Origin of the sequence: Enterococcus pallens ATCC BAA-351 (assembly GCF_000407485.1) — a bacterium.
Lineage (GTDB): Bacteria > Bacillota > Bacilli > Lactobacillales > Enterococcaceae > Enterococcus_A > Enterococcus_A pallens.
The window spans coordinates 748,383-1,407,569 of sequence record NZ_ASWD01000001.1 but is presented as its reverse complement, the minus strand read 5'-3'; the positions used below and the strand labels follow the sequence as shown (position 1 = coordinate 1,407,569).

At 40.0% G+C, this 659,187-nt stretch carries 619 protein-coding genes, 2 tRNA genes, 5 pseudogenes, 1 riboswitch and 2 other annotated features (1 of these 629 cut by a window edge); of the genes and pseudogenes, 202 read left to right on the top strand and 424 right to left on the bottom strand.

Annotated features, from left to right (window positions below):
• Nucleotides 1–4,623, bottom strand: a 4,623-nt coding sequence (locus I588_RS27845; protein WP_016250043.1) for a pectate lyase-like adhesive domain-containing protein, incomplete at its 3' end; no start/stop codon positions are given.
• A gap of 328 nt (nt 4,624–4,951) precedes the next feature.
• The gene (locus I588_RS06660; RefSeq protein ID WP_010758208.1) at nt 4,952–7,381 is read right to left on the bottom strand and encodes a KxYKxGKxW signal peptide domain-containing protein; all 2,430 of its coding nucleotides are present in this window, start codon (nt 7,379–7,381) and stop codon (nt 4,952–4,954) included.
• Between the two features lie 201 nt (nt 7,382–7,582).
• On the opposite strand from I588_RS06660, the gene I588_RS06655 reads away from it, so the two are divergent.
• A tRNA-Ser gene (locus I588_RS06655) sits at nt 7,583–7,670 on the top strand.
• Between the two features lie 75 nt (nt 7,671–7,745).
• On the opposite strand, the gene I588_RS06650 is transcribed toward I588_RS06655, so the two are convergent.
• From I588_RS06650 to I588_RS06565, 18 genes are all read right to left on the bottom strand, one after another.
• Nucleotides 7,746–8,372: a lipoprotein gene (locus tag I588_RS06650; protein ID WP_010758207.1), complete on the bottom strand. Its 627-nt coding sequence runs from the start codon at nt 8,370–8,372 to the stop codon at nt 7,746–7,748.
• A gap of 21 nt (nt 8,373–8,393) precedes the next feature.
• Nucleotides 8,394–9,182 (bottom strand): glycosyltransferase, encoded by a 789-nt coding sequence (locus I588_RS06645; protein ID WP_010758206.1) that lies wholly within the window; start codon nt 9,180–9,182, stop codon nt 8,394–8,396.
• Nucleotides 9,183–9,199: 17 nt separating this feature from the next.
• Nucleotides 9,200–10,663 (bottom strand): hypothetical protein, encoded by a 1,464-nt coding sequence (locus I588_RS06640; protein ID WP_010758205.1) that lies wholly within the window; start codon nt 10,661–10,663, stop codon nt 9,200–9,202.
• A gap of 37 nt (nt 10,664–10,700) precedes the next feature.
• The gene (locus tag I588_RS06635; RefSeq protein WP_010758204.1) at nt 10,701–11,135 is read right to left on the bottom strand and encodes a hypothetical protein; all 435 of its coding nucleotides are present in this window, start codon (nt 11,133–11,135) and stop codon (nt 10,701–10,703) included.
• The gene (locus tag I588_RS06630; RefSeq protein ID WP_010758203.1) at nt 11,120–12,148 is read right to left on the bottom strand and encodes a glycosyltransferase; all 1,029 of its coding nucleotides are present in this window, start codon (nt 12,146–12,148) and stop codon (nt 11,120–11,122) included. Before I588_RS06630 ends, I588_RS06635 begins: the two co-directional genes overlap by 16 nt.
• Nucleotides 12,141–13,130 (bottom strand): helix-turn-helix domain-containing protein, encoded by a 990-nt coding sequence (locus tag I588_RS06625; protein ID WP_010758202.1) that lies wholly within the window; start codon nt 13,128–13,130, stop codon nt 12,141–12,143. The genes I588_RS06630 and I588_RS06625 overlap by 8 nt, the downstream gene beginning before the upstream one ends.
• A gap of 123 nt (nt 13,131–13,253) precedes the next feature.
• Nucleotides 13,254–13,439: a hypothetical protein gene (locus I588_RS06620; RefSeq protein ID WP_010758201.1), complete on the bottom strand. Its 186-nt coding sequence runs from the start codon at nt 13,437–13,439 to the stop codon at nt 13,254–13,256.
• A gap of 53 nt (nt 13,440–13,492) precedes the next feature.
• The gene (locus I588_RS06615) at nt 13,493–13,933 is read right to left on the bottom strand and encodes a hypothetical protein (RefSeq protein ID WP_010758200.1); all 441 of its coding nucleotides are present in this window, start codon (nt 13,931–13,933) and stop codon (nt 13,493–13,495) included.
• Between the two features lie 59 nt (nt 13,934–13,992).
• Complete coding sequence (locus I588_RS06610) at nt 13,993–14,382, bottom strand: hypothetical protein (RefSeq protein ID WP_010758199.1); 390 nt, start codon at nt 14,380–14,382, stop codon at nt 13,993–13,995.
• Entirely contained in the window at nt 14,357–15,247 is an 891-nt protein-coding gene (locus I588_RS06605; RefSeq protein ID WP_010758198.1) for a hypothetical protein, read from the bottom strand. Before I588_RS06605 ends, I588_RS06610 begins: the two co-directional genes overlap by 26 nt.
• Nucleotides 15,237–16,682 carry a glycosyltransferase gene (locus tag I588_RS06600; protein ID WP_010758197.1) on the bottom strand — a complete coding sequence of 482 codons (1,446 nt, stop codon included), beginning with the start codon at nt 16,680–16,682 and terminating at the stop codon, nt 15,237–15,239. Before I588_RS06600 ends, I588_RS06605 begins: the two co-directional genes overlap by 11 nt.
• 18 nt (nt 16,683–16,700) lie before the next feature.
• Nucleotides 16,701–17,603, bottom strand: a complete 903-nt coding sequence (gene asp3, locus I588_RS06595) for an accessory Sec system protein Asp3 (RefSeq protein WP_010758196.1) — start codon at nt 17,601–17,603, stop codon at nt 16,701–16,703.
• Nucleotides 17,604–17,618: 15 nt separating this feature from the next.
• Nucleotides 17,619–19,205 carry an accessory Sec system protein Asp2 gene (asp2, locus tag I588_RS06590; RefSeq protein ID WP_010758195.1) on the bottom strand — a complete coding sequence of 529 codons (1,587 nt, stop codon included), beginning with the start codon at nt 19,203–19,205 and terminating at the stop codon, nt 17,619–17,621.
• Nucleotides 19,198–20,793 carry an accessory Sec system protein Asp1 gene (gene asp1, locus I588_RS06585; protein ID WP_010758194.1) on the bottom strand — a complete coding sequence of 532 codons (1,596 nt, stop codon included), beginning with the start codon at nt 20,791–20,793 and terminating at the stop codon, nt 19,198–19,200. The genes asp2 and asp1 overlap by 8 nt, the downstream gene beginning before the upstream one ends.
• Nucleotides 20,794–20,817: 24 nt before the next feature.
• Nucleotides 20,818–22,035 (bottom strand): accessory Sec system protein translocase subunit SecY2, encoded by a 1,218-nt coding sequence (gene secY2 / locus I588_RS06580; protein WP_010758193.1) that lies wholly within the window; start codon nt 22,033–22,035, stop codon nt 20,818–20,820.
• A 39-nt stretch (nt 22,036–22,074) separates the two neighbouring features.
• A complete protein-coding gene (secA2, locus tag I588_RS06575; protein ID WP_010758192.1) occupies nt 22,075–24,450 on the bottom strand; it encodes an accessory Sec system translocase SecA2 in 2,376 nt (791 codons plus the stop codon).
• A 99-nt stretch (nt 24,451–24,549) separates the two neighbouring features.
• A complete protein-coding gene (locus tag I588_RS06570) occupies nt 24,550–25,200 on the bottom strand; it encodes a winged helix-turn-helix domain-containing protein (RefSeq protein ID WP_010758191.1) in 651 nt (216 codons plus the stop codon).
• 494 nt (nt 25,201–25,694) lie between these two features.
• Complete coding sequence (locus I588_RS06565; RefSeq protein WP_010758190.1) at nt 25,695–26,804, bottom strand: tyrosine-type recombinase/integrase; 1,110 nt, start codon at nt 26,802–26,804, stop codon at nt 25,695–25,697.
• A gap of 866 nt (nt 26,805–27,670) precedes the next feature.
• Between I588_RS06565 and I588_RS06560 the strand changes: the two genes are divergently transcribed.
• The gene (locus I588_RS06560; protein ID WP_010758189.1) at nt 27,671–28,375 is read left to right on the top strand and encodes an SDR family NAD(P)-dependent oxidoreductase; all 705 of its coding nucleotides are present in this window, start codon (nt 27,671–27,673) and stop codon (nt 28,373–28,375) included.
• 582 nt (nt 28,376–28,957) lie between these two features.
• On the opposite strand, the gene I588_RS06555 is transcribed toward I588_RS06560, so the two are convergent.
• Nucleotides 28,958–30,541, bottom strand: coding sequence for a PucR family transcriptional regulator (locus I588_RS06555; RefSeq protein WP_010758188.1), 1,584 nt, complete (start codon nt 30,539–30,541; stop codon nt 28,958–28,960).
• A gap of 125 nt (nt 30,542–30,666) precedes the next feature.
• On the opposite strand from I588_RS06555, the gene I588_RS06550 reads away from it, so the two are divergent.
• From I588_RS06550 to I588_RS06540, 3 genes are all read left to right on the top strand, one after another.
• A complete protein-coding gene (locus I588_RS06550; RefSeq protein ID WP_010758187.1) occupies nt 30,667–32,601 on the top strand; it encodes an NAD(P)/FAD-dependent oxidoreductase in 1,935 nt (644 codons plus the stop codon).
• 106 nt (nt 32,602–32,707) lie between these two features.
• Nucleotides 32,708–33,577: an SDR family NAD(P)-dependent oxidoreductase gene (locus tag I588_RS06545; RefSeq protein WP_245569590.1), complete on the top strand. Its 870-nt coding sequence runs from the start codon at nt 32,708–32,710 to the stop codon at nt 33,575–33,577.
• 676 nt (nt 33,578–34,253) lie between these two features.
• The gene (locus tag I588_RS06540; RefSeq protein WP_010758185.1) at nt 34,254–35,051 is read left to right on the top strand and encodes an alpha/beta hydrolase; all 798 of its coding nucleotides are present in this window, start codon (nt 34,254–34,256) and stop codon (nt 35,049–35,051) included.
• Between the two features lie 138 nt (nt 35,052–35,189).
• Here the strand turns inward: I588_RS06540 and I588_RS06535 are convergent, their stop codons facing one another.
• From I588_RS06535 to I588_RS06510, 7 genes are all read right to left on the bottom strand, one after another.
• Nucleotides 35,190–36,023, bottom strand: coding sequence for an alpha/beta fold hydrolase (locus tag I588_RS06535; RefSeq protein ID WP_010758184.1), 834 nt, complete (start codon nt 36,021–36,023; stop codon nt 35,190–35,192).
• Between the two features lie 34 nt (nt 36,024–36,057).
• Nucleotides 36,058–36,822: an ABC transporter permease gene (locus I588_RS06530; RefSeq protein ID WP_010758183.1), complete on the bottom strand. Its 765-nt coding sequence runs from the start codon at nt 36,820–36,822 to the stop codon at nt 36,058–36,060.
• On the bottom strand, nt 36,819–37,739 hold the full coding sequence (locus I588_RS06525) for an ABC transporter ATP-binding protein (RefSeq protein WP_010758182.1): 921 nt from the start codon (nt 37,737–37,739) through the stop codon (nt 36,819–36,821). The genes I588_RS06530 and I588_RS06525 overlap by 4 nt, the downstream gene beginning before the upstream one ends.
• A complete protein-coding gene (locus tag I588_RS06520; protein ID WP_010758181.1) occupies nt 37,739–37,951 on the bottom strand; it encodes a PLDc N-terminal domain-containing protein in 213 nt (70 codons plus the stop codon). The genes I588_RS06525 and I588_RS06520 overlap by 1 nt, the downstream gene beginning before the upstream one ends.
• On the bottom strand, nt 37,951–38,628 hold the full coding sequence (locus I588_RS28175) for a hypothetical protein (RefSeq protein WP_010758180.1): 678 nt from the start codon (nt 38,626–38,628) through the stop codon (nt 37,951–37,953). The genes I588_RS06520 and I588_RS28175 overlap by 1 nt, the downstream gene beginning before the upstream one ends.
• A gap of 14 nt (nt 38,629–38,642) precedes the next feature.
• Nucleotides 38,643–39,071 (bottom strand): helix-turn-helix domain-containing protein, encoded by a 429-nt coding sequence (locus I588_RS28170; protein ID WP_010758179.1) that lies wholly within the window; start codon nt 39,069–39,071, stop codon nt 38,643–38,645.
• Nucleotides 39,072–39,316: 245 nt separating this feature from the next.
• Nucleotides 39,317–40,057 carry an SDR family NAD(P)-dependent oxidoreductase gene (locus I588_RS06510; protein ID WP_010758178.1) on the bottom strand — a complete coding sequence of 247 codons (741 nt, stop codon included), beginning with the start codon at nt 40,055–40,057 and terminating at the stop codon, nt 39,317–39,319.
• Nucleotides 40,058–40,524: 467 nt separating this feature from the next.
• Between I588_RS06510 and I588_RS06505 the strand changes: the two genes are divergently transcribed.
• Nucleotides 40,525–41,268, top strand: coding sequence for a class I SAM-dependent methyltransferase (locus I588_RS06505; protein WP_010758177.1), 744 nt, complete (start codon nt 40,525–40,527; stop codon nt 41,266–41,268).
• A 59-nt stretch (nt 41,269–41,327) separates the two neighbouring features.
• On the opposite strand, the gene I588_RS06500 is transcribed toward I588_RS06505, so the two are convergent.
• The 10 genes from I588_RS06500 to licT (I588_RS06455) all read right to left on the bottom strand — a co-directional run bounded on the left by I588_RS06500 (nt 41,328) and on the right by licT (I588_RS06455) (nt 48,937).
• Nucleotides 41,328–41,543 (bottom strand): hypothetical protein, encoded by a 216-nt coding sequence (locus I588_RS06500; protein WP_010758176.1) that lies wholly within the window; start codon nt 41,541–41,543, stop codon nt 41,328–41,330.
• A 111-nt stretch (nt 41,544–41,654) separates the two neighbouring features.
• On the bottom strand, nt 41,655–41,855 hold the full coding sequence (locus tag I588_RS06495; protein WP_010758175.1) for a cold-shock protein: 201 nt from the start codon (nt 41,853–41,855) through the stop codon (nt 41,655–41,657).
• Nucleotides 41,856–42,237: 382 nt separating this feature from the next.
• Nucleotides 42,238–42,531: a type II toxin-antitoxin system RelE/ParE family toxin gene (locus I588_RS06490; protein WP_010758174.1), complete on the bottom strand. Its 294-nt coding sequence runs from the start codon at nt 42,529–42,531 to the stop codon at nt 42,238–42,240.
• Complete coding sequence (locus I588_RS06485; protein WP_034693434.1) at nt 42,521–42,850, bottom strand: hypothetical protein; 330 nt, start codon at nt 42,848–42,850, stop codon at nt 42,521–42,523. The genes I588_RS06490 and I588_RS06485 overlap by 11 nt, the downstream gene beginning before the upstream one ends.
• A 414-nt stretch (nt 42,851–43,264) precedes the next feature.
• Nucleotides 43,265–43,726, bottom strand: a complete 462-nt coding sequence (locus tag I588_RS06480; protein WP_010758172.1) for a PTS sugar transporter subunit IIA — start codon at nt 43,724–43,726, stop codon at nt 43,265–43,267.
• A 189-nt stretch (nt 43,727–43,915) separates the two neighbouring features.
• Nucleotides 43,916–44,365: a hypothetical protein gene (locus I588_RS06475; protein WP_010758171.1), complete on the bottom strand. Its 450-nt coding sequence runs from the start codon at nt 44,363–44,365 to the stop codon at nt 43,916–43,918.
• Nucleotides 44,366–45,160: 795 nt separating this feature from the next.
• Nucleotides 45,161–46,186, bottom strand: a complete 1,026-nt coding sequence (locus tag I588_RS06470; RefSeq protein WP_010758170.1) for an ADP-ribosylglycohydrolase family protein — start codon at nt 46,184–46,186, stop codon at nt 45,161–45,163.
• A 1-nt stretch (nt 46,187) separates the two neighbouring features.
• The gene (locus tag I588_RS06465; RefSeq protein ID WP_081633029.1) at nt 46,188–46,622 is read right to left on the bottom strand and encodes a PTS sugar transporter subunit IIA; all 435 of its coding nucleotides are present in this window, start codon (nt 46,620–46,622) and stop codon (nt 46,188–46,190) included.
• The gene (locus I588_RS06460) at nt 46,619–48,082 is read right to left on the bottom strand and encodes a PTS transporter subunit EIIC (RefSeq protein ID WP_010758168.1); all 1,464 of its coding nucleotides are present in this window, start codon (nt 48,080–48,082) and stop codon (nt 46,619–46,621) included. The genes I588_RS06465 and I588_RS06460 overlap by 4 nt, the downstream gene beginning before the upstream one ends.
• 12 nt (nt 48,083–48,094) lie before the next feature.
• Nucleotides 48,095–48,937, bottom strand: coding sequence for a BglG family transcription antiterminator LicT (gene licT, locus I588_RS06455; protein WP_010758167.1), 843 nt, complete (start codon nt 48,935–48,937; stop codon nt 48,095–48,097).
• A gap of 284 nt (nt 48,938–49,221) precedes the next feature.
• Between licT (I588_RS06455) and I588_RS06450 the strand changes: the two genes are divergently transcribed.
• The gene (locus I588_RS06450; protein WP_010758166.1) at nt 49,222–50,133 is read left to right on the top strand and encodes a DUF2268 domain-containing putative Zn-dependent protease; all 912 of its coding nucleotides are present in this window, start codon (nt 49,222–49,224) and stop codon (nt 50,131–50,133) included.
• 81 nt (nt 50,134–50,214) lie between these two features.
• On the opposite strand, the gene yjeM is transcribed toward I588_RS06450, so the two are convergent.
• From yjeM to I588_RS06425, 5 genes are all read right to left on the bottom strand, one after another.
• On the bottom strand, nt 50,215–51,696 hold the full coding sequence (gene yjeM, locus I588_RS06445; RefSeq protein WP_010758165.1) for a glutamate/gamma-aminobutyrate family transporter YjeM: 1,482 nt from the start codon (nt 51,694–51,696) through the stop codon (nt 50,215–50,217).
• Between the two features lie 702 nt (nt 51,697–52,398).
• Nucleotides 52,399–54,384, bottom strand: a complete 1,986-nt coding sequence (locus I588_RS06440; RefSeq protein WP_010758164.1) for an FtsX-like permease family protein — start codon at nt 54,382–54,384, stop codon at nt 52,399–52,401.
• Nucleotide 54,385: 1 nt separating this feature from the next.
• Nucleotides 54,386–55,147, bottom strand: a complete 762-nt coding sequence (locus I588_RS06435) for an ABC transporter ATP-binding protein (RefSeq protein ID WP_010758163.1) — start codon at nt 55,145–55,147, stop codon at nt 54,386–54,388.
• Between the two features lie 92 nt (nt 55,148–55,239).
• Nucleotides 55,240–56,232: a sensor histidine kinase gene (locus tag I588_RS06430; RefSeq protein WP_010758162.1), complete on the bottom strand. Its 993-nt coding sequence runs from the start codon at nt 56,230–56,232 to the stop codon at nt 55,240–55,242.
• Nucleotides 56,233–56,235: 3 nt separating this feature from the next.
• Nucleotides 56,236–56,910, bottom strand: a complete 675-nt coding sequence (locus I588_RS06425; protein ID WP_010758161.1) for a response regulator transcription factor — start codon at nt 56,908–56,910, stop codon at nt 56,236–56,238.
• Nucleotides 56,911–57,086: 176 nt separating this feature from the next.
• Between I588_RS06425 and I588_RS06420 the strand changes: the two genes are divergently transcribed.
• Nucleotides 57,087–57,302: a hypothetical protein gene (locus tag I588_RS06420; protein WP_010758160.1), complete on the top strand. Its 216-nt coding sequence runs from the start codon at nt 57,087–57,089 to the stop codon at nt 57,300–57,302.
• A gap of 122 nt (nt 57,303–57,424) precedes the next feature.
• On the opposite strand, the gene I588_RS06415 is transcribed toward I588_RS06420, so the two are convergent.
• The 15 genes from I588_RS06415 to I588_RS06345 all read right to left on the bottom strand — a co-directional run bounded on the left by I588_RS06415 (nt 57,425) and on the right by I588_RS06345 (nt 73,682).
• Complete coding sequence (locus tag I588_RS06415) at nt 57,425–58,342, bottom strand: site-specific integrase (protein WP_010758159.1); 918 nt, start codon at nt 58,340–58,342, stop codon at nt 57,425–57,427.
• Between the two features lie 271 nt (nt 58,343–58,613).
• Nucleotides 58,614–58,772, bottom strand: coding sequence for a hypothetical protein (locus I588_RS26785; RefSeq protein WP_010758158.1), 159 nt, complete (start codon nt 58,770–58,772; stop codon nt 58,614–58,616).
• 97 nt (nt 58,773–58,869) lie between these two features.
• Nucleotides 58,870–60,465 carry a hypothetical protein gene (locus I588_RS06405; RefSeq protein ID WP_010758157.1) on the bottom strand — a complete coding sequence of 532 codons (1,596 nt, stop codon included), beginning with the start codon at nt 60,463–60,465 and terminating at the stop codon, nt 58,870–58,872.
• On the bottom strand, nt 60,462–61,199 hold the full coding sequence (locus I588_RS06400) for an ABC transporter ATP-binding protein (protein ID WP_010758156.1): 738 nt from the start codon (nt 61,197–61,199) through the stop codon (nt 60,462–60,464). The genes I588_RS06405 and I588_RS06400 overlap by 4 nt, the downstream gene beginning before the upstream one ends.
• 128 nt (nt 61,200–61,327) lie before the next feature.
• Nucleotides 61,328–63,070 (bottom strand): carbon starvation CstA family protein, encoded by a 1,743-nt coding sequence (locus I588_RS06395; RefSeq protein ID WP_010758155.1) that lies wholly within the window; start codon nt 63,068–63,070, stop codon nt 61,328–61,330.
• Nucleotides 63,071–63,265: 195 nt separating this feature from the next.
• Nucleotides 63,266–63,943, bottom strand: a complete 678-nt coding sequence (locus I588_RS06390; protein ID WP_010758154.1) for a hypothetical protein — start codon at nt 63,941–63,943, stop codon at nt 63,266–63,268.
• A 15-nt stretch (nt 63,944–63,958) separates the two neighbouring features.
• Entirely contained in the window at nt 63,959–65,077 is a 1,119-nt protein-coding gene (locus tag I588_RS06385; protein WP_010758153.1) for an NAD(P)-dependent alcohol dehydrogenase, read from the bottom strand.
• Between the two features lie 18 nt (nt 65,078–65,095).
• Complete coding sequence (gene buk, locus I588_RS06380; RefSeq protein WP_010758152.1) at nt 65,096–66,160, bottom strand: butyrate kinase; 1,065 nt, start codon at nt 66,158–66,160, stop codon at nt 65,096–65,098.
• Nucleotides 66,161–66,164: 4 nt separating this feature from the next.
• Nucleotides 66,165–67,055, bottom strand: a complete 891-nt coding sequence (locus I588_RS06375) for a phosphate acyltransferase (protein WP_010758151.1) — start codon at nt 67,053–67,055, stop codon at nt 66,165–66,167.
• A 10-nt stretch (nt 67,056–67,065) separates the two neighbouring features.
• The gene (locus I588_RS06370) at nt 67,066–68,406 is read right to left on the bottom strand and encodes an aldehyde dehydrogenase family protein (protein WP_010758150.1); all 1,341 of its coding nucleotides are present in this window, start codon (nt 68,404–68,406) and stop codon (nt 67,066–67,068) included.
• Between the two features lie 143 nt (nt 68,407–68,549).
• On the bottom strand, nt 68,550–69,128 hold the full coding sequence (locus tag I588_RS06365) for a TetR/AcrR family transcriptional regulator (protein ID WP_010758149.1): 579 nt from the start codon (nt 69,126–69,128) through the stop codon (nt 68,550–68,552).
• A gap of 272 nt (nt 69,129–69,400) precedes the next feature.
• Complete coding sequence (locus tag I588_RS06360; RefSeq protein WP_010758148.1) at nt 69,401–70,258, bottom strand: AraC family transcriptional regulator; 858 nt, start codon at nt 70,256–70,258, stop codon at nt 69,401–69,403.
• Nucleotides 70,259–70,343: 85 nt separating this feature from the next.
• Entirely contained in the window at nt 70,344–71,495 is a 1,152-nt protein-coding gene (locus tag I588_RS06355; RefSeq protein WP_010758147.1) for a pyridoxal phosphate-dependent aminotransferase, read from the bottom strand.
• 17 nt (nt 71,496–71,512) lie between these two features.
• Nucleotides 71,513–72,235 carry an amino acid ABC transporter ATP-binding protein gene (locus tag I588_RS06350; RefSeq protein ID WP_010758146.1) on the bottom strand — a complete coding sequence of 241 codons (723 nt, stop codon included), beginning with the start codon at nt 72,233–72,235 and terminating at the stop codon, nt 71,513–71,515.
• Entirely contained in the window at nt 72,228–73,682 is a 1,455-nt protein-coding gene (locus tag I588_RS06345; RefSeq protein ID WP_010758145.1) for an ABC transporter substrate-binding protein/permease, read from the bottom strand. Before I588_RS06345 ends, I588_RS06350 begins: the two co-directional genes overlap by 8 nt.
• A gap of 333 nt (nt 73,683–74,015) precedes the next feature.
• Between I588_RS06345 and I588_RS06340 the strand changes: the two genes are divergently transcribed.
• Nucleotides 74,016–75,110: an iron-containing alcohol dehydrogenase family protein gene (locus I588_RS06340; RefSeq protein ID WP_010758144.1), complete on the top strand. Its 1,095-nt coding sequence runs from the start codon at nt 74,016–74,018 to the stop codon at nt 75,108–75,110.
• Nucleotides 75,111–75,236: 126 nt separating this feature from the next.
• On the opposite strand, the gene I588_RS28030 is transcribed toward I588_RS06340, so the two are convergent.
• A complete protein-coding gene (locus tag I588_RS28030; protein ID WP_010758143.1) occupies nt 75,237–75,362 on the bottom strand; it encodes a hypothetical protein in 126 nt (41 codons plus the stop codon).
• Nucleotides 75,363–75,554: 192 nt separating this feature from the next.
• Between I588_RS28030 and I588_RS06335 the strand changes: the two genes are divergently transcribed.
• A complete protein-coding gene (locus I588_RS06335) occupies nt 75,555–76,988 on the top strand; it encodes a basic amino acid/polyamine antiporter (protein WP_010758142.1) in 1,434 nt (477 codons plus the stop codon).
• A 60-nt stretch (nt 76,989–77,048) separates the two neighbouring features.
• Nucleotides 77,049–77,765, top strand: coding sequence for a DUF1361 domain-containing protein (locus I588_RS06330; protein WP_010758141.1), 717 nt, complete (start codon nt 77,049–77,051; stop codon nt 77,763–77,765).
• Between the two features lie 45 nt (nt 77,766–77,810).
• Here I588_RS06330 and I588_RS06325 read toward each other — a convergent pair whose 3' ends face one another.
• From I588_RS06325 to I588_RS06260, 14 genes are all read right to left on the bottom strand, one after another.
• Nucleotides 77,811–79,538: a hypothetical protein gene (locus tag I588_RS06325; RefSeq protein WP_010758140.1), complete on the bottom strand. Its 1,728-nt coding sequence runs from the start codon at nt 79,536–79,538 to the stop codon at nt 77,811–77,813.
• 50 nt (nt 79,539–79,588) lie between these two features.
• Nucleotides 79,589–80,131, bottom strand: coding sequence for a GNAT family N-acetyltransferase (locus I588_RS06320; protein WP_010758139.1), 543 nt, complete (start codon nt 80,129–80,131; stop codon nt 79,589–79,591).
• 16 nt (nt 80,132–80,147) lie between these two features.
• Nucleotides 80,148–80,666, bottom strand: a complete 519-nt coding sequence (locus tag I588_RS06315; RefSeq protein WP_010758138.1) for a GNAT family N-acetyltransferase — start codon at nt 80,664–80,666, stop codon at nt 80,148–80,150.
• A 70-nt stretch (nt 80,667–80,736) separates the two neighbouring features.
• Nucleotides 80,737–81,252, bottom strand: coding sequence for a peptide-methionine (S)-S-oxide reductase MsrA (msrA, locus tag I588_RS06310; RefSeq protein ID WP_010758137.1), 516 nt, complete (start codon nt 81,250–81,252; stop codon nt 80,737–80,739).
• Nucleotides 81,253–81,293: 41 nt separating this feature from the next.
• Nucleotides 81,294–82,109 (bottom strand): MetQ/NlpA family ABC transporter substrate-binding protein, encoded by an 816-nt coding sequence (locus I588_RS06305; protein ID WP_010758136.1) that lies wholly within the window; start codon nt 82,107–82,109, stop codon nt 81,294–81,296.
• Between the two features lie 75 nt (nt 82,110–82,184).
• Nucleotides 82,185–82,428 (bottom strand) — a binding site (T-box leader).
• 433 nt (nt 82,429–82,861) lie between these two features.
• Nucleotides 82,862–83,749: a ribose/proton symporter RbsU gene (rbsU, locus tag I588_RS06300; protein WP_010758135.1), complete on the bottom strand. Its 888-nt coding sequence runs from the start codon at nt 83,747–83,749 to the stop codon at nt 82,862–82,864.
• 107 nt (nt 83,750–83,856) lie between these two features.
• Nucleotides 83,857–84,252 (bottom strand): D-ribose pyranase, encoded by a 396-nt coding sequence (gene rbsD, locus I588_RS06295; RefSeq protein WP_010758134.1) that lies wholly within the window; start codon nt 84,250–84,252, stop codon nt 83,857–83,859.
• An 18-nt stretch (nt 84,253–84,270) separates the two neighbouring features.
• Complete coding sequence (gene rbsK, locus I588_RS06290; protein ID WP_010758133.1) at nt 84,271–85,176, bottom strand: ribokinase; 906 nt, start codon at nt 85,174–85,176, stop codon at nt 84,271–84,273.
• A 110-nt stretch (nt 85,177–85,286) separates the two neighbouring features.
• Nucleotides 85,287–86,288 (bottom strand): ribose utilization transcriptional repressor RbsR, encoded by a 1,002-nt coding sequence (rbsR, locus tag I588_RS06285; protein WP_010758132.1) that lies wholly within the window; start codon nt 86,286–86,288, stop codon nt 85,287–85,289.
• A 119-nt stretch (nt 86,289–86,407) separates the two neighbouring features.
• Complete coding sequence (locus I588_RS06280) at nt 86,408–87,817, bottom strand: glycoside hydrolase family 1 protein (protein ID WP_010758131.1); 1,410 nt, start codon at nt 87,815–87,817, stop codon at nt 86,408–86,410.
• A 24-nt stretch (nt 87,818–87,841) separates the two neighbouring features.
• The gene (locus I588_RS06275; protein ID WP_010758130.1) at nt 87,842–89,686 is read right to left on the bottom strand and encodes a beta-glucoside-specific PTS transporter subunit IIABC; all 1,845 of its coding nucleotides are present in this window, start codon (nt 89,684–89,686) and stop codon (nt 87,842–87,844) included.
• Between the two features lie 125 nt (nt 89,687–89,811).
• Nucleotides 89,812–90,645, bottom strand: a complete 834-nt coding sequence (licT, locus tag I588_RS06270; RefSeq protein WP_010758129.1) for a BglG family transcription antiterminator LicT — start codon at nt 90,643–90,645, stop codon at nt 89,812–89,814.
• Nucleotides 90,646–90,903: 258 nt separating this feature from the next.
• Complete coding sequence (locus I588_RS06265; RefSeq protein ID WP_034693850.1) at nt 90,904–92,148, bottom strand: MFS transporter; 1,245 nt, start codon at nt 92,146–92,148, stop codon at nt 90,904–90,906.
• 364 nt (nt 92,149–92,512) lie between these two features.
• Nucleotides 92,513–93,214 carry a gamma-glutamyl-gamma-aminobutyrate hydrolase family protein gene (locus tag I588_RS06260; protein ID WP_010758127.1) on the bottom strand — a complete coding sequence of 234 codons (702 nt, stop codon included), beginning with the start codon at nt 93,212–93,214 and terminating at the stop codon, nt 92,513–92,515.
• A gap of 156 nt (nt 93,215–93,370) precedes the next feature.
• Between I588_RS06260 and I588_RS06255 the strand changes: the two genes are divergently transcribed.
• Nucleotides 93,371–95,032, top strand: a complete 1,662-nt coding sequence (locus tag I588_RS06255) for a MutS-related protein (RefSeq protein ID WP_010758126.1) — start codon at nt 93,371–93,373, stop codon at nt 95,030–95,032.
• Between the two features lie 172 nt (nt 95,033–95,204).
• Here I588_RS06255 and I588_RS06250 read toward each other — a convergent pair whose 3' ends face one another.
• From I588_RS06250 to I588_RS06215, 8 genes are all read right to left on the bottom strand, one after another.
• Complete coding sequence (locus I588_RS06250) at nt 95,205–96,152, bottom strand: sugar-binding transcriptional regulator (RefSeq protein WP_010758125.1); 948 nt, start codon at nt 96,150–96,152, stop codon at nt 95,205–95,207.
• A 26-nt stretch (nt 96,153–96,178) separates the two neighbouring features.
• On the bottom strand, nt 96,179–97,144 hold the full coding sequence (locus I588_RS06245; RefSeq protein WP_010758124.1) for a sugar-binding transcriptional regulator: 966 nt from the start codon (nt 97,142–97,144) through the stop codon (nt 96,179–96,181).
• 56 nt (nt 97,145–97,200) lie between these two features.
• Complete coding sequence (locus tag I588_RS06240; protein WP_010758123.1) at nt 97,201–97,554, bottom strand: PTS glucitol/sorbitol transporter subunit IIA; 354 nt, start codon at nt 97,552–97,554, stop codon at nt 97,201–97,203.
• 23 nt (nt 97,555–97,577) lie between these two features.
• Entirely contained in the window at nt 97,578–98,591 is a 1,014-nt protein-coding gene (srlE, locus tag I588_RS06235; RefSeq protein WP_010758122.1) for a PTS glucitol/sorbitol transporter subunit IIB, read from the bottom strand.
• Between the two features lie 38 nt (nt 98,592–98,629).
• The gene (srlA, locus tag I588_RS06230) at nt 98,630–99,163 is read right to left on the bottom strand and encodes a PTS glucitol/sorbitol transporter subunit IIC (RefSeq protein WP_010758121.1); all 534 of its coding nucleotides are present in this window, start codon (nt 99,161–99,163) and stop codon (nt 98,630–98,632) included.
• A gap of 2 nt (nt 99,164–99,165) precedes the next feature.
• On the bottom strand, nt 99,166–99,570 hold the full coding sequence (locus I588_RS06225) for a transcriptional regulator GutM (protein ID WP_010758120.1): 405 nt from the start codon (nt 99,568–99,570) through the stop codon (nt 99,166–99,168).
• Nucleotides 99,571–99,626: 56 nt separating this feature from the next.
• Nucleotides 99,627–100,871: an NAD(P)H-dependent oxidoreductase gene (locus I588_RS06220; protein ID WP_010758119.1), complete on the bottom strand. Its 1,245-nt coding sequence runs from the start codon at nt 100,869–100,871 to the stop codon at nt 99,627–99,629.
• 301 nt (nt 100,872–101,172) lie between these two features.
• Complete coding sequence (locus I588_RS06215) at nt 101,173–101,847, bottom strand: hypothetical protein (protein ID WP_010758118.1); 675 nt, start codon at nt 101,845–101,847, stop codon at nt 101,173–101,175.
• 571 nt (nt 101,848–102,418) lie between these two features.
• On the opposite strand from I588_RS06215, the gene I588_RS06210 reads away from it, so the two are divergent.
• Nucleotides 102,419–104,800, top strand: coding sequence for a phosphoketolase family protein (locus I588_RS06210; protein ID WP_010758117.1), 2,382 nt, complete (start codon nt 102,419–102,421; stop codon nt 104,798–104,800).
• Between the two features lie 66 nt (nt 104,801–104,866).
• Nucleotides 104,867–105,271: a nucleoside-diphosphate kinase gene (gene ndk / locus I588_RS06205; RefSeq protein WP_010758116.1), complete on the top strand. Its 405-nt coding sequence runs from the start codon at nt 104,867–104,869 to the stop codon at nt 105,269–105,271.
• Between the two features lie 50 nt (nt 105,272–105,321).
• On the opposite strand, the gene I588_RS06200 is transcribed toward ndk, so the two are convergent.
• The 3 genes from I588_RS06200 to I588_RS06190 are packed head-to-tail and all read right to left on the bottom strand — an operon-like array spanning nt 105,322 to nt 107,390.
• Nucleotides 105,322–105,840, bottom strand: coding sequence for a YjbQ family protein (locus tag I588_RS06200; protein WP_010758115.1), 519 nt, complete (start codon nt 105,838–105,840; stop codon nt 105,322–105,324).
• Nucleotides 105,841–106,539: a triose-phosphate isomerase gene (locus I588_RS06195; protein ID WP_010758114.1), complete on the bottom strand. Its 699-nt coding sequence runs from the start codon at nt 106,537–106,539 to the stop codon at nt 105,841–105,843. It lies immediately after the preceding gene.
• A 17-nt stretch (nt 106,540–106,556) separates the two neighbouring features.
• Nucleotides 106,557–107,390 (bottom strand): class II fructose-bisphosphate aldolase, encoded by an 834-nt coding sequence (locus tag I588_RS06190; protein WP_010758113.1) that lies wholly within the window; start codon nt 107,388–107,390, stop codon nt 106,557–106,559.
• A gap of 146 nt (nt 107,391–107,536) precedes the next feature.
• Between I588_RS06190 and I588_RS06185 the strand changes: the two genes are divergently transcribed.
• On the top strand, nt 107,537–108,466 hold the full coding sequence (locus I588_RS06185; protein WP_010758112.1) for a sugar-binding transcriptional regulator: 930 nt from the start codon (nt 107,537–107,539) through the stop codon (nt 108,464–108,466).
• Nucleotides 108,467–108,556: 90 nt separating this feature from the next.
• Here I588_RS06185 and I588_RS06180 read toward each other — a convergent pair whose 3' ends face one another.
• From I588_RS06180 to I588_RS06165, 4 genes are all read right to left on the bottom strand, one after another.
• Nucleotides 108,557–109,147 (bottom strand): type 1 glutamine amidotransferase family protein, encoded by a 591-nt coding sequence (locus tag I588_RS06180; protein WP_010758111.1) that lies wholly within the window; start codon nt 109,145–109,147, stop codon nt 108,557–108,559.
• 15 nt (nt 109,148–109,162) lie between these two features.
• Entirely contained in the window at nt 109,163–109,429 is a 267-nt protein-coding gene (locus tag I588_RS06175; RefSeq protein WP_010758110.1) for a DUF5960 family protein, read from the bottom strand.
• Entirely contained in the window at nt 109,422–109,841 is a 420-nt protein-coding gene (locus tag I588_RS06170) for a hypothetical protein (protein WP_010758109.1), read from the bottom strand. Before I588_RS06170 ends, I588_RS06175 begins: the two co-directional genes overlap by 8 nt.
• 165 nt (nt 109,842–110,006) lie before the next feature.
• A complete protein-coding gene (locus I588_RS06165; protein WP_010758108.1) occupies nt 110,007–111,302 on the bottom strand; it encodes a Y-family DNA polymerase in 1,296 nt (431 codons plus the stop codon).
• 225 nt (nt 111,303–111,527) lie between these two features.
• Between I588_RS06165 and I588_RS06160 the strand changes: the two genes are divergently transcribed.
• Complete coding sequence (locus I588_RS06160; protein WP_139243999.1) at nt 111,528–111,743, top strand: hypothetical protein; 216 nt, start codon at nt 111,528–111,530, stop codon at nt 111,741–111,743.
• A 155-nt stretch (nt 111,744–111,898) separates the two neighbouring features.
• On the opposite strand, the gene I588_RS06155 is transcribed toward I588_RS06160, so the two are convergent.
• The 11 genes from I588_RS06155 to I588_RS06105 all read right to left on the bottom strand — a co-directional run bounded on the left by I588_RS06155 (nt 111,899) and on the right by I588_RS06105 (nt 126,295).
• Nucleotides 111,899–113,323 carry a glycoside hydrolase family 32 protein gene (locus tag I588_RS06155; protein ID WP_010758107.1) on the bottom strand — a complete coding sequence of 475 codons (1,425 nt, stop codon included), beginning with the start codon at nt 113,321–113,323 and terminating at the stop codon, nt 111,899–111,901.
• Complete coding sequence (locus I588_RS06150; protein ID WP_010758106.1) at nt 113,324–114,781, bottom strand: PTS transporter subunit EIIC; 1,458 nt, start codon at nt 114,779–114,781, stop codon at nt 113,324–113,326.
• 109 nt (nt 114,782–114,890) lie between these two features.
• Nucleotides 114,891–115,877, bottom strand: coding sequence for a LacI family DNA-binding transcriptional regulator (locus tag I588_RS06145; RefSeq protein ID WP_010758105.1), 987 nt, complete (start codon nt 115,875–115,877; stop codon nt 114,891–114,893).
• Nucleotides 115,878–116,346: 469 nt separating this feature from the next.
• On the bottom strand, nt 116,347–117,375 hold the full coding sequence (locus I588_RS06140) for a glycosyltransferase family 2 protein (protein ID WP_010758104.1): 1,029 nt from the start codon (nt 117,373–117,375) through the stop codon (nt 116,347–116,349).
• A gap of 1,081 nt (nt 117,376–118,456) precedes the next feature.
• Nucleotides 118,457–119,821, bottom strand: a complete 1,365-nt coding sequence (gene celB / locus I588_RS06135; RefSeq protein ID WP_016250042.1) for a PTS cellobiose transporter subunit IIC — start codon at nt 119,819–119,821, stop codon at nt 118,457–118,459.
• A 20-nt stretch (nt 119,822–119,841) separates the two neighbouring features.
• Nucleotides 119,842–120,345, bottom strand: a complete 504-nt coding sequence (locus tag I588_RS06130) for a hypothetical protein (protein ID WP_010758102.1) — start codon at nt 120,343–120,345, stop codon at nt 119,842–119,844.
• 17 nt (nt 120,346–120,362) lie between these two features.
• Nucleotides 120,363–120,686: a PTS cellobiose transporter subunit IIA gene (locus I588_RS06125; protein WP_010758101.1), complete on the bottom strand. Its 324-nt coding sequence runs from the start codon at nt 120,684–120,686 to the stop codon at nt 120,363–120,365.
• A 25-nt stretch (nt 120,687–120,711) separates the two neighbouring features.
• The gene (locus tag I588_RS06120) at nt 120,712–122,721 is read right to left on the bottom strand and encodes a BglG family transcription antiterminator (RefSeq protein ID WP_010758100.1); all 2,010 of its coding nucleotides are present in this window, start codon (nt 122,719–122,721) and stop codon (nt 120,712–120,714) included.
• A gap of 16 nt (nt 122,722–122,737) precedes the next feature.
• Entirely contained in the window at nt 122,738–123,052 is a 315-nt protein-coding gene (locus I588_RS06115) for a PTS cellobiose transporter subunit IIB (RefSeq protein ID WP_010758099.1), read from the bottom strand.
• A 45-nt stretch (nt 123,053–123,097) separates the two neighbouring features.
• Nucleotides 123,098–124,531: a 6-phospho-beta-glucosidase gene (locus I588_RS06110; RefSeq protein WP_010758098.1), complete on the bottom strand. Its 1,434-nt coding sequence runs from the start codon at nt 124,529–124,531 to the stop codon at nt 123,098–123,100.
• A 279-nt stretch (nt 124,532–124,810) separates the two neighbouring features.
• The gene (locus I588_RS06105; RefSeq protein ID WP_010758097.1) at nt 124,811–126,295 is read right to left on the bottom strand and encodes an LPXTG cell wall anchor domain-containing protein; all 1,485 of its coding nucleotides are present in this window, start codon (nt 126,293–126,295) and stop codon (nt 124,811–124,813) included.
• 558 nt (nt 126,296–126,853) lie between these two features.
• Here I588_RS06105 and I588_RS06100 point away from each other — a divergent pair.
• Nucleotides 126,854–127,381: a hypothetical protein gene (locus I588_RS06100; RefSeq protein WP_010758096.1), complete on the top strand. Its 528-nt coding sequence runs from the start codon at nt 126,854–126,856 to the stop codon at nt 127,379–127,381.
• A 12-nt stretch (nt 127,382–127,393) separates the two neighbouring features.
• Complete coding sequence (locus I588_RS06095; protein WP_010758095.1) at nt 127,394–127,600, top strand: helix-turn-helix domain-containing protein; 207 nt, start codon at nt 127,394–127,396, stop codon at nt 127,598–127,600.
• Nucleotides 127,601–127,628: 28 nt separating this feature from the next.
• Here the strand turns inward: I588_RS06095 and I588_RS27690 are convergent.
• From I588_RS27690 to I588_RS06070, 7 genes and pseudogenes are all read right to left on the bottom strand, one after another.
• Nucleotides 127,629–127,757: pseudogene (locus I588_RS27690) on the bottom strand (acetyltransferase); the annotation flags it as partial.
• A complete protein-coding gene (locus I588_RS06090; protein ID WP_081633032.1) occupies nt 127,739–128,026 on the bottom strand; it encodes a nucleotide-binding protein in 288 nt (95 codons plus the stop codon). The pseudogene I588_RS27690 and the gene I588_RS06090, both read right to left, overlap by 19 nt.
• 76 nt (nt 128,027–128,102) lie before the next feature.
• Nucleotides 128,103–128,273, bottom strand: a complete 171-nt coding sequence (locus I588_RS27235) for a hypothetical protein (protein WP_010758094.1) — start codon at nt 128,271–128,273, stop codon at nt 128,103–128,105.
• Nucleotides 128,274–128,354: 81 nt separating this feature from the next.
• Nucleotides 128,355–129,353, bottom strand: coding sequence for a LacI family DNA-binding transcriptional regulator (locus tag I588_RS06085; protein ID WP_010758093.1), 999 nt, complete (start codon nt 129,351–129,353; stop codon nt 128,355–128,357).
• A gap of 152 nt (nt 129,354–129,505) precedes the next feature.
• Nucleotides 129,506–131,206: a metallophosphoesterase family protein gene (locus I588_RS06080; RefSeq protein ID WP_010758092.1), complete on the bottom strand. Its 1,701-nt coding sequence runs from the start codon at nt 131,204–131,206 to the stop codon at nt 129,506–129,508.
• Between the two features lie 164 nt (nt 131,207–131,370).
• On the bottom strand, nt 131,371–132,003 hold the full coding sequence (locus I588_RS06075) for a GyrI-like domain-containing protein (protein ID WP_010758091.1): 633 nt from the start codon (nt 132,001–132,003) through the stop codon (nt 131,371–131,373).
• A gap of 62 nt (nt 132,004–132,065) precedes the next feature.
• On the bottom strand, nt 132,066–132,959 hold the full coding sequence (locus tag I588_RS06070; RefSeq protein WP_010758090.1) for a helix-turn-helix transcriptional regulator: 894 nt from the start codon (nt 132,957–132,959) through the stop codon (nt 132,066–132,068).
• A gap of 247 nt (nt 132,960–133,206) precedes the next feature.
• On the opposite strand from I588_RS06070, the gene I588_RS06065 reads away from it, so the two are divergent.
• Genes I588_RS06065 through I588_RS06055 form a run of 3 tightly spaced genes read left to right on the top strand, consistent with a single transcriptional unit; the run spans nt 133,207 to nt 137,272 of the window.
• The gene (locus I588_RS06065) at nt 133,207–134,133 is read left to right on the top strand and encodes an AAA family ATPase (protein WP_010758089.1); all 927 of its coding nucleotides are present in this window, start codon (nt 133,207–133,209) and stop codon (nt 134,131–134,133) included.
• Between the two features lie 2 nt (nt 134,134–134,135).
• The gene (locus tag I588_RS06060; RefSeq protein ID WP_010758088.1) at nt 134,136–135,137 is read left to right on the top strand and encodes a DUF58 domain-containing protein; all 1,002 of its coding nucleotides are present in this window, start codon (nt 134,136–134,138) and stop codon (nt 135,135–135,137) included.
• A 5-nt stretch (nt 135,138–135,142) separates the two neighbouring features.
• Nucleotides 135,143–137,272 (top strand): transglutaminase-like domain-containing protein, encoded by a 2,130-nt coding sequence (locus I588_RS06055; RefSeq protein WP_010758087.1) that lies wholly within the window; start codon nt 135,143–135,145, stop codon nt 137,270–137,272.
• A gap of 85 nt (nt 137,273–137,357) precedes the next feature.
• Here I588_RS06055 and I588_RS06050 read toward each other — a convergent pair whose 3' ends face one another.
• Nucleotides 137,358–138,866: an IMP dehydrogenase gene (locus tag I588_RS06050; RefSeq protein WP_010758086.1), complete on the bottom strand. Its 1,509-nt coding sequence runs from the start codon at nt 138,864–138,866 to the stop codon at nt 137,358–137,360.
• A 388-nt stretch (nt 138,867–139,254) separates the two neighbouring features.
• Here I588_RS06050 and I588_RS06045 point away from each other — a divergent pair, with 388 nt between their 5' ends.
• The 6 genes from I588_RS06045 to I588_RS06025 all read left to right on the top strand — a co-directional run bounded on the left by I588_RS06045 (nt 139,255) and on the right by I588_RS06025 (nt 142,985).
• A complete protein-coding gene (locus tag I588_RS06045) occupies nt 139,255–139,521 on the top strand; it encodes a hypothetical protein (RefSeq protein ID WP_010758085.1) in 267 nt (88 codons plus the stop codon).
• 141 nt (nt 139,522–139,662) lie between these two features.
• Nucleotides 139,663–140,628, top strand: coding sequence for a helix-turn-helix transcriptional regulator (locus I588_RS06040; RefSeq protein ID WP_010758084.1), 966 nt, complete (start codon nt 139,663–139,665; stop codon nt 140,626–140,628).
• Nucleotides 140,629–140,961: 333 nt separating this feature from the next.
• Nucleotides 140,962–141,123 carry a hypothetical protein gene (locus I588_RS27230; RefSeq protein WP_155857161.1) on the top strand — a complete coding sequence of 54 codons (162 nt, stop codon included), beginning with the start codon at nt 140,962–140,964 and terminating at the stop codon, nt 141,121–141,123.
• 11 nt (nt 141,124–141,134) lie between these two features.
• Entirely contained in the window at nt 141,135–142,022 is an 888-nt protein-coding gene (locus I588_RS06035) for a carbohydrate kinase family protein (protein ID WP_010758083.1), read from the top strand.
• Nucleotides 142,019–142,318 carry a hypothetical protein gene (locus I588_RS06030; protein ID WP_010758082.1) on the top strand — a complete coding sequence of 100 codons (300 nt, stop codon included), beginning with the start codon at nt 142,019–142,021 and terminating at the stop codon, nt 142,316–142,318. The genes I588_RS06035 and I588_RS06030 overlap by 4 nt, the downstream gene beginning before the upstream one ends.
• A 19-nt stretch (nt 142,319–142,337) precedes the next feature.
• A complete protein-coding gene (locus I588_RS06025) occupies nt 142,338–142,985 on the top strand; it encodes a DUF3885 domain-containing protein (RefSeq protein WP_034693418.1) in 648 nt (215 codons plus the stop codon).
• 39 nt (nt 142,986–143,024) lie between these two features.
• Here I588_RS06025 and I588_RS06020 read toward each other — a convergent pair whose 3' ends face one another.
• Nucleotides 143,025–144,200, bottom strand: a complete 1,176-nt coding sequence (locus I588_RS06020) for a M28 family metallopeptidase (protein ID WP_010758080.1) — start codon at nt 144,198–144,200, stop codon at nt 143,025–143,027.
• A gap of 88 nt (nt 144,201–144,288) precedes the next feature.
• On the opposite strand from I588_RS06020, the gene I588_RS06015 reads away from it, so the two are divergent.
• Nucleotides 144,289–145,182 carry a helix-turn-helix domain-containing protein gene (locus tag I588_RS06015; protein ID WP_010758079.1) on the top strand — a complete coding sequence of 298 codons (894 nt, stop codon included), beginning with the start codon at nt 144,289–144,291 and terminating at the stop codon, nt 145,180–145,182.
• A 41-nt stretch (nt 145,183–145,223) separates the two neighbouring features.
• On the opposite strand, the pseudogene I588_RS28165 reads toward I588_RS06015, so the two are convergent.
• From I588_RS28165 to I588_RS05975, 9 genes and pseudogenes are all read right to left on the bottom strand, one after another.
• A pseudogene (locus I588_RS28165) lies at nt 145,224–145,364 on the bottom strand (type II toxin-antitoxin system YoeB family toxin); the annotation flags it as partial.
• Between the two features lie 157 nt (nt 145,365–145,521).
• Nucleotides 145,522–146,193 (bottom strand): hypothetical protein, encoded by a 672-nt coding sequence (locus I588_RS06010; RefSeq protein ID WP_010758078.1) that lies wholly within the window; start codon nt 146,191–146,193, stop codon nt 145,522–145,524.
• Between the two features lie 274 nt (nt 146,194–146,467).
• Nucleotides 146,468–147,307, bottom strand: coding sequence for a Cof-type HAD-IIB family hydrolase (locus tag I588_RS06005; RefSeq protein ID WP_010758077.1), 840 nt, complete (start codon nt 147,305–147,307; stop codon nt 146,468–146,470).
• 310 nt (nt 147,308–147,617) lie between these two features.
• On the bottom strand, nt 147,618–148,328 hold the full coding sequence (locus I588_RS06000; protein ID WP_010758076.1) for a GntR family transcriptional regulator: 711 nt from the start codon (nt 148,326–148,328) through the stop codon (nt 147,618–147,620).
• 55 nt (nt 148,329–148,383) lie between these two features.
• On the bottom strand, nt 148,384–149,289 hold the full coding sequence (locus I588_RS05995; protein WP_010758075.1) for a class I mannose-6-phosphate isomerase: 906 nt from the start codon (nt 149,287–149,289) through the stop codon (nt 148,384–148,386).
• 9 nt (nt 149,290–149,298) lie between these two features.
• The gene (locus I588_RS05990) at nt 149,299–150,117 is read right to left on the bottom strand and encodes a PTS system mannose/fructose/sorbose family transporter subunit IID (protein WP_010758074.1); all 819 of its coding nucleotides are present in this window, start codon (nt 150,115–150,117) and stop codon (nt 149,299–149,301) included.
• A gap of 12 nt (nt 150,118–150,129) precedes the next feature.
• Nucleotides 150,130–150,972, bottom strand: coding sequence for a PTS mannose/fructose/sorbose/N-acetylgalactosamine transporter subunit IIC (locus I588_RS05985; protein ID WP_010758073.1), 843 nt, complete (start codon nt 150,970–150,972; stop codon nt 150,130–150,132).
• A 23-nt stretch (nt 150,973–150,995) separates the two neighbouring features.
• Complete coding sequence (locus I588_RS05980) at nt 150,996–151,493, bottom strand: PTS sugar transporter subunit IIB (RefSeq protein WP_010758072.1); 498 nt, start codon at nt 151,491–151,493, stop codon at nt 150,996–150,998.
• Between the two features lie 68 nt (nt 151,494–151,561).
• Nucleotides 151,562–151,972: a PTS sugar transporter subunit IIA gene (locus I588_RS05975; protein ID WP_034693415.1), complete on the bottom strand. Its 411-nt coding sequence runs from the start codon at nt 151,970–151,972 to the stop codon at nt 151,562–151,564.
• 165 nt (nt 151,973–152,137) lie between these two features.
• On the opposite strand from I588_RS05975, the gene deoC reads away from it, so the two are divergent.
• Entirely contained in the window at nt 152,138–152,839 is a 702-nt protein-coding gene (gene deoC / locus I588_RS05970; RefSeq protein WP_010758070.1) for a deoxyribose-phosphate aldolase, read from the top strand.
• Nucleotides 152,840–153,004: 165 nt separating this feature from the next.
• Here the strand turns inward: deoC and I588_RS05965 are convergent, their stop codons facing one another.
• The 11 genes from I588_RS05965 to I588_RS05915 form a co-directional block, all read right to left on the bottom strand.
• Nucleotides 153,005–153,985, bottom strand: a complete 981-nt coding sequence (locus I588_RS05965; protein ID WP_010758069.1) for an ROK family protein — start codon at nt 153,983–153,985, stop codon at nt 153,005–153,007.
• A gap of 12 nt (nt 153,986–153,997) precedes the next feature.
• Nucleotides 153,998–154,909 carry a sugar phosphate isomerase/epimerase family protein gene (locus tag I588_RS05960; protein ID WP_010758068.1) on the bottom strand — a complete coding sequence of 304 codons (912 nt, stop codon included), beginning with the start codon at nt 154,907–154,909 and terminating at the stop codon, nt 153,998–154,000.
• Nucleotides 154,910–154,924: 15 nt separating this feature from the next.
• Entirely contained in the window at nt 154,925–155,980 is a 1,056-nt protein-coding gene (locus I588_RS05955; RefSeq protein ID WP_010758067.1) for a Gfo/Idh/MocA family protein, read from the bottom strand.
• Nucleotides 155,981–155,996: 16 nt separating this feature from the next.
• Entirely contained in the window at nt 155,997–156,386 is a 390-nt protein-coding gene (locus I588_RS05950) for a C-glycoside deglycosidase beta subunit domain-containing protein (RefSeq protein WP_010758066.1), read from the bottom strand.
• A 1-nt stretch (nt 156,387) separates the two neighbouring features.
• Nucleotides 156,388–157,410: a sugar phosphate isomerase/epimerase family protein gene (locus I588_RS05945; protein ID WP_010758065.1), complete on the bottom strand. Its 1,023-nt coding sequence runs from the start codon at nt 157,408–157,410 to the stop codon at nt 156,388–156,390.
• A gap of 60 nt (nt 157,411–157,470) precedes the next feature.
• The gene (locus tag I588_RS05940; RefSeq protein WP_010758064.1) at nt 157,471–158,565 is read right to left on the bottom strand and encodes a Gfo/Idh/MocA family protein; all 1,095 of its coding nucleotides are present in this window, start codon (nt 158,563–158,565) and stop codon (nt 157,471–157,473) included.
• 197 nt (nt 158,566–158,762) lie between these two features.
• Complete coding sequence (locus I588_RS05935; RefSeq protein ID WP_010758063.1) at nt 158,763–160,154, bottom strand: MFS transporter; 1,392 nt, start codon at nt 160,152–160,154, stop codon at nt 158,763–158,765.
• Between the two features lie 576 nt (nt 160,155–160,730).
• Nucleotides 160,731–161,333, bottom strand: a complete 603-nt coding sequence (dhaL, locus tag I588_RS05930) for a dihydroxyacetone kinase subunit DhaL (RefSeq protein WP_010758062.1) — start codon at nt 161,331–161,333, stop codon at nt 160,731–160,733.
• A gap of 11 nt (nt 161,334–161,344) precedes the next feature.
• Nucleotides 161,345–162,328, bottom strand: a complete 984-nt coding sequence (gene dhaK / locus I588_RS05925) for a dihydroxyacetone kinase subunit DhaK (RefSeq protein ID WP_010758061.1) — start codon at nt 162,326–162,328, stop codon at nt 161,345–161,347.
• A 3-nt stretch (nt 162,329–162,331) separates the two neighbouring features.
• Nucleotides 162,332–162,727, bottom strand: a complete 396-nt coding sequence (gene dhaM, locus I588_RS05920; protein WP_016250041.1) for a dihydroxyacetone kinase phosphoryl donor subunit DhaM — start codon at nt 162,725–162,727, stop codon at nt 162,332–162,334.
• Between the two features lie 4 nt (nt 162,728–162,731).
• The gene (locus I588_RS05915) at nt 162,732–163,871 is read right to left on the bottom strand and encodes a glycerol dehydrogenase (protein WP_010758059.1); all 1,140 of its coding nucleotides are present in this window, start codon (nt 163,869–163,871) and stop codon (nt 162,732–162,734) included.
• A 176-nt stretch (nt 163,872–164,047) separates the two neighbouring features.
• Between I588_RS05915 and I588_RS05910 the strand changes: the two genes are divergently transcribed.
• Nucleotides 164,048–165,055 (top strand): PocR ligand-binding domain-containing protein, encoded by a 1,008-nt coding sequence (locus I588_RS05910; RefSeq protein ID WP_034693412.1) that lies wholly within the window; start codon nt 164,048–164,050, stop codon nt 165,053–165,055.
• A 229-nt stretch (nt 165,056–165,284) separates the two neighbouring features.
• On the opposite strand, the gene I588_RS05905 is transcribed toward I588_RS05910, so the two are convergent.
• Nucleotides 165,285–167,714, bottom strand: a complete 2,430-nt coding sequence (locus tag I588_RS05905; RefSeq protein WP_010758057.1) for an AraC family transcriptional regulator — start codon at nt 167,712–167,714, stop codon at nt 165,285–165,287.
• 222 nt (nt 167,715–167,936) lie between these two features.
• On the opposite strand from I588_RS05905, the gene I588_RS05900 reads away from it, so the two are divergent.
• Both I588_RS05900 and I588_RS05895 read left to right on the top strand, forming a co-directional pair.
• Entirely contained in the window at nt 167,937–168,380 is a 444-nt protein-coding gene (locus tag I588_RS05900) for a MarR family winged helix-turn-helix transcriptional regulator (protein WP_010758056.1), read from the top strand.
• On the top strand, nt 168,380–169,405 hold the full coding sequence (locus I588_RS05895; RefSeq protein ID WP_010758055.1) for a threonine aldolase family protein: 1,026 nt from the start codon (nt 168,380–168,382) through the stop codon (nt 169,403–169,405). The genes I588_RS05900 and I588_RS05895 overlap by 1 nt, the downstream gene beginning before the upstream one ends.
• A gap of 56 nt (nt 169,406–169,461) precedes the next feature.
• Here the strand turns inward: I588_RS05895 and I588_RS05890 are convergent, their stop codons facing one another.
• From I588_RS05890 to I588_RS05875, 4 genes are read right to left on the bottom strand one after another with little or no spacing between them, the layout of a single operon-like run.
• Nucleotides 169,462–171,498 carry a PTS sugar transporter subunit IIABC gene (locus I588_RS05890; RefSeq protein ID WP_010758054.1) on the bottom strand — a complete coding sequence of 679 codons (2,037 nt, stop codon included), beginning with the start codon at nt 171,496–171,498 and terminating at the stop codon, nt 169,462–169,464.
• A 4-nt stretch (nt 171,499–171,502) separates the two neighbouring features.
• Nucleotides 171,503–172,330 carry an alpha/beta fold hydrolase gene (locus I588_RS26400; protein ID WP_010758053.1) on the bottom strand — a complete coding sequence of 276 codons (828 nt, stop codon included), beginning with the start codon at nt 172,328–172,330 and terminating at the stop codon, nt 171,503–171,505.
• 11 nt (nt 172,331–172,341) lie between these two features.
• Nucleotides 172,342–173,418, bottom strand: a complete 1,077-nt coding sequence (locus I588_RS05880; protein ID WP_010758052.1) for a Gfo/Idh/MocA family protein — start codon at nt 173,416–173,418, stop codon at nt 172,342–172,344.
• Nucleotides 173,418–174,254 (bottom strand): sugar phosphate isomerase/epimerase family protein, encoded by an 837-nt coding sequence (locus tag I588_RS05875; RefSeq protein ID WP_010758051.1) that lies wholly within the window; start codon nt 174,252–174,254, stop codon nt 173,418–173,420. The genes I588_RS05880 and I588_RS05875 overlap by 1 nt, the downstream gene beginning before the upstream one ends.
• Before the next feature lie 156 nt (nt 174,255–174,410).
• On the opposite strand from I588_RS05875, the gene I588_RS05870 reads away from it, so the two are divergent.
• A complete protein-coding gene (locus I588_RS05870; RefSeq protein ID WP_010758050.1) occupies nt 174,411–175,163 on the top strand; it encodes a DeoR/GlpR family DNA-binding transcription regulator in 753 nt (250 codons plus the stop codon).
• 66 nt (nt 175,164–175,229) lie between these two features.
• Here the strand turns inward: I588_RS05870 and I588_RS05865 are convergent, their stop codons facing one another.
• From I588_RS05865 to I588_RS05845, 5 genes are read right to left on the bottom strand one after another with little or no spacing between them, the layout of a single operon-like run.
• On the bottom strand, nt 175,230–176,663 hold the full coding sequence (locus I588_RS05865) for a PTS mannitol transporter subunit IIBC (protein ID WP_010758049.1): 1,434 nt from the start codon (nt 176,661–176,663) through the stop codon (nt 175,230–175,232).
• Between the two features lie 19 nt (nt 176,664–176,682).
• Nucleotides 176,683–177,114 carry a PTS sugar transporter subunit IIA gene (locus I588_RS05860; protein ID WP_010758048.1) on the bottom strand — a complete coding sequence of 144 codons (432 nt, stop codon included), beginning with the start codon at nt 177,112–177,114 and terminating at the stop codon, nt 176,683–176,685.
• Nucleotides 177,107–178,288, bottom strand: coding sequence for a mannitol-1-phosphate 5-dehydrogenase (locus tag I588_RS05855; RefSeq protein ID WP_010758047.1), 1,182 nt, complete (start codon nt 178,286–178,288; stop codon nt 177,107–177,109). The genes I588_RS05860 and I588_RS05855 overlap by 8 nt, the downstream gene beginning before the upstream one ends.
• Nucleotides 178,289–178,297: 9 nt before the next feature.
• Nucleotides 178,298–178,855, bottom strand: coding sequence for a 6-phospho-3-hexuloisomerase (gene hxlB, locus I588_RS05850; protein WP_010758046.1), 558 nt, complete (start codon nt 178,853–178,855; stop codon nt 178,298–178,300).
• Nucleotides 178,845–179,552 (bottom strand): ribulose-phosphate 3-epimerase, encoded by a 708-nt coding sequence (locus I588_RS05845; protein WP_010758045.1) that lies wholly within the window; start codon nt 179,550–179,552, stop codon nt 178,845–178,847. Before I588_RS05845 ends, hxlB (I588_RS05850) begins: the two co-directional genes overlap by 11 nt.
• 237 nt (nt 179,553–179,789) lie before the next feature.
• Between I588_RS05845 and I588_RS05840 the strand changes: the two genes are divergently transcribed.
• The gene (locus I588_RS05840; protein ID WP_010758044.1) at nt 179,790–180,539 is read left to right on the top strand and encodes a DeoR/GlpR family DNA-binding transcription regulator; all 750 of its coding nucleotides are present in this window, start codon (nt 179,790–179,792) and stop codon (nt 180,537–180,539) included.
• Between the two features lie 80 nt (nt 180,540–180,619).
• On the opposite strand, the gene I588_RS05835 is transcribed toward I588_RS05840, so the two are convergent.
• The 15 genes from I588_RS05835 to I588_RS05765 form a co-directional block, all read right to left on the bottom strand.
• On the bottom strand, nt 180,620–181,771 hold the full coding sequence (locus I588_RS05835) for an iron-containing alcohol dehydrogenase (RefSeq protein ID WP_010758043.1): 1,152 nt from the start codon (nt 181,769–181,771) through the stop codon (nt 180,620–180,622).
• 75 nt (nt 181,772–181,846) lie between these two features.
• A complete protein-coding gene (gene hxlB / locus I588_RS05830) occupies nt 181,847–182,413 on the bottom strand; it encodes a 6-phospho-3-hexuloisomerase (protein WP_010758042.1) in 567 nt (188 codons plus the stop codon).
• A 5-nt stretch (nt 182,414–182,418) separates the two neighbouring features.
• Nucleotides 182,419–183,051 carry a 3-hexulose-6-phosphate synthase gene (hxlA, locus tag I588_RS05825; protein ID WP_010758041.1) on the bottom strand — a complete coding sequence of 211 codons (633 nt, stop codon included), beginning with the start codon at nt 183,049–183,051 and terminating at the stop codon, nt 182,419–182,421.
• A gap of 8 nt (nt 183,052–183,059) precedes the next feature.
• A complete protein-coding gene (locus tag I588_RS05820) occupies nt 183,060–184,187 on the bottom strand; it encodes a mannitol-1-phosphate 5-dehydrogenase (RefSeq protein ID WP_010758040.1) in 1,128 nt (375 codons plus the stop codon).
• A 2-nt stretch (nt 184,188–184,189) separates the two neighbouring features.
• A complete protein-coding gene (locus I588_RS05815) occupies nt 184,190–184,624 on the bottom strand; it encodes a PTS mannitol transporter subunit IIA (RefSeq protein ID WP_010758039.1) in 435 nt (144 codons plus the stop codon).
• Nucleotides 184,625–184,636: 12 nt separating this feature from the next.
• The gene (locus I588_RS05810) at nt 184,637–186,724 is read right to left on the bottom strand and encodes a BglG family transcription antiterminator (RefSeq protein WP_139244086.1); all 2,088 of its coding nucleotides are present in this window, start codon (nt 186,722–186,724) and stop codon (nt 184,637–184,639) included.
• Nucleotides 186,725–188,182 carry a PTS mannitol transporter subunit IIBC gene (locus I588_RS05805; protein ID WP_010758037.1) on the bottom strand — a complete coding sequence of 486 codons (1,458 nt, stop codon included), beginning with the start codon at nt 188,180–188,182 and terminating at the stop codon, nt 186,725–186,727. It lies immediately after the preceding gene.
• Between the two features lie 397 nt (nt 188,183–188,579).
• Nucleotides 188,580–189,146, bottom strand: a complete 567-nt coding sequence (gene hxlB / locus I588_RS05800; RefSeq protein WP_010758036.1) for a 6-phospho-3-hexuloisomerase — start codon at nt 189,144–189,146, stop codon at nt 188,580–188,582.
• A gap of 5 nt (nt 189,147–189,151) precedes the next feature.
• Nucleotides 189,152–189,784 carry a 3-hexulose-6-phosphate synthase gene (hxlA, locus tag I588_RS05795; protein ID WP_010758035.1) on the bottom strand — a complete coding sequence of 211 codons (633 nt, stop codon included), beginning with the start codon at nt 189,782–189,784 and terminating at the stop codon, nt 189,152–189,154.
• Between the two features lie 17 nt (nt 189,785–189,801).
• A complete protein-coding gene (locus I588_RS05790) occupies nt 189,802–190,632 on the bottom strand; it encodes a mannose/fructose/sorbose PTS transporter subunit IID (RefSeq protein ID WP_010758034.1) in 831 nt (276 codons plus the stop codon).
• Between the two features lie 15 nt (nt 190,633–190,647).
• A complete protein-coding gene (locus tag I588_RS05785; RefSeq protein WP_010758033.1) occupies nt 190,648–191,451 on the bottom strand; it encodes a PTS mannose/fructose/sorbose transporter subunit IIC in 804 nt (267 codons plus the stop codon).
• 18 nt (nt 191,452–191,469) lie between these two features.
• Nucleotides 191,470–191,961 carry a PTS sugar transporter subunit IIB gene (locus I588_RS05780; protein WP_010758032.1) on the bottom strand — a complete coding sequence of 164 codons (492 nt, stop codon included), beginning with the start codon at nt 191,959–191,961 and terminating at the stop codon, nt 191,470–191,472.
• The gene (locus I588_RS05775; protein WP_010758031.1) at nt 191,958–192,386 is read right to left on the bottom strand and encodes a mannose/fructose/sorbose PTS transporter subunit IIA; all 429 of its coding nucleotides are present in this window, start codon (nt 192,384–192,386) and stop codon (nt 191,958–191,960) included. The genes I588_RS05780 and I588_RS05775 overlap by 4 nt, the downstream gene beginning before the upstream one ends.
• 166 nt (nt 192,387–192,552) lie before the next feature.
• Nucleotides 192,553–195,357 (bottom strand): sigma-54-dependent transcriptional regulator, encoded by a 2,805-nt coding sequence (locus tag I588_RS05770; protein ID WP_010758030.1) that lies wholly within the window; start codon nt 195,355–195,357, stop codon nt 192,553–192,555.
• Nucleotides 195,344–195,763 carry a hypothetical protein gene (locus I588_RS05765; RefSeq protein WP_010758029.1) on the bottom strand — a complete coding sequence of 140 codons (420 nt, stop codon included), beginning with the start codon at nt 195,761–195,763 and terminating at the stop codon, nt 195,344–195,346. The genes I588_RS05770 and I588_RS05765 overlap by 14 nt, the downstream gene beginning before the upstream one ends.
• Before the next feature lie 196 nt (nt 195,764–195,959).
• Between I588_RS05765 and I588_RS26395 the strand changes: the two genes are divergently transcribed.
• From I588_RS26395 to I588_RS05755, 3 genes and pseudogenes are all read left to right on the top strand, one after another.
• Nucleotides 195,960–196,253 carry a DeoR family transcriptional regulator gene (locus tag I588_RS26395; RefSeq protein ID WP_010758028.1) on the top strand — a complete coding sequence of 98 codons (294 nt, stop codon included), beginning with the start codon at nt 195,960–195,962 and terminating at the stop codon, nt 196,251–196,253.
• A gap of 12 nt (nt 196,254–196,265) precedes the next feature.
• Nucleotides 196,266–196,715: pseudogene (locus tag I588_RS26390) on the top strand (DeoR/GlpR family DNA-binding transcription regulator); the annotation flags it as partial.
• A 58-nt stretch (nt 196,716–196,773) separates the two neighbouring features.
• On the top strand, nt 196,774–197,121 hold the full coding sequence (locus I588_RS05755) for a DeoR/GlpR family DNA-binding transcription regulator (protein WP_010758026.1): 348 nt from the start codon (nt 196,774–196,776) through the stop codon (nt 197,119–197,121).
• A gap of 185 nt (nt 197,122–197,306) precedes the next feature.
• Here I588_RS05755 and I588_RS05750 read toward each other — a convergent pair whose 3' ends face one another.
• Entirely contained in the window at nt 197,307–198,584 is a 1,278-nt protein-coding gene (locus I588_RS05750) for a class II D-tagatose-bisphosphate aldolase non-catalytic subunit (protein WP_010758025.1), read from the bottom strand.
• A gap of 212 nt (nt 198,585–198,796) precedes the next feature.
• Nucleotides 198,797–199,507 carry an HAD family hydrolase gene (locus I588_RS05745; RefSeq protein WP_010758024.1) on the bottom strand — a complete coding sequence of 237 codons (711 nt, stop codon included), beginning with the start codon at nt 199,505–199,507 and terminating at the stop codon, nt 198,797–198,799.
• A gap of 704 nt (nt 199,508–200,211) precedes the next feature.
• Between I588_RS05745 and I588_RS26385 the strand changes: the two genes are divergently transcribed.
• Complete coding sequence (locus I588_RS26385) at nt 200,212–201,189, top strand: hypothetical protein (RefSeq protein WP_010758023.1); 978 nt, start codon at nt 200,212–200,214, stop codon at nt 201,187–201,189.
• A gap of 185 nt (nt 201,190–201,374) precedes the next feature.
• Here I588_RS26385 and I588_RS05735 read toward each other — a convergent pair whose 3' ends face one another.
• The 4 genes from I588_RS05735 to I588_RS05720 all read right to left on the bottom strand — a co-directional run bounded on the left by I588_RS05735 (nt 201,375) and on the right by I588_RS05720 (nt 205,507).
• Nucleotides 201,375–202,469, bottom strand: a complete 1,095-nt coding sequence (locus I588_RS05735) for a PTS fructose transporter subunit IIC (protein WP_010758022.1) — start codon at nt 202,467–202,469, stop codon at nt 201,375–201,377.
• Nucleotides 202,470–202,490: 21 nt separating this feature from the next.
• Nucleotides 202,491–202,805, bottom strand: coding sequence for a PTS fructose transporter subunit IIB (locus I588_RS05730; RefSeq protein ID WP_010758021.1), 315 nt, complete (start codon nt 202,803–202,805; stop codon nt 202,491–202,493).
• A 313-nt stretch (nt 202,806–203,118) separates the two neighbouring features.
• Complete coding sequence (locus I588_RS05725; RefSeq protein WP_010758020.1) at nt 203,119–203,589, bottom strand: fructose PTS transporter subunit IIA; 471 nt, start codon at nt 203,587–203,589, stop codon at nt 203,119–203,121.
• A 1-nt stretch (nt 203,590) separates the two neighbouring features.
• Nucleotides 203,591–205,507, bottom strand: coding sequence for a BglG family transcription antiterminator (locus tag I588_RS05720; RefSeq protein WP_010758019.1), 1,917 nt, complete (start codon nt 205,505–205,507; stop codon nt 203,591–203,593).
• Nucleotides 205,508–205,892: 385 nt separating this feature from the next.
• Between I588_RS05720 and I588_RS26380 the strand changes: the two genes are divergently transcribed.
• On the top strand, nt 205,893–206,573 hold the full coding sequence (locus I588_RS26380; protein WP_010758018.1) for a hypothetical protein: 681 nt from the start codon (nt 205,893–205,895) through the stop codon (nt 206,571–206,573).
• A gap of 55 nt (nt 206,574–206,628) precedes the next feature.
• Nucleotides 206,629–207,291: a hypothetical protein gene (locus I588_RS26375; RefSeq protein WP_010758017.1), complete on the top strand. Its 663-nt coding sequence runs from the start codon at nt 206,629–206,631 to the stop codon at nt 207,289–207,291.
• A 113-nt stretch (nt 207,292–207,404) separates the two neighbouring features.
• On the opposite strand, the gene I588_RS05705 is transcribed toward I588_RS26375, so the two are convergent.
• The 4 genes from I588_RS05705 to I588_RS05690 form a co-directional block, all read right to left on the bottom strand.
• Nucleotides 207,405–208,796 (bottom strand): aldehyde dehydrogenase, encoded by a 1,392-nt coding sequence (locus tag I588_RS05705; RefSeq protein WP_010758016.1) that lies wholly within the window; start codon nt 208,794–208,796, stop codon nt 207,405–207,407.
• Nucleotides 208,797–208,933: 137 nt separating this feature from the next.
• Entirely contained in the window at nt 208,934–210,409 is a 1,476-nt protein-coding gene (locus tag I588_RS05700; protein WP_010758015.1) for a glycoside hydrolase family 1 protein, read from the bottom strand.
• Between the two features lie 28 nt (nt 210,410–210,437).
• Nucleotides 210,438–212,297: a beta-glucoside-specific PTS transporter subunit IIABC gene (locus I588_RS05695; RefSeq protein WP_010758014.1), complete on the bottom strand. Its 1,860-nt coding sequence runs from the start codon at nt 212,295–212,297 to the stop codon at nt 210,438–210,440.
• 105 nt (nt 212,298–212,402) lie between these two features.
• Nucleotides 212,403–213,242 (bottom strand): PRD domain-containing protein, encoded by an 840-nt coding sequence (locus tag I588_RS05690; protein WP_010758013.1) that lies wholly within the window; start codon nt 213,240–213,242, stop codon nt 212,403–212,405.
• Nucleotides 213,243–213,630: 388 nt separating this feature from the next.
• Here I588_RS05690 and I588_RS05685 point away from each other — a divergent pair, with 388 nt between their 5' ends.
• Together I588_RS05685 and I588_RS05680 are read left to right on the top strand one after the other, a co-directional pair.
• Complete coding sequence (locus I588_RS05685; protein WP_010758012.1) at nt 213,631–214,149, top strand: DUF2975 domain-containing protein; 519 nt, start codon at nt 213,631–213,633, stop codon at nt 214,147–214,149.
• A 22-nt stretch (nt 214,150–214,171) separates the two neighbouring features.
• Complete coding sequence (locus tag I588_RS05680; RefSeq protein WP_010758011.1) at nt 214,172–214,381, top strand: helix-turn-helix domain-containing protein; 210 nt, start codon at nt 214,172–214,174, stop codon at nt 214,379–214,381.
• A gap of 43 nt (nt 214,382–214,424) precedes the next feature.
• Here I588_RS05680 and I588_RS05675 read toward each other — a convergent pair whose 3' ends face one another.
• The 5 genes from I588_RS05675 to I588_RS05655 form a co-directional block, all read right to left on the bottom strand.
• A complete protein-coding gene (locus tag I588_RS05675; protein ID WP_010758010.1) occupies nt 214,425–215,396 on the bottom strand; it encodes a serine hydrolase domain-containing protein in 972 nt (323 codons plus the stop codon).
• Nucleotides 215,397–215,474: 78 nt separating this feature from the next.
• Nucleotides 215,475–218,051 carry an ABC transporter permease gene (locus I588_RS05670; RefSeq protein WP_010758009.1) on the bottom strand — a complete coding sequence of 859 codons (2,577 nt, stop codon included), beginning with the start codon at nt 218,049–218,051 and terminating at the stop codon, nt 215,475–215,477.
• Entirely contained in the window at nt 218,048–218,734 is a 687-nt protein-coding gene (locus I588_RS05665; protein ID WP_010758008.1) for an ABC transporter ATP-binding protein, read from the bottom strand. Before I588_RS05665 ends, I588_RS05670 begins: the two co-directional genes overlap by 4 nt.
• A 76-nt stretch (nt 218,735–218,810) precedes the next feature.
• Nucleotides 218,811–219,800, bottom strand: a complete 990-nt coding sequence (locus I588_RS05660) for a sensor histidine kinase (RefSeq protein WP_010758007.1) — start codon at nt 219,798–219,800, stop codon at nt 218,811–218,813.
• Complete coding sequence (locus I588_RS05655) at nt 219,787–220,476, bottom strand: response regulator transcription factor (protein WP_010758006.1); 690 nt, start codon at nt 220,474–220,476, stop codon at nt 219,787–219,789. The genes I588_RS05660 and I588_RS05655 overlap by 14 nt, the downstream gene beginning before the upstream one ends.
• Nucleotides 220,477–220,835: 359 nt before the next feature.
• On the opposite strand from I588_RS05655, the gene I588_RS27840 reads away from it, so the two are divergent.
• Nucleotides 220,836–221,045 (top strand): hypothetical protein, encoded by a 210-nt coding sequence (locus I588_RS27840; RefSeq protein ID WP_245569589.1) that lies wholly within the window; start codon nt 220,836–220,838, stop codon nt 221,043–221,045.
• A gap of 32 nt (nt 221,046–221,077) precedes the next feature.
• Nucleotides 221,078–221,368 carry a hypothetical protein gene (locus I588_RS27835; protein WP_051130089.1) on the top strand — a complete coding sequence of 97 codons (291 nt, stop codon included), beginning with the start codon at nt 221,078–221,080 and terminating at the stop codon, nt 221,366–221,368.
• Between the two features lie 48 nt (nt 221,369–221,416).
• Here I588_RS27835 and I588_RS05645 read toward each other — a convergent pair whose 3' ends face one another.
• The 5 genes from I588_RS05645 to I588_RS05625 are packed head-to-tail and all read right to left on the bottom strand — an operon-like array spanning nt 221,417 to nt 224,942.
• Nucleotides 221,417–221,821, bottom strand: coding sequence for a PTS sugar transporter subunit IIA (locus I588_RS05645; RefSeq protein WP_010758005.1), 405 nt, complete (start codon nt 221,819–221,821; stop codon nt 221,417–221,419).
• A 14-nt stretch (nt 221,822–221,835) separates the two neighbouring features.
• Nucleotides 221,836–222,654: a PTS system mannose/fructose/sorbose family transporter subunit IID gene (locus I588_RS05640; RefSeq protein WP_010758004.1), complete on the bottom strand. Its 819-nt coding sequence runs from the start codon at nt 222,652–222,654 to the stop codon at nt 221,836–221,838.
• Nucleotides 222,655–222,656: 2 nt separating this feature from the next.
• Nucleotides 222,657–223,418 carry a PTS mannose/fructose/sorbose/N-acetylgalactosamine transporter subunit IIC gene (locus I588_RS05635; protein WP_010758003.1) on the bottom strand — a complete coding sequence of 254 codons (762 nt, stop codon included), beginning with the start codon at nt 223,416–223,418 and terminating at the stop codon, nt 222,657–222,659.
• Nucleotides 223,419–223,435: 17 nt separating this feature from the next.
• A complete protein-coding gene (locus I588_RS05630) occupies nt 223,436–223,909 on the bottom strand; it encodes a PTS sugar transporter subunit IIB (RefSeq protein ID WP_010758002.1) in 474 nt (157 codons plus the stop codon).
• A gap of 19 nt (nt 223,910–223,928) precedes the next feature.
• The gene (locus I588_RS05625; protein ID WP_010758001.1) at nt 223,929–224,942 is read right to left on the bottom strand and encodes a Gfo/Idh/MocA family protein; all 1,014 of its coding nucleotides are present in this window, start codon (nt 224,940–224,942) and stop codon (nt 223,929–223,931) included.
• 150 nt (nt 224,943–225,092) lie between these two features.
• Here I588_RS05625 and I588_RS05620 point away from each other — a divergent pair, with 150 nt between their 5' ends.
• Entirely contained in the window at nt 225,093–225,902 is an 810-nt protein-coding gene (locus I588_RS05620; RefSeq protein ID WP_010758000.1) for a MurR/RpiR family transcriptional regulator, read from the top strand.
• Between the two features lie 79 nt (nt 225,903–225,981).
• Here the strand turns inward: I588_RS05620 and I588_RS26775 are convergent, their stop codons facing one another.
• From I588_RS26775 to I588_RS05545, 16 genes are all read right to left on the bottom strand, one after another.
• The gene (locus I588_RS26775) at nt 225,982–226,146 is read right to left on the bottom strand and encodes a type II toxin-antitoxin system RelE/ParE family toxin (protein ID WP_034693822.1); all 165 of its coding nucleotides are present in this window, start codon (nt 226,144–226,146) and stop codon (nt 225,982–225,984) included.
• Complete coding sequence (locus tag I588_RS28025; RefSeq protein WP_282705539.1) at nt 226,136–226,261, bottom strand: hypothetical protein; 126 nt, start codon at nt 226,259–226,261, stop codon at nt 226,136–226,138. The genes I588_RS26775 and I588_RS28025 overlap by 11 nt, the downstream gene beginning before the upstream one ends.
• A 13-nt stretch (nt 226,262–226,274) precedes the next feature.
• A complete protein-coding gene (locus I588_RS27830) occupies nt 226,275–226,397 on the bottom strand; it encodes a type II toxin-antitoxin system RelB/DinJ family antitoxin (RefSeq protein WP_010757998.1) in 123 nt (40 codons plus the stop codon).
• A 135-nt stretch (nt 226,398–226,532) separates the two neighbouring features.
• On the bottom strand, nt 226,533–227,915 hold the full coding sequence (gene lpdA / locus I588_RS05605; RefSeq protein WP_010757997.1) for a dihydrolipoyl dehydrogenase: 1,383 nt from the start codon (nt 227,913–227,915) through the stop codon (nt 226,533–226,535).
• A gap of 35 nt (nt 227,916–227,950) precedes the next feature.
• Nucleotides 227,951–228,628 carry a dihydrolipoamide acetyltransferase family protein gene (locus tag I588_RS05600; RefSeq protein ID WP_010757996.1) on the bottom strand — a complete coding sequence of 226 codons (678 nt, stop codon included), beginning with the start codon at nt 228,626–228,628 and terminating at the stop codon, nt 227,951–227,953.
• Nucleotides 228,621–228,863, bottom strand: a complete 243-nt coding sequence (locus I588_RS05595; RefSeq protein WP_010757995.1) for a biotin/lipoyl-containing protein — start codon at nt 228,861–228,863, stop codon at nt 228,621–228,623. Before I588_RS05595 ends, I588_RS05600 begins: the two co-directional genes overlap by 8 nt.
• A gap of 16 nt (nt 228,864–228,879) precedes the next feature.
• Nucleotides 228,880–229,905 carry a 2-hydroxyacid dehydrogenase gene (locus I588_RS05590; protein WP_281169982.1) on the bottom strand — a complete coding sequence of 342 codons (1,026 nt, stop codon included), beginning with the start codon at nt 229,903–229,905 and terminating at the stop codon, nt 228,880–228,882.
• A gap of 37 nt (nt 229,906–229,942) precedes the next feature.
• Nucleotides 229,943–230,914, bottom strand: coding sequence for an alpha-ketoacid dehydrogenase subunit beta (locus tag I588_RS05585; RefSeq protein ID WP_010757993.1), 972 nt, complete (start codon nt 230,912–230,914; stop codon nt 229,943–229,945).
• A gap of 13 nt (nt 230,915–230,927) precedes the next feature.
• On the bottom strand, nt 230,928–231,935 hold the full coding sequence (locus tag I588_RS05580) for a thiamine pyrophosphate-dependent dehydrogenase E1 component subunit alpha (RefSeq protein ID WP_010757992.1): 1,008 nt from the start codon (nt 231,933–231,935) through the stop codon (nt 230,928–230,930).
• 383 nt (nt 231,936–232,318) lie between these two features.
• On the bottom strand, nt 232,319–233,551 hold the full coding sequence (locus tag I588_RS05575; protein ID WP_010757991.1) for a RuBisCO large subunit C-terminal-like domain-containing protein: 1,233 nt from the start codon (nt 233,549–233,551) through the stop codon (nt 232,319–232,321).
• A gap of 21 nt (nt 233,552–233,572) precedes the next feature.
• A complete protein-coding gene (locus I588_RS05570; protein WP_010757990.1) occupies nt 233,573–235,651 on the bottom strand; it encodes a BglG family transcription antiterminator in 2,079 nt (692 codons plus the stop codon).
• Nucleotides 235,652–235,700: 49 nt separating this feature from the next.
• A complete protein-coding gene (locus tag I588_RS05565) occupies nt 235,701–237,143 on the bottom strand; it encodes a PTS galactitol transporter subunit IIC (protein ID WP_010757989.1) in 1,443 nt (480 codons plus the stop codon).
• 27 nt (nt 237,144–237,170) lie between these two features.
• Entirely contained in the window at nt 237,171–237,470 is a 300-nt protein-coding gene (locus I588_RS05560) for a PTS sugar transporter subunit IIB (RefSeq protein ID WP_010757988.1), read from the bottom strand.
• Nucleotides 237,471–237,489: 19 nt separating this feature from the next.
• Nucleotides 237,490–237,957, bottom strand: a complete 468-nt coding sequence (locus tag I588_RS05555) for a PTS sugar transporter subunit IIA (RefSeq protein ID WP_010757987.1) — start codon at nt 237,955–237,957, stop codon at nt 237,490–237,492.
• Between the two features lie 650 nt (nt 237,958–238,607).
• Nucleotides 238,608–240,125 carry a PTS transporter subunit EIIC gene (locus I588_RS05550; protein WP_010757986.1) on the bottom strand — a complete coding sequence of 506 codons (1,518 nt, stop codon included), beginning with the start codon at nt 240,123–240,125 and terminating at the stop codon, nt 238,608–238,610.
• Nucleotides 240,126–240,151: 26 nt separating this feature from the next.
• Nucleotides 240,152–241,477, bottom strand: a complete 1,326-nt coding sequence (locus I588_RS05545; RefSeq protein ID WP_010757985.1) for a 6-phospho-alpha-glucosidase — start codon at nt 241,475–241,477, stop codon at nt 240,152–240,154.
• 186 nt (nt 241,478–241,663) lie between these two features.
• Here I588_RS05545 and I588_RS05540 point away from each other — a divergent pair, with 186 nt between their 5' ends.
• Together I588_RS05540 and I588_RS05535 are read left to right on the top strand one after the other, a co-directional pair.
• A complete protein-coding gene (locus I588_RS05540) occupies nt 241,664–242,443 on the top strand; it encodes a MurR/RpiR family transcriptional regulator (protein WP_010757984.1) in 780 nt (259 codons plus the stop codon).
• On the top strand, nt 242,436–243,203 hold the full coding sequence (locus tag I588_RS05535; RefSeq protein WP_010757983.1) for a MurR/RpiR family transcriptional regulator: 768 nt from the start codon (nt 242,436–242,438) through the stop codon (nt 243,201–243,203). Before I588_RS05540 ends, I588_RS05535 begins: the two co-directional genes overlap by 8 nt.
• A gap of 423 nt (nt 243,204–243,626) precedes the next feature.
• On the opposite strand, the gene I588_RS05530 is transcribed toward I588_RS05535, so the two are convergent.
• The 18 genes from I588_RS05530 to I588_RS05450 form a co-directional block, all read right to left on the bottom strand.
• On the bottom strand, nt 243,627–247,544 hold the full coding sequence (locus I588_RS05530; RefSeq protein ID WP_010757982.1) for a SpaA isopeptide-forming pilin-related protein: 3,918 nt from the start codon (nt 247,542–247,544) through the stop codon (nt 243,627–243,629).
• A gap of 32 nt (nt 247,545–247,576) precedes the next feature.
• Nucleotides 247,577–248,407, bottom strand: coding sequence for a class C sortase (locus I588_RS05525; protein WP_010757981.1), 831 nt, complete (start codon nt 248,405–248,407; stop codon nt 247,577–247,579).
• 77 nt (nt 248,408–248,484) lie between these two features.
• Nucleotides 248,485–250,167, bottom strand: coding sequence for a SpaH/EbpB family LPXTG-anchored major pilin (locus I588_RS05520; RefSeq protein ID WP_010757980.1), 1,683 nt, complete (start codon nt 250,165–250,167; stop codon nt 248,485–248,487).
• A gap of 1,096 nt (nt 250,168–251,263) precedes the next feature.
• Nucleotides 251,264–252,892 (bottom strand): hypothetical protein, encoded by a 1,629-nt coding sequence (locus I588_RS26370; RefSeq protein ID WP_010757979.1) that lies wholly within the window; start codon nt 252,890–252,892, stop codon nt 251,264–251,266.
• Entirely contained in the window at nt 252,889–253,602 is a 714-nt protein-coding gene (locus I588_RS05510) for an ABC transporter ATP-binding protein (RefSeq protein ID WP_010757978.1), read from the bottom strand. Before I588_RS05510 ends, I588_RS26370 begins: the two co-directional genes overlap by 4 nt.
• Nucleotides 253,603–253,772: 170 nt before the next feature.
• Nucleotides 253,773–253,928 (bottom strand): hypothetical protein, encoded by a 156-nt coding sequence (locus I588_RS27215; RefSeq protein ID WP_010757977.1) that lies wholly within the window; start codon nt 253,926–253,928, stop codon nt 253,773–253,775.
• A gap of 248 nt (nt 253,929–254,176) precedes the next feature.
• Nucleotides 254,177–255,310 (bottom strand): sodium ion-translocating decarboxylase subunit beta, encoded by a 1,134-nt coding sequence (locus tag I588_RS05505; RefSeq protein WP_010757976.1) that lies wholly within the window; start codon nt 255,308–255,310, stop codon nt 254,177–254,179.
• 16 nt (nt 255,311–255,326) lie between these two features.
• Nucleotides 255,327–255,680, bottom strand: a complete 354-nt coding sequence (locus I588_RS05500) for a DUF2118 domain-containing protein (RefSeq protein ID WP_010757975.1) — start codon at nt 255,678–255,680, stop codon at nt 255,327–255,329.
• 13 nt (nt 255,681–255,693) lie between these two features.
• Nucleotides 255,694–255,981, bottom strand: a complete 288-nt coding sequence (locus tag I588_RS05495; RefSeq protein ID WP_010757974.1) for an OadG family protein — start codon at nt 255,979–255,981, stop codon at nt 255,694–255,696.
• Nucleotides 255,982–255,984: 3 nt separating this feature from the next.
• Nucleotides 255,985–257,382: a pyruvate carboxylase subunit B gene (locus I588_RS05490; RefSeq protein WP_010757973.1), complete on the bottom strand. Its 1,398-nt coding sequence runs from the start codon at nt 257,380–257,382 to the stop codon at nt 255,985–255,987.
• 581 nt (nt 257,383–257,963) lie between these two features.
• A complete protein-coding gene (locus tag I588_RS05485) occupies nt 257,964–258,701 on the bottom strand; it encodes a class I SAM-dependent methyltransferase (protein ID WP_010757972.1) in 738 nt (245 codons plus the stop codon).
• 143 nt (nt 258,702–258,844) lie between these two features.
• Entirely contained in the window at nt 258,845–259,465 is a 621-nt protein-coding gene (locus I588_RS05480) for a histidine phosphatase family protein (RefSeq protein WP_010757971.1), read from the bottom strand.
• A 115-nt stretch (nt 259,466–259,580) separates the two neighbouring features.
• A complete protein-coding gene (locus I588_RS05475; RefSeq protein ID WP_034693818.1) occupies nt 259,581–260,546 on the bottom strand; it encodes an ABC transporter substrate-binding protein in 966 nt (321 codons plus the stop codon).
• A 634-nt stretch (nt 260,547–261,180) separates the two neighbouring features.
• Complete coding sequence (locus I588_RS05470) at nt 261,181–263,235, bottom strand: hypothetical protein (protein ID WP_010757969.1); 2,055 nt, start codon at nt 263,233–263,235, stop codon at nt 261,181–261,183.
• Nucleotides 263,225–266,743 carry a hypothetical protein gene (locus I588_RS05465; RefSeq protein WP_010757968.1) on the bottom strand — a complete coding sequence of 1,173 codons (3,519 nt, stop codon included), beginning with the start codon at nt 266,741–266,743 and terminating at the stop codon, nt 263,225–263,227. The genes I588_RS05470 and I588_RS05465 overlap by 11 nt, the downstream gene beginning before the upstream one ends.
• Nucleotides 266,744–267,053: 310 nt before the next feature.
• Complete coding sequence (locus I588_RS05460; RefSeq protein ID WP_010757967.1) at nt 267,054–267,710, bottom strand: chloramphenicol acetyltransferase; 657 nt, start codon at nt 267,708–267,710, stop codon at nt 267,054–267,056.
• Nucleotides 267,694–268,296, bottom strand: a complete 603-nt coding sequence (locus I588_RS05455) for a helix-turn-helix domain-containing protein (RefSeq protein WP_010757966.1) — start codon at nt 268,294–268,296, stop codon at nt 267,694–267,696. Before I588_RS05455 ends, I588_RS05460 begins: the two co-directional genes overlap by 17 nt.
• 66 nt (nt 268,297–268,362) lie before the next feature.
• Nucleotides 268,363–269,187, bottom strand: coding sequence for a class I SAM-dependent methyltransferase (locus tag I588_RS05450; protein WP_010757965.1), 825 nt, complete (start codon nt 269,185–269,187; stop codon nt 268,363–268,365).
• A gap of 339 nt (nt 269,188–269,526) precedes the next feature.
• On the opposite strand from I588_RS05450, the gene I588_RS05445 reads away from it, so the two are divergent.
• Nucleotides 269,527–269,826: a DUF2316 family protein gene (locus I588_RS05445; RefSeq protein WP_010757964.1), complete on the top strand. Its 300-nt coding sequence runs from the start codon at nt 269,527–269,529 to the stop codon at nt 269,824–269,826.
• Between the two features lie 63 nt (nt 269,827–269,889).
• On the opposite strand, the gene I588_RS05440 is transcribed toward I588_RS05445, so the two are convergent.
• Nucleotides 269,890–270,474 (bottom strand): DJ-1/PfpI family protein, encoded by a 585-nt coding sequence (locus I588_RS05440; RefSeq protein ID WP_010757963.1) that lies wholly within the window; start codon nt 270,472–270,474, stop codon nt 269,890–269,892.
• Nucleotides 270,475–270,617: 143 nt separating this feature from the next.
• Here I588_RS05440 and I588_RS05435 point away from each other — a divergent pair, with 143 nt between their 5' ends.
• The gene (locus I588_RS05435; RefSeq protein ID WP_010757962.1) at nt 270,618–271,046 is read left to right on the top strand and encodes an Lrp/AsnC family transcriptional regulator; all 429 of its coding nucleotides are present in this window, start codon (nt 270,618–270,620) and stop codon (nt 271,044–271,046) included.
• Here the strand turns inward: I588_RS05435 and I588_RS05430 are convergent.
• From I588_RS05430 to I588_RS05415, 4 genes are all read right to left on the bottom strand, one after another.
• Nucleotides 271,043–272,728, bottom strand: coding sequence for a hypothetical protein (locus tag I588_RS05430; RefSeq protein WP_010757961.1), 1,686 nt, complete (start codon nt 272,726–272,728; stop codon nt 271,043–271,045). The genes I588_RS05435 and I588_RS05430 overlap by 4 nt on opposite strands.
• Before the next feature lie 302 nt (nt 272,729–273,030).
• Nucleotides 273,031–273,621 (bottom strand): hypothetical protein, encoded by a 591-nt coding sequence (locus I588_RS05425; protein ID WP_034693400.1) that lies wholly within the window; start codon nt 273,619–273,621, stop codon nt 273,031–273,033.
• Nucleotides 273,611–274,609: a DUF4947 domain-containing protein gene (locus tag I588_RS05420; protein ID WP_010757959.1), complete on the bottom strand. Its 999-nt coding sequence runs from the start codon at nt 274,607–274,609 to the stop codon at nt 273,611–273,613. The genes I588_RS05425 and I588_RS05420 overlap by 11 nt, the downstream gene beginning before the upstream one ends.
• A gap of 799 nt (nt 274,610–275,408) precedes the next feature.
• Complete coding sequence (locus I588_RS05415; protein ID WP_010757958.1) at nt 275,409–276,608, bottom strand: amidohydrolase family protein; 1,200 nt, start codon at nt 276,606–276,608, stop codon at nt 275,409–275,411.
• Between the two features lie 229 nt (nt 276,609–276,837).
• On the opposite strand from I588_RS05415, the gene I588_RS05410 reads away from it, so the two are divergent.
• Entirely contained in the window at nt 276,838–277,350 is a 513-nt protein-coding gene (locus tag I588_RS05410; protein WP_010757957.1) for a hypothetical protein, read from the top strand.
• 116 nt (nt 277,351–277,466) lie between these two features.
• Here the strand turns inward: I588_RS05410 and I588_RS05405 are convergent, their stop codons facing one another.
• From I588_RS05405 to I588_RS05385, 5 genes are all read right to left on the bottom strand, one after another.
• Nucleotides 277,467–278,891, bottom strand: a complete 1,425-nt coding sequence (locus I588_RS05405; protein WP_010757956.1) for a DUF2142 domain-containing protein — start codon at nt 278,889–278,891, stop codon at nt 277,467–277,469.
• Nucleotides 278,892–279,075: 184 nt separating this feature from the next.
• On the bottom strand, nt 279,076–279,387 hold the full coding sequence (gene ppnP, locus I588_RS05400; protein ID WP_010757955.1) for a pyrimidine/purine nucleoside phosphorylase: 312 nt from the start codon (nt 279,385–279,387) through the stop codon (nt 279,076–279,078).
• A gap of 25 nt (nt 279,388–279,412) precedes the next feature.
• The gene (locus tag I588_RS05395; protein ID WP_010757954.1) at nt 279,413–280,297 is read right to left on the bottom strand and encodes a sulfite exporter TauE/SafE family protein; all 885 of its coding nucleotides are present in this window, start codon (nt 280,295–280,297) and stop codon (nt 279,413–279,415) included.
• Between the two features lie 65 nt (nt 280,298–280,362).
• Nucleotides 280,363–282,765, bottom strand: coding sequence for a trans-4-hydroxy-L-proline dehydratase (hypD, locus tag I588_RS05390; RefSeq protein WP_010757953.1), 2,403 nt, complete (start codon nt 282,763–282,765; stop codon nt 280,363–280,365).
• 19 nt (nt 282,766–282,784) lie between these two features.
• The gene (locus tag I588_RS05385; RefSeq protein ID WP_010757952.1) at nt 282,785–283,567 is read right to left on the bottom strand and encodes a glycyl-radical enzyme activating protein; all 783 of its coding nucleotides are present in this window, start codon (nt 283,565–283,567) and stop codon (nt 282,785–282,787) included.
• A gap of 177 nt (nt 283,568–283,744) precedes the next feature.
• Between I588_RS05385 and I588_RS05380 the strand changes: the two genes are divergently transcribed.
• Nucleotides 283,745–284,287 carry a helix-turn-helix domain-containing protein gene (locus tag I588_RS05380; protein ID WP_010757951.1) on the top strand — a complete coding sequence of 181 codons (543 nt, stop codon included), beginning with the start codon at nt 283,745–283,747 and terminating at the stop codon, nt 284,285–284,287.
• A 137-nt stretch (nt 284,288–284,424) separates the two neighbouring features.
• Here the strand turns inward: I588_RS05380 and I588_RS05375 are convergent, their stop codons facing one another.
• From I588_RS05375 to I588_RS05350, 6 genes are all read right to left on the bottom strand, one after another.
• Nucleotides 284,425–284,844 (bottom strand): hypothetical protein, encoded by a 420-nt coding sequence (locus I588_RS05375; protein ID WP_010757950.1) that lies wholly within the window; start codon nt 284,842–284,844, stop codon nt 284,425–284,427.
• A 20-nt stretch (nt 284,845–284,864) separates the two neighbouring features.
• Nucleotides 284,865–285,056, bottom strand: coding sequence for a type II toxin-antitoxin system HicA family toxin (locus I588_RS05370; RefSeq protein WP_010757949.1), 192 nt, complete (start codon nt 285,054–285,056; stop codon nt 284,865–284,867).
• A 356-nt stretch (nt 285,057–285,412) separates the two neighbouring features.
• Nucleotides 285,413–285,700 (bottom strand): helix-turn-helix domain-containing protein, encoded by a 288-nt coding sequence (locus I588_RS05365; RefSeq protein WP_034693397.1) that lies wholly within the window; start codon nt 285,698–285,700, stop codon nt 285,413–285,415.
• Complete coding sequence (locus I588_RS05360) at nt 285,693–286,040, bottom strand: type II toxin-antitoxin system RelE/ParE family toxin (RefSeq protein WP_010757947.1); 348 nt, start codon at nt 286,038–286,040, stop codon at nt 285,693–285,695. The genes I588_RS05365 and I588_RS05360 overlap by 8 nt, the downstream gene beginning before the upstream one ends.
• Nucleotides 286,041–286,220: 180 nt before the next feature.
• Nucleotides 286,221–286,658, bottom strand: a complete 438-nt coding sequence (locus I588_RS05355; RefSeq protein ID WP_010757946.1) for a type II toxin-antitoxin system HicB family antitoxin — start codon at nt 286,656–286,658, stop codon at nt 286,221–286,223.
• 25 nt (nt 286,659–286,683) lie between these two features.
• A complete protein-coding gene (locus I588_RS05350) occupies nt 286,684–286,851 on the bottom strand; it encodes a type II toxin-antitoxin system HicA family toxin (RefSeq protein WP_034693394.1) in 168 nt (55 codons plus the stop codon).
• Between the two features lie 208 nt (nt 286,852–287,059).
• Between I588_RS05350 and I588_RS05345 the strand changes: the two genes are divergently transcribed.
• Nucleotides 287,060–287,512, top strand: a complete 453-nt coding sequence (locus I588_RS05345) for a GNAT family N-acetyltransferase (RefSeq protein WP_010757945.1) — start codon at nt 287,060–287,062, stop codon at nt 287,510–287,512.
• 172 nt (nt 287,513–287,684) lie between these two features.
• Entirely contained in the window at nt 287,685–288,434 is a 750-nt protein-coding gene (locus tag I588_RS05340) for an epoxyqueuosine reductase QueH (protein WP_010757944.1), read from the top strand.
• A gap of 89 nt (nt 288,435–288,523) precedes the next feature.
• Here I588_RS05340 and I588_RS05335 read toward each other — a convergent pair whose 3' ends face one another.
• Both I588_RS05335 and melB read right to left on the bottom strand, forming a co-directional pair.
• On the bottom strand, nt 288,524–289,162 hold the full coding sequence (locus I588_RS05335; protein ID WP_051130088.1) for a YczE/YyaS/YitT family protein: 639 nt from the start codon (nt 289,160–289,162) through the stop codon (nt 288,524–288,526).
• The gene (melB, locus tag I588_RS05330; RefSeq protein WP_010757942.1) at nt 289,152–290,552 is read right to left on the bottom strand and encodes a melibiose:sodium transporter MelB; all 1,401 of its coding nucleotides are present in this window, start codon (nt 290,550–290,552) and stop codon (nt 289,152–289,154) included. Before melB ends, I588_RS05335 begins: the two co-directional genes overlap by 11 nt.
• A 119-nt stretch (nt 290,553–290,671) precedes the next feature.
• Between melB and I588_RS05325 the strand changes: the two genes are divergently transcribed.
• Nucleotides 290,672–291,541, top strand: a complete 870-nt coding sequence (locus I588_RS05325) for an AraC family transcriptional regulator (protein WP_010757941.1) — start codon at nt 290,672–290,674, stop codon at nt 291,539–291,541.
• 79 nt (nt 291,542–291,620) lie between these two features.
• On the opposite strand, the gene I588_RS05320 is transcribed toward I588_RS05325, so the two are convergent.
• Complete coding sequence (locus I588_RS05320; protein WP_010757940.1) at nt 291,621–293,843, bottom strand: alpha-galactosidase; 2,223 nt, start codon at nt 293,841–293,843, stop codon at nt 291,621–291,623.
• A 504-nt stretch (nt 293,844–294,347) separates the two neighbouring features.
• Between I588_RS05320 and I588_RS05310 the strand changes: the two genes are divergently transcribed.
• Complete coding sequence (locus tag I588_RS05310) at nt 294,348–294,563, top strand: hypothetical protein (RefSeq protein ID WP_010757939.1); 216 nt, start codon at nt 294,348–294,350, stop codon at nt 294,561–294,563.
• A gap of 61 nt (nt 294,564–294,624) precedes the next feature.
• On the opposite strand, the gene I588_RS05305 is transcribed toward I588_RS05310, so the two are convergent.
• Nucleotides 294,625–295,227, bottom strand: coding sequence for a short chain dehydrogenase (locus I588_RS05305; RefSeq protein ID WP_010757938.1), 603 nt, complete (start codon nt 295,225–295,227; stop codon nt 294,625–294,627).
• Nucleotides 295,228–295,397: 170 nt separating this feature from the next.
• On the opposite strand from I588_RS05305, the gene I588_RS05300 reads away from it, so the two are divergent.
• Nucleotides 295,398–296,282, top strand: coding sequence for a helix-turn-helix transcriptional regulator (locus I588_RS05300; RefSeq protein ID WP_010757937.1), 885 nt, complete (start codon nt 295,398–295,400; stop codon nt 296,280–296,282).
• Nucleotides 296,283–296,347: 65 nt separating this feature from the next.
• Here I588_RS05300 and I588_RS05295 read toward each other — a convergent pair whose 3' ends face one another.
• From I588_RS05295 to I588_RS05080, 46 genes are all read right to left on the bottom strand, one after another.
• Nucleotides 296,348–297,661 (bottom strand): hypothetical protein, encoded by a 1,314-nt coding sequence (locus I588_RS05295; RefSeq protein ID WP_010757936.1) that lies wholly within the window; start codon nt 297,659–297,661, stop codon nt 296,348–296,350.
• A 326-nt stretch (nt 297,662–297,987) separates the two neighbouring features.
• Nucleotides 297,988–299,049 (bottom strand): CatB-related O-acetyltransferase, encoded by a 1,062-nt coding sequence (locus I588_RS28020; protein WP_016250040.1) that lies wholly within the window; start codon nt 299,047–299,049, stop codon nt 297,988–297,990.
• A 40-nt stretch (nt 299,050–299,089) separates the two neighbouring features.
• On the bottom strand, nt 299,090–300,106 hold the full coding sequence (locus tag I588_RS05285) for a D-alanine--D-alanine ligase family protein (RefSeq protein ID WP_016250039.1): 1,017 nt from the start codon (nt 300,104–300,106) through the stop codon (nt 299,090–299,092).
• Between the two features lie 2 nt (nt 300,107–300,108).
• The gene (locus I588_RS05280; RefSeq protein ID WP_010757933.1) at nt 300,109–301,617 is read right to left on the bottom strand and encodes a D-alanyl-D-alanine carboxypeptidase family protein; all 1,509 of its coding nucleotides are present in this window, start codon (nt 301,615–301,617) and stop codon (nt 300,109–300,111) included.
• Complete coding sequence (locus tag I588_RS05275; protein ID WP_010757932.1) at nt 301,601–303,823, bottom strand: Mur ligase family protein; 2,223 nt, start codon at nt 303,821–303,823, stop codon at nt 301,601–301,603. Before I588_RS05275 ends, I588_RS05280 begins: the two co-directional genes overlap by 17 nt.
• Nucleotides 303,824–303,895: 72 nt before the next feature.
• The gene (locus I588_RS05270; RefSeq protein ID WP_016250038.1) at nt 303,896–305,707 is read right to left on the bottom strand and encodes a hypothetical protein; all 1,812 of its coding nucleotides are present in this window, start codon (nt 305,705–305,707) and stop codon (nt 303,896–303,898) included.
• A 14-nt stretch (nt 305,708–305,721) separates the two neighbouring features.
• Nucleotides 305,722–307,482: a CapA family protein gene (locus I588_RS05265; protein WP_010757930.1), complete on the bottom strand. Its 1,761-nt coding sequence runs from the start codon at nt 307,480–307,482 to the stop codon at nt 305,722–305,724.
• Nucleotides 307,479–308,225, bottom strand: a complete 747-nt coding sequence (locus I588_RS05260; protein ID WP_010757927.1) for a glycosyltransferase family 2 protein — start codon at nt 308,223–308,225, stop codon at nt 307,479–307,481. The genes I588_RS05265 and I588_RS05260 overlap by 4 nt, the downstream gene beginning before the upstream one ends.
• The gene (locus I588_RS05255; RefSeq protein ID WP_010757926.1) at nt 308,225–309,889 is read right to left on the bottom strand and encodes an aminoglycoside phosphotransferase family protein; all 1,665 of its coding nucleotides are present in this window, start codon (nt 309,887–309,889) and stop codon (nt 308,225–308,227) included. Before I588_RS05255 ends, I588_RS05260 begins: the two co-directional genes overlap by 1 nt.
• Nucleotides 309,874–310,257, bottom strand: coding sequence for an HAD family hydrolase (locus tag I588_RS05250; RefSeq protein WP_010757925.1), 384 nt, complete (start codon nt 310,255–310,257; stop codon nt 309,874–309,876). The genes I588_RS05255 and I588_RS05250 overlap by 16 nt, the downstream gene beginning before the upstream one ends.
• Before the next feature lie 33 nt (nt 310,258–310,290).
• Nucleotides 310,291–311,058 carry a winged helix-turn-helix domain-containing protein gene (locus I588_RS05245; protein ID WP_010757924.1) on the bottom strand — a complete coding sequence of 256 codons (768 nt, stop codon included), beginning with the start codon at nt 311,056–311,058 and terminating at the stop codon, nt 310,291–310,293.
• Between the two features lie 43 nt (nt 311,059–311,101).
• Complete coding sequence (locus I588_RS05240) at nt 311,102–311,809, bottom strand: winged helix-turn-helix domain-containing protein (RefSeq protein ID WP_010757923.1); 708 nt, start codon at nt 311,807–311,809, stop codon at nt 311,102–311,104.
• 124 nt (nt 311,810–311,933) lie between these two features.
• Nucleotides 311,934–312,215 carry a hypothetical protein gene (locus tag I588_RS05235; protein WP_010757922.1) on the bottom strand — a complete coding sequence of 94 codons (282 nt, stop codon included), beginning with the start codon at nt 312,213–312,215 and terminating at the stop codon, nt 311,934–311,936.
• Between the two features lie 96 nt (nt 312,216–312,311).
• Nucleotides 312,312–314,024, bottom strand: coding sequence for a hypothetical protein (locus I588_RS05230; protein ID WP_010757921.1), 1,713 nt, complete (start codon nt 314,022–314,024; stop codon nt 312,312–312,314).
• A 122-nt stretch (nt 314,025–314,146) separates the two neighbouring features.
• Nucleotides 314,147–314,848, bottom strand: coding sequence for a class A sortase (locus I588_RS05225; RefSeq protein WP_010757920.1), 702 nt, complete (start codon nt 314,846–314,848; stop codon nt 314,147–314,149).
• A gap of 87 nt (nt 314,849–314,935) precedes the next feature.
• On the bottom strand, nt 314,936–320,674 hold the full coding sequence (locus I588_RS26765) for a MucBP domain-containing protein (protein ID WP_016250037.1): 5,739 nt from the start codon (nt 320,672–320,674) through the stop codon (nt 314,936–314,938).
• A gap of 82 nt (nt 320,675–320,756) precedes the next feature.
• A complete protein-coding gene (locus tag I588_RS26760) occupies nt 320,757–327,710 on the bottom strand; it encodes a MucBP domain-containing protein (protein ID WP_016250036.1) in 6,954 nt (2,317 codons plus the stop codon).
• 142 nt (nt 327,711–327,852) lie between these two features.
• A complete protein-coding gene (locus I588_RS27560; protein ID WP_010757912.1) occupies nt 327,853–328,023 on the bottom strand; it encodes a hypothetical protein in 171 nt (56 codons plus the stop codon).
• Nucleotides 328,024–328,839 carry a DivIVA domain-containing protein gene (locus I588_RS05210; protein ID WP_010757911.1) on the bottom strand — a complete coding sequence of 272 codons (816 nt, stop codon included), beginning with the start codon at nt 328,837–328,839 and terminating at the stop codon, nt 328,024–328,026. It abuts the gene before it with no gap.
• 16 nt (nt 328,840–328,855) lie between these two features.
• The gene (locus I588_RS05205) at nt 328,856–329,671 is read right to left on the bottom strand and encodes a DivIVA domain-containing protein (RefSeq protein ID WP_010757910.1); all 816 of its coding nucleotides are present in this window, start codon (nt 329,669–329,671) and stop codon (nt 328,856–328,858) included.
• Nucleotides 329,672–329,684: 13 nt separating this feature from the next.
• The gene (locus I588_RS05200) at nt 329,685–331,439 is read right to left on the bottom strand and encodes a glucosaminidase domain-containing protein (protein ID WP_010757909.1); all 1,755 of its coding nucleotides are present in this window, start codon (nt 331,437–331,439) and stop codon (nt 329,685–329,687) included.
• Between the two features lie 92 nt (nt 331,440–331,531).
• Nucleotides 331,532–331,921 carry a DUF1149 family protein gene (locus I588_RS05195; RefSeq protein WP_010757908.1) on the bottom strand — a complete coding sequence of 130 codons (390 nt, stop codon included), beginning with the start codon at nt 331,919–331,921 and terminating at the stop codon, nt 331,532–331,534.
• 355 nt (nt 331,922–332,276) lie between these two features.
• A complete protein-coding gene (locus I588_RS05190; protein ID WP_010757907.1) occupies nt 332,277–333,383 on the bottom strand; it encodes a tyrosine-type recombinase/integrase in 1,107 nt (368 codons plus the stop codon).
• An 848-nt stretch (nt 333,384–334,231) separates the two neighbouring features.
• Entirely contained in the window at nt 334,232–334,411 is a 180-nt protein-coding gene (locus tag I588_RS05185) for a hypothetical protein (RefSeq protein ID WP_010757906.1), read from the bottom strand.
• Nucleotides 334,412–334,487: 76 nt separating this feature from the next.
• Nucleotides 334,488–335,942, bottom strand: coding sequence for a serine hydrolase (locus tag I588_RS05180; RefSeq protein ID WP_010757905.1), 1,455 nt, complete (start codon nt 335,940–335,942; stop codon nt 334,488–334,490).
• A gap of 133 nt (nt 335,943–336,075) precedes the next feature.
• Nucleotides 336,076–337,386: a hypothetical protein gene (locus I588_RS05175; protein ID WP_010757904.1), complete on the bottom strand. Its 1,311-nt coding sequence runs from the start codon at nt 337,384–337,386 to the stop codon at nt 336,076–336,078.
• Between the two features lie 424 nt (nt 337,387–337,810).
• A complete protein-coding gene (locus I588_RS05170) occupies nt 337,811–338,845 on the bottom strand; it encodes a YheC/YheD family protein (protein ID WP_010757903.1) in 1,035 nt (344 codons plus the stop codon).
• Nucleotides 338,842–340,692 (bottom strand): hypothetical protein, encoded by a 1,851-nt coding sequence (locus I588_RS05165; protein WP_010757902.1) that lies wholly within the window; start codon nt 340,690–340,692, stop codon nt 338,842–338,844. Before I588_RS05165 ends, I588_RS05170 begins: the two co-directional genes overlap by 4 nt.
• A complete protein-coding gene (locus I588_RS05160) occupies nt 340,693–341,430 on the bottom strand; it encodes a glycosyltransferase family 2 protein (RefSeq protein WP_010757901.1) in 738 nt (245 codons plus the stop codon).
• Between the two features lie 2 nt (nt 341,431–341,432).
• Nucleotides 341,433–342,917, bottom strand: coding sequence for a Mur ligase family protein (locus I588_RS05155; protein WP_010757900.1), 1,485 nt, complete (start codon nt 342,915–342,917; stop codon nt 341,433–341,435).
• Between the two features lie 42 nt (nt 342,918–342,959).
• The gene (locus I588_RS05150; RefSeq protein WP_010757899.1) at nt 342,960–343,721 is read right to left on the bottom strand and encodes a CatB-related O-acetyltransferase; all 762 of its coding nucleotides are present in this window, start codon (nt 343,719–343,721) and stop codon (nt 342,960–342,962) included.
• 15 nt (nt 343,722–343,736) lie between these two features.
• Nucleotides 343,737–345,398 (bottom strand): protein kinase family protein, encoded by a 1,662-nt coding sequence (locus I588_RS05145; RefSeq protein WP_010757898.1) that lies wholly within the window; start codon nt 345,396–345,398, stop codon nt 343,737–343,739.
• Nucleotides 345,383–345,766: an HAD family hydrolase gene (locus I588_RS05140; RefSeq protein ID WP_010757897.1), complete on the bottom strand. Its 384-nt coding sequence runs from the start codon at nt 345,764–345,766 to the stop codon at nt 345,383–345,385. The genes I588_RS05145 and I588_RS05140 overlap by 16 nt, the downstream gene beginning before the upstream one ends.
• 46 nt (nt 345,767–345,812) lie before the next feature.
• Complete coding sequence (locus I588_RS05135) at nt 345,813–346,574, bottom strand: winged helix-turn-helix domain-containing protein (protein WP_010757896.1); 762 nt, start codon at nt 346,572–346,574, stop codon at nt 345,813–345,815.
• A 32-nt stretch (nt 346,575–346,606) separates the two neighbouring features.
• Nucleotides 346,607–347,305 (bottom strand): helix-turn-helix domain-containing protein, encoded by a 699-nt coding sequence (locus I588_RS26360; RefSeq protein ID WP_010757895.1) that lies wholly within the window; start codon nt 347,303–347,305, stop codon nt 346,607–346,609.
• Nucleotides 347,306–347,332: 27 nt separating this feature from the next.
• Nucleotides 347,333–348,034 (bottom strand): class A sortase, encoded by a 702-nt coding sequence (locus I588_RS05125; protein ID WP_010757894.1) that lies wholly within the window; start codon nt 348,032–348,034, stop codon nt 347,333–347,335.
• Nucleotides 348,035–348,142: 108 nt separating this feature from the next.
• Nucleotides 348,143–354,382 carry a MucBP domain-containing protein gene (locus I588_RS05120; protein WP_016250035.1) on the bottom strand — a complete coding sequence of 2,080 codons (6,240 nt, stop codon included), beginning with the start codon at nt 354,380–354,382 and terminating at the stop codon, nt 348,143–348,145.
• A gap of 96 nt (nt 354,383–354,478) precedes the next feature.
• Nucleotides 354,479–362,242 carry an LPXTG cell wall anchor domain-containing protein gene (locus I588_RS26755; protein ID WP_016250034.1) on the bottom strand — a complete coding sequence of 2,588 codons (7,764 nt, stop codon included), beginning with the start codon at nt 362,240–362,242 and terminating at the stop codon, nt 354,479–354,481.
• A gap of 50 nt (nt 362,243–362,292) precedes the next feature.
• Nucleotides 362,293–363,942: a hypothetical protein gene (locus I588_RS05110; protein WP_010757881.1), complete on the bottom strand. Its 1,650-nt coding sequence runs from the start codon at nt 363,940–363,942 to the stop codon at nt 362,293–362,295.
• A 40-nt stretch (nt 363,943–363,982) separates the two neighbouring features.
• A complete protein-coding gene (locus I588_RS05105; RefSeq protein ID WP_010757880.1) occupies nt 363,983–364,297 on the bottom strand; it encodes a hypothetical protein in 315 nt (104 codons plus the stop codon).
• Nucleotides 364,294–364,467: a hypothetical protein gene (locus I588_RS27555; protein ID WP_010757879.1), complete on the bottom strand. Its 174-nt coding sequence runs from the start codon at nt 364,465–364,467 to the stop codon at nt 364,294–364,296. Before I588_RS27555 ends, I588_RS05105 begins: the two co-directional genes overlap by 4 nt.
• On the bottom strand, nt 364,468–365,307 hold the full coding sequence (locus I588_RS05100; protein WP_010757878.1) for a DivIVA domain-containing protein: 840 nt from the start codon (nt 365,305–365,307) through the stop codon (nt 364,468–364,470).
• A 14-nt stretch (nt 365,308–365,321) separates the two neighbouring features.
• Complete coding sequence (locus tag I588_RS05095; protein WP_010757877.1) at nt 365,322–366,140, bottom strand: DivIVA domain-containing protein; 819 nt, start codon at nt 366,138–366,140, stop codon at nt 365,322–365,324.
• A 10-nt stretch (nt 366,141–366,150) separates the two neighbouring features.
• The gene (locus I588_RS05090) at nt 366,151–367,788 is read right to left on the bottom strand and encodes a glucosaminidase domain-containing protein (protein ID WP_010757876.1); all 1,638 of its coding nucleotides are present in this window, start codon (nt 367,786–367,788) and stop codon (nt 366,151–366,153) included.
• Nucleotides 367,789–367,859: 71 nt separating this feature from the next.
• Complete coding sequence (locus tag I588_RS05085; RefSeq protein ID WP_010757875.1) at nt 367,860–368,273, bottom strand: DUF1149 family protein; 414 nt, start codon at nt 368,271–368,273, stop codon at nt 367,860–367,862.
• Between the two features lie 461 nt (nt 368,274–368,734).
• On the bottom strand, nt 368,735–369,844 hold the full coding sequence (locus I588_RS05080) for a tyrosine-type recombinase/integrase (RefSeq protein WP_010757874.1): 1,110 nt from the start codon (nt 369,842–369,844) through the stop codon (nt 368,735–368,737).
• Nucleotides 369,845–370,367: 523 nt separating this feature from the next.
• Here I588_RS05080 and I588_RS05075 point away from each other — a divergent pair.
• From I588_RS05075 to I588_RS28160, 6 genes are all read left to right on the top strand, one after another.
• Nucleotides 370,368–371,120, top strand: coding sequence for a hypothetical protein (locus I588_RS05075; protein ID WP_010757873.1), 753 nt, complete (start codon nt 370,368–370,370; stop codon nt 371,118–371,120).
• Nucleotides 371,121–371,547: 427 nt separating this feature from the next.
• Nucleotides 371,548–371,754, top strand: a complete 207-nt coding sequence (locus I588_RS05070) for a DUF1659 domain-containing protein (RefSeq protein WP_010755656.1) — start codon at nt 371,548–371,550, stop codon at nt 371,752–371,754.
• 13 nt (nt 371,755–371,767) lie between these two features.
• Entirely contained in the window at nt 371,768–371,986 is a 219-nt protein-coding gene (locus tag I588_RS05065) for a DUF2922 family protein (protein WP_010757872.1), read from the top strand.
• Between the two features lie 64 nt (nt 371,987–372,050).
• Nucleotides 372,051–372,434, top strand: coding sequence for a hypothetical protein (locus tag I588_RS05060; protein ID WP_010757871.1), 384 nt, complete (start codon nt 372,051–372,053; stop codon nt 372,432–372,434).
• 27 nt (nt 372,435–372,461) lie between these two features.
• A complete protein-coding gene (locus tag I588_RS26750) occupies nt 372,462–373,118 on the top strand; it encodes a DUF2922 domain-containing protein (RefSeq protein ID WP_010757870.1) in 657 nt (218 codons plus the stop codon).
• A 125-nt stretch (nt 373,119–373,243) separates the two neighbouring features.
• Entirely contained in the window at nt 373,244–373,324 is an 81-nt protein-coding gene (locus tag I588_RS28160; protein ID WP_425387100.1) for a putative holin-like toxin, read from the top strand.
• A gap of 157 nt (nt 373,325–373,481) precedes the next feature.
• On the opposite strand, the gene I588_RS05050 is transcribed toward I588_RS28160, so the two are convergent.
• The 17 genes from I588_RS05050 to I588_RS04970 form a co-directional block, all read right to left on the bottom strand.
• Nucleotides 373,482–374,711, bottom strand: a complete 1,230-nt coding sequence (locus I588_RS05050; RefSeq protein ID WP_010757869.1) for a chloride channel protein — start codon at nt 374,709–374,711, stop codon at nt 373,482–373,484.
• Nucleotides 374,711–375,070: a potassium channel family protein gene (locus I588_RS05045; protein WP_010757868.1), complete on the bottom strand. Its 360-nt coding sequence runs from the start codon at nt 375,068–375,070 to the stop codon at nt 374,711–374,713. The genes I588_RS05050 and I588_RS05045 overlap by 1 nt, the downstream gene beginning before the upstream one ends.
• A gap of 647 nt (nt 375,071–375,717) precedes the next feature.
• Nucleotides 375,718–376,374 carry a ribulose-phosphate 3-epimerase gene (locus I588_RS05040; RefSeq protein ID WP_010757867.1) on the bottom strand — a complete coding sequence of 219 codons (657 nt, stop codon included), beginning with the start codon at nt 376,372–376,374 and terminating at the stop codon, nt 375,718–375,720.
• On the bottom strand, nt 376,371–376,808 hold the full coding sequence (locus I588_RS05035; protein ID WP_010757866.1) for a PTS sugar transporter subunit IIA: 438 nt from the start codon (nt 376,806–376,808) through the stop codon (nt 376,371–376,373). The genes I588_RS05040 and I588_RS05035 overlap by 4 nt, the downstream gene beginning before the upstream one ends.
• Nucleotides 376,809–376,821: 13 nt before the next feature.
• A complete protein-coding gene (locus I588_RS05030) occupies nt 376,822–377,955 on the bottom strand; it encodes a mannitol dehydrogenase family protein (protein WP_010757865.1) in 1,134 nt (377 codons plus the stop codon).
• Nucleotides 377,948–379,144, bottom strand: a complete 1,197-nt coding sequence (locus tag I588_RS05025) for a mannitol dehydrogenase family protein (RefSeq protein WP_010757864.1) — start codon at nt 379,142–379,144, stop codon at nt 377,948–377,950. The genes I588_RS05030 and I588_RS05025 overlap by 8 nt, the downstream gene beginning before the upstream one ends.
• An 18-nt stretch (nt 379,145–379,162) precedes the next feature.
• Nucleotides 379,163–380,020 carry a PTS system mannose/fructose/sorbose family transporter subunit IID gene (locus I588_RS05020; RefSeq protein ID WP_010757863.1) on the bottom strand — a complete coding sequence of 286 codons (858 nt, stop codon included), beginning with the start codon at nt 380,018–380,020 and terminating at the stop codon, nt 379,163–379,165.
• 2 nt (nt 380,021–380,022) lie between these two features.
• Nucleotides 380,023–380,787, bottom strand: coding sequence for a PTS mannose/fructose/sorbose/N-acetylgalactosamine transporter subunit IIC (locus I588_RS05015; protein WP_010757862.1), 765 nt, complete (start codon nt 380,785–380,787; stop codon nt 380,023–380,025).
• A gap of 15 nt (nt 380,788–380,802) precedes the next feature.
• Nucleotides 380,803–381,276 (bottom strand): PTS sugar transporter subunit IIB, encoded by a 474-nt coding sequence (locus I588_RS05010; RefSeq protein ID WP_010757861.1) that lies wholly within the window; start codon nt 381,274–381,276, stop codon nt 380,803–380,805.
• Nucleotides 381,277–381,459: 183 nt separating this feature from the next.
• Nucleotides 381,460–383,964, bottom strand: coding sequence for a sigma 54-interacting transcriptional regulator (locus I588_RS05005; RefSeq protein WP_034693365.1), 2,505 nt, complete (start codon nt 383,962–383,964; stop codon nt 381,460–381,462).
• A gap of 182 nt (nt 383,965–384,146) precedes the next feature.
• On the bottom strand, nt 384,147–384,728 hold the full coding sequence (locus I588_RS05000) for an SIS domain-containing protein (protein ID WP_010757859.1): 582 nt from the start codon (nt 384,726–384,728) through the stop codon (nt 384,147–384,149).
• An 11-nt stretch (nt 384,729–384,739) separates the two neighbouring features.
• Complete coding sequence (gene ulaA / locus I588_RS04995; RefSeq protein WP_010757858.1) at nt 384,740–385,990, bottom strand: PTS ascorbate transporter subunit IIC; 1,251 nt, start codon at nt 385,988–385,990, stop codon at nt 384,740–384,742.
• 12 nt (nt 385,991–386,002) lie between these two features.
• A complete protein-coding gene (locus tag I588_RS04990) occupies nt 386,003–386,278 on the bottom strand; it encodes a PTS sugar transporter subunit IIB (RefSeq protein WP_010757857.1) in 276 nt (91 codons plus the stop codon).
• Nucleotides 386,271–388,340, bottom strand: coding sequence for a BglG family transcription antiterminator (locus I588_RS04985; RefSeq protein WP_010757856.1), 2,070 nt, complete (start codon nt 388,338–388,340; stop codon nt 386,271–386,273). Before I588_RS04985 ends, I588_RS04990 begins: the two co-directional genes overlap by 8 nt.
• 832 nt (nt 388,341–389,172) lie before the next feature.
• Entirely contained in the window at nt 389,173–389,742 is a 570-nt protein-coding gene (locus tag I588_RS04980) for an undecaprenyl-diphosphatase (protein WP_010757855.1), read from the bottom strand.
• A gap of 84 nt (nt 389,743–389,826) precedes the next feature.
• Nucleotides 389,827–390,519 (bottom strand): response regulator transcription factor, encoded by a 693-nt coding sequence (locus I588_RS04975; protein ID WP_010757854.1) that lies wholly within the window; start codon nt 390,517–390,519, stop codon nt 389,827–389,829.
• Nucleotides 390,512–391,957, bottom strand: a complete 1,446-nt coding sequence (locus I588_RS04970; protein ID WP_010757853.1) for a sensor histidine kinase — start codon at nt 391,955–391,957, stop codon at nt 390,512–390,514. The genes I588_RS04975 and I588_RS04970 overlap by 8 nt, the downstream gene beginning before the upstream one ends.
• Nucleotides 391,958–392,116: 159 nt before the next feature.
• Between I588_RS04970 and I588_RS04965 the strand changes: the two genes are divergently transcribed.
• From I588_RS04965 to I588_RS04945, 5 genes are all read left to right on the top strand, one after another.
• Nucleotides 392,117–392,716 (top strand): TVP38/TMEM64 family protein, encoded by a 600-nt coding sequence (locus I588_RS04965; protein ID WP_010757852.1) that lies wholly within the window; start codon nt 392,117–392,119, stop codon nt 392,714–392,716.
• A gap of 18 nt (nt 392,717–392,734) precedes the next feature.
• Nucleotides 392,735–395,062, top strand: a complete 2,328-nt coding sequence (locus tag I588_RS04960; RefSeq protein ID WP_010757851.1) for a cation-translocating P-type ATPase — start codon at nt 392,735–392,737, stop codon at nt 395,060–395,062.
• 665 nt (nt 395,063–395,727) lie between these two features.
• Nucleotides 395,728–395,922 (top strand): helix-turn-helix transcriptional regulator, encoded by a 195-nt coding sequence (locus tag I588_RS04955; protein WP_010757850.1) that lies wholly within the window; start codon nt 395,728–395,730, stop codon nt 395,920–395,922.
• Between the two features lies 1 nt (nt 395,923).
• Nucleotides 395,924–396,403: a DUF6773 family protein gene (locus tag I588_RS04950; protein ID WP_010757849.1), complete on the top strand. Its 480-nt coding sequence runs from the start codon at nt 395,924–395,926 to the stop codon at nt 396,401–396,403.
• Nucleotides 396,404–396,693: 290 nt separating this feature from the next.
• Entirely contained in the window at nt 396,694–397,119 is a 426-nt protein-coding gene (locus tag I588_RS04945; protein ID WP_010757848.1) for a VOC family protein, read from the top strand.
• Between the two features lie 435 nt (nt 397,120–397,554).
• Here I588_RS04945 and I588_RS04940 read toward each other — a convergent pair whose 3' ends face one another.
• The 7 genes from I588_RS04940 to I588_RS04910 all read right to left on the bottom strand — a co-directional run bounded on the left by I588_RS04940 (nt 397,555) and on the right by I588_RS04910 (nt 402,963).
• Entirely contained in the window at nt 397,555–398,184 is a 630-nt protein-coding gene (locus I588_RS04940) for a biotin/lipoyl-containing protein (RefSeq protein WP_010757847.1), read from the bottom strand.
• A gap of 30 nt (nt 398,185–398,214) precedes the next feature.
• Nucleotides 398,215–400,515 carry an FtsX-like permease family protein gene (locus I588_RS04935; RefSeq protein WP_010757846.1) on the bottom strand — a complete coding sequence of 767 codons (2,301 nt, stop codon included), beginning with the start codon at nt 400,513–400,515 and terminating at the stop codon, nt 398,215–398,217.
• Entirely contained in the window at nt 400,509–401,210 is a 702-nt protein-coding gene (locus tag I588_RS04930) for an ABC transporter ATP-binding protein (RefSeq protein ID WP_010757845.1), read from the bottom strand. Before I588_RS04930 ends, I588_RS04935 begins: the two co-directional genes overlap by 7 nt.
• 66 nt (nt 401,211–401,276) lie before the next feature.
• Nucleotides 401,277–401,468 (bottom strand): cysteine-rich KTR domain-containing protein, encoded by a 192-nt coding sequence (locus I588_RS04925; RefSeq protein ID WP_010757844.1) that lies wholly within the window; start codon nt 401,466–401,468, stop codon nt 401,277–401,279.
• A gap of 56 nt (nt 401,469–401,524) precedes the next feature.
• Nucleotides 401,525–402,115, bottom strand: a complete 591-nt coding sequence (locus I588_RS26355) for a TetR/AcrR family transcriptional regulator (protein WP_051130086.1) — start codon at nt 402,113–402,115, stop codon at nt 401,525–401,527.
• A gap of 217 nt (nt 402,116–402,332) precedes the next feature.
• Complete coding sequence (locus I588_RS04915; RefSeq protein ID WP_010757842.1) at nt 402,333–402,608, bottom strand: helix-turn-helix domain-containing protein; 276 nt, start codon at nt 402,606–402,608, stop codon at nt 402,333–402,335.
• Nucleotides 402,601–402,963 (bottom strand): type II toxin-antitoxin system RelE/ParE family toxin, encoded by a 363-nt coding sequence (locus I588_RS04910; protein WP_034693751.1) that lies wholly within the window; start codon nt 402,961–402,963, stop codon nt 402,601–402,603. The genes I588_RS04915 and I588_RS04910 overlap by 8 nt, the downstream gene beginning before the upstream one ends.
• A 520-nt stretch (nt 402,964–403,483) precedes the next feature.
• On the opposite strand from I588_RS04910, the gene I588_RS04905 reads away from it, so the two are divergent.
• Entirely contained in the window at nt 403,484–403,693 is a 210-nt protein-coding gene (locus I588_RS04905; RefSeq protein ID WP_010757840.1) for a helix-turn-helix transcriptional regulator, read from the top strand.
• Entirely contained in the window at nt 403,680–404,135 is a 456-nt protein-coding gene (locus I588_RS04900) for a DUF6773 family protein (RefSeq protein WP_010757839.1), read from the top strand. The genes I588_RS04905 and I588_RS04900 overlap by 14 nt, the downstream gene beginning before the upstream one ends.
• A 217-nt stretch (nt 404,136–404,352) precedes the next feature.
• On the opposite strand, the gene I588_RS04895 is transcribed toward I588_RS04900, so the two are convergent.
• The 7 genes from I588_RS04895 to I588_RS04865 form a co-directional block, all read right to left on the bottom strand.
• Nucleotides 404,353–404,604, bottom strand: coding sequence for a hypothetical protein (locus I588_RS04895; protein ID WP_010757838.1), 252 nt, complete (start codon nt 404,602–404,604; stop codon nt 404,353–404,355).
• Between the two features lie 372 nt (nt 404,605–404,976).
• Nucleotides 404,977–407,061 (bottom strand): MucBP domain-containing protein, encoded by a 2,085-nt coding sequence (locus tag I588_RS04890; RefSeq protein ID WP_010757837.1) that lies wholly within the window; start codon nt 407,059–407,061, stop codon nt 404,977–404,979.
• Nucleotides 407,051–407,374 carry an EF2685/EF0750 family sortase-dependent surface protein gene (locus I588_RS04885; protein ID WP_010757836.1) on the bottom strand — a complete coding sequence of 108 codons (324 nt, stop codon included), beginning with the start codon at nt 407,372–407,374 and terminating at the stop codon, nt 407,051–407,053. Before I588_RS04885 ends, I588_RS04890 begins: the two co-directional genes overlap by 11 nt.
• A 21-nt stretch (nt 407,375–407,395) precedes the next feature.
• A complete protein-coding gene (locus tag I588_RS04880) occupies nt 407,396–408,427 on the bottom strand; it encodes a WxLIP family cell surface protein (RefSeq protein WP_010757835.1) in 1,032 nt (343 codons plus the stop codon).
• Nucleotides 408,414–409,103 carry a WxL domain-containing protein gene (locus tag I588_RS04875; RefSeq protein ID WP_010757834.1) on the bottom strand — a complete coding sequence of 230 codons (690 nt, stop codon included), beginning with the start codon at nt 409,101–409,103 and terminating at the stop codon, nt 408,414–408,416. Before I588_RS04875 ends, I588_RS04880 begins: the two co-directional genes overlap by 14 nt.
• Before the next feature lie 260 nt (nt 409,104–409,363).
• Nucleotides 409,364–410,851, bottom strand: coding sequence for an AcpB/EbpR/MafR family transcriptional regulator (locus tag I588_RS04870; RefSeq protein WP_010757833.1), 1,488 nt, complete (start codon nt 410,849–410,851; stop codon nt 409,364–409,366).
• A 566-nt stretch (nt 410,852–411,417) separates the two neighbouring features.
• Nucleotides 411,418–411,732, bottom strand: a complete 315-nt coding sequence (locus tag I588_RS04865; protein WP_010757832.1) for a hypothetical protein — start codon at nt 411,730–411,732, stop codon at nt 411,418–411,420.
• Nucleotides 411,733–411,930: 198 nt separating this feature from the next.
• Here I588_RS04865 and I588_RS04860 point away from each other — a divergent pair, with 198 nt between their 5' ends.
• Nucleotides 411,931–412,917, top strand: coding sequence for an ROK family protein (locus I588_RS04860; RefSeq protein ID WP_010757831.1), 987 nt, complete (start codon nt 411,931–411,933; stop codon nt 412,915–412,917).
• A 132-nt stretch (nt 412,918–413,049) separates the two neighbouring features.
• Here the strand turns inward: I588_RS04860 and I588_RS04855 are convergent, their stop codons facing one another.
• Together I588_RS04855 and I588_RS04850 are read right to left on the bottom strand one after the other, a co-directional pair.
• Entirely contained in the window at nt 413,050–413,715 is a 666-nt protein-coding gene (locus tag I588_RS04855) for a DUF3862 domain-containing protein (RefSeq protein WP_010757830.1), read from the bottom strand.
• A gap of 370 nt (nt 413,716–414,085) precedes the next feature.
• Complete coding sequence (locus I588_RS04850) at nt 414,086–414,277, bottom strand: CsbD family protein (protein WP_010757829.1); 192 nt, start codon at nt 414,275–414,277, stop codon at nt 414,086–414,088.
• Nucleotides 414,278–414,414: 137 nt separating this feature from the next.
• On the opposite strand from I588_RS04850, the gene I588_RS27550 reads away from it, so the two are divergent.
• Nucleotides 414,415–414,588 carry a hypothetical protein gene (locus I588_RS27550; RefSeq protein WP_010757828.1) on the top strand — a complete coding sequence of 58 codons (174 nt, stop codon included), beginning with the start codon at nt 414,415–414,417 and terminating at the stop codon, nt 414,586–414,588.
• 281 nt (nt 414,589–414,869) lie between these two features.
• Here I588_RS27550 and I588_RS04845 read toward each other — a convergent pair whose 3' ends face one another.
• On the bottom strand, nt 414,870–415,187 hold the full coding sequence (locus tag I588_RS04845) for a DsrE family protein (RefSeq protein ID WP_010757827.1): 318 nt from the start codon (nt 415,185–415,187) through the stop codon (nt 414,870–414,872).
• Nucleotides 415,188–415,426: 239 nt separating this feature from the next.
• On the opposite strand from I588_RS04845, the gene I588_RS04840 reads away from it, so the two are divergent.
• Nucleotides 415,427–417,148: a Na/Pi cotransporter family protein gene (locus tag I588_RS04840; protein ID WP_010757826.1), complete on the top strand. Its 1,722-nt coding sequence runs from the start codon at nt 415,427–415,429 to the stop codon at nt 417,146–417,148.
• Nucleotides 417,149–417,187: 39 nt separating this feature from the next.
• Here the strand turns inward: I588_RS04840 and map are convergent, their stop codons facing one another.
• The 5 genes from map to pfkB form a co-directional block, all read right to left on the bottom strand.
• Nucleotides 417,188–417,937, bottom strand: a complete 750-nt coding sequence (gene map, locus I588_RS04835) for a type I methionyl aminopeptidase (RefSeq protein ID WP_010757825.1) — start codon at nt 417,935–417,937, stop codon at nt 417,188–417,190.
• A 202-nt stretch (nt 417,938–418,139) separates the two neighbouring features.
• Nucleotides 418,140–419,129 carry a tagatose-bisphosphate aldolase gene (gene lacD, locus I588_RS04830; protein WP_051130101.1) on the bottom strand — a complete coding sequence of 330 codons (990 nt, stop codon included), beginning with the start codon at nt 419,127–419,129 and terminating at the stop codon, nt 418,140–418,142.
• Nucleotides 419,130–419,140: 11 nt separating this feature from the next.
• Nucleotides 419,141–419,593 (bottom strand): fructose PTS transporter subunit IIA, encoded by a 453-nt coding sequence (locus I588_RS04825; RefSeq protein ID WP_010757823.1) that lies wholly within the window; start codon nt 419,591–419,593, stop codon nt 419,141–419,143.
• Nucleotides 419,594–419,606: 13 nt separating this feature from the next.
• The gene (locus tag I588_RS04820; protein ID WP_010757822.1) at nt 419,607–420,995 is read right to left on the bottom strand and encodes a PTS fructose transporter subunit IIC; all 1,389 of its coding nucleotides are present in this window, start codon (nt 420,993–420,995) and stop codon (nt 419,607–419,609) included.
• Between the two features lie 12 nt (nt 420,996–421,007).
• On the bottom strand, nt 421,008–421,928 hold the full coding sequence (gene pfkB, locus I588_RS04815; protein WP_010757821.1) for a 1-phosphofructokinase: 921 nt from the start codon (nt 421,926–421,928) through the stop codon (nt 421,008–421,010).
• Nucleotides 421,929–422,136: 208 nt separating this feature from the next.
• Between pfkB and I588_RS04810 the strand changes: the two genes are divergently transcribed.
• Entirely contained in the window at nt 422,137–422,892 is a 756-nt protein-coding gene (locus I588_RS04810; RefSeq protein ID WP_010757820.1) for a MurR/RpiR family transcriptional regulator, read from the top strand.
• A gap of 59 nt (nt 422,893–422,951) precedes the next feature.
• On the opposite strand, the gene ade is transcribed toward I588_RS04810, so the two are convergent.
• The 4 genes from ade to treP form a co-directional block, all read right to left on the bottom strand.
• Entirely contained in the window at nt 422,952–424,691 is a 1,740-nt protein-coding gene (ade, locus tag I588_RS04805) for an adenine deaminase (RefSeq protein ID WP_034693744.1), read from the bottom strand.
• A 201-nt stretch (nt 424,692–424,892) separates the two neighbouring features.
• Nucleotides 424,893–425,897, bottom strand: a complete 1,005-nt coding sequence (rbsR, locus tag I588_RS04800; protein WP_010757818.1) for a ribose utilization transcriptional repressor RbsR — start codon at nt 425,895–425,897, stop codon at nt 424,893–424,895.
• A 316-nt stretch (nt 425,898–426,213) separates the two neighbouring features.
• Nucleotides 426,214–427,836, bottom strand: coding sequence for an alpha,alpha-phosphotrehalase (treC, locus tag I588_RS04795; protein WP_010757817.1), 1,623 nt, complete (start codon nt 427,834–427,836; stop codon nt 426,214–426,216).
• A 49-nt stretch (nt 427,837–427,885) separates the two neighbouring features.
• The gene (gene treP, locus I588_RS04790; protein ID WP_010757816.1) at nt 427,886–429,841 is read right to left on the bottom strand and encodes a PTS system trehalose-specific EIIBC component; all 1,956 of its coding nucleotides are present in this window, start codon (nt 429,839–429,841) and stop codon (nt 427,886–427,888) included.
• Nucleotides 429,842–430,190: 349 nt separating this feature from the next.
• Here treP and treR point away from each other — a divergent pair, with 349 nt between their 5' ends.
• Nucleotides 430,191–430,913 carry a trehalose operon repressor gene (gene treR, locus I588_RS04785; protein ID WP_010757815.1) on the top strand — a complete coding sequence of 241 codons (723 nt, stop codon included), beginning with the start codon at nt 430,191–430,193 and terminating at the stop codon, nt 430,911–430,913.
• 42 nt (nt 430,914–430,955) lie between these two features.
• Here the strand turns inward: treR and I588_RS04780 are convergent, their stop codons facing one another.
• The 11 genes from I588_RS04780 to I588_RS04730 form a co-directional block, all read right to left on the bottom strand.
• Nucleotides 430,956–431,594: a bifunctional 2-keto-4-hydroxyglutarate aldolase/2-keto-3-deoxy-6-phosphogluconate aldolase gene (locus tag I588_RS04780; protein ID WP_010757814.1), complete on the bottom strand. Its 639-nt coding sequence runs from the start codon at nt 431,592–431,594 to the stop codon at nt 430,956–430,958.
• Between the two features lie 11 nt (nt 431,595–431,605).
• Nucleotides 431,606–432,148 (bottom strand): 6-phospho-3-hexuloisomerase, encoded by a 543-nt coding sequence (gene hxlB, locus I588_RS04775; RefSeq protein WP_010757813.1) that lies wholly within the window; start codon nt 432,146–432,148, stop codon nt 431,606–431,608.
• Nucleotides 432,145–432,768 (bottom strand): orotidine 5'-phosphate decarboxylase / HUMPS family protein, encoded by a 624-nt coding sequence (locus I588_RS04770; protein WP_010757812.1) that lies wholly within the window; start codon nt 432,766–432,768, stop codon nt 432,145–432,147. Before I588_RS04770 ends, hxlB (I588_RS04775) begins: the two co-directional genes overlap by 4 nt.
• Entirely contained in the window at nt 432,765–433,733 is a 969-nt protein-coding gene (locus I588_RS04765; protein WP_034693358.1) for a sugar kinase, read from the bottom strand. The genes I588_RS04770 and I588_RS04765 overlap by 4 nt, the downstream gene beginning before the upstream one ends.
• 19 nt (nt 433,734–433,752) lie before the next feature.
• Nucleotides 433,753–435,024: a hypothetical protein gene (locus I588_RS04760; RefSeq protein ID WP_010757810.1), complete on the bottom strand. Its 1,272-nt coding sequence runs from the start codon at nt 435,022–435,024 to the stop codon at nt 433,753–433,755.
• Between the two features lie 13 nt (nt 435,025–435,037).
• Nucleotides 435,038–435,283: a hypothetical protein gene (locus I588_RS04755; protein WP_010757809.1), complete on the bottom strand. Its 246-nt coding sequence runs from the start codon at nt 435,281–435,283 to the stop codon at nt 435,038–435,040.
• A 4-nt stretch (nt 435,284–435,287) separates the two neighbouring features.
• Complete coding sequence (locus I588_RS04750) at nt 435,288–436,022, bottom strand: sugar phosphate isomerase/epimerase family protein (RefSeq protein ID WP_010757808.1); 735 nt, start codon at nt 436,020–436,022, stop codon at nt 435,288–435,290.
• Between the two features lie 183 nt (nt 436,023–436,205).
• Nucleotides 436,206–437,192 (bottom strand): LacI family DNA-binding transcriptional regulator, encoded by a 987-nt coding sequence (locus I588_RS04745; protein ID WP_010757807.1) that lies wholly within the window; start codon nt 437,190–437,192, stop codon nt 436,206–436,208.
• Between the two features lie 64 nt (nt 437,193–437,256).
• Nucleotides 437,257–438,780 (bottom strand): metal ABC transporter solute-binding protein, Zn/Mn family, encoded by a 1,524-nt coding sequence (locus tag I588_RS04740; protein ID WP_010757806.1) that lies wholly within the window; start codon nt 438,778–438,780, stop codon nt 437,257–437,259.
• A gap of 236 nt (nt 438,781–439,016) precedes the next feature.
• Nucleotides 439,017–439,415, bottom strand: a complete 399-nt coding sequence (locus I588_RS04735; RefSeq protein ID WP_010757805.1) for a pyridoxamine 5'-phosphate oxidase family protein — start codon at nt 439,413–439,415, stop codon at nt 439,017–439,019.
• Nucleotides 439,416–439,433: 18 nt separating this feature from the next.
• On the bottom strand, nt 439,434–440,327 hold the full coding sequence (locus tag I588_RS04730) for a diacylglycerol/lipid kinase family protein (protein ID WP_010757804.1): 894 nt from the start codon (nt 440,325–440,327) through the stop codon (nt 439,434–439,436).
• 134 nt (nt 440,328–440,461) lie between these two features.
• Here I588_RS04730 and I588_RS04725 point away from each other — a divergent pair, with 134 nt between their 5' ends.
• The gene (locus tag I588_RS04725) at nt 440,462–440,776 is read left to right on the top strand and encodes a DUF960 family protein (protein WP_010757803.1); all 315 of its coding nucleotides are present in this window, start codon (nt 440,462–440,464) and stop codon (nt 440,774–440,776) included.
• A 58-nt stretch (nt 440,777–440,834) separates the two neighbouring features.
• Here the strand turns inward: I588_RS04725 and I588_RS04720 are convergent, their stop codons facing one another.
• The gene (locus I588_RS04720) at nt 440,835–441,257 is read right to left on the bottom strand and encodes a universal stress protein (protein ID WP_034693355.1); all 423 of its coding nucleotides are present in this window, start codon (nt 441,255–441,257) and stop codon (nt 440,835–440,837) included.
• Nucleotides 441,258–441,264: 7 nt separating this feature from the next.
• A complete protein-coding gene (locus tag I588_RS04715) occupies nt 441,265–441,699 on the bottom strand; it encodes a universal stress protein (RefSeq protein WP_010757801.1) in 435 nt (144 codons plus the stop codon).
• A gap of 129 nt (nt 441,700–441,828) precedes the next feature.
• Here I588_RS04715 and I588_RS04710 point away from each other — a divergent pair, with 129 nt between their 5' ends.
• The 6 genes from I588_RS04710 to I588_RS04680 all read left to right on the top strand — a co-directional run bounded on the left by I588_RS04710 (nt 441,829) and on the right by I588_RS04680 (nt 445,486).
• Nucleotides 441,829–442,200, top strand: a complete 372-nt coding sequence (locus I588_RS04710; protein WP_010757800.1) for a hypothetical protein — start codon at nt 441,829–441,831, stop codon at nt 442,198–442,200.
• 1,161 nt (nt 442,201–443,361) lie between these two features.
• Complete coding sequence (locus I588_RS04700) at nt 443,362–443,604, top strand: hypothetical protein (protein WP_010757798.1); 243 nt, start codon at nt 443,362–443,364, stop codon at nt 443,602–443,604.
• A 39-nt stretch (nt 443,605–443,643) separates the two neighbouring features.
• Nucleotides 443,644–444,381 carry a proline reductase cluster protein PrdD gene (prdD, locus tag I588_RS04695; protein WP_010757797.1) on the top strand — a complete coding sequence of 246 codons (738 nt, stop codon included), beginning with the start codon at nt 443,644–443,646 and terminating at the stop codon, nt 444,379–444,381.
• 12 nt (nt 444,382–444,393) lie between these two features.
• Nucleotides 444,394–444,855 carry a glycine/sarcosine/betaine reductase component B subunit gene (locus I588_RS04690; protein WP_010757796.1) on the top strand — a complete coding sequence of 154 codons (462 nt, stop codon included), beginning with the start codon at nt 444,394–444,396 and terminating at the stop codon, nt 444,853–444,855.
• 83 nt (nt 444,856–444,938) lie between these two features.
• Nucleotides 444,939–445,211 carry a DUF5960 family protein gene (locus I588_RS04685; RefSeq protein WP_010757795.1) on the top strand — a complete coding sequence of 91 codons (273 nt, stop codon included), beginning with the start codon at nt 444,939–444,941 and terminating at the stop codon, nt 445,209–445,211.
• Between the two features lie 5 nt (nt 445,212–445,216).
• The gene (locus I588_RS04680; protein WP_010757794.1) at nt 445,217–445,486 is read left to right on the top strand and encodes a hypothetical protein; all 270 of its coding nucleotides are present in this window, start codon (nt 445,217–445,219) and stop codon (nt 445,484–445,486) included.
• A gap of 38 nt (nt 445,487–445,524) precedes the next feature.
• Here I588_RS04680 and I588_RS04675 read toward each other — a convergent pair whose 3' ends face one another.
• Nucleotides 445,525–445,980: a DUF2188 domain-containing protein gene (locus tag I588_RS04675; protein ID WP_010757793.1), complete on the bottom strand. Its 456-nt coding sequence runs from the start codon at nt 445,978–445,980 to the stop codon at nt 445,525–445,527.
• Between the two features lie 630 nt (nt 445,981–446,610).
• Here I588_RS04675 and I588_RS04670 point away from each other — a divergent pair.
• A complete protein-coding gene (locus tag I588_RS04670) occupies nt 446,611–447,780 on the top strand; it encodes a hypothetical protein (protein ID WP_010757792.1) in 1,170 nt (389 codons plus the stop codon).
• 471 nt (nt 447,781–448,251) lie between these two features.
• Here I588_RS04670 and I588_RS04665 read toward each other — a convergent pair whose 3' ends face one another.
• Nucleotides 448,252–448,542, bottom strand: a complete 291-nt coding sequence (locus I588_RS04665; RefSeq protein ID WP_010757791.1) for a hypothetical protein — start codon at nt 448,540–448,542, stop codon at nt 448,252–448,254.
• Between the two features lie 144 nt (nt 448,543–448,686).
• Here I588_RS04665 and I588_RS04660 point away from each other — a divergent pair, with 144 nt between their 5' ends.
• Both I588_RS04660 and I588_RS04655 read left to right on the top strand, forming a co-directional pair.
• Nucleotides 448,687–449,379 carry a hypothetical protein gene (locus tag I588_RS04660; protein WP_010757790.1) on the top strand — a complete coding sequence of 231 codons (693 nt, stop codon included), beginning with the start codon at nt 448,687–448,689 and terminating at the stop codon, nt 449,377–449,379.
• Nucleotides 449,380–449,769, top strand: coding sequence for an MmcQ/YjbR family DNA-binding protein (locus I588_RS04655; protein WP_010757789.1), 390 nt, complete (start codon nt 449,380–449,382; stop codon nt 449,767–449,769).
• Nucleotides 449,770–449,780: 11 nt separating this feature from the next.
• Here the strand turns inward: I588_RS04655 and I588_RS04650 are convergent, their stop codons facing one another.
• Nucleotides 449,781–450,122 (bottom strand): DUF1801 domain-containing protein, encoded by a 342-nt coding sequence (locus I588_RS04650; protein WP_010757788.1) that lies wholly within the window; start codon nt 450,120–450,122, stop codon nt 449,781–449,783.
• 58 nt (nt 450,123–450,180) lie between these two features.
• A complete protein-coding gene (locus I588_RS04645; protein WP_010757787.1) occupies nt 450,181–450,936 on the bottom strand; it encodes a MerR family transcriptional regulator in 756 nt (251 codons plus the stop codon).
• 107 nt (nt 450,937–451,043) lie between these two features.
• Between I588_RS04645 and I588_RS04640 the strand changes: the two genes are divergently transcribed.
• The 4 genes from I588_RS04640 to I588_RS04625 all read left to right on the top strand — a co-directional run bounded on the left by I588_RS04640 (nt 451,044) and on the right by I588_RS04625 (nt 452,825).
• Nucleotides 451,044–451,454, top strand: coding sequence for a GFA family protein (locus I588_RS04640; RefSeq protein WP_010757786.1), 411 nt, complete (start codon nt 451,044–451,046; stop codon nt 451,452–451,454).
• Between the two features lie 152 nt (nt 451,455–451,606).
• Nucleotides 451,607–452,056, top strand: a complete 450-nt coding sequence (locus I588_RS04635) for a hypothetical protein (protein ID WP_010757785.1) — start codon at nt 451,607–451,609, stop codon at nt 452,054–452,056.
• 109 nt (nt 452,057–452,165) lie between these two features.
• The gene (locus I588_RS04630) at nt 452,166–452,525 is read left to right on the top strand and encodes a VOC family protein (protein ID WP_010757784.1); all 360 of its coding nucleotides are present in this window, start codon (nt 452,166–452,168) and stop codon (nt 452,523–452,525) included.
• A gap of 12 nt (nt 452,526–452,537) precedes the next feature.
• Complete coding sequence (locus I588_RS04625) at nt 452,538–452,825, top strand: putative quinol monooxygenase (protein ID WP_010757783.1); 288 nt, start codon at nt 452,538–452,540, stop codon at nt 452,823–452,825.
• Between the two features lie 93 nt (nt 452,826–452,918).
• Here the strand turns inward: I588_RS04625 and I588_RS04620 are convergent, their stop codons facing one another.
• The 12 genes from I588_RS04620 to I588_RS04565 form a co-directional block, all read right to left on the bottom strand.
• Nucleotides 452,919–453,302 (bottom strand): sigma-70 family RNA polymerase sigma factor, encoded by a 384-nt coding sequence (locus I588_RS04620; protein ID WP_010757782.1) that lies wholly within the window; start codon nt 453,300–453,302, stop codon nt 452,919–452,921.
• A gap of 112 nt (nt 453,303–453,414) precedes the next feature.
• Entirely contained in the window at nt 453,415–453,819 is a 405-nt protein-coding gene (locus tag I588_RS04615) for a phage holin family protein (protein ID WP_010757781.1), read from the bottom strand.
• 71 nt (nt 453,820–453,890) lie between these two features.
• Nucleotides 453,891–455,726 (bottom strand): methyl-accepting chemotaxis protein, encoded by a 1,836-nt coding sequence (locus tag I588_RS04610; RefSeq protein ID WP_010757780.1) that lies wholly within the window; start codon nt 455,724–455,726, stop codon nt 453,891–453,893.
• Nucleotides 455,727–455,785: 59 nt separating this feature from the next.
• Nucleotides 455,786–457,819 carry a phage tail protein gene (locus I588_RS04605; protein WP_010757779.1) on the bottom strand — a complete coding sequence of 678 codons (2,034 nt, stop codon included), beginning with the start codon at nt 457,817–457,819 and terminating at the stop codon, nt 455,786–455,788.
• A 12-nt stretch (nt 457,820–457,831) separates the two neighbouring features.
• Complete coding sequence (locus I588_RS04600) at nt 457,832–458,764, bottom strand: distal tail protein Dit (protein WP_010757778.1); 933 nt, start codon at nt 458,762–458,764, stop codon at nt 457,832–457,834.
• Between the two features lie 3 nt (nt 458,765–458,767).
• On the bottom strand, nt 458,768–460,732 hold the full coding sequence (locus I588_RS04595; protein ID WP_010757777.1) for a phage tail protein: 1,965 nt from the start codon (nt 460,730–460,732) through the stop codon (nt 458,768–458,770).
• Entirely contained in the window at nt 460,733–460,996 is a 264-nt protein-coding gene (locus I588_RS04590; protein WP_010757776.1) for a hypothetical protein, read from the bottom strand.
• An 89-nt stretch (nt 460,997–461,085) separates the two neighbouring features.
• Nucleotides 461,086–461,433 (bottom strand): tail assembly chaperone, encoded by a 348-nt coding sequence (locus I588_RS04585; protein WP_010757775.1) that lies wholly within the window; start codon nt 461,431–461,433, stop codon nt 461,086–461,088.
• Between the two features lie 24 nt (nt 461,434–461,457).
• Nucleotides 461,458–461,970, bottom strand: a complete 513-nt coding sequence (locus I588_RS04580) for a phage major tail protein, TP901-1 family (protein ID WP_010757774.1) — start codon at nt 461,968–461,970, stop codon at nt 461,458–461,460.
• 3 nt (nt 461,971–461,973) lie between these two features.
• Nucleotides 461,974–462,363 carry a hypothetical protein gene (locus tag I588_RS04575; protein WP_010757773.1) on the bottom strand — a complete coding sequence of 130 codons (390 nt, stop codon included), beginning with the start codon at nt 462,361–462,363 and terminating at the stop codon, nt 461,974–461,976.
• A 203-nt stretch (nt 462,364–462,566) separates the two neighbouring features.
• Nucleotides 462,567–462,992, bottom strand: coding sequence for a hypothetical protein (locus I588_RS04570; protein ID WP_010757772.1), 426 nt, complete (start codon nt 462,990–462,992; stop codon nt 462,567–462,569).
• 70 nt (nt 462,993–463,062) lie between these two features.
• Nucleotides 463,063–463,425 carry a RinA family phage transcriptional regulator gene (locus I588_RS04565; protein ID WP_010757771.1) on the bottom strand — a complete coding sequence of 121 codons (363 nt, stop codon included), beginning with the start codon at nt 463,423–463,425 and terminating at the stop codon, nt 463,063–463,065.
• A gap of 193 nt (nt 463,426–463,618) precedes the next feature.
• Here I588_RS04565 and I588_RS04560 point away from each other — a divergent pair, with 193 nt between their 5' ends.
• The 6 genes from I588_RS04560 (at nt 463,619) to I588_RS27205 (ending at nt 467,495) form a co-directional block, all read left to right on the top strand.
• Nucleotides 463,619–463,984: a helix-turn-helix domain-containing protein gene (locus I588_RS04560; protein WP_010757770.1), complete on the top strand. Its 366-nt coding sequence runs from the start codon at nt 463,619–463,621 to the stop codon at nt 463,982–463,984.
• A gap of 4 nt (nt 463,985–463,988) precedes the next feature.
• Nucleotides 463,989–464,672, top strand: a complete 684-nt coding sequence (locus tag I588_RS04555; protein WP_010757769.1) for an ImmA/IrrE family metallo-endopeptidase — start codon at nt 463,989–463,991, stop codon at nt 464,670–464,672.
• Nucleotides 464,673–464,714: 42 nt separating this feature from the next.
• Nucleotides 464,715–465,095 (top strand): PH domain-containing protein, encoded by a 381-nt coding sequence (locus tag I588_RS04550; RefSeq protein ID WP_010757768.1) that lies wholly within the window; start codon nt 464,715–464,717, stop codon nt 465,093–465,095.
• Between the two features lie 443 nt (nt 465,096–465,538).
• Complete coding sequence (locus tag I588_RS27545) at nt 465,539–465,688, top strand: hypothetical protein (protein WP_010757767.1); 150 nt, start codon at nt 465,539–465,541, stop codon at nt 465,686–465,688.
• Between the two features lie 489 nt (nt 465,689–466,177).
• Nucleotides 466,178–466,774: a DUF4352 domain-containing protein gene (locus I588_RS04545; RefSeq protein WP_010757766.1), complete on the top strand. Its 597-nt coding sequence runs from the start codon at nt 466,178–466,180 to the stop codon at nt 466,772–466,774.
• A 624-nt stretch (nt 466,775–467,398) separates the two neighbouring features.
• Nucleotides 467,399–467,495 (top strand) — tRNA-Sec (locus I588_RS27205).
• Between the two features lie 110 nt (nt 467,496–467,605).
• Here the strand turns inward: I588_RS27205 and I588_RS04540 are convergent.
• The 10 genes from I588_RS04540 to selD all read right to left on the bottom strand — a co-directional run bounded on the left by I588_RS04540 (nt 467,606) and on the right by selD (nt 479,357).
• Nucleotides 467,606–469,648 (bottom strand): LTA synthase family protein, encoded by a 2,043-nt coding sequence (locus I588_RS04540; protein ID WP_425387118.1) that lies wholly within the window; start codon nt 469,646–469,648, stop codon nt 467,606–467,608.
• Between the two features lie 273 nt (nt 469,649–469,921).
• On the bottom strand, nt 469,922–471,727 hold the full coding sequence (locus tag I588_RS04535; RefSeq protein WP_010757764.1) for an ABC transporter permease: 1,806 nt from the start codon (nt 471,725–471,727) through the stop codon (nt 469,922–469,924).
• A 13-nt stretch (nt 471,728–471,740) separates the two neighbouring features.
• Nucleotides 471,741–472,493: an ABC transporter ATP-binding protein gene (locus tag I588_RS04530; protein ID WP_010757763.1), complete on the bottom strand. Its 753-nt coding sequence runs from the start codon at nt 472,491–472,493 to the stop codon at nt 471,741–471,743.
• On the bottom strand, nt 472,493–472,858 hold the full coding sequence (locus I588_RS04525; protein WP_010757762.1) for a YxeA family protein: 366 nt from the start codon (nt 472,856–472,858) through the stop codon (nt 472,493–472,495). Before I588_RS04525 ends, I588_RS04530 begins: the two co-directional genes overlap by 1 nt.
• 150 nt (nt 472,859–473,008) lie before the next feature.
• Entirely contained in the window at nt 473,009–474,400 is a 1,392-nt protein-coding gene (selA, locus tag I588_RS04520; protein WP_010757761.1) for an L-seryl-tRNA(Sec) selenium transferase, read from the bottom strand.
• 7 nt (nt 474,401–474,407) lie between these two features.
• Entirely contained in the window at nt 474,408–475,544 is a 1,137-nt protein-coding gene (locus I588_RS04515) for an aminotransferase class V-fold PLP-dependent enzyme (protein WP_010757760.1), read from the bottom strand.
• Nucleotide 475,545: 1 nt separating this feature from the next.
• Nucleotides 475,546–477,447, bottom strand: coding sequence for a selenocysteine-specific translation elongation factor (selB, locus tag I588_RS04510; RefSeq protein WP_010757759.1), 1,902 nt, complete (start codon nt 477,445–477,447; stop codon nt 475,546–475,548).
• A complete protein-coding gene (locus tag I588_RS04505; protein WP_010757758.1) occupies nt 477,448–477,714 on the bottom strand; it encodes a putative Se/S carrier protein in 267 nt (88 codons plus the stop codon). It abuts the gene before it with no gap.
• Between the two features lie 11 nt (nt 477,715–477,725).
• A complete protein-coding gene (gene yedF, locus I588_RS04500; RefSeq protein WP_010757757.1) occupies nt 477,726–478,322 on the bottom strand; it encodes a sulfurtransferase-like selenium metabolism protein YedF in 597 nt (198 codons plus the stop codon).
• 12 nt (nt 478,323–478,334) lie between these two features.
• Nucleotides 478,335–479,357: a selenide, water dikinase SelD gene (selD, locus tag I588_RS04495; RefSeq protein ID WP_010757756.1), complete on the bottom strand. Its 1,023-nt coding sequence runs from the start codon at nt 479,355–479,357 to the stop codon at nt 478,335–478,337.
• A 178-nt stretch (nt 479,358–479,535) separates the two neighbouring features.
• On the opposite strand from selD, the gene I588_RS04490 reads away from it, so the two are divergent.
• Nucleotides 479,536–480,234, top strand: coding sequence for a DUF554 domain-containing protein (locus tag I588_RS04490; protein WP_010757755.1), 699 nt, complete (start codon nt 479,536–479,538; stop codon nt 480,232–480,234).
• A gap of 66 nt (nt 480,235–480,300) precedes the next feature.
• On the opposite strand, the gene I588_RS04485 is transcribed toward I588_RS04490, so the two are convergent.
• From I588_RS04485 to I588_RS04400, 18 genes are all read right to left on the bottom strand, one after another.
• The gene (locus I588_RS04485) at nt 480,301–481,176 is read right to left on the bottom strand and encodes a sulfite exporter TauE/SafE family protein (RefSeq protein WP_010757754.1); all 876 of its coding nucleotides are present in this window, start codon (nt 481,174–481,176) and stop codon (nt 480,301–480,303) included.
• Nucleotides 481,177–481,264: 88 nt separating this feature from the next.
• Nucleotides 481,265–482,140, bottom strand: coding sequence for a sulfite exporter TauE/SafE family protein (locus tag I588_RS04480; RefSeq protein ID WP_010757753.1), 876 nt, complete (start codon nt 482,138–482,140; stop codon nt 481,265–481,267).
• Between the two features lie 22 nt (nt 482,141–482,162).
• Nucleotides 482,163–483,179, bottom strand: coding sequence for a proline racemase family protein (locus I588_RS04475; protein ID WP_010757752.1), 1,017 nt, complete (start codon nt 483,177–483,179; stop codon nt 482,163–482,165).
• Nucleotides 483,180–483,246: 67 nt separating this feature from the next.
• Nucleotides 483,247–483,726 carry a glycine/sarcosine/betaine reductase component B subunit gene (locus I588_RS04470; RefSeq protein ID WP_010757751.1) on the bottom strand — a complete coding sequence of 160 codons (480 nt, stop codon included), beginning with the start codon at nt 483,724–483,726 and terminating at the stop codon, nt 483,247–483,249.
• A gap of 29 nt (nt 483,727–483,755) precedes the next feature.
• Nucleotides 483,756–484,493, bottom strand: coding sequence for a proline reductase cluster protein PrdD (gene prdD, locus I588_RS04465; RefSeq protein WP_010757750.1), 738 nt, complete (start codon nt 484,491–484,493; stop codon nt 483,756–483,758).
• A 15-nt stretch (nt 484,494–484,508) separates the two neighbouring features.
• Nucleotides 484,509–484,754, bottom strand: coding sequence for a hypothetical protein (locus I588_RS28285; protein WP_207673078.1), 246 nt, complete (start codon nt 484,752–484,754; stop codon nt 484,509–484,511).
• 27 nt (nt 484,755–484,781) lie between these two features.
• Nucleotides 484,782–485,234 carry a glycine/sarcosine/betaine reductase selenoprotein B family protein gene (locus tag I588_RS28280; RefSeq protein ID WP_010757748.1) on the bottom strand — a complete coding sequence of 151 codons (453 nt, stop codon included), beginning with the start codon at nt 485,232–485,234 and terminating at the stop codon, nt 484,782–484,784.
• A 3-nt stretch (nt 485,235–485,237) separates the two neighbouring features.
• On the bottom strand, nt 485,238–485,537 hold the full coding sequence (locus I588_RS04450; protein WP_010757747.1) for a CBO2463/CBO2479 domain-containing protein: 300 nt from the start codon (nt 485,535–485,537) through the stop codon (nt 485,238–485,240).
• Nucleotides 485,538–485,557: 20 nt separating this feature from the next.
• A complete protein-coding gene (gene prdA / locus I588_RS04445) occupies nt 485,558–487,456 on the bottom strand; it encodes a D-proline reductase (dithiol) proprotein PrdA (protein ID WP_016250033.1) in 1,899 nt (632 codons plus the stop codon).
• Nucleotides 487,457–487,482: 26 nt separating this feature from the next.
• On the bottom strand, nt 487,483–488,772 hold the full coding sequence (gene prdC / locus I588_RS04440) for a proline reductase-associated electron transfer protein PrdC (RefSeq protein WP_174316929.1): 1,290 nt from the start codon (nt 488,770–488,772) through the stop codon (nt 487,483–487,485).
• Between the two features lie 485 nt (nt 488,773–489,257).
• Nucleotides 489,258–490,616: a peptide MFS transporter gene (locus I588_RS04435; protein ID WP_010757744.1), complete on the bottom strand. Its 1,359-nt coding sequence runs from the start codon at nt 490,614–490,616 to the stop codon at nt 489,258–489,260.
• Nucleotides 490,617–490,643: 27 nt separating this feature from the next.
• Nucleotides 490,644–491,525 (bottom strand): proline iminopeptidase, encoded by an 882-nt coding sequence (gene pepI / locus I588_RS04430; protein WP_010757743.1) that lies wholly within the window; start codon nt 491,523–491,525, stop codon nt 490,644–490,646.
• Between the two features lie 103 nt (nt 491,526–491,628).
• Nucleotides 491,629–492,705 (bottom strand): M24 family metallopeptidase, encoded by a 1,077-nt coding sequence (locus tag I588_RS04425; RefSeq protein WP_010757742.1) that lies wholly within the window; start codon nt 492,703–492,705, stop codon nt 491,629–491,631.
• A gap of 636 nt (nt 492,706–493,341) precedes the next feature.
• Nucleotides 493,342–493,803, bottom strand: coding sequence for a threonine/serine exporter family protein (locus I588_RS04420; RefSeq protein WP_010757741.1), 462 nt, complete (start codon nt 493,801–493,803; stop codon nt 493,342–493,344).
• An 11-nt stretch (nt 493,804–493,814) separates the two neighbouring features.
• Nucleotides 493,815–494,573 carry a threonine/serine exporter family protein gene (locus I588_RS04415; protein WP_010757740.1) on the bottom strand — a complete coding sequence of 253 codons (759 nt, stop codon included), beginning with the start codon at nt 494,571–494,573 and terminating at the stop codon, nt 493,815–493,817.
• 303 nt (nt 494,574–494,876) lie between these two features.
• Entirely contained in the window at nt 494,877–495,947 is a 1,071-nt protein-coding gene (locus I588_RS04410; RefSeq protein WP_010757739.1) for a M24 family metallopeptidase, read from the bottom strand.
• Nucleotides 495,948–496,058: 111 nt separating this feature from the next.
• The gene (locus I588_RS04405; protein WP_010757738.1) at nt 496,059–496,457 is read right to left on the bottom strand and encodes a DUF1622 domain-containing protein; all 399 of its coding nucleotides are present in this window, start codon (nt 496,455–496,457) and stop codon (nt 496,059–496,061) included.
• Nucleotides 496,450–497,334, bottom strand: a complete 885-nt coding sequence (locus I588_RS04400; RefSeq protein WP_010757737.1) for a LysR family transcriptional regulator — start codon at nt 497,332–497,334, stop codon at nt 496,450–496,452. Before I588_RS04400 ends, I588_RS04405 begins: the two co-directional genes overlap by 8 nt.
• A gap of 100 nt (nt 497,335–497,434) precedes the next feature.
• Between I588_RS04400 and I588_RS04395 the strand changes: the two genes are divergently transcribed.
• On the top strand, nt 497,435–497,977 hold the full coding sequence (locus I588_RS04395) for a chromate transporter (RefSeq protein WP_010757736.1): 543 nt from the start codon (nt 497,435–497,437) through the stop codon (nt 497,975–497,977).
• Nucleotides 497,974–498,528, top strand: a complete 555-nt coding sequence (locus I588_RS04390; protein ID WP_010757735.1) for a chromate transporter — start codon at nt 497,974–497,976, stop codon at nt 498,526–498,528. The genes I588_RS04395 and I588_RS04390 overlap by 4 nt, the downstream gene beginning before the upstream one ends.
• 144 nt (nt 498,529–498,672) lie before the next feature.
• Here I588_RS04390 and I588_RS04385 read toward each other — a convergent pair whose 3' ends face one another.
• The 5 genes from I588_RS04385 to I588_RS04365 form a co-directional block, all read right to left on the bottom strand.
• Nucleotides 498,673–499,989 carry a chloride channel protein gene (locus I588_RS04385; protein WP_010757734.1) on the bottom strand — a complete coding sequence of 439 codons (1,317 nt, stop codon included), beginning with the start codon at nt 499,987–499,989 and terminating at the stop codon, nt 498,673–498,675.
• A 421-nt stretch (nt 499,990–500,410) separates the two neighbouring features.
• A complete protein-coding gene (locus I588_RS04380) occupies nt 500,411–501,487 on the bottom strand; it encodes a replication initiator protein A (RefSeq protein ID WP_010757732.1) in 1,077 nt (358 codons plus the stop codon).
• Nucleotides 501,488–502,121: 634 nt separating this feature from the next.
• Nucleotides 502,122–502,685 carry a hypothetical protein gene (locus tag I588_RS04375; protein ID WP_010757731.1) on the bottom strand — a complete coding sequence of 188 codons (564 nt, stop codon included), beginning with the start codon at nt 502,683–502,685 and terminating at the stop codon, nt 502,122–502,124.
• Nucleotides 502,686–502,697: 12 nt separating this feature from the next.
• Nucleotides 502,698–503,546: a ParA family protein gene (locus tag I588_RS04370; protein WP_010757730.1), complete on the bottom strand. Its 849-nt coding sequence runs from the start codon at nt 503,544–503,546 to the stop codon at nt 502,698–502,700.
• A 1,501-nt stretch (nt 503,547–505,047) separates the two neighbouring features.
• Nucleotides 505,048–506,115: an iron-containing alcohol dehydrogenase family protein gene (locus I588_RS04365; protein ID WP_010757729.1), complete on the bottom strand. Its 1,068-nt coding sequence runs from the start codon at nt 506,113–506,115 to the stop codon at nt 505,048–505,050.
• A gap of 136 nt (nt 506,116–506,251) precedes the next feature.
• Nucleotides 506,252–506,486: a binding site (T-box leader), on the top strand.
• 59 nt (nt 506,487–506,545) lie between these two features.
• On the opposite strand from I588_RS04365, the gene I588_RS04360 reads away from it, so the two are divergent.
• The 6 genes from I588_RS04360 to trhA all read left to right on the top strand — a co-directional run bounded on the left by I588_RS04360 (nt 506,546) and on the right by trhA (nt 511,011).
• The gene (locus tag I588_RS04360) at nt 506,546–507,370 is read left to right on the top strand and encodes a MetQ/NlpA family ABC transporter substrate-binding protein (RefSeq protein WP_010757728.1); all 825 of its coding nucleotides are present in this window, start codon (nt 506,546–506,548) and stop codon (nt 507,368–507,370) included.
• 16 nt (nt 507,371–507,386) lie between these two features.
• Entirely contained in the window at nt 507,387–508,403 is a 1,017-nt protein-coding gene (locus tag I588_RS04355; protein ID WP_010757727.1) for a methionine ABC transporter ATP-binding protein, read from the top strand.
• On the top strand, nt 508,400–509,062 hold the full coding sequence (locus I588_RS04350; protein WP_010757726.1) for a methionine ABC transporter permease: 663 nt from the start codon (nt 508,400–508,402) through the stop codon (nt 509,060–509,062). The genes I588_RS04355 and I588_RS04350 overlap by 4 nt, the downstream gene beginning before the upstream one ends.
• A gap of 2 nt (nt 509,063–509,064) precedes the next feature.
• On the top strand, nt 509,065–509,844 hold the full coding sequence (locus I588_RS04345; protein ID WP_010757725.1) for a carbon-nitrogen family hydrolase: 780 nt from the start codon (nt 509,065–509,067) through the stop codon (nt 509,842–509,844).
• Nucleotides 509,845–509,987: 143 nt separating this feature from the next.
• Nucleotides 509,988–510,287, top strand: coding sequence for a hypothetical protein (locus I588_RS04340; protein ID WP_034693725.1), 300 nt, complete (start codon nt 509,988–509,990; stop codon nt 510,285–510,287).
• An 85-nt stretch (nt 510,288–510,372) separates the two neighbouring features.
• Nucleotides 510,373–511,011 carry a PAQR family membrane homeostasis protein TrhA gene (gene trhA, locus I588_RS04335; RefSeq protein ID WP_010757723.1) on the top strand — a complete coding sequence of 213 codons (639 nt, stop codon included), beginning with the start codon at nt 510,373–510,375 and terminating at the stop codon, nt 511,009–511,011.
• Between the two features lie 52 nt (nt 511,012–511,063).
• On the opposite strand, the gene I588_RS04330 is transcribed toward trhA, so the two are convergent.
• Together I588_RS04330 and I588_RS04325 are read right to left on the bottom strand one after the other, a co-directional pair.
• Nucleotides 511,064–511,243 (bottom strand): hypothetical protein, encoded by a 180-nt coding sequence (locus tag I588_RS04330; RefSeq protein WP_010757722.1) that lies wholly within the window; start codon nt 511,241–511,243, stop codon nt 511,064–511,066.
• 81 nt (nt 511,244–511,324) lie between these two features.
• Entirely contained in the window at nt 511,325–512,500 is a 1,176-nt protein-coding gene (locus I588_RS04325; protein WP_010757721.1) for an AI-2E family transporter, read from the bottom strand.
• Between the two features lie 216 nt (nt 512,501–512,716).
• Here I588_RS04325 and glpK point away from each other — a divergent pair, with 216 nt between their 5' ends.
• Complete coding sequence (glpK, locus tag I588_RS04320) at nt 512,717–514,222, top strand: glycerol kinase GlpK (protein WP_010757720.1); 1,506 nt, start codon at nt 512,717–512,719, stop codon at nt 514,220–514,222.
• A gap of 173 nt (nt 514,223–514,395) precedes the next feature.
• Here glpK and I588_RS04315 read toward each other — a convergent pair whose 3' ends face one another.
• Genes I588_RS04315 through dapA form a run of 4 tightly spaced genes read right to left on the bottom strand, consistent with a single transcriptional unit; the run spans nt 514,396 to nt 518,016 of the window.
• The gene (locus I588_RS04315) at nt 514,396–515,589 is read right to left on the bottom strand and encodes a glycosyltransferase (RefSeq protein ID WP_010757719.1); all 1,194 of its coding nucleotides are present in this window, start codon (nt 515,587–515,589) and stop codon (nt 514,396–514,398) included.
• 60 nt (nt 515,590–515,649) lie between these two features.
• Nucleotides 515,650–516,363, bottom strand: a complete 714-nt coding sequence (gene dapD / locus I588_RS04310; RefSeq protein ID WP_010757718.1) for a 2,3,4,5-tetrahydropyridine-2,6-dicarboxylate N-acetyltransferase — start codon at nt 516,361–516,363, stop codon at nt 515,650–515,652.
• A gap of 10 nt (nt 516,364–516,373) precedes the next feature.
• On the bottom strand, nt 516,374–517,129 hold the full coding sequence (gene dapB, locus I588_RS04305; protein ID WP_010757717.1) for a 4-hydroxy-tetrahydrodipicolinate reductase: 756 nt from the start codon (nt 517,127–517,129) through the stop codon (nt 516,374–516,376).
• Nucleotides 517,126–518,016: a 4-hydroxy-tetrahydrodipicolinate synthase gene (gene dapA, locus I588_RS04300; protein ID WP_010757716.1), complete on the bottom strand. Its 891-nt coding sequence runs from the start codon at nt 518,014–518,016 to the stop codon at nt 517,126–517,128. Before dapA ends, dapB begins: the two co-directional genes overlap by 4 nt.
• Before the next feature lie 519 nt (nt 518,017–518,535).
• On the opposite strand from dapA, the gene I588_RS04295 reads away from it, so the two are divergent.
• The gene (locus I588_RS04295; RefSeq protein ID WP_010757715.1) at nt 518,536–519,027 is read left to right on the top strand and encodes a CD3072 family TudS-related putative desulfidase; all 492 of its coding nucleotides are present in this window, start codon (nt 518,536–518,538) and stop codon (nt 519,025–519,027) included.
• A 5-nt stretch (nt 519,028–519,032) separates the two neighbouring features.
• A complete protein-coding gene (locus tag I588_RS04290; RefSeq protein ID WP_010757714.1) occupies nt 519,033–519,581 on the top strand; it encodes a CD3073 family putative ECF transporter S component in 549 nt (182 codons plus the stop codon).
• Nucleotides 519,582–519,688: 107 nt separating this feature from the next.
• Here I588_RS04290 and I588_RS04285 read toward each other — a convergent pair whose 3' ends face one another.
• The gene (locus I588_RS04285; protein ID WP_010757713.1) at nt 519,689–520,636 is read right to left on the bottom strand and encodes a helix-turn-helix transcriptional regulator; all 948 of its coding nucleotides are present in this window, start codon (nt 520,634–520,636) and stop codon (nt 519,689–519,691) included.
• 170 nt (nt 520,637–520,806) lie between these two features.
• On the opposite strand from I588_RS04285, the gene I588_RS04280 reads away from it, so the two are divergent.
• From I588_RS04280 to dapF, 4 genes are all read left to right on the top strand, one after another.
• Nucleotides 520,807–522,843 carry an FAD-dependent oxidoreductase gene (locus I588_RS04280; RefSeq protein WP_010757712.1) on the top strand — a complete coding sequence of 679 codons (2,037 nt, stop codon included), beginning with the start codon at nt 520,807–520,809 and terminating at the stop codon, nt 522,841–522,843.
• 216 nt (nt 522,844–523,059) lie between these two features.
• Entirely contained in the window at nt 523,060–524,220 is a 1,161-nt protein-coding gene (locus I588_RS04275; RefSeq protein ID WP_034693344.1) for a M20 metallopeptidase family protein, read from the top strand.
• A 1-nt stretch (nt 524,221) separates the two neighbouring features.
• The gene (gene lysA, locus I588_RS04270) at nt 524,222–525,520 is read left to right on the top strand and encodes a diaminopimelate decarboxylase (RefSeq protein WP_010757710.1); all 1,299 of its coding nucleotides are present in this window, start codon (nt 524,222–524,224) and stop codon (nt 525,518–525,520) included.
• Nucleotides 525,521–525,538: 18 nt separating this feature from the next.
• Nucleotides 525,539–526,369 (top strand): diaminopimelate epimerase, encoded by an 831-nt coding sequence (dapF, locus tag I588_RS04265; protein WP_010757709.1) that lies wholly within the window; start codon nt 525,539–525,541, stop codon nt 526,367–526,369.
• A 573-nt stretch (nt 526,370–526,942) separates the two neighbouring features.
• Here the strand turns inward: dapF and I588_RS26740 are convergent.
• Nucleotides 526,943–527,650, bottom strand: coding sequence for a DUF2922 domain-containing protein (locus I588_RS26740; RefSeq protein ID WP_010757708.1), 708 nt, complete (start codon nt 527,648–527,650; stop codon nt 526,943–526,945).
• A 27-nt stretch (nt 527,651–527,677) separates the two neighbouring features.
• Nucleotides 527,678–528,061, bottom strand: a complete 384-nt coding sequence (locus tag I588_RS04255) for a hypothetical protein (RefSeq protein WP_010757707.1) — start codon at nt 528,059–528,061, stop codon at nt 527,678–527,680.
• A 625-nt stretch (nt 528,062–528,686) separates the two neighbouring features.
• Between I588_RS04255 and I588_RS04250 the strand changes: the two genes are divergently transcribed.
• The 11 genes from I588_RS04250 (at nt 528,687) to I588_RS04200 (ending at nt 539,517) form a co-directional block, all read left to right on the top strand.
• Nucleotides 528,687–529,391 (top strand): DUF1003 domain-containing protein, encoded by a 705-nt coding sequence (locus I588_RS04250; RefSeq protein WP_010757706.1) that lies wholly within the window; start codon nt 528,687–528,689, stop codon nt 529,389–529,391.
• 211 nt (nt 529,392–529,602) lie between these two features.
• Nucleotides 529,603–531,006, top strand: a complete 1,404-nt coding sequence (locus I588_RS04245; RefSeq protein ID WP_010757705.1) for an ATP-binding protein — start codon at nt 529,603–529,605, stop codon at nt 531,004–531,006.
• Between the two features lie 412 nt (nt 531,007–531,418).
• Nucleotides 531,419–531,841 carry a hypothetical protein gene (locus I588_RS04240; protein ID WP_010757704.1) on the top strand — a complete coding sequence of 141 codons (423 nt, stop codon included), beginning with the start codon at nt 531,419–531,421 and terminating at the stop codon, nt 531,839–531,841.
• 222 nt (nt 531,842–532,063) lie between these two features.
• Entirely contained in the window at nt 532,064–532,315 is a 252-nt protein-coding gene (locus I588_RS04235; protein ID WP_010757703.1) for a PD-(D/E)XK nuclease family transposase, read from the top strand.
• 132 nt (nt 532,316–532,447) lie between these two features.
• Nucleotides 532,448–533,671 carry a tyrosine-type recombinase/integrase gene (locus tag I588_RS04230; RefSeq protein WP_010755493.1) on the top strand — a complete coding sequence of 408 codons (1,224 nt, stop codon included), beginning with the start codon at nt 532,448–532,450 and terminating at the stop codon, nt 533,669–533,671.
• Entirely contained in the window at nt 533,658–534,641 is a 984-nt protein-coding gene (locus tag I588_RS04225; RefSeq protein ID WP_010755494.1) for a tyrosine-type recombinase/integrase, read from the top strand. Before I588_RS04230 ends, I588_RS04225 begins: the two co-directional genes overlap by 14 nt.
• Before the next feature lie 25 nt (nt 534,642–534,666).
• Complete coding sequence (locus I588_RS04220; RefSeq protein ID WP_211219390.1) at nt 534,667–535,647, top strand: tyrosine-type recombinase/integrase; 981 nt, start codon at nt 534,667–534,669, stop codon at nt 535,645–535,647.
• 111 nt (nt 535,648–535,758) lie between these two features.
• Entirely contained in the window at nt 535,759–536,457 is a 699-nt protein-coding gene (locus tag I588_RS04215; RefSeq protein ID WP_010757702.1) for an Rpn family recombination-promoting nuclease/putative transposase, read from the top strand.
• 405 nt (nt 536,458–536,862) lie between these two features.
• Nucleotides 536,863–537,909 carry a YncE family protein gene (locus I588_RS04210; protein WP_010757701.1) on the top strand — a complete coding sequence of 349 codons (1,047 nt, stop codon included), beginning with the start codon at nt 536,863–536,865 and terminating at the stop codon, nt 537,907–537,909.
• A 291-nt stretch (nt 537,910–538,200) separates the two neighbouring features.
• Nucleotides 538,201–538,929: a DNA alkylation repair protein gene (locus I588_RS04205; protein ID WP_010757700.1), complete on the top strand. Its 729-nt coding sequence runs from the start codon at nt 538,201–538,203 to the stop codon at nt 538,927–538,929.
• Between the two features lie 9 nt (nt 538,930–538,938).
• Nucleotides 538,939–539,517 carry a TetR/AcrR family transcriptional regulator gene (locus I588_RS04200; RefSeq protein ID WP_010757699.1) on the top strand — a complete coding sequence of 193 codons (579 nt, stop codon included), beginning with the start codon at nt 538,939–538,941 and terminating at the stop codon, nt 539,515–539,517.
• A gap of 111 nt (nt 539,518–539,628) precedes the next feature.
• Here I588_RS04200 and I588_RS04195 read toward each other — a convergent pair whose 3' ends face one another.
• The 3 genes from I588_RS04195 to I588_RS04185 form a co-directional block, all read right to left on the bottom strand.
• Entirely contained in the window at nt 539,629–540,042 is a 414-nt protein-coding gene (locus I588_RS04195; RefSeq protein WP_010757698.1) for a VOC family protein, read from the bottom strand.
• A 49-nt stretch (nt 540,043–540,091) separates the two neighbouring features.
• Entirely contained in the window at nt 540,092–540,889 is a 798-nt protein-coding gene (locus I588_RS04190; protein ID WP_034693717.1) for a helix-turn-helix domain-containing protein, read from the bottom strand.
• Between the two features lie 138 nt (nt 540,890–541,027).
• Entirely contained in the window at nt 541,028–541,819 is a 792-nt protein-coding gene (locus tag I588_RS04185; protein WP_010757696.1) for a PrsW family glutamic-type intramembrane protease, read from the bottom strand.
• Between the two features lie 350 nt (nt 541,820–542,169).
• Here I588_RS04185 and I588_RS04180 point away from each other — a divergent pair, with 350 nt between their 5' ends.
• Nucleotides 542,170–543,126 carry an NAD-dependent epimerase/dehydratase family protein gene (locus I588_RS04180; RefSeq protein WP_010757695.1) on the top strand — a complete coding sequence of 319 codons (957 nt, stop codon included), beginning with the start codon at nt 542,170–542,172 and terminating at the stop codon, nt 543,124–543,126.
• A 65-nt stretch (nt 543,127–543,191) separates the two neighbouring features.
• Here the strand turns inward: I588_RS04180 and I588_RS04175 are convergent, their stop codons facing one another.
• Complete coding sequence (locus tag I588_RS04175) at nt 543,192–544,094, bottom strand: MurR/RpiR family transcriptional regulator (protein WP_425387109.1); 903 nt, start codon at nt 544,092–544,094, stop codon at nt 543,192–543,194.
• A gap of 192 nt (nt 544,095–544,286) precedes the next feature.
• Between I588_RS04175 and I588_RS04170 the strand changes: the two genes are divergently transcribed.
• From I588_RS04170 to I588_RS04145, 6 genes are all read left to right on the top strand, one after another.
• On the top strand, nt 544,287–544,694 hold the full coding sequence (locus I588_RS04170; protein WP_010757693.1) for a PTS sugar transporter subunit IIA: 408 nt from the start codon (nt 544,287–544,289) through the stop codon (nt 544,692–544,694).
• 12 nt (nt 544,695–544,706) lie between these two features.
• Nucleotides 544,707–545,504 carry a PTS mannose/fructose/sorbose/N-acetylgalactosamine transporter subunit IIC gene (locus I588_RS04165; RefSeq protein WP_010757692.1) on the top strand — a complete coding sequence of 266 codons (798 nt, stop codon included), beginning with the start codon at nt 544,707–544,709 and terminating at the stop codon, nt 545,502–545,504.
• Complete coding sequence (locus tag I588_RS27675; RefSeq protein ID WP_010757691.1) at nt 545,491–546,303, top strand: PTS system mannose/fructose/sorbose family transporter subunit IID; 813 nt, start codon at nt 545,491–545,493, stop codon at nt 546,301–546,303. Before I588_RS04165 ends, I588_RS27675 begins: the two co-directional genes overlap by 14 nt.
• A 12-nt stretch (nt 546,304–546,315) precedes the next feature.
• Complete coding sequence (locus I588_RS27670; protein WP_010757690.1) at nt 546,316–546,795, top strand: PTS sugar transporter subunit IIB; 480 nt, start codon at nt 546,316–546,318, stop codon at nt 546,793–546,795.
• Between the two features lie 223 nt (nt 546,796–547,018).
• Entirely contained in the window at nt 547,019–549,571 is a 2,553-nt protein-coding gene (locus I588_RS04150; protein WP_010757689.1) for a sigma 54-interacting transcriptional regulator, read from the top strand.
• Between the two features lie 36 nt (nt 549,572–549,607).
• On the top strand, nt 549,608–551,452 hold the full coding sequence (locus I588_RS04145; RefSeq protein WP_010757688.1) for a beta-L-arabinofuranosidase domain-containing protein: 1,845 nt from the start codon (nt 549,608–549,610) through the stop codon (nt 551,450–551,452).
• A gap of 107 nt (nt 551,453–551,559) precedes the next feature.
• Here the strand turns inward: I588_RS04145 and I588_RS04140 are convergent.
• Nucleotides 551,560–552,753 (bottom strand): annotated as a pseudogene (locus I588_RS04140) (ATP-binding protein).
• Between the two features lie 128 nt (nt 552,754–552,881).
• A complete protein-coding gene (locus I588_RS04135) occupies nt 552,882–553,445 on the bottom strand; it encodes a TetR/AcrR family transcriptional regulator (protein ID WP_010757686.1) in 564 nt (187 codons plus the stop codon).
• Between the two features lie 143 nt (nt 553,446–553,588).
• Between I588_RS04135 and I588_RS04130 the strand changes: the two genes are divergently transcribed.
• Both I588_RS04130 and I588_RS04125 read left to right on the top strand, forming a co-directional pair.
• Complete coding sequence (locus I588_RS04130) at nt 553,589–554,323, top strand: ABC transporter ATP-binding protein (RefSeq protein ID WP_010757685.1); 735 nt, start codon at nt 553,589–553,591, stop codon at nt 554,321–554,323.
• Complete coding sequence (locus I588_RS04125; protein ID WP_010757684.1) at nt 554,320–555,411, top strand: ABC transporter permease; 1,092 nt, start codon at nt 554,320–554,322, stop codon at nt 555,409–555,411. Before I588_RS04130 ends, I588_RS04125 begins: the two co-directional genes overlap by 4 nt.
• Nucleotides 555,412–555,523: 112 nt before the next feature.
• Here the strand turns inward: I588_RS04125 and spx are convergent, their stop codons facing one another.
• Nucleotides 555,524–555,976 (bottom strand): transcriptional regulator Spx, encoded by a 453-nt coding sequence (gene spx, locus I588_RS04120; RefSeq protein WP_010757683.1) that lies wholly within the window; start codon nt 555,974–555,976, stop codon nt 555,524–555,526.
• Between the two features lie 465 nt (nt 555,977–556,441).
• On the opposite strand from spx, the gene I588_RS04115 reads away from it, so the two are divergent.
• The 5 genes from I588_RS04115 (at nt 556,442) to I588_RS04095 (ending at nt 558,513) form a co-directional block, all read left to right on the top strand.
• Nucleotides 556,442–556,738: an AbrB/MazE/SpoVT family DNA-binding domain-containing protein gene (locus tag I588_RS04115; RefSeq protein WP_010757682.1), complete on the top strand. Its 297-nt coding sequence runs from the start codon at nt 556,442–556,444 to the stop codon at nt 556,736–556,738.
• Nucleotides 556,722–557,141: a type II toxin-antitoxin system VapC family toxin gene (locus I588_RS04110; protein WP_010757681.1), complete on the top strand. Its 420-nt coding sequence runs from the start codon at nt 556,722–556,724 to the stop codon at nt 557,139–557,141. Before I588_RS04115 ends, I588_RS04110 begins: the two co-directional genes overlap by 17 nt.
• A 421-nt stretch (nt 557,142–557,562) precedes the next feature.
• Nucleotides 557,563–557,784, top strand: coding sequence for a type II toxin-antitoxin system PemI/MazE family antitoxin (mazE, locus tag I588_RS04105; protein WP_010757680.1), 222 nt, complete (start codon nt 557,563–557,565; stop codon nt 557,782–557,784).
• Complete coding sequence (locus tag I588_RS04100) at nt 557,784–558,152, top strand: type II toxin-antitoxin system PemK/MazF family toxin (RefSeq protein ID WP_010757679.1); 369 nt, start codon at nt 557,784–557,786, stop codon at nt 558,150–558,152. Before mazE ends, I588_RS04100 begins: the two co-directional genes overlap by 1 nt.
• A gap of 181 nt (nt 558,153–558,333) precedes the next feature.
• Entirely contained in the window at nt 558,334–558,513 is a 180-nt protein-coding gene (locus I588_RS04095; protein ID WP_010757678.1) for a hypothetical protein, read from the top strand.
• Nucleotides 558,514–558,559: 46 nt separating this feature from the next.
• Here the strand turns inward: I588_RS04095 and I588_RS27815 are convergent, their stop codons facing one another.
• The 4 genes from I588_RS27815 to I588_RS04080 all read right to left on the bottom strand — a co-directional run bounded on the left by I588_RS27815 (nt 558,560) and on the right by I588_RS04080 (nt 560,086).
• A complete protein-coding gene (locus tag I588_RS27815) occupies nt 558,560–558,676 on the bottom strand; it encodes a putative holin-like toxin (RefSeq protein WP_245569588.1) in 117 nt (38 codons plus the stop codon).
• 95 nt (nt 558,677–558,771) lie between these two features.
• Nucleotides 558,772–559,449: a DUF2922 domain-containing protein gene (locus I588_RS26730; RefSeq protein ID WP_010757677.1), complete on the bottom strand. Its 678-nt coding sequence runs from the start codon at nt 559,447–559,449 to the stop codon at nt 558,772–558,774.
• 27 nt (nt 559,450–559,476) lie between these two features.
• Complete coding sequence (locus I588_RS04085; RefSeq protein WP_010757676.1) at nt 559,477–559,860, bottom strand: hypothetical protein; 384 nt, start codon at nt 559,858–559,860, stop codon at nt 559,477–559,479.
• Nucleotides 559,861–559,879: 19 nt separating this feature from the next.
• On the bottom strand, nt 559,880–560,086 hold the full coding sequence (locus tag I588_RS04080) for a DUF1659 domain-containing protein (RefSeq protein ID WP_010757675.1): 207 nt from the start codon (nt 560,084–560,086) through the stop codon (nt 559,880–559,882).
• Nucleotides 560,087–560,755: 669 nt separating this feature from the next.
• On the opposite strand from I588_RS04080, the gene I588_RS04075 reads away from it, so the two are divergent.
• The 7 genes from I588_RS04075 (at nt 560,756) to I588_RS04045 (ending at nt 571,694) form a co-directional block, all read left to right on the top strand.
• Entirely contained in the window at nt 560,756–561,058 is a 303-nt protein-coding gene (locus tag I588_RS04075) for a hypothetical protein (RefSeq protein ID WP_034693338.1), read from the top strand.
• 430 nt (nt 561,059–561,488) lie between these two features.
• Nucleotides 561,489–562,598 (top strand): tyrosine-type recombinase/integrase, encoded by a 1,110-nt coding sequence (locus I588_RS04070; protein ID WP_010757674.1) that lies wholly within the window; start codon nt 561,489–561,491, stop codon nt 562,596–562,598.
• A 467-nt stretch (nt 562,599–563,065) separates the two neighbouring features.
• A complete protein-coding gene (locus I588_RS04065) occupies nt 563,066–563,716 on the top strand; it encodes a winged helix-turn-helix domain-containing protein (protein ID WP_010757673.1) in 651 nt (216 codons plus the stop codon).
• Between the two features lie 457 nt (nt 563,717–564,173).
• Nucleotides 564,174–568,274: a SpaA isopeptide-forming pilin-related protein gene (locus tag I588_RS04060; protein WP_010757672.1), complete on the top strand. Its 4,101-nt coding sequence runs from the start codon at nt 564,174–564,176 to the stop codon at nt 568,272–568,274.
• Nucleotides 568,255–569,907 carry a SpaH/EbpB family LPXTG-anchored major pilin gene (locus tag I588_RS04055; protein ID WP_010757671.1) on the top strand — a complete coding sequence of 551 codons (1,653 nt, stop codon included), beginning with the start codon at nt 568,255–568,257 and terminating at the stop codon, nt 569,905–569,907. Before I588_RS04060 ends, I588_RS04055 begins: the two co-directional genes overlap by 20 nt.
• A gap of 57 nt (nt 569,908–569,964) precedes the next feature.
• Nucleotides 569,965–570,780, top strand: coding sequence for a class C sortase (locus tag I588_RS04050; protein WP_010757670.1), 816 nt, complete (start codon nt 569,965–569,967; stop codon nt 570,778–570,780).
• Between the two features lie 308 nt (nt 570,781–571,088).
• Nucleotides 571,089–571,694 carry a DUF6287 domain-containing protein gene (locus I588_RS04045; protein ID WP_010757669.1) on the top strand — a complete coding sequence of 202 codons (606 nt, stop codon included), beginning with the start codon at nt 571,089–571,091 and terminating at the stop codon, nt 571,692–571,694.
• A gap of 291 nt (nt 571,695–571,985) precedes the next feature.
• On the opposite strand, the gene I588_RS04040 is transcribed toward I588_RS04045, so the two are convergent.
• The 6 genes from I588_RS04040 to I588_RS04015 all read right to left on the bottom strand — a co-directional run bounded on the left by I588_RS04040 (nt 571,986) and on the right by I588_RS04015 (nt 577,075).
• Nucleotides 571,986–572,450 carry a GNAT family N-acetyltransferase gene (locus I588_RS04040; RefSeq protein ID WP_010757668.1) on the bottom strand — a complete coding sequence of 155 codons (465 nt, stop codon included), beginning with the start codon at nt 572,448–572,450 and terminating at the stop codon, nt 571,986–571,988.
• A 539-nt stretch (nt 572,451–572,989) separates the two neighbouring features.
• Complete coding sequence (locus tag I588_RS04035) at nt 572,990–573,268, bottom strand: hypothetical protein (RefSeq protein ID WP_010757667.1); 279 nt, start codon at nt 573,266–573,268, stop codon at nt 572,990–572,992.
• A gap of 51 nt (nt 573,269–573,319) precedes the next feature.
• Nucleotides 573,320–573,664, bottom strand: coding sequence for an iron chaperone (locus tag I588_RS04030; RefSeq protein WP_010757666.1), 345 nt, complete (start codon nt 573,662–573,664; stop codon nt 573,320–573,322).
• A 522-nt stretch (nt 573,665–574,186) separates the two neighbouring features.
• A complete protein-coding gene (locus I588_RS04025) occupies nt 574,187–575,323 on the bottom strand; it encodes an MFS transporter (protein ID WP_010757665.1) in 1,137 nt (378 codons plus the stop codon).
• An 18-nt stretch (nt 575,324–575,341) separates the two neighbouring features.
• Nucleotides 575,342–575,956 carry a sugar O-acetyltransferase gene (locus I588_RS04020; RefSeq protein ID WP_010757664.1) on the bottom strand — a complete coding sequence of 205 codons (615 nt, stop codon included), beginning with the start codon at nt 575,954–575,956 and terminating at the stop codon, nt 575,342–575,344.
• A gap of 117 nt (nt 575,957–576,073) precedes the next feature.
• A complete protein-coding gene (locus I588_RS04015) occupies nt 576,074–577,075 on the bottom strand; it encodes an ROK family protein (protein WP_010757663.1) in 1,002 nt (333 codons plus the stop codon).
• A 147-nt stretch (nt 577,076–577,222) separates the two neighbouring features.
• On the opposite strand from I588_RS04015, the gene I588_RS04010 reads away from it, so the two are divergent.
• Nucleotides 577,223–577,819, top strand: coding sequence for a sugar O-acetyltransferase (locus I588_RS04010; RefSeq protein WP_010757662.1), 597 nt, complete (start codon nt 577,223–577,225; stop codon nt 577,817–577,819).
• 475 nt (nt 577,820–578,294) lie between these two features.
• Here the strand turns inward: I588_RS04010 and I588_RS04005 are convergent, their stop codons facing one another.
• Nucleotides 578,295–579,173 carry a LysR family transcriptional regulator gene (locus I588_RS04005; RefSeq protein WP_010757661.1) on the bottom strand — a complete coding sequence of 293 codons (879 nt, stop codon included), beginning with the start codon at nt 579,171–579,173 and terminating at the stop codon, nt 578,295–578,297.
• 91 nt (nt 579,174–579,264) lie between these two features.
• Here I588_RS04005 and I588_RS27810 point away from each other — a divergent pair, with 91 nt between their 5' ends.
• Nucleotides 579,265–579,921 (top strand): hypothetical protein, encoded by a 657-nt coding sequence (locus tag I588_RS27810; protein WP_010757660.1) that lies wholly within the window; start codon nt 579,265–579,267, stop codon nt 579,919–579,921.
• 231 nt (nt 579,922–580,152) lie between these two features.
• On the opposite strand, the gene I588_RS03995 is transcribed toward I588_RS27810, so the two are convergent.
• Nucleotides 580,153–581,034: a LysR family transcriptional regulator gene (locus I588_RS03995; RefSeq protein ID WP_211219391.1), complete on the bottom strand. Its 882-nt coding sequence runs from the start codon at nt 581,032–581,034 to the stop codon at nt 580,153–580,155.
• Nucleotides 581,035–581,308: 274 nt separating this feature from the next.
• Here I588_RS03995 and I588_RS03990 point away from each other — a divergent pair, with 274 nt between their 5' ends.
• From I588_RS03990 to I588_RS03945, 10 genes are all read left to right on the top strand, one after another.
• Complete coding sequence (locus I588_RS03990; RefSeq protein WP_010757658.1) at nt 581,309–582,406, top strand: alcohol dehydrogenase family protein; 1,098 nt, start codon at nt 581,309–581,311, stop codon at nt 582,404–582,406.
• A 52-nt stretch (nt 582,407–582,458) separates the two neighbouring features.
• Nucleotides 582,459–583,721 (top strand): MFS transporter, encoded by a 1,263-nt coding sequence (locus tag I588_RS03985; RefSeq protein ID WP_010757657.1) that lies wholly within the window; start codon nt 582,459–582,461, stop codon nt 583,719–583,721.
• A gap of 2 nt (nt 583,722–583,723) precedes the next feature.
• Nucleotides 583,724–585,247, top strand: coding sequence for a BCCT family transporter (locus I588_RS03980; protein WP_010757656.1), 1,524 nt, complete (start codon nt 583,724–583,726; stop codon nt 585,245–585,247).
• A 20-nt stretch (nt 585,248–585,267) separates the two neighbouring features.
• Entirely contained in the window at nt 585,268–586,317 is a 1,050-nt protein-coding gene (locus I588_RS03975) for a proline racemase family protein (protein WP_010757655.1), read from the top strand.
• 284 nt (nt 586,318–586,601) lie between these two features.
• Nucleotides 586,602–587,795: a sensor histidine kinase gene (locus tag I588_RS03970; protein ID WP_010757654.1), complete on the top strand. Its 1,194-nt coding sequence runs from the start codon at nt 586,602–586,604 to the stop codon at nt 587,793–587,795.
• Nucleotides 587,792–588,520, top strand: coding sequence for a response regulator transcription factor (locus tag I588_RS03965; RefSeq protein WP_010757653.1), 729 nt, complete (start codon nt 587,792–587,794; stop codon nt 588,518–588,520). Before I588_RS03970 ends, I588_RS03965 begins: the two co-directional genes overlap by 4 nt.
• Nucleotides 588,521–588,649: 129 nt before the next feature.
• Nucleotides 588,650–589,564 carry an ATP-binding cassette domain-containing protein gene (locus I588_RS03960; RefSeq protein WP_010757652.1) on the top strand — a complete coding sequence of 305 codons (915 nt, stop codon included), beginning with the start codon at nt 588,650–588,652 and terminating at the stop codon, nt 589,562–589,564.
• Nucleotides 589,564–590,268 carry an ABC transporter permease gene (locus tag I588_RS03955; protein WP_010757651.1) on the top strand — a complete coding sequence of 235 codons (705 nt, stop codon included), beginning with the start codon at nt 589,564–589,566 and terminating at the stop codon, nt 590,266–590,268. The genes I588_RS03960 and I588_RS03955 overlap by 1 nt, the downstream gene beginning before the upstream one ends.
• Nucleotides 590,269–590,283: 15 nt before the next feature.
• A complete protein-coding gene (locus I588_RS03950; RefSeq protein WP_010757650.1) occupies nt 590,284–590,928 on the top strand; it encodes a DUF4097 family beta strand repeat-containing protein in 645 nt (214 codons plus the stop codon).
• An 83-nt stretch (nt 590,929–591,011) separates the two neighbouring features.
• Nucleotides 591,012–592,472 carry a serine hydrolase domain-containing protein gene (locus tag I588_RS03945; protein ID WP_010757649.1) on the top strand — a complete coding sequence of 487 codons (1,461 nt, stop codon included), beginning with the start codon at nt 591,012–591,014 and terminating at the stop codon, nt 592,470–592,472.
• Between the two features lie 124 nt (nt 592,473–592,596).
• Here I588_RS03945 and I588_RS03940 read toward each other — a convergent pair whose 3' ends face one another.
• From I588_RS03940 to I588_RS03905, 9 genes are all read right to left on the bottom strand, one after another.
• Nucleotides 592,597–593,352, bottom strand: coding sequence for an alpha/beta fold hydrolase (locus I588_RS03940; RefSeq protein WP_010757648.1), 756 nt, complete (start codon nt 593,350–593,352; stop codon nt 592,597–592,599).
• 383 nt (nt 593,353–593,735) lie between these two features.
• Nucleotides 593,736–593,852, bottom strand: coding sequence for a putative holin-like toxin (locus I588_RS27805; protein WP_245569586.1), 117 nt, complete (start codon nt 593,850–593,852; stop codon nt 593,736–593,738).
• 94 nt (nt 593,853–593,946) lie between these two features.
• Nucleotides 593,947–594,645: a DUF2922 domain-containing protein gene (locus tag I588_RS26725; RefSeq protein WP_010757647.1), complete on the bottom strand. Its 699-nt coding sequence runs from the start codon at nt 594,643–594,645 to the stop codon at nt 593,947–593,949.
• 27 nt (nt 594,646–594,672) lie between these two features.
• Nucleotides 594,673–595,056, bottom strand: a complete 384-nt coding sequence (locus tag I588_RS03930) for a hypothetical protein (RefSeq protein WP_010757646.1) — start codon at nt 595,054–595,056, stop codon at nt 594,673–594,675.
• Between the two features lie 55 nt (nt 595,057–595,111).
• A complete protein-coding gene (locus I588_RS03925; protein ID WP_010757645.1) occupies nt 595,112–595,330 on the bottom strand; it encodes a DUF2922 family protein in 219 nt (72 codons plus the stop codon).
• A gap of 14 nt (nt 595,331–595,344) precedes the next feature.
• Nucleotides 595,345–595,554, bottom strand: a complete 210-nt coding sequence (locus I588_RS03920; RefSeq protein ID WP_010757644.1) for a DUF1659 domain-containing protein — start codon at nt 595,552–595,554, stop codon at nt 595,345–595,347.
• Between the two features lie 380 nt (nt 595,555–595,934).
• Nucleotides 595,935–596,657, bottom strand: a complete 723-nt coding sequence (locus I588_RS03915; protein ID WP_010757643.1) for a hypothetical protein — start codon at nt 596,655–596,657, stop codon at nt 595,935–595,937.
• A 45-nt stretch (nt 596,658–596,702) separates the two neighbouring features.
• On the bottom strand, nt 596,703–597,110 hold the full coding sequence (locus I588_RS03910; RefSeq protein ID WP_010757642.1) for a hypothetical protein: 408 nt from the start codon (nt 597,108–597,110) through the stop codon (nt 596,703–596,705).
• Nucleotides 597,111–597,134: 24 nt separating this feature from the next.
• On the bottom strand, nt 597,135–597,395 hold the full coding sequence (locus I588_RS03905) for a hypothetical protein (protein ID WP_010757641.1): 261 nt from the start codon (nt 597,393–597,395) through the stop codon (nt 597,135–597,137).
• Nucleotides 597,396–598,348: 953 nt separating this feature from the next.
• Between I588_RS03905 and I588_RS03900 the strand changes: the two genes are divergently transcribed.
• The 8 genes from I588_RS03900 (at nt 598,349) to I588_RS03865 (ending at nt 606,807) form a co-directional block, all read left to right on the top strand.
• Nucleotides 598,349–599,464, top strand: coding sequence for a tyrosine-type recombinase/integrase (locus I588_RS03900; RefSeq protein ID WP_010757640.1), 1,116 nt, complete (start codon nt 598,349–598,351; stop codon nt 599,462–599,464).
• 625 nt (nt 599,465–600,089) lie between these two features.
• The gene (locus tag I588_RS03895; protein WP_010757639.1) at nt 600,090–600,773 is read left to right on the top strand and encodes a WxL domain-containing protein; all 684 of its coding nucleotides are present in this window, start codon (nt 600,090–600,092) and stop codon (nt 600,771–600,773) included.
• 66 nt (nt 600,774–600,839) lie between these two features.
• On the top strand, nt 600,840–601,892 hold the full coding sequence (locus I588_RS03890) for a WxLIP family cell surface protein (protein WP_010757638.1): 1,053 nt from the start codon (nt 600,840–600,842) through the stop codon (nt 601,890–601,892).
• 5 nt (nt 601,893–601,897) lie between these two features.
• On the top strand, nt 601,898–602,248 hold the full coding sequence (locus tag I588_RS03885) for an LPXTG cell wall anchor domain-containing protein (protein WP_010757637.1): 351 nt from the start codon (nt 601,898–601,900) through the stop codon (nt 602,246–602,248).
• On the top strand, nt 602,241–603,254 hold the full coding sequence (locus I588_RS03880) for a WxLIP family cell surface protein (RefSeq protein ID WP_010757636.1): 1,014 nt from the start codon (nt 602,241–602,243) through the stop codon (nt 603,252–603,254). The genes I588_RS03885 and I588_RS03880 overlap by 8 nt, the downstream gene beginning before the upstream one ends.
• Nucleotides 603,251–605,716 (top strand): WxL domain-containing protein, encoded by a 2,466-nt coding sequence (locus tag I588_RS03875; protein ID WP_010757635.1) that lies wholly within the window; start codon nt 603,251–603,253, stop codon nt 605,714–605,716. The genes I588_RS03880 and I588_RS03875 overlap by 4 nt, the downstream gene beginning before the upstream one ends.
• A gap of 32 nt (nt 605,717–605,748) precedes the next feature.
• Nucleotides 605,749–605,976 (top strand): hypothetical protein, encoded by a 228-nt coding sequence (locus I588_RS03870; RefSeq protein ID WP_010757634.1) that lies wholly within the window; start codon nt 605,749–605,751, stop codon nt 605,974–605,976.
• Nucleotides 605,977–606,084: 108 nt separating this feature from the next.
• Complete coding sequence (locus I588_RS03865; RefSeq protein ID WP_010757633.1) at nt 606,085–606,807, top strand: winged helix-turn-helix domain-containing protein; 723 nt, start codon at nt 606,085–606,087, stop codon at nt 606,805–606,807.
• A gap of 384 nt (nt 606,808–607,191) precedes the next feature.
• Here the strand turns inward: I588_RS03865 and I588_RS28155 are convergent, their stop codons facing one another.
• Nucleotides 607,192–607,452, bottom strand: coding sequence for a tyrosine-type recombinase/integrase (locus I588_RS28155; RefSeq protein ID WP_034693332.1), 261 nt, complete (start codon nt 607,450–607,452; stop codon nt 607,192–607,194).
• Nucleotides 607,453–607,575: 123 nt separating this feature from the next.
• Between I588_RS28155 and I588_RS03855 the strand changes: the two genes are divergently transcribed.
• Nucleotides 607,576–607,782, top strand: coding sequence for a hypothetical protein (locus I588_RS03855; protein ID WP_016250032.1), 207 nt, complete (start codon nt 607,576–607,578; stop codon nt 607,780–607,782).
• A gap of 76 nt (nt 607,783–607,858) precedes the next feature.
• Here I588_RS03855 and I588_RS03850 read toward each other — a convergent pair whose 3' ends face one another.
• Genes I588_RS03850 through I588_RS03840 form a run of 3 tightly spaced genes read right to left on the bottom strand, consistent with a single transcriptional unit; the run spans nt 607,859 to nt 611,058 of the window.
• The gene (locus I588_RS03850) at nt 607,859–608,839 is read right to left on the bottom strand and encodes a tyrosine-type recombinase/integrase (RefSeq protein WP_211219390.1); all 981 of its coding nucleotides are present in this window, start codon (nt 608,837–608,839) and stop codon (nt 607,859–607,861) included.
• A gap of 25 nt (nt 608,840–608,864) precedes the next feature.
• Entirely contained in the window at nt 608,865–609,848 is a 984-nt protein-coding gene (locus I588_RS03845; protein ID WP_010755494.1) for a tyrosine-type recombinase/integrase, read from the bottom strand.
• A complete protein-coding gene (locus tag I588_RS03840) occupies nt 609,835–611,058 on the bottom strand; it encodes a tyrosine-type recombinase/integrase (RefSeq protein ID WP_010755493.1) in 1,224 nt (407 codons plus the stop codon). The genes I588_RS03845 and I588_RS03840 overlap by 14 nt, the downstream gene beginning before the upstream one ends.
• 167 nt (nt 611,059–611,225) lie before the next feature.
• On the opposite strand from I588_RS03840, the gene I588_RS03835 reads away from it, so the two are divergent.
• From I588_RS03835 to I588_RS03825, 4 genes are all read left to right on the top strand, one after another.
• Nucleotides 611,226–611,885, top strand: coding sequence for an Rpn family recombination-promoting nuclease/putative transposase (locus tag I588_RS03835; RefSeq protein WP_016250031.1), 660 nt, complete (start codon nt 611,226–611,228; stop codon nt 611,883–611,885).
• 286 nt (nt 611,886–612,171) lie between these two features.
• Nucleotides 612,172–612,381, top strand: a complete 210-nt coding sequence (locus I588_RS27800) for a hypothetical protein (RefSeq protein WP_010757630.1) — start codon at nt 612,172–612,174, stop codon at nt 612,379–612,381.
• 275 nt (nt 612,382–612,656) lie between these two features.
• Nucleotides 612,657–612,821: a hypothetical protein gene (locus I588_RS27665; protein WP_010757629.1), complete on the top strand. Its 165-nt coding sequence runs from the start codon at nt 612,657–612,659 to the stop codon at nt 612,819–612,821.
• 1,095 nt (nt 612,822–613,916) lie between these two features.
• Entirely contained in the window at nt 613,917–614,330 is a 414-nt protein-coding gene (locus I588_RS03825; protein WP_010757627.1) for a hypothetical protein, read from the top strand.
• 233 nt (nt 614,331–614,563) lie between these two features.
• Here I588_RS03825 and I588_RS03820 read toward each other — a convergent pair whose 3' ends face one another.
• On the bottom strand, nt 614,564–615,589 hold the full coding sequence (locus I588_RS03820; protein ID WP_010757626.1) for a LacI family DNA-binding transcriptional regulator: 1,026 nt from the start codon (nt 615,587–615,589) through the stop codon (nt 614,564–614,566).
• 159 nt (nt 615,590–615,748) lie between these two features.
• Here I588_RS03820 and I588_RS03815 point away from each other — a divergent pair, with 159 nt between their 5' ends.
• The 18 genes and pseudogenes from I588_RS03815 to I588_RS03730 all read left to right on the top strand — a co-directional run bounded on the left by I588_RS03815 (nt 615,749) and on the right by I588_RS03730 (nt 633,558).
• Nucleotides 615,749–617,185: a glycoside hydrolase family 32 protein gene (locus tag I588_RS03815; RefSeq protein ID WP_010757625.1), complete on the top strand. Its 1,437-nt coding sequence runs from the start codon at nt 615,749–615,751 to the stop codon at nt 617,183–617,185.
• Nucleotides 617,186–617,199: 14 nt separating this feature from the next.
• Nucleotides 617,200–618,480 carry an ABC transporter substrate-binding protein gene (locus I588_RS03810; RefSeq protein ID WP_010757624.1) on the top strand — a complete coding sequence of 427 codons (1,281 nt, stop codon included), beginning with the start codon at nt 617,200–617,202 and terminating at the stop codon, nt 618,478–618,480.
• Nucleotides 618,481–618,494: 14 nt separating this feature from the next.
• The gene (locus tag I588_RS03805; RefSeq protein ID WP_010757623.1) at nt 618,495–619,445 is read left to right on the top strand and encodes a carbohydrate ABC transporter permease; all 951 of its coding nucleotides are present in this window, start codon (nt 618,495–618,497) and stop codon (nt 619,443–619,445) included.
• Nucleotides 619,445–620,272: a carbohydrate ABC transporter permease gene (locus I588_RS03800; protein WP_010757622.1), complete on the top strand. Its 828-nt coding sequence runs from the start codon at nt 619,445–619,447 to the stop codon at nt 620,270–620,272. Before I588_RS03805 ends, I588_RS03800 begins: the two co-directional genes overlap by 1 nt.
• Nucleotides 620,273–620,275: 3 nt before the next feature.
• Entirely contained in the window at nt 620,276–621,721 is a 1,446-nt protein-coding gene (locus I588_RS03795; protein ID WP_010757621.1) for a glycoside hydrolase family 32 protein, read from the top strand.
• A 20-nt stretch (nt 621,722–621,741) separates the two neighbouring features.
• Nucleotides 621,742–622,611 (top strand): ROK family protein, encoded by an 870-nt coding sequence (locus tag I588_RS03790; RefSeq protein WP_034693687.1) that lies wholly within the window; start codon nt 621,742–621,744, stop codon nt 622,609–622,611.
• Nucleotides 622,612–622,635: 24 nt separating this feature from the next.
• Complete coding sequence (locus tag I588_RS03785) at nt 622,636–623,745, top strand: ABC transporter ATP-binding protein (protein WP_010757619.1); 1,110 nt, start codon at nt 622,636–622,638, stop codon at nt 623,743–623,745.
• 201 nt (nt 623,746–623,946) lie between these two features.
• Nucleotides 623,947–624,237, top strand: a pseudogene (locus tag I588_RS26715) (carbohydrate isomerase); the annotation flags it as partial.
• 139 nt (nt 624,238–624,376) lie between these two features.
• Nucleotides 624,377–624,631 (top strand): type II toxin-antitoxin system RelB/DinJ family antitoxin, encoded by a 255-nt coding sequence (locus tag I588_RS03780; RefSeq protein ID WP_010757618.1) that lies wholly within the window; start codon nt 624,377–624,379, stop codon nt 624,629–624,631.
• Entirely contained in the window at nt 624,621–624,818 is a 198-nt protein-coding gene (locus I588_RS03775) for a type II toxin-antitoxin system mRNA interferase toxin, RelE/StbE family (protein ID WP_010757617.1), read from the top strand. Before I588_RS03780 ends, I588_RS03775 begins: the two co-directional genes overlap by 11 nt.
• Nucleotides 624,819–625,115: 297 nt before the next feature.
• Entirely contained in the window at nt 625,116–625,595 is a 480-nt protein-coding gene (locus I588_RS03770) for an Rrf2 family transcriptional regulator (RefSeq protein ID WP_010757616.1), read from the top strand.
• An 11-nt stretch (nt 625,596–625,606) separates the two neighbouring features.
• Nucleotides 625,607–625,795, top strand: a complete 189-nt coding sequence (locus I588_RS03765; RefSeq protein WP_010757615.1) for a hypothetical protein — start codon at nt 625,607–625,609, stop codon at nt 625,793–625,795.
• A 282-nt stretch (nt 625,796–626,077) separates the two neighbouring features.
• Nucleotides 626,078–626,247: riboswitch (M-box (ykoK) riboswitch) on the top strand.
• A gap of 122 nt (nt 626,248–626,369) precedes the next feature.
• Nucleotides 626,370–627,050: an MgtC/SapB family protein gene (locus I588_RS03755; RefSeq protein WP_034693324.1), complete on the top strand. Its 681-nt coding sequence runs from the start codon at nt 626,370–626,372 to the stop codon at nt 627,048–627,050.
• A 4-nt stretch (nt 627,051–627,054) separates the two neighbouring features.
• Nucleotides 627,055–627,525 (top strand): GNAT family N-acetyltransferase, encoded by a 471-nt coding sequence (locus tag I588_RS03750; RefSeq protein WP_010757613.1) that lies wholly within the window; start codon nt 627,055–627,057, stop codon nt 627,523–627,525.
• A 200-nt stretch (nt 627,526–627,725) separates the two neighbouring features.
• Nucleotides 627,726–630,380 carry a magnesium-translocating P-type ATPase gene (gene mgtA, locus I588_RS03745; RefSeq protein ID WP_034693682.1) on the top strand — a complete coding sequence of 885 codons (2,655 nt, stop codon included), beginning with the start codon at nt 627,726–627,728 and terminating at the stop codon, nt 630,378–630,380.
• A 559-nt stretch (nt 630,381–630,939) separates the two neighbouring features.
• Nucleotides 630,940–632,211 carry a homing endonuclease associated repeat-containing protein gene (locus I588_RS03740; protein ID WP_010757611.1) on the top strand — a complete coding sequence of 424 codons (1,272 nt, stop codon included), beginning with the start codon at nt 630,940–630,942 and terminating at the stop codon, nt 632,209–632,211.
• A 187-nt stretch (nt 632,212–632,398) separates the two neighbouring features.
• Nucleotides 632,399–632,791, top strand: coding sequence for a hypothetical protein (locus tag I588_RS03735; protein ID WP_010757610.1), 393 nt, complete (start codon nt 632,399–632,401; stop codon nt 632,789–632,791).
• A gap of 416 nt (nt 632,792–633,207) precedes the next feature.
• Entirely contained in the window at nt 633,208–633,558 is a 351-nt protein-coding gene (locus I588_RS03730) for a hypothetical protein (RefSeq protein WP_010757609.1), read from the top strand.
• A 217-nt stretch (nt 633,559–633,775) separates the two neighbouring features.
• Here the strand turns inward: I588_RS03730 and I588_RS03725 are convergent, their stop codons facing one another.
• Entirely contained in the window at nt 633,776–634,039 is a 264-nt protein-coding gene (locus tag I588_RS03725; protein WP_010757608.1) for a DUF3788 family protein, read from the bottom strand.
• Nucleotides 634,040–634,129: 90 nt separating this feature from the next.
• Here I588_RS03725 and I588_RS03720 point away from each other — a divergent pair, with 90 nt between their 5' ends.
• From I588_RS03720 to I588_RS03705, 4 genes are all read left to right on the top strand, one after another.
• Nucleotides 634,130–634,354 carry a WYL domain-containing protein gene (locus I588_RS03720; protein ID WP_034693322.1) on the top strand — a complete coding sequence of 75 codons (225 nt, stop codon included), beginning with the start codon at nt 634,130–634,132 and terminating at the stop codon, nt 634,352–634,354.
• Between the two features lie 193 nt (nt 634,355–634,547).
• Nucleotides 634,548–635,150 carry a ribonuclease H1 domain-containing protein gene (locus tag I588_RS03715; RefSeq protein WP_010757607.1) on the top strand — a complete coding sequence of 201 codons (603 nt, stop codon included), beginning with the start codon at nt 634,548–634,550 and terminating at the stop codon, nt 635,148–635,150.
• Between the two features lie 260 nt (nt 635,151–635,410).
• On the top strand, nt 635,411–636,859 hold the full coding sequence (locus I588_RS03710; protein WP_010757606.1) for an AlkA N-terminal domain-containing protein: 1,449 nt from the start codon (nt 635,411–635,413) through the stop codon (nt 636,857–636,859).
• A 15-nt stretch (nt 636,860–636,874) separates the two neighbouring features.
• Nucleotides 636,875–637,414: a methylated-DNA--[protein]-cysteine S-methyltransferase gene (locus I588_RS03705; RefSeq protein WP_010757605.1), complete on the top strand. Its 540-nt coding sequence runs from the start codon at nt 636,875–636,877 to the stop codon at nt 637,412–637,414.
• 138 nt (nt 637,415–637,552) lie between these two features.
• Here the strand turns inward: I588_RS03705 and I588_RS03700 are convergent, their stop codons facing one another.
• Complete coding sequence (locus tag I588_RS03700) at nt 637,553–637,888, bottom strand: type II toxin-antitoxin system Phd/YefM family antitoxin (protein WP_010757604.1); 336 nt, start codon at nt 637,886–637,888, stop codon at nt 637,553–637,555.
• 332 nt (nt 637,889–638,220) lie between these two features.
• Between I588_RS03700 and I588_RS03695 the strand changes: the two genes are divergently transcribed.
• The 7 genes from I588_RS03695 to I588_RS03665 all read left to right on the top strand — a co-directional run bounded on the left by I588_RS03695 (nt 638,221) and on the right by I588_RS03665 (nt 650,962).
• The gene (locus I588_RS03695; RefSeq protein ID WP_010757603.1) at nt 638,221–639,168 is read left to right on the top strand and encodes an ABC transporter permease; all 948 of its coding nucleotides are present in this window, start codon (nt 638,221–638,223) and stop codon (nt 639,166–639,168) included.
• Entirely contained in the window at nt 639,165–640,133 is a 969-nt protein-coding gene (locus tag I588_RS03690; RefSeq protein WP_010757602.1) for an iron chelate uptake ABC transporter family permease subunit, read from the top strand. The genes I588_RS03695 and I588_RS03690 overlap by 4 nt, the downstream gene beginning before the upstream one ends.
• Entirely contained in the window at nt 640,130–640,888 is a 759-nt protein-coding gene (locus I588_RS03685) for an iron ABC transporter ATP-binding protein (RefSeq protein WP_010757601.1), read from the top strand. The genes I588_RS03690 and I588_RS03685 overlap by 4 nt, the downstream gene beginning before the upstream one ends.
• 17 nt (nt 640,889–640,905) lie before the next feature.
• Entirely contained in the window at nt 640,906–641,868 is a 963-nt protein-coding gene (locus I588_RS03680; protein ID WP_010757600.1) for a siderophore ABC transporter substrate-binding protein, read from the top strand.
• 319 nt (nt 641,869–642,187) lie between these two features.
• Nucleotides 642,188–647,008, top strand: coding sequence for an MSCRAMM family protein (locus I588_RS03675; protein WP_010757599.1), 4,821 nt, complete (start codon nt 642,188–642,190; stop codon nt 647,006–647,008).
• A 691-nt stretch (nt 647,009–647,699) separates the two neighbouring features.
• Nucleotides 647,700–649,283, top strand: a complete 1,584-nt coding sequence (locus I588_RS03670; RefSeq protein ID WP_010757598.1) for a C39 family peptidase — start codon at nt 647,700–647,702, stop codon at nt 649,281–649,283.
• Nucleotides 649,284–649,504: 221 nt separating this feature from the next.
• Complete coding sequence (locus I588_RS03665) at nt 649,505–650,962, top strand: NAD-dependent succinate-semialdehyde dehydrogenase (RefSeq protein ID WP_010757597.1); 1,458 nt, start codon at nt 649,505–649,507, stop codon at nt 650,960–650,962.
• Nucleotides 650,963–651,021: 59 nt separating this feature from the next.
• On the opposite strand, the gene I588_RS03660 is transcribed toward I588_RS03665, so the two are convergent.
• Complete coding sequence (locus tag I588_RS03660) at nt 651,022–651,618, bottom strand: hypothetical protein (protein ID WP_010757596.1); 597 nt, start codon at nt 651,616–651,618, stop codon at nt 651,022–651,024.
• A 363-nt stretch (nt 651,619–651,981) separates the two neighbouring features.
• Here I588_RS03660 and I588_RS27495 point away from each other — a divergent pair, with 363 nt between their 5' ends.
• The 6 genes from I588_RS27495 (at nt 651,982) to arcC (ending at nt 658,748) form a co-directional block, all read left to right on the top strand.
• Nucleotides 651,982–653,502 carry an FIVAR domain-containing protein gene (locus I588_RS27495; RefSeq protein ID WP_010757595.1) on the top strand — a complete coding sequence of 507 codons (1,521 nt, stop codon included), beginning with the start codon at nt 651,982–651,984 and terminating at the stop codon, nt 653,500–653,502.
• Between the two features lie 372 nt (nt 653,503–653,874).
• Nucleotides 653,875–654,009, top strand: coding sequence for a hypothetical protein (locus tag I588_RS28015; protein WP_010757594.1), 135 nt, complete (start codon nt 653,875–653,877; stop codon nt 654,007–654,009).
• A gap of 279 nt (nt 654,010–654,288) precedes the next feature.
• Nucleotides 654,289–655,662, top strand: coding sequence for an APC family permease (locus I588_RS03650; RefSeq protein ID WP_010757593.1), 1,374 nt, complete (start codon nt 654,289–654,291; stop codon nt 655,660–655,662).
• A 27-nt stretch (nt 655,663–655,689) separates the two neighbouring features.
• Nucleotides 655,690–656,784 carry an agmatine deiminase gene (gene aguA / locus I588_RS03645; protein WP_010757592.1) on the top strand — a complete coding sequence of 365 codons (1,095 nt, stop codon included), beginning with the start codon at nt 655,690–655,692 and terminating at the stop codon, nt 656,782–656,784.
• A gap of 11 nt (nt 656,785–656,795) precedes the next feature.
• The gene (gene ptcA, locus I588_RS03640; protein ID WP_010757591.1) at nt 656,796–657,803 is read left to right on the top strand and encodes a putrescine carbamoyltransferase; all 1,008 of its coding nucleotides are present in this window, start codon (nt 656,796–656,798) and stop codon (nt 657,801–657,803) included.
• Nucleotides 657,804–657,815: 12 nt separating this feature from the next.
• Nucleotides 657,816–658,748, top strand: coding sequence for a carbamate kinase (gene arcC, locus I588_RS03635; protein WP_010757590.1), 933 nt, complete (start codon nt 657,816–657,818; stop codon nt 658,746–658,748).
• Here arcC and I588_RS03630 read toward each other — a convergent pair.
• On the bottom strand, nt 658,726–659,187 hold the 3' portion of the coding sequence (locus I588_RS03630) for a MurR/RpiR family transcriptional regulator (RefSeq protein ID WP_010757589.1). 315 nt of this gene lie beyond the right edge of the window; the window shows 462 of its 777 coding nt (coding positions 316–777); the start codon falls outside the window, past its right edge — the gene reads right to left on this strand; the stop codon is at nt 658,726–658,728. The two genes, arcC and I588_RS03630, sit on opposite strands and share 23 nt — an antisense overlap.

Here is a 659,187-nt window from a genome sequence, read left to right as displayed (position 1 = left end):
TGAGCTTGAATCACTGATTGAGATGCTTGTACTTGTACTTTCGCTATCACTGATACTTGTACTTTCTGATCTTGAATCGCTAATCGAGTTACTCAAGCTGTCACTGTCGCTATTGCTGGTGCTTGTGCTGGTTGAGCTTGAATCGCTAATCGATGTGCTCGTACTTGTACTTTCACTAATTGAAATTGACAATGATTCTGATTTTGAAACACTCTCAGATAAGCTATCACTATTCGATATTGAACTACTTATACTATCGGAAATTGAATCTGAAATCGAATCGCTCTCACTATCTGATAGTGAATCTGATGTTGAATCACTCTCGCTAATTGAAATTGATAAGGACTCTGACTCTGAAACACTCTCTGACAAACTTTCACTATCCGAGATTGAATTACTTGTACTATCGGAAATTGAGTCTGAAATCGAATTCGAGATTGAATCACTCTCACTATCTGATAGTGAATCGGACGTTGAATCACTTTCACTAATTGAAATTGACAACGATTCTGATTCTGAGACACTTTCTGACAAACTTTCACTGTCTGAAATTGAATCACTTGTACTATCTGAGATCGAGTCTGAAATCGAATCGGAGATCGAATCGCTCTCACTATCTGAGATTGAATCAGATGTCGAATCACTTTCACTAATTGAAATTGACAATGATTGTGATTCTGAAATGCTCTCTGACAAACTTTCGCTACTCGAAATTGAGTCTGAGATCGAATCGGAGATTGAGTCACTTGTACTATCCGAAATAGAATCGGAAATTGAGTTACTTAAACTATCCGAAATTGAGTCTGAGATCGAGTCAGAAATTGAATCACTTGTACTATCCGAAATCGAGTCTGAGATCGAGTCGGAAATTGAATCACTTGTACTATCTGAGATCGAATCGGAGATCGAGTTAGAAAGTGAATCACTTTCACTATCTGAGATCGAGTCTGAGATCGAGTTAGAAAGTGAATCACTTTCACTATCTGAAATCGAGTCTGAAATCGAATCGGAGGTCGAGATACTTTCACTTTCTGAGATCGAGCTTGAGATCGAATCACTTGTACTATCTTCTGACCGAGAAGTACTTTCACTATCTGAAATTGATGTGCTGGTCGAATCACTCTCGCTATCTGAAATTGAAGTAGAAGTAGAGTCACTTTCACTATCTGATACTGAGCTTGATAGTGATTCACTTTCAGACATTGATGTGGATTCAGACACAGGATCAACATCATAGTTAACAACGAATCCCTGAGGAGTATTATCAACAGAACCTGCACCATTTGTAGTTGTATCAAAATTTGGATTAGCTGCAAGTGCTTCTGCTAAAGTAGCGTAAGTCTGTCCATCTGGACCAGTAACAGTGTAAATATACCCATTTCTAGCTAAATCAGCATCGGTTACACCAAGGTTAATCGCTCCGTTAGAAACGCCAGCAACACCATAGTTCCCTTCAGTTACACTGGTTGGTAATTGTTCATAGGCTGCTCCAGTAGCAGGATCACTGGCTGGTTGATTATTTCCAACAACACCAGCTAACTGATAATCTGGATAAAGTGTAACTGTTAATGATTGAGGATTACTATCTGTGTTACTTGTACCATTAGCAGTAAAGTCAAACGTAAATACGCCGTTTACATCAGCATGATATCCAGCTTGTGTTAAGTACCCGCTAATTAAATCCGCATAACTCATTTCAGCGCCAGATGTTCCATTAATTGATACATTTGCTGCTTGTCCTACTAATGGTGTTCCATCTGAATTGACAAAGTTAACATTTACAGTTTGTACATCCGCAGCAACATAAATGGTAACAAGGGTCGGATCAGTACCAACTGTTGTAGTGGTAGCCTGTGTAAATCCATTCAGCTCTGACCCTGTTGCGTAATGATAACCATCAGCCACTAGATCATTTGTGTAGTAGGAGTTTGTCCAGTCAATGACATTTCCGTAGTTCGCTGGCGTTTTGTTTGTCCCTGAAGCTTCTTGTCCAGAACCTAGATAATCAGATGAAACAACTAAGCCTGTCTTAGCATCTACATATTGATATTGAACAGAATTATTGGCTTGTCCATAGACATAAATGTTGTAGGTATATTCAGTACCTTCCATTGGAACGATAGCTACGTTAGCCTGTCCATATGCATCTCCATCATCGGCTGACGTGGTGTTATCACCACCGCTTTGTTTATCTGTTAATGCTGACGGAGGAACTTGACTTGCAATCGCCCACATATAGTTTGCCGGCATGTTCGTCAATGCATAGTCTTTGTTAACTAAATCTATATATTGACCAATATAGTTAACATCTTTATCTATCGGTACATCAATTGTTTTAACTACATTGCCGTATTGATCAACATAATTAACTTTAACAGTTCCAGGTTCAATTGCTGTAGTAGCAAGTTCTCTTGTAGAACTGTCAATAATATTTGAACTTGTAGTGTTTCCACCTACATCAGTAATCGTTGTTGTACCATTTCTGATGGTCATAGTGACGAATTTTAAGTTTCGATTTCCGCCTGGTGTTGCAGCTTGACTATCTGTTCCCTGCCAAGTTGAAATCTGTGAGTTGTTCATTGTAAATGTTCCGGCACCACTGATTAATGGTCCCGTATTTGGAGCACCAGAAGAAGTACTTACTTGCATATGAAGCTGCTTAGGCGAAATGAACGTAACGCTTGAACCTGAACTGTTCATTTGTATTACGGCTCCACTTGCCCATTGATTGATGTCCAATGTAGTTCCGGCATTAAATACAACCTTCTGTGTACCTTGTATCCGAATTGCCCCTGGTTGAGTAGATTGAGGAATCGACAGGTTGAAATTCTGACCAAATGTGTACGTAGCAGACGAGGAAGCCAATTGTTGTCCATTAATAAAATATTGGAAACCAGTCTGAGTCCAGTTACAATTATCTCCAACTGTTATTTTATCTATCATATAATAAACTGCTGGATAGTTTGCCGATTGACCATTGTAAGTCCGTGCTGTATTTGAAGAACCGTCTCCCATCGTAATGGAGTTCCCGTAACCAACACTTCCCGCCGCTGCTCGTGTTTCAAAATAAAATTGTGAAAAGGCAATATCATTAGACGTCCGATTCAATGTAACGCTAGAGTTATTCGCAAAGTTAATGCTACCCACAGAACGAGTGATTTCATTTGAGATATTGAAAACGTTCGTACCTGAGAACACTAATTTAGAACCCACTCCATACATAAGGTGGATCGGATTATTTCCATTTGAATCACTTTTAGTTAATGTTACGTTATTGACATTTGCTGTCAGTTGAGTTGCACTTGATGGATTAATCAAGGAATACGCATTACCATCATTTCCGCCAAACCCTTGCTGAGCGATCACATTACTTAAAGTAAAGGTTGTAGAACTTGTAATCCCACCCCAGTTAAAGGTTTGAGTACCAAGATCGATAATGTTGTTGTTCCCCTGAACAATAACGCTAGCTCCATTTGCACGTGCAGACATTGCCCCAGAACTATAAGTGATTTTAGCTGTAACATCAATATAAGTGATGCTAGCATTACTCCACGCAGCCCGCAATTCATCATAAGTTGTTACCTTAGCATACGTCCCATTTGCGATCGCATTTGCTTTGTGTGTTGCATCGTTTAGAACTTGGTCTGGAACGGCCACATTAACGGAGGTTGGAGAATTTGATGTTCCTGGATTGTTAATCGCATCTTCAAAATCTTCACGATTCACGTCCGGATCTGCCGAAACGTTAATCTTCGCTGAACGGCCATTTGCTCCACGAACAGAGAAATAGGCAATTAAATCATTGGCAGCCGCATATTTTTGCGCGGCATGAATTAATGCATTGCTTGGTACTGTACCATCTTTCATGGTAAATACTAGCTCATTGGATCTTGCATCAACTTTTACTTCTGTCCCATCTGGAACAATTTGATCAAATAGATCTTTTGCTTTATTTGTTTCGTTAGCACTTTGTTCTTTCTCGGTTGGTTGCTTACTTTTCTCTTTGTTTAAAGAGTTGACTGCACTTCGGTTTTCAGAATTACTTGTTGATTCAGATAAGCTGTTGGAGACCCAGGTACTTGCTGATTCTGAATGACTAGTCGACTCAGATAAGCTATTGGAAGCTGAGTTATTCACTTCTGCAAGCGCACTGTTAGAGGTTGACTCACTAGTCGAAATCGAAAGGCTTGTTTCCTCCGATCTTGACTGACTAGATGACTCAGATTCAGAAATACTCATTGATTCAGAAACGCTGACTGATTCGGAAATACTAGCAGAATCCATATTGCTCTCTGATTCAGTCGTGCTAGTAGATTCAGTAGTACTCTCTAATTCTGTTTGTACAACTGATTCGCTAGCGATTTCTGATACTGGCGCTTCCGATTCAGGTGTGTTGTCCACTACTGGATCTGGATTAACCGCTTCTTGGGTTTCAGGAGCTGGGATACTTGCTGTTTCTTGGTTAGCAAGCACCTGATCTGTTCCCGTATCAATCTCCATTCCTGCATCATCTTGACTCGCTGATGTAGCTTGTGCTTCTGTGGTGACTAGCGTACTAGCGCCTAACACGCCTGTGAATGCTGTTATCGTAGCAAACATCCAATGCTTGCCGCTTTTGTACATTCTGTAACGCTCTTTCTTGTTGGATCTAAGCAGCTTATACAAATTATTTTTACGACTCATAATATAAGCACAACGCCCCTTTCTTTTAGTTTTTATTAATTTTTTGAAGTGCTAAAATGATTATCACATAGGAAATGAGAGTAGGATTAAAACGTGTCAATATTGGGAAACTTAACTTTATATTCCGCTGTACAAAAACAAAAAAATCAAAAGAAATGATAGTTCCCACTCATTTCTTTTGATTTCTAGATAAAATTGTGTGTTTTAAATAAATTTCAGTGGTGCCCTATGGAGACAAGAATCATTGTTCTTTCTTGTTCATTGACAGCTATACAATACGTTCGTATTCGAAGGTAAGCCATTTAGCATTAGTTGTACCCGAAGCAAGAACTTCAGCATCCTCAGGAACAGGCATAATTGAAGGTGGCGCATTGACCCATCTTCTAATTAACTTATACCCTGGAATTTCAGCTGGTGGATTCAACAAATCACCTGGCATCAATGTCTCCGAATATATTAAACCAGCATTTTTAACCGCCTCATCAAAAAGCGCTACCTCCTGAGGATCCTGTCCTAACTCATAGGATAGGCTATAACGGTATTGATACGTCACGCTTTCTGGAATAAAATTGTATTTTAGTCCGGAAAAATCGCCTTCTTTGAATGCTTCATCATAAATTCTGTCACCTATTTGATAGGTTTGCCCTTTATAAGTAACGTCTCCAAATGAATAGCTCCATTCCAATACAAAGTCTTTCTTTGGATCGATCGGCATAATTTTTACATAGCCTTCTTCTTTATTGTACATAATGAAGGGACTGAAAAAGATCATGTCTGTATCAGACTGCAACGCGTGACCAGTAACTTTGTCAAATAGATAGTTATTGTCGCTATACCCATCTAACCAGTCGCCTTCAATTAAATGATCATCCGCATTATTATTCTCTTTGTTCCAAATACTATCCGATGTCGATCTAGATGCACTGCTTAACTGACTGCCTCTTTCTGACATACTGTTGCTAACCGAAGCAGAAATGCTGGTCAATGCTTCATACCGTTGTGATTGGCTTTCTGAGACCGAAGTAGAGAGACTTCCCAGGTTACTTTGTCTGGCTGATTGACTGGTGGAAACTGATTCTGACATACTACTCAAATGACCCTGTCTCGCTGACTGACTTTCTGATACTGAGGCTGAAGTACTGTTCAGATAGTCATGTCTTGCTGATTGGCTCTCTGATACTGACGCTGATGTGCTGCTTAAACTATCCGTTTTTTTCCATTGGCTTTCACTTACAGACAATGACAAGCTTGCGGCAGTACTATTTTTTTGCGACTGCTTTTCTGACACTGATTGCGATAAGCTCTCCCGTTCATTTACATACTGTGAACGACTATCAGAAGCTGAATCTGATAAGCTAGTGATGGTACTGTGTCTCAATGATTGACTGGTTGAGATACTATCAGGCGCTTTATGGTTCTCAGAAAGTGATGCGCTCATAGACGTTGAAAAACTATCAGAACCGGTTGTTGATTCAGAGTTCGTCGAGCTTTTTGACTCCTCATTACTATCAGACTGCGAATGGGTGGTACTTGCCGCTTCTTTCAGGCTTTCTGATTCAGAGGATGATTCACTAGAAGACTGGCTGTTAGATAATGATTGCGAGCTTAAATCCGATGCTTCGCCCCCGATGACTGCTCCAGAATTTGATAGACTGATTGATTCTGACTCAGACAGACGATGAGAGCCCCATTCGGAACTTTCTATACTATAAGAATTCGATAGAGAACTTGATAGCGATACAATTTCACTTAGCGATAACGATTGTTCAGAGGTTGAAAAATCAGACAGCAGCGAATTGTTTGATAAGGATTGGTACATAGAAACAAAATCAGAAAGTGAAGTAGACATCGACATGGATGCTGAATCTGAGATTGACCCTGAGATCGATCCTGGAAGCTCAGAGTCACTTAATGATTCTGAAACAGAAGCAGAATCACTTTGACTTGCTGAGATTGATGGATCAACCAACTGCATACTTAACGATTTACTAGTACTAGTGCTTGCATGTCTTGACTCTACTTCTGAGCCAATTTTGCTGTACAAAGAATGTTCACTGTCGGCAAAAGATTCTCTGACTGATGCACTGTGAGAAAACATCTCTGACTGTGACGTGCTGAATCGTTGAGCCGCTTCCTCTGCTGAAATCCCTTCTTCACTGGCAAATACTGAGAACGAAGTGGATTCAGATTCCATTATACTTTGTGAGATTTGCGGAGGCGTCACTGACATTGATTGGCTTTCAATCGCCAGTGTACTATTATCAGCGTTTATTTCACTCTGTGATTGCACCTCACTTTCAGAATACTGATCACTTTTTATGTCAGAAGCAATGGTACTTTCTGACTGGATAGCACTTTCAACTATTGTGGTGCTATCCGACAAGGTTTCACTCGTTGATGCTGTCGCACTCTCTGATGTAGAATTGGCATTACTCATTGATGTAGTTTCAGGTGCTGGTGGTATTTGCGTCGTTTCTTGTACTGCTAAGACATTATCCGTATTGGTTTCTAAGGCTTCATTGGTATCTGTCGGACTTTCCTCTGCCTGCACCTGCATTGTATTCATAGAAGCGCCAAAAATACCACTGACAGCTGTAATCGCTGCATACATCCAGTGCTTCCCACCCTTATACATTTTGAACCGGACTTTTTTGTTGGCATTTTTCAGATGTTTCAAATTATTATTTCTAGATGACACCCCAATCCCTCCCACTTTCTTTTTTTTCAGTTTAGTACACATAACAGAGAAAAAATAAAATACTCCCAATATTGGGACGTTTTAAAAAAACTGGTAATTTACATGTAAAATTACAAATATACTAATTTGATAGATGAGAATAGTATTGACTTGGGGCAGTAATCTTATCTATACTTAATTAAGTAATTCGATTAAGTAATTGGGGAAGTACTCAAGTGGCTGAAGAGGCGCCCCTGCTAAGGGTGTAGGTCGGGAAACCGGCGCGAGGGTTCAAATCCCTCCTTCTCCGTATCAATGAGCAGCAAAAAATCTTGAACAAACTGTCTATTACAACAGTTTGTTCAAGATTTTTTTTGTACCGTTATTAATGTGAGACCGCTAAATCAAACGTTGCGACTCTTTGTTCACCCGCAACAAAATCAATCTCAAATTCGTTAAACTCTGAGCCATCAACGGGTAATTCAAAAAACATTTGTGTTTCTCCAGACTCACCAGGCAAGACTTCCGCTTGACCAATCTGTTGATTTACTAGGGACAACCTCGCACCATCTTTAGTATAGGCTTGGAAATATTGCGCATACGGAAGAAAAGGCTGCTCCATAGCTAGATTGGTGTATTCGACTTTTACCGCCACCATTTTTTCAGTGTTGTAGCTTTTCAGCTCACGCATCTCTTCAGGAAACGCTGCTTGATTGGTCGTTGCTTCAATAATTTTCAGCTCCGCTGTTTTCGTTTCTGCATCACCGAACTCAATGCTCTCATTCAAACCAAAGACATGAACCTCTTGGGTGAGCCGCTCGCTTGTTTCTGACGGTGTACTACTGTTAGTCACTTGTTCTTGATAGTTAGAAAAATCTTCCTTAAGCTTAGAATTTTCTGTTTCCAGCTGGGCAATCTTTTCTTTCAGAGTTGCCGATTGAGTCGATGGTACTTCAGAAGTACATCCTGTTAGTATGAACAATAACAGGAAAAGTAGCAGTGTTTTCTTCATTTAAGCAACCTCGTTCTTTCCTTAAAGGGATTTCGAGCTGGTATGTGCTTGAAAAACCAAGCCTTTCATTTCAGTAAAATATGTCCAAAATGCTCGATCCCATTTATTCATTAAAGCTAGGTGATTCCAAGGCTTAGTTCTTTCTTCGCTATCCACAAAATTCCTGACGACACACGTCTGCTTTTCTGTGTCGCTGACAGCTGCTGTATTGTATTTAGCAGCTAAACATTGACTATCTTCTTTAAATAGTTGGTTACTAAATTCATGCTCCGTCACTGTTGCTGGACTATTGTTGATTGCGGCTATTAACTTATCTACCGGGTATTTTTGATTGTATACTTTCGTACTAAAGATCATACTAGCGGTGCTAAAGGAATCATCGCCATCTCTCGCTTGTTTCACAACCCCTACCGCAGACTCCTCAGTAAAATCGCGGAAGTATTCGGAAATATCGCCTAGAACTAGCGTTTCCGCCGCTAAATAAATAATTTTATCAAAATTAGCGAAATAATTAGGCAAGAAAAACTTGGCTACATTGTAGCGAGTCAAGCCTCCATTCGCATTTAAGGAGGTAAGCTGATTTAACTCCTGCGGCATTTGCCAAATGCTGATCTCTATCTGCTCTTTTTTCATGATTTTCGAGAAAGATCGCAAAATAGTAATATCCTTTTCGAAAATATCGTCTACTAGAAGAAAAACAGTTAACTTATCTTCTCCCTCATAAGACTTAATTAATGAGAAAAGGGATGTTGCGATTAATTCAATATTCGTCTGATTGATGGTATAAACTACTGCTTTAGTTGTCATCATAAACCTCTCCCCATATCTTAAAGAAAATCGTCATCAAATTCTGCCAGAGAATTCAGCAGATCGGCCTGTTCTTTCAAAATATCTTCAATTTCTACTTCTGCTTCTTCTAGCGAGACTACAGGCTCAGCAGCTTCCTCAGCAGTGGCTTTTTCCACCACGTCAGCGTGTGTATCCGGCTCCTCTTCAATCGTTTCTACAGGCTCAGCAGCCTGAAGAGGCTCGCTTGCTTCTACGGATTCTTCAACCGCTTCCGTTTGCAGGTTCATTTCGTCCTGAATTGACGAGTCCAATACCGTTGATGACGTATCCACCAGATCCTCAACTGCTTCAACAGCTTCCGGAGCTTCCTCTTGAGAATGGATTGGTGCTGACTCAACTTGAGGCGATTCACTAGCTTCGAGAAAGTCGTCTCCTGAAAAAAGCGTCGCAAACGCGTAGCTGCCACGAGCACTCTTGTTGTTCAGCTTTGTGCAGTACAAGCCAAAGTTTTCTAGGTAACGGTCAACACTTTTTTGGTTAATGATGCCCTTTTCTAAATCTCGAATAATAATATTGTCCGCATATTGCAGATCATTGTCTTTAATCAAGCAAGAGAGAACCTTCTTCGTTTCTTCGATCGCTTCAGCCTTTATCAGCTCACTTAGATCAATTTGTTGTCGGCCGTTGACAGTTAACAGGTTGTTTTCTTTCCCCTCAGCCAACACATTGTAGACCATATCTTTATCAATTTGGAAAGGTGTTTGGTTTTGCTGCATGCAGCTTGTTTTATATTCTTGAACAATTCGATCAGAAAATTTATACAAGCCATCTGATATGCGTTCACTTTTGATCAGCTCACCATTATCATAAACATCACAGGTTACATAATGGTCGCTTAAGTCTAAAACATAGTTCAGTCCAGATAAGGCTGCGATTTCATGCTCTTGGCAATTCAAATAGTCCTCACAGGCATTTTCTAAAATAGCACCAAAGGTTTTAGGAACCAGCGTAACGTTTTCCACTAAAATCGTAAGCTGTTCTCCATTAACCTCTGCCCAGAACTCTCCTTGAAAGTATTTTTCAATGGCGCTTAATTCATCGGAGCTTTTTGCAGGCACGCCTATACATAATGAACACCGTAATTGATTTGCTTCTGTTCGATCAAATAATTCAGGCTTTTTGTCTGCTAAGTAGGCCAGTGCACTGCGCACAAGCAAGACTGTTTCATTGTTTTCAAGCTGTTCTAATACGTTGCCAAAGGTTTGGTAAGCTTCCAAACGGCGACTATAGCGCTTGGTTATCCCCCAATAAATTGATTTTTGCATCCCTTGCAGCAAAATCTCACTGCCGTTGGTTTCATTGGATTGCTTCTTAAATAAAGAGGGCTTCCAGGTATTCTTTTTTACATAAGAGTAAACGGAGCTGAATATTTCTTCATAGTTCAGCCCACAGATTCCTATTCTATATTGATCAATATCTAATGCGATTATTTTCTTTCCCATGCTTTCCTCCAGTAAGTGCGCCATATCTTTTATTTAGTTAATTACTAGGCTGCCCAGCTAATTCTTCTACTTCAGCTTTTGGCTCTGCTGCTTGCTCTTCTGCTTGACCCTCTAAGATCATGATTGAAAGCTTTTTTAGCTGTCCCTCCTGCTGATCGATCAAGGCTGCTAATTCTTCTACTTCTTGAGCTACCGGCTTTGCCAGCCTATAACAAGAGACAAATCCCTCAATTTGAGCGTAAATACCATCAATGCTTAAGCAAAGCTCACTCAGTTTATCCTGTTTTGTTCTAAGGGTATGAAAATCATTCAATGTGACCTCTTTGTTGTCCTTAATTTTGGAGATATATTGGCTTAAGTCATTGCGTAATTGATCGCGCGCTTGAATTTGTGTTTGTGCTTGTTCTAACAACTCAATTATTCGTTGCTTATTGACAATGCCATCAACTTGTTTTGTTACTCCGTTTGACATTCACTGTCCTCCACTTCTTTAAAAAGGATGTTGCTTTCTACTTGCAGCAAGGCATTTTTGGTAAAAATTCCCTTCCTTACTAGCTGACTGAATTGATTCGTTCGCCTCTTCAGCTTTAACAGCTCCTCTGCACTGATAGACTCGAAAATCTCATCTATTTCTTCCAATGAATGAATGGCAAAGCCAAGCTGGTAGTCAGCTACCAATTGGGCAATCGCTGATTCCTTCCAAACAATCACCGGCAGCCCTAAGGCCAAATACAGAGAAACCTTATGGGGCGCATTGTATCGCGTATAATTTTGATAGTTGCCGCCTTGTTGCAAATCGTCATCCCAGGCAATACCGAAACAATTTTTAGGCATTTCTTTTAACAATTCCTCTTGCTGAAAGGTGCCGCAATAGCTTACCCCTTGGCTTAATTGAAGCTCACCCTTCGTTCCAAAGGCAGCTACTTTCGTCTTGCTTTGCCAGCTGCTCAAAAAAATGGATTTTTGGATATTGCCGGCAAACACAATCCGTTTATCTAAACTAGCATCCAAAGCTGCCTTGTCCGTGATCAAATAATCAAAAAGTGGTTTGGTCAGCATCGGTGTTTTTATTCCCATTTCACAGAATTGCTGCTCCATTTGTTGGCTATGGGTAATTAACCAATCTGCTTGGTTAAACAGCTCCAATTCCTCTGGAATATTGTTTCCCCGCAGCAATTCCGAATCATGGATCAGCAAAGCAACCTTGGCCCCTCTATTTTTTAACCGTTGAAGGAAGGTTAGCTCAAATCGATAGCTATTGTAGCTAGGATATTGATAGACAATGATGTCTCCGGCAGAAACGCCCGAAGTAATCCCATCAATTCTGGCCACCAGTGCCTTGTCATCCTCATGAACATCGATGTAGCGATAAATATAAAGCCTTTGAAATCCTATACTGTCTCCTATTAAAGAAATGTCATGCCTTGCTTTAGAGACCGAGTCCACCGATTCCCCTTCTATAATAAACGTTAACCAATTAGCCAAAGACGTATTTCTCCTTAACCGTTAGATTTTTAAGGAACCTGTACTCGTTTTCTGGTAAATAAGAGGATAAGTGTTGAATGTCTTGTTTCGTTTTCTCAAGCACATCGTCTTTACTTGTAGCATTGCCTTTAATGAAAAGATAAGACAATAATTCGAAGACTTCCTTGGCTTGATGGGAAACCGTTTTATTCTTTTCTAGAATCACTGAAGCTTTATTTAACAGCTGGATTGCTTGTTCATGATTATTCATATCGATAAAACATAAGGATAAATCAACCACACAACCGATAATAATATCCTTCCATTCCTTTAATTCTTCACTGGAAAGTTTCTTCAAAATACTATTTTCTAAAATAATGCTCTCCTTTTCCATTGCTGTATGAGGCAACGAATAATCAATTTTCGTTCTTAAGGTTGCCAAATAGAGTAAAACATCATACATAGTAAAATAGTCAATTGAAAGAAAATAATCTTCAATTTGTTTAAGACTATTGTTAGGGGTACGTTTGGCTTTGCAATGCAAGGTTAAGTCTGCATAGGCCAAAATCAGTTTGTAGGCAAAATTATCTTCATTAGAATTTCGATACTTTTCCAACGTACTCCGAATGTGCATAAATTTTTTCAAGTCTTCTTCTTCATTAGACATGGATGTATAGATTACCAGACTCAGCATTTGAATCTGTTCGTCGGTGGAATTGACAAATAAATTTAGCAATTCTCGGTCAGACAGGTTCAATATTTTTTTCAGTCCAATAATCAACTCAAGCGGCAAGTCACTTTGATAGCGCAGCCAGCGATAGTAACGAGATTTTGAAAGATTTATTTTCCGTTCCAGGGTGCGAATGGAAATGCCTTTTCTTTTGCGAATTTCTTCTAGTTTTTCACGATCGATATTTACAGCTACTACCGAATTCTGTGGTTCTTGTAAGGTTGGATTGATCATATTAATTAATCTGCAAATACTTAAAAGATTACTTTTCATCAGTACACACTCCCAGATTTAGCCGTAAAAAATTTCTTGTCTTTTTCCTCTATGAAAATTTGTCATTTCTTCCTAGAGTCACACCTTTTGCAGTGCCATGAGATAAATCTTTGTAAAAGAATATTACAGACCAATTGATTCGATCAGCGAATAAATTAATGAACCCAAAATGACGCTTGACATAATAATAGAAATAACAATTGTCAAAAGCCTTGAGCTTTTATCTTCCTCATCGGAATTATCTACGACTTTATTACTTTCTTGTTCAAACTTTTTTTCTATATCTTTAGACAATTGGTCTTTGTTCATTAGACGCCTCCTTAAAACGCATCACTTTTGCCTGTCGCATGTCTCCTTGATGGCTAATCTAACGAGTCAGCCAAATCGTTAAGCTGTAAAATACGTAAGTCCTGCTGATCGGTTTTTTCCATTAATTGCGTAAGCAAATGATCACTCTCATTGAAAAAGCAACGCTTGATTACATATTTTTCCGTTGTATACGAGGTGGAGATGGTTAGTAAGAGATCTCTTAAGAGTGCATACTCTTCTTTGTACTCTTGGTAGATTTGATTAAAAGATTCCTTCTTTTCATTAAATACCTCAAGGCTGACCTCTTCTTGCTCTGTCATCGCAGCTATTTCTGCATGAATGGCTTGAAGCTTCTCTGCTTTTTCATGCTGCCGATTAACCAGCTCCTGCGCTTTTTGTTTTTCTGTTTTAAAGCCCAATAAAGAGGACTGATTCTCCGTCAGCAGTTGTTCAATTTTCGCAAACAAATGATCTGCAGGTAATGTTGTACTCACTGTATGTGCTCCTTTACTATATTGATCCATTTTGTTGACTGAAGCTGCAATAGCCGCTCTTAATTTTCGCTGTTCTGTAGCTCCAACATGATTTTTTCATTTTCCTTAAACAAGTAGTGCTTAGTCACCATGGCTTCAGTCTCGTAGGAAACTTTGATAGTTAACGCAATTTCTTTTAGCTTGGCATAGCCTTTTTTATAGGATTCAAATACTTGATTGAATTCCTTTTTCAACTGCTTAATCTGATCAATGGTTGCACCACTTTGTTCTGCTAAGGCTTTAATTTGTCCATTGAGCTGCTGCATTTTTTCGAAATCTACCTGCTGCTCCTGTAGTATCCCTTGACTTTTCGCGATTTCTTGATCAAAAACTAATAACGAAGCCGGATTGTCATTGATTAGCTCCTGCATTTTTTGAGTGATCTTATCGGCTGGAATTGTTGCGGTCATTGGCTGTTTTCCCTTCTTTAACGATAGTCGCTTTATCTAAAGGAACATTTTTATCCTTTAGCTGTTTATAGTGCGTTTCAGTCATTCGCACTTCTTTTATATAGGAAACCTTATCTTTTAAGATGCTAAGTAAATTCCCTTTTATCACACCTTTGCTGTCAAAGGGCGATTCTTCTAAATACAAGATATTGTAGGAAGTTGTTTTTTCAAGCGCAAACATTTCCAGTCCCATATAAGAAATAGAGATTTGGTCCTTCTTGGTGACCAATTTGGCAACCTGATCGATTAAAAAATCCATCAAGCTGTTGTACTTAGCTTTGACTTTCATGGTTTTTGGATCTCTGACCACGACCAAATTTACTTTTCCTTCATAGAAGAAATAACTTACCACGGGAAACTGCTTACTATTGAAGAAATTAATCTCCTGAACCGTGTTGTTGAAAAAGAAGAGATTGCTGTATAGTTCCCCATCGTCGGCATATTCTTCAATAAAATCGGTACTGCCATCTGCATTTAAATACTGAACTTCTTTCACGTGTCTTCGCGTTTCTGGATACAGCACAACCCGGCCAATTTCCTCACCATCGTTTACAATCGAAATACTTCTGTCTTCATTCATAAAGATCTCCGCTGAATAAGCCGTAGGGATCTGATTGAAAAAAAGAAAATTCTCATCATGATGTTCACGCTTCGTTAGTGAGTCAAGCAAGTTTATGCCTTGCACTTCTTCATCAGCGATCAGTTTATTGAAGTTGGGACTCGGAGAAATAGAAATTACTTTGCCTCCCTGAGCCGTTAATCGATTTTTTTGCTTTTCCCAAATCGGATTTTTTGGTCTGATAACACTTACTAACTCATATTCCATTAATAAGCTCCTTCCACTTGTTGGCAATGATAGAATCCTGATATTCAGAGACAGAATTACGTGTATTTTTTGCCCATTCACTTTGATCGGAGTTAATCAGCTGTTGAATGCCTGCTGTCAATTCTTTCACGCTGTAGGCTTCATCTGTTCTAGAATAATCTTTCAGAAAACCATTCACACCGTCTTTAATAAGTTCAATTGCCCCGAACCGCGCCTTGAACGTAACAATCGGCAGACCCGCATCTAAAGCTTCAATATAGGTCAAGCCAAAACCTTCCGAATAGGAACCCGATATGAAGGCATCGTATTCAGGATAGACCTCTTCAATTTTATTGGAATGTCCTTTTAGTTTGACGTATTCTTCTGCGCCTAGAGATTTAATCAGTTCTCGCAGCTTTTTATCCTCGCCACCCTGACCATAGATATCCAATGTGATCCCTGGTGATTCCTTTCGAGCTTCATGAATGGCTTTTATGACAATATCAATGTGTTTTTCAGCTGCTAATCTGGATACCGTAATGAACTTTTTGATTGGAGCAGTTTTTTCCTTGATTAAATCTTTTGCGATCTCCTGGTCACGAATACCACCCACCGGAATAGCCGCAATCTTTTCTTCATCGTTAGGGAAATCCACCAATAAGTCTTCACGCTGCAGCTTGGTTGCTACGACAACCCGTTCCACCATACCCATATGAGTCAGCAAATATTCATAGAAATTGTTCCATAAAGGTGCTGATTTTACATCCCGATCGGAAAGATGATCCGCATGAATGATCTCAATAATCGTAGAGTTTTCAGGCTTATGAGCAAACAAAGCTGATTCTGATTCTTGCCCTCTGTCAATAATGAAATTGTTTTGCCCTTCAAATTTATCAGCGAGATACTCAAAGAAGAAACGCTGCAGAAGAACCTCTGTCTTGAAAAATAGATGCTTACCCTCGAAATCAAAAAGATGAATATTGCTAATTAAGCGACCTCTATGCTGATGGTCAACATATTCATACATCACTTTTCTTTTCGCCGTTTTATAATCGAAAATTTCGATCCTGTAGGTGGAAACAATCAGCATATTTTCTTTTTTCTTGCTAGGTGATTTCTCCAGATGTTCAACAATTCGCATCCCTGAAGAAGTGACGATCTCCTTGATTCGGTGCGTATTCGTATGATCAACTAAAATTTCTTCGGTAAATTTGTATTTTTTTTTGGCCCCTTGTTTTAAGTAGTCCTCGCCAAATACAAACAATTCCCACATGTTGATGACTTTATTATCAGGAATATCCCAGTTACTCATTGCTTCATGCAAGTTTTTAACCAATTCTACAAACACGTATTTATAGGGAAGCTGAGCCTTATCAAAGCACTTAGCCCGATAAAACTGGGCATGTTCAACACCAGAATTTCCAATTCCCATTGCCTTATTCACAAAAAAATTCAATTTGTCTCACCTCTGTTTTCATTTTCTGACGCTGCTGGGTTTATTTTTTTCTAACGCGACTTTTTCCAAGATGCTATAGGCTAATTCATTCACCTGAAGCTTTCTTTTTAATTCGCTTATTTGTTTGACCGGTTTCTTTGGCGTATTGCTTAATCGGGCGGTCGGAAGTAGAATAGCTAATCCTTCAGGTAAATACTTGTAGGATTGCGTTAGGGAATTAAAGCAAGGCCCTCGCATAATTGTTACTAAATTCTGACGACCACTGTGACGCAGCTGATCATATATATACACAGCCGCTGGCAGCACACTTGCTTCCGTTGTATTCCCTAAAAGAAAGTAATAGTTGATATGTCCACTTAAAGTAAGGCTGGTCACATACTTAGCATTTTTCAACACTACGATTTCGCTTGTTGACGGATTGCCAGCATGGTTTTCTGATACTCGAATAAGATTTAACTTTTCAAGATATTGAATGTTGAAATTCTCAGTCAAGCCTGCATCTGAGATAGTTAGGTATTTAAAAAGCATGTATTGATGCTTTTTGTTAACCAGTTGAACTTTATAGCTCATGGCATTGTCCGGGTAGGTGAAATGCCCCTTTAAATTTTGGAAATAAAGCTTATCAATCACGTCATTATTGATATCGAAAAATTCTATTTCGATCTGAACGGCATCTTCATTATCAAATTCGGCGTTTACCTGAATCTCATAAGCCTGGCCATTTTCTAAAAGCGGCAGCATTGGAGACTTCCGGCTTTCGTGATATTCCGTTCTTGAATGCCAAGTTTTGATAGCTGTTCCTGATGGCATAAGCGGAGATGAAAAGCGAACATAGTCTGACTCCACAAAGCGAATGTCTGCTCCATAATTGTAATTATCATTAAAGTCAGCCCCCCACTTTATCATGTAAAAATTTTTCAACCTCTCACCTCACGTTTATTCGAAATCATCCATTATCCGTTGAAAATTGTTGAATAGGATGTTTCTATATTGTTTTAGAAACCATTTGTTAATTCCGGGACTATTATCATTATGTCTTCCCGTTAATCCTTTATGCAGGATTCGTGCTGTTGAACGATTCTCTTTCAGCGTATTTAAAAGCATAGGAAAGGCGTCCTTATCGTAATCATCCTGCTTCATGTAAGCTACCGCGAACGTTGTATTGGAATAGTCTCCTTTAGCAAACTTATCCCAAAAACGTTGATTCAATTTTTGGGCGGAGGCTTCGGTTATTTCTCCGGTGTTGTAAAAAAGCATATCTAAAGCGGTTGGAAATCCTCCTGGACGCAACACTCGTTCATTAAGGGCGATGGTTCCGATATTGGTTAAGGGCTTGCCGATAATGACACTGTTGGGTGATAAATCACTTGCGTAATAAAGTGCACCAAACGTTCCCATTGATAAGCCGGACAATATTAAATCAGAAGGTTTGAACCCTAGCAGATCCAGCTTCTCTTGAATAACCTCTACCAGTCTTTGTTCAAACGCTTCGCTGCCTAAATAGAAATTTCCACCTTCTAATCTAGGATCAGCAATTAGCATAAAAGGGCCGCCCCCCATGCTGCTCATCATTCTTCTGCCCTCAAACCCTTCAGCCGAACGATAACCGGAAAAATAGATGGCTAACGGAGGTTTTAAATCCCCGCAATTAAAGTAATACAATAATTCGCCATCCATCTCCTCTCCGTCACGAAGCTTTCTTCCACCAGGAATCATCGTGCTGGAATCCGCTAAAGCTCGTCGAATATGGGTTTGACCAATTCGAATCACGCCTGTTTTTCCTTTAACATACAAAGCGACATTGATGTAAACATCTTCAGAGCTGCTAAACTTGGCTTTTTCCCCTTGCTTTAATTGATTAAGCGGTACTTCTACTACCTGGATAATCTGATTGGAGTTTTCTTTAATCAGAAATAGTTTGAATAATAATTCAGCTTCACCAGATAGGACATCGGCTTCAGCGAAAAACTCCATGGTTTCTCCGCCTTTAATGACGTTCGTCATTTTCCAGGAGAGAATTTGGTTGAACTCCGAAGAAAATTCTCCCTTGAGCTCTATATAGGAATTCCCCTTTTTAGCAATGGTCCCCTGAAAACTCTCATGAACTCTTAAATGATCATGGGATAATTTATAGCCCATTTGTCCTGAAGTAAACTGGCCATTTACAAAATTGATTACCTGACCAAAGTTTTCCATATCCATTGGTGTGGCATTCTTAATAGCCAGCAGGTCTTGTGTTTTATCAGCAAAATCCCCTTTTGCATCATAGACAATTTGATAAGCCGGCAGCTGCTCCAGCAAGCCCTTTTCTGCTAAATTCACTACTGCGTTGTCTGCTAAAATAAAAATGGCTCGTGAAAATTTTTTATTGAACAGTCCGTTTACAAATAACTTTTCTTCCTGGACATCTATGAAAAAATCATAGTTAGAGGGTAACCATTGATAGCTGTATTTAGGAGAAAGATTGTTTAAATCCGCCGCTTGGCTCTGACTAATATGAAAAAGTTTGATCTGCTTAGCCATTAAACACATCCCTCCATTTCTCCATAATATTATGTGGACTGTATTCCTCGATTAGTCGTACATTTTCAACCAGTGAGTTGTTCCAATTGTTTAAGTTTTTCAAGAAATAATTGATGGCATCATCTAATTCTGAAGTTCGCTGAATGATTATGCCATTTTTCTTATCTTCAATATAATCGGTTGAACGCTTGACGACCTGCGGAATCCCAGCACTAATAGCCAGTGATTGCATCTGCAAATTGTATTCCTTACTAACATCGATATAGAGTCGTACTTTTTGAAAATCATTCTGAACAGAAAGCAGCGTGGGATTAATTCTGAATTCAATCCGATGATAGACATTGATTGCCTTAACTAGTGCTTTCCAAGAATCTTTTTTACGAATCTCTTCTACAGCTAGTTCATCTGTCTTGTACAAACGTTTCATTCTTTTCGCTTCGATAAAATGTTCAGCTTTTTTGAAGTCCTCAGAATCACTATCTACATTAAAATAGTCATCAATCAGCGCTTTCTGGCGATCCTGCAGCTTGCTCATTTCAAGCACCGTCTCCACTTCATAAATTAGTGAATGTCTGCTATGGGCAATCAGGTTGTTTACGAAGACCTCATTTGCCTTATAAACCGATTCATCTAATTCACCGACACGCCAGTACATGATCATTTGCACCACGGAGTTACTCATTCCTAGATTTAACTCGGTGTTAAACATAGGGATCCTTGCGATTGACGTATCTGCCAACGATGAATTGGCTTGTTTGATTTTCATCAATTCTTGTTCCTTCATCGAGGTATCTGTCACGAGGTACTTGCTGGTTTTGATTCCTTCAAACAGACGATCCTGCTGGAAGCTGCGTAAATGATCATTATCCGAAATAATTCGAATCATGTCTTCCGTATCCTGAATCCCTTTGGTTATCTCTAAAAGATTGTTTTCGGTTACGGTTAGAATTTCCTTTTGCTCTTCTAAGGTTGCTGCTTTGTGGATCAAAATATCAGAAATAACCTCATTAATTGTTTGATAGTTTTTTTCCTTCAATAGATCATTTCCGGCCTCCCCGATAATAATCTGGGGCGTTCCCGAAAAATTCTCGATAACTGTTGTTTCACCAAATTCGTTAAAGTATTCTCGCTTGCTCATGTTGCCGGCAAAATCAATATATTCCTTCGAAGATAGAAAACCACGGTCATCGTAATAATCAAAAATCGTCCAGCCATTATCAAAGGTTTTTACTTTTTCAATACAGCCGTACTTATTGTAAAAAATCTCACCGTACGTTTTGTTTTCATTAAGAAGCACTGTGCCAAATGGGGTATAGACCTTCTCAATCGTTCTAGGCAGGTTAAGATCTTCGATGCTCAAGGGATGACCGTTGACTAAATGAATATTTTGCATATCATCATAGGCACGCCAGTAACAATCAGAAAAAATCGTGTATTCTTGGGCTTTGTAACGTAAAAAAGGTAGATAATTTAATAATAGTAATTCGTATTTTTCATTGTTTCTGGAAAACAGTCGAGCGATATTTAACATCCTGTCATTTTCCAAATGGTTATCACTTTGTTTCCAGTTAGGAATTAAATAGATCATTGATTTATACGCTCCTGCTTTTCACTAAAAAATATTGTAATCACGTTTGGAAAATATAAAGCGCATCTCCTGAGTGATTGTATCCAGAATAATAATCAACATGAATACACTCCCAAAATAAAACGCTAAATTTGAGATAATCTCTACTCTTAAACCAATGAACAACGGAATAAGAGAAACCAAGACTAAGTAACTATTTCCAACCATAGCAATCCTTAATAGCTTTTCTTTTATATAGGTTTCCGTTTTCTGTCCTGGAGGAATCTCATAGATATAGTCTCCTGATTCTTTCAAATGCTTCGCAATATCATTCGGTCGAACGTTGATATAGCTGAAGCCCATACCTAATCCATAAAGAATCAGGCCATAGGTTAAGATTCCTTCCACAGAGTTAAATGAAAAGAACTTGGCTAGAATGTTCGAGAAAAAGGTATTGCTCCAGGCATCATTTAGCAGCAGCAGCTGCGGAATAGAGAACACGGTCACGGCAAACATAAAAGGCATTGCCCCTGCGGTAAGCAGACGAATAGGAATATATGAATTATTGAAGCGACTATCTATTCCCGTACGTTGAATATAGATTCGGTATTCAGAATGGTACAGAAAAACTGTTATATAAAGATAAATAAGCGTAATAACAATTAAACCAATGATATGCTCACTGCCAATTTTCAAAGTGCCGCTTTGACCGGATACCAGCATGGCTGGCAGGTTGGAAATTAAACTTGGTAAAATGAATAGACTTTGCGCACCGATCCCTTTCTCGCTGTTAATATCTGAAAGCCATGAGATAAACATTGCACCTGTGGCCAAGATCAAAATAACCATCATATAAAAGGTCGTTCTGCTGATAGTTGAGAACGCATCATAGTTGCCTAATGTCCGAAAACGAAACATCACAGCGGTTCCTTGAGCAATTGCGAAAACTAACGTTAATACTTTTTGTATATAGCCTCTTTGTTTGACAGAAAGATTTTTAATTCGATCACTATCAATCATGCTGATGGTGGTCCAAATGATCAAAGATGTCATGTACGGCCCCATACCCAATGATAATATTGTCGGTTTAGCAAAATTCCCGCCAGTTGTGGTTGACAAAAACCGTAAAACTAAATTTTGCGTTTCTTCCCGTTGCGGAACATTAACAAATCCGGGAATTTCAATACTTTTGCCAATTTGGAAAATTGCCAGCAATAAAATACTCCAGCAAATCCTTCTAACTATTTCCTTGTCTTTTTTCATGCTTTTCCGTCCTTTTTTGAATAATAGAAGCTCATTGACTTATGGGAAGTCGACGTCTATTGATCCGTCAGCCTTGTGTACTAGATCTGACAGTAATAGATTTCTCAATATGTTGAGCCATATTTCATCCTTCATTTCAAAAAAGGAACGTCTTGCCTCAAGCTGAAATTCATAAATAGGTTTATGCTGTCCCCAGCTGCGACCATTTACCACAGATTTTAACTGCTGTAAATTATCTGATTGCTCCACCCACATGGCATCGATCGCTTTTAAAACAGCGATTCGCTTAAAATACAGCAGCTGGAACTCATCGGGAATAATTCCCGGAATTTGTTTGATGCGATTATTAATCAATTGCCTCAAAAAAGTTTCTACGCTTTTCTTACTATAATTCTCTAGTTCCTCATCCAAAGAAAATGGTACAAAGTTGTATTGGATATTATTGTAGATAAAATCAATTAAACAATCTTTGTCCAAATTCGCTTTATCATTGACAAAACCGGCAATCACATGAGAAGCTGCTGTATCAATTATTCCGTCCAAAAATGGCAAAGTACTTTCCATTACTTTGTTTCTAGTCGCATAAATTTTTTCTCTCTGTACACTGATGATTTCATCGTATTCTAAGATGTTTTTTCTACTTTCAATCTCTTGATTCTTTCGATTCGTTTGAGATTTACTGATTATCTTGTCATACTTCTTTTCCTTCAGTGGTTCGTCAGCCTCTATTTCGGCCGTTTGCGCCTTATCAATCAGGCTTTTTCTTGACTTTGCGACCCACTTAGGAGCACTTTCTACAACAATTTTGTCCTCCATTGAAACGAAAAAGATCGTATCTCCGGGATCGCCCTGCCTGCCGGCTCGTCCTCTAAGCTGATTATCAATTCGATCACTAGTCATTCGCTCTGTACCAACGACCAGTAAACCGCCACTTTCTTTCGCTTCGGGATCCAGTTTTATATCAGTCCCTCTTCCAGCCATTGAAGTCGCAACCGTCACGGCACCTTTACGGCCGGCTTCCGATACAATTAATGATTCCTTGGCAACCGTAGTAGCATTAAGTAAATTGTGTGGTACCTTTTGCTGAAGCAACAAAAGTGAGTACAGATTAGACATGGACACTGAACCGGTCTCAACTAGAACAGGACGTCCTTGGTTTAAGGCATTTTTTACGATATTCAGCGAAGCCAAAACCTTCGCTTTATTTGTTACGTAGACTTCATCCGAATGGTCTTCTCGTCTAATCGGCTTATTCGTAGGAATTTGAACCACATTGACATTGTAGGTATCCCGAAACTCCTCAGCATCCGTTTTGGCAGTCCCAGTCATTCCTGAAAGAATTTTAAATTTTTTGAACAGGTTTTGATACGTAATGGAACCCATCGAACGAGTTTCATTGGTAATCTCCACGCCTTCTTTCGCCTCAATGGCCTGGTGGAGTCCTGCTTGAAGCTTCGTTCCAATTAGTTTTCTCCCATTCGCCTCATCCAGCAAAAGGATCTCGCCTTCTTCAACGACATAGTCTCGGTTGATCAATAATAAAATGTTCGCTCTTAAAGCCAAGACTAAATGTCGATATAAGTCTTTCCATTGTTCAGTTAAAATTTCTTCAATACCAAAATACTCTTCTGCCTTTTTTATTCCTTCTTCAGTAAACCAGACATTTCTTTTGTCTTCGCTCGTTAAATAATCGTCGCCTTCACTCAGACTCTTAATAAACCAGTCCGAGGTTTCATAGAGATTTGATTGGACCTTTGGCGCTCCAGATATTATTAAAGGAGTTTGGGCCATATCCAACAAAATGGCATCTATCTCATCGATCAATACAAAATTGAATTCACTCAAATATTGTTCTTCTGGTGTAGTGGCTAAATTATCAAACAAATAGTCAAACCCTAAAGCACTGTGGGTAGTGTAGACAATGTCTGAGGCGTAAACTAATTCTTTGTCAATTTCTTCCTCGGTAGCATCCTTTGCAACACCCACCGCTATACTCAACCCCAACCAGCTATAAACCTTTCCAACTTCTTCAGCATCTCGCCATGCGAGATAAGAATTTGAAGTAATCAGAAAATTGCCTTTACCCGTTAGTCCTCTTAAGTACATCGGCATCGTTGCGGTTAATGTTTTCCCTTCCCCAGTCTTCATTTCTGCAACATTGCCAAAAAAAAGAGCGATGCCTCCTAGAATTTGAACATAATAGGGCTCTAGACCCAATACTCTTCTGTCCGCCTCTAAGACTACCGCATATGCCATAGGGAGTAGGCTTTCAAGTTTTTTCCCATTTTTTAACTGCTCTTTGAAAAGAGCAGTTTGGCTACGTAATTCCTCATTTGACATCGATTTGTAGGTTGGTAGTAATTTGACTATTTTATCTGCTATCTTTTTGTATTTTCTTAAATTCTTATCTCTCATACAATTTGCTTACTCTCCTGAAAAATATCCATATTTACTATCTATTTAGTGCATTATTCGTTTTGTTCGACATTTAGTTGTCTATAAAAACGTCGTAATCTACCCTTGAACTAGTCGATAACCTTTTCCCCACAGCGTTTGTAAGCTGCTGTCCTCTATTCCCAAGCTCTCTAGTTTAATCTTGATTCTTTTGACTATGCTAGAGGTTCTTGCAAGATTAGATTGTGTTACCTTAGACCAGATTCTTTCACAGATTTCTTCTCTGGACACAATGCCGCCGTTCGCTTCCTGTAAAAGCTCAAAAACAATTTTCTCCTGCTTGCTAAATGGGAAAAAGCTTTCAAAGTTATCTTTTTTAGATGTAGTAATATTCGCGAACTTATCACTCATACTTTTTTGACTATTTTTAGAAAGCTTTTCTCTAAGAGATTCCAGCGATTCGTCATTGACGACAACGTCTTGAATTTTTCCTGTTAGCTTTTCTGGCACTTCAGTCAAAATTGAAGATTTTCTATACAAAACCGCCGAATAGAACTCTCTATTTTCTAACAAATTATCCACTTCACTATCAGATACTGTCTCGCTAATGATAATAATTTGGAAATACTTGGTAATGTTGTCAGCAGTCACTTTACTCTTAAGCTTATTGAGTAACTCGCAACTGCAAAACACTTCGTAGCCGAGCTGATAAAGTCTTTTTGAAAAATCTTCTTCTGCATGAATGCATTTTGTCAAAATCAGTACGTTCATTTATAACCTTCCTTTTCCGTCATTTTTCTCAATAACTAATCAATATTGTTATGTCTTATTAATTTTAAAATTTTGACATCTATCCATTCTTATTACTACTATTTGGCGATATAATAGACATAACTGGGTTTAAAGAATTAAGGTTAAACATTGCAAAGTAATCTATTCATTAACCGCAGTCAATTGATAGCTGTTGAGATATGTTGATACACCCTTTTTATGTACAGCCCTATCTCAAAATCAACATTTTCCGAAGGTAGAATCCCTACCAAAGAATGGCATTTCATTTTTCTTTTTCGTGGCAAAAAAAAGAAAGACAAAAAAACACTGCCATTCTGCATTCTTTTAGAGTCAGTTGACGGCGAATGACGGCGAAAAAAAATAATTGTCTTTTAAACTCCAATAGCGAGCTTTATTTAGCGCCTCATATAAAACGCTTCCATTTTGGTTTTTTCCAAACTAAAGGTAGTATCAGTTGTTTTTTTGTAAGCGATTTAAATAACGTAAGTTTCCATATTTCTAATTGTTGCAACTCGTTCTTCAATCATTGAATCTGCATACGTGTCCAAGGTCATTTTGATGGATGAATGACCCAATAAGGAACTCACTGAAACAGCATTGGCTCTGGTTTCTAAACATCTTGTCGCAAAAGTATGGCGCAACTGATGAAAATGAATATGCTTTAACCCCGCTATTTCCCTGATTTGGTGGAAATGATACGTAATTAAACGAGGCTCGCAAGGTTTTTCATTGCTGGACAAAACAAAATCATTTTTAGTCTTAAGCTGGCGTTTGCTTAACCATTCTTTGACAGAGTCACTCATAGGAATAATTCGATTAGATGCACGTGTTTTCACTTTATCAATGATTATTTTTGTTTTATATTCAGCGCTTTTAATCGGAATACGCTGAAGAGTTTTTTCAATGCGAATAATTCCACGTTGAAAGTCAATATTTTCCCATTTTAAAGCGGCAATTTCTCCAATTCTAAGTCCTGTACGCAAGCCTAAAAGTACTGCTAGCCCTATTCCATCCAGCTTATCTAGCGCAGCCTTTTCCAATAATTTTTGTTCATCCATGTTTAAGGCACCTACCTTTTTAAAGGACTCCTTTGGAAGAACGACCTTTGCTGCAGGATTCTTAAGCAACAAGCCATTTTCAACTGCCTTTTCTAAACAATTATTTACTAATCTAAAAATAACCTTGATAGAGGATGGAGATAAATTATTTTCCTCCCATGCAGCCACCATATTATTTAAAAGCGTATCATTAATTTCATTCAACGGAATTTCTCCAATGTAAGGTATAATATACTTAAAAACTTTGTACGAATAACCATTGTAAGTTGAGGTTTTCACTGTCTTTTCGATATCTGACAACCATTCATTTGCCCAAACTAACATCATGATAGATGATGTTCCTTGTGTCTCCTGGATCATTTGATATTGCATTTTATAGGGATACAATTTCAGTTTAACTTCCTTATAAGTTTTTCCGTAAATATAACCATATTTTATTTTTCCGTTATTTTTACGTCCCTTGATATACCTTCCTTCCCATCGTTTGTCCTTTCTTTTGTAAATATTTTCACCACGTCTGCTCATATTAATTCCTCCTAATAATAATTTGACGGCTCAATCGACGGCTCAAAAAAAACGAGTAAATGGAACAACCAGGATATGTATTGTTAAAAAAATTAGTTTTTTTCAATGCAAACGCTGCTAAATACTCAACAGTTTGCTATTTTATTAAAAACTATTGACCTTGTCAGATCGTTTAATTATAATTGAATTATAAAACATCCAGATTGTTCAAATTACTCTTCTTTTATCGACCATTTTTTCTTTTTTTTGCCACGAAAAAGAAAAAATCCTCTTATGTAAACTCGCGATTTTTTTGGCGAGTTCTATTTTTCTCACATATCAATTTTTCTTAAAACCTCCTTTATATTAGATCAAGATAAACTTTTTTTCTCAAAATTATATCATTCATTTATCTCTATTTTCTGTCCCTGGAATATTTATATCAATTTTGGCAATATATTGGAAATAGTATTGATAAATTATTCCCGCTCATTTTAAATAGTCTTTAGTGATTAACTTACAATTTTTATAAGTCATTCTTGAATGTTTCGCTTTACGAAATTTAAAACTAATCAATTTAAGATATCTCTTTTCCGTAACGCACTATTACCCATAGAAATTAATTAAAGACAGCCCTCTAATTAGTTAGCCCAAATCAATCCTACTTTTTGCGTCTACTATTGATTCACTTGAAACGTCAAATCAATTTCACCTATCAGAAACCATTAAAGGAAAAAGGTCGATGTTTCCAAAATAGTCGATCAAACACCTCGGCGTCAAAGAGAAAAATGATTTTCTGTGAATCATTCAAGTTACTTCTAAATCGGCAGGCAATAGGATATAATCCTAGTTATTCAAACGAATTTGCTGTCATGGAGGGACTTATTATGGAGCTATCAGAAAAAGTAGTTTTAGTCACAGGAGGAAATCGTGGTCTGGGAAAGGCATTTGTAGAGGAATTGCTGAATTTGGGTGTAAAGAAGGTCTATTTAGGAAGTCGAAAATTAGTGGCTGTTGATGACAGTAGAGTTGTGCCTGTCCAATTAGATGTCACTAATGCAGATGACATTCAACGAATTGTTGAAGAACTTACTGATCTTTCTATGATAATCAATAATGCAGGGATTCGTGAAGAAACTACGATTGAGTCTTCCGATGCAGAAGCTACAGTTGATCGAGCGTTTACTACTAATGTTTTAGGAACTCTCGCTGTAACAAAAGCTGCTCTCCCAGCACTAGTCAGAAATAAAGGGATTGTTGTAAATATTCTTTCAGTTGGATCATGGATGAACACAGGGATAAACTTGGCCTACGGTATTTCAAAAGCAGCAGAGCTCTCCCTTACCAATAATTTGCGAGCTGCACTCAATCCCAAGGGCGTTCAAGTGGTAGCTGTTCACGCCGGTTTTATTGATACGGATATGATGAAGGGATTTAACGGCGAGAAGCTATCGCCTAATGAGGTCGCACGAATTACTTTAGAAGATACGTTTAACGGCAAGCAGGAAGTTTTAGTTGATCAGATGGCGAAGAATGCCAAGCAATTTTCAGCGGCAGCGGTGCCGGATTTCGATGTTTCTCAAGTAAACTAATGATTCACAGGTAAATATTTTAGAGGTCCAAAGGCACAACGATTTTGCCTTTAGACTCTTTTTAATGAAATTAACGATGTAAAAAATGTAAGAAAGCCTTCCCCCTTATTTGAATAAAGAGGAGAAATTTTTTAACTCAATTTCCTACTAATTATTCTCAGTCCTTAGTGAGAGCTTTTTGTTTATTCGATCGCTCAACAGTTCCACCACAAAGAATAAACATTTTCAAGTTACCCTATTATTACAAATTCCATAATTTTTTTTACCAATGGGGTCTTTATTTTTCGTCAAAGACCAAAATCTGTGATAGAACTTTGCGTAAATTCAGCACTCCTCAAGTTAAATATCCGGCAATACTCAATCCTACGAATTTTACTTGCTTCCATTTTGTCAATGTTCTTCCGAGTAGGCCAAACAGAAATCTTGCGTTGATAAAAGCAGCTAATTCAAATAAAACAGCCCCTTATTCTATTTCGCTTAAAAAAATTTACGCAAAAATACTTGAGTTAATTCTTTTTAAAGCCTTCATTTGACAATTTTATAGAAAGAACCAATTCTCCTGCTAAATTCTCCTTTACTTGTTTATTGTTTCATTTCTAGATTTGATTCTATTGTGATATCACTTTCCCCTGCTTGAGCTTTTTTACTCAAGTATCTAGCAATTTGAAACGAAACCTGTAATTGAAATCGTACGTTGCTATCTGTTAAATCGATGTCTGTCACTTTTTTAATTCGTTCCATCCGATAAATTAATGAATTTCGATGAATAAATAAAGCATCAGCAGTCGCTTTTAAACTACAAGAATGATTTAGATAAGAGAACAAGGTCTGAAAAAGATCCGTATCGTGTATCTCGTCATAATGCTTAAGCTGCTTCAGGGCTGGATGACAGAAGTTGTTTACGGTTGTTGTCTTTTCCAACGAACTTAACAGATCGGAAAAAAGATAGTCTTTATAATAGCAAACAGGAACACGTTCATTTATTTGTTTCGTAATAGTTAAGACCTTCTTGGCTTGTTCATAATGCTCTTTAAATTCAGCAATACTTTCGAAAGTATTGCTTATTCCAATTCGCAAGCCTTCCTTGGATGCAATCGTGACTAAAAACTTTTTCTGAGATAGTGTCAAAACTTCAGTTTCTTCTTGTTGAAGAAGAAGTAAAACAATCTGATCATTATAGAAAGTGGCATGGGAGTCAGGAAATTGTTGCTTTAATCTTTGGGGAATGTGAATAAGAAACTGTTCATCACTTATTGTGTTTAAATGTTCTATTACAAGAACAAAACGCGGTTTAAGTAAGTGCAATCCTAAATATTGCAAGTTTGTGGAAACATTGGCAGGTGTTGCACCAATAATCATTTCGTAGAGTGTCTTTTTATATAACGAGTTTTTCATGGACGTAATATAAGGATCCTGCGCTAGTATTTTGCTGATAATCCGGCTAACCATAGGCATCCATTCCAGATGAAAAGCGGAGATAGAGCTCTCGCTTTCCAGCATGACAATATAGCCTATCCAATCTTCATCGCCTTCAAGAGCAATTTTACTGCAAAGCTTACGCAGCGGCGAAGCCCAACAGGTTAACGTTACCGCTTCTCCGGTATTTGGGGCTAAGGAGAAATCGGTTTTTTCAGCGTCTGTAATATGCTCGTAAAGCAGGTGGCCCTTCTCTATAATTTCAGACCATACAGGATCATTAATAGGATATACATTTGAATAAGCCAGCACACGATGATTAATATCCATAATCACGATTGAATTCTCAAAAATGGTCGCCAGTGTATTGGACATATCGTACAAATTGGTCATTTCATTAATGATCGGTAACCATTCCTCATGCTTCACTGGCCTTCCAGAATCCAGTTGAAGAATACGTCGAGCATGATTGTACATATTTTGTAGATGTCTAGCTTCAACAATAGCCAAATTTTCACTTGGAAGCGAGTCAAAATGTTGGTACACATTTTCTGCTCCAATAATACATAAAGAAGGATAATTCTTTTGGCAGTCCAGCAGCTGATGAGAAGAAAAATAAAGTACCTCGTCATCAAATTTTGTTTGATTCTTCACAAAATCAACGGATCTTATCTGGTTAACGCTCTCTCCTCTTATTTTGCGAACGCTTCCAAATTGTTGTAGGACACCGATTAATTCATTAAATATCATATATAACACCTCAAAAACAGTTTAGTACTTTTTGCACAAGAGTGTCAATCATTTTCTGGCTTTTTGTCTCTGTATGTCAATACCTTTTAAATAGTAGAATGAACTAAAATAAGGAGGTTATTGAGATGAAATATCCTAAAATGTTTGAACCAGGAAGTATTGGGAAGCTTCGATTAAAAAATCGAATTGTCATGCCAGCAATGGGAACAGCGTATGCTACAGCAAGCGGAGAAGCCTCGGATAATATGATCGCCTACTACGAGGAAAGAGCGAAAAACGACTGTGGGCTGATTATCACTGAGATTACTCGGGTCAATAGTGTAAATGGACGCGGTTTATTCAATCAATTGTCTGTTATCGATGCACAATGTATCCCACAATTGGAACGATTAGCTGCTGCTGTTCACAGACATGATTCAAAAATCTTTGTTCAATTGCACCATCCTGGAAGAGAGACAACTGCCATGCTTCAAGGAGGAACTCAACCAGTAGCACCAAGCGCCATTCCTTGTAAGAAAACTAAAGAAATGCCGCGTGAACTGACTACACAAGAATGCGATGATCTAGTCACTGCTTTTGTGACGGGAGCTGTTTTAGCGAAGACAGCTGGGATTGATGGAGTCGAACTGCATGCTGCTCACGGCTATTTACTGAATGGTTTCTTAAGTCCTCATACCAACAAGCGAACCGATAAATATGGTGGAACTTTCCACAATCGTGTCCGTATACTGGGTGACATTATTACTTACATCAAGTTTATGTGCGGAGCAGATTTTCCTGTCAGTGTACGAATTAGTGGAGATGATTATGTTGAAGGCGGAAACAGACTTGAGGATACAGTAAAAATTGCTTTAATGATTGAAAGCTTTGGTGCGGATGCGATTAATGTCAGCAGTGGTACCTATGAATCTAGCCCAACCATCATCGAACCAAACTCCTATCCACAAGGCTGGAAAAAGCATTTAGCGAAAGAAATTCGCAAACATGTGCATATCCCAGTGATTGCGGTTAACAATATCAAAGAACCTTCTGTAGCAGAAGCCCTGATGGAAGAAGAAGTATGTGATTTTGTTGCTTTAGGAAGAGCACAACTGGCAGACTCTGCTTGGGCTAAAAAGGCCAAAGAAGGCGATGACCTTTTTATCAGGAAATGCATTAGCTGTCTCTACTGCTTTGAAGAGCTTGAAACTGGTCGAAAAACTAAATGTGCCATCAATCCGCGTACTGGGCAAGAGAAAGTTTTTGCCAATTATCAAAAGGATGGCAATAATCAGCCTGTTGTGGTCATTGGTGGTGGTCCAGCGGGTATGCAAGCAGCAATTACATTAGCTAAAAGAGACTTTAAAGTAACCTTGTTCGAACAAGGGGCTACTCTTGGGGGAACCTTGAATGTAGCCAATAAACCGCCATTTAAGGAAAATCTGACCTGGCTGATTGACACTATGACCGAAGAAATGAAACGATTGGCTGTTGATGTACGTTTGAACACGAAGGCAACGGCGGAAATGATCAAGGAATTGTCTCCGGTGGGTATCTTCGTTGCTGGAGGTGCGAAGCCAATTATTCCTGCTATCCCGGGTATTGACAGCAATCATGTATTGACAGCAGAAAGCTATTTATCTGAACCTGTTGCTTTAGGCAAAAAAGTCACGGTTGTTGGTTCAGGTATGACAGGTATGGAAACTGCAGAAGTATTGGCCGAAAAAGGGCATGAAGTAACTGTCGTTGAAATGCAGCCGACCATTGGAACAAGCATTCATTATATGGTACTGGAGGGTATGATTGAAAGGTTATCTAAGAATAACGTAACGATGCTCCCTGCTCACAAGCTTATTGCTGTAGATGATAAAGCAGCGCTCCTATTTAACACTTTAGCTTCCAAAACAGCTATGGTAGAAAGCGACAATGTTATCTTGGCTATCGGAGTAACACCGAATAATCATTTGACTGATGAATTTAAAGAGTTAAGTGATCGTGTAATCACTATAGGGGACAATAATAGATCTGGTCGAATTGCTGACGCAATACATGATGGCTTCAACAAGGCATTCGTCTTTTAACTTGTGTAAGGGATAAGTAAATTTTTGTCATTAAAAGTTTCTTTGTTAAGACAAATACGTGCAGGCTAGCCTCTTTTCAGAAGCAGCCTGACCACGAGTGAAAGGAATGATTAAGATTATGAAAGAATTTAAAGGAAAAACTGCTGTTATAACCGGTGCGGGCAACGGCTTTGGTGCTGAATTTTCTAAAGAAGCAGCTAAAAGAGGTATGAAATTAGTCTTGGCTGATATTGAACCTGGTTCGGCTGAACGTACTTTGAAGGAGTGTAAACAACTAGGTGCTGAAGGAATTGCATTAGAAATTGATGTGTCGCTACAAGAAAATGTTCAAAAGATGGTAAAAGCTGCTATGGATAATTACGGAACAATTGATCTGTTAATTAACAATGCAGGAATCAGTATGAGTGGTCGAATCTGGGAGCTGCCCCCTCGTGAATGGGAATGGACCATTGACATTAATCTGATGTCTCAAGTCTATGCAATGCATGAGGTTATTCCAATCATGCTAGAGCAGAAAACACCCTGCCATATTGTCAATGTAGCTTCTGTAGCCGGAACAATCGCTTATCCGACGACCGGCCCTTACAACGCTAGTAAACATGCTTCCGTACTAGCCAGCGAAACTGCTTATATTGATCTGAAAGCAGTTGGTGCAGATATAGGTATTTCCGTTTATTGTCCTGGTTTCGTTCAGACCACCTTGCATCATTCACACAACGATGAACGCCGGCCTGCTCGCTACAAGATTAATGACCATCCTTATTACAAAAGTGAAACCTATAAGACTTCTCTTGAAATTGTCAACGAATGTATTGAGACCGGCTCACCGATTGATTCAGTCGGTATGCTGATTTTCCAAGCGATTGAAGAGGAACAGTTTTATATCTTAACTCATCCAATCTACAATGCACTTGCTGGTGGACGAATCCAAGATATGCTTTCTGGTAAAAATCCTGACCTTACAAGGTATATGTAATAGAAAATTCGTATAAGACAACCTCAGGAGTAATCTGCTCTTGAGGTTTCTTTCTCTTGACAGACTCGTTGTTTTTCACTAATTATAATGGAACATGGACATAACCCTGGTCAACAGTATTTCAAAAGTCGCCGAGCTTCTCTCTTACTAATATTGTACGAACTGCTTTAAATCCGGGAATAGTTCAAGTGGGAACTGTTCATGCTGGAGGTTATTGGTACAAATATGATGAAGCAATCCATGCAAAGAATTCCAAACTAACGCAAGGAGCTTATTGATAAGCGTTACATTCCGCCTAAAATAATTGATCAGACCTCCGTACTTGTTTTTTGGCTGCTCAACTTTGTGAAAGTGGATGCGGGATATGAACGGCGATTGAAGTTGTATTTGCAATTTATATTGGGCACGCCACATCACCTATTATTTTAGCATTTGCAATTTTTATGTTGCTGGTCCAGAGAGAAACACACTTAAGATTAGGAGTTTGTAGGAATCACGATTTTACGAAAGCAACGATCTTTTTCTTTCCTATCTCTGCACTGACAATTACTTATCATCTAAATAGTAATAAACTTGCGTTTGCTGGTTGCTTTGATAACGGCGATCATTTACACTTTTCTTTAAAGGATGAACTGAAAAACTGATAAAATTATGAACTAGCAAAGGAGAGAATGTGATGCTGCTACAAACCATTGATCTGCCTGATTTTGGGGCAAATATTGAGCTTTATCTGCGGAATAATGTTTCTGGTGAACGGGATCTGCTGCCGGCAGTAGTAATTTGTCCAGGTGGTGGATATCGGATGGTGGCCGATCGAGAATCAGAGCCAATTGCCTTAGCATTTATGGCTCATGGTTATCATGCTATAGTGGTGAATTATCCGGTGTTGACCGATAGCTCAAAAATTTCACCGGATTATTTGGATAAAAACACTCGCCTATTGGCAGAAATCTTCAAGCAGATCGAGGACAAGCAGAATGACTGGAAGATTGATCCAGCAGCCGTCTTTCTTTTAGGATGTTCAGCTGGCGGTCATATGGCTTCGCTGTATGCAGGGCACTGGCACAAGGTGGCGAAAACCCAACATCTAAGTCACTCGAAGCCATTGGGAAGTTTACTTTGCTACCCAGTAATTGGCTTTGATTACGGTTGGCCAGATACTGATGCGTTGGATTATCAGACGCTGAAGGATTATGATACTGCTGCTCTGATTAATGAGGAAACGCCAGACACTTTTATTTGGCACACGGCTAATGACGGTTCTGTTCCGGTGTTGAACACCCTGAAATATTGCGAGGGGCTGGCAAACTATCAGATTCCATTTGAGAGTCATTTATTTGAAAGCGGCCGCCATGGTCTATCTTTGGCAACACGCGCTTCGGCCGAATCAAAAAAAGCGGGTCATGTGAATCCTCCAGTGGCACAATGGCTAGAACTCTGTGTGGATTGGATGGAGCGGCGATTGGAAAATTAGAGCAGACACTATTATTGAACTGTTGAATAGAAACTCCTTCATGAAACACTCAATAAGCTGTATGTCGGATAAACAAACAAATCTTACAATCACAAAAAAGCTGACTAAATGGCTATTTCACTCCATTTAGTCAGCTTTCTAATGGATAAACGCCTCAATTGCCTTGGCGACCTGCTCTGGTTGTTCACTATGCACGTAATGTCCGCAAGCTAACTCAACAAATTCCGTTTGCTGATTACCAGCAAAGTATTCTCGATGGACCGCTCCCCACCTCGGAACCGTCTTTAGATTGCCTTTATCATTGGACAGAATACACAAAACCGGAATTTGGGGGCATTTGCCGGCAGTAGTTTTTTCTGCGTTTGATTGAACATAGTGGATTTCATCCACCATGTTTTTACTCAGAAGCTGCTGGGCAGTAATTTGTTTCATGGCGGTCTGCTCTTCTTTTGTCAGCCAACCATTTTTTACAACGGGATGGCTTTTCACCATCAAACTTGCGGCTGGGCGTCGTAGTAAATGAGCAATGCTAACTGTCAGTCCGAAAGTTTTCGGCAATTTCAATTGTTCATAAGCAGTCGGAACGGCCATATCCAGTCCAATAATCGCAGCCACCTCTTCCGAATATTTTTGTGCCCAATAAATTGCTTCTAGGCCTGACATAGAGTGCGCAGCGGGAACAAAAGGCCCCTTAATCTTCGCTTGTTTTAAGGCTTCACGAGTTTCTTCCAGCATCGTATCGATATCCCGCGGCTGTTCTGTTGTCTCACTCCAACCATAACCAGGTCGTTCTACAACTGCAACTGAATAGTGCTTACTTAATAATCGCCATAGCGGCTTAAAATCATAGGTTGGACAAGCCGTACCTGAACCAGCTAATAAAACAATCGTCGGCTGAGAACAGTCCGTTTCTTGATAAAAAACATGCATCTTCTGCTGATTGACGGTAACCAGCTTCCCTGGTATTTTCATTTTTTCTCCCTGCGAATTTCATTTTTTTAGTATATTATAATTTCTTACGATTTAAAATCTGGATGCCACAGCCAACAAAGATTAGAAATAGACCAGCAGAAATAATCATTGCCGGAAAATAAGTCCCCAACTCGTCAGCATTTTGTAGAATAGTCAGGTTTTCCGTAATCAGGCTGAGAGGATTAGATTCTTTGGTTTTCTCAAAGAGTTGTAAGATAAACAAACACACAACCAATCCCCCTACCAACAGCAATCCTTCGTAACTATTTCTGGCAGCGGCTGAAGCTGCTAGAATCATCCCGATTAACAAAATACCAAAAATCCATAATGGAATAACCGCTAAAACAACATGGGGACTTTTATCATCAGGAAAATAATACAGTGTATACCCCCAGGTTACTAAAAAGGCTATACTCACGCAGAATGTCCATTGTACAATTAGTGCGATCGCTTTACTGATAACCACCGAAGTACGATTCAGACCTTTTGTTACTAGATTCACCAGGGTTCCGCGGCTAACTTCCTGACTAATTGTTCCGCTAGCCAAAAGTACAATTACAATCAAGCCCATTTGAGTGATATTTTTGTAAAACTGCGTCCAAGAATCCAGTGAACTTGGTTCAGGCAAAGTCGCCGCAATCGCTTGTCCCATAGTACTCTTGATAATTTCTGGTAAAAATTTAGCCATTAAGGGATTCATTATCCCAAAAATTAAGAAAATAACCACGAGAATCCACAGCTTGGAGGTTCGCCAGCTTTCTAAGCATTCTTTTTTTGTGAAATAAATGAGTGCTTTCATTTTACCACCTCAAAAAAAATATCTTCCAAGGTTGGTTCGATTTTTTTTAATGCTATCGGCCAAATACTCATCTGACTCAATTGTTGGAAAAGTGCTTGAAGCGTTTGGTCGTAATCACCGGTATACGTCAAAGTAATTGTCCGCTGATTTGTTTTTTCTACAGCAAGCATTGTTGGCAGCTGATTAAGCTGCTCTATTAAGCTGTCTTTTACTTCATGGGACAGAATGAGTTCAATTTTATTTTGAGTGTAGCGGGCCTTTAGCTCAGGTAAAGTAGCACAAACGCTCAGTTTTCCTTCATTTAAGATGCCAACATAGTCACAAATTCGTTCAACATCACTCAAAATATGCGTGGAAAATAAAATCGTTACTCTTCCCTTCAAGGATACTAGCAGCTTCAAAAATTCATTGCGCCCGCTTGGGTCTAAGGCGGAGGTCGGTTCATCACAAATCAGCAGCTCCGGATCGTTTAACAGGGCTTGGGCAATTCCCAGCCGCTGCTTCATCCCCCGAGAAAAACCTTTGATACGGCCTTTATGAGTATCTAAACCAACCAATTGTAAAGTTTCGGAAACTTTCTCCTTTAGTCTAGATTTTTTCATTCCAGTTAGTTCACCGCATAGGATTAAATATTCACTCGCCGTCATATAGGGATAAAAGGCTGGTACATCTGGTAGATAACCCGTATATCGATTGGTACGAGTGTTGCCAAAGCTGACTTTTTCACCTTTGACTAGAATGGTGCCAGTATCGGCCTCCTCTAAGCCTAGTATCATTTTCATGGTAGTCGTTTTACCAGCACCATTTTCACCTACGAATCCGAACAGTGATCCAGTAGGAACCGTGAGATTTAATTGATTTAACACCTGCTTGCTGCCAAAGCTTTTAGATAATTGTTGAATTTCTAATACATTCATTAGTCATCACTTCTTCCAAAGGCGAAATAAATTACTGGACCGATGATTTGAATCACCACCACGATAATTACCCATAAGATGCGATTGCCGAAGCGATAATGAGGATGCCTTAATACATGAACTAATGCTGTAATCATCAGCACTAACTCTAGTAAGATCAGTGGCAGCAGCAAAGGCAGATTGTCCATTAGAAATTGCCAATTGTTGTTCATTATGCCCCCTCCTTTAATTGCTTCAATCGCTGGAACAACGGTTGGGCACGTTCTTGATCTTTCAACTCTTGAAACATTGGATTGTAAAGAACCGTATCAATCAGTTGTTCTCTCACCATCAGCGAGTTGCGCGGCAGTTGATTGCCCGTTTCCAGTGACTCAAACCAGGTATCCACGCGGTCAAAGTAATCGTCGCCGTGTAAATCGACTGGGAATTCCGTATTTTCTAAAACAATCAGCCACTCCTCTAACATATCTAAGGCTTCCGCTTCTTTGAGCTGTTGGATCAAGCAATAGACTGCCGATAACTGAAAATTCATCAAATTAATCGGATTTAATTCCGCCAAATTGAAGATTGCTACAAATTGTCGTGCACGTTGAATCGTTTCTTTCATTTTGTCAGGATCATCGTTTAAATAATGCAAATAATTGGTAAATAGACTCGTTACTACACTGACGTATTGGTATAAAGCACTTTGCATCGTTACTACAGAGCGTTCATTTTGTCCCTTCATTTGAAAAGCCGCAGCGATCATGCTCTCAACGGGAAAATTTACAGGGGTCTGTTCGCCTAGAATTTCTAAGACTTGATCGGGCTCCTGCAGCGTTAACAGTACATAAGCTTCAAAGCGGGAAGCCTCAATAATCAATTCAGGCTCTTTTGCCTGCGTCCGCACATGAACGAACAGCTCTAAGCTTCTTTTAGATAGACTTTTTTCTTTTCTTCCTGATTTTCTCCTGGTAATTTGTCTAGATGATTGATAATCAGCAAGCCCATTTGCAACACCAGCGGATAGCAGGAATAATATCGCCGGACAAAGCTGTGTATAGAAGCCAGGACTTCTTCTGGTTGTTTGTTGTCAAAGGATTTTTTCAACGATTTATAAATGTGCTGAATCTCCTTTAAGCTTAACTGTGGTTCATAATTCAATAATTCGTCGATACTAATATCAAAATACGCGGCTAATAAGGGCAATAACGTAATATCAGGATAGGTTTGGCCTGTCTCCCATTTTGAAACTGAAGCTTTCGAGACGCTCATAAATTCTGCCAGCTCCTGCTGAGTAATTTTCATTTCCTTGCGTTTTTCAGCGATGACTGAACCAAGATTCATACGCATTCCATCACGTCCTTTCATATTAATTGTAGAGCTTAGGTAATAAACATTCAATGGAGCGGTTGTTAACTTATACATACAAAAGTTAACTTGCGCGATACTTCTTTTAAAATGGAATGGTTTTATAGAGTTTCGGTCGCAATTAGCAGCCGTGCCAAATAAGTGAACTTTTTTTAATTATGGTACAGACAAAAAACCTGAATGCTCTTTTCGCATTCAGGGTTGAAGTATAGTTATTGGAGTATCCTTTATGGCATAACAAATCCACCATTTGGCGAAATTGTCTGACCAGTCACATATGGTGCATTGATAATGTATTCCATACAACCGGAAATATCTGACACATCACCGATTTTCCCCAGCGGAATACCTGCGGCCAATGCATTCAATTCCTCCTGATTAACGCCTTTTAACATATCACTCATTATCATTCCTGGTGCAATTGCGTTAACCCGTACTTTCCGTCCAGCAAATTCAAGTGCCAACGCCCGAGTTAATCCTAGCACCCCGCTTTTCGCTGCACAATAATCAGCTTGATTCACTACACCAATCAATCCGCCGATAGATGAAGTGTTGATGATGCAAGAATCGTGATCAACCATGTATGGCAAGGTTAAGTGACACATATGCAGTAGACTCATTAAGTTAGTATTGATAACCGCTGTGTATTTTTCTTTCGTAATATCTAAAAAATTACTGTTATTGGTAATTCCAGCATTGTTGACCAATACATCAATCTCTTCTCCAAACTTATCAGTAGCTGCTTTCACCAATGCTTCACAGTCCTCATATTGACTAACATCCGCTCGAACTACTAACGTATCAACACCATATTTTTCTTCAATATCTTTTGCTAAATCTTCTGAAATCACTTTAGAGGTATCGCTTACATAATTGATTACAACATTATAGCCCATTTCACCTAATTTTCGTGACATGGCATTGCCAATCCCCCGTGATCCGCCTGTAATAATTGCTGTTTTACTCATTTTGTTACCCCCTTCATTTTTTTATATTCACTCATTTGCATGATACAAATAAAGTTAGAATATTCGGAATATTTCGGTTGCACCTATCGTTCATAGAAATTTTTTACGATTAAATTCTCTCAGCTTTTTTGCCTGCCATTTGTCTTAAGTAAATGGCTCATAAAAAAATTATAGCATAGGGTGCTGTTTAGTCAATAACAGGCAGACATATCCCTAAATTTCGAACAAAATTTCATCTATATATATAAATAAGTTCTAGCTCCAGTAATTATATTTATTATAAAATAGTCATGACATTTCTTTATTTGCCAGATTTTTAGTCCTCTTTCTTGGTGACAGCTTTGCCCATTCATCTTTTCAGTGGTAGGTTGATGAAATATTGGCTTCAATCCAATGCGGCCATTTCATTATTTTGATGGCTTCTATGCTGAGTTACTGAGATAATAGACAAAATGGAGGGATTGCAGATGGAGTGGGACGCTCACAATTATCAAAAGAATCATGATTTTGTTTTTCAATATGGGGCCAGTTTGCTGGCCTTTTTACCGAATTCTCCGGCAACTATTTTGGATATTGGCTGCGGCACTGGAGAACTTAGTCATCAAATGACCGAATTAGGGCATCGGGTGCTGGGAATTGATACCTCACCTAATATGATTCAGCAGGCTCAGAAACAGTTTCCTGGCGAAAAGTTTCAAGTGGTAAATGCGTTAACCTTTGAGACTGCTCAACCTTTTGATGTACTGTTTTCAAATGCGGCTTTGCATTGGATCACAGATCATAAAAGCCTGTTAAGCCAATTTCAGAAGCTAGTGAAACCTGGGGGATTATTCATTTGTGAGTTTGGTGGTGCTGGAAACATTGCTAAGATTACTCAAGCCTTTGAAACAGAGTTGGAACAGCTTGGTAAAAGCTACCAATCCCCCTTCTTCTTTCCATCCTGTGAAGAGTATCAGCCACTGCTGGAAGCGAATGGTTTCTTAGTAGAGCTCTTACAGGAATACGATCGCCCGACTCCACTGAAGGGTGAAAATGGATTAAGAAATTGGCTGAAGCAGTTTTTCTCCAGCAATCTATCCAGTCTATCAGAAGCAAAACAAAATCAAGTTTTGTCAGGTGTAGAGGCCTCGCTAAAAGAGAGCTGCTGGAAAGATACGTTCTGGGAAGCCGATTATCGCCGAATTCGAATCGTGGCGAAAAGATCGAAGTAGAACAAAAAAACCTTAGGACTTCTTCTGTAAGAAAAATTCCTAAGGGTTTTTACTGACTATTAGACTAACAATTTTCCGTAGCTAATTACAGTTTTCTCATTTTGATCCGCGTGATTAGGTGATTCATCGATACTGACGATTGCCGAATTTACTAGTAACATCTGAACTTTCCCGCGACATGTCACATTGTTATACACAAATGATACCTCTTGTCCTTCGTCAAATGCTTGACTCTTGTCTGATGCTTCGGTTTTTTTCCATCCATTGAATCCCATTCACTTAGCCCCTTTTCTTTGTAGAAACGTTCATGGTTCAAAACTAAACTGTTGCCAGTATTAGAAAAAAGAAGCGACCCAACCATATGGATCACTTCTGACTGGTTTAAATTAGTTTTTGAAAATATTCGTTGCTTGTAAGCCGCGTTGGCCTTCTTCAACATCGAAAGTCACTGCTTGACCTTCGTCTAAAGTTTTGAAGCCTTCGCCTTGGATAGCTGAAAAGTGTGCGAACACATCTTGTCCGTTATCTTGAGTAATAAAGCCAAAACCTTTGTCTGCGTTAAACCATTTCACTGTACCTGTATTCATGTGTGTATCCTCCTAGTGCTTTTTGCACAATTAAATTTTTGCAATACCTTGTTGCTAAAAAAGAAGAATGACAACACCCATACGAATGAAATGACCCTTTTATTTAACTTACAAATCTACTACAACTATTACTATACCCCAAAAAGGCACTAATGTATAGTTAATTACGTATTAAAGGTAAATAGCGCTCTTTACTTACGCGTTTCTTAATGTTTGATAACAAATTTGTCGTTCTAAACATAAAAAGCGTTAAAACGAAAAATATCGCGTTCTACGAATATTGGCTTTTTGGCTGAACCAACACGCTGTTCAATGAAATTTGATTCTTTCTATTATAATAGAAGAAACAGACTGTTAATGGAGCTAGTCGGCTTAGTCAGCATCAATCTTTTAACCCTCGTTTTAGTTCACGGTAAAAGTTTTTGTGAGATCCAATAATGATTATTGGAATAATCGAATCATCGACAATTTTGTAAGCAATACGATAATAAATACTTCTATAAGTAAAACCCATCGTCCATATGCCAGATAAGTCCCCTTGTTTTGGGATGCCACTTTTAGGATTAACAGCTATTTTTTCATATATCAACTCTACAAAGTACTGTTTTAACGATTGATCCTTACATTTTTTCAAATACTTTTTTACCTGACTGGAAGGAAGAATTTTATAACCCAATCTCTTTCTCCAATTCTTCTCGTGACATGATTGATTCGTTTTTAAGAGTCTCTTCTGTTAGCATTTCAAAAGCTCTTGGGATGTCTTGTTTTCGTTTAGTAAATTCACTAACTAAATACTCCGTATCTACCCCTTCATTGATCAAATCTTTTAAAATCTCTGTGTCAAAATCTAAAAATTCATTCTCTGGTGTGGAAAACTCATAAAGAATCCCGTTTGGAAGTAATTTTGGCTCCATCGTAACTCCTTCACCTATTTTAAACTCTTTAGGAACAGTCAATGTTATGGAGTTTCCTTGTTTACGCGTCTTTGTTTTCATTCCATTCACCCCAATCAGATATTTTGCTATGTCCATTATATTACGAGGTTTAAGTAATTACTAATGCGTCTATTGCTCAAAAAATCGATTTTTTGAAGTCCATGTGAGATCGAGATTCCTTGCGGTAAACTCTTTAGCTATCTTAGCCTCTTGTACATTTGCATATTTGCCAACTCACTCAATCTCTGAATTTATTCAAATTGATGCGATTCAGCCATTTTCCCTAGTCTTTTCTATGTTAGTAAAGAAAATGGAAAAAGTGTGGTTGAATACTCTCTATTTCTACAGCCATCTCAACTATCATTACTGATATACTACTATTTACTTTTTGCTATATCACAAGCTGAAAGGATTGTGCTGAATTCTCAAAAAATGCACAAAAAAAGACAGTCATCACTGACCATCTTTCTTCTATTATAATTCTACTACTACATCACTTTGGTTTGATAGATCGAACTTCTCTTTTTCAGCTTTATCTAAACTCGGGAAAATCACCATTACATCAGTGCCTTTGCCCGCAGCCTTGATTGAGTCAAAGTCAACGGTTCCTAATTTTTGCTGAGCTGTTACTTTGTCCCCCGCCTTAACCGCAATATCAAAGCCTTCTCCGTTCAACTCCACTGTGTCTGTTCCAATATGGATTAATATTTCCAAGCCTTTATCACCTTTGATCGTTAACGCATGTTTCGTTGGAAAAACGCTATCAATTGTGCCGTTAATTGGTGAAACAATTTCGCTGGAATCTGGTTGAACCGCAAATCCGATTCCCATCATTTCACTAGAAAATACTTCATCCGCTACCTCTTGCAACGAAACAACTTTCCCAGAAACTGGTTGATAAACTGGTACTTTTTTCTTGAATAATTTGTTAAACAAAGAACTTCCTCCTTATTGTCCTACTATGAAACCTCTTGGACGATTTGAATAGCTGCAGGAAAATCATGGGTACTATTAATTAGTCAACTCATGACAGCCTTACCTCATTATAATAACGTATTTTTATCGATTGTGACATGGTTTACTAGAAAAAAGAAAGAAAAAACGCTCCTAAAAAAGAAACGCTCCTCATGTTACCTCTTGCGATAGCTGTCGCCAACGAATCAAAGTTTTATTAACATAGTTTAGCACCATTATCTTGTATTTCTCTTGCTCGTTCTCGTCTGCTTCAATCTGATTCATCTCATTCAAGTACCCCTTTAAAGTTGCAATAACAGCCTCCAGTTCTTCTTGAGAAATGCCTTCAGCGGAAGGATACTGGGACTGTTTTTGTAATGCTTGAATAATAGCTGGGGTATGTTTTTCCAAATAAGCAAAACCAAAACGTTTGGTATCCTCTCGATACGTACGCAAAATGTGGATCGGTGTTTCATTGCGAATAGGTTGAGACGCTTCATTTACCGGCTTAGATACTTTTTTATTCCGCTTATGCCACCAGTTTGTCAACAACACGGCCACAATAAAAACAATTAGATTGGAGAACAAACTCTCCACTGTTAATAAATTATGTAGGTTCAAATCTTCACTTCCTTGATGCCTATCATAGCAGGAAAAGATTAATTCACCAAGACCCTGTTTTCGATTTCACTGTATTTTTTAATAAAAGAGATTAGAAGAACTTGAAACTTTTTCTTCCAGTCTCTTTTATCAGCTATTAAAAGATTGTATTTGAAATTTGATAGCCTGAAACAGATAAAAATCTTTGGTTGCAACCACAAATAAATTCATTCCTATTTTAATTGATGCGGTTAATGGCAAACCAACAGTAACTAAAAGATTATCGATAGCTATTCGGATTTTATCTAAACTAAAATTTTTTTACTTAATGCTAGGCTCGTAGCTTCTAGGTCAGCACTTCCTAATCTTTCTAATGAATACGTACCATTGCTAACTCCAATAACACAACTGAAAACCTATAGACTAAATGATAATCCTAGAAATGAATTTTAGAGCTCGTGCCTAATTGACTTTTATCACTTAGTAAAATGTGTGTAACTGTTTCTAGATTGAAGATTAAGCAAATAAGCCATAACTCCAAACCAATACGATTTTTTAAATCTAAATGTAAAATACTATTTTGACTGTATCAATTTTAATATGGAGAAGTATTTCTATTCCTACATTACTTTGGACTATCAACGCATCTTTAGTAGAAAGATATGTTCATAATTCCTTTAATAAGACTGCTTAACTCCTCTTCTCAAGTCCTCACACCAAAGCTGTTCCCCACCAATTTTTTGTGAAAAACCGAATCTAAAAATTTTGTCAAAGGGGCGCTGCTCCCCATCAATCGTCTGATAGACTTCAGTCTTTTTAAATAATTTGATCAGCACACGCATCCGCCTTATAGTACGGAGAAAAAGGGACCATTGCTTCAGCCATTCCTTCAAAATTCAATTCATTGACTGTTTCCAATGTCTCAATTACCGTAGATGGAAAATCAGGATTTATCCCTCCGCAAATTCCAGCAGCAATTGCTCCAATTGTATCAGTATCTCCTCCCAAGCTCGCAGCTAATTGTGCCGCTTTTATCGGACTGCCTTCTGCTAGTCTTACAATGGCGAACACACAAGGAATGGTTTCAATCGTCTCTACACCGGTTCCCCACAAGTCATAAAGCTCGTTCATTACGACATTCTGTTCTTTTTTTCCAACTAATTCAATGACAGTTTCTATTCTTCTACTTAAGGAAGCGGTAGCGACTTCATAACCTTTCTCCATTCCTAATTGAATCGACTGTTTAGCAATTTCGAGCATTTCATTCAAATCATTTTTCCCTGAAGCAACATAGCTAATCGCGGCTGCTATACTACTAGCTCCTGCAATTGCAACAGAAGTATTGTGTGTCGGAATACAAATTTGTTGAACCTTTTCGACTAAATCAGGCATATCTCGATAATCCGCCAACATACCTATCGGTGCAATCTTCATAGCTGCACCATTGGTTGTCCCAAAGCGTCCTGTTTGTGATAATGGAATCCCTTCGTCCATCATAGCTAATGCTTTTCTAGTACTTGGGCCAGAAACTAGTTCAGCCAACTGAGAGTCTTTGCTCCAGATTCGTAACTGTTCAATATAAGTTTCTACATCAATTACACCTCGATGCTTAACCAACATATCAATAATAAATCTCGTATTAATGGTATCGTCAGTTACTTGACCAGCAATCATATCTCTCAACACGGATCCTTTATTCATGGCTGGCATAAAATTAGTAATACCATTTGGAAATTCCTCTTGAATCATTTGCTGCGTCCAAAGCTCCGTTGGCATTCCCATCGCATCACCAAGAGCCCCGCCAATTAGAATTCCTTTTAAGCGCCTCGTTAATTGTTCCATTTCATTTCTCCTCAATTTCTACAAAGGTTTCCAAATAATTCAACTCTTCTTTCCAAATAAACTCTCCCTCTGCTTCTAAAAGAATAATCATGCTTCGGGAATCTATTCCTAATTCTTTCAACAGAGTTAAATCAAATTCAATCAAGCTTTCTCCAGGATAGATTTGGTCGCCAGCCATTTTATTTAATTTAAACAGATCATTAGCCGCCTTTTTACTATTAATCCCCAAATGAATCAATAGCTCCGTTCCTTTCTCGCTTCGCAAAGTGATTACATGTTGATTAGGTAAAATACTGACAACCTCTCCAGCAAAGGGTGCCACCAATTTCCCTTCATAAGGCAGCACCACCACCCCCTCACCTAAAATACCTTGAGCTAGAGGATGTAAAGGAACGGATTTTAATGAAAAAACTTTCCCAAAAAGTGGTGAGCCTATGCTAACTTTTTTTCTGCAATTACCGTCTCGTTTGCTTCATTTTTCTCTATCTTCTTTGTGTCATTATAGGTCAAATAGCCCAGAACAAAGCCAACAGCTAAAGTAGCTACTGTAGCAATCACAGCAATAGTGAAGCCAGAATAATCAGCGTTAGCTGGATTAATAAAACCACCAATTCCAAATAACCCAATGGTACTAGCATAGTTTGGTACATTAAAGGCAGCAATAATTACACCACCAACAGCACTAGCCAAGCAGCTTATAAAGAAACGTTTCTTCACTGGTAAGGTTACTCCATACATTGCTGGCTCAATGATACAAAAGACAGTCGAAATAATCGCTGAAATGCAAATTGATTTTTCCTTTTTGCTCACTGTCCTCAAGTACACTGCAAAGACTACCGCCATTTGGGCAAAAGGGACGGTATAGATCATCGGCATTAACTGATCATAGCCTTGAGTAGCCAAGTTGTTTATTCCTAAAGCGATCACTGGCCAATGTAAACCTAATAGTACTAATGGTTGATACAACAATCCGACAACGAACCCCGTCACGATTGGTGAGTCCCCATATAAAAAGCTGATAGCTGCTGAAATAAGTGCACTAGCAAAGTTAGCTAATGGTCCAAAAAGTAAAATTGTTGCTGGTATACCGATTAGTAACGTAATTAATGGAACCAGCGTAAAGCGTAAAACTTTAGGGATCACTTGTATTAGTTTTTTCTCAACCTTGGAAATAAAAAACATCGCTAAAATGATCGGAATCACAGTCGAAGTATAGCCATTTTCTGGAAAAATAATCGGCAAACCAAAGAATGTTTTAAATACTGGTGTTGCAAAAATTGTGTGATTAAACAAGGTGTACAAAGGGTCGCCCGAAGTTAAATCCGCTAGAATTGATGGAAACACCAGTGTTGCTCCAATCATCATACCGATAAAACCATCCGACTTGAAGGCCTTAGCACTCGTGTACCCAAGAATGATTGGGAAGAAGGTAAACAGTGCATTTCCTAAAGCATTCAGGATAATTGATTCCCCTTGATCTGGCCCAGTTAGATTAGCAATAGTTAAAATTGATTGAATTCCTAATACTAGACTGGCCGCGATTAAAATCCCTAATGTTGGTGTAATTACTTTAGTAATGATTTCAATAGAACGATTGACTAACCCTTTTTGCTCTTCGTCTTCTGATTGTTCTTGAACGTAGGAACTACTTCCAAGTGCTTCAACAACCTCAGCATAAACATCCGCTACATGTGTGCCAATAACTACCTGATACTGCCCACCTGAATATTGAGCTGTAATAATTTCTGCATGCTTCAGCAAAGCCTGTTCATCCACTTTTCCTGCATCGTTTAAAGTAAATCGCAAACGGGTCATGCAGTGAGTAACTCCTGAAACATTATCTTTCCCGCCAATTTTTTCAATAATGAACTGGACTAAGGCATCATATTTTCTCATTCTTTTCGGCTCCTATTCTCTTTCAAAGATAATCTTTTGTATGTGCAAGGTTAAATACATTTTTTCTTCTGCTGACAACTTAAAATCATATTTTTTGGCAATGTGCTTTTCAATTTTGAGAACACATCGGTAGGTTTCAATATATTTTTCTTTGATCATCGACAGCAACTCTTCATTATCTAAACCTTCCGAACCAGCAACTCCCTTAATTACTCGTTGAGCGAAAAAACGCACGTGTGTAATCAATCTCTGATAATATAGCGACTCGGTTTCAAATTCAATTCCAAAGTAATAGCGAATGATATCCGTTACCTCCTGAACAATTTGAATGATATTTTGAATCTCGCCTGGATCTCCAGCACTAAGGTCTGCATTAAGTAAATGCAGTGTAATAAATCCCGCTTCCTCCTTAGGTATATCTAAACTAAACAGCTGGTTGATGCGGTTTCTACCATATATACCGATTTGATACTCTTTAGGATAAAAATTATGAATGTCCCAAATCAGCATATTTTTATAAGTATATTCTTCCTTTGATCGTGTCAAAGAAAAATTTAGATGATCTGATAACGACAAATAAATTGCATCACTAATTTCTTTATCAAACTCTTTTTTATAGAGCTCAACGATTTCCTCAACTACCTGAAATATTTCCATCGGTACATTGTTAATTAAAAAAGCTAATTTATTGCCAAACTCAGAATTTGTCGTCACAAATTCCTTTTGAATACGATTTTGATCGACTTTTTGACCAACTTTTTTATTGAAGGCTATTCCTCGCCCCATAATAATTTTCTCAACATTGTTTTCTTCAACAATTAAAAAATTGTTGTTCAAAATTTTCTTAATAATCATTTTTTCGCCCCCCGGAAGACAAAAAGACCTATCTCCCCCATTGGAAGATAGGTCTAGCTCATAAATTAATACGATTACTACCCTTGACTCAATACAATCTCTTGTAAAGAGGTATCTAGGTTTCCCATTACGATACTTATTCAATTGAACAATTAGAGATTAACACGCTTTCATTCAACTGTCAACGGATATTTTTAGCCTCATTTAAAAAAATAGCAAAAACAGCTTGACCTTTACGCAACGTCAACCACTATAGTAAAACTATCGAAAAGGAGATGAAGGAAATGAATATTCGTGGCATTCGCTCTGATCATGTTTATCAAAAAATGATCGCAGCATCGATAGAAAAACGGAACGATATTTACCGTTATGAACTAATGAAGCCGTTTGAAAAGAAACTAGAGATTTATCGTATTCCTCTCAAAGCCAAACAGGAAAATGGCTATGATGTCATCATGGCTAGTACTATGTTGGGATACTTAGCACCAGAAAAAATCGATGAAAGCCAGCAGGATAATGTAGCTTTACTTTCGCAGGATAATTTTTGGCAAACTTGTCAAAAAGCGATTGAAGATGGTCTGGGACGTTTTGAAAAAGCGGGTATTTCATTACCCATACAGGAATATCTCTATACGATTATGCTGGCAGATCCTAAAAGTCCTTACACTATTTTGAGTGACGGTTATTCTGGAGATGGTGGAATTCCTGGGTATATTTGGGGAGCGATTTATCCGAATACTTTCACTTTAGATCGCATGCCGGCTGCATTGGCTCATGAGTGCAATCACAACGTCCGTTTCCAATTTATTGAATGGCGAGACGATATTACACTAGCAGAAATGATGATAAGTGAAGGCTTGGCAGAGAATTATGCAACTTCCATTTATGGCAAAGAAAAATTAGGCCCTTGGGTCAGCAAAGTATCTATGGAAAGCTTGAAGGAGTATATTAAGCCTTTGATTAAAGAGGCGTTGGATGTTTCGGGAATGGAGAATTTAACTGCTTATCTTTATGGTGATGAGATTGCTGAAATGAACAATTATTTTCCTGTCGGCTTACCATTTTGTGCCGGCTATGCCTGCGGTTACTATATGATTGAACATTATTTGCAGAAGACAGGAAAAACGATTACGGAAGCAACAATCTTACCCTCAGAGGAAATTTTAGCGGAAATAACGGATTTTTGGGAAGAATAGCTTATACGAAAGCAGGCACAGGATTGCTCCTGTGCCTGGTATATATTAAGAACCCCGCAGTTAAACTGCCAGATCCGTAACCTACTCTTTTTCGCGATGTGTGTATCGAGAATAAAGAAACATCCCAACAAGGGTGAAGCCAATTGGTCCGGCAATCATCCATAAAGTGTCACGTACGCCTGCACCTTCAATAATTGGTTGGAAAATTGTAAAGATGTTCGCGCCCAATACTAACAAGAAGACTACTGTGCTGACAATCATCGTCATACTTTTTGTTTTATACACTTCAAAGGTTTGAGGCATATTTTTTTGTTTAAATTTAGGAAACGCATAGATCAAGAACAAGTATGGCAATGTCATTGATACGTTAGCCATCAAGGTTAAGATATTATAGAAAGCTGATGGATCTGGTGTAGCAAATGAAGCAATCAAAATGATCGCAACAACAATACCACATTGTGCCCACATTGCATAAGAAGGCATGCCATTATTATTCAATTCAGTAAATTTCTTTGGCCATAATTTCTTTGGTGTTCCCATAATTAAAGTCTTCAATGGTGAATAAGTTAAAGTAAAGAAGGCCCCGCTGTATGCCAAGAACATACCTAAACCAGTATAACGGGCAAACCAATTACCTAAACTTACAGCAGCAGATTGGCTCATTCCTAGTGCATTACCAAATTCCACTCCTAAGTTATTCATCATAACGTAACTGATGTTTCCAAGGTTGGTTGAATCTCCTGAAAGAACAGCATCCCAGTTTGTGCTTACACCCCATAAGAAAATACCTAGTGCATAGCCAACTGAAATAACTAACGCAGAAAATACGACTCCTTTAGGGAAAGTTTTTTCTGGGTTTTGAGTTTTATCAACCATCCCTCCGACAGCTTCAATTCCGCCGTAAGCGAAGATTGCGAATACCGCAAAACCAAGCAGCCCGATTGGACTTTGGTAGCTAGGATTTGGAGAATGTAAAATGTGGTCAAATGGTTGTGCCAATTGGCCGCCATTAATTACCAAAATAATACCGGAAATAATAATCAATACTACGTTCAAGCTAGTTACAGCAATCCCGCCAAGGCTGGTAATTTTTACAATTCCTTTAACCCCTTTAATGGATACTAACGTTACAATAACCATCCATAGACATGCTAGCAAACCAACCATTTGTGTTGAGTTCAAGCCAAACATCCCTAATTTTTGAGTTTGGTCGCTGCCGGCAAAAGCGGTAGTAAACGGAATCCAAACTTTAGAAGACGTCGATACCATCCATACTACGTAAGAGGCAAACCACATAAATGTACCAATGAAAGCAAATCGTGGTCCTACACTAACTTCCAACCACTTATACATTCCACTGTTTTCGCCTTTGATAGTTGAACCAAACTCTGCCATCATCAATGCAAACGGAATAAAAAATAGAATCGCTGCAACGACGTAGAAGACAATTGATCCATAGCCCATCAAATAAAAGGCAACTGGTCCGTTGGCAAAGCCGAATACTGAGGTAAAGATCATCATGACCAATGCACCCAGCGTCATGCCCTTTTCTGCTTTGGACATTTCAATCACTCCATTTCGAATGTTTTAGTTGGGCTGCTAATTATATTGTCAAGAAAAATGAGTTCCAGTTCGTTATTGATTGAACAAGTACAATACAATAAAATAAGAGCTCCCACTAAAAACTTTACCCCGAAAAAAGACATCCGGCAAGCATCGCGCTTATCACATTATTAGATAAAAAAGTCTATTTTCTCATTGTTTCCAATCAACATTCGACTGCTCTTAAAAATTATAAAATAACGATAACTCTTATAATATAACAATCGATATATTATTCTATTATCTCAAAAAATCTTGTATCCCCATTCACGAATAGTTATAACAAATGCTTTTTCTTACTTTTTGTTCAGTCTTTGTTGATTATCATTATGAGAATTCTCTAGTACTTTTATTTAAAAAGAACTGTTGATCTATCAGAAAAAACAAAGTAAGAATCCTACCGCAAACAAAACAGACTTTTTACCAACTTTTCAAGAAGATGTTTAATGAGTGATTAAAGTGAAAAAATTTAGCTTTTTGCCTTTTAATTTTCATTTTAAGCACATGCTTTAACCATCAAAATACCCCCTTTGCCTAATTTTTCTGAAAATTGTTTCAATTTAATTGGTCTAGTTGTGAGCGGTTTTTGACAACGGCTTTGCTTAAACTGCACCAAAAGAAAAGAACCATGAATGAAATCATCGTTCTTCTCCTTAGTTCTATTTAGCTTTCTCGTTCTACTATTTGATAATAGCTGCGAGCGGTCAATTGGTACACCATAAAGTAAAGAAGCGCAAAAATCAAGACGACTACAATCGTAACGATTAGGAAGATATGCCAGTTCAGCAAACCGAAAAGCAGCAATAACTTTTGGATGATTGGAAAGGCAAAGGCTAGATGGATCACAGCTACCACTAATGGGAATAAAAAGACGGTTAGTACTTGACTTTGGATGACCTTTTTCACATCTCTATGGCTCATGCCAACCTTTTGCAGTATTTCAAACCGCAGCTGATCATCCATTCCTTCTGATATTTGTTTATAGTAGATAATTAAAGCCGTAGCCAGTGTAAAGGTTACTCCAAAGATCATTCCTAGAAAGAAGAAGCCGCTAGAGAAGGTTCTGTTAGATTGTGCATATTGATCCTTGGAAGACAGAATATAAGACTCTGAATCAAACTGTTGTGAATAGCGCTGTGCCAAGACAGAAGCAAAATCCAGCCGTTTATCTTCTGAAGCATTTATATTAAATGATAAAGAATAGCTAGGAATCTTCAACTCCTCATCACCAGAAGAAACAGCTAAGCGCTCAAGCAGGTGATCCACTCTGGTTTGATCCTTCAAAACAATTAGAAAAACATCACTCAAATTATTTTGCTTACGCATTCCAATAAACTCATTGACGACCTCCTTAATCTTGAAGGCCTCACCATCTAAGGTTAGCTGCTCACCAGAAATATCTCCACTTTCAGCAAACACAATCATTTCATTTTCCGCTAGTTGGCGATCATTTTTTGTTAAGCGGTTATATTCCTGTAAAGTGATAAAAGAAATAATTGCAGCTTTGGTCATGTCATCCACTGTCATATCCATTTTTAAATCAAATTTATTTCCCGTATCTTCACGGATGAACGATGCGGAGGAAGACATTTGCAGCTGCTGGAAGTTCTTTAAGGTTACCCCTTGCTCTTTGGCCAGATCTTTTGCAGTTTGTTCCATTTGATCAGTCGGAACCGAGGATGTCATACTAATATCGTGAGTATGACGCGCCTCGACCATATCCTTTCCACCAAAATACAGACTGCCGGTGGTTGCCATTGTAACCAGCACCATGGTCGATAAAATACAGATACTTGCTAGCCCCGCTGCATTTTGCTTCATACGATAGATCATATTTGATACCGAGATAAAGTGATTGGGTTGGTAATAATAGCTTTTTCGCTTTTTCAACGTTTTCAATAAAGTAATGCTGCCTGAAATAAATAAGCTGTAGGTTCCAATTATCACCAAAATGACAGCAATGAAAAAATACAGTAAAGCATCAACTGGAGACTCAATCAATAAAGCAATAGCGTAGCCAGCAATTAAGCAAATTGCACCAAGAATTGAAAAAATCCAGCGGCTTTTAGGTTCTTTTTCCCCGGATTTACTGCTGTGCAATAAATCAATGGGATTTGTTCGTCTAATTTGCAGGCAATTAATTAAAAACAGGAATAGAAAAATGAGTGCGAACAAGGCCACCGTGACCAGCACCCCATCATAGGTCAGTTGGAAAACAAATGCTTCACCAACTCCCAACATTTTCTTCAAAATCAAAAATCCTAATTTGCCAAATACTACACCACTAATAACGCCAGCGATTAAAACAATCACAAAGCTGAACAGGTTTTCCCAAAATATTAGGGTATACAATTCACGTTTGCCTAAACCTAAAACATTATACAATCCAATTTCTTTTTTTCGCTGCTTCAGTAAGAAACTGTTGGTGTAAATAGAAAAAATGACTGAGAAAATCATTAAAATGATATTGCCCAACCGGAACATGATTAGGGCACTATAGCTGTCTGGCAGCTTATTCATTCCTGGATTATTCACTATAACTTGTGTCATGGTAGTAACGGCGACTAAGAAAATCATTGAGATCAAAAATGGCAAATACGCTCGGTGATTTTTTCTTAAATTAGTAAGGGCTAACTTGATGTAGAACATGTTACCCCTCCTTTGACAGCAGGGCTGTCATCGTTTCATTGATTGTTTCAAGGAACTGGAAGTTTTGACGTTGTCCCCGATACAGTTGGTGGAAGACCTGACCATCTTTAATAAACAATACTCGGTCAGCATGACTGGCAGCAATCGAACTATGAGTAACCATCAAAATTGTTTGCCCATTTTGATTAATTTGCTGGAAAATTTCCAATAGCTGATCGGAGGTTTTAGAATCCAAAGCACCAGTGGGCTCATCTGCCAACAATAATTCCGGTTCAGTAATAATTGCTCGGGCAACAGCAACCCGCTGCTTTTGTCCCCCTGAAAGTTCATAGGGATATTTTTCCAGCAATTGATGAATGCCTAGTGCCTTCGCTATCGGCTCTAGTCGTTTATCCATTTCGGCTACCTTCACCTGAGATAAAACGAGCGGCAATAAAATATTGTCCTTCGCGGAAAAAGTATCCAGCAAATTAAAATCCTGAAACACAAAGCCTAAATGATCCCGACGAAACGCCGCCGCATTTTTTTCCGGAATTTTCGTTAGATCCATATTGTTTAAAGTCATCGTTCCAGCCGTTGGTTTATCTAAGGTGGCCACTAGATTCAACAGCGTACTCTTCCCTGAGCCGGACTCTCCCATAATCGCTACATATTCACCTGAATCCACACTAAAATTAATCGAGCGCAGGGCTTCCACCGATAACCCGTTCATTTGACTTTGATAAACCTTGCGTACATCTTTTACATATAATAATTCATTCATTGTCTCTCCTCCTCTCCTATATCATAGAACCTGGAGCAGTTCCGAACCACTTACAAAAAGAAACCCAAACTTACAGTCTTGAAAGTTTGGGTTTAGTTCATGGGCCTTTTCTTAGGAAAGAAGATGGAAACCGTGGTTCCTTGACTAATTGTAGAATCAATTGCCAAACGGCAGCCAATCTTTTGGGCCACCTTTTGACTTAAATACAATCCCAGTCCGCTTGCTCGCTGCTGCTCACGCCCGTTATAACCAGTATAGCCCTTCTCAAAAACCCGAGGCAAATCCTCCGGTCGAATGCCCATGCCCGTATCTTGGATATCTAACTGATTTTCAAAAAAAGTGATGGTGATCTTTCCATCATTTGTATATTTGATCGCATTGAATAAAACCTGCTCCAAAATAAAAATCAGCCACTTTTTGTCAGACAGAACAAAGCCACCCTCCAGCTGCTTTAATTCCAACTGTAAATTTTTCTGAGAAAAGAAAAAAGCATATTTTCGCAAAACTTCTTTCACCACTGTATCAATGGCTAATTTTTCAATCATCAAATCCTGGCTGTCTAAATTTTGCCGCAGATAATTCAGCATCATCTGCAAATACTCATTTACTTTAAACAGCTCTGCCTTCATTTCTTGCGGATTGCTGTTGCCTGTCTGAATTAACAAATCCAAAGCGGCAACAGGGGTCTTTATTTGGTGCATCCACAAACCGAAATCATCAAAAATCTCCTGTTTAGCCTGTTGTCCCTTCAGCCGCTCTTTGTTGGTCTCCGCCAACAGCTGACGAATGATTTCTTGGTAGCAAGCCTCCGACTGAGTATCTGGTCGTGGAAAAAGTGCTTGTGCTTCTGATTGCACTAGGTTTTCAGTCAGAATTGTTAGCTGCCGTTGTTTGCGAATATATCTATAAAATGCCATTAGCGTATAAACAAGGAGTGAAAAAAGGGTAAACAGCAGTCCGTCCGCAAAGGCCATTAGTGGTAAATCATATAAATAGAAGGTAAAAGCAGCCAAACCAACAATCAACAAATAAAGCAGATACACTACTCGCTGTTCATAAAAGAAGGACGTTATTGTTTTTTTCATTCATTACTCCTCAATTAGATAGCCCTTATTTTTGACCGTCTGAATTAAATCGTTGATACCTGCTGCTGCTAATTTTTTACGCAGTCGGGTAAGGTTTACTGCCAAAGTATTATTATCGATAAATTCATCATTTTGCCATAACAGCTCGATAATCTGCTCCCTCGCTACAATCTGTCCACGGTGCTGACACAACAAGTGTAAAATCCGTGATTCATTAGGAGAAACCGGAACCGTCGTCAGCTCATTTTTTAATAAGTTCTCAGTCGGAAGAAACTGAAATCCCTGCAGCTCATAAGTGGTTTCCTGGTGTCCATATTGGTAGCTCCGTCTTAACAGTGCTTGAATTTTTGCTACCAGCAATGACAAGTCAAAGGGCTTTGCCATAAAATCGTCTGCTCCCATAGACATCGCCATGATTTGATTCATCTTATCTTCAGCTGAAGACAAGAAAATAATCGGTACCTCAGAAAACTTGCGAATTTCCTGACACCAATGAAACCCATTGAAATAGGGTAAGGAAATATCCATAATTACTAAGTCCGGTTCCGCCTGCTTTACCTCTTGGTCCACCTGTTGAAAATTCTCAGGTGCTACACACTCGTACCCCCATTGCTGTAAATGCTCCTGCACAACCTTCACAATCGTGGGATCATCCTCTACTAAAAAAAGTTTCGTCATCCACTCACTCCTCATTTCTACTATTATACTAAAAGAGCTGAGCAGTTAGGAGTTTTTTTGCAAAAGGACGCAGTTTTATACTGAAGCCATGATTTTGAACAAGCAGATTGCTTGTAACTTTTTACCTTTCGTATTATCACTATATATAGAAGTAAAATTTGGAAGGAATGATCAGTATGTCAGAACAACCAATCGGAAACATGGAAAATGCACATGATCCAAAGAAGTTAGGTTTACCAAAACCTGTTATTGTCACTTTATTAGATGGAGAAGTTCTAGAAGGAACCTTGATCGCAGTCCATCCTAAACGCATGGACGTTGAACTGTCTGATAAACGAGTAATTAGTGTTTTCAAGCATGCAATCAAATATTTTGAACATCCTGAAGCATAAAAAATAAAGGTACTTAAACCTTGTCTAGATAACAGAGTTTAAGTACCTTTTTTTGAATGAGTATCGCTCTAACTTTACTGAACTATTTGCGTCAGCTATTAAGAAATACTGATTGGTTCCGACTATTTATTTCTGCTGTCCATGCTGAAGTAAGTTTTATCGATATTTTCCTCCGTCCACAAATTTTTGTCTTTTTTAAAAACAAAGTCATCTTCAGAGGCCGCCTTTAATTCCTGCAATATCGGGTACATAAATTCTGTCATTGGAAGTTCATTAAGGTCAGGCTTAGCTACAGGTTCAACAGCTACTTCTTGGTATGTATTTTTATTTAGCAAAATCAACCGTTGATCAAAATCAATGTCTTTCCACTTCAGAGATAAAATTTTACTCAATTGGAGTCTAGATTCCTGCATAAAACATAGAGCGGCTTTTAATTGATACTCATCACTTTTGGGGCAGCCTGTTAGCCCATCCTCTTTTATATAATAGGTAAAGAATTCTCGTTGATTAGGTCGCGCCATATAAGAACAAGGATTATAACGCAGAAATCCTTCTTTTACAGCCTTTGCCATTCCTCTGCTCACCAACCAGATTGCTTCATAAGCAAGCTTATTCCCTTTGCCATCCGCATATATCTCACTAGCCATTTCTTTAACCGTTTCATGAGTGACCATACTAAGAGGCATATCGCCAAATGCCGGAAGAATATATTTAGCCACAAGCGTCCGTTGTTTTTCAAGTGTACTGTTATTCTTTGTTTTACTTTCCTCCACAAGAAAAAGAATAAACCATTTCTCGCAACTATAAGCTTTTGTTGTAGGAGTTGGCAGGTTGGGTAAATCCCCAACAAAACGATGAGTTCGTTTAAACACTTCCTCCATTTTCATCATGGATATTAAACGCTTCTCATAAGCCTCTTCTCTGGTTTCTCCGTAAACCGAGCGATATTTAACCTTGCCGTTTTCGTCCTTAGAAATTGTATAGCGCGCTTCCCAGCGGCCATCCTTTCTCAAATAAATATTATCTCCCACTCGTGGCATTCATTCTTCTCCTCCATATTCATAAAATCATTAGTATAACCAAATACGTCTTGATTTGCTTATTTTACTATAATTTAACTGAAATGTTTAGATAAATAATCAATCGAAAAATTTATTATGACAGAAAGGTTGCTGACACAATAAATATGTGAGTTATAAAATTAGATTTACAAAAGGAAAGAATAAGTAAATTTTAACTTTAGGCGGATCATCCCCGTTAAACAGCAGACCAATAAAAAGAGACCAACGAAACTGTCAGTCTCCTTTTAACTTAAAATTCAAATACAATTTGCTTGATTGTTACTGGTTGGTTTTGCTTTAACAAGTTGCCCTTTTTTACATCAGGTAAAACCACTATAATTGTAGCATCTTTTTGACTACTTTCTAGTTGGGGCAAATCCATCACCGCAAGTAATGTCTCAGCTGCCACATTTTGTCCTTCGACTACTTCAATAGAAAATGGTTTGCCTCCCAACTCAAAAAAAGGGACAGCAAGTATCTAAATAAATACTAGCTGTCCCAACTTTTTAATCCATTAGCCTATTCCAAAAATAAGTCTGTTTATTTCTCAAATATAAGGCGCTGATTACGGCAATCAGCAAGAAAACTCCACCATTTAACAGCCACGGATTGATTTGGAATATCACAGCCATTACATAAGCAGTAATAACAATACCACCAAGGATCATGACACCAAAAATCCAAAAGACTAAAGCAAAATTTCCGCTGCCGCGAGTGAACAACTCACTAATATTGTTCCAGCTCAAATTCAATAGCTGATAGTCGCGAATGAAAAAATGCAATGAAATAAGAATGGTACCTAAAACAACCCCCGCCAACATAGATAACAATAAAAGAAACGGTAAACGAAACACCAAACCAGCTAATAATCCGACAACTCCCGTAATGATAATTTGCAAGGTGCAGGCAAACCAAAATTTAATTCGCATATAGCTTTTGAACGATAACGGCAAGGAACGAATAAACAAGAAGTTTTCTCGATCCAGAGAAATAATCGAACTAACAAAAGAGGTTTGATTGATCGTCATACCCGCTACAAAAATTCCAACTACAAAAAATACACCAAAAAATTTTAAAGACAGACCTTCAAAAGAAAAATCACCATTCATCATGAAAGTGATAAAGAATACAATTGGCATGATTAGCGAAGACGAAAGCATTTGCATCACTAAGTTTGGATTCTTGATCAATTGAATATTGTAGTTTCGCATCAACTGCACCAAGTTTTGATTTTCCTTGCGCATCCGTTTTTTACTTCCACCATTTTGCGGAGTATCGTTAACGGATTGATAAAGTTTTGGTACAATTCCTTTTCTTAAAATAAAGAAAATGACTGCTAAGCAAATAACTAAACCAGCAATACTTAATAAACCTGCAACCGAAAAAGGTGCCGTAACCGCATAGAAGAAAGGCATGAACGGTGCTAAAGCCGTTTTATCAACCAACTCTGTACTGTAACTTGTATTGGTCTGGGAGAAATTAATCAGTAAAATACCACCGATGGAAACAACCATTGAAAGTACCAGCATCCCGGTAGTAAAGGTCTTTTTATGCCGAGCAAACAGCTTGGTCTGAGTTAAACCAAAGATAAACAAACTACACAAGCCAAATAACAGTAACACGAAGGCTGCAAAAAGCAGCAAGCTGGAAATAATTGCCAGTAATATCATTTGTCCACTGCGCCAGGCAGCTAGAAAGAATACTACGGCTAAGGGCAGCAGAAAAGGAACAATCGTTAAACCGACGACTAAAAATTTTGATAAAAAGACCTCTCCTTGGCGAAAGGGCATCGAAAGATAATTTTCCAAATCACGACTTTCAAAAAAGACATTGAAAATTGCCGACATTGCCTGGGAAAAGCCGATCAAACCAAACAATGCCATATAGTAAGTAAAGAAACCAGGAAATTTCGAGAAATCAATCATAAACATGATGCCTACATAAACGACTAAGAAGACAATTCCAGAAAGAATATACGAGCTAAAAATGCTGCGAATTAGCTTAGCCCCAGTTTTCCCTTTTTTGCGAGCTTGATTGGTTGCAGAAGGGTTTACATACAGGATATTGGTTCGCATCAATGCTTTTAATTGCTGAAGCTTCATACCTCCGCCTCCTGCTCTTGGGCCTGACGTCCAGCCATTTTCAAGTAAACACTCTCCAATGATTCATTTGGATAATCCTGCAGCAAAGCATCCACTGAACCATTATAAATCAACTCACCTTTCTTCAGGATTGCCAATTCATCGCACAATTGCTGGGCCGTATCCAATACATGGGTAGAAAAAATAACCGTTTTCCCCTTGGCTGCATGCTGCTTCATCATTTCCTTCAAATCAAAAGCAGCCTGAGGGTCTAGTCCCTGTAAAGGTTCATCTAAAATCCAAATATCTGGATCTGGCAGCAGCGCACCAATAATAATCGCTTTTTGCCTCATCCCATGAGAAAAACTTTCCAAGGTTTCGTCCACATAACTTTGCATGTCAAATAATTCAATCAATTCTCGTAAACGGGCTTCTTCACCACTTAATTCATAAGCTGCCCGAATTAAGTCCCAATATTCATTTGCCGTTAATTGAAGAAATAAATCTGGCGTATCGGGAACATAAGCAATTTTCTTTTTAATAGCTAAGCGATTTTCCTTCAGATCCATGCCATCGAAACGGATTGTTCCACTGGTAGGTTCAATGATACTGACTAAACTTTTAATGGTAGTAGATTTCCCAGCACCATTGTGGCCGAGGAAACCAAATATTTCACCATTTTTAATGGATAAAGTCAAATCCTTCAACGCAGCTGTTTTACCATACATTTTAGTAACATCTATTAATTCAATCATTTTGTCACTCCTTTTTTTCTACTATACGTGAAAACTTTTTCTCTGACAATGTCTCATCCCATTTGGAATAGAAAAATCGTCTCAAATACCGGTTTTATCCACCAATCTTCAAGACGATTCATTTTATTTTATTCAGTAACTGGTTTTTCTTTCGTTTTTTCAACTGTTTGGAAAAGAGCCTGCAAACATTTGGTTGCAACCATAATCCCTAATCCAAGCAACAAGAAAGCAAAAATTAATTGAAGCCCATCTGATAAGAAGACAAATTGACCCGCAGCTGGCGTTGCCGGAATAGTAATCAAAAATTGAGTAGCACTCATTAATTTGGTTACCAGTCCATAAATTGACATACCTAATGCTGTAAAGGTAACTGCCAGCATAATCCCCATTGGAATATAGAACATCACCCCTGATTTTTTTGAGGTTTTCATGTAAACCGCTACTGCAATCATCACCATAGCTGCTAACAACTGATTGGCTGAGCCAAACAAAGGCCAAACACTGTTATAGCCGCCTAACGCTAACACAAAGCCTGCTGCCAAGGTTACAACAGTTGCCACATATTTATTCGTCAAAAGCTTAGCGATTCCTTTTTCTTTGCCATCTTCAGAGAAAAATTCTTGTAACGACATCCGGCCAATTCGGGCTACTGAATCTAGCGAAGTCAAAGCTAATGCTGAAACACACATAGTCATAAAGCACTGTGCCACATGTACCGGCAAACCAAAATTCGTTAAAAATCCCGCAACTGAGCTAGAAAAAATCTGAAATGGTGTTCCTTGCGGCAATTGTCCATTTTGCGCAACTGCTCCTGCTACAACTAAAGCCACCACTGCCAAAACACATTCACACATCATGGCCCCAAAGCTAATCGGACGCATATCTTTTTCATTACGCACCTGCTTAGAAGAGGTTCCTGAAGAAACCAAGCTGTGAAAGCCAGACACTGCTCCACAGGCTACCGTAATAAATAGAATTGGGAACAAATATTTTACACTACCTGTTGCATCAACTACAGCGAAACCATTAAAAGCATTCAAGTCCATCGCTGGATGCTCTACCAGCAAACCTAATACAGCCGCAATAATCATGCCTAACAACATATAAGTACTCAAAAAATCTCTTGGTGCCATCAACAACCACATAGGCATAACAGAGGCTAAAAATAAATAGGCAAATACGATCAGCAGCCACGTTTGTTTGTTGGCAAAAATCGGAAAAGCAATTCCTAAAGCCAAAGTACCCAACAACACAGCTATCCCAAAAACATGCATTATTGCACCTTTCATATGAACCTTTTTCATGACAAAGCCCACTAAGATCGCAGCAATAATAAACAGCATAGAAATTGAAGCCGCCGAAGCATTAGCCGTATTGACAGATTCTGCAACTTCAGGAGTAAAGCCATTAAAGGTCGTTGCTACAATATCGCCAAAAGCCGCAATAACTAATAAAGCAAATAGCCAGCAAAACAGCAGGAATAATTTCTTCCCGACTTTGCCAATGTATTTTTCAATAATCAAACCAATCGACTTACCATCATTTTTTACTGAAGCATACAGCGCCCCAAAGTCGTGAACTGCCCCAAAGAAAATACCGCCAAACAAAATCCATAAGAACGCTGGCACCCAGCCAAACATGGCAGCAATGATTGGTCCAGTTACTGGTCCTGCACCCGTAATTGACGAAAATTGGTGGCTAAATACCACAAAAGCTGGTTCTGGAACATAATCCTCACCATCTTCTAATCTGACTGCAGGAGTAACTGCTTTAGGATCAATTCCCCATTTTTGCTCTAACCACTTAGAATAGCCAACATATGCGGCGATAAAACAAATAATTGCAACTAACAAAATCACGACACCGTTCATTTCTCCACCCACTCTAATTTTATTTTAATTTATGCCGTATATTCCCACATTTAGATTAAAATGTAAAGAGAATTGCTGAAATTTTCTGATAATAGTTGCAAGCAGCGAAATAATCAAGCAATCTCCTTTCACGCCAAAAAAGACGGATCGATGTTAACGATCCGCCTACATTTCTCTCCCCAGAGAATGTTTTATTTACGCAAGCTCTTCTTCTTCTGTAATTTTTGCTGGCTCACTACCTTTTTTGGCTGCAAAGGATAAGATAATTCCTAAAGCAATCGAGCTGAAGGCTGCTACGGCTACCCGGATGTCCTCTGGCAATAAGAAAACGATGGAATGCACCGGAATCCAAAAGAAAATACCCACTTTCAGCCAGTTAAAGGTGACAAAGGTTCCCCAGTCAATTTTATTAATTAACCCTTTGAAAGACACTTTTTCATGAGTGTATTTACTCTCAATCCATAGATCAGCTAGACGGTGAAAGGTGTTCATAGCTGGAGCAAACGTCAGGTTCATAATACTGCTTCCAAAAACAGCTTGTGCTACTGGTACTTCAAAGAACGGTAGTAACCCACCTGCTTGAGCTTGTCCAGCACCACCCATAAATACTGGAAATACTAGCGTTACCATACAGCCAATGATTCCCCAAACTAGTGCACTCCAAGCCGTTTTTGAAGAGAGTAGATACTCACCTGAAACAATTCGCTTCCCTAAAACGTCCCCCATCGTCGCTAGAATCGCAAATTTGATAAACCCGCTAAGATAATGGTGAGCGTTACTAGCACTCAAAATCATTTCCCGCGAACTAGGCACAAGGAACAAGGTTAATGCCATTAAGAATAGTAGGGCCCAAATAAAATCTCCTTTTTTCATGGTGATACCCTCCTCTTAGCTTGGCGGTTGATATGATTTGTCCATCACTACGACCGCTTTAATAACCTCACCGCTAACCGAATCCGCCTCTGCTTGGTTGATATCTTCAAAATCATAGTATTTTACAAATTGATCAAACGGAAACTCTCCACGCTTGTAGAATTCAATCAAGTTTGGTAAATGGAATTTAGCGATAGTATCACCAATCAGTACACCTCGAATTTTTTTATTACCGAAAACTAGGTCAAAGAAGGTATTCACCTCAAAATTATTTTTAGTTACTGCTAATGGGACAAAGGTTCCAGAATTAGTTAACGAATGCATGGCTTGTGTCATAATTGGTGGTACACCTGTTGTATCAATTGAATAATCTACTCCGGCTCCCCCAGTTACTTCCATGATATAATCCTGTGCACTTGCCTCTTTACTATTAAAGATATGGCTAGCACCTAATTCTTTGGCTTTTTCTAAGCGGGCATCGTTGATATCCATTGCAATAATTGGGTAGCAGCCAGCAATTTTCGCTGCCATAATTGCCGCAAAGCCTACTGCACCGGTTCCAAAGATCGCTACGCTTTCCCCTACTCTTGGTTTTAAAACACTTAGAATCGCACCACTACCGGTTCCAAGTCCGCAGCCTAATGGACCTACTAAACGCAAGTCAACATCTTTAGACACTTTAACGATATTTGATTCATCGGTTAAGCTGTAAGTAGAAAATGATGACTGATTAAAGAAGTTATTAATTTCTTGACCATCTTCTGTATGAAGAACATATTCTCCTCGAGGATTTTTCCCAATATTATTTACCGCAAACCAACGATCACAAGAAGATGGGTGACCTTCTGCACAATGTTTACATTCACCACAATAAGCATAGGATAGAATAACATGATCACCAACTTCAACTGAAGTAACGGCATCCCCCACCTGTTCAACAATCCCAGAACCTTCATGCCCTAAAATATTTGGAAACTCCAAACTATTCCCATTTCTTTCCCCATAATCTGATCGACACAAACCGGAGGCAACAATTTTAACTAAAACATCTTTAGCTCCTACTTCGGCTAATTCTACATCGGTAATTTCATAAGGTGCACCTTTTTCTTTTACTAACGCTGCTTTGATTTTCATTGAGTTGAGCTCCTCTCATTAATTGTATTGGAATTGTTGTGCTGTTTCTTGACCTAATACGACCCGCTCTGCCCCTTTTGATAAGGCAATCATTTCATGTTCGCCGGCAACTACTATCACTGGGGCAATAAAGCCCGTTCGTTTTTCTAATTCGCTGACTACTACTTTAGAGTGAGCCACTCCCCCAGTTAATACAATCCGATCCACTTGACCATTCGTTACGGTTGCTAATCCGCCAATCCCTTTAGCTATTTGATAGATAAAAGCATCATAGACAACCTTTAGCTCTTCATCCCCATCTGCAATTCGTGCTTCAATCTCCCTGGCATCGCTGGTTCCGGCATAAGACTTCAAACCACCCTCGCGTTTATAAAGCCGCAACATTTCTTTTTCTGTTTTCTCGTAGCACAAAGAAATGATATGCTTTAAAGGCACTCCGCCGGTTCGTTCGGTTGAAAATGGCCCTTCATCATCGGAAATAGAATCAATCATGCGTCCCTTATGATGAATGCTGATGGAATTTCCCCCACCTAAATGAGCAACAATTAGTGTAGAACTGTTGTAATCCAAGCCCTCCTCTCGTGCAACTTTCATAGCAACTGCCCGCATGTTCAGTGCATGACCAATGCTCTTGCGTTCAATACCTTTTAATCCAGAAATTCTGGCGATGTCTTCAAACTGATCAACGGAAACTGGATCATAGATTAGCGCAATAGTTTTATCATTCCCCTTAAGCTTAATTTCATTAGCTAAAATGGCCCCTAAATTTGAAGGATGTTCTACTGTGGTTACATGCTTCAAATAATGTATCATGTCTTCATTTACTTCAAAGGCTCCCGCTGATACAGGTGGTAAAATACCGCCCCGTCCCACTACAGCATCCAGTTCTTTCGGATTGATGGCCTTTTCTTCCATGAAACTTAGAAGAATATCACGGCGAAAATCAATCTGATCGATAGGCCGTTGAAAATGCTGCAGCTCTTCGGTAGTATGAGAAATACTTTGTTCCTCAATAATTTCACCATCTACATAATAGGATACTTTGGTAGAGGTAGAGCCTGGGTTAATGGCTAATATTTTCATTTACTCACCCCTTACTGCAATACATAGCGACTAATATAGAATAGGCTTTTTCTTCTTCAGTGGAGCCTCGAGAGGTCATCACAATCGGAACCTGAGCACCCATAATGATGCCCGCCATTTTAGCTCCAGCTAAAATCGTCAAGCTTTTTCCTAAGACATTCATGGTGGTAATATCTGGTCCAACAACAATGTCTGCATCTCCGGCTACTGGACTGTCATAATGCTTGATTGCAGCCACTTCTTTGCTTAATGACAGGTCTAGAGAAATCGGACCATCAATAAAACAGGATTCCGGTGCATCTTTTTGGAATTCTTCCATGATTTCTTGTGCTTCAATGGTTGCCGGTACTTTAGGGTTGACCACTTCTGCTGCTGCTAATAATCCTACTTTCGGTTTTGCAACACCAATTTTGTTCATGACTTCAATTCCATGTTCAATTAACACTTTTTTCTCTTCTTTACTTGGTGCTAATACCATGCCGCCATCTGTGGTTAACAGCAATTTATGATAAGCAGGAATTTCGTTTAAGGCAATGTGGCTTAGTAAACCGCTTTTGGCAATTCCTTTTTCCTTATTCACAATCGCTTTTAAAAATGGACGTGTTTGGATGTGCCCCTTCATTAAAAAGTCGATTTTTCCTTCTTTAACTAGTTCAACACCTTTTTCAGCACATGCATCTTCACCTTCAGCGTCAACAATCGTAGCAGAATATCCTAATTTTTCTAGGATATCTGCAATTGTTGCTGCTGGTCCAATTAAGACTGGTTCAAGGTATTCTTGAACTTTTGGATTGAAGACCGATTGAATGGTCACTTCATCACTGGCATTTACGACACCGATACGGATTTTTTGATCACTGGAAAAATTAGCTAACAACTCATCAAATTTCTTCATTTATTCCACCTTAATCCCATGGCGAACCAGAATCTTTAGGTTCAACTGGCATTGCAACTCGTGACACATTGATTAAATGTTTGTAATTTAAGTTTTCTGAGATGATATTGTTGCCCCAAGAACCGCAGCCCAGAGAAACGGTTGGATTCAAGCCGTTGGCAGGTGATCCCCCCGCATCAATCGTTGGTTGATTGATTACTACTCGGCTGACTGGTAATTCTTCACCAGCATAAACCATATGTTCTTTTGTATGAGTGAATACTCCTGCCGAGTGACCTGCTCCTTCTAATAGTAGGTTTTCTTTTGCATAAGCCACTGCTTCTTCAAATGTATCGTAGCCTTTTAATGCTAAAACTGGCAGCATTTTTTCTTTACAGAAGAGCTCTGCTTCACCAACTTTATCTACTCGAACGGCAATAATTTGCGAACCGGCTGGAATAGAAATACCCGCCTCTTTAGCAATCACATCTGGATCTTGCCCAATCATATCTGGATTTGCGCGGCCTTCTGGGAAAATAGTTTCTCTCAACTTGGATAAGTCGCCTTCATCAGTAATCACCGCCGCCTGCTTGCCTTCTAACGCCTTGAAGACTTCTGCTTCTTTTTCCATTGGATAAATCAAACTTTGTTGGCAAGCGCATACAATTCCGTTATCAAAGGAGCGGCCAATCACGGTCAGCTCTGCTGCTGCTTCTACGTCAAAGTCACGATCTAAAATAGCTTGAACGTTACCAGGTCCTACTCCGTATGCTGGTTTGCCGCTTGAATAAGCTGATTTAACCAACCCAGGTCCCCCGGTTGCAACAATTAAATCAACTGACTTCATTAATTCCTGTGACTTTTCAATACTTGGCTCTTCAATTACTTGTAATAAATCTCTTGGTGCACCGACACTGACTAGGGCTTCTCGCATTAACTCAATTGTCTCTTTCGTTGTTTTCTTTGAACGAGGATGTGGTGAGACAATCATGGCATTTTTCCCTTTAAGTGCCATCAAACCATTTCCTAATGGTGTAATGGTAGGATTAGTTGTTGGTGTTACCGAACCGATTACCCCAACCGGATGACCAACCTCGATTAATCCCTCTTCTGGAATTTCACGTAAAACACCGACAGATGGTTTATTTTTCAAAGCACCAAAAATATTTGTTGCCATGCCTTGATTTTTACCGATTTTGTGATCCAAACGTCCGAGACGGGTTTCTTCGATAGCCAACTTTGCTAAAGGTTCTGCTTGATCGAAAACTGCCTTAGAGATTACATAGAGCATTTTGTCTGTTTGTGCTTGATCATAATCGCTGATTTCCTCCATTGCTGCACGCGCATTTTTTACCATTTCTTCAATTGTCATAGCCCTTAAAACTCCTTTCTTTTATTTACATACATCGTTGTATGTTTCTTACAACCTCATCATATATTCCTTTGAAAGCGCTGTCAACATAGTGAAAAAAGTAACTTGTCCAATAAATGTCAGTGGACAAGTTACTTTAGCAATTAGATCATTTCAAATATAAAAGAAACGTTTTGACGAATAGTTGAAAGGGTATATTTATCCTTTACTTCCTGTGGCGTAGCAGAGCCGTACATTCCTTCAAAGTAGTTATAAAATAAGCTGGCGAGTGCCTGTGAGTCTGCTTCGTTCAAACCTTCTGCCACTAGACCTTGCAAAAAGAATTGATACAATCGGCGTTTAGACTCACGTATTTTTTGCAGCAGCTCATCAAATTCTGGGTGAAGCTCGATAGTTTTTAACGACTGCTGGAGAAATTTAAAATTCATGCTGTTATTGTAAGGGACATAAATTACCTTAACAATCTTTTCTTTGAAAGTTAATTTGTTATCTTCCATAATCAGCTGCTTTTCAGCTTGAACTTCATCTAAAATTTGCAGTACCAGCTGATAGAAAAGTTCGGTCTTATTAGCAAAATGCCAATAAGCTGCGCCACGACTAACATGAGCGTCTCTTGATATCTTTTCCAGAGACGTATTTTCAAAGCCTACCTCGTAAAAGTTCTTAAAAGCCGCATCCATCAGATCTTGCTTAGTAACTAGACTGTCTTTCTTTCGTGCCATGCCTGTCCTCCTCACTATAAATAACAAAATGATACAATTCAAATTACTTCAATTTCTTAAAAAAAATTGGTGGAAAAACATTGTATTTTATTAGTTTGTGAAATACATCTCTTTTATATACTAGTAAGACAATAATGATTTCGTAAAAACAAACTAATGATTCATCCTATTATACCACGATGGTAAAAAAAAGAGAAAACGCTTCAAGAAAGAGGTGGAGCGGTTTATATAGAAAAATCCCAGCGATTGCTTTTCAGCCGCTGAGATCTGTTTTACTTTCTTTTGGGTCTTACTGGCAACCAGATTTGGAAGCTGGCATCTGTAGGATTGTTGTTCAGATAGACCTCCATATCCGGCAACTCCGCGTATTCAAAACCTGACGTTGGCAGCCATTCAGTAAAAATTTGCTTTCCTAATTCTTGAATAGCATGCGGCATCGCCCCTTGTCCAGAGAAGATCGCCCATTTCGCCGCTGGTACTTGATATTGCTTAAATCCCGTTGGCACTTCATTTGAGGCAACAGCAATCACATATTCCCAATTTTCCTGAACAATATCCGTCATCATATTGATTCCTAATATTCCTGGACTATTGATGTCCATAACGGGAAATAGTTTTTCCAAATTTCCCGAGGCGGAAAATTCATTCCAAAAGACAGGAATTCTTTGCTGATTCTCCTCCATGCTTTTCCCCAGCTCAAGACCTGTTCCGACTACATAAAAGGCTTCTTTTTCGACCAATTGATACTCCATTGCATGCACCCCTTTAACTGTAATTGCGAAGGTCAACATAGGATAGCTGGTTAATTTAGCACCATTTTTTTTGGCTTCCTGCGGAGTAATACCATGAACAGTTTTAAAGACTCGGTTGAAAGATGTGGGCGATTCATAGCCATACTTAACGGCTACATCGATCACCTTTTGTCCCTGCTGCAAATCAACGCCAGCCAAGCTCATTTTTCGGCGACGTATGTATTCTCCTAAAGTCACTCCTGCGATATAGGAGAACATTCGTTGGTAATGATACGTAGAGCATTTTGCTAAGCGAGCTGCTTCATCCAAATCAATCTCATCTGTCAACTGTTTCTCTACATAAGCAATACTGTCGTTAAACCAATCTAACCATTCCATCTTCCTGTTTCCTCCGACACTTTTAGTTTAAAGAGTACATCCAAACAATTCCTCTTTATTCTTGCACACCTAAGAGAAGTTTGCACTAAAAATTCAATTTTTCCAAACGATCAAAGGCTTCTTGCAACAGTTCTTTAGACTGAGTGGCTGCTAAACGGATATATTCATCACCAACCGTTTCGCCAAAGGCACGGCCAGGAACAAATAGCACACCACTTTTTTCTAGCACGGTTTCCACGAATTCCACAGAGCCAAGTCCGCTTTGACTAATATTAATGAAAGCATACATGCTGCCAGCAACTGGTGCTAAGGATAGATATGGAATCTCCGCTACACGTTTTTCAATATATTCCAAACGCTCGCGGAAAATTGCGACATTTTCTGGAACAATGTCTTGGTAATGCTCCAAAGCGTAAATTCCAGCATGCTGAGAAACAGTGGGGGCTGAATAGGTTACACTCTCATTAATCAATCCAGCGATATCATTAACGTAGCTCGGTGCAATCATATAACCGATCCGCCAGCCTGTCATGGCAAAACCTTTCGACAAACCACTAATGGTAATGGTATGATCTGGCGCAAGCTTTGCCATAGGGATAAACGTTTCTTTATAAGCAAAATCTTCGTAAATTTCATCTGAGATAATAAACAGGTCATGTTCAATAGCTACTTCTGCTATTTCTTTTAAGGTTGCTGGCGAGAACACTGCCCCTGTTGGATTGTTCGGCGAGTTGATAATAATTGCCTTTGTCTTATCAGTAATTGCTTGTTTCAAGTCAGATACCTTTAGCTGAAACTGATTTTCTTCGTAGGTTGGCACCAATACCGGCTTCCCACCAGATAAAAGAACCTGCTCTTTATAAGGAGAGAAAAAGGGTTCATGAATAATGACTTCGTCTCCTGGGTCCAAAATAGCTTGCATCACTAAATACATGGCATGCAATGCCCCAACCGTTGCTCGGATTTGGTTAGTCGCGAAGGTCAAGTCGTACTTCTTTTTATAATAGGAAGCAATTGCTTCTAAAAACTCTTTTTTTCCAGCTGGTGACGTATAATTTGTAGCACCCTTTTTCAAATCCTGATAGGCAGCCTCAATGATTGTTTGGTGAGTAATAATATCTGGATCACCAATTGATAAATCAATAATGTCTTCAGTTTCTTTCGCTAATACAGCAATTCGCATCAACAGATTTTCGGCCGGCTGTTGAAAGCGTTGCGCTAATTTTGTTTGATCCATCCTAATTCTCCCTATTTCTATAAGACTTTATTTAAGAAATCTTGTGTCCGTAAATTTTGCGGGTGATCAAAGATTTCTTCTGGTGTACCCTCTTCCTGGATGATACCATCTGCCATAAAGATAACCCGATCAGCCACTTCTTTGGCGAAGCCCATTTCGTGGGTTACTACTACCATGGTCATGCCTTTTTCCGCTAGGTCCTGCATAACACTCAACACTTCGCCTACCATTTCTGGATCAAGAGCTGAGGTCGGTTCGTCAAACAGCATCACGTCTGGATTCATCGCTAAAGCTCTAGCAATAGCTACCCGTTGCTGCTGCCCTCCAGACAGGCTGGAAGGGTATGCGTCAGCTTTATCTTTTAGACCTACCTGATCCAGTAAAGCCAACGCTTTTTGCTTCGCTTGCTGAGGATCCTCTTTTTTGATTTTTATAGGTGTAATGGTTAAATTATCCAAAACACTCATATGAGGAAACAGGTTAAAATTTTGAAAAACCATACCCATCTTTTGCCGCAGCTGATCAATGTTGACAGTTGGCGATGTAATATTTTGTCCTTCGAAAGTAATTTCACCTGAAGTTGGTGTTTCCAATAAGTTTAAACAACGTAAAATGGTACTTTTCCCGCTGCCCGAGGGCCCGATGATTACAACTACTTCACCAGCATTCACAGTTAAATTAATTGATTTTAATACTTCATTATCACCAAAGGTTTTGGTTAGATTCTTTACGTTAATCATTAACCCCTAATCTCCTTTCCGCCAAGCCTAGTAAACGTGAAATACAGAAAGTCATCACGAAATAAATCAGTGAAACGATCACGTATGGCAAGAATGGCTTGAAGCTGGCTCCTTGAACAACGCCTGTTTGGAAAATTAGTTCCGATACTCCAATAACCGATACCACCGAAGACTCCTTGATAATCGTCACAAACTCGTTGCCCAATGCTGGCAATATATTTTTAATGGCCTGAGGGAAGACGATATAGCGCATCGCTTCTTTTTGATTCATTCCCAGAGAACGTGCAGCCTCGGTTTGCCCTTTATTTACGGCATTAATTCCAGCCCGCACAATTTCTGCCACATAAGCCCCACTGTTTAGTGAAACCGCGATACAGCCGGCAACTAATTTAGATAAATCCAAGCCTAAAACGCCCGTTCCGAAATACACAATAAAAATTTGCACTAAAAGTGGTGTACCGCGAACATACTCAATGTAAGCAATTGCTAAAAAGCGTAACAATTTGTTTTTGCTTAATTTCATCAATGCCAGTAAGCTGCCAACGATCATTCCAAATAGAACCCCAACGAAAGCTAACAAAATGGTGTATTTCGCCCCACTTAAATAGTAAGGTAAATATTTTTGAAAGAAGGTTTGATCCTCTTGGAACATCAATTTGTTGGCATCTTTTAAATAGCCATCCAATAAATCTTGATCATTAATTTCAGCAATAGATTCATTGACATGCTGCTTCAATACGGGTGTGTTTTTCGAAATCGCAATGGCAGTAACCTTTTCTCCCTGTTCAAACTCAACTGGAGCAATCGCCACGTTGTCACTTTGTTGCACATAAGCTTCTGCAATTGGTTCTTCTAGAACTACCGCATCAATTTTTTGGTTAATTAAATTGTTAATTAGATCGGGTACTTTTTGCAAAGAAGTGACCTCTGACCCAGTCATTTCATTTTTAGCTAAATCCTCTTGCGTTGTCTGTTTTTGCGCACCAACAGGTATACCGTTGAAATCGGCAGTTGACTTAAATTTTTCCGCATCGTCTTTACGAACCAGTACCTTTTGTTTTACGATGTAATACGGATCAGAAAAGTCTACTTCCTTCAAGCGTTCTTCTGTGATCGACATTCCTGAAATTACCATATCAATTTTACCAGTTTTCAATGCCCCCAACAGTGCATCAAAGCCCAGCTCTTCGATTTTTAATTTGACGCCCATATCCTTGGCAATTTTTTCTGCAATCGAGACATCAAAACCGACAATTTTATCTTTGCCATCTACCTCTGCGTGAAATTCATAAGGGCCATAATCCGCTGATAGACCAACGACCAGCTCCCCGCTTTGCTGGATCCGCTCATAAATCGGATCTGTTTCTTCTGCTTGTACTGATACAAATGGAAAAATACTTGCCAGTAACATAAGTATCGTTAAGCAGGCTTTTACTTTTTGTTTCATCCCGTCCACTCCCTAAATAATGAATAATAATAACTAACAGCACTCATTGAAGAATAAATATACATTCGTTTAATGGATTTATCCTACCATAAGTCAGGAGTTAAAACAAGCTATCTAGAGTAGTTATTTCATAGAAAACAATTCTTTTCCAACAAATAATTTCATAAAAATTCTTACTAGCTATTTCATCCAAAGTTTAAAATAAATATATTATAAGCAATTGATACTGATCGCTTTCTATTGATCTACTAAACTATAAAAAGTTCATAGACTTTTCTTAGCATTTCTGACTATAATAGAAAAAATGAAGATTGAATGAAAGAAGCGGATAATATGGCGACAAACTTGATTGTGCGAGGCGCTCCACAAGAATATGAATTGAAAACCGATGCTTGGCAGGCTTTGCCTGAGCACTTAGCAAGAAGAAATTTAAGCAAAGTAATGATTCTTCACGGAGAGACTTCCTGGCAAGCAGTAAAATCTTATTTTCCAAGCTTACCGAATTGTGAAACTTTCTTCTATTATTATGGTAAAAAATGCACCGATGAAGCAGCCGAGCATTTTGTCCAAATAGCCCGCGAAAATCAAGCAGAGGTATTAATTGCAGTAGGTGGTGGAAAGGTTGCAGACTTGACTAAATTAACCGCTTATCATTTAAATTTACCGGTAATTATTTTACCAACTTTAGCTGCCACTTGTGCTGCCTATACACCTTTAAGTGTTGTCTATAATGATGAAGGTGTGATGCTGCGCTATGATATTTTTCCAAAGGCAACTGATTTAGTCTTAATCGACCCGCAGGTTTTACTGGAATCACCCTATGAATTAATGGTAGCCGGAATAGGCGATACTTTGGCAAAATGGTACGAGTCTGATGCCATCATTTCCCAGCTGACCATTAAACCAATTGAAATCCAAGTAGCGGAATTTGCGGCTAAAAAGTGTCGGGATATATTGCTTGCTGAAAGCAGCGCGGCCTTGCAAGCAATGAGGGCTCAACAATTAAATCAAGCTTTTATCGATATTGTAGAAACGAACATTTTACTTGCTGGTATGGTGGGTGGCTTCGGTGATGAATACGGTCGAACTTCTGGGGCTCATTCAATTCATGATGCACTAACTGTTTTACCAGACTCCCACAAACAGCTCCATGGAAACAAAGTAGCTTATGGGATCTTAGTTCAATTGATGATTGAACAAAAAGTTGCAGAAATTCGTCAGCTATTGCCTTTTTATCAAAAATTGGATTTACCAATCAATTTACAGGCAATGAATTTATCATTAACTGAAGATGATTACCAGCAAGTGGCAAAACGTGCCAGTGCTCCAGATGAAATGATCCATTTTATGAAAGAGACCATCACACCAGAAGTCATTATACAGGCTATGAAAGATTTAGAAATCTTAACAACTGACGCATGGAGCTGACCCATGTGTCTTTTTGTTATAAAAAGTTAATTAATAACTGATGTTATATATTTTGTCTTATCAGGCTGGTTATTTAATTGGTCTATATGAAATAAAAAAAGGAGACATCTTATTTAGATGTCTTCCTCAGAATAATTTCCCAGTTTTTGCGGCATAAATCGTTAACGAAATTAGAATGAACAACGCTAGTAATTCCAATAAGATGTCACTTGACTTCACTTGGTTCCTAGGACCATTCTTTTCTCTTTTCATACAGTATTTTGCCTCCTTATTTTACTCACTCACACCTTAACATTTCTCATTGGTCTAGGTAAAGAATAGAATGAATTGATTTTAATTAGAATATGGTGATAAAGCTCTTGCTTATTTTTTATACAGATTGTTTGCCTTCTTTCATCCTTATATGTTTGAATGAATAGACTATTATTTTTCAAGGAGGAATCTATGGAGAAGCAACCAACAAAAACTTCTTCACACAAAGAAGTTGGGTTATTAGGATTAACTATGATCGTTGTAGGCTCCATGCTTGGTGGCGGTGTTTTCAACCTGCCCAGTAGTATCTCACAATCAGCCGGTGCAGCTGCTTCATTAATTGCTTGGTCAATTACCGGAGTGGGAGTCTTTTTCATTGCCAAAGTGTTTCAAACACTAGCTAATGAACAACCGGAAATTACCGGCGGAATTTACTATTATGCGAAGGATGGTTTTGGGGCCTATGTTGGATTTAATTCTGCATGGGGCTATTGGCTAAGCAATATCATTGGAAATGTTTCCTTTGTCATTCTATTTTTGGATGCGCTAAGCAAGTTTCTACCCAAAATTGGTGGAGCTAAAGGAACATTGGGGCTGTATTTAGGTAGTTTGATGATTTGGCTGGTAGTCATTTTAGTTTCTCGTGGAATTCGAGCTGCTAACGCTCTTAACATCGTGGCAACCTTTGCGAAGATAGTGCCGATTTTCATTGGGATTTTTATTTTGATTACTCATTTTCGCTATTCCGTTTTTTCTGTGGATTTATTTGCTAAAAATATTCAAGTAATTGGTGGCAATTTAGGCGGGATTGGCAGCCAAGTGAAGCATGCGATGCTGCAAACGATGTGGGTCTTCGTAGGAATTGAAGGCGCTGTAGTACTTTCTGGCCGGGCAAAACGAGCAAAGGATGTAGGCAGAGCAACCTTAATTGGTTACGGAACTACTCTAGCTATTTACGTATTAATTGTAATGCTAAGCTTTGGAATTCTGCCTCAGGAAACCTTGATGCAGTTGCCGAATCCCTCCCTGAGCGGTGTCTTAAATGCAGCCGTTGGAACTTGGGGTGCTCGCATGATTGATGTTGGCGTGATTATTTCTGTATTAGGTGCTTGGATTTCTTGGACAATTTTAGCTGCTGAAATTTCTTACGATGCTGCGAATGACCGAATGTTTCCAGCTTTTCTGGGCAAAGAAAATCAGCACAATGCGCCAGTGAATGCTTTAATTCTAAATGGAATGATTATGCAGATCGTCTTCATCTTCTCACGTCTAGCTATGGATGCCTTTCAAGCAGTCACGGATACAGCCACTACGATGGTATTGATTCCTTATGTTTTGTCAGCAGCTTTTTTATGGCGGCTTTCCAAAGACAAACAAAACCAAAGTCATCGGCTGCTGTCCTTGGGAGCAATTCTTTACGGCCTTTATATGCTGTATTCTTCCGGCTTAATGAATTTGCTTTACTGTGTGGGAATTTACGCTTTAGGCTTCAGCTTTTGGTTGTGGAACAGCCATACTTATCAACGACCACTATTTCAACGAAACAAAGAAAAGTATCTGTTTACTGCGATTACCTTATTAGGCATCATGAGTTTAATTGTGCTGCTAGGTCAGTTTAATACTTAAGCATTGCACTTGCCCTTAATCGTCTTCCTAAGTTATTCTGACAATAGGAGGACGATTTTTATGGCATTGATGCTCTTTATTACCATCATTTTCAATTTATTTGCTTTACTGCTAATCATAATTCGGCCAAAAATTTTCCAAACAAAACTTTTTAGACCAATGATTTACAATTTCAAGCTGTCTGTGATTCCTATATTCATTTTACTAGGAACACTAGCACTGCAATTATTTTTTGGTTGGCTATCAGCAGTGACTTCCTTTGAACTGCTGGGAGTAATCAGCAGCTTGATCTTAATTATCGGCTTGCTTGTTTGGTTAATCTTTTTGCCTAATGCTGGATATTTAGTAACAGAACTAAACTTAACCCATCGTGAAATGGATAAGATTGAGGTGCCCATCTGGTATGATATTATTGCTGTGCTTAGTCTAGCTATTTCCGGAGTGTTGAATACAGCTTTGAATATTGTCTTGCTGCAATTCACTTTTATTATCTATTTAGACCCCGATACTATTACTAGCATTAACACGCCACTATTCTGGGTGTTGACTTGGTTAGTTTTCCCTGTATTAAGCTTTGGGATTTATTTAGGTCGTTATATTCGTTTTTATACGTGGGATTTATTTCATCCAATTCAATTTATGCAAAAGTTATTGAAACATTTTCGTGAGAAAAATCATCGTCGAGATGCTATATTGTTCACCTTATTATATGGAATATTCTTTGCTCTATTTTATGCGGTTACTTTTTTGAATCCCTTATGGCAAATGGTGCGCTAAAAACGTCAATCACTACCGCCTAATGGCTATTGATTAACGTTTTACTTATTTATTTGCTTCTTTTCGTTTTTGCCAGCTCTGGATCAGTAGAGTTATACACAAAATTTCGATCAGCTGCATCAAAGGAACACCTGCTCCGGTATAGAAAGACATAAAAATTCCTTTTCCGCCAGGTGCCCAAGTGGCAAACCAAGACACTCCAAAAAGGTACAGCAGATACGTTAAGCCTAAACCAGTAATGATAAGCAAGAAAGTATACAAATTCTTGCGTTCATTTTTATTCTTCGTTTTGACAAATGCTTTTATTGAAATAAGGTAGACTATCAATGAAATAACGGCTAGCATGGGTGAAACTATTTTGTAAGCCTTAATGATAATATTTCCAGCTAAAACATACGATTTCGTTCTTTCGTATTCAAAGCTGGTTTGCACGGATGCCATGGCTAATGGCTGAACATTTAACAGGTTTAGAATATCAATAGCTGGTGATCCGGGAATAAAAATAGAACCACCGTAGCTTGTATTATAGCTTGTATACATGGTAGTTTCACGAATTCCAGTTGCTGTATAAATCAATACTTTAGGAATATCCGCTATATGTTTCCCATTGCTTTGCTTCGAAATAAAGATGGTTTTCTTTTTTTCGAATTTCCCTTCATCAAAAGCAGTCTGTAATTCTTGACTAATCTTTTTGAAGACTCGTTCATTTTCGGCACCAGATTTATACAAGCCACCTCGTTTAAACGCATCTCTTAAGCCCCAAATAGTCATATCTCCAGGAACTTCGTCACTTTTTAACGGCCAAGTATCAGGCCAAAAAGATTCTTCCTGCATCCAATGAATCTCATCTCGATATTCTGCTAGGGTTGGAGAAGCTTCCATGGCCTTCTCAAAGGTGTTTTTGGATACCCAGACAGCTTCATCGTTTACAATTTCAGAGCTGTCCCACTCGCTGTTGTCAATTTGAATTAAGTGCTTAGTTATTTCAGCAAAGGAAGTTTTGGTTCGATCATTTACAGTAAAAATTTGATAATGCTGAAAATTCACTTGTGAAATCCCTAACGTAACCAACAGTAAGGACAAAAAAGGCATTGTCAGCAATATTATCTGCTTCAATACACCGACAAATTTCGGTTTGTTTGCTTCTTTTAGATACTGTATTCGATCAAACAGCAGCAGCAGAATAACCGTCCCATAAAGCGGTGCGATCCAGATTGAATCTTCACGCAAATACCAAAAAAAAGGTAAGATTATGATTTGCAGCAGCAGCCATGGCAATTGTTTTTTTAGCGAGTCTCTTTTTCTTAGGTACATCCCGATAATTCCAGCCAATAACAACAAAACCGTCCCAAAAACTAAGCTATTACGATAAATTCGTAAAGAGAAATCTGAGGATAAGGTAATCGGCGAATAGATCAAAAATAAGTAACTAAAGCCCAAAATAAATTTATTCTTAATGAGGGGTTTGAAGGCAATAATTATCCCAATACCCGCTATGATGTTAAACAAAACTAAAAAAATTGGATACGGAATTCGACTAAAATGATTCGCCAACAAAAAGAAAGTATAGGAAAAGCCTTTTGACAAGGTTTCGATATCATAAGGGCCTAACCATTTACCAGCTAAAATGAACAACGCTTGATTAATTGACAAGGCGTCATCATATTCTGCTTGCATATACACCTTTACAGGGATCAAATAAGCCAAGATAATTCTAAGAATTGTTGCAGTAATTAATACCAAATAAAAAATTTTAACGCTGTTCTTTTTCATTAACTCCTCCGAGATTGTTCTAATTCACTTAGTATACAACAAAAAATGCACTAAATGTTTAATTCTCGGTAAGGAATCATCTTTTTCATAGGAACAGTTGGCTGAGCAATTGTTTTTTGCAGCCAGTAGACATCGTGCCACTGCTCAAATTTGTAGCCAATTTGTTTAAAAACCCCTACTTGCTGATAGCCCAATTTTTCATGAAATTGAATACTGTGGGTATTACCACCAGTAATACAGGCGGTTAATATCAAAATGTTTTGCTTACTTAGCTCTGTCTCCAAAGCTTGATATAATTTTTTCCCAAGCCCTTGTCCTTTAGCCTTTTCTGACAAATAAACGGTAACTTCTACACTCCAATTGTATGCGGCCCGTTCTTTGTATGCATGTGCATACGCATAACCCAAAAGTTCACCTTGCTCGCTTTCAGCAACTAAATAAGGATACTCCTTTAGTGTCGCTGTGATTCTTCGGGTAAACTCTTCAATGCTGGGAATCTCATACTCAAACGTGATTGCCGTATCAGTTACATATGGGGCATAAATAGCCAATAGAGCCGATGCATCAGCTGCTTCTGCTAAGCGAATGTTCATTTTATCTTCCTTTCCTCTACTTCAGTTTTTTTACCATGATTAGATCCGTTTGTTCATCATCACCCATCCAAAAAGAATGTGTGGTGACTTGCTGAAACCCTTGCTTTTGATAAAAACCTATCGCTGGTTCATTTTTCTCCCAAACGCCTAACCAAACGGAGGACTTACCCTTTTCTTGTGCAACAGCGATAGCTTTTTCGATTAATTGTTTTCCTAAACCTTGACCCTTAAAGGCTTTATCCACGTAGATTCGTTCGATTTCTAAGGCGTTCTCAGCAATGTCCTCTGTTTGAGCTTGCTCGACATTTACTTTTAGATAGCCTGCCAGTTGATCATCCGTGTAAATGAAAAAGAAAGCAGAATCCGGATGCTGCAGCTCGGCTGCCAATTTCGTTAATTGAAAGGCTTCAGAAACATAAGCTTCCATGTTTTCTGGCGTATTTTGTGCACTAAACGTATCATTGAATGTTTGAAGACTCAATTTTTGCAGTGCTTTTACTTCTAACTCGTTGATTGCTTTTATTTGTATTCCCACACCCGATCCCCCTTTTTTCTGCTTATCTTACCGAAACAAGTCAGAGGATTCAAGAGCTGTGAAGAAATTTCTATTTTTCTAGCCAAACATTTTCAATAAACGTTTTTCTGCGTTTGGCATTACGGGCATAATTTTCAGGATGCTTCTTATAATAATCTTGATGCTCTTCTTCTGCTAAATAAAAGGTAACAGCAGGTTCGATACTAGTAACAATCGGTTCTTTAAACTTGCCGCTATCAGCCAAAGCTTGTTTACTTTCTTCAGCAATCTGTCTTTGTTCTTCATTAAAGTAGAAAATCACTGGACGATAGTTGTCACCGCGATCTTCGAATTGGCCGAAAGCATCGGTGGGATCGGTCTGCTGCCAATATAGCTCGACTAATTCCTTGTAAGAAATTTGTTCGGGATCAAAAATAATTTCTACCGCTTCGGTATGTCCGGTTTGATGACTCTTCACTTGTTCATAAGTTGGATTTTCTACATGTCCTCCAGTGTAGCCTGAAAATACAGAGTGAATGCCTGGTAAAGCATCAAAGGGCTTAATCATGCACCAAAAGCAGCCTCCAGCGAAAATTGCACGTTCCATTATTCATTCCTCCACTTCATTTGTTTCAATTTCTGTAGCAGCTATTTACTGACGGGAATTACTGAGCCGCCCCATTTTTCTTCGATCCAAGCTTGTACTTCTTTATCTTGCAAGGCTGCAACCAGCTTTTTCACTCGCGGATCGTCTTTGTCTTTAGTCCTAGTAGCAATAATATTCACATATGGAGAATCCTTATCTTCTAGCATCAACGAGTCCTTCACTGGATTCAACCCTTTTTCGTAGGCAAAGTTAGAATTGATAGCTACTAAATCCCCCTCTTTGTTTTCATAAGCTGTCGCCAGCAGGGTAGGCTCTACATCATGCTTGAAGACTAACTTTTTAGGATTATCAGTGATATCATTAAAGGTTGCCTTATCAATCGCAACTCCCTCTTTAACCTTGATCAAGCCATTCTGTTCAAAAATTCGCAGCACTCTTCCCCATTCAGAAGCTACATTGGACACAATCACCGTTGCCCCTTCTGGAATATCAGCTACCTTTTTTATATCATGAGAATAAATACCCATCGGTTCTAAATGAATGCCTGCTACATTGGCAAAATCATAATTATTTTCGGCCTTCTGCAAGTTAAAGTAAGGAACCGTTGAGAAATAATTGGCATCAATCTCTCCTTCTGCTAAAGACTTATTAGGTAAAATGTAATCATCAAACTTTACGATCTCCAAATTGACCCCTTCTTTTTTCAGTAACGGCTTAATATGTTCCAAAATTTCAGCATGAGGGGTTGGGGAAGCCCCTACCTTTAATGTCTCCGCATCACTGCCAGATGCTTTGTTGCTGCAGCCAGCCAATAATAAAAGCCCAGTTAAAACTAAAAAGCTAACTATTTTTTTCATCCTTGTTTTCCTCCTTTTTTGTTGATGAAATGCAAAAAAAGCATTCATCCCTTGACCTGTTAATTGCTTAACAGCCCAAGGGACGAATGCTTTCGCGGTACCACCCTTATTCGTATTAGTTCTCTAATACCTCAACCGTACGTACTTAGACTTAGCTAAATAGATACGCGGCAAAATAACGGTTGCGACCGTTTAAGCTGCGTGAACAGCTTAAATGCTCCGAGCTCATCTTCACCTTAACTTTCCATTCTCCTTTTTCACCAACCGGAGTCTCTGCTAATGTTCACGTTATGATTACTCTTCTCTTCTACACGAAATATTATGTTGGATTGATGATAATATAAAATGAAGGAAATTACAAACAAAACTTGCTGATTTTTCAAATTTTTTCTTTCGAAATTAATTTATCGGCTTATTCAGCTGAAATCCAGCGATTATAATCGGCATGGTAGTGCTCAACCGTCATTATCTGCGGCATTGCCTTTTCTTGTTCCTCCACGTTCTGAGAAGTAAGTTCAATCTCTCCAGCTTTTTCTTGAAAGGTTAACCTTATCTGCTGATCCTCTGTTTACCATTCACTGGCAAAGCGTGATTCATTGTTCTTCGGTTGTGACTGGTCATTAATTTTCCAAATGACTAAAAGACATAAGATACCTGCAGCAACTATACTCCCTGTTTATTTCTTCAACAAAAGCACCCCTCCTTTTTTCTAAAGGTACCAAAAAAGCCGCGAAGAGCGACTTTTTTTGAATCTAAAGCATCACAGTCATTGCAGCGGCTGCCAAGATAAGAAGCAAGCCGATAATAGTAACAGTCATTTCTTTTTTGGTTTTCTTTTGTCCTAAGAACCAGATGCCCGTTAAGGTTGCTAAAACTACTGAAGTCTGTGACAAAATAAAACCGGTTGCTAACCCATTCATATTCGGTTGGGCAGAAATCAGATAAGTCAGCGCGGCAAAAGCAAAGAAGAAGCCTGAGAAAATATGCTTGTAAGAAACAGCTTCTTTAAAAGCAGAAGGCTCAGAATCCTTCGATGTCAGAATTGCTGAATAAACCACCGCCACGATCACCATCCCAATTGCTTGTGGGAAGAACGCGTGCATGCCATCAATATTGGTTGCTTGTGGTGCAGCGGAATAAGCCCAATAACCAATTTCACCGACCGCCAACAAGATAACTGCTGACTTCAAGAGACTGCTGTTTTCTTTGTTTTTTTCTTCCGTCCATACCGTCATCCAAGCACCAATAATGATCAAGATCAATGCTAACCCACCTAACAATTTAGCAGTTGTTCCAGGCCAGTTCCCTAATGCTAGCACACCCCAAAGTGAAGCGCCTAACAGCTGAAAGGCCGTTGTAATCGGCATTGCCCGTGATGAGCCGATGAGAGTAAAGGACTTAAAGGTAATAATTTGGGCGATCGCCCAGCCAACACCTGATAAAATAGAAAAGACTAAATCCATGCCTGTTGGAAAACTCAAGCCATTAACAAGTGCAAAAACAAAAGCGAAAATTAACGTACCAATGGTGGAGCCCAATATTTGATTTACGGGACGTCCCCCGATTTTAGATGCAATGGTGGGATAAAGTCCCCAGCCAAGCAATGGTCCAAGACCAATTAATAATGCCGTAGCATTCATAATAATTCCTCCTTAAAAATAGCAAAGCTTCGCAAATCTCTGCAACTGATCACCGATATTATTTGCGAAGCCGGACAATCATTTCTTTGTCCTAAGATTCATTTCTTTTAAAAAACAACGCCGCTTTCTAGCAAGATATTAGCATAGGGACTCATTTCCCCTGTGCGTATAAAGGCATGAACATTGTTCAATTCCTGCTTCATTTCGTTATGTGGAATGAAGGTCACTGGTGTGTCTGGCAAACGTTTTTGAATCGCCTCTAGTATGGCTGGATTTTCTGATTTGATTTCTTCAGCTAAATAAATCCGTTGGACCTCCAGTTCTTCTAGCACATTATTCAATACCTCCATGAAGCTTGGAATACCATTGTCAACGGCTAAATCGATTTTTTCAGTCATAGAGGGAACCGGCATGCCCGCATCCCCAATACTTAATTTGTCAAAATGACCCATTTGAGCGATTACTCGCGAAATATCTGAGTTGATAACTTTAGTTTTTTTCATCAATAAAACTTCCTTTCGTTAGTTCAATTCATTCTTATATGGGATTGATGGTTGGGCGCCAAAGCGTTGGACGGTTAAGGAAGATGCTTTATTTCCATACTCAATTGCTTCTTCCAAATTACTAAAATCTTTGGTTAGAATACTGCTCATTGCACCGATAAACGTATCGCCAGCAGCAGTTGTATCCACTGCTTTGACTTTGAAGGCTGGCACAATCCCACTTCGACCAGCGACATCATAAAAAGCTCCTTTACTGCCAATAGTGATGATTACTGCTTCAATGCCTAATTGGTGCAAATGCTCTGCAGCTTGTTTCATACTGGCTTCATCTGTAATGGTAAATCCAGTCAAAATTTCGGTTTCTGTTTCATTTGGAATAATCATATCAGTGACTTCCAGTAATTCTTTGGGAACTTCCTCTAAAGCCGGCGCTGGATTCAAAATCGTTTTTACCCCAGCCTTGCGAGCGATAGTAAAAGCAGCAATAGTACTGTCCATAGCGCTTTCAAACTGAGTAATCAGAAAATCACTTGCCTGAATAATTTCCACGTGCTCCTTTACATGATCTGGAGTAAAGACATTATTGGCACCAGCATGGATCATTATGCTGTTTTCCCCTTGATCATCAACAATAATGTAGGCTTGACCAGTTGCTTGATTGTCAAGAGTTGCTACTGCAGTCAAATCAATTTCCTCTTGGTTTAAAAGATCCGTCATCATTTGACCCGCATCATCATTCCCGACAGCACCAATAAAGTTGGTTTTTGCTCCGGAACGTCTAGCTGCTACCGCTTGGTTGGCTCCTTTACCTCCACCGGCTGAGAAAATTTCTTTGGTGTGCATGGTTTCACCTGGTTTTGGCATTTTCTTTACACGAATCGTCCGGTCCAAGTTAATACTGCCAATAATTGTAATCGTATTCATTTCGTTCACTCCGTTTCTTTTTTGATCCGTTTTAAGTTTTCTTTTAAAAACGTTTTACTAAAACGTTTTAAATTTCTATGACAAAAATATAGCACATCCTGAAAGCTATTTCAAGTGTGCTGTTTCATATTTTTGGTGGATTGTCTTTTAACTAAATGGACCGGCAACATTTTCTCTTCCCATTCTTTTTCTGGCTGGGCAATTCGTTCCAATAAAAGCTCCGCTGTTGTTTGCCCCAACTCAAAAACTGGTTGAGCAATCGAAGTCAGCTGCGGGGTTACGTATTCACACATGTCGATATTATCATAGCCCACGATGCTGTAGTCCTCAGGAATTTGTTTGCCTGCTTCATTTAGACCTAAATATAGACCAAAGGCAATCTCATCATTTATCGCAAATATTCCGGTAACATCTTCCACGGAGATTTGTGCTGCAGCAGCTCGACCCCCAAGTTTAGAGAGCTGGCTATTGATCACTTTGGCTGCAGGGAAAATTTCACGAAAACCTGCCAAACGTTTTTGAATATTGTCGGGAGCTTCTTTGGGCATTACCACTGCTACCTTTTGATGCCCCAGCTCAGCTAAATGCTGCGCAGCCAAACGTCCTCCTAGAAAGTCATCTGTTAATACCGCATCACTAAAACCATCTGCCTTTTTCTGATCCAATACAATAAAAGGCAAATCTTTTTTTCGTAAGGTTTCCATGATTACTTGATTGGAAATGGCGGAGCTGGCAATAATAAAACCATCTACCCCCCTTCGACTTAATTCTTCCAAATAATCTCTTTCCTTATGTTCGTCCAAATCGGCATTACAAAACATTGCGACAAAATTTTCCCGATACAGCACTTTTTCTACACCACGTAACAGCTGACCAAAGAAGGGATTCGTAATGTCTGGCACCAGCACACCAATCGTTTTACTCTTTTTTACAATCATCCGTCGTGCAAAATAATCAGGTTCATAGTTGAGCTCGATTTTTGCTTCCATTACTTTATCGATTGTTTTTCGGGTGAACTTCTCAGCGTTGCCGTTTAAAATTTGTGAAACGGTGGCAATTGAAACGCCTGCTCGTTTCGCTACGTCTTTAATGGTGATTTTTTTATTAGCCATATGTAGTCCTCGCTATCTATCATAGATTATTCACTCAAAGTGTACCTGTATCTTGGACAAATGCAAAGCTTTTTAAATAAAAAATCTGCTATTCTCCGAAGAAAACAGCAGATTCAGCTTTAGCGCACTAAACTTGCACCATTTGATTCAATGACTTCTTTATACCAATAAAAACTTTTCTTCTTGTAACGATCTAAGGTACCTGACCCGTCTTGATTACGATCAACGTAGATCATACCATAGCGTTTTTTAATTTCAGCAGTTGTAAAGCTGATCAAATCAATACACCCCCAAGAAGTGTATCCCATGATTTCCACCCCGTCTTCAAGGGCTTCTTCTACTTGTACCAAATGGTCGTTCATATAATTAATTCGGTAATCATCCTCAACCGTTTTCGTACCATCAGGTAGTGTAATCAGCTCATCCACAGCACCTAAGCCATTTTCTACAATAAAAACTGGTTTTTGGTAACGATCATATAAGCAGTTCAAGTAATAGCGCAAGCCTTCTGGATCAATTTGCCATCCCCAGTCACTAGCTTTCAAATACGGATTAGGAATACCGCCAATAATATTGCCTTCGCCTGCTTCTTTGGTGGGATCGGCCGATTCACACACACTCATGTAATAGCTAAAGGAAATAAAATCCACCGTATGTTTCAAGTCTGCTAAGTCCTGCTGTGTAATATCCAGTTCAATCTTGTTTTCCTTAAACAATCGTTTACTGTAGCTAGGATAGTAACCGCGAACCTGCACATCTGAGAAGAAAAAGTTTTCCCGCTCAGTTGCTAAAGACTTAAGTACATCCTTAGGTTCAGGCGTCAATGGGTAAACAGGTACCCCTAAAATCATGCAGCCAATTTTCGCATTTGGATCAATCGTGTGACAGGCATTGACTGCTCGAGCACTGGCAACCAATTCATGATGAATCGCTTGATAAATGTCCTGTTTTGTCAACTGTTCCTTCGGTGTATTGATCCCACCACTTAAGAATGGAACATGACTAATTGAATTGATCTCATTGAATGTAAGCCAATATTTTACTTTTCCTTTATAGCGCGTGAATACCGTTTGTGCATAGCGCTCAAAGAAGTCAATAACCTTGCGACTACGCCAGCCATCATAGGTGCGCGTTAAGTGTAAAGGCATTTCATAATGCGACAAGGTAACTAAAGGCTCAATCCCATATTTTAAGCATTCATCAAACACATCATCATAAAAAGCCAAACCAGCTTCATTAGGCTCTTGATCATCACCGTTAGGGAAGATGCGGGCCCAAGCAATTGACAACCGGAAAACTTTGAAGCCCATTTCAGCAAACAAACGGATATCTTCTTTGTAGCGATGATAAAAATCGATTCCTACTAATTTCAAATTATCTTCAGTAGGTTCTGCTGTTGGTGCTTCCCGCCAGCCTTTGCGGGTTAAATCTTGCCCGGTTAATCCTTTACCGTCTTCGTTATAAGCACCTTCACATTGATTGGCAGCGGTAGCGCCACCCCATAAAAAATCTTTAGGAAATTTACTCATATTCTGCTCCTTGCCATTTGAATTTTATACAACGTACAACACAGCTTCGTCATAATTAGCTGTCTTCATTTCATCTTTAGCCACTACATCAATAAAATGATCGGAGTTGGTCACAACAATTGGTGTGACTGTATCGTAGCCAGCTTCCTTAATGGCTGCAAAGTCTACTTTCAACAATGGCTGACCTACTGTAATCCGCTCATCAGCTGAGACCAGTGCTTCAAAATGTTGACCTGCTAATTCAACGGTATCAATCCCTACATGGATCAATAGCTCTAAGCCTGCATCACTGGTTAGGCCGATGGCATGCTTTGTCGGGAAGATTGCTGTCACCGTTCCATCAAAAGGAGCACGAATCATATCATCTGAAGGAATAATGGCTATGCCTTCACCCATCATTTTTTTCGAGAACGCTGAATCATTTACTTGCTCTAAAGGAATCACTTCTCCTTTAACAGGGGCAAATACCCTTTTAGGATCGCTGCTGCCTGTTGGCACTTCTAAAATTGTTTCATCAGCTGGCGTATCTTCTTCAATGCCAAAAATCCAGGTTAATACAAATGTTAAGATAATTGAAGCAGCAGCAACAATACAAGCATTGATAATGTTGCCAGAATTTTCACCAATAAATTGTGGTAAAGCGACCAATGACGGAACTGCAAAGGCATAAGATTCCAGACCTGTAAAGCCCATGTATACACCACAAATTGCACCAGAAATCATCGCTGCATATAAAGGTCGTTTATATTTCAGAGTAACACCATACAAAGCCGGCTCAGTAACTCCTGCCAACAAAGCAGATATCCCGGATGCTAAAGCCACTTGCTTTAAGTTTTTATCTTTGGCTTTTACTGAAACAGCTAATGCAGCCGCACCTTGAGCTAAGTTTGCCGCCAACATTGCAGGTAAAATTAAAATATCTGGTGTTGCTGGTGAAGCAATTAAGAAAATCGGTGCAAAGGCCCAGTGCATGCCTGTCATAACAATCAAAGGCATAAAAGCAGCCATCAAACCTAGGGCTAACCAACCAGCTTTTCCTTGAACCCAGACAATGGCTGCTGATAAGCCTTGTCCAGCAAAGGTTCCCAATGGGCCAACCACTACTAAAGCAATCACACCTGAAACTAAAATTACTAACAAAGGCTGAGTAAAGCTTTTCATCACGGCTGGGATAACCTTATTGAAGGCACCTTCAATGTATTTCATTAGCCAGACCATAATTAAAATTGGAATAACTGATGAACCATAAGAGGCTAAGGTAATTGGTAAACCGAACACACTTAATGGACTTCCTTCTGCAACTAATGCCGTAAAATTCGGATGCAGCATGATACCGGCGATTGTAACCGCAAGCATTGGAGTAACTTTAAATTTCTGAGCCGCTGTGTAGGCTAACATGATTGGCATAAAGTAAAATGGTGCATCACCAAAGAATGATAGAACTGCGAACGTTTGCGAGTCAGCACTTAAAACACCAATTAAAGGCAATACAATCAACAAAACCTTGATCATTCCACCACCCAGCATCGCCGGAATCAACGGTGACATGCAGCTAGAAATTACATCAACGAAACGCTCAAATAGATTACCTTTCGCTTCAGAACTCTCTTCGGCTGCTAAAGCGAAATTCCCTAATTTACTTAACTCTCGGTAATAATTAGCTACATCATTTCCCATGATGATTTGATATTGTCCACCTTTTTTCATTACACCCATCACACCAGGTATCTTCTTGACCTGATCATCGTTTACGCGACCTTCGTCTTTCAAAATTAAACGTAAACGAGTCATACAATGAGTCGCTGAACGAATATTTTCCTGTCCGCCTACCTGTTCAAAAATTTGTTTTGCTGTCGTTTTATAATCCATTTTTGTCACTCCTTTTTAGTGTAGGAAGTTTTTTCCAATCTTTAAAAATAAAAATGACCCAAAACTGCCGTCAGTAACGTTCAGCTTTAGGTCATGCTCCAGAGTTGGATAACAATCCTATTTGTCTATAAGTTTTTCGTAATCCGACGAATATGTGCTGTTAAATAAAGTAATTCAGTAGAACTTAGTTCATACTCAAATTGTTGTTGGACATAATCGCGAATCTTCAAAGCACAATCATACTCAGTAACATACTTGCGTTTCAAGGTTTCCAAGAGTTCGGCATCCTCGTCATCATAGTGCTCACCAGTCAATAACCGTTGGGCAAAGAACTTCACATGTGTGATAAAACGATAGTAGTCCAAAGAATCCTCATCAAATTCAGTATGGTAGTGCTTCTTGATAATTTCTTCAATGGCTTTCGTAATTTCAGCAATCTCATATGCCACATCGTCTTTGCGATCCAATTCCGCATTCACAAAATGAGTAGCAATGAAGGCCGCCTCGTCGATTTCAAAAACAACTCCCAAATCCTTGCGAATAATTTCCAGCGCTTTTTCTCCCACCGCATATTCATCGGCATAAAAGCGGGCAATATCCCAGCGCAGCGGATTTTTCAAGACGATTCCTTCTTGGTAGCGCTCAATCGCTGAATGAATATGGTCGGTTAAATTTACATAAATAATTTCATTCAAATTTTTGCCAAGCTTGATCTTGCCAAAATTAATAATTTTCTCCGAAACCATAATATGTTCCATTGGCACATTAATTAACAGCTCAGTGAACTTGTTTTGCGTATCCTTATCTCGCAGCAGAAAACTTTTTTCTACCTGTTCAATATCAACCGAATTGCCTTTTTTCTTACCAAAAGCAATTCCCTTCCCCATTAGCAGAACATCAACGCCTTTGCTATTGGCAGAAATTACCGTATTGTTGTTTAACACCCGTTTTATGATCATAAAATTCCCTCGCTAGCCACAAAAAAAGCCCATTTACATACACTACACTTGTGTGGTAAATAGGTCCTGCTCACATTGTGATAACATCCAACATTTTCAGTTTTCATCTTTAGCTGCTGCCTGCTTACCCGAAGTAATAACACCAACAACTTAATGAAAAGGTTATCACGTCAAAACTGAATTGTCAACAAAGATTTTTAAGAAAGGTATTCTCTATTAAAAAAGCATACTGATTAATTTGCCAGTATGCATTTTAAATTAATTTTCTTTAACTATATAAATATCACTTTCCTTCGTTTCCTTAAACCAAGTGAAGCATAAAAAGGAAATCAACAGGATAAAGCTGCCGACGATTAAAATTGGGAAAAAAACAGCAGTGGTCGTTCCTTTAAATAGAACCCCCATCACCAATTGACCCAACGGAACGGCACATTGGGCAACCGCAATAATTGTCGCCATTACTTTTCCTAGGTTTTCTTTTGGCGTGATTCTCTGAACCAAAGAAATTAAGTAAATCGAAATGGCGCTCATCATAATTCCAATAATTACACCAGCGATCATCACTGCAACAAAGCCAACACCTGCACCAGTAAGGCTAAGCAGTACATTCATGACCAATAATAGAATACCAGAAAAAGCAAAGGTCAAGTAAAAATTATTAAAGCGCAGATTTTTCGTTAAAACCGCTGCAAAAACTGCACCAATAATATTTGCTAGGCTAAACATCGACATACCAACACCATACATGATTTCATTTACCTGCAGGACCATTCGCAAAATGATTGGCAGCCCTACAATAAAGAATGACGTTAACCCAAAATTGATCAAGGCTGCAATCACAATTGCCTTGGAAATCACCGGATTATTTTTTACTTCTTTAAAACCTGCTTTTAAGTCGCCTGTTAAAATCTCGAAAAGGGTTCCGCTTTGCTCACGTTTTTGATAAGGAATTTTCAAGAAGCTTTCAATGACAGCCGCAATAATAAAGAAAATAATACTGCTGCCCACCAGCACCTGTGCACCTATCAGACCGTATAATATACCGCCGATAATCGGTGCTACAACATTAGATAGCTGTAAGATTCCATTGGACAAGCCGTTTATTTTTTCTAGTTCATGCTCTTCTACCATCAAGGGAATACTTGCGCCCACCACTGGCGTATCAAAACTGCCAACAATGGATAAAATAAACAGTAATAGCCCGATTGCCAAGACCGATTCCGTCAGGCCCATAACTAAAAATAATAATAAAGCTAAAATGGCATTGGAAATATCCATTAACACCATCAACATTTTACGGTCAAACCGATCAGCAATCGCTCCTCCAATAGGCGCAAACAATACGGGAATACTGGACACTGCCAGAATCGTTGCAAAAATGTCTGCCCTGCCTGTTGCATCCAATACAAACAATGACAAAGCAAAACGTAGAATTGCCCCTCCAAAAACAGAAATTATCTGTCCCAACATTAAATATAAAATATTCTTTCGATTACCCTTCACGATTTCTCCCACCTTTTCTTTTCTATCCCAAGTGTAAAGGATAACCTTCAGAGCTCCATCCGCCTTAAGTTGCATTCTATTTCCAACTTTTGAGGTAGAATCTAGATAAGTGCAAGCAATTTTAGAGCGACAATTAGCTGCTGATTTTCTGATTTTTTAATAGCTGCGCACATTGTAGAAACTGCTGTTGATTAGTTCCTACTAAAAACACCTTAGTTTCCCAAAAATTCGTTTATGTCTGCAGTAGGTATTTTAAGAAACAAATGATCATAAACTTTAATAGACTGGACAATAGTTCAATCTTTAGGTACCGAGACAAAAAAAACGACCAAACCCAATTATTTGGGTCGATCGCTAAATTTGTTTACACACAGTGAGCCAAAAACATTTGGATCAGCCGTTGATTTTCTTGAGTAGCTGCTGCAAAAAATTCAGGATGCCATTGTACGCCTAGCGCAAATTGATTTTCATCCAAATAAATTCCTTCTACCAATCCATCCTCAGCAATTGCCGTAACCGTCAACTTTTCACCGACATCCTTAATTCCTTGATGATGATAGCTGTTTACCATCAGGCTATCACGATCAAGAATATCAGCCAGCATCGTCCCCTCTGGAAGCTGAACCTTATGCTGTCTGCGATCATAAGGCGGCTTCATTTGATGCACTACTTCTGAAGAACGTTCCGTCGGTAAATCTTGATACAGGGTTCCACCAGCAACTACATTCAGCAATTGCGCTCCGCGACAAATGCCCAACACCGCAATATCTTCTTCAAGTGCTTTTTCCATACAATAAATTTCCATGGTGTCACGAACTTGATGGGTCTCACCGCAAACAACTAATTTTTCTGCATCGTATAATTCAGGAGAAATATCCTGTCCTCCGGTGAATAAGAAGCCTTGGCAAGTTTCTAGGAAGTAATCCAAGGTTTCAAAATTATCAGTTAAAGGTAAAATGACTGGAATTCCGCCATTCTCCTCAATTAATTCTACGTACCCTGGCAGCATCCAAAGACTTTCTTTTTGTCCATCATACAAGGGCATAATACCAATAACAGGTTTCATTGTGCACCTCCAGCTTTTTTTATCTAACTTCCATTGTAATTCATCCCCTAAAGTTTGTATAGAACCTTCCCTGTGATTTCCAAAGACCGTTCTTTTCATTTGAGAGTAGTTGTTCTATTATTAAAAGAATGATAAAAAAGATGGGAGTCTTTCTTAATGAAGGAAATCACGATTATTATTGGTTTTGCTCTACTTATTTTTCTAGTTTTATTCAGTATTGATCTTTGGTCAAAATACAAATTGAAGCAACGTATTCATGACGCTTGGGGTGAAATCCCTGATTATGACCGAAACGACCGCGAAGAAAGTTTGATTACTGCTTGGAAAATCACCAAGCAGCTGCAGGATTGGGACAGCGAAATTGATGATGCGACTTGGCATGATTTAGATATGCTGGAAATTTTTCAACAGATTAATTTGACTTATTCCAGTATCGGAGCAGAGAGCTTGTATCAGCGGCTGCGCAGCTTTAAATTTGCTCAAAATGATTTAGAGGAACTGATTAATTTTTTTGAAAATCAACCAGAGCTGCGAGAAAAAATCCAGTATCAATTCGCCCGCTTAGGCAAGTTGGACAATAATCTAATTAAAAATTACCTGCTGCAGGAGCATAGTTACAGCTCAACTGGCAGCTTTTGGTTTTATTTAATAATGGGAATGCTGCCTATAGCCGGATTATTTTGGACAGCGATAGCTCCTTCAATTGGTCTCTTAGTTTTAGTCGGCTCTCTTTGCTTCAATACTATCCTTTCAATGATCAAAAAAAATAGTTTGGAACGTGAACTGGCTAGTATGCGCTATTTAGTTAATTCTGTCTACACAGCTAAAAAGCTGCAGAAATTCTCGTTGCCGAGCCAATCCCAGCTGGCGGCATCGGTGACTGCTTTAAAAAGTATTACTAGAGTCGGCTTCGCCTTTAAAGGGCAAGGGGTTGGTGAAGCGGATGTAATTGTGGAAAGTATAATGATGTGCTTTATGATTCCCTTCATTTCCTATCATTTTGTTCAACGAAAATTACGGAATCATAAAAAAGAGGCGCTTCAATTGTGGGAAGCAATGGGAGATTTAGAGTCAGCCTTAGCTGTGTTGAATTTCCGTCTGGCAATCGGTCCTACCTGTCGGCCAGAATTTAAAGACGGCGGGATAACCGCTGAGGAGTGCTACCATCCTTTAGTTGGCGATCCTGTTCCAAATCCAGTGATGTGGCAGAAAAACACCTTAATCTCTGGCTCCAATGCTTCTGGAAAATCAACCTATGTTAAAAGCATTGCCATCAACTGTATCTTGGCTCAAACGATCCACACTGCCTTAGCCGAAAGCTTCATTATGGAGCCGGGGCATGTCTTAACTTCTATGGCTGTCGAAGATAATGTAATTGAAGGAGATAGTTATTTTATAGCCGAAATAAAATCGATCAAACGCTTGTTGAATCAGGTAGCCGATCAAGAGCGCTGCTACTGTTTTATTGATGAAATTCTACGAGGAACAAACACCGTTGAACGAATCGCAGCTTCCGCCAGCATTGTCCATTGGCTGTATAATTACAATAGTTTAGCATTTATTGCTACCCATGATATTGAACTAACAGAAATATTGAGAAATGAATGCCGTAATTTACATTTCTCAGAAAAAATTACTTCAGAAGAAGGCATTGCCTTCGATTATTTAGTTAAGGAAGGTCCCACTACGACTAGAAATGCCTTGCGTTTACTAGAAATCATGGATTATCCAGCCTCCATTACTAAGCAGGCACAAATGGAACTAGCTACCTTCGAAAAGAATCGAAGTTGGGCTATCTTCCCATTACCAGAAGGCTAATAAAAAACTTTTAAAAAGCTCTGGTTTGATCCTGATTTTTTCAAAAACTTTTTAAAGTCTTTTTGCTGCATTTGCCTTCCTTTCCTAAATTATGATCGAGCTACTATAAGTAAAAACAGATGATCCCAAAATGAATTCACGCATCTTCATTCTGGGATCATCTATTCTTTTGTTATTTATCAACTAATTCTCGAGCTGTTTTTTCATCAGTAATTAAGACATTTACTAGCTTCCCCTTAAGTGCTGCCCGAATTCCTTCGACTTTTTCTTTGCCACCAGAAACAGCAATCCGTCGCGGTATGTTTTTCAAGCGTTCTAGATCAATGGCTAGTACCCGTTTATTCCAAGAGCAGTCTGCCAATTGTCCAGAATGGTCAATGAAGTTGTAGCATATATCACCAGCAATTCGTTCTTGAGAATATTCCGAGTTGATATTTACCTGATCAGCTAAATACGCATCGGTTAAGGTAGAATAGATCGGAATTCCGCCAATCCCTACCAACGCTATTGTTGCTGCTTCACCCTCATCGAAAACATTTTTTATAAAGGATTGCTGCATGAACACTTCCTTTGCTTCTGGATTATCTACCGTAATCGGTGCATGCAGTTCAACCGCATGTCCACCGCAACGGGAAGCGAACAATTCACACACTTTGTTAGATTGAATAGTGATGTGCTCCATCCCCATACCTCCCACCAAAGGGACAAAACGGACATTTGTCATCTGACTTTGTTTGGGAAAATTGGCAGCTGCTTCATGCACAGTCGTCCCGGCTGAAACACTAATGGTATCCCATGGCTTAATTACGCGGGAAAGGTACTTTGCTGCAGTAATTCCCAATAACTTATTTTGCAATCCTCGACCGGCTGATTCAATACAAATGACTTCCTCTAACTCATAGGCTGCAGCCAGTTTTTCCTCCAAGGCATGAAAAGGACTGGCTAGGTCATCATGGATAATGATTTCAACAATCCCTTCTTCTCGGGAACGAACCAAATATTTTGAAACCAGTGATCGACTGATTTTTACTCGCTGGGCAATTTCTTCCTGCTTCAAGCCCTGTTCATAATACAACGAAGCAATTTCCACCAGCAATCGTTTATCATCTGCTAAGCTCATCTTCATTCCTCCAACATGCCACTCATTTATGTAGCGCTTTCGGTTTCTTTTCTAGTAAGTAAATACTCTGCCAGCTCATCAGTAACTGCCAAACAATTGATGATTTTGGTATCAATTGCCGTATATAGAGCTTCTTTTTTATCCTCTTCATAGCAGATCGCGCAAACCTTGTCGATCTTGCGAATAGCTGTCAAATTGATTCCGATGACATTTTCATTGATGCGACAGGATACTTCTTCTCCATTTTCATCAAAAAAACGTGAATTTACATCACCAATAACCTTAGCCTGGGCTAAGTCTTCAATATCTGACTGATTAATATAGCCGATTTCGGTCATCGTATTGCGTTTAGAAAAAGGTGTTGCCAATCCGACTAAAGCAAAATCAACTTTTTTCCCATCTTCTAGCACATCCTTCACCGTTACATTTTCAACCAAATTTTGTTTAATAACGGGACTGTCCACTAAAGCTGGTACATACAAATACTTGCAGTCTGCTCGCAGCTTGCGAGACAAATCGTGGGCAATCTGATTGGAATGGACCTCCACCTGACCAGATCCCATCCCGCCAATTAACGGAATAATCGTCGCATCTGATTGATTCACATAAGGATACTCATCAACTAAGCGTCGCAAAACCCGTCCCCAAGAGACACCAATTTTTTTTGCCTTAGCAATGTCCTTACGGAAAGTTGAGATGGCAGTCTGAATGATCAGCTTCTCAATTTCCTGCGACTGCAGGTGACTCGTATCCAGAACCGCCGCTCGTTTGATACCAAAAGCCTTTTGCAATTTTAATTCCAGCTCTACCGAATATGCACTTTGACTATTAATGTAAATGTCTATGATGCCATTATTTTTGGCATCATTTAAATATTTGGATACTAACTGTCTTGAAATACCCAACTGTTTAGCAATATCTGATTGCTTCATTTCTTCTTTGTAGTACATGGTGGCAACTCTAACTAAGTCTCGATCATCCTGAATAACCATTGATACCCCTCCTGTTAAACCGAAAAATCCCCCCTAAAATAAGGGAGGTTTTCTCGCTAACTAAATTCTATACTATCGCCAACTTCAAAAGTTGGAAATTCCCCCGGACTGACAATAATCGCTCCTGGCAAAATTTCACCGACTTCATTTCTAAAATAAATCGAAACGTGTCCTAATTCATCAAAATTTGGATTTGCCTGCGAGCCAACTGCTTCTATCTTATAGACTTTTTCGCCAATTTTCAATTGACCGCCCACTTGAATTGAATCAACTGGCTGTTCCTCCACCTCGTGGATCACACTAATATCACGTAATTCAGTGGTGGCACTTGGACCGAATAGAATTACTAACTGCTCTTCTTCAAAAGCAGGAACCATTGATCCAACTTCAACAATTTTTGTTTTTACCATTTATTTTTCTCCTATCTTATCGTTTAATACATACCGAAGCTTGCAACATAGGCTATGATTACCGCGGTGAACCCTGTTAACATCCGACTGTAAAGTAAGGCTGGTACCCCAACCTGAACTGTTTCTGGTTTTGCTTCTCCCAATGACAAGCCAACCGGGATAAAGTCACATCCTACATGGGCATTGATAGCGAATAGTGCCGGTAACGCATATTGAACTGGAATTGATCCGTTAGCAATTTGGGTCCCGATTAACACACCAATTACCTGTGAAATTACCGCACCTGGTCCTAAAATTGGAGATAAAATAGGAATACTACAGATCAATGCTAACACAACCATGCCCGGAAGTGAACCAGCAAGAGGTGATAATACTTCTGCAATCAAATCACCAATCCCAGTATAATTGATAATTCCGATCATCATACTAATGAAAGCCATAAACGGAATAATGTTTTTCAGCAGCATATCCACTGCATCTCGACCTGATTGATAGAATACACCCATAACACCTCCGATTCCCCGAGAAAAACGAACTAAGAAGCCGTCTTTTTTAGCATTTTCTTTCGCATGCGCTTCTTTGGCTTTGGCGTACTTGTCTTCAAATTTTTCTTCCTGCTGAGGTGCTGCTTCTGTTGCGGCCGCAGCTGCTACTTCAGACGTTTCCTGAGCATCAGTCACCTTCACATTTTCTGGTTTAACACCTGAAACAAAAATATCTTCTGTAATATGCTTTGCCAAGGGCCCAGATGGTGATGATGGTAAAACATCTACTGTTAAAATACGTTTCATGGGATAAACGCCAATCCGTGCTGTTCCACCACAGTCAATCACGGCACATAAAGTTTCTTCTTCAGGTACTTGATTTTTGAAGCCATCCCAAGCTTCAGCCCCAGTTAAATCGGCAATTCGCTGAGCAACTGGATGAATGCCTCCGCCTGTTACTGATACAACTTTATTTTTTGTCGCTGTTGGTGTTAACGTTAAGCCCACACCCCAACCACCGTTTCCAGGTGATACAAAAACTGATTTATACATAATTTATTGGCCTCCTATAATAAGAAATTCGCTTTGCTTTACGCGTTTACTTTCTTCGCTTCTTTAGCTATCAAGAACTTGGTTAAACGTTCAGTGACAATTCCTCGCATTAAGATAACCACAATCCCTACTAGGAAATAGCGCACAGCTAAACTTGACTGATTGTAACCAGCCTCCATTACTCCATTAGCAATTCCTAAGTAAACAAATAATTCACCTGCATTCGCATATGGGAACAATCCAGTTACGGGATGTAAGAAAGAAACCACGGAATCATAAAAAGCAGGCTTTTCTTCTTCCTTGACAAATTTTCCAAAAGTATAAGCCATCGGGTTGGTCAGCATCATTACTGACAGCATGGGCATAATAGAATAGCGCAAGATCATATATTTTGAACAATAGCGGATAGCTCGATCGACACGTTCTTCTCCAATAAATGCAATAACTGAGTAAGTGAAAGTTAAAAGAACAATCAGCAAAGGTATAATTCCGGTCATAAATCCCATGAACTGTTCGCCGCCAGCTTCAAATAAACCAATAAAGTTTTTACCAAACCATTCAATATATTTCATAATTAATTAACTCCTTCTATTATATGGGCAACCGCTTCCAACTTCCGCAAGTAAATTTGCTCAAGTACCCTTTCTACTTGAGATAAGCGAGCCTGCTTCATTTTTTTATCATGTATTTCTGCCAAATTGATTCCTTGGTAAGACGGTACCTGCTTAAAGCGGGCAAAGACTGTAAATCCTCTGCATACATAACAGCTGATAATTTCACCGTTTTGATCCGCAACTACAGCTACAATTGTCTTAAACAACGAACCCTTTGAGACATCGGTGTACAGTTCGTGAGAAACATGATTCTGATACTCCACAGTAATCTTTTTTATAAAAGCTTGATAATATTTCACTTGAAAGATACTGCCTAAGCTCTGAATCACCATTAAAACGAACAGAACGATCAGCAATTGATGCATCGAATTCCCTCTTTTCTACTGCAGGCAGCTAAACACTGCCTGCAGCGGATTTTTGATTAAGCAAATGTTTCGTCTTGTAATTTGCGTAATTTGTAAACTGTTGTTGATTCATCCAGTTCAACATCATCCATGGTTAAGAACGCACCATCTTTGATATCCTTTTTCGCTACTGCCCCAGCAATTAAACCAATTGGAATATTGGCATTTTTCTTCATGTCTTCATGTGTTTCCAGCACACCTCGGACACAGAAGCCGCCGATTCCATCAATTTTTTCACCAGCTTTAATATCTTTCTTCGCTACACAAACAGTTTCGGATACTGGCGCACCCATTGGAACAATCGCTGTATCTTGCTCAAGTACCGCACGAGCAATGGTAATTGGTGTTTCTAATGAACATAAGTGGAATGGGCGATATAAAATATGATGATCGCGCTCACCTTTCTTCATTAGGTAGTTCATTTCATGAGCTACACCTTCATTTTGCCCTTTGACGATACAGAAAATTCCTGGCGCGATACCGTCAACGTATTCCACAACGCCGAATTTACTTAGGACACCACCATTTTCCTTTAAATCCAAGTTCTTGACAGTACCGTCTAAATCAGCTGAGATTCCATGCATTCCTACTACATCAGGAACAAAGCCCATAGCGTTAGATAGTAGGTTCATTTCACCCATGGTTTTCGTACCGTCCTGGAAGGAAGCTAAAATTTTAGGACTCATGACTTGTGCTTTCGCCTTCTCTGCAGCCGTATCCGGATTCGCATGAACCATCAATTTATTGTTCTTGCCTTTACCGGCAACCAAGACTTCCATCCCCATGCTTTTGGCAAATTCATACATTTGCATCGTTGCGGCTGGCTCATCACCATCGGAACCAGTATAAATTAGATCAGTTGAGTCATATAATTTTTTCATCAATGGTCCAATAGTGATATCAATTTCAACGTTCAGCAATACTAAGTGTTTCTTAGCCATTAATGATTCTAAAGAAATTTGAGCACCTGCCTCAGGTACCCCTGTTGCGTCAACAATAATTTCTACTTTGTCAGAATGAATAATATCTTTAAAGTTTTGACTAATTAAAATATCAACTTTTTTGTCTGCGCTGGCATTGTATGCTTCCGCCGCACGATTCGCTGCATCTAGGTTGATATCACTGATTCCTGCCACGATCATGCCTGGAATTGTTGAAATCTGAGAGATCATTCCAAAGCCCATTTGACCTGCACCAATTACCCCAACCTTGATCGGAGCACCATTTTTTTCTCTATCCAATAGTTTTCCATATAACGTCATGTTAAACCCTCCAAGTGTTTTTGTCATATGCTAATATCATTGGCATATGTCTTACAAGGACTAGTATAGCATCTCGAATTGGTTTGTCAACGCTTTCCATCAGCTTTTTCACAAAATAGTAAATTTTGTTACGTTTTTCTGAACATATGTTAATGTAGAAAAGTAAAATACTCCATAAATAAAATAACGCAGTTAGTAGATAGTTTTGTTTTTAAATCCCGCCTTACGCCGATAAGTCAACAAAAAAAGTCTGACGCTAGTGAGAAAATCACCAGCGCCAGACTGTCAAGTTTATTAATTATTAAGCGTTCAAAAAGTTTTGTACTTTTTTATAATCATTAACGGCATTCAGCATTTCACGTCTTTTTTCTTGGGTACTTTCATTACAGCTGACCTCGCCAACGCCATCAAGTCCCATCATTAAACTATTTAATACCAGGTTCGAAGAAATAGTGTTGGCTCCATAAATAATTGCTAGATGCGGATAGCTCTGCTTCAGCTGTGCTACTCGTTTCTTCTGTTCATTACATTGCTCTTCAAACACGTTTTTAGCCGCCTGTTTGCTGTCAAACTTCCATTTGATAATATCTAAAAATGGTAACACCTCTGCTGTTAAATCAAATGGTTTTTCAGTACGAACTAGAATCAAATAACCGATTTCCTTTGCTGCCTGCAAAATAGCATTTACCTGATTAATCCGTTCCGCCTCATCAAAAATTAAAACAGCTGCACCCAGCTCTCGCAGTTCTTTCAGTTCCTCGAGAGATTGGTCTTCAAAAACAATTCCTACCTGAAGACGATTTGTCACTTCGCTAAGTCTAGCCACATCGTTGACACTTGCAGTAAAAATAGCATCCAAGCCTAATTCAATGATCCTTTGATCCATTTGAACAGCATTTTCAACTGCGGCCTCTCCTTTCCAAAGCACCTGGGAATTGACACAATAAAACGGGAGTGTTAATTGTTTTTTCTGCATTGAACTTCTTCCTTTCCATTTGATTGTTGGTGAAAAAAATCACAAATGATAATAAAAAAATTTGCATTTTTCCAACAGCAATTAGGGATTTCTTTGAACATTCCTTTGATAGTTCTGTATTATTACACATGAAAATTGTTCCGTCAACCATTTATTGTGAATTATTGATCAATGTTTTTTGCTAAATTCATTTCTAGCATAGCTCAATCCAAGAAATTTTCTGTCTCCACTTTATTTCCTCCTGTTTGCCCCATTTTTGAAAGGCTATCATAATTTTCTTACTCATTTGAGATTATCCTTTTTATTAAAAAATACTTGAGATCCAAATATTTGAGATACTATCAGAAAATAATTCCGTTATTTTTCAAAAAAATTTCAAACACCCTCTCCTATCAAGAAACATCTTTCTTTTCATGAAAGTTTGCTGAAGCTGCGAACATTTTTCTAATTTTCATTTGACTGAAGAATACTAAAACTGTTTTTTAATAAAAAAGTAGTTTACATCTTCACAAGATAAAGGTATATTATACTCAAATAATAAAAGTAAATTTTACTACAAAGGAGTTTTCACATGACAGTCAATTTTGATTCTCAAGAGTATTTAGCAAAGGTGGATGCATGGTGGCGAGCAGCCAATTATATTTCTGTCGCGCAAATGTATTTAAAGGATAACCCTCTATTAAGACGTCCCATTCAAAAAGAGGATGTTAAGACTCATCCAATTGGTCACTGGGGAACGATTTCTGGACAAAACTTTTTATACGCACACTTAAATCGGGCGATTAACAAGTATGATTTGAACATGTTTTATATTGAAGGTCCTGGACACGGCGGCCAAGTGATGGTTTCTAACTCGTATATCGATGGCAGCTACAGCGAAATTTATCCTGAGATTACGGAAGATGAAGCTGGATTGAAGCATCTATGTAAAGTCTTTTCTTTTCCTGGCGGGATCGCATCTCATGCCGCACCGGAAACGCCTGGCTCTATTCATGAAGGTGGCGAATTAGGTTATGCGCTATCCCATGCGACGGGTGCCATTTTGGATAATCCTGAAGTCATTGCAGCCACAGTTGTTGGTGACGGTGAAGCTGAAACGGGCCCATTAGCTGGCGGATGGTTCTCGAATGTCTTTATTAATCCGGTTAACGATGGTGCCGTTTTGCCAATTCTTTATTTAAACGGTGGTAAAATTTCTAATCCAACGATTCTTTCACGGAAGAGCAATGCCGATTTAGCGAAATACTTTGAAGGAATGGGCTGGAAGCCTTACTTCGTTGAAGGAACTGATCCTGAGCAAGTTCATCCGCTGATGGCTGAAACCTTAGACGCAGTAGTTGAAGAAATCAAAGCTATTCAAACCAAGGCCCGCAAAGATGATGCCCAAAATGCTGAAATGCCACAATGGCCAGTCATCATTTTCCGCACACCTAAAGGCTGGACTGGTCCAGAAACGTGGGATGGCGAACAAATCGCTGGCACTTTCCGTGCACACCAAGTGCCAATTCCAGTGGATTCTGAGCATATGGAGCATATTGACAAATTAGTCGACTGGTTGAAATCTTATCGTCTGGAAGAATTATTTGATGAAAACGGCAAAATTGTTGAAGAACTAAAAGAAATCTCACCTAAAGGCGATAAGCGGATGTCCACTAATCCAATCACTAACGGCGGGATTGATCCGCAGCCAATGAAAATGCCTGATTGGAAGCAACATGCGATCGATACAACCATCCCTGGTGCAGTGATGGCTCAGGATATGATCGTCTTTGGTCAACAAGCTCGAGACATGATCACAGAAAATCCTACCAACTTCCGGATTTTTGGACCTGATGAAACAAAATCCAATCGTTTAAACAAGGTCTTCGAAGTAACTGATCGTCAGTGGCTGGAACCAAAAGACAGTACTGATGAGTGGCAGTCTTCCGTTGGCCGGGTAATCGATGGCCAATTATCTGAACACCAAGCGGAAGGTTTCTTAGAAGGATATGTTTTAACCGGTCGTCATGGGTTCTTTGCCAGCTATGAGTCTTTCTTAAGAGTAGTAGATTCTATGTTGACGCAACATTTCAAGTGGATGCGCAAAGCCAGTGCTCATTCTTGGCGTAAACAGTATCCTGCTCTGAATGTGATTGCGACTTCTACCGTGTTCCAGCAGGATCATAATGGCTATACTCACCAAGACCCTGGTATCTTGACTCATTTAGCGGAAAAGAAACCAGAATTTATTCGGGAATATTTACCAGCAGATGCCAACAGCTTAATGGCCGTGATGGATAAAGCGATGCAAGACAAACAAGTGATTAACTTGATTGTTTCCAGCAAGCATCCACGTCCACAGTTCTATTCAGCAGCGGAAGCAGAAGAATTAGTCGACAAAGGCTTGAAGGTGATCGATTGGGCGAGTACCGATAACGGTCAAGAACCTGATTTAGTGATTGCTGCAGCTGGAACTGAGCCAAACTTGGAAGCATTAGCAGCGGTTTCGATCTTGAACAAACAATTCCCAGAATTGAAGATTCGCTTCATTAATGTGGTAGATATTTTGAAATTGCGTCATCCAGATGTAGACCCACGCGGCTTAAGCAACGAGGAGTTTGATGCGCTATTTACCACTGATAAACCAATCGTCTTTGCCTTCCATGGTTATGAAGGCATGGTTAGAGATATCTTCTTTGATCGGAATAACCACAACATTCATATTCACGGTTATCGTGAAAATGGGGATATTACTACGCCATTTGACATGCGTGTCTTTAGTGAAATGGATCGCTTCCACTTAGCACAAGATGCAGCAAATGCCGTTTACGGTTCCCAAGCAGCTGAATTTTCTGCTAAAATGGATGAAACACTCCAATATCACCATGACTACATTCGTGCGGAAGGAACAGATATTCCAGAAGTTGCTAATTGGAAATGGGAAGCACTGAAAGTAGTTGTTCCACAACGTTAAGTTTTTTTAGGAGGTTTAGTTTAGGCTAAGCCTCCTTTATTGATTAAAAAAAGGAGATGAATAGATATGGAGCAAACACTAGTTATTATCAAACCGGATGGCGTAAAGCGCAAGCTGACTGGCCGTATCATCCAACGCTTTGAGGATAAGAATTTAACAATTAAGGAAATGTATCAAGGCGTAATTTCTGAAGACATTGCAAAAAGTCACTATGCTCATTTAAAGGATAAAGCCTTTTTTCCTGAGCTGATTGCTTACATGACTTCAGGTCCCGTTGTTTTTTTACTATTAGAAGGAAATGATGCGATTGCATTGGTGCGTCAAATGCTTGGAGCCACGAACGTTTTGAAAGCGGTACCCGGAACTATCCGTGGTGATTTTGCCTGCAGCACTACCGAAAATATCGTTCATGCCTCCGACTCACCTGAAAATGCTGCGATTGAAATCCAGCGATTCTTCAGTCATTTATAATGAAAAAGACCAATCACTGCTTATGAAAAGAAAGCAATGATTGGTCTTTTTTACTCACCCATCAACATTAAGTTGCAGGTTCTTGTTCGTTCACGATTTTGATCCCAATCAACAAAATATAAATAACCAACAGAGCCAATTAAAGGTTGTCCATCTTTGACGATGACCGTTTCGCTGGCTCCGAAAAGAGAACCTTTAATATGAGCGTCCGCATTTAAAATAGATACTGGATCAGGCAAATAATTCGGATCAGCCGCGGCTAATTCTTTTAAAAACTCTACATGCTCTGGCCCAGGATAAAGATAGTCTGATTCAGTCAATTGGCGAGGAATTAATTTCTCCAAAATCCGATTTTGGTCTACCTGCAGATACTCATCCCCCTTCCAGTCCTTGTCATGAACATATTCTTCAAAAATGACTGAACAAGTTGTATGTGGGGTAGTGATGGCACAAAAGCCATTCTTTAATCCAGCTGACTCAATCGTTTTGCGTAAATCAGCGGTAATATCAATATAGCTGACTTTCCCTGCTTGTGTTTTAATGGATAATTGTTCATGGATAACCTTCATCTATTTACCTCTTTCTTTGTATGCTTGCACCACTGCTTCAACCATCTCAGTTAGCATATCCGCCGGTGAAGCTGCGTTAGTAATACCACTAGTACAGCCAGTCCCATCCGCTCCCAGCTTAATCGTGCGATATACATCTTCCCCACTGCTGATACCGGCTGCCTGCATGACTAAGATGTCAGGATTAATTTCTTTAATGGCTTGATTGGTTTCTTCAATATAATCGCTTCCGCTGGTTTGACCGGTGCCAATTAGTTCAGTTGGTTCGCATAAAATAATGTCTGCTCCTAAAATTGCCACTGCTCTTGCCTCATCAATAGAATCTGCACACACAATTGTCTTCATTCCTAGTTCCTTAGCTCGCTTCATTGCTTGGGCCAGTCCGGCTAAGGTCAAAGGTCGTTCGGCATGATTTAAGAAAACGGCTCTTGCTCCAGCATGATAAACCGATTCTGGTAGAACATGACCGATTCCTCGACCAGGCCTGATCCCGTCTATATGTTGAGCTGTAACCACGATTTTCTCAGTTGCTTGCTTTACTGCACTAATGTCAGCAAATGGCACAGTCACTAATACTGTGCATTCCGGATATTTTGCTGCTAATTCATCTGCCCGTTGTGCTAGTCTTAACAGTTCTTCACCATAAAGATAGGATTTTGGGTTAAAGACAAAAAAGGGTTGTTTAATTTCTACTGTCATTTATCGTCGCCTCTTTTCTATGCATCCTTTGTAGCAAATACTTTGTAGCAATTTTCCAATACACCTGCCATCGCTTGATTAGACAACTGTTTCATTTCTAAGTAATCTTTAGGCTTGTTTTCTTTGTTCATACGGTAAGCCGCTTGCAAAAAGTCGGTGAAAATATTGATTTTGGAAATGCCACTAGTCGCACAACGGTTCAGATTGTTGGTGCCAGATGAAGAACCGCCGTGCAGTACCAATGGAACCTCGCAAATGGCACTGATTTCCTTCAGTCGATCAAAGTTCAACACTGGTGTCCCTTTGTATGCCCCATGAGCGGTACCAATGGACACTGCCAGCGAATCGACTTGGGTTTCTTTTAAGAAGATTTCGACATCCTTAACCTCCGTATAAATAGAATCAGTTGTTTCATGATTTTCATAGTTTGTTCCAGCTCCAACATGCCCTAACTCAGCTTCTACTGTTACCTCTTTTTGGTGGGCATATTCAACGACTTCTTTTGTCAGTTTGATATTATTTTCTAAGCTTTCCTTTGATGCATCAATCATGACCGAAGTAAAACCTAATTCGATGGCTTCTTTGATAAACTCAAAATCTTCACCATGATCCAAGTGCAAAGCGACTGGAACCGATACTTTGTTAGCTAAGTATTGGCCAATCAAGGCAGCTTCTTCTAAGGAAATCAAGTCTTTGTGTGCCTGCGCAAAGGGCAAGATTAAGGGCTTGTTCAGCTTTTCAGCGACTGTTACAAAGGTCCGTGCCGAATCTAAATCGATAAAATTGGTCGCAGGTATGGCATAATTCTCTTTTTTTGCTTTACTGAGCATTGCTTTTGAATTTACTAACACGTTATCGCATCCTTTACATTTGCAAACTTATGTTTACTTTTGTAAAAATTGTAGTATGATAATAGAGGAAAGTCAATTGAATCCAGCATTATCATTTGGTATATATCAACGAATCACGGAACATTTGTTGCAAGAGGAGGAAATGGATGATTGAGCGTGAAGAAATGATGCTAAAGGCTGCTTTATATTATTATGAGGATGAAATTACCCAAAGTGAAATTGCTAAGTTGCTAAAAATTTCCCGACCAACCGTTGCAGCGCTGCTGCAGGAGGCCAAAGACAAGGGCATCGTAAAAATTACCATTCAGCACAGTCAACTGCGTACCATAAAGCTGCAGGAACAGCTGATGAAAAGATATCAGCTGGCTAATGTAAAAATTGCTTCAGCCGCAAAAGAGGAAGCCGACAGCCTAAAAGCTGCGGCAGGAAAATTATGTATGGAATTGATTGAACCATTATTGCCTAGTATCCGAAGATTAGGAATCGGCTGGGGAACAACCCTTTTCGAATACGTACAGCAAGCGAACTATTTGCATCTGGAATCTTTAAAAATTATTCCCTTGATTGGTGGGAATGGTCTTGCCACCGTCCGTTTTCATTCTAACCATTTAGCTTTTGTCCTATCGCAGAAATATCATTGCGAGGTTTCTTACTTCTATGCCCCAGCCATCGCTGACACACAGGCAGTGAAGGATACATTAGTGGAAACCAATCTAATCAAAGAGGTTATGGAAGAAGGTCGTCAAGTGGATCTAGCGGTCCTAGGTGTGGGTGATCCCATTCATTCTTCCACTTACGAGAAACTGGACTATATTTCTGATGAGGACACTGCCTTACTAATGGAAGAAAACATTATTGGTGATATTGGCGGAACCTTCTTTAAAGCCGATGGGAAAGCTCTGCAAACAGGAATTGCTCAGCGGATGCTGGGAATTAAGCTAGCTGATATCGAAAAAATTGATCGAGTAGTCATTGTAGCTACCGGAAAAGAAAAAGCAAAAAGCATTCAAACATTGCTAAAAATGTCCGTCATCACCGATCTGATCATTGATGAGGAACTTGCACAATTGCTGTAAAATCAAAAAGATCGAACCAGACTCTCCTGTTGGGTGAGAAACTGATTCGATCTTTTTTATGATGAATCCTGCTGAATAATTCCTGTTTAATTAACCATCAGGATTGCCATACGTTTGGTAATAAGCATAGTAGCCCATGCGCTGCAAATCCATCGTCCGTTCAATTATTTGCTCATCACAAAAAGCTACTGCCTTTAGCAAAGCTTCAGTAAACTCCAAAGCAGCTGTACCGTTGGCTGTTACTAAGTTGCGGTCTTGAACCACCTGCTGTTTAATAAACTGAGGAGCATTCGTGTACTGTGCAGCGGCTCGCCACAATTCTTGGTCATTTCCGGTGTGATAATAAGAACGTAGTAAACCATTTTTTGCTAAATAGTCCACTGCTCCGCAAATGGCTCCGACTGGTGTCCCTTTTTCCAAAGCCTGAGCAACAATTTTTTTCAATAAGGAATGCTTGAAGCTCCACGAATGACTGCCAATCAATACCAACAAGTCCAGCTTTTTTGGTATTGTTTCGATCAGATAGTCTACATCGATTCTAAATCCGCCCATGGAGGTGACCTGCTGCTTTATTGATGCTGTTTTTATTTCCCAATTTTTCTGTTGATTCAACTGGCTGGCAAGATAAGCACCTTGCCAATCAGCATAATCTTCTAATAGTAAGAACACCGCTCGCTTCATCGTTGCCCTCCCTCTCTAATCGCAACGCAAATATTTATATTTTTTAACTCGTGACGTTTCAAAGGTTTCCACTTCAAAATAAAAACAATGGTCTTTACGATCCCTCGTAATAATTGCTGGCATCATAAAGTAATTGATTCCTTGAGATTCCATTAAATAGAGTAAATCTTCTTTAACTGCAAAAAGCGGCACAGCTGAATCCACCAGTCGATGATAATCTTTGGTAAACTGGTCGTCCTCTTCGCTTTTAAATTCAAATACTGCACCATTGGTATCAAGCATTTGACTCATCCTTAGTCAAAATTTTGTTGGGACCTAACAGCTCAGCATGACGAAGCTGTTCAATCTCTAGATGAACGATTTCCTCCTCATCCGTCGCTAAGTAGATCAGCTGGTCCTTTTGTCCAATCACTCGCCCTATTAGGTCATCATAGTATTTACGTTCACTATCCAAAGCCTCTAACTGCAAAGCAATCCGCTTATTCTGTATGTAGGATTGCTGGAGAAGCTGACTTATTTCCTCCAACGTCTGTTGAGGCTTTTGCAAATTTTCCTTGTAACGCTGTTTATTGTCTTTCGTTAAAAGAGCCGTATGATCCGATAGGTAAAAACCGATCCATTTGATCATTCCCCGATCCTGATAATTTTGTTTTGCTTCTAAAAATAATTCCATTGCCGTTTCATCATCATACACAGCAAAAACCCCTTCTCATTCTGAATGCAGCAAGCAAAAAGCGGTAGCCGCTTCATTTAATTTCACGCCTGAATTGGTTTTATCAATGGCTTAAAATAGAAAATGTTATTCTTTAGCAGTGGGGAAACTGCTGTTTTTCCATGTTCCTTCCTACGTACAAATCAGTTACATTCCATCCATCCCGCCTGCATGTCCGCCAACTAAGCCCGCTCGATCAATGGCTGTGGCACCCTCTAATAAAGAATGGGCTCGCACAATCGAGCGAAACTGATATTTATTACGAATTTCTCCAACAATATCATCGATTTGATCTTCTTTGATAGACTGCAGTGGATCTTGGAATAAATCCAGCTGTAATCCACCTGCAGGCTGCAAAGAAGACACGTTCAAGGAAATTTTGCGCACCTCAGAGTGATCCCAATACTTAGCAAACATCTGCAAAGCCTGTTGAGTTAGCTTTTTCCCTTGATTAGTAGCAGGAATCTTCATTTGATGATGGAAGCCGCCACGTTTTTGAGTCCCGTTATATGCATACCCTATTCCTAAATGTAAAGTAGCGCCCATTACATCAGCTTTGCGTAATCGTTGGGCGACTTGCTCACAAATCTCAGCTAATACGGCTTCAATCTCTTCCTTGCGAACATAATTTTTAGGCAAAATTTGGGAATTGCCAATTGATTTTTCTTTCTTGGGATAATTGCCCTTTTCCGATAAAATCGAGCGATCAATTCCCCAGGCGTGCATATAATGCTGCAGGCTGATCACACCAAAATAATTCTTTAATCTAAATGGATTTGCATGAGCCAAATCTCCCATCGTTCGCAATCCCATACGATTGTAGCGAAGCTCCATTCGACGACCGATTCCCCAAAAATCACTTAGCTTTAAGGGCCAAATTTTTTCTGGGACATCCTGATAAGTCCAGTGAGCAAATAATGAGCTGTTCTTTTTGGCTTCCATGTCCATCGCTACCTTAGCCATTAAAGGATTTACTGACAGACCAACACTAGTATAAATTTTTAATTTTCGCAAAATCTCCAGTTGAATAGCTTTAGCAACTTCCTCGGGGCTGTCACCAAACAAACGCCAACTATGGGTTAAATCACCAAATTGCTCGTCAATACTATAAGTATGAATATCTTCGTCCGCCATATATTGACGAAAAATAGTAAGAATTTCCATATGATATTGCATGTACAAAGTCATTCTTGGCGGCACAATAATTAAATCAGGATGATCCGGCACCTCAAATCCGCGGCTGACATTACTAATTCCCAGAACTTTTTTAGCCATGGGACTAGCAGCTAAAATCAAGCCTGCATCATTACGATCACCACTCATGACCACTAAAAGAGTGGTAATTGGGTTCAATCCTAGCTCTACGCATTCCACACTGGCGTAAAAACTCTTAGAGTCCATGCAAAAAACTTCTCGTACTGGTTCTCCTTTATAAAGATCCATTTGTCTTCCCTCAATTCAAACAAACGTATGTTCCCTTAAATTAAAGCATGTTTAAAAGGGAGTTGTCAATAGATAGTCTTTACCTCCCCACATCTTTTTGTGATCTTCTCATTTGCAAGCTACTATTTTCTTAAACAGCCTGAATGGTTATCGTAATTTTTTGTCTGCTGTCAAATTTTTTCCTAATTACACTTGAGAAATTTCTTGGTCTTTTACATGAACTTCATGACAAAAATTCGTTATGCTTTTAAAAACAGCGAAAACCTAGGAGAAGATGACGAAAAAACACTGACTGCCGCAAATCATTCAACCCGCTCAACTGCTTCAACTAAAGCTGAAGAAAATTCTAATAACTCCTCCACTGCAGAAAAAGGTAACAAGAAACAGACTTGCAAACAGCCGTTGGATCATCAGAAAAAAATATGCTCGAAATCCTTTTAATGAACCCGATAAAGCTAAAAAGCCCAGTTTTAACTACTCTAAAAAGAAGAAAAAAGCAGTTTAAGACTGGTTTTTTAGTTGGCTTAGACTTGCTTGTAAACTAGAGAATATTTTTAAGCAAGAAAAAAAGGGCATCCAAAAATGCCCCTAATTTTCTATATTTTGTGCAAGCATCCTGTTAAGGCTCCTTGCTGGCTTACAATTGTATCACTATCATCTTGGAATACTCGAAAAGTAAAGACTTGCTCCCCTTGATTCAAATATAGTTCAACAAAGGAATTGTCTACAAATATATCGACCTTTTGCAAGTTCAAAATACGAGTGCTTCTTTTTTCACCGTAGCCTACATCAATTTTTTTGGCCAAATTATCACGAGAAACAGTTGCCAGTTTAGTTTCCGTATCGTACTGAAATTCCCAATAATCAGCAGCTGAACCGATGGTAAAATTGAAACCTTCTGTTAGCTCCAGCCAATAGTTGCGACTTTCCGTTTTGATTTTTGGACGTTTGACCGCCTGCTTTTGTGTAAAAACTTCAATTATTTCTGAAGCGGGATAGCGTTTGAACTTCCCTTGTACTAGTTGCATTTGTTGAGGAAAGGTAAGTCCGTGCAGCCAGCCAACTTGAACTGGGTAATCAGGTTCACCACAGCCAAACCAGCCATAAAGCAGCGGCTGCTGATGTTCTCCTAAAAAAGCTTGAGGAGCATAAAAATCGAAACCGGCATCCATTTGGTCCCAATAGTCAGCATGGAAGCAGCGATTAAGAATGTCTAACTCTCCTACAGCATAAATAGAAGCAAAGCGATTGTTGAAGCGTTCGTCTTCAGGAGCTATTCCCATTGGAGACAAGAACAAAATATCCTTCCCGTCTATTTGAATTAAACTTGGACACTCCAGCATATAGCCCGTTGGCAAAGGCAGATCGATTAACCCTTGATAACTCCAGTTCAATAAATCATTACTTTGATAAAGAAGTAATACGCCTTGATCGCCAAAACCTGGTTTTTCTTTGTCAGTAAATTTACTGCCGCCTAACAGCATGTAGAAGCAGCCATCTCTTTCAAAAACAAAAGGATCTCGTAATTCACCTGACAATCCTGGAAGTGTCCCCTCAATTACAGGTTCGGTTCGTTTTCGAATCCGACCTTCCTTATCCATAATAGCTACTGCTTGCTTAGGAATTTTGCCGGCTTCAGTTTTATAATTTGCCGTGTAAAACAAATAGAGTTCTCCTTGAAATTCGATGGCGTTTCCAGAATAGCAGCCATTTTTTTCATACTCTTCAGTAGGCGAAAGAGCTATCTCTTGCTTAGACCAGTCAACTAAATTCTCCGAAGTGGTATGGCCCCAATGTTTCAAGCCGTGAATTGGAGCAAACGGGTACCATTGAAAGAACACATGGTACTTTCCGTTAAAATAGGCCAACCCATTCGGATCATTCATTAGACCCGATTGCGGATAAATATGATAGTTGGGCAAATAGTGGCTACTGCTTACCTTTGCCGCCAGCTTTGCCAATAAATTCCGTTTCTCCTCTGTATAAACATTCGTTTTATGATCGATTAATAAGTTTTGCACTTAGGCCTTCACGTCCTTTACTGGATTTGGTATGCCGATTTCTGCACCTGATACGCCTTTTACTTTATGGTAAATGAATAAGAAAAAGATCGGTAAAGCAAAAGACAGCAAGCAGCCTATTACATAATGAATAACGACTGGTGGATTAACAATGGTCACTCCGGGAATACCTGTCAAACCAAACCCAAGAGCCTTCACATCGAAAATCTTCATGTACGCTCCGCCTATTCCGGCTCCAGCAACTGCAGTCAGAAATGGTACTACTGAATCCTTCAAGTTTACTGCGAAAATAGCCGGCTCACTCACTCCAACTAATGTCGGAATAAAGCTGGAAAAAGCAATTTCACGTCGCTTAGATCCTTTTTTGGCTAGGAAAAACATTCCCATCGCAGCTCCCCCCTGAGCAATAATGGAAACCGCCCACAGTGGTTGAATATAATTAAATCCTGTTTGAGCTAATAACTGTGCTTCAATTGATCCAATCATATGATGGGTTCCAGTAATCACTAATGGCTGCAGCAACGCCGCAAAAATTCCCGCTCCAAAAACTCCGGCCTTCACATATAAGAAATCCGCTGCTGTACCAATTCCCGAAGCAACCAAATCCCCCAAAGGACCAAAAACTAAAAACAATGCCAATGATGACACTAAAATAGTAACTGCAGGAACCACAATAAATGTCAGCATCTTTGGTGTGTATTTAGTAATGAATTTTTCAAACTTCGCCATAAAAAATGAGCTTAAAATTGCTGGAAAAATCCCTCCTTGGAAAGCCACCTGCGGAACACTAAATCCTACAATATTCCAATATGACACATTCTCAATGGTTCCCTGCATGTATTCAAAGCGATTCCCTAAATCTGGATGAACCAAAATCAACCCTAAAATAATCCCAAAGACAGGATTTCCTCCAAAGCGCTTAGTCGCCGAGTAGGCCACAAAGACCGGCAGAAAATTTAAGCCAGTAGCAATAATGTTTAGAAAGCTAGCAGTATCAGCCGCCCAAGTGTAATTATCAGCTAAGCTGCCTTCTAACCCAAACAGACCGGTCGTAATAAATAGTGAACGGACTCCCAAGAGCATTGCGCAGCCAACAATTGCTGGAATAAGTGCCACAAAAATATCAGAGAAGGCTTTAAAGAATTCAAACAATTTATCCTTCCAGGTTTCAGGTGTTTGCGATTGTTTCGACGGTTCAAAGGAATGATTATCTATGTTGCTTTGTTGAATAAAGGCTTCATAAACACGTTCCACTACTCCAGTACCAAAGACAATTTGCAACTGTCCTTTATTGAAGAAAACACCCTTAGCGCCTTCAAGGTTTTCCAGTTTTTGCTGGTCATAGGTAGTCTCCTTTAAGGTTAAACGTAAACGAGTCACACAGTGAGTGGCATGCAGGATATTTTCTTGTCCACCTACGGCTTCAATAATTTCACTTACTACTCTTTTGTAATCCATTTGATCTCCTCCTTATTTTTTGGAACGTTCCAACTTTTCTATATTATATACTTGGAACGTTCCAAATTACAAGCGTTTCCACAAAAAAACTACAAAAAAGTTGAAAAAATTACTTCAACTCCCTTGTAGTTTTCAAATTTAAGAATTTAACTGGCAAGATATGTTTCGTTTGAGAATCCTTGTTTTTATCATAATTCACTAGTTCTTCCACACTTATTTCAGCCATTTTTTTGATATCTTGAGCGATAGTAGAAATAACTAGGGGCTGATTCTGATAACTCTTTGCGCCATCAAAACCAATCAGCTGAACGTCATCGGGAATATTCCAAGACAAACGTTGAAAAGATTCCATGACGTATTCTCCGTAACGATCGGTTACTGTAAAAATTCCATCAAAGCGACAGTCCTCTTGGTAAGCTTTTTGTAAGTATTGATCAATTCTTTTAGAAAAATCTTTTGAATTCCCTTTGTCTAAGTATACTTCATAATCAATCTTTTTATGCTTACAATAATCAATAAACCCATTCATCCGTTCGTAAATTCCCAGATTATTCGGCAGCTCTCGTAAAATCATCAAAAGACGGTGAGCCCCTCTTTTGTATAGCTCTTCCGCTGCTAATCGAGCCCCTTGGAAATTATCACTCGTCACAAAAGGAACTTGCTGGTTAAAATAGCGTTCAATGGAAACAATCGGCACATTTGCAGTGATATACGGATCAATATCACTGTAGGAAATCGTAATAATTCCGCGAACCTTCTCCTCCTTAGCCATTTTCACATAGTCTAGTTCTAAATTGTAATTGTTTTGTGAATTACACAGCAGCATTTTTAAATTTCTTTTTTGCAGCTCCAATTGAATATAATTGGTTAATTCCGCAAAAAAGGGAGTCCAAATGGTCGGTAAAATAAATGCAATCGTATCACTGGTTTGTGTTTTTAACGACCGAGCTGCTTGATTAGGAACATAATCCAGCTCCTCAATGGCTTTCTCGATCCTTTTCGCCAGTTCTTCTTTAATTTTCACGCCGTTTATATAATTGGAAACCGTCCCTCTTGAAACCTTGGCTAGTCTAGCCACATCATTCATATTTGCCATGGTTGACCTCCTTACACCGTGTCATTATATCATGAAAACTTCGGTTAACCGGGCAAATTAGGGGAAATTCTTATTGATAAAATGAGAAAGAATTGAAAATTAAAAAGAAAAGTTTGCGATGCAGTTATCTGTTTGGAGGGAAATTTCTATCAAAGAAGGTTGGGAAAACAAAAGAATTTATTCAGCAGTTTATTGATCACTGAACAAAAAACGGAGGAGAGTCTGCACAGGTAACACTGCTTTCATCAACATACCCTAAATAATCGCAGATTTACATTTGTAAAATACAGGTGTGAGAGCTGATGGTTCTCACACCTGTTTCACTTTTATCTAGCAAGTTCACTAACTAGTAAGTCTATCTAATCTTGATTCTGATCAAACGTCTTTTTGCTTTTGAAAGATTTTTTACCCAAGTTCCCTCTTTCTAATGGACAAAATCATTTTCCAGATTCACGTTTTTTGATTCTGATTATGTCTGCTGGCTTTTATTAACTGTCAGCGAACTTCTTTTTAGGCTGGCTTTGTTTCTTGCCACCTTCATTAAAAGCTTCAGCAGTCTAAGTTTTTGTTTTTCTCTTCGATTATCTCCCACAGCTGCTTGCGCAATCTCATAAAGCTGTTGATTTTGCAAAAGCCATTTTACTCTTCGGTATTTTTTCAAGGGAGAACCTAACCGTTTTTGACAATCCCTTAGTTGACGAATGATTCGCATTACCGTGTCTTTGCAATAGAACTCTCGGTGTCTTGGATGAAGCGGCGACATTCCTAAAATCACTTGACAGATTCGCAGCAAGGTCTCTTCTTTGACACTGTTTGACTGAAGTATTAATGAATTCTTTCGTGAATCGTAGTGGTGATAGAACGCTTGGTCCAAGGCAACAATCTCTTGCGCTTGAGAAATAGCTTGAACTGAAAAAAGCAAATCGTCCAACACAGACAAGTCTTCTTCAAAATATAAGTCCTGCTCCAATAAAAATTCTCGTCGCAGTAATTTATTCCACAACGGTTGGATTAAACCTTGCCGATAGTTCTTATAAAACGGCTGCCTAACAAATTCTCTTTGGTTTCCTTTAAAGGAAGAGGGCGTTTGATTTTCTAAATAGTTTCTCCTTTTGTGCCAATGAATACCAAATAAAATCATATCCGGCAATTTTCCACCTTCACCACAGTCACAAGCAGCCATCAGAAATTCAATTCCACGGCTGTCGAGAGTACCATTGCTGTCCATAAACAACACATACTCCCCTTGAGCTCTTTTTAAACCATAATTTCTAGCGGCATTTAGCCCGCGATGAGTTGATTGATATACCCGGATGCGAGAATCCTGCTTCATTTTTTCGATCAAAGTTTTCAGTAATAGCTCGTTGTCACCCTCATTAATCACCAAAACCTCGAGATTAGTATACGTTTGGGCGAGTAGTGAGTAGAGACAAGAATGAATTTTATCAAAATTGTCATAGGTGGGAATTATAATTGAGACTAGCTGTTTTTTATTCATATATCTGCTCCTTACAACTAGCTTTTCTAGCTGATCCAACTTATTTTCACTTAATTAAATACAGCGAGTGATTTCTCGCAGTCTTTAGGCTATTCTGCCTGCAATAGCTGATTATGTAAGTCCATCTTGTTTAGGACTAGAAAAATGTACAGGTCAAAAAAGTAGGGAATTATATACTAATCAGCGTACTGACAAAGCAACTATACCGCCACAATCAATTACTTGTTTATCATTAATACAACAATGAGTTCACTTAAATTGGCGGCTGCAAACAAGCTGGTTTCTCCCTATTTTTATTGCATAGGTCTGCATCTCTTGGCTAAAAAGATCTTGGGAAGGATAGTATTGTCTGTTTGCAGCAGTTTGTTTGACAGTACACTGTAGTTGTTTACATGAGTAATTTGATTCACGTTATCTATATATTGGCGTAAAATCCCCCAAAGAAGACAGCCAATGAATAGAGAATAAACCACTCATCCTTGAATACCAACTATTCAACATATTGATCATCAATTTATCTAAAAAAAGATTGTTGAATCACCCCATATATAATCATTCTATATCAATTCGTTAATTTTAAAAAGAGTTTTTTATCTAAATAGATAAAACTTCATTTTTTTAAAAGAAAATAGAGAAAATGAATCTATTTTAATCGTGTTAATTAGAATAAAAATATGTTAAACGAATCTAATGAAAAAGTTAAACTTTTAGTGAGCTCGCCTAATATCCGACCTATTTAACCTAGAAATAAGTTACCTAAGTATTTTAAAGCCTCCTTTTACGATTAAATTACTCAACAAAATAATGGAGAGAAAAAATATCCTGATTTCAACGTAACCTGCATTACACAAATCTGATCTTTTAACATTTTTTCAAGGCATCCCTCCCACTTGAATCGCGCCATTAAGAAATATTTTTTTGTGAATGATTGAAAAGTAAGCTGATCTTTTGAAGTAAAAAAGCAGTTGCTTCTCACTAATTCAATTGATTTTTCTTTTTGGCTTGTCCCACTGTTTTTCAAGACACAAAAAACGACCTAAAAGAAGTTAAACTCTTTTAGGTCGTTCTGAGATTTTTGCGTTTATACTGTTGCTTCTGCTTCCTTTAAGTTCGCCAATTCTTCGTTAACTAATCGTTTATCATACGAACGGATAAACGGCAAGTAGATGATGAAGGCCACCACTGCGCAGATAATTGCTACAACTGCGGCCTTCCAGTCGCCACCTGTACTGATGAATGCACCGACGCCAACTGGTGAAGGCCAAGGCATATTGGCAATAACCGGGCGAATAATTTCTAACTGAATTGCAAAGTAAGCAATACTTGCAGAGGCCATTGGTGCTAAGAAGAACGGAATAGCTAAATATGGATTATAGATCAATGGTACACCGAAAATTAGCGGTTCATTGATATTGAAAATTGCTGGAACCAACGCTGCTTTTCCTAGCACCTTCAATTGTTCTGATTTCGCCATGTAAACTAGGAAGAAACAAAAGCCTAATGTAGCTCCTGAACCTCCAACCGTTACAAAGGCATTATTAAACTCACCCGCTAATGGAATATGTGCACCATCAGCATTCATTGCCATATTACCCAAAGTAATTGGAGTAATCAGTGAGAAAATGATATTGGCTCCGTGAATACCTACTAACCATAAAGCATGGACTAAGAAGTAAATGACCATAACTCCCAGCCAGCTGTTGGTCAATCCCGTAACGAAACCAAATGGAATAGCAACTAATTGGAAAATATCTGTATTAAAGGCGACTAAAATTCCGACTAAAATCAATACAACAAAGGCGACTAAGAAAGCAGGAATCAATGCAGTGAAGGCACGAGAAACTCCTTCAGGAACTTGCTCCGGCATGCGGATTACCCAGTTTTTTGCTACACATAAACGATACAATTGGACAGCAATCACCGCCATAATAATTCCCGTAAAGATTCCGACAGTCCCTAAACGAGCGACTCCGTCACTGCCAATTGCCCAACCGTTGATAATTGCTTGTTCTGCGTCGTTCACTCGTACCATTGAACCGTTCTCAAATACTAATTGTGGAATGGCCATGAAGAATGAGAACAGCGAAAGTAATGCGCCAGTAATTGGTGCCATGTTCAAATCTTCTTCTTCTGCGATAATTTTTGTATATTCATACCCCAAACCAACACAGAAATAAAGAGCCAATATTCCCATTGTTGTACTATTGGCTAACATGTATAATTCACTAACTCTAAAGAAGGTTGAATTGAATATATTTTCTAAAAAAGGAAATGTCATCGGCAAAATATTAAATACTAAGAACATCGAACCAACAATGGTAAACGGGATGGCCCCCATCCCAGCACCCATAATCGCCCGCACAATTTTGAACTGTGCTAACTTTCCTAAAGGTCCCATCAATGTTTTTTCTAAGAACGTAAATAACTTGCTGTTTGATCCGTCCATACTTCTATTCACTCACTTTCCTAATTGGTTTTCGCAAACTCCTTAATGTAGCTGTAATGTTTGTCCTTTTGTAAATAAATCCGGCGTATTCGCTGAATACAAAAAGCAGACAGTACTATCCCGACTAATAAAATAGTGACTAGGGCTGCTCTAGCTTGAGAAGAAACCGTCAAAAAAGGATACAACCGTTGAAAGCCTCCTTGGGTGAAGCTTATGACTAACATCACCAGATTCATCCCCAATTGAATCGATTGATAAAACTTATGATGGCGTAACTTTCCCTGGATTTGGTCAGTCATATCTCCATAAAGCTTTGCGTGTTCAGCAATTGCTGGCAGCGTTAAGATCAGCAAGCTTGCCGGCAGAAGGCCATACCAACTGCGGCTCATCCACAGCATCAATAGCCAATACAGATTACTGAAGAAGAAAGCCGCCAATAAATAGCGCAGGATCAAAAAACGATTGTAGCGAAAATTTTTCATAGCTGTTTCTTTTTTTAACTCAGCGGTTCCTTTTTTACTCAAGCCTCTCAGCACCTTTCTTATTTAATCGCTGCTTGGCGCTGATACAAAACCAGCATTTCAGCGGCTACTTCTTTTAAAGTCATGGTTGTCATCAAATGATCCTGCGCATGAACCATGATAATTTCCATTTCAATTTTTTCCCCACCCGCATATTCCTGCAGCAGTCCGGTTTGAGCTTTATGAGCCTTAACTAGCGACTCGTTGGCATCGTCTAATTTTTGCTGTGCGGCATCAAAGCTTCCGTCCCGCATGTGTTGAAATGATTCGTGTACCAAAGTTCTGGCATCGCCGCTGCTCAAAATAATTTCAAAAGCGATTTCTTGTAGTTTTTCTGAATCCATCCTGTTCACTCCTGCCGTTTCTCTTCTATAGACTTTCAATCAAATTTGCAATAAACTCCTGGTAATCTCTACTTGCTACGAGTTTTTTCCGAAAATCATCGTCTTCAATAATCGGTACCAGCATATGGCTGACCTTTTCTAATTCCACCCGTCCCAACTTATCTGGCGACATCAAGAATATCAACTGAATGTCTGGATACTCTTCTTCCCAAAATACTCCCTTCGGTACAATCGCTGCCGCTACATAAGCTTCCTCCGTAACGGCCTCAATAGGGTGCGGCACTGCCAAGTAAGGCGAAAAAGCTACCGAGCTGTAACTTTCTCGCAAGCGAAGCTGTTGACCGAAGGCTTCCTTAATCGGCGTTTGCTCCACTGCCTCCAGCCGATCAATCAGCTGATCCAAAATTTCCTCTTTGGTGGAAGCAGTCTCCAGCTGGAGAAATAATTCTGGGCGAAAGCATTGCTGAATCAAAGCGATTTGCTGCGCTTTTTTCTCAGCATCTGCACCGCTATCATTCGGTATCAGACAATGAGCTGGCATAAAACCGGATAACTCATGATTAATCTTTTTAATATCTTCCTCGCCAACAAAAACACTGACATAAACAATTGGTGTATGATGAATCACATTAGGCAAATTGATTGAAGAAATAATCAAATCAATCTGATCCAAATCCTGATCGGCAATTTCGTAATAGCTGATCACCTTATCAATCAAAATTTTTGAACCAAATTCCCGCTCTAGACGATTTTTGATCATTTGTGAACTGCCTAAACCAGTGGCACAAATTACCAGCACTCGCGCCTTTTGATCCTTGTGATAACGTTCCACTGCAGCTGTCAGATGAATAGTTAAATACGCCCATTCACTTTCAGTAATTTCATAAGATTGAAAAATCGGCATTTTGGATAAATACTTAATTGTCAGCTCTAATAGCTCACCATAATGCTGACGAATTTCCTCTAGCAATGGATTCTCAATGCTCATATTATTTTGCAGCCGTAGTAAAAAGGGCGTGAAATGCATCATTAAGCCATCGATCAAGATCGTATCCTGCTGCAGCTGGTAGCCTGTTTCCTCATCCAAAGCTGCTAATGCCTCCAACAGTTGTGCCTTAATCTCAGCTTCTGTGTACTTTGTTTTTTGGAACACTCGTTTAGCGGTAAGCTTATTCCGCAAATGCAAGGCAATATAATTGGCCTCTTCTTGGGGAAATGCTACTGACATGCTTTGGGTAATTCGTTGAACAATTCGCAAAGCCGTCTGGTACTCCACCGAATCCTCTGGCAGCTGAATCATTTGCGCATATTCAATTTCAAAGCCTGCTTGTAGTCGCTTAATCGCCAAGCCGATATGCAGTACAATATTGAAAATAATAAAGTCCGACAGTTTTAAGCGAGCCTCGCGGCATTCATCTAAAACAATAATCACAATCTCTTCAATACTGATTCCATCCAGTAGGTTGGTGTAAGTAGAAAAGGTGTAGATATTATCCTGCAGGCGCTGCAAGAAGAAATAATTCATAATAAAATGCCGAATATTTTTCTCGCTGCCTACCACGAAAATCCCACGATTACTTTTACTGCTTAATTCGATCTCATAAGGCTTCAACAATTTTTTGATCTCCACTAAATCATTGGAGACCGTTGAGCGAGAGACATACAATTCTTCTGCCAGATTATCAACGTACACCGCCTTTTGCTCAAAGAACAATTGATTCAGAATATAATACTGACGGTCCTGCGCTTCATGGATCGCTCCTTTGTCCTTTGAACAATGCTGGGACTTGGTTTCCTGCAAATAAAATACTTGAAAGCTGTCCTGATTTTCCACTATTAAACGATAGCCGTAGCCCTGCTTAGCCTCAATTGTCCCCAGACCTTTTTCCTTCAACGTGTCTTCCAACAAATGCAAGTATTTTCTAGCTGTGCGGTCAGATACTCCTAAGCGGACGGCCATCTCCTGACTGGTTAAATAGTCAGGCTGGTTCTCATATAGCAATTTAAGAATGTGGGTCTCTTTTTTACTCAACATGTTGATCAACCTTTATCTAGATATTTTCTTCCACAAGTTTCCCCATTTTTTCGATTCCCATTGGTATTGGCACATAGGCCTGTGGCGGAATATTAACGATTGGTTTATTGGTTTTGTTGGCTGCTTTTTCCAAGTTGGCAAAATACATTTTCGTTTGCGGGCTGACTAAGTATAGATCGTATTCATCTTTAGCAATCGTCGTTGCCCCTTGTGAAGCCGAAGTCGCATCCAATTCAATTTCTTGTCCTTTTCCTTGTAAATATTCGGTTGTTTTTTTGGCAATCACTGAAGATGACATGCCGCCTGCGCAAATAATTAGTGCTTTTTTCATGATAAATTCCCCCGTAAGTTGTTGTTTTTTCCTTTAAACTCTCGTCTAATTAAGCTCTACCCCATTACTGGCAATTACTTTTTTATACCAGTCAAAAGAAAGTTTTTTACTACGCGCTAAAGTACCGTTCCCTTCATTGTCTTTGTCGACATAAATAAATCCATAGCGTTTTTTCATTTCACCGGTACTAGCTGAGACTAAATCAATACAGCCCCAAGGTGTGTAGCCCATTAATTCTATACCGTCTTCCACTACTGCTTTAATCATTTGCTCAATGTGTGCCTTTAAGTAATCAATCCGGTACTGGTCATTAACAGTACCATCTTCCTCCTTAACGTCAATCGCTCCAAAGCCATTTTCTACAATAAACTGCGGCAGTCGGTAATGATCTGCAAACCAGTTCATCGAATAGCGCAGGCCTTCAGGGTCAATCTGCCAGCCCCAGTCAGACGCTGGAACAAACTCATTTCTCACCAAATCGCGAGATTCGTCGTAATCATAGGTCTCATTGCCTGCCTGATGTTCAATTGCAAAAGACATGTAATAGCTGAAGGCAATATAGTCAATCGTACCTTTTTTCAACTCTATTAGGTCCTCTTCCGTAATATCTAGGTCAAAGCCCTTACGGTTAAAGTAAGCCTTCATGTAGCCTGGATATTCGCCGAAAACATGAACATCAGTGAAATAGTAGCGTTTTTCCATCGCTTTTTGAGCCATTAAAATATCAGCCGGTTTGCAGGTTTTCGGATATATCGGCACCATGGCAATCATACAGCCGATTTCAAAATCTGGATTAATTGCTTTACCGATTTGAACCGCTTTGGCACTAGCTACCAGCTCATAGTGAGCCGCCTGATACATGATCTGTTCCCGATTATCGCCTTCCTGAAAGATGATTCCAGAATTAGTGAACGGGGCGAAATCTTCATTAAAATTGGCTTGATTGTTAATCTCATTGAAGGTCATCCAATATTTTACTTTATTTTTATACCGTTGGAAGCAAACCTCGGCAAATTTCACGAATAACTCGATGGATTGACGATTGGTAAAGCCTCCGTATTTCTTCACTAAAGTAAAAGGCAATTCAAAATGCGATAACGTAACTACCGGCTCGATACCATACTTCAAACACTCATCAAACAAGTCATCATAAAATTGCAAACCAGCTTCGTTCGGCTCTGCTTCATCCCCTTCAGGAAAAATTCTTGTCCAGGCAATTGACGTTCGGAAACACTTGAAGCCCATTTCTGCAAACAAAGCAATATCTTCCTTATAACGATGATAAAAATCGATTGCTTCATGGTTCGGGTAATTTTTGCCTGCCACAACCCCATCTGTAATTTCACGAGGTATACCTGGTCCACCCATCGTCATGACATCGGCAACGCTGATTCCTTTGCCGCCTTCCTGCCAGCCACCTTCCAGCTGGTGTGCGGCTACTGCCCCGCCCCATAAAAAATCCTCTGGTAATCCTGTCATTGCTTCACCATCCCTTTTCTTTCTATGTCCTTAGAATAATGGATAGCGCTTTCTTTGGGAATACAGATTCTTTCCTTAGCACTACGGAAGGTTGTTCTTATCGCTACAAATAACCCCTAAAACTGATAAAGTCAGATTTTATTTAGAATTACCATTCTTTCTTATCGTTATAAAAAGAAAGAATCTATTTAGTAAAATACTCCATAGAATCACAACAAAAAACGAGCAATCCTCAATTATCCACTACGATAAATAGGATTACTCGTTCAATAAATGGTTCTATTTTTTAAAAAATTTTTCTTTTTTTAATGAAGATGCAGATAGTACTAATAGAATTAGGCTTCCTAGCATCGCTAACCAACTAGTAGCACTCTCCCCCGTATGAGGTAATACTGATTGCTTCACCTCAGCAATTTTCTTCACTTCCTGTTTTTCCCCTAGAGAAATCACTTTAGGCTCCGCCTTTGCTACTGTTTGCGGTTGAGGGGCGGATACCGTTACCACGTTTGGTACCACTTTCACTTCTTCTGGGGTCTCTTCTGTCAATTCAGGCTTCTTAGGCTCTTCTGGTGCAGGTGCAGGTTCTGGTTTTGGCTCTGGTTTTGGCTCTGGTTTTGGTTCTGGTTCTGGTTTTGGTTTTGGTTCTTCAATAACTACCGGCGCCTGATAAGTGTACGAAAAGAAAGCACCAGTTTCTTCCTCTTGATTATAACGTATATCAAAAGAAGATACATTTTTGTAGGTATAAGTCAGCCAATTGAGCATATCCGTATCTCTAGTATTGTTGTTGTCAATCTCACCAATCTTAATATATCCAGCATTTACTTTGTAATAAAGCTTATTATCTTTCAAGACATAGAAATTTTCAACATTACAGTTGTCAAAAATATCAATGCTTTGCCTTAAATCGATATCAGTGAAATTAAAGAATCCCGAAAGCTCTACTGGGCTAGAAGTTAAATTATCTAAAAAGGAATAGCCCATTGTGACATTTTTTATTCCTTGGAGGGATAACCCATTTTTTTTATAAATAGTTAATTTAGGAATATGACTGTAGTAACTACCTGGTAAAATCTCCCAGTTTTTTACCGTTATTTTCATATCGATAGCTTTCCCATTATAACTACCAACATTTTTATAAGTGACAGTGATAGCGCCAGTTTGGGAGTTCAAGTCAAACGCAAAGCTGCTCGAGCCTTCTGTATAGTTGCCTGTAACCTCAAAATCCGTTACCTCATCAAAATTAGGCATGAAATTATAATCAGAGGTAATGGAGGCATTCTCGTCAGTGATAGCCTTCTCATGATCAACAATTTTTCCATCATTATTTGTATCAAGATAACCTGAAGAACGTGCTTCCTTAGCAGCAAAATTTTCAATTTGTGTTGGTTTTGCTGATGGGGCATTTTGAGATTCTGGTTCAGTCAAAGTATCTGAACTTATTTCTGATTCTGCTATTTCTTTTGGCTGCTCAGCTACCTCTTCTAAATTGCTATTATTTAAAGTTTCTGAAGTTTCAATTACAGGTACTTCCTCTACCGCAGCCGTTTCTTCAGTTGGTTCAATAGTTGGTTCAACAGTTGGTTCAATTTCTGCTGGCAAAACTTCGGTTTCTTCTACTATTGCAGGCGCTTCCACAAATTCAGCAGTTACATTGCTTTGACCAGTTTCGTCAACACTTGCTTCACTGGCTAGTGAAGCTGTCGGAAAACAAGCAATCCCTAGTACAGCAATTGAAAATAAATATACACTCTTTTTTAACATTTTTTCCCCTTCCTTCTAAATGAATTATCTCGTTAAATTGATTAGATTTCTTACTTTGTGTTTTTATCATCCCTGCGCATTTATATTTGCTGATGGATAATTAGTAGTTTCCAAAAAATGATAACAAGAAATTCAGTTTACTTGCCCATTATAACAAAATACTTTTCGAAATACTATATATTTATGAAATATAAACACCAAAACATCCGAATAACTTTATAAGGAAATAGAAAAGCCTCTAATATTAAAAATAATTATAAATAATATAACTGTTCAAAGTTATGAATTTTGTTTTCAGGAAACAATCAAAGATAACTAAATTATAGCTTAGTAAAAAATGATAAATGCTCTATTTTTTCATCAGCCAAAATACACACAGTAAAATAGATTACTTACTCTTTTAGCGCAGAATTGAAGAATAATTGAGCCATTCGGTGATTATACATCTTTTCTATAAAAATATTTCATCAGGAATACATAGAGAATTATCGTTAAATGACAAAAAATTATTGTTTAACGATAATTTTTTGGTATACTATAGGTGAGGAGGCGAAGGAAATGGATTTAAAAAAATCGCGTGATACATTTTGGGTAATTGATGGGCTATTTAAACTATTAGCGATTGGAAGTTTGGTTATGGGTATTTATCTAGCGGTGCAATTGCTTATTTATGATCATTCAGTTGTTTCAACTACTGATAGGTTGGTAATTTTAGGCTTTTTTTATGACGGTGACCTGACTGCACCTCAACAGGCCATCACTAGTACGCTGAGCATGTTGCCACAACTTTTAGTTTGGGCCTTTGCTTTTTGGTTAGGAAGCAAAATTTTCTATGATTTATCAGAAGGTTTGACCCCATTTTCCGAAATCATGTATAAAAGGGTTGGTCGAATTGCCAAAGCTATTTTGTGGCTGGGCATTCTACAGCCAGAAATTTACTCCTTGTTTGCTTCATTCGTATCAGGTAAATTCTATTGGTCAATTAGCCTCAATTTAACCTTGGTTATGGGCTTGGTCCTCTACAGCATCAGCGCCATTTTCCGTTACGCAATTTCTCTGCAGGAGCTGGCTGATGACACAGTGTAAGGAGGTAGCAGCATGCCGATCATTGTTCACTTGGATCGTATGATGGCCGAACGAAAAATCAGCTTGAAGGATTTGGCTGAAGAAGTCGGCATCACCAACGCAAATATGTCAAAATTAAAAACAGGCAAGGTCAGTGCTGTTCGTTTCTCTACCTTAGAGGCTATCTGCGAAGTATTAGACTGCCAACCCGGAGATTTGTTTGAATATCGAAGACCTTAAAAAAGGATTGGCGTTTTTGCCAATCCTTTTACCCAACCATTTTTATTTTAGTCAAATCACCACTACACAATTGCTCTAAGTTCCGGAATATTTTTTCTGCTGACCAATCCCACCATTTTATTTCCAACAGATAATCGATCAGCTCTTCATCAAATCGACGATGCAGATCGATTTGGCTCCAAAGCAAAGCAGCTCCAATAAAGGAACCCGCAAGCATAGTGGGACTTCGATTAAAAAAATATTTAAATTTCGCGAAGCTGTCCCGGTGATTCGAGTATGATATTCTGTATCAACATAATCTGGACCTACCTTGTAGGGCTGAACCTTAAAACCCTGTTCCTGTAAAAGCTGAAGCAGGCCTGAGGTTATTGTTGTTTTTCCTGAGTGGCTGGAAGCTGCCGCAATATTTGCTGTGCTGCTGGACATTCCTTTAGCTACTAGCAATTCAGAGCTCACTTGAATTCGAGTTTTATTTAGGTGAGGCTGGAACAAAAAAGTAGAACTATTCTTCCGTTGAGATATTAGTTTTATTGCGAGAATGATACTGTTCCATTCCCTTGTAAACTGCCCGTTTGACAATAAAATAAATAGCAATCAAAAAAATGACGGGCGGAATTAGCATAAAAAGTATTCCAGAAACAACCATTAGATTCCCAAGTTCTGTAGTGGGCATTCGAATCGTCTCCTTTTTATTTTATTATACGATAAATCCCTCACCTACTAACTTTAGATGAGGGATTTTTGCCTGTATTATTTATGCAGATTCTCGCTTAATCAAAGTTAAGTTTAGCTGAGACTGATCGATCTCGTAGGCTCGCTCCTCTAAGGTTGCAATCATCAAATTGGTAGATTCTCTACCAAGGGCTTCTACTGGTTGAGCGATGGTGGTTAAGGGAACTGCTAATACATCTGTAAAGGGCTGATTATCAAAACCCAGAATAGCCAAATCCTCTGGTACCCGTTTTCCAGTCTCTAGATATTCTTTCAAAATGCCAATCGCTACTTCATCACTGCTGGTAAATACAGCATCGGGACGACTTGTTTCAGGCAACGCCAGCATTTTTCGTGCTACCTGCTGACCATCTTGAATTGTGTGAACCTGTTTAAAAATCCAATCAATCTTCATTGGCAGCTTGTGTTGGTTAATTGCTTTCTCAAAACCTTCTGTTCGAGAATTCCCGTGTCCGCCGGTTGTCAACGTTCCTCCAGTACAATAAGCAATCCGTTTGTAGCCTTTTTGAATCAGATAATCCACCGCTTCAAAACTGGCAGCCGCCTGATCGGTATACAATTGCGGCAGCTTAGATCCCGGGATTTCTTCATTGCATAAGACAATTGGGCCATACTCTTGATAGGCTTCAATTTCTTTGGGATCTCCTTCAATTGAACACATAATAAGACCTGAGATAACGTGCTGCTTCAACATTTCCAGCATATTGATCTCTGCATTCTGGTCATCATACGTCTGCATTACCAAAACATTGTACCCTTTAGCCTTGGCACATTTTTCAATAGCATCAACCAGCTGAGAGAAAAATGGATTGACAATGCGGGAAACTAAAATCCCAATCATTTTTCCTTTTTTTGAACGCAGCTGAGTTGCAACCGTACTAGGACGATAATGAAGTTCTTCCATCGCCTGTTGAATTCTTTTTCGTTTATCTTCTGAAATATATGGATGCTTGTTTAAATATCTAGAAACTGTTGAAACAGAAAGTCCTGCTCGTTTCGCGACATCTTTGATTGTTGCCACACTTTCCACCACCTATGGTATCGATTTCAGTCTAATGATACGGGGTTTTACCCTATTTGTCAATATATTGAGGGAAAAGACAGTTTAAGATCTGATGAATCAATAAAATAAGATCCAAACCCTCTGAGTAACGTTGGTTTGGATCATGCATTTTAATTTTTCTGATTAATCACTTTGGAATTCAACAAGTCTATCAACTCCAAACCAGTATTGATTTTCGAATAAATCGAGCAAACGACAAAACGTTTCCGGCCCGCAAACTCTACAAATTGGTAGCGGCGTGAAGACGCCGGAATATGGTGATGCCCATGGATAGCTCCGATAATCTGACATTTTTCAAATAGCTTTTCCAATGCTGCTTCTGAACAAGAATAAGCTGGATTGTAAGCTTCACTTTTTGGCGACAGCATACTCAGTTCGTTAAACAACGGCGCATGGGAAACCAAAACCGTTGGCCGCTCAGGCTCTTGTCCCACCAAATTTTCTAACGTCCGTAAAATAAACGTTTGCTGCGACTTTTTCCGCTGAGTTAGTGCTACCGGGATTGTCAGCCCAATATAGCGCACTCCTTCGTAAAGAAAACTGCTGTTGTTCAGCACATGCAATTTGGGAAAACGCTGTTGCAGCTCTGTTTTAACAACTTCATAAAACGCATGATCACCTATTGGCAACAGCGGCCAAGCTTCGTCGGGATCCTTTAATAGCTGTTGAAACCATTCATAATGGAAAAACGGCTGCCATTTTTCCCATCCAGGGTCATCAAAATTCCGAGTTTCCGGCAACACGTCTACTAAATCATGATTGCCGATCGTGTAAATTCCTCGAATTTCTTCGTCGTGTACTCGAGAATCGGAGGCATCGCCCGCCAAAATATTAAAGTGCCGATTGGTGAAAGGCAGCTGCCCATCTAAGGAATGCATATCCGAAACTACATTAATCAAATTGGAATTGTCAGCTGAATGAACATTTTCAAAGTAACCTTCTAGTTCACCCGGATGAACACTGTGAGCGACATAATTTTTCCGCACCTCCGCCAGCTCTAGACCAAATTCTGAACGTAATAACGGTTTGCTGCGAACCGGCATCGTTTGATTAGCCAATACAATCGAATTTTTGATACTTTGATTTACTGCTTGCGGCAGTAGCTCCAGGCCTGGAGTGATATCTGACTGATACGATAAAACCGGCTGTGTTGGCTGGTTCATTGATGAAGTCTTACTCGTTTCTAAAAGCTGTGCATTTCGTCCATCTGTCATGATCGGCAGAGAATGGGTCAGCTGAACAACAAAATTCAAGTATTCGGAAATATACTCCGAGATGCCTGTTTTAATATTTTCACTGAACAAAAATTTCCCAGCCAAGTTGGCAGAAAGCGGACCAGTTTCATCATGCTGCAGCAGACGTCCCAGAATTTGAATCTCAAACAATGGGTTATCAAAAATTGCTTGATAGGCTTGCTGAACTTCGGGAGAATGCTCATCTACTTTTTTACCTGTTACTTGGAAAATACTCAGCATCAAATATTTTTCCAATGTAGCTTGGTGAGACTCCACATATTTCCGAACCGCTTGCGGATGCAGCAGGTATTGAATTGCTGCTCGTTGGATATAGTTTCTAGCCGTATCATAAGGAATTGCCGAATAAACAATGTCACCTTGGGAACAGATTGCTAAGGATAAATCTCTCATATTACAGGTCAGTTGAAAGTATTCATTTTTGAAAAGTGTTTTATTTACCGGACGCCGTTTGTTCTCTGGATAAAGTTCAAAACGGGTAGCCAACTCAGGGGGCAAGGTATTGGCCGGCAAAGCAGACTGCTGTGTTGGCGACAAAAAATTTTTATCTGATTTCATCATGTGTCCTCGTTCTCACTGGGTTTACTCGCATTATAATGCTTTTCCTTCACTGACTCCATATTTGATGAAAAATTGAAGAAAAAATCAGAGTTTTTGTCGTATTTCTTCTATTATATATGTATAAAAAGCGGTCTGATTCTTGTCGGACCGCTTCTTTACAATTATTCTTCCACCTGAAACCGTAAAATTGTCTTGCGTTTTTCAGGCAGGGTTTTGCGTGCGTCATTCAGATAAATTTCTCTGTGATCATGGTGACTCCGCTGCAGATTTTGGGATTGAGCAAACTGTGCCATTTTGGCAAAGGTTGCTGGTTCGTCATCGAAGGACCCGTTGTGCAATGCTTGAATACACAGTCCCTCCTCTATCGTTTCAAATTTGATTTCATCTAATAGGAGATGAGGCTTTTTCTTTTTGACTGCAGCTAAGGTTTCTTGGAATAATTCTTCGGTGACATAATCAGACTGACGAATCATCAGAGTGTACTGGAAACTCGACTTGTCTAGCAGATTGTCTGGATTAGTAGTCGTCCACAGCCCCTCCAACGGATAAACCGTGTAATCGGTGTAGCTGAACTGACCATTTTGTTTTTTGCTATTTACTGCTAAACGCTTGAAGGCCATTTTAATTGGGAAAGCCAACGAATATAGTACACCGACTCGGTCAGAAAAAGCAGCTTCGTTAGGATCACCTGCACCTTTGATAGTAATAAATTTTTGCTTAGGTATTTGGAGTACTTGAGGTTTCGTAGTAACACCATACAATTCTTTTTCGTGTTTTTTCCATTCATGCTTCATTTTTTGAATTCCTCTCTTTCTTTGATACCTTTATCTTAACAAGAGGAACTTGACAAGGAGTGTCAGGTTTGATAATTCTGCAGCATGTTTTTGATTCTTTTACTCAATTCTTGACGGATCTTCATAGGAGCAGCCACTTCCACCTGCTCACCTAGGGACAATAGGAAGCTGTACAGTTCATTGTTGTGAGGTAAATCCACGGTGACACAAAAACGTCCATCCGCCTGTTGCGAAACGTTCTCATAATATTCATAAACACGATGAGCTAAAGCTGGTGCAAATAATAGAGTGACCGCAATTTTTTCATCGACAGCCGCAGCTTGATTACTCAACACATCTGGGATTATTCTTCGCTGGAAGCTTTCGGATAAAATTTCCAGCTGTTTGATCCGCTGCAACTTAAATAACCGAAAATCTTGCCGCAGCTGACAAAACGCATATAGATACCAATCTCTGTTTTTGAAGATAAGCTTATGAGGTTCAACAATTCGTTGTTCTGTCTCCCCCTGATGCTTAGTATAACAAAAACGAACCAATTGCTTGTTAAAAATCGCCTGCTTTAAAGGATCCAACAGCTGCTTGCTCTCTAGCCCCCATTGGCTAAAATCAATCTCTAACCAGTCAGTTGCAGAGGTCTTAAACAAAGCGCTCAATTTCTGCAGCAACGCATCAGATTGTCGACTTTCTACTAATGACAGCTCCTGCAGCGCCATCAAAATTTTTTCTTGCTCTTCGTGAGAGAGTGCCATGCGGTTCAGCACATAATCCTGATTGATAAAAATACCTCCGCCTTGTCCCTGAGTGGTATAGACAGGAATACCAGCTGCACTCAAGGCATCGATGTCACGGTAAATCGTTCGGACTGACGTCTCAAACTCTTCGGCCAATTCCGGTGCGGTGGTCTGACCCTTTTCCAGTAGGATCAATAAAATATTCAATAAACGTCTGCTCGTCATAGTTTTCCCTCATTTATTTTTTCTTTTCACTAGTGTACCTTGGCAGGCAAAGGATTGCCAAGGGTTTTGAGCAAAACAAAATATCTCACAATTGCAAGAAGCGGGTCGTATGAAATCTCTTTTTTATCAAGCAAGCAGATAGCCCTGGAAGAAAATTCACGATCCAAGTAAAAAGTCAGCGAATAGATTGCGAATTCTTAAATTTCGCGTACAATTAAAGAAAATGAACCAGTAAGGAGGCGACAGAATGCCTGATCAGAACTTAACAAAAATTACTACCCTAATTAATGAAATAGAAAAAGTAGTCTTAGGAAAGCGCAACGTCATTCAGCTAACCGTGACTGCTCTATTAGCCGGCGGACACGTCTTATTTGAAGACATTCCTGGCGTTGGCAAAACCATGATGGTGAAATCTCTAGCCAAAGCAATCCAAAGTGATTTTTCCCGGGTCCAATTTACACCGGATTTGTTGCCTAGCGATATTTTGGGTGTTTCCATTTTTGATGCTCAGACCAATCAGTTTGAATTTCGACCGGGTCCGATTTTTACCACCATTTTATTGGCGGATGAAATCAACCGTACGACTCCCCGCACTCAAGCGGCGTTATTAGAGGCGATGTCAGAAGGTCACGTGACCATTGATAATCATACCTATGCCTTGAATCCTCATTTCTTTGTTTTGGCAACACAAAATCCTGTCAGCTATGCTGGCACCTATCCGTTACCTGAAGCCCAGCTGGACCGCTTTTTATTTCGGCTGCATATTGGGTATCCGGCCTTCGAAGATGAATTGCGTTTATTAACCGGTCAACGGGAGCAGTCTTTGGACTTGATTCAACCAGTAGTAACCTTGCAGGAGTTAGAGGAATTGAAAAAACAAGTGGACCAGGTTTTTGTGGATGAAGCAGTTGCCCGTTACGCATTAGCCTTAGTCGAGGCTTCCCGCAATCATCCTGCTATTGAGTTAGGAGTCAGTCCGCGAGGGTCGATCGCTTTCTTGAAAAGTGCTAAAGCTTACGCTCTAACAGAAAACCGCACCTTCGTGACACCTGGCGACCTGCAGAAACTGCTGCCGGCTGTGTTTGCGCATCGCTTGATTCTCCACAGCGGTCTGTCGGTTGAAGAAGTCATGCATCAGCTGATAGATCAAGTCCCTGTCCCGATAAGGAGCTGAGGATGCCTGTGGTAAAACAATCCCTAAAACTTCTCACTTTTATGATCATTTATCTATTGGGCTTTTTCTACAGTGCCATATTCAATAACGAAATTGGCTGGACCTTGTTTTTATTTATGACCTTTATGTTAGTCCTGTGTTTGGTTCCACTTTTAGTGCCGTTGAAAGGAATTAAAGCCCAATCACCAGCAACAGTGATCACGCATGTAGGCGAAAAAGTAAAATTGCCGCTAGAATTACAACGGGAAAATGCTCTTTTTCCGTTGGCTCAACTGACTGTTTCGGTAACAAAGCCGGCAGTCGACGATGTGATCACCAGCTATCTTTTTTATCGTCAACAACAGCTGCTGTTTAATTGGCGGCCAGAAAAACGCGGGGTTTATCACGAATTGCAGCTCTATTATCAAAGCAGCGATTTTTTTCATTTATTTACCAAAGGACGGACTGCTCAGCTGAATAAGCACATTCTGGTTTTGCCGCAAAAGCAGCCATTGGCTCAAACCCTGCAGCTACAGCAAACTTTGCAAAATCAAACCTTTGGCGAACCGACCTTTACCATCAAAAACTATCGCCCCTATCGCAGCGGGGATACGCCTAAAAATATTGACTGGAAGCTTTCCAGCAAGCAGTCGACGTTGATATATCGTGAACATGAAAATGAACGAAATGCTCAAATGGTCTGGGTCTTTTGGGGTGCACCTTCCGAACATTTCGAAGCAATGTTAAGCTTGTATTATTCTTTGCAGGATTTGTTAGAAGATCCAGTGGAACAATTATTGTTGGGCAAGCACATTGCGGACCCAACTCAAAAGGATGCCTTAGCCTTTGCACGTATCCAGCCGTTGGAGGAAGCACCTGTTCTGCCAAGGCTGACAGAGAAACTGATTTTCTTTTTCACACCAGAGCAGACGCCGCAAACAGTCGAGCAAATAGAACAGCTGAGAAAATACAATCAGGTGATTGTCTATGACTACATTGGGCTCACTAAGAAAGGAAGCAGGTGAGTCTAATGGATTATATGATGAAAAAAGCGCCCTTTACCCTGCTGTCCTTTATCAGTTTGAGTGTCGTGTTTTCCCAATTTTTGACTGTCTACTACTTGCCGATTACTTGGCTGTCCTTTAGTATTGTGGGCGCTATCTGTTTAATTATCGGCTTTTTTGAAGAAACGATGTTCAAGGTTCTTTTCTGTCTGTTTATGTATTTTTTAGGCTTGTATTATTTTGTGCCCTTGAATCAGCCGCTTTCCTTTGGCTGGTTTAGCAATTTTTGGCAGCAGGTAATTTTTCAATTTCAGCAGATCAGCATGGGCTCTCCTAATGCTGTTTCTACGATTGTGGCTTTGCCGCTGCTTTTAGCTCTGTTGATTTTACTGGCGGGATTAATGATTCAGTTCGAACGCTTTTTACTGAGCTACTTGCTAATGATCGGCTATTTGCTCACCTTATCTGTCTTTAATACAATTCAGCTGAATGGACAAATTGCAATTGTTTTTGGCTGCGGAATTCTATCCGCTTTATTCATAAGGAAACAATTACCGAAAAAAATGCTGGTCTTGCTGACTGGTTTAATCTTGGGAGTCGGCTGGGCAGCTTATTACTTGCCCCAGACTTCAGTTCAAACACCGTTAGCTGCCTGGACTGCACCAGTACGAGACTATTTGAATCGAGTTGGCTTGTATGGAAAAATCCGTGAATTAACCACTTCGACAATTTCACGGACCGGTTTTAGTGAAAATGATCAGAGTTTGGGCGGACCGTTGCTGGACGACAACACGATTCTATTTGAGGCAACCCAGGAAACTGATAGCTACTGGCGCGTGGAAAGCAAAGATGCCTACACTGGCAAAGGCTGGGAGGTGCGTGATGGCATTCAGCCGCGACAATTCAGTCGTAGGAGGATTGAGATCAACAGTAATTCTGCCCAGAATAGCTTTCAGCCAACCGAATCTGCCAGCATCCATTTCTTCAATCACGGGATATATCTCCCATTGCCTTATGGTCGCAGTAATTTGCGGGTGACTCAAGGTGCCAGCGGTTTTACTCAAATGCCAGAAAATGGCCGGGTGAATTTTATCGATTCTGATAATGGGGAAAAAGAAGTAGAAAATCAATGGGAGCCGGTTTCTTATCAAATGGAGCATTTGCAGAATGTTAGCTTGGCTCAGCCTACTGACACCGTAGCAGATTATTTGCAGCTGCCGGCGAATCTGCCTAGTCGTGTACGGGATTTAGCTTATGAAATCACACAAACTGAAACAACCTTGCTGGGACAAGTAACGGCAATTGAAGAATACTTAAAAAACTCTGGGACTTTCCGCTACTCAAAAGTGGATGCAGTGGTTCCTGAAGAGGATCAGGACTATGTTGATCAATTTCTCTTTGAATCTCAAGTCGGCTACTGTGATAATTTTTCTTCTTCGATGGTGGTAATGCTGCGCACACTGGGCATTCCCGCACGCTGGACGAAGGGCTTTGCGCCTGGAGATCGTCGGTCAACCAGTGGCGATAATACGGTTTTTACGGTACGTAATTCTCATGCTCATTCTTGGCCAGAGGTTTATTTTGCCGGCTATGGCTGGATTCCTTTTGAACCTACACCCAGCTTCAGTAATCCAGATCGTCCAGCAACAGAGGATAGTCAAACAGAGGACTCCTCTACCCCAAGTTCTGCTAGCAGTAGCGAAGGCAGCTCAAGTACCAGCAATTCTTCGGAACCATCGTCATCGTCGGAGGAAACACCAGAAGTTGCTACCTTTGCCACTAATAATTGGCGAGAAAATTTACTGCTGATCGTGAAATTGCTTGGCGCACTTCTTCTAGTGACAGCCGGTTACTTTGGCTACAAATATTCACTGCGCGCTCAGATTTACTTGATTCTAAAGCTATCTAAACGTCCGCTAATGCATAGTTATTCGGTTTTCTTAAAACGAGCTGATAAGCTGCTTTCTCGTAAAGGCTCCGAGCCTTTACTCGATTATGCCCGGCGATTTGAAGCTGTCCAGACTGATTTTGCCGGAAAATTTGTTGCATTAACAAAAGAATACAAAGCAGAAATTTATGGCAATCTGCCTGCTGAATCATTGAATACGGACTTAATTAAAGAAAATCTACAGCTATTTGAACACCTAAAGAAATAAGTTAATACCTTCCGTTTTTCGTGGAAGGTTTTTTCTTTACGAAAAAAAAAAGCCCAGCAAACGAGTTATGCTGGGCTTGTTCAAATTAATTTTCACTGCTCATGTTATTGTCTTTTACCATTACATCATGAGCGCCGCCTTCAACGATACTTGTTGAAGAAACCAAAGTAATCTTCGCATTCTTTTGCAGTTCTCTAATCGACAACGCACCGCAATTGCACATGGTGTGACGTACTTTACTCAAGGAAACGGCCAAATTATCCTTCAAGGAACCAGCATACGGTACATATGAATCGACACCTTCAACAAAGGATAGGCCTTCTTTGCCGCCAGTATCATACCGTTGCCAGTTGCGAGCTCGAGCACTGCCCTCACCCCAATATTCCTTCATATACGAACCATTGATGCTGACTTTTTCCGTTGGCGACTCCTCAAAACGAGAGAAGTAGCGGCCTAGCATGATGAAATCTGAACCCATTGCTAAAGCCAATGTCATATGATAATCATGAACGATTCCGCCATCGCTGCAGATTGGCACGTAAATGCCTGTTTCTTCAAAATATTCTTCCCGTGCTGCCGCTACATCCTGCACCGAGGTAGCCTGACCGCGTCCAATTCCTTTTTGCTCACGAGTAATACAAATACTGCCGCCACCGATACCGACTTTAATAAAATCGGCCCCAGCTTCGGCTAAGAAACGGAAGCCTTCTCGATCAACCACATTCCCAGCACCAATTTTAACTGTGTCACCGTATTCTTGTCGTACCCATTCGATGGTCATTTTTTGCCATTCGCTGAAGCCTTCACTGGAATCAATACATAAAATATCAGCTCCAGCTTCAATCAAGGCTGGAATTCTCTCCTTGTAATCACGAGTATTAATTCCTGCCCCCACAAAATAGCGTTTCTTGCTGTCTAGTAACTCCAGCGGGTTATCTTTGTGAGAATCATAATCCTTGCGGAACACAAAATACTTCAAGCGCTGGTCTTCATCAATGATTGGCAAAGCATTCAGTTTGTGCTCCCAAAGAAGGTCGTTGGCCTCTGATAAAGTAATTCCATCTTTACCATAAATCAAATGATCAAAAGGTGTCATAAACTCTTTAATTGGTGTATCTACTGACATGCGGGAAATTCGATAGTCACGACTAGTTACCAAACCAACAATTTTGCCATTTAACGTCCCATCCTCTGTTACCGCCATCGTGCCATGTCCTGTTCGATGCTTTAGATCCAACACATCCTGCAACGTACCATCCATATGAAGATTCGTGTCACTTGGTACAAAACCAGCTTTGGTTTGTTTGACCTTACGTACCATTGCTGCTTGCTCTTCAATCGTTTGTGAACAATAGATGAAAGAAACGCCACCTTCTTTTGCTAGTGCGACAGCCAAATCACTGCCGGAAACAGATTGCATAACCGCACTCACCAACGGAATGTTCATCGTTAATTCGGGCTGCTCACCTTTTTTGAATTTCACTAACGGTGTTTCCAGAAGCACATTGTCAGGTGTACAATCTTTAGAAGAATACCCCGGAACTAAAAGATACTCGCTGAAGGTTCTAGAAGGTGTACTGTAATAGTAGGCCATGTTGTCATTAACTCCTTTTTTGTAATTTTAGCTATTATACCATTTTGGCAGAAAAATCTAACGATAATTAGCGATAATTCTGAAAAATATTGCGTCATACCAAATCCTTTATTCAAAGAAAAATATTTGGAATTATTTCCGATTCGAAGGTAAATTGACTAAAATATTTAAGACTATAGCTTTCCGTAATTTCCCGACTATTTTATATCCATATCCTCCCAAGGTCAGTAAGTATAATTTCTCAAATAGGTTGAATGCTTAATTAGAAAATTCTTTCTAAGCTTCTATCTTTCAACTCTGTAAGTTTGTGTTTCTTTTTGTAAGTATTTTCTTTCCTACTTGTTGGTTATGATTAGTTCAACAAATAAATCAAAGGGAGTTTTAAACAATGGAAACAATCGTACTTTTCTTATTAACTTGGTCAGTATATTCAATCAATGTATACTTTTATAAAAAGGAAGCATACAAAAAAATCATTCTAGCAAACAGCTTAATCAGTTTGACTATCGTGTTAGTGAATACGTTAGGAAATTTCGAAAATGCCAGCCACATGGGTATCTTCAGCTTGGTTGTTACCGTCTTGATTAGCACTATCCTAGCAACTTTCTTTTTATGCTTGCCAATCGCATTTAAAATGAACAAGCATATTCTGTAATACTTTGTTGATTAGGCTCTTTGCAATAGTAGTGATATACTTTGTCACTAAAGAAAAGATTGAATAACCGCAACTAAAATCAAGCGGCACCCTATAGATTTCCTTATAGTAATTGTAGGGTGGTTGAAAGAGGTGAAACAAATGTATGAATGGCAGCAGCAAATCCAATTAATTGTAGACGAAATTGATACATGCATTGCTCATTATAACGATGAAGCACTGACGCTGCGTTTTCTCTCCCGCAAGCTGGGATACTCAGAATTTTATACCACACGTAAATTCAAAGAAATCACTGGCATGCCATTTCGTGATTATTTACGGCGGCGTAAACTGTCCTTTGCTTTAAAAGAAGTGCGGGATAGTGAGAAAAGTCTGTTGGATATTGCTTTTGATTATGGATTTTCTTCCCATGAAGCCTTTACCCGAGCGTTCAAGACGACTTATGGGATTGCGCCCAGCGCGTATCGAAAAAATCCTGAGCCAGTAGTCCTTCGTACAAAAATTCATGTCTTTGACCGCTACTTTTTAGGATTTGGAGAGATTGGTATGATCAAAACAACGGAGGATCTTAAGATTTACTTTGTCACTATTCCAGCCCACAAGTTTTTGCATGTTAGCAACAACGAAAGCAACGGCTATTGGGATTTTTGGGAGAAGCAAAGCAGCATTCCTGGACAGGATTGTGATACGATTTCTGGTTTGCTGGACAGCATTAAAGGAAAGCTGGATGATGATGGCGGCAGCGAGGCTAATAGTGGCAGCGGGCAGCTGATGGCCTATCTAAATGATCCCAACGGACGACTTTGTGATTGGGGCTTTCCACGGATTGAGTGTTACGGGGTGCGTTTGCCTGCAGATTACATCGGGGAAGTACCTGAACAAATGACTTTAACCGATATTCCCGAAGCAGAATATTTAGTTTTTGAACATGGCCCATTTGATTACGAACAGGAAAACCGCAGTATCGAAGAAAAGCTGGAAACGGCTATGGCTTCCTTTGATTTTGAAGGGACTGGTTACAGCTACGATACTTCTCCTGGCAGAATTATCTATGTCTATCATGATCCCGAACGCTATTGGAAATATGTGCGCCCGGTGAAAAAATAACCAACAGGAGCTTTCGTTACAGAAAACGAAGGCTCCTGTTTTCTTTGATTTTTCGATATCGACGCGAATCGAGACGGGGACACTTAACTCTTTCGTGTATGCCTTCAATATGATTAGGGCGGATTGACTGCCGAAGATCGCTTAAGTCAAACCATAGAACTTTGCTCTTTTTACATTCTATTCATGTTAAAATATGAGAAAAAGATTCTAAGAATGAACCCTATGATTATTCAACTATAACAGGAAGCTTAAGATGCACTTTCCAGTTTTGAACATTTAGATTATAGCTGGCAGCATCGGCAAAAAATTGCTCAGAGGATTGGGGCAAAGGTAGTGACTTACTGCTGTAAATCACCAACGGATTTAGAAAAATATTCCGATGTGGTCATCATTGGCCATACCGAAAAAGTTATGCAGGTTAGCGGGCTAACAGTTTACTCCTGCGTATCTCTGTTAATCATCACTCGAACCATTATCAAATATATTGGATTGTAAGGAGGAAGACCATGAGTATTTTATGTATTGGACAAGCTGTTTATGATATTACTTTCCCCTTGGAGGAAGCTATTGTTGAGAATCAAAAATATCGTATTTATGATCGGCATGAATGCATGGGTGCACCAGCTGCTAACGCTGCGTATCTCTGTGGTTTATGGGGATTAGAAACTTCTTTGATTGCACGAGTTGGAGCGGATTTATTTGGGAAAGAAATTTTGCGAACCTTGAAAAAAGTGGGGGTAAAGACCACTGGCATTCGCCAAGAAAAGAATCAAAAAACCAGCATCAGTAGTATAATAGTAAATAAGAAGAACGGACATCGAACGATTTTAAATGCTCCCTTGCAGGAAGACTATTTTGAACCCGCTTGGCCAGAAAAAGCCCCAAAAGTCATTCTCTTAGATGGACACGAAAAAGAAGTATCTTTAGCTGGGTTGCAACAATACCCCCAGGCAATTTCGATGATCGATGCTGGCACGTATAAGCTAGAATGTCACAAGCTGTTTGAAACGGTTGATTATCTCGTTTGTTCCCAGGATTTTGCTTTCCAGTATACAGGTGTGACAGTTGACTTAACCAAACAAGAAACGTTGGAAGCAACCTTTAAAAAGCTGTCGGAGTTAAATCCTAATCAGCTCGTGGTAACTTTGGGAGAACAGGGCAGTATTTACTTTGGGGACGGGACCATTAAGCACACCCCCGCCTTTCCATCAAAACCCGTCGACACGACTGGTGCTGGTGATATTTTTCACGGTGCCTTTGCCTATGGTTTGCATGAAAAGCTGCCGTTGGCTGAAATTATTCGACTAGCTTCAGCAGCTGCTGCCCTTTCGGTAGAAAAGCTTGGTGGACAAACATCGATTCCAACATTAAAAGAGGTGCAAAATTTACTATGAAAAGAACAAAACGATTGAATCAATTAGGTTTAGGTATAATCATTATGGTTTATTTTTTATTACTAGCAGGAAGTCGGTTCCACATTATTCCAGCTAACATTCATGTGGTGCCTTTATTCGCTTGTATCCTGATAGCGATAACCATTATTTTAGGTTTTATAATTGTCCCATCTAGCGAGAAAAAACTCTTTCTGCCAAAGGGTATTGGCTATGGCTGGACCCTAAATCCGCGGAATGCATTTGGACTATTGATTTATGTAGCCTTACTAGTTTTAGCGTTGACAGCGATCTTTTAAGCAGAAAGAAGCAAAAATGATGACTCAATCTTACAAGCAGCAGCTGATTCCTCAGTTACAGAAATCTTATCTTTCCTATTATGCAATTGGCAATTGTTTTTTGACCTTTGATCAACAGAAAAGCTATCACTTTAGAATGAATTTGTCCTATTTTTATGAAAAAATCACCCAAGAAAGTCTAGCAAAGACGGTTAGAACGGTAAGAGACTTGATCGGCTGTATTTTTTCTGAAGAGCAGACTGTAACAATTGTTCAGTATATTTATTGGAAAAAACAATTGAAACACCTGCTTCGGCCTGCACAGATTCGTTCAGATTGCTTCCGACCACTGCTGTATGAACAAGGAATTTTAAGAGTACTAGATTATTCAATAAAAAATCTAGCAAACTTGCAAAAGATTGGGGCTTCTTTAGTTTATCAAGATTTTGCTGATTTGGACCCTGGTTATCCTTGTATCAAAAACCCGACAATTTTCGTTAATCTAACCAGAGGAATTGTCCTGCACATTTACGATGATCGCGGCTGCGATGTTTTCTGTCGGGAAGAAAAAGATTATTTAGAGCTGACCAAACAGTTCCAGCCTTATATTGATAGTTACACGACAGATATGAAGCAGCTGGGCTATACCGTGTTGACTTCGTCCTACGGTATTCGTTTCACCAAATAAGCGACAAGCAGCTCCTCATATCGGAGCTGCTTGTCGTTTTTACATCGCATGAACCACTTTCTCCATAAAATCTACTGTCTCAGCAATTCGCTCAAAATCTACAATCGATAAATTATCATTTGGTGTATGCATCACAGATTCCATTAGACTATAGATTTCACTAGAAGTTAAAGCAACGGCTGGGATGCCCGCTCCAGCAAACAACATATGATCTCCCATCGGCCAAGGGTTCGTTGGCTCCACTTGCGGAGTTACCGCCGCAACTTCCTCTATGGTGTTCTTTAGCTCGGCAGGAAATTCATAAAAAGAATAAGACGTGCTGCTTCCTTGCATTCCAATACCATCCACATTGAAGGCACAATGATAAGCTGTCGGATCAGTTAAGGATTCAGCCATAAATGTCATTTCTCCCGGCATTGAATAATAATCTTCACCGTTGAACAAAACCATTTCAATTTGATACTCGCTTTCTGTTGCAGCCAATTGTTCTGCTAGAGTCAGTAAAGCTGCTACTCCACTACCGTTATCCAGTGCACCAGGTGTTGTTGGTTTCGTATCGATATGAGCAGAAAACGATAGCTTTTTACCGGTTCCCTTAGTGGCAATTACGTTTGCGGCGGCGACTGGGTGCCGTTCGGTAAACAAGCGCAATTGATTCTCTCCCTGGCTATTTAATAAAACTGGTAAAAGCTTCCCTTTAACCGCTGCGCAAGGAATATCGAAATCCCCGTCTTGAATAATCGGTACTGGTACTTCTGACAGGAAGCTGACTGTAATTACCGCTAGCGGCTGCTTAACTTCCAGTTCACGAATAATTGCTTGATGTTCTTCCGGATTCCAAAACGTCATACTTTTCGGCATCAGAGTTTCTTTGCATAAGTCGCCGTACAAGACACAAATTTTATTGGCAAGCTCTGCGGATTTCAATTGATCGAATGATTCAACACAGACAAATTCCCCAGTTACATCACAAGGCAGTGAATATTCGGCTGCAGAAACTTCAACCTGCTGACCATCAACCACCAATTCAGCACCATCGTTTTGCCAATCCATACAGGCAAACTCTTGTAAAAGGACTTCATACCCTAAATTTTCAAATACTTTAGTTGCATAATTCACGGCGCTCTGATTAGCGATTGAGCCAGTAGCACGTGCCCCGATTTCTCCACACAGCTTGTTCATATGGCGTTCGACTGTTTTTTTTATTAATTTCATTTTGCTACACTCCTCTTTACTTGATACTATAAGTATGAGAGGTTGACTGAAGAAAAACTTGACCTTCCTTGTGAAAGTGAGGAATAATATGGCAAATTTAGCACACGCTGCTGCAGTAACTCGCATGCAGGAATATATTGAAACGCATTTGGATGAAGAAATTACTTTACATCAATTAGCTCAGCAAGCCGGGTATTCTCCCTGGCATTGCGCCAAATTATTTAAAGAATACACTCAAAGTTCCCCATTTGAATACATTCGCAAGCTGCGTTTATCTCAGGCAGCTTTAGTTTTGCGAGATGAGCAGCGAAAAGTGGTCGATGTTGCCTTGGGTTTTGTCTTCGATTCCCATGAAGGCTTCACTCGAGCCTTTCAAAAACAATTTGGCATTCCTCCGAAAGCCTATCAAAAAAAGACACCTCCAATACAGTTGTTTCATCCTTATCCGGTGGAAAGCTATTATTTAATGGAAGAAACAGGTTCTGAAAATCTGCCGCTAGCACAAAAATTGCATGTGCGCTTAATGGAATATCCAGCCAGGAAACTGATTTTACTAAGGGGAAAACAGGCCGATTCTTACCTTGATTATGCCAAGGAGACGGGCTGTGATGTGTGGGGTATTTTAGCAAGTGTAAAAGAAGCACTTTATGAACCCGTGGGCATGTGGTTGCCGGATTCCTTTCGCCCCAAGGGAACTTCGCTTTATGCTCAAGGTGTTGAGGTCCCGGCTGATTATGTAGGCGAAGTTCCAGATGGCTTCGACTTAATTGATTTACCTTCCTGCACCATGTTAGTTTTCCAGGGAGAACCCTATGAGGAAAAGCATTTTGAAGCGGCCATTGTGGATTTGATGCAGCAAATCGACGCTTATGATCCTAGTCAGTGTAATTGTGTTTGGTCGGACGAGGATGCTCCACGGGTTCAATTGGAGCCCCAAGGTTATCGTGGCTATATCGAGGCTCGTCCCGTTCGGACAATTTAAAAAGGAAGGACTTTGCTGATTACGATGAGCAAAGTCCTTCCTTATTTTTGATAATGAAGTCGACAGGCTAATAAGTAAATCCTATCAGCCTCAACACGATAAATTAAACGATCTATTGGATTGATCCTGTGAGACCAATCGTCAGAATAAGCAAAACGTAAAGGCTCAGGCTTTCCCAATTCTTCGTTTGGAGCAGACTCACTATTTTGAAAGTCTCAGTAGTTCGCTGATTGCATCATGTTCGCCTTCTTTTCCAACCGTTTACTAGCATAAATATAAAAGTATACTATCTTGTACTCAAAAACCACGAAGCTTGAGGACTTCGCGGTTTCTACTTATTTATTGGACGCCAGCAACATCTGTATCAATTAATTTTTTCTCAATTTCTTCCATGTCTGACTGGTCGGCTTCATAAAAATCATCGCTGTTTTTAGCAACCTTCACCTCAACCGTTGATTTTTTACCATAGGTTGGATTTTCTACTTTTTCATTTAAAAAGTCGTACATACGTTGGAATGCCTTTTCGGTAAGCTCTTGCTCATCCGGAGCCGTACCGTCTTCAGCCATTTGCGCCATCACTTCAGTTGTCAGTTCTTTCTGAAAATCAGCCAGATCCTCTTTAAGCCCTTCGAACAACTGCAATGTTTCGACTTCTACCGGTACAGTGAAGCTGTCATCGTCACCCTCTTTTGCTTCACCAACTGTATATTTTGTTTGTTTATATATTTTTTTGAACAGCTCTTCGTATTTTTCAGATAATTCATCGGAAAGCGCATCTGCATCTATCGCGTCCATTTGCATTTCAATCGCCTTATTATATAGATCCTCTGCGTCTTCTTTAGTAGATTCTGTCAGCTCAAGATATTGATCATATTCTCCTCGTGTTTGTGCATCCAGCATACTCTTAACATAGCCACTAGCATCATAAGTACCAGCCCCACATGCACTAAATAGGAACAATGATGCTACCAGCATAATCCCCCAACGTAACAAATTCTTGCCTTTTTCCATCCTTAAAACCCCTTTTTTATTATTTAACTTCTTTGGTTTGAAACCAACAAGTTATTCCCCATTTTAATAAGCACCCTTTAAAATTAAAAAACTAGATAAATCCAATTCCAAAAACAACATTTCCTATTGGTTTATTCCTTCTCTAACAAGAATACACGCGTAGAACTAAAATCATTATATAATTATAACATTTGTCATTTGAAAATTGAATATAAAAAAGGCACAGGAAACAAAAAGTTGTGTCCTGTACCCGTTCGTCATCTATCCCTCAAGCTTACGCCAGCTTGTGTTTTTTCAAAGCCAAAGCAATCCCGTCTTCGTCCGGTGAGGTCGTCACTTCATCAGCAACGGCTAATAGTTCCGCACAGGCATTGCCCATCGCAATCCCGGTGGCAACCGCGGCAAACATTTCCACATCATTATGTCCATCGCCAAACGCATAAGTATCGGCCTTATCTTTATCCAAATGCTTCAAAACTGCTTCAATCGCACTTTTTTTATGGATATTCTTAATGCCGATTTCACCACTGTCTGGTCCAAATGCTGGTACCGTGCTGCGCATCATTTGGAAGTCTCCAAAATATTTATCGTGAATTTTTTCATAAGGAATCGAATGGTTTACAAAAGAAACCTTATTGACGTCCTCATAATCAATTTGCTCTTTGTCCTCAATCAACAAATCCATGAACCATTGAATTTTTCCTAACCGTGACTTGCCTTCTTCACTGTCAGCCGAAACACCTTTTAAAGTCAGCTTGGTTAAAGCCGTTTTCAAATTTTCGCTGGCAAACAAGCCCTTATTTGACTCCAAGTAATAATCAATCTGGTTGCTTTCTAAGAACTCAATCAGCTTTAACAATTCCGCCGAATCAAAGACCTTATGCAAAATTACCTCCCCGTCTACTTCACAATACCCGCCGCCGGCACCGATAATTCCGCTCAACGGCAAATCTAATGCTTCTTGCGTAATTTCTGCTTTAGAACGTCCCGTACACAAGAAAAATTGGTGACCCTTCGCTGCCGCCTGATTGATTGCTTCTTTAGCACTTTCAGGGATGATTCCCGCATCATTGCACAACGTGCCATCCACATCTAAAAAGATTAGTTTTTCCATTTTTTCACCTCGAATATTTAATTAGAAAGACTTCGCGAATCCCCCGATTCATGAAAAAACCCGTTAAGGAATAAGCCTCAAAGAAAGCCTTCTCTTAACAGGTTTAGCCTAGTCGCACTAGTCACTATCCAACTTTTATGGTAAACGTTTACGAGATAAAGGTCAAGCTGATCCGAAACTTCCAGCAACTGTTTCTGTATTTACTCCGTAAAACAGGAACTTGAATAACCAGCAATTTTTTCTACTATATATAAATACGCAAAACAAACAGGAACCAGAATATCTCTGATTCCTGCCTGCTTTATTAGTCTTATTGTGACAATTCAAACACGAAATAATTCAAATCGCCGCGATATTTAGAAATAGAATATTCAACTGGTCGTCGGTCATTAGAAAAGCCTTGAGTATGGAAATAGAACAGCGGCTCATCAATCTCAACATCCAGCAAATCACTTGTGGTTTCATCCGCCTTGATAACCTCAAGCTTACGAGAAACTGCGATCACGGGATAGCCAGCCTCTTCCAATGCTTTATACAGCTTTTCCTGAGTGAAATCAATCTCTTGAAATCTAGGAAATAAATAATGAGGAATGTAACTAGTAACCAAAACAACTGGTTTATCTTCGGCATAACGTAAACGAATCAGCTTGTAGACTTTGTCACCTTTGTTTAGCCTAAGATTTTCGGCTACTTCATCACTCGCCTTCATGATGGTGAAGTTTAAAATTTTGGTCTTAGGAGCAATTCCCTTGCGGCTCATTTCGGAATCAAAGCTCTCGATTACATGAGTAAACTCTTGCTGGAATTTTGGCTTGGTTACTACGGTACCGCGTTTTTTACGCTTTTCTAAATAACCCTCATTAACCAACGATTGCAACGCATGGCGAATAGTCGGCCGACTAACACCATACATTTCAACAAGCTCGTGTTCAGTAGGGATCAGTTCATTTTCAGGATAGACGCCGGATTTGATTTTTTGCAGCAAGTCCTCGCTAATTTTTTTGTGTAATGGGATACTCATTGATCATCTGCTCCTCAATAAATTATCCTTACTATTATAGCATACAAAGCTGACCTCAACTATAGCGCCAATAAGGGTTTGGTGTTGCTAGTACACAGTCAGCCTTGCCAGGAAGAATAGCCTCCTCTCCTGGCAATAATAAAAGACTTTGACCTGCCTCACAAACATTTTCAGCTAAAATCAGTTCCCCAGAAAGAATGGTCAACACACTAGCAATCGGTGCTGGGTTCTTTAGCTCTCCTGTAACCTCTAAATGTTGAATGGTAAATTCCCGCTGGTCGACTGTCTGATTCAGTGCAAAGGTGCTCTTCTTAACTTGCTGATCGGGAATCAGGGTGTTTAACGCTGACTCTACCTGAAGCTCCCGTTTTTCACCGTTTCCATCTGTTCGATCATAATCGTAAAACCGATAAGTGATATCCGTCGATTGCTGAATTTCATAAACCAGTGAGCCTTTAGTTAACGCATGAATCGTTCCGGAAGGGATATAAATCAGCTCTTTAGCTGCTACAGGATACTGCTTCAAAATTTTTTGATAGTTGTTCGTCTTAACTGCCTCTGTAATAGCTAGCTTGTCTGAAGACATTTGCTCTGCGTAAATCCAACCAGTGGCAGGCGGAGTAATAAAATACCAGGCTTCGCTTTTACCATACGGTGCCCCCTCATGATTCTGTGCAAACGCATCGGTTGGATGAACCTGAATACTCAAATTTTCGTCACAGGCAGTAAAAGAGATGATGAGAGGGAAATCTTCCCCTGGCAATAAACCAAATTTCTGAGGATCCTCCTGAATCAAGCCACTTAACGTGCAATCGGTATTACGAACCAGACTATCAATTTCTGGAATCCCACTAGCAGAATATACTGAGCCGATCTTTTCAATTTCCTCGTCTCCTTGATATTGCTGCAGTCGAGGAGTCCCCCAGATTCTTTCCTTAGAAATTGGTTCTAAAATATACATGATGTCCTCCTAAAATACCCCTATTACCACTCCAACTGCTGAAATCACTGTTAAAACTAAAATGACTTTAGTCGCAGTTAATTGCTTAGATGTTAATAAATACCAAGCCAATAAAACCATGCCTAATGGTAAGATGCTTGGAAAAATACCATCCAAAACATTTTGCAGCTCCTGCACTTCGTCTCCCATAGGAATTTTAATGGCCGTTGTCAACGCAATATTCGATGCAGCCAGTCCACCCACTACCATAATCCCTAAAATATTAAAGGCATCAGTAATCCGTTTCGCATTCTCACCAATAATCACATCAATGGCATTCACCCCTAAACGATAACCGTTCATAAAACATAAATAAGAAATCAGCGGACCGATAATGCCATAGCTTACTAAATAAAACACTGGTCCCAAGGCATTGCCGCCTGCTGCCAACCCCATCCCAATCGATAAGAGAATCGGAACAATAATCCCTTGTATAATCGAATCGCCAATTCCGGCCAAAGGTCCCATCAGAGTAGTTTTAATGTTAATCGGCATTTCCTCCGGCACGTCGCCACCTAAAGCAATTTCTTCTTCCAAAGAAGCCACGATTCCATTAATTAATTGCCCCGTTTGCGGTTCAGTATTGTAAAACATCGAATGACGGAGCAGCAATCGCCGCTTAGCATCTGGATCATTTTTGTAATATTTCTCAGCAAAAGGCAGGTAAGAAAATGCCCAAGCATGCGCCTGTAATTTTTCGTAGCTCATGGAAGATAAGTGCGTGAAGCCCCAGCGTTTCCAAATTTGTCGTAATTCTTTTTTGCTTAATCGTTGTTCAACCTTCTCCATCACTTTACCCTCCTAAAATAAGTCATCGTCTTCATAAGCAACATCCACAGCTGGTCCAGCATCCGCTGCCGCCGGTGCACTGCCGTTGTTTGTGCCTTTTCCTGTGCTTAGGTAAACAATATACGCCACCATCGCAGCCAAAAATACTAATGCAATCATGTTTAACTTCGCAAAAGCCATTAATACAAAGCCCGCGAAGAAAAAGACTAAATGAATCTTGTCTTTAATAACAATTCCCATCAGCATAGCAATTCCCAACGCTGGCAATACGCCACCTAAAACGGAAATTGTGTCTGTCACAACTTGCGGAACGTTGGACAATAACCAATCTACTAAGCTGCGGCCAAAGAAAATTGCTGCAAAAATTGGTACAGCCCGCAAAAGAAACGTTGTAATCTGCGGATATACCACATGATTCATGGTAATCCCACGATCATCAATGTTTTCTGCTGCCTTTTGAGCCCGAGTGTTCCAAAAGGAGTACAGAGCCATTCGCGTATTATAGAAAATAAGTCCAAAGGTTTGACCAATCAAAATCGATAAGGTAACAGCAACTGCAGGATCTTTAGTCGTAGCTAAGGCCAAGCCAATCCCACCGTAGGCTGCGTAGGTAATTTCACTATTCGTGGCACCGCCAGTTGACAGGTTCGCAATGAAAACAGCCTGTACTGCTAAGCCGCACAAAACCCCTGCTTGAACTTCACCAAAAGCAAGACCGGTCAATAATCCAGCTACCAGCGGCCGACCCACTACATAAAATCCGCCACTCATCCCGAACAGCCAGGGACTTTCAATTGCTCCTAAGTAACAAAAAATTCCCGTCAGCAATGCTGGTAAAAACAAACTTCCTTCCATTTTCTTTCCTCCTTATTTTCCTGTTAGTCCGCCATTGCGTTGTATTTTTCTTTCATAACCTTCCAAGGTTTGGTTTCATCATCCGGCAGCAGCTGAAAGCCAATTTCAATTCCCTGCTGATCCATGTATTCAAAAGCTTCATAATCTTTTTGATCAATCGCTACTGTGCGTCCCAATACTTTAGCACCTTCGCGGGTATTCATCGGCCCGACATTCAGCTTTTTGCCAAAATCAACACCCAACTCAACCAGCTTGGCAAAGGTTTGCGGGGAATTACTGATAAGGAAAAAATCTTTGTTGGAGTCTTTGCCCTTGGGAATACTTTCCATTGCTTGCTCTGTCGTGTAAATGCCCAGCTTTAAATTACCTGCTGCTGCTTTTAATACTCGTTTGCGCAAATCGTCCTGTGCAATGTCATCGCCAACTACTAAAATTCCTTGTACCGAACGCGCCTTCGTCCAACGTGTAGTCGTTTGACCGTGAATCACACGATCATCAATTCTTGCTAATGTAATTGTCATGATGTTTTTCCTCCAATTTATGTTTTATTAAATAGGTGCTTGCTGAATACGTTCTTTTTCAAGTGTGTCTAAAACTCAATTTCATCCTCGAGATCATCCTCATCAGTACCAGCGACTCCGGCTTTTCCAGTAGTTAAAGCCAACTGATAGAGCTCATCTAAGGTGAGGGTTTCCATCGCCAATCCTGCTTCAATTAACATAGGCAAGTTCATGCCTGCTATAACTCGAACCTGTTGGGGATGCTTTAAATGATAATTAAAGGCTTCATTGTAAGGAGTTCCTCCCTTTATGTCAGTAATTATCAACACCTCATCTGTCAATAAATTATCCATTCTCATTTGAAATTCTTGCTTAAATGTTCCAATTCCATCGTCCGTTAAGCTGATCGTATGAAGCTTTTCGTTAACCCCAGCAATCATTTGATAACTATTTACAATCCCCTGACAAAATGTACCATGTGTAGCTAACATAATCTGCATTTTCCTCATCCGCTCCCTTTTATGTAATTACATTTTAAAACTTAACCAAATAATAACCTCCTTAGAAAGCGATGTCAACATCTAAATGTAAATATTTTTTGTCTTGACATCGCTAAAAATCTGACTTATGATGTATTATGTAATAACATAAAAGGAGGAAGACGAATGACAACTTATTCAATTGATCAGTTAGCACAAATGATTGACCACACTAATTTAAAACCTTATGCATCCAGAGAGGATATGAAGACCCTTTGCGAGGAAGCGAAGGCTTATCACTTTAAGATGGTAGCCATCAACCAAGTGCAATCGGCACTTTGTCACGAGTATTTAGCTGACAGCGATGTCGCAATCGGCGCAGCCATCAGCTTCCCACTCGGTCAAACTTCGATTGCTGTCAAGGTTTTCGAAACGAAAAACGCTATCGAGATCGGTGCCACCGAAATCGATTACGTCATTAATCTAACGGAAGTAAAAGCCAAGAATTGGGCTTATTTAAAGGATGAAATGCAGCAAATCGTAGCAGTTTGCCGTGAGAACCAGGTGATTTCAAAGGTGATTTTTGAAAATGCCTATTTAACAGAGGAAGAAAAAATCGCTCTATGTCACATTGCCAAAGAAGTTGAGCCTGATTTCATTAAAACATCTACTGGCTTTGCTCCAAGTGGGGCCACTTTTGAAGACGTGAAACTGATGAAGGAACAGGTGGGACCAAAGGTAAAGATCAAAGCTGCTGGCGGTATCCGCGATGCCGAAACCTTCAAGAAAATGCTGGCTTGCGGAGCAGAGCGCATTGGTACTAGTTCAGGTATGGCTATCATTGATGCTTTGAAGGAAGAAGCCGCGAATGGTGAGATAACGCTTTAATAGTAGAAAACCCAGTTAACAGAAGAAACATCTTTCGTTAATTGGGTTTTTATTCCATCGAATCTCATGATAAACAGACACCCTGAGCGTTCCTAGCAGGAGCTGCCCAAGATGTCTTCTTCTGTATATTTTTTTAATGGCTCTGCCCATTTAGCAGGGTGAAGACTAAACGTTTTTAACGATTAATCCATCGCATTCCCCCTCTTGAAGGTTTTTTATAAATGAATGGGCGTAGACCGCACCATAGATTCCCGCATCATTGCCTAATTCGGCCTTCTTCACTGAGATCTGTCCGCGAATTTGCGGGAAAGCATACTGATTGATTTTCGCCGTCAGCGGGTCGATTAAGTCAGCACCTGCTTCTGAAAGTCCGCCGCCAATCACCACTTCCTCCACATCAATCGTGTTCAGAATTCCGGCAATCGCCTGACCTAAAATGTCGACAAATTCTTCCAAGACTTGCTGCGCGGCAGAATGACCTTCAGCAGCTTTGGCAAAAATCAGCGGTGGTGTTACTTGTGGCCAGCGCTCATTGCACTCCTTTAATTTCTTTTTCATACTGTAAGACAAGCCGGTGGCCGAAGCGAAGGTTTCCAAACAATTACGACCGCCGCAGCCGCACAAGCGATCTTCCTCAGAACGAACCGGGATATGCCCAATTTCCCCGCCGGCAGAATGACAGCCGTTCAAAACTTCTCCATTTAAAACAATTCCACCGCCGACACCTGTCCCTAAAGTGACAAACAACAAATTGGATTTGCCTTTAGCCGCTCCCTGCCACATTTCTCCTAAAGCGGCTGCATTGGCATCGTTTAGCAGGCAGGTATCCACACCGAGTTCTTGCTGGATAATCTTTTTTAAGGGCACTTCTTCCCAATCCAGATTAACCGCTCGAACCACTGTATGACCATCCGGCGAAATAGGTCCGGGCACTCCGATCCCGATGCCAGATACTTCCTTTATTTGTTGATCGCCTAGAACCCTACGGACAGATGTACAAATATCTCCTGGAATCTTAGCGCCTCGTTCTGAGATGTCCGTGGGAATTGTCCACTTTTTTTCGATATTTCCTAGTACATCCATCAAAGCGAATTTGACACTGGTGCCGCCAATATCAATACCGAGTATTTTTTGTCTATTTTTCATTTACCTCACCTGCTAAACAAAATTCCGCAAATAATGGGTGCTTTGCTTAATGGAGCGTTGCACATCGACGTAATCGGACTCGTACGCACGATCCTCTACTTCAATACAGGTATAGCCGTTATAGCCCACATCAGTCAAGGCCGAAACGTATTTGCCCCAATCCACATCCCCTAAACCAGGCAGCTTGGGTGACATATATTCTAACGGGGTTGCCATAATACCTACTTCCTGCAATTTGTTCCAATACAGCTTGATGTCTTTGTAGTGAATATGAAACAGCTTGTCCTTGAACTCATAGATAGGTGCAAGATAATCCATTTGTTGCCAAACAAAATGAGACGGATCGTAATTCAAGCCTAAATAGTCGCTGTCCAGCAGGGTGAAAATTTTTCTAAATAAAGCGGGCGTTGTCATTAAGTTCTGTCCGCCAGGCCACTCGTCTTCCGTAAACAGCATCGGACAATTCTCAATTGCGATTCTCACCTGCTGCTTTTCAGCATGTGCCAACAGCGGCTGCCAGACCTTAACCATCTCTTTTAGATTCTCAGATACAGACTTGCTGGGCATCCGACCAATGAAGGTGGTCACTAGATTCACATCCAGCAGTTTAGCTGCATCAATCACGGAATACAAATGTTGGATTACCTGTTCTCGTTTGGCTAAATCTTCATCTAATGGGTTGGGATAATAGGCCAAAGCTGAAAGAGCTACCTGTTTTTCGGCTGCGTAGGCTTTGTACTTTTCGGCGATTTCTTTGGTTAAATTTTCCGTGTCAATATGAGAGACCCCTGCATAACGACGTTCGGCTTTGCCCGCGGGCCAGCAAGCTACCTCGACACATTCCAAGCCGTTTTCCGCCACAATATCAATCATTTCATAAAAATCACTTTGGTCTAAAATGGCCGAAACCAGTCCTAATTGCATCTTTTTTCCTTCTTTCTATTCAAAATCAACTGAGCGATGAGTTCGGGCAGACTCCCGAACAGCATCCAACAGCTTCATCAAACGCAAAATTTCTGTCGGCTTCACCACCAGCTCCTCTTCGCCGGCGACATATTTTTGATAATGATCAAAGAACATTCGATGGTTCACCGTCACATCTGGCAAGTCTTCCGTTACAAGACGACCTTCTGGCGGTGGACCAAAGGAGCGGGTCGGACCAGCGGCGGTCATCGTAATTTTGCCGGGAACATTGGTCAACAGCTGACTGGTACGCACGATATTTCCTTGAGGATTGAAGCCGTCCACATAAGCACTGCCTTTGTTGCCTCCTACAAACCAATGACGTTCAAACCAACTAGGTTCATCCTTTAAGAAATAAGTACCTAATTCCACCTGACCGGTAATGCCGCTGTCAAAATACAACTGAATATTGAAATAATCATCTACATTTTGATTAATGACATTGCGGACATCTGCGTAAACCGTCTTCAGCTTGCCGGGAATCATCCACAGCATCTGGTCCAATAAATGCACACCCCAGTCATACAGCATGCCGCCGCCAAATTCTGGATAGATATGCCAGTCGTGCATGTTGCCGTTGAAGCCGTACAAGGAGTTTTTGATTGTGTAAATATCGCCTAAGGTTTGGCTTTCCACCACTTCCTTCATTAAGCGGTAGTCTTTGTCCCAGCGGCGCTGATGATGAATGGTAAAACGAACACCGGTTGCTTCGGTAACAGCCATCATTTCTTCAAATTCTTCCCCGTTCATTGCTGCTGGTTTTTCCAAAATAATATCTTTTTGGGCAGCCGCAGCTTTTTTCACCATGTCTAAATGCAAATGGTTGGGCACAGCGAGGATGACTGTATTAATGTCCTCTTCCGCTAACAGCTGGTCTGCCTTCAAAAAAGTCTTCACGTCAGCTGGTACTTCCTTCAGCTGATCTTGATTAATATCACACACCGCTGCCAATTTAGCATAATCTAATTTTTTTAAGGTCTCACCATGGGTCTGTCCCATGAAGCCGTACCCGATAATTCCAATCGTTAACATCGTTTTTCCCCTTTTCTTAAACTGTCACAGCTCGTTCCTTCACTCCTACCAGCGGTACAGGTATGTAGGCAGTTCTGGTGGCTACCGTCAAAGCAACCTGATGCTCTCCATGTGACAATCCACCTGGTTTTAATACACGAATGTACAATGGTTCGCCATATTCCCATTTGTAGGTTGTCACGGTAGCCGCTTCACTTAATGTAAACCAATCTTCCTGATCAATCGAAAGCTGGATTGCATCAGCGGATTCTTCCACGCCATCTACTGCTACTTTGATGAATTCCACCATGGATAAGGGAATTCCACGATAATAGGTAATTAAGGTTTGCAGCTCGTAGCCGATAACTGCCCCGTTTTCTTCAATATTTTTGCAGCTGTCTTTTTTGAATACATTATTATCAAACATGCTATGCTTCCTCCGATCCTTGAATTTCCTTCAGGCAAGCCCGCAAATACTGTTGATTAGCTGCTACCTGTTCTTTTTCCTGCATGGGTGTTCCTGGCAGGGTGAAACGATTGCCTTCATACTCGGTAGCGACATATCCGTCGTAATTCTTTTCGTGCAAGTATTCCAGCAGTGCTTTGTAGTCCATGGAATATTCAGGACCTTCCGGCGTCATTTCAAACATCTTGAAGTGGAAATGCTTAATGTAAGGCATGTACTCATCCAACACGCTGAAGGGATAGTTTTCGTAGCCGTCGCACAAATGAGAAAACATTTGGTCTTCTTTGGTTTTGATGACCTTTTTGAACGCCTCAGGAAATTCGCCGTTGTTTTCTTTCATCGCCCGATGCAAATCTGTGCCTTGAGCAAACAATTCGTCCAAATAAGCAAACATTTCTGGACTGGCACCGTTATTCAGCTCATAATTAACGACCACCCGCGGGAATTTTTGACAAAAGATACCCGTATCAATGACTAAGCCGATGTATGGTGAATCAAGCCGCTTCATTTCTTCAATAAAGTGCAAGGTTTCCGGTTCGTCAAAGGCCATCCCGGCATGAATCTCCAGTGCGATTGTGACATCATATTGTTGGCAATAAGGCAGCAGCGGTTCACATACCCAATAAGGCACCATTGAAACTAAACGAATCAATTTGAAGCCTAAACGATGGGCTTGTTTGATTTCTTCGATTAACAAATCAATGCATTCCCGCTTAGTCAAGCTGCGGTTGTTGTACAGATTGGTGTTCAAAAAGACATCGGCAATCACCGGTGTGATCCCTGTTTCTGCCAGCAATTCCTGCCAATGAGCGACCGCTTCTTCGCTAGGATGGGGGGCATTTTTGATCATTTGATCGGGTAAAATTTCGACACCCTCCACCTGGTTTTCTTTTAAAAATTGCATTAAATCATCCAGATTCATGCGGTGATTCAAGTATTCATCCTGCAAACTATATAAACTAACGGCTGTTTTAATTCGTGACATGATTGGTCCTCCTATTTTCTATTTACGGACGAGCGGCGACCGCTCATCCGACAATTGTACTTACAGCTCTACAACTTTCCCCGTTTCAGCGGATTGGTAAATGGCTTCCAAAATTTGTGTTACCACAATAGCTTGTTCTGGTTTCACTAAAGGTTCGGTATCATTTAAAATGGCTTCTACCCATTGTTTAGCCTCGGCATCCTTTTGCTCTAAGCTGCTGCCTTCAAAGCCGAAAACGCCACCCGCATCAGAGGGTTGGGTTTGCTCCAGCTGATTATGGGCTGCCTGATTGAAGACCACATAGCCTTGATCCAAAAAGGCCTTGCCAAACATTTCTGCTCCCCCCTCGGTTCCGCATAAGGTCACCTGCGCTTCTTTCGGATTGATCATGTTCAAGGCCCATGCCGCTTCTAAGAAAATAGTGGCGCCATTTTCCATTTTAATTAACCCAAAGGCTGAATCTTCCGTTTCAAAGCTTTCTGGGTCCCACGGGCCAAACATGTTGCCCATCGGATTGTCCTTCAATTTTTGATAAGTAGAGCCTAAGACCATTTTGGGTTTGTAGTTGTTCATATACCACAAGGTCAGATCCAGTGCATGCGTTCCAATATCAATCAGCGGTCCGCCGCCTTGTTTCGCTTTATCCGGGAATACTCCCCAAGTTGGCACACCTTTGCGACGGATGGCATGGGCTTTGGCGAAGTAAATTTCTCCTAGTTCACCCTTGCTGCAGGCCTCGTAGGTCGCCAATGAATCTGCCCGGAAACGGTTTTGATAGCCAATGGTTAATTTTTTTCCGGTTCGGTTGGCTGCATCCAGCATTTTTTTAGCTTCTGCATAATTAATCGCCATCGGTTTTTCACACATCACATGCTTGCCGCCTTCTAAAGAAGCCACGGTAATTTCCGAGTGGGAAACATTCGGGGTTAAAACATGAATCACATCGATGTCTTTTTGTTTAACTACCTCTTGATAATCCGCTGTAACTAACGCGTCGGCTGTTCCATAAGTTGCAGCTGCTGCTTCCGCCCGTTCAATGATCGTGTCGCAAAAAGCCACTAATTCTACTTGATCAGCTAATTTCGCCAAGGCTGGCAAATGTTTTTGATTGGCAATGCCGCCACACCCGATAATGCCAAATTTCAATTTTTTCACTAGATTTCCTCCTTGTTGTACTGCCCGGTGGAAAACCACCGGGTCAGCTGTTCTTACTAGGTATCGCTTACAATGATTAGTTTACTGTGGAGCAGACAGAAACACTCGTCACCTGCCAAAAGAAAAGATGATACATTTTTGTGTTTGGTGATGCACAAATTATTTTTGTGCAAAATTAAACCATACTTTTTCGTTGTTTATTGCTTTGCTGCGCGTTTTTCATCCAATTGTTTCCGAATATCATCCGTATCCTGATCGCTTAGGTTCCATAGCAAACAGGCAATAGCTGCTAAAAAGAAAAGAATTGCCGGAATTAGGTTAACCACTAGGTTGATTCCATCCTTGGTAGCTGCGGTCTGCTCCATGTTGGCCTGATAGCCAAAGCTGTGCAGCAGCATAATACCAACAGAAGCACCTAAAGCATTTCCAATTTTCGTTGCTAAACCATACGTAGCATATGCGGTACCATCTGTCCGAACACCAGATTTTAATTCTTGATAATCCACCGAGTCGGAAACCAGCGACAAGGAGATGGGAAAGCCCATATTAAACAATCCAAAAATGACATGCCCAGCAATAATCATTGGCAGATTGTCAAAGTCAGCAAAATATACAACTAACAAGCCAATTCCTTGCAGGATCAAGGAAACCATTAATACATTACGCTTGCCAAACTTGCGAACGAGCGGAACGATTGCTAGGGAACATACTGCACCGCCAATAGACGGAATCGTCATTAATAGCGCAATTAAAGTAAAGGCGCCTAAACAGTAAATGACATAAAAGGTCGTAACCGCAATTCGTCCCATAAAAGCCGTCATCTGCAGCATCATGATCAAGAAAACGATCATTAAATATTTGTTGCCAATAACATTTTTAATCGTCGTACTAAAAGGGACCTTCTTTTCATTTTTCATCGGCTGCACAACTTCACGGGAAGTCACGAATACAGCAAAACACATCGGAATCGAAATAACGGCATAAATCAAAGCAGTCATAAAATAGCCGCGGCCTGTCGCAACCTTTGCACCGTCTGAAAAAGCTAGCATAATGAACGAAGACAGTGAGTTCACAATAATCATACCCACATTCATTCCTACCGAACGCCACGCATTTAATTGGTTGCGTTCATTGGCATCCTCGCTCATCACTGCAGCCAGAGCACCGTAAGGAATATTCACCAGAGTGTAAATCATGCCGGCAATGATATAAATGACTGCAGCCCAGATAACTCCGGCAGTCCCATTCCCAAAAGGACCAGTAAAGGTCAATACCGAAAATAGTGCTAAAAACGGTGAACCAAAAGCAATATATGGACGGAAACGACCAAACTTGCTGCGGGTTCGTTCTGCAATCATCCCCATAATCGGATCATTGATTCCATCCCATAAACGAGCCACCAACATAATCATGGAAACTGCAATCGGTGCTAAACCGACAATATCTGTATAAAAAACCGTTAAATAAGTGCCGACAAACGTCCAAACGAATTGACTAGCTAAATCCCCTAAGCCGTAAGCCATTATTGAAAATTTGGTTAATCCTTTTTTCTCCAGCTTGATTTCATTGTCAAAGACTTCTTTTTCCATATGAACCTCCCAGATTTAGTTGTTTTCGTAAACGTTTACAAGGTAATTGTAAGGGCTGGCTCGCTGGAATACTCTGCGTTTGGCGGAGATTTGATTGATACTTTTGCGGGAGGATCGTTTAACTGCACATAAAAAAGCAAGATTGTATGATACAATCTTGCTTTGATTTACCGTCTTGGTCTTACATTTACCTTTTGGACTTCGATTTGTAGAGCAACCTTACCCATCATTTGACCTCATCAAGTTTCTGTACGTAGGCTCAAGAGATTCACCATACCACTTCCTTCGACCCATCATCATTGATTTCGACTTGTAGTTCACTGCGCTTGGCGGTAACTACTCGTGACTAGATTTTCACCAGCTAGATAAATGCCATGCCTAGCACACTATAAAGAGCACAATGATTCGAAAAAATTCGAACCGTTGTGCTCTTGTAAAAATTATTTCAACTTTTTCTTCGCCAATGATTACATTTGGGTAGTAATCACAATTTGAGTAATGATTAGGTAAGCAGCGGTGATAATTTACCTTTTTCAAAAAATGATCGTCGTGTATGTTCCTTGTGTTTCCAGCTGCTTAGTCTTTGATGGTGTCTAATAGTGTTTTGAATAAAATCCCACTGGAAGCTGCACCTGGATCAATATGTCCAATCGCTCGTTCACCTAAATAAGAGGCCCGACCTTTTTTTGCGACTAAATCCTTGGTATGTTCCTTTGCAGCTTCAATCACTTCACTAGTCAGCTCGCCATTTTTCAACGCTGCGGCTACTGGAATCCAAACATCCACCATCGTTTTATCTTCAGCAACCGCCTTACCTCGCGCTTGAATTCCCTGAAGTCCTTGATTCACAATTTCTCCTAATTGTTTTTCAGAGGTGATGACCGCTAGCCCTTTTGTAGCTTTGGTCATATTCATAAAAGCAGAACCGTATAGAGGACCAGAAGCACCACCAACCTTCGAAATCAACGCCATCGAAAGAATTTTCAATGTGTCACTAATTGTTGCTGGCTGCTGTTTTTCAAAAGCAGCTTGATAGGCTGCCATACCACGAGCCATATTGTTTCCATGATCGCCATCACCGATGGGCGTATCCAACTCGCTGAGGTAATCCTTGTTTGCCTCAATTGCATCAGTAAAGGCGTTCAGCCATGCTTGTATTTTTTCTGCCGTTAATTCCATAGGGGTCCTCCTTACCACGAGATCGTGGTGACTTTACTTGTTAGTGCATCTATCCATTGTTGTTCAGCTAAATCAATCAAGGTCAATGATAAGCCTTGCATATCAATCGATGTCATATAGTTACCGACTTTATTGAAGACTACTTCGACTTCTTTTTTCGCTAAAAGATTTAAGACATCATTGACGAAAACAAATTGCTCCATCAAAGGTGTGCCGCCCATGCCATTCACTAAAACGCCGACTTTCTTTGGCACTTCACTATAATCTGCTAGCAATTTTTCTACCAGCTCTGCGGCTAAAATATTGGAAGGCTGCATTTTTTCACGACGATATCCTGGTTCTCCATGAATACCTACCCCATACTCGATCTCATCTTCCGGCAGCTCAAATCCAGGCTTGCCGACTTCTGGTACAGTGGCTGCTCTTAAAGCAACACCAATCGTTTTCGTAGCGGCCACTACTTGATCTCCCAGTGCTTTAATTTCAGATAGCGAAGCCCCTTTGCGCGCGGCATCACCTAAAATCTTATGAACCAAAACAGTCCCTGCGACACCTCTTTTCCCAGCTGTATAGGTGCTATTTTCAACTGCGATATCGTCATCAACAACAACGATCTCTACTGCGATGTCGTCCATTTCAGCCATGTCTTTTGCCATTTCAAAATTTAAAATGTCGCCAGTATAATTTTTAACAATTAGGATTACCCCTTCGCCTTGATCAGCGTTGATAATCGCAGTATGAATTTGATCTGGGGTTGGTGAGGTAAAAACATCGCCAAGAACAGCAGCACTCAGCATGCCATCACCAACAAAACCTGCATGCGCTGGTTCATGACCACTACCACCGCCAGAAACCAAGCCAACTTGTTTGGCTTCCGCATTTTTGATGACCACACGTGAATCATCAATGCGATGCACAATCGATGGATAGCTTTTAACAATGCCTTCCAGCATTTCTTCAATGATATCTCTAGGATTATTGATTATTTTTTTCATTCACTAATTCCAGCCTTTCTTGCCAGCATTTTTTGCTTCGTTAATGATCGTTGTCAGATCATCTGTTACTCCAGCAGTGATTGCACCTGCAAAAGCGCCTTCAATCAGTGGCGCATCGACTAAATGATAGCGTGCCTGTTGTTCTGGCTCCAGCATGTCGGCAACCAGCTCTGCACTTAATACTGCACTACCGAGGTCCGCAAAGACCAAACATTCGGCATCATCAGAAGCATTGATTGCTTCAATGATGCGGAGTGGATCAGAACCGAGTTCCCCCTCAGAAGTTCCACCCAGAGAAAAAATGGTGACCGTTTCAGCCTTCTGCATCTGTTCAATCATCTCTTTTAACCCATCAGTAATTTCTTGGCTATGGGAAACTAATAATATACTTTTTTTCATTAATTTATACCAAGCCCTTACGTTCTTTATAGTTTTGACCAATTCGATCGGCAACAATAATCGCATTCGCTACTTCTTCGACAACGATAGGAAATGGCATAGAATGAATCGATTCTTCCGGAATACACGCAATTTTGGCAACTTCTAATGCCTCTTCAAACGTAATGTCCTCAACACCGATATCGGAAAGCGTGATCGGCAAACCAATGGAGTCACAAAAATCAAGTACTGTTTCTAACTCTTCTTTGTCTGCATCTTCCAAAACCAATTGCGCAATTGTTGCAAAGGCTACTTTTTCACCATGCAGATAATGATGGGCACCAGGCAAAACAGTCATACCATTATGAATAGCGTGTGCTGCAGCCAAACCGCCACTTTCAAAGCCTAGTCCAGAAAGTAGAATGTTCGTTTCAACAATTTTATTCAGCGCTTCTGTCACCACATTCGCATCACAGGCGATTTTGGCTTTTAAGCCGTCCTCTAGCAGATTTTCCCAGCAAAGCTTCGCCATGGCAAGTGCAGCATAGGTTCCCATTGCAGGTTCAGTTAACCCTTCGCGAGAGCCCATCGGTAAGCTAGCATTTACCCGAGAAAAAGAGTTGTGGGTTGCCCGGGCTTCAAAGTAAGTAGATAAGGCATCCCCCATACCAGCAACTAAGAAACGAGTTGGTGCTTGTGCAATGATCTTAGTATCAACCATTACAACACTTGGGCTTTGCTTGAAGTAAGCATAATCATCAAAGGAACCATCTTCATGATATAAAACAGCAGAATGAGAAGTTGGCGCATCCTGAGCTGCGATCGTTGGCACAATAATCAGCGCTTCACCCTCTGCTACAACTTTCGAAGCGTCAATTGCTTTTCCGCCGCCTAAACCAATAATGCAATCTGTTTGTTTTTCTTTAGCGATTTCCTGTAGACGTTTGGTTTCCGCACGAGTTACTTCACCATTGAATCCGCCTTCAATAAAAGTAATGTCAAACTTTTCGGCAGTCGCTTCCAGTTGTGGACGCACACGATCAACATCTTCAGGGTTCGCGATCAATAACGCAGATTTTCCAAAAGTGGAAACAAAGTAACCTAAATTTAGTAATTCATCCTCGCCTTGAACATATTTTGTTGGTAAGATTAGTGCTTTTCTCATTGATAATGACCTCCTAATATTTAACTACTCCATTATTCTAAAACGTTTCCATTCAATAAGCATTGAATTTAGATAGCGTTTTCTTTCAATTTTAGATAGAACTATTTTGTGAAATAGAACTTTCTTGTGCTATCATTACATTGTTCTATAATGAGATAGAGGTGAAAATTTTGGGGATGGAATTCGAATTAGAACAGGTCTTAGATCTAAAAAAGTGGGAAGCGGTTCAAGAGGCCATTGCTATTGCAACACATTTAGCCATTGTTTTAGTAGATTATCGTGGCAAACCGGTCACCCATCACAGTCAGGTTCAACCTTTTTGTCAGCGTGCTCGGGCGCATCCGACTTTAGCAGCCTATTGTGAGAAATGTGATGCTCGTGGTGGTTTGGAGGCTGTTCGAACCGGTGAGCCCTATATTTATCGCTGCCATTTCGATATCGTGGACATAGCGATTCCCATTATGTTGGATCATAATTATGTAGGGGCGATTATGGCCGGGGAAATTCGCTTAGATAAGGAACAAGAAAACTTGGAGCAGGTCCTAAGAACTCCTTCTGATCCAATTTTTTCAGCGTTTATTGAAGAATACCGATCATTTTACGACAACTATCCAGTGTTATCATTAACTGATTTACAAAACACAGCGGTAATGCTAGAAAAATTAAGCAGCTACATAGTGACAGAGGCGATAAAAAAAGACTACCTCGTCCGAACGTATAAACAAAGCTTGCGGCTAGCTTCGCGAAATGTTTCTCATGAGACAGCAGAAATTCCTGTTCTTGAACAGGTTCGTGATGATGTACAACTTTCTTTATTAGAAAACCGATTGACCCAAAAAGAGGGGCAGTATATCGCAAAAAATCCGCTGTTGCAGCCGGCACTTGACGCCGTATTTATCAATAAATCCAGCCACCTTAGTCTTCAAGAGTTGGCAGAACTAACCAATTTGAGCACTAGCTATCTTAGCCGTTTATTAAAAGAAGAATTAGGACAGCCTTTTAGTCAATTTTATGCCGAATTGAAGGTTCGTTGGGCAAAGGATTTGCTTGAGTCTAGCAATATGACCATCAGTGAAATCAGTGATGAGTTAGGCTACGTTGAAGCCAGCTATTTTGTCCGTTCCTTTAAGAAAATTGCAGGAATAACTCCGTTAAAATATCGCAAAGTCGCTCGGAAGAAATAATTGAAATAAAAAAGCTGTGAAGTATGAGACAAAAGACTTTACTCCCTTGAAAAATCTGAGCTTGTCTTAGACCTATTGAATGAAGTGCTGCTGCGGCTGAAATTGCACCTAGAAGAAAAAGTCTAAAAGACTTGCCACAGAAAATAGACCCCTTCCCAAAAACTATTAATAGATTTTCCGGAAGGGGTTCATTAGTTTAGTTTTTTAGAGCTACTTGCGTCCTAGCCTTTTAGCGAGACACCTTTTGAATGTCGATAAATTGAATATCCTGTGGAGCCAGCTCCACTTCAAGCTTCAGCTGATGGTGACTGGATTGCAGCTCTCTGACTTCTATTTGCGGCTGACACCGATGCTTCAAGTAAGTTACCAGCTCCTCATCCAGCTGATCCGAACTGCTGACCTGATTAATTTCTTCTAAAATATTGCCCGCACTTGGCCCAATTCGATAACTTTTCATCCGGTAGCGGCTGGTTTCTTCCTTCAGCTCCTTGAGAAGCAGCTGCTTTTTTTGTACGTTGGCTGAAGCAAACAAGGCAGAAGCATTTCTTCGCGTAAAGGCACTGTTGAAATCATAATAATAGGTAGAATTCAGATGGCTGTAGGAAAAGCACAGCAGTTGAATCCGATTCGGGGCTTCCTTAGTAATCAACAAATCCTCCGACTGATAGACTACTTGATCACTTAGCTTGCTTAAAAAGAGATACGCATAGTAACCGATTTTAGGAATGCCGCTTTTAGAAATCAGGCCAGAGCCGCCAAAAATTTCCTTATTAGCTGTATCAAAGGTGGTTACGGATAAATCCGTCAGCTGCCAGTAGCCGATTAAGTCACAATAAGGAATCACAGCCAACACGTTCTTTAGAATATAGCTGCCTTTAAAAGCCGTATCATTAATAATGTCCCGATTCAAAATGGTGACATTAAATTCGGTAATGTATACCTTCCCTTGGTAGCCAATTTCTGACAAAATATCCCGAACCTTTTTCATGCGATGAAACATGTAATTGGAATCCGGCGAGATCGGCTCGTGGCGTTTTTTGTGCTGATTGATCTGCTGCTTCACCGCGTCCATAGGATAAATTCCTAGACTGATGAAATCCGGTGCCGCCTTGCTTTTGGTCCACTGAGCTAGGAAGGTACTCAAATCGTTGGCCTCAATATCCAGACTTAACCCGCAGCCGCCCACTTGAATGCCGGGAACAATTTGCTGAATCAGCTCCTTAATCAAAGAAAAAACGTGGATATAATCCTTTTCCCGCGTGAGGTTCAGCACCCTGCCTTGCTCTTCAATCCTAGTTAATTCCTCACAGCCAATCGTTTGCAGCACCAGCCGATTAGGTTTCCAAATCTCGATAATCCAGCTGGAAACCTCCTCCAGTCCGAAAACATCGATACAATGGTGGAAAAAAGCTTGGTAGCGGTGCAGCAAATCCGACAACTGATTAGACTTGCGAGTAAATAAGTGACTCTTAATAATCTGCGTATGCGTCTCATGAATCAATTTGCCTTTAAACCCCAGCTCCAAAAAAGGCTTAATCCCCGCTTTGACCATCGTCTGCAAAATCTCGTCCACTGTTGAAAAATCATACAGCTCCCCCACCTGCTCCAGAATTTTTTCACTGAACAGCCCCCAAATTCGCCCATAGGCAAACGGATTGTTCTGCTGCAGATAGCCGATTTGATCAACGAAGGTGGCATGGGTCAAATCTCCGGCGTAACCCAAATTAATCATATTTTTTTGGAAATTTTGCTGAAGCACCTGCTGCATTGAGACTTGAATGGTTTCATCATCCACCTGCGCTTCTTTTTCCTTAAAATAGCTCGCTAAATTGTGAATGTCCTCTTCCCCTAAACTGTAGTACTGTGGTGCCACCTTGGCTTCAGCCTTTACTTCCTTGCGAAATTCACTAGGCGTCAAGCCCTGGTACTTTTTGAACAATCGATTAAAGGAGTTGATATTGGAAAAGCCTGCCGAAAAAGCAATATCCGTGATCGATTTCTCCGTTTCCAGCAAATCCTTACGCACCTTTTCTAACCGCTTGCGAATCAAATATTCGTTCATGGGCATCCCAATTTCGGTCGAAAACAGCCGTGACAAATACTGTTCTGAAATATAAAGCTTATTGGCAATATCTGACAAACGAATATCCTTATCGAAGTTGTTATCAATGTAGAACTTTAACTCATACACCTTTTGTTTAATACTGCGTTCTTCTTCCACACTGGCTGGCTGCGTATACTCCTTCTCCAGCAAACGAATCAAATGAAAGTAAGCTTCAAAAACTTCCGCAGCTGGATGCTTGTCTTGCAAAATATACAATTTCAGCAGCTGTTCAATGGATTGAATCACCTGATGATCCAAGCTTTTGCTTTCAGTTGCGGAATTTCCCGCAAACACAACTCCCTCCTGATCCTCAAAGAAGTAATGCAGCACAATCTCAAAAGCACGAGCATCTTCTGCGTACACGGTATGCACCGCCGATTTCGATAAAAGGTAAAAATCATTTTTCTGCAAAGCTAAAACCGTGTCTTCTTTTTCAATCGTCACTTCTCCTGCCAAAACATAAAGCAGATGAATATTGTTGTCAAAATGCTGCCACACACTGTTGGCGGTCAACACGGTAATCTCAATATTTTCCCAAGGCTCAATCAAACGCATCCTTATCCCCCATTTCCCCTTCTAAAGGGTAGCACAATCATGAAAGGGAATACAATAGTTGATTAATAGCTAGTCCCTCCTTACAAATTTCAAAACTGTTCAGGGTGTTTATAGAAGCCATTTAGCTTTGCCAAACACAATCACCAATCAAATGCAAAAAAACAGTTGACAAAGTCCACTAAAATAATTATGCTTACTTTAACATACGAGGGAGCAATGCTTATGACTATTGAAAACATTCGGCAGTTCAATCGCTACTACACTCGGATTTTAGGAGTATTTGACAAAAGAGTCTTTAATCTGGACTATTCCATGATTGACATGCGGATTTTGGGCGAAATTGCCCGTAATAAAGGAACCACTGCCAATCAGCTAGCCAAATTCATGCGCATGGATCGCAGCTACTTGAGTCGCATAGTCAACAAATTGGAAAAAGCCGGCTATATCCTGCGAGAAAATGATCCTAACGATAAGCGAATCTTTCGTCTATTTCTAACTGATGAAGGCGAAGCGTTGAATCGCTACATTGAAGAACAGTCGAATAAGCAGATTTTAGAGCTGCTTCACTCCTTGGAGACCAAGGAAATTACTCAGCTGGAAACAGCTATGAATACGATTGAAACAATTTTGGGCCAAGTGGTTCCCAAGGAAATGGAGGAAAATTAATGCTATCATTTGAAAACGATTATTCTGAAGGTGCCCACGAAAAGGTGCTGCAGCTGTTGCTGGAAACCAATCTGCAGCAAGAGCCAGGCTATGGAACCGACAGCTTCACCCAACAGGCGATGGCAAAAATTCACCAACAGCTGGACTGCCCAGAGGCGGAAATTAAATTCTTAGTGGGCGGCACTCAAACCAATCAAATCGTGATTACAGCACTGCTGAAAAATTACGAAGGTGTTTTGGCAGCTGATACCGGACACATCAGCACCCATGAAGCTGGCGCCATTGAGTTTTGCGGTCATAAGGTGTTAACTCTGCCTCATCATTTAGGCAAAATTGATGCGGGTCAAGTACGGGAGTATGTGGAAAATTTTTATGCCGATGTCACCTACGAACACATGGTAGCTCCTGGCATGGTCTATATTTCTCATCCTACAGAGTACGGCACGCTTTATTCTTTAGAAGAGCTTACGGCACTGTCAGCTGTCTGTCGGGAATTTGAGCTTCCACTTTATTTGGATGGTGCTCGCTTAGGCTATGGCTTAATGAGCGAGGAAACCGATGTAACCATGGCCGATCTTGCCCGTTTATGCGATGTTTTTTATATTGGCGGAACCAAGGTGGGGGCTTTGTGCGGTGAAGCGCTGGTGTTCACTAAGCAAAATATGCCAAAGCATTTTGTTTCTACCATTAAACAGCACGGAGCGCTTTTAGCCAAAGGTCGTTTACTAGGCGTTCAATTTTTAGCCCTTTTCAGCGACAATTTGTATTTCGACATTAGCCGCCACGGGATTGAAATGGCACAATTATTGAAGAATGGCTTTTTGCAAAAGGGCTATCAAATATTTATCGATTCACTAACCAACCAGCAGTTCATTATCCTGGAAAACGAGAAGATGCAGGCTTTGCAGGAGCAGGTTCGCTTTTCTGTCTGGGAAAAACTGGATGACAGCCATACCGTCGTGCGTTTTGCTACCTCGTGGGCGACAACGCAGGAATCGGTGGAACAATTGTTGGCGATGATCTAATTCCATATAAACAACCTCTGAAAGTTCTGACTTCCAGAGGTTGTTTTCTTCTATAGTTAGAGCTTTAGTAGATTGCCTTCTCCAGCTTTAACCAGATCCTTTTTCAATTGTACCTGGTAACGCTCCTTGTCCAAGTTAGTAAAAATGACTAAGGTCATCAAGGAGTAGCCTTTAGCTTTGATCGTTTCCGTATCTAATTCAGCCAGCACCTCATTTTGATGAACAACATCGCCTTCTGCCACTTGCAGTCGGAACCCTTCCCCCTCAAGGTTCACCGTATCAAGCCCAATGTGCAGCAGCACTTCATTGCCAGCATTATCCAACAATGAAATCGCATGCTTCGTTGGAAAAATACCGGTTACTTTCCCACTGACAGGGGCATAAATAATACTATCTTGCGGATCAACAGCAAAGCCGTCCCCCATTGCTTTGGATGCAAAAACTTCGTCCGGCACTTCACCTAAAGGAACTAAGCGCCCTGTTGCCGGCGACACAATCGTCAATAGTTTTTCAGGATCGCCCGCTTTCGCTTGCACTGGTGCTGCTTCAACTACCGCAGCTGCTTCTTCTCCGCGCAGTTTTGCTAAAACCGCTTCTTTTATCCCGACGGCTTTATTGCCATAGATTATCTGAATATTTTTCCCGAGGACACTGACTCCTGAAGCCTCCAGCTCTGCTGCAAAAATATCTTTGTCCACCATTTCGGCATTTTCAACATCTACTCTTAATCTTGAGTAGCAGGCATTAACATTCTTAATGTTCGCCTTGCCGCCTAAGGCTTGGATGATATTCGTAATCTGATTGCCATCATAAACCCGGCTAGAGAGAGTCTTTTTCTCAGATTCTTTGGTTCGCCCAGGCGTTTTCAGGTCAAATTTCAAAATTGCAAAACGGAACAAGAAATAGTTAATTGCCGCAAAAGCCAAGCCAACAGGAATAAGCAGCCACCAGTGTGTGCGAGAGGTTAACAAATTAAAGAATAAGAAATCCAGCAATCCCCCTGAGAAGGACAGCCCCAAGTGAGCCCCCAACAAATTCATTACCGCAAAGCCCAACCCTGTCACTACTGCATAAACTAAAAACAGTGCTGGAGCTGTGAAGATAAATAAGAATTCCAAAGGCTCGGTTACTCCAGCCACTAGTGAGGTAATAGCCGCAGAAACCAAAATCCCGTACACTTTCCCTCTCTGCTCTTTGTTGGCGGTATGGTACATGGCCAACGCCACTGCAGGCATGGAGAAAATTTTCAGAACGAACAAGCCATTCATAAAGTTGCCGGCCGTAATCGGCACCCCATCTGATAATTGCGAGAAGAAAATTAACTGATCGCCGACTACTAACTGACCGGCTTTGTTGACATACTCCCCCGCCTGCAGCCAGAAAGTCGGCCACCACACGTGATTCATCCCAAATGGAATCGTCAATCGTTCAATAAAACCAAACATAAAGCCCGAGAAGCCAGGATTCAAATTGACGATAAAATTAGAAAGATTGTTAATACCGACTTGAATCGGCGGCCAAATTAAAATCATTAAGAAGCCTAAGAACAGTGAAGCAAACGCTGTGATAATTGGGACACACCGTTTTCCTGCGAAAAACGACAAAGCCTGCGGCAGTTCGACGTCATGGAATTTATTAAAGACTGCTGAAGCAAGAACACCGATAATAATACCGCCCAAAACTCCCGTTTGAATAGTGGGAATCCCTAAAATCTCTACATACATGTTCGATTCTGCAACCATTTCAGCAGTGATTCCCATAGTTCCGCCAATGGTAACATTCATAATTAAATACCCAACAATTGCTGAAAGAGCCGCAACCCCGTCATTATTCGTTAAACCAATCGCTACCCCTGCCGCAAAAATCAGCGGTAGATTAGCAAAAATGATATTCCCCGTTGACAGGAGCACGCCGAAAATATTGGCAAAGGTCTGGTTTTGTGCAAAAGGAATCATTTCTACAAAGGCCGGATTGGTAAAAATTGTTCCTAACGCCAACAACAACCCAGCAGCCGGCAAAATAGCAATCGGTGTTTGCAGCGAGCCGCCAATATTGGTTAACTTATTTACAAACTTCATAAAATAATTTTTCATTTTGTCACTCCTTACTAATCTCTAACCCCTGCGACAACAAAAAATGCTGGATGGCAACATAAGAATCTTCATTGTGCTTTTTACCAGAAACCTCCTTTGGTGTAATTTCAACAAACTGACTGTCAGGAATATACTGGCTCAACAAAACACCATAGTTAAACGGATGAATCGGGTCCTGTTTGGAGGCTAGGATTAACGTAGGTACAGAAATCCGCCGCCACTCCTCCCGATCACTGTTCGGACAGTCTTTGGGAATACGTACCAGCTTCTCACTCGTTTTCTTTGTATAGGCATAATCGAACTGTCCTAATAAAGTATCGCCAGCGTAGTGAGCCAGCTCATCCATTTGCTGATAAATCCTAGTTTCCCGATAGGCCGCCTTTTTGGTTAAGATCGTATCATCCTGCAAAATCGTATAAATCTGCTGAAACGCTTCTTGAATTGCCGGCTCCTGTGGACGATCCTCCCATGCCGGGCGCGACAAAATTAAATGAGTTACCCTTTCTGGATTATTTAAGGCAAGATGCAAAGCCACTCCCGCTCCGGTTGAGATCCCGCCAATAATGAATTGCTCCAGCTGCAAATAGTCCGCTAAGGCCAACACATCGGCGGCAAACTGCTGGAAGGAAAACTTTTCTGGCGAACCATACTGAATGGTTTCCCCATGACCTCGAAAGTCAATAGAAATCCGTCGAAGTCCCGTGGTCTTTTTCAGTACCCCCATCGTTTGCTGCGTGTCTCCTCCTAATCCATGGAGAAAAATGAAGGGCGTTCCCGTATTCCCATCGTCTTCATAGTGAAACGTAATCTGATCAAATGTATGAAATGGCATTATTTTCTCCTTTACAATTCGCCAGAAACAGAACTTACCACTACTCGTTTACCAGTCTTCACTGACTCTTGAACAGCCTGCATGATTTTCATTGCAGCGATTCCGTCATTGACTGTTGCTCCTTTGCCTGGTTTGCCGGTCAAAATTGCTTGCGCAAAATCTTCAATCTGTCGCCGATAAAAATGGCCGTCTACTGCGATTGGTCGATGGTAGCTGTCATCAGCTGACTTAAATATTTCTACGTCACTGCTTTTAAAGGTCCACGGATTATAGGTTTTAGCGATAATCGAACCGTGTTCGCCATAAACCTCAAACCCTTCGTGCCAATCCATCCGTACCTGCAAAGTTAAATCCAATTGCCCTACAAACCCGTTCTCAAATTCTGCCGTAACCATCCAAGAATAAGAGCCATATTTTTCGGTCAACCAAGCAGTGACTGCTAGAATATTTCCACCTAAATATCTAGCTGTATCGTACAAATGACTGCCGTGCCCGCGCATATAATACCGCCGTTTATCAGCTTTGGGATTGCCCGCGGGCTTTTTCATGTTAGGGCCCGTTAAAATGACCGGTTGAACATTGTCTGTAGTGGTATAACGGTAGGTATTATCACAATACCAAGCCTTCAATGCCAACATTTCTCCCATTTCCGTATCAATAAACTCCTTGGCGGCTTCAATTCCTGGATCAAAACGCTTCATGTTTCCTACCTGCACATGAACCTTGGTTTCCTTTACCCGCTGGCCTAACTCCTCCACCTCTTCAATTGACATACCCAATGGCTTTTCTACCAGTACATGCTTGCCTGCTTCGATGGCCTTCATGGTCATTGGGACGTGAAAATTATCCGCAATTCCAATCACCACTGCCTCCAGCTCAGGGTCCTTTAACATCTCGTCAAAATCCGTAAACAGCTTTTCTGGATGATAGATGTGGGCCATCTCGTTTAACAAGTATTGATCCACATCACAAATTGCATACAACTCAGCATTATTTGCCCGCCGAATCGAATCAAAATGCGCAGCTTGTGAAATCTGACCGGCTCCTAAAACACCAATTTTTACTTTTCTTTCCTCTGCGTTTGCCATTACAACTCCCCCTGTCCCTGTTCTAAATAATTTAGCGCAAATTCAACCTCATCCTCTTCAAGTCCGTGCATGATTACTGGTCCTTGGTAAGACTCCCTCAACTTTTCTAAATAACTCTTTAAGGGCAGATTGCCCTTGCCAACAGCCTTAAATTCGATTTTTTCTTTAGTGACCTGAGCATCCTTACAATGTGCAACTGCAACATAGTCCTTCAATTTGTCCAAGGCGGTCAAAATTTTCTTTTCCAGCTGATCTGCATCCTCGGTAGTCACAATATTCGCTGCATCAAACAAAACTTTTAAATAAGGCGACTGCTGATAATGCGCCATTAACCGCAACGTATCCTCCACTGTACTAACCACATTGGCCTGCTCCGGCTCAACCACAATCACCACCTGATGTCCCGCTGCAATCGCTATCATTTCATCTAAGGAGCGATAGAGCCTGGACCAAGCCTTCTCAGTATGATTGTCCGGGTGCGGACTCCAGAAATCCTCTTGGTTGAAGCTTCCCGTTGATATCGAAACAAACGGAACCCCCAGCTTGGCCGCAGCCTGAACTACCTGTTGAAAATTGTGCAGATTTTGCTGATGGGTTGCTTCCTCCAGTTCAAGCGTATTAAAGGTGCCTGAAATAACGGCAAGCGAAATTCCAGTACGTTCAGCTGCCGTTTGAATTTGTTGAAGAGTTTCTTCCGGAATTGCTTCAGGCAAGCTGGCCAAGCCCACATTAGCAAAATTGAACTGAACAGACGATAAACCCGACTGTTTGATTCTAGTAAAGGCTTCAGTTAATTCGTAGTTCTTATACCCTTTTGAAAAAATCCCAAGTTCCATTTCCCTACCTCCGTATGCTATAATCAATTTATCGTTTCTTATCGTTTTGGTATAAACCATTAGAAACAATTACTAAAACTTACTATACTTGCATGATACAATGGATAACGATAAAAATCAATATATTTCGATAAAAAACAATAAAAGAGGGATACTATGCTAAAAAGTGAAAGACAAGAGCTGATTTTAAACCGGGTGGAGCAATACGGAAAAGTTGTCGTCAACGAGCTGACGGAAGAATTAGCCGTGACGGAAGACACCATTCGCAAAGATCTTCAGGAATTATCCAAGGCTGGATTGGTGCGGCGGGTTCATGGGGGAGCCATTCGAACCGATAAATCACTTAAACCTTTTGAGCAGCGAATCAATCAAGACAGCAGCAGAAAGCAGGCCATTGCCAAGGAAGCGGTACAGTTTCTGCACCCTGATCAGGTAATTTATATTGACAGCGGAACTACTAATCTGAGCTTTAGCAGCGAAATTCCACTAAGCTTTAAAGGAACGGTAGTAACCAACAGTCCCTCCATTGCCCTGAATCTTTCAGATCACTCCGAATTGAGAATTCGGCTGCTGCCCGGGGAATTAAACAAAGAGACCAAAGTCATTGAGGGTTCTGACACCATTTCGGCCATTCGAAACATCAATTTTGATTTATGTATTTTAGGAGTCTCTTCGATCGATATTAATAAAGGCATCACTGTTCCTATGATGGAGGAATCCTTGTTGAAGCAACAGGTCATTAAACAAAGCTCTCACGTGATTACCATTATCACAGCAGATAAAATCGGGTCATCATCTACTTATTTCGTAGATGAAGCCAAGGCTCTGGATGTTCTCGTGACGGAAAAAGACATACCGGATAATTTGATTACACCTTATCAGCAGGAAGGGATTCAGGTGATCTATTGATTCAGCACAAAAACCGCCTTACTTTTTCTTCAGTAAGGCGGTTGCTTATTGCTTTTACAAATTTAATTAGTCAGGTTTTTTTAGCTGTACGACATCCTCCACTAGCTGGTCGATCACAGGATCCTGTAGATAGTTCTTCAAGGTGATAACCTGCATATTCGGATGCGATTTACGTGTTCGTTCTTCTAAATCCTGATGAACCACAACAATGTCGCTGTCGCTTGGAACATCTTCAATTCGGTAATTTTTGACTTCAATATCAGTCACTCCGGCTTTTTTCAACTTGTTCTTGAAGGTTGTTGCCCCCATCGCACTGCTGCCCATACCGGCATCGCAGGCGAAAGAGATTTTAGTATAATTAGTTGATGCAGTAGCTTGACCTGCTAACAATTCTTTTCCTTCTGATTTCATAGATTTTGATTTTTCAGCAGCGGCTGCAAAGGTGTCTTCTTCCTCATCAGTCGTCTTGTCAGCCTTCAAAATCACTGAAGTCACTAAGAAAGACACAATCGTAGCTGTCGCTACGCCTGCAATAACTCCTACGAAATTTCCTCTTGGTGTCAAAGCTAGATAAGAGAAAATCGAACCTGGACTTGGACCAGCCACAAGACCCGCGCCAAATAATTGGAAGGTGATGATCCCGGTCATTCCACCAGCAATCATTGAAAGAATCGTAATCGGTTTCATTAGTACATAAGGAAAATACAATTCATGAATTCCGCCAAAGAAATGGATGATAATCGCACCCGGTGCAGTCCGCTTGGCTGCTTTTTTGCCAAAGAAGGAATACGCCAGTAACAAGCCCAAACCAGGTCCAGGATTAGACGCCACCATAAAATAAATTGATTTGCCCGCTTCCAGAGTTTGTTGCATGCCTAGCGGATAGTATACCCCTTGGTCAATCACATTGTTTAAAAATAAAACTTTAGCTGGTTCATTGATTAAAGACAGCAAGGGCAAAAAGCCGGTCGAAACTAACGCTTCAATAGCATTGGTCACACCCTGATTGGCTGCTTGAATCGTCGGACCAATCAAGAGATAGGACAAAATCATCAATAGAAAACCAATAATTCCAATTGAGAAATTATTTACCACCATCTCAAAACCTGCAGGAATTTTTCCATCTAGAAACTCATCGGTTTTCTTCATTAACCAGCCGCCTAAAGGCCCAACCACCATTGCGCCCATGAACATTGGAATATCGGCTCCAATAATCAAGCCCATCGTACCCAATGCTCCTAATACGGCTCCCCGTTGTCCACCAACCATTCGTCCGCCAGTATAAGCTAACAATAAGGGCAATAAATAACTAACTGTTGGACTAACCAATTCATTCAACGATTCATTGGGAAACCAGCCGGTCGGGATAAATAGTGCGGTGACAATTCCCCAAGCAATAAAGGCACCGATATTAGGAAGCACCATATTGGTTAAAAATCCGCCAAAGGCTTGCACTTTAGCTCTGGTAGATACTTGCTTTTTCTCATTGGACATTTCCATCTTTTTTCCTCCTTGAAATTTACTCTTCCACTAACGCTAACAACGCTTCTTCAGTTTGTATATTTAACAGCATCTCATATAAGTCTACATCACTTAAGATTTCAGCCAAGTCAGCCATCAGTTCCAAATGTCCGTCCGGCGAATCTGAAGCTAGTACGAAAAATTGCTCTACCGGTTCCTCCTTCGGAAACAGGACTGGCTGTTCCAGCTTCATAAAACTGATCCCTACCCCGTTGCTGCCTAATTCAGGTCGGGCATGGGGCATAGCGATTTTTGGCAAAATAATAATGTAATTGCCGTTGTCGATGACATTTTGGATCATCGCTTGAATATAGCTTGGTTGAATGATGCCTTTTTGCAGCAAGGGCTGCGCAGCAGTTTCGATCGCTTGCTGCCAGGTTTCCGCCATTGGTAAAAACTGACAATTTCCTTGCAACTGTTCTCTAAGCATGGGATTCTCCTTCCAGTAATACTCCTTTGTCTTGGCTGACCGCTTGATAAATATCAGCGACTTCTTTTACTAGTTGGCTATTCATTTGCGATATTTCTGTCGCAGTAGTTGAAAAACCTTTTTCTTGAATCATGTTCTCTAGTTTAACTGCCTCGTCATCTTCATCATTACGATAAAGATAGGCAGCTGCGATGATTATCAAGCCATTTCGATAAGCTAAGTTCAATTCAGCTAATCCTTTTACCGGCGCAACCAACCGATCGTCGCCTTGTAATTTTCGGATCGGCGAACGCCCCACTCGATCAACACTATCAGACAAACGTGAATTGCCATGACGCTTCAAGGTCTTAGCAATAAAGCTGTCTAGCTCTGCTTCTGGTGTTTGATACTTTTTCATAAAGTACTGTTTGTTTTCCGCTAAAAATCCATGTACGATTTTTTCCAGTCGTGCATCCTTCATGGCGGCTTGTATCGTTGGATAATCAAATAACGCGCCTAGATAGGCAAAAGCCGCATGCGCCGCATTAACGATATACAACTTTCGTTCAATATAGGGCTGCATCTCTTTAACAAACGTTGCTCCTTCAATCGTAAAAGGTGTTGCTGGATCCCACTGCTCTTGGCTGATCACCCATTCAAAATAAGGCTCAACAACAGCTACCGCTTTGCCAGCTACTTCATTTGATAGGGCTTGGCGGTCAATTGCAGTATCAACGAAAAAAGCATAGCAATTAAAGAGCGAGCGGTCTGCTTCTACTAAATGTTCTTCTACTGCTTTTTTAAGCAGGGTACTAGCATTAATAATATTTTCATTAGCTAAAATATTGATAGGCTGCTGCCGCTCTTTGAAGCGTTTTGTCAAGGCTTGCGCCAAAAGCGGAGCGATGCGAGAAAGATTATTTGCCCCTACCGAAGTCGTAATCAAATCTGCCGTTTGAATTGCGTCAATCACTTTTTCCGGTTCCTCAAGTGAATTGAAAGCCTGCACCTGATCAATAAACACTGTCGTTTCTTCCTCCGCCAGCAGCTCTACCGAGTAACCAGCATCTTGATTCAATTGATTAATCAACGACTGAGCAGTGTCTGCATAACAAATTTGAAATCCATTGTCATGCAGCACCTGGCCTATAAAGCCGCGACCAATATTGCCCGCGCCAAAATGAACTGCCTTCATTCCTGTCACCTACTCTAAATTCGCATGATAGCGCCACAGGCCATGCATGTCGATTTCTTTTTCTTCAATTAATGTCAAGGCAATCGAATCCCCCAGCAATAACAAGCATTGTTCAAATAAGCTGGTCATTGGCTGAATCGAGGGAATCTCTCCAGCTAGATTCAGCTTGGTTTGAACCGGAATTCGTACGAAGATATCGGCATATTCCCCCATTGAACTATTGGGATTCGAACCAATATGAGCCACCGCTGCGTCGAAGCTCTTGGCTTTTCTGGCGATGGTCAAAGGAAAAGCACTTTCTCCGCTGCCTGATCCGACGATCAATAGATCTTTGTCGGTGATTGCCGGCTCGGTAATCTGACCAACGACCACGGTGTGGATGCCAATATGAGCCAACCGTTTGGCAATTGCTTCTAAAGAAAGCAGCACTCGGCCAACTCCGACGAAGAAAACTTTTTCCGCCTGCTGGATCGCCTGCATCAGCTGATCCACCTGTTCTTCTGAAATTCCTGCCAAAGTTGCGGTTAATTCTTCGGCAATTTTTTGTTCTGACGTTCTAAATGACATTTGCCTTCACCTGTGTCCCTTCTGCCACTGCCTGCAAAACTTTTTCCTTATTCTCCGCAAGCGTTGCGCCTTTGACAAACAAACTAGTACTGCCCAAAACTAAATTGTCAGCTCCAGCTTCGACCAACTGTGCGATGCTGTCTAAGGAAACACGGCCATCCACCTGCAGCTCAGCTACGGGATTAACTGCTTGAATTTTTGTGCGCAGGTCACGAATTTTCTTAGCAGCATAAGGCACCTGTTTTTCATTTTTATTTGTAGCAAAGCCTGGATTAATCAGCATTAGGCACACCAGGTCGATTTCTGGTAATACATAATCCAATACAGACAAGGAAGTCGCTGGGTTTAACGCCAAGCCAACCTTGGTTCCAGACTGCTTGATTAATTGAATGTAACGATCGACATGCAAGCTGGTTTCATGGTGAAAGGTAATGCTTTCCACGCCGATCTTCAACATTTCCTGAATAAAGTACTCATTATCATTAGCCATAATATGGATATCAAAATTCATTGAGGATACTTCACGCATCCGTTTAATCGTCTCTAATCCTAGCGGCATGCTGGGACTAAAGCTGCCATCGATCACATCAATGTGCAGCGTATCAATGCCGATATCTGCCAGTTCCTGCATTCCTTGCTCTAAATTCACTAAATCAGCACACATAATTGACGGGGACAACTTCACTTGGTTTTTCATTGCTCCTGCTCCTCCATTGGAATGTCGTGTCCAAGAAATCCTCCGTCCGCGCGTTTGAGTAACAACGAAATATTTCTTGATTACACATTCATTGTAAACGCTCCACTAGCACAAGTCAATACAAACATGCATATTTTTGCTTTTTATATGCTTGTTTATGCTGGTAAAACAGAAACGAATTGACACAAACCCGCATGCATGGGAAAATAGAAGCAGTAAAAGATGGAGGAATCAGCCATGTTGAAAGAAGAAAGACAGCAAAAAATCATCGATATTTTAAATATTGAACAAAAGGTTATCGCCAGTGATTTAAGCCAACGCTTCAATGTTTCGGAGGATACTATTCGGCGGGATTTGAAGGAGTTGGACAGTCAGGGTATGCTGAAGCGTGTGCACAGTGGGGCCTTACGGGTAGGTCCGCCAATTACCGACTTTTCTTATCGAGAAACCGTCGACAGCGAAATAAAAAAGGCCCTCGCCCATAAGGCACTGCCTTTTTTAAAAGAAGATTCGGTGATTATTATTGATGGCAGCACGACAAATTTGGCCTTAGTCAAAGAAATCCCCCACGATTTTCGGGCAACTATTATTACCAACAGTCCCCCGATTGCTGTGGAGCTGGCTCAGCATGCACAGGTCGAGGTCATCAATATCGGCGGGATTTTTTATAAGCAGTCTATGATCAATCTAGGTGTAGAAACCTACAAAAACCTGCAAAACATTCGTGCCGACTTGTACGTGATGGGCATCTACAATATCGACATTGATGCCGGAACCAGCGTACCAACCCTGCAGGAAGCCGAAATTAAACAGCAAATGACCCGTGTCTCCACCGAAGTTCTGGGAATGATCACTAACGACAAATTCGGTACTATCAGCAATGCTATCGTGGGGCCGGTAGATGATTTGAGCTTTCTGATTTCCGAGGATATTCCGGAAAAGGTGCGCAAGGAATACAATAAGAAGAAATTGTTGTTGATTGACTAAAGAAAAACACCTAACTACTCAAACCTGCACGAATCAGCAGAGAATGATAGTTAGGTGTTTTTTTAGTTCTTAAGTAGTATTTAAAGGATTTCTTTGAACATTTCAATAGTTTCTTCAACTGTCGGTAGGTACGGATTGGCCCCTGCACAAGCATCCAATTGAGAATTTTCTGCTAATTTTTGCAAATCAACCTCATGAACGCCCAAATCAGATAATTTCTCAGGAATACCGACTGTTTTTGAAAGAGCCTTGATTTGCTCAATCACATAATCAGCACATTCTTGATCAGATTTTCCAACAGTATCTAGACCGATAACTTCTGCAATTCGACGGAAGCGTTCAGGTACCACTTTAGCATTTTCGCGTTCAACAATTGGTAACAGCATCGCATTACATACACCATGAGGTAAATCGTACAAACCACCTAATTGATGAGCCATTGCATGAACATAACCTAAGCCTGCATTGTTGAAAGCCATCCCCGCTAAGAAAATAGCATAAACCATGTTTTCTCGAGCATCAAGATTATGACCATCCTTAACCGCAGTTGGCAGGTTGTCAAAAATCAGTTTTACTGCTGCTTCTGCCACTACATCGGTAACTGGGAAAGCTCCCGGGGTAACTAGAGCTTCAATCGAGTGAGTCAAGGCATCAATGCCAGTAGCTGCTGTTAAATCAGCCGGCTTGTCTACCATTAATTCTGGATCGTTTACCGACATCAGTGCTAAGCTGTTGCGATCAATCATGATCATTTTCACACCACGATCTTCATCAGTAATCACATAATTAATTGTAATCTCGGCTGAAGTTCCAGCTGTGGTATTAATAGCCACGACCGGCAACGCTTTTTCTGTAGTTTTGTGCATTCCTTCATAGTCTTGCATCTTGCCACCATTGGTAGCCAAGATAGCAATTCCGCTGGCAGCATCTTGGGGTGAACCACCGCCTAATGAAATAATGAAATCACAATTGTTTTCCTTTAGTAAAGCTAAACCTTCTTCCACACTGGCAACAGTTGGGTTTGCTTTAACATTGTCAAAAATCAAATATTCTACACCAATTTCATCCAACGGTTTTGTAACCTTCGGCAAAATATCGCTGCTGCTTAAAAATTTGTCGGTAACCAATAAGGCTTTTTTGAAGCCTAGCGGTTTGATGTGCTCACCGATATTGTTGATACACCCTCTACCCATGATGTTTGTTGCTGGTACATAAAATACATGTTCTGCCATAAAAATGAACCCTCCATTTTTTATTTTTTTTACCTAAACCTTGCGATAGAAAAACTGCTTCCTGAGCAGTTCCTCTTACTCTAAATTTGCGTGACGTGGAAACATGGTATCTGTGGTTTCATTGACCAATTCCATCAGGGCCATAATCATGGCATCATAGATCAAGAAGCTTAATTGTTCGTAGGATGAACCCATTGGCTGAACTGATTTTCCGACTAATTCCTCATCCTCAACCTTAGGCGAAGCTCCTGGTAAAACAAATTTCACATCAGCCATTTGTCCAATAGTTGAATCAGGATTAATGGTATTCAAAGCAATTTTGACCCCGTTTTTCTGAGCCTTTTCCGCCATCGCTACTAAGCTTTGGGTTTCCCCTGAGCCAGAACCAATAATCAACAGATCTCCTTCATGAGCACTGGTAGTTGTTATATCACCCACGATGCTTACATTAATACCCAAATGCATCATACGATTGGCAAACGCTCGAATCGCTAATCCGGAACGTCCCGCTCCAGCCACAAAAACTTTCTTAGCCTTCGGGATCATTTCTACAAAGGCATTCAACTGTGAACCATTTACTTTTTCCAGATTAATGCTTAATTCTTTTAGAATCATCTCTGTGTTTTTTTTTACATTTACCATTCTGCTTACCCCTTTTTCAATGCTTCTGCAATCAGACGTGCTTCTTTGACCGGATCTTCGGCGTTCAAAATGCCACTGCCAACGATTACGATATCAGGATTTAATGCCATATAATCATTGATAGTTTTACTGCTGATGCCGCCAGCTACTGCGACTTTGACATTTTTGACGTGCTTTTTCATTTCAGTTAGATCTTCCAACGGTGTTCGCCCAGCTGCCTGCTGGTCTGCTCCAGTGTGGACGGCGATGACATCAACACCTAAACTTTCTACAGCCGGAACTCGGGTTGCTAGATCATCTACACAAATCATATCCACCATAATTTGTCTGCCTTGCTTAGTAGCTTCTTCTACACAACCTTTGATAGTCAAATCGTCGGTTACACCTAATACAGTCACATATTCTGCACCGACATCGAAAGCCAGTTGCGCTTCATAAGCACCTGCATCCATAATTTTGGCATCACACAATACTTCTAGTTGAGGAAATTTGGCTTTAATTTGACGAACAGCTTCTCGACCCGCATCGATAACAAATGGTGTACCCACTTCAACAATGTCTACGTATTCCGCTAATGGTTCCAACTGGACTAATGCTTCTTCTAAGTTTAATTCGTCGATCGCTAATTGTAATTTCATGGTTTATTCTACCCCTTATATTCTGCTAAGATTTTTTGGAACAATGGTGTATCCTTTTTGATTTTACTAAATTTGCTTAAGGCTACTTCTATACCGTTAGCTTGAATTTCCTGCTGCAGTTCTACTGCTTGTTCATCGGCTGGATTTTCAAATTTCAACAAAGCTGCGATACATTTTGCCAAGGCGTCATTTGTGAGGCCTTTTTTGGCTAATTGAACTGCAGGTGCTACTAAGCGGTCAGTTGGATCTAATTTTCTTAATGGTGAGCGACCAACTCTTAAAACATCATCCATCACAAAAGTAGCTGAAAAACGATCAATTGATTCATCGATTTTCTTAGTTAACTCCTGTGGTGTAAAACCATATTTTTGTTCAAGCAGTTTTGCTGACTCCTCCATAGCTGCAATGGCAGTTGCTTTAATTTCTTGATCCTTCAAAGCATCCTGCACAGTTGGAAATCCTTTAACAAAGCCCAAGTAAGCCAGTGCTGCATGCCCACAATTGACAATATAAAGCTTGCGTTCTAAGTAAGGTTGAAGCTCCGCAACGTACGTAGCTCCCTTAATTGGTTCTTTACGGAATAGTGGTTTTTCTTCAATAACCAATTCAAAGGCAGAATCAATTTCAACACAGCTCTTGCCATCAACTTCTTTCCCCAAAGCTAAACGGTCTACTGAGGTATTAGCAAATTGGGCAATCTCCGACAATACTTCTTCAGACACATGCTTCAGCAGCACACCTCGCAAAATATCTGAAGCAAATAGTGCATTCTCACAGGCAATGACATTAACTGGCAGCAGGCCACGGTTATGACGAACATGTAGACCTTTGGCTAGAACTGGCGCAATCCTTGGCAGATTATCAGCCCAAACTGATGTTGTTACCAAGTCAGCTTCACAAATGGCTTCAATTACCTTTTGTTCTTCAGTTAGAGAGCTGACTGCTTTGATATTGTTGATCACCACTTTTCGATTGTCTTCATTTAAGATATACAGCTCATAGCTTTGCTCTTGATTCAATTGACGTACCACTTTGTCAGTCACTTCTACAAAGGTAATATCGTAGCCGCTTTTATGCAGCAAGTCTCCGATAAATCCGCGACCAATATTTCCGGCTCCAAAATGTAATGCTTTCACGTTTAAACCACTCCTTCAAATAACGCAGCGACCTCTTCTTGAGATTGAGCGCTGACTAGCTTTTCAATATTTTCTTCATCACCTAAAAGTCCGGCAATCTTCGCCAGCATTTCTAAATGTTCGTCATTTTTTCCAGCAATACCGATCAGCAATTTGGCTTCTTTACCTGGTCCAAAGGATACTCCTTCTGGCACTTGTAGAAAGGAAAGACCCGAATGCTTGATGTATTGCTGCGAGCCATCTACTCCATGAGGAATAGCGACCTGACTGCCAATATAAGTTGAAACAACTTCCTCTCTTTGCAGCATGCAGTCGATATAGTTTTCATCAACATAGCCGTTTTCTACCAGCACACGACCAGCCGTTTTAATAGCCTCCTCTTTGTCGGCTAAGGTAAGGCCTAATTTAATATTTTTTAATGGCAGGATTTCTTTCATATTCTTTCACCTCTACAATAGTTTTTCGGTAACGTAATTTTTAATTCGTTCACCCAATAATTCGCGGATTTTGTTTTCTTCACATTGCTCAAATAATTGGATGGATTCCGGCGTTTCAATAATCAGCATAGTGATCATACTTAACAGATCTGCTATAATACTTTGATCCTTTTTAGGTGACACGACTAAAATCACACTGGTTACTTCCATCAATTCTTTTTCCATAGAGGAGAAAACAATGTTTTTTTCTAAATCAAAAACAATGAACAAGGGCTGCTCAATTTTTTCAGTCTGGCAATGAATATAACCTAGTCGAGTGTTGGGAATACCAAAATACGATTCCAGCTTGGCCTTTTCCGCATAATCCACCAGCAGTTCAGTATCCTTCGTATAGCCTTTTTCAACCAAGTAAGTGCCTAAAATATTCAAAATCGGTAAATCTTGAAATTCAGGATCAATTCTTATGGTATGGAAATTTTTCAACACCTGACTACTGTATCTGGCGATTAGACTCAACTCCTCCAGTTCACTTGGGAGCTGTGACACATCTATCGGTTTTTTTGGAATCAACAGCTCTTTGCGATGGAGCTTACTGAAACGAATCGTTTCTAACAGTTTTTTGACTTCCGCTAATTCTTTCTTATTCAGCAGTGGCGAAACCATCACATAATCCTGAACATCCAACGGTAGTGAAACAGTGGAGAAGATTACATCGTATTGTTCTAAGTCTTCTTGTGTTAGCTTAAGAAAGCTCACAATTTTTTTAATTTCAATTTCAGGAATTTCGCGGATCAAACGGTTTGCCAGCATTTTGGAGGAGCCCATCCCGCTAGAGCACACCACTAGCGCCGAAATTGATTTATCCAAAACCTTGTCTAAAGCCACTGCAAAATGGAGAACCAAAAAGCCAATCTCATCTTCAGGAAATTTGTCTTCTTTAAATACATATTCCGCTGCAATCTTAATCGTTGAATACAATTTCTCATAGCTGCGACGAATTTCCTTCAACATTGGATTCTTAATGGTAATGCCGCTCCTAGTTCGTGCCAAGGCTCGATCCAGATGTTCAAACAGCGCCTTTTGTAAATGAGCATCTGTTCGCAGACGACAACCCATGCTAGTTTCTACAAAGACAATGAAATCATGTACTTTATTGACTAAGTCCAATTCCTGTATATCTTCGGAAAGCTCCAAGCTCTGAAAATTATTGTTAATAGATATTAACCATTCTAAATAATTCTCTTCACTTTCACTTAAGGTAATATCAAAAGTTCTTTGGATAAGTTCCTTGAATTCCTGATAAATTTCGACGGGATTATCCTTGCGTTTGACCATATTATCTAAATAATAATTGTTGTTGTGATCCCAGTTAAGCCGTTTCACCATAATAGAAACTAGGAAAACGTAATCTTGAAACATGGTATCGGCCACTTGAATTTTCTTATCCCGAAACAATTGTTCTAAAAGCTGGAAACTCTTTTTAATGATTGAATGATATTGAAAATCACTCAACAGCTTAAAATAAATTGAACTACTGTGCTCTTGATCAATCCAGTGAACCAACTCTACAAAGGAAATGTGATCACGAAAAATATTAGACAAAAGCACTCGTTTCTTCGTTTCAGATCCAGTAATTAGAAAGCCGTCTCCTTTTTTTACGACTAAATCCAGATCGTAAAAGTCTAATTCTCTTTTGATCTGCTGCAGGTCATTGCGGATTGATTGAACTGAAACATTCAGTGTCTCAGCAAAATACTGAGCCTTCACATATTCCTGTTCATGCAGCAAATAAAAGAGTGTGGCATTGACCCGATCCTCTGTTGTCAGTTCATATTCCTGATCCTCACTCTCGAACAAGGTGTTCAATGCGTCTACCTCGGTTGAGGAACCAGACAGTTTCATCCCTTTGCCAGCTTCATTAATGACTTTTAGGCCATAATGTTCTACGGTTTCGTACACTTCTTCTAGCTGACGATAGACCGTCCGATTGGTCACGTTCAAATGTTCTGCAATCTCACGTACTGAGACATAACTATTCAAATTTTCCATTAAGAGTCGCAAGATTTCTCTTGTTCGAGGAGTAATGATCACACTAATCACCTATTCATCTTTTAATTTCTTAACAATGGCGTCATACTGAGCACCATCCATAAAAGCACTTAAAGTTAGATATTGAATGTTGGGTTTATCCTTATTATTCTCCATAGCACGATCCAGCAAGTCTTCATGAGTAATGACTAAATCAGCATCATTAGGAATATTATTGATGGATTTATTAATGACTTCCATATTCAACATCGCCTTGTTCACCTTGGTCTTTAGCATTGAAGCACCCATTGCGCTGGAACCCATTCCGGCGTCACAAGCTACCACAATTTTGTGGATTCGACTTGGATCAATTTCGCCAGTGATTGTTTGTCCAGTATTGGTCGCCGCAGCAACATGTTCTAAAGCTGCCCCATCATTGATAGGACCCACTTCCGTTTCGATTAACTCTTCGGTATCGTCTACCATGGTTTTGTCTCGCTTCAGCAGGAAGCTGGCAATTAAGCAGGAGACACCCATTCCGGCGAAGTAGCCCACGATATTTACAATAAAGCTTCCCTTTGGTGTCATCAATAAGAAAGCAATGATACTTCCCGGTGATGGTACTGCTACTGTTCCGCCACCGAAAAACTGGAAGATCGTCAGTGAAGTCATACTGCCAAAAATCGGCGCCAATACCAAGATCGGTTTCATCAAAATGTACGGGAAGTAAACTTCCGCAATTCCACCGAACATGACGATGATAGTAGAAGCTGGTGCAGTTTTCTTTGCGACTCCTTTACCAAAGAAACAGAAAGCCAGCATAACACCTACCAGTGGACCACTGTTTCCTTCAACTAGGAATAAAATTGATTTACCAGTTTCCACCACTTGTTCAATTCCCAATGGTGACATGATCCCGTGGTTGATTGCATTGTTTAAGAATAAAACTTGAGCTGGAGCAACAAAAATACTAGTTAAAGGAATCAGATTCTTATCGACAAACCAGTTAACACCAGTTGATAAGCCTGATAGAATGACATTGAAAATCGGTTCAATTGCAATTAGGCCAAGAATCATCAGTATGCCACCCACTATACCGATTGAGAAATTGTCTACCAGCATTTCTAAACCTGGTTTGACTTTTCCTTCATACAATTTATCGACCTTACGAATAATTATGGCAGCGATTGGTCCCATAACCATTGCTCCCATCAGCATTGGCATATCTGATCCAATGATAATACCCATTGTTGCGACAGCTCCAATTACTCCACCTCGTCGGTCGTACACATTTGCACCTGCTGTGTAGGCAATTAATAATGGCAACAAATATTTGATTGAAGGGTCTACCAACTGACCCAGCGTTTCATTTGGGAACCAACCGGTTGGAATAAATAAGGCTGTAATTAATCCCCAAGCGATAAAAGCGCCAATATTCGGCATAATCATCGAACTTAGCATACCGCCAAATTTTTGTACCTTCGTTTTCCAATCAACACTTTTACTTGGAACGGAAACTTTACCTTCCATTGAATATCCTCCTTAACGAATCATCTTAATTAATTGTATAAGCGCTTTCTACATTCTTATCATAAGTTGTTTTAGGCCCCGAGTCTATCGTTGGTAGTGCTAAATATTTCAAAGAAGAGTGTGACATTTTTGTGCCAGCAAGTATTGTCACTGTTCTTAAAGACCTAGTTTCTAAATAGAAAAAACAGCTTCTGCCGGAAAACCAGTAGAAACTGTTTCATTAAAAGCTATCTAGAATTTTGGGTTAACAGCCTGGCTAACAAACCAGTAACGATCGTTCCTGCTAAAACTGAAGTCACCATTAGTCTTGAGATAAAACGAATCGATTGAGCTATTACGAAAAGAATTGCTTTTCCAAAAAATTATATGTTCCACTAATAGCACGCTCTCCTTTTTCCTATTCGAGATTGGCATGTCGTGGAAACATGGTATCAGTTGTTTCATTGACTAATTCCATCAGAGCCATAATCATGGCATCATAAATCAAAAAACTCAGTTGTTCATAAGAAGAACCCATCGGCTGAACTGATTTCCCTACTAGTTTTTCGTCCTCAACCTTAGGCGAAGCACCTGGCAGAACAAAAACAGCATCTGCCATTTTGCCAATAGTTGACTGAGGATTTATAGTATTCAGCGCTACCTTCACCCCATTTTTCTTAGCCTTTTTCGCCATTGCTACCAAGCTTTGGGTTTCTCCTGAACCAGAACCAATGATTAGCAGATCCCCTTCATGAGCACTGGTCGTTGTAATATCTCCCACTACACTCACATCAAGTCCTAAATGCATCATCCGATTTGCAAAACCACGAATCGCTAATCCAGAACGACCAGCACCAGCAACAAAAATCTTCTTGGCTTTCGGAATCAATTCCACAAACTCATTAAGCTGAGCACCATCCACTTTATCTAAATTGATTGTCAATTCCTTTAAAATTATTGCGGTATTCTTTTTTACATCTATCATTTGCTTTACTCCTTTTTCAACGCTTCAGAAATTCTACGCGCTTCTTTCACCGGATCTTCTGCATTCAAAATCCCACTTCCCACAATAACAATATCCGGCTCAAGTGCTAAATAATCATAAATGGTATGACTGCTGATTCCGCCAGCTACCGCGACCTGAACCTTTTTTACATGCTTTTTCATTTCTGCTAAATCTTGTAGAGGCGTCCGACCTGCGGCTTGTTGATCAGCTCCAGTATGAACGGCAATCACATCAACACCCAGACTTTCTACGACAGCAACCCGAGTAGCCAAATCTTCCACGCAAATCATGTCCACCATAACTTTCTTGCCTTGCTTGGTTGCTTCTTCAACACAGCCTCTAATCGTTAAATCATCAGTCACTCCTAGTACGGTTACATATTCGGCGCCAGCATTAAAGGCCAGCTGTGCTTCATAAGCTCCTGCATCCATTATTTTGGCATCACATAGAACCTCCAGTTGGGGGAATTTAGTCTTGATTTGACGAACAGCCTCTCTACCGGCATCTATCAAAAAAGGCGTACCAACCTCCACGATGTCTACATATTCATTTAGTATTTCCAATTGTACTAAGGCTTCTTCTAAACTTAATTCATCAATTGCTAACTGTAATTTCACTGTTCAATCCCATCCTTCTATCCTAAAAATCCAAATGCTTTTCCTAAAATACCGATACCGAAAATGACAAAAATAATCAACAATGGACTCACATTTTTCTTTAATAACCAAGAAACGAACAGGGTTAAAATCAATGCCAACATTCCAGGCATAATACTGTCTAAAATATCTTGAACCGTTTGGGTAACAATCTTCCCATCATCGCCAGTAATTCTGGTAGCCACAATCGGAATATTTATAGTTGTCCACTTGCTGACTAAAGCTCCCATAACAAACAACCCGACAATTGATGCCCCTTCGGTCAATTTCTTTACACGGTTACCAGCCATTTCCTTAATAATTTCATTTCCTTTTTCGTAGCCGTATTTTAAACCGAAATATTTGGTTACTAAACGAATGGCATTAATTGATAAAAAGAACAATAGAGGTCCACCAATACTACCGCTTAATGCTAAAGAAGCACCTAATGCTGCCAAAACCGGACGAAGAGTTCCCCAAAAAATCGGATCTCCGACCCCAGCCAATGGCCCCATCAAACCAATCTTCATCGCAGAAATAGATGAACCCGGCAGCTGCTGTTCGCCAACTAAAGCATGTTCTTCCTCCATGGCTGCCGTTACCCCAAAAATTGGAGCTGTCAACCATGGATGGGTATTGAACCATTCCAAATGTCTTTTCAAGGCCGCATTTCTTTCTGGTCCGGGCTTGTAAAAACGTTTGATAGCCGGGATCATAATAAAGCAGTACCCCATTGCCTGTACCCGTTCAAAATTCATCGAGCCTAAAAGAAAATTTGATCGCAGAAACATGCTGTTGATATCTTTTTTGGTTAATCCTTTTTGTTCCATTTTCGTTCCTCCCCTTTACATATCCAGATCATCATCTAAACTGTCATCGATCATTCCGGCATTCGCGGTAGCTGTTTGGACAACTGTTCCTTCGTTGCGGTATTTCAATTGCAAGAACAGAAAGGCCATACATAATCCCAAGCCACCAAAACCAACTAAGTTGAATTCAGTAAAGGCTGCGAACAAGAAACCGATATAGAAAAATGGTTTTAAATGAGGAACGTCCATCATATTTATTACCATGGCATAACCAACAACAACAATAATTCCACCGCCGATTTGCAGCCCGCCAGTAATTACTTCAGGAATTTGACCTAGAAAATTACGTACTGCCTGCGCGTTAATTAAACAAATGATCAAGGTTGGAATCATTACTCGCAACGCCTGGAGACCCATGGCCGTTACATGCATAATTTCAATTCCTTTATAATTGCCGTTTTCTGCATACGTATCTGCGCGGTGAATAAAAAATACGGTAATTGTTCGAACAAAAATAGTTAAAGCTTGTCCTGCTGCTGCTAAAGGTACGGCAATAGCTATTCCCTCACCAACGCCTTGATTAGCTGTGATAACTAAAATAGTTGAAATAACAGAAGCAATTGCGGTGTCTGGTGCCATTGCCAGCCCTACGTTCATCCAGCCCAGCGCCATCATTTCCAACGTTCCACCCAAAATAATGCCAGTGGTTACATCTCCTAATACCAATCCAACTAGAGTACAGGCAACTAAGGGCCGATGAGTTTGCGCTTCGTCCAAGACACTTCCCACACCTGTGATGGCTGCCACAATCATTAAAAGAATAATTTGAATGACACTCATTTTTACAACTCCTAACTTTTATTTGTTTAACTCATTTTGCAGCATACGTATAAAATCAACACTTTGGTCCCCTGGCAGTTGACGCAATTCCAGTTTCACTCCCAGCTGATCCAGCTCGTTGAAGGCTTTGATATCTGATTCCTTTACACTGACCGCTTTGGTTATCTGCTTACGGTCCGTTTCAAACCTCATGCCCCCCACGTTTACTTCTTTGATATCCACACCCTGTTTCACGAGCCGAACAATATCCTCGGGATTTTCAAACAACAACATCGCTTTAGCATCTGCATATTTAGGCGATTTATAGGCCCGGGCCATTTTATCAACGCTGACGGCACTCGCTTTGATATTGGATGGTGCTACCGACAAAACCAGGGTTTTGCGCATTTCATCACTGGCTACTGCATCGGATACAACAATGATCCGTTCAACCGGACGCAGCTTCACCCATTTTGTTAAAACCTGCCCATGAATAAACCGGTCGTCAATTCGTGCTAATTCAATTTTCATAACTCATCATCCTCCAAATCAGTGTGTTTGATTTTACTTATTTCCTCCGAAAAAACCTTAGCGCTGCTTTCTCCAATGGTTTTGGCCACCTTGGTTAATTCAACTAACGTCTGGTCCTTTTGTGCTGCCGTCTCTAACAGCATGGGTAAATTCACTCCCGTTACAACGTCACAGTTCATTTGACCATAAATTAGCTGGGTGGCTGCGTTGTAAGGCGTTCCTCCGTAAACATCTACCAGAAATAGAACCTCTTCATCTGGAAATAGACAAATCTGCTCCTGATATTTCTCCTGTAATTGAGGAATACCTTCTCCTTTTTTAAATGGAACAGCTTTGACCTTTTCATCAGTACCGAACACCATCTCAAAGGCATCCAGCAATCCCAATGAAAATTCTCCGTGACCACTAACAATGATGACTGACATTTTTTCGCTCCTTTCCTTTTCAGTTACTTAACTAAAAGCAATTTACGTGCCAAAGTAGTTGTATCAATCTAAATGTATTTATTTAGTATCTTTATTGGCAAAAAACAAAGTGTATCAATCGTTCTTTGATACACTTTGTTCATGACTATTCAGGTTTGATACTACCTCAGCTGATCTCTTTTACTATTTCAGCGATAAACAATTTCTCATCCCGCGATAAAACTAAGTCCAGCTTTTCCTCAACATTAGCAATACTTTTTTCCACTTTAACAAGGTATTCCTCTAATATCGGCGTGACCTGTTCAGAGTATTTTAAAGAGTTGCCTTTGATTACCCGTTCAAAAGCAAAGGATGTATGGACAACCATCTTCAAAATAGTCGAGTTCGAAAAAGTGGTTTTACTATAATTCTCCAATTCGCTCATCCATTGCAACAGTAAGTCGGTAATGTGAACCGGATTCAAATAAACTAGATAAGAACGCAAAGTTTCTTCGCAGAGTTCCTTTATTAGCATGCTGCCGTTGGGCGAACTGTCTGGAGGGAGATTCGCTATATCCTCTCCTGAGACAATTGATCGCAACAGCTGCTCACCCTCACCTTCAATCAAGGACTCTAGTGAAATAAATGGACAATCTGCTTCAGGATCTTTCGTTCCCACTGCTGCCAGGAGCTCATATTGTTCAACCAATACTGGAATTTTCTGCTTCATTTCTAAAACCGAAAGTGTCAGTACTTCAATTACTTCGCTACCATTCCATGAAATAATACTGTTAATCATTTGCTCAAGCTTCTTGGCGGTTCCTTCCCCTGACATGCAAATCGAGAGGATTGCTTTTGGCCGCTGGCTGCGATCTTCATAAAGCTGTAGGGAATTCATGAAATCCTTTTTGACTGAGCTGTAAATAGAATGTAAATCAAAGTTGGTGTAGTTGATTTTTCTGACTACATCTAAGACAACTGCAGTAGTAACATTGGGAATCGAAAGAACTTTTACTCCCGTTTGCTTTTGGATATTCTTATCCATCATGGCTAGAGATCCCATGTCTACCAACAAAAGTACCCCTTTGCCGTTATCAATATTACTCACCTTTTCACATAAAATATCGATTATTTCAGCCGGAGACACTGTTAAAGGCATATCCACCGCTTCAATAGGGGCATAACCCAGCAATTCTGTGGCGACATCCACCATCGAGCTTGCAGTGGAGTTACCATGAGTTGCAACTAGCGCGCTGACTTTTTTGACAGTCTCTAATGAGATGATCGAGGAAAGAAGCATTGTATAATATACTACTTCGATTTCAGGCAGATGAATATCGTATCTTTCCTGAAGCGTAGTACAGATCATCAAAGCAGCCTCATATTCCTTTTTGTTTGTATCAATAATTTCCTGATGGCTGGTGGAAAGAAACAAATTAGTTTTTTCCCCTCTTTTTAAATAGGCATCCAAATGCATGCCCACATAATAATTGAAGCGCCGGTCAAATTTACGATTTAACTGCCGCTCAGCCTGCGCCTTCAGTACATCCACAATCTTAGTGATTTTAGGATTAACAAATTTTTGCAGCGAATATTTAGGCGAATCATTTTCAACGACATTTCGGATATGAATATGCAAATCTGTCAAAATGTACTGATAAATATCCTCCTGAGAAACACCTTCTTCTCGTAATATTTTGACTTTTTTCTCAATGGACTCATAAATATTAAAATCCGCATCTTCATGGTTTTCTTCTTCATCATTGGTGGGATAGACCAGCGTAACTACATCCAAATATTCAGAAATATTCTTGGTGCCAATCATGTTGGAGCGACTAGTCATCCACTCCTGACCTACTTGACTAGGCAAATCCTGGACGTGAATCTCAATTTTCTCTTTTGAGTTGAGATTATTTACAAAGGCCTGTGCACAGACCAGCTGAACTTGTGATTTTAATTGTCCCACATTGCCAAAAGTAGCACTTGATAGTAAAACATTAATGACATCAATATCGATACTAAGAATCTTCTCAATCCGTTTAGCCTCAACTCTAAACAGATATTTCAACAGCTCAATTCTTTCCGGCAGCGAACGCTTAGATAAGGGTGGAATTTCTATCGTCATCGGAATGCGTCGGGTAAAGGTAGACAACAGTACTGAAGATGGATTCTCGGTAGTGGCAAAAATGATTAATACATTGGCTGTACGGCTCTTCCCACTTTCACCTAAACGAGAAAAAGTCTTATTATCCAAAAAGTAAAACAACATCTCTTGCCCCTCTGGCGGGAGGCGATGGACCTCGTCCAGCAGCAAGATTCCACCATTAGCTTGTTCGATTAGTCCGCTTTTTTCTGAAGCGGCCCCCGTAAAAGCCCCTTCAACATAACCAAACAGCTGAGACATCAGCAACTGCGGGTTGTTGTAATAATCAGCACAATTAAAGCTGATAAACGGTCGTCCTTCATCGACAATGCCAGCATACTGTGCATACTGGAAAACCTTCTTCGCAAAAAACGTCTTACCTGAGCCAGTTGGTCCTAACAAAAGCATATGCAATCCGTTAGGTGGGTAGTGAATTGCGGCCTTAGCCTGTGAAATAGCTTTTTTCAGGCTGTCATTATGACCGATCACCGACTGAAAGGGATCACTCTCTCGTCTATTGGATGTGATGGAAGCCGAAGAAAGTTTAAGCGGCTTTTCCTCATCCAAGCTAACGAAATCTTCAATTTCGAAATTCAGATCGCTAGGTTCCATTAGATGATTATCTAATAGAATTTTTAAGGGAATGTATCTTACAGGGTAAGACTTAATCTTTACAACTCGCTCTTCTCGAACCAGCTTATTAAGCTCGGCACTCACATTGGAACGGGCTATTTCCAAGGCCAGAGAGACTTCTTTAGCTGTGCTGCCCGCCTGTTTCTGCAAAGTCTCAGCCGTACTGTCCTCCCATTCCTCTAGTAAATAATGAAAAATCCGGTCAATTCTCTTCATAAGGTCGCTCCCAGTTTTCTTTAATAAATGTCGGCAAACGGATTAAACTTTGACGGTGCCAAGAACTGGCGGAAGCTTTGGGAAAGCTCATCTTCAATTGCATCGTTTTTTCATCCTTCAAACCAATTGCTGTATTCACCACCAAACTATCTGACAAAATCCCTTTAGTCAGTTCAAAGCTGATAATTTCCTTTTGCTTAAGGAAAAAGCCGTCAGAATAGTGCCCGTTTTTTTCATTGTATCTAGCCGCAAAAATAAAATTTTCTGCTAAGTAGATCATATTCGTGATAGGATTCAGCGAACGGATATTTAAAGAAATTAAAGAAATTCCGGCTGTTTTAGAAGCATTTGGCTTGAGAGAATCCATGTAATTAGTAAAGGTATTTTCAGAGATTAGTAAGGCCATTGTTCGTCCTCCCAGGGTCTTTTTTATTTTACGGACATTATATCACCTAAAAAATTGTAAACAAGCTAAATTTTTGCACGTTTAAGTAAAATCTTGCATGTTTCTTCGCTTGTGTACCCAAATCAAAGGTCGAATTTGTTATAATTATAGCTGTACAGTTGCTTATTACAGTTATGACATTTACGGAGGAAAATGAATGAACAGAGTGGAGAGGCAGCAGCGGATTGTCGAGCTGGTAAATGAAGAAAAAAAAGTTTTAGCTAAAGATTTAGCAACAAAATTAAAGGTCTCCGAGGATACCATTCGCCGAGACTTAAGAGAGTTGGATCAAAAAAAGCTTATCAGGCGAATTCACAGCGGGGCTATCCAAGTAGGTCCACCAGAAACAATGTTCCAATACAGAGTCAATAGCAAAACCCACGAAAAAAAATTATTGGCAAAAAAAGCAGTTTCGTTGATTCATGAGGGAAGCGTTATTTTAGTGGATTGAGGAACCAGCAATCTAGCCTTTGCTAAAGCCCTACCTAAATCTTTCCGAGCAACCATTATTACTAACAGCCCTCCAGTCGTGATGGCTTTGGAAATGCATCAAAACTTGGAAATCATTGTTTTAGGCGGCACTTTAAATCATAAATATATGGTGAACATGGGGAGTGAGGTGGCTAACAAGGTGGCTAAAATCCGACCAGATTATTATCTGATGGGCATGTATAATATCGACGTTAGTGCTGGTTTAACAGTACCTACCTTTGAAGAATCATTATTAAAAAAACAGATGGCGGAAGTTGCAACGGAAACCATCAGCTTAGCCACTTCCGACAAACTAGACACAATATCTACCTATGTGATCGGCCCTATCAATATGCTGGATACCATGATAACAACTGTAAAGGACACCGAAGCCTATGCTGAAGCAGGTATTAAAGTTTTGTATTGTGAGGATGATGAGTAGTTTTGGTTAGGACATATTGAAAATCACGTTAGAAACGATATGATAATTTTGTTATTTAATGTGCTTTTACCAAGGACTACCATCATCTCACGTGATCACTTTTCTCCTAAGCAATTTGTCAACGCAAAACCTGCAAAACATTCGTGCCGACTTATACGTGATGGGCATCTACAATATCGACATTGATGCCGGAACCAGCGTACCAACCCTGCAGGAAGCCGAAATTAAACAGCAAATGACCCGGGTCTCCACCGAAGTTCTGGGAATGATCACTAACGACAAATTCGGTACCATCAGCAATGCTATCGTGGGGCCGGTAGATGATTTGAGCTTTCTGATTTCCGAGGATATTCCAGAGAAGGTGCGCAAGGAGTACAATAAGAAGAAATTGTTGTTGATTGATTGAGTAGTCAATCATTAATACATGAAAAAATCCCTTTGTACACAATTTTTTGGGCCGCTGATAAAGGGATTTTTTTGGGTAGTTATTAGTTAGCTGTTAAACCTAAATTGGGAAGCTTGTTCTGATCTTAGCTCCTTATCTAAAAAAGTACTGCATCATTTTGTCATAGATGCAGTACCCTTTTTAGGTTACTTCATATTATTTTTAATCCGTGTGGTCACACCGCTTAAGTTGTAGCATTCTGCGTAATCACGAATTGGACGTTTGATGTGGTCGATTACATAGCGTTGACCATCAATATTGTGTGCTTTCAGGTTTACGTACATTTTTTCGATTTCAGTCTTAACTTCGTCATCATTAAAGGTGTAGTGACCAGCGATATCCAAAATCTCAGCCTGCAGCTGCGGATCATTTTGTTCCATGATTTGGTCAACGGTTAGTTCTTTTTGTTCGCCGACCATCCATTTTCTCCAGCGTTCACTTTCGATCGCATGCTTTAATAGTACATCGTGTGTATTAGATGCCTCTTCAATTAGGCCGTACTCAACTAATTTGGCTTCAACAGCTGCCAGATTCAAGTAAGCTCGTGTTTCTTCCGTTCCATATTGAGGTGCCACGTTGGTTGCCGTAATTTGTGAGGGAATGTGCTCCAACAAGGTTACATCATCTAAGTAATCACCATTGTGTTCCTTCAAGCCAACACCATAGGATTTGGCCATTTGTGCCAAGTCATACGCATTTTTGAAATTAAAGGTGCCGACTTGCTCTGTTTTACGGGTTAAAGTGCCAGTTTGTCCAACGATAAAGGTCGGCATTGGCAATCCGCGTTTTTCCAACTCCTCTTTCAATCGCAGAATAAAGGTTTCATAGGTCTCAGTCGAGGTTAAGCCGCCGTTCGTTTCTTCTGTTCCTACTTCATAACCGATTTCTGGTAAATTGCGGGCTTTCCGCTCTTGTTCACAGTATTCGATTAAATCCACCGTTCGAGACAATACAGTATCTAAAGGAATAACCTTGCCTACTTCAAATGGATCTTTGGTTGGATCAATCATCAATAGATCAAAGCCAGCTTCAATATCTGCCAGGTAAGATTGTTTACCCAGCGCCATCGCTTTTTCCGTTGGCAGGTGATCGTTGCGTTCTTTATCCCGCTGCCATGGACCACCGTGGTCGCGACATAAATAGTATAAGTTGTCATAATCGATTTCCGCGGCTACTTCTTCCACTGCTTTGGCAAACGTAAATTGGTTCCAGCCATTCACATAACCGCCGCCTAATTCGTCGGCATCCACTTGGTTTCGGCTGGCAATAAACATGACCGGATAATCGTCTTCTTTAGATAACTCCAAGGTTGCTTGTACACAGTTTTTTGACATCGGTCCAATGCCAAGAAGTGTGGCACTTTCCCCTGTAGCCTGTAAATCTAATAGTCCCTCTACGACTGCTTTAATCGGTAATTTTTCCATGTTAAGTCCCTCTCCATTTCCTAACTTTTTTGATATCAGATCCTTATCACAACTAAAGTATAGGCTGGATTGCGGCGGGTGAATATTACATTTCCTTGCAACAAGTCTGTGCATCAACCTAGAACTTGTTGCAGGTAAAAATTACTTGTTGCAGCAAAAAAAAAGCCCTCAGCTGGATTTAACCGAGAACAATTTTTTTAGTAACATAAGGCTTAAGTTTCAGGTGTGATTAAGTCATAAATCAGCGATTGAATTTTGCTGCTGCCGTCGATGGTATAATCTGGCAGATACTCCTGAGAAAGTATTGGATGGTTGCGGCGGTTAATCCAAATCGCCTGCCAGCCGGCTTTTTTTGCGCCAATGATGTCATTGAAGTAAGAGTCGCCGATGTAATAGGTGTTAGCCTTATCTAACTGCATGACAGCTTCCACCTGCTGGAAAATCTGAGGATCTGGTTTGGCAATTCCCAGCTCGCCAGAGACAAACAGGTATTCCTCAGGCACCCATTTGTGCAGCTTTAGCTGTTGAATCTTTTTCCGCTGATGCTCAGCTGGACCATTGGTAATGACGCCAAGCTGAATTCCGTGCTTCAGACATAAATCCAACGCTTCCTCCATATCTGGATCTAACTGCAGCTGACTTTGATAATCTTGATATTTTGCTTGAAACTCAGCGCCCTCTTGATCAGTAATTCGACGATCAAAATGCTCCAGAGCTTTCTTTATGCGATAAATCTGCATCTCCAGTTTGCTGATCACACCATCCTCGGACTGCTGGAAGACTTCATCGCTGTAAATGCGGCTGTACTTAAAAAGCTCCTCAATCGGAATGGTCGGATCATGAAAAACATCTTCAAAAGCCAGCTGAAAAGGTGTCAACTGGTCGTATAGTGTATCGTCAACATCAAAAATAATGGTCGTCATTTTTTCTCCCCCTGTGTTAAAAAGTGTGAAGCAAGCAATCAGACCTCTACTTCGCACTCTCTCATTTTACAATAAATGCTTCGTCGTTACGACCTGTGTACGTAAATTAAGCTGCCCCTTATTTAATTCGAGTTTGCATTCTGAGTGCTCATTGGTCTATTTAGAAGTGAGCTAGCCATCCCGCTCTCTCCTATCTTTTTGTTATTTTATAAATTATTTAATCATTTGTGATTAACCTTTTGACGAGAGATACTTCTCTGGTTCTCGTCTCGGTGATGTAGTCTGCATGGAAAGCACTTATGAAATCAGCTGTTATATTATCCATTAGATCTATCGTATTCATTTATTGCTCTCCACTTCATGGACGCAAAAGATAAAAGAGATTTTCCATCCGTTCATTTTTTTATAAACCCTGCGTCAATCCTGAAACAACCAAAAAATCGTTTCTATTATTCATAGTTATTTTTATAAAAATCTCATTAATATTTCATAAAAATCAAAGAGCAACTGCTAATAAAATCCGGATCTCTTGTTCTAAAACCCGCTTTTTTGATCAATTTAACTCTTTATAATAATAACATCGATAATAACTTTATTTTTCACAACAAACACCAGATAAAACATACTATTGACAAAAGATAACCGTTTCCATTAGAATAAATTCAAACAAAAAACATTTGGTATTTTTTATGGGAGATGAAATAATGGAAAAAGTGGAAAAATTAGGGCAAAGACAAGTATTTACAATCAAAAGAAGGGACACTTTAGAAAAACGTTTTAACAACTATTTTAAAGAGACTCAAGATGCTATTCACGTTATCTATTGGGCGATTGCGCTATTAGTACGCAATGGGTTAAGTGCGTCTAATTTTTCCTTCATCGCTAAGGACTTAATTCGTTCCCTGTTTCTCGAAAATGATGATGTTCGTGCTATCCCTCTTTCCTGCATCTATTTCCGCGATTATTTTAATGATGCCGAATGGCAAGTAATCATTAACCGACTATTCAGCAGTCAAGAAGAATTTACCCAGTTAACTGAAAGTACCCGATTATATATAGAGAACCTGCGTCCGTTATTGAATTCTGGAGAACAGCCCACCAATACGAAAACCAATATGATTTCCTTCTTCAAGGATGCCAATGGCAAAAGACACAGCTGGAATCTAAGCAATGTGAATCCATCGATCACAAAAGAGCAGCATTATGCCCTGCTGTCAATCTTAGGAACCTTAGATATTTTTGAAAAGGATGGCGTACGTCGTTTTGTTGAGCCGATTTATGCTGATTTCTTAGTCTATAAATCAGGCTTTGACAGCAGAACTGAAGAAGAGCTGGCTACATTACAAGCCCATCCTGGTAAATTGCTGCCAGTGAATACTAAAGAAATCGAAACCGTTGAAAGCGAAGAAATTTTGAATGAAGAACGCACAGCAGATCAACATCCAGAGACAGCTTCTGCTGAGGAAGCACAAAAAGAACAAGAAATTCAAGCCAAGCGAGAGTTTCTTTTGAAAGACTTTGATCGGTCCACTGTACCGGAGGAGGAACTTCCTAATCTGGCTATGAAGGCCATCCTGGAAGACAAATCATTAAGGGAGGTGCAGCTGGAAATGCAGCAAGAACAGGTCCAGGCTGGCAAAGAACAGCAGGCAGAAAATCCGTCCCCCCCAAAAACCACTTAGCACCAAAGAGCGCTTCAAACAACTGCTGGAGCAAAAGCAGCGAACTACATACGGCAGGCAAGGACTGATCAATCAGATTAACAAAAGGGGTAAAAAACGGAAATAGCTGTCTTCGACTACTCATTTACGTACCGTTACCTGTAAGAACCGATTCCCTAAAAAGAGAACCGGTCCAATCCTTGTGTCTATTTAGCTACTTCGACTTGCTCGTTGGTCTTTTCTTTTTTCGCCTCAGTCTTTTCCTCCACTAGACTTGGTTTAGTGAAGTGCAGAATGGCTGCGGAAACAGCGGCTCCAGCAACGATGGCAATCGCGTACCAGACTTTACCGTTCACCACTGGCAGAATTATGAAGCCGCCATGAGGAACTAAGGCTTCCACCCCGGTAGCCATTCCAAGTGCGCCACCGACTGCACTACCGATAATGATTGCTGGCAACACCCGCTTAATATCTTTAGCGGCAAAGGGAATGGCTCCTTCCGTGATTCCGATTAAGGACATGAAGAACGCTGAAATCCCCAAGTCGCGATCTTCCGCCGTATATTTTTTGCGATCGATAAAGGTGGACATGGCTAACGCCAAGGGTGGAATCGCGCAAGCAATCCGGTGAGCGCCGTTTGGTCCATACACGCCTTCAGCCATTAATGCTAAAGTAAATGCAGTGGCTGTTTTGTTGATAGGGCCTCCCATGTCGATAGCGGTCATGGCACCAATAATCAGTCCCAGCAGGATAGCACTGCCGCCTTGCATTTGACCAAGCACCTGAACCAGCCAATCCATTGCTGCGCCAATCGGAATGGAGATAACATAAATGTAGAACATGCCTAAAACAAAGGTAGAGACAACTGGCACGATTAGAATCGGCATAATAGTGCGAATGGTTGCGGGCACCTTCCAGGTTTTGCACCAACGGACAAAGTAACCGGCTGCCACACCCATAATCATAGCGCCCAAGAATCCTGTTTTAACCTGTCCTTCTCCAATTGGGTTATTGGCGACAAAGCCTAGAATCATTCCGGGTACCAAGCCAGGTTTACCCGCTAATGAATTAGCAATGTAGCCAGATAATAGCGGAATCATCATGGCAAAACCAGCGGCACCCAAATCGTTCAGATTTTGCATAAAGGGACTGGTGATTTCCATGCCAGCATCAGTAGCCGTTCCAGTTGCCAACGCCACCGCTAAGAAAATACCTCCGACTACTACTGACGGCAGCATGAAGGAAACCCCAGTGTTAAAGGCTTTTTGAACGTCTTTAAAGAATTTATTTTCTTTTTTCATTTTTTCTCTCTCCCTACCCTTTTATAGTTTTTCAGCTTGATCCAGATATTTTTCTGGGTATTTAATGATCTCTCCAGGCTCAACTGAGAGTGATTTGCCCGCATCAATCTTTTCTTCGAAGCGTTCACCATCTTCCACATCAATCGCTACAGCCAAAATCAGTACATCAGCTTCATCAATCGTTTCCTGCTCCAATTCGTTCTCAATTCCCATACTGCCCTGCGTTTCTACCTGAACCTCATACCCACGTTTTTTACATTCCTTTTCAATAGCTTCCTGGGCCATATAAGTGTGTGCGATCCCTGTTGGACACGCTGTTACTGCTACTACTTTCATGTTGTTTTCCTCCTACTTCGTATTAAAGTATTTATTTTTCTCTGAAAAATAAGTCTGTTTCTCTCCACGAGTACCATTCCACTAAACTTATCGTATTTTAGCTGGATTTTGCTGCTTGACCGGTTTCCGATCTTTGGTTCCTGCAAAAAGTGGAACTGGCAACTATTTCGTATTATGGTATTTATTTTTCTCTGAAAAATAAGTCTGTTTCTCTCCACGAGTACCATTCCACTAAACTTGCCGTAATTTGGTTGGATTTTGCTGCTTAACTTGCTTCCGATCTTTGGTTCCTGCAAAAAGTGGAACTGGCAGCTTAGATTGAAATTGAACTTAATTGTTCGAAGATTTTGTTTTTGTCCGTCTCGATTAATAATTTTGCTCTAAACTCTGTATCCAATAATTTTTTGCTTAATTGTGAAATGAATTTAAGATGCAGCTTGCCTTCGCTATTTTTAGGAACGCCAATTAGAAAGACTAAACGGACCATTTCCTCATTTTTTGTTGTCCATTGGAAGGGTTCCTTGGTTCTTAAAAAAGCAATAAACGGATGAACCACTGCATCGGTTTTTCCGTGCGGCATCGCAATGTCATAACCGATCGCCGTGGGTATTTCTTCCTCCCGGCGTTTTACTGCCTCGTACAATTCGTCTGCTTCAGCCACATACCCGACAAATTCGGCAGTTTCAATAATGAAGCTCAGCACTTCGGCTTGTTGCTTCAATTCGCTGTCTAAAAAAATTAAATCTGTTGAAATGACAGTCTTGCTTTCCTGAATTTTTTCCACACTAATCACTCCCAAGCTTTTTGTACAACTCATCTTTCGAGGTTGCTTCGCGTATCTCCCGCAATTGTTCACTGTTGTCGATAATGTTGTAAATGTCTGATAAGATATTTCGTGTTTGGAAAGTATCTTGTTTGGCAATACAAATCAGAAAAACAATATCCACGTAATACTTGTTCCATTTAAATTTTTTGCTGTTTTTTACTACAACAATGGTCGTTTGATTCACATAAATTGAATTTCCATGGGGTACCGCGGTTCCTGAAGGCAAATCAGTGCCTCCTAGTTCTTCTCTTTCCAGCACCGTTTCCGTAAATTCCGGCTGTACAATCTGGCGTTCAATCAACATTTCTCCAATTTGAGTAATCAATTCCTCTTTGGAAATGAACGCTGAATTTACATACAGCGATTCCATTCGAACGAACTTCTTTAGATGATGACTCTGTACTAACTGAACAACCTTGTTCACCTTGTTAGGTCCGTAACCTGAATTTTTAATCCGTTCAATATCCTTACTGGTTAAAAAGGGTGAAACCATGATTACTTCTTTTTCCGGAATATCTACTTTAATCGTTGAAATGATCAAATCGTACTGATCAAAATCCGTATGCTCCAGTTCTGGCACCGATGCTGCTTCAAAGGTGTCTAAGGAAGGCAGTACATTTTTGATGCGATTAATCAGCAATTCAGATGTGGCAATTCCCATCTGACAAACGATTAGGACCTTGCGATTCATTCTTGCTCGTTCGATCGCAGCCTGAAAGTACATCGTCAAAAAGGCAATCTCATCTTCATTGAAACTAATTCCCAACTCCTGCTCGCATTCACTTAGGACCACCCAGATCACATTAAAGGTCAGCGAAAATTCGTTTTTGATTTGTGCCGTAAAGGGATTTTCAGTTTTATTGTTTGATTTCAACCGGTAGATCATGGGCGGAATATGATTTTTCAGCTGCTCCTCCAGCTTTTGATCACTGGAGAAGTTGATGTTTAAGGCTGCTGACACCTTGTTTAGCAGCTGATCAACAATTACTTCATCAATCTCATCCTCTGGCAAAGGCTCAAACCGGTTAGACACTAAATGCAGTGACAAATACTGCACATCTTCATTGGTATAAGAAAGCTCCAATCGCAACGCTGCTTTGTGCAGCATTCGGACAGCACTTTCTTCAAAGAAAACATTTGCTTCTACTGTACTGCTGCTGGTTTGTTCCTCCAGGTGATGCTGCTTCATTATCCTGAAGACTAAAATAATAAAAATATTCAAAATATTTTGAACATAGTAATCAGAAATGGCATTAACGTTTTCTCTGACATAGGTATACAAAATATTGGAGCACACATTAATCAGTCTTTCCCCATAATAGGGATTCAGCAGTTTAATCTTTTCCGCAAAGTCATCCTCCGAATAAATATCCGAATTGCTTAACAAATAGCGGTTAAACTGCAGCAACGCTTTTTGAATATCTTCCTCTGAGCCAAGCAAAGAGGTTCCGTGAACATCACTGCACAATTTGATATCTGATCCAACATTCAAAATTTTCATGATGAACTCAAAATCTTTAATAATGGAAGACTTGCTTACCATAAAGCTGTCTGATAAATGGTTAAAACTTACTAACCGTTCTTTAAACAGCAGCAGATTCATAATTTGGATTCTGCGGTTAAAGGTGTCGTATACATCACTTCCTTCTTGCTCCTTAGTCAGCTCGATTTCCTTTAGTCCCCGCAGAGCAATTCCCACGCCACGCTTCTTTTCAAGATAATCACCAGAGCTTTGGACATAGTCCTCAATAATCCCCAACTCGATGTGTGTGGTTCGTTTGGAAACCCCCAGCTTGCTGGCAAAATACTCAACGGTTTGAAAATCGTGCTCTTGTGTTAACAATTCCAATAACTCTTTTTGTCTTTTGGTGAGCATAATGATAAACACTTCCTAACTATCTGGAATAAAGGCCTGTATCTCTGATAGCGTTATCATGATCATGACCTAAGTATAAGTGGTATTTAAATGCTTGAATATAACAATTCGTTGCAACAAGTCGCTTCAACATCTTGTACACTTGTTGCAAAAAAAAAGAAGCTGCTGTTGTAGAAACAACCTTTTCTTATTATAGCTGAGAATTGCTTTAGGCGGACTGCTGCTGAGTTAAAGGCAAATATACTCCCGCTTGATTTTCAAAAGCCTCATTTATTGCTTAATTTATAAACAAAAACAACTGAAAAAAATCTGAAAATATGCTTGATTTTTCACCTAAATTTAGTCCATAATGAAAACGTATTCCGTCTAGCAAGGAGAGAATCAAATGACCAAAACACTACTTGGCTTCCGTCAAGTCTTTAACCTCACCCGCCAAAGCCTTGAAAAGCGTTTGTTGGCTTATTTTAAAGAGACCGACGATGCTGAATATATTATTGAATGTGCTGTTGCCGCCCAAGTGCGCAATGCTCACAGTAAAGAGGACTTTTCTTTTTTAGCCAAAGACCTGATTCGTTCTTTGCTGCTTACAGGCGAGCGTCTTCCTTCAAAGAATCACCTTTGTCTTTTTTTCCGCGGGTATTTTTCAGAAGACGAGTGGCGCAGCGTACTTGTCCGTCAGTTTGAGTGCCCAGGAGATTATCTATCTGCTGCTAATAAATATGCCCCGACGATCAATTCATTGGAGCCCTTATTATCCTCCGGCAGCCGCGAGGTCCCTGACAGGGCAACCTTGATTGCTCGTTTTAAAGACGGTGCAGGTTATTTTCACGAGATAAAGATAAAAAATGCTATTATAGATATTTCACCCTACGATACTCGGGAGCTTTCTCGGGTTTTGATTTTGTTAACCGGGCTTAAACGAAATGGTGTTCGCAGCTTTGTAAAGGCTATTAGTGCAAATCGCGAGCGCATTATCGAAGTACGCAAGAATGATTTAGTCTTTATCAATGATCGGTTGGGAGATAAGCCCCTTTTCTCACGTGAATGGTTTATTAATGACAAATAATCTTCTGATTCCTTCAGTTCTGCTTTGCCTAAACTATTATTAAGGAGCCATCAATATGCCAACAAAACCATTGGAGCAGCGGCAGCTTTTTAACACCAGCCGTGAAAAATTAGAACAGCGATTTTTAGAATACTACCAGGAAACTCAGGATAGTGCCTATATGATCGAATGCGCTGTTGCTGTCCAAGTACGAAATGCTTACAGCAGAGATGACTTTTCATTTTTCATGAAGGATTTCATCCGCTCATTGTTCCTGACTGGGAAAAAGCTTCCTGAAAACCGCAACCTGTATTTCTTCTTCCGTGATTATTTTACTGAGGAAGAATGGCGAACACTCGTTAAACAGCTGTTTGAAAGTCCTGAGGAATATCTGACCTATGCTTCTAAAAACCAAGCTACTTTGAAAACTTTAGGTCCTTACTTATCTTCTGGCAGCCGCGAGGTCGAAGAGGATGCTACCTTGGTTGCTCAATTTGAGGATGGGGCCAAAAAGCCCAAAATATTAAAAATAAGACGAATTGCTCGCCAAGTAGTCCCTCCCGCCCATTCACGGGATCTATTGCATATCATGACCTATTTATCCATTTTTCAGAGAAATGGGGTTACTTGCTTCGCGAAAATTATTAAAGCCCATACTGATTATGTTGTTGAACGGTATCGGGAGGACTACCGAGGAGCAGAACCGAAAACCTATAATCTGCCTAAACTTACGCCTTAAGCAAAAAAATGCACCCTCACACAAAAGCTGCTGTGAGGGTGTTTCGTCTGTTGGACTGTCGCTCTTTGCTTGCAGACAAAAAAGGCCTGTCGATCCTAACAGACCTAGTAAAACTATTTCAATATTCGGCGTATCCATTTCAAATTCTTCTCAGTATAGGGTGGGAAAATAAATGGCGTATCCATTTTCTTAGAGGACAGCACACTGCGGGCATTCGAAAATGTTTCAAAGCTGTACCTGCCATGATAGGACCCGATTCCCGACATGCCCACCCCACCAAAAGGCAGCTTATCAGAAACCAAATGCATCACCGTATTATTGATGCACAGCCCACCTGAGCTGGTTTCGTTAATTATTTTCTCCTGCTGCTGCTTGTTTTGCGAGAAAATGTACATCGCCAACGGTTTAGCCATTTTATTTATTTCCGTAATGGCTGCATCCAGATTGCTGTAGGAAATCACCGGTAAAATCGGTCCAAAAATTTCCTCCTCCATAGCAGCCGAATTCCAAGAAGCCTCTAAAAGAGTCGGCTCGATATACCGATCATCCGGATTTATTTGACCGCCAGACAACCATTCATCCTGTGTTTTTTCCAATAAATCAGCCAAGCGGATAAAGTGCTTCTCGTTAATAATCCGCGCATAGCTGTCACTTCTTTCCATGCGTGTGCCGTAAAACTCCGTCAGCACATTTTGAACCTCCTGAATAAAGGCATCCTTGACACGTTGATGAACGACCACATAATCAGGGGCTACACAGGTTTGCCCAGCATTGACGGTCTTTCCCCAAATAATTCGTTTGGCCGCCAAGCGTACATCGGCATTCTCCGTAACAATCGCAGGACTCTTGCCACCTAATTCCAAGGTTATCGGTGTTAAATGCTCGGCTGCTGCCTGCATGACAATTTTGCCGACCTTTTCGCTGCCTGTGAAAAAAATATAATCAAAAGGACAGCTTAATAATGCATTATTCGTGGCCACGCCACCTTCAACTACCGAAACATAGTTCGAATCAAAGGTATTCTTGATCAGCTCACTCACGACCCGCGAAAAATTCGGCGTCAATTCAGAAGGTTTAATTACCGCACAATTACCGGCCGCCAAAGCGCCAACTAATGGTTCAATCAACAACTGGAAAGGATAATTAAAGGGACCAATTACCAACACAGTTCCATAAGGCTCGTAATGAATCCGGCTGCTGGAGGGCCATAAGAAAAACGGCGTACTGACTCGCTGATCCTTCGCCCACTTGGGAACCTTTTTAATCATACTGCTGAGACTTTTTAAGACAAAACCGATTTCTGTAGCATAGGATTCCAAGGGATGCTTGCCTAAATCCTGCTGCAAGGCCTCCATTAATTGTTGTTCATAGTCCACAATACTTTGCCGCAAATTTTTTAATTGCCTCACCCGAAAATTTGGGTCTTTGGTTTGATGCGTGGCAAAAAACTGCTGGTGCTTTTCCAGCAATTGTTTGGCTTCTTGTTCCGTCCATTCTTCTGCCAAGGGGAATCCGCTCCTTTTTTTGCTTTCTTATTCTTACTATAGAGGAAACTTTTCAGAATGAACATATTTCAGCTTAAAATGAAGAAAAAACAAACGAAAACTGACATGAATAGTCACTCTTCGTTTGTTTTTTTACTCTAGTCTAATTCGCCGTTTCCATTTTCGGCAATAATTTTTTTGTACCACTCGAAAGAATCTTTGCGATAACGCTTCAGACTGCCTTGGCCTTGATCGTCTTGATCGACATAGATGAAGCCGTAGCGTTTGGACATTTGTGAGGTGCCGCAGCTGATTAAATCAATACAACCCCAAGTAGTGTAGCCCATCAAATCCACACCATCTTCAATCGCTTCTTTCATTTGAGCAACATGTTTTTTCAAATAATCAATGCGATAATCGTCATGCACTTTCCCGTCTTTAGTTAATTCATCCTTTGCTCCCAAGCCGTTTTCACAAACAAATAAAGGCAGACGATAACGATCATAGAGCTTCATCAATGAAATCCGTAAACCAATTGGATCAATCGGCCAATCCCACTGGGACAGCTCAAGATACTCATTTTTAATGGGGCTATCGAAGGAACCTGCTAGTTCGGCCGCATCTTCTCTCGCCTCGGTTACGTGAGACATATAGTAACTAATTGCAACAAAGTCAACGGTTCCTTCCTGCAAAACTTTTTCGTCATCGGCTTCCATCACCAGCTTAATCTGATTATCAGCAAAATAACGGGCCATATAAGACGGATATTCTCCCCGGGCTTGAACATCTGGATAAAGCATATTCAATTGATTAGATTTTAATGCTTGCAGCTGATCTTCTGGTTTAGTCGTTTTAGCATAAGACTCAATTTGATTAATCATACAACCAATTTTTGCTTCTGGCATAATTGTATGTGCCTGCTTCACAGCTAAGGCACTAGCCACAAATTGATGATGAGAAGCTTGATAGGTTACCTGCATTTTTTCCTCAGGATCAATTAAATCTTCTAAAATCCCTGCTCCAGTATACAAACTATTCAAATTCATATTCATTTCATTAAAGGTAATCCAGTACTTCACTTTACCTTTGTAACGATCAAACAATACCCCTGCAAATTTTTCAAATAATGGAATCAACTCACGGCTTGCCCAACCATTGTAGGTTTCCGTCAAGGCGATGGGCATTTCATAGTGGGAGATAGTTACCAACGGTTCAATGCCATATTTTAGGCACTCATCGATCACCTTGTCATAAAAAGCTAAACCAGCTTCGTTGGGTGCGTCTTCCATACCGGTTGGGAAAATCCGCGCCCAAGAAATAGAGAAGCGGAAGGTTTTGAAGCCCATCTCCGCAAATAGTGCGATATCCTCTTGGTAACGATGATAAAAATCAATGCCCCAACGTTTCGGGAATAAGTATTTTTCTGGATTCGCTTTATACGCTGCTAGTTCCTTTGAGGTCACATTAAAGGTAAAATTGTCAATCTTTTCTCCTTGATAGGGGTCCTTATAAGCCGCAAAATCTGAAGTAGACAAGCCTTTGCCATCCTCTAAATAAGCCCCTTCTATCTGATTGGCCGCAGTTGCGCCGCCCCATAAAAAATCCTTTGGAAAACCTGTTTGCATTTCTTTCATTAAAATTTCCTCCTCTTTTTATCTAAAATCAATTGATCCCAATAATTAAATCATCTTTTCCTGATAACACCTTGCCCGTTGTAACTGCGGAAACTAAATCCAGAAAATCTGCTGTGTTAGTTACAACGACTGGTGAATATAAACTCATACCGGCTGCCTGAATTTTTTCGATATCAAACTGCAGCAGGGTATCCCCCAATTTGATGGAGTCGCCCTCATTGACTTCTCTCGAAAAGCCTTCTCCTTTTAAATCAACTGTATCAATTCCGATATGAATCAGCAGTTCTACTCCATCGGTTGAAGTTATCCCAATAGCATGATTCGTTTCTGTTGTCAGCGTGACTACGCCATCAAAAGGTGCAACTACCTTTCCTTCGCTAGGAATGATACCCACGCCCTTTCCCACCAGCTCTCCTGCAAAAGTCGCATCTGGACAATCAGCTAGCTGCTTCACTTCACCAGTGATAGGAGCCACAATATGGGTAGGACCTCCACTTCTAGCAACCACTTCACTAGCTGGCGTTTCTTTAACTTCAGTTTCTTCAAACTTCAAAATCCAAGTCATTATAAAAGAAACGGCAAAGCTGGCAAACACGCCAACTAAAGCAAAGATAAAGTTGTTTGAAACTTCATCTAAGTATGTTGGCAAAGCCAACACACCTGGCACAGTAAAACTTAGTGCCTTTACAGTAAAGGAACCAAAGATCGCACCACCGACTGCTCCACCGATTAGGCTAGCATAAAATGGTTTCTTCAGCTTCATGGTTACACCATAAATCGCCGGTTCAGTAATCCCAAACATCGCAGGCACAAAAGCCGAAAAAGCCACTTGCTTCATCTTGGAATCCTTCGTTTTGAAGAAAACACCCAAGGTAGCACCAGCCTGTGCCATATTAGAAACCAAACTCATTGGCAGCAGCATGATGTCGTAACCAAACTTTTCGAAGCTGGCAAAGGAGCCTGGGAAGAAGGCATAATGCATGCCGGTAATCACAATCAGCGGCATTAATCCTCCCAATAACGCCCCTGCAAAAGGACCAGCTACATCAAACAACATCGTAAAGAAACGTTCCAAATAGGTTCCAATCATGGTTCCCAGCGGAGCAATAAATGTCAAAAGTAAGGGCGCAGTGATAATCAAACAAATCAGTGGCACAAATACAATGGTCAGTGAATTAGGTACGACCTTCTTAGCTAACCTTTCCACAAAGCTTAGCAGCCAAACACCTAAAATAATTGGTAAGACCGAAGAAGCGTAGCTGTTGCCCACTGGCACGTTCATAAAGCCTAGAAAGCTCAAGTTAGTAATTTCTGGATTATTAATCAGCTCTTGCCACGGATACATTAATACCCCAGCTAGAGCCACGGCCACAGAAGCACTGGTTTGGAATTTCTTCGCTGCTGAAAAAGCTACGAGAAAAGGCAGAAACTTGAAGGCAGCATCCGAAATCCCGTTTAAAATCAAGTAGGTGGCACTTTGATCCGACAGTAGGCTGGTAGCTATCAGAATCGCCATGAAGCCCTTCAGTAACCCACTTCCGATAATCGCTGGTAAAATTGGCGTAAATACTCCTGAGATAACATCAAAAACTCGTTCAATCAGATTCCCCTTCACTCCCTGCTGAGCACCTGCTTCTGGATTCAAGCCGAGAATTTTGCTGACCTCATTAAAGACATTGACTACCTCATTACCGATAATAATCTGAAATTGTCCTCCTTGATATTGGGCACCAATCACACCCTCCAGCTCTTTAATCTCCGTCAGATTTACCGCGTTTTTATCACGAACGTTAAAGCGCAGCCGAGTGATGCAATGCCAGCTTTGCGTGATATTGTTTTTCCCGCCCATTTTTTCAATGATGCTTTCCGCTAATTCTTTATTTGTCATCGTTTTATCCTCCCTTGTCAGCAAACAAAAAACCTAAACAAATACACTGCTCCCGCAGAATAGTTGTTTAGGTTAATGCCAATTATGTTACACACCTAGTTACGTTTATTCAGTTTTCATTTCAGAAACCACTCGTTCAATATGGATAATTAAATACACCATTTCATCATTACTAATTTGCATTTGATAGTCCTTTTTTAACATTTCCCGAACCATTAGGCCACAGGCATAGCTCATAGGATACTGAGCTTGAATAATTTCAAATAATTTATTATCTGAATGGGGCTTTAGTACTTTATTATGCAGCTGTCGATTCATGAAATAGCGGATATGGGTCACAAACCGCGAATAATTAATACTTTCCTTGTTCAGTGACACATCGTACAATGACTGGATAATTTTTACAATGCTTTTAGTAATTTCCGTGATTAACAAGGTTTCATCCATCGATTCCAAACCATCTTGGGCATTGACAAAATGCAACGCAATAAAGGAAGCCTCTAGTTTAGGCAGCTGGACACCGACTACTTGCTCGACAATCTCCAAGGCCATTTTCCCCAACTGATATTCCTTATAATAGAGAAATGGGATCTCCCATTGCAACGCGTTTTCTGGAATTACCTGATTCTCTTGGAAACGATCTACCGCTGACTGTAGATGGTCAGCTAATGAAACAATGATGCTGGCATTGAGCTTCTTGTTTAATGCCGCCTCTCCTTGTTCAATAATTTTCTCACAGGCAGTTAATACCTCTGGTGAGATCGCGTCAAAAAAAGTACTAAAATCTTGTTCCCGATCCTTTGCTTGAAAAGTTTTTATCACTAAACTTTGATCAACAATGTCCCCCTTCTTCATTCTGAAGCCAATACCTTTGCCAAACAATACAAATTCTTCTTGGTGTTCATCCACTGCCAAAACGAGATTGTTGTTTAGTGATTTTATCATCGAATAAATGTTGATCACCTCTTATCTTTATGGCCAGAAAAACAAAAAAACACCAAACTAAAGTAGTTATAACTACAGTAGATTTGGTGGTGCCTGATCGGATCAGTTACACTCCTCATATATCTGAATAAATCATAGCACGGTGAGAAAACGCTGTCAATCACTAATTTGAAAAATTTTTTTAATGGTATTTTTTCTAAACGATTTCCTGCCCTAAACTACGCCACAGAGCCATTTCCAATACTTCCTCAAACCGAAATTCGATATATTTTTAGTGAAAAGCGATATTTTTTTATCGATTATCGATATATTTTTGTTGACTTACTTTAAACAAAGGTATAAACTGTGTTCAAGGTTAACGTTTAACCAAAAAAAGGAGTGTATGACAATGAACGCAGAAAAAAATGTATATAAAGGTTTGAAAATTATTTTTAGTTTGGCAATTGGCTTAATGGTGATCGCGGCTGTCGCTGTGCTGGGGATGGCTTTCGTATTGCACACCTCTCAAGCTCAAAGTTTTATCCAATCTATTTTCGATGGTGACTTAATCTACGGAGCAAAAACTCCTATGCTGTTTGCCTCACCATTAATTATTGGCTCCCTGATGATTCTCTTTATTTTGAATGGTATCTTGTTCTACTTCACTCGCAGTTTCTTCAAAAATTTGGAAATGGATCGAATCTTCGTTTCCGAAAATGTAACTACTGCTAAAAAAGTTGCAGCTTTATTGCTGATCTTATCCTTTGCCAGCAGCTTGCCTGATGTAATGGCGCAGTTACAGGGCTTTAGTACGGGAGGATTCTCACTAGATCTAACCTATATGGTAGGGGCTGCCATCGTTTGGGCCTTAGCTAAGATTTTGGAAAGAGCTAATTTGATTGCTGAAGAAAACAAGTTGACAATCTGAGACTTTACAAGGAGGAAAACCAATGATTCAAGTAAATCTGGATGTCGTTTTAGCCAAGAATAAAATGCCCTCTGGCGAACTAGCCAAACGGGTTGGCATGTCCAATGCCAATATCTCCATTCTGAAGACTGGAAAGGCCAAGGCTATTCGCTTTTCTACCTTAAATGAAATTTGCAAGGTATTGAACTGCCAGCCAGGAGATATTTTGGAGTATATCGAAGATGAAGAATAGAAAAAATACCAGATGGAATGATTGCATTCCAGTCTGGTATTTTTTAGTCAAACAACGGCTCAATTTCAGTCTTAATTAACTCAATCCGATCCTCTGCTTCTGGGACAAACAAAGCTGAGATCGCTACGGCCAGCTGTTTTTGCGGATTTACATAAATCGTGTTTCCGCCATCGCCTAGTGCGGCAAAAGTTCCCTCTCCCAGTACCCACCATAGATACCCATAGTGAAGATTCATCTCCTTCCAGCAGCTATGCTCTCGAGTACTCTCTTCAATCCATTTTTTAGGCACCAGCTGCTGCTGGTTCCAAACACCCCCAGCCAAATATAGCTGGCCGATTTTTGCCATATCTTTAGTCGTCAAGGTTAGGCCCCACCCCGCCGTATTCACACCAGTCGGACCAGCTACCCACCCGCTGGTAGTGGTTGAATCATAAAAGGCCATCTGTTCTTCTTGGCTAGGAAAGGTGATTGCTTCGGCCACTGAAATGTCCATCGGGGCAAATAATTGTTCGCGAGCAAATTCTAAAACAGTTTGTCCGCTGACCTTTTCCAAAATACCGGATAAAATATCAGGACCAATTAATGGGGCGTATTGAAAGTCGCCAATTTTTCCATTACCGCCTAACATGTCTAATGAAAATTCCACCCAATCAAGACTAGTGAAATATTCTGGATAAGGATTCTGCTTTTCCTTATAAGGCGCTGTCATTGTCAGCAAGTCTCGTATAGTAACCTCTTGAATCATTTTTTCCTGTTGATCCACCTGGTAGTCCGGGAAAAACTCCAGCACTTTCTGATCAAGACTGCTGATATAGCCTTTGTCTAAAGCAATTCCGATCAATGCTGAAATGACACTTTTGGTAACTGAAAAAACATGGATAAAATTATCTGCGTCACAGTCGCCAAAATACTGTTCATAAACCAAATCCCCATTCTTTACTACAGCAATTCCTGCTGTGTTGCCATACGTTGTTTGAATCCTATTCTCTAAGGCCCTAAATTTTTCGTTCGTCATTTTCATTCCCCCGTTTCTGATCCTATGGTAAAGGTTCCAGTAAGGGGAAAGTCAACGAGAACTTTTATTGAGAAAAGATTACGCTAAGTCATCGCGTAAGGCATCAATGATATTTTCTTTTTTCAATTTGCTGACAGCATAAAACATGGTGATCAATACAATTAGAAAGACACTTGTCATACTAATTAATAGACTGCCCCAAGGAAACAGGAAGGATATTTCAGCGCCACCTGCAACCATTCCTTTATAGATCAACCACGCAATGATTGCTGCAGCAGGTATTCCCAACAGTAATGCCCGCAAGCCATACAGGGCACATTCAAAAAGCATCATCTTATTGAAGCCCCGATCGGACATTCCTACTGATCGCAGCATCGCTAATTCTCTTCTACGCAGCTTGATATTGGTCGAAATCGTATTGAATACATTGGCAACAGCAATTAAAGAAATCATTCCTACAAAGACATAGGCGAAAACATTGACTACGAAAATAATGTTGCGATTCTGATCGAAGATTTCTTTTGCATTGTACAAGGTATAAGCTGACGTGATCCCCTTTTGTTGAAGGATATTCTCCATTTCCTTCACCGATTGCGCTGGGCGGTCAGATAAGAAGGTCAAGCCTAATTGCTGCTGGATTCCGGCTGGAGAAAACTGTTCCTTCAGCTGATAAGGCGCCACAATCATAAAAACATCGGATTTACGTTCTCCCGGCTGGCTTGGCAGGGTATCCAGTGGAATGGTATCAACAAAGGTTACGTCCACCTGTTGCTGAGCAGCATTGGGAGCTTCTGTCTTAGGCGTTATTGTCAGTGTCTGTTTGTCCTGTGCAAATAAATCAATCAGCTCGCTTTTTCCATTCTTTGGTTTTCCAGCTTTGGACTTAGCCACTGCTGTCATTTTAGCATTTGTGCCCATGTATTCTTCCACTGGTAAATTCAAGCTTTGAAGAAATTTTCGGTACTCACGATCTTCGATAAATTGAATTGTCAGCGGAAACGTATGGGTTTGGGCTGTCGGCTCTTGCAGCTTGCTTCGATAAGCGGACGATAATTCTGTCGTAGGCACTACCGTAGAATAATTTACGTTAGCCTGATAAGAACTCGCGCTAACACCATCGACTGTTTTCAATTCATCATACAGCTGGAACAGTTGGTTTTCCGGCATATCTGGTGTGGTAAAAACCAAATCGTAATCACTGTCTACAACTGATTGTTCGGCAGCCTGCTGCAAATGCGCCCCAAAGGAACGAGCAGCTACAAACAATACCACACTCAAGGTTAATGACAGCACGATGCTGCGGTAACGTTTTTTGTTGCGTTTGAAATTTTTCAACGCCAAGGTTCCTTCTAAACCATACAACCTTTCAGCGAGCTTTGATGTTCGGATATTCTTTACTTCCAGCTTTACCTCATTCGTTTGACGAATGCTTTCCATTATAGGTGTATTTGCTGCTTTGCGTGCTGGTAAATAAGCTGAAATTAAAATAGTAATTAAGCTGATCAAGGCGGCAAAAAGCAGCACCGGTACTGAGAGGATTAATTTCAACGGCACATTGGCATACATAATGTTGCTAAAATTTCTAGCTACTAAGGAAATAACCAAACGAATGCTGCCCAGTCCAGCAAGCATCCCTAAAGGAATCCCAATTGCTCCAATACAAATCCCTTCAAACAGGACAGAATTACGCAGCTGTTTTGGTGTGGCCCCAACGGAGGAAAGAATCCCGAACTGCTGAGTACGTTCATTCAGAGAAATGACGAAGGAATTATAAATCAGAAAAATCGAACCCACCATTACCAGCAGCACTAATATTCCGCCAACCGAAAAGAGCAGTGTATTAAAAATCGTGTCCTCAGATAATCCCATAAAGCGCAGCACGTTTTCATTTAAAACGTAAGAATTTTTACCTGCGACCTTTTCTGCATAGTCTTTCACCATTCTTGGATTCTTCAGGGTGACAAATGCATTACGGCTAATCGCTGGGACGGCCGGATCAGCTGCTGTGATTAAGGTATAGCCCGGTGCAGTGAATTCCTCAAAGCTAGGACGTTGGCAAATTCCCACAACCTTGTAGGTTTTCGTCATTTTGGGTACCAGTTTTTCTTTGAATGCTCCAGGCTCTCCTTCAATTGAGTATGGATCATGTTGCCCGAGAACTTGATTTTCCTGTCTTCGTTCGCCAAGATCCAAGGTAATGCTGTCTCCTACTGCAATGTGCACGCCACCATTTGAGGCCAAATGCTCAGGAATAAGAACCTCACTGCTATTCTTTGGCAATCGACCAGAAACTAACTGAAGCGGTAGCTGTTCAAAGGTCGACTGATTAAAACCAGCCATAAACAAATAGGGCTTATTAGGATTTTTCCCATCAGACAAAGAAGCATAGCCTAGATTTTCAAAAGTAGTGAGACTAGCTACTTCGTCATTATGCTCTTGCTTTTCCACAAAAGAAGCCGTTGCGTCAGGAAAAGACACGTGCCAGCTGCCATATTTTTCACTGGCTCCTCGTATCGTGTAATCCTGCAGTGACAGCGCGAAGGTTGCTACCGCGGTAATCATCGCCGCTGACAAAGCAACACCAATGATTGTAACTAACGTACGTGTCCGGCTTTTCTTCATACTTTCCATGGTTACCTTATTGAAAATACTCATGGACGCACCGTCCGCTCATCTCGCACCACTTTACCATCAGAAATCCCAATGATCCGATCAGCCTGCAACGCAATGCTCTCATCATGAGTAACCACGATTAAGGTTTGTCCATACTTGCGGTTACTAAGCTTCAGCAATTGGATAATTTCGTGCCCATTTCGGCTGTCCAAGCTGCCTGTTGGTTCATCCGCCAGCATAACCGCTGGAGCATTCATCAATGCCCGCCCCACCGAAACGCGCTGCTGTTGACCGCCCGAAAGCTGATTGGGCAAATGATTTTGCCTTTTTTCCAGACCCAACAGCTCTAATAATTCCTTCAACCGCTCTTGATTTACCCTTCGTTTATCCATTAGCACTGGCAAAGTAATATTTTCAACTACGTTCAATGTGGGAATCAAATTATGAAATTGATAAATCAAGCCCACCTGCCGGCGCCGAAAAATTGCCAGCTTTTCGTTCGTTTGCGCATAAACATCCTGTCCATCAACGTACACTTTTCCACTAGTGGGCACATCTACCCCACCAATAATATGCAGCAGGGTTGATTTCCCTGAACCGGAAGAACCAATAATAGCAACAAATTCCCCCTTCTCAATCGTCAGTGAAACCCCATCTAAGGCGGCGACTTGATTTTCTCCCGTGCCATAAATCTTCCTTACATTTTCAATTCTCAAAAGCTCCATGATAGGCGGCTCCTTTCTTTTCTTTTATCATAGAACCTCTAGCTTGCAACCAAGTGACTTTAAAGTGAGAGATTCGTCACTTTGGAAAACGGAGAACAAAAAGCGCGCCACCCTGCGGATGATTCTGAGCAGTAATCGTTCCATTTTGGCGAGTAATAATCATTTTGCAAAGCGCCAAGCCAATTCCATAGCCCGTGGCTTGATCCTTTTCTCCCCGATAAAACCGTTCAAACACATGCGGTAAATCCGCCTGCCGAAACCCATGACCACTATCATGAATCCTCAGCTCAGTGAACAGTGGATTGTCACTGCAGGTTAGCTCAATTTGGCCGCCTTCATCCAAGCTTTCCATACAATTTTTTAAAATATTCTGCAAGGCCTCTGACAACCAGCCCGGATCGCCAGTGATTGTAACCGTTGCTGGAACTTCCAGCTGAATTCGAATGCTTCGCAGCTCCATTGGAATAGCTAAAGGCCGCAATGCCGTTTGAAGCAACGTATTCATAGCAATAGTTTCATTTTGGAACGTCACCACTCCAGCATCCAAACGAGAAATTTTCAACAAAGAGGTTAAGAGCCAATCCATCCGCAGCAGTAAATCTTCAGTTTCCCGTACCAAAACCTTGCGCTCCTTTTGATCAGTTGTATCTTCCAGCAGCGACAACGCTAGATTGGCGGAAGTCAATGGCGTGCGGAGCTGATGAGCTACGTCGGCCAAAGAATCTGCTAAATGTGTTTTTTCTTTTTTTAGAGCCGCATTTTGTTCGCGGATTCGCTGCGTCATTTTAGTAATTTCACTTTGTAAAATCGACAGTTCTCCCTCCTGCAGCTCGTTCATGAATAACCGTTCCTCATTGTGCAGCACCAGATCAATTTGATGGGAAATGCGGGCGATGCTTTGATAGCGTTTTTGAGTAAAGATAAAAAAGACCACGCTGAAAACAACGGCTGAAATCAGCAGTAAGCTGCCAGCCGCCGGACTTATTTTCCAGCCAACGATGGTAAAAACGAGCGTTAGTCCGCCAAGCACTAAAAGCAACCAGCGAAATTCTTTATTTCGGAGCATGATCTCTGCCTCCTAAACGATAGCCGGTTCCCCGAACCGTTAAAATCAGCTGCGGTTTAGCAGGATCATCCTCAATCTTTTCCCGCAGCCGTTTAATGTAAACAGTCAAGGTATTGTCATTAACAAATTCGCCAGCAGCGTCCCAAAGTTCATCCAACAGCCGCGCTCTAGGAATGATACTTGTCGGATTGTTAATAAACACCAACAGCAGACGATACTCTAAAGCGGAAAGAAATACTTCGTTGCCGCCCTTTTTTACAACTCCACTGGCGGTGTCTACCTGTACGTTTTGGATTTCAAAAGCAACTGGGATGCCGCTAGTCTTGCGCAAGGCATTTTTGATGCGAGCAACTAACTCTCTCGGTCGAAACGGCTTTGTGATATAGTCATCCGCTCCCATGTTCAGTCCGGTTACTACACTGGCTTCATCATCTGAAGCTGTCAGAAAAATAACCGGAATCGTTTGAAACTCTTTCACTTCAGTACATACGGTGAACCCATTTCCATCTGGCAAAGAGATGTCGATCAACGCCAAATCAAACCGCTGAACAGGCAACAATTTCAATGCTTCCTTGCGGGTAGCGGCATGCGTAACTGCAAAACCCTCTGTGCGTAATAACAGCATCAAATTTTTAGCAATCGTCTGATCATCCTCAACGAGAAAAATATGTGTCATAAGTAGTCTCCCCTGTCTATATCTAAACTGGTCTTGATGGCAAGCAGCTTCTTTTTAAGTATAGCATGGGGTTAGATTTCACAGCAAAATCCGTATACAGAAAAAAAGACCCGAACGATCCGTTCCGATCTTGATTAGCTTTAGTCATTTTCCGAGTGAAAAATAGTCAACACAGTTGTCATTTTAGTAAAGAACCGATAGAACAAAGACGCCTTAAGACAGCGATAGGAGTGGAAAAGAGAGTGTTTGTCAAATTTTTTCGACGCCTTCATTTATCGGTTCATAATTAAGTTACGCAAAAAAAGGGAAAACCATTTTTATTCCCCAAAATATTTAGCACATTACTCATTGAAAAAAGCGTGCCCAATGCAATCAATTTTATTAATCAATCAGTTCAGTCAGTCCAACATGGCTGGTCACAGATTTATCGAGGAAACAGCACCAATTTATCACGAGCACTTCAAATGCTGCGCAATGGTTGTTTGCAAACAGTGGCTGAGCCCCTTCCTTTTGATCGAGAAATCGCTGGAGTAGGGCCGCTGCTTTCTATGGGTGAAGCAGCATCCTGACGAGAAACTGGGATTAATTCCTTGAACTGAAGGTGGCAGCACAAGGAGAGAACTGCTACTTTTTCACCGCAGAAGGTTTAACTGCCAACCCTGACGGCATTCACCTGAATGCAATTTCACAGCGGAAATTGGGCTTGCGATACTATCAAGCTTTCTCCAAAAAACAATCTGTGTTTAAGCCTTTGGACAACGAAGAGAAATGGCAGGAACAGCTGGAGGAAGCACCTACAGCCACTATCGAAATGTGCTTGCTTAGCAAGAAATTTGTCTTAGGCAAAATCAGCCAGGAAGAATTCTTTCAAGCAGCTGGGAAGCTGATGTAGGATAAATAGGTGAACGCCGAGGAAAATGAATCCTCGGCGTTTTTCCAATTACTTATTGTTTATCCGTTCGTTCAAATCAATGATGCCTTCTTTCCCAACTTGAACAACCTCACTAAAATCTAGTTCGGCTGTACGTGATTGAGTGTATTCCAACACCATCGGCAAATTCATGCCGGTAATGATCTGCACCCGGTCCTTATACTCTTTTGTGTTCAGCAGTTGTGCAGCCACATTGGAAGGAGTACCAAAAGCCAAATCGCAGAAGACAACCACTCCTTGCCCTGTATCTGCAGCATCAACCGCAGCTTTTAATTTCTGACTAAATTCCTGGATATCCTGTTCCAGCTCCAAGGATAATGCCTCAACCTGTTCCAAATTCCCGCAAAAAAGTTCTAAAGCCTCCAACACTCCCTGTGAAATGGTCGCATGTCCAATTAATAGTATTCCTTTCATTCGCAATCCTTTCTTTAAACAATCCCTAAAAATGACAAAGCAACAGAAGCAATGATCGTTCCAAAAATAATCTTAGAAATACTCAAATTTTTCTTATTGATCAAATAATAAAATAGAAGCAAGGTCAGCAATGCAAATAATCCTGGGATTAAGCGATCAATATTCTCTTGAATCAGCATCTCCGTTTCACCAAATTTGACAGACAGAACGGTTTCCAGTCTAACCATAGAAGCTGTCAAGGCACCCATCATCATCATGCCCAAGATATTTGCTCCTTCAAGCACATCCGTCATGGTTCTAGAAGACAGTACATCCTTGATAGCCTCTCTTCCTTTGCTGTAAGTTAAATTGGTGGTAAGAAATAATTCAGTCATTAAAATAAAATTTCCTAAAAACAGCATGACTAAACCAAAATAGGAACCGCTGACTGCTAACGTACTAGCTGCTAGAATACATAATGTTTGGAGAGTCCCTGCACTAAACGAATCTCCAAAGGCAGCTACCGGCCCCATTAATCCGGTTTTGATCCCAATAATTGACTGACCAGTAACACCTCCACCATTAGCCTTGTCTTCTTCCATCGCCAGAACGGTCCCCAAGATTAACCCCCCTGCGGTAGCATTTGTATTAAACAACTCCAAGTGCCTCTGCAATGCTTCTTTCAAATCTTCTTTATTCTTATACAGCTTTTTTAAGACAGGGATGAGTGCATAAGTAAACGCAACTGATTGCATACGTTCATAATTTAAGGGCATTTCGGTTGAGAAATACCATCTGAACATCGTCTTTCTAATATCACTCTTCGTTAATTTAACGCTCTCCTCTTTCGACATGTTTATCCCCCTATCAGTTCCGTGATCTGTCTGCGATTCATCACAATAATCACTGCTATTGAAATAGCTGCTACTCCTGTAACTAAATTATTCATTCCTAAAACAGAAACACAAATGAAGCCGATAATAATATATGGAATCAATCGCGGCTTTCCAATCGAGTTAATAATTAAAGCAAACCCTACGGCTGGCAGCACACCTCCGGCAACCTCCAAACCATGCATGATCCACTCCGGAATGAAGTCTAATATTCCCAGCATTGCATCTTGACCAAATAGAACAACAACGAAAACCGGTACAAATAATAACAAAAACGATGTGGCTGCTGGATATAGAATGGCCGTTCGCTCAATCCCTCGCGTATCAATCTGTTCTGCAAATTCATCTGCCTTATGGACTAGAGGAACATTGATAATCTTACGCAGATTCAATAATTGTGCTCCTAAAAGTCCTAAAGGAACCGCAAATGCGATGGCCTGCTCTACTGACAAGTTAGTTCTCAAAGCAATAGGAATCATTGTTGCTGCTGCCATTCCTTGATCCGTCGGCAAATTCCCGCCTGGTGCAATAATTCCTGCAAACACCGCAGCAATCCCTCCACCAATGATAAGCCCCTTAGATACATCACCAAAAACCGCTCCAGCAATTAAACCAATAAAGATTGGATTACCAATGAAGAAAAGCGCAAAATAACCACCAATCATCCCACGACTAACCCAGTAAAGGAGGGCCATCAAAAAAGCCATCAGTAAATTGTTATCCATATTTTCTCCTCCAAATTTTATAGTTTGTTCTGAATGCTATCCAAAGTCAGCTTGTCATTTTCGGGGATCGGCTGAATATAAACATCTAAGCCTGTCTTCTTCATTTCCTGCAATACTTCAAATTCATCTTTAGATAACGCAACTCCCTGGGTTATAGAATGACGCTCTTTCGCACTCGGCACCGCACCGACATTCAATTCCGCAAGTTCGATGTTTGCATCAAATATACGCTTAGCAGTAGCTACATCCCGAAAAATGAGCATCACTTGATCATTCTTACGATCCAGCGCTTCTTGAAGATCATCTACCGCAACTATCTCAACTTCATTTCCTGGAGCAGCCATTTTATAAATATCGCTCATGAACTCATCTTTTAACAATTCATCATCTGCAACAATCAAGCGATTCACTGGTCGAAACTTAATCCATTTTGCTACCACCTGTCCATGGATTAGTCGATAGTCAATTCTTACCATTTTTTGAGTAGCCATCTTTTACTCCCCCATTTCATTAAATCGCAACCGTTTTGCCTTCTTCTAGGCTTTGATGAATCGCTGCGGTAATTTTCGCTGCCTGCAGTCCATCGTAGCCAGTGGCTAGAAAGTCTGAGCCCTTCAACAAACTATCTACAAAATCATTGATTGGTTCTGCACCAAAACCGACAACCTTCCCATTGAAATCATTAAAGAAAAATACATTTGGTGTATGGGTCTTATCACTATCTACCATTTCTACCCCTCGATTTTGATTATTGATGCGAATATACTTTTCTGATGTCAGAATAGTTGTTCTGCTATCATTCGCCTTAGCAAATCCCGAAGGCAGCACCCATGAATTTTCCAATAGCCATGTACAACCATTTTCAAAGGTTATCATTGATTGAACACTGTCGTAAGTATCCACCCCCATGCTTGGCAGTAGTTTTTTTGATCCCACCGCACGAACCTCAGTTGCCTCACAGCCCATGTACCAACGCATTAAGTCTGCACAATGAATACCTAAAAAGCTAATGGGGTCAGAGGAATTGCCCCATTTGAACCATTTAGTTGGAACATCAATCGTGTCATCCATATTCATGTATCCACGGATTGGATAATGCTCCCCTTCATTTAACTGATTATACGTATAGATTGCTGCAGGATCCCATCGCTTATGAAAATCAACCGCCACCCTTACCTTGTTCTTTTCAGCGGCTTCCAAAATCGCTTCACAATCTGGGACCGTAGTTGCTAAAGGCTTTTCAACTAAAATGTCTAATCCTTTGTTAATACACGCAAGAGCAGGTTCTAAGTGTAAGTGATCTGGCGTAGCAATAGAAACCGCATCCAATTTTTCATTTGACAACATTTCCTCAACAGAAGCATAAGTTTTTACTTTATATAGCGCTTCCACTTTTGCCCGAATTTCCTCACTAAAATCACAAACCGCTACTAACTCTACAGCCGGATTTTGGTTGTAGACATCCACATGATGAATTCCATAAATTCCTGCACCGACTACCGCTACTCTCAATTTTTGATCCAAACTATTCTCCTCCATTTTTTTAATTTTGGATTATTACTCCACAAATCCATAATAACCCCCTGGCGAGAGATTGTCAATATAAAATCAGCTATTTGACTGCCAACAAACATGGTACAATGTTATACGACAGATTAGTAAAGGAAGGATCGCATGAATATAATTGATCGCATTAATGATCTCTACCAGCAATTAACCAAATCAGAAAAAAAAGTCGCTGATTATATTGTTTCCAACCAAGACAAGGTTATCCACAACACAATGAGCGACTTGAGCCGATTGCTGGAAGTAGGAGATGCCACCATTATCCGACTATGTAAAAAACTAGGCTTAAATGGATTCACCGACTTAAAAATTTCTATTGCAAAAATGAATATCGGCTCAGCTCACGAACCCTTCGATAATTCATCCATGTTAAATAAGATTGATGATTCTCTTAAGCGAACGCATCAATACATCAATGAAGCTGACTTGGAAAAAGTAGTCGAGATGTTCAAAACGAAAAAGCATATTTACATTTTCGGCAAGGGACAAAGCGGTATGTCCGCTATGGATTTAGAAAAACTATTATTGCGCAACGGAGTACAATCGACGGCCTTAATAGATTCTGACTTTCAGGTGAATGCTGCTGCTGCGATGACTGAAGAGGATTTGCTGATTGCTTATTCACTAACTGGCAGAACGTCAGATTTAGTAGAGGCACTTTCAATTGCCAAGGAAAATGGTGCAACCATTATCGGTATTACAAACTATTTGCTATCACCCATCGCTCAGCTAAGTGATATCGTGCTGCAAAGTTCTTACGATGAATTTATCAGTTCTCCTGTTCCAGGTCGTATGAGTCAAATGTATCTTTCCGGCCTGTTAGTTGAGCTTTATGAAGATAAATATCGGGCAGAAGACATTTTAACAATTCGTGAAAAGACTCTGCGGACAATTATAAAAAGACGGCTGGAGGAATAGTTCCTGCCCAAAATATGAAGAAACCGGTGACGGGGTTTTATACCTTCACCGGTTTTTCAATAGGTAACTCCCGAACCCCCTACCAATTTCCTACTAATGAATGATCTTTATATTTTCTGACCAACAGCTGTTTATCTTGAGAAACAATCAAATTTACTGCTGTTTTCAATTTAGTCATGTCATAATGCTTCTTTTTTATTCGTTTGAAATCTCTTTTGAAAATTGGCGTCTCTCTAATTTTCATTGTTGGTCTTATCCCACCAATCCTCCACACTCGAAAACGTTTCTCCTTCACCATTTTCAGCCTGTTTTCTTGTCAGAATACTGTCAGGATCTTCTAAATGAGGTCGGAAGGGCACCCCCCCCCATCTCTTACTGTTTGCTTAAAAAAATAGTGACAGCTGTCGTCAAATCCATACCAAGTTCAGAAAAAACTTCTTTTGCTTGTTCTTTTAGTTTCTCATCAATACGGATGTTTAACCTAGATCCAGCCATACTCGACACTCCCTTTTCGCTGTTTATTATAATACGGAAACATCCCATGGGAAATACGATGGCGTTACAAAATAAACTATCTTTTCACTATACATAAAAACAGGAAACAGACTCAAAAGAATCTGCTTCCTGTTCTTAGTTCGGAATATGAATCGCTCGTTGATCTGCAGCCATTACAGCTTCTCGAATAACCTCGCTTAAGGTTGGATGGGGATGAATGGTTTCCAAAATTTCTTTAGTCGTTCCGCCCTGCTGCATCACCACTGCCGCTTCTGTAATTAAATCAGTGGCACGTTCACAGAGTAAATGAACGCCAATGAGTTTATTGGTTTTTTCTTCCACTAACACTTTCGCAAAGCCATACGTCTTATCCATTGCTAATGCCTTTCCGCTAGCTTTTAGCGGAAACTTCCCTACACGATAGTTCATTCCTTTTTCGGCTGCCATTTGTTCTGTTAAACCCACACCTGCGAATTCCGGATCAGAGTAAACACAACCAGGTGTAACCTCGCCATGAAAGATTTCCTTGGCACCTAAAGCATTTTCTGCCGCAATTTCACCTTGAGCTGAAGCATAATGAGCCAACATTACTTGGCCTGTACAATCGCCAATCGCATAAATATGAGCCACATTGGTTTGGGTCCGTTCATTGACTAAAATCCGCTGTTTATCCGTTTTGACTGAAGTATTTTCTAAACCTAAGCCTTGAGTATAGCTTCTGCGCCCTACAGCAATTAATAATTTTTCAGCAGTAAGTTTTTCGTTACCTAGGGAAAGGGCAACGCCGTTCTCATGAGAAGCTACTTCTTCTACTCGAACACCTAGTTGGAAATTAATCCCTGCTTTAGTCAGTTTTTTCCGTAATAATTCAGCCAGCTCTTGATCCATTGCGGGTAAAATTTCTGGTTGTTCTTCCACGATGGTCACTGTCACACCAAATTGGTTGAAAATAGATGCAAACTCAATTCCGATGACGCCTCCACCAATGATCAGCATCGAAGCTGGCAATGCTTCTAAGCTGAGAGCTTTGCTTGAATCTAGCCAATCAGAATAACTGTCCAATCCCTTAATCGGTGGAATAAAAGGCTGAGAACCGGTTGCAATGATTATTTGATCGGGTTGTAAATTGATTTTTTCACCATCTGTCCTCGCGACTTCAAGCGTTTGATCATCTAAAAATTTTGCGGTTCCCTGCAGCACTTCAATCTGATTGGTTTTCATCAAGCCTTGAACCCCTTTGACCAGCTGCTTAACCACACGATCCTTGCGTTTCATCACTGTTGACCAATCGAAGCCTTCTATAGCTGCCGAGATTCCAAATTTTTTGGCCTGCTGAACTTGTTCTAAGGCTTCTGCCGATTGCAGTAAAGCTTTGGTAGGTATACAACCAACATTCAAGCAGGTGCCACCCAGTCTTTCTTTCTCAATTAAAATGACTTTTCCACCTAGTTGTGCTGCACGTATGGCTGCCACGTATCCACCCGGTCCGCCGCCGATAATTGCAATGGTTGTTTCCAAGTCGCATCCTCCTTATTGCTAGTTTTAGCTTGCTTCTATTCGTAAGGCAGCAGCTCTGTAGGATTTTCCAACACTTCTGCCAAGCGGGTTAAAAACCTTGCCCCGGTAGCCCCGTCAGCAACGCGATGATCCAAGGTTAGAACCGGCTGCAGAACCGAAGCCGCAATCAATTGATCGTTTTCATCCACATAAGGCTTCTTGGCAATTTTTCCGATGGCTAGAATGCCTAATTCCGGTGTATTTACAATAGAAGAAAAAGTTTCAATGTTAAACATGCCTAAGTTGCTGATTGTAAAGGTTCCCCCGGTTAATTCCTCCATTGAAAACTTGCCTAGCTTGCTTTTTTCTTTGATTTCGTTTAATGACTGCTGCATTTCCGTTAATGATTTTGCATCGGCTTGATTGATTACCGGTACCAGCAGTCCCCGTTTCGTGTCACTGGCAATTCCCATGTTCACGGAGTCTACCGCCTCCACCAAACCATCCACGAACCGTTGATTGATCTCTGGAAATTCCTTCAAAGTCAGTGCAACTGCTTTGGCAATAATCGCTGTAAAGGACACTTTTTCTGGTAAATTTTTACGGTAGGCCATCAAGTTGTCACAGCGGACCGTTGTGCTCAGTTGAAACTGAGGCACATCGGTCCAGCTGCGGATCATTTGTTTGGCCATGGCTTTTTTGATTCCCGTCAGCTTTTTTCCTTCACTACTCATCGACTTCAATCCATGCGATGGTTTCGCCAATATCTACTGTTGCATCTTCCTCTTCAACAATTTCAGCTAAGACACCGTCAACGGCTGCCTCCACATCAGTCGTCGCTTTATCGGTTTCAATTTCCAGCAAAACCTCACCCTTTTTCACTGCTTCGCCTGCTTTTTTGTACCAAGTGATGATGGTTCCTTCATCCATATCCAAGCCGATTTTCGGCATAATTACTTCTTTTCTCATCTGCTAGTCCTCCAATTTAGTAGTTGGCAAATTCTGGGTTGTATACTTTTTCTGGCATGCCGCCATCCAAGAACAAGGATAACTCTGTGAATAATTTATCATACGAGCGGTCATAAGGGTCCATGCTGCAGCCGCCGATATGGGGGGTCAGCACCACATTGTCTAATTCAAGCAAAGGATGATTATTTGGCAATGGCTCCACTGGATAAACATCCAACGCCGCACCAGCAAGCTCGTCCTTTTGCAGCATCTCAATCAATTTGTCATAATCCATTACAGCTGCTCGAGCCGTATTGATTAAATAAGCAGTCGGCTTCATTTTACCCAGTATTTCTGCTGAAACAATTCCCCGCGTCCCATCATTTACTGGCAAATGGATCGAAACAAAATCAGATTCTGCCATTAATTCCTCTAATTCCACCAACCGAATATCAGCTGAAATATCCTCTTGCTTAACAAATGGATCATAAGCCAAAACCTTCATGTCAAAGGCTAATGCTCGTTTAGCCGTTTCACGACCAATTGCCCCAAAGCCGACTAAGCCCATCGTCTTCCCAGCTAAAGTTGGCCCTTTGTACTGCAGATAAGCAAATTTCTCAGGTGTCGAACCGACCCAGTTGACATCCGTTACACAAAAACCATTTTCCACGTAGGTTTTGTCATCGGTGATTACTCGATTTTTAATCAAAAGATTTCCTTTAGAAATTCCACGGCTGACGGCAATCATCATGCCAATCGTGAAATCTGCTACCGTGTCCTGATTCCGTCCAGGGACGTTGAAAATAGGAATTCCACGTTTGGTCACAGCATCCACATCGACATTGGCGTGTGCTCCCCCACGAACTGAGGCAATGACTTTCAGGTTCTTAGCCTGATCCAAGACTTTTTTCGTTAACGGATCAAATTCAATGATGATGGCATCGCAGTCTTCCAGTGCATCTGCTAATTCGTCCTCCGTTAAAATCCGCCCCAATTCAGTCATGCCAGCAAATTTAATTTCTGAAAATAAGGTTTTTAACCGTTGGATATTTTTTTCATCTATATAAGTCGTAATTAGTAGTTTTATGATAACCCTCTCCTTAGCTCAATGTTTTTTTGACAGCTTCAATCACTTGCTCTTCATCAGGTACATACGCCATTTCCAAGTTTCTAGCAAAAGGTACTGGTACATCCGGTGCAGTCACTCGTAAGACGGGCTTTTTCAAATAATCAAAGGCAAACTCTTGGATTTGTGCCGCAATTTCTCCACCGAAGCCTGATTTTTTAACAGCTTCATGGACCACAATGGCGTGCCCGGTTTTTTCTACCGATTTTAAAATTGGTGCCATATCCAATGGTTCAATACTTTTTATATCAATGACTTCCGCACTAATCCCTTCGTCCTTGAGTTTCTTAGCAGCCTTTAAGGAAACATCTACCATAGCTGAATAGGAAATGATTGTAATATCTTCTCCCGCTTCCTTAACTTCACTTTCATAACTGACTTCATAAGGTTCCTCTGGTACTTCACATTTACGTTTGTACAAGGCTTTATGCTCTACAAAGACCACTGGATTGTTGTCACGAATCGCATGTAATAACAATCCCTTCGCATCATAGGCATTTGATGGCATTACCACCCGAATACCCGGGACATGCGACAAAATATTTTCCAACGATTGCGAGTGCTGAGCCCCATTTCCCAGTCCGGCACCGCATTGTGTGCGAATGACTAAAGGAATACTTACCCGACCACCATACATGTAACGCATTTTCGCTGCCTGATTCAGAATTTGGTCAAAGCACACTCCGATAAAATCCATATAAGACAGTTCAACAATCGGGCGTCGGCCAATCATGGCTGAACCAATCCCGGCACCGACAATCGCAATTTCTGAAATCGGCGTATCTCTCACACGTTCGCCGCCAAAATTGTCCAACAGGTCATAGCTGCAGCGCAGCTGACCGCCGTAAACAGCGATATCCTCCCCGATGGTAAGTACATTTTCGTCACTGTTAAAAGCAATGTGCAATGCTTCGTTAACCGCCTGACGCATTGAAAGTTTCCGCATAATTATCTCCTTCCTATCCTTTAGAAAATACTTTCCATTCAATTTCTTCAAAGGTTGGATCATACAAATCATCCGTCATATCGGCAATCGAAGGCTCTGGGTCTTGCTTAGCTTGTTCCGAAGCAGCTAATACTCGTTTATTTTCTGCCTTTTCAATTGCCTTCAATTCGTCTTCGGTTACGCCATAGTCATTCATCAGCAACTGTTCGCAGCGCAGGATCGGATCTTTTTCCCGCCATTTTTCAACATCTGCGCGATCACGATAATTTTCATTATCACCAAAATAATGACCGGACATGCGATAGGTATCCATTTCTAACAAGACAGGCCCCTTACCTGCTAAAACATACTCTTTCACCTCGGCGAAGGTTTCATACACCTTCACCAAATCATTCCCATCAATCGTAATGCCTTTAATGCCATAGCCCTTAGCACGATCCGAAATATTTTTAATGTTCATCGACTTTTCTGTTGAGGTAGAAATACCGTACTTGTTATTTTCGCAAATAAACACTACCGGCAGGTTCCAAATCGCGGCCATATTCAAAGACTCATGGAAGGAGCCTTCGTTTGAAGCACCATCGCCAAAAAATGAAACCGATAAATGTGGTTCATGAGCAACCTGCAAGCCCAATCCAGCGCCCATTGCCATGGGAATCCCGCCACCAACAATTCCGTTGGCTCCTAAGTTTCCGGTTGCTAAGTCAGCAATGTGCATCGAGCCACCTTTTCCTTTGCAATAGCCAGTTTCGCGCCCCATCAGCTCAGCGAACATTTTTCTTAAGTCAGCACCTTTAGCAATACAATGACCATGTCCTCGGTGGGTTGAGGTAATGTAATCCTTGTCACTCAAGTGAGCACAGACCCCCACGGCAATTGCTTCCTCACCGTTGTACGTGTGAACGGCCGCGCGAGTGATATTGGCTTTGGCTAATTCGATCGCTTCATTTTCAAATTCACGAATACGGATCATAGTTTGATAAAGTTTTAACAAAGTTTCTTTTGAAAGAGTCGTATCCAACGAAATTCCTCCTACTTCCTATTAAGGTATTCATTTTTCTTGGGAAAAATGAGTTTGTTTTTCAGTACGTATATCATTCAGCTTAACTTATTGGTTGCTTGATTGCGTTGAAATTCTTTATTCCTTTTTGATTCTTGATCCTGAGAAAAGTTGAACTGACACCCTACTTCATATTAAGGTATTCATTTTTCTTGAGAAAAATGAGTTTGTTTTTCAGTACGTATATCATTCAACTTAACTTATTGATTCCTTGCTTGTGTTGAAATTCTTTATTCCTTTTTGATTTTTAATCCTGCGAAAAGTTGAACTGACATCCTATTTCCTATTAAGGTATTCATTTTTCTTGAGAAAAATGAGTTTGTTTCTCAACACACATCGATCAATTAAGACCAAAACTTCAAGGCTTGATCCAATTCTTCATGGTTTTTGGCTGCTTCGACTACTGGGACTTCTTCCATGACTGCTTCGATTGCTTGCAGCAAGGCTTTCGCACCAGAGACGGCGCCTTCTGGATGTCCGTAAATGCCTCCGCCTGCCATCAAGATGGTTTCATTCCCCAATAGATTCATTAAGTACTCAATACTGCCTGGATGCACACCACCTGCTACAGTAGTAAAGGCTGCCTCAATTGACTTCATTGGCGTTGACAAGGCACTGTGGGTTTCAACTAATTCATCAGTGGTCGTTCCAAAACGTCCTGTGTCTGGATAAACCAACGGCATGTCCATACCAATTAAACGCGGCAATTTCCCACAGCTTAAGGCTGCTGACATACCGTTGTTTGCTGAACGATAGTACGCGCCGGCTCCAGCACAGTGACCGAAAATTGGAATTTTGATGTTTTCTTTCTTCAAGAAACGAACCAGGTCTTCCGTTGCTGCCCAGCCTAACGCATTGTAATTGACCATGATCGAGTTGGCACCGGCATCAATCGCAGCTTTTGCTCGCTCAATGACATTTTGGCCGGTAATATTTACAGCATATAAAGTAGATTTGTCTTTCCCAACTTCTTTTAAATGGGCCATTACTGTTTTCACTCGATCAATCATTGGCGAGTACGCCGGATCACTTAACAGCTCATCATCTTTGATTACATCTGCTCCGCCCAGCGCCGCTTTTGCCGCACCAGCTGCACTGGCTTCAGGAGGAACACCGATACAAGGCTTCAAAATCGCTCCCACTAATGGCCGTTCCTTGATTCCTAGCAATTCGCGAATGCCGCTAACACCCATTAAAGGACCAGTAAATTGTTCCAGCATTACTTCTGGAAACTCAATATCAACCAAACGAATGCCATCCTGGGCTAACACATTTCCAGCAACTGTACTGATGACCATCGCCATGTACGCTGGGAAATTGGCAATCGGGAAGGCCACTCTGGCAATACAAGAAATCCCATCTGACATTGGATAAACGCCAATCACTTTTGCTCCATACAGTGCAATAACCTCTGGCGTTTCACCTTCAACATGGGTCCAGGTTCCAGCACTTTGATCGGCTGCCACCAGCTTTACCCAATCATAAAGATCCGGTTCTTTTTCAGACTTCATGTAGTAAGTCGCAATTACAAATTCATTGTTTAAGCCTTCTGCCATTTTCAGTGTTTCAAATTTCATTGTTTTTCCCCATTTCTGAGATTATTTTCTTGCATCCTCAAGCTCTAATACCTTTTGATTAATGATGTCGCGTAATTCTTCTGGCTCCCGACACTTCAGCAGCCTTTCAACATTTTTGTCATCCAAAACAATTTTATGAAACTGAGTAACCGCATTGATATGCATGTCATTATTCAAGGGCGCCACTACCATCAGAAGTGAAACCCAGCGTTTTTCATTTGGAAAATAAATGGGTTCCTTCAGCTTCAGCAAGCTCATGCCGACACTGTGAACATCATTCATACCCGTTGTGTGGGGCAACGCCACTTTAGGTGCAATCGAGAAATAAGATTCCCCTTTAGGATAGTTGGCAACAATTCGCTCTGCATAGGAGGCTTCCACTATTCTATTTTTAACTAGCGGCTGACTGCACAAAACAATCGCCTCCTCTAATGAGAGCGGATCATTGCTTACCTGAATATGATCAATCGGCAATAATTGTAATAAGGATGGTTTGTTATAGTACGACAGTGTTGATAATTGTAGAGAAAATGGTTGCAGGGTAATATCTAGAAAAGCCTCCAACCCTTTTTTATCCTTGATCGTTACAAAAGGTTCATTACTTTCAATAAATTGATTAATCTGTTCCTTTTTCATTAATTCCTGTTTGGGTCCATAAAAACGGATTTTCTTCAGTACATTTTTTCGCAGCCACAGTTTTTTCTCATCGTTAATTACTGGATCAACCACAAAGAGAAACTGCTCGGTGTCAAAATACACAGTGGAAAAGATCACATCTGCGGGCACCTCATTTTTGACAAAATCCCGTTTAGACATGTAGCCAATAAAGACAAACTCCGGAAAAATTTCGCGTAGGACATTGGTCAGCAGCAACGATTCTGTCAGGCCGTTTTCACACAAAACAACTGCTTTAGGTTTGTTTTCAATGTGGGCATTTTGTGAAAAAATCAGTCCTACAAACAGCATGGTTAAATAGGCTAATTCATTTTCTGGAAAGCTGGTCTGCAGCTCCTGCTCAATTGGATCAATTACCTTGCGTACGATAGAGTGAATATAGCTGTATTCCTGCTTCACTCTCGTTGAAAGGTCATTAGCAAGGGGGATGTCGTACTTGATTCGATAAATGGCTGGGATAATGTGCTGATAAAACTTCAAGTAGATTTCTTCCTTTTGATGAAATTTTATCGCCATGCTGTTCTCAAAACGCCAGACCATCTCACAAATCAGATGATAGTACGGATCTTTTTCATAGGTCTCCTGCTTCACCTGACTAAGTACCAGGCTGGCACCCAAAATTTGAATGATCAGAAAACTAATATCCGCCTCGCTGACCGTCTCCAGCGGAAGATTTTTTACAAAAATCTCGCGCAAAATTTGGAAGGAATCTTCTTGCTTCAATACAGCTAAATCAATCAGATCCGCTTCTTTTAGCTGATGCTGATTATTTGCTCGTTTTAATAATGCTTCGATAATGAAGGGCAGACGATAAATCATCTCGTCAGACAAGCGAATGCTCATGCCCTCTTCAATTTGCTTAAAGAAGTCATGATAAAACTTCCCATCCCGCAGCTCAAGAAAGCCATTTGTCGCCACCATCTGTTTGATACGATCAGTTTCACGAATACGTTTCAACAGCATTCTGCGGATCGTAATTTCATTGCCCTCCAGATAGTAGCCCTTTCGACGGTTGTAATGCAGCTGAATCCCTTGCTCCTCGAAATTCTTTTTCACGTCTTTTAAATCATTCAAGATGGTATTTTTGCTGGCCTTCAAATCAATCGAAAAATGTGCCAATGATGTGTCGTTTTGCAGCATCAGCATAAATTCAATTAACGTTTTTCGTTCAGTATCAGAAAGCCAGCCAGTGTCATTTTCTTTTTCGATAATCAAGTTCAGCTGCTCCATGGTCAGGCGACCAGTCAGCATATTGTTCTCTTTTTTTAATGGAGCAATGTGGTTTTCCAGTAAATATTGATTGGCTTTTTTCAAAGAGTAATCAATCTGGGTTTTATTTAAGGAGTATTTTTCAGACAGCTCCGACAAATCAATCTCCTGACTAGAAACAATTTCATGCAAAAGATCAAATATTCGACGATCCATTTCTATCACTCCCCCAGTTTTCTTCTATCTAAAAGTCAATCGATTTCCTTTACTCTGTTGATACTTCACCCGCAGCCGGCTCTGGAACATACTCATCACCCAGCGCTTGTTTTTCTAAATATTCATGAATGCTGTCGCGTTTCGTACGGACAAATAAGTAGCAGCCCACATACACAATAATCGAGAGCCCAATCAGCAGCGGACTTCCATTCAAGAAGATTAAGAAGAGCAGTCCATTTACCCAATTGGCTAGCAGGATAATACTAAAGATCATCATGGCACCTGATGGAATCTCATAGCCAACGCTGACGGCCAAATCATTGAAGATTGGCGCAACCGCAGTTACCATATACAAACCACCACACAGATAAACCGCACCAATAATCACTGTCTTGAAAATATTCCCATTGGTCATAGCCACGATTGCTTGAATCAAATAAGGAATACCAATCAAGTCAATCATCGGCAATGCTTGGTTCCCTGGCAGAATAACCGCTAAGATCAAAATAATAGGAATCAAAATCATACCTGAAAGCAACGTTGCTGGTTCTCCGTAACCTGCCGCATCATTGATGGCGATGTACCATTCTCTTTGACCGCCTTTAGTAGACTTCTTCGCATTTTTCTTAGAAGCCGAGGTGATACTTGAGAAAGCCGAACTGAAAATTGCCGCAATTTTAGGGAAGATTGCCATGATAGCTGCTGTGGCAACGGCCAGTTGAACCGCTTCGCCCCAACCTTCCAACGTATTTAAACGTGTCAAGTTCCCTAAGATTCCTAAGATCAGCCCCAACAGCAAACCAAGTGTAGTTGCTTCTCCAAACAAACCTAAACGCTTTTCAATGGTTTGAGGATTTAACTTAATCTTGTTGGCACCTAATTTATCCAATAACCAGTTCATCGCCAAGGTTAACGGTACCGGTGCTGAATCGTGGGCAATTGCTAAGGTTGCTCCTGGGATACCATAGTATTTGGACCACCGTTTTTCCGTAATTTCAGAAAGCATTAAGCAATACAAATTAGTTAAGACCATCAGTAAAATTGCCAGCCATGTATTGCCTGTCACTAACTGAAGCATCGCACCCCAGATCATGTAGGAGTAATTGTTCCACAGATCCGACGGCTGAAAAATATTGGTGAAGCGAATGGCAAACAGGAATGTCTGCATCACCAAGCCAAGTGCCAAGAAGACTAAGCTGATTTTCGCTGAGTAAATAATTCCCGCAGTCGGCTGCCAGCCAGTATCAATAATATTCATGTTGATCCCGGTTGTTTCGACCATTCGTTCAATGACCGGAGCAAGAATCGGTGTGTAGGCACCAATCAGCAAGTTAAACCCAATTAACCCAATCCCACAGTTCAGAGCAGATTGAAAAGCTTTCTTTGGCTTTACCTTCATTAAGAGACAGATAACGAAAAGGACGATTGGAACCACTACAGCCGACCCAAATGCGTTCATAATATCCGATAATAGATTTAAAAAGTTATCCATAGTTTAGAAATCTCCTTCCTGTAGGATTTATAGACTTAGCCCCTTTACCGCTTCCATCAATTCTTCTTCGAACCCCTCTTCATCTGTTCCAGTCAGAAGACCAATTGCATTAATCGTCGGCAGATCATATTCACGTTTTAACGGACTGGTATGCACGATAATGTCAAATTCACGATTCGCCAATAGCTCGTCCACCCCGTTTGGATTGCACTCTACCGTTTGTGCCTGATACCCTTCATCGTCCAACATATCACGAACATTTCCTGCGATCATGGAACTCGTCACCGAGCCTGACCCGCATACAGATAACACATTGATTGTTCTCATTTTTAAAGCTCCCCCTTTTTTAAAATGCACTTTCCAGTAGCTCAAATACCTTCTCATCCTCGACTGACTGCAGACAGCCCGTCATGAATTCCTCTGAGGAAAACAGCTTCATTAATTTTTGCAAAACCGACAGCTGCTCCTCACTTTTCATCAAGCCTAAAAATAAAATGATCTTCGGCTTTACTTCAGCTTTCTTAGTAGCCATTTCATTGAATACGATTTCATTTGCCGGTCTCACAAAGGCAATGAAAGGTTTTTTTACATGAATCGGGTCTGCATGTGGAATCGCAACATCGTAAAGCTTGGTATGCAGGCCTGTTGGAAATTCTAATTCCCGTTTTTTTAAAGCCTCGCTGTAATTTTCATGGACCAATTCCTTGTCATGCAGCCAAGCAGCTATTTTATTAAATAGCTCCTCCTGACTCTCATAATATTCATCAAGCTTCACTAACTCACGATCAAATGCCAACAACTGGGAATTACTCACGACCATCCCTCCTATAAATGTAAAGGTTCTCATTATTCAGCGCCGAATTTCGAAAAACATTTTCTTTACACTCACATTATATTTTCAATTTGGTCAAAAGGTAAAGAATGATTCAGCCCAACTTTTCTACCTAAAAAATAAAAATAACAATAAAGATTGTGATGTTCGCTATCTATTTCTTAGTATTAAAATAAAAATTAGTCCCATCGATAACTGATAAAATTGCTTTTCCCCTACAAAAAAAGGAACCTCCCGTACAAACATTATTGCACAGAACGCCCTCCAGCTACGAAAAATTATTCATCTTTACCTGATAAATAATTGAAAACGAACAAGTACTCACTATAGATTTTTAATGAAGTTAGCGCTCCCTTCTACAAAATCAATCTGCTGATAACCGCTGCTTCACAAGCATCAAAAACTTGTCTAACTTCTGTTATTTCGTTATAAAAACAAGTGATCGATAAGCTTAGTTTCATTGTGAAAAATTGATCATTCGTTATTTGATACCCGTTACAACCCTTTTGGCTGAACGAAAAGTTGGAGTGTGCCTACCGTTCAAAAACTATTCCGAAATCAAAAAGAGCAGTCTAGGATTTTTTGGCACACAATCCCACACTGCTCTTCCTCATTTACTTAGTTAAAAATAGCTACAACGCCTTGCGAACGGCATCGGCAATTTTTTCAATTTTCGGTCCATAAACTACTTGGATATGGGTATCTGAAGGTTTGATGATCCCCATACTTCCCGTTTGCTTCAGAATATTTTCCTGCACCAGATTCATGTCATCAACATCTACCCGCAAGCGAGAAATACAATTATTGACCACCTTAATATTCTCACGTCCGCCTAAGCCGGCAATGACCTGCAGTGCCAAGGAATCTTCACCCTCCACCGGAGCACCCGCAACTGGTTCATCCTCATCAATTTCCTCCGCAACATCAATCGACAGATTTTTCGCCGTTAAATATTTCTTGAAGACAAAATAGTAAAGCACAGCATAAATTGGTCCCACTACCAGCACCATGTACCAGCGTGAGCCTGGCTGCATGACACCCCATACAATATAATCAATTAAACCGCCGCCAGTATTTCCGATTGCTACGCCTAGAACCGACATTAACAAGAAGGATACTCCACCCATAAACGCATGGAACAAAAACAGCAGTGGTGCAATGAACATAAAGGAGAATTCCAACGGTTCAGTGATTCCAGAAATAATGCTGGCAGCCACACCGGCAATCATCAATGCTTTCACCCGATCCTTTTTCTCAGAAGGACTGGAACGATAAATAGCTAATGCCGCTGCCGGCAAACCGAACATCATAAACGGCATTTTTCCCTGCCCTAAAAATTGCGTAAACGGACGCAGCGTATCAATATCCACCTTGTCAAAGAATTGCAGGAAGATATTCAAGCAGCCTTCCACTCCTTCGTACACGCCACCTACCGCAGTGGTTCGGAAGATACTATTCAACACATGATGCAGCCCTGTCGGAATCAGCAGGCGTTCCAGGAATCCAAAGAAGAAGACCCCCAATGAACCGGCGCTGCCAATCAGCGTACCTAAAGCCGTAATTCCGGCTGAAATCGGCTGCCAAACAAACGGGGCAACTTGTCCCAAGAGACCCATAACCAAAATGACCACAATAGCAACGAATCGTTTCCCTCCATAAAAGGCAATCGCTACTGGAAATTGAATTTTGTGGTATTTATTGTGTAAAAAGGCCACAATAATCCCTGTTAAGATGCCGGCAACTGCTCCCATATCAATCGTCTCGACACCCAAAATCGGGGCAACTCGCAGCGAATCAAAATTGCCAAAGCCAGAATTCACCACCGTACTGGCACTTACCAAAAACGTATAATAGCCAATAAAACCAGCAAATGCAGCAATCCCCTTGTCCTCTTTAGCCATCCCCAACGAAATCGAAATCGCAAACAGCACAGGAATTAAAGTAAACACAACCCCGGAAATGGTGCGCAGCGTATCGATGACATAAAAAACAGCCGGATTTTCCAAAAACGGCAATGCTGCCACCACCTGATCCTTCAGCAAAGCCCCTGAGATTCCTAAGAGAATCCCACAGGCTGCCAAAGCGGCGATGGGCATCATCAAGCTGCTACCTAATGTCGAGAAAAAATCCATTATTTTATTCTTTTTCATTGCTTTTCCTCCTCGCCTCGCCGGCTTTATCGTAACTCAGGCCACATACCTTGATTGACTTCGATTAAAGCATCCAAAACCTTGCGTGCTTTTTTCCCATCGTTGACTAAACGGTTCAGAGTGAAGGCCTCTAGCGCTTTCTGGTAAGAATTTTCATAATAAGCATCCACTAAAAGCTTTTCGCTGGAGACTTGGTTGACCAATAGACCTAGATAAAATTGCGGGATATTGCCGACTCCCATTGGACGCGGGCCATTAGCACCTAATTCACAGACTACCTCTACCATCGCATCGTCTTGGATGTTGGCAATTGCTCCATTATTTTCAACAATTAAAATATGCCGATTGTTTTTGTTGAAGGCAATTGCTACAGCTACTTCAATCATCATTTCCGCGTGGGCATCACTAATGTCATCAAACTTGTCTCCCAAGGTTCCGGCAGCAATAATTTCCTCGCATTCTGCAAACACCCGTTTTTCCCGACCGGCCATGACTTCATCTGCCCGCGTAAAGTTAGGATCTAAGGTCTCTGCTTTGTAATCAGGATACAGATAATATTGATCATAGGTATTCGGTAAAAATTCTGGGAAGTCCTTCATCATGGTTTCCACCATGCCATAGGTATCCAGCCAAGAAGGATCACGCTGCTCGGCATCCTGCGGCAGAAACCCTTGCTTCTTGATTAGTTCTTTAATCTTCGGCAATAAATCCTCTCCGGTATGTTTGTCATAAATGTGGGTGAACCAGCCGTAGTGATTCAAGCCGAAGTAAACAGGGTCCAAATCCTCCCAAGAACAGCCTAGCAAGCGGCTGCATGAGCGAACAACATTTTCCGGCTGATCGCAAATATTTAAAATACGGTGATCCGCTGGAAATTCTCGGCGCAACGCCTCGGCCACGATGGCTGCCGGATTAGAGTAATTTAAAATCCACGCATCCGGTGCATATTCCCGAATTTCATGAACGGCCTTAATCATTTCAACAATCGAACGTAAGCCATAAGCCATGCCTCCTGCTCCACAGGTTTCCTGACCAACCATTCCCATACTTAATGGGATGTGCTCATCCTGTGCCCGCATCGGCAACCCGCCTGCCCGCATTTGCATAAACACAAAATCCATGCCTTCATAGGCTTCCTTGCTGTCAGTCGTATAAGAAAAGTCCAGCTCTGGAAATTGTTCCCGATACAAAATGTCACCAAATTTGCCGACGACATCCTGACGCTCCTGATCAATATCAAACAACACTAATTTTTTTAGTGGAAAGTCCTTTTTCATTCGAACAAATGATTTCAAAAATCCTAAAGTGAAGGTGCTGCCTCCACCGACGATACATACGTTAAATTCTCTCATGATTTACATTCCCCTTAGCTTGAACTCGTTTTATTATTAATGGCCATTTAATATAGTCTTACTATGCCACCGATTGAAAACGAATACAATATCCTGTATTATTTTACTAAGCGATCACCAATCTAGTGATTTGTCACACAATATGTAACAAATTTCAAATAGACTAAACAATAAAGGAGCGATCAGATGTTAGCTGATATCTTAGACAATCAAACCATGACCAGCCTAAACCCCAACGAGCAACTCATTTTGCAATATATTTATACTCATCCTCAGGTAGTTGAAGCAGCGACCATTCGTGAATTGGCGGAACAGCTGGCCGTTTCCACCACCACGATCTTGCGCTTCTGCAAAAAAATCGGCTTGTCTGGCTATAGCGAATTAAAATATTTAATGAAGCAAGCCAACTCTTCAATTCTGCAACCGCCACCTGAGCAGAAGCAGGATGCGGCACTGCTGCAGGAGCTGTCACAGGACATCGAAAACACCCTGCTGTTAATGAAAGAACAGAGTGTTTATCAAATGATTGAGCTGTTAAATAGTACCAAGCACATCCATCTTTATAGCGGCGGCGGCATTTCAGCACGGGTGCTGGACTACTGGGAAAAGATGTTGTTTTCCTATGGTCGGCAAAATGTCTACCGCTACGAAGCCTCCCGTTTGGCCTTTCACATTGCTGAAACTTTGACCGATCAAGATGTGCTGTTTGTCATTAGCTGCAGCGGAACCTATGAGCCAACGATTCGTATGGCTAACCTAGCCAAGATGCGGGGCGCTACTGTAGCTGCGATCACCCCTTATACCGATAACGTTTTGGCCACCATCGCTGATCTGAATTTTCGCTTCTTCGGACGACCGCGACAAAATAAGAATACGGAGTTCACTTCACGGCTGCCCATATTCTTTGTGATTGATACAATTTTCAAAGCCTATCTTGCTTCAAAGGAGGGAGACACTCATGAATAAGCTCTTTGCAAAGCTGGAGGTAGAAAACCTGTCAGAAAATGAACGAGCGATGCTGCAATATATTCAAGAAAATCTGAGTCTGATTGCACGGATGAACCTGCATGACTTAGCCAGCAAATTGTTTGTATCAGACACCATCGTCGTCCGTTTTTGTCAAAAGCTGGGATTAGCCGGCTTTAGCGAACTGAAATATTTAATCAAAAGTGAATTGGCGCTGGAGAAGAAACGTCATACCGTTTTTCGTGAACAAATTGACCAGCAAATCAATGACTTCAAGTATTTTTTGACCTTTGCGCCACTGGATCAGCTTCATACGATCGTACAGCTGCTTTGCAACGACCAGCCCCTGTACATTCACGGCCGAAGTCTTAGTTCGATCCCTGCCAAATATTTGCACACCGTTTTAAACACGCTGAATCGCCGATGTATTTTGGTTGAGGATCTGCATTTGGTAAAAAGTATCAGCCGCACGATTCAGCCAGGCTCGACTATTTTGATCACTTCAGTCAATGTACCCACGGAAATTTATCAAGAGGTTTTCGACAATAGCCGCAAAAATCAGGCCAAAACCATTTTGATTACCTCAGAAAGAACGAAACAAACCGAAAAATTAGCCGATTATTGCTTGTTTAGCAATGACTTGCCCTTAACCTATAATGAAACTGATGTGAATTCACGGATCAACATGCTGAGTTTGGTTCAATTAATTATCGAATTGGCTAGTAAAGAACTGCTGGCAACAGAGCAGCCCGAACTGTAGTAAAAACCATGTAAACGTCCTATCAGACATTTACATTCAAATTATGCAAAAAAAGGAAACGCCAAAGCGTTTCCTTAAGGTAATTTGATTAAAACAACACTATATGACTTAGAGCCGCCTATGACACGGCTCCCATATCACAAGTGAACGATATTTGCCATAATCTCTATTGACTTTTCGGCACATCATGCCCTGCGAAACAACAAGATAGTCGCTCAAAAGCGTCATCTTCTTTACTAAGCTGCTTCTTAAAATACCGCTAGAAGTTCTTCTTCACTTTTCCGTTTCAAACCTTTCAAGTTATAAAATTGAGCTCCCACTCCTATGAAGGCTTGATCTAAGCACTGCCAATTACAATCTAACCTGATATCTATAAAGTCCTTACAACTCGAAAAATTTCACCTAGGAAACCACCACTAACTATTAGTCTATTTTTGATTTCTTAGGTTTGTATATAGCGGTCAAAATACCTAATCCCACTATAACAATCCCCAATACTGTCGGCAGAATCAAACCAGCTCTCCCAGCTCTAGGAATCGTCATTTTACGAAAATTTTGTACACTGTGAGGGACTTCATCATTGGCGTTTATTGAAAATGCTGGTTGATAGTCTCCATGACCGGTTAGATTTTTTATTTGAGCTTGAATAGTTGCACCTGTTGGATCAATCGTAAACGTCCACCAGCCTCCTGGTAATTCATAACCTTCAGGAGATTTTTTTTCGAGCAAGAGATAATCTCCTGCTTTTAAGCTAGAAAAAGTTACCTTTCCGTGATTTGTTCCGCCGTCTTGGCTCACTGCCTGATCCAATAGTTTCCATCGTGTATTGGGTTTCGTAGGATCTTGATCACCATCAGGATTTTCTGGATCAATCTGATAGAGCTCAAACTGAGCCAACGCAAGCCGCTTTTCTTCTGGATTAATTTTCCAGAATGAAAAATCGACACTCTTCTTTTGGTTTAGTAAGACATAGTGTCCTGGTTCAGGGTTATCAGGGTCGTCAGGTGTTATCAGACCAGGATCATCGGCTCCATGATAATTAAAATCAGCTAGGTGATAGCCTTTTTCATTATTGGCGGTTGATTTAAAAGTCCAATGACCAGTCGGCAATTGATACCCTGGATGATAATTATTTTGCTCAACTAATGCATAATACGAATCTTCTTTTGAAGCTTGGACATTGAACAATTTAATGCTGGCATCATCCTCGCCCCAATAATCCCCCAATTTGTTCCAATACACCTCACTGCCAGTACTACCAGGTTTTATCTTCAACCCGGATAGATCACTACCACCAAGGTAGTTGTACAAAACAAAGTTAACATTTGGACCACTAGGAATACTCTTTAAGGCCGTTTTTTTATCCTCATCATATTTATAAACTTTAAAATGCTCAGTCAACGGTGTTAACCGATTTTTGATATAAAGTTCTTGACTCTTATCACTTTGATCAACACCAAAGCCCGTGTCGGAATAATTGTCCCCCACAGTCTGAATTCCAGAGAATTTCCCCAATGGCGTATTATTGCCGTCCCCTGTCCACAAGACCCACCAAACTTTGTTTTCCGACAACTGCTCGTAATGAGGATAAGTGACTGTTCTTTCCACCAATGCGAAGGTTCTCGGATTTCCATTTTCTTCCAATGGAACATCCAGCCGAATTCGGCCTAAAGCGTCAGTTTCAACAGGATTCTCATCGGTAGTCAATCGTTGCCAATAAGCGTTTTGATATTTTTTATCTTCGCTATCATAAGCTGATGGGGGGCTCATATTAGCTGGACTGCCTCCACTATCAGGCCAGCCCACCAGCAAATAGACATCGAACACAGCAGCCCCTTGTGCCAAGGGTTCCCCCACATCATTCACTGAGGGCATTGGCTGATTGAAGGCATCTAATTTGTTGATAGTGAAAGGAATAGCCTCATCGTCCTTGACGTAATAAAGTTTTAAGACCAATGTACCATCAGCAGCGGTTGTGACTTCACCTGATTTTACAGTCATTCCCTCAATATCTTTGTACTGGTACCCAACAAAATTTTTGGGTATACCTTCCACTGTTTCTCCTACAAACCCCACCTTTGATTCTTCCAAGCGGAGAGAGAAATCAGACTGGCTTTCTCCAGTTCCTTCACTTTGAACCCAATGTTGTTCGCGATACTGGGCTTGGGCTTTCTTTTTATTATAGACATAAACCATTTGTCCGTTACTACTAGCAGAAATCTCAAATTTTTCAGAAACTACTTCTTTCAAAACTTTATCGTAATTTATCGAAAGGGTTTTATCGTAACCTTCAGGAGTGGTGACTTCGACGAAACGATACGTCCCATCCTCTAAAACGCCCGTTTGAATAACACCTTTTAATTCTTTATAATTTTCTGTAGTATACGTGCCCACCGCGTCCCACTGATTATTACTTGTCTCCTTTTCAAGTCTGAAGGCAACGTCATTCATTGGTTCATACGTATCTTGGTCTAGCTTGACTAATCGAGCAGTACTTGCATTAATCGCAATTTCACCATAAGGATTTTTTACGGTTCCCTCCGCCTTGACCGGAAGCGTAGTACCTTCTTCAAAATCTGTGCGTAAGCCCCCAGCTTCATATTTATACCAAAGATGAGCCGTATTCTGTTTTGCTATGGGATCTCCCTTATCATCATACTGAATATCTTCTGGTCGATACCCCAAATTCATCGAGATATTATACGTAAGGGCTTGACCGTCCACTACGTTGGAATCCCCGTAGACCAATGTAAAATAATCCTCCAGCCATTCACGTTGGTCTTCTGAATTTAGATTATTACGAATACAAAAGTCAGCCGCTTTTACAGCGAACTCTGGCACCTGTACATTGGTATTACTAGATTTCCGTGTAATCGTCCGTGTTCCTGCTGCATATTGTGTATCTGTCATTTGACTCAAGGAAGGAATTCGATCATTTTTTTCCGATACATTTCCAAAATTAATCATAATTGTACGAACGGGCTGATCATTGATCTTTTCCTCATAGATCCCGTATTGATACGGATTCGTCTGGATTGCGTGACGAAATTCTGTTTTTGACATGTTTTCCTGTTCCAATTTAATAAATGAATACTCACTTTTAGGTAGCTGAACATCCTCAGCTCCACCTGCCTGTCGATACACTGGCCCAAGTCCATTATCTTTCAAGACATAAGAGCGATAAACAGCATATCCATCTGTTATTCCACCCTTTTGCTGATTATGAATATCTGCATCCATTTGAATCGGTCGATAAGCCAATGCTGAAATATCTAAACTGTTGACAACTACCTGTGGATCTAATTGATCTTCAACGTACATCTGAGAATCCAGCTTTGATATCTTTTCTCCCCAATAGTTACGATAACTACCATCTAAATAAAAACCAGTTGGATTATCATCCCAATTGACATAATCTCCCCCTAATTCAATTGCATTCGCCAAATTGACATTGATATCATAAATAATATTATTGTTTGACTGATTGGGTGAATATTTGAATTCATAGCCTTTATTAGGCTCCTCATTCAGCTTTTCAAACTTGATGGTTTTTGCGCTACCACCAAAGGTCACCTGTTGAATTTTGTCTTCCCCAATGACGGTTTGATTTTTCAAAGAATCTGGAATTGTAAACTTTACTCCTGTAATGGAGGTGATGTCGAGTCCTGTTGTTTCAACTCCCGCACCAAACTCGACTACAATAGCGTATTCAGTCGCACTAATCCCCTGCCAATACCACTGACCGAGAATCACATCTTTTTCTACGCCATCAATTTTTACTTTAGCTGTAAAATTCACAGGTGTACTAGAGACAACCGACCAAAAACCCCAGTGTTCATTTTCTGGCAACTTAAGTTTGAACTCATCGCCTGCTTGTAACCCAGACAAGCCTGATAATGACCAAGTAAAATCGAAGGTATAATTCTCGCCAGATTTAGCAGGTGTAGTTTGAGACAGTGGTTGATTGACATCTTGATAGATAGACCAATCATGGACAGTCACGAATTGCGATATATCCTTTGAATTCTTCTGTTCACCAGCTCGTTGTTGGGATGATACCTTTTCCTTCTGCTGACTATCTTTTGTTGAGGCTGCTTCTTTTTCTGTGCTTGGTACGGTTATGTTCTTTACCTGCTGTTCACCTGTGTCACTACTAACAATTGGTTCATTTGATCGTTCAATTGTATTTTTAGTTTGTTCACTAGTTGATTCAGCCATCGTTGTTTCATTCGATAGTTGCTGCTGTGCTTGCACGATCGGCGGTACAAGTTGAAGCAGTAGTAACACAATCAGTAAGAAACTAAATAGCTTAGTACATTTAATCCAGTTCCACCTCATCATACACACCTTCCTTTCTATCATGCAGCGTAATTTCATTTATGCAATCTCTCTGATCGACGATTGCGTAGAATTGTTAGCAGTATTAGTATCAACATGAGTACTGATGTAATCACTGCTGTTAAAATTAGTATTTTCTGTTCCTCAGTCAACCCAACTTTTTGGGCCTTTTGTTTTTGACTTGGTTGATAAGGAACTCTCTTTCCCCGAACCAATAAGCGATGAGAATTAACCCCATAAGGTGTACAAGTCATAAGAGTTACATAGTCTTTTCCTTTATAGGTTCGCAAATGTCCAGTTTGCTCTGGTTCAATAACGGTAATTTGATCTACTTGATAGGCCAATGTTTTCTCTAACACCGTGATATAAAATTGATCTCCTGTTTTCAGTTCTGTTAAATCAGTAAATAGTCTTGCATTAGTAAGACCCGTATGCCCTGTTAAAACAGCATGCGTTCCCGTACCGCCAACAGGCATCGTTGACCCTTCTAAATGTCCGACCGCTTTTTTTAATACTTTATCACTGGTCCCATGATAAATCGGTAATTCAACCGCTATTTTAGGGATTTCAATCTTCCCCATCGTCCCCTCAATATTTAACACTTTATAGTAATTTTGCGGCATCGCAATCCCTGATCCAGGAATAAAAGGATCATGAGCAGGTTGTCCAGTCAGATTTTCATTATAGACTTCCGCTTTTCGCCATTCTTGAGCTTTCTCCTCTTTGCTAAGTTGGTCAACTGACTGCTGATAGTTGTTCAATGTTTTTGTGCCATTTTGCTGATTCAGATAGTTACTAATGTACGGGTATCCTAGAACTCCAAATCCTGTGATTAAAAGAATGAGCGTCAATAGTTTTCGTTTCATTCTTTCACTCCATTTCCTTCGCTATGTAATAAAGGCCGAGGTAAGTTTCCCCCTCGACCCTTTAACGTGTTCCTTGCCTATTTATGTGCCCCTTTTTTCTTATTTAGGTTAAAAATAATCGCCAATCCTACTAGCACGATCCCGATAACAGTCAAAAGCAACGTGCCGACACCACCTGTTTTGGGTAAAGTAAAGCCTCGTGAGTTCTTGATTGGTTCGGTTATGACATATTTTTCAGTAGTCCCGTCTTTCACGAATGTGATCTTTTTAGGAGCATCCAACAAGTTATACCCTTCTGCCGTTTTCGTTTCCACTAACCAATAGGAAGTACTAGCTGTCTTGTCATCCCAAGCAAGCAGTCCTTCAAACGACGGCACGTAAAATGTGTTTCCGTCTAAGCCATAATTTGGCACTGGATCCAAGTCGGTGGTATTTGGAACCATTACCCAATCTTTCGCGTCTGCATAAGCAGTAGTCGTTCCTTCCACATCTGTGAATGATCCATCTGGTTCTAAAATCGCCACGATGTAGCTATTAGTTTTGTCTAAAACAACCTTGAGGTATTTAGCATTTCCAGCATCATCCTCTGTTGCTGCTAGTTGGAATTCCGCCCGGCCTTTTAATTCCGCTACAACACCAGTATAAGTTTTATCTACCTTGATCTCACCAGTCCAAACTTTTGATTTGGGAGTTTGGTCACTGTCTGTCCCGTGTTCATTTTCAAATTCAATTGTTGCTTCATTCTCGATGATGTTTTCATCATCTTTACCATTATTAATATTGCCATTGACCTTCGTATCAAAACTGATCGTGATTTTTGTCACATCAGCGGCAGTTGCGAGTTTTGCAATACCTTTTGCCGTTAAACTGATTTTTAATGTTCGGTCAGCACCCGTATATGCAATATTATAATCATCACCCGCAGTTAACGTTACTTCTATTCCACCACCGCTATTGGTACCTGCAACTATTACACTACTATCACCGGCATAATCTAAGCGTGCATCCAATATATCTGTCACTTCGAACCTACTATATGTCTCAAAATCCGATGGCACATTGGCACGAATCGTCCACTTTACAGTGTCCCCTACCATGATCGTCTCTTTATCTGATGTTTTTTCTGGGTCTAATCCTACATTTTTAGGATAGACATGGACATTCTTATTCCAGCCTGTTCCATCAGGAGTAGTCATCGGGACGGCTACAATAAAAGGGCGTGCTCCAGAAGCAATGGTTTTATCTTCGTTTCCTACCCCTTGAACTTGATAACCAGTCGATGCCCCTAGGTTTTCCTCAACGTAATAGTAACCAGCATCTAAGTTAGAATATTTTAGAAGCCCATGTTCATTTGTTTTTCCATTCGCACCTATATCAGATTGTTTTGGAGTCAAAGTATACGTGTAATCCTTACCAGCCTTTGAAACGGTTAAACTAGTGCCATTTCGTGAATAAGTCCAGCCATCCTTATCTGACGGCGGGATTGCAGGTGCCCCACTATCTGGAGTCAACAGCCAGACATCAAATTGAACCCCTTTAATCGCTGGATTTGAAATTCCTGGATTTAAAATCTCTGTACCATCGCCTTCATTCCCAATCGGTGTTTTATCATCTGCCCAATGCTTATGAATAAATAAGTTTCCTTTTTCTGGTCGAGGTTGAGGTTGCGTTGTATCTTCAGCAACTCCTTGCAGTCCGCCAGCAACTAGCGTAAATCCAACAAACAACAGTGCGACAATTTTCTTTAATTTCTTTTTCATTTTTTCCATCTCTCTTTCTAGCTATCGACTACCTTATTTGGGGGTAACTAATTACATGACAAAGAATTCATAAATTGATTACAAAAATTCCCAGCCATGTTCAGTCTCCTTCATTAAAAGAATCACCTTATTAACTAAATTTCATTACTGTGAATTTATTCTTTACTTAACACTAAGAAATACCACTAACTAGCGACGATTTCCACGATTCGCTTCAAGCTGTTTCGCGTGGTTTCAAAAGTGACTTTCCACGCTCGAAAAGTGATTTCATTTATCCAGCACGAAGGCCTTTGATCGCCTATTCTGGCAGGTTCTCTATCGAATCCAAATCTTTCCGCTTTATTAATCGAATCGAATTTTTTTATTGCTCAACCTATACATGTGTACACTCTTTTTTAGAGCTTTCTTATGAAATGAACTTCGCTGAGCTCATTCGGTAGAGGCGAAGGTAAAAAGGGCAATAAGGAACAGATCAATCCGTGACTATTCGAGAAAAAACGTTAAATTAAAAGATATGAATTGTTCAGGTCCAGAACAAATAATTGAATTTCAAAAAATTCTTTCAAACAAAACATATCGTATAAAAACATAATATAACTTTATTAAATCTAATTTTACTATACACTTTTCTTTAATTCAATCTTTTTATGCATAATATACAGAACTATATCGCGCATAACATCATTATTATGACCTTTCCTATAAACTTTCAAATTCTTTAAAGCTAATAAAATGTATAAAACCAGATGACTTCTATCAAAAAACTAATTTTCGAAAAATATTAATCTTTATGTATTTGTTGTTTAAATGAACTTATGTGAAAATTTCACGTTAAGGCACTCACTGATTCATGTAGAGAAAACATAGCGCCACTCTATTTTTACACCCTTCCTCGCTAATAAAAAAGTTATCCAATTGAACATCTTGACACTCTATACGATAGCTGTTTAATTTCATATGTACACGTAAAAAAGCACCTGATTTTGTCAGGTGCTACGAGAAAATTTATATGATGATAGCTTATGTCTCATCCTCAGTTTCATAAATAGTTAATCATTTAACTTATTCGATTGTTTCAGAAATCTCTCAGTTGTTTTTATCCTTTTATGCGAAAAGTCTGAGGTGCCTTCTTCCATAAAATGACTAATCCAATTGCTATATAGACTAAACTTAAAGCGGAGACCAGCAGAGCATAGCTCAAACCAGTGACATCCAGCTGCAGGTTCAAATAGGCAATTCCGTAGAAAATACCGGAAATAATTTTGTACAGAGGATTCGTCACCTCCAGCTCGCTAGTGAAAGGCTGCAGCACATAATAGATAAACAGCTCATGGAAGGAAAATAAAATCGCCAAGCTGAACAGTAGCAGTACCAACACCGTAAAAAATTGCAGCGATAGAATTCCTGGATTTAACAAAGTAAAGGTTACAAAAATCAGTAAAATACCTAAAATAATTGTTCCGTTGTAAAACAAAGTTTTCCGAAAGCGATAGAAAAAACCCGACAGTATCGTTGAAGCTTCCCGATAAAAAGGATAATACAACATCGCCATATCACAATTTACAAAAACCATCTGCACAATCGTTTTGCCAAAGGAAGCCAAATACATCATAAAAAACAATAATGGTAATAAACCGATCAATCCAGTTTCTGTTGCATCTTTCAATACGCCAAACAGTGACCCAGCAATCACCAGCAACCAAGTAATCCCGATCACTGCCAGACGGATAAGCAAGCTTCGCTGCAAAATACGGCGATAGCGTTTGAACAGAAGATCGTTTAAATACTGACTCCCAAAAAGTGTCTCATTACTTTCTGCTTCCAGCTCCAATTTCTTTTGCATTGACAAACCTTGTCCCAGATACTGCGAATTCTTGGCTGCTGGTGCAGCAGCTGTCGCTTTACGGAGCCGTTCAACCTGCCAAATCAAATAGCCGCCCTCATCATCAAAGCATAAGAACCTATCACCACAGAAAATCGCCAAAATAAGTAATGGAATCCAGCAAACCGGATGTAGCAGACCAGTCATGAGTTTAGCTGTTGGGTCAAACCAAAAATCTGCCGCCACCAGTAAAATGATAGCAAAAAAGATTGTCCAAGTCATCATGCGACGCTGACTTGGGGTCAAGGTATAGGTTTTTCTTCCCAACCAGTAAAAAAACAAATTGATAGCCAAATAAGAGAAACTGCCTACAACCATCACTGCCAGCGGATTACGCAGCAGCAAGCCATAAACAAAAAATGCCGGCCAGTATTTCACCGCTTCAACAACAATTAGCAGCACTAACCGCCCCCGAACAAAACGTTGTCGAGGTAAAGAAAACTGATCCAAAAAATTCACTTCATTGTTATCCATCGAATACCATATACCATCGAAAATACTCACGATTCCCAGCCAGCCTATCCAAAACAATAGACCCTGCTTTACAATATTCGGATCGAATGGAAACAAATCAAATGACCCACCTGACAAAAAACGAATGCTAAAAAAGGCAATCCCATAGCTTAACCCTAGCCATAAGAATTTTGCTCCTAACGTCATGACAGCCTTCCAAATGAAAAGCAGCACAGTCAGAATCTTTTTCAATTCATAGCTTTTAAAGACTGTCCCAGGAATCTTTTGACCAATGACCGGCAGCTTTCGCAAATAGTACAGTAAGCCGTTGACCTTTTGGGTTGTTTTAACCACCGAAAAGATCCAAGAAATTCTGATTATCTCAATCATACCTGATCCTCCTGCGGATCCTGCAGCAGCTGAATAATCTCTTCTTCAAAATCTGCATCATGAATTTTTTCTGCCGGAATGGACTGCAGCTGATGATGATTCAATAAAACAATCTCATCACACAAATCTTGTGCCAATTGTAAAATATGCGTAGAGAAGACCACAATCGAATTCTTTTTAGCAGACAAAATCAATTCTTTCATTTCATGAGCAGCCACCACATCAAAGGAGGTCAGCGGTTCATCCATTAAGAGAACCGGCGGAGTAATCATTAAAGAAACCACCATTTGCACCTTATTTTGCATACCATGAGAAAAATCCTTCAGTAACCGATGCTGATCTTCTTGCTTAATGCCTACCATTGTCAAATATTCAGCAGGAGTTTTACTGCTAGTCACACGGTCAGCATTAATGTCCATAAAAAATTTCACGAACTCTGTTGCTGTCATAAAAGCCGGCAAATGTGGAATCGTATAAACATAGCCGATATCCGTATTAAAATAGTCCCTCGGACCCGCTCCCTGATCCAATAGAATCTCTCCATTGTCCAGCTGCATATTTTTAGCAATGCAATTGAACAGTGTCGTCTTTCCGGAACCATTTCTTCCCAGCAAACCATAAATCTTACCCGTCTCAAAAGTAAAATTGGCTTCATCAAAAATAGTTTTATCATCAAATTTTTTGGCAATATTATTTAACACTAATTTCATTTCTACACTTCTCTCATTTTATTCGCAAAAAAACACTTTTCATAATTGTAACAAACATCATTCGCCACTACGAGAAGATTCTCAAAAGGGTTCTACTAATCAAACAGCAGCTAAGAATATTTTCCCTTAGCTACAAAAATAACTACTTCGTATCATTTATTTTTCAAAAACTAAATCGAATTTTCGTGGGTAGCCGTTGGGATAGCTGTGACAAAACAATATCCTTTTTCGGCATATTTCTTTATAATTTCCCGATGCTCAGTCATTTCACCAATAACGACTCCTTTATGTTTAGGAGTGACGGTCACAAATTCAGAGCTTTTCATTTTTTGCTCATCCTTTTCTATAAGAATACCTTCCCGCTTCTACCTATCACTGACACCACTAGACCTTTCATTTCTCTGCCACAAAAGCGATAAATAGCTGAAAAGTCTATTGATGATTTAGGTTAGCTTTATATATGAAACAGGCTCTTTATTATCTCTTACCACTAACTAGTTAACTTTTACTTCACATTACCTATTCGCTGTAAAAAGCCTCCGTCTGCATCTTTATACAAACGAAGACTTTTCAACTACGCCCCGAAAAATGCCAGTAAAACACCGGCCGCTACTGCTGAACCGATCACACCCGCCACATTAGGTCCCATCGCATGCATTAGTAAATAGTTCCCAGGATTCTCTTTCTGTCCTTCCTTTTGAACCACTCGAGCTGCCATTGGAACAGCTGACACACCCGCCGCACCGATCATCGGATTGATTTCCCCACCGGAGAGCTTGTACATCACCTTGCCCAACAAGACGCCAGAAGCTGTTCCTATACCAAAGGCCAGCAAACCCAAGAAGATAATTTTCAAGGTGGTTGGCGACAAAAACAGATCCCCATCCGCTTTGGCACCAACGGTTACTCCCAACAAAATCGTCACAATATACATCATGGCGTTTTGCAAGGTTTCCGTCAGCTTGGGAACCACCTTTATCTCCCGAATTAGATTTCCTAGCATTAGGCATCCAATTAAAGTTGTTGCACTAGGAACCACCAAGCTAATAAAGATCGTGGTTACAATCGGAAACAAAATTTTCTCGATAGAAGACACATGTCGGGTTTGAGTCATGACCACCTTTCGTTCCTTCTCTGTAGTCAAGAAACGAATGATCGGCGGCTGTATAATCGGCACCAGCGCCATATAAGAATAAGCCGCTAATGCAATTGCTGATAATAAATGAGGAGCCAGACGTGTAGTAACAAAAATAGCTGTCGGTCCATCTGCCCCGCCAATAATCCCGACTGATCCGGATTCAGCTGGGGTCATGCCTAAAGCCGTAGCTAAAAAGAAAGCCGCAAAAATGCCAAATTGAGCAGCGCCTCCTAACAAGATCGTTTTAGGATTGGCAATTAGCGGTCCAAAATCGGTAGAAGCCCCTAAGCAAAGAAAAATAAGCGGCGGATAAATACCTAAATTAGTGCCTTGATACAAATAATACAATAATCCGCCGGGGTTATTCCCTATGGCTTCGTTCATTAAACCCGCTAACGGCAAATTGACCAGCAAAATTCCAAAAGCAATCGGAACCATTAAATACGGTTCATAGCCGCGGCGAATCCCTAAATATAAGAAAAAGCACGCCAATACAAGCATAAATAAATTATTGAATGTCAGATTCGCAAAACCGGAAGTTTCCAGCATTGTCTGAATGATCTTTCCCATACAAATTCCTCCAATGCTACATTGTAATCAACAGCTGTCCCGACTCCACCGACTGGCCAGCCTCCACCATTAGTGCCGAAACTACGCCTTGAACCGGTGCGACAATTTCATTCTCCATTTTCATCGCTTCTAATACTAACAGCGTATCTCCCGCCTGTACCGCATCGCCAACCTTCACCTTCACCGACAAAACATTTCCGGCCATGGGAGCTGGAACTTCCGTACCCTGCGACACTGGAGCGGCTGGGATTGGTTTTGCTGGTGTACTTTGTTGGGCAGCTGCTGTTTTTTGGGCAGCCTCCTCTTCGCTAATTTCCCTTAACGTAACCTGATACACTTGTCCGTCGACTGTAATCTCATAACGCTTCATTTCACCATCTCCCTCACTTTATTCGTTTTATTTCCTCAATCTCATAATGCTTGTTGGCATTTTCCTGCGCTGCTTCAGCCAAAGCTACTAGAACAGCTACTCGCTCCAGTTCTTCATCATGCGCCAAGTTTTCCTTAACCGTTACTGCTGGAGCCGATACTTCAGGTACAGCTTTTTTCTCAATCATTTGAGCAAATTTTGCAGTTACTTGCATCAACAGCATTAAGCCGGTTAAAACAAGAAACACAATGACCATAGCGACAACTGTTAACTCTAATGAATTCATCAAATTAAATTCCATAAGCTATCTCCTCGTATACCCAAATATTTTGATCGGTTCCGTTGAAGCTTTAAGCTCTGGTTGTTTTTGGGCTGTCAAGAAATCTTTGCCCACCTGTGGAAACAATGCATAAGTCAGAACCTCTTCATCGTTTTCCGCCAAAGAACCTATTTCCTGCTTCAACCTTTCAAACTCAGGGGGAATATGATTGGCCGGACGATCCGTAATTCGAGGCTTGTCCCCGACAATTTTATTAATAAATGCTGCGTCAATCGGTACCGGCGATTTGCCGTATTCCCCTAAAAGATACGCCTTCACTTCATTAGAAACCATTTTGTAGCGCTCACCTGTTAAAACATTCATCGCTGCCTGAGTTCCTACCATTTGACTTAATGGTGTCACCAACGGCGGAAAACCTAGATCCTCTCGAACCTGCGGCACCTCCTGCAAAACCTCCTCGTAGCGATCTGTGGCGTTGGCTTGTTTTAATTGAGAGTACATATTCGACAGCATGCCGCCAGGAACTTGGTAAATCAGAGCTCGCGGATCAGGCATCAGCATCTTCGGTCCCAGCAGGCCATTCTCCAAATACTTGTCTCGGACTGCGCGAAAATAATTAGCTGCTTCTCCCATTTTTTTTACATCAATTCCTGTGGTGTAGCCCTCTTCCTGAAAATTTAATACCAAGGATTCCGTCGCCGGTTGACTGGTTCCTTCACTCAGGGGCGACAAGGCTGTGTCGATGCGAGCTGCACCTGCCTCAATGGCTGCTTGATAAGTCAGCTGGGCAATACCACTCGTACAATGGGTATGCACAATAATCGGCAGCTGCGTTTTGGCAATCAAGCGTTTCACCAAATCACCGCAGGCTGTCGGTGTCAAAATCCCTGCCATGTCCTTAATGCAAATAGAATCAGCGCCCATTTCAGCAAATGTTCCACCCAATTCTTCAAAATAATCAGCCGTGTGCACATCACTGATTGTATAGGCAATTGCCAGCTGTGCCTCCTTACCTGTTTTCTTAACTGCTCTCAGCGCGGTTTCTAGATTACGAGGATCATTTAATGCATCAAAAATACGGAAAATATCGACACCATTTTTCGCTGCCAACTCCACAAAGCGCTCCACTACATCATCCGCATAATGGCGATAACCCAATAAATTCTGTCCTCGCAGCAACATCTGCAAGGGTGTATTAGGTGCCAGCTTTTTCATGGTTCTTAGCCGTTCCCACGGGTTTTCATTCAAAAATCGGATACAGGCATCAAAGGTAGCCCCACCCCAGCATTCCAACGAAACATAGCCGATTTCATCCAGTAATGGTAAAATCGGCTTCATATCTTCGATCGACATGCGAGTAGCCATCAAGCTCTGATGGGCATCCCGTAAAATCGTATCGGTAATTCCAATTTTTCTCGCCATAAACATCCCCTCCATCAAAAAATTTGTCCATTCCTCCATTTAGCAAAAATAGTTTAAAACAGCTTAAAGATCCTACTTATTATATTAATTATTTTACCATACTTCCCTTACAAATTAGCTAAACACCAGCACGAAAACGCTTTTTGTTTCATATGTTTCACAATAAAGATTAAAAGTTTTCTGCAGCAATTTTTCAATTGAATTATTCTTGTTTATTAAAAAATTTTGATCCCCTTTATACAAACAAAGGCAAATAAAAAAGCCTGCGGAAAACCGCAGACTTTTTTGACGATACAGGTGAAGGTTTATAAGTACAAGACTCTTCCCCAAAAGACTTCATTAAATGAGATACTCACTTAATGCTTATAAACATCCCCTGTACCTGATAATCTAATTATACGATAAATTTCAAAAAAATAAAGCGCTTTTTTCATTTTTTCAAATTATTCAAATTACTCATTCAAATAATACACTTTAGTTATTGATAATGGTCTATTAAACAACGAAAATTAAGCGCTGACGACCCTCAATTCTTTCCAGAAGACCTTTTAGTTAAACTAAAAAAGCAGCAAGGCTGCTTTTTAGACTTTTGCAACTACAATTAAACGGCGACTTGAGTGATCATAAGGGTTTCTTTGGTAATCCCCATATATCTGTATCTCTCTGAAACCGGCTTTTGCCAACAATCGGTGATAATCTTCATCAAGAAGAATCCGATAAACAATGTCATACTGATGGTTTTCCATCCGTTGTTGCGAGTGATACAAATCCAGCACATGGATCGTTTGAAATTTTTCATCCTGTTCCTTTACAAATATTCGTGAAAAATTTTCCCGATTCACCACAACCTCAATCGGCGGCAGCTGTAAATTATAATGGGTCGTACCTTGCGTCAAAACCAGCAATCCTTGCTCATTCAATCGATTTTTCATTGATTTAAGGGCAGTCACTAAGTCTTCCTCAGTATGCAAATGCGGCAATGAAGTTGTCAGACAGACTATGCCATCAAATGTTTCGGTAAAAACCTGTTCCAAATACCTGAAATCTCCTTGTCGCAGGGGAATTTTTTTCCCGACATTTGCTAAATTCTTCTCAGCAACTTCAAGCATTGAAATAGAATAATCGGAACCTTCTACCTCTAGACCAAGTTCTGACAACATGTATACGTGCTGCCCCGTTCCACAGGCACAATCTAAAACGGTTTCAACTTGATGCTCAGCAAAAAGCTCTTTAAAAAATCTTTGCTCACTACCTAGATAATTTTCGATACTGCCAAACTCATCATAATCATAAGCAAACAGTTGATAACGATCCTCCATCTCCCACACCCTCTTCCTTTATTTATTATAGCAGATTATATTTCACAAAATGCCATAGATAAAGGCTTTGTAACTCAGACTAATTGGTTGAGAAGATTGCGGGGCCCGCCGTACCAAACCTAAATACTTTCTATCGATACCTTTTATTCTAAATGTCTAGAATAATTCCAAACCTCTTGCTGAAAGGTCCTTCCATCAGCTGATGAGAAAATACTTAAGCTGGTATTTTTTAGCAAACCCTCTTGTCGAATCTTACTCAAATCCGGCTCTTTTAAATAAGCTAATAGGGACGACAGCATCACACCATGACCAACAATTAAATAATTCTTCTCCCCTTGATAATCTAACGAACTCAAAAAGGTCATGCCTCGGTCTAACAACGTTTGATAGCTTTCCCCATCAAATCCAGAAGGATCATATCGTTCAGGTTGATTCATTAAATGGTCAAATTGTTCATGACTTCGTTGCGCTTGAATGGTGGTTCCATCCCAGTCACCAAAATCCATTTCCTTTAGCGTATCGCTAATGATAATTTCCAATTGACTGTATTGATTTTCGCTCAAAATAGCTTGCATCGTTTTAATCGTTCGTTGGGTCGGACTAACATAAATAGTGGCAAAATCAATCTCCTTTAAATGCTTCCCCAGCTTTTTAGCCTGCTGAATGCCCTCTGCTGTGAGATCAGGATTAGAACGGCTTCCATTAAACAGTTGCTGACGATTATTTTCTGTTATACCGTGCCTTACAAAATATAAAGTAGCCATATGCTGCCTCCGATCCTTTTAGTTAAGAATAGATTCTTTGCAGCAGTTGTGTCAAGTTACCGGCTTGCTTCTCACAAAAGGCCGACTAGTTAAGCCGACCTTTTGCTTTCTTCATTTATTCCTCTGGATTTTTGATGCTTGCAGGGTCAATCCCTAAAGCTTCACACATTTCTTCATTAACGAAGAATTCCAGATTTTCCGATTCCTCTACTGGCATATCAGCTGGTGTTGCTTCTCCTCGCAAAATTTTGGCAGCCATTCTTCCTGTTTGCGCCCCTAATTCTTCGTAATTAATCCCAATAGTGGCAATGCCTGCTTCTTTTGCATCGTTGATTGCCCCAGCAACCAGCGGAACCTTTTTCTCTTTCATCACATCTCCAACCAATGTTTTTGCACTAGCAAACGTGTTATCCGTTGGCAGGTAAATCCCATCGACTTCATCAGCAACCGTTTGAGAAACCTGCTGCACATCATTGGTACTAGTAACCGTGCGGACAACTGGCTCCACTCCAGCTTTTTCCAAGGCCTCAATTGCTAAATCTGCTTGAATTTTTGAATTAATTTCACCAGAATTGTACATAATTCCTACTTTTTTCGCATCTGGTACGATTGATAGCAGTAATTTAATTTGTTTAGCCACTGGTGACATGTTGGTTGTTCCAGTTACATTTCCACCAGGCTTGTCGTAGCTCTTCACTAGTTTCGCTTCCTTCAAATCAGTCACACAGGTTACGACAATCGGAATATCCGTTGTTGCTGTCAACAGTGATTGACCTGCTACAGTCGTTACACCCAGCATCAAATCTGGATCTGACTTCACCATTTTTTCACTGATACTCTTTAAATTATCCTGACTGCCTTGAGCATTGTGGTAGTCGATCTTGACCGTTTCGCCATCAATAAAGCCCTCTTCCTTCAGCCCACGAACAAATCCTTTGTAGGAATCATCCAAGGATTCATGTTCCACAAATTGCAAAGCTCCGACTGTTTTCATTTCATCCTCAGCCGATTCTCCTTGACCACATGCGCCTAAGACCATCAAACTTAAAATACCAATTCCTGCTAATACTTTTTTCATTATTTCCTCTTCCTTTCGAATAAAAAAATCGTCCACTTAGATAGTCTAAGTGGACGATTGAAAATTACGAAAGAAATCAATACCTATTTTCGCACTATTCGCAGCCACTTAGAGTTACCTACGTGGCTGGTGACGCGTTGAAGCACATTAGCCATCATAGATACAAACCTGTCCGTTTGTATCCTGATGAATACAAACGTATCTAATAATAGCTAACGTAATAGCGGTTATTCAGTTGTGAGAGTTTATTCTTTGTCATAATAATGACCTCCAACCGATGAGTTGAACATAGTATACAACAGGATAAATTAAATGTAAATGAGAAAAATGGAATTTTTATTAAATAATTGTTAGCTATACCAATACACTCTGAAACCCAGCCCTACTTGTCCAATTACTGAGACTAGCTTTCTACAGCTTTAAAAACTATAGTTAATCATTGTGAAACCCTGATAAATCAAGGATATAGCCCTATTCCATTTTAAATTCCAAGACGTCCATTTTCCCTCTTAAAACTACCTGACAATACTAGCTGATAGACCCATTTTCCGATTTTAAATAAAAAACATCAGAGTCTATCATAAAATAGACTCTGAATTATTTCAAAAAATCGAAACTTCCGATTACGGTACCCTTTTTATAGTTTTTTTTCACTAATATACGTATTCAAGTATTTAAGTGGAAACGGCCAAACAGTCAGCTTGCCAATACGCACAAAATCTACTTCCATCATCTTGAGAAAAAACTCTTTAGGAAATACTTCGCCAATATACTTGATCTCTCTAACCGTATTTGCACGCTCATACTTAACCTGAGTAGAACCCTTTGGACTCCCGACAGAATAATGCGGATTTTTATCATACATAAAATCAATTCGCTCAAAATAATTGATATTAAAAAATGGATCATATTCCATTTTAAATTCGCCTGCACGAATATTTGAATACAAACGATAGCCGAATAACTTAACAATCTCAGCATTCATTTCTTTGCCGATAGCCGTCTTCCCTGTGAAGTAATCCTTATAGTCTTTTAAATGACAAGTGGCCAATCCTCCCATCAGCTTTTCTTTTATCTCAGCTAAGGCATGAGGATCAATTTTTTCATTCGATTTTTGCTGTATGTTAGAAATTGCTTCAATTAAATGCTTAGTGGGCACATTGCTATTTCTGACTTCGGATAATCTCCTGTGTAAACGTTGACCATCAGGCAACAACAGTAATTTAGTACTTTTAACAGTTGTCGTACACCCATTGGAAAATTGAATAAATGTTTCAATTGACCAAAGTTGCTCTTTACTAATCTTACTACTGGCCAAATGTTTTTCGTAAGAACACCATAAAGGATTTTCAAAGTCCCCACCTTTTTTAAACGTTTCCTCATCAATTTGATCAAAAATAATGGTTCCACTTTTTTCAATTGTCATGGCTACCAGCTTAACTTCTTCTTTTGCTCCAGTTCTTTTGACAAAACTAATCGGCAGCTGCCCCTCTAAAAGAACTAGCCTGTCTGGATTCATTTGATGGGCTTGGATATCCTGTTTAACAATAAGTTCCAATAAAATCATCAAAACTTCTGGGCAATTCAAGATATTTCCATTCAATTTTTCCAGTTTTTCCTTTGATAAGGATTCTCTAGTAAAGTGTTGAATAACCTTTCCAGGTTGTGGTGCTAAATGTGGATCCTTTAGGTCGCCTTTTTCATATTCTTCTTTAGGTAAAAGGTAGCACAAATTGAATCCTATTTGTGGTTTGCTCTCGCACTTGATAACTAAATCAGGAATTTCCTGCTGCAATTTTTTCGCCAGAATACGATTCGTCTCGCTGCCTTCTTTTGTTTCAGTCAAATCAATAAAGTGAATCGTTTGATGTTCCAAATCGTTGACCAGTCTCTCAATTAATTTTTCTTTTTTGTACCTGACCACTTTTTTAGTGGAGGGTTCAGCTTCACGCAACGTTACTTGCAGATAATCTGATAAATAGGTCTCAATATCCTCTAACAAATTCACAAAAATTCCGTTTTTGCTTCGTTCAAACTTTTGTCGATCTTCAATACTAAAGAAAGGAACAGAGTTTCTAACCTCTGGATGCTCTTTCTGTTCATATTTTTCCATTTTATTCTGGCTGACTGATTTCATTTTAGTCATCTTACTGTGTTTATCATCCCAGAAGAAATTACCCTTCTCACTTCGTTTGAAGGTTACTACTGGCAAAGCGATAATGTTGTTAAACTCAACCTTCACTTGAATCCCGTAGCGATAAAATTCTCCTTTGTAATCATTTGTCCATTTGGGATGAGAATATAACAACATCCCATCACCATTGCCATAATCACGTTTGATCGCCTTCTCATGGAGTGAATTAATTAGCAGCTGTGCCAAATTATTTGAATAAAAACCATTACCCTTGCCTGCTGGGTAAATTCTTGTTGCGAAACAGCCAGTTTGATTTTCTATATCTTTTAAGCAAGTCTTGTCAAAGTTTTTCTCAAATAGTAAATAAATATGGAGCTTGCCGCCTTTTTTCTTTGAGTCCTTCGTTCGTGACACTGCCATTAACTCCGATGGCATTTCTGCTATTAATTTTAACACTTCAGTGTTGGTGTCTTTATCGTACGGGTCGACTCGATAAATTGTGAAATCACGGTCAACAGCTTCAAAGTTAATCGTTAAGTTTGCCGAATTAGTTTTCATATATAGCCTCCAATAGTCTTTTTTTCATTTTTTCGCTTACTTTACCTTGATGGTTAATGAGAAACGGGATGGTTACAAGTCGGCTGTTGGCTGCCGACTGCACTAAGTGTTGCTCATCACGCTCAAAAATATTAATTATGATCGCTTTTTTACCTCCAACCTCATTCAGCTTTTTTAATACATCATTACGATATTTTTCAGCTGGCACATCAAATGTTCCTAGCCAGTTTTTAAAGTCAATATACGTATTCTCTCCAATTTGGCAGTCAAAAAATTCAAAATATGCTAGGTTCCGAATCTCTTCTGTTTCAATTCCAAAAGATTGCAACAAAGCAGTTCCTGCAGCCTCACCTAATCCAGCTCGATAAAAATACAAGAACATCACTGGATTCATTACAAACCTTTCATCAGCAAAAGAGGTGGCATACCCTTTTGATTCGAAGTATGTTCGAATCACTTCATTTTTCATGAATAATTTCAATTCAGAGGTTGACTCGGAAAATTCTAGAATGGTGTGATCCTTCCCTTTTCGAGTTTTTAAAAGCGTCGGTTGGTAAACTAAATCATATTCTGTTTTACTCCAATCCCATTCAAACTGTCCCTTCTCCTTCGGTGGCAAAGCCAGACAATATTTATTTGCCCCTTCTGTTTCAAAATAGTACGTTTGAAGAAATACCTCTTTTTGGAAATCTGTCAACCCGACCACCGGTTTTTGTAAAATGACGCTTCTTACCTCTTCCCACCGTTGCTTCAAGTCCTCTTTATCTCGATAACCTTTTCTCAATAAGCTAGATAGGCGCAACATGTTTTTGGTGGCGCGATCTGCCATAATTCCTTTTTTCTGAAGTTCCTCGTGAGCTCTTTTTTCTTCCAATGATTTCCACTGGCTTTCATTGCGACAAACCTTCAATAATTCTGCCATTTCTGGTGCAGGCTGTTTAATTTCACAAGTTGAATTTGCTAATTGATAGAGAAGTTTCTGTGAAATAAAAATGTACGTTGCTAATGGCTTAATGTGTGATCTTGTTAACCGACCGACGGCTTGAATAACCATTTGCATCTGTTTATTTAAGCCGCTAGTTGAGGACAAAATGTTTGTTTGCGGGTAATGAACATTTTTCTTTTGCCCTGAAATTCTTTGCATCCCAGCCTTAATCGCTAATTGGTGGTCGTGATGAGTAATTTCGCCAGTGTGATACAAATACTCAATCTCCATGAAATAGTTCATAATACTTTCTTGTTCAAGTTTTTTCTCAGTTTTGATGTTGGTTACTACATGAGTAATTTCCCCCAAATATAACGCATCGAAATCTTTCTCGACTGCTTTATTTTCAATTGGATGAAAAGGTGGAAGTTCAACTACTGAGACTTTTTCGGGAACAGCATATTGCAAATTTTGCCCAGCTCCAATAGTTTGATAAGTACTCATAACTAGCACACGCTCACCTTGGGAAAGCTTTTTGAGGATAACGCTTTTACTTTTTTCAAAATTTTCACTTTTTAAAACTATCATGCTAGCATCCGCTTGATGAGCTTTCTTTAGTGCATCAAAAGTTTCTTCCAAAAATTCAAGATCAAAAGGGGCATATTCTTTCCTCGGAAAAGCCATGTTAAGCGCCAGTAGAGAGTAAATTTCTCCCGTTTTTAAATAGTTGTCATATAACTGGATCATGTCTAAATATTTGTTTACAACATCCTCCCGTATTTTACCTTTCTCCGCCTCATCAGACTGATAAGCTTTTGCCTCAATTTCTACCGCCCAGTTTTTGATTACCTTTTTCCAATCAGAAAGTGGGCTGTTCTGAAGGATTATTTCCAACCGTTGTTTAATGGACTTTTGCTCCAAAGTCACATTAAACGGAAAAACTTTGGTGCTTGCTTTACTTTCAGAATAGTTCTTATCAAAAGTTTCAATCTTTTGGATAGTTTCTTGCGATAATAACTCGTTTCCTTCTTTGTAAGCTTTGCCTAATTTATTCTTTAAATAGCCTAAATCATAATTAGCTAAAACACTTGGAATTGTCGCCGTTGCAGAAAAACCTACGACGCAAGCCTTATTGGCAAGATGCAAGATAATTTTTTCAGGAATATCTTGTATACGAAGATATTTGATCTCAGTATCGTGTACATGCCTGTCACCATCAGCAAATTCAAACAATTGGAAACCAGAATGATAAAATTGACTAACATTATCCCATCTTCTAGATACTTTTTCTGGTGATGCACGAGTAATCAACTCTTGCATCATTAACTCCTTTTGTGACTGAGCTAAGCCCATTTCATGGTAAATGGTATGAAGGGCATCTTCAAATTGCATTTCTGTCTCCAAATGCAACCTTCGACCATTCTCAGCTGAGACTAATCTACCAGCAGCTGTTTGTGCATATTTTTGCACTTGTGTCAAAAAGCGGAAAATCCCATTCATAAGAGAGAGAATGCTAATTTCTTCAACCTCATTAGCTTCCTTAGCTTCAGATTTAGAAAAAGTTATTGTCACCTGCTTCTTCTCTTTATCTACAATCCCTTTAGTAAATCGAGCCTCATTGACGTACTCAGTGATAAAATCACCATCATGAAACATAAAGTTATTCATGTCGGTGTTCCGCTCTTCGGAAACATAGTCATAATATAAGTAATATTCATCAAAGATCTGGGCTGATCTTTCTTTTATATTTTCCTGCCACTTTTTCAAACCATCAGTTAAATAATCCGTTGAAATTTGTGAAAACTCTCTAGTATTCAGATTATAATAAAGTGTTTTAAACAGGTTTAAATACTCTACATCTATCTTAACTGCCCGCTGAATAATCTGATTGAGAATTCGCTCCTTCGTTGCATCGAACTCATCAATCATAATGACTGAGTCATCTAATAAGTCACTTTGTAGAAATTTTCCACTAGGACCAATAATAGAATCATAGTTTGTCAAAAACTTATCCATTGTCATAACTACTATTTTATATTCATTGATGATAGAAGCTGGATATAGATTAATTAGCCATGAATAATTCTTTTTTACCTTGGCTTGTTTATCTTCGAAGCTTATTTTTCCCAACTTTTTCTTGAAAAAAATTTTTAATTCTTGACGATAACTCCGCTCCTCCACGTTTATGCGTTCCCGCAATATATTTCTTATCACGGAATCTTTAGCTTCCTTATACAACCTAACTGACTTTTCGAGGCGCAAATAGTTATTTGTTTTTAGTTCTTTTGGTATGTCGGTACCAATTAAACACTCAATCATTTGATCTGCGTTACTTCTTAAGAGACAAACTTCGCGATTGAAATCCTCTTCTGTTAAACCCGAGTGGATATAAAATCTCTTCAAATCAGCGGTTGCCAGATTTTTCTTAAAGTTCGTAATAGAAAAAAATCGTTTAACTTTTCCCCTGGATAAAAACATGGCCTCAGCTGCAGCATAAGACTTTCCTGTTCCAGTTCTTGCATCAATCAAATTTAAACCTAATCTAGCTTTTTCAATAATTTTTATTAAATCAAATACATTCATATTCACTCCTACTTTCTCAAGTATCTTGATATTGATTTATTCAATGAAACGCTCTTTAGTTTCACTTTCTGCAAAAAATGCGAAGGTACGTTCGCATCATATTATAGCAACAATTAGAATATTATTAAAGGCATTTAAGATGATCATACATATAAATAATTAATATAAAGAATTATTTATAGTATAATTCGTATACAATATCGCAAAAATAGTTATGTGCTGCACTCTATTTTTAGAATAGATACATATTTCTTTAAGCAACACCAAAAAGCCCAAATCTATTTTTCAACATAGATTTGAGCTTTAATTATTATCCTAGCCACACCCCTGCATGATCCATTACTTCCTGCAGCTGCTCCAAGAATACCTTCAGCTGATAACCATCCGTTGTTGCATGATGCGCATTAATCGCCAATGGCATGTACCATTCGCCATCCAGCCGTATAAATTTTCCAGCCTCAAAACTGGGAAAATAGTAATCTTTTAGTTGATGATGCTGCAAAGAAAAACTATCAAAGCTGAACCAAGGGATACAAGAAATTACATACGCATTCTCCGGTGGAGGTCCTTTTTTCGTCAGCATGCCACGATCAGCCCCAAATGTTTCAACATCCGTTAAATAACGCAGATAAAATTTCGAAAAATCAGGCGAATATTCAGTCCACAGCAGAGAAACTGTCTGATCTTCCGGATGAAACTGCGGATAAACAGGATTCAGATAGTCCCAAAAACCTAAAGTTTCATCCTTTATCGCCATTTTTAATTCCTGCAGCTGACTTATCACACGACTTACCGCATACAGATACGTCGGAAAAAATTTGATCTGTTTTTGTTTAGTTTGTTGGCGCAGCTTAGTCACCCGAAGCTTTACTGTAATGGAGTAGCTGGTAGGTGCCATTTGCGAATAATAATAAAAGGATTCTGCTCTAGGCCAGTTTTCCAGCGGTTGTTTATAAAAAGTACCCATTAATTTGCTCCTTTTTGAACAATCCGTGCTTAGTACAATAAAAATACATGGTTGCGTGACACATGCGCGGCAGTCGAACTGCCGGCTCCTGTTCAGGATAGAGCTTTTTAAGCTGGATCTGATCTCCAGAAACTAACGCTAAAAACGACAGCGAGTGCTCCTTTTTCATCTCATGATCAAATGTAGCATACCAATCAGCTTCAACTTCTGCTACCTTTACCCGATGCTCTGCTTGCTCTGTCTGAGGGATTAACGGTTCCAAATGTCTTCCACAACAAGTCATTTCAGTTTTTCCAAATGAAAAATTGATGGTTTGACACGTTGGACAAACGAAGAAACTAATATTATTGATATTCCCATTATTCAGCTGGTTTTGAACTAATTCTCCAGCCAATAGCTGATTGGTCTCTACTTGAAACAGCTGGGAAAGCTGCGTCACCAGTGATACATCCGGATAGCCTCGCCCCCGCTCCCATTTGGAAACTGTCCGATCACTAATCATCAGGGCCTCGGCTAATTCTTTTTGTGTCCAGCCGCGTTCATTTCGTAAATTACGAATTAACCGGCCAGTTTGTATACTATCCATCTTCTCACCTCTTACCTTAAGACTACGTGATTCCCCCAGGCAAAACAACCAACGCAACGTAGAGTTTTACGATTTGCTGGCTACAAAACAGGCGGTATCAGAAGTGTCTTCCCAAGCTTCACCTGCAATATTTTTATAATGCTCAACCTGGGTAAAACCCCGCCCTTTCAACTCTTCAGTCATTTCTTTTGGCGTAAAAACGGTCTCCCAAATATAAAAAGTCTTTTGCTCTTCTCGATTCAGCAAATGGTGCGCTGCTAAATAGGTTGAACCATATTGCTCGGCGCGCTCCAGATGGAGACATGGCTCTTGGCTCCAAAAACTGTTGTCTTCCACCTGCCAGGTTTGAGTTGACTCAAAATCTTGATAACGAGCAGGCGTAAACACATCAAAAATCAATCGACCATTAGGCTTCAATGCCTGATAAGCCTTCTCCAAAATCAGTCGGCGGTTCTCATGGGATAAAACACCCAAGTCACAATAAATCATAACAATCAGATCATAGGATTCCTCCTGCCAGTCAATTTCGATATAATCCCTCTGAATATAACGAATCGGCAGGTTCTCCTTTTCAGCAGATTGACTGGCATAGTTAATACTATTTGGGGAAAAATCAATTCCCGTCACTTGATAACCTGCTCGTGAAAACTTTTCAGCATAGATTCCCGGACCGCAGCCTAAATCCAATACCTTTGGATAGTCCTTCGACGGAAATTTTTCGGTCAGCCAAGCCACCGATTTTTCAACGAAAGCTTTGTTACGCGTAGCTCCATCCTCTTGCTCATTTAAATGAGCAGTCAGCATCTGTTTAGCGACATAAGGATCGAGCCAAATATTTGCCGCACTTTCTGCGAACAAAGGAACGTCCTGTATTAATTTATTTACATCCATTTTTAAACTTCTCCTTTTTAGTAATTGATCGTTGATTGGTTTTAGCTACAAAAAAAGACAACACAAAAAAACCTGAAAAAGCCTACATCTACCCACAACAAATAAACTGATTTCACCATGAAATTTTTTCAGTTTAGTTGTCTTAGATGGCTTTTCCACGTTTCACTAAATTACTTTATTTGTAATGTATAGTGCGCCGGACTGAATCCACTTCCTTTAATCAACGATCACGTTTAGTTTACCGAACTCGATAAGAAGAAGCAAGTGCTATTCTTATCAACCAATGCTTCGACATTTCTTGCAGATGGTAGTAAACTATCCCCCAAGGAAGTGATCTGCATGTCATTAACGCAACAACAAAAATTAGACACCATTTTGGAATTTCAAGAAAATATGTCTCTAGCAAATCTGACCATTGAAGCAGTCGCCGAAGCTTTTCAAGTCCCTCCAGAAAAAATTACCCGCATTCTCCAGCTTCAACAAAATTCGATAGAAGATCCCTGGATTCTAAAGGAATATTTAACCAAGAAAGTTGAAGAAGCTGGGCAAGCGCCAGTCCCTTTCACCGCTCTGGCGGGTGATTATCACCAATACTGGTTCTTGGATGCTGAAACAATTGCTAAAATGAAGCTAAGCTAATGAGTAACTAAAACTTCTCTGACCCACTTAGGTTGGAGAGTTTTTTTAGTTTCATCGCATCACTTAAAAGCCCATTCGTTTCTTTACCTGTTGAACATTTTCTTGAGTTGTTAATTGTTCAAGCAGCCAAAATGCTACAGCCAAAGCAGTTGCCGGTGAGGAAGAAGTAACAATATTCCCATCCTGAACAAAGGGCTGCTGACGTTGCACCTCCGCACCCAAAGCAGCCAGCTGATCTTGCCGCGGGCTATCGGGATGAGCATAAGTTGTTGCTTTTCTTCCGGCTAAAACGCCACTTTTCGCTAAACTTAAAGCAGCCACACAAATTGAAGCGATTGGTTTTTCCTCCGCTGCAAAATGACGAATAACCGCTAGAAAACGTTCATCAAACGCATCTGTATAGAAATCAGCTTCCTCAAAGCCTCCTGGAATTGCTAAAGCATCATAAGATTCCAACTGAATGTCATCCAATAAGACATCAGGAATCCATTTCGGTCCCCAAGTACAAGTCAGCTCTGAATGCAGTCCCACTGAGACCAGTTCGGTGGATCCATCTCCTTCATATAAATTCCAGCCTAAAACATCAGTAAAAACACTTGCTTCATATGCTTCAAACCCATTCGCTAACAATAATAATGTTTTTGTCATTTTTCGTTCCTGCCTTTCCTTCTCTCTATTAATAGCATATAATGGAAAAACACTTACTTCTATGCACAAAATAAGGTATTTAAACTATTCCACCTCGTTTATCAAGGTAAAATAGCTCATATACCTAAAAAAAGGAGGGTATTATGGATCAAACAGATTGGCACATTCTTGCTCTGCTGGAAGAAAATGCGCGACTATCACTGAAGGAGCTTTCTAGCAAGGTGAACTTAAGCACTCCTGCGGTAAAGGAAAGAATCTTGAAGCTGGAGGAGCAAGGCATTATCGAAGGCTATACGACAAAAATTAATTACCCAAAACTTGGGAAAGAGATTGAAGTTTTTATTTTAATGGAGACCATTAACTGCCAAGCTTTTCGCGAGTTTTGTTGGAGTCATCCGGATGTAATCGAATGCCATCGTATCGCCGGAAAATACAGCTATTTAGTTAAATTTGCGACAGAATCGATGGCCACCTTAGAGACTTTTATTGATCAAACATTGAAATATGGCCATCCCTCAACACAAATTGTTTTTTCTTCCCATTACAATCAAAAAACGTTCAAGGCTCCTTAGTTAAGAGCTTTGAACGCTTTTTTGTTTCGCCATTGTTTTATTACATAATACATCGGACAGAACAACCAAAAGAGGATCGCCAGCCAGATACCGGCATTTACATACAGTGGTGGGTTAAACCATAAACGTACTTTGTTTTCTCCACTTTTTGCCTGAACAGTTGGCGTACCAATTTCAGATAACGAAGGGGAGACCTTCTTTCCGTTTACAGCTATTTCCGAACCATGATACAGAACAATCGGCAATTGTGCTTGTCTCGCTTCAGCTTGGTTCCATTTCACAATCAAGGAAGTACCCGCCGCAATTTTCTGGAAATCAGGATTGGGATCAACTACTTTTTCCTTGTATAAATTATAATTGTTGCGTCCCGTTTCATCATAAACCGGCAAATAGTCCGGTGTACCTTTTTGCAACAGCTCTAAGCTTTTCTTCAAATCACCACTGTAAAAAGAATCGCGAACCTGTTGATCATCCCCATAAACATAGGTATGAATGCCTTCCTTATTCGTATAACGATCCGTGTGCCAACGCTGCAAGGTCTGGTTCGTAGCGTACAAAATCTGTCCTGCACCGATCAAAACCACCACTATCGGAACGACCTGCTTCAAATGCTTCGACCAATTAGTTGTGCTGTAAACCTGAGCCATAAAGAAGGCAAAAAGCACCGTGAATGGGGCAAAAAAACGAAAGGGAAACTGAATCAAGGAAACAAAAGGCACTTGCTCCTTCACCCAGGCTGTCCAAGGCAGAATATCACTGGATAATATCAAGAAAAGCAGCGCTAAGGCTCCCGTTAAATGAATCAACGGCGTCATCCTTTTGCGATTCACTAAATAGATTGCCAGCATCGCCCCCATCAAAGGCACAAAGGTGTACGGATAAAACAGCCAATAATCACTCCCGCTATCCACCGCAAAATTAGACATTTGCTGATTCACGAAAGGCGGAATCAATTGATTGTTAGTGTACAGATAGAAAAGCGAGCTTACCAGGTTGGCTGTCAAGCCTAGAAACAACAGCACCGCCAAGCTGACATCCTTCATCAGCTTCACTTTTTCTTCACTGCGAATGAAAGTATAAACAAAATAAAAGGCATAAATCACTGCCAGCAGCAAACTTGAAAATAGATGAATCTGCGTCATCAATGCCATTAAAACAGCCAGCTTCACCACTGGAATCCGTCCTTTTTCCACCATATCCAACAGTGGCAGCAAACACAATGGCAACACCGCTGTGCCCCAGCTAGTAAACCCTTGACGCTGAATCCAATATTGGATCGAAAAGGTCGTCATAAAGAAGATTGCCACGGTAACCGCTAAGCTCTTGGAAACCCCAGCCCGCTTCAGCAAACAATACATTGAACTGCCTGACAATAAATAAATCAAAAAGTTCGCCAATACTTGATACCTAAACCAAGTACCGCCAATCAATACCAATAAGCCATTTAAATACGCCCATAATGGACCATATAGGGCGTTAACAATTCGACCAGACTGCTGAAAACCATAGAGTGTAATAAAATATTCAAAATTTCCGTTTTTAATTTGCATCGCCGTGTCATAAAAGCGATTAAAGTGGAATACTGCATCCGAACCAACGATCATATTGTGAGTGATCACGTTAGGCAAAATAAATAAAACTGCCATAAGGGGAATGACCAAGTACGGATAGTTTCTTTTCATGAAAACCAACTCCTCGTTTTCCATTATAAGTCACACCCATGTGATCCTTGTAATAAGAAGACTTGGCCTCAGAAGCTTTATCAGCATTTTTTCTTTTTTCTTTAATGATTTCTGCAAAAAAATCCTTCAGTAGAGCGGTTAAATATAGTATTTGAAGAAGTTTGGCATAAATTTAGCCCGTTAAGTTTAAATTACAACTAGATATACCCTATCATTTCTACGGTTTAGCTCCCATTTTTGATAATTGATTGAGGCTTCTCTTGATAAACAGACTTATCCAAAACAAATGAATTTGTTAACAATTAATAGTGATTTTTGTCAGTAATCATCAGTGTATCCTTTTCGTAAGTGACTGTCACTGAATGAGGCATATGGTCGCCATCGCTGTTTTTATTCCACGTTGCCATTGATCTTGGCGGCATCCCGTAAGATTCTTTTTCCCAGCTAGTAACCGTATCCGGCTTACCAACCAGCTTTTCTAGCTCTTCGTAGCTTGAGCCATTTTCAAAAGAATACTTTTCGGTGTCCCCATTGTAAATTTGTGTGGCTACCTTTATCGAATTATAAATATCTTGTGTCCAATTGCCAGGAAATTCCACTTTGTCAGAAGGTTTTTCAATGCCTGGTTCAATTGGTTTGTAGTTCGTCGCACGTTTATTGGTTTGAACCATTGAATAGCCTAAGAGCCCCACTAACATGATAATAATCGGGATTATGGTAAAGATAGGTGGCAATATTTTTTTCTTTTTGTTCACAGTCGGCTCATCGGCCTGATGAATCTCCCTGTTTTTTTTCGGATTCAAATAAAGTGTGCCGCAATACTCGCATTTCCAGCCATCCTTTACTTGATGGAATTGAGTACTGCCACAGTTTGTACATTCTTTAGTTTTCATGATAGAGCCCATCCGATCCATATTCTTCAGGAAAATCATCTGGGTATTTTCCCAAGCCTTCCCGTGAATATTTTTCTGGTAATCGAGTAAAAGATACATAACGCACGATTGGTGTCACATGACCCACTCGATCATTTTTAAAATAAACATTTGGTTTTCCTTGTTTCTCATAAACGAACTGCTTCGAATAGCCTGCATAGGATTTGTCATGAAGGATTACAATAAACGCTCGAACCTCTCGCCAAGTCAACTGGCCCGTTTCCCATTGTTCCCTCAAGACTTTTGCTTCATAGCTGACCGGGTTATTCTCCTCATCAAATTCAAGTTTAATATTCTGCTGGATTTCTTTAGAATCAGTGATGATTTCATCAGGTTTCCCCCAAATCCGCACAATATCTGCGCTAGAATATTGGTCGAACTCTGGACCATAAGCAGCTAAATAACCTGCTTCGCGATAATAGGTGGTTACTGCAAATTCCGAATTGGGATTTTCAATGATCATGTCTTTTTTAGGAGGCTTTCTTCCTCGTTTCTTTTTCAGCGTATCGTGCTCTTTTTGTGCTTCAGCCAACCGTCTTTCAAATTCCTTGGTTTTATCTCCACCATATTCAGCAATGGAAGCTTTGGCAACCTTAATATCCTCAGAATTTAAGGAGAGCTCTGCGATTCGAACATTACGTTCAGGATTGCTCAGCCGACTGGGCGAATAGTCCGACTTTGGCGGATCTGTTTTACTATCAGTGCCTTGACCTAAAGGCTTACGCTCTCCTGAAAAAAAAGGCACAAGACAAAAAACGAATAATACAAAGAAAAGACTAATTATTATGATCTTTGAAACACGCTTTTCTTTGGTGAGTACAGACGATTTCTTAGACATAGCTGCTGCATCATCAAAATCATATTCTGCATGACAGTAGGAGCATTGATACCCCGTTTCAGTTTCTTGAAATTGATTACTGCCACAGTATTTACAAACTAAACCTTTCATTTTATCTACCTAACTTTTCCTTAAATTGTACACGGTGATGATGAAAAAATTTACTCTTTTATTTACCCATTAGCAGCCTCATACTCAGAGAAACCTGCTTGCATCGCTGATCACTAGGATAATGATACTTTTTTTCTCAATTCATCCTCAAATCTTTCGAGGGAATTTTCATCCACTTAATTATACGTATAGGTTCTAGAACCTATTACAAAAAAACTAAAGTTCTCTTTGCACATGAGAATATCCCCAATATTTAACTAAATCAATAGCACTCAAAAATAGTTCTTACTGATGCTAACTGTCGTTTATATTTCTATAACAGAAGCTTCTTGCTTGTCCATTGCTAAAATGAGTGAGGTGACCCTCACACGAACAAAATTTATAATAAATAAAAACAACAAAATTAAAGAAAAAAAGAGTTGGTAAAATTACAACAAAAAACATTTCACATCAGTATCCATACTACTTTTTCCTTTTTTTTACCAATTAACTTTTTTGCGTATTTGCTTGATTAATACCATTATATCAAAGGAAAAAAGAAGTACAATAGGGATATCTTTTACGGTTCAGCAGGTGATTTTAGCCTATTTTCTTTCTACTTAAAATAATACATGTTTGGCCTGACAATGATTCTATCTTCATATGCAATCGGCAATAAGGATATTAATTATTTTCATATTCTTCCTTTTACAGTCTCTTTCTTCACATAATCGTCAAGCCGTTTTCTGATAATAGAAAAAAAAGACAAGAACTTCAGGCAAAAGCCTCATTTCTTGTCTTCATAATTGATTAAGTAGCTTTAGTTCTGGTCAATCATTTCCCCGGCCAGAAAAACCTGCTGCACATTCCGCAGCTGCTCAATATCTTGCGTAACATCGCCAGCTACTACTAAAATATCTGCCTGCAAACCGGCTTGAAGCTGCCCCGTTACTTCGGCTAAATCAAAAACGCGTGCTGGATTTTGAGTAGCCGTTTGAATCGCTTCGATAGGCGTCAAACCATAGCGAACCATCAACTCAAGCTCCTCAACAATCGGCACATCCGGAGCCTCCAGCATCACCATATCGGTACCAGCTAAAATCGTTACGCCTTCATCGTAAATCGGCTTGAAATTCTTTGAGTATGCCTCAACCGAAGCTTCAAAGAAATCAAGATGATGAGAATACGTTTCAGTGGATTGATTGGAATGATCAATCCCAACCTCCTGTACCTTTTTGTTATAATCAGCCAGAAAATGATACGCAAACATAGTAGGCGTCCAAGACTGTTGATTCACCGCCATTTGTTTTCCTTGCTCTACTGTCAAAAAGTTGCCGTGTTCAATCGTATCAAAGCCGGCATCAATACACATTTGAATGCCTGGCTGCGTGCCGGAATGTACCACACATTTCATCCCCAAACGGTGAGCTTCTTCTACGCCAGCGTTCAACTCTTCTTGGGTAAATTCACAGATATCATCACGGTTTGTAGTCAACAGCTTGATCCAATCTGCACCATCACGTTTCTGACGACGAATGGTGTGACGAATGTTCTCCACGCCATCCACCTCTTCAATGCCATCCTCATGACCATGACCACCCGTAATACAAATTCCCCGATCCGTGTGCAAAATCCTTGGCGCTTTGACAAAACCTTTTTCCGCAGCTAACCGCAACGTCTCCAACAGAAACTGCGGCCCGCAGCAGTCACGAATAGTTGTTACCCCCTTCTTCAAACAGGTCTCCGCTTGTTTTTGAGCATAATAAGCAATCATGAAATCATTGTAGCGATGCAAATCCGGCTGCGTCCAATAATAACCTAAATGAATATGGGCATCCATTAAACCAGGCAAAATCGTTCCCTCGCCATAATCACGAACCTCAGCCTCTGGATATTTTTCCTGCAATTCTGAAGCAGGTCCCACTGCCAAAATTTGATCCTTTTGATAGACTACACCGCCATTTTCAATGACTGTTTTTCCATCACCGATAATTACTTTTGCCGCTTTTAATAAAAACATGCTATCCTCCCTTTCCCTACTAATGTTAGTATATTCACAAAAGTTTGCGCTTACAAGAGGGAATAATATTTTATCTGAAAAGTCGCTTTTAGAGGAACCATTACATCGGTCGCCGTTTATTAAACAATCCAATAATACAAAAATTTCAATTTAAAGATGGTTTTCCTTTTCAGCTCACTCTAAATAATGATACAATATTAATGTAAGCAATTACAAAAGGAGGCTAACTATGAACAAGTCTAAATTTATCAAAGCAGCACTATTAGCAGGCATGGGGGTTGCTAGTTTTTCAGTAGCGAGTGAAGCAGCAGATGCCGCAATGCTCTATCGTGCCTACAACCCTAACACTGGTGAGCACCTGTATACTGCCAATTACAACGAAATTCCCTTTGTGGTCAAAGCTGGCTGGCGAGATGAAGCCTTAGCTTGGGAAGTTCCAGATACTCTAGGTATTCCAGTTTATCGTGTATTCAATCCAAACAACGGCGGAGATCACCATTACACTGTGAATATGAACGAAGTCAATATGTTAGTCGATGCCGGTTGGAATTTTGAAGGGATTGCTTGGAACTCCGGCGGCGGCACTCCTGTTCACCGTTTGTACAATCCAAATGCCAAGACCGGTACTCATCACCTGACAATTAATGGCGATGAAAAAGATATTTTAGTAAAAGCTGGCTGGAAATATGAAGGAGTTGCCATGTATTCCGGACCAGATGCAGCTGTCTTAGCAGAACAATAGTAATCCTTATAAGACCGTCGCTTAACCGCAGCGGTCTTATTTTCATTTATATAGAGATGAAATTTTTCTTGAAAAAAACTTGTCTTCATTTTTCAACGAAGACAAGCTTTTTATGCTTAATACCGTTTATCCAACACAGTCAAGGCTACTAAGAATAATATAACCAGACTAACACTCAAAATCACATTCATCGAACGTTTGCTGACATCCAAACCTTTACCATGGCTGCTAAACAGCGGAACCATCGTCAATCCTACCGGAATAAAGTAGCGCCCCTGAAGTCCCTCAATCGTTTTCTTAGCATTCACCGGATTCCAAATTTGATAGAGCGCAAAGAAGGTAAGCAAAGTGTACAGAACCAGCAACAACACAATAATTCCCTTTTGATAAAGAGCCAGAGTTCCGCCATCTTCTTTTTGCAGCAACGAACCCACTATCAAAATAGAAAAGTAAAAAATGATCCAGTGAGTTGCCATCGGTGCATCCAATAAGCCAAAATCTCCAACAGCTGAGCGGGTAATATAATCCCCTTTGATTCCTAAAACATAATTTTCATAGAAATTGGTCAAGAAAATTGATGGATCCTTGAAAAAGGCTGCTACTTGCTTCGATGGACTGGCAAAATCGCGATAGAGAATTTGTTGATCAACCATGAAACTATTCCACCACAGATAAAAACCAACGGATAAAGCCAAAATCAATAGTCCCCAAACAATTTTCCTTCTTATATTTAAGGCTCTATTCGGCAACAAGAAAAACAGCAGGCCTAAGGTGATCATCGTCGGCTTCATTAGAACTAGGCCGATCATCATAATCATGCTGATTAGCATAGCTGGCGAACTGATTCGTTTTTTCTCCCTAAGATGTAAGATCCAAGAAGTAAAGAAAAAACCGCCAGCAATAATCATGGCATCCCCAGAAACCGTAGAGGCTAGAAACATCGCCATCGGGTTAAGACCAATAACTACCCCGCCCCATTTTGAAAAAGGGAAAATAGCCAAGGCAGCAAACACAACAAATATATAAGCAAACAAATTAAAATACCTAGCAATATAATACTGATTCAACGGCCGTTGATTAAACAGCTTCCCCACCCAAATTCCGGTTATTTGTGGGATATAATTGACAAAGCTGTAATTGGTCATGCCGCCTGTCCCGATAAATTTATCCGAATCATCACCATCTGATTTAATCATATAGGGATACTTTTCATTTTCGCCCCATTTTTGGATAGCATATTCATTCATGCGATAAATCTCGTCAGAAACTTCAAAGCCATAGAATCCCCAGGTTTGATCGGATTTTTTCGGCTCATCTCCTGTTCGAGTTTCTGGTCGCACCTTAAACCGGGAAAGAGAATAGGCCTTTACTAAATGTCCGACTTCATCCGGTGCTTGCAGCGGTGGAATAGTTTTGATAAAAATAAGACCAAATACCATCGCAAAAACTAAAAAGAAAGCAACTGGAAATTCCAGCTTTTTTATTGGTTGAAAGATCGGATTTTCTGGTCTTTTCTCCGATCGAAGTTGAGTGGTTGTCATAAATAGCTCCTCAATAAATTTGTCTATGTCTAATTTATCATACTTCACGACATTTTGAGCGGACTTTTTCTTTGATTGGTAAAAAAATCTATTTACAAAAAAAAGAAGCCGCGTCTCACCACGGCTCCTTTCATCAAAAAAGCTGACTCGTTCCACAATAACAGATCGAGCCAGCCTAATTCAGTTACTCCGCAAGGTACGAACAGCTGTAATCAGCATATTCGGTTACTTTCACTTGAAACGCACTCTTTCCGGAAACTACAAACTCTTCCCCTTCAGTAATGGTTTTCCATTCCGTTTCACCTGGCAGCAACACAGTCATTGCCCCTTGTAAAACAGTCATTAATTCTTTTTCATTTGTATTAAAGGTATACTCCCCTGCTAGCATGAACCCTAAAGTAACCTTGCTGCCATCTGCTTGTTGGAGCGTTCGGCTGGTTACCTTGCCATCAAAATAAATATTGGCTTTCTTCACTGCATCGACATTTTTTATCACAACAAATTATCCCCTTTTTTCAATTCTATGCTTTTTGTGCAATCGCCAGCTTACGACTCTTTTGAATGTAGGTGAAGCCAGAGTAAATAATCACCACGATGACAATCCAAGTTAAGACGGTAATATCTAGCCCCGTGACGAACTTCGCAGCAATAATAACCCCAATAATTCCACCAATTGTGATTCCTAAGCTAACCTTACGAGCATATTCACCTGTTCGAACAAAGTTGATACTCGCTACCGGCATCAATGCACCACAGGAAGCAGACATAATCGGAAAAGCCACTAAAGGACTTAAGCCCAGCATATACACCATCGCCATACACGGTGCATAAAGACCCACACCCATTGTCATTAAAGCACCCAGACCAAAATTACCGACAATTCCGATAAGCAGTTTAATACCGGTTAACCCAGTCGCGGTATTCCCTTCACCCAAAATGTTGATCATGCCGCTTTGTTTCAAGGCCATCAAGATCGCCGTCAAAATTAACGCACAGCCCATAACAAATTGCACCTTCTGCTCCGGCAGCTTGGTAACAAATTTCGAGCCAATCCATGAACCGACTGTTGCCGCAGCCACCAAAGAAAACAACGTCAACGGTTCAACCTTAACCACTGTAATAAAGATGATTGCCTCAAGTAAGCAGGACAACGCATGACTCACATTCAAGGTCCCCGGCAACTTACGATCGTCATCCAGCTGCTTCGTAATGTTCATCAATAAAGTGGTTGGCGCAAAGGCACCAATGCCCAATGTGTCCAGGAAATCGGTAATAAAACCAATCCCAATTGAAATCGGCATACTTCCGCTGCCAAGGTCTTTCTTGTTTTTAAACAAATCTCGTCCCAACACACTAATGTGCAAACCAATAAAAAGAACCAACATCCCCAAAACAATTTGTTTCATACTTATCTTCCTCCAAAAGAGAACCTAGAAAGCATTTCCCGTTATCTTTCTAGGTCCAGATTTTTTTAACCAAAATCTTGTTCTGTTCGCGCAATAATCTCATCCTGCAACGCTTTTTCCAAATTGTTGAAGTAGTCACTATAACCGGCTACCCGTACAATCAGATTTTCGTATTCCTTCGGATGTTTTTGCGCCTTCAGCAGAACATCCTTGTTGATAACATTAAATTGAATATGGTGTCCATCCAGTGCAAAGTAGCTGCGTACCAACGAAGCCATATTAATAATCCCTTGTTCACCAGCCACTACACTTGGTGTAAACTTCTGATTCAAAAGCGCCCCGCCGGTTTTGGTTTGATCCAGCTTAGAAGCCGATTTAATTACAGCCGTTGGTCCGTTGCGGTCAGCACCCTTTTCAGGTGAAATCCCATCTGGCAATGGAATGCCTTTGTGGCGGCCATTTGGTGAAGCCTCCATTACTTGACCAAAGTATACGTGACAAGTAGTCGGCAAGAATTCTACCACTGTTTTTGACCCTTTAGGCGTTGGACGACCTGCAATAATATCTTGTAAGGTTTGATCCACATCTTTTAACAAATCATCTGCATAGTCATCGTCATTTCCGTACTTCGGTGTTTCATTGTAAACCATGTCGTAAATATCATCGTGCCCTTCAAAATCATCTGAGCAGGCTTGAATCATTTCATCCATTGTCATGGTCTTTTGTTCGAACACATTGTATTTCATGGCTGCTAGCGAATCGGTAATCGTCGCAACCCCTACACACTGAATGTAACTAGTGTTGTACCGCGCACCACCAGCATTATAGTCTTTTCCAACTGAAATACAGTCATCGCTCATGACCGATAGCAATGGCACCGGCATAAATTCCATGTACATCCGTTCAATCATGTTGTTGCCGGCAACCTTCACGTCCACCACATATTTCAATTCGTCATAAAACGCCTGATACATCTCTTCGTATGTTGTCATTTCCCGGAAATCGCCCACATCAATACCAACTTGTTTACCAGTATAATGATCGTACCCACGATACATCGCCAATTCAAAGACCTTCGGAATGTTTAAGTAGCCAGTCAGAACATACGCTTCTTTACCAGCAACCCCCACTTCCACACAGCCTGAACAAATACCGCTTTCTCTAGCATCATCGACTGATTTACCTAAGTAGGCCAATTCATTCAAAATCGCTTCTGAATTATAAAGCGCCGGTTGTCCCCAGCCTTTACGAGAGACCCGCAACGCTTCACGCAAGAATTTCTCCGGTGATTTTTTCGAAATTTGCACATTTGAGCTTGGCTGCAGCAGCTTCATCTCATCCATAACTTCCAAAATCAAATAGCTGACTTCACTAACGCCGCTAGTTCCGTCTGGACGCAGTGCTCCAGTATTTAAGTTACAGAAATCGGTATACGTACCGCTTTCCTTCAACGTAATACCAACTTTTGGCGGTGCCGGCTGATTGTTAAATTGAATCCACAGATTTTCTAAAAGCTCCCGTGCTTCTTCCCGAGTTAAGCGGCCTTCTTCAATGTCTTTTTCATAAAACGGTTCTAAATGCTGATCCAATTTACCTGGAGAATAAGCATCCCAGTTATTCATTTCAACGGTTACCCCAATGTGTACAAACCAGTACATTTGGATTGCTTGGCGGAAGGTTTGCGGTGCATGCTCCGGTACCACATCACAGACTTCAGCCAATTCCAGCAATTCTTTCTTCCATTGAGGATCGGTTTCGGTTTCAGCCATCTCACGGCATTGTTGTGCATAGCGTTTGCCGAAGATAATCATCGCTTCACAAACCAGCTTCATACCTTCTAATTCTTCGCGTTTGTTTAACGCTTCCATATCATTGTTGTAATCGAGGTTATCAATTTCTCGTTGGATGTCTGCTTTGAAATCAGCAAAGCCCTTTTGATACATTTTTCCATCCGCAACCGTATGGCCAGGTCCCCGCTGCATCAAAAATTCAGTATATAAACCAGCATCAAACAACAAATGCCATTCTTCCGGCAATAATTTGTTCATACGCGTCATCATCGCCCGATCATGCCAGTAAGGAATAATGACTTCTTCCTGAATTTTACGATCTTCCTCAGATACCTTGAAAAATACCTTTTCACGATTATTCATATTCTCAAAATCGTCCAAAGTATGGCAGCATAATTCAGGGAAAGTAGGAGCTGCCCATGGTGCATGGCCTTTTTCACCCAAGACCAGGCTGCCTTTTTCAATGTAATTGGTGCGGTTTTCCATAATATACTTAAATGCTAACCCACGTAAAACTGGTGCCGAAACTTTGCCTTCCCACTGCTTGTATGCTTCTGTCAGTAAAACTGCCCGTTCCATGGAAATTCTAGGTTCACACTCTTTTTCACTAATTTCTCTTAAACGCTTGATTCGTTCTGTACTGCCTCTTCTCGTTGGTTCCAGTGTTAATTCAGCCATTTCTCTTCCTCCTAAATTATTATCCTCCGATTGTCACTTGATAACCGGCTGTTTCGTAAACTTTTTGAATCTGCTCAACCTGCTCATCCGATGGTTTGATAAAATTCTGGGTACATTCTCGGTTCAAACGTTTGTATTTATCTCGCCCAAAATCATGATACGGCAATAATGAAATTTCACTCACATGAATTCCTTGCTCATGAAGCCAACCGACAATATTTTTAGCTGTCTGTTCATCAGCGTTAATTTCCTCCAACAGAATCAATCGCAAATCGATTACTGCTTTTTGATCGGATAAGTAACGCAGATTTGATAAAACCAAATCATTTCCCACGCCAGTATAGAGCTGATGTTTTTGTGAATTTATGAACTTTAAATCATATAAAAACAGATCAGCATAGGGTAGAATTCGTTCATAATTTTCTTGAGGGGCTACGCCACACGTGTCTATTGCCACCGAAATACCCATTCGCTGACATTCCTTTGCCAATTCAACTACATAATCCATGTTCTGCGCCATGACTTCCCCACCAGAGAAGGTAACGCCACCACCAGATTGATCATAAAATATTTGATCAGCCAGGATTTTTTTGACCAGCTCTCGAATGGAATAATCTTTGCCGATTAGCTCCTCTTTGCCATACTTGTTCAGCATGATCTCAGGTCCAAAGACTTGGCTTTCTGGATTGTGACACCATTCACATCTAATGGGACACCCTTTGAAAAAAATAGTTGTTCGTATACCTGGACCATCATGGGTAGAGAATTTCTGAATGTTAAAAATGGTCGGATTTTTTTTCACGTTATTCCCCTCCTACTCACTTGTAATTATAATCACAAAGACAAATCTTTGCAAGCGGTTTTTTCACAATAATGAATTTTTTTGATTTTTAAAGCGATTCCATTCACGAGAGTGACCGCATAGGCATTTAGGCCATTTTGCGTTATACTAATAGTAATAACTTCAAGGAGGAACACCATGAATATCGGAGATAAAGTGAAGGCATTGCGTACTGAACGAGGCTTTACCTTGAAGCAGCTTTCTGAGGCTACAGGCCTGTCCACCGGCTTTTTGTCCCAGTTTGAACGAGGAATTACTACGATTGCCGTCGAGCATCTATCAAATATCGCTGAAATATTTGACGTAAAAATCAATTATTTTTTTGAGGATGTGAAGGAGAGTGAACCCATTATTCGCGGCTATGATCAACCAGTCCTGCGAATTTTAAATAATATGATCTACAAAAAGCTTAGCCCGGCGCCGGAGGACAAGCAAATGGCACCAAAGCTAATTGAAATCATGCCTCACGAGGATCGTGAATTCCCGGCTTCCTATCCTCACCACGGTGAAGAATTTGTTTATATATTAGAAGGAATTCTTACACTGGAGCTGGACGGTAAAAGTTATCAGATGTACCCTGGCGACTCCGCCCAATACTTTTCAACCTTGGATCACAACTGGGATAACCAAACAAATAAGGTGGTCAAGTTCATTGTGGTACATTTCCCAAATGATTATTAAGAAGGCAAAACAGCCTAAGCAACCTATAAGAAAAGTATAGGTTGCTTAGGCTGTTTCTTAGGCTGCCATCAATTAGCTCATTATCGACCAAAAACAATTCGCTAATTTTAAGAAGATTCGGTACACCTAACTCAGTGTTATACTTTTTGAATATCCTGATCAATTTTTTCCTGCACGTATTTAGAAATACTAATATTATTGTTATTCAAATAAAAATCCTGATATTTTTTGATTGATACCATGCGCTTAACCGGTTCTTCACTGAACCTTTTTAAAATTGCTGTTAAGTTTGTCGCCACCAATGTAATGTATTGATTAGCTTCCTTCTTTTTTTCCAACTCTGAAAGAGCCCCTTCATCCATCTCTGGAAAAGACTCCTTGGCCTCATATATATCAAACAACGTAAATTCTAATGAGCTCTTCGCCAACTCAACTGCTTCCGTTAACGTCTCCGCGCTTCCGCTAATTGTCATACCATCAAAAGGATAATCAATGAAATAATCATTTTCAGCCAATCTGCTAATACGCATAGCAAATACAAATTCTTTTGAGTTCATGGTAAACCTCCTTGTAAACTTTAGTTTAATTTCAACAGTTTTAGTAGTGCTTGCTCAGTCCCTTTAGGCAAATCTTTATTTGCATGAATAGCAATCGGTACCTTTTCCCTAGTTTCAAAATGCTTCAATCTAACATGGGGCCCCTTTTGTCTAACAATTCGCCAACCATTTTTCCTTGCTAACCGCAAAAGATCTTTACCTGTCATTGGCATAATTATCCTCCAACTTCATAATTATTTTACTATAAAAGTATATATTTTTATATACTTTACATGTTGATTTTATGTACCTCTCTCTAATATACGTATTTTGCCAGAGAACTATCTTACACTAATACAAAAAGTATCAATGGATCTGATAAGTCCCTCAAACCTATCTAATAGCGATTTCTTAATGATAAAGAACTAAAAGCTAGTCGTAATTGGCGATCCCTCCCACTGTCGAATGAGTATTGAAGCAACAGACAAACAAACCCGGTAACCCTACAAAAAATGTAGAATTACCGAGTTTGTTTATTGGATCAGTTGATTTCAGTTTCTTCCATTACATGCATAACTGTGCAATAATCTTATCGCTGCTTTTCGATAAACCGTATATCTAATTGTTTCCCCAGCGCTTGAGCAATATCCTCCAGCAACGAAATCGTAGGTTCGACTCGGCCACTTTCAATCCGGGCAATTGTTGATCGTGACTTATTCACTTTTTTGGCAAAATCCGTTTGATTCAATCCGGTGTCTTCTCTTAGTTGAAAAATTAAGTCCGCAAGATCAAGCTTTTGGACTTCTTTTATAAACGCTGCTTTAAACTCTTCACTTTCGGCTGAGCGTTTCGTGATTGCTTCACTGTTTTTACTCATCATTTTTTCTCCTTATAAAAAAAGTAGTTCGAAGTGTATTTGCTCTCTGGATTTCTTTTTTTGGTGTTTTATTCGTCTTCTTGCTAAAACCATGGGTAATCCAATAATTATTCCCTTTAATTTGGAAATAGCAGCCTCTCAACCAGTGTTCATCAGTTTGTGTACGAAGTTCATAAATATCTTTGGTAAGTTTTTTCACTCGTTCTTTACGAATCGAATCTTGTAAACTTGTACTTTCAATTCGCTCTATCATTGCTCTTAGCTTTGCTTCATCTTTATCACTCAATGAATATAAAAACTTTTCAAACTCTTCTCCCCAATCAAATTCTGGCCTAATCATAGACGTAATTCACTCATTTTCTTGATCCCCCTGAGTTATTTTTAGTGTAGCATGCTTGCTACACTATGTAAATTTTTTTCTTACTATTTAAAATACGCAAAACAGAGAAAAATCTACGAACTTAGAAAATCTTTCTCGACAAAAAGACCGAATAAGCTGCCCACGGCCTTATTCGGTCTTTCATTGTCCTTTTTGAGCCTTCTCAACAATAGCTTCTACTAATGTTTGAGAAAAATTGATCCGTAAATCCATTCCTAATTTGTCCGCCCATTTTGGAATTGTCAATGTTTTTTTCTTTGGTTCATTCATAGATAAATATTCATCAATCTTTACTGAAACCAACGTTACAAAGGACTCCTCCAGTTGATAAGGAATCTCAGCTTGGGCTGCTACATGTGCTATATCAACCTTATTAATTTTAGAAGGTACAGGTAATGTTTGATTATGCTCCAATAAATCTGCCAGCATTAAACCAAGATAATCGCTAGCCATGGCCATACCATCGGAAATATCTTCCCCCTGTGTGCCCACCCCTCCAACATCGGGAAAAACAATATAATAGGGAATTGATGTCTCATTTTCAGTCATAAAAAAGATTGCTGGGTAAGTAAGTAACATCTTCTTGCTCCTTTCAAAATTGAAATTATCTAAGTCCAGCCTTTTTCAATATTGCCTGCTGGGTGTACTTATTGAGTTCTCCATGTGGAATGGTTATAGGTCGTTTGTTGTGTTTACACATCATTTTATGTGATCCTTTCCCTCGCTTACCTGATAACTCTACCCATCCATGCTTTCTAAGAAGATTTACCATTTATTTTTGCGTCATCGGCATCCTATTAATCTCCTATCATTAATTATACGTGTTGCACGTGCTACTGGCAATAAATTTAATTCTTCTATTATTTAAATTATCCACCCTACTGGCGGCGGCAAGCTAGCTATTGCTTCCATATAATATACGCACTAAAATGGTAGTACGATCTCAGAAAACAAAATTTATCAAAGAAAAAGGGATAAAAATGAAGCTGTTAAATCTACGACAAGTTCCGGAAATCAAAAACGAGTTAACTAACTATCTGCAGGACAAATGGGGTAGCGATGAAAGTAACGAAGTCTACCGCGACTGTTTGGAGCACGCCATTGACTCTGAACTAGCCTTGCCTATGTGGTACGCATTACAAGATAGAAACAAAATCATCGGCTGTGCTGGCTTAGTGCCGAACGATTTCATCAGCCGGATGGATTTGATGCCTTGGCTTTGTGCATTATTTATTGACGAAGACTATCGCGGACAAAGATTGAGCCAGCTGCTAATCGATCAAATCAAGCAGGATACACAAAAATTAGGCTTTCAAAAGCTTTATTTGAGCACCGATCATAATGGACTTTATGAAAAAATGGGCTTTGAATATATCGGTGACGGTTTCCATCCATGGGGTGAGAGTAGTCGAATTTACCAAATTGATGTGTAAAAAGCTTCCTGAAAAATTCTAATGACCTCAGTCTTCATAAAAACGAGCTCTCGTATATCTTCTGAAAGCTCGTCTTTTTCTGCTGATCATCGTACATTTTCTTCCCCAATGTTAACCTAAACTTTTTTATCTAATGAAAATCCGTTATAATCATCGAGAAGGAAGTGAAACAATGACCCCTATTAATGCGAATGAAATTGTTGATAAGATGACCAATCAAAAAATAAACTATGACCGGGTATTACAAAAAATGATTAGTGTCTGGCAGCAGCAAAACACTCGGCCTAAAATTCTAGTCCATTCCTGCTGTGCCCCCTGCAGCACGTATACCTTAGAATTTTTGACTCAATATGCCGATGTGACGATCTTTTTTTCAAACTCCAACATTCATCCTGCCAGTGAGTACCAACGACGGATGCTGGTGCAGAAAAAGTTTATTGATGACTTTAATGAAGCGACTGGTCAACAGGTTGATCTAATTGTTGATGAATATAAACCGAATGCCTTTGTCCAGATGGTACAGGAAAATCAATTAACTGAAGAAAAAGAGGGAGGAAAACGTTGTACCGCTTGCTTTAACATGCGGTTGGACTTAGCAGCTAAAGAAGCGCTCCAACGAGGGTACGATTATTTTGGCAGTGCCTTAACGATTTCTCCTAAGAAAAATAGCCAGTTAATTAATCAAATCGGGATGGATATTCAAAAAATCTACGATACCAATTATCTGCCAAGTGATTTCAAGAAAAATTCCGGGTATCAACGATCCATCGAAATGTGCAAAGAATACGATGTATACCGCCAGTGCTACTGTGGCTGTGTGTTTGCAGCTAAGCAGCAGGGCTGTGATCTGAAGACGGTGAATAAAGAGGCGAAGGAATATATTTTACAGCAGAATACGTCTGCGAATAAAATAGAAGTATAGTTGCTAAAAGCCCCTACTTTCCAAAAAGTAGGGGCTAAACTTAGCTTTGCGTATTTCTTTATCCTCATATTTAGAACCACTTCAAAAAATCATTTATTTATTTCAGTAACAGGTACATTCTTTTTAATTGAAATAATTTGTTCAATTTTTTCACTAAAGAAGTTGATTAATGGTCCAGTAAAAAATGCAGTCAAAACCGTACCAATACCTATCGGAGCTCCTAATAGAAATCCGACTGTTACACATCCTAAATCGGTTAAAACTCTTATTTCCCGATATTTTAATTTGGTCTTGCTCTGTTCTTCAATAATCTTTGCCGCAGCATCATATGGGGAAATCCCTAAGTCAGCTCGCATGTAAATCGCTACTCCTAACGTGCAGCAAAGTAAGCCGATGCACATTGCAAATATTCGAAAATACATATTAAGCGGCAGCAAAGTAAGCAGAGATAGGACAAAGTCCGACAAATAGCCGACTAAGAAAATTCCCAGTGCTGTTCCTAAATGAATAGACCGCTTGCTAAAACGCAGCATGAAAAGTAAAAATATTAGGTTCATTATCATTTGAATGGTGCCAAAAGGCAAGGATAAAGACTGAACAATACCGATATTCATTGTTACAAATGGATCTGTTCCAAAGCTGCTGAAGCGCATCCAGGCAATCCCCACCGAAATAATCATCACACCAGTTATCGTTGTAAAAGTCCGATTAACTAAATTATGCTTCATTAGGAAGATTACTGTAAAGCTGGGCCTCAGCTTTACTTTCCCTTTCATTATGAATATCTGAAACCTGTTTAGACAGATCAATCAGTCGGCTTCCTTTTAGCTTGTAGAATTTGTGATATACAATATAACTGATGATCACAAACACAATCGGGATGATACAAGTCAATATCCGAATACCCCAAATCGCTGTAGCCGATTGTGCTACATTCGGAACATATCCAACAATCGATAGCCCAACCCCAGTAAGTAAACCAGCAACTGCTTGTGCAGATTTCATTAAAAAGGTTTGTGCAGAGCAAATAATACTTTCATTTCGAGTGCCAAATTTAATTTCACCATAATCAATACAATCTGCAATGGAAACAGTCGTTACTCCCAATGAAAGGCCTGAACCAAATTTCAAAATCAAACCAGAAGCCATCGTTAAAACTACATTTGTTGGTGCAATAAAGCCCGACACCAGTAAAAGAGTCAAGCCAGCAACGGGTAAAGCACAGGCAAGAATATACGTCTTCTCTCTGCTGATTTTTTGACTAATTTTAGGAAAAAACATCAATCCCAACATCTCTGCAAAAATTGTAAAGAAGAATAGTGAGAATAAGCGTTCACTACCCGCTACATATTTAAAATAATAAATCATGAAGCCATTTAAAATCTGTATCGACAGATTAAAGGTTAACAGTAAACCGATAAAAGCCAATAGCTGATCATTTTTCTTAATAACATTTACCGCCATCTTTATGGTGATTTTAGGTGCATTTTTTTGATCAAGGGTAGCAGCCTCAGGTACATTAGTTACGGTAATCCCAATTAATACAATAAAAATAGCCGCAATAATCACTGCAATTGTTTGAAAACCTTGAAGCTGATTTCCACCACCTAGTTTATTCACGATTTGCAGACCAAACGTTCCCACTAACAAACCAGCCAAGCTGGCGAAAATTCTCGGAATAACTGAAACTTTTTCCCGTTCCTGCGGATCACTTGTTAGATTAGGCAGCCATGACCAATAAGGAACATCCATTATCGTATAAGTCATCCCAAATAACACATACATGATAGTAGCGTAGATATACAAGCTGTTCCCAGTTAAGCCAAACGTTGAAAAAAGTAAAACAAATACAATAGCATTTAATACCGTTCCTATTACCAGCCAAATTCGAAATTTCCCATGCTTCGTTCGAGTGTTATCAATAATCATGCCCATCACAGGATCATTAATCGCATCCCAAATTCGTGCCCCAAAAAACAAAGCGCCTACAAAAGCAGGTGTTAAGTACAAAACATCTGTAAAATAATAAGCTAAAAAAGTGCCGACAAAACAGATAATAGCGTCTTTTCCCAACGCACCTAAACCGAATGCGTATTTCTCTCTAAATGGTACTTTCATTAATCATTTCTCCCTTCAGTTCGGTATGCGCTTACCTATAAATCTATTATAGGTTGATGAAAGCGGATACCACAGAGTATAATGTGATTAAATACAGTCAGAATGTTAGGTGGAAAATAATGGAGAAAACCTTTGTAAAGACTTACGCCTTTGATACACAAAAAGATTTGCGCCTTTTGTACACGGGAAAAGCGGTTTGTGGCGCCTTGCACAGCTTTGGACCCGCAGTCAGACCTAATCATATTGTGCATATTGTAACCAACGGTAAGGGGAGTTATCATGTGGACGGACAGGTTTATCCTGTAAAAGAAGGTCAAGGATTTTTGATTTCTCCAGATAAGCGAACCTTTTATCAAGCAGATAGAGAGTCCCCCTGGAGTTACTATTGGATGGCCTTTTCTGGTGAAATGGCAACCTTCTATTTAGAAGGCTTAGGCCTAGATGCCAAGCATCCCATCTTTAAAATTGACCAGATGGAACAATTAGTCTCCATCATTGAAACTACTTTTTCTTTTGAAGACACTTCGGTTCAATCAGAGCTGATGCTTTCTTCGCTGCTTTACAAATTCCTATCTTTACTGCAACAATCACATATCAGTACCGTTGCTGTCAACAAGTCCGTTAATCCCCATGTCCAGTATGCGATTGACTACATTAAATCGAATTATGCCACTGATTTAACAGTCAAAAACTTGGCTGAAGCCTTATCCTTAAATCGAAGCTACCTTTCAACCATCTTTAAAAGTGAAATGCAGACTACCCTACAGCAATACATCACCGAGTATCGTTTAACAAGAGCTGCTGAATTATTAGGGATTAGCCAATTACGGATTGAGGATGTTTCAGAATACAGTGGGTATAAGGACCCACTAGTTTTTGCTAAAGCTTTTAAAAGAAAATTTGGCAAGACTCCCTCCCAATATCGCAAAAGTGAACAGGACCGACAAAAATTATTTGAACATTCTGCTTCCCTCGTTGACCATGAGTAATTAGCAAATAAAGACTGCTTCAATTCACCTAGTCAGATAAATTGAAGCAGCCTTTTTGTTGTTTTCGTTAGTCCTCCTGCTATTTTGACTGCAGCACAACTATTCTAGAATCAAAATCATGAGAATTCTTTCGTCCATCAATAATTTGCCCACACGACGTATCGCTAGTCACCAAACCAACATTCATTAACTCATCACCAAAATAAGTCTGTCCTGTTTGAACATTGGTATACTCAGCTGTTGGGGCTAAGCCCTTCAACTGCAAACGTGAGAAGGGGCCATTGACTTCATTTAGCATCTTATAATACCCCAAAATACTCGTTTTCTTATCTGCTGACACCACCATCCACGCACAATAATTTCCCTCGAAGGGACTAACCAATCGATAAAAATTCCCTTGATGAATGATTTTGCGATAATCCTTGATAAAACAGATTTGCTGCCTGATAATTTCCCGATCCGCTTCCGATAGCTGGTTTAAATCCAATTCGTAGCCAAAGGAGCCAAAAGCCGCTACATTCCCTCGTGTTTCCATCGATACTTCCCGGAAAGATTGCTCATTTGGTACTGCTGATACGTGTGCACCCATCGAACTCAACGGATAAACCAAAGACGTACCGTATTGAATCTTCAATCGCTCAACCGCATCTGTATCATCACTCGTCCAGCCTTGAGGAGAATAGTACAGCATTCCTGGATCAAAACGACCGCCTCCTGAAGCACAAAATTCAAACAGAATATGTGGAAAATTTGAAGTCAAGCGTTCATACAATGCATACACTCCCAGTATATAACGATGGAATAACTCTCCTTGACGTTCAGCTGGTAATTTTTCTGAGTAAGCTTCCGTAATGCACCGATTCATATCCCATTTAACATAGCTGATCTTTGCTTCTCCTAATACCTTAGCAACCATTTGATAAATTGATTCAACTACTTCTTCCCGACTAAAATCCAAAACATACTGATGGCGGCCATGAGAAACTGTGCGATCAGGTACTTTAATAATCCAGTCAGGATGTTGCCGATAAAGATCACTGTCCTCATTGACCATCTCAGGCTCAAACCACAGACCGAAGGACAAACCAATTTGATTAATTTGTTCTGCCAAGCCACTTATCCCATTAGGCAAAAGCTCCTTATTAGCAAACCAATCCCCCAAACCAGCACGCTCATGTCGACGACCACCAAACCAACCATCATCCAATACGAACAATTCTACACCATCCTCGAAAGCCGTCTTAGCAAAATCAATCAGTTTCTCCTCAGTAAAATCCATGCCAGTTGCTTCCCAATTATTAATCAGAATTGGCCGCTCCTGATCTCGCCATTGACCACGAGCCAACCGTTTGCGATACAGCCAATGATAGCTTTGGCTCATTCCATTCAAACCTTTGCTGCTATAGGTCATCACCACTTCTGGCGATTGAAAGCTTTCTCCTGGTTCCAGCACCCAATCAAAATTGAAAGGATTAATTCCCAATGAAACTCGGGCAACATTGTAAGTATCCACTTCTACCTGAGCCAGAAAATTCCCTGAATAGACTAAACTGAAGCCAATTGACTCTCCCATTTGCTCAGTACAATCAGGTCGCTTTAATGCAATAAAAGGATTTTGGTAGTGACTGGAGGACCCCCGAGTGCTCTCGATACTTTGAATTCCTGGGACCAGCTTTCTAAACTCCAAATGACGTTCTCTTCCCCAAGCACCTGAAAGCTGAAGCAGCTCATAATTGCTATCCGGCAAATCCAAGCTCATACTCATTAGTTGTTCCAGATGAAGCTTTTGCTCTCCCCGATTAATTAACTTAGCCGATCGAGCCACAACCGGCAGCTGCTCAAAAATAGTATAGCTTAGTGTAAGCTCCAAGTTTAGCAGCTCATCCAACAGTTGAATCTCTAATGTTGCTGCTTCATCCTTCTGTTCAACGTAAGTTGCTGGCAACTGCTCCAGCTCTTTTTTTCCATTAAAAACAGTATAGCCTTTCACCACAAATGACGAAATTCGACTGCCATTTTCTTGCAGAACAGTAATGGCTGGGTGACGAAAATCTGTAGATCCGTACACGGGATATTCCTGCCGCAAATGCTCTCTTGAAAAGCTAACATCCCCCTTGTTTACATACGCTGTATTCGGACGATACTCCGCCTCAATTAGATGATCAAAGGATTCTCGGTCTGTAATCTGTTTTCCATAATACAAATTTCCTAATGTCCCATCTGACAATACTTGAATGATGTAGCTTATCTCATCATTAAATAAATGAAACATTTTTCCCTCTTGATGAACTGAAATTGGCATAATATGTTCCCCCTCAAATTTGATATCATTGTAACCCCTTTCTCAGAAGTTAAGGAGTTCGATTGGTCAGTTAAAACAGTCAAAGTGTTAGGTTATTTGTTCTTTAGCCTTTCGTATAGCCAAGTTTTTCAATGTTGATGTTACTGAGATTTTTGAATATGTTGAGGAAGGAGCAGTGAACCATAAAGACCATTGATCACCTAATTATCAGCAGAGGAGAAAGTTTCTCCAATAATTTATTGATTTTCGCCTGTGTACTTTCGGTTATTCTTGTGCTGAGTATTTTTTTCCTGCTGTTTAAAATGGGGGATGACGAACGTTCCGATCTTTTAGCTTATCAAACGGCTGCTATTGTTTTGTTAGTCAATTGTGCCCTAAACAACTTTCTACTTTTTGGTTCCATTCAAAATTGGAAACTCTTCATTTGTATGAATTTCATGCTGGCCTCCCTTTTCGGTCTTTTGTTTATTAGTAAGAAGTACTATCAATTTTTGAGGTGATGAGATGGCTGAATTTGAAAAAGATTTTATGCTGAGGCAGGCTAAGGATTTAGCCAAAGGGTTAGGAAAGTTTTTAGAGCAAGAATCCATTGACGAAATTCTTCAAATGGACCAGGCCAGCAATCAGAAAGAACCATTGGATCAATTCATCGAAAGCGAATTAGAACGATTTAAAGAAGAAGAGGTTACTTCAAAAGATTCTCCTTTTCATAAAACTTAGCCGACGAAAACAGCCGTTCCTCAACAAAACAGGAACGGCTTCTTACTATTTAAAAAGACTTTTAATAGACTTTATACTCTTGGCCAGTCTGTTTCCCCGCCACGCTCTTTAAAAACGCTGTCGCTACGCGATCTGCCGGAACTGGAACAAAACCTTTAAAAGACTCTTTCAAGCGATCATAGGATTCTTCTAAAACATTTGGACTTACGCAGTTAATCCGAATGCCTCTCGTGTAATCAATTGCTGCGGCTTTAACAAAAGCAGCCACTCCGCCATTTGCCATCGCAGAAGAAGCACCTGCCGCAATCGGATCATCCTTCATCACTCCGGTAGTCAACGTGATACTTCCATTATTGCGCAAGTACTTTTGTCCAATTAACGCCAAATTAATCTGTCCCAGCAGCTTGCTTTGAACCGCCACCATATTGTCCTCTGGTGTCATCTCTTCAACCAGAACTTTTTTGGCTGCCCCTGCAGTAGAAATAATCGCATCGACATTCCCAACCTTTTTAAACATCTGCTCAATACTTTCTGGCAAAGTAATGTCCACTTGAACATCTCCGCTCGTTCTTCCTGCTGTCAAAACTTCATAATTTTCTGCTTCTAATTTCGCCACGACTGCTTTTCCAATCGTGCCATTTCCACCGACAACTAGAATTCTCATCAAAACACGTCCTTACCTTTTTTTTCAGAATACCACGAAAAGCCTATAAAACCAACATTCTACTTAGAGTAGAATGACTTTTTTGGCTTTTTTTCTCCATTGCTGCAGCTTTTTTGCTATTCTTAGAACAAGAAGTCATGAATATACTATCTTGGTAGGAGAGACAACAAATGGAAAATTTTTTAGCAAAAAAACTGAAGCGATATCGCGAACAACATGAACTTACTCAAAAACAATTAGCAAGCATTCTCTACGTTTCAGACAAAACCGTCTCGAAATGGGAACGAGGAAACGGACAGCCAGATATAGAAACGCTAAAGAAAATTGCTCAGCTATTGGAAACCACCGTGGACGATCTATTAAACGAACGAGAGCCGGTTTATTATTTTGAATACAAGAGTACACTGATGATTGGAATGCTGCCGGTTCTGCATATCGTAATTCCTAACTTTCTGGAGCTCATTCGGACATACGGTTTTAAGTACAGCTACTTTCCGATCTTGAAGAAGCTACCACGTGCAAAAGGTATTATCAGCTGCGGCTTTCTGTCTACGGGTATTTTTTCATTAGGAATTTTTAGTCGAGGGATTTTTTCAATCGGGTTGCTTTCATTAGGTGTACTGTCCTTTGGCGCTGTTTCAGGTGGATTAATCAGCTTCGGCAGTCTGTCGGTGGGAATGATTACCTTTGGAAATTTTGCTCTAGGACTCTTAGCCTTTGCAAATCTTGGAATAGGCTACTTAAGCATTGGAAACTTAGCAATCGGCCGGATCGCTATTGGCAATCAAGGAGCTGGTACCTATGCACTATCTTTGGGAAACAACCTTCACGATAAAGACATACTGGCTGCTTTGCAGCAGGTTCAGCAATTAAACATCTCTTCCATGGTAAATGACTTGCTGATTCAACCCATAATTACTTTCATGCAAACACCTTGGATAGCTATAGTTTTCGTAAGTGTAGTTATTTTGCTGAGTCTAATTACTATTGGTGGGCTGGGATTAGGCTTAATGAGAATTGTTCAACATAATCGCAATGAAAAAAGCTGGGCTTAGTAGAAGAAAGTCGTGGATGCTATTGGCCACGACTTTCTTTTATATTTGCATATTAGATACAGCTTTTACTCATAAACAATCGGATTTCCTTCGCCATCTAAAGTGAAGCGACCTTTAGTGTCGAAGCCATTGAGTTGCATAATTTGATTGAAGGCTTCTCCATCCTTGATGAAATCATTTGCGTCCATATAAGCAATATATTCCGCAAACGTCTTGGCTTTACTGTTTGCCATAATAATAAACAACAATCCGGTTGATAACCGTTGGCGATACTCTGGGTCAGCATTAACAACATCAGGCATCCAAGCTTGTGCAATATCATATTGATCTTCTGGTTCTCTTGGTGAAGCAATATCGTACATATCTCGAAATGCACTATTTACTGTCCAGTTGGTTGATCTGCCGTAGCAGAACTCATATTTTCCAAGCGCCCGCTGAATAGAGTTATCAAGAAGCCAGTTCCAATTGTATCCATAAGTGTATCGATTTGCTTGAAAAACGGACCATCCCTCTTTATAGCTCATTGTTTCATTCACATTGAAACCAGTGTGACTGCTATAGGTTCCCGCCGCTAGTCTTCCGGTCGCTAGGTGCATAGCCCAGTGCCCCCACTCATGAGATAGATTAACATTGTAAAATTCATCTTGCTGTGCTCTTGTGTAGGTATTCATTGCATCCATATGTGGAATATTAATATATGACTGACCCAGCTTTATCTCTCCAATGTTGTACGAACTGCTACTAACAAAAGTAGGATTATTAGTCCTTTTATACCTATTCTCATACAAAACTGTGATTGGCTTAAAGGTATACGTAAATCCTGATTGTAACTGTGGAAATGCATCTAACGCATTTTGTACACTATCCCGAGTCTCCATCACCATGTCATAGTAGCAATTCCAAATTTTGATTGATTGATAATTATACTCCTTGACATCTTCAACCTGAGCGTTAATGAAATAACGAGTAGAAGTGACATCAATTGTACGATTTTCTGGAATAGGCCAGCTCGTTATCGGGCGGTAAGTAATCCCCTTAGAGTTCACAATATTGCCAACTTCCGGTCGACTTAGCACATACTCAAAATAAATCCGAGTAATTTCTTCTGGCACATTTACTGTTACATTTTTGACTTCTCCGTTATCATCCGAAGTTAAATCGTTTCGCAAAACCTGTCTTTTTCCCTGTGCGTCATAATAAAGTATTCGAACTGTAGCATTTCTAATAGGTATTGCTTCTGCTTTATCCTCCGTGTAAACCATCGTTAAAAATCGATTCACTGTCAGCGGTTTATCCGCTGCTTCTGCTTTACTGCTTCCGGCAATCAAGAAAACAAAACCAAGTACCAACAAACATAACCATTTCATCCTTCTTTTCATTGTAAACTCTCCTTTATTTTTTTAGATGATCATCTATTACATCTATTATATACGAACTCACGTTCTCTTTTGTACCAAAAAAAGGACATTGTTGCACTTCACAAGGTTAGTTGGCCTTCACTAGTATTTATGACCGTCAGATAACTAACTTAATAGGTATTTGACGGTCATGAATCATTTTCGAAATTTTAGACTGTATAATGGGTTACTTTTCAGAACTTACATAAAAATCAAATTTACACCAGCGATAAAATTGGTCACTTTGAAAACACAGTAATTACTAGCAGCATGATATGGATGGATTCTTCTCCAGTAAATATTATCAATCACATCAAATTATTTAGTAAGTCATCCAAAGTAATAGTTTTCTCACCCAACTTATGCAACAATCCTTTGTACGCTTCAAAAGCAGCTAAAAATTCTGCAGGTGTTGCATTCCCTGAGAGTGGTAAAGCCAAAACATTGTAATCCCACCACTGACTTTTTTGTAATCGTTGAATAGTTATTTCGTCAAATCGATATCTTATAACCTTAGCTGGTACCCCACCAACTATTGCATAGTCAGGGACATCTTTGGTTACAACAGCATGCGAAGCAATCACTGCCCCATTTCCTATCTTGACTCCCTGCTTTATCGTTACGTCTGCACCGATCCAAACATCATGTCCAATAACGAGTGAAGGCGGACCTTGCTTTGTTGGAGCAGGTCTGAACTTCGCTTGTTCACCTAAATCTTTATAACCGTTTTTCGCTGGATAATGTCTTTCGTAAACAATATGCGAAGTAGTAAAACGATCAGTCGGATGTTGAAAGCCCATCATATTAACATTCGGAGCGATGCTGCAATAGCGGCCTATTTTACTGTAAGTTGGCAGATTCGACGTCGAATACGTATAACTTCCCATATCACAAAGCTTATTTCCTACATCAAAACTAGTATATGGCTCCAAATTGAGTGTACTTGGCACAAGTATTCGATCCCCTGGTTTGAATCGTCTTCCTGTTGTCCATCGTTCAAAAGTAACCCTAGATTCTGCGAAATAATCAAGTAGCTTTTCCGTAACTACTAGGGTTTTCAGGAATTTTCTGGGAATAAGATTCGGTTGCTCTACAAACTTCTGTACAACCTTAGTATTGTAAAAGTTACCAGTCATTACCAGCTTTCCGTTTTCAACTACTACATTAGTGATAATTGTGGAGGGGTTATTCTTCCTATCAGATATGATGAGCTTGTCCCCTTCTATCCCCCAATGATGCTCGTTGAAATTACTATTGTAACCGGAAATCATTCCAGATGAATGGAACTGAAATTGACTGGAAATCAATTGATCATTGCTGGTCATCTTAAAATATCCGTTATTGATGCGATGAAAATACTCTTTTAGCATTACACATTCCTCACTTATCCATATTGTGGGCAAGGTCTACCTACTCATATTTTTTCAGCGACTCCTGAACAATCGTCTCGCATAATTCTTCAAACCCGATACCCACTGCTTCCGCTTCTTGTGGAAGCAAGCTGTTTGGCGTCATACCTGGCAATGAATTGACTTCAATTACAAACAAATTGTTATGCCCATCAATAATGAAGTCCGTTCTGGAACATACAGATAAGCCCAACATTTTATGGGTCTTCAAAGCCAATTGTCCCATTTGTTCTGCTAAATAATCCTCTATCTTTGCAGGTACAATTTCTTCTGTCAGCCCTTTTTGATATTTGTTTTGATAATCATAAAACCCGGATTTAGGAATTAATTCAATAGCTGGCAGGACTTGTTCCCCTAACACACCCACTGAAAATTCTCGTCCAACAATTTTCTCTTCAATTAAAATCTTGGAATTATTCGAATACTTGAGTGCTTCTTCAATCGCTGTTTTTAATGCTTGTTCATCTTCAACGATTGAAACTCCAATGCTAGAACCACTATCAATAGGTTTCACTACAGCTGGAAGCTGAATAGAATCAGTCTTTTCTGCATCATACACCACCGACCAATCTGCCGTCGGAATCTCATGGAATCGCATTAATTCTTTTGCAATTAGTTTATCCATTGCCAACAGACTGCTTTGATAGTCTGATCCAGTATACTTGATTCCATAGATATCAAAAATTGCCTGAAGCTTCCCGTTTTCGCCAATACCACCATGTAGAGCGAAGAACGTAATATCAGCACCTCCGCAGATTTCTAAGACATGATCCCCGATTTCTTTATTTGGACAATCTTCAAAATTGGGAACTTTCTTAGAAACCTGATAGTCATAGTGATCCGTCTGATATTTCTCATAAGCTGAATCAAAATCCGCACAGTCTGGGAGACCTTCCAATAAATCCATCAGTAGGACTTGATGGCCTCTTGAAATTAATGCATTGGCAATTTTACTTCCTGAAGTCATTGAAACCTCACGTTCATTGCTCTTTCCACCCGCTAAAACAACAACCTTCATAGTTACTTCTCTCCTATTTCCTGATATGCAGTATCCCCTCTTGCTTGGACAATCTTATGACCAACTACTCTAGAAAATGCTTTTGCAATAGTATTTGCACTTGGTAAAAATAAAAAGTGAAACGCATCCCAAAAGCTAATTACATCACCCTCATATAATTTAGGGCCACTTCCACCCATGATATCAAACTGCTTAATCTCAAATGTTTCATGTAAATTATGAATGTTATCTAGTACGACTAAAGCATTAATCAATTTTGTAACTGAAGCAGGTGGAATTTTTTCTGTTTCATCAACACTATAAATTGACTTTGGCGGTGAATACGTATAGAAATGTGGGTCTCCTTTGGGCATAACAATGACACTACCTGACAAGGCTTTAAAAGGCCCGTTAGGTTGATAGGAGGGATCATCTTTTTTTATTTTAGCCGTATCAACTAATAATTTCATTGCTTCATAACGATCTGTCTTACCACTCTTACCTGAGGCCCCCATAACAGAGGCCAAATAAAGTTCTCCCTGACTATCTACCAATAATGCAACAGAATTTAATGTTTCATACAGTATCCCACCGGATTTCCCACCCAAAATTGTATAATGTTTTTCTAGCTCTTCATCCTGAACTGTAGCTTCAACTTCAATTTCCCTTGCATTTTTTCCTTTAATGAAGGCTTTATGCTCTTTTTTTCCCCAAATAGATAGTATTTTTTTATAGCCTGTCGCGTGTAGACCTAATAGTAATAAATCTCTTGAAGTAGAAAGATGTCCATCCTCTTTAAAACCATTGATATTCTTTAAAACGGTATTTTTCATCCCTAAGAGTTGTGTTTTCTTTCTCATCTCTTCTAAGAAAATAGCGGAGGCTGCTTCATCTGTTATCTTATTTTGAAATCTGCTCTGATTTATTTTATAATCTAATGCTGAAAATGACTCACGTATTGATAAATGCAAGCCTTTCTCATCCTGCCTTTTGGGCAATAATTGATAAAACTTATTTGCTTCGGGTTCATTCCCTTCACCATACAATTCTGTTAAGTCATATAGGGATAATCGGCGAATACTTCCAGCTCCATCTGCTCGATGAATACTGCCAGTAAAAACTAGCTGAGGGTGCCAATTATCCGTCGTCTTCAGTACACCAAAAATTGTTTCATATCCTTTTGATAGCCGCCTTAACCCCATAGATGGACTTCCTGACTTAAATCTACCATTGAAGTGAATCCCAAAAAGCCCCTTTACATATCGAGTAACTTCAACATCAAACATTACAAAATAACAATGATTGGATTTTAATACCACTCGCTGATTTACTTGAGAAGAAATGGGACTATCCATCTTCAAATTCAAAAAGCCAGAATCATCTTCTTCTACCTCAACAATTCCTGAATTTACTTTCCAGTCAAAAGTTCCTGCGGTCCACCAGGAATTTTTTAATAAATTTGGTATTAAATTTTCTGAATATGCATATTCCTGATCAACTAGTTGTTCTGAAGAATTATCCTTGTTTATCATTTTTTGCCTCCTGATTACTCTCAGCTTGTTTCTTTAAAAAATCAATGACTTCATGGAAGCCAATTCCATGTGATCCCTTAACGTAGATGAAAGAATCCTCCGTACTTTCTTCGATAACCTTTTGTGCAGCCTCTTCTTTGGTGTCGCATAAAGTTACATTTTTGACATCTAGTACTAGTTCTTTAAAGGGTTTTCCGTACATAATAATATGGTCTGGTTTTGCTTCATTGATATGGGGAATTAAACGTTTATGGTGCATAATAGTGTCCTTCCCTAAGTCCGCAATTTCTCCTAGTACCAACACTCTCTTCCCTTGATAAAATTTCTTTTTTTCAGAAAAATATTCAATCCCATTGATCATCGATTCAACAGAACTATTATGCGTATCATCGACCACCGTTACCTGGTTCGCGTTAAGCGTTAATTGTAGAGGGCGCAATATCCGTTCAAAGCTTTGGTAACTTTCAAGTAAATGAAGGTGTTCTTCTATTTGATAACCCATCACATCAATTGCCAGCAAAGAACTCATCGCATTTTGAATTTGACCGTCACTGTCAGTGGTTAGACAAAAACTGAGCTCTTTTCCACGAAAATTCACTCGTATCTTCGTTTTTTCCTTCAGCACACATTTTTCTAATAAATAGCAGTCCGCTTTTGTGTCCGTTAAACTACTAAACAAGATATTCAAACTTAATGATTCTGCCTTTTTAATGAACTTCTCCAGATATCTCTCTTCCATATCTTTATTAATAACGACATACCCATTCTCTTTTACACCATGAAACAGATGCTTCTTAACCCTTAAATTTCCCTCAATTGTGCTGAGTGCATGGGCACTTCCAAACGATGTTACTATAACAACATCTGCTTTCCATAAATAAGCATTATTTCCATATCCCCAACGATTCATAGACCCTACAGCAGCTTCAAGCAAGATATGATCATATTGATTATTGACTTCTAACGTTAAACTAAACGTTGAGTAATGGAGATTAGCATTGCCGAAATTACCAAAGGATTTACCCGAATCACTTAATAAATGATTAAGCATCAAACGTGTAGAAGATTTACCCGCACTGCCTGTTATTGCACAAAATTTACCATCGTAATTTTCAATCTGGTAACAAGCATACTCATAAGCGAAGGTGAAACTATTAGGTACGATGAATTGTGGGATTTTATCCCTCAATTGCGGAATCGGTTTGTCCGTAATAATCACCGAGATGTTTTCTTCGATCTTATATTTAGAAATCAACTCATTGCCATGAAAGTCACGTTTGCTCTTCGGAATCATCGCTCTAAAACTTTCAGCTGAAAATGCAATATATGCCACATTTTCCCATTTTTCCCGGACAACAGAGCTTTGATCACAAACAGTATGATCAACAATGATATTTTCTGCTATTTTCTCATTCAAAAAATACCCTTTAAAATTAGTTTCCAAGCATTCTTTAAACGTATGTGTATCTTTCAGTCTTATCTCAGGCTCCACAAAATCAGTACTAGGATTCATTGCTAATTCAGAGGTATGCATAAGATTTTTTCCATTAATCACTAAAGAACAGGTTAGTTGATCTTCCTTTTTGTAAAAAACGAGACAATCACTTTGATCTGTTCCCCAAAAAATACTGGCAATAACCTCTGCCTTACCATCAAAATGCGATTGCGCCTTATGAAGCTTGCCGTGGATAATATGGTTTTTATTTGCAAGAAGGGACAGCGTCTCTTCTTGCAATGCGAGAAAATACTCACCAATCTTATAATAATCATACAAATTACTTCTTTGTGGGAGCTTTTTTCTTCCTGTAGAGACTTTTCTAGAATAATCAGAAACATTCCAATATTCATGGACTCTGCGCAGCAGACCCTTTTCTCCACCGTAAACCTCAAACAATGCCACAATACAGTCTGGTGCATTTAATGACACTGCTTGATTCAGTACATCTCGCAATAAACGTACTTCACCTATCCGTCCTTGAGTAGAACGCAGCGCGCCATATTCTTTTTCAGCCTCCGCAGGAAAACGAATTTCTTGATTAGGCGAAAGCTTACCAGATTCTATATCAATCAAGAGAACTAAATAAGTTAATAAATGAATCGTTCCCCAAGGTGAAAGCCTCGTCCCACTGGGTCTTCTGCTAGTTATTTTCTCTTGGGTAAAGGTTAGCCTAGCTGGCTGAAATAACAGTTTTTCCATTTGTTTCATGCATTTTATCCGATTATTTCAAAAATGAAAGAATCGTACGCCCCTCTCGTTTTAGTCCTATGTGGTTCAGATTTACGAAAACAATGTTAGTGTCTTTCTGGTTAGCAGTGCGTTTTTATCAGCCTTTCGACTAACATATCTCTGCAGCATTTTTTCCATCGCTTCTTTGTCAAAGTCCAATTCAGTAGCTAACTCCAATAACCTTAAGGCTCGAGTTCCGCGCCCTTTCTCTCGATAACTATCGGAAAGTTCATATAAAAAAGCCACCAACTCTGCTTTAGTAAATGCTTCTTTTCTTATACGTTCAGCTTCCTCTTTTTCAAGATAGTTAGTCAAAATGAAAGAAAGCTCCGTATTCCTGTAAAAGCCAGGTTTATCCTCTGGTGGTTGCTCATACATGAGTAAATCAATCATCAACTGACAGGTTTTAATATTAAGCGTGCCACGCTGTTTTCTTACACCATAGGTTACTCGAATCAGGTGCCTAAGACTCTCGATCACTTTGGCATCCTTTATCTTGTTCCCACGCAGTACACGACAAACCATTAAAACCGCTTCTTGATTTTGCGTTCGGGCAAGTGGTATCACCATTTGTTCCACCGCTTCCCAGCCGAGCTTTTCAACACTCAGCCAATAGCTATACAAATAGAAATCTGTTCGATCGACCATTTTCAATTCTTCCAACAGTTGCTGGCTTTCCTTTTTGGTTAAGCCATTGAACACATACGTCAATACATTCTCGTCGTAGTCCGGCATTTGTTGTTCTAGCTTACCGTGCCAATTGTTTCTTCTTAACCAATGACGTTGGATTCCCCAACCCTTTTTCTTTTCAAAGTCAGCTAATTCTTCATATTCATTTTCCTGAATCGTTTGAAACAGCGTCTCTTGTTGTACAAATTGATGAAAGATTTCATCCGAACTATTTCCAGTACAAGCCACCGGATTCAACACCTGTTCGATCACTTTATTGTTCAGTAAAACACAGCCTAAAGAGGAATGTACGAGACCTTTTTCTTTTGCTCCTTTAAACAACTCCAAAAAATGGTAGGTCGTATTCTCTAACCCATCTTTGAACTTATAGGTAGTCGATTCTAAATCTCTTCGCATATCCACTAGTTCAAAATAATAGGAAAGAATCAACAGATAACTACCATATACCCGATAGAAGAACGCTGGAAAGGTTTCTTCGTAGTCTTCCCCTTCAAAATATTCCTTCATTCCCATAATCAACGGTCGAAAGTTAATCATTCTGAAATAATCTCGAATAACCGGAAAATTCTCAGAAAAGGGATAAAGAAACCATTGAGTATTCGCAACTAAATCACGGTTAAAGGTCATTTCCGCAATATTGAAATTGATAAACTTTCGAACATCACCTATATACCCCCAAAAGACAAAATCACTAAAGTTGAAGATTCGTTGGATTCTGGCGTTAAAAACCGTTACCTTGTACTCAAAAATATGAGGCATGGATCGCTGCACCATTCCCGCTGAGAAGCCAACCTTTTGCGGCTCTTCAAATAAATGTGGCTCAATCTGAAGAATTTGATGCAACGACCGATCCGTTCTCGCTTTAAGAACAAAGCAATCCTCAGGAAGAATATCTAACGCTGCTTGAAACTGCAGCGCCTGCCGCATATAATTAATCGAATTGGTTCTACCAATCGTTACTCGCGATTCTAATGGTCGCTGTTCAATGATTATTACCTCATTTTGCTCTAATTGCGCTCGTAATTCTGGAAAACGATCAAATTCCTGCTCCCAAGTACTAATAATAATCCCTGCAAGGATTCCTGATTCCCGTAATTCCAATAGCTTATTCATCGCTAAACGAAGATCTAATTCTTCGCGAACTGCACCACATACTACTGCCCAAGTTTCCATCCGCTTAATCCTTCCTACCAAAGTTTCTTTGTGATTTCTTTTTCTGATTCATTGACTTCCCAGCCATTTTCTTGGAATTTCTCTTTCTCAAATGCCTGAACGATTTCTTGGAACGCCTCACTGGTGACTTCTTTAGGAATCCACTGAGTTTTTAAATTATTGGTTTCAATGAATTTCATGGCGGCATATAAGGATTTCCCTTTGAAGTTCAAGGTTACAATGCCTCCATAAGGCAGAGCTTTCGGATGTGCCTTGTATTCACCATCACTGTTAAACACAAAATTCCCAAGGCTATAAAAGATATCTGTTTCATCAATCTTTCCCACAGCCTGAAGGGCATGGGGACCATGTCCGAGAATCAAATCAGCTCCTGCATCAGCCAAACGCTTCGCATTAGCTCTCTGATAGTTAAGAATTGGTCGGAAATCAACTCCCCAATGGGTAATAACAACGATTTTGGCATTTGGATGCTCAGCTTTGAAGGCTTTGATTTTCTCGCAAAAGTGAGTAGAGATGCACGCTGCACCCAAATTTTCACCAATAGCATAAGTATTCGTACTGCGATATTGATACCGTTTGTACCAATAGGCATTAAAGATAAAGACTTCCTGCGACCTTGTTTTCAAGCGGAAAGGTTGACTCGCTTCTTCAACCGTTTCACCCGAGCCAATATAGGCGATCTTTTTTTCCTTCAAGGATTGAACCGTTTGTTGAACACCCGCTTGCCCAAAATCGCCAATGTGGTTCGTAGCTAAGGTGACTAAATCAATGCCCTGTCTTTTCAATACAGCTGTTGTCTCTTCTTTATCTCCTCCCAATACAAATTTCTTTATTCTTTTTAACGGAGAATCTGAAGGATCATTTACTAAGACTGCTTCTAGGTTTGCGATCGTAAAATCGGCATTGTTTATCATCGATTCAACTTCTCGAAAAGAATAGTCATACCCTTCATCTATGATTGGATCCCAGCGTCCCAATCGTTTTCGATGAGCTGCATACCATTCACCCATATACGTATCGCCAACAATAGCGACGGAGACATTGGACTTAGAAAATACCTTCCCCTGATTTGCTTTATGCTTTGTTTCTTCTTGGTCATTTAATAAGCAATAAAACTGTTCATTTAGTTCAAATTCATTTTCTGCATCTAGCACTATCAACAGTTGATTTCCATCAATCAAAAAGCCATTTTTCTTATTCCAGAACAAGCCAAAATCAGCTCTTTTTTCTTGGAAAAAGGTAGAGGCTCCTTTTAACAATTCTCCTTTAAAGGACTTTTCCGTTACCGTGAAGTAATGGTGGTACTCAGAAGGAAGGGTAGAAAATGCTTGACCAATCCGTTTAATATCATTGATGGTGTAGCTTTGAGGTGCACTCTTTTTTCTTCTGCCAGAGACATTTTTGCAGCAATTCTCTGTCAGCTTATTTTCAAGAACAAATGCATCCATCGCTTTTTGTGCACTTTTCTTCACTTGTTCTCGGAACAATTTGGCTAATAATAAGGCGCAATCTGGTGCACCCGTCAGTACTTGAAGTTGAATCAAATCTGATAACAGCCACTCTTCTCCTTGCTCAAAGCCCAGACAGTTAAGATTCTTTTTTTCCCCGGCAATCGCTTCTGATACGACCACCGCATCATCCACCAACAAATTGCCCTTCTCAAGCTGCTGAAAAATCACTAATAAAATCAGTAAATTGCCTACTCCTTCATCGCCAAAGGGTTGGGCATGCCCTTCTAGTTGAATATTGTTTAAGGTGTCTATTGAATAGTTCATACGTTCTCTCCTGTTTGAAAATTTTCTAGTTGATGATGAATAAATGTTTCTAACTCCGCTGGCGTTCCCAATGCCGCGTAACTATTCTCCAGTAAAAATACCGGATGAATCGTTTTTCCTCGTTCAATCAAATAGTTATACAAAGGGGCAATATAAATCTCGCCATACTCGGCTAATAATTGATCGGACATTACTTCAAAGGCTTCAGAGAAATCCTGCCATTGGCGGAAATAATATAAGCCTACCGAGCCCCAAGAAGAAATCGGTCGTTTTTCTGCCATCTCTGTAATCCGCTTCTGGGTTCTATCAAGTTTGGCAAAGGACCAATGAGTCCCTTCTGCTTTAAACAAGGGGACACTGCCATCCGCTTGGCGAATGGCTTCTTTGGAAAGATACTCAGGCTGAATTGTAGTATCGATGTTGTAAATTAGAATATCTTCATCCTTATTTATAAGTTCCGCTGCCTGCATAACCGTGTCGGCTTGTCCATTGGTCACTTCGTCTAACTCGATAATGTCGTAGGTTTTAATTCCTAATCGCACAATTTCTTCTATTAAATACGTCGGAGAATAGCTGCCTTTTCTGACGATAAAAAGAAAGGTTTCGTCAAAAAACTGTTTTAATGAGCCTATTGCCCACGAGAACAAGCTGCGATCCCCAGCCATGATTTCATGTTTGGGCTGTGTATAGCCTTGTTTGGTAAAACGGCTGCCTCGACCAGCCATGGTAATAATGACTTTCATTAGCTGCCTCCCAAATAAGGCGTCAACAACTTCATCGCCTGCCCAAACATAATCTTCTGCCGTTCCGGATAATCCGCATGCAGCGGAATCATCGACAAGAACAACAGCCCTTCGATTAATCGAACCTGCTCAATCGGGTACCGTTTGGCAATACTCTCGTTCACCAATTCTGTAATCTCATTCTGCAGCTCTGTCTTATGAATCGTATACGAATAGACTGTTGCGGTTTCCTGTTCCAATGTAAATTGATCCGTAATAATATGATCATAAGCACCTTCAAAGCTGTGCATGATCTTCGCGATATCGTAAAATTCATCCCCATAAATATCAAAGGAACCAAACTTCCCGCGTGGATCAATCAACTTCACTAATTGATTACTTACTTCAAATAAAATATTGCTTAGACAGAAATCCCCATGAATAATCGATGCTGGCTTTTCACTAATCAGCTGATTGTCCTCTAATAAGTTAAGTAACTGTCCCATGATTTCCTTCACTGGCTGATAAGTTACTCCGTTGATGCTTGGTGCATTCTCATAAAACACTTCAAACGCCGGATCTTCCATCAATCGCTCTACCCGATCCACAGTTTTCTGGTAGTAAATATCTTTCAAATCCTGTGGGTCCAGTTGTTTATTCGCGGAGTGCTGCTTCATCTCTTGTCGCACAAACATCAGCTTGTCCATGATTTTTTCCCAATCGTTGATTTCCAAGTTGCCGTAGATATACAAGTTATGCAGAGTCTCATACGGATAATATTCCATCTCCACACAAGGCTGCTCTTTATCTAATGAGTAGTTATAAATCCTTGGCGTGAAAAACTGCAGCTCTTCCGGCATTTTGATATACCATTCGATTTCATGAATCAGCTTTTTGGTATCGTCACTTTTCTTAGTCAAAATCCCCCGTTGATCATCAATCGTAATCGAATTAAAGAACCTAGCTTGTACCAGCTTCTTGGTTTCCAAGTATTCCTTTTCATGACCCAAGTCCAACCAAGCATCAGTCGAAATCAATTCCACCGAATGATAGTTTTCATCATAATCTTTGATAGCTTCATAAAAAGACCGGCTATCGTCCCGACCATTTTTTCCCTGTTCATACTCTTCCAGCAAGACCGACATACAAGAAAGCAGAAACTCCCTGCCACTTTGGAAGCCAAACACTCCAGCTACTAGCTGGCTGCTGGGTTTGTTTTGCGACTGTTCATTTTTATTGCTAAACCGCAAGCGATTCTCTTCTCGAACCACACTGGTCCAAGGCACCGCATTGTCTCGTTCACCAATCACAAGGTAGTCTTCAGCGGAAACAACAGTCTCTTGTACGTACGTATCTCCAAAATTAATTGTTAAATGAAAATCCTCATTCACTAACGACAGAATCCGTTTCAATCCATTCCGAACCACCTGTAACAACGTCCGGCTTTCTTTACTAGTCAGGTACAGCTCATACACCGATTCCGAACGTTGCTTAAAGGGTTCTCCAACGTCTGCCTGACTTTCATCCGACAGAATAAATACATAGTCTTTTTCACGATATTTCTCTAACAAACTCTCTTCAATCGTGCCCTCCTCGAAAGGCAACATGAGAGGATAAATCGCACCAAACCGTTTTTGCATATCGGCTGAAATCTTTTTCGTATTTAAAATCATGACTGCTTCCATCGGTCATCCTCGATTCGTTGTAAAATTTCTTCTTCCGTCCATTCCAAGAATTCACTGGGACGAATGGCTCGATCATCAACATAGAAGCCTTGACCACACCACGGTTTCCCTACATGTAATTCGTCATAAGGAATTGCCCACTTCTCCAACCATTCGGTCAACACCGGCACCATGTTGGCAGTAATCAAGCCCACATTTCCTTGATACGTTCGCATTTGCCGGGCTGTATATAAAATGATCTTGTAGCCTTTTGCTTTATAAGCTTTCATCTGATCTACTACTTCTTGGATTGGTTCCAGATCAGCATATTCCTTGTTTCCCTTTTTCTCGCAAAAGGTATTATCGATATCCATTACAATGGCTTTCATCAGCTGCCTCGATTCTACATAGTTTCTTTTTCGTTAAATCTGTGAAGACACTAACGCGTTTTCTCGCAGATAGTCCGGAAATTCCTCTTCGATCTGTCCAGTGGTCAGATAAGAATAGAAAGTAGGTGCCAATGCGTAGCCTTGTCCCCATTTTGTAATGATCGTCTCACCCTGATAGCCAATGCTTTTAAATTTGGTTTTAATCTTTGTAGCAATACAAGAAAGCTGACTGCGGTTGGAATCCGTTTCGCCTTCCGACCATAGAATGTCGCAAATTTCTTTACGTGACAGCATGCTTCCCTGTGCCTCCAGCAGCAATTTAAACAATCGCTCCTCTTTTTTAGAAAAAAAGATGCGCCCAGTCGTGGTTTGCAAGGAGCGATTTTCCATTTTTTGAATCGGTGGACATTCCTTGGGTTCTTGTTCCAATCGTTTTTCATAATAAGCACTTTGCAGCAACATCAAATTTTCTCGTATAGCGTCTGAAGAAAGGTGCTTGGATAACCAACCAGTCATTCCCTTCTCTTGCCATTCTGTTTTGTTTTCTTCTGTTGAATCCTCAGCAGTCAAGCGAATCACTAAGTTGCTTCCCTTGTCTATCAAAGAAAGAAACTTAGCCACCTCCAAATTACTAATTGTTTCACTCAGCATCACTACTGGAAAGTATTGTAGAATAGAAATCATTTGACTATTCTTAAAAATATCGGTAGAACAGAACACTTCATAGTTCAATAGCTGAAGCTGTTTTTGCAGCTGTTGTTCAGCCAATATGTTTTTTGTGAGTATCAGGATCTTATTCACGTATTCACACTCCTCTGTTTCTATTAAAATTTTGGTGCTTTCTCTACTCCTCCTGCGTCCAAATTAGGGTAAAGAATTCCGGCATCAAACAATAGCCCTTTCCCCAAATCGTCCGCAACAAATCATCGCTAAATCCCACATCCTTCAACTTCTGTTTGATATTTTTCACCAAGACTGACAACTGCGACATCCGGGAATGACTTAAGGGTTCATGCCAAAGGTATTCGCACAGTGCTTCGCGGGAAACAATGTCTGCATGTGCTTCCTGCAAATAAAGAAACACCTGCTTCTCTTTTTTGGTTAACGTATTTAAGAAATTCTCGAAAATCTGATTCGTCAACAGTGTAGTCTCACGTAATGAGTGCACATTTAGTTCTTCTTCCTGTTGCAGCTGGTCCAACTTTTCAGCTAAACATTCTCGCAACACATCAATAGAGATATCCTCTGTCAGCCATTCTGTTACACCTATTTCTCGTAATTGTTCCTGTTCCTCCAAGGTGGGAGCCACACTGAATTTGCGAAAAAGGATGGCTTTTTTTGATGTAAGTTGAGATAAAATATCCGTAATCTCCTTGTTGGTCACCGTTTCGCTGAAAATAATCACTTGAAATTGGTCAATCACCTGCGGGTCTTTTTTTACTTGCTTCAACAGTTGAAAGGAACACCACACTTCGTAATTCAATTGCTGCAATTGTTCTTGTATTTGCTTTTCCACCAGCAAGTTCTTGGTTAATATCAAGATTGGCTGCATAATGTATACTTCCTCTCATTCAAGAAGATTCATTTTTTATTCATCAGCTGCCTTGAATAATGCAGCTCTATCCAAAAATAAAATGATCTATTTCAATTAGTTTTTGTAAAATTTGAGGTATTTCTTACCATCCGCCACGTTTTGGACTTTTCCTATTCACATATCTTGTGGCATCTTTAGGAATCCGTTCAGGCGAGTCGTCCGTATCTACTTCCCATGGATAAAGACCATTCTCATCCATTTCATAAATGTCATCGATATTTGTCGTTTCATCTTCGTGCTTCCGATGCTCAAGCCTTTGTCTTAGGAATTGAATAATCGTTGCTGAAATGAATAAGATAAAAATGAACCTTCTGATCCCCAGATTCTTAATAATTTGGATAATAAGCTGAAAGAAATCTGCCATAGTTATATCCCTCTCTTTTTTAAACAGTATTCGCTGAGTCATAAAAAAATGGATAATCGTTCTCGAGCCACATAATGATTTACTTGTGAATTACAATTAGTTGCTTGCAGATTGAAAAATTATCTCTCTGTTTTTTTGCTCTAAAGCTAAGTCATAGTTTCGATAATTAATAAACCCTGATAAAAAATGTTCGGCATCATCAATTCTCATTCGACAGCGGTCATGTCGCGCATAAAACCCACCTTCAATCGTTTCAGGATAAGCAAAGAACATCGCAAATTCAGGCCACATTGTCCCAGTCTTTAATTCATGAATGGCTCTTTTTTCCATTACCTTTTTCAGCTGAGTAAATTCCTTAAGTGTGAAGAGTGATGTACCCAAATCCAGTTCCTGTATCCGAGAGAACATTTTGACAGCAGCTACTAATAACTCCAGCATCGTTGGATAGGCGGTATCTCTATTCTCAATAAAGCTTAAGTTGTCCAAAGCATTTCGAACTCCAAATTCAAAGTACTTTCTTTTTGGTACATAGCTGGTTAATTCATTTACTGAGTAGCTTAGCCAATGATCATGATGCCGCTCATACCCCTTCTCAATAAAGCTGTTCATCAATAACTCAGCTAGGTTCAACCATTTCTTTTCTTTTACCAAAGGGTATGCACGCATAATTGCAAATAGTGCTTCCCCATCGTAATAGATAATCCTAAAAGTCTCTCTTTCAGTTAAATCGCTGTTTAAAACATGGGTAGTAGAACCATCTGCAGCAATAAAATCCTCCATGCCATTTAAAAATCTTTTAATCTCTGGTAAAAAACATGGGTTCCCAGTAACCATTTGGTATTTAGTCAAAGCCAAAATAACCATAGCCTGTGCTCCAAGCTTTAGTTCAATCCCGTCCTTTAGCTTTTCAATTACATAATAGTTCTCATTAACTTTCTGAGTAAGATTCTCTAATCCCCAGTTAATACCTTGTTCAATTTTGTGCAGGAAGTCTTCATCAACTAGCTCCTTCGCATTTAAATACTCATATGCTTCTAACAATGCGTATAAACTTGAGTAATGACGGACACTGTTGTAACTATTAATTAGTTTTCCATAAGCAGGAAAGTATCCGTAGATAAATTTTCCATTATCTTCAATTTGATCCACTAAATAGTTCGCACCTCTAATAATTCCTTGATCCAACATTTCCCATTGATTTTCTTCATTTATGACACGCATTCCTTGACCGTATGACTCTATTTCTAATGGATAAATCTTCCCCTCTTCAATAAAAATTCCTTTTTTAGTGAAAAATTCCCATTCTTTATCGAATACGGCCAAAGGATTTGCTACACCTCTTTTATCGCGGCGTTTTATATATCCTCTTAAATTTCCTTCATTGAGACGCAAACGCGCGTCTTTTCTTACAATGCTATGGTCTGGATGCGGAACCAATAAAGCATTCCCAACAATTTCTTCTGGCAAGAAGGTATATAGATTATCTTTTTTGAATTTCACTCCAAAACGGAAATAGTTGTTTCGCTGAATTTTGAGAAAAGCTTGTTTTCCCTCTTCAGCACTTACTTTTTTAACCGAATCAATCAGCTCGATTTTTACCCACTTAGGTAAAATTGGATATTTTTTTAGATAACGTTCAACCTTTACCCAAGCTCTTTCAAATGTTGATCCAGTTGTATGCCAAACCTTTCCACGCTTGTCTTCAACACAGGTAGTGATAAAAAATTGAACCCCTGTATTTTCTTCTTTAATCAATCTTTTTAAGGCTAGTTTTACTTCTCTCATTACACTAGAACGTGTGCGTGTCATGAGTCCTCCTCCTAATCATTCCAAGTTTTCAGTCTTGAAATGAACTAATTAATTTTTCTACTATCTCCTAAAGAATAACTTTGTACTAATAATCTCCTATAGTTATATGAAGATAAGCTTTATCAATAAGATTGAATCGGCAAATCAAACGCCTCACTCATTTCTTTTGTTATTTTCCTTATAGAAGTTGTCTGGATTAGTTCACCTTGGACCACTAACCTAGTCTCAGCATATAAATCTCCACAAGTAATTAATGTAACTAATTCTTTATCGGGTACTTCCTCCAACACTTCAACACGGGAAGGCTCAATCCTTTCTTTTGAATTTACTTGATATGTATAGACATTCGTTAAGTCAGTTAAGAAAATTTTGTCTCCCATATTTATATTTTCCAAAGGTGTAAACAAAAGGTTGGGTTGATCTGAGCGATGACTGGCTAAAGCATAATTTCCTATCCCCATCTCTTGATCGGGTGCAAGCGTGCCTGCTCCATAAAGCAATGACTCATTAGAAAGGCCTTTAAAAATTGGCAGCCGAATATTCACACTCGGTATAGCAATTCCAGCTATAACAGGAAGATTGTTTTTCTTCCCATTTATCTGAGATTTCAAGATGGCCTCGGAGTTAAGTGATTGTACTTTATTAAAATCAAAAGAACTTTTTCTCCGTTTATTATTCTCAAGCTCTTGTTTACTTAGGTGTGCGATTGCATAGTTTTCTCCGGTATTCTTTATAAAATAGTTTCTTAGCGGTTTGTTAAATAGAAGAAAAAGACCCCCTATAATCAAAACAAAAGAACAAAACCTCACTAAAATTTTCTTCATATTTTCCCTTTCTGAAAAAAAACGAACGATCTATCTAAACTTATCAATTCTTTGTTATAGAAAGATCGTTCGTCATGTTACAATTTCCTACTCATTCTGATCAAAAAAATCATCGATTGTATCTTTTGTTTTTCGCTTTTTCCTTCTCAGTTTGTCTTTTAAGCCTAATAAACCAATTCCTATAGCTCCTAAACCAGCTAACGGATAAGAAGATTCTTTAACATCTGTTCCCGTCTTCGGAAGTGCGCCTGCTTTTTTCGTCTTAGAAACAGGAGAATTGCTCAAAGTTGTCGGAAGTTTCTTATTAGAATCTGAATCGCTATCGGAGTCTGAGTCGCTATCGGAATCTGAGTCACTGTCCGAATCCGAATCACTATCGGAATCCGAGTCACTATCGGAATCTGAATCGCTGTCCGAATCTGAATCACTATCCGAGTCTGAATCACTGTCCGAGTCTGAGTCGCTGTCTGAGTCTGAATCACTATCGGAATCCGAGTCACTATCAGAATCTGAATCACTGTCCGAATCCGAGTCGCTATCGGAATCTGAGTCGCTGTCCGAGTCTGAATCACTGTCCGAATCCGAGTCGCTATCGGAATCTGAGTCGCTGTCCGAGTCTGAATCACTGTCCGAATCCGAATCTGAGTCACTATCGGAATCTGAATCACTGTCTGAGTCTGAATCACTGTCTGAGTCTGAATCACTATCTGAATCCGAGTCACTGTCTGAGTCTGAGTCACTGTCCGAGTCTGAATCACTATCGGAATCCGAGTCACTGTCCGAATCTGAATCGCTATCCGAGTCTGAGTCACTGTCTGAGTCTGAATCACTATCTGAGTCTGAATCGCTATCGGAATCGCTGTCCGAATCTGAATCACTATCGGAATCTGAATCACTATCCGAGTCTGAATCACTATCAGAATCTGAGTCGCTGTCTGAATCACTATCGGAATCCGAGTCACTATCAGAATCTGAATCACTGTCCGAATCCGAGTCGCTGTCTGAGTCACTGTCTGAGTCTGAATCACTATCGGAATCTGAGTCACTGTCTGAGTCTGAATCACTATCGGAATCACTATCGGAATCCGAGTCACTATCCGAGTCTGAATCACTGTCCGAATCCGAGTCGCTATCGGAATCTGAGTCGCTATCTGAGTCTGAATCACTATCTGAATCCGAGTCGCTGTCTGAGTCTGAATCACTATCGGAATCTGAATCGCTGTCCGAATCTGAGTCACTGTCTGAGTCTGAGTCGCTATCCGAGTCTGAGTCACTATCGGAATCTGAATCACTGTCTGAGTCTGAATCACTATCGGAATCTGAGTCACTGTCTGAGTCACTATCGGAATCTGAATCGCTGTCCGAATCCGAATCACTATCTGAATCCGAGTCGCTGTCTGAGTCCGAGTCACTATCGGAATCTGAATCACTGTCTGAGTCTGAGTCACTATCGGAATCTGAATCACTGTCCGAATCTGAATCACTATCGGAATCTGAGTCACTGTCGCTGTCCGAATCTGAATCGCTATCCGAGTCCGAATCACTGTCCGAATCCGAATCACTGTCGCTGTCTGAATCGCTGTCCGAGTCCGAATCACTGTCCGAATCTGAGTCGCTGTCTGAGTCACTATCGGAATCTGAATCGCTATCCGAGTCTGAGTCACTATCAGAATCTGAATCACTATCGGAATCTGAATCACTGTCCGAGTCTGAATCACTATCGGAATCCGAGTCACTATCAGAATCTGAATCACTGTCCGAATCCGAGTCGCTATCAGAATCTGAGTCGCTATCAGAATCTGAGTCGCTGTCTGAGTCACTATCGGAATCTGAATCGCTGTCTGAATCTGAGTCACTATCGGAATCCGAATCGCTGTCCGAATCCGAATCACTATCGGAATCCGAGTCGCTGTCTGAGTCTGAATCACTATCAGAATCCGAATCGCTATCAGAATCTGAGTCGCTATCAGAATCTGAGTCGCTATCAGAATCTGAGTCACTGTCTGAATCCGAATCACTATCAGAATCTGAGTCGCTGTCTGAGTCTGAATCGCTATCAGAATCTGAGTCGCTGTCCGAATCCGAGTCGCTATCCGAGTCTGAATCACTATCAGAATCTGAGTCGCTGTCCGAGTCTGAATCGCTGTCGGAATCTGAATCACTATCAGAATCTGAGTCGCTATCTGAGTCTGAGTCGCTATCCGAGTCTGAGTCTGAATCACTGTCTGAGTCTGAATCGCTATCGGAATCTGAATCGCTGTCCGAATCCGAATCACTATCGGAATCCGAGTCACTGTCCGAATCTGAATCGCTATCCGAGTCCGAGTCTGAATCACTATCAGAATCCGAGTCGCTATCGGAATCTGAGTCACTGTCTGAGTCTGAGTCACTATCCGAATCTGAATCACTGTCTGAGTCTGAATCACTATCAGAATCTGAGTCACTGTCTGAATCTGAATCGCTGTCCGAATCCGAGTCGCTGTCTGAGTCTGAATCACTATCAGAATCCGAATCGCTATCCGAGTCTGAGTCACTGTCCGAATCCGAGTCGCTGTCTGAATCACTATCAGAATCTGAGTCGCTGTCTGAATCCGAATCACTATCAGAATCTGAGTCACTGTCTGAATCTGAGTCGCTGTCTGAATCTGAATCACTATCAGAATCCGAGTCGCTATCCGAGTCTGAGTCGCTATCAGAATCCGAATCGCTATCCGAGTCTGAGTCGCTGTCTGAATCTGAGTCGCTATCCGAGTCTGAGTCGCTATCAGAATCCGAATCGCTATCCGAGTCTGAATCACTGTCTGAATCCGAGTCGCTGTCTGAATCCGAATCACTATCCGAATCTGAGTCGCTATCCGAGTCCGAATCACTGTCCGAATCTGAGTCGCTATCAGAATCCGAATCGCTATCCGAGTCTGAATCACTGTCTGAATCCGAGTCGCTGTCTGAGTCTGAATCACTGTCTGAATCCGAATCGCTATCCGAGTCTGAATCACTGTCCGAATCTGAGTCGCTATCCGAGTCTGAGTCGCTATCAGAATCCGAATCGCTGTCTGAGTCTGAATCGCTATCCGAGTCCGAATCACTGTCCGAATCTGAGTCGCTATCCGAGTCTGAGTCGCTATCAGAATCCGAATCGCTATCCGAGTCTGAATCACTGTCTGAATCCGAGTCGCTGTCTGAGTCTGAATCACTATCCGAATCTGAGTCGCTATCCGAGTCCGAATCACTGTCCGAATCTGAGTCGCTGTCTGAGTCTGAATCACTGTCTGAATCCGAATCGCTATCCGAGTCCGAATCACTGTCCGAATCTGAGTCGCTATCCGAGTCTGAGTCGCTATCAGAATCCGAATCGCTATCCGAGTCTGAATCACTGTCTGAATCCGAGTCGCTGTCTGAGTCTGAATCACTATCCGAATCTGAGTCGCTATCCGAGTCTGAGTCGCTGTCCGAATCCGAATCACTATCCGAATCGCTGTCCGAATCACTGTCCGAATCTGAGTCGCTGTCTGAATCCGAATCGCTGTCTGAGTCCGAATCACTATCCGAATCTGAGTCACTGTCTGAGTCTGAATCACTATCCGAGTCTGAATCACTGTCTGAATCCGAATCGCTATCCGAGTCCGAATCACTGTCCGAATCCGAGTCGCTATCCGAATCCGAATCGCTATCCGAGTCTGAATCACTGTCTGAATCCGAGTCGCTGTCTGAGTCTGAATCGCTATCCGAGTCTGAGTCACTATCCGAATCCGAATCGCTATCCGAGTCTGAGTCGCTGTCCGAATCCGAGTCGCTATCCGAGTCTGAATCGCTATCCGAGTCTGAATCGCTATCGGAATCTGAATCACTATCGGAATCTGAGTCACTGTCTGAGTCTGAATCGCTATCAGAATCCGAGTCACTATCTGAGTCCGAATCACTATCGGAATCTGAGTCGCTGTCCGAGTCTGAATCGCTATCGGAATCTGAATCGCTGTCTGAATCTGAGTCAGCATCGGAATCACTTTCATCGTCTTCTGCATATACAATAACTGTATTCTTCTCTGGATCTTTTACTTTAGGTGTTTTGTATCCTAATTCTGGTTTTGTTTCGTCAATAAGCTCCAACTCTTCCCCATCACATGTTGCTACGTACCCGGGGTAATATGGAATGAAGATATCTCCTTCAGATATAGCACTTGGGTCAGTAGAATCATTTTCATACTGAACATATTCTGTTTCATCTTCTGGACTGATTGGAGTCAATTCATATGAACCTAACTTACTATATATATAGTTAATCGTTGATCCATTTTCACTGACAATTCCTTCATCTGAGTCGGAACGTTTCTCAACTAATAAATATCCTGAGATAACTTGCTTATTTTCTGAAATAGTATCTCCTACAAAGACATCTTTATTATCACTAGTTATAAAATTATTATCTTTGTCATAATAGTTGTAAGTGATCGTTGTAGCATTACCCTGATATTTATAAACTACTAATGATTCATGGTTAGGCTTAACTTTCGTATCATCTGAATTACTTTCAGATTCTATAAAGGTATAGCCCGGAATGGCTATTTCTTTATTTACTATGTTGTCGCCAACTCTAGCAGGAATCACTTCAACATTTAATTCTCTATCATGTTGATTTATATATTGGTAAGCAATACTCGATTCATCACCGATATAAATATAAGTTATGATCGACTTACCGTCTGGATCAACAAAATTATCTGCATCTGAGTTACTCTCATCAATCTCTGAGAATGAGTAATGTGAAATTGTTTGAATGTTACTTTCAATCTCGTCTCCCACACGAGTTGAAACCTCGATTGGCTCTAATATCTTGTCTCCTACCTGATTAATGTATCTGTAGGTAATAGTCGATGCGTTACCCTCGTAAATATAAGTCACTACCGAACTACCATCTTCCGCAGCAGTCTCTGCTGAGTCATCCGATTTTCGCAAAAATGTAAAGCCATCAATCGTTTCTGGATTGTCTTCAATGGCTTCATTTGCTTTTGCGGATTTAGTTGCTGCAGGAGCAATTTCTCTCCCTAAATCATTGACATATTTATAGGTAACTGTTGTTTCAGCAACCCATTGATCAGAGTTTGGGCTAGGCTCACCCAAATACTCAATAGCTTCATTTAACGCTTGGTCACCTAATGATCTGAAAGTATTAGTTAGTTCAATAAGTTTAGCAGTAGTGATACCCGCTGGAATTTTTCCAATTTCTACTATTCCCTCTGATAGAGCATTATATGCAGGATCTAAAAAATTATAATAAGTTATTGATCCATCACCATATGGATCTCTATTGTCACTTGACCCTAATACATTATTTGCTTCTAGTATTGCTTGATCTCTCTGACTTTTTGCATTAGTAGTTGCTTCTGATAAATTATCGGCTGCTATTTTGACTGTTCCAAGAAAGTTTAATGAATCTTTTGCACGAGCCTCTAATAATTGATCAATCAACTCAGGTATATTGGGTTCATTGTAATAAGGCTCAGCACTTAGCAAAACCTGATAAATCATCTGATAATATAGTTCTTGTTCTCGTCCAGACATGCCTTCAGGTGGCACTAAGTAAGGTGGAACTTCCCCATTATCTCTTCCTAAAGATAAATATTGATTTACTGTAGTAAAGGTAAAATCAGTTGTGTTACTAACTTCTTTTGAATTATCAATACCTTCCGCATAAGAATTGTTGCTAAATGTTAACGAACTGATTAGGAAAAAGATCATTGGGCTACTTGATAAAATAAGCTTCTTTCTATTTTTCCTATAAACAATCTGAGATGTATTATCCTTCATTGAATATATGCGTGATTTCAATCTTTTCACTCCTCTTGAAATAGAAAGGCTACACTGCTAGGTATAGTCTAGTTGTGTAGCCTTCATTTTTGCTTATTCTATATTAGCCGTTCTCTTTGCCATCATTTCTCTTTTTCCTACGAGACGTACTATAGAATGTTACTCCTAAACCAACTAATCCTATTCCAGAAATAGCATATTTGATTGTTTCTTCCTCAGAATTTGTTTTTGGTAAGTTTTTACTAGTAGTATTGTTAGCTGTTCCACTATTATTTCCCGTAGTAGGAAGTTTCTTACCAATATCTGAATCACTGTCTGAATCTGAATCGCTATCGGAATCTGAGTCACTGTCTGAATCTGAGTCGCTGTCCGAGTCCGAATCGCTATCCGAGTCTGAGTCACTATCGGAATCTGAATCGCTATCCGAGTCTGAGTCACTGTCTGAATCTGAATCACTATCCGAGTCTGAATCGCTATCGGAATCTGAATCACTATCCGAGTCTGAGTCGCTATCCGAGTCTGAATCGCTGTCTGAGTCTGAATCACTATCGGAATCTGAATCACTGTCTGAATCCGAGTCGCTATCCGAGTCTGAGTCACTATCGGAATCTGAATCACTGTCCGAGTCTGAATCACTATCGGAATCTGAATCACTGTCTGAGTCTGAATCACTATCAGAATCTGAGTCACTGTCCGAGTCTGAGTCACTGTCCGAGTCTGAGTCACTGTCCGAGTCTGAGTCACTGTCCGAGTCTGAGTCACTGTCCGAGTCTGAGTCACTGTCCGAGTCTGAGTCACTGTCCGAGTCTGAGTCACTGTCCGAGTCTGAGTCACTGTCCGAGTCTGAGTCACTGTCCGAGTCTGAGTCACTGTCCGAGTCTGAGTCACTGTCCGAGTCTGAGTCACTGTCCGAGTCTGAGTCTGAGTCGCTATCCGAGTCGCTATCGGAATCTGAATCGCTATCCGAGTCTGAATCACTATCGGAATCTGAATCACTGTCTGAGTCTGAATCACTATCAGAATCTGAGTCACTGTCCGAGTCTGAGTCACTGTCCGAGTCTGAGTCTGAGTCGCTATCCGAGTCGCTATCCGAATCTGAATCGCTATCCGAGTCTGAGTCACTGTCTGAATCTGAATCACTGTCCGAGTCTGAATCACTATCGGAATCTGAGTCACTATCCGAGTCTGAATCGCTATCGGAATCTGAGTCACTATCCGAGTCTGAATCGCTGTCCGAATCGGAATCGCTGTCCGAGTCTGAATCGCTATCCGAATCTGAGTCACTATCCGAGTCTGAATCGCTATCGGAATCTGAGTCACTATCCGAGTCTGAATCACTATCCGAGTCTGAATCGCTATCCGAATCTGAATCGCTGTCCGAATCGGAATCGCTGTCCGAGTCTGAGTCGCTGTCCGAGTCTGAATCGCTATCGGAATCTGAGTCACTATCCGAGTCTGAATCGCTATCCGAGTCTGAATCGCTATCGGAATCTGAGTCACTATCCGAGTCTGAATCGCTATCGGAATCTGAGTCACTATCCGAGTCTGAATCGCTGTCCGAGTCTGAGTCACTATCCGAGTCTGAATCGCTATCGGAATCTGAGTCACTATCCGAGTCTGAATCGCTATCGGAATCTGAGTCACTATCCGAGTCTGAATCGCTATCGGAATCTGAGTCACTATCCGAGTCTGAATCGCTATCGGAATCTGAGTCACTATCCGAGTCTGAATCGCTATCGGAATCTGAGTCACTATCCGAGTCTGAGTCGCTGTCCGAGTCTGAATCGCTATCGGAATCTGAATCACTGTCCGAGTCTGAATCACTATCGGAATCTGAGTCACTGTCCGAGTCCGAATCGCTATCCGAGTCTGAATCACTGTCCGAATCTGAGTCACTATCCGAGTCTGAATCGCTATCGGAATCTGAGTCGCTGTCCGAATCTGAGTCACTATCCGAGTCTGAATCACTATCGGAATCTGAGTCGCTGTCCGAATCTGAATCACTGTCCGAATCTGAATCACTATCGGAATCTGAGTCACTGTCCGAGTCCGAATCGCTATCGGAATCCGAATCACTGTCCGAGTCTGAATCACTATCGGAATCTGAGTCACTATCCGAGTCTGAATCGCTATCGGAATCTGAGTCGCTGTCCGAATCTGAGTCACTATCCGAGTCTGAATCGCTATCCGAGTCTGAATCACTGTCCGAATCTGAATCACTATCGGAATCCGAATCACTGTCCGAGTCTGAATCACTATCGGAATCTGAGTCACTGTCCGAGTCTGAGTCACTATCCGAGTCTGAATCGCTATCGGAATCTGAGTCACTGTCCGAGTCTGAGTCACTATCTGAATCTGAATCACTGTCTGAGTCTGAATCACTATCGGAATCTGAGTCACTGTCCGAGTCCGAATCGCTATCGGAATCTGAATCACTGTCCGAGTCTGAATCGCTATCAGAATCTGAGTCACTGTCCGAGTCTGAATCACTATCGGAATCCGAATCGCTGTCTGAGTCCGAATCGCTATCGGAATCTGAATCACTGTCCGAGTCTGAATCACTATCGGAATCTGAATCGCTGTCCGAATCTGAGTCACTATCCGAGTCTGAATCGCTATCGGAATCTGAGTCACTATCCGAGTCTGAATCGCTATCGGAATCTGAGTCACTGTCCGAGTCTGAGTCACTATCTGAATCTGAATCACTGTCTGAGTCTGAATCACTATCGGAATCTGAGTCACTGTCCGAGTCCGAATCGCTATCGGAATCTGAATCACTATCCGAGTCCGAATCGCTATCAGAATCTGAGTCACTGTCCGAGTCTGAATCACTATCTGAATCCGAATCGCTGTCTGAGTCCGAATCGCTATCGGAATCTGAATCGCTGTCTGAGTCCGAATCACTGTCCGAATCTGAATCGCTATCGGAATCTGAATCTGAATCTGAATCACTATCGGAATCTGAGTCGCTATCCGAGTCTGAATCGCTATCAGAATCTGAGTCGCTGTCCGAGTCTGAATCACTGTCTGAGTCCGAATCGCTATCGGAATCTGAATCGCTGTCTGAGTCCGAATCACTGTCCGAATCTGAATCGCTATCGGAATCTGAGTCACTGTCTGAATCGCTGTCCGAGTCTGAATCACTATCGGAATCTGAGTCGCTGTCCGAGTCTGAATCACTGTCTGAGTCTGAATCACTATCCGAGTCTGAGTCACTGTCTGAGTCCGAATCGCTATCGGAATCTGAATCGCTGTCTGAGTCCGAATCACTGTCCGAATCTGAATCGCTATCGGAATCTGAGTCACTGTCCGAGTCTGAGTCACTGTCCGAATCTGAGTCGCTATCTGAGTCTGAGTCACTGTCCGAATCTGAATCACTATCGGAATCTGAGTCGCTGTCTGAATCCGAATCACTATCAGAATCTGAATCGCTATCGGAATCCGAATCACTATCTGAGTCTGAATCGCTATCGGAATCTGAGTCACTGTCCGAGTCTGAGTCACTATCTGAGTCCGAATCGCTGTCCGAATCCGAATCACTGTCCGAATCTGAGTCGCTGTCTGAATCCGAATCACTATCCGAGTCTGAATCGCTGTCTGAGTCTGAATCGCTATCGGAATCCGAGTCGCTGTCTGAGTCTGAATCACTATCCGAGTCCGAATCGCTATCGGAATCTGAATCACTGTCCGAGTCTGAATCGCTATCAGAATCTGAGTCACTGTCCGAGTCTGAATCACTATCGGAATCCGAATCGCTGTCTGAGTCCGAATCGCTATCGGAATCTGAATCACTGTCCGAGTCTGAATCACTATCGGAATCTGAGTCACTGTCTGAATCGCTGTCCGAATCTGAGTCACTATCCGAGTCTGAATCGCTATCGGAATCTGAGTCACTATCCGAGTCTGAATCGCTATCGGAATCTGAGTCACTGTCCGAGTCTGAGTCACTATCTGAATCTGAATCACTGTCTGAGTCTGAATCACTATCGGAATCTGAGTCACTGTCCGAGTCCGAATCGCTATCGGAATCTGAATCGCTGTCCGAGTCTGAGTCACTGTCCGAGTCCGAATCGCTATCGGAATCTGAATCGCTGTCCGAGTCTGAGTCACTGTCCGAATCTGAGTCGCTATCTGAGTCTGAATCGCTGTCCGAGTCTGAGTCGCTATCAGAATCTGAGTCACTGTCGGAATCTGAGTCACTGTCCGAGTCTGAATCTGAGTCGCTGTCGGAATCCGAATCGCTATCGGAATCTGAGTCACTGTCTGAGTCTGAATCACTGTCGGAATCCGAATCTGAGTCACTATCTGAGTCTGAATCGCTATCCGATTCAGAGTCGCTGTCATCGTCAGCTAGCTTGTAATCAATAGTTATTTTTTTATCTTCGTCTCCTTCTTTAACCGTTGGAGCCTTGTATCCAGCTCCTGGGTTATCGGGATCAATTAACTCAAGTTTTTCACCATTGTAATAGGCATCAAATCCTTCATGATAGGGAATCGTAGGTACATTTGCTTCATTAGACTCTAGCACCTTGGATTTGTCTGTAGGATCATTAGTAAACTTAATTTCTGTTGTACCTGTAAATCCTTCTTCGTCGCTGGTTATTTCATAACTACCTAGCTCAGCGTACGTATAAGTGACCGTCACAGGACCCTTCGTTCCCACTTTATTCTCTTCCGTAGCTCCAGTGATTACAGTTCTATCCGCTTTTAAAGTGTATCCATTAATAAGAACAGATTTATCTGTAATATCTGCATTAACTGTAGTATTATCAACAATAGTTTGCTGAGTTTCTATAGGTTGTCCATTTGTGTCAACAAAGTTATAAGTGATAGTAGTCTCATTAGGAACTAATCTAAGATGAGTATCTTCAGTTGGGCTTGCAGGAGTAATCGATCCTCCATTGTTATAGTCATTACCTGAAGCATCTTCTAAGTGATACCCTTCAGGAACATTTGTAATAGCCACATTTGCAACTGAAATCAAATCAGCATTCACACTATATTGAGTATTTGTTAATCCAGAATCGCCTGGATAAGCGCTAACATCGTAAATGACTGATCCAACTTCTTGATAGTAAAAATTGATTTCGGGATCAGCATCAGGTCCAATAACATACTGAAGTGTTGCAGAGTCAGCAAGTAATACTAGTCCTTCAGTCCGATAGTTACTTGATGCCCGAACTAATCTACTTTGTCCAGTAGTACCTGTAATTGGTGTTCCTTGATCTAGTAAGGTTTCATTCCCTTCAGCATCTTTTTTGATGTAGTTAACTGGAACAGTATAGTTTAAAGGCTCATATAAGAAATCAACAGATTCAGTATTTTCTTCTGCCTGCGTATAAGTGTAAGTTCCATCTCCGTTATCAACAAAGCTATCTGGAGCATTTTCATAACCCACGTATTTATATCCTGGAATTTCTGGTGGTGTTAACACTCCATCTCTTCTTGCAAAGTTAAAGATTCGATCACTACCTTTAACTGTTTGATTCTTATTACCATTATTTTTATAGTTGACTGTTATATATGATGGATTTTCAATATTTACGACAGTGGCAGTTGATGTACTTCTACTTTCTGTTGAGTAGCCCGTAGAATCTGAATACTCGACTCTCATAGTATGTTCTCTAGAATCATCGGTGAAATAGAAATGTAGTAAATTATAATCACTAAAAACATAGTTTCTATATGCATCATTAATTCTTTCGATTACAACGGGATCCGTGTACTCTACTCCATATAAATCTTCAAAAAACTCTGCGGGTGTGTCTAAACCTGTTCGATCTTTAAACGCCTTGTACTCATTACTGTCTGTCAAGGTAAATCCATTTTCTTTTAAACCAATATTTCTGGCTGTAGTATAAGTATGATCCCCTGTTTTTATTACTGTATACGTTTGTGGACCAGCAGCCTCTAATAATGCAAATATTTGTTCATCAGTAGCATCTTCTGGAACAGGGACAAATCTTAGAACATTACCACTTAAACCTTCTGACATTTGAAAAAAATTATTTCCATCTGAGGAAGGCATATATATAGAATTATAAAATCCATCTACATTATCTTCTCCATGTTCGCCGGTATAACTTGAAACTACTGATGCCTCAGATTCAATGGTTATTTTTTCCATTTGTATAATATTGTCATAAGGAATTGAAATTTCTCTTCCTTGCAATAACTCTTCCAAGCTCCTGGTATTTACAAGAGAGTAGATATTTCTCATTAAGTTAGGGGCTGCAGCAATATCACTCCTATTAGTCCATTGTGGCCCACTTGGTCCCCAAGTCATTGATGAGGTCAAAGTTTGTTTTGGTTCACCCGATAGATAAATGTTTACGGGTTTAGCTGCTAAAGTCTGAGTTTCATTGTCGAATGTCTTTTGAAACCCCATTAATGAACCAGTTCTACCAGGAATAGTTACTTCAACATTTTTTGCATTTTCTTCCGTAATATCTTCAGTTATTTCTATCTTAAATCCTACTTCATTTGATACATAACTCAATGCTCCAATACCATTTAAGTCTGTTTTAAGTTCACCAAATAAAGTTACATCTCCAAATAAGGTTTTAAAATCAGAAGTTATAGGAATAATTACTATATCACCTGTTTTAATTTGAGTATTAGTTAATTCTAATTGGAAGTGTATTCCATTATCTATCCCTAGGCCACCATAGTTTCCACTTACAGCTGCTCCACTTCCGTCAACGACATACACATCAGAAACTTGAATTCCTTCGTCTTGATTTCCCATCCAAGTTTTCGAAGCTCTATTTAAATCAGATTGTGTATTTACTAATTTAGATTCCTCATTTATAGATGCCAGTGAATCAAAAGAACTATTATCATCTTCTATTAATCCACTATTATTAGTACTACTGGTTATTTCAGTATCTGCTTCTGCAGCTAGCACGGTACTTGCCAATCCAGGTAATCCAACAGATGCAGCTGTTACAATTCCAGCTACCCCACTTTTCACTACCCAGTGTTTCTTAACCTTATGCATTTTGTACTTCTTAACTGGTTCTCTCCGATAAACCATAACGCGCTTATTATGACTCATATATTAAGCCAACTCCTTTTCTTTCCCATTTTCCTTTTTATTCGATGATGATAAATGATCTACTACTTTCCCTAGTCAAACCCTCCTCACTCATACCTAAATGAATCTAATACAAGTTAGCTTGCAAGTAATAAATATATGTCTATTCTCGTAATTCCTTCACCTTTTCCGCCAACACTAAGATCTCCTTCAGCGTCTTGTATTCCTTGAAGTCATAGAGAAAGATCACCTTTTGACTGAACTTCTTTTCCAACGTTAAATACCGCAGGACAAAGGGATCATAGATCGACGCCGTCTCTGCTTTCTTCCCCACTTACATGACCTCTTTCTCCTGTGTCAGTACCAGGGTTGGTGGTTCTTGTGGTGTGCTGCTGGTTTGTGTCTTTTGACGAACGGCTTCGTTCTGCTTCGTTAAGGTCTCGATGCTGTTCACGTATTCTTGGCTGATTTCTTGTCGAGTTGCGGCCATCATGCCGGCGAAGGTTTGGACTTCCTCACAAATTTGCGTTCTCAGCTGTAATAGCTCTTGCCGTTTTTGTTCTAAATTGGCTTTTTCGGCTAAGAGTTCATTGGCCTGTTGATCCTGTTCCTTCTGCAGGGTGCTGATTTCCAGCTTGGCATCGAAGAGGTATTGCAGGCGCTCTTCTTCTGCCGCATTTAGTAAGCTGGTCTTTTGTTGCTCCGCCTCAGAAAGCAAGGTGGCTTTCTTTTTCTCAGCTTCCTCTAACAGTCGATTGGCTGCTTTTTCTGCGGCCTGCAGGGTCTTTTGCGCAATGCGCTTCATCTTATTGAGATCCTCGTACTCAATCTGCAGCTCCTGGAAGCGTTCCAGCGGTTCTTTTTGAAGCTCCAGCTGTTTCTTTTCCTGTTCCAGCTGCTGAATTTTCTTCAGTAACTCATTTTTTTCCTGCTCCAATCGCGTCACTGCTGTGTGTTGTCCTGCTTGATGCTTGGCAAGCTCAGCGTCCAAGCGATCCTTTTCTTCGACTAAGCGGCGAATACGTTCGTCGTAGGTCTCATAGTCATCCGCCACATTCCGCAGAAAATCATTGACGTCCAGCTGACGAAAGCCGCCTAAAACATTTTTCTTAAAGGTCAGCTTCCTGATCTCAATGGCTTCAAAATTCATTGGCATAGTTCCTTTCTTACGCTTGGATTTTTTGCAATTCTTCCTGATAGGCCGTGGCCCAGTGCTCCCACTTCTCATCATTGACCCGAGCTAAAGCGGCCTTGTAGTCATAAATCAGCGTATCGCGGAAGTTGATTTCTTCTCGCTTAGCCAGTTCCAGCTCCTGTTTGGTGTGTTCCATCTGTTCGGCCAACTGTGCCAATTCATTTTTGGCTTCCTCCAGCATGACGGCTTTTTCCTGTTCCAGCTTCATCAGCTCTTGTTGGCGGGTGCTTTCCATTTCCTGTTTCTTGGCTTCCATTTGTTCAATCAGGCGAGCCATTTCCTGCTGCAGCCCTTCTCGTTTCGCTTGGGCTTCTCGCATCAGCTGTGCTTGTTCTTCTTTGGCTTCTTTAATGATGCGCCCTCGTTCCACATGGGCTTCTTCAATAATTTTGGCACCTTCTATTTCGGCACTGCGCTCGATTTCCAAGGCAGCTTCCTGAGAAATCAGGATGGCTTCCTGGAAGGTGCTGCCGGTTGGCTTAACTGGTTCTTGCTTTTGCTTGAATTGCAGGTCTCGCAGCTGGCGTTCCAGGTCTTCAATTTCTTTCTTCTGTTCATGAATGGTGACCACATATTCCGAACGTTCCTTGCTCATCTCTTCGGCTTGTTTCTTCTGATGCGTGGTCAACATCTCGATCTCTTCCTTTAGATCTTCCTTGTCTTGTTCAAATCGCCGATAATCCTTAGCGACGTAATACAAGAAGTCATCCACGTCGTATTTCCGATAGCCCGAAAAAGATGCCACGGGAAACGTGGTTTTCTTAATCTTTTCTGCATCAAATTTCATTCAATTCCCCCTCCTAAAACAATACTGTTGCTGGATCAACCAGTCGCTCCACTGCTAAGGTTGAATCTAAGCACAATTCAAAGTGCAAATGGCTGCCGGTGCTATTCCCGGTTGAACCAACAAAGCCGATCGTTTGTCCTTGCTCCACTCGTTCGCCTGCGTTGACTGCGAAGTTGCGTTGGTGAGCATACAAGGTCGTTTCACCATTCTCATGCTGGATCACGACATAATTGCCCCATGAGTAGTGATATTCTGCGATTAAGACCGTGCCCGCTTTACTAGCGAAAATAGGCATGCCTTCACCTGCAGCTAAGTCAATCCCGCGATGGAATTCACTGCCGCGCATCCCAAAGGAACTAGACACGACAAAATCATTTAATGGTAGTAAATACCCCGATGAAGCAACTTGATTAGTTGCTGTCCCCTCTTCTTTCGGATGATCGTATTGCGTTAAGTTGTAGGTTTCGATCAAGCCATTCAGCTTCTTATTGTAAGAAGTGTCGGTGGCGTACTTACCAGTTAAGAAAGCCGTAGCCTCTTCATAATTCTCGGTCGTGGTCTTCCAAGCCCCCTTGTAAAAATCAGGATTGCCCGAAATCCCTTCTTTTAACAGCTTGGCATAATCTTCAAAGCAATCTTCGTAATCGTCGTAGGCTCTGAAGCTGGCTTGAATAGTTGTCATATTGCCGCCGCCCGTGTCTTCTTGAGTGGCAAAGCTGACACTTTTGCCTTCATGCTCACCCTTAATCCCAAACAAATTGTAGTTTGGAGCTTGCGCCAATTGACTGCCGCCAGAACCGGATTCTAGAATGGCTTGGGCAATCATGACTGAGGCATATAAGTCATGTTCTTGCCCGACTTCTCTTGCCGCTTCCCCGATTTCTTCAATGAACTCCGTCGTGGTTAGATTCCGATCAAACTTGATAGAGCCATGACTCACTGTTGTTTGTTGGGGCCCAACAGGTACCACGTTTTCCGGTGAGTGAACAACAATCGGTTCTGGAGCTGGTTCTTGAACGGGTTGTTCCACCGGCTGTTGCACGTAAATAACTTCATATTCTGATTCAGTTACCGGAGTCTCTTTCTCCGGTTCAGCTGGTTTTGGCTGTTCAGGTGTCGGCGTTTCCTTTTCAGGCTCAGGTTCTGGTTTTGGTTTCTCTGGCTCCGGCTTCCCTGGTTCAGGAATTGGTTCCGGTTCCTCTGGCGTAGGAGTAGGATCGGGTGTTTCTCCCTCCGTATCGCCTGGATCTGGTGTAGGTGCTTCCTCTTCCCCATTTGAATTAGGCGTTGGAAGTTCTTCCTTATCCGATTCCGAATTTGTCGTTTCTTCTCCAGATTGGTTTTCAGCTGCCGCACTGTTTTGATCAGGTAAAACGACCTGTTCACTATTCTCATCAGGTGCAACTGGTTGTTCGCTCGTTTCTGCTTTTGCAGTTTCCTGAACAACAGTCTTCGCTTCTTCTTTCGTCTCAGCTGAGGCAGTTGCCTTGGTCTGATCAACCGTAGAAGTCGTTGCCGTTTTGTCAGCTGTTGCAGCTCCAAATGAAATTGACCCACTTGTTGGTGGTGCTTCACTGCTGATTTTATTTTCAGTGGCAATAACTTCTTCTGCTGCATGGGCTAAAACAGAGGTACTGTTTAGCGCAATCGAGGCAGAACCTAGCAGTGTCGTAGTCCCGATAATGCCTTTTTTCAATTTTGGATGTTTGCAGCGAGAACGAAAAATTTCTTTGTCCAATAACCGTTGATACCTTTGTTTTCTATTCACAGTATTTTCTCCTTACATCTATAAGATAAGAACGTGCCTATCCCCCTTACTTGAAGGTCCAATTTGTTTTCTATATAATTAAGGGTTATAGCCTATGCTGTAGGTACTTCATTAAAGGCTAGCATCGTACCCGGTTCATTCAGTGCTATTTCGCTGATTTCATAGGTCAAACGTTGGACCAGCTCTAATAAAGGTGCGGCTAATTCAGATAGCTCGGACTCGGTCAAATCTTCTCGTGTTTCAACCACCTTGTCTTTAATGTGGTTTATTTGACTGATGCTTCCAGTCACCTTGAATTGCTTCACCGTTAACGTAAAGTCCAAGCGCAAACCAATCGTACTTGTCTGACGCTTGAGGGGTTCTGGCTGTTCTGTTTCAAGTGGGAGAATACTCAGATTGAGCACTTGATCTTCTGATTGCTCCGTCTTCACACGATCATAGTGGAAGGCTTCAACCAGTGGATTCCGTCTATGGATATTCATTTGTTCACCTCCCAGATTTAAGCATTTAGTACCTATTCAGTATCGGATCATAGATAAACTTTCACTTCATATAGAAGGTGAATTTTTTCATGGTCTTGGAAAAACCAGGAAAACAGCTAAAATCATGTTTAAACCAACAAAAAAAACCATCAATTGACCAGAATTGACGGATAAAAAAGTATATAAACGACTTCACTATGTTTTTCATTTATCAAATTAAGCAACAAAGACAGGTTAAAAAAGGCCTTAACAGTTAATATAGTTCCTTAAATTCGACATCAAATATTAGTAAGCGCTTTCTAAAAAAGAGAAAAACAAGTCCTTCCTACAAACAGCATACTTACTTTTTGTAAGATTATCTAATGGCTTCTTCCATTTGTTCTACAACTTGAATTCGTTGATCCAGTAAAGAATCGGTATAGGTGTCCAACGTCAATTTTACAGAGCTATGCCCCATTAAGTAACTGACACTTTTAATATCGCCTTTACTCTCAATACATCTTGTAGCAAACGTATGGCGCAGCTGATGAAAATGAATGTCTGGCAGCTTTGCTTTTTTACGAATACGATGGAAATGATAAGTCAAAAGCCTAGGCTCTGATGGTTTAAGATTCGTGGATAACACATAATTGCCCTCTGATTTTATTTTGTGCTCTAACAAAACCTTTCTCAAGGTTTGACTCATCGGAATCACTCGAATAGAGGCCGCTGTCTTTGAACTTGCATGAATAAGCTTAGTTTTTTTGCTTCCAAATATACCTGAAATTCGTTGTAATGTTGATTTAACACAGATCAAATTCCGTTCAAAATCAACGTCATTCCAGGTTAAAGCAGCCGTTTCTCCGATGCGCAGACCAGCGTGGAGAGCCATTAAAACCGAGAGTCCTTTCCCATTTGCTTCAGCCAAAGCAGTTTTTTCCAAATCCTTTTGTGCTTGTTTACTTAATGCTTGATTTTCTGCCTTTTTCACCTTGGGAAGCTTTATTCGAGAGAAAGGATTTACGTTCAATTGTTGCTTTTCAATCGCATAATTTAAACACTGATTTGTAATGCGAAAAATCACCTTTATAGTAGAAGCTTTTAGTCTCCGCTGTTGCAGCGACTGCAGTAACGTTCCCCCAATCTCTTCATTTAATTCGTTCATTCCATACTCACCAATAACCGATAAAACATAGTGAGTCAGCTTATGTTCATAATTGGCATAGGTAGAAGGTTTGATTTCTGCCTGTAAATCTCGCAGCCAAATCATCCCCCATTCTTGTAAAGAAATGCACGAACTTCCTTGCACTTCTTGGAGAATTTGGTATTTAAGCTTTAGCGGATACAGTTTTTTTCTTACTTCTTGTAGTGTTTTCCCGTAGACCGAACGGTATTTTTTTCTGCCGTTCGCTTTTTTGCCGACCGCATACCTTCCTTCCCACCGTTTGTCTTTTCTTTTATAGATGTTTTCGCCTCTACGCATCCATTTTCTTCCTTTCTTACTATTGACGGAAATAATGACGGTAAATAGAAAAAACCGCATCAACTCCCGTTTTTTGTCCAACTCTACCCATAAAGAATAAATAGAATTGTCCATATTAATTATTTTTTTAAAACATATTGCGTATTTTCACGGCCTATTCTATAATTAAAACAGTTAAGAATAAGAAATTGAAAAAAATGAGTTTTAACTATTCAAAGGCTCGTGGTTTTTCCAAGACTATGAAATTTTTAACTGCAATTATTCCACTCCAACTACTAGATTTCCCCCCGCAGCCAATAAAACGTCATGTGAAAAATTAAACTTTCAGCCCCTTATTATATATCAAAAATGGATCATTTAATTAAAGAGAGCTAACAAAAATATAAATTTTATGTTCATATCCAGCCTGAATGATCTAACTAGTTACCTTATACTCGAAAAAAAGTTCTTTTTATTTAAGCAACGCTTGTAACTGTAGATAATAAAAACACCTAGCTGCTTCTATTAACTAGAAGTAACTAGGTGTTCTGTTTGTTTATTTCGATTGTAGTGGTTAGCCTCATAACATTCGTGAACTATTATATTTCATAATAGATAAGTTGTAGGCGCCTCTCATGCTTAATTAGATCTTTTAAATAGTGGATAAGGAAATCTAGCAGAAGTTCTCCGCTGTTTTATAAGAAGTTTTTCTTTTAGCCAATTTACTATCATATACAAATCTGAAAATAATCCACCGAATTCGTCGGGACAAAAAATTAGTTGTTTAACAACGAACTAAGGTGGCTGAGGTTCGTCCATTCTAGTTCAAATAGAAAAAGAATGATAGACTGCGGTATATTTTTCAGAACTTAATCTACACACTCATCCCAATCCTCATCAACATTAGATAATGGATCAACCGACTGAGGCGGCTCAGTCAGAGGATTTCCTTCATTATCTAACGTAAATGCACCTTTTCTTGATAACACATTAATTTCAAGCAGTTTTGCGAACTTTTCTTTGTCAGATTTGGTGAGTACATATTTCATTTTGCCCTCCTTGTAACTCTGAATACGTGGAACACTCCAAAAAGACAGCATTGCAGGAACGTGATTTCGTGCCTGATTAATGAATCCCTCGCACTGCAATCATCCGTCTTCCTACAACTCGACCAACTGCCGTTGCGGTACTATTCGAACTTGGCAACAACATCAAATACAAAGCATCGAGAAAACTAATGGTATCTCCTGCATACATTTGAGGACCACTGCCTCGAGTAATATCTGACTCCTTAAAAGTAAATGTCTCATGTAAATTAACCACATGTTCCAACAACAACAAGGCAGTCATGACTTTGTTCAGGGAAACTGGTGCTAACTGCTCATTTTCATTTATCTCATAAAGCGATGGCGGTAAAGCATTTGCCCAAAATAACGGATGACCAGTTATAGCTAGTACACTGCCTGAAACCGCAGATAATTTTTCGTCTGGTTGATAACTTGGATTAGACAATCGCTTTTGAGCAATTTTTACCAGTTTTCTTGCATCAATGAATCGATTTTCGTTTGAAGTAGCACCCATAACAGTGGTGAGAAATAGATTGGATGCTTTATCTGCTAACAGAAGCAGCACATTCGTCTTCTTGGCATTCACTGTTCCTGTTTTTCCGCCTAAAAATGTGTACTCTTCTTCAATTAATGGACTGGCTACTAAAGAACGGAGCTTTAATTCTCTGGCGTGAGGCCCTTCAATCGATACTGTATAATTTTTGGCTCCCCAAACCTTTAACAGATTCTCTGTTCCTGCAGCCTGCAAAGCGAGTAAAAGCATGTCTCGCGAAGTTGAAACCTGTCCGTCTGCTACTAAGCCGTGAGAATTTTTGAATATTGTTTTGGTCATGCTTAGCAATCTAGATTTCTCATTCATTGCATCAATAAACTGTTGAATGCAACTCTCATCACTCAATAGTGGATAACCGAGTTGCTGATCCGAGGTCAAGCTTATGAAGTTACCTGTAGCGTTACTTTTGAACAACAGAGATTCAACATCAACAGTCGATAGGTCATTGTTGATTCCAAAAAAATCTGATAAATCAATTAATGTTAATTGACCCAATTGGCTCGCTCCATTTGCCGAATCAATACTACCCACATATATAAAGGTGTTAGAATCTTCATTTGCTTTGAAAATACTAGATACTCGTTCAAATCCGTTCGTAGTTTCCATTTTACCCACCAGCACGCTCGTACCAGCATCCAGGTTACCATATACCTTAACCCCAAAAGCACCTCGAACATAACGAGTAACATTTACCATAAAGGATAGATAATAAGTATGACCTTTTTTCAAATGGATTCGCTGCTTGACTTGAGAGGAAACTATTGAATCAACAGTCAAGTAATTTTTTTGGCAAAATGATTCAATTGCAACTTGTCCAGAATTCACTTCCCATTTATCCAAGTCATTCTCAAACCACGCATTTTCTATACAATTTCTCAAGAAATATAGACTAATTTGTTCTTTTGGTTTTTCAAAATTTAGTTTTTCATTATTTTTTGATGCTCTCAACTGATTGTTCATATTGTCTCTCCTCAATTTGTATTTATAAGTGAACACTTATAAGAAGAAATATATGAAGAAATTCAGTTCTATTTACAGATCAAAACAATAGACCACGATTTAATTACTTGTTTGCCTACTGACATCCCACTTTCTATTTGTAAACAATAGCTTTATTCTCGGCATCCAACGTAAACCTACCTTTTGAGTCCAATCCATTGAGATTTAGCATTTCTTCAAAAGCTGGCTTATCTTTTATGAAATCATTCGCTTCCATATATGCAATATATTCTGCTAACGTTTTTGCTTTACTATTCACCATTACAATGAAGATTAAACCAGTGGATAATTTTTGTCTGTACTCAGGATCTAAACTTCCTACATTAGGCATCCAGGCTCTCGCAAGATCATACTGGTCCTCTGGTTCTCTCGGTGACTCTCTATCATAAATATCCCGAAAAATGCTGTTCACTGTCCAATTTGTTGATCGTCCATAGCAAAATTCGTACTTCCCGAGTGCCCGTTGGATCGAATTGTCAAGATGCCAATTCCAATCATACCCATATGTGTACCGGTTAGCTTGAAAGACTGACCATCCTTCTTTATAACTTAATGCTTCATTTTCATTGAAACCAGTATGTCCATTATATGCGCCTCCCACCAATCGACCTATTGCCTGGCGCATCGTCCAATGACCCCACTCGTGAGATAAATTAATATCAAAAAATTCATCTTGCTGAATCCTTGTATAAGTGTTCATGGCGTCAATATGAGGAATACTTATAAAAGGTTGATCTTTCTTGATTTCCCCAAAGCTAGTAGCGCTGCTTGTAAATGCGGGACCACTCGTTTTTTTATAGTTATGCTCGTACAAAACTGGAATCGGATCGAATGAATAGTTGAAGGTTGGTTTCAGTTGTGGAAATGCATCTAAAGCAATTTGAACACTATCTTTTGTTTCATTTACCATATCGTAGTATCTGTTCCATATCTTTATCGCTTGATAATTATGTTCTCTACCATTTTCCACACTTGAATTAAGAAGAAAACGAACCAAAGTGGCATCTATTGTACGGTTGTCAGGTATCACGAATCCTGTTATTGGACGATAGGTTATTCCTTTAGAATTAACAATTTTTCCTACTTCTGGTCGGCTTAAAACATATTCAAAATAAACACGAATAATGTCGTCTGGAACATTGACAGTTACATTCTTGACTTCTCCATTATCATCTGAAACTAAATCATCACGCAAAACATGCCTTTTTCCTTGAGCATCATAGTAAAGAATCTTTAACTGTGCATTTCTAATAGGTATAGCTTCTTCCTTATTTTCCGAATAAATCATAGTCAAAAATCTGTCTATCACAACTGATCGTTCTGCAGCCTCAGCTTTAGTACCTCCAAAGAACAAAAAGATAAGTCCCAGAGCTAACAAACACAAATAATGCTTTCTTCTTTTCATTTTTAAATCTCCTCATAGTTTTATTATAAGTGATCACTTATTACGATCATTATAAACAAACTTACGTTCCTGTTTGTGCCAAAAAATGGACATCTTTTATATATTAATTATCCAATTTTACACCTAAAGCTCAAAAAACATTAATCTGTATATGAAAGCTCTTATAGTAGCTGGTAACTTATCTATTCGATTGATTGTGTAAGTACAGAAGTATATCACGATAACTATTGGACATTGTGAGGTGACCACGAACAATAAGAACAAATTAAAAAATTATTTTCTTCGTATTGAACTGAGTGACTAATAAATGAAAAATATAAACACAACCATTCAACTTTACTAATTCCTCATTTAAGACTTGATAATCGAAAAAATCATGAACCTATCTTAGCCCAAAGCTTAATCATCACTAGTTTTTAACAAATCAATGCAATTTGAATTCAGCCTTTACATACGGCTCTTTATTGACCCCATATTTTTCTGCGCAATGCTTCAGATACTGGGCCCGTAATTCGGCATCCTCTGCCACAAAGTATTTCACTCCAGGTGACGTATTCACCTCAAACAACCACAGCTTGCCATTTTCATCTAAACCAAAATCAATCCCAAAAGCATCGAAATCGTAGTCGTACAATTCTTCAAATTTCTTAGGGAACCAGCTGCTGACTTCAAATAGGCGATCCCTTACTTCCTCCCATTTATCACCATACTTAGCTGCCAAGAAAGAGTTCAGCGGGCTGACGCCACCACCTTGGCTGATGTTAGACGTAATCCCTTTGCCAATACCAATTCGTGGATAAATCGCCGCATTGCGCCAATCTCCATTAATGTTTTTGCGAACATGCATCCGAACATCAATCGGGTTGCCCTGACTATTTTTTGATTGAATAAAAGGCTGAGCGATATACACCCGTGGCTTCAAAATCTTTTTATAAAAATCATTGAATTCTGTTTTCGTCATGAATTCACTGGTTGTGTCGGTATGAACCATGATGCCTTTCTTTTCAAATTCAACCGTATAAATGTTGCGACCCTGATTACTAACAATTGGTTTTAACAAGGTATGTCCGTGTTCTTCCATAAAATCATAAATACTTTTAGCAGACTTCACCGATATATAAGGAATCAGAACCTCCTCAAAGCCACCTGCTTTTCTTAATCGCTCGAAAACTTCATGCTTAGAGCCGATGAGATGGCACGTCAGGTAACACTCTTTGTCTAAGGCCTGCATAAAGGCTTGATCGTGCGTAACCTCATTGTCGACTGCCAAAGGAAACCCGGTTTCCTGACGGCGCCAGCGTCCATTGATATAAAACAGACCGTTAATAGTCTTGGTTTTGAAATTGACATCCTCTGGGTTGAAAAAGAAAAAGTCTAAGCCGTAGTGATTGCACACTAGACTAGTTATCCGCCCCAATCTCCCTGGACTTTTATAGGTTCGCATCATCGCTACTTTCATAGTGACTCTCCTTCATTTGGTTTATTTTCTGTCTTAAAGAAACTTAACGCTCGTTCTGCCAGCTTCAAATTGCGTTTGTTATGATCCCGTTCATAACGTTGCCGGATACGCTCAATGGATTCGGCACTTAGGGCAATCTCGGCCCCCATTTCTTCTAACCGCAGCGACAACACGCCTTTACCAATACCAGCATAGTAGTCAGATCGTTCGTAGAAATAGTTGGCCAGTTCCTGTTTGGCGAAGTTGTTTTGTTGCACATGGTCATACTCGCCACTGGTCAAATAGTGCCGTAAAATTCGCTGCCCCTGCGGACTTACATAAATCTCGTCAAAGTCCTTCTCCTCACGATCTGCCAGAAACAGGTTCAACATCAGTTGATAGGTCTTGATATTGGCGGTTCGCCGCTGCGTCTGAATATTAGAAACTACCTTGATTAGATGCCGAATACTGGAATCATTCTCCGCTTTTGTGATTTTGCCTAAGCGCAACAATCGTGACACCAGTAACACCCCATCTTGATTTTGAGTGCGCGCAAAAGGTAAAATCATTTCTTCTGCCGAAGCTGCCCCTAATTCTGGACTGTTTAGCCAGAAGTGATACAAATAGCGGTCAATCGCATCTGCCGACTTCAATTCTTCCAGTAGGGCGGCACTTTCTTCTTTGGACAGCTCTTCAAATTGATAAGACAACAGCTGCTCTTGATATTCTGTTGGCTGTTCCAAGGGCGCTGCTCGCCAATTAGGTACCCGCAACCAGTTTTTGTTTTTGATCCAGCCCGTTTCATCACGGAAAGCTTTCATTTCTTCGAACTCTTCCACACTGGCACGGCGCATCAGCTGGTCATCCAACAAAACTTCTGAAAAACGCAGATCGGAAGCCGTTGTCCCCAAGCGATTACTATCCAAGAACCGCTTCACTACTTCATTATTAAGCAGGGCGCTCCCCAAACGTGTGAATGACAGTCCTTTTTCTTTGGCATTGCCAAACAGATCAAAGAAATGATAGGTTTGGTCTGCCAATTCTTTTGGTGTTAAATCCACTAGATCAAAATAATTGTCTAAGATCATTAAATAGGTGGCATATACCCGATAAAAGAAATGCGGAATCGGTGTCGCGTCTTCATGTTCTGTCAAATACTCCTTCATCTCCATAATCAATGGCCGGAAATTAATCAACCGGAAATAATCTCGAATCACTGGGAAATTCCGCAAGAAAGGATAAACAAACCATTGGGTATTCGCCACTAAATCCCGATCCAAATACAGCTCAGCCAGATCGAACTGCACGAGTTTCTGTACATCCTTTTTATGACCATAAAAGATAAAATCACTAAAATGAAGAATTCGGTGGGTCTTCGCATTGAAAATGGTGATTGGATAGTCAAATATCTTAGGCAAGACCTTTCGATACTTTCGCAGCTCCTTTTTATTTTCAATCTTTCCTGGACGTTTCGTTAAATACGGTTCGATCAGCTTCAAATGATTCAAACTGCGGTCTGTTCGAGCCTTCAATACAAAACAATCCTCCGGCAGCTTGTCTAGAGCAATCTGAAACTGCATTGCCTGCCGCAAGTAATTAATCGAGTTCGTTTTCTCAAGCGTTAGTCGGCTTTCCAGCGATCGCTGTTCAATAATTTCTACATTGGCTGCTTCCATTTCTTTCCTTAGCTCAGGAAAATGATCAAAATCTCCCAGCCAGGTACTAATCAAGATCCCTTTAAGTGTGCCTTCTGAGCGTAAACGTAATAATTCATCTACAGTTAAACGTAATTCCAACTCGTCCCGAATTGCTCCACAGACGACTGCCCAGATATTCTTCTGCTTCTGTACTTTTTTCTTATCTGCCATCTACCAATCTCCTTCAAATCTATTGATCTTCCGTTGGATAAATTCTGTTAATTCCTCCGGTGTACCTAGCGAGGCATAGCCATTTTTCGGTAAAAACACAGGGTTGATTATTTTTCCTTGCTGGATCAAGTAATTATAAAGTGGTGCAATGTAAATCTCCCCGTATTGCCTGGCTATCTCCTCTTTCATTATGTGAAAAGCAGTTTTATAGTCTTTCCAATAGCGGAAATAATAAAACCCTACCGATCCCCACTCAGATATTGGTTGCTTCTCTGCCAGCTCAATAATTTTATTTTGCCTGTTCAATTTAGCAAAAGACCAATGATTCCCCTGTGCTTGAAAAACAGGCACTGTACCATCGCCTTGAAGAACCATTTCTTTTGTTAAGTAACGAGGCTGAACAGTGGTATCAATGTTGTAAATGACTAGTCCTTCCTCATCAGTTATCAGGTGCTCTGCCTGCAACACTGTATCAGCTTGTCCTCTAGTCAAAGACGTCAATTCTATAATGGAATACTTGTTAATCCCTAGCAGACTTAATTCTTGTTTTAAACGATGAGCACTAAATGCATCTTTTCTCACTAGAAAAATGAATTCTTCATCAAAAAAGTTTTCTAAAGAATGCATCGCCCAAGCAAACAAACTATGCTTTCCAGCTATAATTTCATGCTTAGGTTGTTGATATCCTTGTTTAACGAAACGACTGCCTTTTCCAGCCATTGTAATGACAATCTTCATTCTTAACCTCCTTGCACCAATTTCCCACCTTGCTCAATAATTTTTCTTGGTAGTCTCCAGCTGATTTCTTCAAAGTCAGACTCCCAAGTTGATCCTTTAATTACTGTTACAGATTGGTCTGTCATTAATTCCAAGGCTTCTTCTACTAATTCATTTAGATCCGTATAATGGTAAGCTAAGATTTTCCTCTTTCTCAATTCCTTCATAATTTCCTTCATTTGAGGTCCATAGAGTAACGCATAATCTGGTTGCGTCTCCGCAATAGGCTCAACAAATTGATAATGAATCTCCTGACTTTTTGGTCCTAAATCAGCAATTTTCGCAAGGATTAACAGCTTCGTTCCTTTGTACACACCAGAAGTTGCCAATAGCTTAAAGTAGCTAAGTGCATTTAACATCGACGGAACTGATGAGTTGTGTGTATCATCGATGAGCGTAATATGTTCTTTCGTGCCTAAATCAAATTCCTTACGTGTTAATACCCTAGGCAACGTTTTGATTTCCTCAAATTTCTTCAGCTGTTCTTGATCTAGCTTCGCTCCCAAATAATCTAAAACTAAAAGAACTCCTAATGAATTTTGTATCGTTCCTTCTGATCCCCCAGGTAATCGATACTCTACGGTTTTCCCCTGAACATTTGCTTTTACGGTGGAAAACTCACCATCCCAACTTTTTTCAATCAAGTAGGCCTCTGTATTTTTTTCACGCATACTATAAGTGACAATTTTGATGTTTTTCGGTGCTGCTTTTCGAATAAAGACAGCCATTTGATCTTGTGGAATATCATGATTTACTACTAGTAATCCACCCGGCTTCATTCCGTCAATTAACCCTGATTTTATTTCTGCTACATTTAGGTCATCTTTATATTTAGATAAATGAGCACCACCGATTGATGTAATAACGCCAATATCTAATTGCGCCAGTTCTGCTAAATTGCCATTAGGAAGGTGGGGTAACAAACTATCTCCAGCAAGTTCCAGAACAGTATAATCAGGATTTCTTACAATATTAGCGGTATAAAATGAAACACTCGCTCGATTATTATGATTACCTAAATTGACTAATGCATCCGTAGTTTCATCTTTGAGCAATCGCCAAATCATTTTAGAAGTGGTCGATTTTCCTGCTGATCCAGTCACTCCAATTACAGGATGAGTGTATTGCTCACGTATATATTTTGCTAAGTTATATAAGAACACTCGAGTATTCTCTACTATGAATTGCGGAATGGTATCTTTATATTCAAGAATAGGCTCTCTTGTTACAATTGCCTGGCAATAATCGGTTACACGATCAATCGTATCCAAGGAAAAAGCATAACTAGTCACTAAAACACCTTGATAATCTTTTGATAGCAAGTGACTGCGGTCGGCAATCCGGTAAATTTGAAAATCAATGGGCAGATCATCATTTAAAAAGTATCCCCCTTGGTAAATGTTGGTAAAATCTCTTACAGTAAACGGTATTGACTTATGTTGATTCATTCTTCTTAGTCCTTTCCAGTTGCTATATTTTTTTGTCTGCTCTCACACATATTTTTCTATGTCTTTGGATGACACAAAGCTAAGATCAGATACTCTTTTCAATTTATTCTTGGCTTTCAAATTCTGGAGTTGATCAATAAAGTATTCTATGCCATCCCCTGCCCGTACCCCATCAAAGGTCCAGTAACAATAATCCCACCAGTTCAATGCGAGCAATTCGTCAATAACCGATTGACGAAACCGGTAGGATAATACTTTAGCAGGAACCCCACCCACTATCGCAAAGGGTGGAACATCCTTCGTCACAATGGCACCTGTAGCAACCACTGCTCCATCACCAATAGTAATACCTGGCTTACAGGTAACATCTTCTCCTATCCAAACATCATTACCAATCGTAATAGCATCTACCTTTTGCTTATAGGGAATAGCTTGGAAATTCCCTTCCTCGGTTCCAGCAGCCAAAGGAACATTGACTGTGCTGGGATGAGTCGAGTACGTAATTGGGGATGTAGAAAATCGATCAATTGGATGTTGAAACCCCATGATTTTTAGGTTAGGTGCGATGGAAGAATATCGTCCTACTGTTGTTCGCTCGGTCAAACGGCTTCGGCTGAATGAACACAATCCCATAGTATTCAAGGTATTACCCACAACATAAATACAGTGCTTTTCGATTCGCAGATTAGCTGGGTAACGTAACATATCCCCCTCTTTAAATCGTTTTCGCTTGTTGTAAGTAAAATACACCTGATTTTCTTCTAAAAAATCTCCCAATGAATCAGTATATTTTATAAAAGGCATTAAATAGTTTCCCTTCTATGCATTTACTAAATAAGGCGCCAACAACTTCATCGCCTGACCAAACATAATCTTCTGCCGTTCTGGATAATCCGCATGCAGCGGAATCATTGACAAGAACAACAACCCTTCGATTAATCGAACTTGCTCAATCGGGTAAAGCTTGGCAATACTTTCGTTCACTAATTCCGTGATCTCATTCTGCAGCTCCGTCTTATGAATCGTGTACGAATAAACGGTTGAAGATTCCTGTTCTAAACTGAATTGATCCGTAATAATATGATCATAAGCGCCTTCAAAGCTATGCATGATCTTAGCAATGTCGTAAAACTCATCCCCATAAATATCAAAAGAACCAAACTTCCCGCGTGGATCAATCAGCTTCACTAGTTGATTACTTACTTCAAATAAAATATTGCTTAGACAGAAATCGCCATGAATAATTGAAGCCGACTTTTCACTAATCAGCTGATTGTTTTCTAACAAGCTAAGTAAACGTTCCATGATTTCCTTCACGGGTTGATACGTCACTCCATTAATTGTTGGTGCATTCTCATAAAACACTTCAAAAGCCGGATCCTCCATCAATCGCTCCACCCGATCCACGGTTTTCTGATAGTAAATGTCTTTCAAATCCTGCGGGTCCAGTTGTTTATTCGCGGAGTGCTGCTTCATCTCTTGTCGTACAAACATCAGCTTATCCATGATCTTTTCCCAAGCGCTGATTTCTAAGTTGCCGTAGATGTACAGGTTATGCAATGTTTCGTATGGATAATATTCCATCTCCACACAAGGCTGCTTTTTATCCAAGGAGTAGTTGTAAATCCTCGGTGTGAAAAACTGCAGCTCTGATGGCATTTTGATGTACCACTCGATTTCATGAATCAGCTTTTTGGTATCGTCACTTTTCTTAGTCAAAATCCCTCGTTGATCATCAATCGTAATCGAATTAAAGAACCTAGCTTGTACCAGCTTCTTGGTTTCCAGATATTCCTTCTCATGACCTAAGTCCAACCAATTTTCAGTCGAAATCAATTCCATCGGATGATAATTTTCATCATAATCTTTGATGGCTTCATAAAAAGACCGACTGTTATCCTCATAATTTTTACTTAGCTCGTATTTATCCAGCTTTAATGGCAAGCATTCGTGAAACGCTTCTCCACTGCGAAACCCGAATACCCCAGCTACTAGCTGATCGCTCGGCTTATTTTGAGCGGCTTCATTTTTATGGCTAAAACTAAGCTTCTTCCCTTCGCGAGCCACACTTGTCCAAGGCGCGGAATTGTCCCGATGACCAATCACGATAAAATCCTCTGATGCATAAGACTCCTCGTTCACATACGTATCACCAAAATTAATCGTCAGGTGAAAATCTGTATTTAAACAGGACAACATATACCGTAAGCCATTACTAACTGCTAAGAATAAGGTGCGACTCTCTCTGTCTGTTAAGTACCATTCATACACTGATTTCGATCGCTGCTTAAGACGTTCTCCCGACTCTGACTGACTTTCGTCAGAAAGGATAAACACATAGTCCTTTTCACGGTATTGTTCTAGCAAGCTATCCTCAATGGTCCCATCTCCGAAAGGCAACATTAAGGGATAAATAGCCCCAAAGCGTGTTTGCATATCCGCTGAAATCTTTTTCGTATTTAAAATCATGACTGCTTCCATCGGTCATCCTCGATTCGTTGTAAAATTTCTTCTTCCGTCCATTCCAGGAATTCACTGGGACGAATGGCCCGATCATCAACATAGAAGCCTTGACCACACCATGGTTTCCCTACATGCAATTCATCGTAGGGAATTGCCCACTTTTCCAACCATTCGGTCAACACCGGCACCATGTTAGCAGTAATCAAGCCCACATTTCCTTGATAAGTTCGCATTTGTCGAGCGGTATATAAAATGATCTTGTAGCCTTTTTCTTTATACGCTTTCATCTGTTCCACCACTTCTTGGATTGGTTCCAGATCAGCGTATTCCTTGTCTCCTTTTTTCTCGCAAAAGGTATTATCGATATCCATTACAATGGTTTTCATGAGTACCCTCAATTCTATATGTTCTCTTATTCACTGCTTTCAACTGTTAGACACTCATTGGGCTCATTTGAACAGTAGCTCCCGAATAGTTTATATATCCGTTTTCACTCTGGCCTGTTGTTAAATAAGTATAAAATTCTGGTGCGAAGGCATATCCCTGTCCCCATTTTGTAATGATAGAATCTCCCTGGTAACCAATCTTTTTGAATTTACTTTTGATCTTGGTTACAATACATGAAAGCTGGCTGCGATTGGAATCGGTTTCGCCTTCTGACCACAGAACTTCACAGATTTCAGTACGAGAAAGCATCTGCCCTTCCGCCTCCAGTAATAACTGAAACAGCCGCTCTTCTTTTTTTGAAAAGTAAATGCGGCCTGTTGACGTCTCCAAGGTCCGATTCTCCAATCTTTGAACGGGGAAACATTCGTGACTTTTATTTTCCGCCTGCTCTTCATAATAAGTACTTTGCAGCAAGACCAATTTTTCCCGCATACTATCAAATGAAAGCGTTTTTGACAGATACCCAAAAATCCCAGTCTCTTTATCATCCTCTTTGCGTTCACCTTCAGACGTCAGACGAAGTGCCATGCTTTTGCCTTCACTAATCGCAGTAAGAATTTTATTCACTTCCAGATTACTCATGGTTTCACTTAGCAAAATAATTGGAAAGAATTGAACAATCGAAAGCATTCGACTATCATTGAACGCTTCAGTTGAACAAAACACCTCATAACCCAATAGTTGTAGTTGTTTCTGAAGTTTTTGCTCAGCTAATATATTTTTGGTAAGGATAAGTATCCTATTCATACATATTCACTCCTCGTTTTTTCTTTAGTGGTTCATTCCAAGAACTTGATTGAAAACTCTGAGGTCAAGCAATAACCTCTACCCCAAATCGTACGTAAAAGATCTTCATTGAACCCCATTTCCACTAACTTTTCTTTGATTTTTTTTACTAACACTGATAATTGCGACATACGGGAATGGCTCAGCGGTTCGTTCCAAAGATACCCACACAGCTCTTCACGAGGCACAATCTCACCATGGTTTGCTTGTAAATATAGAAAAAGCTGTTGCTCCTTTTTTGTTAAGAGCTTGATAAATTGTTCCTGCAGCTTTTCAGTCATCACTGAAGAGTGATACAATTCAGCATATTGCTTTTCTTCCGTTTGTTGGAGCTGGTTCATTTTTTCAGCCAAACATTCTCTTAATTGATCCAACGGCACATCTTCTGTTATCCACTCACTTACCCCCAGCATTTCCAAACGTTCCTGTTCCTCAGCAGTTGGTGGTCCACTGAATTTGCGAAAAACCGCCACATTGGCTGTAATCAATTGAGGTAAAACATCTATGATTTCCTTATTTGTGATGGTCTCACTGAAGATTACTGCGCAGTAATCTCTCATCATAAACTCTTTTCTTCTTAAGTGCTGCAATGCCTGAGCCGAGCACAGCACTTCATAACTCAACTGCTGCAATTGTTTCTGTAATCCTTGTTCCATCAGTACATTCTTTGTTAACAACAAGATTAGCTGCATGTAGTCACTTCCTTTTCTCCTGATCACTCAATACGATTGGACAGGAAGCTGAAAGGCTTCTGCCGCTTCTTTAGAAATTTTGTTCATCGGTTTCACGTCGATCAATTCCGCCTGTACCACCAATCGACTGGTCGCATACAAGTCTCCACAAGTAATTAATGTGAGCAGCTGCTTCTCTGGAACAACATCTAATACTTCTGTCTTCGTTGGCTCCACCTTTTCCTTGTAAAAAGCCTCATATGTATACACATAGGAAAGGTCAGTCACATAAATGAGGTCCCCTAAAGCAAGCTCCTCTAGCGGTGTAAATAACAAATTCGGTTGATCTGATCGGTGACTAGCTAAGCTATAATTCCCTTCACCCATTTCTTGGTCGGGCGAAAGTGTGCCGGCCCCATAAAGTAACCCCTCATTTGATAATCCTTTGAAAATCGGCAGCCGAATCTTCACGCTGGGAATAGCGATACTAGCAATCACCGGCAGCTCCTTTTTATCTCCAGCTAACTGTGATTTCACCACTGCTTCTGAAGTGAGGGACTTCACCTGGTCAAAATCAAAGGGTGCTTCTCTTTGCTTGTTCTTTTCCAAGTCTTGTTTGGAGAGTTGACTGATGTCATAATCGGCCCCCGTATTGCTGATAAAAAAATTGATTAGCGGTTTATTAAATAGAAGAAAAAGACCAACAATGATTAGCAGAAAAGAACAAAACCGTACGACTTTTTTCTTCATATCTTCCCTTTCTGTTAAAAAAAAACAGGTAAGGTGAAAAAAACGAACGATCCGTCTAAAAAGATTAATTCTTTTATTTAGAGAGATCGTTCGTTTCCTTACTGCTTTCTACTCCTCTTGATCAAAAAACTCATCAATCGTGTCTTTGGTCTTACGTTTCTTGCGTTTGAGTTTGTCTTTCAATCCAAATAATCCAAGACCGAGCAACCCTAGACCAGCTGCTGGATAAGAAGATTCCTTCACATCGGCACCTGTTTTAGGCAATGCCTTCCCTGTTAGACCCGTGATTTTCTTCGGAGTTGGCTCCACTTTCGGTTGAGGCTCTGAGTCGCTATCCGAATCGGAATCACTATCTGAGTCTGAATCACTATCAGAATCTGAGTCACTGTCTGAGTCCGAATCGCTATCGGAGTCCGAATCACTATCGGAATCCGAATCACTATCTGAGTCTGAATCACTGTCCGAGTCTGAATCGCTATCCGATTCATTATCGGCTTTTACGATGTCCTTCACCTTTTCGCTCTCTTTTTGTTCTTCTCCAGGCTGATGCCCCTTCAGAACAATTTCAACTACGTCGCCTTCTTCTAAGGTAATACCTGCCATACGAGCAAGATAGTCATTTAAGTCAATCGAGAAGCTGCTTCCAGGAGTCACTGGAACATCTGCGATAAATAATTGGCCGTTAATATACAGATCCATCGTGTAGTACCGGTCAAAATCAGTATCTTGCTCTGGCACAAAGCCAGTAATGACTGAGCCACCTACATAGTTTGGATCCAGTGTTGGTGGGGTAACTACCCAATCTTCATAGTCAACATCCCCATCAGAATCGCTGTCCGAATCTGAGTCACTATCGGAATCTGAGTCGCTGTCTGAGTCTGAATCACTGTCCGAATCTGAGTCACTATCGGAATCTGAATCGCTGTCTGAATCTGAATCACTGTCCGAATCTGAGTCGCTATCGGAATCTGAATCGCTGTCTGAATCTGAATCACTGTCCGAATCTGAGTCGCTATCGGAATCTGAATCGCTGTCTGAATCTGAATCACTGTCCGAATCTGAGTCACTGTCTGAGTCCGAATCGCTATCGGAATCTGAATCTGAATCGCTATCGGAATCTGAGTCACTGTCTGAGTCTGAATCACTATCGGAATCTGAGTCACTATCCGAGTCTGAGTCACTGTCCGAGTCCGAATCACTATCAGAATCTGAATCGCTGTCCGAGTCTGAATCGCTATCGGAGTCCGAATCACTGTCTGAATCTGAATCGCTATCGGAGTCCGAATCACTGTCTGAATCTGAATCGCTGTCCGAGTCTGAATCGCTGTCCGAGTCCGAATCACTGTCCGAATCTGAGTCACTATCTGAGTCTGAATCGCTGTCCGAGTCTGAATCACTGTCTGAGTCCGAATCGCTATCGGAATCTGAATCGCTGTCCGAATCTGAGTCGCTGTCTGAATCTGAATCACTATCGGAATCTGAGTCACTATCCGAGTCCGAATCACTATCGGAATCTGAGTCGCTATCTGAGTCTGAATCACTGTCCGAGTCTGAATCGCTGTCCGAGTCTGAATCACTGTCGGAATCCGAGTCACTATCAGAATCTGAGTCCGAATCACTGTCCGAATCTGAGTCGCTATCGGAATCTGCGTCACTGTCCGAGTCTGAATCGCTGTCCGAGTCCGAATCACTGTCCGAATCTGAGTCGCTGTCTGAGTCCGAATCGCTGTCCGAATCTGAATCGCTATCGGAATCTGCGTCACTGTCCGAGTCTGAATCGCTATCGGAATCTGAGTCACTATCGGAGTCTGAATCGCTGTCCGAATCTGAGTCGCTATCGGAATCTGAATCGCTGTCCGAATCTGAGTCGCTATCGGAATCTGAATCACTATCTGAGTCCGAGTCACTATCGGAATCTGAGTCACTGTCCGAGTCCGAGTCACTATCGGAATCTGAGTCACTGTCCGAGTCTGAATCACTGTCGGAGTCTGAATCACTATCGGAATCTGAATCGCTATCCGAGTCTGAGTCGCTGTCGGAATCCGAATCACTGTCGGAGTCCGAATCACTATCAGAATCTGAATCACTGTCCGAGTCTGAATCACTGTCCGAATCTGAGTCGCTGTCGGAGTCCGAATCACTGTCCGAATCTGAATCGCTGTCCGAGTCACTGTCTGAATCGCTGTCGGAATCCGAATCACTATCAGAATCTGAGTCACTGTCGGAGTCCGAATCACTGTCCGAATCTGAGTCGCTATCGGAATCTGAATCACTATCCGAGTCTGAGTCACTATCGGAATCTGAATCACTGTCCGAGTCTGAATCACTATCGGAATCTGAATCACTATCTGAGTCTGAATCACTATCAGAATCTGAATCGCTGTCCGAATCCGAATCACTATCGGAATCTGAGTCACTGTCTGAATCTGAATCGCTGTCCGAATCCGAGTCACTGTCGGAGTCTGAATCGCTATCGGAGTCTAAGTCACTGTCGGAGTCTGAATCACTATCCGAATCTGAGTCACTATCCGAGTCTGAATCACTATCAGAATCTGAATCACTGTCCGAGTCCGAATCACTGTCCGAGTCCGAATCGCTATCAGAATCTGAATCGCTGTCCGAATCTGAGTCACTATCGGAATCCGAGTCACTGTCCGAATCTGAGTCGCTATCAGAATCACTGTCGCTGTCTGAGTCCGAATCACTATCCGAATCTGAGTCACTGTCGGAATCCGAATCACTATCCGAATCTGAGTCACTATCCGAATCCGAGTCGCTATCAGAATCTGAGTCACTGTCCGAGTCTGAATCACTGTCTGAGTCCGAATCGCTATCGGAATCTGAATCACTATCCGAGTCTGAATCACTGTCCGAATCTGAGTCACTATCAGAATCTGAATCACTGTCCGAGTCCGAATCACTATCGGAGTCTGAATCACTATCAGAATCTGAATCACTATCGGAATCTGAATCGCTGTCCGAATCTGAGTCACTATCCGAATCCGAGTCACTGTCCGAATCTGAGTCGCTATCAGAATCTGAATCACTGTCGCTGTCTGAGTCCGAATCACTATCAGAATCTGAATCGCTATCCGAGTCTGAGTCACTGTCTGAATCTGAATCACTATCAGAATCTGAATCGCTGTCTGAGTCTGAATCGCTATCGGAATCTGAGTCACTATCAGAATCTGAATCGCTGTCCGAGTCTGAGTCGCTATCGGAATCTGAATCACTGTCTGAATCCGAATCACTATCCGAATCTGAATCGCTATCGGAATCTGAGTCACTGTCTGAATCCGAATCACTATCAGAATCTGAGTCACTGTCTGAGTCTGAATCCGAGTCACTATCAGAATCTGAGTCGCTGTCTGAATCCGAATCACTATCCGAGTCTGAATCGCTGTCCGAGTCTGAGTCGCTATCGGAATCTGAATCGCTGTCTGAATCCGAATCGCTATCTGAGTCTGAATCACTGTCTGAATCTGAATCACTATCAGAATCTGAGTCGCTATCGGAATCTGAATCGCTGTCTGAATCCGAATCGCTATCTGAGTCTGAATCACTGTCTGAATCTGAATCACTATCAGAATCTGAGTCGCTGTCTGAGTCTGAATCGCTATCCGAGTCCGAATCACTGTCTGAATCTGAGTCACTATCGGAGTCTGAATCACTATCGGAGTCTGAATCGCTGTCCGAGTCTGAATCGCTGTCCGAGTCCGAATCGCTATCCGAGTCTGAGTCACTGTCCGAGTCCGAATCGCTATCTGAGTCTGAATCACTATCGGAATCTGAGTCACTATCGGAGTCCGAATCGCTATCCGAATCTGAATCACTGTCGCTGTCTGAATCACTATCGGAATCTGAGTCACTATCGGAGTCCGAATCGCTATCCGAATCTGAATCACTGTCGCTGTCTGAATCACTATCGGAATCTGAGTCACTGTCTGAGTCTGAATCACTATCAGAATCTGAGTCACTATCGGAGTCCGAATCACTATCGGAATCTGAGTCGCTGTCTGAGTCTGAATCACTATCAGAATCCGAATCACTATCAGAATCTGAATCGCTGTCCGAATCCGAATCTGAGTCACTATCAGAATCCGAATCGCTATCGGAGTCTGAATCACTGTCCGAATCTGAGTCGCTGTCTGAGTCCGAATCACTGTCTGAATCTGAATCGCTATCAGAATCTGAGTCACTGTCTGAGTCCGAATCACTATCAGAATCTGAATCACTGTCTGAATCTGAATCACTATCAGAATCTGAGTCACTGTCTGAATCTGAATCACTATCAGAATCTGAGTCGCTGTCTGAGTCCGAGTCACTATCAGAATCTGAGTCACTGTCTGAGTCTGAATCGCTGTCTGAATCTGAGTCACTATCGGAGTCTGAATCGCTGTCCGAGTCTGAATCTGAATCACTATCAGAATCTGAATCGCTGTCTGAGTCTGAGTCACTGTCCGAATCACTATCCGAGTCTGAGTCACTGTCGCTGTCTGAATCACTATCTGAGTCTGAATCGCTATCGGAATCGGATTCTGAGTCATCATCTTTCACATAAGTGATTCTGGTGTTTTCTTCTGGATTAGTTACGTCTTTCTTTTTGTATCCAAGGCTAGGATTCTCTTCACTAATTAGCTCTAAATCTTCCCCGTCTTGTGTTACTGTATAACCGGGTTCATAAGGAATTTCAGGGCCTTCCAGAATGCCCCTTGGATCTTCTGGGTCATTGACATAGTCAACAAACGTCTCTTCCCCATCTTTTTCAATGATGTATTGACCTAATTGACCATAGACATAGGTAACAGTTGGTGTATCGTCTGCTCCAATGATTCCTTCTGATGATCCTTCTTGTTTATCTACATAGATATACCCCTCGACTACTTGAACCTTATCTGTAATGTTGTCGCCGACTTTTGCTGTTTGACTATCTGTATGGATCGTTTGACCATTTCTATCCACATAATTGTAATTAATAGTTTTTTCCTGTCCATCATAGATATAGGTAACAATCGTTTGATCATCTGCTAATACGGTTTCTGAATTACTGTCCGTTTGAACAAAATCGTAACCATGAATTGTTTCTTGCTTGTTGGCAACTAGATCATCAAATCGTTGCGTATCCGTTACTTGTGGATAGATTTCATCTCCATGTTGATTAAGGTATCGATACGTTACTGTTGATGCATTTCCTTCATAGATATAGGTGATGACCGATGAACCATTTGCCCCCGCAGCAGTGTCGCCTTCTCTTCTGACAAAGCTATAATGATCAAATGTCTTTGCTTCCGGTTCAGCGATCGCTTGTCCCACTCTATAGTCAGAATCGACTTCATCTTCAGTTAATTCCTTTCCAGTGTCACTTAAATATCGATAAGTAACTGTGGTTGGATTTCCCTCATAAACATAAGTTACTTGTGAGGCATCATTTTCTAAAACAGTTTCTGCCGAGCCTTCTTGAACTTCCTTGAAGGTATAGTTAAGAATCTCTTTTTTATTCTCAGGAACTGCAGTACCGACTTCTGCTTCAAGAGTGGCATCATTAGCAATCGTGTTACCAAACGTATCTATATAGCTGTAGGTGACATTAGCTTTCGCTACCCACTGGTCGGAAAGAGGACCTGGTTTGCCTTTGTAAGCTCTGATTTCGGCATCAACTAAAATTCTCAATTCAGCATGCGCTGCTGTAGCCTCTTCCAAGTCTTTAGTAGTTTTAGTTGGTGGATTGGTACTCGTTTGGTCATACGTTGTATTAAGTGTGTCAAAAGCCTCACCTATGAAATTATAATAGGTAGACCTTCCACCTGTAGGATTTCTTTTATCTAACCTAATCTCTGCCATTGCATCAGACATCGCTTTGTTTCTTAGATCCCTCGCTTCGGCAACAGCAGCATCTAATTCATCTGCGGCAGCCTTAACTATACCCTCGTTTAAAGGATTATCTGTTCTAATCTGCAGCAGATTTTCTATTTTTTCAATAACTCCGGGTTCATTAATCAACACGCCAGTCCTCTCCAAAGCTGGAAGGACGATTTGTACCCAGATTTTCTTCCGATTTGGAGAGGTAGAAATATCTTCTGGCTCTTCAAAGTAATCTGTAGATTGTGTACCTATCTCATTACTCAGCGAAATGAACTCGCCAACCGTCTCAAATGTATAATCTGGAAAACTCCCGATTGGAGCTTGAGGAGTAGATGTAGCAGCATATACATTGCTAACAGTTAAGGAGCTTAAGAACAGCGTCAACAATGGACTACTGGCTAATACTATTTTCTTTCCGGTTCTTCGATAAATGATCGTCCTTTCACTCAATGGTTGATATTCCCGTTTCATCCCATTTAAATCCATCAACACTTTCCTCCCTTTGAGAAAATGAAGCTACACAAGCTAATCTAGCTCTAGTTGTGCAACTTCATTCATTAATCAATCACATGAACTGCCTACTTATTCTGTTTTCTCGTTTCTTCTTTTTTTCTTATTCGAAACGTCATAGAAAGTAAGCCCCAATCCAACCATTCCTAACCCAGCAACAGAATAAAGCAGTTGATTATCTTCTGTACCAGTGCTAGGAAGTGATTTTTTGTTCAAAGAATTTCCTGATGAACCGCTTGTCCCTGTGCCTGGAAGTGTTTTAGGTTTATCTGAATCCGAATCGCTGTCTGAGTCACTATCGGAATCCGAATCACTGTCCGAATCCGAATCACTGTCTGAATCTGAGTCGCTATCCGAGTCTGAGTCTGAATCACTATCGGAATCCGAATCACTGTCTGAGTCTGAATCACTATCGGAATCCGAATCACTGTCTGAATCTGAGTCGCTATCCGAGTCTGATTCAGAATCGCCTTGAACTACAATACTTGAACTTTGGCTTTCCTTGTCTTCTTTACCCTCTTGATGCCCTTTTACAATAGCAGTCACAATATCGCCTTCTTCAAGCACTCTTCCAGTCAATCTTACGTATTCATTGGCAATTTCAGCTAAATCATAATAGAAGTTTCCACCTGGATCGACCGCTATTCCACTAACGATCAATTGATCATTCACATAGATATCCACTGTGTAAGTCCGATCATAATCCATGCTTTGACTTGGTACACTTCCAGAAATAATCGTATCTCCAGCTTTATTAGGATTTAATGCTGGTGGATTGACCACCCAATGATCGTAATCAGCATCTGCATCACTATCGGAGTCTGAGTCTGAATCGCTGTCTGAATCTGAGTCACTATCGGAATCACTGTCGCTGTCTGAGTCCGAATCACTATCGGAATCACTGTCGCTATCTGAGTCTGAATCACTATCGGAATCTGAGTCGCTATCCGAGTCTGAGTCACTATCGGAATCTGAATCGCTATCCGAGTCCGAATCACTGTCTGAGTCCGAATCACTATCGGAATCTGAGTCACTGTCTGAATCTGAGTCACTATCGGAATCTGAATCACTGTCTGAATCCGAGTCACTATCGGAATCTGAATCGCTGTCGGAATCTGAATCGCTATCGGAATCCGAGTCACTATCGGAATCACTGTCGCTGTCTGAGTCCGAATCACTATCGGAATCAGAATCGCTATCTGAGTCTGAATCACTATCCGAGTCTGAATCACTATCCGAGTCCGAATCACTATCGGAATCTGAGTCACTGTCGGAGTCTGAATCACTATCGGAATCTGAGTCACTGTCGGAGTCTGAATCACTATCCGAGTCCGAATCACTATCCGAGTCCGAATCACTATCGGAATCGCTGTCCGAGTCCGAATCGCTGTCCGAATCTGAATCGCTGTCTGAGTCCGAATCACTGTCGGAATCTGAGTCGCTATCGGAATCTGAATCACTATCAGAATCTGAGTCACTGTCTGAATCCGAATCACTATCAGAATCTGAGTCACTGTCGGAGTCTGAATCACTGTCCGAATCCGAATCGCTGTCGGAGTCTGAATCACTATCCGAGTCCGAATCGCTGTCCGAATCTGAGTCACTATCGGAATCTGAATCGCTGTCCGAATCTGAATCACTGTCCGAGTCTGAATCACTATCCGAGTCCGAATCACTGTCGGAATCTGAGTCACTGTCGGAGTCTGAATCACTATCAGAATCTGAGTCACTGTCTGAATCCGAATCACTATCAGAATCTGAGTCACTGTCGGAGTCTGAATCACTGTCCGAATCCGAATCGCTGTCTGAGTCTGAATCACTGTCCGAGTCTGAATCACTATCAGAATCTGAGTCACTATCCGAGTCCGAATCGCTGTCCGAATCTGAGTCACTATCGGAATCTGAATCACTGTCCGAATCTGAATCACTGTCCGAGTCTGAATCACTATCAGAGTCTGAATCACTATCCGAGTCCGAATCACTGTCGGAATCTGAGTCACTATCCGAGTCCGAATCACTGTCGGAATCTGAGTCACTGTCGGAGTCTGAATCACTATCAGAATCTGAGTCACTGTCTGAATCCGAATCACTATCAGAATCTGAGTCACTGTCTGAGTCTGAATCACTGTCGGAATCCGAATCGCTGTCTGAGTCTGAATCACTGTCCGAGTCTGAGTCACTATCGGAGTCTGAGTCTGAATCACTATCAGAATCTGAATCACTATCCGAGTCTGAATCGCTATCGGAATCTGAATCACTGTCCGAATCTGAATCACTATCGGAATCTGAGTCGCTGTCTGAGTCCGAATCACTGTCTGAATCTGAGTCGCTGTCCGAATCTGAATCACTATCGGAATCTGAGTCACTATCGGAATCTGAATCGCTGTCGGAATCTGAATCACTATCGGAGTCCGAGTCGCTATCCGAGTCCGAATCTGAATCACTATCGGAATCTGAGTCACTGTCTGAGTCTGAATCACTGTCTGAATCTGAATCGCTATCCGAGTCTGAGTCCGAATCACTGTCTGAGTCTGAATCACTGTCGGAATCTGAGTCGCTATCCGAGTCTGAGTCACTATCCGAGTCTGAGTCGCTGTCTGAATCTGAATCACTATCGGAGTCCGAGTCGCTATCAGAATCTGAATCGCTGTCGGAATCTGAGTCACTATCGGAATCTGAATCGCTGTCTGAATCTGAGTCACTATCGGAATCTGAATCGCTGTCTGAGTCCGAATCACTGTCTGAATCTGAGTCACTATCGGAATCTGAATCGCTGTCTGAGTCCGAATCACTGTCCGAGTCTGAGTCACTATCGGAGTCTGAATCACTGTCGCTGTCTGAGTCCGAATCACTATCGGAATCTGAATCGCTGTCTGAATCTGAATCACTATCGGAGTCCGAATCGCTATCCGAGTCCGAATCGCTATCGGAATCTGAGTCACTGTCTGAGTCTGAATCACTGTCTGAATCTGAATCGCTATCCGAGTCTGAGTCACTGTCTGAGTCTGAATCACTGTCTGAATCTGAGTCGCTGTCTGAGTCCGAATCACTGTCTGAATCTGAGTCGCTGTCTGAATCTGAATCACTATCGGAGTCCGAGTCGCTATCGGAATCTGAGTCACTATCGGAATCTGAATCGCTGTCTGAGTCCGAATCGCTGTCCGAGTCTGAGTCACTGTCTGAGTCTGAATCGCTATCAGAATCTGAGTCGCTATCCGAGTCTGAGTCACTATCAGAATCTGAGTCGCTATCCGAGTCCGAATCGCTATCGGAATCTGAATCACTATCGGAATCCGAGTCGCTATCCGAGTCCGAATCGCTATCGGAATCTGAGTCACTGTCTGAGTCTGAATCACTGTCTGAATCTGAATCGCTGTCCGAGTCTGAGTCACTATCCGAGTCCGAATCGCTGTCTGAATCTGAATCACTATCGGAGTCCGAGTCGCTATCCGAGTCCGAATCGCTATCGGAATCTGAGTCACTGTCTGAGTCTGAATCACTGTCTGAATCTGAGTCGCTATCCGAGTCTGAGTCACTGTCTGAATCTGAGTCGCTATCCGAGTCTGAGTCACTATCCGAGTCTGAGTCGCTGTCTGAATCTGAATCACTATCGGAGTCCGAGTCGCTATCAGAATCTGAATCGCTGTCTGAATCTGAGTCACTATCGGAATCTGAATCGCTGTCTGAGTCCGAATCACTGTCCGAGTCTGAGTCACTGTCTGAGTCTGAATCGCTATCGGAATCTGAATCTGAATCTGAATCACTATCAGAATCTGAGTCGCTATCCGAGTCCGAATCGCTATCAGAATCTGAATCGCTGTCCGAATCTGAGTCGCTATCCGAGTCTGAGTCACTATCGGAATCTGAATCGCTATCCGAGTCCGAATCACTGTCTGAATCTGAGTCGCTATCCGAGTCCGAATCGCTGTCCGAATCCGAATCACTATCGGAATCTGAATCGCTGTCTGAGTCCGAATCACTATCAGAATCCGAGTCACTGTCCGAGTCTGAATCACTATCAGAATCTGAGTCACTGTCTGAGTCCGAATCGCTATCGGAATCTGAATCGCTGTCTGAGTCCGAATCACTATCAGAATCTGAGTCACTGTCTGAGTCCGAATCGCTATCGGAATCTGAATCGCTGTCTGAATCTGAGTCACTATCAGAATCTGAATCGCTGTCTGAATCTGAGTCACTATCGGAATCTGAATCGCTGTCTGAGTCCGAATCACTGTCTGAATCTGAGTCACTGTCTGAGTCTGAATCACTGTCTGAATCCGAGTCACTATCGGAATCTGAATCGCTGTCTGAATCTGAGTCACTATCGGAATCTGAATCGCTGTCCGAATCTGAGTCACTATCAGAGTCCGAATCGCTGTCCGAATCTGAGTCACTATCGGAATCCGAATCGCTGTCCGAATCTGAGTCGCTATCCGAATCCGAATCACTATCGGAATCTGAATCGCTATCCGAGTCCGAATCTGAATCACTATCAGAATCTGAGTCACTGTCGCTGTCTGAATCCGAGTCACTATCGGAGTCCGAATCGCTGTCCGAATCTGAATCACTATCAGAATCTGAGTCACTGTCGCTGTCTGAATCCGAGTCACTATCGGAATCTGAATCGCTGTCTGAGTCCGAATCACTGTCTGAATCTGAGTCGCTATCGGAGTCTGAGTCACTATCGGAATCTGAATCACTGTCCGAATCTGAGTCTGAATCGCTGTCTGAGTCTGAGTCACTATCGGAATCTGAATCACTGTCTGAATCTGAGTCACTGTCTGAGTCTGAATCACTATCGGAATCCGAATCACTGTCTGAATCTGAGTCGCTGTCTGAGTCCGAGTCACTATCAGAATCTGAATCACTATCTGAGTCTGAATCGCTATCCGAGTCTGAGTCACTATCGGAATCTGAATCACTGTCCGAATCTGAGTCGCTATCGGAATCTGAATCGCTATCCGAGTCCGAATCACTGTCTGAATCTGAGTCACTGTCTGAGTCCGAATCACTGTCTGAATCTGAATCGCTGTCCGAGTCTGAATCACTATCAGAATCTGAATCGCTATCCGAGTCTGAGTCACTATCAGAATCCGAATCGCTTTCATCATCGTTTAATTGGTACTTAATTTCAGTGTCTTCATCTAACGAGGTTACTTTTGGTGCTTTATAACCTTTTGTCTCATCTTCAGGGTCCTCCCATTCCAACGGTGTTCCTTCACTATCGACTGCTGTATACCCTTCTCCTAAATATGGAATCACTTGATTTGGATTCTTTTGTGTAGGATCTGTTGGATGGTTCTCATATTTAATGGACTCTGGTGGAGTTGTACCATCCTCATTTATAAAGACATAACTGCCCATTTCTTTATAGGTATATTTGACTTCTACTTGACCTGTTGCGCCAACTTTCCCTAAACCACTTGTATCGCTTGACTCATGCCCTGTAACGGTTTTATCTGTTAGATAATAGCCCGTTACTACTTGCGCTTTGTCTTCAATATCATTTCCTACAAGACTTGGGTCTACAATCGTAGAGATTCCTTCCAATGCTTTTCCTTGATCATCTACATATGTGTGCTTTACAGTTGCTAAGTTTGGTACCAGCGTGAGGGTTGTATTTTCTACCGGATTTGCTGGACTAAACTCACTATTATTATGATAAGAAGTTTTATCCCCATCTTCTAAGTGATAACCATCTGGTATGCCGACTAGTTTGATATTTTCTACAGTTTCTAAATCATCATTAATTGTATAAGACCCACTATTGATGGTCATTTGGGTTAAATCTTTGGCTGGTCCTTTATAGGCTGTTGTGTCGTAGCTTAGTTTACCGACTTTCTGATAAATGAAATTATAGGATTCTTTTGTATCTGGACCAAAAGTAACAGTCATGTCCGGTTGCTCAACTAAGACATATTCTTTATCGCGGTAATCTTCTGAAAAGATGTATTCTTCTTGACCAGTCGTTCCAGATAGTTTTTGACTAGGAATGATCTCTGTCATGTTAGTCCTAGTTCCGTCTGGGTCAAATAAGTATTTTACTTCTGTTTTATATTCCCGAGGTGTGTAGTAATACGTTATTTCCTTAGGTGTACCCGCTTCTGGGAATATATACGTTAATGAACCATCTGTTGTGCTTGCTCCTTCTGGTAAATTAGTTAAATCTAAATCGTAACCAAGTGTGGTTAAATCAATATCTTCTGGAGATATTGTTGCTGTTTCATCTTTAAAACCTGATAATTGAGTTGCTGCTTGAACCACTCGATTAGTTCCGGATTCAAGATAGTTAATATTCAAGGTGGAGTTTTCCTCAATAGTAACCGCATTTGGAGTGGAAGTTGAAGATCTAGAAAAACTATTTCCTTCAGAATCAGTATATTCTGTTGTAATCTTATGAGAAACAGAACTATCTTCAAAAAAGATATAAAATTCGTTATTGTATGCTAAAGTTTGACTACTATAGACATCATTAATTTTTTTAATTAATTCTGCATCTTCATATACTAAACCAGTTCTTTGTTCAATATATTCAACAGGTGTAGTAGCTCCACTATTTTTATACTGATTCGTATCGACTAATTTAACACCATTTTTCCCTGTCCCTGTATTACTTGCGAAAGTAAATGTTCCGTCAGAATTTTTAGTTGATGTATAGGAATTTGGACCTGCTAATTCCAGAGCTTCTGTTATTTGTTCGTTAGTCGCGTCCTGTGGTACATCGATGTAACGTAATACATAGCCACTATTGACTCCAACAGAAGTGAAAAGATTACCTGAACCATCAGGAGAAGGTACTGCTAGCATAAACCAGTTCTCATTATTTTTGTCTTGCTTATCATCCCCAACATAACTGGAAATAGGGGAATTTGATTCTATAGTTGCTCGTGATATTTGAATTAATGAATCCTTCTCAGGTAGTGGTTCTAAACCTTTCACTATACTTGCTAGCTTTTCCCAATTGTTATAAGCATGTATGGATCTAACTGTATCCGCTCGTGCCGCTGTACCAGAAAGCAAGTTCCTTTTAGATGCGGCTGTTGCTGTTTTAGAAAAAGTAGTTGTTATTGTTTCTATTTTTTGATCTAGGAAAAAAATATCTATAGAATGGCATTCAAGTTTCCCCGTGACTTCATTGTAAAACTTAGGAAAATCCCACGTTGTCCCACTCATTATCATATTTCCTCTAATTTTATTAGTAAAATTTTCTGTTATAACGAGTTCGAATCCCACATTATCCGAAACGTAACGAATATTACCGACCCCTGATAAAGTACCAGCAAGTTGATTAAATACAGGTAAACCATTATTTTCTGTACCATTTCCAGTAATTGGTACAATAATTTTATCTCCAATACTGAAAACACCCTGACTATTATCAATATCAATTACAAATGAAATTCCAGCATCATATTTTTCAATTGTATACGCTGATGCAGCAGGACTACCATTTTGCTTAATTCTTTGTATATTCGAAACGGTTACTTCATCGTCAACATTTGCAGTCCACGTTTTCGTACCCTCTGGATTATCCGACGCCTGTAGCTGTGGTCGTTGCGAGACATCCGTTCCTAATGCAGCAACTTCTCCTCCCTGCGGCGCAACTTCCTCCACTGGATCACTACTGGCAATAGTATCTATCTCTTCACCAGTCGTGGCATCTGCTACCTCATTCTCTGTCGCATGAGCAACCATATTACTTGCCGGAACTGCAACCGTACTGACCAACATTGCCCCAGCAACGCCGCCTTTAACTACCCAATTCTTTTTCACCTTGTGCATCCGGTATTTCTTGATTGGCTCATGCCGATAAACCATTTTCCTTCTCTTACTCATACGTTTTGCAACTCCCCTTTTTTGCTATTTTCTCCCTTTGTATCTAGTGGTTATTTATAGAAATAGGTATAGAAATTGATCAGTCCGCTTAGGAAATGTTCCTGATCATCAATCCGCATCCGGAATTTGTCGTGTCTGGTGTAGAAGCCATTGACGATTTTATCTGGCCGTTTCATAAACATCGCCATTTCAGGATGCATGACCCCTTTTTCAATTTCGATTACGGCTCGTTTGATGGCCACTTGTTGTAAGCGCCAGAAATCAGTTTTTGAGACAAATTGAGTAAACTTGCCCTTTTTATAGTCATCGGATGCTTTCAACTGATCCGTCATTTTGATGGCTGCCATTAGTAATTCCAACAGCGTTGGATAGGCGGTATCGCGATGCTCGATAAAATTTAAATTCTCAAAGGCATTCTTTAAACCAAACTCGTAGTATTTTTGTTCTTTTAGGTACAACAAAATCTCATTGGTGGCGTAGCTCAACCAGTGATCGTGGTATCGTTCATAGTTTTTGGCTACAAAGCGATCGAATAATTTTTTTGCTAATGCCAGATGCTGCGGATTTTTCGTGATGGCATAGCCTCGCAAAATACTGAAAACAGCTTCTCCATCGTAGTAAATGATGTTGAACTTCTTCTTAGTCTCAAGGTTTTCATCTAAGATGTGGGTAGTCTCACCTTTTTCATCGACAAAGTGGCGTTCCATGCCTAAAATCAATTGATTAATCGCTGTTTCATACTTGGTATTCCCAGTAATCAATTGAAACTTCGCTAATGCTAAAACGGCTAAGGCTTGCGCACCCAGCTTGACCGAAATTCCTGATGCAGCCTTTTCTTTGATATACAACGCATCGTCTGTCTGAATGGTGAGATTGGATAATCCCCAATCCAAGCCTTGTTCTGAAGCCTTCAATTCTTCCATTTGCTTCAAGTACTCCTGCGCTTCCAATAAGGCATACAAACTAGAAAAATGGCGCACAGAATTGTAGCCGGTCAGCTGGTAATCATAGGTTGGATAGTATCCGTAAATGAACTGCCCAGAATCCTGTATTTGTCGTTGAAGAAAAGCGGCACCCTGTTCAATTGTGTAATCAATGGATGGTGGCAATGTCTTGTAGTCCACGGTACGCATCCCTGCTTGATCAGGTTGAGTAGATAAGGTTAACCAATTGCCTTCTTCCAGGTAATACCCTTGGGTATCAAACACATAGAATTTGCGTTGGGGAATTTTGTTCTTTAGTGTTTGTCCGTATTTTTTCTTCATGTAGCTGTCGATATTTTTCTGATCAAAAGACAATTCTGGCGAATTGAACCCTACCTTGTGATTGGCTGAAGGCTTAATTAGTGCATTGCCCATCAATTCTTCTGCTAGAAAAGCTGTGTTGAACTTCTTGTCAAAAGCAATCCCTCTGCGAAAATAATTATTCCGCGTAACAACGGAAAACTTTCGCATTAATTCTAGATAGCTACATTCTTCAATGGTTTTGACTACGTCTACTCGAATGTACTGCTTCTTACTATCGGCTTTTGCTAGTTCTTTTTTTAACCAATCGATACACCCCTCTAAGTTTGCTGTTCGGATATTTTTTACCTTGGCTCGCTCATTGCCCTTGGAAACAGATAAGAATAGGTGTCGTTCATTTGTCTCAATCGGCACTTGTTTGACTAATCGTTCCAGCTTCGTTACTTGTTGCTCCACTCAAAAACGTTCCCTTCTCCAACAATCTTCTTGCCGTTGTTTATCGCCAACGACCGCGTTTCGGTCCCCAGCTATTCACCATTGGTTTACTCTCTGGGGTTACCCGATTTGGGCTGTCATCCGTATCTACTTCCCATGGGTAAAAACCATTCTCATCCTTTTCGTAGGTTGCTTCAATCTTCCGAATCTCTTCCTCTTCTGTGATTTGTCGATGCTTCCATCGATTTTGCAGATAACGAACTGCCATCATGGTAAAGGTGAGGGAGATAAGGATTCGTCTAAAGTTGAATCCACCAGCACCTGCTGCTACACTAATAGAGGAAAGCCATGCAGTTTGAATCACTTGCATCATCATCGCCTCAGCTCCTTCACTCGATCCGCCAACAACAGGATCTCCTTGAGGGTCTTGTATTCCTTGAAGTCATAGAGAAATACAACCTTGTGATTGAATTTATTCACCAGCGTGAGATAACGCAGCACGAAAGGATCATAGATGGATGTCAGCTGCGGCTCCTCTTTCTTCACTTACATAACCTCTTTTTCCGGTTCCAGCACATGAATGACTGGTTGTTGTTGAATAGTGGTTTCCTTTCGTACCGCTTCGTTTTTCTTCGTCAGGGCCTCAATGCTGTGAGTATATTCTTGGCTGATTTCTTGTCTGGTCGCTGTCATCATCCCAGCGAAGGTTTTAACTTCCTCATGAATGTCTGCTCTCAGCTGCTGTAACTCCCGCTGTTTGCCTTCTAACAGCTGTTGTCGTGCATCTAATTCGACAGCTCGTTCGTCCTGTTCTCTCTGCAAGGTGCTGATTTCCAATTTACTATTGAAAAGGTTTTGCAGCCGTTCTTCTTCTGCTTGATTCATTAATGCTTGCTTTTGTTTTTCTGCTTCTGTTAATAAAGACTGCTTGTGATGCTCAGCTGCTGCAACAATGGCGGCTTTCTTTTGTTCCGCTTCTTCCAATAATTTATTGGCGGCTTTCTCAGCTGCTTCCAAGGTTTGTTGAGCAATGCGTTTCATTTTTGCAATGTCCCGATAGTCTAAATGCTGCTGTTCAAATTGATCCCACTCGGCTTTTTGGGTTCTTAATTGATTGAGTTCGACTTCCAGATTTTTAATTGTCTGCAGAAGTTCATTAATTTCATTTTCTAATTGTATGGTTCTTCGTTGATGACCAGCTTCTTTTGCTGCTAGCTCTGTTTCCATCCGTTCCTTATCCTCAATCAATCGTCGGACTCGTTCATCATAGGTTTCATAATCATCGGCAACATTCCGCAAAAAATCATTAACATCCGTTTGCCGAAAACCACCTAGGGCATTCCTCTTAAAGGTGAGCTTACGCAGCTCGACTGCTTCAAAATTCATTGATTTCTTCCTCTCTATGCTTGGATTTGATGCAGCTGGTCTTCAAATGCGCGTTCCCAGTTTTGCCATTTTACGTCGTTGAGCTTAGCTAAGGCGGCTTTGTAATCGTAAATTAACGTGTCACGGAAATTGATTTCTTCCCGTTTAGCAGCTTCAATTTCCTGTTTAGTCTGTGCCATTTCTTCAGCTAAGAGATTTAATTCGTGCTTGGCCTGCTGCAGCATCGCTTCTTTCTCTTGTTCCAGCTTCATCAGTTCTTGTTGGCAATGGGCTTCTACTTCTTGTTTCCGTTGCTCTGCTTCTGTTAAGAGTTGATCGGCCCGCTGCTCGATGACGTGACGCTTCTCTTCGGCTTCGTTTAAAATGGTCTGCTTTTCTTCCTTCGCCTCTTTAATAATTCGGCCCCGTTCGACATGGGCCTCTTCAATGATCTTGGCACCTTCTCTTTCGGCACTTCGCTCAATTTCTAAGGCCGTTTCTTGTGAAATCAAAATGGCTTCTTGGAAGGTAGTGCTGGTCTGCTTGTTGGTAGCCTCTTGTTCCCTTTCACAAATTAATTGTTTTAAGCGCCCTTCTAATTCCTCCATCCGCTTCTTTTGTTCATGCAGCTCAATCACATAACGAGAACGTTCCTTGCTGAACTCGTCCTCTTGCTTCTTTTGTTGAGCGGCAATCATTTCGATGTCTTCTTGCAGGTCTTCCTTGTCCTGCTCGAAACGCCGATAATCCTTCGCTACATAGTGCAGGAAATCGTCGACATCATATTTCCGATAACCGGAAAAGGATGCTACAGGAAACGTGGTTTTCTTAATCTTGTCTGAATCAAATTTCATTGAACTCCTCCTAAAACAATACTGTTGCTGGATCAACCAGTCGTTCCACTGCTAAGGTTGAATCTAAGCACACTTCAAAGTGCAAATGGCTGCCGGTACTATTCCCGGTTGAACCAACAAAGCCGATCATTTGTCCTTGCTCCACTCGTTCGCCTGCATTGACTGCAAAGTTGCGTTGGTGCGCATACAAGGTTGCTTCACCATTGTCATGTTGGATTACGACATAATTTCCCCAAGAATAATGGTATTCTGCGATTAAGACCGTTCCGCTCTTACTGGCAAAGATAGGCATCCCTTCACCCGCTGCTAAGTCAATCCCACGATGGAATTCACTGCCCCGCATCCCAAAAGAACTGGAGACAATGAAATCATTTAAGGGAAGCAAATAACCAGATGAAGCTACTTGATTAGTTGCTGTCCCCTCTTCTTTCGGATGATCGTATTGGGTTAAATTGTAGGTTTCAATTAGCCCATTCAGTTTCTTGTTGTAAGAAGTGTCTGTTGCATACTTGCCAGTTAAGAAGGCTGTGGCCTCTTCATAATTCTCTGTTGTAGTCTTCCAAGCACCCTTATAAAAATCAGAGTTACCTGAAATCCCTTCTTTCAATAGCTTGGCATAATCCTCAAAACAGTCCTCATAATCGTCATAGGCTCTGAAGCTGGCTTGAATGGTAGTCATATTACCGCCGCCCGTGTCTTCTTGAGTCGCAAAGCTGACACTCTTACCTTCGTGTTCACCCTTAATACCGAATAAATTGTAATTCGGCGCTTGTGCCAATTGACTGCCCCCAGAACCGGATTCTAGAATGGCCTGAGCAATCATGACTGAGGCATACAAGTCATGTTCCTGTCCGACTTCTCTTGCGGCTTCCCCGATTTCTTCAATGAACTCCGACGTTGTTAGATTCCGATCAAACTTGATAGAACCATGACTCACTGTCGTCTGTTGGGGGCCAACCGGGACAACATTTTCGGGTGAGTGAACAACAATCGGTTCAGGTTCTGGTTCTTGTACCGGTTGTTCAACCGGCTGTTGCACGTAAATCACTTCAAATTCTGGTTCAGCTTTTGTAGTCTCTTTTTCCGATTCAGCTGGTTTTTCTGGCTTTGGAGCTTCCGGTTCTGGTTTTGGTTGCTCAGGCTTTGGTTTTTCTGGTTCTGGTATTGGAGCTGGCTTTTCTTCCTCTGGTTTAGGAATAGGCATCGGCTGCTCTCCTTCATCTTTATCATCAGGAGTAGGAGTTTCTTCATCGTCTCCAAGATTCGATGTTGGATTTTCTTGTTCCGTTGTACCGGGTACTACTGGTTCTGCTTCTTCCGTATTTGTATCTGCTGTTTCTACTGCATTTGTCTCCACTTTTTCAGTTAATTCTTTTTGCGGAGAAGCAGCTACCTGTGTTCCAACTGGCATTGTAGATTCAAAGGTAGCGACACAAGTAGTTGTTGTCTTCGATGTATCTGCTTTGTTTTCAGTCACCACGGTTTCCTCTGCTGCGTGCGTTATAATAGAAGTACTATTTAGGGCAATAGATGCAGAGCCCAACAGTGTCGTAGTTCCGATGATGCCTTTCTTCAATTTCGGGTGTTTACTCCGTGAACGAAAGATTTCTTTTTCCCAAATTTGCTGATATCTTTGGTTTCTTATCAAGTCATTTCTCTCCCATCATTTTTCAGTCATCTTGCGAATGAACCTGCGCGCTTGAACAACATGCTTTATTTCTATATAGTTAATGTATCTGTAGTTACATGTGGCTTGCTGATTTGAGTAAAGTCTAAAGAAGTCCCAGGTTCATTCAAGGAAATTTCACTGACTTCGTAGGTTAATCGCTGTACAAGTGCTAATAAGGGGGTGGCTAATTCCGCAAGTTCAGCCTCAGTCAGATCTTCTTGAGCTTCTACACGTTTCTGCTTGATGTGAATAATTTGGGTTATGACACCAGAAACCCTAAATTTATTAACCGTTAATGAGAAATCTAATCTAGTTCCAATCGTGCTTGTTTGGCGTTCCAAGGATTCTGGATGCTCTGTTTCTAAAGGAAGAACGCTTAAGTTAAGTAGTTGTTCTTTTGCCTCTTCCTGTACTCGATCGTAATGAAAAGCTTCTACTACTGGTTGTCGTCTGTGAACGTCCATTGCCTGTCCTCCTGGCTTTATTATTCGTTAATTTAGTTAATCATTTAACTGAAATTCAAATTATTATGCTAACAATACCTGATGAAAAACCACCTGCTCTTAGTAAGAGCGCTGAAGCAACGTCACCTTTCATCACTTTATAATTGATATTTTTTCATAGTCTTAACAAGACTATGAAAACTATTGGAAAACTCAATGAAACCAACAAAAAACCGCCAACTGACGGTCTTTGACGGTTTAAAAAGTTTGTGAATAAAAAAACGAAGAAAAATTAATAAATAATGAGAAAAACAAAGTCGCTATAATTGCTATTTTCAAGAGACATTTGAGGAGTAAAAGCCTTAAGTGTAAGTATTCCAAGAAAGAAGTTATTTAAATCAATATAGTAAGCGCTTTCTTAAAAATGGCAAAATAAGCCTGCCCTATAAGTCCTCAAAGCTTACTTTTTGTAAGTATTTTTATTAGCTGATGGCTCGTTCCATCTGTTGAACGACTTTAATCCGCTGCTCCAACATGGAATCGGTATAGGTGTCTAAAGTTAGCTTTGCCGAACTGTGGCCCATGAGCTGGCTAACACTTTTAATGTCTCCTTTGCTTTCAATACAGCGAGTCGCAAATGTATGGCGGAGCTGGTGGAAATGGATGTGTTCCAGCTTGGCTTTTACCCGCAGTTTATGAAAATGATAAGTTAACAAACGCGGCTCTGACGGGTTTTCTTTAGTAGAAAAAACAAACTCTCCTGTTGAATCTGCTTTATGCTTAAGTAATACTTCTCGCAACAGATTGCTCATTGGAATAAACCGAGCAGAAGCTTCTGTTTTAGAGCTGGTGTGAATAAGTTCCGTTTTACTGTCCTGATCAAACACAGAAAACACCCGTTGAAAGGTCGAATGAACATGAATGGTATTGGTATCAAAGTCGATATCCCGCCAAGCTAACGCGGAGGTTTCTCCAATTCTTAAGCCAGCATGAAGAGCCAATAAAATAGGTAACCCTTTGCTGGTTTTTTCTGTTAAAGCCACCTGCTCTAACGATTTTTGTTCTTTTTTCGTCAATGCCTGATGCTTGTTTTTCACCACTTTAGGCAATTTAATGGTCGTAAATGGATTGGCTTTTAAAAGCTTCTTACTGACTGCTTGGTGAATACATTGATTCAAAATTCGGAAAATGACTTGGATCGTTGAAGGTTTCAACTCCCGTTGTTTTAATGACGCTAACAGTTTCAAACCAACTTCTTCATCTAGCTCATTTAATGCGTATTTTCCAATAACAGGTAAGACATAATGAGTTAGCTTGTGATGATAATTGGCATAGGTTGATTGCTTCACATTTTCCATGGCCTCATTTAGCCATTGTTGGCCCCAATCTTCTAATAAGAGACACACATCTCCCTGCGTTTCTTTAATTAATTGATACTTTAATTTCAGCGGGTATAATTTCTGGCGGACTTCCTGAAGGGATTTCCCGTACACGGAACGGTATTTTGGTCTGCCGTTCGGTTTTTTTCCAACACAATATCTTCCTTCCCAGCGCTTGTCCTTCCTCCAATAAATGTTTTCTCCTCTACGCATTATTATTTTTCCTTTCTATAGAATGACGGAATTTTTGACGGTACATAGAGAACCCTATTATAACGCCATTCTTTATTTAGTTTCTTTCTAAGAATAAACAAAACGACCCATATTAATTAATTTTTTAAAAGATATTGCGTATTTTAGATGTATATTCTATAATTAATCTAGCCAAGAGTAATTATTACAACTTATTTCGTTTTGATTTTCCAGCACCTCTTAGTCTTGTTAAGACTAAGACATATTCACCTCGGATTCAATACATTTTTATAACTACTTCACCTTAAAATAGCCTATTTACCTTAAATTTTTCTCATTTAATTATAATCAAAATGCATTTTTCATTAGGAATGACAAAAAATAGTTTGTGAATTTTTCAGTTTACAACTATTACAACCTCATGTTCTTTATTTATTTGTATCTACACAAAAGTAGACACCTGAGTTAATATATTAGTGTCCCTGTAAAAATGTCGGGACAAGTAGAAAAAGTATAACTTAGAGAAAGATCGGAGTGAAACTCAATGTCAACTGTTGAATTTGAAGAATTAAGAAAAAATGAAAGCGATATTTTTATGAATTATCAGGAATGGTCCCCTGCCTGGGAACGTGAATTACGTCGTGCCCAGCCTGCCTATCCTGCGTTGGATATTATGCAGACTCATCTCGTCCTGCCTGTTCCTGGTAGAAATGAGACCCTCACCTTTTATGATGATGATCAGTGCTATCATTCTCCGTTTAAGACGTTAACAACCTTACGTCGAAAGGAAGAAGCCTTAACCTTCTATGATTACCCTCTTACCAGTCAGGTATTTAATTATTTACACCAACATTTAAACGTTTTTCAAACTCGTTTACATCCGATGGTCAATGCGCTGTATGTGCTCTTTCCTTTAACGACCATTGAGCATACTATTTGGATCAATCCTTTATCTATTGATGAGGTTTGGGAGGAGTCCGGCCGAACCTACATCAAAATGGCCACCGGTCCAGGGACAAGTGTCACCATCCGCGAGAAAACCATTCTGAAATATGCGGCCAATGCTGCCTTAGCTTTTGCCTGCTCGGAACGGGATCTGCCTTGGCCAACCAAACGCTCTCGTTACGGAACCCCTCTAGACTATGTACAGGTGCCAGACACCCCGTTTGGCCTTCAGCTAAGTAAGCAGAAAGTGCTGCAACAGTTTCCTTTCGAATCTGGTATTTACTATCATCAGTATTCGCAGCGCTGGACTACTCAATATCTTGAGGAAACACAATCGTTTTATCATTTTTAGATACGCCCTCTGGAGAAATAATCCATCTATCCAAAATTAAATAACTAGAAAAAGCAGGCAGTTTTCCTATCCTCAGGCGAAGCTGCCTATTCGTTTGCCCCTTTTCTTTTCTCATTCTGTTATTTTTTATTTTTTTCAAGAATTTTCCTAATCCATTTTTTATTGTTATACCAGCCTTTATCTGACTTTTTCAGTAAAAAGGATAAACCCGGCTTAAAAAAACTTTTCTGGTACTAGAGGCCCTTTTTTTGCTTGTTAAAAAATCAAAAGCCTATTATATCAAGGTTTTAGTTTTTTCAAAAGGTCGTTTAATCCCTGTTTTTGCTCTCTGGTTCCTATAGCTTTTTTTTGGAAAATTATTTATTGTTTAGTCACCGGCCGGGAAACAAAAGCGAAAAATAAAACAACAACACAGGAGGAACGAAAAATGATCCAACTTTTAGGAACCAAATTGCAAGTCCAAATTGAACAAGCTGGCGAAGACAAACAAAAGAAAGTGAATTTCAGCAATATCGTCAATAATCCAGCGGAAGCCGACATCTTAGCTTTAGGCGAAGTGATGGCGGATCTGGCACCTGATGGCAGCTCATTGGATAGTGTGATTGTCACCAATCAAACTCGTGTTACCCATTAAAAAGGAGGAGCCTATGCCCACAACAAAATTAGTCGCTGTCTTCCAAACAGAAAATGGAAAAAATCAAGTGTGGAGTTATGAGTCACCCAACACCGATAAGACACCGGAAGAAATCAAAGCAACGCTGGCAAGATTGACCCAGCTGAACCTATTTCAAAAGCATGGCATTCGTCAGTTTGCGGCGTTGCAAAGCGCTGAATTTATCACCACCCAAGAAACAACTATTTTTTAGTCACTAAAATCAAAAAAATAGCCCCCGCAGTCTGAGTCCTGCGGGAGCTTAAGGAGGAAAATCGATGTCAGAGCAGCCCTTTACCCCTCATCAGCTGTTTCATTCAAAAAAAGAAAGATTGGAGGAAGCGATTCTAACGTTTTATCAACAAACACAAGACAGCGGGACAACGATTCAAGTATTATTAGCCGCAAAAGTCCGTTATCAGCTAGGGGATACGAGCTTTAATTTATTCATGAAAGAATTGGTACGGCATTTGTTTGCCAAGGCCACGATTAACCGAGCCCTTCGCCGCTATTTCTTTTTCTTTGCGGACTATTTCACCCAAGATGAGTGGAAAAAGCTGTCTGCTCGGTGTTTCCCCACTGAACCTGTTGCCACTGAATTAGTTGAAGTTACTGAAGCCATTACCCTTGGAGCCGTTCCGACTGCAGCGGAAAGCTCCTGAATAAAATAAAAACGAGGAGAGATATGTATGTTAAAACTAAAAGCGTCATTTGAAGATGAACTGGGGAAAAGACATCCTTGGTCCTACAATGAACCCAACCCAAATCTAACACCTGAGGAAATTCGTACATCCTTAGAAACCTTAACTACCCTAAAATTATTTGAGAAAGACAATGTGAAGCAATTCCAAAAGGTGGTTTCTGCTAAATTCGTCGAAACCATTGAAACACCATTGTTCGATTTATCAAAACCAGACCCACAAGCTTATGTAGCAGATCCTAACAACGTGTTCGCACCACAATTTATTACCGAAGCAGTACCCCAAGTCTCTGAAGAAGTTACTGAAGTGAAGGAAGAAAAGACTGTAAAACCAGTAGAAGCAGTTAAACCAGCAGAACAAAAGCCAGTCGTCCCTGTTTCAATAGAAGAAAAATTAGAGGCAGATGTAAAGAAAACCGTTCCAGCCGCTAGTCCGGCAAAAGTCTCTGTTCCAACAGCAGCTGTTCCTGAAGAAATAAAAGCGAAGAAGCTGCCAAATGATTCGGCTAAACAACTGCTTGACGCCGCTAAATCAGAAGAACCCGAAGTCCCGGATAAACCGGTCAATCCAAGGAAGGCTCAGATCGACCGTGTCCGAGCCTTTCATGAAGCCAAGAAGAAAAAGAAGACGAAGAAGAAACGCTAAGTCTTCTCCCTAATCTGAGCTGTCGTAAAGGGGGTGATGCCGCATTTAGCAGTGTTTCTGGCGGTGGCTGAACTCTAAGAAAGGAGTGATGCTGCTATGTTCATCCTAGGAAAGGAACACCCGCCATGACTGTGTATCAGGCGTTGACATTGGCAATTGCCTTTGCGACCTTGATCATTACCCTTGATCGACACCAGAAGAAATAGTTTCTACTCTCACAGTCACTGTCTTAAACAGTGCTACTGAGGTGCCAGCGCGCGGCACCTCTGATCTGAGTAGAGGCTTTGATCCTTGAAAATCGAATACTGCTTACCTGCACATAAAAAAGGCATCAACATAGCTTTCGAACACTCCGCTTTAAGCTCAATCACCGCCTACAGGAAATTTTTGCGAAAGTCCTTTACTTACCCAGTGAGCACCTAAGCAGGACAAGAGAACTGCCGGAAAAAGCTGGACGGGCAGTAAAAACAGCAGCAAAGCCGCCGTCGCAATGGGCTGTTGTAAAATAACCGTCACGCTGGCTGCTACGGTGATGCCCACAAGCAACCCGGGCATAAAAGGAAAGAGATTTGCTAGTGCACAACCGATGGCAACACTGGCAAAAATAGCTGGAAAAATTTTCCCGCCTCGCCAACCTGCCGCAAAACAAGCATTCGTCAAAAAGGCTTTCCCCAAAGCTAAAAGAACTAGAGCAAGTGTACCGATTTTTGAATAATCTTGAGACAGGGACATTAATTGGTGCTCCCCTGAAAATAGAAAATACGGCGATAACATGCCAAAAAGACCGATTAGGATACCGCTTATTATTGCCCGTTGATAGTGACTGGTCAGCTTCAATGCAAGTGAGTCGCTAATTTTTTCCATTACTAAAAAGGCATAGCCAAAAGCAGTTCCTAAAATAAACGCTGGTAAAATCAGCAGCAGAGCACGAATATCCCAGTTAATCACCGGAAGATGCAGAGCAAAAATTGTTTCTGCTGGAAACAGCTGTTGAACGACCAGGTAGCCCAGCAATCCGAAAATAGTTGTCCATCCATATAGCACCAGCTTTTTCCATTTGACCTTGATGACTCCGTTATGCAATTTTTGGTCAAGGGGATCGGCTAATCCAGCCAATGGTGCCCGAAAAACAGCCGCTACCATGGCACCCATACTTAATTCCAGCAATTCTTCTTTTCTAGCTAAGGTCCATTTCATTTGATTCCCTAGCCAGCTGATCAAGCCGCCCAAAATACTCGCCAAGGCTGCCTCTGGTCCTAAGCTTGCTCCAAACATTAAAACGACAAGCGCCGAGATGAAACTAGGGAGCAGTCGATGCTTGTAAGGGACTGTCTTATTGGTTTTGAATTCATGAAGTGTTTCGTGCATCGTTTTTGGATAATCGCCAACTTTTGTTTGCAGCAGCCCTACTAATAGTCCCCCAACAATTCCAGCAAGTAAGGGGTAATACCTTCCCAATGCAAAGTAAGTAGGAATAACTGTCCAAATACCATGGATGAAAAAATTAACCGTTGTTAAAAACAGCGCAGATAAAACACCAACCATAAAACCCATGAACCCGCAATAAACTAGAAATATACTTGGAAAACGCATTATGGCAGCTCCTTTTTTCGCAAATGATGCGGCTTGGTTTTATGGTATTCCATTAATGCCCGATTCATATTGACGATGACCGCCGATAGCAGTCCAACACCAATCAACACATAAAAAATAGAAAATAACTTACCTAAGGCAGTAGTAGGTGCCAAGTCCCCGTAACCAACAGTTGCCAAGGTCATCACAGAAAAATAAAGTGCATCTAGATACGACATAGCCTCCACATTGTGGTAAAAGAACGTACCAATCGTTAAGATCACCACCAAAGCAATCATGATCGTTTTTTGTTCTTCTTGCTTAAAGAGTATTTTCAAAATGTGCCACATATTTCTAAACAATAAAATAAAGCCAATCACCTAATCAATCCCTTCTAAACACGAGAACATCTTTACTTAACAGTTTAATGGATACGCCCTGCATTTGCATTAAAAACTAAGCCCTTATACCAAAGAACAGCTCCAATAATGAATTTTTCTAGCTGAAAAGTCTCTATAGCAATTGTCAATTGGTCGAATCTATTCCTGAAATTTTTCCAAGCTGTAAAACGTAGGGGACTACCAATAAGTTTTACAAAAATAATTCAAAAACAGGGAATCAAAAAGCTTCCTGATCTTCGAGGATGTGTGTTTTATCAGCCAATACCGTCGATAGAACAAAAAGGATAAGTTAGATTGCAGTTATTAAGTGAAATTAGGATTTTTTGAAATGAAAAGTAAAATAAGGAGTTGGCTTAACGAGCGAATTGGGTTTGGTTTACTGTTGAATCCGCTGACCTTAGTCTCTTTATTTTTTTGATTCAAATTTGAAATTTTTCAACCAAAAAAACGACTCAAGGAACTTGCTAATTTCCTTAGAGCCGTAATGTCTAACCTTTATTTTCAGCTAATGGACTACTTTCTTGCATAGTTTTTAGTGTGGTCAATCGTTTTATGAGTTTTTTCAACAAGAAACCGTAATTGCTTTAAAAGGTCAAAAGCTAAAAGCAACCTTAGGAACAGTAGCGTTATCCGTTTAAGCTTCTCAAGGATTTAACTAGATTATCGTAAGTCTCCTCTTTTTTAAATAAAGCAGAGGTTCCAAGGACAAAGCCATCAACACTCATTTTAAGCTGGTTCTTTATCTTATCCGGTGATATTGCCCCATCTGTATAGATTTCAAAGGAATAGTTTTTTTCCTCTCTTAAATCAGCCAGCTGTTGAATTTTTGCATCGACAAAATCAAGATATTTTTGTCCAGCAAAGCCTAAATTAACCGTCATTACTAGAACGGCATCAACAATTGGCAACAGCTCTTGAACGGTACAAATAGCAGTGCTTGGACTTAAAACAATGCTTGCTTTAAGCCCTTTTTCTTTTAATTTTTGAATGGTTTTACTTGGTTCGGGATCTACCTCTGGATGGATATGAACCATGTCACCGGGGACCAAGTCGAAATAATCGATAAACTGATAAGGGGCATCGGTCATTAAGTGGACATCTAGTGGTTTTTTGGAAACTCTTTTGACCGCTTGAATATCCTGCTGTCCTAATCCAAAGGTTTTGACGAAATGTCCATCTATCACATCAATGTGGTAGCCATCGACACCTGCTTCATCTAGCTTTTTAATTTCCGAATCAACCTGAGAAAAATCGAGGCACATCAACGAAGGCAACAATTTCACGACGGATCTCCTCCAATCACATTAAATATTTGCTTCAAGTCGGTAATACCTGCTCTGCCTGCGGTGATCGCCTGTTCTTTAAGTTCTTGAACACTTCCGGCTGTCTGGCGATTTACGACAGCCTCTATTAACATGGGGAGATTCACACCAGTTATGAACTCGACATGGGGAGTCTTCTCGTTTAATTTATTTAGAATTAACGCACTCCGATTCGATGGACTGCCCCCCAGCAGGTCAATAAAAACTAGAACTTGTCTTTTTTGCTCTAAAGAAGTAAAAATTTTCGATTGAATTTCTTGTTCTAAATGCTCTACATCATCTCCATGAAAGAAACCAACATAGTTGATGGGGGTTGCATCTCCGACAATGAGAGCTACTGTTTCTTCAAAAGCTTTACTTAGCGGTCCATGTGTAGCAACGACAATATCAATCAATCTTCTCACTCCCTTATTTATTCAATAAATTTAGCAATTGAATAGCTTCTCGATTCTTTTTGATTTTTTGATAATAATACAGGGTCTTTTCTATATAAGGTGCATCTTCGTTAATTTCTAACAGCTCAGCCAGCAATTTTCGGTGGTCACTAGGCAGTTCAGGTTCTGTGATGCCTTGTAATTCTTCCCAATAGACCAGTGCCGCAGCTGCATTAAAAGGTAAAATCTCTGTATCTAAATCATTTTGTCTAATGATGGTATATGGTGCATAGATGCGTTCTGTCTTGCCAAGCTTGCGTTTGGCTGCCCGGCCGTTTTTGATACAGAAATCGATAATTGCCCGATCCTTAAACTTAGTCATCGCTTTGTCAGAAAAGTCTTTCTGCTCCTCTAAGGGAATGTTAAAATATTTTGCCAAGCTAGGATTTAAGCTTTCCTGAAGTTGATCGATCATTGTCAAAATCTCAGGGTCATTTGCGGCATCACCAAATAATTCGTAGCCTTTGAGATACCCTAAATAGCTTATGATCCCAGCAAAACAATTATACGTATAAATTTTACGTTTTAAATAGTTTTCAAAATCATGGATCTTTTCCGCTCCGTTAAAATCAAGCTCTCCATCAAAATGATCGGTATCATAAGGGAAATGCGTGATATTTTGCGACAAGATATCCAACCGCGTTTGTTCTAGATTGATTGTTGAACAAAATACCGCTGTTTGCGAAACATTCACCTTCAAATCCTTTCCAAATGCTTCTACTAATGCTTCGTGGAGCACCTTTCCCGGGTTAATACCGTTCTCACAGGTTAATAGTTGTGGTAAATGGCTGTCCGACTGCCAATTTTTTCGGATTGTTGTGGCAACTGCTTTTAAGTTTTGCTCCCCTACCGCAGTAAAAATAATATCTGCTGTTGCTAAAATTTCGGATAAATCATCCTCCACATGATACCCTTTAATCTTTTCTACAATAAAAGGGGTGCGATCTTTATTGTAAAAATGAATGGAGAAAAAACGATCTTGGTTGATTCGCTGGATCAGTTCCTTATCCTGATCAACGAAGGCAATTTCTACGTTTTTCTCAGCTAAATATCGTGCGGTGTAGCCTCTACCTGTCTGACCTGCACCAAAAATGACTACTTTATTCATCTTCATTCACCTGCTTTATCCATTCTTTTTCTTTCAGTTCCTCAATCGCTGCAAGTACTAACTTTAATAAAGGGTCATTTTCTTTTAAGCCAGACAGTTCTTCCAACGTTTTGATATCCCCTTTTGCTGCTCTCATTTCCTGCAGTTTCACAGATAGCTGATCTTCCTTGTTATCATAGTAAAGCGCAGCTGCGATTGCTTTAGCCAGTGCCCTAGGCTCAAACCCAGAGTCTAAGGCCATCTTCGCAGGGCCGATTAAGCGATCGGTAGGCGATAACTTGCGAATCGGATCTCTAGCAATACGATCCACGTCATCAATGATTGTTCGACTTTGGTATTTTTCTTTAGCGATCCGCGAAAATTCCAGCTGACTCTCCTCTGATACCTGCAGCTGAGCGATTAACGCTCGATTGATCTCATCGTATCCTTGATCAAGGAGTTCTACTATCTCGGGATCATTCGCTGCATCACTTAATAGTGTATACCCTTTTAGCGAACCTAAATAAGCAATTAAGGCGACACTTGTATTGTTGGTGTAAATTTTTTGGTACAGCATCTTGCCAAATTGCGGATCAAACTTAAAATATTGCCAGTCAGGCAGCTGATTGACCGTTATTCGCGCTTGATCAACGGGAATCTCCCAATAATCCTGCACCCAGGTATCCATCTGATTTTTTAAATCAAAATCAGATGGAGCTGAGGTTCCTGAAGCTCGAATGACGGCTTGACTGACATCATTTCCGTCGTCAAATTTATTTTGCTCCTCTTCAGATAACCCATTAAGAATCGCTTCGCGAAGCTCCTCCGCTGGCGTGAGCCAATTCTCACAGGTGATAAACACATTTTTAGGAAGCTGATTTTGTTGATACAGTTCATGGTAAGCTTCTGAAATTTTTTCTCCTACACTTGCCAAGTTTTTACCTCCTACTGAGGTGAAAACAAAAGCTGATTCTACTAATTCTGTGACCAATCGTTCCTTGTCAGAGAGTAAATATGCCTGATAATTATCGATAACCGTATCCTTTTCTGGGTTTCCCAGAACATGAACCGTGTACTTTTTATACTCATTTAGCTGCTCCACCACTGATGGATTCACATCAAAAAAAGTCAGCTCCACTTGATTGTGTTTTAATAGCGATGCCACAAATCCTCTTCCTATTCTACCTGCCCCTATAATAATTGCCTTCATCAACCGTTCCTCCCAGTTCTAAATAAATCCAATCAACACACCTACGACTGCAATCACGACTAACATTAACAGCAATTTGGTAGAGCTAAGATTCTTCTTCATTAACAAATACAAGGTAAGAAAAATAATCGACAATGGTAAAATTCCCAAAATAATCTTATCGAACAGTTCTTGGACAACCATCTTGTTCTCTCCTAAATTAATGACCGCTGAGGAGGATAGCTTCACGGTATTTGCAGCTAAACCGCCGATGGTCACCGCTCCGACACTGGTTGCAATCGTCATATACTTTTCTAATAGACCGCCAGAAAAAATTTCACTAATGCCTTCTTTTCCTTTTGTAAATAATTTCCGAAATCCGAAGTAAGAAATGCCGTAGTTAATCCCTAGCGTTGCTACCATATAAAGGATTGGTCCAAAGTAGCTCCCGCTGGTACCCAGCGCAATCGCAATGGAGCCGACAATTGGAATTAGCGTTGCTTGCCGCAGGGTATCCCCGACCCCTGCCATAGGGCCCATCAAACCAGTCTTCATCCCTGAAATATCTTCACTTTCAATCGGAACACCGGCGGCCTTTTCTTCTTCCATTGAGAGAATAACGGCTAAAATGAATGGTCCGGTTAACCAAGGCTCGGTATTATAAAACTCCATATGGCGAGCCATCATTTCTTTTCTTTCCTGCTTATATTTATCGGCATCTGGGTACAAGCGTTCCATTACATGAATCATTGCTCCTGCCATTGCCGGCCCCTGCATGCGCTCCCATGAATAAGTCGCTTGTGCTAAGCTGGTCCAATAAATAAAGGCTTTGTTTAAATCTGTTCCAGTTAATTTACGGGATTCATCAAAAACCATTTCGTTCATTTGATTGTCCATTTTTAGACCTCCGCTTCATCTTTAAATTTTAAGTCTGCATAGAAGTAGGCAATAATCGTGGCAAAAACCGCTAATAACATCATTGGCAATTCTGCATAAACCACTAAGAAATAGCCCAACAGGAATAACGGAATGATTCCTTTTCGATTCATAATGACTTTAAGGGTTAAGGCAATCCCTAGAGCTGGCAAGACCCCTCCGATAGCGCTAAGAATACTCATCGGTGTTCCTTCTAGAAACGTTAATAAGGAAGAAACGGAGCTGCCTCCCAGTTTTAGAATCAACATCACAGGAATCGCGCTAATCGCAAACGTACATAATTGAGACGGAACTAAATGAATAAACATGATTTTATGATAGGTTTCTTTTTCTACCATCCGATCCATCCATTGAACAAAAAATGAATTGATGGTTTGTCTAACATTCCAGATCAGCGTTCCAACTAATCCAAAGGGAACTGCCAGGGAAATCGCTACTTCGGGTGAAGAGTTGGACATAATGGCTAAAGCGGTCCCGACAATTCCGGCAATACCTGGTTCACTGGAAACAGAGCCTCCCGGCGAAATAAAACCAATAAAGAATCCATTGATTGTCGCACCAATAATTAAGCCGGTTAACGGGTCTCCTAAGATAATACCTACGATCGTACCCGCCACAATCGGCTGCCGGACAGATACACTGGTCAAACCAGTCAACCAAGGACTATTGGCGACTGTAAAATAATATAGAACACCGATTAGAAATGCTTGAATAAGTGAAATTTGCATGTTGGTTCCCCCTCTTTAAAGAACTGATGAAAGCTGAACTTTATTGGTATCCGGTGTTACTTGGAAAAAGACATCCAATCCTTTTTCTTGCAGCTTAACCAAGGCAGCTTTTTCATCCTCTGAAGCTGAAATATTACGATACAATGGACTTCTTTCCGGTTTGGCGCCCATTCCACCAACCCCTAAACTTCGAAAATCGACACCCTTTTCAACCAGCTCAAGGACTACATTAGGTGTTTTTACAAGAATAAATAGTTTTAGTTTTGGGTCATCCTTACTCAGATAGTCAACTGCTTGTTCAATCGTTAATACCTCTAATTTAATCTTTCCAGGCATCGACTGCTTCATAACCATTTGTAAAAATGTATCCTTGGCTACTTGATTATCAATAATGACTACACAATTGGCTCCAGTCGTTTGAACCCACGCTGTCATGACCTGTCCGTGTACCAAACGATCATCAACTCTAGAATAAACAATGTTTTTCATGATTTTTCCTCCTTTGCTTGTTACCTTACTAAAAGCAAGTATCGTGCCAACTTGCTAAAACGCGCTTCAGCACACGTCTAAAAAACAAAATGCACACATCGAGGAGGCTTCGCTCGATGTGTGCATTTATTCTCTCATATGTGTGCATGCGTAAAGATCGCATTCTAACTTGTGTGCATTAAGCTAATCCTCGAGATTGATAATTATCTCAATCAGATACGCCATTTCATCGTCGCTGAGTTTAATTGTGTACGCATTTTCAATTAAAATCATTTCTTTACGAAGAACTTTGTAGATGTGTGCATGCTGTGAAATATCCTCAGCCGTTCTTGGATTAACTAGAGGTTCTTTCCGAATCCCTCGTTCAATCATACTGTGGCAATGAAACTGCATCTTGATGTAGACGGCATCTGTGATGACTAATTTCAAATGGCTGCATATTTTACTAATGGCTTCATTTATTAGTGGAATTGATTTTTTTGTATCAATGAAGTTGGTTGAATCTTTGATTAACTCAAAAATTCGGGCATCGTAGCGTAAAATATCCACTAAATCATTTTTTTCGTCTTTATAGGCACTGATAACTGAAGCTGCCTTTGCTCCTTCCAGATAAGCTGCATCATGAGCAATTTGTTTAGTCAGTTCATTTAACGTCATCCCAGGAAGCAATGATTTCCTCGTAGCTTCTAAAACAATCGGTGTGCTAACTGAACTGATTAGCCTAACCTCCTGCCCGGTGCGCTCTGAAACAATTCGGTCTAAACTCACTAATGACCCCATATCTACAAGTAGCAACAGTCCCTTATGATAGTTTTCCTTTTTTACTTCTCTAACAACTTGCTTAACTAAGTCAGTGAAAGAGTCCGTTAATCGCATGTCTATCGCTTTCGCATGGTCACAATCCAGCAAATCGTTTGCTACCTTCGCCATACTGCTGCCTGTGCTGTCTCCATGCATGACAATCAGAATTCCAACACCATTGTTTTGCTTTGAGACCTGTACTGCTTCTAAAAACATGCAGATGGCCAAGATTTCATGATCCGGTAATTGGATATTGAGATGTTTTCCTAAAGAATCGTGTACCAGTTGATAAATCTCAAAGCGGTCGGAATACGTTTTTTCTCGCGTTTTTGCGGGTGATTCTAAGCGCCCAGACTTTAGCTTCACCTTTACTGATTCAATGTGAAGAGCCAAGCTATACCGAACTTGATTATCAAATAACAGTTTTCTTTCTCTACTTAGCCGATCAAATAATTCTTTTACTCCGTCGAATACTTCTGGAGAGATTATTTTGCCTAATTGAAAGGCTTTATTATCGACTGGCAATTCGATGGAGAAAAACTCTTCCAATTTCCTTTTAATGTCGGTCGTCTCAAAGGCTTGATCCGCACTCGCCATTTCAGAGTACATATTCAAGATACTTTGATAAAGCACTTGCTCCTCTTGATAGGTATCAATCGCAAGGGAGCTGCCGCCGATCGTCTCACGACTGATATTCTTCCCATTAGAAAATATTTGAGAGCCCACGCTATCCAAAAAGTTGCTTGTTACTACGGCATTGCGCTTTTCTTTAGCAAATAAAATGCGTTGTTCTTCATTCATTTGCATATGGTCACTGGTGACTTCAATCGTTTGTGCATCACTAATAATCGCTTCTGCGAATGCACGGGCACAAATCATTTGAATATCATTTTTAAGCTGTCCGATATTTCCCACACAGTCATAAATACAGAAAAACTTGATCACATCCTTGTGAACATTCATTTGATTTTGAATTTTGGTGGATTCATATTTAAAAAAGCTCTCAATCAGCTGAAATCGTTCTTCTGTTTTTTTACTTTTCAGACCTTCTAGATGAATAACATTCGGTATACGTCGTCGAAAAGTCGCTAAGATACTCTCATCAACATTTTCTGTAGTTGCTCCAATTAATAACAGATCCACTTGATGCTGCTCATTATTATTTTCTCCAAGCCTGCGAAACGTCCCATTATCAAGGATCGAAAACAGCATTTCCTGCCCTTCAGGAGGGAGTCGATGGATTTCATCCAAAAATAAGATCCCACCATTCGCAGCATCCACCAATCCGCTTTTTTCTTTGTCCGCCCCTGTAAAGGCTCCCTTTACATGACCAAACAAGAACGAGAGAAGTAACTGCGAATTCCCTGCATAATCCGCACAATTATAATAAACATACGGCGCGTTCTCTCCTAATTGTCCGATGTCCAAGGCATACTCATGCATCGTCTTCGCAAAAGTGGTTTTTCCGACACCGCTTGGCCCCGTAATCAACGTATGGATTCCCCTAGGTGGATACAATATCGCAGCCTTCGCTTGGTTAACAGCATAGGAAAGACTGCCATCGTAGCCAATCAGCTTTGAGAAAGCATCCAGCTTAGCCTCTCCCTTGTGTTCCTTTTTGTGAGAGAAGATAGCCTTCCACAAATCATTCACATCTCTCCAGGTTGTTTGCTCTAATGCCAAAAAGTTGTAAATATATTTGACCGGTTTTCCCTTAATCTTTAAAAAACGTTCCTCATTGACTTCTTGATTTAATACTTTACTTACTCTGGTTCTCTCAAACCCCAGTGAATCTGTAATATCTTTCGTTTCCAAAGAAATGAGCAACTTATCTTTTTCATTGATTTTTGTGTTTTCTCTGACATACTTTACAATTTGCTCATGCATCGGACAACCTCCCCATTCTGAAAATAAAACGATTTCCTTAACCTTATCATATTTGGTAAACAAAAAATATTCATTTTCTAGATGAAGGTTTGAACCTTGTATATGTCGCCAAAAAGACCGAATCAATCGTTGACTCGGCCTCCTACTCTCTTTTTTTAAACAAATGTCATCTGAATTGGCTATTACGCGTATTTTTCTTCCGAATCATTCTTCAATAGCTGAGAAATGACGTGACAGAAATACATGTGTGCATCCTCAACTACTCCATAATTTTTTGACTTAATTACTTCACAGTAATCCGAATAGTTTTTCATTTCACCATTATAATCACCTAAAATTGAAAAAACCGTCGCATCATTGTTTTGGGCATATTTGAACGCACTGACAAGATTCGGTGAATTTCCTGAGACGGATAAACCAATAACAAGATCCTTTGGTTTTAGATAATTTTTCAATTGCTCGGTAAAGACCTCTTCATAAGCGACATCATTGGACAACGCTGTCACAAGCGGGCTGTTATCTACTAAGCTCTGAATATGCAATCGCTTATCCTGCGCCACCGTAATATTTTTACTGAAATCTGCTACCCAATGGCTGGAAGAAGCGGCACTCCCGCCATTTCCTAGCATAAAAATTTTACGATCCTCTACTCGTGCTTGGTTGATTTGATTCTTCAGCGTTTCGATAAATGTTACATCAATTTCAGAGATCGCATGGAAAAAATCTTTATTATATTCCTCAATGTATGTTTTCGTGTTTGTCATGTTGTTACCTCCTAGTTTAGTAGTTTTGCAATTAGTTCAGAGAAAAGTCCAATGACCGTGAAATCGGGGTCTCCAAAAGTCATATTATGTGAAAGTCCGCCTACCACAGCCATAAAAACAGCAGGCAAAATTGAAATGATTAATCCATTTATTACTGCACCTGTAACTGCTCCTCTTCTTCCCCCTGTGCTATTGCCATAAATAGCCGCTGTTGCTCCAGTGAAAAAATGTGGTGTCATGCCAGGAACAATTACTGGTAATGTTGAAAAGCTAAGTAGCAGCATCCCCAACAGGCCAGCTAAAAAGCTTGAGATAAAACCAATAATTACGGCATTTGGAGCAAAAGGAAAGACAACCGGGCAATCAAGAGCTGGTTTTGCTCCCACGATTACTTTATCCGCGATCCCTTGGAATGCGGGGACAATTTCAGTTAAGGCCATTCTCACACCAGCTAATACGACATAAACCCCTGCCGCAAAGGTAATTCCCTGAATCAGTGAAAAGACGACAAAGAATTGACCTGAGCTTAATTCTGTTTCAATGTAGGCAGGTCCTGCAAAGAATCCAACAATTACAAATAGAAGGGTCATCGTCAGAGAAATTGCGATAGAAGAATCTCTTAGAAAGGATAAGCCTTTTGGCACATTGATATCTTCTGTCGATTTGCTCTTGTTTCCAATCAGGCCGCCCAATTTCGAAGCGAGAAGATAAGATACTGTTCCTGAATGACCAATTGCGAAATCATCGGAATCTGTTATTAAAACGGTATTCTTTTGGATGAGTGCCGGCCCAATTGCCATGTAAGCTCCTAGAATAATAGCACCGATAACTACCGCCAGCCACGGAGTAACTCCACTAAAGATCATTGCGAGCATCCCAGACATGTACATAGTAAGGTGTCCGGTCAAATAGATATATTTAAAGCGGGTGAACTTCGCAATCAACAAATTGACTGCCATACCAAAAATTAAAATAAAGGCTGCTGTGCTGTATTTTTCATTGGTTAAGGCACCCATCGCATCTGTATTCGTTACCACTCCTTGAAGCCCAAAAGCTTGCGTGAACATCTGGTTAAAAATCGTCAATGTTCCCGAAATAATTCCCGCTCCAGCTCCCAACAAAATGAACCCCATAATCGTTTTTATAGTGCCAGTTAGGATATTCGTAAGGGGCTGTTTCAAAAGCAATAAACCGATGAAAACGAAGATTCCAATCAAGATTGAAGGGGTTCCTATAATATCGCGTACAAAAATATCGAGCATTTTTTTCCCTCCTTATAAATCGAATCCTTTTTCAATTGCTGTTTGCAGATCTTTTTTACTCATCATATTGACCAGTCCTTGAATATTTTTCTTTCCATCTTCAAGATTTTCTACAATTGATTTATCACCAATATAAAGATCCGCAACCTCACCCTTCGCAGAAGTTAAGTCCGTATGGCTTACTTCCATCTCTAAACCCATTTCAGCAAGAACTTTTTTGATATTCATTTCGACCATGAAGCTGCTGCCTAACCCATTGCCACAAACAATTAATATTTTCTTAGTCATTTTCTGTTCCTCCTTCTTTGATCAAATCCATGATCGACTGTTTGTTCTCACATTTGAACAACTCTTCCGTTTTTGTTTCATCGGAAAGAATTTCTGATAATTGCGCCAATGCTTTCAAGTGCAAAGAATTATCGATTGTTGCCAAAATAAAGATCAAAGTCACGTCTCCCTTTTCTCCAAAAGAGACGCCCTCTTCAAGCTTCAACAAGCTCATCCCAAGCTGATTTACGCCGTTCTCTGGTCGGCTATGCGGGATAGCTACACCTGGTGCAATAACCACATATGGACCGAATTTTTCAACATCCTCGATCATTTGTTCAACATAGCGCGTTTCAATTTGTTTTCCTTGAATCAGTGGTTCAGAAGCCAATTGGATCGCTTCTTTCCAATCTCCTACTGAGTGTAAAAATTGGATATGTTCTTCTATTAATAGATCTTTCAGCATAGGTTTCCCTCCAGCAGTTACGGATGTCCGATTAAATATAAAATTCGTCAATTCTTTTCTTAGTTTTTCTTCCTCATGAATCGTTGCATAGTTTTCAATAATATCCAATACCCCGTCCATGTAATGTCTGATCTGATATCCTGTGATATCTGTTCCTAACTGTTTCCGAATCGCCCTTATTTGATCAATCCCTAAGAATGGTTCGATTTGCATGAATGGATGATTCGTGGCCGTTTCTAAATGAATCGTTGATAAAACTAAGTCAATGGTGTTCATTGATGGTTCTAAAAGTGTAAACTCTTCCTTCGAGTATGGTCCAAGGACATTAATTTCTGGTACCTCACTGGTCAGTTGAATAGATAATAAATTGGCTGTTCCTATTCCACTGGCACAAACGAGAATCACTTTCTTCTTTTCAGCCTTTTCAACGTGGTTTTTGATTTCTCCGCCAAAATAAATCGTGATGAAACCAATCTCATCTTCTGAAAACTTTCTTTTGGCATACTCTTCTAACGGTTGAACAGATAATTTAGCAATAGTAAAGATATCTTGGTACTCTTTTTTCAACTGGTCCAAAATTGGATTGACGTTGGGTATATCATAAATCAACCGATAATAGGCCCCATAAAGATGAGAATAAAATTCTTCCAGAAAACTTTCTTTTTGATTGATGTAGACACCTGACAATCTTTCAAATGAGGCAACGATCCTTACCGTGATACTGAATAATTCCTTATCAATCGACGTATTTCTTTTTCGATTTCTTAATCCATTCAGCTGTCCGCTAATCAAAAAGGTTTCAAAAAATTGAAGTTCACCTGATTTAGTAGTCATTAAGAGCTGCTCGGCAATCTTTATTTCGAAGGATTCAGCCTGCGTCTGCTCTTCATTAATGAGGGAATCTTCAATTAAGTTAGTATTGATTCGAATGTTTATTAATGCGGCAAATATACTCAGCAAGTATCGGATCTCATCTGTATAGACAATGCCATATTCACTTTTCGCGTGATCAATGATGGCTAGGCACCGTGTTACATCTGCTCTAAAAGAATCTGCTTCGACGATAAATTCATCAAATACGGACAAAATTTTTTCTAGCCCATAGTGAAAGCGATGTGCATACTGTTGCAGTATTCTGAAAAGAAATTTTCTCGTTTGCTTTTCTGATTCCGAATTTAGGTAATGACCGTTTTTATCCACTGATAGTTGGATAGTCTCTTGTGACGAGAGTGTTTTTAAGTCTTTCATTACAGTATTCTTTGTAACTGAGTTCAACGCTTCAAGCCTAGAAATAGTGACAGCTTTGCTTGAAAAATACAGGCATAAAAACGTACGGAATTTTCTTTCTTCAGCATCAAATTTAGTAACTATACTATCTTCATTTGTGAGTTCTAGGCTTAGCTTCTCAACTGTTGCTTCTTCAAGGTAGTAGCCAGAAATCTTCGAATACTGAATCGGAACCAGCTGATTTTGTCTCAACCATTCATTGATTTTTGAGATATCATAATAAACTGTTCGCTTAGAGACAGCATATTTTCGGATGAATGTCTCTACAGAGATATAGTCAGATGAATTTTTCAAATCATTCAGCATGTTTTTTCTTCTCAGCGTCAGCATACTATCGCTCCTAGTTATCTTTATTTTGTATTCTTATGATACCATGCACAGCTAATGAATTTTGTCAGATCAAGGTTACTGTTCCTTCTACTTTTAGCATTCTGTTCAATATTGAATACTCTATGTTCTCTCTTCCACTTCTTGTAATTCGTTTACCCTCCTTTCATTTATTATTGTATGTTCTTTGGTTTTCATATGTAAGTTGAATCCCTGTACTATAAAACAGTGCAAAATAGTTTATTGATTATCAATGTCCACTTGTTTCAATGAAAAATTTCGGTGTGCCCGATAGCATCCATGTAATAACACTGATTGTTATGGTTTATACATGCTTGTGTTCTCAAAAATACTGAATACTTTATTAAATAACATCTTGTTTTTGCTAGTATTTTATTGAAGTAGCTGTATTTGGGTCCAAAAAGATGATCCCTTTTTCATAAACGAACAAGTAACTAGGCTCTTGAGAACATACTGTTATGGTAGCTTGAATATGAAGTTGTACTCTCTTTAAAGGTTGATACAGCAAAAAAACTGAGCAGTTTTTTTGAATAGACTGCTCAGCTTTTGAATTGTTTTTTAGTTTGCTTTCGCTTATAAATAGCGAAAAAACAGCATAACCCAATGCTCGGTTTATTCTCAAACCATTTATAAGTATCTAATAATTTTTGTATTTGTAAATCCAGGTAGCTGCACCTAAAGATAAAGCATCAAGAATGTTTCATGAAGCAATTGAATTTTATAGCCAAGTACTTAACTTCACAATAATTGACAAAAAATGCGACAGCATGCTACAAAAATCTTCAATTTTTTATGTTTTAAATAATTGGCTAATTTAATGAATAATGTGCTTCACTCTATTATCCATTCTAAGTAGCCATTTTCCATTCCTACGATTCCAATAAAACAAAAGATACCCGCTAAGCATTCCAATCAAAGCTGCTCCTAAAACATCAATTGGGTAATGTACACCTACCCAAATCCGCGATACTCCGACAATTGCTGCAATAACTAAATAACCCCAACGATAGCGTGTTTGATGTTGAAAAAATAAAAAACCAAGAATGGAGAAAAACAATAATGTGTGATCACTAGGAAACGCGTTGTCAATACTGTGACCAATCAACTGGTGCACATGCTTCAAAGAGACAAAAGGCTGCGGATGAGCGTAAAATAATCCAGCGACTTTTGCAATTGCTTCTGCTAATACAAATGACAACAACGCAAGAAAAACATTTTTTCTTGTATTCGGTTGACTTTTATCAAAGAAAAACAGCCAAATTAAATAAATGCCCAAAAGCAGCGGCGAATATTTTGCCACGTCTACAAAAATTAAATCAATTGAATGAATGTGTCCTGCAAAATGATTAATAAAATAAAATGCTTGATTGTCTATAGTTTCCATAACTTCACTTCTCTCATGTATTTTCTTTACTATATCGAGGAAGTGTAAACAAACAATTATCCATCTATAAACAAAGGATTAACTTTAAGGAACAAATCGATAGCCTGCTCCCCATACTGTTTGAAGATGCTTTGGATTTGCAGGATCAGTTTCAATTTTTTCCCTCAGACGATTAATATGAACTGCTACCGTACGCAAATCTCCCAGCGAATCCATCCCCCAAATACGCTCGTATAGTTCTTCCTTGCTGAATACATGGTCGATATTTTCCATTAAAAACAATAGCAGTTCAAACTCTTTGTGCTTCAAGGCAACTTCTTGTCCTTTGACAAAAAATTTGTAAGCCTCAGGCTGAATAGAAAGCTCAGCAATGTCGATTTTTCTTGCTGGCTTCTCACCTGTTAAGCTGGACAAACGTTGATATTGAGCCAAATTGGCTTTCACTCGAGCAACAAGTTCGGTGGGTGAAAAAGGTTTACTAATATAATCATCCGCTCCAAGGCCCAGACCCCTAAGCTTGTCTACTTCTTCACTTTTAGCAGAAACCATTAATATAGGCACTTTTATTTCTTTACGAATGCGACGAATAATTTCGATACCGTCGATAGTCGGTAACATCACATCCAATAAAATTAAGTCATAGCTTCCTGTCAAAGCAGCCTCCATTCCTTTTTGTCCGTCACTGTGTATGTCGCTTTGGAATCCATTCATTGCTAAAAAATCTTGTTCAATTTCCGCAATTGCTTGATCATCTTCAATGATTAAAATTTTATTCATTTAAATCCTCCGTTATTGGCAGTCGAATTTCAATTTGCAGTCCATTTTTTGCAGATTTTTTCGCTTGTATCTGTCCTTCTTGTTTTTCGATGATTTTTTTAGCTATCGCTAAACCGAGACCACTGCCTCTTTCTGGTTGTGTCCGTGATTTGTCACTTCTGTAAAAAACTTCAAATAACTTACTCTGCTCCTCTTCAGTGACTCCTGGTCCATTGTCATTGAATTCAATCACGACTTTCCCGTTCAACTCATATTGAACCATTTCCAGTTGATTATCTATTTGATTGCCGTATTTTAACGTGTTTTCCAGAATGTTAACAAACACATTGCGCAGCTGCAGCTTGTCTCCATAGATTTCTGTGTGATAGGAGCTGGCTGCTAGCTGAATCCTCAATCCTCTTTCAGCATATTCCTCACGAACTTCATGATAAAACGTGCCAAGAAACTGTCCGATATTGATGCGTTCTAACTGGAGCGGGAATTCCCCTACATCCAGTTTGGAAAAAAGAAACAGCTGACTGACTAGATGGTTTAAGTCATCGGTCTTTTTTGCGATGGTTCCAAGATATTTTTGCTGCATTTTAGGCGTTTGAGCTACCCCTTTTTCCAATCCTTCTACATAAGCTTTGATTGCGGTCAGCGGTGTGCGCAAATCATGAGAAATTCCAGCAATCAATTCCTGTCGATTCTTCGTATTTCTTTCTTGTTCCTCTACCATACGCTGCAAACGAAGAGCCATTTCATTGAAGCTGTCAACCACGGAAACAAACTCGTCCTTGCCTTCATAGCTGATTCTCCAGGAAAGATTACCATCTCGAATTTGTTGGACTCCATAGACTAAAGTATCAAGCGCCTGATTAATCGGCTGAAAAACAAAGCGTGCCAAAATGTAATTCGTCAGCAATACAAACACGATGGCTAAAAAAAAGCTTCCTATTAGAATAGCAATCACCACATGTTTATTATCCAAAATCTGTTCTTCTAAATTTAAATGATAGTTTTGATTTACTACTATTACTTTATTCTGGCTAAACGAAAGACTTTGAAGCAGTACATTGTCAATGACGATTATCTGTTTTCCTTCCATCGTTTTTAATAGCGTAGGATCCAGTTGATATTCTCCCTTTTTTTTAACCAAATTTCCTTGATTGTCATAAATGAACAAGCTAAGCGATGGATTTTCATGATGTGAGTAAACTGTCGTCATCCTTTGAGATAAGTCATTTATTGAATCGTTTTCGTTCCAGTGATCTCTTACTTTTTCTACATCTTCATAAAGCTCTGAATAACGCTCATTTTCCTTCCAATGAGCGTAGATTTCATTACCGAAAAGCTCAGAGAACGATAAAAAAAGTACTGCTAGAGTCAGCAATGTCAACATTACAGGTGTAATAATCATTAAAACATTGGATATATACAAACGTTTGCGTATCGTCATCTGAACCCCTCCTTGTCTCATCATAAAGCTTATAAGCTAAGAAATCTCAACTCGCATGGAATGTTGATCATTTGTTGATAAATTGTTTAACTTTTTACTCCTGTTCGTTTGCTTTTGCCTTGTATGCTTAAAGAATAGATAGGGAAATCAGGTGAGAATATGTCAGATCAAAAAACAGTCTATCGAATTCTAGGTCATCTAAAAACTATCTTTAAATTTTTGGGCGTCTTAATTTTGTTGTTTCTCTTATTTTATACCATTCATTATGGAATGAAACATGTGACTCAACTATTGTATCAGATTGTCAAAAAAACTGGGTTTTGGGGGCCTTTTATTTTCATTCTTTTCCAAATAGCTCAAGTTGTTTTGCCCATTTTACCAGGTGGAACGAGTTTAAGTATCGGTATCTTGGCATTTGGTCAGTGGATTGGCTTCGTGTATAACTACATCGGAATTGTCTTGGGATCTATCTTGTCTTTTTTGTTGATTCGGCATTTTGGCAAATCCTTGCTGCGGATTTTTGTTTCGGAAAAAACAGCAAAAAAGTACCTTGCTTATCTTGACAACAAGAAGAAATTCACTCGATTCTTTATTTTTGCTATTCTTTTCCCTGTTGCCCCAGATGATTTATTATGTATGATTGCCGGCCTGAGCACAATGAAGTTTCGGACCTTTGTCTTAACGATAGTACTGGGTAAACCAATCTCCATCTACTTATACGGAACTGTCATTACTGCTTTGATTCAACGATTTTTATAAAAATGGAGGAATGAAACAATGGAAACGTCTCTCTACAAAGGCCTTACCGATGATGAAGTGAAAAAACACATAGAAGAAGGTCAGGTCAACAACTATCAGTCAACTGTTACAAAATCTACCGGATCAATTGTCCGGAAAAATGTGATGACTTTGTTTAATTTACTGAACTTTTTGCTGGCAGGCTGTTTACTCTTGGTAAAAGCCTATTCAAACATGTTTTTTATCCTGATCATCATGGTAAATATCTTGATAGGAATTATTCAGGAAATTCGCGCACGAAATATGGTAGAAAAATTAACGTTAATCTCTCAAAAGAAAGTCACTGTGATTCGCAACAGTCTGCTGCAGGAGATCACCCCTCAGGATCTGGTGATGGAGGATTTGATTGTTTTAGAAGCTGGCGATCAGGTGCCCAGCGATTTGCTGGTCATTGACGGAGCAGCAGAAGTCAATGAATCCATGCTGACAGGTGAATCGGACAGTATTCCAAAAACGATTGACAGTGAGCTTTTATCCGGCAGCTACTTAACAAGCGGAAAAGTCATTGCTAAAGTTGAACATGTCGGTGCCGATAATTATGCGACAAAAATTATTGATGAAACCAAAAAGACTAAGCCGATCACTTCAGAATTGATGGCTTCGATTCAAAAAATTTCTACCTTCACCAGCTGGGTAATTATTCCTCTTGGATTAATTCTATTTTTAGAGGGCTTCTTCCTTCGAGGAAGCTCCACAACCATGGCTGTCGTTACTTCTGTAGCAGCGCTGATTGGTATGCTGCCGAAGGGTCTGGTACTTTTAATTAGTTTGGCTCTAACCACTGGTGTAATGAAGCTGGCTAAACGCAATGTTCTGGTTCAAAATATGTATGCAATTGAGACTTTAGCACGTATGGATACGTTGTGCTTGGACAAAACCGGAACGCTAACTGAAGGAAAAATGATGGTGGAAGACATTTATGTGCTCAATGAAGATTATCGTTACAAAGTCCTTGACTTGATCGGCAGCTATTTAGCGGCTTCCACTGACAACAATGCAACTTCTAAGGCATTGAAGGCTTATTTTGAAGAAAACGAACTTTATCACGCGGAAGAATTAAGTGCCTTTTCTTCTGAAAGAAAATATGGCTCGGTCCGTTTTAAAGATTTTGGTACATTTTATTTAGGTTCTCCAGAAAATTTAATGAAACCAGATCAACTGCCTCGAGTGATGCTTACTTATCAAGACAAAGGTATGCGTGTCCTATTGATTGCGATTGATCCCAGCAATCAAAAAGAGCCGACTCAGGTTCAACCGATTGCCTTTATTGTCTTGAGTGATCCTATTCGAAAAAATGTTAAAGAGGCGCTAGATTTCTTTAAGGAACAGGAAGTAGAATTAAAAATCATTTCCGGTGATCACCCTAAAACAGTGGCCGCTATTGCTGAAAAAGCCGGTTTTTCTGATTTTTCTAATGCAATTGATTTATCAGGCTACACAGAGGAAAAAGAAATTCAAGCAGCTGCTCATCAATATGCTGTTTTTGGTCGCGTAACGCCACATCAGAAAAAGATTTTAGTCAAGGAACTGAAGGATTCCGGACAAACGGTGGGCATGACTGGTGACGGCGTGAACGACATTTTGGCTTTAAGAGAAGCTGATATTTCGATTGCTATGGCTGAAGGTGATGGCGCCACACGTCAAATTTCAGACTTGATTTTGTTGGATTCAAACTTTGTTTCCTTGCCGCAGGTAATTTTTGAGGGTAGACGGGTCATTAACAATATCACTCGTTCATCCGGTGTGTTTTTTATTAAGACCATTTATTCATTATTGGTCACACTATTTTGTATTCTTACAGCATCGGCATTTCCTTTTATTCCGCTGCAAATCACATTAATCGATTTGGCGATTGAGGGATACCCTTCCTTCTTCTTGTCCTTTGAGGAAAATCCGAAAAAAGTGGCCGAACATTTTTTACCTTCTGCATTTCGATATGCGCTGCCTAGCGGATTACTGGTTACTCTAAATATTGCCCTTGTCTGGATGTTAGGCAGCATTGGCTGGCTGGGTTCTTCAGAGAGTCGAACATTAATGTATTACTTGTTGATTGGAATCAGCTGCTATGCGGTGGTTAAGTCCTGTCAGCCATTCAATCCATTACGGCTGTTTTTATCTGTCACCACAACAATTGGTACTTTTACAGCTGTTCTGTTGTTCCATTCACTGCTAAGTATTGATCCATTAAGCTTACACATCGTTTTATATACTGCAGTGTTTATGATCATCAATGTCCTTTTGTGGTCTGTTTTATATGGAAAAACAAGCAAAATGAAGTTTAGGATAATGATTCCAAAACGTGTCTAATTCAATTTTAAACTAACTAGCTAATGCACAAATAAATTTAAAAATAGACGAACAATAGACCTGTCTTTAAAATCTACTGAAGATTTTAGAGACAGGCTTATTTTCTATATAAGAAATCCTCTTGTTTTGAAATAAAAAGTTTTATCACACTTGAAAAAAACAGGATTCACCTGAACATAATATAGTATGTTCTCTTTAGTAGCATCAGTGTAATAGATATCTATCTTTGGCAGCTATTACTTTATAAAATTAGCTAAACTATTTTTTGTTTCTTGAACTATCTATTCCAATTTTCCTCAATGTAAGTCCATATATTTCCTAATTCATCTTAAAATTCAAAAAACTAAATCTTCTTGAAACACCCCGCATATCAGAGCTACTTTAGTTTTATCCCAAACTGAAGTAATAATATAGATAAATCGAGATTTTTCTTCCATGCTGGCTAGTAAAATCTGGGTGAAACATGTAGAGAAGAGAGTGATAGCTTTGATAATGCAATAAAATTTGACCTCAGAGCAACAGTTATAGAAAAAAACGGACTGGTGAGTTACATTAATCCCCATTCGAGAAATTTATATAATGCAAAATGCAATATATACTTTACAAATAGTCAGATATAAAATATACTAGGTTTATCAAATCTGATGAAAGGAACTGTTCATTTCATGAAAAATAAACGAATGAAGATGGCTAGAATTGAGTGTGATGTGAGTCAGGAAGACCTAGCCAATGCGATTGGTGTCACCCGACAAACAATCGGATTGATTGAGGCTGGCAAGTACAACCCCACACTAAAGCTTTGCATTGCCATTTGTAAAACACTGAATAAAACATTGAATGACTTATTTTGGGAGGATTAATATGAAAAAGAATAAAGATGAACGAACGGTGCAACTGAACAACAAAATTCAAAGTGAAGGCTTTGCTTTAGTGATTGGTTTATTATCTATATCCATATTTATTAAGACATATATTTTAGACATGTCAGCTTCAGGATATATAGCCGAATTAGTCGTTATGGCTATTGCTGTCCTTTACATTACGATTCGCAGCTCGATTTTGGGCTTCAACTCTTTTGATTATCCGATAAACATGAAAAAATTAATTATCCCTTCATCAATTGCTCTTGGATTGCTTATAACTGTCGTTAGTGGGATTAGAAATTTTTCACTGTATGGTGATAAGTACACTGGAATAACGGATGGTCACTTCCTTGCTGCATTAGGATTTACTTTCGTCTCGTCAACTATTTTCATCGGCGTAATTATTGGCGTTTTGTATTCTGTTGGCGAATTTGGACAAAAGCGATTAGAAAAAAAACTGCAGGATGAAGATAAGTAATTTCGGACTTGTGCTTATGAGAAGCAAAGCTCTAGTAGCAATTGAAAAAAAGCGCTTAGGATAAACTAGCAGCCTCTACTGAACAGCTTAGAAAATCTCAATAGCAAAAAAACTGAGCAGATGTTTTTAGACACCCTGCTCAGTTTTTGAATTATTCTTTTACGTTTGGTTTCGCCAAGCTAACAAAGATTTATTTCCGCATTGAAGGTTTAAAGATATACTATTTTTATACCGTCTATCACTAGCTATGTTTATCGCAAGCCTAAAAGATGAAGTAAGGAGAATGTATCATGAAACAAAGTATTGTCCATATCGCATTAGTTGTAGAAGATTATGATGAAGCAATCGAGTTTTATACCCAAGTACTTGATTTCGAATTAATCGAAGATACTTATCAAGCAGAACAAGATAAACGCTGGGTTGTTGTGTCACCAAGAGGTTCAAGAGGAACAACCATTTTGCTAGCCAAGGCTTCTAAACCAGTACAGCACGACTTTATCGGCAATCAAGCAGGTGGCAGAGTTTTTCTGTTTCTAGGCACTGATGATTTTGATCGGGACTATCACCGTATGCTTTCAAAGGGAGTTAAATTCGTTAGAGAACCTAAAAAAGCTGATTATGGTACTGTTGCGGTATTCAAAGACTTATACGGAAATTTATGGGATTTAGTTCAATTTGATAAAGATCATCCTATGAGTAAACGCGTTGAATATTAGATGAAATTTTCAAAGCATGGCATTCAATTATTTACCGAAAAAAGGTATTTCACTCAACAAATTGTTATTGAGTGTTTTTTGTTCTATCAATAGTGAAGTCGATTAAATTAATTGAGACAATCCTGCACTGAATCTTCACGTTGCATTAGTTTTCCCTGCCCAAGACTTTACTTTTAAAATTTTTTTAGTAAAGATATCTTTGGGGCCATGCTTACTATATTTTTACAGCATTGTTGCTTTCGCATTAATAAAAGCATCCCTGATTTTTCTTCGATAAAATGGATGCTATATTCCTTACCAATTTAAAGTCATAAAAATCAAGAATATCCCTTTATAAAAATATTAAGCTGAAAAAGAAGAATAGGTAACAAGCAAGTTTTGACTGCTGTTATCTATTCCTTCTTAAAAGTACTTTTGTTACTCAAAGAGCTGAATTTATCGAGTAAAAACAGTCGCACTCATCCCGAGCAATACATCCTTATTTGGATTGAAGCTGACATAGACTTTATAATACGTGGCATTTTGCCGATTTTCTCCGACTGACGAAATGTATTCAATCTTACCTTCGTATTCTTCATTTGGTTGACTGTCTAGTTCAATATCCACAAGATCACCCACTCTAATATCCTTTACATCGACTTCATCAGCATCTACTGCAACCCGCTGCTTAGAATCATCGGCAATCTCTAGTAACGCTTGTCCTTCTTGAATCGGTTGACCATCTGAAACCAGCAGCTTTGTTATTACACCCTCGGTTTTTGCTGAAACATCGTTACTCTCTTCACCTGTAGTTATTTGTAAAAGCGTCTCTTGTTTTTTTACCTCTTGTCCGTTTAGCAAGTTTACATTGGATACTTTTCCGGCTGAGGGTGAAAATACAGTGTATTTGTCCGTCGCCTCTACAGTACCAAACATGGATGTTGCAGCTTCTGTTTTCTGTGTAGCTGCTGCTTTATCTGCTGCAGAGGTTTCCCCATTATTTTTTTGTGAATAAGCCAACCATGAAAGGACCAAGGAGGCCATTACAGCTACAACAAGTAAGCCAATCGCTATCTTTTTTTTCATATTTAAAATTCCTCTCTTTTTATCCGTTTTTTATTCAACACTTTTCAGTGCGGATACCATATCAATTTTTGCGACTTTACGGGTCAAAAACAGCTGAACGATAATCGAAAACGCAAACGTAATAACACAGGATAAAACAATACTAATGGGCTTAATAGCAATACTAATCACAAAATCCTCCGGTTCAGCGACTCTCAACGCCACATTAGCTAATAGAATTCCCGGAATGATTCCTAGCATCACGCCTAAGAAACTAAGTATCGTGTTTTCCCTCATAATCAAGCTTCTGATTTCATAATTGTAGTAGCCTAAAACTTTTAGTGTCGCAAATTCACGGGTTCTTTCTACAAAGTTTAAAATCCCCATGTTATAGATCACTACGAACGCCAGCAACAAGGCAAACAGTCCCAGCAATAAGATCACCCCTCGCATGCTGTCCATTAAGACGAGTGTTTCTGCTATTTGCGTGTCAACTGTAGACCATCTAGCAATCGTATCTGTTCGATTTAAATACTCAGAAATATTCGTCTCAGGATTTTTGATTAATAAGGACGTCGGGATAAAGTTACCTTTCCCCATCCGATCCCATGATTTGCGAGATAGGAAAATCCCTTGCCCTGTTCCGAAAGATGCAAAATCGGCGATAAAGGTTTTGATCGGTCGTTTGTCTCCTGATAGCGTAATTTCAACCGATTGATTTTTTGATACGCCCATCGTTTCAGCTAACTTCTCTGTAATCACAACACCTTCATCGGGTAGCTGCGTATGTTCATCCGAAAAATGAATAATGGTTTGATGGTTATCGACAATTGTCATGTTAATTGCCCGGCTTTCACCATCGTGAGATAAGCTAACGGGGCGCTCCATAATGCCTTCGACCGTTTCTGCAGGAACACGTTTTTTATAGGATTCAATCGAGCCAGGGTTTTGTTCCAGTTTGGCCTTAATATCATACGTATAGGTTTCACCATAATAAACATTTACTAGACTACTAAAACTATTGTCCATGGCAAAAGCACTAATCAAAAGCGCCGTACAACTTAATACACCGAACAGTGCCATAAAGCTTCTAATTTTTGCTCGAAACATATTTCGACTAATGAGTTTCGAATGAAAGGACATTTTTCCCCATAGTTGGGTAAATCTTTCTAGTATGATTCTGGTACCTGATTTTGGCGGCTTTGGTCGTAATAAATCAGCAGCTGTTTCTTTTAATTGTTTGCGGCAACTAAAAAAACAAATACCGACTGCTAGCAGAATTGATAGGATCGATACTAAAAAAGATAAAATCGATATCGGTGCTGCATAGTGAGTGGGCATGGTATAAATACCTTCTTCTGCCCGCCATAGTACATCGGCCACCAGCGTTTTCCCAATCAATAGTCCCAATAAGGAACCAATCAGCGAAGGAAAAAAGCCATAGCTTAGGTAGTGAACATACAATTTTTGTCTGCTGTAGCCTAAAGCTTTCAAAATCCCCATTTGCGTCCGCTGGTTATCAACCATTCGAGAGATGGTGGTTAAGACGACTAACGCTGCTACGATAAAAAATAGTACCGGGAACACGTACGAAAAAGATTTAAATTGTTGTACTTCAGTAAAAATCGTATCGGTGCTCCGATGCACGGAACGATCTTGAATCGTAGCTGCAGGGAACGCTTTTTCGATTTGCTTTTTTACACGATCACTATCGGTAGTTTTTTCAACGGACACCAGCACCTCATTTAACGGCAGGGTTAATGAAGCGCTATTGACATACATATATCCGAACCTTTTTGCATTCGGCATGATGTCGTTGGCACTCATAATATACTCTGGACTACGGATCATTCCTTTGATTAAGAAATCATACTCCATATTTTGCAGTGTACATTTTATCGTGTCCCCCAGTTTCAATCCTTGAGCTTTAGCAAATTTTTCTTCGATCAAGCCACCACGAGTATCATTTTTTGCTAACATTTTCCCCTTAATAAGTACAGGCTGATTGATTTCCATTTCACCATCAAAGGCATTTAGCATAACGGTAGGATCATTAGGTAAATCTTTCGCGAGTGCTTCATAACTCCCTCTAGTTTGAGTGGATTTGACGCCTTCTATCGTTTCTATTTTTGAAATAGTTGCTTGATCCACGTCCCCAGAGGAGACCCATAAGTCAGGCAATTTTTGTTGAGTGAAATAGTTATTTAGTGACAAATTAATGTCTCGCCAACCCGCATCTAACCCCACAAACAACATGACGCCCAAAGCAGTTAACAAAATAATTGATAAAAATTGCCATTTGGCTGCCCACATATCTCGAAAGAGTTTTTTTGTCAGCATTTGTTTTACCATATGATCTCCTCCACTGCTAAAGGATTTTCGTTTAATTCTATGCTGTCAATTGTCCCATTTTTCATACGGATCACACGATGAGCGATGGGTGCTACTTGAGAATTATGGGTGATAATCGCCACCGTTGTATTGAAATTTTCACTAAGGTCCTTCAAGGTTTTTAGGACTTGTGCACCTGTTTTAGAATCCAATGCACCCGTTGGCTCATCACATAATAATAACGATGGATTTTTACATAGCGCTCTAGCAATTGATACCCGCTGCTGCTCCCCACCGGATAATTGCGCTGGAAAATTATCCATCCGATCTTGCAAACCAACTCGCGCCAATACCTCTTTTGGATCAAGAGCGTGTTCACTGACCTGTCGAGCCAATTCAACATTTTCCAAAGCGGTTAGGCTGGGCATCAAATTGTAAAATTGAAAAACAAACCCGACATCGGTTCGCCGATATTTCGTTAATTCTGAATCATTTAATTGATCAATTCGTTTTCCATCGACAACCACCTCCCCACTGGTAACTGTATCCATTCCACCTAATAAATTAAGAACAGTGGTTTTCCCAGCACCGCTAGGGCCTAATACCACACACAGTTCTCCTTTTAATATTTCAAAAGAAACCTCTTCAGCAGCTTTTACAACTTGTGTCCCCACATCGTAATAGCGGCAGACATTTTTCAACTCAATAAATGACATAGCCTGTTCTCCTCCATTTTTTCCAAACAAAAAGAGCCAACAACCACAAGGATTTTCTCCTTTTAGTTATTGGCTCTGCGTCTTAGCGTCCGGCTCTTTAATTCGTGTAACTTGATTATTCAGCACATCGACAATGCTTTCGTTTTTACACCTGGGGCAAAAAAGTGGAAAGTTTTTCACGATGGTATTTCGATAGATCTTGTTTCGTGTTTTTGCTTTACATATCGGGCAATGAAGCCAAGTACTCTCAACTAGCATAAATTTCCCTCCCTTCCACTCTTTTCAGGAAATATCAATCCCAACAAAATCCCCTTCTATAAATCAAGATAATTCAACAATCCTTCAATCATAATTTCAACTGTCGCTTCCACGTATTCCAGGTTTAACATTTCCTTATGACCTACGCCGAAAAAAATGATATGGATGTAATTGTGAATAATCATTGGATTCTTTTCGGTTAAATCTAGTTTTGAAATAATATCTTGATAATTTTGCAGCTCCATTTCTTTTAATTCTGCTAGGCTTGCTTTTGAATAGCGCGCCAAATATTTTTCAATTTCATCGTGTTCATTCAGCATAAATTGTTGTATCGGACTATTCATTAACCCCCAAAAAAATTTTTTTATTTGTACTCGTTTCTCTTTCGAAGGTAATTTTGAGACAGCTTGCAGCAGGTCTTTGATTTGAATAAATCCTTCTTCATGAATTTGAAAAATCAGTTGATAAAAAAAATCATCTTTTGAAGAAAAATAATTATAAAAACTGCCCTTTGCCATACCGGCTTCCTTTACAATATCATCCACACTCACACGACTAAGACCATAACGAAAAATTAAGTTCTTGCCATGATTAAAAAAATTTTGACGTTGCAGTTCTTTCTCGTTTTCAGTTAAGCTTCTAGGCATTTTCTCACTACTTTCCAAAAAGACTTTAATGACCAAATATGTCCATTACAGTCATTATACGACACTATCGTTTTACTGTAAAGTTTCTTTTTTAGATTGACTAAAGTATAAAAGGGAAAGACAAAGAAGCCTCCATGTAGGACTGAGGCTTCTACTGGATAGTTTGATTCTTAAAGTGCAGCGCAAAAAGTGACAAAATACTTACAGCCATCTAATTCTATTTAAATTCAATATGCAGTTCTTTACCTACTTTTGCAGCAATCTCATAGAGAACGCTAAAACTAGGGTTCATTGAGCCATTTTCAATACGAGCAATTGTACTTTGTGGCTTGCCTACTCGTTCTGCTAACTCTCTTTGAGAAAGACCAAGCTCACTTCTTAACTGTGTCAAAGCAACCGCAACATCTAAACGTTGCGATTCTTTTTCATATTCAGCGGCGAAAGTCGCACTCTCCGCTTTTTTCTTTGCAATTAGTTCATCAATCTTATTCATAATTATTTCCTTTCTCATATTCTTCACGCATCCGTCTAGCATGTTCAATCTCACTTCTGGGTGTTCGTTGCTGCTTTTTAGTGAATCCATGAGTTATAAGATATTCGTTTCCGACCTTTTGAAAATAGATTGCTCGTTGAATATTACTTCCGACTTTTGATCGAAGCTCATACAAGTCAGAATCTAGTTTTTTTACCCACTCCATTCTTTGGGCAACCAGCAATCCATGCTCTTCGGATCTTTTGATTACTGCTAAAAGTTTTGCAGCATCTTTTTCTGGAATTGAATTCAAAAAATCTTCAAATTCACTTGATCCATCTTTCCTTCTAATAAAATCGAACTTTGGCTTTTCCATACCTTGACGATAGCACATTCGCTATCATTTGTAAATAGTATGATCCCCTAATTAGACTTAACGCTCGTGTTTATACGGAAACTATTCGTCGATTGGGCATCTATAGCTGACGATTATTAACGAAAGCTCGAACGGACGTCTGTCCTAGCAGCTGTTTTGAATTTCTTTTTTCCGAACAATCCGGTATTGCCCACTGATTCTAAAAGAATTTCGGGTTATTTCTTTTTGTTTTTTCTCCTAGTCGGGAAACCAGCATCAGTTTAACATTCTAGTTTTTTTAACTACCACGCTGGAAGCTCTCCGGAACCACCTGCATAGCAGGTAGTTTTCAAAGCATATAAAAAAGCAAGGATCAAAATCGCAAAAGTGATTTTGATCCTTGTTTTTTATGGTCCTTTGAAGTTACATCAATCCCCATTTAAGAAATTTATATAATGCATAATGCAATATATACTTTACAAATAGTCAGATATAAAATATACTAGGTTTATCAAATCTGGTGAAAGGAACTATTCATGTCATGAAGAATAAACGAATGAAGATGGCTAGAATTGAGTGTGATGTGAGTCAGGAAGAGCTAGCTAATGCGATTGGGGTCACCCGCCAAACAATCGGATTGATTGAGGCTGGCAAGTACAACCCCACACTAAAGCTTTGCATTGCCATTTGTAAAACACTGAATAAAACATTGAATGACTTATTTTGGGAGGATGAATATGAAAAAGAATAAAGATGAACGAACGGTGCAACTGAACAACAAGATTCAAAGTGAGGGCTTTGCTTTAATGATCGGCTTGTTAGCCCTATCGATATTTATTAAGTCATATATTTGGGACATGTCACCTTCAGAATATACGGCTGAATTAGCCGTTATGGCTATCGCGATCCTTTACATTACTATTCGAAGCTCAACTTTGGGTTTTAACTCTTTTGATTACCCGATGAACACGAAAAAATTCATTGTACCTTCAACAATTGCTATCGGGTTGCTTATAACTATAATCAATGGCGTTAGAAATTTTTCTCTGTATGGCGATAAATACACTGGAATAACAGATGTCCACTTTCTTGCCGTTTTAGGTTTTACTTTCGTTTCTGCAACTATTTTCATAGGCGTAATTATTGGTGCCTTATATTCTATTGGTGAATTTGGACAAAAGCGCTTAGGATAAAATAGCAGCCTCCACCGAACAGCTTAGAAAATCTCAATAGTAAAAAAACTGAGCAGATGTTTTTAGACACCCTGCTCAGTTTTTGAATTATTCTTTTAAAGCTAGCTTCAGGGATATTCAATCTTTATCTTGGCAACAGCACTTTTCTCAAAAGTGTGCTTGAAGCTTATTGCAAATCAGAACAAGGCTTTAGTTACAATAATATCCCATCTAAAAATCATTGATTGTATAGGTGTCTGGGACTAACTATGGAGCAAGCATTTTTTAAACCCATTGCCCGATATTTTTCACTAACGGTTGCTAGGGCATCGGAAATTTCCATATTGCCTGCTACATATTCTTCAACTAACTTCATCGTATCATCTGAAGGTTCCGCAGCATCTAAAGTTGAATAGCTTAAAGCAATATTGCGGAGCTTTTCCCGCTCTATTTTAGTTGTGTTCTTTACCGAGTATTTGTAATCAGACATACTTTGCCAACGCCTTTCATGATCTCTAATAAAGAGCATTGTATCACGGCTTTTTAATTAATCCGCTCAGATAAATCTAGCGTATAAAAAAATTAAATAGCGTTTTCCCACTAGAAAATAGAAATCAAATTTTTTGAATCTGTGGATATTATCTAAGTAAATTCAAGCATCAAATGATCCATTTTTATTATGTCCTTATTCTCTCGTGTTGCAAAGATTTCCAAGCACAAAATCTTCATTCCTAAAATGAATTTCTTCTGTCGATTTTGACCATTGCCAAAATAAATCCGAAATAGCGGCACAAAATTTGATTATTGGTGTTTAGGCAGCTAGACACACTCTCTTCTATCTATTCGTTAATGCAGCTCAAAGCTATTTAGGAGCATCCTCCACCGTCCATGTTAAGACACCTTCGTAATGGTCAGCTTCGTCTGAAGGCAAGAGTAGTAATTGAATCGCATCCTGATCCGTTAACCCAGTACTCCCGCTTCCTTGCCAAACAATTCGATCCGCGGAATTAATTCGTTCTTCTTTTCCTTGTAATCTAAACTGAAGAGCATCATTTAAGCTGTTGCCATTTTTACTAGCTAGTGGTTTTTCAGCTTTGACTTTGATGGTCCAATGACTTTGATCCAGCGTACTGTTATCCCTGATCTGAACATCTTTTTGGTTTTCTGCTTGAATCGTTTTGTCCCTTGAGGGTATTTCTTGTTCGCCAAACGAAAGCCGTTCTGGAAGGATCAGTTCAACACCGCCGTCTAAAGCTAACTGGCGTTGTTCTTCTTTCGATTTTTTTCCTGTATCACTTTCCATATAAAAAATGACTTCTTTATCCAACCATTTCTCGGGAACCTGGAATATCACGGTATCTTCACCTTGCGTTTCATCCGCTAAATATCTCTTTAGCTCTTTTTCCTCATTTCCGCATTTAGCCATCAATCGAACATTCTCTTGATTTCCATGGGAGAAATGAAATGCTAATTTCCTGTCTCTGGTGAACCGAGAGATTTTCAGTGGGTTCTCCGCATTTTCCAAGGAAAATTGGATAGGTTCTCCTTTTCGATAATAATGGACTAAATTTTGGATTTCCGGTTTAAAAATTCCGTGATCTAACGCCGCTTCTTCTACTGGATAGTATCCCTTAATCTCAGGATATTGGTCTGACAAATCAAAGGGATCCGTAATAATACCCGATAGCTGCGTAGAACTTGATAGCGCTGAATTATGCTCATCCAAGTAGCTTAAGTTGATCCCACTAATGTAATAAACTGCTGTCGTCGCATGGCTAGAGGGCTTCACCTTATCATTAATGGTGGTTGCAACAGTAAAAGGTAATTTCAAATAGTTATTTTCTAGTGTTTGTTTATCTACAGGATTTTCGGGGCTTCCAATCCATTCGAGGTTCACTTGATAATTCAGGACCGTATCATAAAGCTTGGTGTTTGCTGGCGCGTTCGCTTTGATTTGGTAATTTTTTCCATCTTGCGACTGCCCATCGAATAAGGCAGTCACATCCTCTCCATCAAATCGTGTTACGCTAAAGTCTTTTACTTTGTATTGAGCACGACTATTGAAGTTGTCTAAGGAAAAATCCACTTCCATATTATTGATGGCATTTCCATGGTTTATATTGGGCATTGTTTGCATCGCATGCAAACTCACCGAATCTCCAGCATTTTCAACTGTCGTATCAACTGCCTCGGCATTGGAAAATTCCGGACTAGCTAAGAAATCTGTGTCATACATTAATGAGGAAGGGGTACTGTCTAAATTCTTTACAACGGTTTCTATCCTGCTTACTGGTTTAGTGATAATTTGAAAAGCCTGTACCGGATCTTTCCACTGACTAGACTTATTATTCTCAAAGTAAACCCAACAATCATTCTCATTTTCTTGGCTATGATATCTGATATTTGTAGGATTGCTAGCGACCAGATATTTGACATAATTAGTAAAGTGATTGTAGCCAACGCATTTATTACGGTTTAAACCATAATAGTTGAAAGATGTTTCCACGGGTATTTCATTTCCTTGTTCATCTTGAAATTCGTACGTAACTGTCATTTCACCTTCAATATACATACTAAGAAAACTTTCACTGTCTGCTAAACTAATGTGCCCACCTGCCTCCCCTGTTTTCTTTTTCAAAGTGACTTTAGCACTAATCCTTTTTCCGTTGAAGTACCCGACATTTTTTATTAACGCAATACTTTCTGGCGTATTCTTATTTACCCTCAATTCGTCATCGGAATAGCTGCCCTTGAGAGCTTCTACACTGGTATCCTTTCCATAGTGCATCACGAAAGTATTTTCAGCTGGGGTATGAATGCTGTTGGCATATCTGAAATACGGAAGATTGGTTATACTGTCAGCTGCCGAAGCATTTTTAGGGTACAGAAACAAGCAAATCAGCAGCAAAAAAAATGATAATACATATTTTCTCATCTTAATCTGCATAGCGACTCCTCTTTCTTACTATTACTATAAAACTAATAATAAAAAGCAGCAGTCCTATTAAAGTAAGTCTGACCCGTTCTTTCTCATTTGTTTTAGGGTAGCGGCCAGACTCGTTAAATTGCTCTACACCTTTTACAAAACGATCAGGCTCCTTAGTTCGCTTTACCTTGACCATTGGTACGATCTGATTCGCTGAAGTTGGTTGGTAAAAGCTGATTCCAACCTCACTATTTACTTGGTCAGCCGCAAATCCTTGCAAAGGAAAAAGCAGCAAGGAAGCCACAACTGATCCTAAAGCGAGCACTTTTTTCATTTTAGTCACTTCCTGTTGTCCTTAATTTTTCTTTCGTATTTTCGCTATATACCCAAGCAAGACACCAATAATCGCTAGACAGACCACAATCATAAGGGAAAGATAGACTATTGAATGATTAGATGCTTCTTTCACGTCGACTGCTTTCTTGTTTAAGTCTTCATCTTTTCCTTCAATTGTAAAATCCTTTTTCAGCTGCCACGTTTTTCCTGTAGTATCCTTCAGGTTGATCTTTAATTCGTAGTTTCCTTTTTTTAATGGTTCATTTTCCCAATTAATCGGGAAGGTGAATCGACTTCTAGGGGCTAAGGAAACTGTTTTGTTTAATTCACGCAGGGTTTCCTTATGTCCCTTCTTTGTCACAATGGCATTCATTTCAAGCTGACTCATAATTAGCGGCTGCTGATTTTCAAGTGTAGCAAATACTGTCAAATAGCCATTTTCCAAGCCTGGTTTAATTTTCGTCAGCTGCAGCTTGGGGTTTAGCTTTTTATCTGATTCATTTAATTGTACTCCGATGGTATAAGCGAATTTATTGGCTAAGCTAAAGCTTGATTGTTCTTCCTGATTCTCTGGTTTGTCTTCATAGCAATAAAACCCGCCTAAGACGGTTCCAGCAAATCCTTCTGATGGAATCCTTAATTGAAAGGAAACATTTTTTTCTTCCTTCGGTCCCAGGTCAATTGCTTGCGGTGGCGAGATCATCGCTTCAAACGCTGGACCCTCCAATAAGGGTTGACCATGCTGTGAATAATCCAGCACACCATTCTTATTTGTTATTGCATTGTTGGCTTCTACCTTGACTGTAACTTTTTCGTCACTGGTATTCTTCAGCTTAATAGTCAAATCCTGTATTTGACCGGGCTCTACCTTTAGATCATAATAGCTGGCTGTTGATTTCTGATTTTCGGGCAAAAGGGCCTCCGCTTCAAAATTCACTTTATTTTGTGCCGCCAAGCTACTAGCAGGATTGAGGTACAACATACCAACGCTTATGATAAAAAAGATGGAGAGCGGAAATCTCCATCTTTGTTTGTCTTTATGCTGGAGCATCGGTCAATGTCCATGTAATTTCTGCAGTATAATTTTTTGCTTCCACGCCTGCTCGCGGAACATGCAATTTTACATTTTCATTTTTTCCGTCTTGTCCTTCAAATACTGCAGCAAAAGCCCCGGCCCCTTCTCCTTTTGCGGCTTGCATAATTGTTTGATTGTTGTCGTTTAGAACAAAGGTATTAGCTGCTGCTTGAAACAGCTCAGGCTGTTTGGAAGAGTTATTTTTCGTAACAATTTTTCCATTTCCTAAAGATAATTGGGCTCCCACCAGTTCAGATTGCTCACTATCCGTTGAGGTAAAGGGGGAAATGGCTGCTCCTAATGTCCATCCCTTTGCTCCACCTCGTGTGTCATTTACTTGTACAAAGGGTTTTTTATTTAAGGCAAAATAGTCTGTATCTTCTGGTTGAATCTCTTGCTCACCAAAAGTAATATTTGAAGCAAAGGGAATCGATAAAGCTCCTGTATTTCCTGTACTTGGATCATCATCGTGGGTATCATCTGGAACGACCGGGGTCACATCCGTACCTGATCCCGCCTTTAATGTAACCTCTGCTTTATTAGTTACTTGAGCAGTGGTCCCCTCCTCCTGCTCAGCCGCAAGGGCCATTGATCCTGATAAACTCAACGCTGACAAAGCCAAAGCGGCTGTCATAGTTACTTGTTTCTTCATGCTTTTTCCTCCTAAATGATAATTAGTCTTATTTGACCAACCTCAATTCTTACACCCTTTCAAAGAATAAAAAAGTTCAAATAAATTCTAAAATCAGAAAAAAATTAAAAGTCCTTTCAAGAAACCCGTTATAAAAATTGCTTACTCGCTTCCTAATTGGTTTGCAAGTTATTCATGTCTTTCTTTTTCCACCATAAAAAAAAGCTCGAAAATCGAGCTTTTTGCTGGCTAAGGAGTCATTTGTTAGTAACTCAAAAATATTAGGGGTTCTGCTTTCCGATGGTTTTATTTAATTGATATAAAACCTGCTCTAAATTTCGCCAATTTCGTGGGGTAGGAATATTCTTCATTAATAATAGAGGCGTTCCCTTTGTATCTAGATAATAATTGGAAATGACCAAATCTACCTCTTCAAAGGCTGTGTCATAGTCAAAAAATGAAATCGCATAAGAATTGCTGAATAAAACTCTGATTTTATTCATCAGCCATAGCCGATGTGTATGATGCAAATCATCTGTAATTAAAATTTTTATTGGGAAAAGATTCTTCATTAAAACCCCTAGGTAGTCCAATAGGTAATAATAATTCAGAAATAGCTGATTCACATTTTTCAAGCTCGACAACAGATCATCAGGGGCCAGCTGCTGAACTAAGTCGTAAAAATGCTTCACCTCTAAGTAAAGATGAGGATCTAACTTTTCTAATTCAGTTGGATAAGATTTATTAAAAAAAATATCGGGATTTCCAAAAAGAAAATAACTTCTTTCATGGAAAGCAATTAGATTGAATAAAGTAGTTTTGTCCGTTAAATCTAAGTCAAAATCATAGCCTTGCTTCAGTGCAGCACGCAGGAGGATTGCTGAACGGTAGGCTAAGCTCCGACTCTTCTCATGAGCCTCAGCAGCTGCACTTTCATACGGCTTGCTGCCATCAATTATTCCGAAAGCATAGATCACTCGATATAAGAAATAGCTTTCTTCATCTGGTAAGTCTAGTTGAATCCTTTTTAACCAGGCCACAATTAAATTGAATGCTGCATCCCCAGCAATGGTTTCCTTGACTGATTTATCTAATTGAAGACAGTTAGTTTTCGCTCTTCCAATAATAATAGCTAACCAATAGCTGAAAATTTTTTTCTGCAAAGCATCCAGCTTTATATCGTAAACGAACTCAAATTCAGCTATGTATTCCTTTACCTGATTGCGACCCACAAGAAAAGGCCAACCGCCATCTCTTGTTGAATCCCAGTAAAAGTAATAATAAAAACTTCTAATCTCTGTTTCAGCCCCTTCAATCTCCAGCTTATAGGAATGGAAAGTCAGATTATATCGTTTAAAATAGGGAACCAACAATTTGGCATATCGAAAAACAGTGGAGGTGCTTGTATACTGATTTTCTGCAAAATCCTCTAACTTCTTTTCAGGCTGTTTAAACATAAAATCAATTAATTGGTAATTATAGGATTCTTTATAATAGGGAAGATAGATACTGTACATCGGGAAATCTTCTTCCTTTTGGATAAGAAACCGTTGATTATTATCGTTTCTTAAGATGATTTTCCCATGGAATTGTTCGAATAATTCAACTAATTCTTTTATGTAAAGCAGAATCGATTTACTAGAGACTCCTAAATATTTTTGAGCTTCGCTAATTGTTCGCCACCCCTCTGCTTCAAGAAGAAAGTTGATCAGCTTTATTTTCTTTTGCGATGTTTTCGTCAAAAAAGTTCGTATTGTTCTCACCACCATTTATGAAATCCCGTGAATCGATCATTAGTTATTCCAGAAAAATCACTCAGTTAAAGCCTTTGCGAATCAAATTTTTTTCATTATAACATAGGTAAACCTGACGACTGTACGAGATATCTAGAATCAGATATCCTGTACAGCCAGATGAAATCTCTATTTTTTACTGTCTCGATTCTATTAATCCAAGCTCATTTCCATCGTATCAAAATCAAAAATTCAACGATAATCCTTTAGATAGTGATGACCAAACATGCCATCTATTACAAAGCCAGTTGCTGGATACATGTCTCTTACATCCTCCTTACTTTCCTTCAACCTTTAGTATTTGATTCATCTTTCTTCCCCTTTCAATTTATTTACTTCAGTGGTCAAAGGATAACCTTTAATTTTGAGATTGATGTCTAAGCTTCGACACTAAAATGATTTTATGCGATGAATTTAAAACAAGGATTTATATGAGTCAAAGAGCTATAAAGCGTATGAGTTGGAGAAGGGGCAATAAAAATTACACAAGCTGCATCCACGGAAACTCATTTTCGTTGATGCAGCTTTTTCTTTTAGTCGTTCTAAGTTAAATTTTCTTGTATCTGCTGGATTAATAATGGCGCATTTAGCGCAGTGTAGGCGTTCAATTCCATTACTTCCACCTTTGCTTGATTGCCATAAAGCCGTTCTACATGCGGCTTTAGATATTTGGCGGTGGGCTCAATTAGGATTAAGTTGGCAGAAACTTTTTGTTGTTTGAGTTTTTGATAATCCGCTACTTTGATGCGGAGATGATTGGAATCGAACTCACCTTTTAAAATATTGGCCAAAATTCTTGGGGGACTGTTCCATTTGAAGGGATGCTCCTGCAGCAGCAAAACATTTTGAATGCTCATTGTGTGTTCCTCCTTTGATATCTTTTATATAATTAAACTACTTAATTAAGTAGTTTAATTATATAGCTGCTGGTGATTTTTGTAAAGATAAATCTTTTCTATACTAGCTTTCACTCATTCTTTAAGCTCGTACTCTGTTTACAAAATTCAGTCTTCACTTTATACTTAATTAAATAGATTAAATAAAGGAGTTTAAAAATGCCTGAGGAAATGAATCCTATTCGTGAGAAGAATTTACAGCGTTTGTCCCGCTTTCTGTTTGAGCAGGGCTCTGCGATTAAACCTAAAATGGCCGAAGAAACTGGTATAAGCACTGTCACTGTTAATTCTTTGGTGAAGGATTTGGTGAAGCAATCTATCTTTATCGAAGGTGAGCTGATCCAGCAAAGGTTTGGTCGACCGGCAGTAGAGTATCATTTTAATTATGATTTAGCCCATTATCTGCTGATCATTATCGAAGAAGTGAATGGTACAACGCTGCTTACTCATAAAATTGTTAATTTAAATAAGCAAGAAAGTCGGTATGGTTCACTAGCATTGGACAAATTAACTAAGGCTGATCTGCTGGAGAAATTAAAGGAAGTCATTCACTCTGCAAATGTTCCTATTACCTCCATTGGTATTTCTATTCCGGGAAAAATCTTCCAAGGAACCCTGATCTCTAGCTGGAAGGAAGAATTAAATGATTGGAATATCGTAGAGGATTTAGCCAAACTAACTGATGCACCTATCCATGTTCAAAATGATGCTCATTTGTTTACCCTTGGCTATTCACTGAATCAAGACATAATGGAGGGAAATACTATTGTTGGTGTATACTATCCTCCCTACAGTATGCCTGGAGTAACCATACTATCTGATGGTCAGTTAATTGAAGGGGAAAAATCGTTAGCTGGGGAGGCAAAATTTCTGCCGTTTCTAATGGATTTGAAGCTGCCCGTTTCTGAGGAGACGTTCCTGAAGAACCTGGTAAATCTCGTTTCAATTTACAATGTAGTTATTGCTCCCAAATATTTTGTAATTTTTGCCGGAGAGGCTTCCTTGTCAAAGTTAAGTCATACCTTGACTCAAAACGAGACCTTGCTTCAACAGCCCAACAAACCCCACTTTAACTTCGATGACCAGGTTGCTGATAGTATTGAGACCGGTTTGTTCTGGCTGGTTTCTCAAGAGATTAACTTTTAGCAAAAAAAGCTTCAATCCACGGAAAAAGATGATTTCAATTTTCCAAAGAGGAACGTTGAAATCATCTTACTAAACGAGTTAAAAATTTTATACTCTTTGGGGAAAATAGGAAACTTGATTAAGAAATTGTCATTAATCTGTATTGTGTCGCTTTTCCTTCAGCTGATTGTCTTGCAAATTAATGCTATAGGTACCGTTCGAACGAAACCAATTATAGTACTCATAGACGCCCATTTCAGAATGAGCAACGGTTTCCAGGTCGGGATAGCCGAAGCGTTCAACTAAATCTTCTCGAGTATACGTGTCTGTTAGCTGAAGGCCATCAAATTCTGCTTGATTGAACAGTTGATCCTTCATTTTTTCATTGCTAAAGTATAAACTTTTGTTGACCACCTTGTCATTCTTATAACTGACACTAAGCATAGGCATAGGAGACTCCCATGGAAAGTTATGCCAAGTATAGGTGAATACCTTCTCACCCTCTAAATAATCTTCCATTTTCATATTAGGAGAGCCTAAAGAAGAATTGATCTGCTTCTTTGTGCTTCCACCTTCACCTGTTTTCTCGTTTCCAACCTGAATCGCTTCAAAAGACTCTCGTAATTCGCTAACGGACCCAATCTTTTCGTTTACATGATCACCTAACTCTGAAGATTCTGATCCGCTTGTGCTCGTAGTATTGGTCACTGAGTGTACAGGCTGCTTAAAATAAGTATAGGAAGCCACTGCTAAAGTGATACAGAGAATCCCTATCCAAAAGTATTTATCGCGGTAAAATTTCTTATTCCATTTTCTCACAGTTCAATCTCCTTCTGACATCTGGAAGCAGTTCATTCCTTTTTTGCTATTGAAACATGAAGCTTTATTTCATTTTACCGAAACAAGACGAACAATTGAATACTTCTTCTCAATTTACCACTTTTTTCTTATGATCTTATTGTAATTTTTCTATTTTCCAAGGTATTTATAAAGGAACAGCTAGGCATAGGAATTTTCTTGGCTCGCCTTTTCTATCAAAAGTATTGCTGCTGCGAAATCGGAGTTTGACATACAAGAATTGCCTTGTTCAGCCAAAAAAATCTACTAAGCCGGTTTTTGATCGCTCAAGTTGGCTTAGTAGATTAATTTTTGGTTGATAGTTTTTATCTAGAGCTAACAGGTATTTCTGTTACTCTTTTTCTCTATGTTCATCGATCTTTTTGTTCATTTTTCCCGCAGCGTCATCGGCTGTGTCTTCTGCTTTTTCTTTTGCCTTGCCCATCCCTTGCTGAATCTTGCCTTTTAGTTCATCTTTATTGTCACCAGTTGCTTTACCTTTAGCTTCATTTAATTTTCCTTTGATTTCTTCTTTGTTTGTCATGTTGTTTCCCTCCTGTTTTTACATCTCTAATTATACGCTTGAACCAATCCTTGTCCTAAAGATGTGCTCGCAAATGAACAAGCAGGAAACAGCACGGATGAATCAGCTTATGTTACACTCGTCATGAGGTGAAGATCATGCGTAATACTTGGCTGGCTGAACAGCTGCAGGCCTTAAAGACTGAGCAAAATCAGCTTGTAATCGAAGAAACGCTGCGTTACATTGAACAATTAGAGGATGATAATGAAAGTTTGCAGGTGGCTTTAGAGGGAAATATCTGGAGTCCGAAAAAATGGAATGAGAACCGTTAGCCGTGCTGTTTGAGCACGGCTTTTTTTGTTAGGCTAGTGGATGACCTATCGTGGAGTTGTCTTATCCAATTTTTTCCCCTTGTACTCATGAATTTTAGTCATTGGTCAGTTTTTCAACTATCCTTTCACCATCATACTTCTTTTTCACACTATTTGGCGGAGGCAAAAAATGTTAGATCGTGTGATTAAGATACCTTGGGATAGATCCTGCATATTCTATAGAAGAAAAGTTTTTCAACTACGGAAAAATCGCCGAACTATCTAACTAGTTCGGCGATTTGTTATGGTTTGATATACGCATAGCCTTCATGCTGGAGACGAACCAGTGCCATTACACCAGCTGGTACGACTTCGATTCCTTCTGCTAGATCTTCTTTTTTGATATGATGAGCATTCATGGCGTTGTTACAGGCAAGATAACTAACTGTAGGACACTCCTTCAAAAATTCAATTTGAGCCGGCAGCAGATAGCCTTGAATCGCCTCCCCATTTACTACTAGAGCAATTGTGGCGTTTTTGTCTGCTGCTAACAGGTTTTGAATATTACGACGGGCTTCACTAAGCTTGCCTAACTCATCGACATGGAATACAACTTTCATCTGCGATTTCCCCTTAATTATATATTTGCGTTCTTTCACTAGATTAGCCGAAATACGTCAAAAAGACAAAATAAACGAACGGGTAAATTCCTTAAAAAATCAGCTAAAGGTCATGCAAGGTATTTCGTCGTTTATTTTCTAAAATAAATTTACTTTAATTGAAAAAAATGGTTTACATGAGGCGATTTTTTGATTATGTTTAGAGTGGTGGTTTTAAAAGATGTGATGGAGGTTGTGCCGTGTCTTATCAAGAGATGTTTTTTATGTTTTTAGGCGGCTTAGGAATTTTTCTGTTTGGGATTAAGTATTTAGGTGACGGGCTGCAAAAGGCTGCTGGGAATCGATTGCGGGAAATACTCAATCGCTTTACTTCAACTCCTTTTCGGGCGGTGTTAGCAGGTATCATCGTTACTGGATTGATCCAGAGTAGTTCGGGGACTACCGTTTTAGCAGTGGGACTGGTGAGTGCCGGATTCATGACTTTGAAGCAAGCGATCGGCGTTATCATGGGTGCGAATGTAGGAACCACTGTAACCGCATTCATTATTGGTTTCAATTTAAGCGAGTATGCTTTGCCGATTATGGGTGTCGGCGCCTTGCTGCTATTCTTTACTAAACGTAAGTCGCTGCAGTATTTAGGCCAAATTCTATTTGGTTTTGGTGCGCTGTTTTTTGGTTTAGAATTGATGGGCAGTAGTATGGATCCTTTAAAGGACCTGCCGCAATTTAATGAATTGATGATTCGAGTGTCCCATTTGCCGATTTTAGGGGTGGGAATTGGAACTTTACTAACGATGGTCTTACAGAGTTCCAGTGCAACAATCGGGATTTTACAACAGTTATACATGCAAGGAAGTTTAGGACTAACTGCTGCATTGCCGATCCTGTTCGGTGACAATATTGGAACGACAATTACTGCTGTTATCGCCTCTTTAGGGGCCAGTGTAGCAGCCAAACGAACCGCCGCTTCTCATGTCATTTTCAATTTAGTCGGTGCAGTGATCTTTACTTTGTTACTATCACCGTTTACGCAAGTGGTACTCTTTTTAACAGATACGTTTGGATTGAATCCAGCCATGCAAATTGCTTTTGCTCATGGACTGTTCAACTTGTCGAACTTGGCCATTCAGTTCTGGTTCATTCCACAGATTGAAATTGTCGTGAAGAAAATTATTCCTGGTACCGAGAAGAATTTGAACATTCGTCCTACGGCTTTGAGTGATTCTTTAATTTATACGTCACCTAATATGGCAATTGAGCAAGCGTCTAACGAAGTCATTCAAATGGGGCGTTATGTCCTATCGGCGTTGGATGCGGCGAAGAACTTTTACCTGGATCCGAAGAATGAATGGCAGGAAGATGTCGATCAGTATGAAGAAGCCATCAACCGCTTTGATGTGGAACTGACGGAATTCCTTGTGAAGATTTCTACAGCCGAGCTGTCTGAATTAGAGAGTCAGGAACAGGCGATGCTAATGGAATTTACGAAAGATTTCGAGCGGATGGGGGATCATTGTATCAACATCATTCGGTACATTGAGGAATCGATTGACCGTGAAGAACGTCAACGACAAAAGGATAAACGGAATAAGAAAACCAGTACCCGTGAAAGCTACATCCTTTATGATGAAGATTTGGAATTGCTGTTTGATAAAGTCCGGAAAAACATCCGTGATGCTCTGACTGTTTTAGAGGATGACGATGTTGAATTAGCTGAAAAAATGCTGGAACGGGAAAAGGAAATCAATCAGCTGGTGGACTTGCTTCGTTCGAAATATATCCGCTTGATGAATGCCGGCGAAGGCCGTGCTGGAGATAGTGTGGTATTCATTGATATCAGCTCGAACCTAGAACGTTCTAGTGATCGTACGTTGCATATTGCCAAGTATATTTTAGGAAATAAATACAGCTTTAAAGCAGATACTAAGAATTTCCAATATATTGAAACAGAAGATGTGTAATAAAAAGCAGAAGCCGCGGCTTCTGCTTTTTTGTAGTTATTAATCTTGCAACGTCATAATCACGGGACCGTCCTTGGTTATTGCAATGGAATGTTCATACTGTGCACAGTAGCCGCCATCAATCGTGCGAGCTGTCCAGTTGTTCAAATCCATTTGCATCTCCCAAGTACCGGTGGCAATCATTGGCTCAATCGTAATAGTCATGCCTTCTTTTAATCGGGCACCTTTGCCGGCGATGCCTACGTGAGGGAAAATAGGATCCTCATGAATCGAGGGGCCAATTCCGTGAGCGAGAAAATCACGAATGACACCATAGCCCTTGCCTTCAGCATAGGATTGGATAGCGTGACCGATATCTCCGACCCGATTTCCGACTTGTGCTTGCTGGATTCCCAGCATTAACGCTTCATAGGTCACTTCCATTAATTCCTTGTGCTTATCAGAGATTTCCCCGACTGCATAGGTCCAGCAGCTGTCAGAAATCGCCCCATGATAATCCACACAAAAATCAACATTCACTATATCGCCAGCTTTCAGACGATAATCGGAAGGAAAGCCGTGGCAAATCTCATCATTTACGCTAGTACAAGTTGCGTATTTATATCCTTCGAAGCCAATTTGAGCGGCTACCGCGCCGGCTGCTTCGATTTTTTCTTGAACGAATTGATCGATTTGATTCGTGGTAATGCCGGGTTTGATAAATGCTCGCAACTGCTTATGTATACCTGCTAGAATCGCACCGGATTCCTGCATTTGTTCAATTTCTCTTGGTGATTTTAATGTAACCATGAAACACGCTCCTTTTTTAGTGAACATCAGATGCTTCCCCATCTATAAAGACTAGCTGGATTATCTCACTTTACTTAGGTAAATACAACTGTACAATGCTGCGGCTAGTAACTAGTAAAAGTTCTACACGCCTATTAAAGTAAACCTTAAAAGGACTAACCAGCTTCGTTTTCTCTGCCGGTTAGTCCGATTTTAATGGAAATTATTGTATTGTTGTTTCAGCTTCAATTTTATGTTGCAATGGTGATGCTGTTACTTTAAGAACGTCATTCAATTCTTCAATGTTCTTGCGACCAGTCGTTCTTAACCACTCACGAGCAGCCTCTTCTCCCTTGGTAATAAAGGGTTCTACACCGTTCGCCCAAGTTGCGCGACCACATAAAACACCGTTGAATGTTGAACCAGAATCTTTAGCAAAGTGTAATGTTTGCTGGAATAATTCTGCGCTGACACCGGCACTTAAAAAGATAAATGGCAGATCAGTCGCTTCACTTTGTTCCTTAAAAAGCTGTGCTGCTTCCGATTTAGAGTAAACCTCAATTTCACCAAATCCTTCGACAAACTTCATATTGACAGGAACTTCGACCTTCAATACATCCACGTTATAACGAGGGTTGGAGAACTCCTTCATCATATCATTCACTTTATGAGGTTTTACTTTGGCATATTCTTCTGAAGCTGCATCGCTAATCTTAGCATCATAGGAAACCAGCTCCAAGAAGAAGGGAATTCCTTCAGCAACACATTCCGAACCGATTCTTTCCATGTAGGCTTTCTTTTGATCATTGATTTCGTCGGCTTCATCAATATCGTAATACAGTAAGAATTTGCAGGCATCGGCACCCGCTTCCTTCAGTCGCTTCACTGACCAAACATTTAATGAGTCGGGCAAACGGCCAGGTGTGGAAGCATCATAGCCGGTTTTTTCATACGCTAGCAGCAAACCAGCATTTTCAGCCCTTGCATCTGCTGCTGGCAAACCGTATTCTGGGTCCAGTAAGATTGAGGTTGCATACGGTGTTAATTCCTCTGAGACGATTTTTTTGAAATCGATAATGTCTTGAGACGTCGCAGTCTCTTTATAGTTGGCGATCATCTTTTTCAAAGCACCACGCTGGTCAATGGCTAAAGCTCCGATTATGCCGTCAGCATTGCAGGTGTTCATTAGGTTTGTATATTGGGCTGCGTTCATTTTTTTCACGATTAGTTGGCTCCTTCTAATTGGCTTGAGATTAATTGGGCTAACGCTTGGCTTGAGTTAGTTTCGATAAATTGTGTTTTGAACTCTTCCTTCATTAACATGCGCGCAACTTGGGACAGAACCTTCAAGTGCGTGGTGCCACCTTCAGCAACTGGGATAAACAGAGCAATCACATATTTCGTAGGCTTGCCATCCAGACTGTCCCAATTGATTCCTGCCTTAAGTTTGATTACGATAATTGCTGGCTGACTAATTGCATCACTTTTCGCATGCGGAATCGCAAAGCCATCCATCATTCCCGTCGTTCCTTCCGCTTCACGTTTTTTTAACGCATCATAAACGGCTTGTTCATTATTGGCTAATTTTTTCTCTACAATGGTTTTCGCCAGAAATTGAAAGGTCGCTTCCTGATCTGGCAAAGCCAGATCGGTAAAAATCAATTCTTCATTTAACATGCTTTTCACTCCTCTAAGCTTTCTTCACTCGATTTTTTTGAATGAATCCTAACATGACTCCACCTACAATTGATCCAGCTAAGATGGCAACTACCCATAACAATCCATGAGTAACCACTGGCAGTACTAAAAATCCACCATGCGGCGCAGGTACTTGAACTTTAAACATATAGGTCAAAACAGCGGCAATCGAAGAACCAATCATCATCGTTGGCAATACCCGCAGCGGATCTTTCGCTGCAAAAGGGATTGCTCCTTCGGTGATGTGGGTGGAACCGAGGATAAAATTAACTAACCCTGCATTGCGGTCATTTTTATCAAAATATTTTCCAAATAGTAAAACGGCAAAACCAGTAATCAACGGCGGTGCAATACATGCAGCTGAAACGCCTGCCATGAAGGTAGTATTTCCTTCTGCTAACAGGGCCGTTCCGGTAACATAGGCAGCTTTGTTGATGGGCCCACCCATATCAAAGGCACACATACAGCCCACAATAATACCTAAAACTAAGGGACTAGAATTTTCAAATCCTGCCAAAAAGTTCATCATCGCTTCATTGACAGAGGACATTGGGCCAGAAACCAGCGACATGATGATTCCTGTTACTGCCACCCCTAAAACGGGATATAGAAAGATTGCCTTCAAGCCATCCAATGATTTTGGCAGTGGATTTAACAGCTTGCCTAAGCCTAAAATTACATAACCAGCTAGAAAACCTGAGACAATCCCACCTAAGAATCCCGTTCCGCCATCTGCAGCAATCAATCCGCCCACGAAACCTACGACTAAACCAGGACGTTTAGCAATGCTTTCCGCAATATATGCTGACAATACGGGAACCATCATGCTCATGGCGAAACCGCCGATACTGTTTAAGCGAGCAGCAAGTTCGTTATATTGTGCATTGGTTGGATCAGCTGAGTAAATTCCCCATAAGAAGGAAATGGCAATCAGTACTCCGCCGCTGACAACAAAAGGCAGCATATGGGAAACACCATTCATTAAGTTTTTGTAGATCGAGCGACCAATCCCGCTTGATTTTTCATTTTCCTGCTCAACGGCTGCTGAATTTTCTTCATGAGAAATTTTACCCTTGCCGGCTAAAGCATCATCAATTAGTTGTTCCGCATCTTTGATCCCTTTGGCTACCGGCACATCAATGATCCGTTTGCCTGCAAAGCGTTCAGCATGGACATCTTTGTCTGCGGCAATAATGACCGCATCAGCACCGGCAATTTCTTCGGGGCTCAGCTCGTTTTCCACTCCCACTTGCCCATGGGTTTCCACCTTGATAGTGATTCCTTTTTTCTTAGCCGCCTGTTCCAAAGCCTCCTGTGCCATATACGTATGGGCGATACCTGTAGGGCAGCCCGTAGCGGCAATAAGTTGATATTTTGTCATTGCATGTTCCTCCTATTCGATTGTGATTTGTTTTTCTAGTTCTGCAACATCTGACAGATCAGTTAAGCCTTTTCTAAAAGCAGTTGAGCTCCCGGCTGCAATACTTGTTCGTAACGTTTCAGCCAGATCATTTTCTTTAATTAATCCTGCTAAAAAAGTTCCTAATAGCGTATCTCCGGCACAGGCTGAATTAACCAGCTTGCCTTGGGGTGAATTTCCTCGCAGGCAGTGCTCCTGATTGATGAAAATAGCCCCTTCACTTCCTAATGACAACAGCACATTTTTAGCTCCTGCAGCAATCAGCTTTTTCCCGTACGTAATATACTCCTCTTCTTTAAGGTGCTCCTTGCCAAACCATTCGGCCAGTTCATCTTCATTTGGTTTTAATAGAAACGGTTTGTAAGGCAAGCATTCCAAAATTTCTGCATAGCTGCTGTCGATGATCAAGTTCACTTTATTTTCGAAGCAGATTTTACTGATCTCGATCAAAATACTCGGCGATACCCCCCGTGGCAAACTGCCAGAAACACATAAATAATCCCCCGACTTGAACTGACGAATCTGTTGAAGCAGGGCATCGATGCTTGGTGAATCAATTTCTGGCCCTTTGTTCACCAGCTTGTATTCGGTCTGCTCACTATTAACTTGAGTAAAAACGTTAATCCGGGTTATTCCGTCAACTGGAACAAATTGGGTTTGAATGTCCTGCTTGTTTAAAAATTGTTCAATATAGTCTCCAGTAAACCCGCCGCTAAAACCAAGGGCGGTATTGGGAATCCCCAGCATTTTCAACAATAGGGAAACATTGACGCCTTTTCCATTGGCTTGAATGTCGTCATCGATTGTTCGATTGACTACTTTGGGAATTAACTGCTCTGTTTCGATGTATAAATCAATCGCCAGATTCATGGTACAGGTATATACATTTACCATTTCTTTCCCTCCATCTCTGTGACTTTATTATGCCTTAGAAACTTCTGGTAATGTTTTCTAAAAAAGCGGAATCAGCTGGAAATATTTCCTAAACAGTTGGCAATTCATCTTTTTATTTTGCCTATGCCAAAAAAACATCTTAAAAGGGTTTGCTTTTCAAAATAAAAGAGCTTACAATATGATAAGAATTAAGGGGGGGGGATCACCCATGGATAGCAAGTTGAGTGAGGCAGAAGCTTATTTGTGGAAATACATAACCAAGCATATGAATGATATTCCAAACTTGTCGATTGTAAAACTAAGCGAATTAGCCAACGTTTCTACTAGTACGATTGTCCGAACCATGAAGAAAAAAGGCTATGATGGCTTTACTTCCTTCAAGCACCACTTAAAAGAACAAGCCAGCTCCACCATCAATTTTGCTAAAGTAGATCAGGTAGATGAAGAAATTCGCCGCTCCATTTTGAAAAATGAGCAAGAGGTAGTGCGCACCATTAACATGCTGGATACAGGGATTATTGAGGACGCGATTCAAAAAATTGGCAGCTCGCAGCGGATTATTCTTTTTGCCCGCGCCTTCTCTGAACTAATTGCCGAAGAAATGAAGATTAAGTTCCAGCTGGCAGGAAAATACTGTGAACTGCATACTGACCCTAATATTATCAAGACCATGAGCACTCGTTTGAGTAAAAGTGATACCGTGATCTTTGTTTCTCTAAATGGTGAAACGGAGGAATTGGTGGTTGCTGCTAAAAACTGTTATAAAGAGGAGATCACAACCATTTTGATCACTGCTAATAATGACAGTCGACTGACTGACCTTTGTGAGTTGTCCTTAATTGGCTTCAAATCAGAAATTTCTTTTTTCCCAGATTACGAAGTCCGCTCTCGCCTGCCTTTGTCAGTAATTGCTCGAATCTTGCTGGACTCTTACGCGATTCGGGTCAATCGGAATAAGGAATAATACAAAAAAACCAGAATTGCCTGTACTCAGGAAATTCTGGTTTTATCGTTTTGGGCTGCTTACCCCTCGATTGAAACAGGAACAATCTCAAACTTGGTAACATCCACCAAGCCAAGATCAGTAATCTTCAGGCTGGGAATAACCGCCAGAGACATAAAGCCTAAGGTCATAATCGGATCAACTTCCTTAGAAATTCCTAACTCTTCATGGGCAATCTGATTGATTATCGCTTCCTGCTGAGCTACCTCTGCTCCTGTCAGCTCACTCATTAAGCCGGCAATCGGCAAAGCTAGCTGTCCGATTACTTTTTGATCAGCCACCAGCACAACTCCGCCGCCCAATTCCTTCAACGCTTCTACGGCAACCGCCATATCCGCATCGTTAGTTCCCGTAACAATTAAATTATGGGAATCATGAGCAATCGACAGCCCGATTGCACCTTTTTTCAAGCCGTAATTTTTCAGTAAACCAACAAACACATTGCCAGTATTGTGGTGCCGTTCAATGACCGCGATTTTGGTTACATCCTGCTGCGCATCGTAAACAAAATTGCCTTCTCCATCTTGTTGTACCGTCACAATCGCTTCATTGGTGAGAGCTTCTTTTGGTACTACTTCAATCGCCCGCGCTTTTTCTGAGGTCAAAGCCAAACGCAGCTGTTCAGGCTTGAACTCAGCAATGTGCACGCTGGACTGAACGTTTTCAGTAGATGCTTTCCGGACTTCAGGTAAATACTCGCCATCCTTCGCCACAAGAGCACCATCAATGTACGTTTCTTCCACTACAAAATTTTCTAAATCAGAAAAGACAATTAGATCCGCCTTCATACCAGGAGCTACCGCACCGCGATCTGGAAGCTGGCAGCATTGCGCCGCGTTAAGGGTGGCCATTTGAATAGCACGAATTGGCTCAAGTCCTTCTTCAATACAGATGCGAATACTGTTGTCCAAATGACCTACTTCTAAAATCGAGGCCGCCTGCAAATCATCCGCCACCAAAACACAGCGATGGGCATTATTCGGGGTTACCCCCTTCAAAAGGGCACGCAGATTCTGGGTCACTGAGCCTTCCCGCAAGAAAGCATACATGCCCCGAGCGATACGATCCTGCATTTCTTCAATCGTTGAAGATTCATGGTCATTGGTAATCCCTGCTGCCGCATAAGCATTCAGCTCTTTATCGAAAACCATCGGAGCATGGCCGTCAATTCGTTTTCCTTGATTCTTCGCTACCAAAAGCTTATCCAAAATTTCGTCTTGTCCTTGGATAACTCCAGGGAAATCCATGAACTCTGCTAAACCATCCACCACTTGATCCTTCATTGGCTGCAGCATGTCTTCCGCTGTAATCACAGCTCCAGCATTTTCCATATTGGTCGCCGGCACACACGATGGCAGCATATAGCGAATATCTAGGACCGTTCCCTTGGCTGCCTCCAGCATGTAGTCCAGCCCCTTTAATCCTAAGACATTCACAATTTCATGAGGATCGGCCAGAACCGTCGTTGTCCCGTGAGGAACCAGCAACCGCCCAAATTCTTCTGGTGTCACATAGGAAGATTCCACATGGATATGAGACTCGATCAAGCCAGGAGCCAGATATTTTCCTTGCAGATCATGAACCACTTTGCCGTCGTAAGTACCGCCAATGCCGGCGATAACCCCATTTACGATAGCAACGTCCTCCTCCAACACCGCTGCTTGATAGACATCAATGATTTTAGCCTGTTTAAAAACGACATCTGCTGGTACTCGCCCGGCAGCTACATCAATTATTTGCTTTAACTGTTCCTTGTTCACCATGGGTCACTCCTTAAAAAAATATTTCTTCTATTATAACAGGAGTACCGCTGATTTAGGTAAAAAGAAAAGCCTGCAGGAAAATTTGCAGGCTTTTCTTGATTATTAAGCTTCTTCTGACTAAGTGGTTTCTATTCACAAAGTCTCCGCAATCTTAGCCTGGCAGCGAGCTGCCTGAAGATTCAGCAAAAATCACATTGACTAACCCTCCACTTTCCTAGTTGAGCAGCGATCCATTAACTTCACTGGCAATTGAATAGCTTCTGCTTCCTTATCGGGATCTTTAATGCGTTTCATCAACAGCTGAGCCGCCGCTTCCCCAAGGTCCTCAATTGGCTGAGCAATCGTTGTTAAACGCGGGGCAACATACTCACACATCTCAACGTTATCATACCCGACTATGCTGTAGTCTTCTGGAATCTGCTTGCCTAAATCCGCCAGCCCACGATACAAGCCAAAGGCCGTCTCATCATTAATGGCAAAAACGCCTGTAGCATTGGTTTCCACCAATTGTGCAGCAGCTTCCTGACCACCAGCCTTACTCATGCTGGCATCTAGGATAGTGATGGTTACTGCCTGATTTTCGCAGGCCTTTTTAAATCCTCGTAAACGATTTTGCAGGTTTTCCGCGCCATCTACGGGCATCACAATCGCTAATCGCTTGTGGCCTAAGCCGATTAAATGCTCCGCTGCCAGACGTCCACCTTCAAAATCATCTGAAACAACGGAATCACTAAAGCCCTGTGTTCGTTTTTGGTCAATCACAATAAAGGGATGATTATTTCCATGCAGCATTTCGCATAATGCTTCGTTAGAAATAGCCGGTGTCGCAATAATGAAGCCATCTACTCCGCGACGCATCAGCTCTTCTAAGTAATCATGTTCCTTTTTTATATCAAATTTCGCATTACACAAAACAGTTACAAAGTCTTCTTGATACAATGCCTTTTCAACCCCAGCCATGAGCTGACCGAAAAATGGATTCGAAATATCAGAAAGCATTACACCTATTGTTTTACTGCCTTTAATCACCATTCTTTGGGCAAAATAATTGGGGGAATAATTTAGTTCTTTTTTTGCTTCCATCACTTTCGCAACTGTGGCAGGGCTAAACTTGTGGGCGTTTCCATTTAAAACCAATGATACTGTGGCAATAGACACTCCCGAAAATCTTGCTACATCTTTGATTGTGGCTTTTTTGTCCATTAATCCTGTCAATCCTTTACTCGATTATCTACATAAACCTATCCCCAGATTAAACGTTTTATGTTAATGATTCACCGTTTTTCAGCCGCTCGAGGCAGTGTAGTACTTTAATTATAAAATGGATTGATAACTTTTCAAGTGTTTTTTATAAATTCTGTAACCTTGTATAAAAATAGACAATATATTATCCGGAACATAAGATCTGTCTCTGACTATTTTTAGGATAAAAAAAGATCGATCTGCTGTTCAAAGCTTGCCGGATAATTGCCGGGACAGCTGAGAAGGCCGATCGATACTTATTGTATTTTCTCTTTATTTAAATCAAAATAGCTAGCGCTTGATACGGCTGCAGCTGCAAATGCTCTGTCAGCTGGGTACCACGATAATTATCAATCAAAATTTCTCCAGACACATAATCCAATGGCAGCTGAACCTCAGCAGCTGAACCAAAGAAATTGTTTAACACCAGCAGCTTATGGTTATCATATTCACGAACAAACCCATAAACACTCTCGTGCTCCGGCACAAAGGCCTGGTAACTGCCTTCTGAGATTACGGGATACTTTTTCCGCAGACGAATCAGCTGTTGATAATAAGCAAAAATGGATCCTTCCTCCAGCTCCTTGGCAGCGTTAATCTCTTGGGCATGATTGCCGACAGCCAGCCACGGTGTGCCTTTAGTAAAACCAGCATTCTTTTCATGGGTCCATTGCATAGGTGTTCGGGCATTGTCTCGCGACTTTCTGCGGACAATCGTAAAGGCCGCATCTTCCGAATAGCCTTGCTGAATCAGCTCCTGATAAGCATTCAGGCTTTCCACATCCACATAATCTGCCATAGACTCAAAGTCAGGATCAACCATCCCAATTTCTTCTCCCATATAAATATACGGCGTTCCACGGTTCAGATGAATGGCTGTTGCCAGCATCTTTGCTCCTTCTATTCGATAGTTTTCCACATCCACAAAACGGTTTAGGGCCCGGGGCTGATCATGGTTATTCCAAAACCAAGCGTTCCACCCGTTGTTTTCACTCATTTGTGTTCCCCAAGTGTGAAACAATCTTTTTAATTCTGAGAAGTCAAAGGGAACATCTGTCCACTTTTTGCCGTTCTCATAGTCTACCTTTAAATGATGAAAATTGAAGGTCATGGACAATTCATGCCGCTGCGGCTGAGTATACAAAATACAGTTTTCCACAGTTGTAAAACTCATTTCCCCTACCGTAATAATTTCGGGGTCCTTGCCATAGGTTGCTTCGTTCAGCATTCGCAAATACTCGTGGGCGATGGGACGGTCCGTGTATTCGGGTTTCCCATCATTGATGGCATTATTCTTTAACACTTCATCTTTACCAATCAAATTGATTACGTCAAAGCGGAAGCCTTTGATCCCTTTATCCATCCAAAAACGGACAACCTTGAACAGCTCTTCCCGCACTTCAGGATTGCGCCAATTCAAATCTGCTTGCGTAACATCAAACAAATGTAAATAGTATTTGCCTGTATTGCCAAAAGGTGCCCAGGCATTGCCGCCAAATTTTGACACCCAATCTGTGGGCTCATCTCGCAAAATAAAGTAATCCTGATACTTTTTATCTCCGGCCAAGGCTTTTTGGAACCATTCATGCTCAATGGAGACATGGTTCAAAACCATGTCCAGCATTACAGTAATTCCCTGCTCTTTAGCTCTTTCGATCAGCAGCTGGAACTCCTCCATCGTACCAAACAGCGGATTAATCGCTGTGTAATCGGAGATGTCATAGCCATTATCTTTTTGCGGACTTGGATAAACTGGATTCAGCCAGATCATGTCTACTCCCAATAATTTCAGATAGGGCAGTTTTTTGATAATCCCAGCCAAATCACCAATCCCGTCTCCGTCAGTATCTAAATAAGATTTGGGATAAATTTGATAAATTACTTTGTCCTTAAAAGACATTTTCTTCCTCCTAAAACGAGGCAGCTGTTTCACCAACTACCTGCGCGAATTATAAATGGGTAACCGTCATGATTGCTTCAGAGGGCGTAATTGGCGCCTCCTCTAAAACAGGATCAACTTGAAATTCGTTGGAATTGGTCACAATGATCGGGGTTTGAACTTCATAACCCGCCTGACGAATGGCCTCTAAATCAAACTCCATCAGCAGCTGACCTTTCGTTACAGTATCGCCTTGCTCTACCTTGGCAGTAAAGTATTTGCCATCTAATTTAACCGTGTCGATACCGATGTGGATCAATACCTCAGTCCCGTCATTGCTTAATAAACCAATTGCATGCTTGGTTGGAAACAGCAGACTGACTTGTCCATCAAATGGGGCAAACAGCTTGCCCTCCGCTGGATTAATCACAACGCCTTGGCCCATCATTCCTTCTGCAAAGACGGGATCTTTGGCTTGGTTCAAGGGTTGAATCTCACCTTTTAATGGTGCGAACAATTCCAAAACTTGCCCTTTTTTGCTAGAAACCGGCTGATCAACTTCAGCTAAATCCACCGTCATTTGTTCACCTACCCGGTCAATTTTATTAAACATGCCGGCCCGACGGAAGAATAAGGTTAGAATGAATGGCACAACAATCGTTATCAACATGGCAATCCCGAAAATTGGATAATCTTGCGGTCGAATGGCTAGAATTCCTGGTAAACCACCCACCCCAATCGATAGGGCGCGAACCTTAAAGAACGTCACAAACATGCCGGCAATTCCGCTGCCGATCATTGCGGCAATAAATGGATACATGTACTTCAGATTAATCCCGAACATCGCTGGCTCAGTAACTCCCAGCCAAGCTGAAATTACGGATGGAATGGATACTTGTTCTTCCTTTTTATTGCCTCGGTGAGCATAAACAACTGCGGCAACAGCTGCCCCTTGCGCAATATTGGACAGACAAATCATCGGCCATAAATTGGTTGACCCAAAGTCAGCAATCAACTGTGAATCAATGGCTAAAGTCGTGTGGTGAAGTCCGGTTATAACCAGCGGTGCATAGACTGCCCCGAACACACCTCCAAACAGCCAGCTAAAACTTGAAGTTAGTCCAGCATTCACGACGGATGAAATCATCGTTCCGATTTGCCAGCCGATAGGTCCTAAAATCACATGTGCGGCAAAAATTGTCGGCAGTAATGAAAAGAATGGCACAAAGATCATGGAGATCGCTTCCGGAATGTGTTTTCTAAAGAAGCGTTCTAAGTAAACCAGCATGAAGCCCGCCAGCATTGCTGGAATAACCTGAGCCTGATAACCAATTTTTTCAACCGTTAGAAAACCAAAGTTCCAAGTATAGTTGGCGGCAATTTCAGCCGCTGAGGTTCCATTTACTGCATAAGCATTCAGTAATTGCGGCGATACTAAGGTGATCCCTAGAACAATTCCCAGAATCTCGGTTGTTCCCATTTTACGAGCGATACTCCAAGTAATCCCAACCGGCAGGAAGTGGAAAATTGCTTCACCAGGCAGCCATAAAAAGTTGTTTACTGCATTCCAGAATTGGGAATAATCAGTGATTGTTTGTCCACCAAGAAAACTCATGGGAACCGCTTCTAAAATATTGCGGAACCCTAAAATCAAACCGCCGACAATAATGGCAGGTAATAATGGCGTGAAAATTTCAGCTAATAAAGTAATGGCACGTTGGACAGGGTTTTGATTTTGCTTGGCGACTGATTTGGCGGCTTCCTTTGAAACGCCTTCAACTCCGGAAATTGCAACAAACTCATTGTAAAAAACTGGGACATCATTACCGATGATTACCTGGAATTGACCAGCGTTGGTGAACATTCCTTTAACACTGGGAATATCTCCAATTTTATCCTCATCGGCTTTCTTCGGATCATTTAGTACAAACCTCATTCGTGTGGCACAGTGGGTGACCGCAGAAATATTTTGCTTGCCACCGATGGACGCTAACAGCTCTTTGGCATCCTTTTCATATTTACCCATTGTTTTCCCTCCAATTTTTTGAACTTGTATGGATAAGTTCTTTCTGTCTTAACTATATGAAATTATCCCACTCTTGTAAACCGCTTACACTTTAGCGTAAATGTTTTTAATTAGAAAATTCTCATTTAAACAAATTATTGAAAAAGATTTTACTAGCATATTTGTCTGACAACTACCGACATGTTGTCTAATCACCAAACAAGCAACCGTATATTTTAAGTTAAAATAAGTTTTTTCTAATGTTCTAAAACAGTTTTAGAAAGCGGTTTACTTTTGGAGTTTTTTTAATTATACTTTAGATGCTTATACGTACAAGTTAAAATAAAAGCACGGACAAAGGAGGTTCACCATGAAAACCTATGAAATGATCTATCAAACGATTGAACGAGGCATTTTAAAGGGAATTTATCCTGCTGGCAGCTATTTGCCCAGTGAGAACCAATTACGCAAAACCTATGCTGTATCCCGCGATACGATTCGCAAAGCTCTTTCTTTACTAATGGCCAATGGATACATTCAAAAGATGCAGGGGAAAGGTTCTTTAGTGTTGAAGCGTGAGCAGCTGCGTTTCCCGGTTTCTGGTTTAACCAGCTACAAGGAACTGCAAAATTCTTACGGTTACGAAAGTGTTACTGACGTTGTTCGTTTAACTAAAGTAACTATTGATGAAGAAATGGCTCGGATTACAGGCTTTGAAGTTGGAGCCATTTGCTGGTCCCTGATTCGGACTCGCCAAATTGATCAAAAGAAAGTGATTTTAGACAAGGATTTGTTATTGGCTTCCCTAATTCCAGAATTGGATACAGAAATTGCTAAGGATTCTATTTATCGTTACATTGAGCAAGGATTGCATATTTCCATCGGCTTTGCGGAAAAGGAAATTACTATTGACAGTCTTACGGAAGAGGATCGGGAGCTGTTGGATTTGAATCAGCATGATATCAATATTGTATCTGTCAAAAGTCGTGTGTATACCTCTGATGCACAGCAATTTCAATACACAGAAAGCCGCCATCAGGTAGATAAGTTCCGTTTCTTCGATTTTGCTCGCCGGAATCCAACTACTATGTAAAAAAACGAGGCTGTGACGTTTTATGTCACAGCCTCGAATCGTTTATTCATTTTTCACCAGTTCACTCCAGCACTGCTTGTATTGAGCAGCCGTTTGGGAAATTTGTTCAGGCGAACCGGCTAAAAGATGTCCGCCAACGCCTACCATTACTGCGCCTGCTGCCTGCCAGTCTGCTAAATTGTCTAAGCTTACTCCACCGGTAGGCATTAGATTTATTTGAGGCAAAGGACCTTTAACAGCTTGGATCATCTTCGGACCAGCACTGCTGCCAGGAAACAGCTTAATAACTTCAGCACCGCTTTTTAAGGCCTGCTGCATTTCTGTAATCGTGGCACAGCCTGGAAGATAGGGTATTTGATACAAATTACAAAGCTCTGCCGTGGCTTGATCAAAAGCTGGACTGACAATAAAAGCCGCTCCTGCCATAAGCATTCTCTCTGCACTTGCTGCCTGCAGCACCGTTCCAGCACCAATGACTACCTCTTGATTTTCCGCATATTCTTGTTTTAATTCACGAATAACGGCCTCAGCTTCAGGAACAGTTAAGGTTACTTCAATTCCGGTGATACCACCTTCAATTAAAGCGCGACAGGCCGTTAATGCTTCCGCTTTGCTATTTCCTCTAACTACAGCAATTACTCCAGCCTGCTGTAATAGCTGTAGAATCTTCATTCGCTGCATGCGTGCACTTCCTATTCTACGTTCACATGTTCATGCAACGCATCCTCATTGGAAGTATCGTCACGTTTTGCCAACATCAAGGTTAAGGCATCTAAGGTAATATGAACGGTTTGATCAAATAGTGATGACAATAATTGAACAGATTTTATTCCTGCACCGGTTTTCGTTGCCCCTGGCACAACAATTACTTGATCCGCTAATTCTGCTAATGGCGAATTGGGATCACTTGTCAGCACGACAATATCCAGGCCTAATTTTTTGGCTGCTTGGGTGTCTGCTACAATGCTTTTCGTTGTGCCGGAACCAGAAATTGCCACCCATGTATCCCCTTTTTGGATGGAAGGAGTAATCGTTTCTCCCATCACATAGTCGGTATAGCCAATATGCATCAAGCGCATTGCAAACCCTTTGCCTTGAAAACCGCTGCGGCCAGCACCAATGACAAAAATACGTTTATCTTTTTGAAAGTATTGTAAAGCAGCCGCTAATTGTGTTTCATCTACCTGCTTCATTACTTCATTAATTTCGGTCATAATTGTTGGTATTGTACTCATTGTATTCCCTCCATAAATTGCTGAACAGCCTGTAAAGGTTCCTCTGCTTTAGTGATTTTTGATCCCACAATAACAATTTCCGTCAGACCTTGTTCTGCTAAGCCCTTTGCTTGCTTCAGGTCGATTCCCCCAGCGATCGCCAAGCGCTTAATCGTTGGAAACTGTTGATGAAAGGTCTTCACACTGGCTACTGCATCCAGCTTGTCCTTGCGATCAATGGAATGATGCAGGGCGAAAATGGCTTGATCAAAAGCGGTCAGCTGTGCCACCTTTTCATCCGTTACCTCCAGCAAATCAATCATCATGGTTTTCTGCTGCTCCTGTGCGACTTCATAACAAGCCTGCAGTGTGTCATAGGAAGCCGCTCCCATCACTGTTAAGATATCTCCACCATAACGATAGCCTTGACGAAATTCATAAGCACCCTCATCAATGGTTTTCAAATCAACTAATAATTCAGTATCTGGTAAAACAGCCCGAATCTGTTCAATAGCTAGATTGCCGTAATCCTTCACTAACGAGGTGCCCATTTCTAAAATATCTGTTTTTCCATTTAAAGCTTGCGCTAGTTTGACAGCTTCCTCTAAAGAAATGCGGTCAATGGCTGTTTGTAATTTCATGCTAAGTCGTCCACCTTATTCTCTTTTAAAAAGGCGGCTAATTCTTCAGGAGTAGGATAGCCGTCGTTGTCCCCTGGTGATTGAACTGCTAATGCTCCTACTGCATTGGCTCTGATAATCGCTTCTTTCAGACTCTTTCCTTCTATTAAAGCGGTGATCAGCCCTGCGGCAAATCCATCGCCAGCCCCCACTGTGTCCACAACTTCATCAACGTTGAAGCCAGGTACCGTAAAGCTGGTGCCATCCTTTTGTTTTACATAAGCGCCTTCTGTTCCAAGCTTCACTACTACCGTTTGAGTTGCTTCGCCATTGGCAAGATAGAAGTCCGCAATCGCTTCTGGTTCACGACTGCCCATTAAAATTTCTCCTTCATTGATGCCTGGTAAGATGATTTCGGCATGTGAAGCTAATTCATTAATCGTTGCTACCATTTTCTCCTGTGACGCCCACAATTGCGGCCGCAAGTTAGGATCAAAGGTGGTTCGGATTTGTTTTTCCTCTAATAATTTGACAAAATAGCGGAAAGCCGCCAGCGCTTCGTCAGAAATGGCTGGGAAAATCCCTGATAAATGGACCATTTTCACTTCTGAAAAATCAATTTTATCCAATACCTGCTGATCAAAATGAGCGGCTGCTGAGCCTTTACGGAAGTAGAAGATACTTGGATCGCCTTGACTAACACGATCCTTCAATTGAAAGGCAGTCCAGTAATCCTCTGTTTGATCGATATAATCAGTGCCTACTTTATTTTCGTGCAGCTGATCAATAATAAATTCACCAAAGGGATCTTTCCCTACACTAGTAATGTATTCCGAAGAATGCCCCAAGCGCGAAACGCCTACTGCTACATTCACTTCAGCGCCAGCTAGAAATTTTTGAAAATTCCCTGCATCCTTTAAGCTCTTGTCCACCTCAGTTGATCCAAATAAAGCAATCGGTTCACCAATCGTTAAAAATTCACTCATCATTTATTCCTCTTTTCTATTAAAGTAAGATATATGCAGTTGCCAGGTTCAAAATAGTTGCGAGCCATGCCCATGGCAAACCTGTCATTAAGAAGGTTTTAGTATCCAGTTTCGCGTATTGTACCGACCATAAGTTCCAAGATTGGGTGATACATGCGGAAACACCCATCATAGAAGGCACTACCAGCAAGCCGTACAAGAAGTATTGATCGAACATACCGGTTCCTACTAAAATGGCGGCAGTTGCTGCCCCAGCACCGTACAGCATCAATGGCCCACGGAAGTAGGATAGTGGCGCAATGGCGGCAATAATAATTACGAGAATCAGTTTGTTGTCTGGAATGATCTGTTGGAAAACACCTGTGAAGCCAGACATTGCATGCACAGCAGCTGACTGAAACATCGTTAAAACAAACAACATAATCAACAAACCAGCAATATCACTGATCGCGTGCTTCGCCGTTTCGTTCATCATCGTTACGAAGCGAGTATAGCTTTTCATATTACCAGTAGCAGCAAAAGCAATAATTGTAGACAACAGCAATGCTGGTACGGCATCCCATTTAGCAAAAATGCTTAAAGCGACTGGCAGTACGGGTAACACATACGTCCAAATAGGAACTTCAGGAATTTCCTCGCTGGAATCACTAGTAATAATTTCTGGTGTACCATTGCGAATTTTTTTCGCATTAAACAAAATGAATAGTAAAACAATCACCATTTGGACGCCCATTGCCACAAAGCCAAAGCGTTGGTAATGAGGGCCCCACTCCACCTGCGGGAAGAATACTTGAAATTGAACAAACAGCACATTGTTTACATACATCGCAGCTCCGATTGACATGGTAAAAACTAACACCGCAATATTTCGCGGTACTCCGATTGAAAACATAATCGGGAACAAAATGACTCCAACAGCAATCGCTGATCCCACACCATAAGAACTAGTAAAAATCAACGCAATAACCAATGCGATTAAGACCGTTGCCAGTACGGGGCTTTTCTTACCGACAGTTTCAGTTCGCCGACTAATACTGCCGGCAATCCCGGTATCCACCAGTACCCGGCCAAACCAGGAACCGAAAATAATATACGCCGCCGTTTTTCCGTAGTTTAAGACTGGCTCAGTAAAAATTTCTTGAATGGCTTGGTTAAATGGCACACGACCAATGATGGTCCATAAGACTGCCATTACGAAGAAGCCGACAGTTAGGTTACCGCCCTTCATAGCATATAGCACGAAAATAATAAAGGTAATCGCTAACAATATTCCAATAATTGCACTACTCATGGTAGTCACCTCCTCAATATTGATTCAATTCACTTAAAATCTTTTGATACGTTGAAATAGGCTTCGTGTGGTCATCAATAAAAAACTCATTTTCCATACTATTAAACCGTTGAGCTAAATAGTAGGCACTTAGGTATGCTGCCAATGCTTCTTTAGCCGCATCCTCCATTTTTTGTTTTTCAATCGTTGGTCGTTTAATCGTATCCATGAAATGATAGGCAAAGGTTTCTGGATCGATTTTCGTTTGTTGGTCTTGCATGATGCTATGCCTCCTCTAATAATTGCTTGGCTGCTAAAATTTGTTCATCTGACGTAGTCGGATATTCAATTGCTACCGGTACATCCTGAGGTAATATCGCTAAAATATTCCGCCATTCAATGACCCCTTTATCTAATTCTGCAGCTTGCGGTTGGTCGTTCGCATAAGCAACATCTTTTACATGAATGTAGCGAACGTATTCGGCTAATTGTTTAGCTGCAGCTTCCTCAGACTCCCCAACAAAGCGCCAGTTCCCTAAGTCATAGACATATCCAATCGCCAATTCTGCTTTCTTAACCGCTTCCATAAATGTGGCAATTGCCTGAATGGTTCCTGAAGTTTGGGTTTGGTCATTCTCAATATTAATTTCTATCCCTTTTTCAGTAAGTGCCTGAAGCTCAGCTAGCGGACTATCCTCGTGGAAATCACCAATATTCCATTTAATATGCTTCACCCCTAATTGATTGGCTTCCATTAAATATTCCGTCAACTTAGGATTCACTTCCCGATTGACAAACACCTCATCCGGCACACTGTAGAACAGTTCAATCCCCTGATCATCTGCTATTTTTTTGATAACAGGCATTTCTTCTTTTATATTCTTAAAATATTCTCTTCTTAATTCAACCTTGTTAAATCCTAACTCCTTCGCCTTTAGCAGCAGCTCTGCTTGAAGGGCTCCAGCTTCTACCTCTTTTGCAAAAACAAGTAAGTTTAACACAATTTGCTCTCTCTTCATAAAACAGCTTCCTTTCAATATGTTAACCGGTTTCTATACTCATATAGTAAACCGGTTCCCAAAAAGTGTCAACCGCTTACACTCCAAAAACAGAAATTCCCTGCAGGCAAAAAGAAGCTAAGTATGGAAAACGGTTCCCATACTTAGCTTCTTCGTCTTAATATTTTCTTAAACAATAACAAACTAAATTGAATGACGCCAACGTAGTTTCGTTGGTACTACCGTCTCTTCAATCGTTTCCTCTTTTTGCAGCAATTGAAGAATTTTTTCGGCTGCTGTTTGACCAATTGCTTGGGATTGCTGCTCAATACTAGTGATCCCTGGTCCCACCAAGGCCGTTAAATTCCAATCATCAAAGCCGGTTACCCCCACAGTTTCAGGGATACTGATTTTTTCTTCGACTAAGAAAGTTAATAGCGCCATCAATACACGACCGTTGGAAGCAAACAGCAGCGTTTTTTTCGGCTGCTGGATTTGCTCTTGAATGCGCTGATTGAAGGCATCCTCTAAAGTTGTTTCCAGTAAAAAAGCTTCCATCCCAGCTTCCTCTGCTAGACTTTTAACGGTCTCATAACGAATTTCACGCGTGGTTGCCTCTTTCAAAGGCTCACTAACAACGACCACCTTTTGGTACTTTTCCCGAATCACCGCCTGCATGATTTGTTTGATTGATGCCACGTTATCGGTTACCACCGCAGGCCACTGAACTGGAGCTGTTTGTCGATCTACCAGCAGTAAGGGAATGTTTCTTTCCTTTAAAAATTCGTAATGCTGAGCCTCACGAGAAGCAGGCTGCAAAATAATCGCCTCAACGCTTTGATCCAGCAGCTTCTCCAGCAGGTCATGTTCCTGCTCAATCGAGTTGGCAGCATCCATAATAATCATCTGGTACCCGTGTTTTCCCAATACTTCGCCAATTCCCTTTAATAGTAATGAAGAGTACATATTGGAGATATCGGCAACTACTACCCCAATTAAATAGCTGCGCTTTGACTTCAGCGCTTGCGCCTGACGATTTGGTCGATACTTTAATTCCTCGATAACTGTTGCAATTTTTTCTTTAGTTTCCTGGGACATGTTTCCGTAATGGCCATTTAAAAAGCGAGAAATGGTCGTTTTAGACACGCCAGCTTGTTCAGCAACTTGATTAATCGTCACTTTCTTTTTCATGGGCTTCCCCTCTTCACTATGGTGTTTCTTTTATTTTAGCGGAAGCCGCATGGTTTGTGAAGAATTAGTGTGCCAACATCTCCTGGGCAATTTCCATTCCAGTTAAATTGGCTGGGTAATAGGTTGGCCAATGGTCCATTTCTTCCAATAACGCTTCTTGGCTGTCATTGCCATAATAAATATGGAAATGACCAGATTTTTCAGGATTAATTCCATGGTCGCTAAACTGAATGTATTTAAAGGCATCCGTTTCTCCTTTGGCCTCAAATAAAAATCGAACGCCGCGATTTCCTGCTTTATAATCCAAGATTTTGTATCCTGCCGCTTTGTACTCCGCCGTTTTTTCGGTTCCGTCATCAAAAATAAAGGTCATCTTAGCTCCCTTAATGTTGATTTTCTTCACCTCTGTTTGATAGCCGGTTTCGTAATAAGCTTTGTATTCCTCTGCGGTTTTGGAAGAATCCTTTTTCGTTTTATATGCCATTACTTGATCCAGTGTGCCGTCCTGCAAGTAGGGATACACCGATTGCCAATCCCCAGCCCAATCAGTTAATGGTCGTTCTTTTACCTCGCTGTCTTTGAAATAACCATTGTAAACTGTTTTTTCTTTAACTGGCGTTAAATTTTCTTCTTTCGGATTTTCGCTATCGGTTGTTTTCCGCAATGCCTTTAAATTTTGCTCCATCACAGAAATGTAGTCTTCACCATCGTCCATTTGCTGTTGGGTTAATCCTTCAAGCGGGTTCAATACTTCTGTTTTGATGTTTGTTTCCGCTGCTAAGGTTTCGGCCACACTGCTTTTGGCATTTTCTTCGAAGTAAATGTATTGAATGCCATTTTTTTCAACAAATTCCTTCAGCTCAGCCAAGCGAGCAGGTGAAGGCTCTTCCTCTGCGGACACACCAGAAATTGGCACCTGATTTAAGCCATATTCTAAAGCTAAATAGCTGAAGGCGGCATGCTGAGTTACAAAGCTTTTTTGCTTAGCCTCGGCAAAGGCATTGGTGTAATTACTATCCAGCTTTTTCAGCTTTTCGATATAAGCAGCTGCATTTTTCTTAAAGGCAGCCGCATGCTCCGGATAGCTTTCACTTAATTGATCGCGAATGGCTTCCACTTCTTTGACTGCTAAACTAGGAGCCAGCCAAACGTGGGGATCTAATTCATGGTGATGGCCTTCTTCACTGTGATCATGATCATGTTCTTCTTCCTCACTACCTGGCATTAACAACATATCTTTGGTAGCCTTAATAACCTTCACATCTTCTTTAGCTAAAGAGTCTTCAACGTCTGGTACCCACATTTCCATATTTTCATTGTTGTATACGAGCGCATCCGCGTTTTGAATTTTTGCGATGTCTTTGGCAGAGGGCTCAAAATCATGTGAATCCGTACCCGCAGGAACCAGCAGTTCCACGTTTCCTTCATCCCCAACAATATTTTTAGTAAAATCATACATTGGATAAAAGCTGGCTACGATGGTTAAACCATCTTTTTCCGAGCTCTCCTTTGTTTCGTCGTTATTTCCACAGGCACCTAGTACTCCTGCTAATCCAAATAATGCCAACCATTTCCATGCTTTCTTCATTTTCCACCTGCTCCTTTACACTTTACGTTTCCAAATCGTAACACTTACGTTTTGCCGCATGGGTTTAAATTTAGCATAGGTCAAATTCCTTTGTCAATAACCAATAAAAATTTCTTTTTAACTAAAAAAAAACTGAACTACCTTCGTATTCCTCCGGCCGCCCAACTGCGTTTTGGAGTAGATACTCTTGTAGTTCAGATTACTTATTGATTGATTTGCCTTTTGGATTCAAACGATTAACCGTCGATAATCTCTGTCTGATTATCTTTATAATGCTTAACACTTAAGGTTTCAAAAACGGCCAGTACCGGATGATGATACTCTAGCTGCTGCTGAAAATCATTCAGCTTTGCGGTCAATGCTTCGTAGCCTTCAATTTCTTCTAAAAAGAAATACCCCTTCAGTGCCAGACTTTCATGCTTCGCTGAATCAACACAAAACAAGCTGCCCGCGCGATTTTTCTTGATGTTCTCAGCAGTTTTCCCATCCATATTGATATAGAATTTAAAATAATGAAAGCCGCTGCGCTCTAGTGGCTTTGATACTGCGATTACATGAGGAAACCCTCGACTGTCAATTGTTGTTAAGGTAAAGGTATCCGCTCTTTTTAATAATGCCTCAATGTCCTTATCCATCAGAATTCTCCTTAAAAATTATTTGCTGTCCTTTCGCTCCGGTACATAAATAGTCAAAAATTTTTCCAGCCAATCTAGTTCTACTGGTAAGGTTGGGCCCTTGTCGCCATCAATTCGAGCAACAATCTCATGCTTTCCTAAAGGCGTGAGCTTGACTTTCTTCGGTTGCAGATACAACAAGCTTTCCGTATTTTTCAATTTACCTGTAAAAACAAACCGAGCCAGTTGAAATAATTTGAGGAAGGTCATGTTGTGCAAGACGCTCACATGAAACGATTCCGAGCCTTCTTGAACATAGTTCATACCGCCAATGGAGCGGGTGGTTGTAATTAAAGCAAACCATACCTTAAGTTCCTCCGTATAAGAATCGGCCTCAACACGCACCTTGTAGGATCTTTTCTTCCCTAATTGCTTCAACGCTTTTAAAGGATAAACAATCAAACCAAATTTTTGTTTTTCCTGCTGACGTACTTCGTTGGAAATATCCGCAAACGTCCCAAAAGCAAAGGAGCTGACAATCGCCTTTTTGTGTTCGTCACAGGCACCAATCCCCACCTTACGTGTATGACCAGCAACAATAACATCCATTGCTTGCTCTAAATCCATTGGAATGTGCCAACGTTTGGCAAAATTATTGACTGTCCCACCGGGAATAATTCCAAAGGGGATCGTTTTTTCGGCCTGTACAAACGCCGTAGCAACGATATTTAAGGTGCCGTCTCCTCCGATTGCGACAATTGCTTCATAATCAGATAAATGATCCTTAATTTTCTTGATCGCTGCTTCTGGATCAGGTGCTGTTAAGAATTCCGCCTCCTTGTCTGCCGCCTCCAATTTCTCTTTCATTTGGTGCGCTGTTTGTTCTGCTTTACCATCCCCAGCGTTGGAATTAAAAAAAATTGCATATGTCATGTGAATCCCTTCTTTCATCAATCTAACCATACCATGACAACGAAAAAAAAGCCGTTAAAATGATTATTTTCTCACCCAAATATTTTTCTTTTTCAGAAAAACTGCTATTATAAAGCTAGAAAGGAATGACTGTTATGTTTGAACCAACGAAGCCTCGGAAAAGCGAGGTTCCTGCTGAGCAATTGCCTGAGCAAATGCAAAATGAACTGTGGCATATGATTTTTATGCGACCACACAAAGGACTGCCTTTAAGCTCACCGCAACGCTTTAATTTTTTTAAAAATCCCAATCAAACCTTAAGTGTCGTTCATTCACAAAGTGAGCCTTACTTTTCCGATAGTGTGACTGCACCTTACATACAGGCCTATGAACATGTTCCCTTCCCCAACCGCCTATACGTATATGACACTGGGGAAGAATTAATCATGACTTTAGAAGAAAAAAACTGAAATTTACTAAAAGGACCCTCAAATGCCGATCAATATTTTGGCATTTGAGGGTTGTTTTCTATTTAATTACCATGACATTACAAGAGGCATGGTTGACGACATAACCAGTTGTCGATCCTAGCATCCACTGGCCTAGTTTACTTAGTCCTGTTGCCCCCATAATAATCAGATCACTATCAAAATCTTCTGCTGCTTTAATAATTTCCTGTTTAGGATTCCCGGCAGAAATTTGTGTTTGCAACGGTACATCGGTGCTTTGTTCCAGCTCAGCGATCAGCTGCTGCGCATTTTTTTGTAATTCTTTGGTTATTTCCATCGAGCTGGCACTGGCGGTTCCCCGAAAGCTGGTTAAATCAATCACTGTAAGCAAAAGCAGCTGCCCATGATTTCGCTTGGCAACCTGACAGGCTTCTTCAAACGCCTTGCCAGCTAACTTCGAACCATCCACTGGAACCAATATTTTACGATATTCTTTCATCATTCTCACCTTATTTCACAACTAAAACACTGCAAGAGGCATTGTTTACAACATAGGAGGTTGTTGAACCCACTAAGGCTCGGCGGATCATCCCTTTACCTGTTGGTCCCATCACAATTAAATCGATAGACTGACTTTCAGGAATAAGCGTGGCAAGATATTCTTTGGGATTCCCGATTTCAATCACACTAGCAACTTCTTCAATCTGGGCTTGTTTGGCATCATGGATTTTCTTTAACATTTCCTTCTCAACCATTTCCTTTTCTTCATGCAGAATTTTGGAGTACGAAAAGGCACTGTTGCTTAAATCTTCCTCATTGATAATCCAAGCGATAGTCAATGTTGCTTGGTTAGCTACAGCAATTGCGACTGCTTCTTCAAAGGCTCTTTCTGCTTGCTTTGACCCGTCAACAGCTACTAAAATTGATTCATATTTCCCAAACATTGTAACCGCCTCCTTTTCTTTAAGTATAGCATATTTTTAGTATCCTACTTGTTTGAAAGGGTTCAATTTATTGTACTTTCTCCTTTCGAATGCTAAACTGTGACCAGCTTTATTGAAAGGAAGCTTGTAATGAATAAAACACAACGTAAAAAAGCTCATTTGGTCATTCACACAGCTTCATCCGCTGCTGCAGCAATTGGTGGAGGAATGGCTCAATTACCGGTCACTGACGCAGCAGCCCTAATCCCTATTCAAACAGCTATGATTGTTGCACTAGGAAAAATCTTTGGAAAAAAACTGGAAGATGGTGCGGCTAAGGCTTTGGCAACTCAATTTGTTGCTCAACAAGCTGGAAAAATGACTGCCCGATTTTTTGTGGGGAAAATTCCAATTGCTGGCAATGTTATTAACGCGACTACAGCAGCAGCTATTACTGAAACCTATGGCTGGATGATCGCCAGAGAATTTTCTGAAGAGAACAAAGCTTTAAAAAAAGCTTAAAAGGAGCAGCTTGAAATAAAAGCTGCCCTCCTTTTTGATATACTATATTTGTGGATGAACACGGTGTTTCACTCGTTCAATGAAGTAGTCTGCATTTAAGAAAGAGGTCTCAGGTTCGACTCCTGGCATCCACATTCAAGAAAACTTTTTTATTGAAAAATTCAACCTAACTTTCGGTAGTTTTGCAGCTTGCAAATTAGCAGGCTGCACTTTTTTTGATCCGCGGGCATATTTTTTGTTGTTTTAGAAAGATGATGGTACATTAAGTATGTAGCATATATCCCAACTACCCCATTTTTTTCCGGCCGCATGAGTGGCCGGTTTTTTGTTTGCTTTCAAAAATAAAAGTATTTTCCTTATACTTCTGACAGTTTTAATTTCATCCTCTTTAAATGTTATCTTTTCCTAGCAATTTTAGTATGCTATAATTCTTGTTAGATTGACCATGACTTTTAGAACCTGCAGAATACAGATAATTAATTTGTTTACACCTATTACTATCTTTCTCAGGTCCTTTAATTTGTTTACGCATGCTTCATGGTCAATCCCTTTTTTGAATTTTCTGAGTACTTTTCTTGTGAATGAAATTACAATTTGATATTATGACACTGTCTAACTAACTAGACAGGTCAAGATACTGGGATAGTCAGACTTGACTATCCTTTTTTTAGGTGAATTGAATCGGTTTAGTCGTTAAGAAAGAAGTGAAAACATGCTTTTTATTAAGATTCCCCTACTAAACGAAATTCCCCCGTTTGATTCTCCTGAAGAGTTGCGATTTACTTGTGTGACAAAAAGTCTAAGTGTCCATAAAATGACACCTTATTTAACCTCCTGCGGCTCCTTTTTCTATGTTGCTGAACATATTGAAGGCGCTCCAGCAACGATTTGGACCCGAAGAGACTTGGTATTCGCAAAAAACAATCTCAAGAGAAAAAACGCAGAAATCTTTTTTAAGCATCCAAATAATATGTATGAAAAGATTTCAAAATAGCCAGAATTTTCTGGCTTTTCTACTGTATTCGAATGAAACTGTCATTCTCCTGTTCCCCACCACGCTTTATTATTTTGTTTCAAATAAATCTTATTATTCCTAAAGAACTCCTTTATATCCTGTGCTATAATCAACATAAGTTCATCGTTTGAATAAAGGAGTTTGTTATGCATAAAGTTTGTTTGCACGATCTGGTAACCCGAAAAACATTTTTGGCAGAATTATCAACGATTCCAGCTGTCTCTGAAACGATCCAAATTGATACGAGTCAACGTTTCTATTTAATTCATGGAATCACTAAAAATATTTCTGATCAAATGAACGCTTCTCATGATTTTGATATTTATGTTGAGCGGATTAATAAAGAGTACTGGGTGAATTCTTTATTAGATAAAACCCGAAATTGCTGATTTTTGAGAACCTTTACATTATGAAAAGGCGGCGATGAAATGTCTCTATTAACTATCAAAGGTTATCACGTTCAAGAGATCCAATTAGGAGAAAATAATTTAGTTGTTGAGACGGGGAGAATGATTGTTTCCCCAGATACATCGTCTTTGGTTCACCCTTTGATTGAATCAATCACCATCAACGTTATCCCACCAGATAAGCGTTATCAATATACCAACACGATTATGGACATCATCCCCCTTTCAGCTAAAGCATTGGGAAAGCTTGGTGAAGGGATCACTCATACCTTAACAGGTGTATACGTCCTACTAACTGGGGTGGATACCAATGGACGACAAATTTGTAATGGTGGTGGTTCAGAAGGAATTTTGTCAGAACAAATTGACTGGGGCAAACCAGGAACCCCAGCACAGGATGATTGGCTCATTTCCTTTGATGTCATCTTAAAAGCAGATGCTTGGGTTTCCCGAGCTGGGCCAGATGCGGCACATTTAGCCTGCGATCAATTTTGTTCATTTTTCCGGCAACAGCTGCGAACTTTTGACCCTAACGCTTATACTGAAAAGCATGTATTTGATGATCAGTGTCGGCCTGAAGCTAAGCAAATTGTCTTAGTGAAGGAGGTTTCAGGTCAAGGAGCCGTTTATGATACGCATTTATTTCCTACTGAGCCAGCAGGTTTTCAAGGAAGCAAGTCAATTATTGATATGGGCTGTATGCCCCAACTGGTAACACCAAATGAATATCGTGACGGTGTTATTCGCGCTATGGATTAAGGAGGCAATGTTATGGGTTTAGGTGCAAGTATGAAAGAAACAACCCTATACCATTATCGTGATCCCTTTGTAGAGCTTTTAGCAGCAGATGAAGAAATTGATTTACGTGGAATTATCATTATGGGCAGTGCTGATGATACCCCAACAAAAATGTTAGCCAGCACTCGAACCGCGCAGCTGCTTCGTTCTTTAAAAATTGACGGGGCCATTTTATCCTGTAACGGGATTGGTAATAACCACATTGATTACGCAAATCTAATCCATGAAGTTGGAAAAGCTGCACTTCCATTTGTCGCTATGAGTGTTTGTGAAGCTGAGGATTTTGTTGTTACGAACCAGTATTTGAAAGAGGTTCTGCCCTTTTACAAAAGCACTCACGGGAATGAAACGGGGATTCTAGGTCAAAATACGGTCACTAAATTAGATGCGCAAAAAGCGATTGCCCGTTTGCGTCTAAAAATGCGTCAATCTTAAGAAGCTGAAAAGCTTCTTTTTTTTGAGAAAACTTACTTTACTTTCCGAACGCATGTTCGTATAATAGTGTTGAGGTGATGATAATGTCCATGATCAGTGCAAACTCTGTTTCAACGTTTTATCAAGCTTATTACTCGGTTGTTCAAGATTCCGTTCCTTTGGCCTTATTTCTTAGTACTATTGTGGAAAAAATGGATGCGGAGCAGCGAGATTATTTTAAGGTAGCTGCTAAACGTACTAAGAAAAAACAAGATAGTTACTTTATATTTGAGCGTTCCAATGATGAACTCGTTTTTAAGGGAGTTCGTACACAAAGTCCTTACCAGTCTGCTTTCAATCTTAGGAATAAGGAGTGAATTCTATGATTACGTTAAAAGGAACGGTTAGTCACTTAAAGGTGCTAAAGCTTTCTAATTCCCCTCTCGTATACTTTCAGTTGGATAATCAACATTGTTTAATCGCTAAACATAGCTTGAACTTCTTAGCCGATGTAGAAAACGGTATGCAGGTTATCGTTGGCGGGCAATTTAATTCACGAAATCAATTTGTTGCAGCCAAATATGCTGTGCTAGGAAAAACACGTATTATGATTGATATGGAGAATTTCCAGCAATCGCATTCTATTTCATAAAAAACCGTGAGAAGGAAGAACTTTCTCACGGTTTTTCTCTAGTTAGCTTTAAAATTTTGGGTTTCTTGCAAGGTACCATCACGTTTAAAAATCTTTAATTCAGATTGTTTGTTTTCAGCTATTGCTTTTCCTCGCTGAATTGCTTCCGATTTTTTTGCAAACCGTTCACTGGCATGCTCCGCCCCATCTGAAATAACTTCCCATTGATCGTCTTGATATTTAACGGACACGTTCGCATTAATGAGTTTTTTAGTATTGGGGTTGGTTTCATGTTTGTCGTTTTTTTGTGGATTCTTAGCTTTTTTAGCTTGCTGGATCTCTTGATCAGAAGCATCCTCATACCACTTTTCGGCCTGACTAATCGCAATCGGAATCGCGCGCTCTTCTGGATAGCCGTCAGCTAAAAGCGCATTCCCTATATCAATTGCTTTTTTTCGTGTTACTTTTTCTAGGTTTTTCATCGAAGCTGGATAATCTTTCATATTCCAAGGCATTGGATTTCCCCCTCCTCAACTGCATAAACTGAACTACTCACAGCTTTCTTCTATTGTATCGACTGACTAATAAAAAAGAAAAACATCCGCTCAAAAAGACCCTCCTGTGACAAATGACATAGGGGGAGATCCTGCTTATCTTACATAAACACGGAAAAAAAAGAAGGAAGATTGCTTTCTTCTATGCCTAGCTTAACAAATGCACTTATTTTTTTGCCCCTTTTTATCCCTGCGGCTACAGCTAAAAACCATCGCTGAACATTAAGCAGTCCCTAAAAAAAATCTGCTTCTAGCATCAAAAGGCCAAAGAAATTTTGCCCTTCTCACCTGAAACTTCCTTAAGTATTTTTTAAAATTTTAATCGGCAATTCGTTCTATATTCGTTATGAACTCGCTATAACATCACAAAATCATTATATTTCGGATAACATTTCGTTAAACTATAATTATTATTTTTATAGTTACATATAGGAGAAAAACGACTAATAAATAGAGCTTATATTAGTCATTTTGTTTCTTTTTTGAAAAAATACTTGATTTTTCGTTCCAGTATATTACAATGGAAGCGGATGCTAAAACAACATGAAACAATTCATTCAAACTTACAACTATAGATGAGGAGATAATGCCATGACCACAAAAAACCTGCAGCTAACTCAACTGACAACCATGAAGAGAAAAGGACTTGAACGTAGATTTCCCGAGCACTTCGCAGAGCATCATGCCATCCAGCACATAGTAGAAAGTGCTATTTTTGTACTTGTTCGCAATGCGTTTTCACCCTGTGACTTTTCTTTCTTAGGTCAAGAGTTGATTTGCCGTATTTTTTTGGAAGGTAATGTGCAGGAATTAGCCTCCGTCCGCCATTTTTGTGTCTATGTTAAAGAATATTTCACTCCAGAAGATTGGGAAAAGGTCCTTTCCCGTTTATTTGAAAGTCACGAAGAGTATTTAGCCGTTACCAAAGCTACCCGCGAGAAAACTGATCATCTCCATGAAATGCTGCACTCTGGCAGCCGCGAAGCCAAAGAACTCATAAACATTTCCACTGTCTATAAAGACGCCAATGGCAAAAAGCATCGCTTTACTTTAAAGGATACTGATCCTTGCTATTCTATTGAAGAAACCACTGCCCTTTTATCCATTTTAAGCTCACTAACCATCCTTGAAAAAGATGGCGTAAGACGCTTCACTGAATTGGTTCGCTACATCTATTTACCAACCGAGCCGGTTTACGACAGTGAACGGGAAGCAGAAAAAGAAGTTGAAGCAGAACCAGCTGATGACATGCTGAGTATTCTGCAGCCACAAATCTCTAAAGCAATGAATATCTTGGCTCAAATGGAAACTCAACTTGAAGGTGGTTCAGCAGAGACTGTTCCGTTTCTTGAGTCCAGCGACTATTTGAAAAATAATGTCTATGCAGGCAAATCCCTCGAAGGAACCACTGAATTCTTATTGGATGGCTTTACGCTGCCTCCAGAAACAGATGAAACAGAATTGCTCAGCAGGCTGTTGACTGCCTTTGCACAAGGGATTAAGTTGAAGGATGCTCAAGCTGAATTTGTCTTGAGTGATGAACCAGAGAACACGCCTGATCCTGATTCCGACAAAAAAACAAAAACAGAAAAGCTCCCTAATAAGAAGAAATCCAAAAAGAATAAGAATAAGAAGCAGAACTCTTATGAGAGTCCGGAAGAAATTCGCAAGAAAAAAGAACAGTGGGAACAAAAGCGATTGAAAAGACGTTTGGATAAAAAAATGGGCAAGAGTAAGCGAAATAAGAAAAAGCGGAAATAAGTTGGGCTTGCTATAAGTGAAAAGAGGCGACAAAAAAGCTTGGTCCATTACTGAATCCGGCTATTGTTTAGGTATTTTGAAATAAACTTTGAGCCCTCAGCATTAGCCATGGCGGTGAAACAACTTTTCATCTGCTAAAGCCGCTATCAAATACCCATGGCACTTGTTTTGATTTCGGACAATACTCGTTTCAGCAATAGACCATTTTCGCCAACAAACGCTTCTACGAGCACGCTTAATAGAGAGCGTGCTCAACTATGTCATTTCGTTTTTTTGGCATTGACATAAATCTATACCCTACTCAACTATTTCTTTGGCTTCTTCCAAATCTAAGCAACACTTTTTTTGAATTTGTATTTCGCTAAACCAACTGAGTTTGGGGACAAAATAAAAAAGGCAGTCAGTAAAGAACGATTAAATACGCTTTACAGACTACCTTTGATAATTTTTTCACAAGATTCTAGAAAAAAATTAAACATGAACGTATTCCAGTTCCACTCCCTTAGCAGTATCTTCATTTACTACTACTTGATAGGTTTTGAACAGCTTGTCCATGGTTTTTGAATCGAAAGCAAGTACTACGCTTGCTGGCAGATCAACCGCTTCAGTTACCTCGTTGATACTCATTTCCTTTTTGGTTCTTTTTTGAAACTCAGCGAAAGGACGCATCATGTTAGCAAATCCGCTAGTTAGTGCAATCTCTTTCTTCTCACAACGAATGGCATCTCTCAGTTCGATTGGATTGGCAACAATTTTTCTCATATTATCACATCTCCTTTTCCATACTTTAGCACATAAAAAAAGAGAAAGCAACGAATTTGTGAAAAAAAGCACAAAAAATATTCGTTTAAAAGATCATTCACTATCTCTTTTTTTACTGCTATACTCAAAAAAAGGAGATTTCTTATGAAAAGTAATCAAGAACAACTGCAAGCAAGAGGTTGGATAGAAGCCGACGATTTAGTCCCGTTTCAAAATAGATCTCCAGAAGAACTATTAAACTTATTAGATTCAGAAAAACCGCAGGAACGCAGTGCTGCTGCACGTTTGATGCCGCTTACAAAAACAACGACTGCTAAACTATTGGAGGCAGCAGCAAACGAAAAAAAGTTGTATTGTCGCTTAGAAATCATGCGTAAATTGGAGGTGGGAACGCCTGAAACCGCTAAACAAATGCTGCCCTATTTAGGTGAAATTGGAAACAATCAGCACCAGCTGCCCTTAGCGAAACCCTCGGCTAAAAAGTCGTTCCCGTTACCTCGAGACCTTATCGCTCGTTCACTAGGTAACATGTATCCAACAATCTTGCCGACTTTATTTGAGCAGTTGGGCAGCCTGAACTCATCTAAACTAAGTGAACTGATTGATGCCATTGGTCTGCTGGTTTTTTATCATCCTCATGAAGCATCTGATGAATACTTTAACCAGCTTCTAACACTTTGGGATGAAAATGAAGATAATCCTTTGATTCAATGGAAATTAATCATTTGCTTTTCTGCCTTTCCCCAAAGTAAACCGCTGCTTGAAGAAATTATTCAAACCAATGCTGGCTTAGCAACTGAAGCCCAGCGCTCATTAAATGTAAGGAGGTCCACCTAAATGTCAGAACTTCAACGCATCAAAAAGAGGATTGAACGTTTTCAAAACTTCGGCAATGAATTGCCTAAAGCAAAAGTCTATTATCGTCAAGATTGGGAAACCTTGTATTTTGATCTTTACGGTAAAATGTTTGGCTTAATGACCCTAGAAGCTACTGATGCTTCAACCATTACTTTAAAAGGCTTGCCTGAGAAAAATGAAGAGCTGCGTGAACTATATTCTGATATTACTCCTGGTTATCACATGAATAAAAAGCATTGGAACACCATCAAGCTAGCTACTACTCAATTAAGTGACCAGGAAATTGAAAACATGATTCGTCTTTCTCACCGATTGGTGGTGAAAAATTTACCTGTAAGTGATCGAAAAAAAGTAGAAGTGTACCTGTAAAAAGGACACTCCTACTTTTTTTTGATCATTTCTTCAAGCAGCTCATCGGGAATGGATTGATCAAAGCGGATATTCACTCGCTTCTGTCCGGTTGCATAGCCCAAATTTTTTGCTTGATTGGTTTCTTCAGGGGTTAAATCCTCAGAAAAACTAACACTCACATGTTCCTTATATGCAGCTATACTAGCCCGCCGTTCTTTATAGAAGAAAAACGGTTGCCCCCACTTAATCTTCTCTTCAGTAGGTTGCATTTTTCGTAAAAGAACAGCTAACTGGGATAATAACGCCTGTGCCTCAGGAGCAGCTTGATCAATATACGCTTGCGTATCAATTGGGGGTGTTTTTTTAGCCATGCTGGTCGCTTCCTCTCTTTGAAAATACTATATCAGAAAGGCTTATATTCACCGAATGTTACGCATAGAATTGGATAATATCTCTTAAGCAATGGGCCGCATTTTTCCCTGCACGTAACTCATAATATTCAGTAAACCGCTCATCTAATACATACATTTCAGCAACTCCGCGATGTGCTTGAACAGAATATTTTTGCCAGCTGTACTGCAGCCATTTTTTGTGAAGAGCATAAATTTGTTCTGCTAAGTCACTTGGCAGTGCCGGAGCTTGTCCATATTTTTTCAGTTTCATCAATAATTCTTGTTCTAGCTCTTCCCTTGCTTGAAAATCACTTTGAGACATGTCAGACCACTTATCGGCAGCTTGCTTCACGGTCTCTTCCCCATATTTTTCACGTATTTCTTCCCCATATTCCGCTTCATTTTCTTGCCAGGCTTGTTGTTTAAACAGCTTAAATTTTTCTTCATTGTTCATTTCTTGCTCTCCTTCATAATGAGCCAAGGTTTGATCAACTAACAGAAGTAATTCATTAATCTCTTGACGTTTTTTCAGCAGCTGCTTTTGCTGCTTATAAAGCGCGGTTTCAATGTTAAATTCTGGCTGATCCAAAATTTGCTGAATCTCTTTTAAGGGCAGTCCCATCGAGCGATAGACCAAAATCTGTTGCAGACGATCAACTTCCCTCTGCTGATACAAGCGATACCCTGCCAGATTAATTTCTGCAGGCTTTAACAATCCAATCTCATCATAATAGCGCAGTGTTCGAGGACTCACTCCAGACAAATCAGCTAATTGTTTAACTGTATAAGCCATTGTTTCCACCTCCCTATCATTAACTTACACCTTTACGCAACGTTAAGGTCAAGTCAATTTGCATTTTATTTTTTGTTTCAGTAAAGTAAAAAATAAAGGAGTCTTTTATGAAATTATCTGGTAGTTGTTTATGTGGGAAGGTTCAGATTACTATACCGGACATCTCACAAGAAATTACTGTATGTCATTGTCACATGTGTCAAAAATTCTTTGGCAGCCCCTTCTTGTCATTACAAGAACTCGCCTCCGATCAATTTACCTTGAAAGGTGAAGAAAGTGTTCACCGATATTCTTCCTCTCCGTGGGCAGAGCGCGGTTTTTGTAAAAATTGCGGTTCAAGCCTATTTTATCATGCTTTAGAAGGTGGCTATTTCTTTCCAGCAGGACTTTTTGAAAAGATTACTGGGACTATTACCGAAGAAATTTGCTACGACAATAAACCTGATTTTTATCAGTTAAATAATAACGCAAAAAAATTTACTGAAGAAGAATTTCTTACACATTTATTTAAAGAGTAATATTCTTATCTGTTATTTTTTTGCTATAATATTCTCCAGAAATCTACGAAACAATAAGAACATCTTTGTCATCTGAGTGTCAAATTTGTTACTTTCAGTAATTTTTGAAAACGTTACCTTTTTTTGTTAAAATTACTGAAAGGGGGTTTTTTATGAAAAGGTTGTTTGTGGGAATGTGGGGAATCTTACTATGCCTCACACTAACAGCTTGTGGAAAGTCGGTCACAGTAGAGGACCTGACAGCACATGACTGGGTAATGGAAACACAGGAACAAGCTGAAGAGGTTAGATTTATTGCATCCTTTAATAATAAGGAAATGATTCTTACGATCGATGCTTCAGATATGCAGACCCAGGCGTCTAATGAATGGGAACAAGCCGGGGAAGAATTAAGTAATCAACTGATTGAGAATATGTCTTTCCATGTCGCTTACCAATTAGATGAAGAAACGATTCATCTAAAAAATGAAGAGTTAGAGTTAGATAATGACTACAGAGTAAAAATGGACGGGGAAAACGTAGTCTTTACCCCAGAGGAACCTCAGGAAACCGAACCCATAACCTTAGCTCCTCTAGAAAAGACAGCAGACACGGGCAAATAATAACAAGTGTATTTTTTCTGTCAAAAAATGGTAAAGATTGTGAATCTCTATCGATACACACTTACTATTTGTTATACTATTTAAAACAACTATGAAAGAAGGTTCTAGTATGATTGATCATTTGAGTTTGGGTGTTTCCGATTTGGCTAAGAGTAAAGACTTTTACCAAGAAGCATTAAAACCACTGGGCTATCAAGTCAAGGTAGAGATGGAACATGGTGTTTGTTTTGGTGCTGAAGATGGCGGCGACCTTTGGATTGTCAAAAGTGAACCAAGCAAAACCCATGTTGCTTTTGCGGCAAAGACTCGTGAGCTAGTAGATTCCTTTTACCAGGCTGCGATGAACTCCGGCGGTAAAGACAACGGAGCTCCAGGTCTGCGTCCTCATTATCATGAAAATTACTACGGTGCTTTTGTAATTGATCCCGATGGCTACAATATTGAAGCCGTCTGTCACAAAGAAGCTTAAAGGAGAAAAAGTATGATTATTATCAACGTATTACTGAAAGTGAAAGAAGAAAAACGCGAGGAATTTTTGGTATTTGTAGAAGATCTAGTCAATAAATCTCGTCAAGATGAAGGTGCTTTGTTCTATGACTGCTTAGAAAGTTTAGATACTAGAAATCAGTTCATGATCATTGAAAATTGGCGTGATCAAGCGGCCATCGATAAGCATAATGCTACCGATCATCTAAAAAAATTCCTAGCAGAAATCGACCCCTACTTATCAGCGGACAAAGAGTTGAAAAAGGTGGAGTATCAAGGGTAAGAAAATAAGGGATTCAATAATTTTCTCATCCATTATTGAATCCCTTTTATTTTTGAGTAAAAAAGCTTTAGCTTTGTACATTTAAGTGCTGGTTTAAACCGATAGCCAGCCTAATCGAATAGCAATTTCTTGCAAAAATTCTTTGTCGTACCGTTTGATTGTAGATTCACTAAGGTGGACTTCGCTGGCTACTAGAGCATTTTCTTTGTTCGGATAGCCATTTAAATATTTTGAAGTAAAAATATCCGTTACTTGCTCAGGTGAATTTGCTAACGTTTCTTCAACTATAGTCAAAAACATTTTGTGAAAAACCAATTGATTCACACTCCATTGCGTATCTGAATCATTCGAAACAGGATACTCCAAAAAAACATTTTTTTGATCTATAACAACATTTGAAATATTATTCAGTACTTTCTTGATTTTCTTGACACTCCACAAAATATTCCGTATATGAGTTCTAGTTGCTTTATCCATCGAATCCTCCTACTAAAATACTAGGCTAGTGAAACCCTAATTATTGTAAGCTTTTCAAGCTAGTTTTCGAGCAATCCTATCTTCAAAATAGTTTGTTTTTTTCATACCTTATTCAACTGCTTTTTTCTTCCTTGTCTCTGATTTGTTGAAAAACTTCCCGCAGCTTTTCTGGCAGAGGAATAAATTCAGAAATGTTCTCAAGAAACGAAATCCCTTCGTTTGCTAAATAGAACATAATAACAATTTCCCGTAACGGGATTGTGTTCCCTAAAATTTTCTCCACCTCAACAGAAACAGCCACAACTGCAAATAGCAGTACTTTTTTTATTAAACCTGTAAAACCAACCTCACTGTTGATTGTTTTCAATTTCCAAGCCTTAATCAATCCAGTGATATAATCAAGCACCACTAAAAAGATTAGTGCATGTAAAATAGCATCCATCCCCCCAAGATAATTCACGAAGAATCCACCAATCAAACCGATAATGATAGACAGTTCGTTTAAATATTTTTCCATGTGTTCACCTCGATTTAATGATAGTATAAATGTTGACTAATCTTTTCAATATAAAAGCATTCTTCGTAAAGTCAAGAAACTTCCTGTATTCTAAACGTCATCGCACCAAAACTTGTAGCGCTCCCTTTTAGATTAGTATTTGTTTTTATTGTAATTACATCATTTGAGTTAATCTTTACAATAGTCGATCCTGATATTTCATTACGAAGTGTATGTTGCCCACCAATCCCTGCCAAACGTTCATCAGTATCTTTAGGAGATCCCCCATTTATGGCCAAATCCAAATAAAAATAATTGTTACTAGCCAAGTCCATTTGAATAAACGCCGACAATTGGAGTAAATAGATACCCGGATTATGACAAATAATGTCAGTTTCGTTTTGAATAGAAAATATAGGCTCACTCTTTATTGAATTCGCACTCAAAACTTTATTGTTAAACTTGATTTTCGTTCCAGACTCTACAGTTCCTTTCATTCTAATACCTTGTAACACTGTTACGAGACAATTATTCTCCGTTAAAATCAAATTGTCATTTACTTTGGGAGTGGTAAGAAAGTTTTTTAAACCAGATATTTCTTGATCTCCCTCAATCAATACCGTCTTTGCATCCAATACATCCTTCACATTCTTCGGAGTCATCATTTTATTATTAACTGTTCCCAATAAAGCTTCGGCATCTGTTGCAGCCCCATAATTGGGTACACTGCCTAGTCCGACCTGGCTTTTTGTAACACTGTGAGGGTTGTTTTTATCATCGGTATGCTGCTTCAATTGATTAGTGACATTCTCTGACTTGGCAAAACCGCTTGATTCTAAAACATCTAATGGATTCAAGGAGACGACAATCTGAACCCCAACATAATCAATATCGATGTTTGAAGAAGTTACACCATTAGAACTATCCGAATAAACAAGTACATTGATTTTTCCTTTAGAATCAATAAAATTGCGATCATTAATTTCTGTTGTAAAGTCAGTGTACTCTTGCGCTGAACTTTGCAGCTGAGTAGAGTAGCTATCCGTCGATTCCAAATAAGTTGCGGCCTTCAGATTTTTATTGTTAGGTGAAGTTGCTTTTCCCCGCAGTGCTAGCGTAAATGAAACAAAGTTGTTTTTTATCAACTGAATACTTTCCTCTAAACTTTTTCCACTAAATACTGTTGGTGCAATCTGTTCAATGGCTTTTATTACATCAAATTTAAATAGTTGCTGCGGAATTACGCCATTTTGCGTTGAGCCTGTTGAAACGCCAGAGTCATCTCGAGCTACCAGCTTATTGTAAGCATCCTGATTTACTTCGTTCCAAGCTGCAGCAGGCTTTTTCAACGTGGTTGCCGTATAATCTGAATAGCCTTGATGAGGATTAGTTGCTAGATTCCCAGCTGTTTTACTTGAAAAATCCATCATCTTAGGGGTGTTTACTGAACATGAAAACATTTTGATCGCATCCGCGGTAGTCAGACGGTTGCCGAAATCTCTGGTTAATCTTGCTTGTAAGGTTGGCTGTTTAATTCCTTCTGTATCGGTACGAGCTTGGACAATTTCCGGATTGCTGTCGCCAGATTCGGCAACAAGCTCATCAAACTCATTTCTTAGCGTGTCAAATTCTTGTTTATTTTGATTGGCTGTTCCTACCGCACGATTGGCTGTTTCTACCGCTGTTTTTGAATCAGCGACTGCTTGATCTGCCTTTACATTTGCCTCTGCTCCGGCATTTTGAGCGATTTGTTTGGCATCATCGCCGGCATCGGCCGCAATTTGTTTGGCATCTCTGATTCCTTGTTCTAAGGTTCTTGAATAGTCGTCAACCTTTTGAGCTGACTGATTGGATTGGTCCATGATTTCGTTAATCTTTTGCCGCCCTTGATTAAGGGTATCGGTCTCTTTAATATGTTCAATTGCCATATGTTTTTTCCTCCTTTAAGCTGCTTCACTTTAGCAGCTCAATTCAATTTGTAACGTCACTAAAACTGTCCGCCGATTTGACTTTGAATAAATACCCGACAAGTAATTTGCGCTTCTATTCTCGCTAATTTATTGGGTCTAATCTCGATTGTATGATTGCCCCGTAGAATTTTCCCATTGCTTTTTTTTAAACTTCCTACAATATCCAATCGATTTTCATCTAATTTATGGCTATCTTTTAGTAGTTTTCCATCCACATAAATATCTACCTTACTGGCGTTTTCATTGGCTTCATAAATTCCTAGCTGTAATGGATGTGTGTGATTTGGCAGATTTATCTTATGTTTATGCGCCGGTAAATCCACTTGATGATTATGTGCCGGAATCGTCACATTATGAGCGTGGGCGGGAATCGTAACGCTGTGGGTATGCCCGGCTTTATCAAACCTGAAATTATGAGAGTGACTTGGTAAATCCACACTGTGTGAATGATTTCCAGAAGAGCTTGCAGTATAAATGTCTTTAACTGAGCCGCTTCCACCAACAAAAAGACTATTGCCGTTGGACGCATCATAAACATTCGCTGTCTCGTCATCCTTCCACTTATGATTAACAGTACTACCACCTCGAAGTACCAAATGATTATGATCACCGGCAGGACTAGTATTTGTCGTTCCTCCACCACTTTGACCAGTCATTTCGTTTATATGGATATCCCCATCAGAACTGGTTGTCGAATTTCCTCCACCACCGTTGGAAGCAGCTACCGTTATTGCTCGATTGTTTTTACTGCTAATCGTTTTTGCACCGCCATCTTCACTGTTGATAGATTTCGCTCCTCCATCACGAACAGCTTTCGTATACCCACGATATTTTTTGGTTTTATAGGTTAATTCCACCGTATTGATATGAAATACATCCTCATCTAAATAAAAATCAATTTTCGCTGGAAAGTTGTATTCACAATTATCTTGATAAGAGTAGCTCAATATATTTGTTGCCCCTTGGGAGTAGGTTTCATTGATCTGCTGCTTTCGACTCAAATCAGAAACGGTGGTTGTGATGTCTCCGCTTAGATTGCCAAGCTCTAATTCAATATCCTGTGGAGCGCCAAATACATCATTTTTTCTTTCTTTTTTGATTCGCAAATCAACACTGCCAAAATCATTGGTATTAATCATTACGATATTGCCCAATCTTAATTGATCAATTGCTAACGGCTGATCGGTTAACTTCATCAGGTCAGTCGCTCGAATAGTCCATGAAATTTTAGGTTCCAGCCATTTTTTTAATAGGCTTTCGGCACTGTCTTTTAACGACTGAGCCTGGGTAAAACGAGTATCTGTCCAAACATATTCAATTAATCCATGCTTCTCGATACTTTCTTTGTTTTCAATGTAATAAATTCCATTGTTGACAGAAGAAATATTTAATTGGTTGACGCCTTCACCCGAACCCAGAGGATAAATGCGATTGACTAAATTATTGGGATCTCTTTCAATTTCAAAGCCTTGCATATTATAGCCTTCTTGAATCCGAGCCACAGCGGATGTCTTAGGCTTAACCAAAGAGAGTTCAAACGGATATGTTTGTGTATTCCACTCCCACAAATACTCTTCATCAAAGACCTCTGGAATTGAAAACAGCGCATCTGCTAACCCATTCTCATTTTCCCAAGAGTAGGAAAAGTACTTCGTAAACTCGCACTTTTTCAATACCCAATGTTTTGTCTTTTGTTTAGCTAAAATGAACTTGATCGCATCCTCTGTTTTTCTGTTGATACACTCGTGATAACCAAAGAGGACCGTATCTAGTAATGTGCACAATGCATGAGTAGCTGTATAGGTAATCGTATTTTGCGAGGCATCTTTTCGAATCGTTGAAGGCATGATCCGATACAACCCAATATATTCATTCTCATTATCCACTAGCTCTACCCACAACATTTCTTGTAAAAACTTATTTTTAGGTTCGTCCAGCGGCATGGAAAACTCAATGCTTCCAATCTGATTTTCAATTTTTTCATAACTAACATTAAATGCATTCTCAAGGATCGCTGTATACTCTCGCTTGAGATTCATTGCCATAAGCATATGCTCAGCCTCCTATAAGAATCGATTTGGATAGCGTATAGTTAGGCGGAAATCACTATCCTTTGCTTGGATGTACAATGGTTCGTTAGGATAAATATAAAAATCATTCATTGGTCGAATCATTGGTTGTCCATTTCTAGTAATATTAAAAAATTTGGTATCAATGACAACATCTGAACGGTCAAAGTCACCTAAATCAACAGTGTCATTCCTAGTCTTAATCCAAACGCCTCGCCCAGTTCCTGATAAAGTAATGGTAGGTTTTACCTTCAATCCCTCAACGGTTGGATAAATTTCAATTGGTTTAATTTCTTTGCCTTCATCTCCCATTGTATAGGCCCGATTTTGAAAAGTGATCATAGTGGATCCCCAATAAGCTCCACCTTCGATCTTAATCGGCATATTTACAGCTCCAGAGCCAGTATTTCCCATTAAATAATTGGCTTGGAAAGTAATAGTCTGAGAACCCCACATTACACTTGTAGCATCTGAACGAGTATATTTATAAGGATCACTTAGTAAAATAGTAAAAGTGCCAATTACTTGATTTCCTCCTTCGGGCACCTCACCGACGTCCAATTTACTGCCTGACCAACGCATCTCTGGCTCATCATTGAACCAAATGTCTACATCTTTCTCCGAAAACAAAGCTACATTCAGCCGATTGAATTTATCCCGAAAAGATTCATTGTTTGACGCCGTCAGCTGATACTTGATTGTCAGTACACGATCCGGAATTCTGGCATACACATGTCGTTTTCCGTCACGAATTCCTAATTGATAGCTTTCAACTTCTGTCGCTGCCAATTCACGTCCGGTTACATTTAATGTTCGATATCCGGGAATCAGTTTTTCGAGAAAGTTCCCATTAAAATTCAACGCCTCAGAAGGAAGAGGGCGTTCCTTTTGCGTTGCTGTTGTATCAATAAATTCATATAAGCTCAAAGGTTATCCTCTCCTTCCTAATTGACTGTTCCTGCGATCCTGGTGTTTTTGAAGCAGCTTAGGCATAAAGGGTGCGGTTGTTTCAGCAATAATCCTTCCATCTGGCAACGTGACATAAATTGGTTGATCATTGCCGATAATAATTGGTTGATTCATTGATTCCGCTGAAAAACTAGCACCAATACTTCCCATACTTTGATTCATGGCATAGTCCATCGATTGCATATCGGGAATCGCTGCCTGGGCTAACTGCTCAGAAGTTTTCTCAACGTTAGAAATCATACTGTCCATTCCCAATACAAACCCCTGACCAGTATATTCACCAATCCTTTTAAATACTCGAGACGGGGATTTTATTCTTAGAAATTCTTTGACTTTATTCACAGCCGAAGAAGCTAATTCACCTGCTTTTCGAACAACACTGTCGATCATTGAGCCAATGCCTTCAATAAATCCACGCACTAAATCTTTGCCGGCCCCGACCATATCTGAGCCAGCTTCCAAAATTTTAGAAAGTAAATTAGCGGTAATTTCCATCGCCTTTTCCTTTACTGCTGGAATTTTTTCGGCAATCGATTGGATAAGGGCTTGGATCAATTGAACACCTGATTCGATAACCTGAGGCAGTTTTTCGATTAATCCTTGAATCAAGGAACCAACTATTTCGATCCCCTTGCTGACAACATCCGGCAGCTTCTCTCCAATGGTACTCAAAAATTGGTAAATAATACTTGCCGCTACGGGGATCAGTTCGACAATTGTTTTAGCAATCGCGGTAATTAATGTGACTAAAATTTCAATCCCTTTAGAAAAAATGGTCGGTAAGTATTCCGTAATAGCACCAAGAAAAGCGGTTAGAACATTAGCGATCGTTTCGACAATCCTCCCGGTATTTTCACTAATCCCTTGTACAATCGCCAGTAGCAGATTCAAGCCCTGAATCATTAATTGAGGTGCTGCGCTGATCAAACTGATTGCCAAAGTTTCAATCATCTGCAAGGCAGCTGGAATTAATTGCGGTAAAGCCGCAATCACTCCTTCGATTAGCGAACTAATAATTGCCACCGCACCATTAAATATAGGTTCGATGTTGGCAGTAATGGCTTCCATTAGCGACGTTAGAATTTGCGCCCCCGAAGCGATCAAGGCTGGTAAAGCTGTCGTTATGTTCGTCACTAAGCTATTAATGATCTCTGGTCCCTTCGTAGCAATCATCGTAATCATACTGGAGATCTGCTCTCCAAATTGCTGATTGGCTAAACCTAAACCAGCTAAAACGACACCTAAAATTGCTCCTGGGCCTAATACTTTTAGTGCTAGACCAAATACATTGGTTAAGCCACCTAGCATGCCGTTTACAATACCTTGAACTGTTTCAAATGCACCTTTCGATTTTTCAACCTCATCCTTCAACTGCACTGCTGGATTTGCTCCACCACTTTTTTTCTCTCCGCCGCTTGAAGAAGAACAGTTACAGCCTGAATTATCCTTACCATCCGACTTAGCATTATCGTCTTTTTTACTTCCTAGTAAGCCAGTTATTTTTCCTACTGACGAATCAACTACGCCGTTAAATTTACTTAAGGCTTTTTCTACTGGCGTAACAATGGCTTTTACATTACCCATTAATTCTAAAAATTTGGAAATACCGCTATTTTCACCTAGGGTTTCAAACGCGCGATTAACTTGATTGACACCGTTTAAAATCTTTTGCCAAGCCTTTGATAACTCATCAACACTTGAATTACCCGATTTCCCTAGACTGTTTATGGCTTTACCAGAATTTTCTAATTCGTTTACCGAAGCACTAGAGCGCCCTGAGATTTTTCCAGTTGCTGCATCAGCTAAATTCGAAGCCATTCGTAAAATCCCTCGCACTGGCTCGCTTTCTTCTTTCGCTGCTTCTGTTCGTTGAAATAAACTATTCATGTTAGAAAGTGTAATTTCAAAATTATACATGTCATCCATCTATTTCCCTCCTTTCGCATTATAATTTGCAATAAAGTCCTGCAGCTGATCCTTATCAGCTTCTTTTACCGACACCTCTTCAGTTGCTCGTTTAATTGCCTTCTTATAATCAAAAAACTTATCAAAACGCGTATAAATAGGTTTCCCTTTTTTCGTTGCTTGGGCCATGGCATTAGCCCAAGCCTGTGAATGAATCATATATTGTTCATCCACCTGCTGCAGACGAAAGGCCTTCATCCTTAGTTCATATTCCGCAATCGTCATTCGCTCAATATCTTTAAAATGGAAGAAGTTCAGACAACGCAAAGCGTTGATTTGAACTTCTTCATAGTAATCGCGAAATGATCTTGGTTTTACAGCGCTCCTTGCGCTTCCTGCAGTGTTTGATTGACTAGGCGTTTTGTATACTCCGACTTTTTTAACTCTTCGATCACATCATTAATAAGTTTTTCAGCACCAACTTCATTTAAGTACTGATCCAATAAATCCAGCGTGATTTTAGGCTTTTCTGTCTCATTCGCCATAAGAAGTGCTTCAAAGGCAGTTTGCATATCACCCAACATAAGATTAGTAATGATGGTTCCAATCCCTAGTCTCAGCTCAATACCGTTTTTATCTAACGAGTATTTCTCGTTAATTCTTGCTAAAAAACCGTACCCAAATTTAAAATGATAGGTTTTTTCATTTACCGTAATATCCACAAAAAGATCCTCCTAAGTGTTAGATTATGGTGCTGCTTCAACTTTTACTGTATCCTTGAATGCGTAATCGCCACCATCACTGTCGTCAATTACTAAGGTTGCATAGCCATTTTTCCCAGTTGATTCAATGGACCATTCCAGTGAATACTCTACTTTGTCTTCAGCGTTGTCTGTTGGTTCAAAGGTTGTCAGATACCCTTCAAAATACTTTGCTTTATACTTAGATGCATTTTCCCCGGTGCCAGCCTCTTTAGTGCTGATCCGCCATAATTGCATCCGTTTGCCGGCATCAATTCCTTTTTCTTCCAATTCATCGATGCGGGTATCTCCTACTTTGTATAAAGTAGTTGCTGAAGCAGTTGTTTCGACTGCTCCTGGTGTAACAACTGTACCGTCTTTCGTAATTGTTGTTTCACTGCTTTTTGATTTTGAATAGCCGCTTTCTGTTGTATAAGCTAATCCCCAGGCTGCTTCATTTCCTTCTTCTTCTGTAAAACGATAGCGCCACAATACATCAATTCCGTCTAATGCTGCCATATTTCATTCCTCCATTTTCTTTTTTTCTAAAGGTAATTTGTTGCTGATTAACAGACTGATCTGATTTTTTAAGTCATCGATCAGGATAGTTAAAGCTTCCAATGCAAGCTCATGAGATTGGTCTGTTAATAGCAGTGGTTCTGTAAAACTGTGTTGAAATTCTTGCCAAATTCTTTCTGATTGCCTCATAAAAAGTTGTTGGCGATAGTGCAACTCCAACCTTGAAAGCTGCTCTTCCTGTTTTTGCTTTTCTTGAGTCAGCTCTTTTTGTTGGTTCTCAAGTTGTTGAATATAAAGCTGTGTTTCTGCTAAACGTTGGCGAAATGCATTTTTTCTTGCTTGTTCTTTGCCCACTCGTTTTTGCAGCTTTTCAATAATTTTTTCTGATTCCAAATGATTAGTCCTCCTACTCCCTCTGCAGCGGTTCACTTGTAACTAATTATTTTCAGATACGCACATTTTTGGTCACTGGGAGACCCTCACGTGTTTTATTTAACGTCCACAACCTCCGGAAACGGACCATTCTGTTGTTTAGAATTGTTGCTCTATTTGACATTACCAATTTAACGTATGTAATTGGTAGAAAGATAGATGTGTTATTCTACTCTTACCAAAATCCCCCGTTCAATTGCTAATTTCTCTAAAATTCGATAACGTTTCTTGTAAATCCCAGCAGTAGAGAAATAGGTTGCCTTAGCTATTTCAGGCCAACTTAGGTAACTGTATTCTCCCCACAAATAAACATCCACCAGTTCCTTCAACTCTTCGCTCAGCTGGTTATATACCTTTGTAATGTCTTCGTATAACGTTGCGTAGTACATATAGCTTTTGTTCTTCTCTTTCTGCGTTTTTTCATTCATTACTTTTTCTTGTTGATCCATTGGATTTTTCATCCATGCCTTTACATCCTTGGGCTGCCATTCATCTGCTATTAAGGCTTCCGCCATTTTTCTTGGCAGTTGTTTATACGAACGAAGATCCTCCTCTAAATTTGCTAATTTTGCTTTGCTTAATTCTGCCATGCTAACTCCTCCTCGTTTTTTTATTATCAATCAATTTTATCGAACGTATGTTCTTTTCGGAGCAAAAAAATTAGAGCTCTAATTTCTCTAATAAATTTTCAAAAAAATGATTTCGTAAACGGGTTACCTGTCTTGTACTTAAGTAAACTTGATCTGCCACCTTGGTTAAACTACTATTTTTACAAGGCTTCATGTATAGTTCTTCAATAATCTCCCGAACCTCTGGAGAAGATTCCAAAAGAGCTTCCCGAATAATTCGGTGCTTTCTTTCTAGGCTTCTTAGTCGCCTATCTGAAGAAATCGTTATGAGTAAAGGTCCCTCATTATTTCGTCGATGACAAGACAATTCTCTTTCCTTTTCTTTAATATACCTCTCCAAATGAGGATATTCGGAAAGAAGTCCCTTCAAATAATTCTTTTTCCATTTTTCCATGTACATACCTCCTAACAAGCAATCCTCCATTTTTCCTTTACTAATATAGACAAATATTCTACAATAAAAAGGAGAAGCGAGGAATTTGACCCTTTTTTCTGTTTCTTGTATAAGTATTGTATACATATTTTCTATATTATGCAACTATGTCGATTTTTTGTCTATGTTTTTTTGTAGAAAGAAAGGTTACTGTATGAATCTATATGAAAAAATAAAAAAATTGGCGAATGAGCAAAATATATCGATTCGTCAATTAGAAGAACAGTTAAATTTTGGCAATGGAGTAATCAACCGATGGCGGAAAAATAAACCTGGCATCGATAAAATTGAAAAAGTTGCTGATTATTTTGATGTTTCTCTCGACTATCTACTGGATCGGGCATCTAATACTGCTATTGCTGATCCTTCTGACAATCATTCAATTGCCAGGCAAATCATGCTTCGTTCAGATACCTCCGATCTTTCAGAAGAGGATGCAGAAGATATTGAAAAAGAAGTTGAACGCTTTTTGAATTGGCGTCTGCAAGAAATCAAACGAGAACGTACAGAAAAGGATTGATTGTATGTCAGGCGAGTTAGAGGAATATATCCAGTTTTCTACAAAAATCAACGAATACCTTTCAGCCACGATGCTAGGTTTAGAAATGAATGTTGAAAACTACAATCATGAAGTAATTTGGCAATGTATCATGGAAGATAATGTAAAAATTCGTGGGTTTTATTTTGAAGGAAAAGCGCGGCAGGCTGTCTCTGGGATGATTGTTAAGGATGACCGTGAAACGACCATTACCTATAATAAGTATATGAACCAAAATCGAATCAATTTTACAATTTCACATGAGTTGATTCACTATTTATATCACTTGAACAAAGAAATGCCTTATTACTATGACACAAAACAGACTTTGAATACCTACGATCACAAATCACTGGTCGAGTTTCAGGCCAACATTGGAGCTGCCGCGATTCTTTTACCTGATCCTGTATTTATTCACGTGTTGAAGCAAGGGAAAAAACCAGCGGATATTTCAAAAGAATTTGGTATTTCTGAAACAGCTTTAAAGCTTCGACTGATCCAAACAATGCAAGCTGAGTTCAGTGCCTCGTATGAAGCAGCCAGCAAAACCAGCTTCAAAATTTTAAATCAGTTTGGTTACTCTGGTGAGACATTGATGAAAGATTTAGGAACAAATCTCGAAAAAAAGATCATTTATACAAATCCTTTTTATGAGGCTTTGTGTATTTAGATAATGCTTATCACAAATAACTATTAGAAAGAGGGAACAATCATGGGATTATTTGATGGCCTAATGGGCAATGCTTCTGAAGTTAAGCAAGCAAAAGCTGACAAAGATTTGGAGGATGTTTTGGTTCCTGGCGAAACCGTTGATTTAGCTTTTGTCCTAGTAAGAGACTTGATCGTTTTCACTGATTATCGATTGATTATTGTTGATAAACAAGGAATGACCGGTAAAAAAGTTGAATATAAGAGTTATCCATATAAAAGTATTTCACGCTTTAGTGTAGAAACTTCTGGTCATTTTGATTTAGATGCGGAACTAAAAATTTGGGTTTCAAGCGCTCTAGAGCCTGCAGAGTCATTACAATTTAGGAAAGATAAAAATATTGTGAAGGTTCAGCAAGCATTAGCAGCAGCGGTTTTAAAATAGAAAAAGAAGCGAAAAGTGGGCCTTAGCTTACTTTTCGCTTTTTTCACTTTAAAATTACTTGATAACATCCCAATCGTAAGCCCAAGCTTGCCATCCAGAAGCTGCATTAGCATAAAGCAGCAATTGATTTGCTTGACGCTCTTTCTGCTTTCGCTGTGTACGCCTGAATCGAAGAATCCCAACGTCTCTCAGCAGCATGCTTTTCGTAAAAAAACAACTGCTTTTTCTAAACAGTTTACACACTCTTTACAAACTATTCATTTAAGCTACAAATAAACAGTTTATACTATAACATAGAGGTGGAGAGCTTCAGCTAGTCTATCCCCTTTAATTGAAAGGACAACAAATTGGCCAAGACCATTAAATTATGCTATAATAGTAGATGGAATTTCGTTATCAGCGTAATAGTTGCCTTTCGTTAGTTTAGAGAAAGGAGAATGAATATGACATTCTATAACAAAGAATTAACTTATCGAGTAACTTTGGATACTGAATTGAATCTTTTCATCGTCTTTAACCAAGAGGATGCCAATCAATTTGCTACCGGCGTTACCATCGAACAAGCAGTACAAGAATTGAAAAAAATCGCATAAGGAGTGCAATTCTCAAATGAACGGTTCCAGTTCTCTGTAAAGGCATCTACTATAAGCCTATGGTAGATGCCTTTTGTTGTGCTTTTTTCTAAATTTATTCGTTTTTAATGTATAGCATCTTTTGCGTTAAATTCTGATCGTAATGGCTCTCTTTTAACGAAATCAAAAGAAAGCTAGATATTATAGTTTTTCGCGAGCTTATCTCAATAATGAGACGTGATGTAAACTTATGAAAACAAATCTACAATCAGTCATAAAAAAACATCACTATCAATAAACACAGACTTTTTTGCATCACCTATGATATAATGAATAATAAGTATTATATTTGTTTCTAGTAGATACAGCTATTATTCAAGTATTAAATCTATACTACTTTGGTTCAATAATAAACTTATTAAAAAAGAAAAAAGTCCACGCGGCAACGTGGACTAACCTCATTTTTGAGATTGCTTAAATATATTATAACAAAGAAAGAAGGAGTTACAAATGGCAAAAAAGAGAGTAACGGGAGAAGATGGGAAAACTTATGTAGTTAAAGAAAAAAAACCGTTTTACAAACGAGTCTGGTTTTGGATTTTAGCAATCATTGTTGTCATTATAGTAATTGGGGGTCTAGGTGGGGAATCTGAAGACCAGAACACTTCTAACAATAACAACGGTGGAACAAAAGTATCTAGTAGTACCAGCACATCAAAAAGCAACGAATCTGCCGATACACAATTCTATAATTTAGGTGAAACGGTGAAGGTTGGTGATGCTGAATATACTCTTCATAGTGCTACATTGACTGATGAGAGAAATCAGTTCGCTGATACCGAGCCAGCACAAGTAGTAATGATCACTTATACTGTTAAAAACAATGGAGATACCGATCTTCCAGTGGGCGTAGATGTAGAAGTTTACGGTTCTGACAATAAAAAAGCTGAGACTTACCCTAACGAGAACACTATGGGATCTGTAGCACCCGGAAAAGAAATGGACTGTACCGCGCATTTCACTCTCAATCAACCAGGAGAAATTGAGGTCCATTTTAGTCCACTAATCTCTTTTGAAAAAGCAGCTAAATTCAAAGTAACTGTATAGCTAAAGTTGATCAACCCTTAGACAGGAAGTAGCTTGTTGGCTTCCTGTTTTTTCTATTAGTTTATTTAAATCAATGAATTAGACTTTTCATGAATATTGTCGATAGTAAAAAATATGTCATTGTATTTTTAAACTTACTTGAATTGTCGAAGAAAAAATTTCTCAAGAAAAATCTTAAAAATAGTGTGAGTACCTGAAATACCTGCAATCGATTTCTCTATTTAAAAAAATATTAAATAGTGAATCCGCCTATTATCTTTTTACAGCCAAATTATGCTATACTAATCCAATACGAAAGATATTTTTATGCGACACTTTAACTCATTTTGATGAAATTTAATCAATCTGGCGTAACTATAGGGTTACAAGGATGTATTAGAAGGATTTGGGAATACATCGTTTAAACGAGAAATAGTTAATTTTTAGTAATAGTCTACACCCTCAACTTTAGAATATGAATATTGATTAGTTAGATAGCCTTCTCTTTTTTGAGAAGGCTATCGTTCATTTTTCAGTAAAAAAGTGCACGTGACCGAATCAAGCGCAAGCTTTCTATCTGCTTAGTATTTTCGTTATAAAAACAGTTGCTTACAGTGCAAAAGAATGATAAGATTATCTTGTTTCGGGAGTGGATGGGTTCTGGTGTGCCCTCTGGTCTTCAAAACCAGTATGAGGAGTTAGTAGCTTCTTGGGTGGGTTCGATTCCCACACATTCCCGCCAATAATGCCTAATCAAGCTGATCCTTAGTGATTGGCTTTTTTGTTTGAGCAAAAAAGCGAACAGGAAAAGTTAGCCGGATTTGCTCTACCTTTTCTCTGTTCGCTTGTTCATTATTCAGCGGGATACAAATTAGCAGTTGTCTGATTCCCATTTTTAGAATAGACGCTGGTTGATTTTGCTCCCTTTTCCTTTTCAATCGCCTCATTCTTTTCATCTAAATTATGATAATCATATTTTTTGGCCTCCACTGGCGTAAAGCCCTGTGGTGTGTAAAAGCGCAATAAGTTTTCTTGATTCAGCTTATCTGATAAAGATAAAGAAGTCTTCACCTGCTTTTGATCTTTGTCCACTTGATCCGCAATTCCTGCCGCTTTAGGATCAATTACCTGGCCGGTTTGATTGTCATAGGTCTGTCCACCTAACTCCGTATACTGGGGTGTAACGAAATCCCCATTTCTAAATGCGACTACTTGATTATGCTGTGGTGAAAAAAGATCCGTTCCAAAGTGAATATAGTTTTTATCATCAACACCCACTAAATGTAACAAAGTTGGCAATACATCAATTTCACCACCGTATTGATGCTGCACCCCACCATTTTCAAAACCTGGAATGTGGAACATCAATGGTACTCGCTGCATTTGAGCATTGTCAAACTTACTCCAGGTGCTTGGATCTTTCCCTAAGGTTTGGGCTAAATCTTTATTATTCGTATCAGAAATACCGAAATGATCGCCATAAATCATAAAAATTGAATTCTGATAAATGCCAGCATTTTTTAAATACGTGAAAAACTGTTGCAGCGATTCGTCCAAGTAATGAGCGGTTCGCACATAATCGTCCACTACACTATCGCCCGTATTTAATGAAGGGAAATTGAAATTTTTGTCATCTGTATAATAAGGCGTATGATTCGTTACCGTTAAAAATTTAGCATAAAACGGCTGCTGCAAATGTTCTAAATGCCCCACCGATTCCTTCAGCATATCCTTATCCAAAATACCATAGCCTAAACTTTCATCTGATTGATTGAAGTACGAACGATCAAAAAAGTTTTGATAGCCCAAATTCTTATACACGTGATCCCGATTCCAAAAGCTCCCGACATTTCCATGGAAAACCGCGCTCGTGTACCCTGCCGATTGGTTTAAAATCGCCGGAGCACCTTGGAAGACATTATCTGAGCCTAGCTGCGTAAACAACGACCCTTGAGGTAAGCCATAGGTACCAGTTTCCAGCATATTTTCTGCGTCACTTGTCTTACCTTGTCCTACCTCATGAAAGAAATTATCAAAGGCCAAGGTTTGCTTATCATTAAACAGACTATTCAAAAACGGGGTCACTTCCTGACCGTCAACCTTCATGCCAATTAAAAATTGCTGGAAGCTCTCCAGGTGAATAACGATCACATTCTTGTTCTTAGCTACGCCAAATAGATTAGGGTTCGCTGCCGCATAATGACTATCGGTGTACTTTTTGACTTCTTCTAAGCCATTGCTGGAGGCATGGGCTCGAACACTATTAGCCATTTCCGTAGTAATGCCATCATAAACCGTAAAAGCATCCAGTCCCAAATATTTTACAATATAGGAACGATCAAAGGTCCGCTGCAAAAGCTGAGGTCGATTGGCTTCACTTAAGGACAGATTGACTGTAAAAAACAAGACAGATAATGCTGTCATCGCAATAGCTGCTGGCTTTTTAACAATGGGGCTGGCTAGTGGTATTTTCTTAATAAACAGCCACAGTAAAATACCTAGAAATACTAAAATATCTAACCAATAAAAAACATCGTGCCCCTTCATTAAGGCAAACGAACTGCCAGAAATTCCATCAGAAACCTTCGAAAAGCCCAACACTGATTTGATCGTAACAAAATCAGTAAATTCCCGATAAAAAATAATGTTCAAATACAAAATCAAGGTATTTAACACATCTAGCAAAAACAAGGTAACTAAGGCTGGTTTGATTTTCTTTACATAAAGAAAAATACCAAAAATTAGCATTGTTGTTGCAATCGGATTGATCCACAAGATCATTGTTTGGATGGATCCCTCAACACCTAACGAAAAATCTAAGTAATAAGCCAACATCGTTTTAGCCCAGAACAAGAGACCAACAACCAGCAAAATTACCCAGCGATTGGTACCCATCCGTTTAATTCGGTCCATCGGAACCACTTCTTTCTACTATTGAATTCTCCATCCCATACTATAAACCTCTGAATAAAAAAACGATCAATTCCCCTGAATTATTTAGTTTTTTTAAAATTTCTTCTGAAGGCTCAGTCATAACTTACGGTTTAGCGTAACTACGCTTAGTTAGACAGAAAATAGTTTCCATTAATCACTTGGAAAAATTTACCCTTTTATCGCATTTTTTTCACAATTTTGCCACCACACGATAAAATAACAAATCTTCCAGTATTATTCCGGCTGTTCAATTACCAAATGGGTGTACATCCAAACCGTCACCAGATAGTAAATTAAGTATAAGAGGAAGAATATTCCAAAGGGTATCCATAACTGCTGATACGGTTCACTCAAAAATGCTTTGAACATTTGCAGCCCAAACAGTACGTGAATCATTCCTAATAGGCCCGGTCCTAAAAATAAAACCCCTATTTCTCTTCGAATAGACTGCTTCAACAAGGCTTGCCGAGCACCAATTTTATTTAACATACGATAACGTTGAACATCACTGTAAGCTCCTGATAAAATTTTGAACATTAAACAGCTGGCTAGCATCGTTAGAAAAGCCAATCCCAAGAAGAAACCCATAAATTCAAAGCCAGAAAACATAATATTATACGTATTATAGGCAGAAGCCTTTTGCGAGAAGAGCCCCATCTCCTCATTGCCTACTGAGGGATTGTTTTTCTCATTTTCTTGTGCCAGAGCCTGAATAGGTTTTAATTGCTGCAAGAAATCACTAACTTGAACCACTTGCAACAGAGCAACTGGTTGAGCGACAGCCTCAAAATCTGCTTGCGAAACTAAGTGTATTTCCTTGCTTTGCTGATCTGGCAGTTCTACTGAACGAATCGCATCTTGCACAGTTATATTGTCCTGCATTTCTGAACCGGTATAGTTTCTTACCTTGACTGAACGATCATCTTGAAACTCATGAGTGGAAATTGGCGCTTGATTAAATTCATCCGTCAAATAATAGATAGTATCCGCATCTTCTTTAAACTGATACTTCACATTAGTCGTGGGCTTTAATGCTAAAACCTTCTGCTGATCCACCTTTTGAGCATTGTTTAGTACAAGATCATAGGGTGTCACTGCATCGGCCATTTTAGGTACCTCATTTCGGAAACCCAACCCGACGGTTAAAGCTCCTAAGGCTAAAGCAACCAGCATGGCTACCATTGACAAGATTCGCGTATATTCCTGCATGCGAAAGCTTAATTGTGACAAAGTAAAATTATTCAACTGCTTAAAGGCAATCGTGTCTACTTTTTTTAGCATAGACAAAAGGAACACAATGACTGAATGGAACACAAAATAAGTACCTAATACAATGGTTAACAATGCCCCGGCAATTCCGAAAAGCTGCAGAATCATCAATTGATCCATCATAATATAGCCTGCTGCCAATAAAATTACACCTAGCAGTGCTTCAAAAAACAAACCTATTTTACGACGTTTTACTTGCACAGGCGTTTGATTTTCCCGCAGCAAAGTCAAGATGGGTTTCTTAGCAATTGCCACAGCATTTGAAATAGCCGCAAGTAAAAACAGAATGGTAAAGAAAATCACGGTTACTAAAAAGGCCTGTCCATTAACCGGCGAAAAGTGTTGAACTTGAATATTGAGTCGCGTGGTCAATAAATGATTCACGACGGAAGTTAGGCTCAGACCCACGATGGCGCCGCAAATAGTTGCCAGAATACCAATTAAAAACGTTTCAATAAAAATCATCTGAGCAATTTTTTTGGTTTTGGCTCCCAGCATCATAAACATGCCATAATCCTTTTGCCGCATCGCCATTAAAAACGAATTGGCATAGAAAATGTAGACGAGCGTAATAATCGACAGCAGAACAGTCCCAAAATAAAAGATAAAAACAATCGACGACACCAGGGAATTACTTTTTAGAAAAGTTTCATTACTAGCCATAGATTGAAACATATAAAAGATGGCCGCCGCCATCACTAAACCCGAAAACAGGACTAAGTAGTCCCGCAAACGGCTTTTTACTCCGGTTAAAGCTAACTTGACTAACATACATACACTCCTTCTACTGTTCCAGGTTTCCTAAAGTCGATAAAATCTCCCGATAAAATACTTCGCGACTTTGGTCTCCCCGCTGAATTTCCTGGTTGATGACACCGTCCTTAATAAATAAAATTCGCTGACAATAGCTAGCAGATAACGGATCATGGGTCACTAATAAAATCGAGACTTGGTCCTCACGATTTAATTCTTCCATTGTGTCCAACAGATCCTTGGCACTTTTTGAATCTAAAGCGCCTGTCGGTTCATCACCTAGTAATATGGTCGGTTGAGTTACCAATGCCCGAGCAGCTGCTACCCGCTGCTTTTGACCACCAGAGATGGCTGCTGGATAACTGTCTAAAATATGATCAATAGACAAACGCTGAGCTACCTGTTGAACCTTTTTCTTAATAACTTTCGGTTTTATGCCTTGTAGGGATAAAGGAACCGCAATGTTTTCAGCGGCAGTTAAATTTTCCAACAAATTAAAATCTTGAAAAATAAACCCAATTTCCTTGCCGCGAAAATCAGCCAATTGATTGCCTTTTAACGTAGAGACATCCTTTTGATTAATCAAAATATTGCCAGCCGTTGGATTATCCAACGTTGACAATAAATCTAGTAAGGTTGATTTGCCTGAACCAGAGGCGCCCATGATGCCGATGAATTCACCTTTGTTTACTTCAAAAGAAATCCCCTTTAAGGCCTCGGTCTTTTTTTCATTTTTTTTACCATATACTTTTTTCACGTCTTGAATTGAAACAATTGTCTCCATTATTTAGCCTCCATTAATTTTTCTTGCGCTTTTTTAGGAACTTCTTTTTCTTGTACTTCCTCAAACGAGGTGACCCCTTTATTCTTGTTCCAAGTTAATTTCAAAAAAGCTTCTTTTCTTAATGGACGTTCCTTTACCGTAGAAAAATCCAGGTCTTTTTTCTCACCATTTTGATCATAGCCAGGCAATTGATATTGATATCTAGTATACGTATGACCTTGATCGTCCCTTTCGCTCTGTTTTATTCCATCTGTTGTTACTTGGACATAGTAGCTGTCTCCTCCCATAACAACAATATCAGCTATTTTTAGACCTGCTACTCCAATCACAATCAATGTAATTAATCCAATTAAAACTTTTTTCAATCTGTATCGCTCCCTTGTTTTTTCTTGTAGTATAGGCGGATCTTACAAAATGCTCCATCGAAGCAGACTAAAAAGAACTAACAGTTTTGTCATGTGAACAAAAAAAGACCCAAACCTGGATTTCTCCATCGTTTGAGTCTGGTACTTATTTTATCCTAAGGCTTTGATCGCTGAAGTGATAAATGGGAACTCTTCCTCTTCAATCGTGCGTACATCTAAATAATTTTTTTGATTCTTTATGCGGCTGATAATTGGCGTATGACTTGTTCGCAGCTTTTGCTGCAGCATTTCAGCCGAAATATCCTCCGAGTGAAGAGATACCACATAAGTTGGCAGCGAATGCTCGGGATAGGAGCCGCCTCCAACTGCACTCGTATCCTTCTCAACAGTGACCGTTAAGCTGCTAGAACTTTTTTGCAATTCCTCAGCTAACACCATCGCTTTCTTTTTGCAGTCCGCTTCCGTTAACGACAACATATGCAAAACCGGAATTTCTTGAACCGCTTGTCCTGGATCCCGGTATAATTCAAAGGTTGCCTCCAAGGCACTTAGCGTCATTTTGTCGATTCTCAAGGCCCGCAGCAGCTGATTTTTTTTCATTTGCTGAAGGTATTTCTTTTTCCCTACAATAATACCGGCTTGGGGGCCCCCTAATAATTTATCGCCACTAAAGGTAACAATGTCACAGCCTTGATCTAGTGCTTCTTTTACGGTCGGCTCATAGGGCAAGCCGAATTGCCGCATATCAATAAATAAGCCGCTGCCTAAATCATTAATTAGAGGAATGTCCGCCTCGCCAGCTAACTTTGCTAATGCTGGTATAGAAACACTTTCGGTAAAACCAACAATTCGATAATTGCTAGTATGCACCTTTAAAATTCCGCCAGTTTCCTCAGTCAATGCCTGTTGGTAATCTGCTAAATGCGTTTTATTGGTGGTTCCAACCTCCACAATGGTTCCCCCGCTGGAGGTTATTACATCAGGAATACGAAATGCACCGCCAATTTCCACCAGCTCTCCACGAGAAACCAAAACCTCCCGATCCTTAATTAATGTACTTAGCACTAACAGAACGGCCGCAGCATTATTATTCACGACTAAGACATCTTCGGCTCCCGTTAATTCCTTAATGATTTCTACTAAATGGCTGTAGCGTGACCCGCGACTGCCTGTTTCTAAATCAAACTCTAAATTAGAATAGTGAAAACTAATCTCTTCTATCTGCTGTTTAACCCGTTTACTTAAAGAGGATCTTCCTAAATTGGTATGAATCACGGTACCTGTTCCGTTGATTACCCGACGCAGGGAGAATTGGTGCTGCACCAGTTCTTCCGTAATCATTTGTTCGAAGGTTGGCAATTCTGGTAACTCTTGACGTACCTGCTGCAATACTTCTTGACGAATATTGCTGAGAACTTCTTGAATTGCTGCTTTTACCGCTCCTCTAGGATACTCCGCAGCTAACTGTTCAATCGCTGGACGCTTCAACAGAATATCCACTGCCGGTAATTGTGCTAAAAGCTCTTGAATCCTTTTTACCATAATTTTCTTACTTCCTTCCAGCCAGTTCACGTAATGCCTGAATCACCTGATCAATTTCTTTATGAGTAGTAAAACGAGAAAAAGAAAAGCGAACGGTTCCTCGTGCCGCCGTTCCTAAGGCTTCATGCATCAACGGCGCACAATGATAGCCTGGACGTGTGGCAATTTCATAATCTTCCCATAATAAGTCACTCACTAAAGCAGAATCAGCATCCGCAATATTTAAAGAAAAAACATTCACTCGAGGATGCTTCAAATCTCCATATAAAGTAATGTCCGAAAAATCCTGAAGCTGTTCAATGAAATAGTTACCTAATACTTCTTGTGCAGGTGCAGGGTTTTCGAGTCCCCAGTGAACAGCGGCTCCTAAGCCGGCGATTCCAGGAACATTCACCGTACCGGCTTCCAATAAAGTAGGTAATTCCTTCGGTTGCGTTTTGGAAAAAGAACGCATGCCATCGCCACCGGTTAATACCGGCTCAATGGCTACATCTTTTCGCACACAAATTCCACCTGTTCCTTGTGGTCCATACAAGGATTTATGTCCCGTGAAGCAAACTGCTGCAATTGCTTCATCCCTTAGATCAATCGGTACAACTCCAGCTGTTTGAGAAATATCCAGCACCAGCAGCAACGCATGTTTTTTGCAAAAATCTTTTATCCATGCTAAATCCAATACGTTTCCGGTCACATTACTGGCATGGTTGCAAACCACCACTTTAGTTTCCGGACGCACTTTTTCCTCAAACTCTTGATAATTTAAACAACCAGTTGTTGCTTCACTGCTAACAAAGTCTAACTTGACACCTGCCTGCTCTAATTGATACAACGGTCGAAGTACTGAATTATGCTCCCAACTAGTTGTTAGTACATGATCCCCTGGATGAATTATTCCTTTCAGGATTTCGTTTAATGCCACTGTTGCGTTATTGGTAAAAGCAACCTCATATCTTTCTGTCGCCTGGAAAAGCTTCTTGAGTGCTTCTCGGGTTTCCTCTACAGCTTGATAAGCCCGTAAAGAATAAAGGTGGGCTCCTCGTGAGGGATTCCCATAGCTATCAGCACTCAGTATCTCTGCTACTCGTTTAGCCACAACAGCTGGCTTATGAATTGTGGTTGCAGCATTGTCAAAATATAGACTCATCCTATTCACCCATTTCTTTTGAGGCACCTAATACCCGATAATTCTCCACACGTTTAGTAATTTCTTGCTTATCCATATATTCCAAAATCAACATAGAAGATTTACGACTAGAGTTCGTCATGTCGCGAAAATCTGCTAAAGTCATTTGTTCATTTTCCTGAATGGTTTTACGAACCTGCCCAACTGCTTGCCAATAAATCTTAGCTAACAATACATATTCGTGAGTCAGAAAAATCACTGTATCTCCGTTTATCGCCTCTAAAACTTCTTCAGCGTTCTTGTCGAGTCCATATAATTCTTCTTTTTTCACCGGAGTATACCCATTTTTTTCCAAGGCCTTTTCAATTTTTTCTTTGGCAGCCTGTTGGTATTTATTAAAGGTAACTGTAAATTCAGCAACAGCCAATTTGTCTTGCTGCTCTTTGATTGCTTTTGATTCTATCAATAAGCGGATCAGTGCTGACAATTCCTTTTCAGTCAACTGATCCCTCATACGGGAACGAAATTCCTCAGCTGGCATACCTGATCGTAAACGATGCTTTTTATGATAATCATTCAAGCTATTGATTGCTTTTTCCTGTAGCAATTGGTAGCTGCCTTGAGCTAAGTAACCCGCTTTTGTAGGGACAATTTGCTGATTAGTCACCATTTCTTGCAACAACGGCTGTAATTCTTCTGTAGCTTGTCCCAAATATTCGTGCAATTCTTTTAGTGTAGTAAAAGGCTGCTTCTTGTTGTTCATGAAATCCAAAATGATCTCTTCAATACTTCCAGCCTCTTTGGCCTTCAAGCTTTCCAAAATTTCTACTTTAAAGCGCCGATGTTTGGTTGGTGCTGCATCCAAAACTTCGCCCCCAGCAATTGTGTGCATAGGTGAATAAGAACGCAAAATAAAATGATCACGTTCTCTAACCGCTACCTGATCCTCTAAACGCAACTGCAGAAAGCCTTCCGTTCCCGGTTCAATCCACTCTGTTCCCAGAGGTACCGTGCGCGCCATGACTTCTCTAGTTCCAATCAACAAGCGGACGCGATCCCATAGTCCAATTCCGGTTTCCACTTCCGGCAAACATTTGACCTTCACATCTAGCATCCAGGTAGGCTGTAGATTTTCAGAGGCTGACAATACATCGCCCCGCTCCAGCTCGTCTTTACCAATATTTGCTAAATTCAACGCTGTACGCTGACCAGCCTGAGCCTGCTGAACATCTTGTTCATGAACCTGAATATTTCTAACCCGCACTTTTTTCCCGCTTGGGTATACAAACAGCTCGTCTCCTAGCTGGACCGTCCCATCCAGCAAAGTACCCGTAATAACCGTTCCGAACCCCTTGACGCTGAAAACACGATCAATATTCAAACGAGCGATTCCGGTACTGCTTTTTTCCGCCAGTTCTTCAGAACGAGTTTGAATTGCAGTCAATAATTCTTTAATTCCGGTACCGCTAATCGCATCCGTCTCAATAATCTCTGCTTCAGCTAAAGGAGTATCTGCCAGCTGATCGCGAATATCCTCTACTACCAGTTCTTTTAATTCAGGATCAACCGTATCAACTTTAGTTAAAACGACTAGAAAGTCCTGAATCCCCAGCAGTGTCAGAATATCAATGTGCTCTTTGGTTTGTGGCATAATTCCTTCGGCAGCATCAATGACCAATAAGACTAAATTGATGCCTGGTAATCCAGCCACCATATTTTTAATAAATTTTTCATGTCCAGGAACATCCACAATTCCCACTCGTTGCTTATTAGGCAAATCTAAATAGGCAAAGCCTAAATTAATGGACATTCCCCGTTTTTTTTCTTCTTTCGTCGTATCCGTCTCAATTCCCGTCAAGGCCTTAATTAAGGTTGTTTTCCCATGATCAATATGGCCGGCAGTTCCAATTACAATATTTGCCATTTAAAGGTCCTCTCTTAATTCATATTCTGTTTTTAATCCTTCTCGTTTCACATGATAAAAGCCTTCTGCCTGCACCTCTGCCTGCAGCAAACGGGCACATAAAGCAGCTTCTTCTGCTAACTCGTACTTCAAAGAAAAGCCGCAACTAGCATGAATTTTCTCTGGTGTAGGAATAATTCGTACGTTTAGTTGGGCTTCTTTCGCTAGTTTTTCAGCTTTCATGGCTTCATGAGTAGAATAGAAAAGGACTACTCCATATTCTTGCATCGCCGGCTCCTTTACGGTTTTACTACTTTTGGCGCTTGACGCATCATTTCAACGATACGATACATGTTAGTAATTTCTCCAATAGCCACTTTTTCTGTCAGCTCAAAGAAATTCAAACAGGCACCACAAGCATAAATTTCTACATCCTGATCAGCTAACGCTTGTAAATCTTCCAACGAATCTGAACCTTCTGTTACTAAACTCACCCCACCATTATAGAAAATGATTTGTTTTGGCAACACATCTTGTTCCGTCAAAGAATAAACGAACATTTTTAACAAATTTTTACCTAGCTCATCCGAGCCGCGTCCCATAACATTAGTATCTACTACTACAATGTAGTCCTCAGTTGTGACGATTTCTGGCGTCTCCTCTGGCTCTGGTATATCCGCAGCTTCACCGTTGCCTTTAGAAATTTTTACTCGATAATTATCGTCAATCGGTTCCATTTGGTAAATATACCCTAATTGATCGGCCATTTTTTTCAAATTTTGTGTAGCAATCTCATTATCAACCACAGTCTCTACCGCTTCATGTTCCTTCAATGCCTTTTTTGTTTCGATCACTGGTAAGGGACACGCTTTGCCAATTGCATCAATTTTATACATGTTATCGTCTCCTTAATAAACAATAATTTCTTTTTCTGCAGGCTCGATTACTTTTCCGAAATCTTGTGCTGGAATTCCCGCGGCGCTTAATTCTGCCACTAGCTCTTCCACCTTTGCTTCAGGTACACTGACTAATAAGCCACCTGAAGTTTGAGGATCAAATAATAATTCTTCAATCGCGAAATCATTCACTACAAAGTCCATTTTTTCTGCCATATAATTACGATTGCGCTGGCCGCCAGCCGTCAAGATAAATTCCTTAGCTCCTTCATATGCTTCTGGGAAATAAGGCAACTGACTTGATTGAATCTCGGCAGAAAATTGGCCATTCAACATCTCATGCAGATGACCAGCCAGACCAAAACCTGTAACGTCTGTACAACTAGTAATTTCATACTTGCGAATAATGTCCATCGCATATTTATTTAAAGTCTGCATACTTTCAGTTGCTTTATCGAAGCCTTCCTGACTGATTTCTTCAGCACTGTATCCTACGGTAATAATACTTACCCCCAAAGGTTTTGTCAGGACTAAATGATCACCTATCTGACAGGTATTATTTTGATAAATACGATTTGGATCGATGGTGCCTGTTACAGACAAACCATATTTTACCGAATGATCATGAATCGAATGACCACCCGCCAAAATGGCTCCAGCTTCTTGCACCTTCTCTGCTCCGCCTCGTAAAATTTCTTTTAAAATTGTTAAATCCTTTTCTTCAGGAAAAGCCACAATATTTAATGCAGACAATACTTCGCCGCCCATTGCGTAAACATCACTCAAGGCATTCGCGGCAGCAATCTTTCCAAATAAATAAGGATCCGTCACCATTGTTGGAAAAAAATCCAGAGTTTGAATAATCGCCAAATCATCTCTCAGTTTAATAACAGCAGCATCATCTGTTGAATCAAAACCGACTAATAAATTTTCATTGGTTGATTTTGGTAAATCCGCTAATAATTCTCCTAAACTTCCTGGGCCGATCTTCGCATTGCATCCGCCGCAAACAATTAATTGTTCGATTGTATCCATCAGTGCATCATCCTCCACGGTTCCTATTATAACAGGTAATTTTGTTATTCTCTATGTAAGTTTCCTTAGCAACTTATCACTAATAATTAATTTCTGATTCAGTAGAAAAATATTGTTTCAAAAGGCTCTATATCATGCTACCATTACAGTGACAAACCATTTTTAAGGAGATTTGTTTATGTTTATCGGCTCCATCGCAAATGCGTTATCCGTTATGTTAGGCAGTATTTTAGGTGCCTTTTTAAGAAATATTACTGAACAAACTAAAGAAACGATGAATCACGGATTAAGTCTTGCCGTCATCGCCATCTCGATTCAAATGGCTACGCAAACAAAGTCGTTCATTTTAGTGATCATTTGTATTTGTCTTGGCGGTATGATTGGAGAATTTTGTAAAATTGAAGATCGCATGAATCAATTCGGCCTTTTACTCCAAAGACACTTTGCCAATAGTGGTAGTAATTTCGCTGAAGGTTTTGTAACCGCCAGCTTAGTCTATGTTATCGGATCAATGGGTATTATCGGTGCCATCGAAAGTGGGGTTACAGGGAGCAACCATACGTTCTTTATGAAAGCAATTATGGACGGATTTATCTCTATCGTTTTAACAGCCTCACTAGGTATAGGGGTCTTTTTTTCCGCATTCGCTGTGCTAATTTATCAAGGATGCTTAACCCTACTAGCCAGTTTAATCGCTGAAGGTCTCCCAACTCAACTATTGAATCCAATGATGAACGAGATTAGTGCCGTTGGCGGCGTCATCATTTTAGGCATCGGACTAAACATGTTAAAATTGACGACTATTCGGACATCTAACTTTTTACCAAGCATGGTCGTCTTAGTTCTGACTATGACCGTTGACTACTATTTTTTCTAATCTATAAAAACTCCAATCCATAACGGCAAAAGCCCTAAGAGGATTGGAGTTTTCACTATACAAAATTTATACTTTTGCTGGCTTGCGGCTTTTACGAATATACGTAATTCCAGTGTAAATAACCACAAAGATAATTATCCAAACCAAGATAGTCAAGTCTAAACCAGTAACAAATTTCGCTGCAATGATTACACCGACGATTCCACCTAAAGCAATACCCAAACTTACCCGACGAGAATATTCTCCCTCTTTGATAAAGTTGACACTGGCAACCGGCATTAATGCTCCACAAGAGCCAGACATAATTGGAAAAGCTACTAATGGGCTCAAGCCTAACATATAAACCATTGCCATACATGGCGCATAAAGTCCCACTCCGATGGTCATCAACGCTCCAAAAATAGCATTACCTATAATTCCAATAATCAAAAGTCCCCCGGTCAAGCCAGTAGACGTATTTCCTTCACCTAACAAATTGATCATTCCCGTTTGACGCAAAGCCATCAAAACAGCAGTAATAATCAACGCCCAACCCATCCAAAATTGAACGGTTTTTTCTGGTAATTTTGTTACTGTCTTTGAGCCCAGCCATGATCCAACAATCGAAGCCGCGATCAAAGAAAACAACGTTAAAGGATCCACATCCACTACAGTAATAAAAATAAGTCCTTCCAATAAACAAGAAAGTGCGTGGCCAACATTCAACGTTCCTGGCAACTGTTTATCGCTATCCAATTGCTTAGTGACATCTAACAACATAGCCGTAGGTGCAAAACTTCCAATACCCAGCGTATCTAAAAAGTCCGTCACAAATCCAATCCCAATTGAGATTGGCCAACTGCCTCCTCCAAGATTCGCTTTGTGCTTAATTAAGTCTCTCCCGAAAACCACAATGTGCAACAGTGCAAATAACCCCAAAGTGACTAAAACAATCTGTACCATTTTCTTCCTCCTACTATTTCGTTTTAAAACATCAAAAACTACTTGTCCTTCTTAAAAAGAAGGACAAAGTAGTTTTAATCATAGCATATTATGCTGCAGCTGGTTTCATACTCTTACGAATATACGTAACACCAGTGTAGATGATAACTACAATAATGATGTATGTTAATACATTCAAATCCAAACCAGTAACAAATTTTGCTGCGATAATTACACCAATGATCCCGCCAGCAGTAATTGCTAAACTTACTTTACGTGCATAATCACCCGTTTTAACAAAGTTCAAACTTGCTATCGGCATCAAGCCTGCACATGAACCCATCATTACAGGGAAAGCAACTAGCGGACTCAAACCTAACATATAAACCATGGCCATACATGGTGCATACAAACCAACACCAATTGTCATCAATGCTCCTAAGAAGAAGTTGATAACAACACCGATAACTAATTTAATTCCGGTCAATGCTGTAGCCGTATTATCCGCACCTAAAATATCAATCCAGCCTTGTTGACGTGCAAACATCAGAACAGCAGTAACAATCAGTGCCCAACCCATCCAAAGCTGAACTTTCTTTTCTGGCAATCCTGTTACAAATCGTGAACCAATAAATGCACCAATCGTTGCAGAACCAACTAGGGCAAATAAAGTAACCGGAGATACATCTACTACCGTTGTGAAGATAAATGCTTCTACTAGTACGGGAATCCCGTGCCCAACATTCAACGTTCCTGGCAGCAAACGGTCATGACTCAATTGCTTAGTGAAGTCCAACAGCATCGTTGTCGGTGCAAAACTTCCGATTCCCAAGGTATCCAAGAAGTCTGTGATAAAACCAATAATCCCTGAAACGATCCAATTTCCATGACCTAGATCATCTTTATGTTTTAAACAATCAAGTCCCATATTTACCGCGTGTAATAAAATCAACCCAACATAAATCGCTAAAATAAGTGTTACCATAGCTCTTACCCCTCCTTCATTTCTACCCTAAAAGGAACCCATCCTTCAAGGAATCTTTCGGATCAACCAAGAATGTATTGTATCCAGTCACATAAGCTGATCCAGTGACACGAGGAATAATTCCTTTGTATCCACCCACTTCAGCTTCTTTTACAATTTCACCTTTAAATTTCGTGCATAGAATACTTTCGTAAACAAAAGTATCGCCGACCTTCATTTCACCTTTTCCGTACAACGTAGCAAGTTTTGCACTCGTACCTGTTCCACAAGGTGAGCGATCGACTTGTCCGTCTCCAAATACGACAACATTTTGGTAAGTCGCATCTGGACTAGTTGCTGGTCCATAAAACTCAACTAAATCAACCGATTTAATGTGTTCTAAAGTAGGATGTTGAATTTCAATCTGTTCATTTACTGCGTCTCGAATAATCATGCCTAAATTGTTAAATTCAGAAGCATTTTCTGGTTTGATTTCTAATCCAACAGAAGCCGCAGGTAAAATTGCAAAGAAGCTTCCGCCAAAAGAAATATCCATAGTAACTTCACCAATGTCAGGAACGTTGACCTTAACTCCTTCTTTATATAAGAATGACTCTACATTCTCAAATGAAACTGATTCCGCAGAAAAATCTTCATCTAAATGTACGGTTCCACGAACAATTCCGGCAGGTGTGTCTTGAACAACCTTCACTTCACGATCGCCTTCTTTGACTTCTACCCAACCTTGTTCTACTGCAGTCGTCATAGCAGCAATTGTATTATGTCCACACATATTCAAATAGCCGCCTGAATCCATAAAGATAATCCCGTAATCAGCTTCCTCGTGAACCGGTTCTGTAATAAATGCACCAAACATATCGCGATGTCCGCGTGGTTCTAACATAAGCATTTGTCGTAATTTGTCTTGCTGTGTTTCTAAATATTCTCTTTTTTCAGCCATGGTTTTACCAGGGAATTTTGGAATTCCACCAATAATTAACCGTGCTGCTTCACCCGCTGTGTGTGTATCGATTGCTGAAATCATTTTTGATACTTTCATTGTTTTCCCTCCAGGTTTATAATTAGTCCAACTCTTGTATCAGCCTTGAAACAATTCCGAGTTGAAGCTATCTTATTTTTTGATCGTCTTTACGCATCTTTAGTTTGATTGAAGCCAATGCCTTAACTGCATCTCTTTGATTGATCGTATTTTCGCCAACTACCTCTGTTTCAATCCCCTTTTCAGATTTATTAAAATCCAAAACAAAGTCAGTGTAGCTGTTCTCCACCACAAACTTGGCTTGTGATCCAATGAACTTTAAACCAATCACGCTAATCTCTCTTCGACCAATTTCCTCTAACATGTTAGCAAAATCGACATCTGAGTTGCCCCAGCCATCAGTTGAAGCAATGACGCCATTGGTGCGCATCCCTTCAAGCCAAGCAGCTGCTCGACGGCCAACCAAATGCTTCATTTTATTGCTTTGCGGTGTTCCCACTACCACAATGCCTTGAAAATCAATGTCAGGGTCATTTGACAGAAGATCAACTAATGGATCTTGGAAATGATGCAGCGAGGTTTCTTTTGTTGATGGGCCAATTCCCATAAAACATCTCCCCCTGTTCGAATATCAGACTATACCATTGAACGGATCATCCCATCGCGATATTCGTTCGCAGTTAAATAAACTGGCATATTGTTCACATCAATAATCGACACGCCGCCCTTGAATCCACTTGGCTCTTCTGGAAACAGTAACATGTCATACATAGCGCCTTGTCCAGCGACCTGTTTAACTAACGCTACTTTTGGCTTTCCAGGGTTGCTTTTTTCTTCATAGGTGTGGGTTTCAATAGCCAGCTTGCCTTCCAGCATTTTCATTCGTTCGCGAATTTCTTGAATATAACGGTCAACGATTTCAAACATTTTTAGACTTAGCTCACGATTAAAAGGAGTCCCTTTTTTAGCGACTAAATCAATCCAAATGATAAAATCCGTTTCCTTGGGTGTTCCAGCTCGATTTAACAGTAGATTTTCACGCAATAATCCCTCAGATGAGCCAAACTCGTGCATCTGCTCACCTTCCTCGATCGCTCCGGTCATAACAACCGTAACGCCAGTCAAGGTATGCGTGATTCCTGTCCCCAACGTACCCAATACCTTCGTGGATATCGGAATGACATCCATGATGGTATTGGTCTCAACATCTAGTTGATTGGGTTGGAGTATTTGAATGGTTAGTTCCTGAATATCGGGGCATTCACTATCAAAGTGTTTCTTGATCTGTAGACGATCATGTGTCATATGAAAGTGGTCCCCCATGGTTACCTCTGTCATATGAAAAACTTTGATTTTTAGTGTTTCGCCTCGCATAAAGTCACCTATATTCTATACATGTGCAATGTATTCGTAAGGTAATGGAACGATCTTACCTGGTGTTTCAATTGTTACTAAGTTGGTTAACGTATCTTTTAAGATACCTGTTTGCATTTCAATATTGTGTGGTTCTCCAGCATTTGCGCCCATTGGAACCATCGGTGCTACCGCACGTGGTGATCCATTTTGTCGTACTACTGGTGGTAATGCTGCAATTAAAATAGTAGGAATTCCCGCTTCCTCAATAGCTCTCTGCACGATCACGGCAGTTCTATGACAGGTTCCTCAGCCAGCGGTCATTACGACAGCGTCGACTTCTTCATCTACTAATTTTTGTGCGATCTCAGGTCCAGTCACATCGTGAAAGGCTTCTTGGTCGCCCCCGCCGCCCATAAATGCATAATGAACGGGTGCTGCTTCTTTAATAAAGCCTTCTTTGACTAATTCATGCAAACGGTCTATCGGAAACATTGCGTTCACGTCGCGGTTGACATCGGCATTGTCGTACCCACCGTGCGATACCATTAATTCGTCGCTTGGTGTACCATCTGGCACTTCGCGGTACGTCGTATCCCCTGCTAAATTGAATCGTTTGTCACTCTTTAAATGAACACCTGCTGCAGTAGCTAGTGCAACACGCATTTCTTTCAGTTCTTTTTTGACCGGTGTGAAGACAGATTTCGGCGTGATTGGCACGAAAATTTCTGACTGCAACCCTTCAAAGACTGTTAAGCCCATGTGTTAATTCTCCTCTCTGTGTGTCTGTTCGCGTTTTTTCTGATTTTCCAACCGACGTCGTTCGTGCTCTTTAATGGCATGAACATAATGATCGTTTGGCTCCTCTTCCAAAACCTCTGGATACGTCATTAAAAATCCAACTTCCTGACCAATTGCTAAATCATATTCAGAAATGATCATGCGTCGAGGAATTTTTAATTGACCTAAACGTCCTTTGATATCGATTGTTACGCTTGCATCGTGAAGCTCAACAATAATTCCCTCAAACATTTGTTCCGTTGAAATGTATTTGAGTCTATCCATAATTTTTTCGTCACCTAAATCTAGTCTTTTTCGTAAATCTCTTGACGTTTTTTGCTCTTAGGTAAAATTTGTTCATTGTCAACCAGGTCAACTTTCTTGCCCGTCGTCTTTTCAATGATTTCGATATTGTTTAACTTCACATTTGGATTCCACTTGCGTTCAGCTGCTTTAATTTCGCCGCCGCCCATCAGTGTTTTCAACATTGCCAAGTCGCGAATGGCGTCTTCTTTACACAACGTATTGTTAGACAAGATTTCATTTTCGATCCCTTGTTTTGATTTGTTGTTATCCACCATTGCGCCCATTTCTGGGTTTCCGACAACTAGAGCCCCTTGAACTGCAGAGTAGGAATCACCGACAACATTGACGCCTCGTTTACCGATTTCTTCGATATGGGAAGCAAAGTCAATGTGGTTATTTCCGAATCCTTCTGTCGTTACAATCGCTCCGTCAATATCCATCGCTTCAATCGTCATACCTAGACGTTTTGACACATAGTATTTTTCAGTATTTGCCTGAGGTGAACCGACAAACATCACGCCCACCAAATCAATTTCTGGATCTTCCATCGCTTCCATCACCAATGGTTCTCTCCAGTAATGACGCGATGTTTCTTTTGATGCAGGTCCAATACAAGTCAATGCATGAATACCGCCATCTAATACTTCGGTCGGTGCTAACATGATTGGCAGGTTGCCAAGGTCAACGTTTGGTTTTGCACCAAGAGTGCCGACTGGCTCAACAGGCATAATCAAGTTATCGTGCATCGCCCCTTGTCCCATGATTTCTTTAACAATCAAGACACGTTTGTTACCAAAACGGCGTTTTTGCACGATTTCTTCTGACCCACTTACCAATGCTTCGTCTGCTTTTTTAATTGCTTCACGAATCTCTTGGGTAATATAATCAGACGCTTTATGGGCTGCCAATGGACCTGGGCGTTCCATATTCGCCCCTTCTTTAATTGTTACTTGCGTTTTAATGAAAATTTCGCCTTTTTCTGGTGCTCCAGGACGTCCCCACATGATGTTGCGGTCCAATTCACCTTCCGATGAACCGAATTCGCCGATTTGAACACCATTTGCGTCTGTTCCTGTTACTACCAAGACCACACCGTCTAATACGCGTGTTACGCCATGGCCGATATCGCCTTCTGCTTTTGCAGCAATTGGTTGAACGTCCATGATGGTTTCGCTGTATTCGTTGTAACGGTCTGGCGTAATGATTTCAAAGGTCATGCTTTCCACTAGTTCTTCTAGTTCAACTGCTTCAGCACACATTTCTTCCATCTTACGTAAGATTAAGGTTGTTCCTTCAATTTTCGTCTCTTCGCCAAATTCTACTTTGTCGATCGTTAAGTAGTCACGACGAACCGAGCGAATCACTTTCTCTTCTACTTCTGCCTCCGCAGCTGGTGCCTGCGGTGCAGGAGCGGCTGCTTGTTCTGGATCAATTGGCGCTGGTGCAGCAGGTGCTGCCACGCCCATTGATCCAGCAACGGACATAGGGACTTCTAAGTCAATACCTTTTCCTTCTGCAATGTGAATCTTGATGGTTCCTCCTGCAAATGGTACTACTGGTGCTTCTGGCGGTACTGGGTGAACAGGTGCTTCTGGCGCTGCAGGCATTGGTTCTTCTGCCACTTCTGGTTCGGCAGCTTCCACTTCCTTCACACCATCAAGAATCTCTCTTGTTAAAGGAATCAAGGCATCTGTGGTTTCCTTTAACGTTGTTCCAAGTACTTGTTCGATTGTTAACGCGTTTTCAGGGATTTCTAGTAACCCTGAATCCTCCAAATCTTCAAAGATCGCTGGATCTTCTAGATCATCTGGTGCGATCACTTTCCCTGCTTCTGCACGGCAACATAATACTGCAGGATCTTTTGCATGTTCTTTCGCAGTTTCTGCTGTAATAGACATTCGTTAATTCCTCCTAAGATTTTTTCTTAATTTGTCGGTAATTTACGATATAGTCTGTGCCCATCAGCCCGCAGTACGTGATCTGTATGATGATAAACCGGAACTCCTAACCTAGGAGCTACACCCATGACGGTGTTCGTTCAATCAGAACAGGAACCAGTCATTACGACTTCGGCGCCTTGTTTTTTCAAGGACATTACCGTCTTCGCTTGACCTGGACATATACCTGGTAAGGCACACCTATATCTTCCATTTACTTCTACCATTCGCTTACAGCGTTCTGCAGCGACAACTTCGGCGCCCATGTTATTCACGATTTCGGTCATCCGTTCTGCGGAACCTCCGCATTCGCAAATCAGCAAGCCGACTTTGCGGTGTTCCTGTGGAAATGGCATAGCTACTAGCACGCCACCACTTGTTTTCGTAATTGGCGTTGTTTCTTCCCCGCTGCGTCCAGTCATCGGTCCGCCGATAACGATTTCGCCATGAGGCTCTACATAGCCGCCTACATTATTAATCAATGTTTTGACAGGTGTTCCAATCGGAACATCTACAAAGACCGTTTCCTTTTGTTTCACCCGTCCAGAAACCGTGACATCCTTGTCGATGAATGGCTTGCGATCTTCAATGGCCTCTGCAATCCGTTTGATCGTTTCGACATTATCAATGACTGCACCGACTTCCGTTGGAAGCTGGCCTGGTTCCAAGACAACATCCATTACTTCACGAACAATCATACGTTCATCGCCTGCTGGATAAATATCCGGCAGTTGATACACCTCAATATTCGCTTCGGCCTCCACTGCTTTGATTAAGCGCAGCACTAATTGGCGATGTTTACCTTTCACCGCAATGACACCTTTAGGTGCCTTCACCATCTCCATACAATACTTCGTTCCACGGATCAACTGATCAATATGCTCACTCATTTGTTTCACGTTATGAGCAAGCAGCGCTTCACACTCCGCTCCATTGGCAATAAATACGCCCTCAGAAATTTCACAGGACAGTTTTAGAAATGTTGGGAAACCAGCTCCGCCAGCACCAACAACTCCGGCTTCTTCTACCGCTTTAATCATGGAGTCTGTTTCTGGAATCGGTACATAGCTGGAAAAGTCCTGTTCCTCATCGATCATCAGAACAACACTTTCTTCACTAACATCTACTACTTTGCCAGAAAAACTGCTGTGAATATTGGCTCCAAGACCATTTGGCTCCGCAACCAACTGACCTCGTTTAACCTTTTCTCCAGCTTGGACAATCCCTTTACAAGGAGCGCCAACATGTTGCTTTAATGGTATAAGAATTTGTGTCAATTTATTTCACCTCCCCCATTTTTAACTTGTTCGAACTTGAGCAAATCAGCCGCCCTTAGTTCAAATAAATCATATCACAATGAGGATTTTTTATAAAGACGATTTCTGCTATTTATCGTATTCTTCTGACAATTTAATCGATATGAGCGACTCATTTTTTTATTATTTTTTTAAGAAAATGCATTCTACTGCTAAAATCTGAAAAACTTGGCAAATAGCGCTGTAAAACGCTAGCACTCCTAAAAAAGCGTTTTCTAATCTTAATCACATTTTATTTTAATCTTGTTATTTACGTATAAATCACATTAGAAAATCTTTGTTATTTAAAGAGGGGGTCATTCGTATTTCCACCTCAATTCAAACAAACTTATACCATTATTAGTTCTACGTATTATTAAATAGTTTATATGTAACTTCATTCACAATTTCAGCCATTTTCACAAAAAAAATAGACCTCTAAAAATGAGGTCTATTTCTGTACTCTACTATTCTGCCGTTTCTAATTTGTCCAGATTCTTACTACCAAACCATAGGATCAAACCTAAGACAATAACAATCGCAGCTAAAATACCATAACCCATTTGGAATTCCGCTGGAACATCTGTTTCTAAGAATGCATAAATTTTTGGATAAATCAATTGTGCAAAGAATACGGCAACTGGCCAAACTCCTAGCAACAGCCCCATCAATTTAGCTGGTGCTAATTTGGCAATAAAAGAATTACCTAATGGAGAGAAGATCATTTCCCCTACAGACATTAACAGACTGACTAATACTAACCATAAGATAGACGCATGTCCTTGTCCAACCATATCTGCAACTACCATTGCAACGTAAGAAACACCTACCAAAATCATCCCCAAAGCTGTTTTCTTAAACATGCTCATGTCACCTTGTGGCCGTGCAGCCAGTTTAGTCCATAATTTACCTAAGATTGGGCCTAAAATGATACAAGTCAAAGCATTCATTGAGTCAAAGTAAGAAGTTGGTACTTGGAAATTGCCAATTACCCAATTGGCACGCCCTAAGAAACCAGCGCCATCACCGTAACCGAAGTAGTAGTATGCTGGCATATAAGCCATGTACCAAACCATCCAAAATACAACTGAGAACAACGTAACCAAAATAATAGCAAAGATTCGTTTTTTATCGCCCGAAGTTAATGGAGCATTTTCTTCACCTGCAGCCTTTTTACCCGCAGATTCAAACTGACGTTGGTCAACCTTAAATGGTTTCTTACCTGCTTCACCTAATGAACGGCTGTTGAAGATAAACCAAGCAGCATCGATTAGCAGCAACAAGCCACAAATCATGAAGACAAAGTTGAAGCCAAAGGCAGGAATCAACAATACTAAGAAAGTTGTTCCACAGAATGAACCAACGTTAACGAATGAGTATTGAACAGAGAATGCTTCATTCAATTCTTTTTCGTCACTGAATAATAGACCATTTATCCCAGATAGATTTCCTTTAAATAAACCTGTCCCAAGGGCAACTAAAATGATCATCGCCCAAACCATACCTAATGAGCTTGCTTGCCAAGCCAACATATAGCCGGCTCCCATCAAAATCATACCAGCAGCTACACAAAGTCGAGGACTTAACCAGTAGTCAGCTAACCAACCACCAAATATTGGTGTAATGTAAGTCGCGGCAACAAAGTAGGCGGAAATTGCTGCCCCCTGTGCACTTGTCATTCCTAATCCGCCAGAAGCAGCTGTTGTAGCGATCCAAATCGCCAACATGTATTTGGCAGTATAAAATGCCATACGTTCAAAAGAGAAGCCTAATGAACAGACATAGAAGCCAAAAGGTTTTTTCTTTTTCACTGGAGTTGTTTCCATGATCATCCTTCTTTCATTTAATTGTTTTTAGTCGTTTTCCTCTAACCACGCTTCCAAGATATTCATATATTTCTCGCGTTCTTCGACAAATGGCATGTGACGGCTGTAGGCAAATAATTCCCATTTTGCTCCAGGAATCGCATCGTACATTGTCTTAGCTACAAGAGGCGTCGATAAATCATTGGTTCCACTAGTAATCAAAGTCGGCACATCAATCATCGGTAACTTGTCGGTATACTCGTACGGTTGCAACGTTCCCGTCGGCATGTACTCGTTTGGTCCCCAAGCAGTCACGTAGCTTTCTGTTCCTGGAACTTTTTCTCGACGCAATGGTTCTGGCGAATCCTCAGTTGGCACTGCGGCTGCATGGCGCACCATAAAACGATCATTGGCTGCTAGATACGCAGGATCATCATACTTACTTTCAGCCTCCGCCTTGGCAATAGCCTCTTGATCCTCTTCGGTCATAAATTTGATCATACGATGTTGCTCCTGTGCCCAAAGACTAGCAGAAGAAAGTGTGCTGGAAAGGACCATACTCTTGATTCCTTTAGGTGCATAATCACATAAATAAATAATTTCTAACATACCACCCCAAGATTGCCCTAGCAGATGAACTTCTTCTAAGCCTAAATGTTCCCTTAAGGCAATTAGTTCATTTACCCAAGTTTCTTTTGTCCATAAAGATGGGTCTGACGGGACTGCTGATTTTCCGCAACCTAATTGATCGTACATAATCAATTGACGGCCTTCGACTGCCATTTCATCCAATACTTCAAAATAATTGTGAGTGGAGCCTGGTCCGCCATGCATCAAAATCAATGGTTTTTTCCCATTTTTTTGTTCTCCAACAATGCGGTAATACGTTTTGTGACCTAAATAGGGCATGTAGCCTTCTTCAACTTTCATCTTCATCCTCCTAGTTTAATCAGTGAGTCTGACGTTTCTCGATCCTTCTTTATCACAATGAAGGTTCTTCTATCCGCTGCTGACGGATAGAAGAACAAACAGTCTATCCGATAATTTCTAGATCTTTTGGATAGTGGTTCAAGTTTTCACAACCATCTTCAGTAACGATAACTAAATCTTCAATCCGTACGCCTACTTCGCCTGGAATATAAATTCCTGGTTCAATAGAGAAAACATTCCCCACCTCAGCGACATTATCGTTAGCACCTGACACATCACCTGCTTCGTGACATTCGATACCAATAAAATGTCCCAAACGGTGTGTGAAGTACTCGCCGTAGCCTTTTTCAGTGATGTAATCACGAGCGGCTGCATCAATATCTGAGAATTTCACACCTGGTTTTACCAAATCAATCGCACGTTGGTTCGCTTCTTTTACGATTTCATACACTTCACGACCCTTATCAGAAACTTCTTTGTAGAAGAACGTCCGAGTTAAGTCAGAAGCATAAGAATTTTTGATTCCGCCGATGTCTAAAATGACACTGTCGCCAGGTTTCACTTTAGAATCATCTGTTTCATGGTGAGGATCGGCTGCATTGGCACCGTAGCCTACAATTGGATCAAAGGAGAAGCCGCTGTTGCCAAGTTCTTTGTAAATCTCAGCCAATTTGTCTGCCATTTCTGCTTCAGTTAACTCTTGCGGTAATAATTTTTTCAAACGATCAACTGCAATTTCATTGTCTGCTTGTGCATCTCGCAACAATTGTTTTTCTTCTTCATCTTTGATTGCCCGAACTGCGTCAGTCACTTCAGAACCATTGCCTAGTTTAGCATCTGGTACTAGCTCTAATAGACGTAATAAGAAATGAGCAGGCCAGTTTTTGTCTACCCCAATTTTTTCGTCAGTATTTACATAGTCCAAAACTTTCTTTACAGCATCGTCCGTATCATCAATAAAGACTTTTTCAACACCCAAATCTTCTTCGATTGGGAATAGCTTGTTAATGACCAATGTGTTTTTGTTTTCTGGAGTAATGACCAATACCAATAATCTTTCACCTGGATGAATCCAACGACCGGTAAGATAGAAAATAGTTGCCGGGTCAGAAACTAACAGTTGTCCATACCCTTGTTCCTTCATTTTTTCGATTACTCTTTCCACGCGACGTTCTTTCAAAATCCTTCACTCCCTTGATAGATTGTTTTTATTAAAAACAGCAAGAAGGCTGTTTAAAATCTGTATTTGGACGCGAATAAAAACCTGTTAAAAACAGGCAACTTTAGTAAAATCAAAAATGTGCTTATTCAACCATTCACTTACCATAGGTTAAAATAACCATAAAACACGATCGAATTCAAGTCTTTTTAGCAAAAAAGTTGTTTTTTTCTATTTGCTTCCGCTTACACAAGTTTACTACAATTTTTTGTCAATTTAAACAATTCTTTTCAAATTCCTCTAAAAACCTCCCCTTTTTTTAGCTAACTCATAAAAAAGCTCGACAAATACGAAGAATCCTGCATACAGAACTACTGAAAATTCACTTATAAAAATCCTGCTCCTTTTATATTATAATATGATTAGAAAAGCTTTTTAATAACAAAAGTATTCTAATCGCAATCTTATATTACTTCTAGCAAAGAAAGCTTGTGTATTTTTTATCAATCGTGAAGAAAAACCAAATAATCCCCTTTAAAATTTCATATAAATGAAAGGGTGTCTATACACCTACTCGCATGAATGGTTTGTAACAAAAAAAAGAGATCACGCATCAGATGCACGATCTCCAAAATTTATTGTTTCAGGTATAGCCCCTCATATTTTATCAAGAGACTTTTGACGCCGACGATAAGAAAAAAAACACTTGGGAGACAATTCATACCCTACCGTGATGCCAATTGAGATAGCGATGGCAATTTTCAGCACCTGGACCCCAATCTGAGCAGCCTTAATCGAATCGCCGATAAAAAAGTTGTAAGTAAAATTATAGACCCCCATCCCAGGAACTAAACAGAAAATACCACAAATTAGAAAAATGGTTACGGGTGCCCTTAATGCAAAAGAAGCCTCCCGAGATAAAACAATCAAAGCTAACGACGCAATAAACGTTGCAGTCACTGGTGCCTCCCAAAATTTCATGATCAATAAATAGATGAACCAACCTAAGGCCCCGATGATCCCGCACAGCAAATAGTATTTTTTTGGTGCTTCAAATAGAATGGCGAAAGAAATGGTCCCTAAAAAACCTGCCAAAACTTGTAATAGCATACTTGTCATCTCATCATCTCCTATAGCCAATTAAACACGGTTAATACCAACCCAACACCTACCGAAACACACAATGCTGTAATTAAGGCATAGATCATCTGCCCCCAGCCAGAACTATAGTCCTCATTAAACAAGTAGCGAATTCCATTAACCACCGCTACCCCGGGCAAAAGAGAAATAATGCCGCCAGTCACTAAACTGGTCAGCTGCAGCACCGGAAAAAAATGAACAAAAAGACAAGCCAAAGTGCTGACCCAAATACTGCAGGTAATGTTCCAAATAATTTGTGACATATTAAATTTTGGAGCAATAAAAAAACTGTAAAAAGCCAATAAAAATCCTAAAACAAAGGCCCCCGCAGCATCCCAAAAAGTTCCACCAAAAATATAGCAGAAGCTGGCACTGCCAAAAGCATACGCGAAGAATTTCAATCCACTTGAAGCAAAATGCTCCTGCTTAATCACCGCCAAACGTTCCTTGGCCTCTTCTGGTGTATATTTCTTTTCCACAATTCGCCGCGACAAGGTATTAATTTCTTCAATCCGTCCCAAATTGATCGGTGAGATGGGAATATCCCTCACTCGAGCCTGAACGGTTTGATCCTTTAATCGAGCCGTCATAAAAATTCCATTAATCAATACAAAGCTGTCAAATTCCTGCAGATCCAGCGCATCGGCGACATGACGGATCGTGCTCTCAATTCGAACAATCTCTGCGCCATTTTTCAGCATTGTTTCACCAATATCATAGACAAAATCAAAACACTCCCGTTCGTTCATCCGCCGGACCTCCTTTATTTTAACTGCTTAAACTTTACAGCACCGATTAGGTACTCTGTTCTATAGCAAATTTGCTATGGTAATCTTTGTCAATCACGTTAGCAAGAGTAATATTGGGATAACCTGTTTATCCTATTCCTCTCAATATTCACATATTATCGATAAAGCTAGTTTGTGAAGCTGTACATCATTAATCTTGTTGTACAATGATACCCATTCTAATAAATCTATACATTCTGTAAGTCTTACAGAAAAACAACGACAGCTATAGCTGTCGTTGTCTTAGTATAGCTTATTTTCCTCTTACAATTCAATCAAATCATGGGAAATACTGATCATATTTTCATAGCCTTCATCAGTGATCAACACTTGGTCCTCGATTCGAACCCCACCCCAATCAGGAATGTAAATGCCTGGCTCAATGGTCATCACCATTCCCGTTTCCAGTACGTCGTCATACTGCTCATCGATATATGGCAATTCATGTACAAACAAACCGATACTATGACCAATATTGCGATACGTATATTGCGGATATTCGGTTCCTTCCAGTGGTTTCAACGAAGCTTGGTAGATATCACGAACGGCCGCTCCATTTTTCATTACCGCCTCCGCTGCTTCCAAGCTTTGTTTTTCATATTCGTAAACTTCTCGTTGTTTGTCTGAAGCTTTGCCTACCACGACCGTACGAGTCATGTCAGACATGTAGCCATTGTACTGACAACCAAAATCCATTAAAACGAAATCGCCGTATTCTACTGCTTTTTTCGAAGGAATGCCGTGCAGCAGCGAAGTATTAGCTCCCGAAATCAAAATATTTCCATACGGTTGCGTATCAGCACCTTCTTGCACCATATACAAAGAAAGCTTAGCTGCCAATTCCTTCTCCGTTACGCCTACTTTGATGTCGTCCAAAATTCGGTTGAAAGCACGGCAGGAAATTTCGCAAGCATTGCGCATGTACTGAATTTCCTGCGGCGATTTGATAGCCCGCATTTTATCAATGACACCGCCAGCTTGAATGAATTCCGCTGATGTTTTTTCGTTAAAGTCAGTGTACATATCGTAGGTTAAGTAATCTGCTTCAAAGGCAATTGTTTTGATTTTCTTTTCTTCAGCTAGACGGGCCACGGTATCTCCCACAGTTTTACCCGGCAACCGCCAATTAATAATTTCGTAGTCAGGCACTTCGATGTCTGCTTGCTCGGTGTAACGTGGATCCGTAAGGAAAAACTGCTCATCCTTGGTTAACAGAATAAACGAATCATCTCCCGTCCACCCGCTGGTAAAACGAACATTGACTCTTTTAGCAATGAAAAAAGCGTCTAGATTCTCTTTTTCCAAATACGCACGAATCTTCATTTCATTCATCATTGTACATACCTTCTTTTCTTTTATTCGCTGAAACAATCCCTTGTCTCTATTCCTAGAGTAGCAGTCTGTCTTTTCCGGGTCAAACCGTTTTCAAGAAAAATGAGGATTTCCTTATTTTGACTGCATACGTTTTTTGGTCTCCGTTTGCATCGGACTTTCATCAATTTCCCGATGCAGAAAATAAGAAATCACCGTACGAATAATTACGATCAACGCTAATTTAATAATATCCTGAAAGGTCGGATTGATAATTGATTCGATGATATCTGCAATAATCAAGATTTCTAAACTCAATAAAATATAGCTGCCTAAATAGGCTTTGATAAAATTATTTTCTAAGGCCAAAGCGACCTGATCGTTCCGCTTTTTAGCTAAATTTTTAAAAAAATCGACACTAGCAGTAAACACGCCCCACAAAATAATAAAAATCGAAATCATGTTTAGGATAAAGACAATCAGCTGAAACAACGGCATCAATCCACTTAACAGTTCACTAGTAAGATTATCCATGATCTATTCCTCCTTGCTGGAAAATAAGATTGCGAAAAGCCTGCATCGTTTCTGTAAAGATATGCTGCGGTTGATACACCAGCTGAATTTGATTGGACAACTGCTGGCCTTCAAAGGACAGACAGTGAACCTGATCCCGATAAATGGACTGCTGGATCAGTTGCTTTGGCAAAAAGGTAATACCTGTCCCTGTAGCAGTCATAGCTAATAATGCCGGCGAATTGATACTAGTCATAGTTGGAACCGCCTGTTTTTGGTGCAGCTGCAACCAGCTGTCCAAGGTTGCTCGAATGGCACTACCCTGCTCCCGCAAAAACAGCGGATACTTTAGAAATTCCTCCACTGTCAAGGTTTCTTGATTAGCTAGCTCATGCTCTGCTGCCACCACTACCACTAACTCATAGCGATCAAAAGGCTCGACGATCAACTCTTTTTCCGCAATACTGCCCTCCAGCAATGCCATATCCAACTCCTGATTACGCAAGGCTGTCAAAATGCGTTCAGCTGTATCCACCTGGATAGTTACCTGATGCCCCTCACGTAGAAACGGCGTGACCAACTGAGGCAGCCAAAAATTGGCAATGGTCAAATTGGCGCCTAGCTTCATGGGCGCCTGCGTTTCCAAATAGACAGCAAAATCCTCTAATTCCTGATATTCCTGCAAAAAATGCTTCACACGCTGAAAAAAAGCCTTGCCTGCCGGATTCAGCTGAATGGAACGTCCCGGTCGATCAAATAACCGAACACCAATTTCCTTTTCCAGCTCTTGAATCGTTTGACTAACTGCCGGCTGAGAAATATAAGTCCGCTCTGCCGCTTCAGTCATATTTTCAACCTCAGCAACAGTCATAAACAACTCCAATTGGCGAATATTCATTAAACCCCTCCTTATAAGTATTTTCTTATTGATTTGATAAATATATTGTATTTCACTTATGATTATTTGTCTCGTATACTGTCTTTAAGGAGGTTTTTTTGTGTCTTCATCTTACTTACGACTTTTTGGCTATAATTTCTTTATTAGTACGTTTACCTTTGGCGGCGGCTATGTGACAATTCCTATGATGGAAAAATACTTTGTTTCTCATGGTGACATCACGAAAGATGAACTGCTGGATTTGGCGACAATCGCCCAGTCTTCTCCGGGTGCAATCGCAGTAAATCTCTCTGTTCTTGTGGGAAAAAAAGCTCGCGGCTATAAAGGTGCTTTTGTTAGTGGCCTGGCTGCAATTTTACCGTCATTTATCATTTTGTCGCTAATTTCCCTTGCGTATACTGCCTTTCAAAACAATCCAATCATCCGGGCCGTGCTGCAGGGAATGGAAGCCGCCGTGGCTGCAATCATTGTTGATTTGGTGATTGATATGTATTTGGCACTAAGGCGGGAGAAAAAATTATTACTAATGATTTTGCCTTTTATCGCCTTTATCGCTAATGCCTTTTTCAATATACATCCTCTTTGGATTTTGCTTGGAACAATTTTGATTTTATTCATTCAAGCTAAAGGAGGTAAAAAATGAAACTATATTTAGAGATATTCATCAGCTTTTTTCAAATTGGTTTATTAAGTATCGGTGGCGGATATGCCACTCTCCCCTTGATTCAAGCCGAAATTGTTCAAGAACAGCAATGGCTCTCTCTACAGGAATTTAGTGACATTGTCACCATTTCTCAAATGACTCCTGGACCACTAGCAGTCAACAGCGCTACCTTTGTAGGCTTACGAGTTGCCGGACTAGTGGGTGCTCTGTTGGCTACCGTAGCCTGTGTGATTTCCGGCTGTATAATCGCCCTCTTTTTAGAGCGGTTGTTCACTAAGAACAAAGAAAATCCTACTTTACAGTTGGTTTTCTCCGGATTAAAATCTGCCACTGTCGGATTAATCGCGGCAGCCAGTTTATCCATGATCACCTTGGCCTTCAGTGGAACCTTGAACTGGTTTGAAGTCAACAGTCTCAATTTCGTGGCGGTTGCATTATTCTTGGTCTTCTTCTTGTTGCTGCGAAAGAAAAAAATTAGTCCGATTTCCCTACTAATACTAGCTGGTGTACTTGGTTTTTTCCTTTATTAAAGTGGAACTAAGTGTTTCATGTGAAACCATGGAAAAATTCCAATGATTCTTCTTTTTTAGTATAAGAAAGGCTTTGCACCTTCACTATGAGTTAGGGTGCAAAAAAGCTGTCATAAAGTGTATTTTACACTTTATGACAGCTTTTTATTTACGACGATTACGGCGAGATCGCAACTCCTCAGAAGGAGAAACTTTTGTCGGCGCCTTAATATCCTTAGCTGCAGTCGACTTTTTAGCCGGCACACCGATAGGGAGCTTTTCTATCAACAGGTTGCCTAAAAAACCTGCCAGCCAGATCCATAAGAACAGCTGAACGGGAAATAGAAATAAAAAGAGACAAGCCGTTGCAAAAGGGCGTTTCAAAATTACTGCACAGGCACTGGCCGTGAACACCGCCACCAGCAAGCCGGCTGAAAATGGGAAAACTTTGATCAGCGCCATAGCTGCTGCTATGCTTGCAAAAATCATCGGAAAGATAGTTCCGCCACGCCAATTGCAGGCTAGACAAACCATTGTGATGAATATCTTGCCAAAAGCGATAAGTAAAATCACCAATAGGCTCATATTTTCCGATTGACGAGTGAAAGACAGCAGATTGTGTTCCCCTGAAAATAAGAAGTACGGTGAAAACAATCCGAAAATACCTAAAAGAATACCTGCTGTAATAGTTAACGGCATTGGACGTTTAATCCGCTGGTTAACCATATGAGCCTGGTCTTGCATCCATAAAAATAATTTCCCAAAAAAAGCACCGATAACGATCGTCGGAAGAACTAATAAGAGCCCCTGCCAAGAAAAATCTGTACTCATACGCTGAATAGCAAAAACTTGTTCCTGATTAGGGAAAAAACTGTAAGTGATCAGATACCCAATAAAACCTGTAAACGTAGCAAAAATAAATAATACGTATCGTTTCAACTTACTCTCTGTAATATTTCGCAGATTATCCTGCTCCAACACACTGCCTACGCCAAAAAGTGGTGCGGTGAACAAAACGCCCAAGACCGTTCCTGAAGCAAACTCCAGTAAGTCCTTACGTTGGGGCACACCGATTTTTAGACGGTCGCATAAAAATGTAACGATGCCGCCTACAATGATCATCACTCCTGCCTCTGGACTGACACTCGCTCCAAAAAGCAATACGAGCATCGCTCCTAACACGTTAAAAAGTAATTGCCCATCCTTATACTCCAACCGTCCTATTTCCTGCGATTCCGTCATTGTTTCTGATAGCAGTTTAGGATACTTGCCCACATGTTCAATGAAAAAACCAATAATCACGCCGCCCAAGGTACAAATCAGCAACGGATAAATAAACGGATTTCCTAAGGCGCGAGGAATGATTTGCCACAGCAAGTGGTTTCCCAGCTCCACTATTCCCATAAACAATGCAGCAACAATTCCGACAACCAGTCCTAGTCCGCCGCTATAGGCAAATGAGGTTCCTGTAAATTTATTCATGATATTTTTGTTTTCGAATTCCCTTGACCTTTGTCCTGGGAGGAGAACTCCAACGGCCGCGCCAGTTGTTTCTCACTTTCCGAAACCTCCTTTTCTACTTTTAAGAATAAACGTTTCTCAATTTAGTGGCCGGCCTCTCGTTGACGCGAAAGGATTTCTCCACGAAACATGCTAAAAACGTTCAATATAGAATGAATGTCCCCACGCAAACAGAAGATTCGTTCATTAAAAAACATTAATCTTCGCCTGCTTCAACTAGTTTTTATCCTTTGTAATAACTTAAAAGCCACCACAGAATATATGCTCAAAACTGTTGCTGCGCATTATTCTACTAGTTGATTTGGTTATAAACGTCCCATTCATACGTCGAAGTAGCCCATTTTGAATAGACTCTGCTACATTATAGCAGAGCTTGACGGTATTACGCGCCATTAATTGGTATTTTTAGCGTATTTTGCTGATTTTTATTAAATTTTTCTTTACTAAAAACACGTTTTACGCCTAAAAGCGTGTTTTCAAGCTCTGGAGTCAATTCATAGTGATCCAGTAAATACTGGCGAGTTTTCTCGGTAAAGTATCCACGCATAAAGGCAAAGAAAAACGCTTCGGGATTTCGAACTTTGTTGTAGCGATACATTTGCTCAATCGCTTTTGCTACTGCATCTGCTAAACCATTACGGTAATACTCATTTTCCTCAAAAGTTAATACTTCTGCTTCTGCTGGTAAGCCAGCTTGTAAGAATTGCTGATTGCTGACATATTTTGCCTTAAAAATAGTATCCACAAACCATTTTGCTTTAGCATACTTTCCATCACAGAAAGGTAAAAAGCGTTGGAAAACTAAATGCGGAATCAACTGTGCATAACGCGATTGCAATCCGGCAATCAGCGCAGACTCTTTATCCACTTGTGGATAATTTTGCGCAGCGGGCCCCAGTTGTGTTGCATTTGTTGTATTTGTGTTTTTATTTACTTGCTGTTTTTGTGTACTTGTCGGTAAATTTTGCGTTCTCGGAGCCGCAGATTTTGCGTCTTTGGGCATCGTATCATCTACTGTTAGTACTTTAGCAGGTTCAGTCATCTTTTTATTGGAGGTATAATTTTTAAAAGACAGTTTAACCACAGTTCCTTCTGCAGGTGCTTCTGGGTTTGCTACATAAATCCGGTAGTTTTTTAAGCCATGACGAAGCACCTTGATTAAATCCAGCTCTGCCAGGCGGTTTCTCAAGGTTGTGATCTTTCGTTCTGAGACCTTCAATAAAGCTGCTGCTTCATCATTGGAAAAATAGATGTAAGGAAGCTGTTTTTCATCCAGCCAGCTGCCGTCTTGTCGACTATTGTGGATACTGCAGGTCATGCGCATAGTATATAAAGCATGCAGCATCATTGCTTCAATCGATAAATCTTGATATTTAGGATTATTGATGAGATTTAGATCAATAGGCAAATAGTTCCCATTGGGTAAATTAGTTGCAGTCATTGCGTTAAAGGTAGACATGCCAATCGCTCCTTAAATTTTCTAATCGAAAAAAATTCTTAAGGATTTGAGAGCTGTCACACTATAAATGATTGAGAAAAGAGTGATTTTATAGTATACTAAATAGAGGTTAGTTAAACGCCAATTTTTCTAACCGATTGCTTAATTTATATGTGACATGCTAATTCGCCAAAATTAGCTCAAACCTTGGGAGTTTAAAGATCGCCAAATCTTTAGACTCTTTTTTCGTAGTGGTTTACATGTATTAGAATAATAGATAAAAAGCGCGTTGTAAAGCGATTTGTTGACATCTTTTTTTAGGGTTAACTTTTATAAATGTTACGAAGTGAATTATAGTTTACCGCTATTTGGTAGTTAACTTTATTTGAGTAAACTTCAAACAAAGTTAAAATCTTAAAAAAGGTAAACTTCAATGAAAGAAGCCTTAGGAACAAACGTTTGAAAAGTGTGGATAAACTCTTTATGAACAGTCGCTTTGTCTCGAAGATATCCACAGCTTTGGTTTATCCACAACTTAAAAAAAGTAAACCGTAATTTGAAATGCTGCCTATAAAAAAGTAAACTTTAATCATAGTTATCTAAAAAAAAAGTAAACCACAAATCATCTTTTAAAGATGATTGGAGTTTACTTTTTTTAGTTCTTTTTCTCATCGTTTTCTAATTCAGCGAATAATTTCTGATATTTAGGTTTCTCTTTATACTCTTCCATGGCCGTTTCTTCCACATGATTCAAGAAATCTCGGTCGTCTTTGGACAATTCTTTCTCAATGTAGTATTCATACAACCAATCAAACATTTTATCCGGTGTATACCCATCAAATTTCGCATTGATCAGATTTTGAATCCGAATCTTCGTGCGAGCAGAGATTTTTTGCATTTCAAGTGCCTTTAACCGTGGATCATAATATTGTCGCTTGCGCCCACGTTTTCCAACTTCCTCTTCTGCTGAGACAGAAGGTGCTGGTGCAACTGGTCGTGCTTGAGTCTCAACAAAATGACTATGGTCGATTGTGTTTTCTTGTTTGCTGCTGGCAGCCTTCTTAATCGGTGCATTGGCTAGCAGATCCTTGGAACTAGGCCTTGGTTTGGTGGCTGTTTTTTCGGTTTGTTCTTGATTAGAGTACTCGGACATCTTCTCAATGCCCTTATTCTTCTTGTTCGCCGTCAAAAGCGAGTCTAACTTCATCTTTTTCGCCATTTAACGTCTCCCCTATTCACCAGATAATAAGTAGCGATGCTCATCAATTTCATCTAAAATATGCACAAATACTTCATGTGCACGGTTATCCCATTGTTCGACTTTGCCATTTTTATTTATGTCGTAGGTGATACCTGAACCATCATAACGTTTTAGTCGACTTTGGTTCAGTACGACTGTGTTTAATAAGTGATCGCCATAAATACCCTTAGCTGTTTCGTAAATCTCCTGATCGACAGAATCTCTCTTTTGCATCATGAAAGGAATGATCCCTACCACTTCTAGCTCGGTTTGATACTGTTCAATGAAGAAATTCATGTAGTCAATATAATTCTGAGCCCCTTTTAGTGATTTCACTTGGGTTTGCAGAATGACAATTACGTATTCCGCAACATACATCGCTGCATTAGAATACGTGCTAATGGTTGGAGGGACATCAATATAGATCACGTCATAAACTGACTTTAATGGAGAAATCAGCTTGTCCATATATTGGAACTGGGACAGCTTATCATTTGGGAACATCGAGATCATGTAATCTGGAAAATCAGAAAAAGAGATATTTGCCGGGATCAAGTCCAAATTTGGCATAATATTATAGATAGAATTGGAAATATCTCCCGTGCGAACCGCTTCCCAGATAGTGGAATCAAATTCATCCGGCAGCTCGCTGTTTCCAAAGTTCTCTGCAGTTAGTGACAGAACGTCACTGGTGTTTCCCTGAGGGTCCAAGTCAATGACCAAGGTTTTTCGGTTTTTTCTAAAGGCACTTTCAAAAGACAACATCTGTACGGTGGTTGATTTGCCTACACCACCTTTAAAGTTTCCGACAACGTATGTCTGAGCTTGTTTTTCTACCATATATCACTACTCCCCTATCCTGTGTAAGACTCTTTTAAAGTTTACTATAATTCATACGAAAAGACAATAAGGTTTACTATAATAAATACAAAAGACGGTAAACCCTAATTAATTGAAGTTTACTGTTAAGAACAACAATATGAAAGAAAAGCAGCAATTGAGGTAAACTACAAAAAAGACATTAAAGTAAACCTCTAAAATTCATATAAGGTTTACTGTACTAAATATTAAAGTATACCTTATAGTAATTAAAGTAAACCTTTTGAAGACATAAAGACTGCAATTAAAGTAATACTAAACACAAAAAGTCTACCTTAATATTATTAAAGTACACTTCAAATAAACTAAAGGTTTACCTCAGAATAGAAAACCTAAATAAATACCTAGAGATAAGCACATAAATATCATTTCAATGAACAGAATTGAGGTTTACTTTTTAATCTGTTAAATGCTTATTTAACAACCTTTTATCCCTTAAAAAGTAAACCATTATTAAATAAATAAGAGTTTACTTCTAATTAAAGGTTGACCTTAATTATTCATTAGTACGTGATGATATTCTGAATTAAAAGATAAAAGTTTACCTTAATTGGAATATTAAGAGGATTCACTGAATTAAACATTGAATCTCAAAGATGAGCTATTACCAATTGCGATGATTGCAGTAAATTGAAGTGTATTTTCAAGGTAAACTGCAAATTATCTATATAAAAAGTAAACCTTCATTTGTATGTTTAAAGGTTTACTTTTTATATAGACATTGATATATCAGGGTTTCCGAGCTTTTAGCCCATATGAAAAAGCTTTAAAAAGTAAACTTTTATTTTTTTGAGGTAAACCTTTCAGGAATATACATAAAACAAGCTAAATAAGGTAAACTTTTTTATCTTGTTTAAAAAGTTTACTTTAATTCAAGAGGCTGATTTAATGCTATTATTTTGAGGTATACTGTATAAAATGTTTATTCTAAAGTAAACCTTGGATACTATAAATAAAAAGTAAACTTTAATTTGAATTACTTATGTTAACGTGTTTATTTGAGGTGTACTTTATTACTGGCCTATTAAAAAGGACTGATAAGGTAAACCCTATATCCTCATGAGTTGAGTTCTTAATGGTGTCTCAAAGGTAAACTTTAATAATTTTTCTATTAAAGTTTACCTTTTATTTGTTTCTTATTAAGGTAAACCTTTGATGTTATCACTGATATGAAAGCAACTATTTGAAGTAAACCTAAAATAATTAGATAAATTAAAGTTTACTTTTTTTATAAAAAGTTTACCTTAACTAAACCATGAACAGGAAATTAGCTACGTATAATCAGTAGCTATATAGATTATTGGAATATAAAGTAAACCTCAAGATAAAAAAAGTTTACTTCAATATAAAATGCTGATATATAAGCCTTAGCGCAAATAAATATATAAAGTAAACCACAAAAAATCCTATCAAGATATGCCTGATAGGATTAAAGTAAACTTTATTTGTTTGAGGTAAACTTTTAAAGTGATTCAACCACTTGAATAGCTTGGTAAACCTGTTCTGGAGTTATTTCAGGATCAATCATTCTAAAGGTTTCTTCTTCACTGGCTGCATGATCGGTACAAGGTTTCAGTGCCTCGGCGTCTGTTTGAGTCACGTTTAGTTCAGCTAACTTTAAAGGTAAGCCTGTTGCTTGGTAGAAGTCCTTTAATTTTTTGATTTCATCAATTTCGTTGGTGTGAGCTAACTGAACGAGGATTCCGTAAGCTACCTTGTTACCATGCAGTTGATTGTGTGTAGATTCTAAATATGAAAGACCATCATGGACAGCATGGGCACCAGCCGAACGTCCATAGGTAGCTGCAAATCCTCCGGTTTCACCAGCTAAGCCAATAATCGTATCCGCCACACGTTCAAAAGCAGGGGTGATTTGCTGGTTTTCCAAGTCTTTGATCCCTTGAATAGAGTCCTCCAGCAGAATATCTAAGATAACCTTTGCACTAGCGATACCTAAACGAATGTAAGCGCTCTTTTCGTCCGCTGACAACTGTTCAGTAATTCCTTTAATTTCATACCATTTAGCGACAGTATCGCCGATTCCAGCTACGAAGTAATCCTTTGGTGTAGCTAATAGGAAGTCATAGTCGATTAAAGTTAAGTAAGGTGCACGGGTCATGAACCCCATCTCACGGAAGGTGCGATCTGGATGATATACGGCCACGATCGGTGTAAACGGTGCACAATTTGAGATTAGGGTAGGGACCATGATGGCATCAATATTCATTTCATCAGCTACTAATTTTCCAGTATCCAAAACCCGACCACCGCCGATAGCGACGATCACATCTGCTTCGCCAATTTCTTCAGCGATCCGGTGTGCATCCTCGCGGCTAGCACTGCCATCATAACGAAAAATCGGGTATTCAAGTTCTTTTTTATAGTAATCTGAAAAGATTTGATAGGAAATAGTTCCAGTAACGACAGCTACTTTTTTGAAGGGTTCCAAATATTGAGGTAATTCGTGTAAAATGTTCTTTCCGGTGGCGTAGCGATTGGCGCCAGGACGTACTTCGGTTGCTAGGTTCATTACAGCTTCAGCTCCTTGATTTTTGAATTGAAACTAGTCTAAGCCTTTCTATTATTAAAGTCAACTGTGATTTTTATGAATAAAAGTGGTTGACAAATGAAAAATAGATGAGTAATATACTTAGCATATCAAAAGTTAAAACGTGATGAAGAGAAAAGTATAGATGATCAAGCATCAAAGAGAGCCTGGGTAGGTGAGAGCAGGTATGCAGCGGCATTTAGAAAATGGTCTCTGAACGGTGGCGTCGATAAGTAGGCGTCAACGGGGTAGCGCTCGTTAGACACGCTCTAGTATGCATACGTACTAGTGAAGGCAAGAGTTGCGAGACTTTTGCGAATAAAGGTGGTAACGCGAGTAAACTCGTCCTTTTTCCAACTCAATTGAGTGGAAAAGGGACGAGTTTTTTTAGCTTAAAAATTAGGGGGAATTCATGATGAAAAGATCACACACATTATTAGTAGGAACATTGGCATTGGCAGCATTGGTATTTGCTGGTTGCGGAGGCGGCAGTGATAAATCAGCAGCCTTGGATGAAAAAGAAGTGACAGTGGGTGTTACTTCAGGTCCACATCAAGAGATTCTAGAAGAAGTAGCTAAGCAGGCAGAAAAAGACGGCTTAACTATTAAAATTAAAGCATTTGATGATTATAATACACCGAATACCGCATTAAATGATGGGGACTTGGATGCCAACAGTTACCAGACGATTCCGTTTTTGGATCAGCAAGTAAAGGATAAAGGTTATGAAATTGAGCAAGCCTTTGAAACAGTAGCCTTTCCGTTAGGCGCTTATTCAGAAAAGGTCAAGAATTTGGACGAATTGAAGGACGGCGATAAGGTTGGAGTGCCAAACGATCCAACTAACGAGTATCGGGCATTGAAGCTTTTAGAGGACGCCGGTGTGCTTACCTTAAAAGAGGGGGTAGCGGTGCAGGCAACTAAGAATGATGTAGAAGACAACCCAAAGAACATCGAAATTATCGAATTGGAAGCTTCACAGATTCCTTCTCAGTTAGGTGAATTGACTGCGGCAGTTATCAATACCAACTTTGCCTTCAGCGCAGGTTTGACGATCAATGACGATTCGATCTTCCATGAGCCGTTGGTAGACAATCCATATCCAAATGTTTTCGTCGTTCGCAGCAGCAATAAAGAGGATGCAGTAGTGAAGGAAATTGAAAAATATTACCATTCAGATGAAACAAAAGAATTTATTAAAGAGAAATACAAAGGTTCGGTTGTTCCTGCCTTTTAGATTGAGGGGAAAACAGATGATTGAGTTAAAGCAGGTATCTAAAACCTATCAGCAAAAAAAGAAAACTATTGAAGCAGTAAAGGACGTCACGCTATCAATTAAAAAGGGTGAAATTTTCGGTGTAGTAGGTTACTCAGGAGCAGGGAAATCCACCTTGATTCGTATGATCAACTTTTTAGAACCGCCCACCAAGGGTGAAGTTTGGATCAATGGACGCAATTTAAACGAGCTCACTAAAAAGGAGCTGCTGCTGGCACGCCGCAAGATCGGCATGATTTTTCAAGGCTATAACCTGCTTTCTACTGCGACTGTTTATGAAAATATTGCTAAGCCCTTGAGCTTAGAAGGGGTTCCGGCACCAGAAATCAAACAGCGGGCAGAAAAATATTTAACCTTGGTTGGACTGATGGATCGCAAGGACAATTATCCTTCCCAATTATCTGGGGGACAAAGACAGCGGGTAGCAATTGCCCGCGCTTTGGCTCATGAGCCAGAGATTTTGCTATCAGATGAAGCTACCAGTGCTCTTGATCCAGAAACCACGGAATCGATTCTTGAGCTTTTGCTGGAGATTAATCAGGAGCTGGGTATCACCATTTTCCTGATTACCCATGAAATTGATGTCGTGCAGCGTATTTGTGATCGGGTAGCGGTAATGGAAGAAGGGGAAATCATTGAGGAAGGTCCGGTGATTGAGGTTTTCACACAGCCGAAAAAAACTACGACCAAACGCTTTATCGGTGCCAATGAAAATTATAATGTGCCGGAAGAAGTGCTGAATGTCTACAAGCAAACCGGCCGGCTGCTGCATCTGCAGTTTATTGGTGAAGAAGCTACCGAACCGATTTTAGCTCGTGTTGCTCAGGATTATGTGGTAACACCGAATATTTTGAGCGGTAATATTAGTTACTTGAAGGAACAGCGTCATGGGCAGCTGCTGGTTCAGCTAGCTGGCGGCAGTGAAGAAGACTATCAAAACGCTAAAGCCTATATCGCTTTACAAGGTGTTTTTATTGAGGAGGTGCAAGCATGACCCAATTTTATGAACAATGGGGAGCCGTTATTGTAGAAGGCTTAGGTCAAACCTTGATCATGGTAGTGATTGGCTTAGGAATTTCCATTTTAATAGGTATTCCGTTAGGTGTTCTGCTGGTATTGACTCGACCAGGTGGATTGAACAGCAATCCTACCGTTTATTCAGTATCAAACTGGTTAATCAATATTTTACGCTCACTGCCATTTATTATTATGCTCTTTCTGATCTTGCCAGTAACCAAGTTTATTATGGGAACAACAATTGGTGTGCGCGGTGTTCTACTGCCTCTAATTGTATATACGGCGCCTTATCTGGCCCGCCTGGTAGAAACTTCGCTGTTAGAAGTAGACGGTGGTGTAATCGAAGCCTACCAGTCTATGGGGATCAGCAATTTCAACATTATTAAGACTGTTCTGTTGCGAGAAGCCCGCGGGGGAATTATTCGAGGCTTGACGATTGCTATGATCGGCTTAATCGGTGCAACCGCAATGGCTGGTTTAGTTGGTGCAGGTGGCTTAGGGAGTATTGCTTACCAATATGGTTTTTTGCGGAATGAACCGGCTGTGATGTATGGTACAATTATTTTATTGATTATACTAGTGCAAATCGTTCAGTCTGTAGGGAATTTAATTGCGAAAAGCTTAGATCGGAGCTAATCATGAAAATCACTTTGCTGCAAATGGATATTCAATATGGTCAGCCGCAAGCTAATATGTTCCATGTGGAACAGTGGTGTGAAACAGCAAAGCTGGTTCCACATAGTCTGGTGATTTTGCCAGAAATGTGGAATACCGGCTATGATTTGACCCGTTTAGCCGAAATAGCCGATGTTAAGGGACAGCAAACCCAAGTCTTCCTGTCTCTGCTGGCTAGAAAGTACCAGATTTACCTTGTAGGCGGCTCTGTTGCGCTGAAGCGGGGAAATGAGTATTACAACACTACTTTTGTTTATGGACCTTCTGGTGAGTGTTTAGGCAGCTACAATAAAGTCCATCTATTTCGTTTGATGCAAGAGGAAAAGTTTTTGACCGCCGGAGATCAGGGGTTGTCAGTGGATTTGGGGGAGACGGTCCTTTCCTGCATGATTTGCTACGACCTGCGTTTTCCAGAATGGTTTCGTAAGCAAGCTAGTGAAGCAGGAACTAAGCTGTTTGTAGTACCAGCACAATGGCCGTTGGTACGTATTGATGCTTGGAGAAAGCTGCTGCTGGCTCGAGCGATTGAAAACCAAGCCTTTGTGATTGGCGTGAACCGTGTCGGGAGCGATCCAGACAATCAGTTTGGCGGCCATTCAATGGTGGTTGATCCTTTGGGGCAAATATTGCTGGAGCTGGATGAACAGGAAACAGCTGGGACAACTACGATTGATTTAGCATTGATTGAAGAGGTACGAAAGGGGATACCGGTGTTTCACGATCGGCGCCCGGAGCTTTATTAGACCTGAGAGGGTCTTTTTTTTTTATGGGCGAAGATCCTGCCTTAGCATATACGGAGAAAGAACGACTCTTATTAAGAAAAGCTGCCATTTTTTTGATTGTCGTAAAAAAGCAGTATAATGAAAGAGACGAGTGGAGGAATGAGATGAAAGCCAAAGATTTATTAGCTGCATTGCAGGTGGATGCGGATGATAGCTTCAATAACTTATCAACAATGATGTATGTTTACGCAGATAGTAAAGAAAAACCAGTAAATCGTCTGGTTGTGGATAAGGCAACGGATGAAATTATAATTAGACAGGATCCGAAACAGCCGGCTCTAACAACAAAAGAATTTGTTACCACCTTGAATCGGTATAAAGAAGCGGATCTATATTTATTAGGGGAAGAAAAACGACTGATTTACGGCTATCGTCTGATTAAAGATGGGATCGTTATAAGCTGATTCGCCATGTAGTTTTGATAACTAGATTGAATTGTTTTTCTAATCATGTTATACTGTTATCAACAATTAATTTGAGGTGAAATGTATGAACGCAGAGTTTAGTCGCAGATACTTAATTACAAATGAAGTATTGAATGCTGTAACACACGGGATTGCGGCCGTTTTTAGTTTAGTCGGAGTTGGGTTCTTATTGCAAAAGGCAACAACGAATCTTGACTATGTTTCTTTTATCATTTATGGCATATGTTTGTTTGTTCTTTTCTTTGCTTCTACTTTGTATCACAGTTTGATCTTTACCAAGGCGCGAAAGATTTTTCAGGTCTTTGACCACTGCTCGATTTTTTTACTGATTGCTGGCACGTATACACCGTTTTGTCTGCTTCGGATTAAAGGGATATTAGGAGTTATTTTGCTGGTAGTGATTTGGTTAGCGGCAGTTGTAGGAATTATTTACAAGAGTATGACCTTGACTAAAAGGAGCAGCGTTTCCAATATGTCAACGATATTATATAATGTAATGGGGTGGGCCGTCGTTATTGCTTTACCCGTTTTATACCAAAGTATTGGAATTAAAGGTTTACTTTTATTGGTAGGAGGAGGACTTTCCTATTCCATTGGATCATTATTTTATAGCATGAAAAGCAAGAAGTTTACTCATGTTATATGGCATTTATTCGTTATACTAGGTGCTTTGTTGATGTTCTTTGCAGTTTACCTTTATTAGCTGAGTGTTGGAACTATAAAAAAACCACTACATCTGTAGTGGTTTTTTTATCTTATTTTTTTGCTTCGTCTAAAGCAATTTCGTAAGCTTCAATTTGAGCATACAACCGTTGGATTTGAATTTCGTTTTCAATGTAGTTGATGGAGTTGCCCAAGCTTTCGCTGCGACGATCTTCTAAACGTTCAACTTCTTTTTTAGCTTCAATTAACTTACTGTTTAAAAATTTTTCCATGATCCTTCACTCCATTTCTTTGATTGACTCTAAATTAGCACTTTTGTTGAGAAAATACAAAAGAATGGACTTGAGAACTGGTTACAAGTAATCATCCTCAGAAAAATCGGTATTCTGATAAGTACCCTTTTCACCGAAATAATGGTTGTAGCGCTGTTTGAACTTGCGGAAAGTAAATACAACCAGCAGCTTAATCATTGAGTAAATAGGAATTCCAAAGATTACGCCAACCAGTCCTAACAGATCACCCATGACTAATAAAACCACCAAAATAGTCACTGGATGAATCTTCAATCGATCACCCATTACCCTAGGCACAACGAGATCACCATGGAGCATTTGTACCGCAAACCAAGCGATGCCAAATTTAACGACCATAAAAGTTGAGTCCTGAAAGGCAATAAAAAGTCCCGGAAAAAAGGCCAAAAATGCACCAATATAAGGAACAATACTTAAGATGCCGGCTGCGATGGCGATAACCGTGGCAAATTCCATACCAATTAATAAGAAAACCACCCAATAAATAGCTCCTAATAAAAGTGAAGCAATCACCTGTCCCTTCAAAAAGGCTCCTAGCTGTTGATTCGCAATTTTTGTCAGCTCCTGAACATCGTCGCGAAATCTAGGTGGTACAATCGCAATGAATGATTGATAGAGCTTATGAGGATTCTTAATTAGAAAGAATGCGACAATTGGTCCAGTAAACAAGGTAATAGCTACACTAGAGACTGCTGAAAAGATCGTACCTAAGCCTTTTGCTCCTTTTTGCCAATTGCTAGCAATAAAGTTGGCAAAATCCTTCACAAGGTTATCAATCGATGCCATAGCTTCATCCGATTGCGCTGCAAAAGGGGTATTGTCTAACAGCTTTTGGACAGTTTCCTGAAAGTCATTGAAGAATACCGGCAACTGTTCAAATAAATCGGAGGCTTGATGTTCCACGATTGGTCCCAGCTGAAAGCCGCCAATTACTATAGCCCCTAAAATCACAACATAGCTTAGTCCAATACTTAATCCACGAGACAAACCTTTCTTGCTCAGAAAATTGACAATCGGATTAAACAAATAATATAGCAGCAAAGCAAAAATCATCGGTGGCAAAATTGTGGTAAAAATAACTACTAAGGGATGGAAAATGAAAGAAATTTTGTTTAGCATGTAGATAGTAACCGACAAAAGAGCCACCAAACCTATCAGATAATAGGACGTTTTTCCACCAAAAAAGGCAATTAATGGGGATTTATCATCATTTTTCATAAAAGCACCTCTTTTCAAATGTATTCCTTTTCAGTATAACGAAAGATAAGCTACGTGTATATGTGAAAGTTTCAATTGATTTTCATTTTTTGAAAAAAAGGGACAAGATTGTATTATTTGAAAGCGTTTTTCTTTATGGTATATTTAAGATGTAAATGTTCTTTTTGGAAATATTTACGGCGAGTAAAAAAGTAAAATAATAAAGGAGCGGAACGTATGGAATCTTACATTATGTCGATTGACCAGGGAACAACCTCTTCACGCGCAATTATTTTTGATAAGGCAGGAAAGCAAGTCGCTTCGTCACAAAAAGAATTTAAACAGTATTTTCCTAAAGCAGGCTGGGTGGAACACGATGCCAATGAGATATGGAATTCAGTACAATCAGTAATTGCTGGGGCTTTGATTGAAGGAAGCTTAAAGCCTGATCAAGTGGAAGGTATCGGAATTACGAATCAACGGGAAACAACGGTTGTTTGGGAAAAAGAAACAGGCTTGCCAATCTATCCAGCGATTGTTTGGCAGTCAAAACAAACGAGTAAAATCGCCGATGAATTAAAGGCTGCGGGACATCAGGAAATGATTCAAAAGAAAACAGGTTTGCTGATTGACTCTTATTTCTCAGCGACTAAGGTTAAATGGATTTTGGATCATGTTGAAGGGTCACGGGAGCGTGCTAAAAATGATGAATTGCTTTTTGGTACGATTGATACTTGGCTAGTTTGGAAACTGACAGGTGGTAAGGTTCATGTAACGGATTATACTAATGCCAGTCGGACAATGCTTTACAATATTTATGATTTAGAATGGGATGAAGAAATTCTGCAGCTGCTGGATATTCCTAAAGTAATGCTGCCAGAGGTAAAATCTAATTCCGAGATTTATGGTTATACAGAAGATTATCATTTTTATGGCAATAATGTTCCGATTGCAGGTATGGCAGGGGATCAGCAGGCAGCATTAGTTGGACAGTTGGCCTTTGAAAAAGGGATGGTTAAAAATACCTATGGAACTGGAGCATTTATCGTCATGAATGCCGGTGAGGAGCCAATTTTATCTGAAAATGGTTTGCTGACTACCATTGGATATGGAATTGACGGGAAGATCACTTATGCACTAGAAGGTAGTATATTTGTAGCCGGATCAGCAATTCAATGGTTGCGTGATGGCTTACGTATGTTCCAAACGGCTCCAGAATCAGAAGAATATGCTAAACGAGTAGAAGACAGCGGCGATGTGTATATGGTCCCAGCATTTACTGGTTTAGGGGCTCCTTATTGGGACCAAGAAGCACGGGGAGCGATCTTTGGTTTAACTCGCGGGGTAACGAAAGAACATTTCATTCGAGCAACTTTGGAATCTTTGGCGTATCAAACTGCTGATGTTGTTAAAACAATGTCCATGGATTCTGGAACAGACATTAAATTGCTGCGGGTAGACGGTGGAGCGTCTAAAAATGATCTGCTAATGCAATTCCAAGCGGATATTTTACAAACACCAGTTGAACGAGCACCATTCCTAGAAACAACAGCATTAGGTGTAGCTTACTTGGCAGGTTTGGCAGTGGGTTACTGGAAGGACATTGAAGAAATCAAGAAGTTCAAAGAAGATGGTGTTCGCTTTGATCCGAAGATGGATCAGGAGCGGACCGATGATTTGTATGCAGGGTGGCAGGAAGCAGTAAAAGCTACCATGCAGTACAAGCATCAGCCGAAAACTTAAGGATGACCTAGAGGCTGTGACATTAGTCTTTTTAACAGATGGAATTCCGAACTATATTGGATTTGCGACTACGGTCTAGTAGGTCCTCGTCGCAAATCCACAATATTTAGTGTTTCTTACTAGATATCGTTCGTGAAATTCAGATCTGTTTTTACTAATGTCACAGCCTCTTTTTATGCTAGATACCTTTGTCGAATAAAATTTGCTGCGTGAATAGCACCGTCTCCGTGAAACGTTTCCGCTAACTCTTGAGCCTTTTGGTAGTAGTTTTCCGTTTGGATACGTTCAATAGCACGGTGCAGCTTAGTCTTAGAAAAAGGGGTGGGCTTTAAACGAATTGCATTACCATAATGTTCACAATATTTAAGATTCATGACTTGTTCTTGTTGAAGGCCAAAACCAATAAACGGTTTAGCTGATAGACAGGCTGTTTGAACGGTGCCTTCACCACCGTGAATAATAGAGAAACTCAAATAGGGTGCCAGCAAAGGAACCGGCAGCAATTCTGTAATTAAAATCGAAGAACCTTCGAAAGCTTCAATTGTTTCTTCAGACAGGTATTGTTTAATTGGTGCAATGACTAAAAAATCTAACTCGCGAAGCACGCGCAAAATATTCAGGGCTAAGCGAGAGTTGCCAGAACTGCCTAGTGCGAAATAAACAATCGTTTGCTTCTGCTTTTTCGCCTTCAACAAGGTATCTTGCAAACGATTAGGCAGAGTATCTCCTAATTGAGCAAAAATAGACCCTACATCATGGTAGTTTTCGGGGTATTTTTGCCAGCTAGTAAATTCGCGAAAGGTAGTGATGAGATTTTCATCGCCATCTAATAGGTCAATACTATGTTTAGGCAGCGATAACTGGTGTGCTTTAGCAACTTCACGAAATACCTTCGGCTGCCATGTTACTTTCAATAAAAGGGTGTCAAACCAGGAGTGCCGATCGTTTTCCAGCTGCGGTCGTGACATGGCATAGGGCTTAACATAAACCAAAGGAATTTTAGCAATTCGAGCACTGAGAAAAATTGTAACATTCGTTCCGGTAATAACCGCGGCGGGCTGTTTCTCGGCAAGGTAGGTTAACTCACTGTCAACTCGAGCAGAAAGCAACTCTTTCGTGAAAGGATTTTTCACCGATTTCATTTGATCTAATGCTATAATTTGCTGTTCCTGTTCTTTAGTCAAGACTGGTGAAAGTAAGGAAAAGTTAAAGCCGTTTTGACGAATCAGTGGAGCGTACGTAGGTGAGAAACCAAAAAAAAGGCAGTTGCAGCTATTCCGTAGTTGTTTCGCAACTTCAATCATTCGAGTGGTTTCAGCTAAGTTAAAGGTAGCAGGAGCAAAGACAATCGTTTTTCTTGTAGACATAACAAACCTCCTTTTATGATAGAAAAACGCGCACCTTAAACAAGATGCGCGTCAGAAACGTTATTTGCGGAGATCATCCAAAAATTCAGTTTTCCCAGCCGTTTTTTCATCTTTCATTTTGACAACGCGAGCAGGTGAGCCAGCTACAACAGCTCCTGCTGGGACATCCTCAGTTACAATGGCACCGGCAGCAACCACGGCATCCTTGCCAACACGCACGCCTTCTAGCACGACAGCATTAGCGCCAACTAAAACATTGTCTTCTACAATAACTGGAGTGGCACTAGGTGGTTCAAGTACACCAGCCAACACCGCCCCGGCTCCAATGTGGGCGTGTTTTCCAACAGTTGCTCGAGCTCCTAAGATAGCCCCCATGTCGATCATGGTTCCTTCCCCGACTTCAGCACCAATATTAATGATAGCCCCCATCATGATTACCGCGTTATCGCCAATTTCAACGCGGTCGCGAATCATCGCTCCTGGTTCAATTCGAGCATTTACTTTAGTGAAATCAAGCATTGGAATAGCGGAATTACGGCGATCATTTTCTACATGGCTTTCCAAAATACGATCAGCTTGTTGTTCCAGTAATGCCTGTACGTCTTGTGCGTTGCCAATCCAGATCCAAGAGTGTCCTTGACCGAAAATTTTTACCTTGTCACTTTTAACACCGGCCAAGTCGCCTTGGACGTAAGCCTTAACGGGTGACATTTTTTCTGCATTTTTAATATATTTCGCGATTTCATATGGATCGGTTAATTTCTCTTGGGTCATGTGTAAATCCTCATTTCTCATCAATTAATTGTTCCATGTCATACAAGCCAGCAGGTTTCTGACTGACATATTTTGCGGCCTTCACCGCACCGTTAGCAAAAATGTTGCGGGAAAGAGCTAAATGGTTTAACTCAATTACTTCATCTGGTCCAGCATATAAGACGGTATGCTCTCCGGGAATTGTCCCGCCGCGAACAGCATGAATGCCTAGCTCGGACAAGGGATTGGTCAAATCATTGCCATGTCGGCCATAGATGTAGGTTTTCTTTTCTTCGACGGCATCATTGATCGCATCGGCCAATAGCAGCGCTGTTCCGCTAGGAGAGTCCTTCTTTTGATTGTGATGCTTTTCAATGATTTCCATGTTGAAATCATCCTCTAATAATGGCGTGATTTCGCGAATGGCTTTAGCCAAAAGATTAATTCCAATTGACATATTAGCGGAAAAGAAGACCGCGGTCTTTTTGCTGGCTGCCAGCAGTTGTTTCTTCGTTTCCTCATCCAGTCCAGTAGTCGCAATAACGACCGGCAACTGTTTTTCAACACAATACGCCAATACAGCAGGTGTAGCCGTGTAATGAGAGAAATCAATTACCACATCAGCAGCTACAGCGCAATCAGCGATGTTTTGAAAAGTAGGAAACTCTGCCTCAAAGGCTTCGCGATCAATACCAGCAACAACCTGCATGTTATCAGCTGCGATGATCATTTCCTGCAAAACTTTCCCCATACGGCCGTTCGCACCATTTAAAATGACTTTGATCATGCTTGAACCTCCAAGCCATAAGCCGTCATTTCTTTCTTCAAACGCTCAACAGTTTCCGGCTGTGCATCATTTAAAGGCAGACGGAAGTAAGGATCGATTTTACCTAGCAAACCAACCGCTGTTTTTACTGGAATTGGGTTTACTTCACAGAACAAGGCATGGATTAAAGGTAATTGATCCAGCTGCATTTTTCTAGCTAAATCATAATTACCATCTAACACGGCTTGCGCTAATTCATGCGTTTGACGTGGTGCAATATTGGCAATAGTTGAAATAATTCCTTTACCGCCTAAAGCCATCAATGGTAAAACTTGATCGTCGTTTCCAGAATACACAGTAAAATCATCGGAAGCTAAACGACAAATGTCAGCAATTTGCGAAATGTTCCCGCTGGCTTCTTTAATACCGACGATGTTAGGAATGGTAATCAATTTTTCTACCAATGCAGGAGTTAAATTCATATTGGTTCGTGACTGAACGGAATACAAAATAATTGGCAGGTTTACGCTTTGAGCGATTTTTTCATAGTGTAGAAATAATCCTGTATCAGAAGCCTTATTATAGTAAGGAGTTACAATTAATAAAGCGTCGGCGCCGACGCTTTCTGCGCCAGTCGATAATTCGATCGCGTGGTTGGTATCATTCACACCTGTACCAGCAATAACCGGTACGCGACCTGATGTCTTCTTCACAACTGCCTCAATGACACTGATATGTTCATGGTTAGCTAACGTAGACGCTTCACCTGTGGTACCACAAGCGACAATTGCATCGGTACCTTCATTAATTTGCCATTCAACCAGCTCTTCTAAACGTTTATAATCAACTGCACCGTCTTCTTTCATTGGCGTAACGAGAGCGACTGCTGTACCTTCAAAGATGCTCAAATAAAACACTCCTTTGTTTGTGATTTAAAAGGATGAAAATGCCTAAGAGATCGATAAATAATCCTTTAATTATTCGAATTATATACCAAATCATTAGAATCTGTCTATTCGTTTTCTAATCCTTTTTTCGTAAATGAATAAAAACTCAAGAGATTTGCCGCAAAAAGTAAGCTTTATTCAGGAACAAGATCCGCGACAAAAGGCGGTTTGACAGGAACTGCAAACTAGTTATAATCAATTCAGAGTCGTCTTTCCACGAAAAAATACCGCTAGTTATTCTGTTTAGTGAAAAGTTGCACATTTTACTTAGTCTTGTTATCATCAGATGATTCATTTCAATAGAGAAAGGAGAGAGCTGCGATGTATCGGAACTATTCGTGAGTATGAGCAAAACCAACACTTAGAGGTTCTAAGAGAATAATTGACTTGCTTTTTAAACTGAATGGTTTCTTAATGAACGTGAAAAGACTCTCTCATTCTGCTGGATAAAGCAGGGCAGTTAGAAATGGATGGAAAATAATGAATCAACCAGGCAAGAAATTAGTAGCAGTTTCTCATTGCGTGTTGAATCAAAATGCGGTGATTCACGGCTGGGAACGAGCCAGTGGGGCGTTTCCTTTTGCGATTGAGCTGCTTAAACAGGGCATCGCAATTATTCAATTGCCTTGTCCTGAATTCATCACATTAGGAGCTGCTCGACCACCAATGACTTATGAAGAGTACGCGCAAATTCCTAACTATCGTAAGAGCTGCCAGGAGTTGTTGCAGCCGATTCTACAGCAAATTCAGGCCTATCAGGAAGAAGGCTATGATTATTTAGGAATGATCGGTATCAATGAAAGTCCCAATTGCTCAATTACGGGGCAAAGAGGCGTTTTAATGGAAGAATTTTTTACTATGTGTGAAGTATGCGGCATTTCTTCAGACTTTTTTGAAGTGCCGGTTTGGTACAGCGAAGAGCACCAAGAGAATATGACCGAGCTGTTAGCTCAATTTCTGGAAAGAGAGTAATTATCATGAAAAATACTACTAAGATTTTAGCGATGTGCGCGATTGCCGTTGTTTTGAATGTTGTGTTAGGAGAAGCTGTTTCAATGCTGAAAATACCGTTGCTGTTTTTAGACACGATGGGGACAATTTTTATTGCGGCTAATTTTGGAATGAAATATGGGATTTTGACAGGTGTGACAACGAATTTACTGATGGGCTTAATCAGTGGGCCGCTGTCCATTCCTTTTGCTTTAGTGAATGTAGCGGTAGCTATTGTAGTCGCTTTATTAGCTAAAAAAGGTTTTGGCTATAAGCAAGCGTTGATTGCAGGGGTGTTGCTGGCAATTATTTGTCCGATGATTGGTGCACCGATTCGCTTAGCGCTATTCGGCGGTTTTACTGGGTCAGGAACGGACATCGTTATTTTGGCGTTAAGGGCTTCAGGTAAAGAGATGATTAGTGCAACCTATTGGGGCGCAGTAGCTGGAAATATTGTTGACAAGATTGTTTCCTGTTTGGTTGTCGCTTGGTTCATTCAATTACCGCAGCTGAAAAAATATACAGCATCTTTTTAACTAATCATCCACGTGCGAGCTGATCTTTCTATTGATTGGCTCGTTTTTTTGTAAGAGCTGGAAAAAATCTTCCTACCTTCTGAACTAGAACGGCAGGAAGATTTTTGTTAGTTGAGCAGTGGACAGTCAGAAGCGGCGAAGCGATCCTGAGTTAAAAAGCTTTGCATCCTTCTCCGATACTCCAAGGGCGATTGATGATATTTTTCTTTGAAGCACTTGCTGAAATAAGCCGAGTTGTTGAAGCCACACTGAAAAGCTATCGCTGTAGCTGGCTGGTTGGTCTGAAATAGTTTAACGGCAGCTAGTGCTAAACGTGTATCTTTAAGATAGCTGCTGAAGGAAAGGTCGGCTGCTTGAAAAACTTTTTGCAGTGTGCGAACCGATGTTTGACAAGCGTGAGCCGTTCTATCAATCGTCAGCGTCGTATCCCACAAGTAGGAACGGATATAATCAGCGGCCTGATTTAGCAGCATTTCCTCAAGAGAGTAGGGTTCCTTTTGAGCCAGCCAGTCGCAAAGCAAGCAAATGAAGTGGTGTAAAATCAGTTTGTTTTCTTCTATAGAAGTGTAAGGAAACTGCTCTTCAAAGGTGAACATGCTTTCTAGCAGGTAACGTCCGGTTCCTCTTCTACAATCTAAAATGGTATTGACTGTAGTAGGACGTAATAAATTGCGAGTATGGCCATTTTTTTCAATAAATAAGTTAATGCCTTCTGTGGGCTGCTGTCGATCGTAGATACTTATGGTGTTGAGATCAAAAATTCCGAGGGTATGGTCTTGCAGTACACTTTGATGATCTCCACTGGAATGGATTTCATAGCCGCGACGAATAAACCGCAGGCCCAAATAATCCTGAGGAGCATCTGGAACACGGGAAAAAATTCCCTGCGAGCAATCCACTACACTGTAGGTCAACACCGTATTGTCCAGCTGATGAATGCGGGAAATTGTCAAGCCGTTGCTAGTGCTGCTTTTGATGGTATAACGGAAATTCAAATGAGCCAGTCCGTCTGAGTAATCTTGAGCTTTCAAAAAGCGTTGATACCTATGTTCCATGGATCGTTGCTCCTCTCGCGTGATTCTTATAGGGTGGCGGCGTAAAAGTGATAGTTTTTCTATGACAGGATCGTATACTTAAAGTATATAGCATGATAGGGTTTTCACAAGCGTTTTTTTGTCAAAGAGGAAGAAGCAAGGAAAGAACTTTTTTACGAGGAGGAAGCTGTATGGAAACAAAGTATCAAGCACTCTTTTCACCGTTGAAGATTGGGCCAGTGGAAGTGCCCAACCGGATTGCCATGATGCCCATGGGGGTCTTTTCCCCACGCCTGTTGAGTATGGAGACGATCGCCTACACTAAGGATGGCGCGGATTACTATATCGAGCGAGCCAAAGGTGGGACCGGCTTGATTATTACCGGATTAATGCCTGTTGTGGACAATATGGGATTTTGTATTCTAAGCAATCCTGAAGGCTATGTGAAGGATATGAAGTATTTGACGGAAGGGGTTCATGCGGCGGGCAGTAAAGTATTTGTTCAGTTGACGGCGTTGACAGGAAGAGCCAATCACGGCTTAACCGGCATTACACCGGCTCCAGCACCGATTCAAAATGTCTGGGACCCTACCAAGATCGATATTGGCATGACCAAGGATGAGATTCATCAATATGTGAAGAATTTTGCGGAGGGAGCTAAGTTGGTTCAAGAGGCTGGCGGAGATGGCGTAGAGATTCATGCGGTGCATGAAGGCTATTTGCTGGATCAGTTTGTTATTTCCTTCTTTAATCGTCGGACCGATGAATATGGCGGCTCGTTGGAAAATCGTTTGCGGATTATTAAAGAAATTGTCGAAGCGATTAAAGAAAAATGCGGGGCAGACTTCCCCGTTTCTATGCGCTATAGTGTAAAAAGCTACATTAAAGACTTTAACCGGGGCGCGATTCCTGGCGAAGAATTTGAAGAAAAAGGCCGCGATTACGAAGAGTCCTTCGTGGTGGCGAAAAAGCTAGAGGAATTCGGCTATGATATGTTAAACTGCGACAACGGCAGCTACGATTCCTGGTTCTGGGCACACCCACCTATGTACATGCCAAAAGCTTGCAACCTGGAGGATGTGATCAAGCTCAAGTCTGTAGTGGATATTCCGATTGTTTGTGCGGGGCGTTTTGACGATCCTGAATTGGCAAATCGAGTGATTGAAGAAGGTCAGCTGGACATGATGGGGATGGGCCGGCCGCTGTTGGCTGATCCAGAAATTGCCAATAAGTTTGCAGATGGTCGTTTAGCAGATGTTCGGCCATGTATTTACTGCCATCAGGGCTGTTTGGGTCGGATTTTCCAAGGAAAAGACATCTCCTGTGCAGTGAACCCAGCCTGCGGTCGAGAAAAGAGCTTTGCGTTAACCCCTGCCAAGACACCTAAGAAAGTGTTGGTTGTCGGCGGCGGGATTGGCGGAATGGAGGCGGCTCGCGTGGCGGCCATTCGCGGTCATCAGGTGGATTTAGTTGAGAAAACAGATCAGTTGGGTGGTGTGTTTGTTGCTGCGGCAACCCCTGATTTCAAAGAGGATGACCGCCAGCTGCTGGAATGGTACAAAAAACAAATGAAGGATCTGGCTATTAATGTACAAATGAACACCGAAGCAACCGAAGCTATGACACAGGGCTACGACGAAATTTTTGTAGCTACTGGTGCGAATGAAAGAAAACTAACTACCCCAGGCTTCGATAGTGACCACGTTACCTATGCAATTGAAGCGTTGCGCTATAAAGAAATTACTGGTGAGAATGTTGTTATTGTTGGCGGTGGCCTGACTGGCTGTGAAATTGCCTATGACTTGGCTCGCAAAGGCAAAAAAGTAACCATCATCGAAGCTAGCGAAACCATTCTAAATGCCTTTGGGTTGTCCGCAGCCAATTACAACATGATGATGGAGCTGTTGGATTACTATAACGTGCGCGTAATCAAAAATGCGGTGGTTGATAAATACGAAAACGGTGTAGCTTACGTAACGGAAACCATTAAAAACTATCCAAACGTAGCCAATCGTGCCCAACACATGTTTGCACTCGGCGTACAAGGAATGCCAAAGCCCCATGAAATTCCAGCAGATAATATTGTGGTATCCGTTGGTTATCTGCCAGATGACCGTTTGTATCAAAGCATCAAAGGAGAGCAGGTGTACCTGATCGGCGATGCTAAGAAGCCAACGAATGTCATGGATGCAATTTGGGCCGCGTATGAGACCGCGATGAAGGTCTAATTTCCTGAGTATATAAATAGAAGAAAAAAGGCAAACCTGAGCAGGGATTTTTTTCCTCTAGGTTTGTCTTTTTGCCATGTCTCAGTAAGTTTTCCTTTAAGGTAGGCAAAAGATGCAAACTTCACTAGACAATTTGAGCATTTATACTATAATATTAGAAACTATCAATGCTATTTTAATCAAAAAGACAGAATAATTTCACTGGCGAAGGATGATATGATGATCGAGCTTGAGATACAAGAATTAGAAGAATTAGTTACTAAGATGCGCCGGGAGCTGCACCAAATTCCCGAACTAGGCTTGGAGGAATTCCAAACTGCTAAATATATCCGTGAAAAGTTGGCTTCCTTTGGCATCACTGAAATACATGAAGTGGTCAACACCGGCACGATTGCGGTAATCCGCAGTGAACGTCCAGGTAAGACAATTGCCTACCGTTCAGATATCGATGCGTTACCGGTGGAGGAACAAACAGGCTACGAATTTGCTTCAAAGACAACTGGAAAAATGCACGCCTGCGGCCATGACGGCCATATGTCTACCTTGTTAGGCTTTGCGGCGTACTTAACTAAGCATCCTGAAAAGGTGCGCGGCACGATCGTTTTGGTTTTCCAACCGGCTGAAGAAGGACCAGGCGGGGCACAGCTGATCGTGGATACGGGTATTTTACAGGAGCTAGGTGTAGATGAAATTGTCGGTCTGCATGTCTTTCCTGATCTGCCGGCGGGTCAAATTTCTTGTCGTCCAGGACCAATGATGGCCCGCAATGCTGAAGTAACGATTATCGTGAAGGGTCTCAGCTCGCACGGAGCTCAGCCGCAGCAGGGGGAAGATGCGATCGTGGCGACAGGGGGAATTATTTCTGGATTATCCAGTATCCTAGCCCGCAACATCAGTCCGCTGGATAATGTCGTGTTGACCTTTGGAACCATCCATGGCGGAGAAGCGATGAACATCATCGCCCAGGAAGTTGTGCTGCATGGTACGATGCGGGCTTTTGATGATAAGGTCTATGACGAAGTTGTTCGCCGAATTGACTTAATTGCTTCAGAAATCGCTAAAGGCTACGGCTGTGAAGCGGAAGTTATCTTCAATCACATGTATCGTGTGGTGGATAACGATGCTCGTATGGTGGAAGTTTTGGAGAAAGTGGCAGCCGATTATTATGTGGAAACACCTCCGTATTTAATCGCAGAAGATTTTTCGATGTATCAAACGGTTATGCCAGGGATGTTTTTCTTCTTGGGCATTCGTGACGAGGAAAAGGGCTATACTTATCCATTGCACAGCGGCAAAATGAAATTTGACGAAAAACACTTGTTATTAGGTATTCAGACATTTGCTAACTTGATCGATGCACTAAACGAGGGGGAATAAGATGGAACTGACAGTAAAAAACGGCCATTTATTTTGGGATGGCTGCGACACAGTGGATTTAGCTAAAACCTACGGAACACCGCTTTATGTTTTCTCACAAAGCATCATTGAAGAACGCTGCCAGGAATTGCGCCGCGACTTTGTTGATAAATACGAAAACGTGCGGGTAGCCTATGCCAGCAAAGCTTTTTCAACCATGGCGATGCTGAAAATTATCGAAAAACAAGGCTTCTCATTGGAGGTTCTTTCCGACGGCGAACTGCATACAGCTTTACAGGCAGGCTTCCCGGTAGAAAAAATCGAAATCAACGGCAACAACAAATCAATGGTTGAATTAGAAATGGCGATCGATCATGGGGTAGGCCGGATTATCGTAGATAGTCTGCAAGAGGTGGATTTAATTTCAGCCATGGCGCAAGAAAAAAATAAAACAGTCAATATCTTATTCCGTATAACGCCTGAAGTAAATGTGGCGACCCATTCATTTATTTCAACTGGGCAAAAGGATTCTAAATTCGGAATTCCTATCAATGATGATATTTTGTTCCCTCAGGTACAAAAAGCAATCGAAGCAGCTGGAATCAATTTCTTAGGCTTCCATTTTCACGTGGGCAGTCAGCTGTCAGATAATAGTGCTCATCTTGGCGCAGTAGACATTGCGCTAGATTTAGTAAAAATGGTGAAGGAACGCTTTGACTACGAAATCAGTGAATTGAATTTCGGCGGCGGCTTTGGCGTCCGTTATACCGACGAAGATATTCGCCAGCCATTTGCTTATTTCTTGGCACCAATGATGGATAAAGTGTTGGCATTCTGTGAAAAGGAAAATTATCCGCAGCCAGCTGTTGTAATCGAACCTGGTCGAAGTATCGTTGCCGAAGCAGGAATTACCCTGCACACGATCGGCGCGATCAAAGAATTGCCAGGAATCCGGAAATATGTCAGTATAGACGGTGGGATGACCGACAATATTCGCCCAGGATTGTACGATGCCAACTATACTGGTGTGTTAGCTAATAAAGCCGATCAGGCGGCAGCCGAAACAGTCACAGTTTCAGGTAAAGCTTGCGAAAGTACCGATATTTTGGTGAAAGATCTTGAGCTGCCCAACGTGGAGACAGGAGATATTTTTGCCACCTTCTCAACAGGTGCTTACGGCTATTCAATGGCCAGCAATTACAATAAATTGGCGATTCCAGCTGTAGTGTTGGTTAAAGATGGCCAGGCTGATTTAATCGTAAAACGTCAAAGCTTGGATCAAATGATCCAAAACGAAGTGATTCCCGAATCACTGAAATAAGTATGCTAGGAGCAACTAATGAAAATTCCTTTTAACAAAATGCAAGGGGCCGGCAATGATTTCATTGTGGTCAACAATCTTGAACTAGGTTTAACCGGTGAACAATTAAGCCAGCTGGCGAAACAAACCTGTGAACGACGGGTTTCGGTAGGCGCAGACACACTGATTGCCATTGAAGCAGCCAAAAACGGCGGCGATTTTTACGCCCGTTATTACAATTCTGACGGGTCAGAAGCTGAAATGTGCGGCAACGGTGCTCGCTGTGTAGCCCGCTTTGCCTACGAAATCGGCTTAGCATTAGAAGAAATGGTCATCGAATCAATTGCTGGCGATGTACCTGCGCAACGATTATCTGAACGGATTTATCGTGTTCAGTTGAATTCCCCAGCTGTCTTCAAACAAGACATCGTTTTGCAAGTCGAAGGCCGTGAGATTATCGTCGACTATGTGGAGCTGGGCAATCCCGGAATTCCTCACTTGGTTGTGCATTACCCAGACTTGGCGATGACACAATTAGAGACGATTCTTGATTTAGGACGCGAACTGCGGAATCATCCAGCCTTTGAAAAAGGTGCCAACGTCAATTTTTATGATCTATTGCGAGACGGGCATGTGGTTGAACGGACCTACGAACGCGGAGTAGAAGATTTCACCTTAGCTTGTGGGACAGGAACCGGCTCAACTGCGTACGTACTGAACAAAAAAGGCTTAACTCCAGACAATCCCGTCAAAGTAGAAGTCCTTGGTGGTCAGCTGCAAGTCAATGTCGAAGGCGAGAACCTTTTCTTAATCGGTGATACCAATCGGGTAATCGAAGGGACCATCATTGACGAAAATTTAAATCTATAATCAGTTGAACCTGTTGCGTCCATGAGGCGCGGCAGGTTCTTTTGCGAGTCGGAGCTTTCATAGTAAAAAAATCATCTAGTCAGTATTGGAAAAGTGATCGCACTGTTGCCGTTAAAAAAGTAAGAAATAGTTTCCGCTTTGAAATCCGATCGAGCATTAAAGAGTTAGGTAGATGTTTCTTTCGCGATAGATTTCCTTAGAAAAAATCAAATAGTTACTATTTTAGCAATATATTGAGCAATTTAAGGTATCTTAAAAAAAAAAGGACCCAAAACAGCGGTAAAATAAATTAAAATATAAGTGTAGATAAATGATAGGTGACAAGAAGCAAAGCAAATGCTCCCTCTGACGGTTGCTTCTCAATCATCTGCCAATCATTGCTTATAAATTACTAGACCTGCCCTTTTTCTTTCCTTTTTATATATTCTCTCAGAAAAGTACCTCTCGTTTGCCCAAACTAGAGGTATTTTTCATGTTTCATTTAGTTATGGCGGAAGCTCTTACCCTTCTAAATACTCCAGCCTCCGCCATAAAAACTTGCTAATTCAGCTATCCTAATTAGTCAGGAAAAACTCAGCGCTTTTTCTTCTTGCTTCTTTTCTTCTTCTTGTTCGCTTCATGATAGGCTCGCAGCCGATCTACCTGTGCCTTTCGTGGATTAATCGGTTTTTCTGGAGCTGGCGTAGCAGGTTCTGATGAGTCAGCTTCCCTTTTTATAGTCTCTAACTGCTGAACGCATCTGCCAGGCATAACAGAAGTCATGGGTTTGGTTGCTTTCTCAATCATAGCGGTTAGTTCAGTCGGAGTTATAACCGGAGCAGTTGGTGAAAGAACGGTTTCTTTCTTCTCAAGGGGTTGAACGGCTGCTTTTACAGCTTTAGTTGCAACAACTCCTTTATTTCCAGAAGTCAGCGCTTTTTCTACAGTAGCTTCTACTGCAACTTTTTCTGGCTTTCCTTCTTCGACAACAGACATTTCTAAAACTTGGTTCACTCCTTCAGGAACAATGTGTGTCGTAAAAACATTCGTTGGATCAGCGACATAAGCCTCTGGCGTTGGTTTCGATAAATCAAAAAGCGGTGTTTCGATAGTTTCAACGAATTTCGCTGAAACAACTTTACAAAATTGACGGATACCGTCCTTTTCAAATAGATGTAAGGTGGTCATGGCTTCTAATATTGAGCGGATTTCCTCTGGACTTTTATTTGGATCGGGCTCATTGAAGCTCCAGCTGTGGTTTTTTCCTGCGGCATTTTCAAATACGGCGGCTAGTTTTAACATAAGTTTTTCTCTCCTTTAAATATTCTCTCAAGAACTTTCTAATGTAGTAATTTCAGGTGCAACAATGGTTGACGGGGTGACTGTCAATAATTCAGTAGTAACATGTTCAGGTGGAAAACATCGAGCGAACAAAAGCTTCCACTCTTTTTCGTCAAAGTATTCTTTGAAAAAGTAAAAGTAACGACGCAGTGGGCGAGTAATTTTGGTATTGGCAAATAAATGCTTTACCAAATCCTGCAGGAACAATTCAAAATCGGATTCGCCCAACATATGGCGGATTTTCATAGCTAGTAACAGCTGGATAGTCACTGAACTATCACGAGTTTTTTGGTAATAATGAATAATTTGCTCTTCAAGTGTTTTTCTTTTTAAGTGAAACAGCTGGTAGTGTGTGAAAGGCTGTTCAGTCATCGGTAGCTTCCTCCTTAATCCTTTTTGTATAGGATGTTTCTAATTGTGAGATTATGGATCATTCTCCTATGAAATTATTTGTTGATCCGGCCGGTGACTAAACAATAAACGAAAAGAATAAAAAAACAAAATGAGACTTTTGCAAAACACCCTAGACTTTTGCAGTTTTTTTTGAAGAAGGTTGATTTAATCGTAGAGTAAAATTTACTGAATGCAAAAGTCTAGGGTGCTAGACAAAATGCTTGTGAAAATTACGAAAACGCTTCCAGGACTGTTATAACAGGGTTTTAAAGGCGAAAAAAATTTTGATTGAACAAACAAAATGAGTATAAAATAACTAAAAAATGTGAGTCTTATGCTCTAAATTGAATGTTAGTGAAGCTGGTATCTCAGTTGGTTATCGATCGGATACAGAGACTGTGCTAGAAGAAATATAGTTATTACAGCACTTTAATGGCTCGCAATCTCGGAGAATTGCCAATGAAGTTAACGAACCGTTCTGCCGCCAAAGTTGTGGAAGGCCTATGAACATTAAGAAAGTAGCATTCTAACAAAACCAGCAGGGCATATTTAGCAGGAACTAAGAAGAAACGTGCTATCATAAAACTAAAAGCAGGTGATATTGATGGCAGATCAATCAGAAAGAAGCGTTCAATTCAAGGAATTGGAAACCGATCTTCAGGCATTCATCCTGAAGCAAGCACCTAAGATGACGCAAGACTCAATTCTTTCTTATCAAACAGTGCTAAATTATCGGTTTCAATTCATTAATCAATTGCTGACTCAAGAAATCCATACGACGAAACAATTTGACAATGAATTAAAGCATAAAATTCGTAATGAGCAAGTGCACATTCAAAATGTCAATGATGCCTTGAAGACCAAAGAAACGACAGGGCAAAAAATTGCCGATGGTATCGCTAAGTTTGGCGGGAGCTGGCCATTTATTATTCTATTTTTACTTATTTTAGCTATGTGGATTATTCTAAATACGTTACCCTTGTTTTTTCAGCCTTTTGATAAATTTCCTTTCATTCTGCTGAACTTAGCTCTTTCTTGTTTAGCAGCGATTCAGGCGCCGATTATTTTAATGAGTCAAAATCGCCAAGCAGATCGTGATCGGGTAGAGGCTGACAATGACTATCAAGTCAATGTCAAAGCAGAGGTAGAAATTCATTTGCTTCATGAGAAAATTGATTATTTAATGTCCACCAAATGGCAGCACATTCTGGATCTGCAAAAGCTGCAGGTGGAAATTTTACAAGAGCTATTGGCTCAAAATCCCCCTACTGATCCTAATCAAGATCAAAGCCAAACACCACACCAGTGAAACTGCGGCTTTAGAAATTATCTCGATACAGACAAAAAATGATCCCAGAGAGCAAATCTCTGGGATCATTTTTTAGGGCTGGAAGCTAGTTACTGCTTTTTGTAGTTCAATTCGTGTGCGGACGTTTACTTTGGAGTAGTTTTCTTAAGTAGATCGTAATTTAGTAGTTTATGATATACTGAATATAAATCTTATCAAATGAGGTGAAGTGATGTTTGTTGGAAGAAAGCAAGAGCTTGCGGAGCTGGAGGAAATAGTGGCCAGTAAACAATTTGAACTAATGGTACTTTATGGGCGGCGCCGAATCGGAAAGACTCAATTGCTAACGGAATTTGTCAAAGACAAGCAGACAATTTTATTTACGGCTGATCAGTTTGGCCCAGGCATCAATCTGGCTAATTTAAGTCAGGCTGTTAAAGACTTAACCGAGCCAGCCGATTCAATTAAGCCATTCGCAGATTTTCAGACAGCATTTGAAGCCGTAGCAGAGCTTGCCCAAGCATCAGATGAACCAATTGTTTTTATCATTGACGATTATCCGCATTTAGCGAAATCAAGTGATGAAATTGTCACAAGTTTGCTGCAGGTGATAGAAAACTCTTATCAAGGATTGGATAATCTGCTATTGATTTTAGCAGGCTCACAGGTGGCGTTTATGGAAGCACAAGTTTTAGACAGCAAGAGTCCTTTCCATGACAAAGTTACCCGGCAAATCCATTTGTCATCATTGACCTTTAGCGAGGCTCATTCACTACTGCCGCGAATCCCGAAGGAAGTTTTCATGACTATTTACGGATTGACTGGTGGTGTTCCGTTTTATTTAAAATGCTTTGATGACAATCTGTCTCTAAAGGAAAATATCTTAAACTATGTGTTGTGCAAAAATACATTTCTCTATGAAGAGCCAAATAATCTGCTGATGCAAGAGCTGCGGACGCCTAACCGATACAATGACATTATCGCTGCTATTGCTGCAGGGGCAACTGAGGTCAGAGAAATCGTCAGTCGAACCGGTATCGAATCGGGACCATTGACCAAGTACTTGGAAACCTTAATGGATCTGGAAATAGTTGAAAAGAGAAGCGCTCTAACTGAGATCGGCAAGAACAAACCGATCTACGGCATCGCTGATGGTCTGTTTCGATTCTGGTATCGTTATGTTCCAAAATACAAGCAGTTCATTGAAACAAACCGGACGGAGTTGATCTGGAAACAGATTGCTGAAGATCTGCTGCAATTTACAGCAATTACCTTTGAACAGTACTGTCGCGATTGGCTGCTGGAGAAAAACGGAAGCGAACGACTGCCCTTCCAGCTTGCTGTTGCCGGTTCCTGGTGGGGCAATCCTTCCTCCAGCAAAAAGAAAACAGCTCAGCCAGAAAAGGTGGCGATCATTGGACTAGGTGTAGAGGACGAAGATTTGCTAATAGGTGATTGCTTCTGGTGCAATGAAAAAATGGATACGCCGACAGCTGAGCAGCTGCTGCAGCACAGCAAATATTTTCCTTATACCAATAAGGCATTGTTTTTGTTTTCCAAAAGAGGCTTCACTAAGCAGGTGAAGGAGTTGGCAGAGGAGAAGAAAATCCGTTTGATTTCATTGGCGGAGATGTAAGTTGAATAAGCTAGGGAGAATTTATTTTATAGTTTTTTCTGGCTTTTTATTGTACATCGATTCTTTTTAAGAACGTATAAATAATTATAAAGTTGGTATATTATGATCTACTAACTTATGAGTATAAAAAATCCTCGGTCGAGGAATTATTTAGTCACTTTGAGTGATGAGATTCTAAAAAAGAGCAATAGAAATTATCACCACAGAATCCTTGGATGAAATGGTGAGATCACTACATATTATACAGTAAGGTCACAAACGATATACTGAATAATGTAACGGACTAATAGGATAGATGAAGTGATTGCCATCTACACAATTAGTTTTGATTAAGATCAATCGGTTCAATACCCCTTTCCCAAATCCTTCAACTGATGGTATACTGAAAAAAAACGAAAAAGAAGGTCTTACTATGGCATTTTTCAAAGAGATTGGTGAAGCAGTCGGGGCAGTGCGCGGTGGAATTATCAGCGGCGTGACGAATATTGCAGCGGAACTAACCGACAGCGATGATTTAAGAGACATCAGCAAGGATGTGTTTGAGCGGAACAAGGCTGTAGGCAAAGTGATTGGTCAGACCTTGGATGGTGTTGCCAACACAACGGTGGGAACTATTGGCAAACAGCGAATTCGCCGCGATGATGGTTTAGAGGATTTAACAGAAGCAATGGAACAAACCAAAGACGGAGTCGTTAAGGCAATCGATTTTACTACGCAGCAGGTTGGGCAAGTGTTGGATGGTGTCAAAATCAATGACAGCAAAAAAATTGTTGCCAGTGCCAAAAAGCTGGCGAAGGAATCTGTTGTAGGATTTCTAACCTTTAAAAACTTTTAGAAGAGGCCGAAACGGGTCTCTTTTTTTGTTTCTTGGTAAATCAACTAGCCTCGCACCACCTGTTCTACAATTGAAACCCACCTTTTAAAAAAAGTTTTTCCAATAAAAAAAGAATGGTCATCCTTTTGCGTATCTATAGATATAGAAGATTTTGATAGTGAAAGCTGACCCGTGGTATACTAAAGGTGAAAATTTCTCTATCAACGAAAGGATAGGGAAATAATGATAGCATACAAAGCAACCAACGATCTGTTGTTCAAAAAGTTGTTCACCAGCAAAGATTCCGCGCATATTTTGAAGGCTTTTGTTCGAGACATTTTAGGCAAAGAATTCAAGACACTCACACCTAGAGAAACGTATCACATTGACAGTTATAAAAAAGCTTTTCAAGAAGATCCTGAATTGTTGCATACAGAAGTAGATATTTTGGCCGTGACGGAAGACAATCGACAGGTGACGATCGAGATGTTATGAAAAGTAAATAGTTATGTAAAGTTGAGTGAACAGACGTTGATTTGTCAATGTCTATTCACTTTTTTTCTTCACATAATGAAAGATGGTGGTACAGTTGATTTGTATCCAAATAAAAGAAAAGGAGGTTTTTACATGGATACCGATCAGATTGTTCCTACTATGAATCAACTTATCAAAAAAATGAAAGGCGATGGATATTCCGACAATACACTGGATCATTTTTTATGGATTGGTCATACTTTTGAAACTTTCTGTGTTAAGAGAAATATTCAGAAGGTGAACTCTAATGAAGCTCGAAATTTTTTTAAAGAATCCTTCGACTTTGATTTAGATGCCCCTAACTGCCAATTACAATTTACTCTTCGCCGCCCCGTACTTTTACTGTTTGAATTTTATCACACTGGAAATTACTTATTAAGACATCACAACACGGCTTATACAAATATCCCTACTGCATTTTTAGATTTTTATTTAGAATACAAAGATTTCGTAGATAATTTAATCACTTGTCAGAAGCAAGCAAAAAAAAATAAGTTATGGACAATGGGAAAATTCCTTCTTTTTTTAGATAAAAACCGGGTCTATTCATTTAGAGAACTATCTACTACACTTGTCCATCAATTCATCAATAGTTTAGAAAGCTCTCCAAATACTAAGGATTTACATCGTGGAAATCTTAGACAAGCAATTGATTGGATGTTTGATAAACAAATTTGCCCGTTTTCTGGGTATTCTATCTTTCCAGTTATCCATTCTAGTCAGAGATTATCTATATTATCTTATTATAGTAAAGAAGATATGAGAAAAGCATTTGATGTTATCGATATAAACTCTGTTCAAGGTAAACTTGAAATGGCAGTTATTACAACTCTTTATTATACTGGAATACGTGCATCTGATTTATTAGAGATGACGTTTGCGCAACTTGATTGGGAAAACGATGTTTTCTTTATCAGGCAAAAGAAAAGCGGCGAACCTCTGACACTTCCATTATTGCCCGAAATGAAATTTGCCTTGTTAGATTACATTAAGAACAGCAGAAAAGCGGTCAATGAGGACTTGGATCATATTTTTTTAATTAGCTGTGCTCCCTATCACAAATTTTCTATTGGTGGAATTTCTTCTATCGTTAAACGAGTCTTTCTAAGAGCAGAAATTGATATTACTGGTAAGCATGCGGGGGCCCATGCCATGAGACATTCACTTGCGACAAATTTGATGCAGGAGTCAGTTCCAATTAGCGCAATTTCTAATGTTCTAGGACACAAGCAAATAAGATCGACAGAGAAATATCTGACCATTGACGAAACCAAATTAAGAGAATTTTCTTTGGAGGTGCCTTATGTCTTTTTATAATTATAAGTTCGCCGAACCTTACAACGAACCATTTGAGCGTGTTATTCAATACAAACGAGGAATAGGTTATGATTATGGCGACTGCTATGTTGGTTTTTATAGACGAATTGCAAAATTTCTCAGTCAGTTTAAACCAACGAAACCAATTATTACACAGGAAATGTATGAGAAATGGTGCGAACAAACTGACAATGAAGGAAAAGTCTACCATAACATGCGAATCAAAGTACTCTGTGATATTTGTCATATATTAACTGACATGGGTTATCCAAATATTTATATTGATCCATTTGAACCGAGATACCTGAAAAGCTCTTTTGTCCCTTACATTTTTACTCACGAGGAGATTATCCGTCTATTTGATAATCTAAAAAAGATCGTCAATCAAAAGGATTATTCAAATGATGCGTTTACCTTATTATTCATTTTGTACTACTCTTGTGGTCTGCGTCGCTCCGAAGGACTGCATTTACGGAAAAAACATTGTAAAGTGGATCAAGGGATTATTGAAATCATTGATTCTAAAAATCATATAAGTCGAATCATTCCATTATCTGATAGTGTGCATGCACAATTACAAAGCTATATGACCTCTTACAGTTCCCACTTAGAACCTAACCAATTCATTTTTCATCACCCGAATTCTTATGACGAACATTATTCTATAGGGTCTCTATATCGTAGATATAGGAAACTACTAGTAGACTCTTACATTCCATATCGACAGGGCGGTAATTTACCTCGAATTCATGACTTACGTCATACGTTTGCCATTCATGCGCTTGAAAAGGCAGAAAAAGAAGGAATTGATCTTTATGCCGCACTTCCTTTATTGTCTGTTTATTTAGGACATGAACACCTGACTCAAACTGAAAACTATTTACGACTAACCGTTCAGCAACATAAAAATGTGAGCACAAAAGTGAAAAAGTATATCGGTAACTTGTTCTATCAAGGAGAGGAAGATTGACATGCATGGCTTTTCATTTTATGTGATGAATTATTTTTCAAGTTATTTAACTAAATTCTTAGGTTGCTCAAAAAAGACTATTGAATCTTATCGAGACACTTTCGTGCTCTTTTTTGACTATTTAGCAACGCACGAAAGAATTACTTCTGACAACATAAAGCTAGAAGATTTTAATGAAGCAATCGTTGAAAGGTTCCTCAACTATTTAGAAGAAAATCGTGGAAATAGTATCAATACAAGAAATCAACGCTTAGGTTGCTTAAAAAGTTTTGCGAATTATTTAAAACGAAAAGAGTTTGCCTTTTTGAGTCAATGGGAAAGAATAACAGACATTCCTAGCAAAAAAAAGATCACTCAACAAATAGCATATTTAACAATAAAAGAGTTAAAAATACTTTTATCTATGCCTGATAATACTACTAAAAAGGGGCGCAGAGAAAAGGCGTTATTATCCTTTATGTATGATACAGGCTGTCGCGTTCAAGAGATAATTGAGACCCAAATATGTAATATTCGCTTTTCTTCGCCACCTTCAGTGGAGGTTCTTGGAAAAGGCGCTAAATATCGTCAAATACCTTTTTCATTAGAAGTCCGTGACTTACTGAGGGAATACCTTAAAGATCAAAATCTGAATATTTCTTCAGAACAATACGTCTTTCGAAATAATGTAAATAAGAAATTGACCCGAGCAGGCGTCCAGTATATATTGGATAAAAATATCCAAAAAGCTCGACAGGAGAATCCACACTTATTTCTCAAAAAAATTTCCAACCATAGTTTGAGGCATAGTAAAGCCATGCATTTGTTGGAAGCTGGGGTTAATTTGATTTATATCCGAGATTTATTAGGACATGCCTCAGTGAATACGACAGAAATTTATGCAAGGGTAAACCCAGAAATAAAGCGAAGGATATTGGAAAAAAACTATTCAGAAGTTCATTCTGATACAAAGTATACGGACGAAAAAAAATCAGAATTGGTTGAATGGTTGAAAACTTCACTTTAGTTATGTAAAGTAAAGAGCATCACGATAGTTGATCTACGGGCACTATTTTGATGTTCTTTACATAACTATTTACTTTTCATAACATCTCTTATGCAAAGCTTTACATAAGAGATGCAGCTTCAGCCCCACGATTTTTTCACCGAGCGATCTTTCTTATATTTAGTAGAGGCCTACCGCGATCCATTAGGTGATCAGAAGGTCAAAGACTTCATTAAGAAAAACAACTATTCTGCACTGCGTCCGGCTTACGGGATTAATGTAGTTGATTTTCATTTGTTCGACAAGACTCAGCCTGCCATCCGCAGGTTCGCACTAAAAGACATGGATACCGCTGAGCCTCTGCTGGCGGCTCACAAGGACGAGCTGATAATTCTGTGCTTTTTTAATCTAAAAAATCCCAATATTGATTGCACTAGTGCAGCCTATCATTGGCAGCAATTTTTCAAAACCGGTGAAGCCAGTGAAGCGGCACCTGAGTACATTAAGGAAGCCAAAGCAAAAATCGACTACTATTCATTGAACAAGGAGGAATTAGCCATGATTATGGAAATAAACAAAGCAAGAATGATACAAGATGCTGTAATCGCAACAGCTGAACGAGTGGCGAAAGAAAAGGGGGTTGAGCAAGGAAGAGAACAAGGAATAGAACTAGGAAGAGAGCAAGGCCAAAAAATAGGGGAACATAAAAAAGCGAAAGAGATTGCGCAAAGTTTACTAATAGAAGGAATGCCAATCGATAGTGTAGCAAAAACGACGAATTTAACAATTGAAGAAGTAAAAGAATTAACGCTAGATACGAAAGATTCTTAATTTACGAGGGGACAATTGTTATGGAAATAAACAAAGCAAGAATGATACAAGATGCTGTAATCGCAACGGCTGAGCGAGTGGCGAAAGAAAAAGGAAGAGAGCAAGGCCAAAAATAGGTGAGCACAAAAAAGCGAAAGAAATTGCGCAAAATTTATTAACAGAGAACATGTCTCCCGATTTTGTAGCTAAAGTTACGAAACTGTCTCTTGACCAGGTGAAGCGTTTAGAAAATGACTAATCAAAAATCCTTCTGTTGTTACATATTATCGAGTTACAAAGTGCTGCTATTAATATAGTCGGCACTTTTTTGTTGAATTCTCAATAATCCGAATGCTCAAGCATATCAGTTAAAGCCTAACCAGAAATCATGCTACCATAAAGAAAACAGAAATTAGAGGAGAGAACATGAAAAAAAGTTGGGCACTACTGACATTAAGCTTTTTGCTGGTAATTTTAGGTAGCTGCAGCAATCCAGACGATGTACAGTTAAAAGACGGTACCAGCATTTCGCCGGCTGTCTATACTGATTCGCAGCAAGAACAACAATTAAAAAAATATCCCAAGCTTTATCAGGCTGTTTATGAGAGTGAAAACCTCGATCAGCCTCGCAGCTATATTATTCCTGGATTAAACCAAACCAAAACCTTGGATAGCAAATCGCAGGTTTCAACTAGTACAGATATGGATCCACAAGGTGTGGCGGTGGCAGATAGGTACGTTTTTATTAGCGCGTATAGCCACGACCATCAGCACTTTTCAGTAATTTATGTGTTGGATCGGCAAACTGGCGGTTACATTAAGACCTTGGTTTTGCCGGGGATGCCTCATGCGGGGGGAATTGCATACGATCCAAAGGGTGAAAATTTGTGGGTCGCTTCGCAGGTGGAGCTGGATAAGTCGCAGATTTCTGCCATTTCTCTCAAGCAAATTGAAGCCTACAATTTTGATGAGAGTCATCGGCCAGTTAAATACGACCAAAATATTCAATTTGAGGATTTTTCTGTCACTTCTTATATCACTTACTTTGATCAGAAGCTGTATGTAGGTACCTTCAAGCTGGATCGTGAAGGAGAGGTCTCGATTTATCCACTCGATGATCAAGGAAAGCTGAAGAAGCATCGTACAGTGATGGACGATAACCGGGATTATTACACAATGCCTAGTGAAACTCAAGGTATTACTTTTTACCAGAATAATTTCCTGATTTCGACTTCTTTTGGCTCCAGTGATTCGGCGATTTTATTGTATCGCAATTCAAAGCACCTGACTCAGGATTTGGACAATGATGAGTACAAAGGAAAAATTAAAATGCCGCCGTACCTAGAGCAAATTACTGCAAACGATGGTCAGCTGTACATTCTTTTTGAATCGGCCTCAAGCTATTATGATTACACCTCAGCGCCTCGCGTTGATCGGGTGCTGGTGGCGGATATAAAAACATTGCTAAGTTAGCTCTGCCACGTGCAGAGTTTTTTGCATGTAATGGAGAGTCAGTTTAGCTGCAGTGACTAGAATGCTGCTTGCGATAACAGGTGGCACTTAAGTTTTCAGCAATCAAACGTAAATGCGAGCCGTGGAAATCCTTTGACTGAGTACTAAGGCTCATCAATAGGAGATCCATTGTATTTTTTATTGACGCTTTTCAAAAACGAATGCTCCTGCTACGTAAGGATAGCTTTTGGATTCAATTTGACATACAAACTGTATGTATGCTAATTTTAAAGAAAAAATGGAGTGAGCAGTATGAAGCATAAGGATCACTATAATGATGCCTACATTGGTGAATTGGCAGAGAAAATCGCAGCGGTTTCTTCGAATTTTGATGCCTTGGGTCTTACTGAGTCTGTGCAAGGACAGCTGGAGGACAAGGAACTTTTTGCTCGTTTTGATTTTATTGTAGATGCGATGGAAAAATACATGAGTCCAGACTATGCCGAAAATATCCAAGTGTTTTATCAGCTATTGGGACCAGAACTGGAGAAAGCAGAGGGCATGTTCAGCTTTGGCTGGTGGCTGTGGCCGATTGGTCGCTATGTGGAACGTCACGGGAATGAAGACTGGCAGGTTTCGTTGGCTTTTCTAAAAGAATTAACCAAACGCTTTACTGGAGAATATGCGATTCGGCCGTTGCTAAAGGAACATCCGCAAGAAGTAATGGACGAGTTGATTCAGTGGACTTTAGATGAGAACGTACATGTTCGACGCTTGGCCTGTGAAGGGGTTCGTCTCCGCCTGCCTTGGTCAGAAAAATTATTCGTAGCATTGGATGAACCCGAGCGTTATTGTGAAATTTTGACCAACCTAAAGGATGACCCAGCAAAATTTGTACAAAAAAGTGTCGGCAACAATCTCAACGACCTTTATAAGGATGCGCCTGACAAGGCTGAAGCCCTAATTGCTCAATGGCGCCAAACACCCAGTACCAAAGCTCAGGAATGGATCATTAAGCACGGGACTAGGAACCAAAAATAGGAGGAAACTATGAAAAAAGAAGAAGCGGCTCGTAAAACAATCGCCTCACTGATCCAAATCGCCCGCAAGCATTTTACTCAATACGGCTATCATCAGGTATCGCTGGAGAAAATTGCTGAGGAGGGACAGGTAACCCGTGGAGCGGTCTATCACCATTTTAAAAATAAACAGGGCCTTTTTTTAGCCGTGCTGAATCAGGTGCAGCAGGATGTTGCGGTACAGATCGAACAGGAAGCGCTGACTAGTGAGGATCCTTGGCAGCAGCTGATTTTAGGCTGCGTTGGGTTCATTAAAGGAGCCAATTCCCCCGAATGTCGGCGGATCTTATTGGTGGATGCTCCAGCTGTAGTGGGCTGGGAGGCCTGGCGTAAAGCTGATCAGGAAAACTCGATGGATGCTTTGCAAAGGCATTTGCTTGAACTAAAAGAACAGAACTATTTAGCGGAGGAGGTCAATCCAACATGGATGACCTTTGCGTTATCAGGAGCGTTGAATGAACTAGCGTTAAATTATTCAGCAACCGCTGATGCAGAACTCATTATTTACGACACAATTGCTCGTATGGTTGCAGGATTTAAGCAAGAATGAGGGTGGACAAATAAGGGTTTGAGCCTATTTTCCATCCATCCATTGAATGTCAGAAGAAAAAGCTTTCAGCCTGCTGGTCATGTTCACCAAGCAGGCTTTTGTTCACTTCTACTATTGTGATAATTGACTGTTAAACTCCCAAAAAACACCAAAAGGATCCTGAACTTTACAGTAAACAGAGTTCCAAAAAGTCAGCTCAGGCTTTGTGATGAGTTGACTATCGGCTTTTTCAAAGCGATTGAAAGCTTGACGCAGATTTTCTTCGGTATCGATTTCCAACCAAATGGATGTGTGGTTACCAATAACAGGTTTTGATTCTAACAAATCACTGGCACAAACTTTTAGGTTTCCAAGCTGCATGGTTGCATTCATGATCAAGTGATCGGAGTCGGTACCTCCACTCATCTCAGCTTCAAGATACGTTGTTTTCTCCAATACTTGAGCCTGAAGTACCTCACTGTAAAAGGCCAACGCCTGATCACATTGTCCACTAAAATACAGAAAAAGCATCCCTTCTTTAATCATCGTTTTCGCATCCTTTCTTTTCAACCTCAGTCTATCATCAGCAGCCGTTCTATTTTTCTTGTAAATTGCGGTTTTTGATAGAATCAGCCAATAGCTGCGGTAGATTAACTAGGATAGGCGGATCTTGATCAATAGGCGGTCGCAAGGAAAGAGAGAAAATCTTCCGGTGATGAGTGGGGAAACGGACACCTTCTTGTATTCGACCGCGCAAACAATTTTTTAAAACAAAATATTCTTTAAGGGCACTGTTTTTTTCAACGGAACAAGCAAGTAGATAGTACTCTCCAGGTGGTATCTTATCTAAAATACAAACAGAGTCACCGACCATCGCTTTTCCAACAATTGGTTTATGATTAGGAATCGGAGAACGAAACAAACCTACAAAAGTAATCCCTGGTTTCCCATGGGGAGGATACTCTAAATTGACACAGCAGCTGTAAAATTGTTCCTCGTTTCCTGTAGGTTCATAATGACTGGTTACTCGGCTTTCTAGACAGTTTTCATAATCTAGTAGGACTTTATGCAGTGAGTGAAGCTTTTTTTGATACTGCTTGGGTGTTATTCCCGTCTGTTTTTCGAAGCTGGCAGAAAATGTTCCTGAGCTTAAAAAGCCCGCGTGAAGCTGGGAGCCCAATACCGAACGATTTTCTTTCACCAGTTGCTCAATGCTTATTTCCATTTTCAAAGAAGCCATGAATTGTGCAATTGTAAATCCGGTTAGTCGTTTGAATTCTCGGCTAAAGTGATAAGGGCTGTAACCCCAATAAGCTGCGAGTTCCTGGACACTTTGAATTGAATGGAGGTTTTCACGAATATAGGCAGTAATTTCATCAATGATGGTTTTCAACGACATTCCTCCCCCTCCAATAAACTAGTCTTCCTCTAACTATAGCATAATAGACAGGACGACTTTTCCTGTTATCAATTATTGCAAAAAAAAGATAACTCTTCTGATCACTATAAAGCCTCAGAAGAGTCGTCTTTTTTAAAGCTTGTTCACATCTAACTGTTTATCCAGTCTTAAAAGCAGATAAATCAACAATAAAATCGTCAAAGCATTCAATACAGGCCCCAACCAAAAACTATCATTCCAAGGCGAATTCCAAAGAAAATGCAAGAGAACCGGGGTCAAGATCCAAAGAAAGGCCTTTTGTCCCTTGATGTGCCGGAGCAAATAGAATAGACCTAAAGTAAAAATACCCGTATACACCCAATGAGAACTCACCGATCCGGAAATACGATTTAAGACTTCAGGAATCACTCCTCGCAACGATTTATCAGCAGCCTCAGCAATATAGGCAATATCTTCAATCACTTGGAAGCCCAAACCTACCTCCATTCCGGTGAGCAAAGCAGCTTGCGGCTTTTGGATTTTTAGCAAATAAATGAAGCACAAGGCAAAGAGTCCTTTAGAAAATTCTTCGACTAAAGGCGCTGATAGGGCATCAGACCACTGTTTTAACAATGCCGAATGACCAAATAATGCCGTCAATCCTGAACTAACTCCCTCATTGCCAAAGGAAGCAATCCAGCCGCTGGCAAACCCGCCCAAGAAAACAATGAAAGGAAACAGTCCCATCGATACTTTCCAGCGCTTGGCGATCCTATGAAAAAAATACAATAGCGGGACCACATAAAGCAGCAACAAAAATATAGCCAAAAATACTTGCTGGTAGCCTTGAGTGGTCAAACCCAAATCTGCCATATTGCCAAACTCATAATCCAGACCAAAAAAAGCAATCACCAGCAGAAAAAATAAAATCAACGCATTCTTCATCAAAACATCACCTTCGTCCTTCATCAAAATTGTAGCATGATTCAGCTCAAATACTGTATTGAGAAGGCTCAAAGCACGGCTGGACAGTCAGCTTCCTTGTATCAAATAGTCTGTTCAATTCAAAATTTTAGGAACGGTAATCTCTGTTGACCTGGAGGAACCATAGTTGTTTTCTTCTATATTAAATTAGTAGACCCCCATTGTTTCATTAGTAAAAAATAGAATGGTTTTTACAAAAATCAGTAGAGAAACAAAGTATTTTTGAAACGATGTTCTAAGATGGACCCAACAACGTTTTTTGATACGAAGATAATGATACTATTTAAACAAAGTTAGGAGGAATTTAACAGATGAAAATTGTTGTTATAGGTGGAGCTGGACATATCGGTACGTACCTCACACCCAGATTAGCCAAAGCAGGACATGAAGTTATATCTATCAGTCGTGGTATCAATAAGCCATATATTGAAGACCCCGCATGGGAGAAAGTGAAGCAAATGAAATTAGATCGAAGTAAGACTGAGGATTTCTCTCAAAAAATTGCAGATTTGAATGCTGATGTGGTTGTTGATTTAATCAACTTTACGCTGAAAGATGTAAAAAGCATGGTAGAAGCATTAAGAGAAACGAACCTTTCCCACTACTTATATTGTTCGTCTATTTGGGCACATGGTAGAGCTGAGCTTGTTCCAGCGGATCCCAACGGCGTGAAACATCCATTAGATGAATATGGTTGTCAGAAATACCAAAGCGAACAATATTTGAAAAAGGAGTTTCGCACCACAGGATTCCCTGCCACTGTAATTATGCCAGGACAAATTTCAGGACCCGGCTGGACTTTTATCAATCCGCTAGGAAATGAAGATAGTAAGGTATTTCAAACAATTGCTGAAGGTGGGAAAATCTATCTTCCAAATTTCGGAATGGAAACATTGCATCATGTACATGCATCAGACGTGGCACAGATGTTTGTAGATGCAGTCAATCATAGGAACCAAGCAGTGGGTGAGAGTTTTCACGCCGTAGCAGAAGAATCACTGACTTTATACGGATATGCAACCTTGATGTACCAGTTCTTCAATCGTGATCCCAAAATCGAATTTTTGTCCTGGGAAAAATGGTGTGAGTATATCGATGATGAGTATCATATTGATAAAACATATTACCATATTGCACGCAGCGGTTACTATAGCATTGAGAATGCTAAGAACCTGATTGGCTATTCGCCAAAATATAAAACAAGTGATGTGGTGGAGGACAGTTTAAAGAGTTATATTGAAAGAGGGATCATTTCAGTTCCCCAATAAAGTATTGGAAGAAATGATTTAAGACGTAATGGCAACCAATCATTACGTCTTTTTGAGGTAAACTTTTAATCAAAACTAAACTCAGCCTGATCATCTATTATTTGATTTTGAATTTGTCTATGTTCTGTTCTTCGGGCTAAGCCAATTTTATAATCATAGTTTTCTTGGTAATGAATTGCAAAAAAGCTTGAATAGAGAATATCCAAAATTAAAGAAATCGATTCTAGTGAAGAAAAACCACCAATTTTTGAGTAGGAAGCTTCCCGAGTAGAGACCCGGAGAGTTACGTCAGCCAATCTTGATAGGCTATTTTCTCCAATGCTTGTAATAGCAATAATAGGTACTTTGTTCTCACGTAATATTTTGCATGTATCTAAAAGTTCTCCAGTTTCGCCAGAATAGGATAGGCAAACTGCACATTCATCAGAAGTCATCATTGTCGCTTCTTGGTACAAGGCGTTGGGGACCATTACTATTTCTGACCGTTTATTTATATGTTTCAGTTTATGAACAAACTCTTCTCCAAGAAATAAGGTATTGTATAGTCCGAAAACTTTGACATTATTCGCATCCTCGAGAATTCTTACTGCTTTTCGTAAGGTGTCATGCTTTAAAAGTGAAAGGGTATCGTTAGCGCTTTCAATTTTTAATTGCGTTATTTTCGCAGCAATCGCCATAGGTGAATCCTTTGAACTGAAGGGCTTGTTTGCATCAAGGTTGCTAAAACTGGATTGTAAATAATGAACCTCTTCTAGAAAGGCTTGTTTGAAATCATTCCACCCATTGAAATTCAATTTCTTTGCTATTCGAATTAAAACAGAAGGAGAGGTATAAGTTTCCCCGGCGATTGATTTAGTAGAATAGGGTTCTATTTGTTCTTGTTTATCTAAAATAAAATCAACGACAATTCGTTCATTTGGGGAAAATCGTCTCTGCTTCATTTTTTCTTGTAAAAGCAATACTAACACCTCCTATTATCTATTTTAGTAAGAGAAACCTTAGAGTGCAAGAACCAATTCAGCAGTGTCCCAAAAGATTAGGTAGTGTCGACAGCCTCGGGGACACTATTTTAACGCTTAACCATTGCTATTAAAGGAAATATGATTGGTTTAATGTTGGCACGCTACTTGCTTAATAGTAAAGTGAAGAGAGGTGAAGAAATGTATCATATAGTGATCTCATCCCATGGAAGTTTATCAGATGGCTTTCTTGACACATTAAGCTACTTTACAAAGGATCTTGAGCAGGTTCATTCCATAGCGCTTAGAGATAAAAGTGTCTATGACTATCAGCAAGAAGTGCACGAGCTGATAGAAAAGCTGGAAGGCGATGTTCTGGTAATGGTAGACTTATTTCAAGGAACACCATTCAAAACATTCTATCTGGAGCTTCAAAAAAAAGAGGAAGCAATCATCTTGTCAAATGTCGGCTTTCCACAAGTACTAAATGCCGTACTTATGCAACAGTCGAAATTGAGTGAGATATTACCGATGATTGAAGAATGTGGGGAATTAACTGTTACTAAGTGCGGGGAAATTGTAAATGTTGCCACAGAAGAGGATGAATAGGGGAGGAAAAAAATGGAACCGAATGTATTACAAATAGCATTTGTTATCTTTTTTGGGTTTTTTATTAATTTGGATCGTTATGGGCTGCACTTTAATTTATGGCAGCCAGTAGTTGGTGGAACGATTGTTGGGTTGATTTTAGGGGACATGCAAACAGGGATGTACATTGGTGCAAGTCTGCAGCTGATGACTTTGGGTGTGAGTCAATTTGGCGGAGCCTCCGTACCGGATTATGCAACGGCTGCAGTAGTAGGAACATTTATTGCTATTACGACGGGGCAAAGTCGTGAATTGGGTGTTACTTTGGGGATTCCTGTTGCGTTATTAATGGTTCAATTAGATGTTTTAAAAATGACCATCAATATCTTCTTTCAACATGAAGCTGAAAAAGCAGTGCAAAATGGCGATTACAAAAAAATCGGTATTAGTCATTGGATTGCCACAGTCTTGACTATGTGTTCTACCGGTGTACCAATTTTACTATGTGTATTGATGGGACCTACACTCGTTGATTTTATTGTAAATCGGACGCCTGAATGGCTAATTGGGGGATTAACTGTTGCAGGAGGACTACTGCCAGTAATGGGTTTAGGGATCTTACTGCGCTATTTGCCAACCAGAGACTACCTTACCCCTTTGATTGTTGGTTTTGTACTAGTTGCTTACTTTGAAATACCTATTATGGGGGTAGCTTTATTAGGTGGAGCTTGGGCGCTCCATGTATTGAAGACATATAATAAAAACAATGGAGAAACTGTTGGTGCAACCACCACAACGTCATACGAAGGAGTGTTCGATGAAGATGAGTAATACGGAAAATAAAACATTTACCAAAGCTAGAACCAAATCTTTAGTTCGCTGGATGTTTACCAGCTGTAATTCATTAAATTATGAAAAGCAATTATCTCTTGCCTATGCCTACTCAATGCTGCCGGTTCTGCAAGAAGTATACAAAGACAAGCCCGAAGATTTGAAAAAATCAATGACGGCACACTTGCAGTTCTTCAACTGCACCCCTTGGGTATGTCCGTATATTCTGGGCTTGAATGTTGGAATTGAAGAAAATGAAGGAGCCAAATCATTAGAAACAGTGACTTCCCTAAAAACAGCGTTAATGGGACCCCTATCAGCACTGGGAGACACGGTGATGATTACAATTCCTTGGACAATTTTTGGAGCGATTGCTTCATACATGGCCTTAGAGGGCAATGTTTTTGGAATTATTTTATGGCTGATCGTCAGCTTAGTTTTGTTAGGCTTGAGCTTTCCCTTTTTCAAAGCTGGATTAATTTCAGGGATGTCCTTGATTGATTCACTCAATGAAAAAATGGCCAGCATTACAGCTGCTGTTTCTACGATTGGGTTGATGGTTGTAGGAGCATTAATCCCGTCAGTCGTTAAAGCAAATGTTGCTTTTCAATATAAAATGGGCGATGTTACGCTGAAAATCCAGGATCTTTTGGATCAGATTATGCCGAATTTGGTTCCTGCTTTGTTGGCTGTTTTTGTCTACTATTTATTAGGAAAAAATAAAATGACTCCAGTCAAGGTAATTGGAATTCTATTAGTGTTTTCTATCCTTTGTTATGTATTAGGCATTTTAAAATAGGAGGGTAAAGGAATGGAAGGGATTAAACATATTCGCATTGATGATCGATTGATCCATGGACAGGTCGCGGGACTGTGGACAAATAATTTGAAAGCAAATCGAATCATGGTCATTAACGATCCGATTGCAGCCGACGAGGTTCAGAAGAACTTATTGAGAATGGTTGCACCGCCAACGGTAAGAACCTCAATCATTGCTAGAGATACTGCAGTAGCAAATATTTCAAATGGAAAATACCACGGACAAAATGTTTTCATAGTGGTAAAGTCGCCAGAGGATGTTCTCTATTTGTTAAACAACGGATTAGACATTAAAGAAGTAAATTTGGGCAATATCTCTTCAAGAGAAAATACGGAAAAGATTAAAGCAGGAATTAATGTCACTGCCTCGGAACGCGCAGCACTTAAAGAGCTTTTAGCAAAAGGAGTCAGAATCACCACTATTCGTACACCTTCTGACCCAGTAGTAGAATTGACCGTCAGCGAATTATAGGAAGAGAGGAGATGGAAGGTTGTTTCTCATTGATCAACTCGATCAATAGAAAATCGTTCGTCTCCTTTTGATTTTTTCTAGACTGACTGGAAAAACTTTCAAAACTGGAATAAAGCAGAGTAAAAAGATTTTTAATAGCAAACACCGAGACAACTAAAAAACTATTTAACTATAGTATGAAAGCCTTTATGATAGAAATAACTATCCTTATTGGAGGTCAGTTATGGATACAAAACAAAATAAGATTATCAGGTATATCAGAGACACCCAGGAAAAGACGGAATTTTACACAGCATCAAGCATTTCCACAGCACTGAATATCAGCCGCAACAATGCCAGTCATCATTTGAATCGGTTGGTTGAAGAAGGGGTCTTAACGAAAATAAATACTCGTCCGACCAAATTTGTTTATAAAGAAAATCAAGAAAGTAGTCAAGCCTTTGAGGGATTTATTGGTTATGATTCCTCTTTAAAAAGCAGCATTCAAAAGTGTAAAGCGGCGGTTAATTACCCAAAGGGACTGCCATTGATGCTGCGAGGAGAAAGTGGGACAGGAAAAAGTTATTTAGCCAGCTTGATCTTTCAGTATGCGAAAGACAATGGTGTGATTCCTCCTCAAGCACCGTTTGTAGTTTTAAATTGTGCTGACTATGCCAATAATCCCGAATTGCTGTCATCAGTTTTATTCGGACATATTAAAGGAGCCTTCACTGGTGCAGAAACCGATAAAAAAGGATTAATCGATGAGGCGCAAGGCGGCTTTCTCTTTTTGGATGAGGTTCACAATTTAAGTGCTGAAAATCAGGAAAAGCTCTTTCTTTTAATAGATTCACAAAAGTTTAGGCGTTTAGGAGATAACGACAATTGGCAGTCGTCAGATGTACGACTAATTATGGCTACTACAGAAGAAATAACTTCTAGTTTATTGACCACCTTTAGACGAAGAATTCCTCTGACTATCACACTGCCAAAGTTTACCGATCGACCATTGATAGAACGCCACGAACTAGTTTTAGCCTTATTTCAATCAGAAGTCAAAAAAGTAAAGAAAACCATCAAAGTTTCCTATGAAATAATCGAAGAGCTTGAAAAAAGCCAGTATGAAGGCAACGTTGGAGAATTAAAAAATGAAATCAAAGTAATGGTAGCCAAGCATTACTCCCAAACGACCATCGTTATTAATAAAAAAGGTTCTTCTGATCAAAGGTATCAATTATTTTCAACCGAAACAGCAAGCGATGGACAAGCAAAGAAAAGCAGCAGCTTGTTAGAATTGGCAGACACCTCAGCGATAAAAAACTTTCAGGGGTTGCTGAATTCAATCGAAAATTTAGTTTTTAATATTCACTATTGTATTAAACAGGAATACGGCAGCTATCAAATTTTCATTGAGAATGAATTTGAAGGAAGCCAGGTTGAGTATGATAGAGATTTGGTGAAAAAACTATTTAACCAACGAGGGATACCATTAGAACAAGTGGAGCTCGACAAATTGATAGAGCTGCTGCATTTTTTCCAACGTTTTGATTACGTTTATCCACTTTCAATTGCGCTTAATACCAAAGAACGAATGCAGCTGCACAAATACCTTCGATTAGCAGAAACGGTGGTTTCGGAATTATTGGTTTATACCGAAAAGGCTGATCAATTGGTTTTATTTTTCGCGGCCTTCTTTTACAAGAAAAAAATCATCACATCGATAATACCAGCCGTAATTGCAATGCACGGATTCAACAATGCAACGAGCATGGCAGCAATGGCCAATCAATTGGTGAATGATTATGTTTACGATGGCTTCGATTTGCCGCTAGAATTATCAAGCACTCAGCTGATTGAAGAAATTGTTCAGTATATCAAGCAAATCGATACGACAAATGGCTTGGTTGTATTTGTAGACATGGGATCCTTAGAAGAAATGTATGTAAAAATCACCCCTTTTGTCGAAGGAGATTTACTTGTGTTAAACAATGTTTCATCGGCAGCCGCGCTAGATATTGCCCTTCAACTGAAGGCTAAGGTTCCCATGAATGAGATTGTGAAGGTAGATACGACGAAATACACCGTTGAAAAACGATACTTTGAGGGGCTGTCTCAAAAAAATAATATTTTAGTGACCTGCTTATCTGGAGAAGGAATTGCGATCAAGGTGAAAGAAATTCTTAGCCATTATTTTGATCATGAAAAAATTGAGATTTTGACTATGGATTACAAAAACGTTCAGCAGCAATTCAAGCGAGAGGATTTAACCATTTTCAAAAATACAATCGCTATTTTTACAACTCCTAGTATAAATGAGCAGCGAGTTCCCATTGTCAATATTGAAGAAATTGTAAATGGACAAGAAACGTTGGAACGATTTGCTTCAGTTATTGCTGAAGAAAAACGGAAAGACTGCATTAATGAAATTGTTAAATTATTTACGATCGAAGGTGCAACGGCTAGATTAACCTTTTTAAATCCCGAAATGGTCGTTAACGAAATCGAGGAAGTCATTATTGCTTACGAAGAATTTTACGATATTGAGATTCAAAGCTTTATAAGAATCAACCTATTCCTGCATCTGTCATCTATGATTGAGCGGATTTTACGGCACGATGAGATCGATGAGGAGCTATCCCCAGATGTGCTTGCGCAAAAAGAGAAATTTGACGATTTCCTAGGTTTTTCAAAGCTTGTATTCTCAAAAATCCGTCAAAAGTACAACATCCAAATTCCCAAGAGTGAATTTGGAATGGTTTTTCAATTGATCAATGAGTTAATTTCTAAAAAGGAATAAAGGTGGTCACTAGTCACTAAGTAGAAAGGACAAACGATGCTTAAATCAATAATAAAAAATACCCAATTAAAAGACAGCGTGTTTAACAAGCGTTTTTCGAAGAATTATGATTATATGTTAAGCTTGCGGACGGATAATTTATTGCGTAGTTATTTGTTAGAAGCAGGTCTTTGGAGTTATAGTGGGAATTCTAGCACAACCATTGACCCGGAAGAGCAGGTAGAACAGCCAGATGAATGGCATTGGGGATGGGAAGCTGTCACCTGTGAAATTCGTGGCCATTTTCTCGGCCATTGGTTATCGGCCGCTGCTAAAATTTACGGGGCAACTAACTCACCAGTGATCGCTGGAAAAATTGAAGAAATTATAGCTGGTTTGGCTAAGTGCCAGCAGGCCAACGGCGATGGCTGGGTGGCTTCTATCCCTGAAAAATACATGCAGCGGATGGAAAAAAAGCAAGCAGTTTGGGCACCCCATTACACCATTCACAAAACGATGATGGGCCTGTTAGATGTTTACAAATATACTAATAACGAAGAGGCACTCGCTATTCTTATTCAGTTCAGCGAGTGGTTTATTCATTGGTGTGAGAGAGTAAACGAAGAGACATTCCAAAATATCTTGTCCTATGAAACAGGTGGAATGTTAGAAATCTGGGCGGAGCTGTTCGCCATTACGAAGGATCCGCGCTATCGCCAATTAATTGACCTCTATTATCGACATTCTTTCTTTGATCAGCTGTTAGAGGGAAAGGATGTATTAACCAACAAGCATGCGAATACTCAAATTGCTGAGATTCTAGGTATCGCCCGTATTTGGGAGGTCACTAAAGAAGCCAAGTATCGATCGATTGTAGAAAATTTTTGGGAAATGGCAGTTGAAAAGCGTGGGACTTATATTACAGGAGGGATTTCCTGTGGGGAGCTGTGGACCCCGATTCAAGATTTTTCGGGTCGTTTAGGCAAGGCTCAGGAGCATTGCACGGTCTATCATATGATTCGTTTGGCTCACTATTTATTTAAGTGGACGGGGGATTCTAAATATGGAGATTTTGAAGAATTGAATCTATACAATGGTATTCTGGCACAGCAAAACAAAAACACTGGAATGGTTACTTATTTTCTTGATATGGAGCCTTGTAGTCAGAAGAACTGGGGCGATCCTTTAAAGCATTTTTGGTGTTGTCATGGTACTTTAGTCCAGGCGCAGAGCTCGTATCAAGAGTGTGTTTTTTATCAAGAAGAAAATACGGTAACCATAAACCAGTACATTCCTTCCCAAACGATCCTAGAAACAAAGGAAGGTCAGCTGAAAATAGAGCTTATTCAAGATAGTCAGCTGGGGGCAGGACCCTTGGAGCGTTCTAATAAAGTTGGCAAGCAGGTCATTCAGTCCTATGAATCTAGCAGTGATATCCCCAGCAAACGGCCATCAAGCTACCGATATAAAATTATCCTAACAGGTGAAGGCTCCTGTACAATGAACTTACGTGTGCCAAAATGGTCAAAGGAAACACTTCTGTGGGTCAATAATCAACCACGAAACTATATAGCTAATCGGGGATTTGTAACCATCGAAAATCTTACTTCCGTCAGTGAGATTGTAATTGAATTTAAAAAATCTATTGAAATGGTTACGCTGCCTGGCAATCCTAATCGCGTAGCCTTTATCGAGGGCCCTTTAGTTTTAGCCGGATTAACTGAAGAAGATGTACCAATACACATTCATGAGGAACTATTCCAGCCGTTGAATGAGCGACACCATAGTTTTTGGCGGGACAGCACCTATATCACCACAGGACAAGAAAAAAACATAAAATTTATTCCTATAGCAGAGGTTTCAAATGAGACCTATTCAATTTATTTTGAACGAAAAGGCTGACAAAGTAACACCTCTGAGAACTGTAGCTCAATCATTGTGGTCATAGTTTTTAGATTGAAACGTTAAAAAAGTGTCAATAAGATAGTCATCTTAACGACACTTTTTTATTATTCCGTAAGCAGCCAATCAACAATATAAATAATCGGAATCCCATCCACCTGCTCCACAGCATGGTAGCGGCCAGTGATGACTATTTTTTTGTAATTGTCTTTTATATGAAGTAAATTATCCATTTCATGCTGGTTATCGGGTAATTCGTAAGTGACTTGAATATAAAGCGTTTCATCCAATTTTCTGGCGACAAATTCAATTTCTTTTTTGTTCAGCTTACCGACATCAACGGTGTACCCTCTACGTAATTATTCAATGTAAACAATATTTTCTAATTGATTACTGTAGTTCCCATCTTTTCTCCCTACCGCATTTCTTTTTAAACCAGTATCCACAATAAAGTATTTGCTATTTGTTTTTAAATACTCTCTGCCGCGGATGTCATATTGCTTGGCCTGGTAAAACAGGTAGCCGTTCTCCAATAAATCCAAATAGCGAGTAACTGTATGACTAGTGGTTTCGATACCTTCGCTTTTCAACGTATTGACAATTTTTGACGCATTGACCAATTGTCCAACATTATCGGCTAAGAAACGAATGAGTGATTTTAAAACAGCAGGGTCTTTCACACCTGTTCGTAAAGCGACGTCGTTCAAAACAATCGTATCGAAAATCCCCGCTAAGATCGTATCCTTGATTGAATCCTCAGCGATGATCACGCTGGGAAAACCACCATATTTCTCATATTCATTATAAGCACTATCTACTTTACGAGAAGCTGTATCAATATTTTTTGCTCGTAAAAATTCTTGAAAAGAGAAAGGATACAGTGGGATTTCAATGTAACGTCCACTTAAAAGAGTAGCCAATTCACCAGAAAGCATGTTTGCATTAGAGCCTGTGATCACAATATCACTGTTAAAGCTGACACGAAGACCATTGACAACCCGTTGCCAACCATCAACAACTTGAATTTCATCAAACAAGAAATAGATTCTCTGATCATCCTTAGGTAATAATTCGCTAATTATAGTGCGAAATTTTTCTTCGGTAGTGACGGTTTGATACTCAAAGCTTTCGAAATTTATATAAATGATACGATCTTCAGAAATCCCTTTTTGTAATAAATGCTCCCTAAAAAGCATCAGTAAAACAGACTTTCCAGCACGTCGTACACCCGTGATGACTTTGATAAAATCAGTATTCTCAAATTGAATGAGTTGTTGAAGATATTCTGGTCGCTGAAACATTAGCAGTCCTCCTTGAAGTAAACTTCACTTTCAGTATTATTTCACCAAAATTCGAAGTTAACTTCAAATTTTGGTGAAAATGAATGAGATTGGAAGTTAACCCCGATTTTATCTGTCTAACCATCCCATCAAATAAAATCAAAGCTCACTATTTTATTCATGATTTGTACAAGCTCTTCCGGCGATTCCTTTTGACCATGGTTAATCCATTCCTGCAAAACACCTAACAGAGCGTTGCTTAAAAAGGTCACTAAATAGTGTTTTTCAGTCTCGGTATCTAGTTGAATATTGATGTGGTCAATGATATTTTGCAAGGCATTCTCTTTTAATAATTGTTTCACCTGATTCCGAATTTCTGATGAGCCGTGATCGGAAATTAAAAGAGCCAGTAGCTCCCCATCATTTTTCAGGTAATTAAGCATATGCAGCATCAACTCATTTTTTTTATTCGGATTTTGCGAGGCTGTCTGGATAATGCTATTCGCGTGAGCCATCAGCTCCAGCTGATGTTTTTCGGCTAGATCATATTTGTCAAGATAATGCAGATAAAATCCACTGCGGCTTACTTCAGCATATTCACAAATATCCTTAACGGTTATTTGATCAAAGTTTTTTTCCTTCAGTAAGCGAACCATAGCTGCTGTAATCCGTTGTTTGGTTCGATAATAACGGATATCTTTTTCTTGTTTCATAAAATAGCTCCTCAACTAGTAATCAATTTTCGACAAGTGTCCATTAAGTAAATAAATAACTTGTAGTTTTTAAAAATCATTCTATACTACAAAGAGTACAAGATAATACACACGATGTCCATTAAAATGAGGAGGAATTGAACATGGAAAAAAATGCTCCTATCGCAGCAAAAATGACTGAAGCATCTATATCCTTTAATCAACGTAAAATATTAGACAACGTTACTATAGAGCTTACTACTGGTTCCATATTAGGCTTAATCGGACCCAGTGGAGCAGGGAAATCCACGACGATTAAATGCTTGATGGGGATGGAAAAGCTTGAGCAAGGAACAGCAGAAATTTTCGGCACAGCCATGCCAAATCGTCAGGTCTTAGGTCAGGTTGGTTACATGGGGCAAAGCGATGCGTTATATGAAGACCTCACTGCAAAAGAAAACTTAGTCTTTTTTGGTAACCTGATGGGGTTAGAAGGAAGCGAGTTAACACAAGCAATTGATAAAAATATGGCTCTGGTTAATTTAACGGACTTCATGAACCAACCCGTTAAAACCTACTCAGGAGGAATGAAACGCCGACTTTCCTTAGCAATCACGTTATTAGCGAATCCGGACTTAATTGTGCTGGATGAACCCACTGTTGGGATCGATCCAAGTCTGCGCGTAACCATTTGGGAACAGCTGCGCTCCTTAGCAACAATGGAAAAAGCAATTATTGTTACAACTCATGTAATGGATGAGGCTGAAAAATGCGATTACGTTGGATTAATTATCGACGGACAGCTTTTTGCTTTAGGCACACCCAGTGAATTAAAGGAAAAATTTGATGCTAACAGCATTGAAGAAGTCTTCTTGAAAGCTGAGGTGAAGGCAAAATGATTCGATTTAAAGCAATGCTGACTCGTGTGGTAAAGGAACTGACGCGAGATAAGCGCACCTTAGCATTGATGCTTATTGCACCGATAATCGTCTTGAGTCTGATGAATGTCGTCTTTGATACAAATGCAGAAACCCACGTTAAAATTGGGGTGGATGAAACAGTGCCGACTGCTCTAACTGATCACTTTCCAGCTGACCAAGTAAAAGTAAAAAGGTACCATGACGCAAAGGATAGTGAGGACAAAATGCTGACGGATAATTTGGATGCCTTTGTCACTTTAAAAGGGTCAACCTTTCATATTTTGTATGAAAATGAAGACCCTAGCAATACAGCGAAAGTGAAAGCACTGTTCCAAAATATCATCACCACCAGTAAGCTAAACGAGTTAAGTACGGATTTGCAGAAGCTGGCAATGCAAACAGGACAAAAAGTACAGGTTGAAAATTTCTCAATCAAAAATGCCTATGTATATGGTGGTGCGGATAGTTCCTTTTTCGATAAAATATTTCCGATTCTCATTGGCTTCTTTGTTTTCTTTTTCGTTTTTCTGATTTCAGGAATTGCTTTGTTGCGAGAACGAACTACCGGAACTTTGGAGCGTTTGCTGGCGACACCAATTAAGCGAAGCGAGATTGTGCTGGGCTATTTAACCGGCTATGGTATATTTGCTATCCTGCAGACACTCATTATCGTTTTCTTTTCCATCTATATTTTGGATTTACAAATAGTGGGGAATCTCTTGTGGGTGATCCTAATCAATAGCTTGATTGCGTTGACCGCATTATCCATGGGAATTTTTGTTTCGACCTTTGCCAACTCAGAGTTCCAAATGATCCAGTTTATTCCTTTAGTGGTTATTCCGCAGGTTTTCTTTTCTGGTCTGATTCCGTTAGACAGCATGGCAGATTGGGTTCGGAAGATCTCCTACATTTTCCCTTTAAGCTATGGCGGGGAAGCCTTGACGAATGTGATGATTAAGGGGCAAGGGTGGTCAGCGATATCCTTTGATTTAGGGATACTGGTTTTGTTCATTATTGGTTTTACCTTGTTGAACATTGTTGGACTGCGACGGTATAGAAAAGTGTGATGCCCCAATGATCGTGGATTTTGCAGCAATAAAAAAGAACTGCTCGGATTTTTTGAGCAGTTCTTTTTTACACGATCAAGCACAAGAACTAGTTTAGTTTTCTAAAAGCGAACTAGATACTCTTTTCTTCTTTAAACAGATCCATGCTGCCGGCTTTAAGATTTTCATCATTTAAAAGAATCGTTAAAAATACTTTTTCAGTAGCCCTGCGTACTTTGCGCGGGACGAATTGTTGAATGCCTTCTTTATTGTAACCAAGCTGAAGTTTGTTTTCATCAAAAATGATCGGATGCTTTAATAAATCAGGGTGATCCTCCAGCACTTGAATCAGCTCGTTAAAGGATAAGTCTTCAAAGTCAAGGTTCAATTCTCTATAAGATTTTGAACGAATAGAAATGATGTCTTCTGATCCATTTTCGGTCTTACTAAGGACTTCTTTCAGCTCTTCACTTGTGAGGGGATCATTGATAATATTTCGCTCTTCAAAGGGAATCTGATTCTCGACCAGCCAGGAACGAGCCTTTTTGCAAGAATCACAATATGAAGCTATATACAATTTAATCACGTGAACGCCACCCCTTTCTTTTCGAAGATAAACCATAGGAATAGAATAACATATCTTTTGCAGAATTCCACCATGATCTGATTAAGGTTGTCTAATTTTTTCAGAAATATTGGTGGTTTTGACTTAAGTTTTTCTAAACGTTTTCAGATTAGCTCGATTGAATCGATGATAGAATGATTTTACTGAGCTTAACTTAATCTTAAAGAATCGAGTAGCTTATAAAGCTTTAGATAATTTGAATCTTGAATAGCTCATTTACGGTAAATTCTCTTTGTTGGCGATTTTCGATAGTGGAATAAAAACTAACAAAAAAGGAAATTGAGAGGTACAAGATTTTCATTGAGACTAATGGTCCTGCCAATGCTTGCACATTTTGCCCTAAATGATGCAGATTACGTGAACAACTCACAGTTATACATGATGTATAACTTTTATGCTATAATATATCTGAAGGGGGAGAACTGGATGGAATTAGAAAAAGAAAAATCAAAAATCAAAAAATGGGGAAATGCCAAAGGAGTACTCTTACCTAAAAAAATGTTGGTAACAGCTGATTTAGAAAATAAAGAAGATATTACCATTACTGTCGAAATGAAAGACGACGGAAAAAAACGAATTATTATAGAAGAAGAAAATCCCGATTATGAAACCATTCTGAATGAGTTAGTTGGTATTGTTGATCTTCCTGCTGATTTTGATTTGAAGGAAGAAAGAAAAAAGAGAAAACAAAAGAGGTTATCTAAGCATGAAATACATTATTGATGTAACTATTATTTTAGATTTCTTAACGAAACGCGAGGGATTCTATGAGCAATCAAAAAAAGTATACCTGCTTTCTGTTTACGGAATAATAGAAGGGTATTTAACTGCTAATATGATTACAGATATTTATTATATACTTGAGCGTTATGGAGTGAAAAATCCAAAGATCGAGTTGGACAAGCTATTGAACATTAGCAGAGTATTGCCCGTTTCCGGCTTAGATTGCATCAATGCGCTAAAATTGGAGGGGAATGACTTCGAGGATAATTTAATTGTAGCAATTGCCCAAAAGCACGGAGTTAGAAATATCATTACAAGAAATGCCCAGGATTTTGCGAACACAGACTTAATCGTTTACTCTCCCGAAGAAATAGTCGAGAAATACTCAAAAAAAGATCGTTAGAAACTTTTTAGAGGATGAAAGCAGTCTAATTGCTCGATAAAAAGACAACTAAAAAAATAATCCTTATCCTATTAGCGCAGATGAAGTTACTCATTTGCGTTTTTTTGTACCCACTTTTGGGTGGAGGTGTGCATAAGCTCCAAAATTTCTGCCCGGCAGCAAAGCCCAGACTGATTCATCCATCATTCTACATGTCCTAAAACATTTTTCTGCGTTTTTGCGTATCTTTTGTTGGAAGCAGAAAAGGAAATCCGCAGACTGCTAGAAATCTAATCACCAAAAAAAGAAGAAAAAGCAATAGAGGTTTCTATTTCTCCTATACTGATGAAAGCTTATTTGCGAAGTAACAACTTTGTAATTACTTTGTGCAGGTGATATAATTGGTGAGTAATTACTATGTATTCACAAAGGGGAGAATGTAATGAAAACAAGAAAACAGGGCAATGCGATTGTTTTAACCGTTCCTACGAAGTTTGGAATTAAGGAAAATGTGGAATACATTGCCGTAAAAGGAAGAAATGAATCCATTACATTTATTAAGAAGCAGCCGAATATTTTCAAGGAGGCTGTGAAAAACGGAAAAACAATTGACGCTGCGCCAGGATTTCCAGATGACGAACCAGTAGGAAAGGAAATGATTTAATGTTCCATGAAGCGAAGGGGTATGTGCCAGAACAGGGGGATATCATCATCATTAATTTCAATCCTAGTGTTGGTCGTGAGATTCAAAAAAGAAGAGCAGCGATTGTGATAAGTGATGACGATTATAATAAGGCGACCGGGTTAGTAGCTGTTTGCCCGATTACCAGCACCAAAAGAAGTCAATTCATCCCGCTAGATGAGTCTCACAGAACCCATGGCTACATCAACGCTTTGCAGGTGAAAACATTAGATTTTACAGAAAAGCAGCGAGAAGTCAGCTTTATAGAAAAAGCTACTTTAGAGGAGCTTGGTGAAACTGCTCAGATAGTCAGTATGATCTTCAACTTTTCTGAGTTATTGGGCGAGTAATTTTACTGTGGATTTTCTTTTTGCGACTTGCGATCAATCTGCTTTTATTGCGAGATAAAACTCATTAAGGAACGTTACCTTTAGCATGTAATGCTTTTACAGATCAGAAGTGCGGCACGAACATCATTGGAGTGACTAAGGTATATTTATTTAGATGATAAAAGTCTAGGAGATGAATAGTATGTCCACAACAGAAGAGAAGGGACGTAATTCAATAAAATTACAATCTGTAAAAGCGTTCCTCAAAGGTCAATTCCAGCTGATGTATTCAATTATCAAAGAACGCCGGTCAGAAAAAGCTAAATTCCACCCTCAATTATGTATCCCCATTCTACTCAAAGCAGAGGTGCTGCGCGCATAACACCTCAATGAAGCACCGTTTAAGACGGCGACTGTGAGAGTAGTGATTATTTCTTATGGTGTCGATCAATGGTGATGATCAAGGTGGCAAAGGCTATCGCCAATGTCAACGCCTGATACACAGTCATGGCGGAAATCCCTTTCCTAGGATGAACATAGTGCATCACTCCTTTCTGAGAAGTGCAGCCACCGCCATAAACACTGCTAAGTCAGATCATCACCTCCTTTACATACCACAAGGGTAGGGTGGGAAATCAATTTAGCGTTTTTTCTTTTTGCCTTTTTTCTTTTTCTTCTTGGCTTCATGATAGGCTCGGACCCGATCTACTTGAGCCTTTCGCGGGTTAATTGGCTTCTGGATCGTGAGACTATCCGATTTTGACGACTCAGACTCAGCGGTTAAAGCTTCTAACTGCTGAGATGCTAAGCTTGGTGCGACTGTATTTTTCTTGGCTGTTTCAGCAATAACTGTCTGTGCAACAGGAGCTTTCAAAGAAGGGGAAACTGCCACTGGTTTCTTTTCAATAGCGCTCACTGTTTGTGTTGCTTCAACAACCTTCGATGCAGTTGCTTCTTCTTCAATTACAACTTCCTCTTGTTTTACTCCTTCTGTTACAAGTATTTCCGGCATTTCAGAGACTTGTGGTGCTTCTTCAGAAATAATATGTGCCGCAAAAATATTGTTAGGATCAGCGACATAGGCTTCTGGTGTTGGTTTCGATAGATCAAAAAGCGGTGTTTCAATGGTTTCAACGAATTTCGCTGAAACGACTTTGCAAAATTGACGAATGCCATCTTTTTCAAATAAGTGGATGGTAGTCATAGCTTCTAAGGCTTCTTTAATTGCCTCTGGGCTTTTGTTTGGATCTGGATCATTGAAGCTCCAGCTGTGGTTTTTGCCTGCGGCGTTTTCAAATACGGCTGCTAGTTTTAACATAATTTTTTCTCTCCTTTATTTGTTCTCTCAGGAACTTTCTAATGTAGTAGTTTCAGGTGTGACAACGGTTGACGGGACGACGGACATTAATTCAGTAGTGACATGTTCAGGTGGAAAACACCGAGCTGACAGGATCTTCCACTCTCTTTCATTGAAATATTCTCTAAAGAAATAGAAGTAACGGCGCAACGCACGAGTGATTTTGTTATTGGCAAATAGATGCTTCACCAAGTCCTGCAGGAACAATTCAAAATCAGACTCGCCTAACATATGGCGAACTTTCATGGCTAACAATAGTTGGATAGTCACTGAACTATCGCGAGTTTCCTGATAGTAATGGGTGATTTTTTCTTCGAGTTTATTACGTTTCAAATGAAACAGTTGATATTGAGTAAAAGGCTGTTCGGTCATTGGTTGTTTCCTCCTTTGATTATTTGGTAACACGAGTTTGGTTAGTGACGATTACACTGTCTAAGCTGCTTTCGTCGCCAGCTAATTCAGCCATGACTTCACCTAATTTAGTAATGTCGGCTTCTGCTGGGTTAGTGATGACGTTGCTGAAGTTCACTTTCTTTTGTTTGTCCTTGCCCTCCTGTTCGATTTGTACTTGTAATTTTGTGCCTAACTGTTGAATCATTGAACTTTCCTCCTGTGAAATAATTTTTTGTTTCGGCCGGTGACTAAACAATAAACCAAAGGAATAAAAAAACAAAAGGAGACTTTTGCAAAACACCCTAGACTTTTGCAGGATTTCTACAGGTGAATGTTGATTTAACCGCAGAGTAAAATTTACTGAATGCAAAAGTCTAGGGTCCCCAACAAAATTCTTGTGAAATTACGAAAAATTCGTTTTGCTCTGTTATGAAGGCTTTTTTTAGCTTTTATGACTCAAAGATTCACAAATGAAACGGGTGTAAAATAACGTATACGAATACATCTATAATAATATCTTTGCTGTAATTCAAGTAGCGAAAAAGCTGAAGATCCTTACTAATAAATAAGAACCATCAGTTTTATTCCTTTAAAGAAAAGTTAAAAATCGCGGATCAAGCTTCAAAAGCTGTTAATAACTCTTGAAGTGGAGACTAGCTGTTCTTAATAATCCTCTTTGAGGGTTGGTACGAGAGAGAAAGCGCGGAACGAAAATTGGAGCAGGAAGCTGGCAAGCTAACAGCTTTGATTCAAATAATAGAGCATAAACTGTCTATACTACCCAACAGGAGCTATCTAATCTATTAGCAGAACCAAACGGCAATATCACCTTATATGCCCTATCGAAAACCATAAATCTATTTTAGAAGAATTGGTGAACGAGGAAAAAGTACAAAATCGGCAACCAAATGAGTATACAGAGGATAGCTGGGTTAAAGGAGGACAAAAAATTACTCCAACAGATACCCGCACAGAGAAAACAAGCACAACGGCTGACAGTACAAAGAAAACTTACCCAATAACCAGCAATACTAAAACATACCCGATAGCTAATTCAAACAAAAGCGTATCGACCAAATATCCTACAACAGGTATGATTACCCATTCGGAATTGTTGACTCTGGGTATTAGCGTCGTTGGAATCCCACCGGCAAAAGAAGGAACCGACAGGCACTAACGCCATCCACTGAAGGAGTAACAGGCCAAATTAAAAGAAGTAGTTCGCGTGGAAAAATGCGCGAACTACTTCTTTCGTTAGCTAATAAAAGAATAATACCAATGGTACAGAATATACATTGATCATATGATAATAATCTGTTACTTTAGTATCGGCTCTTGGGAGGATTTTTCGTTTTTGTTGCAAAAAAAAGAAAAAAAGATTGATAAAAAGAGGATTAAGTTTAGGCAAGCAGATGTTCATTAAATTAATTATAATTAAAGTACACTTATAGGTCAATACTTTTTAACAAAATATTGTTCTAAAGGTCGTTTCATGATGAATTGATTGAACAAAACTAATTTTTTTATATCATTTTTTTACGGTTTAACCAATTACTCGTTTTTTTAAGCCGTCAGTTAAGCCGTCATTATATTTAGGGGGAAGAATTTTGAGCAGACGTGGTGAAAACATTTATAAAAGAAAAGACAAACGCTGGGAAGGCAGATATATTAAAGGAAGAAAAAGAGACGGAAAAATAAAATATGGTTATATTTATGGAAAGACCTACCAAGAGGTTAAGCTGAAGCTATATCCTTACAAAATACAATATCAAACACTACAGGAAGCACACGGAATTTCATCCATTTTGATGGTTGCCTGGGCCAATGAATGGTTAGCAGAAATCGAAAAAACGTTAAAAATATCAACTTACAATGGATATTATTACAAAATGTTTAAGTATATTATTCCTTATATTGGAGAAAGTTCGCTAAATGAAATAAATGAGTCGACGCTCCAGGATATGGTAACAGCCTGGGAAGAAAGTAATCTGTCTCCAGCTTCAATAAAAATAATTTTTCGATTGGTAAATAATTGTTTTGAAAAAGCTGTTGAAAATCATTTGCTGGTCACAAACCCTGCAACAAAGGTAATTCTACCGAAAGAAGCTTATAACAAGGTAGGAGCTTTGAGTACCGGTGAGCAAAAAGAGCTAGAAAAGGCTGCTATAGAGAAGTTGGACGGGATGGGTCTGGCTGTACTGTTAAGCTTGCGAACGGGGCTCAGAATTGGAGAAATAGCTGCTTTAAAATGGGAGAATATCGATTTTCAACGAGGAATTATTCGCATTGAGAAGACACTGCAGCGTATTCCAATTAAAGATATCAAGAATAAAACAAAGATAATCATCGGTAAAGTAAAAACTCGTTCATCTAATAGAATTATCCCCATGAGCACAGCTGTAAAAGTATGGTTGAGGGATCGTTTTCTTAAGGCTAAAAATGATTTTGTTTTATCAAATAATGAAAAACCCTGCGAACCTCGTTTAATCACCTATCATTTTCATAAAATTCGTAAGGCAGCAGGGTTAGAGTCTATTCATTTTCATCAATTACGTCATACATTTGCTACCAGATGCTTAGAATCTCGGGCAAACGCCGTTTCCGTAAGTTCTCTGTTGGGGCATTCTTCTATAAAGACAACCTTAGACACATACGCAGATTCAATGATTGAAGAACGAATTGCGACAATAGAAAATATGGAAAAAGAAATAGTATAAAGCGTTTGCAAAAAAAGATAGAGTCTGAGGACTGTTTAAAAACGCCTTTATTAAAAACGCTTTCTTTAATTGAGAGGATATCAATTTTTTGAAAGCAAGTAAGTTTATCTTTTTTTATAAGCCGTCATTCGCCGTCAAACTACCTGCAAATGCTGTTTATTATCAGTGTTTTGCAGGTTTTCTTTTTTTTGCAACGAAAAAGAAAATAGAAATCTCTTTTGGTAGAAAATTGTTATGAAGATTAAGTAATGGAATAAAAAGGATGACCAATATATTTCAATAGCTGCTAAGCAACAATGTCTAATTGATAATTTAGCGTAAACTACTCAACTTTTTACATACTGAGTTATGACTATTATATCGCAATCAATAACAATAAGAATTGATTAGTCTCAAAAATATAAATTTATCTAAACTATTGTTGTTGATAAGCTATTGAAAAAAATGACAGTAAAGGAAGATCTCAAATGAATGTATTGATTTTAACCAAATGCATACCTGTAGAAGAAGAATTTGTAAAAAGGCTCCACATGCTTGGTTATGAAGTTTTTTGCAGCTGCGCGTTATTGAGCAGCTTGAAGAACAAAATTTCTTCAGACAATATCACGAAGTATTTTCAAATTATCATTATTAGTGAAACAGTATCCGATACCGAAGTGGAATCTTTGTTAAAGAGAAGGGAATTTCCTTCATCTATTTTGTATAGAAAGTCGTCATCCCTGACCCAGGTTCCTCAAAACATGGAAAGACAGATTCAAGACATTATCATTACTAATGAAGAACTTGAATCCCTAAGAGAAAAATTATCTCAAAGAAATCGAAATGACGCAGTGAGTAAACTTTCGGATAGTTCATCTTTAAGCAAGTCTGACTTGGAGAGCTTTATTCCTTTTAGTAAAAAAGAAAAGATGGTTTTTGAAATCTTACGAGATGCGGACGGAGACATTGTGTCAAGAGAAGAAATTTGCGGAAAAATTTGGTCTGAAGTTACCCATTCTAATCTTGCCCAAATCTCTAGCATAATAAAAAGAATCAAAATAAAATTCGTAGATCTGGGAATGGATGAGGATAGTGTACAGACCTTTTGGGGAAAAGGTTATCGGCTGGTTCAAAGATAAGTTATCAAGGTATCGGAGTTTGAGAAAGGGTTAGTAAAATAGTTAAGTCATATTTAGTTGAAAACCACAAGGAAAAACTACGATTTCTTTATGGCTATGATCAAAATCACTCTAACCTGAAGAGTGACACTAAAAGTTTTATATAAATCAATGTAGTTCAGTTCGAAAATCAGCGTAGATATTTTTGAAAGAATTAATTCAGTCTGCTACAGGCAGCAATCAACTAAGCAATATTCTGATGAATATAAAAATTTCATCTTCAGAATATCAGGATGTTTTGAAATTACAAAGCTTTACAGACTCAATGACGCTATTGCTGAATATATTGTTTAAATGAAGCTGATCCAAAAGTTTGTACTCCATTTTATAACAAACGTTATTTTATAAAATTCTTTATTATGGTGCGGTATCTCCCTTAAATCATGATAGATAAAGAAAGAAGGGGATGAGTAAAAAGGTGAATAAATTTATTAAGGGCAAAGAGAAGTTCTTTTGTTTGATTGCTATTCTTATTCTCTTGTTTTCTACCTTGGTTCCAACGCTTTCGTTGGGACAATCACAGGAAAGTACCACGTCTTCTGACACGGCAAGTAAAAAAATCAAAACCAGCATCGACAATCCATTGATGTCAAGTACAGAGAAGCTGGGGGAGACGTCCGCAGAAAGCAGCAGCACAGGTGAAATAAGTAAGTCCGATTATGTGAAGGAAAGCACAGGAGAATCCGAAGAAAGTACAGAAGAGTTAAAAGAAAAAGAACCTACCGATGCGCCACAAAAACAGCAAACGCCTCAAAAGGGGACCAATGCTGGTCAAGATGTTCTCAGCTCAGTCACTGTAACTGATTGGGAAATATTCCGAGAGGTCAATGGAAATAAAGAGTCGCTAACAGCTAGTCCTAAGAGTAATGCAATCTCGTACCAAGCCTACGATTTCAAATTTTCTTGGTCAATAGATACAGGAGGCCCAAACATAGTATCTGGTGATCATTTTGTTTTGGTGATTCCTCAGGTAGCGGATACTAGCAGCGGCCACTGGTATGCGACAGAAGGCGGTTGGAGTGAAATGAAGGTGGATACCGGCAGTGGTGAAGAGGCGATCTATCAATACCGCATTGAGAATTCTGTGGAGAAAAATGCCCAGGTTGTTCACATCGAATTTTTAGATGGAATTATGACATTCCCAACAAGTAGTCTTAATAGCGAGCTTGATTTTCCCGGGTTCATGAACTATGTAACAAAGGACGGCACCCAAGAGGTATCCTTTGGGCGAGATGCTAATGGAAATCCGCTTGTAAAAGAGATTACGTTTGAGAAAACACCATTGCAATCCACTAATGGCTTCTCCTTCAAGTTCGCAGCGGCGGCGTCTAACCATTCGATTCAATGGGGAATTCAGTTCAATGGTGCAGCGAATCTTGAGCTAAGTGGAGATGAAGTAAACTACCATGTAAATGGCGGTAATGGAAAGTATCAAGGGTTTTACGTAGACAAGCCTGATCGAAGTGTGTGGAAACCTTGGGGAACAAATTATACGGATGTTGAAGCTCCAGATGGAAAAGAAGGTGGTGGTGAATTAGGCGGCTATATAGAAGATGTATTACCGGCTGGAGCTGAAATGACAGCTTTGTCAATAGGTGCTTATATTCAGATACCGATAGGGTTAACCCCAGAGAACTATGCTCAGCAAAAAGGTGTGTATCCTTCTACGTCTAATGCGTTTGAATCACTTGTTTTAGCAGATTATGGTTCAGGCCCTCTGTATCGGAATAATTCAGATACTGACGATATTCTAAAACCTAAGCCAGGCACAGGCTTCGAATTGCTGAAGCAAGAACCTAATGAAACGAAGACGAATTTTAAAAAGCGGGTCCAAGGTGCGTACCCTCAATATGGGGTTTACAAGGATGCTTCGGGTGAATCAACGGTGATGATGCATTTCGGATCAATGAAGGATGCAGACAATCAGCAGCCGAAACTAAGTAGTTTAACGAATGAGAATAATGTAAAGAGAACCATCACGAATCCAATAGGGAACGGATCAGTTGATATTACGGATTTTGCGGTTCAAGCAGCCGACTTTACGATCAAACGTGGGTTTTATGCAGAGACAGACCGGGAATTATTAGAAAACTATTATGCCATCACCTATGGCGACACAAATGTTATTGAAGGAGCAGCTGCTGCCTACAATATTTCTTTGACGGTTCGTTACCCGCCGGATACTCCATCCATCGAGGCTATTAAGAATACCTCGGAGATTTATACTCATAGTGCCCTGACTTTGAAAAGTATTCCAGACCCTGAAACAATGCCTAAAAAAGATACTGCTGAAGGTATGTTAAGGAATCCTTACGGGAAAATTGAGTTGAACAGAAGACAAGCCATGCTGCAAAAATTTGATGTCGAGCGTGATGCCGATGATGAGTACATCCCTATAAATGGAGCGGAATTCAAATTACAAGTCCAAAATGACTCGGGAGAATGGACAGATGTTAGGAAAGAGGGAGCAATCCTCTCCTTTAAAACAGATGGTATTAAGTATTATGAAGCGGCAGAGGGCGGCGCTGGAGGACTAGTAGAAAAAACAGCCAACGGATTAGTTGTGGTTGATTTTGAGGCTTTAGCTCTAGCTGATGGAACGTACCGTTTTGTCGAGACCAAGGCCGCGGCTGGTTATGATGAAGAAAAATCTCCTCAATGGAATGGAAAAGAAGTTGTATCAGATGAGTTTGTGATTCCTTCAGCTACTCCAAGAGGGCCAACAGTAACTGTCTGGAATAAGAAGCTGCCGCAGTATAAATATACAGTCGAGCATTATGTCCAGGTCAATGAATTTGGCGGTGAAGAAGAAAGTAATTTCACATTGGCAGAAACCGAAGAAAAGTATGGCTATCTCGGTCAGGAAATTGTCGGCGAACCCTTATTGGATTTATTGACTTCTTATACCTATCGAGAGGATCTATCAAAAAAATATGGATTAATCAAAGGCGAAATAACTGAAGATGTTGAACTAGTCATAAAGCTGTATTATACCCAAGTTGGTGAGATACCCTTCACCTTTTATAAACAAGGAAAGAATGGCGAAGCGATGCCGTCAGTCGATCCCAACGGTAATCCGTTAGTTGATGATCAAGGGCGAGAGAAAAAGGTTGCTTTTGATATATATGAATACCAACCTAAACCAACCGATCCTGCTCGTCCTATAGCTTGGGATAACGGACAAGGCCCGAAAAGCAACCCGGATTTATGGAAAAAGATCGAGGGTCCTGTAGCTACTGACGCATTAGGAAGAATTCGTGTTCCTAGTATTAATACCCCAGAAGAGTTAGAAAAGTACTACGCAATCGTAGAGGTCGAAACCTATCCAGATTATCTCCTGGCAGAAAACGACTTAACTAACGGTAACCGTGAAGTTTATTGGGTTGTTCGATTGAGTGATGGAGACATGTTCTCTTTGCCGGAGTATCAATTCGGAAAAGAAATGAGCAGGCCGGATTATGAAAAACCCAGCAGTAGCAACAACAATCATTTTATTCTGAAAAATCGTAAGCCTAATATTTCTTTATTCAAAGTGAACGAACGGGATGAACCCATGCCGTCATCGGACAAGCAAAAAGTTCAATTTGACATTTATCAGTGGATTGCGGAAGGGTATTTTCTTGAAGACCAACCATATACTGCCTCATTTTTTTGGGAGAAAACAGCTTCAGATGTGTCCACCGATAATCATGGATTATTTGCGACCATCGGAAAGGGTGGCTTAGAGAACCCAAATGAAGATGATGATAAACACTTCGACTGGTATGCGGTGCATGAAACCAGTACGTATAGCGGCTATCAAGCAGCAGAGGGGTATTGGCTAGTCAAAACAGCTTGGGAAAAAACCACCCAGCAATTTGAAATTTACGAGGTAAGATACAAAGTTATTGAAAATGGTACTGTAAAGGATGGCGTAAGTCCGGGTCATAAAATCAGCGATGACAAGACAGAGCTGTATTTAACCAACAAAGTCAAGCCAACTAGTTTCTTTAAAGAGGATGGTCGAGAAAATCCATTAGGCGGGGTTCATTTCTCACTTTATAAGCCAAAAGAAGGCGATTCTGGTAAGACGGGCAGTGAAGATCCAGCAGCATCTGATACCAAATGGGATATGACCAAGCCAATTGAAAAAATCAGCAGTACAGATAACTCAGATCTAGGGAAAGTTACTTTTGACGATTTAGTTCAGGGAGATTATTTACTGGTTGAGACAGAGACATTACCAGGTTATCAGCTACCGCTGGGTTATTGGATTATTACCATTGACTTTTACGGCGAAATTGAAGGGATTAAGGGACGTGGAGATCCACTACCGCCAGCGTTCCGAATAGATAGCGGCACCTACTATCTGCCCAATTATAAAATCAATGGCATGCCGAATGCGGGCGGTTATATGAGAATGGCATTGGTGGTTTTAGGTATTGTTTTATTAGGATCTGGGATTATTCTTTCGCAGAACCGAAAAAAATATAAATCAACAAACGAAAAGGGGAGAAAAGATGAGAAAAAAAATAAGTAAATTAATCACATTGCTATTCATATTAGCAACAACCTTAGGAGGAGGGCTTTCGGCATTTGCCGCACCAGGTGCCAAACCAAACAAAGGTGATTTAACGATTCATAAACATTGGGCAGAGACACCGGCTGATATTGGCAGCGAAGGTACGGGAGAAACATGGAATCCAGGAGTTAATAATCCTCCTATTAAAGGAATTAAATTTGATGTCTATGAGGTAAAACCACAAGGCAATGCACCTGCTACACCGCCATCCGACAAAGATGGCTGGACATATTCAAGAACGGGTAATGAGTTAACAGTGTCAAAAGGTGCGGAGTCACACAAGTATGATTTGACTTTGAAAGCTTCAGATGCTTCAGATGGTAAAACCGATATAAATGGTGAGCTGAAATACAGTGATCTAGATGCTGGTTATTATTATGTAGAAGAAGATTTATCGGGTTCAGATGGTTATGAAGTACAAGGGACGGGCAATGCAGGTAAGAAAATTACTTCGGGTGTGAAGCCTTTTATCGTAGCAGTACCAATGACCAATGCTGATGGCACAGACTGGAACGACGATGTTCATGTTTATCCAAAGAACCAAGGCTTGAATCCAGAGAAAAAACCAGATAAGCCATCGGTAATCGTTGGTGATAAAGTAAAGTGGAGTATTACAGCAAATTTACCACAAGATTTTGCTGACTATACGGTATTTACAGTAACCGATGAATTGGACAAACGATTGAATTTTGTTGACACTCCTGCCCCTGGTGTAGTAGTAACAGGGATTGATGCTGTTCCAGCTGTTAAAGTGACACTGGATTATCCTGCTGATTATACTGTGACTCATACGCCAGCTGCATCTCCAAATAAAGAAAAGATTGTCATTGCGTTAACAGCAGCTGGGATTGAAAAATTAGCAAAAACTGATGGAGTTGTGAAAATCGCCATTGACTTTGAGACGACAGTCAATGGGAATATTAACAACGGAGATGATGATGAAAACAAGATTGAGAATAAAGCCGACATTGAATTCGAAAACAGTACACAACCTGATGGAAAGATTGAAACGGACACATCTGAAATACACACTGGTGAAATCAAAATTGAGAAAACTTACACTGGTGGAACCAGTTCAATTAGTCAAAGTGCTCAGTTCCAATTAGCAGCTTCTGAAACAGCAGCCAAAGCAGGACAATACTACCGAGTTATTTTAGATCCTACCGACTCACACATTGTGCGTATTGTTCCTTATGGTGATCCAGAATATGGAAATGCCAAAAAATGGGTAGCAATCCCATCATATGCTGTGAAGGGTGAAGCATTAGGACTTGTTGGAGATACCTTCTACGTTCAATCTTTTGAAGGTCTGCAAACCTATACAGAAGATGCGCAGGGAGTAAAGACTTACAACAAATACTATTTAGTGGAAACCTTGGCTCCAGACAAATATAACTTGTTAGACGGACCAGTAGAGGTAACCTTTGAAACTGCGAATACTCAACATGTAGAAACAAAGGAAATTGAAAACAAACGCGGCTTCACACTACCAAATACAGGTGGAGCAGGAACCTTGCTGATGGTTGTTGTCGGAATCATTTTGATCGGTTTAGCGATTTTGTTAACTACGAATAAAAGAAAAACTGCTTAACAGAGTAAAAGCCGAGATTTCTCGGCTTTTTCTTTGCACAGGAAAGGCAGGGCACAAATGAAGCGAGCCATTTTAATTATAGGATTGTTACTTTCCGGGATTGGAATTATCGCATACCCTTTCTTAGGAAATTATTTTAATCAAAAAAACGCAACCCAAGTGGCAGAAAGCTATCAAAACCAAGTGGATAAGCTAACGCCGGAGCAGATTGCAGAGATCCTCCAAGAAGCAAGGCTTTACAATGAAAACTTGTTAGGACAGCCTGTTCATGATCCGTTTGTAGCAGGGTCAGGTATTGTGATGCCAGCTAATTATTATCAGGTACTGAAGGTTGAGGGAATAATGGGGCAAGTGGAGATTCCCAGTATTGATGTGAAGCTGCCGATTTATCATGGGACCAAGGATGATGTATTACAAAAGGCTGTGGGACATCTGGAAGGATCAGCTTTACCTATTGGAGGTGAAGGAACCCATTCTGTACTGACTTCCCATACCGGCCTGACCCATGCGAAGCTATTTACTGATTTGACTGAACTGAAAAAAGGAGAGCCTTTTTATATTTATGTACTGGATCAAACCTTGGCCTATGAAGTAGACAAAATTTCAGTCATTGAACCCGACCATACAGAGTCCCTGAAGGCGATTAAGGGAGAAGATCACGTGACACTATTAACCTGCACCCCTTATGGAGTCAATTCTCATCGATTACTGGTACGTGGTAAACGAGTACCTTATGAACCTAGTAAAAAAGTGAAGAAGAAAAAATTGACTACGGAGAGTCATATGCTGCTAAAAACAGCACTGACCACCAGTGGCATTATGCTGCTATTGATTTTATTAAATTACTGGCGGAACAAACGTAAATCTATTTAAGGAACGGTCTGCCTGCTTCTATAATTACTAGGATTTATCAAAAAAGAAAAGCATGTAATTAGCAGAACAAATCATTCTGAATTCTGTTTAGGTCATCATCAAGTGAGTATATAGAGAGGTAAAATAAGATGAATAGCTTCACTCATATGGAATAGTTGCAATCCTTCCTTCTCTGACGAAATTGCGAAATGTGAAAATTTCGAGTGTTAAAAATGCAAAATTCCCATTAACAAATCAAGGCGAAAACGAACAGTGTGCTACAATAAAAGATATCAAACAAGAACTCAAAAATAGTTAGGAGGAAAGAAATGAAGCATGCAAAATTTCTTTTGATCGCTTCTTTAATGGGGATAGCATTGGCAGGGTGTACAAATAATTCAACTGAATCTTCAGATATTTCGAAAGAGACCAGCGAGCAAGCAAGCTCCAGTTCAGTTATGGAAACTGCTACAAGCAGCAGTGCAGTGTCCAGCTCAACGTCAACAGAATCTACTACTACGACCACCAGTTCAGAGGAACAAACTATTATAACTGGATTGTCAGAAGCAGCGATATTGAATAGTGACTATTCTTCATTGAATGGAACCTGGACAAATTCAAATGGGTATCAGTTAACCTTCAATAATAGTTCAGTTACTTTATCTGGTGAAGGACTTGGAGGAGTAACTGAGTTTTCATTGAGCAATCCGCAAAAACAAAACAATGTTATCTTTTTGTCATTTGAACCGGCTCCTGCACCAAACGGTATGAGTTTAATGATTGCCTCGAAGGGTACCACTCCGGAAGGCATCGAAGCAGATGGGACGGACTCAAATTATGATCGTATTATGATGGGAAATAATGGGGGCACGCTGCTATTTGCTCCTAAGGAAAACGGCGGCATCCCTGATACGGCATATTACAGAGAAAAATGATCTGCCAAATGATTAATTCTTAGTTTTATGAATGCAGCGTACACGGATTGTGCTGCATTCTTTTTTTGTCGCTAAGATTTTTATCCGTAGATATGTGGTTGCCAACTGGATTTGTCATAAAGAATGTTACTCTTATTTGTGCATAATAAAGTTTCTCCGAGTAATTTTTTATGAAGTCTGGAAGAATAATTTTTGAAAAAGCATAAATGAGTTGCTTTAAACGGAAGATGTCAGGAAAAACACTCCAATATAGTAAATAATAGATAAGTATGTTTATTTAACTGAACTCTACTACATTAAACTTAATTTCATTGTGGTGTAGTTCGAAACAAGGAAGCCCAACTTTTTGTACAAATATTTTCCTTCAGTAGTAGCAGATAAATCAATAGATGATACACTAATTAGTTTAGCTTCTTCAATTAATTTTTCTAACACTTTTGTAGCAATTCCCTGTTTGCGGTATTCGAGATAGGTTAACACATTTAGCAATGTTCCGGTCTTACCGGTAATGAATGACAAATTCGCTGGTTTTTCTGAAATAGCCAAATAAGCCACCGCCACAACATGTGTATCAACTTCTGCCAAAATGCCAATGAAAGTATTGTTCGAGAGATGTTTAGAAAAATAATCTTTCAATTGTCTCCTCAGGATGCACTCCTCCTCGGGTACTAAAATAGCCCCGTCTTCAAGTAAGTAATCCAAACGTAATCTGATTAGTAATGTGGTATCGTCAATTGTTGCTTTTCTAATAATCATATGAACACCTCCATTTACTTAACTTTAAACAGATTATACATTTTGACCAACCTCAAAAAAAATGAGGAAAAGTTAGTCAGTCGATTGAAACTATGTAATAGTTCGCAAAAAATCTTTGCCTTTTTACAGTCCGAAAAAGTCCTCATCAAACACGTTTCAAAGTTATCACCGTTTGAACGCAAGGTCATAAATTCTTCCTGATTCTCGCGAACTGTTATTTCTACGTGTTATGAGTAAGTTCCTTCTTTCCTAGAGTAGTACATCTTAAAAAGTTCCTGCCTTTTCTATCACCTTAATGCTTAATAGGTCTTTTCTCATGCCAACCTTTTTAAGATGCCCTCAGAATCATTTTTTTGGGTGTATCTGGGGCTTCATAAAATCAATGCAGTATGGGGAAAAAAGAATTCTGCTAAAGCAGTGTGATGAGCTAAGCTTTTATCACTAGCACTGATTTGTTTGCTAGTGTATTTGAGGATTGTATCTAGTTGCAAAAAAAGCAGTAAATCTTTATTAGAATAACTGCATTTGAACAATCGATGCTATGCTAAATCTTCTTTAGTAATCGCAATGGATGGATAATGCTCCAAAGCTGTCAGATCAGTATCTAAAGGGACACTATAAACCATGTAATAGGACTGACTCTCTTTACTAGACCATTCCTTGATTTTTTCCGCAGCTAACTTCTTATCCATTGTTGCAAAAACAATACTTACAACTCCTACCTTGTTCGTTTCAACCTCTTCAATACTGCCACGCATAATTATTTTCAGTGGTGCTTCTCCATTTAAACCTAGCTGAATATATTCCTCCTGGTTCATCCTGAATCCTCCTCTGTTTCTATTAGTAGTAAAGTGAAGCTCATGTCTATATTAAGCTTGCAGCTCAAAAAGATTATAGCTGATGATCTTCCGAATCAATTCTGCTGGAATTTCAGCATCAAATTTGAGATGGATGGTACTTTTCGTCGTTGAATATCCTGCTAGCCTTTCTCTAAAGAAATTGATTGCACTTATTCCAACATGGAGTGTGATAAATTTTTTCTGAACGGAAAAGTGGATTATATTCGCTTTGCCGATGGAATAAGTAGGCATATTCCATGCTATTCTCGAAGTCGCCTCTGGTATAGCTTCCTCTATTACAGCTTTAATTTGATACAGCTTTTCTTGGATATGGTGAGGAGATGCCATGATATATTCTTCGATTCCATCAGTCATTACTACTCCTCCCGTTTACCTGTACCTAAGCGCAGCGATAGTGTTAGTGTATAGGCTTATTATATCAATTGGAAAATAGAATGAGAAGGTATCTCTGGGACGTTTTGTCTAGATTTTGCTGAAGTCGATTTGTTAAAAATCAGTCCACAATTGGCCTTTGGAATGTGGCCATCGCTAGTTGCAGTATAACTAAACTAAACTGGACAGATAATTACTTTTAACCTGACTACTGCTTTAATCGAAAAAATCAATAGCTTGATATCATCTGTTGACTCATCCCAGAGGTGTCGTGTGAACACCTCTGTTAAGCATCGTTTAAGATGATGATATCGTCGTTTAGAAGTAAGTAGTTGATTCTTTGGGGTCGTTCAATAGTGGTGATCATAAAGGCAATCGCCAATGTCAACGCTTAATACATAGCCTCTGAAGGAAGCTTGGAAATCAGCTTCTCACTGATTGAAGCACTGTTTTCAGCTGGACCTGCTGATCAAGATAAAGCTTCTATTAGCAGCAGCTAGACTATCAGTGCTTTCGCAACAGTGTTAGACGAACCACCAATGCTGTTAGTCCCAGCAAAGCAGCGATCCACATAAGCAGCTGATTAGTTGAGACGGCGAACACACGAATGAATGTATTCCAAAAGAGTGGCGAAACGAACTGACTGCCGATGATCACTAAAGAAAATAATGAGTTGATTTTGACGATTTCTTCCTTTGGTGTAAAGGTATTTAGCTGCAAAATAATGAACGGTCCGGTAAAGGAGTAAACAAAATTAAAGGCGACGGCACTGGTCATACTCACCATGCTATTGGTAGAAAGGGCCAGCAGCAACACCATCAATCCGGCACCGAGATATCCGACCACAAATAAGGAACGAGGGAATTTTTTTAGCAATGGACCAAAGGAAAGTCCAGCAAATAATCCTGCCAAATTCATCAAACTCAAAGTCAAGCCACCCATCGCTTCATTCCCATCAGGTAAGCCGGCCAGCAGTGTAGGAATTTTGAATTGTACCCCATAGATAATCACAAAGGTCCATAAACACAGCACAAGATATACGAAGGCCTTGCCAGAGATATTGAACTTGGAAGTTTGCGGATGATCCGCTGAAGGAAGCGGGCGATCAGGGACAAACTTAACCACCAACCAGAAAACTACCAACAAAAACCCATACAAAAGGTAGATGCTCTGCCAGCTTCGACTAATGATTACCGAAGCCAGCAGAAGAAAAGCTGCATTCCCCAGTGCAGTAATCCCCACCTGCAGCCCTAGCAGCGTCGCTTTTTTTTGCCCATCATACAGCAGGGAAATTAATGAGATGGCATGCGGAGAAAACAGCCCAATTCCCAAGCCTAAAATAAACCGGAAAAGAAAAACCAATGGCAAAGCCGAAATGATAAAGGGCAGCATGCCAAATATCGCTGCGATCAAGACCCCCACTAATACTGTCTGCTTCATTCCCAGCTTTTTAACAATCCAGCCATTTAGCACAATGGTAAGAATGGAACCCAGACTAGGGATTGCTACGAGGCTTTCGATGGTCCCAACGCTAGCCGCGGAATAATAATTAGTCAAGTAAGGGATGGCGGCCGACAAAAGAGTGGCTGCTCCCGTAATTAATGAGAGGGAGAGAACACTAAGATCTTGCCTTCTGTTCATGCTATTCACCCTTCCACATTAGTTTGTCATTTCCTCTTCGTACTGGTTTTTCAGCTTAGACCAATACGCCGCATCTTCTTCAGTAATTTCACGGAGCACCTTACAGGGATTGCCTACTGCAATAACGTTATCCGGGATATCTTTAGTGACAACCGAACCTGAACCGATCACCACATTGTCGCCAATCGTGACTCCTGGATTAATGACAGTACTTCCGCCGACCCAGACGTTGTTCCCAATCGTAATCGGCGACCCAAATTCCAGCCCAGAAATTCTTACCTGAGCATCGATGGGATGACCCGCAGTATAAAGGCCGACTCTAGGGCCGAACATCACATCATCACCAATCGTAATCGGAGCAACGTCCAGCATGATGCAATCAAAATTGGCATAAAAATTATTTCCAACACTGATATGATCCCCATAGTCACAGTAAAAGGGCGGCTCAAGATAGACATGCTCGCCAGCATTGCCTAATAAATCCTTCAGCAAAGACTTTCGCTCAGCCTTTTCATCAACCGTTGTTGTGTTGTATCGCTGGGTTAATCGCCGGTTTCGCCGATTCATTTCCCGTAATTCATCACTGCTGGTATACAATTTTCCAGCAAGCATCCGTTCTTTTTGTGTCTCCATAAAGGCTCCTTCAAACTTTATTAGTTTTGTTTATTATGTTTGTTTCATTTTAGCTTATCCGCAATTATTCAGCAAGAAGAAATTTACTGTCCAAATAAAAAACGGATAAGACAAAACTTAAACGGGGGATTCTTGGATGACTTTAACAGCCAACTCGTTCAATCCCTTAAGATAATAAGTGGACAGATCATTGTGAAGAATGAGATGCGGCAAATAGCCATAAGGAAAAACCTTCTCCAGCTGACGGCGCAGCTGATCCAAGTGATCGGCTGAAAGCAGGTGTTCGGTGTCGAAAATGACGATCTGCTGAGGATCATACAGGCTGATAATCGTTCGTAGCGACTGCTCAGCCAGCTGTATGATTTGAGCCTCCTTAGTTATCGGAAAGGTTAGCTTTTCAAAATAAGAAAGATGCTTCAGCTCGCCGCTTAAGCCGTTAGCCCCGCGGAAGATGGTGTCCTTAATGACCAGCCCAGATCCTGGAGCATAATTTTCTAAAAAGTAAAGTCCAGCAACAATATCATGGGTACCATTTAGCTTAGAGAAACCGAAAGTCGCCGCATTGATATCATTTTCGATTAAAATAGGCAGATTGGTCTCCCTGCTCAAGGCATTTCGCAAATCTGCCTTGCTGATTGAAGGAAAATCAATAATTTGAAAAATGCCTTCAATTTCAACTCCCGGAATGCCGATACTGATTACCGCAGTTTTAGGATACCGTTGAAGAATGTTCCTCACAGTCGCCACAATTTCCTGCCCGTCATCTTGAAGCATCGGCAGGGTCTGCTGAAAAATAGCTTCCTGTTCAATCGTTGATAAGGTGAACAAGGCGATCGGCTGCTTCGCCTGTTCAAGAAATTGAATGGTTAATAAGTAGCGGTAGTTGGGATTAAGCTTATAGGCCAGCGCTTTTCTTCCGCCAGTAGTTACCGGCTTTTGTAAGGTAATTACTTCTTCCGTCTCAAGCATTTCGCTGATCAGTTTATTGGTTGTGACGACACTCAAGGAAATACTCTGGGCGATTTCACTCTTGGTCAGTCCATTTGGCTGCTGGCTTAGCAGTTTTCTGATCGCCTGAACATTATGCTGTTTTAGATCGTTGGGTTTTTGCGATTTCATAGGGACAACTCCTTCAAAACCAGACGTATAGTTAAGAATCATCATACCATAGTCAGTAAATAATCGGATAAGAAAAACACGAATCAGCTTGTATTTTATCCTTTTTAAGGTAACATATTAAACAAACTTAAATAAGGGGCGGTTCGTATGGAAGAAAGCTATTTTGAGGCATCAAAATCTGGAGAAATGTATAACGACAAACATGAGGTTTTTCTAAATGCAAGAAAGAGAGCTGTGAAGCTGACAAAGAAATACAACGCTTTGTATGGTGAAGACGAAGAGCAGCGCACCCAGCTGTTAAAAGACTTATTGGGTTCAGTTGGTAAAGAGGCTTTCTTTGAACCTGATTTCCGCTGTGAGTTCGGTAAGAATATTCATTTAGGTGAGCGATTTTATGCCAACTTTGATTGTATTTTACTAGATGGCGCGGAAATTCATATCGGAGACGACGTACTTTTTGGCCCTAGAGCAGGGATCTTTACCACCAATCATGCGATTGATTCAGCGGAACGAGTTGCGGGCGGCTGCTATTCCAAACCTGTTCGAATTGGCAATCGGGTATGGTTAGGTGCCAATGTGGTGATCAATCAAGGCGTAGAAATCGGTGACAATACCATCGTCGGATCAGGGAGTATCGTAACCAAAAGCCTGCCAGCCAATGTGATCGCAGTAGGGAATCCTTGCCGAGTACTGCGAGAAATTACCGATGACGACAGGACGAATTTTTTACAGGAGTTGAGGTAGAGCTTGCGCTTGTGAATAAGAAAAGCTCTCTTTTTTAGCGATAGCTATCTGTCAGGTTCTCAATCCTCACTTAAATCTGCTTTACCAGACTTAGTGAAGAAATAAAGGTTAATAGTTCAGATAACATTTCTTGAAGTAAAAATCCGCAGGTGATTGAGCTTTTAGTTAGATTAATCCAGAATGAATTTCTACAGGATTTAATTTTACTTATATGATTGTAGATAGCCTTGAAATTCCTGTACTTACCCTTGATTTAAAATGAAATAATCCCTCACTCCTAGCAGAGATAACGCACGAAAAACTTTGTTAGGAGTAAGGGATTATTTCTTATGGTATCGATCAAGGCACCAAAGGTAATTTTCAAGGTCAACATCTGATACGCGATCACGGCGGAAGTCCTTTATCTAAGATGAACAGGTCAGTTTAACGGTTCAGTCACTTTTTGTAGGCGGAGCTATTCCAATCTGTCAGGCATTTACCCTAATCTATCATCGAGCCAAGTTTTTGCGAAGCCATTAAAAATATCAAAGGCTGCAGAAGAATAGACCTCCGGGTTTCTTGCAATGATTAAGGAACGGTAATAGTGTTCTTTGATTGGTCGAATAGCAACAGTAACGTGATTAGGTATGCTGTCTAGAAAAAAATTTGAAAAGATGCTAATGCCAAATCTCGCCTCGATAAGCTTTAAAGCTACCAATTCGTCGAATATTTCGAGAGTATATTGTGGTTCCAAATCAAGTGAATGGATAAAATTACCAATTTCAAAGTCAAATCGTTCGCCAGATAAAATGTATGTTTCTTCAACTATACGATTGATGGAAATAGTTGTCTCTGTAACAAGGGGATGCTCGCAAAGCAAGACAACGACAAACTCATCTTTTAGAAATACTTCACAAGAAAATTCTTCCATACCATACATAGAAGTAAAAGCAATATCAATTTCATTTCGGTATAACTTCTCATAAATTTCTTGTTGATTACCTGTAAAAATCTCAAATTTGATCTTTGGATATTTTGTTGTAAATTCTTTCAATATTTTTGGAAGATAAGTCATTACAAAGCTTATAAAACTTCCAATACGCACAGTTCCGCTTTCTGACTGGGTCATAGAATCGGAGAGCTGTTGCAATTTTGGGTTTTCTTGATGAATAATTTCAAGTGATTTAATAACAGCCTGTGCATTTGGTAAGAGCTGTGCACCTGAATTTAAGCGTTTGAAAATCGGAAAGCCCATTACACTTTCAAATGATTTAATTGTTTGACTAATTGCTGATTGACTATAGTTCAATTTTTTTGCGGCCTTGGAAATATTGCTTGTTCTCACAACTTCTAATATAACATCGTATTTCTCCATTTGACTAATATAAAAGCATGTTTACTATTTTTCACAAAATCTGTATAATTTGATTTAATTATCAAAATAACTTTTTAGATAGGATTTCAAGATGAAAAAGGAAGTCAAAAGTTGGGATTTTTTTAGTTTAGCCATGTTAGCCTTTGGAGGCGTAGGATTAGAACTGTTACTACTGTTTTTAGAAAGCTTGGTCTATAGCAATTCACTTAATGAAATGACCACTGCGCAACATATTCTTCATTGGTGTTTAACAAGCTTTGTTTGGGGAGCCTGTACGCTGCTGCTAGCAAGATATGCAAAAAATCACTATTCTTTTGATATTACAGGCAGTAGGAAATCTATAAAAATATCAAAATTAATCGTGGCCATTCTGTCAGTCCTAATTTGTATTGCTTCAAACGCATGGAGCTGGGGAACGTTAAAAATTTTAGGAGAACTTGCTAAAAAAGAGAGTATTGCTCTTTTTCTTTTCCAATACATCTACTACATTTTTGAAGTTGGACTAATACTATCAATCATTGCTTATGGTCAAAAAGCGGGTGAACTTCGGTTTGGAAAAGCAAATATTCCATGGGGAGGATTCATCGTAGGCTTAAGTTGGGGCTTGATGCATGCATTAACAAAAGGAAGTTTGTTTATTGGGGCGGAGGCTATGATTACAGGTGTTTTGTATGGCAGTATCTATTTACTAGTAGAAAAACGTGTTTGGTATTCTTATTGCTTGATTTTATTAGCTTTTGTTTTATAAAAAATGTGCTATAAAATAATTCTACTATTCTTGAAACAGTATTCAAGTTAGCAAAGGACCATGTTCTCAGACTGTAGACAAATAGGAATCAGGAAGCTCCTGATTCCTATTTGTCTACAGTCTCTTACTAGTCGTATAACCGACTATTTTTTTTTGGTTGCTCAAAAAAACATTGTCTATAAAGTCTGCTTCGATGGATCAAGGACAGTTTTTAGGCATGTAATAATACTTTTAAATGGTCGAATTGGTCAGAAAAAGCAATCGAAAACTATTTCTAATCGTTGATGCAATATTTTCCACCATATCTAAATCCGCATTTTCTTCCCAAGTTAAGCCAAAATTTAATTTGTAAGGACAGCTAATAAAGTTTTCAGGTATTATTTGAAAGTCATCATCAATTAATGATTCAGGGAGTAGGGAGACTGCAATGTTGTTTTTCACACATTCAGCTATATTTTCAAGCATCGTACTAGTAAAAACTACCTCGAAGTTCTTTTTTGCTCGTTTAAGGCAATATAACGAATGATTATTCACGATACAGTTGTCAGAAAATAAAGCGACCGGTAGTTTATCTAAGTTTTGGAAATTGAATTCTTTTGAAGATACCCAGTATAGTTTTTCGCTCCATAAAAAGATATCCTCAGAAAACTGTGGTTCCATTGCCACAATAGCAATACTTACACGACCTTCAGCGATTTGATCGCGCAGCTTTCTACTTCTAGAACAAATTGTCTCAAATGTAAAATCTGGATAACTCCGCAGCAATTCAGGATAAATAGAATTGAGAAAGAACTTGGTATAATCCGTAGGTAATCCAAAAGATAAAGAACCCTTCCAATTTGAGTTTTTAATCGACCTAAATGCTCGATCATTTAAATCTAAAATTTTTTGAGCGTAATCATACAAGGTCTCACCGGCCTTGGTTAAGGTTACATTATCTTTTTTATTGCGAATAAATAGAGGTGCTCCAATTTGCTGCTCAAGTTTTTTTATTTGTGTACTGACAGAAGAATGGGAACGATAGACTAATTCAGCAGTGATATTGAACTTACCAGTTTCTGCAGCAATTAAAAATGTATTTAGGTATTCAAGGTTAAATCGATCATTCATCATAGCTATGCTCCTCTAGTTTGAATAAAAATTCACATGATAAAAACCAGTTTATGATTGGAGTCTACCACAGTTAGAAGCCATAAACAAATCGGCTTATTTTCATAATGAGAACACCATATTCATTAGGTTCTATTTTATTGAACCTAAGATTCAATAAGTGATAATTGTTCTTTCTGAAAACGAATTCTATAATCTAATTAACACTTATAGGTTATCTAACTGCGCAGAAACGATTCCTAATGTGAACTAAAACACAATAACGGAGGCTATTAAAATGAGCATAATCCCTGAAAAAATGTCTGGTGTCTACTTAACAGGTAATGGAGGCTTCGAGAAGCTAGAGTATAGAACGGATATTGATGTTCCCAAACCCAAAAAAGGAGAGGTTCTGGTTAAAATTAGAGCCGCTGCAGTGAATAACACCGATGTTAACACTCGAATTGGCTGGTATTCGAAAAATGTTAAATCTGAAACAAATGCAGGAGGTTCAGCTGGATTTGAGGAAGATGTTGAGGACGATGGGTCTTGGACTGGTGCAGCAATGAAATTTCCTAGAATTCAAGGTGCGGATGGCTGTGGGGAGATTGTTGCTGTTGGAGAAGGTGTGAGTGAAGATCGTATTGGTGAACGCGTGTTGATTCGTACCATGCAGGAGCTGCCAAAAAGTGCGGATGGTTTAGAATGTATTACATTCGGTTCTGAATGTGACGGAACTTTCGCCGAATATGCGGTAACTTATTCTGAAGAAGCGTTTAAAATTGATTCTGATTTAAGTGATAAAGAATTAGCCATTTTTCCATGTTCTTACTCGACTGCTGAAAACCTGGTTGTGCGTGTTGGGGTAAATAAAGAGGATGTCGTCTTAGTAACAGGTGCTTCAGGTGGAGTTGGGTCTGCATTGGTTCAACTAGTAAAAATCAGAGGTGCAAAAGTAATCGCAGTATGTGAGCCAGATCAAGAGGATCGAGTTCGTGGCTATGGAGCAGATGAAATTGTCTTCCGGGGAGAAAGCTATATCGAGAAGATTGGAAAAATGAAAGTGGATGTTGTACTAGATATGGTGGCGGGTAATCAATGGCCTGAGCTGCTGGAAGTGCTTAAAAAAGGCGGTAAATATGGTGTCGTTGGTGCAATTGGCGGGCCAATGGTTGAATTGGATGTAAGAACACTGTATTTGAAAGATTTGAGTCTTTTCGGAAGTACGTATCAAACGAAAGAAGCGTTTACCAACTTAATCAGTTACATTGAAGATGGAAAAATCCAACCAGTGATCGCTAAAGAATTTCCATTAAAAGAGATCGTAAAAGCGCAAGAAGCATTCTTAGAGAAGAAACTAATAGGCAAATTTGTTTTAACGGTTGATTCAAAATAAAAAGGCGGTTTTTGTTAGTCATCACAACCAAAACCTCTTAAGAGATAAGGGGATGTATATTTTGCGCTACACTGATTTAAGTAATTCTAGAAAATATGCGATGATCGCACTACTTGCTTTTTTTGGCGGATGTATCTACAAAGTAACCTATTTACGTGAAGTATTTTATGACCAAGTAATAAGTGTTTTGAATCTAAGCAATGCTCAGCTGGGATTATTATCAAGTGCAGTTGGGTTTACTAGTATGATTGGTTATTTCTTCGGAGGATTCTTAGCGGACAGATTGAGTTCAAGAAAATTAGTAACGACATCCTGTATGATTAGTGGGTTATTGACGTTATGGTATATGACCTATCCGTCATTCATCTTTTTGATGATTATTCATATTGCTATCGCACTTGCAGGAACCCTAATTTTTTGGGCGGCTTATATCCGGATCATTCGAATTCTCGGAGGAGAAGATGGCCAAGGGAAATACTTTGGCTTCTCTGAAGGGATGCGCTCATTATTTGGAGTAATACTTCCTTTTGGTGCTTTAGCTATCATGGAAAATATTGCACAAAACGTTATTGGTTACCGAAGTGTGCTTTTATATTATGCAATATGCTACTTCGTATCGGGTATTTTAGCTTTCTTTGTTATTGTTGATGTTCACGACGAAAGTGAAGAACGAGTAACGTTGAACAAAGAGGAATACGTCAAGCTTTTCAAAACCCCAGGCTTATGGCTGGTTGCTATCCTAATTTTTGGTACGTATGCCGTGTTTGCTTTGCAATCTTATACAACTCCTTACATGAGTGGTGTGGTGGGTATCTCAAGTAGTACTGTCGGAAGTGTTGCCATCTTCCGACAGTATGGCTTAGGCCTGCTTGCAATGCCAGTCTGTGGAGTGATTGCGGATAAGATGCATTCCTCGGCAAGAACGTGCATTATAGGGTTGGTTCTACTCTTAATTAGCTCAGTAATGTTAATGGTTTATCCAGCCACCTCTTCTCCAATCGTTATCATTATGCTTGTCATGGCTATTGGATTTTTTGTAAGTGGTGTACGTGGTGTATATTATGCAACAATGGACGAGGCTAAGATCTCAAAGGCATTATCCGGAACGGCGATTGGAATTGTTTCAGCGATTGGCTTTAGTCCAGATGCATTTATGTTTTCTCAAGTTGGCGGGTGGTTAGACAAATATCCACCTGAACAAGCGTACAAAATGATTTTTACCTATATGGCTGCAATGAGTGGCATAGCTATTTGTGCAGGTATAGGCATCTTAGTTCTTTCAAGGAAAAAAAGCGTTGCTACGGAAGGACTTTAGTTATGAAAAAAATAATTGCTGGTATTGATAAAAAAATGTTTTCAGTGCCAGCTATTTTAGCAGTTGTCGTTGTAGTAACAGGGATTTTGTTTAAAGAGGAATTTGGTCGTTTCATTACCCTAACCTTTAATTGGACGGAGAAACATATGGGGTGGTTTTATTCTTTAGGGACATTCCTATTTATTCCGTTTTGTTTATGGGCTGCTTTTAGTCGAGTGGGAAGTATTAAGCTTGGGGGACAGGATGCTAATCCCGATATGAGTTTAGGAACTTGGATCGCAATTACTTTTACCTCTGGGATGGCGATGGGGGTGGTATTTTACGGAGTAGGCGAAGGGTTAGCCAATTTCATGCAACCGCCAGATTTTTCTGGGAATCTTTCAGGAAGCTTAGAAGCAGCTGAGAATGCACTCAAATATGTTTACGTTCATTGGGGATTTCAAGCTTATGGAATTTACACGGCTGCTGCATTAGGCTTTGCTTTCGTTATATTGAACTTAAAGAAACGATTTGCTCTGAATGCAGGACTTTATCCATTGATTGGAGATAAGGCAGAAAAATGGCCAGGCTATTTGGTTAATTGGCTCTGCTTATATGTTTTAGTCGCATCGTTAGGAACTAATGTAGGCTTAGGAACATTACAGCTTTCTGCAGGAATAAATTATATATTGGATACAAACCTGCAACCCATTGTGCTTCAGTTATTGATAATTGTCACCTTGGGAGCCATAGGTATTACAGCGGCTTGCTCAGGTATACACAAGGGCATAAAGTATATTAGTAATTTCAACATGATTATCTTCGGAGTTCTGCTGTTAGGGGCATTTATTTTTGGAGGAACTATTTTTATCCTTAACAATACAATATCCTCAGTTGGAAAATATTTGGAGATTCTAATTCCGCAGGCTTTATATTTAGAACCGGTAAAACAAACAGGTTGGGTCGCGCGCAATACTATCTACTATTGGTCATGGTGGATCACTGTTGCTCCTTTGACCGGATTGTTTTTATCAAAACTAGGTAAAGGAAGAACGATCAAACAATTTGTTTTTGTTAATCTATTTGTACCAGTCGGTTTTATTATCGTTTGGTTCGGGACTTTCGGTTCTTCAGCTATACTCAGACAATTGAACGGTATAAATATTTGGAGAGAAGTAACAGAAAAGGGGTATCCGGTCGCATTCTTTTCTTATCTAAACTCGTTACCTCTTTCCACAATATTTCTAATTTTAGGAATCATGGCAGTCTTTTTATCGTTTATCACGCAGTCAGAATCAATGATTTACACGATTGCCGAAATGACGTCACTCGAAGAACAGAACAGCCAAAAGACTTCATCAGCCACTAGTAACTTTTTGAAAGTCTTTTGGGGTGTGATGATCTCAACCATGGGATTTACTCTCATCCAATCAGGGGGACTGGAGGCAGTGCAAACTTCAGTAGTAATGCTGGGTGTTCCTATTCTAATCATATTGATAATAAATTGTGTTTCCTTTATTAAAGCAACATCTAATTATCTAAAATAACCTCAAGGAGGAAATTAGTAATGGCATTTAAAAGAATGTTTAACGCAGTAGAAACGCATTGTGGCGAGCCTATGCGTGTTGTAACAAGCGGAATTCCAACCATTCCAGGGGATTCAGTCTATGAACAGTCAAACTGGTTACGTGATAATGATGATCAATTTAGAAAATTGATGTTAAGGGAGCCGCGGGGATATCCACCTTTATGTTGTAACCTCATAGTACCAGCCAAAGATCCTCGAGCTAAAGCTGGTTATATTATTATGGAGCAAACAGAGTATCCAATGATGAGTGGGGGAAATACAATTTCTGTTGCCACTGCACTATTGGAGACAGGGATGATTCCTATGCAAGAACCCGTGACTGAGTTTAATCTGGAGGCTCCAGCTGGATTAATCGGTATTAAAGCAGATTGTGATAATGGGAAGGTGAAGCAAGTTACTTTTTCAAATGTGCCAGCATTTGCCGTTCATTTAGATAAAGAAATTGATGTTCCCACTCTTGGAAAAGTAAAAGTTGATGTTGCATGGGGCGGCATGTTCTATGTGCTGATTGATGTACGTCAATTCGAAGGATTAGCATTGATTCCAGAAATGGGTAAAGATATTGCTAGAGTATCTGCACTATGCATGAAGGCTGCGCAAGAGCAGCTTGAAGTAGAACATCCAGATTATCCAGGAATTGGAATCACTATTTCAGAATTGCATGGCCCAACAGACAATCCAGATGCCGATTGGAAGAGTGTCAATACTGTGTTTACTGGTGATATTGATTTTGATAAACCAGAAACCTGGACTGGTGCATTAGATCGTTGTGCGTGTGGTACTGGAACCTGTGCTATGATGGCCGTTCGTCATGCAAAAGGCGAGTTAGCTATCAATGAGCCTTTTAGAAGAGAAGGATTACTTGGAGTTATTTTTACAGGACACGCAATTGAAGAAACTGAAATCCATGGAAGGAAAGCGATCGTACCGACTATCGGTGGACAAGCATGGATTTATGGATACAGTCAGTATGTACTAGATGAAACAGATCCTTTCCAAGAAGGATTTACTGTAGGAGATATTTGGTAGGCAAGTATAATAAGATCAAGAAAGAAGCACTTGAAAGGCAGTCCTTTCAGGTGCTTTTGTTTCCACTTTTTTGCTCTCAATTAGACAAGGATGTCCTTTAACGCTGTTACCTGTTAGAATAGTACATATGTCTATTATTGACATCAGGATAAAGTACACAAAGGAGATAGATTTTAATTTATACGGTAATTGTTTCAATTCAAGTAATCAGTTTCTTTCTGATATTCAAAACAATTTCTAATTATTCTTTTGCCTTATGGGAATGGGTAGTTTACCCGCTAAGTATGCTGCTTTTTACCTGGTTGTTTGGTAATGAGTTTGGTGTGTGGGGGGCCTTTTTTTTCGTAAGTCTTTTTATCTTAATTGGAGTCATCAAAGAAAAGGGCTTTGAGTTTATTAGCATATTTTATGGCTTCTATGCATTGCTAATGAATTCATTTTTGGGCTATATTGTTGCTGGGCCGTTAGAATATTTATTCTCATTGGCGCCCTTTTTACCACAGGAATTCTTGTATCTGTGTGTGGCACTAGTCCCTCCTATGGCAAACTGGATAATTTTGAACGGCTTAGAACATTGGTTTCCAGAGTATTCATTAAGAAACTTGAAGAGTACACAAAATATTCCGATGGTGGCCTTAATTCTAATTTTGTTGGCTGTTACAGGGCTCCTATATTGGATTCTCACCATTGAAAACCAAACGGATGCAGTTAGCTGGAAAAATAATTTAATTATTTTGTCTTTGTTTCTGGTGGTGATCTTTTCGCTGCTTCTTTTGAATATACACTATCAAAGACGCCGCAAAAAAGAACTCCAATCGATAAAAGATGAACAGCTGATACAATTACAAGAATATACCAAACATGTAGAGGCATTGTATGAGGAAATCAATCATTTCAAGCATGACTATATAAATATTTTGACTAGTTTAGAGGACAGCGTTAAAAATCAGGATATAAATAGAGTACAGGATATCTACGAGTCTGTTATCAAACCAACCAAACAGACATTTCAAACGAATGACTTTATGATTGCCCGGTTGAGTAATATTTTAATTCCAGAGATAAAAAGTATAATCTCTGCAAAGTTACTAATTGCTCGACAAAAAAAGATAGATATTCAAGTTGAGGTTATTGAACCGATTGAAAACATCGATACGGATCTCCTAAATTTAATTCGAATTATTTCAATATTGTTAGACAATGCCATCGAAGCTGCTTCTTTAGTGGAAGAATCTTGGCTAAGAATTGCCATATTAGAAGAAAAAAATACCGTTATCATCATTGAAAACAGCAGTAATGAACGAGTAGATATTCGAAAGATTAACGAGAAAGGCTATTCTTCCAAGGGGTTGGGGCGAGGGATCGGCTTATATACGGTCCAAAAAATTTTAAAGGACAATCAAAATCTTTTTCTAGAGACCAGCAGTGATCACCAAATGTTTTCTCAGGTATTAAAGATTGCGAGGGAGATTGTGTGAACATATTCATTTTGGAAGATGACCTATTCCAACAACAAAAACTACGGCAGACAATTGAACAAATTTCCAAAGAAGAGAAGATTGACTATACACGCTTAATCGTTACAGCTAAGCCGGATGTTTTACTAAAAAATCTGACACTTTCCAGCCTCCATAATTTATATTTCTTGGATTTGGAAATTGATGCGTACGAAAAGACGGGCTTGGAAGTGGCGCAGCGCATTCGCGAACAGGACCCATTCGGTACAATTGTTTTTATTACCACTCATTCTGAGATGGCGCCGATTACCTTTGCTTACAAGGTTTCTGCTCTTGATTTTATTGAAAAAGATCAAGATGAAGCGGCAATTATTCGAGGGATTCGAGAGTGTCTTGTATTAGCTGACAAGAGAATCGAAAGAAGCGTTAGTGATGATGCTTTTATCTTTCAGAATAAGTATACCAATTTACAAGTACCCTATTCAGATATTTATTATTTCGAAACTACAGGGATTTCCCATAAATTACGACTAGTGACCGAAAAAAAGCTCACGGAATTTTATGGAGAACTAAAAGAGCTTGAAGCTATAGATGCTCGTTTGTTTCGCTGCCATCGTGCCTTTGTAATCAACGTATCGAATATTGTTTCCATTGATCGCACGAATAAGCTGGTTCTGTTTCCAAACGGCGATGAATGCAGTGTTTCGCGTAGAATGATAAAAGAGCTGATCAACAAAATGAACTAGTAAAGTGAACAAACTTTACTAGTTTTTTTGTCGTTCAAGCAAGTTGAGTGTCCATTCATGAAGTAGCGTATTTTTACCTAACTTTTCTGAATAAGATGTATTTAAGAAAAGAATTTAGGAGGAACACCTATGACAACAATCATCGAACTTGCTCAGGTCACCAAGCTTTATAAGAAGGAAGAAGTTGTTTCCAAAGTAAATATGAAAATTAAGCAGGGGGAAATTTACGGATTTTTAGGACCAAACGGCGCTGGGAAAACAACCATCATGAAAATGATTCTTAATTTAGTCAAACCTTCAGAGGGAGAAATTCGAATAAAAAATGAATTAATTCAAAACAATTCATATGCCTATTTAAGAAATATCGGAAACATTATCGAAACACCTGTTTTCTACCAGAAATTAACGGCTAAGGAAAATCTAAGACTTCATGCAGAATATGTTAACGAAGTAACTACAGCAAGGATTGAGGAAGCTTTAGACATTGTTGGTCTAAAAATGGCTGGCGATAAACTTGTTACCGAATACTCGTTAGGGATGCGCCAACGTTTAGGAATTGCTCGAGCCATTTTAACCATGCCAGAGATTCTAATTCTAGATGAACCGATTAACGGGCTTGATCCAATTGGAATTAAAGAAATTCGAGAACTATTAATGATGCTAAAGAATGATTATGGCATAACCATTTTAATTTCCAGTCACATTGTCTCCGAAATTGAATGGATCGCTGATACGATCGGCGTAATTAATCATGGAAGACTGTTGCAGGAAGTTCAGTTATCAGAGATTCGCGAATCTGGAAACGCTCAGCTGGTTATTGAAGTTGATGATCAACAAAAGGCAATCATCTTACTAGAAAAGGAACTAGGATTCAAAAAGGTTAAGCAGATGGGAAGCGTTCTTTATGTAACTGATGAGGATGCTGACCAGTCAGTTGTTATGCAAACGCTAGTCGAGGCAGGGCTTAAAATCTTTAAAATTGAGCAGCATCAAGAGACGTTAGAAGAATACTTCTTGAACATAATTAATGGAGGAAAAAAATAATGATGAAAATAATAAAGCTGGAATGGAAGAAAAACCGCCTGTCTCAATATATTAAAACAACAATAATTAGTACTCTGTTGATTTTCGCACTTACGGCATTTATGTCTGTCATGTCTCAAAAGCAGGGAGAATCAATGTTTACCGATTTTAGTAGCTACATGTCCTTTGTCAATATCATGATTCGTATAGTATTTGTGATTTTTTCTGCGGTATTACTCTCACGATTAGTTATAGACGAATACAAGAATAAAACACTTCAAGTTCTGTTTACCTATCCTGTAAATAGAAAAAGAGTCATGCAAAGTAAATTATTACTGATTGTTAGCTTTTGTCTAGTTAACATACTTTTTTCGACAGTGGTGATTAGCCTGTTGACATTGGCTTTGAATCCGACGTTAAATATTGTTCCTAGTGGAATGGAAGTGAAAGATATTATTGGAATACTACCAAGTACTTTGATCATCTCAGTAATGACCGCTTGCTTAAGCCTGATTCCACTTTACTTTGGGATGAAAAAAAATTCCAGCTCTACCACTATTACTTGGGGAGTAATCATTGGCTTTTTGGTGAATGCAACGGTTTCTGATGGGGCTACAACTGCTGATATGACGCAATTTCTAATCATTCCATTGATTTTAGCAATTTGCGGCTTATTGATTGCCTATTTAACGTTTCATCGTATTGAAAGTCAAGATATCGTTTAGAGAGGAGCAGGGAAAGTGAAAAAGTATCTAATAGCAGGCAGTTTAATTTTGATGGTGGTAGGCTATTTATTTTGGAGCAGCTCCTCTTCAACAGAATCTAGTGAAGTATTTCCAGCAGAAGGTATAGAACAAATTGAAATTAACATGGAAGAATGGGATGTACAAATCGTTCAATCAAAAGAGCCAACAGTTAAAGTTTTTGCTGAAGGATTAGGTCAAACCGGATCTGTTAGAGCAAAAGTAGAAGAGGGTGTATTGCAGGTTTCCCAAGTCACATTTGAAAAAGGACTATTCGATGGATTTAGTGTCAAAAACAATCAAAAAATGAAAATTGTCCTACCAGAGAGGTACCCTAATAACCTGAAAATAGTCACGAAATCAGGAGATATTCAGCTGGATAAAATCTCCTTAATCAATTTATCTGCAACAAGTACCAGCGGGGATATTTATTTACAAAAAATTGAGACAAAGGACTGCAAGAAGCTAAAATGTTTAACCGATAGCGGTGATATTGACGTATCGTTCAAGTCCGAACCAACTAATTTAAAGCTAAATACATCCGCTAAGGAGCTCAATAATGAACTAGGCATCAGTAAATTTGGTAAGGGTGAAGAGCAGTTAGATTTAGTAAGCCCAAACGGAACAATTTCAATTTTTTGATTAGTTTAAAAGAATGGTGCTAAAAAACCGTCAACAAGAAGATGCGAGGTTTATCAAAAAAGTTGAAAGGATGGACAGGTAAAATGAATGTCGCAAAAAAAATACTTTGTTTCTGTTTAGCCCTAATAATTATTGGACAAAGTGCAGTATCCGTGTCAGCAAGCTCAGATACAAAGGATAAGCAGATACACGCTTTGCTTAAGGAAGCATGCCGCAAGTCAGCAGTTCCAGGAATATCCGTTGCAGTAGTTAAAGGGAATGAGACGCAATATTACTCATCAGGTTACTCTGACAGCAATAAAAAAATCAAAGCAGATCAAAAAACAATTTATGAGTTGGCCTCAGTAAGTAAGGCTTACACGGGGACGGCTATCTTGTTATTAGCCGAAAGAGATCAATTATCACTACAGGACTCGATCAGTCACTATCTTCCGGAGTTTGAACTGAATTATCAGGGCAAACCAGTTGATATGTCTAAGATTACGATTGAAAACCTGCTATATCACACAAGCGGGATGACCAATGCCTCCCACACAAAATACATTCCAGTGGGTGAGGATGAAGACATGCTCGAGAAGACTGCTGAGAATCTTTCTGGGACGGAGATTGACTTCTATCCAGGTGAACAATATGTTTACGGGACAGTAAACTATGCGCTCTTAGGTAGAATTATCGAAGTAGTATCAAAGCAAAGCTACGAAACATTTATGAAAAATGAATTGTTTGAACCATTGAATCTTCATCAAACTTTTGCTTTTGAGCGTGAGGCAAAAAAGACGCATCACCTTGCTCAAGGGTATCGTTCCTCATTTCTAATGACTCGAGCACATGAGTCACTTCCCTATAGAGGAAACAAGCCAGCCGGATATTTACTTTCTTCCTCTGAGGATATGGCAAAATGGATGAAGCTTCAGCTCGGTCAAACAGAAGAAATACCTGAAGAGTACCAACAAGCCATTATGCGCTCACATGAAGACAATCGATCAGTAGCTGACGTTGATGGCAACTATTATGCTGGTGGTTGGGAAGTGCATAAGGACGGACAAATCATTGAACATTCTGGTAACAATCCCAGCTTCACCACTCAGGTAACACTTTTCCCTCAAGAAGAAATTGGCATTTGTGTACTCTCAAACAGCAATACAACCAACGTAAATATTGTTCATAATATAAAACGTATTATTGACGGGAAATCAAGTGGGGCCTACCCAATGGGGAATATCCGTCAAATAGATGTCATTTTCACCTCGGTTACAATAGCTGGAACCCTGTTATCCGTTGTATTTTTCTTGCTAGGAATTCAACGAAACAGAAAAGGTACGAAAAAAAATCGAACGAAAAAGAGAATGCTGTTGAATACATTTTGGATTCTTATGACCTTGTTCAGCTTGTTCTTATGTCTTTTCCTACCGATGTTAATGGGAATTGATTACAAAAGCTTATGGGATTGGGAACCAAGCATCCTTACGGCATTCGGCTCTTTCTTTATTTTGAATGGAGCGATTTTATGGTTTGTTTTGTCTGTGTATCCTTGGAAGAAATAGGTGTAAGGTATTTACCAGGCAGTAGATAAGCCGATTCCTTCTCTGAGTAAAAAAACGTATAAGAATAGGAATCACCAGATTTTAGAAGCAAACTGATGATTCCTATTTGTAACTAATTTGGAAGTTAAGTGGTTATAAAAGCTTCCACAATTTCTATCCATTGTTCAGGTTCATATATAGCCTTATAACAGTGTGCGTATCCTTTAAAAATTATAATTTTTGCCTTGGGATAATATTGTCTTAATTGTTTCGCTGATTTTTTTGATAAGATTTCATTTACCTTAGAACCATGCATGTAGAGTATCTTCTCCCCATCATTGTCTATAGGGGATAACATCTGGTTACAGCTCAATGAACTCACCATGTTTCTGATGCTATCATCCGTCATATTATCTGCGATTCTTAGATACTCGTCTAAATACTTTTCTGGCAGAAAAAACTTTGTAAAATTGTCTAACGTCTTTTTATCCCTTTGCTGCGATTTATGAGTTATGTTTATATATTGTTTGGTCATTATTGTAGCTAGATATTTGTTGTAAGGGACTAATGGTGCACCATCCAAAATTAAATAGTGAATAGTTAGTTTACCATTTTCCCATAACTTAAAAGCAATTGTCCCTCCCATGGACAGACCACAAACCGCAAAAATTTCATGATAGGAGTTTTCTCGACAATATTCTTCTATTTTTTCAGCCTCATTTGTTAAAGAATGATAATCACTTTTTTGTTCCGCTTCATGTCCATCCAAAGCAGGTACTATTACCAAGTAATCTTTCTGAAAATAGTCAATTTGAGACTTCCAAATCTGCCAAGGCGTTTGGATTCCATGGATAAGTACTAACTTAGGGTTTTCGCTGCTCCCGAATACGTGAAACTTCATCAGAATTATCCTCCTAGTTTGCATACTTCCGGTTTAGTAAATTGTATCATGAATAAATGTAAAAGAATACGGTTGGACTGTCAGCCTATTGCATGGATAACTGTCTCAATTTTTGAGTCTGATTAGGGTAAAGGAGATGATCAGACCTTGCTCAAAGGTGCTTCTATTGCAGGATCATCCTTCATAAACAATTACTACCAGAAAAGCTCGACTATTTTTCTGGTTGAGTTAGCTCATCCAGTTTTCAAAGATTGATAGTCAACTAGTCAAAAACTTAAAGTGCAATCCTTAATTATGTAACAACTACTATTCAAACAAGAGGTACCGCGCGCTGGCACCTCAACGAGCACTGTTTAAGACAGTGACCGTATGTGAGTAAGTGGTTATTTCTTATGGTGTCGATCAATGATGATGATCAAGGTGGCAAAGGCAACCGCTAATGTCAACGCCTGATACACAGTCATGGCGGAAGTCCCTTTCCTAGGATGAACATAAAGCATCACTCCTTTCTTAGAGCTCAGCCACCGCCATAAACACTGCTAAGTCAGATCATCACCCCCTTTACGTACCACAAGGACAGGGTGGGAAATCAAGCTAACGCTTTTTCTTTTTGCCTTTTTTCTTTTTCTTATTGGCTTCGTGATAGGCTCGGATTCGATCTACCTGGGCTTTTCGCGGATTAATCGGCTTCTGGACTGCCTGATCATCAACTCTTGGCAACTCACTTTCTGTTTCGTTCAATACTGTTTCCAGCTTTTGGGATGAGGCACTTGGCAAAGCTACGGAAACATTATTAGTCGTTGCTTTCTTACCAACAGCTGCTAGTGAGTCGGAATTCAACAAAGGAGCCTTTAAAGAATTGGCTGCCATCATCGCTTTCTGCTCAATGGATTTAATTGTTTCGCTTGCTGGAACGGCTTTTGGTGCAGTTGCTTCTTCAGCTGAAATTTCTTCTACTACGATTTTTGCTTCATTTACAACTGGCATTTCAGAGACTTGGGTTTCTTCTTCAGAAACAATATGTGCCGCAAAAATATTGTTAGGATCAGCGACATAAGCTTCTGGTGTTGGTTTTGATAAATCAAAAAGCGGTGTTTCAATGGTTTCAACGAATTTCGCTGAAACGACTTTGCAAAATTGACGAATGCCATCTTTTTCAAATAAGTGGATGGTAGTCATAGCTTCTAAGGCTTCTTTAATTGCCTCTGGGCTTTTGTTTGGATCTGGATCATTGAAGCTCCAGCTGTGGTTTTTGCCTGCGGCGTTTTCAAATACGGCTGCTAGTTTTAACATAATTTTTTCTCTCCTTTATTTGTTCTCTCAGGAACTTTCTAATGTAGTAGTTTCAGGTGTGACAACGGTTGACGGGACGACGGACATCAAATCAGTAATGACATGTTCAGGTGGAAAACACCGAGCTGACAGGATCTCCCACTCTCTGTCATTGAAATATTCCTTAAAGAAATAGAAGTAGCGGCGCAGCGCACGAGTGATTTTGTTATTGGCAAAGAGATGCTTCACCAAGTCCTGCAGGAACAATTCAAAATCGGATTCGCCTAGCATATGGCGAACTTTCATGGCTAACAATAGTTGAATAGTCACTGAACTATCACGGGTTTCCTGGTAGTAATGGGTGATTTTTTCTTCGAGTTTATTACGTTTTAAATGAAACAGCTGGTATTGAGTGAAGGGCTGTTCAGTCATTGGTTGTTTCCTCCTTTAGCTCCCGCGACTTTTTAGCCGCGGGGCAATTTAGTGTTTAAAAGATTGGTGTTTCTAGGGTAGTGACAAATTCTGCACTCTCTACTGAGAAAAACTGGCGGATACCGTCTTTCTTGAATAGGTTCAGAGTGGTTAGTTCTTCTAAATTTGCTTTGATTTCCGCTGGAGTCTTGGTCGTATCTGGTTCGTTGTAACTCCAGGTGTGGGCTTTATCCGCTTCAGTTTTGAAGCGGACGAGTAATTTTGTTTCTGGCATAGGTTCCTCCTTGATTAGTATTTAGTAACACGAGTTTGGTTAGTGACGATTACACTGTCTAAGCTGCTGCCGTCTCCAGCTAAGTCAGCCATGACTTCACCTAATTTAGTAATGTCGGCTTCTGCTGGGTTAGTGACGATGTTACTGAAGTTGACTTTCTTTTGTTTGTCTTTGCCTTCTTGTTCGATTTGTACCTGTAATTTTGTGCCTAGCTGTTGAATCATTCGTATATCCTCCTGTGGAATAATTTTTTGTTCCGGCCGGTGACTAAACAATAAACCAAAGGGATAAAAAAACAAAAGGAGACTTTTGCAAAACACCCTAGACTTTTGCAGGATTTTGATAGGAGAATGTTGATTTTATCGTAGAGTAAAATTTACTGAATGCAAAAGTCTAGGGTCCCCAACAAAATTCTTGTGAAATTATGGAAAAGGCGCTTAAGACAGTTTTTAAGGCATTCAAAAGCATTTTGACTAATTTTTTTCACAAATAAAACGCCTATAAAATAACGGAGATAAGTTTGATGGAAGACAAGAAAAATCGCTATGAAGGCTTAACCCTCCATAGCGATAGTGATAAATAGTACGTATTTATTAGACTATAGTTAATACAGTAGTGCTGCCAACTCCGGACGATCTGCTAACTGCTGGTACCAGTGCAAATGTTCCTCCAGCTTATACTGACTAAAGAATTTACCCGGACTCATTCGCCAGCTTTGTAACACTTCTTGAGTAGTTAGCAGCTGACCAAAAGGAGTGGTAGGCAGTGAGACATAATCCAGCGGAACCCCATCAGATTGCAGGCTAGAAGCATAGTCTTGGCGATAAGTGGCCAAAGAATACACCGCCTTACCGGCTAAATTGACCAATGAACGCTTAGAAATAGGCAGCTCCAAACAAAGCCCATGGGACATAGTAACCATACAAAAGCCACCAGACTCTTGAACATCATCAATCGTTAACGGATTTAACCAGCTAGATGATTCTGGTTTAATAATCGGAAATAAAACAAAGTGCTGATTCACAATCGGTACCTTCAATGACGGCAAGGCCTCCAACGATTGACACGTTCGCCGCATGAGCTGATAATCCATCAAACGATGGGTTTTAAAGAATTGATCAATGGTTTCCAATGGACTTTCCTTAGATAAATAAGGCTGGTCCTCTCGTACAAGGAAACTCCCTTTCCCATTTGGAAAAGGACACACTAAACTAATTTCTCCAATCGTCGAATAATTAAACGTAGGGGCTGTCTCCAAGAAATACTTCCAGTCTTTAGACATTCCTTCCCCTAAAACTTTTCCTTCAAATACTCGCTTCTTACTCATGACAATCACTCCTATCAACTGGTATGTAGTCCATTTGTTGAACATTTAAGCTGTGGTTAGACAGGGGGAGGGCATACAGGGGTTCTCGACAAAATACCAAAAAAAGGTCTTTTCCTTTAACCAACGCGGATGTACCAAAAACTTTTTTACAAGGTCAGGCTCCTGATAGGACAGTATCGTCTCCAACAAAGCCAACTGCTTCTCTAAAATGTGGCTAAAAGGCGTATCAAGGAAACGAAACGAATTGAAAGGTTGATGAGAAAAGGCATAGAAGGTCTCGACAATACAGCGTAAGAAGTCCTGGCAATCAATAGACACGTCCAATTTAAGCCCATTCACCAGCTCCAATAAAACGCCTTCATTTCCACAATACAACTGATAAATGCCTAACGGATTCACCCAAAGAGTTTCTTGCGACTCAGGAATCGCAGCTAAACAAAAATTCGGAGTCATCAAAGAGGTCGCTCCCAATGAGTGCTATTTCAACTCAGTAGACACAAAGCGATGAATATTCAACCATTTTTGAATCATTTCACCAGGCTTTTCGTCTGTACTAAAGACACTAGAATCCTTCACGACAACTGTTCCCAACTCGCAAGGCATAGCCACCAAGGCTGTTATTTCACTCAAGTCATAATAGTTCAACGGCAAAGCAAGCTCGCAAAGAGTCAACCAATCTTCAGATAATACCCCACCTTTCAATACTCTTTCTTTCGATAACCAACTAAACATATCCATTTATTTACGTACCTCCTTAAATTAGTGTTACATGAATAATAATACTAAATTTAATAACGATGTAAATAGCAAAAATTTCTAACAATTCAGAAAAATAACAGCGGTAATAAAACAGTTAGGTCTTCATAAAAGCGTTATCACTTTTCTTTCAGAATATCTATCTACCACTAAGAAACGATAATGTGTTATTTGTTATATATTCTGTAATTTTGAATAAATAAAGTGGTAATTGAGTAAAAATAAATGATCTATAGCCAAAATCCTCAACTAACCGATAATTTATTACGTAGCGATAATCGAATAGTGGATAAACAGCGTAAATAAGTTGGAGAAAGCTTAAATTATTAATGAATATAAAAAAAGCGAAGAAAAAGTAGAAATTTTCTCAAGGAAGCATTAGAAGAAAAAGTAATGAATATCGTCCAAGGAATTGATAGTTGAACCTTTAAAAATAACGAAAAATAGATATATTGGTGGGAGGGGAATGGTATCGTATGATCGCTTTAAGAAAAACCGATGGGTGATCTAGTTGTTGAAATAGCTGAAAAAAATAGGCCTCACTCATTATTAATGAATGAAGCCAACTGAGGTAATAATGAACGGAATAAAGAACAGACGTTTTTTGAATAGCTATTGATTGGCAGGTGATAATCTGCTAGATTAATTTGGGTCTGATAATTTCCTGTTTAACCATAAAACTGGAAAGAGTTCAATAAAACCCTCTATATTTTTAATAATAGGCATGTATTGCGTCGAAATCTTCATTTCGTAATTATTGTAAATTATTCAAATGAATAAATCAATAGTTAGATTAAAATTATGTGATAATAATTTTTTGGAGGTGGGAATTTAGCTATTTGGAGTGGAATTAATGACGAAAATTAGGTTAGAAATGAATCTTTTTCCCGTCGTCAAAATAAATCGTCAATTAGAGAAAAGGAGAATGTTATCTTATGGCACGAATAGGTGAAAATATTTATCACCGCAAAGACCTTCGTTGGGAGGGGCGCTACAAAAAAGGTCGTAAAATTGATGGCTCAATTAGGTATGGCTACGTCTACGGCAAATCCTATGAGGAAGTTAAAGAAAAATTAGGACCGTTACGCAGACATGCCCAAATCACACTGGAACTCTACGGGAAAAGCGTAGTGGAATACGATGAATGGAGTCAAACTTGGTTAGCAGAACAACAAAAAGTGGTGAAACCAGCTACTTATTCCAGTTACCTAAACAAACTCAAGAAATATATTTGGCCGCATATTGGGAAGGTTGCCTTGTATCAATTAGATGAAGCCACCATTCATCAGATGATCCAGGCATGGATACAAGCCGGCTTGTCGTTAAGCAGTATAAAAGTGATCTTTCGTATTGTAAAACAGTCTTTAAAGTATGCGATCCAAAAAGAATTACTCCAGAAGAATCCTTGTGAGTGGATTCAGTTACCTAAAGGTCCTAAAGAAAAAGTACATGCTTTAACGTCTAAAGAACAGCAACGTTTAGAAAAGGTGGTAACCAGCGAGAAAGATCTTCGAGCAAAAGCAGTCATTTTAGCCATGGAAACGGGTATGCGGATTGGTGAGATCGCTGGGCTAAAATGGGAAGCTGTTGATTTGGAGAAACGGATGATCGAAGTGAACCATACGTATCAACGAGTATTATCTAAAGCCGGAGACAAAACAATTTTACATTTGGGACCGCCGAAATCGCAGTCTTCTCGTCGGGTGATTCCCATGACAAGCAAGCTGCATCAGCTATTGTCCAGTCTAAAGAAAGAAGCGAAATCAGACTATGTCTTTTCAGTAAAAGAGAAACCTTGCGAGCCACGACTATTGACGTATCATTTTCATCGTGTACGTAAGAAGGCTAAGCTGGAAAATATTCACTTCCATCAACTACGGCATACGTTTGCGACCCGTTGCTTGGAATCTTCAGAGGATATTTTAAATGTCAGTATCTTATTAGGACATAACTCAGCACAATTAACCACAACGGTCTACTTTGATTCCATCGTTGAAAAACGAATCGCCGTGATTGGTTTAATGGAAAAAGCACAACAAAACATCGCATAATTCATAAGAAACCGTTTTCAAAAAATGTTTTCGGTTGTTCTTACTCCCCCCTTTTTTTCTTTTCTCAAGTAACCGGTTTCCTAAAAAAGAAAATAGCTCCTCTCCAGACTTCTTAAAGAAATTCTTCCTAAATAAATGATTTTTAAGAAGTGAAAATATTTTTTTGGGCGTTGGGCGTTATTTTATGTTGCCTACAGGCAGCTAAAAGCCGTCATTTCTAGCCGTACTGGAAAGTGCAGCCTTTGAGATCAAGGAAGGGAGGTATGATTCGTGTTTTATGGTTAAACAGGAAAGAAATGAACCAAAAATATTATAGCATTTTTTATCATTTCACTTAATTTGATCAAACGATCGATGGTCAATCATGTCCTTCATTTTTGATCAAATAAATTAATTAATGATAGGAGCCTTTAAAAAGCTAAATTAGTGGAAGTGAAACCTCCGCTAAATTTCTCCAAAAAAACTTTTTCAAAAAATTGGATTAGTGACTGATTTTCTAAAAAAAGAATGATGAAAATGGCTCAACTATCATAGAATCTTCATGTTAAATATTTTTACTCGAATTGGATATCAATGATGATTTCATTTGATATAAAAATTATTTTACAAAGGGGAGAAATAGGTAATGAAAAAGAAAGTATTAGCAGTATTGTTATCAAGTGCAAGTGTGTTAGGTGTTGTTGTATTAGGCGGTGTGAGCTCTTATGCAGCAGATACTGAGGTTGGGATCGGATTTAGTTCCCATACAGATCCAGGTGAAACAGGCGATTTAAGGCTTCGTTGGGTACCAACTGAGTTGGATTTTGGTACAAGCAATACGGTAAACAAAACCAGCAACGTTGATTTTGTGGAACAAGACGAAGCGGCAGGTGGAAAGAAATATACCGTTGTCGAAGACAGCCGTGATCATACGGGTGCAGATGTGGAGTGGAAGTTAACAGCTGGCGTATCTGATCTGGTTAGTACAACTTCTGCAACAACAAAACTAACGGGTGCAGTATTAAAATTTGATACGGCTAAACATGATTACACTGGTACACTTGATCCTGGTTTAGCTTCAGGAGGCATCGGAGCGGCTACACCAGGCCATACTGCAACCATAGCACCTAGCTATACCATCAATGCTGATACAACAGCAACAGCGACTAAAGTCATGGAAGATGGGAACATTGCCGGCAGCCTTACTTCGTTTGAAGGAAATACTGCCATGGAAATGAAAAACATCAAATTAAGTGTTCCAGCCAATATTGCCCAAAAAGGACATCAGTACAAAGGCAAAATGACTTGGACGTTAACGAACGCGATTTAATTGAAAGCAGAAAGAGGAGCAGGAGGGCGTCTCCTCTCCCCTTTTTTATTGGAGGAGGACGCCGGCATGAGGCAAATGAAGACAATCAAAAAACTGTTAGTAGGCTGTATCTTAATCATTGGCAGCTGCTTGTTTGCGACAACGACCAGCTACGCTGAAGAGGAACCTCAAGGTGGGGCAGGTTTCACTGTAGAAAGCATCATTCCGGAAAATCAGGTCGATAAGAACTATACTTTTTTCTATTTGAAGACGACACCGGAACAACCACAAACCATTGAGGTCAAAGTAACCAGTACACAAAAAGAGCCAGTTACAGTTAAGGTAGCCGTTCACGATGCAGTGAGCAGTTCTATCGGTGAGATTGACTATGCGCAACCAAAACCTAAGCTGGATAAAAGCTTAACCAATCCCATCACTAGCTTTGTAAATGTTAAGGATGATGTCAAAGAAGTTACGGTCGAGAACTTTGAAGAAAAGATGGTAGCCTTTGAAATCACACCGCCGAAGGATACTTATCCAGGAGTGAAATTAGGCTCAATTCGCTTCCTGCGAGAAGCAGAAGAAAGCGAATCTGATCAAACTGGACTAGTCCCAGAATTTGCCCGCGTGATTGCGGTGATGTTAACCGAGGACGAAGAACCCTTTGACCATGGCGCTGAGCTGCACTTGAAAAATGTTGGGTTAACACTATTCAACGGGCGAAAGATTATCGCAGCCAACATTCAAAATGATCAGCCAAAGGTCTTGCAGGAGATGACAATCAAGGGCAAGGTCACTCGCAAAGGTGAGAAGGAAGTCTTGGCGGAACAGGAACAAAGCAATTTTGCCGTAGCACCTAATTCCAACTTTGATTTTCAGTTGCCTCTAGGCATTGAACGCTTTACGCCAGGGACCTATGTCTTTACTGGTGAAGCCACCGGTGATGGCCGAACTTGGAAGTGGGAGGAAGAGTTCACGGTTGGCCAAAAACAGGCAGATAAGGTCAATGAAGAAACGGTCTTCAAAGTGATTGTACCTGCTTGGGTACCATGGACTGCCGCAGGCTTACTAGCAGCCTTGATTGGTCTCATTGCTTATCTCGTACGTCGTCAACACCAATGGCTTGAAGGGAGAAAGTGAGGAATGTGAAACAGAGAACGTTAGTCTTACTTATCGCCATTTTCTGTGTGTTTTTCCCCACCTCAGTATTTGGCGAAGAGCTACAAAAGCAAGAAACTGGTGTTGGGATTGGCTTTCAAACAGAACAGCCAGCACCAGCTGATCCAACACCTTATGAACCAGAGCCTGTCAATAATGTATTGCCACTTACTTTAGGGAAACAAGGCTACCAAGCACAGGGGAAAGGTACTTTGCCTCAAACGGGCGAGCAACAAAATGGAAGGTTTCTTCAGCTGCTGGGGCTGAGCTGCCTAATCAGCTGCTTCTGGTTGTTTTTGTTTATCCGTTTACGAGAGCATGAGCAAGATCATGAATAAAAGAATCAGAAAAGCTGCTGGTTTTATGGGAATCAGTATCTTGTTCCTGCTGTTTTCTGTCCCTGCAGAAGCAACACAAAGCTTTAGTGTTGAAGCTGTTTTGCCAGAGAATCAAGTGAACAAAGAGGTAGGTTATTTCCATCTTTGTTTAGCGCCAAGTGAGCAGCAAACCGTAGAGATTAAACTATATAATGATACGTCTGAAGAGCAAACTTACCGACTGGCAATCAATCCCGCAACTACTAATCGACAAGGAGCTATCGTCTACGATCGATCGGATAAAGCATCTGACAATGCCATTCAAGCGATTGCCAAGCCGAAGCAGGAGCAGGTTACTGTTGCCGCAAACTCTGTTGGTAAAGCAGAGGTTGAAATAATAATGCCGTCAGAAGCTTTTCCGGGCATTCAGCTAGGGGGCATTTGGATTAGCGAAGTCTCTAAGCAGGATGAAGGGGAGAAAGGTAAAGTAGCGATTCAAAATAAAGTCGGGTACGCCATTGCTTTATTACTGGTAAATTCCAATGAGTTCCCTGTTTATGGTGAATCTGGTTTGAAGCTGCTTGAAGTAAAGCCTGAAAGTGATTTGGGACGCAGTTATATAGAAGCAGCTATTCAAAACCCGTATCCCGAGATTCAGCAGGAGCTCACCGTGGAGGGGAAGATTCTGTTGGAGGGCAAGGTCATTACAGAAGCAAAATTAGAGAACGTAAAAATTGCGCCAAATTCTGTCTTACCCTTCCAGTTAGAATTAGAGCAGCCGTTGGAGACAGGGACTTATTCCTTTGAAGCTGTAGTAAGCAGCAAAGAGCATCAATGGGATTTCCAAGACACGTTTGAAATATCAAAAAAAGTTACCAACACAATGAAGGAAAATGTAATAAAACGAGAATCGAAGAGCAGCATGAATCTACGACCAATAATTATTTGGGTAATTTTTAGTCTACTTTTTTTAGGATTAGTTCTCGTTATGAAGGTAAAAATAAAGCAAAGGAGGGAGGATAAATGAAAGAAGCAAGGAAAAGAGCGGAGGCAGGGGTCTTGAAGAATGTATGTAAAAGGATTGTTATGTTAGTTTTAATGAGTGTTCTCATAGTAGCTAACTTATTTGTAAGCCCAAAAGAAGTTTCTGCAAGAGTTCAGTATAGTTATCCTGCTTATACAATTCAATTGGAATTTGTCGATTCTAAAGGTAATGATTTTCCAGTTCCGATTACATTAACTACAGGTGACTATTTCGCAACAGAATATAGAAGTGGTGGCTACTGGACTGGAAATCATAGCTATAAAGTAAGTATTTCTCCAGTAGTTGGTAAAAATGCTTCCTTCGATGTGAAAAGAACCGCTTCCTCTATGGCATCAGTTTTTGATTCTTTATCTTATGAGTATTTAAGAGATATGGCGATAACTGCTGATTCTAGTATTCCCTACGTAAAATACTTTTCTGTGGATGCTCCACCTGGGCAAGAACTTAAAGATCAGATTAGTAATGTAAACTCTAACTTTTTAGGAGCATGGAGTAGACCAACAATAAGTAAAGGTCCAATAAGAGATCGTAAATTTGAAAAGCAGACGGCAACGCGTTTTTATTTGCCCAATACAACCAATGTAAGACCAGGATATTCTGGCATACGTTTGGGTTATAGATATATTGGGGAATCTTCATCTGGATCAGGAGGAGCTTCATGGGTTGGACATGATGGAGATGTGATTAGATATTACGCCTATTATTTTCAAATCATCGAACTATACGAAGATCAAAATGGAAATAGTATTCCAGCACCACCAGGCTATACGGACGGAAAAACAACAGATATTACCTCTGAAACGTTCCGTTATGATATGGAAAACGGACAATCGCTACCGCGCTCCTATACCGATGCTACTCATGCTTACACTTTTGAAGGGTGGTATCGTGGAAGCGGAAATCAAGCGGCCATTGATCGAACCTATCCACCTTCCATTGGATTTGATGCGATTATGGACGATGTGTCGAATGAAGTTCATATTGTCTACAAGAAAATTCCTTTGGATCAAGTAGTGCAATTAAAGGAGAAATTCATTGATGAATCTGGCGCTCAGATTGAGGCTGCCTGGGATCAGACCTCTTCAGTAGAGAAGGATGTTCCGATAACTGTTACACCAGCCACTCCCAAAACCGATACTTCGGGTGCAGATTGGGAATACTTAGGCTGGAAATGGGATACAGATCCAACCGGAACAGTCAATCAAACCCCAATTAACCTGCCAATGGCTGCGGATACGGAGATTCATTACATTTACAAGAAGATTCAGCACACAACAACAGAAAAATGGGTAGATGTCGATGATGGAACTACGTTGATTGATCTGACGCCAAATCCTAAAACTTCCCAGATAAATTCTAATGAAACATTTACCAGTAATCCAGCTGCGACTATAACGGATCGTGAGGGAAATGAATGGGAATATATTGGTTGGGAAAATGTAAGTGATGATCCAGGAAATGTTCAGAACCAATCAACAGTAAGCATTCCTAATCTAAAAGCGGATAAAGAAATCAAGTATCACTACAAACGACTTGCTACTACTGCTGCTTTGGAGCTGAATTCTGATAAACAGATTGTTGATAATGGCGGCAATGTTTCGTGGACGGCTAGGTTAACTAATACAGGAACGATAGCCTTAAAGAATATTGTGTTGAAGGCTGCCGGAAATTATTCGAATGGTCTGTCAACTCCTGGTCAGCTGACCGTAACACCAGCGGGCAAAGGTTCGCAAACTTTTCCGGTGGGGGCAACTTGGAAAACCACCGGTATTGACCTTAGTGGGATAACTATTCCTTCTGGCGGTACTAACAACTATGCCGATATTAAATTCACAACCACTGCAACCGGTAATGCCAATCAAGTATTAATGGCTGAACTGGATGCTGCAGGGAACTTAACGAATTCCATTCAGGCGAATAATGTTGTGCGGATTGATGATGCGGATCAGCCTAATTTGAAGCCAACTGGGGATGTTGGTTTTATTAACTTACCCGATTTCCGGTTTGGTTATACAAGGTTAGAACCTCATAACCACTACAAAGGCTTAGAAAAATCATTATATGAGCCAAATTACAATCCGTATGTTCGCTTAATGAACAATACTACGCCAGACCGGTGGGAAGTTTTTGTGCAGCTGGATCAATTCAAAAGTAATATCCACACGTTGCCAAAGACGACTAGTTTAACACTAATAAATGGTGCGCTGAAACAAGTTCAGAATTATAATCATCCATCAGAAACTCTGACCTCGGCTGGTTCTATTGCAGATCAAACCATCTATTCTGACAGCAGCAGTGTGCGATTGATGGGTGCCTTGACACAGGGAGTTTATCAAGCTGACTATGACTTTGATGATGTGCAATTGAATCTGATTGGAAAGAGCGGTCTTCGCAATCGCTATTACACCTCTACTATGCATTGGAAACTAGTTACTGGGCCATAAGTTGGTACATCATTAATGAAAGGAGAATGTACATGACCATTCCAATGTGGTTGGGCGTATTCGGCTTTCTGGCGATTGCCGGGCTGGTGAGTTTTTTGATTTTGTTTATCAAGGACAGTCGGCTGCGGATGGAGTATGAGAAGAAATCAACCGTATTGCTGGTGGATTGTGGCTTATTGTTTGTGATGTTGCTGGCAGTTGGTGCGGCGATCTTCTTGTACCTTGATTGGCAGGCCCAATTGAACTATTTTCTATCCTAAGAGTTGAAAGGGAGGGGAACCTCCCTTTCAGCTACTTTTTTAAAGCGTTAGGGGGATTCGTGCCTACATAATTCGTTTACTACAAGTAACATAGAAAGAGGTGTCATCATGAGTCGGATTTTGATGTTAACCAGATGTCAATATGCAGAAGAAGAGTTAGAGAGACTAATTCGCAGACTGGGGCATGAGTTGTTTTGCACGATGAGTATCCTAGACACGATTAAGTATGGAAAAGCTTCTTCCGAGTTTTTAGAACAATTTCAGATCATCCTGTTAAGCGAAACCATCTCCAATCAAGAGTGCCAAGAAATCATTAGACAATTAGATAAGGATCAATTTATCTTCATTCAACTAAGTGGCAATGTCTTGTCAAAGGAGGAACAAGAAAGGAAGCAACACGAAGGGATTACCCACTGCTTATCGACTTCAGCATCCTTAGAAACATTTAGAGAAGTGTTGAGCCAGCAACCAAAAGGCCGAACGGAAGGAGTCTTTTCTCTGAGCACGAATGATAAGTATTTACCGGAAGACTTACTAGCACTGCTGTCCCTCACGAAAATGGAAAAAAGAGTGTTTCAGCAATTAATAGACTCTGAAGGACAAACTGTGTCTCGCGAGGACCTCTGTCGTGAAATTTGGGAAATAGAACCTAATCAATCCACTCAATCACAATTATCCACCCTGATCAGAAAGATAAAAGCTAAAATGGAAAAGCTAGGAATAAATAGCGGCTGCATTAAGACACAATGGGGTCTCGGCTACATGCTGGATATGGAGGTATTACACAAGCGATCGACAGTCGATCATTCAATTCTTTATCAGGCGCAATAGATTATAACGGCTATGCTTAGGTGTACAGCCGTTTTTTTGTGTTGGAGAAATAATTGTTTGATCGTTCTTGATATCGAAAAAATTTTTCCTTTCTTTTGCGTATCTTTTCATGAGCAGTTCGCTAAGAACCGTTCAAAAAAATATGATGATTTTGATCGCGAAAACGCACCATGCTATACTTAAGGTGACTCTTTCGCGATCAGCGAAAGGAAGGAACACATGCAAAAATATACACCTACCAACGATCTGTTATTCCGAAAAATTATTCCGATATCGGAATAATTTTGCTTATGCCGAGAAATTAGTTATTCCGAGGTTTACAAAAACGTATTGGTCTATAGCTGTTGTAAGCGAAATCCTCGGAATAACTAGTCTGTACTAAATTTAACGTAACCCTGAAAATCGGTATATCGTCTCTTCATCGTCTTTCCAAAGTGGTTCTGGAGTGGGCATCCCATCTCGTAAAATGTCAGTTTTTTCTACCGCGCGTCTCTTCATTTCTGTGTCTGCATATGCATATACCCTTGTAGATTCAAAGTTTGCGTGACCCAAATACTCAGTAAGAAGATGAATAGGCATACCTTGCCTATACAAATGCATTGCTCGAGTGTGGCGTAACATGTGAGGATGGATTCTTTCAGGCATTTTTTTGCATTCTTTTTGAGGAGATAAGAGACAATCATTATTCCGAGTAATTAGTAACTACTCCTTGATTTAATAAGCTTTTTTTATAAACCTCGGAACAACTAATTTCTCGGCATAAGAAAAATGCTAACGTCTAAGGATTCTGGTACTATTCTAAAGGCTTTTGTTAAGGATATGCTGGGCAAGGAATTCAAAACACTGACACCCCGAGAAACTTATCACATTGATAGCTACAAAAAGACCCATGACACGATGAAAATCATGCGAACCGAAGTTGATGTATTGGCTGTGGCTGAAGACGGCAGTCAGGTGACCATCGAAATGTTATGAAAAGTAAATAGTTATGTAAAGAACATCAAAATAGTGCCCGTAGATCAACTATCGTGATGCTCTTTACTTTACATAACTAAAGTGAAGTTTTCAACCATTCAACCAATTCTGATTTTTTTTCGTCCGTATACTTTGTATCAGAATGAACTTCTGAATAGTTTTTTTCCAATATCCTTCGCTTTATTTCTGGGTTTACCCTTGCATAAATTTCTGTCGTATTCACTGAGGCATGTCCTAATAAATCTCGGATATAAATCAAATTAACCCCAGCTTCCAACAAATGCATGGCTTTACTATGCCTCAAACTATGGTTGGAAATTTTTTTGAGAAATAAGTGTGGATTCTCCTGTCGAGCTTTTTGGATATTTTTATCCAATATATACTGGACGCCTGCTCGGGTCAATTTCTTATTTACATTATTTCGAAAGACGTATTGTTCTGAAGAAATATTCAGATTTTGATCTTTAAGGTATTCCCTCAGTAAGTCACGGACTTCTAATGAAAAAGGTATTTGACGATATTTAGCGCCTTTTCCAAGAACCTCCACTGAAGGTGGCGAAGAAAAGCGAATATTACATATTTGGGTCTCAATTATCTCTTGAACGCGACAGCCTGTATCATACATAAAGGATAATAACGCCTTTTCTCTGCGCCCCTTTTTAGTAGTATTATCAGGCATAGATAAAAGTATTTTTAACTCTTTTATTGTTAAATATGCTATTTGTTGAGTGATCTTTTTTTTGCTAGGAATGTCTGTTATTCTTTCCCATTGACTCAAAAAGGCAAACTCTTTTCGTTTTAAATAATTCGCAAAACTTTTTAAGCAACCTAAGCGTTGATTTCTTGTATTGATACTATTTCCACGATTTTCTTCTAAATAGTTGAGGAACCTTTCAACGATTGCTTCATTAAAATCTTCTAGCTTTATGTTGTCAGAAGTAATTCTTTCGTGCGTTGCTAAATAGTCAAAAAAGAGCACGAAAGTGTCTCGATAAGATTCAATAGTCTTTTTTGAGCAACCTAAGAATTTAGTTAAATAACTTGAAAAATAATTCATCACATAAAATGAAAAGCCATGCATGTCAATCTTCCTCTCCTTGATAGAACAAGTTACCGATATACTTTTTCACTTTTGTGCTCACATTTTTATGTTGCTGAACGGTTAGTCGTAAATAGTTTTCAGTTTGAGTCAGGTGTTCATGTCCTAAATAAACAGACAATAAAGGAAGTGCGGCATAAAGATCAATTCCTTCTTTTTCTGCCTTTTCAAGCGCATGAATGGCAAACGTATGACGTAAGTCATGAATTCGAGGTAAATTACCGCCCTGTCGATATGGAATGTAAGAGTCTACTAGTAGTTTCCTATATCTACGATATAGAGACCCTATAGAATAATGTTCGTCATAAGAATTCGGGTGATGAAAAATGAATTGGTTAGGTTCTAAGTGGGAACTGTAAGAGGTCATATAGCTTTGTAATTGTGCATGCACACTATCAGATAATGGAATGATTCGACTTATATGATTTTTAGAATCAATGATTTCAATAATCCCTTGATCCACTTTACAATGTTTTTTCCGTAAATGCAGTCCTTCGGAGCGACGCAGACCACAAGAGTAGTACAAAATGAATAATAAGGTAAACGCATCATTTGAATAATCCTTTTGATTGACGATCTTTTTTAGATTATCAAATAGACGGATAATCTCCTCGTGAGTAAAAATGTAAGGGACAAAAGAGCTTTTCAGGTATCTCGGTTCAAATGGATCAATATAAATATTTGGATAACCCATGTCAGTTAATATATGACAAATATCACAGAGTACTTTGATTCGCATGTTATGGTAGACTTTTCCTTCATTGTCAGTTTGTTCGCACCATTTCTCATACATTTCCTGTGTAATAATTGGTTTCGTTGGTTTAAACTGACTGAGAAATTTTGCAATTCGTCTATAAAAACCAACATAGCAGTCGCCATAATCATAACCTATTCCTCGTTTGTATTGAATAACACGCTCAAATGGTTCGTTGTAAGGTTCGGCGAACTTATAATTATAAAAAGACATAAGGCACCTCCAAAGAAAATTCTCTTAATTTGGTTTCGTCAATGGTCAGATATTTCTCTGTCGATCTTATTTGCTTGTGTCCTAGAACATTAGAAATTGCGCTAATTGGAACTGACTCCTGCATCAAATTTGTCGCAAGTGAATGTCTCATGGCATGGGCCCCCGCATGCTTACCAGTAATATCAATTTCTGCTCTTAGAAAGACTCGTTTAACGATAGAAGAAATTCCACCAATAGAAAATTTGTGATAGGGAGCACAGCTAATTAAAAAAATATGATCCAAGTCCTCATTGACCGCTTTTCTGCTGTTCTTAATGTAATCTAACAAGGCAAATTTCATTTCGGGCAATAATGGAAGTGTCAGAGGTTCGCCGCTTTTCTTTTGCCTGATAAAGAAAACATCGTTTTCCCAATCAAGTTGCGCAAACGTCATCTCTAATAAATCAGATGCACGTATTCCAGTATAATAAAGAGTTGTAATAACTGCCATTTCAAGTTTACCTTGAACAGAGTTTATATCGATAACATCAAATGCTTTTCTCATATCTTCTTTACTATAATAAGATAATATAGATAATCTCTGACTAGAATGGATAACTGGAAAGATAGAATACCCAGAAAACGGGCAAATTTGTTTATCAAACATCCAATCAATTGCTTGTCTAAGATTTCCACGATGTAAATCCTTAGTATTTGGAGAGCTTTCTAAACTATTGATGAATTGATGGACAAGTGTAGTAGATAGTTCTCTAAATGAATAGACCCGGTTTTTATCTAAAAAAAGAAGGAATTTTCCCATTGTCCATAACTTATTTTTTTTTGCTTGCTTCTGACAAGTGATTAAATTATCTACGAAATCTTTGTATTCTAAATAAAAATCTAAAAATGCAGTAGGGATATTTGTATAAGCCGTGTTGTGATGTCTTAATAAGTAATTTCCAGTGTGATAAAATTCAAACAGTAAAAGTACGGGGCGGCGAAGAGTAAATTGTAATTGGCAGTTAGGGGCATCTAAATCAAAGTCGAAGGATTCTTTAAAAAAATTTCGAGCTTCATTAGAGTTCACCTTCTGAATATTTCTCTTAACACAGAAAGTTTCAAAAGTATGACCAATCCATAAAAAATGATCCAGTGTATTGTCGGAATATCCATCGCCTTTCATTTTTTTGATAAGTTGATTCATAGTAGGAACAATCTGATCGGTATCCATGTAAAAACCTCCTTTTCTTTTATTTGGATACAAATCAACTGTACCACCATCTTTCATTATGTGAAGAAAAAAAGTGAATAGACATTGACAAATCAACGTCTGTTCACTCAACTTTACATAACTATTTACTTTTCATAACATCTCTTATGTAAAGCTTTGCATAAGAAATGCAGGTACAGCCCCACGATTTTTTTGAAGAACGTGCCTTATTCTATTTAGCAAAAGCCTATATGTCACCCGATGGCGATGAAGCGGCGAAAGACTATATTGAAAACAACAACTTTTCTGGCTTATGTCCCACCTATGGCATTAATATTGTAGATTTTCACTTATTTGACCCAGATGAAGAAGCGCTTCAAAGCTTCAGTCTTCGCAATGACAAGAACGCTCGTCTCTATTTAGGCAGGAAGCAGCAACCCCTACTGTCACTCTGCTTTTTTAGTCTAAAGAACAAAAATGTTGAACCGAACAGTCCCTTGGCTCATTGGCAATATTTTTTCAAAACAGGCGAAGTCACCGAGAATGCACCAGACTATATCAAAGCAGCAAAGAAGCGAATAGATTTTTATCAACTCGATGAGGAGGAAAAGAAAATGATTATGAGAATTGATAAGGCCAAAGCAATAAAGAAAGCCGAGATAGATTATGCACACAATGAAGGGATGGATAAGGGCCTGGAAAAAGGAAGGACAATTGGAGAAAATGAAAAGGCGCTGGAAATCGCAGCAAACTGCTTGAAATTGGACATGGCACCAGAACAAATTGTCCAAATAACCGGATTAAGTATTGAACAGATTAACGAGTTGAATGAGAACAAAGCTGATTGATCTTAATCATTATTAGTGCAAGTTTTTCCGGGTAGATTTGCCGAAGGAAAAGCCCAAGAGAGGGATCGGTGTTAAGCTCTCTCGTATTTATTAGGCAAAGAACCGGCAAACTTCACTATTCCTCTGCTTTTTTAGTCTGAAGAACAAGAGCATCGAGTAGCATCGTTTCCTGGCTCATTGGCAATATTTTTTCAAAACAGGCGAAGTAACTGAGAATGCACCAGATTATATCAAAGCAGCAAAGAAGCGAATAGATTTTTACCAACTCGACGAGGAGGAGGAGAAAATGATTATGAGAATTGATAAAGCCAAAGCAATAAAGAAAGCTGAAATAGATTATGCACATAATAAAGGAAGGACAATTGGAGAAAATGAAAAGGCGCTGGAAATCGCAGCAAATTTCTTAAAAATGGGTATGACACCAGAACAAGTGGCTGAAGGAACCGGACTGAGTATTGAACAGATTAACGAGTTGAAGGAGAACAAAGCTGACTGATCTTGATCATTGTTAGTGCAAGTTTTTCCGGGTAGATTTGCCGAAGGAAAAGCAGTGGAGAGGGATCGGTGCTAAGCCCTCTCGTATTTATTTGGCAAGGAACCAGCAAACTTCACTAATCTTCTGTTTCCAAGTCTGATGAACAAGAACATCTTCTACTATCTCATTGGCAATACTTTTTCAAGACAGGCGAAGTTTCTGAGAATGCACCAGAGTATATCAAAGCAGCAAAGAAGCGAATAGATTTTTATCAACTCGATGAGGAGGAAAAGAAAATGATTATGAGAATTGATAAGGCCAAAGCAATAAAGAAAGCCGAGATAGATTATGCACGTAAGGAAGGAAAGTTGGAAGTTGCAGCAAACCTCTTAAAAAAAGGCATGACACTAGAAGAAGTTGCTGGATTAACCGAATTGAGTATTGAACAGATAACGAGTTGAAGGAGAACAAAGCTGACTGATCTCAATCGCTATTAGCGCAATTTTGGTGCGCAGATTTGCCAAAGGAAAAGCAGTGGAGAGGGATCGGTGCTAAGCCCTCTCGTATTTATTTGGCAAGGAACCAACAAACCTCACTAATCCTCTATTTTTAAGTCTGAAGAACAAGAACATCTTCTACTATCTCATTGGCCATTCATCTCTAGTTTATTTCCTGAATCAAAAATGATCATCCATTAGTGAGGATTTAGATATGTGTGAGTTGAGAGAAAAAAGATTTTTCTTGTCTCTCTATTCTGTCTTATTCTACATAGGTGTTCAATTGATGAAAACCGAATATCAGAAAGGGATGAAGTGAGGGTGATTGCAGTCTTAAGTTAGTTAAGAAAATCGTGTCGATACATTTCGTTGAAGTGTATCGACACGATTTTTAGCGAGCGATTGACTTTTGTGGTCATGAACTTGTAGCTATCCATTTCTACGTAACTTCTTCATTGTTAAAAAGCTTTATGAAGAATTGGTAGTCCCTTGTGTCCAAGCCATTCGAGAAGAGCATTATCTTTCGGCCTATTCTCATTATCGAGCCTATACTTTAGCACTGGAAAAAGTGTATCTATAATGAAAAGACGTTGGAAGGAAGTCTTTCGTTATCACTACCTACCTCAATTGATACGCTTCGTATGTTACACAGTCCTTTTGATTGGAGCCATTTGGTGGTTGAAGCAGCAAAGTACCTTTCTGCTGCTTCTTCTCATAATCATAGTTTATCGGTTTGCCAGGAGGAGATGAGGGTGTATCGGTGGTATAGAAAAGCAGTAATAAAGGTAATAAAAATAGTTATTGTAATTGCACTTCTTAAAGTTTTTGGTCATGTTATCCTCGTGGTGTTACTATTTTTATGGATTTTCCGTAAACTATGTGGCAGGTAACTGGTTCTCTATTTTTACATGATATTGCTATAGGGAAAAACTTTGAATTAAGACAACTATTGTCCATGTCTATTCATTGAGTACATCATTTCTATCTGAAGCTAAAAAATTTGTTAGTGGGAAAGCAACGTTGACTATTTAGTCATTTGAATACAAGGGGGAAATAGGGATGCTTAAAAAAGTTGGGTGGATACTTTTCGCTGTCTTAACAGTAATATGTTTTTTTTACGCTGTATTTTATATTAGCAGCAATGATCTATGGGCGAATGCGGTTACCGCCGAAAGTGCTTTACCGGTTTTTAAGTTTCAGATGGCGATGGTACTTTACACGTTTATTGGAATGTTGCTATCGAGGAGTGACTGGCCCTTTAAATTGGTTATCTATTTATTTATTGTGTTACTTGTGACAAATATTTATCATGAGATTCCAAGCTATGTATTCGAATACAGTCTGTTGACGATGCTTTTGTCCATTTTTTGGTTAGCGGTTATTAAGTCTGCGATGATGTTGTTATGGTTTTGCGTAGGTTTGTCTTTATGCGGTGTGTTAGGGAGTGTATTCGCTGACTTTGTTTATGGATAGGCAATGGTTATCGGGCATCACTAAACTTGTAATAAAGAACCTGAGAAAGGATTTTGTCTTGAAAAGGGTACTTTTTTGTTTCTATCCAATAATTGATGAAAATAGTTGTGATAACTATTGCCAAAAGAATGAATCAAAAATTGAAATCCTAATATGCATTATTCAAGGTAAATGGCCTCGCTCTGCTGATGCGGAGAAGGCCATTTACTTTTTATTGTCTCTTGGTATCGACTCTACAAGGCAGTTGAGCCCCTAAAGATTAATTTCGTCGAGTATTTTGAAATTGAATAAGGAATGTCTGGTTCGATCAATCGCTCCATAATTCGATGAGCAGCCTTTCTTCCTAAATAAATCTTAGGGGTATCGATGGTTGTTAAGCCTGGCAAGATTCTTTCGGAGTTTGGGATATTATCAAACCCGATGACATTCACATCGTTAGGTATCTTATACCCTAAGGCCTGTAGCGCATAGATCAATTGGATCGCTAACCAGTCATTACCGCACAGAAAAACTTCAGGAATTTTTTTCATCGATTTTAAGAGCTCTTTTATTCGTTCAAAATTCTCAAAAATGTCGTCAGTATCTTTGAGAATCGAGGAATGGCTGTTAATCTCTAACGCATGCTTTTTCAAGGTGTTGAAAAAAGCATAATAACGTTCCATAAATCCGAGACCGGTATTTGGTGAATATAAGTCGCCAATAAAAGAAAAATCGGTGTAGCCTTTTTGGATGAGCAGCTCCGTGATTTTTTCAATATTGGCATGATTTTCCATCATGACGATATCGCATTTGCCGATCAAAAAATTTGGATTTTTAGGTGCATCAACCGTGACAATAGGCAGCTTTGTCTCTAATAGCTTGTCCCAAACAGGACGAAAATTCATCTCGACAACAATAATCCCCTTTGTATTTGAACTGTACACAGCCTCTGGCAATCTGCCTTCATCAATGTCTTCTTTGGATAAAGTAGCAATGGCCAATTGATAATTCGTTTCGGAAAGAACCATTTCAATACCGGTAAGAACGTTACTCCAAAACTGAGAATCATTCGCATGGCTAATATTTAAGAACAAGATATTCCCTTGGTCAATCTTGTATTCCATCCGTTCTTCTTTTGTAAAATAGCCCATTGATTCGGCTTTTCTTAGGACATTTTCGGTTGTTCGCTGAGATACCTGCGGGTCGTTTTTTAGTGCCTTGGATACAGTGTTCCTTGAGTAGCCTGTTTCCTTGGCAATATCATTAATTGTGCATTTCATTTTTCACCCTCCCGTAGCTAGTATACCTAGAGTTTGCACGGAAAAGCAATATTTATTTGCACGAAAATGCACAAAAAAGTAAAAAACGCTTGAAGTTAAGCGGTACCAAAACTATTCTGAGAATGTAAAAAGATTAATTACGTTTAGGAGAGATGCTGAATGAGTTTATTTTATCAACCGGAGAATGCTTGGGTAGGAGACTTAATTCCTTATTATGAAGATGGAATGTTCTATGCTTACTACCTGCATGATCCAAGAATTTTACAGGGAAAGTATGCAGAAGAAACAACTTGGCATTTAGCAACAACCAAAGATTTTGTTCACGTTAACTACCAGGGAGAAGCGATACAGAGAGGAACAAAGGAAGAGTACAACCTTAATAACTATACTGGATCAGTTATCAAAGACCAACAAGGAAAGTACCATGCATTTTATACGGCCTTCAATGAGAATAAACCATTCTCAAACGGAAAAAGTGTTCAACTGGTGATGAAAGCAGTCGGAGACAATTTATATGAGCTGGAAACAGATCCAGGTTTTCTTTTCCCATCAGATGGCAAGATTTATGAGGAGTTCGACTGGAGAGACCCTTTCGTGTTTTGGGTGGAAGAGGAACAATGCTACTACATGTTGTTGGCATCTAGACGCCAAGGTGCCGGAGATTTGCGCGGCGGATGTATTTCATTATCGAAATCGAAGGATCTGGAGCATTGGGAGTATTGTGAACCCTTCTATGATCCAAAAATGTATATCACGATGGAGTGTCCGGAAGTATTTAAGATGGGGGATTATTGGTATTTGGTTTTCTCAACCTTTTCTGACCGCTTTACTACCCATTATCGTTATGCGAAAAGCTTAGAGGGGCCATGGATTATTCCTGAGGATGATGTGTTTGATACTAGAGCTAATTACGCTATTAAAACTGCTTCTGATGGCGAGAGAAGAATTGCCTTTGGCTGGGTAGCCAGTAAAGAAGGAGAAAATGATTTTAATCCATGGGACTGGGGCGGCACGATGGTTTTTCATGAATTGATCCAAAATGCTCAGACAGGTGAGCTAAAAGCAGTGATGATTGATACAATTGGCGAATATTTCAAAGAAAAAGTGAAGTTGTCCGTGCCAGTCTTTTATAATGATCATAGTGAGGGTGAAAAGAAGGTCAAAAGCGACACATTAGGTGCGATGCTCTTTAATAGTCCTGAGGATACTTTTTCCGTGACAATCGATTTTGATGTTGTGAAGGCAAAAGAGTTCGGGGTGGCCCTCCATGTGGATGAAGGAATGGAAGCTGGTTATTTTCTGCGTATGCTGCCAGAACAAAATTTGATTGCCTGGGATTTTTGGCCGAGAGCTGAGAAAGGTGAATACCAATGGCAAATCAAAGGAGATATTCCTTACCAAGTAGAAACCAGTCGTCTTCTGCCTAAAGCCGATCGTTATCAAGTAACGATTTTACGAGAAGGAAGCATGTGTGTTGTTTATGTAAATGATGAGATTGCTTTATCGACACGACTTTACAATCATAGCGGTAAGAAATTAGGCATATATGTTGTGCAGGGAGAACTAGGTTTGAATGAGATCGAGATAAAAGAATAGGAGTTGATTCGTCCATGATAAGAAAAGTTGGTATTCTGCTCAGTCTGGTAGGGACACTTTTTGTGATAGCGGCTTGCGGAGGAGAGAAAGAGGATTCCTCCGTAACAACCGTAAAGTGGTTGACCTCTCGGCCAGTCGGAGGAGCAATTGATGAGACGATGCGAGAAATCGCCGATCAATACAGCAAAGAACAAGGCGGCAAGTGGAGGATCGATTTTGAGACTACCGCAGACAGACCTTCCTACCTGCAAAAGTTAAAAACGTTGGTGGCAGGAAACAATATGCCCGATATCATTGATACCGATCCAGATCTTTACGCAAAAGAACTGGTCAAAGCAGGAAAGCTGGTAGACATGAAGGAGTTTCTGCAAGAGAACAATTATTATCAGGATTTTTATCCTACAGCATTAAAGTATCAAGAATTCTCGGATGGTTCGATGTATACTTTACCTTTGGAATATCATGTTGAAATGATCTGGTACAATAAAAAAATATTTGCTGAAGCAGGAGTTGAAGTTCCTAAAACCTTCGATCAATGGTTGTCGGCGTGTAAAACCTTGCAAAAAGCTGGAGTGACTCCCATCTCTGTAGACGGGATTGATCGTTGGCCAGTTCAACGATACTTAGCAATGCCAGCATTTAGACAGACAGGTAATCAATTCATTGAGGAGTTAAGCCAAGGAAAAGAAAAAATGTCCAGTCAAACAGGGGTTGAATCCGTCGAATTTGTAAAAGAGATCGGTCAGTACTTCAATGAAGGGTTTTCTGCGACAGACTATGCAACAGCGCAATCGATGTTTTTGGATGGAAAATCGGCCATGTATTACATTGGTGATTGGGAAATTGGTGCGATGCAGGAAAAATATGATCAAGGAGAAATTGATTATTTTTATATGCCAACTACCAAGGATGGTGTGACAGATGCGAACGAATTTTGTGTGAATTCCGGTATCGGCATGGCCTTTAACGCGGAAACGTTTGATGAAAAGACGAAGGACTTTGTATTGTACGTACTGGATCACTACGCAGAAATCTACACGAAAAAAATGCAAATGTCCCCTATCAAAACGGAATTGCCTAAAGATGTCGATTATTCCAGCCTTTATTTAAGGATTCGCGAAGATATGGACAACACAGGAGACCAGTTCATGAAACCATGGGATACGTATTTGGATTCTTCGACAAACACCATCGTTCAGGATAATTTATTGCTTGTCGGTTCAGGAGATATGGAAATTAAGGATTTCGTTAAAATGATCGATGATTCGATCAAAGTAAATGTCACAGACCAATAATTGGAGGAGAAAAAATGGGTGTATTGCGCGATAAGAAAGCCTTTTTCGTTTTTTTAATACCTGGGTTGCTGTTTTATCTGCTGTCAGTCTTTTATCCAATCACGGAGTCGCTCCGTTTGAGTTTTATGAAGTGGAACGGTATTACTCCCCAACAATTTGTTGGTTTGGAAAATTACACACGACTTTTTCAAGACCCAGTGTTTTACAAAGCATTAATTAATAATTTAATTTATTTAGTGATCGTTGTAGTTATTCAATTGTCGATTGGTTTATTGTTTGCTGTTTTACTGACGTACTTGAAAAAACGGGCAAACTTAGTCAAGACACTGTATTATGTACCATGCATTGTCACTACAGTAGCGATTGGACAACTGTTCAGAAGTATTTATTCAACACAACCAGAAGGCTTGCTGAATCAGATTCTGTCAGGAATTGGCTTAGAAAGTGTGGCAACTTCTTGGCTAACGAATTTGAATACGGTATTAGGTGCGGTATCGATTCCTGAAGGTTGGCGATTTATCGGTATGTATATGGTTATCTTTTATGCCGCACTGGTTTCATTGGATGAATCAGTCTATGAAGCAGCGAAAATCGATGGCGCAACGGAGCTGCAGATTCTTTTCAAAATCAAGATTCCGATGATCAAAGATATTTTACTGCTGACGTTCACTATGTGTTTGACCGGGGCCTTAAGAGGGTTTGATATTCCTTATTTGCTGACAAACGGAGGACCGGGAAATGCCAGTGAATTGATGTCTACGTATATGTATAAACAAGCATTTACCAACAATCAATACGGATATGGCAGTGCCTTGGCGGTATTCATCATTATTGAAAGTGTGTTGATCATTTTTATCCTCAGAAAAATCTTTGAGAATTATGATGTGAAAGCTCAAAAACGAGCAGCAAAGCAAGCCTTAGAATTAAGTACACGCAAAAAGAGCACGAAAGGCGGGTTAGTCTAATGAAAGAGAAAGCGATAAAATATCTGTTTATTCTTTTGTTGGTTGTCTTTTTGATTATCCAAATTTATCCTGTAATTTGGCTTTTCATTGCCAGCTTGAAAGACACAGTTGAGTTGTCTACTACTCCATTTTCTTTACCCAAGGCAATAACATTTGATAATTACAAAAATGTGTTGGGAGATGGGGTGATCGGCGGTTACATGTGGAATAGCTTGAAGATCACCATGATCTCGCTGGTATTGATTTTGGTGCTAAGCTCAACCATCGGCTTTGCATTATCGAAGTTCCGCTATAAACATAGTAAAAAAATCTATTCATTTTTCATGTTTGGTATCATGGTTCCTGTTCAAATCACGTTGATTCCGTTGTTTATCTTCTATAGTAAAATCGGCATTTTGAACACAAGTATGGCGATGGTGTTGCCGCAAGTGGGCTTTGCCCTGCCGTTATCTGTGATGATGTTCGTTAACTTTTACAATTTTGTTCCAGATGAACTAATCGAAGCAGGAATCGTTGACGGTTGTTCGCCTTATCGGGTATTTTTGCAGATTGTTGCTCCACTGGCAAGAAATACGATGATTACCATCGCTTCCATGTATAGTATTCTAATTTGGAATGATTTTATCTTTGCGAATACCTTTATCAGTGATTCGGCTGCCAAGACCATCACAATGGGCTTGAAAGATTATGTGGGTGCCTTTGGGAATGTCGATTGGGGAGCAACCTATGCCGCTATCTCTATTGCTATTTTGCCGCCAATCCTGATTTACTTCTCTCTAAATAAATGGGTGACTTCAGGTATGACTGCTGGTGCAACGAAAGGATAGTTCATGGATAAAAAAAGAAACGCAGCGAATAACTATATTGAAAAATACAAGAACCTAGCAGTAAAAACATCCCTCCAGCCGGCGCTTCATTTTACGCCGCCACTGGGCTGGATGAACGATCCAAATGGCCTAATTTTTTTCAACGGTCACTATCACTTGTTTTATCAGTATCATCCCTATGAGACCAAATGGCGTCAAATGTATTGGGGACATGCGGTTAGTGATGACTTGATCACCTGGCGAGATTTGCCGATTGCTTTAGCACCATCGGAGAGCTATGAAGATAGTCCAGAAGGTGGGTGTTTTTCTGGGACAGCACTGGAGCATGAAGGGATGCTTTATCTTTTCTACACAGCTGTTGCCCGAAATGCAGCAGGAGACTTAGTCCAAAAACAGTGTGCAGCAATGAGCGAAGACGGTCTACATTTTTCAAAATACGAAAACAATCCGATTATTCAAACGGATCATCTGGGGAATGAAAATAGTCATTTTAGAGATCCAAAGGTTTGGAAACATGACAACACGTTTTACATGCTGGTGGGAGTAAGTCAAGACCAGGTAGGCAAACTGGCGCTTTACAAATCAGAGAATCTTTTTGATTGGACGTTTGTTAATATCGTTTTTGAAGAACCTGGTGGTTGGATGTTAGAATGTCCAGATTTTTATGAATTAGATGGTCAGGAGGTGCTGACCTTTTCTCCAGTCGGTATTAAAGGAGAATATTCAACGTATCTGATAGGAAAAATGGATTATCAAGAAGGAGTATTTCACGTAGAGTCACGAGGTATTCTTGACTATGGTGTCGACTTTTACGCACCGCAGACTTTTTTGAGCACAAACGGAGAACGTTACGTCATCGGATGGCAAAATGGTTGGGAATGGATGGACGAATGGAATGGCTTTGGTGCTTTAACAGAGAATAACTGGTGCGGAGCCATGAGTATGCCAAGAAGAGTCAGCATAAGAAACAAACAGTTGTATTCGACAATACCGGGTCAAGTCACTGCATTAGAGGGCGCGCAAATAATCATCAATGACACCCAGACGAATGGATATCTGAAAAAAGTAACCGAGATTCAGACACCATCTATCATTGAATTGTCGCTGAAATCTGGAGAATCACCAATTACACTAATGTTTAAAGATCAAAGAACTGGTATGGAGGATCGTTTTATCATTGAGGATCAGCTGCGCTATCATTCTAATGAGAATCCTTTGGGGAGAAAAACGTTGACTATGCCACTTGCTAAAAAAGAAAATCGTGTAAAAATTCTTTTGGATCTGTATTCGATGGAAGTCTTTGCAGAAGGTGAAGGGACGGTTCTAAGTGTAAACAGCTTTTTTAAAGGAGCCTGTGAGCGTGAATTCTCTTTCAGCTGTTGTGAAGACGACCGGATTGAAAAATTAGTAGTAACTAAATTGAACGCAAAAAGGTTGATTACTGGATGAGTGAAAGGGGAGATGAAGCAATGTTCGGAAGTATTGAAGCTGGAGGTACAAAGTTTGTTTGTGCCATTGCAACAGAAGAGTTAGAAATTATGGAACGAGTGAGCTTTCCCACTACGACACCAAAAGAAACAATGACTAAAGTGCTCGAGTTTTTTAAACCCTACGAAGAATCACTTAAAGGAATAGGGATCGGCTCTTTTGGTCCCATCGATATTCAGCGAGAATCCCCGTTGTATGGATACATTACTTCAACACCCAAGCTGGCTTGGCAAAACTTTGATTTTGTGGGCACAGTAAAGGAAGTCTTCGCTATTCCGGTTGCCTGGACCACCGACGTGAATGCAGCGGCATACGGAGAATACGTTTTTGGAAACGGGCAAGGCTGTTCCAGTGTCGTTTATTACACCATTGGTACTGGGATTGGCGGAGGAGCAATGCAAAATGGTCGGTTTATCGAAGGGTTTAGCCATCCAGAAATGGGTCATATGTTAGTCAATCGACATGAAAAAGATAATTATGAAGGAAATTGTCCTTTTCATAAATGCTGTTTAGAAGGAATGGCTTCGGGACCAGCTATTGAAAAGCGATCTGGGAAAAAAGGACAAGACCTAAATGAAGAGGATGAACAATGGGAGCTGGAGGCCTATTATCTTGCACAATGTGCGTACAATACAACGCTTATGCTTTCACCGGATGTGATTATTTTCGGTGGCGGTGTAATGAAACAACGTCAAGTATTGAAGAAAACAAAAGAAGTATTTAAAGAACTTTTAAATGACTATGTGGAGGTCCCAGAGCTTGATCGCTATTTAGTCGTACCTAAGTTGGAAGATAACGCAGGCACTTATGGTTGCTTGGCATTGGCAAAAGAACAGCAGCTGCACTCATAGCAGGAAAGAGATGGGGGAACATAGATGACGGAACTAAGTTTAAAGCACATTCATAAAAAATATGATAATGCAGACAAGTATTCAGTAACGGATTTTAATTTAGAAATTAAAGATAAAGAATTTATTGTCTTTGTAGGACCTTCTGGCTGTGGTAAATCAACAACCTTGCGAATGATAGCCGGATTAGAGGATATTTCAGAAGGCGACTTCACCATTGATGGCCAAAGGATGAATGAGGTAGCACCAAAGGATCGTGACATAGCGATGGTATTCCAGAACTATGCTCTATATCCTCACATGACAGTTTTTGACAATATGGCCTTTGGCTTGAAGCTACGCAAATATAATAAAGAGGAAATCTCGAAACGAGTGGAGAATGCGGCAGATATCTTAGGACTAACAGAGTATCTGTATCGCAAGCCCGCAGCATTGTCTGGGGGACAACGTCAGCGGGTTGCGTTAGGAAGAGCGATTGTTCGAGATGCCCGAGTCTTTTTGATGGATGAACCATTGTCTAATTTAGACGCAAAATTAAGAGTTTCGATGCGTGCTGAGATCGCTAAACTACATCATCGTTTAGAAACTACGACGATCTATGTCACTCACGATCAGACAGAGGCAATGACAATGGCCGATCGAATTGTCATCATGAAGGACGGTGTCATCCAACAAGTCGGCTCCCCACAAGAAGTTTATAACAAACCTAATAATGTCTTTGTAGCAGGATTTATCGGTTCACCAGCTATGAATTTCTTTACAGTTACGTTAAAGGACGGGCTATTGACCAATGATCATGGCTTAAGGCTGGCAATTCCTGAAGGAAAAAATAAAGTACTGAAAGAAAAAGGGTATGAAGGCAAAGAAGTCATATTTGGCATTCGTCCAGAGGCAATTCACGGAGAACAAATTGCTCTAGATGCTGCTCCTGAATCAACGGTTCGTGCAAAAGTAGTTGTTTCAGAATTACTTGGAGCAGAAACAATGCTGTATTCAGTTATCGGTGATACCGAATTTGTGGCAAAAGTAGATGCTAGAAACTTCCATGAGCCAGGTGCCTATGTAGATTTGGCTTTTGACTTAAACAAGGGAAATTTCTTTGATAAGGAGACAGAAGTAGTTATTCAGTTACCATAGAAGAGGAATGACGAATAAAATACTAATTTTTAAATCTACTTTTGGCATAGAATAATCATGAAATAGAGCAGTTAACTTTTAGTATCTAAGAAAATCACGCAAAGAAATAGAGAGACTCAAAAGAATGCGAGAAGATCATTTTATTTTTAGGAGTTACTAAAGTAACTTAAATGTAGAGTATTTGATGGGTTAAGCGGAGAAACAGCGGAACTGCTGTACTCAGTCAGAACCGTAAAAGCGAACGGTGCAAAGATTTTTGGTGTTTCACGAAGTAAGAGCTCGTCGTTAAGCAGACTTTCAGATGTTTGCTTGTGCACCGCAACGACGAATGAAGGTGACGACCTGAATAAACCTCCAAGAGCTTCAATTATTAAGCAGATTTTACTACTGCAGGTTCTTTCAGTTCTTCTTCAGAATGCGCGAGGCCTTTCACCAGAAGAGTATGTCAAGTGGCACCCAGAAGCAGCTATTGGCGAATCATTAGGCGCATAATTATAAAAGCAAGTACTTATCGTGTAGATAGGTGCTTGTTTTTGTTTTAATTTTGGTTTTTTTATAGACGATAGTTATACATTGTATTTACGTGTGATTACTAAAATTGTATAATGTATTTACAAAGGAATGTTTTGATATGGCTCAATTAAATATGAGACTGGATGATCAGTTAAAGAAAGAATCAAGCGAGATTTTTGATAGCTTAGGAATGGATTTAACTACAGGTATTAAAATATATTTAACTAAAGTAGTTCGAGAAAAAGGAATTCCTTTTGATTTGACCTTGCAGCAAAGTGATTTTGAAGAAGCATTAAGAGACATAGAAAGTGGAAACTATAAGACATTTTCTTCCAAAGAGGAATTGTTGAAGGATTTGAACAATGGAGATTAGAGTGGCTCCACCTTTTGAACGTAATTATAAAGCTCTAAAGAAGAAACATTATGATATGAGTAAGATTGACGAAGTTTTAGGATTACTCATTGATCGGAAAACAAGTATATTAAGACAAAAGTACAAAGATCATGCGTTAAAAGGGAACAAACAAGGCTTGAGAGAACTTCACATAGAAAATGATTGATCGAATAGATAACGATCGATTAGAGTTGTGGTTGCTTGCTACGGGTTCGCATGACCAAGTATTTAGAAATACTTGAATGATAAAAAAGCTAGTCTTAGCGAAATAGCAATTTTGATGGTATTTAAAATTGCTGAAAGTAAGCTATGTTTTTAGCTAATCGATAAAATTTGATAAAATACAAAGCAATCTTCTAGGATAGATCTGGAAGATTGCTTATTTGAGCAACATTTATTCGTTCTAACTGTGGACAAAAAAAGTCTGCGGATGTATAATATCCACAGATATGGAGGTGGGGAATTGAATTTATCATCATCCTATGTTCAAGCGATAGGAATTTTGGTTATGCTTGCAGAGCTGCCAGAAAATGAGTCACTCAAAGCCAGCGAGATCAGTCAACGAATGAATGTATCTCATAGTTATTTACAGAAGATTGCTGCTAAATTAAAGCATGCAGAATTGATTGAATCCTTTGCCTCAAAGCAAGGCGGCTACCGATTGAAAAAACCAAAAGAGGAAATTAATTTTCTTGATATCTTCTTGGCAATTGAAGGAGAAAAATCATTTTTAGCCAAGGTGAATCTAAAACCAATTGATGCGATGTTCCTTGATAAACAACTGGTTAAGGAAAAGTCAGAAGCGGTTAAGAATATTCATCTGGAAGCCCAAAAGCTTTATCAAAAGGAGCTGCAGTCGCATGTTTTGTCAGAAATCATACCTAAGGATTCAACAGGTAAGTATCTGGAAATAGATTGGAAAAATTTTATTAACGAAGAATAGGAGAGAAGCATATGTCATTTAAAGATGAAATCGATAAATTAAAAGAAGGATTTGAACAAACCAAAGAACAAGGAGCTAAATTAGGCGAAAAGTATAGTGAAGAAGGAAAAAGTGTGGGAAAAGAATATGCTGAAAAAGGGAAAGCAGTCGGCAAACAATTCAAAGACTTATCCTCAACACTTAAGGATCGTTTCAAGTAATCAATTGTAGAGTAGATCTCTTAATCAAAAAAATAATGTTATTTATTCGCAGTGCTGAGAAGGGATAAATAGATTCTAGCTGCCTATTTTATTCAGGATTAAGTATTGCTGGATTTGGTGATATTGTGGAAATGTATTCGATTTCCAGGATATTAGTTCTTAAGATGTTTCTTTTGGTGTGTAAAAGAAATCATATTGAATAAAATGCATTATTTTAAGAATTAATTTGCAGAAATTCGTTGACAGAATTAAGCAGATTTGTTAGATTGTAAACGAAAATAAAATATGATTTGTTAGGTGAGGCTCCTATGCAAACATAGGCTACTGCCCAAAAATGTCGAGAGACGCCAATGGGTAGAACAGGAACTGTCGAATACAAGGCTTTTCTTAAGGTAGCTAAGATGTTTATCTTTACGTTGCATAGTGTCAAAACTCAACGATTAGATCAACGTCTTTTTGTCATGCTTATGATTATATATACGGCGGCTTTTCGTGGAGTTTTTTTCACGGAAAGCCGCCTTTTTCATGTTTGTTTTCAATCACGCGAAAGGAGGAAGGCCATGTCTTTTTGTTCATGTTATTGATGAGTTTGTTAGCGGGAAGTTTGATTGGACTGGAACGTCAATGGCGAAAGAAGCTGGCGGGCGTAAGGACCATGGTTCTTGTTTCAATCGGTGCAACGATTTTTGTTTCATTGTCAACGATGATGGTATCAGATAGCAGCCCATCTCGGATCGCAGCTCAAGTCGTTAGCGGTATTGGCTTTTTGGCGGGTGGAATCATTTTACGAGATGGGTTTAGTGTGACTGGTTTAAACACAGCAGCTACTTTGTGGTGTACAGCGGCAGTCGGCGCAATGATTGGGGCTTCCTTTGTAAAAGAAGGATTTTTAGCAGCGGTGATGATCGTTCTGGTTAATATTGTCATCCGATTTGTGTCTCAAAGCTTTGATCAATTTGCAGAGGAGTATCGACCAAATCAAACAGCAAGGGAGAACTGTTTTTTGATTGTGACCGGTAGGAATTCTGCGGAAATGATTCTTCGAACAGAAATTATCACTCAGTTGGATCGTTACTACCTATCCTTTTGTCATTTCCAATGTCAAGATCTAGCCGATGATATCACCCAGCTTCAAGTGGAGATTGAACCGACAGCTACTATTGAGTTAGCTATGCAGGAGATCATTGCCAACTTGTCAAAAAACAAAGATGTTTTAGAAATTCATCAACTGTCAAAGGAGGAAATATCATGGTAAAACAGTGTTCACATTAATCAAATGGGGGAGTCCCATTTATCGAGAAACCATTAATTTACGAAACCAAGTATTAACAAAAAGCGCTGGAAAACCGCTCATCACAAAATTTCCAGTCGAAGAAAAAGAAGATATTCATTTGGTGATTAAACGAGAGGAACGAATTATCGGAACGCTTCTTTTGCATCCTTGTTCAAAAGAATGTATCCAAATAAAACAGGTAGCTATTGCTCCCAGCTGCCAGAGTGAAGGGTTAGGAAAAAAACTAATTATTTATGCAGAACAGGTAGCAAGAACCTTGGGCTACGCAACAATCTTTCTAACCGGTCGCCAACAAGCGTGGGGATTTTATGAAAAGCTGGGGTATGAGGATCTATTTGAACCCTATCGTGAAAAGAAGCTGGTCTTAAAAGTATTCAAAAAGAATATTCAAGGAACCCTAAAAGTAAAGAAAAAGGAGATGAAAACAAATGGATGACAGTAGTTCGATTCAATCGGGTAAGCAAGGAGAAGACCCTAAAATAAATAGCGAGTTATTATTGTCTATTTGTTTTTAGCGCCTTTTTCCTTCGCTAGGCCCATTAAGGAGGAAACATGAAAACATTAGCAGAAATCATTCTATATTTATATGTAGGAATTGGTTTGTGGTATATCTTTTTTGGGAAGAAGGCGAAACACGTGGAAAAAAGAAAGCAAGCAGCTGGAAAAGTAAACTATAGCTTAATGGCTAAAAAGACAATTGATAGTGTGTTAGAGACATTTCATTCCTCAAGAAGAGGTCTGACAGAAGGACAAGCGATTGCTTCCAGAGAGGAGTTTGGCGACAATGCCATCTCTTACGGAAAGAAAACATCTTTAACTGTTGAGGTAATTAAAGCATATATTACGCCGTTTACTCTCGTACTTATTGGATTGGGGATTGCTTCATTTATTACGGATGTATGGATGGCATCGCCAGAAGACCGGGATTTTTTCGGATGTGGCATCATTTTCGTAATGGTCATCATCAGCGGAACCATGACGCTGATTCAATCTGTTCGATCAAATAAAGCAGCCGAAAAATTAAAGTCGCTGGTCAAAGTAACAGCGTCGGTCAAGAGAAAAAACAAGTACAATGAAATTCCAATGGAGGAAATTGTTTGTGGGGATATTGTTAAGCTATCTGCCGGTGATATGATCCCTGCCGATATGCGCTTGATAACCACCAAAGATTTATTTATTTCTCAATCGGCGTTAACAGGTGAAAGCTATCCCGTCGAAAAAGTGGCTGGTGGAACCATCACAACCCATGATTCTGAAACCAGTTATGAAAATTTGGCTTTTATGGGAAGCAATGTAATTAGTGGCAGTGCAGAAGGCATCGTGATTGCCACTGGGAATAATACCTTATTTGGCGATGTAGCAAAATCCTTGTCGACAAAACCGATTAAAACAAACTTTGAGCTGGGCATTAAGAAAACCTCGTATGTCTTTATAAAATTTATGGCGTTGATGGCTCCCACAGTGATTGTGATCAATGGATTTACTAAGGGAAATTGGATGGAAGCTTTGCTATTTGGCTTATCAGTAGCGGTAGGCTTGACTCCAGAAATGCTGCCAATGATCGTGACGACGAACTTAGTCAAGGGTGCTTCAAGTATGGCTAAAAAAGGCACCGTGATTAAAAATCTGAATTCTATTCAAAATTTTGGCGCGATTGACATTCTTTGTACCGATAAGACGGGGACATTGACGCAGGATAAAATTATTTTGGAATACCATTTAGATTTGTCAGGTGAAGAGGACCCAAGAGTTCTGCGCCACGCCTATTTAAATAGTTATTATCAAACAGGATTAAAGAATCTATTAGATGTTGCAATCATTGAAGCAGCGAATACAGAATTGAATACTGAAACTATCAAGTATCAAAAGGTCGATGAGATACCTTTTGATTTTGAACGCAGACGGATGAGTGTAGTCGTAGAAGATGCTTTAGGAAAAACGCAAATGATCACGAAAGGCGCCATTGAAGAAATGTTGACTATTTCCAGCTTTGTAGACTTTAAGGGTCAGGTTATAGCATTGACTGATGAAGTGAAACAGGGGATATTGAACAAAGTAAATGAACTGAATGAAGACGGGCTGCGAGTAATTGGTGTGGCTCAAAAAACTAATCCCAGTGTAGTGGGAGAGTTTTCAGTGTCAGATGAAGCTGAAATGGTCTTAATTGGCTACTTAGCCTTTTTAGATCCACCAAAAGAAACTACTAAGCAAGCGTTAGAAACATTGAAGAAGCATGGTGTTGGTGTAAAGGTTTTGACGGGTGATAATGCGCTGGTTACGCAATCAGTCTGTAAGCAAGTTGGTTTAGGGGCAGAAACCTTAATCAATGGTGAAGAGCTGATCAATCTTAGCGATAAAGAATTGAGTCATGTAGTTGAGGAATACAATGTTTTTGTAAAGCTGAATCCTCAGCAAAAGCAGCAGATTACCCATGCTTTAAGAGAAAATGGACATGCGGTTGGCTTTTTAGGAGATGGAATTAATGATGCGCCAGCCATGAAGGCCGCAGATGTGGGGATTTCTGTGGATACGGCAGTCGACATTGCTAAGGAATCTGCCGATGTGATTTTGCTGGAAAAGGATTTAATGATCTTGGAACGAGGGATTATTTCTGGCCGGGAAACCTTTGGCAATATTATGAAGTACATTAAGGCAACGGCAAGCTCCAATTTTGGCAACATGTTTTCCGTGTTAGTTGCTAGTACGTTTCTGCCGTTTTTACCTATGCTGCCAATTCAAATCTTATTTCTTAATTTAATCTATGATATTTCTTGTGTATCTCTTCCATGGGACCACATGGACAGAGAATACCTTGACGAGCCGAAAAAATGGGAAGCTTCTGGAATCGGAAAATTCATGATTTGGTTAGGGCCAACTAGTTCGGTATTTGATATCACGACGTATCTTTTGATGTATTTCGTTATCTGCCCAGCAGTTGTAGGAGGCAGCTTCCATACATTAACGCCAGAACAGCAAGTCATGTTTATTGCGATTTTCCATGCTGGCTGGTTTGTAGAATCCTTATGGTCACAAACATTGGTTCTACATGCGTTGCGTACACCGAAAATTCCGTTTATCCAAAGCCGTGGCTCTTTTATCATGACAGCAATTACTTCTCTGGGCATCTTAGTAGGAAGTGTACTGCCTTTCACTGCCTTTGGTCAAAACTTAGGAATGGCGGTTCTGCCCTCCAGCTATTGGTTGTGGCTGATCGCGACGATTATCGCTTATCTGTCATTAGTAACACTTGTAAAACGATTCTATATTCAGCGTTATCAAGAACTTCTGTAAACAATGGCTGAATAAAAAAGCTAGCCGGTGGGTTGCCGGCTAGCAAGGAGTAAAAATGAAAAGTGTTAGGGTTGTTTGTTGGTGCCATTATAATAGCAAAGATATATGAACCTTCTATGAACTTACAATACAAACAATGTGCTTTACTAAACAAGTTTAGAGCAAACTGCTTATTCAGCCCTTCAAAACGATTTTTCTACTATTATATTCAAGATTTGAGGATGACTTTTCATATGAAAGGTCTTTTTTTTTTGTTGAAAATAAATTGTAATGTATTTTACTGTTTCCTCTCAGAAGTTGATCAAGTATAATTGGGAGTATATTGTTATATTTCTTCGATAAGCACTAATGTATGAAAAAGACAGTTATAAGCAAAGGTTTTACACAAAAGGAAAGCAACGTTTAGTGTAAACTAACTAGTTTTTTTCACGACTAAGCGACACAGCTTTGTCAAAAAAAGTAAGTACTAAGAAAAAAACAACTAAAAAAAGAAAAATGACAATTGCTAGTTATATGGCAAGTCAACCACAATTCATAATGTAGTAGGGAGATTAAATAAATGAGTAAAATGGGTCAAAAAAAGAAACCAAGTAATGAAGAATTAATAGAATTTGTTCAAAAACAAGCAACTGAATTAGGTAGAACACCTTTATTGAGAGAGTTCAAGTATAAAACATTAATAAGCGGAAGGTTTGGAACCTGGACCAAATTTTTATTAGCTGCAGGGCTTAAGCCGGCAGAACGCAAGGGGAGTACAAAACAAATATCTTGGGAAGAGCTGATTGAACTCATTCAAGAGCTGGCGGCGGAATTAGGCCGAATTCCCCAAGAGGATGAGTTTGAATATAGTCATTCAGCTAAAAGCACTTATGGCAGTTGGACTAATTTTTTGGAGCACGCTGGCTTAGATTCGGAGCAATTCCAAGCAAGGAAGGAGCCAATCAGTAATGAAGAGTTATTGGAATTGGTACAGAAAAGAGCAGGAGAACTAGGTCATAAACCTACGAGGAAAGAATTTAACTATTATCGGCTTGCGGCGAAACGGTTTGGGACCTGGAGCAAGTTTTTAGAAAAGGCCGAGTTGACTAAAAAAAACAAAGTCAAAAAGACGTCATTAACGAACGAAGAGCTGATTGAATTAGTGAAAAAAAGAGCAGCAAAATTGGGACGGACACCAAAGATGAATGAGTTTAGTCATGGGAGTATTGCGGTGTCGAGATACAGTTCATGGAAGAAGTTTTTGCAAAGTGCCGGCTTGAATAAAGAACCAAGCACTGAAGAATTGATTGCCTTGATGCGAAAACAAACGTCAGAATTAGGCAAAGAGCCAACGCTAAAACAGTTTGAACATGGTTCACTTGTTTTAAAAAGATTTGGTACTTGGAAAAAATTCTTGGAAATAGCAGGTTCACAAGCACAAACGAAAAATTTGATTTCTAGTGAGCATTTAATAGAATTGGTGAAAGAGAAGGCATCAGAATTGGGCTACACTCCATTTCAGAGAGAGTTTAAATATGGTACGCTCGCAGCGAGTAGATTCGGGAGTTGGACTCAATTTTTAGAAAGTGCCGGTCTTGAGGTGCCAAACCGGGAACAGGAAAATTCGTTAAGCAATAAAGAACTTATCAAGTTGGTGAGAAAACAAGCTGCAGAATTGGATCGGAATCCCCGGAAGAAAGATTTTGAACATGGCAAACTTGCGACGAAGCGATTTGGAACCTGGAATGAATTTTTGCAAAGCGCCGATTTGATACCTAAACAGCTTCAAGCGCACGAATCATTTAGAAGTTGGCTAAGTAAAGAGTCGAAACGGAAATCTATGGATAAGTAGCAGCCGGTAAGAAAAGCGAAAGAGTTTCTAAGTAAGGAGATAGTAGACTTAGAAGCTCTTTTTTTCGTTATTTAGGTATTATCGAATGTTTCATTTTTTCACAGGTAACACTTTCCATCAGGTTACTATATAATAGAAGAAAAGGAGTTATAAGGGATTTATTAATAGACGGGGAGGGTGCAGCATTATGAAAAAGTTTAGGTTGGGAAAGTTTTTAATGGTAATAATACTTGCAGCTAGTATTGTCTTGTTAGGTGCTTGTAAGGAGGATCAACCGGATATTCGTGAGATCTTAACTGAGGATTCGGCTAAGTGGCAATTAGTGAGTGAGCAAGGATTGGTGGAACTAACGTTTGCCGGGAATGGGATCGCGGAGTTTTTGGATGAGCATGGCAAAGGTCAGGTGACGTATGAGGTGAATGAACGTCAGACTGAGATTGAGTTTCAATTTATGCAGGATATTGCTCCTATTAAAAGCGGCATTATGAAAAATGTTCAGGTTGAAAGTGAGAAATTAATTACTGGAGAATATTTTGAAAAAGGCAGTGAGGCAAGTGTGTCGATTGAGCTTAAGAAGTAGGTAATACCAGTTGCTGAAAAAGCAAGAGAATGGAGACCATTCGCTATTTGAGTGAATGGTTTTCTTTTGCAGCTAAGGACAAAAGACAAGGAGTGAACAAAAAAACTAGTCGGTAGGCCTTTTCCCGACTAGTAAAAAAGAATATTGTTTTAAGAGAACCCATCTAAATTATATAACAATTGCTGGTATAATGGGAAGAAAATTTTGAAACATAATACATTCGAGTGAGTATTCATGGTCAGCACAAAAATATTTACTGCGGACGTATTCATTTTTCTTATTGTTAACTTTGGTTAAAATAGATATGACCTTAGCTTGTTCTAAAAAAGATTGGCTAAGGCTGCATAAAATTAATTACAACAGGCTTTTACTAGGGTACACTATAAGTAGAATAAGAGCGTTGGGGGTTGATAAAAATGAATCTTGAAAAAGAAAAAGCAGGGATATTAGCAGGCTTAGAACAGATATACTTGAAAAACAAACAAGAAGACGGTTATTCACAACTAATTACTCAAACTGACCTTCATTCTATTTCTTCATTATTTATTGCTAAGCGGCCGAACTCGGAGCTGCCGCCTAAACTGCGAACGGTGCCCATTGCTCGACTAGTCAACGGAGAAGAAATCGTCCTTCTGTCTCCAAGTCTTCCGCTGTGGGTCAACAAGTCTGAGCAAGAGGATGAAGTGGACGCTGAAAGTATCGTATCGGGGTTGACTCGCCTGATTGAAATTGAACGAGCAACTAAAGAAAGTCATTTAGATAAGTAAACATAGAGAAGATGGAGCTTGCTGCGGGAGACTGCTGCAAGCTCTTTGGGCAGGGGCTTCAAGTGTACGAATGAAAGGACTGCCAGTGATTGGGGCATCTAATGATCTGCTTTAAGAATGACGAGCTTTTTCAAAACATCGAAGTCCTCAGTGTTTTTCACTAAGATAGCGACGGACTGTCCTTCTACATAAGCTTTTATAGATTTGAGATTTTCGATCACGTCAGTCGGAAAATCTGCTTAGCAGCCGCTACGGCTTTTGCACCGAAAACAAAAGTGGCTTGCAGCTGGGCCTCATTAGGGAACAGGTAAAATATCGTTCGCTTTTTGTATTTTATTCCATACGTCCAACCAGCCACTTTCGTATAAAATTTCCATTCTCCCTGTACAGCACCACACGTTTGCTCAACAAACTGGATTACCTGATCCCAAAATAATTGCGCCTCTTTTAATACTGGAGGCAGCATTGTTGCGTAGGGCATATTTCAAAATCAGCCATCAGCGGAATTATCTGTTAGAGAGTCTAATAGAATTGAGCCAGGTTCTTCTGTGAGGGTTCCTTTAGTTTTGAAATGTTCAATCATTGTGCACACCGCTTTTCTGAAGATTTTCATGAGTCACAGTTTTCGCAGGAGGATGGAAGTTATATTCTAAAAACAGAGGTTCCAGATACGCCTTGGTTGTACGGCTTCATTCTTTCCTTCGGCAGTGAAGCTGAGGTTATTGAGCCGCAGAGTTTAAGGAGTAAGGTTCGACAAATGGCGAAGGAATTGATTGAAAAATTTGGTGATCGATGAGTGGTTTTTAGAATGAGGAGAAAAGCAATAGTGGCCTCCTGATAATGAGCTTTCGTAAGGACTGTCCATGTGAGGTGTTTTTTGCGGCTTTTTGAATCGCACTCCTGTTAAATTTGTACTGTAAAAAAGCGGCGAGTAAGTTATAATGAGCTGCAAGCAATTTTTTGATTGTTTCTTAGGAGGTAATAGACAAGTGGCAAAATTTTATGCAATTAGAATTGGACGAAACCCAGGGGTGTACACGACCTGGAATGAGGCACAAAAGCAAGTAAAAGGCTTTCCTGGTGCGATTTTTAAATCCTTTCCTACAAAAGATGAGGCGCAGCAATTTGTTGATAAGGACGCTGAGAAAAAAACGGTGAATCCGGATGAATATCAGGCCTATGTGGATGGATCATTCAATAAATCCCGGCAGCAATATGGCTCTGGTGTTGTTATTTTGAAGGACGATAAAGTGATTGATAAGCTTTCTTTTGGCGGAAATGATCCTGCCTTTATCGCTAGCTATCAAATCGCTGGCGAAGTGTTTGCTTGCATCGCCGCATTGAAATGGGCAAAGGCAAATCAGGTGGATGAAATAGCGATTTTCTACGATTATCAAGGTATCGCTTCCTGGGCGGAAAAACAGTGGAAAGCCAATGCACCAATTTCGCAAGCTTATGTTGCTTTATTTGATGAGGTATCTAAAGACTTGAAGGTGCGTTTTGTAAAAGTAAAAGGACATTCCGGTGACAAGTTTAATGATTTGGCAGACGAGCTGGCGGATAAAGGAACCCGTATGGCAGTAGAGGAATAGAATAGTTTTAACGAGAACTTTAGGCAGATGCTTAAGGTTCTTTTTTGCTTGTCAGTAGTTTAAGGGAGAATTTCCAGTCTATGCATTAGTTTGTTAACGACTTTAGCTTCTTAAGCAGGAATAAATTAAGAGCAAACAATACCATGTCCGAAAACGGCTAGTTTGTGGTAGACTTTCCTGATACGATAAGAGCAAGAAAAGAATTTTCTTTTGTCAGTTACTTAGTCCGATTTTAGCGTTTCTAGCTGGGAGGTGGTTGGATGGAACGGTTAACAGATGAGTATCTTTACAGTGCTTTTCAGGCGAAGGATACGCGTTTTGATGGTCATTTTTTTGTTGGAATCACAACTACTCATATCTATTGCCGACCCGTTTGCCGGGCACGCCAAGCAAGGGCGGAAAATTGCTGCTATTTTAAAACGGCAGCTGAAGCTGAGCTGGCAGGATTTCGGCCGTGCTTGCTGTGCCGACCTGAGCAAGCACCAGGCAATTCAGTGACGGATGCTCAGGCGAGTTTGGCGGCGCAGGTTGCCAAAGTGTTGGAGGAACATTGTGGAAGTGGCATTAATTTGAAGGAAGTGGCAGAAGGCTTAGGCTATACAGATCGTCATTTGCGACGGGTGTTTTTGCAAGAGTATCAGGTTTCGCCGGTTCAATATTTGCAGACCTGTCGTTTGTTGCTGGCAAAGAGTTTATTAACCGATACGAATTTATCGGTTTTGGAGGTGGCAATGGCGGCGGGATTTGGTAGTTTACGCCGGTTTAATACGGTTTTTAAAAAGCATTATCGCCTGACTCCGACAGTGTTGCGCAAAGAAAGCAGCAGTGAGCAGCGAAAAAATGATCAGATTACCCTAGCTTTAGGTTATCGACCGCCTTATCGTTGGCAAGAGTTAGTACGTTTTTTTGAAAAACGGGCGATTGAAGGCGTTGAAAAAATTCAGGATAATGCCTATATGCGAACGGTTCGCCTGACAAATTTTGCAGGCAAGGAATATTTAGGCTGGATAAAAGTGACACCGGTGGAAAACAAAAATTTATTGGCAGTATCCTTAAGCGAAAGTTTGCTGCCGGTTTTACCGCAGGTGTTAAGTCGAGTTCGGCAGCTGTTTGATTTGTATTGTGATCCAGGGGTGGTTTATGAGAACCTCAAACAGTTGGAAAGCTTTGCTTGTGGGACGCGCATTCCAGGCTGCTTTGATCCTTTTGAAATGGCAGTGCGAGCAATTCTTGGACAGCAAATAACTGTTAAAGGCGCCAGCACATTGGCTGCCCGTATTGTTCAACAGTTTGGTCAGCCAATTCAAACACCTTTTGAGGGATTAACCCATATCTTTCCGGCACCACAAACCTTTTTAAAGCTGGAGGGTACGATTGAAGAAAATTTGGGTCAGCTAGGTGTGATTGCTGCTCGTTCCCGAACGATTAGCCGATTGGCTGCGGCGGTGTCAGAGGGGACAATCCGACTTGGTCCTCAAGGAAATCCTGAAGCAGAAACAGAAAAGCTGCTGGCGATTCCTGGTATTGGTCCTTGGACGGCTCACTATTTGGTGATGCGAGCGTTCAGCTGGCCGGATGTTTTTTTAGAAACTGATGCTGGGATCAAAAAAGCTATGACTCCGTTAGAACCAAAGGAAATGCTGCAGTTGGCGGAAAGCTGGCGGCCTTGGCGCAGCTATGCGACCGTCAGTTTGTGGAATTCATTATAGAAAAGAGCGAGACAGATGTATTATCTTATGAACTATTCTTCACCAATAGGTCCCTTGACTTTAGCTGCAAAAGACGATGCCTTGGTGGGGCTATGGATGGAGAATCAAAAGTATTACGGGGCGGGTTTGCCAGAGGAAGTTAATGAAAATCAGCAGCTGCCGGTGCTTATTCAGGCAACAAGCTGGCTGGATGCCTATTTTGCTGGTGAACAGCCAGCCCTTGCTCACTTACCTTTGAAACCCTCTGGCAACGAATTTCGTCAAACGGTTTGGCGGGTGCTCTGTCAAATTCCTTACGGTGAAGTATTGACTTATAAGGAGGTTGCCAATCGGACGGCTAGAAAACTAAACAAGGTCTCAATGTCAGCGCAAGCAGTTGGCGGTGCAATCGGTCATAATCCCCTTTCGATTATTGTTCCTTGTCATCGCGTGGTAGGAACCAATGGCAGTTTAACTGGTTATGCTGGTGGTATCGCCAAAAAAATCCACTTGCTTCAGCATGAAGGGGTGGATACTAGTAAGTTTTTGATTCCGACTAAAGGAACAGCATTGTAACTAGGAAAATTGAAATCACTATATATTAAACGAGGCTGTGAAGTAGTATGTCACAGCCTCTATTTCTTTTTATCATCGATTAGACTAACTCTTCCTTTGAGGCTAATGGGTGCCATTCAATTTTGAAGTACATAATGGCTACTCCCAGTCATCGACAATATCAGGTAACTCAGCAATCCTACTTTCTTCACTACGGACCTCGCTGTCTTTCAAATATTCTACATTCATCGCAATTCTTTTCTCAGCTTCCAGTTCAACGATTCGATCTAATAGTTGTTCATTTTCTGTAGATATTTTTTGATAGCCTTCAATTAGGTTACTGTAGCTTTGCTCATCAAGGATAACTGCTACAGCTTTATTATTATTTAAAACATATACAGCGTTACGATCTTTTTGTGCCTTTTCAATGGTTGACATAGGGGATTTCTTCAAATCTGAAATGGAGACAAGTTCATTTTTAATGACATCTAGCATAATAAAGATATCCTTTTGCTTTATTACAGCACGATATTTAATCTTTAAAAAGTCTTTTTATGATTTAAAGAATGACAGAAAAGACGCTCTTAGTACCAGTGGATTGTTAGAAAATTTCTTGTTATTCCTACGTGAATCAAAAAACTTTTTCTTACAGAATTTGTGTGAAAAGACAGAGGGGATCTTAGTTCAATAGAAAGCAGCTCAAAAGTTATCTGCAACAATTCTCACCTGATAGCAAAAAAAATCTTGCATTTCTTGATGATTTCACCTAAACTTTAAAAATAAGAGGGAGAATGAGAATCATTATCAGTTAGTTAAGGAGTGATTCGTTGAAAAAAGGATGGATTGTTGCTCTTTTATTCCTCTTAAGTGGTTTCTCAATTTTTTTAGGTGTGAAGGATTTAATGTTGCAGGAGTTGCTTCAAGGAAATCAGGAGCAATGGCTGGTTTTGGCGACTACGCGGATTCCGCGAACTGTTAGTCTGATTTTAGCTGGAGCGACTATGAGTATTTGCGGCTTGGTTATGCAGCATTTGACCCAGAATAAGTTTGTTTCGCCAACTACAGCTGGAACGATGGATAGTGCGCGTTTGGGAATTTTGCTGGTGATGCTTTTTTTACCAAATGCTTCAACCTCGCTGCGAACCTTAGCAGCTTTTGTTTTTGCTTTTTTAGGAACAATGGTTTTTCTAGCCTTGAGTCGTTTGCTGCCGGGAAAAGATCCGGTATTTCTGCCGTTATTGGGCGTGATGTTTGGCAATATTGTGGGCTCAGTGGCCACTTTTTTTGCTTACCAGTTTCAGCTGATACAAAACATGTCCTCCTGGCTGCAGGGAAATTTTTCCATGATAACTAAGGGAAGCTATGAGCTGCTGTATTTGACTATCCCATTGTTTTTTGTCATCTATATTTTTGCCTATCTTTTCACAATTGTGGGTCTGGGTGAAGATGTGGCGGTGAATTTGGGAATCAATTATCGGTTGACGCAGACTTTGGGTATTGCTTTAGTAGCAGCGGCGAGCGGACTGGTGCTAATTATGGTTGGAACGGTGCCATTTTTGGGGGTCATTGTGCCGAATATTGTGTCGCTGGTTTATGGGGATCATGTGAAGCAGACTTTATGGATCACAGCGTTGTCCGGCAGTTTGTTTTTAATGGTTTGTGATATGATTTCCCGAATAGTTATCGCACCCTATGAAGTGCCAGTCAGCCTGACAGTAGGCGTTTTAGGCAGTATTATTTTCATCTATCTACTGGTTAGGAGGCGTCAGGCATGAGAAGTTTACCCTTGAAAAAAGGAGCGACGATTGCGGTACTGATCTTAATAGCTGTCAGTTTGTGCGGCCTTTACTTAACGTATAACACCTATGGAAATTTTCAATTTGCTTGGATGCTGCGGGGCAAAAAGGTGGCGGCCTTTTTATTAGTCGCGCTGGCTACCGGGATGGCAACGGTCAGCTTTCAAACGTTGACCCAGAATCAATTTTTAACTCCGAATATTTTAGGCTTGGATTCTTTATACGTTTTAATCCAAACCATTTTGTTTTTTACGGTTGGCGGTGTAAACATGCTGTCACAGGAACAAACCCCCTTATTTTTAATCAGTATCTTACTGATGGCGCTGTTAAGTTTGCTTTTAGCCAAGGTGCTTTTGCAGCGGAGGCAAAATGATCTGTTTATTTTGCTGATGCTGGGGATGATTTTTGGGACGCTGTTCAGCAGTACCAGCAGCTTTCTGCAGGTGATGATGGACCCCAATGAGTACGATTTGCTGCAGGGGCGGCTGTTTGCCAGCTTCAGTAATGTCAACACGAACCATCTGCTTTTGGCAGCGGTGATTATTTTGGTGGGTTCGCTTCTATTGTATGGGGTGAATCGTTACCTGGATGTCCTGCATTTAGGAGCAGATCAGGCAACGAATCTAGGGATTTCCATAAATCGCTTTCAGATTCTACTTTTATTTTTGGTTAGTCTGTTAACCGGAACTGCGACAGCATTGGTAGGACCAATTACCTTCTTAGGGTTTATCGTTGCGAATATTGCTTATCAGCTGATGCCGACCTATCGGCACAGTTATCTTTTTCCAACGGCTGTATTATTGGGCGTCATTTTTCTCGTGGGCAGTCAATTTTTAGTGGAGCAGGTTTTCCATTTGAAAACGACAGTTAGTGTTGTCACACAATTTGTTGGCGGTGTTTATTTTATTTGGAAAATTATTCGTGAAAGGAGACGGCAAGGTTGATTGATGTGAAGGATGTATCAAAAAATTACGGCAGCAAGCAGGTCATTACCGAAGTTCGCTTGCCGATTAAAGAAAAACAGCTGACGGCTTTTATCGGTCCCAATGGTGCTGGCAAAAGTACCTTGTTATCAATGATTAGTCGTTTGATTGAGGTTGATGCAGGTGAAATATATTTGGATCACAACGAGGTAAAAGCTTGGCGATCCAATGAATTATCGAAAAAGCTGTCGATTCTTAAGCAAAGCAATGGGTTAAGTTTGCGCATTACGGTTCGTGAACTGGTGAGCTTTGGCCGGTTTCCTTACAGCAAAGGCCGCTTGAATCAGGCGGATCATCAATTGATTGAGCATGCACTGGACAAGTTAGGCTTAACCGAAATGGCTGAGGACACGATCGATACTCTATCCGGCGGTCAGCTGCAGCGCGCGTATATTGCGATGATTTTGGCTCAGGATACAGAGTATATTTTGTTGGATGAACCCTTGAACAATCTAGATATGAATTATGCGGTTCAGCTAATGCAAACCTTGCGGCGGTTAGTTGATGAGGAGCAGAAAACGATTCTTCTGGTGATTCATGATATTAATTTTGCAGCCAGCTATGCTGATGAAATTGTAGCGATGAAGGCAGGTCAGATTTTTGCTCATGGTACCACCGAGGAAATGATTCAATGCAGTGTGTTGAATCCATTATATGAAATGAACGTCAAAATTTGCGAGCTTGAGGGCAAGCGCTTTTGTATGTATTTTAACTAAATTGGAGGAAATAAATAATGAAAAAATATATGGTTAGTTTGTCAATTTTGTTGTTAGGGTTCGGTTTGGCAGGATGCGGGGCATCCAATGATGGAACGACGGATTCAAGTGGCGGAACTGCTCAAAGCAGCGCAGCTAAAGCGGAGACCTTGGAGGTTACTGACAGCAACGGAAAAGTAACTGTCCCTAAAAATCCTAAAAAAGTCGTGGTGTTTGATAATGGTTCACTAGATACTATTGATGCCCTAGGTGCTGGCGACAGTGTCGTAGGTGCAGCAACAGATAATCTTCCTGCTTACTTGTCTGATTATAAAGAGGTTGATTCGGCTGGCGGTATTAAGGAGCCGGATTTGGAAAAGATCAATCAAATGCAGCCGGATTTAATCATCATTTCCGGTCGTCAAAGTGATTTCCAAGATCAATTAAAGGAAATCGCTCCAACCATGTACTTGGCAGTAGATACTACGGATACTTGGAACTCTATTAAGCATAATGTGGAGACCCTAGGACAAATCTTCGACAAAGAATCTGAAGCTAAAAAACAATTAACTGGTTTGGAAACAAGTATCAAGAAAACTAAGACTAAAGCTGAAGAAAGCAAAGACAAAGCTTTAACAGTCTTAGTGAATGAAGGACAACTTTCCGCTTATGGTAAAGACTCCCGTTTTGGCATTATTTACGATACCTTTGGCTTCGCGGAAGCAGATGATACGATTGAAGCGTCTACTCATGGTCAAAGTGTTTCTTATGAATATGTCCTAGATAAAAATCCTGATGTTTTGTTTGTGGTAGACCGGACCAAAGCGATTGGTGGAGATGATACTGGGAATAACGTCGCTGACAATGAATTAGTTGCACAAACAACTGCTGGTAAAGAAAACAAAGTAATCACTTTACAATCTGATGTTTGGTACTTAAGCGGTGGCGGTCTGGAATCAACTAAAATGATGCTGGAGGATGTAAACAAAGCATTAGAATAAAAGGAAGAAAGTTCAAGAGGCCAAAACAGCTGTTTTGGCCTTTTTATATGAATTTGTAAGCTGTTCAGAGTGATTTGCTGAAGGGCTTTTTTAGCGTGTGGAAATAACTTATTTTCGGGCGAGTAATTCATAAAATAAAGCTGAAATAAACATCCGATCCTCGAAGATAACTTGTATTATACGGCGAAGCTGAATTTAATTTTATTTTACTAGGATAAAAAAATAGTCATCGGATTAGAAATCGGTAATAAAATGTATTAACTTCTGATTTTAAAGTTATTTTATTGTTAAATATTATATATATTGGAGAGTTAGAAAGGTGTGGGGAAGTGAAAAAAAGTTTGTCACTATTAGTTTAATAGTATTGTTAATTTTACAAGTCATTGTTCCAACGTTCACATATGCGCAAGGAACAGACGAGTCTGGAACAAAGGATTCGCAGGTTTCTGAAGTGTCGAAACCGACAGAAGCTACAGCTGCCTCTACGGCTGTCAGCAGTCAGGAAAGCAAGGCAGCAAGCAGCAGCGAAACTAAAGAAAGCAGCACAAGCACGAGTGAATCTTCGAAGCCCGTAACGAAAGAGGAGCCGCCTGTCGCCGCAAAAACAGCCCGGACGGCCATTGCGGATAATATTTTTACTTCAGTGAAGCTTTACAAAATTGATGGTTCGGAGGTCAAGTCATCAGATACATTGCCGAACATGTCAGGGATTAAATTAAATCTGAAGTTTTCATTTGCAAATAAAAATTATCAAGCAGGGGATACCTTTACGACGCAATTACCTTCGCAAATTGCCATCGCCAAGGATTTATCCGGTGATTTCAGTCCTATGACATCAGCCAACTGGAAAATCAATGCGGCTACCAAAGAATTAACCATTACTTTTTTAGAGGATAATGTTGCAGCGGAGGAATACGAATTGACCTTGACTACTTCTCTAGAGAAGGTCAATAATATTGACGAAGAGACGCAAAAGGTCGTGTTTAATACGTCACCTACTCAAACTATTTTCACTTTGGAAATGACTTCAAGTGTGGATAATGGGAAAAATACTACGGCAGTGACGATGGATACGCTGAATCCTAAATCTGTTCAAATCAATTCCGCATTTAACTTGGATCGGACCAACAAAGAGAACCGGATGTTCCGAGTGGAAGCATATAACTATAGTAGTAAACTGTCCTTTGATTCCATTAAGGTTTACAGCAGCGATGTTGATTTCAACGGTGTTTTAGTTGGCGAAAAAACCTTGCTGACAGCAGACAGCGACTATACGGTAGTGCTAAAAAATGCAGGTACCAATCAAGTTACTGCGGAAATTCAACTGACTAAGCCCCTGAATAAGAAGGCCGTTTTTGTCGAATCAATTGTTACTGGGGTAGATGGTAAAACTTACGTGGACGAATCCATCGCTGGCGCCGAGTATAACTACTTATATGCCTATGGATATACCTATGAGGATACGAACAGTATCAGTTCTTCTTCTACCAGCAAGAACTTTGTTACGCTGCAGCCTTTGGAGGCAAAAGGAACGATCAACAAGGATACCGGCAATATTGATTGGGAAATTAAGTACAATTTCAATGAGCAACCGTTAACTACGGCCTCTCAATTAACGACTAACTTAGCTGATCAAGGAGTGGAATTGGTTGCAGGCTCTATATCCGCTGAAAAGGTAGGCTTTACTTATATCAATGGCAATAACTACGAAGTGAATTCTCAGGGAGACGGCACGAGTGAGCTATCTGTCGTTTCTAAGACGGATGGGTCGTTAACGCTTCAACCAAAAGGGAATACGACTCAGGCATATATTGTCAGATATTCGACTAAGATTATCGATCCGACAGAACGAGTAATTAAAAACAAAATTTCTAATGGAACAGTTAACAAAGAAGCACAGGTCAGTCTGATTCCTAATTTATTGTCAAAGGAATCTGGCACAGTCGATGTGTTCAATCGTACGATGGAATGGACAATCACAATTAATGCTGAAAAATATCGTATGAAAAATCCAGTAGTTCACGATTACTTTATCGGGGCAGTTAAATCATATACCGGTTTGACGGTAAAGAAAAAAGTTTCTGACACAGAATTTGTTCCTTTGACCGAAAACGTGGATTACAAGCTGACGGAATTTGATAAGAATGGTTCTCCAGCTGGTGTACAACCGAATGTGAATGGGGCACCAGACAGCTTTAACGGCGGAATTCGGATTGATTTCATGGGAGACTATCAGCAACTAGAGGATACGTTAGTTATTACGATTAAGACTAAATTGGAAACCTCCGACCAGCGTACGGAAATTAAAAATAAAGCCACGTTAAATTATGGAGACACTCCAGGTGTGATTGAATATCAAGCTAAAGGAGTCTTCACCGATCCATATTATACTGGAGGGGCTAAAATAGGTCGGTCTTCTACTACAGATGATCAATATTTGTATCAGGACTGGCTAGTATTGTTGAACTCGAAGGGAACCAAGTTTAACATGACCAAGATGGCAGATACTTTGCCAGCTGGCACAGAGCTGGTACCAGGCTCCTTGCGTTTTGAGGAAGTGACCAGTGAAGCCATGCTAACCAACATTCAAAACTATTTGCGGTATGACTACAACTTAGTACCAGAGGGCGATGATGCTTACCCAACCAAAATTGACACCGAGAACAATCAAGTCAACTTAGAGTTCGCCAAGCTTGGCGAAAAACGGGTGTACGTAAAATACAAAACTCGAATAAAACGGGATTGGTACATTTATCAGCGTTTAGATAATAAAGCCGAAGTGACGTATGATTCGCAAACACCAGCGGTTTATCAGTACACTGTCTATGCCAGCAATTACGACTATGCTTTACAAAAATCAGCAGCTAAAGACCCAGCCAAGGAGAATGTCGCTAACTGGACACTGCAGACGAGAAATATTTCTTCTTATATGCCAGTAGAAAATCCAGTGATTTCCGATACATTAACGCCAGGAACCACCAATGCAGCCTATGATCCGACTTCTTTTGTCGTAACAGATGCTTCAACAGGTGAAAAAATTAGTACCGATCATTACCGTTTAACCTTTGAAGGAAATTCCTTTAAGCTGACGTTCTCTGATTACAAAGCTGAAAATAATATCAAAGTTACTTACAAAACGATTAGCGAATTCCCAGGCTTGGTAAAAAATCAATCTCAGATTGACTCCGCAAGCTATGGTGGACTGAATATTTATTATCGTCAGGCCAACACTAGTGTAAATCTAAGCTTCACCAGCGGCAGCGGCTCTGGGGTAGTAAAAACCGCTGATTTAACAGTTATAAAGGTAAATCAGGAGGATGAATCCAAGGTATTAGAAGGTGCTACCTTTGAAATTTTGACCGCCGATGGCAGCGAAACTGGCTTAAAGGCCGACAGCAATGTGGATGGAGAAGTTACTTTCACTGGGTTGCCGTTAGGAGATTATCTGCTGAAGGAAAGCAAAGCACCAAACGGGTATGAAATTAATGCCGAGTACGCAACTGGCAAATTGATTAACTTAACGGAGAATATGGAAGCTATTAAGGTAACGAATGCTAAAACGATTCCGAATAGTGTTGAGTTAGTTAAAACCGATAAATTAACCAATGAACCACTGAAAAACGCTGTGTTCCAGCTGCAGACCGCCGATGGCACAGCAGTCGACGACAATGAATACACAACGGATATTGACGGTCGCTTTGTAATCAGTGATTTAGCCAAGGGTGATTATCAGCTGGTGGAAACCCAAGCACCAGAAGGATATCAGCTGGATGCAATGCCGGTTGAATTTACGATTACTGAACGACAAGGTCAAGTAGTTAATTTGAAGAAAACGAATACGCTATCTACGGGAGCCGTTGTTCTAACCAAGACGAACGAGCAACAGGATCAAACGCTGAAGGGTGCAATCTTCCAGCTGGAATCCAGTGACGGGACTGCGCTGCAAGCGAATCTGGCTACCGACGGGAACGGCAAATTAACCATTAAGGATTTGGCGCCGGGAGACTACCAATTAGTGGAAACCCAAGCACCAACGGGATATGAACTTGATGCAACGCCGGTTGAGTTTACGATTACTAAAGCTCAATCAAAAGCTGCTGAAGTTCAGAAGATCAATAAGCTGGAACCAGCTAAACTTGGATCGGTTCTGTTAACTAAAACGGACGCCAAAACTGGTGAAGCTCTATCAGGGGCGGTTTTTGAACTACAGGATGGGCAAGGCAAACTGCTGAAGTCGGATTTAGTCACCGATCAATCAGGGAAATTAGCGCTTGAAAATCTTACGGCTGGGGATTATCAGCTAGTCGAAACCCAAGCACCAACTGGCTATGAAGCCGACCAGACACCAGTCAAATTTACCGTGGACACCGAAGCAAAACTAGTTGAACTGGTGAAGACGAATAAACGGATAACTGGCAGTGTTCTTTTGGAGAAAGTAGACGAAGCGACGGGAGCAGCTTTACCGGGAGCCGAGTTTACTTTGAAGTCAGCGAGGGGAAAAACCATTGCTGACAAAATGACAACCGATGACAACGGACGTCTAGCCGTCAAAGGCTTATCAGATGGAGACTATCAGTTAATCGAAACTAAAGCACCAGATGGCTACAAACTAGACGCTAAGCCAGTGACCTTTACGATTAAAGGAGACGCTGCAGTTCAAGTTAAGAAAACCAACAAGCTGTTGCCTAATACGGTTGTTTTGAACAAGATAGATAGCCAAACCTCCGAACGCTTAGCCAAAGCCGGCTTTGAGCTGCAGGATGATAAAGGAAAAACACTGCAAAAGGATTTGACGACTAACGAAGCTGGAACCTTTACGCTGGAAGACTTAGCACCTGGAAAATATCAGCTAGTGGAAACACAAGCTCCAGCAGGCTACGTATTAGACAATACGCCCATAGCCTTCGAAGTGAAAGACAAAAAAGAATCACTGACGTTAACAAAGAAAAATACTAAGGAAGAAGCAACAACAACCCTTCCAACCACGTCAGGCGGCAAGCAAATTACCCAAAGCACTCAACGCTTGAACCGCACCTACCTTCCTAAAACAGGGAGCAAGAATACACCGATACTACTTATTGTCGGTGTACTGTTAATTGTTATCGTTGGCGTAGTTTATGTAAGAAAACAGCGTCACTAATCTTGAAACCACTCAGTAAATTTGCTGGGTGGTTTTTTGGGCTGGCAATGGAGGAATTATTAAGAATTTATTTGAGGGATGAAGTGAAGTTGTTAATTATGAAGAAGCGATTAACAGCTCACAATCAAATGAAATGGGACGTAATTCGGAAATTCATTTAAGAACGAGCTGGTTGAACAGGCCCTTTTATATTTGCTCCGAATAAGGGCATCTGGAGAAAGCTTATATAATAGAAGAAACAGATCACATAATCCTTTTTTAAGAGAATTTACCAAAGATAAAAAGCTTCACGACATGTTGCGCTAGTTAGGATTAAACAAAAGTTGTGTTGAAGCAGTTGAGTATTTACTACTTGTGCCCGTTGCTGATTTAAATAGCTTCATTGGAATGTTCGCAGGGGAACGCTTTGTATATTATACAGGTGTTCAGGGAACGCCCGTTAGATTTTATGGTCTGGCCCTGCTGGTTTTTTTAGTCATTTACTTTGCCTATTTCTTGGTTACTTATGTAGGATTTACGAGAAATATTGAAAAGCTAAGATAATTGGTGAAATGTCAATAGTTGCTTTACTTGAAATAGAGGTTGTTTGTAAGGGTATCTATTGATTATCTCTTTTTTTATAAATAAAAACCGAAATTATATTGTATAATGGGTCTATGGTATTTATTTTTATTAAAATAAGGAGGGCATTATGGAAAAGAAACGGTTCAAGATGTACAAAAAGGGGAAAACTTGGTTAGTCGCACCGATTGTATTTCTGGGGCTGCTAGGGGTTGGTGGTTTAGCAGTTCAGGAACAAACAGTCCACGCGGCAGAAACAGCAGTAGTGGAAACAATCGTAGAAACACCGCCTGCTGAGACAGTAGAGGGAATTGACTCGCAGGAGGACGCTGGTGAAACAGTTACAGAGGACTCCAAGGAAGCAGTCCTGCCAGAGACACCTGCAGTTGATCAACCATCAATAGAAACACCAGCTACCGATGAAACAACTGAAGAAACACCAAAAAATGAGCAAGAGGCTACTCAGCCTGAAGAAAAGCCGGAAGAAACGGTCGATCAATCGACTGATGGATCGACGGAAACAGTTCCAGATACTTCGGAAGAAAAAGTAGAAGCACCGGCTGAGGAAACTAATAAAGAAACAACGACTAAACCGACTGAAAGTCAGAACAGTACGGATAAAACAACTGTCCAAGCAACACCCAATAGTACGAAACCGGCAGAGACACCTGCGGTAAAAGCCGCTCCTAAAGCTGCGGCAGCACCAAAGGCGACTCCTAAAGCAGAAGCAACGATTCCAATTTACCGAGTGTACAATCCGAACTCTGGTGAACATCTGCATACCATGAATGGCAATGAAAAGGACTTCTTAGTAAGATTAGGCTGGCGTTACGAAGGCATCAGTATGCGTGTTCTTGGAACGGGAAGAGAATTATTCCGGATTTATAATCCGAATTCCGGCGAACATTTCTTTACTTTAAACGGAGCCGAACGCGATCATCTGAAAGCAGTTGGCTGGCGTTACGAAGGAATTGCTTGGTACACACCTTGGTCTGGGATGCCCATGTATCGAGTATACAATCCAAACACTCGAGGCGCAGGCGCTCACCACTATACAATGGATGCCAACGAACGAGACTTTCTAACTCGTGCCGGCTGGCGTTATGAAGGGATTTCTTGGCATACGCTAGGTGGTGCACAGCCAATTGCACCAGTGGAACGCGTGTTATCTGTTCCTTATGTGAGTCAATACGTTCCAGTTATGTCCCCTTGGGGTTGTGCTGGTGCAGCAATGACGATGCTTCTACGTTATAAAGGAGCCAATGTTGATCTGAAATATGTTCAAGACAATCTGCCAATGTATCCTGGTGATAAAGGCGGACAGCAGGGCAATGTTTACACAGGTGCTGGATTTGGCTGGGTTATCACACCAGGATCACTGACTAATTATGCTAAACGCTGGTATAAAAATGTATCTAACATTACTGGAACAAATACACAAGCAATTGTGGACCGAATCATGGGTGGTAATCCTGTCCTTTATTATGGCTATTCTTCTTATCAAAAGCCAAACGACACCGCTAGAAACCACTGCAAGGTTGTCGTCGGTTATAAAGACAACAAATTCTTGATTCATGATCCGTTGTATTATAGTGCCAATGCCGGTGCAGGAACTGGCGGAGGAAATATGGCGTATGATCGGGGAGCAGTTGCCTGGGTTTCAGTGGCAGATTTCAATCGCGAATGGGATGGAAGAGCAATCGGTATCAACTAAAAGCTAAGTAAAATCAAACCAATCAAACGAAAAGCATATTCGTTTGGTTGGTTTTTTATGTGGACAGTGAATTAGAATTAGGCAAAAAACTGCTATTTTTGAAGTTATTAAGACAAAATAAGCTTTGATTCAATAACAGGCACTATTTTTGTGCATTCTTTTTTTCCATGTTACGGTGGTTAACGTACCAAGCACCAAATAATAAGGAGGAAACTAGACATATGGCAAAAAAAGATTTACCACAAGTCGAAACTCGTCTCTATATTAATGGCAAATGGATCGAAGGCTCAGAAGACAAACGGCCTGTTATTAATCCGGCAACTGGTGAAACATTAATTGAGGTTCATCAAGGCGGAGAAAAAGAAACGAATACAGCAATTGAAGCAGCGGCTGCTGCATTACCTACATGGTCAGCTATGGCACCGTCAGAACGAGCTGAATTAATGAATAAAATGGCGGATTTAGTGGAAGAGGATGCAGAACGTTTAGCAACGATTATGACGATGGAACAAGGCAAACCGCTTTCGCAAGCCAAAGGAGAAATTCAAACCAACGTTGAGAACTTGCGCTGGAATGCAGCGGAGGGTCAGCGAGTAATGGGCGAGATCATTCCTTCGCCAGCAACCAACCAATGGCAAGTACGCAAGCAGCCAGTTGGAGTAGTCGGTGCAATCACCCCATGGAATTTTCCTTCCAATATGATTGTACGGAAAATTTCTCCAGCGATCGCAGCTGGTTGTACGGTTGTACTTAAACCGGCAGAAGATACACCACTTTCAGCTTTAGCCTTAATGGAGCTCTTTGATAAGGCAGGCTTTCCTGAAGGCGTAGTGAACATTTTGCTGGGGGATGCAGCTACGATTGGTGAAATTCTTTCCGAATCAGATACGGTGAAAAAAATCACCTTTACCGGCTCAACTGAAGTAGGTAAAACCTTAAATGAGCAGGCAGCACCGACCTTGAAAAAGGTATCAATGGAATTAGGCGGACATGCGCCATTTATTATTTTCCCGGATGCGGATTTAGAATTAGCGGTTGAAACGTTAGTTGAAACCAAGTTTGGCAACAATGGGCAAGTATGTACCTCGCCCAACAGAATCTTTCTTCACAAAGACATCAAAGACAAAGCAACCGAAATGATTGTCGAAAAAGTGAAAGCAGTGACCGTTGGCAATGGCTTGGATGATCCAACTACTGGACCATTGATTAACCAAGAAGGCGTCGAAAAGGTTGTAGAACAGATGGAAGATGCGACTGCCAAAGGGGCAAAGGTTCTAGTTGGCGGCAGTGAAATGAACGAAGGCGAATATGCGAACGGCTTCTTCTTTGAACCCACCGTTCTTGATGGCGTAACCAAAGACATGGATATCTTTTATAAAGAAACCTTTGGGCCAGTGATTCCTTTAATCGAGTTTGATGATGAAGAGCAGGTAATTGAGGATGCCAATGACAGCGAATTTGGACTAGCTTCTTATTTCTTCGCTACCAATATTCATACCATCGATAATGTCAGCAATAAATTGGAATATGGTATGGTAGGCGTCAATGATACAGAAATTTCTAATTCAGCCACTCCGTTCGGCGGAATCAAACACTCAGGCTTCGGTCGTGAGAATGGAACTTACGGTGTTGAAGAATACGTAGTAGTAAAATTTGTAACGATTCGAACAGCGAAATAATGAATTAAGCTTCCTTATCCCGAATGTGTGGGTAAGGAAGCTTTTTTATACAAAGAGATCTATTCTGGTGTCGAACCGTCTGGATTTAGACCATGTACGAGATGGTACTGTTCAATCATGGCTTGTTTATCGCCACCGATATCTTGGGCAACTAATCCTAATAGGTAGCTGTAGTCTGCCCCCAATTGAGCGCATTGATCGTAATAATTATATAATTGATCCTCAGTGAATTGAGTTTCATCGACGCCACTCATGCTGATCGTCATTCGTGCAATATGAATGCACTCTTCACGAGAATAAACACCAGGATTCTTAATCTCCTCCGGCTGCGCTGGTTGGGCAGGCTCGGATGTCTGTCCCTGTGGTGTGTTTGCAGGATTGGCATTGTTTCCAGTTTGATTCGAATTATTTGCTTGGTTGCCTCCTGCTTCTGGATTTGCGGCAGGTTCAACTTTGACAGGTGCTTGTTGTGCAAGTGTTGACTCACCGGTTTGCTGTTTTTCAGAAGTTGACGTAGTGGTAGTTTTTTTGGCTTTTTTCTTTGTTTGAGTTACCTTTGGCTCCGCTTTTTTGGTTTCTTTGTCCTGCTTTTGCTGGCACCCAGCCAATACAAAAATCAATGCAATGATAAGTCCTACTTTTCCCAGTTTTTTCATTAGTCTACTCCTTGTTTTCTCAGTAATTTTTTGTAATCTTATTGTAACATAAAAGAAATCTTTGTAAATATATTTTTTGAAAAATTTCTTTGCTTGAGTTACTTCGCCTGAATAGAAAAATTCAAACTAAAATTAGACATGCGAAAATTAAATGAATGTTTGCTGAGTCACTGAAGTACCTGACAAAGGAAATAAAGCAATAAATTTTATACACTTGTACTAAACTGGATTGTACAAGAACCATTTTTTTAACTATCAATTAAACTTTTGGAAACCATAAAAAGTGTTTGATTATGTCTTGACAATGCTGGTAATAGCTTATATGATTGAATTGTAAACGCTTACAAAAATGGGGGGTTTTTTATGAGAAAAAAATTGTTGCTAAGTATTCTCTTTTTTTCCGGGTTGGCACTATTTTTTAATTCAAATGAGGCACAGGCAGCTTCTCAGACACTATTTCGGGTATACAATCCTAACAGCGGTGAGCATTTCTACACGAAGGACTCAAATGAAAAAGACTTTTTAGTAAATGTTGGATGGCACGACGAAGGGATAGCGTGGGAAACACCAGGAAACGGAATACCGGTTTATCGCTTGTATAATCCAAATGCTGGGGATCACCACTATACGATGGATGTAAATGAATACAATCATTTGGAAAGAGTAGGTTGGCGAAAAGAGGGAGAAGCGTTTAAGTCAGTTGATCTTAGCAGCAAAGAGAAACCAATTGGAATTCCTGTTTATAGAGCGTATAACCCAAATGCTAAGGCGGGCGCTCATAACTTTACTATTAACTTCAATGAGCAAAAGCATTTGATTCAAGTGGGCTGGAGAGATGAAAAAATCGCATTCTATGCTCATCATGGATCCAATGACTATTTTAATATCAAAGTTGTTCACAAGAGCGGGACAAAGGTGTTGAAAGAATCTACCACCAGAGTAAAAGAAGGATTTAATTATGTAGCCAAAGCTGAGAATTTCCCTGGCTATGAGCTGACAGGAAATAATACACAAGAAATTAAAAATATCACTTCCAGTAAGGAAATTGTCTTTAACTATGTCAAAGTAAATAAAGACAAATTAACAAGTGCTTTAAAAACAGTGGATGGTTTAAATGCTAACGATTATACACCAAACTCGTGGGACAAATTGATTGCCTCAAGAGATGCAGCAAAGGATACTGCAGCACGAGAAGATGCAACTCAGAAAGAGGTAAATGATCGTCTAAAAGATTTGAATGAGAGGATCAAAGAATTAGTCGGACGAGCGAACTTCCAAGCGCTGGAAGATCTATATTTAAGTGCGAAAGGCATAGGACCACAGCATTACGCTGATTATGCAACTTATTTGTTATTCCATGATGCGTATGCTGGTGCATATACTAGAATAAATGATTTAAACAGCTCTCAAACTGAAGTGGACGATGCTTTGAATAAGCTGCAAGGAATGATTGCTTCAGCGAAGGCAGATGCATCACAAGCTATGTTAGATCAGCTGCAAGCTTTATACGATGAAGGAATGACAAAGGATCAAAACGATTATACTCCAGCTTCTTGGAATGAACTGAATAATTGTTTAAATGTTGCGAAGGATATTCTTGATAGTGAACGTCCAATAGAAGAAACAACACAACCAGCATTGGATAATCTGCAAAATGCGTTAAATAATCTGGTCATAAAACCGGATAAGACAGCGTTGCAAACGTTATATGATTCGTCTCAAGGATTAGGCACTGCAGACTTTAATCTTTATGACGAGTATTTAGCTTATCACAAAGCAATGGCAGATGCAGATGGTATTCTCAAAGATAATAATAAATCACAACAACAAGTGGATGATTGTTTAGCGGCTCTTGAAGCAGCCTTAAGCAAAAAATTACCTTAAAAATAATGATTTTTGAGTGATGTCAGCAGATAATAAGCGTTTACTTTAAGTAGCAGTTTATAACCGACTCCCAGCTCGATTGTTTTAATACGATCAAGCTGGGTCGGTTTTTTAAATACTTTGATTTCCTTCGAGACAATAGAACTGGTTAATGTAAGCAGCTTAATTTCAATGAAGGGGTTAAAAACATTAAGCGATTAAGTTGAGAGGTGCTTATTCGAAAGACCAATAACCATAATAACAAGTTGGCTACGTATTACCACTATTCTTCTTTATTAAAACAATAATGTGAAGCTATTTTCATTAATTTATTTGATCATTTATTTTCTTTAGCCTAAAAGTTTGGTAGGCTGTAAAAAGGAGTTGGTGTGAATGAAAGAGATTGATGTTACTTGGTTTTGTATAGCAATTGCTTTTTTTGCAATTGGAATAGTCAGTAATCGTATTTATCTAGTCTTGGGCTGTTCATTTCTAGTGTTAGCATTTATTTCAAAGGAAGAAGAATAAAAAAATTTCCATACAATCATCGAGATGCAGGACTTCCTGCATCTCTTTTTTTAGTGAGGAACAGTCTTAAAAGAGATATTTAAAATAACTAATGTTTTGATGTGGATACCTTTTTAATAGCATTATAATTTGTTACTACAACGTTCCTGGATAAGTAACAAACTTCAAAAGTTGTTCCGCTGATACAATCCTTCTTCAGGCAATAGACGATGACTTTTACCAATGCTAAAGTAAAAGTAAGAAAAACAGTAAGCGTTTACAGACGAAAGAGGTGATTTGATGGAAGCAAAAAAGAAGTTGGGTTTCTTTGATATTTTAGCTTTGGCCTTCTCCTCCGTGTTTTCGCTAGAGCTGATTTCTTCACAGGCTAAACTTGGACCGTCACTTATTTTCAATTTTTTATTTATTGGCCTGACGTATTTTTTATCTCACGGGTTGATTTGTGCTGAGCTGGGTTCTACTTATCCTGATCAAGGCGGTATCTACGTCTGGGTGAAACGGGCCTACGGTGACAAATGGGCCGCTCGCACCACCTGGTGGTATTGGCTGAATGTTGCCGGCTTTATTCCCGCAACAGCGGTGGTAATGGTTTCGATTATCAAGGAGATGTTTTTACCGGAGCTTTCGGTATGGGGGATTGTCGGAATTTGTATCTTGTGTGTCTGGTTTGTGGTTTTCTTCAACTGCATTGATTTGCAGAAGGCTAAGTGGCTGCCAATTATCAGCTCCATCAGCAAAATTGCGGTAACGCTAGTTCTGCTAGTTGGCGGCTTGTATTACACCTTCACTCAAGGGGTTAATCATTCCTTTGCTAGCGATTCCTTTTTACCAAGCTTTAATTTGAGCTTTGTAGCATTGATTCCGGTCTATGTCTACAGTGTTACTGGTTTTGATCTGATCAGCTGTTCTGCCGGAGAGATGGCCGATCCCAGCAAGAATGTTCCGAAAACAGTGTTTCTCAGCGGCTTTTTTACGATTCTCTTCTATATTTTAGCTGCTACAGCGATTTTGGTAGTGTTGCCAATTTCTGCCATTAGCGAAACCTCGGGCTTGTTTGACACAGTGGTAGCCATGTTTGGCAGTAAATGGCTGGTAAATCTGATTGGCATGGTAACCTTTGTCGGCTTTTTGGGCTATGTCTTTGGCTGGGCTCTAGGTGGAAACAAGGTTGCGTTGGAGGCAGGGGAAAGTGGAGAGCTGCCAAGTTTCTTTGCGAAAACCAATCAGTCGTATGCCCCAGTGGGATCGGCAATTTTGTTAGGAATTGTTTCGACGGCTTTATTGATTTTTTACGGGATTACCGCTAGTACCAGCGAGAACTTATTTTGGACCTTATTAGCATTTACTTCCATTATTTTCTTTTTACCTTATATTGTTATGAGTTTTACGTTCTTAAAGCTGCGGCGAATGGATCCGGAGATTCATCGGCCTTTCAAAGTACCTTTTGGTCAAGCCTTTGCTTATTTAGTCGCAGGTGTGCATGGGTTCTTTCTAATCTTCAGCAGCTTCTCTTTTCTGCTGCCCCCGGAAGGTGAAAACCCCATGTTGTACGTGATTAGCTTAGTCATTGGCCTGCTGCTTTCCATTGGTTGTGGTGAATGGTTGATTCATCAGGCAATGAAATCAGCGAAAAATGAAATTTTGGATGCTTAAAAAAATTTATTTTAAGGAGTGTTTTACATGGCAAAAAGACTTTCAACAACCCCTAAAAAGGACGGCTTCCGGATGCCGGGAGAATTTGAGCCCCACAAACAAATCTGGATGATTTGGCCGGAGCGGCCGGATAACTGGAAAAATGGCGGGAAGGATGCACAAAAAGCCTTCGTTTCAGTGGCTGAAGCCATTGTGAAGTTTGTGCCGGTGACGATGTGTGTGTCAGCCAATCAATTTGAGCATTGCCGCAACAGCTTGTCAGAAGCTATTCGGGTGGTAGAGATGACGACTGACGATGCGTGGATGCGGGACTGTGGACCGACCTTTGTGGTAAATGATCAAGGGGATGTTCGGGCAGTTGACTGGGACTTCAATGCCTGGGGTGGTTTAGTGGATGGCTTGTATTTTCCTTGGCATTATGACCAAAAAGTGGCGCAAAAGGTGTGCGAAATCGAATACGTGGATACCTATCACACGCCGGAATTTGTACTGGAGGGCGGTTCAATTCATGTAGATGGTGAAGGCACAGTGATGGTTACCGAAATGTGTTTGTTGTCAGAGGGACGGAATCCTCATTTAAGCCGGGAAGAAATCGAGCACATGCTGGAGGAATACTTAAATGTTGAAAAAGTGTTATGGGTGAAGGACGGCATTGATCCTGATGAGACCAATGGACATATTGATGATGTGGCCTGCTTTGTACGTCCGGGAGAAGTGGCCTGTATTTATACCGAAGAAGAGGATCATCCTTTCTATCAGGTGTCTCAGGAAACCTATCAATTTTTAAGTAATCAAACTGATGCCAAGGGTCGCAAGCTGAAGGTTCACAAGCTGTGCACCACGGTTAATCCCGTAACTTATGGCTCAGAGTATGAGGTAGATTCAGTTGCTGGCAGCATTCCACGGCACGCGGATGACATCTGCATCACTTCCTATATGAATTTTTTAATCACTAATGGTGCTGTTATTGCTCCTCAATATGGGGATCCAAACGATGAACTGGCACTGGAACAAATTCAGAAAATGTTCCCGGATCGTGAAGTGGTGGGGGTCCAAACGAGAGAAATCGTTTACGGCGGCGGTAATATTCACTGCATCACTCAGCAGCAGCCAAAAGGATAGGAGGAGCTAACATGAAGCATTTTATCGATACACAGGATTTTTCAAAAAAGGAATTAATGGACATCATCAACCTGTCCCTGTTAATCAAGGATTGTGTGAAAAAAGGTTATTATCCACCCTTGATGCGGCGTAAAACCTTAGGCATGATTTTCCAGCAAAGCTCTACCCGCACTCGGGTTTCCTTCGAAACAGCCATGGAACAATTAGGTGGACATGCTCAATATTTGGGACCAGGCATGATTCAATTAGGTGGGCACGAGACGATTGAGGACACTGGAAAAGTGATTTCTCGTTTAGTTGATGTAGTGATGGCTCGAGTAATTGAACATCAATCAGTGGTCGATTTAGCAAAGGCATCCACGGTTCCAGTTATTAATGCCATGAGCGACTACAACCATCCAACACAGGAAATTGGTGATTTATGTACCATTGTGGAGAATTTACCAGAGGGAAAACGGTTGGAGGATTGCAAGGTGACCTTTGTGGGTGATGCGACACAGGTATGTGCTTCACTAGGCTTTATCACCACCAAGCTGGGTATGCACTTTGTTCATTATGGTCCAGAGGGCTATCAATTAAATCAGGAACACCAAGCCATTTTAGAAAAAAATGTGCAGGAAAATGGCGGCAGCTGGCTAGTTACCGATGATCCGGCACAAGCGCTGCCAGGGACTGATTTTGTTTACACTGACGTGTGGTATGGACTTTACGAAAGTGAGCTGTCACCGGAGGAACGCCATCGGATTTTCATGCCGAAGTATCAGGTAAATCGTGAATTACTAGAGCAATGCAGCCTTGGGGTGAAATTTTTACATTGTTTACCGGCGACCCGGGGCGAGGAAGTTACTGATGAAGTATTGGATTCGGCAATTTCTTTGGCCTTTGATGAAGCAGAAAATCGCTTAACCGCGATGCGAGGTTTGTTAGTTTACTTAACCAAATACCAAAAAGACGGCAGCGAATACGAACAGCTGGCGGCTAAAGAAAAGCTGGACAGCTTTTTGGAAACCTTAGAATAGGCGGGGATAAGTATGGCAAAAATTGTAGTAGCATTAGGCGGCAATGCCTTAGGAAATTCGGCTAATGAACAGTTATCGCGGGCGCAGCTGGCGGCCCGCTCCATCGCCGATTTGATTGTGGCAGGTCATCAAGTGGTGATCGCCCACGGTAACGGGCCCCAGGTTGGACAAATTCGTTTGGCCTTTGAGCAAATGACAAATGAAGCGGTCATGCCTTTTGCCGAATGTATTGCTATGAGTCAGGGCTATATTGGGTATCACCTGCAGCAGGCCATCGATGAAGAATTAGTTAGTCGGGGCGTGAATGACATACCGGTGATTTCCATGCTGACGCAGGTAGTGGTGGATGCTGAAGATCCAGCATTTCAACAGCCGACCAAGCCGATTGGCGGCTATTATTCTGAGGAACAGGCCAAGGCATTAATGGCAGAAACTGGAGAAGTATATCAGGAGGATGCCGGCAGGGGCTGGCGGCGCGTGGTTCCATCACCAAAGCCGGTAGATATTTATGAAAAAGTCAGCTTGAAAACACTGGTGGATGCCAATCAGGTAGTTATCGCCTGTGGCGGAGGCGGTATTCCCGTAGTTTATCATGGCAAACGCTATAAAGGTGTGGATGCGGTGATTGATAAAGATTTTGCGGCTTCTAAGATGGCAACCTTAATCGAGGCCGATACCTTTATCATTTTGACAGCCGTAGACTATGTGTATGTAGATTACGGAAAAGAAAATCAGCGAGCCTTAAAAACGGTCAGCTTAGAGGAGATGCAGCAATACGTCGCAGCTGGGCAGTTTCCTGCTGGTAGTATGCGGCCTAAGGTAGAAGCAGCCTGCGAATTTGTAGCCAGCGGTTCGGGGAAAACCGCCATCATTGCTGATTTGGAACAAGTGTCCAAGGCAATCTCAGCTGAAACCGGAACAATTATTCGTCAGGCGAGCAGTTAAAACGATGGTAGAAAATCAGCTCGACAATTGCCAGCATGGAAATACGGGAGGTTAAATCCAATTGTCCCAGCCTGATTTCATCGCTGAAGACATAAAAATCAATGTCACACAGATTTTGAATGACATTGGTCACCGCGCGGGTAAAAGTCACAATGGTTGCGCGAGACTGCTGCTTCACTCGTTCAATTGCTTCAATGATTTGGCGATTGTCACCAGTATAGGCAAAGGCAAAGAAAATATCCTGATCCGTTATGTGCCGCAGGGCATTTTGAAGGGCAGCCTGATCGGTTAACAAAATCGATCGGAAGCCTTGCGCATTAAATAGCCACTGGACGTAGTGAAGTGCTTGCGAATCCAGCTCTTCTCCCATCAAATAAATCACCGGGTTTTGATCCAGCAGCTGATTGAACTGATCAATCTTCGTCTGATCGGTAACCCG

Coding starts and splice junctions, on each gene's coding strand:
- I588_RS06650 (WP_010758207.1), bottom strand. CDS start 8,372: ATGAAGAAAACACTGCTACTTTTCCTGTTATTGTTCATACTAACAGGA.
- I588_RS06645 (WP_010758206.1), bottom strand. CDS start 9,182: ATGATGACAACTAAAGCAGTAGTTTATACCATCAATCAGACGAATATT.
- I588_RS06640 (WP_010758205.1), bottom strand. CDS start 10,663: ATGGGAAAGAAAATAATCGCATTAGATATTGATCAATATAGAATAGGA.
- I588_RS06635 (WP_010758204.1), bottom strand. CDS start 11,135: ATGTCAAACGGAGTAACAAAACAAGTTGATGGCATTGTCAATAAGCAA.
- I588_RS06625 (WP_010758202.1), bottom strand. CDS start 13,130: ATGAAAAGTAATCTTTTAAGTATTTGCAGATTAATTAATATGATCAAT.
- I588_RS06620 (WP_010758201.1), bottom strand. CDS start 13,439: ATGAACAAAGACCAATTGTCTAAAGATATAGAAAAAAAGTTTGAACAA.
- I588_RS06610 (WP_010758199.1), bottom strand. CDS start 14,382: ATGACCGCAACAATTCCAGCCGATAAGATCACTCAAAAAATGCAGGAG.
- I588_RS06605 (WP_010758198.1), bottom strand. CDS start 15,247: ATGGAATATGAGTTAGTAAGTGTTATCAGACCAAAAAATCCGATTTGG.
- asp2 (WP_010758195.1), bottom strand. CDS start 19,205: ATGGCTAAGCAGATCAAACTTTTTCATATTAGTCAGAGCCAAGCGGCG.
- asp1 (WP_010758194.1), bottom strand. CDS start 20,793: ATGATCTATTTAATTCCTAACTGGAAACAAAGTGATAACCATTTGGAA.
- secY2 (WP_010758193.1), bottom strand. CDS start 22,035: ATGAAAAAAGACAAGGAAATAGTTAGAAGGATTTGCTGGAGTATTTTA.
- secA2 (WP_010758192.1), bottom strand. CDS start 24,450: ATGAGAGATAAGAATTTAAGAAAATACAAAAAGATAGCAGATAAAATA.
- I588_RS06570 (WP_010758191.1), bottom strand. CDS start 25,200: ATGAACGTACTGATTTTGACAAAATGCATTCATGCAGAAGAAGATTTT.
- I588_RS06565 (WP_010758190.1), bottom strand. CDS start 26,804: ATGAGCAGACGTGGTGAAAATATTTACAAAAGAAAGGACAAACGATGG.
- I588_RS06560 (WP_010758189.1), top strand. CDS start 27,671: ATGGAGCTATCAGAAAAAGTAGTTTTAGTCACAGGAGGAAATCGTGGT.
- I588_RS06555 (WP_010758188.1), bottom strand. CDS start 30,541: ATGATATTTAATGAATTAATCGGTGTCCTACAACAATTTGGAAGCGTT.
- I588_RS06550 (WP_010758187.1), top strand. CDS start 30,667: ATGAAATATCCTAAAATGTTTGAACCAGGAAGTATTGGGAAGCTTCGA.
- I588_RS06545 (WP_245569590.1), top strand. CDS start 32,708: ATGATTAAGATTATGAAAGAATTTAAAGGAAAAACTGCTGTTATAACC.
- I588_RS06540 (WP_010758185.1), top strand. CDS start 34,254: ATGCTGCTACAAACCATTGATCTGCCTGATTTTGGGGCAAATATTGAG.
- I588_RS06535 (WP_010758184.1), bottom strand. CDS start 36,023: ATGAAAATACCAGGGAAGCTGGTTACCGTCAATCAGCAGAAGATGCAT.
- I588_RS06530 (WP_010758183.1), bottom strand. CDS start 36,822: ATGAAAGCACTCATTTATTTCACAAAAAAAGAATGCTTAGAAAGCTGG.
- I588_RS06525 (WP_010758182.1), bottom strand. CDS start 37,739: ATGAATGTATTAGAAATTCAACAATTATCTAAAAGCTTTGGCAGCAAG.
- I588_RS06520 (WP_010758181.1), bottom strand. CDS start 37,951: ATGAACAACAATTGGCAATTTCTAATGGACAATCTGCCTTTGCTGCTG.
- I588_RS28170 (WP_010758179.1), bottom strand. CDS start 39,071: ATGCGTATGAATCTTGGTTCAGTCATCGCTGAAAAACGCAAGGAAATG.
- I588_RS06510 (WP_010758178.1), bottom strand. CDS start 40,057: ATGAGTAAAACAGCAATTATTACAGGCGGATCACGGGGGATTGGCAAT.
- I588_RS06505 (WP_010758177.1), top strand. CDS start 40,525: ATGGAGTGGGACGCTCACAATTATCAAAAGAATCATGATTTTGTTTTT.
- I588_RS06500 (WP_010758176.1), bottom strand. CDS start 41,543: ATGGGATTCAATGGATGGAAAAAAACCGAAGCATCAGACAAGAGTCAA.
- I588_RS06495 (WP_010758175.1), bottom strand. CDS start 41,855: ATGAATACAGGTACAGTGAAATGGTTTAACGCAGACAAAGGTTTTGGC.
- I588_RS06485 (WP_034693434.1), bottom strand. CDS start 42,850: ATGAAAACAAAGACGCGTAAACAAGGAAACTCCATAACATTGACTGTT.
- I588_RS06470 (WP_010758170.1), bottom strand. CDS start 46,186: ATGGAACAATTAACGAGGCGCTTAAAAGGAATTCTAATTGGCGGGGCT.
- I588_RS06460 (WP_010758168.1), bottom strand. CDS start 48,082: ATGAGAAAATATGATGCCTTAGTCCAGTTCATTATTGAAAAAATTGGC.
- licT (WP_010758167.1), bottom strand. CDS start 48,937: ATGATTATTAAGAAAATTTTGAACAACAATTTTTTAATTGTTGAAGAA.
- I588_RS06450 (WP_010758166.1), top strand. CDS start 49,222: ATGAATATTCGTGGCATTCGCTCTGATCATGTTTATCAAAAAATGATC.
- yjeM (WP_010758165.1), bottom strand. CDS start 51,696: ATGTCCAAAGCAGAAAAGGGCATGACGCTGGGTGCATTGGTCATGATG.
- I588_RS06440 (WP_010758164.1), bottom strand. CDS start 54,384: ATGTTCTACATCAAGTTAGCCCTTACTAATTTAAGAAAAAATCACCGA.
- I588_RS06435 (WP_010758163.1), bottom strand. CDS start 55,147: ATGAATGAATTATTATATGTAAAAGATGTACGCAAGGTTTATCAAAGT.
- I588_RS06430 (WP_010758162.1), bottom strand. CDS start 56,232: ATGAAAAAAACAATAACGTCCTTCTTTTATGAACAGCGAGTAGTGTAT.
- I588_RS06425 (WP_010758161.1), bottom strand. CDS start 56,910: ATGACGAAACTTTTTTTAGTAGAGGATGATCCCACGATTGTGAAGGTT.
- I588_RS06420 (WP_010758160.1), top strand. CDS start 57,087: ATGTCAGAACAACCAATCGGAAACATGGAAAATGCACATGATCCAAAG.
- I588_RS06415 (WP_010758159.1), bottom strand. CDS start 58,342: ATGCCACGAGTGGGAGATAATATTTATTTGAGAAAGGATGGCCGCTGG.
- I588_RS06405 (WP_010758157.1), bottom strand. CDS start 60,465: ATGAAGCTTCAGCAATTAAAAGCATTGATGCGAACCAATATCCTGTAT.
- I588_RS06400 (WP_010758156.1), bottom strand. CDS start 61,199: ATGATTGAATTAATAGATGTTACTAAAATGTATGGTAAAACAGCTGCG.
- I588_RS06395 (WP_010758155.1), bottom strand. CDS start 63,070: ATGAACGGTGTCGTGATTTTGTTAGTTGCAATTATTTGTTTTATCGCC.
- I588_RS06390 (WP_010758154.1), bottom strand. CDS start 63,943: ATGAAAAAAGGAGATTTTATTTGGGCCCTACTATTCTTAATGGCATTA.
- I588_RS06385 (WP_010758153.1), bottom strand. CDS start 65,077: ATGAAAATCAAAGCAGCGTTAGTAAAAGAAAAAGGTGCACCTTATGAA.
- buk (WP_010758152.1), bottom strand. CDS start 66,160: ATGAAAATATTAGCCATTAACCCAGGCTCTACCTCTACCAAAGTATCC.
- I588_RS06375 (WP_010758151.1), bottom strand. CDS start 67,055: ATGAAGAAATTTGATGAGTTGTTAGCTAATTTTTCCAGTGATCAAAAA.
- I588_RS06370 (WP_010758150.1), bottom strand. CDS start 68,406: ATGACAATTGAAGAAATGGTAAAAAATGCGCGTGCAGCAATGGAGGAA.
- I588_RS06365 (WP_010758149.1), bottom strand. CDS start 69,128: ATGGCACGAAAGAAAGACAGTCTAGTTACTAAGCAAGATCTGATGGAT.
- I588_RS06360 (WP_010758148.1), bottom strand. CDS start 70,258: ATGGAATGGTTAGATTGGTTTAACGACAGTATTGCTTATGTAGAGAAA.
- I588_RS06355 (WP_010758147.1), bottom strand. CDS start 71,495: ATGGATCAAACAAAATTAGCGCAACGCTTTCAACAGCCGGCCGAAAAT.
- I588_RS06350 (WP_010758146.1), bottom strand. CDS start 72,235: ATGATTAACGTAAAGAATCTAACCAAAACCTTTGGTGATAATGAAGTA.
- I588_RS06345 (WP_010758145.1), bottom strand. CDS start 73,682: ATGAAACAAAAAGTAAAAGCCTGCTTAACGATACTTATGTTACTGGCA.
- I588_RS06340 (WP_010758144.1), top strand. CDS start 74,016: ATGGCGACAAACTTGATTGTGCGAGGCGCTCCACAAGAATATGAATTG.
- I588_RS28030 (WP_010758143.1), bottom strand. CDS start 75,362: ATGAAAAGAGAAAAGAATGGTCCTAGGAACCAAGTGAAGTCAAGTGAC.
- I588_RS06335 (WP_010758142.1), top strand. CDS start 75,555: ATGGAGAAGCAACCAACAAAAACTTCTTCACACAAAGAAGTTGGGTTA.
- I588_RS06330 (WP_010758141.1), top strand. CDS start 77,049: ATGGCATTGATGCTCTTTATTACCATCATTTTCAATTTATTTGCTTTA.
- I588_RS06325 (WP_010758140.1), bottom strand. CDS start 79,538: ATGAAAAAGAACAGCGTTAAAATTTTTTATTTGGTATTAATTACTGCA.
- I588_RS06320 (WP_010758139.1), bottom strand. CDS start 80,131: ATGAACATTCGCTTAGCAGAAGCAGCTGATGCATCGGCTCTATTGGCT.
- msrA (WP_010758137.1), bottom strand. CDS start 81,252: ATGGAACGTGCAATTTTCGCTGGAGGCTGCTTTTGGTGCATGATTAAG.
- I588_RS06305 (WP_010758136.1), bottom strand. CDS start 82,109: ATGAAAAAAATAGTTAGCTTTTTAGTTTTAACTGGGCTTTTATTATTG.
- rbsU (WP_010758135.1), bottom strand. CDS start 83,749: ATGAATGCTACGGCATTATTAATTGGTCTTGGACCATTGCTTGGCTGG.
- rbsD (WP_010758134.1), bottom strand. CDS start 84,252: ATGAAAAAAACTAAAGTTATCAACTCAGATATTTCGCGAGTAATCGCT.
- rbsK (WP_010758133.1), bottom strand. CDS start 85,176: ATGAATACGATTACAATTATTGGCAGTATTAACTTGGACCGGACGATT.
- rbsR (WP_010758132.1), bottom strand. CDS start 86,288: ATGGCTAATAAAAAAATCACCATTAAAGACGTAGCGAAACGAGCAGGC.
- I588_RS06280 (WP_010758131.1), bottom strand. CDS start 87,817: ATGAGTAAATTTCCTAAAGATTTTTTATGGGGTGGCGCTACCGCTGCC.
- I588_RS06275 (WP_010758130.1), bottom strand. CDS start 89,686: ATGGATTATAAAACGACAGCAAAACAAATTTTTGAACAGGTAGGCGGA.
- licT (WP_010758129.1), bottom strand. CDS start 90,645: ATGATCATAAAACGGGTGTTAAACAACAATACGGTAATTTCTGCCAAT.
- I588_RS06260 (WP_010758127.1), bottom strand. CDS start 93,214: ATGAAACCTGTTATTGGTATTATGCCCTTGTATGATGGACAAAAAGAA.
- I588_RS06255 (WP_010758126.1), top strand. CDS start 93,371: ATGAAGGAAATCACGATTATTATTGGTTTTGCTCTACTTATTTTTCTA.
- I588_RS06250 (WP_010758125.1), bottom strand. CDS start 96,152: ATGAGCTTAGCAGATGATAAACGATTGCTGGTGGAAATTGCTTCGTTG.
- I588_RS06245 (WP_010758124.1), bottom strand. CDS start 97,144: ATGGTTATTCAGGATGATCGAGACTTAGTTAGAGTTGCCACCATGTAC.
- I588_RS06240 (WP_010758123.1), bottom strand. CDS start 97,554: ATGGTAAAAACAAAAATTGTTGAAGTTGGATCAATGGTTCCTGCTTTT.
- srlE (WP_010758122.1), bottom strand. CDS start 98,591: ATGTATAAATCAGTTTTTGTATCACCTGGAAACGGTGGTTGGGGTGTG.
- srlA (WP_010758121.1), bottom strand. CDS start 99,163: ATGAAATATATTGAATGGTTTGGTAAAAACTTTATTGGTTTATTTGAA.
- I588_RS06225 (WP_010758120.1), bottom strand. CDS start 99,570: ATGCATCAATTGCTGATCGTTCTGTTCGTTTTAATGGTGATTCAGAGC.
- I588_RS06220 (WP_010758119.1), bottom strand. CDS start 100,871: ATGACGTTATATGGAAAACTATTGGATAGAGAAAAAAATGGTGCTCCG.
- I588_RS06215 (WP_010758118.1), bottom strand. CDS start 101,847: ATGCAGAAAAAACAATTAACACTCCCGTTTTATTGTGTCAATTCCCAG.
- I588_RS06210 (WP_010758117.1), top strand. CDS start 102,419: ATGACAGTCAATTTTGATTCTCAAGAGTATTTAGCAAAGGTGGATGCA.
- ndk (WP_010758116.1), top strand. CDS start 104,867: ATGGAGCAAACACTAGTTATTATCAAACCGGATGGCGTAAAGCGCAAG.
- I588_RS06200 (WP_010758115.1), bottom strand. CDS start 105,840: ATGAAGGTTATCCATGAACAATTATCCATTAAAACACAAGCAGGGAAA.
- I588_RS06195 (WP_010758114.1), bottom strand. CDS start 106,539: ATGACAGTAGAAATTAAACAACCCTTTTTTGTCTTTAACCCAAAATCC.
- I588_RS06185 (WP_010758112.1), top strand. CDS start 107,537: ATGATTGAGCGTGAAGAAATGATGCTAAAGGCTGCTTTATATTATTAT.
- I588_RS06180 (WP_010758111.1), bottom strand. CDS start 109,147: ATGAAGCGAGCGGTGTTCTTACTATTAGAAGATTATGCTGATTGGCAA.
- I588_RS06175 (WP_010758110.1), bottom strand. CDS start 109,429: ATGCTTGATACCAATGGTGCAGTATTTGAATTTAAAAGCGAAGAGGAC.
- I588_RS06165 (WP_010758108.1), bottom strand. CDS start 111,302: ATGGATCTTTATAAAGGAGAACCAGTACGAGAAGTTTTTTGCATGGAC.
- I588_RS06160 (WP_139243999.1), top strand. CDS start 111,528: ATGACAAAAATTCGTTATGCTTTTAAAAACAGCGAAAACCTAGGAGAA.
- I588_RS06150 (WP_010758106.1), bottom strand. CDS start 114,781: ATGGATTACAAAAGAGTAGTAAGTGAAATTATTGAAGCCGTAGGTGGA.
- I588_RS06145 (WP_010758105.1), bottom strand. CDS start 115,877: ATGGCAAATATGAATGATGTGGCTAGACTAGCCAAGGTTTCAAGAGGG.
- I588_RS06140 (WP_010758104.1), bottom strand. CDS start 117,375: ATGAATAAAAAACAGCTAGTCTCAATTATAATTCCCACCTATGACAAT.
- celB (WP_016250042.1), bottom strand. CDS start 119,821: ATGGACGGATCAAACAGCAAGTTATTTACGTTCTTAGAAAAAACATTG.
- I588_RS06125 (WP_010758101.1), bottom strand. CDS start 120,686: ATGGATTCAGAAAAACTACAAGAAATCGCTTTTGAAATTATTTTGAGC.
- I588_RS06120 (WP_010758100.1), bottom strand. CDS start 122,721: ATGTTGAGTAAAAAAGAGACCCACATTCTTAAATTGCTATATGAGAAC.
- I588_RS06115 (WP_010758099.1), bottom strand. CDS start 123,052: ATGAAAAAAGCACTAATTATTTGCGCAGGCGGCATGTCATCTTCAGTG.
- I588_RS06110 (WP_010758098.1), bottom strand. CDS start 124,531: ATGACAGGATTACCAGAGGATTTTTTATGGGGCGGGGCAGTAGCCGCA.
- I588_RS06105 (WP_010758097.1), bottom strand. CDS start 126,295: ATGTTAAAAAAGAGTGTATATTTATTTTCAATTGCTGTACTAGGGATT.
- I588_RS06100 (WP_010758096.1), top strand. CDS start 126,854: ATGGATTTAAAAAAATCGCGTGATACATTTTGGGTAATTGATGGGCTA.
- I588_RS06095 (WP_010758095.1), top strand. CDS start 127,394: ATGCCGATCATTGTTCACTTGGATCGTATGATGGCCGAACGAAAAATC.
- I588_RS06090 (WP_081633032.1), bottom strand. CDS start 128,026: ATGTCCAGCAGCACAGCAAATATTGCGGCAGCTTCCAGCCACTCAGGA.
- I588_RS27235 (WP_010758094.1), bottom strand. CDS start 128,273: ATGCCCACTACAGAACTTGGGAATCTAATGGTTGTTTCTGGAATACTT.
- I588_RS06080 (WP_010758092.1), bottom strand. CDS start 131,206: ATGAAATCAGATAAAAATTTTTTGTCGCCAACACAGCAGTCTGCTTTG.
- I588_RS06075 (WP_010758091.1), bottom strand. CDS start 132,003: ATGAAGCATGAATGGAAAAAACACGAAAAAGAATTGTATGGTGTTACT.
- I588_RS06070 (WP_010758090.1), bottom strand. CDS start 132,959: ATGACGAGCAGACGTTTATTGAATATTTTATTGATCCTACTGGAAAAG.
- I588_RS06065 (WP_010758089.1), top strand. CDS start 133,207: ATGCCTGATCAGAACTTAACAAAAATTACTACCCTAATTAATGAAATA.
- I588_RS06060 (WP_010758088.1), top strand. CDS start 134,136: ATGCCTGTGGTAAAACAATCCCTAAAACTTCTCACTTTTATGATCATT.
- I588_RS06055 (WP_010758087.1), top strand. CDS start 135,143: ATGGATTATATGATGAAAAAAGCGCCCTTTACCCTGCTGTCCTTTATC.
- I588_RS06050 (WP_010758086.1), bottom strand. CDS start 138,866: ATGGCCTACTATTACAGTACACCTTCTAGAACCTTCAGCGAGTATCTT.
- I588_RS06045 (WP_010758085.1), top strand. CDS start 139,255: ATGGAAACAATCGTACTTTTCTTATTAACTTGGTCAGTATATTCAATC.
- I588_RS06040 (WP_010758084.1), top strand. CDS start 139,663: ATGTATGAATGGCAGCAGCAAATCCAATTAATTGTAGACGAAATTGAT.
- I588_RS06035 (WP_010758083.1), top strand. CDS start 141,135: ATGAGTATTTTATGTATTGGACAAGCTGTTTATGATATTACTTTCCCC.
- I588_RS06030 (WP_010758082.1), top strand. CDS start 142,019: ATGAAAAGAACAAAACGATTGAATCAATTAGGTTTAGGTATAATCATT.
- I588_RS06025 (WP_034693418.1), top strand. CDS start 142,338: ATGACTCAATCTTACAAGCAGCAGCTGATTCCTCAGTTACAGAAATCT.
- I588_RS06020 (WP_010758080.1), bottom strand. CDS start 144,200: ATGAAATTAATAAAAAAAACAGTCGAACGCCATATGAACAAGCTGTGT.
- I588_RS06015 (WP_010758079.1), top strand. CDS start 144,289: ATGGCAAATTTAGCACACGCTGCTGCAGTAACTCGCATGCAGGAATAT.
- I588_RS06010 (WP_010758078.1), bottom strand. CDS start 146,193: ATGGAAAAAGGCAAGAATTTGTTACGTTGGGGGATTATGCTGGTAGCA.
- I588_RS06005 (WP_010758077.1), bottom strand. CDS start 147,307: ATGGAAAAACTAATCTTTTTAGATGTGGATGGCACGTTGTGCAATGAT.
- I588_RS06000 (WP_010758076.1), bottom strand. CDS start 148,328: ATGAGTATCCCATTACACAAAAAAATTAGCGAGGACTTGCTGCAAAAA.
- I588_RS05995 (WP_010758075.1), bottom strand. CDS start 149,289: ATGTATATTTTAGAACCAATTTCTAAGGAAAGAATCTGGGGGACTCCT.
- I588_RS05990 (WP_010758074.1), bottom strand. CDS start 150,117: ATGGAGAAGGTTGAACAACGATTAAGCAAAAAAGAATTACGACAAATT.
- I588_RS05985 (WP_010758073.1), bottom strand. CDS start 150,972: ATGGAAGGAAGTTTGTTTTTACCAGCATTGCTGACGGGAATTTTTTGT.
- I588_RS05980 (WP_010758072.1), bottom strand. CDS start 151,493: ATGACAATTACATTAGCAAGAATTGATGATCGTGTGATTCACGGTCAA.
- I588_RS05975 (WP_034693415.1), bottom strand. CDS start 151,972: ATGCAGATTATGTTAGCTACACATGGTACATTTTGTCAGGGGATTGTA.
- deoC (WP_010758070.1), top strand. CDS start 152,138: ATGACAACTTATTCAATTGATCAGTTAGCACAAATGATTGACCACACT.
- I588_RS05965 (WP_010758069.1), bottom strand. CDS start 153,985: ATGAAAAATAGACAAAAAATACTCGGTATTGATATTGGCGGCACCAGT.
- I588_RS05960 (WP_010758068.1), bottom strand. CDS start 154,909: ATGCAATTAGGACTGGTTTCGGCCATTTTAGACCAAAGTGATTTTTAT.
- I588_RS05955 (WP_010758067.1), bottom strand. CDS start 155,980: ATGTTAACGATTGGAATTATCGGGTACGGCTTCATGGGACAGACCCAT.
- I588_RS05950 (WP_010758066.1), bottom strand. CDS start 156,386: ATGTTTGATAATAATGTATTCAAAAAAGACAGCTGCAAAAATATTGAA.
- I588_RS05945 (WP_010758065.1), bottom strand. CDS start 157,410: ATGTCACGAATTAAAACAGCCGTTAGTTTATATAGTTTGCAGGATGAA.
- I588_RS05935 (WP_010758063.1), bottom strand. CDS start 160,154: ATGGAAAAAGAAGTCTTTGACAATGAAATCAAGCTGGAGAAAAAAGGA.
- dhaL (WP_010758062.1), bottom strand. CDS start 161,333: ATGGAATTAACGGCAGAAAAAATACAAGCATGGCTGAACGCCTTTACT.
- dhaK (WP_010758061.1), bottom strand. CDS start 162,328: ATGAAAAAAATAATCAATAATCCTAGAGATATCATTGAAGAAATGCTG.
- dhaM (WP_016250041.1), bottom strand. CDS start 162,727: ATGAAAAAAAGTATATTATTAGTTTCCCATAGCCAAGAAATTACTGAT.
- I588_RS05915 (WP_010758059.1), bottom strand. CDS start 163,871: ATGAGAAAAGCACTAATCTTACCAACAAAATATGTTCAAGGCGAGGAT.
- I588_RS05910 (WP_034693412.1), top strand. CDS start 164,048: ATGGAATTCGAATTAGAACAGGTCTTAGATCTAAAAAAGTGGGAAGCG.
- I588_RS05905 (WP_010758057.1), bottom strand. CDS start 167,714: ATGCGTTTGATTGAGCCTTGGGAAAATATTGAGATTACCGTGTTGACC.
- I588_RS05900 (WP_010758056.1), top strand. CDS start 167,937: ATGACTATTGAAAACATTCGGCAGTTCAATCGCTACTACACTCGGATT.
- I588_RS05895 (WP_010758055.1), top strand. CDS start 168,380: ATGCTATCATTTGAAAACGATTATTCTGAAGGTGCCCACGAAAAGGTG.
- I588_RS05890 (WP_010758054.1), bottom strand. CDS start 171,498: ATGAAAAATTATTTTATGAAGTTTGTAAATAAGTTAACCAATATTGGC.
- I588_RS26400 (WP_010758053.1), bottom strand. CDS start 172,330: ATGCCATTTCATACATTTGATCAGATTACGTTTCACTATGAAGACGAT.
- I588_RS05880 (WP_010758052.1), bottom strand. CDS start 173,418: ATGGCAAACGCAGAGGAAAGAAAAGTAAAAATTGGTGTTTTAGGAGCC.
- I588_RS05875 (WP_010758051.1), bottom strand. CDS start 174,254: ATGGAACTTGGGATTTTTTCAAAAGGGTATAAGAACTACGAATTAACT.
- I588_RS05870 (WP_010758050.1), top strand. CDS start 174,411: ATGCTAAAAAGTGAAAGACAAGAGCTGATTTTAAACCGGGTGGAGCAA.
- I588_RS05865 (WP_010758049.1), bottom strand. CDS start 176,663: ATGGAAATGTCCAATGAGAAAAAGCAAGTATCTACCAGAGCTAAAGTG.
- I588_RS05860 (WP_010758048.1), bottom strand. CDS start 177,114: ATGCTTAGAGAACAGTTGCAAGGAAATTGTCAGTTTTTACCAATGGCG.
- I588_RS05855 (WP_010758047.1), bottom strand. CDS start 178,288: ATGAAGGCAGTTCATTTTGGCGCGGGCAATATTGGTCGCGGCTTTATA.
- hxlB (WP_010758046.1), bottom strand. CDS start 178,855: ATGTCATTTAGAACGTCAGAACAAAAAATTGCCGAAGAATTAACCGCA.
- I588_RS05845 (WP_010758045.1), bottom strand. CDS start 179,552: ATGAAAAACCAAGTGAAGTTGTCCCCGTCAATTATGTGTGCTGATTTA.
- I588_RS05840 (WP_010758044.1), top strand. CDS start 179,790: ATGTTGAAAGAAGAAAGACAGCAAAAAATCATCGATATTTTAAATATT.
- I588_RS05835 (WP_010758043.1), bottom strand. CDS start 181,771: ATGGCAGAACATGTATTTTATGTACCAGCAACAAACATCATGGGTAGA.
- hxlB (WP_010758042.1), bottom strand. CDS start 182,413: ATGGTAAATGTAAAAAAAAACACAGAGATGATTCTAAAAGAATTAAGC.
- hxlA (WP_010758041.1), bottom strand. CDS start 183,051: ATGAAATTACAATTAGCGATCGACGAATTAAACTTAGAAGAAGCATTA.
- I588_RS05815 (WP_010758039.1), bottom strand. CDS start 184,624: ATGAAAGAAATCCTGCCATTAAAAAATATTAAATTAGGCCTTACCTTA.
- I588_RS05805 (WP_010758037.1), bottom strand. CDS start 188,182: ATGGAAGGTAAAGTTTCCGTTCCAAGTAAAAGTGTTGATTGGAAAACG.
- hxlB (WP_010758036.1), bottom strand. CDS start 189,146: ATGATAGATGTAAAAAAGAATACCGCAATAATTTTAAAGGAATTGACA.
- I588_RS05790 (WP_010758034.1), bottom strand. CDS start 190,632: ATGGAACAAAAAGGATTAACCAAAAAAGATATCAACAGCATGTTTCTG.
- I588_RS05785 (WP_010758033.1), bottom strand. CDS start 191,451: ATGAGTGTCATTCAAATTATTCTTTTAATGATTGTGGCAGCCATCACA.
- I588_RS05780 (WP_010758032.1), bottom strand. CDS start 191,961: ATGAAAATTGAATTAGCACGAATTGACGACCGGTTTATTCATGGGCAG.
- I588_RS05775 (WP_010758031.1), bottom strand. CDS start 192,386: ATGTCAGTCATCATTGTTAGTGGTCACGGAGAATTTTCATTGGGATTG.
- I588_RS05770 (WP_010758030.1), bottom strand. CDS start 195,357: ATGAAGAGAATTGACCGGATTTTTCATTATTTACTAGAGGAATGGGAG.
- I588_RS05765 (WP_010758029.1), bottom strand. CDS start 195,763: ATGGCCTTACTAATCTCTGAAAATACCTTTACTAATTACATGGATTCT.
- I588_RS26395 (WP_010758028.1), top strand. CDS start 195,960: ATGAACAGAGTGGAGAGGCAGCAGCGGATTGTCGAGCTGGTAAATGAA.
- I588_RS05755 (WP_010758026.1), top strand. CDS start 196,774: ATGTGCTTTTACCAAGGACTACCATCATCTCACGTGATCACTTTTCTC.
- I588_RS05750 (WP_010758025.1), bottom strand. CDS start 198,584: ATGGAAAAATTACCGATTAAAGCAGTCGTAGAGGGACTATTAGATTTA.
- I588_RS05745 (WP_010758024.1), bottom strand. CDS start 199,507: ATGACGACCATTATTTTTGATGTTGACGATACACTATACGACCAGTTG.
- I588_RS26385 (WP_010758023.1), top strand. CDS start 200,212: ATGGAAAAAGTGGAAAAATTAGGGCAAAGACAAGTATTTACAATCAAA.
- I588_RS05735 (WP_010758022.1), bottom strand. CDS start 202,469: ATGAAAAAAGAAAATAAATTCTTTAAAGACGTTCAAAAAGCCTTTAAC.
- I588_RS05730 (WP_010758021.1), bottom strand. CDS start 202,805: ATGAAAGTAGTAGCAGTAACAGCGTGTCCAACAGGGATCGCACACACT.
- I588_RS05720 (WP_010758019.1), bottom strand. CDS start 205,507: ATGCTCACCAAAAGACAAAAAGAGTTATTGGAATTGTTAACACAAGAG.
- I588_RS26380 (WP_010758018.1), top strand. CDS start 205,893: ATGACCAAAACACTACTTGGCTTCCGTCAAGTCTTTAACCTCACCCGC.
- I588_RS26375 (WP_010758017.1), top strand. CDS start 206,629: ATGCCAACAAAACCATTGGAGCAGCGGCAGCTTTTTAACACCAGCCGT.
- I588_RS05700 (WP_010758015.1), bottom strand. CDS start 210,409: ATGAAAGAAATGCAAACAGGTTTTCCAAAGGATTTTTTATGGGGCGGC.
- I588_RS05695 (WP_010758014.1), bottom strand. CDS start 212,297: ATGACAAATAAAGAATTAGCGGAAAGCATCATTGAAAAAATGGGCGGG.
- I588_RS05690 (WP_010758013.1), bottom strand. CDS start 213,242: ATGATAAAATCACTAAACAACAATCTCGTTTTGGCAGTGGATGAACAC.
- I588_RS05685 (WP_010758012.1), top strand. CDS start 213,631: ATGAACGCAGAAAAAAATGTATATAAAGGTTTGAAAATTATTTTTAGT.
- I588_RS05680 (WP_010758011.1), top strand. CDS start 214,172: ATGATTCAAGTAAATCTGGATGTCGTTTTAGCCAAGAATAAAATGCCC.
- I588_RS05675 (WP_010758010.1), bottom strand. CDS start 215,396: ATGACGAACGAAAAATTTAGGGCCTTAGAGAATAGGATTCAAACAACG.
- I588_RS05670 (WP_010758009.1), bottom strand. CDS start 218,051: ATGAGTATTTTCAATAAGGTAACCATGGAAAGTATGAAGAAAAGCCGG.
- I588_RS05665 (WP_010758008.1), bottom strand. CDS start 218,734: ATGGAGCTTTTGAGAATTGAAAATGTAAGGAAGATTTATGGCACGGGA.
- I588_RS05660 (WP_010758007.1), bottom strand. CDS start 219,800: ATGCTCCGAAATAAAGAATTTCGCTGGTTGCTTTTAGTGCTTGGCGGA.
- I588_RS05655 (WP_010758006.1), bottom strand. CDS start 220,476: ATGACACATATTTTTCTCGTTGAGGATGATCAGACGATTGCTAAAAAT.
- I588_RS05645 (WP_010758005.1), bottom strand. CDS start 221,821: ATGAAAGGAATACTATTAATTGGACATGCGACCATTTCACAGGGAGTG.
- I588_RS05640 (WP_010758004.1), bottom strand. CDS start 222,654: ATGTCGAAAGAGGAGAGCGTTAAATTAACGAAGAGTGATATTAGAAAG.
- I588_RS05635 (WP_010758003.1), bottom strand. CDS start 223,418: ATGGATAACAATTTACTGATGGCTTTTTTGATGGCCCTCCTTTACTGG.
- I588_RS05630 (WP_010758002.1), bottom strand. CDS start 223,909: ATGGCTACTCAAAAAATGGTAAGAATTGACTATCGACTAATCCATGGA.
- I588_RS05620 (WP_010758000.1), top strand. CDS start 225,093: ATGAATATAATTGATCGCATTAATGATCTCTACCAGCAATTAACCAAA.
- I588_RS26775 (WP_034693822.1), bottom strand. CDS start 226,146: ATGAAAATTAGAGAGACGCCAATTTTCAAAAGAGATTTCAAACGAATA.
- I588_RS27830 (WP_010757998.1), bottom strand. CDS start 226,397: ATGGCTGGATCTAGGTTAAACATCCGTATTGATGAGAAACTAAAAGAA.
- I588_RS05600 (WP_010757996.1), bottom strand. CDS start 228,628: ATGAGTAGTGAAGGAAAAAAGCTGACGGGAATCAAAAAAGCCATGGCC.
- I588_RS05595 (WP_010757995.1), bottom strand. CDS start 228,863: ATGAGAAAAGAAGTAATTATGCCGAAAATCGGCTTGGATATGGATGAA.
- I588_RS05585 (WP_010757993.1), bottom strand. CDS start 230,914: ATGCGGAAACTTTCAATGCGTCAGGCGGTTAACGAAGCATTGCACATT.
- I588_RS05575 (WP_010757991.1), bottom strand. CDS start 233,551: ATGAAATTTGAAACACTGAAAATGGCAGAAGGCTTAAACAATGAATTT.
- I588_RS05570 (WP_010757990.1), bottom strand. CDS start 235,651: ATGGATCGTCGAATATTTGATCTTTTGCATGAAATTGTTTCTAGTCAG.
- I588_RS05565 (WP_010757989.1), bottom strand. CDS start 237,143: ATGGATAACTTTTTAAATCTATTATCGGATATTATGAACGCATTTGGG.
- I588_RS05560 (WP_010757988.1), bottom strand. CDS start 237,470: ATGAGAACAATCAATGTGTTATCTGTATGCGGGTCAGGCTCGGTGACG.
- I588_RS05550 (WP_010757986.1), bottom strand. CDS start 240,125: ATGAAAAAGAATAAAATAATGGATTTTTTCTCGACATTAGGTAGCAGC.
- I588_RS05545 (WP_010757985.1), bottom strand. CDS start 241,477: ATGAGAGAATTTAACGTATGTATCGTCGGTGGAGGCAGCACCTTCACT.
- I588_RS05540 (WP_010757984.1), top strand. CDS start 241,664: ATGTTAGCTGATATCTTAGACAATCAAACCATGACCAGCCTAAACCCC.
- I588_RS05535 (WP_010757983.1), top strand. CDS start 242,436: ATGAATAAGCTCTTTGCAAAGCTGGAGGTAGAAAACCTGTCAGAAAAT.
- I588_RS05530 (WP_010757982.1), bottom strand. CDS start 247,544: ATGATGAGGTGGAACTGGATTAAATGTACTAAGCTATTTAGTTTCTTA.
- I588_RS05525 (WP_010757981.1), bottom strand. CDS start 248,407: ATGAAACGAAAACTATTGACGCTCATTCTTTTAATCACAGGATTTGGA.
- I588_RS05520 (WP_010757980.1), bottom strand. CDS start 250,167: ATGAAAAAGAAATTAAAGAAAATTGTCGCACTGTTGTTTGTTGGATTT.
- I588_RS26370 (WP_010757979.1), bottom strand. CDS start 252,892: ATGATTGAGATAATCAGAATTTCTTGGATCTTTTCGGTGGTTAAAACA.
- I588_RS05510 (WP_010757978.1), bottom strand. CDS start 253,602: ATGAAATTAGTGTTAAATAATATTGCCAAAAAATTTGATGATAAAACT.
- I588_RS27215 (WP_010757977.1), bottom strand. CDS start 253,928: ATGAAAAGCTCTGAATTTGTGACCGTCACTCCTAAACATAAAGGAGTC.
- I588_RS05505 (WP_010757976.1), bottom strand. CDS start 255,310: ATGGGAAAGATCATTCAGACAATGCTGGAAACTTCCGGTTTTGCGAAT.
- I588_RS05500 (WP_010757975.1), bottom strand. CDS start 255,680: ATGAAGCGTTATGAGATTACAGTCGACGGACAAGTGTATCAGGTTACG.
- I588_RS05495 (WP_010757974.1), bottom strand. CDS start 255,981: ATGGAATTTAATTTGATGAATTCATTAGAGTTAACAGTTGTCGCTATG.
- I588_RS05490 (WP_010757973.1), bottom strand. CDS start 257,382: ATGGCGAGAAAAATTGGAATTACCGATACGATTTTACGGGATGCCCAT.
- I588_RS05485 (WP_010757972.1), bottom strand. CDS start 258,701: ATGGAGGATCGTTATCAACTGTTTGCTTATGATTATGATGAGTTTGGC.
- I588_RS05480 (WP_010757971.1), bottom strand. CDS start 259,465: ATGGCTACTTTATATTTTGTAAGGCACGGTATAACAGAAAATAATCGT.
- I588_RS05470 (WP_010757969.1), bottom strand. CDS start 263,235: ATGAAAACTAATTCGGCAAACTTAACGATTAACTTTGAAGCTGTTGAC.
- I588_RS05465 (WP_010757968.1), bottom strand. CDS start 266,743: ATGAATGTATTTGATTTAATAAAAATTATTGAAAAAGCTAGATTAGGT.
- I588_RS05460 (WP_010757967.1), bottom strand. CDS start 267,710: ATGGGTACTTTTTATAAACAACCGCTGGAAAACTGGCCTAGAGCAGAA.
- I588_RS05455 (WP_010757966.1), bottom strand. CDS start 268,296: ATGGATAGTATACAAACTGGCCGGTTAATTCGTAATTTACGAAATGAA.
- I588_RS05450 (WP_010757965.1), bottom strand. CDS start 269,187: ATGGATGTAAATAAATTAATACAGGACGTTCCTTTGTTCGCAGAAAGT.
- I588_RS05445 (WP_010757964.1), top strand. CDS start 269,527: ATGTCATTAACGCAACAACAAAAATTAGACACCATTTTGGAATTTCAA.
- I588_RS05440 (WP_010757963.1), bottom strand. CDS start 270,474: ATGACAAAAACATTATTATTGTTAGCGAATGGGTTTGAAGCATATGAA.
- I588_RS05435 (WP_010757962.1), top strand. CDS start 270,618: ATGGATCAAACAGATTGGCACATTCTTGCTCTGCTGGAAGAAAATGCG.
- I588_RS05430 (WP_010757961.1), bottom strand. CDS start 272,728: ATGAAAAGAAACTATCCGTACTTGGTCATTCCCCTTATGGCAGTTTTA.
- I588_RS05425 (WP_034693400.1), bottom strand. CDS start 273,621: ATGAAAACTAAAGAATGTACAAACTGTGGCAGTACTCAATTCCATCAA.
- I588_RS05420 (WP_010757959.1), bottom strand. CDS start 274,609: ATGAAAGGTTTAGTTTGTAAATACTGTGGCAGTAATCAATTTCAAGAA.
- I588_RS05415 (WP_010757958.1), bottom strand. CDS start 276,608: ATGTTTTTATTAAAAGCGGCAAAAGTAATTATCGGTGATGGAAAAACA.
- I588_RS05410 (WP_010757957.1), top strand. CDS start 276,838: ATGAACAAGTCTAAATTTATCAAAGCAGCACTATTAGCAGGCATGGGG.
- I588_RS05405 (WP_010757956.1), bottom strand. CDS start 278,891: ATGACAACCACTCAACTTCGATCGGAGAAAAGACCAGAAAATCCGATC.
- I588_RS05395 (WP_010757954.1), bottom strand. CDS start 280,297: ATGAAACAAATTGTTTTGGGGATGTTGGTTCTTTTTATTGGTTTGCAC.
- hypD (WP_010757953.1), bottom strand. CDS start 282,765: ATGGCTGAATTAACACTGGAACCAACGAGAAGAGGCAGTACAGAACGA.
- I588_RS05380 (WP_010757951.1), top strand. CDS start 283,745: ATGAATATCGGAGATAAAGTGAAGGCATTGCGTACTGAACGAGGCTTT.
- I588_RS05375 (WP_010757950.1), bottom strand. CDS start 284,844: ATGAACTCAAAAGAATTTGTATTTGCTATGCGTATTAGCAGATTGGCT.
- I588_RS05370 (WP_010757949.1), bottom strand. CDS start 285,056: ATGCCAATGACAGGTAAAGATCTTTTGCGGTTAGCAAGGAAAAATGGT.
- I588_RS05365 (WP_034693397.1), bottom strand. CDS start 285,700: ATGAGTAAAAACAGTGAAGCAATCACGAAACGCTCAGCCGAAAGTGAA.
- I588_RS05360 (WP_010757947.1), bottom strand. CDS start 286,040: ATGATTAGGCCAGAATTTGATTGGGGAGAAGAGTTTGAAAAGTTTTTA.
- I588_RS05355 (WP_010757946.1), bottom strand. CDS start 286,658: ATGTTACTTACTTACCCAGCAATCTTTTTTATGACTGAAAATGAGACA.
- I588_RS05350 (WP_034693394.1), bottom strand. CDS start 286,851: ATGGTAAATCTTCTTAGAAAGCATGGATGGGTAGAGTTATCAGGTAAG.
- I588_RS05345 (WP_010757945.1), top strand. CDS start 287,060: ATGAAGCTGTTAAATCTACGACAAGTTCCGGAAATCAAAAACGAGTTA.
- I588_RS05340 (WP_010757944.1), top strand. CDS start 287,685: ATGACCCCTATTAATGCGAATGAAATTGTTGATAAGATGACCAATCAA.
- I588_RS05335 (WP_051130088.1), bottom strand. CDS start 289,162: ATGAAGCATAATTTAGTTAATCGGACTTTTACAACGATAACTGGTGTG.
- melB (WP_010757942.1), bottom strand. CDS start 290,552: ATGAAAGTACCATTTAGAGAGAAATACGCATTCGGTTTAGGTGCGTTG.
- I588_RS05325 (WP_010757941.1), top strand. CDS start 290,672: ATGGAGAAAACCTTTGTAAAGACTTACGCCTTTGATACACAAAAAGAT.
- I588_RS05320 (WP_010757940.1), bottom strand. CDS start 293,843: ATGCCAATTTCAGTTCATCAAGAGGGAAAAATGTTTCATTTATTTAAT.
- I588_RS05310 (WP_010757939.1), top strand. CDS start 294,348: ATGGCTGAATTTGAAAAAGATTTTATGCTGAGGCAGGCTAAGGATTTA.
- I588_RS05305 (WP_010757938.1), bottom strand. CDS start 295,227: ATGAGAATTCTAGTTGTCGGTGGAAATGGCACGATTGGAAAAGCAGTC.
- I588_RS05300 (WP_010757937.1), top strand. CDS start 295,398: ATGGAAAATTTTTTAGCAAAAAAACTGAAGCGATATCGCGAACAACAT.
- I588_RS05295 (WP_010757936.1), bottom strand. CDS start 297,661: ATGAAAAGAAGGATGAAATGGTTATGTTTGTTGGTACTTGGTTTTGTT.
- I588_RS28020 (WP_016250040.1), bottom strand. CDS start 299,049: ATGCTAAAAGAGTATTTTCATCGCATCAATAACGGATATTTTAAGATG.
- I588_RS05285 (WP_016250039.1), bottom strand. CDS start 300,106: ATGAAGGTTGTTGTTTTAGCGGGTGGAAAGAGCAATGAACGTGAGGTT.
- I588_RS05280 (WP_010757933.1), bottom strand. CDS start 301,617: ATGATAAACAAGGATAATTCTTCAGAACAACTAGTTGATCAGGAATAT.
- I588_RS05275 (WP_010757932.1), bottom strand. CDS start 303,823: ATGAAACAAATGGAAAAACTGTTATTTCAGCCAGCTAGGCTAACCTTT.
- I588_RS05270 (WP_016250038.1), bottom strand. CDS start 305,707: ATGGAAACTTGGGCAGTAGTATGTGGTGCAGTTCGCGAAGAATTAGAT.
- I588_RS05265 (WP_010757930.1), bottom strand. CDS start 307,482: ATGAACTATTCAATAGACACCTTAAACAATATTCAACTAGAAGGGCAT.
- I588_RS05260 (WP_010757927.1), bottom strand. CDS start 308,225: ATGAAAGTCATTATTACCATGGCTGGTCGAGGCAGCCGTTTTACCAAA.
- I588_RS05255 (WP_010757926.1), bottom strand. CDS start 309,889: ATGGAAGCAGTCATGATTTTAAATACGAAAAAGATTTCAGCCGATATG.
- I588_RS05250 (WP_010757925.1), bottom strand. CDS start 310,257: ATGAAAGCCATTGTAATGGATATCGATAATACCTTTTGCGAGAAAAAG.
- I588_RS05240 (WP_010757923.1), bottom strand. CDS start 311,809: ATGCAGCCAATCTTGATATTAACCAAGAACTTGCTGGTGGAAAAGCAA.
- I588_RS05235 (WP_010757922.1), bottom strand. CDS start 312,215: ATGGCAGATTTCTTTCAGCTTATTATCCAAATTATTAAGAATCTGGGG.
- I588_RS05230 (WP_010757921.1), bottom strand. CDS start 314,024: ATGACACGCACACGTTCTAGTGTAATGAGAGAAGTAAAACTAGCCTTA.
- I588_RS05225 (WP_010757920.1), bottom strand. CDS start 314,848: ATGAAGAAAATTTTAGTGAGGTTTTGTTCTTTTGTTTTGATTATAGGG.
- I588_RS26760 (WP_016250036.1), bottom strand. CDS start 327,710: ATGAGTCATAATAAGCGCGTTATGGTTTATCGGAGAGAACCAGTTAAG.
- I588_RS05210 (WP_010757911.1), bottom strand. CDS start 328,839: ATGAATTTTGAAGCCATTGAGATCAGGAAGCTGACCTTTAAGAAAAAT.
- I588_RS05205 (WP_010757910.1), bottom strand. CDS start 329,671: ATGAAATTTGATGCAGAAAAGATTAAGAAAACCACGTTTCCCGTGGCA.
- I588_RS05195 (WP_010757908.1), bottom strand. CDS start 331,921: ATGAATATCCATAGACGGAATCCACTGGTTGAAGCCTTCCACTATGAT.
- I588_RS05190 (WP_010757907.1), bottom strand. CDS start 333,383: ATGCGTAGAGGCGAAAACATCTATAAAAGAAAAGACAAACGGTGGGAA.
- I588_RS05185 (WP_010757906.1), bottom strand. CDS start 334,411: ATGAAATATGTACTCACCAAATCTGACAAAGAAAAGTTCGCAAAACTG.
- I588_RS05180 (WP_010757905.1), bottom strand. CDS start 335,942: ATGAACAATCAGTTGAGAGCATCAAAAAATAATGAAAAACTAAATTTT.
- I588_RS05175 (WP_010757904.1), bottom strand. CDS start 337,386: ATGAAAAGAAGAAAGCATTATTTGTGTTTGTTAGCTCTGGGACTTATC.
- I588_RS05170 (WP_010757903.1), bottom strand. CDS start 338,845: ATGAAAGTAGCGATGATGCGAACCTATAAAAGTCCAGGGAGATTGGGG.
- I588_RS05165 (WP_010757902.1), bottom strand. CDS start 340,692: ATGGCAGATAAGAAAAAAGTACAGAAGCAGAAGAATATCTGGGCAGTC.
- I588_RS05160 (WP_010757901.1), bottom strand. CDS start 341,430: ATGAAGATTGTCATTACAATGGCTGGAAAAGGCAGTCGTTTCGTTAAA.
- I588_RS05155 (WP_010757900.1), bottom strand. CDS start 342,917: ATGAATCAACATAAGTCAATACCGTTTACTGTAAGAGATTTTACCAAC.
- I588_RS05150 (WP_010757899.1), bottom strand. CDS start 343,721: ATGCCTTTTATAAAATATACTGATTCATTGGGAGATTTTTTAGAAGAA.
- I588_RS05145 (WP_010757898.1), bottom strand. CDS start 345,398: ATGGAAGCAGTCATGATTTTAAATACGAAAAAGATTTCAGCGGATATG.
- I588_RS05140 (WP_010757897.1), bottom strand. CDS start 345,766: ATGAAAACCATTGTAATGGATATCGATAATACCTTTTGCGAGAAAAAA.
- I588_RS05135 (WP_010757896.1), bottom strand. CDS start 346,574: ATGAATAGGATACTTATCCTTACCAAAAATATATTAGCTGAGCAAAAA.
- I588_RS26360 (WP_010757895.1), bottom strand. CDS start 347,305: ATGCAGCTAATCTTGTTGTTAACAAAGAATGTACTGATGGAACAAGGA.
- I588_RS05125 (WP_010757894.1), bottom strand. CDS start 348,034: ATGAAGAAAAAAGTCGTACGGTTTTGTTCTTTTCTGCTAATCATTGTT.
- I588_RS05120 (WP_016250035.1), bottom strand. CDS start 354,382: ATGGATTTAAATGGGATGAAACGGGAATATCAACCATTGAGTGAAAGG.
- I588_RS26755 (WP_016250034.1), bottom strand. CDS start 362,242: ATGAGTAAGAGAAGGAAAATGGTTTATCGGCATGAGCCAATCAAGAAA.
- I588_RS05105 (WP_010757880.1), bottom strand. CDS start 364,297: ATGATGATGCAAGTGATTCAAACTGCATGGCTTTCCTCTATTAGTGTA.
- I588_RS05100 (WP_010757878.1), bottom strand. CDS start 365,307: ATGAATTTTGAAGCAGTCGAGCTGCGTAAGCTCACCTTTAAGAGGAAT.
- I588_RS05095 (WP_010757877.1), bottom strand. CDS start 366,140: ATGAAATTTGATTCAGACAAGATTAAGAAAACCACGTTTCCTGTAGCA.
- I588_RS05085 (WP_010757875.1), bottom strand. CDS start 368,273: ATGGACGTTCACAGACGACAACCAGTAGTAGAAGCTTTTCATTACGAT.
- I588_RS05080 (WP_010757874.1), bottom strand. CDS start 369,844: ATGCGTAGAGGAGAAAACATTTATTGGAGGAAGGACAAGCGCTGGGAA.
- I588_RS05075 (WP_010757873.1), top strand. CDS start 370,368: ATGTCAACTGTTGAATTTGAAGAATTAAGAAAAAATGAAAGCGATATT.
- I588_RS05070 (WP_010755656.1), top strand. CDS start 371,548: ATGATCCAACTTTTAGGAACCAAATTGCAAGTCCAAATTGAACAAGCT.
- I588_RS05065 (WP_010757872.1), top strand. CDS start 371,768: ATGCCCACAACAAAATTAGTCGCTGTCTTCCAAACAGAAAATGGAAAA.
- I588_RS05060 (WP_010757871.1), top strand. CDS start 372,051: ATGTCAGAGCAGCCCTTTACCCCTCATCAGCTGTTTCATTCAAAAAAA.
- I588_RS26750 (WP_010757870.1), top strand. CDS start 372,462: ATGTTAAAACTAAAAGCGTCATTTGAAGATGAACTGGGGAAAAGACAT.
- I588_RS28160 (WP_425387100.1), top strand. CDS start 373,244: ATGACTGTGTATCAGGCGTTGACATTGGCAATTGCCTTTGCGACCTTG.
- I588_RS05050 (WP_010757869.1), bottom strand. CDS start 374,711: ATGCGTTTTCCAAGTATATTTCTAGTTTATTGCGGGTTCATGGGTTTT.
- I588_RS05030 (WP_010757865.1), bottom strand. CDS start 377,955: ATGAATAAAGTAGTCATTTTTGGTGCAGGTCAGACAGGTAGAGGCTAC.
- I588_RS05025 (WP_010757864.1), bottom strand. CDS start 379,144: ATGAAGGCAATTATTATAGGGGCAGGTAGAATAGGAAGAGGATTTGTG.
- I588_RS05020 (WP_010757863.1), bottom strand. CDS start 380,020: ATGGACAATCAAATGAACGAAATGGTTTTTGATGAATCCCGTAAATTA.
- I588_RS05015 (WP_010757862.1), bottom strand. CDS start 380,787: ATGCAAATTTCACTTATTCAAGCATTTCTAATCGGTGTTCTATATTAT.
- I588_RS05010 (WP_010757861.1), bottom strand. CDS start 381,276: ATGAAAAACATTGTTTATTCTAGAGTTGATGATCGTTTGGTACACGGA.
- I588_RS05005 (WP_034693365.1), bottom strand. CDS start 383,964: ATGCATGAGCAAATTGTAAAGTATGTCAGAGAAAACACAAAAATCAAT.
- I588_RS05000 (WP_010757859.1), bottom strand. CDS start 384,728: ATGACAAACACGAAAACATACATTGAGGAATATAATAAAGATTTTTTC.
- ulaA (WP_010757858.1), bottom strand. CDS start 385,990: ATGCTCGATATTTTTGTACGCGATATTATAGGAACCCCTTCAATCTTG.
- I588_RS04990 (WP_010757857.1), bottom strand. CDS start 386,278: ATGACTAAGAAAATATTAATTGTTTGTGGCAATGGGTTAGGCAGCAGC.
- I588_RS04985 (WP_010757856.1), bottom strand. CDS start 388,340: ATGCTGACGCTGAGAAGAAAAAACATGCTGAATGATTTGAAAAATTCA.
- I588_RS04980 (WP_010757855.1), bottom strand. CDS start 389,742: ATGGAAACTATAGACAATCAAGCATTTTATTTTATTAATCATTTTGCA.
- I588_RS04975 (WP_010757854.1), bottom strand. CDS start 390,519: ATGAATAAAATTTTAATCATTGAAGATGATCAAGCAATTGCGGAAATT.
- I588_RS04970 (WP_010757853.1), bottom strand. CDS start 391,957: ATGACGATACGCAAACGTTTGTATATATCCAATGTTTTAATGATTATT.
- I588_RS04965 (WP_010757852.1), top strand. CDS start 392,117: ATGTCAGATCAAAAAACAGTCTATCGAATTCTAGGTCATCTAAAAACT.
- I588_RS04960 (WP_010757851.1), top strand. CDS start 392,735: ATGGAAACGTCTCTCTACAAAGGCCTTACCGATGATGAAGTGAAAAAA.
- I588_RS04955 (WP_010757850.1), top strand. CDS start 395,728: ATGAAAAATAAACGAATGAAGATGGCTAGAATTGAGTGTGATGTGAGT.
- I588_RS04950 (WP_010757849.1), top strand. CDS start 395,924: ATGAAAAAGAATAAAGATGAACGAACGGTGCAACTGAACAACAAAATT.
- I588_RS04945 (WP_010757848.1), top strand. CDS start 396,694: ATGAAACAAAGTATTGTCCATATCGCATTAGTTGTAGAAGATTATGAT.
- I588_RS04940 (WP_010757847.1), bottom strand. CDS start 398,184: ATGAAAAAAAAGATAGCGATTGGCTTACTTGTTGTAGCTGTAATGGCC.
- I588_RS04935 (WP_010757846.1), bottom strand. CDS start 400,515: ATGGTAAAACAAATGCTGACAAAAAAACTCTTTCGAGATATGTGGGCA.
- I588_RS04930 (WP_010757845.1), bottom strand. CDS start 401,210: ATGTCATTTATTGAGTTGAAAAATGTCTGCCGCTATTACGATGTGGGG.
- I588_RS04925 (WP_010757844.1), bottom strand. CDS start 401,468: ATGCTAGTTGAGAGTACTTGGCTTCATTGCCCGATATGTAAAGCAAAA.
- I588_RS26355 (WP_051130086.1), bottom strand. CDS start 402,115: ATGCCTAGAAGCTTAACTGAAAACGAGAAAGAACTGCAACGTCAAAAT.
- I588_RS04915 (WP_010757842.1), bottom strand. CDS start 402,608: ATGAATAAGATTGATGAACTAATTGCAAAGAAAAAAGCGGAGAGTGCG.
- I588_RS04910 (WP_034693751.1), bottom strand. CDS start 402,963: ATGGAAAAGCCAAAGTTCGATTTTATTAGAAGGAAAGATGGATCAAGT.
- I588_RS04905 (WP_010757840.1), top strand. CDS start 403,484: ATGAAGAATAAACGAATGAAGATGGCTAGAATTGAGTGTGATGTGAGT.
- I588_RS04900 (WP_010757839.1), top strand. CDS start 403,680: ATGAAAAAGAATAAAGATGAACGAACGGTGCAACTGAACAACAAGATT.
- I588_RS04895 (WP_010757838.1), bottom strand. CDS start 404,604: ATGTCTGATTACAAATACTCGGTAAAGAACACAACTAAAATAGAGCGG.
- I588_RS04890 (WP_010757837.1), bottom strand. CDS start 407,061: ATGCAGATTAAGATGAGAAAATATGTATTATCATTTTTTTTGCTGCTG.
- I588_RS04885 (WP_010757836.1), bottom strand. CDS start 407,374: ATGAAAAAAGTGCTCGCTTTAGGATCAGTTGTGGCTTCCTTGCTGCTT.
- I588_RS04880 (WP_010757835.1), bottom strand. CDS start 408,427: ATGCTCCAGCATAAAGACAAACAAAGATGGAGATTTCCGCTCTCCATC.
- I588_RS04875 (WP_010757834.1), bottom strand. CDS start 409,103: ATGAAGAAACAAGTAACTATGACAGCCGCTTTGGCTTTGTCAGCGTTG.
- I588_RS04870 (WP_010757833.1), bottom strand. CDS start 410,851: ATGGTGGTGAGAACAATACGAACTTTTTTGACGAAAACATCGCAAAAG.
- I588_RS04865 (WP_010757832.1), bottom strand. CDS start 411,732: ATGAGCATTCAAAATGTTTTGCTGCTGCAGGAGCATCCCTTCAAATGG.
- I588_RS04860 (WP_010757831.1), top strand. CDS start 411,931: ATGCCTGAGGAAATGAATCCTATTCGTGAGAAGAATTTACAGCGTTTG.
- I588_RS04850 (WP_010757829.1), bottom strand. CDS start 414,277: ATGACAAACAAAGAAGAAATCAAAGGAAAATTAAATGAAGCTAAAGGT.
- I588_RS27550 (WP_010757828.1), top strand. CDS start 414,415: ATGCGTAATACTTGGCTGGCTGAACAGCTGCAGGCCTTAAAGACTGAG.
- I588_RS04845 (WP_010757827.1), bottom strand. CDS start 415,187: ATGAAAGTTGTATTCCATGTCGATGAGTTAGGCAAGCTTAGTGAAGCC.
- map (WP_010757825.1), bottom strand. CDS start 417,937: ATGGTTACATTAAAATCACCAAGAGAAATTGAACAAATGCAGGAATCC.
- lacD (WP_051130101.1), bottom strand. CDS start 419,129: ATGAACGCAGCCCAATATACAAACCTAATGAACACCTGCAATGCTGAC.
- I588_RS04825 (WP_010757823.1), bottom strand. CDS start 419,593: ATGTTAAATGAAGAATTGATTTTTACCGATCTGGCTTTGCCAGATCAG.
- I588_RS04820 (WP_010757822.1), bottom strand. CDS start 420,995: ATGACAAAATATCAACTTATTGCCGCTACGGGCTGCCCTACAGGTATC.
- pfkB (WP_010757821.1), bottom strand. CDS start 421,928: ATGGTAAATGTATATACCTGTACCATGAATCTGGCGATTGATTTATAC.
- I588_RS04810 (WP_010757820.1), top strand. CDS start 422,137: ATGGATAGCAAGTTGAGTGAGGCAGAAGCTTATTTGTGGAAATACATA.
- rbsR (WP_010757818.1), bottom strand. CDS start 425,897: ATGGACAAAAAAGCCACAATCAAAGATGTAGCAAGATTTTCGGGAGTG.
- treC (WP_010757817.1), bottom strand. CDS start 427,836: ATGTCTTTTAAGGACAAAGTAATTTATCAAATTTATCCCAAATCTTAT.
- treP (WP_010757816.1), bottom strand. CDS start 429,841: ATGGGTAAATATGAAAAGGATGCCAAAGAGCTGTTAGCGTCCATCGGT.
- treR (WP_010757815.1), top strand. CDS start 430,191: ATGAAAACCTATGAAATGATCTATCAAACGATTGAACGAGGCATTTTA.
- I588_RS04780 (WP_010757814.1), bottom strand. CDS start 431,594: ATGCAGCGAATGAAGATTCTACAGCTATTACAGCAGGCTGGAGTAATT.
- hxlB (WP_010757813.1), bottom strand. CDS start 432,148: ATGAGTACAATACCAACAATTATGACCGAAATTAATGAAGTAATGAAG.
- I588_RS04770 (WP_010757812.1), bottom strand. CDS start 432,768: ATGAAATTACAAACAGCCATTGACCGCATTTCTTTAGAGGAAGCTGTC.
- I588_RS04765 (WP_034693358.1), bottom strand. CDS start 433,733: ATGAGTGAATTTTTAACGATTGGTGAACCGATTGCTTTATTTGGATCA.
- I588_RS04760 (WP_010757810.1), bottom strand. CDS start 435,024: ATGAGTAGTGCAATTATTGGAATATTGTTAGCGATTACCTTTATTATT.
- I588_RS04755 (WP_010757809.1), bottom strand. CDS start 435,283: ATGCAAGACCAACAAACGAAAATCGATCCAGAAACCTTTGCCTATCAT.
- I588_RS04750 (WP_010757808.1), bottom strand. CDS start 436,022: ATGAAGAGAGAGCAAATTGTGTTAAACTTACTTGTTTTTGCAAAAGAG.
- I588_RS04745 (WP_010757807.1), bottom strand. CDS start 437,192: ATGAAAAAGAAAGTGACGATTAATCAAGTTGCTGAACAAGCTGGCGTG.
- I588_RS04740 (WP_010757806.1), bottom strand. CDS start 438,780: ATGAAGAAAGCATGGAAATGGTTGGCATTATTTGGATTAGCAGGAGTA.
- I588_RS04735 (WP_010757805.1), bottom strand. CDS start 439,415: ATGGATAAGGACATTGAGGCATTATTAAAAAGAGCGGATACCTTTACC.
- I588_RS04730 (WP_010757804.1), bottom strand. CDS start 440,327: ATGACATATGCAATTTTTTTTAATTCCAACGCTGGGGATGGTAAAGCA.
- I588_RS04725 (WP_010757803.1), top strand. CDS start 440,462: ATGTTTGAACCAACGAAGCCTCGGAAAAGCGAGGTTCCTGCTGAGCAA.
- I588_RS04720 (WP_034693355.1), bottom strand. CDS start 441,257: ATGATGAAAGAATATCGTAAAATATTGGTTCCAGTGGATGGTTCGAAG.
- I588_RS04715 (WP_010757801.1), bottom strand. CDS start 441,699: ATGTTTGGGAAATATGAATCAATTTTAGTAGCTGTTGACGGGTCAAAG.
- I588_RS04710 (WP_010757800.1), top strand. CDS start 441,829: ATGAATAAAACACAACGTAAAAAAGCTCATTTGGTCATTCACACAGCT.
- I588_RS04700 (WP_010757798.1), top strand. CDS start 443,362: ATGCATAAAGTTTGTTTGCACGATCTGGTAACCCGAAAAACATTTTTG.
- prdD (WP_010757797.1), top strand. CDS start 443,644: ATGTCTCTATTAACTATCAAAGGTTATCACGTTCAAGAGATCCAATTA.
- I588_RS04690 (WP_010757796.1), top strand. CDS start 444,394: ATGGGTTTAGGTGCAAGTATGAAAGAAACAACCCTATACCATTATCGT.
- I588_RS04685 (WP_010757795.1), top strand. CDS start 444,939: ATGTCCATGATCAGTGCAAACTCTGTTTCAACGTTTTATCAAGCTTAT.
- I588_RS04680 (WP_010757794.1), top strand. CDS start 445,217: ATGATTACGTTAAAAGGAACGGTTAGTCACTTAAAGGTGCTAAAGCTT.
- I588_RS04675 (WP_010757793.1), bottom strand. CDS start 445,980: ATGCCTTGGAATATGAAAGATTATCCAGCTTCGATGAAAAACCTAGAA.
- I588_RS04670 (WP_010757792.1), top strand. CDS start 446,611: ATGACCACAAAAAACCTGCAGCTAACTCAACTGACAACCATGAAGAGA.
- I588_RS04665 (WP_010757791.1), bottom strand. CDS start 448,542: ATGAGAAAAATTGTTGCCAATCCAATCGAACTGAGAGATGCCATTCGT.
- I588_RS04660 (WP_010757790.1), top strand. CDS start 448,687: ATGAAAAGTAATCAAGAACAACTGCAAGCAAGAGGTTGGATAGAAGCC.
- I588_RS04655 (WP_010757789.1), top strand. CDS start 449,380: ATGTCAGAACTTCAACGCATCAAAAAGAGGATTGAACGTTTTCAAAAC.
- I588_RS04650 (WP_010757788.1), bottom strand. CDS start 450,122: ATGGCTAAAAAAACACCCCCAATTGATACGCAAGCGTATATTGATCAA.
- I588_RS04645 (WP_010757787.1), bottom strand. CDS start 450,936: ATGGCTTATACAGTTAAACAATTAGCTGATTTGTCTGGAGTGAGTCCT.
- I588_RS04640 (WP_010757786.1), top strand. CDS start 451,044: ATGAAATTATCTGGTAGTTGTTTATGTGGGAAGGTTCAGATTACTATA.
- I588_RS04635 (WP_010757785.1), top strand. CDS start 451,607: ATGAAAAGGTTGTTTGTGGGAATGTGGGGAATCTTACTATGCCTCACA.
- I588_RS04630 (WP_010757784.1), top strand. CDS start 452,166: ATGATTGATCATTTGAGTTTGGGTGTTTCCGATTTGGCTAAGAGTAAA.
- I588_RS04625 (WP_010757783.1), top strand. CDS start 452,538: ATGATTATTATCAACGTATTACTGAAAGTGAAAGAAGAAAAACGCGAG.
- I588_RS04620 (WP_010757782.1), bottom strand. CDS start 453,302: ATGGATAAAGCAACTAGAACTCATATACGGAATATTTTGTGGAGTGTC.
- I588_RS04615 (WP_010757781.1), bottom strand. CDS start 453,819: ATGGAAAAATATTTAAACGAACTGTCTATCATTATCGGTTTGATTGGT.
- I588_RS04610 (WP_010757780.1), bottom strand. CDS start 455,726: ATGGCAATTGAACATATTAAAGAGACCGATACCCTTAATCAAGGGCGG.
- I588_RS04605 (WP_010757779.1), bottom strand. CDS start 457,819: ATGCTTATGGCAATGAATCTCAAGCGAGAGTATACAGCGATCCTTGAG.
- I588_RS04595 (WP_010757777.1), bottom strand. CDS start 460,732: ATGGATGACATGTATAATTTTGAAATTACACTTTCTAACATGAATAGT.
- I588_RS04590 (WP_010757776.1), bottom strand. CDS start 460,996: ATGACGATTGCGGAATATGAACTAAGGATGAAGGCCTTTCGTCTGCAG.
- I588_RS04580 (WP_010757774.1), bottom strand. CDS start 461,970: ATGGCAGCATTAGACGGAATTGATGTATTGTGGCGCTATCGTTTTACA.
- I588_RS04570 (WP_010757772.1), bottom strand. CDS start 462,992: ATGGCAGAATTAAGCAAAGCAAAATTAGCAAATTTAGAGGAGGATCTT.
- I588_RS04565 (WP_010757771.1), bottom strand. CDS start 463,425: ATGGAAAAATGGAAAAAGAATTATTTGAAGGGACTTCTTTCCGAATAT.
- I588_RS04560 (WP_010757770.1), top strand. CDS start 463,619: ATGAATCTATATGAAAAAATAAAAAAATTGGCGAATGAGCAAAATATA.
- I588_RS04555 (WP_010757769.1), top strand. CDS start 463,989: ATGTCAGGCGAGTTAGAGGAATATATCCAGTTTTCTACAAAAATCAAC.
- I588_RS04550 (WP_010757768.1), top strand. CDS start 464,715: ATGGGATTATTTGATGGCCTAATGGGCAATGCTTCTGAAGTTAAGCAA.
- I588_RS27545 (WP_010757767.1), top strand. CDS start 465,539: ATGACATTCTATAACAAAGAATTAACTTATCGAGTAACTTTGGATACT.
- I588_RS04545 (WP_010757766.1), top strand. CDS start 466,178: ATGGCAAAAAAGAGAGTAACGGGAGAAGATGGGAAAACTTATGTAGTT.
- I588_RS04540 (WP_425387118.1), bottom strand. CDS start 469,648: ATGGGTACCAATCGCTGGGTAATTTTGCTGGTTGTTGGTCTCTTGTTC.
- I588_RS04535 (WP_010757764.1), bottom strand. CDS start 471,727: ATGTTAGTCAAGTTAGCTTTAACCGGAGTAAAAAGCCGTTTGCGGGAC.
- I588_RS04530 (WP_010757763.1), bottom strand. CDS start 472,493: ATGGAGACAATTGTTTCAATTCAAGACGTGAAAAAAGTATATGGTAAA.
- selA (WP_010757761.1), bottom strand. CDS start 474,400: ATGGTAAAAAGGATTCAAGAGCTTTTAGCACAATTACCGGCAGTGGAT.
- I588_RS04515 (WP_010757760.1), bottom strand. CDS start 475,544: ATGAGTCTATATTTTGACAATGCTGCAACCACAATTCATAAGCCAGCT.
- selB (WP_010757759.1), bottom strand. CDS start 477,447: ATGGCAAATATTGTAATTGGAACTGCCGGCCATATTGATCATGGGAAA.
- I588_RS04505 (WP_010757758.1), bottom strand. CDS start 477,714: ATGCAAGAATATGGAGTAGTCCTTTTCTATTCTACTCATGAAGCCATG.
- yedF (WP_010757757.1), bottom strand. CDS start 478,322: ATGTATAAAATTGATGCAATTGGCAAAGCGTGTCCCTTACCAGTGATC.
- selD (WP_010757756.1), bottom strand. CDS start 479,357: ATGGATACAATCGAACAATTAATTGTTTGCGGCGGATGCAATGCGAAG.
- I588_RS04490 (WP_010757755.1), top strand. CDS start 479,536: ATGTTTATCGGCTCCATCGCAAATGCGTTATCCGTTATGTTAGGCAGT.
- I588_RS04485 (WP_010757754.1), bottom strand. CDS start 481,176: ATGGTACAGATTGTTTTAGTCACTTTGGGGTTATTTGCACTGTTGCAC.
- I588_RS04480 (WP_010757753.1), bottom strand. CDS start 482,140: ATGGTAACACTTATTTTAGCGATTTATGTTGGGTTGATTTTATTACAC.
- I588_RS04475 (WP_010757752.1), bottom strand. CDS start 483,179: ATGAAAGTATCAAAAATGATTTCAGCAATCGATACACACACAGCGGGT.
- I588_RS04470 (WP_010757751.1), bottom strand. CDS start 483,726: ATGGGAATTGGCCCATCAACAAAAGAAACCTCGCTGCATCATTTCCAA.
- prdD (WP_010757750.1), bottom strand. CDS start 484,493: ATGCGAGGCGAAACACTAAAAATCAAAGTTTTTCATATGACAGAGGTA.
- I588_RS28280 (WP_010757748.1), bottom strand. CDS start 485,234: ATGGGCTTAACAGTCTTTGAAGGGTTGCAGTCAGAAATTTTCGTGCCA.
- I588_RS04450 (WP_010757747.1), bottom strand. CDS start 485,537: ATGGATAGACTCAAATACATTTCAACGGAACAAATGTTTGAGGGAATT.
- prdA (WP_016250033.1), bottom strand. CDS start 487,456: ATGTCTATTACAGCAGAAACTGCGAAAGAACATGCAAAAGATCCTGCA.
- I588_RS04435 (WP_010757744.1), bottom strand. CDS start 490,616: ATGGAAACAACTCCAGTGAAAAAGAAAAAACCTTTTGGCTTCTATGTC.
- pepI (WP_010757743.1), bottom strand. CDS start 491,525: ATGAAAGTTGAAGAAGGCTACATGCCCTATTTAGGTCACAAAACGTAT.
- I588_RS04420 (WP_010757741.1), bottom strand. CDS start 493,803: ATGACAAGTATGCTATTACAAGTTTTGGCAGGTTTTTTAGGGACCATT.
- I588_RS04415 (WP_010757740.1), bottom strand. CDS start 494,573: ATGAACGAACGGGAGTGTTTTGATTTTGTCTATGATATTGGTGAAACA.
- I588_RS04410 (WP_010757739.1), bottom strand. CDS start 495,947: ATGATGAATGAAATGAAGATTCGTGCGTATTTGGAAAAAGAGAATCTA.
- I588_RS04405 (WP_010757738.1), bottom strand. CDS start 496,457: ATGGATAATCTTACTAGTGAACTGTTAAGTGGATTGATGCCGTTGTTT.
- I588_RS04400 (WP_010757737.1), bottom strand. CDS start 497,334: ATGAATATTCGCCAATTGGAGTTGTTTATGACTGTTGCTGAGGTTGAA.
- I588_RS04390 (WP_010757735.1), top strand. CDS start 497,974: ATGAAACTATATTTAGAGATATTCATCAGCTTTTTTCAAATTGGTTTA.
- I588_RS04385 (WP_010757734.1), bottom strand. CDS start 499,989: ATGAATAAATTTACAGGAACCTCATTTGCCTATAGCGGCGGACTAGGA.
- I588_RS04380 (WP_010757732.1), bottom strand. CDS start 501,487: ATGTCTACCTTTAACGCAATGACTGCAACTAATTTACCCAATGGGAAC.
- I588_RS04375 (WP_010757731.1), bottom strand. CDS start 502,685: ATGGCGAAAAAGATGAAGTTAGACTCGCTTTTGACGGCGAACAAGAAG.
- I588_RS04370 (WP_010757730.1), bottom strand. CDS start 503,546: ATGGTAGAAAAACAAGCTCAGACATACGTTGTCGGAAACTTTAAAGGT.
- I588_RS04365 (WP_010757729.1), bottom strand. CDS start 506,115: ATGAACCTAGCAACCGAAGTACGTCCTGGCGCCAATCGCTACGCCACC.
- I588_RS04360 (WP_010757728.1), top strand. CDS start 506,546: ATGATGAAAAGATCACACACATTATTAGTAGGAACATTGGCATTGGCA.
- I588_RS04355 (WP_010757727.1), top strand. CDS start 507,387: ATGATTGAGTTAAAGCAGGTATCTAAAACCTATCAGCAAAAAAAGAAA.
- I588_RS04350 (WP_010757726.1), top strand. CDS start 508,400: ATGACCCAATTTTATGAACAATGGGGAGCCGTTATTGTAGAAGGCTTA.
- I588_RS04345 (WP_010757725.1), top strand. CDS start 509,065: ATGAAAATCACTTTGCTGCAAATGGATATTCAATATGGTCAGCCGCAA.
- I588_RS04340 (WP_034693725.1), top strand. CDS start 509,988: ATGAAAGCCAAAGATTTATTAGCTGCATTGCAGGTGGATGCGGATGAT.
- trhA (WP_010757723.1), top strand. CDS start 510,373: ATGAACGCAGAGTTTAGTCGCAGATACTTAATTACAAATGAAGTATTG.
- I588_RS04330 (WP_010757722.1), bottom strand. CDS start 511,243: ATGGAAAAATTTTTAAACAGTAAGTTAATTGAAGCTAAAAAAGAAGTT.
- I588_RS04325 (WP_010757721.1), bottom strand. CDS start 512,500: ATGAAAAATGATGATAAATCCCCATTAATTGCCTTTTTTGGTGGAAAA.
- glpK (WP_010757720.1), top strand. CDS start 512,717: ATGGAATCTTACATTATGTCGATTGACCAGGGAACAACCTCTTCACGC.
- I588_RS04315 (WP_010757719.1), bottom strand. CDS start 515,589: ATGTCTACAAGAAAAACGATTGTCTTTGCTCCTGCTACCTTTAACTTA.
- dapD (WP_010757718.1), bottom strand. CDS start 516,363: ATGACCCAAGAGAAATTAACCGATCCATATGAAATCGCGAAATATATT.
- dapB (WP_010757717.1), bottom strand. CDS start 517,129: ATGATCAAAGTCATTTTAAATGGTGCGAACGGCCGTATGGGGAAAGTT.
- I588_RS04295 (WP_010757715.1), top strand. CDS start 518,536: ATGAATCAACCAGGCAAGAAATTAGTAGCAGTTTCTCATTGCGTGTTG.
- I588_RS04290 (WP_010757714.1), top strand. CDS start 519,033: ATGAAAAATACTACTAAGATTTTAGCGATGTGCGCGATTGCCGTTGTT.
- I588_RS04285 (WP_010757713.1), bottom strand. CDS start 520,636: ATGGAACATAGGTATCAACGCTTTTTGAAAGCTCAAGATTACTCAGAC.
- I588_RS04280 (WP_010757712.1), top strand. CDS start 520,807: ATGGAAACAAAGTATCAAGCACTCTTTTCACCGTTGAAGATTGGGCCA.
- I588_RS04275 (WP_034693344.1), top strand. CDS start 523,060: ATGATGATCGAGCTTGAGATACAAGAATTAGAAGAATTAGTTACTAAG.
- lysA (WP_010757710.1), top strand. CDS start 524,222: ATGGAACTGACAGTAAAAAACGGCCATTTATTTTGGGATGGCTGCGAC.
- dapF (WP_010757709.1), top strand. CDS start 525,539: ATGAAAATTCCTTTTAACAAAATGCAAGGGGCCGGCAATGATTTCATT.
- I588_RS26740 (WP_010757708.1), bottom strand. CDS start 527,650: ATGTTAAAACTAGCCGCCGTATTTGAAAATGCCGCAGGAAAAAACCAC.
- I588_RS04255 (WP_010757707.1), bottom strand. CDS start 528,061: ATGACTGAACAGCCTTTCACACACTACCAGCTGTTTCACTTAAAAAGA.
- I588_RS04250 (WP_010757706.1), top strand. CDS start 528,687: ATGGCAGATCAATCAGAAAGAAGCGTTCAATTCAAGGAATTGGAAACC.
- I588_RS04245 (WP_010757705.1), top strand. CDS start 529,603: ATGTTTGTTGGAAGAAAGCAAGAGCTTGCGGAGCTGGAGGAAATAGTG.
- I588_RS04240 (WP_010757704.1), top strand. CDS start 531,419: ATGGCATTTTTCAAAGAGATTGGTGAAGCAGTCGGGGCAGTGCGCGGT.
- I588_RS04235 (WP_010757703.1), top strand. CDS start 532,064: ATGATAGCATACAAAGCAACCAACGATCTGTTGTTCAAAAAGTTGTTC.
- I588_RS04230 (WP_010755493.1), top strand. CDS start 532,448: ATGGATACCGATCAGATTGTTCCTACTATGAATCAACTTATCAAAAAA.
- I588_RS04225 (WP_010755494.1), top strand. CDS start 533,658: ATGTCTTTTTATAATTATAAGTTCGCCGAACCTTACAACGAACCATTT.
- I588_RS04220 (WP_211219390.1), top strand. CDS start 534,667: ATGAATTATTTTTCAAGTTATTTAACTAAATTCTTAGGTTGCTCAAAA.
- I588_RS04215 (WP_010757702.1), top strand. CDS start 535,759: ATGCAGCTTCAGCCCCACGATTTTTTCACCGAGCGATCTTTCTTATAT.
- I588_RS04210 (WP_010757701.1), top strand. CDS start 536,863: ATGAAAAAAAGTTGGGCACTACTGACATTAAGCTTTTTGCTGGTAATT.
- I588_RS04205 (WP_010757700.1), top strand. CDS start 538,201: ATGAAGCATAAGGATCACTATAATGATGCCTACATTGGTGAATTGGCA.
- I588_RS04200 (WP_010757699.1), top strand. CDS start 538,939: ATGAAAAAAGAAGAAGCGGCTCGTAAAACAATCGCCTCACTGATCCAA.
- I588_RS04195 (WP_010757698.1), bottom strand. CDS start 540,042: ATGATTAAAGAAGGGATGCTTTTTCTGTATTTTAGTGGACAATGTGAT.
- I588_RS04185 (WP_010757696.1), bottom strand. CDS start 541,819: ATGAAGAATGCGTTGATTTTATTTTTTCTGCTGGTGATTGCTTTTTTT.
- I588_RS04180 (WP_010757695.1), top strand. CDS start 542,170: ATGAAAATTGTTGTTATAGGTGGAGCTGGACATATCGGTACGTACCTC.
- I588_RS04170 (WP_010757693.1), top strand. CDS start 544,287: ATGTATCATATAGTGATCTCATCCCATGGAAGTTTATCAGATGGCTTT.
- I588_RS04165 (WP_010757692.1), top strand. CDS start 544,707: ATGGAACCGAATGTATTACAAATAGCATTTGTTATCTTTTTTGGGTTT.
- I588_RS27675 (WP_010757691.1), top strand. CDS start 545,491: ATGAAGATGAGTAATACGGAAAATAAAACATTTACCAAAGCTAGAACC.
- I588_RS27670 (WP_010757690.1), top strand. CDS start 546,316: ATGGAAGGGATTAAACATATTCGCATTGATGATCGATTGATCCATGGA.
- I588_RS04150 (WP_010757689.1), top strand. CDS start 547,019: ATGGATACAAAACAAAATAAGATTATCAGGTATATCAGAGACACCCAG.
- I588_RS04145 (WP_010757688.1), top strand. CDS start 549,608: ATGCTTAAATCAATAATAAAAAATACCCAATTAAAAGACAGCGTGTTT.
- I588_RS04135 (WP_010757686.1), bottom strand. CDS start 553,445: ATGAAACAAGAAAAAGATATCCGTTATTATCGAACCAAACAACGGATT.
- I588_RS04130 (WP_010757685.1), top strand. CDS start 553,589: ATGGAAAAAAATGCTCCTATCGCAGCAAAAATGACTGAAGCATCTATA.
- I588_RS04125 (WP_010757684.1), top strand. CDS start 554,320: ATGATTCGATTTAAAGCAATGCTGACTCGTGTGGTAAAGGAACTGACG.
- I588_RS04115 (WP_010757682.1), top strand. CDS start 556,442: ATGGAATTAGAAAAAGAAAAATCAAAAATCAAAAAATGGGGAAATGCC.
- I588_RS04110 (WP_010757681.1), top strand. CDS start 556,722: ATGAAATACATTATTGATGTAACTATTATTTTAGATTTCTTAACGAAA.
- mazE (WP_010757680.1), top strand. CDS start 557,563: ATGAAAACAAGAAAACAGGGCAATGCGATTGTTTTAACCGTTCCTACG.
- I588_RS04100 (WP_010757679.1), top strand. CDS start 557,784: ATGTTCCATGAAGCGAAGGGGTATGTGCCAGAACAGGGGGATATCATC.
- I588_RS04095 (WP_010757678.1), top strand. CDS start 558,334: ATGTCCACAACAGAAGAGAAGGGACGTAATTCAATAAAATTACAATCT.
- I588_RS27815 (WP_245569588.1), bottom strand. CDS start 558,676: ATGCACTATGTTCATCCTAGGAAAGGGATTTCCGCCATGACTGTGTAT.
- I588_RS26730 (WP_010757677.1), bottom strand. CDS start 559,449: ATGTTAAAACTAGCAGCCGTATTTGAAAACGCCGCAGGCAAAAACCAC.
- I588_RS04085 (WP_010757676.1), bottom strand. CDS start 559,860: ATGACCGAACAGCCTTTTACTCAATATCAACTGTTTCATTTGAAACGT.
- I588_RS04080 (WP_010757675.1), bottom strand. CDS start 560,086: ATGATTCAACAGTTAGGCACAAAATTACAAGTACAAATCGAACAGGAG.
- I588_RS04065 (WP_010757673.1), top strand. CDS start 563,066: ATGAATGTATTGATTTTAACCAAATGCATACCTGTAGAAGAAGAATTT.
- I588_RS04055 (WP_010757671.1), top strand. CDS start 568,255: ATGAGAAAAAAAATAAGTAAATTAATCACATTGCTATTCATATTAGCA.
- I588_RS04050 (WP_010757670.1), top strand. CDS start 569,965: ATGAAGCGAGCCATTTTAATTATAGGATTGTTACTTTCCGGGATTGGA.
- I588_RS04045 (WP_010757669.1), top strand. CDS start 571,089: ATGAAGCATGCAAAATTTCTTTTGATCGCTTCTTTAATGGGGATAGCA.
- I588_RS04040 (WP_010757668.1), bottom strand. CDS start 572,450: ATGATTATTAGAAAAGCAACAATTGACGATACCACATTACTAATCAGA.
- I588_RS04035 (WP_010757667.1), bottom strand. CDS start 573,268: ATGAACCAGGAGGAATATATTCAGCTAGGTTTAAATGGAGAAGCACCA.
- I588_RS04030 (WP_010757666.1), bottom strand. CDS start 573,664: ATGACTGATGGAATCGAAGAATATATCATGGCATCTCCTCACCATATC.
- I588_RS04025 (WP_010757665.1), bottom strand. CDS start 575,323: ATGAACAGAAGGCAAGATCTTAGTGTTCTCTCCCTCTCATTAATTACG.
- I588_RS04020 (WP_010757664.1), bottom strand. CDS start 575,956: ATGGAGACACAAAAAGAACGGATGCTTGCTGGAAAATTGTATACCAGC.
- I588_RS04015 (WP_010757663.1), bottom strand. CDS start 577,075: ATGAAATCGCAAAAACCCAACGATCTAAAACAGCATAATGTTCAGGCG.
- I588_RS04010 (WP_010757662.1), top strand. CDS start 577,223: ATGGAAGAAAGCTATTTTGAGGCATCAAAATCTGGAGAAATGTATAAC.
- I588_RS04005 (WP_010757661.1), bottom strand. CDS start 579,173: ATGGAGAAATACGATGTTATATTAGAAGTTGTGAGAACAAGCAATATT.
- I588_RS27810 (WP_010757660.1), top strand. CDS start 579,265: ATGAAAAAGGAAGTCAAAAGTTGGGATTTTTTTAGTTTAGCCATGTTA.
- I588_RS03995 (WP_211219391.1), bottom strand. CDS start 581,034: ATGATGAATGATCGATTTAACCTTGAATACCTAAATACATTTTTAATT.
- I588_RS03990 (WP_010757658.1), top strand. CDS start 581,309: ATGAGCATAATCCCTGAAAAAATGTCTGGTGTCTACTTAACAGGTAAT.
- I588_RS03985 (WP_010757657.1), top strand. CDS start 582,459: ATGTATATTTTGCGCTACACTGATTTAAGTAATTCTAGAAAATATGCG.
- I588_RS03980 (WP_010757656.1), top strand. CDS start 583,724: ATGAAAAAAATAATTGCTGGTATTGATAAAAAAATGTTTTCAGTGCCA.
- I588_RS03975 (WP_010757655.1), top strand. CDS start 585,268: ATGGCATTTAAAAGAATGTTTAACGCAGTAGAAACGCATTGTGGCGAG.
- I588_RS03970 (WP_010757654.1), top strand. CDS start 586,602: ATGCTGCTTTTTACCTGGTTGTTTGGTAATGAGTTTGGTGTGTGGGGG.
- I588_RS03960 (WP_010757652.1), top strand. CDS start 588,650: ATGACAACAATCATCGAACTTGCTCAGGTCACCAAGCTTTATAAGAAG.
- I588_RS03955 (WP_010757651.1), top strand. CDS start 589,564: ATGATGAAAATAATAAAGCTGGAATGGAAGAAAAACCGCCTGTCTCAA.
- I588_RS03945 (WP_010757649.1), top strand. CDS start 591,012: ATGAATGTCGCAAAAAAAATACTTTGTTTCTGTTTAGCCCTAATAATT.
- I588_RS03940 (WP_010757648.1), bottom strand. CDS start 593,352: ATGAAGTTTCACGTATTCGGGAGCAGCGAAAACCCTAAGTTAGTACTT.
- I588_RS27805 (WP_245569586.1), bottom strand. CDS start 593,852: ATGCTTTATGTTCATCCTAGGAAAGGGACTTCCGCCATGACTGTGTAT.
- I588_RS26725 (WP_010757647.1), bottom strand. CDS start 594,645: ATGTTAAAACTAGCAGCCGTATTTGAAAACGCCGCAGGCAAAAACCAC.
- I588_RS03930 (WP_010757646.1), bottom strand. CDS start 595,056: ATGACTGAACAGCCCTTCACTCAATACCAGCTGTTTCATTTAAAACGT.
- I588_RS03925 (WP_010757645.1), bottom strand. CDS start 595,330: ATGCCAGAAACAAAATTACTCGTCCGCTTCAAAACTGAAGCGGATAAA.
- I588_RS03920 (WP_010757644.1), bottom strand. CDS start 595,554: ATGATTCAACAGCTAGGCACAAAATTACAGGTACAAATCGAACAAGAA.
- I588_RS03915 (WP_010757643.1), bottom strand. CDS start 596,657: ATGAGTAAGAAGCGAGTATTTGAAGGAAAAGTTTTAGGGGAAGGAATG.
- I588_RS03910 (WP_010757642.1), bottom strand. CDS start 597,110: ATGACTCCGAATTTTTGTTTAGCTGCGATTCCTGAGTCGCAAGAAACT.
- I588_RS03905 (WP_010757641.1), bottom strand. CDS start 597,395: ATGGATATGTTTAGTTGGTTATCGAAAGAAAGAGTATTGAAAGGTGGG.
- I588_RS03900 (WP_010757640.1), top strand. CDS start 598,349: ATGGCACGAATAGGTGAAAATATTTATCACCGCAAAGACCTTCGTTGG.
- I588_RS03895 (WP_010757639.1), top strand. CDS start 600,090: ATGAAAAAGAAAGTATTAGCAGTATTGTTATCAAGTGCAAGTGTGTTA.
- I588_RS03890 (WP_010757638.1), top strand. CDS start 600,840: ATGAGGCAAATGAAGACAATCAAAAAACTGTTAGTAGGCTGTATCTTA.
- I588_RS03880 (WP_010757636.1), top strand. CDS start 602,241: ATGAATAAAAGAATCAGAAAAGCTGCTGGTTTTATGGGAATCAGTATC.
- I588_RS03875 (WP_010757635.1), top strand. CDS start 603,251: ATGAAAGAAGCAAGGAAAAGAGCGGAGGCAGGGGTCTTGAAGAATGTA.
- I588_RS03870 (WP_010757634.1), top strand. CDS start 605,749: ATGACCATTCCAATGTGGTTGGGCGTATTCGGCTTTCTGGCGATTGCC.
- I588_RS03865 (WP_010757633.1), top strand. CDS start 606,085: ATGAGTCGGATTTTGATGTTAACCAGATGTCAATATGCAGAAGAAGAG.
- I588_RS28155 (WP_034693332.1), bottom strand. CDS start 607,452: ATGCCTGAAAGAATCCATCCTCACATGTTACGCCACACTCGAGCAATG.
- I588_RS03855 (WP_016250032.1), top strand. CDS start 607,576: ATGCTAACGTCTAAGGATTCTGGTACTATTCTAAAGGCTTTTGTTAAG.
- I588_RS03850 (WP_211219390.1), bottom strand. CDS start 608,839: ATGAATTATTTTTCAAGTTATTTAACTAAATTCTTAGGTTGCTCAAAA.
- I588_RS03845 (WP_010755494.1), bottom strand. CDS start 609,848: ATGTCTTTTTATAATTATAAGTTCGCCGAACCTTACAACGAACCATTT.
- I588_RS03840 (WP_010755493.1), bottom strand. CDS start 611,058: ATGGATACCGATCAGATTGTTCCTACTATGAATCAACTTATCAAAAAA.
- I588_RS03835 (WP_016250031.1), top strand. CDS start 611,226: ATGCAGGTACAGCCCCACGATTTTTTTGAAGAACGTGCCTTATTCTAT.
- I588_RS27800 (WP_010757630.1), top strand. CDS start 612,172: ATGATTATGAGAATTGATAAAGCCAAAGCAATAAAGAAAGCTGAAATA.
- I588_RS27665 (WP_010757629.1), top strand. CDS start 612,657: ATGATTATGAGAATTGATAAGGCCAAAGCAATAAAGAAAGCCGAGATA.
- I588_RS03825 (WP_010757627.1), top strand. CDS start 613,917: ATGCTTAAAAAAGTTGGGTGGATACTTTTCGCTGTCTTAACAGTAATA.
- I588_RS03820 (WP_010757626.1), bottom strand. CDS start 615,589: ATGAAATGCACAATTAATGATATTGCCAAGGAAACAGGCTACTCAAGG.
- I588_RS03815 (WP_010757625.1), top strand. CDS start 615,749: ATGAGTTTATTTTATCAACCGGAGAATGCTTGGGTAGGAGACTTAATT.
- I588_RS03810 (WP_010757624.1), top strand. CDS start 617,200: ATGATAAGAAAAGTTGGTATTCTGCTCAGTCTGGTAGGGACACTTTTT.
- I588_RS03805 (WP_010757623.1), top strand. CDS start 618,495: ATGGGTGTATTGCGCGATAAGAAAGCCTTTTTCGTTTTTTTAATACCT.
- I588_RS03800 (WP_010757622.1), top strand. CDS start 619,445: ATGAAAGAGAAAGCGATAAAATATCTGTTTATTCTTTTGTTGGTTGTC.
- I588_RS03795 (WP_010757621.1), top strand. CDS start 620,276: ATGGATAAAAAAAGAAACGCAGCGAATAACTATATTGAAAAATACAAG.
- I588_RS03790 (WP_034693687.1), top strand. CDS start 621,742: ATGTTCGGAAGTATTGAAGCTGGAGGTACAAAGTTTGTTTGTGCCATT.
- I588_RS03785 (WP_010757619.1), top strand. CDS start 622,636: ATGACGGAACTAAGTTTAAAGCACATTCATAAAAAATATGATAATGCA.
- I588_RS03780 (WP_010757618.1), top strand. CDS start 624,377: ATGGCTCAATTAAATATGAGACTGGATGATCAGTTAAAGAAAGAATCA.
- I588_RS03775 (WP_010757617.1), top strand. CDS start 624,621: ATGGAGATTAGAGTGGCTCCACCTTTTGAACGTAATTATAAAGCTCTA.
- I588_RS03765 (WP_010757615.1), top strand. CDS start 625,607: ATGTCATTTAAAGATGAAATCGATAAATTAAAAGAAGGATTTGAACAA.
- I588_RS03755 (WP_034693324.1), top strand. CDS start 626,370: ATGTTATTGATGAGTTTGTTAGCGGGAAGTTTGATTGGACTGGAACGT.
- I588_RS03740 (WP_010757611.1), top strand. CDS start 630,940: ATGAGTAAAATGGGTCAAAAAAAGAAACCAAGTAATGAAGAATTAATA.
- I588_RS03735 (WP_010757610.1), top strand. CDS start 632,399: ATGAAAAAGTTTAGGTTGGGAAAGTTTTTAATGGTAATAATACTTGCA.
- I588_RS03730 (WP_010757609.1), top strand. CDS start 633,208: ATGAATCTTGAAAAAGAAAAAGCAGGGATATTAGCAGGCTTAGAACAG.
- I588_RS03725 (WP_010757608.1), bottom strand. CDS start 634,039: ATGCCCTACGCAACAATGCTGCCTCCAGTATTAAAAGAGGCGCAATTA.
- I588_RS03720 (WP_034693322.1), top strand. CDS start 634,130: ATGTTCAATCATTGTGCACACCGCTTTTCTGAAGATTTTCATGAGTCA.
- I588_RS03710 (WP_010757606.1), top strand. CDS start 635,411: ATGGAACGGTTAACAGATGAGTATCTTTACAGTGCTTTTCAGGCGAAG.
- I588_RS03705 (WP_010757605.1), top strand. CDS start 636,875: ATGTATTATCTTATGAACTATTCTTCACCAATAGGTCCCTTGACTTTA.
- I588_RS03700 (WP_010757604.1), bottom strand. CDS start 637,888: ATGCTAGATGTCATTAAAAATGAACTTGTCTCCATTTCAGATTTGAAG.
- I588_RS03690 (WP_010757602.1), top strand. CDS start 639,165: ATGAGAAGTTTACCCTTGAAAAAAGGAGCGACGATTGCGGTACTGATC.
- I588_RS03680 (WP_010757600.1), top strand. CDS start 640,906: ATGAAAAAATATATGGTTAGTTTGTCAATTTTGTTGTTAGGGTTCGGT.
- I588_RS03670 (WP_010757598.1), top strand. CDS start 647,700: ATGGAAAAGAAACGGTTCAAGATGTACAAAAAGGGGAAAACTTGGTTA.
- I588_RS03665 (WP_010757597.1), top strand. CDS start 649,505: ATGGCAAAAAAAGATTTACCACAAGTCGAAACTCGTCTCTATATTAAT.
- I588_RS03660 (WP_010757596.1), bottom strand. CDS start 651,618: ATGAAAAAACTGGGAAAAGTAGGACTTATCATTGCATTGATTTTTGTA.
- I588_RS27495 (WP_010757595.1), top strand. CDS start 651,982: ATGAGAAAAAAATTGTTGCTAAGTATTCTCTTTTTTTCCGGGTTGGCA.
- I588_RS28015 (WP_010757594.1), top strand. CDS start 653,875: ATGAAAGAGATTGATGTTACTTGGTTTTGTATAGCAATTGCTTTTTTT.
- I588_RS03650 (WP_010757593.1), top strand. CDS start 654,289: ATGGAAGCAAAAAAGAAGTTGGGTTTCTTTGATATTTTAGCTTTGGCC.
- aguA (WP_010757592.1), top strand. CDS start 655,690: ATGGCAAAAAGACTTTCAACAACCCCTAAAAAGGACGGCTTCCGGATG.
- ptcA (WP_010757591.1), top strand. CDS start 656,796: ATGAAGCATTTTATCGATACACAGGATTTTTCAAAAAAGGAATTAATG.
- arcC (WP_010757590.1), top strand. CDS start 657,816: ATGGCAAAAATTGTAGTAGCATTAGGCGGCAATGCCTTAGGAAATTCG.